Source organism: Enterobacter sp. C3_dUdeg (assembly GCF_057536195.1).
This window is the reverse complement of record NZ_BAAKFX010000001.1, coordinates 1-922,746: the sequence shown is the minus strand read 5'-3', so window position 1 is coordinate 922,746 and position 922,746 is coordinate 1. Positions and strand designations below refer to the sequence as shown.

The following is a 922,746-nucleotide window of genomic DNA, read 5'->3' as shown; positions in this document are numbered from 1 at the left end:
CTGAGCCAGAACCGCTCGCAGAAAGAGCTGGAAGATGTTCTGTACTCCAGCCTGGAAGAGTACAACCGGATGACCCGCATGGTCAGCGACATGCTTTTCCTGGCGCAGGCGGATAATAATCAGCTCATCCCTGACCGGGTGGTGTTTGATTTAAGTGCGGAGGTCATGAAAGTCTTCGATTTCTTCGAAGCCTGGGCGGAAGAACGCAACGTTACGCTGAAATTTAACGGGATGCCCTGCCTGATAGAAGGCGATCCGCAGATGTTCCGGAGAGCAATGAATAATCTGCTCTCCAATGCCCTGCGCTATACGCCAGCAGGAAAAGCGGTGACGGTTTCCATCAGAGAACAGGATAACGACGTTGAACTGATGATAGAAAATCCCGGTACGCCGATCCCGCAAGAGCATCTGCCAAAGCTGTTTGACCGTTTCTATCGCGTCGATCCGTCAAGGCAGCGCAAAGGCGAAGGCAGCGGGATCGGGCTTGCCATCGTGAAGTCCATCGTCTCCGCGCATCACGGAAAAGTCCGCGTGGAATCGGATGCGGCATCGACGCGCTTCATCCTCATCGTGCCGGGAAAAGTGGCCTGAGCGTCAGCGCACGGCCCGACACACTTCCAGTACTTTTTCCCTGAGCCATCGATGTCCCGGGTCCCTTTCCATGCGCGGATGCCACATCTGTGACACCGTAATGGTCCGGGTTTTAAACGGCAGTTCAAAGACGTGTACGCGCTCGTTCATCGGCTGATTGAGCAGGTACAGCGCCGGCACCATGGCAATCAGATCGGACGCCAGCGCCACGGATAGCGCCGTTGGAAATCCGGGCACCACGCTGGCGACCTTGCGTTTCATCCCCCGTTCCGCCAGCGCGTCATCGACAAACCCGTGTAGCGATCCGTCCGGCGAGGCCACCACGTGGCCCCACGCGACATAATCGTCAAGGCTGACGTCAGGCCGTAATGAGAGCGGATGTCCCTTACGCACCGCGCCAACAAACCGATCCTGAAAGAGCCGTTGCAGCCGTATTTCCGGCCCCATATTGCTCTGCACGCCGATCTCCAGGTCGACCAGCCCCTCACGCAAATAGCGCGACGTTTTTTCAGGTTTTGGCGAGAAGCGGATGCACACCCCGGGGGCAACGCTCGCCACCGCCGCAATCAGCAGTGGCCCAAACGCCACCACAAAACCGTCGTTGGCTCTGATGGTGAACAGCCGCTCGAGACTTTCCACCTTCAGCGCGTCGGTGGAGGGCTGCAGCACCGCCCTCGCCTCATGCACGGCAGTTCTGGCGCGGTCTCGCGCGGATTCGGCCCAGGGCGTCAGCACCATATGACGACCGGCCCGCACCAGAATAGGATCGCCGGTCACCTCCCGCAGCCTGCTCAGGGTGCGGCTCATGGCGGAAGTGCTGAGGTTCAAACGTCGCGCCGCGCCCGCCACGCTGGCTTCGGCCAGCAGAACGTCGAGCGCAACCAGAAGGTTAAAGTCAGGATCGGACACGGTGACTCCTAAGATAAGGCGTTATATGCAACGATTAAATGCAGCTGATGCGTCTTCCGCCCTGTATACCGCATGATTATAGTTTCGTCATCACTATTCTTATCTGGAGTAACGACGATGACGCTATTTTCAAACCTGCCCGGCGATGAAGGCTTACCCGGTCATGAACGCGCCCGGGTCATGGCCGCCGTCATGACCACCACGCTGATGGGCGTCTTTGACGGCACCATGATCAACATCGCGCTGCCCTCCATGGCAAGGGCGATACAGGTACCCGCAAACGTTGCGGTCTGGTTCTCCAACGGTTACCTGCTTTCAGCGGCAATGACGTTAGCCATCTTCGCGGCGCTGGCGGCGCGCGTGGGCTATCGCCCGGTGTTTCTTGTTGGGCTTGCCACCTTTACGCTCACCTCGCTCGGCTGCGCGCTGGCAGCGACGCCGGAAATGTTAACCGGCATGCGTATTCTGCAGGGCATCGGCGGTGCGGCCACCCTGAGTATCGCCCCGGCGATCCTGCGATCCGTTTTTCCGGGTCGACTGCTTGGCCGTATTCTGGGGCTGCACGCCCTGCTTATCGCCTCCAGCACGGCGATTGCCCCCGTGCTGGGCGGAACCATACTGGACGCGCTGAGCTGGCAGTGGCTGTTCGCCATTAACATTGTTCCGGGCAGCGTCGCCCTGCTGCTGGCGTGGCGGGCCTTGCCGCGGGAAACGGCCGTTGACCGCTCGCCCTTTGACGCGCCGGGCGCCGTGCTCTCCGCCGCGCTGTTAGGTTCGGCGATTATGCTGGCCGACAGCCTTCAGCACGTGACGCAAAACATCAACCAGACGGCCACAGGCTGGGGGCTGCTCGCGCTGGTCAGCACCCTCGCCTTTATCTGGCGGATTCGGCGCGCGCGAAGTCCCATCCTGCCGCCCGTCATGTTTAAAAACGGACGCTTTACCCTCGCCGCCCTGACCTCGCTGGCCTCGTTTGTCAGTCAGGGCATCACCTTTGTCGCGCTGCCGTTTCTGTTTCAGAGCGTGTATGGCTACAGCCCGGTGGTCTCCGCGCTGCTGTTCACCCCGTGGCCGATTGGCATCGTGCTGATCGCGCCGCACGCGGGACGCTGGGCAGATACGATTTCCGCGCCGCTGATCTCGACAATCGGGCTGATGATTTTTGTCGGTGGGCTGCTCCTGCTGGCGACGTTGCCGGAGAGCCCTTCCGCATGGAATATCTGCCTGCGCAGCCTGGTTTGCGGGATTGGGTTTGGCTGCTTCCAGAGCCCCAATAACCGGGAGATGCTCTCTAACGTGGCGCGGGAATATGCCAGCTACGCCTCCGGCGTGTTGTCGATTGTGAGGACATTCGGCCAGTGTCTCGGTGCCGCCGCGGTGGGCGTGCTGCTGGCGACGACCGAATCAGACCATGACCGGGCCGTGCATCTGGCGCTATGGATAGCCGTGATAGCCTCGACGGGATCGGTGTTGTTTAGCGTGAGTCGGCTGCGCCCTGCGGTTCGGGCATCAGCGTAAACTGTTGCAGCGCCTTTCGGCGCTGCTCGTTTATAACGCCTACGCTGTAAGGCGTTCATTCCACGCATCAGTGTATTGAATATTTCCGTCCAGGATTTTCCATGTGATTTTTGCGTATCGCAAAGATACATTTTCCAGGTGACCAGTACCGGGACAATCTCTTGTATCATGCATAACTGGAGTTATTGAAATGACTTTCACACCTTCCATAAGAATATTGAAGTATTCCACTTCCTGGCCAGCATCATTGATGTGATAGAACTTTAATTCAGCACTTTGAAGCGTTTGACCTGTAGCCACTGCTTTGTATAGATAGGGTGAAGATGAATCAATTGCTTTTGTTAAACTGAAAGCTGAGTGTTGCCTTGTACCTGTAAGTTTACCTGTTGCCTCATCTGTTGGAATGCTCAGGTTATGGATCAGATCTCTAAGCTCTATGCTTCCTTCACGGTCTGCAACATCAGAACCGCCACGGATCATTGCTCCACCATCGTCTTTCAAAAAGAGGTGTACTGGTACAGCCATTTCTAAAACTCCTTATGCTAATTAATCTCTTATTCCATTTGCTATGAGGTTAATTACAGGCATGATCGCTACACCATCTGCATAGAACAGATCCGAATTAGTGAATGAATAAACCTTACCTGTGATTTTTATATTTACCGTGTTCCCATAAGCAGAAGCTGTAACATCGCTTGTATTGGCTTCAAGGAACGGCGATCGATCTTTAAGGGCCTTCATAATGTTCCCGCTTTTGTCTTTATCTAAATAGAAGCGGTAAATATCCGACACCGTAGCTCCTCCGTCATCATACTTTGTTATGTACAGTGTGACGGTATCAGATAGTTTCTGTTTGCTTACAAAGCTATCGCGAGGAGGTGCATTAAAATAGTATTGATATGTCAGAAACCCGCAAACAACGATCAATAAAATCGTTGTGAGTAAACAATGAAGCCGTTTAATAACCGTGTTTCTTTGCATATTCAATCCCTTGACTTATCCAAAACTGATCGTGAGGATCATCCCCATATGGCGGTTTTTGATACCAGTGCCCCCATTTCTTTTTGGAGGTTTTAGCTCTTTCCTGCGCCCATCCTGCCCCCATCAATAACGTTTCTGATGGTATCCCGGCAGCATAGCCAGCCGAACCATAATTGAAGTTACCAAAGTTCGCTAACTCAGGGTGTCCCTGCTTGTAATCCCAAGGCCCCTTATTTCTTACTTTTTGATAAAACCAAAGATAGGTTGTAGGAATAGCCATATTTCTACTCATACCATGCGCTCTTGCAATCCTCATGTTTGCTAATGCAAGCGCGATTCCTTCTTTTGGTAACAAAGGTATAACAGCCATATTAACCATTCTTTTCACATGGATATATGACCACGTATCGTACACTTTTGCGATAGTAAAAAAGATATCTGTTTCGAGACAAATGACGGAAAAATAACCGATTAAGATATTAATCGCATTAAAAATAAAGAAATTTAGGCTGCGCCTGCAGTTCGGGCATCAGCCTGATTCGCCCGGTGGCGCTACGCTTGCACGGGCCTACAAGGAAGCTTTGCACAATGTAGGCCGGGTAAGCGCAGCGCCACCCGGCAAGAAAGACGGCGCGTTCGTTTACTCCAGCGCCAGCAGCGCAAAGCTCGCCAGCCAGTGCCCGCCGCTGTAGTGACTGCCGACAACATGCTCAACGCTTGCCGACAGGTGTTTCGTCACCGCCTCGCGCAGCGCCTGCTGCGCCGGATGGTTTGCGGGAAGCGCTCTGGCAATGTGCTTCATGCACCAGGCGCGGCTGAGGTTTAACCCATCGAGATGGGCAATTTTCGGGTCGGTACGGTCGCTCACTTCCGCCGGGTTCATCAGCGCCGCAATGGTGCCCGCCTCCGGGAGAAACGCGTCAAACCAGGCCGGGAAGTCTTTCTGCACCTTGCTCATCAGCAGCGCTTCCGTCAGCGCGCCGGAAATATACTCATCACCGCCGGGCTCGTAGTGGGCCGGATAGCGCGTGTCGGCGAGATAAAACCGCTCCGCCGCCGTGACAATCGCCTGCTCAAGCGCGCTATCTTCTACTGCTCGGGCGTAGTCCAACCCAAGCGCGAGGGCAAACGCCGTGTTGTAGTGCGTCCCGACGCGGATCGGATAGGTGAGCTTGCTGAGATAATCTACCAGGCGGTTACGAATATCCTGGGTTAACGGCTCAAGCGTCCGATACCAGCCTGCGGCCTGCGGCAGCGACGACTGCTTTAGCTCCTGGGCCAGCGCCAGCAGCCAGCCGTAGCCATACGGGCGCTCAAACGAGGCGCGGAACGGCGCGGTGAAATAGGCCAGCTCCTTAGCCACGTTCTCTTCCGTCAGGTGCTCGTCGACAAGCGCGACGATCGCGTCACGGCTCGGCAGATCCGGGTAGAGACGCACGCAGCGCAGCAGCAGCCAGTAGCCGTGCACCGCCGAGTGCCAGTCAAAACAGCCGTAGAAAATGGGGTGCAGTTCGCGCGGCGGCAGAACGTCGCCATCATCATTAAGCAGGTGCATGATGTGGTTCGGGTATTCCTGGCGCAAATAGGTCAAAGGCATGCGGGCAAACGCGTCAGCCTGATGTTGCGTTAATTCCATAACAGCTCCTTAGCGAAACACGAGGAAATACATGAGGAACACGTTCACCACCAGCAGGGTTAACGCGGTCGGGATCTGGATCTTGATCACCTGATACTTATCTTTCAGCTCCAGCAGCGCGGCGGGAACAATGTTGAAGTTAGCGGCCATCGGCGTCATCAGCGTGCCGCAGTAGCCCGCGTACATGCCAATCGCCAGCAGCGGCGCCGGGTTGCCGTGATGCACATTAATCAGAAACGGCAAGGCGATCCCCGCGCTCAGCACCGGGAAGGCCGCAAACGCATTCCCCATGATCATGGTAAACAGCGCCATCCCCACGCAGTAAATCACCACCAGCATAAAGCGGTTATCCGGATTAACGAACAGGCTCACCACCTTCTGCACCGAGTCACCGGTATTGGCCGCCACGAACACGCCGCCGAGCATGGCCAGCATCTGCGGCAGGATCACCGCCCAGCCGATGGTGTCGACAAGACGGCGAGACTGGCGAATGGCGTGCAGCGGCGTGCCTTTGGTCAGCCACCATCCGGTGAGGATCGCCGCGACGCAGGCCACGCACAGCGCCGCCAGGGTAAGCTGTTTCTGATCGAGCAGGAATACGCCGCCAACCGACACGCCCTTCAGGAACAGCGTCCCGATAACCGTCACCACCGGGATCATCAGCGCGGGCAAAAATAGCCAGTTTTTAAGGCGGTTTGACGAGGCGAGACGTTCGTCTTCGGTGGACATTTTATAGTGCCCTTTTCCGACCAGACCAAAACCCGCCAGCAGCGCGATAGCGATGACGCCCCCGCCGATTATCCGGTACGCCAGCGATTTCCCCAGCTCCTGCACCATCAGATCGCCGAACAGGAAGATCCCGCCAAATAAAAACCAGAACAGCGCCGTGGTAAAACGCTTCGGATTGGCGCGATCGCGCAGGGTCATCACAACCAGCAGCATCACGACGAAGCCGATCAGGTAGTACACGCGGTTAATGGTGATAAGCGTCATCATTGCGCGGCCTCCCGCGTGCCCTGCTCCGCGCGCCAGGCCATGACGTCGCGACGGATGCTGGCATCCAGGCGCAGAAGGCGCGTCATATGAATAACTAATGCCGCAATGGCGGTTGGGATGGCCCACAGGCCGATATGCAGCGGTTCGATGCCCGCAATACCGTTCTCTTTCAGGAACGCGTCGATCAGCAGCACCGCGCCAAAGGCAATAAAGATATCTTCCCCAAAGAAGACCGCAATGTTGTCGCACGCGGCGGCATGGGCTTTGATTTTGTCGCGGATGTGCTGCGGCAGCTCGCCGTATTCGTTTAGCGCCGCCCCTTCGGCCATCGGCGCCAGCAGCGGACGCACCGTCTGGGCATGACCGCCCAGCGACATCAGCCCCAGCGCGGCGGTGCCTTCACGGGCGACAAAATAGAGCATCAGAATACGCGCCGAGGTCGCGCTGGCGATCTTCGCCACCCAGGCCTGGGCACGCTCCTTGAGCCCGTAATATTCCAGCAGACCAATCACGGGCAGGATCAGAATGAAGGTCGCCAGCGATCGGCTATTCACGAACTTTTCGCCAAAGGTCTCCAGCAGCATCCCGAAATCCATACCGACCAGCAGACCCGTTGCCAGCCCCGCCACCACGACCACCAGCAGCGGGTTGAAGCGCAGTGCAAAACCAATAACCACGATCGGTATCCCGATCAGCGGCAACAGCGTAGTACCGTCCATAACGTTTACCCTATCCAAAGTGAGCGTTGCGCGCCGACGGCTATTTTTTTATTTTGCGGCGAGCGATGTTGTGTTTTTCGACAGGTTTCGGAAAACCTGCGCTAAAAAGCTATATCTGAACCTCAAAAACATGTAAACAAATTATCAATAAAATGTTCTTATTTTATCGATGAGTTTACATTTCTGGCTAAGGAACGTTATGACCTCGGAAAAGAGTGCTACACCCCCTCACGACGATATCAACGACGGCCGGATCGTCTCGTCCCGCCACCTGGTGTCCGAGCGCTGCGCGGAACTGTCAGAGCTGGAGTACGCGCTGATCATGACCAGCAACGCGTTCAATAAATGGATGGTGCGCTGCATGGCCGCAGCCGGCGAGCCCGATATGGGCGCATTTGACGTCTCGCTGCTGCATCACGTGAACCACCGCGACCGCAAGAAAAAGCTGGCCGATATCTGTTTCGTTCTTAACGTGGAAGATACCCACGTGGTGACCTACGCCCTGAAAAAGCTGGTCAAAGCGGGCTACGTGACGAGCGAGAAAGCGGGCAAAGAGCTCTTTTTTTCGACTACCGAGGAAGGGAAAGCGTTGTGCATGAAGTACCGGGACGTGCGGGAGGCGTGTCTGATCGCAATCCACGCGGAGAGCGGCATTGCCGGGAAGTCGATTGGCGAGACCGCGCAGCTGTTACGCACGATCTCCTCCCTGTATGACACCGCCGCCCGCGCGGCGGCATCACTCTAGGGCTAAGGACGTCTGAAGAGAGTAATACTGCGTCCGGCCAGTTCGTACTCTACGGTTTCGGTGAATGCTGTCCCGGCGGCAGCGTCCTCTGCCGTAGACAGCTCCAGCACCCATCCCCCTTCGCCAAACTGCGGGATCTGGAACGGCACGGTCCCTTCAAACGGGTTGAACAGCATCAGCACGTCGTGCCAGATGCCGTCCTCCTGCCTGAGATCCGGCCTGCTGATGGAGACGCCGAGCGTCGAGCCTTCATCCCACTGCTCGGCCTGCTGCGGGCCGCCGCCGGCATTGAACCAGCGGATCTCCAGCCCGTCGCGCCAGCTTTCACGCCGCAATAACGGCTGCGATGCGCGAAGCGCAATGAGCCGTCGGGTAAACTCGCGCAGCGCAGCGTCGTTTTCGGTTATTCCGTTCCAGTCGATCCACGAAATTTCGCTGTCCTGGCAGTAACCGTTGTTGTTGCCCTTCTGCGTGCGGCCAAACTCGTCCCCCGCCAGCAGCATCGGCGTGCCGTGGGAAAACAGCAGCGTGGTCAGGAAATTACGCTTCTGCCGCTCGCGGGTAGCAATAATATCCGGGTTCTCCGTCGGCCCTTCTTCGCCATAGTTGTACGAGCGATTGTCATTATGCCCGTCGTTATTATCCTCGCCGTTGTCGGCGTTGTGCTTCTCGTTGTACGACACCAGGTCATTCAGCGTAAAGCCGTCGTGAGCGGTAATGAAGTTGACGCTGGCCCACGGACGACGCCCGCGCAGGTCGTACAGATCCCCGGATCCCAGCAGCCGTGCGGCAAAGTCGTTGGAGACGTTATCGCCCTTCCAGTACTCGCGTACGGTATCGCGGTATTTGTCGTTCCACTCACCCCAGCCCGGCGGGAAACCGCCAACCTGATACCCGCCGGGACCGATGTCCCAGGGTTCACCAATCAGCTTAAGTCTTGATAACACCGGATCCTGAGTCATGGCGTCGAAGAAACCGCCGCGCGGGTCAAATCCTTCCGGCTCGCGGCCCAGTATCGTCCCCAGGTCGAAACGAAAACCGTCAATATGCATCGATTCCGCCCAGTAGCGCAGCGAATCCATCACCATCTGCAGCACGCGTGGGTGCGAGGTGTTGACCGTGTTTCCCGTCCCGGTGTCGTTGATGTAGTACCGGTGCTGGTCCGGCAGGGTGCGGTAATAGCTGTAGTTATCAATCCCCTTAAACGAAAGCGTCGGGCCAAGCTCATTTCCTTCCGCCGTATGGTTGTACACCACGTCCAGAATCACCTCGATGCCCGCATCGTGATACGCGCGCACCATGTCGCGAAAGCCCTGGATCCCCGCCGGGCCGTAGTAGCGCGACGCCGGAGCAAAAAAGCCGAGGGTGTTATAGCCCCAGAAGTTCTTCAGGCCGCGATCGAGCAGATGCTGGTCGTCCGGGAACCAGTGAACCGGCAGAAGCTCCACCGAGGTGATGCCAAGACTCTTGATGTAGTCGACCGAGGCTTTGTGTCCCATCCCCTCAAACGTGCCGCGCAGCTCCTGCGGGATGGCCGGGTTCATCTGGGTAAAGCCCTTCACGTGGCTCTCATAGACGACGGTATGCGGCCAGGGCACGTTTGGCCGGCTGTTGTCCTGCCAGTCAAAGGCGTTCGGGTCGATGACCTTGCATTTCGGCGTGAACGGCGCGCTGTCGCGCGTGTCAAAGCTTAAATCTAACTCGTCATGCCCCAGCTCATAGCCGAAATGGGCATCGTTCCAGTCGATATCGCCCACCAGTTCTCGGGCGTAAGGGTCGATAAGCAGCTTGTGCGGGTTAAAGCGGTGGCCGTTTTCCGGATCGTAAGGGCCGTAGACGCGATAGCCGTACAGCGCGCCGGGCTTCAGGTCCGGCACATAGCCGTGCCAGACCTCATGGGTATATTCCGGCAGCTCCAGCCGGGCGATTTCGTTTTTCCCGGACGGATCAAACAGACAGAGCTCCACCCGCTCGGCGTGAGCGGAGAACAGCGCGAAGTTGACGCCCTTCCCGTCATAATTCGCCCCCAACTGCTGGCCATGACCGGCCCGAATTTCAAACGTAGTATCCTTTGCCATTTTCGTTCTCCACGATTATTCGCAGGTAAGCAGAACCAGTACACATCCCTTTTCTGACGTTAAATCCAGCGTCTCTTGCAGAATGCGGCTCTCACCGCTGAACAGATCCCGATAGCGTTTCCCGGCCAGTTCTTCCGGTATCGCGACCCTGGTATTGACCCACAGCTGATGATTATCGGTGACATCAAAAACCAGACGCGGTACGGCGACAATCAGCGCCTCCTCGTCCTTAACGCGGGCATAGACAATCAGGTTCTCCTCGCGCTCGCCGGTGACCTTAAGCGGCAGCCAGTCGCCGTAGCGGAAAAGCGCGTCGTAATGCGGACGCAGCCGCAGCAGCGTGGCGGTGACGAACTGCTTAACGCGCCCGTCTCGCCAGCAGGCCGGGTTATCAAATACCGTGGCATCCGCCGCGCTGAGGTTGTGCACCAGCGCGTTGAAGTCCGGCTCCCGTCGGTTATCCGGGTCGACGAGGCTAAAGTTGAGCGCCTCGCTGCCCTGATAGATATCCGGCACGCCGGGAGCCGTCAGCTTGATTACCGTCTGGCTGAGGCTGTTCATCAACCCGGCGCGGATAAAGGGCTGCATCGCCTCGCTAAAATCCTGCAGGAACAGCGCGTTGTCCGGCGAAAGCAGGTGCCGCGCGTAGCTCAGCACCACGCTCTCATAGCTCTCGTTGCTGTCGATCCAGTCGGTGCGCTGTTTTGCCTCGCGCAGCGCTTTCTCGAGGAAGCCGATAAAACGCGCTTCCAGTGATGCAAGCCCTTCAGCGTCGTCCGGAGACAGCGTGGCGGGCCAGACGCCCGCCAGCGCCTGATAGATCATCCAGGTATCGGCAGCGTTCGGCGCGGTACCGTCATTGAGAAAACGCACCTGAGTCTGGTTCATCTGTCGCCAGCGGGCCAGATTTTCCCCCCAGCGTTCCGGCGCTTCCGTCAGGGTGTAGAGACGCGCCCGAGCGTCTTCCCCGCGCTTGGTATCGTGCGTGGAGGTGCCCAGCAGCGCGTCGGGCTGTCGGGCGAGACGAATGCGCATCTCCTGGTGGAAGCGGGATAATGAAAACGCGCGCGGCGTCGGGTCGGCGCCCACTTCATTGAGCGCCAGCTCGAGGTTGTGGCGGAAGAACAGCGTGTCTTCAACGGACTTCGCCATCAGCGGCCCGGTAAGCTGCTGGAAGCGGGTTCTGAACAGCGCGGCGGACTCGCGGCAATCTTCCGGCAGGTCGCCGGTGAGAATGCGCACAATCAGGCTCAGCGCCGCTTCAGACGTCTCCACGCCGGCGACCACGCGGTTAAGCAGCGCCACGTCCGACGGGGTTAATCCCTCCCGGGTGCCGTAGGTGCGGTAGACCGGAAAGGCGATAAGCAGCTCGCGCAGCGCGTGGCGGATCTCCTCGCGCGGTAGCGCAACCTCATTGCGGCGGGCCAGATCGTCAGCAAGGTTAAGCAGCGTGGTGAATTCACCCTCAAAATTGCGATCGGTCATCAGGCCCTTGGCATCGCGCAGTTCCGCGTGGCGATCGACCGCTATTCCCAGCGTTTCGTCGTGGATGGTCTCCAGGCGCGACAGGTTATCGTCGTCGACCAGCACTTCCGCCAGCGAGGCGATAAACTCGTAGCCGGTGGTGCCGGATACCGGCCAGTCGGCGGGGAGCTGTTCTCCCTTCGCGAGGATTTTTTCAACCGTGATGTAGCAGTCGGGCCCGGTTTTCTCCCGCAGGTGCTGCAGATACCCCAGCGGATCGGCCAGGCCGTCGACGTGGTCAATGCGCAGGCCGTCCACCACGCCGGCGTGAACCAGCTCCAGGATCAGCCGGTGCGTATCGTCGAAAACCGCGTCGTCTTCAACCCGAACGCCGACCAGCCCGGTGATCTCGAAGAAGCGCCGCCACGAGAGCTGCTTCGGCGCTTCCCGCCAGGACATCAGCCGCCAGCTTTGCGCTTCATGCAGCTCAGCGATGCTCTTATCCTCGCTGTACGTACCGGGGTTGAGCGGATACTCGGCGTCGTAGTAAACCAGCGCGGCCTTGTACGTGACAGGGTCACGTTTTAGAGCGATCGCCCCCTTCTCCAGCTCCGCCTCAAAGGTGTCGCCGAGGAACGGCAGCGTTAGCGGGCGCGACCCGTCGATATCGAAATAGCGGAAATAGCGGCTCTGCTGGCCGTATTCAATCACGTCCCGCCACCAGGCATTTTCCAGCGAGGTGGACATATGGTTCGGGACAATATCCAGAATCAGCCCCATGCCGGCCTGCTTAAGCGCCGCCGCCATGCGGTCGAAACCGTCTCGTCCGCCGATCGCGGGGTCAATTTCATTCGGGTTGGTCACGTCATAGCCGTGGGTGGAACCCGCTGTGGCGGTAAATACGGGCGATGCGTAGAGATGGCTGATGCCGAGATCTTTCAGGTAAGGCACCAGCGCCGCAACGCGATCGAAGGTCATGCCATTACGGAACTGAATACGGTACGTGGCGGAAGGGATCATAACGATGCTTCTCCATCAGCAAAGCGAACGACAATACCGTTCGGCGGTAAAACGTCAGTGACTTCCGGCCAGGCAAAGCGCGTCTCACCCGCGAGATCGGGCAGCGCGACGGGCTTACTACCGATATTCAGCGCCAGAGAGAGCGTCCCCGACGGGAAATGCCAGCTCACCGCCACCATGCCGGGCGCGGTCTTGATTACTTTGCCCTCAACGGCGCCGCCATGACGCAGAAGCGGAACGATATGGCGATGACGCAGCGTCAGCAGGTGGCGCGTGAAGCGCAGCCACGTTTTGCCTTCGTCGGTGGCAATCTTATTCCAGTCGAGTTTTGAACGGATAAACGTGCTCAGGTCGTTCGGATCCGGGACGGTTTCATCGTGCCCGGCATGGCCGGTAAACTCTTTTGCGCGCCCTTCCCGCACCGCCTTTGCCAGATCGCCGTGAAAATCGGTGAAGAACAGGAACGGGTGCGTTTCACCAAACTCCTCGCCCATAAACAGCAGCGGGATATGGGGGGAAAGCAGCAGCGCGGCAAGCAGCACCCGCGTCTTGTCGACACCGGCCAGGGTGATAAGACGCTCGCCCTGGGCGCGATTCCCGGTCTGATCGTGGTTCTGAATAAAATCGACGAAGAACTGCGGCGGCTGCGTCTGGCACTCCACCCCGCGGGATTCGCCGGTTTGCAGCGAAATCTCGCCCTGGTAGACAAAGCCTTCCGCCAGCGCCCGGGCGAACTTTTTCTCCGGCTCAAAGGCAAAATCCTGGTAGTACGCGTGCGTCTCGCCGGTGGCAAACACGTGGGCGGCGTTGTGGAAGTCATCATTCCACTCGGCGGTGAACAGCGGCGTGTTGCCCTGTTCATCGCGCGGATGCAGGAAAATCACGTTGCGGCTGTCTTCCGTGGTCAGGTGAACGTGGCGGTGCGGGATCGCCTCGCGGATTTTTGCGGCAATCTCCTCCAGAATGTGCGTCTCCGAGGTGTCTTTAATCTGGTCGATGGCATCGAAGCGCAGGCCGTCCAGACGGTACTCCGTCAGCCAGTAGAGCGGCGCATCGGTAATGTACTGCCTTACCGGCTCGCGTTCGTAAGCGATGCCGTTGCCCCACGGCGTCATCCGCTGTGCATCAAAAAACGCGGGCGACAGCAGCGGCAGATAGTTCCCCTCCGGGCCGAAGTGGTTGAGCACGATATCCAGCACCACGGAGAGTCCCAGCCCGTGCGCGGCGTCGATAAACGCGTGGAAATCCTCCGGCGTACCGTAGGCAGAGTGCGGGGCGTACAGCAGCACGCCGTCATACCCCCAGCCGCGTGTTCCGCCACACTGAGAGACGGGCATCACTTCAAGCTGGGTAATACCGAGCTCTGCCAGATACGGCAGCTTGTCGATGGCGGCCCGGAAGGTACCCTCCGGGGTAAACGTGCCGATGTGCAGCTCGTAGATAACCGTGTCTTCCCACGGCCGCCCTGCCCAGTCCCGGTTGACCGGCTGATAGCGTTGGGGATCGATAACGATGGAGGGGCCGTTAACGTCGCCTTTTTGCGCGCGCGAGGCGGGATCGGGCACCGTCATGCCGTCCTGCAGAACAAATTGATATTCTCCACCGTGCGTGACGCCGGATACGTCTGCCTGAAACCAGCCGTCGCCAGCTGCCGTCATCGGCACGTCGGCGGCGGCCAGACGTAGCGTTAGTTCTTTCTGTCCTTCTGCCCAGACGCGAAAACGTACAACGTCATCGGAAATAAACTCAGCACCCCACTGCTTTTGAAATGTCCTGAATTCCATTCATTGTCCTCGAATGACCCACATTTTACGCGGAACGAAGTACAAGCTTAGTTCAGGATTAAAAGTGTGTTAGGCCAGCGAATTTAACCGCTTCGTCTATTCTTTATGAAATAACTCACTACCGGGAAGACTATGCAGATTCGAAAAGGACTCAATACCGACCTCGCTCGCCTTGAATGCTGTGACTTTTCTTTCACCATTAGCCACATTGCGCGAGAGCCCTTTATCCACTGCGATTTGCATATCGAAGCCGTCGCCGTGCCCTGGATTAAAACCTACGAGCTCGATATCCAAACCCTTGAAAACCACTGCGTTAATCCGGACGCCATATTTCTTATTGCCGAAACGGATGACGGGGAAATTGCGGGGTTTATTACCGCGTCAATCGGCTGGAATAAGTTTATCTCGGTGGATTACATTGCCGTGGAGCGCACGAAACGCAGAACCGGCGCCGCGCAAAAATTAATGGCCGCCGCGCACGTGTGGGCCCGCAGCGTAAACGCGCCGGGATTACGGCTTGAAACACAAAATGTGAACGTCTCTGCCTGTCTGTTTTACCGCAACTACGGGTTTACCCTGGGCGGATACGATCGTTATCTCTACAACGCCTTACCGGAAAAAGACGAAGTCGCCCTGTTCTGGTATTACATGCTGGTCTAGCGGTGTGGCCTTCATATTTCTGTCATTGAATTTCATTACGCTTTCGGGATTTTAACCAGGGTGTTGAGGAAAAAAGTGTGAATTCAATGGCTAAGGTATTACTGCTGGCATTACCTGTTTTGAGTGCAACGGCAGCGGCGACGGCCGCCGGGGGCGAGCTGTGTGAACCCAAAGCGTACGAAATGGCGCTGCGCTATCAGCAGAAATCGGCAGAGATCGTGGCTCTTCAGCTGCAGACGTATCGGTTTGCCACCGAGCGTTTCAACGAGAAGTTAAAAGAGCTGAAAACGCCTGAAAATTACGCCGTGGTAATGGACCTGGATGAAACGGTGCTGGATAACACCCCTCTGCTGGTGCGCGACACCGAGCAGTGTCACGACTATACAAAATGGGACACCTGGAGCGACTGGGAAAAACAGGGAAAACCCGGCTTAATTCCGGGCGCGAAGGCGTTTCTTGACCATGTGAATCAAAGCAAGGTCCGTATCTATTATGTTTCGGACCGTATGCAGGAAAATAAAGCCGATACGCTCAGGACGTTAAAAGCCCTGGGACTTCCGCAGGTGTCCGATGAAAGCGTGCTTCTGGACACGGTCAGCAAGGAAGAGCGTCGCCAGAGCATCCTCAAAAAGCAGCAGATCGTAATGCTGTTTGGCGACAGCCTGCCGGATTTCGCCGTGCAGTTTAAAAATAAAAAGCCGAGCGAGCAGCAGCGCGAGCTGGTTGAAGCCAGCGCGGAACACTTCGGAAACGACTGGATTGTGCTGCCAAATGCCGCTTATGGCTCCTGGTCCAAAGCCACGCCGGACAGCTGGAACGCGCCGCTGAAAAAATAAGGTTTTACGGGCCGGGAAAGGCAGCATCGCCACCCGGCTTCTGCGCTGTACTATCCACTGCGTTTATAGGTCCTATCATTTCTGGGCAGGTTCTTATAATTTTACGAAGAAGTAAGATGAGCGCTTTCAAAGGAGACTCGTATGCTTACCGTGAAAAAACTTGCTCTTTCTACGCTGATTTCCAGTTCATTGCTTTTCTACCCTGCGCTGCAGGCGGCGGCAGAGACGCCCCAGCACGTCGTTAAACAACCGGCGGGCGGATACAGCGTTCAGGTCGGCGACGTTCTGGTCACCTCGTTTACCGACGGGACCGTCGCGCAGGATCTGCACAAGCTGCTGCGCCGGACAACGCCGCAAAAAATTGATGCGCTGCTCGCGAAAAATTTCCAGACCAACCCGCCTGAAGTGTCCATCAACGCGTTCCTGATTGCGATGCCCGGACATAAAATTCTGGTGGATACGGGCTCAGGACAGCTCTTTGGCCCCGGCAACGGCGGACGTCTGATTGAGAGCCTCGCCACCCAGGGGATTAAACCCGAGGACATTACTGAAGTCCTGCTGACCCACGCCCACTCCGATCACGCGGGCGGCCTGGTGAAAGACGGCAAGGTGGTGTTCAGCAACGCGCGCGTTTTCGTTGGCAAACCGGACGTCGACTTTTTCTTTAACGACGAGAATCAGAAAAAAACCGGCTACGGCAAGAACTACTTTGACGTCGCGCAGAAGACCTTAAAACCCTATCTTGACGCCGGTAAAGTGGTGCCGTTTAGCGGCACATCTGAGATTCTCCCGGGGCTGACCGGCACGGTTCATCCCGGCCATACGCCGGGTTCAGCCTTCTACACGCTGACAAGCAAAGGCGAGAAGATCACCTTTGTCGGCGACATCATTCATGCCGCGGCGGTTCAGTTCCCGCAGCCTGACGTGACCATTACCTACGATGAAGATCAGAACAAAGCGGCAAGCGTGCGCGAACACGCGTTTGCGGACTTTGTGAAAAATAAAGACCTGGTCGTCGCGCCCCATCTGCCGTTCCCGGGTATCGGGTATGTCACCAAAGGCGAAAACGGCGGCTATGCCTGGGTCCCTGTGACCTATACCAACCGGGACGCCGGCAGCGCGAAATAAAATGACGTTCGTCTCTGACATGGACATCGACCTGATCCTGACCCTGGACGCCCTGCTTCAGGACAGGAATATCACCCATGCGGCCGCGCGGCTGGGCATCAGCCAGCCCGCGCTGTCCGCCCGTCTCGCGCGTCTGCGAACGCTGTTTGGCGAACCGCTGTTTATTCCCTCCCCACATGGACGTGGGGTGCTGCCCACGCCGCGAGCGGAAGCGCTTAAGCCGCAGGTAGAGAGCGTGCTGCGCGGCATCAGCGCGATGTTTTCTCCCACCACGTTTGATGCCCAGACCAGCACCCGAACCTTTGTTATCGCGCTGCACGAAAACCCGGCGCTGATGCTGGGCACCGGGCTGCTTAACCAGGTGGGTACCGAAGCTCCTGGTATTCGCCTGCGCTTCGCCCTGCCACAGATGTCCGAACTGCCGCAGCAGCTCGAAACCGGAGATGTGGATATCTACATCGGCGTAAGCGCGGGCGCCCATGACGGCTGGGTGAGGCGCAAACTGCTCGACGATGCGTTTGCCACCGCCCAACGCAAAGGCCATCCGCGCGGGACCGGAGCGTTAGACCTGGAAAGCTACTGCGCGCTTTCTCATCTGGTGGTGTCATCGGCGGGAGATCCGTTTACCGGCTTTGTCGATCAAACCCTGGCCGGGCTGGGCTACCAGCGGCACGTCGCGATGTCCACGCAGAGCTACGCCGTGGCGCCTGCGCTTGTTGCCGGTACCGACCTGGTGTGCACCCTGCCGGAACGGATGCTGAAACAGTTTGCCGGCACGCTGGATCTCTTTGCGCCGCCGCTGCCGCTCCAGCCGATTACCATCTACATGTACTGGCACCCGAAAAACAGCCAGGATCCGGCAAATGCCTGGCTGCGCGAGCAGCTGCTGCAGGCCGCCGGGCGTCAGGTATGATCGAGGGTAATCAGGAATTTTTTAAGCACTTCTGAGCGAATAATCCGGTGGCAAACCAGCGTCAGCTCGCTTTCCCGGAGCCGGTCGAGGATGTCCACGTACACCACGTTCTCAACGCTCACCGCCTTTGCCGAGGCGGGCAGCAGCGCCAGCCCAAACCCCGCCGAGACCAGGCTTATCACGGTGGGCACGTCGGTCGCGTTTTGCACCACGTCCGGCTGAAAGCCCGCCCCGCTGCAGGCGTCATAAAAGTACTGTTCCAGCCCCATTCCCTCCGGGTCGCGCAGGGAGATCCATTTTTCGTCCTTCACCGACGAAAGCGTCAGCGCGGAAGATCCCGCCAGCGGATGCTGACGATACAGCGCAAGTACCGTTTTCTCTGACGTGAACGGGCGGCTTTGCAGATCGTCAGGCAGCGACGGCAGCGGCGCCCGGATAATAGCCACATCGAGCTGGTTGCTCTGCACGGCCGCGTAGAGCGTCTGCACGTTTCCCGTCACCAGCGACATGGTAATGGCCGGCCAGCGCGTATGCATCTGGCGCAGCGCGGCGGGCAGCCTGCCGTCGAACATCGCGCTCGACACGCACCCCAGGTTTAATACCCCCTGCTCGCCCCTCGCCGTTTGCCTGGCGTCGAGAACCGCCTGCTCGGTCAGGGAGATGGCGAGCCTGGCTTTCACCAGAAACGCTTCACCCGCGGGCGTCAGGGTTAAGCGGCGGTTCGCCCGGCTAAAGAGCGTGACGCCTAAACGTTCTTCCAGCGCCTTTATCTGCTGGCTCAGGGCCGGTTGCGCCATGTTCAGACGCTCAGCGGCCCGGTGCATGTGGAGCTCTTCGGCCACGACGATGAAATGGCGCATCTGACGAAACTGCACGGAACGCTTCCTTTTTTGATATAAATTTACTTATCAATTTAGCAGAAATGATGCAATTGATGCTATTGGCCATTGCCATAAAAATGGAGGTATTCAAACGAGGGAGGAAAATATGGAAAACCCGATCAACGATCTCCGCAGCGCCATCGCCCTGCTTCAGCGCCACGAAAGGCAGTATCTTGAAACCGATTATCCGGTCGATCCCAACGCGGAGCTGGCGGGGGTCTACCGCCATATCGGCGCGGGAGGCACGGTAAAACGTCCAACGCGTACAGGCCCGGCCATGATGTTCAACAGCGTGAAGGGCTATCCGGGCTCCCGCATCCTGGTGGGCATGCACGCCAGCCGCGAGCGTGCGGCGCTCCTTCTGGGCTGCGAGCCCTCTGAACTCGCAAAACACGTCGGCCAGGCGGTGAAAAAGCCGGTTGCGCCGGTTGTCGTTCCCGCCTCGCAGGCGCCCTGCCAGGAACAGGTCTTCTACGCAGACGACCCAGACTTCGACCTGCGCAAGCTTCTTCCGGCCCCCACAAACACGCCGATTGATGCGGGCCCGTTCTTCTGTCTGGGGCTGGTGCTGGCGAGCGATCCGGAAGACAGCTCGCTAACGGATGTCACCATCCACCGCCTCTGCGTTCAGGAGCGCGACGAGCTTTCCATGTTCCTTGCCGCCGGTCGGCATATCGAAGTCTTCCGCAAAAAGGCGGAAGAGGCCGGAAAACCGCTGCCGGTGACGATCAATATGGGGCTCGATCCCGCCATCTATATCGGCGCGTGCTTTGAGGCGCCCACCACGCCGTTTGGCTACAACGAGCTGGGCGTCGCCGGGGCGCTGCGCCAGCAGCCGGTCGAACTGGTGCAGGGCGTGGCGGTAAAAGAGAAAGCAATCGCGCGGGCGGAAATCATCATCGAGGGCGAACTGCTGCCGGGCGTGCGCGTAAGAGAAGATCAGCATACCAACACCGGCCACGCGATGCCGGAGTTCCCGGGCTACTGCGGCGAGGCGAACCCGTCCCTGCCCGTGATCAAAGTGAAAGCCGTGACCATGCGAAACCACGCGATCCTGCAAACGCTGGTGGGACCGGGAGAAGAGCATACCACCCTGGCCGGTTTACCGACGGAAGCCAGCATCCGCAATGCCGTTGAAGAGGCGATTCCGGGCTTCCTGCAAAACGTCTATGCGCATACCGCGGGCGGCGGTAAATTCCTCGGGATCCTGCAGGTGAAAAAACGCCAGCCGTCAGACGAAGGACGTCAGGGACAGGCGGCGCTCATTGCCTTAGCCACCTATTCGGAGCTGAAGAACATCATTCTTGTCGACGAAGACGTGGATATTTTCGACAGCGACGACATCCTGTGGGCGATGACCACCCGCATGCAGGGCGATGTCAGCATCACCAATATTCCGGGGATCCGCGGCCACCAGCTGGATCCGTCCCAGTCGCCGGATTACAGCACCTCAATTCGCGCAAACGGCATCTCCTGCAAGACCATCTTCGACTGCACGGTGCCGTGGGCGCTGAAGGACCGCTTCGAGCGCGCGCCGTTTATGGAGGTGGATCCGCGTCCGTGGGCGCCGGAGCTGTTCGCTGATAAGAAATAAATAGCTGAAAATTTAATAAGGTCACTCTGGCTTAAGCCGGGTGACCTTTTATTATTAGAGCGCCATATTTAATTCATCTCTCACTAAACTGATTAATCAGCGCCGCCATAACCGCAGCACAAATAAAGTAATGAATGAAAAGCCAGATAAAGCTATACCAGGCGAAATTCATCACCTCAAGGATCCGCCATGGACTGGAAAAGAGCCTGCTCATGATAATTCCGGGCAAGCGGATCGCCGGTACTTTTCGATTCGGCCACACTGCCCATACGGCTATCGCCGACAGCAGCAAAAAGATCGCCGTCATCAGGAGTGGTGGCCCCAGACCGGGTGTAGTAATGGCCGAAAGAGCAGCAAAATAGAGTCCGCCAAAGAACCACTGAATAATAATGAGTGAAAGCAGGAACTCAATGCCTAAAAAAGCGCTGAGCAATCTGGGTCTGGAATGGGCGCTTATCAACACCATATCGCTGACGTAAAGGTAGAAAATAAGCGTTGCAATTGTAATGGTACTGACGAGGGTAATACCCCCAGTGGAGGGTAAAATAGCGCTGAAAAGAAAACCCCAGAATGCCAATAAGAAAAGACCCGCCGATGTGAGGCCTAATCGTGCTCTCTGCAGGAACTGCAGAATAAAAGGATTGAGCCGGGGGAGGATTTCCGGAAAAGATTGCAGTACGTATTGATATCGTGTTGCCATAGTTTCAATCAAACCCGGCAATAATCGTATCCAAAAAGGTACGTTCGGTCGTTCACTTCTGAGCAGCTTAATAGCCAGCCTCTCCCGCCATGATCCCTGCTTCCCTTCCGCCTCCATTTTCTGCCAGGCTCGGAGGATTTCAGTTTGGCGGATCTGATGATTAATGGCGTGTTGAAGGTAAAGCGGGATGATATGGCTAAAGTCGTAATCATGTATCCGCCAGTTCAGCATTTCCGCCACGATATCAAGTTGCGCTTCAGTTAATCCAGCCTGTTCAGCCAGTGCAGCGGCAAGACGTTGACTGAAAAGCCGTTGTTGTTCAAGACTTCCTCGCCCGTTAATGCGGGCGGAGAGATGCTTGAGAGAAGCAATGCCGGATATTTCTTCGTTGACGAGCTTATAAGCCAGAGCAGATATTTCCTGTTCCGTATATAACGCTTCGCGCTCTGGTAAGAAAACGGTCACGCGTTCATCAGTTTCTTCCTGACGATCAACCATTGCCGCTGGTTCATCAACTAAAACACGTTGTAGATCCTTCTCTTTGCCTTCCTTTGCTAAGCGTTTTGCATCGTCAAAGGCTTCCCGTAGGCGTTGGTAACCAGTGGGGTCGGTATCAGGACGATTCTTTTTTAACTGGCGTGCGTAGGCTCGCCGAATTTCCGATTCATCCTCTGTAGGAGCAATATCAAGAGTTTGCCAGATGCTCATCTACCTGACCCCTTCGTAGCTATTGAGAAAAAGTTCAACCTCTCGTGCAGAACGTTCAATCCGCTGCGGCTCCTGACTCTCAAGAGCCCACTCAAATTCTGTTGTAAGCCGGTCAATGCAGGCTCGCTCGTCCCCCAGCAGCCGTTCATAGAGTCGCGAACAGCGAGCCAACAGCGCGACGTTTTCCTTACGATCGCGAGGGTGGATTTTGAGTGCGGCGAGCTTTTGCAGACTCTCGGCAATTTGTTCATCGCTCATCTGCCCCGGCACTTTTTCAATAATCCGTCTTGAGATGGCGGGGTTTCCCTGACACTGACATTCGACTTCCAGCAAACCATCGAGGGTATAGGTAAAGCGGACATCCAGAGAGACCTCTCCCGCCGGTGCAGGTGGGACATCAATACTCATTTCACCCAGAAAAATATTATCGCGAACTTTGCGCGCCTCCCCCTGGTAGATCTTCAGCAATACAGTGCGTTGATTATCTTCAACGGTATTGACTGTCTCCATCTTACTCACGGGTAGAAAGGTATTTCGTTCGATGAGTGGCAGGAAAAATCCCGTCTCAAGACGCTCCGAACTCCGCCTGGCAACTTCAACACCCAGAGAAAAAGGCATCACGTCCGTGAGAATGATATCCTCCACGGCGACATCAGACATGACCATACCGGCCTGAACGCCAGCACCAAGGGCTACGGCTTCGTCGGGATGAAGATCGTGACGTGGGAAGCGACCAAAAAGTCGCGCGACAGTCTGGCGGACGAGTGGCATGCGCGTCGCCCCTCCCACCAGAAGGATATGGTCCAGATCGCGCACGGAGAAACGCGCATCATTGAGCGCCTGCTGAACAGGATGTTGAAGCCTATTTAAAAGCGGTTTGCAGCACTGGGCAAATTGCTCTTCATTCATTAACCATCGCCACTCCGTATCATTCCAGCATAGAGTGACCTCGGCCTGTGCATGCTGGCTAAGCGTCAGTTTCATGCTTTCGGCTTTCGCCAGCAGCTCGGCCCTCACCGTATCGGGGGCTGCTTTTAGAGCCGGGTGTTGTTGCAACATCCATTGCAGAATGGCATCCGAAAAATCATCTCCACCTAAGTGTACGTCTCCGCTGCTGGCACGGACTTCCACCACGCCCTCAAACATATCAATAATGGATACATCGAATGTCCCACCGCCAAGATCGAAAGTGAGATATTTTTGTTCTCTGTTTTCCAGTAACCCAAAAGCAAGAGAAGCTGCGGTAGGTTCGTTTAAAAGGCGGATGGCATTCAGGCCGGCCAGGCTGGCAGCATTTTTTACCGCCCGTCGTTGTACATCATTAAAATAAGCCGGAACGGTGATGATCGCATCGGATATAGCCTGGCCAAGCCAGGCTTCAGCATCCTCTTTCAACTGGCGAAGCAGCAGAGCAGATAACTCCTCCGCACGAAATTGCCTTAGCCCAAGCGGAAGCTGGATGTCTGTCCCCATGAAACGCTTAAAGCTCGCCTGCGTGAGATGCGGATGAGTTTGTAAACGATCCCGGGCAGGACGGCCTGTCAGGATATTGCCGTCATCATCAAGACCCACGACTGAAGGGGTCAGAACCTCACCAATTTTATTCGTAACCAGCACTGGCCGCCCCTCAAGCCAAACGCTGACCGCGCTGTTCGTTGTCCCGAGATCGATTCCCAGCACCTGATTATGCGTCATCGGTATACCTGTTTTTCATTGTTACTCTATTGATTATACAAATAGTTAGAAGAGAACTAATGCCCAAAAAAAGGGGGATCTTGATATTATTGCCGCTTCCCCTGCTTTCTTGTACCCTTTCACCGGAAACCCTGCCCCCACAAACATTGAGACATCCGGACACCTATGACTGCACATATTTCCAAAGATCCTTTGCATGGCGTAACGCTGGAGATGATGGTCAATGCCCTGGTGGCAAAATACGGCTGGAGCGAACTGGGCGACCGAATCAAAATTAACTGTTTCAGAAAAGATCCCAGCGTTAAATCGAGCCTGAAATTTCTGCGCCGCACCCCGTGGGCGCGCGCGGAAGTGGAAGCCCTGTATCTGGACTCCCTCAACGATGAGGTAAGCACAGAACAGGCGGCGCCCGCGTTTAATCCTTGGGCCAACAGTCGGATTATCAAGAGCTAATACGCAAATGACGCGACACGTAAAACGGATTGGTGCGCTGGCTGCCTGCGCGCTTTTACTTGTGAGCTGCTCCTCCAAACCGCCAAAATCACTGGTTACCCCTCTTCCCACCGCGAGCAAACCGACGCAGCAGGCAAACGAGCCGATGCGCGGGATCTGGCTGGCGACCGTCTCGCGTCTCGACTGGCCGCCGGTGGCCTCGGTGAACGGCCGCAGCGCGGACCAGCGCATCGCGATGCAAAAGCAGGCGCTGACAAGCAAGCTCGACAACCTTAAGCGCCTCGGCATTAACACGGTGTTTTTCCAGGTGAAGCCGGACAGCACGGCCCTCTGGTCATCAAAAATTTTGCCGTGGTCGGATATGCTGACGGGCAACATCGGCGAGTATCCGGGATACGATCCGCTGCAGTTTATGCTGGATGAAGCGCACAAGCGCGGCATGAAAGTGCATGCCTGGTTCAACCCGTACCGCGTGTCGACTAACACCAAACCGTCCACCATCGCCGCCCTGAACCGGACCGCCTATCAGACCCCGTCCAGCGTCTATGTCCAGCACCCTGAGTGGGTGCGCATCTCGGGCGACCGTTTTGTGCTCGACCCCGGCATTCCGGAAGTGCGCGACTGGATAACCAAAGTGGTGACCGAAGTGGTGGCGAACTACGCGGTAGACGGCGTGCAGTTCGATGATTATTTTTACGCCGAATCGCCGGGGTCCGCGCTCAATGATTCGCAGACCTGGCGGCAGTACGGTCAGGGATTTGCCTCAAAGGCCGACTGGCGTAGACACAACACGCAGCAGCTGATCGTCCAGGTTTCCCGCGCGATTAAACAGACCAGGCCCGACGTTGAGTTTGGCGTCAGCCCGGCGGGCGTGTGGCGTAACCGTTCGTTTGACCCGGCAGGCTCGGACACCCGCGGCGCCGCGGCCTACGATGAATCCTACGCCGATACGCGGCAGTGGGTTCAGCAGGGCCTGCTGGACTACATCGCTCCGCAGATTTACTGGCCCTTCTCCCGGGACGCCGCGCGCTACGACGTGCTGACCAAATGGTGGGCCGACGTCGTGAAGCCGACCCACACTCGCCTGTATATCGGCATTGCGTTCTACAAGGTGGGCGAGCCGTCGAGAAACGAGCCGGACTGGACGGTTCAGGGCGGCGTGCCGGAGCTGAAAAAGCAGCTCGATCTCAACGATTCGCTGCCCAACGTCAACGGCACCATCCTGTTCCGGGAAGATTACCTGAACCAGCCGCAGACCCAGCAGGCGGTGAACTACCTGAAAGGACGCTGGGGAAGCTAAATGCCATCAGGCAGAAACGCCCCGTTTCTGCCTGTTTTTTACGGCTTCGGCCCGAACATCGCCTCAAGCTGCTGCGCATCCGGCATACCGACCACCTGCTGCAGCTCATTTTCCGCATTCAGATAGTAAATGGCCGGCGTGGCGTTAGCGCCCAGGCTGTCCATCAGCGTCTGGTGCTTCTGCAGGATCGCTACCGTTTCACGGGATGCGTCCCCTTCTGGCTTGGGTAATTTTTTCCCACCTGAAAGCTCGTATTCGCGCCAGGCCGAAACCGGATCTTTCGCATTCAGAATCGCCGAGGCGTTACGTCCGCTGTTGGGGTTGAGAAACGCCACCAGCAGCGTGTTGAGCTGCACCTTGCCCGCCTTCACCCACGGCTGCGCTTCGGCCCAGAACTGCTTGCAGTACGGACAGAACGGATCGGCGAAAACAAAGACCTTACGCGGGGCGTTATCCGCCCCTTCCTTCAGGGGATGCGCCGCGTTGAGGTTCTTCCACATCTCGCGTCCCATCGGGGCGTAGATCTCTTTCTGGAAATAGCCCTCGCTGAGGTTTTTACCTTTGTCATCGTACAGATAGCCTGAGATGACGTGCTTGCCGTCCGGCGTTAAAAAGAGCGTCACGCCCATGTCCTGATACTGCCCCAGCCAGGCGGGCGCGCCGCCGGGCGCATCCAGCTTCTTGATGATTTTAATGTTCTGCTGCTCGCTGAAGTGCTTCACCACGTCCGGTATGGCTTCAGCCGCCTGCGCCAGCCCTGACGCCGTCAGCGCTGAAAGTAACAGTAATTTTTTCATTTCCCTCTCCGGTTTGTCGGGGGCATTCCGCCCCCTTCAGGTTAGCGGTTTTTCAGTGCGTCACTGACCATTTCGTCGAACTGTTCAAACGGCACCCAGCCGGGCAGCAATCCCTCGCCGATGAGCGTGGCGGGCGTGCCCTGGATCCCCATTTTTTCCGCGACGATCAGGCTGTGCTTGATCGTCATCAGGCTCTCCTCATCCGGCGTCGCGACGCTCACGCCCGCCCGCTTCTGCGCCTCCTGAATGCTGGCGTCATCGTGGTAGCCCTTCTTCGCCATCAGAGTGTGGTTAAGCTTCATAAACTGCCCGGGCTCCTGACGCCAGAGCGTTAACGCATCGCGCGCGGCGGTCAGCGAACTTTCCGAGCGGAAAGGTAAAAACTTAAAGACTACCGCCACGTCCGGGTGTTTTTCGACGATCTTCTCCAGATACGGATCGAATTTTTTACAGTACGGACAGTTGTAGTCGGTAAACACCACCAGGGTGAGCTTTGGGTTTTTCGCGCCGATGCGCGGGGAGTTTGGATCGTTAAACAGAAAATCATACACCATCTTCTGCGCACGCTGCTCCTGGTCCAGCGTTAGCGGCTGGGCAGCGAACACCTGAACCGGCGCCAGCAGGAGCAGAAGCGTAATAAGGAGTTTTTTCATAATACGTTTAGCCTTTTGCGTTATTCAGGGTGGCGATCAAAGTGCGCTTGTCCAGCAGCGGCGAGAGGATTTCCCCCTCAGGCAGACCGGGGCCATACGCTGCGTTAAACGGAATGGCGTAACGGTTTCGCTTCGCCAGAAAATCGGCGATAAACGCGGACGGCTGGCTCCAGTCTCCGCGCAGGGCCACCACGTCCGGCTGGCGCAGCGCGGCAATAACGTCCGGCTGATTCAGCACCCGATGCTCGTTAACTTTGCAGGTCACGCACCAGTCCGCCGAGATATCCACAAACACCCGTTTTCCCTGCGCCAGCGCCTGCTGGATGGCCTCCTCGCTGAGCGGCTGCCACGGGATGGTCTGCGCAGCATTTTGTGCCGGAGCGGCAGGCGGCGCGTTAAGCAGCCCGCGCGCCTGATACCCACCAAACGCCGACAGCGCGATCACCACGAGCCAGAACAGCGGTGAGGATTTTTGCCCCTTCAGCGCGAACAGCGCCAGCGCGACGGCGATGAGCACCAGCATCACAATCTGGCTGACCGCCTCGCCCAGATGCACGCTCAGTAATGTTGCCAGCCAGAGGCTGGAGGCGAGCATCATCAGGCCCAGAACGACTTTTAGCGTGTTCATCCAGCGGCCGGGTTTCGGCAGCAGCATGGCCGTTTTCGGCACCAGGGCAACAAACAGCCACGGCAGGCTCATGCCCACGCCGAGCATCAGGAAGATCAGCCACAGGGAGTGCAGCGGCGCGCCAAGGGCAAAGGCGACCGCCGTACCGAGGAACGGCGCGGAGCACGGCGTGGCCAGCAGCGTGGCGAACATCCCTTCGCAAAAGCTGCCGCCAATCCCGGATCCTCCTGCCGTCGCCAGCCGTCCCGTGGCGGCTGAAGGCAGCAGCATCTCAAACGCGCCAAACAGGTTTAGCGCAAACAGGAAGGTGACGGCGACCATCAGGCCGATAAACCACGGGTTCTGGAACTGAATGCCCCACCCCAGCGACGCCCCGGCCAGCTTCAGCGCGGTCACCATCCCCGCCAGCAGCATAAAGGAGGTGAGGATCCCGGTGCTGGTAGCGAGGAAGCGCAGCCTGATCGCGCGCCTGTCCGAACCCGCCTGCAGGATGCTGTTAAGCTTCATGCCCATGACCGGCAGCACGCAGGGCATCAGGTTGAGGATCAGCCCGCCCAGCAGCGCAAAGAGCACCATTTTGCCCGTCCCTTCAGGCGCAGAAGGTGCAGCAGGCGTCGCGCCAACGGTCATGGTGGTTTGCTGCGCGTGACCGCCATTGGTCAGCACAAACGACAGCCTCTTGCCTTCCAGCGAGGCGGGCTTGTCTCCCCATTCGTCGGTCACGGGTACCGTCACCCGAAGGGTATTGCCGTCGTGTTTGATGACCGGCTCGCCGGGAAGAATGTCACCTTCCAGCGGGTCAAAGTAGATCCCCGGCTTATCCCACTTCCCGTCCGATGTGCCGGTAATCACCAGCTTGTCGCCAGCGAGCCACGCGGAGAGATCCCTGGATACGCCTGACGTACCGGGCACGACGCGCATCGCCTGCTCGAACTCGCTGCTGAAGCCCTCATCTACCGGCTGGGTAAAATCGAGGTGCAAAGGGTAGTCCGTCAGCAGACAGACGTTACTGCACGTGGAAAGCGTGAGCGTCCCGTCGAGCGTGTCGCCCTTCACTCCGTCGAGCGTAATCGGGATCGTGACCTTATCGTGATAGCCCTGCGTCGTCATGCCGGAGATATCGAAGCGCGACGGGACCGGCCAGGACCAGCTATCCGTTACGCCCTCCGGCCAGCTGATTTTTGGCGCGACGCCGCCCTCGCCCGGCGATCGCCAGTAGGTTTTCCAGCCGGGCTTCAGCTCAACGGTGAGCAGGCCTTTAACGTGCGTTTGCTCCCTCTCCGCCTGAAAGCGGATGCGGGCGTGATCGTTTTGTGGGGAAACCAGCCAGCCTGTGTCCGCCGCATGGACAATGCCGATGCAGGACAGCCACAGGAAGACGAATCCCCTGAAGAGGTTAACCATGTTTTACTCCGTGAACAGTGAAAATTATCGTGAGAGGACGATGATTTTCATTCACGGAAAACGCAGTTTTTAAGGTGTATTCGGGGAGGCGGCGCCTGAACGGGCTGTTCCGCGGGAGCCAATACCCGCCCCTGCGTAAGCAGCTGCAGCAGCGCGAAGAAGATGATAATGGCCGGTAGCGCGCCGTCGAAGAACAGCGGCTGCGCACAAAGCAGCGAGTGTGCGCCCAGCTGACAGGGCGACGGGCCGGGCTGTTCAGTGTTGCTGCTTTGAGCCGGGGCATCTGCACTTAGAGAAATCTGCGGATCCAGTCCCTGTAAAAAATGGTTGAGCATCACCGCACGCTGCACGAGGCAAAGCGCCATCGCGAGACAGGTGACGATCAAAAGCCATTTTCCGAGGAGCTGACGGTTGCGCATAACGTTCCAGAGTAACAAGACGCCCCGATCATAAACGATAGTGATGAATCTACAAGTGCCGGAAGTGTAAGGTTTTGTCTGTCGCCGCTATTCGCCCGTCAGCGCGTCGTAGACGTCCCGCAGCCGCGTGCGCAGAAACAGCACCGCCTTGTGCTTGCGGGATAACAAAGCCTGTTCGCTGGCGCCGGTCTCCTCTGCCAGCATTTTAATGCTGTAGCCGTGGAGTTCGGTCTTTTCAAACACCTCCCTCTGCGGCGGTGGCAGTTCAGACAGCGCCTGCCCCAGCTCTTCCCACAGCAGCGTTTTGAGGTACTCCTCTTCCGGCGTGTGCGGCACGCCGAACAGGGTTTCGGCCAGCTCGTCGTCCGGGAACCCCTCCTCGTCTTCGCCCGTAAAATAGCCGGAGAGTGACACCTCGCGCTTTTTACGCGCCCGGTCGGTCATCTCGTTACGCGCCGCGCGGAACAGCCAGGCGGCGACGTTTTCGACCGGCTGCTCCACTTTCATCAGCTGATAGGTGACTTCCTGCAAAATGTCGTCGGCATCATCGCGGACGGACGTCCGTCCGCGAATGAAGGCTGTCAGCCGGGCGCGGCAGGCATTTAGCGCCGACATTAGCATGGATCCGCCCGCCTCCCCGGCTTTCATTTCGCTCACTCTGCTTCCGGCGCTTTTGGCGTGGCGTCGTCGCGCTTATCGTCACGATGACCGTGCCAGCCGCAGTGGCCGCGACCGTGGCGACCGAACCCTTCGCGACGCTGCTGAATAAACGCCTCGCGCTGTTCGGGCGTCATGTTCATCCAGCGCTCGTGCATCCGGCGGTGCGCACCAAACATCCCCGGGCGGAAACCCAGCCCGCCAAACAGAATGCGGCTCAGCACCAGAATGCCCAGCGCCTGCCAGAAGCCAATGGCCTTCACGCCGAGAATGGCCGGGAGCAAGGCGTTCCACAGGGTCATCACCACCAGGCCGAGCACGATGAAAATCACCGCGCCGATGACTAAGCCCTTACCCATACGGTGGCGACCGAATCCGCGCCCGTGACCTCTGTCGTGCATATCAAAATCTCTCATGGTGTTTACCTCGTTTACAGTAACTGATTATGGCTTGTGATGAGGTAGACGGATGAGGGAGGGAAATATTGCTGGGGGAATAAAAATTTTTGGGCTGACGATTTTGGACTCATAGCGATAACGGCTGGCGGGCGCTATGAGTCGCTTGCAGGCAAATCATCTCGTACGAAGAATTCGCTTAGCCAGTGCGATAGCAATAACGGCCAGTATGATTGACACCAGTGCCAGGAAGATGAGCAAGGATAATAGTGGATTTAACAAGCCACCTAAACTGGTGAAGTCGCTGATACGGCCAAGTTGCTCGGACGTGCATACACGCAAAATGATCTCAGGAATAATAAGCAAAAATATAATGATGGTCAGGACATAAACCAAAGCACTCTTGCGCTTTCCCATTTTCGATGTTGCCCCTTTCTCAAACATGATCAATGATAATAAGATAATGATACTGCAAGGTTATATAAAATGGCACAAAACTATTTGCAACTAAAAATGCAGTCGAATAAACGGTTAGCTATTGCACTAACAAACTCGCTTCGAGACATGCATGAAGACCATATGGCAACTCTGGAAAAGGTGAAATAGGGAACGCAGCGCCTGGTTAGCTACGGTGCATGCCTGATGCCAGACGAGTATTATCGTAACGCTTGCCGTGATACGTGGCGCGAAGATAAACGCTTAGTCCTTGCCTTAGGTGAAATTTACAACAGAAAAGATGTCACTTTGGACATGGTTGAAATTTATTTTAGGAAAACTCTTAATAGGCTGGGCGAACAAAAGAGTAAAGACCTGATTACTAATATCCATAACTTATTGGGTAAAGCTGCCGAGCATGCCTCTGCTAAAGCCAGCAAGTTAGCCCTCTCCTTTACCCTTGCGAATCTGATCATCAACAGCAGGGATTTTAAGCAAAATCATATCAGGCTTGTGAACTCATTCTCGACTTGGTTCGTTAATGGTGCAACACTTTACTCAAAGGCTCAGGTAGCGGCATCTGCGGCTAATCGACTCAAATTCCAGGATCCTCAGTACTACCAGGCACTTTATAAAGAAAATATTGAGATGTTATATTTCTTAATCGAGCCGCAAATGTCTGAAATTATCTACCAGGTAAACTCCGGAGATAATAACGAGCAAGTGATAGGTGACGCTTTGTACGAGATACTGCGAAAATGAAGCAAGCAATCTTATGGCTTTTGAAGTCGTTTTTTTACCTGGTGCCAGCGTTACTTATTGTACTTGGGATATATTTTTTTATCCGGTTTATACCGGACTATGCTGCTTTACTCAGCGTCGTTTGGGTGATTGCTATTTATTTTATTTATGTGAAATATAATAAATGGTATTAAAACAGTCCTATTAGGTCTACAGGCTGACCTCATGGGAAAGCAACTTGGAAAGTTTCGCACATTAAGTAGATAAAAGGCTCCCTGCGGAGCCCCCCTCATACAATCAAGCCTGCACCGGCAAACTAAAACTCGAAATACTCCGCGAAAGCTGCTGCGCCTGCTCTTCCAGCGAGGCCGCTGCCGCAGCGGACTGCTGCACCAGCGCGGCGTTCTGCTGGGTCACGCCATCCATCTCGGTCACCGCCTGGCCGACCTGGCTGATCCCGCGGCTCTGCTCTTCGGAGGCGACGGAGATCTGCTCCATCAGCGTATTCACTTTATTCACCGACGAAATAATCGAGTCAATCACCTCGCCCGAGCGGCTGACCAGCTCCGCGCCGTTTTTCACGCTCGAGACCGACTGCGCAATCAGGTTCTCGATGTCCTTAGCCGCCACCGCGCTTTTCTGCGCCAGGGTGCGCACTTCGCTGGCCACGACCGCAAAGCCGCGGCCCTGCGTTCCCGCGCGCGCCGCTTCTACCGCCGCGTTCAGCGCCAGGATGTTGGTCTGGAAGGCGATGCTGTTAATCACGCTGGTAATGTCCTCGATGCGCTTCGAGTTCGCCGCGATGGTGTTCATCGTGTCGATGACTTCACGGGTCACCGCTTCACCTGTGTGGGCATTTTTCACCGCGTCCTGCACCAGTTTCCCTGCCTGGTAAACGTTGTCGGTATTGTTCGCCACCGTCGCGCTCAGCTCTTCCATGCTCGCTGCCGTCTGGGTCAACGCGGAAGCCTGCTGCTCGGTACGTGACGCCAGGTCGATATTTCCGGAGGCAATCTCCTGCGCCGCATGCGTTACGGTATGGCTCGCATCGCGCACCTGGGCGATGGTCGCCAGCAGCGCCTGACGCATCTGCTCCATTGAGCTCATAAGATGATCGATTTCGTTATGTGCGCTCCCCTTGACCGGCACCGGAACGTCCAGCTTGCCCGCCGCAATCTGGCTGCAGTGCTCGCGCGCCAGGTTGACCGGCGCAAAAACAAAGCGCTTCATCAGCAGGCTGACGGCGACAATCACCACCACAAACAGGCTGGCAATAGCGGCAATGATCGCCAGGCCTGAGACGAAGTTACTGCTCGCATTCTCGTTCAGGCTTTTGGCGTATTTCTGGTGGACGGAAAGGACCTGGTCGAGAACGATCTCGTACTGGCGGTCGAGGCGGGAGACTTCCGGGATCAGGGCGTTAAATTTGGCGACATCGTGCGCCTCGGCGGCATCGATCAGCGGCGCCAGCCCCTGGTTGCGGTAGTTTTGCCAGGCATCCTGATAGGCAGTCACCAGCGGCGCTTCATCCGTCAGACGCGGCGAAGCCATAAAGGCCGCAAAGGCGTGGTCCGCTTTGGTCAGCGCCTCCTTCACGGCGGTTAGCTTTGCAGCTCCGTCTGCCGAGTTGCCCGCTTCCACCATCTTCACATACTCCATCACCCGCACGCGCAGCGTACGGCTATGGTTGATGGGGTCAATAATGGACAGCACAACCTGGATCTCTTTGTTGACGTTATCCAGGGAATTATTACTTTTAATGATGAGGCCAACGCTGGTGACAGTGCTGACAACAAAGAAGAAAAGCAGCGAGAACAGGACGATCAGGGACGACTTTTTCAACGACATAAACCAATACCTCAAGGAAAATTATTCCTTATGGTTATCGGCCATTCCAAAACTTAAATTAATTAAAGTTATTGAAGTATCGAACCGGGCTATTTCGCTGGCTTATAGCGTCGCTGCAGGGTGGCATTGAGCTTGCGCTGCAACGGCTGCGGCGTCTCCCCTTCGATCAATTTGCTAATCAAATCAAAGCAATGCCACGCCAGCTGGCGGTTATCCTGACGAATGGTATCCACCGGGATTGTCAGCGAATCGTAGAGATAATGATCGTCAAAACTGGCTAACCTGATATCACTTTGCAACAGGTTGTGCTGGCCCATATAGCGCAGCACCCCTTCCAGCAGCCCGCAGGCGGCGGCGAACAGCGCTTTCGGCGGACGCCCCAGACGGGCGCAGAGTTCAGCAAACATCTCGTAACCGGAGCTCGGGTGATAGTTGCCGTGAATGATCCACTCGGGGCGCAGCTCCACGCCCGCCTCTCGCAGACCTTGCTTAAACCCTTCCAGGCGGTCGCGCGTCGGAGAAAGGCGCGGCTGGCCGCCGAGGAAGTAGAATTCATCAGGGTGCTGGCGCGCAATGTCGGCCACCAGTTCCGCCGTTGGAGTAATGGAATCGGTGATCACCAGCGGCAGCGCGCTGTCGTTGATGTGGCGGTCAAACAGGACAACGGGCAGCTGCTCGCTCAGCTTGTGGTAGTCCGCATCGTTAAGCATGCTGGAGGCCACAATCAGCCCATCCACCTGACGTGCCACCATGTTGTTCACCACCACCGTCTCCTGGCCCGGGTTTTCATCGCTGCAGGAGATCAGCAGCTGAACGCCCGCCTCGCGGCACAGCGTTTCCAGCTCGTGAGAAAACACGGCAAAACCGTAGTTGGTGATCTCCGGAACTACCAGACCAACGGTGTGGCTGCGGTTATCGCGCAGCGACCGGGCGTGAATGCTGGGCTGATAGTGGTGCTCTTTTGCAATCGCCAGCACGCGCTCGCGCGTCTCTTCCGCCACGCGAAGCTCTTTGCTGCGCCCGTTCAGGACCAGGCTGGCGGTGGCTTTTGACACACCCGCCAGCTCCGCGATGTCTTTAATGGTGACGCGTTTTGTTTTTCTCACAACGACTTAGATCCGGCTGCCAAAACCCTCATTCTATCATGCAGGCGCGCATCGACCAGTAGCGTAATGTGATATCGGACGCACCTTCGAATCGCACCCGGGCCGGATGGTCAGGAAAATAGCGGCTGCTCATCACCCCTTCACCGTGATTGATGAAAATTTCAACGCTGGAGCGGTCGCAGAGAATACGCAAATGGCTGACGTCGCCCCGCCAGTAGCGGGTCAGCGTTTCACCGGTTTTCAGGCTCGCGCGTTCAAGACGTATGCCCCGCTCATCGACCGTAAGGCGCAGCGCGCCGCCAAAATCGACATTCACCTGCGATGTGCTCAGCTCAAACTCCAGGCACGTCGCGTCCAGGTCCGGCGCCTCGCTGGCGCGCCCCTGCCAGCGCTGCTCATCTTCACGCAGCGCCGCCAGCTCGCGCGCCGGGGTCTGCCAGAGCCTGCCGTCGCGATAGCGTAATTCGCGCGGGCAGGTCATCTGATGCATCCAGCCGTGCGCCCGGGTTGGCTGAAGCATCTCTTCCCCGTCCGGTACGCCCATCCAGCCGATCAGAATGCGTCGGCCGTCTTCCGCCAGCGTCGTTTGCGGAGCGTAAAACTCAAAGCCCGCGTCCAGCTCGTGCAGGTCGCCGTGATCGAACGCGGCGTTTGCATAGTCAAACGCCCCGCTCATCCAGGTCGCCGGATAGGTGTTGAGATAGCGATGCGGCTCGCGCGCCAGCCCCTGCGGACAGCTGATTAAGATGTGCGTTCCGTCGAGCGCGAACAGGTCCGGACACTCCCACATATAACCCGCGTCCGTCAGGCCGTTAACCCCGTGACCGGCGATCTCACCGCAGGACGCCCAGGCGTGCAAATCGGCTGACTTAAACAGCAGCACCTTGCCGCGCTTTTGCAGATCCTGCGCGCCGAGCACCATGTACCACATCCCGTCGTGCTGCCACACCTTCGGGTCGCGCACGTGGCCGGTATAGCCTTCCGGCAGCGCCAGCACCGGCCCCAGCTTCGTAAAGGTCCCGTCCGGCTGTTCCACTGCGAGGCACTGCCAGGCGGTGCGGCTGCCGTCATCGAACTTGACGTTGCCGGTATAGCACAGTGTTAAAACGCCATCGTTATCCACGGCGCTACCGGAGTAGCAGCCGTTGCGGTCATACTCTTCATCCGGCATCAGCGCCAGCGGCTCGTGCTGCCAGTGCACCAGGTCCGCAGAGCTCCAGTGCCCCCAGCATTTAAACCGATGCTCGCAGTCCAGCGGGTTCCACTGATAGAACAGGTGGTAGCGGCCGGCAAACCAGATAAACCCGTTGGGATCGTTCATCAGCCCCGTCACCGGCGCGGGGTGCCACTGCGGATAGTGGCTATCCGCAAGCGCCCGCGGCTGACCTTTCATAACGGCCTGCAGGATCGCAGGCCAGCGGGAAGGTAACGTCATTATTCAGAGTCCGTTTTATATTTCAGCAGCAGTGAGACGGTAAACGCCACGCCGAAGGCAATCACCATACCGATAATATAGTTGAGCAGCGAGCTGGCCTGCACGATGGCCATGCCCGGAATAGCGGTCAAACCAACGGCGGTCATGTACACATGGACTGAGACTACCCAGGCCCCGCCCACCGCGCCGCCAATCAGCGCGGCGATAAACGGCTTAACAAAGCGCAGGTTGATACCAAAAATGGCCGCTTCGGTGATGCCCAGCATCGCAGAGAACGCCGACGGTAAGGTAATGGCTTTGATTTTGGCATCTTTGGTTTTGAACCACACCGCCAGACAGGCGCCGCCCTGCGCCACGTTCGCCATGGCCCAGATCGGCAGCAGGAAGTTCACGCCAATCGACGGGTTGCCCAGCAGCCCGGCTTCAATCGCGTGGAAGCTGTGGTGAATACCGGTGATCACAATCACCGAGTAAAGCCCGCCGAACAGCAGCCCGGCCAGCCAGCCCGCGTGTTCAATTAACGTGCTCAGGATAAAGGAGATGCCGTCGCCCAGCGCGCGCCCCGCCGGGCCGATAATCAGCAAGGCGATAAAGCCGGAGATAACGACGGTGAGGAACGGCGTCAGGATCAGGTCTAACGCGTCCGGGATAGCGCGGCGCAGGTTTTTCTCCACGATGCTCATAAACCAGACGGCCAGCAGCACCGGGAACACCGTGCCCTGATAGCCAATCATCGCAATCTCAAGGCCGAAGAAGTTCATGGTGTGGAAGCCGGACGCCACGCCCCAGGCGTTGGTCAGCGCCGGGTGGGTCAGAATGCCGCCCAGCGTCGCGCCGAGATACGGGTTACCGCCAAATTCCCGCGCGGCGGTAAAGCCGATCAGAATAGGCAGAATGATAAACGCCGCGGAGCTGCACATGTCCAGCATGATGTAGATGGCGTTATCCGCATTGACCCAGCCGTAGGTTTTCACCATGCCGAGCAGGCCCATCAGCAGGCCGGATGCCACAATCGCGGGAATGATCGGCACAAAGATATTTGAGAGCAGACGGGCAATGCGCTGGAACGGGTTCAGCTTGCGCGCCGCCAGGTCCGCGGCCTCAGACTTGCTGGATTCGCTAATCCCCGCCGCCTGAATAAACGCGGCGTAGACCTTGTTGACCACGCCCGTGCCAAAAATCACCTGCATCTGTCCGGCGTTACGAAAACAGCCTTTTACGCCGTCGACCTTGCCGATCGCCTGCTGATCGGCAAGCGCGTCATCAACCAGCACCAGACGAAGACGCGTTGCGCAGTGCGCCGCGCTGGCGATATTTTCCTTGCCACCGAGCAGCGGAATAAGCTCGCGGGCGATTTGATTAAAATCCATAGATACCTCTGCCTGACTTCTTTTTATGATGTGCGAAACGCTCCCGCCGGGCGGGAGCGTGATGGGTTAAAACCAGGTTTCCATCTGGACCCCAAAGTTCCATTCCCCGCCGGCGTTGAAGCCGCTGCTGCCAAAGGCATCATCGCTGGCGTAATGATCCAGTTTGCTGCTCCAGTCCATCCAGGTGGCAAACAGGCGCAGCTCCGGACGGCTGAAGAAATCGCCGATTTTGCTCGCTTTTAACGTCGGCGCAAAGGTCAGCTTGTAGAAACTGCCGTTGACGGCGTTGCGGTCCTTATAGCCTTCCGGATTTAAATCCATGTACTGATAGCTTCCCTCAAACGCCAGGGCGAAGTTCTGCGTCACTTCTTTAATCAGGCGGGTGTTAAGCGTCACCCACTCATAGCTATCGCCCCTGACGTAGCGATCTTTACTGCTCTGCGCCAGTACGGCGGGCGCAACGCTCCAGCCGCCGCCGACTGGCGTGACACCGTAACTTGCGAAGCGCCAGGTATCCGCCTCAGACAGCAGCGCGCCGTCGGAACCGATGCTTTTCACTTCCGCACCCAGCCCGTGACCGTACAGCAGCGCCGTTTTGGCTGTCCCTTCCCGCAGGCCGTAGAAGCTCTCGTTGTGCAACCCGACCAGTGCATGAACGCCGGTATTGGCGGCGTCGGTTTTGATGAGATCGCCGTTGGTGTCTTTACGGTCGTCGTTATCCTTCGCCCGCAGGCCGCTCACCATCAGCTGGAACGGTCCGGCGAAGTGGTTCATGCTGAGGATATAGTTCTGAACGTTATTGTCGGTCTGCTCCACGCTGCCGAAGTTGCGGCCGTAGATGGAGAAGTTGCTGCGCAGCGACTCGTTCCATTTCACGTCGTAGACGCCGCCGCCGGTACCGGCCAGGAACACCACGTCGGAGTCCAGCCAGTGAATATCAAAGTTGTCGCGGTCGAAGCGTTTACCCGCCCAGAAGGTGCTGCCCTTCAGCGCGCCGGTAAAATCAGGCAGGTTGCCCAGCTCCGCGAAGGCCTGGCGAATATTAAGATCGCTGGTATCGGCTGACCAGTCGTTATAGGTCCGCTGACCGTCGGCCAGCATCGCTTTAAAGCGCGTGGTGGCGCCATTATCCAGAGTTTGCTTGTGCTCCAGGTTCAGCTCGACGTAGGTGTCGGCTTCGTTACCCAGACGCCCTACCGCGCCGCCGGTTTCTCCGGCCGGGGTCAGATAAGGACCGCTTTTGCTGCTGGAGGCCGCATCGTTCATCAGCAGACCCGAACGGGCGTAGCCGTGGAACTCAAATCCGCTGCTTTGATCCGCCTTCTTCTCCAGTGCGGTGGTGCGCTGCGCCACCGCCTGGGCTGTCGTTTGCGTCTGCTGCTGCGCGGCCACCAGCTGCTGCGTTTTTTGTTCCGCATCCGTGGCGCGTTTCTCAGCCACCTGCGCACGCGTTTCCGCAGCCTGGAGGCGCTGCTCCATCGCGGCAAGACGCGCTTCGATACTTGTCATATCCGACTGGGCAAAAACAGAGGTACTTCCGGCCAGCATGCCTATCATCACGGCAAGTCTGCGTTTTTTATACATTTTGTCGCATCCCTAAAAGAAGTCATTAAACGTGCTAAATTGCTAAACCGGTTTAGGTTGCTGATACTAAACCTCTGAATTTTGGATCGGCAATCTTTTTTGCTAAACCGTTTTAGTAAGTGTGATCGAGGCGACAATTCAGGCCGCCGGATGGCGGCCAGTGAAGGAAGGAATTACAAATCGTGCTGCCACGGCAATGCGGTCATTGCCCCTTTGGCCGTGGTGGCTAATGCGCCGCAGCGCTGGGCTAAGGCGATGACCGGCGTCAGGTCCTGCCCGGCGGCCAGTCCGAAGAGCAGTCCGGCGACGAAGGCATCGCCCGCGCCGGTGGTATCGACACACTCGACGGGCGTTGCCGGATAGTGCTTCACGGTGCCATCATGCCAGGCGATCACCCCCTCTTTTCCCTGGGTGACCAGCACCAGACGCGCCGGACAGCGCGCCATCAGCGCGTCCAGACCGACGTTTACCTCGACATTTCCGGTTAAAAACGCCAGCTCTTCGACGGAGAGTTTCACCACGTCGGCGCTCTGCAGGGCCTGTTCCAGGCAGCGACGCAGCGCGTTCTCATCCGGCCAGAGATCCGGGCGAATATTGGGGTCGAAGCTGACGTAACCGCCCGCATCGCGGATGGTGGCCATCGCCTCAAACGTCGCAGAACGGCTCGGCTCTGCGCTTAATGCGATGGAACAGACGTGCAGCCACTCCCCGGCGCTGAACGTCGGCAGATCGGCGGATTCGAGAAACAGATCGGCGCTCGGGCGCACCATAAAGGTAAACGAGCGTTCGCCCTGGTCATCCAGATCGACCACCACCGTTGAGGTGCGGTGCGCCGGATCAAGGCGCATAGACTTCACGTCAACCTTTTCGTCAGCGAGAGTTTTCGCCATAAAGCGCCCGAAGGGATCGTCGCCAACCCTGCCGATAAAGGCGCTCTGGCCGCCCAGCCGGGCAATACCGACCGCAACGTTTGCCGGTGCGCCGCCGGGACACTGCAGCAATCTGCCTTCTCCATCGGGCAGCAAATCCACCACCGCATCGCCAAGTACCCAGATTTTTTTCATGTGATCCTCGTAGCTAAACCATGTTAAACCGTTTTAGCTATTTAAGCACAGGCAGGGCGAAGGGGAAATAACGCGGGAGGAAAATTGGCTAACGCACCAGATGCGGCCAGTAAATATCACCGACGCCATTAAGCTGCGGGCGGGCAAACAGAAAGCCCTGGAAGCGGCGGATCCCGGCAGACTCGAGCCAGCACCACTCCTCTATCTTCTCGATTCCTTCGGCCACCAGGGTAATTTCGAGATCGGAGCAACAGCTGACGATGGAGCGCACAATCGCCTGCTTCGGGCCGCTGAGGTGGATATCGCTGACTATCTCCCGGTCAATCTTAATTTTATCCGGCTGGAAGCGGGTCAGCAGCGAAAGACCAGCATAGCCGGAACCGAAATCATCGATCGCCAGGCCAATCCCCTCACCGCGAAGCTGCTTGATGGCGCTATTAAACTGGTTGAAGCCGGAGATCATCTCGTTTTCCGTCACTTCAATGACTACCTGCTCCGGCTGAAGGCCATGTTTTTTTATCTCGCTGACCAGAAATTCCACGGCGTTGGGGACATTCACCAGCGACATCGGCAGCAGGTTTACCGCAATCTTATGGCTGCCAATGCCCAGCTTTTCCGCGAGAGCAAAGGCATACGCTTTCGTCTGGAGATCGACTTCGTAGATTTTGTCCGGGTCGAGGGCGCTGAAGAAATGCTCCGGGCTGCCGCCTTCGTTGCCGCGAATAAGGGCTTCAAGCGAACTGATCTTCCCTTCCGAGGGCTCAACAATGGGCTGGAGCGCAAACTGACAGGTTTGGTTGGCCATCAGCCCCAGGTGTTCGCCAAAGGGCAACACCTCGGGTGAAAGCGTCCATTTTTCAGGTACGTAGCGTGCACCCGACAGGGCCGGACGTTTACCCGTGATAAACGTCTGGATAAATTTGAACACCCGGTCATCGGATGTGAGATAGCTGTCCAGCTTGCTGTAATTCAGAACCGACTGCAGCACCTCTTTCGGTGACTGCGTCTGCAGATCGAACAGCAGCATACCGACGTTTTCAAAGCGCCTGCGCGGGCCATAGTCCCGCATCAGCTCTACCACTCCACTGTGCCGCTTGTCGTCACGGATTTTATGGAACAGCTTAAGCACGCTCTCTTCCGACCCTTCGAGTATTTGCAGCACGTCGCTGCCTTTTGCGAGCAGAACCCCGGTGATATTCAGACTGGCATTGCGGATCCGGGCGCGCTCCACCAGTTCCCGCAGCTCGGTGGAGGGGCGGGATAAATTCAACTGGCTTCGGTAAATCAGAGTCGTCAGCACAAAAATGGGTTCCGATGAGAAAGAGAGGTGCCTTGAAGCTACTATTTAACATACTTAATCAATGCGACCTAACATATTCACACCGCAGGGGAACGTTACTTTTCCCCGCTGCCAATTCGGCTGTCTATCCGCCCCTGCATGTAGTCGTAAAACGGATTCGAGGTGACCCGCATAAGCGCCTCTTTCCCGACGCTCAACACGGAGGTTTCGCCCCAGAGCGCAATCGTCCCCAGGCTGATACCGTAGCGGTTTTTCACCCGAGGCTCACGGCCATAGAGATCGTCATCCGGCGGGAACGGCACCGCAACGTGCGACAGGGAATAGACATCCTGCGGCCAGGACTGCGCAAGCGGCACGACCGTCTCCCGGGTGCTGCCTGCCGGAGTGATTTTCGCCACCGTCGAGAAGCTGTGTGCGTCCGCATTGGTAATAATGGTGACACCGTAACGCCTCTTCGCAACCTGCAGCAGCGCCGAGGTTGCCGTCCACGACGACGGTTTGAACAGCGGGCGGAAGCTCGCCGCCTGGTTGATGTCAAACACCACCAGCTCGCTGCCGTTTGCCGAAAGCTGGTCAAACAGGCCGGTCACCACCGCGCGGGTGCTGACCGTGGAATCCATGACCGACTGGAACGCCAGGATCGGCGGCAAATTTGCCAGCCTGTTCTCCCGCGCCTCGCGGCCGATTTGCTCCTGCAGGGCCTTCGTCAAAAGCCATGACTGGCGGGCGGCGTTCACCGGGAACGAGTTATATTTGTACGGGTTATATTCCGGAGAGATATTCAGCCACGCCGCTTTGGCAAACGCCGGCAGCAGCGCCGGTAACCCGGCGAAACCGGCAAAGCGCGCAAAGGCCGTCACGCCGATCATCGGTGAGAGCAGTATCACCTGCTGCGGTTTACGCAGCGCAGGCGCGTCCAGCGCATCGAGGGCATATTTCATCGCCAGCGCCCCGCCGTTGGAGTAACCCACCAGATGCAAAGGCGCAGCCTCGCCCGCCAGACGCGTGGCTTCCCGCACCGCAAGACGCGTCGCCGCGAGCCACATCTCCCAGTCAACGTCCGTCAGCGCGCCGGGCGCGGTGCCGTGCCCGGGCAGGCGCGGGACCACGGCCACAAAGCCGTGCTGTTGATAGTTCACCGCAAGCCGCCGGACGCTGTAGGGCGAGTCCGTCAGACCGTGCAGCAGCACTACCGCGCCGCGCGGCTTTCCGGCAGGCATCAGCACAAAGGAGCGGTTGGCATCGGGCGTAAACTGTCCCGGCCATACCAGGCTCTGGCGATAATAGCGGTTTAACGGCGTGCGTTCCTCGCCCTCTGTTTTCGCCGTCACCGCATTATCAAGATCGGCGAAAATGGCGTTTTCCCGGGCGATATACCCGGCAAAATCGGCGTTATCCATCTCGCGCACGGACATCTCATCGGCCCGCCAGGTATGCCACAGGTGCAGTTCCGGTCCCTGCTGCGAGAGATACGCCCGCACCGCCAGCAGGACGATCAGTACGATCCCGACGACCATCCCTATTTTCTTTGCAAGCGCCATCAGGCGCACGCTGACTCGCCAGGGCAGATTTACCATGCCGGGATCCCTTTTATATTCACAGTACATCTATCTTATCAAAAATGTGAACGGACTGACGTATTCACCAAATTCATACCTGCCGCGTCAGACAGTGCACCAAAAGTGAACTACGCTGCACAAATGTTGATCATTGGTTAAACAAATATTGCATGAAGTCTACTGCACAGCGGGTTTCACCCGCCCTGTGAACATGGCACGCGTCATGCATTGTTAACCAGGTAACAAAAATTCGGCCATTGACAGCCTGTTAACAGCGAGGCGGTATGACGACGAAACCTGAGATGTTGAGCCGTATCGAAGCGACGTTCAGCCAGCTCACGCCCAGCGAAAAGCGGGTCGGAAGCTGGCTGCTGGCGCACGCGGCGCAAATCCCGTTTGAAACGGCGGAGAGCATCGGTCAGGCGAGCGGGACCAGCGGAATTACCGTCGGACGCTTCCTGCGCAAGCTGGGGTATCGCAACCTGGAAGATGCCAAAAAGAGCCTGCGCGATCCGTATCAGCCCTGGGGCATGAACGAGCGGCTGGACTCCTGGCAGCAGCAGCGCCCCCTTTCCAGCCGCCTTCAGCATGCCCTGTCGCTGGAAGTGGATGCCATCACGCAGGTGTACCAGCTGGCGCAAACGGACGCCTTCCGTCAGGTGGTACACAACCTCGCCCACGCCGACGCGGTGTTTGTGCTGGGGATCCAGTCCACGCGCGGGATTGCCAACGCCTTCTTCAGCCACCTCGAGTACCTCCGCCCGCGCGTGAGCTATTCGGAAGGCGCTTCCGGCAGCTGGGTGGAATCTCTTAACTCGGGCTTTTCGCATCCGTACGTCGTGCTGACCGATACGCGCACCTACTCCGCGATGGCCCGCCAGTACTGCCGCGTCGCCAGCGAGAAAGGCATTCCGCTGGCCTTAATCACCGATATCTGGTGCCCGTGGGCGCGGGATTACCCGATGGATTTACTGCAGGTGAAAACCGATACCGGTCACTTCTGGGATTCACTTGCCCCCGTGAGCTGTCTGTTCAACCTGCTGCTGTCGGGCGTGGTGGAGGCGCTGGGTGAGACGCTCCCGGCGCGTCTGGCGGTAAACCGGCAATTACAACAAGAGTTTGGTCAATTCGAACGCTAAAGGAGCGGAGCTATGCCCGAAGAGAGTGAACTGATTGATGTGGCGAAGACGTTTCCCACGCTGCATATCGATCTGAAGTACGCCACCGCCGACAACATCACCGGCCGCCCGATCTATCAGGAGGCGCTGTGCCTGCTGCATACCGACGCGGCCACCGCGCTGGCAAAAGCCATCAGCATTGCCTCGCTGGCCGGGCTGAAGCTGGTGGTGTACGACGCCTATCGGCCGCAGCAGGCGCAGGCTCAGCTGTGGGATGCCTGCCCTAACCCGGAATACGTGGTCGACGTGGCGATTGGCTCCAATCACAGCCGCGGTACGGCCATCGACGTCACCCTGATGGATGAACATAACGCCGTGCTGGATATGGGGGCCGGTTTTGACGAAATGCACGACCGCTCGCATCCGTATCACCCCTCCGTGCCGCCGCACGCCCAGCGCAACCGTCTGCTGTTGAACGCCATCATGTTCGGCGGTGGTTTTGTGGGTATCAGCAGCGAATGGTGGCACTTCGAACTGCCGAACGCCGCCAGCTACCCGCTGCTTGACGACCGTTTTGCCTGTTTTCCCCTGACGCACACTTCTCTTTAAACCTGGAGCACTGCCATGAAAACATCGCTTGTCTCGACCTTGATCGCCGCCACGCTGGCCCTGAGCGCCCCGCTGGCGCTGGCTGCCGTTCCGAAAGACATGCTGGCGATCGGTAAAGCCGCCGACCCGCAAACGCTCGATCCTGCCATCACCATTGATAACAACGACTGGACCGTCACCTATCCGTCCTACCAGCGTCTGGTCAAGTACAAGCCGGGCTCTACCGAGGTGGAAGGCGATCTGTCGACGGGCTGGAAGGCGTCTGAAGACCAGAAAGAGTGGACCTTTACCCTGGCGGATAACGCGAAATTTTCCGACGGCACGCCGGTCACCGCCGAGGCGGTAAAACTCTCCTTTGAGCGCCTGCTGAAGCTCGGCCAGGGGCCGTCTGAAGCCTTCCCGAAAGACCTGAAAATTGATGCCGTCGATGACCATACGGTGAAGTTCACCCTCAGCCAGCCCTTCGCGCCTTTCCTCTACACGCTGGCAAACGACGGGGCGTCCATCATTAACCCGGCGGTGCTGAAGGCCAACGCGGCGGACGATGCGCGCGGTTTTCTGGCGCAAAACACCGCCGGTTCCGGGCCGTTTATGCTGAAAAGCTGGCAGAAAGGCCAGCAGCTGATTCTGGTCCCTAACCCCCACTGGCAGGGTGAAAAGCCGCACTTTAAGCGCGTTTCGGTGAAAATTATCGGTGAGAGCGCCTCGCGCCGACTGCAGCTTTCCCGCGGCGATCTGGATATTGCCGACTCCCTGCCGGTCGATCAGCTTGCGGCCCTGAAGCAGGAAGGTAAAGTCGCCGTCGCAGAATACCCGTCCCTGCGCGTGACTTACCTCTATCTCAACAACAGCAAAGCGCCGCTCAATCAGGTGGATTTACGCCGGGCCATCTCCTGGGCGACGGATTACCAGGGGATGGTGAAAGGCATTCTGAGCGGCAACGGCAAGCAGATGCGCGGCCCGATCCCGGAAGGCATGTGGGGCTTTGACGCCACGGCAATGCAGTACAGCTTTGACGAGGCCAAAGCTAAAGCCGCGCTGGAGAAGGTCAAAGACAAACCCGCCAGCCTGACCTTCCTCTACTCGGACAACGATCCGAACTGGGAGCCTATCGCCCTCTCCACTCAGGCCAGCCTCGGCAAGATCGGCATTAGCGTCAAGCTGGAAAAACTGGCCAACGCCACCATGCGCGACCGCGTCGGAAAAGGCGATTACGACATTGCCATCGGCAACTGGAGCCCGGATTTTGCCGACCCGTACATGTTCATGAACTACTGGTTCGAATCGGACAAAAAAGGGCTGCCGGGCAACCGCTCGTTCTATGAGAACAAAGAGGTTGATTCGCTGCTGCAGGCCGCGCTGAAAACCACCGACCAGGCGGAACGCACCAAAGATTACCAGCAGGCGCAAAAGGTGGTTATCGACGAGGCGGCCTACGTTTATCTGTTCCAGAAAAATTACCAGCTGGCGATGAACAAAGAGGTCAAAGGCTTCACCTTTAATCCGATGCTCGAGCAGGTGTTCAACATCGCCACCATGAGCAAATAACGGTTCTCGCCGGGAGAAAGCGTATGACGTTCTGGAGCATAGTGCGCCAGCGCTGCTGGGGGTTAATCCTGGTGGTGGCCGGTGTCTGTATTATCACCTTTATTATTTCACACCTGATCCCCGGCGATCCGGCCCGTCTGCTGGCCGGCGACCGCGCCAGCGACGAAATCGTGCAGAACATTCGCCAGCAGCTAGGGCTGGACCAGCCCCTGTATGTGCAGTTTGGCCGCTACGTGGACGCTCTGGCCCACGGTGATTTAGGCACGTCCATCCGCACCGGACGCCCGGTCGCGGAAGACCTGAAGGCCTTTTTCCCCGCCACGCTGGAGCTGGCCTTTTGTTCTCTGCTGCTGGCGCTGGTCATCGGCGTGCCGCTGGGGATTTTGTCGGCGGTGTACCGCAACCGCTGGCTGGATCACCTGGTGCGTTTAATGGCGATGACCGGGATCTCCACGCCGGCCTTCTGGCTCGGGCTGGGCGTCATCGTACTGTTCTACGGGCACCTGCAGATCCTGCCGGGCGGCGGCAGGCTGGACGACTGGCTCGATCCGCCGACGCACGTCACCGGCTTTTATCTGCTGGACGCGCTGCTGGAGGGCAACGGTGAGGTCTTTTTCAACGCGCTTCAGCACCTGATTTTACCCTCGCTGACGCTGGCGTTTGTTCACCTGGGGATCGTGGCGCGCCAGGTCCGTTCGGCGATGCTGGAACAGCTCAGCGAGGACTACATCCGCACCGCGCGCGCCAGCGGCCTGCCCGGCTGGTACATCGTCCTGCGCTACGCCCTGCCGAATGCGATGATCCCGTCCATTACCGTGCTCGGGCTGGCGCTGGGCGATCTGCTTTACGGCGCCGTGCTGACCGAAACCGTCTTTGCCTGGCCGGGCATGGGCGCCTGGGTGGTGACATCCATTCAGGCGCTCGATTTCCCTGCCGTAATGGGGTTTGCCGTCGTCGTTTCGCTGGCCTACGTGCTGGTTAATCTGGTGGTCGATCTGCTTTACCTGTGGATTGACCCGCGAATCGGGCGCGGAGGTGCCGAATGATGTTAACGCAGGAAACGCCCGTCCCGGCTAAAACCGCCGGACAACGCATCAACTGGGCAAAGCTGTTCTGGATGCTGCGTCAAAGCCCGCTCACGATCGTTGGCGGCGTCATTATGATTGCGATGCTCTTCCTGATGGTGGCTTCGCCGTGGATTGTGCCGCATGACCCGAACGCGCTGGATTTGACCGCCCGCCTGCAGGCGCCGTCTGCGCAACACTGGTTTGGTACCGATGAGGTGGGACGCGACCTGTTCAGCCGCGTGCTGACGGGCAGCCAGCAGTCGATTACCGCCGGGCTGGCGGTGGTGGCGATTGCGGGCGGCATTGGCTCACTGCTGGGCTGTTTTTCCGGCGTACTGGGCGGGCGCGGCGACGCCATCATCATGCGGGTGATGGACATTATGCTCTCCATTCCCTCCCTGGTGCTGACTATGGCGCTGGCCGCCGCGCTCGGTCCGAGCCTGTTTAACGCCATGCTGGCGATTGCGATTGTCCGCATCCCGTTTTACGTCCGCCTGGCGCGCGGGCAAACCCTGGTGGTGCGCCAGTTTACCTACGTCCAGGCCGCCCGCACCTTTGGCGCGTCCCGCTGGCATTTGATCCGCTGGCATATCCTGCGCAACGCCCTGCCGCCGCTGATTGTGCAGGCTTCGCTGGACATCGGCAGCGCCATTCTGATGGCCGCCACGCTGGGGTTTATCGGCCTGGGCGCGCAGCAGCCCACCGCCGAATGGGGGGCGATGGTGGCCGTTGGCCGTAACTACGTCCTGGACCAGTGGTGGTACTGCGCCTTTCCCGGTGCGGCGATTTTGATTACCGCCGTGGGCTTTAACCTGTTTGGCGACGGTATCCGCGATCTGCTGGATCCGAAATCGGGAGGAAAACAGTAATGACCGAACCGGTATTACGTATTGAGGACCTGCACCTGAGCTTCCCGATTTTTCGCGGTGAGGTCCACGCGCTGAACCACGTCTCGCTGGAGATCGGCAGGGGCGAAATTGTCGGCGTGGTGGGTGAGTCGGGGTCGGGTAAATCCGTGACCGCCATGCTCGCCATGCGGCTGCTGCCGGAAGGGAGCTACCGCATTCATCACGGTCAGGTGAAGTTACTCGGCGAAAACGTCCTGACGGCGTCCGAGAAGCAGCTTCGCCAGTGGCGCGGTGCACGAGTGGCGATGATTTTTCAGGAGCCCATGACCGCCCTCAACCCGACGCGGCGGATTGGCAAACAGATGGTGGAGGTGATCCGCCAGCATCAGCCGCTTTCGCGGCGCGAGGCGCAGCAGAAGGCGATTACCCTGCTGGAAGAGATGCAAATCCCGGACGCGAAGCAGGTCATGGAGCGTTATCCGTTTGAACTCTCCGGCGGCATGCGCCAGCGGGTGATGATCGCCCTTGCCTTCTCCTGCGAGCCGGAGCTGATCATTGCCGACGAACCGACCACCGCGCTGGACGTTACCGTCCAGCTCCAGGTGCTGCGCCTGCTGAAGCATAAGGCGCGGGCCAGCGGTACCTCGGTGTTGTTTATCAGCCATGATATGGCCGTGGTGTCGCAGCTTTGCGACAGAATGTACGTGATGTATGCGGGCAGCGTGATCGAGAGCGGTGCCACGCAAACGCTGATCCACCGCCCCGTGCATCCCTATTCCATCGGCCTGCTGCGGTGCGCCCCGGAAAACGGCCAGCCGCGCGACCTGCTTCCCGCCATTCCCGGCACGGTGCCCAACCTCAGCCAGCTTCCGCAGGGTTGCGCCTTCCGCGAGCGCTGCTTTGCCGCTGGGGCGAAATGCAGCGAAACGCCGCGCTTACAGCCCAATGGCGCAGAAGGCCAACAGGCTGCCTGCTGGTATCCACAACGGGAGAAACACCATGTCTGATGTACTGCTGGAACTGGATAGCGTGCACGTGAACTTTGCGGCGCGCAAAAACTGGCTGGGCCGCGTAACGGAACAGGTCCATGCCCTCAACGGGCTCGATCTCCAGATCCGTCGCGGGGAAACGCTGGGCATTGTCGGTGAGTCCGGCTGCGGGAAAAGCACGCTGGCCCAGCTGCTGATGGGCATGCTTAAGCCCAGCACCGGCGCGTGCCAGCGGGCGCACCACGCGGGCGGCATGCAGATGGTGTTTCAGGATCCGCTCTCCTCCCTCGACCCGCGATTGCCGGTCTGGCGCATCATCACCGAGCCGGTGTGGGTGCAAAAACGCAGCAGCGAACGCGAACGCCGCCAGCTGGCAGAAAACCTGGCGCTGCAGGTGGGCATTCGCCCGGAATATCTCGACAGGCTTCCGCACGCCTTCTCCGGCGGGCAGCGCCAGCGCATCGCCATCGCCCGGGCGCTGTCGTCCGACCCCGATATTATCGTGCTTGATGAACCCACCAGCGCGCTGGATATCTCCGTGCAGGCGCAAATCCTCAACCTGCTGGTGAACCTGCAGCAGCAGCGTAATCTGACCTACGTGTTAATTTCGCATAACGTCTCGGTGGTCAGACACATGAGCGACCGGGTGGCGGTGATGTACCTCGGGCAGATTGTGGAGCTGGGCAGCGCCGCGCAGGTGCTTGGCGAGCCGCGCCATCCCTATACCCGTCTGTTGCTCGACTCGGTTCCCCGCACCGGTGAACCGCTCGATGAAAATCTGGCGTTGCGCAAAACGGAGCTTCCCGGCAATCGTCATCTGCCCGAAGGCTGTTTTTTCCGCGACCGTTGTCCGATAGCAGCGCAGGGGTGTGAACAGCCGCAGCCGCTACAGCCCTCACGCGAGGGCCGTAACGTGCGCTGCTGGCGCAGTCTGGGTTAGATTTGCGCCATTCCGCCGTCCACAAACAGCTCGGTGGCGTTAATAAAGCTGGCCGCGTCGGAGGCCAGAAACGCCACCGCTTTCCCCACCTCACCCGGCGCGCCTAAACGCCCCAGCGGTACCTGCGCGGCCAGCGCGTCGTACAGCCCCTGACGGTGCTCTTCCGGCACCAGATCGCCGAGACCTGGCGTTTTGATCGGGCCCGGGCTCACCACGTTGATACGGATCCCGCGGCCCTGCAAATCCAGCGCCCAGGAGCGGGCAAAGTTGCGCACGGCGGCCTTGCTGGCGCTGTAGACGCTGAAGTTGGCCGTCCCTTTAATGGACACCGTCGATCCGGTCAGAATAATCGACGATCCGGCGGACAGCAGCGGCAGCGCCTTCTGCACCGTGAACAGCACTCCGCGCACGTTGGTGCCAAAAATCCGGTCAAACTGCTCTTCGGTGATCGCGCCCAGCGGCAGCATATCGCCGCCACCGGCATTGGCGAACAGGATATCAAGACGGCCTTCTTCTTTGGCTATCCGGGCATAAACCTCATCCAGATCGGCAAGCTTTGAGGCGTCCGCGCGAATGCCCACTGCGGTTGAAGCAATTTCCGCCACCGCCGCGTCCAGCTCGGCCTGACGACGACCGGTGATGTAGACCTTCGCGCCCTGCGCCGCCAGCTCCTGCGCTGTGGCAAGACCAATGCCGGTGCTGCCGCCGGTGACCAGTGCAATTTTTCCTGAAAGAGTCGTGTTCATGTCATTTACCTTTTGTTGGGTTTGCGTTGGACAAACTTTAGCCCTTGCGGCATTAGTGAAAAACGGGCAAAAATGAAAATGACTATTCACAAACAGAAATAATCCGAGGTCATCATGGACCAGCTCATGGCGATGCGCGCCTTTACGCGGGTCGTGGAGTCCGGCAGCTTTACCCGCGCGGCGGACTCGCTGAATATGCCGATCGCCACGCTGAGCAAGCTGGTCAAATCGCTTGAGTCGCACCTGGAGATACGCCTTCTGCACCGGACCACTCGCCGGGTGGTCGCGACGCCTGAAGGGATGGAATACTATGAAAAAGCGCTCAGGGTGCTGATTGATATCGAAGATATCGACACCTCGTTTCGCGTTTCCCGCGCGACGCCAAAAGGGCATTTGCGGGTTGACGTGGGCGGCTCCACCGCCCGGGACGTGCTCATCCCTCTGCTTCCGGAATTTATGCAGCGCTACCCTGAGATCCGCATCGACCTTGGCGTGGCCGACCGGCCGGTCGATCTCATCAGCGGTAACGTAGACTGCGTGATCCGCGGCGGGCCGCTGGACGACTCAACCCTCATCGCCCGTCATCTCGGTAACGCCGAAATGGTCACCTGCGCGACGCCGGGTTACCTGAAAAATCACGGCGTCCCGGCCTATCCGCAGGAGCTGCGCAACGGCCACAAGCTGATTAGCTATCTCTCGCCCGTCACCGGACGGCCCTTTCCGTTTCGCTTCCGGCAGAACGGCGAGGCGCTGGAAATCAACATTCCGCACTATCTCGGCGTCAATGAAAGTAATGCCCATCTGGCGGCTGCCGCGGCGGGGCTGGGGATCGTTCAGACCTTTGAGTATTCGGCAAAGGCGTATTTGCAGACGGGCACGCTGGCGGCGATCCTGGGCGACTGGCGCCCTGCCGCGTATCCGTTTCATGTGGTTTACCCGCAGAACCGGCATTTGACGCACAGACTGAAGGTGTTTATTGCCTGGCTGGCGGAGGTGTTCCCCGCCGCGCTGAAGGGATAGCCGGGCGCAAACCCGGCTGTGGCTTAATTGAGCTTATAGTCCAGCGTAATCTCAGCTTTCAGGAGCTGCGAGACCGGACATCCCGCTTTTGCTTTCTGAATAATGCCGTCGAACTGCTGTGGAGCGATGCCGGGAACGGTCACCTTGCTTTTCAGGGCAACTTTAGTGATGGCAAAGCCGCCGTCGGTTTTATCCAGAGAGACGTCCGCGGTGGTATCAATGGAATCGGCGGTATAGCCCGCTTCGCCGAGCATCAGCGACAGCGCCATTGAGAAGCAGGCCGCATGTGCCGCGCCAATCAGCTCTTCGGGGTTGGTCCCCTTTTCGCCCTCAAAGCGGGTATTGAAACCATAAGGCTGCTGATTGAGAACGCCGCTCTCGGTGGAAACCGTTCCTTTTCCGCGCTTAATGTCGCCAGACCAGTGTGCCGAACCGTGCTTATGAATAGTCATTCTTGCTCTCCTTTTGGCTTACAAAGGGTTAAGTATAGACTACGCATCTGACCCACCCTGGAACACAGACAATTCCAGGACTTTCACCTGCTGTACCGACAAAAAGGATAAAGATTATGGCCCTAAAAATCAGGATGGCCGTTGCCGTCACCACGCTGGCTCTGTCGCTCTCTTCACTGGCGAAAACGCCGGAGAACTTTATCTATACCAGCTCGGGCGATCTCGACGCGGCGTTTCCGCTTGTTGCGCGAAGCGATATCGGCGGCGTGCAGATCGTTTACAACTGGCGCCTGCTGGAACCCGAGAAGGACAGCTATGACTTCTCGCGGATTGAGCAGGATCTGGCGCGCGTTAAGGCCGCCGGAAAAAAACTCTTTATTCAAATCCAGGATCGTTTCTTTGAGCCGGACGCCCGCTACGTTCCGGACTATCTGATGCGCGACACGCAGTACGGTGGCGGGATTGCGCCGCAGTTCGATAACCCCGGCGAAGGCAAGCCGGTCGGTTCAGGATGGGTGGCGCGTCAGTGGGATCCCGCCGTGCGCCAGCGCTACCAGGCACTGCTGGCCGCCCTCGCGAAACGCTTTGATGGCGAGGTGTATGGGGTAAACCTGCCCGAAACCGCCATTGATCTCGACGAAAAAAATCCGCCCGTCGGGTTTACCTGCGACGGCTATTTCGCGGGTGAAATGGAAAACCTGGCCTTTGCGCGAAAGGCTTTTCAGAAATCTCACGTGGTGCAGTACGTGAACTTCTGGCCGTGCGAATGGGATAACGACCACAACTACATGGGGCGTCTGTTTGCGTATGCCAGCGCCAACAACATCGGCCTGGGTGGGCCGGACATTGTTCCCAACCGCAAGGCACACATGAAGAATGCCTATCCCTTCTTCCATAAAAATAAACAGACGCTGCCGCTCATCGCCATGGCGGTTCAGGAGCCGACCCTGACCTATAAGGATCCTCAGACCGGAAAACCGTTCACCAAAGCGGAATTTGTCCGCTTCGGCGAAAGTTATCTCGGTGCCGATATTATTTTCTGGAGCACGACGTCTCCCTGGCTAAAGGCGAAGTAATCCTTTCTTATGCCAGGTAGCGCGACAGTTCGTCAAGGAACACGCGCAGCGCGGCAGGCTGGTATTCCCGGGACTGATAAATGCCATGGATGGCAAGCGGTTTCGGCTCAAGCGCCTCCAGTACCGGCACCAGCAATCCCTGTTCCAGCGCGGCAGACGCTTCGCGCTCCGGCAGCATGGCGATACCGCAGTGCTTAATCGCCGCGTCCATCAACAGCGAAGAGATGCTGGCGCTCAGGTTGCCGCTGACGGCCACGCTCAGGCTTTCCCCTTCCGGCGTTAGAAAGTGCCAGGACTGCCCGGCAAAAAAGCTGTAGTGCAGACAGTTGTGCTGCGCTAATTCTTCAGGGCTGACGGGGATACCGTGCTGTGCCAGATACGCCGGCGAGGCGCAAAGCACCGAGCGACACTCCCCCAGCCGGCGGGCAATCATGCCGGGTTCGGGGTTGTCGGTAATGCGCACGGCGACATCAATGCGCTCTCCCACCAGGCTGACCGGGTGGTTATTCACGTCCAGCTCGATGCGCAGCTGCGGGTAGCTCAAGAGCAGCTCAGGCAGGACCGGCGCAATCAGGTGCATGGCGGTAAAATGGGCGCAGGCCACCCGCAGCGTGCCGGACGGCAGATCTTTCTCAGACTGGCCCTCGATTTCCTGCGAAATCTGCGAGAGCGTCCGCGTTTTTTGCAGCACCTTTTCCCCTGCCGCGGTCAGCGTCAGCTTGCGCGTGGAGCGGTTTACCAGCCGCGTTCCCGCCCACTTCTCCATTTGTTCAAGGTAGCGGCTCACCATCGGTCGGGAAATGCCCAACGCGCGGGCCGCCGCGCTCAAACTGCCCAGCTCGCATATCCGGTTGTAGACCTGAGCGGCGATAACGCGATCCATATAAGCTCCATTTGCTCGATTTATGAAACTAAGCATGTCTTGTTTCAGGAATTCTGGCAAATGCGAATATCCGTACAATAGAGACATTCCTGAACAACAGAGACAACAGCATGAAATTCACTCACCTTGCCCTGCTTTCCACCCTTTTCACTCCTGCGGTTTTTGCCGCGCCGTTGACCATTGATACCTATAACCCGCAGGAAAAAGGCATTTTCCCGGTCTCCTCCACGCTGGTTTCCGGCCCGAAAGAGGCGGTGCTGTTTGACGCGCAGTTCAGCGTGAAGGATGGCGAAGCGCTGGTAGAGAAAATTCGCCGCAGCGGTAAAACCCTGAATAAGATTGTGATCACCTCCGGCGATCCGGATTTCTATTTTGGCCTGCAGCCGCTGGTCAAAGCCTTCCCGAACGCTAAAGTAGTGGCCACGCAGCATGTGGTTGACCATATTAAAGCCACCAAAGACGCCAAGCTCGCTTTCTGGGGGCCGCAGATGAAGGACGGCGCGCCAACGGAGCTGGTCCTCCCGCAGGTGCTTGCCTCCACCACGTTCATGGTTGACGGGGAAAAGGTCGACATCGAACAGCCAGACAGCTATGCGGCCTATGTGTGGATCCCGTCGGCAAAAACGATCCTCGGCGGCACCGGGGTAGCCTGGGGTATTCACGTCTGGACGGCAGACACCCAGACGCCGGAAAGCCGCAAGCAGTGGCAGGAAACGCTGGAGAATATGGCCGCGCACAAACCTGAGCGCGTGATCCCGGGCCACTATCTGGGCACCCCACCAGCGGGCACTGGCGCGATTGAGTTTACCCGCGACTATCTGCAGCGCTTTGAAAAGGCTTTAGCCGCGCATAAAGATTCCGCAGGCGTTATCAATACCCTGAAAAAACAGTATCCGGGCCTGGCTGATGAAAGCTCGCTGGAATTAAGCGCCAAAGTGAATACTGGCGAAATGAAGTGGTAATTTAAAAACGGATCCTGCTATATTTCCGCGATAGCAGGAGCCCCGCCAAAATATCCCCGCCGTTACCCGTCGATATAGCCACACCTTTTAAAAGTGCATAAAAGCATGCACTTATGTCATTTTTATTTCTAAGATGAATCTGAACCACAACCGGGAAAATATTTGCCATTCTGTTTATGAATTAAATTTTTTGCGAGCCGTACCATTAAACAGACAACGACACGGAGGCAGCATGTTTACTTATTACCCGGCTAATACTGCAGCAGCACAACCTGAACTCGTTAACGCGATTGCGCAGGGTCTTCACGCCGAGCACGGTGCTGTGACTGAAGATGACATTTTGATGGAACTGACCAAGTGGGTGGAATCCACGGATAATGACATCCTCAGTGACATCTACCAGCAGACTATTAACTACGTCGTCAGCGGGCAAAACGCACCCTTGTAAAAACCTGCTAAGCTGGATCTGCAACCTAAGGGGTTACATTTCGTTTGCGTGAGCAAACTGGTCCTTAAAACTATCAACAGGATTGAGGAGTTAACATGAAATCGAACCGTCAGGCACGCCATATTCTGGGACTGAATTACAAGATTTCAAATCAGCGTAAAGTGGTGATTGAAGGCGACCACGAAACGCAGGTCACTCACGCCACCGGCAGAAAACGCCACGCCGGCAAGTAAGTTCCAGACTGAGATCCAGAACACCATCGGTAATCCCGATGGTGTTTTTGTTTATGTGTTGCGGTAATTAATATTTAGCTCCTTTATAATACCGCCTGACCGCACCCCATCGCACAGGCCAGAAAGATGACAAACAGCAGTGTCAGGGACGGATCTTCATAAAAAGAGTGAGTGACATGGACAACAAACTGAAAAAACATCGTTCCTTATACATCCCATACGCCGGACCGGTTTTACTCGAATTCCCCCTGCTCAACAAAGGCAGCGCCTTCAGCATGGAAGAGCGCAGCAGCTTTAATCTGCTGGGTTTACTGCCCGAAGTGGTTGAAACCATTGAAGAACAGGCGGAGCGCGCGTGGATCCAGTATCAGGGTTTCAAAACCGAAATCGACAAGCACATCTACCTGCGCAACATTCAGGACACCAATGAAACCCTCTTCTATCGCCTGGTGCAGAACCATCTCGAAGAGATGATGCCGGTGATCTACACCCCGACGGTGGGTGCGGCCTGCGAGCGTTTCTCAGAGATCTACCGTCGTTCACGCGGGGTTTTCATCTCCTATCAGAACCGCCACAACATGGACGATATTCTGCAGAACGTGCCGAACCACAATATCAAAGTGATTGTGGTGACCGACGGCGAACGTATTCTCGGCCTCGGCGACCAGGGCATTGGCGGGATGGGGATCCCTATCGGTAAACTCTCTCTCTACACCGCCTGCGGCGGCATCAGCCCGGCGTATACCCTGCCGGTGGTGCTGGACGTCGGGACCAACAACCAGCAGTTGCTCAACGATCCGCTCTATATGGGCTGGCGCCATCCGCGCATTACCGACGACGAGTACTATCAGTTTGTCGACGATTTCATTCAGGCCGTGAAGCACCGCTGGCCGGACGTTCTGCTGCAGTTTGAAGACTTCGCGCAGAAAAACGCGATGCCGCTGCTGAACCGCTATCGCGATGAGATCTGCTCCTTTAACGACGACATCCAGGGCACCGCGGCCGTGACCGTGGGTACGCTTATCGCTGCCAGCCGCGCAGCCGGCAGCCAGCTGAGCTACCAGAAAATCGTCTTCCTGGGCGCTGGCTCTGCGGGCTGTGGTATCGCCGAGCAGATCATCGCCCAGACGCAGCGCGAAGGCTTAAGCGAAGAGCTGGCCCGCTCCCGCGTCTTTATGGTTGACCGTTTCGGCCTGCTGACCGACGCTATGCCGAACCTGCTGCCGTTCCAGAACAAGCTGGTGCAGAAGCGCGAGAACCTGAAAAACTGGGATACCGACAACGAAGTCCTTTCCCTGCTGGACGTGGTGCGCAACGTGAAGCCGGATATTCTGATCGGCGTTTCCGGGCAAACCGGTCTCTTCACCGAAGAGATCATTCGCGAGATGCACAAGCACTGCGAACGCCCTATCGTGATGCCGCTTTCCAACCCGACCTCCCGCGTGGAGGCGACGCCGCAGGACATCATCGCCTGGACCGAAGGTAACGCGCTGGTCGCGACCGGCAGCCCGTTCGACCCGGTGGTGTGGAAGGATAAAACCTATCCGATCGCCCAGTGCAACAACTCTTACATCTTCCCGGGCATTGGGCTGGGCGTGATCGCCTCCGGCGCGTCCCGCATTACCGATGAGATGCTGATGTCGGCGAGCGAAACCCTCGCGGGCTACTCGCCGCTGGTCAACAACGGTGAAGGGCTGGTGCTGCCGGAGCTGAAAGACATTCACAAGGTGTCGCGCGCTATCGCGTTCGCGGTAGGTAAAATGGCGCAGCAGCAGGGCGTGGCGGTGAAAACCTCTGCCGACGCGCTGCAGCAGGCCATCGACGACAACTTCTGGAAACCTGAATACCGCAGCTATCGTCGTACCTCGATTTAATTCGCTTTGACCGTTCCCTTTTCCACAGGGAGACGCAGTGCGGTCCAATCGCCCGGTGGCGCTTCGCTTACCGGGCCTACGGGCGGGGTGTTTTCCCTCTCCCTGTGGGAGAGGGTTAGGGTGAGGGCATCAGACCGCACCATTGAATACCCACTAGCCAAACCCCTTTTCCCCCGCTACACTCCCTTCATCCATTAACCTACTGAATATATAAGGAGGCCAATTATGCTGTACTGTGAAATTTTCAATGTTTCACATACATTTGGTGATCGCACCAGCTCAAGCGTTATCGGTATCGTGCTGCGATAACTTCTGCTTGAGCGAAGACACCAACCCCTGAAATCCCTTCTCTCGGGCTTACTGAGTTATCGTCAGCGATGTTTGACGAGGCATAAACATGCCTGTAACTCTTGGGTAAGCAACAATGAGCACTTTACTCACTGCACAATCTTTACGCGTTGATACGGCGTTTGGCACGCTCTTCGACTCACTCTCCTTTACGCTGAAAAAAGGCGACCGCATTGGCCTGCTGGGCGACAACGGCTGCGGCAAAAGCACGCTGCTGAAGGTGCTGGACGGCACTGACTCCCCCGCCGCCGGAACGGTTTCGCTGGCCGGGCACTGCCTGATGGCGCGCGTGGAGCAACATCTCCCGGACGCCATTTTCCCGCTGACCATGCTGGATGCCGTACTCGCACAGCTGCCTTTAGCCGAGCGCGATAGCCTGCGCTGGAAAGCCGAAACGCTGCTAGCAGGCATGGGCTTCACGCCGCAGGATATGGCGCTGCAATCCGCCACGCTGAGCGGCGGGCAGCACACGCGCCTGCTGCTGGCGCGGGCCCTGATTCACGAGCCGGATCTGCTCCTGCTCGATGAACCCAGCAACCACCTTGATTTGCCGACCATGCTCTGGCTGGAACACTTTCTACAGAACTGGTCAGGCAGCTTCGTGCTGGTCTCGCACGACCGACAGCTGCTGGACGCCGTCACTAACGGCAGCTGGATCCTGCGCGATAAAACGCTGCACTACTTCGCCCTTCCCTGCACGGCCGCCCGCAAGGCGCTTGAAGCAAAGGATGAAAGCGACGCGCAGCGCCACAAGGCGGAGCAAAAGGAGATCGACCGCGTGACCGCCAGCGCGAAGCGGCTGGCGACCTGGGGCAAGGTTTACGACAACGAAGATCTTGCCCGCAAAGCCAAACAGATGGAAAAACAGGTCAAACGGCTGAAGGAGAGCCAGACGGCGCTCACGGCAGGCAGCCCGTGGACGTTAACCCTGCGCGGCGACGCGCTGCGGGCCGACCGTTTGCTGGAAATGGAGAATCTCGACGTTCCTCCTGCACCTGGCCTGCCGGCGTTATTCAGCATCGAAATGGCGCGGCTAAAAAGCGGCGATCGCGTGGCGATTGTCGGTCGTAACGGCTGCGGCAAATCGTCGCTGATGAGGCTTATCTGGCAACAGTTTGCCGATGAGTCCGCAAACAGCGGGTTGAAAATCCATCCGCGCGTGTCGCCAGGCTATTACGACCAGACGCTTCACCAGCTTGCGGACAACGCCACGCTGCTCGACGCGCTGGAGCCTTTCGCACCGGATCCGCAGAACCGCAAAATGGCGCTGATAAGCGCGGGTTTCCCGTGGTCGCGTCACGGGCAAACGGTCAGCACGCTCAGCGGCGGCGAGCGCTCGCGCCTGCTGTTCGTTGGCCTGACGCTTGCCCGCTACAGCCTGCTGATGCTGGATGAGCCGACCAACCACCTCGACATGGAAGGCAAAGAGGCGCTGGCGCAAACCCTTCAGCAGTTTGAAGGCGGCGTCCTGCTGGTCAGCCATGATCGTCAGCTAATTAGCCAAAGCTGCAACCGTTTCTGGCTGATTGAAGAGGGAAAGCTGAGCGAGTGGCACGATGCAGAAGCGGTGTTTGAGCGCCTGCGTGAAAGCGCGGGGCTGGCGACATCCACCGCGCCCGCCATCGACGCTGCGACGGTTCAACCCTCGCCGTATGACGATCTGCTCGAACGGCTGGTCGCGCTGGAAGCGCTGCTGGAAGACGACCTGGCGCGTAAGCCGAAGCATCAAAAGCCGCAGCTGCAGGCGCAATGGCGTAAAGAGATTGAGGAGATAGAGGCACAGCTGTAAGTCTGCGCCCGGCGAGTCTCTCGTCGGGCCAGTATTTTCCCCCTAAATTATTAGAGGAACGCCGTATTCTTATTCTGAAAATGGATTAAATAATGACATTATGTTGCCGTTGCCTTGCATTACAGCGCCAAACCACTAATCCTTGAGGAGTATTACACCTGCTATGCAGATACTCATCATGAACAAGGAGATACACATGAAGGCTGCTGTTGTCACTCAGGATCATCAGGTCAATATCACCGAAAAAACCTTACGCCCGCTAAAGCACGGGGAAGCCCTGCTGAAGATGGAATGCTGTGGCGTATGCCATACCGATCTCCACGTGAAGAACGGTGATTTCGGCGATAAAACCGGGGTTATCCTGGGCCACGAAGGGATTGGTATCGTAAAAGAAGTCGGCCCCGGCGTGAAGTCGCTGAAAGTCGGCGACCGCGCAAGCGTGGCCTGGTTTTTTGAAGGCTGTGGCCACTGCGAATACTGTAATACCGGCAACGAAACCCTGTGCCGCGACGTGAAAAATGCCGGTTACTCCGTTGACGGCGGCATGGCGGAAGAGTGCATCGTCACCGCGGATTACGCGGTAAAAGTGCCGGACGGTCTGGAATCCGCTGCGGCCAGCAGCATCACCTGCGCTGGCGTCACTACCTACAAAGCGGTGAAGGTCTCGGGTATCAAACCGGGCCAGTGGATTGCAATTTATGGTCTGGGCGGTCTGGGCAACCTTGCGCTGCAGTACGCCAAAAACGTCTTTAACGCCAAAGTCATCGCTCTCGACGTTAACGACGAACAGCTGAAGCTGGCGGCCAGCATGGGTGCGGATTTAACCATCAACTCCCGCAGCGAAGACGCCGCGAAAATTGTGCAGGAGAAAACCGGCGGCGCGCATGCCGCAGTCGTTACTGCCGTCGCAAAAGCCGCATTCAACTCAGCCGTTGACGCCGTGCGTGCCGGTGGCCGCGTGGTCGCGGTTGGCCTGCCGCCGGAAGCGATGAGCCTCGACATTCCGCGTCTGGTGCTGGACGGCATCCAGGTGGTGGGTTCGCTGGTCGGCACCCGTCAGGATCTGCAGGAAGCCTTCCAGTTCGCCGCTGAAGGTAAGGTGGTGCCGAAAGTCACGATGCGTCCAATCGAGGACATCAACGCCATCTTTAAAGAGATGGAACAGGGCCAGATCCGCGGCCGTATGGTGATCGACCTACGTTCATAATCGTTCATCTTTCATTACCGCTCCTCGCTGGGGCGGTTTTTTTATAGCCATTTTCCGGCAATCCTTATCTTAATTCCTTTGTTCCCTTGTTTTCCCCCGCGCCCGATGATGAATCCGACGCTAACAAGAAGATAACAAAGGAATTCACCATGCAAACCCCATTTCGTCTGCCGCTGCTGACGGCGCTGATTCTGGCGACAACCGCAGCCTGGGCCGCAGATGCGCCCGTCAAAGGCGGCACGCTGATTTATCTGGAGCAACAGGCGCACACCAACCTCTATCCGCCTGCCGGTGGCTTTTACCCGAACGGCGGCATTCTGAATCAAATCACCGACAAACTGACGTGGCAGAACCCAAAAACGCTGCAGGTGGAACCCTGGGTGGCCGAAAGCTGGACCACCAACGCCGATAAAACCGAATACACCTTTAAGCTTCGTCCCGGCATCACCTTCTCCGACGGCACGCCGCTGGACGCCAACGCCGTGGCGAAAAACTTTGATACCTACGGTTTAGGCAATAAGGCGCAGCGCCTGCCGGTGTCAGAAGTGATCAATAACTACGATCGCAGCGAAGTCATCGACCCGCTGACCGTGAAGTTCTACTTCAAAAAACCGTCGCCGGGGTTCCTGCAGGGCACCGCCACCATTGGCTCGGGTCTGGTCTCGCTCAGCACGCTGAAGCGCAACTTCGAAGAGCTGGGAGATGCCCGCCACATCATTGGTTCCGGCCCGTTTGTGGTGAAGGACGAGAAGCTGGGTCGTGAAGTGACGCTCGAAGCCCGCAAAGACTACCAGTGGGGACCGAAAAACCTGGCGCAACAGGGGCCAGCCAATCTCGATGGCATCAAGTTTATCGTGACCCAGGAAGACAGCGTGCGCGTGGGCGCCCTGCTGGCCGGTCAGGCCGACTTTATTCGCCAGGTGCAGGCGTATGACGAAAAGCAGGCGACCGATCAGGGCTATAAGATCTACGCCGCCCCGACGCGCGGGGTGAACGACAGCATCAGCTTCCGCCCGGATAACCCGCTGGTCTCCGATATTCGCGTTCGCCAGGCGCTGCTGCATGCCACCAATGCAAAACAGGTGGTCGAGACCCTCTTCTCGGCCAACTATCCGCAGGCGAAATCCGTGATTGCCGGTTCCGCCGCAGGCTTTGTCGATCTCAGCGACAAATTGACCTTTGACCCGGCAAAAGCCAACCAGCTGCTGGACGAGGCGGGCTGGAAAGCAGGCGGCGACGGGATCCGCGCCAAAGACGGCCAACGTCTGGCGCTGACGGTGTATGAATCCCTGCCGCAGCCGCAAAACAAAGAGGTGCTGCAGCTGGTTGCCCAGCAGTGGCGCCAGGTGGGCGTGGCGCTGAGCGTCAAAGCCGGAGACGCAGGCAGCCGCACGCTGGATAACCTTGACCCGCTGAAAACCCCGTTAACCGTCTCCGAAGTGGGCCGCGCCGATCCGGACGTGGTGAAAAGCATGTTCTACCCGGCTAACCGCGACGCCCTGCTGCAAAAAGGCGGATCCAGCGACAAGGTCAAAAACTTCCGTGACGACAGGCTGAATGCGCTGCTGGTGAACATTTCGGCTGAGGTCGACCCGCAAAAACGCCTGCAGCTGACGGGAGACGCCCAGCGCTACCTGCTGGATAACGCCTACGTCATTCCGATTTTCGAGGAGCCGCAGGTCTTCGCCGGTGCGCCGTGGCTGAAAGGCGTCAATTTTGAAGCGGTAGGCCGCCCGTCGTTCTACGGCGCGTGGATTGAGAAACACTGAGGAGCTGACGATGCGCCACGCACTTCTTCAACGCTTTGGGCACGGGTTGCTGGTACTGTGGGCCGCCTTTACCCTCTCGTTCGTGTTGCTCCAGGTGCTGCCGGGCGACGCGGTGCTGATTAAATTTCAGAACCCGGACCTGGGCTTAAGCCCGGCGCAAATCGAGGAGATGCGCGTGGCCTACGGCGCGGACAGCCCGCTGTGGCAACAATACGGCCACACGCTGCTGGCAATGCTGCGCGGGGATTTCGGCTATTCGCTACAGGCAGGCGTGCCGGTCAGCGAGCTGATTGCCAGCAATCTGCCGGATACCCTGAGCCTCGCCCTGCCCGCGTTTGTACTCGCGGTCCTGCTGGCCTTTGCGCTGGCCTTTGCATCGCGTCTGCCGGGTCTGCGCTGGCTGAGCAACACCCTTCAGTCTCTGCCGGTCCTGTTTATCTCCTTACCGACGTTCTGGCTGGGGATTGCCCTCATCCAGCTTTTTTCTTTTCAGCTGCGGCTGATCCCGGTGATTAACCCGACGCCGCTGCAGGGGCTGATCCTGCCGATCGTGACCGTCGCGATCCCGATTTCCGCCCCGCTGGCGCAAATTCTGATGCGCAGTCTGGACCAGGTGGCGACGCAGCCGTTTGTCGCCGTCGCCCGTGCCAAAGGGCTGAGTGAAACCGCCGTCCTGTGGCGTCACGTCACCGGCAACGCCCTGCTGCCGGTCCTGAACATTGCCGGGCTGCTGCTGGGCGAGCTGATTGCCGGGGCGCTGATCACGGAAACCGTTTTTGGCCGCAGCGGGCTCGGGCAGCTGACCCAGCAGGCGGTGAATAATCAGGACATTGCCGTGCTTCAGGCGGTGGTCATGATTTCCGCCCTCGGTTTTGTCCTGATCAATCTGCTGGTGGATCTGCTGATGCCGCTGCTGGATCCCCGTCTGCAAACCGTTACCGGAGGTGCATCATGAGTCTGGTCGATTACGCGGCCGCCGCGCGAAAACGCGTTCCTGCCTGGCAGGGAGTTGAATGGCAACCGGGACTGTGGCTGGCATGGGGGGTGATTATTCTCGCCGCTTTTGCCGCCGTAGCGCCCGGCCTGTTGACCCACTACAGCCCGATTGAGGGCATCGCCGGGGCACAGCGCCTGGCACCGCAGGCCGGTCACTGGCTCGGGACCGATCAGCTTGGCCGCGATGTTTACACGCGTATCGTTTATGGCGCGTCACACTCCCTGAGCGCGGCGCTGGCCGCCGTGACGATGGGTCTGGTGGTCGGTACCGGCTTAGGGGTGATTGCCGGAGCGTTCGCCGGACGCGTCGAGTCTCTGCTGATGCGCTTCGTCGACGTGTTGCTCTCCATCCCGTCTCTGCTGCTCTCGCTGACGGTGATTATTCTGCTCGGATTTGGCACCGTTAACGCCGCGATTGCCGTCGGCGTTGCCTCCATTGCCAGCTTCGCCCGCCTCGCGCGCGGTGAAGTCGTGCGTATCCGCCATACGGATTATGTCGAAGCGGCGTTTGGCAGCGGCGGGACGTTTTTCGCCGTGCTGTGGCGACACATCCTGCCCAACGCGTTAACCGCCGTCCTCGCCTTTGCCACGCTGCAGTTTGGTCAGGCCATCCTGGCGCTCTCCACGCTGAGCTTTCTCGGCTACGGCACCCCGCCGCCGGTGCCGGAATGGGGCTTACTGATTGCCGAAGGTCGTAACTATCTCTCTACCGCCTGGTGGCTCACCACCTTCCCCGGCGTGGTCGTCATCGCCGTGGTGCTGGCCACCAACCGTATCAGCCAACAGTTCAGCGGAGGTCGCTAATGACCGTTCTCTCAGTGGAAAATTTGACGATTAGCTACCGTTCCGCTCGCCAGTGGCGAGAGGTGGTGCATAACGTCAGCTTCACGCTCGGACGAGGGGAAATGCTGGCGTTCGTCGGCGAATCCGGATCCGGCAAGACGACCACGGCGCAGGCGATCATTGGCCTGCTGGCCGATAACGCCCGGCGCGATGCGGGAAAAATATCGCTCAACGGCGAGGAGATTAGCCGATGGTCCGCGAAGCGCCTCGATACCCTTCGCGGCGCGCGAATTAGCCTGGTACCGCAGGATCCGGGTAATTCGCTCAACCCGGTGAAGACCATCGGGGCGCAGGTCGGAGAGATCGTTCAGCTCCACCAGAAGGTGACCCGCGCCGAGCGCGACGAGCAGGTGCTCGCCCTGCTGACAAAGGTCGGCCTGAGCCACCCCGAACAGCGCATGACGCAGTATCCCCATCAGCTCTCCGGCGGGATGAAACAGCGCGTGCTGATTGCCATCGCCATTGCCCTGCGCCCGGACGTGATCGTTGCCGATGAGCCCACCAGCGCGCTGGATGTGACGGTGCAAAAACGTATTCTCGATCTGCTGGATATCCTGCGCCGGGAGTCGGGTACCGCCGTTCTGTTTGTCACCCACGATCTGGCGCTGGCCGCACAGCGCGCGGACAGGCTGCTGGTGTTTCGCGATGGCGAGGTTCAGGAACAGGGGAACACCGGCGATATCGTCCGCACGCCGCAGCACGCCTATACCCGCCAGCTGTTGAGCGATCTCCAGGGCCAGCGCCTGACCATCGCCCCGGTAGCCGGTCGCCCGCTCGCGTCCCCGGCCATTCGCGCCCGCGCCATCAGCAAGCAATTCTCCCTGGGCAAAGGTCATCAGCTTCAGGCGCTGGACCGGGTGACGTTTGACGTCAGGCGCGGCAGCACGCATGCGCTGGTCGGTGAATCCGGCTCCGGGAAAACCACCCTCGCCCGTATTTTGCTGGGTTTTGAACAGGCCGACAGCGGACAGGTCATCATTGATGATATTGATGCCACCGCGCTCAGCCGCGAGGCCCGCCGTCAGCTGCGCCAGAAGATCCAGTTCGTCTACCAGAATCCGTTTGCCTCTCTCGACCCGCGTCAGACGCTGTTTGACATCATCGAGGAGCCCCTGAAGAACTTTTCTCGCCTCGGCAAGGCGGAGCGAAAGCTCCGGGTGGAGACGGTGGCGCAGCGGGTTGCCCTGCCCGTCGAACTCCTGACCCGCACCGCCCGGGAGCTTTCGGGCGGACAGCGCCAGCGCGTTGCCATTGCCCGGGCGCTGATCCTGGAGCCGACCATTCTGGTGCTGGACGAAGCCACCTCCGCGCTGGACGTCACCGTGCAGGCGCAGATCCTGGCTCTGCTTCAGCAGCTGCAGCAGCAGCTGAGATTGACCTACCTCTTTATCACGCACGATCTGTCAACTGTCCGCCGGATCGCCCACAGCGTCACGGTGCTGCGCGGCGGTCAGGTGGTCGAACAGGGCGACGTCGGAACCTTATTCGCGTCGCCGCAGAACGACTATACCCGCGAGCTGATTGACGCCATTCCCCATTTTTCACCCGCTACGGAGGAGTTCGCATGACGCGAAAACGCCTGGGATTTTTCACCCGCCTGCTTGACGACGCTGCGCCGAAGGAGCGCTATCGTCTGGCAACTGAACAGATCCGCCACGCCGAACGCCACGGTTTTGACAGCGCCTGGATTGCCCAGCACCACTTCCACGAAAGTGAAGGCGGTCTGCCGTCGCCGCTGCTGTTTCTGGCGCACGTAGCCGCGCATACCGAAACCATCCGGCTGGGCACGGCCATCATCACCCTGCCGATGGAAAACCCGCTGCGCGTCGCGGAAGATGCCGCCGTGCTCGATTTACTCGCCGATGGCCGTCTTGAGGTCGGTTTTGGTTCGGGCGGCACACCGACCTCATTTCTGCCGTTCGGACTGACGTTCGAGGAGCGCGGCGCGGCGTTTGCTGACCATTTGCATGTGATCCAAAGCGCCTGGCGCGGGGATTCGCTTACCCATCCGGATAACCACCTTTACCCGCCGGCGCCACAGCTGGCCGACCGTATCTGGATTGCCACCTTCTCTGTTGACGGAGCCGTTCGCGCCGCCCGGGCCGGACACGGTTTAATGCTCTCCCGCACGCAGCCGCGCCCGGCAGATCGGCTGGATTTAACGCTCGACGAGATCCAGAACCCGATTGTGGATGCCTACCTTGAGGCGCTGCCTGCGGGCATCGCACCGCGCATTCTGGCCTCCCGTACGGCGTTCGTCGCCGACAGCGACGACTATGCGCTCAGGGTCGCAACGCCGGGCCTCACGAAACAGGCCCGGCAGCATCGCGCTGCCGGGCACGTGGTTAAAGGTGACAACGTCACCGATTATCACCGCCAGTTTGACGCCCATATTGGTTCGCCCGATACGGTGCTGCATTCGCTGAATGCCGACTCCATTCTCAGGCGCGCCACGGATATCTCATTCCAGGTCCATTCGGTCGAACCCTCGCATCGCGACACGCTGCGGTCCATCGAACTGATCGCCGAACGTATTGCCCCCCACATTCTTTGAGGAGACACCTATGTCGTTAAGTCAGGACATTCTCGCCGAGCTGGCGGAAATTAAACCCGGTTCCCCTCTGGCAGAGGCGCGCGCCACGCGTGATGCCGCCACGCGCCACGCGCAGGGCAGCTACGAAATTCTCTTTAGCCAGCAGAATGCTGATTTTGCACTCGACGAGCGCTTCGCCGTGGCGGCAAAAGTCGCCAGGTGGCACAGCGCGGAGGCGCTGGCCGCGCACTATGCGGGGTTTGGCCTGGCCGATCCCACCTCAGAACGCCTGACCCCGGCGCTGAACTTCGCGCGCCTGCTGACGTTCTCCCCCGTCGAAGCGACGCCCGCAGCGTTAAAGGCGCTGACCCAGGCGGGATGGAGCAAGGAAGGCATTGTTACCCTGGCGCAGCTTATTGCGTTTGTGAGCTTCCAGAGCCGACTCATCACCGGGCTGCGGCTGCTGAATGACAGGCCCGTCGCCAAAAGCGATGCGCCGGTGGCGGCAGGCATCTGGCACACGACCGCAACAACGGTCACCGGAAAGGCGGCCCCCGTCGCGTTCACCCAGCAGGAGCTGGGATGGGAACCGTGGATAGCGGCCAAACCGCTGGCGGATTTCAGTGACGATGAGGTTGCCATCCTGGCGAAATTTGGCCATACCGATTCCGAGTACTTCCGCCTGCTGGCGCGCAACCTGCCGGTGCTTGAACAGCGCACGTTAACGGATAAAGGCATTTTTTATACATCGGGGGGATTGCCGCGCGCCGAGCGCGAGCTGGCCGCAACGGTAGCCAGTAAAATCAACGGCTGCATTTACTGCGCATCTGTCCATGCGCGTAAAGCCAGCCAGCTGTCAAAGGATGACGCGGCGGTAGAAGCCCTGCTGGCCGTGAGGCCGGGGCAGCCCCTGAGCGAGGGGCAATCCGCACGCTGGCAGGCGGAAATCGATTTTGCGGCGGCGCTGTCGGTCACGCCGCCTGCCGCCACGCCGCTGCACCTTGCCGCGCTGGAAAAAGAGGGGCTGGATACCTTAGCGCAGCTCGATCTGGTGCAATCCGCCGCGTTCTTCGCCTGGGCCAACCGCCTGATGCTGACCCTGGGTGAGCCCTGGCTTGCCTGAAGCCTGTCAGGCTAGCGCGCGAGCGTTAGCCTGAGCCCGTCTGGCCCGCAGGTGACCGTAGATCAGCAGTGCACTCATGGCTGAGAAAGAGAGTATTGCCGCCGGCAGCGTGACGTAACGCCAGCTAAAGCCGAGGACAATCATCATTCCGCCAAAGTACGCGCCAATCGCACTGCCGAGATTAAACGCCATCTGTCCCCCTGCCGCCCCCAGCATCTCACCGCCCTTCGCATTTTGCAGAAGCAGAATTTGTAGCGGCGCAGAGAGCGCGAACAGCCCGGCACAGCAGATAAAGCCCATTATCAGCGAGGCCGTTTTCAGTTCACCAAAGGCGAAAAGCAGCAGCAGCGAGGCGACAATCACCATATCGGTGGTGGCCGCAATGCGCAGCGGGCTAAAACGCCCCGAGAGCTTACCGCTCAACAGATTGCCCAACACCATGCCAAGCCCCATCAGCATCATGATGGCCGTCATCATCCCTTCTGAATAACCGGAGACGTTGACCATAAACGGCTTAACGAAGCTGAACCACGCGAACACCCCGGCGTTGCCAAACATGGTGGCGGCAAAAATCAGCCAGGGTTCTGGTTTTTTCAGAAAGTGGAACTGCTCGGTTAATTTGATTTCTGATGTGTCGCGGATGTCCGGCACCCAGAGCAGAACCGAAAGGATCACCAGCGCATCGAACACGGCAATCAGAAAAAAGGTATAGCGCCAGCTAAACTGGTGCCCGAGCCAGGTCCCCAGCGGAACGCCCATCAGGTTGGCCACGGTCATGCCGGCGATCATCCCAGCCACCGCGACCGTCACCTTACCCGGAGGCGCAATTTTAGACAGGATAATCGCCCCGACGCCAAAAATAGCCCCGTGCGGAAAGCCGGAAATCAGCCGCCCCACCGCCAGCCAGAAATAGGACGTGGAAAACGTGAACAGGGCATTGCCGACAGCGGACATCGCCACCAGAAACAGCAGCGTGGTCTTTAACGAAAACTTGCCTGAGAACAGCGCCACAATCGGGGCGCCAATCACTACGCCGAACGCATAAAACGAGATCATATTCCCGGCGGAGGGAATCGAAATACCGGTGTCATGTGCCAGCTCGGTTAACACGCCCATAATGCCAAATTCGGCCATTCCCAGGCCAAATGTGCCAAGCGCCAACGAAAAAATTGTCTTTTTCATACTTCAACCACTGGTTAATCACACGCGACGGACATTATTGAATAATCTTGTATGGTGAGCCAGTTCAAATCCGTTGGCTGGCAGGTTAATCCATTAATTCAGGTGGATTACACTTCATAGTGCGGCCTCGCTTTTTTCCGCGCCGGACAATCTGAGGATGACCATCATGGGAAGCAAAAAGAAAACCAGTGTCGCTGTTGATGTCGTAAAGAATGCTCCGTTAAAGACCAAAGAGTACGAACAAGAGCTACGTCGCCTCCACGTTGAACTGGTTAAGCTCCAGCAGTGGGTTGTCGCCAAAGGGCTAAAGGTGTGTATTGTTTTTGAAGGACGCGACGGAGCGGGTAAAGGCGGCACCATTAAAGCGATCACCGAGCGCGTCAGCCCTCGCGTGTTTCGCGTTGTTGCCCTCCCTGCACCCACCGAGAAAGAGAAAACCCAGCTCTATTTTCAGCGTTATGTTCCCCATCTGCCTGCCGCCGGGGAGATCGTCATTTTCGACCGCAGCTGGTACAACCGCGCGGGTGTCGAGCGGGTAATGGGATTCTGCACCCCCGAGCAGGTTGAGAAGTTTCTTGATGGTGCGCCGGTGATGGAAAAAGCGATGGTGGATGCCGGGATTATCCTGCTGAAGTACTGGCTGGAGGTCACGCCTAAAGAGCAGGAGCGCCGCCTGCGCGACCGTATTAACGATGGTCGTAAAATCTGGAAGCTATCGCCGATGGATATTAAATCCTTTAACCTGTGGGACGAGTATACCCTCGCGCGCGACGCCATGTTTGAAGCGACAGATACCGCCTGGGCGCCGTGGTTTGTAGCGCGTTCAGAAGATAAAAAACGCGTGCGCCTGAATATTATTTCTCACCTGCTCACCCAAATTCCCTATAAAGAAATTCACGTCGAAAAAGTGGATTTACCGAAACGTAAAATTGGTAAAGTCAAACCCACAAAATATCCGTTCCGGTATGTGGAGGAGCGGTTCTGAAATTACTGGAATAGGCCTCGCAGAATGTAGATTACCAGGGGATACGGTATTGTTTTTTGTTGGCTGCGGTTGATAATGACCGCACCAACAAAGGAGATACTATGACATACCCAGCAGAGCACACCCCCACCCAACGCATAAAATCGGCAAAACCGTCGAGCAACACCGCACCAGACTCCGCTGACCCGCGTCAGCCATCAGAAGCGGATCGTTCATTTATCCGCTCAATGAATGAGTTTGTCGAAAAACATGGAACCATTACTGATGATGAGTTTTTCAGGGTGCTTTAATGCTGAGACAATTTAATGTTTTCCGAAATACATCTGCGGCCACCCGGGATAAGCTTCCCTATTATATGCTCATTCAGGATGATTGTTATGATGATCTTGCCACGCGCGTCATTGTGCCGCTCGCGAGAAATAATAAATTACCGTTATGGCAGAGCCATCTGGCTCCAGGCGTAAATATCGATTTTGAAACATTTCTGATTTATTCGCCAATGATAACCAACCTTAACAATAACAAAATAAATCCTAAAGACTTTGCTTGTAACTTACGCAACGCACGTCATGACGTTATAGCGGCAGTTGATCGTTTATTGACTAATACATGACGCCAGCCGGTCAGGCATTTGCCCTGTCTGCGCAAACTCAGCGCCGCCGGGCAAAGCCGACGGCGCAGGTCTTACTTCATTCCTTCCGTGCTTTCCTGTTTCGCTTCCAGTCGTTCCACTTCACGATACCAGCGCGGGTGGTGTTTCTGCGCCCAGCGGCGGCTCACCTTCCCTTCAATCATCCCTTTAATCGATCCCTTTACCCAGAACGCCATATACATATGGATCAGGATGGCGTGGATCAGAATGATGGCCGAGGTGGCGTGGATCAGCAGCGCGTAGCGAATCACCTGAATCGGGAAATAGTGCGCAAAATACGGACGCCAGATAATCACGCCGGTCACCAGCAGCACAAAAATCATGCTCATGATGGTCCAGAACATCATCTTCTGCCCGGCGTTGTATTTTCCCACCTTCGCGACCTTATGCTCGTTGCCCTTCAGGACTTCGACGATCCCTTTCACCCACGGGATATCCTGCCTGTCCGGGATGTTGTGGTGGACAAAGCGCACGAACATAAACATCAGCACCACGAAAATCAGCACGCCAAAGAACGGGTGCAGAATGCGCCCCATCTGCGGCGTGCCGAAGGTTTCGGTCAGCCACTGCAGCGTCGGGAAGAAGAACGAGATCCCCGACACCGCCACCAGGAAGAAGCAGATCACCACCGTCCAGTGACAGGCGCGGTCGATAAACTTTGTGCGCACAATCTTTTTCGACTTACTCATGGTGTTCCTCCTCGTCGTCATCCACCTCTTTGTTCGGCCCGATCCCGATGTAGTGATAAATCAGCCCCGCAAAGGTGGCGATAAAGCCCGCCGCCGAGAGCGGCTTAAGCGCACCTTTCCACAGGTTGATGGAGGTATCGATCGCCGGATCCTTCGGCAGGTTGTGGTACAGCTCCGGCTGGTCGTTATGGTGCAGCACATACATCACGTGCGTACCGCCCACGCCCTGTGGGTTATAAATGCCCGCATTCTCGTAGCCGCGCGCTTTCAGCTTGTCCACGCGCTGTTGCGCCACGTCCAGCATCTCTTTTTTGGTGCCGAAGTGGATCGCCCCTGTCGGACAGGTTTTCACACACGCAGGCTCCTGCCCGACGCTGACGCGGTCCACGCACAGGGTGCATTTGTATACCCGGTTATCCTCTTTATTGAGGCGCGGGATATTAAACGGACAGCCCGCGATGCAGTACCCGCAGCCGATGCAGTTGTCCTGCTGGAAGTCGACGATACCGTTGGCGTACTGAATAATCGCGCCGGCAGACGGGCACGCCTTCAGGCAGCCCGGATCTTCACAGTGCATACAGCCGTCTTTACGGATGAGCCATTCCAGCCTGCCGTTCTGCTCGGTTTCGCTAAAGCGCATCACCGTCCAGGATTTGGCGCTCAGATCCGCCGGATTGTCGTAGACCCCCACGCAGTGCCCCACCTCGTCGCGGATATCGTTCCACTCCGAGCAGGCCACCTGGCAGGCCTTACAGCCCACGCAGGAGGAGACGTCAATAAGCTTGGCGACCTCTGCCTTGTAGTCCCGCGCGCGGGGCGCGGGGGTAATCGGGTTGGTCGCGGAGCGTTTGATAACGTCTTGTGTTTCCATCGCCATTGAATCGCTCCTTACGCTTTCTCGATGTTGACCAGAAACGCCTTGTACTCCGGCGTTTGCGAGTTGGAATCGCCGACGTTTGGCGTCAGGGTATTGGCGATGTAGCCTTTCTGCGCCACGCCCTCAAAGCCCCAGTGCAGTGGGATCCCGACGGTTTCCACCTGCTGGCCGTGCACGTTCAGGCATTGAAGACGACGGGTCACCACCGCCACCGCGCGAATAAAGCCGCGCTTACTGCTTACCTTCACGCGGTCGCCGTTGGCGATGCCTTTCGCCTTCGCCAGCGTCTCGCTGATCTCCACAAACTGTTCCGGCTGCGCGATGGCGTTAAGCCGCGCGTGCTTGGTCCAGGTGTGGAAATGCTCGGTCAGGCGATAGGTCGTCCCTACGTACGGGAACTTGTCCTTTTTGCCTAAGCGCAGGACGTCGTCTTCGTAAATACGCACTACCGGGCTGGAGATCACGTTTGGATGCAGCGGGTTGGTGCCCAGCGGCGTTTCCATCGGCTCGTAGTGTTCCGGGAACGGCCCTTCCGCCAGCTTGTTGAGGGCAAACAGGCGTCCCAGCCCTTCCGGCTGCATGATGAATGGCCCGGTGTTGCTGCCCGGCGCGGCGGTGTTGTAGTCCGGGATATCGTTCCCCGCCCACTTCGCCCCGTTCCACTGGATCAGCATGCGTTTCGGATCCCACGGCCTGCCGTTTACGTCTGCAGACGCGCGGTTGTACAGCACGCGACGGTTCAGCGGCCACGCCCATGCCCAGCCCAGCGTATTGCCCAGCCCGGACGGGTCGGCGTTGTCGCGGTTGGCCATCTGGTTGCCCTGCTCCGTCCAGCTACCGGTGTAGATCCAGCATGACGACGCCGTCGTGCCGTCATCGCGCAGCAGCGCGAAGCTGTTCAGCAGCTGGCCTTTCTTCGCCACCAGGTTGCCGCTGGCGTCATAGAGATCCGCCAGCGCCACGCCGTTGTTCTCTTTGGCGACTTCCTCTGACTCAGGATGGTCAGGCTGCCTGTAGCTCCAGCCCATCTTCAGCAGCGGCTCAGCGCCCTTGCCGCCTTCGATGCGGTACATTTCGCGCAGGCGATGGTAAATCCCGGCCAGGATCTCGCCGTCGTTACGCGCTTCGCCCGGCGCATCCTGGCCTTTCCAGTGCCACTGCAGCCAGCGGCCGGAGTTGGCAATAGAACCGTCCTCTTCCGCAAAGCAGGTGGACGGCAGGCGGAACACTTCGGTCTGAATCGACGCCGGATCGACATCGTTCGATTCCCCATGGTTCTGCCAGAAGGTGGACGTTTCGGTCACCAGCGGATCGATAACCACCATGTACTTCAGCTTGCTCAGGCTGCGAACGACTTTATTTTTGTCCGGGAAGGAGGCCACCGGGTTAAAGCCCTGGCAGATATACCCCGTGACGTCGCCCTTATCCATCATGTTGAAATACTTGATGACGTCGTAAGCCTGGTCCCACTTCGGCAGCCACTCAAAGCCCCAGTCGTTCTCCTTCTGCGCCGCGTCGCCGTAGAAGGATTTCATCAGGCTGACGTAGAACTTCGGATAGTTGCTCCAGTAGTTCACCTGGTCCGGCAGCGTCGCTTTCGGCGTATTGGCCTCAAGATACGTTTGCAGGTCGGCCTGCTTTTCCGACGGCAGCGTCAGGTAGCCCGGCAGGCTGGTGGAGAGCAGACCGAGGTCGGTCAGCCCCTGAATGTTGGAGTGCCCGCGCAGCGCGTTTACGCCGCCCCCCGCCATGCCCATGTTGCCGAGCAGCAGCTGGATCATCGCCATGGTGCGGATGTTCTGCGCGCCGACGGTGTGCTGCGTCCAGCCCAGCGCGTACAGGAACGTCGTGGTTCTGTCGGCGGCGCTGGTGGAGGCCAGCACTTCACACACCTTCAGGAAGTCCGCTTTCGGCGTGCCGCAGATGTTTTCCACCACCTCCGGCGTATAGCGAGAAACGTGCTGTTTCAGCAGGTTCCACACGCAGCGCGGGTGCGTCAGGGTTTCATCACGCAGCGCATAGCCGTTTTCATCGAACTGATAGTTCCAGGACGTTTTATCGTACTGGCGTTTTTCGGCGTCATAGCCGCTAAACAGCCCGTCATCGAAGGCAAAATCATCCCGCACCAGCAGGTTCGCGTTGGTGTAGTGCTTAACGTATTCCGCGTTAATTTTGTTGTTTTCGATCAGGTACAGCAGCACGCCGGACAGGAACGTAATGTCCGTACCGGAGCGGATTGGCGCATAGATATCGGCCACCGATGCCGTACGCGTAAAGCGCGGATCGACGACGATAAGCGTCGCATCGTTGTTGTTTTTCGCTTCCATCGCCCAGCGGAACCCCACCGGATGGGCTTCCGCGGCGTTACCGCCCATCACCACCACGACGTTAGCGTTTTTGATATCAACCCAGTGGTTGGTCATCGCACCGCGACCAAATGTTGGAGCAAGACTTGCTACCGTTGGTCCGTGTCAGACGCGCGCCTGGTTGTCTACCGCCAGCATGCCGAGAGAGCGCACAAATTTTTGCGTCAGCATGCCGGTTTCATTACTCGCCGCAGACGCGCACAGCATCCCGGTGGAAAGCCAGCGGTTAACCGTTACGCCCTGGGCGTTCTTTTCAATAAAGTTGGCGTCGCGGTCGGCTTTCATTAATTTGGCAATACGGGAGAAGGCCTCATCCCAGGAAATACGCTGCCACTTGTCGGAACCCGGCGCGCGGTATTCCGGGTAGCGCAGGCGGTTTTCGCTGTGAACGTAGTCCAGCAGCCCCGCCCCTTTCGGGCAAAGCGCTCCGCGGCTCACCGGATGATCCGGATCCCCTTCAATATGGTAAATCGCTTCTCTGGCGTTCTTCGCGCCATCGCCCAGGCTATACATTAAAAGCCCACAACCTACGGAGCAGTATGTGCAGGTGTTACGGATCTCTTTTGCGCGCAGCAGCTTATAGTTGCGTGCCTGAGCCAGCGCCATTTTGGGAGCAAATCCCAGCATGGCTGCCGTTGTTCCGGCCATACCGCCCGCGCAGATTTTAAAAAATTGTCTGCGGCTGACGTCCATTGTTGTCCTCGTTTTCATATAAGACTTCGCGCCGCAAACTAACAGCAAAGCCCCTGTTTTTTTTGCGTCAAATCAAGGTCATCTGCCTTCACCCCCTTAATAGTCACCCCCGGAACCTTTAAATACTCCTTTTTGATTAACGGTTTAAGAGAATAATTGGCGACAGCGTCAGGATGAATGCGATACATTTTTCCTCTGATTTTTATTGCAATGGCGAAGTAATGGACAGAAAGAGAGCAACGCTTATTGGGCTGGCGGCAATACTGTTATGGAGCACCATGGTCGGCCTTATTCGCAGCGTGAGTGAGGGACTCGGCCCGGTAGGCGGTGCGGCAATGATCTACACGCTGAGCGGATTACTGTGTCTGGTGACGGTAGGATTTCCTGATATCAGGCGGTTTTCACCCCGCTATCTTATTGCCGGCAGCGTTTTATTTGTCAGCTACGAAATATGCCTGGCGCTGTCGCTGGGTTATGCCGCCACGCGATCGCAGGCTATTGAAGTGGGCATGGTCAATTACCTTTGGCCAAGCCTGACCATTGTGTTTGCCATCTTGTTCAACGGGCAGAAATCGACCCTGTGGGTGATCCCCGGCTTAGCCGTCTCATTGCTGGGCGTATGCTGGGTATTGGGCGGTGAACAGGGTTTACATCTCGATGAAATAACCCGCAATATCGTCTCCAGCCCGCTGAGCTACGCGCTGGCGTTTGCCGGGGCATTTATCTGGGCCGCCTACTGCACGGTCACCAGCAAATTTGCGAAAGGACAAAACGGCATTACCCTGTTTGTTTTACTGACCGCGCTGAGCCTGTGGGTGAAATATTTCCTGAGCGATCAGCCCGAGATGGTGTTCACGCTTCCGGTGGTCGTGAAACTGGTCATGTGCGGTATTGCGCTTGGATTTGGTTACGCCGCATGGAATATTGGCATCCTTCACGGTAACGTCACGGTACTCGCTGCCGTATCCTATTTTACCCCTGTCCTCTCCGCCGCGCTTGCCGCCGCAGTGCTGAGTTCGCCCCTCTCATTCTCGTTCTGGCAAGGCGCGCTGATGGTCTGCGCCGGGTCGTTGCTCTGCTGGTACGCAACAAGAAAATAATGCTTCTCTAACGGCCGGGCGAATTTCAGCCCGGCAAGATAATTAACATAAATTTAAAGTGTGATCGCTCCTCGCAATATTTATCATAATTATCGCATTTCCGTTTAAATTCGGTTTATATTTACCGTCTTCTGTAAACGGCCGAAAAGATAATTGACACAAACTGACAACACCATGAAATTAATTAACTGCGAATATTAACGTCATGGATAGCATTAAATGCAATAATTCATTTCTGACGTGTTCATGGCAATATTCGCAATATACGTCGTGATTTACCCCTAACCTACTGTTCTTAAGTCAAAACAATAATAATAACCCCCTCAAAGCATCGACAATACCGAAATCTAACGCAATAGACTAAAACACGCAGAAATTATAGCGATAGCAATAGTCCCGCAGAATACACAATTATCAATCGTATGAAATTCGGTCGCATTGTTTGAATAATCGCCTTTTTGCACGATCGAGATCACACTAATTGAAATTATCTCTAATATTTTGAAACTTATTATTGAAATAAGACTACGAGATTTTTAAAAATAGCATGCCATTGACGAACAGCCTCGTTTAGAAATCGTTTACAGTGGTTCAGGAAATACTCAAAAAAAATTATAAGGAACATTTAAGATGAAACTTAAATTAGTTGCAGTGGCAGTCACTTCCATGCTGGCAGCAGGCGTTGTTAACGCTGCCGAAATTTACAACAAAGACGGTAACAAGCTGGATCTGTACGGTAAAGTAACAGGTCTGCACTATTTCTCTGATGACGCTGGCGCAGATGGCGATAAAACCTACATGCGTATCGGCTTCAAGGGCGAAACCCAGGTTAACGACCAGCTGTCCGGCTACGGCCAGTGGGAATACCAGATTCAGGGTAACAAAGACGAAGGCGACAACCAGTCCTGGACCCGTGTGGCGTTTGCAGGTCTGAAGTTTGCTGAAGCAGGCTCCTTTGATTACGGTCGTAACTACGGCGTAATTTACGACGTGACCTCCTGGACCGACGTCCTGCCAGAATTCGGCGGCGACACCTACGGTGCCGACAACTTCCTGCAGTCTCGTGCAAACGGCGTTGCGACCTACCGTAACCAGGACTTCTTTGGTCTGGTTGACGGCCTGAACTTTGCTCTGCAGTATCAGGGCAAAAACGGCAGCGTAAGCGGTGAAAACACCAGCGGTCGCAGCCTGCTGAACCAGAACGGCGACGGCTACGGCGCGTCCCTGACTTACGATCTGGGTGAAGGCTTCAGCGTGGGTGGCGCAATGTCCTCTTCACGTCGTACCGCTGACCAGAATGCGGCTGGCGTATACGGTGAAGGCGACCGCGCTGAAGTGTACAGCGGTGGTGTGAAATACGACGCAAACAACATTTACCTTGCTGCACAGTACTCTCAGACCTATAACGCAACCCGCTTCGGTACCTCTAACGGTAATCGCAGCGACATCTACGGTTTTGCAAACAAGGCGCAAAACTTCGAAGTTGTGGCTCAGTATCAGTTCGACTTTGGCCTGCGCCCATCCATCGCTTACCTGCAGTCCAAAGGTAAAGACATCGAAAACTTCGGCGACCAGGATCTGGTTAAATACATCGATGTTGGCACGACCTACTATTTTAACAAAAACATGTCCACCTATGTGGATTACAAAATCAACCTGCTCGACGACAACCAGTTCACTCGCCAGGCAGGCATCGGTACCGACAACATCGTTGCGCTGGGTCTGACCTACCAGTTCTAAATCTTGTCTGTACAAAAGCCAGCTTAATAAGCTGGCTTTTTTTTTATCCGTCACTTTTACCCGGCTGACGGCTCCCCGCTCGCCGCCCGACGCAGCCAGTTTTGCAGCAACTTACCGTCCTCGGTCATCTCCGAATCCGAACGCACGCAGAGGTGATAGTCGCGCCCGTCATCAATGGGTAAGTCAAATATCTTCACCAGCTCGCCGCTCTCAAGATAAGGCGCGATCAGCGGCTCGCGCATCAGCGCGCAGCCCAGCCCGGCCTGCACGCCCGCCAGCGTTAACAGCCCGTCTTCAAACAGGGGGCCGCTGCGCCGCAGAGCTCGTTTTACCCCCTGCAGCAGAAACCACTGCGGCCACGTGGTGCGCTCTTCATCATGCAGCAGCGGCATTTGCAGCAGTTGCTCAGGCGTGTCGATATGGCCATGAATGCGCAAAAACGCGCGGCTGCACACCGGCACCATCTGTCCGGAAATCAGCTTTTCGCTCTGATAGCCCGCCCACTGGCCGTTACCAAAACGAATCGACATATCCGACGCATCGCTCAGATAGTTACGGTGGTTGGCATACACTACGTTGATCTCGGTCTGCGGATTGGCACGCATAAAATCAGGCAGACGCGGGATAAACCACCCCATGCCAAAAAGCGGGATCAGGCTGATGGTGACCTGACGCGTTTGCGCCTGCTCGGCCAGATGCTCCGTTGCCTGGCGCAGCACGTTAAACGCCGCACGGATCGAACGGTAATATTCCCGTCCGTGCTGGCTCAGCACCAGCCTGCGCCCCTGACGCGCCGTCAGCGGCATTTGCAGATACCCTTCGAGCACCTTGAGCTGATGGCTGACCGCCGACGGTGAGATATCCAGCTCCTGCGCGGCAAGCGTGACGCTGCCCAGCCGGGCGATGGCCTCAAAGGCACGGACGGCCCGAAGCGGCGGATCGTTTGCCAGACGGCTGTCTGCATACGCAGGCAAACCCGCCAATTGTTCTGTTTTATTCATATGTTGATTTCTTTAGGCTTTTCACCAGAGAACGCGATTACATTATCTTCATATAAATCATTAAGATAAAACAATAGCGGTTTATCATAAGAAATAATATATGTGTATTTTACAATTAAATTCATTTATCGGATGGTAGCCGCAGAAAGAAGACTTTGCGGGAACAGACGTTGGATACACTCATACAACAATTGATCAACGGTGTGATGCTGGGCAGCATTTACGCGCTGATCGCGCTGGGCTATACCATGGTGTATGGCATCTTGCGCATTATTAACTTTGCTCACGGCGATATTCTGATGGTCGGTGCGCTCACCACCCTTTCCGCCATTAACGCCCTGAACACTACCTTTCCTCACATGCCGCTGCTGTTGCAGCTTGGCGTTGCCCTGGCGATTGCCATGGCCGTTTGCGCCCTGCTGGCAATGGCCGTAGAGCGCTTTGCCTACCGTCGACTGCGCAACGCCCCGCGCCTGGCACCGCTTATTTCGGGTATCGGCGTCTCGGTCCTGCTGCAAACCGTGGCGATGATTATCTGGACGCGCAATCCGCTGATGTTCCCGCAGATCCTGCCCATGGAACCGATCGCCGTAACGTCGGGAAGCGAACTGCATCCCCCCGCCATTGTGACCGTCACCGGCATTGTTACCGTGGCGCTGGCGCTTGCGGTGATGACGGGGCTATGGCTGCTGGTGGAATACACCCGCCTGGGCCGCGGCATGCGCGCCGTGGCGGAAAACCCGCGCGTTGCCACGCTGATGGGGGTTAACCCCAATGCCATTATTACCCTGACGTTCGCCATTGGCGGCGTGTTCGCCGCGCTGGCAGGCGTCATGATGGCCAGCAACTACGGCAACGCCAGCTTCTCGATGGGCTTTTTGCCCGGAATAAAAGCCTTTACCGCCGCCGTGCTAGGGGGCATAGGGAACATTCGTGGCGCCATGATTGGCGGGATCCTGCTCGGCATTATCGAAGCGCTGGGCGCAGGTTACCTGGGTGAACTGACCCACGGCGTCTTCGGCAGCAACTATCAGGACGTCTTTGCCTTCATGGTCCTGATCCTGGTGCTGGTCTTCCGTCCGGCAGGCCTGCTGGGCGAGCGCGTAGCGCACAGGGCGTGAGGGAAACAATGACAACGCTTCAACTAGAAACCCCGGCGGCGACGCGCAAATTCTGGTCAGGCATGATTCTGTTCTGCCTCGCGCTGCTGGTTGCTCCCGTGGTGGCCACGCAGCTTGGCGGCAACTACTGGGTGCGAGTTATCGACTTCGCCCTGCTCTACATCATGCTGGCGCTGGGACTCAATATTGTGGTGGGCTATACCGGCCTGCTGGATATGGGGTTTATCGCCTTTTACGCGGTCGGCGCCTATCTCGCCGCGCTGATGGCCTCGCCACACCTGCTGGAGGTTTTCCCGATCCTCAACGTCTGGTTCCCGGACGGGCTGCACACCTCATATCTGCTGATTATTCCGCTGGCGGCGCTCGTCGCTGCGGTCTGCGGCATTTTACTGGGCGCTCCCACGCTGAAGCTGCGCGGGGACTACCTGGCGATAGTGACCCTCGGCTTTGGCGAAATCATCCGCATCCTGATGCGCAACCTCGACCGTCCGGTGAACATCACCAACGGTGCAAAGGGCATTACCGGGGTGGATACGCTGAATCTGTTCGGCCTGAAGTTTAGCGGCGTATACCACTGGTTTGGTTTCAAAGTGCCCGCCCTGTGGCTGTGGTACTACCTGCTGATGCTGGTGATTGTGGCGATTATTTTTGTCTGCCTGCGCCTGCAGCATTCCCGTATTGGCCGCGCCTGGCACGCCATCCGTGAAGATGAGGATGTGGCCCGCGCGATGGGCATCAACGTGCGTAACTATAAGCTGCTGGCCTTTGGGATGGGTGCCTCTTTTGGCGGCGTGGCGGGTGCCCTGTTCGGCGCGTTCCAGGGCTTTGTCTCCCCGGAATCCTTCACGTTACAGGAATCCATTGCCGTGCTGACGATGGTGGTGCTGGGCGGGATGGGACACATTCCGGGCGTGATCCTCGGCGCGATACTGCTCACCGCCCTGCCGGAACTGCTGCGCAGTCAGGCAGCTCCGGTTCAGCAGGCGCTGTTCGGTACGGTACTGATTGACCCGGAAGTGCTGCGTCAGCTGTTCTACGGCCTGGCGCTGGTGCTGGTCATGCTGGTGCGTCCTGCCGGGATCTGGCCGGTACGCCACAAGGAGGTGAATACATGAGTCTGTTAACCGTACGCAACATGTCCAAACGCTTCGGCGGGCTTACCGCCGTGGATGACGTTTCGATCGCCGTGAACAAGGGCGAGATCTACGGCCTGATTGGTCCTAACGGGGCGGGAAAAACCACCTGTTTTAACCTGATCACCGGGCTTTATCCGGCGGACAGCGGTGAATTTTCCATTGCAGATAAGCCCTATTTCCCAAAGCACATTGAGAAAGTCACCGCCGCCGGGATCGCGCGTACCTTCCAGAACGTGCGCCTCTTTAACGACATGTCGGTGCTGGAAAACGTGATGGTGGGCCGCCACGTGCGCACCCGCAACGGCCTGTGGGCCGCGCTGAGCCGCCACAAACGCGCTCGCGAAGAAGAGAAACAGACCCGGGAACTGGCCTGGCACTGGCTGGAGTACACCGGCATTGCGAAGTTCGCCCACTACCGCGCCTGCGATCTGGCGTATGGCCATCAGCGACGTCTGGAGATTGCCCGCGCGCTGGCAACGGATCCGCTGCTGCTGGCGCTGGATGAACCCGCCGCCGGGATGAACGCAGCGGAAAAAGTGGCGCTCGGCGAGCTGCTTATCCGCCTTCGCGATGACGGCAAAACCCTGCTGATGATCGAACATGACGTCAAGCTGGTGATGGGCATCTGCGATCGCCTGACGGTGCTTGATTACGGCAAAACGCTCGCCAGCGGCACGCCGGAGAGCGTGCGTCGCGACCCGGCGGTGATCGCCGCCTGGCTTGGAGGCAACGCCCATGTCTGAATTACTGAAGGTGGAACGTCTGGACGTGCATTACGGCGGCATTCAGGCCGTACGCGATGTCTCTTTTACCCTGCGCGAGGGCGAACAGGCTACGCTGATCGGCGCTAACGGCGCGGGGAAAAGCTCCACCGTGCGCGCCATTACCGGGCTGGAAAGCTTTAGCGGCCGTATTGAATTCAACGGTAAAGCGGTGCGTAAGCACAGGCCCGAAACCCTGCTCCGTGACGGTCTGGTGATGGTCCCGGAAGGCCGGGGGATCTTCTCCCGAATGACGGTGCTGGAAAACCTGCAGATGGGCGCCTGGCTCAGGCGTGACACTGTCACCGTTAAGCGCGAGATGAACGAGATCTTCGAGCGCTTCCCGCGCCTGGGCGAACGCCAGCATCAGCTCGCCGGCCTGCTGTCCGGCGGTGAGCAACAGCTGCTGGCCCTTAACCGCGCCCTGCTCAGCCGCCCGCGCCTGCTGATCCTCGACGAACCCTCGATGGGCCTCGCCCCGAAGATGGTAGAAAACATTTTTGCCGTCATTGCCGGCCTGCGCGAGCGCGGCGTTGCCCTGCTGCTCATCGAACAAAACGCCCGTCTCGCGCTGGAAGTCACCGACAGCGCGTGGGTGATGGACAGCGGCAGCATTGTTCATCATGGCGAATCGAAAGCGCTGCTCAATGACGACCAGATTGCACAGATTTATTTGGGCGAAATGCCCGTTTAACAACACCAGCCAACATCAGGGAAATACAATGAAAACAGTAAAAATCAGTGCGCTTAGCGCCGCTATCCTCCTCGGCAGCTTTGCCTCGACGGCCGCGTGGGCAGCCGACGGCGAAACCGTGGTTATCGGTCTGGCAGGCCCGCTCACCGGCCCGTCTGCACGTATCGGTAAGGACCTGGAGAACGGCGCGCAGCTGGCCATTGACGACATTAACAAGCAGCACCCGACCATCGGCGGCAAAGCGGTGACCTTCAAACTGCAGTCCGAAGACGATCAGTCCGACCCGCGCACCGCCGTGGCCGTGGCGCAGCGTCTGGTGGATAGCGGCGTGGCGGGCGTTGTCGGTCACTGGAACACCGGAACAAGCATTCCTGCCGCACGCGTCTATCACGATGCGGGCATCGCACAGGTGGCACCGGTCGCGACCGGCCACGCCTATACCAAACAGGGTTTTGATACCAGCTTCCGCGTGATGGGCCACGACGACGATGGCGGTCAGTTTGCCGGTCAGTACGCGGTCAATACCCTCAAAGCCAAACGTATTGCGGTGATCGACGACCGTACCGCCTTTGGTCAGGGACTGGCGGACCAGTTCATTAAATCCCTTGAAGCGCAGGGCGTGAAGGTTGTCGATCGTCAGTACGTTGATGACAAAACGGTGGACTTCAGCGCCGTGCTGACCGCCATCCGGAGTAAAAACGCCGATCTGATCTTCTTCGGCGGCGTCGACAGCCAGGCCGCACCGCTGGCGCGTCGTATCAAACAGCTGGGCATGAACGCCACCCTGATGGGCGCAGGCGGATTTGTCAGCCAGACGTTCCTGCAGCTGGCGCAGAAAGAAGGCGAAGGCGTTGTCGCCCTCGAACCAGGCCTGCCGGTTGAGCAGATGCCGGGCGGTAAAGCGTTCGAACAGGCGTACCAGTCACGCTACCACACCCATATCGAACTGCACGCCCCGTTCGCCTATGACGCCACCCGCGTGCTGGTTGCGGCGATGGAAAAAGCAGACTCCGTTGAGCCGTCCGACTATCTGCCCGCCCTGCGCGCCATCAGCTACTCCGGCGTCACCGGCCAGATCGCGTTTGATAAAGAAGGTAACCTGAAATCGCCGTCGTTCACCGTTTACAAAGTTGTCGACGGCAAATGGCAGCCGCAGACCGTGCTGGGTGGCGCAAAAGCGAAGTAACGTAGCGAGGGCAATGTGATGAGTGATAATAACGAGCTGGGCATTCTCGCCCGCCGCAAAATTGAAGCAGAAATTATTAAGCCAATTTATGAAATCCTGGTGCGCGAGATAGGGAAAACCCGCGCCCAGGCGGTCATTGGCGAGGCCATTGAGCAGGCCGCGATTGACGCTGGCAAAGCGTTTGCCAGCAAAGAACCCAACGGCGCGGACGTCAAGAGCTTCATCGCCCTGCAGTATCTGTGGGAGAAAGATAACGCCCTGGACGTGAAGGTGATCGACGCCGACGACCAGCAGTACAACTACAACGTGACCCGCTGTCGTTACGCGGAGATGTATCACGAAATGGGGCTGGGCGAGATTGGTCATCTGCTCTCCTGCGCGCGCGATGAAAAATTCATCGTTGGCTATGCGCCTGACGTGAAGCTGACCCGCACGACCACCATCATGCAGGGCGGTTCGTGCTGTGATTTCCGCTACCGCAGCAGTAAGGACAAAACATGATCCGCGTCAACGCCGAACGGCTGTGGTCAACGCTAGAGATGATGGCGCAGATCGGCGGCACGCCCGCCGGCGGCGTGACCCGCCTGGCGCTGAGCGAGGAAGACCGGATTGCCCGTAACCTGCTGCGCGACTGGGCGCTGGACGCGGGTTTCACCTGCGAGGTCGACAGCATGGGCAATATGTTTATCCGTCGCGCGGGGAAAAAACCGCAGCTTGCCCCGGTCATGACGGGTTCACATTTGGATACCCAGCCGCTGGGCGGTAACTACGACGGTGTTTACGGCGTGCTGGCCGGGCTGGAGCTACTGCGCACCCTTAACGATCATAACGTTGAGACCGAGCGTGACGTTGTGCTGGTGAACTGGACTAACGAAGAAGGCGCGCGCTTTGCGCCAGCTATGCTCTCTTCAGGGGTCTGGACGGGACAGTTTAGCGAAGCGTACGCCCATGCCCGCGCGGATAACGATGGCATCACCGTGGGCGAAGCGCTGGATAGCATTGGCTACCGGGGTGAAACCCCTGCCCGCGCGTTTCAGGTTCACGCCTGCTACGAACTGCACATCGAACAGGGCCCGATCCTGGAAGATGAAGCCATTGATATCGGGTTAGTCCGCGCGGCAATGGGCCAGCGCTGGTTTACCCTGACGCTGGACGGATTCGCCGCCCACGCGGGCACGACGCCGATGCACAGCCGCCGCGACGCACTGACCGCCTTCGCAGAGCTGGCGCTGAAGGTGGAAGAGATTGGCTACCGGCATGCGCCGGACGGACGCGCAACGATCGGTATGGCGAAGGTTACGCCAAACTCGCGCAACGTCGTGCCGTCTCGCGTGGAATGCAGCGTTGAGTTTCGCCATCCTATGCAGCAGGCGCTGGAAACCATGGAAGCGGCGCTGCATAAGGTGGCTGAAAGCCTCAGCCTGCGCGGCGTCGCGGCTGCCGTTGAGCGCATTTTCGACTACGCGCCCATCGCGTTTGACGCCGAATGTCTGGCGCGTTCAGAGAAGGCCGTGGCGGAACTGGGCTATTCGTCGAAACCGATGGTCTCCGGTGCGGGACATGACGCCTGCTATGTCAGCAAAATGGCGCCCGCCAGCATGATCTTTATCCCCTGCGTGAAAGGCATCAGCCATAACGAAGCGGAAAGGATCCTGCCAGATTGGGCGGAAAAAGGGGCGAACGTGTTATTGCATAGCGTCCTGTCCGCGGCCCTTGAGAGATAGAACGGTGCGAAAGCAGAGGACCTCTGCTTTCGCCAGAGTCTACACGGCAACGCGTCGGCTGATTTCGACAACCCGATCGCTGGGAAGGTGATAGTGGTTGATGACGTGCGTGCAGTTGCGCTTCATGAACGCAAAGATGTGCCGTTGCCAGGCCGCCATCCCTGCCTCACCCTCGCCTGCCACAATGGTTTCATGCCCGACATACCAGGTAACGTCATCCGTGGCGAAAAGCGCGTTAATCTCGCTGACACCCTGCAGCAAACGCGGGATGTCCGGATGTTCCATAAAGCCATACTGGGCCACGCCGTGCCAGTAGCCCGGCGCGCGCTGCTCTACCCTGATGCGTTGTTCTTCCCCCACGTAGGGCACATTCAGAATATCAATGGTAAGCGACAACACATCCTGCTGGAGCGCCCGGTTTCGCGCGACGTGCCAGCGCATGACCGGCGGGATATTGTTCTGTGTCCGGGTCAAAAAGACGGCGGAGCCCGCCACTCTGGGCACCGTTTTTTGCTGAAGCTGGGCAAAGAACGCATCCACGCTGACGCCCTTCTCGCCCACCGATGCGGATACCGCCTTAATGCCGCGGTGCCAGATCAGCATCACCGTACAAATAGCGGCGGCCATCAGCAGCGGAATATAGCCGCCCTCCAGGACCTTAATCAGATTGGCAAACAAGAAGGTGGCATCAATCACCAGAAAACAGAGGGCAATCACCGCGCTGCTGGCGAGGCTCCAGCGCCACACTTCGCGCATTGCCACAAACAGCAGCCCCGTGGTCATCAGCATGGTTAACGACACGGCAATGCCGTACGCGGCGGCGAGCTTATCGGAGGATTTAAAGAACACCACCAGCCCGATGGTCACCCCCATCAGCAGCCAGTTGATTATCCCGATATAAATCTGGCCGTAGCTTTCCGCCGCCGTCTGCTTGATGCGCAATCGGGGTAACCAGCCAAGCTGTATGGCCTGGCGCGTCATGGAAAAAGCGCCGGTAATAATCGCCTGACTGGCGATGACCGTCGCCAGCGCGGCAAGAATGATGAGCGGAACCTGCAGCACCGGCGGACAGAGCGTATAGAAAAGGTTTTGTTTGCTGTCGGCACCGGCCAGAATCAGCGCTGACTGGCCGGCATAGTTGAGCAGCAGCGAAGGAAAGACGATGCCGTACCAGGCAAGCCAGATGGGCTTTTTGCCAAAATGCCCCATGTCTGCATACAGGGCCTCGGCCCCCGTCACGCAGAGAAAAACGCCGCCCAGGACCAGGAAACTGGTGTACCCGTTCGAAAACAAAAACGCGATGCCGTACGCAGGGTTGAGGACCAGCAATACCGAGGGGTGTTGTACGATCCCCCGCACGCCCAGGGCAGCAATCGCCAAAAACCAAACCGCCATGACCGGGCCAAATATTTTCCCTATTCGCGCAGTGCCAAAAGGCTGAAGAAGAAACAGCCCCAGCAGAACCGCCACCGTCAGGGGTAATATGTACGGCTGAGATTCAGGAATGACCATCTCCAGCCCTTCAAGGGCAGAAAGCACGGAGATAGCCGGGGTTATCGCGCCGTCACCGTAAATTAAAGCGGCGCCGATAAGGGCGGAAAAAATAACCCAGCGCCCGCCTTTGCCTTTCTCCACCAGAAGCGACATTAAGGCCATGATGCCCCCCTCGCCATGATTATCAATTCGCATGGCAAAGGCGGCATATTTTATGGACGTTACCAGGATGAGTGTCCAGGTAATCAGGGAGAGCAGGCCCAGTATGACGCCGGGCGTAGGGTCATGCTCAGAGAGCGAAAGCACCGTGCGGAAGGTATAGAGCGGGCTGGTGCCGATATCACCAAAAACGACGCCCAGCGCGCCCCCTGCAAGCAGGGTTAACCGGGAGAGCGGTTGGGACGGTTCACTGCTGTGGCGAGGGCTCATATTTTCCAGCAAGAGTCAGATAATCCTTTAAAAAACATAGCCCATCTGCCCCACCCGCGCCAACCGCGCGCCCTGTATTACTGCGGCCTGGCCTTCGCCAGGCTGAACCAGATCCCCACTGCCAGCAACAGCAGCATTCCGCCCGCGCTGCCCAGCGCCACGCTGTGCGAGGTGATAAACGCGCTTTTCGCCGCCTCAATCACCGACTCCGCCAGCGTCGGGGTCAGATCCTGCGCCACCTTCATCGCCTCACCAATGGATGACGAGGCTTTATCTGCGAGCGAGGCGTTCAGCCCCTGCGGCAGGTCAATCGACGCCGAGAAGCTGCGGGTCAACAGCAGACCAAAGATGGCGATCCCCAGCCCGGCGCCCAGTTCATAGGACATGGTTTCAATGGCCCCCGCGGCGGCGGCTTTCTCTTTCGGCGCAGCGGCCATAATCGCCGAGGTCGAGGCCAGCAGCGCGCTGGCGGCGCTAAAGCCGAGCAGCACCATCAGGGCAGAAGCCAGCAGCTGCTGCGTGCTGAAATCAAGCATCGACAGGCCGATAAAGCTAACGGCGCTGAGCCCCATTCCGCCAGCCGCGACGATGCGTAGCCCTAATCGCCCCACCAGCACACCCGCGATCGGGCCGCTAAACCCGCTCGCCACCATCAGCGGCAGCATGAACATTCCCGCTTCAAACGGCGTAAAGCCATGAACAAACTGCAGCTCCTGGGCCATCAGCAGCTCAAACCCGACCAGGGCAATCATGGCGGTCATCGCCATCACCACGCCGCTCAAAATGATGCGATGGCAGAACAGACGCATGTCGATCATCGGCACGCGGGCGCGGAGCTGAATACGCACGAAGATAAACAGCAGCACCGAGCCGGTAACCAGCGCGGACGCGACCACCCACGGCGACAGTGCGCCTTTGAGGGCTGTTTTTGCGCTGTAGACCAGCAGCAAAATCGCCACTATCAGCATAATGGCATGGCTGATATTCAGCGGCTGCTCCGGGCGTCCCTGCTGAGGAGGCACAAAACGCGCCGCCAGCGAAACCACCACCAGCACGATCGGTACGTTGATTAAAAACACCGAGCCCCAGTAGAAATGCTCGAGCAGCATACCGCCAATCAGCGGGCCAAACGCCGCGCCACCGGACCCAACCGCGGCCCAGACGCCGAGCGCAATATTACGATCCCGCGCGTCGATAAACAGCGTACGGATCCCAGCCAGCGTGGCCGGAATAATCATCGCCGCGCCGATTGCCAGCGAGGCGCGCGCCGCAATCAGCCACCCTGCTGAAGGGGCAAACGCTGCCGCCAGCGACGACAGGCCAAACAGCGTGCTGCCAATCATGAGCAGTCGTTTAAAACCAATGCGGTCACCCAGGGCGCCCATCGGCAGCACCATTCCCGCCATGACCAGCGAGTAAATATCGATGATCCACAGCAATTCATTGCCGCTGGCGCCCAGCGTCATGCTCAATGTCGGCGCCGCCACGTGCAGCACCGTCGCGTCGATCGCCACCGGGATATACACCAGCACGATAATCACTAACGCTAACCACTGACGAAACATAAATTTCCTTTTGTTTTAAAACATGGACACATGTCCAGGATGCGATCCTACGTAAAGTTGAACGCATGTCCAGCTTTTTGTTACACTCGTTTCATTCCCATTGAGAGTGAGTAAACATGCGATATCTAAGCAAGGATGAACGGCGGGAAGCCATCTTACAGGCCGCCATGCGCGTGGCGCTGGCTGAAGGACTGGCTGCAATGACGGTACGCCGTATTGCCGCCGAGGCCGGAGTCGCCACCGGCCAGGTGCATCATCATTTTACGTCCGGCGGCGAGCTAAAATCGCTGGCCTTCGTACGGCTAATTCGCGAGCTGCTGGATGCGGATGTCGCGGGTAAACAGGCCGGCTGGCGGGAGCAGCTTCATGCCATGCTCGGCAGCGATGACGGCAGGTTTGAGCCCTATATTCGCCTGTGGCGTGAAGCGCAGATCCTGGCCAGCCGCGATGCCGACATCAAAGGTGCCTATGTGATGACCATGGAGATGTGGCACCAGGAAACGGTGGCGCTTATCAAAGCGGGAACGGAGGCCGGGGCATTAAAACCGGGCGATCGAGCGGAAAATATTGCCTGGCGCTTGATTGGTCTGGTGTGCGGTCTTGACGGAATGTATATCTTAAACATGCCCGAAATGGACGAAGCCGCCTTTAACAACCATCTTGATAAATTAATCACGCTCGAGTTGTTTTCTAGCCCGTCTCAGCAGTGATGTTGCCGGGTAGCGGCGACGTCTTACCCGGCCTGCGCATTATTTCCCGGCCTGAGGATGTGTATCAAAGCCCGCCATTACCGCCGTCAGCTCTGCCAGTGAAAATCCGTGTTTTGCTTCGTCAACGCCCAGCCCAAAGCGTTCCTGCATCAGCTGGTAAAGCGCCTCAGCATCCGGCAAATGGATCTGTTCTTCTACGTGACCGTTCTGCCAGTGGGTAAAGTTGAAGTTGGTTAGCGTCAGCTTGCCGCCGTCCGGCAGATGGCGACACATCAGCAGATGATGACGGAAATGCGACTGCGGCCAGTGCGCCGACCAGAAATTCCCCATCACGTAATCGCTGAAATACTGCGTCGTCAGGTCAAACTGGTACATCGACTGCCAGTGCTCGTGGTGACGGAACTGCAGCACCCAGTCGTTCCCCTCGCTCAGCAGACGATACAGCCCGTGCGGCGTCTCCTGTTCTTCATTAGCGAGCAGTCGAATCGGCGCCGTCAGCGTCTGGCCGCCAAACCCCACATCGGCAATCCAGCGCTCACCGTTAAGCTCAACCAGCAGCAGACGGTGCGTGCGCGGCGGCATTTGCGGCGGATTCGCTAATACCACGCGCCCCAGCACGCTACGCACCGTAAACCCGACTTCACGCAGGACGCGCTCGAACAGGCCGTTTTGCTCAAAGCAGTACCCTCCGCGACGTGCGGTGACCAGCTTGTCGACCAGACACCGATCGTCAAGCTGGATTTCGCGCGGCAGAACAACATCAATATTCTCAAAAGGGATCGCACAGTTGTGATGTAAATGCAGCGCGCGCAGGGTATCGATATCCACCCGCGTCGGTTGCGCCCAGCCGATGCGGGCAAAATAGGCGGTCAGAAATGGGGACATGCATCAGTTTCCTTTGATTGAGATGTTCTGTTTATAAACTAATTTTACGCATCCACTTTGATTTCCGTGCTTTTTCGTCATACTCATCGGTGTAGATGAGGAGATCCTATGAGCCACTTTCGCCCCGTTGAATTACGTCATGCCAGCCGTCTGCTGAACCACGGCCCAACTGTGCTTATCACCAGTCGGGATGAAAGCCTCGACAGACGCAACGTGATGGCCGCCGCATGGTCAATGCCCGTTGAGTTTGAACCGCCGCGCATCGCGATAGTCGTGGATAAAAGTACCTGGTCACGCGAGCTGATTGAGCGCAGCGGGAAGTTTGGCATCGTCATTCCCGGCGTGGCGGCGGCCAACTGGACATACGCGGTCGGTAGCGTCAGCGGGCGCGATGAAGACAAATTCAACTGCTACGGGATCCCGGTCGTGAATGGTCCTGAACTTGGCCTGCCGGTAATTGAAGAGAAATGTCTGGCGTGGATGGAGTGTCGGTTATTACCCGTGACCTCAGCGGCAGAAAAATACGATACCCTGTTTGGGGAAGTGGTTTCAGCGGCAGCCGATGAACGCGCGTTTATCGCCGGGCGCTGGCAGTTTGACGGGGATAAGCTGAATACGCTGCATCATCTTGGTGCCGGGACGTTTGTCGCGAGCGGGAAGATGGTGAAGGCGCTGGATTGAGAAAACCCTCCCCCTATTGGGAGAGGGTGACCTTACTACTTCGCACGTCGTGAAATAATCTCATCCGCAACATTCCGCGGGGCTTCCGCAAAATGATGGAACTCCATCGTATACGTCGCGCGTCCCTGGGACATCGAGCGCAATGTCGTGGCATAACCAAACATCTCTGCCAGCGGCACGTCAGCGCGAATAATCTGGCTTCCGTACTGCTCTGCCATCCCCTGCACCATGCCGCGGCGGGAGGAGAGATCGCCCATAATGTTACCGGCGTACTCTTCCGGCGTTTCCACCTCCACGTGCATGATCGGCTCGAGAATCACCGGATCCGCCCTGCGGGCGCCCTCTTTGAAGCCGAGGATCGCCGCCATGCGGAACGCCATCTCAGACGAGTCGACGTCGTGATACGAGCCAAACGTCAGCGTCGCTTTGACATCAACGACCGGATAGCCCGCCAGCACGCCGCTGTTCATCGCTTCCCGCAGCCCTTTCTCAACGGACGGGATATACTCGCGCGGCACCACGCCGCCCTTGGTGGCATCTTCAAATTTAAAGCCACTCCCGGGCTCCAGCGGCTCCAGGCTCAGCACCACATGGCCGTACTGCCCTTTACCGCCGGACTGACGAACAAATTTGCCTTCGATATCCTTCACCGTTTTACGCAGTGTTTCACGGTAGGTTACCTGTGGGCGGCCAATGTTCGCCTCAACGCCAAACTCGCGCTTCATGCGGTCGACGATGATCTCAAGGTGTAGCTCACCCATCCCGGAGATAATGGTCTGGCCGGACTCTTCGTCGGTATGCAAGCGGAAAGACGGATCTTCCGCCGCCAGACGCTGCAGCGCGATCCCCATTTTCTCCTGATCGCCTTTGGTTTTCGGCTCGATCGCCAGCGAGATAACCGGGTCCGGGAACTCCATGCGTTCAAGCGTGATCACGGCATTCGGATCGGTGAGCGTGTCGCCGGTAGTCACATCCTTCAGCCCAACGCAGGCCGCAATGTCTCCGGCGCGCAGTTCGTCCACCTCGTGGCGATCGTTGGCATGCATCAGCACGATACGCCCGATGCGCTCTTTCTTCCCTTTCACCGGGTTGTACACCGCGTCGCCTTTGCGCAGCACGCCAGAGTACACGCGGATAAAGGTCAGTTGACCGACGTACGGGTCGCTCATCAGCTTGAACGCCAGGGCCGAGAACGGCTCATCATCGCTTGGATGACGCTCCGCGTGCTGCCCTTTTTCATCCACGCCATCAATGGCAGGCACGTCCAGCGGCGATGGCATGAGCTCAATGACCGCATCGAGCATGCGCTGCACGCCTTTATTTTTGAACGCGCTGCCGCACAGCATCGGCTGAATTTCACCCGAGATGGTGCGAATACGCAGCCCTTTGATAATTTCCGCTTCCGTCAGGTCGCCGGTTTCCAGGTATTTGTCCATCAGCTCGTCGCTGGCTTCCGCCGCCGCAGAGACCATTTTTTCCCGCCATTCCTGGGCGGTACTGACCAAATCTTCCGGCACGGGCGCATAGGTGAACACCATGCCCTGCGACGCGTCGTCCCACAGAATGGTGCGCATCTTGATGAGATCCACCACGCCGGTGAAATGATCTTCTGCACCCACCGGGATGACAATCGGCACCGGATTGGCCTTCAGGCGCTCCTGCATCATCCGTACGACGCGGAAGAAATCGGCACCCGGACGGTCCATTTTGTTGACGAAGGCCAGACGCGGAACGTGATATTTATTGGCCTGACGCCAGACGGTTTCCGACTGCGGCTGCACGCCGCCCACGGAGTCATACACCATCACGGCGCCGTCGAGCACGCGCATGGAACGTTCCACCTCAATGGTGAAATCCACGTGCCCCGGGGTGTCAATGATGTTGATCCGGTGCGGCTCATAGCCTCTGTCCATACCCGGCCAGAAGCAGCTGACGGCCGCGGAGGTAATCGTGATCCCGCGCTCTTGCTCCTGCGCCATCCAGTCAGTGGTTGCCGCGCCATCGTGTACTTCACCCAGCTTGTGGCTCATCCCGGTGTAAAACAGGATGCGCTCAGTGGTGGTGGTTTTACCGGCATCGATATGCGCGGAGATACCGATGTTGCGATAACGTTCGAGAGGGATGGGTCGGGGCATGATATTTCCTTAGTCACTATGACTTGTCTGTGACGACCAGGATGGTCGTGCATTCGTTCGTTTGCTATAATAGTCCTATTGTACGAGTATTATCGAACTATTTTTTAACGGTTGACCTATTGTTGATATAGCTCAATCTGACGCCAAACGCAGGAAAACGATGATCCCAAACCACCCTGAAACTGAACAAATACTGCTGGAAAATGTGCTGTTTGCCCTCGGCAATCCGCTCCGGCTTGCGATCATTCGCCGTCTGGCCGATGGCAGCGAACTCAGCTGTAACGCGCTGCGCCCGGAGGATGTGGTGAAATCGACAATGACCCACCACTGGCGCGTACTGCGCGACAGCGGCGTTATCTGGCAGCGCCCGCAGGGGCGGGAGAACATGATTTCGTTGCGAAGAGAGGATCTGGATGCCCGTTTTCCAGGGCTGATGGAGATACTTTTACAAGCCAAATCATAAGGATATACCTATTACCTCCTGAAAAATGCCCCGTAAAGATGTAAGGGGCATAATGTCAGCAGAGGGGTTTATCTTACGTGCATACGATATTCAATCATTCCACTTTTCTTCGCAATCCAGTCGTACAATCGTTGCCCGCGATAGTTGGCTTCATGCGTATGCCAGTAAAGATGACTGGCATGATGTTTTCTGGCTTCTCTCTGAACATATTCTATTAACTGTTTGCCAATGTGTTTGCCCCTTACGGCTTCGCAGACGTATAAATCTTCGAGGTAGCAGTAATCGCTCTCAGCCCATGTCGAACGGTGAAAAAGATAATGCGCAAAACCTACTACGTCTCCATTACATCGTGCCACCACGCAGAATAGCGGCTCAACGGGGCTGAAAAATCGTTGCCAGGTTCGTTCAGTAATGGTCCCGGACAGATCGACGTTGTAAAACGCCTGATATTTTCCCCATAGCGGCATCCAGCTTTCAAAATCACGTTCTTTAACTGCCTCAATTATCACGCTTGTATTATTCATATTGCCTCTTTGCTCACCCGTTTATTCGTTTCAGGAAGAGTGTATTCGCTGAATGGCACGTTTTGCCCCGCCAATTCTCGGCATCAAGGCAGACCAATTTTTCATCCTGCTGCGTGCACTATTGCTTTAGAATCAAGAGATACAGAGGGAAAGTGGACAACGTAATGTTTAAGCACGCGCAGCTAGAAACGGTTAAGGCATGGATTAACGACCCCGCTAACGGATCGCTACCGCTTCATGAAAGGATCCAGAGAGCAATACGGACGCTGATACTGGAAGGGGTATTATCCCACGGAAAGACCCTTCCTGCTTCACGCGCGCTGGCGGCTTCTCTCTGCGTTTCACGGGACACAATTGAAGCGGCCTACTCCAGCCTGCATGCCGAAGGTTTTATTGAGAGACAAACAGGCAGAGGGAGCTTCGTCTCTTCCAGCGCGCGTTTTTTAAAACCCCGTCCTCGACAGCATCAGCCAACCGCTGAGATACGAAAAGCAAAACTCAGCGTCCGGGGAAAGACCGTTTATGAAAGCGGCGGGATCCGCGAGTTTTCTTCACCTCGCCCCCTTGCGCCCGGCATTCCTGAAACCCGCATGTTTCCCCTTCCGATCTGGGAGCGTCTTCAGCGACAGGTACTGAAGGAGTTTCAGCACCAGGCGTTAGAGCAAAGTCCACCCCAGGGTATAGAGCGCCTGCGACGGGCAATTGCGGAATATGTCAACCTTGAGCGCGGAACGCGTGCGAGGGCAGAACAGGTCATCGTTCTGACAAGTTCTCAACAGGCGCTTGCGCTCTGTTCCCACGTGCTGATGGACGCCGGGGATGGCATTGCCATTGAAGATCCCTCCTATCAAGGGGCACACAAAGCATTCAACGCTGCAGGGCTTCGCTGTATTCCGGTTCCTCTTGATGAAAAAGGCATCTCGGTTGACGGGCTTAATTCTCTGACCGAGCCTGCCAGGGCGATCTACCTTACGCCTTCTCATCAGTACCCCACCGGGGTGACGCTCTCTCTTGACCGACGACTGGCAATTGTTAAATGGGCAAACCGTTACGGAGCCTGGATTATTGAGGATGACTATGACAGCGAGTTTCACTACGAAGGTAAGCCTATGGCCAGTCTTCAGGGGCTTGATACGTATAACCGGACAATTTATATCGGCACGTTCACCAAGTCTCTGTTCCCTGGGCTACGTATTGCCTACATGATCGTTCCCTCAGAATTGACAGAGCCCTTTACCATGGCGAGGACGTTAATGGATGGTCACACCGCCTCAATAACCCAGCTGACGCTGGCTAAATTTCTGGAGGGAGGCCATTTTGGCGCCTATGTTCGTAAGATGCGGAGTATTTATGTTGCTCGTCGCGACACGCTGGCAAGCATGATGGACGAATATCTCTCCGAATATGTTACCTGTGAAACGCCTGCGGGGGGAATGCAAATGCCTTGTCACCTGAAGCACGGCATATCCGAGAAAGAAATAGCCACCGCCGCCCGACGCGCGGGTGTTGATATACTTGGTCTTACCAATTTATATGCAGGTCCCCACGCGTCCACCGGTTTTTTGATGGGATTTGCTGCTTACACGGAAAGGGAAATAGAAGACGCTGTAAAAAAACTGGCCGCAATTTTCCGTCATGTTTGATGCCGTCGACCGGTCAGCGGCGAATACTCATTCCGGGCGAGCAAGGCTATAAACAGGGATCCGCCGGGTTGTTTTGGTGAGCGTATCAAACACCTCGGCGTCGGACGTCACGATCCTCATCCCCGTTTTGCGTAATCTCTGCACATCGGCCGCGATGCGCTGAATGCCAAACCAGAAAAGCCCGTCGAGTGCCGTCACCGACAGCCCGTTTTCCAGCGCCAGCCTGAGGCGTTCCTTCGGGGCTTTAACCTGCTGGGCAATTTGCCGGTAAGGCAGTTCATTGCATCCTGTCGCGTCACTGCGCTGGATACGCGTTTTCAGCTGATAGGTAAATTCGTCAGGTATTCCGTCGAGATCTCTTTTCAGGCTATAGACGCAGCCAAAGCGCTTGCCGTTAAACAGAACATTTTTCTGACTGAGCTGAAGCTCTTTTCTGACAATGTCTATCAGCTGGGGCGCACGGGTAAGGAGCAGCCTGAAGGGCAGCTCGAAGCTGGTGACGTAATCCACATTGAGCAACGCGAGACGCAGCCGCTCCTCTGCACCGGACTGTTGCTCACGACACTCCTCCATCACCTCTGCCCACTGGCGCGTCAGGCGCTCCGGCTCGGCGGCTTCGGTAAGGAGATATTTTTCAATCTGATAATCAACTCTTCCGGTCATCGTGTGGTATCCCGTCGCTGTGGGTGCGGTAATTCTATACAGCGCGGTGAGTTTTATAAAGGACTGAACCGCAGCGGCACCCTGAAAATGTCGTTGCGATTCAGCATCCTGACGTTTCGGATCAGTGCGCCATAATCCAGCCCATCAGCAGCGTGGCGAAAATCACCGTCGACGCGCCGCCGATGCGGGTGGCGATCTGCGCGAACGGCATCAGCGACATCCGGTTAGACGCGGACAAAATGGCCACGTCCCCCGTTCCGCCCAGCCCGCTGTGGCAGCAGGTCACAATGGCCGCTTCCACAGGATACATATTCAGACGCGACGCGATAAAGTAGCCGCTCAGCGCCATCGCAATCACGACCGAACCGCATACCACCACGTATCCCACCGAGAAGACCGACACCACGCTCTCAAGCGGCACGTATAACATTCCGAGGCCGATCATCAGCGGCCAGACCAGCGCAGCCGAGACGAATTTATAGCAGCTGTGCGCGCCCTGCTCCATTGAGGCCGGGATCACCCTGAAGTATTTACACAGAACGGCAATCAGGATCATCAGCACCGGGCCGGGAATATGTACCAGTTTTTCAAACAATCCGCCGACGATGAAAAACGCGCACACCATCAGCAATCCGCCCCCCATCAGATGAAAATCCGTCTGCTGTGTGCTTTGCGCCCCGGCAAAAAGGCTGGCGTCGTCTTTACTCCGCGTAAGCATGCCATTTCCCGAAAGCGCAGGGCGTTTCGCGCCGAGACGCGCCAGCGAGCCCGCACAAATAATGGCAAAGATATTCCCGACGACCGCAGCGGGTGCCAGCTGCGCAACGTAGACGTCCGGCGTTTGCCCCAGTATTGCCGAATAGGCCAGGGACAGCGGCAAAATCCCCTCGCCAATCCCGCCGCCGATGATGGGCACAATGATGAAGAAGAAGGTGTGGTAAGGCGTATAACCAAACAGTGAGCCCACAATGAGGCCGCTCAGCACGGCCATGCATGTTCCGGCCACCAGCGGAACAAACATGCGCATCATCCCCTGGATCAGCAGCACCCGGTTCATCCCCAGAATGCTGCCGACCACCAGGCAGGCGATGACGAAATAGAGCAGATTCGCCTCTTTCATCAGCAGATGCACGGTATCAAGGGTATGTTTCCCGAATACGCCAAAATAGACCAGCACGGAGGGGACCATCAGGCACAGGATCGCCGGGCCGCCGATATCTTTCAGCACCGGGATTTGACGCCCTACTTTGGCAAACGCGAAGCCGAGGGTCATGATGACCGCGAGTCCACCAATCATATTTTTTGGCAGCAGCCCTGCCCAGGCGGACGTCGCCACAATCGCGGCAATCCCGACGAACAGCATCAACGGGACCGTGCCCACCTCGGTATTGTTGAGCCCAAAGGCAAAACGCGAGGTCGACAGTTCAGAAGTCGGTACAGGATTATCTTTCATATAATCACCTGAATTTGTGTTCGGATAAACAGAGAAAGGAATAACTGAAACTATTCCTGATACGAATAAATGTTCTTAAATATAAATAAAGACTTAGATGGCCTTTTCTAAAAACAGGCTCAACATGAAATTAGCACGGGCCTGCCGGGAGAAATGTGAACAATTCGGCTCTTTGCTTTTAAATAACTTAATTCAGCATTAAGTAACTAAAGTTATTTATGGCGACCGTTGTCGCTTTCTTGCGTCTTATCAATATTTGACGCAAGTATTAGTTATCCAACTAATGCAATCTTTTTGAAATTAATAAAACCAGAGAGAGTGTGACCCTTGTCACTCCTGCCCTGCTTTCTAAGCGCTAGATTAGCGCTGCAATAAAACACATAAAATACCCTACAGGAAATACTATGCCTTCATTACTATTACAGTCACTGTTTCCGCTCGTCTTTATAATGTTACTTGGATGGCTAAGTGGAAAGCTGGGATATTCCCGGCGAGAAGATGCAAACGTCATGGCAACCGTGGTGATTCGTTTCGCCCTTCCTTTCCATCTTTTTATCGGTGCACTGCATACCGACCCGAATAAAATTAAGAACCTGACCTTTATGGCCGTTTTAGTTGTCGGGTTAATGGGGTCGTATTTACTGACGCTATTTATTTCGCGCTACGTTTTCCGCCACGATATCAAAACCAGCGCCATTCAGTCTCTGGTTTGCGCCTTTCCGGATATGGCCTACTTTGGCGCACCGGTCCTGGCGGTATTGATTGGGCCGGAAGGATTTATCGGCGTGCTGATTGGCAATATTATTACCAGCGTTATCATGATCCCTCTGACTATCGTCCTGATTCGTATGGGTGATAAAAACGGTCAAGATGGCCTGGAGGCACTGCACCCGGGCGCGATGATCGTGCAAAACCTCATCAAGGCGGCACGCAATCCTATCGTCTGGATCCCGGTCTCCGGCGTCTTACTCAGCCTGGCCGGCGTGCAGATACCGTCCATTCTCAGCATGCCTATCGAAATGGTTGGCAAAGTTTCAGGCGGACTATCCCTGTTTGCCCTCGGCCTGCTGTTTTACGGTGAGCGTCCAAAACTGAACGTGCAGACGTTTACCAACATCAGTATTAAAAACCTTATTCAGCCGGCAATGATGGCCGCCGCAGGGATCGCCTTTGGCCTGAGCCACACCTTACTGCAGCAGGTCGTCATTATTGGCGCAACGCCTTCCGCGATTGCCGCAGGGATGTTTGCTTTACGCAGCGATACCTATATTGATACCGCATCCTCTTCCATATTAATTGGCACTGCCGTCGGGGTCGTGACCGAAGGCATTATGATCTATTTCATCTCTTAATCTGCTTTAAATAAAAAATTCAGGAGTTAACCATGTCCCGGAAAGAAGTTCTGTACACCCCCTATAACGGGGCCGTATTGCTGGAAAATCCGTTGCTAAATAAAGGACTCGCATTTATTAAAGAAGAGCGTGACAATTTTAATCTGCATGGGTTATTGCCGCACAACGTTGAAACCATTGAAGAACAAACCGAGCGCGCCTGGGTGCAGTTCTGCCATTTTAAAAACGATATTTCGCGTCATGTTTACCTGCGAAATATTCAGGACACCAATGAAACGCTCTTTTATAACCTCCTGCGTTCGCATCTCAAAGAGACGTTACCGATTATCTATACCCCGACGGTCGGTGAAGCCTGCGAGCATTTCTCCACGATTTATCGACGCGCGCGCGGCCTGTTTATTTCATGGCCGAATCGCCATCGTATTGATGAGATGCTGCAAAGCTTTTCGCGCAACGACGTTCGCGTGATTGTGGTGACGGACGGGGAACGTATTTTAGGGCTTGGCGATCAGGGTATCGGCGGAATGGGTATCCCAATTGGTAAGCTGTCGCTGTATACCGCCTGCGGAGGGATCCATCCGGCCTCTACCCTGCCGATAATGCTGGATGTCGGCACCAATAATCAGCAACACCTCGACGACCCGATGTACATGGGCTGGCGCCACCCGCGCATCAGCGACGACCAGTACGCTGAGTTTATGGATATGTTTGTCAGCACCGTTAAAGCGCGCTGGCCCAATGTGCTCCTGCAATTTGAAGACTTTGCGCAGAAAAACGCCACCAGGCTGCTTCAGCGCTACCGCGACCAGCTGTGCTGCTTCAATGATGATATCCAGGGCACGGCCGCCGTCACCGCCGGTACGCTGATGGCGGCGGCCCATACGGCGGGCACGCGCATTCGCGACCAGCGCGTGGTCTTCCTGGGCAGCGGCTCTGCCGGATGCGGGATAGCTGAAAAAATTGTGGCGCTGATGGTGGATGACGGCCTGACCGAGCCGGAAGCGCGCAGCCGGATCTTTATGGTCGATCGCTTCGGCCTGCTGACCGACGACATGACCAACCTGCTCGATTTCCAGAAAAACCTGCTTACCGCGCGCGACGCCGTATGCAGCTGGCAGGTTGACGCGAAGAACATTTCCCTGCTGGACGTGGTGAAGAACGCGCATCCCACGGTGATGATCGGCGTTTCGGGCCAGCCGGGGCTGTTCAGCGAAGAGATTGTCAAAGAGATGCATCGCCACTGTCCGCGCCCGATCATCATGCCGCTCTCGAACCCGACCTCGCGGGCGGAAGCCCAGCCGCAGGATCTTATCGCCTGGACCCAGGGTGCCGCGCTGGTGGCCACCGGCAGCCCATTCGCCCCGGTATTCTGGGAGAATAAACACTACGAGATCGCCCAGTGTAACAACGCCTATATTTTCCCGGGCCTGGGGCTGGGCGTGCTGGCCTGCAACGCGCGCCGGGTGACGGAAGAGATGCTGATGGCAGCAAGCCGCAGCCTGGCCGCGCAGTCTCCGCTGGTCACCACGGAAAAAGGCGGATTGCTGCCGCCGGTAGATCAGATTGAAACGGTTTCACGCCAGATTGCCGTCGCCGTCGCCCGGGCCGCGATTGAACAGGGCGTGGCTCCGGCGATAGATGATGAGACGCTGATGGCGCGTATTGAGAAGACCTGGTGGCAGGCGGACTATGCGCCGTACCGCAGGTCTGCGCTGTAAGCCTCGATCCAGCCCTCACTGCACGGTGAGGGCTGGATTGCTGCCTTAGTGCTGGACGCCCGACCGGTCGGAAAGATCGGCGGCGGACAGGATATCACCCCGTGGTGCCACGCTCTTGCGGCGGGCATACCGGTCAGGCTGACCTTCAGGACGCGTTTTGAAGCGCCGGTGCAGCCACATATACTGTTCTGGCGCCATCCGTACCGCCTGCTCAATCGCCCTGTTCATCTGCGTCGCAACAAATTCTTTATCGCCCCCCTGCAGCGCCTCGCTGATATCCTCCAGAATAATCAGTTCGTAGCCGGTACCGTCCGCCCTGCGGCGCGGCACAAAGGGAATGACGGCTGGCTTAGCGCTTTTGACCAGCATATAGCTTCCAGCGGTCGTGGCGGCATCCGCAACCGCAAAGAACGGCACAAAGACGCTATTGGTTTTGCCATAGTCATGGTCCGGGGCGTACCACAAAATTTCATTCTGCTTCAGCGAGCGGATCATGCCCTTTAAATCATGACGATCGAGCATGGTTTTATTGGAGCGCAGGCGCCCGCGCGTCTGAAGCCAGTCCAGCAGCGCGTTATTATTCGGACGATACACCCCAATGCCGGGGTTGAGCATGCCAAAGATCCGCGCGCCCAGCTCAAGGGTGAGAAAATGCATGCCAACGAGCACCACGCCATTTCCCTTTGCCCGCGCCTTTTCCATGTGCTCATAACCCGTCACGGTAAAGCATTTCTTCACCCGCCACGCAGGCCAGAACCATGCCATCCCGGTTTCGATTACCCCCATTCCTACCGATTCAAAATTACGCTGCAGCAGTGACTCTCGCTCCGCCTTTTTCATCTCCGGAAAACAGAGTTCCAGGTTGCGGCGGGCAATCTCAACCCGGCGCGGAAGCAGGCGCATCGCCAGCCGTCCAAGGCCGTGGCCGATTCGGAACAGCAGCGGATAAGGGAGCAGCATGATGAGCCACAGCGCGGCGATACCAGCCCAGCTTAGCCAGTAACGAGGGTGAAGAAAGGCGAGTGAAAAACGGGGTAATTTTGTCATGAGAAAATTATCCTTTAGCGTGTCTGTCCTTAACTGATTCGGTTTGAGATCTTTCCTAAGGATTGATGGGCTGTCAGCCAGAAACGTAAAGTGTAACGGATAAGATAAAACGCATTTTTATCGATTTTTGCGAAAAAGCGGGAAGACGAGACGGGAAAAACCGGGGAGGAGAATTCCCCCCGGCAATTGCGCTTACATTGAATAGCCTGGCTTTTTGATTAATTCGTCCAGCTTCGGTCCTATTTCGGTATCCCAGACCTGCTCTTTCCAGTCCTCCTGGTTCACCTGATTCAACGCAACGGACACCGAGCTGTCTTTGCTGTTGAAATGGCGAATAATGACCTCAGCAATATCCTCGGCCAGTGCGGTTTTTTGTTCGTCGTTCAAATCGCGGGGAAAACATTTGATATCTACGTGTGGCATATGCAGGCTTCCAGTTGTGAGTCAGGGCTCCACGTTATCAGATAATACCGTTGGCCTTTAACACCTTGTGCAGTTCCGGCAGCTGACATACGGTATCTGCGATGGCCGTCAGTTTCGGCGTATTGGTTGCAAACCAGTCATGGCGTGGCCCCCAGGTGCGCGCCACCGCGATATACACGTCCAGCAGCGTCAGCCGTTCCCCCAGCGCAAACGGGGTGGCCTTGAGCTGAGTTTCGAACCACAAATAGAGGGACTTCCGGTATTCGATGCAGTTTTTCTGCAGCTGTTCAGGCGCGTCCGGCGCCCAGCGTTCGGGATAGTCCGCATACGTAAACGTGGGATAGACGTTGGCCACAAACCAGATCAGCAGGCGCTGAAACTGCTGGCGTTCGGCCTGCCCCACGGGCGGCGCAAGATCGGGACATCTGTCGAGCACCATCAGGGCAATCGCCGCCGTTTCGGTCATGATGGCGCCATTTTCCAGCTCCAGCGTGGGTACCTGACACAGCGGGTTGAGCTTTTGCAGCAGCTCACGCTGCGGGCCGGGCTGGTCAAACCCGTCCACGTTGATAAATTGATAAGGGATATCAGCCAGGGTTAGCATCACTTCACCGATTGCCGAGCCCCAGCCGGGTACGCCATAGAGTTTAATCATGTTGCCTCCGCAGGGATGAAAACCCTAAGTGTATACCCGTCATACTTCAAGTTGCAGGTGCGTTGGCTGCACTCACTCACCCCAGTCACGTACTTGTGTACGCTCCCGGGGATTCGTTCCCTTGCCGCCTTCCTGCAACTCGAATTATTTTGGGTATAGAGCACCATTAGTAGGTTATCCCAGGCGGGTTGACCTCCGACTGCGCCACCGCTTCGCCCTGCTCGCCCCAGCGCGCCAGCACCTTCTGGTAATCTCCGCGCTTAATCGCGCCGTCCAGCGCGGCCTGCAGCGCGTACACCAGCTCATTGCCCTTTTTGGTGGTGGTGGCGACATAGGCTTTTTTCGGCCCTAAACCGACCACGCGGGTTTTACCCGTGAGCGCCGCTTTGTAGGCTGAAACCGACTGCGGGCCAAAGAACACATCCGCCCTGCCGGACTGAATATAGAGATTGCCCGAGGCATCGTCGTGGAGATAGACCGGCAGCGCAGGCGCCCGCCCTGCCTTTTTGTTCTCTTCGTTCCAGCCCAGCAGAATGCGCTCCTGATTCGTACCAGAGCCGACGATCACCTTTTTCCCGGCCAGATCTTCCGCGCTTTTGATTGACTGAATCTCGCTGGTGGATTTCACCGAAAACGCCAGCGAATCGACGCGGTAGGTCGCAAAATCAAATTTCTCTTTACGCTGTTCGGTCACCGCAATGTTCACCAGCGCCACGTCGTAGCGCCCGGAGGCGATCCCGAGCGGCCAGTCTTCCCACGCCGTCGGCACCAGCTTCAGCTTTAGCCCCAGGCTGCCCGCCAGCAGGCGGGCGATATCCGGGTCGCTGCCAATGCGCGTGCGGTTATCGCTGGCCAGCAGCGCCAGCGGCGGAGAATTCAGCGCCGAAACGGCGACCGTCAGCGTACCCGGCTCAACGAATTTGTAATTGGCGGGGATCTTCCCCACGGCCTGACGATCCACCGTCACCGGCAGCGGCTGCTCGTTGGCTTTCAAATCAATGCTGGCGTGGCTCGCCGTCGTGAAGACCAGCCCCGCCAGAAGTCCATATTTCATTGGCACTCCTTACAAGACTTTGGAGAGAAACTGGCACGTTCGCGCATGTGACGGACGGTTTAATACCTCGTCACTGCTTCCCTGCTCGACAATTTTCCCGTCGACCATAAACACCACCTGATCCGCCACCTCCCGGGCAAAGCCGATCTCGTGGGTAACCACCACCAGCGTGGTGCCGGACCGGGCCAGCTTTTTGATCACGTCCAGCACTTCCCCCACCAGCTCCGGATCCAGCGCCGAGGTGGGCTCATCAAACAGCATCACGCGGGGACGCAGCGCAAGCGCGCGGGCAATGGCAATACGCTGCTGCTGCCCGCCGGAGAGATGACGAGACCAGGCATCGGCTTTGTCCCGCAGCCCGACCACATCCAGCAGGCTGTACGCCCTTTCCACCGCCTCTTTTTTGCTGAGCTTTTTATGCGCGATGGGCGCCTCAATCAGGTTTTCCAGCACCGTGAGGTGCGGAAAGAGATTGAAGTTCTGAAACACGTAGCCCACGTTGACGCGCTGCTTGAGGATCTCCTTCTCCTTCAGCTCATACAGCCTGTCGCCCTGACGACGGTAGCCAATGTAGTCTCCGTCGATCTGAATAAAACCTTCATCGACGCGCTCCAGGTGATTAATGGTGCGCAGCAGCGTCGATTTACCGGAGCCGGACGGCCCGAGGATCACCGTCACGGACCCGGGCGGGATCTCCAGCGAAACGTTGTCGAGCGCCTTATGGCGACCGAAATACTTGCTGACGCCGGTAATCGAAATATGTCCTTCAGGAGAGGCTTGCATGGACGGGCTCCTGTGCTGGCGTGGTGGTGACAGAACGGGTGCGACGGACGGCACGGTTCTGGTTAACGGCAGAGCGGCGTTCGCTGCGGGCAAGCGCGCGCTCGACGCCATACTGGATAGCGGACAGGACGGTGGTGATCGCCAGATACCAGGCGGCACCGACCATCAGCAGCGGGATCACCTCCTGCGTGCGGTTGTAGATCATCTGGATGGTATAGAACAGCTCCGGCATCGCCAGGACGTACACCATCGCCGTGCCCTTGGCGAGGCTGATGATTTCATTGAACCCCGACGGCAGAATGGTGCGCAGCGCCTGAGGCAAAATGATGCGCACCGTGCGTCGCCAGGCCGGCAGACCGAGCGCGGCGGCGGCCTCATACTGGCCGTGATCGACCCCGAGGAATCCGCCGCGAACGATCTCGGCGGTATAGGCGCTCTGCACCAGGGTGAGCCCCACCACGGCGGTAGAAAACTGACCCAGCACGTTGATGGTTTCAAAGCTGCCCCAGGTGATGCCGGTGAACGGCACGCCGAGCGAAAGCGTGTCGTAGAGATAGGAGAAGTTGTAGAGAATGATCAGCACCACGATCAGCGGCAGCGACCGAAACAGCCAGATATAGGCCCACGCCAGGCTGCTCAGCAGCCAGGATGAAGAGAGTCTCGCCAGCGCCAGCATGCCGCCAAGCACCACGCTCAGCGCGGTGCCGATCAGCGTCAGCAGCAGGGTCTGCCCGACACCTTCGAGGATCACCGGGTCAAAGAACCAGCGGGCAAACACCGCCCACTCCCAGCGCGGGTTAAAGGCCACGGACTGAATCACGACCGCCAGGACAAACAGCGCCACCGCGGCGCCGACGGCCCGCAGCGGATAACGCGCCGGGACCACCTTAATGGTTTCAACGTTGCTCATCGTCGTTCCTCATGCGGTTTTACTGAACGCTTCGCGTACCAGCGTTTTGGTGAAGCGCAGCCGGCCGTCAAACGGCGGCTGGCTGTACTCTTCCGGATCGCGGTTCAGATCGAACTGCGCCTGATAGCCCTGGCTGAGATAGAGCCGTACCGCTTCCGGCTGGCGAAAACCGGTTGTCAGGTAAATTTGGCTGTATCCTGCCAGCACCGCCCTGCGCTCAAGCTCCTGCACCACGCGCCCGGCAAGCCCCTGCTGACGCAGGGTTTTGTCCGTCCAGATGCGTTTGATTTCCGCAGTGCGTTCGTCGAAAGGTTTGTACGCGCCGGTGGCGATAATCTTCCCGTCGCGCTCCAGTACGATAAACAGCCCCTGCGGTGCTAAATACCACTCTGTAAGCTCAACTTCCGCGTCTTTGGAGAAGTAGTCCCCGTAGCGGGCGGCATATTCACCGAACAGCCCCTCGATGATGGGCTGAAGCTCGGCGTCTTCCGGTGAAACATCACGAAATCGTTCGCTCATCACGCCTCCTTAATCGCCCAGGCCAGCCGGGTTCACTTCTGACTGAGGAATACGCTCAACGCCTTCCCCCCAGCGGTTCAGCACTTTGTCGTAGTCGCCGTTTTTGATCACGCCGTTCAGCGCGGTTTGCACCGGCTCAACCAGCCCGCTGCCTTTCTTCAGCGTGACCGCGATGTGCGCCGCCTTCGGCCAGCCGCCGTCGACGCTACCCACCAGTTTGGTTTTCCCGTTCAGCGCCGCTTTCCAGGCGCCAATCACGTTCGGGCCAAAGTAGGCATCCGCGCGCCCGGACTGCAGGGCCAGCGTTTGTGCCGCATCGTCTTTGGTGTAGATCGGGGTAAAGGGCTTCAGCCCCTTCTTCAGGTTTTCGGCATTCCAGGCCAGCAGAATGGCCTCCTGGTTGGTGCCGGAGCCGACGATAATCCGCAGCCCGGCGATGTCTTCTGCCTTCTGCAGCGACTTGATCGGGCTGGTTGATTTCACGTAGAACCCGAGGGAATCTTTGCGGTAGGTGGCAAAGTCAAACTTCTCTTTACGCTCTTTGGTGACGGTGATGTTGCTGATAGCCGCATCATATTTCCCGGAAGCCACGCCCAGCGGCCAGTCTTCCCAGGAGGTTGGCACCACGTTCAGCTCCAGCCCGAGGCTGTCAGCGACCAGACGGGCGACGTCAACCTCGCTTCCCAGCAGCGTTTTGTTGTCGTCGGAAAACACCGTCAGCGGCGGTTGATTGAGGCCCGCCACCGCCACGGTAAATTTCCCCGGCACGGCAAAGCGATAGTCTTTCGGCAGCTGTGCCACCGCCTCGCTGTTTTTGACGGTATTAACCGGCGTTTTATTGGCCTCGATGCTCACGCCGGTGCCGTTAATATTCACATTCTCTGCCCAGACGGCAGGGGTAAAGGCCAGCGCGAGCGCCAGAATAAGCGTTGTTTTCTGCATAGCGGGGTTCTCTTTTATTGTTGTGTGTATTGGTTTTTAGGTTCGTCTAAGCCGAGGCTTTCGCGCAGCGTGATGCCCGGGTAGTCGGTACGGAACAGGCCGCGCGCCTGTAAAACAGGCACCACCTGGTCAACAAAGCGCGGGAAGGTGTCCGGCGTGCCGCCCTGAATGATGAAGCCGTCTGCGGCATAGCCTTCAAACCAGGCCTGCAGGCCGTCGGCCACCTCTTCCGGCGTACCGGAAAAGCGCGGTCGCGGCGAGGCGGCTTCCAGCGCCACCTGACGCAGGGTTAAGCTGCGCTCGCGGGCGTTACGCTTAATTTCATCAGTGGTGCTGCGGAAGCTGTTTTTGCCTAAGTCGCCGATATCCGGGAACGGCTCGTCGAGCGGGTACTGGCTGAAATCGTGATGTTCGAAATAGCGTCCGAGGTAGTTGAGGGCATCGTTAATCGACACCAGCGCCGCCGTGGTTTGATACTGGTTTTCCACGTCATCGGCGTCTTTACCCACAATCACGCTGACGCCCTGGAAAATATGTAAATCTGACGCGCGGCGTCCGTTACTTTCCAGCTGCTGCTTCACGTCGCGATAAAAGGCTTTTGCCTCATCGAGGGTCTCGTGATGGGTAAAAATGGCGTCGGCATGTTTCGCCGCCAGCTTTTTCCCGTCGTCCGACGCGCCTGCCTGAAAAACGATCGGCCGCCCCTGCGGCGTTCGACCAATATTCAGCGGCCCGGCGACCTGGAAGAAATCACCGTGGTGGTCCAGGGTATGCAATTTGGCCGGGTCAAAAAACTGACCGCTCTTTTTGTTGCGCACAAAGGCATCGCCTTCCCAGGAATCCCATAGCCCTTTCACCACGTCGAGATATTCATCCGCAATGCGATAGCGCAGCGCGTGCTCGGGATGTTTTTCACGGGAAAAGTTCTTCGCTGACCCTTCCAGCGGCGAAGTCACCACGTTCCAGCCCGCGCGACCGTTGCTGAGGTGGTCGAGGCTGGCGAACTGGCGCGCCGTGGTGAAGGGCTCGCTGTAGGAGGTGGATAAGGTTCCCACCAGCCCCAGGCGCGAGGTGATGCTGGCGAGAGCGGATAACACCGTCAGCGGTTCAAAGCGGTTTAAAAAATGCGGGATCGATTTCTCGTTGATATAGAGACCGTCGGCAACGAATAAAAAATCGAGTTTGCCCTCCTCCGCCTTTAACGCCGTCGCTTTGACGAAATCAAAATTGATGCTTGCATCGGCGACGGCATCAGGGTGACGCCAGGCGGACATATTTCCCGATGCACCATGCAAAATGGTCCCGAGCCGCAGTTGACGATGTGCAGACATATTCACCTCTTCAGAATTAAACGTGTTGCAGGGCTTTTTCCGCAAGCTGTGCAAAATAGCGGGCAGCGGGCTCAATTAATGCCTCATCCGGATTGAATGCCGGATGGTGTAAACCGTACGGGCTGTTGCTGCCGATGCTGACAAACGCCCCCGGGATCTGCTGCAGATAGACCGCGAAATCTTCCCCGCCCATATGCAGCTCGGCGTGCCGGGTTTCGTAGCCTGCTTCTCTGGCGACCGAGGTGGCGAAATCGGCCCAGCGCTCGTCGTTCACCAGCGCGGTGGGCCCGGCATACCAGGTGATATCAATCTGCGCGCTAAAGGCGCTGGCAAACCCGGCGGCGATTTCGCCCACGCGGGCTTTCACGTTCTGCTGCACTTCCGTGCGATGGGTGCGCAGCGTGCCTTCCAGCTCGACGCTTTCCGGCAGCACGTTCCAGGTGTTACCGCCTGCAATGCGAGTCACGCTCAGCACCACCGAATCCAGCGTATTGACGTTGCGGCTGGCGACGCTTTGCAGCGCCGTCACCAGCTGGCTCGCCAGCACGATGGCGTCATTACCTTCGTGCGGACGTGCGGCGTGCGCGCCCTTACCGGTAATGCGGATCACGAAGCGATCGACGTTGGCATAAAACGGCCCGCCGCGGGTAGCGAACTCACCGACCGGCAGACCGGGCTCGTTATGCATGCCGAAGATGGCGCTGACGTCGCGCAGGGCACCGGCCCGCACCATGCTTCTCGCACCGCCAAAGTTCTCTTCGGCAGGCTGAAACAGGATCCGCACCCGGCCGTTAAGCGACGCTTCCCGCTCTTTCAGCTTTAACGCGGCGCCGAGGATCACGCTGGTGTGGATATCGTGTCCGCAGGCATGCATTACGCCTGCACGCTGGGAGCTAAACGGCACGCCGCTGCGCTCTTCAATCGGCAGGGCATCAATATCTGCGCGCAGCGCAATCAGTTTGTTGCCCGAGCCGATTTCCGCCACCAGCCCGGTCGACAGGTCGTAAGGCTGCGGGGTGATCCCGGCATTCGTCAGCCACTGGCGCAGACGCGTTGTGGTTTCCACTTCCTGGCCGGAGAGTTCCGGGTTCTGGTGCAGCTCGCGACGCCAGGCAATCAGCTGTTCGCCAAAGCTCATACGGTGACCTCCTTGTTAAGACGCGCCTCGGCAAGCAGGCGCAGCGACGCGACGCGCGTTGCCCCCTCCGCGACCGGCGTGTCGATGATAAATTCGTCAATGCCCCACTTTTCATGCAGGGTGTTAAGCTGTTCGAGCACCGATTCAGCCGTACCCGCCAGCAGCGACTGCGCCCGACGTGCAATGCGCACCGGCTCGCTGCCCGCCTGACGCGCAAAGGCGTAGGCCTGCTCTTCGCTTGCCACGGTGACACGCTGGCCGTTTGCCAGCTCAACGCCCCACACTTCGACCTTCTGCGCCAGGGCTTCCGCCTCGGCCTGCGTCGGCGCGACAATCGCCTGTACCGCCACAATCACGTCCCGCGCGCTGTTCTTACGCCAGGTCGAAACCACCTCGCGCAGCAGGTCCGGGTCACCGTTCAGATGCGCGGCAAAGACAAAGTGCCAGCCGAGCCCGGCGGCCAGCAGCGCGCTATCGGTACTCGCGCCCAGCAGGAAACCCTCGGCAGGCAGCGGCGGCAGCGGCGTGGCGCGAACGGCCTCTTCATGAGACTGATGCTCAGGACGGATCCAGCGATCGAGCTGGGCCAGCTGTTCGGCGAAGCTGCCCTTTTCCTGTTGATTCAGACCCTGCTGCAGCGCGCGGGTTGAGAGCGGCAGCCCGCCGGGGGCTTTTCCGACGCCGAGATCCACGCGGCCGGGCGCCAGCGCGGCCAGCACGTTGAAATTCTCGGCGACTTTATAAGGGCTGTAGTGCTGAAGCATCACGCCGCCGGATCCGACGCGGATGCGCGTGGTTTGCCCGAGGATCCAGGCAATCAGCAGCTCCGGCGAAGGGCTGGCAAGGTGGGGAGTATTGTGGTGTTCGGCAATCCAGAAGCGGTGATAGCCCAGATTTTCTGCCTGCTGCGCCAGCGCCAGGGTCCGCGCCAGCGCATCGGCAGCCGTTTCGTTTTCAGCGATGGGGCTTTTATCCAGAATGCTGATTCGCCATGACATGTTGCGTTCTCGTTTGACTTAACATGTCGACATTATTAAAGGCGCATTTCACCACTGAGAAACAATTAATTTACATTTAGTTTGCCGGAAATCAGATATATAAAACCATGCTAAGAATAAGACTTTAAGTCGGCAATCAGCATTTCCACCTGCCCGCGCCGGGTAATGCGGACGAAGCGAATATGCCCATACTGCGGGTTTTGCAGATCGGCTTCATAACGCGTGCGGTTGTTACGCCAGGTTTTCATCGTCCAGATGAGAATGGACTCTCTGCTGAAGAACGCGCGCCGGAAACTCTCTTTGTTCCCGGTGCCGGGCCATAGCTCGCGCTTATGCCAGGCGCGTTTGACTGCCCTGGTGACCGCCTGCCAGAGGGTGCGGGCAAAGCCATAATCCACCCACACCACAACGTCGACATTACGCCATTTCACCGGCCGCGTGCGGTTATAGTTGCCGTCAAGCACCCAGTCTGGCGAAGCCTGTAGCGCCTGCTCCAGCTTTTCCTGAAACACATCGTCCGGCGTTCCCTGCCAGTCAGGTCGCCAGTAGAGTCTGTCCATCTCGATATAGGGAATAGCCAGTTCGGTCGCAATCTGCTTCGCCAGCGTGCTTTTTCCGCTCCCGCTGGTCCCGATGACGTTAATTTTCACCTCAGCCTCACTGTGTTATCAAAAACTGACCAAATGATAGCGTTTTCATCCTGTTAACGAAACGCTATTTCAACATGACAATTTTTCCTGAGAGACGATCTCCCTCTTTCAGTTTGGGTTATGTCGTTTATTTGCAGCGACGCCAGAACACGCCACTAGAAATATTTTCATTTTTATTACATTCGAGAACATTAGCAAATTAAAAATAATGAACAACGGGTATTTCAGGCAGTCAGAATTTCAGAGAGAATATGCAGCAGGCCGTTATATAAAAATAATCACATTACTCTTGCCGGAGCATTTTCCGGGCATTTTTTATTCTTGCACATCATCATGGAGTTACTCATGAGGCGTAACAGTCCCGTTACACAAAACGAGTATTTACTTAACGATGGTTCGACGTTAATGTCGACCACCGATACCAAAAGCCATATTACCTATGCTAATTCCGCTTTTATTGAAGCCAGCGGATATAAAGAAGAACATCTTCTGGGTGAGCCGCATAACCTCATCCGCCATCCCGACATGCCTGCCGAAGCGTTTGGCGACATGTGGTATACCCTGCAGCAGGGTGAGACCTGGACGGGGCTGGTGAAGAACCGTCGTCATAATGGCGACCACTACTGGGTGCGGGCTAACGTGACGCCGGTCTGGCAGGGTGGATCCCTGACGGGGTATATTTCCGTGCGAAATATACCCGCACGGGAAGAGATTGCGGCCAGTGAAAAACTGTATGCAAAAGTGCGTAATAACGAATTAAAACATTACCGCTTTTATAAAGGGTTACTGGTTCGGCGCGGTTTATTTTCGTTTATGTCGCTCTTTAAATGTCTCAGCACCAGTAAACGTATCCATCTGGGTATTGCGACGACGGCGTTACTCTCCTGCCTGGCGGTGTATTTATTCCCTGATAAACTTGTGCAGTCGGGAAGTCTGGCGCTGCTGTTTATTGCCCTGACCTATTATCTTCATGCGCAGATCGCCCGCCCGGTAAAATCTATTGTGCAACAGATGCAGCGCGTGGTTTCAGGACGTAAAACAGACTATTACCATTTTGACAGGATCGACGACATCGGGCTAATGATGCGTCTGGTAAATCAATCAGGCTTGAACCTCAATTCGCTGGTTGACGACGTCGGGGCGCAAATCAGCGGGATTGGCACCATCAGCCAGCAGGTCGCGAAAGAAGGTGCGGCGCTGCAGACGCGTTCAGAAGAGACCGCAGACTTTCTGCAGCAAACCGCGTCGGCGGTAGAAGAGATCGCCAGCGCGGTGGAGCAGACGGCAGAAACAGCGAAAGAAGCCACTGAGATGGCGGATCGCACCCGCGACAGCGCCCACCGCGGTGAAGCGATGATGAAAGAGACCATCGGTATGATGCAATCCGTGTCGCAGGATAACAGCCAGATCGTCGATATTATCAGCGTTATCGATCGTATCGCCTTCCAGACCAATATTCTTGCGCTGAATGCTGCCGTGGAAGCGGCGCGCGCAGGTGAAGCCGGGCGCGGTTTTGCCGTGGTGGCGGCCGAGGTGCGCAACCTTGCGCAGCACTCCGCGACGGCGGCGAAAGAGATCAAAGCGCTGATTGAGAAAAACGTCGCCAGCGTCAACGCTGGCGTGGAGAAGGTAGAACAAACCGAAACGCAGCTGACGGTTATGATCGACAACGTGCTGCGGGTCTCCTCCCTGATTAAGGAGATCGGCCACGCCACGCAGGAGCAAACCCAGGCGCTGACGCTCATCAACGCCTCCATCTCCCGTATCGGCGCAATGACCCACAACAATACGGGGATGGTGGATAACGTCACTCACGCGGCGAATCACCTGACGCAGCGCACCACGCGCCTGCAGCAGGCGATTGCCGTTTTTGGCGGTTAGCCGCTGGGGTTTTGAAGTCTGAGGCCATTTTTGTGCGTTATCGCAGAGCCGTCGTCAGCCTGTTACCGCTTTCAGGTTACAGGCGGATGCTCTGCAACAGTTAAAATCTTTACCACTTGGTAATAATTAAGAGATTCTGATGATTAAATAATCAACCCGCCAACTGTTTTGTCTAAAAACTCATCACGATTCAGCGTGTTGTGATCGCCGTCTGCTCTGACCACACGATTTCCTTCGACGTGCATCACTTTCGGCACGGTTATATTTTGCGTCGCTTATGAATTGCAGGTAGGATGCCTCGCCATGTTTCGCCTTATCCATACGCAGAATGACTGGGAAGGCGACATGTGTTTGCGCAGAAGCAATCGTTTGTATTGCGCTCTGCCAGGCAGGACTATCACGATAATGGTTCAGACAGGCAAACAGGTAACTCAATGAAAACAAGCAATAAAAGCGCAGCCGATCATCATGCTGCTAAACGTCGCTGGTTGAACTCCCACGAAGAGGGCTACCACAAAGCGATGGGCAACCGTCAGGTTCAAATGATCGCCATCGGCGGCGCTATCGGAACGGGTCTGTTTTTAGGTGCGGGTGCGCGTCTGCAAATGGCTGGCCCGGCTCTCGCCCTGGTCTATCTGGTGTGCGGGATCTTCTCTTTCTTCATTCTTCGTGCGCTGGGCGAACTGGTACTGCATCGCCCTTCCAGCGGAAGCTTCGTCTCTTACGCCCGTGAATTCCTCGGTGAAAAAGCGGCCTACGTTGCAGGCTGGATGTACTTCGTCAACTGGGCGATGACCGGTATTGTCGATATCACCGCCGTTGCGCTGTATATGCACTACTGGGGCGCGTTTGGCGATGTGCCGCAGTGGGTCTTTGCGCTTGGCGCGCTGGCGATTGTCGGCACCATGAACATGATCGGCGTGAAGTGGTTCGCGGAGATGGAGTTCTGGTTTGCGCTGGTAAAAGTGCTGGCCATCGTGGTGTTCCTGGTCGTGGGTACCGTCTTCCTCGGCAGCGGCAAGCCGCTGGACGGCAATGCCACCGGCTTCCATCTGATAACCGATAACGGCGGATTCTTCCCGCACGGTCTGCTGCCTGCGCTGGTCCTGGTTCAGGGCGTGGTGTTCGCCTTCGCCTCCATCGAACTGGTGGGTACCGCAGCAGGTGAATGTAAAGATCCGCAGACCATGGTGCCAAAAGCCATTAACAGCGTGATCTGGCGTATCGGTCTGTTCTACGTCGGTTCCGTGGTGCTGCTGGTTCTGCTGCTCCCGTGGACTGCCTATCAGGCAGGTCAGAGTCCGTTTGTGACCTTCTTCTCTAAGCTCGGCGTGCCTTACGTTGGCAGCATCATGAACATCGTGGTCCTGACCGCGGCGCTCTCCAGCCTGAACTCCGGTCTTTACTCTACCGGTCGTATCCTGCGCTCCATGTCGATGGGCGGTTCTGCGCCGAAGTTCATGTCAAAGATGAGCAAGCAGCAGGTTCCCTATGCGGGGATTCTGGCAACGCTGGTGGTTTACGTTTTTGGCGTGTTCCTGAACTATCTTGTGCCGTCCCGCGTATTTGAGATCGTTCTGAACGTGGCTGCACTGGGGATTATCGCCTCCTGGGCCTTTATTGTGGTCTGCCAGATGCGTCTGCGCAAAGCGATCAAAGAAGGCAAAGCGGCTGATGTGAGCTTCAAGATGCCGGGCGCACCGGTGACCTCCTGGCTCACCCTGCTGTTCCTGTTCAGCGTGCTGGTGCTGATGGCGTTTGACTACCCGAACGGTACTTACACCATTGCGACCATTCCGCTGCTGGCGGTACTGCTGATTGCCGGCTGGTTTGGCGTGCGTAAGCGCGTTCACGAAATTCACAGCACCGCGCCGGTTCATCACGACGATGAAAAACACGACGCACCGCTGGTGGAAGAAACCTCGCGTTAAGCGTCCGTAAGCATCAAAAAGGGAAGGCAAATGCCTTCCCTTTTTTTATTTACAGCGCGATACGAATGACGTCGTCAGGCTGGGTGGCTTCCTGCTGGCGAGTCGATTTTTGTTTCACCGTCACGTACAGGGTTTTGCCATCGGCAGAGAGCGCCAGGCTGTTCGGGTAGACCGGCGTGTCGAAGGTTTTTGTGACCTTATACGTTTTCGCGTCAATCACGCTCACCTTACCGGCTTCACGGTGCGTCACATAGGCTTCATTGCTGGCCGGGTTAAACAGGACGGCCAGTGATTCAGGTGCGGCGATTTTCTCGATCACGCTGCCGTCTTTCAGGTTCACCACCAGCACTTCCGGCTGTTTTGAATCGGTCAGGAACGCGCGCTGGCCGGCGGTATCGAGGCTGAGGTTCAGGTAGAAGTGCTCTTTACCGTCATCCTGCACCTTTTTGCGGCTCAGGATTGTATTGGTGGCCGTATCAATGGTTACCAGCTCGCCGTCCGCATTCGTGGTGTACAGACGTTTTGCCTGCGCATCCAGCGCCAGACCGGTGCTGTACGTACCGGTATTGGCAATGGTCTCTTTCAGCTTCAGCGTGGCGCCATCCACCACCCAAATCACGCTCTCTTTGCCGACACCGGTGATGTAAATCGTGTTGCTCGCATCATCCGCCACCAGCTGGCGCGGCTGCAACGGTTTCACGGTTTCACTGCGCTGGCGATTATCAAGCACCAGACGCCCTTTCACGTCGCCCGTTTTCGCATCGATGGCCGTCACAGCGCCGTTGATGGTGTTGCCAAACCACAGGGTTTGCGTCGCGCCGTCGAGCGTGGCGCCAAAGGGTTTGAGATCGCTGTGAATCGCCTGCGTCACGTCCAGCGTGACCGGATCAAGGCGATAGATAACTCCGCCCTTATCGGTTTTGCGGCTTTGCGAGGTCGCCACCCACAGCGCATTCTCCTGCTGGCTAACCGCCATTTCATACGCCCCTTTGCCCACCGCTTTACGCAGCACCTCTTCGGCGGCATGCACCTGGAACGTCCCGGCAAGCAGTAAAGTGGCAGACAGCAGTGACAGGCTCAGACGCGGCGAGCACAGATGACGTAAAGACATAACAATTCCTTTTCTGAAAAGAGGGGTTGGGCTGACATCACTTCCGGCAGGCAACGTCATGGCATTGCCTTTTGATAATGAGAATAGTAATCATTAATGAACTGAATGTGGAGTTTTTCTTTCGCGTCTCGCCTTTCATTAACGCAATGTGCGGTTATAGTTTTCAAAACATTTACAAAACCTTTAACATGTATGGACATGTTCCATTTGGTTCGTTTATACACCACAACCGGTTTTATTCATGAAAATCATTTCTGCCCGTAAGGCTTCTCTCCCGCTGCTGCTGGTTCCCGTTATTTTCGCGCCGCTAACCGCAATGAGCGCGGAGGAACAGACCATGATCGTCAGCGCCACGCCGCAAACCGTATCGGAACTGGATACCCCGGCCGCGGTCAGCGTCGTCAATGGCGATGACATGCGCCACGCCGCGCCGCGCATCAACCTGTCTGAATCTCTTGGCAGCGTCCCGGGACTGCAAATTCAGAACCGCCAGAACTATGCCCAGGATCTCCAGCTTTCAATGCGTGGGTTTGGTGCCCGCTCAACGTTTGGCGTGCGCGGTATCCGTATGTATGTCGACGGTATCCCTGCCACCATGCCGGACGGACAGGGCCAGACCTCTAACATCGATCTCTCCAGCGTGGAGAGCGTTGAAGTGCTGCGCGGCCCCTTCTCTGCCCTTTACGGCAACGCCTCCGGCGGCGTGATTAACATCAACACCCAGACCGGGCAGCAGCCGCCGACCATTGAAGCCAGCAGCTATTACGGCAGCTACGGTACCTGGCGCTACGGCATGAAAGCCACCGGCGCGATGGGTGACGGCACCCACGCGGGCGATGTGGATTACACCGTTTCCACCACCCGCTTCACCACCAAAGGCTACCGCGACCACAGCGGCGCGCGCAAAAACCTCGCTAACGCCAAACTGGGCGTGCGCATTGATGACGTCAGTAAGCTGACGCTGATTTTTAACAGCGTGGACATGAAGGCCAACGATCCGGGCGGGCTGAGCTATCAGGAATGGCAGAACAATCCGCGTCAGTCTCCGCGCGGCGATCAGTACAACACCCGCAAGACCATCAAGCAGACCCAGGCCGGTCTGCGCTACGATCGTCAGCTTAGCACCCAGGACGATCTCAGCGTGATGATGTACGCCGGCGAGCGTGAAATGACGCAGTACCAGTCGATTCCGTATCAGCCGCAGCTGAAAGCCTCCCACTCCGGCGGCGTGATCGATATGCAGCGACACTATCAGGGCGTGGATACCCGCTGGACGCACCGCGGCGAGCTGCTGGTGCCGGTAACATTTACCACCGGCCTGAACTACGAAAACCTGAGCGAAGATCGTCGCGGATACGAGAACTTCGTGATGAACAACGGCGTGCCGGATTACGGCGTGAAGGGTGATAAGCGTCGAAACGAACGTAACCTGATGTGGAACGTTGACCCTTACCTGCAAACCAGCTGGCAGCTGACGAAGAAACTCTCGGTGGATGCGGGAGTGCGCTACAGCTCGGTCTGGTTTGATTCCAACGACCATTACGTTACGCCGGGCAACGGCGATGACAGCGGTGACGCGAGCTATCACAAGTGGCTTCCGGCCGGTTCCGTGAAGTATGCGGTGACGGACGCATGGAACCTCTACGCTGCCGCAGGGCGTGGATTCGAAACGCCAACCATCAACGAGCTTTCCTATCGTGCCGATAACCAGGGCGGCCTGAACATCGACCTGCAGCCGTCCACCAACAACACGTATGAAGTGGGCAGCAAAACCCGCATCGGCAATGGCCTGCTGACCGCGGCGCTGTTCCGCACCGATACGGATGATGAGATCGTGGTGGATGCCAGCTCTGGCGGGCGTACCAGCTATAAAAATGCCGGTAAAACCCGTCGTCAGGGGGTGGAAGTCTCCCTCGACCAGCAGTTTGCCGAGAACTGGAAGCTGAAGATGGCATGGACTTACCTGGATGCCACCTACCGGACTAACGTCTGCAGCGATGCAGACTGTAACGGTAACCGTATGCCGGGCATTGCCCGCAACATGGGTTACGCCTCGTTTGGCTGGCAGCCGGAGGAAGGCTGGTACGCGGGTTCAGACGTGCGCTACATGAGCGATATCATGGCCGACGACGAGAATACGGCGAAAGCGCCGTCGTATACGGTGGTCGGGCTGAACACCGGGTATAAATTCAACTACGGCAGCTGGGGCATGGACGTCTTTGGCCGCGTCGATAACCTGTTCGATAAAGAGTACGTGGGCTCGGTTATTGTCAACGAGTCTAACGGTCGTTATTACGAGCCTGCACCAGGCCGTAACTACGGGGTCGGGCTGTCGGTCTCTTATCGCTTCGAGTAAGCGATAAGAAAAGTTTATTTAATTAATGAAATAACGCTCCTGATGGCAATAAACCATCAGGAGTTATTCACCAGATAAATAATTAGGGGCGAAATATAGTCGCTCTGCTAAATAATCTCTTAGTTAAAATATTGTCGCTGTAAAAGCAAATTCGCTTCATCAATCACCTTATCAATCGCCTTCTGGCAGGCAACAACATCTCTTCGCTCCAGGGCGGAAAGCAGTTCGTCATAGTGATACGTCGAGGCTTTGATGTCGTTAAGCTCCTGATGCAGATAGTTCATACAGGGCCCGATGCGCACCCACAGCTGCTCAATTAATGCATTAAGCGTAGGCATTTCCGCATACTGATAAAGCGTAAACCGGAAGACGCGATTCGCATGCAATGCCTGCTGGACGTTCCCGTTGCGCATGGCCTCATGAAAGGCATCCGACAATTTGCGCAACGCCTCCAGTTTGCTATCAGACATATTCTGACAGGCCGCGGCGACCGCCATCGGCTCAAGCTGCTTGCGGATAGCGTTAATCTCGTTATAGCGCTCCAGCGTGACCTCCGGAACCAGAAATGCCTGCGCCGGCGTGGCGTGTAACGCCCCTGATGACACCAGGCGCAAAAGCGCCTCGCGAACAGGGGTAATACTGGTTCCTAATTTATCGGCAATCTCTTTCGTAATCAGTCGTGCCCCAGGTTTGAGTGAGCCTGTAATTAACGCTCCTTTCAAACTGTGTTCAACTTGCATGGTAAGACTGACCCTTTGGGCTTTTTCTAAGTGGTCCAAATCAAGCATGTTCAATTCCTGTAGCTAAAACTTAATGCTATTTTTAAACGCCAGTTTTAATAAAACGACGCTGGTCCGATATATCCTGTATCGTCATGCCTGGTGGTGGGAAGTACGTAAAAACATCAAAAAAGCAAAGTTTGTTTTTTTTATTGGTTTCGGGCCCGTCCGGGATGCGGGCGCGAAATGCCATGTCCATTAATTAAAGACAATATATCGTATCTTCACAAATAAATATGGCGGGAAACCCCGCCATAGTGCTGTTTATTTATTGTCACTCGCGACGCGAATCACGACTTTGCCGAAGTTACGCCCTTCGAGCAGGCCAATCAGCGCCTCGGGCGCGTTCTCCAGCCCGTCCGTTATCTGTTCACGATAGTGAATTTTGCCCTCCTGCACCCAGCGTCCCATTGCTTCCTGGAACTCCTTAATGCGGTGACCGTAATCCTGGCCGATGATAAAGCCCTGCATACGAATGCGTTTCTTCAGGATGGTCGCCATCAGGAGCGGCAGGCGATCCGGCCCCTCGGGCAGGCCCGTCGCATTGTAGCCGCTCACCAGGCCGCACACCGGCACGCGCGCGGAGGTATTCAGTAACGGCAGCACGGCGTCAAATACTTTCCCGCCGACGTTTTCATAATAGACGTCAATCCCGTTCGGGCAGGCGCGTTTCAGCTGTTCGGCAAAGTCGGCCGCGTGATGATCCAGACACAGGTCAAACCCGAGGACCTCAACGGCATGGCGGCATTTTTCAGCCCCGCCGGCGACGCCGACCACCCGGCAACCTTTGATTTTACCGATCTGCCCGACGGTCGCGCCAACCGGGCCTGTCGCCGCGGCGACCACCAGCGTTTCGCCCGCTTTTGGCTGCCCGATATCCAGCAATCCCATATAGGCGGTAAAGCCCGGCATACCCAGAATACCCAGCGCCCAGGAAGGATGTGACGGATTTTCGCCCAGCTTCACCAGGCCGCTGCCGTCCGAGAGTTCATATTCCTGCCAGCCGCTGTAGCCCAGCACCCACTCCCCGGCTTTGAAGTCGGGATGATTCGACTGCTCAACGCGGCTGACCGTTCCCCCCACCATCACCGCGCCCAGCTCAACCGGTGGTGAATAGGATGGTGCATCGCTCATGCGCCCCCGCATGTACGGGTCCAGCGACAGCCAGACGGTGCGCAGCAAAAGCTGTCCCTCAGCCGGGGCGGGAACAGGCTGCGCTTCGAGACGAAAATTTTCCGCCACCGGCGCACCCTGAGGACGGGAGGCCAGTACCCAGCGGCGATTTTGCGAAACAGGTTGATTCATCGGGATCTCCTTCTGGTACAAATGTCATTACAGCCTGGCTCACGATCGGCGTTATCGCATTAGCATTACGAGGCAGACTGGTTAAGCCGTACGACCAGATAGATGCAGGTTTCATTCGTTTCGTTGATGAACCGGCAGTCATTTGGCGGCCCCAGCTCGAGACAGTCTCCGGCGTGCATTTCGTGGCGCGTATCGCCCTCCTGAAACACCAGCTCGCCGGACTGAAGCCAGATAAGCTGACGTGCCAGCGCGTAAGAAGAGGCAGGCATCGGAACATCGCTGCCCGCGGGCAATTCAACCTGAACAAGGTCGATGGGCAGATCGGTGCGGGGAGAAACATGGCGGCGGAGGTAGTGCGTCTGTGGGTCGCGCCAGACGGGCTGGTTGGCAAGGCGCAGCAGCTTGCCCTCCTGCATTTCGGCCCGGGCAATGAGCGTGGACATGCTGATACCAAACGCGCCGGACAGACGGGCCAGCAAGGTGGCTGTCGGGCTGCTGTCTCCGCGTTCTATCTTGTGGATCATCGCGCGCGAGACCCCGGCCCGGTCAGCAAGCTCGCTCAGGGACCATCCGCGAGACTCGCGTTCAAGGCGAATTCTTGCGCTAATCCGTTGATTCATTGTGTCTGTTATGGTGTTCATGACGTCATACTATAGTGTATGAACGGCATTTCAATGGGCTTTTGATAACAAAAAAATATGGCTTATGCCGTAGCGATCGGGAGATACGATTGTGTAATATCGTAGGAATAACGTAATACTATAGTAAACAACACACAGAGGGTTAATCATGATCGTTCGTCATGCCTGCAAGGAAGACTGCGTCGCGATAGGAAAAATCTACAACCACGCGGTGCTGCATACTGCCGCGATCTGGAACGATAAAACCGTCGATACCGATAACCGAATCGCCTGGTTTGAGGCGCGCACGCTCGCGGGTTACCCGGTTCTGGTGAGTGAGGAAGACGGCGTTATCACCGGTTACGCCTCTTTCGGTGACTGGCGCGCCTTCGACGGTTTCCGTCATACGGTTGAGCATTCGGTCTACGTCCACCCGGACCATCAGGGAAAAGGCATTGGCCGCACGCTGATGATCGCGCTGATTAACGAGGCCCGCGCCATCGGCAAACACGTGATGGTGGCCGGTATTGAAGCGCAAAACCATGCCTCGATTCATCTCCACGAAACGCTTGGTTTTGTCACCACGGGGCAGATGCCGCAGGTGGGAACCAAGTTTGGCCGCTGGCTGGACTTAACCTTTATGCAGCTGCAGCTGGACGAGCGCAGCGATCCGGACGCCATCCCATGAATCAATCACTGACGCTGGCGTTTCTGGTGGCGGCGGGAATTGGTCTGGTGGTGCAAAATACCTTAATGGTGCGTATCACCCAGTCCTCCTCCACGATCCTTATCGCGATGCTGCTGAACTCCCTGGTCGGCATTGTGCTGTTTGTCAGCATTCTGCTGCTGAAACAGGGCGTCGCCGGATTCAGCGAGCTGGCCGCAACGGTACGCTGGTGGACGCTTATCCCGGGACTGCTGGGGTCGTTTTTCGTGTTTGCCAGCATCAGCGGGTATCAGAACGTTGGCGCGGCGACGACTATCGCCGTGCTGGTAGCAAGCCAGCTGATTGGCGGACTGGTGATGGACGTGCTGAGGAGCAACGGCATTCCGCTGCGCGCCCTGATTGGCCCGGTGTGCGGCGCGGTGATGCTGGTCGTCGGGGCCTGGCTGGTGGCGCGACGCCAGTTTTGAACGTTACAGTATGGTGCCGCCTTTGGTCAGCTGTTCCTCACGCGCGTCCAACTCCTCTTTATGCTGCTTACCGTGGTGCGAAATCGCGGTACGCAGACGCTGCTGCTGGGTGTAACGTTCTTCACGGCTGAGCTCTGCATCATCGCTTAATTCGATCAGCAGTTCATTCATATGGGTGATGACGCCCTCTTCAATGGCGGCATCCACTCGGGCGGTAACTTCGCTTAAATGTGACATTGTCACTCCTTGTTATGTGCCCGGTGGCGGCTACGCCTTACCGGGCAATAAAACGCTTAGTTCAGCTTCGCCTTAGAGAAATCGCTGCCCATCAGGCTCACGCTGTATCCGGTCACGTTGCTGCGGGTCGCATAGAACGTTTTCCCGTTTGCCAGTGCGATCCACGGCGCCTGCTGGTAGAAGATCTCCTGCGCCTGGCCGTAGAGTTTCGCGCGCTCCGCCGGGCTGCTGGTCAGCTTCGCTTTTTGCACCAGATCATCATAACTCTTATCACACCAGCGCGCGGCGTTTGATCCGGTTTTAATGCTGTTGCAGCCCAGCAGCACGTCGGCAAAGTTGTCCGGGTCGCCGTTATCGGACATCCAGCCAAACAGCGCGGAGTCATGTTCGCCTTTACGCATTCCGGAGAGATATTCGCCCCACTCGTAAGAGACAATTTTGGCCTTCACGCCGACTTTCGCCCAGTCGCTCTGGATCATCTCCGCGATACGGCGCGAGTTCGGGTTATACGGACGCTGAACCGGCATTGACCACAGCGTGACTTCCGCCCCCTTCTCCAGCCCCGCCTGCTTCAGCAGCGCTTTCGCTTTTTCAGGATCGTAGCTGTAGTCCTTCAGGTCTTTATTAAAGCCCAGCATATTTGGCGGGATCGGCGATTTTGCCACCGTACCGGAACCCATAAAGACCGCATTGACGATAGCCTTCTTGTCGGTCGCGTAGTTAAGCGCCTGGCGCACCAGCACGTTATCAAACGGTTTTTTCTCGGTGTTAAACGCCAGATAGCCGACGTTTAGCGCATCGACCGAGTGCAGCGTCAGTTCTTTGTTGTTCTTGATGGCGTCAAACTGAACCGGGGACGGTGCAGGAATGATCTGGCACTCGTTGGTCTGCAGCTTCGCCAGGCGGGTTTCCACGTTTGGCGTGATGGAGAAGATGAGATGTTTCGTCGGTACGTTGCCTTCCCAGTAGTTCGGGTTAGCAACATAGCGGATCAGCGAATCCACCTTGTACTGCTGCAGGACATAAGGCCCGGTACCAATCGGCCAGGTGTCTACGTTTTCAGGCGTGCCTTTTTTCAGCATCGCGTCGGCGTATTCGGCGGAGAGAATCGAGGCGAAATCCATCCCCCAGTCGGCCAGAAACGCGGCGTTAGGCTCGCTGAGGGTGAACTGAACGTGATAGTCGTCGACCTTTTTCACGTCCTGAATCAGCTTATCGAGCCCGACGTCGTTAAAATATTCGTAGTTGCCCTGCGACACGTTGTGATACGGGTGTTTAGGGTCTTTCTGACGCAGAACCGAGAAAATAACGTCATCGGCGTTAAAGTCGCGCGTCGGTTTGAAGTATTTATTGCTGTTGAACTTCACCCCTTTGCGCAGGGCAAAGGTATAGGTCTTGCCGTCCGGCGAAATCGTCCAGGACTCCGCCAGCGACGGGACCGGGGTGTTTTTCACCGGGTCAAAATTGATCAGGCGATTGTACAGTACCTGAGAGCTGGCCACAAAAGACGGGCCAGAGCTGGCGATTTGCGGGTTGAAGGACTCGGGGGACGCTTCAGAGCAGTAAATAAGGGTGTCGTTGTTCGCCGCCCATGCGGCACCGGCTGGTAACAGCGCGCTCAGCGCAAGAGCGAGCAGTGTTTTCCCTGTAGACATGGTTATAACCCTGACAGTTTTATTATATAAGACAGTAATAACAGCACAGGCGATATGACCTGGCAAATAACGAAACACTATCAGGTTATTCTAAAGCCGCGTTTTTTGCTGTTTTAACAGCCAGCGCCCGAAAAGGTGATTTGCCTTAAGGGCCATTATTCGTCAAGCACAACCGTCACTTTCTATGCCGCAAGAAATCGGTCCTTTTAGCGTCTCTTCCCCCGTTTGGTTGCTTCCTCGTTTCGTTAAAGTAACGGTGTGAAGAAGTATATGGGATCAAATCGTGGCAAAAACTCTTTTACGCAGCGGTAACCTGGATGACTTTCAGGCCGTTGGCGGCGGCGGACAAGCCGTTTTTGAATCAGCGTTACAAATCCGGGAAGCGCTCCGGTTGCGCAAACAACAGGCCATCGTCGACTGTCTGGCTATTCCGCAGGTCAACGACAGCGGTGACCGCGTGGACTGGTATTCCCCCGTTGAAGGGAGCGTAACCAGCTGGAAAGCGGCCGATGAAGATGACCGTTATCGCGCCCTGCGCTATCTGGAAAACACGCTAGCCAGCGTTGAGTCGTTAAGCAAGAAATGCCTCCAGTCGCCCAAAACCGCGCAGCAGCTTTTTGGGTCTCTGCTGTCAAAGGCGTTTCAGTTCCCGGGTGAAAACTTCCTCTTCCTGGTGGACGAAAAGCCGGTCATCAGCTTCTGGGGGTTCGTCAACCTGAACGAAAATGCGCGCGACGATGTTCTCGACTGCCTGCGTGAATCGCTGGTCCCTGAGCCCGCCCCCGTTGTGATTGAAGATCCTGAACCCGAGCCTGAGCCAGAACCGGTGGTGGCCTTTGAACACGCCGACGAGCCGCTGATCGCCCCTTCCACGGTGGTGCGCATCACGCCGGAAGATCTGTATGAGCCTGAGCCGGCCCCGGCCGCTGCGCAACCCGTTCAGGAACCGGCTGTGCCGATCGTCGCGAAAAAGCGCCGCGTTCCCCTGTGGACGCTGCCGGTTGCCGTCGCGATCGTTGCCGCCATTGCCGCACCGCTGCTGTGGCCAAAACAGTCGCCTTCCGCTGAACCCGCCCCGGTGCCCGCACCCCAGCCCGTAGAGATTGCGCCAAAGCCGATCAAAGCGGTTGAGCCGCTGGCCATGAAATTACCGCTGCATCAGGCAGAGGTCCTGGCAAGCAAAGAAAAAGAGCCTGCTCTGGCGCCTGCGCCACAGCCTGCCCCGGTGGTGATTGTCGCCATCCCGAAAGATGCCATGGTGATGGAAGCGAATCAGGTGAAAGCGGGATCGACGCGTTTCCTGAACGGCACCTGGCGTGCGGTTCTGGACGTGAAAGATCCAGTCACCGGCAAGCCGCCGTCAATGCGCTATCAGATCCAGAACAATAAGGGCTTCGCCCGGGTTGTCCATGGCAACAACGTTGTCTGCCGCGCGGAAGTGTTCTCCGGCCTGCACAGCAACGGCGAGCTGATGATTAAAAGTCGCGGTACTGCCCGCTGCACCGACGGCTCCCGCTACCCGATGCCGGAGGTTGCCTGTAAAGCAGGCGCCAGCGATATCGCAGAATGTCGCGCCCGTTATGATGCCAATACCGTCGTTCCCCTGACGTTCAAGAAAGCAGGTGCCTGATCCTATGCTGGTTAATCTTTGCGACTATAAACAAAGCGTCACGCTTATTGCCAACAGCGGCGTGCAGTTCCTTGATTTCGGTCTGACGCCGCAGGACACCGCCAGCAACGGGCGCTTCGTACGTAAAACCGCGAACGGCCCGCTTCTGCGGCTCGATTTCGACCTGGTTAACGGGCGCTATACCGTGCCGGGAACGAACGGCGGGCAGCCTGAAGTGGTTAAGCCGGAAACCACCATCCCGCTGCATCAGTCCCTGGCGGTGCTGGACGGCGTCTGGCTTCCGGTTCCGTTCCTGCGCTTCAACCCGCCGCGAACCTTTGTTGAGGGGCCGGATAACTGGGCCCGCGTTCAGGTGCGCAGGCTGGATACACCCGATACGGCAGGCAATACGCACCGCGTCACGCTCGCCCTTGACAGCCAGATTGCAGAACACGCCACGTCCGCCCTGTCCCCGGTTGAAAACGATATTCTGAACGGGACCCGATTCGCGCTGGCCTGGCGAGACAATGAGGTAGAAAGTTTCCTCGACCAGACCTGGATTGACGGCTGGCTGCGCGAGGCCTTTACCCAGTATGCCGACGGCGTTGAAAACCGCTCAGAACGCGATCTCCAGCAGGCGATGCGCGGGTTTGAATATCAGGCCCACTGGCTTAACCTGCTGACCATGCTCGGTGAACAGCTTACCGTGCCGGAAGTGAAATTTGTTACCCATACGCTCAGCACGCCTGCCATTCCGGTCGACCTGATCCTCGACGTGGGCAATACCCACACCTGCGGCGTCATTATCGAAGACCACGGCGATGCGAACGATGGCCTGCGCCAGACCGCCGAGCTGCAGGTACGCTCATTAAGCGAGCCGCAATTCCTGAATGCGCCGCTGTTCACCAGCCGTCTCGAGTTTTCGGAAGCGCGCTTTGGCAAACAGCACTTCTCGGTAGAGAGCGGTCGCGAAGATGCCTTTGTCTGGCCGTCGATTGTTCGCGTGGGCGATGAAGCCCGCAAGCTGGCGATGCAGCGTCTGGGGACCGAAGGCAACAGCGGCATCTCCAGCCCGCGTCGCTACCTGTGGGATGAAACGCCGGTCGTGCAGGACTGGCGCTTTAGCCAGATGAACAGCAAAACCCAGCGTGAGCCGCTTGCCACCGCGTTTCCGCTGATGAACCTGATGAACGATGACGGCGAACCGCTCTTCACGCTGCCGCAGGACGAGCGGCTGCCGGTCTTCTCGCCGCAGTACAGCCGCAGCACGCTGATGACGCACATGCTGTGCGAGCTGCTGGCGCAGGCGCTGGGGCAGATCAACAGCGTCGCCACGCGCCTGCGTCTGGGCTTCCCGGCATCGCCGCGCCAGCTGCGCACCCTGATCCTGACCCTGCCCTCGGCCATGCCAAAGCAGGAGCGCGAGATTTTCCGTCGCCGCATGTTTGAAGCCATCGCCATCGTCTGGAAAGCGATGGGCTGGCACCCGCAGGATGAGGATTTTGTCACCCGCAAACAGCAGGATAAAAGCGTGGTGCCGGTTCCTGAAATCCAGATGGAGTGGGATGAAGCCAGCTGCGGTCAGCTGGTCTGGCTGTATAACGAAGCGATCTCCCGCTTTGGCGGTCAGACCGAAGCCTTCTTCGCCTCCCTGGCCCGCCCGGACCGTGAGCCTGAGCCGGGTAGCCAGCCGGGCCGCGCGCTGCGCGTCGCGTCAATCGACATCGGCGGCGGCACAACGGATATGGCGATCACCCATTATCAGCTGGATGACGGTTCCGGCAATAACGTCAAAATCACCCCGCAGCTGCTGTTCCGTGAAGGCTTTAAGGTCGCGGGCGACGATACGCTTCTGGACGTGATTCAGCGCTACGTGTTGCCCGCGCTGCAAACGCAGCTGCAGAAATCCGGTATCGCGGACGCCTCGCTGCTGATGGCGTCGCTGTTCGGCGACTCCGGGCGCATCGATACCCAGGCGGTACTCCGTCAGCAAACGGCACTTCAGCTCTTTATGCCGATTGGCCACGCCATTCTTGCCGCGTGGGAATCGAGCGACGTTGACGATCCGCTGGCCGGTCTGCATGCCACCTTTGGCGATCTCCTGCCGCAGAAACCGACCCGCAACGTCATGAATTATCTGCAGCAGGCGATCGACCATGCCCTGCCTGCGGGTTCAGACGCTTTTGACCTGTTCGCGGTGCCGCTGCACGTGAATTTCCGCGAAATGCAGGATGCGATGCTGGCCGGGCAGTTTACGCTGGCCTCGCCGCTTCACGCGGTGTGCGAGGCGATATCCCATTACAGCTGCGATATTCTGCTGATCACCGGACGCCCCGGCTGCCTGCCTGGCGTTCAGGCGCTGATTCGTCATCTGCAGCCGGTGCCGGTCAACCGCATCGTCTGGCTGGATAAATACCAGGTGCACGAGTGGTATCCGTTCAGCCAGCAGGGGCGCATTGGCAACCCTAAATCGACAGCCGCGGTGGGAGCCATGCTCTGCAGCCTGGCGCTCGACCTGCGTCTGCCGCGCTTCAACTTTAAAGCCGCGGACATTGGCGCGTATTCAACCGTGCGGTATCTCGGCGTGCTGGATAACACCGTCAATACCCTGCGCGAGGAGAACGTCTGGTATCAGGATATCGATCTTGATAAACCCGGCGCGAAGCTCGACGCGCGTCTGCACTTCCCGCTGCGCGGTAACGTTACCCTCGGCTTCCGCCAGCTGGCGAACGCGCGCTGGCCCGCCACGCCGCTCTACACGCTCAGCATCAACTCGGCTGAACTGGCGAAAGCAATCGCCGGTGACGGCGTGCTGAACGTGCGGCTGAAGCTCTGCGGCGGCAGCAAGCAGGAAGGCCCTGAGGCCTTCGAGCTGAGCGATGCCTGGCTGCAGGACGGCACGCCGGTTGCCCCTGACGCATTAACCTTCAAACTGAATACCTTGGCCGATCGCCGACACAGCGGTAGCCACTACTGGATCGACAGCGGGAGCGTATACCTGAAATGACAGCGACGACGACCACCACTCAGGCCTTAATCGGGTGGATTAATGAGACGCGCCTGAACGCCCCTGTGCTGGATAACGATGCTGACGCCCTGCTTGCTTGCATCAACGCGGCGCAGGCGCGGGAGCAGGCCATTGAACGCGCCATGACCCGCCAGAGCAGCATTGGGCTTTACGGTCATTCGCAGAGCGCGAAAGCCCATCTGCTGTTATCCCTGTGCGGCAGCGGTAATGGACGCCTGAACGTGACGCCGGGCCAGCGCACCTTTGACTATTTTTCGCATATCAATCCGGGACATGCCCTCACCAACATGGCCGTCCGCTTCACGCCGGAAAGCCCGGAGGTGGCGGATGAGGCGTTCCCGCTGCGTCTGAGCCTGGTCACCGAGGCCGAGCTGGTACAGCTGTTTATTGCCCGCACGACGCTGCATCCGCAGATGCGCGCGGTGGATAAGGCGGTCATTGAGAAACGTCTGGAGAAATGGCGCGGGCTGCGCCAGCCGCAGGGCGTGCCCGGCATAACGGCTCAGGAAGTGGGTGCGATTGCCCGCTTCTGGCAAAGCACCGTACCCGCCGCTAAGCAGCAAATTGATGATGCCCTGTGGCATGAGTTCGCCCGGCTGGTGCCTTCTCTCGATCTCAGCACGCGGGCCAGCGTCTGGTCGCTGCTGTGGGGCGAGCAGCAGGAGTTGACCCAGCAGTGGTTAAAACTGGCCCATGTGCTGCACCAGACCAGCCATGCCGGCGAGCTTGCTGCCCCGCTTAGCCTGCTGGTGGACAGCTTTGGCCTGCCGGGTGAAGGGTTCCTGACGCACGACGGCACGTTAGATCTTCAGGACGCGCAGGAGACGCTGCTTCATCCGCTAAATAGCGGTGAAATGCTTAACGCCATCAGCATCCCCGTCGACGTGCTGGCCTTCCTGACCCGCGAGCTGGTGCTGCCGGTTGAGAACGGCGCGCTGGATAACGTCGATATTATTGATATTCCTGTTTTTGAAGATAACCGTGCCGACCCGCTACGCCAGGCGAAGTCCCAGTGGCTGCTCGAGCATTACCGTCAACAGCTTCAGCCGGATGTGCTGGTGATTTGCAATGCGACGGCGCAGCACGAACAGACGGCCAAAAAAGCAAAAGTGCTGATGAACTGGGTCAAGGAGACGCAGCCTGCTGAAGAATCTGCCCTGCCGGGGCTGGTATGGGCGATTACGCCACACGACGCCCGCTTTACCACCCGACAGAATCTCGATGAAGCCGTACAGCATCTGCTCGGAAAGCCGGGTTTACGCTGGGGCACGCTGCAGGCGCTGGACAGCCACAGCATGCAGCGCGTCATCGAATGGCTGTCTCAGGCCACGCTGCCCGCCCAGCGACAGAAGCGTCTCGGCACGCTGAAAGGCTTGCTGCGACAGGAGCTCTCATCGCTGATGCAGAGCTATCTGGCACCGCTGGTTGAAGAGCCGGGGACAAGACGCGCTCAGGCCGAAAGCATGGTGCGCACGCTGCAAAGCAGCGCTGCCCGCCACGGCGAACTGCTTGAAGGCCTCCTGCCGCCGCTGAAAGCCTATGAAACGCTGCTCGCCGTTCAGCAGCCGCGCGAGGAGCAGGTGAACGGGCTGTTTACGGACACTATTGACCTGTTTGCCGAGAACGCGCAGGAAAGCACCGGTCTGTTCCAGACAAAAGACAAAGCGCGTCTGGCGCACAGAGTCTGGATAAATCATCTGCGTCAGTGGAGCCGCAATGAGGCCACGGCCGCGCGCCTCGGGCTGGAGCCTGCGGTATTACAGCAAATCGCGGATGTGCTGGTGGTCACCAGCTACCGGCTTAATCTGCCTCAACAGCTTCAGCGTATCGTCGAAGCGGATAAAAGCAGCGCGGCACAGCTGCATGCCGTGATGGGCAATTTCATTGGCTGGCTGGGTTATGACCAGACGCCCGTGGCTACACGTCCGGCAAGCCGCATCCGCAAGGGGCAGGCAATCTTCGTTACGCCGGTGGTCAGCAGCGCGGAGCCTCGATTGACGCGCCTGGGGGAACAGCCTGTGCATGCGGCCACCGCATACGTTTACGACTGGCTGGTCGCCCTCTATAGCCGCGCGATAGAGAACATTGATTACCAGCATCCGCATGATGTTCAGCCTGACGCACGTCAGGCACTACGGGCTTTGATAAAGTAGCCGCCTTTGTTGCCGGGTGGCGCTGCGCTTACCCGGCCTACATTTCGCAACGATGATAAATTGCACAATAATCACATCGTCATACACCCGGCTAACGTCTGTGCCAGCGCAGACGGATTCTCCCACGACATCGAATGCCCCGCCGCAGGGATAATTTTTACCTCAACGCCCTTTTGCTTCAGATTGTCCACATCGTCATCCGGCAGAGACAGCTCGCCGAAAATCAACGTTACCGGGCAAGGAAGTGACAGGAACTGCGCTTCCCATTCGGGCTCAACGCCCGCCACCAGGCTCGATGCGCCCCGCCAGACGGCATACGGCGCATTACTCTGCAGACACCCTGCCCACGCCGTTTTTTCCGCACTGAGCATGGCGTCATAGCCCTGCGTCAGAAACTGCTGCTCGGTTTGCGCTGCAATAGACCGGCTGAACATCCCCCCACCCGAATGAAAATTGGGCTCTGACACCATCAGCCCCTTCACGCGCGTTGCAAGCAGCCCCGCCGTTTCGATAGCAATGCTGCCGCCCATACTGTGGCCGTATAACCAGAAGGCATCCAGCTTAAGGTGGTCAATCAGCTCCGCCACAACGTGGGCCTGGTCGGTGGTTTTATAGCTGTAGCGTTCAGGCTTGTCGCTGTAGCCGCTGCCGGGCAAATCGATGAGGATCGCTCTGCGCGCGCCAAACAGCGGGTCATGAACGACACGGGGATATTCATAGGAAGAGGCGCAGCCCAGCCCGTGAATGAACACCACGGGATCGCCGGTGCCGGACAGGTCATGCCAGCGCACCGTACAGCCGGCCTGCTGCGAGTAAAAACTGTTCATAAGCACTCCTTTTACGATGAACTGTGTATTTATACAGTTACCGTATCGAGAATGCCATATTCATCTTTTAAAAATGGAAGCGTGCTTCAGAAAAGCGAGACCAGCAGCGCAACGGGAAAGCTCATTGGCCAGGTTGACCCCACCAGAAAAGCGCTGAGCAGGCGGATACGTTTGCGGTCTTTAGAGAGGAACCAGGTAATTAATGCGCAGATGGAAGCCATGATTGCGTAAAAAACCAACATCTTTTGATACAACGTCATTCTGTATACCAGAGCCGAAAAAATAACCGCACGCAATATGCGTCATATGTTGATACAGATCAAGTTTTTTCGTTACAGAATAACCACTTAAAGATTACGGATAATAACAACTGAGTATCTTGCGTAACACTCATGGCGGGCGCGGGAAACGCCTGGCCGCGCATGCGGCCAGGCAGGGCGGACTTAGTGTTTGATCATGACATGCCGCACAACCGTATAATCCTCAAGCCCGTAGACCGACATATCTTTGCCGTAGCCGGATAATTTCATGCCCCCGTGCGGCATTTCGCTCACCAGCATAAAATGGGTATTCACCCAGGTGCAGCCGTACTGCAGGCGCGCGCTCAGGCGATGGGCGCGGCCCACGTCTTTGGTCCAGACCGATGACGCCAGGCCATACTGCGAATCGTTCGCCCAGGCCAGCACCTGCGCCTCGTCATCAAACTCGGTGACGCTCACCACCGGGCCAAACACCTCGCGCTGAACGATGGCGTCGTCCTGCTTTGCCCCCGCCAGCAGGGTTGGCTGGAAGTAGTAGCCCGCCCCCTCTTTTTTGCTCCCGCCGGTGACAACGCGGATATGACCGAGCGCTTTCGCCTCATCGACGGCCTGACAGACGCGTGAAAGATGGGCCGCCGAGCTGAGCGGGCCCAGTTCGGTCGAGGCATCCTCCGGCGCACCCATATTAAGGCTGGCGACCGCTGCGCCCAGCTTTTCCACCAGCGCGGCATAAATGCCCTTCTGGGCATAAATCCGGCAGGCCGCCGTACAGTCCTGTCCGGCATTGTAGAAACCAAACGTCCGCACCCCTTCGACAACCGCATCCAGGTCGGCATCATCAAAGACGATAACCGGCGCTTTACCGCCCAGCTCCATGTGGGTGCGTTTAATGGATGACGCGGTATGGCCGATGATATGTTCCCCGGTAGCAATCGAACCGGTCAGCGAGACCATACGGACCTTTTCATGCCCGGTAAGCGGGTCACCGACCGTTTTACCCCGGCCAAACAGGACGTTCAGAACGCCTGCCGGGAAGATATCTTTTGCCAGCTCCCCCAGCTTCAGCGCGGTCAGGGGCGTGATCTCTGAGGGCTTAATCACCACGCAGTTCCCAGCCGCCAGCGCGGGTGCCAGCTTCCAGGCCGCCATCATCAGCGGATAGTTCCAGGGGGCAATAGAGGCAACCACGCCCACCGGATCGCGGCGGATCATCGACGTGTGACCGTCAAGGTACTCCCCGGCGGCCAGCCCGTTCAGACAGCGGGCGGCCCCGGCAAAGAAACGGAAAACGTCGACCACCGCCGGAATTTCATCGCCCAGAGCACAGTGCAGCGGCTTGCCGCAGTTGAGGGATTCGAGCCGGGCAAAGTCCTCCCCATGCGCTTCAATCGCATCCGCCAGCTTCAGCAGGCACTCGGCGCGCGTCTTCGGCGTGGTTTGCCCCCACTCCGCAAAAGCACGGTCGGCTGCCTGAACCGCCGCGTCGACCTGAGCCGCTGACGCCTCGGCAATCTCCAGCAGGAGTTCTCCAGTGGCCGGGTTATAGACCGGCTGTTTTTCTCCCTCTCCGGTTACCAGTTTTCCCTCTATCAGCAGTTGTGTTTGCATAGCATTTTCCTGTTGAATTCACTGTTATTTCCCGCTGCCGGCGATGTTCTCGCCGTCGCGGGTTAGCCACCAGGCTCCCAGAATGGGGATAGTTGTCACCAGCATCACCAGCAGTGCAACGACGTTGGTGACCGGCACGTCGCGCGGACGGCCGAGCTGATTGAGCAACCACAGCGGTAACGTGCGCTCGTGTCCCGCCGTAAACGTTGTGACGATTATCTCGTCAAACGACAGGGCAAACGCCAGCATTCCCCCGGCCAGCAGCGCGGAACCCAGATTGGGCAGCACCACATAGCGGAAGGTTTGCCATCCGTCGGCCCCGAGATCCATCGACGCTTCCACCAGGCTCCAGGAGGTGCGTCTGAACCGGGCAATCACGTTGTTAAACACCACCACCACGCAAAAGGTGGCGTGTCCCACCACGATGGTGAAAAAACCCGGCTCAAGGTCAATCGTTTTGAATGCCGTCAGCAGCGCCAGACCGGTGATGATCCCCGGTAACGCAATCGGCAACAGCAGCAACAGCGAGATCGCATTCTTGCCAAAAAACTCGCTTCGCCACAGCGCCGCTGCAGCAAGCGTGCCAAGCACAAGGGCAATCGCGGTGGAGAGCGCGGCAATCTGAAGTGACAACGTCACGGATTCAATAATATCGCCGCGCCCCGCCGCCACGCTGAACCACTTCAGCGTCAGCCCCTGCGGCGGAAAGCTGAAGGCCGCGTCTTCGGTATTAAAGGCATAGGTCGCGATAATCAGCAGCGGGAAGTGCAGGAAGATGACGCCTCCCCAGGCTGCCACTTTCAGGAACAGCGGTGCGCGTTCAGAGTGCATCGAATGCTCCCAGACGTTTCACGAACGCCAGATAGAGTGAAATCAGCACGATGGGCACCAGCGTGAACGCGGCGGCCATAGGCATATTGCCAATGGCACCCTGCTGCGAGTAGACCATGTTACCGATGAAGTAACCCGGCGGCCCCACCAGCTGTGGAACGATGAAATCCCCCAGCGTCAGGGAAAAGGTGAATATTGAGCCCGCGGCAATACCCGGGATCGCCAGCGGCAGAACGACGTAGCGAAAGGTCTGACGAGGGCGCGCGCCGAGGTCGGCTGAGGCCTGCAGTAGCGAGGCAGGCAGGCGTTCCAGCGCCGCCTGGACGGGCAGGATCATAAACGGCAGCCAGATGTAGACGAAGACCAGAAACCGTCCCAGCCCGGAGGTGGACAAGGTGTTGCCGCCAATCGCCGGGAGCGTAAGGAGTGAGGTCAGGATCGGCTCCAGCCCCATGTGGTTGAGAAACCACTGCGCCACCCCGTCCTTCGCCAGCAGCAGCGTCCAGGCGTAGGCTTTGACGATGTAGCTCGCCCACATTGGCAGCATCACAGCAATATAGAAAAATGCTTTCCACTTGCCTCGGGTGTATCGCGCCATGTACCAGGCCATCGGGAATGCCAGGATGGCGCTGGCTATCGTCACCGCAATCGCCATGGTTAACGTGCGCAGGATGATGTCGTAGTTTGCCGGGTTGAAAAGCGCCCGAATGTTCGCCAGGGTCAGATCCGGCGTGACGGCCATAGTGAAATCGTCAAAGGTGTAAAAACCTTGCCACAGCAGGGTCAGAAGCGATCCTAAATAGACGATGCCAAACCACATGAGCGGCGCGAGCAGAAGCAGGAACAGGCCGAGCGACGGTTTACGCCAGAACAGCGCCGTCATGCGGCTTAAGCGCCCATGCGAGGCGGGAGGATGCGCGACACTCATAGACATTTCACCTCTCCTCGTGCAGGCGAATCATCGCCTCGCGTGACCACGACGCCATCACCGCCTGCCCCGGCGCAATGCCGCTCAGCGACGAGGTTTCACTGAGATTGGCCTGGCTCACCAGCAGTTTGGCGCCATCGGCGAGCTTCAGCTCCAGCCGCGTGGCCGCTCCCTGATACTGAACGGCCTGCACGATGCCCTGAACCTGAACGTCTCCGCCCTCATTAAGGCGAATATGTTCCGGGCGCAGGGAATAGCTGCCTTCCATACCGCAAATTTTCTGCGCAAGGCCCGCATCAAAGACGTTGGACGTGCCGACAAAACCGGCGACAAACGGCGTGCGCGGACGCATGTAGAGATCGCGCGGGGTATCCACCTGCTCGATGCGCCCGTTATTGAACACCGCCACCCGGTCTGACATGGAAAGGGCCTCGCCCTGATCGTGGGTGACAAAAATAAAGGTGATGCCGAGTTCCTGCTGAAGCTTCTTCAGCTCGAACTGCATCTGTTCACGCAGTTTGAGATCGAGCGCACCTAAGGGCTCATCCAGCAGCAGGACGCGCGGCTCATTGACCAGCGCCCGGGCGATGGCGACACGCTGTCGCTGGCCGCCGGAAAGTTGCGAGGGTTTGCGGGCAACGGCAAAGCTCAGGCCCACTTTTTCCAGGGCATCACGGGCCTGCGCATGGCGTTTTTTCTTGTCGATGCCTTTGACCATCAGCCCGTAGGCAACATTGTCGAGAATCGACATATGCGGGAACAGCGCGTAGTCCTGAAAGACGGTGTTCACATCCCGCTCCCAGGGAGGCAGTTCGCTCGCCTCTTTGCCGAAGATAGAAATCGTGCCGCCTGACAGCTGCTCAAAACCCGCTATCAGACGCAGGCAGGTGGTTTTGCCGGAGCCCGAAGGCCCCAGCATGGAGAAAAATTCTCCGTCACGAATAGCAATGGTGACACCATCCACCGCCCGTACGTCGCCGTACAGACGGGAAACGTTGTTAAACTCTACCGCGTACGTCATGTTCTGCTCCCGGGCAATTAACGACCGCCCATGATGGCGATGTAATCCTGCGTCCAGCGGCTGTAAGGGACAAATTTGCCGCCTTCTGCGATGGGGGTTTTCCAGAACATGATTTTGTCGAACTCGTTATAACCGTTTGTTTCGCAGCCTTTATCACCCAGCAGCGTGCTGGCCTTACACCCTTCTGCAACCACGGGCAGGGAGCCAAACCAGGCCGCCAGATCGCCCTGAACTTTCGGCGTCAGCGACCAGTTCATCCACTTATAGGCGCACATAGGGTGTTTTGCCTGCGCATGCAGCATGGTGGTATCCGCCCAGCCGGTCACCCCCTCTTTCGGGAAGACGGTAGCAACGGGCTGGTTCTCAGCCTTCAGGGCATTCGCCTGATACGGCCAGGCGCTGGAGGCCACGACGCCTTCATTTTTAAAGTCGCTCATCTGAACGGTGGTGTCATGCCAGTAGCGGTGGATCAGCGCGTGCTGGTCGCGAAGCACCTTGAGCACGGCGGCATACTGTTTTTCGGTGAGCTGGTACGGGTCTTTGATACCCAGCTGCGGCTGAGTGGCTTTGACGAACAGCGCGGCATCGGCGATATAAATCGGGCCGTCATACGCCTGCACGCGTCCCTGATTGGTTTTACCGTCAGGAAGATCCTGTTTGGTAAAGACCACGCTCCAGCTGTCCGGCGGAGTCGGGAAGGTTTTGGTGTTGTACATCAGCAGGTTTGGCCCCCACTGGTAGGGCGTGCCGTAGACTTTACCGCCAACGTTAAACCATTCCCCTTTCACAATCCGCGCGTCGAGCGTTTTCCAGTTGGGGATGAGGTCGGGGTTAATGGGCTGAACGCGTTTCCCCATGATCAGGCGCAGGGAGGCGTCACCCGAGGCGGTGACCAGGTCATATCCCCCTTTCGCCATCAGGCTGACCATTTCATCCGACGTGGCCGCCGTCTTGACGTTGACCGCACAGCCGGTCTCTTTTTCAAACTGGGTGACCCAGTCATAATTTTTATCCGTCTGTCCGCGTTCGATGTATCCCGGCCAGGCGATAATATCCAGCCGACCTTCCCCGTCGCCGATGGCCTTTGGCGGTTCTGCGGCTTGCGCTGTCATGATAGTCATGCCGAGCGCGCACAGGCTGCTGCGGGCAAAATGTTTGCTCATAAGAGTTACTCCTGTCGCAATGAAATTTAGCGGCAGCCGTGCCGTAAAAATATCTCCCTTATTAAACGTAGACCGCGCAAATGCGCCGCACCGTACGGCTTCAGGAAATTTCATCAAGGTGTGACCGAGGGCGCATTCCCCGTTAACTGGATTATAGACAAGGAGTTAGCCGCGAGAGACGGTATGCAGATTTCCTATGGCAGGGCACCGCGAAATATTCGCAGCGCCGTCATCAGGATAAGAATTGATTATTTAAATAACGGAGAAAAGTTTATTCCAGCATCGTGCTAATTAATTTTCCTAACTGAATGACCGCCTGCTCTTCTCGCTCTCCCCAGGCCCAGGAGGTATTAAACCGGAAGAACGGTGTCCATGCGTCGGAGGTGGAAAACATCTTTCCGGGCGCAATGCTGATGTGGTGCGTTAAGGCTTTTTCGCTGAGCAGACCCGCATCCAGCTGCGCCGGAAGCTCCAGCCATAAAAAGTAGCCGCTGTCGTTATGGTGGATTTTGACGCCTGCAGGCATATGGCGCAAAAGGGACTGCCAGGCCTGCTGTTTTCGCTCGGCGAGGGTACGCCGCAGGCGGCGCAGATGGGCGTCGTAGCGTTTCGTCGCCAGGTAATCCACCAGCGCCAGCTGCACGGGTGAGCTGGTGGAGAGCGTGCTCATCAGCTGCAGCTGCTGAATGCGTCTCGCGTGTTTTCCTGCCGCAACCCAGCCGATGCGAAAACCGGCCACCAGGCATTTTGAAAAGGACGAGCAGTGAAGCGTCATGTCCTGGCGATCCCATGCTTTCGCCGGGAGCGGCTTTTCGCGGCCAAAATAGAGCTCGCTGTAGACATCGTCTTCAATCAGGGGGACGTTGTGCTGCGTTAACAGCGCGACAAGCTGCGCTTTTTTCTCCGCGCTCAGCGTGAAGCCAAGCGGGTTCTGACTGTTGGTCATGATCCAGCAGGCTTTAACCGGGTACTCCTTCAGCGCCTGTTCAAGGGCATTCAGATCAATCCCCTCGCGGACATCCGTCGCAATCGACAACGCTTTGAGCTTCAGGCGTTCCAGCGCCTGCAGCGCGCCGTAGAAACACGGGTTTTCGACTATCACCCAGTCGCCCGGCTCGGTTACCGCCTGCAGGCTGAGATTGAGCGCTTCAAGCGCGCCTGCGGTGATCACAATCTCTTCCGGGGAGATGTTCATCCCCTGCTGCGCGTAGCGACGGGCAATGGCGTGGCGGAGATCGACGTTACCCGGCGGCAGGTTCTCAATCACGCTCATCGCCGTCGCGGTTTTGCTGACGTTCGCCAGCGAGCGGTTGAGCTGCTGCAGCGGGAAAAGTCGGGGATCGGGAAACGCGGAGGCAAAAGGAACAACGGACGGGTCGCGGCTGGCCTGTAAGACGTCGAAGATGTAGGTGTTGATATCCACTACTTCATCACGTATCACCTGGGCAGGTGGAGCAGGCTGATGTGCGGTCGGGCGCGAGGCAACGTAATAGCCCGACTGCGGTCTGGCGACAATGCGCCCCTGACTTTCCAGCATCTGATACGCGTGGCCAACGGTCATAAAACTCATGCCGCTGCTCGCCACCTGCTCTCGCAGCGAAGGCAGCTTATCGCCCGGCAGCCATACGCCAAGCTCAATCTGCGAGATAATTTGTTGCGCCAGACGCTGGTATTTTTTCATCAAATTCTCCTTGTGACCGACAGTGTATATCAGCAGGAGAAAAAGAGAAGATTTAGCTAACTGTTATGGTTCGGGAAACGAATTACTTACGGTACTCGGTAACGTGGCTTTGCGCCTGACGCGCGGCGGCCAGGTGATCGAGCGTAATCATCGACGATTTGCAAAAGATGCATTTCGCGCCGAGTGGGTTTTTCTCAGACATATCAAAGACTGAGGTACGGTACTGCGAGCCATGACAGCATGGGCAGCGGAAATGAATATAAGAAGTCATAGGATTCTCCTGTGAACGTAAAAACGTAAATTACTAATGGGCCGATTGGGCAATAATGGTTTTAAACAAAACGAATCGGAAAGTAGATAAAGACCCAAGAGAGGCTGCGGAGAGGCACAACGTGATGAGAACTGCTTTATAAAACTACGTCAGATATTTATTTGGACTCAAAACCAGAGGGTCATTAACGCACGGCGCAGACGACAAGGCAAGCAGTTTTATGCGTAAAATTCATAAAAAGACGGTTTTTATTCCTCATGCGAGGTATATCAGATGACTAAAGCATGAGTTTTAAGTCAACTGTTATGGTTAAAAATCACTTTTCTGCGTCTGATAGTCCGAACGTTGCCCCTATACCATAACAGCACACCGTTTGACATTGAGGCTGTGCATGTTTGGTTTAGATGCTTTTCACCTTGCACGGATACAGTTTGCCTTTACCGTATCCTTTCACATTATTTTCCCGGCGATCACCATCGGCCTGGCAAGCTATCTTGCCGTACTCGAAGGGCTGTGGCTGAAAACCAAAAATCCGGTCTGGCGCTCGCTGTACCATTTCTGGTCGAAGATTTTTGCCGTCAACTTTGGCATGGGCGTGGTCTCCGGGCTGGTGATGGCCTACCAGTTCGGCACCAACTGGAGCGGATTTTCACAGTTTGCGGGCAGCATTACCGGCCCGCTGCTGACCTATGAAGTGCTGACCGCCTTCTTCCTCGAAGCCGGGTTCCTCGGCGTGATGCTGTTCGGCTGGAACAAAGTCGGGCCGGGTCTGCACTTCTTCTCCACCTGCATGGTGGCGTTGGGCACTATTATTTCTACCTTCTGGATCCTCTCGTCGAACAGTTGGATGCAGACCCCGCAGGGCTATGAGATCGTCAACGGTCAGGTCGTGCCGGTGGACTGGTTCGCCGTGGTGTTTAACCCCTCCTTCCCTTACCGCCTGCTGCATATGTCGATAGCCGCATTCCTGAGCAGCGCCCTGTTTGTGGCCGCATCCGCGGCATGGCATCTGCTGCGCGGCAATAATACCCCTGCCATACGGGCAATGTTTTCGATGGCGCTGTGGATGACGCTGATTGTCGCCCCCATCCAGGCCATGGTTGGCGATATGCACGGTCTGAACACCTTAAAGCACCAGCCCGCCAAGATTGCCGCCATTGAAGGCCACTGGGAAAATCCGCCGGGTGAGCCTACCCCGCTGCTGCTGTTTGGCTGGCCGGATATGGAGCAGGAGCGCACCCGCTTTGGGCTGGAGATCCCGGCGCTGGGGAGTCTTATCCTGACGCACAGTCTGGATAAACAGGTTCCGGCTCTCAAAGAGTTCCCGAAGGAAGACCGTCCGAATTCCACCATCGTGTTCTGGTCATTCCGCATTATGGCGGGCCTGGGCATGCTGATGCTGCTGCTCGGGGTGATGGCTCTCTGGCTGCGCTACAAAAAACGCGTGTATTCGTCTCGCCCTTTCCTGTGGTTTGCGCTGCTGATGGGGCCAACCGGGCTGATTGCCATCCTGGCCGGGTGGATCACCACCGAAGTGGGCCGCCAGCCGTGGGTGGTCTACGGACTCCAGCGAACGAAGGATGCGGTTTCTGCCCACGGTGACCTGCATATGAGCGTAAGCCTGCTGGCCTTCTTCGTCGTCTATACCTCGGTATTCGGCGTGGGTTACAGCTATATGGTGCGCCTCATCCGAAAAGGCCCGCAGCCGCATGAAACTTTCGCCACCGAGTCCGACGGACGTCCGGCGCGCCCGCTTTCTGCCGTCACAACTGAACATAAGGAGCAGCCATAATGGGTATCGACCTTTCCATTATCTGGTTTGTGATCATCGTCTTCGCCACGCTGATGTATATCGTGATGGACGGTTTTGATCTGGGGATTGGCATTCTGTTCCCGGCCACGCAGAACGCCGACGATCGCGACGTGATGGTCAACAGCGTCGCGCCGGTGTGGGACGGAAATGAAACCTGGCTGGTGCTTGGCGGTGCCGCCCTGTTCGGCGCATTCCCGCTGGCCTATGCGGTGATCGTTGATGCCCTCACCATTCCGCTGACGTTAATGCTGATCGGGCTTATTTTCCGCGGGGTGGCATTTGAGTTTCGCTTTAAAGCCACGCCTGCCCACCGCCCCTTCTGGGATAAGGCGTTTATTGGCGGTTCAATTCTGGCAACGTTCACCCAGGGCGTGACGGTAGGCGCCGTCATTAACGGCTTTACCGTCACCGGCCGGGCCTATACCGGCGGCCCCTTTGACTGGTTTACCGCGTTTAACCTGTTTTGCGGCGCGGGGCTGGTGGTGGCTTATGCGCTGTTAGGCTCTACCTGGCTGGTGATGAAAAGCGAAAACGCGCTGCAGGAGCGGATGCGTGAGGTGTCGAAAACGCTGTTAATCGTGCTGCTGGCGTTTATTGCGGCGATCAGCCTCTGGACGCCGCTGGCGCAACCGGCCATCGCTGCGCGCTGGTTTACGCTGCCGAATCTGTTTTATCTGCTGCCTGTCCCTGCTCTGGTGGTGATTTTTAGCCTGTACCAGTGGCGCTGCCTGAATAATCCCGCCAGCCATAGCCGTCCGTTTATTCTGACGCTGGGGCTGATATTCCTCGGCTTTAGCGGGCTTGGGATCAGCATCTGGCCGCATATTATTCCACCGTCGATCACCCTGTGGCAGGCCGCCGCCCCGACGCAAAGCCAGGGCTTTATGCTGGTGGGCGCGCTGTTGATCATTCCCGTTATTCTGGTCTACACCTTTTGGAGCTACTACGTGTTTCGCGGCAAAGTTCAGCATGGGGAGGGTTATCACTGATGCAACAACCGGTATGGAAAAGATTGCTGTGGCTGGCCATTATCTGGGGCGGCAGCGTACTGGCGCTGGCTGCTGTCAGTATGCTCTTCCGCATGCTGATGACGGCGGCAGGATTTAAATCTCATTAACGTTATTCCGGGCAACCGCTGCGTTGCCCGCTCCTCCCAGCACTTTCAGATAAACCCCATTAACGCACGGCAGAGTATCGTTACACTGGAAAAAGATTCACAGTATTTATAGTTTGAGAAGAAAAATGAAAAAGCTCATTGCGTTAAGCGTTATTAGTCTTGTCCTTTCCGGCTGCGTTAATCCGGGCAAAGCCTCCGTACAGCCGGAGCAACTTAAAAACCATCGCTTTGTGCTGGAAAACGTCAACGGTAAGGCCGTGAAGACCGCGACAACGCAACCTGAGATCGGTTTTAGCGCGCTGCCAGATATCAGCCTGGTGAATAACATCAGCGTTTCTGGCCAGATGTGTAACCGCTTCAACGGACAGGGGAAATTGTCCGAAGGCGAGCTGAAGGTTAAAACGCTGGCCATGACGCGCAAGCTCTGTACTGAGTCGCAGCTGAATGAGCTGGATCAGACCATCGGCGACATGCTGCGCAAAGGGGCGCAGGTCGACCTGACTGAGGACCAGTTAACGCTGGCGACAGCCGATAAAACGCTGATGTTTAAGCGTGTAGAATAATCAGTAGTTACCGCAGCTTCCAACGGCAAGCGACTGTTCACTACAGCGTTTGCCGTTTGGCAAGGCGCACATCCCAATAGCAGAACCATCAAGCTGGCGGGCGACAGACAGCGAACCGCCAATCATCGCGCAGTTGGCCTGACCTGAACTTGACATTGCCGCTTTCATTCCCGGCGCCACGTGGGCTGCCGTTGCCTGCTGGACTGGCTCACTGCTACATGCCGACAACAATAACGCGGCACACCCTACCCAAAATGCTGAGCGCATGCTCTCTCCCCCATGAATAATGCGAAACCTATGCATAATAGGCATCACATCCCTTGTCGTCGAGAGCGGAAGTGCGTATTTATGCGCTCCGGAAACAATTTCTCGCAATTTTTTCGCCAAAAGTTTGATCTACTCATTGATGGCAGGAATACCAAGGACACAAAAGCGAAAATCGTAAAATCCCCCGTTTGCTAGAATACACAGATAATATTCAGGGTTTGTTGCCGTAATACAGACCCCTATTTTTTGCGCAATGTAAGGGTGTTGTCCTATGCAAACTATTGACGGTAATGGTGCAGTTGCCTCAGTCGCGTTTCGCACCAGTGAAGTTATCGCCATCTACCCGATTACGCCAAGTTCTACCATGGCCGAGCAGGCGGACGCATGGGCGGGTAACGGGTTAAAAAACGTCTGGGGCGATGTCCCGAGAGTGGTTGAGATGCAGTCTGAAGCCGGTGCGATTGCCACGGTACACGGTGCGCTTCAGACCGGCGCGCTTTCCACGTCGTTTACCTCCTCACAGGGATTGCTGTTAATGATCCCTACGCTTTACAAACTCGCCGGTCAGCTGACGCCCTTCGTTCTGCACGTTGCCGCGCGCACCGTTGCTACCCACGCGCTCTCTATCTTTGGTGACCACTCCGACGTGATGGCCGTGCGCCAGACCGGCTGTGCGATGCTATGTGCCAGCAGCGTTCAGGAAGCGCAGGACTTTGCCTTAATTTCGCATATCGCCACGCTTAAAAGCCGCGTGCCGTTTATTCACTTCTTTGATGGTTTCCGCACCTCTCACGAAATCAACAAAATCGTCCCGCTGGCCGACGATACTATCCTGAATCTGCTGCCGCAGGCGGAAATCGACGCGCATCGCGCCCGGGCACTTAATCCTGAACACCCGGTTATTCGCGGGACATCGGCGAACCCGGATACCTATTTCCAGTCCCGCGAGGCCACGAACCCCTGGTACAACGCGGTTTACGACCATGTTGAACAGGCAATGGATGACTTTGCCGCCGCAACCGGCCGGCAGTACAAACCGTTTGAGTACTACGGCCATCCGCAGGCGGAACGGGTAATTGTGCTGATGGGGTCAGCCATTGGGACCTGTGAAGAGGTAGTAGACGAGCTGCTGACGCGCGGTGAAAAGGTCGGCGTGCTTAAGGTGCGTCTCTACCGTCCGTTCTCGGCTAAACATCTGCTTTCGGCTCTGCCTGAAAGCGCCCGCGCTGTGGCGGTGCTCGACCGTACCAAAGAGCCGGGCGCGCAGGCGGAACCCCTCTATCTGGATGTGATGACCGCCCTGGCTGAAGCCTTTAATCAGGGCGAACGTGAAACGCTGCCGCGCGTGATTGGCGGTCGCTATGGCTTGTCCTCCAAGGAGTTTGGGCCGGACTGCGTGCTGGCGGTATTCAACGAGTTAAGCGAAGCGAAACCCAGGCCGCGCTTTACCGTCGGCATTTATGATGATGTGACGAATCTTTCCCTGTCGTTGCCGGAAAACACCCTGCCCTCGACCGCCAAACTTGAGGCGCTGTTCTATGGTCTGGGCAGCGACGGCAGCGTCTCCGCGACCAAAAACAACATCAAAATCATCGGCAACTCAACGCCGTGGTACGCCCAGGGGTACTTCGTCTACGACTCCAAAAAAGCAGGCGGCTTGACCGTTTCCCACCTGCGCGTGAGCGAACAGCCCATCCGCTCCGCGTATCTTATTTCTCAGGCTGATTTTGTTGGCTGCCACCAGCTGCAGTTTATTGATAAATACCAGATGGCCGAGCGCCTGAAGCCCGGCGGCATTTTCCTCCTCAATACGCCGTACAGCGCGGACGAAGTCTGGGCGCGGCTGCCGCAGGAAGTTCAGGCGGTGCTGAACCAGAAAAAAGCCCGTTTCTACGTGGTCAACGCCGCGAAAATTGCCCGCGAATGTGGCCTGGCTGCGCGTATTAATACCGTTATGCAGATGGCCTTCTTCCATCTGACCAATATTCTCCCGGGCGACAGCGCGCTGGTGGAACTGCAGGGTGCGATTGCCAAAAGCTACAGCAGCAAGGGTCAGGAACTGGTCGAACGAAACTGGCAGGCGCTGGCGCTGGCACGCGAATCGCTGTTTGAGGTACCGCTGCAGCCGGTGAATGCCGCAAGCCCGAACCGCCCTCCGGTGGTGTCCGATGCGGCGCCCGATTTCGTTAAGACCGTGACGGCGGCGATGCTGGCCGGCCTGGGCGATGCCCTGCCCGTCTCCGCGCTACCGCCGGATGGCACCTGGCCGATGGGCACCACGCGCTGGGAAAAACGTAACATTGCCGAAGCGATCCCCATCTGGAAAGAAGAGCTGTGTACCCAGTGCAACCACTGCGTTGCGGCCTGCCCGCACTCTGCTATTCGTGCCAAAGTGGTTTCACCGGAAGAGATGGAAGCCGCGCCGGCAAGCCTGCATTCGCTGGATGTGAAATCTCGCGAGATGCGCGGACAGAAATACGTTCTGCAGGTCGCGCCGGAAGATTGCACCGGCTGTAACCTGTGCGTCGAGGTCTGTCCGGCGAAAGACAGGCAGGATCCGGAGATCAAAGCCATCAATATGATGTCGCGTCTGGAGCACGTCGAAGAGGAGAAGGTCAACTATGACTTCTTCCTGAATCTGCCGGAAATCGATCGCAGCAAACTGGAACGTATTGATATTCGTACGTCACAGCTGATTACGCCGCTGTTTGAGTACTCCGGGGCCTGCTCCGGCTGCGGTGAAACGCCGTATATCAAGCTGCTTACCCAGCTGTACGGTGACCGGATGCTGATTGCCAACGCAACCGGCTGTTCATCCATCTACGGGGGCAATTTGCCTTCTACGCCGTACACCACCGACGCGAATGGGCGAGGTCCGGCGTGGGCAAACTCGTTATTTGAGGATAACGCCGAATTCGGCCTGGGCTTTCGCCTGACCGTCGACCAACACCGCGCGCGCGTGATGCGCCTGCTGGAGCAGTTTGCCGGGCAGATCCCCGCTGAGCTCAATGACGCGCTTCATGCGGACGCGACGCCAGAAGAACGTCGTGAGCAGGTTGCTGAGCTGCGCCGCGCGCTGCAGGGCGTTGCGGGGGCTGAACAGCTGCTGACCGACGCTGACGCCCTGGTCGAAAAATCAATCTGGCTGATTGGCGGTGACGGCTGGGCTTACGATATCGGCTTTGGCGGGCTGGATCACGTGTTGAGCCTGACCGAAAACGTCAACATCCTGGTTCTGGATACGCAGTGTTATTCCAATACCGGCGGCCAGGCGTCGAAAGCGACGCCGTTAGGCGCGGTAACGAAATTCGGCGAACACGGTAAACGCAAGGCGCGCAAAGATCTCGGCGTGAGCATGATGATGTACGGTCACGTTTACGTCGCGCAAATCTCGCTGGGTGCCCAGCTTAACCAGACGGTGAAAGCGATTCAGGAAGCGGAAGCGTATCCTGGCCCGTCGCTGATCATTGCCTACAGCCCTTGCGAAGAGCATGGCTACGATCTGGCCCTCAGCCACGACCAGATGCGCCAGCTGACCGCGACCGGCTTCTGGCCGCTGTACCGGTTCGACCCGCGTCGTGCAGACGAGGGTAAATTACCGCTGGCGCTGGATTCGCGTCCGCCGTCGGATGCCCTGGCCGAGACGTTAATGCAGGAACAGCGATTCCGTCGCCTTAACGCCCAGCAGCCGGAAGTGGCCGAACAGCTCTGGAAAGATGCCGCTGCTGACCTGCAAAAACGCTATGACTTCCTGGCGCAGATGGCGGGTAAAGCCGAAAAACCAACCAGCGACTAGTTCCCCTGCCCGGCTTATCCGGGCATTTTTTTGCCATAAAAAAAGCCCGGCGTATTCACACCGGGCGAATCCAGATAATCATTGAATATCTATTTAGTTTCCTTAATAGCATTCACGTTAATTATGGATGAATCATCTTACAGGCATATAACGCCGGGCAGATTACCTTAATTAACGCCTGATTAATAATTTCAATTTAATATAGTTACTTTTAAATCATTCATCAAACCAATGATCATTTCCGCTGATTTATTCGGTTTAGATTTTACTTAGTTCGTAACAATTATATTTTATTACTCTTACACAGGAGTGATTTAGCATGAGACAACTTTCTCATTCTGAAAGTTCAACAGGTAATTAAATAAAAACAACTGCAAAGGAATATCACAATGCAAAGAAAAGTACTGGCTCTGATGATTCCGGCTCTGTTAATAGCTGGTTCTGCTCAAGCAGCAGAAATTTATAATAAAGACGGTAACAAATTAGATCTGTACGGAAAAGTAGATGGTCTGCACTACTTTTCAGATAACAAAGGTGCTGACGGCGATCAAACCTATATGCGTCTGGGTTTCAAGGGTGAAACGCAGATCAACAACACGATGACCGGCTATGCGCAGTGGGAATACAACATTCAGGCCAATAACACGGAAGGGTCTGATAATCAGTCCTGGACGCGTCTGGCCTTCGCCGGTGTAAAAGTGGGTGACTACGGCTCCTTCGATTACGGTCGTAACTACGGTGTCCTGTACGACGTGGAAGGCTGGACCGATATGCTGCCTGAGTTCGGTGGCGACTCCTACACCAAAGCCGACAACTTCATGACCGGCCGCGCAAACGGCGTGGCAACCTACCGGAACACCGACTTCTACGGTCTGGTGCAGGGCCTGAACTTTGCGCTGCAGTATCAGGGCAAAAATGAAGACGCCAGCAACAACCAGGAAGGTACCAACAACGGTCGCGACACGCGTCACGAGAACGGTGACGGCTTCGGTATCTCTACCACCTATGACTTCGGCATGGGGATTACTGCGGGTGCCGCGTATACCTCTTCTGACCGAACCAACGAGCAGGTCATGAACACCACTGCGGGTGGAGACAAAGCGGATGCCTGGACGGCGGGCCTGAAGTATGACGCCAATAACATCTATCTGGCGGCGATGTATTCTGAAACCCGCAATATGACACCGTATGGTGATAACACCGACGCCGTGGCGAACAAAACCCAGAACTTCGAAGTGACCGCGCAGTACCAGTTCGACTTCGGCCTGCGTCCGTCCGTTTCCTACCTGCAGTCGAAAGGTAAGGATCTGGGCAACGGCCAGGGCGACCAAGATCTGGTTAAATACGCTGACGTAGGGGTCACCTATTACTTCAACAAAAACATGTCCACCTACGTTGATTACAAAATCAACCTGCTGGATGAAGACGACAACTTCTACAAAGACAACGGCATCAGCACCGATGATGTTGTAGCGTTAGGTCTGGTTTACCAGTTCTGATTGTCAGAGCCCGCATAATCATGCGGGCTCGCTTGTTTTTTGAAGTTCGTCACATAAGACAGTTTAAGAAAGGGGTTGGTTGAGGGAAAGTTGAAAGTAAGCTGGTTAAACTGCGGTGATAGCCCTTTCTTCACTAAGGATAACAGCGTTGTTTGGTCGTGTATCCCTTGCCTTACTTACCCTTTTAGCATTGCTGTGGATGGCGTTAATTTTTGATTTTGGTGATATCGTCGGGCATCTCGGGGCGCTATTAAACCATCTGGATGGCAGTTAACTATTGTCCCTGGAAATAAAAAGCCACCAGCGGTGCCGGTGGCGGGTAAACGCGTATGTCGCGTTATTTTTTCACAGGTTGAGGCTTTTTATCACCTGATTCAGGGGCCTCACGCGGATCGTCTTTTTCAACACAGAGCATAGTTTCTCCTGTTTCAGTTACCCACTGCCTACTATAGCCGGAGGAGTAAAAGAGTGGCCAGGCGGCAATCATGCCTGATCTTCCCCTTTCTCGCGAAAAGAGAGATAACCTAATACCCCACTATCCCCATCCATGGGATGGTTAACGCCGTCCATCACCTTCACCTCTGGAAAATCAAAAGGTGAAACGTTTTCAAAACAGGCGACATTAACGCCATATTCGTTTGGGTTAGAACGCCGCTGATGGAACGTGTAGATCCCGCATACCGAGCAGAAGAAATGCCGTGCCGTTCCCGTGTTAAAGCGGTACTCGGTGAGCTTATCTTCACCTTTGGTCACCTTAATGCCTGACAGCGGCGCAGAGACGACGACCGCGCCCCGCATGCGACAAAAGGAACAGCTGCAGCGCCGCGCGGTATTCAGACCATCAGTGAGCTCAACGGTGAACGCCACCGCGCCGCAATGGCACTTCGCGTTTCGTCTTTCAGCCATGGGCTATACCCCTTTTCTCACCAGCTCGGCAGCCTTAACGAAAACCTCATCTTCTACGCCATCGCCTTTTTGCCTGCCGAGCCTGACCAGTTCATCGACAATGCTGTTGCGATGGATCGGTTTCTGCGCTGAAACCAGCCCAATAACGGCGGCCCCAATCGCCAGCCCCACTAATCCGGTTTGTTCATCTTTGTTCATCATGCTTACGCTCCTGGTCCAACCAACAAGCTTAGCAGGAATACGGTAAAACGGAATGACGGACAAGTTCAGACAGGTATGACTTCTAAAATCGACAGATAGGAACCGGTATCTATTATTTTGTTCAGCTTCAAATTGGTCTGTTCAAACAAGACCTGATACTCAGGCTCTGTTCTTGCCCGCCCGCCATCAAAGCTTGTTAACAGAAGAAGGTCAATTTCAAATCGTCCCTGCTGATTATTTTCTTTTTTAATAAGCGGTTCAAAAATTAATAATCGGGAGTTATCTTTCATTGCATTTCTGCAGCACTGAAGTATCTGAATCGCCTTCTCATCAGGCCAGTCCATCAAAATATATTTAAGTAAAAAAATGTCCGCTGCAGGACAGGCTTCAAAAAAGCTGCCCTCTACGGTCTTCCATCGGCGATTATCATTCAATAGTGAAAGTCTGTTCCGCTCAAGCACGTCTTTTTGATCAAACAAGATCCCTGTCAAGGTCGGATTTCGACGTAAAATTGCCAGCAATAAATTACCCAGCCCACCGGCGATATCGGCAACGACAGCGTTTTCAGGGAATGAATAGCTACCAGTAATAGTTTCATTTTCTACGGATGACATAGAGGCCATACCAGCATGAAAAATGTTGCTTCCCGTCACCGTGTCATCATGCTGCCAGTAATCGTAAAAAGGCTTTCCAAACAATGAATTAAAAACAGGTTTGCCTTGCAATATTTCATCCATTCTAGCCGCTGGCTGCCAGAATGTTTGGTCTGTCAACATAAGAACTGCCGCCCGTAAGGAAAATTCATGATCGGAACGCAGGAATTGAGCTGAATGGCTAAGACCGTATTCCGTTTCGGATAATTCGTTGAACACCCCACGCGAAGACAATAAGCGCATGATTCGATGAAGATAGTCGCCATCGACATTAAGCTCCTTCGCCAGCTGCTTAACGGATTTCTTTCCTTCAACCAGAAGATCTGCAACGCCTAATACCGCGACAGCCCGAAGTGCTGCCTGCCAGACAAAACCCATGCTTTGCTCTAACAAACACATTCCTTCTTTACGGCTTAGCAAATCCAGACTATTACGTTGTGACATTTTCTGCTCCTTACCAGTAAAGATGCGCTGAACAACTTAAATTCGCTAGCAAGCGTAAGTCTGGTAGTGAGCTTTATCCATAATTTCAGAAAGGATTATTTATGCGGTTTCGTACCGTTTAGCATACAATCTCTTTAAATATGTAAAAAAACAGGGCCACTTACTCTTTATTTTGATTAGTAACATAGTGACACTATTATTGTGTAAATAATTGCTTTGATGAGAAAAATGCCTGCCATGAGAAATGACATTTCATATTTAAAATCTCGGCGTCAGTCCAAACTTTGGCGTTTTGATGTTTGCAGCCCAAATCTTGATATCGTTTTGCAGGAGGATCGTGAAATCGGATTTTAAATGCGTCACCATGCTATTGACGCTGTCCGCATCAACCACTGAAAAATGTTCAATTCTGTTTTGTCCTACCTGAACACAATAATATTTGGCGGGCAGTACTTTACCATTCACATTTAGCGGCAGGTTTTTCTCACCGCAACGGCCTTCAGTAATATAGGACACCAGTAAATTAGCGGATTTTCTTCCTGGCTGGGAGACACTCACCATGACCGGGAAACCTTCCGAGGTCTGTGTCATATCATAAAGAACCGCATTTTTTATATACCAAGTATTATATTCCCGCTCCTGAAAAGCAGACCAGGAAGGCGCAGAAAAGAGCACCAGCACTGCCAGAATAAGAGATTCTATTTTCATGGGATGTTGTCGTCCGTGTTGTTGCACGTATTATTCAGATTGTGCAAAAAACAGCAACCACTTAAGAATAGTCCTACTACTATTGGCAGTGACGGAGGAGTAAATTAAAGATATGCCTTACCGTCAGCAGTCCCTGCCAACGCTCATAAAAGAGAATAAGAAGAAAAATGATAAACGGCCGCCATCATGGCGATGCTGACGACGACGCTGATGAAAAAGTAGCTTTTGAAGGGCTGCTTTTGGGTTTTATGGCGAAAGAGTTGTTGGCCGACAATGGCGCCAGGCCAGCCACCTGTCACGCCAAATACCAGCAATGTCGCTTCCGGAACCCTGCGCATCCCCTTCCGCGCCGCCATTTTATCGGCGCCATACATGAACAACGTCATCACGTTGATCGCCAGAAACCACATGACCAGAGAATGGGTAGCAAGAAGGCTGCCGATCGCAGCGATAATCAGGAGTAAATAACAAAAGCGATTAAGGGTCATAGCACGAGCCACGGGGTGTTTAGCAGTTTTGGATGACGCATTATACGTTAACTGACGAAAATCTCAGAGTGAGACGGCTATTCTAAAATGCAAACTGCGCCCCGGGCCTTTACTGGTTAACATTTAAACTGCGGTAATAAGTAAGCATTATTTCATTATGCGTTGACCGCTAGCATTTTTTTCTTAAAAAATTAACCTGAAACATCTTACGTCGAAAACACAGCGTAAGCGCATTGTTTTAACAAAACAATAATCATTACATCCATCAATCTAAAGAGGGTGCGACAATGTTGATTAAAGTCAAATTAACCGTTAGGCAGCTAATATTCCAAATCACCCATTTGCTTAAGAATCCCAAAGAGAATGTTGAAAACAATTAATTTGACCATCCGGTCAATACATAACAAAATATTCCCGTGGTTAAAGCAATAATGGTCTGCATTTTTGGGGGATGATGTCCCCCCTTTTTATTTTCTCAGAAACAACCGAATAAACATTATTCCACCCTGACCTTAACTTTTGGCTTCGACAAGAGAACTTTGACCAGTTCCTTGAAAGGAAGAGGTTTGTAAAAGAAAAAACCCTGTAAAAACCGGATATGATTGCGAGTGAGGTAATCGAGCTGCTCTTCTGTTTCAACGCCTTCCGCCACGATGCTAATTGAGAGTTTTTTGGCCAACTCCAGTACCGAATCAAGGATTAGCGTTGAGTCCTCATTCGCGTTAACCCTGGCAACAAAGCTCTGGTCGATTTTAATGTAGTCAATATGCAGATCCTGCAGATAGGACAGACCGGAATAACCCGTACCAAAGTCATCCAGCGCAATGGCAAATCCGTTGTTATGTAGCTCATTCAATGTATTAACAAGATGTTCATCAATGTCGAGCGGTTCACGCTCCGTCACTTCAACGACGAGGTTAAGATCCTGTTGAGTAAAGCTGCGCTTATAGTGGAGACACTCTTCAACAAAGGTGGACACAACGATATGAGAAGCGCTGAAGTTAATCCCTACGTGAAACCCTTCCGGCAGCAATGTCGCAATAGCATTCATGTGTATTGCAACCTGCCTCATTAAGCTCTGAGTCAAAGGAATAATTAAACCGGATTTCTCCGCAAGAGGAATGAAGGACGCGGGGGAAATAAATCCTGATTGAGGATGCTTCCATCTGGCCAGCACCTCCACACCCCGTAAGGTTCCCTCTTTGCCGCTCACAACGGGTTGGTAATACGGAATAATTTCATTTTTGTAAATGGCGATGCGCAGCGACTCTTCGGGTGAAACATCCTTAGAAATATAGCGTTGAAGAATATAAGCAGAGAGAGACGATATTATCAGCAGGAATAACACCACGCCTCCGGCTCGATTGAATAATCTCTTAAGGCTAAAAAGAGGTGGAGAGGTGAATTGTACCGAGAAAGGATAAGTAGAGGCTTTTACCGTTAATACCTCTTTATTCGTAGGGTCTGCCGTCGTCACATCGCCTGTCAGACCTAAAAGCGTATTGCCTACTCTCAGGGAATATTCAACGCCATTTAATGGCATATCCAGTGCATCACGGATATGGCTATCGCTGATGCTAACGATGATTCGGCTTCCGGCATGAATTGTCTGATATAAGAGAACCGGAAGACCGTTGACGGTACTGGCCGAAGGGACGAGGAGCAATGATGACTCAGGCAGCACTGAGCTGTTGACCAACAATACGCGGTTTCCCGGTAACGAGGAGCACCAGACCGCATCATTTTTCAGAATAACGATCGTTCTCAGGTGAGGCTGTAATGCCGCCTCGGTGCCCAGCCGATATTGCCCTTCAGCATCACACTCATTCTCGGCAAGTTGCATTGCCATCTCAGTCGCATGACGAGCTTCTTTAAGAATAACATTCATGTTCCGCACGACGTAATGCGCCTCTGCCAGGCTATCGGCCCGTGCAGAATACCAAACCTGTAAATTAATGATAAAAACGCCTAGCAAAAACATTGTCGTGGCTGCAGCTACGGGGATAGATGCATGGCGCATTTAGGGTTCTCGATTTAAGTGAAGTAGCCGCTTCAACGACGGTGAAGTGATTGAATTGTCATTGCCTTAAGCATGGTTGATAACGTCATAATTACCATGCCAGGCGTCAGAAAAGTTCTCGTAAACCAGATTGAGGGGAAACAAAAGGCCGCCGAACGGCAGCCCTGGTGGATAAGTATCTATTAATATCGCTTTATTGTATTGATCGGGGTTCTTTCTGACCAGTCTGGCCGCTCGCCGGCCATGATGGCACGCTGTTGCGTTGGCGTCACAGACTGGGTTATTTCAGGCATTGACTTGTATTCGGGTTGCTTAGGTGGACTGAGAACCAGATCGGAGCTACAGCCTGACAGCTGGAAAATTGCCAGTAGAGATGAAATAAGCTTGAACACGTTAAACCCTTCCAATGGGATAAAATTTTAAGAAAAAGCGTGGTGCTGGTTGCATCCAGGTGACTCGTTACTGATATTCAAAGCCACGCGCCTGGCTGCAGACAGCAGATTCACCACACAGATAACCTCGTAAGGATATATTTACCAGGGCAATACGCGCAACGCTTTGTTTTCCTTCCCACCTGAACTAAAAATGCAAGGAAAGGCGACTATGCTTCTACAGTCGAGGGGGTTTATGCTAAAACCGCTATTCCGATTCTTTTGGTTAAGAGTTAAGAAGGGATTTGAATGGTTCAGGTTGAAGAATTAAAAATGAAGTACCCAGGCGCAGTGGCCTGGCAAATGGGTGACGGCCCGGAAATGGCGAGCGTGCTTGCGGACCTTATTAAAAAAGGAATCAAAACGGCCACCTGCGGCTCTTTTGCCTCGTACGCGCAGGATGTGTCTGCTCCGCGGATGGGGAGCTACAACATAATTCTTGATGGCCAGAATGTCCCGGTCTGTGTGATCCGGCTGGTTTCAATGCGGCTGGTGCGTTTTTGCGATGTAAATGAAGAATTCGCTCGCAAAGAGGGTGAAGGCGATTTAAGCCTTGAATACTGGCAGAAAGAGCATCAGCGATTTTTCTTCCGCGAAGGCCATTTTTCTGAAGATATGGAACTGATCGCGGAAGAATTTGAATTGGTTGAGGTGCTGTAAGCTGAGATAAAAGTGATACTTATCCCAGCGAGCCTGCACCCTTCTGATGCCCTCCCAGGTTTGTCAGGCTTTTTAAAGCTACCCTTGTCGATATAACGCATCACCCCGGCATCACTAGCCATTACCCTTAAGCCTGCATGATGTGAATCATTATAGGGCTCCAGATTTAACGCAGCTGTAAAACGTGCTGGTATTCGCCGCCGGAATCCGTACCATACGCGGCATACAATATTTGCCCCTGCTGGCTCCGAAGGTAGTACTAAATGCAACAGAATCAAGAGATTAACAAAAAAGAGCAATACAACCTGAATAAACTGCAAAAGCGACTGCGCCGTAACGTGGGCGAAGCCATTGCAGACTTCAACATGATTGAAGAAGGTGACCGCATCATGGTCTGCCTGTCAGGGGGTAAAGACAGCTATACCATGCTGGAGATCCTGCGTAATCTTCAGCAAAGCGCACCGGTGAAATTTTCCCTGGTGGCGGTCAACCTTGACCAGAAACAGCCGGGCTTCCCGGAGCACATTCTTCCGGAATACCTCGAGAAGCTGGGCGTTGAGTATAAAATCGTCGAAGAAAATACCTACGGCATTGTGAAAGAGAAAATCCCGGAAGGGAAAACCACCTGCTCACTCTGCTCTCGTCTGCGCCGCGGCATTCTGTATCGTACCGCGACGGAGCTGGGCGCGACCAAAATTGCGCTGGGCCATCACCGCGACGATATCCTGCAAACGCTGTTCCTCAATATGTTCTACGGCGGCAAGATGAAAGGCATGCCGCCTAAGCTGATGAGCGATGACGGCAAGCACATTGTGATCCGCCCTCTCGCCTACTGCCGCGAAAAAGACATTGAGCGTTTTTCTCAGGCTAAAGGTTTCCCGATCATTCCATGTAACCTGTGCGGCTCTCAGCCGAACCTGCAGCGTCAGGTGATTGGCGACATGCTGCGCGACTGGGATAAGCGTTATCCGGGTCGTATCGAAACCATGTTCAGCGCGATGCAAAACGTTGTCCCTTCCCATCTCGCGGATGTGGAGCTGTTCGACTTTAAAGGCATCAACCACGAGTCAGAAGTTGTGAACGGCGGGGACCTGGCGTTTGATCGGGAAGATATTCCCATGCAGCCAGCGGGCTGGCAGCCGGAAGAAGATGACAATCAGTTTGAAGAGCTGCGTCTCAACGTGCTTGAAGTGAAGTAAGCGATTAGCGTCTCAGAAACACCTTCTGAGACGCTTCATTCTTTATTTCAGCAGACGTACGCGACAGGTTTTACCCTTAATTTTCCCGTTTTGCAGCTGCTTCCATGCCTTATTGGCTACCGCCTGGCGAACCGCTACGTAGACATGCGCCGGATGGACCGCAATCTTGCCGATATCCGCCCCGTCCAGACCCACATCCCCGGTCAGCGCCCCTAATACGTCACCTGGACGCATCTTGGCTTTTTTACCGCCATCAATGCACAGCGTCGCCATTTCAGCCTCCAGCGGCACCAGGCTGACGCCAGCAGGGGCATTCATCCAGTTCAGCTTAATCTGCAGCATCTCAGAGAGAATGTTGGCGCGCTGCGCCTCTTCCGGCGCGCAGAAGCTGATCGCCAGACCGCTGTTTCCCGCGCGCGCGGTACGGCCAATACGGTGCACGTGCACTTCAGGATCCCACGCCAGCTCAAAGTTCACCACCAGCTCCAGGGATTTAATATCCAGACCGCGCGCAGCGACGTCGGTTGCGACAAGAACGCGGGCGCTGCCGTTAGCGAAGCGGACCAGCGTCTGATCGCGATCGCGCTGTTCCAGATCGCCATGCAGCGACAATGCGCTCTGGCCGGCGGCATTCAGGGCATCACAGACCGACTGACAGTCTTTTTTGGTATTACAGAACACCACGCAGGACGCAGGCTGATGCTGGCTCAGCAATTTCTGCAGGAGCGAAATTTTCCCCTGCTGCGAGGTTTCAAAGAACTGCTGCTCGATAGCGGGCAGCGCATCTACGCTGTCGATTTCAATGGTAAGCGGATTTTTCTGCACGCGCCCGCTGATGGCGGCGATGGCCTCCGGCCAGGTCGCGGAGAACAGCAGCGTCTGACGATCGGCCGGGGCGAAACGGATCACCTCGTCAATTGCATCGCTGAAGCCCATATCCAGCATCCTGTCTGCCTCATCCATCACCAGCGTTTGTAACGCATCCAGCGAGACGGTGCCTTTTTGCAGGTGATCCAGCAGGCGGCCGGGCGTTGCGACAATAATGTGCGGCGCATGCTGGAGTGAATCACGCTGCGCGCCGAACGGCTGTCCGCCGCAGAGGGTTAAAATCTTGGTGTTTGGCAGGAAACGCGCCAGGCGACGCAGTTCACCCGCGACCTGGTCTGCCAGTTCGCGGGTTGGGCACAGCACCAGAGACTGGGTCTGAAAAAGCGCCGCATCGATGTGCTGCAACAGGCCAAGGCCAAATGCCGCCGTTTTCCCGCTGCCCGTTTTCGCCTGCACGCGCACGTCACGGCCCTCGAGGATGGCGGGCAACGCGGCCGCCTGAACAGGCGTCATCGTGAGGTAACCCAACTCGTTGAGGTTATCGAGTTGGGCGGCGGGCAGAACATTCAGGGTAGAAAAAGCGGTCACAGTAGTCTCTCGTGGTCATCTTTGCGGTCAGATGGCGCGTATCCTCGCAGATCTCGCGATTCGATGCGACAATTTAATCGGTTCTTGATCTGGCGGCGGGTCGGGCATCGGCTGCGGACGCGGGATGGGATCGGGCATTGGCACCGGATCGGTGGGGACGGGATCGGATTGACGCGATTGTTGCAGTAGCAGAGCGTTCAGGATGCTCATCATTCCCTCCAGAATTTGCTGTCGTCCCTTTTAGGGTAGACGCTGAGAATCAGGAGGCAAAAAAAAGCCGACTATGAAGTCGGCGTCGTACGAATCAATTGTGCTATGCAGTAATTCAAAAAAGGAAGTAAGACAATATGGAGCGCAACGCCCATCGCTTGACGTTGCATTCACCTGCGGGAGTAATATTGCACCTTACGGGGTAGATGTTTATTGACTTCGCTCAATTAAAAGAGCGTTTTGATCCCGTTGAAAGCTGAAAAAAGCGTAAATTTACAGCCATTTACTACGATGCAACCACCATGCAACACCACCAATCAAAACAACTAACATCACGCAAAAGGCGGTAAAGCCGTAGCGATAAGCGCCACCCGGAATTCCACCCAGATTCACGCCAAACAGCCCGGTAAGAAACGTGCTGGGTAAAAACACCATCGCCATCAGGGACATCGTATAGGTTCTTCTCGACAGCGACTCCTGCATCACCTGCGCGATTTCGTCCGCCATCACCGCCGTTCTGGCAATACAGGAATCAATCTCGTCCAGCCCGCGCCCCAGCCTGTCGGCAATATCCTGCATTCTGCGTCGCTGATCGTCATTCATCCAGGCGAGCCTTTCGCTGGCAAGACGCGCATACACGTCGCGCTGCGGCGTCATGTAGCGGCGCATCACAATCAACTGCTTACGCAATAAGGCCAGAAAACCCCGCGGCGGGATTTGCTGATCGAGCAGGTTATCTTCCAGGTCGATGATTTTGTCGTGCAGCTCTTCAATAAATTCACTCGCATGATCGGTAAGGGCGTCGCAGACGTCCACCAGCCAGCTGCCGCAGTCGACCGGCCCGGTGCCCTCTTTCAGATCGTTGACGATGTCATCCAGCGCCAGAACTTTTCGCTGGCGGGTCGACACAATGAGCCCATCGTCCATGTAGACACGCATCGCAACCAGCTGATCCGGGCGTTCATCCGTGCTGCCGTTAATGCAGCGCAGGGTGATCAGCGTCCCGTCACCCATTCGACTTACGCGGGGCCGCAGGCTTTCACCCGCCAGCGCATCGCGCACGTTATTGGGCAAGAGCGGCGTCGAGGCCAGCCAGTCAGCGCTGTCCGGGTGGGTGTAGTTCAGATGTAGCCAGCAGGGATGCGCACTATCGATCACATCATTATCTTCCAGCGGTCGCGCACCGCCGCGACCATCCAGCACCCACGCAAAAACTGCGTCTGGAACGTTTAGTTCAGATCCTTTAATGCTTTCCACAGCGCCTCCACCTTTTTAGCTCTTCGGTGTCAGTCTAGCTTTCATCAGGGGTTAAGCAACAACTATGTATTCCATCGCGCTGAAATCGCTCAGGAATTGTACATACCAGGCGGAGGCTTGAAAAAAGCCTGGCATGCCAGGCTTTGAGGTGCTGTCAGAGAGAGTGCTCTGGCTGCTGCAGGAAGGATGGCGAGCCGCCAGATGATGAGGACAAGGATGACTGATCGAGCCTGAAATTACGCGTTCGGGTCTGCAGCTCAATCACCTGATTACGCAGTACATCAGACGAACCGTTGAGTTCCTCTGCCATTGCCACGTTACTTTGTGTGACCCGCTCCAGCTCCGATAGCGCCAGGGTAATCTGAGAAATGCCTTTCTCCTGCTCTGAGGTTGACGCGGAAATGTCGTCCATTAAGCGGCTTACATTTCCCGAGCCGGTCACGATTTCATGCATGTTTTTCTCTGCCTGTGACACAACGCTGGCTCCCTGCGTGACGTTACTGCTGGTGACTTCAATCAGCGTTTTGATATTCTTCGCGGCCTCCGCGCTGCGGTGTGCCAGGTTTCTTACCTCTTCCGCGACGACAGAAAAACCCTTGCCATGATCGCCCGCCCTTGCCGCCTCCACGGCCGCGTTGAGCGCCAGGATATTCGTCTGGAACGCAATGCCGTCAATGAGCGAAATAATCTCCGTCATCTGCTGCGCGCATTCGGTAATGGACTGCATATTGCTGGCGACCTGTCCCATCAGCTCGCCACCCTTGCGCGCCTGTAACGTCGCCACATTTGCCTGCTCGCTCGCCAGGCGGGTGTTATCGGCATTGTTTTTGGTGCTCGCGGCCATTTGCTCCATGCTGGCTGCGGTTTGCACCAAAGACGCAGACTGCTGTTCGGTTTTCACCGAAAGCTGAGCGCTACGTGCCGAGAGTTGATCCGATAAGGTCATGGCGGTTTGCGATGACGCTCTGATCTCACGCACCAGCGTCGCAATATTGCCGGAAAGACTATTGATCCCGGGGATGAGCCGGCCCGCACAGTTATTGCCAAATTCAGGGATAGATACGCCAAGGTTACCTGCGGTCACCTCCTCAATACTTCTCTTCACCGTATTGATCGGCGTCACAAGATACTTCGTCATATAGACCCAGAGCAAAAATAGCGCAACGAAATTGATGACATTAAGCGAAATAAAGAGAGACGTATTGCTGGAAAATAGAACAACGACACCTGCACTTACCAAAAAAAGAGAGAAAAGGAACCCGATAATAAAGGTCCTGACACTAATATTTTTTAGCATGATAATACCCACGTTTTATATTTTGGTCGGCACTTAGACTTATAGCATTGGCCCGGAAGTTTTTCATCGCAAACAACGCTTGTTTTTTGTTTCGCCGTTAGCATCCTGAGATTTGTCTTAAGTCAGATAAAAAAAGCGTATTAGTGAAAATGTTCTGCTCAGCATGCTGTGATACTGGTCTCCAGCCATGTTAAGCGATAGTATCGCCCGCGGTGAGACGATACGATCGCCTTCATATTTAAGGAGCTTTGCTACTGTTATTCGTTCTTGTTTAGCAATGCTTAATATATTAACGAGAGAATATATTTTATATTCTTAATAAGTTTTAGAGTATTAATATGACTGGTCATTTTTCACGATAAATAACTAATATGGTTTGAATGCGCATGTTCGTTGCCCGATAAAGATGTATCCGGCAGGCGAAATCGGTAACCCTCTCAGGCGTGGGATTGCATAATGCTCAATATATCGTGGGACCCTGTGTTAATCGCTATATCTTATCTGGTGGCGTTTATCGCCTCCTTTGTGGCGCTGGACAGCGCCGGAAAGATCCCCCTCTCCAGCCGAAAGGCTGCCCTGTTCTGGCGCATTGCCGGTGGGGTCACGCTGGGCATTGGCATTTGGTCGATGCACTTTATCGGCATGCTGTCGATGCAAATGCCCATGATGATGAGCTACGACCTCTGGTTAACCCTTGCGTCACTGGGCGTCGCGGTGGTTGCATCAGCCACGGCACTTAATATTGCCGTCGCGGGCAAAAAACTTTCTCCCTTTCGACTGATCTTTGCCACGGCAATCCTGAGCGCTGGCGTGGTGTCGATGCACTACATCGGTATGGCGGCCCTGATGCTGGATGGCAGCATCATCTGGGATCGCCGCCTCGTGGGGTTGTCCGTGGTTATTGCGGTTGTTGCCTCCGGCACGGCGCTGTGGCTGGCTTTCCGCCTGCGGGATAAACACAAAGGCGTCTTTATCAATCGCATTCTCGCGGCCTTCGTCATGGGTGCCGCCATTTGTGCGATGCACTATACCGGCATGAGTGCCGCGCAGTTTCAGGAAATGGCGCATACCCTCCCGGGCGGGATCGGCGAGCTGGGGTTATCCATCTGGGTTTCGGTCACCACGCTCTGCCTGCTCGGCGTGATGTTAATCATTTCACTGATCGATTCCCACCGGCGCACCAGCCGGCTGACGGATAATCTGCATCAGCTCAACCGCCAGCTTGAGCTACAGGCGCGCTTTGACGCGCTCACCGGGCTCGCAAACCGCCACCAGATGGATCTCCGCATGCAGGATTGTTTGCGCAGCGCGCTGCTGAGCAAAAAGCCATTTGCGGTTATTTTCCTGAACGTCGATCACTTCAAACGCGTTAACGATACGTGGGGTCACAGCGTCGGTGATGAGGTATTGATCGCGGTCGCGCAGCGCATCACGGCCCGGCTCACGCGCGAGATGACCCTGGCAAGGCTGGGAGGCGACGCCTTTATCCTGCTGGTGCCGGAATGTGACGACGACAGACTCAACGCCCTGGTCACCGCGCTGCTTGAAGACGTGCGACGCCCTCTGTCCGTCTGCGGACATACGTTAAGCACGACGATCAGCGCGGGCGTCAGCCTCTATCCTCAGGACGGCGAAACGCTGCACGAGCTGAAGCTCAAGGCGGATGCAGCATTACATCGCATCAAGGAAGATGGCCGCAACGGCTGGGCGATTTACCGGGCCGAGATGTCAACGGCGATCCCGGCAAAACCCGGTTTCCTGCAGGAGCTTTCTCAGGCGCTTGAGCGCGATCAGTTTGAACTGTGGTACCAGCCAACCTGGCATGCCGGAGAGAAAACCATTCACGGTTTTGAAGCCCTTCTGCGCTGGCGGCATCCTGAGCAAGGGGTTGTGCTGCCTAATCTGTTTATCCCTTCCCTGGAACAAACGGGCTTAATTATTCCGGTAGGTAACTGGGCCATTGAAGCGGCATGCCGACAGCTTCATTTCTGGACAGAGCAAGGTTTCAGCCAGTGGACGCTGTCGCTCAACCTATCCCCCATCCAGTTTGAACAGCCTGATATTTTCCAGATCGTCTCGTCGATGCTGGAAAAATATAGCTTGTCTCCGTCCCGGCTGATCCTTGAGGTAACGGAAAGCACCGCGCTTAAAAATCTCGACCGCAGCATTGAGTTGCTCAATGCGTTTAATCACGCGGGGATCGTTGTCTCGATTGATGATTTTGGGACGGGCTATTCCAACCTTCTGATGCTGAGCGTGCTTCCGGCCAAAGAACTCAAGATCGACAGAAGCTTTGTCACGTCGATGCTGGAAAATGAAAAAAGCTACAAGCTGGTTGAAACCATTATCAGTATCGCCCGGACCATGGAGATGAATGTGGTGGCAGAAGGGATCGAGACGGAAGAACAGCAGGCGGTTCTCACCCGACTCGGCTGCGATTACCTGCAGGGATATCTGTTCTCTCGCCCCTTACCTGCCGAACAGGTACCGTGGCTACTGCTGCAGATAAACTCAGACAAACAGATTATACCCATTAATAAAATTCAAACGGACTCCGCATTTATTTCTCAAAAAAATCATGCCTGACGGGGTTAAGTGGAGTATGTTTCAAGGGAGTACACGCGAGTCAATTCTGTCATGATTGTCAGGCACATGTTGTCGATGAACAGGAAACGCCTATGTCGCAACCTTGTTTTGATGCGTTGAATGTAATTAAAACACCCGTGTGGCTCGTTTCACCCGTGTTGGAAAAGATCATTTTTGCGAATGTGGCCGCAACGCAGATCATGGGAGATAAAACGCTCGATGACCTGCGCAAAGGGATCTATTCAGCCAGTGCGCAAACCGTCCTGTCGATGTATGTATCTGAACTGAAAACAGAGCAGGAGATCGTCGAAATCTGGACAACGAACCGGGATGGACAGGATACGCCGTTAAGCTGTCGTCTCTCGCTTGCCCACTACGCGCCCTGGGGCGATGTGATTGTTTTCGAGGGCATCTCCCAACAAATACTCTCAGGATTGAAGGCCAGCCGTTCCGCTACCTACCGGCGGAAAAAACAGGGTTTTTATGCGCGCTTTTTTCTGACCAACAGCGCCCCGATGCTGTTAATCGATCCGGCCCGCGACGGTCAAATCGTCGATGCGAATCTGGCCGCGCTCAATTTTTATGGTTATTCCCATGATGACATGTGCAGTAAGCATACCTGGGAAATCAATACGCTGGGGCGAGATGTGATGCCCATTATGACTGCGATTGCCGCGCTGCCCGGTGGTCATAAGCCGCTCAATTTTGTTCACCGCCTTGCCGATGGATCCACCCGCCACGTTCAGACGTATGCCGGGCCCATTGAGATCTACGGTGACAAGCTGATGCTGTGCATCATCCACGATATCACCGAGCAAAAAAGGCTGGAGCAGGAGCTGGAACATGCGGCGTTACGTGACTCCATGACGGGGTTACTCAACCGGCGCCAGTTCTACGCGATTACCGATCAAAGCAATCTGAATAAACTTCCCTCGCAGCAGCAATTTAGCCTGCTGCTGGTGGATACCGACCATTTCAAAAACATTAATGACCTGTTCGGCCATCTGAAAGGCGATGAGGTGCTTATCGCCCTTTCCCGGACGCTGGAAGCCTGTAGTCGGGAGGGCGATATGGTGTTCCGCTGGGGTGGCGAAGAGTTCGTTATCCTGCTGCCGCGCACCTCTCTCGACACTGCGATGCAGATTGCCGAATCAGTCCGTGCAGCCGTTGCCCGCATTACGATTCCAGGCCTGCCGCGGTTTACCGTCAGCATCGGCGTGGCGCGGCACAATCAGGGTGAGAGTATTGACGAGCTGTTTAAGCGTGTGGACGATGCGCTGTATCGCGCTAAAAATGACGGACGCAATAAAGTCCTTGCGGCATGAAACTGGAGTATCCGGAAAAGCCCCGCTACAATGCCCACCTCGAATCAATTAGCGTCAGGTGGGTAAAAGCCGCAATGGGAAAAACAGAAATAATACTCACCTTAATTATTTTACTCCTTATTATATTTGGCTTCTGGTTTATTTTTAGCGGTGAGATCTGGTATCTCGTCGAGTTTCTGGAAAATAGCCTTTACCCGACCTTCGACGCACCGTAACGCACGTTTAATCGCTTGTTTCACCTACCGAATATGTCAGGTATTAGCTTCCCTTACAGCCGCGTAAAATACGCGGCGTTATCCTCCAACAACGTTGATAACGAATCACTTATTCATTTGCTTATGTTGCCCGTGCTCTGACGGGCTTTTTTATTTCCGGCAATTCAGCCACGCCAGGCTATATCTTAATCATCTTTATTGATAGAGGTGAGGAAAGATGAGCAAGAAGATCCTGATGCTGGTTGGCGATTACGCCGAAGATTACGAAACCATGGTGCCTTTTCAGGCGTTGCAGATGATTGGTCATCAGGTGGATGCGGTCTGCCCCGACAAACCGAAGGGCGATTACATCATGACGGCAATCCATGACTTTGACGGCGCCCAGACCTACAGCGAAAAGCCCGGTCACCGCTTTACCCTCAACGCCGATTTTTCAGCCGTAAAGGAGCAGGACTACGACGCGCTGCTCATCCCCGGCGGGAGAGCGCCCGAGTATCTGCGATTAAATGAGGACGTCTTAAAGCTGGTACAGGCATTTGACGCCGCGCGTAAGCCGATTGCTGCGGTGTGCCATGGACCACAGCTGCTTGCTGCCGCGGGCATCCTGAAAGGACGAACCTGCAGCGCCTACCCGGCCTGTGCGCCTGAGGTCCGTCTCAGCGGCGGACACTACGCCGCTATCGGCATCGACCAGGCCCATGTAGACGGTAACCTGGTGACGGCTCCCGCCTGGCCCGCGCATCCGCAGTGGCTGGCGAAGTTTAATGCGCTGTTAGAATAACAGAGACCAGGTATCGGGCCACGCATAGCGAATGAAGCGGTACCGCGTTTTGCAGACCTGGCGCGAGAATGCGCCAGGCCTCATAAAACATCAGTGCTTCTCGATAAACATCGTCCGGCTATACGCCACGTCTTCCGGGTTATTGATGGGGTAGCCTTTCACCCAGGGCTTAATCAGGCGACCATTGGTGTACTGGTAAATGGGCGCGATGGGCGCTTTCTCCAGGAGGATTTTCTCCGCCATGTTGTAGTCCGTATTACGCGCTTTCGCCGTAGTTTCCAGCGTCGCCTGGTGGATAATTTTATCGTAGGCCGGCTCATTGAAACGCGAGATATTGCCGCTGTGGGTGGAGGTCAGCAGGGACAGGAAGGTCGACGGCTCATTGTAATCGCCTACCCATGACGCGCGGATCACGTCAAAATTGCCGGTATTACGGCTGTCGATATAGGTTTTCCACTCCTGGTTTTGCAGTTTGACGTCCACACCGAGATTTTTCTTCCACATGGACGCCACCGCAATGGCGATTTTCTGATGGTTTTCCGAGGTGTTGTACAGAAGGGTCAACTTCAGCGGACGCTGCGGGCCGTAACCTGCGGCCTGGAGCAACGTTTTCGCCTGAGCGTTCAGCTCCTGCTGGGACATCTGCTCGAACGGTGAAGGCTCAGGGGTGAAGCCCGCCGTCACGTCAGGGGTGAAATGCCAGGCCGGCTTCTCGCCTGTACCTAATACCTTTTCCGCCATAATGCGGCGATCGATAGTCATGCTCAGCGCAAGACGCACCCGGGCATCGGCCGTCGGGCCCTTTTGCGTGTTAAATGCGTAGTAATAGGTCCCAAGCTGAGGCGGCGTATACACCTGTCCCGGAATGTCCTTCAGGAGCTTCTGATACATGTTTTTCGGGAACGATTCGGTGATATCAATATCCCCCGCCAGATAGCGCTTAGTGGCGGACGATTCCTGATTAATCGGAATGAAGGTCACTTTTTGCAGGACAGTTTTCGCGTTGTCCCAGTAGTGCGTATTCGGCACGACAACCAGTTTTTCATTCACCACGCGGTCGTTCAGGACGTACGCGCCGTTACCCACCAGAGCGCCCGGACGCGTCCACTCTTTCCCGCTTTCAACGTTCGCTTTTTGCACCGGATAGAAGGCGAAGTTTGCCGTCAGGTTGCTAAACCACGGGAGCGGTTTGTCCAGCTGGACGCGTAAGGTTCTGGCATCCACCGCCGTCACGCCCAGGGTATCTGGCGCCGCTTTGCCATCGATAATGGCCTGCGCGTTATTGATGCCCGCCAGCGCCGCAAACCAGGCAAACGGAGACGTGGTTTTCGGGTCAACCAGACGCTGCCAGCTGTAGACAAAATCCTGCGCGGTGACGGGCGTACCGTCAGACCATTTGGCGTTATCGCGCAGGGTGAACGTCCAGATACGGTTATCGTTGCTCTGCCAGCGCGTCGCCACGCCGGGGGTCAGCTCCCCTTTCTCGTTCTGATTCACCAGCCCTTCGAAAAGATCGCGAATCACCTGAATCTCGGGTAATCCTACCGCTTTTGCCGGATCGAGCGAAGCCGGCTCGTCTTTAATATGCCTGACCAGCTCCTGTTTTTGCGCCAGTACCATGCCCTGAGGCACATCAGCAGCGTACGAGAGTGTAGAGAGTCCGCACAGGTACAGTGCAGCGCAAAGACGCGAAACAGGATGCTTCATAAGATCCCCTTTGATGAATTCAGGTAACAAGCAGATGCGTAATTATTTGTTTCGAAACAGAGAAATGCAAATACCTTACGCCTGAATAGTGATTTAAGGCAATTCTCAAGCGTTACGGAAACTATTTGATTAACAGCGGGTTTTGCACAACACTGCCAGTAGAGACTTCTTTATCAGGATTTCGTATGGCAATCACCCGACCACGAGCGGAACGCGGGGCCTTTCCGCCGGGCGCTGAGCAATATGGCCGCTCATTTTTAGGCGCATCGCTGATCTGGTTCCCGGCGCCCGATGCCGATCGCAGCAGCGGTTTGATCATTGCCGGCACGCACGGAGATGAGAACTCGTCCATCGTCACGCTTTCCTGCGCGCTGCGGACGCTGACGCCTTCATTGAGACGTCACCACGTAATTCTTGCCGTCAATCCGGACGGCTGTCAGCTTGGATTACGGGCGAATGCGAGGGGCGTTGACCTGAACCGTAATTTCCCGGCGGCAAACTGGCGCGCCGGAGAAACGGTTTATCGCTGGAACAGCTCCGCCGAGGAGCGGGACGTGGTGCTGCTGACGGGAGACAAGCCTGGCTCGGAGCCGGAAACGCAGGCGCTGTGCCAGCTTATCCATAAGATCCACCCCGCCTGGGTTGTCTCCTTCCACGATCCGCTGGCCTGCATTGAAGATCCGCGTCACTCCGAACTGGGCGCGTGGCTGGCGCAGGCTTTCGCCCTGCCGCTCGTCACCAGCGTCGGCTATGAAACACCCGGATCGTTCGGTAGCTGGTGCGCCGATTTGAGCCTGCCCTGCATCACCGCTGAATTTCCGCCAATTTCCTCCGACGAAGCCAGCGAAAAATACTTAAACGCGATGATGGAGCTACTGCGCTGGCAGCCTCAAAGATGAAGCACGCCGCTGGTAAAATTAAGCGCCGGCGAAACGTCAACCGCCAGCCACGTCGGGCCGTCCAGATCGGCGAAACGGACCTGATTGACCAGCGGCAGCGCCGCGCCGATCGCCCGGGATGTGCAGAGCATGCATCCCAGCATCAGGGAAAAGCCCTGCGCCTGCGCTTCCGCCGCCAGGGCCAGCGCTTCTGTCAGCCCGCCGGTCTTGTCGAGCTTGATATTGACCATCTCATAGCTGCCCTTAAGCGCGCTCAAATTCTCGCGGGTATGACAGCTTTCATCCGCACAGACGGGCAGCGGATGGATAAAATTCTTCAGCGCCGCATCATCCTTCGCTGGCAGAGGCTGTTCCAGCATCGCCACGCCCAGGTCAGCCAGCAGCTGGCATCGCGCGGCAAGCCCCTCGGGATGCCACGACTCGTTGGCGTCAACAATCAGCGTGGCCGAGGGAACCGCCGAGCGAATGGCGACCATCCGCTCGCTGATCAGGCGATCGTCGAGCTTCACTTTTAACAGCGTGGCCCCTGCGTCATAGAGCGCTTTTGCGCTGGCAGCCATCTGCTCCGGCTCACCAATCACGACCGTTTGCGCCGTCACGACGGACTCCGGCAGCGCCACCCCCAGCAAGGACGTCAGCGATTGTTGCTGCCTGGCGGCCTCAAGGCTCCAGAGCGCACAGTCGATGGCGTTGCGCGCAGCCCCGGCGGGTAAACGCTGCTGTAACGCCTCGCGCGTGAGCCCTTTTTGCAGGTCAGGCACCAGGGTCATGATATGCGCCATCACCGACGCAGGACTTTCTCCATAGCGCGGGTAAGGCGTACATTCCCCAACGCCTTTAACCCCCTCTTCTTCAATTTCAACCACGACCACGCTGGCTTCACTTCGACTGCCGCGGGAGATCACAAACGGGGTATGCAATGGCCAGGCTTCTTCATAGACCTTAACGCTTCTCATCACTGACTCCTTGCGGCCCGGAAAGGCGAAAAATTTGGTTTGCCGTGTTATCCGCTGATGGCATACACTAGCCCCGACGTTAACTATATGTAAACAGGAAGATATCTATGTCACAACTCGTTCATTTCCAGGGCAACCCGGTTGCTGTTGCAGGTTCCATTCCGCAGGCTGGCAGCAAAGCGCAGGCTTTTACTCTGGTGGCTAAAGATCTGTCTGACGTCACACTGGCTCAGTTTGCGGGTAAACGCAAAGTACTGAACATTTTCCCAAGCATTGATACCGGCGTTTGTGCCGCGTCCGTGCGTAAATTCAACCAGCTGGCGACTGAAATGGACAACACCGTTGTGCTGTGCATTTCTGCTGACCTGCCGTTTGCCCAGTCCCGTTTCTGCGGTGCCGAAGGCCTGAGCAACGTTATTACCCTCTCCACCCTGCGCAGCGCAGATTTCCTCGAGAAATACGGCGTCAGCATCGCGGAAGGCCCACTGAAAGGTCTGGCGGCTCGTGCCGTACTGGTTCTGGATGAAAACGACACCGTTGTCTTCAGCGAACTGGTTAACGAAATCACCACCGAGCCGGACTACACTGCCGCGCTGGACGTGCTGAAAGCATAATAAGTACTTAGCATTCTATACAACTTATTCTCAACCTCGCCGCGGCGGGGTTTTTTATTATAATAAAGCTGAATCGTTAAAGCATAAATGCGCACAAATCACATTAGTCATGCAATAAAAACGTCGACAAGTAACATTAACGTGATCGATAACGCATAATAATCGTTAAAATTCTCTATTTTCGACCGCAGTGAAGCACATCACATTTCCCTTTTTGCCTAAACATTAGATTTGCTTACGAAAGAAAATAATCGTTTCAGCAAAAAGGATAAAATATGAAGATTAAATTCGCTTTTACGCTCCTTGCGGTACTGATTTCTGGCCATGCAGCGGCCAAAACCTGGGTGCTGACAAGCGCTGAAAGCAGCGTAGAGAAAGGAAACTGGAAGATTTCCAGTGATGAGCTGAAAGTTAAAGACCAAACGTTCAGCATTGAGCAAAAAGTCTTACACGGTGGTAAACAGGAAGGCAGCAAAGTCATCATTATTAGCAGCAAAGATGGCCTCACCATCACCCTGAGCCCGACCCGCGGGATGAACCTTCTGCATGTAGAAGGCTTTGGCACCCGACTGGGGTGGAATTCGCCCGTTAAAGAGGTCGTTAATCCGGCATATATCAATCTTGAGAGCCGCAACGGTCTCGGCTGGCTGGATGGTTTCAACGAGATGATGGTGCGCTGTGGCTATGAGTGGACAGGACACCCGGTTACCGCTGACGGGCAAATTTACACCCTGCACGGCAGGGCCGGTAATACCCCCGTTTCGCAGGTCGAGGTTGAAATCGCCGATGCCGCCCCGCATGAAATCCGCGTTCGGGGTTTGATCAAAGAGAGCACGTTTAAAAAATCGGATCTGCAAACCTTGACCGAACTGCGCTACGTTCCCGGAACTAACCAGTTCAGCCTGCACGATGTTCTGACCAACCATGCGGATTACCCTCACGATTACCAAATCATCTATCACAGCAACTTCGGCACGCCGATCCTCGAAGAAGGCGCCCGTTTCCTTGCGCCGGCGGCAAGCGTGAGCCCATTCAATGACTACGCCAAAGCGGGGGTTAACGACTGGCAAACCTATGCCGGGCCGACAAAAGGCTTTGATGAGATGGTCTTTAACATTAAACCGCTCTCGGACAATAACCACGAAACGCTTGCGGCGGTGGTCAATAAAGCCGGAGATAAAGGCGCGTCAATCCAGTTTGATACCCGCCAGCTGCCCGTGCTGACCTTATGGAAGAACACCGATACGCTGAAGCAGGGCTACGTCACGGGCATTGAGCCAGGCACCAGCTACGCCTACCCCGTTACGATTGAACGCGAGCAGAAGCGGGTTAAGCAGCTGCAGCCCGGTGCCAGCGCGCAGTTTGACCTGACCTATACCCTGCTGCACAGCCCGCAGCAGGTGAAAGAGGTCGAAAACAGGATTGCATCGATTCAGGGAGAGACAAAAACAGAAATCGTTAACACGCCGATGGCGAAGGAATAAATGCAAAGTAAAAAGCCTCTTTACAGAGGCTTTTTGTTATTCGTCGCCTTTCTTATGATTCAACCCATACTCACGCAGCTTGTTGGCGATCGCGGTATGCGAGACGCCAAGGCGTTTTGCCAGCTTGCGGGTGCTGGGATAGCTGCGGTACAGCTGCGTCAGCACTGAACGCTCAAAACGGCTGGTGATATCGTCCAGCGAACCTTCCATCGCCTCTTCGCCAACCGATACCGTCCCCGCGTCGTAATCAGGCAACAGAATATCCTGCGGACGCAGTTCATAGCCTTCCAGCTGGGTCAGCGCACGATAAACGGCGTTTTTGAGCTGGCGAATGTTGCCCGGCCAGCCGTAGCGCATCAGCACCGTGCCGAGATCGGCAGACAGCTTCGGACGCGGCACCCCCTGCTCGTCGGCAAAGCGGGCGACGAACAGCTCCGTGAGCGGCATGATGTCCTGCGGACAATCGCGCAGCGGGGGAATATTCAGCGTCAGGACGTTGAGGCGGTAATAGAGATCCTCGCGGAAGATCCCCTTTTGCACCAGTTCCACCAGGTTTTTCTGGGTGGCGCAAATGACGCGCACGTCCACATGCACTTCGTGATCCTCACCGACGCGGCGGAAGGTTCCGTCGTTCAGGAAACGCAGCAGCTTAGCCTGCATGCGCGGCGACATTTCGCCGATTTCGTCCAGCAGCACGGAGCCACCGTTAGCCTGCTCGAAGAACCCCTTCTTGCCTTCCGGCGCGTGGCCAAACAGCTCGCTTTCAACGGCATCTTCCGGAATAGAGGCGCAGTTAAGTGCCAGATAAGGCTTAGCCGCACGCGGGCTCGCCAGATGCACCGCATGAGCCAGCAGGTCTTTCCCGGTGCCGGTATCCCCGGTAATCAGCAGCGGCGCGGTCAGGCTTGCAAGCTTGCGCGCCTGGTCAACCACATGGCGCATTTTCGGGCTGACGGCAATAATCTGGCTGAACGCGCCGACATCCTGACTGGAGAGGTTTTGCAGCTGGCGACCCATGCGTAACGTCGAGCGCAGCATGATCACCGCCCCGGTCAACACGCGGGTATTCCCTTCCGCTTTCAGATAGACCGGCGTGATCTCCATCAGGAAATTCTGCCCGTTAATCACCACATGCTCGCTAAGCGTGTTCTGCGGATTGCTGTCCAGCCAGCGCTGGAAGTTAAAGCCGGGGATCAGCAGCGCGGCGTTATGATTGCTGAGCTTCTCCTGACTCTGCGCGAAAAGCTGGCAGCTCGCGTGGTTAACGCGCTCAACTTTGCTTTTCAAATCCAGGGAGAGGAACGGCTCAGGCATCGCTTCCAGCAGCGCGCTCAGCGCCAGGTGCTCACGTTCAGAGGGCATCCAGGGAATGGTGCGTACATCCGTAACGCCAGCGATACGGCGGATTTCCGCCATCAGGCTGCTGAAGGTATTAAATTCAATTTCGGCAAAATTGAGGTAAATTCGCCCGACAGGATCGATCTCAATGCCACGTAAATCAATGCTACGTAAAACAAGAAGATCGAGTAACTCGCGGGTCAGACCGAGACGGTCTTCACAGAAGACTTCAAGACGCATGGGAAATTCACCGTTTTAAGCCAATAACAGTAAAATGATATGCCAGAACACGGTGATCGGGAAGATGGCTGTCAACAAATATTGACAGCCAGCACGATAAGTGAACAAAACCTCACGGAGCCGGTTTTTTATTGAGCGTCTCTTTGAGCTGGCCGATCAGCTCGCGCCTGAAATCCCCCAGCCGGGGCTTATCGCCATCAATCCACGGCAGCGGACGGCAGACTTCCATCGCTTTAATCCCCAAACGCGCGGTCAATAATCCCGCGCCGATACCCTGCGCGGCACGAGCGGAAAGACGCGCCGCCAGATCCTGCGACATCCAGTCCATTCCGACTTCGCGCACCAGTTCACTCGCCCCGGCAAACGCGATATTGAGCAGGACCAGCTTGAACAGCCGGAGTCGACTGTAGTAACCCAGCTCTATGCCGTAAAGGTTCGCGATACGGTTGATCAGGCGCAGGTTACGCCAGGCGATAAAGGCCATATCGACCAGCGCCAGCGGGCTGACGGCAATCATCAGGGTGGATTCCGCCGCAGAACGGCTGATCTCGCGTCGCGCCTGGGCATCCAGCACCGGCTGAACCATATGGGAGTAGAGCGTCACCACTTCCCGGTCATTCTGGGTTTCATGGATGGCGGCATACCAGCGCTGAAGCGCCGGATGCGACTGATCGATTCCGGCCTGGCTGGCCAGCTTTTCACAGAACGCGCGGCCTTTACCGGTGCCGTGACTGTGGAGCAGATCCCGCGCCTCATCACGCTCGTGGGCGCGCTGGCGCAAACGCCAGAGCCGCCGCCACTCGGTGGCAACCGACCCGATGCCCGCCCCCACAATCAGCGCGCCCGCGGCACATCCGCCCAGCGCGACCCAGTCCTGAGTTTGCCAGGCATTCATCGTCCACTGCACGCCCTGCCCAACCACGCTTACGCCAAACAGCGCCAGACCGGCGGTGACCATCCTGCGCCACAGGCTGCGTTTTGGACGCAGAGCGGCTTCCACAACCGCCTCTGCAGGACCTTCCTCAACGCCGGGCTCCTCTGTCAGGGCCGGAGCAAAGTTATCAGCCTGCGTGCCGCTGAACGTCTGCGCGGTTTTAAACGCCTCCTGAGGATCCTGCTCAAGCGTTCCGGTAAAGTCTATGCGCGGTTTTAACGGTTCCGTCATCGCAATTTATCTCCAATCAAAAACTCCAGCGCCGCATCCAGACGGATGTGTGGTAATGGCCGATCGACGCTCATTGCCTGCGGGCGGAAGGCTTCAAACTGGAAGCCCTGGTTCTGCCAGAAGGCCTGGCCCGGCAGCCGCGCAGGCACTTCGCCCGGATAGACGGTAAGCGGTTCACCGTCGCTGAGCCGGTTCCCGCGTAATGCCGGTATTTTCTCGCCGTTAAGATCAATCAGCCCGCTTTGCGTTGCCTGCACGGACGCAAGCCCAAGGCAATCCATGCCGATCCCTTCGAAGGCGGCGTTTTGCCAGGCGTCCTGCACCAGCTGCTGCAGCAGCGATACCATATTGGCATGCTGGTCGACCGTGACGTGATCGGACTTGGTGGCCGCAAAGAGCAGTTTATCGATCACCGGTGAGAACAGACGGCGAAACAGCGTCCGCTGCCCGTAGTGAAAACTTTGCATCAGCTGCGTCAGCGCCAGGCGCATATCGTGGAAGGCCTGCGGCCCGCTGTTGAGCGGCTGCAGACAATCCACCAGCACAATCTGACGGTCAAATCGCAAGAAATGGTTTTTATAGAATCCCTTGACCACTTTTTCACAGTAGTAATTGTAACGCTCGCGCAGCATCCCGGCGTTAGTGTGCCTGTCGGCCTGCGCCAGCTTCGACTCGCCCACCCCGTCCACGTCCGGCCAGGGGAAGAACTGAAGCGCAGGCGCGCCCGCTAAATCACCCGGCAGGACAAAGCGACCCGGCTGAATGAAGTGCAACCCTTCCTGTTTGCACTGGTGCAGATACGCCGTCCAGGATTCGGCAATGGCCGCCAGACGGTTTTCATCGGCCGGCGCAAGCGGGTCCAGGCCTTCGCACAGCTGTCGCCATTTGGCCGACCACCCGGCGCGCTGCCCCTGTAACAAGCCCGTCATCTGGCGGGACCAGCTGAGGTAATCCTGCGCCAGCATCGGCAGGTCGAGCAACCATTCACCGGGGTAATCGACGATTTCAAGGTACAGCGTAGAAGTATCCTTGAAGTGGCGCATCAGGGATTCATTCGAGCGAAAGCGCAGCGCGAGGCGAATTTCACTCACCCCTCGCGTCGGCGTCGGCCACATGGGCGGATCGCCATAGAGCTGCGCCAGCCCTTCGTCATAGGTAAAACGTGGAATCCCAAAATCACGCTGAGGAACGCGCTTCACGCCCAGCAGGCGTTCTTCCCGCACCGCGCTGAGCAGCGGCAGACGCGCCCCGGCGTGCAGGTTCAGGAGCTGGTTCACCATCGCGGTGATAAACGCCGTCTTACCGCTGCGGCTCAGCCCCGTCACGGCCAGACGCAGATGACGGTCAACGCCACGGTTCACCAGTGAATTGATTTCGTTTTTAAGTCGCTTCATCGCCGTCCTTCGTTGCCTGGAAGCCTTGAATGCATGGCTTCAGAATACAATAAATGGGGGCAGATCGTTGATTATCAATTCTTATTTATTGCTATTCCCGTTTTCTCTCCAGTAAGATGAACGGCATTGCTGTCAGTCCGGAGTGAGTAAGGTGTATGTCACCCACCATCTATGATATCGCACGGGTTGCGGGCGTATCGAAATCAACCGTTTCCCGCGTTCTGAATAAACAAACGAATATTTCTCCCGAAGCGCGTGAAAAAGTGCTGAAGGCGATTGACGAATTAAATTATCAGCCCAACAAACTGGCCCGCGCCCTGACCTCTTCAGGCTTCGATGCCATTATGGTTATTTCGACCCGTTCAACCAAAACCACTGCCGGTAATCCTTTTTTCTCCGATGTCCTGCATGCCATTACGGCAAAAGCGGAAGAAGAAGGATTTGACGTTATTTTACAAACGTCAAAAAGCAGCGAAGATGATTTGCTGAAATGCGTGAGTAAAATAAAACAGAAGATGATCAAAGGGATCATTATGCTGAGCTCACCGGCAAATGAATCCTTTTTCACCACGCTGGATGCGTATGGCGTACCGGTAGTGGTTATCGGTAAAGTGGAAGGTGAGTATCAAAATATCTATTCCGTCGACACGGATAATTTCCATGACAGCGCCACGCTGACCGAAACCTTTATTAAAAACGGACGCCGTAAAATTGCCTGTCTGCATGCCCCGCTTGATTATCATGTTTCGATCGATCGCCTTGCGGGCTATAAAGCCAGTCTGGAAAAGCACCATATTGCCCTTAACCCGGACTGGATCAGGGATGGCGGTTATACCCATGAGAGTGCGCTTACGGCAGCGCTGGAATTGTTGTCTTCACCCACGCCGCCTGATGCGGTATTCGCTACCGACAGCATGAAGTTACTTAGCCTCTATCGCGCGGCGGATGAGTTGAACCTGATGATCCCGGAGCAGGTGGTGATAGCCGGATACAGTGACCCGATGCTGTCTCTCATTTTAACGCCCTCGCCTGGCGGCTTTGATATCCCCACCCGAAAGCTGGGGGAAGAGAGCTGCGATCTTCTTTTCAGGCGTATTGCGGGTCAGCCCGCCCCGCAAAAAGTGCTGGTTGATACCCACTTTTTGTTGGCTGCTTCCCTTCGCTAAAACCAGGGGCGTATTGCCCCTGGCGTGCAGTCGGTCAGAACGCGTAGTTTACGCCAACCCCCGCATAGTGGAAGCGGTCGCTCTCGCCTTCATCGTGGTTTTCCCACTCATAGGCGTATTCCAGCGTCATGGATAAACCATTGTTGAAATCGTAAGCGTAGAGGAGACCGAGTCGGTTGAAATCGTGTCCTTCACGCTCAGGATCGTCCTGCCAGTCCCAGTTCGACCAGCGATCGAGCCCCAGGCGGGTATAAGGCGTTAAGGTGGTCTGGCCTAACAAAATGGGCAGATAGGCACGAATTTCCTGAGTAGAAAACTCGCCGTTATTACGGGAACTGTCCATATTGAAGCCGCGCTCTAAATAATAATTCACTTTAGCCGCAAAGGTTTCGTTAATGGTCCAGGTAAAGCCCGTTTCGGTTTCAACGCGGCTGTCGGCATAGCCGGTTTTTTGCAGATCGTTAGCAAACTGATACATGGCAAACCAGCCGCCAAAACGCCAGTCATCGGTTAATTTAATATCCCAGTCAGGCTGAACTTTGTAGCGCTGCATATTAGCGCTGCCGTCTTTGGCACCGTGCTCATCTTTAAAGTGATAACCATAATTACGGAAGCCGCCGGTCAGACCGAAGGTGAAATTATCGGTTCCGATAAAGCGATAGCGTAATTGAAATTCAGGACGATCGAAATAGGTTCCACGGGTCATACTGCTGTAATCAACCGGCCCCTCCTGATACATCGCCAGCGAAATAGTCCACGCATCCCAGGTTGCATTAAACCACACGGAAGGTTCATATAATCCATCTTTATCGTCGCCCTGCCCCTCAACGTTTTCGATTTCATACATTGCGCCAATATTAAATTCCCACTGTTTAGCTGCTTCTGATGCTTGTGCACAGCTAACTCCTGCGCACAGAACGAGCGCAGCACTTCTTAGTAGAGTACTCATTTAATTTTCCCTTTATAAGTAACAAACAAAAAAACCGGAAATTTTCATTTCCGGCGAACACCTTTCTTATCTAATAGCCGCTTCGGTTTCAGCGTCGAAGAAATGGCACTTATTCATATCGAACTGGATGTTGATATTATCCCCTGCGGCATAATCATTCGCCGCGCCAGCGCGAACCACCAGCTCATGACCGCCAACGGTGGCGTAAAGCATGAATTCCGCGCCGGTCAGTTCGGCTACGCTGACTTTCGCCGCGATATTATTACCACTGCTCTGCAAAGTGAGAATATCTTCCGGGCGGATCCCAAATACCACCGCTTTGCGCTGATACCCTGCGGCATTCAGTGAAGCGAGCTTGTCTTCCGGGATCGCCAGACGCAGCGTTTCCGTGACGAAATAGCGATCGTCGATAGCACCGCGAATAAAGTTCATGGCTGGCGATCCAATAAACCCAGCAACAAACATATTTGCCGGTTCGTTGTATACCTGCTTCGGAGCGCCGACCTGCTGAATAATGCCGTCTTTTAAGATCACGATGCGGGTCGCCATCGTCATGGCTTCCGTCTGGTCGTGGGTCACGTAAATCATCGTGGTGTTGAGCTTCTGGTGCAGCTTGCTGATTTCAGCCCGCATCTGCACGCGAAGCTTGGCATCAAGGTTGGAAAGCGGTTCATCCATCAGGAACACACCCGCTTCGCGCACGATCGCCCTGCCCAACGCCACGCGCTGTCGCTGACCGCCGGACAGCGCGCCCGGTTTACGCTTGAGGTACTCGCGTAATCCGAGGATCTGTGCCGCCCAGTTAACGCGCTCGTCGATAACCACAGGCGCAATTTTTTGCATCTTGAGGCCGAACGCCATGTTGTCGTAGACCGTCATATGCGGATAAAGCGCATAGTTCTGGAACACCATCGCGATATCGCGAGACTTGGCGGGCACGTCATTCATGCACACCCCGTCAATAATCAGTTCACCCGCGCTGATCTCCTCCAGACCGGCAATCATGCGCAGCGTCGTGGATTTCCCGCAGCCCGAAGGCCCGACGAAGACGATGAACTCCTTGTCTTCGATTTCGAGACTGAAATCCTTAACCACGTGGACCTGGTTATCATAGATTTTCTGAATGTGTTTCAGGGACAGTTGAGCCATTGTTAATTCCTTATCAATACGTCCGGGATGCCCAAAACTCGGTCAGGCATTTCCAGGTCAGTTCCCGCGTTGAATGAAGTTGTAAACCCGCATGGTTCAGGCCAGATCCAATCCCAACCGATAGCATTCCCGCCGCGTTGATCGCCTCAACGCCTGCAGGTGCATCTTCGATACCTATAGCCGCGTCAGGACGCACATTCAGGCCTGCACAGGCAGCAAGGAAGATCTCCGGGTCTGGCTTTGAACGGCGAATACGGGAAGCATCGGCACAAAAATCGAAGGCCTGATGAATGCCCAGCGCGTGCAGGATCCCCGGGGCATTCAGGGAAACGGAGGCGAGCCCAATTTTGACCTTCGCCGCACGGATATCCGCCAGCACGTCGCGAATACCGGGAAGCAGTGAATCCTCCGTCAGCGACGCCAGAGACTGGACATAGAGCGCGTTCTTTTTCGTCGCCAGCGCGAGGCACTGCTCATGGCTGAACATCTCCTCTTTCCCGCCATGCTTCAGGATGCGCTGCAGGGAATCCATGCGGCTAATGCCCTTCAGCTGTTCGTTAAATACTTCGTCGAAGGTGATGCCGATTTCATCCGCCACTGCACGCCAGGCCAGAAAATGGAGGTGTGCGGTATCGGTGATCACACCGTCCAGATCGAATACAACCGCCTTAAGCGTCATGGCGCCTCTCCTTGGTAGCGGTCCCATTAACAGGTGCAAGAAAATCCTTATAAGCGCAAACTGTCCGCCCCGATACGTGTAGCGTCTTGTCCCACAGCGTCAGCATGGAAGGTGCCGAAGCTTCAATGGTTAACACCTCGTTTTCACAGGTGAAGTGCAGCGTTGCATTTCGCCAGCGCAGCGGGAATGCCAGTCTTCGCCAGTGGGCCGGCAACCTGGGGGAAAGATGCAGCTCCCCATCCACTATCTGCATACCGGCAAAGCCCTGAATGACGCCGGACCAGATAGCGCCGGTCGCAGCGGCGTGAATTCCGTCATCGCAGCTGTGCGGGTCGTCCCCAAGATCGATGGCGACGCCATCGCGCCAGAAGGCGTAGGCACCTTCGACGTCACCACAGCGGGCAGTCACAATGCCGTGAATGGCCTTGCTCAGCGAAGAGTCATGGATCGTGCGGGGCTCATAGAACGCCAGATTGGCGGCACACTGCTGCGGGGTAAACCGCTCCGGCAACAGGTAGGTAAGCATCACCACATCAGCCTGCTTAAGGATCTGCATGTCGTTGACTTCCGCGCGGGAATAATCGAGCAGAATGGTCTGCTTACCCGCTTTGGCTTTGTAGCAGCTGAGATCGATGGCCGGTTTGGCCATGAAGGTATCATCCTGCGGGATCACACCGTCTGAATTGGCCTCCGGCAGCCATAAGCACGTCAGGAACCGTGTCGCTTTCTGCGTAAAACCTTCATCCTCGCGCCCAAACATCGCCATAAACTGGCGAGCGCAGGCGACGTTGTGCCAGGCCAGATAGTTGGTATACGCGTTGTTGTTCACATGCTCGGTGTATTCGTCCGGTCCGATAACGTCATGGATTTCGAGACGACCATTAATTTCCGTCGCGCGGCCCATCCAGAACGCGGCGGTTTCCATCAGCAGCGTCAGACCTTCGTTTCGCATAAAGGCATCATCGTGCGTCGCCTGCCAGTAAGCGACGACGGCCCAGGCAATGTCCGCCACGATGTGGTGTTCCGCCAGCGCGGAGGCCACCTTCTGGCGCGTACCGGTTCGGATGTTGATAGCCGCGAACTCCGGCGTCTCTTCCAGCCCGCTGGCGGCGCTTTCCCATGGGAACAACGCGCCGGGCCAGCCGTTGCGACGGGCTTTTTCCCGCGCCCCGGCCAGGTTGAGCCAACGATAGCGCAGCAGGCTACGGGCGATTTGGGGCCGGGTGAAGAGATGGAAAGGCAGCAGGAAAATTTCGGTATCCCAGAAGACGTGGCCTTTATACCCCTCACCCGTCAGCCCTTTGGCGGCGATACTGCTTCGCTCATCATGGGCTGGCGTCATGGTCGTCAAATGCCAGACGGCGTAATCCAGCGCCATCTGATCCTGATGTTCCGTAGAGTCCACCTCCACCCGAGCGTTACGCCAGACCTCTTGCCAGGCACACGCCGAACTCTCAAGCAACGCGTCGTAGCCTCTTGCCGCACAGACCTTAAGATCGGCCAGCGCGTTGCGGGCAAAAGACGCCTGCGACAGTGCTTTATCGCTGCGATGTGCCACCCAGACGATTTTTTCAAGCGTGACAGTGTCACCCTTAGCAATCGTCAGCGAATGATGAACGCTGAGACGACGATTTTTGGCGGTGAAACAGCTGTCGCTCTTCGCTGAGAGCTGACAATACGCTGAAACAACAATCTCAGACGCGCGGTCCTGCGTTTCATATACGCCCTGCATATATTGCTGGTCGAACACTCTGACCGACACTTCATCCAGATGCTGTCTGCCGCTGTTCGTTTGCGTTGCGTCAATGCCGGTTTGCACCACGGCCTGCGTGGCGGCATCGAGCGGTGTAATCGAAAGCTGCATGGCCACTAAGGGCAACTGGTCTAGCGACACAAAGCGACGGCTCTCCAGACGATAGCGTTTCCCGTCAGGCGAGCGCCAGACGACGCTGCGACGAAGCTCGCCATTAGCAAACGCCAGCTCGCGCCGCCACTCGAGGATTTCGCCTGACAGGAGCGTGAAATTGACGCTATCCAGCTCAACATCAATACCGATGATATCCGGCAGATTGATTAGCTCAGTGGTCTCGTTGCGACCAGCACGATGATAGAGGCCCGCAAGATACATGCCTCTGGTTTGCTGGGTGTAATCTTCTTCGTGCGCAGCCCGGATCCCCATGTAGCCATTACCGCAGGCCATGATGGAGGCGTATTTATTCAGGCTGTGTGGACAAAAGTCCGGGTCGGTTAATACAGACACGTTTAGCATAACGTCACGCTTTCCCCTGTTTCTGCTGATTCATACAGCGCGGCGACGAGCTGCTGGATAACCAGCCCCTGCTCCGCATCAGCGATCATGACGGGTTCTCCCTGCACATGCCGTACGAAGGCATCCATACTGCGCATATGACGCCGATCGTCAGCCTCTTCACGCTGCGTGAGGGTGACTAAAGTACCGGCTTCGTCGTTGTAGATGTGCGCCGGGAACAGCATGGCGCCCGCCTTTTCACCACAGAATGCGACGTTCATGATGGATTGTTCACGGATATTGAGCGCAAACGACGTGTCCAGACGCAGAATGCCGCCGTTGCAAAATTCAATGGTGCCAAACAGGGCATCTTCAACGGTAAACTGCGTGGGATCCCACTCGCCAAACTGGCCGCTGCTTTTACGATTTCCCAGCCTCTGGAAGCTGTGTGCCGTCACCTTTTTTACCGCCGGGAACCCCAGCACGTACATCGCGGCATCGAGCATATGGATGCCGATATCAATCAGCGGCCCACCGCCCTGAAGCGTTTTGTTGGTAAAGACGCCCCAGCCGGGAACCCCGCAGCGGCGTAGCGCCTGCGCCGTGGTGTAATAAATTTCGCCCAGTTCCCCCTTTATCACAGCTTCACGCAGCAGTTGCGTATCAAGAGCAAAACGATGGTGAAAATCATACGCCAGCACTTTTCCTGCCTTGCGCGCGGCCATGCGCATCCGATCTGCCTCCTGCGGCGTCATAGCTGGCGGTTTTTCACACATCACGTGGCAGCCTGCTTCCAGCGCGACCATGACGTGCCCGAAATGGAACCGGTTAGGCGAACAGACGCTTACCACATCCGGCTTAACCGCCTCGAGCATCTCTCGCGCATCCTGCCATACCGAGGGAATACCATGACGTTCCGCAAACGCCCGAGCCTGTTCAGGATGGCTGTCCATGACAGCCACCATCTGAACATCACTGCGCGTGGCGTAATACGAGGCATGCACTTTATCCGCGACCTGCCCGGCGCCAATGATGGCGACGCGCAGAGGCGAAGGTGTAGAAGCACTCATCACGCTCGTCATCCTTAGCATTTACGCAAGTAAGTGAGCGAGTCCCGGTATGCCTGAGCCGGATCCTCGGCGCGAACACGGCACTCATACACCACGTAACCCCGGTAGTTATCAGCACGCAGCCGATCGAAAAGGCTGGCAAAATCGAGGCTGCCGCTGCCCGGCTGGTAGCGGTGGTTATCTGCGATGTGCACATGGCCCAGCAGATCGCGGTGCTGATGCAGCGCATCCGTCAGAGAGTCTTCTTCGATGTTCATATGATAGAAATCGCCGATGATCTGCACGTGCTTCAGGCCGTTCTCTTCGATATAGCGACGCGCGTCAGCCAGGGTGTTGATCATGTGATCCTGATAGCGGTTCAGCGGCTCCAGATAGACGGTCGTTCCGGTGCGCGCCGCTACCTCATCCAGCCAGCGCAGGGAGGCGCTTACGGCTTTGCGGTCACCGTCCAGGCTGCGTGGAGAGGTCATTGGCGGCAGACGGAAGGTAAACATTCCCCAGGCAGCAGGCACGATAATGCCCTTGCCGCCCACTTCAGCCAGCGCTTCCAGGATACGTTCAATCTGCTTCAACCCGTTCAGACGACGTTCTTCGATGAAGTCGCCGATCCAGCCATCGTATCCGCCGCAGGCCGTCGTCACCGGCAGACCGGTGGCTTTAATCGCCGCTTTTACCTCGGCGAGGTTTTCCACCAGCAGCTTGCCGTCAATTTCGTAGCCATCAAAACCCATCGCTTTGATGTACTCGAATTTCTCCTTGATATTGACCGGGAAAAAGGCCTGATTTTGTGTTGCGATTTTCATGTTTTGCTTTCCTTAGCTTAAAAAGTGACGCCCATTTTGATGCTCAGTTCCGGGTGCTGATCGACATACTTCATGTAGCTTTCCGGGCTGGTGGTGAAGGTGACTACCGGGTCGATGAGATCTTCACAATTTAGATAGCCGTTCATCAGCAGTTCCCAGCAGGTCTCTTCAATACGTTTACGGTTCCAGCGCGGGTAATCCGGGTTGGGTTCGCTGCAGGCGCGGGAGAAGACAATCTTCGCGTTATTGAAATGCGCTTCGCGGCCGAGGTTAAAGCCTTCCGCGAACGGTTTCGCGAAGGCTACGTAGGAGATAGTGCCGCCATAGGCGAGCCCGCGCAGCGCGGACTGCAGCGCATCTGCAAAGCCGCTGGTTTCGATGATCACGTCCGCGCCCTGCTTCCCGGTCAGCTTTTTGATTTCCAGACCGACATCGGTGCCGATTGGGTTCAGACAGTGGTCTGCCCCATGACGGCGGGCAATCTCACAGCGGTGTTCGATAGGGTCGACGCCGATGACGATTGACGCACCGGCTTTTTTCGCCAGCTGGATCGCAATTTGCCCAATGGCTCCCAGACCGACCACGACCACAAAGTCGCCCACGCGGACGTTAGCATCACGCACGCCGCTCATGGCGAACTGCGCCGGATCGTAGCAAACGGCGTTTTTCCAGGAGGCGCCCTGCGGCATTTTACGCAGCTTATAGTTGTTCACCGCGTTAACGATCACCGTTTCCTGCAGCGGTGCGTAGCAGCAGACGCTGTCGTCGATCTGGTATTCCGTGACGTCAGCACCGCATTCGATAATCTCGCCAACAATCATATTGCCCAGCTGGAACTTACCGAATTCGATCCCGCGGGCCGCCCCCTCTTCGCGCGGGGTAAACATCTGCCACTCCGCGTTGAACTCTTCGTCAATAAACGGGCTTGCCGCGCGGAAATCCACCACTTCGGTACCGTGTTTCGGCGCGCCAAAGCGGGCGCGAATTTTCACTTCATGGACGGCAACCGGACGATCTTCATATTCCACCAGCGCCGCTACACGAGGCGCTGTCGCAACTAATTTTTTCATGACTGACTCCTTGTTAAAATTGGCCGCCTCAGCCCTTCACGCCACCGGCGGTCAAACCACTTTTAATAAAACGTTCAGACAGGGCGTACATGATGACCACCGGAAGCGCCGTCACCAGCGATGCCGCCATCATGCGACCCCAGATATAATCTGGCGTGCTAAAGAGCGTGTTCAGCCCGACCGGCAAGGTGAAATGGCTGGCGCTGGACAGGAAAATGGACGCAAACAGATAGTCGTTCCACGCCACCATGAAGCAGTAGACAAACACCGACACGAGCCCGGAAATCGCCAGCGGCACGGTGATGCGAAAGATGATTTGCAGGCGGTTCAGGCCGTCCATCATCGCGGCTTCTTCGATTTCGTCCGGGATGGTGTCGAAATAGCTGCGCAGCATGAACACCGCTGTCGGTAACGTTTGGGTCACCATGGTGATAATCAGCGCCAGCTCGGTATCGTAGATCCCAAGAGCAGTGATGATTTTGAACAGCGGCACCACCAGCAATATCCCGGAGAACATGTAGACGGTGTAGAAACTCGCATTGATCGTCGTGCGGCCCTTAAAACGCAGTTTGGACAAGGCGTAAGCCCCCAGCGTGCCGAGAAATACGGCAATCACCGAGGAGGTCAGCGACACCACCATGCTGTTTTTGAAATAGTCCACGAACGGGAAAATCAGAGGGTTAAAGATGTCGACGTAATGCTGCAGCGTCCACGCCTGCGGCAAAATGGTCGGGTTAAGCGATATCGCCTCTTTCGCACTCTTAAACGACGTCATCAGCATCACGAAGAACGGGAACAGCGTGATGACCAGAAACACCGCCAGCCCGAGATAAAAACCAATACGGCTCAGTACGCGTTTATTTGTTGCCATTGAGGTTTACCCTTTTTCTGGTCAGCAGAATCACCGCGAAGATGATCACGAACAGCACGACGGAGATCGCCGCAGCCTTACCCAAATCATTGAAAGCGAATGCGGTTTTGTAGAGGTAGACGCCCAAAATATCGACCTTGGTCGTCAACAGGTAGACATCCGCAAACATGTAGAACATCCAGATAGTGCGGAGCGTCACCACCGTTGCCAGCACCGGCATAATCGCGGGCAGCGTAACGATTCGGAAACGCTGCCAGGCATTCGCGCCGTCCATTTCCGCCGCTTCATACAGCGACTTATCAATGGTCTGCAAAATCGCGAGGAACGAAATGAACGCGTACGGGAAGTAGCGCCAGATGGCGAACAGCACCACCAGTACAAAGCTGCTGCCAGGATTGTCGAACCACAGCGGCGCCTGGTCATACAGATGCAGCAGGTCAACGCCCAGATAGTTCACAATGCCGTAGCCGTTGTTGAACATGTATTTCCATGCAAACACCAGCGAAATGGACGGGGTGACGTAGGACAAAATCACCAGTGAACGTGCCGTTTTCCGCAGACGGAATTCACGGTTAAAGAAGATCGCCACCGCCAGCCCCAACCCCGTGCTGCCGATCACCACCAGTGCGGTGTACCAGAACGTCATCCACAGCGAGTGCCAGAATGCTGCATCACTGAGAATGCGAATGTAATTATCCAGCCCGACAAACACAGCGCTAATGCGCGGGTTAAGCGGCAGACGTAAGAAACTGATTTCAATATTGGAAATCATTGGCCAGGCCACCAGGCCCCCCAGCAAAATCAGGCTGGGGGCCAACAGCAGCATGGCGAAAGGCATATCTGAACGACCAGAAAACAACGTCTTCATAATTTCCTTCCGCAGAGCGCTCCTATCGTTGTGAAATCAGATCGGTCAAACGCTTCTGGCTGTCACTAAGCGTGTTGCTGAGATCTTTTTTCCCCACCGTGACGTTATGCACCATGGAACTGATGATGCCGGACCCGGTAACGTCGCCCATGCGAGTGAAGTTTTTGTCGCCCACGGCGCCAAACACCTGCACATTAGGGAACTGCGCAATCAGTTCGTAAGGCAATTGCCCAAACGCTTTAATCACATCGTTGTTTTTCCAGGTATCGGTGCCCACCACCAGCTTGTTCACCGGCAGTGCCGCGCCGGGCGACATCATGACCCAGTCGGTTGCGTTTTGAGCCTGCTCCATCCAGGTCACAAACTTTTCAGCCGCCTGGGTCTCATCTTCGGTTTGACCGGTGGTAATCGTCAGCGACGTGACCATGCCGTAAACGGCAGAAGAGGTTTCTGTTGGGACGACGAAGCCCAGGTTGGCAGGGTTTCCGTCCTGGAATACCGCCGGAAGGATGTAGGTGGAGTAAACCGCCATCGGCGCAGAACCGTTCATGAAGGCATCTTTGATCTCCATGACGTCGTTTGAACCCGGCATGGTGGTCGCGGCCAGATCTTTATAAAACGCCAGGGCTTTTGCCATTTCAGGGGTATCGATGTCGACATTCCCTTTGGCATCAAAAACGTTCGCGCCGCCGGAAAGCGCAAACTGGGAGAATGCCTGCTCCGTCATCACGCTTTCGGCGGTGGGCAGCGCAATGCCGTAATGTTTTTTGGCCGGGTCGTTAAGGCTCTGGCTGGCTTTCAGCAGCTGCGCCCAGTTGTGCGGCTCCTGGATATCCGCCGCAGCCAGCGCATCTTTGTGATACCAGACGCCGGATAGCCAGGCGCTGACTGGCACACCCGTCCAGGCAGAACCGTCTTCCGTACGAACAACACGCAAGATGCCGTCATAGAAGGTGTCCTCGCCTACCGCTTTAATGGCTTCGCCGATAGCTTTGCGATCCAGCAGCTGTTCCTTGTCCATGACTTTCGCGTAGTCATGGCTAACTTCAATCACCTCTGGCAGCGCGCCCGTTCTGGCGAGCGTAATAATCTTGGTGTTGTAAGCATCCTCTTCTACCGGCACCTGTTTCACCGTGATGCCGGGGTTCTCTTTCTCGAACTTTTCGATAAGCTTCGTGATAACAGCCTGGCGCTCCTGCTCGACTGACGAGTGCATAAACTCAATGGTGACAGCAGACTTTTTGTCGTCCTTGCACCCTGATAACAAGGCGCACGAAACCAGTGCTGAAATCAGCACAATTCTGGGCATTTTCATTTTTAAGGTCCTTTTTAGTTTTCTTTAATCCACAACACCTGCCATGGATATAGGGTCAGCGTTTTATCTGTAATATCTTTCCCGGAAATCAACTCCGTTCCGGAATGAATATCGGATTCCACCGTTTGAATGCCATCACTGAAATTAAACAGCGCCGTTACTTTCTCACCACAATCCGCCACGCGAACGATTTTTAAAACATGTCTACCTAACGTACTGAAATAAGCTTCACTGTAAGGATGGAATGCTTTCTCCGCCCGACGCAGCGTGATTAACTGGCTTAACGAGCAATAGACCTGAGAACGCAGGCTATTTTTATCTTCAAGCAGGCCATCAATTTTTCCTGCTGTGTATTTCTCACGATTAATCGCACGGTTATATCCCAGTCGTTCAACACCTGCATAATCATTACGCGAGCCGAGAATGCTCTGGATATAAACCGCAGGCACGCCGGGGAAGCTTAAAAGGACGGCATGCGCCAGAATAAACCGGGCAATCCGATCGCTATCAAGACCGTCACGCGTACTTAAAGCATCCAGATAGGTCACATTAATTTCATAAGGACTGCGTGTACCATCCGGGTTATTTTTCCAGTTAACCAACGCCCCTTCAGCCTGAAGTTTTTCCACAAGCGTGAGGATTTCCGACTCGGGTAAAATTCCGCGTAACGGATTCAGACCAATCCCGTCATGCGAGGCCAGGAAGTTAAACCAGGTGGTTTTCGTGGAAGGCAACGTCAGCGACGCTGCCCACTGGCTCAGCGTCCCGACGTCCTGAGAATGCACCGCATGCAGCACCAGCGGGGGCAAAGAGAACTGATAAACCATCTGCGCTTCATTTTCGCCGTCACCGAAGTAAGCAACGTTATCTTTATGCGGAACGTTCGTCTCGGTAATAATCACCGTTCCAGGGGCGACAGCCTCGGTAATCGCGCGGAAAAGCTGGATGAGCTGGTGAGTTTGCTCAAGGTGGATGCAGTTTGTTCCGGGTATTTTCCACATGAATCCCACCGCATCCAGACGAATGTATCGCGCCCCTTCAATCAGGTAATGCAGCAGCACGTCAACCATCGCGATCAGCACCTGCGGAGAGGCGAAATTGAGATCGACCTGGTCCTCGCTGAAGGTGGTCCACAGGTGTCGCACGCTGCCGTCATGCAGCGTGAAAGGCGTAAGAAGCGGTAAGGCACGCGGACGCGTCACCGCGGATAAGTCTGTTTCAGGATCGACAGAAATAAAGAAATCTTCATATCCTGGCATTTGCTTCAGGTAATTAGCGAACCATTTGCTTTTGGCTGACATATGGTTGCATACGAAATCGAACATTAAACTGGCTGACTGTTTTAATTCGGCAACGTCTCGCCACGTTCCGGTTTCCGGTGCAACTTCGTGATAATCGATAACCGAAAACCCGTCGTCCGAAGACCATGGATAAAAAGGCAAGAGATGAACATGAGAAAAAGAACGAGAAAGCCACCTGTTATAAAAACGTGTAAACACCGGTAGCGCCTTCTCCCCTTTCGCTGAAAACTGATCGGCATAGGTAATCAGGACAACGCCTTTTTCATCCCAACCCGTTTTACGTTTTTCCGTAATAACAGAAGCGGCATTTCCAATATTTTCCAGCAGCACATTAAGATGGGCATCAGAAAACGTTTCCCCGTAAACAAGATTAATGAGTTCTTTAATTTTTGTATTCATTTCATTTTCCATGGTAGCGGTCCCACGGAGTGGCAATCTACTCCCATGAAAAATATCTGTCAACGGACCAGAAAGGAGAAAAAGGTGATTGCAAAGCAGCTCAGCGCAATATTGTGAGCTGCCGCAAAGAAAGAACCGGGAAAAGAGGAAATGCGGTTAACCGTCGCCAGTCCCTCCCCCGTCAGGGAAAGGGCTAACGCCAGCAGGAATTATTGGGATAAGTAACGGCGAGAAAGCCTTTTTGCCACCTTTTGCAGCAGCGGTTCGAGCGCCACGGCCAGCACCATTCTGACCGGTTTGCGGGCAACGGATTTGATCGCCCAACCCGCCACACCTGCCGGGCCGAACCGTAACGCGGTCAGCAGGACCAGTTTACCTGCGATTTTCAGGCCGGGTTTTACCTTCTGACCGGCCTGTTGCCAGTGTTGTTTCATCTCATCTCTCTCTTAAAGCTGACGAAAGCGACTTCTCAGCGTAAAGGTATCCGACGTGACATAGCGTTCCATTTCCCGTAGCCGCTTCTCACCGGCGGCGAGTTGCTCATCAACGGCATTGAGAAGATCGCTGCTGGTCGGGGCTCCCTCCGCAGCCAGTTCTCCTTCGGGCATCGGGTCAAGAACAAACGACAGGACGATATATGCCACCAGGGTAATAAACGCCAGGCCAAAGAAGATCGATAGCACCGCGACCACGCGGACCAGTTTTACCGGGACATCAAGATAGTGAGCCAGCCCGGCACAAACGCCGCGCACCATGCCCTGCTGTGGAATTCGCCACAGCTTTTTGTTCAGATTCAGTCCAGACATTAACGGTCCCTCCAGTTTGGATGCTCAGCATCCAGGATGGCTTCCAGCGCCTGAATGCGTTCGCGCATTTTGTTCGCCTCGTCGGAGAGCTGTACCAGACGCTGTTGTTCACTCTGGGAGAGTTCGCCCCGAGAAGAACGGTTGCTGTAGTGCAGCCATAGCCAAATCGGCAAAACGAACAGCACGAAAATTGTCAGGGGAATGGCCAGAAAAAGCGCGCTCATGTGTACTCCTTGTCTTATGAGGCGGCACGCTCAGGTGCCGCAGGAATTATTATTGGTTGTCTTGCTTCATTTTGGCTTTCAGTGCCGCCAGCTGCTCGCTGATTTCATCATCAGCCTTCAGATCGGCGAACTGTTGATCCAGCGACTTCTGCTTGCCGATGCCGTGGCTTTCGGCTTCCGCTTCCATGTGGTCGATACGACGTTCAAACGATTCAAAACGCGCCATCGCTTCATCAAGCTTACCGCTGTCCAGCTGACGACGCACGTCGCGGGAAGAGCTTGCCGCCTGGTGACGCAGGGTAAGCGCCTGCTGACGCGCGCGGGTTTCGTTAAGTTTATTTTCAAGCTCACCAATCTCTTTCTTCATACGGGTGAGCGTGTCATCCACCAGCGTGACTTCATGCTCGAGCGTCGCGACCATATCAGCCAGCTTCTGTTTTTCGATCAGCGCCGCACGGGCCAGATCCTCTTTGTCTTTACGCAGCGCCAGCTCCGCTTTTTCCTGCCATTCGTTCAGCTGAGCGGTTGCCTGTTCAATACGACGCGTAAGCTGTTTTTTCTCCGCCAGCGCGCGGGCAGAGGTTGAACGCACTTCAACCAGCGTGTCTTCCATCTCCTGAATCATCAGACGTACCAGCTTCTGCGGATCTTCCGCTTTCTCAAGCAGTGAGTTGATGTTGGCGTTCACGATGTCGGCAAAACGAGAAAAAATACCCATAATCAAATCCTCATAGTTCTGTTATCGGGCTATGCCCTGCTGTACGGATAATACAAACATCATGCCAGGTTTTTATCTTATTGATTTTACAGAGCCTGATTGATTTTTGCGCAGCAACGGACTATTCTTCCCTGGTGAATATCGCTAAGGAGTGGTTAATTTCATCATGCCCGGTTACAAAGACAATTTACTCGGCGAAGCAAACAGCTTTCTCGAAGTGCTGGAACAGGTCTCTCGCCTGGCGCCGCTCAATAAACCGGTGCTGATCGTCGGTGAGCGCGGAACGGGGAAAGAGCTGATAGCCAACCGTCTGCATTACCTCTCCGGGCGCTGGGATGGCCCCTTCATTTCCCTTAACTGCGCGGCGCTGAATGAAAACCTGCTCGACACCGAGCTCTTCGGCCATGAAGCGGGGGCGTTTACCGGTGCCCAGAAACGCCATCCCGGACGCTTTGAGCGCGCCGACGGCGGTACGCTGTTTCTGGATGAGCTGGCCACCGCGCCCATGCTGGTGCAGGAAAAACTGCTGCGCGTGATTGAGTACGGCGAGCTGGAGCGAGTCGGCGGCAGCCAGCCGCTGCAGGTTAACGTACGCCTGGTGTGCGCCACTAACGCCAACCTGCCGGAGATGGTGGCGGAGGAGAAATTCCGTGCCGACCTGCTTGACCGCCTGGCCTTTGACGTCGTTCAACTTCCTCCCCTGCGCGAGCGCAGAAGCGACATCATGCTGCTGGCTGACCAGTTTGCGATTCAGATGTGCCGCGAGCTCGGACTGCCGCTGTTCCCCGGCTTCAGCGATTATGCGCAGGAGACGCTGCTGGCTTACCACTGGCCGGGAAATATCCGTGAACTGAAAAACGTCGTGGAGCGCTCCGTCTATCGCCACGGCAGCAGCGAGACGGAGCTGGACAATATCATTATCGATCCTTTTCAGCGCAGCGCAGCGCCGCTACCCACACCAGCGTCTTCAGGCGATCGCCCTACTCTCCCCCTTGATTTACGCCAGTTCCAGAACGATCAGGAGAAACAGCTGCTGGAGCAAAGCCTGAAGACGGCAAAATATAACCAGAAAGGGGCGGCTGAACTGCTGGGTCTGACCTACCATCAGTTAAGGGCATTGCTCAAAAAGCATCAAATGCGCTGACAATATCAGCACTTACCTGCAGACATTTTTACGAAGCAGGCGTAAGTGCGATACACTTTGCAGATCGAACCTAAAAACCTTAAAAATTATGCGTCTGGTTTTATCGTCCTTTTTAGCACTCGGTCTGTTTAGCAGCCTGGCCTTTGCCGCGCCCGGGCAAACTCCCCAGCCTGACATTCGTGACAGCGGCTTTGTCTATTGCGTAAGCGGCCAGGTGGATACCTTCAACCCGCAAAAGGCGGGCAGCGGCCTGATCGTGGATACCCTGGCCGCGCAGCTTTACGACCGTCTGCTTGATGTTGACCCATACACCTACCGTCTGGTGCCTGAGCTGGCGGAAAGCTGGGAAGTGCTGGATAACGGCGCAACCTACCGTTTTCACCTGCGCGATGACGTCGCGTTTCAGCGCACGCCGTGGTTTACCCCCACGCGCAGGCTGAACGCAGATGACGTGGTCTTTACCTTCCAGCGCATCTTTAACCGCAACCACCCGTGGCATAACGTTAACGGGGATAATTTCCCCTATTTCGACAGCCTGCAGTTTGCTGACACCGTCAAGAGCGTGCGCAAGCTGGACAACCGGACGGTTGAATTTACGCTGACGCGCCCGGATGCCTCCTTCCTCTGGCACCTGGCGACCCACTATGCGTCAGTCATGTCCGCTGAATACGCGGCGAACCTGACGAAAAAAGATCGTCAGGAGTTGCTCGATCGTCAGCCGGTCGGCACCGGTCCGTTCCAGCTCGCTGAATACCGCGCCGGACAATATATTCGTCTGCAGCGTCATGAGCATTTCTGGCGCGGCACCCCGCTGATGCCGCAGGTGGTGGTCGATCTCGGTTCAGGTGGAACGGGACGTCTGTCAAAACTGCTCACTGGGGAGTGCGACGTGCTCGCCTGGCCCGCGGCCAGCCAGCTCACCATTTTGCGTGACGATCCGCGCCTGCGCCTGACGTTACGCCCCGGCATGAATATCGCTTATCTGGCCTTTAACACGGATAAGCCGCCGTTGAATAACCCTGCCGTACGTCACGCTCTGGCGCTGGCGATTAACAACCAGCGTTTGATGCAGTCGATCTACTACGGCACGGCGGAAACCGCCGCCTCAATTTTACCGCGCGCCTCGTGGGCCTATGACGGTGAAGCTAAAATTACGGAATACAATCCGGCAAAAGCGCGTGAACAGCTGAAGGCGCTGGGGGCGGAAAACCTCACGCTGCAGCTTTGGGTGCCAACCAGCTCCCAGGCGTGGAACCCGAGCCCGCTTAAGACCGCCGAACTGCTGCAGGCAGATATGGCGCAGGTGGGCGTCAAAGTGATCATCGTACCGGTTGAGGGCCGTTTCCAGGAGGCGCGCCTGATGGACATGAATCATGATTTAACCCTGACCGGCTGGGCGACCGACAGTAACGATCCGGACAGTTTCTTCCGGCCGCTCCTGAGCTGTGCGGCGATAAATTCGCAGACCAACTACGCCCACTGGTGTAACCGGGAGTTTGACGCCGTGCTGCAAAAAGCGCTGGCTTCCCAGCAGCTGGCCTCACGCATCGACGCCTATGATGAAGCGCAGAAGATCCTTGCCCAGGAACTGCCGGTGCTGCCGCTGGCCTCTTCCCTGCGTCTTCAGGCCTATCGTTACGATATTAAAGGCCTGGTGCTGAGTCCGTTCGGCAACGCCTCGTTCGCCGGCGTGTCGCGTGAAAAAGAACAAGAGGTGAAAAAACCATGATTATTTTTACCTTACGTCGGCTCCTTTTGCTGCTGGTGACGCTCTTTTTCCTGAACTTTGTCGGCTTCAGCCTGAGCTATTTCACGCCCCACGCCCCGCTCCAGGGGTCGTCGCTGTGGGATGCCTGGCTGTTCTGGTTTAACGGGCTGCTGCACTGGGATTTCGGCGTGTCCAGCATTAACGGGCAGCTGATTTCCCAGCAGCTGAAAGAGGTTTTCCCGGCCACGATGGAGCTGTGCATTCTGGCCTTCGGCTTTGCCCTGATGGTCGGGATCCCCGTGGGTATGCTGGCCGGGATCTATCGCAACAAATGGCAGGATAAGTTTATCAGCGCCCTCGCCCTGTTCGGCTTTTCCATCCCGGTATTCTGGCTGGCGCTGCTGCTGACGCTGTTCTTCTCGCTGACGATGGGCTGGCTGCCGGTTTCGGGTCGTTTTGACCTGCTCTATACGGTTAAAACGGTGACGGGTTTTGCCATCATTGACGCATGGCTGTCCGATTCGGTGTGGCGCCATGAGATGATCGTCAGCGCCGTGCGCCATATGGTATTGCCGGTGCTGACGCTGGCGGTTGCGCCAACAACCGAAGTGATCCGCCTGATGCGCCTGAGCACTATCGAGGTGTTTGACCAGAACTACGTCAAAGCCGCGGCCACGCGCGGGTTGTCACGCCTGACCATACTGCGCCGCAACGTCCTGCACAACGCGCTGCCGCCGGTAATTCCGCGTCTGGGATTACAGTTTTCCACCATGCTAACGCTGGCGATGATTACCGAGATGGTCTTTAGCTGGCCAGGCCTGGGGCGATGGCTGATTAACGCCATCCGCCAGCAGGACTATGCCGCTATTTCTGCGGGCGTGATGGTGATTGGTTCGCTGGTGATTATTGTTAACGTGTTGTCCGATATTCTGGGTGCCATGGCTAACCCATTGAAGCATAAGGAATGGTATGCCTTACGATAGCGTATACAGTGAAAAGCGCACGCCCGGCGTGCTGCGTACCGTGTGGCGTAAATTCTATGGTGACACCACGGCGATGATCGGCCTTTACGGCTGCGCCGGCCTGGTGTTGCTTTGCGTCTTTGGCTCGTGGTTTGCGCCGTACGGCATCGACCAGCAGTTCCTTGGCTATCAGCTGCTGCCACCGTCCTGGTCGCGCTACGGTGAAGTCTCTTTCTTCCTGGGAACGGACGACCTCGGACGTGACGTGTTGAGCCGCCTGTTGAGCGGTGCAGCCCCGACGGTCGGCGGCGCATTTGTGGTGACGCTCGCGGCTACGATCTGCGGGCTGGCGCTCGGTATTTTTGCGGGATCCACCCATGGCCTGCGTTCGGCGGTCCTTAACCACATTCTGGATACGCTGCTGTCGATTCCATCCCTGCTGCTGGCAATCATTGTTGTTGCCTTTGCCGGTCCGCATCTGTCGCATGCCATGTTCGCCGTCTGGCTGGCTATCCTGCCCCGCATCGTGCGCTCGGTTTACAGCATGGTGCATGATGAGCTGGAAAAAGAGTACGTCGTCGCCGCGCGTCTGGACGGCGCGACGACCTTCAACATTCTGTGGTTTGCCGTGCTGCCCAACATCGCCGCCGGGCTGGTCACTGAGATCACCCGCGCCCTGTCGATGGCGATCCTGGACATCGCGGCGCTCGGCTTTCTCGACCTCGGTGCACAGCTGCCGTCGCCCGAATGGGGTGCGATGCTCGGCGACGCGCTGGAGTTGATCTACGTGGCACCGTGGACGGTCATGCTGCCGGGTGCGGCCATTATGGTGAGCGTGCTGCTTATCAACCTGCTGGGCGACGGTATTCGCCGTGCAATTAACGCGGGGGTGCAATAATGCCGCTTCTTGATATTCGCAACCTCACCATCGAATTCAAAACCGGTGAAGGCTGGGTTAAAGCCGTCGATCGCATCAGTATCACCCTTGCAGAGGGTGAAATTCGCGGGCTGGTTGGGGAATCCGGCTCGGGAAAAAGCCTGATTGCCAAGGCTATCTGCGGCGTGGCGAAAGACAACTGGCGCGTGACGGCAGACCGTATGCGTTTTGACGATATCGATCTGCTGCGCCTCTCCCCCCGCGAGCGGAGAAAGCTTGTCGGGCATAACGTCTCGATGATTTTCCAGGAGCCGCAGTCCTGTCTCGACCCGTCCGAACGCGTGGGTAAACAGCTCATGCAGAACATTCCCGGCTGGACCTATAAAGGCCGCTGGTGGCAACGCGTTGGCTGGCGCAAGCGCCGCGCCATCGAGCTTTTACACCGCGTTGGGATTAAAGATCACAAAGATGCGATGCGCAGCTTCCCCTATGAGCTGACCGACGGCGAATGTCAGAAAGTGATGATTGCCATCGCGCTGGCAAATCAGCCGCGTTTGCTGATTGCGGATGAGCCCACCAACGCGATGGAACCCACCACGCAGGCGCAAATTTTCCGCCTGCTGTCGCGTCTCAACCAGAATAACAACACCACCATTTTGCTGATCAGCCATGACCTGCAAATGCTCAGCAAATGGGCGGATAAAATTGACGTCATGTACTGCGGGCAAACGGTCGAAACCGCGCCGAGTGAAGATCTGATCGGCGCGCCGCATCATCCGTATACGCAGGCGCTTATCCGCGCCATTCCGGATTTTGGCAGCGCGATGCCGCATAAGAGCCGCCTGAATACCCTGCCGGGGGCGATTCCGCTGCTGGAATCCCTGCCGATAGGCTGTCGTCTGGGGCCAAGGTGCCCCTATGCTCAGCGTAAATGTATCGAAACACCACGCCTGACCGGGGCCAAGAATCATCTGTACGCCTGTCATTTCCCGCTGAACATGGAGAGAGAGTGAAATGGTCGAAACCTTACTGGAAGTTCGCAACCTGAGTAAGACCTTTCGCTACCGCACGGGGCTGTTTCATCGTCAAACTGTCGACGCGGTGAAGCCGCTGAGCTTTACGCTGCGTGAAAAACAGACCCTGGCGATCATCGGCGAGAACGGTTCCGGGAAATCCACCTTGGCGAAAATGCTCGCCGGCATGGTTGAACCCACTGCAGGCGAAGTGTTGATTGACGATCATCCTCTGACGTTCGGCGATTACTCTTTTCGCAGCCAGCGCATCCGCATGATTTTCCAGGATCCCTCAACCTCGCTTAACCCGCGCCAGCGCATCTCTCAGATCCTCGATTTTCCGCTGCGTCTGAACACCGACCTGGAGCCAGAGGCGCGCCGTAAGCGCGTATTTGAAACCCTGCGTATGGTTGGGCTGTTGCCGGATCACGAAAGCTACTACCCGCATATGCTGGCCCCCGGCCAGAAACAGCGCCTGGGCCTGGCGCGTGCGTTGATTTTGCGGCCAAAAGTGATCATTGCGGATGAAGCGCTTGCCTCGCTGGATATGTCGATGCGCTCGCAGCTGATTAACCTGATGCTGGAATTACAGGAAAAACAGGGGATCTCGTATATCTACGTCACCCAACATCTGGGAATGATGAAGCACATCAGCGATCAGGTGATGGTCATGCACCAGGGCGAAGTGGTCGAGCGCGGCAGCACGGCGGATGTGATGGCCTCTCCGCTTCATGAGCTGACAAAACGACTGATTGCCGGGCATTTTGGTGAAGCATTGACCGCCGATGCGTGGAGAAAAGACCGCTAAGCGCGACGCTCAACACAAATTGCCCCACTAAATTAAGGATTAAATAGCCTGCGTGCGCTATTTAATCCTCTAATTTTTCGTCTCCATCCCTGCTCCATATTTTAAGCAATATCAATCAACAGTTCTTCTCCAGAATATCCGGACATTACGGAGGAGAAGAAATGAACACCGCCACTTACGTTTTAAAATACACAGAGTATCTCATCAGAAAATGCCGCTCATTTTTAATGACGGACCTGCATTTTCATACCGTGAGGCTTAAGAAAACAACCGGGGAAACCCCTGACATTAACTCGCCCACGACGTTGAGTGAAAAAATATGTCATCGTCTGGTCTATGACCATAATAACTTCTACACGATGCTTGCCGATAAACTCGCCGTTCGGGCATACGTTTCCTCCAGAACAACGCGCGTGAAAACGGTGCCATTAATCGGCGTTTATACCAGGCCGTCGCAGATTGATTTTTCAGTTCTTCCTGACAAATTCGTCCTTAAGTGCAACCATGACAGCGGCAGCACAATAATATGTACAAACAAAGCGCAATTTAATGAAAAAGAAGCGTGTAAAAAGCTGAGCCTCGCGTTAAAGAAAAATCTTTACTACACCACGCGCGAATGGCAGTACAAAAACATTACGCCGAGTATACTTTGCGAGCCGTTTGTCGATCTCTTCGACGACGCTGACAGGAATACAACGCCCGAAATGCTGAGGATCCATTGTTTTCACGGCGTTGCCCGCTATGTAGAAGCGGATTTTACGGATGATAACGGCAAAGGGTTTATCAACGTTTATGACAGGTACTGGAACTTACAACCCTTCCGGATGGAATATCCAAATACTTCAGCAGAACCAGGCGAACCGCTCTTGTTCCGCCAGGCTTTGTTGGCCTCCCAGGAGCTGGCGCATGGAATTGACTACTGCCGCGTTGACCTTATGCTAAAAAAAGATGAAATCTATTTCAGCGAAATAACCTTAAGCCCGAGACGCGGTAAGCTGACGATTACCCCGCAGGAATGGGATGCTAAGTTAGGAAAAATATGGCATTTATCGCCGGCAGGCACATTTGACCTGCCGCTGAAGCTCACGAGTCGGGCCAGGTGAGTTTAAATATCGAGTGGTTTTGCGTCGATAAGGTATAGGTAACATCGCCACCATGAGCCAGCATGATGGCTTTTACCACCGACAAGCCCAAACCACAGCCTTCCGGGTTCACATGTCTGGCGCCATTATCGCGCTGAAAGGGCTGAAACAGGAAATCATGAAACTCTCTGGGGATGCCCGGTCCCCCGTCCTGAATAAGGATAAAATTGCCTTTATCAGAAACGCCATTTTTCACGATGAGCGTGCGCGAGGTTGAATAGTGTAAGGCATTATCAAATAAAACGGTCAGACACTGATTGATGCGTAATGGATCGAATACGCACTGCTGCTCCCTCAGGTCTGTATTGACGGTAAACGCCTTACGGCTGAACTCGGGCATGAACGTATCGAGTGCGTTCTGTATTGTCCCTTTTAGATCGGTTCTGGACTGGCATAACGTGTATCCCGCCCCGCCATCCGAACTGATAACCCGGAGATCTTCAATCAGACGGGTTAACCCTTCCGTCTGTTTGAGAAGATTATTAAACAGCACCGGATCCGGGGTAAAAACACCGTCAACCAACCCCTGAAGCCGTCCGCGTAAGATCGTGACCGGGGTTCTCAGCTCATGCGCGATAGCGGCATTCCAGGATTTCCTCTGAATATCCAGCGTCTGTAATTTTTCCGCCATTTCATTGAAATCCGTCACCAGGTGATTGATCTCACCCAGCCGGGAACTGGCGCAGAATGCCCGGGCGTCCAGATCGCCCTGAGAAATCTTTTTCAGGCTGGACGCTACCGCGTTTAGCGGGGTGAGGATCCGCGATGACAGTTTGACCGTGAAAAAGAGGGCAATAATCATACTGATCGTAGTCGCGGTCCCAATCCATACCCAGTCCCACATCGTCATCTGCTCGTCATCGCCCGCAGCAGGGCCGCCCGGGAGGTGATCCAGAATAAAGGAGTAAAAAAACCAGGAGCCGAGTATGGCGATGGCAATGATCGTAAACGTCAGCAACAGCATATACGTTAAGATCTGACGGCTCAGGACAGACTCTTTGTTCATTTCTTTTCCCCAAGCCGGTAGCCCATGCCTCTGATGCTCTCGGGAACACCAAAGAGGCCGGCAAGCTCCAGTTTTTTACGCAACTTGCTCATGTGGCTGTCGACCGTTCTGTCGAGCGTATCCCCTTCCGGCAGACACGCGTTGAGCAGCTCTTCGCGGGAGCAGACCTTTCGCGGATATCTCACCAGGTATGTGAGCAATTTAAATTCGGTCGTCGTTAATACCGGGGAGACAACCTCTGCGCCCACGGTGACTTCCACGTAGAAGTCATCCGGATAGACCGTAATAAATGGCGTTCTGAGCGGCTGGGAACCCGCCTGCTGAAGCGCGGGTTTTGTCCTGCGCAGCACCGCCTCAACCCGGGCGACAACTTCAGAAGGGTTGAAGGGTTTGATCACGTAATCATCCGCGCCCAGCCTCAGCCCCATGAGCTTATCGACATCCTGATCGAGAGCGGAAACCATGATGACGGGGACAGCGCTTTCCTGACGAAGCGTGGTAAGTACGCTCCAGCCGTCACATACGGGCAGGTGAATGTCCAACAATATGAGATCCGGTTTATGGAGGCGGTTGAGCGCTATGGCCTGTTCGCCCTGCCTGGCTCGGAGCGTTTTCATTCCCGAACGCTCCAGGTAGCTCATCAGTATATCGGCGATTTCGTCTTCATCTTCAACAACAAGGATCAGCGTATTTTTGTGCATTTTATCTCCGCGGGTGAAATCCCTTTGAGCTCGCTATCAGATATCTTTAGCACAATAAGACACAGCCTACGGGAAAAAGTGCCGTAGCTAAGTAAATTTCCCGGCTGATTTACCTGCCCGGTTATTTCTCCATACAGCCTACACATTCCGTCAATAATGACTCGACAATGCCCGTTCAAAATCGCTATTGAGACAAAACTCTTTTTACATTTAACGTTGCACATTATCCCTGTTACTTAAAGACTTTATGAAGTTGGCTGAAATAATGAACATGGAACTTTCTAAATATTTCTCCCCTAAAAAGCTGGGCATATATTCCCTGTTCCTGCTGCTGTCCTGGGGATTACTTTATACCTGGCTGATGCTGGTACACAAAATGGATGAAAAAGTCGCCTCTACGCTGCTCTCTTCACCCATTATCTATGGCTGCATCGCATTGTCGGTTGTCTCTCTGATAATCCAGAATAAAGCCGGCGCGTTGACTGAGCTACTCGTCGTCGCCTTCTGGCTGTTGGTGATTTTTGTTTATCTCATTATTACGTTCACCGTGCTGTTAAACGCGATGCCCGATATCGAGGATCTGGTCTTTTACTACGAGTGTTATTTGATCATTTTTTTTGGTGGAGCCCCGCTGTACCTTATTATGAGAATGATTTGAGCCGTTGCTCCACATAGCCTCCACAAACCGCCCATTTCCGCTAAACAGGCGCGCGGTAGACTCTCCCTCACGCTATTTTGCACAAAAATAACTCACCTAAGAATCTGATAAAACTTATCCATAATGATGAACCGTAATAATCTTCGTTCTTCTGAACCTGCCGGAGTGATGCACTCGCTAAAAAAACTCGCGATACGGCACCGGAAAAAACTGGTTGTCACTTTTTTCCTGGTGGTGGCCGAAAACGTGACGTTTTTACTTTATCCCGTTCTGGCTGGCATCGCGATAAATGCCATCCTCGCCGGTGAAACGCTTAACGCCGCGCTGTATGGCCTGATGGTACTTTGCATGTGGTTCATCGGTGCGGCCAGACGAAGCGTAGACACGCGCACGTTTGCACGCATTTATGCCGGACTCGCGGTTTCCGTCGTCCTGGCACAGCGCAAATATCAGCTTAACCATTCGGCGATCGCCGCCAGGGTAACGCTCTCGCGCGAATATGTGGATTTCTTTGAAATGCACCTTCCCCTGCTTATTACCTCGCTGAGCTCACTTTTTGGTGCCGCAATCATGTTGCTGTTTATTGAATTTTGGGCCGGCGTCATGTGCTTTGCGATTGTATTTATCCTGCTCGGATTTGTCTCAGGATATGCCCGTAAAAATGAATGGCTGTTCATGCGCCTGAATAATCGGCTGGAAAAAGAAGTGGATTATGTTCATAAGGCGGGCACGGCTACCCTTCACCGCCATTACTCCACGCTGGCGCGTTTGCGTATCACATTATCTGACCGCGAGGCGTGGGGTTATTTGTGGGTCGGCGTGCTTGTTGCCGCGCTTTTTACGCTGACCATCGTCTGGATGACGCGCTCAACCGGCATCACCGCCGGACATATTTACTCGGTGATGACCTACATGTGGATGTTCGCGACGAGCCTCGATGACGCGCCGCAGCTTCTTGAGAAATTTTCGCAGCTCAGGGATATCGGCAAGCGCGTATCCACTGATGATGAAATTCACGTAACCGGACGTTAATTTAATGCCGCATTTTTTTATTGAACGCCCCGTTTTCGCCTGGGTTGTAGCGCTTTTTATCGTCCTGGCAGGGCTCCTGTCTATTCCCCGTTTGCCGGTTGCGCAGTATCCGGCGGTGGCGCCGCCTGGAATCATTATTTCCGTCAGTTACCCGGGGGCCAGCCCCGATATCATGAACACGTCGGTGGTATCGTTAATCGAGCGCGAAATCTCCGGCGTAGATAATTTGCTCTACTTTGAATCATCCAGTGACACAACCGGTTCGGCATCGATTACCGTCACCTTTAAACCGGGCACGGACATCAAGCTGGCGCAGATGGATCTGCAGAATCAGATTAAGATCGTCGAGCCTCGTCTGCCTCAGGCGGTAAGGCAAAACGGCATCAACGTCGAGGCCGCTAACTCTGGCTTTTTAATGATGGTGGGGCTGAAGTCGGCGACGGGTCAATTTGAGGAAGCCGATTTAAGCGACTATTTTGCCAGAAACGTCAGTGACGAGCTTCGTCGCGTGCCCGGCGTAGGGAAAGTTCAACTGTTTGGCGGCGAAAAAGCGCTGCGCATCTGGTTGGATCCCATGAAGCTCCACGGCTACGGGCTTTCGGTAAGCGATGTTCTTACCGCCGTTGGCCAGCAAAATGCCCTGGTTTCGCCCGGCAAAACAGGAGATGAGCCAGCCTCTGCAGGACAAGGGGTGACGTATCCCATCACCGTGAAGGGACAGCTCTCCTCGGTTGAGGCGTTCAGGAATATCACCCTGAAATCTGACGCATCCGGTGCCCGCCTGAAACTGTCCGACATTGCGCGGATTGAATCTGGCCTGCAAAGCTACGCCTTTGGTATCCGTGAAAATGGCGTGCCCGCAACGGCGGCAGCAATCCAGCTCTCGCCTGGCGCGAATGCGATGAGCACGGCTTCCGGCGTACGGGCGCGCATCGACGAACTTTCCCGGGTGTTACCCGACGGAATGGCGTTTACGATCCCCTTCGACACCGCGCCGTTCGTGAAACTTTCTATCATGAAGGTTGTTCAGACATTTGTGGAAGCGATGGTCCTCGTCTTCCTGGTTATGCTGCTGTTTCTGCACAAGATACGCTGTACGCTTATCCCGGCGATTGTTGCTCCCGTCGCGCTTCTTGGCACCTTCACGGTGATGCTGTTGAGCGGCTACTCCATCAATATTCTGACGATGTTCGGCATGGTGCTGGCGATAGGGATTATCGTTGATGATGCCATCGTGGTCGTGGAGAACGTTGAACGACTGATGGAGGAAAAAAGCCTGTCCCCGCGTGACGCCACGCGGCAAGCCATGCAGGAAATCACTCCGGCGATTATTGGCATCACGCTGGTGCTGACCGCCGTCTTTATCCCCATGGGGTTTGCGGAAGGATCCGTCGGGATTATCTACCGACAATTTTGTATTTCCATGGCGGTCTCCATACTGCTGTCCGCGTTTCTTGCCCTGACGCTGACGCCTGCCCTGTGCGCAACGTTACTCAAGCCGCACAAGGCAGGAAAGAGCGGAGGCGGAAGGTTCGCGGTCGGGTTTAACGCGCGCTTTCGTTCGCTCACCGCCAGTTACGAAGCCGGGCTGGGTGCCGTTCTGAAGCGAACCGGGCGTATGCTGCTCCTGTACGCTGCGCTTTGTGCTGCGCTGTTTCTGGGATTGTCTTCGTTACCGTCGTCCTTTCTGCCGGACGAAGATCAGGGCTACTTTATGTCCTCAATCCAGCTGCCTTCTGATGCCACGATGCAGCGTACCCTCAACGTGGTTAAAAAATTTGAAGAGGAAATTGCGGCCCGGCCGGATATTGAAAGCAACATTATGATCCTGGGGTTTGGATTTTCAGGTTCAGGACCTAACTCGGCTATGGCCTTCACCACGCTGAAGGACTGGAAAAATCGGCAGGGTTCGACGGCTCAGGGTGAAGCCGACCATATACAGGCCAGCATGGCGAACGTCTCTGATGCCGTCACGATGAGCCTGCTCCCGCCGGCCATTTCGGATATGGGCACCTCGTCGGGCTTCACCTGGTACGTGCAGGACAGAGCGGGACTGGGCTACGAGGCGTTAAAGCGCGCTGCCGACGCTCTGGTCCTGCAGGCCAACCAGCGTCCTGAACTGAGTGACGTGTATATAGACGGTCTGCCGGAAGGAACAAGCCTTGCGCTCCAGGTGGACAGAGAAAAGGCGGAAGCGATGGGCGTCTCGTTTGATGAAATCAACCAGACGCTCTCCGTCACCCTGGGCTCAAATTATGTCAACGACTATACGAACAACGGCCGCGTTCAGCAGGTGATCATTCAGGCCGATGCGCCCTACCGAATGCAGCCTGAGCAGATACTGACATTATCAGTGAAAAACCGGATGGGACAGATGGTGCCGGTATCGACGTTTGCCACGCTTTCCTGGCACGTTGCGCCCCAGCAGTTGACGCGTTATCAGGGATATTCGGCTATTCGCATTACCGGAAATGCGGCGCCGGGAGAGTCCAGCGGCACCGCAATGAAGGTTATGGAGGACGTGTCCAGGAGTCTGCCTCAGGGCATGGCTGGCGAGTGGGCCGGGAGTTCATTGCAGGAGAGAAAATCGGAATCTCAGCTTCCGGGCCTTATCGTCCTGTCGATACTGGTCGTGTTTATGGTGCTCGCCGCCCTGTATGAGAGCTGGTCTATTCCTTTTGCGGTCATGCTGGTCGTTCCGCTGGGTCTTATCGGCGCGGTGATCGCGGTGTCCGTTGCCGGCATGACGAATGACGTTTTCTTCAAGGTCGGCCTGATTACGCTTATCGGCCTGTCGGCCAAGAACGCCATTCTGATTGTTGAATTTGCCAGGCAACTCCATCGCCAGGGGCAGCCCCTGCTGGCGGCAACCATTCATGCCGCCGGCCAGCGCCTGCGCCCTATTCTGATGACGTCGTTAGCCTTCACCTTAGGGGTTGTTCCGTTGATGCTGGCCCGTGGTGCGAGCGACAGTACGCAGCATGCCATCGGTACCGGCGTATTTGGCGGCATGATTAGCGGTACGCTTCTCGCCATTTTCTTCGTACCGGTTTTCTTTATCGTCATCGCGCGCTTCATCGACAACCTCAGGAAAGCGTGAATACCCTCGCGGGATCGCGCTTCCTCGCTGGTTGGATGAGGTGAACCTGTTGCCGGGTGATATACTGGACGAATGCTGAAATTTTGAGCCCCCGCGAGTCCGCGGCGCATTCTTCGGGACAGGCGTCTTCGGAGAACAGCGAGAAATATCGTGACACAAGGGGCTGTGAGTGGGCTATAATTTCGAGCTAATTTCGAATGATTTTGAAATACTGCCTGTAACGCTATGAATTACAAGGCAAAATTAGCAATGAATATAAGGATTAAAGCTATGGGTTTTCTTTCCGGTAAGCGCATTCTGGTGACTGGCGTTGCCAGCAAACTGTCCATCGCATACGGCATCGCACAGGCAATGCATCGCGAAGGCGCTGAGCTGGCGTTCACCTACCAGAACGACAAGCTGAAAGGCCGTGTTGAAGAGTTTGCCGCGCAGCTGGGTTCCAGCATTGTTCTGGAATGTGACGTGGCACAAGACGAAAGCATCGACGGCATGTTTGCTGAACTGGCAAAAGCATGGCCGAAATTCGACGGTTTCGTTCACTCCATTGGCTTCGCTCCTGGCGACCAGCTGGACGGCGACTACGTGAACGCGGTTACCCGTGATGGCTTCAAAATCGCTCACGACATCAGCTCCTACAGCTTCGTTGCGATGGCGAAATCCTGCCGCGCGATGCTGAACCCGGGCGCAGCCCTGCTGACCCTGTCCTATCTGGGCGCTGAGCGTGCTATCCCTAACTACAACGTTATGGGCCTGGCGAAAGCCTCTCTGGAAGCCAACGTACGCTACATGGCGAACGCAATGGGTCCTGAAGGCGTGCGCGTTAACGCCATCTCTGCAGGTCCTATCCGCACCCTGGCAGCTTCCGGTATTAAAGATTTTCGTAAAATGCTGGCACACTGCGAAGCGGTTACCCCGATTCGTCGTACCGTTACCATTGAAGATGTGGGTAACTCTGCAGCATTCCTGTGCTCTGACCTTTCCGCTGGTATCTCCGGTGAAGTGGTTCACGTTGACGGCGGCTTCAACATCGCTGCTATGAACGAGCTGGAAATTAAATAAGCTGTGACTCTCTTCCCGCACGGGAAGAGAGTTTTCCCCCCGCACCACCCCTTCGTTATTCCGTTCTGCTATTTGTTATCACCTAACAATATTTTTCCCTTTATCTGCCTTACGCCAGGATATTGATCGCCATTTTGAGATCAAGGAACGCACATGGAACAACGCCGTTTTTCCGGCAAAGGCCACTGGTATCACGAGACCCAGTCGAACCACGCGCAGACAGATGTTCTGCCTCTGGTGCCCGAAGCCGCTAACGTCGACGATCGGTTTTTGCTCGATTTAGCCCTGCCTGATGAGATTGTCGCCGCCTGTTCTGGCTGGCTTACCCCTGCCAGAGCCTTGTGCCACCAGCTGTTTCCGCTCTCGATTCCCGTGAACCGCCTGCATACGCTCAGCGCCTACGATCGGCTCAGCACCGCGCTAACGGTCGCCCAGGCCTGTGGCGTTCAGCGGCTTTGTAACCATTACGCCGCCCTCCTCGCCCCGCTTCCCGGCCCGGACTCCTCGCGCGAAAGCAACCGACGTCTGGCGCAAATTACGCAGTATGCCCGCCAGCTCGCCAGCTCTCCTGATGTGATTGATGATAAAGCGCAAAACCAGCTTGATGAGGTTGGCCTGTCAATCTATGACATTGTGGTGATTAACCAGATTATCGGGTTTATCGGTTTTCAGGCGCGCGTGGTCGCGGTTTTTCAGGCGCTGTTAGGACACCCCGTTCGCTGGTTGCCAGGCCATCATATTCAGCCGCACACGCTGTCCGCGAGCCACGCCTCCTGGGTGCCGCTGTTGCCCGTCGTCGAGCTGCGCTATGCGAGTGCGCATCAGCTTGAGTCGCTGTCCCGCTGGCAGGCAGAACCCGCGCTGGAGGCGCTGACGCCGGTCCTTTGCCATGAGCCTTCGCTGCTCGACCTGACCGGAGAAATCCTGTTAAACACCCGCGAAGCGATCCCGCTGACGTCCCCCGCACTTTCGGCGGCGGTCGAACTGCTGACGCGCTCTCCGGACCGCTTCAGCGCCGCGCAGTTTACCCCGCTCACGGATCAGGGACTCCCCGCCGAACATGCCATCACGCTGCTTACCCGCAGCGCGTTTGATGGCTGGCTCAATCGTCTGAAAGTCGCGTTTGGTAAAGAGGAATAACCATACTAATTACCCAAAGAGCGCTTGCTGAGACAGTGAGAATCGCGTAAAACTGTCAGCCGCTCAATGGCTACGAAAATAGAACATTATGTTTCAGGACAACCCGCTGCTAGCGCAGCTTAAACAGCAACTGCATTCCCAGACGCCGCGTGCAGAAGGGGTCGTAAAAGCCACGGAAAAGGGCTTTGGCTTCCTTGAGGTTGACGCGCAGAAAAGCTACTTCATTCCGCCTCCGCAGATGAAGAAAGTGATGCATGGCGATCGCGTCATGGCCGTCATTCATACCGAGAAGGACCGCGAGTCTGCCGAGCCGGAAGAACTGATCGAACCGTTCCTGACCCGTTTTGTGGGCAAGGTGCAGAGAAAAGACGAGCGTCTTGCTATCGTTCCGGATCATCCCCTGCTGAAAGATGCTATTCCCTGCCGCGCCGCCCGTGGCGTTGAGCATGATTTTAAAGAAGGTGACTGGGCCGTAGCAGAAATGCGCCGTCATCCTCTGAAAGGCGATCGCGGTTTTTATGCTGAGCTGACCCAGTTCATCACCTTTGGCGCCGACCATTTCGTGCCATGGTGGGTCACGCTGGCACGCCACAATCTTGAAAAAGAAGCGCCGAACGGCGTAGCGACCGAGATGCAGGACGAAGGTCTGACGCGCCGCGATCTCACCGCGCTGGAGTTTGTCACCATCGACAGCGCCAGCACGGAAGATATGGATGACGCGCTGTACGCTGAAGAGAGCGCCGATGGCAAACTGCATCTGACCGTCGCCATTGCCGATCCAACCGCCTGGATTGCCGAAGGCAGCAAGCTTGATGACGCGGCGAAAATCCGTGCGTTCACCAACTACCTGCCGGGCTTCAATATTCCGATGCTGCCGCGCGAATTGTCAGACGATCTCTGCTCGCTGCGTCCAAATGAAGTGCGCCCGGTCCTTGCCTGCCGCATGACTATCGCCGCAGATGGCGCGATTGAAGACGATATCGAGTTCTTTGCCGCTACCATCGAATCGAAAGCCAAGCTGGCCTACGATAACGTCTCCGACTGGCTTGAAAATACCGGTAGCTGGAAACCTGAATCAGACGCCATTGCCGCGCAAATCCGTCTGCTGCATCGCATCTGCCTGAACCGCGGCGAGTGGCGTAAAACCCACGCGCTGGTGTTCAAAGACCGCCCGGATTATCGCTTTGTTCTGGGCGAGAAAGGCGAAGTGCTGGACATCGTGGCCGAACCGCGACGCATTGCGAACCGCATCGTTGAAGAGGCGATGATTTCCGCCAACATCTGCGCCGCACGCGTGCTGCGCGACAGGCTGGGCTTTGGCATTTACAACGTCCACACCGGGTTTGATCCGGCGAATACCGAAGCGCTGGCGGCCCTGCTGAAGACTCACGATGTGCACGTTGATCCGGAAGAAGTGCTGACGCTGCCGGGCTTCTGCAAGCTTCGCCGCGAACTGGACGCGCAGCCGTCGGGCTTCCTGGACAGCCGCATTCGTCGCTTCCAGTCCTTCGCTGAAATCAGCACCGAGCCTGGCCCGCACTTTGGCCTTGGCCTCGAAGCTTACGCCACCTGGACATCGCCGATCCGTAAGTATGGCGATATGGTTAACCACCGTCTGCTGAAAGCGATTATCAAAGGTGAAACCATTGCCTGTCCTCAGGAGGACACCACGCTGCAGATGGCCGATCGTCGCCGTCTGAACCGCATGGCCGAGCGTGACGTTGGTGACTGGCTGTACGCACGCTTCCTGCAGGATAAAGCCGGTACGGATACCCGTTTCGCCGCAGAAATCATCGATATCAGCCGCGGGGGCATGCGCGTCCGTCTGGTCGATAACGGTGCTGTCGCGTTTATTCCTGCGCCGTTCCTGCACGCGGTTCGTGACGAAATGGTCTGTAGCCAGGAAAACGGTACCGTGCAAATTAAAGGTGAAACAGTTTACAAAGTCACCGACGTGATTGACGTTACTATCGCCGAAGTTCGCATGGAAACCCGCAGTATTATCGCGCGCCCTGTCGCCTGATAACCGGTTCAATTGTCGGCCATTTCCTTTCCGGAAGGGCCGACTTTTTTTCTTTTTATCCCCGCCACAAAATCATTATTTTTCCTTACTATTTTCAGCATCCCTTCGCCCAAAACCGCCATAATTATCTACAGTAAAAGAGTGTTGTTATATTCGGTTATGTGAATTTCTATACGCTCAGTATCCTTTTTAACCTGACTCGTTTTATTATAAGAAAGCAGGGAAAAACAACAGGTTCACTTCGGTTTTGCCGCTGTTTCTCAACGGAAAAGTCGACAGCAAATGAATAATTTGTGCGCTAATGAACAGCTGCGGGAGAAAACATGATGGACGATCTGGAGCAGAATTTGCTGTTTCGCTACATGGGAACTCACAGCCCGTGGTGGCGCCTGTCAGCTGACAGCAACGCTCTGCACTTTTCCACCAGCGAAAATGCCGATGTCACTCAGGTCGTGGCGCTGGACGATGAACAGGCCGATCTCATCCGTCATTTAACCGTTATTACCTCCAGCATTTCCATGTCGCTCTCCCTGTACGGGGAGGATGTCCCGGTTCATCTTGTGGGCCGTAAAATTACCCGCAACGAGTGGGCAGGCACCGCTTCCGCCTGGAACGATACGCCCTCCGTAGCGCGCGATCTGGCTCAGGGGCTCTCTTTCGCGGAGCAGGTTGTCTCTGAGGCCAACTCCGTCATTGTTATTCTCGATCAGCACGGCAATATTCAGCGTTTTAACCGGCTTAGCGAAGAGTACACCGGCCTGAAAGAGCAAGAAGTCATTGGTCAGAACGTATTTAAGCTGTTTATGAGCCGCAGCGAAGCGGCAGCCTCAAAGCGCAATATTACCGGTTTTTTTCGCAACGGCAGCTCCTACGAAGTCGAACGCTGGATCAAAACGCGTAAAGGGCAGCGCCTGTTTCTGTTCAGAAACAAATTCGTGCACAGCGGCAGCGGTAAAAATGAAATTTTCCTTATCTGTTCCGGGACCGATATTACCGAGGAGCGCCGCGCTCAGGAGCGGCTGCGCGTGCTGGCCAATACCGATACCATCACCGGCCTGCCAAACCGCAATGCGATCCACGATCTGATTTCTGACGCCATCGATAACCGCGGCGACACGCAGGTGGGCGTGGTGTATCTCGATCTGGATAACTTTAAAAAGGTCAACGACGCTTACGGGCATATGTTTGGCGATCAGCTGTTGCAGGCTGTCGCCCTCGCCATTTTGAGCTGTCTGGATGAAGAACAGGTGCTGGCGCGTCTTGGCGGCGATGAGTTTATCGTCATGGCCACCAATACCTCTCAGGGCTCTCTGGAGGCGATGGCGTCGCGCATTTTAACCCGTCTGCGCCAGCCGTTCCGAATCGGTCTGATTGAGATTTATACCGGCTGCTCTCTGGGTATCGCCCTCGCCCCGCAGCACGGGAACGACCGGGAAAGCGTTATTCGCAACGCCGATACCGCCATGTACACCGCCAAAGAGAACGGCCGGGGCAAGTTCTGCGTCTTCTCACCCGAGATGAACCAGCGCGTGTTTGAGTATCTCTGGCTGGATACCAACCTGCGCAAGGCACTGGATAACGATCAGCTTCTGATCCACTATCAGCCGAAAATAACCTGGCGTGGAGAAGTCAGAAGCCTTGAAGCGCTGGTCCGCTGGCAATCGCCAGAACGCGGCCTGATCCCGCCGCTGGAGTTTATCTCTTATGCCGAGGAGTCGGGGTTGATTGTGCCGCTGGGCCGTTGGGTGATGCTCGATGTGGTTCGCCAGGTGGCAAAATGGCGCGATAAGGGAATAAACCTGCGCGTGGCGGTGAACGTCTCTGCACGCCAGCTGGCCGACCAGACCATCTTCAGCGACTTAAAGCAGGCGCTGAAGGATCTGAATTTTGAATACTGCCCGGTCGACGTTGAGTTGACCGAAAGCTGTCTTATCGAAAATGAAGAGCTGGCGCTGTCCGTGATCCAGCAGTTCAGCAGACTCGGGGCGCAAATTCATCTGGATGATTTTGGCACCGGCTATTCTTCCCTTTCTCAGCTGGCCCGCTTCCCTATCGACGCCATTAAGCTCGATCAATCTTTCGTCAGGGATATTCATAAGCAGTCTATTTCCCAGTCACTGGTGCGCGCTATCGTCGCGGTGGCGCAGGCGTTAAATCTGCAGGTGATTGCCGAGGGTGTGGAGAATGCAAAAGAAGACGCCTTTCTGACCAAGAACGGCGTCAACGAACGGCAGGGTTTTCTGTTTGCTAAGCCGATGCCCGCTGCCGCATTCGAGCGATGGCTAAAACGATATCAAGCGCGAAATCAACGTTAACTGGCTTTACGCAGGCCCGCCGCGTGATGGCGGTTTTGCAGCGTGACCAGACGCTCCATGTAGGCGATATCTTTCGGCTCCAGGCAGAAAGCGGCATCAACCCAGTCTTCCGTGATGTCCATCAGTTCACTGCGAGGCAATTGCAGAACGCGCGTACGGGCGCGCAGCATCGCCCTTACGCCATTCAGTTTTGGCCGCAGCGTATCGATGAAGGTTCGGGTGGAGACATAGCTTTGTCCCGGTTCAAACAGGACATCCAGCAGCCCGTGCTGCTCGTACCATTCAGCCGTATGGGATTCCCCTTTGTAGATGAGTTCCTCCGCCAGCTTCATGCCTGAACGGCGTGCAACCAGGGAATATCCTCCCATACCCGGAAACAGGTTGAAGGCTATCTCCGGGAAACCTAAACGGGCATCGCGCTGAGCCAGGACGAAATGGTGCGCCAGAGCGGCCTCAAACCCGCCCCCTAACGCACTGCCTTCTACCATTGCCAGAGTGATGGCTCCCGTATCAAACCCCCGTGAGGCCGCATGGACGCAATCAACGCAGGCGCGAGCGTACGCCCGTAACGCTTCCCGACTTCCGTTCTGAATGCACTCGACGAAGAACTGTAAATCACCGCCCGTATTGTACATCTCGGGAACCAGCGATCCGGTTACCCAAAAATCAACCGCAAACCCAGACTGGCGAACCAGCCATGAAAAGTTCAAGATCTCCTCTATTAACGCATGGTTAAAGCAAGGACGTGGCTGAGCCCGCAGCATCATCCAGACCGTGTGACGCTCCGCCTCGTAATACCCTGACAGCTGCGTGAACCGTTCAGTATCGGTAAACAGTGTGCAGGTAGGCTGATTGATAACTGTCATAGTCTAATTCCTCTTATAAAAAAGCGCCTTGCGCGCAGTTTTAGACTAATCCAGTCATTAAGCCTGCTGCATGAGGGGGAATAAATTTATCACTTACGTTTATGTAATTTAGTTATTGCATTTTTTCCCTTCTCTTTTGAACCTATTTTCTGCATCATTGAAAATATTAACTTTTCGCGCCTGGGGTGAGATTATGTCGACTATTGACGCACAAGCTGTAGCACAACGAATTGATACCGTGCTGGATATCCTGGTGGCGGGCGATTATCACTCTGCTATCCGTAATCTCGAGATCCTGAAGTCTGAACTTCTTGCTCAGAATGGTGCTGACAACGCGCCTGAAAACAGACAGCCAAAAGCGCCGTGGGAAGTTTAATCCCACCGTCTCCGACCTCGTTTCGCTTTATTAAATGGATGCTATGAATTCCCGACAACAACTCATTTTGCAGATGGTCATCGATCAGGGACGCGTAAGCGTAGTCGATCTCGCTAAAACCACCGGCGTTTCTGAAGTCACCATCCGTCAGGATCTTAATCTGCTGGAAAAACAGAGCTACCTGCGTCGCGCTCACGGATATGCTGTCCCGCTGGACAGTGATGACGTCGAGACGCGCATGATGAATAACTACGCGCTCAAACGTGAACTGGCGGAATTTGCCGCGTCCCTGGTGAACAACGGCGAGACCGTCTTTATTGAAAACGGCAGCAGCAATGCCCTTCTGGCGCGCACGCTTGCCGATCAAAAAGACGTTACCATCATCACCGTCAGCAGCTATATCGCGCATTTGCTCAAAGAGACGCGCTGCGAGGTGATTCTGCTGGGCGGTATTTACCAGAAAAAAAGTGAAAGCATGGTAGGCCCGCTGACCCGTCAGTATGTCCAGCAGGTTCATTTCAGCAAGGCCTTTATCGGGATTGACGGCTGGCAGCCGGAGACAGGTTTTACCGGCCGGGATATGATGCGCTCTGACGTCGTGAATGCCGTGCTGGAAAAAGAGTGTGAAGCCATTGTGCTCACCGACAGTTCTAAATTTGGCGCCGTTCACCCTTATACGATGGGCCCGGTTTCACGCTTTAGCCGCGTGATTACCGATGAACGGTTGAGCGATGCGCACCGTAATAAACTGGAAGATGACGGGCTGATCGTCAATATTATTAAAACGACCGCCTGAGTTCCCTCCGCGCCCGAATTTCGGGCGCATACGCCCTTCTTTCTCTGAGATGATTCCTGGTACTTCTTTAAGAGTTTTTACCTGTTTAACCTGCATTAAAGTCGTAAAATTAATGTTAGCGATATAACAGGAAGTGACTATCACCTGCGTGATTAGGTAACGCCTGCGCGACCAGCTTTCACGGAGAACAGAATTAAGTATTCGATTCGTCTATACTTAACGTGTACATCTTTCCGTGAATCGATAATTCAGGAGAAAGTATTATGACCTTAACCAGCAAAAAATTAGCCGCCGCTGTTCTGGCAATCACTGTAGCAATGTCCCTGAGCGCGTGCTCTAACTGGTCTAAACGTGACCGTAACACCGCTATTGGTGCCGGTGCCGGTGCTCTCGGTGGTGCAGTATTAACGGATGGTAGTACGCTGGGTACATTAGGTGGCGCTGCTGTCGGTGGTATTATCGGTCACCAGGTTGGCAAATAATTATTCTCTAAGCCTTCCCCGGTATTGCGATATTTGAACGCATTTCAGGTCTGACATACGCACGTATATAACACGAGCCACGGCATTTGCCGTGGCTCATTTATTTTAACCGCCTGCCAGTTTGACTTTCATACCTTTGGCTTCCAGCAGAGATTTTATTAAATCACGCTTATCTCCCTGGATTTCAATAATGCCGTCTTTCACGGCGCCGCCGCAGCCACATTTCTTTTTTAACTCGGCCGCCAGCTTTGCCAGTTCAGCATCATCCAGGTCAATGCCGGAGATAAGGCAAACCCCTTTCCCTTTTCGTCCACTGGTCTGGCGCTGGATCCGAACGATGCCGTCTCCCTTTGGACGTTCCACTTTCGCTTTCGGCTCGTCTATACGCCCGCTATCGGTTGAATAGACCAGACGGCTGTTGGAATCGGTCATTAGGCCCCCTTTTTCAGCGATGCGTTGATAGCCTTAAGCGTCTCAGCCGGGTTGGCAGACTGCGTTACCGGACGCCCGATGACCATGTAGTCAACGCCAGCAGCCAGCGCCTGCTCAGGCGTCATAATACGGCGCTGATCGCCCACTTCGCTGCCTGCAGGACGAATACCTGGCGTAACCAGTTTAAAATCCTGGCCCAGCGCTGATTTGAAACGTACCGCTTCCTGCGCGGAACAAACAACGCCATCCAGGCCGCAATGCTGCGTCAGACGCGCGAGACGTTCGGCATGCTCGGCGGGTGACAACGTCACGCCCAGGTCGCGAAGATCGTTTTCGTCCATACTGGTCAGCACCGTGACCGCAATCAGCAACGGTGCATCTTTACCGAACGGCAGGAGCGCCTCACGGGCGGCCGTCATCATTCTTGCCCCACCCGATGCGTGGACGTTGACCATCCATACGCCCAGCTCTGCGGCTGCGGCAACGGCATGCGCCGTGGTATTCGGGATATCGTGGAATTTCAAGTCGAGGAAAACGTCAAAGCCGCGCTGCTGCAGATCGCGAACGATTTGCGGTCCAAACAGCGTGAACATCTCTTTGCCAACTTTCAGACGGCAGTCGCGAGGGTCGATGCCGTCGACAAACGCCAGTGCAGCGTCACGCTTATTGTAATCAAGCGCAACAACAACAGGAGAATCCGTAATTACGCGGGAAGTGGAGGATGTAACAGACGTCATGACCAGCCCTTTTCGTCTATGGGCGCGCAGCGGCGCGGAACAGATAAACGGCCAGCATTCTACCTGCCGACGCCGCAAATTGACAGGATCCATTTACGCGCCTGCCAGGCGGACAAACCGCACGGAGTTCAGGATACGGGAAAAACGATCAGTATGTTGTAACTAAAATGGAGTGTTTTAAAAAAATTACTGCCCGTCAAGACCACGGATTGGCTTGATGGTGGACCAGGCGCGGCAGGAAGGACAGTGCCAGTAGAGCGTATACGCGGTAAAACCGCACTTCTGGCAACGATAGCGCGGCTTGCTGCGCACCTGTTCGCCAACCATGTCGCGCAGCACCATCAGGCTCTCTTTGGCGCGCCCTTCTTCAGCGTCGTTCAGATGGTAATCCATCAGCTTGTGGAACACCCGCATGGTCGGATGACGCTGCAGCTGACGCGTAATATAAACCTGCGCGGTGTCGCTTCCCTCATACTGCTCAACAACGTCAGAGAGCATCAGTTCAGCGGTGGCGCCGGTATTTTCTTCCACGCAGCGACGCAGGAAAGCTACCCACTCTTCCTGCTTGTCGAGCTGTTGATAGCAGGTTTGCAACATTTCCAGCGTTTCACTGACCAGTTCTTTGTCCTGGTCGATAACCCGCAGCAGGCTTTCAACGGCTTTGGCGTAGTCGCCATTCGCCATAAAGACGCGCCCCATCATGATGGAGATGCGCGCGCTGTTGCGGTCCGCGGCGGCGCCTTTCTTCAGCAGCGCCATGGCTTTATCCATGTCGTCGTTGCCCATCTGCTGAAGAGCAAGCTCACAGTAGAAATGGGCGATCTCAACGCGCTGCTTATCTTTACCCAGCTTCACCAGACGTTCAGCGGTATCAATGGCTTTCTGCCAGTCGCTGGTGGCCTGATAAATCTGCAGGAGTTGCTGCAACGCGCCGATGCGGAAATCTGTTTCATCCACCAGCTGCGCGAACATATCTTCAGCGCGATCGTACAACCCCGCGGCCATGTAATCCCGCCCCAGCTGTTGCACCGCAAGGAGACGTTGATCGTAGGTCAGCGAGGCGCTTTCCATCAGGGTCTGGTGAATACGAATGGCGCGATCGACCTCGCCGCGCGAGCGGAACAGGTTGCCCAGGGTGAGATGCGCTTCAACCGTCCCCGTATCCTCTTTCAGCATATCGAGGAACAGATCTACCGCTTTGTCCTGCTGATTGCTCAGGAGGAAGTTCACCCCCGCAACGTAGTCGCGGGAGAGCCGGTTGGCCTCATCCTGTTTTGTTTGTTGCGCACTTCTGCGGCCCATATACCAGCCATAGGCTGCGGCTACAGGCAAAAGCAGAAACAACAACTCCAGCATAGTCGATTATTCCTTCACGACCGGCACACCAGAGCTTTCCGGGATGTCAGACGCAGGGGCAATGTTATTTTCGAGTCGCTTAATTTTACGTTCAGCGCGCGCAAGAGAAACACGGACTTTCAGCCAGAACAGACCGCAAACCAGCCAGCCAATGGCAAAGCCGGCAGCAAATAAGACCGCCAGCAGGCTCGAGACGCGATACTCACCCTGAGCCAGCAGATAGTTAAACGTCACCTGCTGATCGTTTTGTGCACCCAACGTGACTGAAATGACAAAAATCGCCAATACCAGTAAGAAAATGAGTAAATATTTCACATTACTTCCCGTTATGTGGTTCAAGCGAATAAAGTGTGTTCAATTCACCGCAATCAGCCTTATAAACTACCATTTTAGCGACGAGCGCGAAACGGAAAAAGTGACGCGCAGGTCATGGATCTATGGGCAAAATGCGGAATATCAACCGTCAGGCGTCTGTCTGGTCCCTTTCGGCTATTTCTTCTTTCTCTTCTGGCGGTGGCGTCAGCGGGCCGCAGAATCGTTCAGTGAGCCAGGTCGCCAGCACGATCAGCATCCATGAGATGAGCGTGGCGACGACCAGGTCGCGCGGCCAGTGCATCCCCAGCAGCAGGCGGCTTCCCATAACCCCCGTCGCCCAGACCAGTAAAATCACGATAGTAATCGTTCGACGCCTTGGCCAAAGCAGCCCAACCCCCAGCAACGCCCAGCTGGCCGCAAACATGGTGTGACCGGAAGGAAACGCGAACCCGGTCTCTTTCTGCCAGTGTTTACGCAAGAATTTAGGGATATCCTGCTGTTCCGCAAGCTGTTCTTTCACCAGCGCGCCGCGATCTTTACGCTTTAAATTGTAGAACTCATCTACCGGAACATGATGCGTTTTTTCCAGCCAGACGACAAAAGGACGCGGCTCCTGAACGCGATCTTTAACCCAGGACTTCACGCCCTGACCGACAAGGATAGCGCCCCCGAGGATCGCAAAGAGCACCAGCGCCGCGCGCAAACGAAAGCGCAGGCACCACAGAAACCAGACGCAGAGGAGTACGTGGGTAATAATCCCCCACGGCTGGGTGACCGTTTCCGTTATCCAGTATAACGTTTTCAGCCACGTGGCGTTCTGCCCGGGCTGCCACATCCAGCCTGAAAGCCATACGGCCAGAGGCATAATCAGTAAAATGGCCGCACCTGCTGCCGTACGTCTGGCGATTGAAAGCATGTCTTCTCCTTTTTCGCTAAGCGTCACAATCATAACTGAAATTAATCATCCTGGTGGATATGTCGGATCGTGCGTTTAACGTTCATATAGCATGGTGCCCATTAGGCGAACCTGCTGAGCTTGTGGCAAAATGAACTGATACAGAAAGCAAAACAGGGCAAAGGCACGAAACGTGTCAGCCTACTCTGGAGAATCACATGCAGCTTAAACGTGTGGCAGAAGCCAAACTGCCAACCCCATGGGGCGATTTCCTGATGGTGGGTTTTGAAGAACTGGCAACCGGACAGGATCATGTCGCGCTGGTGTATGGCGACATTTCAGGGCAGACGCCGGTTCTGTCCCGCGTCCATTCAGAGTGTCTTACCGGCGACGCGCTGTTCAGCCTGCGCTGTGATTGTGGTTTCCAGCTGGAAGCCGCCCTGTCTCATATTGCAGAAGAAGGTCGCGGTGTGTTGCTTTATCACCGTCAGGAAGGTCGTAATATTGGTCTGCTGAATAAAATCCGCGCTTACGCACTTCAGGACCAGGGCTACGATACGGTTGAAGCAAACCATCAGCTCGGCTTTGCCGCTGACGAACGCGACTTCACCTTGTGCGCCGATATGTTCAAGCTGCTGGGTGTGGACGAAGTTCGCCTGCTGACCAATAATCCGAAAAAAGTGGAGATCCTGACCGAAGCGGGGATCAACATCGTCGAGCGCGTACCGCTGATTGTCGGCCGAAACCCGAAAAACGCCCACTACCTGGATACCAAAGCCGCCAAAATGGGCCATCTGCTGAAAGAGTGATGCTAAAAAGCCCGGCACGGGTGCCGGGCTCGTTTCATCAGTCCAGCATCTTACGAATCACATAATGTAAAATGCCGTCGTTCTGGTAATAGGTCAGCTCGGTTGCCGTATCAATACGGCACCGGCAATCCAGCACCTCGGTTTTCCCGTCTGCCCGCGTTAACTTCACCGGCACCGTTTTCCCCGGCTGCAGGTTTTGCAGACCGCTAATCTCAATCTGCTCTTCCCCGGTCAGCCCCAGCGTTTTACGCGTCACGCCCTGCGGGAACTCAAGCGGCAGGATCCCCATACCGATCAGATTCGAACGGTGAATACGTTCGAACGATTCAGCGATGACCACTCGAACGCCAAGCAGACGCGGACCTTTCGCCGCCCAGTCGCGGCTGGAGCCGGAACCGTACTCTTTCCCGGCGATCACCGCCAGCGGCGTACCTTCCTGTTGATATTTGACCGCTGCATCATAGATCGAAACGACTTCCGTCCCCGGCAGATGGCGCGTCATGCCCCCTTCCACGCCCGGGACCATTTCGTTACGAATGCGGATGTTGGCAAACGTTCCGCGCATCATGACTTCATGGTTGCCGCGACGCGATCCGTAGGAGTTAAAATCGCGGCGCTCGACGCCCCGGCTTTGCAAATAACGGCCTGCCGGGCTATCGGCTTTAATACTCCCCGCCGGAGAGATATGGTCGGTCGTGACGGAATCTCCCAGCATCGCCAGTATGCGCGCGCCGTAGATATCCTTAAGCGGTGCCGGCTCGGCCAGCATCTCATCAAAGAACGGCGACAGACGAATATAGGTCGAGTCATCCTGCCAGTCGTAGGTATCTGAGCCCACGACGTTGATGGTTTTCCACTCCGGCGTGCCTTCAAAGACCTCCGCATACTCTTTGCGGAACATCTCGGTTGAGACCTTTTCAACGGCCAGCGCGATTTCACGCGAAGATGGCCAGATATCTTTCAGGTAGACAGGATCGTTCTTGCGATCGTGACCAATCGGATCGGTCGCCAGGTTGATATTCATGTTCCCTGCAAGGGCATACGCCACAACCAGCGGCGGTGAGGCGAGCCAGTTGGTTTTCACCAGCGGGTGAATACGCCCTTCAAAGTTTCGGTTACCGGACAAGACCGCGCCTACCGTCAGGTCACCCTGCTTGATCGCCGTTTCAATAGGTTCAGGCAGCGGGCCGGAGTTACCAATACAGGTCGTACAGCCGTAGCCCACGAGGTTAAAGCCCAGTTCGTCAAGGTACGGCGTCAGTTTGGCCTGCGCCAGGTAATCCGATACCACTTTGGAACCCGGTGCCAGCGAGGCCTTGACCCATGGCTGAGGTTTTAGCCCAAGCTCTACCGCCTTTTTCGCCAGCAGACCGGCCGCCATTAACACGCTGGGGTTCGAGGTGTTGGTGCAGGAGGTAATGGCCGCAATCACAACCGCGCCATCCGGGAGCTGATACTGATGTCCGTTCAGAACATAATCGACCGGACGGTGCTCTTTCTGCGCCACGTTCACTTCCAGGGCATTGCTGGCGGCAAAGGCTTTTGGCACGTCACTCAGCGCAACCCGATCCTGCGGACGTTTCGGTCCGGCGAGGCTCGCCTCAACGCTTCCCATATCGAGTTCAAGCGTGCTGGTGAAGACCGGTTCATCGCCCGGGTTTCGCCACATGCCCTGCGCTTTGGTATAGGCCTCCACCAGCGCGACCTGCTCTTCGCTGCGCCCGCTAAGGCGCATGTATTCCAGCGTGACGTCATCGATGGGGAAAAAGCCGCAGGTTGCACCGTATTCCGGCGCCATATTGGCAATGGTGGCGCGGTCGGCCAGCGGCAGCGAATCCAGACCATCCCCGTAGAATTCTACAAACTTGCCCACCACACCATGCTTACGCAGCATCTGGGTGACGGTGAGCACCAGATCGGTGGCGGTAATGCCTTCAGACAGCTTGCCGGTGAGCTTGAAGCCCACCACGTCAGGGATAAGCATGGACACCGGCTGGCCGAGCATGGCCGCTTCCGCTTCGATACCCCCGACGCCCCAGCCCAGCACGCCCAGACCGTTGATCATGGTGGTATGGGAGTCCGTGCCCACCAGCGTGTCCGGATAGGCGACCCACTCTTTATCCTGCAATTCACTCCAGACGGCTTTACCCAGATATTCAAGGTTAACCTGGTGACAAATACCGGTACCCGGCGGGACCACGCTAAACCGGCTGAACGCCTGCTGCCCCCACTTCAGGAATACGTAGCGCTCGTGGTTGCGCTCCATCTCCAGACGCACGTTCTCGCCAAAGGCGTCGTCATCACCAAAGCGGTCAACGGTTACGGAGTGGTCAATGACGAGGTCAACGGGGGAAAGCGGATTCACTTTTGCCGTATCTCCGCCGAGACGCTTAACGGCCTCGCGCATCGCGGCTAAATCAACGACGGCAGGAACACCGGTAAAGTCCTGCATCAGCACCCTGGCGGGGCGGTAGGCGATTTCTCTGTCGGCATGGGCATTTTCCAGCCACCCTGCCAGCGCCTGGATATCATCGAGGGTGACAGAGTCACCGTCCTGCCAGCGCAATAGATTTTCCAGTAAAACTTTCAATGACTTGGGTAAACGCGAAATGTCCCCAAGCGTTCTGGCAGCCAGCGGCAGGCTGTAGTAATGCCAGGTTTTATTTTCTGCCTGTAACGTATCCTTACTGGCTTCGCGTAGGGTTAACGACATAAGCTCCTCCTTAATCACAGAGATGCCCCGACAATCATCAGGGCCGTAATTAAAGATAACACAAAGATGTCGTAACGTTTTGATAACAACCCAAATTGATAAATTTAGGATTGGTCCAGAAAGGGAAAACAAAAAACCCCGCCGTAGCGAGGTTTTACAATTTAGTGGAGGGCCAACCAGATGAGCTGACTCCAGAACAGAATCGACACGGTAAAAACGCCGATCCATGACCAGTATTTGTGAGACGTCATGTTATTCATCATAGGGACACCAGGCATTATTTATTAAAAGTTCCGAGGTAAGTCCTCAGTGCTATATTGCTGATGTGTATTTATTAAAGAGTACGAAAGTGCAGAGTCAATATTCAGACTATTTGCATCATTACGCAATTAACTAAATTATTGTTTTTTGGGTTCGTCTTCTGCGAACACATCAATAAACGCTTGCTGCTGCGGCGTCAGTTTCCAGGACGCGGGTACAACAGTCGCAGGTGCTTTACGCCCTCTGTGGCCGTTGTCACGATGCTGACACATCTGTTTTACCGTTTCTGTACGTACCGTCACTGCCATATTTAACCCCAATATTTCCAGGCCAGGAGAGCAACCACCACCCAAAACAGGGTAGAGACGAGAAAGACCGCCAGCCAGGCTTTACGCTTGAGCGCAGGATCCCTTTGCGGTTCTTCACTTCCTGAAGGCATTGCTAACCTCATACAATCGACATCGCTTATCATTTAGGACCAAACAATTGGTACAATTAATCATCTGTTGAGATAAATCCTAAAGAAACTTTAGCCGAAAAGCCAGTGAATTTACGCACCGGAAGGTATGAAATATTCAATCTTTTGACCAGAAATAAATAATTGAAAAGAAAAATTTGCGAAGGCGTAAATTAGTTTCTACTTTTGTCGCCAATTCACGACATTATAACCATACGGATTAAATGGATAATGACATTATATGACAGGGGATACGCAGATGATGATAATTCTAATTTAGCTTTGAGGCGTTATTTCGGTATCTTTCCCTAAGGGAAAGATACCGGGTGTGATTATTTTTCGGGGAGTTTGATGTCTTTAAACATCTCTTCAATATCTTCATTTGAGCGTAATGCAACGGCGGTATCAACCACGTCACGCGTTAAATGAGGGGCAAAGCGCTGAATAAAATCATACATATAGCTGCGCAGGAAGGTGCTGCGACGGAAGCCAATCTTTGTGGTGCTATGACTGAAAACATCATGCGCATCAAGACGCACCAGGTCAGGGTCTGACACCGGATCCACCGCCATGCTGGCAATAACGCCCACCCCCAGACCAAGCCGCACATAGGTTTTAATCACGTCGGCGTCCGTCGCGGTAAAGACAATGCGCGGCGTTAACCCTGCCCGGTTAAAGGCCGTATCAAGCTCGGACCGTCCGGTAAAGCCAAACGTATACGTTACCAGCGGATATTGCGCCAGCTCTTCGATAGAGACCGACCCTTTGCCCGCCAGGGGGTGATCGGGGGTCACCACGATAGAACGGTTCCAGTGATAGCATGGAAGCATCACCAGATCGTCATACAGGTGAAGCGCTTCGGTGGCGATGGCAAAATCTGCATTCCCCTTGGAAACGGCTTCAGCAATTTGCGTTGGCGAGCCCTGATGCATATGCAAAGAGACGCGAGGATAACGCTCGATAAAGCCTTTGATAACGCCGGGTAGCGCATAGCGCGCCTGGGTATGCGTCGTGGCAATATACAGCGAACCTTTATCCGGCCAGGTGTGTTCTCCCGCCACAGACTTAATCGCATCGACTTTGGAGAGGACTTCACGCGCTATGCGGATGATTTCCTGCCCCGCAGGCGTCACCTGGGTGAGATGCTTACCGCTGCGGGCAAATATCTGGATACCTAACTCGTCCTCCAGCATACGAACTTGTTTGCTGATGCCCGGTTGCGAGGTATACAACCCCTCGGCGGTAGAAGAGACGTTAAGGTTATGATTCACCACCTCAACGATATAACGAAGCTGCTGTAATTTCATGCCAGACCATCCGATTTAGCGCATGCGGTCAATCGCTTAAGACGATTTAATAATAAGAAACAGGTTAACTATAACCACTATATCATTTATAGCCTGACTGTATAGTACGGAACAAAAAATAATAACAAGGCAATAAAAAAGGGCCGGAAATCCGGCCCTTTTACAGGTAAGTTACGGTAAGGGAAGATTATTTCTTGCCTTCAACCCATTTGCCATCGACAAAGAAGGCAGACCATCCGGTCGCTTTACCCTCTTTCTCGGCCGCAACATACTGCTGCTTAGTTTTACGGCTAAACCGTACCACGGTTTTGTTGCCTTCCGGATCCTGCTGTGGCGCATCGGCCAGATAACGCAGTTTCTCAGGCAGACGATCGCGGAAGCGATGCAACTCTTCCACCAGCGGCGCGCGCGTTTCACGCGATTTCGGGAAGGTGTTGGCGGCCAGGAAGACACCTGCGGCACCATCACGCAGCACGAAGTACGCGTCGGATTTCTCGCACGGCAGTTCTGGCAGCGGAACCGGATCTTCCTTCGGAGGAGCCACTTCGCCGTTACGCAGAATTTTGCGCGTGTTTTTACACTCGTCGTTGGTACAGGCCATGTACTTACCGAAACGCCCCATTTTCAGGTGCATTTCAGAGCCGCACTTCTCGCATTCCACAATCGGGCCGTCATAGCCTTTAATGCGGAACTCGCCCTCTTCGATCTCATACCCGTCACACGTTGGGTTATTACCGCAGACGTGCAGCTTACGTTTTGGATCGATCAGGTAGCTGTCCATTGCCGTGCCGCATTTCTTGCAGCGGCGTTTGGCACGCAGAGCGTTAGTTTCCGCATCGTCACCTTCCAGCACGTTGAGAACTTCGTTCTCGGGCACCAGGTTGATGGTGGTTTTGCAGCGCTCCTTTGGTGACAGCGCATAGCCGGAGCAGCCAAGAAACACGCCCGTGGTTGCGGTGCGGATCCCCATCTTGCGGCCGCAGGTTGGACAGTCGATGCTGGTCAGAACCATCTGGTTAGGCAGCATGCCGCCCTCTTCAGGGTCTTTCTCCGCTTTTTCAAGCTGGTCGGTAAAGTCGCTGAAGAAGCTGTCGAGTACCTTTTTCCATTCCGCCTGATGGCTGGCAACCTGGTCGAGGCTGTCTTCCATTTGCGCGGTGAAATCGTAGTTCATCAACTCACGGAAGTTTGCTTCCAGACGGTCAGTGACGATCTCACCCATTTTTTCCGCATAGAAACGGCGGTTTTCAACGCGTACGTAGCCACGGTCCTGGATCGTCGAGATGATGGACGCGTAGGTCGACGGACGACCAATACCGCGTTTTTCCAGCTCTTTCACCAGGGACGCTTCACTGAAGCGCGCAGGCGGCTTGGTGAAGTGCTGGGCTGGCACGAGGTCAACCAGCGAGAGCTCGTCCCCTTTATTTACCGCCGGCAGCGTTCGGTCTTCATCACCTTTACGCAGCGCTGGCATCACCTTCGTCCAGCCGTCGAAACGCAGGATACGACCGCGCGCTTTGAGACGGAACTCACCCGCGCCAACGGTTAGCGTGGTGGAGTCGTACTGCGCTGGCGTCATCTGGCACGCCACGAACTGGCGCCAGATCAGCTGATACAGCTTCTGCGCGTCGGCTTCCATGTCTTTCAGCGATTCCGCTAACACCGAGACGTCAGAAGGACGAATCGCTTCGTGTGCTTCCTGAGAGTTCTCTTTGCTGGCGAACTGGTTAGCGCTTTCAGGCAGGTATTTCTTACCGAAATTGTCACTGATGTAGCCGCGCACCATGCTGACCGCGTCCTGGCTCAGGTTGGTTGAGTCGGTACGCATGTAGGTGATGTAGCCCGCTTCATACAGGCGCTGCGCCATCATCATGGTCTTCTTCACGCCATAACCCAGACGCGTGCTTGCAGCCTGTTGCAGCGTGGAGGTAATAAACGGTGCCCCTGGCTTGCTGCTGGTCGGTTTGTCTTCACGTTCCAGCACCTGATAGCGTGCTTTTTCCAGCAGCGCTACGGCGGCCATAGTCTGGTCGCGGTTTTCTGGACGGAAAGGCTTGTCGTTGTGATGGCTCACCTGCAGCGGCAGAGCGTCACCGCCCGGCGTGGTCACATTGGCATCGACTTCCCAGAACTCTTCCGGCACGAAGGCTTTAATTTCGCGCTCACGCTCAACGACCAGACGCACGGCGACGGATTGCACACGCCCTGCGGACAGGCCACGGGCAATCTTCTTCCACAGCAGTGGAGAGACCATGTAGCCCACAACGCGGTCCATAAAGCGACGAGCCTGCTGTGCGTTTACGCGGTCAATATTCAGTTCGCCCGGCTTCTCAAACGCCTGACGAATCGCATTCTTCGTAATTTCGTTAAACACTACACGGCTGTAGCGTTTGTCATCACCACCGATCACTTCCCGCAGGTGCCACGCAATGGCTTCCCCTTCGCGGTCAAGGTCGGTTGCGAGATAGATGTGGTCTGCTTTTTCAGCAAGCTGCTTCAGCTCGTTAACGACTTTTTCTTTCCCGGGCAGCACTTCATATTGTGCATCCCAGTTATGCCATGGGTTAACACCCATGCGGTTGACAAGCGCGCTACGTTCATCCTTTTTAGGCTTTTTAGCCCCTTTGGTGGAGGTAGAGTCTGCGCTCTTTTTGCTGGCTGAGCCACTGGTCGGCAAATCGCGGATATGACCGACGCTGGACTTAACCACGTAGTCATTACCCAGATACTTATTGATCGTTTTGGCTTTTGCCGGGGACTCAACGATGACGAGAGCTTTACCCATATTCACCTTTACCTAATTTAATTCTTCCAGGAATACGCCGCACGTTGATTTCCCTTCCGCTGACGACGAGCCAATGATATTGCGACTGCGTCAGGAGATATCAACCCCTTTGACTTACCGGACGTTAATGAGAAGACGCCCAGGTGATTGAGTTTTCGGGTATTTTTCTCACATCTCGTGTAATTCGTGACGAATTCCCGGTTGAATGTCAAGCAATTCTGTTGCCAGAATGACGAAAGCGCACACTCTACCTGATAAAATTCGTTACGCAACTTTATTAGCATGCAAAAGCAGATCCCGCCAGCCAGGACCCTGCACCTTATCCCCTCACATTACAGGGAAAATTTGCCCCCAAAGCGCCCTCGGCGTAGACTATTGTCACTGTTTAAGGAGTGGATTATGCAGAATACGACCCAACCTATTGACCGAGCCTCTCTGCTTATCGAAGCAAACAAGCTTATCCGTGACCATGAAGATACGCTGGCGGGCATTGAAGCCACCGGCGTAGAGCAGCGTAATGGCGTGCTGATTTTCAGCGGCGAATACTTCCTTGACGAACAGGGTTTACCGACCCCGAAAAGCACCGCCGTTTTTAACATGTTCAAATACCTGGCGCATACGCTTTCAGAGAAATATCACCTGGTCGATTAATGCAAAACGCGAGGCATATGCCTCGCGTTTTTGTTTACAGCAGCGGTTTTTGTCCGCGCTGTAGCCAGCGCAGCAGCAGACGGTCCGCGCTTTCTGCCGCACTGTTGGTAAAGCGGTCAAGGAGTCGCTTACGCTGGGTAAAGCGCACGCCCACCAGTTCCCGGCCTTCCATCAGATTGAGCAGCAGATCGTCGCTGGTTCCGACTTCATCCACCAGCCCTTTCTCCTGCGCCTGGACGCCGTACCAGTGCTCGCCCGTCGCGACCTGTTCAATATCGAGCGTTGGGCGCATACGGTGTACAAAATCTTTAAAGAGATGATGCGTTTCGTTGAGATCTTCGCGGAATTTTTGACGCCCTTCTTCCGTGTTTTCCCCCAGTAGCGTCAGGGTACGTTTGTACTGACCCGCCGTGTGAAGTTCGATATCAATCTCTTTATTTTTCAGGAAGCGGTTAAAGTTCGGAATTTGTGCGACCACGCCGATCGAGCCAATAATGGAGAACGGCGCGGCAACAATTTTGTCCGCCACGCAGGCCATCATGTAGCCACCGCTCGCGGCCACTTTATCCACGGCAACGGTCAGCGGGATCTGTTTTTCACGCAGGCGCTGCAGCTGTGAGGCGGCCAGTCCGTAACCGTGAACCACCCCGCCCGGGCTTTCAAGACGCACGACAACCTGATCCTGCGGTGTCGCCACGGCCAGAACGGCAGTCACTTCTTCCCTCAGAGATGACACTTCATGCGCATCCATACTGCCTTTAAAATCGAGCACATAGACGCGTGGCGTGGCCTTATCCTGCGGCGCATTGAGCTTTGCTTTTGCCTTTGCCGCTTTGGCATCCTGTTTATGCTTTTTCTTCTGTGCTTTCAGCCAGAGTTTCTGTTGATGACTATCAAGCAGCGCCAGAGACATCTCTTCCTGCATCTCTTTATACTGCTCGCTCAGGCGGGTGATGCGTAACTCCCCACGCTGACGCTTGCGCTGCGTCAGGTTGGCAATCAGAACGGCTACCACCGCAATGGCAACCACCACCGTCGCGATTTTGGCCAAAAACAACCCATATTGAGAAAGTAATTCCACGCGTTCCACCTTGATTTAACCACGAATCTTTCACGGCAGTGTACAACAGCCCTGCCCATGCGTCTCGCTCGTGACATTACCTCTGCGAGCAGCCTTCAGGAATCCCCGGACTGGAGTTTAAATATTTGCAAATTGTTAATTTTACAGTAATGCGTCCTGTAGACTGATTGAATTCTCATGCTAATTCGGGCATAAAGCCGAAAAGTCATAATGAAGGTGCCACTGAATCACCGGGCACCTGAGGAGCCACCGTGCATTATCAACCGCAAAAAAATCTGCTGCAGAACCGGATCATTCTTGTCACCGGTGCCAGCGATGGGATTGGCCGCGAGGCAGCCCTGACCTACGCCGAGTACGGCGCGAACGTTATTCTGGTAGGGCGCAACGAAGAAAAACTGAAAAGCGTCGCTCAGGAGATTGAGGCCGCATACGGCACTCCGGTTCCGTGGTATACGCTCGATTTACTGACCTGCACGCCCGCGGTGTGCCAGGAATTAGCCCGACGCATCAGCACCCACTATCCACGGCTCGACGGCGTGCTGCATAACGCCGGTCTGCTTGGAGAGGTGCGGCCTATGGATGAACAGGATCCGGATATCTGGCAGCAGGTGATGCAGGTTAACGTCAACGGCACGTTTTTCCTCACCCAGGCATTGCTTCCTTTATTACTCAAATCCGAGTCAGGCTCCCTGGTCTTTACCTCCTCCAGCGTAGGCCGTGAAGGGCGCGCAAATTGGGGAGCCTATGCCGTTTCAAAATTCGCGACCGAAGGCATGATGCAGGTGCTGGCGGAGGAGTACCAGAGCCGCCATCTGCGCGTAAACTGCATTAACCCGGGCGGTACGCGCACCAAAATGCGCGCCAGCGCGTTCCCGAGCGAAGATCCGCAGAAGCTGAAAACCCCGGCAGACATTATGCCGCTCTATCTCTGGCTGATGGGCGACGACAGCCGCCGCAAAACCGGGATGACCTTTGACGCCCAGCCGGGACGTAAACCAGGAATTTCGCAATGAGTGAAGAACGTCATCAGCAGCGCCAGCAGCGTCTGAAAGAACAGGTCGATGCGCGCGTCGCGGCAGCCCAGGACGAACGTGGGATCGTCATCGTTTTTACCGGCAACGGAAAAGGGAAAACCACCGCCGCATTCGGCACGGCGACACGCGCCGTTGGACACGGGCAAAAAGTGGGCGTGATCCAGTTTATCAAAGGCGAATGGCCCAACGGTGAGCGGAATTTACTTGAGCCTCACGGCGTTGAGTTTCAGGTGATGGCGACCGGGTTTACGTGGGATACTCAGAACCGGGAAACCGACACCGCCGCCTGTCTCGCCGTCTGGGAGCATGCAAAGAGAATGCTGGCCGATCCCTCTCTGAATATGGTTCTGCTGGATGAGATCACCTACATGGTCGCCTACGACTACCTGCCGCTGGAAGCCGTGCTGGATGCTCTGATGAATCGTCCTGTACACCAGACGGTTATCGTTACGGGGCGCGGATGTCATCGGGATATTCTGGAGATGGCCGATACCGTCAGCGAGCTGCGTCCGGTCAAACATGCGTTTGATGCAGGCATCAAAGCGCAAATTGGAATTGATTACTAAAGAAAAAAGCCCGGTTCGTTGACCGGGCTTTTATATTAACCGTTGTTGTTACGGCTGCCGGAGCGGCGGCTGCTGCTCACCTGGCTGTGTCGCTTCACTGCGCGACGGATCTGATTCGCCTTCATGCGTCGACGATCTTTTTCCACCGCCACTTTTGAGGTGGTTTCCGGCGTCAGGCCGACCAGCTCGCGCAGGTAGTTGGTTTGGGTCAGATCCAGTTCGGTATACCCACCGCGCGGCAGACCTTTCGGCAGCAGAATGTCGCCGTAACGGACGCGGATCAGGCGGCTAACCTGCACGCCTACCGCTTCCCAGAGACGACGCACCTCGCGGTTACGGCCTTCGGTCAGGGTCACGTTGTACCACTGGTTAATGCCTTCCCCACCGGTAAATTTGATGGTTTTGAATGCCGCAGGACCGTCTTCCAGCTGAACGCCACGCGACAGATCGCGCAGTTTATTTTCATCAACCTGGCCAAATACGCGCACCGCGTATTCACGTTCCACTTCACGGCTTGGGTGCATCAGACGGTTTGCCAGTTCACCATCAGTGGTAAACAGCAGCAGACCGCAGGTGTTCACGTCCAGACGGCCGACGGCAATCCAGCGAGCGCCACGCAGTTTAGGCAGACGGTCAAACACCGTCGGACGACCTTCCGGGTCGTTGCGGGTGCACAGCTCGCCTTCCGGCTTGTAGTAAGCCAGCACGCGGCAGATCTGTTCCGCGGACTCTTTAACGGAGATAAGATGACCGTCGATGCGGATCTTCAGCCCCGGTACGATTTCTACGCGGTCACCCAGCGTGGCGATTTTACCGTCCACACTCACGCGGCCCGCTTCAATAATGGCTTCGATTTCACGGCGTGAACCGTGGCCGGCACGCGCCAGCACTTTCTGTAACTTCTCGCTCATTGAGCTTCCTCAGGTGTCGCCTTCACAGGCGTCGAATCAGGTCAAAAGAGGGCTGAGCCCTGCTTTGATGGCCGCGTAGTATATCTGCTTATACCTTTACAAGAAAGGCTTTACGTCACCCACGCCTTCACGAATCACTTCCGGTGCATCTTCGGTTAAGTCGACCACGGTGGTCGGCTGCTGGCCGAGATAGCCGCCGTGAATAATCAGCTCGACCACCTTCTCCAGACGATCTTTGATCTCTTCCGGGTCGGACTCGGTAAACTCGCTTCCGGGCAGCATCAGCGAGGTAGAAAGCATCGGTTCGCCGAGGGTTTCCAGCAGCGCCTGCGCAATCGGGTTCGACGGCACGCGCATGCCGATGGTTTTGCGTTTCTCCTGCAGCAGACGACGCGGTACTTCCTTCGTGCCCTTCAGGATGAAGGTGTAGTTGCCCGGCGTGTTGTTCTTAATCAGGCGAAACGCCACGTTATCAACATACGCATAGGTCGACAGCTCAGAGAGATCGCGGCACATCAGGGTAAAGTTATGGCCGTCCGGCAGCTGGCGAATACGGCAAATGCGTTCCATTGCCCCTTTATCTTCAATTTTACAGCCCAGCGCGTAGCCTGAATCGGTCGGGTAGACAATCACGCCGCCTTTGCGGACGATCTCCACGGCCTGGTTGATCAGACGTGGCTGCGGGTTATCCGGATGGATATAGAAAAACTGACTCATACTTCCCTCTCTTCAATTTGCTGCGGCTGTTCCCAGAGCTGCCAGACCGGCTCAACGCCAGCGGGCAGCCAGAGCTTGCGCCCCAGTTCGATCCACGCGCAGGGCTGATGGAAATCAGAACCCTGTGACCCAAGCAGGCCGAACTGGCGGGCATAGGTCGCGAGCTGCGCGCGCTCGTTGGGCGCCTGCTGACACTGGGCGACTTCCATCGCCTCGCCACCGCATTCGGCAAAGTGTGCCAGCAGCCTTTTCAGCCATTTAGCAGAAAGATTATACCGCCCAGGATGGGCCAGCACGGCCTTACCGCCAGAATGATGAATCACATCAATAGCTTGTTTTATTGTACACCACTGTGGCGGAACGTATCCGGTTTTACCGCGCGCCAGATACTTTTTAAAGACGTCCGCCATGGTCGTCGCTTTGCCCGCGTCGACCAGAAAACGGGCGAAATGACCGCGGGTGACCGCCCCGCCGTTCGCCATCTTTTGCGCGCCTTCCAGCGCGCCCGGAATATGCGCCTTTTCCAGACGCTCGCCGATCATCTCTGCGCGCTGATTGCGGCGCGTTTTTTGTTCTTGCAAAAATGCCGTAAGCGCCGGATGGTCTATATCGATATTCAGGCCAACAATATGAATCTCATGGTTTTCCCAGACGGTCGAGATCTCGACGCCGGACACCAGATTCAGCGCCAGCCCGCTGCGGGCGATCTCGGCGCGCGCCGCCGGAATGGCATCTGTCGTATCGTGATCGGTTATCGCCAGCGTGCCGACACGCATTTCAACGGCGCGATGAACCAGGGCTTCGGGTGTCAGCAGGCCGTCAGAGGCCTGAGTATGGCTGTGTAAATCATAAATAATGGCGTAGGTGGTATCGCTCAAAGCACTTCCCATAACAGGTTGGAGACATCCGAAAACACCATGATACCGACTTAACGCGAAATTCTGAAATCAAGGGTTGACAACTTGCCATCGAACTAGTTAACTAGTACGCAAGTTCACACGAGAAAGGTATCTGAAAATGACAGCACATTTCACTCTGCACGGCTGGTGGCGCACTTCCTGATCTTCGGGCAGTGTCACGCGTCTGCGAAATGCAAACAGATACCCGCCCGCTACCCAGCGGGCTTTTTTTTGAACAAAATATGAGAACAACAACATGCAAACAGCCAAACCTCATCTCGAACTGCTGACCTGCGAGGCGGCCTATCGCCACAACCCGACCGCGCTGTTTCATCAGGTGTGCGGGGCACGTCCGGCAACGCTGCTGCTGGAATCGGCGGATATCGACAGCAAGGACGATCTCAAAAGCCTGCTGCTGGTCGATAGCGCGCTGCGCATTACCGCTTTAGGTGACACTGTCACCATCAAGGCATTATCAGACAATGGCGCATCGCTGCTGCCGCTGCTGGATGCCGCCCTGCCGTCAGGCATTGAAAATGAACGCCATCCAGAAATGCGCATTCTGCATTTCCCGCCGGTGAGCCAGCTGCTGGACGAAGACGCGCGCCTCTGCTCCCTGTCCGTTTTCGATGCCTTCCGCCTGCTGCAGAATCTGGTCACCGTGCCGGAAGACGAGCGTGAAGCGATGTTCTTCGGCGGGCTGTTTGCTTACGACCTGGTTGCCGGTTTTGAAGATTTGCCGGAAACCGAGCAGGGTAATCGCTGCCCGGATTATTGCTTCTATCTGGCTGAAACTCTGCTGGTGATCGATCACCAGAAGCAATACACCCGCATCCAGGCAAGCCTGTTCACGCCGTCTGCCGCTGAGAAAAAACGTCTCGAATACCGCATCGCTCAGCTGCAGCAGCAGATGACGGAAGCACCGCCCGCGCTGCCGGTGCAGCGCGTGGAAAAAATGACCTGCGACGTTAACCAGACTGACGATCAGTACGGCGCCGTGGTTCGCCAGATGCAAAAGGCGATTCGCGCCGGGGAAATTTTCCAGGTCGTGCCGTCCCGTCGCTTCTCGCTGCCCTGCCCGTCGCCGCTCGCAGCCTACGACGTGCTGAAAAAGAGTAACCCAAGCCCGTACATGTTCTTCATGCAGGACAACGAATTCACGCTGTTCGGCGCCTCGCCGGAAAGCTCGCTGAAATACGACGCCACCAGCCGTCAGATTGAGATCTACCCGATTGCCGGTACCCGTCCACGCGGGCGTCGCGCCGATGGCTCGCTGGACCGCGATCTGGACAGCCGCATCGAACTCGAAATGCGTACCGACCACAAAGAACTCTCCGAGCACCTGATGCTGGTTGACCTAGCGCGTAACGATCTGGCTCGCATTTGCACCCCAGGCAGCCGCTACGTGGCGGACCTGACTAAAGTTGACCGCTATTCGTTCGTGATGCACCTGGTCTCCCGCGTGGTCGGTGAGCTGCGCCACGATCTCGACGTGCTGCACGCCTACCGCGCCTGCATGAACATGGGCACCCTGAGCGGCGCGCCGAAAGTGCGCGCCATGCAGCTGATTGCCGCCGCCGAAGGACGCCGTCGCGGCAGCTACGGCGGCGCGGTAGGTTACTTCACCGCCCACGGCGATCTCGATACCTGCATCGTAATCCGCTCCGCCTATGTCGAAGACGGTATCGCCACCGTCCAGGCGGGTGCCGGGATTGTTCTTGATTCTGTTCCGCAGTCTGAAGCTGACGAAACGCGCAGTAAAGCCCGTGCGGTCCTTCGCGCCATTGCTACCGCACACCATGCACAGGAGATTTTCTGATGGCTGACATTCTGCTGCTCGATAATATCGACTCCTTTACCTATAACCTGGCAGATCAGCTGCGTGCGAATGGCCACAACGTCGTTATCTACCGCAACCACGTTCCTGCGCAGACCCTGATTGACCGTCTGGCAACCATGCAAAACCCGGTGCTGATGCTCTCCCCGGGGCCAGGCGCACCGAGCGAAGCCGGCTGTATGCCGGAGCTGCTGACCCGTATGCGCAGCAAACTGCCGATCGTCGGCATCTGCCTCGGCCATCAGGCGATTGTTGAAGCCTATGGCGGCTACGTTGGCCAGGCGGGTGAGATCCTGCACGGTAAAGCGTCCAGCATTGAACATGACGGCCAGGCGATGTTTGCCGGGCTGCCGAACCCGCTCCCGGTCGCGCGCTATCACTCGCTGGTTGGCAGCAATATTCCCGCCGGGCTGACGATCAACGCCTCGTTTGAAGGCATGGTGATGGCGGTGCGCCACGATGCGGACCGCGTCTGCGGCCTGCAGTTCCACCCGGAATCAATCCTGACCTCCCACGGCGCCCGCCTGCTGGAGCAGACGCTGGACTGGGCGTTACAGAAGCTGGAGCAGACCAATACCCTGCAGCCGATTCTGGAAAAACTGTATCAGGCGCAGACCCTGAGCCAGCAGGAGAGCCATCAGCTCTTCTCCGCCGTGGTTCGCGGTGAGCTGAAGCCTGAACAGCTGGCAGCCGCGCTGGTTAGCATGAAGGTGCGCGGCGAAAGCCCGCAGGAGATCGCCGGTGCCGCTACGGCCCTGCTGGAAAATGCCGCCCCGTTCCCGCGCCCGGACTATCAGTTTGCCGATATTGTCGGTACCGGCGGTGACGGCAGTAACAGCATCAATATCTCCACCGCCAGCGCCTTCGTGGCGGCGGCGTGTGGTTTGAAGGTCGCTAAGCACGGTAACCGCAGCGTTTCCAGCCGGTCAGGTTCTTCCGATCTGCTCGCCGCATTCGGTATTAACCTCGATATGAACGCCGAGCGTTCCCGTGAAGCGCTGGATGACCTGGGCGTCTGCTTCCTGTTTGCGCCGAAGTACCACACCGGTTTCCGCCACGCGATGCCGGTTCGGCAGCAGCTAAAAACCCGCACGCTGTTTAACGTGCTCGGCCCGCTGATCAACCCGGCCCACCCGCCGCTGGCGCTGATTGGCGTTTACAGCCCTGAGCTGGTTCTGCCGATTGCCGAGACGCTGCGCGTGCTGGGTTATCAGCGTGCCGCCGTGGTGCACAGCGGCGGTATGGATGAGGTTTCTCTTCATGCACCAACGCTGGTGGCCGAACTGCGCGACGGCGAAATTCTGAGCTATCAGCTGGAGGCTGCCGACTTCGGCCTTGCGCCATACCATCAGGAAGCGCTGGCAGGCGGTACGCCGGAAGAAAACCGTGACATTCTGACTCGCTTATTACAAGGTAAAGGAGAGGTTGCCCATGAGGCCGCCGTTGCTGCCAACGTCGCCATGCTGATGCGTTTGCACGGTGAGGAAGACCTGAAGGCCAACGTTCAAAAAGTTCTGGATGTACTGCGCTCCGGTGCAGCTTACGATCGCGTTACCGCACTTGCGGCAAGAGGGTAAAGAATGCAGACCGTTTTAGCGAAAATCGTTGCCGATAAGGCCATCTGGGTGGAAGCCCGCAAGCAACAGCAGCCGCTTGCGAGTTTCCAGAATGACGTCGTCCCGAGCAGCCGTCGTTTCTATGACGCCCTGCGGGGTACGCGCACCGCGTTTATTCTTGAGTGCAAAAAAGCGTCCCCGTCCAAAGGCGTTATTCGTGACGATTTCGACCCGGCGCGTATTGCCGGCATTTATAAGCATCATGCTTCAGCCATCTCCGTGCTGACGGATGAGAAATATTTTCAGGGCAGCTTCGACTTTCTGCCGATCGTCAGCGGCATCGCGCCGCAGCCGATCCTGTGCAAAGACTTTATTATCGACCCGTATCAGATCTGGCTGGCGCGTTTTTTCCAGGCCGACGCCTGCCTGCTGATGCTCTCAGTGCTCGACGACGAGCAGTATCGCCAGCTTTCCGCCGTGGCGCACAGCCTGAACATGGGCGTACTGACCGAAGTGAGCAACGAAGAGGAGCTGGAGCGCGCGATTGCGCTGGAAGCCAAAGTGGTCGGCATTAACAACCGCGATCTGCGCGACCTGTCCATTGACCTTAACCGTACCCGCCAGCTGGCGCCGCGTCTGGGGTCTGGCGTTACGGTGATCAGCGAATCCGGCATTAACAGCTACGCCCAGGTGCGCGAGCTGAGCCACTTCGCCAACGGATTCCTGATTGGCTCCGCCATGATGGAACATGACGATCTCAATGCGGCGGTACGTCGCGTGCTGCTGGGTGAAAACAAAGTCTGCGGCTTAACCCGCGAACAGGATGCCCAGGCCGCGTATGAAGCCGGGGCGATTTATGGCGGGCTGATCTTTGTGGATTCATCTCCTCGCGCGGTCAGTGAAGAGCAGGCGCGTAAGGTCATCGCAGCGGCTCCGCTCAGCTACGTGGGCGTTTTCCGCAATGCAGATATTGCAGACGTTGCGGCAAAAGCCGACGCGTTATCCCTGAGCGCGGTGCAGCTCCACGGCGATGAAGACCAGAGCTACATCGATGCCCTGCGCGCCGCGCTGGCACCACAGGTGCAAATCTGGAAAGCGCAAAGCGTAGGCGATACTTTGCCCTCGCGTAACCTGAACCATGTGGATAAATACGTCCTCGATAACGGCCAGGGCGGTACCGGCCAGCGTTTTGACTGGTCGCTGCTGAACGGCGAGAAACTGGACAACGTCCTGCTGGCGGGCGGATTAAGCCCGGATAACTGCGTAGAAGCCGCTAAAACCGGCTGCGCAGGCCTCGATTTCAATTCAGGCGTAGAGTCCCAACCGGGTATCAAAGATGCCAGCAAGCTGGCCTCGGTTTTTAAAACTCTGCGTGCATATTAAGGAAGAGAAGATGACGACATTACTTAACCCGTATTTTGGTGAGTTCGGCGGGATGTACGTCCCGCAAATCCTGATGCCCGCGCTGCGCCAGCTGGAAGAAGCGTTTGTCAGCGCGCAGAAAGATCCGGCGTTTCAGGCTGAATTTACCGACCTGCTGAAAAATTACGCCGGTCGTCCGACCGCGCTGACCAAATGCCGCAACCTGACGGAAGGCACCAAAACCACGCTGTATCTGAAGCGTGAAGACCTGCTGCACGGCGGCGCGCATAAAACTAACCAGGTGCTGGGCCAGGCGCTGCTCGCGAAGCGTATGGGCAAAACCGAAATCATCGCCGAAACCGGTGCAGGTCAGCACGGCGTGGCCTCTGCGCTTGCCAGCGCCCTGCTCGGCCTGAAATGCCGCATCTATATGGGAGCGAAAGACGTTGAGCGTCAGTCTCCGAACGTCTTCCGTATGCGTCTGATGGGAGCGGAAGTGATCCCGGTGCACAGCGGCTCCGCGACGCTGAAGGATGCCTGTAACGAAGCGCTTCGCGACTGGTCTGGCAGCTATGAAACCGCGCACTATATGCTCGGTACCGCGGCGGGCCCGCACCCGTTCCCGACTATCGTGCGCGAATTCCAGCGCATGATCGGTGAAGAGACCAAAGCGCAGATCCTCGAAAAAGAGGGGCGTCTGCCGGATGCGGTGATCGCCTGCGTTGGCGGCGGATCTAACGCCATCGGCATGTTCGCAGACTTTATCGACGACACCAGCGTGGGTCTGATTGGCGTAGAGCCTGCCGGGCACGGCATTGAATCGGGTGAACACGGCGCGCCGCTGAAGCATGGCCGTGTGGGGATCTACTTCGGGATGAAATCCCCGATGATGCAAACCGATGAGGGCCAGATTGAAGAGTCTTACTCTATTTCTGCCGGCCTCGACTTCCCGTCCGTCGGGCCGCAGCATGCGTTCCTGAACAGTACCGGCCGCGCGGACTATGTCTCCATTACCGATGACGAAGCGCTGGAAGCCTTTAAAACGCTGTGCCGCAGCGAAGGGATCATCCCGGCGCTGGAGTCTTCACACGCCCTGGCGCACGCGCTGAAAATGATGAAAGAAAACCCGGAAAAAGAACAGCTGCTGGTGGTAAACCTTTCCGGCCGCGGTGACAAAGATATCTTCACCGTTCACGATATTCTGAAAGCACGAGGGGAAATCTGATGGAACGCTACGATAACGTATTTGCAGAGCTGAAATCCCGCCAGGAAGGCGCTTTCGTTCCCTTCGTCACCCTGGGCGATCCGGGCCCGGAACAGTCGCTGAAGATCATCGACACCCTGATTGAGGCCGGTGCCGACGCGCTGGAGCTGGGTATTCCGTTCTCCGATCCGCTGGCGGATGGCCCGACCATCCAGAATGCGACGCTGCGCGCATTCGCCTCCGGGGTGACGCCGACCCAGTGCTTCGAGATGCTGGCGGCGATTCGCCAGAAGCACCCGACCATTCCGATCGGCCTGCTGATGTACGCCAACCTGGTGTTCAACCGCGGTATCGATGAGTTTTACGCCGAGTGCGCACGCGTGGGCGTCGACTCCGTTCTGGTGGCAGACGTGCCGGTCGAGGAATCTGCGCCATTCCGTCAGGCGGCCATGCGCCATAACGTCGCCCCGATTTTCATCTGCCCGCCGAACGCCGATGACGCCCTGCTGCGCCAGATTGCCTCTTACGGACGCGGCTATACCTACCTGCTCTCCCGCGCGGGCGTGACCGGTGCCGAGAATAAAGCCGCACTGCCGCTGCATCATCTGGTGGAGAAGCTGGCCGAGTACCATGCCGCGCCTCCGCTGCAGGGGTTCGGGATTTCCTCCCCGGATCAGGTCAGCGCAGCGATTGACGCGAAGGCGGCAGGTGCCATCTCCGGCTCCGCAATTGTGAAGATCATCGAGAAGAACGTGGACAAGCCAGAGCAGATGCTGGCCGAGCTGAAAGCGTTTGTGACCGCAATGAAAGCGGCGACGCGTAAAGCATAACCCTTCCACCGTCTGGCTTCCTGCCAGACGGTTACCCTTCCTTCCCCACCTTCTACAACGGATTACCTCAAAATTGATCCCGTCGATATTTTCGGCGTGAATGGCTTTCCATTCTGGCGTGCAAGCGTATGATCTGGACTCTTTTTTTATCTTTAATCCTTCTGAGTTCAGAGGCTTATTCATGTCATGGCAATCCTTTAAACAGGCTTACCTGGTTAAGTTCTGGTCACCTGTTCCGGCCGTTATCGCGGCAGGCATTCTCTCTACCTACTATTTCGGTATTACCGGCACCTTCTGGGCCGTGACCGGCGAGTTCACCCGCTGGGGTGGTCAATTGCTACAGCTCGCTGGCGTGCATACCGAAGAGTGGGGTTACTTTAAACTCATCCATCTGGACGGCACGCCACTTACCCGCATCGACGGGATGATGATCGTCGGCATGTTCGGTGGCTGTTTCGCGGCGGCGCTGTGGGCAAACAACGTTAAGTTGCGGATGCCCAAAAGCCGTATTCGCATAATGCAGGCGGTAGTCGGCGGTATCATTGCCGGGTTTGGCGCCCGTCTGGCGATGGGCTGTAACCTGGCCGCTTTCTTTACGGGTATTCCTCAGTTTTCGCTTCACGCCTGGTTCTTTGCAGTCGCCACGGCCATCGGCTCTTACTTCGGTGCCAAATTTACCCTGCTGCCGCTGTTCCGCATTCCGGTGAAAATGACAAAAGTCAGCGCAGCGTCTCCGTTAACCCAGAAGCCGGACCAGGCGCGTCGCCGTTTCCGCCTCGGTATGCTGGTCTTTTTGGCTATGGTCGCCTGGGCGCTTTGCACTGCGATGAATCAGCCCAAACTCGGCCTGGCGATGCTGTTCGGCGTGGGTTTTGGTCTGCTCATTGAACGCGCGCAGATCTGCTTTACCTCCGCGTTTCGCGATATGTGGATCACCGGCCGCACGATGATGGCAAAGGCGATTATCGCCGGGATGGCGGTCAGCGCCATCGGTATCTTCAGCTATGTTCAGCTGGGCGTTGAACCGAAAATCATGTGGGCTGGCCCTAACGCGGTGATTGGCGGCCTGCTGTTTGGCTTCGGGATTGTGCTGGCTGGCGGGTGTGAAACCGGCTGGATGTACCGCGCCGTTGAAGGTCAGGTGCATTACTGGTGGGTGGGCCTGGGAAATGTTATCGGCTCGACGATCCTGGCGTACTTCTGGGACGATCTGTCCCCGGCGCTTGCCACGAACTGGGACAAGGTCAACCTGCTGAGCACCTTCGGCCCTCTCGGCGGCCTGCTGGTCACCTATGCCCTGCTGCTGGTCGCTTTTTTACTGGTTGTCGCGCAGGAGAAACGCTTCTTCCGTCGCGCGAGTGTTAAAACAGAAACCCAGGAGAATGCTGCATGAAAGAGATCGTGCCCGATTACCGTCTGGATATGGTTGGTGAACCCTGCCCTTATCCGGCTGTTGCCACGCTTGAAGCCCTACCGCAGCTCAAAAAAGGGGAAATTCTGGAAGTGGTCAGCGACTGTCCGCAGTCCATCAACAACATTCCGCTGGATGCGAAAAACCACGGCTACACGGTGCTGGATATCCAGCAGGATGGCCCGACCATTCGGTATTTGATTCAGAAGTGATCGCTAAGGGCCTCGTAAGGGGCCTTTATCCTATTGAATTATAGGACATCTTGATCCACGGCAAAAACGCGATCTTTGACTTAAGTAAAATCTCACTTCCCTTTTGAAGGAGGTTTTCGCGGTTTGATGTATTTACGAGCTTTACTGGTTTTCGCCTTATTGATTCCCTTCCATGCGCTGTCCCTGAATTTCTCTTCTACCTTCCTGCGCCTTAATTGTCCGCAAAGAGGACTTGTCGAGGTCATTCTGCACGTTTATGACCATACCCAGGAGCGATGGCACGGTCATTTTGAAACCGGTGCGGGACATAAACGTGCGGGAGATACCGAAATCATCCCGTTTGCCAACGGCGATATTCTTTTTCATTCCCTGTCCAGCGACGCTTTCAGCTATTTATATGATGGGGAAAATATCCTGAGGCACTGCGTAAAGCTTGATGAGCGGCCGGTTTATCCGTCGTTTTGAAGTGAGCAAAGCAAACTGGCCACCCTGTGGCCAGTTTGACGGGGGATTAGAAACGATAACCCGCAGAGAACATAAACACCCACGGATCCAGGCGAGTATTGATACTTTGCTGCTGACCGCCCGCCTTGAAGCGTACGTCCGTATCAATATCCATGTACCAGACCGAGGCGTTAATCAGCCAGTCGCGGTTAATCAGATAGTCCAGACCGACCTGCCCCGCCATACCCCATGAGTCTTTCAGGCTGAGGTCCGTCAGACCGGCCTCTTTACCGGTATCGTTAAACTTCTCGTCGAAGAAGGTAGTGTAGTTCACACCGGCGCCAATATAAGGACGCACCTTGCTGCTGGCATCGCCAAAGTACCATTGCGCCATCAGCGTTGGCGGTAAATGGTGAACCGTAGCGATATCACCGGTTGCGCCCAGACCAACGCGATGGCGGAACGGCGTTGCAGCCAGAAGCTCAATACCAACGTTTTCCGTCGCCATATAGGTGAACGTTAACCCTAACTGGGTGTTATTACTGACGTTAAAACCGCCCATACCCAGCACGTTATCCGATCCTTCAGTCGGGCGAACCGTAGCCGAACCGGCACGAATAAAGAATTCGCCTGCTTCATGCGCATACGCGCCGCCAGAGAGACTGCTTAATACAAGGGCTGCCACCGCTAATTTTTTCATATCCGCTCCATCGTTGTGGTTTTAATCGCGGATGAGAATATACTCACAAATGAGTAATAAGTGATCTGCTACAGATCACATTAAAACCAGTAACTTAACATTCATTGATCTGGATTAATTTTTTGTTGCGCATCCAAAAGCGATAAGTTGTTTCCATGTCAATTTTTGGCATTTCACGGTTACAAAATTTTCCCTTTTCCCCCTCTTGCTCTTCCTCTGACGGCTGGATAATTTATCGCTCTCACAAGTTGATTTGATGCGTTCTTCTTTTGCAGGTGTGCCATGAGTGATATCAACCCGTGCATGACGTGCGGAGCCTGTTGTGCGTATTTTCGAGTCTCTTTCTACTGGGCCGAAGCCAGCGATGGCGGCGGTACCGTTCCGGTTCATCTCACAGAGCCGCTAACGCCTTTTCTGCGCTGCATGAGCGGCACCAACCAAAAGCAGGTCCGCTGCGTTGCGCTACAGGGTGAGCCAGGGGTCTCTACCCGATGTTCTATCTATGAGGATCGGCCCAGCCCGTGTCGGGAATTTGCCATGTCGGGGGAAGATGGGCAGGTCAACGTAGCCTGCAATCGCGCCCGGGCACGCGTTGGATTACCGCCGCTTTACAAAGATATGCTTTTCCATACAAGCCTTGATGCTGCCACAGCAGGCGCATCCGGTGTACAATTGCCGGCTAATTAACACCTGCAATACTCAAGGAGAGTGCATGTCTATCACGGCGAAGTCTGTCTACCGTGACACGGGAAACTTTTTCCGCAATCAGTTCATAACCTTTTTACTGATCGCGTTGCTATGTGCCTTTATCACGGTGGTGCTGGGCCATGCCTTCTCACCGAGTGATGAACAGATTGCCAGCCTGAGCCAGGGCGACCATCTTGCCGGAAGCGTGGGGCTATTTGAACTGGTGCAAAACATGACGCCGGAACAGCAGCAAATTCTGCTGCGGGCGTCTGCCGCATCCACGTTCTCAGGCCTGATTGGTAATGCGGTTCTGGCGGGCGGCGTTTTGCTGATGATTCAGCTGGTATCGGCGGGTCACCGGGTCAGCGCCTTACGGGCGATTGGTGCCAGTGCGCCAGTCTTACCTAAGCTGTTTATCCTGATCTTTTTAACCACCCTGCTGGTGCAAATGGGGATTATGCTGGTCGTGGTGCCGGGCGTATTACTGGCTATCGTGCTCTCATTTGCGCCTGTGATGGTCGTGCAAGATAAGATGGGGATTTTTACCGCGATGCGCAGCAGCATCAGACTGGCATGGGCGAATATGCGTCTGGTGGCTCCCGCCGTGATCGGCTGGCTGCTCGCCAAAACGCTCCTGCTGTTGTTTGCACCGAATTTTGCGGTATTAACGCCAAATGTTGGTGCGGTAGTGGCGAATACGCTGAGCAACCTGATTTCAGCGGTACTGCTGGTCTATCTGTTCCGCCTGTATATGTTAATTCGTCAGTAATCCTGAGGCGGGCGGCATCGCTGCCTCCCGCCCCGCTCAGAAGATGGAATCACAGAATGAAGCAGTTTCTTGATTTTTTACCGCTCGTGGTCTTTTTTGCTTTTTATAAGCTGTACGATATTTATGCCGCGACCACTGCGCTGATCGTTGCGACCGCTGTTGTACTCATCTACAGCTGGGTTCGCTATCGTAAAGTCGAAAAAATGGCGCTGGTTACCTTCGTCCTGGTCGCCGTATTCGGCGGGCTGACTCTGTTCTTCCACAATGATGAATTTATTAAGTGGAAAGTGACCGTTATTTACGCGCTGTTTGCGGGCGCATTGTTAATTAGCCAGTGGGTCATGAAAAAGCCGCTGATCCAGCGCATGCTGGGCAAAGAGCTGACGCTGCCTCAGGAAGTCTGGTCCCGTCTAAATATCGCCTGGGCGGTCTTCTTTATTCTCTGTGGTCTTGCCAATATCTATATTGCCTTCTGGCTGCCGCAGAATATCTGGGTCAACTTTAAGGTCTTCGGCCTGACCGCGCTGACGCTTATCTTCACGCTGTTAAGCGGCGTATACATCTATCGCCACATGCCGCAGGACGACAAGCACTGATTAATGACTGACCAGAACGTCTACGACAGGCGTTCTGGTCTATTCTCTCCGCTGTGAAATCATAGTAGCATCCCGCCTGAAGTCTTCCGTTACGAGTTAAAACAATGACAACAACTAACGCCCCGCAGGGCGAACTGGTTTTACGCACACTGGCAATGCCCGCTGACACCAATGCCAATGGCGATATTTTTGGCGGCTGGCTGATGTCGCAGATGGATATGGGCGGCGCAATTCTGGCTAAAGAGATTGCCCACGGGCGCGTGGTGACTGTGCGAGTGGACGGCATGACCTTCCTGCGCCCGGTTGCGGTGGGAGATGTGGTTTGCTGCTACGCGCGCTGCGTCAAACGCGGCAACACCTCTATTTCAATCAACATCGAAGTGTGGGTTAAGAAAGTCTCTTCTGAACCCATTGGACAGCGTTATAAGGCCACTGAAGCGCTGTTTATTTATGTTGCAGTCGATAGCGAGGGAAAACCTCGTCAACTTCCGCAGGCCTGATCGACAGGCAAAAAAAAGCCTCCATCAGGAGGCTTTTTTTATTCCATCTGCGCCCCGCCGTTCAGGCGGAAAACAATATTCACAATCAGTCCGCTGCCCGGTTTTCCGGCTTCATAGCGCCATCTGCGCATCGCCGATTTCACTTCGCGCTCAAACATATTGGAAGGCTGAGCGGACAATATTTCCACGTTATCCACGCGGCCATCGGCAGTGACGTCAAATTTCACCCGTACGCGGCCTTCAATACGTAAGGCCTGCGCTCGCGCCGGATACTGAGGCTGGTTGCGACTCAGCGCGCGCGGGCCCGCGGGGGCACTGACTGTCGGCTTAGGCGCGGTTGCGGTGTTATTCATCACCGGACGCGAAGGCGCCGCATTCTCGACCGTCTGGGTCGCACGTGGTTCAACCGGACGTTCCTCGCGTTTCGGACGCTCCTCGACCTTCTTCACCGGTTTTGGCTTCGGCTTAGGTTTTGGCTTCGGTTCAGGCTTGTGGATCACCACCGGCGCTTCCTTCGGTGGCGGCGGAACAGGCTCGGGCTCTGGCTCAGGTTCAGCCACCGGCTGCGGTGGCGGAGGTGCAGCCTGCGGCGGTTCGAGATCCGCTGGCGATACCATCGTCACCGAAATCGGCTGCGCGGGCGCGGGCATTTCAATAACCTGATGAACCGAGGTATACAGCAAACCCGCCACAACAGCACCGTGAATCACGACAGAAAGCAGCGTCGGCCAGGGGAAGCGGCGAGGTAAATCAAGGGTCATCGAAGTCATAATCATCAACGTTAAAAAACCGAACACTGATTTTAAATGCAAATAGCAATCATATTCAATAAGACACTTTGTTCTGGCGCAACTTTAGCGCATAAGAGGCCAAAAAAGGCGCATTCAGATCAGGGTATTAACATTGTTTTTATTTTACATTGCAGTCGTTTGCCCTTTCACATAACGTAACTGACACTTTTACCGGTTAAGGAGCTTCGCCGTGTTTTACGTGATTTACTCTGAAGATGTTGCTGATTCGCTCGAAAAACGCCAGGCTGTGCGCCCTGCGCATCTGGCACGTTTGCAGCTGCTCCAGGATGAAGGCCGTTTACTGACCGCCGGCCCAATGCCCGCAGTAGACAGCAACGATCCGGGCGCCGCCGGTTTTGCCGGTTCCACCGTGATTGCTGAGTTTGAATCTCAGGAAAGCGCTCAGGCATGGGCTGACGCAGATCCGTATGTTGCCGCAGGTGTGTATGCGAAAGTGACGGTTCGACCGTATAAGAAAGTGTTCTGATACCAAAGCGGCTCCGAAAGGAGCCTTTTTTATGGTGGAAGTTACGCGTCTCTGCGCCGGGTAAACTGCTGCTCCGTTATAAGGGTTCCCCACTGATCGCCCTCCCACTCTTTAACGAGCGTAAATCCAAACGATTCGTATAAACGTCGTGCGGCGGTCAGCTTATTGAATGTCCAGAGATGCACAGCAGAGAAACCAGCGCTGTCGCAAAAGCGCATCGCATCGGTCAGCAGTTTTTTCCCCACCCCGTGTCCCCGGCAGCCATCGTCGAGAATAAACCAGCGAAGATGCGCTTCACCCGGGGCTAAATCCTCACCATCTATCGCCACTGACCCCACTATCCTGCCGTTCATCACCGCCAGCCAGATCTGGTTGCATGGCTTATCCAGGCGGTCACTAAATTCTGCAACCCCTGCGGCCACTTTAGCCTCAAAAAAACGGCCAAAATGATGCTCGCGCGCGTAATAGACCCCGTGCATCTCCGCGACACGGCCAATCATGCCGGGAATATATCCCTGCACTATCGTGAGCTCGTCGGGGCGCGTGTCGCTGCCTGTCTCACGGCACGTCAGCAGCGCGTTGGCATAAAGGGAAAGTCCCTGAGAAATGGTCTGCTGCTGCGCAGGAGCCAGACTCTTTATTGCTGAGACCACGCGCTCATTGCTAAAGGTATTAATTTTACTGACCGTCTCATGACCTTTCGCGGTCAGCCTGAGACTCTTCGCTCTCGCATCTTCAGGTGAAGTAACTTCCTCGAGTTCGCCTGCGGCAATCAGACGAGCCAGCATACGGCTGACGCTGGACTTATCCAGCCCCAGCAGCTGCACCAGCTGACTCGCCGTCAACTCTTTGCGTAGGGCTATTTCGACCAGGGTATGGACGGCCGACGGTGAGTAATTCGTTGAGGCCAGGGTCGAGGCCATAAAACCTAACTCTCGCACCATAAGCCGCGAGGAACGTCGAATAACACTGACTACCGGGGTTTCGCTGTGCATGTTGTGCCCTCATCATTTAGTTGCACTATACAACTAACCGATGAGGGGTTGTCAAACATAATAAAAAAGCTCCCTCAGGAGCCTTTCAAACCATCAATGCAGCGACGCTAGCCTCGCCGCAAACCCGACAAACAGCAGCCCTATCAGCCCGTTCCCCAGCTTTGCCAGTTTCTTTTTCGTTTTCAGATAACGCGTGACAAACGCGCCTGAGAAGATCAGGAAGCTCATGTACATAAAGCTTATCAACTCCAGCGTCGTCGCGAGGATCAGGAAAGAAGTTCCAGTGCTCTGTGCATTCACGTCAATGAACTGAACGAAGAACGATACGTAGAACAGAATCGCTTTGGGATTGGTCAGGCTTAATACCAGCGAACGTTTCATGATCATACTGGCTGGTTCGGGGCCGCTCTCATTCGCGTTTTTCTGGCGGTTCACCACCGACCAGAGCATTTTGCCGCCCAGCCAGAGCAGATAGAAGGCCCCGAGATAGCGCACGATATTAAACAATACCGGCGTGGTCTGGATTAATGCCGCGACGCCCGCCCAGGCCAGAAACATCAGCACCGCATCGCCGATAAATACGCCCGTGGCGGCAAGATACCCTTTTTTAACGCCGTGACCGATCCCGGTTTTGAGCACAAACAGGGTATTCGGCCCTGGCACCAGCACGATAAAAAACGCGCCGACAACATACGTCCAGAAATTCAGTACGCCAAACTCCGCAAACACTTCTCCCTCCTTTTGCTAAACACAACAGGAATATCGCTGCAAATACGCTATTCCTAAAAAATCAGACGCTATAAAATCAGCGGGCACCCGTTACGGTGCCCTCATGGTTTCAGATATCCTGGACTGCGAACAGCAACGCATTGCGGTGTCTGGTCAATCCACATTTTCTGATGGCGTGAATACGCATATTGCGGCGGGATTGTGCTTCCAGCCAACGAGCCTTGCGACGACTCACCTGTCGCAACATGCGCCAGCGCCCTACTTCTGTTCTACTGCGCTTCATGTCTACAACTCTTTAACTTACAGAGTCGCCATTATAAACCCAACCCGGCAGCAAACCAGCGCTTTTACCTGGCGTTTTTATTTGCCAGATGAATCCTGATGCGTACACTCATAACAATACGCTTTCAAAAGGATTTTTTTACCTATGACAACCTTCTACACCGTGGTGAGTTGGCTGGTCATTTTGGGATACTGGCTGTTAATCGCGGGTGTGACATTACGCATCCTGATGAAGCGCAGAGCCGTACCCTCTGCCATGGCCTGGCTTCTGATCATTTATATCCTCCCGCTGGTGGGAATTATTGCCTATCTCTCTTTCGGCGAGCTTCATCTGGGTAAACGCCGCGCCGAGCGCGCCCGTGCCATGTGGCCCTCCACCGCGAAGTGGCTGAACGATCTTAAGGCCTGCAAACATATTTTTGCCGAGGAGAACAGCAGCGTCGCCTCCTCACTGTTTAAGCTGTGTGAGCGCCGTCAGGGGATTGGCGGCGTTAAAGGCAATCAACTGCAGCTGCTGACCTCGTCCGACGACGTCATGCAGGCGTTAATCCGCGATATTCAGCTGGCTCGTCATAATATCGAGATGGTTTTTTATATCTGGCAGCCCGGCGGGATGGCTGACCAGGTCGCTGAGTCGCTGATGGCCGCCGCGCGGCGCGGCATTCATTGCCGCCTGATGCTTGACTCCGCGGGTAGCGTGGCATTTTTCCGTAGCCCGTGGGCGGGCATGATGCGTAATGCCGGGATCGAAGTGGTTGAAGCGCTGAAGGTAAATCTCCTGCGCGTGTTTCTGCGCCGAATGGATCTCCGTCAGCATCGCAAAATGATCATGATCGATAACTATATTGCCTACACCGGCAGCATGAATATGGTTGACCCGCGCTTCTTCAAACAGGACTCGGGCGTAGGTCAATGGGTTGATTTGATGGCGCGAATGGAGGGGCCGATTGCCACCTCGATGGGCATCGTTTATTCCTGCGACTGGGAAATAGAAACCGGCAAGCGTATCCTGCCGCCACCGCCGGACGGCAATATTATGCCGTTTGAAGAGGCCAGCGGTCACACCATTCATACCATTGCTTCCGGGCCGGGCTTCCCGGAGGATTTAATCCATCAGGCGCTGCTGACAGCAACCTACTCGGCGCGTGAATATCTGATCATGACGACGCCCTACTTTGTCCCCAGCGACGACCTCCTGCACGCGATCTGTACCGCCGCGCAGCGCGGTGTCGATGTGAGCATCATTTTGCCACGCAAAAATGACTCCCTACTGGTGGGCTGGGCCAGCCGGGCATTCTTTAGCGAACTGCTGGCCGCAGGGGTAAAAATTTATCAGTTTGAAGGCGGATTGCTCCACACCAAGAGCGTTCTCGTCGACGGTGAGCTGAGCCTGGTGGGCACGGTCAACCTGGATATGCGCAGCCTGTGGCTTAACTTTGAAATCACGCTGGTCATTGATGATGCTGGCTTTGGCGGCGACCTTGCGGCGGTGCAGGATGATTATATCTCCCGCTCGCGGCTGCTGGATGCCAGACTGTGGGTGAAACGTCCGATGTGGCAGAGAATTGCCGAACGACTGTTTTACTTCTTTAGTCCGTTGCTGTAAAACGTGCCCAACGATGTTAAACAGGTAGTCATCATGGAAATGGATCTGAACAATCGCCTGACCGAAGACGAAACGCTCGAGCAGGCCTATGACATTTTTCTCGAACTGGCGGTTGATAACCTCGATCCCGCAGACGTGATCCTCTTTAATCTGCAGTTCGAAGAGCGCGGCGGCGCCGAATTGTTCGACCCTTCAGAAGACTGGGCTGAGCATGTTGATTTCGACCTGAATCCTGACTTCTTTGCCGAAGTGGTGATTGGGCTGGCCGATGAAGACGGCGGCGAAATTAATGATATTTTCGCGCGCGTTCTGCTCTGTCGCGAGAAGGACCACAAGCTGTGCCATATCCTCTGGCGCGAATAATAAAAAAGGCTGCGATTGCAGCCTTTTTTATTTACTCCGGCAATTCACTGCCGCAGCGGTAACAAAACCGCGCGCTGTGTTCATGTTCGCCCTGCTGGCAATGAGGACACTTGCGCTGCTGCTTGCGGTTCTGGAAGGCGCTGCTCATATGTGTGGTAATAAGTCCCGTCGGGATCGCAATCACCGAATAGCCAATCAAAATCAGCACGGACGCCACGATGCGACCCAGTGGCGTATGGGGCGTAATATCTCCGTAGCCCACGGTGGTGACGGTCACAATGGCCCAGTAGACGGACGCATTGAGCGTCGTAAAGCCATATTTAGGCCCTTCTATTAAATACATCAGCGCGCCAAAAACAATCATGACGATGGCAATAAACGAGTAGAACAAAATAAGCTGATGCCGGGCGCTGACGATCGCACTCCAGAACACGCGTAATGACGGCATAAAACGCAGCAATTTCAGAATACGTAATACCCGAATCACGCGCATCGCTCGCCAGGCAAAGACATAACTCAGGCTAATCTCCGGCCACAGCCACATGACATAGAGCGGCAGGATGGTGGCTAAATCGATAAATCCCCAGAAGCTGAAAACATATCTGGCCGGATTGGGCCAGGCTATTACCCGGAGGAGATATTCAGCGGTAAAAACCAGGGTAATCGCCAGCTCAAGCCAGACAAAAATATGCCATTCGTCAAACGTCAGGTGGTATTGCGTCCCGGCACCCGATTCAATAAAGATGACTACCACGCTGAGGAGCGCAAATAAACCGCACAGACCTTCGAAGCGTCGCCCGGAAACCGTTTCAGGATCGAATAAAAAATGATATAGCCGCCGACGGGCTGACGTGAATAAACGCGACACAGTTACCTCGCAAAAAATAAGGGCTGACATCATGTCAGCCCTTGCGATTATAACGGGTCTACTTTCAGGCAGGAAACCGCATGTCGGAAACTGCCTTCCAGAACCGGTCGCGTTTTAGCACATTCCGGCCCGGCCATCGGGCAGCGCGTGCGGAAGACGCAGCCTGACGGTGGGTTAATCGGCGAGGGTAATTCCCCTTCCAGAAGCTGGATGGTTTTATTCTTTTCCAGATCCGGATCGGGGATCGGCACCGCGGACATTAGCGCTCTGGTGTAAGGATGCAATGGATTGTGGTACACCTCGTCATAGGTGCCCAGCTCCACGGCATGCCCCAGATACATCACCAGCACGCGGTCAGAGATGTGTTTCACCACGGCCAGGTCATGCGCGATGAAGATCAGCGACAGCCCCATTTCGCGCTGCAGCTTCTGCAGCAGGTTAACCACCTGCGCCTGAATGGACACGTCCAGCGCGGAAACCGGCTCATCGCAGATAATCAGCTTCGGTTCGAGGATCAGCGCACGGGCAATACCAATACGCTGGCACTGACCGCCGGAGAACTCATGCGGATAGCGGTTGATGAGGTTTGGCAACAGGCCGACTTTCATCATCATCGCCTTCACGCGGTCGCGCACTTCCTGACGAGACATCTTCGGATGATAGGTGCGCAGCGGCTCGGCAATAATCTCACCGATGGTCATGCGCGGGTTTAATGATGCCAGCGGATCCTGGAAAATCATCTGGATATCGCTGCGCACCTCGCGCCACTCGTCGGGCTTCATGCCCAGCAGATCTTTACCCAGCCAGGCCACTTTACCGTCGGTGGCTTTGACCAGACCGATAATGGCTCGCGCAAAGGTCGATTTACCGCAGCCGGACTCTCCCACCACGCCCAGGGTTTCCCCTTCGTACAGGCGCAGCGTGACGCCGTCCACCGCTTTCAGGGTCTTCGGCGGCTGCCAGAACCACTGTTTGCCGTCTTTGATGTCGAAATGCACTTTAAGATCGGCAATTTCGAGCAGCACGTTGCGTTTTTCATCTAATGCATTCATACCAGCTCCTCCTGCGGCTTAAAGCAGGCGCGCAGACGGCCTGGTGCAAACTCTTCCAGCGGCGGAGCGCTGTTGCAGATTTCCATCGCGTGCGGGCAGCGCGGCTGGAACGGACAGCCTTTCGGCAGACGCAGCAGGTTTGGCGGGTTGCCCGGAATGGTGAGCAGGGATTCCCCTTCCGCATCAAGACGCGGCACCGCGTTCAGCAGACCAATCGAGTACGGATGGGCTGGCTGATAGAAGACATCGCGCGCTTTGCCGTATTCCATGGTACGACCGGCGTACATCACCAGCACTTTGTCACAGATGCCCGCCACTACGCCCAGGTCGTGGGTGATCATGATAATCGCCGTGTTGAACTCGCGCTTCAGCTCGTTTAACAGGGTCATGATCTGCGCCTGTACGGTAACGTCCAGCGCGGTGGTAGGTTCATCGGCAATCAGCAGCTTTGGCCGGCACAGCAGCGCCATCGCGATCATCACGCGCTGACGCATACCGCCAGAAAACTCGTGCGGGAACATGCGCATACGCTTGCGCGCTTCCGGCATTTTCACCGCATCCAGCATTTTGACCGACTCTTCAAAGGCCTCCGCTTTGCCCAGGCCTTTGTGCAGCATCAGGACTTCCATCAGCTGCTCGCCTACGCGCATATACGGATTCAGCGAGGTCATGGGATCCTGGAAAATCATCGAGATCTGCTCAGCGCGCAGCTTGTTCAGCTCGTGTTCCGGCAGGTTGAGGATTTCACGACCGTTGAATTTAGCGGAGCCGCCAATCACGCCGTTAGCAGCCAGCAGGCCCATCAGCGCAAAGGCAGTCTGGGATTTTCCGGAACCGGATTCCCCCACGATCCCCAGCGTTTCACCCGCGCGCAGGTTGAAGTTGAGATCGTTGACGGCGGTAACATCCCCGTCCGGCGTTTTAAAGGTCACGCGGAGATCTTTCACATCCAGCAGAAGGTTATTCTGCTGTTGCGCCTGTGGCGCAGTGGCCGTTTCAATAATTGTCATGACGGCGCTCCTTAACGGTCTTTCGGGTCGAGGGCATCACGCAGGCCATCGCCGATAAAGTTAAAACAAAACAGGGTAACGACCAGGAAACCCGCCGGATAAAGCAGCAGCCACGGTGAAACTTCCATCGAGTTTGCGCCATCGCTCAGCAGCGCGCCCCAGCTGCTCAGTGGCTCTTGTGTACCCAGACCCAGGAAGCTCAGGAAAGATTCGAACAGAATCATGCTCGGTACCAGCAGCGACGCGTAGACCACGACCACGCCCAACACGTTAGGAACGATATGGCGAACCACGATATTCCCGGTGGACACACCGCCTACCTGCGCCGCTTCAATAAACTCTTTGCGTTTGAGGCTCAGCGTCTGGCCGCGAACAATACGCGCCATATCCAGCCAGGACACCATCCCGATGGCCACGAAGATCAGCAGGATATTCTGGCCGAAGAAGGTCACCAGCAGGATGACGAAGAACATAAACGGGAAGGAGTTCAGGATTTCCAGCAGACGCATCATTACCGAGTCTATTTTGCCGCCGAGGTAGCCGGAAAGTGAACCGTAGAGCGTACCCACGATCACCGCCACCAGCGCGGCAGCAATACCGACCATCAGCGAGATACGGCCACCGATAGCGACACGCACCAGCAGATCGCGTCCCGAGGAGTCCGTGCCAAAATAGTGGCCTGATTCCATATCCGGCGCGCTGGACATCATGCCCCAGTCGGTGTCGAAATAGGTAAATTGCGACAACATCGGCGCCAGGGTCACAAACAGCGCGATGATCACCAGAACAACCAGACTGGCAACCGCTGCACGGTTGTGCATAAAGCGACGGCGCGCGTCCTGCCAGAGGCTACGACCTTCTACTTCCAGTTTTTCACTGAAGTTTTCCAGCGCCTCGCTGTTTTTCTTACTCAACATCATGGCGTGCTCCAGCGTTAGTAACGAATTTTCGGATCGATGACGGCATACAGCACATCGACAATAGCATTAAAGAGAATGGTCAGCGCACCGACGAGAATGGTCAGGCTCAGCACCAGCGAATAGTCGCGGTTGAGCGCGCCGTTAACGAACAGCTGACCAATGCCGGGCAGGCCGTAGATTGTTTCGATAACCATAGAGCCAGTGATGATCCCGACGAATGCCGGTCCCATGTAGGAAAGCACGGGCAACAGCGCCGGTTTGAGCGCGTGGCGGAAGATAATCCGACGCATCGGCAGCCCTTTAGCGCGCGCGGTACGAATGAAGTTCGAGTGCAGCACTTCGATCATTGAACCACGGGTGATACGCGCGATACTGGCGATGTACGCCAGAGATAATGCCACCATCGGCAAAATCATGAACTTCAGTGCCCCGCCGTTCCAGCCGCCTCCAGGCAGCCACTTCAGCGTGATGGCAAATATCATCACCAGTAATGGCGCGACAACGAAGCTGGGTATCACTACCCCGGTCATTGCCACCCCCATTACGGCATAATCCCATTTGGTATTTTGTCTGAGCGCGGCGATGACGCCCGCGGTGACCCCGAAAACGATGGCCAGAATGAATGCCGCAGCACCCAACTTAGCCGAAACCGGGAAGCTGGACGCGACCAGGTCGTTAACGGAATAGTCTTTATATTTAAATGACGGTCCAAAATCGCCGTGGGCCAGCTGCTTCAGGTAATTGAAGTACTGGGTGGAGATAGGATCGTTCAAGTGGTATTTCGCTTCGATATTCGCCATGACTTCAGGCGGCAGCGTACGCTCACCGGTAAATGGACTGCCCGGCGCAAGACGCATCATGAAGAAGGAAATCGTGATGAGAATAAATAGCGTTGGAATCGCTTCAAGACAGCGACGTAGGATAAATTTCAACATTGCCCGTACCTTCTGGCGTGTGCCTATATTATGTGACGTTGGTTAGACACCGTGGGGCGAGCATGCCCGCCCCACTCATTGCCATTAATGCTTGATAATATACAAGTTTTTAACGTAGATATTATCCATCGGGTCTTTACCGGTATATCCACCTACCCACGGTTTCACCAGACGGGCGTTAACGTAGTAGTAAACCGGAACGATCGCGGAATCTTTATCCAGCTGCTGCTCGGCTTTAGAGTACAGTTCTGTACGCTGTGCTTCGTCAGTAGTTTTCAGCGTGTCGCCAATCAGCTTGTCGAATGCCGGACTCTTATAGTGCGCGGTGTTGTTCGAGCTGTCGCTCAGCATGGTGTTCAGGAAGGAGGTCGGTTCGTTATAGTCCGCACACCAGCCAGCACGTGCCACATCAAAGGTGCCCTGATGACGGCTGTCGAGGAAGGTTTTCCACTCCTGGTTTTCCAGCTTCACGTTCGCGCCCAGGTTCTTTTTCCAGATCGAGGCGACGGCGATAGCCAGTTTTTTGTGCAGATCGGAAGTGTTGTACAACAGGCTGAAGGTCAGCGGCTTATCTGCGGTGTAGCCCGCTTCGGCCAGCAGTTTCTTCGCTTCTGCGTTACGCTGTTCCTGAGTCTGTTTAAACCACTCTGGCTCGGTCAGTTTTGCGCCATCGGTGTATGGAGGGGTATAGCTGTACGCCGGCAGATCGCCCTGGTTTTTCACTTTGTTCACGATGATATCGCGATCCAGTGCCAGCTTCAGCGCGGTACGTACACGTACGTCGGTAAACGGTGCTTTCTGGTTGTTGATTTCATAGTAATAGGTGCACAGGTACGGATCGACGTGAACTTCTTTAGGGATCTCTTTTTTCAGTTTCTGGAACAGTTCAATCGGCATGTTGTTATAGGTCATGTCGATTTCACCGCTGCGATAGCGGTTAACGTCAGTCACTTCGGACGAAATTGGCAGGTAGGTCACCTGGTCAATAACGGTTTTCGCGTTATCCCAATACTGCGGGTTACGGTCAAGCACCATACGTTCGTTGACCACCCAGTCTTTCAGCTTATAGGCACCGTTGGTCACGATATTGGCAGGCTGCGTCCATTTCTCACCAAATTTTTCCACGGCGGATTTTGGTACCGGGGAGACGGACGGGTGAACCAGCAGCTTATAGAAGTACGGAACAGGTTCGCTCAACGTCACTTCAAAGGTATTGGCATCGATCGCTTTTACGCCCAGGTCGGTAACAGGTTTTTTGCCCGCGATGATGTCATCAATATTGGCGATGTGGCCATATTGCAGGTAGCTCGCATACGGAGAGGCGGTGGTTGGATTCGCCAGACGCTGCCAGCTATAAACGAAATCTTCGGCCGTGACCGGTGTACCGTCGGACCATTTCGCATCTTTACGCAGATGGAAGGTCCAGACTTTGAAATCTTTGTTTTCCCATTTTTCTGCAACACCCGGCGCCGGGTGGCCGTCTACGTCTGTCACCAGCAGGCCTTCGAACAGGTCGCGGTTAACGTTAGACTCAGGAACACCTTCAATTTTGTGCGGGTCAAGAGACTGAACTTCCGCACCGTTGTTACGCACCAGCGTCTGTTTCTCCGCCAGTTGAACACCTGCAGGAACGTCCGCAGCCATTGCAGCGTTGCCCGCGATTAGCGCAGTTAAAATCCCCGCCGCTACCAGATTTTTTTTTGTGATGATGGACATTGTGTTGGTACTCCACTCATTATAATGACTGGCCTTCGCCAGCTGTGTAATCCCCTTTTGGGGCCTGTACAGCGCAGGAGTTTTTTTTGCTGCTGTCAGGTTCTTCTTTTACTGCTTGCTATCACCGACTTTTTTATTACTGACCGCTCGTATGGCCGTCTTGCGTCGATTCTTTACAGGCCTCCCCTGTTTGAGACCTGCGCTGGATATCTGAGAAGAGAACTATATGAAAATAATTCTCATCTGCTTGTTTTATGCTGCAAAATATTAGGCCGGAAAGTATCAAATGGCGTAAACGCGCGCCAATACATTTTGCAAATTTGTTAAGCAATTCTCTTTTACGGTGAGTACCGCATCGTTGAGGGCAGCCCTGCCGGACATCGAACACCACTTAAAAATCATGATATTCAATAAGATAGAGAAAACCTTCTCTACACGCGCGTCTCTGCGCTATCATCGAGTGATTTTGTACAAAAATTTAACAACTGGTTATTATTTAGCACATTCATCTAGGGGAATGTTGAATTTACTAATATCATTTCGGTTATCTCTCAGCAAGCCCCAGAGTATCATGTGAGTAAAATAACAGATCGATCGAAGGTTTTCTGCGCAGGCGAGTTTGGCGGGAATTAATAACTCATTGAAATACAAGCAATGAACATTATTAGTAGAATTTATTATGATATGTGAGCATTTCAACTTTAGTTATAGGATTTACTGATAATGACGTAAAAAAACGGAGCCGTGGCTCCGTTCTTTCATACGAAATATCAGTGCAGCAAACCGGGGAAAATGCTTTTAATTCCTGTAACGATGAATTCTATCCCTAACGCCATCAACAGCAGCCCCATAATACGCGTTATGACGTTAATGCCCGTCTGCCCCAGCAGGCGCACCAGCCAGGGCGCCATGCGGAATACTCCCCAACAGCAGAGTGCGAAAAGCGCAATGGCAACGGAAAAGCCAATCAGGTGCATCAGGCTATGGTAACGCGTGCCCCAGACAATGGTTGAACTGATGGCGCCAGGGCCAGCCATGAGCGGTAAGGCCAGCGGCACCACGCCAATACTCTCGCGGATAGCTGTTTCTGACTTCTCCTGCTTGTTCTGTTTATCCTCGCCCAGCTTACCGCTGATCATGGACATGGCGATGGTCACGACCAGAATCCCACCCGCTATGCGGAAAGAGTCAATCGAAATGCCGAAGAGCTGGAGAATGGCGTCCCCAAGAAAAAGGGAGGTGAGCAATATGATAGCCACTGACAGGTTAGCGGTGAGGTTGGTCTTATTCCTCGCCGCCGCCGTCTGGTAACTCGTCATACTAATAAAGACAGGAATGATCCCCACCGGGTTGACCAGGGCAAACAAACCAATAAAAAATTTAAAATACGTTGGAAAATCAAAGAGCGTTTGGATCACGTTTTGCTCCGCTTATACACATGCCCGGGACTGACACTTTGTCATGAGAAATCGCGCTGAAGATACCCTTTTTATTAGCATACTTCACTCGAAATCTGTGGCAAAACGTTATCATTTCAGGATGTTAAACATATGTATAATCAGTGATAGCGCCGCTTCCATTACTTACGTAATTATTTAACACTTGAAAAATCTCAACGAAATAACCCTGCTGAAAGGTATCAGCTTGGGGGAAAATTGACGCAGATCATGATTTCCGTACTCAGAAGTGAGTAATCTTGGTTACGCCCCCAGGGAGATCACCTGACAAAAAGGGATGATGCTAAGGTAAGGCTCTTTTAGTAAATTAGTGTGCTGACGCAGAAAGTAACTCTTTGTTTTACTTTGTGTTACGCAAGTCGTATCGGCTCTGTCTATACTGTGTGACGTATCGAGCGCTGGTTTACTAAAAGAGTTTAAACATTATCAGGAGAGCATTATGGCTGTTACTAATATCGCTGAACTGAACGCCCTCGTCGAGCGCGTTAAAAAAGCCCAGCGTGAATATGCCAATTTCACCCAAGAACAGGTTGATAAAATCTTCCGCGCGGCCGCACTGGCTGCTGCAGATGCTCGAATCCCTCTCGCTAAAATGGCCGTTGCCGAATCCGGCATGGGTATCGTGGAAGATAAAGTGATCAAAAACCACTTTGCTTCCGAGTATATCTACAACGCCTATAAAGATGAGAAAACCTGTGGCGTGCTGTCCGAAGACGACACCTTCGGTACCATCACCATCGCTGAACCTATCGGCATCATCTGCGGTATTGTTCCGACAACTAACCCAACGTCTACAGCTATCTTCAAATCACTGATTAGCCTGAAGACCCGTAACGCAATCATCTTCTCTCCACACCCACGTGCGAAAGACGCGACCAACAAAGCTGCGGATATCGTCCTGCAGGCGGCGATCGCTGCTGGCGCACCAAAAGATCTGATCGGCTGGATCGACCAACCTTCTGTTGAGCTCTCCAATGCGCTGATGCATCACCCGGACATTAACCTGATCCTGGCGACCGGTGGTCCTGGCATGGTTAAAGCCGCATACAGCTCCGGTAAACCAGCGATCGGTGTGGGCGCCGGTAACACTCCTGTTGTTATCGACGAAACTGCTGACATCAAACGTGCCGTTGCGTCTGTACTGATGTCTAAAACCTTCGATAACGGCGTGATCTGTGCATCTGAACAGTCTGTTGTTGTTGTTGATTCCGTGTACGACGCAGTTCGTGAACGTTTCGCCAGCCACGGCGGCTACCTGCTGCAGGGCAAAGAGCTGAAAGCCGTTCAGGACATCATCCTGAAAAATGGCGCACTGAACGCTGCTATCGTGGGTCAGCCGGCTTACAAAATTGCTGAACTCGCAGGCTTTACCGTTCCGGCAACAACCAAAATCCTGATCGGTGAAGTGAAAGTTGTTGACGAAAGCGAGCCGTTTGCACATGAAAAACTGTCTCCAACGCTTGCCATGTACCGTGCGAAAGATTTCGAAGACGCGGTAGAGAAAGCCGAGAAACTGGTTGCCATGGGCGGTATCGGTCACACGTCTTGTCTGTACACCGACCAGGACAACCAGCCAGAACGCGTTGCCCACTTCGGTCAGATGATGAAAACTGCACGTATCCTGATTAACACCCCTGCTTCTCAGGGTGGTATCGGTGACCTGTACAACTTTAAACTCGCACCTTCCCTGACTCTGGGTTGTGGTTCCTGGGGTGGTAACTCCATCTCTGAAAACGTTGGTCCAAAACACCTGATCAACAAGAAAACCGTTGCTAAGCGAGCTGAAAACATGTTGTGGCACAAACTTCCGAAATCTATCTACTTCCGCCGTGGCTCACTGCCAATCGCGCTGGATGAAGTGATTACTGATGGCCACAAACGTGCGCTCATCGTGACTGACCGTTTCCTGTTCAACAACGGCTACGCTGACCAGATCACCTCTGTACTGAAAGCGGCTGGCGTAGAAACTGAAGTGTTCTTTGAAGTTGAAGCTGACCCTACTCTGAGCGTTGTGCGTAAAGGTGCTGAGCTGGCTAACTCCTTCAAACCAGATGTGATTATCGCTCTGGGTGGCGGTTCCCCAATGGACGCCGCGAAAATCATGTGGGTCATGTACGAGCATCCTGAAACCCACTTCGAAGAACTGGCGCTGCGCTTTATGGACATCCGTAAACGTATCTACAAGTTCCCGAAAATGGGCGTAAAAGCGAAAATGATCGCGGTAACAACCACTTCCGGTACCGGTTCAGAAGTTACGCCATTCGCAGTAGTAACGGACGATGCAACAGGTCAGAAATACCCACTGGCTGACTATGCACTGACCCCAGACATGGCTATCGTTGATGCGAACCTGGTCATGGAGATGCCGAAATCACTGTGTGCGTTCGGTGGTCTGGATGCGGTAACTCACGCCCTGGAAGCTTACGTTTCTGTGCTGGCATCTGAGTTCTCTGACGGTCAGGCTCTGCAGGCGCTGAAACTGCTGAAGGAAAACCTGCCAGCGTCCTACAACGAAGGGTCTAAAAACCCAGTAGCACGTGAACGCGTTCACAGTGCAGCTACCATCGCCGGTATCGCGTTTGCGAACGCCTTCCTGGGTGTTTGCCACTCTATGGCGCACAAGCTGGGTTCTCAGTTCCACATTCCTCACGGTCTGGCGAACGCCCTGTTGATCAGCAACGTTATCCGTTATAACGCAAACGACAACCCAACCAAGCAGACTGCTTTCAGCCAGTACGACCGTCCGCAAGCGCGCCGTCGTTACGCTGAAATCGCAGACCACCTTGGTCTGAGCGCACCGGGTGACCGCACTGCTGCGAAGATTGAGAAACTGCTGGCATGGCTGGAAAGCCTGAAAGCTGAGCTGGGTATTCCAAAATCTATCCGTGAAGCAGGCGTTCAGGAAGCTGACTTCCTCGCTCACGTAGATAAGCTGTCTGAAGATGCATTCGATGACCAGTGTACTGGTGCTAACCCGCGCTACCCACTGATCTCCGAGCTGAAACAGATTCTGCTGGATACCTTCTACGGTCGTGAGTTCAAAGAAGGTGACGTTGCCGCTGTGAAAACAGAAGTTCCTGTCATCAAAGCTGACAAGAAAGCGAAGAAAAGCGCTTAATTGAAAGCAGAAGAAAAAACCCGCCTTTATGGCGGGTTTTTTTATGTCTGTATAACAAGGCTGGCGTTATTTCCTGTTGTCGTGTTGAATCGCCGTCAGCGAGCCTACAGACAACGCTTCTTTATAATGCTTACGACAGACTGAAACATAGCGTTCATTACCGCCTATAACCACCTGCTCGCCATCTGCATAAGGTTTCCCGGCCTGGTCAAGACGAAGCACCATGCTGGCTTTTCGACCGCAGAAGCAGATTGTTTTCAATTCGACAAGCTTATCCGACCAGGCAAGCAAATACTGGCTACCGGCAAAGAGCTCACCGCGGAAATCCGTACGCAGGCCGTAACACAGCACGGGAATATCGAGCTCATCGACCACCTCTGAAAGGGCATGAACCTGTTCACGCGTCAGAAACTGGCTCTCATCTACCAGAACACAGTGAATGGGCTGCAAAGCATGTTCTGTACGAATGCCCTCAAACAGATCGGTTTTCGGGTTAAACAGTCTGGCAGGCGACGAGAGCCCTATTCTGGAACTCACCTTCCCTGCGCCAAAGCGATCGTCAATTTCAGCCGTATAAACAACGGTACGCATCCCGCGCTCCTGGTAATTGTACGAGGATTGCAGCAACGCGGTGGATTTCCCGGCATTCATTGCCGAATAGTAGAAATAAAGTTGTGCCATTGGCCGTAAAACCCTAATCAATGTGTAATATTCCCGATGATTCATTGTACCATAATTTGTCTGGTCATCAGCGATGTAGCACACAGAGGAAGCGTTTCAGCACGGAGTTCACAACCTTCTTTTCATGAAAATAACCCGCTAAAACATGAAGTAAACTCCTTCAGCCTGGCCAATATGTTATATGTTTAGCCAAACATAACACTGCTTTTTATAGTGGAATCGCTGTTCATTAAAATTCACTATTTATTAACTATTTCAGTCTTAACATCACGGTGGGGAACTAATACAAAAGGCTGATATTTCTCCGCCGCAACTATAATTCCTGCGGTAAATGTCACAAAAAAAAGAGGCAATCGACCGGGTCCAGCCGGGTTAGCTGATAACAAACGAGACTGTTGGGTGATGAAATTTAAGTTAGCGTAATTAATAATAGCGGCATTATTTAGTATTTTTTGAATTCCTTACATTCCTGGCTATTGCACAACTGAATTTATGGCTCTATTATTAGGTCAACAAACCACCCCCCATTATAAGTTTGAGATTACTACAATGAGCGAAGCACTTAAAATTCTGAACAACATCCGTACTCTTCGTGCGCAGGCAAGAGAATGCACCCTCGAAACGCTTGAAGAAATGCTGGAAAAATTAGAAGTTGTAGTTAATGAACGTCGTGAAGAAGAAAGCGCAGCTGCCGCTGAAATCGAAGAACGTACTCGTAAACTGCAGCAATATCGTGAAATGCTGATTGCTGATGGTATCGATCCAAATGAATTGCTGAACAGCATGGCTGCAGCTAAAACCGGTACTAAAGCCAAGCGTGCTGCTCGTCCTGCTAAATATAGCTACGTTGATGAGAACGGCGAAACTAAAACCTGGACTGGCCAGGGCCGCACTCCTGCTGTTATCAAGAAAGCCATGGACGAACAAGGTAAACAGCTGGACGACTTCCTGATCAAGGATTAATCCAGCCGTATTCAGAAAAATCCCGCGTAATGCGGGATTTTTTTTAACCTAAATTTGTCGCAAACATCCCCTTACACTCTGTCATAAAGCATTATTTGGCAATTTTAATAACTGTACTTAGAGACAGGTTTCAGAAGTGTTTAGGGCATAAAAAAACCGGTGGGCAGCGCCTCACCGGTTTCGGACATATGTACCCGTGGCTTATTTCTTAATACCTACGCTCTCTTTGAGCCAGGTTTTAAATTCTTCACCAAGAGTATTGTGGCGAATACCATATTCTACGAACGCCTGCATATAACCAAGCTTATTACCGCAGTCATGGCTCTTACCTTTCATATGGTAAGCCTCAACGGTCTCTTTCTCGATCAGCATATCAATGGCATCCGTCAGCTGAATCTCATCACCCGCTCCTGGAGGCGTTTTCGCCAGCAGAGGCCAGATTTCAGCGCTCAGAACATAGCGACCTACAACGGCCAGGTTTGAAGGCGCTACGTCGGCTTTAGGCTTCTCTACCACGCCAACCATTGGCACGCTTTCGCCCGGCTCAAGGTTAACGCCTTTGCAGTCAACCACACCGTATGCCGTCACGTCTTCAACAGGCTCAACCATAATCTGGCTGCTACCGGTTTCGTCGAAACGTTTGATCATCTCTGCAAGGTTATCCTGAGAAAGATCGGATTCGTATTCGTCCAGAATTACGTCAGGCAGAATTACCGCTACAGGCTCATCACCTACAACAGGATGTGCACACATCACAGCGTGGCCCAGACCTTTAGCCAGGCCCTGACGAACCTGCATAATGGTAACGTGAGGCGGGCAAATAGACTGAACTTCTTCTAACAGCTGACGCTTAACACGTTTTTCCAGCATGGCTTCAAGTTCAAAGCTTGTATCGAAATGGTTTTCGATAGAGTTTTTTGATGAATGCGTAACCAGCACAATTTCAGTGATGCCGGCTGCGATACATTCATTAACGACATACTGGATTAATGGCTTATCAACCAGAGGCAGCATCTCTTTAGGAATTGCCTTAGTTGCTGGTAACATCCTGGTCCCCAATCCCGCTACCGGGATGACGGCCTTTCTGACTTTCGAATTTAGGGCAGCCATTCAAATTCTCCTGAGCTGTTCAAGTTTTGAACTTTTATGCAATAAATAACGCGTTGAGTATATCAGCCTCGCCCCGCAGTCCGGGTCTGAAAAGAACGCGTTGCCGATCAATTAGGACAAATACGCATGAATCTGGGCAGCGATAGTAGCACTCCCCGTAAAACACAGGTAAAGCAATCTTAAAATTAAGATCCAATTGCTTATTCCGTGGACAACATTAAGCGTAGCCGTCCCCCGGCGCCCCAAATTTGGCACTGCCAGGAGGAACAGCGGTGGCTAATTTGATTAAGATACGCCGTACCCAATGTCCCAAGCGGAACACCGTTACTCACCTGAATATGATGTTCACCGGTATTTAGTGAAGCGTTGAGACCTGCTGAAACGAGGATCAGATTCTTTAAACCGCTGTGGTAATAGCCGACCAGCAGCGGGAACTGTCCGGGCAAATTAGCCTGGCGAAAAAGCTGGTTTACCTGTTTGAGCAAACTGCCTAACTCCGGCAGCCGTTGTCCCTGATGCGATAACTGTTCCTGCAGCAAACCATTAAAAAGCGCACGAAGAAGTAACGCGGCTAATACGCCATTATCCCCTGCCCGGGTGACATCCAGAGAATAAAACGCAAGGTCGGAATCAGATAAAGGTGCGATATCCAGTACCAGTCCCGGCTGGTCAGCCGCTACCAACTGACGATAATTTACGCGGCAGTGTGAAATAGTTTGCTGTACGGGTGGCTGAAGTTCTTGCAACAGTTTCGCCGCAGCAGGAGGGTCACTCACCAGGGCATCCCAGTCCTGGAAAAGACGCTCCTCTTCCTCTACCCGGGAATTAAACATATTCGGATACAGGCACGCTAAGACCGTTTCTCGCAGCCGGTTCAGATCCTTGACCGGTTTAAGCAGAATATCCTGGACACCGAGCCGCAATGCTTTGGCGATATCCGCCATATTCTCTGTGGCAGAGATCACCAGAATCGGCGTCTGGTTGCCTTCGTTACGCAGATGTTCAACCAGCTTCAGCCCATTCATGCGCGGCATCTCAATGTCGCAAATCATTAAATCGGGCGTAATGCTGATCATTTTTTCCAGGGCGTCGATACCATCTTCAGCCAGTGAAGTGATTGCTCCCAGCGAGGATAACCACGAATCCAGTAGCGATCGGAAAACGGGCTCGTCTTCAACAATCAAAATGTGTTTTCCGGCCAATGGCTGCGTCATGGTTCCTCCCCTGGCTGACAGTAACTAAATAGTGGCATGCGATCGGCACTATCGCCTGTCAGATTTTGCTGAAGTAGTCAAAAAAAGGTGCTTAACGTGCTGTTTGCACAAAAGGCAACAATTCGTCCATTTTCTTTTCGACGGCTAACGAGCCCGCTGCGATGGCGGCCTCAGCCCGATGGAAATCAAGAGTAGAGATTTGCGGACAGTAAGGCTGAATAAGAATATCTGGCGGGTCGCCTGCCATACGATTGCGCTTAAGGCGATTCTCCAGTACCTGGATTGACGTGGTCATGATTTCTATCGCCGTCGGCGCGGCAACCGAGCGTCGCGCGGCCATACGCCCGATTCTACCGCGCAGGCGCTCATGCCAGGCCAGCTTCTCGCCCTCGGCATCTTCGCTCTGGAGATTGACCGGCATGAGGTCCTGTTGCATCAGGTGGGCGTCGTGCTGCAGGTCGACGGCAATTACGATATCCGCCCCCATTGCACGGGTCAGAGAGATGGGAACCGGGTTTACAACGCCACCGTCGACAAGCCAGTAACCGTTGTGTGGGACAGGCGCCATAAGCCCCGGCATGCTGCAGGAGGCGCGCACGGCAAGATGGATATCCCCTTCGGTTAGCCAGAGTTCGCGTCCCGTGCTGAGGTTCGTCGCGACGGCGCCAAAGGGCATCTGACAATCAGTGAAGTCTTCGAGAGGCATAACCTGGCGGAACTGGTTAAAGACGCGTTCGCCGCGCAACAGCCCACCACGCTGCCACGAGAGGTCCATCAGACGCAGGACGTCCCAGTAACTGAAGGAACGCACCCAGGTCTCGAGTTCCGGAAGCTTCCCGCACGCGTAGGCGGAGCCGACAAGCGATCCTATTGAACAACCTGCGACAATATCTACGTTAATGCCCATCTTGTTTAAGGCATTAATCACGCCGATGTGTGACCATCCCCGGGCTGCACCTGAGCCCAGCGCCAGTCCAATTTTAACCTTTCTCATTAGCCCTGTTTTACTTCCCCTGGATTCCTGACATAGCGTCAACGCAACAGCTCAGTTAACATAGTGCTACCCGAAGCGTTTTACGCCTTTATTATTTGTTCCAGGAAGAGAATCGTGTCTCAACTCTGCCCTTGTGGTAGCGCTCTGGAGTATAGCCTATGTTGCCAGCGATATCTGTCTGGCGATCAGGTTGCACCAGACCCGTCACACCTCATGCGTTCACGTTACACCGCTTTTGTGATCAAAGACGCAGACTACCTGATTAAAACCTGGCATCCCTCCTGCCATGCTGCCGAATTCAGACAGGACATCGAAGCCGGCTTCGCGAACACGCAGTGGCTCGGCCTCACCGTCTATGAATCCTCAACGGGCAGTCATGTGGATGAAGGTTACGTCAGCTTTGTTGCTCGTTTTACCGAGAATAATAAACCAGGTGCCATTATCGAGCGTTCCCGGTTCTTAAAGGAAAGCGGGCAGTGGTATTATATTGACGGAACGCGCCCACAGTTTGGTCGTAACGATCCCTGCCCGTGTGGTTCAGGTAAAAAATTTAAAAAGTGTTGCGGGCAGTAATGCCTGACAACCCAGACTTCGCAAATACAAACAGGATTTCCCGGCGATGCAATCATTACAACGTAAAGTTCTGCGCACCATCTGTCCCGATCAAAAAGGACTGATCGCACGAATTACCAACATTTGCTACAAACATGAACTGAATATCGTGCAGAACAACGAGTTCGTTGACCACCGTACCGGCCGCTTCTTTATGCGTACCGAACTCGAAGGTATTTTCAACGACACCACCCTGCTTGCCGATCTCGACAGCGCGCTTCCGGAAGGTTCCGTGCGCGAGCTGACCCCAGCCGGTCGACGCCGCATCGTGATCCTGGTGACCAAAGAAGCACACTGTCTGGGCGACCTGCTGATGAAAGCAAACTACGGCGGTCTGGACGTGGAAATAGCTGCCGTTATTGGCAACCATGAGACGCTGCGCACGCTGGTCGAGCGTTTTGATATTCCGTTCGAGCTGGTGAGCCACGAAGGCCATACCCGTGAAGAACACGACGATCTGATGGCGCAGGCCATTGAAGCGCATAACCCGGACTACGTGGTGCTGGCGAAATACATGCGCGTGTTAACGCCATCCTTCGTGGCGCGTTTCCCGAACAAGATCATCAACATTCACCACTCGTTCCTGCCGGCCTTTATTGGTGCACGTCCCTACCACCAGGCCTACGAGCGCGGCGTGAAGATCATCGGTGCAACCGCGCACTACGTGAATGACAATCTGGACGAAGGTCCAATCATCATGCAGGACGTGATTCACGTGGATCACACCTACACGGCAGAGGACATGATGCGTGCAGGGCGTGACGTTGAGAAGAACGTGCTCAGTCGTGCGCTGTATCAGGTGCTGGCGCAGCGTGTCTTTGTCTACGGCAACAGAACCATCATTCTTTAATCTTTCAGAAAATGAATTGATTAGCTTTGCGCCTTTACGGATAAAAAGCAGGCAAACAGCTTCATTTACCTAAAGGAATGCTTTACAGGGGCGCCTCATTTGATATGATGCGCCCCGCTTCCAGCAGGAAGCAGGCCAGTAAAAAGCATTACCCCGTGGTGGGGTTCCCGAGCGGCCAAAGGGAGCAGACTGTAAATCTGCCGTCATCGACTTCGAAGGTTCGAATCCTTCCCCCACCACCATCACTTTCAAATAACTCCAAACCTCCTTTTTGCACCAGGCATCATGTATTTCCGTAACGGGGAAGGATGAGAAGCTTCGACTAAGGTTCGATTCGAGCGTAGCGAGAAAGCGTTGCCGCAGGCAACGACCCGAAGGGCGAGGCGCAACGCGCCGAGTAATCCTTCCCCCACCACCATCACTTTCAAATAATCCAAAAAATCATTATAAAACTGAACCGTATCCGCCTTTGTAGGCCGGGTAAGGCGCAGCCGCCACCCGGCGACAGAAGACAGAAGCCAGAAGCCAGAAGCCTACATCGGCGGTAAACGACGCTTCACCGGCGAACTCTTCACAATCGACGTATTGCACTGGGCATGCTCCGCCAGGCCGTCCAGCAGCACATCCAGCTGCTCTATCGATCGCACCACCAGCCTAATCACAAAGCAATCTTCCCCGGTGACTTTGTCGCTCTCGATACACTCCGGCATCGCCTGAATGTATTTATCAACCTTATGCAACAGCCCCGGCAAAGGCCGCACGCGCACCAGCGCCTGCAGCGTATACCCCAGCGCCGCCAGATTCACCCGTGCGCCATACCCCTGAATCACACCGCGCTCTTCCAGCCTCTTCAGGCGTTCTGCCGTGCTGGGGGAAGTCAGACCGATGCGTCCGCTGAGCACCTTCAAAGACATGCGCGCATCCTCGACCAGACAGGCTAAAATTTGACGGTCGATATCATCGAGAAGGTATTCCATCGTTTTCACCTAATTTTAAAAAGCCATCATTGCATTTCACCTTATCTCATCCCTGTAAAACCCGACAGCGATTTTCGACAATAGCGTCATACAATCAGGAGGTGGATGATGCGTGATTTCCATAAAGGCGTCTGGCAAATGAGCCTGGCGATGTTAATTTCCGGCTCTATCGGTGCGTTTGTTTTACTCAGCGGTCTGCCGGTGACGGAAGTGGTGTTCTGGCGCTGTCTTATCGGGGCAATAGCGCTTTTTATTTTTATCCGGGCAAGTCAAAAGCCCTTCAGTCCCCTCACCCGCACCACGCTGCTGCTGGCCATTCTCGGCGGCGTAGCGCTCGTGGTGAACTGGCTGCTGCTCTTCGCGGCCTATGAGCGGATCTGGATTGGTCTTTCTACCGTGGTCTATAACACCCAGCCGTTTATGCTGGTCTTAATGGGGATGTTTTTAGGTGAACGCGTTAGCCTGGTGAAATGGGGCTGGCTGTTCCTCGCCTTCGGCGGCGTGGTGATCTTGCTCTCCAGCGAGCTGACCGGCGCGCACGGCGGTGAATGGCTCGCCGGAATCGGCCTGGCGATGGCCGCGGCTTTCTTCTATGCGGTCACGGCCATTATTGCCCGCAAGCTCAGATCCGTTGCGCCGCAGCATATTGCCTTTATCCAGGTGCTGACGGGCGTCGTGATGCTTTTACCGTTTGCCAACATGCCGTCATTTTCCGGTGATTTTCCCTGGCCGATCCTGCTGACGCTGGGCATCGTCCATACAGGCATTATGTACCAGCTGCTCTACAGCGCGATCCAGAAGCTGCCTACGCCCATTACCGGCTCCCTGTCGTTTATCTATCCGGTGGTGGCGATCGTTGTCGATAATCTGGTGTTCGGACACTCGCTGAACCTGACGCAGCTGGCGGGCGGCGCGCTGATCCTGTTTGCTGCCGCGGGCAATAATCTGGGCTGGGGCGAAAAAAAACCCCGCGAGTGCGGGGTTGGTATCAAAACGGCGAATTAGCGACGGGCGCGCACAATCTGGTATTTGCGCGTCAGGTACTCCACCGGCGCGCTCCAGATATGCACCAGACGTGAGAACGGGAACAGCACAAACAGCGTCATCCCCAGCACCAGGTGAACGCGGAAGATAAACGCTACGCCGTCCAGGTGCGCGGAGGCTCCGCCGTGGAAGGTCACCACGGACTGCGCCCAGCCGACGAGCTTCATCATTTCGCTCCCGTCCATATGCTGCGCCGAGAACGGAATGGTCAGCAAGCCCAGCGCGCACTGCACCATCAGCAGGGAGAGGATCAGAATATCCGCTGCGGTCGTGGTCGCACGCACGCGCGGGCTGAACAGACGACGTTTCAGCAGCAGCAGGCCCCCCACCAGAGTCATCACGCCGCAGGCACCGCCGGCGATCATCGCCATCTTCTGCTTCACCTCGATCGGTAGCCACGCTTCATACATCCAGTGCGGCGTCAGCATCCCCAGGAAGTGACCGGCAAAAATCCCCAGAATACCGATGTGGAACAGGTTAGAGCCCACATGCATCCCTTTACGATCCAGCATCTGGCTGGAGGCCGCACGCCAGGTGTACTGGCCGTAGTCGTAACGCAGCCAGCTTCCCACCAGGAACACGGTACCCGCGATATACGGGTAAATGTCAAAGAAGAACATATTCAGGAAGTGCATTAGTGCCGTCCTCCGTTAGAGATATTCAAATATTGTGGGGCAACCGCGCCGGCAAAGCGACGCTGGTGAGCGGAGATTTCAGACTCGCCGCAGTTCTGGTCAGCAAAGAATTTCACCTGCTCTTCTTCCCAGACCGCATCCAGCGCCTGTGGGGTATCGTCGCGGGCTTCATCCGCAATTTTCTCCGCCACTTTTTCACTGTCGACCGCGGCGTTGGCCAGCTTCACCAGCAGATCGAACAGAACAGCATAGCGGCTCTCGCGCTGCTGAAGACGCGCGCCGAGCAGCGCCAGGATCGGCGCGATGTCCTGCAGACCGCCCAGCGCCTCTTCTTTCGGCAGCTGCGCCAGGTACTCCAGATACAGCGGCAGATGATCCGGCAGCTCGCGGCTGTCGAGCTGCAGGCCGTGCTGTTCATACTGGGCCATCAGGTCCACCATCGCCTGACCGCGGTCACGGGACTCACCGTGCACGTGTTCAAACAGCAGCAGCGACGTAGCGCGCCCGCGGTCAAACAGCTGGCTGTAGTCCGCCTGCGCGTCCAGGAGATCGCGCGCTAACAGATCGCGGAGGAAAACGCCAAGCCGCTGGGCATCGTCTTTATCCAGGTTTTCAGATGACGCGAGTGCATCAAAGAGTTCCTGCTGATGCTGCGCAAGCGCAGCATCCGGGTACTCGAGCAGACGCGAAACAATGACGAGTTCAATCATTGGTGCGGCTCCGTTTTGCTGGTCACATCCATGGCATCGATGCGGCGGCTGTTGAACAGGTTGAATTTGCTGTCTGACCCGTGGCAACCGTCGCCAAAGGTAAAGCCACAGCCATTTTTTTCCGGGAAGGCTTCACGCGCCAGCTCGCGGTGGCTGCTCGGCACCACGAAACGGTCTTCGTAGTTGGCAATCGCCAGATAGCGGTACATCTCCTGCGCCTGCGCTTCGGTCAGACCAACCTCTTCCAGCGCGCGGGTATCGATCACGCCGTCTACGGTTTCCGCGCGTTTGAAGTGACGCATCGCCAGCATACGTTTCAGCGCGAGCAGTACCGGCTGGGTATCCCCTGCGGTCAACAGGTTCGCCAGGTACTGAACCGGAATACGCAGGCTTTCCACGTCCGGCAGGATGCCGTTGCTGCCCAGTTCGCCCGCGTCAGCCGCGGACTGAATCGGCGACAGCGGCGGCACGTACCAGACCATCGGCAGGGTGCGGTATTCCGGGTGCAGCGGCAGCGCGAGCTTCCAGTCCATTGCCATTTTGTACACCGGTGACTGCTGCGCCGCGTCAATCACGCTCTGCGGCACGCCGTCCTTCAGCGCCTGCTCAATCACCTTCGGATCGTTCGGATCGAGGAACACGTCCAGCTGACGCTGATACAGATCTTTCTCGTGCTCGGTGCTCGCGGCATTTTCAATCGCGTCCGCGTCATACAGCAGCACGCCGAGGTAGCGAATACGGCCTACGCAGCTTTCTGAGCAGACGGTCGGCATTCCGGCTTCGATACGCGGATAGCAGAAGATGCACTTCTCAGATTTACCGCTCTTCCAGTTGAAGTAGATTTTTTTGTACGGGCAGCCGGTGATGCACATACGCCAGCCGCGGCACTTGTCCTGGTCGATCAGCACGATGCCATCTTCTTCACGCTTGTAGATGGCGCCGCTTGGGCAGGTCGCCACGCACGCCGGGTTGAGGCAGTGCTCGCACAGGCGCGGCAGATACATCATGAAGGTATTTTCGAACTGGCCGTACATCGCCTTCTGCATGTTCTCGAAGTTCTGGTCTTTGGCGCGTTTCTCGAACTCGCCGCCCAGAATCTCCTCCCAGTTTGGACCGCTGGTGATCTTGTCCATGCGCTGACCGGTGATCAGCGAGCGCGGACGGGCGATCGGCTGGTGCTTGCTTTCCGGCGCGTTGTGCAGGTTCTGGTAGTCGTAGTCAAACGGCTCGTAGTAATCGTCGATGCCCGGCAGGTGCGGGTTAGCGAAGATTTTACCCAGCAGCATCGCGCGGTTACCCATGCGCGGCTGCAGCTTGCCGTTGATTTTACGGATCCAGCCGCCCTTCCACTTCTCCTGGTTTTCCCAGTCGGTCGGGAAGCCGGTGCCCGGCTTGCTTTCCACGTTGTTGAACCAGGCGTACTCCATACCTTCACGGCTGGTCCAGACGTTTTTACAGGTGACCGAGCAGGTATGACAGCCGATGCATTTATCCAGATTCAGCACCATGCCGACTTGTGAACGAATTTTCATTTTACGCTCTCCTGTACCTGGTCATTACCTTCGCCGTCTAACCAGTTAATATTCTTCATCTTACGTACCACCACGAACTCATCGCGGTTCGATCCTACGGTGCCGTAGTAGTTAAAGCCGTAGGCCAGCTGCGCATAGCCACCGATCATGTGGGTCGGCTTCGGCGTAATACGGGTCACGGAGTTGTGGATCCCGCCGCGCTGCTCGGTAATTTCTGACCCCGGCAGGTTAACGATACGTTCCTGCGCGTGGTACATCATGGTCATCCCGGCCGGTACGCGCTGGCTCACCACCGCACGCGCCGTCAGGGCACCGTTGCTGTTGAACACTTCGATCCAGTCGTTATCTTCGATACCCAGATCTTTGGCGTCCGTTTCGCTCATCCAGACAATCGGACCGCCGCGAGACAGGGTCAGCATCAGGAGGTTGTCGCTGTAGGTGGAGTGAATGCCCCACTTCTGGTGTGGCGTCAGGAAGTTCAGCGCCTTCTCAGGGTTACCGTTCGATTTCGCGCCCATCACCGCTTTCACGGAGCGGGTGTCGATTGGCGGACGGTAGACCAGCAGGCTTTCACCGAAGTCGCGCATCCACTGGTGATCCTGATACAGCGACTGACGGCCTGACAGGGTGCGCCATGGGATCAGCTCGTGAACGTTGGTGTAGCCCGCGTTATAGGACACGTGCTCATCCTCCAGGCCAGACCAGGTCGGGCTGGAGATAATCTTGCGCGGCTGCGCCTGAATATCGCGGAAGCGGATTTTCTCTTCCTCTTTATTCGTCGCCAGATGCGTGTGGTCACGGCCGGTAAACTCGCTCAGCGCCGCCCAGGCTTTCACGGCAACGTGGCCGTTGGTTTCCGGGGCCAGGGTCAGGATCATCTCTGCCGCATCAATCGCCGTGTTCAGCATTGGCTGGCCTTTCGCCGGACCGTCCGCTTTGGTGTAGTTGAGCTTGCGCAGCAGATCCATTTCGCTCTGGGTATTCCAGGCGATCCCCTTCCCGCCGTTACCGATTTTCTCCATCAGCGGGCCGATAGAGGTAAAGCGCTCGTAGGTTGCCGGATAGTCGCGCTCAACCGGAATAATGTGCGGCGCGGTTACGCCCGGGATCAGGTCGCATTCGCCTTTTTTCCAGTCCTTCACGCCCAGCGGCTGCGCCAGTTCGGCGGCGGAGTCGTGCTGGATTGGCAGCGTCACCACGTCGGTCTCTTTGCCGAGGTGCCCAACGCAGACTTCGGAGAATTTCTTCGCGATGTCCTTGTAGATATCCCAGTCGCTTTTCGATTCCCACGCCGGGTCAACGGCAGCAGACAGCGGATGAATAAACGGATGCATATCCGAGGTATTCATGTCGTCTTTTTCGTACCAGGTCGCGGTTGGCAGCACGATATCGGAGTACAGGCAGGTGCTGGACAGACGGAAGTCGAGCGTCACCACCAGATCCAGCTTGCCGTCGAGGCCGTTATCTTTCCACTCCACCTCTTCCGGCTTCACGCCGCCCTGCTTGCCGAGATCTTTCCCCTGGATACCGTTTTCGGTACCGAGCAGGTATTTCAGCATGTACTCGTGGCCTTTACCGGACGAGCCCAGCAGGTTGGAGCGCCAGATGAACAGGTTACGCGGATGGTTTTTACCGTTCTCCGGCTGTTCTGCCGCGAAGCGGATTGAGCCATCCTTCAGGGATTTCACGGTGTAATCCACTGGTGACATGCCCGCCTGCTTCGCCGCTTCCGCAATGCGCAGCGGGTTAGTGCCCAGCTGCGGCGCCGACGGCAGCCAGCCCATGCGCTCTGCGCGCACGTTGAAGTCAATCAGGTGGCCGCTGTAGCGGGATTTATCCGCCATCGGCGACAGCAGCTCCTGCGCGGTGACCGTTTCGTAGCGCCACTGGCTGGAGTGGTTATAGAAGTAGGAGGTGCTATTCATATGGCGTGCCGGACGCTGCCAGTCGAGGGCAAACGCCAGCGGCTGCCAGCCGGTCTGCGGACGCAGTTTTTCCTGGCCCACGTAGTGCGCCCAGCCGCCGCCGCTCTGACCGACGCAGCCGCAGAAGATCAGCATGTTGATCAGACCGCGATAGTTCATATCGAGGTGATACCAGTGGTTCAGACCCGCGCCGACGATGATCATCGAACGGCCGTGCGTTTTGTCCGCGTTTTCTGCAAACTCACGTGCGATACGGGTAATGTGCGCGCGAGGCACGCCGGTAATCTGTTCCGCCCAGGCCGGGGTGTAGGCCTTCACGTCGTCATAGCCGGTTGCGCAGTTTTCATCGCCCAGACCGCGCTCCAGACCGTAGTTCGCCATGGTCAGGTCATAAACGGTGGTGACCAGCGCGGTAGAGCCGTCGGCCAGCTGCAGGCGCTTAACCGGCAGTTTGTGCATCAGAACGTTTTTCAGTTCAACCTTGTTGAAGTGCTCTGAACCTTCACCGCCGAAGTACGGGAACCCGACTTCAGCGATCTCGTCCTGGCTGCCCAGCATGCTCAGGCGCAGCTCCGTCTCTTCACCGGTCGTACCGTTGCGTTGCTCAAGGTTCCACTTGCCCTTCTCGCCCCAGCGGAAGCCGATAGAGCCGTTTGGCGCCACCAGCTCGCCGTTGCTGTTATACGCAACGGTTTTCCACTCAGGGTTGTTTTCCTGGCCCAGCGAATCCACCAGATCGGCTGCGCGCAGCGTGCGGCCCGCGGCATAGTAGCCCTCACGCTCTTCCAGCATGACCAGCATCGGCATGTCGGTGTAGCGGCGAACGTAGTCGGTGAAGTACTGGCTTGGCTTATCAAGATGGAATTCACGCAGCATGACGTGGCCCATCGCCATCGCCATCGCGGCGTCGGTACCCTGTTTCGGCGCCAGCCACAGATCGCAAAGCTTGGCGATTTCCGCGTAGTCAGGGGTGACCGCCACGGTTTTGGTGCCTTTGTAACGGACTTCGGTAAAGAAGTGCGCGTCAGGCGTACGGGTCTGAGGAACGTTAGAGCCCCAGGCGATGATATAGCTGGAGTTGTACCAGTCCGCGGACTCCGGCACGTCGGTCTGCTCGCCCCAGGTCTGCGGAGACGCAGGCGGCAGGTCGCAGTACCAGTCGTAGAAGCTCAGGCAGGTACCGCCGATCAGCGACAGATAGCGCGCCCCGGAGGCGTAAGAGACCATCGACATCGCCGGGATAGGCGAGAAGCCCGCCACGCGGTCAGGACCGTAGGTTTTAACGGTGTAGACGTTGGAGGCGGCAATCAGCTCGTTTACCTCTTTCCATGAGGAGCGAACGAAACCGCCGCGACCGCGAGCCTGCTTGAAGCTTTTTGCTTTGTCCGCGTCTTCGATGATGGATGCCCAGGCATCCACCGGATCGCTGTGCTGTACTTTCGCCTCACGCCACATTTTCATCAGGCGCTTGCGCATCAGCGGGTATTTCAGACGGTTGGCGCTGTAGAGATACCAGGAGTAGCTGGCACCGCGCGGGCAGCCGCGCGGTTCGTGGTTTGGCATATCCGGGCGGGTGCGCGGATAGTCGGTCTGCTGCATTTCCCAGGTCACCAGACCGTTTTTAACGAAAATCTTCCAGCTGCATGAGCCGGTACAGTTCACGCCGTGGGTCGAACGGACCACTTTGTCATGCTGCCAGCGCTGGCGGTAACCGTCTTCCCAGTCCCGGTTGGTATCCAGAACCTGGCCGTGCCCATCGGCAAAAGTTTCACCCTTCTGTTTGAAGTAGCGAAACCGGTCCAAAAATTTGCTCATCGGGTATCTCCTGTGTGGAGCCTGTGGCTCTCTAAATCGACATTGCTGATTTGCAGCGAAGGTAACGCCCTGAAAGAGGGGGAGAATTGATAACGATCAAGACGAGGAGGGACTTTCAGGCGAGGGGTTACACCAAATACCACCAAAGCGGTATCTTCAAAAATTTCATATCATCATGAAATATAGAGTTATTTTTATTTTATCGTACAAAAAGCCAGTCAAAATTTAACATCTCAGGTATTAAGGGGTAGAGCCACCTGCAAAGCGATGGCGATCGCAGTGTCACCGCAGGCGTCTGCCGTAAAAGCCGTAAGTATGTTGTAACTATTATTCAGGCTAAAAAAAACGCGGCCCGAAGGCCGCGTAAACGGATAATCACACTTACTTATTTTTCTTGGTATTTCGGCCATATACCAGCCACGTAATCACAACGCAGGCGATATAGAAGACGAGGAAGACTTTCATGGCGCCAGCCGGAGAGCCGGTCAGGTCCAGAGAGATACCGAACGCTTTCGGGATAAAGAAGCCGCCAATCGCGCCGATGGCAGAGATAAAGCCCAGCGCCGCAGCCGTATCCGTCGCCGCTTCGCGCATGGCCTGCTCTTCGCTCCCCCCCTGCGCCTTCACGCGATCCATCGTCAGCTTACGGAAGATCACGGAGATCATCTGGAAGGTAGACGCGCTCCCCAGCCCGGCCGTCAGGAACAGCACCATAAACACGCCGAAGAAGGCGATGAAGTTACCGCCCTGCCCGTCGACGGGCAGCGTCAGGAACAGCAGCGCGCAGAAGACCGCCATCACGACGAAGTTCACCAGCGTCACGCGGGTACCGCCGAGACGGTCAGAGACCATGCCGCCCAGCGAACGCGCCAGGGCACCGATAAACGGCCCGAAGAAGGCAAAGTGCAGGATCTGAATCTCCGGGAACTGCGTTTTCGACAGCATCGCGAAGCCCGCAGAGAAGCCGATAAACGAACCGAAGGTGGCCAGATACAGCAGCGCCATCACCCAGAGGTGTCCACGCTTCAGCACCGGCAGCTGTTCGCTCAGCGACGCCTTCGACGCGGACAGGTCATTCATAAAGAACCAGGCTGCGAGGGTGAAGGCCACCAGGAAAGGTACCCAGATCCAGGCGGCGTTCTGCAGATAGAGGGAAGAACCATCCGCCTGCTCAACGCCACCGCCGCCAAAGGCCGCGAAAATAGAAACAGAGATCGCCAGCGGGGCAATCAGCTGCATCACGCTGACGCCCATATTCCCCAGGCCGCCGTTAATGCCCAGCGCACCGCCCTGCTTCGCTTTCGGGAAGAAGAAGCTGATGTTCGCCATGCTGGAGGCGAAGTTCGCCCCCGCAAAACCGCACAGCAGGGAAATAATCACGAACACGCTGAACGGCGTAGAGGTATCCTGCACCGCGAAGCCGAGCCAGACGCAGGGGACGATCATGATGCCCGTACTGAACGCCGTCCAGCGACGACCGCCAAACACCGGCACCATAAACGCGTAAGGCACACGCAGCAGCGCGCCTGACAGCGACGGCAGCGCGGTCAGCATGAACAGCTGATCGGTCGTAAACGTAAACCCAACTTTCGGCAGATTGACCGCCACCGCGCTAAACAACATCCATACGCAAAACGCTAATAACAAACACGGCACGGAAATCCACAGATTCCGGCTGGCTACACGATGGCCGCGCTGTTGCCAGAACGCCGGATCCTCTGGACGCCAGTCTGTAATAACGGCACCATTTTCCCTTTCGGGAGCGGATGAGTGACTCATAGACACCTCTGATTCTCGAATGATGCTGCAAACATTAGGGTTTTAGGGCGGCGGTAAGTTGATATAAATCAAAGGAAAAGTGGGAGGTTTTGCGGCGCAAAATAAGGCCTCACCCTTAGTGAGTAGGCTAATTCGGTAAAAAAGACGTGGTTTTTCACGGCACTGAGGGTTCCTGGCTACCCCCACCTCCTTCCCTCTACTCCGTTGGCAATTTAGGGGTAATCCTTTATTGGTATGGGTATACTCCAGGGTATGCACCAGAATAGCGCCATTCCTGCAAGCAGGCCACGTCAGGAGCACGCCACCTCTATGTTAAAAAGATGTTTATCTCCGCTGACGCTCGTGAATCAGCTAGCCCTTATCGTTTTGCTGTCCACCGCCATCGGCGTGACCGGCATGGCGATCTCCGGCTGGCTGGTACAGGGCGTACAGGGTAATGCGCATGCCATCAACGAGGCAGGCTCGCTACGCATGCAGAGTTATCGCCTGCTGGCGTCGGTTCCCCTGACGCAGGACGATCGGCCCCTGATTGATGAAATGGAGCGCACGGTCTTCAGCCCCGAACTGGAAAACGCCGCCATCCGCGCCGGTCAGCAATATCAGCTTAAAGCCCTTCAGGGCTACTGGCACACCCAGCTGGAGCCCGGGCTGAAACAGGCGCGCAGCACGGAAACCGTTGCGCAGGACGTGGCGGGGTTCGTCTCACGCATTGATGCGCTGGTCTCCTCTTTCGACCAAACCACCGAATTACGCATCGACCGGGTGGTGATGGTGCACCGCGCCATGGCGCTGTTTATGGGGCTGCTGCTGATCTTCACTATCGTCTGGCTCCGCGCGCGACTGCTAAACCCGTGGAAACAGCTGCTGGCAATGGCCCGCGCGGTCACCGCACGCGATTTTACCCAGCGCACGCACATCAGCGGGCGCAACGAGATGGCGATGCTCGGCCAGGCGCTCAACACCATGTCTGCAGAGCTCTCCGAGAGCTACGCGGTGCTTGAACAGCGCGTTCAGGAAAAAACGGCCGGACTGGAGCAGAAAAACGAGATCCTCTCCTTCCTGTGGCAGGCCAACCGGCGTCTGCACATGCAGGTGCCGCTATGCGAACGCCTCTCTCCGGTGCTGAACGGCCTGCAAAATCTGACCCTCCTTCACGACCTTGAGCTGCGCGTCTACGATGTGGAAGACGAAGATAACCATCAGGAATTTACCTGTCAGTCGGATATGTCCTGCGATGACAAAGGCTGCCATCTTTGCCCTCGCGGCCTGCCGCCGCTGACGTCCGGCGGCACCACCCTGAAGTGGCGCCTGACCGACAGCCACACCCAGTACGGTATTCTGCTGGCAACGCTGCCAGCCGGGCGTCACCTGAGCCACGACCAGCAGCAGCTGGTCGATACGCTGGTCGAACAGCTAACGGCCACGCTGGCGCTCGACAGGCATCAGGAAAAACAGCAGCAGCTGATCGTCATGGAAGAGCGCGCGACCATCGCCCGCGAGCTTCACGACTCTATCGCCCAGTCGCTCTCCTGTATGAAAATGCAGGTGAGCTGCCTGCAGATGCAGGATGCGGAGATGCCCGAAAGCAACAAGCAGCTGCTCAGCCAGATCCGCAACGAGCTGAACACCTCCTGGATACAGCTTCGCGAGCTGCTGACCACCTTCCGTCTGCAGCTGACCGAGCCGGGCCTGCGTCCGGCGCTGGAGGCCAGCTGTCACGAATTTAGCGCCCGGCTGGGGTTCCCGGTGAAGCTGGACTACCAGCTGCCGCCGCGGTTTGTCCCCTCCCACCAGGCCATACATGTACTGCAGATCGCCCGTGAAGCGCTGAGCAACGTGCTCAAGCATTCCGGCGCGACGGCGGTAACGGTCACCGTCAGCCAGCACAGCAATCAGGTGAAGCTCACGGTTCACGACAACGGCCGCGGCGTGCCGGAAAATGCCGAACGCACTAACCACTATGGTTTAATTATTATGCGAGACCGCGCCCAAAGCCTGCGCGGTGATTGCCAGGTTCGCCGGAGAGAGACGGGTGGCACGGAAGTTGTCGTCACCTTTATTCCCGAGAAACCGCTTACAACTGCTCAAGGAGAAACCCATGACTAATCAGGAACCGGCATCCATCCTGTTGATCGACGACCATCCGATGCTGCGTACTGGCGTGAAACAGCTGGTCAGCATGGCGCCCGATATCACCGTGGTTGGCGAAGCCAGCAACGGTGAACAGGGCATTGAGCTTGCCGAATCCCTCGATCCCGATCTGATCCTGCTCGATCTGAATATGCCCGGCATGAACGGTCTGGAAACCCTCGACAAGCTGCGGGAAAAATCGCTTTCCGGGCGCATCGTCGTCTTTAGCGTGTCGAACCATGAAGAGGATGTGGTCACGGCGCTGAAGCGCGGGGCGGATGGTTATCTGCTCAAGGATATGGAGCCGGAAGACTTGCTTAAGGCGCTGCAGCAGGCCGCGGCGGGCGAGATGGTTCTCAGCGAAGCCTTAACGCCGGTGCTGGCCGCCAGCCTGCGCGCCAATCGCGCCACCTCTGACCGCGACGTCAGCCAGTTAACCCCGCGCGAGCGCGATATTCTCAAACTCATTGCCCAGGGGCTGCCGAACAAAATGATCGCCCGCCGCCTGGACATCACCGAAAGCACGGTCAAAGTGCACGTGAAGCATATGCTGAAGAAAATGAAGCTAAAATCCCGCGTTGAAGCCGCGGTGTGGGTGCATCAGGAACGCATTTTTTAAGGATTACTCCTCCGGCAGAAGCTTCCAGCGCGGGTCGTTGTCCGGCAATGCGACCAGCGGCTGCACGACGGTCAGCACGATCTCATTGGACGAGACGCGCTGGCCTTTCTCATCTTCCACCACCGCCGACAGGTGCCAGCGGTTTGTCGCCCCTTCACTGTCATCCCAGGCAGGCATAATTACACTCCAGCCGTCGCTGCTGTTGCTTTTGGACGGCGACGTCAGGCTCAGCGCCTGCGTATCCCCCTGCCAGTGGATCTCACGAATGCCGTGCGCGCTGCGAACCTGAAGCTTCAGCATAACGGTCTCGCCCCCTTTCAGATCCCACGGCGGCGTCGCCAGCCAGACGGACAGCGTTTTACGCTGGCGGAACTCCATCACCGGCAGGCTATTGCGCTCCGGCGAGTCGTAGCGGCTTCCGCGCAGGGAACGCGTGGCGGCGACTTCACCGGCGGAAAGCTGCTTCACCAGCGGCACGCCAAAGCGATAGTTGAGCTTCAGCCCGAGGTTATTCTGGCTCGCGCCGCTTTCGCCCTGCTTATGCGCCGCGGTTAAGGTGACCAGCGGCACGGGGGTATAGTTAAGCCCCAAATTCACCGCCACCGGATTGTGATAGCCGGTTCCACTGTTGAAGAGGTCGACGTTATCGCCGAAGTATTGCTCGAAGCTCACGCTGGTATTGAGATGATGGAACCACGGCAGCCAGGCTTTAGCGGTGACGTCATAGCCGCGCGCCATGCGCTGCTCCTGGACGTCAGAGCGATCGCGCCAGCCAGCAAAGGGCTGATAATAGTTGGCTGACAGGCGCAGATTTTCCCCCCACGCTTCCGCGCCCAGCCCGGCACGCTGCAGGTTTTCATCCAGCAGGTTATCGTAAAACGTGTTGTAACCCAGCAGCCATTTCCCGGCGACCCAGCGCTGGCCTATTCCGGCGTTACTGACCAGGCCATCCGCCTGCTGGGTCAGGCCAAGCTGGCTCCAGCTCAGGTAACGGTTGTTATCGTTCCAGGGGATAAACCAGCTCCCGCTGCTGCCGTTAAATTTGCCGTCGTTATCCACCAGCAAGTTTACGCTGGCGTTCCCCCAGGGCGAAAGCCAGGATTCAATCTGCTGGTTCACTTCGCCGCTCACCGCGTCGCGCACCTGGCCAAACGCAAACTGACGCGCCTGCTCGCCCGTTGTCAGGCCGTTGTCGGTCATGCTGGCTTCACCGAAGGCTTTCGCCATTTCGGCCAGGTGTTTTTCCCCCTCGCCCGTTGGCGCCGCCATGCCGAGGTCGGGCAAACTATCCCCGTTATTATCGAAGGGATTTTGCGCCTGCTGGATAAAGGAATTCGGCGCACCGTGAACGGCTCCGGCCGTAACAAGGGAGAGTAAAAACAGCAAACGAATGCGGGACGATACAGCCATCAACGTCGTAAATAAGAACCTGTGTTTATGAATAAACTCCTATTATGTTAACGCGATAAGCCTTGAAATGCAGTTCTGGCGGACATTTCAGGATTATCCTGAAACAGCCCTTTCAGCTCCGGCACGCAGGAGCCACAGTTCGTACCGCAGCGCAGCGTCGCCCCCAGCGCGGTGACGGAATCACACCCGCCGACGATCGCCTCCCGTATCGCATTCTCCCCGACGCTGAAACAGCTGCAGATGATGCGTCCCGGATCCGCCGCCTCCCCGACGCTCTGCCCGTTCAACAAGGCGTGGCGTTCTGCGAGAAGCACGGGTGGGGATTGAAAAGCGGCTTCAATCACCGCATGCGCCAGCGCCGGTAACGCGGTGCCCTCCCAGAAGCCCAGCATCAGCTGGCCTTCATGCCAGGCCAGCACGCTGCTGCGTTCGCCGGTTTGCGCAACCTGCAGCTGCCAGCCACGAGCGCTGGCGTATTCCATTACCCACGGCAGCAGCGGTTGATCGCCCGCCACCGTCAGGCGTGAGGCTTTACGCCACCAGTAAGCCGAAGAGGGCATTTCCGGCCATTCCCGGGCATAGAGTTCCCCCTGCCAGGCGGGCTGCCAGGGCAGGATCCTGACGGCGGTTTGTTTACTCTCTGGCTGGCCCGAAACCGGATCGCAGCGCCCTTCCACCAGCGCATTCACCTTTCCCTGGCGGGCAAACCCGGCGTTCCAGTGCATCGGGGCAAACGCCTCGCCTTCCCGTATCCCGTCGCTGATTCGCACTCTTGCCACCATCACGCCGCGCGGCGAGCTGATGCGCGCCAGTTGGCCGTCGCACAGGGAAAACCGAACGGCGTCTGCCGGGCCAACCTCAACAAACGGTTCGGCGATATGCTGCATCAGCCTCGCCACGTATCCCGTTCGGGTCATGGTATGCCACTGATCGCGGATGCGCCCCGAGTTGAGAATCAGCGGGTATAACGCGCTGACCGTCGCGCCGTGCGACAGAGGGTTAACGGGAACGATGTTTCGGCGCGGAAAACTCCCCGTCGGCCACTGATAAGGCTCAAGCTGATCCCACTCCTCGCGGGTTAGCGCAGCCAGTTCATGAAGACTCAATGCCCGCGCGCCGTCATTTTCAAAGGCCGTCAGCGCCGCATGTTCGCAAAAAATCTCGTGCGGATGTTGCCAGGCAAAGGCCTCGCCGTAGCCCAGCCGTTTCGCCATCTGCGCGACGATCCACCAGTCCGGCTTCGCCTCGCCCGGCGCGGGCAGAAACGCGCGCTGGCGCGAAATGCGGCGTTCCGAGTTTGTCACCGTCCCGTCCTTCTCCCCCCAGCCCAGCGCCGGAAAACGGATATGGGCGAACCGGCTGGTATCGGTATCCTTCATCACCTCAGAAACCATCACCAGCGGGCAGTTCGCCAGCGCCTGACACACCGCGTGGCTGTCGGGCAGCGACACGGCAGGGTTGGTGCCCATGATCCACACCGCCTTCACCTCGCCGCGGGCAATGGCGTCAAACAGCTCCACCGCCATCAGGCCCGGCGTCTGCGCCAGCCGTTCCGTTCCCCAGAAACGCGCCACCCGCGAGAGATCGTCCGGCTCAAAGTTCATGTGCGCCGCCAGCTGGTTCGCCAGCCCGCCCACTTCCCTTCCCCCCATCGCGTTTGGCTGTCCGGTCAGCGAAAACGGGCCGCAGCCCGGACGGTTGAACTTCCCGCTGGCAAGATGAACGTTAATGATGGCGTTACACTTGTCGCTGCCGCTGGCGGACTGGTTGATCCCCATGGTGTAGAGCGTGATGGCCCGGGGCGCCGTCATAAACCAGTCATAAAAGGTGCCTATATCCTGCGGCGAGAGGCCGCAAAACGCCGCCACGCGCTCAACGGGCCACTCATCCGTTCCCTGAATCACATTAAGCAGACCGACAAACAGCCCGGCGTCGCTGCCGGGGGCGAGCGCCAGATGCAGATCGGCAATATCACAGGTGGCGGTTCTGCGGGGATCGATAACCACCACCTTCATCTGCGGGTTGTCGTGCTTCGCCTGCACCAGCCGCTGGTAGAGCACCGGATGCGTCCAGGCCGCGTTCGAGCCAGCCAGCACCACCAGATCGCTGTTTTCCATATCCTCGTAGCCGCACGGCACCACGTCTTCGCCAAAGGCGCGCTTGTAGCCCACCACCGCCGAGGACATACAGAGCCGGGAGTTGGTATCGATGTTTGCCGCGCCGATAAACCCTTTCATCAGCTTGTTGGCGGCATAGTAATCCTCGGTCAACAGCTGGCCGGAGGCGTAAAACGCCACCGCCTGCGGCCCCCATTTATCGATAATCTCCCGCAGGCGCTCTCCTGCCGCGCTCAGCGCCTGCGCCCAGTCCACCTCAAGGCCGTCAACGACCGGGCGCAAAAGCCGCCCCTGTAAGCCCGTCGTTTCCCCCAGGGCCGATCCTTTCACGCACAGGCGCCCCAGGTTCGCAGGATGGGTTTTATCCCCATGAACGCTGACCGCTTCACCTTCCACGCGGGCGACCACGCCGCAGCCCACCCCGCAGTAGGGGCACGTTGTCCGGGTTTCCGTCATGAGGCCTCCGCACGCATTACCAGGGCGTCGCTGCCAACCCACACCTTGCCGTTTTCAATCTTCACTGGCCACGCACGCACCGCGGGTTCGCCGTTCTCTACCTGACAGCCGTCGCGCAGGCGAATGCGCTGCTTGTAGAGCGGTGAAATCACCACCGGCTCGCCCGCCGCATCGCCAAGAATGCCGCGTGAAAGCACGTTCGCATCGCCGCCCGGCTCCCGATCGTCGAGGGCGTAAACGGTTTTACCAAAGCGGAAGAGCGCAATCGGCTTACGTCCAAGCCGCGCGCCGATGCCCGCCTGCTCGGGGATATCGTCGATGCCGCAAATTTCCTGCCAGCGCTTGCTTTCATCCGGCGCGGTCTGGTTCACCGTCGTGCGGAACAGCGCCAGGCGGCTGGGATCGCTGAGCGTGGTTTGCCATTCGCACTGGTAGGCTTCCACCACCCGGGCCATCTCCTGCTCCAGCTCGTGGGCGATGCCGAGGCTGTCGGTGAGGATCACCTCCCGCAGATAGTCGAGGCCGCCCTCAAGGTTGTCCATCCAGGTGCTGGTGCGCTGCAGGCGATCCGCCGTGCGGATGTAAAACATCAGGAAACGGTCGACGGTGCGAATTAACGTTTCGTCGTCCAGATCGCTGGCGAAGAGATCCGCGTGGCGCGGCTTCATCCCGCCGTTGCCGCACAGATAGAGGTTCCAGCCCTTATCGGTGGCAATCACCCCCACGTCTTTGCTCTGCGCCTCCGCGCATTCGCGGGTGCAGCCTGAGACCGCCATTTTGATTTTGTGCGGCGCGCGCAGGCCCTTGTAGCGGTGCTCCAGCCGGACCGCGAGGCCGGTGGAGTCCTGCACGCCGTAGCGGCACCAGGTCGAGCCGACGCAGGATTTCACCGTGCGCAGGGATTTACCGTAGGCGTGTCCGGTTTCAAACCCGGCCTCCACCAGCGCCTGCCAGATCGCCGGCAGCTGTTCCAGAGTGGCGCCGAAAAGATCGATACGCTGTCCGCCGGTAATTTTGCTGTACAGGCTGTAGCGTTTCGCAATCTGCCCGATGGCAATCAGCCCGTCGGCAGTCACTTCCCCTGCGGGCATGCGCGGCACGATGGAGTATGTGCCGTCCTTCTGGATGTTGGCGAAGTAGCGGTCGTTGGTATCCTGCAGCGGCAGGTGCGCCGGTTTCAGCAGATACTCGTTCCAGCAGGAGGCGAGCACCGATCCCACCAGCGGCTTGCAGATCTCGCATCCGTGCCCCTGTCCGTAGCGGCTGATAAGCTGGTCAAAGGTGCGGATATGGTTGACGCGCACGAGGTGGTAAATCTCCTGGCGCGAGTACGGGAAGTGCTCGCAGATGTCCTTTTTCACCTCCACGCCCTGCTCCGCAAGCTGGAACTCCATCACCTGCTTCACCAGTGCGCTACATCCGCCGCAGCCGGTCGCCGCTTTGGTGTACTGCTTAACGGCGCCGATATCCGCCGCGCCCGCGCTCACCGCCCGGCAAATATCGCCTTTACTGACGTTATGACACGAACAGATCTGCGCGCTTTCCGGCAGCGCCGCCACGCCGAGCGCTTTTGGCGCGCTGCCTGACGACGCGGGTAAAATGAGCGTTTCCGGCTCTTTCGGCAGGCTGATGCCGTTAAGCATCATCTGCACCAGCGTGGCGTATTCGCTGGCATCGCCCACCAGCACGCCGCCGAGCAGCGTTTTGCCGTCGTGGCTGACCACGATTTTCTTGTAGATTTGCTGCGGGCCGTGCGTCCACTGGTAGCTCAGCGCTCCCGGGGTGCGCCCGTGGGCGTCGCCGAACGAGGCCACGTCCACGCCGAGCAGCTTGAGCTTAGTGCTCATATCCGCGCCGGTGAAGGTTTTATCCTCCCCCGCCAGCGCGGCGGCGGCCACGCGCGCCATCTGATAGCCGGGCGCGACCAGACCGAAGATTTTCCCCTCCCACAGGGCGCATTCGCCGATGGCCAGCACGTCCGGATCGGAGGTCTGGCAGCCGTCGTCAATGCAGATCCCGCCGCGTTCGCCGATAGCCAGCCCGCTGCTGCGCGCCAGCGCGTCTTGCGGACGGATGCCCGCCGAAAAGACCACCATGTCCGTTTCCAGCTGTTCGCCATCGGCAAAGCGCAGCACCAGCCCGCCGTCCGCGGTGGCGATCTCCGTCGTGGCTTTACTGGTGTGAACGCCGACGCCCAGCGCCTCGATTTTCTTGCGCAGCATCGCCGCGCCGTCGTTGTCGAGCTGGACCGCCATCAGGTTGGGCGCAAACTCCACCACGTGGGTTTCCAGCCCGAGCTGCTTCAGGGCATTCGCCGCCTCCAGTCCGAGCAGGCCGCCGCCAATCACCACGCCGCGGCGCGAGCCCGCCGCATGTGCAGCAATGTTGTCCAGGTCGTCAAGGGTGCGGTAGACAAAACAGCCCGGCAAATCGTTGCCCGGCACGGGCGGAACGAACGGGTATGAGCCGGTCGCCAGCACCAGCTTGTCCCAGTGGGTCTCATGCCCGCTGGCGGTACGCACCACGCGCGCATCGCGGTCGATGCCGACGATCTGCTGCGACAGGCGCAGCTCAATGCCGCTGTCGGCAAAGAAATCCCCCTCCACCAGCGAGAGCGACGCCGCGCTGCGGCCGCCAAAATATTCCGACAAATGCACGCGGTCGTAGGCGGCATAGCGCTCCTCGCCAAAAACGACGATCTGATACTGCTGATGCAGATTGCGCTTAACGCAGTCTTCGAGGAAATGATGGCCGACCATACCGTGCCCAACCACCACCAGAGTAGGTTTTGTCATAGCATTCTGTCCTGCAACCTGCGGTTGCGTAGTGAAACGATCGAACAGCCAGTCCGCGTGTGCGGGCGTGGCCGTTGCCAGTAAATCGGTAAACGTTGCCGCGCTGCGGCAGTCGCCCATCAGCAGCGCGCCAGCCAGCGCCCCCTGATGGATCAATAAACGACGATAGTGACGGGTCATCGGATCCCATGCGCTCCAGACCACGTCGCCCTCCTGCTCCGCCGCACGGCCGAGGCTGAACAGCTCCACGCCCGTCACCTTGAGGCGCATCCCGCTGTCGGTCAGGGTAAACGGCGCGGTAGCGTCCCCGGCCAGCCGCGCGGCCAGGATTTCCGCCTGCGCCAGGCAGGGGGCGACCAGGCCAAACGTCTGCCCGTCAATTTCGCAGCACTCGCCGATGGCGTAGACATTCGGTTCGGAGGTTTGCATCTGGTGATCCACCACGATGCCGCGCGCGCAGCGAATGCCGCTGGCCTGCGCCAGCGCGACGCTGGGCTGCACGCCGGTCGCCAGCACCACGCGAGCGGCGACGACGCGGCGCCCGTTGAGCAGCGTCACGCTATTCCCGCTCACCGCTGCGATGCCCGAGGCGAGCTCACAGCGCACGCCCCGCGCCGCCAGCGTCTCTTCCAGCAGCATTCCCGCCTGCCGATCCAGCTGCTGCTCCATCAGCCACGGACCGCGATGAACCAACGTGACGTTGTCACCTGAGCGCGCCAGCGCTGCCGCCGTCTCAACCCCGAGCACGCCGCCGCCCAGCACCACCGCCGGACCGGCGATCGTCCGAATGGCACGGGTATCCTCCAGGGTGCGGAACGTGAACACATGCGGCGCATCGCAGCCGGGGATTGGCGGAATAAAGGGCGTTGATCCGGTGGCAAACACCAGCGCGTCCCAGCCCAGCGTGCGGGCGGTGGTTTGCACTTCCCGCGCGTCCACGTTCACGGCGATCGCCTTTTCGCCCCGCAGCACCGTCACGCCGCGCGACTGGTACCAGTCGTCATCCTGCAAACAGATGTCTGCAGCCTGCTTTTCACCGCCCAGGACCGGCGAAAGCTGGATGCGGTTATAGGCATGCTCCGGCTCGTCACCGATGACGGTGATAGCGAAACGACCGGCAGCACGCCCGGTGAGCGCGGCAATCAGCCGCGTGGCCGCCATGCCATTTCCGATAATGACCAGTCGCATCAAAGCCCCCTCGTTACGCCGCTTTCGGCTGCTTTTCATAGAGGAAATGGAGGATCTGCTGGCGCATGTGGTGATAGCGGCTGTCGTCGGCCAGCTGTACCCGGTTGCGCGGGCGCGGCAGGTCAACACGCAGGATCTCCCCGACGGTGGCCGCCGGGCCGTTGGTCATCATCAGCACGCGATCGGAGAGCAGCACCGCCTCGTCCACGTCGTGGGTAATGAGCACGATGGTGGTGTTCAGCGCCTGCTGGATCTGCATCACCGAGTCCTGCAGATGCGCGCGCGTCAGCGCATCGAGGGCGCCGAAGGGTTCATCCATCAGCAGGACTTTCGGCTTCATCGCCAGCGCGCGGGCAATACCGACGCGCTGCTTCATGCCGCCGGAGATCTCCCCCGGTCGCTTGTGCAGGGCGTGCCCCATCTGCACGCGGTCGAGGTTATGCTCGATCCACTCCCTGCGCTCCGCCTTGCTCATGCAGTGGCGAAACACGTGATCGACCGCCAGGGCCACGTTGTCGAAGCAGGTGAGCCACGGCAGCAGCGAATGGTTCTGGAAGACCACCGCACGTTCCGGACCCGGCCCGGCGATTTCACGGTTGTCGCAGATCAGCCCGCCTTCCGTCGGCAGGGTAATACCGGCGATGAGGTTCAGCAGCGTCGATTTGCCGCAGCCGGAGTGCCCGATCAGGCTGACGGTTTCGCCCTCGTGGATATCAAAAGAGACGTTTTGCAGCGCCAGAAACTCGCCGCTGGCGGTGGAAAAACGCTGGCTCACGGCCTGGACCTGAATTAATGGTTTCATGTTCGCTCCTTATTTTTCCTGCCAGCTAAAGCGACGGGCGATCAGCATCAGCCCCTGCTCCAGCAGCAGCCCGACCACGCCAATGATGACGATGGCGATGAGAATGTTTTCAACGTTGAGGTTGTTCCACTCGTTCCAGATCCAGAAGCCGATCCCTAAACCTCCGGTGAGCATCTCAGCGGCGACGATCACCAGCCAGGCGATGCCGATGGAGAGACGCACCCCGGTCAGCACCGCGGGCAGCACCGCCGGGAAGAGAATGCGGCGCATGATGGTCCACTCGGAAAGCTGCAGCACTCGGGCCACATTGAGGTAGTCCTGCGGAATGCGGCGTACGCCTTCGGCGGTGTTGATCACCATCGGCCAGATGGAGCAGATGAAAATGGTCCAGCTCGACGCGGGCTCCGCTTTCTGGAACAGCAGCAGGCCGATGGGCAGCCAGGCCAGCGGGCTAACCGGGCGTAACAGCGCGATCAGCGGGCCGAACATGCGAGAGAAAAAGGTGAAGCGACCAATCAGGAAGCCGAGCGGGATCCCGGCGAGCGCGGCCAGGCCAAAGCCCACCGCCACGCGCTGTAATGAGGCGAGCACGTTCCAGCCGATGCCCATATCGTTAGGCCCGTCGCGATAAAACGGATCGGCAAACAGGGTGATGGCGGAATCGAGCGTGCTGAGCGGCGTCGGGAAACCTTTGCTGTTAATCGCCGCCAGCTGCCAGAGCACCACCAGCAGTCCCAGACCGAGAAACGCCGGGATGATGCGCTGGAGGATCGCGTTAATCCGACGCGCAAACGTCGGCGTACGGCGGCGAACCTGCACCGGAGGCAGGACAATCACCTCCCCACTCTCCGGCGTCTCGTGTGAATTCGTCTTTTGCAGATGCTGCATAATCAGGCCCCTTTACGGTGAATGGCGAAACGGCTGGCGTATCCTTCCGGGTCGGTACCGTTCCAGACGGTGCCGTCCATCAATGTGCTGCTGCGTAATGGTGAAGTCGGTGTGCTGATGCCCCCCACCGCCGTGGCGGCATCCTGCCAGACCGCGGTCTGGTTAATGCGCTGCGCGATGCCCGCGTAGTCCGGCGCGGATTTGAGCAAGCCCCAGCGGCGGAACTGGGTTAAGAACCACATGCCGTCGGAGAGATACGGGTAGCTGACGGCCCCCTCGTTGAAGAAGCGGATCGGGTGCGCGTCCTGCCAGCGCTGGCCCAGGCCGTTGTCGTACTCGCCGAGCATGCGTCCGGTGAGATACTGTTCTTTGCAGTTGAGCCACGCCCGGCGGGAGAGGATCTGCGCGGTCTCGCGTTTGTTTTCCGGGGAGGCTTCGATCCAGCGCGCCGCCTCCAGTACCGCGCTCACCAGCGCCCGCGCGGTGTGCGGGTTTTTCTCCACCCAGTCGCGGCGCGTACCGAGGATTTTTTCCGGATGATCGGCCCAGATAGACTGCGACGTGGCGGCGGTAAAACCGATGCGGTCGTTGATTGCCCGGGCGTTCCACGGCTCGCCGACGCAAAAGCCAACCATGTTGCCAATGCGCATGTTCATCACCATCTGCGGCGGCGGCACCACCACCGTGCGCACGTCGTCAAAGGGGTTAATGCTCGCGCTGGCCAGCCAGTAGTAGAGCCACATGGCGTGCGTCCCGGTCGGGAAGGTGTGCGCGAAGGTGTAGGTGCCGGGCGCCTGCTGCCCAATGAGCTTTTTCAGCCCGTCAAGGTCTCGTACGCCCTTCTCCGCCAGATCGCTGGAAAGCGTAATCGCCTGGCCGTTCTGATTGAGCGTCATCAGGTTCGCCATCTGCTGCGGCTTGCCGGCGATGCCCAGCTCCAGGCCGTACAGCAGGCCGTAGAGAATGTGCGCGGCATCGAGTTCGCCCGCCACCAGCTTGTCGCGCACAGCCGCCCAGCTCGCCTCTTTGGTGGGCACGATGGTAATACCGTATTTTTTATCAAAGCCTTTCAGCGCCGCGATAACCACCGGGGCGCAGTCGGTCAGCGGGATAAACCCGATGCGCACCGTTTCCTGCTCCGGTTTATCCGAGCCTGCCGCCCATGCGGCCTGCATGATACCCGGTAACAGCATTGCGCCACTCGCCAGCACGCTGGCCTGCAAAAAACGCCGTCTCGACAAATCCGCCATGACCAACCACTCCTGAAAAAAAACCAAAAAAAAGCGCCCACGATGCCGAAGCACCAGTGGACGCCTTTATCCCGAAGACGCATGCGCCGCCGTTGGCGCATCGTCAAAAATGGTTAATCCGATAATGCAAAGTGAATGCCAGGTTTTAACCCGCAGTTTCCAGGGCGCTAACCGAACTCCCCTCGCCTGCACGCACCTTAATCAGGCAAAAAATGCCCGCTGACCGTGCAGCTACTCCTTTGGTGTTACCTGCCATAAATTCTTCACCATCAGCAGCGCGCGGGCGATATCCACCATCCTTTGGTTCTTGTCCATCGCCATTTTGCGCAGCGCCGTCCAGGCCTGTTCCTCACTCATATTCTGGTGGGTCATCAGCACGCTTTTCGCTTTATCAATGACTTTGCGCTCTTCAAGCGTATCGCGCAGCGATGCTAGCTGGCGCGAGAGCTGTTCTATCTCGCGTGCCTGCTGGCGCACCAGGGTGAGCAACGGTTTTTCCGGATACTGTATCAGCGGGTCGTCCTGCTCATCGGCGGGAGGCACGTACTCATCGTTACGGTAAATACGCTCGTCCACCGCCGTCATCAGATCGGCGATGAGCGTCTCCTCCAGCGTGCGCAAATGCTCAAGGCGCGCGGTTTGCAGAGCAAACCAGGCCAGAGCGGTAAGGCCATCATCTGCGGCAGGCTGGCGGGTACAGGCCACGCGCCGGAGTTGCTCCGTTTCACGATCGGGCTGGCAGTGCAGGGAAAAGGTGGTCTGGACGTCAGCGGAGCTGTGCGAGAGAAAGATCTCAAAGCAGGCCTGCTGACCGTCGATGCGGTCAACCAGCCTCTGGCGAGTCACATCATCGAAAAAACCCTGCGTGAAGCCAATCGCCCCCAGGGCCCGTTCCTGTCCCGCCAGCTCTTTCCCCTGCATCAGGCTATAAAGGGCAACAAAACGCCCGGCGATTTGCGGATCGTCAATGCTGTCATTGAGCTGCGGCACGATACTGAGCAGATGGCGAAGCATGCGGGAGTAGTGTTCCATCGCCTGCGGCGCCGTTACCGTTTGCTGAATAACACCGTCGCGCAGCGCGGGAAGCATATCAAGGCTCTGAAGCGCGCCGCCGATGCGTTCACAGACCGTACTTCCCGGGATCGGCGACTGTTTTTCAAGAATGTCATAAAGTGCAGCGAGGTTTTCATCCACCATCGCCCGGCTGGCTTTGCATTCGAGGGCGTAAAGTTTGCCCTGTGAACAGAGCCAGACGTTGGACGCCCCACGCTCGCACTGTAACATGTGCACCAGTTGGCTAATGCCGTGCACAAGCACGCCAAGCTGTGCCAGCTTGCTGAACTGTTCCCGACGCATCATCCTTGCGCGCTCGAGCCATTCGGCAGCGCCTGGCGAAATGCCAGCCATTAATGTCATGCTTACTCTCCAGAACAGCGAAACTCGGGAAAGCTAAGCAATATTCGTGCCTTTATAAGAACAGGAGTCAACATGCAAAAGATTGTGATCGTCGCCAACGGTGCGGCTTACGGCAGCGAATCCCTTTTCAACAGCCTGCGCCTGGCGATTGCGCTGCGTGAAAAAGAGAGTGACCTGGCGTTACGACTCTTTTTAATGTCGGACGCGGTCACCGCGGGGCTGAAGGGTCAAAAACCGGCAGAGGGCTATAACATTCAGCAGATGCTGGAGATCCTCACCGCGCAAAACGTGCCGGTGAAGCTGTGCAAGACCTGCACCGACGGCCGCGGCATTACCGGTCTGCCGCTGATTGATGGCGTAGAGATTGGTACGCTGGTTGAGCTGGCCGAGTGGACGCTGTCCGCCGATAAAGTATTAACTTTTTAATAATAAACCCGTAAAAATATTATTTTCTTATGGACGCGGTTTCAGCATCAAGTTTACCTGCGGGGTTGCCGATAGGCATGGAAACAACACAGCAGGTATTTCACTTATGTTCAGATCGATTCGTGCACGCATCATCGCGGCGACGGCAGGCTGTCTGGTCGTCGCCCTTCTCCTTAATACCGTTATCAACTTCCAGGTCACGCGCCAGGATAACCAGCAGTCCCAGCGCGATATCCTGACCAGCACCAGCGCCAGCCATAACATGGCGATTGCCGACTGGGTAAAAAGCAAGATGACGGTGATCGCCTCCGCGCAGACCGTTGCGCTGAATGACGACCCGGTTCCGGTGTTTAAACAGCTTGCACAGGCGGGTGGATTCACCAACGTCTATGTTGGCTACGCCAGCAAAACGGCGAAATTCTCTGAACCGGCGGGCGTTCCGGCGGACTATGACCCGACTATTCGCCCGTGGTATCAGCAGGTGGTCAGCACGGACGGTCCGGTTGTCACCGCGCCCTACGTTGACGCGGGGACCGGTAAACTGGTGGTAACCTTTGCGGTGCCGGTGAAAGAAAATGGCACGCTCAAAGCGGTCGTGGCGGGCGATGTGGCGATGGACAGCGTGGTGGCTAACGTGCGCGGGATCCATCCAACTCCGGCCAGCAGCGGGCTGCTTCTGAACAGCGACGGCAGCGTGATTGCCGCTAACGATCCGGCTCTGACGCTGAAACCGTTTGGTGAGACGATCAAGGGCATTGATTTTGCTGCGCTGAAAAGCGGTAATCTCGTCGACGGAACGCTGAACGACGCGGAAAAAACCTTCGTGGCGACAGCCGTGCCGGGCACAAACTGGCTATTAGTCGTCGCGCTCGACAGCGGTGACGCCACCTCCGGCATGCGTTCCCTGCTTAAAGCCTCGGGGATTTCGCTGGTGATCCTCGCACTCCTTAGCGCGGCGATTGTGCATTTCCTGATTGCCCGCCTGCTCAAGCGTTTGTCCGACATTCGCGATGCGATGCACAACATTGCTAACGGCACTAACGATCTGTCCCAGCGTCTGCCGGATAACGGCGAGGACGAGGTCGCGCAGATTGCGCAGGCCTTTAACGCCTTCAGCGATAAGCTGTCGGTGGTGATGGTGCAGCTCCGTGACGCCAGCGAATCGGTGAAAAACGCCGCGCAGGAGATTGCCGCAGGTAACCAGGATCTTTCCGGACGTACCGAGCAGGCGGCATCCAGCCTGCGCGAGACGGCCAGCGCCGTGGAGCAGATCACCGCCTCCGTGACGCAGTCGAATGAATCGGCGGCAGAAGCGAACGACCAGGCGAGCAAGGCCTCAGCGGCCGCGGCGCGCGGCGGCGAGGTGGTATCGCAGGCGATCAGCACCATGCAGTCCATTGAAGTCGCGTCGGCAAAAATTGGCGATATCACCAGCGTGATTGACGGCATTGCTTTCCAGACCAACATTCTGGCGCTGAACGCCTCCGTCGAGGCGGCGCGTGCGGGTGAGCAGGGGCGCGGGTTTGCCGTCGTAGCAGGTGAAGTGCGTAACCTGGCGAGCCGTAGCGCTCAGGCGGCGAAAGAGATCAAATCGTTGATTGATTCCACCACCGACAGCGTGGCAACCGGCTCCCGCTACGTGCATCTGGCGGGGGAAAGCATGGATGAGATCCGCTCCAGCATCGGCAGCGTCTCTGGCATCATGCGCGAAATCTCCATCGCCACCAGCGAGCAGATGAAAGGGATTCATGAGATCAACCACGCGGTGACCCATCTCGACAGAATGGTTCAGCAGAACGCCGAGCTGGTGGTGGAATCCGCCGCTGCCGCGGGTGCCCTGCAGAGCCAGGCGGGCGACCTTGCTGAAACAGCCGGGCATTTCCGCATTTAATCTTCTTCCGGCGCGCGTTTAGCGGGTAAAACGCGCGCCAGTGTAAATTTTGAGGAATTTTGTCATTTTTGTTTAATCGTTATGCCATTTTTTGATCAAAATCAGCATCCCACCCCCTCCCCTTTGGTGTTATGCCATGAGTGAATTGTGAACAACATCACGCTCGGATATGGCAGCAGGGAGAGCGTTGTTTAAGACTACGGGGTAAAAAATGGCACTGGTAAAAACAAGTTTGAAACTGTTTGGCGGGGATACGGTAGTGGTGCGTTGCTCAGAACGCTGTCGTATTCATCTGATGAGTTCGAAAGCACAAAAACAGTCCCAGGCGGATATTCTCACCGTACAGGACGATAAGGCCTGGCTTACCGTGCCGTATACCGGCACGTGGGATGTGCTGATCGATAGCCACAGCCAGTCGCTGGAGCATTCCGTCAGCTACGTGGCAGCATAAGTTTAAACGCCCGGCAAGCCGGGCGTATTGTCAGGCAAAACCCGGTCGCAGCGCGCTGTTGAGCGGGTTCCCTTCCAGCAGCGCCTTCACCTTCACCACCAGTTCATTCAGACAATCGTCCTTCATGCCGAGGCGCGTCAGCTCCTGATCGAGGGAGAAGAGATACTGCGCGTTGGTGCCCAGAGGCCCGCTGGCAGCGGCAATCAACGGGGCAATCACCTGCGTGCGGGTATCCGCTTCATACAGCGGATGGCGCGGATCCATAATAAACACCAGCGCATTGACGGTGCGTCCGTCGTCCAGTTCCAGCTTGCACCAGCTCGGCATATAGCAGCCGGTGATCATCTCGCGCTTCCAGAGCAGCGTGAGCTCCTCTTCCAGCGTGGCATCCGGCAGGCGATACGCCACGCCCGTGGTGCGCCCGCCCTCTTTCAGTGCAAGCATGCGCCCGGGCTGGCACGCGCTGCCGCGTCCGGCCGTCAGGCGCAGGCAAAATGCGCGATGCCAGCCAGGCAGCGTTCCCGTTGCCGATTCGACAAACTCCAGAGCCGGGTTCCACATCAGGGAGCCGTAGCCAAAAATCCATACCGGGCCATCATCCGGGCGGCAGGCAAGCGTGGCAGCGAGTGACGCCGCACGTTGTTCAGCTGACCAGAGAAGCGATTCCTCAATAGCACCAAATGCCGTCTTACAATCTGCCTTCATTAAGAAATCACGCGTTAACACTTTCCACCTCCGCCACTGCATGCTTCCTTGCGACATCTGTAATTCGCCTTCCCGGCATTTTATGCTGGTCATTTTGCCAGCAGTCGAATAACGATAAGCAATTAGCGGACCAGTTGCAATACAACGGAAGTTCAACCGCCTGAAAAGTCAAAATGAAGGCAGCGAATCATTTCATGGCTATTTCTTTTTATGCCATTTATCGTCGTCTCCTTTCTCATATTCATGTTTTACTGCGGCCCAGGCGACTTTGTGGGCCGTCTCTTCACGACTGGCATCATCCCGGCGATCGTCCTTGTCTTTGTACTGATCCCAGGCGCTGTTAAACGCCTCTTTGTAGATATCCTGCGCGTGAGCGGGCAGCACGTTTTGTACGTTATCCGGTAATTCGCGTTTCGCTTTATAGGGCATCACTAACCTCTCTTTTGGTTAAAGAGATAAGTGTGGACGACGATACGCCATGGTGCCACTCGGCAATAATTTATGAATAAATTACATTTTTAATTAATTGTTATTTAATGAGTAATCAACAAAGAATCTGCATTATACCCATCATCAATGAAAATAATAACAAAGGGTAAAATTAAGTAAAAAATAAAGGGTATTTAACAGAGATCTGTTAATTTAATGACCTCAAAAATCTATCTATAATTACAAGCACCTGCATTGATGGAGAAGCACATGACAGCAACACACGAGGCGGTAAAGACCCGCCACAAGGAGACGTCACTCATTTTCCCGGTTCTGGCACTGGCTGTGCTGCTCTTCTGGGGAAGCAGTCAGTCACTGCCAGTGGTGGTTGGTATCAATATTCTTGCCCTGGTCGGCATCTTAACCAGCGCATTTAGCGTTGTTCGCCATGCGGACGTCCTGGCCCACCGTCTGGGCGAGCCGTACGGATCGTTAATTCTCAGCCTTTCCGTTGTTATTCTCGAAGTCAGCCTGATTTCCGCGCTTATGGCGACCGGCGATGCCGCGCCGACGCTGATGCGCGACACGCTCTATTCGATCATTATGATTGTGACGGGCGGCCTGGTAGGCTTCTCTCTGCTGCTGGGCGGGCGCAAATTTGCGACCCAGTATATGAACCTGTTCGGCATTAAACAGTATCTTATCGCCCTCTTCCCGCTGGCGATTATCGTGCTGGTCTTCCCGATGGCGCTGCCGGGTGCAAACTTTTCCACCGGGCAGGCGCTGCTGGTCGCACTGATTTCCGCCGCCATGTACGGCGTGTTTCTGTTGATTCAGACCAAAACGCACCAGAGTCTTTTTGTGTACGAGCATGAAGACGACGGCGACGATGATGACCCGCACCACGGCAAGCCGTCGGCCCACAGCAGCGCGTGGCATACGGTTTGGCTGATCGTGCATCTGATTGCGGTGATTGCCGTCACCAAGATGAACGCTAACCCGCTGGAGACGCTGTTAACCGAGCTGAACGCGCCGGTGGCGTTTACCGGCTTCCTGGTGGCGCTGCTGATCCTGTCCCCTGAAGGGCTAGGCGCGCTGAAAGCGGTGTTGAATAATCAGGTACAGCGCGCAATGAACCTGTTCTTCGGTTCCGTACTGGCGACGATTTCACTTACCGTACCGGTGGTGACGCTGATTGCCTTTATGACGGGCAACGAGCTGCAGTTTGCGCTGGGCGCGCCGGAGATGATTGTGATGGTCGCCTCGTTGCTGCTGTGCCAGATTTCGTTCTCAACCGGGCGCACCAACGTGCTGAACGGCGCGGCGCATATGGCCTTGTTTATTGCGTATCTGATGACGATATTTGCGTAATTTTATGCGGCGCGGGCTGATGCCCTCATCCCAACCCTCTCCCACAGGGAGAGGGAGAACAAAAAACCCGCCGAAGCGGGTTTTTTTATTAGTTGCTGGTGTCCAGCTCGTCGAAGCTCTTCACCAGATCGTCAATCGCTTTGATCTGCTTCAGGAACGGCTCCAGCTTGTCCAGCGGCAGCGCGGATGGGCCGTCGCATTTCGCGTTAGCCGGATCCGGGTGCGCTTCAATGAACAGGCCGGCCAGACCGGTCGCCATGCCGGCGCGCGCCAGCTCGGTCACCTGAGCGCGACGGCCGCCGGACGCGGCGCCAAACGGGTCGCGGCACTGCAGGGCGTGGGTCACGTCGAAAATCACCGGAGACTGACCGGAGACATTTTTCATTACGCTGAAGCCCAGCATGTCGACAACCAGGTTGTCGTAGCCGAAGTTTGCGCCACGGTCGCACAGGATGACCTGATCGTTGCCGCCTTCGATAAATTTATCGACGATGTTGCCCATCTGACCAGGGCTGACGAACTGTGGTTTCTTCACGTTGATAACGGCACCGGTTTTCGCCATCGCCGCAACCAGGTCAGTCTGACGCGCCAGGAACGCCGGAAGCTGAATCACGTCCACCACGTCTGCCACCGGCTGCGCCTGTGAGGCTTCATGCACGTCGGTGATCACTTTCACGCCAAAGGTCTGCTTCAGCTCCTGGAAAATTTTCATTCCCTCTTCCAGGCCCGGGCCACGGTAAGAGTTGATAGAGGAGCGGTTGGCTTTGTCAAAAGAGGCCTTAAACACGTACGGGATGCCCAGCTTCTGGGTCACGGTCACGTAGTGTTCGCAGATACGCATGGCGAGATCGCGGGATTCCAGCACGTTCATGCCGCCAAACAGTACGAACGGCAGGTCGTTTGCTACCTTGATATCACCAATGCTAACCACTTTTTGTTTCATAGGATCGCCTTATTCAGGTGTGAATCGGAATTAAGATTAATGCAGTGTAATTTGTTTGTGCGAGATCGCGTTGATCTGCGCACGAATCATTTCGCTAATGGGGTCTTCCGGACACTGCTCGACGAAATAATTCAAATCATTCAGCGCCACGTGCTCACAGTCGAGCTGCGCGTAGATCAGCCCACGATCGCGAATTTCGTACGGGTCTTCCGGGTTGAACTGCAGCAGCACTTCGCTGGCGCGCAACGCCAGCTCCATCTGACGCTCTTCCATTAACGCAGACTTCAGCGTATCCAGCAGCTTGCGAATGACCTCGGCGTTATCTGCCTCGTCGAGATCTTCGTTGAAGAGCTCAGCCACCGGGCTGATATTGCCTTTCAGCCACACGTCCAGCGTATGTTCATCCAGCGTGTCGCCGTTGAAAGGATTAATGAGCCACATTTCGCCGTCCAGCCACTCAGCACGCAGGATCATCTGCGTCGGGAAAATGACCGGGACCAGCGGAATATCCAGACGGTGCGCGACCCACAGCAAAATAGAGCCCAGCGCCACGGCGCTGCCCTGACGATTTTTTAAGACCTGGTCCAGCCATAACGCGTCAGACAGGCGATACACGCCCCGCGTGTCGCAGAAACCCCATTCGCCGTAGAAAAGCTCCAGCAGCTTCTCTAATTGCCAGTCTTGCGGGCGAGCCTGATTAATCTCTTCACGCGCCAGGCTGACCAGATTCTCCAGCTCATCGTAGACAAACTGCGACGTAAAATCGTCGCGAATCATCTCGGAAATCAGGATCATGCCATCGCAAAGCGGCACTTTATTAAATTCGAAATCGGCTAAGGACCTCATGACTTACCCCAGTAACGGTATTCTTGTGGTGGCGAGTTTAATGATGATGTACAGCACCACCAGACCCAGCAGAAAGGCGATAAACCCGACCTGCTGGCTGCGCGGACGACGACGCCCAAGCGCGATAAAACCCAAAACGATGTAGATGATAACGCCAAACAGCTTTTCAGTCAGCCATGCACCTTTATCAGTAAATGGCAGATAGCCGGTCTTCCACATGAGCCCGGCACCGGAAAGGAGCAATAGCGTGTCGATGCAGTGCGGTGCGATACGCACCCAGCGGGCATCCATCAGCGGATTGTTGCTGTAGCGCCACCAGTAACGGACGATGAAAAAGCTGATGGTCAGCGCAACGGAAATGAGGTGGACAGTAATGAGCACGGTAAACAGGCTCATAGCCACTGCCCCAGCGTCAGGCGTTCGTTGCCGCCGTAGTCGCGGCAGGTTTCGACAGCGGCGTAGCCAGCTTGCGTAAACAGTGCCCGAACGGCTTCTCCCTGCGTCCAGCCATGCTCCACCAGCAGCCAGCCGCCGGGAAGCAAATGTTCCCGTGACGTTGTCACAATGTGTGCGAGATCGGCTAATCCCGCGTTGGCGGCCACGAGCGCCGTCAGCGGTTCGAAGCGCACGTCTCCCTGCGAAAGGTGCGGGTCATGTTCGTCGATGTAGGGAGGATTGCTGACAATCATCGCAAATGAGCGATTCTCCAGCGCGGCAAACCAGCTGCTTTGCAGCACCGTCACGTTGCGAAGCCCGAGACGTTCCACGTTACGCTGCGCCAGCGCCACCGCGTCGGGCATCACATCCACCGCCGTCACCGCGCAGTCGGGCCGCTCGGTAGCGAGCGCCAGCGCGATAGCCCCGGTGCCGGTACCGAGATCGAGAATGCTGCAGGCCGCCGCAGGTAAACGCGCCAGCGCCTGCTCCACCAGACACTCGGTGTCCGGACGCGGGATCAGCGTCGCCGCCGAGACGTACAGCGGTAACGACCAGAACTCACGCTCACCGACAAGGTGCGCCACCGGCTCGCCGGTTTTACGGCGGGCAAGCAGCGCGCCGAGCTGCGCTTCCTGTTCCGCGGTCAGTTCGGTTTCGCCAAAAGCCAGCAGATACGTGCGGGCTTTACCCGTCACATGCTCAAGCAAAATTTCGGCGTCGCGTTTCGGGCTTTCGCTTTCTGAAAGCTCACCGGCCGCCTCACGTAACCAGCGCTGAAAATCCATTATTCCTGCTCGGACAGCGCCGCCAGCTGGTCGGCCTGGTATTCCTGCACGATAGGCTCGATCAGCATATCCAGCTTCCCTTCCATCACCTCGTCCAGACGGTACAGCGTCAGGTTGATGCGGTGATCGGTTACGCGCCCCTGCGGGAAGTTGTAGGTGCGGTTACGGTCGCTGCGATCGCCGCTGCCCAGCAGGTTACGGCGCGTAGACGCTTCCGCCTGCTGGCGTTTCGCCATTTCAGCTGCGTGGATACGCGCGCCCAGCACGGACAACGCTTTGGCTTTGTTTTTGTGCTGCGAACGCTCGTCCTGACATTCAACGACGATGCCGGTCGGCAGGTGGGTAATACGGATAGCGGAATCGGTGGTGTTAACGTGCTGACCGCCCGCGCCAGAGGAGCGGAACGTATCAATACGCAGGTCTGCAGGATTGATGTCCGGCAGTTCAGCTTCCGGCAGCTCCGGCATCACCGCAACCGTACAGGCGGAGGTGTGAATGCGGCCCTGAGATTCGGTGGCCGGCACGCGCTGCACGCGGTGACCGCCGGATTCAAACTTGAGACGACCGTACACGCCGTCGCCGCTGATCTTGGCGATAACCTCTTTGTAGCCACCATGTTCGCCTTCGTTGGCGCTCATGATCTCCACGCGCCAGCGACGCGATTCGGCATAGCGGCTGTACATGCGGAACAGATCCCCGGCAAACAGCGCCGCTTCGTCACCGCCGGTACCGGCACGCACTTCCACAAACGCGTTACGCTCGTCGTCCGGATCTTTCGGCAGCAGAAGCACCTGAAGCTGCTGCTCCATCTCTTCAGAACGCGCTTTCGCATCCTGCAACTCTTCCTGCGCCATCTCGCGCATTTCAGGATCGTCGAGCATCATCTGCGCGGTTTCGATATCTTCCTGAACCTGTCGCCAGTCGGTAAAGCATTTAGAAACATCACTTAACTGCGCGTATTCACGCGAGAGCGCGCGAAAACGTTCCTGGTCCGCAATGGTCCCGGCATCCCCGAGCAGCGCCTGTACTTCTTCATGGCGCTCGTGCAGAGCTTCCAGTTTAGCGACGATAGAAGGCTTCATAGGCGTAAGTGCACCTTGTCTTAGAAAATGGGTATAGGGCGCTATTCCAGCCCGAGGCTGTTGCGCAGAATAGTCAGGCGTTCATCATCCCCGTCACGGGCAGCCTGCTGAAGAGATTTGGTTGGTGCATGGATCAGGCGGTTGGTCAGTTTCCACGCCAGATCCTGCATAATCGCATTTGCGTCGCCGCCCTGTTCAAGGGCTGCTAACGCTTTGGCAGTCAGGTCATCACGCACCTGCTCCGCCTGCCCGCGGTACTCGCGGATGGTCTCGCTGACGCTTTGCGCGCGCAGCCAGGCCATAAACTCACTGGTTTCCTGCTCAACGATGGTTTCCGCCTGAACCGCCGCCGCTTTACGCTGGGCAAGGTTGTGCGAAATGATGCTTTGCAGGTCATCCACGCTGTAGAGATAGGCGTTAGGCAGCTTGCCCACTTCCGGCTCAACATCGCGCGGGACGGCGATATCCACCAGCAGCATCGGCTGATTACGGCGGGACTTCAGCGCACGCTCCACCATCCCTTTTCCGATAATCGGCAGCGGGCTGGCGGTTGAGCTGATAATAATGTCAGCCTCTTTCAGGCGTTCATCGATGTCGCTCAGGGCAACCACCTCTGCACCCACTTCATCCGCCAGCACCTGCGCGCGTTCGCGGGTGCGGTTAGCGATAATCATCTTTTTCACTTTATGCTCGCGCAGATGGCGCGCCACAAGTTCGATGGTTTCGCCCGCCCCCACCAGCATCACGGTGACGGTAGAAAGGGATTCAAAGATTTGGCGTGCAAGGGTGCAGGCCGCGAAAGCAACAGAAACCGCACTGGCACCAATGTCGGTTTCTGTTCGCACACGCTTCGCCACGGAGAACGACTTCTGGAACATGCGCTCCAGCTCGCTGGCCTTCAGATGCCCTTTTTGCGAATCCGCAAAGGCTTTTTTCACCTGACCCAGAATTTGCGGCTCGCCCAGCACCAGCGAATCCAGCCCGCTGGCGACGCGCATCAGATGGCTGACGGCATCGTTGTCCTGATGCCAGTACAGGCTGTTGCGCAGCTCGTCTTCATTGAGGTTGTGGTAGTCGCATAGCCAGCGGATCAGCGCTTCGTGCAGGTTGTCCTGCTCTTCCACGCTTAAATACAGCTCGGTACGGTTGCACGTCGAGAGCACCACGCCACCCTGCACCATAGGCTGTGCAAGCAGGCTGTCAAGCGCCAGGTCAAGCGTATCCGGCGAAAACGTCACGCGTTCTCGCAGCGAAACCGGAGCCGTTTTGTGGTTGATGCCGAGTGCTAATAGGGTCATGTTGAGCGGGAGTAGTACCAGCGTTAATAAGGTTAGCAGAACGCATCATACAGGATGCGCGAGATCAATAAAAGGGACTGCCCCCTTTCGGAGTAATAGGTTACACAACCCTTTGAGATAATTTGAACGTAGACGGTAGCCCCCTTCGACGCTAGCATTAACAGTTATAACTGCAACGTATCTCAAGGATTTGTCCTCATTATGACCCGACTGATTCGCCTGCTGCCGCTGGCAGCACTGGTTCTGACCGCGTGTACCGTCACCCAACCAAAAGGCCCGGGCAAAAGCCCTGATTCACCGCAGTGGCGTCAGCACCAGCAGGACGTCCGTAATTTGAACCAGTACCAGACCCGCGGCGCTTTCGCTTATCTCTCTGACGAGCAAAAGGTTTATGCCCGCTTCTTCTGGCAGCAGACGGGGCAGGACAACTACCGCCTGCTGCTGCTGAACCCGCTGGGCAGCACCGAGCTGGAGCTTATCGCCAAACCGGGCGAAGCGCAGATCACCGATAACAAAGGCCAGCACTATACCGCGACCGATGCCGAAGAGATGATTGGCAAGCTGACCGGGATGCCTATCCCGCTCAACAGCCTGCGCCAGTGGATCCTTGGCCTGCCGGGTGAGGCAACGGACTACACCCTTGACGACCAGTACCGTCTGAGCCAGGTGAACTACACCCAGAACGGCAAAACCTGGAAAGTGGTGTACAGCGCCTATGACAGCAAGAGTAAACCGTCGCTGCCATCAAACATGGAGCTGACCCAGGGCAGCCAGCGTATCAAGCTGAAAATGGACAACTGGATCGTTAAATGATGACCCACTGGCCCTCTCCGGCAAAGCTGAACCTATTTTTATACATTACCGGCCAGCGTGCTGACGGTTATCACACCCTCCAGACGCTGTTTCAGTTTATTGACTATGGCGACACGATCTCTATTGAACTGCGCCAGGACGGGCAGATTTGCCTGCTAACGCCGGTCGAAGGCGTGGCGCATGAGGACAACCTGATCGTGCGCGCCGCGCGTCTGCTGATGAAAGCCGCGGCGGAATCGGGCCGTCTGACCGCGGGAAGCGGTGCGGATATCCGTATCGAGAAACGCCTGCCGATGGGCGGCGGTCTGGGCGGTGGATCATCCAACGCCGCCACCGTGCTGGTTGCGCTGAACCACCTCTGGGGCTGCGGGCTGTCGAAGGACGAACTGGCAGCCCTGGGCCTGACGCTGGGGGCGGATGTCCCGGTGTTTGTGCGCGGTCATGCGGCCTTTGCTGAAGGCGTGGGTGAGATCCTCTCCCCGGCTGAACCGCTGGAGAAGTGGTATCTGGTTGCCCATCCTGGCGTGAGCATTCCGACCCCGGTCATCTTTAAAGATCCTGACCTGAAAAGGAATACCCCGGTTCGGTCAATAGAAACGTTATTAAATTGTGAATTCAGCAACGATTGCGAGGATATCGCAAGAAAACGTTTTCGCGAGGTTGATGCGGTGCTTTCCTGGCTGTTAGAATACGCGCCGTCGCGCCTGACTGGTACAGGAGCCTGTGTCTTTGCTGAATTTGACACCGAATCCGCCGCTCGTCAGGTGCTTGAGCAAGCGCCGGTTTGGCTGCATGGTTTTGTAGCTCGCGGGATGAACACCTCCCCCCTACAGCAGACCATTCTGGCGCAGACTGAGTTTCGGTGACAACGTCACCCTGTTCCAGACGTTGCATCGCGCTCTTTAATACACCGCCTGGATAGCCTTCGCCTGGCCCGCACAGTTTGCGGCGAACGCTATCCACCACTGGACGCATGCCTGAGGTTCTTCTCGTGCCTGATATGAAGCTTTTTGCTGGTAACGCCACCCCGGAACTAGCACAACGTATTGCCAACCGCCTGTACACTTCCCTCGGCGACGCCGCCGTAGGTCGCTTTAGCGACGGCGAAGTCAGCGTACAAATTAACGAAAATGTACGCGGTGGTGATATTTTCATCATCCAGTCCACCTGTGCTCCAACAAACGACAACCTGATGGAATTGGTTGTTATGGTCGACGCCCTGCGTCGCGCTTCCGCAGGCCGTATCACTGCTGTAATCCCTTACTTCGGCTATGCCCGTCAGGACCGTCGCGTCCGTTCCGCACGTGTGCCAATCACCGCTAAAGTTGTCGCTGACTTCCTGTCCAGCGTCGGCGTTGACCGCGTACTGACCGTTGACCTGCACGCAGAGCAGATCCAGGGCTTCTTCGACGTCCCGGTTGATAACGTATTCGGCAGCCCAATCCTGCTGGAAGACATGCTGCAGCTGAACCTGGATAACCCAATCGTGGTTTCTCCGGACATCGGCGGCGTGGTACGTGCCCGTGCTATCGCTAAGCTGCTGAACGATACCGACATGGCGATCATCGACAAACGCCGTCCGCGCGCTAACGTTTCTCAGGTGATGCACATCATCGGTGATGTTGCTGGCCGTGACTGCGTGCTGGTTGACGACATGATCGATACCGGCGGCACGCTGTGTAAAGCAGCTGAAGCGCTGAAAGAGCGTGGTGCCAAGCGCGTATTCGCTTACGCGACTCACCCGATCTTCTCCGGTAACGCAGTAAACAACCTGCGCAACTCCGTCATTGACGAAGTTGTGGTATGCGATACCATCCCACTGAGCGACGAGATCAAAGCACTGCCAAACGTGCGTACGTTGACCCTGTCCGGGATGCTGGCCGAAGCGATTCGTCGTATCAGCAACGAAGAATCCATCTCAGCAATGTTCGAACACTAATCGAACACGGCCGAAAAACCCGCTGCGGCGGGTTTTTTTGTCTCCGGGTTTTATTTGTATGATTAATGCCTCCTTCACCTGCCATTCATATGACAGATGATGCGCATACGGATGATAGATAATTGTGAAAAACGTAGCCTCCTCACATGTTCTGCCCTTTCGCGCCCTCATCGACGCCTGCTGGAAAGAGAAGTACACCTTGTCACGCTTTGTCCGTGACCTGATTGCCGGGATCACCGTCGGCATTATCGCCATCCCGCTGGCGATGGCGCTGGCGATTGGCAGCGGCGTTGCGCCGCAGTACGGTCTGTACACCTCGGCCGTTGCCGGGATCGTCATTGCCCTGACGGGCGGCTCGCGCTTTAGCGTTTCCGGCCCGACCGCCGCCTTCGTGGTGATCCTCTACCCGGTTTCACAGCAGTTTGGTCTGGCAGGCCTGCTGGTCGCCACCCTGATGTCCGGCGTCTTTTTGATTCTGTTTGGTCTGGCCCGCTTTGGTCGCCTGATTGAATATATTCCCCTTTCCGTAACGCTGGGATTCACATCGGGGATTGGTATCACCATCGGAACCATGCAGATCAAGGATTTCCTCGGCCTGCAGATGCCCCACGTACCGGAGCACTACCTGCAAAAAGTGGGGGCGCTGTTTATGGCGCTGCCGACGGCCAACCTGGGCGACGCCGCCATCGGGATTGTGACGCTGGGCACGCTGATCGTCTGGCCTCGCCTCGGTATTCGTCTGCCGGGCCATCTGCCCGCGCTGCTGCTGGGCTGCGCGGTGATGGCGATCGTCAATATGTTCGGTGGTCACGTCGCGACTATCGGCTCGCAGTTCCACTATGTTCTGGCGGACGGTTCACAGGGTAGCGGCATTCCGCAACTGCTACCGCAGCTGGTGCTGCCGTGGGACATGCCCGGCTCCAGCTTCACCCTAAGCTGGGATTCCCTGCGAGCCCTGCTTCCCGCCGCGTTCTCTATGGCAATGCTGGGGGCGATTGAATCCCTGCTCTGTGCCGTCGTTCTGGACGGGATGACCGGCACCAAGCACAAAGCCAACAGCGAACTGGTCGGTCAGGGATTAGGCAACCTCGTCGCGCCGTTCTTCGGCGGTATTACCGCAACGGCAGCCATCGCCCGTTCTGCGGCCAACGTGCGCGCGGGTGCAACCTCACCGGTTTCGGCGGTTATCCACTCCGTGCTGGTGATCCTCGCCCTGCTGATCCTCGCCCCGCTGCTCTCCTGGCTACCGCTTTCCGCCATGGCCGCCCTGCTGCTGATGGTGGCCTGGAACATGAGCGAGGCGCACAAGGTGGTGAACCTGCTTCGTCGCGCGCCGAAAGACGACATCATCGTGATGCTGATCTGCATGTCGCTGACCGTGCTGTTCGATATGGTTATCGCCATCAGCGTCGGGATCGTGCTGGCTTCCCTGCTGTTTATGCGCCGTATCGCGCAGATGACGCGCCTTTCCCCGGTTAACGTCGAGGTGCCTGACGATGTGCTGGTGCTGCGCGTGATTGGTCCGCTGTTCTTCGCCGCGGCGGAAGGTCTGTTCAGCGATCTGGAGTCCCGCATCGCGGGCAAACGAGTTGTGGTGCTGAAATGGGATGCCGTACCGGTGCTCGATGCAGGCGGCCTGGATGCCTTCCAGCGCTTTGTGAAACGTCTGCCGGAAGGCTGCGAGCTGCGGGTGAGTAACCTGGAGTTTCAGCCGCTGCGCACCATGGCGCGCGCGGGTGTACAGCCGATCCCTGGCCGACTCTCCTTCTACCCTAACCGTGAAACCGCGTTAGCGGATCTGTGAGTTACCTGATGCAGAGAAACGTCTCTGCATCATCACCCCGATCGCCTGCTGGAGCCATGCAAGCACGGCAGGCGTCATCCAGGTTCCTTTCATCAGGTGCGGCTCCTGCTGCATGGCAGTACGAAACTTTTGCTGAGTTTCCGGGTTCTTGCCCGCGTAAGACTGGAACAATGCCAGCCAGTTTTCAGCCAGCTTTTGCGCCTCCTCACAGGCAGGATCGATATTTTCCCGCTGCGCCTGATGCAGTTTCGCCACCAGCGGCGGCCACTCCATCATGCGGTCAAAGTAGTGTGCCCGGGTAAAGGCCATCTCTTCGGCAGTGAGATACTTCTCCCATATGAAGAGCTTAGACTCAGCAAACGCGCGCGTGATGTAATCCGTCATCTCCGGCGTGATGCCGGTCTGCGCCTGCATCTGCGGTTCAACGCTGTGCATCTCGTTCAGCCGGGTGAGAAACTCCGGCTTGCCCGCCGTGTCCTGCTCAAGGCGCTCCATCCAGCGCGTCGCCAGATCCATCGCCCGGGCGTCAGTAGCGGGTATATGGTGCTCCAGCAGCGTGTTGGCCTCTGCAACCAGCCCTGACCAGATAGCCGCCAGCGCATCCTTCTGCACCGCAAACGGCAGCTGCTGTAACTCTTCTTTGCTAAACCAGCGATCGTACATATTCATTAACTCCAGAGTCTGTAGCCAGGATTCCAGATCCGGCGTCGCATCGTCGAGAAGCCCGGTTCGCAGCTCCACCAGCCGGTCGCGCAGCGTATGTATGCTGCGCAGCTGTTTATCCAGCAGCGTGATTTGCGCATCGAGTAACTCGGTTAACGACAGCGACTCCTGTTCCAGGAAATCCCTGATTTCAGCAAGTTCCAGCCCCGCTTTTGCCAGCGCCTGGATCATATGCAGACGCTGGACATCCGCCAGGTTGTAAAGCCGGTAACCTGCCGCGCTTCTGGCAGAAGGCAGCAACAACCCTGTTTGCTCATAGTGGTGCAATGTCCGCACGGTGATACCGGCGCGTTTCGCCAGTTCACCCACCTGAATCAACATAACTGCTCCTTTTTCTTTGCCAGTGGCGCCACTCTGGAGCCTTACGTTACGTGAGGGTCAACCCTTGATGCAAAAAAAAACGACTCCCGCGGGAGCCGTTTCGGCGTTCTTTATCGTAGCACTAGCTGTGCTTATGCTGATCGCGACGACAGCGTTTGTCGTAGTGGCGCACCCACCAGTATTTATCGCAGACTTCCTCATGGCCGCTCACGCGCGCCCCTGCAAGCCACAATACCGCACCAACGAAGATGCTCAATATCGCGCCGTGCGCGAAGTATTGCGGGAGGTCAATCTGAGGTAACTGGTTTAAAATGGAATAACCCACGCCGGCTACCATCACGAACAGCCCCAATCCCATCAGTACGTTACCGAGTAACGAAGCGTTTTTGCGTTTCATGTGTCACCTCCGGAACTTTGGGTTGTCAGGGGAAAAGCCCCTAATCCTTGTGTGTAAAGTATAGACAACGCCCCTTTTATGAGTTGCGTGAATGATCACAATTACAGATAAGTCCCAAACAAAAGTTTACAAATAAGGCTTTGAACAGCTTGAAATTCTAATGGTTCAAATCAGAAATTATTCGTATTTCGCTGGGAAGATCGCAGAATTTTGTCAAGCGGCGCGCCAGACAGTAAACTACGCGCCAGATCTGGAACCCATTAGGAATTGAATCGTGACGATTAAACTGATTGTCGGCCTCGCCAACCCCGGCGCAGAGTATGCGGCCACCCGCCACAACGCCGGGGCATGGTACGTCGATCTGCTGGCCGAGCGGTTACGTGCTCCCCTGCGTGAAGAACCTAAATTCTTCGGGTATACCTCACGTATCATCCTTGCTGGCGCGGATGTTCGTTTACTGGTGCCCACCACCTTTATGAACCTGAGTGGTAAAGCGGTGGCGGCAATGGCAACGTTTTATCGCATCAATCCGGATGAAATCCTGGTCGCACACGATGAGCTGGATCTCCCGCCCGGCGTGGCAAAATTCAAGCTGGGCGGCGGGCACGGCGGCCACAACGGCCTCAAAGACATCATCAGCAAGCTGGGCAATAACCCGAATTTCCACCGTTTGCGCGTTGGAATCGGCCATCCGGGCGATAAAAACAAAGTTGTCGGTTTCGTACTCGGTAAGCCCCCGGTTTCTGAGCAGAAACTGATTGACGAGGCGGTAGACGAAGCGGCGCGCTGCACTGAAATCTGGCTGAAAGATGGGTTAACCAAAGCGACAAACCGCTTACACGCTTTCAAAGCGCAATAATCCGCCCGATTCGGCTTTTTTACCGCGCGTCATGCGGGTTACGTGTATAATAGGCGTAGTTATTTACTTTTCATCAATCGGTTATCGTTAACGGATTGATTATCAAGATATTAAGGTGATTTAGAAATGGGATTCAAATGCGGTATCGTCGGTCTGCCAAACGTGGGCAAATCCACCCTGTTTAACGCGCTTACCAAAGCGGGTATCGAAGCGGCGAACTTCCCGTTCTGTACCATCGAACCTAACACCGGCGTTGTGCCAATGCCGGACCCGCGTCTGGACCAGCTCGCGGAAATCGTTAAGCCGCAGCGCATTCTGCCAACCACCATGGAATTCGTGGACATCGCGGGCCTGGTAAAAGGCGCGTCCAAAGGTGAAGGCCTGGGTAACCAGTTCCTGACCAACATTCGTGAAACCGAAGCGATCGGCCACGTTGTGCGCTGCTTCGAGAACGACAACATCATCCACGTTAACAACAAAGTGGATCCGGCTGACGACATCGACGTCATCAACACCGAGCTGGCGCTCTCTGACCTCGACACCTGCGAACGCGCTATTCACCGCGTGCAGAAGAAAGCCAAAGGCGGCGACAAGGACGCGAAAGCGGAACTGGCTGCGCTGGAAAAATGTCTGCCACAGCTTGAAAACGCGGGCATGCTGCGCGCGCTGAAAAACCTGACTGAAGAAGACAAGGCGGCGATCAAATACCTGAGCTTCCTGACCCTGAAGCCAACCATGTACATCGCCAACGTTAACGAAGACGGTTTTGAGAACAACCCGTACCTCGACAAAGTGCGTGAAATCGCGGCGGCTGAAGGTTCTGTGGTTGTGGCGGTTTGCGCTGCAGTTGAATCCGACATCGCTGAGCTGGACGACGCCGACCGTGAAGAGTTCATGGCCGAGCTGGGTCTGGAAGAGCCGGGCCTGAACCGCGTGATCCGCGCGGGCTATGAGCTGCTGAACCTTCAGACCTACTTCACCGCTGGCGTGAAAGAAGTGCGTGCGTGGACGATCCCTGTGGGTGCGACAGCTCCTCAGGCGGCCGGTAAGATCCACACCGACTTCGAGAAAGGCTTTATTCGTGCGCAGACTATCGCGTTTGAAGACTTCATCACCTACAAGGGTGAGCAAGGCGCGAAAGAAGCAGGCAAGATGCGTGCGGAAGGGAAAGACTACATCGTTAAAGATGGCGATGTGATGAACTTCTTGTTTAACGTTTGAGTTGTTTTGAATGAAAAAAATCCACGCTTTGGCGTGGATTTTTATTCCGAGATAAATTCCCCGGTTAATACTAAATTTAAAAAATCCCTTCTTTGAGAGGATAATCTTTTATTCCTCCCCAAGGGTCATCTAGCAAAAACTTAGCAGCAATAGCTTCTTTTGCCGGCACAAGAGTGAAATTATAATAAATTTCATCTCCTTCACAAATCTCATAAAAGAGTGAATAAACTTCATCGTTCACATCTATATTTAAATCGAATTTCTCAGTTGCAGAAGCGATTTGCAGCTTATCTTTATCCGTAATGAAAAATGGCACAACAATACAGCGCTGAGCATTTTCATCCGATTTGAAAGCATTCTCTATTTTGATATTGACGTTTGCTCCAAACGCGTCCTCTGGTAATGGATCGAATATAACATAATCCTTGTGTAGAACAGCCCCTTGAGAAACATTGCCTTTTCCCCACTGACTCAGCTTTTCGTCATAGTCTCGGGATCGTAACAATATTTGATTATGCGAAATTAGTAGATCTACTTTTTGCATGCTCTTATCACTCATAATATTACATCGTATTTTATTTTTGTTGTATCTGGCAGTTCTGAAAAAATAATCTATATTTGAACTATTTTTTTAAAAAAATGCACGATTTGGCGTGGGTTTTCCAAAATACTGAACTAAGCGTTTAATAAAAGCAAAACTATAACATAAATATACTATTACTTTCTTTATCAATTTCCAGGCTTCCTAATGCTCCAAGATCTAAAGAATAAATATCATCAGTACCCTTGCACAGATTCAAAAAATACCCAAGATCACCATCTTGACCAATCAATAAAAGGTCAGGCTCAACCTCTTGGATTGCATATGCATTATTTCTTTCAAGCAAATCAAAACAATTGAAAACATAAAGCTGGTCACCATTTGCTCGTTGAATTTCATAAAAGTCAGCGTACTTGACATTCTCAATTATAAAGCATTTATATTCAGATGGTAAAGAAATGTGCATAAGCTTTTCAATTTCATTTAGCTGATCAATTAAATTTTGTTTTTCCATACCAACTTGCCTTTAAGCTAATAAGTCATATATAAAATAAACATTATTACTATTAAACTATTTCTATTGGTCAAAATATTTATACGAATCCCTAAGCGATTTTCTTCCCTGCTGTTTTAGAACACATGCATCAATCATTTCTTTGTAACTGATATGAAACTATTGTTTCAACGTTGCATACTAATCTCCAGGCTAAGCTCTACGGGTTCGTTGAGTAGAACCTATATTAGCATATAGACTGCCTGATGCGGATTTAAGTAACTTGATTGTTGCGAACCCGCGGCTGTCTGATGACTTCCGTCAGGCGGTTGTACGTGACCTTCTCTGCAGATCCTTCGAGCAGGCAACCGTCCCGCTCTTCCCTTACCAGGTTGCGGTAGTCGTAATCCCAGCGGCGCGGCGACGATGGGCATTGCCGGTAAAGAAGACCCGACGATGCAGTCGACCAAGGTGGTAGTACTCGCGGCGGGTGGTAAGCAGCTACGGGGGACTATTCTCAGGGTGGAGTTGTTCGTTGCGAGTATAACGACCGCTTATTAAGGGTAACGGTAAGCAAGGCGCGAAAAAAAAATAAGCAAGACACCTGCAAAAGGAAAAAAGACTATTGTTATAAATGGCTACATAATGAACTAATTGTTTAACATTTTTTGGGATGAAAAAATCCACGCCAGGGCGTGGATTTGCATTCAGAGATAAACTCCCTCTTCTAATGAGTTTCCAGTAATCGTTGCTTTTGTAAAGGAAACTAGAACATCTGAACCTTGCTTTTTATATTTAACTTCGTAACTACCAGGGTCTAAAGAAATGAACTCACCTGAAATAGCATCTGAGTCATCAGGCTCAAGATCTCCGCCTGTGACATCTTCTCCCGCCCCAATGAAAACCTTTCCAGAAGGTACGCTTAAAAATAGTGACCCGGTATATTCATCAACATCATTTTTAATATGAACTTTATAGGCACCATCATCTCCAAGATTGAGAAATAATAGATTCCCTTTATTTATTTCTTCAACTTCATCTTCTGGAAGACTCCACCAATCTGCATCATCATTAATTCTATGCTTTAATGACATCAAATCATAAATAACTAATGTGGCAGTATCTGTTTGTATGCTTATGATTTTTCTCATGCCGTAAGTAAAAGGCCGGAAATATCTCCCCGGCCTAGTCTATTAGTTAACAAAGCTTTCTATAGATTTTATAACGCTTTTATAGAATTGAATCGACTCTTCACCGATTGGTATATTCTCAGTTGGTGAGTCAATTGTTACGCCATGCTCATCATATATTTTATTTCTGACAGGGTTTTTAAAATAATGTTGTGGTAAGATATCCACTTCGCTCGTTTCGATAGTTTTAAATGTTACGAAGTAACCGTTTTTCCAGCATGAATTATCAGTAATGATTGGCGGCAATAGCAAATTATCTTTTGCCAATACAGCATCTTCTTGAAGCGAAGATGTAAAATAGTCATATATATATATAACTATAGCATTTTTGAATGGACCGACATCTATTTTACCCAAGGAGACCATACCATAGCCTAATCGACCATCATTTAACTGAAAGTAAAAAAAATCACCTTGTTTAGGCCATTTTTTTTGCCTTTCATTTCCTGACACTACTGTTAATCTGTCGGCCATTTTACATTAATCCCATTATTTTTAAGCCAATTTTCGCCCCACGAAACAGCATCTGAGTATAACTTCCTTGTCGGACTTATGCTATTTATAGAGTTCTCAAAATGAGGGTTGTTGTGAATAACTGCTTGTTCTATGCTCCGCGCATGACCACGATTTAACGGTTCTTCAGTAATTCTAACTAATTTGTCGAACCTTTCACCATGCTGCACAGCACGGATATCAACATCCTTACTGATACCTACATAGACAGGTTTACCGTCTCTATATCCTAAATAAACATGGGTGTTATTCCCACCTTTTGCCTTTCTTTTAATCCAGTCAGCAAAAGACATGTTTCTCACTGACCGTTTAGGACTCCCATTTTTGCAAGCGGTTAAACCTATAGGATCCACCCACCCCAGCGCATTCGGCGCATACTGGTAAAGGTTTATCCCCCCCGCCAGCCCTATCGGGTCCTGCTGCGTAAACCGCCCGCAGTCCGGGTCGTAATACCGGAACAGATTGTAGTGCAGCCCTGTCTCACGGTCCAGGTATTGCCCCTGCATGCGCAGGTTCTGAGAATATCCTGATACCTGCGTCTCGCTTTCCCGCAGCAGCTTGCCCCAGGCGCTGTTCACCCCTTCCCAGCGCACCTGCCCTTCGATATCCGTCATCCGCTCCGGCGTGCCGTTGGTCTGGCAGTGGAACCAGAAGATCTCCGGCGCTTCCACGCCGTCAATACGCGCCAGCGGATCGTAGCTGTCCTGATCGCTGTAGACGTAGGTGAGCGGCACATCCCCGTGCACCTCCTGCAGCAGACGGAACCCTTCCCAGACAAACCGGGTTGTGACCGGCTTGCCGGTTGGCTGTCCGCCCAGCATCTGGCGTCGCGTTTTGCTGATGCGTCGCCCGAGCGGATCGTAGCGGAAGCTGACCTGCGTCTGCGGCTTGTTGCGGTCCCGCGGCTGGCTGATGACTTCCGTCAGACGATGCTCACCGTCGTAGCGGTAGTGCCAGCGGGTCTGGCCGTTATCTTTTTCCACGGTGCGGCCGTGGATGTCATAGCGCCAGCGAATGCCGTTCAGCTGCGTCAGGCGGTTGTGCGTGACCTTCTCAGCAGCCCCTTCCAGCGGGTTACCGGCAGCATCCCAGCGCCACTGCTCCTGTCCGGGCAGCGTGCCGTCCTGAACCAGCAGACGCCCGGCGCTGTCGTACTGCCAGCGGTACCAGCTGAACGGGTTATCGTCCCGCTCTTCACGCACCAGGTTGTTGCGGTAGTCGTAATCCCAGCGTCGGGACCAGCGGCGCGGCGACGGGCGCTGCGCATTGCCGGTAAAGACGTCCCGGCGATGCAGTCGGCCAAGACGATCGTATTCGCTGCGGGTGGTCAGCAGCCCCTGAGTGCGGCTGGTCTCCCGGTGGAGTTCGTCGCGGGTAAAGTCGGAGACCGACAGCTTATCGAGAGCAATGCTGAGCAGATGCCCGCTGCCGTAGTAAAACTGCTTGAGCTCGCGGCCATCGGGAAGCGTGATAGAGGTCCGGTTGCCCAGCGCGTCATACTCCCACGCCAGCTCGCCGTGCTCGCCCGCCTCGCGCGTCACGCGACCGAGCGCGTCATACTCAAAGGCCAGCTCCTGCTCTGCCGCGGTGGTCCACGCGTCGGCTGCAAGCGCAGGATGCAGCCCAATCCGGCTTAACAGCCCGGACGGCGTGTAGTGATAGCGTGTCTGCCCCTCCGGCGTGGTGCGGGCGACCAGCTGGCCGCTCGCGCTCCAGGCGAAGGCATGGGTGATGGCCTCAGGATGACCGGTGGCAAACGTGCGTGCTATCGTGCGTCCGCAGGCGTCATAGCGATACTGCGAGGCTACGCCATCGAGCCCCACCTCTTCCAGCAGCAGCGAGTCCGCGCCCCAGCGGAACTGATACGCTTCGCCGTTTTCGTTTTCCAGGGCAATCAGACGCCCGCGGCTGTCCCAGCGGCGACGGACCTCTTCACCCTGGGTATTACGCGTCGCGGTTAATCGCCCTGCCTCATCGTATCTGAACTCACTCTCTTTACCGTCGGCGCCCGCATGCTTCACCGGCAGGCCGCGTTCGTTCCATTTGAGCGATTCCGTCCAGCCTTCCGGGCGATCGAGCTGCACCGGACGCCCTGCGGCGTCGTAGCGATATCGCGTCTCTTCCCCGTCGGCGCCAGTCTCGGCCACCAGCCAGCCCAGCGGGTGATAGCGGTAGCGGGTAATACGCCCGGAACAGTCCGTCGAACGAACGATCTGCCCGGCCTCGTTGTACTCCTGGTAGCGGCTGTTTCCGGCGGCATCGACCTCTTCAACGACCTGGCCGAACTCGTCCCGGCGCAGCTGCGTGGTCTGCCCCATCGGGTCCACCACGCGCTTAAGCCCGTGATGTTCGTCGTACCAGAATCGGGTGGCGCTGCCGTCGGCTTCGATAATGGCCGCAGGAAGCGCGCGGTGCTCCAGCCAGGCGGTGGTGCGGGTATTGCCGTCGGCGTCGATCTCCTGAACCCGGTTGCCCATTTCGTCGTAGACGAAGGTAACGGCATTGCCGAGCGGATCGATGCGGCGCGTCAGAAGCTCGTTCTCGTCCCACTCGTAGCGCCAGTTTTCACCGCGCTCGTCAACGTAGCGGACAATCAGATTCTGCGCGTTCCAGTAGTGGCGGCGCGTCTGGCCGTCGTAGTGCTCAACGGTCGTCAGCCCGGCGGCTAAATCGTAGCTAAAGCGGCACCCGTCGCCGGTGCTGGTGCGGTTTTCCACCACGCGCCAGTGGTCGAATTTTTTCCAGCGGTATTCGCTCTCCAGACCGCCCGGCATCCGGTGCCAGACCATCAGCCCGTGCTCGTTATAGCGGTATTCACGCGTCACCACGCCGGAGGCATCCGTAGCGCTCGCCAGCTGGCCGCGCGCGTCGTAGCCCCACTGCATCAGCGGCCATGTCTGGCTGCCGTCAAAATGGCTGGCAGCGGTAACGCGCTGCGGGAAACGTTCATCGTCATAGCGCAGGGTGACGTCTATCGCCCGCGGCTCGTCGTGAAGGCCGACCAGCCTGCCGTGCTCGTCCCACTCCGTCAGCAGCGCGTTGCCGTATTCGTCGCTGAGGGAGGCCAGACGCAGGATAGATGGATTCGCCCGGGTCGGTTTATACAGACGCCACACCGCGCCGTCATCGTCGGCAATCGCCACGTCGCCGTTCTCATTGCGGCGGATGATAATGCCTTCGCTGATGCTGTAAAACGCGCGGTCGACCGGCGGCAGCTCGAAGCTCAGCTCGCGCCCAGTTTCGTCGAACCAGGTGGCGTTGTTGTCTTCCAGCGTGAGATAGCTGTCAAAGGTCGTTGCCCAGCCCAGACCGAACAGCCCTTCCCGGGTGGTCAGGCTGTTGTAGCTGCGCTGCCAGCGAAGCGGAAAGCGCCCCGGCAGCGAGAAGTCGAGCTCGTCGTCGTCATTCAGCACCTTCACGCCGGTGGCGGCGTGAACCGGGTGCGAGGAGCCAAACACCGCATTCACTGCCATATCGGCCAGCATCCCGCCGCCGGCCGCCGCCAGCGCGCAGGGCATGTTTTTCAGGATCTTACCCGGACGCCCGCGCAGCAGCGAGAGCGCAATCATCCCCAGCGCCAGACCCGGCGTTTTACCGCTTTTGATATCGCGGACCGTGAGCGTGTCCCCGCCGATGATCACGTTCGGGGAGACGTCGTCGGAAACGGTGCCTTCGCAGGTGGTGCGATCTTTGGCACGCACCGCGGGCTGCCCGTTGATAAAGACGCTTTTAGAGCCTTCCGCCAGATACTGCGGCCCGGAGTGCTTTTCGCACGCCACCTTGTCCTCTTCCAGCGGCGAGGTTCCCGCGGCGGCAGAGGCCACGCTCGGCTGCCACATTTCGCTGCCAAACTGTCCGGCGGCGGAAAGCAGCATACCCGCGTAATCGGCAAAGCTGCCCGGCGACTGCGGCTCAGGGGACGGTGTATCGGCGGGCGTAAGCGTGCCTGCCGCGCGCGCGGCGGGGATTGCGTTGGTGAGAACGTTACTGGAACCAGTAGTGATTTTACCCGCAGGCGACGGCGGGAAAAGCGCATTACCTAACCCCTCAGCGGCGTTGCTGATATCGTCGGTGATCCCCGCGACGTTCGCCAGCACGCCACCGATAATTCCGCTTAACAGACAGCTGGATCCAATTGCCGCCACGCCCGCTGCGGCCGCCCCTGCGCCCAGCAATGGCGCCGCGACGGTTGCAGCTGCGCCTACCGCCGCGCCGATCACCGCATAGGCGGCACCTTCCGCCACAATGCTGGTGATGTCAGCAAAAATGCTGGAGTGAATAATCTCGTCGCCCTTACGGGCCGCGTTGTTATCGCTCATGCCTTACACATTCCGGTTGTCGTTTAGCGTCAGACTCTGCTTAAGCGCGCTCCAGCGCACCTCGTCCTCTTCGGTGAATGCCCTGAGTGCCGAGAGGGTAAAAATCATCAATATCGGTTTACCCGGCGTCTGCACGGCCAGCTGTTTTTGCCACAGGCGCTGCCCGTTACGGTCAAAGGTGGTCTCAACTTCCAGCCCGTTAATTTTTCCGTCAGGCCCGGCTTTTACGTTCCGGAATTCGCTCTGGGCAATTTCGCCCATCTGCGGACGCAGCACATCCCACTGGCGATGGAACTCTTGTTCATAGTCGCTGCCATCGGGGATAACGCCGCGGCTGACCACCACGGACAGCCCGCTTTCGTCATCGCGAATAATGTTCATGCTGTTATCCTGCCAGGCAGCAGGAAAAAGGGAAAACGAACCTTCCTGGAGGGTGTATTTCATAAGTGAACTCGGGATGATTAATATTGTGAGAAACAAAAAGGGCAATCCATGCTGGCCCTCTGGCTGGCTGTTTTATTATTTACGCCATTGACCTGACTGTTCGACTAAAACATGGCCGCCTTTGCTGACAACCAATTTCGCGGGTGCATACGTCACGGTATAAACGATCTCGCCATTCTTGTACATTGAGCCGATTATTTTACCTGCGGAGTCGTGCAACGTTTTCCCTTTAAGGAGATCGTACTGTTATCACTTTTGCGCACGCCGAGATAAACCATCTGGTCACATTCGCTATCGAAATGGCCGCACCTGTTTATCAGAGAAATAGCGAACTTTTCGGTGTCCAGCTTTCTGGTTTCAGCGTTATGAACCGAAGCGGCTTTACGTAACGTATAACGCAGCGGAGCATAATAATTTCCATTTTGAGGAGGAGTAGCTAAACGCCATTCCATTTCACTCCCCTTTATTTCCAGAACAGCACGTCCGCCTGGGCCGCCAAACGATGAGTTGAATTTAATATTGGCACGATTGCCAGCGATCGTACCGGTAAGATTACGCTCATCATCTTCCGGGCAATCTATGCGGTTTCCTCTCTGGGAGATATAGCAATAAGACCCGGTGATACGGTTGCCTGATTCAGCTAACCGCAGGGTTAACGTCGAGTCGTCCCCGAATTCGCCAGCCCACTCCCCGTCAAACGCAAGTTCTGACTGGCTGTTCGTTGCAAAATGCATCGCATTGAATCTGGCGGCCCACTGCTGAATATCGGCATTTATAACCGGGCTATTATCAGATGACCGATATTGTATAACGTCCGATTCCGGAACCACCCAGGCCGCAAAGATTTTGCCGTCAGGATTGATGACCAGTGCTGACGCATTCTCCAGATAGAGATCTTTTAGCCAGCCTTCAACAAACAATCCGCCACCTGCGGTGGTATGCGGTTCACCGAAGACATCAAAGTTATCAATAAAGATCTGGTAATGATTTCCCAGCAACGTCCTGAGATTGTCTGTCACTTCGCTGTCGTTAACGATGCGGCTAACCGTTTCGAGCTTATTGTATTGCGATAATTCAAGCGCCGATGACGTTTCAACAACGCCAGCCAATAAAGCCGTGAACAATACGGCTGCCAGATATTTTTTGGTCATAAATCACTCTGAAGAACCATTTTCGTAATTCATGGTTATTTTCACAACCTTACTGTCTTTAACCTCAAAAGAGAGCAATTTCTTACCCAATTCATAGGAAATCCACTGTTCCCCGGAATCATTTTCAACCTGGCCATCGCCGTATGCATTGTTCAGTGCTCTGATTGTTGAACCCACATGAACTCCACGCGGCGTTAAAATATCTGAGGCAGTCAGCGTAATCTGGGAGACGATATAATCATCAACGCTTCGTTCAGCTTTATCCCAACAGAGATTGGAAGTGAATATTGCTAAACCAGCCTTTTGATGCTGGAAGAACTTATATTGGGTTCCGTCAAAAGGAACCTCACCGACAAAATGGCCTTCAAGCGGCACGTCAATTTTACGGGCAATATCAGGAGTCCATCTGTCGCCTAATGCGACAGGCTGGCCTTTGACCTTGACGGAAAGATCCTGTTTTGTCAGAACGGGCGGCATAGCTTCTGCCAAAACCGCATTGCTGCTCAGACAGGTAAACATCAGGGCAGAACAAAGAAATGTCGGAGTGTGTTTTTTCACATTAGTTGTCATTCAATGAATATTTATTGCGCTTCTCACCACTGGAAACATCGCCAGGACATGGAAGCAGCGTTTCTTATTCGGCGCTTATGACGACTGAACCCAGACAGTCAGGATTTTTCACGGTGAAACTGAAGCTCACCTTTTGTCCATTCATATCTTTTGGCGCTGTATAACTGGTCACTTCGTTCTCAGAGCGGCCTCGTGGATAATCAGTTAGCGTCAGCTGCGGATAATGCTTTTTAACGGTATCGAGAGTGATGCACTGGCCGGACGGTGAAAAATTCAGTAACGGTGCCATACCGTCACTTTCTTTACTTAAACGTAAATCAATTGCAGTAATGTTCGTTCCATCCGCCAGTTTGATATCGTCGGCATTGTAGAAATTGATATATTCATTTTGTTTCGTCAGCTTGAACGACAACGGAGCGTTGCTCAGACTGGTAACGGACAACGTTTTAAGTGATGCGCTCATTTGTGCAATGAACTGCCAAAGATCCTGTTTCTGCATGTTACCTCCTGCCATTCCCGTCGTTAATAAAGCCACAAGCACCGCACCCGTTTTTAGACTATGGATAATTTTTATCATACCAACCGCCATAATAATCTTCGTAATATTGCCCTGTGGTGGACGTTTGCTCGCCTTTGCCAAAGATACGGCCTATCTGCGTTCGCGCTTCACTTTCCTTTATAGTTCCACGTTCGAGGGAATCATAAATACGATTATATTGTGTCTGATTTGCCGGATTGCCCGCAATACCGATATCCCCACCCTTGTTGGCTATGATTTCGCGTTGGACCCGGATATTGTTCAACGTTGCAGCGCCTTCATCACTGAGTGTGCTGTTGAGATAGGCGTCGCGCGAAGAAAAATCAATGTTGGGTTCATATAAAGCGTGACCACTTTCATGTGACAGAGACTGAACAACCGCATTCGGATTACCGAGCTCGTTTTTATCAACGGTAATAACTCGCTTTTGACGATTGGCAAACGTCCCCTTACCTGCCTCACCTTCTTCAAATGTCCAGCCTCGTTTCTTTAACGTAGCTATGTCATTTTTCATGGTCGGTGATTTATCGACAAGACTATCTACATCCTTGCCATATCCGCTTGAAGGAGCATTGGAGGCTGGAGGCGTAGCGTTTTTAGAGGCTTCGGCAGGTGCGCTGGCAGCCACACCAGCCTTACTCTCCTTTCCCGGCGCAAATTTCTCCTGCACCGCCGCATCAATATCCCCTTTATGCCCCGATCCTGGTGCCGTTGTGCCCGGCTTGGTGCCAGAGGTATTCAGATGCAGCTTACCGCCCGTGGTGATATACCCATCCCCTTCCACGAAGAAGTTAAACTCTTTGCCGATCAGGTTAATCTTGCCGTTGGCATTCAGCTCAATGGCGCTTTCACCTGAGACCAGCCGCAGCTTCGTCCCGGAAGCAATCACATACTGCTCCACCGCCGCATCCAGCTTGCCTTTCCCCGTCAGGATCTCGGTTCCGCCTTTCACGGCCTGGGTTTGGTTCGCTTCCACGCGGTGCAGCTCGTTTTTCTTCACGTAATGGCTGCGCGCCCCGCCGACGCTGTGCGTTTCATCGTTCTTAACGCTAGTGTCCATGTTGCGCTCGGCCTGGATCCACACCTGCTCTGCGCCCGCTTTATCCTCAAACCGCAGGGCGTTGGCATTGTCGACGGAACCGTCTTTCGTGCGGCTCATAAAGCCCATCTGCGTCGCCGCGGCAGGCAGCGCCCACGGCGGCATGCTCGCGTCGTTGTACACGCGTCCGGTAATAATCGGACGATCCGGATCGCCGTTGATAAAGTCCACCACCACCTCGTCGCCGACGCGCGGGATCTGCACCCCGCCGTAGCCCTGGCCCGCCCACGCGCTCGACACGCGCACCCAGCAGGAGCTGGTGTCATCGCCCTTCGCCAGGCGGTCCCAGTGGAACTTCACCTTCACGCGGCCGTATTTGTCCGTCCAGATACTCTCGCCCTTCGGCCCCACGACTTTCGCGGTCTGCGGGCCGTAGGTGCGCGGCCACGCCGTGTTCTGCGCCGGACGGTAGACCACCGCCGACGGGATGACCGTAAAATCGGTGCGGTGAATGGTTTCACCCTCGCCGCTCGCGTAGCGGTTCTCTTCGAAGTGGTAACCCGCCGCCGTCACCAGATACTCGCCGTTGTCGCTGAAGAACGGCGCGTTGGTTAAGGTGAAGGTGTGCCCGGGCGCAATCCCCGCCGCCGTGGCGGTGGCCTGAATCTGCTGATGCTCCACCTGCCAGCGTTCCTGACGAATACGGGCATAAAACTCCCCGTGGCCTTTGTCCACAAAGCGACCCGGCCAGTCGTACACGTCGATGCTGCCCGGCTTCGGCGACGCCGGGTTCTGCTGGGCCTGGAACAGCCACGCGTTCGGCTTGCGGAAGTCATAGTCGTCGAGGCTGTAAATCCCCGGCGTCACGCTATCCTCCAGCGCCCACTGGCTGATGCCCTCTTCGTCCGTACTGCCGCCGGACGGCGTCTGGTGGTAAGGAATGACCTCATAGCCGCTGAACGGCTGATGCTGCGTGGCGGCGTCGGTGAGCACCAGGGTGTGTTTGTCCGCCTCGTGGCTGAAGTGATAGGCAATCCCCTCCAGCTCCATCAGGCGGCTGATGAAGTCCAGGCTCGACTCCTGATACTGCACGCAGTAGTCCCACACCCGGTAGCTGCCGGTGAGCTTATCCTCAACGTTGACCTGATGCTCGCCAAGCAGGGTTTTGACAATCTGCGGCACCGTCTGCCCCTGGAAGATACGCAGGTTACGGTCGCGCTTCATCGGCCACAGGTCCGGCTCAACCGTCAGCTGGTACACCGCATAGCGGGTGCCCGTCAGTTCGACGGCGCTGACCGCCACGCGGGTAATCTTGCCGTTAACATAGCGGGACGTCAGCAGGTTCTGCGTCGGGATGGTCACCGTGACCGCCTGGCCCAGCAGCTTGCTGCGATCGATGCGCGCGTCCGTGCCGAGCACGGTCAGCGTCAGCGCGAACGACTCGGACATCGCCTCGCGGCCCGTCAGTTTCCAGAACAGAAGCCCCTCCACCGGGAGCTGAACGGTAATTCGGTTGAGCATAATCTTTATTCCATCTAGCTTATGCGATTCAGAAAAGAGGTTCGCATCTGTGACTGAGCGTAATTCTAAGGGTTCACCAGCCAGGTGCCCGGCTTGGTGATATCCAGCGTCTGGCCACGCGTTCTTCCGTTGCCCTGGAGTTCAATCTTCACCTCACCGGCCGGCAGCTTGAGCGATGCATAGCCGTTGGTCGCCGGACGCAGCGCTTTTGGCTCGCCGTTCACTTTCAGCATTTCGCCGTCGAGGATGCGGATATAGACCAGCGCAACCGGGCTCTCCACAGGCGGCGGAGTCTGCTGGGCCGTCGCCTGCTCGTTAACCTTCGCCGTTTCCGGCTTCACGTCCGGCGCGTTTGCGGCGGTCTCAGTCGGACGCGTCTCTGCCGGTGCCTGTGCAGCCTGCTCGGGAGCATCGTTACCGCCGCTGAACAGCATCGCCCCGGCGACAATACCCACCAGCACGCCTGCGGCAACCATGCCAGGGATCTTGTAGCGGCGCCAGTCGAGCAGCGAAGCCGGTTTTTCGTCTTCGACCGGAACCAGCATCGTGCCGGGCTTTTTCGCCGTCAGCACGTCGTTGATCCCGGCGACCGGCATCTCTATCAGCGCGGCGAACTCGTCGATGGACTGCGGACGGTCCTCCATGTGCAGCGCCAGCGCGCGGTCGATGGCCTGCAGCAGCGGAATGGAATAGCCCTGCGGCATGATCTCCACCAGCGGTTTGCAGGTATCCTGAATCGAGCGCACCACGCTGACCGGCGGCGGAGAACCCACAATCAGGGTACGCAGCACCGCGCCGAGGGCGTAAATATCCGTCCACGGGCCCTGCTCGCTTTCGTTGTCGTCGGTGTACTGCTCGATCGGCGCAAAGCCCGGGCGCAGCATGGTTTCCGTTTCGTCGGAGAGGTTACCGATGGTGCGGCGCGCGGAGCCGAAATCAAGCAGCACCGGCAGGCCGTTATCCTGGATCTGAATGTTATCCAGCGAGATGTCGCGGTGCAGATAGCCTTCGTTGTGGATGGTCTTGATCGCACCGAACAGCATCGGCAGCGTGCGGCGGATCCAGGCCTCGTTGATCAGCTCCGGCTTTTCCTCGCGCAGGCGCGAAAGCGTGGTCCCGCTGTAAAACAGCGTCCCCATGTAGGCCGTATCGTTTTGCACCCAGAAACGCAGGACGTGCAGCAGGTTCGGGTGGTTAAAGCGCGCCAGCAGACGCGCCTCCTGAATAAAGCTGTTCAGGCCTGCGGAAAACGCTTTGCCAAAACGCTCGCTGCGCAGCACAAGGGTCATGTCGTCGCCGCGCACGGCGAGCGAGGAAGGCATAAATTCTTTGATAGCGATAGTGCGTTCGAGCTGGTGATCCCACGCGCGATAGACGATGCCAAAACCGCCGCCGCCGATCACCTCTTTAATTTCAAACTCGTTGAAGCGGTACCCGACCGGGAGCGCGTTTGGGACAGTCCGATTGTTATCATTATCCGTCATCTTTTACAGTTCTCTTGATGATTATTACGCGGCAAACTGACAGTGAAACTCGCCCTGCTCGCAGGTGACGTGCAGACGTCGGTACTGCTCGTCGCTGCGGCTGGCGGTAAGTAAGATCTGGCTCATCTGAGGCAGCAAGGTGTTGGTCAGAATAGCATCCACCATGCGGCCACCGGACTCCACCTCGGTACAGCGCTGAACAATCTGTTCCACTACGCTGTCGTCAAACTCAGAAATAATGCTGTGATTCTCTTCCAGACGACGCTGAATGCGCTTGAGCTGCAGGCGAACAATCTGCCCCAGCATCTCGTCGCTGAGCGGGTAGTACGGCACCACCAGCAGGCGGCCCAGCAGCGCCGGTGGGAAGACCTCCAGCAGCGGCTGGCGCAGGGCGCCGCTTAACGCATCAGGCTCCGGCATCAGCTCCGGATCGGCGCACATGGCGCTAATCAGGTCGGTGCCGACGTTGGAGGTCAGAATAATGATGGTGTTACGGAAATCGATGTGGCGCCCCTCGCCGTCTTCCATCCAGCCTTTATCAAAGACCTGGAAGAAGATCTCGTGGACGTCCGGGTGCGCTTTTTCAATTTCGTCCAGCAGCACCACGCTGTACGGACGGCGGCGCACGGCCTCGGTTAACACGCCGCCTTCACCATACCCTACGTACCCCGGAGGCGCACCTTTTAAGGTGGAAACGGTGTGCGCTTCCTGGAACTCACTCATGTTGATGGTGATAACGTTCTGCTCGCCGCCGTAGAGGGATTCCGCGAGCGCCAGCGCGGTTTCGGTTTTACCGACCCCGGACGGGCCGCACAGCATAAAGACGCCCACCGGTTTGTTGGGATCGTCCAGTTTCGCCCGCGAGGTTTTCACGCGGCGGGCAATGAGATCCAGACCGTGACGCTGGCCGATAACGCGCTGGTTAAGCGTGTCGGCGAGGTTGAGCACCGCGTCGATCTCGTTTTTCACCATCCGGCCCAGCGGGATCCCGGTCCAGTCAGAGACCACCGCGGCAACCACGTTTTCATCCACCGCCGCAAACAGCAGCGGCTCATCGCCCTGCAGGGCGTTCAGCGCCTGCTGCTGTTCCGCCAGCTGGCCGCGCAGCTCGGCGCTATCGTCATCGCCCGCCGCGAACAGCGCTGCGCGCAGGCGGATAATCTCCTGCACCAGGCTGCGCTCTTCTTCCCAGCGCTGGGCCAGGGCTTCGCGTTTTGTCTCATACGCGTCGCGTTCGGCGAGTAAAGCGGTTACGCGATCGGCGTCACCGGCTCCCACGCGCGCTTCGCGTTCAGCAATCTCAATTTCCACGTCCAGCGCGGCAAGGTGGCGCAGGCAGTCTTCCAGCTGCGCAGGCGGCGCGCTCTGGCTGACCGCAACGCGGGCGCAGGCGGTGTCGAGCAGCGCAACGGCTTTATCCGGCAGCTGACGCGCCGGGATGTAACGATGCGACAGCTTCACCGCCGCGCTGACCGCTTCGTCGAGCAGCAGCACCTGGTGGTGCGTCTCCAGCGGCGACACGGTGCTGCGCAGCATCAGAATGGCTTTCGCTTCGTCCGGCTCGTGGACCTGCACCGTCTGGAAACGACGGGTCAGCGCCGGGTCTTTCTCGATGTATTTTTTGTATTCCGCCCAGGTGGTGGCGCCGATGGTGCGCAGCTGACCTCGCGCCAGCGCGGGTTTCAGCAGGTTCGCCGCATCGCCGGTCCCCTGCTGGCCGCCAGCGCCAATCAGGGTGTGGATCTCATCGATAAACAGAATGATTGGCGTGGCGCTGGACTGGACTTCGTTAATGAGCGCCTGCAGACGAGCTTCAAACTCGCCTTTCATGCCTGCGCCTGCCTGCAGCATGCCGATATCCAGCAGCCACAGCTGAATATTTTGCAGCGGCTCCGGGACGTCGCCGTCGGCGATACGCAGCGCCAGCCCTTCCACCACCGCCGTTTTCCCGACCCCGGCTTCCCCGGTCAGCAGCGGGTTGTTCTGGCGGCGACGCATCAGGATATCCACCATCTGGCGGATCTCCTCGTCGCGCCCGACAACCGGGTCAATCTTCCCTTCGCGGGCGCGGGCAGTCAGGTCCTGGCCGTACTGGGCCAGCGTCCCCTGCGCCGCCGGTACCGTACCCGCCGGTGCGTCTGCGGCGGCAGCGGCCTGCTGCGTCTCCTTGCTGTTGGCGCAAATCGCGTCGAACTGCTCAATCAGCACCTCGACGTTAAGGCGGGTGAACTGCGACGAGATGCTTTTCAGCACGTTGGCCAGGTTCCAGGTTTTCAGCATGCCGATCAGCAAATGGCCGCCGCGAATACGGCTGACGCCAAACTTCAGCGATCCAAACACCCAGGCGCGCTCCACGGCGCTGTCGATATGCTCGGAGAGATCGGAAACGGAACTGGCCCCGCGCGGAAGGACATCCAGCGCGGCCACGATATCGCGGGTCAGCTGCTGTTCATCGAGGGCAAAGTGGCGGATGACCTGCTGCAGATCGCCATCCTGCTGCTGCATCAGCTGATGCAGCCAGTGCACCAGCTCAACGTACGGGTTGCCGCGCAGCTTGCAGAACGCAGTGGCGCTTTCCAGAGAGGTAAATAACAGCGTATCCAGTTTGCCGAAAAGCACGGCACGGCTAATTTCTGACATGTTAGTTTCCATTAACAATGATTCGGTATACGGAAGGATTACCGCTCTGCGCGATACACCAGATCGCCACGCGGGACAGGCTGCGGCTGAAGGCCCAGCCAGGTGTTATAGCCTAATCGCCCATTGCTGCCGAGCGTGGTGCCCTGCACCGCGTCTTCACGCAGGATCACCCGCGTTTCCCATTCTAACTCCACCCCGGCGTACTGACGCACCCAGTCGCGCAGCTCGGTGACCCACGCTTCACCCGGCAGAAAACGGTTGTACTCCTCCGCGCTCAGCGGGCCAATTTCGATGCGAAACTTGTGCTGCACGTCGCGGACGGCAACGCCGAGAAAGGCGGATTCACCCATCCGCGGCATGCGGCGTCCTGCTCCCAGCTGCGCCTGCTCGCGCGTGGAAAGCGGCATCCACTGCGGCACGTTGCTGATCAGTTTGACCGGGGCTTTAAAATAGCTGCGCAGGATCTTCTCCAGCCCCTCCGGATCCCGCCCGTGACGGGTCAGGTGCCCGGCGTGGGTAAAGCGGGCATGCGAGCTCAGGCTGCCTTTGTTCATCTGTCCCGGCTGGCCCATGCCAATCAGCGACGCCAGGTAGCCCTCAAAGCGCCTGTTATCAGCGCGATCGAGGGAGACGGTGGGTTGCGCATCCGCCCAGGCGCGGTAAAACAGCAGCGCCAGGCGATGATGGAACAGGTCGGCAAACGCGCTGAGGCTGGTGTCCTGATGATGATAAATTCGCTCGCGGGCGTATTCGGTCATATGGACCGGCAGCGGGCCGTTCGGGCCAAACAGGCCGAAGCTGAGGATAGACACCTCGTGCAGCCCGCTCTCCTCCCGCTGGCGGACCTGAGCCAGGGTCGACGGTGCAAAACTCATCGACGGCTGCTGGCCGATGCGCAGCGGCTCAAATTTCGGCAGCGGCGCGCGTCCCAGCGGGTAGCGCTCGCCGCCCTGGGCATCAATGCGCCTTAGCAGCTGAAACAGATCGTAGCGCCAGGGCGTCTCGCGAACCCCTTGCCAGAACGCGTCCGGCAGACGGGTCAGGCGATGCACGCGCAGCGGTGCAGTGGCAGCGTCACTCATATCAGCGCCCTTTTACCCATGCGCGGCGCCCAGTAGCCAATCTCGCCGCGCTGCTGGCTTTTCAGGGCGAACTCCGTAAAGCTGTTGATGGACACCAGGCGGGCAAAGAGGCGTTCCATCACGCTGCCAAAAAGCCACGGACTGGCGCCGGAAAAGGCACGCTCATCGACCGTCAGGGTGATGCCGATCCCGCGGGCGAAAACGACCGGGCCGGGTTCAGGCACGCGGCGATGAACCGGCTCCAGCACGCAGTGGCGTACCCCCTCCACCTGGCGCGCAACGGGCGTTTCTGCCAGGTTGGCGTACAGCCCTAACAGCTGGCGCAGCGCGGCCGCGCCGTCTTCGTTTTCGCTGTCCATCAGGCTGAGGTAGTTCATCTGCAGCTGGCTGATGAGCCGCCAGGTGCTGAACCCTTCCGCCAGCGCCGGACGCGGCGGCGTCGGGCCTTTACGCAGGGTGAGGGATTTCACCGGCATGGAGTCGGCCATAATGAACTGCCCGAGCTCCTGCTGCAGCATCAGCGGCAGGTCGCGGCTGGTGCAGAGCACCTCGGCAGAGATATAGCGCAGGTTTTCCTGCCACGGGGCGTGCTGTTCATCCACCAGCGAAACAAACACCTCTGAACCGATGTAACCGGTGCGGGTACCGTAGCGCAGGGCGTGCTCGGACAGCACGCGCTGTTCGCGGCGCAGGGAAAAATAGGCCCCGTAGTTGCCCGCATCGCCGCTCCAGGTGCTCCAGAATGGACGAAACGTCTGGTCATCGCGCTGGCCGTCCGCGCTGCCATAGATTTTTTTGACCGCGTAAATTTCATAATCCAGCGGACGGATATTATCGACCACCAGATGGTATTCATGCTGGCCTTCATTCAGCTTCTGACGCGCCGCGACCTTGGGAAACAGGTTGATGACCGGGGTACAGTGCAGCGCCAGATGGCTGGCATCAACCACGCGCTCCAGCTGTTCATCCGACTTATCCAGCAGAATGAAGATGTCGAAGGCTTTTTCGCCTTCACAGCGCTCGATAAGCGTGCCCAGACCGCTCAGGCTAATGAAGCGGAAGCGGGCCGGAAACGCGAAATACTCCTGCAGCAGGCGGTAGCCGTCAAAGTTGCGCAGATCGTCCGGAAGCAGGGCCTGGTCAGGCTCAAAGCCTTCCTGGCGCAGCGCGTCCGACGCCAGCAGCTGTCGCTGCGGCTGCGGGCTGACCGTCTGGCAGACGATCCCGGCGTGATGCTCCATCACCAGCTCCAGCAGCTTCAGCGCTTCAATATCCGGACCGCCGAGGAAAAATTCCAGACGGTCGAAATCCAGGTGCCCGAGGTTTTGCGGGCCGTCGCAGGCGATGCGGATCCGTAAGGCGCTGCCGATCCCCCGCTGGCTCAGCCCCAGCTGCGCGAGCGGCAGATCGGCGGGCACGCCGCCCAGCTCGACCTTGTCGATTTTCAGCGGCAGCAGGTTGACCTCGTGCGCCGTGGTATAGCTGCAGGTCACGCCGGTTTTTTTTAGCGCCAGGCTGTCCATCATGGTACCGCGCGGCACAATGAAGCCCTTGCTCAGGTCGCCCCGGCTGCTGTCGGGCTCAATCTCCGCAATCGCCATCGACGGCGTGGGCGCGAGATAGTTAGGCGCAATCATCTCCAGCAGACGCTGGGAGAAGCGCGGAAACTCAGCGTCCATTTTCATCTGCACGCGGGAGGTCAGGAAGGCGAAGCCCTCCATCAGACGTTCGGTATACGGGTCCGCCACTTCGATGCCGCGCATGCCCAGCCGTCCGGCGACTTTTGGGTAGCGTTCGGCAAACTCGGCCCCCATTTCGCGCAGGTAGGCCAGCTCGCGGTTGTAATATTCGAGCAGTTTACTTTCCATGATTACCCCGCATCTTTCAGTTCAAAATGGCCGTTTTCCAGATCGACATCGGTACGAAACAGAAACTCCAGCGGGTACGGCACACACCACAAACGCCCTTTGATCTCGATGGAGAGCACGTTGTGCAGATCCAGCGAGGAGGTATCCGACACGCAGCGGACCTGCAGCCCCTGCGGCAAGATGCGCGGTTCAAAATTGATGATGGCCTCGGTGAGCTTGCGCTGAATGTCGTGCCATTCGATATCCGACATTCTTTTCCCGGCCAGCGGCGCGACGCCGAAGTTGACCACCGATCGCTTCACGTGCGGCAAGGCGCTCAAATCGCCGGAGGCATCGTGGTTGATGGTGTTAAACAGCCACTGCAGATCGCGCAGGACGTTGCGGCGCAGGGCGGCGTGGGTGATCAGATTGCTGTTGGCCGACTCGCGCTTTTTTTCCGGCTCATTATCGGTGAGACGATCCAGCAGCGAGGGCTGCATTTTGTCGCGCGCCCCCACCTTCTCCTGCTTGCTGCGGGCTTGCCAGCCGCTGCGCAGCAGATCGCCTTCGCCAGCGGGATTACTCATCGGCTCCATCCGTCGCAAACGTCACGAGGCTTAATGACAGCAGCGGGTATTCGCTTTGCTCGCTCAGCCAGGCCTTCTGGCCCCTGCCTTCGTAAAGAGTGCCGTCTTCGTCGAGCGGCTGCCATTCGGTGGTGCGGCCCAGCCTGACCGCATCGGTGGCATCGGCAGCAAACGGGTAACGCGCCGGGATCTGACACACCTGCTCCGTACCGTCGGTCAGGCGCACCAGCGCGTGACGCCAGACCAGATCGGTTACGCTGGCGGGCGCCTGGAAACGGATCTCCGCGATGGCGCTGAACGGCAGCCAGAAATAACGGCCGTTCACGATGGTTTCGCAGACCGGGCCGAGACGGGCATCACCGTCCATCAGCCAGTCAAACGCCTGCGTCTCCTCGTTTTCGAGGATAATCTGGCCGGCGGTGGCCTCAGCCCGATCGAGGGCGTCCAGACGCAGCGCCCGGGCGCGCTCGCCCTCCTCGCTCAGCGCCGCGGCCAGGGTCGTCAGCCACGGCCACTGGGTTTCAGGCATAGCCGGACGCGCCTGTCCCGCCATCACCTGCGCGCGCTGCAGCTCGCCCTGAATGGATTGCTCCAGCAGCGTGACGGTGGGCTTCGCCTGAGGCTTCAGCGCCAGCCAGCTTTTCAGCTGGGTCAGCGCGCGCGTCCAGTTGCCGCTGAGGGTTAAAAACTGCACGAACGCGGCGCGGAGGTCGGCATCCGCCGGACGGGCTTTGATTTCAGCTTCAAGGCGCGCCAGCGCGTCGCTGAGCGACTCGCCCGCCAGGTGTTGATAGAGCGTATTCATAGCCACTCCTTAATTCGCCGCGCGCCATGCGCCGACGGCCGGATCGCGCAGCTGAGGACGCAGGGTGTCAATCAGGACGATATTCAGCGGCGTGCCGGGTGCGACCCAGGCGCTCCAGGTTTTTTTCACCGCCGCAATACGCGCCTGCAGTTTTGCATCGTCGCTGGCGATTTCACGGGAAATCTCCACCGCTACGGTGCCGTTGCTTTTCCAGCTGTTCAGGGCGCTATCGTAAGGCAGGATCATCCAGCTCTGGTCGCTGTTTGAGGTGCTGAATACCATGCGCTCTTTGTTGACGGAGGTGATCAGCGCGTTTTCAGGATCGGCGCTTTGATTCAGACCCGTCACCGGGAAGCCGTGGATGTAGGTCACCGCCATCTCTTTCTGTCCGCCGTTGCGGGACTGTGAAACCACGGTGTGTCCACTCAGCCAGCTGCCGTTACCGCAGCGGGTGGTGTCAGAATCCGGAATAAAGAGCGCCGGAGCGGAAGCGCCCCCTTCCCAGAAGGTGCGCAGGTGGCAGCCGTCCTGCAGGGTGAATTCCTGCCACGGCGTACGGTCAGCCGCGACGGTGCGGGAAGCCACGTTCTGGTCCGGCGGCAGCAGCGCGCCGCTGGTTGGGGTTGCGGTGACGGTCGCAGCAGGCGCGGCCTGGTCCTGTTTCACCACCAGCGCCCAGTCCTGCGCTTTGCCTGCCGTACCCTGCGCCAGCGTGGTACCCGCCGGATCGTTGAGCGTCCAGCTAAGCTTATTCACTTTGCTGCACTGGTGTTCCAGCAGGGAGCCAAGGCGCGGCACAAAGTTCTCCAGCACGGAGACGTCTTTCTTGCCGTTCGCCACAATGCGCAGCGCCACCTCAGGCTTACACCAGCTCTGCGGCGTGTTGTCTTTAATGTTGTCGATCCAGATATCCAGCTTCTGCGCAGGCGACTGCACGATGCGGAAATTCTCAGCCTGCGCGGTGGAGGTGACCGCCAGAAGTGCCAAACCCGATAGCCAAAGTTTCATATCGTTCCTTGTGTGTCTAATCAGTTCCGCAGGGAAGAAATTGTGCTGCGTCAGAGAGGGTGTGCAGCAAAGTGGTGTCCTGAGGGTTGCCCATCCATACCGCCAGGGCAGTATAGTTATCCTGAGCATTCCCCTCCTGTTCGCCATTCTTTTGAATGATTTGGTTCATTAAGGTCAGCCACTCCTGCGGCGTATTGACCATATGCAGCGACTGCTTCATTTGCTCTTCGCTAACGCCGTGCCAGAACCCGTCGGTGCAGAGTAAGAATGCATCGCCGTCTTCAACCTGCACCACGTCGCTGTAGCTCGCTTCCGGCCCGCCGTTTTCAATTCCCAGCGCCAGATAGAGCAGGTTGCTGTTCAGGTTGTCGGTCTGGTGCCCGGCGTCTTTCATCTGCTGCACCAGGCTGTGGTCGGTGGTCACATGCCACAGCCATCCCCGGCGAAACAGGTACAGGCGGCTGTCTCCGGCGTGCGCCCAGTAGGCCAGGCCGTAATCACGGTCAATGAACAGGCTGACCAGCGTCGTGCCCATCCGGCGATAGTCCTGAACGGCCTGCTGTTCGCTGAGGATGGTGCGGTTAGCCGTCTGCACGTAGTCGCGGATATGCTGCGCATTAAGATGTTTGTCGCCATCGAAGCGGGAGATAATGCTGTTGCGGGCCAGCTCTGCAGCCACCTCACCGCCCGGCAGGCCCGCGATGCCGTCGCAGACGACAAAGCAGGCTGAACGTTCCCCTATGGTTTCTCCCGTCTGATCCTGGTTGCTGGCGCGCGTCCCCTGGCGGGAGAGAGAAGCCGTTGCGATATTCATTTGTCTTCCGATCCGCTCTGTGAGTCTTTGTACTGATTCACCTCCATGTCGTACGCATGAAGGAAAGCCTCGCCGAACAGGGTGTGGAAGTCATCCTCAATCTCGCCAGCCGTCTCGCCATAGCTGCGAACAAAATAGTCCCACAGGGCGGCTTTGCGGCTGCCCGGCAGCGCCAGACGCGAGGTCATCCCGTTCTGCTTCGCCTGCTCTTCCAGCTGTTCCGGGTTAAAGGACTGCAGCATCGCGGCAATGATGGCGCGGATACCGGAGATCATGCCCAGCTGGTGCGCCTGCAGGTCGATCAGCGCGTCGCGCACGGATTTGGTCGGCGGCATAAAGCCCGGCATCGGGGTGCCGAACATCTGGATCAGCACGGTTTTGCCGGTCGGCAACAGCTTGAACGGGTTGTTGGCATCGTCCAGCACCATGGTCATATCGGCCTTCACGCCACGCTTGAGGATGGAGCGCGAGGAGAGCAGCGCCACGGTTCCCTGAGAGAACATGCCGAGGATCTGCCCGAGCTGACGCATATTTTCACGATCAAACTGCGGGACGGGCTGCATTTCGCTCAGGCCCATGCCTTCCAGCAGCGCCTCCAGCAGCTCGCCCTGCAGCACTTCGCCCTTCTCACCGCTGTTTGCCGTGGCGGTTGGGGCGGCAGCGTTATTGACCGGGTCAATGCGCAGACGGCCCTTCGGTGCCTGAGCGCTGCTGCGCGCCACGGCCTGCGGCGTTGGCATGGTGAAGCCCGCGTAATCCGGCCGCGCGGGCTCTTCTTCAGCACGCGGTTCTTCCTGCGGCTCAGGGGCGAATAGCGGAGAATCGGCCAGCACGTCCTCTTCCTGCTCGGGTTCCGGCACTGGCGCAGGCTTTTCGGCAATAATGTCATCCGGATGGGTCAATGGCGCGCCGCCCATCAGTCCGAGCGGGTCGTCATTACGCGCGGCTGGCGCGCTGGCCTTACCGCCAAACAGGGCCAGCGGATCGAGCTCATCCGTCGCCTCGTCTTCTGGCTTCACGGGGCTATTCTCGCCCGGCGGCACCAGCGTTGACGGGGTGACGTCGTCAAAAATACTCTCTTTTTTGAACAACGCTTCGTCGCTGAACAGCGTGTCCGGGTCGACATTCTTACGCTCGAGCTTTGGATCGCTGTCGTTAAACATCGCCAGCGGATCTTCCGCGTTACGCTCCGGGGCCGCAGGCTGGGAGAACGGATCGTGCGATGCAGCAGGCTGCGGTTTTGTACGGTTGCTGGAGATGCTGTCGGAGATGGAGAACTCCTGCATCAGGCTATCCCAGATCTCCGTTGGCACGGCGGTTGGCTCGGCCTTCCCACGCGGTGCGGCGCTCGCCGGCTTCGGTTGCGCAGCGGGCGCGGACGCGGCTGCCGGACGCGCCTGCTGATGCATACTGGCCGCCATACGGCTCACGGGCTGCGTATCGTGGATCAGTTCGGTCACTTCGATACGGTAGTCATCAATACCGAGAATGTCGCCATCCTGGAGCTCAACCTGACGCCCTCGCTCCAGCGGAATGTCATTTAATACCACGCGGGTGACGCTGCCACGGTTGGTCACGCGGCATTCGCCCTGGGCGTCAACGTGAACAATGGCCTGCAGACGAGAGATGGTGCGGTCATTATCCGGCAACACCAGATTGTTATCCGTACCGCGCCCAATGGTGCCGCCCGGGGCGTAAAAATCACAGCTGCTTTGCGGCGGCTGATGACCGGGTTTCGTAGAAATAATCGTGAATCGCATGGCGTATTCCTGCTGGTATGATTAGCGCTCAAACGCTGCCGCTCTCGGGGCGAGAACGGCGGCGTTTGAGAAATTGAATATCAAAAACTATTTAATGAAGGTGATAAAATATAATCCAACAATGAGCCATAGAGTGAATATTAACGCCTGTAACTTATAACGGCGATGTAATTTTAGCATCCAACCAATTCTTTCTTCAGGTAACGACTGTACATATTTATAAGCATCTTCCTGAACAAGCCTTTCACGCGTGAATTTCATTTCAACGCCTTTATAAAGGCGAACAAACCAGATTATTTTTTGATAATTGGCCAGCGAACCAAAAAAAGAAGCATAGTTGGTTACAAGATCCAGATCATATCCCTTGCGCCGATAGTCTGAAAGTAACCGATTATAATCAGCCTCGTGTTTTTTGAAATAACGAGAACTGAACAAATCCATCATTACAACAACCATTAACAAAACCACAACAAAAAACAAAAACAAGTCATCCATATTTACCTTAACTAGCACCAGGCAGATAACATTACATATATCCGGAGCGTCAGCGCGAGCACTAGCCCAAAAAAATATTTAAATCTTCAATGTATAATTAAATTTCATTAACGCCCGCAAGTATTAAAAGCAGTACAAACAAAGCCGTGGCAACTTTAACTTTTCTGTTATATGAATTAATCCAGGATAATTCGAAGCCAGATAAAACATTGTTGCAAGATTGAGGCTCAAGCCAACGTGATTCCGTCAACTTTATACGCTTGCCCTTCACAAGCCTTGATAAAATTGTAGTGCGAAAACCAAACCCCCAAAAACCAAGATTTTTCCAAGTTTGATAATCCTCTTCCTTGAGAAAATTCTTTTGAATTAGCAACTCATAGATTTTATCAACCTGACCGGAATGTTTCCGGTAATCAACATAGAACGTTAGCATAAGGATTATAAAAATGGCAAAAACACAGATAATAAAAGCAGAGTACATGTTATCAATAATCACGCTATTCTCCGCTAAATATTAAATTATCATTTGTTCTCCTACAAATCCTCACGTGAATTACCAAACAGTTGTCTTGCCTTGAAATCCAGCGTACCCGGTTGCTGTACCACACAGTAACCCGGAGCAACGTTTGACTGATTTGCCATGGAAAACTCCTTATGTCTAACGCATAAATAAAGGGTGAAATGCTATTTTAGGGCATTCAGCGGACGAATCGCATCGCTATTGGCGATTAAGCTGCACTTCAAAACCTGATAATGCCCCGGCTGAGTGCCACCCACTTTCTCTTTCAGTAGAGAAGCAATCACCTTGTCTGCTTTTTCAAAATTTTCAGCAGGCAAATTGCTAGCTTCGAGCCATGCGGCGGCACTAGCCTCGGCATCAGCTTTCAGGGCTTTGCTGTCCGCAATCTTACCGATACACCGGTTTTGCACCCAGTTTTCAAAGATTTGTTGCTGAGAAAAAGCGCTGATATCAGGCAGCGTTTGGGCATAAACAGCAGAGGCATTTAAAGCCAACGCGAGCAGCAGTAAACGTTTCATTTCATGCTCCAGAACGTTGCGTTGGTAGGTGCCCGGTAAACAGTAGTCATCAATGCCGATAATATCGGCATCCGCCCGGGCGTGAGCCGCGGCGTTTGGGGTTAACTCATTCTATTCGGTCTGCGTAAGCTTAAACTGGCCTGAAGGACCTTCTTGTAAGGTGAAACGGGCAGCATAGCGAATAGAATCGTTTTTCCCTGACACTTTCAGAGCAACATCATATTCTCCGGCTTGCCACGCAATCCCCTTCCACTGGTGACACTGTTGGGTCGTTAACGTCACCTCAGGGCTAAACGTTGACGGCGGCGATACCGCTTTCCATTCATTTCCCGCGCGTTTCATTATGGTGGGCGAATGGCTGGTGACAGGCGCGTCTAACCCGGAGTTAGCGGGAATAGCAAAGCAGGGTTCGTTGTCCTTTAGCGTAACCGAAAGCGACTTATATTGTGCAGGATGAGATACACAGGCACTCACCGTTAATGCGATTGCTACAACACTGAGTAACTGTTTCATAACCATACCCGCCGGTCTTTAGGATTTTGAATAAACAACGATAATACCTGCAGATATTTATCCTTCAGGTCGGGTCCGATAATTCCCTCAAAACCTGCAATGTTTCGGAAATCACCCAGACCGTAATTTATCAAATAATAAAAATCTGAAATGATAGAAGCCTGCTGCTCCATACCAAAGTCCGATAATTTTTTATCGGGGGGCAGAGAATAATTATAACTTGCTGCCCAACTGAATGCGCCTCGGGTTCGAACATTCATTCCAATCTGATGCTGCAATACATGCACCATTTCGTGAATAAACCAGTGTTTATATCGCGGAACCTCTATCGAGAAGTCATCCCGATAATGCGGCTCGCGAAAATAGAGCTCACCATTGGGAGTCATTGCGACATCTGTCGACTGCATATTAAACGGCAAATAGCTTTTATTATGGACTTTAACTTCTGAGTACTTTATTGCGTCACCAAAAACCGAGCGAGCCAGTGCTATTTCGCCAATGGTGAGAGGACGGGCGCCTCCTTCCTGCAAACTTGCCATGCTATCTTCCTTCCCGGTTGATAATGACCGGGGAAAACTCCCCGGCCAAATACGCAATTACGCTTCTTTGTTTTCTTTGATGTTCCAGCCAGCGCTGCTTTCAGCACCTTTACCACCAGACGTGGTCTGCTCCCAGTACTGCTGTTTCACTTTCGCAGCCTGGAATGCATAGGTCACACCAACGGTATCGCCGTTGTCAGCACCGGTGTACTGAACAGAGGTGACCAGCACATCTTCCAGCGTGATGCGGGAGTATTCCACCTGCTGGCCGCCGGCTTTACAGACGGACAGCTCAACTTTGGTCAGGTGTTTGCCGCTGGCGCAGTGTTTCAGGATAGCGGTGGTGGATTTGTCGATCAGCGCGTTAACGTGCAGGTCGTTGAAGTTAACTTTACCGGCACCGCCGCCACCGCCAACGCTCATATTACCTGGCTGGGAAGCGCCCCAGGAGAAGGAGGTAATATCAGTCCAGCCGGTGTGGTTAGAATCTTTAGATTCGCCCGTAACACCCTCGACCTTCAGAAACATATCAATAGCCATAATATCTACTCTTCGTGGATGAACAATATTGCTTTCGAAAAAGCACTTATATGGCAAACAGGAAAGCATGGGGCTGAATAAAACCGTCCATATTTTACCTCTGCCTCATATCAAATGACCCGTGTCATTTGACAGTCTTACATTCCCCCTGAATGAACGGAAAGAATGTGAAGTCTTTACTACTGCGGGTTATCCTGAATCCAGGTGCGATCAGGATTTCCGATAATTAATTGAGGTACCAGCTTGTTAAGTTCGTCACTATGATAAAGACGCAGGCAATTTAACGTAACGCCTTTTACATCGGGCTTTCGTTCGGCATGAAAGCCGTTAATGTGATCTTTGTATTTTCCAATGAGCGCATCCATTTTCTCAGTGCCATTTTCAGCATCAAAAGGAATCCACTCAATGAATGCACTCGCACTGCGGGCAGCATCAGCAGAAAACTGGCTGCCTTTATCTGCTACCTGCTCCAGGCAGCGCGCCAGAACAAAATCTTTTAAAACCTGCCGGTATGTTTGCTGCTGATAAAAATCAGGATAGTTATTTCCGGAATACACATAAAAAGTCATAAATACGAGGAAAAAACATAAACGTTTCACCTTATATCCTTTGCCATAAGACCCACAGCGCATCAGTCCGCGTAAAATACTAACTTTTCTCTTTCCATTTTTCTGCGACAACGTATATCCCTATCGCTAATGCATTAAGTCCAGTGCATAAGAATCCATGCATTGCGATTCGCGGGACTTCTGCCGGCCAGTCAAAGATAAACAGATAGTAGCCGGATACCGTCACAAACAGCATGAATGAAATTATTAGCAACGTAAAAATGGCTAAATAGCTGATGAATTTTCGTATCAACGCTTTCATTGTCAAATTCATTAGCTATCTCGTATTGACCGAAAAGTAGCCGGCCCAATGGGCCGGCTACACTCATCACGCGTCTTTCGTCTTCAGCGACGGCAGTTTAGATACCAGACGCAGGGAAACGGTCAGACCTTCCAGCTGGTAGTGTGGACGCAGGAAGAACTTCGCGGCGTAGTAGCCCGGATTATCTTCAATCTCCTGCACCTGCACTTCCGCTGCGGCCAGCGGTTTACGGGACTTGGTCTCCTGAGAGGAGTTCGCCGGGTCACCGTCGACGTAGTTCATGACCCAGTCGTTCAGCCAGCGCTCCATCTCTTCGCGCTCGCGGAAGGAGCCGATTTTGTCGCGCACGATGCACTTCAGGTAGTGCGCAAAGCGGCAGCAGGCGAACAGGTAAGGCAGACGAGAGGCCAGACGCGCGTTGGCGGTGGCATCCGGGTCATGGTACTCCGCCGGTTTCTGCAGCGACTGCGCGCCGATGAAGGCGGCAAAGTCGGAGTTTTTGCGGTGAACCAGCGGCATAAAGCCGTTTTTCGCAAGCTCAGCTTCACGACGATCGCTGATGGCGATCTCGGTCGGGCACTTCATGTCCACGCCGCCGTCATCGCTCGGGAAGGTGTGGCACGGCAGGTTTTCCACCGCCCCGCCGGACTCCACGCCGCGAATCGAGGTGCACCAGCCGTACTCTTTGAAGGAGCGGTTGATGTTGGCGGCCATCGCATAGGCGGCGTTCGCCCAGGAGTAGCTGTTGTGGTTCGCACCGTCGGTCTGCTCTTCAAAGTCAAAGCTGTCGACCGGGTTGGTGCGAATACCGTACGGCAGGCGCGACAGGAAGCGCGGCATCACCAGGCCCAGATAGCGGGCATCTTCGGATTCACGCAGCGAACGCCAGGCCGCGTATTCGGTGTTCTGGAAGATCTTGGTCAGGTCGCGCGGGTTAGCCAGCTCCTGCCAGGACTCCATCTGCATCACGCCCGGCGCGGTACCGGTAATAAACGGACAGTGCGCCGCAGAGCCGATGCGCGCCATTTCGCCCAGCAGCTCAACGTCCTGCGGGCTGTGGTCGAAGTAGTAGTCGCCCACGATGCAGCCAAACGGCTCGCCGCCGAACTGACCGTACTCCTGCTCGTAGATTTTCTTGAAGATCGGGCTCTGGTCCCAGCCCACGCCCTTGAAGCGCTTCAGGGTGCGGCCCAGCTCCTGCTTGGAGATGCTCATAAAGCGGATCTTCAGCATCTCGTCAGTTTCAGTGTTGTTCACCAGGTAGCTCAGACCGCGCCAGGCGCTCTCCAGCTTCTGAAACTCTTCGTGGTGAATGATCTGGTTTACCTGCTGCGATAGCTGCTCGTCGATACCGGCGATCAGGTTCTGAATGGTGCGGTAGGTGTCGTTGGAGAAAGTGACGGTATTTTCCAGCGCCTGCTGCGCCAGCGTTTTGACCGCGCTTTCGACGGCTGAACGGGCCTGATCGGTTTTCGGGCGGAACTCTTTGTTCAGCAGCGCGCTGAATTCATCCTGGCTGAACGCCTGACCCGCCTGCTGCTCGTGTTGTTGAGTCTGGTTGCTCATCGATTATTCCTCGCTACCTTTCGCGCTTTCATCATTTTTCGGCAACTGGCTCAGGGATTTGAGCAGCGTCGGATCCTGCAGAATTTTAGCGATCAGTTCTTCCGCACCGTTTTTGCCGTCCATATAGGTCAGCAGGTTGGAGAGCTGGGTACGCGCTTCCAGCAGCTTGTTCAGCGGCTCGACCTTGCGGGCCACCGCATCCGGCAGGAAGTCGTCCATGCTGTCGAAGGTCAGATCCACGTTGAGCTTGCCTTCGCCGGTCAGGGTGTTATCCACCTGGAACGCCACGCGCGGCTTCAGCGCCTTCATGCGTTCGTCAAAGTTGTCGATGTCGATTTCGAGGAATTTACGCTCGTCGACGGCCGGCAGATTTTCAACCGGTTTGCCGACCAGATCGGCCATGACGCCCATCACAAACGGCAGCTGAATCTTACGTTCTGCACCGTAGATCTCTACGTCGTACTCGATCTGCACGCGGGGGGCACGGTTACGTGCGATGAATTTCTGCCCACTGTTACTCATTGCCATGATGTTCTCCATCAAAGATGCGCGGTGAAGGTGAAACGGCAGGCTCCATGCCTGTCGTCATAATGCCTGGACGCGTTATTCGCGGCGCCCAAAGATGTTTTCAAGTTGGTTAACGCCGTCTGGCGCAAGGTCGCGAATAATGTCCATAAAGTTAAGTTCTGACAGCCGCTGCACCCGTTCAATCATCAGCGGTGCGGGGTGGCTCGGTTCGTACTGCGCAAAATACTGCTTCGCTTTTTCCAGCATCAGCTGCGCGTCGGCGCGGCTGGTGATCTGCACGCTGCGCCAGTCGGCGACCGGCTGAACGGGCTGCGCTGCCGTCGACTGCTGCTCGGCCTGGGGTTCTGCCTGCGCCTCACGGTTCGGCAGCAGCTTGCTGATGTCGGTTACCTGACACGCGCTGGCGACCAGCCCGACGGTTTTCAGCAGCTGTTCCATCTCGGGCACGCCGCTTTCACCGAGATGCCCGAAGAGCAGCTCGCGAATCGCCAGCAGACGTTCGTTAATGACGATAACCGCTGCGGTTCCCGGCTGGTCGCCGCGGGCCAGCTCGTCAATCAGCCGTGGACGCCCGCCGGGATAGTCCGGGCATTCCGTTTTGCTGCCGTCCAGCAGGGCCTGAGCATCCCGGAGCGAAATTTCATCGCCGTTTGAACGCAGAAGCGAGGCGTTTCGCACGGCGACGGTGAGGTCGGATTTATCGCTCAGCCCTGCCAGGGCGTTAATGCGGTAGAACGGATCGGTTTCGCCATACTCTTCCAGCAGCGGATAGAGCGTCTCCCAGTAACGGGCGATCGCCTCCTGCACCAGCAATAATCCGTCCGCGTAGCCCGCCAGCCCGCGGCGGCGCGTCCAGGCATGGGTTAACGCCAGCAGTACGCGAAGATCTTTGGTGCGGGTCAGCAGGCTGGTGGCGTATTTTTCCACCGTGTTCCAGTCAGCGGGCTCTGCCGGGATAATGGTGTCGCCAAACTGCTGTTCCGCTTTGCCAAGACTTGCCTGATTCATGATCTGGAAGTCGGCGTCGTACTCCAGGTTTTCGCCGCAGGGTTTTTCGGGACTGATTGGCGCGAGAAATTCTTCGATATTCATGAGATCCCTGCTTATTCAAACATGGGCGGATAGAGACCGTGACGCCCCGGACGGGCGCCCCCTGCCGGGTCGAACAGCAGGGTGAAAAGCTGCCCGGTAAAGTTACCGCTGTGCACGTGGGTGTACAGCGGGTAGCCGTCGCAGCGGTTGGTCCACCAGTAGCTGGTCTGACGCAGCGGATCAAAACACTCGGCCGCCTGAGGCCAGCCCAGCGTGCTCTGGCCGTCCTCGTCATAGCCAATCACATCAAGGATGTCGGAACGCTTTTGCGGCTCGACGGGCTGCGGCGCCGGAATGGTCATCAGCATCTCATCCAGCTGTGAGGCGGAAAAACTGTTGCGCACCGCGTGCAGCCCCAGGCGCCCAATCTGCTGGTACCAGCTTTCGGCCTGGCTGAGCAGGCTGGTCGACCACTCTGACGGGGCGAAGCTCAGCTGCAGGCAAACCGGGTATTGTCGGCCAACGCTGTCGCGGCCGGGCAGCAGACAGCCCATCTGGATCATCTGGCTGCCCAGCATGGGCGGTACCACAAAATTCCAGACTGGCGCTTTGTTAAACTGGCGCTCGCCGCTGCGCTGCTCTTCCTGCTGCCAGGCCAGCAGGCCGACCTGGAACCAGTGTGACCACTGGCGCTGTAAAGTGTCAGGAAAGCGACGCTGCAAAAAATCTCCGGCGCTGGGTAACTTGCCATACCAGCTGTAGCGGTTCATCGCAGGGGTATTCGTCATACGGCTGTCCTTGCGGTTATGGGCATGAGAAACGGGGAAGCTGGAACGGGTTACGAATGCTGTTTGGCGCAAACTCCAGCGTGACCTGATGTCCGTCGACGTTGAAGGTGGCCTGACGGCTCAGGCTACCCGCGCCCGGGCTGGTGCTCGCTTTATCGAAGAAGCGGTTGAGCGCCCAGGCGCCGTTGGTGACCAGCGTCGCCGTGCTGCCGTTCGCCAGCCCCAGCTGCATGCGTACCTGGTTGGTGCCGCCCGGCCCCGGCCAGTTCATGATCTGCACGGCCTGCGGGCCGTGGCTGTAGCGCAGCAGCTGGCCGTCGACGTCCAGCGTCAGGTTCAGAATGGAGTTATCCATTCGCACGGTGCGAACCGTCACCTTGAAGGACGGCGTCGTGGCGCCATTAGCAAAGAAGGCGTCGCGAATCGACTGGGCCTGCTGGAACGGTCTCAGCAACCCTTCGCTTCCCGGCAGCGTTTTACCGTCGATGCCCGGCATAAAGCGCCAGTTTGCCTGCGTGGTATCCACTTTATTGGTCAGATTGTCGCGGAAGAAAGCGTCCATCAACCCGGTTCCCGGCGCAAACATGCGCGCGAGATCGTCAGGGGTGACCTCGGTGCTGGCGCTGCGCACCAGCGGGTAACGGCCGGCGATTGCCTGACGGCAGAATCCGCCCACCTCAACGTTAATCCGCTTCCGCACGTTTTCGAGGTCGCGGCGCTGGGTATCGCTGCTGGCGCCCACCGCCATATTGCTGAACATGGTTTGCAGCCCGCCCGGCAGGCGACCGGCGCTGGCCTGCAGGCGGCTGATCGCCTCGCCGCCCGGTGCCGGCATACCGCTGTTGGCCGCGTCCTGGACGGCGGTCAGGTAGCGATAGAGCTCATCCACCTGCTTGAGAAAATCATCAAACACGATGGTCCTCCCGCCCTTTTCCAGCGGCTGCGCCAGCTCAATCATCGGCGCGTAGTGGTCGGTGACCAGCTGTTCCGGCGCCTGGGTGACCACGGCGGCCTGGGTCGGCGCAGCGTCATTGTTGCTGAACAGCGCTTCGAGCGTGCGGGTGGCACGGTTGCTCTGCGCCTGCGCTTTATCCGCATCTTCCGGCGCTGGCGCATTGCGTGACAGCGTCAGGACCTGGCTCAGGTTCTGCACCAGACGGCGCAGAGGCGAGTTTGCGCCGGAGAGCAGGCGCGCGGTGTTGATGCGCTGGGAGAGATCGGCGCTGTTATTGAGCTGAATGTCGGCGAGGAAGCGATCCCAGTTCGCGATAAAGTCGCGCATGTAGAGCTGGCGCACGGCGTTATCGATCTGCTGTTTATCCTCCTGCGCCGTCGCTGCCCCCAGCACCCAGGCGTCGTCCTCGTGCAGGGCGGTGGTTACGCTGTTAATCTGGCCGTTAAAGCTTTTCCAGTAGCCGTCCGGCGTATAAAGACCCGGCACGCCTTCGCTCACCGGCTTGCCGCTTTTGCGTGAAAACACCAGCTCGCTCTGCGGTCCGCCCAGATCGGAAAGGGAGACCGGCTTGAGGTTGTCATCATGTTCAAGCAGGCGTTTGAGACGACCGTAAACGCGCGTGGAGAGCGGCTGCTGGCCGATCATCGCTCTTTCGCGGGCCACCGGAGATTCATCCTGCGCGTACGGCGAGGCCTGGATTTTCGGTTCCAGCAGCTGCGTCAGGTGCCATTCAAGCTGCTGCAGCTGCGCCTTCGTGACGTTCTGCGGCAGATTTCGCTGCAGGTTGAGCATCACCCACGAATGCAGGAATTTACCGTCGTAGTGCTTCGGCTGATACAGCATTTGATAGGCTTTCAGCGCTTCATAGCTATATTCCACATCGCTACCGTTGTCGTTGCGCAGCCAGGTGGTGATGTGCATAGCGACGGCAGGCAACAGCATCTGATCCAGCGCTTTCTGGTACAGAGACTGCGAGGCATCGCTGACGTCATCTCCGCGGTAGAGCCCCATACGGCGGGAGACGGGCGGATCGTTTACATCAAACGCGTCGCTTTTCGGCAGGTCCACCAGACCGTTCAGCAGCGGCAGCAGATCGAACAGGTCACGCTGGGTCTGGTTCTGCAGCGCTTTGCTCTGCTGGTCCAGCAGCGGCACCTTCGCATCCACCTCTTCCAGATAGGCCTTGTTTTTGGCATAGCTGGTCAGCCACAGACCGCCGAGGACGACCAGCAGGGCCAGCAGCGCCGCGTAGCCGGACCAGATCACCGCCCGGTTGCGCAGCTCCCACCAGCGGTTTTCGCCCGCGATCCCGGCTTCCTGGAAGATGACGTTTTGCAGCAGGTTCTTAATGAAGAAACTCTGGCCTTTTGCCCCCGGGATAGGCGCTTCTTTGCTGACCGAATCCCAGTTATCCGCCTCTCCCCCTTCCGGCAGCGACAGCGCGCGGTTCAGTTCGCCCATCACGCGGTCGAACGGCATGCCTTCCTGCGTCCCGCTGGCGAAGTAGATCCCGCGCGGAGAGAACTCGGTTTCGAAGTTGGAGCGGGCGAAGACCGTGCTCAGGTAATCCGCCAGCAGCGGACGCAGCGCGGCGAACTCCTGCGGGAAGAGATACGCTTCAGCGCGGGTTTTCGCGTCATGCTCTTTCAGCATGGTTTCCGGCAGCCCGGCATCAAGGCGCTGCTGGAGCAGAGAAAACTCCTGCTGGAAGTTGCCCATCAGGTCGTAATCGGCGTGTTTGGTTTGCTCCCACGGCAGCGTAAAGCCCCAGATCTGGTCGCGCTGCGCTTTGTCGTAGTCGGCAAACCAGGCGCGGAAGCCTTTAAGCAGGTCGGCCTTGGTCACCATCACGTAGACGGGGAAGCGAATACCCAGCTGTTCATGCAGCTCGGACAGACGCTGGCGCAGGTTCACCGCCTGCTGGCGGGACGCCTCGGCGGACTGGGTGAGCAGGTCAGAAATGCTGATGGTGATGATAACGCCGTTGATCGGCTGGCGGCGGCGATACTTGCGAAGTAACCCCATGAACTCCAGCCATTCGCCGGCGTCCTGCACCTGCTCGCTCTCCTGGGTGGTGTAGCGGCCCGCCGTGTCCAGCAGCACCGCTTCATTGGTAAACCACCAGTCGCAGTTACGCGTGCCGCCAATGCCCCGCAGCGCGGTTTTACCGAAGCGATCGGCCAGCGGGAACTGCAGCCCGGAGTTAACCAGCGCCGTGGTTTTACCGGATCCCGGCGCGCCAATAATGACGTACCACGGCAGCTGATAGAGATATTGCGTGCTGAAGCGCTGCGTCCACTGGGCGCCCTGGCCCGCTTTGCTGAAGTGCGCTTTTTTCAGCATCTGCGCGGCTTCATCAAAGCGGCTGGCGAGGATCTGCTCCTCGCTGTTCAGCCGCTTCTGCGGATCCGCCGCTTCCGGGCTGGCGGTGTTCTCCTTGAGCTTGTCCATCAGCTTGCGGTTCAGCCAGGCGTTGTACAGGCGCGGCAGAATGTGGCCCTGCGCCCAGAGCAGATAGACCACGGCAATGCTGATAATGCGGTTCTGCTCAGACTCGAGCGGTCGGGTGTCCACGATGGACAACAGGGGACCAATCATCCAGATCACCGCCGCAAGCGCCGTTACGCCGAGGAAGCTCCACAGAATGCGGTTGGTCAAAATGGAAAGAAGTGTAGTCAGCATCCTTAGTTTCCTTGCGGCAATCCGTTCAGCTCAGCCTGAGTGTTTTCAGGCGACACCAGCAGAGTAATTTCCACACGGCGGTTACGGGCGCGGTTTTCAGGCGTCGTGTTCGGCGCCACCGGGTTAATCTCGCCCCGCCCTTCCGCTTTCACGCGGCCAGGCTGAGAGAGGCTTCCCTGCAGCATTTTCTGTACCGAGCGGGCGCGTTCCAGAGAGAGTTCATAGTTCGAGGCAAAGCGCGCGCTGCGGATCGGCACGTTGTCGCTGTAGCCCACCACCAGAATTTTGCCGCTGACGTTATTCATCGCCTGCGCAATGCGGTTGATGACCGGTTCATAGCGGTCACGCACGACGGTAGAGGCAGAGGCAAACAGCCCGTCGCCCTTCAGGATCACGACGCTGCGATCCGCTTCGTCTTTCACCGCGACCAGGCCCGCCTCGATTTCAGGCTTCAGGAAGCCGCGCAGGTTCAGCACCGCCGGAAGCTGACGGGCCGGCTGCTGAATAGTGGTTTCCGGCAGCTGGGACTGGTAAATCTTCGCCAGCACCGGGTTGGTGTTATCGCCAAGGCGCCAGTTAAGCACGATATAAAACAGGCAGGCGATAAACCCGGCCAGCGCCACGCAGGCCCACAGGGGAACCATCGGCCGCCAGAGCTTGCGCAGTACCGGACGATCTTCCGGATGGGGAGAAAGCGGCGGCGGATAGCTGCCGCGCACGCCGCGGATCATCTGCCACAGCCGCTGCTTGATGGTTTCAAGCTGCGTGCGGCCATTATCCAGCACCCGATAGCGTCCTTCGAAGCCCAGCAGCAGGCAGTAGTTGATCATCTCCAGCAGCAGGATATGCTCGCGCGGGTTCTGCGACAGGCGCGCCAGCAGCTGGAAGAACTTCTCGCCGCCCCAGGTTTCGTTGTGGAAGGTCACCAGCAGACCGTTGCTTGACCAGACGCCGCTGCTGCCCCAGGGGGTGAGCGCGGCGGCCTCATCGAGCGCCGTACACAGGCAGTAACGCGCCCCGACGATCACTTCGTAGGGCAGCCCCGCCTGCTGACAGCGGACTTCGAAACGGCGAATCTCATCGATCAGACGCTGGCGTAACGCCACCTGATCGTCATGGGAGACCGAATGACGGATCTGCGGAATCGCGTTGAGCAGCGGATTGGCGGCCGCCACCAGCTGGTTGTTGCTACTGGCTCCGGTAAACGCGGCATCACTGCCGGTGTCCTGTCGTTCCTGCATATTAAGCGCTCGCTTTATTATTCTGTCGGGCTACGGATGGCCCAAAACTCCATATCCAGCCCCGGGAACTCCCCTGCAAGATGCAGGGCGAATGCGCCGGACTTATCCATCTCGTGCCACAGCTCGCTGCCCTTCTCCAGTTCAAAGTAGCTGTAGCCGGCATGCCACGGGATCTGCGGCGGCGCGACCGGCATGGCGCGCAGCATAATGCCCGGCAGCTGAAGCTGAACCAGATCGCGGATTTTCGAGACCGGCGCGACCTTCATCTGCGCCGGGAAATGGGTTTGCAGGTGTTCGCCCGGCACGTTGGCTTTAACCGCCAGCACGAAGCCGAACTCGCGCACCATGCTGGTTTCAGGCACCGTGGCGATGTTCAGGCCGTGAGAGCGTTCGTTCAGCGGCAGCTGAATTGCGTGGTCTTCCATCACCAGCGACAGTCCCTGACGCAGCATCAGCATCAGTTTGCTGAAGCAGTTAGCCAGATCGTCATGATCGTAAATCGGCAGCACGCTTTCGGCGGTACGCTGCGACGTCCAGGTGGCGAGCTCGGTCGCAAACGGCAGCCAGCTGCGCCAGAGCGTTTCCGGATGCAGCAGCGGGAGGGTTTTTAAATGAGAAACCTCGCCCAGATGACGGTTAACCAGCGACAGCAGCGTGAACTCAATCAGTTCGGAGGTGTTAAAGCGGCCAGGCTGGCGCAGACGACCGCCAATTTGCTGGCTGCGCTGCACCAGCAGACCGTGCAGATCGTTGATCATGCTGTAGATCTGCGGGCTGTTGTTGGCGTTGAGCATCGGCGGGATGTAGCTGTTATCGAGCCGCACGTGGTTGTCGTTACGTTTCTCCGTCACAAACGCCACGCCGATGGCGGTCCATTCCGCCGTGAGGTCTTTTTCCAGCATCAGGGTCAGACGCAGACGGCCAAACTGGACGGTGGCATCCCCCACCGACATGGCGTTGTCGTCTTCCACCTCTTGCTCGAAAGCGATGAAGCGCGCCAGCGAGGCCGGCTCTTCGCTAAAAATCACCTCTTCTCTCTCGCCACGACGAACCGGCAGCGCGAGCACCACCTTTTCGTTGGTGAGATTGTCAGGAATTTTCAGCGGCGCAGGGCCGTTGCGCCCGTTTCGCACCTGGAAAAAGGTGCCGTCCGGCAGCAAGCCGCTGCAGTAGCTCAGGGCAATGCATCCCTGACGAAGCATCGCTTCATCCAGTTCCACGTCAAGAAAGCCCCAGAGATACGATCGCTGTAGCGCGCCCCATTCACGAACATGGTTGAGCAGATAGCTTTCAGTCCGCTGAAAATGGTGTGGACGCAGGAACATGCCTTCGGTCCAGACGACCTTTTCTGCTTTCGTCATGATGATGTGTTTCCTGTGTTGAAGCGCGTTACTGGCTGATGACCCGAATGCCGTTCACGTCGAGAAAAACGTTGGCCTGAAGTTCATCCGCGGACCATTTCCAGAACTGGTAGATATGATTTTCGCCAGGCACAGGCAGAGGGAGTGAAACGCGCCATTTTTTGCCATCCAGCATCTGATACTCCGCCATCACGCCGATGTAGCGGGCCTCCGGAGAGCTTTGCCCGCTGAGGGTTTTGGACAGCTGTCCCGGCATCAGGAAGAACACGTCGCTGTTCAGCTGATTCGCGCCAAGCGTGGCTGACGCGTTGTTCTGCAGGGAGTAGAAGTCGCTGGACATGAAATCCGCATCGGATTTCAGCAACAACACCCGGACCTTAAGCGGCGCAGATTCGTTGATTTGTGGATGAGCCTGAAACTGCAGATTGTAGCGGGAGGGGTCGCTGTGTGAAGACGACGTACAACCACTGACCAGGGCGAAAATCACCGCGTAAAAGAATAACCACAGCTTATGAAAATTTTTATTATTCATAAAAATGCGCTCATGCAAGCCGTTTAGTTCAGGATCCAGGTACCGTTAGCGCTGTCTTTGCAGGCTTTGCTGTTGCCATCGACGTCGACACAGGTCGCTTTTTTACGCGCCTTCGGACGAATGGCCTGTTTACGCACGGCGGCGTCGTACAGGTCGGCCTTGATCACGGCGCGCATCGGGACGTAACCAATCAGCTGATCGTTGCCTTCATCGGCAAGCGCCATCCAGTAATGTTCAACCTGACCCAGCACCACGTAGGTTTTTCCGGTGTCGAGAGTGCGGATAACTTTGCCGCCGAAGTCAGGACGGCTCATCAGGGAGGCTGGATACATGGCGCGATACGGTTCGTTGACCGGGTTGAACTCCGCCGGCGGCGTCACAGCGTGACGGTGGGTTAAGGTCACGCCGTTGACCTGGCTGGTCTCGATCGTATCGTCGTTGATCACAGGTTTCTGCGGCGCTTTACAGCCCGCCACCGCCATTACAAACAGAAGTGAAAACAGTACGCGCATTTTCATATGCTTTTCCGTAGCGATATTTCGATGATGAAGATAAGGGAGTGAAGTTTGACTTAGGTGCTATTGTTAAAATAGCCAGGATATTTTCGGGGCGTTACTATTTTAAGGGCATAGCTACCGCACGAGCCCTTCAGAATAAGGCCCAGTGTCTTCCTGACATATTTTGACAAACGGTAAACAAGTTTACATGAGCTTCGTCTCAATTCAATATTTACCGGTACGTAACTGTTGGTAAATGAAGCAGTCGGAAAATTATAGGATTAATCCTATGAAAAAAACCGATATGACCTACGCCCTTTTATTTCTTAGCCACACAACATTGCAATCATTTGTTTTATATACAAAAAATACAAAAGATAACCACTTTCATTAACGCAATATGGCTATTATCACCACTACCATAATTAGTAGAATTCGCGTATTGGTGAGGTCAGCAGAATATATGAAAGATGAATTATTTGTTGCACTAACAGGGTAACTTTAATATTGAATGCACGCGTTAACGTGAATGTGACTATTTCACTTATGTTGCACGACGTTAATTTTACGCCTCAAAATAACTTTATATTTCGCGTTGCGACAATTATCCGGCCAGGCCTGAATTTTATCCTTTAATCATTAAGCCTGAGTTAACCATCCTGACATTATCGCCGCCAAAAAATGCTCGCAATGGCCCGCCAGCTGCGACCCGTGTTTATTGCTGCCGCCCGCAGCCTTCATTCGAAATTTTATTGTTGCTACATCCTCTCCTGCTCGCCCCATCTATCTTGCCTACCGTGTGATAGATAAGATTTATTATTAAAATGATAAAATTTCGTTATAATTTCTTTAAATATTTAAACATCAGATCTGATAAATCGCTGTAATAAAACGAATTTAAGATAAAGCATTTTTCTACACCGCATGCGCATAGCCATCCGGTCGTCATTGCTTTCACTTATTGTCCTTTGCAGCGTTTTTATGGGTTCAGACGTTGTGTGACCGAAGAAATCAGGAGTGGGTATGAATAAGAAAAGACGCTCGGTGCCGGGTATCAGACACTATGACGGTCCTGCCGGAGGATGGGGCGCGTTAAAAGCGACGGCCATCGCGGTACGTACCCAAATGGATACCCTGGATGCTCCCGCCACGCTGCTGCGCACCAACCAGCCTGACGGTTTCGACTGCCCGGGCTGCGCGTGGCCGGATAAAGAACACAAGTCGACGTTCCAGTTCTGCGAGAACGGCGCCAAAGCCGTGACCTGGGAAGCGACCAGCAAACGCGTTACCCCCGCGTTTCTGGCCGAAAACAGCGTCTCCTCGCTGCTGGCAAAATCGGACTTTGAACTGGAAGGCTACGGTCGACTGACGCATCCCCTGCGCTATGACCGGGCAAGCGATACCTTCCGGCCCGTCGACTGGGACGAGGCGTTTCAACGCATCGGCGAAGTATTGCGCGGGCTCGAACCGGACCAGGTCGAGTTCTATACCTCCGGACGCGCCTCTAACGAAGCGGCGTATCTGTTCCAGCTGTTCGCTCGCGAATACGGCACCAATAACTTCCCCGACTGCTCGAATATGTGCCACGAGGCCACCAGCGTCGGTTTGCCGCGTTCGATTGGCATCGGGAAAGGCACCGTCTCGCTGGACGACTTCGATAAGACCGAGCTGGTGATCTCCATCGGCCACAACCCCGGCACCAACCATCCGCGAATGATGGGGACTCTCCACGAGCTGGCACGGCGCAACGTGCCGATTATCGTCTTTAACCCGCTGCGCGAGCGCGCCCTCGAACGCTTCGCCGACCCGCAAAGCGTGATTGAAATGGCGACCTACGGCTCAACGGATATCGCCTCGACCTATTTCCAGGTGAAGGCCGGGGGCGATGCCGCCGCGCTGAAAGGCATTGCCAAACATCTACTGGAAATGGAGGCCGAACGCGGTGACGTGCTGGATCATGCGTTTATTGCCGAACACACCCAGGGCATTGAGGACTTCGCCGCCGATATCGCGCAAACCCGCTGGGACGAGATCGAGCGCGAGTCTGGGCTGAGCCAGGCGGCGCTCAAAAAGGTGGCCGACGCCTATGCGAAATCAAATGCCACCATCATTACCTACGGAATGGGCATTACCCAGCACAATAAAGGTACGGCGAACGTCCGCCTGATCGCCGACCTGCTGCTGCTGCGCGGGAATATCGGCAAGCCCGGCGCGGGTATCTGCCCCCTGCGCGGCCACTCTAACGTTCAGGGGAACCGCACCGTCGGGATCAGCGAGAAGCCTACCCCGGCCTTCCTGAACCGTCTGAAGGACGTTTTCGGCTTTGAGCCGCCGTCTCACCACGGACACGATGCGGTGCAGGCCACGCAGGCGATGATCGACGGCCGCGCGAAGGCGCTCATCTGCCTCGGGGGTAATTTTGCCGTCGCGATGCCCGATCACGAGCGGGGTTTTCCGGCGATGGGTAACCTGGATTTGAGCGTGCACGTCGGGACCAAGCTCAACCGTACCCATCTGCTGGTGGGCAAAGAGACCTTTATCTTTCCGTGCCTCGGCCGCACCGAGCTGGATCTCCAGGCCACCGGCCGTCAGTCCATTACCGTCGAAGACTCCATGTCGATGGTGCATGCCTCATCCGGCAAGCTGAAGCCCGCCTCGCCGTTGCTCCGTTCGGAACCCGCTATCGTCGCCGGCATGGCGAAAGCCACGCTGCCGGAAACCCGCGTTGACTGGCTGACGCTGGTAGAAGATTACGACCGGATCCGCGATCTGATCGAGCAGACCATTCCGGGCTTTGAGAATTACAACGCGCGGATCCGCGTTCCCGGCGGCTTCCGCATGCCGCTGCCGCCGACGCAACGCATCTGGCCAACGGCGACGGGGAAAGCGATGTTCTCGGTGTTCGACGGCGTTCACGAGAACGCCAGCGGCGAAGGTGAGCACGTTCTGCGCCTGATCACGCTGCGCAGCCACGACCAGTACAACACCACCATTTACGCGCTGGACGACCGCTACCGCGGCGTGTTTGGCCGCCGCGACGTGCTGTTTATGAACGAAGACGATATGGCGCAGTCAGGCCTGGAACACGGCGACCGCGTGGATATCGAAACCGCCCTCCCCGGCAGCGTTCAGCGTCTGAAAGACATTACCGTGGTGGCGTACAACATCGCGCCGGGCACCGTCGGCGCCTATTACCCGGAGGCCAACGTGCTGGTGCCGCTTGATTATCTGGATAAGGACAGCGGTACGCCGTCGTATAAATCCGTTCCGGTTCGCATCACCCTGCGCTCGAAAGAGATCCGCATGCTGTAAGGCTGCCCGCGCAGAGAGAATGATGGATATTAAACAGTTAAAATATTTAATCGCGCTCGACGAAACCCGCCACTTTGGTAAAGCGGCCTCGCAGTGCAACGTCACCCAGCCGACCCTTTCCATGCGCATCCGCAGCCTGGAAGAGGAGCTGGGGCTGGTGCTGATCGTGCGCGGGCAGCGCTTTGAAGGGTTTACGCCTGAGGGGGAACGCATCCTCGCCTGGGCCCGCGCCCTGCTTGCCGCGCACGACGGGCTACAGGCGGAAGCCGCGCTGTGTAAAGGCCAGGTGGTGGGCGAATTACGTCTGGGGATGGTGCCGCTGGCGAGCGTGGATCCGATGATCTTTATTCGCCAGCTAACGCAAAAATACCCGGAGCTGACCTACAGCCTCTATTCCATGTCCTCAGCGCAGATCGCCGACGGCGTCAGCCGCAATCAGCTTGAGCTGGGAATTTGCTACCTCAACAGCATCGACACCAGCCTGTTTGACGTTATCCAGCTGCCAAAAACGAAGATGGGCCTGCTGCACGACACTCGCCATTTCCAGCTCGGCCAGGCAGCGCTGACGTGGCACGACCTGACGGATTTTCCGCTGGGGTTCCTGACTAAAGGGATGCACTACCGGGCGCATATGGAGGCCAGCTTTAAATCTGCAGGCATCGAACCGACGTCCGTTTTCGAAAGCGACTCGACGTTCCAGATCATTCAGGCGGTTCAGAGCGGCGTGTGCTGCGCCGTCATGCCGCTGAACAACGGGCTGGAGGCACTGAACAGCAACTTCAGGATTGTCCCCATCGCCGACGCGAACATTGAGGCTCCCGTCGGCCTGATTATGCGCAGGCAGAAGCCGGTCTCCTCGCTGGCGCTGCGCTGCTTTACCGACGCGCAGGAGATTTATCACGCGGACAATGAGGCGTAGGCCTCGCGCGTCACCACGCTAAAACCGCCGATCAGCACCGCGTCGCGCACCTCCCGGTATTCCGGCGCATCCACCAGCTCGTGAAGTGCATCACGAATGGCGTTAAGCGTTTCAGGCGAGGTGTCATGCGAGGTGATCAGCGGCAGGCCCGGCGTCAGCGGGGTGCGGCCAATGACCGCCAGCCCCGCAAGGCGTTCCGGCTCATGGCGCTGCAGCAGTGCCCAGGTCACGCAGTCGATGGCTGCAATATCCCCCGCCCCGCGTTTCACATCAATCAGCGACTGGCGATGGCTGCCGCTGAAGGACGTTTGCGCGAAAAAGGGACCGCCGCTCGCCAGGGGAGCCACTATTTTTCGCAGCGCATTGTAGCCGGACTGGGAATCCGGGGCATTACAGACCGCCCGACGTCCGCGAAAACCCGCCAGCGTCAGGTGCCGATCCTCTTCGCGCACCGCCAGAAAGCTGCGGTACTGGATCCCTTCGCAGCCCGGTGCCGTGTAGTGAAAACAGCCGACCACCTGCACGTCCGGGAGCTGCGTGACCAGCGGATAACCGCAGGTCTGGCTGAGGATAAGCGCTGGCTGTTGCCAGTGGGTCAGAAGGTCAGACTCCGGCCAGCCGGGGTCACGATCGACGGACACACCGCGCGCGGCCAGCAGCCTCTTTACCGCCAGCCAGAGCGCGCGGGTGTCGGCGCGATCCACGGCATACATGGGAAACGCCAGCAGGTTACTCATACCCTTCCCCCTGTTGTTTTGCGGGATGAACGGTGACGTCGACGGGCCTGGCCCAGAACTGACGCAACCATTCACCATAGCCCCTGACGAGAAAACCGTGGTTTCGCTGCTGGTACGCCTCCCGGTTTTGCTGGTAGATCGCCTTCAGCCCGTACCAGGGAACGCCCGGCAGATCGTGATGCACTGAATGGTAGTTGAGATTCAAAAACAGTACCCGCCAGAATAACCCGGCCTCGTTAATGACGGAGCGCGCCAGCGGGTCGTCCGCCGCGCGATGTTCGAAAAACGATCTGACCTTGGTCAGCGCCAGCGCCGGATAGCTGACGGCCAGCACGAACCAGACGGGTGAAAAACCGGTATGCGTCATCCAGGCGAAGAGCGCCACCAGCAGCAAAACGTGAACCAGCCACATCGCCATAGCCCGCAGCTGAAGGTGACGAAACGCCGCCGCGGCGCTGCCCAGCGTCTGCAGGATATCCAGCAGCGGCGCCAGCATCAGCCGCCCGGCGAAGGTATTCCGGGCGCGGATCGCGCGTTTCTGCCACGGAGAAAAGCGCGCCCAGCTCTCGTCGGTAAAATAGTACGACTCCGGATCATCCACCGGATGGGTCAGGCTATGGTGCCGATGATGGGCAAGATGGGAGTCCCGGTACAGGCCATACGGATACCAGACCGCCAGCGGGAGCGTGCCAAACAGCTGGTTGAGCCAGGCAAAACGCGTGGGGTGTCCGTGGATCAGCTCATGCTGAAGGGACATGTACCAGGCGGTAAACCCGATGAGCAGCAGCGTGGCGGGCAGCAGGCCGAGCGTTTGCCAGAACGCCAGCGTGGCAAACCAGCCTGCATAAATCGTGATAATCAACAGCCACGTGGGCAGTTCGCTGCGCCATAAAAAACCCGATGCAAGGTGGCTGATTTGTTCGCGTTGTTGCGGATGTAAATAGAGGGAGCTTCGTTGACTCATTCCTTCAGACGCCGTTTCGCCAGAGATAATTCTCTGACGATCGGGGATAACGCCTGAAATAACAAAGAACTTAAATCGCATTGCTTTGCCAGAAACGTGGGGCGCACGCGCTGCTTGACTTATTCTGTGATAAAGGTACTTTTCAGGACATGAAGAAGATCCTGATCATTGTTCCCGACGGCGGCATGCTGTTTGAAGCCGCCGGTATCGCCGACATTCTGATGCAGGCCAACCGGCTGCATCCGGAAGGTCTTGCGCAGCCCCGCTACCGGATTATCATCGCCACCACTCAGCCTCACCAGGTGATCCACGGCCAGTCCGGCCTGAATCTGCTGGCGGACTATCGCCTGCCGGAGCTGGACCCGCGTGAACCGCTGGACACGATTATCATCACCGGACGCGGCATGAACGAGCAGGAGAGCACGGCGGTGGTGGACTGGCTGCACCTCGCTGCGCCGCACGCCCGGCGGGTGGCCTCTATCTGCGGCGGCGCGATGCTGCTGGCCCAGACCGGCCTGCTGGACGGTCGCCGCGCGACCACCCACTGGCGGCTGCTGGAGACGATGCAAGCCCAGTATCCGGCTATCCACGTCGAAGGCGGTCCGCTGTATATTCAGGATGGCCCCATCTGGACCTCCGGCGGCGTGAGTTCCGGGTTCGATCTGACCCTGGCGCTGGTGGAAGACGACTACGGATTTACCCTCGCCCGCGACGTGGCGCAGGACATGGTGATGTACCTGCGCCGTCCCGGCGGCCAGCTGCAGTTCAGCCGTTACAGCCTGCAGCAGCCCGGCACATCGGGCCCGATAAGCGAACTGCAAGCCTGGATCCTGCAGAACCTCACCGCCGACCTGTGCGTGGAAAATCTGGCCGAGAAAGCGGCGATGAGCCCGCGTAATTTCACCCGCGTGTTTACCCGCGACGCGGGAGTTTCTCCGGCCCGCTACGTAACCGAAGCGCGTCTGGCCGCGGCCCGCCAGCTGCTTGAGCAGACCCATGACTCCCTTGAGCGCGTTGCCGAGCAAAGCGGGTTTGGCACCAGCATTAACCTGCGCCGCATCTTTGAGAAACAGCTCCACCTCACGCCCGGCGAGTACCGCCAGCGCTTCCACTGCCGCAAAATGGCGTAATCTGATCCTTTTTTGTCATTTACGCCAACCGGCCCGACGCCTACAGTGACTCCAGACAACAGAGATAAGGAGTGCACCATGGTTAAGGTCGGTATTAACGGTTTCGGCCGTATCGGACGTAATTTCCTGCGCGCGGCGCTGGGTAACCCGGATCTGCAGATTGTGGCCATTAACGATCTGACGGACAGTAAAACCCTCGCCCACCTGCTGAAACATGATTCCCTTCTGGGCACGCTTCCCGCCCCGGTTGAAGCGGCAGACGGCGCGCTGCAGGTAGACGGGCAGCGGATCGCCGTATTTAGCGAACGCGATCCGGCGAATATCCCGTGGCGTGACGTCAGCGTTGACGTGGTGATTGAGGCCACCGGCTTCTTTACCGAGCGGGAAAAAGCGGCGGTGCATATCACTCACGGCGGCGCTAAGCGCGTCATCATTTCCGCCCCCGGGAAGAACGACGACCTGACGATTGTGATGGGGGTTAATCACGAGCAGTACGATCCCGCCCGTCACGCGGTGGTGAGTAACGGGAGCTGCACCACGAACGGCCTGGCGCCGGCCGCTCAGGTTCTGCATCAGCAGTTCGGGATTGAGCATGGCCTGATGAATACCACGCATGCCTACACCAACAGCCAGGCGCTGCACGATCAGCCGGAGAAAGATCTGCGCGGCGCGCGCGCGGCGGCGCTGTCGATTGTGCCTTACTCCAGCGGCGCGGCAAAAGCGCTGGGGAAAGTGATCCCCTCCCTGGACGGCAAACTGACCGGGTACTCCCTGCGCGTGCCGGTGCCGGTGGTGTCGATTGTAGATTTAACGGTAACGCTGAGCCGAAACGTGACCGCCGAAGAGGTGAATGACGCGTTCCGCAACGCGGCCGCCAGCGGGCCTCTGAAAGGCATTCTGGGCTATAGCGATGAACCGCTGGTCTCCAGCGATTACCAGGGCGACCCACGCTCCTCGATTATCGACGGGCTTTCCACGCTGGTGATTGGCGGGAACATGGTGAAGATCCTGGCGTGGTACGACAACGAGTGGGGCTTCTCAAACCGTCTGGTGGATCTGGCGGTGTGGATGGATAAGAAAGGGCTGTAAGTCTTACCGTAATGCCGGGTGGCGCATGCGCTTACCCGGCAAATAATTCACTCCGCCTTCACCTTTACTCCCATAAACACAATCACCATCGCCGTTACCAGCAAAAGACCGCTGCCCGCGAATACACCGCTGGCGCCGTTGAGGTCAAATACCGCACCGCCCCCGGCCGCACCGGCACTTATCGCCAGTTGAATTGAGGCCACCAGCAGCCCGCCTGCACTTTCGGCTTCATCCGGAACGGTAGTGGCAAGCCAGGTTGACCAGCCCACCGGAACCAGACCAAATGCAAAGCCCCACAGCGCGACCAGGAACCCGTCCAGCATCGCCAGATGACCAAACGCCACCATCGTGAGCGCAAGAACGCCCATTGCGAACGGCACCAGCGCCAGCGTCAGGCGCAGATTACGCGCCAGCAGATGCCCGGCAACCGAGGTGCCGACAAAGTTGGCCAGCCCAAAGCCCAGCAGGATCAGCGAAATGGTCTCCACGCTCGCCTGCCCCACCGTTTCCAGGAACGGGCGCAGGTAGGTAAAGAAGGCGAAATGACCGCTGAAAATCAGGATGGTCGCCAGCATGCCGCCGATCATCCCCGGACGACGCAGCACGCGGAACAGCGTACTCAGGCTGCCGCTGCTCTCCGGCTTCATGGACGGCAGGACCCAGAGCTGCCACAGCAGCGCCAGCATGCTCGGTAGAATGCAGAGCACAAAGACGTTGCGCCAGCCGATCAGGCTGCCCAGATAGCTGCCGAGCGGCGCCGCGACCACCGTGGCTATCGATACACTGGAGAAGATCACCGCCAGCGCCTTCGGCACTTTATCTGCCGGAACCAGACGCATCGTGGTCGCCGTCGACATCGCCCAGAATCCCCCGATGGCGATCCCCAGCAGCAGGCGCCCCATCAGCAGGACGTGCAGGTTGGGCGCAAAGGCCACCAGCAGGCTGGAGATAATTTGCAGCACCGAGAAAAACATCAGCACCCAGCGGCGGTCAATGCTTTTGGTCGCCGGCGTAATCAGCAGTCCGGTTACCAGCGCCACCAGCGCGGTGGCGGTGACGGCCTGTCCGGCCATTCCTTCACTCACGCCCAGGCTCGCGGCCATCGGCGTTAACAGACTGGCGGGCAGAAATTCTGCCGTAATCAAACCAAACACCCCCAGCCCCAGTGAATAGACGGCCCGCCAGGCGGGTTTTGCAGGCGCTACCGCCTCGCTCGCCGCGACACATGAATTCATCTGTTTTTCTCCCGTTATAAAAATGTGACAACTGTCGCAAAAGCATAGAAGGTTCACCCTGGACGATCTATGACATATAATCTCCACTTATTGATTATTCGTCCGGAGTTGCGCCATGACCGTACAGTCACCCGATCTGATCAGCGAACTTTTACGCGGCATGCGTCTGTCAGGTGTGAAATACCGGCGGATCCAGGCCAGCGCGCCGTTTGGCGTCGCCTTCCATCAGGCGCCCGGTAGGGCGCAGTTTCATTTTGTGAGCCACGGTAGCGCCCTGCTGCGAATGGAAAGCGGTGCGACGTTCGAACTGAGCAGCGGCGATGCCCTCTTTATTCCTTGCGGTAATTCTCATGCCCTGCTCTCTGACGAGCGGGCAACCATTACGCCCGTCAATGCCTTTCCCAGCGAGCCCATCTGCAGCTCGGTGTGTGCCATCACCTGCGAACCCTGCCCGGAAAGCGAGAACACCATCATCTTTAGCGGGTGCATGGATTTTGAGCTGGGCGGGATGCAGCCGCTGATCAAGGCGATGCCGGAAGTGATGATGGTCAGCCGGCTGATGTCCACCTGGCCGGAGATCCACCCGCTGCTGGCGGCGATGGAGCGGGAATCCGTTTCGCGTCAGGCCGGGTACGCCGGGATCCTTGCGCGTCTGGCCGACGTGGTGGCCGCGTTAATCGTGCGTGGCTGGGTTGAAGGCGGATGTGGTAAAGCCACCGGCTGGGTGCAGGTTCTGCGCGACCCGCGCCTGAGCCGGGCCATTTACGCCATGCACCAGCAGCCCGGCCTGAACTGGAGCGTGGCGGATCTGGCAAAAGAAGCGGGCACGTCCCGTTCCGTGTTCGCCGAACGATTCCTGGCCGCGACGGGAACCACCCCGGCAAAATATCTCAGCGAGCTGAGGATGCGGCTGGCCATCCAGTACATTCGCCACGAAAATCAGCCGATTGAAACCGTCGCGCTGCGGCTGGGATACGGCTCTCTGGCGGCATTTAGCCGGGCATTTAAGCGCATCATTGGACATGCGCCGGGCACGCTGCGGGAAGCCAGCCAGACGCCGGAAGAGGTCTGACGGGCAGGCAATTATTAACGCGAAGCGGGCAATATTCGTCTAAGGTTTTCAGGTGATTGACAACAGCGGTCACGCTGTTTAGTGAAGACAGGAGACGAACTGATGATAAGACCTCGTACACTACGCCCCGCGTTCTTGCCCCTTGCGTTAGGAGGCGCGCTGCTCGGCGTCACGACTTGCGGTTATGCCGATGATAGCCCCGCAGCCCAGACAACCTCACCCGATATTTTGCTGGGCCCTCTGTTTAACGATGTGCAAAGCGCCAAACTGTTTCCCGATCAGAAAACCTTCGCGGATGCCGTCCCCAAAAGCGACCCGCTGATGATTCTGGCGGATTACCGGATGCAGCACGCGCAGTCCAGCTTTGACTTACGCCACTTTGTCGAGATGAACTTTACGCTCCCTGCGGAAGGGGAAAAATATGTTCCGCCTGCTGGACAAAGTTTACGTGAGCACATCGACGATCTCTGGCCCGTGCTGACGCGCACCACGGATAAAGCCAGCAACAAATGGGATTCCCTGCTGCCGTTACCCAAACCTTACGTTGTGCCCGGCGGACGTTTCCGCGAGGTCTACTACTGGGACAGCTATTTCACCATGCTGGGCCTGGCAGAGAGCGATCACTGGGACAAAATCAGAGACATGGTGGATAACTTTGCGTATGAGATTGATACCTTCGGCCACATTCCCAACGGCAACCGCAGCTATTACCTGAGCCGCTCCCAGCCGCCGTTTTTCTCAATGATGGTTGAACTGCTGGCGACCCACGACAGCGATGCGCTGAAGAAGTACCGTCCGCAGATGGAGAAAGAGTATGCCTACTGGATGGACGGCGTCGACGCCCTTCAGCCGGGGCAGGCTAACAAACGCGTGGTGAAGCTGGACGACGGCGTTATCCTCAACCGCTACTGGGACGACCGCGATACCCCGCGCCCGGAGTCCTGGCTTGACGACGTGAATACCGCCAAAAGTAACCCTAACCGGCCTGCGACCGAGATCTACCGTGATTTGCGTTCCGCTGCGGCCTCGGGCTGGGACTTTAGCTCCCGCTGGATGGACGATCCGCAAAAGCTCGGCACCATCCGGACCACCAGCATTGTCCCCGTGGACCTGAACGCCCTGATGTTCAAGATGGAAAAACTGCTGGCGCGGGCAAGCCAGGAGAGTGGCGACGCCGCCAGCGCAAGTAAATACGAGGCGCTGGCAACGGCGCGTCAGAAAGCCATCGAGAGCCACCTGTGGAATGATAAAGAGGGCTGGTACGCGGATTACGATCTCAAGAGCAAGAAGGTACGCAATCAGCTCACGGCGGCAGCCCTGTTCCCGCTTTACGTGAAGGCGGCGGCGCAGGACCGGGCCGATAAAGTCGCCGCGGCAACCTCGGCGCGCCTGTTGAAACCGGGCGGTATTGCGACCACCACCGTCAATAGCGGCCAGCAGTGGGATGCGCCAAACGGCTGGGCCCCGCTGCAGTGGGTGGCCGCGGAAGGGCTGCAGAATTACGGACAGGAGAAGGTCTCTATGGACGTGACCTGGCGCTTCCTGAAGAACGTTCAGCATACTTACGACCGCGAAAAGAAACTGGTCGAGAAGTATGACGTGTCGACAACCGGTACGGGTGGCGGCGGCGGCGAGTATCCGCTGCAGGACGGCTTCGGCTGGAGTAACGGCGTAACGCTGAAAATGCTGGATCGGGTCTGCCCGAAAGCAAAACCGTGCGACAGCGTGCCGGAGAATCAGCCTGCGGCAAATGAGGAGGCTGAGCCGGTGAAAGCTGCGGCGCAGTAAGGGTATTGCCGGGTGGCGGCTACGCCTTACCCGGCCTGCGCGTGCTGGCTCTAATCCTCACAAATTAATGCGAGTAGCGAACAATCCCCTCGCCCCTTTGGGGAGAGGGTTAGGGTGAGGGGAACATACGGCTGCGGTGGTCATTCCGTTCACTTTATGTTCCTTGCTATTCTGTAACGACATGGCCTGTGAACGTGCCAGGGTGGCTCAATCGCCACCACCCTGGCGACCCGGGCTCCCGGCGGTAAATCGCCGCTTCGCGGTGCCCTCGTCTTATTCCTTCCGGCTTATCGGGGACGGGCGGAGGTAACGTCCCTGTAAAGCCCGCCCTCTCGGCGCATCCATGCGCCTCGCCCCGGCCTTCAGGAAACGCCTCAGCGATTTACAGCCGGACCATGGCATCGCTGCGAATAAATCGTTTCACTTTAAAAACCAGAATCGCTACTGGTTAAAAATTTACTGGAGATCCCTCAGCACCGGGAATGGGAAACGATCGTCAGAAACTATAACTCGCCCCTAGCTGATACGTCCTGTCACGCCCAATCCAGCAGTTGGTCGCGTCGTAGCAGGTCAGCGTCTCTTTATTAGTGATATTCTGCGCGCTGGCTTTAAGCGTTAGCCCTGCCAGCGAGGGCAGGATTTCACCCATCCGGTAGGAAGCCGCCAGATCGTACTGCGTGGTGCCGCCCAGCTTACCCGCATCGTTTGCCGGAGAGATTTCCATCGGCCCGGTGTAGCGTGCGCCAGCCCCCAGCATCAGTCCTTTCAGCGGCGTGTTGTCAAAGGTGTAATCCCCCCAGAGGTTGAAGGCATTCTCCGGTACCTGCGTTGGACGTTTGCCTTTGTACTTGTCATCTTCCCGGTTGATCGCGTGGGTGTACGCATAGTTGGCAATCAGCGTCAGGTTGTCCGTCGGACGGCTGATGGCGGAGAGCTCTGCCCCTTTGGATTCCACTTCCCCGGTCTGACGATAGTTCAGGAAGCCCGGATCGGAGGTGACGACATTTTTCTGCCGGATGTTAAACACCGAGGCGGTAAAGGTGGTGGCGTAGTCGGCCAGCAGATATTTCACCCCGCCTTCCACCTGCTTGCTGGTAGTCGGTTTGACGTCTTTCGCCACGAGCGTACCCTGCGGTGACACCGGCGCGAAACCTTCTGAATAGCTGATAAACGGCGAAATCCCGTTATCGAAGGCGTAAAGCGCGCCCAGGCGTTTGGTGACGCGATCCTGCGATACCCAGGCTTTATCACCGTTTTGCAGGTAGTTGGTGGTAACGGAGCGGTAATCGTCGTAGCGCAGGCTGCCCAGCAGGTTGAGGCCGCCAAACTCTACCTGATCCTGTAAGTAATAGCCGTTCTGCTGATAGCTGAGACGGTTTTTCTGGGCGGTATAGAGCCCCAGCGCGCTTTCCTGGATCTGCGAATAGTCAGGATGCCGCATATCGATGCCCGGCGTGGCCGACGCGTAGCGATAATGGAAATGGGAATTCAGCTTCTGATAGTCAAACCCGGCCAGCAGGTGGTGTTTCCAGTCGCCAAGGGCAACGGTTTTGGTCACCTGGTTGTCGATGTTGAAGCTCTTAAGGTCTTCATCGGTGGTGTAGGCAAAGCGGTTGAGCTGATACGCCTCGCTTCCCGTCCCTGTCGCGTAGACGCTGCGCTGGTGGGTATCGACGTCGAAATAGCGCGCTTTCTGATTAAAGCCCCAGCCGCTGTCAAACTCATGTTCAAAGCTGTAGCCCAGCATCCACTGACGCTGCTTAAACCCGCTCCACTCATCTCCGGCGTAATCGCGCTTGCCCGCATATTTCGAGCGCAGGTAGGCGAGCGGCAGCGGATTAGACGGCGTCAGGCTCGGGGTGTTTTGCGCCAGCGCGTCCAGGGTGAGGCGGGTTTTGCTGTCGGGCTGCCAGGTGACGGACGGCGCAACCAGGTAGTTTTCATACCGGGTAGTGTGCGGCTGATCGTCGTTTTCCGTGGCTTTGCCCAGCAGACGGTAGTTCCAGTCGCTGTCGGCAATCTGCCCGGTTGAATCGAGGTATCCCTCTTTCAGATTACGGTTTCCGGTGTTAACGCCGATTTCGGTTCGGGCTTCCCGCTGCGGTTTTTTACTTTGAATATTCACCAGCCCGCCCGGCGAACCGCCGCCGTAAAGGACCGATGAGGGGCCTTTCAGGATATCAACGCTGTCGATCAGCAGCGGATCGATGCGCGCTTTGGTATTGCCGGTGACGTTATAGGGCAGCTGCAGCCCGTTGTAGAACTCCTGGTCGACGGTAAAGCCACGAATTTTATATTCGCTCATGTAGGAGGTATTCCCCCGCACCTCGGTTGAGACGCCCGGGGCATAGCGCAGGATTTCATTCACCGAATTCGCATGACGCTTTTCAATTTCCGGCGCAGAGAGGGTCGTGATGACCTGCGGCGTTTTACTTTCGGCAACGGCCGATTTCGTGGCGCTGTTCGTCCAGGCCGGCAGCGCGCTGCCCTGCTCTGAGCCCGTGACGACGATGGTGGATTCTTCGGCAAACGCCGGGACCTGCAATGCCAGCGTGACGGCCCCTGCCAGAGCGCAAAGCGTAAAACGTGAGGTATTCATAATGTCGTCTTGTTGTTAGATGCAATACGGAACGACAATTATTATCATTTAGATTAACAAATCAATACTCAGGCAAAAAAAACGGCCCTCCGCAGAGAGCCGTTTACGTCAATTTATGCTCGTCGCAGTAACCTGAATATGCCCAGCACCACAATGGCACCCACGACAGCGACCAGAAAACTGTGCAGGTCGAAACCACTTATGTTGCCTCCAAAGCCAAACATCGTCGCCAGCCAGCCGCCCACAACCGCACCAACGACCCCGAGTACACAGGTCAAAATAAAGCCGCCGCCATCGTTTCCCGGCATGATCAGTTTAGCGATAGCGCCAGCAATAAGACCAAAGATAATCCAGGCGATGATACCCATAGCGATGCCCTCTTGCAGGTTTAACGCGTGCGCAGAAAACCTTCTGCACAGCTAACTTAAGTATAGGTCATCGCCGGAAAACCATTTTCATCTCACCGACTTATCTTTGGTTAAACAGGCAAAAAAAACTCACCGGTTTGTATTAAGTTTCATTGCAGATTGCCGATAACGCTAAGACAGTCTGTCATCTATCAAGGAGCCATCCGGCGTGAGTCATTACAGTGAGCAGTTCCTCAAGCAAAATCCGCTGGCTGTATTAGGGGTATTACGCGACCTGCAAAAAGGTGAAGTGCCGCTGCGCATCAGCTGGTCGAATAATCAGTTCATCAGCAAGATCCTTGACGCCTCGCAGGATCGGCTGGTGATTGATTTAGGCAGTCAGGAGTATGAAAACCGCGCGGCGCTGAAAGCGGAGAATATCGCGGTGATGGCCGAAACGCAGGGCGCCAAAGTGGAGTTTGTCCTGTCGCGGCTGGAACTGAGCGAATACCAGGGACTGCCGGCTTTTGTTACCCCGCTTCCGACCAATCTCTGGTTTGTTCAGCGTCGTGAATATTTCCGCATCAGCGCCCCGCTTCACCCCGCCTATTTTTGTAAGGCCAAAATGCCGGACAAAAAAGAGATCCGCTTCCGCCTCTTCGATCTGTCGCTGGGCGGCATGGGCGCGCTGATGGACACGCCGAAACCGGACGGGCTGGTAGAGGGCATGCGGTTTACGCAAATCGAACTGGATATGGGGGGCTGGGGTCGCTTTTATTTCGATGCACAGCTGATTGCCATCAGCGACCGCACCGTCGTGGACAGCAAAAATGAAACCATTACCACGCCGCGTCTGAGCTTTCGTTTCCTCAACGTCGGGCCTGGAGCAGAGCGTGAGCTTCAGCGTATTATCTATTCCCTGGAGCGAGAGGCGCGGGAACGCGCAAATAAGGTTCTGTGAATAAATCGGGCAGCGTGACCGCCGCCCGTCTGCGGCATTACATGGCATCCATCGCTTTCTGTACTTTCCAGATATAACGAGGCGCCTGTGGTGCCGGGTGATTTTTCGCCACATGTTCAAAGAACTCGTCTTTGTCCATGTCGTTAATCTCTTCTATCGCCTCTTTGCGGTCAGAGGAGAAGGTTCTGAGCAACGCGCCGGCACCGTTAACGTAAGACACCACCAGCGCGTACTGCATCACCTCTGGATCCTTAATCCCCTTCAGCACGCCATGCTCCATAATGCTCAGATAGGCCGTGCCCATTGAAATGTTACGTTCCGGGTTCTTCAGCTCGCTGGTCGACGGCTGGCCGTTCCAGCCCATGTAGCGGTAAACCTCTCTCCCGGCCGTTGACGCTTTAAGCTGCATCAGCCCCACCGCGTTGGATTTGCTGACAAGCGTGGGATTACCGCCGGACTCCACCGCAATGATCGCCGTGATGAGACGCGGGCTGACGCCCCAGGCCTTCCCGGCTTGCTCACTGATCGGCATCCACTGCATGGCCCGTTTCACCGGCACTTCCGGGTTCCAGGGCGGGTTTTGATAATCATGTTTTGAACTACAGCCAGCGAGCAACACAATCAAAAAAGCAAACCATCTCAATTTCACGTCATCTATCCTTATAGCCGGTCATCGCGGTGCGCCGCCTCTTGAAGCAGGCAGCGTATAAGCGGCATGATATAGACAATTAGTTTCTCATTCAGCAAGGAATTGCCATGTCTCAGTTTCATCTCATCGCACCGTCGGGCTACTGCATTAACCAGGACGCGGCGCAGCGGGGCGTTCAGCGTTTGCTGGAATCTGGCCATCAGGTAGAAAATCAGACGATTATCCCCCGCCGCCAGCAGCGTTTTGCCGGTACCGAAGCGCAGAGGCTGAATGATATCAATAGTCTGGTGAACCTGACGGGCGAAAACCGTATTGTGCTTGCGGTGCGCGGCGGATATGGCGCGAGCCGGCTGCTGGAGAGCATTGACTGGCAGGGGCTGGCGCTGCGCCAGCAGCAGGATCCGCTGCTGATCTGCGGCCATAGCGATTTCACCGTCATCCAGCTTGGGCTGCTGGCCCTGCATAACGTCATCACCTTCAGCGGTCCGATGCTGGCCGGTAACTTCGGCGCACCGGAGCTGGATGCGTTTACCGTGGAACATTTCTGGCGCGCGCTGCGCAATTCCACCTACAGCGTGGAGTGGCAAGGCAATGGACCGCACTGGGAATGTGAAGGCCAGCTCTGGGGCGGCAATCTGGCGATGCTGGTCTCGCTCATCGGCACGCCGTGGATGCCGAAAATCGAGGACGGCATTCTGGTGCTGGAAGATATCAACGAACATCCGTTCCGCGTCGAGCGCATGCTATTGCAGCTTTATCATGCCGGTATTCTTGAACGCCAGTCCGCGGTTGTGCTGGGCAGCTTCAGCGGCTCTGCTCCGAATGACTATGACGAGGGTTACTCCCTGGAGACCATGGTCGACTTCGTTCGCTCGCGGCTGGATATTCCGGTTATCACCGGTCTGGATTTCGGCCACGAGCAGCAAACCGTGACCCTGGCGCTGGGGGCGCATGCCTCCCTGATCCACAATGGTTCCGGCACTCGGCTGACCATCAGCGGCCATCCTGTCATAAAGGCATAAAAAAGCCGTTATACCCCCTTAATAAAACGCTGTTGCCGTTGTTAATATGTTAGGGTTTTAGTAACAGCGTTAACATTGAGGTGGGAGTAAGAGAACATTGGATGCCGCAGCGATAATCAGCCTTTTCATTTTGGGTTCCGTCCTTGTAACCAGCAGTATTTTATTAAGTTCATTTTCATCGCGTCTCGGCATACCTATTCTTGTCATTTTCCTCGCCATCGGCATGCTGGCCGGCATTGATGGCATTGGCGGTATCCCATTCGATAACTACCCCTTCGCCTATATGGTGAGTAACCTCGCGCTGGCGGTGATCCTGCTGGACGGCGGGATGCGTACCCAGGCGAGCTCCTTCCGCGTGGCCTTAGGGCCTGCGCTGTCGCTCGCCACGGTCGGCGTGTTGATTACCTCTGGCCTCACCGGGATGATGGCCGCGTGGCTTTTCCATCTCAATATCATGGAAGGTTTGCTGATTGGCGCCATCGTGGGCTCAACCGATGCGGCAGCGGTGTTTTCCCTGCTCGGCGGAAAAGGGCTTAACGAACGCGTTGGCTCCACGCTTGAGATTGAATCCGGCAGTAACGATCCGATGGCGGTATTTCTCACCATTACGCTTATCGAGATGATTCAGCAGCATGAAAGCGGGCTGAGCTGGATGTTTGCGTTACATATCCTGCAGCAGTTCGGCCTGGGGATTGTTATCGGACTGGCGGGGGGCTATCTGCTACAGCAGACGATCAACCGTATATCGCTTCCCGCGGGGCTTTACCCCCTGCTGGCGCTGAGCGGCGGCATTCTCATTTTTGCCGTCACCACGGCGCTGGACGGCAGCGGCATTCTCGCCGTCTATCTCTGCGGGTTCCTGATGGGCAACCGCCCTATTCGCAACCGCCATGCCATTTTGCAGAACTTTGACGGCCTGGCGTGGCTGGCGCAAATCGGCATGTTCCTGGTGCTGGGCCTGCTGGTTACGCCATCGGACCTGCTGCCGATCGCCGTTCCGGCGCTGCTGCTTTCCGCGTGGATGATCTTCTTCGCCCGTCCGCTGTCGGTATTTGCAGGCCTGCTGCCGTTTCGCGGCTTCAACCTGCGCGAGCGGGTCTTTATCAGCTGGGTTGGCCTGCGCGGCGCGGTGCCGATTATCCTTGCGGTGTTCCCGATGATGGCCGGTCTGGATAACGCGCGGCTGTTCTTTAACGTGGCGTTCTTCGTGGTGCTGATTTCCCTGCTGTTCCAGGGAACCTCGCTCGGGTGGGCGGCGAAAAAAGCCAAAGTGGTGGTCCCGCCCGTGGGCTGGCCGGTCTCACGCGTGGGGCTCGATATTCATCCGGAGAACCCGTGGGAACAGTTTGTCTATCAGCTGAGCGCCGACAAATGGTGCGTGGGGGCCTCGCTGCGCGATTTGCACATGCCGACCGAAACGCGCATTGCCGCCCTGTTCCGCGATAATGTCCTGCTGCACCCTACCGGCAGCACCCGCCTGCGCGAGGGGGATATTCTCTGCGTGATTGGTCGCGAGCGCGACCTGCCCGCGCTAGGCAAGCTGTTCAGCCAGTCGCCTCCGGTGGCCCTGGACCAGCGCTTCTTCGGCGATTTTATTCTGGAAGCCAGCGCTAAATTTGCGGATGTGGCGCTGATTTACGGTCTGGATGAAGGTGCTGAAGACGGTGATAACCCGCAAACGCTGGGCGAAATCATCCAGCAGCGGCTTGGCGCTGCCCCGGTCGTGGGGGATCAGGTAGAGTTTGCCGGGATGATCTGGACCGTTGCCGAAAAAGAAGATAACGCGGTGCGGAAAGTCGGTTTAAGGCCGATGGAAGAGGAAGCGGAGTAGTTTTTTTGCCGGGTGGCGGTTTCGCCTTACCCGGCCTACAAAACCCTCTAACGTAGGCCGGGTAAGCGTTAGCGCCACCCGGCGAACATAAGTTACACCGTCACAACCGGCACTCGAGGGGCCAGCGCGCACATCAATTCATACCCCACCGTGCCCGCCGCGGCAGCAACGTCATCAATCTTAACTTCGTTACCCCACAGCTCGACGGGTGAGCCAATGCCCGCCTGCGGGCATGGCGTCAGATCAACGGCCAGCATATCCATAGATACGGTGCCCACCGTTCCCGTGCGAACCCCATCGACCCAGACCGGCGTGCCGGTCGGCGCGATGCGCGGGTAGCCGTCGGCATAACCGCCCGCCACGATGCCAATCCGCTGCTCGCCCTTTGCCCGGTAGCGGCTGCCGTAGCCCACCGTGTCCCCGGCCTTCAGCGTCTGCACGCCAATGATTTCACTGCGCAGGGTCATGACCGGCTTCAGGCCGCTGTTGGCGATATCCTGCCACTGACCGGAGGGAGACGCACCGTACAGAACGATCCCCGGGCGCACCCAGTTATAGTGCGCCTCGGGATGCCACAGCGTGGCCGCCGAGTTCGACAGCGAGCGCGGGCAATCCAGCCCTTCAGCCGCCTGCTCAATGCGGACCATGGCATCGGCAATACCGTCGGGTTTTTCCGCGTCGGCAAAATGCGCCATCAGCGTCATTTCGCCCACGTTTTTCATGGCGCGCAGCTGCTGCCAGACCGTATGCACCCGCTCAGGCTGGAAGCCCAGGCGGTTCATGCCGCTGTTTACCTTGAGATAGATATCCAGCGGAGCATGGAGCTTCGCATCCTGGATCGCCTTAATCTGCCAGTTGCTGTGAACGCTGGTGGTCAGCCGGTACTTATCCAGCAGCGGCAGATCCTCCGCATGGAAAAAGCCTTCCAGCAGTAGAATCGGCCCTTTCCAGCCGCGCTCGCGCAGCAGAATGGCCTCTTCCAGATTCAGGAGCGCAAAACCGTCGGTCGCGCTCAGCGCGCTCCAGATACGGTCGATACCGTGGCCGTAGGCATTCGCTTTCACCACCGACCAGACGCGCGAACCCGGTGCCGCCCGACGAACAATTTGCAGATTATCCTTCAGGGCCTGCAGGTTCAGCTGGGCCAGAACAGGACGGGACATGACAACTCCTTAGCTATGCGCGCCGTGCAGGTGCTGTGGACGCGAAGGCGTAAACCCCGATTGATAGCGCGCGGCGCTTAAATCGTCAAACGGAATTGCCGGCGTGCGCCCGGAAATCAGGTCGCTCAGCAGCTGGCCCGATCCGCAGGCCATTGTCCAGCCGAGCGTGCCGTGTCCGGTATTGGTCCACAGGTTTTTAAACGGCGTGCGCCCTACGATCGGCGTGCCGTCCGGGGTCATCGGACGCAGGCCGGTCCAGAACGTCGCCTGCTCAACAAAACCTCCGCGCGGGAAGAGATCGCCCACGACCATCTCCAGCGTTTCACGACGCGGCTGCAGCAGTTCGGTGTTGAAGCCGACAATCTCCGCCATGCCGCCTACGCGAATGCGGTTGTCGAAGCGGGTAATGGCGATTTTGTAGGTTTCGTCCAGAATGGTCGACACCGGGGCGCCGCTCTCTTCTTTCACCGGGATGGTCAGCGAGTAGCCCTTCAGCGGATAAACCGGAATGTCGAGAATGCCTTTCAGCATGGCGGTGGAGTACGAACCAAACGCCATCACGTAGGCATCGGCTTTGATCACCTCGTCGCCGCACTTCACGCCGTAAATTTTTTCCCCTTCCGACAGCAGCTTGTCGACGGAGGTGTTGAAGCGGAACTTCACCCCCGCCTGCTCGCACATTTGCGCCAGACGTTGCGTAAAGAGCTGGCAGTCGCCGGTTTCGTCATTCGGCAGGCGCAGGCCGCCGGTCAGCTTATGCGCCACTTCCGCCAGCGCCGGTTCAACCTGACCAAGCTGGCTGGCTTCCAGCAGCTGGTACGGTACGCCGGCATCTTCCAGCACGGCGATATCGCGGGTGGCATTCTCGTACTGTTGCTCGGTGCGGAACAGCTGCAGCGTCCCGCCCTGGCGGCCTTCGTACTCAATCCCCGTCGACGCGCGCAGCGCTTTCAGACAGTCGCGGCTGTATTCCGCCAGGCGCACCATGCGCCCTTTGTTCTCCATGTAGTGGCGGGTGTCGCAGTTGCGCAGCATCTGCCACATCCACTTCAGCTGGAACTGCGTGCCGTCAAGGCTGATGGCCAGCGGCGCATGGCGCTGGAACATCCATTTAATCGCTTTCAGCGGAACGCCCGGCGCAGCCCACGGCGCCGCATACCCCGGAGAGATTTGCCCGGCGTTCGCCGCGCTGGTTTCAAGCGCGGGACCGGATTCACGATCGATAACGGTTACGTCATGTCCCGCCTGACTTAAATACCAGGCGCTGGTTACCCCAACGACACCACTTCCCAGTATGACAACACGCATAGCCACTCCATTATGTGCAAAAGAACAATCTTCTAATTACAGATTGATAACCTAGTTGAAAATATTATTCAACATACGACTTTTTTATGGTGACTTACCTCACACATCCCCCAGCATCAGGGGATAGTGCTAATTTGGGATCTCCTGCTGCGCGTTATTTTTAACCAGCATAATATGCTGAGACATACCGTTTTTTTGCCGTATCAAAAACGCGAAATCGCAAAGAAAAAATTTCTACCCCAGCACGCTTTTTAACACGTTGATCTATGCTTGAAAGGAGGCTCTCCAGACAGAGAGAGCACCCACAACGAGGGCGCGCTAATGGCTACTATTGATTCCCTGAACAAGGACAACACACGTCTGAGCGATGGACCCGACTGGACCTTCGAGCTGCTGGATGTTTACCTCGCCGAAATCGACCGGGTCGCAAAGCTGTATCGCCTGGATACCTATCCCCATCAGATTGAAGTCATTACGTCCGAACAGATGATGGACGCCTACTCCAGCGTCGGGATGCCGATTAACTATCCGCACTGGTCGTTTGGTAAAAAATTTATTGAAACGGAACGGCTGTATAAGCACGGCCAGCAGGGGCTGGCGTATGAGATTGTGATTAACTCCAATCCGTGTATTGCCTATTTAATGGAAGAGAACACCATTACCATGCAGGCGCTGGTGATGGCGCACGCCTGCTACGGGCACAACTCCTTTTTCAAGAATAACTATCTGTTCCGCAGCTGGACGGACGCCAGTTCCATCGTCGATTACCTGATCTTCGCCCGTAAATACATTACCGACTGCGAAGAGCGCTACGGCGTGGACGAAGTGGAAAAACTGCTCGACTCCTGCCACGCGCTGATGAACTACGGCGTGGACCGCTACAAACGTCCGCAGAAAATCTCCCTGCAGGAGGAGAAAGCCCGGCAGAAGAGCCGCGAAGAGTACCTGCAAAGCCAGGTGAACATGCTGTGGCGTACCCTGCCGAAGCGTGAGGAGGAAAAAACGATCGCCGAAGCGCGTCGCTATCCGTCCGAGCCGCAGGAAAACCTGCTCTATTTTATGGAGAAGAACGCCCCGCTGCTGGAGCCGTGGCAGCGTGAGATCCTGCGCATCGTGCGCAAGGTGAGCCAGTATTTTTACCCGCAAAAGCAGACGCAGGTCATGAACGAAGGCTGGGCGACCTTCTGGCACTACACCATTCTTAACCATCTGTACGACGAGGGAAAAGTGACCGAGCGGTTCATGATGGAATTCCTCCATAGCCATACCAACGTGGTGTTCCAGCCGCCCTACAACAGCCCGTGGTACAGCGGAATAAACCCGTATGCGCTTGGCTTCGCCATGTTCCAGGACATTAAGCGTATCTGCCAGTCGCCGACGGAAGAAGACAAGTACTGGTTCCCGGATATCGCCGGTTCTGACTGGCTGGAAACGCTGCACTTTGCGATGCGCGACTTTAAGGACGAGAGCTTCATCAGCCAGTTTATGTCGCCGAAGATCATGCGTGATTTCCGCTTCTTCACCGTGCTGGACGATGACCGCAACAACTATCTGGAGATCTCCGCAATCCATAACGAAGAGGGATACCGTGAGATCCGCTCTCGCCTCTCTTCCCAGTACAACCTGAGCAACCTTGAGCCGAATATTCAGGTATGGAACGTCGATTTGCGCGGTGACCGCTCCCTGACGCTGCGCTATATCCCGCACAATCGCGCGCCGCTGGATAAAGGGCGTAAAGAAGTGCTGAAGCACGTTCATCGCCTGTGGGGCTTTGACGTGCAGCTGGAGCAGCAGAATGAAGACGGGAGCGTCGAGCTGCTGGAACGTTGCCCGGCGCGGTTGAATACGCTGTAGTGACGCTTTTGCCCGGTGGCGCTACGCTTACCGGGCCTATAAACCCCGTAGGTCGGGTAAGGCGTAGCCGCCACCCGACGAAAAAAAACCTCTCATACGAGAGGTTTTTTCTTTTAGCGGGTCTGAATCGCTAAATCACCCGGCAGCGTTTTCTGCATACGGTGCCAGATTTCACCGGAATCGTGACCGTAGCGGCGCACCGTCTCATAAACCTGATCGTGCAGACCTTCGGTACAGAGCTTGCTCAGCTTGTGGTAGAAGCCCAGCGCCAGGCTACGCGCTTCCGGATTGGCAAAGTAGTGGCGGCCAATGCGGGTGTAAAGCCCTTTCATACCGTTGAGGATCAGGCCATACACCGGGTTGCCGGAGGCAAACGCCAGGCCGCGGAACACGTTGTAATCGAGGGTGGCAAAAGCATCGGCGTGATCTTCCACCTCGTTCGCGCTGGCCAGCACCGCAAGGGCGTCTTCCGGATGCTGACGGAAAGCGGTACGAATAAAGATCGTCGCGATGTTGGTGCGAACGGAGAGCAGATTATCAATAAGCTGCGGCACGCTTTCATGGTCAAGACGCGCCAGCGTTTCAAGAATGTTCAGCCCGGACGTTTCCCAGAAATTGTTCACTTTCGTAGGCTTACCGTGCTGGATCGTCAACCAGCCATCGCGCGCCAGCCGCTGAAGCACTTCACGCAGCGTGGTGCGAGTGACGCCAATCAGTTCAGAGAGTTCGCGTTCAGCCGGAAGAATGGACCCCGCAGGGAAACGATTATTCCAGATGCTTTCAATGATGTACTCTTCCGCGAAACCCGCCGGGCTCTGCGCCTTAATGACCATAGTGAGATTTCCATTACACAGCTTTAGCAAATTGGACTCATCATACCAGAGGCACGCAGTGGCAGGTAGCGCGGCAAAGAGAGAAAAGAGGGATCGCCGTTTCATTTTTGTGAAATTTACAATGCAGCCTTATCCGCCTCCAGGCCGCGATTTTTGCGTATACTGATGTTTTGTCTTACTTGACGGGAAGGACGTCTGTTGTGGAAATTTCTTTTGGGCGCGCGCTATGGCGCAATTTTTTAGGCCAGTCTCCTGACTGGTATAAACTGATACTGCTGGTTTTCCTGGTCGTTAATCCCATCATTTTTAGCGTGAATCCCTTTATCGCCGGCTGGCTGCTGGTGGCGGAGTTTATCTTCACCCTGGCCATGGCGCTGAAATGTTATCCCCTTCTGCCGGGCGGATTGCTGGCGTTTGAAGCCGTCGTCGTCGGTATGACCAGCGCCGGGCATGTCAAAGCAGAGCTGGCGTCTAATCTCGAAGTGCTTCTGCTGCTGATCTTTATGGTGGCCGGCATCTACTTTATGAAACAGCTGCTGCTGTTCATCTTCACGCGCCTGCTGCTCAGCATTCCGTCGAAAATGTTCCTCTCGCTGGCGTTTTGCCTTGCCGCCGCCTTCCTGTCGGCGTTCCTGGATGCGCTGACGGTCGTTGCGGTAGTGATCAGCGTCGCGGTTGGGTTTTACGGAATTTATCACCGCGTGGCCTCCTCTCGCCCAAATGAGGACCTGCAGGATGACAGCCACGTTGAGGCGCATAACCGTGACGTGCTGGAACAATTCCGCGCGTTTCTGCGCAGCCTGATGATGCATGCCGGCGTGGGTACCGCGCTGGGCGGCGTGATGACCATGGTCGGCGAGCCGCAAAACCTGATCATTGCCAAAGCGGCGGGCTGGCACTTCGGTGATTTCTTCCTGAGAATGGCCCCGGTGAGCGTACCGGTGCTGATCTGCGGGCTGGCGACCTGTCTGCTGGTGGAGAAGTTTCGCCTCTTTGGGTACGGGGCGCAGCTCCCGGAGCCGGTTCGTCAGGAGCTGCATAAATTCGATGTGCAGAGCCGAAGCCAGCGGACGCGCCAGGAGACGCTACGACTGATTGCTCAGGGGATCATCGGCGTCTGGCTTATCGCGGCGCTGGCGTTCCATCTTGCCGAAGTGGGGCTGATTGGCCTGTCAGTCATTATTCTCGCCACCACCTTTACCGGCGTGACGGACGAACATGCCATCGGCAAGGCGTTTACCGAAGCCCTGCCGTTTACCGCCCTGCTGGCGGTGTTCTTTGCCGTCGTGGCGGTGATTATCGACCAGCACCTGTTCGCGCCGATTATTGCCTTTGTATTACAGGCGTCACCGGATGCTCAGCTCTCGCTGTTTTACCTGTTTAACGGCCTGCTCTCGTCGATCTCAGATAACGTCTTCGTCGGGACGGTCTACATCAACGAGGCTAAAGCGGCCATGGAGCAAGGCGTTATCAGCGCCGGACAGTTTGAGCTGCTGGCCGTGGCGATCAATACCGGAACCAACCTGCCGTCGGTGGCGACGCCAAATGGCCAGGCCGCCTTCCTGTTCCTGCTGACCTCCGCCCTCGCGCCGCTCATACGTCTTTCTTATGGCAGGATGGTATGGATGGCGCTGCCCTATACGCTGGTGCTCACGATCGTCGGATTGCTTTGCGTCAAAATTACCCTCATTCCCTGTACGCAATGGCTGGTACAAGCGGGTATACTTGCGGCGCAGTAAACTATGCATCTCGGGCAGTTCGCTGCCCGTTTGCCTTTTCGCACGATAAACATCCAATTACGTTTTATTTCGCCAGGTACAGGTGGCGCGAAAAACGAATTCGTTTACACTGCGCTTTCTAAGCATGTTCCAGGGAAATGATTATGTTGAGATTTTTAAACCAGTGCTCCCGCGGTCGCGGAGCGTGGTTGTTAATGGCCCTGACCGCCTTTGCGCTGGAAATGGTCGCGCTGTGGTTCCAGCATGTAATGGGACTGAAACCTTGCGTACTGTGTATTTACGAACGCAGCGCGCTGTTCGGCATTATGGGTGCGGGCCTGGTGGGTGCGATTGCCCCAAAATCGCCGCTTCGCTATGCCGGTATTGCCATCTGGATCTACAGCGCCTGGAAAGGAATTGAACTCTCCTGGCAGCACACCATGATGCAATTGCATCCGTCACCGTTTATGACCTGTGATTTTGCCGCCCGCTTCCCGAGCTGGCTGCCGCTGGACAAATGGCTGCCGCAGGTGTTTGTCGCATCCGGTGACTGCTCCGTTCGCCAATGGGAATTCCTGACGCTGGAGATGCCGCAGTGGCTGGTGGGCATTTTTGCCGCCTACTTCGTCGTGGCGCTGCTGGTGCTGATTGCCCAGCCGTTCAAACCGAAGAAACGCGATTTGTTCGGAAGGTAAACGCAAAACGGCAACCAAGGTTGCCGTTTTTAGCGTTTGCGCCCTCTCCCACGGGAGAGGGTTGGGGTGAGGGCATCAGGCCGCACAAGCACAAAAAAACCCGCCTCGGCGGTTTTTTTAATCTCAACGGGTCGGGTGGTTCATGATGTGATCTTCCCAGTCCTGCACCTCGGACTCTTTCACCGCAATGTGGCGCACAGAAATACGTTCACCGTGCATCGCCGCTTTTGAACCGGTTAACAGCGGATGCCAGTCAGGCAGACCTTTCCCTTCCGCCAGCAGGCGATACGCGCAGGTATGCGGCAGCCATTCAAACGTCGGCAGATTATCCCGGGTTAACTTGATGCAGTCAGGCTCAAATTCAAACCGGCGCTCATAGTTGCGGCACTGGCAGGTTTTAATGTTTAACTGCTTGCAGGCAACGTTGGTGAAGTAGATTTCATCCGTATCTTCATCCATCAGCTTGTGCAGGCAGCACTGCCCGCAGCCGTCGCACAATGATTCCCATTCCGCGTCAGTCATGTCGTCGAGAGTTTTGCTTTGCCAGAAAGGGATGTCGTTCATCAGGATGTCCACACGTCAAAAGAAAGCGCACCTTATAACGAGTCTGGCACGTTGTTGCAAGTTTTGCCGCCCTCTTCAGGCGGCAAGATGGGGTTACAGCACGCGGGTTTTCAGCGACAGGCCGTTGAAACCGACCTCAAGCTCGTCACCGCTGAGTAGCGGGCCAACGCCTTCTGGGGTTCCGGTCAGGATCACATCGCCCGGCTTCAGGGTAAAGAAGCGACTCATGTAGGCGATCAGCGGCACAATCTTATGGATCATGTCTGCCGTGGTGCCCTGCTGGCGGATCTCACCGTTAACCTTGAGGCTGAGCGGCGTGTCCTGCGGATCGCCGGTAAATTCGCTCACCGGCACAAACGCCGAAATTGGGCAGGAATTATCAAACCCTTTGGCTTTTTCCCACGGCTGCCCTGCTTTCTTCATTTTGCCTTGAACGTCACGCAGGGTCAGATCCAGCGCCACGCCGTATCCGGCAATCGCTTTTTTAACATGTTCTTCTGAGGCCTGGCGCAGCGTCGCGCCGATCAGCACGGCAAGTTCAACTTCGTGATGCACCGAGCCCAGCCCCTGCGGCAGCGCCAGCGGCTGGCGGATATCGCACAGCGCCGTTTCAGGCTTAATAAACAGGACCGGTTCTTCTGGCGTCGCGCTGCCCATCTCCTGAATATGTTTTGCGTAGTTGCTGCCCACGCAAACCACTTTGCTGACGGGATAATCCAGTAATGCACCTTGCCAGTTATGATGTTGATACATGGTCGACCCCTAAACGGTTGATGTGTTGTACCCAAAAACAGTTGAGACTATTTTTTACCGTTCGCCTCAAGATGCTGTTTTAATAAATTCTCGGGTGGCGGTGGAAGCTGTAAATAATAGCCTTGCTCGGCTAAGGCCGTTTTCACTTTATCCAGATCGGCGTTAATCAGTTTCTTACGACCATCGAGCGGCAGCAGCATCGCCAGCTGTGGTCGGCCAAAGTTCTTCATTAATTCTTCAGGCACGCGTGAAAAATCGTCTTTCTTTTCGACATAAAGATAGGTCTGGTCACGGCTTGTACTTCTGTAGATCACACAAAACATGTTTTTACTCTGAATTAATGGGTGGTTGCTTGCCTCAATATACTCCTGACTATAACATGCCTGATACTCTTCGGAATATCGCAGCGAGTGGTTGCGGTTAATAGCAAATTGAGTAAGGCCAGGATGTCAAACACGCCCATCGAGCTTAAAGGCAGTAGCTTCACCTTATCAGTGGTACATTTGCATGATGCAAAACCCGAGGTTATTCGTCAGGCGTTAGAAGACAAAATCGCCCAGGCTCCCGCCTTTCTGAAGCACGCCCCTGTTGTTATCAACGTCAGCGGTCTTGAGGCTCCGGTTAACTGGAAACTTCTCCAGCAGGCCGTCTCCTCGACCGGACTACGTATCGTGGGCATCAGCGGCTGCAAAGATACTGAGCTGAAAGCGGAAATTGAGCGTGCGGGGCTGCCCCTTCTGAATGAGGGCAAAGAAAAAGCCTCGCGAGCGGCACCCGTTGCCGTGCAAACGCCCCCTCCTGCGGTGCAAAACGTTACTACCGTCACAAAAACGCGAATGATTGATGTGCCGGTTCGTTCCGGTCAGCGCATTTATGCACCAAACTGTGATCTGATTGTTACAAGCCACGTCAGTGCTGGCGCTGAGCTGATTGCAGATGGCAATATTCACGTATACGGTATGATGCGTGGACGTGCGCTCGCAGGTGCAAGTGGCGATCGAGATGCGCAAATATTTTGTACTCACCTGACGGCGGAACTTGTGTCCATCGCAGGTGAATATTGGCTGAGCGACAAGATCCCAGCCGAATTTTATGGCAAAGCGGCTCGCCTGCTTCTGGCAGACGACGCGTTGACCGTTCAACCGTTGAATTGATCCCTTTTTAACAAGGAATTTCTATGGCACGCATTATTGTTGTTACTTCGGGTAAAGGAGGCGTTGGCAAGACCACCTCCAGCGCGGCCATCGCTACTGGTTTGGCCCAGAAGGGAAAGAAAACCATCGTTATCGACTTCGATATCGGTCTGCGTAACCTCGACCTCATCATGGGATGTGAGCGTCGCGTCGTGTATGACTTCGTAAACGTCATTCAGGGCGATGCCACGCTTAACCAGGCGATGATCAAAGACAAGCGCACCGAGAACCTCTACATTCTCCCGGCTTCTCAGACGCGTGACAAAGACGCCCTGACCCGTGAAGGCGTGGAAAAGGTGCTCGACGATCTGAAAAAAATGGATTTCGACTTCATTGTCTGCGACTCCCCTGCCGGCATCGAAACCGGTGCCCTGATGGCGCTCTACTTCGCTGATGAAGCGATCATCACCACTAACCCTGAAGTTTCATCCGTGCGTGACTCAGACCGCATTCTGGGCATCCTCGCCTCTAAATCCCGTCGTGCGGAAAATGGCGAAGACCCGATTAAAGAACACCTGCTGCTCACTCGCTACAATCCGGGCCGCGTGAACAAAGGTGACATGCTGAGCATGGAAGACGTGCTGGAGATCCTGCGCATTAAGCTGGTGGGCGTTATCCCGGAAGATCAGTCCGTGTTACGCGCCTCTAACCAGGGCGAGCCAGTGATCCTTGATACATTGGCAGATGCAGGTAAAGCTTACGCCGATACCGTTGACCGTCTGCTGGGAGAAGAACGTCCTTTCCGCTTCATTGAAGAAGAGAAGAAAGGTTTCCTCAAACGCCTGTTCGGAGGATAAGTTATGGCATTACTGGACTTTTTTCTCTCGCGGAAAAAGAACACCGCCAACATCGCAAAAGAACGTCTGCAAATTATCGTTGCGGAGCGTCGTCGTAGCGACGCCGAGCCTCACTACCTGCCGCAGCTGCGCAAGGACATCCTGGAAGTGATCTGTAAGTATGTGCAGATTGACCCGGAGATGGTCACGGTGCAGCTGGAACAAAAAGACGGGGATATTTCGATTCTGGAGCTGAACGTTACGCTCCCGGAAGCGGAAGAGTCGCGTCCGTAGGTTTGTGTTTTCGCCGCCCCGGTAAGCGCAGCGCCACCGGGGAAATATGCCGGGTATATCGCCCGGCATATTTTTTTATCGCGGGTAACCGTCCAGCAGCGTATTCAGGCGATCGGCCATCAATTCCCCGCGCCATCCCGCCATCATCTCCGGCACGCCATTCTGCGGCTTCAGCTTCCAGTGCCAGTTCAGCAGCTGGTTAATCTGACGACGTGAGGCGAGCAGTTCCGCGCTCAGCTTGCTTTCCGTTGCAACCGCCTGCACCAGCGCTTTGATATCCTTAAACGCTTTGCGATAGCCCGGCATGTCCATCAGGTTCAGCAGCGGTTCCGGCAGCGCATCTTCCGGCAGCTCCTGCGCTTTGGCGACCAGCGCCAGCAGGGTTTTACCATGGAAGCGGATCTCGCTGCCCGAAAGCCCAATGCTGTCCAGCTCGCCCAGGCTGCCAGGCATATAGCGCGCGACTGCCCAGAGATGCTCTTCGCGAACAACAAAGTTAACGGCCAGATCGCGCTCCCGCGCTTTACGCAAGCGCCAGTCTGCCAGCAGCTGCAGGCATGCCAGCTGACGCGTGCGCAGCTGCCAGGCGTTACTGATATCGCGCCAGGCCTCTTTCGGGTCAACCACTTCCTGACGACGCTGCTGGGTCATACGGCACTCGTCCAGCGCAGCAGCGAGCCAACCGGAGGCTTCCGCCTCTTTCATCAGCTGTCCCGCAATCGGCAGCAGGTAAAACACGTCTGCCGCCGCATACTCCAGCTGACGCTCTGTAAGCGGGCGCGCCAGCCAGTCGGTACGGGATTCGCTTTTATCCAGCGTCAGGCCCGTATACTCCTCCACCATGGCAGCAAAGCCCCAGGAGAGCGGACGATTGCTGAATGCCGCGAGGATCTGCGTGTCAATCAGCGGCTGGGGCATGATGCCAAAGGTGTTCAGAAAGACTTCCAGATCCTCACTGCCTGCGTGCAGGTATTTCGTCACGGCGGTATCGAGCAGCAAGTTACGCATCGGCGTCCAGTCGGTAATGCCGAGAGGGTCAATCAGCGACACGTGCTTACCGTCGTACATCTGAATCAAACCCAGCTGCGGATAATAGGTCCGGGTACGGACAAACTCGGTATCCAGGGCAATGGCAGGAAAGTCGCGCGTCACTTCGCACAGCGAAGCCAGCTCGTCGTTGGTCGTGATCATCTGGTAATTCAAAACGGGTTCTCTTTTGTTTGCGCCCATAAAAAACGCCGGCTTAACCGGCGTCTGGGCGATTAGCGTGAAGCTCAGGCCTTATTGTCTACTTTGCCACGGGCTTCGTCACGTAATTCTCGTCGTAATATCTTACCGACGTTGGATTTCGGCAGCTCATCGCGGAATTCAACCAGCTTCGGCACCTTATAGCCCGTCAGCTGACGACGGCAAAACGTTACCAGCGCCTCCTCCGTCAGGGAAGGATCTTTTTTGACCACAAATATCTTCACCGCTTCACCGCTGCTGCCGGAAGGGACGCCGACCGCCGCCACCTCGAGTACGCCGCTGTGCTGCATAACCACGTCTTCGATCTCATTCGGATAGACGTTGAAGCCGGAGACCAGGATCATGTCTTTCTTGCGATCGACGATGCGCAGGAAGCCCTCGTCATCCATTACCGCAATATCACCGGTGTGCAGCCAGCCGTCTTTGATGATTTCGTCGGTCGCATCGGGACGCTGCCAGTAACCCAGCATCACCTGCGGACCTCTGACGCAAAGCTCACCCGGCTCGCCCGGCGCGACTTCGTTATCGTTATCATCGACCAGTTTGGCCTCGGTGGAAGGAACCGGCAGACCAATGCTTCCACTGTGATAGTCGATATCGTGTGGGTTCACGCTGACCAGCGGAGCACATTCCGTCAGCCCATAGCCTTCCAGCAAATACTGACCGGTGAGCTTCACCCAGCGCTCGGCGACCGCCTGTTGAACCGGCATGCCGCCGCCCGCAGAGAGATGCAGCGTGGAGAAATCCAGCTGCTGGAACTCTTTGTTATTAAGCAGCGCGTTAAACAGGGTGTTCACCCCCGTCATGGCGGTGAACGGGTATTTCGCCAGCTCTTTCACCAGGCCCGGGATATCGCGCGGGTTGGTGATGAGGATGTTCTGACCACCCAGTTCAATAAACAGCAGGCAGTTCATGGTCAGCGCAAAGATGTGATACAGCGGAAGCGCGGTGATCACCACCTCTTTGCCCGGATGCAGAAGCGGCCCGTAGGTGGCGTTCACCTGTTCAAGGTTTGCCAGCATATTACGGTGGGTAAGCATGGCGCCTTTGGCGACGCCGGTAGTCCCGCCCGTGTATTGCAGAAACGCAAGATCTTCCGCGACCACTTCGGGTTTCACATACTGCATACGGTAGCCCGCATGCAGCGCGCGGCGGAAGGAGATGGCGTCCGGCAGGTGGTATTTTGGCACCAGGCGCTTGACGTATTTAACGACAAAGTTAACCAGCGTGCCTTTGGCGGTCGAGAGTTGATCCCCCATGCGCGTCAGGATGACGTGTTTAACCTGGGTTTTGTCGACCACTTTTTCCAGCGTATGGGCGAAGTTGGACACAATGACAATCGCGGCCGCGCCGCTGTCGTTCAGCTGATGCTCCAGCTCGCGCGGGGTATACAAGGGGTTAACGTTGACGACAATCATCCCGGCTCGCAGGATACCGAACAACGCCACCGGGTATTGCAGCAGGTTCGGCATCATCAGCGCGACGCGGTCCCCTTTTTGCAGCCCCAGCCCTTCCTGCAGATACGCCGCAAACGCGCGGCTACGCTCCTCAAGCTTACGGAACGTCATGACCTCGCCCATATTCACGAATGCGGGCTGGTCCGCGTAGCGCCTTACCGAGTGTTCAAATAATTCCACCAGGGATTGATAACGGTCAGGATTGATCTCAGCAGGAACATCTGCGGGATAACGGTTAAGCCAAACCTTCTTCAATGCATCACCTCTGAAATGAGTGTTCGTCGTCATCACAACCCCGATAATAAACAGTTTGTTAACATTATATTAACTCAGCGTACCAGTTTATTAATTGTTCAGATTTAAGGTTGCGAAGCGCGTCACTCTTTTTTTTCGTTTTATCCGTAAAAAAACAGAGACAGCGGCTGAGCCGCTGTCTCTTTTCTAACAATAACAGTAAGTTACTCAGTAACGATCGTCTGAACCTGTGCAGGACCCGGGTTATACCAGCCCCAGCCCGGGTAGCCGTAACGATAAGGATGTGGACCCCACATCCACGGATCCATCGGCTGAGGCGGCATGATCACCTGCTGTGCCAGCCGCCAGCGTTTATACCCGTTGACCTGCATGGTCATAAATTTATACGGCGTGCTGCCGATTTTGCCCTGCACGGCGCCGGTAATCGGCCCGACGACGGTCACCAGCTGCCCGCGAAAATCGACCGGATCGAGGAAACCGCTGACGTCCGCATAGATACGTCCGCGAGAGGCCTCACCCAGTACCGGCCGCGCGCCGCTGTCCAGCGGAACGGTCGCGATCTCGAGGCGGGTTTTCCCCTGCTGGTTTTGTACGTCTATGACCTTACCGCCAAAGCGCGCTTCCTGGCCGACGTAAAGCTCAGGCGCATTCATCACCCGAACCAGATCCTGCTGTGGCGTCGGGCTGCTGCCCTTAATCGCATCAGGAACGGAAACGCATCCGCTCAGTGCTATGGCAACTGCGCCTGCCATAATAAGGCGTACTACTTTAGTTCGAACCGCCATGATGCGACTCCTTTTTCTCAGTTCCTGTTACTGAGATTCACTCGCGGCCCGGAAGTTTCTTCCACGCAACGGTGTTTCGCAAATAAACCGGCTCCGCGTGTTCAACGGCAACGGTTTTTCCTGCCGCGAGCAGCTGGCAGGCAATCGGAAGCATATCTTCCGCAGCCGGCAGCAGCATGTTGCCGTCCACCAGCGTCACCCCGGTGTCGTTTGCCATGTCAGGCCACGCCGGCCAGCCGGTGCCGACGGTTGCCCACTCGCCGGAGAGCTGCTGCAGCCGCTCAGTGACCGCTTCCGGCTTGAGCACGGCTTCCGTCTCTTCGCCGTGCCACACGCCCTGCTCGTCGCGGGTGTATTCGGCCCAGTAAACCTCGCCCATGCGGGCATCAATCGCGGCCAGCACGCGCGTTGCCCCGGTCATGCGCCATGCGCCCTGGGCCATAGTGGCGAGGGTAGAGACGCCGATCATCGGCAGTTCGGCGCCCAGCGCCAGCCCCTGCGCAATACCAATCCCGATACGTACGCCCGTAAAGCTGCCGGGGCCACGGCCAAAGGCCAGCGCGTCGAGGTCGGTTAAGGAGGTGTTGCCCTGGGTTAAAATGGCTTTTACCAGGGGCAGAATGCGTTGGGTGTGTTCCCGTGGGCACTCTTCGAAATGAGCAGAAACAGCACCGTCGTTCAACAGAGCGACAGAGCAAGCCTCTGTCGCGGTATCAATAGCCAGAATTCGCATCAGTCGTCGCGCTCTCGCAAGGGTCAGTCACAAAATGGCGCGCATCTTAGCACACTCCGGGGTAAATTACTCCGCCGTTGGGTTTGCCAGGAAACGCACCGCGCGTTTTATGTCCCGCGTCCGCGGCGCGGGCGGCAGGCTTGCAAGGAAGGTCGCTCCGTAAGGGCGCATCACCAGCCGGTTATCGCAAATGACCAGCACTCCGCGATCGGTGACGTCGCGGATTAATCGCCCTACCCCCTGCTTGAGGGTAATCACCGCATCCGGCAGCTGTACCTCATCGAAAGGATCGCCCCCGCGCAGACGGCAGTCTTCCATCCGCGCCTTCAGCAGCGGGTCGTCCGGAGAGGTAAACGGCAGCTTATCAATAATTACCAGCGAGAGCGTATCGCCGCGCACGTCCACCCCTTCCCAGAAGCTGCTGGTTGCTACCAGCAGGGCATTTCCGGCGCTGACAAACTGCTGTAACAGCTGGCCTTTACTGGTTTCACCCTGCAGCAGCACCGGCAGCGTCATGGTGGCGCGGAACTGCTCGGCGAGGTCACGCATCATGGCGTGAGAGGTACAGAGCATAAAGCAGCGGCCGTTGTTGGCCTCGATCATCGGTTTTAACATCGCGGCCAGATGGCGCGCCGCACCCGGCTGGTTCGGCAGCGGCAGATTACGAGGCACGCAGAGCAGCGCCTGTTTTTCGTAATCGAACGGGCTCGGCAGGAGCAGCGATTCCGCATCCTCAATGCCAAGACGTTCCGTGAAGTGATGCAGATCGTCATTCACCGACAGGGTTGCCGAGGTGAAGATCCAGCTTCCCGGTTTTTGCGCCATCACCTCTTTAAATTTATCCGCTACCGTCAGCGGCGTGAGCGCCAGGGTGAAATGCCGCGAGGTGCACTCATACCAGTAGCTGAACCCCGGCTGGTTAATCTCTTTCAGCCGTTTGAGCCGCCCGCGATAGAGCGTGGCGCGTTCGAAGGCCGCGTCCAGCAGCGCGGAACGGCCAAGCGACAGTTTTGCCACGTCGTAGCAGAGTTCGAGGGCATCATCGAGCAGCAACAGCGCGCGCTGGATGTTTTTGTCCGCCAGCAGCTCGCGCAGGTTACCGCGATAGCCCGGCTCGCCAAGCTGTAAGCGGAAATCCTGCGCGCTTTGGGCCAGACGGTCGGCGCACTTCTGCAGCTGCTGGGTATCTTTGAGTTCGGTCCGGTAAGCAATGGTGAAATCTTTCGCCAGATCCTGAAGCTGGCGGCTGGAAAGCGACTGGCCGAAATACTGGCTGGCGATGTCCGGAAGCTGGTGGGCTTCGTCGAAGATCATCACGTCCGCCTCCGGGATCAGCTCGCCGAAACCGCTGTCCTTGACGACCATATCCGCGAGGAACAGATGGTGGTTCACCACCACCACATCCGCGTCCATCGCCGTTTTGCGCGCTTTCACCACAAAGCAGTCTTTATACAGCGGGCAGTCGCTGCCGAGGCAGTTGTCGTTGGTGCTGGTCACCAGCGGCCAGGCAGGCGAGTCTTCCGGCACGCTCGCGCAGGTGCTGATATCGCCCTCTTCGGTCTGGTTCGCCCAGGCGCGAAGGATAATGACGTCGCTGAGGGTTTGTACCGGCAGGTCGCCGCCCGCCAGCGCCTGCTGCTCAAGACGTTCCAGGCAGAGATAGTTGGAGCGTCCCTTCAGCAAGGCCAGACGACCTTTGTATTTCAGCGCTTTCGCCACCGTGGGCAAATCGCGACTGTAGAGCTGATCCTGCAGCGCCTTCGATCCGGTGGAAATAATCACCTTCTTCTTCGCGCGCAGCGCCGGAGCAAGGTAAGCATACGTTTTACCCGTACCGGTTCCGGCCTCGACCACCAGCGGCTGAGCCTTATCGATGGCGCGTGCAACGGCGTGCGCCATCTGGCGCTGAGGCTCACGGGGCTTGAAGCCGGGAATAGCCTGCGCTAATTGACCTTCAGGGGAAAAATCGTCTGCCACGGTGCTCTCTCACTGTATTTTTGCACAGGGATTATGTCAGCCCAACCTCTCCTGTGCCACCCCAAATAGTGACGACACGAGAACAATATGGCAGTCTTGCCGCCTGACGACGAAAAATAACGAGGAAACGTTTATGACAATTGTGCGCATTGATGCCGAAGCCCGCTGGTCTGATGTGGTGATCCATAACCAGACGCTTTACTACACCGGCGTACCGGCTAACCTGGACGCGGATGCGTTCGAGCAGACGGCTAACACTCTGGCGCAGATTGATGCGGTGCTGGAAAAACAGGGCAGCGACAAATCCCGCATTCTGGATGCGACGATTTTCCTGGCAAACAAAGATGATTTCGCGGCGATGAACAAAGCCTGGGATGCATGGGTGGTGGCGGGTCACGCGCCTGTACGCTGTACCGTACAGGCCACGCTGATGAAGCCGGAATATAAGGTAGAGATTAAGATTATCGCGGCGGTGTAAGCCCGATTACTCTTCTGGATCTTCATCTTCATCTTCGAATCGCGCCACGATCCGCTCGCCGGAATGACTGGCGCGAATCTCCTCGGCGACAACCGTAATCGCCTGTCCGCTGCTCATCCCCTGGGACATCAGTTCCTGAATTCGCTCAACCGCTTTCTGCTGCTGTTCATGGCTCAGAGAAGGTAAACCTGCAAACATCGTCAACTCCTGCTAAATTATTCGCGCTAATTATTTCACGCTGCCCGGTAGTATGCCACACATGAACATGCGCTTCCCCACTGTTATTACCTTGCCCTGGCGTGCAGACGCCGCTGAATTCTGGTTTGCCCGCCTGAGCCATCTGCCGTTTGCGATGCTGCTGCATTCTGGCCATGCGGACCATCCCTATAGCCGCTTCGACATTCTGGTGGCCGATCCGCTAAAGACGCTAACAACCGATGACCTGTCGTTAACGGACGATCCCCTGAAGCAGCTGCAGCAGGCCATTAACGCGCTGGGCTTATCTGCTGCGCCGAACCCGGACCTCCCTTTCCAGGGCGGCGCGCTGGGCCTGTTTGGGTACGATCTGGGTCGCCTTTTCGAAACGCTGCCGGAGCATGCGCAGGCTGATATTTCCCTGCCAGACATGGCCGTGGGGCTGTATGACTGGGCGTTAATTGTCGATCATCAGAAAAAAACGGTTTCACTGCTGAGCCATCATGACGTGCAGGCGCGTCTGGCGTGGCTGGAGGCGCAACGGCCTGCCCCGGCAGAGACGTTTACCCTTACCTCTGGCTGGCGCTCGAACATGACCGCAGCGGAGTATGCCGAAAAATTCGCGCGCGTTCAGGCGTATCTGCAAAGCGGTGACTGCTACCAGGTTAACCTCGCCCAGCGCTTCCAGTCGACATACCGGGGAGATGAGTGGCAGGCGTTTACCCGTCTTAACGCCAGCAATAAGGCGCCGTTCAGCGCGTTTGTCCGTCTGGAACAGGGTGTAATTCTTAGCCTGTCACCCGAGCGCTTTATCCATCTGGCCGAGGGTACGATTCAAACCCGTCCGATTAAAGGCACGTTACCGCGTCTTGCGGACCCCGATGCCGATCGCCAGCAGGCGGAAAAGCTCGCCGCCTCGCCGAAAGACCGCGCCGAGAACCTGATGATTGTCGATCTGATGCGTAACGACATTGGCCGCGTCGCCGAACCGGGTAGCGTGCGCGTGCCGGAACTGTTTGTCGTCGAGCCTTTCCCGGCGGTGCATCATCTGGTCAGTACCATTACCGCGCGTCTACCCACCTCTCGCACCGCCTGCGATCTGCTCCGCGCCGCGTTCCCGGGCGGCTCCATCACCGGCGCGCCAAAGGTACGGGCGATGGAGATCATTGATGAGCTGGAGCCGCACCGCCGCAACGCCTGGTGCGGCAGCATCGGCTATATCAGCCTGTGCGGCACCATGGATACCAGCATTACCATTCGCACGCTGACGGCCTGCGACGGAAACCTTTACTGCTCGGCCGGGGGCGGCATTGTTGCCGATAGCCAGGTCGATGCGGAATATCAGGAAACCTTTGATAAAGTTAACCGTATCCTGAAACAACTGGAGTAATCACGGGTGGAAAAAGAGAACCTGACGCTGGACGATTTTTTATCTCGTTTTCAGCTTTTACGACCGCAGGTCAACCGCGAAGCGCTCAATCAGCGTCAGGCGGCCGTGCTGATCCCGGTCGTGCGTCGCGCGCAGCCGGGCCTGCTGCTCACCCAGCGTTCTCCCCATTTACGCAAGCACGCGGGTCAGGTCGCCTTTCCGGGTGGCGCGGTTGACAGCTCCGACGCCTCGCTGATTGCCGCCGCGCTGAGGGAAGCGCAGGAAGAGGTGGCCATTCCGCCGGAGGCGGTGGAGGTTATCGGCGTGCTGCCGCCCGTCGACAGCGTCACCGGTTTTCAGGTCACGCCGGTGGTGGGCATTATCCCGCCCGGCCTGCAGTATCACGCCAGCGTCGATGAAGTTTCAGCGGTGTTTGAAATGCCGCTCGAAGAGGCGCTCCGGCTCAGCCGCTATCATCCGCTCGATATCCATCGACGGGGGCATGACCATCGGGTCTGGTTGTCCTGGTATCAGCATTATTTTGTCTGGGGCATGACGGCGGGCATCATTCGTGAACTGGCGCTGCAAATCGGCCTGAAACCTTGACTATACTTTACATTCCACCCTTTTTCGCAGGTTTGCGATCCGCGTCGCGCTATTAGCAAAACCCATCGTTAACCATTAGTTTAATTCATGTGAATAGTTAAGCCGAGGTCGGTGTTCCCTCTTACACTATGCGCAGTTATAACATCGTTACTGGAACCCCGGTAACCCTGTCAGGAGTGTGAAAGTGATTAGTATATTCGACATGTTCAAAGTGGGAATTGGCCCTTCGTCTTCCCATACTGTTGGCCCGATGAAGGCCGGTAAACAGTTCGTCGATGATCTGGTCGAAAAAGGATTACTGGAAAGCGTTACCCGTGTCGCCGTGGATGTTTACGGCTCGCTGTCATTAACGGGTAAAGGCCACCACACCGATATCGCCATTATTATGGGTCTGGCAGGCAATATGCCGGATACCGTAGATATTGATGCCATCCCGGCATTCATCCGCGACGTGGAAACACGCGGCCGCCTGCTGCTGGCAAACGGCCAGCAGGAAGTCGATTTCCCGCAGGATGACGGCATGCGTTTCCGTAGCGACAACCTGCCGCTGCACGAAAACGGCATGACCATTCACGCTTACAGCGGTGAAAAAGAGATTTACAGCAAAACGTACTACTCCATCGGCGGTGGCTTCATCGTGGATGAAGAGCATTTTGGCAAAGACAGCGTCGGCGACGTCAGCGTACCGTACCCGTTCAAATCGGCTACAGAAATGCTGGGATACTGCAAAGAGACCGGTCTTTCACTGTCCGGCATGGTGATGCAGAACGAACTGGCCCTGCACAGCAAAAAAGAGATTGAAGACTATTTTGCGAACGTCTGGCAAACCATGCGCGCCTGTATCGACCGCGGGATGAACACCGAAGGCGTTCTGCCGGGTCCACTGCGCGTACCGCGTCGTGCCTCTGCCCTGCGCCGTATGCTGGTGACCACGGACAAGTTCTCCAACGACCCGATGAACGTGGTCGACTGGGTAAACATGTTTGCCCTGGCGGTTAACGAAGAGAACGCCGCCGGTGGTCGCGTCGTGACGGCGCCAACCAACGGCGCCTGCGGTATCGTTCCGGCAGTGCTGGCGTATTACGATCACTTTATTGAGCCCGTGACGCCGGACATCTACATCCGCTATTTCCTGGCGGCAGGGGCCATCGGTGCGCTGTACAAAATGAACGCCTCCATCTCCGGTGCGGAAGTGGGCTGTCAGGGTGAAGTGGGCGTTGCCTGCTCCATGGCGGCGGCAGGTCTGGCAGAGCTGCTGGGCGCAAGCCCTGAGCAGGTCTGCGTGGCGGCGGAAATCGGTATGGAACATAACCTCGGTCTGACCTGTGACCCGGTCGCGGGCCAGGTGCAGGTGCCGTGCATCGAGCGTAACGCGATTGCCTCGGTGAAAGCCATCAACGCCTCACGTATGGCGATGCGCCGTACCAGCGAACCTCGCGTATCGCTGGATAAGGTGATTGAAACCATGTACGAAACCGGCAAGGACATGAACGCGAAATACCGCGAGACGTCCCGCGGTGGCCTGGCCATTAAGGTGCAGTGCGACTAATACTGCCTTTCGCCCATCTGCAACGGATGGGCGAATTTCCCTCTTCTTTCTCGTCTCCTTCATCTTTCCCCACTACACTTTTACTGTTGCGTCCGGCTTTTGTGGCTGGTGGCTTATCAGGCGACCGTTCATGCAAACTGCACAAACGATCATTAAAAACTATCGCCGAAAACGCGTTATCGTCTGTGTCACGGTTGCGCTCCTCACGCTCATCCTGACGTTAGGCATTCGCTTTATTTCACAGCGCAATGTTAACCAACAGCGGATCCTCGATTTTACCAGCCACACCGTTCGCGCCCTTGATAACGTCCTGCTTTCTTTAGAGAACCGCCGCAGCGTGCTGCAGCCCCTGGTAGGGCAGCCCTGCCCGCAGGCGCACCTGGCGCTGCGAAAGCAGGCCGCCATTTTGCAGACGGTACGCTCCATCGCCCTGATTAACGAGGGTATCCTGTATTGCTCAAGTATTTTCGGGAGCCGCAATGTGCCCGTTCGCGACTTCCTGAAAGAATTACCCGCCAGCACGGCGAAGCTGATTTTATCGAGCGATCAGTGGCTGCTTAAGGGTAGCCCGATATTGATCCAGTGGTATCCCGTCTCACAGGACGGTGAAGCTGGTGTAATCGAAATCATCAATATCGATCTGATCGCCAAAATGATCCTCGAGCCCCAGCGCCCGCTCATCAATGACGTGGCGCTGACCGTAGGCGATCGCTTTCTGCGCTATGGACAACGCGTCAGCGACAGCCTGACGTTTGATGAGGGGGGCTCTCTTTTCCGGCAATCATCAACCCGAAACCCTTTTACCATTACGGTCAGCGGGCCAGGCCCTGGAGAATTAGCTTTAAAAAGCCTGCCAGCCCAGCTGCCGCTGGGGCTGATGCTCAGCCTGCTGCTGGGCTATCTCGCCTGGCTGGCAACGGCAAACCGGATGAGCTTTACGTGGGAGATCGATATGGGCATTGCGGCGCGGGAATTTGAGCTTTTCTGCCAGCCGCTGGTGAATGCCCGTACCCAGGCGTGCACCGGCGTGGAGATCCTGCTGCGCTGGAATAACCCCCGTCAGGGTTGGATCACCCCGGAGGTATTTATCCCGCTGGCAGAAGAACATAACCAGATTGTCCCCCTGACCCGCTATGTCATCGCCGAAACGGTGCGCCAGATAGGCTACTTCCCTTCCAGCGCCGGTTTTCACATTGGTATTAACGTCGCCGCCAGCCATTTTCGTCACGCGGCATTGATACAGGACCTGAACCGCCTCTGGTTCAGCGCCGGTCCGCGCCAGCAGCTGGTGATTGAACTCACGGAACGGGATGCGCTGCTGGATGCGGATTATCGCATCGTGCGCGAACTGCATCGCAAAGGGGTGAAGCTCGCCATCGACGATTTTGGTACCGGGAACAGCTCCCTCTCCTGGCTTGAAAAGCTGCACCCGGACGTGCTGAAAATCGACCAGTCGTTTACCACCGCCATCGGTACCGACGCCGTGAACTCGACGGTGACGGATATGATTATTGCGCTGGGTCAGCGGCTGAATATCGAACTGGTTGCTGAAGGGGTCGAGACGGAGGAGCAGGCGCGCTACTTGCGCCGCCATGGCGTGCCTGTCCTGCAGGGGTTTTTCTATGCGCGGCCCATGCCGCTACGGGATTTTCCTAAGTGGCTGGCGGGAAGTTCATCCCCGCCAGCGCATCATAACGGGCACATCGTGCCGTTAATGCCGCTGCGCTAAGCCGGCTTACTCATCTTCGTCGTGGGCAGATTGTTCTTTAACAATGCGAACCATATCAACGCGATAGTCGTTGGCTTCAACGATCGTAATGTGCAGCGGCGCCAGCTCGATCACATCGCCGACGCGCGGGATCTGTCCATTAACGGCGATAACCAGACCGGCAACGGTCGCGATGTCTTCTTCATCGTTGATCACGTTTTCCAGCCCCAGCGTGTGCGAGAGCGCGTGCAGGTCGGTGGTACCTTTAACCAGCCAGCCTTCACCGTCGGCAACGATCTCTGGCGTTTCGTCGGCATCCGGGAATTCACCGGCAATCGCTTCAAGCACGTCCAGCGGCGTAACCAGCCCCTGCACCACGCCAAACTCGTTGGTGACGATAACAAAGCTACCGCGAGCGCGGCGCAGCACTCCGAGCAGGTTGATAGGATCCAGCGTTTCCGGCACGACAATCGCAGGCGACGCAGCAGCAACGGCTTCCACGTTGACGCCCTCTTCCAGGGCCACCAGCATCTCTTTTGCCCGCACGACGCCGATGATCTCATCCAGCTCTCCGCGACACACCGGGAACAGGCTGTGCGGAGAAGAGAGCAGCTGCTGGCGAATTTCATCGACGCTTAGATTTGCATCAACCCAGCTGATCTCCCCGCGCGGCGTCATGATGCCGCGCAGCGAACGGGAGGCCAGGGAGAGCACGCCGTTAATCATGTAGCGCTCTTGTTCCACAAACGCCCCTTCCGGGACCGGAACCGGGTTATGGTTTTCGGAATCAGACTGGACGTTCACCTGACGACGACCGCCCATCAGGCGCAGAATCGCGTCTGCGGTACGGGCGCGCAGCGGCTGATTCGACTGCTGCTTAATAAAGTTACGGCGTGCAATCTGGTTGAACAGCTCGATCAGAATCGAGAAGCCAATCGCGGCGTACAGGTAGCCTTTCGGAATATGGAAGCCAAAACCTTCCGCCACCAGGCTCAGACCAATCATCAGCAGGAAGCTCAGACACAGCACGACCACAGTCGGATGCTGGTTGACGAAGCGCGTCAGCGGCTTCGAGGCCAGCAGCATGACCGCCATCGCAATGACAACAGCCGCCATCATTACCGGCAGATGATTCACCATGCCGACCGCCGTGATCACCGCATCCAGCGAGAAGACTGCATCAAGCACCACAATCTGCAGCACCACCACCCAGAAGCTGGCATAGCCTTTACCGTGCCCATCATCGTGCTGACGGTTTTCCAGCCGCTCGTGTAGCTCCGTCGTCGCTTTGAAAAGCAGGAATATCCCCCCGATCAGCATGATTAAATCACGCCCGGAGAAGGTGTAATCCATGACGGAGAACAGCGGTTTGGTCAGCGTGACCATCCAGGAGATGACGGAGAGCAGCCCCAGTCGCATAACCAGCGCCAGCGAGAGACCAATCAGACGCGCTTTATCACGCTGTTTTGGCGGCAGTTTGTCCGCAAGGATGGCGATAAACACCAGGTTATCAATGCCGAGAACAATCTCCAGCACCACCAGCGTGAGCAATCCTACCCAGATTGACGGGTCCATTAAGAATTCCATGACAAGCTCCTGCTAAAGGAATGACGAAACGGTGCCCCACTCAACGTGGGCAAAACAGAGGTAAACAGAGTTGATACGTGGCGAGGATCGCCGGTGAATAAGGCGCGAAATGGCCTGGTTGATGACTGACGTCGGTGACGGTCCATATAGTGGGCTGTAACCCTATACTCCTGAACGATTAAACGGAGGCTAAACATATCAGAGACACTGTGTTTTTAGCAAAGATTTACGTTCCTTTGCAAAGTTCTGTAACACAGCGGCTTTACGCTACAGATAAATCTGTAACGCGTGGCTAAATTACGGATCTTCATCACATAAATTATTTTTTCACTATCTAAAATAATTCGCGGAAGTCTTAGTTTTTTTGAACTCTAACCCTTATCTGAATCGATTCGGTTCGCCAATACGATTCTCAGTACGGCTGCCTGGCAGGCGTATTAATGATAATAAAAGGAGGTAGCAAGTGACCATTGCTATTGTCATAGGCACACATGGTTGGGCTGCTGAGCAGCTACTCAAAACGGCAGAGATGCTGTTGGGCGAGCAGGAAAACGTCGGCTGGATCGATTTCGTTCCCGGTGAAAACGCCGAGACGCTGATAGAGAAGTACAACGCTCAACTCGCGAAGCTGGATACCAGCAAAGGCGTGCTGTTTCTCGTCGATACATGGGGCGGCAGCCCGTTCAATGCCGCCAGCCGCATTGTCGTCGATAAAGAGCACTATGAAGTTGTCGCCGGGGTTAATATTCCCATGCTGGTGGAAACCTTCATGGCGCGCGACGACAATCCGGCGTTCGATGAGCTGGTGGCGCTGGCCGTTGAAACCGGTCGCGAAGGGGTAAAAGCCCTGAAAGCGCAGCCGGTTGAAAAACCTGCCCCTGCACCTGCAGCGGCACCAAAAGCGGCAGCACCTGCAAAACCGATGGGTCCGAACGATTACATGGTCATCGGCCTTGCGCGTATTGATGACCGCTTAATCCACGGCCAGGTCGCCACGCGCTGGACCAAAGAGACCAACGTTCGACGCATTATCGTGGTCAGCGACGAAGTGGCCGCCGATACCGTACGTAAAACCCTTCTGACTCAGGTTGCTCCTCCTGGCGTTACCGCGCACGTCGTGGATGTCGCCAAGATGATCCGCGTTTACAACAACCCGAAATACGCGGGTGAACGCGTAATGCTCCTGTTCACTAACCCGACAGACGTTGAGCGCATTGTTGAAGGCGGCGTGAAAATCACCTCCGTGAACATCGGTGGTATGGCATTCCGTCAGGGCAAAACGCAGGTCAACAACGCCATTTCAGTCGATGCGAAAGATATCGAGGCATTCAACAAGCTGAATGCGCGCGGTATTGAACTGGAAGCCCGTAAGGTTTCTACGGATCAAAAACTGAAAATGATGGATTTGATCGGCAAAGTTGGGAAATAAGCCCGCGCCGGTTCTCATATAAAGTTTATGTAATAGGAGAAGTGCAATGGAGATTACCACTCTTCAGATTGTGCTGGTGTTCGTCGTCGCATGTATTGCGGGTATGGAATCCGTACTTGATGAATTTCAGTTCCACCGCCCTCTGGTGGCCTGTACGCTGATTGGGGCCGTTCTGGGTGACATGAAAACCGGTATCATCATCGGTGGTACCCTGGAAATGATCGCCCTGGGCTGGATGAACATCGGCGCAGCGGTTGCGCCCGATGCGGCGCTGGCCTCTATCATTTCGACCGTTCTGGTTATTGCTGGTCACCAGAGTATTGGTGCCGGTATCGCCCTGGCGATCCCGCTGGCTGCAGCAGGCCAGGTTCTGACCATCATCGTTCGTACTATCACCGTTGCCTTCCAGCACGCGGCGGATAAGGCGGCCGAAAACGGCAACCTCACGGCACTGTCGTGGATCCACGTTTCATCCCTGTTCCTGCAGGCGATGCGTATCGCGATCCCGGCGGTTATCGTGGCGATCTCTGTTGGTACCAGTGAAGTGCAGAGCATGCTGAACGCCATTCCAGAAGTGGTCACCGGCGGTCTGAACATCGCGGGCGGCATGATCGTGGTCGTCGGTTATGCGATGGTCATCAACATGATGCGCGCAGGCTATCTGATGCCGTTCTTCTACCTCGGCTTCGTGACCGCTGCCTTCACCAACTTCAACCTGGTTGCACTGGGTGTGATTGGTGCGGTAATGGCGATTCTCTACATCCAGCTCAGCCCGAAATATAACCGCGTCGCGGGTGCCCCAGCGCAGGCTGCTGGTAACAACGATCTCGATAACGAACTGGACTAGCAGGTGAGCGAAATGGTTGATATGACAAAAACTACCACCGAGAAAAAACTCACTCCGGGTGATATTCGTGGCGTGTTCATCCGTTCTAACCTGTTTCAGGGTTCATGGAACTTCGAACGTATGCAGGCGCTGGGCTTCTGCTTCTCCATGGTGCCGGCGATCAAGCGCCTGTACCCGGAAAACAACGAAGCACGCCGTCAGGCGATCAAGCGTCACCTGGAATTCTTTAACACCCATCCTTACGTAGCGGCTCCGGTTCTGGGCGTAACGCTGGCGATGGAAGAACAGCGTGCGAACGGCGCAGAGATTGACGACGGTGCTATCAACGGTATCAAAGTCGGCCTGATGGGTCCGCTGGCCGGTGTCGGTGACCCAATCTTCTGGGGTACCGTGCGTCCGGTCTTCGCGGCGCTGGGTGCCGGTATCGCGATGAGCGGCAGCCTGCTTGGCCCGCTGCTGTTCTTCATCCTGTTCAACGCCGTGCGCCTGCTGACCCGTTACTACGGTGTGGCCTACGGCTACCGTAAAGGGGTGGACATCGTTAAGGACATGGGCGGCGGCTTCCTGCAGAAACTGACTGAGGGGGCGTCAATCCTCGGCCTGTTTGTCATGGGGGCGCTGGTTAACAAGTGGACGCACGTGAACATCCCGCTGGTGGTATCGACCATCACCGGGCAGGATGGTCAGACGCGCGTCACCACTGTACAAACGATTCTGGACCAGCTGATGCCGGGCCTGGTACCGCTGCTGTTGACCTTCGCCTGCATGTGGCTGCTGCGTAAGAAAGTAAACCCGCTGTGGATTATCGTTGGCTTCTTCGTCATCGGTATCGCGGGCTACGCAGTCGGCCTGCTGGGTCTGTAAGTTTCAATGCTATAGGCCGGGGGCTTGCCCCCGGTTTTTTTATCTGGAGGATGAATGGCTGTCACGGACATCGTACTGGTTTTATTTATTGCTGCCCTTCTGGCTTACGCGATCTATGACGAGTTCATCATGCCCCGCCGTCACGGCGAGACGCTGCTCTCCCTTCCCCTTCTGCGACGCGGGCGCGTAGATGCGTTTATCTTCGCGGGTCTCATCGTTATTCTTATTTACAATAACGTCACCAGTCATGGTGCAATATTAACCACATGGTTATTATGTGCGCTGGCATTAATGGCGGTTTATCTGTTCTGGATCCGCACGCCGAAAATCATTTTTAAATCCCGCGGATTTTTCTTCGCCAATGTGTGGATAGAATATAACCGTATTAAAGAGATGAATTTATCCGAAGACGGTGTGCTGGTGATGCAATTAGAACAACGCCGCCTGCTTATTCGGGTGAAGAATATTGACGACCTGGAAAAAATATACAACTTACTTCTTAAAACTCAATGATTTGCATATATAGCAATGGCTATATTCTGTGTTTATCTTGCGCAAGAAATATAGCCTAAGCTATATCCTTTTCGTTAATTTTCTCTCTATTTTTTAACGATAACTTCACGCTTAAAGACAAATGAAAATCGTTATCAACAAGCATTTTAAATAATGCTTCTCCATTGTTGTTTTATATTCTCAAAATATGTTAAGGTTGCGCCCGTCGTTGGGGAGTAGCCGATTTCCTGCTCGCAGGAAATGTACGTGTCAACATACTCGTTGAAAAACGTGGCGCGTACGGATCGCTGACAGCACATCTTATGTGCGGTGCGATCAGGCGAGACCATAGATACATCAACTGCTGTTCACTGGGGGCAGTGATGTGTCATATGGATATCCCCGGTCTGGACGCTGTTATGAATATCTCCGCTACGATCCTCCTCGCTTTTGGCATGTCCATGGACGCTTTTGCGGCTTCCATCGGAAAAGGCGCCACGCTCCACAAACCTAAGTTCTCAGAAGCCCTGCGTACCGGCCTCATTTTTGGCGCTATCGAAACGCTGACGCCGCTTATCGGTTGGGGACTTGGCATGCTCGCCAGCCAGTTCGTGCTGGAGTGGAACCACTGGATTGCCTTCGTACTGCTGGCGTTTCTCGGCGGCCGAATGGTGATTGAAGGTTTTCGCGGCGGTGATGATGAAGACGAAGAGCCGCAGCACCGCCACGGGTTCTGGCTGCTGGTCACCACGGCGATTGCCACCAGCCTTGATGCAATGGCCGTCGGCGTCGGTCTGGCATTCCTGCAGGTCAATATTATCGCCACCGCGTTGGCCATCGGCTGCGCAACGCTGATCATGTCCACGCTGGGCATGATGGTCGGGCGGTTTATCGGCCCGCTGCTGGGTAAACGCGCCGAGATCCTGGGGGGAATTGTGCTGATTGGCATTGGAGCCCAGATCCTCTGGGCACACTTCGCCGGTTAATCTTCGCGCTGCCAGACGTGGATACTGAAATCCGTCTGGCAGTTAAATATTGATTGTACAGCTAACGCTTCCCACACTTCCGGTTTTGCCCGCCACGCGAACGGCGTCATCTGCAGCAGCGCGGTGGCCTCTTCGCCTTTCAGCGTCATTTCATACGCCACGGTTTGCTCCTGCTTCAGGGTAAAACCGGCCAGCTGTTCAGAATGAAGGGCATGCAGTCGCACTTCGTCGTAGATCAGCCCTTTCAGCTCCATCAGATGACGCGGGCCCGGTGTTACGGTGACTACCCATCCGCCCGGTTTCACCACGCGAGCCAGCTCTTCCGCCTTGCAGGGCGCGTAAATACGGATAACCGCATCCATGCTGGCATCGTCAAACGGCAGCCGGTGGCTGGATGCCACGCAGAACGTCACGTCAGCGTAACGCTTTGCCGCCGCGCGAATGGCCACTTTCGACACGTCCAGACCGAATGTCAACGCGCCCTTCTCACGGGCGATCTGGGCAAAGCGTGCGGTGTAGTACCCTTCCCCGCAGCCGATATCGAGCATGGCGGTGGCTGAACCCGGCAGGATGTCATTCAGCATCTGCGCGACGGTCTCCCGCAGCGGCAGATAGTGCCCGGCATCCAGAAACGCACGACGCGCCTGCATCATCTCTGCACTGTCGCCTGGATCGCGGGAGCGCTTATGCTGCACCGGCAGAAGATTCACGTAGCCTTCTTTTGCCATATCAAACTGATGCCCCTGCGGACAGGTATAGCTTTTATCTGAGTGCGTCAGGGGGGCGTGGCAAAGGGGACAGCTGAAGGACATGGTGACTCCGGAGCATAATCAAAGGGCGAAGTGTACCGCTATTCGCCCTGGTTATAAACGCCCGGTTAACGCATAACGATAAGGTGATCGGAACCCGCCGGTAACCCGTCAGGTTTCACATTCTCCAGACGCAGCACGTTGCCCATAATCTCGCTGAAGACAGGTGCGGAAACGGCACCGCCGTAATAGGCGCCATTTTGCGGATCGTTAATCACCACCACCAAGGCAAAGCGCGGATCGCTGGCGGGCGCAACGCCGGCCGTATACGCAACGTATTTATCGACGTACTTCCCGCTGTCGTCAATTTTCTTCGCCGTACCGGTTTTCACCGCCACCCGGTAATCGCGAACGGCGGCCTTAACGCCCCCGCCGCCGGGCAGCGCAACGCTCTCCATCATGTGTTCCACCTCGTGTGCGATCTCTTCCGGCATGACGCGGTGCCCGATAACGGGTGGATCGATACGCGTAATCGAGAGAGGTCGCTCGAGCCCGAAGCCGCCGATCGTGGCGTAGACGTGCGCCAGCTGGAGCGGCGTCACCATCAGCCCGTAGCCGAAGGCAAAGGTCGCACGATCGAGCTGGCTCCAGTATTTACGATTTGGCAACAGCCCCGCGCTCTCGCCCGTTAAGCCAAGCCCCGTATTCGTGCCAAACCCAAAGTTTCGATAGGTATCAATAAGATGCTGGACAGGCATTGCCAGGGACAGTCGTGACACGCCGGTGTCGCTCGATTTTTGCAGGATCCCGGTCATCGTCAGTTCAGGATAATAGCCCACGTCGCGGATACGATGCCCGTCAAGGGTATACGGGTGAGTGTCAATCACGCTGTCCGGCTGGACCAGGCCCTGCTGCAGGGCCGTCATCAGCACCAGCGGCTTGACCGTCGAACCGGGCTCGAACGTATCGCTGATGGCGCGATTGCGGAAATCGTTTATCGTCGCGCCTTCCCGATTATTGGGATTGAAATCCGGATAGCTCGCCATGGCGAGTATTTCCCCGGTTGGGATATTAATTAGCACCGATGCACCAGACTCGGCCTTGTTCCAGGCCACGGCATTATCGAGCGCATCTTCGGTGATGGTTTGCAGCCTCTCGTCGATACTTAACTGGATGTTATGCGCCGGTGCAGGCGCCACTTCCGTCAGGTTTTCAACCACGCGACCGTATCGGTCTTCCCTTACCTGCCGCACACCCGGCTTACCGGTCAGCTGAGCGTTAAAGCTTTTTTCCACGCCTTCAATGCCCTGCCCGTCAATATTGGTGAAGCCAATCAGGTTCGCTGCCACATGGCCGGCAGGATAAAAACGGCGTGACTCGTCGCGTAAATTGATGCCGGGCAGATTCAGCCTATCGATCCACTTCGCCTGTGCGGGATCGACCTGACGGGCAAGATAAATAAAACGCCCCTGCGGGTTGGCGTTGATTCGCGCCGAAAGTGTGCCCAGGGAGAGATGCAGCGCATTTGCCAACGCCTGCCAGCGTTCATCAACGCCAACGCCCCCTTTTGCCAGCACCGTTTTAGGGTCGGCCCAGACGGCCCGGACGGGCACGCTCACCGCCAGGGGGCGACCTTCGCGATCCATTATCATGCCCCGTGGCGCATCAATCGCCAGCTGGCGGAGGGAACGCATATCTTCCTGCTTCACCAGGTTGTCAGGCTTGATGATTTGCAGCCAGGCAACGCGGCCCAGCAAAAAAGCCAGACTACAAAAAATAGCTAAACAGAGCAGCACAAAACGCGCCGGCGTGAAATTGCCAGCGGTCGTTATCAATTTCTTCTTCACCTGAACCCCAGGACTGTTAAACAACGCCCTGATTTAACGGGAAAAGATGGGGTTAAGGTGGCAAAACAGTGCTACTAACCTCGCAGCTTTGCAACAAGTTACTAACAAGACCGCAAATGGTAATATTTTGAAAGATAAAGGACATAAAAAAGCCCCGCGTTATGCGAGGCTTTATGTCTGAGATTGAAGTGCTAAGCGCTTCAGTCAGCAGCGGTTCGATCAGATAGCAGTTACGTTAACTGCAGCTGGGCCTTTCTGGCCGTCCTGAATTTCGAACTCAACGTTCTGGCCTTCAGCCAGAGTTTTGAAGCCGTTACCCTGGATTGCAGAGAAGTGTACGAACACGTCTTTGCTGCCGTCAGCAGGAGTAATGAAACCAAAACCTTTAGACTCGTTGAACCACTTAACTTGACCTTTAATCTTTGCCATTTTGCAAAATTCCTTAGAGTGTTTTCTTAGCCCGCAGGCATTAACTGAGATAAAACTGAGACATTACTGCATGAGGCACTAATATAAGGTTCGGCAGAGAAGCGGTATTCAACGACAACGTGTTTACTCAGGACTTCTTTACTGAAAATGCCACACATAAACAGAACTGTACCTCGTTTGACCCAAAACGTGTTATCACACACTATGTTTAATATGGCAAGCCATTTTTAAACATGTCTCGATCCGCCGCACAAATTCGAACAGTGCCTGTCAGGTTTTGCACAATTATGCGCATCACTTACAGACAGCTCGGCTGCGTAACAAAGACCCAGCGTTGCTTTCACAAGCGCTGTAATCTAAGACTTTTTTAACATAGCTCAATCATTACGAAGCGTCCAGCAACCGGGAAAAGAAATCTTACGTCCTGATTGAGTTAGAACAATTTGTGAAAACTTATGCTTAAATCATTGTAACGCGACCAAATTGTTTCAGAGAAAAAACACTGTTAATAACCCGCGCCGACCTGTATTAAAATGCACCAACTAATAAACAGTGTTATGCACCAAAATAATGAAATTTTTATGACTCTGCATCAAAAGAAGGCAAGCAAAACGTTTCGATAAAAATAAAACATTCCTGAACGCGTTTACAGACAGAATATATGCACTACGTTATCGCTTCGTTTATAAGGATAAATATTCACCAACTTTCAGTATCCTGAAAGAATGATTAACTGGTGCTAAATTATCTAGCGCGTCAGTTAACTCCCGCACAGGTTCATCCAGGGATTCATCTGCCAGTTCAAACACGCCCCAGTGAATGGGAAACGCCAGAGGGCAGCCCAGCTGCTGCCACAATGCCACCGCAGATTGCGGATCCATATGATGGACAGCCATGAACCAGCGTGGGGCATAGGCTCCAATCGGTAACGCGGCAGCATCTATATGGCCCAGACGTTCAGGTATCAACAGCAGCTCGGGCGAATACCCCGTATCTCCGCTGAACCAGAAACGATGATGTCGACCTTCCATAACCCAGCCGCACCATAATGAGCGATTGCGGTTCCATGGCGTGCGCATACTCCAGTGCTGTGCCGGTACGGCGGTTAGCGTCATCCCCTGCCAGGTGAAGCTCTGCCACCAGTCGAGCTCAACCACGCGTTTTCCCCCCCGGCGGCGAAACCAGCCGGCCAGGCCCAGCGGAACAAAAAAACTGACCTCGGGGAAGCGTTTGAGAATACGGCGAATGGTCGCGTCATCAAGATGATCGTAATGATTATGGGAGATGACGACCGCATCAAGCTGATGGAGTTGATCGACTGACAGAGCGGGAGGCGTTTTGCGCTGTGGTCCCAGGAAAGGGAGTGGAGAAGCGCGCCGTGAAAAAACCGGATCGGTAAGGATGATATTGCCGTCCAGCTGCAGCATCACGCTGGCGTGTCCCAGCCACCATACCCCATCTTCATGAGGTTGCGTAAGCTCAACCGGTTGCCACCACTGTTGGATAAAGTCTTCATAACCCAGCGCGGGTGGCTTCGGTAAACCGGCCTCTTTACGCGCTTTGCGCCAACGGTCAAGGTCGCCGGGTTGATGTCCGACAGGATCGGTATTACGAAAACCGTTCGGAGTGTGATGTTTCAGGGAGGGGTCATACCAGGGATTTTTCCAGACCACAGCCACCTCCCGGACAAAAGATTAACGCTCAGCCACCAGGCGGATAAAGTCGTCTTCGTCTTTGTTATCTTCAGCGACCGCGTCTTTCGGCGCGTCTTTCTCTTCCGGTTCGTTAGCCTCACACAGACGGCGCAGCAGCGCATTCTGACGTTTTTGCTGATCGAGCAGCGCTTCCAGCAGTTCAATCTGCTCGTTAGTACGGGAACTGGCGCGGTTCACGAAAAACCAGATGACCAGGCCCACAAGCAGAACAACCAAAGAAATCATCAGGGATGCCATATTCAGCAGCCCTGAATTCAGTAACTCACCCATTTCACCACCTCAATAAAAACGTCTATTTTACCACTGGCGCGAAGGAAGGAAATCACCTTGAGAAAAAATGCGTATTACCACGGAATAAACTTATTGATTGCGCAAACGCCGCTAAAAAACTGTACATCCTGATCGCACATCACATTGATCGTCTGCGTCCATAACACCACGCACGCTATCAGCACGATAATCAGAATTACCCAGCGTATTTTTTTCACTCCACACTCCGTCTAAAAACCTGATGTAACGAGGTTATCACGCTTATCTTAAACAAGGACTAACTGTACCGCCATCGCGCTTTTTTTCAGAATCCTGCACTTGTTTCATCGTGTAAACCGTTTACGCTAGCTTTATGATAACAACGACAAAAGAGGTTAATGATGCGCTTCATCATTCGAACAATTATTGCGCTGGCCATCGTCTGGATTGGCCTTCTGCTCACGGGTTACGGTGTGCTCGTGGGAAGCACCGAGAACGCAGCCGGGTTAGGGATTCAATGTAAATATTTAACAGCACAGGGCGTGAGCACTGCGCAGTATCTTCATACGGACAGCGGGATCGTTGGCTTGACCCACTGTCCGGTCCTGCGTAAGACATCCGTCGTGATTGATAATGGCTAATCGGCCGGTGAAATGACTGGCAAAAAAAACGCCGCAACAGAGCGGCGTTTTTTTTATACGAGCAGAGGTTAAAACGGGTAGTCGTGGTAACCCATCTGTTCAGAAATCTTACGTGCGGCAGTGTGCAGAATAGCCACATATTCATGCAGGCGCTCTTCGGAGAAGCGTAAGGTCGGGAAGGAGATACTCAAGCCCGCGATTACTACGCCAAAGCGGTCAAACACCGGAACGCCGATGCAGCGCAGCCCTTCCTCCTGCTCTTCGTTATCTTCGCCATACCCCTGCTCGCGTACGCGATCGAGCACCGTTAACAGCGCGTCCGTGCTGGTAATGGTTCGGGAAGTACTTTGCTTGTATTCCACGCCTTCGAGGATCTGCTTCACTTCCTCACGATCGCGCCACGCCAGCAGAACCTTACCAATCGCGGTACTGTAGAGCGGGTTGCGACGACCAATGCGCGAATACATGCGCAGATTGTACATGGAGTCGATTTTATGGATGTAAACAATGCTGTCTTCATCCAGCGCGCCGAGATGGATGGTCTCTTTGGTCAGGCGAGAGATTTCACGCATCTGGATATCAGCGCTGCGGATCAGGTCAACATTTTGTAGCGCACGGGCGCCCAGCTCAAACAGCTTCAGCGTCAGAGAGTATTTTTCAGATTCACCTTCCTGGGCTACGTAGCCCAGCGACTTCATGGTTTGCAAAAAGCGATATACGGTGCTTTTAGACATCATCACGCGCTGCGACAACTCTGTAATACCTATTTCACGCTCTTCCCCCAGCGCCTGTAAGATGCCAAAAACCTTCAGCACGGAAGAAACAGAATCTGGCTGTTTATCCAAATCCGCAATAGCCATTTACCACCTCATAGAGAGTGTTTTATAAAAATCAGAACCGGTTTTTATTATAAGTTCCCGTCATGTCACCTGCAATCAATCCGCGTTTACTTCGTTACAAATCTGCGACATATCGCGGCTGTAACAATGCTAAAATAGTTACCCTGAGAATAATTTCACGCTGAGCTTTTTTAATCCTAATGGAAAAGACCCTTTCCGATGGCCTGCCTTTACCCCAGCGGTATGGCGCTATAGCGACCATCATTATTGGTATCTCAATGGCCGTCCTTGACGGCGCAATCGCGAACGTTGCCCTGCCAACCATCGCCAGCGACCTGCACGCCTCTCCCGCCAGTTCGATATGGATTGTTAACGCCTATCAGATTGCGATTGTGGTTTCCCTGCTCTCGTTCTCTTTCCTGGGCGATATGTTCGGTTATCGTCGGGTGTATCAGTGCGGTCTGGTGGTCTTCACCTTCACGTCGTTGTTATGCGCCCTTTCAGATTCACTGCATACCCTGACGCTTGCCCGCATTGCGCAGGGTTTTGGCGGCGCGGCGCTCATGAGCGTAAACACGGCGTTAATCCGCTTAATTTATCCGCAGCGTCATCTGGGGCGCGGCATGGGGATAAACTCGTTTATTGTCGCCGTCTCTTCCGCCGCCGGGCCAACCATAGCGGCGGCGATCCTTTCCGTTGCGTCATGGCAATGGCTGTTTGCTATTAACGTGCCGCTGGGCATTGTCGCTATATTCTTTGCCCTGCGCTTTCTTCCCGCTAACGGTCCCAAAAGCACCATGCCGCGCTTCGATGTGGCGAGTGCGGTGATGAATGCCCTGACCTTTGGCCTGCTGATTACGGCGCTGAGCGGCTTTGCGCAGGGACAGTCCCTGATGCTTACCGGCGCGGAGCTCATCGCCCTACTGGCGATCGGCTTCTTCTTTGTTCGCCGCCAGCTCACTCTCCCCGTGCCTTTGCTGCCGGTCGATCTGCTGCGTATTCCCCTCTTTTCCCTCTCCATTTGCACGTCCGTCTGCTCGTTCTGCGCCCAGATGCTGGCCCTGGTTTCTCTGCCCTTCTTTCTGCAGAGCGTGGTCGGCCGTTCAGAAGTGGAGACCGGCCTGCTGTTAACCCCCTGGCCGCTGGCGACCATGGTGATGGCGCCGCTGGCAGGTTACTTAATTGAACGCGTCCATGCCGGTTTATTGGGAGCGTTGGGGCTGGCGGTGATGGCGACAGGCCTATTCGCGCTGGCTCTGCTACCGTCATCGCCAACCGATCTGGACATCATCTGGCGCATGATTCTGTGCGGCGCAGGGTTTGGCCTGTTCCAGTCCCCTAACAATCACACCATTATCACCTCCGCGCCGCGCCATCGCAGCGGTGGTGCCAGCGGCATGCTGGGGACCGCGCGCCTTCTGGGGCAAAGCACAGGTGCGGCACTGGTTGCCCTGATGTTTAACCTCGCCGGGCAAAACGGCAACCACGTTGCGCTTCTCACCGCGGGAGCCCTTGCTTCCCTCGCGGCGGTCGTCAGCGGTCTGCGGGTGACACAGCCCAAAGTTCAGGCATAAAAAAAGCCGGGCGGAGTGTTCTCCTGCCCGGCTTATTAGGGTTCTTAGCGTTACTTCAGGTATTCCCCACTGCGCAGCGCTTCGATACGTTTATCCAGCGGCGGGTGAGACATAAACAGCTCGCTCAGCGATTTGGATTTACCGTTAATGCAGAAGGCCATCATGCTGTTCGCTTCCTGCGGCTCGTAGCTGGTTTTCAGGCGCTGCAGCGCGGCAATCATCTTCTCACGACCAACAAGCTTCGCCGAGCCGGCATCCGCGTGGAATTCACGGTGGCGGGAGAACCACATGGTGATGATGCTGGCCAGAATACCGAATACCAGTTCCAGAACCATCGAAACGGCGAAGTAGATCAGCGGGTTGCCGTTGCTCTCTTCACCTTCGTCACGGTTTCCGCCCATAAAGCCAGCCGCGATCTGCGCCAGAATACGGGAGATGAAGATCACGAAGGTGTTCACCACGCCCTGAATCAGGGTCATGGTCACCATGTCACCGTTGGCGATATGGCTGATTTCGTGGGCAATAACCGCTTCGGCTTCGTCACGGCTCATGTTCTGCAGCAATCCGGTGCTGACGGCAACCAGTGACGCATCGCGACGGGCGCCCGTCGCGAAAGCGTTGATGTCCGGGGCATGGTAAATCGCCACCTGCGGCATGGCGATCCCGGCCTGACGGGATTGCTGAGCCACCGTATTCATCAGCCACTGTTCCATATCGTTACGCGGCTGTTCAATAACCTCACCACCCACCGATTTCAGTGCCATCCACTTCGACATCAGCAGGGAGATGAACGAGCCACCAAATCCAAACAGCAGCGCCATAATCAACAGACCCTGAACGCTGCTCGACTGAATTCCTGTCAGGCTTAGCACGAGCCCGAAAACCACCATGACCGCCAGGTTGGTGAGCAGGAAGAGCGCGATTCGCATCATAATTTTCTTTTTACCTCAGTTTAACAAAACGCACTATGCGATTACCCACATCGTATGGGTATTGCGGCTATTTTCAAGCATCCGGCGGGCGTAAGTCACCAGAAAGACACAACTTTACACAATTGGAAATCTGGCTGACGGAAGGATGAAGAACAAAAAGAAACAGGCACAATTCCTTGTGCCTGTTGGGTGATTATTTTGCCGGAGCGGGCTGTACGGCAGGTTTCTCTTTTTCCTGATTCGCCAGGTCGAGAGCGATATGCACCGTCTCGTCCAGATACGGATCCGGCTCCTGGTAATCTTTTGGCAGATCGTCCAGTTTTTTGAGCAGAGGCTTACCTTCGCGCTTGAAGCGATCGTTGATACGCGCCAGGCGGGTTGCATCGTCTTCGTTATTCTCTTTCTCACGCTGTGCGTAGTTCAGAGAAACGATATTCCGCTTATCTTTCAGGGCATTGAATCGTGCAATGTCCTTCATGATGTACTGGAACTCCGGATCTTTCGCGATGCGGTCGTTATGCGCTTTCAGCAGTTCAGGGCCAAATTGCGTCATATCACCCGCTTTCACGTAGGTCGCGGCATTGATGCTGTCCCACGGCAAGGCGTTATCTTCAAACTTCTCGCCGGTTTCGGTCTCTTCCGTGCCTGTCGGCATCATGATGTCCGGCGTTACGCCCTTACGCTGCGTACTGCCGCCGTTCACGCGGTAGAATTTCTGAATGGTGTACTGAACCGAGCCCAGCGCAGGCCATTCCGGACGCAGCATCTGATCGTAAATACGATTCAGAGAGCGATACTGCTGAACGGTGCCTTTCCCGAAGGTTGGCTCACCGACGATCAGCGCGCGGCCATAGTCCTGCATTGCAGCGGCAAAGATTTCAGACGCGGAAGCACTGAAGCGGTCAACCAGGACCACCAGCGGGCCTTTGTAGTAGACCACACCGTCGTTGTCGGCATCTTCACGCACTTTACCGTTGTTATCGCGCACCTGAACCACAGGACCAGATGGAATGAACAGACCGGAGAGTGAAACCGCTTCCGTCAGCGCCCCACCGCCGTTACTGCGCAGGTCGATGATAATGCTGCTGACGTTCTGCTTTTCAAGCTTCTGCAGCTGAACCTTCACATCGTCAGTCAGCCCCACGTAGAAGCCCGGAATATCCAGAACACCCACCTTCTCTTTACCCACGGTTTTCACCGACATTTTCACCGCGCGGTCTTCCAGACGGATACGCTCGCGGGTCAGGGTAACGATACGGGTTTTGGTGCCTTTACCGGCAGGCAGAATTTCCAGACGAACCTTGCTGCCTTTCGGACCTTTGATCAGCGCAACCACGTCATCGAGACGCCAGCCGATCACGTCGACCATGTTCTGGCCTGTTTGTCCTACACCCACAATGCGATCGCCTACGCTAATCGCTTTGCTTTTGGATGCCGGGCCACCCGCGACCATGGAATTGATCACCGTGTAATCATCGTCCATCTGCAGCACCGCGCCGATACCTTCCAGAGACAGGCTCATCTCGGTATTGAACTGTTCGGTGTTGCGTGGAGAGAGATAGTTGGTGTGCGGATCGATTTCGTGCGCAAAGGCGGTCATCGCGAGTGAGAAAACATCCTCACTGTTGGTCTGCGCCAGACGACGAATGGCGAATTTGTAACGACGCGTCAGCGTGTCACGGATCTCTTTTTCGTCTTTGCCGGTCAGCTTAAGACTCAGTTCGTCGTATTTAACTTTACCGTCCCACAGCGCATTCAACTCGGCTTCGTCTTTCGGCCAGGGTGCTTTACTGCGATCCAGATTAAAGGTGTCAGTACCGGTGAAGTCCATCGGACGTTCCAGCACTTTCAGCGCGTACTGATAGCGTTCAAAGCGGCGCTTTTGCGACAGGTTGTAGAGATCGTAGAACAGATCCAGCTTGCCAGAACGCAACTCGTCACCCACCTCGGATTTGCGCTTAGCGAACTGCTCGACATCGCTGGCGAGCAAAACGTTATGGCTGTAATCCAGCAAGTTCAGATAGCGGTCAAAGATTTTGGCCGAAAAGGCCTGATCGAGATCGAACTGACGATAGTGCGAGCGGGTAAAACGTGAGGTCACGCGCTCGCTCACCGTCGCGTGCTGCGTCTCTTCCTTGAGAACCGGAATTTGATCAACACGCGTAATATCGTCCACTGCAAAAGCGTGACCTGTTATGGCAAACAGGCCCGCCAGCGCGGTGAGCTTAAAAAAAGTGTTCATGCCAGGCTTGGCCTCCGTTTCAGAACAACAAGTGTTCTGCGCGTACAATCATTGACATACCAGAAGTCAGCTGTACACGAACGCCATCTTTGGTGATTTCCAGTACGGTGGCGTCCATAGCATTGTTACCCGCTTTTACCTTCAGCGCCTGACCTACGCTCAGGGCGTTAATGTCAGAAACCGGCGTATGGCGCGGCTCTTCACGAGGGGCACGCGGGGCTTTTGCTGCTGGTTTGTCTGCACGCGGTTTGCGATCGTTATTATCGTGACGGCGCGGCGCAGGGCGTGGTTTACGCTCACGACGAGGCGCTTCTTCCTGGCCGTTTGCCGCTGCGGCTTCACGTTTTTTCGCCTGCTGTTCTGCACGTTGTGCCTGAACGCGTGCTTTGGCTTCTTCAAGCTGCTTACGCGCGTGCTCAACGTGCTGCTCGTCCAGTTCACCACACGGGTTGCCGTCGAGATCCACGCGGGTCGCGCCAGGTTTGATACCGTACAGGTAGCGCCAGCTCGAAGTATAAAGACGTAAGGCGGAACGCAGCTGAGTTTTGCTGAGGTTCATTTCCCCTTCAACACGCGCCACCAGATCCTGAAAAATACCGACTTTCAGGGGACGAGCTTCACCTTCCGCGCTGAAGCACTGCGGGAAACGCTCGGCCAGAAATGCGATAACTTCTTTACTGCTATTCAACTTAGGTTGATTTTCCATGAAATTTCCTGATTACAACGGACGTTGCCAACAAGCGCAGGCATGAACAGGCGTCATTATAATGACGCTATCAGTAAATGCTACGTTATCCGTTGATTATCCTGCGACGCTCGCAAAGAATTTTTGATAATCGGTTGCGGCGAGTACGTTTTCCAGATTCGCCACCAGCTCGCGCAGCCCCTGTTCGTCCTCGGTTGTAAAGCGACTGAAGACCGTACTGTCGATATCCAGAACGCCAATAATCTGATTTTTGACCACCAGCGGCAGAACGATTTCAGAATTACTGGCGGCGTCACAGGCAATGTGCCCGTCAAACGCATGAACGTCTTCCACACGCTGGACCTGATTTTCGGCCACCGCCGTGCCGCATACGCCACGCCCTACCGGAATACGCACGCAGGCCAGTTTGCCCTGGAACGGACCGAGCACCAGCGTTTCACCTTCCAGGAGGTAAAAGCCGGCCCAGTTCACGTCAGAGAGACGTTCAAACAGCAATGCGCTAGTATTTGCCAGAGTGGCTAAGAAGCTGGTCTCACCCGCCATCAATGCCTTAAAATCGCGGTTCAGATCCGCGTAGAATTCTGTTTTGTTCATTATTCAATCACTTAGTTGTCTTACAAATTTACCGCATAGCCTATTAAAATAAGCATTAAATGCGCTCATGCTCAAGATGAATCCGTTCATGAGTTATTATAACTTTCAACAATACTTATTTGTGCGCAGCTGATGGCCTTAAAAACAACCAAAATTACGCCGACAAGAAAGATAACTGTCCATACGGTGAGCGAAGCTTTGCCACGTGCACATTATCAGCGTTGCCCCCAGTGCGATACGCTTTTTATGTTGCCGAAGATGAAATCGCACCAAAGTGCCTTTTGTCCCCGCTGCGACGCCAAAATTCGCGACGGCCGCGACTGGTCGCTCACCCGCCTCGCCGCCATGGCCGTCACCATGCTGCTGCTAATGCCCTTCGCCTGGAGCGAACCGCTGCTGAAACTCTACCTGCTTGGCGTGCGCATTGACGCCAACGTGCTGCAGGGTATCTGGCAGATGACCCGTCAGGGGGATCCCATCACCGCTGCCATGGTGCTGTTCTGCACCGTTGGTGCGCCGCTGGTGCTGGTCGCCGCCATTGCCTATCTGTGGTTTGGCAATATTCTCGGCATGAACCTTCGCCCGGTGCTGCTGATGCTGGATAAGCTCAAAGAGTGGGTGATGCTGGATATTTATCTGGTGGGCGTGGGCGTTGCGTCAATAAAGGTACAGGACTACGCCTTTTTGCAGCCCGGCATCGGACTCTTTGCTTTCATCAGCCTGGTATTGCTGAGCATCCTGACGCTGATCCACCTGAACGTTGAACAGCTCTGGGAGCGATTTTATCCTCAGCGCCCCGCCACGCGTCCTGATGAAAATCTGCGCGTCTGTCTGGGATGCCACTATACCGGCTTGCCCGACGCGCGTGGGCGCTGCCCGCGGTGTCACATTCCGTTGAGACTGCGGCGCAACAACAGCCTGCAAAAATGCTGGGCCGCGCTGATCGCCTCCCTGGTGTTTCTGATCCCAGCCAATATGCTGCCGATTTCCATCATTTACGTGAATGGCGGGCGTCAGGAGGATACTATCCTCTCCGGGATTATCTCCCTTGCGCACAGCAACGTCGGGGTGGCGGCGATCGTTTTTATTGCCAGTATCCTGGTTCCCTTTACCAAAGTGGTGGTGATGTTTACCCTGCTCATCAGCATTCACTTTAAATGTGAACAAGGCTTACGGCCCCGCATTCTGCTGCTGCGGTTCGTCACCTGGATTGGCCGCTGGTCAATGTTAGATCTGTTCGTGATTTCGCTGATGATGTCGCTCATCAATCGCGACCAGCTACTTGCTTTTACAATGGGACCCGCGGCTTTTTATTTCGGCTCTGCGGTGATATTGACTATTCTTGCTGTGGAATGGCTGGATAGCCGCTTACTTTGGGATGCACATGAGTCAGGAAACCCCCGCTTCGCCGACTGAAGCGAGAATTAAAACAAAACGCCGCATTTCGCCATTCTGGTTGCTGCCCGTCATCGCCCTGATGATTGCAGGCTGGCTGATCTGGACGAGCTATGAAGATCGCGGGAGTACCGTCACCATTGATTTCCAGACCGCCGACGGCATCGTCGCCGGGCGAACGCCCGTTCGCTTCCAGGGGGTTGAAGTGGGTACGGTTCAGGACATCTCCCTTGGAAAAGGGCTGAACAAGATTCAGGTGCGGGTCAGTATTAAATCTGACATGCAGGATGCCCTGCGCAGCGAAACGCAGTTCTGGCTGGTCACGCCAAAAGCGTCTCTGGCGGGCGTGTCAGGGCTGGATGCGCTCGTGGGCGGTAACTATATCGGCATGATGCCGGGTAAAGGAGAGCCGCAGGATCACTTTGTTGCCCTGGATACACAGCCCAAGTACCGCCTTAACAACGGCGATTTAATGATTCATCTGCAGGCGCCGGATCTCGGTTCTCTGAACAGCGGTTCGCTGGTCTATTTCCGCAAAATCCCGGTTGGCCGCGTGTACGATTACGCGATCAACCCGAATAAACAGGGCGTCACCATCGACGTGCTGATCGAGCGTCGCTTCACCAATCTGGTGAAAAAAGGCAGCCGCTTCTGGAACGTCTCCGGCGTGGATGCGGACCTCAGCCTGAGCGGTGCGAAAGTGAAGCTGGAGAGTCTGGCCGCGCTGGTGAATGGTGCCATTGCCTTTGACTCCCCGGAAAACTCAAGCCCTGCCACCGCGGATGACTCGTTTGGATTGTACGCTGACCTGGCGCACAGCCAGCGCGGCGTGATCGTCAAACTCGCCCTGCCCGATGCTAAGGGGCTAAAAGCGGGTTCAACGCCGCTGATGTATCAGGGGTTGCAGGTTGGTCAGCTCACCAAAATGACGCTCAACCCGGGCGGCTCGGTCACAGGAGAAATGACTGTCGATCCGAGCGTGGTCGACCTCCTGCGCGAGAAAACGCGTATCGAAATGCGCAGTCCAAAGCTCTCCCTGAACGATGCCAGCCTCAGCACGCTGTTGACCGGCAATACGTTTGAGCTCATCCCCGGTGAAGGTGAGCCCAGCAATAGCTTCGTGATTGCCCCGGCGGATAAATCCCTGCTGCAAAAGCCGGGCGTAGTGACCGTCACGCTGAATGCGCCAGAAAGTTACGGAATCGAAGCCGGCCAGCCGTTAATTTTACACGGCGTGCAGGTCGGCCAGGTGCTGGAGCGTAAGCTCTCCGCGAATGGCGTGACCTTCTCGGTCGCCATCGATCCGCAGTACAGCGACCTGGTGCACGGTGACAGCAAATTCGTGGTGAACAGTCGCGTCGATGTGAAGGTGGGACTGGACGGCGTGGAATTCCTCGGCGCCAGCGCCAGCGAATGGGTTAACGGCGGCATCCGCATTCTGCCCGGTGATAAAGGCCCCGTTCGCGACAGCTATCCGCTGTATGCCAACCTGGAGAAAGCGGTTGAAAACAGCCTGAGCGATCTCCCTACCACCACGCTGACATTAAGCGCCGAGACGCTGCCGGACGTACAGGCAGGATCCGTGGTGCTGTATCGCAAGTTTGAAGTTGGGGAAGTGATCGCCGTTCGCCCGCGTGCGGACGCGTTTGATATCGAACTGCATATCAAGCCGGAGTACCGCAAGCTGCTGACGCCAAACAGCGTCTTCTGGGCCGAAGGCGGCGCGAAAGTTCAGCTTAACGGTAACGGGCTGACCGTGCAGGCCTCCCCGCTCTCACGCGCGCTGCGCGGCGCGATAAGCTTCGATAATCTCAGCGGCGCGGGGGCGAATCTGCGTAAAGGCGATAAGCGTATTCTCTTCCCGTCCGAAACCGCCGCGCGCGCCGTGGGTGGACAGATTACCCTGCACGCGTTTGATGCCGGTAAGCTGGCGGAAGGCATGCCAATCCGCTATCTGGGCATTGATATTGGACAAATCCAGAAGCTGACGCTGATTACCTCGCGCAACGAGGTGCAGGCCACCGCCGTGCTGTACCCGGAATATGTGCAGACCTTCGCCCGCACGGGTTCGCGCTTCTCGGTGGTGACGCCGCAGATCTCGGCCGCGGGCGTTGAGCATCTCGACACCATTTTGCAGCCGTACATCAACGTTGAGCCGGGCCAGGGCAATGCCCGTCGTGATTTCGAGCTTCAGGAAGCCACAATCACCGACTCGCGCTACCTTGGCGGCCTGAGCATCGTGGTGGAAGTGCCGGAAGCGGGCTCGCTGAGCATCGGCACCCCGGTTCTGTTCCGCGGCATTGAAGTGGGTACGGTCACGGGCCTGACGCTCGGTACGCTCTCCGACCGCGTAATGGTGGCGTTACGCATCAGCGAACGCTACCAGCACCTGGTCCGTAATAACTCGGTATTCTGGCTGGCATCAGGCTATTCGCTGGACTTTGGCCTGACGGGAGGCGTGGTGAAAACCGGCACCTTCAACCAGTTCATTCGCGGCGGTATCGCGTTTGCCACGCCGCCGGGCACGCCGCTGGCGCCGAAAGCGCAGCCGGGTAAACACTTCCTGCTGCTCGAAAGCGAACCGAAAGAGTGGCGCGAATGGGGAACCGCCCTGCCGCGTTAATCTGAAAGGCTCCGGTGTCAACGCACCGGAGCCTTTATGTTACACTGCGCACCTGAACTTTTCCCTGTGGTGTGCCCGTGGCTCAAAACTCCGTATTTCTTCCTGAACAATTCCTGGCGCAGATGCGCGAGGCGCTTCCTTCTCACCTGTCGTTAGATGATTTTATCGCCGCCTGCCAGCGTCCGTTACGCCGAAGTATTCGCGTCAACACGCTGAAAATCAGCGTCGAGGATTTTCTGGCGCTGGTCTCGCCGTACGGCTGGCAGCTTACGCCGGTCCCGTGGTGCGCCGAGGGGTTCTGGATCGAACGCGATGACGAAGCCTCGCTGCCGCTGGGCAGTACCGCTGAACATCTGAGCGGTCTGTTCTATATTCAGGAAGCCAGCTCGATGCTGCCGGTGGCCGCCCTGTTTGCCGATGGCAATGCGCCTGAACGCGTGATGGATGTTGCCGCCGCTCCTGGCTCAAAAACCACGCAAATTGCCGCCCGAATGGGTAACCACGGGGCGATCCTCGCCAACGAGTTTTCCGCCAGCCGCGTGAAGGTGCTGCATGCCAACATCAGCCGCTGCGGTATTCATAATGTTGCCCTGACGCACTTCGACGGACGCGTGTTTGGCGCCGCCTTACCGGAAGCCTTCGATGCCATTCTGCTGGACGCGCCCTGCTCCGGCGAAGGGGTGGTGCGTAAAGATCCCGACGCGTTAAAAAACTGGTCAGTTGAGAGCAACCTTGAGATCGCCGCCACGCAGCGCGAGCTGATCGACAGCGCATTTCACGCGTTGCGCCCTGGCGGCACGCTGGTCTATTCAACGTGCACCTTAAACCGCGATGAAAACGAAGACGTCTGCCTGTGGCTGAAAGCGAACTACCCGGAGGCAGTTGAGTTCCTGCCGCTTAACGGCCTGTTCGCCTCGGCACAGGAGGCGGTCACTCCGGAGGGTTTCCTTCACGTGTTCCCGCAGATTTACGACTGCGAAGGTTTTTTTGTGGCGCGTTTGCGTAAAACGCAGGCGGTTGAGCCCCTGCCCGCACCTAAATTCAAGGTCGGCAACTTCCCGTTTTCCCCTCTTAAAGGCCGCGATGCAGCACAGCTTGAAGCCGCCGCCAAAAAGGTCGGACTGGTCTGGGATGAGAGCCTGCACCCCTGGATGCGTGATAAAGAGATATGGCTGTTCCCGGCACAGATCGAGCCGCTCATCGGAAAGGTCCGTTTTTCGCGAATCGGGATCCGCCTGGCGGAAGTGCATAATAAAGGGTATCGCTGGCAGCATGAGGCCGTTATCGCCCTTGCCGGACGCGAGAATACCTTTGCCCTGACGCATCAGGAAGCCGAAGAGTGGTACCGTGGCCGCGATGTCTATCCGGACAGCACGCCATCAGGCGATGAAGTGATAGTGACGTATCAGGGATATCCGCTGGGGGTGGCAAAAAAGGTCGGCTCAAGGCTGAAAAACAGCTATCCGCGCGAGCTGGTTCGGGACGGCCGTCTGTTTACCGGTAACGATCGCACAGCCTGAAAAAAAGCGCATTTTTTTACTGGCGATTTTGCTCTCCTTGTCTACGATCAAAAATGGGTGACCACACTGGTCATACCAGATTTTGACAACCGACCCGGAGAGCACTATGACGAAAACCAGCGTGCGTATTGGCGCTTTTGAGATCGACGACGCAGAGCTGCGCGGCGAAGCACAAGGCGATCGAACGTTAAGTATTCCCTGCAAATCCGACCCGGATTTGTGCATGCAGCTTGATGCATGGGATGCAGACACCAGCGTCCCGGCAATACTTGATGGCGAACATTCTGTCCTTTACCGCGAGCATTACGATAGTAAAACCGATGCCTGGGTCATGCGTCTTGCCTGACCTAAAGAGAACCCGCCCGAAGGCGGGTTATTTATTACTGCAGCTGCGCCAGCGTGAAGTAACCGTCGAAAACAGCACCCGTATCGATGTAGTGGAGATTATTAAAATCATACCTTCTGTCGAGAGGCGTATGTCCAAACCAGAAATGATCCGCTCCGCTGATGCCCTCTCCTTTGCCCACCATAAATCCCATCAGCCTGTCGCGGTTCCATAAGACGCGCTGGGCACTGACCGGTTTTTGCCATCGGTATTCCGCGGCCGGATAATCCGCATGGGCAATCACATTCAGACCGTTCGCACAGGTTATCTCGATGATATGCGGTAAATCGCGACAGGCGTCGAGCAACGACAGGGCCAGCTGTTGCTGGTCGCGTTCAAGATGCGAAAACCATATTCCGCCATTCATCGTCCAGAGTGAAAAATCGTTATTATCCAGACTGTCGAGAGCCATTTGCTCATGGTTTCCCCGCACGGCACGAAACCATTTTTCATGAATTAACTGCAGGCATTTAACACTATCAGGGCCACGATCGATCACATCCCCGACCGAAATAAGTAAATCCTCATACGGGTTAAAGTGACGGCGTTTAAGCTCATCCATAAGCCACTGGTAACAACCGTGTATATCGCTGACAACCCAGACGTGACGCCACATCCCACCTTCAATTCGCTGATACATAGAACCTCCTTTAAACAGTATAGCCGCCGCAGAAAAGGCGACAGACCGGCGCGGTCGTCACGAAGTGAAACAAACGGTAAACCAAACAGAAATAAAGATCCTCGCGCTATTAATCCCTTTTTATTGGCTCTTTAGAATAAGGGTATAAAAAAAGAGGGGTCTTCACGTGTCTAATACGCACCTGCATAACGATGTTTTCTATCCGCATCGCACAAACATTATTTCCGAGCTGGTGAACGGCAAACGCGTGCCGGGCCCAATCTGGCGTAAACGCGAATATCGCCTGAAGTTCCTTTTACGCTCGCTTCTGTTCTGGTCTTCTACCCATCGCATGCTGGAAGCCCTTTCGGGTCGCGACGATTTCGACAGGCTGCTGGCCTCTCAAATTACGTTGCCCAGCAAGACCCACCGACAGTATCTGATGCGCGGCCTGACGGCTAACGATCGCGCCGACGCTATCGTCAACCATTACTACTGGATTGATAGCCTGAAAGAGAGCGGTCTCGCTCAGGCCCTGAGCAGCCCGCAGGAGCAAACCGTTGTGCAGTTCCACGCCAAAGACGGCGTAACCTATACGGTCAATGCCTCCTCTGCGGGGAAAGCCGAGCGCGAAGGCGAAAGCACGCTGTGGCTACGCGACAACGAGGATACGCTGCTGGCCAGCCTGACCTTTAGCGTCGCGCGCAGTAACGGCCAGCAAGTCATGGTCATCGGCGGGCTTCAGGGGCCCCGCCGCAGCGTATCGCGAGATGTCATTAAGCAGGCCACCCGCGCCTGTCACGGCCTGTTCCCTAAGCGCGTGTTAATGGAAGTTCTTTTTCAGCTGGCTGCACAGTCATCTGTCCGGGCGATTTTTGCCGTCAGCGATGAAGGGCACGTTTTCCGCGCGTTGCGATATCGCCTGAGCAAAGGCCGCCATTTCCACGCCAGCTACGATGAATTTTGGGCGTCTCTGGACGGTAAAAAACTTTCAAGCTTCTGCTGGCAACTGCCGCTGCAGATGGAGCGTAAATCCCTTGAAGAAATTGCCAGTAAAAAACGCGCCGAATACCGCCGTCGCTTTGAGCTGCTCGATGAAATAGAGGCATCCGTTAAGTCCCACTTTTAAGCCTGGCTGGCGTCTTCGCTCACTGCATAGCGGATGCATTCCGTTTAAAAAAGAATGATAAAGCAGCGCACTATTGCACAGGGCGAGGGCGCTCAGTTAGCATTGCGCGAAATGAAACCGGCGAATGCGTTGGGAAGAGCGCAATGTGGGCGCAAAAATGAGGGACTTCGGTAATGATCTATGACTGCTTCTTATATTACGATGAAGATATGCTTCTCGAAATCAGGCTAAACACGCTCGCGGGCGTTGTCGATCGCTTCGTTATCGTTGAGTCAACGTATACCTTTACCGGTAAAAAGAGGCCGCTGCATTTTGACATTAATAAATACAGCCAGTTTAAAGATAAAATTATCTACGTTGTTCATGATAAAGAACCGATTACGAAAGCCGCTGAAGAATCACACCCTGCTCCGGAGGTGATTCCGGGTCTGCCAGAGGGAATGGTGGTGGATGCGTGGGCAAATGAAGCCGCGCAGAGGAATGCCATCATGCAGGGTTTGACGCATGCCAACGATGATGATTTGATTTTAGTTTCCGATGTCGATGAGATATTTTCACCACAGGTGGTAGCATCGATAAATCCCAAAAAGCTCTGCACCACTATTTATCAGAATTTCTATAATTATCAGTTCAACCTGCAGGTTTTTAATACTGACAACACGCCAAGAAAATGTAAATTACCGAGAGCCACACAATATAAAAATCTCGTTAGTTTCTTTGGCGGCGAACCTGAATCATTCAGGAATCTTAAACGCACCCGAAGCGTTAAAAACTGGTCCTGGCTAAAGTGGAACTGGTTCAAGATTAACAACAGCATTATTGACAATGGTGGCTGGCACTTCTCGTGGGTAATGACCCCCGAGCGCATCTCAGAAAAAATGTCGACCATATCCCATACTGAATACGATCTTCCTGAGTTTAACAACCCGGAACACATCATGAAGGTCATTAAAAATGCGGAAGATATCTGGGGGCGGGACAGGACGTTAATCAAGCAAGAGCTAACGGTTGAAAACTTCCCGGAGTACATTGTCCGCCACAAAGACAAATTCAGCGCGTTCATTATTTAGCTTAGGAATGCCCTTTTGCTCGCCAGAGGGCGTTTGCTCAGCGGTCGCTCGGCCACAAAATTTTAACATAGATCCCAAAAAACCCTGGACGCACGCGGTCCTGAGTATGTTATGGTTTAGACAGGATATGGAATGTTCGAGAAAGTTTCGGGTGATTTAGAGTCAACACCGAACAACACTTTGAAAAACATACAGATAAAAAGAGACCGAATACGATTCCTGTATTCGGTCCAGGGAAATGGCTCTTGGGAGAGAGCCGTGCGCTAAAAGTTGGCATTAATGCAGGCTAAGTCGCCTTGCCTTTTAAGAATAGATGACGACGCCAGGTTTTCCAGTCCACAGCAAAAGCGGTCGGAAAAAAAGCGCCAGAGCATCATTAAAAGTGAAAAACCGCAGTGCTTTCGCAAGCATCTGCGGTTTTTTATTGGAAACCCGAACGTTAGCAGAGCTTGTCGGCGCGCTCGATAAACGGCGCCAGACTCATTTTTTGTCCCGGATGCGCCGGGTCATCGATCTGAATAATGCTAATCGGCTGGCCGCTGCTCTTGCCGCTGGCTACCTGCTGCTCTGCGGTATCATTCAGCGGGTATTGCACCAGCGTACTCGGGTTGATCGCATACAGCGCATGGCCTGGACGGCAGGTAAGCATCACCTCTTCGCGATTGAACGCCCATTTGTCCTTACCCACTTCAAAACGACTCACGGTGATAACCTGCGGTGCGGCAAGGGCGCTCCCCGTACAGGCCAGCAATAAGAGAGAAAGTACAGTCTTTTTCATATGATATTTAACCTTGTCAGAAGGGTTCCCAGGTGGCGAACAGACTGACCGTTGCCAGCACCAGCGCTCCCAGCACCACTTCTGCCTGTGTCATCCTGATAAAAATCTGTTGTGCTCGCCCGCTCTCCGGACGAAACCGTGGCACCAGAAAATACCGATTTGCCAGCGCAATTACCACCATCAACGCCACCAGCGCACATTTGAACAACAAAAACCGCACGTAGCCAGCCTGCCAGGGAATATCGAGGCCCAGTATCATGAGCGCATTTATCACCCCGGAGAGCAGGACGCCCGCAACGGCGTAATGCCCCACGCGCGAGAAGCGCATCATGGTAAAGATGGCGGCATTCTGCCAGCGCCCTTTCGCCAGACGCATGCAGAACAGCAGGGGCAGTAATCCGCCAAGCCAGGTGGCGGCACATATCAGGTGAAAAGCATAATTAAGACGCTGCAGCGCCCCCGTCGGACCGTCGTTCATCGCCGCATGCCCTACCCCAGCCAGCAGGATAAGCTGGCCCATTGCGAGCAGCAGCAGCCGCGAACCTTTCAGCGGCGCAAGCCATGCCGCACCGACCGTCAGCGCAGCGAGGATTATTTGCCACAGCCAGACACCGCCAAACCGGGTTCCCATCACGCTGAACCAGATCTGTGGCGCAAACACATCTCCCCAGCCGTTGCCCATCAATCCGCCCTGCAGCATAAACATCAGGACCGCTGCCGCAAGGCTCACTAAGGCCGCCACTTTCTGCTGCGACTGGAATCGCCGGGACAGCAGACGGTGGAGAGAGGAAGGCGTAAACCAGACGCTGTAAAGCGCATTGCCAAACACCAGCATCAGCGCCCCAAAATGGATAAAGCGTAGCCCGATATAACACAGCGCCAGCATGCTATTTCACGCTAAAGTGATAGCTGCCTTTGGTTTTATGGCCATCCACGGAGACCACATGCCAGTCCACCTGGTAAGTCCCTGACGCCAGCGTTTGTTCCAGCGGCACGGTAAGCTGAGCTTTGTTCTTTTCGTCGCGCGTAGCGGTTCCCGTTTTGATGACCTGCTTTTGCGCATCCGTTACCACCACACCGCTAAATCCAGGTTCGATACCTTCTGAAAAATTCAGCTTAAGTGCCTGCGGTGCGGTCACGACGCTGTCTGCTGCCGGGATCTGCTGTTTAAGATGTGCATGTGCCAGCACGGAAGGCGTCATCATTGTCGAGGCCACAAAAACCAGTGCGCAGAACGCGCGGGAAGCGGAGAAACCCATCCTATCATTCCTTTTTGTTATGTCTGTATGCTAAAGAATAACGCTGTATAATAAACGAGTCGAGGATCATCCTGCCTCCGCTTGTCATCGTCGTGCAATCGCGGTAACGTTGCCGCCGCATAAAAAGGAGAAGGTAATGAAGATCAATCTGGCCGCCCTTCCGCAGGACGAGATGGATAAAGTGAATGTCGATCTCGCTGCCGCTGGCGTCGCGTTCAAAGAGCGTTACAACATGCCCATCGTGGCTGAAGTCGTGGAACGGGAACAGCCCGCCCATCTGCGCGACTGGTTTCGCGAAAGACTCATCGCCCACCGCCTCGCCTCGGTCAACCTCTCCCGTTTACCGTACGAGCCTAAAGTTAAATAAGCTTAACGAGTCGTTACATTTCCTTACGCGGAATCTGGCAGGATAAGAAAACCCTGATTATTTTAGGTGTATTCTTAAATCTCTGCGACTCAGTGTATAAGGAAGTCACGATGTCACATTGGAATATAGCGGCAGCCCAGTATGGCGGGCTGCATCAGACTGTAGATGACCATGTTACGCACCACCTGCGCTTCATCGCCGAAGCAGCACGGCAGCGGTGCGATCTGCTGGTTTTCCCTGAACTCTCATTAACGGGCTCTGGCTCGCCGACGTTACCTCCCCCGCCCGATGACGCGCAGCTGGAGCCGCTGCTCAACGCGGCACATCAACACCAGATCACCGTTATTGCCGGGCTCCCCCTGGAACAGAATGGCCAGCGCCAGAAAGGCCTTGTGCTGTTTTCGCCCGCTCGCCATCGCATTTTGCGCTATCCGCAAGGGGGCGGTGCCAGCCTCGTGCCGGGGGATAAACACCTTACCATCCTTGATGCACATCCCGATTCGCCCAATCTCGATCCCCGGGCAACGCTTGTTACCAGCTGCCAGTCGGTGGGGGATAATCGCTGGCGGCAGTCCATCAGTAACCTGCAGCGCTTCGCGCATAAATATGCCATTGCGGTGCTGATGGCGAACGCCTGCGGCGGCAGCGCGCTGTGGGATGAAAAAGGCCAGCTGATCGTGCGCGCGGATAAGGGCGAGCTTCTGGTGACCGGCACGCTCGGCGGAGAGGGTTGGCAAGGCGATATCATTCCTTTAGGCTAGGCGTTTTAAGCTCAGGAGTTTTCAATGCTGCGCGTCATCGATACCGAAACTTGCGATCTTCAGGGCGGAATAGTGGAAGTGGCCTCTGTCGACGTGGTTGATGGTAAAATCGTCAACCCAATGAGCCATCTGGTGCGTCCCGATCGCCCCATCAGCCCTCAGGCGATGGCTATCCATCGCATTACCGAATCGATGGTGGCGGATAAGCCGTGGATCGAAGAGATTATTCCGCACTACTACGGTAGCCCGTGGTACGTCGCGCATAACGCCAGCTTTGACCGCCGGGTGTTGCCTGAAATGCCGGGGGAATGGATTTGCACCATGAAGCTGGCGCGTCGCCTCTGGCCGGGGATTAAATACAGCAACATGGCGCTGTACAAGTCCCGCAAGCTGAGCGTCCGTACCCCTGAGGGGCTTCACCATCACCGCGCCCTGTATGACTGCTATATCACCGCCGCGTTGCTGATTGATATTATGAATATCTCTGGCTGGACGCCGGATGACATGGCGACGATCACAGGACGTCCCGCGCTGCTGACCACGTTTACCTTTGGTAAATATCGCGGGAAGCCGGTGTCCGAGGTGGCGGATAAAGACCCGGGCTATTTGCGCTGGCTGTATAACAACCTCGACAGAATGAGCCCGGAGCTGCGCTTAACGCTGAAACATTATCTGGGCGACGCTTAACGCTCCGCACGGCCTAGCAGCGTGTCCTGCGCCAGGCCTATTAAAAAGGCATATTCCAGCGCAACCCCTTCGTACGATTTAAATCGCCCCGATTTCCCCCCGTGTCCGGAATCCATATCGGTACACAGCAGCAGCAGATTGTCATCGGTTTTCAGCTCACGCAGTTTTGCCACCCATTTTGCCGGCTCCCAGTATTGCACCTGAGAATCATGCAAACCGGTGGTGACCAGCATATGCGGGTAGGCTTTCGCCTCCACGTTATCGTACGGGCTGTACTCTTTCATATAGCGGTAGTACATCTCATCCTGCGGATTCCCCCACTCCTCAAATTCCCCGGTAGTAAGGGGAATGGATTCATCGAGCATGGTCGTGACCACATCGACAAACGGAACCTGCGCGACAATCCCCTTAAAGCGGTCGGGACGCTGGTTGATCGCTGCCCCCATCAGCATACCGCCCGCGCTGCCCCCCATCCCAAAGCAGAGCTGCGGATCGCCGTAGCCCTGCTCAATCAGCGCATCGCAGACGTCGAGATAGTCATTGAAGGTGTTTTTCTTCTTCAGGAATTTCCCGTCTTCATACCAGTGCTGGCCCAGCTCACCGCCGCCGCGAATATGGGCGATGGCGAAAACAAAACCGCGATCGAGCAGGCTTAACCGGCTGCTGCTGAAATCGGCGTCCATGCTTGAGCCATACGAGCCGTAGCCGTACACCAGGATAGGGTTTTTGCCTTTCTGGAAATGCGCCCGATGGTAAACAAGAGAGACCGGCACCTCCACGCCATCACGGGCGATGACCCACAGGTGCTCGCTGCGGTAGTTTTCGGACTCAAACCCTTTTACCTCGGTCTGTTTAATCACCTGGCGCTGCCCGGTATCCATATCCAGCTCAAACAGGGTGTCCGGCGTGGTCATGGAGGAGTAGCCGTAGCGCAACCGCGACGATTCGGGTTCAGGGTTGAACCCAATCCACGTCACGTAGGCCGGGTCATCGAACGCAATCCCCACCACTTCCCGGGTTTTTCGGTTGATTTGTCGGATACTGGTCAGCCCGCGCTGACGCTCTTCCACCACCAGCCAGTCGGTAAAGAGGGTGAACCCTTCCAGCATCACCTGATCCCGCGCGGGGATAAGCACCTCCCACTTGCGCTCATCGCGCACTTTGGTTTTATAGAGACCAAAGTTTTTGCCCTCGCGATTGGAGCGCAAATAAAAGCTGTGCTGGAAGTGGTCCAGGCTGTACTCGTGATCCTTGCGGCGCGGCAGGAAACAGAGCGGCTGGGCGTCCGGCAGTTCGGCATCCAGCAGCAGGACTTCCGACGTCGTCGCGCTGGCAAGGAAGATAATCACATAGTGGCGTGAGGAGGTTTTATGCAGGCTGACATAGAAGGTTTCGTCTTTCTCTTCATAAACCAGCTCGTCGTCAGCGGAGTCCGTTCCCACGGTATGTCGCCACACCTGGTAAGGCAGCAGCGTCGACGCGTGCTTTTTGACGTAGTAAACCGTCTCGGAATCATTCGCCCAGACAAAATCCGGGGAGACGTTTTCCAGCATTTCCGGATACCAGTTGCCGGTGTCCAGATTGCGAAACCGCAGGCCGTACTGGCGGCGGGAGAGATAATCCTCCGCCAGCGCCATCACCGCGTTGTCAGGGGAAATGGACATGCCGCCCAGGGTATAAAACTCGCTGTGGGCGGCGCGCTGGTTGGCATCCAGCAGAATATCCCACTCATCCCATTCGGCGCTTAACACCGACTGACGCTGGTAGATGGGATACTCATTGCCGGGCTCGTAAATATGGCGATAGCGATAGCCATTTTTGGTCCAGGGCGCGGAGATATCGCGCTGGGGAATACGCTGCACCATTTCATTCAGCAACTGGTCCTGAAGCGTCTGCTGGCTGGACATGACCTTGCGGCCATAGTCGTTTTCCTCGTGCAGGTAGTCGAGTACCTCTGGCCGGGAGCGAGAATCGTCCCGCAGCCAGTAATAGTTGTCTATACGCGTATCGCCATGCGTGGTGATCGCATAAGGAGTACGTCGGGCTTTCGGTGGCATGTCATCATTCTTTTAAGTTTTACACCCTATAAGGTTGGCAAAACCCACGCATGATGCAAGCGAAACAGCGTCGCGACGGCGACGACTATCCCTGTAACGCCTGTTTTTGCTCCCGGATATCCCGCTCAATGCCCTCGCGCACGTCCTGAGGGATCTTTAACGCATCGCCCAGGGCGTTAAGGTAGCTCCGCTCCATAAAATGATCGATATCGATGGCTGCGCAGCTGAGGAAATAGAGCTCCAGCGCCTCTTCCTCATTTTTCACACTTTGCGCAAGACGCTGCGGCTCGAGCGGCTGTTCTATCGCCTGCGCCACCAGCACTCTTCCCTTCTCTTCAACACCGGCCTCGCGCAGCTGCTGCTCGATCGCCGCTCGTTCCTTATCGTCAATATGCCCGTCGCTTTTCGCGGCAAAAACCAGCGCAAGAATGAGCCGTTCAGTACGCAGATCCAGCGGCGAGGTGTGCTCGCCGTAATGCGGTTCATCGCTGTGCGCGGTCCGTATTCTGTCCTTGTATTTATTCCACAGCACGGTGCCCGCGATGGCGCCGCCGCCGGCCAGCAGCGCGCCTGTACCATACTTTGCCAGCAGCTTGCGTGAGGATTTATTCGCGACCAGCAGGCCTGCCAGCCCGCCGAGCGCGCCGGGTACCAGCAGTTTGCTGAGGTCCCGCTCGCCAGACGATGTTTTCTGCCCTAACAGGGATTGCAATTGATTTAACCAGCCAGACATGGTTTCCCTCACTTAACGGTGAACATGTTTCACAGCGTAAGCGAGCAGGCGTCAGGAAATGTCTGGTCGGGCTAAAGAAGCGCAAATTTCTGTCCCCTCGCTTAGCCGTGCACGAGACAGACGCAAACGTTTTCGTTTATACTGCGCGCAACTTTTTCAGGGGGATTGTTATGATTCGTTTAGGAACTGCGCTGCGGCCTGCGGCGACGCGAGTGATGCTGTTGGGATCGGGCGAGCTGGGAAAAGAGGTCGCCATTGAGTGCCAGCGTTTAGGTGTGGAAGTCATTGCCGTAGACCGTTACGCCGACGCACCCGCCATGCACGTCGCCCATCGTTCTTATGTGATTAACATGCTGGATGGCGATGCCCTTCGCGAACTGATTACGCGCGAAAAACCCGATTTTGTCGTGCCGGAAATTGAGGCCATCGCCACCGATACGCTGATCGCCCTGGAGCAGGAAGGCCAGCGCGTGGTGCCCTGTGCGAAAGCCGCAAAGCTGACCATGAACCGCGAAGGCATTCGTCGCCTGGCGGCGGAAGAGCTGGGATTGCCCACCTCGAGCTACCGTTTTGCTGGCGATAAGGCCGCGTTCCTGCAGGCCGTCGAGGAAATTGGCTACCCGTGCATCGTTAAGCCGGTGATGAGCTCCTCCGGAAAAGGACAGAGCTTTATTCGCGACAGCGGTACCCTGGATAACGCGTGGGATTATGCCCAGCAGGGCGGCCGTGCCGGAGCCGGTCGCGTAATCGTCGAAGGCGTCGTGAAGTTTGATTTCGAAATCACCCTGCTGACCGTCAGCGCCGTTGACGGCGTCCATTTCTGCGACCCGATTGGTCACCGTCAGGAAGATGGCGATTACCGCGAATCCTGGCAGCCGCAGCAGATGAGCGCCCTGGCGCTGGAGCGTGCTCAGGAGATCGCCCGTAAAACCGTCCTGGCGCTGGGCGGGTATGGCCTGTTCGGCGTGGAGCTGTTTGTATGCGGTGATGAGGTGATTTTCAGCGAAGTCTCCCCTCGCCCGCATGACACCGGCATGGTCACGCTGATTTCGCAGGATCTCTCCGAGTTCGCCCTGCACGTGCGCGCCTTCCTCGGCCTGCCCGTCGGCGGTGTTCGTCAGTATGGCCCTGCCGCCTCGGCGGTGATCCTGCCGCAGTTAACCAGCCAGAACGTCACGTTTGATAACGTCGACGGGGCGGTGGGCGCAGGATTGCAGGTACGCCTGTTCGGCAAGCCGGAGATCGACGGAACTCGCCGTCTTGGCGTGGCATTAGCCACCGGGGATAACGTTGACGACGCCGTGGCGAGAGCGAAAGCGGCCGCTGCGAGCGTCAAGGTTGCAGGATAAAAAAACGGGCCAGAAGGCCCGTTTTTCATATGGCGAATGGCTTACTGCTTCGCGCCTTCAACCGCTTCACGAGCCAGTTTGGTGATGCGATCCCAGTCGCCCGCTTCCAGCGCATCCGCCGGAACCAGCCATGAACCGCCGATGCACAGCACGCTTTTCAGCGCCAGGTAGTCACGGTAGTTGGCAGGAGAGATACCGCCCGTCGGGCAGAAGCGTACCTGAGAGAAGGGACCCGCAATCGCCTGCAGCGCTTTGGTGCCGCCGTTCGCTTCGGCCGGGAAGAATTTAAACTCTTTCAGACCGTAGTCCATGCCCAGCATCAGTTCAGAGACGGTGCTGATGCCCGGGATCAGAGGAATGGTACCTTCGGTGGCGGCTTTCAGCAGCGGCTCGGTCAGGCCAGGGCTGATGGCGAACTGCGCGCCTGCTTCGGTCACTTCCGCCAGCTGCTGCGCGTTGAGAACGGTACCCGCACCGATGATGGCGTCAGGCACTTCTTTCGCGATAGCGCGGATAGCATCCATCGCGCAGGCGGTGCGCAGGGTCACTTCCAGAACGCGAACGCCACCCGCAACCAGCGCTTTCGCCATCGGTACAGCGTGCTCCAGCTTGTTTACCACGATAACCGGCACGACAGGGCCAGTGGTCAGGATTGCTTCTGCACTTGTTTTCCAGTTTTTCATCAGAGTTTTCTCTCGCCAGATCGTTAAAATCAAGTCGTCTTAAAACGTAATACAGGTTGCGCCCTGCTCCGCACCGGAGAGTTTCTCACGCAGCGCGCTGAACATTTCGCGTCCGGTCCCCACGCGCGATGCGCTCAGGTCAGGAATATGGGGCTGACGTGCCGCCAGCTCGGCTTCATCCACCAGCAGGGTTAACTCGCCCGTCTGGCCGTTCACGCGGATCATGTCACCGTCGCGCACTTTCGCCAGCAGACCGCCGTCGTAGGCTTCCGGCGTCACGTGGATGGCTGAAGGCACTTTACCGGATGCCCCGGAGAGGCGTCCATCGGTGACTAGCGCAATTTTGAAACGGCGGTCCAATAATACACCAAGTGGTGGCATAAGTTTATGTAATTCTGGCATCCCGTTGGCTTTAGGCCCCTGGTGACGCACCACCACCACGCAGTCTTTATCGAGCAGACCGGCGTCAAAGGCGGGTAACACGTCATGCTGGCTTTCAAATACCACCGCCGGCGCTTCGATAACCTGGTTCTCTTCCGGTACGGCAGAGGTCTTCATTACCGCACGACCAAGGTTGCCGCTCAGCACTTTGGTGCCGCCGTGAGGAGAGAACGGTTTGTCGATAGTGGCAATCACCTGCGCATCAAGAGACGCGCTCGCCCCTTCACGCCAGTCCAGCTCGCCGTTGTTCAGCCACGGCTCCTGGGTGTAGCGCTGAAGGCCAAAGCCCGCCACGGTATTCACGTCTTCATGCAGCAGTCCGCCTTTCAGCAGCTCGCGCATCAGCAGCGGTACGCCGCCTGCGGCCTGGAAGTGGTTGATATCCGCCGGACCGTTCGGGTACAGACGCGCCATCAGCGGCACCACGGAAGAGATCTCGGAGAAGTCATCCCAGTTAATCAGAACGCCCGCCGCACGCGCCATGGCCACCAGGTGCATGGTGTGGTTGGTTGACCCCCCGGTTGCCAGCAGCGCGACAATCCCGTTGACGATGACTTTTTCGTCGACCATTTTGCCCATCGGCATCCATTCGTTGCCGTTGCCGGTCAGACGCGTGACCTGACGGGCCGCGGCCTCGGTCAGCGCCTTGCGCAGCGGGGCATCTGGCTGGATAAAGGACGAGCCCGGAAGCTGCATTCCCATAAATTCCACGACCATCTGGTTAGTGTTAGCCGTACCGTAGAACGTACAGGTCCCCGGCGCATGATAGGACGCGGCTTCCGCCTCCAGCAGCGCCTGACGGTCTGCTTTCCCTTCCGCGTACAGCTGGCGGATACGCACTTTTTCTTTGTTCGGCAGACCGCTCGCCATTGGGCCGGACGGGACGAAGATCGCAGGCAGATGCCCAAACGACAGCGCCGCCATCACCAGGCCTGGGACAATCTTGTCGCACACGCCGAGGTACAGCGCGCCATCAAACATGTTGTGTGACAGGCCCACCGCGGCAGACATCGCAATCACTTCGCGGCTCAGCAGGGACAGCTCCATACCGTCCTGCCCCTGCGTCACGCCGTCGCACATGGCAGGTACGCCGCCCGCCACCTGGCCCACCGCATTTACGCTGTGCAGCGCGTTGCGGATGATAGTGGGATAGACCTCATACGGCTGGTGGGCGGAAAGCATATCGTTATAGGAGGTAATGATAGCGATATTGTTACGCAACATGCTTTTCAGCGACGCTTTATCATCAGGCTGGCAGGCGGCGAAGCCGTGCGCCAGGTTCCCGCAGGCCAGCTGAGATCGGTGGACGGTGCTGCTCTTTGCCTGTTCAATCCGGGCGAGGTAGGCCGAACGGGTCTCTTTCGAGCGCTCGATAATGCGTTGTGTTACGCGTAACAATGTCGGATTCATAAAAGCTCCTCTAAATTATCTGTCCGGCTCGGGAGTTTACAAAGTCGCTGGCAGTTGTTAACAACGCTGAAACGCTTGCTGTCCGGAGCTCAGGGGCAAAATCACTTCCGGCAGTGTAATAAAAAAAGCTCCGCGGGTGAATCCACGCGGAGCTTAAAAGTTGAAAATTGTGCCACTAGCTGTGTTAGATCATGTTACCGGTAAAATAACACTTTCGAGCTAGAGGATTATCTTACTCAAACTCGTTCCAGGAGCGGCCATCGCGGGTGATCATCGCCACCGACGCGACAGGTCCCCATGTACCCGCCTGATACGGTTTTGGCGCATCCTGATCGGCCGCCCAGGCTTCGGTGATGGAGTCGACCCATTTCCACGCCTCTTCCACTTCATCGCGGCGCACGAACAGCGCCTGGATACCGCGCATGGTTTCCAGCAGCAGACGCTCGTAAGCATCGGCCAGGTGCGTCTGGTTGAAGGTTTCGGAGTAGCTCAGATCCAGCTTGGTGGTCTGCAGGTTGTGTTTATGATCCAGCCCCGGCACTTTGTTCAGGATCTGGATATCCACGCCCTCGTCCGGCTGCAGACGAATAGTCAGCTTGTTCTGCGGCAGTTCCTGCCAGGACTCTTTGAACAGGTTCAGTTCCGGGTTTTTGAAGTAAACCACCACTTCGGAACATTTGGCTGGCAGACGTTTACCGGTGCGCAGGTAGAACGGAACGCCCGCCCAACGCCAGTCGTCGATATCCACGCGGATCGCCACGAACGTCTCGGTGTTGCTGGACTTGTTCGCGCCCTCTTCTTCCAGGTAGCCCGGCACTTTTTTGCCTTGCGCAAACCCGGCGGTGTACTGGCCGCGGACGGTCTTCTCACGCACGTTGGAGCGATCGATGCGGCGCAGTGACTTCAGCACTTTCACTTTTGCATCACGGATGCTGTCAGCCGTCAGGTCAGACGGTGGAGACATGGCAATCATGCACAGAATTTGCAGCAGGTGGTTCTGGATCATGTCGCGCATCTGACCGGCCTGGTCAAAGTAGCCCCAGCGACCTTCAATCCCCACCTCTTCCGCCACGGTGATTTCAACGTGGTCGATAGTGCGGTTGTCCCAGTTATTCACAAACAGGGAGTTAGCGAAACGCAGCGCCAGCAGGTTCAGTACCGTCTCTTTACCGAGATAGTGGTCGATACGGTAGACCTGGCACTCTTCAAAGAACTCGCCCACCTGGTCGTTGATTTCACGCGAGGTTGCCAGCGACGTCCCCAGCGGCTTTTCCATCACGACGCGAGCCGGTTTGGCGTTCAGTTTGGCTTCGCCCAGACCTTTGCAGATGGCGCCGAAGGTGCTTGGCGGCATGGCGAAATAGTTAATGGTGACACGGTTTTTCTGATCCAGCATCGCGCCTAAGCGGGTAAACGCGCTGACGTCGTTGACGTCCAGGTTGCAGAAATCGAGGCGTCCACTCAGGGTATCCCACAAACTTTCATCAATTTTTTCCTTCATGAAAGTTTCGAGCGCCTCGCGGACGACTTTGGTATAAGCGTCCTTATCCCAGTCGGCGCGCCCGACACCCAGGATACGGGTATCCGGATGAATTTGGCCCGCTTTCTCCAGTTGATACAGGGAAGGCAGCAATTTTCGGCGTGCAAGATCGCCTTTCGCGCCGAAAATGACCAGGTCACATGCCTGGGCTGTTTGCGTTACCGCCATGTCATTCTCCTCAGTTGGATCACCTGGTACTTCTGCCAGGTATCGTTGTAATTTTATTACAATGCACTGTACTGCTTTTACGTCATTCCCGAAACCATTAGCGCTTATCGTCGCGTGCGATAACGCGATTTTTCCCCCTTTGGAGGATTACGACGGCGCAATGACGCAACAACCGTCGTTTCTTTGCGCAACGGGGTCACAGCAAAACCCGACACCGATCAAGTAATGAAAAAAAACAACAACATTATCTTGTCGATTGTTACCCTTAATGGAAGCCACAAGGGTAATATCGGTTAAATCGAATCACGATTTCATCAATTTATGAAATCGTTTACACCCATGAGCGTCCTGTTAACATGAACATGCTGGAAAAAATCCAGTTTCAACTGGAACACCTTAGCAAATCCGAGCGAAAAGTGGCCGAGGTCATTCTCGCCTCCCCCGCTCAGGCGATTCATTCAAGCATCGCCGCTCTGGCACAGGAAGCGGGTGTTAGCGAACCGACGGTCAATCGCTTTTGCCGCAGCCTCGAAACGCGCGGCTTCCCTGATTTTAAACTGCATCTGGCACAAAGTCTGGCTAACGGCACCCCATATGTTAATCGTAATGTGGATGAAGACGACAGCGTTGATGCCTATACCGCGAAAATTTTTGAATCGGCTATGGCTTCGCTTGACCACGTCCGCCAGTCTCTGGACATGAGTTCCGTGAATCGCGCGGTGGATTTGCTCACCCAGGCCAAGCGGATTGCGTTCTTTGGTCTCGGGTCGTCTGCCGCAGTGGCGCATGACGCCATGAACAAATTTTTCCGCTTTAACGTCCCGGTTATTTATTCCGATGACATTGTGCTGCAACGCATGAGCTGTATGAATTGCAGTGAAGATGACGTCGTGGTACTGATTTCGCACACCGGGCGCACCAAGAGTCAGGTAGAGCTGGCGCAGCTGGCCCGTGAAAACGATGCCATGGTGATTGCCCTCACCACGGCAGGCACGCCGCTGGCGCGTGAAGCGACGCTGGCGATCACCCTCGACGTGCCGGAAGACACCGACATTTATATGCCGATGGTTTCCCGACTGGCGCAGCTCACCGTGATTGACGTGCTGGCAACCGGTTTTACCTTACGTCGGGGCGCAAAATTCCGGGATAACTTGAAGCGGGTCAAGGAAGCGCTGAAGGAATCGCGTTTTGATAAAGAATTGCTTATAAAGAGCGATGTTCCCTGATAGTTGATAACGAAGACGTAACCAATAATTACGATGTAACGATTTACGGCATTCGGTCCACTCTCCGCTGCCTTGCAGCAGATGAAGGCCGATTCAATGTTCACGCAACACCAAAGTTGTTTCAGTCAACGGAGTATTACATGTCCAGAAGGCTTCGCAGAACCAAGATCGTAACCACCTTAGGCCCGGCCACCGATCGCGATAATAATCTTGAGAAAATTATCGCCGCCGGCGCCAACGTGGTGCGTATGAACTTCTCTCACGGTACGCCAGAAGACCATAAATTACGTGCCGATAAAGTGCGTGAAATCGCAGCCAAACTGGGCCGCCACGTTGCTATCCTCGGCGATTTGCAGGGTCCAAAAATTCGTGTATCGACCTTTAAAGAGGGTAAGGTTTTCCTCAATATCGGCGACAAATTCCTGCTTGATGCCAACCTGGGCAAAGGCGAAGGCGATAAAGAGAAAGTCGGTATCGACTATAAAGGCCTGCCGGCTGACGTGGTGCCAGGCGATATCCTGCTGCTCGACGACGGTCGCGTACAGCTGAAGGTGCTGGAAGTTCAGGGCATGAAAGTGTTCACCGAAGTCACCGTCGGCGGCCCGCTCTCCAACAATAAAGGCATCAACAAACTGGGCGGCGGCCTCTCTGCAGAAGCGCTTACCGATAAAGACAAAGCGGACATCGTGACGGCTGCGCTGATCGGCGTTGACTACCTGGCGGTCTCCTTCCCGCGCTGCGGTGAAGATCTGAACTATGCGCGTCGTCTGGCGCGTGATGCAGGCTGCGATGCTAAAATCGTCGCGAAAGTTGAACGCGCGGAAGCCGTTTGCGATCAGGATGCCATGGACGATGTGATCCTCGCGTCTGACGTGGTGATGGTTGCGCGTGGTGACCTGGGCGTGGAGATTGGCGACCCTGAGCTGGTAGGGATCCAGAAAGCGCTGATTCGTCGCGCACGTCAGCTGAACCGCGCGGTGATCACCGCCACTCAGATGATGGAATCGATGATCACCAACCCAATGCCAACCCGTGCAGAAGTCATGGACGTGGCGAACGCCGTGCTGGATGGTACCGATGCGGTGATGCTCTCTGCGGAAACCGCTGCGGGCCAGTATCCGGCAGAAACCGTGGCCGCTATGGCGCGCGTCTGCCTGGGCGCTGAAAAGATCCCAAGCATCAACGTTTCTAAACACCGTCTGGACGTGCAGTTTGACAACGTGGAAGAAGCGATTGCGATGTCTGCGATGTATGCGGCAAACCATCTGAAGGGCGTTACCGCGATCATCACCATGACCGAATCTGGCCGCACCGCGCTGATGACCTCTCGTATCAGCTCTGGTCTGCCGATCTTCGCCATGTCCCGTCACGAACGTACCCTGAACCTGACGGCGCTGTACCGCGGCGTGACGCCAGTTCACTTCGACAGCACCAATGACGGCGTAGCTGCGGCGCACGATGCCGTAAACCTGCTGCGCGACAAAGGCTATCTGGTGTCCGGTGATATCGTCATTGTGACCCAGGGCGACGTGATGAGCACCATCGGCTCAACCAACACCACGCGCGTTATGACCGTCGAGTAATAATGTCTGTGTTAAAAAGCCCTCTCCAGATGGAGAGGGCTTTTATTATTTCCGCGGATAAAGCTCTTTGCGTTTATAGGGCTCAGTTTCACCCGGCTTACGCGTTTTAAGCAGCTTCAGGATCCACGTGTACTGTTCGGCATGCGGCCCCACCAGGATTTCCACCTCTTCGTTCATTCGACGCGCAATGGTGTGGTCGTCCGCGGTCAGCAGATCATCCATCGGCGGACGGACCTCAATACTCAGGCGATGCGTTTTGCCGTCATAGACCGGGAACAGCGGGATCACGCGGGCACGACAGACTTTCATCAGGCGACCAATCGCGGGGAGCGTCGCTTTATAGGTCGCAAAGAAATCGACAAACTCGCTGTGCTCTGGGCCGTGGTCCTGATCCGGCAGATAGTAGCCCCAGTACCCCTGACGCACCGACTGAATGAAGGGCTTAATGCCATCGTTACGCGCATGCAAACGTCCGCCAAAACGACGACGCACCGTATTCCAGACAAAATCGTAGATTTTATTTCCCTGGTTATGGAACATCGCCGCCATTTTCTGGCCCTGAGACGCCATCAGCATCGCCGGAATATCAACGCCCCAGCCGTGGGGGACGAGGAAAATGACTTTCTCGTCATTGCGGCGCATCTCCTCGATGATGTCCAGCCCTTTCCAGTCAACGCGATCGACGATTTTATCGGGCCCTTTCAGCGCCAGTTCAGCCATCATCGCCATTGCCTGCGGGGCGGTGGTGTACATTTCATCAATGATTGCCTCGCGCTCGGCGTCGCTTTTCTCAGGAAAACAGTAATAAAGGTTGATCTGCGCGCGACGGCGGGCGCTCTTGCCTAAACGCCCGGCCAGACGGCCAATTTTCCCCAGAACGGGATCGCGTATAGAGGCAGGCAGCATCGCCATCCCCGCAAAGGCGTAAACACCAAGCCAGGCGCCCCAGTTGCGCGGATGGCGGAAGGATTTTTCAAACTCAGGAATGTATTCAATATTGTTTTTTTTGGTTTCCATGCTGGATCCAGGGTCTGATGACGCAAAATTTTATTCAGATAGTGTAGCGAGGCAGTCGTCCACGCACAAAAGAAAAAGCCGGCGTCAGTGTGCGCCGGCTTTTTTAACAAAAACAGAGGGCTTAGTTTAAGCTCAGCTGCGGCATCACCTCTTTCACCTGCGCCAGATAATCAGTACGATCTTTACCTGTCAGGCCTTCGGTGCGCGGCAGTTTCGCCGTCAGCGGGTTCACGGCCTGCTGGTTGATCCACACTTCATAGTGCAGGTGCGGGCCGGTAGAGCGTCCGGTATTGCCGGAGATCGCGATACGGTCACCACGCTTCACCTTCTGGCCCGGCTTCACCAGCAGCTTACGCAGGTGCATATAGCGGGTCGTATAAGTGCGGCCATGACGTACCGCGACATAATATCCGGCGGCACCGCTACGCTTGGCCACCACCACTTCGCCATCTCCCACCGCCAGTACCGGCGTGCCCTGCGGCATGGCAAAGTCAACGCCACGGTGCGGCGCGACGCGCCCGGTTACCGGGTTCAGACGACGCGGGTTAAAGTTAGAGGAGACGCGGAACTGTTTTGCCGTCGGGAAGCGCAGGAAGCCTTTCGCAAGGCCCGTACCGCTGCGGTCATAGAACTTACCGTCTTCGGCACGAATCGCGTAGTAATCTTTGCCTTCCGAGCGCAGACGTACGCCCAGCAGCTGGCTTTGCTCGCGCTTGCCGTCCAGCATTTCGCGGGACATCAGGACGGAGAACTCATCGCCCTTCTTCAGCTTGCGGAAATCCATCTGCCACTGCATGGCTTTGATCACCGAGCTGATTTCAGCGCTGGTCAAGCCTGCATCGCGCGCGCTGGAGACAAAGCTCGCGCCCACGGTGCCTTTCAGAACGCTGTTAACCCAGTCGCCCTTCTGCATTTCGCTGGTCATTTTGAAACCGTTTGCAGTGCGATCGTAGGTGCGGGTTTCGCGGCGGGACATTTCCCAGGTCAGACGCTGGAGATCGCCATCCGCCGTTAATGTCCAGGAGAGCTGCTGTCCGATTTTCAGGTTACGAAGATCTTTATCCGCAGCCGCCAGCTGGCTGATATTGCCCATGTCGATGCCGTACTGGTTCAGCACGCTGCTCAGCGTATCCCCGGTAGAGACAACATATTCGTGGATACCCGCCTCGTTCTCGGTTTTATCGTCCAGCTCATCCTGCGGGATGGCTTCATCTTCCTGAGCCGCCTGGTCGATAGGCTCACTGGCTTCAGGCAGCAAAGAACGGATTTCGCTCTTTTCAAGCTCAATGGTTTTGATGATAGGGGCAGAACTCGGGTGGTAAACATAGGGCCGCCAGACGGCGACCGCTAAGGTGAGAACTGTAAGCGACCCCAGCATAACGCGGTGGGGTCGTGGCAGATTGTTAAATGCCAGGGCGACAGAGCGGGCTATCTGTTGCACGTATTCACTTCCTCGTTAATCTCCTTTCAGGCAGCTCGCATACTGGTTCGCCAGTTGGCTGAGGAACTGCGAATAGCTCGCTTTGCTCAACTGGATATTCGTACCTAGCGGGTCAAGGGTTCCCATGCGCACGGATGTTCCCCTGGCCACGGCTTCTACGACCGCTGGCCTGAACTGTGGCTCAGCAAAAACGCATGTCGCTTTTTGCTCAACCAACTGTGTTCTGATTTCATGTAAACGCTGCGCACCAGGCTGAATTTCAGGGTTGACGGTGAAGTGGCCCAGTGGGGTCAAACCGTAGTGTTTTTCGTAATAGCCGTAGGCGTCATGAAAAACGAAATACCCTTTACCTTTCAACGGTGCGAGCTCATTACCAACCTGCTTATCGGTTGCGGCTAATTGTGCCTCAAAATCCTTCAGGTTGGCGTCTAGTTTGGCTCGACTTTGCGGCATAAGTTCCACTAATTTGTCGTGGATTGCAACCGCTGAAAGCCGCGCTATCTCTGGGGATAACCAAAGATGCATGTTGTACTCGCCGTGATGGTGATCTCCATCACCTTTTTCGCCGTCTGCGGCATGATGGTCAGGTTCGTCGCCGTCGTCATCCGCCCCTTTCATGAGCAACGGTTTCACGCCGGAGAGTTCGGCAATCGCGACCTGTTTTTCGCCAGCAACCTGTTTTGCTGACTTTTGCATAAATGCTTCCATTTCAGGACCAATCCAGACGACTAAGTCCGCGTTTTGTAAGCGTTTTACATCTGACGGGCGCAGGGAATAGTCATGCTCAGATGCACCATCAGGGAGCAGAACCTGGGTTTCCGTTACCCCGTCTGCAATGGCAGACGCGATGAATCCGAGTGGTTTAAGCGAAGCGACAACCGCAGCGTTAACATCTTGTGCGGTTGTACCCCAAAGGGCAGCGGATAATGCTGCGAAAAGAAGCGTATTTTTATGTAACATAATGCGACTAATCATCGTAGTGAATGCGTGGAATGTGATATTATAACATTCGTTGACTTCTTCAAGCTTAAAATGACATGACGACATTGGTTTCTCTTGAAAATATTTCGGTCTCATTCGGGCAGCGCCGCGTCCTCTCTGACGTGTCGCTCGATCTGAAGCCCGGCAAAATTCTGACGCTGCTCGGCCCCAATGGCGCAGGCAAATCCACCCTGGTGCGCGTGGTGCTGGGTCTGGTCGCACCCGATGAAGGCGTGATTAAGCGCGAGGAAAAATTGCGTATTGGCTATGTGCCGCAAAAACTTCATCTCGACGCCACGCTGCCGCTGACGGTCAGCCGTTTCCTGCGCCTGCGCCCCGGCACCCGTAAAGCCGATATTCTCCCGGCGCTGAAACGCGTGCAGGCGGGCCATCTTGTCGATGCGCCGCTGCAAAAACTGTCCGGCGGTGAAACTCAGCGTGTTTTACTTGCCCGCGCGCTGCTGAGCAGCCCACAGCTGCTGGTACTGGATGAACCAACTCAGGGTGTGGATGTGAATGGTCAGGTTGCGCTTTATGATTTGATCGACCAGCTCCGTCGGGAACTTGATTGCGCCGTGCTGATGGTGTCTCACGACCTGCATCTGGTAATGGCAAAAACCGACGAAGTGCTGTGCCTCAACCACCACATCTGCTGCTCCGGTACGCCTGAAGTGGTGTCAATGCACCCGGAATTTATCTCCATGTTCGGCCCTCGCGGCGCTGAACAGCTGGGCATTTACCGCCATCATCATAATCATCGCCATGATTTACAGGGACGAATCGTACTGCGTCGGGGAAATGGACACTCATGATTGAACTGTTACTGCCCGGCTGGCTGGCCGGGATTATGCTTGCCTGCGCCGCGGGCCCGCTCGGCTCGTTTGTTGTCTGGCGCAGAATGTCCTATTTTGGCGATACCCTGGCGCATGCGTCCCTGCTGGGCGTAGCCTTTGGTCTGCTGCTGGATGTGAACCCCTTCTACGCGGTGATTGTGGTCACGCTGCTGCTGGCCGCCGGTCTGGTCTGGCTGGAAAAACGCCCTCACCTCGCCATTGATACGCTGCTTGGCATTATGGCGCACAGTGCCCTGTCTCTGGGCCTGGTGGTTGTCAGCCTGATGTCGAACATCCGCGTGGATCTGATGGCCTACCTCTTCGGCGACCTGCTGGCCGTGACGCCGGAAGATCTCATCGCTATCGCCCTTGGCGTGGTGGTGGTGCTCGCTATTCTGCTCTGGCAGTGGCGGAATTTACTGGCCATGACCGTCAGTCCGGATCTGGCATTTGTCGACGGCGTGAAGCTGCAGCGCGTAAAACTGCTGCTGATGCTGGTGACGGCGTTAACGATTGGTGTCGCAATGAAGTTTGTCGGCGCGCTGATTATTACGTCGCTGCTGATCATCCCAGCCGCCACGGCGCGTCGTTTTGCCCGTACGCCGGAGCAGATGGCTGGCGTAGCCGTGATTATCGGGATGATTGCGGTAACGGGTGGGTTAACGTTCTCGGCGTTCTATGACACGCCTGCGGGGCCGTCAGTGGTGCTGAGTGCGGCGGTGCTGTTTATCTTCAGTATGATGAAAAAGACCGCGAATTAACATGGAGGGCGCTGAAGCCCTCACCTGGCCCTCTCCCTCGGGAGAGGGAACAAAACATTACGGCATTGCCGGTGGCGTAATGCCGAAATGATTCCACGCCCGCACTGTTGCCATACGTCCACGGGGGGTGCGTTGCAGGAAGCCCTGCTGGATCAGATACGGCTCCAGCACATCTTCAATCGTCTCACGCTCTTCCCCAATAGCCGCAGCCAGGTTATCCAGCCCGACAGGGCCGCCAAAGAACTTGTCCAGCACCGCCAGCAGCAGTTTACGGTCCATATAGTCAAAGCCTTCGGCATCGACGTTAAGCATATCCAGCGCCTGAGCGGCGATCTCCGCGGAAATCGAGCCATCGTGCTTCACCTCGGCAAAGTCACGCACCCGGCGCAGCAGGCGGTTGGCGATACGCGGCGTACCGCGGGAACGCTTCGCCACTTCAAACGCGCCCTCTTCGCTCATTTCGAGCCCCATATAGCGGGCGCTACGGCCAACGATGTGCTGGAGATCCGCCACCTGGTAAAACTCGAGACGCTGCACTATGCCGAAACGGTCGCGCAGCGGAGAGGTCAACGACCCGGCGCGGGTGGTGGCGCCAATCAGGGTAAAGGGCGGCAGATCGATTTTGATGGAGCGCGCGGCCGGGCCTTCACCGATCATGATATCCAGCTGGTAATCTTCCATCGCCGGATAGAGCACTTCCTCCACCACCGGCGACAGGCGGTGGATCTCATCGATAAACAGCACGTCATGCGGTTCGAGGTTGGTCAACATCGCCGCGAGATCGCCCGCCTTCTCCAACACGGGGCCGGAGGTGGTGCGCAGGTTGACGCCCATTTCATTGGCAACGATATTCGCCAGCGTAGTTTTGCCTAAACCGGGAGGGCCAAAAATAAGCAGGTGATCGAGCGCATCGCCGCGCAGCTTTGCCGCCTGGATGAAAATCTCCATCTGGGAACGAACCTGCGGCTGGCCGATATACTCATCAAGCAGTTTTGGGCGAATCGCGCGATCCACCACGTCATCTGCCTGAATAGTGCCTGCCGACACCAGGCGGTCTGCTTCAATCATCCTTTACCTCACAATGCAGCGCGCAGCGCTTCACGAATCAGGGTTTCACTGCTGGCGTCCGGTTTGGCAATTTTGCTCACCATACGGCTGGCCTCCTGAGGTTTATAGCCCAGCGCCACCAGCGCGGCAACAGCTTCCTGCTCGGCGTCATCATCCGTCGCAGGGCCGCCAGGAGAGGTCAGTACCAAATCGGCAGCCGGAGTGAACAGATCGCCATGCAGACCTTTAAAGCGGTCTTTCATCTCGACAATCAGGCGCTCGGCGGTTTTCTTACCAATGCCCGGAAGCTTAATCAGCGCCGCAGGATCTTCGCGCTCGACGGCATTCACAAACTGTGGTGCCGACATGCCGGACAAAATCGCCAGCGCCAGCTTCGGACCGACGCCGTTGGTTTTAATCAGCTCGCGGAACAGGGTGCGTTCCTGCTTGTTATTGAATCCGTACAGCAGCTGGGCATCTTCACGCACCACAAACTGGGTAAAGACAATCGCCTCTTTGCCCGCGTCCGGCAGCTCGTAGAAGCAGGTCATCGGCATATGGACTTCATAGCCCACGCCACCCACTTCCAGCAGCACTAACGGGGGTTGTTTTTCAATGATGATGCCTCTGAGTCTGCCTATCACGTGACGCTCCTGCGTTCTGGGAGAAATTAACTGCCGACATAATAAAAAAAGCTGGATGTTTATCCAGCCTGATTTCTGATTATCGTAACCTGCCTCGCGCCAGATTGAGTCGCGACTCGCTCATTTGCATCGCGTTCTGGCTGACGTGACAGTGGGTAATCGCAATCGCCAGCGCATCCGCGGCGTCGGCCTGCGGGTTCGCGGGAAGCTTCAGCAGGGTACGCACCATATGCTGCACCTGGCTTTTCTCCGCGCTCCCAATGCCCACCACCGTCTGCTTGACCTGACGCGCCGCATATTCGAATACCGGCAAATCCTGGTTCACGGCAGCGACGATGGCAACACCGCGTGCCTGACCGAGCTTTAGCGCTGAATCGGCGTTTTTCGCCATAAAGACCTGCTCAATGGCGAAATAGTCCGGCTGAAACTGGGTGATGATCTCCGACACGCCCGCATAAATGAGCTTCAGGCGCGAAGGAAGATCGTCCACTTTGGTGCGAATACAGCCGCTGCCCAGGTAGGTTAACTGGCGTCCCACCTGACGGATAACGCCATAACCGGTGACGCGTGAGCCTGGGTCAATCCCGAGAATAATCGACATCACGCGTCTCCCGTAAACGGTTTACAGGCTCTCATCAGAGAGTCGCTGCAACCTCATCAGAGATTTCACCGTTGTGGTACACTTCCTGCACGTCGTCGCAGTCTTCGAGCATGTCGATCAGACGCAGCAGTTTCGGTGCCGTTTCCGCATCCATGTCCGCTTTGGTGGACGGGATCATGGACACTTCAGCGTTGTCCGCTTTCAGGCCAGCCGCTTCCAGCGCGTCGCGCACGGCACCCATCTCTTCCCACGCGGTATAAACGTCGATAGCACCGTCATCGAAGGTCACCACGTCTTCCGCACCGGCTTCCAGCGCCGCTTCCATGATCGCATCTTCGTCGCCTTTCTCGAAGGAGATGACGCCTTTTTTGCTGAACAGGTAAGCAACGGAACCGTCAGTGCCCAGGTTGCCACCGGTTTTGGTGAACGCGTGGCGCACTTCCGCAACGGTACGGTTACGGTTGTCGGACAGACACTCAACCATCACCGCAGTACCGCCAGGGCCGTAACCTTCATAAATGATGGTTTCCATGTTCGCGTCTTCGTCACCGCCCACGCCACGTGCGATTGCACGGTTCAGGGTGTCACGCGTCATGTTGTTTGACAGCGCTTTATCTACCGCCGCGCGCAGACGCGGGTTAGAAGCCGGATCGCCGCCGCCCAGACGCGCTGCTGTCACCAGCTCGCGAATGATTTTGGTAAAGATCTTACCGCGCTTGGCATCCTGTGCCGCTTTGCGGTGTTTGGTGTTGGCCCACTTACTATGACCTGCCATAAAAAGTTCTCCAAAAATCGCGCCTTCTCAGGCTGCGTTAATTACAAATTCTTCAATCGCCTGCCGGTTGCTCCACGACTTGGTCAGTGCGGCGGCATCCGCCGCATTCACCCAGCGGTAGGTCAGGTGTTCGGTAAACACGATCTCCCGTTCATGGGGGAGCGCGAGACAGAACCACGACTCCGTATTGCGCTCGGTACCCGGCGCGTAGCGATGACGTAAATGGCTAAAAATTTCAAACTCCACCGTGCGCTGGCAGTCCTTCAGGGTCAGTTGCTCGCGGGCAACGTCAATGGTGACCTCTTCCTTTACTTCGCGCGCGGCGGCCTGCGACGCGGTTTCCCCCTCTTCCAGACTGCCGGTAACCGACTGCCAGAAATCAGGGTCATCGCGCCGCTGCAACATCAGCACCCGCTTCGTGTCTTCTGCATAAATGACCACCAGGACCGAAACGGGAAGCTTATATGCCATATCAGTTTTTCTCTTCCTTCTTCACCACTTCAATGCCCAGTTCGGCCAGAGAGGCCGGGTTGGCAAAGCTTGGCGCTTCGGTCATCAGACACGCTGCGGCAGTGGTTTTCGGGAAGGCAATAACATCACGAATGTTATCGGTGCCGGTCAGCAGCATGGTCAGTCGGTCAAGACCGAAGGCCAGGCCCGCGTGCGGCGGCGTACCGTATTTCAGGGCGTCCAGCAGGAAGCCGAACTTCTCGCGCTGCTCCTGCTCGTTGATGCCCAGAATGCCGAACACGGTCTGCTGCATTTCACCGCTGTGAATACGCACGGAACCGCCGCCCACTTCGTAGCCGTTGATGACCATGTCATAAGCGTTGGCGACCGCATCTTCCGGTGCCGCTTTCAGCTCTGCCGCCGTCATGTCTTTTGGCGAGGTGAACGGGTGGTGCATTGCGGTCAGGCCGCCTTCACCGTCGTCTTCAAACATTGGGAAGTCGATAACCCACAGCGGCGCCCATTTGTTTTCGTCGGTCAGGCTCAGGTCTTTGCCAAGCTTCAGACGCAGCGCGCCCATCGCATCCGCCACGACTTTCTTGTTGTCTGCGCCGAAGAAGATCATGTCGCCGTCCTGCGCGCCGGTGCGCTCAAGGATCGCTTCCACGATGTCCGCGTTCAGGAATTTCGCTACCGGGCTGGTGATGCCTTCCAGACCTTTCGCACGCTCGGTCACTTTAATATAGGCCAGACCTTTCGCGCCGTAGATCTTGATGAAGTTGCCGTAGTCGTCGATCTGCTTGCGGCTCAGTGCCGCACCGCCCGGTACACGCAGCGCTGCTACGCGGCCTTTAGGATCGTTAGCCGGGCCAGCGAAGACGGCAAACTCAACGCCTTTCACCAGGTCTGCTACGTCCACCAGCTCCATCGGGTTACGCAGGTCTGGTTTGTCAGAGCCGTAACGACGCTCGGCTTCAGCGAAGGTCATGATAGGGAAATCGCCCAGCTCAACGCCTTTCACGTCGTTCCACAGGCTACGCACCAGAGCTTCCATCACTTCACGCACCTGCTCGGCGGTCATGAAGGAGGTTTCCACATCGATCTGGGTAAATTCTGGCTGGCGGTCAGCGCGCAGATCTTCGTCGCGGAAGCATTTCACGATCTGATAGTAGCGATCGAAGCCGGACATCATCAGCAGCTGTTTGAACAGCTGTGGCGACTGCGGCAGCGCGTAGAATTTGCCTTTATGAACGCGGGATGGGACCAGGTAATCGCGCGCGCCTTCCGGCGTGGCTTTGGTCAGCATTGGGGTTTCGATGTCGAGGAAACCGTGGTCATCCATAAAGCGACGCACCAGGCTGGTGATTTTCGCACGGGTTTTCAGGCGCTGAGCCATTTCCGGACGACGCAGATCCAGGTAGCGGTATTTCAGACGCGCTTCTTCAGTGTTGACGTGGTTGGAATCCAGCGGCAGCGCTTCTGCACGGTTGATTATCACCAGATCGGACGCCAGCACTTCGATGGCACCCGTCGCCATGTCGGCGTTGACGTTTTTCTCGTCACGCGCGCGCACGGTGCCGGTAACCTGAATGCAGAACTCATTACGCAGCTCAGAGGCCAGCTTCAACGCATCTGCGCGATCCGGATCGAAGAACACCTGAACGATACCTTCGCGGTCGCGCATATCGATGAAGATAAGGCTACCAAGATCACGACGACGATTGACCCAACCACACAGGGTTACCTGCTGTCCGACGTGGGACTGACGCAGCTGCCCGCAATATTCTGTACGCATGAGATATCCCTTAATTAGCCGCAGGCTAAATGTCGCCTGGTATGCAGGCTACTATGTCGCAGCTTTCTGTATGTCACAACTGGATGAAAAAAGGCGGCTATTATACTGGAAATTCCGCCGGACGATAAGAGCGAACCACGGCCAGGCGGTCGTTTGCTGCACTCTTATTGCGCATTCTCACAAAAATTAACAAAATTATCCGCCCAGGAACAGGCCATCACGTCGTATGGTGTCTGGAAGTGATTCATTTAACGGGAGTAACGATGTTAACACTTGATGCCAGTAAAACCGCACTTGTTGTGATTGATTTACAGGAAGGCATTCTGCCCTTCGCCGGTGGCCCGCATACTGCGGATGATGTGGTCAGCCGCGCTGCTCGCCTGGCGGAAACATGTCGTGCCAGCGGTGTGCCTGTTGTCATGGTGCGCGTCGGCTGGTCCGCTGATTACGCCGAAGCGTTAAAACAGCCCGTTGATGCCCAGGTCCCTGCACGCGCCCTGCCGGAAAACTGGTGGACGTACCCGGCCGCACTCGGCAAACGCGACAGCGATATTGAAGTGACCAAACGCCAGTGGGGCGCATTTTACGGTACCGATCTCGAGCTACAGCTCCGCCGTCGCGGCATCGACACCATTGTCCTGTGCGGCATTTCCACCAACATCGGCGTGGAGTCTACCGCCCGCAACGCGTGGGAGCTGGGCTTTAACCTGGTGATTGCCGAAGATGCCTGCAGCGCGGCCTCCGCGGAACAGCATCAGGGCAGCATGACCCATATCTTCCCGCGCATCGGCCGCGTGCGCAGCACGGATGAGATTGTCAGCGCGCTATGATGTACGTGGGCCTGCCCCAGTGGTCGCACCCGAAATGGGTGCGCCTTGGCATCACCAGCCTTGAGGAGTATGCCCGGCACTTCAACTGTGTCGAGGGTAACACCACCCTGTATGCGCTCCCCAAAGCCGAGATTGTTGCGCGCTGGCGGGAACAAACGACCGACGACTTCCGCTTCTGCTTTAAGTTTCCGGCCACCATTTCCCACCAGGCCGCGCTGCGCAACTGCGGTGATTTGACCGAAGAGTTTTTTACGCGCATGTCGCCGCTGGCGAACCGCATCGGTCAGTACTGGATCCAGCTGCCCGCCACGTTTGGCCCGCGCGATTTACCTGCGCTCTGGCAGTTCCTGGATGCCCTGCCCCGTGAATTCACCTACGGCGTTGAAGTCAGGCATCCTGAATTTTTTGCGAAGGGCGAAGCAGAAAAAGCGCTCAATCGCGGCCTGCTTGAGCGTTCCGTTAACCGGGTGATCCTCGATAGCCGACCGGTGCACAGCGCTGTTCCCCATAGCGAAGCCATCGTTGAAGCTCAGCGTAAAAAACCGAAAGTGCCGGTTCACGCCATCGTGACCGCGCATAATCCAATGGTCAGGTTTATCGGCAGCGATAACATGCAGCAAAATCAGGCGATGTTCGCCGTCTGGCTGCAAACGTTAGCGAAGTGGGAACACACCACCACGCCGTATCTCTTTTTGCATACGCCGGATATCGCCCAGGCGCCCGAACTGGTCGATGCTCTGTGGCAGGCCTTGCAGGCTGCGGTGCCGTCCGTGGGCAGCGCCCCTTCCATCCCACAACAATCTTCTCTTTTCTGATATCACCCCCTATCATAGTGAAGTGCCATCTGCCAAAAACAGGGAGTTTGTATGGTCAGCGCGCTGTATGCGGTGTTAGGTGCATTACTGCTGATTAAGTTTTCATTTGATGTTGTGCGCCTCAGAACGCTGTACCGCGTCTCTTACGGTGACGGCGGGTTTTCCGAGCTACAAAGCGCTATCCGCATTCACGGCAACGCGGTCGAATACATCCCCGCAGCCTTAATCCTGCTGCTTTTTATGGAGATGAATGGCGCAGAAACCTGGATGGTGCACATCTGTGGCCTGCTTCTTATTGCTGGCCGCCTGATGCACTATTACGGTTTTCACCACCGCTTGATCCGCTGGCGTCGTTCCGGCATGAGTGCGACCTGGTGTTCGCTTTTGCTGATGGTGCTGGCTAACCTGTGGTATATGCCGTGGGAGTTGGTTTTCTCCCTCCATTAGCGCACAATACGCCACTTTATTTTTACCGGATTTTTACGTTATGTCAGATCGCGACACGCTTTTTTCCGCGCCTATCGCCAGCCTGGGCGACTGGACCTTCGATGAACGGGTAGCCGAAGTCTTCCCGGATATGATCCAGCGCTCTGTTCCCGGTTATTCCAATATTATCTCTATGATCGGCATGCTGGCTGAGCGCTTCGTTCAACCCGGCACGCAGGTCTATGACCTGGGCTGCTCGCTCGGCGCGGCAACGCTGTCGGTTCGTCGTAACGTTCACCACGAAGGCTGCCGAATCATTGCCGTCGATAACTCCCCGGCCATGGTTGAGCGCTGCCGTCGCCACATTGACGCGTATAAAGCCCCTGTTCCGGTCGACGTGGTGGAAGGCGATATCCGCGAGATTGAGATCAATAACGCGTCGATGGTGGTGCTGAATTTCACCCTGCAGTTCCTGGTGCCTGAAGACCGTCAGCTGCTGCTGGACAAAATTTACCAGGGGCTGAATCCCGGCGGCGCGCTGGTGCTCTCGGAGAAATTCAGCTTCGAAGATGCCGAGGTTGGCGAACTGCTGTTCAATATGCACCACGATTTCAAACGGGCGAACGGCTACAGCGAGCTGGAGATCAGCCAGAAGCGCAGCATGCTCGAAAACGTGATGCTGACGGATTCCGTAGAAACCCACAAAGCGCGTCTGAGCAAAGCCGGGTTTGAGCACAGCGAACTGTGGTTCCAGTGCTTTAACTTTGGCTCTCTGGTGGCGATGAAAGCGGGAGAATCCGCATGATCGAATTCAGCAACTTCTATCAGCTGATTGCCAAAAACCAGCTTTCCCACTGGCTGGAAACCTTGCCCGCGCAGATTGCCGCCTGGCAGCGCGATCAGCAGCACGGCCTGTTAAAGCAGTGGTCAAACGCGGTGGAGTATCTGCCCGAACTGACCCCGCATCGTCTGGACCTTCTGCACAGCGTAACCGCCGAGAGCGAAGAGCCGCTCCCGGCCGGGCAGATCAACCGCATCGAAACGCTGATGCGTAACCTGATGCCGTGGCGCAAAGGGCCGTTTTCACTTTACGGCGTGAACATCAATACCGAATGGCGCTCGGACTGGAAATGGGATCGCGTGCTGCCCCACCTTTCCGACCTGACCGGACGTACCATTCTGGACGTGGGCTGCGGCAGCGGTTACCACATGTGGCGCATGATTGGTGCGGGGGCGCATCTGGCGGTAGGTATTGACCCGATGCAGCTGTTCCTGTGCCAGTTTGAAGCGGTGCGTAAGCTGCTGGGTAACGACCAGCGCGCGCACCTGCTGCCGCTGGGCATTGAACAACTCCCTACCCTGAAAGCCTTTGATACCGTCTTCTCCATGGGCGTGCTGTACCACCGTCGTTCCCCGCTTGAACACCTGTGGCAACTGAAGGATCAGCTGGTCAGCGGCGGCGAGCTGGTGCTGGAAACGCTGGTGATTGAAGGCGATGAACATGCCGTTCTGGTGCCGGGCGATCGCTACGCGCAGATGCGCAACGTTTACTTCATCCCTTCCGCGCTGGCGCTGAAGAACTGGCTGGAGAAGTGCGGGTTTGTGGATGTGCGAATTGCCGACGTCAGCTTGACCTCAATTGAGGAACAGCGCCGCACCGACTGGATGATCACCGAATCGCTGGAGCAGTTCCTCGACCCGGCCGACCACAGCAAAACCATCGAAGGCTATCCAGCCCCGATGCGTGCGGTGTTGATTGCGACCAAGCCGTAGTTTTCCCCTCACCCCGGCCCTCTCCCCATAGGGGCGAGGGAGAAAAACCGCACCGAGCCGTCCCCTCTCCCCTATGGGGAGAGGGTTAGGGTGAGGGGATAAAAAAAGGCCCCTGTTGAAATTGCAGGGGCCTGGTACAAGCAAGCATCATATTGGGCGACATGATGCGCGGTAAAAATCGGTACGTTGCTACACGTGATGGCGCTCAATCAGCGACTTCATTTCCGCAACCGACTCTCCCTCTACGCCATAGCGTGAATACTCATCCGCTTCAGCATCCGTCGACATTGACAATCCTGTATTGCGATAACGCATGGGCGAAGGTATCCATTTACCCGCGGAGCTGTGCAGCTCTTCTACCCCTGCGTTTAAAAACCGTTCCAGATTGCTGGCGCGGACTCCCGCACCCGCCATTATTATTGGAACACCGGAATGTGCTTTTAGTTCCGTAATTAATTGCAGTCCTTTTTCAGCTGACGCCTGCTGACCCGATGTCAGGATGCGCGCCACGCCAAGTTCTCCAAGCGTTTCAAAGGCCTGAAGCGGATCTTTACACATATCAAATGCGCGATGAAAAGTGACGGCCAGCCCCTGCGCGGCGCTCATAATCTGACGCATGCGCGGTATATCGATGTTGCCGTCTTCATTCAGCAGGCCGGTCACCAGCCCCGGAAACCCCAGGTCCCGAACGAGTGCGATATCATCAAGCATGGCACTGAACTCGCCCGCCGTGTAACAAAAATCACCGCCGCGCGGACGAATAATCGGGTGAACGGGAATGGTGACGGCCTGACGGGCAGACCTCAACACGCCATAAGACGGCGTCAGCCCGCCCTCTTTGGGTGCCGCACACAGTTCAATGCGGTCAGCCCCGTGCTTTTGCGCGGTCACGGCACACTCCACGCTGTAACAACAAATCTCCAGCAGCGCCATTTAATCCTCCTGAAATTCCACTAAACGAAACATCATGACACACCGTCCATTTTCAGTCCCGGCGTGAATTCACATCTCTTACGCTTCGCTGGCAACGATCTGCTCAATGGTCCACGGATGAAACTTCACCGTGACCTGTCCGTCAGTGACGGCCAGCGTCGGGTTAGGTAACCGCTCGCGCTCGCCTTTGGGTGAACTCGTCTTCACAAAAATCCCCGGCTTGCTTAAGCCTTCGTCGGAAAGGAGGGCCAGCGCGCGCGCGTTCAACGTTTCCGGCTCACCCGGCAGGACTATTTCGATATGCTCCCAGCCTTCGTGCGGATAGCGTTTCTCGCCCGGCCACGGCAGCTCAACCACGCTGAATTGCCAGTGCGCCACGTTCACCGGTTCATGCAGTTTGAACAGGCAAATGGGGCGACCATTGATGATGTTCTCGGAGAGTAACTCGCCGCACCGTTCGAACCCGCGACGCCAGCGCTCGGCCGTGGCATTCTGATGACAGCGCAAAGAGATGTGATCGGCCTCAAGCGGCGCGATATCCAGACCAAGACGGGTGGCAAGTTCTGTGAACGCCTGGGTGAAGCGCGGTAAATCTGCGGAAATATCATGCAGTTCGTCAATGGATTGCCAGTTCGCCATAAGTCACTCTCTTTTCATGTCGCAAAGCCGCTAATTTACTCTGTTGCCCTGTTTTGACCAACCGCAGAATCCGGCTTTTTGCGACTGCATGATTATGCACACCTTCACCGCCTGGATTCTGAGCAATCTTCAGGCCCCGCAATGCTGACGCCAGAGGGCATTTGCAGTATACTCCCGCCCTAAATTCTTTAACTGGCGCGGGCGGTTGTAAGCCCGCATCAAAAACGTAAGGTATCCAGGTGAATATTCAGGCTCTTCTCTCCGAAAAAGTCAGTCAGGCACTGATTGCCGCAGGCGCACCTGCGGATTGCGAACCGCAGGTTCGTCAGTCAGCAAAAGTACAGTTTGGCGACTATCAGGCTAATGGCGTGATGGCAGTGGCTAAAAAACTGGGCATGCCGCCGCGACAGCTCGCTGAGCAGGTACTGACGCATCTGGATCTTTCCGGCATTGCCAGCAAAACCGAAATCGCCGGTCCGGGCTTTATCAACATCTTCCTTGAGCCTGCATTCCTGGCAAGCCACGTTGACGCGGCGCTGAAATCTGACCGTCTGGGCGTTTCCCAGCCGGAGGCGCAGACCGTCGTGATCGACTACTCTGCGCCGAACGTGGCGAAAGAGATGCACGTTGGCCACCTGCGCTCCACTATCATCGGTGATGCCGCGGTGCGCACGCTCGAGTTCCTCGGTCACAAGGTGATCCGCGCGAACCACGTGGGCGACTGGGGTACCCAGTTCGGCATGCTGATTGCTTACCTGGAAAAACAGCAGCAGGAAAATGCGGGTGAAATGGCGCTGGCGGACCTGGAAGGGTTCTACCGCGAAGCCAAAAAACACTACGACGAAGACGAAGCCTTTGCCGAGCGCGCGCGCAGCTATGTGGTAAAACTGCAGGGCGGCGACCAATACTTCCTCGAGATGTGGCGCAAGCTGGTCGACATCACCATGTCTCAGAACCAGCTGACCTATAACCGTCTGAACGTCACCCTGACCCGTGACGACGTGATGGGTGAAAGCCTCTATAACCCAATGCTGCCCGGCATTGTGGCTGACCTGAAAGCCAAAAACCTGGCGGTAGAGAGCGAAGGCGCAACGGTGGTGTTCCTTGATGAGTATAAAAACAAGGAAGGCGAACCGATGGGCGTGATCATCCAGAAAAAGGATGGCGGCTACCTCTACACCACCACTGACATCGCCTGTGCGAAATACCGTTACGAGACGCTGCATGCTGACCGCGTGCTGTACTACATCGACTCCCGTCAGCACCAGCACCTGATGCAGGCGTGGACCATCGTGCGTAAAGCCGGTTACGTGCCGGATTGCGTGCCGCTGGAACACCACATGTTCGGCATGATGCTGGGTAAAGACGGCAAGCCGTTCAAAACCCGTGCGGGCGGTACCGTGAAGCTGTCCGACCTGCTGGACGAAGCGCTGGAACGCGCCCGCCGTCTGGTGGCCGAAAAGAACCCGGACATGTCTGCCGATGAGCTGGAAAAACTGGCCAACGCCGTGGGTATCGGTGCGGTGAAATACGCGGATCTCTCCAAGAACCGTACCACCGACTATATCTTCGACTGGGATAACATGCTGGCGTTTGAAGGCAACACGGCGCCTTACATGCAGTATGCCTACACCCGCGTGCTCTCGGTGTTCCGTAAGGCGAACATTGATGAAAACGTACTGGCGAATGCGACAGTGACCATCACGGAAGATCGTGAAGCACAGCTGGCGGCGCGCCTGCTGCAGTTTGAAGAGACGCTGACGGTTGTCGCGCGTGACGGCACGCCTCACGTGATGTGTGCTTACCTGTACGATCTGGCGGGTCTGTTCTCCGGCTTCTACGAACACTGCCCTATTCTGTCTGCGGAAAACGAATCGGTCCGCAACAGCCGCCTGAAGCTGGCGCAGCTCACGGCGAAGACCCTGAAGCTGGGTCTGGATACCCTGGGTATCGAAACCGTAGAACGCATGTAATACAAAAAACCCGGCAAGCGCCGGGTTTTTTCTTATCAGAAATACTTCCGCAAATATTCCGTTAAACAGAGAATCGCCATCGCCTGTCCGTACGGCATTGACGTCAGCGGGATCTGGCGATAAAACTCAAGATCGCTGCCCATGCCCGTGCCGAACGACGTTTGCAACAGCTCGCCTTCCGGCGAAATATTTTTGACGATACCGCGAATCGCTTTTTCTGCCACTCCGGCATACTCCGCGCCAACGTAGCGCTTGCGCACGGCTTTCAGAATGCCGTAGGCAAACCCTGCCGTCGCGGACGCCTCAAGATAAGAATGTGGATCGTCGAGCAGCGTATGCCATAGCCCGCTGTCGTCCTGATATTTCGCCAGCGCGGCAATCTGCGCATTCAATACCTGCACCAGGTAGCGGCGCACGGCGCTGTTTTCCGGCAGATCCACAAGCTCAAGGAAGTCCGGGATCGCGATGGTGAGCCAGCTGTTGCCGCGCGCCCAGCGGGCACGGGCGAAGTTATGGTTGCCGTCGTAGCTCCAGCCGTGGAACCACAGCCCGGTCTCCCGGTCCATCAGGTTCTGCACGTGCAGCAGGAACTGATACACCGTCTCTTCAACGTATTCCGGTTTGTTGAGCAGCTTGCCGATTTTCGCCAGCGGCAGCACCGTCATCATCAGCGTGTCATCCCACATCTGTTGATGGTTTTCTTCCGCCAGAGTGATGTGCTGCATCCCGCCGTGTTCCGTACGCGGCATCTCGGCCATCGCCCATTCCGCCCAGCTTTCCAGCCACGGCCGCCAGGCCTGATTTTTGGTCTCTTCGTAGCGATAAGCCAGCGTCAGGAACGGCGACATGGTATTCACGTTTTTGGTGGTCGCGCCTTCCGCAAAGCGGTCGGCAAACCAGCTGTCGATGATGTCTCGCATACCTTCATCGCCGGTCTGGCAGTAATATTGCCAGATACCGTACAGGCCAACGCCGTGCGTCCACTCCCATCCGGCCCAGCCTTTAGTGTCGATCACGCGCCCGTCGTCCAGCCGCAGCAAAAATTCACCCGTTTTGTCGTGGATATTGACCAGGCTATGCGTCACCTTTTGAATCAGCGATTTCAGTTCGTCCCGGGCGATAAAGCGCTCGGGCTGACGTAATAACGGGCTATGTTTGACAGGCCAAACTTTCATCATCTTAACCTCTGTTGTATGTCGAATTCAGTACCGCGCGATCCTTCAGCGAGGGTGCCGCTGGCTTATTGCGATTCAGATAACCGATGTTGTTATTGCCCCACAGTGACTCATAAGGCATACCGGCCAGCATCTCGACGGTGGCGCGGGCGTGTGGCGTCGCTGACTCAGGCATCGCATGACCACACTCACGCATTTTCGCGGTCTCCTCGCGCAGCGTGCTGTGGGTCTGCAAATTGAGTCTGAAGCGCAGGGAAACGAGGAAGCCGCAGAACAGCACCAGGATCGTGCCCACGCTCAGGATCGTCAAAATGGTGTGGCTCACTTCCGCAGGCTGTACTTTCTGACCGCTGACAAAGCCGGACATCTGCATCACGATACCCACCAGCATCACCGCACCGGCCTGTGACGCCTTACGGGTCAGGGTCATGATGCCCGCGAAGATCCCTTCGCGGCGCTGGCCGGTGATCGCTTCATCCACGTCAGCAATGTAGGTATAGGTGTTCCACGGCACGTAGTTGATACCGCCGCGACCGAGACCGGCAACCGCTGAGATCAGCAACAGCAGAGCGTAGACGTCACTCAGGCCCGCGTAATAGAGCATGGCGTAAGAGAGAGACGCCAGACCAAACAGCACCACGACCATGCGGTAGGACGGTGCAGGCCCGAAACGGATGCACAGCGGGATCATGGCGATAACCGCAAAGAACTGGAAAATAGCCATCGTGCCCAGCAGATTGGACGCCATTGACGCTTCCTGCATCAGCACAAACACCACGTAGTAGGTGAATACCGCATTAAACACGTCCTGCGCGATATAGCCGCCAAGGTACATGCCCAGATGCTGACGGAAAATCTTGATGCGCAGCGTGGAGCTTAACTCAACGATCAGGCGGTTGAGGCTCTGCCCCAGCGTCAGCTTCTTCTTCTCTTCTTCAGCACGCAGCGCCGCTTCTGACCACTCTTCGCGCGGGCGTTCCCAGGTAAAGAACCAGACGAAGGTTAGCATCAGGGCGCAGAGCAAGGAGAAGACCAGGCTTGCGTAGAAGAAGGAGATCGCGTTTTCTTTCCCGAAGTGGGTTAACAGGATCCCCGGCAGGAAGGAGGCCAGAATGGCGGACATCTGCGCCATTGAGATACGCGCCCCGGAGAACTTGGTTTTCTGTTTAAAGTCATCGGTCATTTCCGGTACCAGCGTTTCGTACGGCACCAGAATCATGGTGTAGACAATATCAAACACCAGATAGGTCAGCAGGTAGTACCAGAAGCTCATGTCCCCAACCCACATCAGCGAGTAGCTGAACACGCACGGAATCCCCAGCAGGATAAAAAACTTACGACGGCCGAAGCGCTTACCGAGCCAGGTTGTCCCAAAGTTATCGGTTAAAAAGCCCATTAACGGGCTAACGACGGCATCCAGCACCCTTGCAGCGGCAAAGATAAACGTTGCTTCGATCGGTGAGAGCCCGCAGAAGGTGGTATAAAAATATAAAAGCCAGGCCGCCGTCAGGGCGGTGGTACCCGCCCCGAGGAAATCGCCTGACCCGTAAGCGAGATAATTTGCGAGCCCAATTTTACGTGTTCTCATTGCCGTCACCCCTAATCAGTTTTGGGAGACTCCCTGCAAGCAAGCATCTTCCGGGAGCTTTTAGACGGCTACAGTAAATGCATCGACCGGTTGATACCTTTCTGTTTCTGCCATCCCTAAGAGGGTCAATGGCAATAATGCAAAGAGTACCGTCACGCGCGTCACTGATTTATAAAACAGCGTTTCTATTTGATCAAAAGGTGAGGTCAGTTTTGAGAGCCAGCCATCAAAATTGCTGATGGCTGGTGAAAGGCAGGGTGTTAGCGGTAGTTCACGATGACAGAATTACTCTGTACTTTCAGCGCCGGGATTAAACGTCCCCCGCCCGGCACTTCCCAGATGAAACGCAAAGGTTCAATGGCCGGTACGCCGTTGAACGCCTGTGTCGTGCCATTTTCGCCATCGATTTCCGTGCAGCGCGTCTGAGAACAGAGGCGCACCCGCAGCCCTGCGGGCGTTGGGCCAATCAGCCGGTAATTCCAGACCACAAGGCCCATCTGACCGGAAACGCCTTCAGAAGGCGACAGCGGGTTAGATGACATAGCAACGCCCCGGTTGCTGAGGGTCACTCCCATGCTGCTTGCCTGCCAGGTGCCTTCCCCGGCAGCGTGCGCCGCCAGCGGGAAGAACAAAATCCAGAGCCATTTACGCATTATTTTCCTCCGATCGTCGCGGTCATGCGGATGTGACGGTTATCCGACAGCTCCATATTCGACAGCACGACCAGCTGGTTCAGGCTACGACGCAGGAAGCGCGACAGCAGCGGACGCAGCGCATGGTTCACCAGCAGCACCGGCGGCGCGCCCAGCATCTCCTGGCGCGCCAGCGCCTCCTGCGTTTGCGCCAGCAGACGGTCCGCCAGGCCCGGCTCCAGGCCGCCCCCGCCCTGCAGGGCCTGCAGCAGCAGGCGTTCAAGCGGCGTATCGAGGCCAATGACCTGCACCTCTCCGGTTCCCGGGAACCACTGCTGGGTGATCGCACGACCCAGCGCCACGCGTACCACCGCCGTCAGCTCGTGCGGATCGCTTTGTATCGGCGCATGCTCGGCAAGGGTTTCGAGAATGGTGCGCATATCGCGGATCGGCACTTTCTCTTCGAGCAGGTTTTGCAGCACCTTGTGCAGCGTGGTTAAAGTCACCACGCCCGGGACCAGATCTTCCGTCAGCTTCGGCATCTCCTGCGTGACGCGGTCAAGCAGCTGCTGCGCTTCCTGACGGCCAAACAGCTCTGCCGAAAATTGCCCGATCAGATGATTAAGATGGGTCGCCACCACGGTACTGGCTTCAACAACCGTATAGCCCTGGATTTGCGCCTGCTCTTTCAGGGCACTTTCAATCCAGATAGCGGCCAGGCCAAAGGCCGGATCGATGGTTTGCTCGCCCGGCAGCGTGCCTGCGGCGGTGCCCGGGTTAATCGCCAGCCAGCGGCCCGGATAGGCATCACCGCTGCCAATTTCGACCCCTTTCATGAGAATGCGGTAGCGCGCGGGCGGCAGGTCCATATTGTCGCGGATGTGTACAACCGGCGGCAGGAAGCCCATATCCTGGGCGAATTTTTTACGGATACTGCGGATACGGCCAAGCAGCTCGCCATCCTGCTGGAAATCGACCATCGGAATCAGGCGATAGCCCACTTCCATTCCCAGGGAATCTTCCAGCTGAACGTCGTTCCAGGTCGCTTCGACGGCCTGGGTATTCTCCGGCATTTTTACCTGAACAGGTTCCGCTGCCGGTTTGATTTCACGGCCACGCATCCACCAGGCAAGCCCCAGCAGACCCGCCGTAAACAACAGGAAGACGAGGTTTGGCATCCCCGGCACCAGGCCGAGCAAACCCAGAACGGCAGCGGCCAGCAGCATAACGCGCGGGTTGCTGAAGAGCTGGCCCACCATCTGCTCGCCAACGTCCTGATCGGTACTCACGCGGGTTACAATCACACCCGCCGCCGTGGAGATAACCAGCGCCGGGATCTGCGCAACCAGACCGTCACCAATGGTCAGCAGCGTATAGCTTTCCGCCGCGTGCCCCATGTCCATCCCGTGCTGCAATACCCCCACCAGCAGGCCGCCGACCACGTTAATCACCATGATCAGAATGCCCGCGATGGCGTCACCGCGCACAAACTTGCTCGCACCGTCCATGGAGCCGTAGAAGTCCGCCTCCTGCGTCACTTCCGAACGGCGTTTTTTGGCTTCATCTTCGGCGATAAGACCGGCGTTCAGGTCGGCGTCGATCGCCATCTGCTTGCCCGGCATCCCATCCAGCACAAAACGCGCGCCCACTTCCGCGATACGCCCTGCACCTTTGGTGATAACCATAAAGTTGATGATAACGAGGATAACGAACACCACGATACCGATAGCGAAATTGCCGCCCACCAGGAAGTGGCCGAACGCTTCCACCACTTTACCTGCCGCTGCCGCACCGGTGTGACCTTCCATCAGAATGATACGCGTGGACGCCACGTTCAACGCCAGTCGGAGCAAGGTGGTAAACAGCAGAATGGTCGGGAACGCGGCAAACTCCAGGGTACGCTGGGTGAACATCGCCACCAGCAGCACCATAATGGACAGCGCAATATTGAAAGTGAAAAGCAGATCGAGGATGAATGCCGGGAGCGGCAGTACCATCATCGACAGAATTAGCAGGATCAGAATCGGCCCGGCAAGGATTTGCCATTGGGTCGATTTCAGGTTGCCGGGCAGGCGCAACATTGCCACCAGATTAGCCATCAGTGTCCTTCTCGTTCATAAAATCCAGCGCGGCAGGCACCGGAAGGTTTTCAGGTTTCACAGGCCGCTGACCGCCAGCCAGACGCCAGCGCTTCAACTGCCACACCCAGGCCAGCACTTCCGCCACGGCGGCGTAAAGTTGTCCCGGGATCTGTTGTCCGATATCCGCATGGCGGTACAGCGCACGCGCCAGCGGAGGGGCTTCCAGGATCGGCACGCGGTTTTCAGTACCAATTTCCCGGATACGCAGTGCGATCAGCCCCGCCCCTTTCGCAACGACTTTCGGCGCGCTCATTTTGTTTTCGTCATAGCGCAGCGCAACGGAATAGTGTGTCGGGTTGGTGACGATGACGTCGGCCTTCGGCACATCGTCCATCATCCGGCGACGGGCGGCGGCACGCTGCATCTGGCGGATGCGCCCTTTCACGTGCGGGTCACCTTCCATCTGCTTATATTCGTCACGGATATCCTGACGCGACATGCGCAGCTTTTTGAAGTGGGTATAAAGCTGGAAGATCACGTCAAAACCCACCATCGGGATAATGCTGAGCACCACCAGCAGCGCGCAGAGCCCGACCAGATTCAGCGCGTTGCTCATCGCGGTGAGCGGCGACTCGCTGATAAGACGCATCATTTCCGGCCAGTGGTACCAGAGGTAAAACCCCGCGGAACTGCCCATCAGCACCGATTTGAGAACGGCTTTGAGCAGCTCAGCCCCGGTCTGCGCAGAGAACATTTTCGCGATACCCGGCAGCGGGTTCAGTTTGGAAAATTTCGGTTGCAGCGATTTGGCACTAAAAACCAGGCCGCCGAGCATCACCGGAGAGACCAGCGCGACCAGCACGACCCCGGTTATCAGGGGCAGCAGCGCGACCATGGCCCCTTTAATAAGCTGAATAATCTGGCTGAGGATCAGATTCGGATCGTTGACCATGCTGTGGTCAAAACGTAACCCGGTGGACAACATTCCCGCCAGCTTGCGGGCGAGCGACTCCCCGCCCCACCAGATAATGCACACCCCTACGATAAGGATCAGCAGGGAGGTCAATTCTCGGGATCGGGGGATCTGCCCTTCCTCACGCGCTTTTTCTAGTCGGTGGGGTGTGGGGGCTTCCGTTTTGTCGTCGTTCTCTTCTGCCACAGTGCATGCTCAGCCCATTACGTCACGGGTATCATGCCAGCACCGCCTTTCATCAATGGGTTGATAAACCCCTATAACCGGGTCTTTTTATCCAGTTTAAGCCCCCCTCTGCAATTCGGGTGAGTGAAAAGAGGGCAAGGAATGTTCGAACGAACATTCTCCAGCTTTTGTGATGTGTTTCATATTACAAAATGAATTAAGCGCAGTTTTAAAGAACATTTGCTCTAAAATATCCCGAAAAAAAATTAACATAACCGTCGATTTTAACTACCTGGTATTGCAGGAATGATATAACTATGTAAATTCAATAATTCAGAGCCATTAAAATTATATAAATCATTACCCCACAAAATCCAAAAATGGATAAATCTGTATAACATTAATCCTGATACTCCCTTACCCGCAGAAAATTAAATGTTATAATTTCACGCGACATAATTTACTTTCCACCAGAAAGCAAAATGCATGCCAGATAATTATTTTTACTTAAAGGAACATTTAAGATGGATTTAAAAAAGAATATTATTGCGGGCTTAGCCCTTGCAACACTGTCGATGAATGGTTTCGCCGCAGAAATGAATGCTGGCACTATTCACTTCACGGGTGAAATTATCGAATCAAGCTGCACCATTCAGGGTGACGACGGCACGGACAGTACTATACCACTGGGTACCTATCCTACATCATTGTTTAATACCGTTGGGAAGGAGACCGCACTTACGGAGTTCTCCATTACGCTGGCGAACTGCCCGTTAACAAGCGCTGGGCTTCCGGCTGTTCAGCTGACCTTTAACGGCCCAACGACCCTGACCAAGACCAAGACGCTGCTGGACGTCAGTAAAATTACCACCACGGGCGAAACCGCGGCCACCGGTATCGGCATTGCCGTCAGCCCGGCGGGTAAAGATGATAAGCTCATCACGATGGATGGCGCTGAAGGGCAGATCTATATCGAACTGGCGACAAAATCCGAAGATACGATTAAAGCTGATTTTAATGCCCGCTATAAATCATTTGCAGATGCGGTTACCGCCGGTCCGGCAGATGCTGATATGACGGTAAATATTCTTTACCGTTAATAATCGTATTACTGATATTCATAACATATATATTTAGGCGTCATGACATTTAAGGAGTCATGATCTGATAATAGTCCGGACTCGGACTATTATCATTTCCCTTCAACCTCCTTTATTAAAGGTTTCACTATGCGCATTTTACTCCAGGTCTTATTATGCATCCCTGTTATTGCAAGCACCTTTTGTCACGCAGCAGGTATTCAGATCGGTCGCACACGCATAATCTACGATGCCGCGAAAAAGGAAGTTGCCCTGCCCTTACAAAATAATGATAAAGAGCTTCCATGGTTAATACAGTCATGGACGGATACAGGTGATGGCAAAACGCACGGACCGTTTATCGTGACACCGCCTCTCTTTCGGCTCGATCCGCAAAAAGAGCAAAGCCTGCGTATTACCTGGAACGGGACAACCTTAGCAGGCGATAAAGAATCTCTGTTCTATATGAACGTACGAACCGTTCCTGCCACGGCTACGGATGAGGGAGACAAAAACGTCCTGCGGTTAATCTATAAAACGCGTCTGAAACTGTTCTGGCGCCCAGTCGGACTGAGCGGTACGCCCTATGAATCCTGCAAAAACCTGCGCTTCGCGCGTCATGGTCAGCAGCTCACTGTCATCAACGAGGGGGCATTCTACAGCGTCTTTGATTCACTTGCGCTGGGAGCGCGCAAAGTGGAGAAAGCCGACATGGTTGCCCCTAAATCCCGCGCTGACATTCCTCTTCCTGACAATGCTCAGGGAACGAGCGTCACCTGGCGCTGCATAACCGATTACGGCAATGCTTCCGAAAAATACACCGCCACCCTGGCGCAGGATTAAAAAACCGCGATGATGACAGGACGTAATGATATGTCATACGAGCGGCTCTTTAGACCGAATCCGCTACTTCGCTGCCTTGGCGGTGTCTTGCTCATCGCGAGCTTCTCGACGCTGGCCCGTGAGTATCGTTTCTCACCCTCATCGCTTGAAGGAGACATGCTGGCCCAGCAGGATATCGACCTTTCACTCTTTTCAAAGTCGAATGCTCAGCTACCCGGCACCTATTCTTCACGAGTGCAGGTGAACGAACACCGCCTGAGCACCACCAGTATCGCTTACGTCAGCTCCCCGGAAAGGTCACTGATACCGCAGCTCACACCGGATATGCTGCGGGCAGGAGGGGTTGCTATCGACCAGTATCCCGACTTGCTTGCATTACCCGCCAATAAGGCTTTGCCTAAAGATATCAGCAACTATATCCCCCAGGCCTCCGCGCGGCTTGATTTTTCAACCATGACATTAGCGTTGAGTATTCCTCAGGCCGCGTTAAGGGGTACCGGTCGCGATTACATCGATCCTTCGCGCTGGGACGACGGTATTCCCGTGTTGTTCAGTGACTACACTTTCTCAGGATCAAAAAATAAGGAGAGCGGCGACAACAGCGCCACCAGTCAGTATCTGAATTTGCGCACCGGCGCCAACCTGGGTGGCTGGCGAGTGCGCAACTATTCAACGTGGAGCAATTCAGAGAATGAAAACCTGTGGGAAAACATCAATACCTTCCTCCAGCATGACGTTGACGCCCTCAAGGCACAGTTCACGGCCGGAGAAAGCAACACGCGGGGCGAGGTATTTGATAGCTTACAGTACCGGGGCGTTAACCTTGCGTCGGATGAAGAGATGCTTCCCTACAGCCAACGCGGCTATGCCCCTGTCATACGCGGCATCGCCAGTTCAAATGCGGAAGTCTCGGTGCGCCAGAATGGCTACCTCATCTATCAGCAAAATGTCGCGCCGGGCGCGTTCGAAATCGACGATCTCTACTCCACGACCAACAGCGGCGATCTGGACGTTACGGTGAAAGAGGCTGACGGCACCGAGCATCGCTTTACGCAGCCCTACTCCAGTATCGCGGTTATGCTGCGGCCTGGGCGTATAAAGTACGAAATGACAGCAGGCCGTTATCGTGCTGAAAGCGGGAGCGACCAAAAGGAACCCGATTTTTTCCAGGGCAGCATGATTTACGGTTTAAATAACCTTCTCACCTGGTTTGGAGGGTTGACGCTCTCGAAAGACTATAACGCAGCCAATACCGGTGCCGGTCTGGCGCTCGGGCCGCTGGGCTCGCTGTCCGCTGACGTTACCATGGCCGACACCCGGCTAGACGATAACAGCCAGCATACCGGCCAGTCATGGCGTTTGCTTTATACCGGTAAGCTGGATTCGACCGATACCAACTTCAGCCTCGGCAGCTACCGATACTCCAGCCGCGGGTATTACAGCTTTGCCGACGCCAACCAAAAGCATGACGGCCACGAAGACGATCTGCAGTTTCGTTACAATAAACGCAACCGCATTCAGGCCAGCGTTAGCCAAACCGTTGCTGGGGTGAGTCTGTATCTTAACGGTTATCAGCAGGATTACTGGGGCACCTCTAAAAAAGAGCGCAACCTGTCTCTGGGATTCAATACCGTTGTTTCCGGCACGAGCTATCACATTGCCTATACGTACAGCAAAACCAACGGCGACGAGTCTGACAGGATGGTTTCTTTGGGATTTAGCATTCCTCTCGCCAGATGGCTGCCACGCGCCTGGAGTAGCTATAACATCAGCAACACTAAAAATGGCTATACGCGGCAAAACGTGGGCCTCAGCGGCACGCTTCTGGAGGATGAGGGTCTGAGCTACTCGTTGCAGCAGAGCCACTCCAACCACGACGGGGAAGATATCAGCAGCGTCTATGGCAGCTACCGCTCGCAATACGCCAATCTGACCGCCGGATATTACGCTTCCACCGATCACTCTCAGCAGCTTAACTACGGCATTAGCGGCGGTATTGTTGCCCATCCTCAGGGCATCACGCTGGCTCAACCTTTAGGAAGCCAGTTTGCTATCGTCAACGCCAACGATGCTTCCGGCGTCCGTTTCCTGAACCAGCGGGGTATTCAGACCGACTGGCAGGGTAACGCAGTCATTCCATCGCTCACGCCGTACCAGGAGAATAATATTCGTATTGATACCTCGAGCCTGCCGGAAAATGTGGACAGCAGCGATACCGCCATCACCGTCATTCCCTCGCGCAACGCGGCGGTGCTGGCCAGATTTGACGCCCACACAGGCTACCGGATGCTGATCACCCTGAAGCGTCCAAACGGTCTCCCCGTTCCGTTCGGCGCCATCGCGACCAGTAGCGACCCGGTGATGAGCGGCATTGTCGATGAAACCGGCACCGTCTATCTGGCAGGCATTGGAGAGACCGCGCAGCTCACCGTGAAATGGGGCAACGGCATGGGCCAACAGTGCCGCGCCAGCATTACGCAACAGTCAGCTAACCAAACCGAAAGCCCTAACGGTATTCGCTCGGTTAGCGAGCTTTGTCAGCAGGAATAAGCACATGACAACTATATTCAAGAAACGGGCCGTCTGGGCTTCATTGGGCACAGCATTGAGCCTGGCCGCAACCAGCCCGTGCAGGGCCGCGACTTTACTTCATAACTGCTTCAGTGCGCCGCAAGCCTACACCACGTCGTTCGATCATGAGTTTTCGTCCAGCGAAAATATTGCCAATCATGACTATGATGTGCCAAATCATCTGGTCGGCAATGGCCCGGTGATAGTGGCCAACTGCAGCTGTCCCGGAAATATGTTTTCTTCGAGCATGGTCTATGAAAAAACGTTTGCCGGAAGCCCGCTGAATCCTGGAACAAACGGATACGGCTTTTTGACAGAAAAGATCGATGCCGATATCACCGCCTATGCGGATGCAATCAACTCTCCGGACGGCACTTCTTTGACCCCGTTACCTGTCAATGAATACCCGACGTCCAGAGGTAATATGCGTAGCACTACCGAGAATGCACTCGCCAAAACGGAGGGAAATGCCAACGTTTGCAATAGCAGCACCCAGCCGAGCAACGCCGCTGTCATAAAGCGTAATTTCCGCTGGAACGTCGTTGCGATCCTGCTTCACGTTAAAAAACCCATCCTGGGTCAAGAGGTGATCCCTTCGACGATCGTCGCGCAAAACTATGCCTGCCTCTATTTCGGCACGGGGACAAGCTGCGATCCCGGGCAGGCAGAACAGGTCTCTGATATCTGGTTTAGCGGCACGTTATCTGCGCCGCTAAGCTGCACCATCAACGCAGGCAGCACCATTGAGGTTGAGTTCGGCAGCATCGTCAGCAAGCAATTCGTCATTAAGGGGCAACCGCCGAAACGCTATGCTATCAAAAACGTTGATATTGCCTACCACTGTGATGATAACGCAGTGGGAAACACGGACCGGATAAAGCTCACGCTGACCGCAGATCAGGGGGTCGCGGACAGCAGTACGCCGTACATTGCAAAACTTCTGGACAGAGACGACCTCGGGGTGCGTGTATATGATGAACACAGTCAGAACGTCGCGCTGGACGGGACCTATGAGTTTCCGGTGACGATGGACGCGCAGGGAAACGGTGTGGTCAAAATTCAGGCTGTACCGGTCAGCACGACCAATGCCTCTCCGGCCCCGGGCCGCTTTGAAGGTAACGTGACGGTGAAGATGGATCTTCGCTAACCGAACTACCCTCAGGTTGACGCCGCAGCCTGAGGGTAATCAGAACTATCAGAAGCCGAGGCTGTCCAGCAGATCGTCTACCTGATCCTGGCTTGCCACAACGCCCGCCTTGCTGGCGTCGAGCTGTGGACCATTGAGCAGGCTTTCGTTCTCGCGTTTTGGACGGGCTGCCGGTTCAGGGATGTTCTCCAGCAGAACCATCAGCAGCTGACGCTCAATCTCCTGGATAACATCCATCATGCGCTTGATCACCTGACCGGTCAGGTCCTGGAAATCCTGCGCCATCATGATGTCCAGCAGCTGGGCGTTGGTGAAGCTGGTGTGCCCCGGCACATCCCCCAGGTACTGACGGGTATCCGTCACCAGCTCGCGGGCATCCGCCAGCTCGATAGGGTTCTCAAACCACTCGTCCCAGCGTTTGCTCAGCGCTTTCGCCCCCTTTTCCATCGCATCCTGGTGCGGCTGTGACGCTTCAACGCTGTTCAGCGCACGTTCCGCGGCCTGAGCGGTCATCTGCACAACATAGTCCAGACGATCGCGGGCATCAGGAATGGCTTCCGCCGCTTCGGCAATCGCCTGATCCAGACCCAGCTCACGCAGGCTGTCACGCAGCATGCGCGTCAGGCTGCCGATGCGGACGATAATATCGCTCGGCGAGTGTTCTTCAACGGGTTTCATAGCAGGTTGCAACATTTCCATCACCTCACATGCCGAGTTTCTCGAAGATCTTACCGAGCTTCTCTTCCAGGGTTGCCGCGGTGAATGGCTTCACCACATAGCCGCTTGCGCCCGCCTGTGCAGCGGCAATGATGTTCTCTTTTTTCGCTTCTGCAGTAACCATCAGAACCGGCATAGACGCCATTCCGGCATCGGCACGAATGGTTTTCAGCAGTTCCAGACCGTCCATGTTTGGCATGTTCCAGTCGGAGATAACAAAACCAAACCCGCCAGCCTGCAGTTTGTTCAGCGCATCAACGCCGTCTTCTGCTTCTTCAACGTTGTTGAAGCCCAGCTCTTTCAGCAGGTTGCGCACGATGCGACGCATGGTGGAAAAGTCATCCACAACCAAAAACTTAAGCTCTTTATCCGCCATAAAATAATACTCCTGAGTCAAATACGTATTGCCTGTCCGGCACTGATTTTCGCCAGCATCTGCTGGCTTACCTGGCTAAGATCGACCACTTCGCTCACGCCACCCATATTGATGGCCTCGCGCGGCATGCCGAACACCACACAACTTGCTTCATTCTGCGCAATCGTCCAGGCGCCAGCCTGGTGCATTGCAAGCATTCCGGCGGCACCATCGTTGCCCATCCCCGTCAGGATCACCCCAACGGCGTTGCGCCCCGCATGTTTCGCCACCGAATGAAACAGCACATCCACCGACGGACGGTGCCGGTTGACCGGCGGTCCGTCATGAATTTTGATTTGATAGTTAGCGCCGCTGCGCGACAGCTCCATATGCTTGTCGCCCGGGGCGATATAGGCATGTCCCGGGAGCACGCGCTCGCCGTCTTCCGCCTCCTTCACGCTGATCTGGCACAGCTTGTTCAGGCGTTCGGCAAACGAACGGGTAAAGCCTGGCGGCATATGCTGAGTGATCAGAATACCCGGACTTGAAAGCGGCAATGGCTGGAGTACATGACGAATTGCCTCTGTTCCTCCGGTTGACGCTCCAATAACCAGCAGTTTTTCCGAGCTGAGTAAGGGACCGGCCTTCAGGGTCGCAGGCGCGGCCAATGGCGTATGGGCAGCAAGCTTCGCCCGCGACGCGGTGCGGATCTTCTCCGCAATCATTTCGCTGTAGGCCAGCATCCCTTCGCGAATGCCAAGCTGCGGTTTGGTGACAAAATCCACCGCCCCCAGCTCCAGCGCGCGCAGGGTGATTTCCGATCCTTTTCCGGTCAGGGAGGAGACCATCACCACCGGCATGGGCCGAAGCCGCATTAATTTTTCGAGGAAATCTATGCCATCCATGCGCGGCATCTCGACATCCAGCGTTAGCACGTCGGGGTTATATTTTTTAATTAAATCCCGCGCTACCAGAGGATCGGGCGCAGTCGCCACCATCTCCATGTCGCTGTGGCTATTGATAATTTCAGTCATGATCTGACGCATCAGCGCTGAATCATCGACAGACAACACCCTGATTTTACTCATGCTTTTTCCTTACTCAGCGCATATACCGTTTGCCCACGCAGGCTAAACTCACGCGCGAGGTTGCTGAAGTTTTCCGAGTGCCCGGCAAACAGTAAACCGTCAGGCTTGAGCAACGGAACAAACCGACGCAAAATGTCCTGTTGCGTCGTTTTATCAAAATAGATCATGACGTTACGGCAAAAAATGGCATCGAACGGCCCCGGCACGTTGTACTGCTTATCCAGCAGGTTAACGGGCGCGAATTCGACGCAGTTCGCCAGCTCCTGGCGTACGCGCACCAGGCCTTCATGCGGGCCCGTGCCGCGCATGAAATAACGCTGCAGCTGCTGCGGCGACAGCGTTTTCAGTTCATCCTGGCGATACACGCCGTTACGCGCCTTCTCCAGCACCTCGGTATCGATATCGCTGGCGTAGACTTTCCAGCGTCCGGGCGTCATGCCCAGGGTGTCAGCAAGGGTGATCGCCAGCGAGTACGGCTCTTCACCCGTCGAGGCGGCCGCGCTCCATACGCGATACTCCCCGGTGCGACGGCGGGCGTGCTCGGCCAGGACCGGGAAGTGGTGAGCTTCACGGAAAAACGCCGTCAGGTTGGTGGTTAACGAGTTAATAAAAGCCTGCCATTCTGCGCTGTTCTGGTTCGCCTCGAGCATGCTCAGATAGCGGCCAAAATCATCCAGCCCCAGCGTACGCAAGCGCCGCACCAGACGGTTGTAGACCATGTCCCGCTTATGATCCGCAAGCACGATCCCCGCACGCTGGTAGATTAACTGACATATCCGACGAAAATGCGCGTCGGACAGCGCGAGGCGCTGTGTCATCTGCAACAATAATGACGTTTGCCCAGGGGGCATTGGTGATGTCATAGCGCCTTCTTAATTACATTCAGGATACAACTGGCACGGCCTGCGACCGCCCGACTTCTGTTACTGTTTCAACGTGCTCTTTCACATTAAATACCGCGACCAGTCCGGTCAGACGATCCGCCTGGCTGGCCAGCTGATCGGTTGCCGCTGCCGCTTCCTCGACTAACGAGGCGTTCTGTTGCGTCACCTGATCCATCTGGCTGACGGCCTGGGCAACCTGCTCAATCCCGCGACGCTGTTCATCCGACGCAGAGGCAATCTCGCCCATGATGTCGTTCACCCGCGTCACGGAGGTGACGATCTCGTGCATGGTTTTCGCCGCCGTATCCACCAGCGTTGAGCCCTGCTGAACGCGCGAAACCGACTCTTCGATCAGGACCTTAATTTCTTTCGCCGCGTTGGCGCTGCGGCTCGCCAGGTTACGTACTTCCCCCGCCACCACCGCAAACCCGCGCCCTTGCTCACCGGCGCGCGCCGCTTCCACGGCGGCATTCAGCGCCAGAATGTTGGTCTGGAACGCGATACCGTCAATCACGCTGATGATGTCACCAATTTTCTGCGAGCTGGTGGCAATCTCCTGCATGGTGCTGGCGACATGGGACGCCTGGTCGCCGCCTTTCTTCGCCGTCATCGCCGCCTGTTTTGACAGATCAGACGCCTGACGCGCGTTATCGGCGTTCTGGCCTACCGTCGCGGTTAACTGCTCCATGCTGGCCGCCGTCTGCGCCAGCGAGGCCGCCTGCTGCTCGGTGCGGGACGAGAGATCGTTGTTCCCCGCAGCAATCTCAGAGATCCCGGTGTGCATGGCATAGCTGCCCTGCCGCACGTCGCTCACCGTTTCCCGCAGCGATCCCTGCATCGCCTTCAGGCTGGCAAAGATCGCCGAAATTTCGTTTTTGCCGAACACCGCGACCGGACGCGCCAGGTCCCCTTTCGCAATGCTGTCGAAGTGGCTGCTGATAATCGCCAGCGGCTGCACAATCATTCTGCGCGACCAGAGCAGCGCCCCGCCGGTTAGCAGCCCTGCCAGGATCACCACCACGGCAAAGATGACGCCCGACATGTGATAGCTTTGACGGCTCTGGTCACCGGCACGCTGAACAGACTGGTTAATATCCTGCTGCCACGCGTTAAAGCTGCCGTCAAACGCCGCCTGAGACGCCTGAACCGGTGCAGTCATAAAGTCCGAAAGCTGGTTGTTCTCAAGCCACGTCGCCTGGTGGTCCAGATCGCTGTACCACTGCTCAAAGTTCGTCTTCATGGCGGCCTTCAGCGCTTTCTCTTTCTCTCTGTCGGCGGCCTGCGCCGTAAAGGCTTTAAACTGTGCGTCAGCCTGCTTCAGACTGTCGCGCGCGGTCGCCATCAGCGCTTTAATGTCATCCGGCGGATAACTCAGCGCGGTTAAGGTTCCCGCCTTGTTCAGCGCAGTGCTTGCCTGCAACAGCACGGCACGCGTTTGTGCCAGTGCGGAGCGCTGCTGATTACTCGCCTCAACTTCCTGCAAATTCTGATAGCCATCGCGAAACGCCCAAAAAGACAACCCGTTACTGCCAACCTGCAACACACCGCAAAGGATCAGAATCAAAAACAGTGTGGTCGAGATACGAATACGATTTAACATCCACGCTCCCATCAAGCGGCAAGCAGCCGCGGTTTAATTGTCAGTCAAAATGTTTCCCAGTTTTCATCTTGTCCGGTCGTCGCGGTGCGCGTACGGTGTGCAGCCGATTCAGCGGCTGGCGCGCGATACGTCGCCTGCGGGGTGACCGTGTTTCCAGCGAGTGAAGCGAGACGAAACGCCGAGACGGCCATCTTCAGACGGCTCGCCTGGTCTTCCAGAGCAGCGGCCGCCGCAGCGGACTCCTGCACCAGCGCGGCGTTTTGCTGTGTCACGCGATCCATTTCCGATACCGCCAGGGCAACCTGGTCGATACCACGACTCTGCTCATCGGACGCAGAGGCGATTTCACCCATGATGTCCGTCACGCGGGTGACGGCATTCACGATGTCATTCATGGTCTCCCCGGCGCTTTCCACCAGCACGGAGCCGGTATCCACGCGGGAGACGGAATCTTCAATCAGCGACTTGATCTCTTTTGCCGCGTTGGCGCTGCGGCTGGCCAGGTTGCGCACTTCCCCGGCCACCACGGCAAACCCGCGCCCCTGTTCACCCGCGCGCGCCGCTTCCACGGCGGCGTTCAGCGCCAGAATGTTGGTCTGGAAGGCAATGCCGTCGATGACGCTGATGATGTCGGCGATTTTCTTCGAGCTGTCGGCGATTTCGTGCATGGTTTTCACCACGCCATCCACCACGCGGCCGCCGCGCTGCGCCGTCTCGGAGGCGCTTTCTGCCAGCTGAGACGCCTGGCGGGCGTTATCGGCGTTCTGCTTCACGGTCGCGGTGAGCTGCTCCATGCTGGCGGCCGTCTCTTCCAGGGCGGACGCCTGCTGCTCGGTACGGGATGAGAGGTCGTTATTCCCCATCGCAATTTCGCTGGTGCCGGTGTAGATAGCCTCCGACCCGTTACGTACGTTGGCAACGGTTTCGATTAACGAACGCTGCATATGGTCAACGCTGTTTGCCAGCTCGGTGATCTCATTGCGCCCGGAAACGGTCAGCGTTTTGGTCAGGTCACCGCCGGCAATTTCACGAATGTGGGCAATGACGCGGCCGAGAGGGTTCAGCAGGATATGGCGAATGCCGTACCAGACCGCGACCAGCACAATGACCAGCGCCAGCGCCATCACGGCCATCTGCCATTTTGCAAAGCGGTAGTCATTCTGGCTTGCCGTAAAGGCCGAGTGATAGAGATCGCCACTGACCTTCGCGTATTCCCCCAGCGCCGCGCCGAGTGCGTTTTGCATCCCCTGCGTTGGCTGCGCGAAATAGGCGTCCATATTGCCGCTCTCCAGGAACTGAATCAGCTCTGTCAGGCCGGTATGGTAGGCATTGTATTTTTCATCGATATTCTGGCTCACCTGCTCCATAGCAGGCTGCGGGGCGATCTTTTTGAAGGCGTCGTAGTGTTTCGCGGCGTCAGCGAGGGTGGCACGGGCATTTTTCAACAGATCGGTTTTCGCGCTGCTCTGCTGATTGTTGGGGTCCATCATCATGCGCGCGGACGAGCGGCTCAGGTTGATACGCGTTTGCAGCATCAGATCCCACGTTGAGGTGAGTTCACTCTGCTGCAGGCGGAGATCGTTCGAGGCCGCGAAGCTGTCCTGGTTCTGTTTTAATGACGAGAAAAAAAGCCCGCCGGAGATGAGCTGAAGAAGTGCGAAAATGACCAGCACCATCATGAGCATTGTGACAACGCGGATACGGTTCAACATACAACACCTTCTCATAGATTTATTAACGGTGTTATCGGCACAGCCCACAGGAACTTTACATTTGCGAAAGGGAAAAGCGCGGGGTTAAAACGCCACGTCGACAATCAGCGTGTCGGTGTAGGTTCCGGCGGGCGGCGTGGCCTGATTGGTCAGGACTTTAGCGGTGTAGTTGTAGGTGCGCAGTAAACCGTCGGTACTGACCTGGGACGATACCGCGCTGGACCAGCGCTCGCTGCCGCTGCCGCCCCAGCGGTTACCGGTGGCTTCCTTATAGATGTCGTAGCTCATGGCGTTGCTGCCGCTCACCATCCGCCGCACGTTGTTCAGCGCGTTGGCACCGTTATTAATGCCGATGGTATACGAACTTCCTTTGGTACAGGTGACGGCAATCGCCTGCGAGACGGTGGGGAAACTTTGCACCAGCGGCGCGCTGTTGAAGTTCACATCTGGCGTGGTCATGGCGCTGCAGTCGTTGGTGACGGTCATATCCAGCAGGATGGTGGTTGTCGCGGTTCCCGTCTGATTGATTGTGCAAATGCCGAGCGCGCCGACGGAGCACACGCTGTAGTTAATGCTGAAGGTTAACTGCACCTGATATGGCCCGGCAGTGACGTTTTGCCCGGCGACGGTGCGGAAATAGAGCGGAATGTTGTACTGCTTTGACCCCAGCAACCCCAGCAGGGTACTCCCGCTCCAGGTATACGATTTACTTATCTGTACCTCGCTGCTGCTCGCGCATCCCGATAACCCGCACAGCCGGGTGGGGATCACGTCGGTGATGGCCGCATTATCCGTGCGTTTCATCGTGGCCCGGCTGCTGCCCGAAACCGATGCCGCGGTGTAGGTCAGCGTTACCGAGTCGCTGGTCAGCAGATTCAGTACGGCATCGCAGGCCACCACCAGCGTGCCGGTGGTTTGAACTTCTCCGGTTCCGCTAAGCGCGAACGAGGTGACGCTGCCAAACGACGCATTAACCGTACTGACGGTACACGCCGCCCAGCCGCCGCCGGAGAACAGCAGCAGGATGAATAGCAGCAGGCGCGTCATGGCTCCTCCCGGCAAACCAGCGGCCCGTAGGTTTTCAGCTTGTGCTCCGGATTGGCCCCCACGGTCAGGGTAGTCTTACAGCGCCTCCCGTCAGGTGCGATCACCTCCAGCGGGTTCACATCGCTGAGATTTTCCAGCCAGGCGATGCCGTCATACCCCACCACCGCATTGCTGCGCGAGGTGCGTCGAACCTGGCTTCCCACCGGCAACGCCTTCCCGCGCACGTCATGCAGAATAACGCTGGCCACCCGTTCCTGCTCCATCGGGAAATCGACCAGATAGCCGCTGTGGCGCCGAATCGCGATCCGCCGCTCGGTCTCTTTCAGACGGGTATCCGCCGGCAGATTCAAAGTATCAATCCGGTAGCTTGCCGGGTAATACGCCGACACCCCGCTGACCAGCAGGTAGCCGTTGTTATTGGTTTTACCGACGGGCTGGTTCTCATAGCTGACGGGCACGTCCGGGTGCCCATCGGTACTGATGACCACAAACGCATCGTTGATCTTATTCGCCGCGAACAGCTCGCCGTCCATCAGCACAACGGCGCCCATCGCCTCGCCCCACCAGGTCATGGTATCCCTTTCGCCATAGCCGCCGCCCTGCAGCTCGATGTTGTTATTGCGCCAGCCCAGCGTACCCTGTTGATAATCACTGGATCTTGACTGGTTGGCCCAGGCCATGTTCCAGCTGAACCCACCGTCAGAAGGCATGGAGTGGTTGTAGTTAATGCGCTGGGTACTGCCTGCATCCGGGGTGTTTTCAACGGTGACGGCAGCGCTGTCGCGCGCCCCCAGCGGCACCTGCAGCGACAGCGCGACCGTCCAGTCTCCCCGCTGCCGATCCCGGCTGCCGGCCAGGTAAATGCTGCTCGCTCCCCACAGGTTTCGGCTCCAGGAGAGATTGAGCAGCTCGGTTTTTTGGCTGTCAAAACTCTCCACGCCGATCCAGGCCGCACCGATGTTGCCGTACCGTCCCAGATTGAAGGTCAGCGAATACTGGTCCGTATTACGGCTAAAGCTGGCGATGGGCTTATCGTTTTCGTCATATACCGTCGGCTGATCGTAAAGGGCCAGATTGCCAAAGCCGCGGTCGCGACGCGTGTGCTGGGTGGCGACGCTAAACTCGCTGGTACTGTACTGGTAACCCCAGTTGATTTGCCCGCCCGCATCACCGCGCATGCGGCTTTGCGAGTAAGAGGTATTCACCACGCCAAACTGGCCGAGTTTTATCACCGTCCCCGCACCGCCCAGCGCCAGCTCCTGCGCCCCTTCCGCGTGGCCCTCGAGGGTTAGCCAGTCCGTCATTCCGTAGCGATACGAGCCGCTGCCGGCTGCCGGACCGTAGTCAAAATTCTTGATACCGTAATTACGCCGCAGGCTGCCGAGCGTCACGGCGCCGTCGCTCAGCCCTTGTTTGAGCAGGTCGCTGGTGACGTAAAACGGTAGCGTGGTGCTTACCTGGCGCCCCAGCGCATCCGTTGTGACCAGCACCGCATCCCCGGCGCCGTTGATATAGGGCAGATTAGTCAGGGTGAAGGGGCCCGGCTGAAGCTGGGTTGAGCCGGAGCGATAGCCGTTGATAAAAAGATCGACCGAAGTGGGTACCGCGGCTTCCCCCGCGAACTCGGGCAGCGGCCATGTCACCAGGTCAGGACGCAGGGAGAAATCCCGCCCGACGCTTATCCCCCCCATCCGCACGCTGGAGCTCCAGCTCAGGGCATCGCTGATCACGTCCCCGGCGCTCCAGCTCATCGCGTCATCTTCGTTAGTGAACAGCAGGGTCGTGTCATAGCGGACATACCCTTCCTGCTGGCCGTCGTTACCGGTGAAATTTTCCCGCGCGTAACCGGTCGAGGAAAACGAGCCGTTCTCGTTGAAGTAGCGGAACTCATGCCAGATCGACGCCTGACCGCCGATATGTTCCGTGTGGTTGGTGTAGAGATCGTAATTCAGCAGCGCCCCGCGCCCGTAGTGCGGTTTGGCCTGCGCCGCTTGCGCGCTGAAAGGCGTCACGCGGGCCGTCACCCAGTCGCGGGGAACGTTAAGCAGCAGGCGCTGCGCGGCGCTGTCGTACTCCACCCGAACCTGAGCAAGCGAGGAGAGATTTACCTCGCCGGTGGGAACATGCGCCGGGGGCAGCCCCGCGCGCAGCAAATCGGCGCTGGAGATAAAGAAAGCGCCTTTACGCTGCGTCACGGGCACGACCAGGCCGGTATCGTAGTGATTGACCACGATGGCCAGCTGGAAAACCGCTTCATCATTTATCGCCTGTGCCTGGGGAGGCGGCGGTAAACTGTCGTCGCCGGGCCCGGCCAGGGTCGCTGAACTGACGCATAGCAGTATCATCATCGCCGGCTTCAGTTGACGGGCGTCGACTGCCATTGTTCGTCCCTGGCATTAATCTGCGCGCTCATCCGCTCTGGCTGACGAATGCCAGCGGGTATAGGCCAGCTGCGGGTGCTGCCCGGCAGGACGTAACCCAGCAATCCCTCCGCCACCGTGCGTTTCTGACCGCCCTGCTCCAGCGCCACCTGGCTCAGCCTGACGTGAACATCACCCCGATTTTTGACCTCCAGCGCAGGCTTTCCCTCCGCCTGCGTCACCCGCCAGCTCAGGTTTTGGGTCTCCGCCAGCGCGTGATGCGCGCCCTCTTTGATGGTCGGGATCCCCTGTCCATATACGAACAGAGGGATGGAGTAACGCATCTGCAATTTCAGGCCGATGGCGGGTTCGGCTTTGGCATCTGGCTGGGGAATTTCATCGACGATAATGCGATAGGCCTGTTCGACCCCAGCGGGAACCGAAGCCTGTTTGATAAGGCGAATAAGCTGCTTGCTGCCTGTGCCAATCGTGACGATGGGCGGGCTGGCGACCACGTCCTGCTGCGCGGTATAGCGCTCGTGTCCGTCCTCCTGCTTCCAGCGCACGATGCGGACCTGCATCGTCGTGGCGCTATTTCCCTGGTTCTGGATCCACAGTTCCGTGGCGTTGGCGTCTGCAGCAAGCCAGGGATCGATGGGCCAGAGCAGGATGGTGGCCGCCGCCTGCGCCTGGCCAGCAACCGCCATTCCCAACGCGCCCGCCAGACAAACCGGTCTAAAAAATGGCTTCATCAACACTCTCCCTTTATTACCATGACAAGGTCACGGTGAGCTGATCGGAATAGGTTCCCGCCGGGCTAAACCCGGTCAGTAGCGCCACGCCAAAAAGCGGCAGCGCGATGTTATTGCTGTTGGTATAGGTCACCGCTATCGCCTGGTTGACCCCAATTTCGCTGTTCGCGGCCAGCGAGCTGCTGCTGTAGAGCCGGTATGGCACCATATCGACGCCGTTCGCGCGCTTCATGCGGCGAACGGATGAATAATTTTGACCGCCATTAATGCTCATGCTCAGCGCCACGCCTGGCGTACAGGCAATAGACAACGCCCCGTTTGGCACAAAGCTGGTGCTCACCGGCGCGCTCTCGACGCCGTTATGGCTGCCAAAATCCAGCGTACCGAGAAGCCCTCCGCTACCGGTGGCCACCGCGCATCCCGGGACAATCGTCGCGCTGACCTTAAACGACTGGGATGTCACCGCATCCGCCGTGGGCATCGTGAGCAATCCGACGATCAGCGCGAAAAAAGGCTGCACGCGTCCCTCTGCGCGTTTGCGCAGACCTGTGAGAGATGCCTTCATGGCGGTTCGGGACTAGTAGGTGACGCTGACGTTAATCGTGTCGGTGTAGGTTCCCGGAACGACCGTCACGCTGTTACCGCCGCCGGTAATCCGTCCGTAGAGGGTGTAACTGTCCACCCCTCCGGCCGTAGACGCGATCGGCAGCGCGGCGTTATTGGCAATCACGGTGTTAAACCCGCTGTCGCTGTACAGGCTGTAAGCCACGCCCTGTGCCGCGTTGGCCGTATTCACCAGATAGCGTTCAGGCGTGCCCGGCGAACCGACAACCGAGCCGGGCGCGGTGGAGTGGGTATTACCGGTGATCGCGACCGTATAGCTGGCGGTCGTACATTGAATGGTGAAGGTGTTTCCGCCGCTGGCGCCGCTCAGCTGCGTCGTAAGCGTGGAAAAGGTTGCCGGATGGGTACCGAAATCGAGCGTGCCGAAGTTAATACCACTCTGCGCGGGCGAGCCGTTTATCAGACACCCGTTTGTCAGCGTCAGCGTTGCACCGATGGTGCCGCTGCTGGTGACGGCCAGCGCCTGATGGGCCGTTGTCGCAGCCAGTAAGGTGCCTGCGCAGATCAAAAGAAGTTTTCTTTTCATTTACCACCCTCCAGAAGACGTCTCCGTTCCCTTGCCACATTTTATTTTTGTCGTTCAAGATGTTAGCCCCGCTTAACGTTCCTCTGAGGGGGTTATTGAGAATTTAGTTTATGGATATCGCTTCGACCACCAGCCCGTTAACGCATAAGGCATATGTCTTATTGACTCAATTTTCTTATAAATAACAGAAAGTTAAATTAATTCAGGCAGCGATTTTATTCTATTCGGGGAGAATATATCCATTAAAGTGTGACGACGATCACAATATATCGTCAGCGCATTAGAAACAAAATTAATAAAAATTAAAAAGGAGTTGTATCCCCCTACACTTTGCGTCAATTTATGTGCCGAATAATTTCCCGCATCGTAATAAAAAATTTATATGTATCGACGCGGGCTACATCTGAAGCGCATAGAGGGTCTTTTTTCGTGGCAAGTGCAAACAAACTCACACTCTTCATCGTGATATTCATGCTGGCGGGTATTCTTTCAGGGGCAGCAATTCATGAGTACGCATCTGCGGATGCCATCAAAGCCTGGTCGGATAATATTACCCTTCTGACCGATATTTTCCTCCGTCTGATCAAAATGGTCATTGCACCCTTGGTCTTCAGCACGCTCACCGTCGGCATTATGAAGCTGGGCGAAACCTCCACTATTGGCCGCGTTGGCGGCAAAGCGATGGTGTGGTTTATCAGCTCATCCGTGCTCTCTATTCTGGTTGGCCTGTTCATCGTCACGCTGGAGCATCCGGGAAGCGGTCTGAACCTGACGGTTCCGACAGAAGCGGTGGATACCGGCCTGGCCGTTGGCGGCATGACGCTGAAAGCGTTCCTGTCACACACCATTCCGACCAGTATCGCGGGGGCGATGTCGAACAATGAGATCCTGCAGATTGTGGTGTTCTCAATGTTCTTCGGCATCGGCGGCGCGTCGCTGGGGCAGAAATTCAACGCGCCGCTGGTGGCCGCGCTGGATGTGGTTTCCCATATCATGCTGAAGGTAACGGGTTACGTGATGTACGTTGCTCCGCTGGCCATTTTCGCGGCGATTTCATCCGTCATTGCCACGCAGGGTCTGGGCATTCTGCTGAACTACGCCTCCTTTATTGGCGGCTACTATGTTGCCATTCTTCTTACCTGCATGGTGCTGCTGGCCGTGGGTTACATGGTGCTGAAAAAAGAGGTGTTTCGCCTGGTCAGCATGCTGAAAGATCCGGTCCTGGTGGCCTTTACCACCAGCAGCTCTGAAGCCGCCTACCCGAAAACGCTGGAACAGCTGGAGCGCTTCGGCTGCTCGCGCAACATCGCCTCTTTCGTTCTGCCGATTGGCTACTCGTTCAACCTGGTGGGTTCGATGGTGTACTGCTCTTTCGCCTCGATGTTTATCGCTCAGGCGTACAACATTCACCTGAGCTTCTCTGAAGTGACGGTGCTGATGCTGACCCTGATGCTGGCGTCGAAAGGGATTGCCGGCGTACCGCGTTCTTCACTGGTGGTGCTGGCAGCAACCATTCCGAGCTTTAATATTCCGGTGGCGGGTATTCTGCTGCTGATGGGGATCGACCACTTCCTGGACATGGGCCGTTCCGCAATTAACGTGCTGGGGAATGGTATTGCGACCGCGATGCTGTCGCAGAATGAAGGCGCACGGGAAGCGGAAGCTGAAGCTGAGCTGGTAAAGCAGGAAGCGTAAGGTGAAAAAAAGGGTGAGGCCTGATGCCCTCACCCCTGCCCTCTCCCACAGGGTGAGGAAGCAAACACAAAAAACGGCAACCTGGGTTGCCGTTTTGCATTTACCTACGCTACGTGACTCGCGGCGATATCCAGCAGCGCCATCTCATCGCTGTTCAGCAGCTTCTCAATGTTCACCAGAATCAGCATACGCTCGCCGAGCGCGCCCAGGCCGGTCAGGTATTCGGTCGACAGCGTGACCGCAAACTCCGGCGCAGGACGAATTTGGTCAGAGGTCAGGGAAAGCACATCAGATACGCCGTCCACCACGATACCTACCACGCGCTGCCCCAGATTCAGAACGATCACCACGGTGTTGTCGTCGTAGTCAACGTCGCCCTGGCTGAACTTCACGCGCAGGTCCACGATTGGCACAATGACGCCACGCAGGTTGGTGACACCTTTAATAAAAGCAGGCGTGTTAGCGATGCGGGTAACCTGGTCGTAACCACGGATTTCCTGCACTTTCAGGATATCGATGCCGTACTCCTCATCGCCTAAAGTGAATACCAGGAATTCCTGCCCTGATGGCTCGCCCGCCAGTTTCGTTACATTACTCATACCGGTCATGTTATTACCTTCTACTTAATCAGGCGGCTGTGTACGCCACACGTTGTTCACGATTTAATCCCTGAAGCGCCGACACATCGACGATCAGCGCCACGCTACCATCACCCAGAATGGTGGCGGCAGAAATACCCGGCACTTTGCGGTAGTTACTTTCGAGGTTCTTCACTACCACCTGGTGCTGACCAATCAGCTGATCGACCAGCAGCGCGTAGCGGCGGCCCGCGCTTTGCAGGATCACAACGATGCCCTGCGTGGCCTCTGTCTTCGCCCCGTCCACTTCGAACACTTTCCACAGCTCCACCAGCGGCAGGTACTCACCGCGCACTTCGAGCACGCGCTCGCCGCCCGCCAGCGGATGCAGATCTTCTTCACGCGGCTGCAGGGATTCCATCACGGCGTTCAGCGGCAGGATAAAGACTTCGTCCGCCACTTTGACAGACATGCCGTCGAGGATCGCCAGCGTCAGCGGCAGCAGGATGCGAATGGTGGTGCCAGAACCCTGTTTAGACTGGATCTCAACGTGGCCGCCCATCTCCTGGATGTTACGTTTCACCACGTCCATGCCTACGCCGCGTCCGGACACGTCGGTCACCTGCTCTGCGGTAGAGAAGCCCGGCGCGAAGATGAGCATGCCCACTTCTTCGTCGGTCATGTTTTCATTGACCGCCATCCCCTGCGAAATCGCTTTTGCAAGGATGCGCTCGCGGTTAAGACCCGCGCCGTCGTCGGTCACTTCGATGCAGATGTTCCCGCCCTGGTGTTCAGCAGAGAGGATCAGGTTACCGACCGGGGATTTTCCGGCGGCAATGCGGTTTTCCGGCAGTTCGATACCGTGGTCGAGGCTGTTACGCACCAGGTGCGTTAACGGGTCGATAATGCGCTCGATCAGGCTCTTATCCAGTTCGGTTGAGCTGCCCATCAGGGTTAGTTCAATCTGTTTATTCAGCTTGCTGGCAAGGTCGCGAACCAGACGCGGGAAGCGGCTGAAGACATATTCCATCGGCATCATACGGATGGACATGACCGATTCCTGCAGGTCGCGGGCGTTACGCTGCAGCTGGCCCATGCTGGTGATCAGATCGCCGTGCGTGACCGGGTCCAGTTCGTTAGAACGCTGGGCCAGCATCGACTGGGTGATCACCAGTTCGCCAACCAGGTTAATCAGCTGGTCGACCTTCTCAACGGCAACGCGAATACTGGTTGACTCGCTGGAGCGCGCGGCAGGCTTTTCACCACGGCCAGGTGCCGCGGCCTCTTTTGGCACGGCCTTCAGCGCCGGAGCCGCAGGAGCCACAGCCGGTGCGGCGGCCTGAGCGACAGCGGCCACCTCTTCCGCAGCGGCAGGGACGTCAACCGCGGCCGTTTCGGTTTCGAAGGCGATCTGGTCAGCTTCAATCACAAAGCACAGTACCGCCACGATATCGTCCTGGCCAATACCGTCATCAAGCGTCGCGGCAAGGCTGTCTTTGCCTTTTACCACGTTGCTTAACTTCGCCAGGTTACCCAGCTCTTCTTCCAGCAGGTTAACTTCACTCTCTTTAAGGCGTGACAGCACAACGCGCAGTTTGCCCGCTTGTGCAGCGGCTGGCGCGGCCTCGTCGGCAGCAACCGCATCGACAACGCTCAGTTTCGCCGCAGGGACAACGGCTGCAGCGACTTCACCTTTTGCTTCCAGGGCGAGCTGGCGCAGCGCATTGCAGATGTATTCAAAGCTGGCGGCATCAGGCTCTGCCGAACTTTTATAGGCGTCGAGCTGTTCCTGCATAATATCTTTGGTTTCCAAAAACAGGTTGATAATGTCGGTATTGAGCTGCATCTCACCGCGTCGTGCTTCATCAAGCAGGTTTTCCATTAAATGGGTCGTTTCCTGCAGGATGGTAAATCCAAACGTTCCGGCTCCGCCTTTAATAGAGTGCGCCGCACGGAAGATGGCATTGAGCTGCTCGGAGTCCGGTGCTTCGGGCACCAAATCGAGCAAGTGTTGCTCCATATCGGCCAACAATTCGTCGGCTTCATCAAAGAATGTCTGGTAAAAATCGCTAATATCCATGCTCACGCTATCACCTCGGATTGGCTGGTGGCGATGTTGGAACGGCAGCCGAAGGAACGGCCCCAGGCTGTTTTAAATCGTCCAGTGACTCATTCTGACTTTCGGCGTTTTCATGCAGGATGGCCTGCTCCGCCTGCTGGTTCAGCACTAAAAGACTGATACGACGGTTGATGGCATCATCCGGCCCGCGGTCGAAAACGCGCATGGTTGCGGCCATGCCGACTACGCGCAGTACCTTGCCATCATCAAGCCCACCTACCACCAGCTCGCGACGCGAGGCGTTGGCACGATCGGCAGAAAGCTCCCAGTTGCTGTATCCCTTCTCCCCACTGGCGTACGGGAAATCATCCGTGTGTCCTGACAGGCTGATTCGGTTAGGAATGCCGTTCAGCACCGGTGCAATGGCACGCAGAATATCGCGCATGTACGGTTCGACTTCCGCACTCCCGGTTTTAAACATTGGGCGGTTCTGGCTGTCGATAATCTGAATACGCAGCCCTTCCTGCACCAGGTCGATCTTCAGATGCGGGCGCAGCGCGCGCAGCTTCGGATCCGCTTCAATCAGCTGATCGAGATCGCCCCGCAGTTTCTTCAGACGCGCCTGCTCCATCTTTCTTTTCAGCTCGTCGATGTTCGGCTCTTTTTTCACCTCACCCTTCTGCTGGGTGTAATCATCGCCGCCGCCCGGGATCGGGCTTTCGCTGTTAGAGATACGCGGCCCACCGGCCACCGCCGTTGCCAGCGGCGTACGGAAATATTCGGCAATCTGGATCAGTTCTTTTGGGCTGGAGATGGAGATCAGCCACATCACCAGAAAGAACGCCATCATTGCGGTCATAAAGTCGGCGTACGCAATTTTCCACGAGCCGTGTGCGCCATGCCCGCCGCCCTTGTGCTTGCGTTTTTTTACGATGACGATCGGATGGGACTGGTTTTTCATGCGTCCTCAGTTGTCGTCTGTTGGTTTGGGTTTTTCACCGCACGCACGTGTTCTTCAAGCTCGATAAACGACGGACGCTCGCTGGAGTAAAGCGTTTTACGGCCAAACTCAACCGCGATCGGTGGCGCGTAACCGTTGAGGTTAGAGAGCAGCGTGATCTTCACGCACTGCATCATTTTGGTGGTTTCCGCGCTCTTCTGGCGCAGAACGCTCGCCAGCGGAGAGATGAAGCCGTACGCCAGCAAAATACCGAGGAAAGTCCCCACCATCGCATGGGCAATCAGCGCGCCCAGCTCGGCTGCCGGACGGTCTGCCGAGGCCAGGGCGTGAACCACGCCCATTACCGCGGCAACGATACCGAATGCCGGAAGCGAGTCGCCGACCAGCGCCAGGCTGTTGGCCGGCACTTCAGATTCGCTTTCGTGGGTTTCGATCTCTTCGTCCATCAGCGCTTCGATTTCGAAGGTGTTCATGTTGCCGCTGATGATGAGTCGCAGATAGTCGACGATGAAATCCAGCATCATGGCATCAGCAAGAATTCGCGGATAGCTGGCAAAAATTTCGCTCTCTTTCGGGTTTTCAATATCCCGTTCAAGCGAGAACATGCCCTGCTGACGCGACTTCGCCATCAGGCGATAGAGCAGTGCCAGCAGATCCATATACATGCTTTTGGTGTATTTCGAGCGACGGAACAGCAACGGAATCGCTTTCAGCGTGCCCTTGATCGATTTACCGTTGTTACCAACGATAAAAGCCCCTACCCCTGCACCGCCGATGATAATAAGTTCAGCCGGTTGATAGAGTGCTCCAAGGTGCCCGCCGGTCATCATGTAACCGCCGAAAACTGTACCGAGAACTACCAGGTAACCTAATAAGATAAGCACGACATCATCCTTCCGCTAGTGACTATGGCAAGGACGTCCAGCTCGCAGCGTTTACCGTTTGCGGGGTAAAAAAAAGCAGCGGTAATTGCTTACCGCTGCTGGAATCTTTCCCACACGTTCGGGTTAAACAGCTTGTTCGATCTGTTCATCCAGCAGTTGTGGAATAATATCGGCAGCATCCCGGGAAAGTTTACGTCTTTTTACTGCGCGGGATGGAGGCTGACATAAACTACAGGCGAAGCTGCCTGCAGGTTGATGAGCATGGGTAATAAAATTGCCGTCGCAGCAGTTGCAGCGCGACAGTTCAAGCATTCCGCTCTCAACAAAACGCACCAGCGTCCATGCGCGGGTCAGCGCCAGCAGAGGGCCTTCTTCCTGCTGTGGGCATTGTTCAAGGTAAAGTTTGTACGCTTTGATCACGGCGTCAACGCCGCTACACAAACCGGTTTTGAGAAGATACTGCCAGGCATTACAGAACATGGAAGCATGAATATTCTGCTCCCACGTCATAAACCAGTCGGTAGAAAACGGCAGCATGCCTTTCGGCGGGGGACTACCACGTAACTCTTTGTACAGTTTGATGAGACGACCACGGCTCAGCTGAGTCTCGCTTTCCAGCATTTGTAAACGAGCACCCAGTGTAATCAGCTCCATGGCCAACTGTATGTCACGCGCTTCCTGAACAATGCTTTTCTCGCTCATTGCTAGGCCCTTTTCTTACGGGCTACGTCATCAGGCTGGCTGATTTCGTTAAGCAAGCGAGTGGAAAGAAGAATACCGGTATGGATCTGTTGAAGATCGTCCACACGGGATTCCTGCGTCAGACGCGTTATTGTCTGTGAATCATCGAAACGGAACTGGCAAACCAGTTGATTCGTTTCAGCCAGTTTAACCATCTGCGGGAGGGTTAAGCCGCCCAGCATGGTTGCCATTTCTTCGTTAATACCCAGACGAAACATCGCGGACGCCTTGTCCTGACTAATCAAACGCTGCGCGAGCAGTAAATACGACAAATTGATGTCATAGATATGTTTTAGCAACTCGGATGTATGCATTGTTCCCATCCCGAATAACCAACTATTATTTTTATGCGGAAAGACCGCACCCCGTGATGTCGCCGGGAAATCACCCGGTATAAAAAAGAAAAGGCTAAATGCATAGTTGAATTTAGGTTTGTATTCACTGAAACCGTAAGAGAGAAACCGCGAATGCGTCTCTTACATGATTTATCATTTCTTACAAATAACTAAGATTTTTCCTAATTCGACGCAAACTCTACTCGTCAGTTTTGACACATACAATCCAGCCACCCTCAAATTTAAAAAAAATGTGATCCACGTCACACAATTTAAGTGAATATGACCCATAAATCCATCAGTATGACTTGTAATTTGTTCAAAATTTAGCCAATCAGTACTGTTTTGTATTCTTAATTGACGAATACTCATGCAGAAGGGTGATCCAAACTGGCATGCAACGTGCTTTTCATGCCGTAAGCGCCGCGCGGAAACATTTACATCAGGCCCCTCTCCTGGAAACATTTTTCTTACCGTGAAAAAACATATAGTTATGCAGGTAGCACAAAAAAGATGTTTCAGGACGTGATCATTCGAAATGAGTTTGTAACGGGTCAAAACGATTTAACAGTCAAGGCGTGAATTTGTGTGATTTACGTTAAGTTGTTAATTTTTTTCATTTAGGCGCGTTTTTCAGTTATTCTTCTTATAAGAATAATTAATGAATAATTATGATAAGCTTCACACTAATGTCGTAATCTACTCTTGCAGAACCGGAGATTTCGCGGTAAAGGTGGTTAAACGCTGTCTTTCAGACATCAAAGGAGTGCGCCATGAGTTACTCCCATCTTCTTGTTTCCGTAGCAGTTTCCCCCGAAAGCCATCAGCTCGTCGCCCGGGCAGTTTCCATTGCCAGACCCCACAATGCCCGCATCAGCCTCATCACGCTCGCCGCTGAGCCGGAAATGTATAATCAGCTGGCCGCACCCATGCTGGAGGATATTCGCGAGGTTCTGCAGGAAGAAACGCAGCAATTTCTGCGCGAATTAGTGGAAAAGGCACAATATCCTGTTTATGAAACTGTTATTGCGACCGGGGAACTTAACGCCCATATTCTCGATATGTGTCGCAGACAAAATATAGATTTAGTGATTTGCGGGAACCATAACCACAGCTTTTTATCGCGGGCAGCCTGCGCGGCGAAATCTATTGTCGCGTCGAGCCAGGTCGATGTGCTGTTAGTGCCGCTTGGGGGGCATTAGCCCCCCAGCAGTAAATCAGGCGAGTTTAGGGAAGGTCGCGATCTTTTTTTGCAGATCGCCTTCATGGCTTTGCGGAGCGATATCCCGGAGATCCTGAATAAAACGCGCCTGCCAGTGGTTAATATCGTTCTTTCGGATTGTCTCCATCATGTCAGCATGGCGGGAAATACGTTCCGTGAGCGGCATTGTCAGGGCGCGATTCAGCGCGTTCGCCACGTCATCCCTGTCATAAGGGTTAACGATGAGCGCCGACGTGAGCTCATTTGCGGCTCCGGCAAACTGGGAAAGCACCAGAACACCCGGGTCGGCAGGTTCCTGGGCCGCCACATACTCTTTCGCCACCAGGTTCATCCCGTCGCGCAGCGGCGTGACCAGCCCAACGTCCGCATAGCGGAAGACCTTCATCAGGATCTTACGGTCAAAATGCTGATTCAGGTAAAACAGCGGCGTCCAGCCCAGCTGGCCGTAGCGGCCATTAATGCGGCCTGCTTCTGTCTCCAGCTGATGACGAATATCCTGATAGGCCTGAACCTCACCGCGCGACGTCGGCGCAATCTGGGTATAGCGAATTTTCCCGTGATGCTGCGGGTATTTATCCAGCAGCGTTTCATATGCCAGGAAGCGTTCCGGCAGCCCTTTGGAATAATCAAGACGCTCAACCGAGAAGATATTTTTCACGTGCTTGAGTTCATTCTTAAGCTGCGCCAGCTTCGGCGGCAGCGGCCCGGAAGCCTGCTCCGCGATTTCGTCAGGTTCAATCCCTATTGGATAGACCTCAGTGTGGAAGGTTTTCCCCCACGCCGTATGGGTTTTCCCGCCTTTGGTTACCAGACGCGCTTTGCCAGACACGGAGTCAAGGAACGCGAGGCGGTCATTTTCGGTCTGGAAGCCCAGCAAATCGTAATCACACAGCGCCTCCAGCAGCTCTTCATGCGGCGGCAGCGCGGTAAAAATTTCCGGCGTCGGGAAAGGAATGTGCAGGAAGAAGCCAATCCGATTATTCACCCCCCTCTTTCGCAGCTCTCTCGCGAAGGGCAACAGGTGATAATCGTGGATCCATAAAATATCGTCTTCCTCTATTAATGGCAGCAGTTTATCCGCCAGCAGCGCATTTACGCGCGAGTAGCCTTCGAAGGATTCACGCTGGAATTTGACCAGGTCAAGACGATAGTGGAACGCAGGCCACAGGACGGCATTTGAGAACTGCGAGTAATACTCGTCATAGTCTTTCTCTTTCAATGCAAATGAAGCCCACGTAATGTTTCCGCGCGTCACCTTGTTGAGCGGTTTCTCCTCTTCACTAATTTCTCCACTCCAGCCAAACCACAGCCCGCCAGCGGCTTTTAAGGCACCTAACACCCCTACCGCCAGGCCACCCGCGCTGGCTTTTTTATCATCCGGCGGTGCGATTCGGTTAGAGACGACGACTAAGCGACCCATAATGGTTTCCCCCTTTGCTTTGCGCTATTTGTTGTTGTTGCTGGTTAGCGATGTCAGATATCCACTGCCAGACGCTGGCGACATCCGCCAGTCGCCATTCGGCAACCGTGTCACCAGGCCCCACCTTGACGGCGATCCCTCCGGCCTGATTCACCACGCGAAACCCGGCCTCGTCGGTCAGGTCATCCCCAATGAAAACGGGCGTTCGCCCTTTGAAAGGCGGCGACGCCATAAACGCGGCGATGGCCGCGCCTTTATTAATCCCTTTCGGTTTTAACTCCACGACGCATTTGCCGGGCTGCAACGCCAGCTGTGGATGGGCATCCGCAACCGTTTGAGCCAGCGCAAGCACGGCCTCCTCATGCTGCGGCGCCTGACGATAATGCAGGGCAAAGGCCATGCCTTTGGCTTCCAGCTCGGTGCCAGGCAGCGCTTCCAGCGCAGCAGAAAGCTGCTTCTGGAGCGTTTGCGTGAGTGCGTCAGGGAGTGAAACGATATGCGTGTGATCATGGATGTCGCGGCGCTCCGCTCCGTGTACACCAGCCAGCGGAAAGTGGTAAGGACTGGCGAGCGTATCCAGCTCGGCCATTGAGCGCCCTGATATCAATGCCAGTGCTCCCTCGTTCATGAGCGAGAGCTGATGCAAATCCTGTAACACCGCATCCGGAATAGACACCTGGTCAGGGTGCGGTTTTATCCCGGCGAGCGTGCCGTCGAGATCGAAAAAGAAAGCATAGTGTCCGGGCAGTACAGGCGGTGCGGTTAACATGTCAGCCACCCTTTTCCTCCTTACGGTTTACGAGAGGTAAACGCCTTTACCTCTTTCATAGCCATGTAAGTATAGACAGTGTGACGTCGCTCGCCATTTGACAACCGCCCCGCCAGTAAAACTGGCGGGGCGGTTAAGGGGTCAACTATGGTTATAAGTTGAGCAATAAAAGACGGAAAAAAGGGTTACAGGGTACGCTTCGCTTTTTGCTTGTAACGGTCGAAAATCACCGCTGCCAGCAGGATCAGACCACGAACCACGTACTGCGAGAACGGCGAAATGTTCAGCAGGTTCATGGCGTTCTCCACCGTGCCTAAAATCAGGATACCGGCCACCACATATGAGATTTTTCCGATGCCGCCCTTGAGGGAAACGCCCCCTAAAACGCAGGCCGAAATGACGATCAGCTCGTAGCCAATAGAGGTCATCGGCTGGCCGCTGGTCATACGCGAAGCCAGGATAATCCCCGCGGCGGCAGAAACCAGCCCTGAGAGCACGAAGATAATAATCTTGGTTCGCACCACCGGTACCCCGGCCAGACGGGCGGCCTCTTCGTTACCGCCAATCGCCAGGGTATTGCGGCCAAAGGTGGTCCGGTTGAGCAGGAAGCCGAACAGGATCAGGCAGGCCACGGTCAGCCAGATTGGCGCAGGCAGCCCCAGCCAGTTGGCGTAACCCAGGGTAAAGAAGCGCTCGTCTTCAATCCCCACCGCTTTACCGTCGGAGATGATATAGGCCAGCCCGCGGACAATTTGCATCGTCGCAAGCGTGGTGATCAGGGCGTTAATCTTCAGGCGTGCAATAACAAAACCGTTCACCAGACCGCTGATGACGCCGAGTAGCAGACCGGCGAGAACGCCAATCCACAGGCTCTCCGTCATGTTGATCACCACTGCCGTCGTGACGCCCGCACAGGCAATCACCGACGCCACCGACAGGTCAAAATCGCCGGAGGCCAGGCAGAACAGCATCCCGCAGGCCACCATCCCGGACATGGAAATGGCCAGCCCCAGCCCCTTCATATTAATGAAGGTGGCAAAGTTAGGAACAAAGATCGCGCAGGCGAGGAACAGTGCGGCAAAGACCACCAGCATGCCGTACTGATCCCAGATACGTCCAAAACTCAGCGCCGACTTCGACTTCGGCGCTCCGGATGTAGTAACAGAGGACATCATTAACTCCTTACTCAGGCGACAGCCTGGCTGACTTTAGGCATGGCGAGGTTCAACGCCTGTTGTTCATTCGCCTGTTCATGAAGCAATTCACCGGCAATTTCGCCTTCACGCATCACCACAATGCGGTCGGCCACGCCAAGCACCTCCGGCAGATCGCTAGAGGCGAAGAGCACCGCCACGCCGCGTTTTGCCAGCTCATAGATCACGTTATAAATCTCGTGTTTTGCCCCCACATCGATACCGCGCGTCGGCTCATCCAGCAAAATGACCTTCATATCTTCCGACAGCCAGCGGCCTAAAATCGCCTTCTGCTGGTTTCCGCCTGACAGATTCATGATCAGCTGTTCCGGACCCGGCGTTTTAATATTCAGCGAGCGAATATGGTGGTCGGCGTTGCTCGACTCCCAGCCATCGTTTATCAGGCAGCCTGCGCGAATAAACTTGCGGCGAGCGGAAATATTGATGTTGTCGCGTACCGAATGCACCGGAATAATCCCCTCAGCTTTACGGTCTTCCGGGCAGAGCATCATGCCCGCCCTGATCGCGTGGGCCGGTTTCTGGATATCGACCCGTTCACCATCAATAGAAACTTGCCCATCGGTAATACGGGTACCGCCGAACAGGCCTTTCATTAATTCACTGCGCCCCGCCCCCACCAGACCAAACAGGCCGACAATTTCGCCGCTGCGAACGGATAACGAAATCGGCGTGCGCACGCCCGGCGCTTTGACGCTGTCCAGACGCAGACGTTCAGGGCCGTACTGACGCGGCTGCCAGTGATAAATATCACCCAGCTCGCGTCCAACCATCGCCTGAACAAGCTGGTCATGGTTAACCTGCTGCATGTCGGTAAAGGTGCGCACATAGCGCCCGTCTTTAAAGACGGTGATGGCGTCGCTCAGGGCAAATATCTCTTCCATGCGGTGCGAGACATACAAAATCGTACGGCCTTCCTGACGCAATTCGCGGATCACGCGGAACAGATTTTCAATTTCACGCGCAGAGAGCGAACTGGTGGGCTCATCGAAGGCGATAATTCTGGCGTTACGCGCCAGCGCCTTGGCAATTTCAACCATCTGCCACTGGCCGATGGAGAGATATTTCAGCGGCGTCTGGGGATCGACATCCAGACCCAGGTGTTTAAGCTGCAGCCCCGCTTCATAATTAAGTAGCGAACGATTTACCACGCCGCCTTTGTGCGGGAGCTGTCCTAAATAGATGTTTTCCGCCACGGTCATCTCAGGAATGAGGTGCAGCTCCTGATAGATGATCGCCACCCCGGCATTGAGCGCCGCCGTGGTATCGGCAAACGCCACCTCTTCGCCGCGAATGGCCAGCGTGCCGGTCGTAGGCGCGTAGTTGCCGCTGAGGATCTTCAACAGCGTGGATTTCCCCGCGCCGTTTTCCCCCATCAGGGCGTGAACCTGGCCGGCATAGCAGTCGAAGCTGATATCGGTCAGCGCGTTAACACCGGGGAAAGTTTTCCCGATGCCGCGAAAAGAGAGATACGGATCAGACTGTCGCATAACGTCTCCGTGATTCCTGTAGTGTGTACGTCTGGCCCCTCACGATGCATGAGGGGCACAATCACAGCGTATTACTTACCGCCCAGCCCTTTTTTCGCCAGCTCCTCTTTGAAGTTGTCGCGGGTAATCAGCACCACGTCGGTCACTTCGGTAAATTTCGGCGGTTCGGCCCCTTTGGTTACCCAGTTGTAGAGCATCTCACTGGATTTGTAGCCGTGAACGTCCGGGCTCGGCAGAAGAGAACCGTAGAAGCCGGTAGCCTGCGCTTTGGACAGCTCGCTGACGGCGTCAACGCCGTTGATGCCAATCCCGATAACGTCAGGCGCTTTGAAGCCCTGGCCTTCCGTCGCGCGCACCCCGCCCAGCACGGTGTTGTCGTTCATGCCGACCACCAGCCAGTGTTTGACCTCCGGATGCTGGACCAGCATAGAGTTCGCGGCGTCGAAAGCGCCCGGGATATCGTTGGATTTGGTTGGGACTTTATAGATCTGTTTTTCCGGGAAGCCAGCCGCTTTCAGCGCATCCATTGAGCCGGTAGTACGACGACGGGCGGTGTCCAGCTCGTCAGCGGTGATAGCCATTACCGCGGTCTCTTTGACATCCCAGCCGCGCTTTTGCATCTCTTTATAGAGTTCCTGGCCCTGGCGTTCGCCGATTTTGGTCGCCGCCATCATGACCAGCGGGACGGTGTCCATCGGCTTGCCTTTGGCGTTAACGAACTGATCGTCAACCGCGATGACCTTCATATCGTAACCGCGCGCTTTCGCCGCGATTGCCGACCCCAGCTTTGGATCCGGAGTACAGATAACGAAACCTTTTGCACCGCTGGCCGCCAGGCTATCGATGGCGTTCAGGGTTTTTTCGCCGTCAGGCACGGCGATTTTAATGACTTCAAAACCTAAATCTTTCCCGGCTTTATCTGCGAATTTCCACTCAGTCTGGAACCAGGGCTCTTCGGGCTGTTTTACCAAAAAACCGAGTTTTAAATTCTCAGCGATAGCGGATTGTGACATAACGGCAGCCAGACCGATGGCCGCCAGCGCTTTAGTAAATTTGTGCATGGTAAACTCCAGCTTTAGCAATCTTTTCTGTAGGGAATAAGTGCGTGCTTCTTATTTAATCGGACTTAAAACAAGGCATTAGCGCTTACCTCGTCATAAGCGTTATTGCTGGTGATAGTTTTAGCGGGAAATTAATCATCCATAAGAGAGCCCCATCACACCGCAGAATTACAGTAATTGCGTACATAAATTCAGCGAAAAATGACATAAAAAAGGCAGGATTTGTCAGACAAATAGAAGAGGGTTAAGCAGAATTATCCATAAGATTAGCCAAGATATCCCTGATGCCTCTCAGCGGACAAAACGGCACCTGGCGTTAAGGGGTTCAACATGTTTTTCATCACGAATGTACAACGCACCTGAAAAAACGTTATTCCGCAGAATTTGATTTAGCGCAATTTTATTGACACATCATATATTCGAAATGATTAATCCGTATTTTTCCTTTTCCCGGAGTAATATTCCAACTTAATATTTTCGAAAGAGTAACAGTGTGCCCTCAAGATAAAAACCGTTAATTATTAGGCCATTAAGTCACATTCAATTCATGGCGAGCTAATTGTATTTCTGTACTATATTAAACTTTGTAATGTATGGTAAATATAGTCTGATTAAGAGTTTTCTTAGACCCAATACAAGGGTATGCTTATTTATATCGAACACAGGAAGTGAATTTCGGTCGACTTCGGTCACGGCAGAATGTCTATTTCTGCTCTTCTCTTCGTATTTGCCTGGCGCTCAGGTTACGCAACGGACATCACGTCCCACAGTCAATAAGGATATGAGTATGGCTACCCAAACGATGATGCAAAAACTTAACGCGCAGATGAACCTTGAGTTCTACGCCTCGAATCTGCACCTTCACTTAAGCGCGTGGTGTGCCGAGAATAGTCTTACGGGGTCTGCCACATTCTTTCGCTCTCAGGCGCAAAGTAACGTCACTCACATGATGCGTGTCTTTAACTTTCTGAAAGCCGCAGGGGCAAATCCTGTCGTTAAAGCCCTTGATGGGATCAACGAAAACTACTCCTGCCTGGAAGAACTGTTTCAGAAAACGCTTGAAGAGTACGAGCAACGCTGCAGCACGCTCAGCAAACTTGCCGATGAAGCCAAAGCGCAGCAGGATATTACGACGCTCAAATTCTTACGCGATATGGACAAAGAGCAGCAGCAGGATGGAATGCTGCTGAAGACGCTGGCGGATGAGATCCATAATGCGCAGCAGGCGGGTTTATGTCCTGAGCAAACCGACCGTCATCTGCTCGACATTGTGGCGGTGCAGCACCACTGAATTTTTGGCCTGCTTCCGTCCCAGGGAGCAGGCCCCCCTCCCATCTCCAACCTTCTGCTTTTGCTGAAATTTAACAAATCAGATCTGGCTCCCAATGATTAACCACACAACGTGTGATGATTTATTTAGTTACATAATCATTGACGAGGGAGCATCATGATCACCATTGAGTTTGTTGTCATTCTCCTCTGCCTGCTGACGGGTACGCGTTTCGGCGGTATGGGGCTTGGGTTAATCAGCGGTATTGGTCTTTTTATTTTATGTTTTGTCTTTGGTCTGCAACCGGGTAAACCGCCGGTTGACGTTATGCTGACCATCCTTGCGGTGATTGGCTGTGCGGCTACGCTGCAGACTGCGGGCGGCCTCAACGTCATGATGCAGTTTGCCGAACGTCTGCTGCGCAAACACCCGCAGCACATCACCCTGCTCGCCCCTTTCACCACCTGGATGCTGACCTTTCTGTGCGGCACCGGCCATGTGGTCTACACCATGTTCCCCATCATTGCGGATATCGCCCTGAAAAAAGGGATCCGCCCCGAGCGCCCCATGGCCGTGGCATCGGTCGCGTCACAGATGGCGATCACGGCTTCCCCCGTTTCCGTTGCCGTTGTGTCGCTGGTGTCTATCCTGGCGGCCCAGCATGGGATCGGCCACGCGTGGGGGATCCTGGAAATTCTCGCCGTGTCGGTTCCCGCTTCGCTCTTCGGCGTAGCCATTGCTGCCCTGTGGAGTTTACGCCGTGGGAAAGATTTGGCTGACGACATAGAGTTTCAGGAAAAGCTGAAAGATCCTAAGCAGCGCGAGTTTATCTACGGCGGGACCGAGACGTTAATGAATCAGCGTTTCCCTAAACAGGCCTACTGGTCCACGTGGATTTTCTTTGCCGGTATTGCCGTGGTCGTTTTGCTGGGGGCATTCCCGGAACTGCGCCCCGCTTTTGAAGTGAAAGGCAAAATGACGGCGCTGTCGATGAACCTTGTCATTCAGATGATGATGTTAATTGCGGGCGCCGTGATGCTGATGGCCTGTAAGGTCAATGCGTCGGCCATTTCCAACGGCGCGGTGTTTAAGGCCGGTATGGTCGCGATCTTCTCGGTGTTCGGCGTGGCGTGGATGAGCGATACCTTTTTCCAGGCGCATCTCGACGAGTTAAAGCTGGCGCTGGAAGGCGTGGTGAAGAGCCACCCGTGGACGTATGCCATTGTGCTGTTTCTGGTATCAAAACTGGTGAACAGCCAGGCGGCTGCGCTGACGGCCGTTGCGCCTATGGGCCTCATGCTCGGCATCGACCCGAAAATGCTGATCGGCTTTTTCCCGGCGTCCTACGGCTATTTTGTCCTGCCGACCTATCCCAGTGATTTGGCCTGCATCGGCTTTGACCGTTCAGGCACCACCCGCATCGGCAAATTTATCATCAACCACAGCTTTATTCTGCCAGGGCTGATTGGGGTAAGCTGCGCGTGCGCGGCGAGCTACCTGCTGGTCCAGACGTTCTTTTAACCGCTTCAAAGGGCGACACGTGCCGTCGCCCCTACCCCTGCTTTAGTGGGACTCACCCTGCGGCGTGAATCGCAGCTCAATCAGCGCGATGGCTTTCTGGATCGCACGAAGCGTAACCGGGTCAGCGGCAGCAGGATGGCTGGCGAAATCGATGTTTTTCAGCTGCGTAGACATCTTCTCGCGCACTTCAACCGGCGCAATCACGTCCAGAACATCAAGGATTTGTTTGATAACCAGCTGACAGGCGACAACGTCAGAGACCAGTTCCTGATCGGCGCTCAGGTTTTGTGACATGGGTTTTCTCCTTATTTAAAGGCCGCCATAGTAGCAAAACACACCCCCTGACATCTTCCCTTCGTCGCCTGCAGGTACAAAAAAACCCGCCGAAGCAGGTTTTTTTAATCAGAACATGGCGCCTGGCGGCACGTCTTTGAACGTGCGGCAGTAATTGGCCCACATGCTTTTCAGGATTTTGCGCAGTTTCACGATGATGCTCCATTAACTTGTTATACAACTTTATTGTCAACGTGCTTATAATATGACCATTATCACAAAAATCAATCATTTTGTGATACTCATCACATTTTTATGAGGAATTAGCCTGATAGCACTCCCCTCTGACCCGTTGCGAAGAGTGAGGGCAGATTGTCCGGCTATTCCAGGCATTGCAGCGGGCATCTGCGGGTACGATAAGATATTTCCATCCACTCAGAGCGAACCATGAAAAGAGTCATTGTAGCCGGCACAATCCTGCTGCTCGCGGGGTGTAGTATCAACCGCCAGGCTGAAGTCAGCAGCCTCGACGCGCCGAACGGCATCGTCCGCCTCGATTACGGCCAGGCAGCGCTGCAAAATGCGTATTCCGATGAGTATGTGAATAACGGCACGGCGGCAAAAGCGTGTCAGAGCATGGGGTATGCCACCGCCTCAGCCTATGGTCAGCCCATCAAAACCTGCACCCTGACGAGCGGCTCTTTGTGCCTGAACGAGAGCGTGACTATCCAGTATAAATGTATGGGTTACGCCGTTAACCCTAAGTCAAATAACCCCTGGTATTAATCAACCCTGCCAGCGTTTGCTGGCAGTATATTTCATTACGAACAAAAACAATTCTCATTAATAAATTATAAAAATCGCCAATGCGTTTTATTCCCATTCGTATTTTAAATAAATAAAATAAAAATTTTACGTTTTGCAAATAATTAAATAACAAATTATAGTGTCGCTCATTGTGAACCAGAAATAATAATCCGGAGCGTCACCATGCTGAAAACTGAAATGATCGACAAGCTCAACGCACAAATGAACCTTGAGCTTTTTTCATCCCTGCTCTACCAGCAGATGAGCGCCTGGTGCAGCTACCACAGCTTCGAAGGTGCGGCCGCGTTTCTGCGTCGTCACGCTCAGGAAGAGATGACCCACATGCAGCGTCTGTTTGATTATCTTACGGATACGGGCAGCCTGCCGCGCATTGAAACCGTGACATCACCTTTCGCTGAGTATAATTCTCTCGATGAACTGTTCCGCGCCACCTACGAGCACGAGCAGCTGATCACGCAGAAAATTAACGAACTGGTTCATGCGGCGATGACCAGCCAGGATTACCCAACCTTTAATTTCCTGCAGTGGTACGTCGCTGAGCAACACGAAGAAGAGAAGCTGTTTAAATCCGTTCTGGACAAATTATCTCTGGTGGGGAAATCCGGCGAAGGTCTTTACTTTATTGATAAAGAACTTTCCACTCTTGATACGCAGAATTAATTTCAGCGCGGTGCCGGTTTCCGGCACCGCGTTAATTTACATACAGCCCGCACAGCTGGTGCAGCGCCAGTCATGGGGATTCACGGCCTGGTAAAAATAGCGGTAGCTGGAGGTCTCCAGCGGAATCCCCACCTCGAAGAACATATCCGTTAACCAGTCGACATTCTCAACAATCCACTCATCTTCCTGTAAGCCTTGCGCAAAGGTTTCATCTTCAGGATCGATAATCGAATAGATTGCCCAGGTGCCCATATCCTTTTCGCGGCGGGACTCGGGAAGTATCAGGGGCTGGTTCTGCCAGCTAATTATCCAGTGGCCATGGCACAACAGGTTGCCTCCCCGGCTCCATGCCGCGGTAAAGGGATTCTCCCCTGCCATAAAACCCTCACTTAATTTGATAATTTATATTTATTGTTTACGTTACGCCGGAATGTCGCCTGGCAACATTGCCCTTATGAAGTAGGCCTGCGCCTAAAAAGGGTCAGAGCGCCAGCAGTTCGTAAATAATTCATTACACTACTTGTAACGGTGATTTGACGAGTTACGGCTTTTCCCTTACTCTGCGCCGCAGATTTTGTCGCGGTTAAGCATCGTTGTAGAGGAAAGCGTGAAAAACAGAACCCTGGGAAGTATTTTTATCGTCGCCGGAACGACGATTGGCGCAGGAATGCTGGCAATGCCCCTGGCAGCCGCGGGCGTGGGATTTGGCATGACCCTGCTGCTGCTGGGTACGCTCTGGGCGCTGATGTGCTACACCGCCCTGCTTCTGCTTGAAGTTTACCAGCACGTGCCCGCCGACACCGGTCTGGGTTCGCTTGCGGCGCGCTATCTGGGACGCTACGGCCAGTGGATAACCGGCTTTAGCATGATGTTCCTGATGTACGCTCTGACCGCCGCCTATATCAGCGGCGCCGGGGAACTCATCGCCTCAAGCGTCAACGACTGGTTTGGCTCTGACATCACCCCGGCGACGGGGGCTATCTTCTTTGCGCTCATCGGCGGCGGCGTGGTCTGCGTGGGGACATCGCTGGTCGATCTTTTTAACCGCTTTCTGTTCAGCGCCAAAATTCTCTTCCTGATCGTCATGCTGGTGCTGCTGGTGCCGCACGTGCACAAGGTCAACCTGCTGACGCTGCCGCTGGAAAAAGGGCTGGCGCTCTCCGCGATCCCGGTCATTTTCACCTCGTTTGGCTTCCACGGCAGCGTGCCGAGCATCGTCAGCTATATGAACGGCGATATCCGCAAGCTGCGTCGCGTCTTTGTAATCGGCAGCGCGATCCCGCTGATCGCCTATATTTTCTGGCAGCTGGTGACGCTGGGCAGCATTGACTCTTCGACCTTTATTGGGCTGATGGCGCAACACGCTGGCCTGAACGGTTTTCTGCTGGCACTGCGCGAGGTTGTTACCTCCCCGCACGTGGAGCTGGCGGTACACCTGTTTGCCGACCTGGCGCTGGCAACCTCGTTCCTGGGCGTGGCGCTCGGCCTGTTTGATTATCTGGCCGACCTGTTCCAGCGTCGCAATACCGCGGCTGGACGGTTGCAGACGGGGGCCATCACCTTCCTGCCGCCGCTCGCTTTTGCGCTGTTTTACCCACGCGGGTTTGTGATGGCGCTGGGCTACGCAGGGGTGGCGCTCTCTATCCTGGCCCTGCTGCTCCCTTCCCTGCTGGCGTGGAAGAGCCGCCAGCAGCATCCTCAGCAGGGATATCGCGTGGCGGGAGGAAAACCGCTGCTGTGCGTTGTGTTTGGCTGTGGGGTGGTGATTATTCTGGTGCAGGTATTGATTGCAGCCGGGATGCTGCCGGAAGTGGGTTAAATAAAAAAGGGGCAATCATCAGCCCCTTTTTTATTAGTGCAAACAGCAGCTCTTAAACTTCTTCCCGCTGCCGCAAGGACACGGATCGTTACGCCCGACCTTCGTGCCGTTCACCGTCGGCTTCTTCACTTCCGGCTGCTGCGGGTTGTTTACCCAGTATTGATATAGACGCAGTGCCGCAGGCTGGATGCTTTCGATGCTGGCGATATACTCCTCTTCGGACAGTTCATCCAGCTTTTCGCTGTTCTCTTCCGTCCCGTGCAGGGCAATCACGTCAAGATCGGCCTTCAGGGCTTCCGGCAGGGCTGACCAGTCCGTCAGCGCCACGCCGCGCATATAGCCATAGCACCACTCTTCCACCACGGTATAGCTCTCACCATCCACGTCGTTATAACCAAACATCGGTTCAAACTGATCCGGGTACTCGCTCAGGCGCTCGGCAATATCGTTCATATGCTTAAAGCAGAGATCGATAAAACGATTCATCTCACGATCGTTTTTCCAGCGCGGAATGTACTTCTCGCCACCCCACACCGCCACCAGCCAGGCATCTGGCTCAACGACAACAGGACCGGAAAGCACTGCGGTAAGCATGCCGTCCAGTTCGGACACGTCAATCACGGACGCGTCATCATGACCGTAAGACATTAACGTCTCTTCAAGCCACGCCATTTCGCTTTCATTCAATGGGCCTTCAGTCATCGCTGATACTCCTGCAAAAGGAAACGATCCTAACACATATCTCACGCCTCTCCGGGCTGAAGTTTAGGTCTTTATTGCTGCAAAAACGTGCAAATCGTGACCTTTGCACAACTTATGGGCTTTATTGTTAACGATATGTGATCTCCGCTGTAATTTCTTCTCCTCCCGCAAGGCGGCATAACGCGGCGCTCTATACTCAAACATGTCGCATGCCCGTCAATGGGTTAACCATTCTGGCAACGTTTTTGCTTAACGTTCTTCGCGCGCCTCTGCGCAGGGAAATCTCGCCGTAATATGCAGGATGCCGTCTGTATCTTGTTCGTTTAGTGCATTTTGTTCTTGCTCGTGTTTCGGATTGGCTGCGCCGTCGGGCGTTCGGGTTTACGCCGTGGTGCAAAAACCTCTTTGCTAAGGAACATAATAATGTCGCTGAAATTAATCAGAACTCCTCTTTCTCTTGTGTTGGCCGGTTGCCTGGTGACGGCGTTTTCCGCCCGGGCAGATATTGTGATTGGCGTGGCCGGGCCGTTCACGGGTCCGAATGCCACCTATGGCGATCAGTACTGGCACGGCGCAACGCAGGCCGCTGAAGACATTAATGCCGCAGGCGGCATTAACGGCGAGAAGATCAAACTGGTTCAGGGGGATGATGCCTGCGAGCCTAAGCAGGCCGTGGCCGTCGCCAACCGTTTAGTTGACCAGGATAAAGTCAACGCCGTGGTCGGCCATTTCTGCTCCTCTTCCACAATGCCCGCCTCCGAGGTGTATAGCGACGCGGGCATTATTGCGATTACCCCCGGCTCAACTAACCCGCTGATCACCGAACGCGGCATGAGCGATATGTTCCGCATGTGCGGACGCGATGACCAGCAGGGTCAGGTTGCCAGCGACTTCATCATCGACAAGCTGAAAGCCAAACGCGTGGTGATTATTCACGATAAAGACACCTATGGTCAGGGTCTGGCTGACGCCACCAAAGCGGCGCTGGCGAAACGCGGGGTTCAGGATGTGATGTATGAGGGGTTATCTCGCGGTGAGAAAGACTTTAACGCGCTGGTGACCAAGATCGGCGCGCAAAAACCGGACGTCGTGTTCTTCGGTGGCTGTCACCCGGAAGCCGGTCCGCTGGTTCGCCAGATGCGTGAACAGGGCGTGCAGGCGAAATTCTTCTCCGGCGACTGCATTGTCAACGAAGAGATGGTGACCGCCGCGGGTGGCCCGCAATACACCAACGGCATTTACATGACCTTCGGTAAAGATCCGCGCCTTATCCCGGACGGTAAAGCGGTTATCGAGAAATTCCGCGCCGGTAAATTCGAGCCGGAAGGTTACACCCTTTACTCCTATGCCTCCGTACAGGCCATTGCCGCAGCCTTCAAGGCCACCGGCGGCAAGGACTCCGCCAAAGCCAGCGAGTGGCTTAAAGCCAATTCCGTCGACACGGTGATGGGCAAAAAAGCCTGGGACAGCAAGGGCGATCTGAAAGTGTCTGACTACGTGGTTTATCAGTGGGACGACAAAGGCAAATATAAGGAAGTGCAGTAACGGGACGGAGTCACGCTCAACGTCGGCGGGCCTGCCCGTCGGCGCGTAATAAACATCAGGCTGCGCGCATCGCGCAGCCTATAAAACGAGCGCGCTAAGATGAGTACATTCTTCCTGCAACAGTTAATCAATGGCTTAACGCTGGGCTCCGTCTACGGTTTAATCGCCATCGGCTACACCATGGTGTACGGCATTATCGGGATGATCAATTTCGCCCACGGCGAAGTGTATATGATTTCCGCCTATCTCTGCGCCATCGGCCTGGCGCTGCTCTCGTTCTTCGGTCTGCAGTCGTTCCCGCTGCTGATCCTCGGGACGCTGGTGTTCACCATCGTGGTAACCGGGGTGTACGGCTGGACCATCGAGCGTATCGCCTACAAGCCGCTGCGCAACTCGACGCGCCTGGCGCCGCTGATCTCCGCCATTGGGATGTCTCTTATTCTGCAAAACTACGCGCAGCTGAGCCAGGGTCCGCGCCAGCAAGGGGTGCCGACCATGCTGGACGGCGTGATTCGCCTGCATCTGGGCGACGGGTTCGTACAGATAACCTACACCAAAGTGTTTATTCTGGTTGCCTCGTTTGCCGGCATGCTGGTGCTCACCTGGATTATCAACCATACCCGGCTGGGCCGGATGTGCCGCGCGGTACAACAGGATCGTAAGATGGCCTCCATTCTGGGCATTAACACCGACCGGATTATTTCACTGGTCTTCGTCATCGGCGCGGCGATGGCCGGTCTGGCGGGCGTGCTGATCACCATGAATTACGGCACCTTTGATTTCTACGTCGGGTTCGTGATCGGCATTAAAGCCTTTACTGCGGCGGTACTCGGCGGCATCGGCTCCCTCCCCGGCGCCATGCTCGGTGGCCTTATCCTGGGCGTGGCGGAAGCCCAGTTCTCGGGCATGGTGAACTCAGACTATAAAGATGTCTTTTCGTTCGGCCTGCTGGTCATGATCCTTATTTTCCGTCCCCAGGGGCTGCTTGGGCGCCCGATTGTGGCCAAAGTGTGAGGGAGAGAATGATGACGTCACACGGTTTTTCACTTAAACGCTGCATGCTGGACGCGATTTTTTCCGGGCTGATTGCGCTGATTATTTTCGGCCCCATTGCGGGCGTGGTGCTGGACGGTTACAGCTTTAACTTCGCCGGGCAGCGGCTGGCCTGGATGGTCGGCATCGTCATGCTCGGGCGTTTTCTGTTGAGCGCCTTTTTAGGTACCGCCGCGGGCGCCCGTTTCCAGTCACGCTTCGAAGCCGATAGCGCGGGCGTATATGTCCGGCCACCGGAATACAAAAGCCGCATGCGCTGGATTATTCCTCTGGTGATTACCCTTGCGATTTGCTTTCCGTTTGTCGCCACGAAATATGTGCTGACCGTCGCCATTCTCGGGCTGATCTACGTGCTTCTCGGTCTGGGGCTGAATATCGTCGTGGGTCTGGCCGGTCTGCTGGATCTGGGATATGTCGCGTTCTACGCAATTGGTGCGTACGGTCTGGCGCTGGGATACCAGTATCTCGGCTTAGGCTTCTGGAGCATGCTGCCGCTGGCGGCAATTATGGCCGCCGCCGCAGGCGCCCTGCTCGGTTTCCCGGTACTGCGCATGCACGGTGACTATCTGGCCATCGTCACACTCGGGTTCGGGGAGATCATTCGCCTGATACTGAACAACTGGCTGACCTTCACCGGCGGACCAAACGGCGTCTCGGCCCCTCCCCCCACCTTTTTCGGTCTGGAATTTGGACGACGCGCGAAAGAAGGCGGCGTGCCCTTCCACGAGTTTTTCCACCTGACCTACAACCCGAACATGAAGTTTATTTTTATCTACGCGGTGCTGTTCCTGGTGGTGATGCTGGTGCTCTATATCAAGCACCGCCTGACGCGGATGCCGATTGGTCGGGCGTGGGAAGCCCTGCGTGAAGACGAAATAGCGTGCCGCTCAATGGGGTTAAATCATGTTCTGGTTAAGCTGTCGGCCTTTACGCTGGGCGCATCGACCGCGGGCATTGCCGGGGTGTTCTTCGCCACCTATCAGGGGTTCGTGAACCCGACCTCCTTTACCTTCTTTGAATCGGCGCTGATCCTCGCCATCGTGGTGCTGGGCGGGATGGGCTCGACGCTTGGCGTAGTGCTGGCCGCTTTTGTGCTCACCGTAACGCCGGAACTGCTGCGCAGTTTTGCCGAGTACCGCGTCCTGCTGTTTGGCATGCTCATGGTGGTGATGATGATCTGGCGTCCGCGCGGTTTGATCCGCATTAACCGCAGCGGGTTCGCCGTGCGTAAGGGTGTCGCACCATGAACGGAACGATATTACGCGTTGAACATCTTATGATGCACTTCGGCGGGATTAAGGCGCTAAACGACGTCAACCTGGACGTACAGCGTGGCTCAATTACCGCCCTGATTGGGCCAAACGGGGCGGGAAAAACAACCGTGTTTAACTGCCTGACGGGCTTCTACAGGGCCTCCGGAGGCAACATTTTATTTAATACCCGCCATAAAACGACCAACGTTATTCAGGTGCTCGGACAAAAATTCCAGCCGGGAGACTGGATTAACCCCGCGCAGTTCGGGCAGCGTCTTTTCTACAAAATGTTCGGCGGAACGCATCTGGTCAACCGCGCAGGGCTGGCGCGCACGTTTCAAAATATCCGTCTTTTTCGCGAGATGTCGGTCGTGGAAAACCTGCTGGTTGCGCAGCATATGCGCGTTAACCGCAATCTGCTCGCCGGGATCTTAAATACGCCGGCATACCGGCGCGCGGAAAGCGACGCCCTGGACAGGGCCTTCTACTGGCTGGAAGTGGTGGATCTGGTGGAGTGCGCCAATCGTCTGGCGGGAGAGATGTCGTACGGCCAGCAGCGGCGTCTGGAAATTGCGCGAGCAATGTGCACCGGCCCGGAAATGATCTGTCTGGATGAACCCGCCGCCGGGCTTAACCCGGTTGAAACGCATAAGCTCAGCAGCATTATTCGTTTTCTGCGGGATCATCATGACATCACGGTATTACTGATTGAGCATGATATGGGGATGGTGATGGAGATTTCGGACGACATCATCGTGCTCGACCACGGGGATGTTATTGCCAGGGGAAAACCCGAGCAGATCCAGCATGATGAAAAGGTCATTGCCGCCTACCTGGGTACGGATGAAAGCGAGGTCAACCTATGAGCGAACCGCTGCTGGCATTTCGCGAGGTGGATGTGTTTTATGGCGCCATTCAGGCGCTTAAACAGGTTTCCCTCGAAGTCAATAAAGGTGAAACCGTGGCGCTGATTGGCGCAAACGGCGCGGGTAAATCGACATTGCTGATGTCCATCTTTGGCCAGCCCCGCATTCGCAGCGGACAGATCCTTTTCGGCGGTGAAGATATCAGCCATAAATCCACCCACTACGTCGCGTCCGGCGGCATTGCGCAGGCGCCGGAAGGCAGACGAATTTTCCCGGATATGACCGTTGAAGAGAACCTGCTGATGGGGACCATCCCCATCGGCAGCCAGTTTGCCGCTGAGGATATGCAAACCATGTTCGACCTCTTCCCTCGCCTCAAGGAGCGACGCAAGCAGCGCGCGATGACCATGTCCGGCGGAGAGCAGCAGATGCTGGCGATCGCCCGGGCGCTGATGAGCCGTCCGAAGCTGCTGCTGCTGGATGAACCGAGCCTCGGTCTGGCGCCGATTGTGGTGAAACAGATCTTCCAGACGCTGCGCGAGCTGGCCCGCAACGGCATGACCATCTTTCTGGTGGAGCAGAATGCGCATCACGCGCTGAAGCTTTCCGACCGCGGGTATGTGATGGTTAACGGGCAGATCCGGCTGAGCGGCAGCGGCGAGGAGCTGCTGGGAAATCAGGAGGTGAGGAAGGCGTATTTGGGTGGGGTGTGACTGGCGGATTTCAGGCACAAAAAAACCACCTTTCGGTGGTTTCACGACACTGCTTATTGTTTTGATTATTCTTTGTTTATCATGGAACCCGGATGGGACTTGCACCCATATAGCGCGAACGATGAGGATTGTGAATAACGCGTTTTATCACAAAGTTAAGCTATAAGGACTCATTATTGCTGCGTACAGGTAAAACCGCCGTTTATAGTCGGATTACAATTAGTTTCCAGGGTAGGTTTAGGTTGAATACTTTGATTATATGCAGCGCTAGCTGCATTCAGGTTAGCCGCCTTTTGTTGCCATCCTGCTGCCGTACTTTGTGCAATAGCCGCACAATCTGCCGCACTGACCGTAGAAGTGCCCGCCTGTATTCTGGCTTGCATCATTTGAGCCGCTTCCGACCCGCTGGTGAACGTGTCACCGCTCATAGCCTGACATAATTCATAGTCAGAGGCGTTAGGATTATTAGCACATCCCGTCATCACTACTGATAAAAAAGCAGCTATCATTATTTTTTTCATTTTTAATTATCCAATTCTTTTAAAATCTAGAGTCTTTCCCGATAGGGATACGGCTTCTTGTTATTGTAAAATATACATTTTGTTAACTGAGATAGGTGTGTTTCTGGTAAAGACATTCCTTGCCAGGACTTAACCCCGTGAACATAAGACTGACGGTTTGATCCGACAATATAGCGAATCGCCACCAGCAATTATCAAATTAAACGTCTTCTCGCTACGGCTAAGATACATCACTATTATTTTTTTGCGCGAATTAATTAATATTAGAAATGCATTAACTTAAATCAGTTTGATTTGCATCAATTTATGCGAACCGTGTTTCATTCGAAACTTGAAGATACTCGACTAAAACACAACCGTCTTTAAACATGACTATCTATTTAATAAAAAAGGAAAAATGGTTGATGTAGAGTGTACGGGACAGGATTGTCCTTTTCCTGTGGCGAGTCAAGCTGACGAAAAAAGTGAACAGAAATTACAGGCACAAAAAAACCACCTTTCGGTGGTTTCACGACACTGCTTATTGCTTTGATTATTCTTTGTTTCCCATGGTACCCGGAGTGGGACTTGAACCCACACAGCGCGAACGCCGAGGGATTTTAAATCCCTTGTGTCTACCGATTCCACCATCCGGGCTCGGGAAGAAAGTGGAGGCGCGTTCCGGAGTCGAACCGGACTAGACGGATTTGCAATCCGCTACATAACCGCTTTGCTAACGCGCCGTAAAACTTTTCAAACTGACACCCGCTACTGCGCATGTCTTTAATCTGGAGCGGGAAACGAGACTCGAACTCGCGACCCCGACCTTGGCAAGGTCGTGCTCTACCAACTGAGCTATTCCCGCATGTCATCAAGTAAACATCTAACCACTTGATTTCATTATCGTCCGGCTTACTGTGCCGCCGTTCGATGCGTTGCATTCTACTGATATGACGTTATGAGTCAACGTTATTTTTTGCATCCCTGGATCGTTTGCTGAAAATTACGGCGAAACGATCACTGATCAAGCAAATCCCCGCGCGCAGCGTTCAAATATTGCAGCATGGACCACAGCGTCAGCACTGCCGCTACCCACAGCAGACCAATTCCCGCCCACTCAACCCAGGCGTTCGGACGCCAGAGCATCCAGACCAGCGCCGCCATCTGCGCCGTCGTTTTGACTTTACCAATCCACGAGACCGCCACGCTGCTGCGTTTCCCCAGTTCCGCCATCCATTCGCGCAGTGCAGAGATAATGATCTCGCGGCCGATCATGGTTGCCGCGGGCAGGGTTACCCACCAGGTATGATAGTGCTCGGCTACCAGCACCATGGCGATAGCGACCATCACTTTGTCTGCCACCGGATCGAGGAAGGCACCGAAACGGGTGCTTTGATTCCAGCGACGGGCCAGATAGCCATCAAACCAGTCGGTGACCGCTGCGATCAGGAAGATCAATGCGCAGGCGAAAGGTGCCCAGACGACCGGCAGGTAAAACGCCAGTACAAAGAACGGGATGAGTACGACACGGAAGAGAGTGAGCAACGTAGGGATATTAAATTGCATAATGACGGTAACTGTTTGTTGTCAGTAAAATTTAGCTCTATGTTGCTACAGAGCCCTCAATGTTTCAACGAGTAGTAGATCTTTTCTGCCAGCCCTTGCGAAATACCCGGCACTTTTGCAATTTCCTCCATGCTGGCGTTGAGTAATCCTTGCAATCCGCCCATATATTTCAGCAGCATCTGGCGACGTTTTGGCCCCACGCCTTCGATCGTTTCCAGGCTACTGGTATTTTTCACCTTCGCCCGTTTTTTGCGGTGACCGCTGATGGCATGATCGTGTGATTCATCGCGAATATGCTGGATGACGTGCAGCGCCGGGGAGTCCGGCGGCAGGCTGAAGCCCTCGCCTTCCGGCTCGAAGAACAATGTCTCCAGACCGGCCTTACGATCGGCCCCTTTTGCAACACCCAGCAGCAGCGGATGGTTTTTATCCCAGCTGACATCAAGCGATTCAAATACCGCTTTCGCCTGGCCGAGCTGCCCTTTCCCGCCGTCAATCAGGATCACATCCGGAATTTTGCTCTCTTCTATGGCTTTACCATAGCGACGACGCAGCACCTGATTCATGGCCGCATAGTCATCGCCCGGCGTGATCCCGGTGATGTTGTAGCGGCGATACTCGGCGCGCAGTGGGCCATTCGCATCAAACACCACGCACGACGCCACCGTCTGTTCCCCCATCGTGTGACTGATGTCGAAACACTCCATCCGTTTCACTTCCGGAAGCTTCAGCAGCGTCGCCAGGGCCGTTAAGCGCTGGTTCACCGTCGACTGCTGCGAAAGCTTCGTGGTGAGTGCCGTCGCCGCGTTGGTTCGCGCCAGCTTCAGATAACGCGCACGATCGCCGCGCGGTTTGGTTTGTACATTGACCCGGCGACCCGCCAGTTCAGAGAGCGAATCGGCCAGCAGGGTTTTATCGTCAAGATTAAAATCGAGCAGGATCTCAGAAGGCAGCGTGCGCATCTGGCTTCCCTGCAGATAGAACTGGCCGACAAAGGTTTCTACCACTTCACCCAGTTCGGTACCGCCGGGCACTTTCGGGAAATAGCTGCGGCTGCCGAGCACTTTGCCCTGGCGAATAAACAGCACGTGCACGCAGGCCATCCCGGCGTCAAAGGCTACGCCGATGACGTCGAGATCGTCACCGGTATTCGAGACAAACTGTTTCTCAGTGACTCTGCGCACCGCCTGGATTTGGTCGCGGATACGCGCGGCCTCTTCGAACTCGAGTGCGGCGCTGGCTTTTTCCATCCGCGCGATCAGCTGCGTTAAGACCTGATCGTCTTTTCCGGCTAAGAACAGGCGCACATAATCCACCTGCTGGGCATACTCTTCTTCACTTACCAGCCCTTCCACGCAAGGCCCCAGGCAGCGTCCAATCTGGTACTGCAGGCACGGGCGCGAGCGGTTACGGTAAACGCTGTTTTCACACTGGCGGATAGGGAAGATTTTTTGCAGCAGCGCCAGCGTTTCACGCACGGCATAGCCGTTAGGGAACGGCCCGAAGTATTCGCCCTTGGCGTGTTTTGCACCGCGGTGCATCGCGAGGCGCGGATGGGTATCGCCGCTCAGAAAAATAAACGGGTAGGACTTATCATCACGCAACAGAACGTTATAGCGCGGCTGGTAGAGCTTTATATAGTTGTGCTCAAGCAGCAGCGCTTCTGTCTCGGTGTGCGTGACGGTGACATCAATATTCTGAATGAGTGAGACCAGCGCTTCGGTCTTACGGGAGGCCAGGTTGCTGCGAAAATAGCTGGAGAGGCGTTTTTTAAGATCTTTTGCCTTCCCCACGTAGATAACCGTACCGCCAGCGTCATACATGCGATAGACGCCAGGCTGGCTGGTTACGGTTTTCAGAAATGCTTTTGAATCGAACACATCACTCACTGACTTAACAACGTCTCCGCATTACACAAACCGTGCCGGATGGCCAGGTGCGTCAGTTCGACGTCGCCATGAATGTTCAGTTTACTGAACATCCGGTAACGATAGCTGTTCACCGTTTTCGGGCTGAGATTCAGCTGTTCCGAGATCTCATTCACCTTCTGACCTTTGGTGATCATCAGCATAATCTGCAATTCACGCTCGGACAAACTGGCAAACGGTGATTCGGTTTTCTCGGGCTCGATCTGACTCAGCGCCATCTGCTGAGCAATGTCGGAAGCAATGTAGCGCTGTCCGGCAAACACGGAACGGATTGCATTGACGACTTCCTGCGGCGCAGCACCTTTACTCAGGTAGCCCGCTGCGCCCGCCTGCATCACTTTCGCGGGCAGTGGGTTTTCGGTATGCACGGTCAGCATGATGACTTTGGTATCAACAAAGGTACGCGCGATTTTGCGTGTTGCTTCAAGGCCACCGATACCGGGCATGTTCATATCCATCAGTACCACATCGGCCGAGTTTGTGCGGCACCATTTTACCGCATCTTCGCCGCAGCACGCCTCACCGGCAACTTTAATACCTTTAATATCTTCAAGAATGCGTCGTATCCCTGCGCGCACCAGTTCGTGGTCATCAACAAGAAGGACGTTGATCAAAGGAAATGTCTCCAGAATAGGGATAACGCTACTGAGTGATAATTTGGTTTATATTAACGGTTTTCCTCGCAAGATTAAAACGTTAAAAAACCGGCTATTCGATTTTGCTCTCGTTTTTGGAAATTAGGCTGTACAGTCCGTGGAATGAGAGACCATGCATTCAGGGCTTTTGCAGCTTTTTTTAAGCATCTGTATTCAAAAAGTTACAAAAAACTTGCAGGCTTTTCCTGCAAAAAAACAGATCTCAAATTTTTGTAACAATAATTAACGGCAAGCGAACCGGGCATAAACAATTAATAGACTTTCACGGCGGTTTAGTTTACCGGTACGTTCTGTTTACGCAATTAAACATCAACGTAAAAGTACGAAAAACAACCGCTGCATTTTTTGCTGCAGCTTGTGGTATACTCCGCCGCCTTGACTTTCGTCGTCGCGCTTTAGCGCCGTTAAATAATGAGGAAAATAAATGAGCACACCTGAATTTGCCACTGCGGAGAATAACCAGGAACTGGCACAGGAAGTAAACTGCCTGAAAGCACTGCTGACGCTGATGCTGCAGGCGATGGGCCAGGCGGATGCCGGTCGTGTGATCATTAAAATGGAAAAACAAATCGCGGAGATGGAAGACCAGGCTGAATCTGCGGTATTTGCTAACACCGTTAAGCAAATCAAACAAGCCTACCGCCAGTAACAAAAAACGGCTGGATGCAGTGCATTCAGCCGTTTGCTCGTCTGTCACGCAGAACGTATTATCCCTTCAGATCAGTCCCGTTGCCGCCGCGTAGCACGCAATCTGGGTTTTGTTAGGCGCGTTGAATTTCTTCTGCATATTTTTCTGATGGAAGTTAACGGTATTCTCTGAGATAGAGAGAATGATCGCTATTTCCGCTGACGTCTTCCCTTCCGCAGTCCATTTCAGAATTTCGCGCTCGCGTTTGCTGAATTTCATTTCGGGTGGCATGACCATCTCATCTTCAAAACGCACCAGAGAAGTTAAGGCCATTTGCACCAGCATTTGCAGCCGCAGTTCTATTTCCTCACGGGCAAACGGCCCTTCCAGTACACTAGTACGGGAAACAGACAGGAAGCCGAGCGCATGATTAGGCAACATCAGACACTGCGTTATTCCCTCGCGTAAACCGTGGTCCTGCGCGCTGTGCCATAATTCCTGCGCGTCAGCGAATAATGCGTCTGTCCAGGGTAAATGACCCTGAATGAAATTCTCCGGTTTTAAGACGGGATCAATAGCGAAATAGTTCGCGGATTGATATTGCGCCATCCACTGCTTTGGGTAAGTGGTATGCACAGAGATCTTAGGCCGGGTAAACGGTACGGGATGACGCACGCAGAGCGAGTAACAATCGAATTCAAGCGTCTGAGTTTGTCGCTGTAATTCCTGATATACCTCGTCGACACAGGTCAATTCCTGAAACCGGAGGGAGCAATCCCGTCGCCAGGTGAAAAAGTCTGAATCCTTCATACTTACTAAATGAAGCCTCTGAAAAGATAATCATTATTATGGTGAATATAACCTAACACATAAAACTTTTTTCTAACTACAAAATATCGGCATTAGCACAATTAACTTTACTATTGATAAGGTTTATCCGGGCCGGATGGAATAAAAAAACAAACGACTGCCCCCGAAGGGAGAATAATTTGCTCCAGCCTAAATTTCTGGAGCAAATTAGTGCAAAAATGCTACTGCATCAGGAATTTTTCAAGGAACTGACGGGTTCGCGGCTGCTGAGGATTAGCGAACAGGCTTTTCGCCGGCCCCTGCTCCACAATCCGCCCCTGATCCATGAAGATGGCTCTGTCAGCCACATCGCGTGCAAAGCTCATTTCATGCGTCACGATCACCATCGTCCGTTTTTCCTGCGCCAGCTGGCGAATGGTGTTCAGCACCTCACCCACCAGTTCCGGATCGAGCGCAGAGGTCGGTTCATCAAAAAGGATCACGTCAGGGCGCATAGCCAGCGCGCGCGCTATCGCCACGCGCTGCTGTTGCCCGCCCGACAGACGGCGCGGATAGCTGGTCTCTTTCCCCGCCAGCCCGACTTTAGCGAGCAGTTCGCGCGCGCGCGCCGTCGCGTCCTCTTTCGATTCACCTTTTACAATGACCGGTCCTTCAATAATGTTCTCCAGCACCGTACGGTGCGGGAAGAGATTAAAGCTCTGGAAAACGAAGCCGACATGCTGGCGCAGGCGGCGAATTAACCCTTTCTGTTGGCTAATGGATTTCCCGGTATCAATCGTTATCTCCCCTACCCGAATAGTGCCGCCTTCCGGCTGTTCAAGCAGGTTAATACTGCGCAGCAGCGTCGTTTTTCCCGAACCGCTTGGTCCGATAATCGCCACCACTTCACCCTGCTCGACTTCAAGATCGATCCCGTGGAGCACCGTTTGACCGTGGAATTTTTTCACCAGGTTTTTGACGTCGATAGCACTCATTTTGGATCACGCTCCTGGCGGTTAAGCTGGTTTTCGAAGTAGTTTTGCAGAGCAGACAGCACCGTCGCCATCACCCAGTAAATCAGCGAGGCGGCCAGATACATGGTAAAGACTTCAAGCGTGCGCGAAGTAATGAGCTGCGCCTGACGGAACAGCTCCGGTACCTGAATCGTTGCCGCCAGGGACGTATCTTTCACCAGGCTAATGAAGCTGTTGCTGAGCGGTGGAAGCGCCACGCGCGCAGCCTGCGGCAGAATGGCCCGACGCAGCGTCTGCCATGGCGTCATCCCGATACTGGCCGCCGCCTCCCACTGCCCTTTGTCAATGGAGGAGATCGCCGCTCGCAGGGTTTCTGACGTATACGCCGCGGTATTGAGCGACAGACCAATCATCGCTGCGGGGATCGGATCCAGCTCGATACCAAACTGCGGCAAGCCGTAGTAGATCATAAAGAGCTGGGCGATAAGCGGCGTGCCGCGAAATACGGAAATATAAAAGCGCGCCAGCCAGCGTACCGGCAGGATGGGTGACATGCGCATTAATGCCAGCACAAATCCCAGCACCAGCCCGAAGAACATCCCGCCGATACTGAGCTGTAACGTAAATACCGCACCTTTCAGCAGATACGGCAGAGAATCAATAACCAGCTGAATACTTTCTTGCATTATTATTTTTCGACCTGATTTTTAGACATGAGGATGGTAGGCAAACAGCGCAGGCGCCCCGCCGGTATGGACAAATAAAATCGGCCCTTCATCCTTAAAGCGTTTCTGCGCAATGCCGTCAATCAGTCCGGCCATCGCTTTGCCGGTATAGACCGGATCGAGCAGTATCCCCTCGAGGCGCGCCAGCAGCTTCACCGCCTCCATGCCCTCTTCGTTAGGCGTGCCGTAACCCGGCGCAAAATAGTCGTCCCAGAGCAGAATATCGGCCTTTGCCTTCAGCTCCAGCTGCGCGGCTACCGCCTGTTGTAAAGTAACCACTTTCGGCTTCTGATCCGCGACGCTGCGGGACACCGTCACACCAATCAGCTCGACGTCCGGCAGCAATTGTTCCAGCCCCACCGCCAGCCCGGCATGCGTGCCCGCACTGCCGGACGCAACAACCACGGAGGAGAGGCTTACCGCGCCTTCGCACTGCTGCGCGATTTCCAGCGCACTCTCCACATACCCCAGCGCGCCCAGCGCGTTCGAACCGCCGACGGGGACAACGTAGGGGCGGAACCCCTGCGCTTCCAGACGCGTCGCCAGCTCGTCGAGCTGGGCGGTCGGGTCGGTCAACGCCTCCACCATTTCGACCTGCACGTTAAACAGATCCAGCAGCAGGCGGTTACCGTTGGTAAGATAGTTTTCTGCCCGCGTGCCAATCGGGTTTTCCAGCAATGCCACGCAGTGGAGCCCGAGCTTTGCCGCCACTGCCGCCGTCTGACGAACGTGGTTGGACTGGATAGCTCCGGCGGTAATGAGCGTATCCGCGCCTTCGCGCAGTGCATCAGCCGCCAGAAACTCCAGCTTGCGCAGCTTATTGCCCCCCATCGCCATCGGCGTCACGTCGTCACGCTTGATAAAAATATCGCGCCCTAAATAATCAGAAAATCGCGGCAGGTACTCCAGCGGCGTCGGCGCGCCGATGAACCCCAGGCGGGGAAAGCGCGTTAAATTCTGTAGTGACATGGGTTCTCCGGTAACTCTGACAAAATGTGATATTTTTCATTATGCACGCAGACGCGAAAGAAATAAAAAAGGCGCTTTTAAAAGCGCCTTTTTTTACGGCAGAAGCTTATTTCGTGACGTCTGCACCGAACCACTTCTCGGAGAGCGCCTTCAGGCTTCCGTCTTTTTGCATGTCAGCAATCGCGGAATCAATCGCTTTGACCAGGTCTTCGTTACCTTTACGAACGGCAACGCCTGATTCCTGACGAGAGAACGCATCACCCGCTACCGCCAGGGTATTGTTGGTTTTCTTCACCAGATCCAGCGCTGCCAGGCGGTCAACCAGAATGGCGTCGATACGGCCCACGCGCAAATCCTGGTATTTCGTCGGGTCATCATCATAGGTGCGGATATCCACGCCCTGCACGTTCTGGCGCAGCCACTCTTCGTAGTTGGTACCCAGACCGACACCGACTTTCTTCCCTTTCAGGTCCGCGGCAGTTTTAATTCCGCCTTCGTTGCCTTTCTTCACCAGCGCCTGAATACCGGACACGGTGTACGGCGTAGAGAAGTCATATTTCTTCTTACGCTCGTCAGAAATGGTCACCTGATTAATCACCACATCAATACGTTTGGAATCCAGCGACGCCAGCATACCGTCCCATTTGGTCGGTTTCAGTGACGCTTTAACGCCGAGGTGCTTCGCCAGCTCTTCAGCAAACTCCACTTCAAAACCGGTCAGCTTACCGTCTTCGCCCTGGAAGCTGAACGGAGGATAGGTTCCTTCCAGCCCGACCAGCAGCGTACCGCGCTCTTTTACTTTATTCAGCAGGTTTTCTGCGGCGAACGTTTTCACGCTCATGCCCGCAACCAGCGCAACGGCCATAACACCCATCAGCGCCTGACGACCCAGAAGTGCAAATTTCATAAATACCCCGATATAGTGGAATTTTTACGTAGTGTAGAGAAATCGCCTGCAACGTCAAAGGCGACTGCGCTACATCTTATTCTTTTTTAATATATATCAGAAGTTGTTCCGGCGTGGGCTTTCTGCTTTATGGCACCCGGCATTTGTACCTTGTATTGAGCATACTTGCGCAGCGCAATTCGGTAGTTGTTGGTGCTGGTCGCAGGCAGCCACGGCTCCAGATTCTCATCCAGATAACCGGTTTTCAGCAGATCGCGAGAAATGTTGTTTACGGTCAGATGTTGCCCAAGGCGGCGCAGGCGAACGACATATTCGCGAACGGTGCCGTGGCTCATCTCCGTTTGTTCAAACAGGAACTGCTTGAAGCCGATAATATCGAAGAAGTCGCTTTGCTCTTTGCAGTGGAGATCCCCACAGAAACGGCAAAGCGCCACCCACTCTTTTTGCTCTTCGAGCCATGCTGCTTCGTCCATCAACGTGTCGAGACGCGAAATCGCAATCTTATTGACGATTTCGCCCCGGCGAACCAGCGTGATACGATCGAGTAACTTGTTACAGTGGGCGCAATGCGTCTGGCTGTGTTTAAAGTCTTTCAGGTAGCGGCTTAAAGGCCGTCTTTTAGATTGCTGCACCGTCATGATAACTCCTGGTTGTCAATACGTTGTGCGGCATTTTTAAGGTGAATCAATCACCTATAACTTACCCAGCTTGGTTCGTAAGCGTTTAATGGCCTGGCTGTGCAGCTGGCTCACCCGCGACTCTCCCACCTCCAGAACAGCGCCAATCTCTTTGAGGTTAAGCTCTTCCTGGTAATAAAGGGTCAATACCAGCTGTTCGCGTTCAGGCAGAGCTTCAATAGCCTCCATGACGCGCTGGCGTAAATTCCCTTCCATTAAATGGTGTAACGGGTTTTCATGCTGGTGCTCGTCCGTCACCAGCTCGATGCTATCGCCATGCTCTTCGCGCCACTCGTCATAAGAGAAGAGTTGGCTATTATTGGTATCGAGCAACATCTGACGATACTCTTCAACAGCAATGCCAAGACGCTCCGCCACTTCGGTTTCCGTTGCGTTACGTCCCAGTTCCTGTTCCAGCTGCCCCATCGCATGCGCCACTTCGCGCGCGTTGCGGCGAACACTGCGCGGCACCCAGTCGCGGCTGCGCAGCTCGTCCAGCATCGCACCACGAATACGCTGAACTGCGTAAGTCGTAAATGCCGTTCCTTGCAGAGCGTCGTATCGGTCAACTGCATTCAATAACCCGATACCGCCCGCCTGTAGCAGATCGTCGAGTTCCACGCTCGCCGGCAAGCGCACCTGGAGGCGCAATGCTTCGTGACGCACCAGCGGGACATAACGCTGCCACAGCGAGTGTTTATCCATTACACCTTCAGCGGTATAGAGTGAATTCACGATAAACAGCCCTGCGTTAGTTGAGTTATCGGCATGATTATCCGATTCTGCAGGGCGTTCAATTGGATGAAAAAGGGGGATAAAGTGAGGTTATTCTGAGGTTGCCCACAACAGGGGCAACTTTTCTGCCTAAATTAACAGTTGTAACAATGAAAGATCGTCGCCCAGTTTGACGCTATCTATATGTTGATGAAAGAGCTTTCCCGCTTCCTGATTATGCTGGCTAAGGGAGTGGAAGCTGTAAATAACATCAATAATATTATCTTGTTCAATTTTCCCCGCCACGATCGCCTGACCGGCAAGTAACGTTTTAAGGAAATAGAACTCCGCAACGATTAAATAAAGGTTATTCAACATGCTGCGGCCATTGTTCTGCGGGAAGCCCTGCTCCCAGAGTTTGTATTTAAAAAAGTTCTTGAATAAATGGTCATGTGTCGCCAGGTAACTGCCCGCCACATCGCGCCAGACGGACTCGATATTCTCCATGACCTTGTCTGCCGGCACGGTGTCACCCGCAGTCTCAAATTGTTGATAAAGCTGAGTAAAATAACGGTTTAATACCGCACCACCGCGGGCTGTCACTTTCTTCGTGAAGTAGCTCTGGATGAGCGAAATTAACGCGAATTTCAGGCTGTAGTTCTGATTAAATCCGCCTAATTCCGTTTTGATTTTACCGCTCACCAGTTCGTTAACCAGCGAGAAATAGACCGTTTCGAGCGTGCTAATATTCTCTTCGAGATTATCGAGCTTTTCCGCCACCATGAGGAATTTCACCACGGCGTAAACCTGTTCTTCAACGCTGACGCCCTCAACGCTGAAAATATTCTGGCAGAAGAGATTGATGACCTTTGCCTTCAAATCAATCATCGGCGCATTATTGACGTCCTGCTGAACAATGACAGATTCCATCAACGACATAGACTCCCGATCGTTCAACAGAAGTCGGGTCACTTCCGGACACGAGAGGTTCAGCGATTTTTCGATTTCATTTTTATAGACCCGGTTTGTCCGCGGAAACGACGTACAGGTTGGGCTTAAGGCCTGGATGCCCATGGCGCTATGAACAGAACAGAGTTTTTCCGTATCCATAAACGGGCAGTTTTTACTTTCCGTATGGAAAATCACTTCACCCCAGTGGTCATAGTTTTTTTTGGTGACTTTTATCGCCGTTTTCGCCGTCTGACGAATAGCGGCATTTTTACTGTTCAGATAGCGATTAACGGAGGATTTATCAAACGCGATGGTCCAGCCCTGACAACAATGTTCACGGCATTCCCCACCGACACATGAAAAATCTGCGACCAGCTTTGGTTGAGTGACACTGATTTGTTTCACAGGCGGATTCTCAAATAGCAGAGATAAAAAAACCCCGCCGAAGCGGGGTTTCACGCGTAAAATTAACGCAGCAGAGACAGAACGGTCTGTGGAACCTGGTTTGCCTGAGACAGAACAGAAGTACCAGCCTGCTGCAGGATCTGCGCGCGGGACATGTTGGAAACTTCAGTTGCGTAGTCAGCGTCCTGGATACGGGACTGAGCAGCAGACAGGTTAGTTGAGGTGTTGTTCAGGTTGTTGATTGCAGAAGTGAAACGGTTCTGCACAGCACCCAGACCAGAACGTGCTTTATCAACTTTAGCGATAGCTGCGTCGATGGTGCCCAGGTCGGTAGCGGTCATAGTTTTCAGGTCGATAGCAGCAACACCCAGAGTCGTGGTGTCAGCTTTTGCACCGCTCAGGTCCAGATCGATGGTGTCGCCGTCGTTCACGCCAACCTGAATTTTAACCACACCAGCAGTACCTGCAGTGCCGTCCAGCAGTTTGATGCCGTTGAAGTCAGTTTTGCCTGCAACACGGTTGATTTCATTCAGACGAGCGGTAACTTCATCCTGCAGAGAGGCCAGGTCAGAGGTGCTGTTGGTGCCGTTGCTTGCCTGAACAGCCAGTTCACGAACGCGCTGCAAGTTGTTGTTGATTTCGTTCAGAGAACCTTCAGCAGTCTGCGCCATGGAGATACCGTCGTTGGCGTTACGCGCAGCCTGGTTCATGCCTTTAATCTGAGCGGTCATGCGGTTTGCAATCGCCTGGCCAGCAGCATCGTCTTTCGCGCTGTTAATACGCAGACCGGAGGACAGACGCTCGATAGCAGTGCCCAGAGAAGACTGAGATTTGTTCAGGTTGTTCTGAGTGGTCAGGGACAACAGGTTAGTATTGATAACTGCCATAATTTTGTTTCCTTCAAAAATTGGGTTTTAGGTCCGGTGCCTAACACTCACAGCGTCTCTCACCGTCAACAAGGTTATCGACGGGTCCCCAAAAGACTTTAGAATCAATTTCGAAAAAATTGCAAAACATTGATTTTTAATCATTTTATTTTTAAAAAATCAATTAAGGTCCATCAGAGCGTTATTATTTATGCTTTTTTAACGCGCAAAGAGATGACAAAAAAGGCACACACTTATTCGTGTTTTCAATGCACGGATTATGACCCTAAAGTGCAATCCTTTCATTTACCCCGCCAGGACGTGCCTATTCTTTGGATTATTTTTTTCTCACCATCGTAAACTTTTACGTTGAGAGGCCGATAAGAGTCCTGAACTACTTTCGTATTTTAAGGAAAATATGCATGGCTACTATCAGTAACCTCGGGATAGGTTCTGCAGGACTCGGGGATTTATATAATCAGTTGGATGCAGCAGAAAGAACCAAGCTGACGACGATTACTTCCCAGCAATCAACGTATAACGCACAGTTAAGCGCTTACGGCAAACTGCAGAGCGCCATGACATCGCTGCAGACTGCGACCGCTGCGCTGGGTAAAGCAACCACCTGGAACTCAACGTCCGTTAGCAGCACCAACACGGCCTTTACCGCCACGACAACGGCTGACGCGTCCGTGGGTTCCTTTGTTGTCAACGTCAACCAGGTTGCAAAGGCGCAGGCACTGACTACCGGCTCCTATGCAAACAACACGGATCTGCTGGGCGATACGACAGGTACGACGCGTAAAATCACCATCACCCAGCCGGGCACGAAAACGCCTTTAGAGGTCACCCTGGCGGATGGCGATACGTCTCTGGCCGGGATCGCGAGCGCCATTAATAAAGCGAACGGCAACGTCACCGCCAGCGTCATTAAAGCGAAAGACGGTGATTACCGCCTGATGCTGTCATCTAAAACCACCGGTACGGATGGTGAAATGACGATCAGCGTCACTGGCGACGATAAGCTGCAAAACGCAATTGGTTACAACTCCACCACAAAAACGGGCGCACTGACGGTTAACACCGGAGCTCAAAACGCAATTGTGGTAGTGAACAGCATTTCGATTGAGCGCCAGACGAATACCATTACCGATGCCCTGCCTGGCGTGACTTTCTCGCTGAAAGCAGAAAGCAAGGCAGATGAAACATTAGAGGTGACTCGCGCAACGGATGCTAACCAGAAGGCGATCACCGACTGGGTCACGGCGTATAACTCGCTGCAGTCCACCATTAACAGCCTGACGAAGTATGTTCCGGTTGATGCAGGCGCCGGCAGCCAGTCAGCCAGCAACGGGGCACTTGTTGGTGATGCAAACGTGCGCGGGATCCAGTCTCAGCTGCGCGGCCTGCTGACCGAAGTGCAGAGCGGCTCGGTACAGATCATGGCCCAGCTTGGAATTACCCAGGACCCGGTAAAAGGTTCTGACGGTACCGTCGGTAACCTGAAAGTCGATACCGATAAGCTGAAAAAAGCGCTGACCGAGAACCCGAACGCCGTACAGCAGTATTTTGTCGGTGACGGCAAGAAAACCGGTATGGCCACTCAGATGAACAACACGCTGACCACCATGCTCAGCACCAGTACCGGCAGCGCCGGGGTGATCCAGAACGCGAAAGACGGGATCAACAAAACGCTAAAAACTCTGGGTGAGCGTTACGATGCTATGGAAGCCACTATTGATGCCACCATGGCGCGTTACAAAACCCAGTTCACCAGTCTGGACGTATTAGTCACCAAAATGACCAATACAGCCAACTACCTGACCCAACAGTTCTCACAAAAATAGTCGTAGCCTTCAGGAGTGGATATGTATAAGACCTCTGGTGTTCAATCCTATCAGCAGATAGGAGTCGAAAGCGCAGTCATGAATGCCAGTCCACACCAGCTGATTGTCATGTTGTTCGACGGGGCGCATAGCGCCCTTGTTCGCGCGCGTTTGTTCATGGAAGCCGGACAAATTCGTGAGAAAGGCGAAGCGTTAACGAAAGCCATCAATATCATCGACAACGGTTTAAAAGCAGGACTGAACATGGAGGTTGAGAGCGAGTTGTCCGGTAATCTTGCCTCCTTGTACGAATATATGGTTCGACGTTTGTTGCTGGCGAATGTCAGTAACGACGTAGACGCAATTGTTGAAGTCGAGGGTTTATTAAACAACATTGCGGATGCGTGGAAGCAAATCGGCCCCAATGCGTCCTCTATTTCAGGATAATTTTGATGAATAATCCCAGCGCAGCGCTTAGCCATTGGCAGGCGTTACATGCTCAGAGCATTGCTATGCTAAATCTCGCACATTCTGGTCAATGGGATGCGCTTATCGAGCAGGAAATGCATTATGTTCAACTGGTGGAAAAGATATCTCAAACGCCCATCATGTCATGCCCTCCGGCTCAGGTTGAGCAAGCGCGTGCGCTGCTGGAAATGATCCTTGAAAACGAGAATGCGCTAAAGGCACTGCTGAAGGTCCGCATGGACGAACTGCGTAATCTGATTGATCAAACCGGCAAACAGCAATCCATCACGTCTACCTATGGAAAGCTGTCAGGGAATATTCTTTATCCAGAAAGTTTGACCCGCGACACACAACTATGATTTCTTCATCCATACTCCAGAAGTCTGCCAATGGCTTCTGGAGCAAGGATGATGAAAAACCCCACCCTGTTACAATGTTTTCACTGGTACTACCCTGCTGGCGGTGAATTGTGGCGAGAGGTCACGGCGTTAGCTCCCAATCTTAACGAAATCGGCATCAACATGATCTGGCTGCCGCCCGCCTGTAAAGGGGCATCCGGCGGGTATTCTGTCGGCTATGACACCTATGACCTGTTCGATCTTGGCGAGTTTGACCAGAAAGGCAGTATCGCCACGAAATACGGCGACAAGGCGCAGCTGCTGGAGGCTATTGATGCCCTTAAAAGCAACGACATTGCCGTGCTGCTGGACGTGGTGGTCAACCACAAAATGGGCGCCGATGAAAAAGAGCCCGTGCGCGTTCAGCGCGTGAACGAACAGGACCGCACGCAAATCGATGACGAGGTAATTGAATGCGAAGCCTGGACTCGCTACACCTTCCCAGCCCGGGCCGGGCAGTACTCACAGTTTATCTGGGACTACAAATGCTTCAGCGGCGTCGACCATATTGAAAACCCCGATGAAGATGGCATCTTTAAAATCGTCAACGACTACACCGGCGAAGGCTGGAACGATCAGGTTGATGATGAGATGGGCAACTTCGATTACCTGATGGGCGAAAATATCGACTTTCGCAATCACGCCGTGACCGAGGAGATCAAATACTGGGCCCGCTGGGTCATGGAACAGACGCGCTGCGACGGTTTTCGTCTGGACGCCGTCAAGCATATTCCCGCCTGGTTTTACAAAGAGTGGATTGAGCACGTCCAGGAAGTCGCCGACCAGCCGCTGTTTATCGTGGCGGAATACTGGTCCCATGAGGTGGATAAACTTCAGGCCTATATCGACCAGGTCGAAGGCAAAACCATGCTGTTTGATGCCCCTCTGCAGATGAAATTCCACGAGGCGTCACGTCAGGGCCGGGATTACGACATGAGCCAAATCTTCACCGGTACCCTGGTGGAAGCCGATCCGTTTCATGCGGTCACCCTCGTCGCGAACCACGACACCCAGCCTTTGCAGGCGCTGGAAGCACCGGTCGAAGCCTGGTTTAAACCGCTGGCGTACGCGCTGATCCTGCTGCGGGAAAATGGCGTGCCGAGCGTCTTTTATCCGGATCTCTTCGGCGCCAGCTATGACGACGCGGGAGGCGACGGTGAAACGTACCATATTGATATGCCGGTCATTGAGCAGCTTCACGAGCTGATCCTCGCGCGCCAGCGTTTTGCCCACGGCGTGCAAACGCTGTTTTTCGACCATCCTAACTGCATCGCTTTCAGCCGCAGCGGCACCGATGACGATCCCGGCTGCGTGGTGGTGATGTCGAACGGGGACGACGGCGATAAGGTGATTTGTCTTGGGGAAAACTACGGCAACAAAACGTGGAGGGATTTTCTCGGCAATCGCGAAGAAACCATCACCACGGCGGCGGATGGCGAAGGGACGTTTACCTGTAATGGGGGAAGCGTCAGCGTTTGGGTGATAGAGGATGCGCTGTAGAACGGGAAACGTGCGGCCTGATGCCCTCACCCCGTCCCTCTCCCACAGGGAGAGGGCGCTAACACCAAAAACGGCAACGAGGTTGCCGTTTTGCGTTTACCCTTAGGGTAGTTTACTCTCTAGCGGATTTTTACTCAGGTAATCGGCACACTCAACCGTTGGACGGTCGACCTTCTGCAGCTCCAGCCCGTCATACTCCAGCGTCGAGCCATCGCGCTCCAGCGGATAGATATCCAGCTTACGCGTCACGTTGTAATAACTGTCTGAACGCAGCATGATTTTACCCGGCACGGCAATCACGCGCTGCCACTGACGGCAGTCCAGCGTATCGCCCTCTTCCGTCACCACCAGCGTGGCAATCGCCTTCGGGCTGACCATGTTGCTCTGCGGCCCTTTCGACTGCCAGTATCCCGCCAGATGCGCCGGGACAGGATGCTTGATCACGTCGTTATAGTTATCGACCTGAACGCACCCGGTCAGTGCCAGCAGCGCGCCAGCAATTGCTATTTTTTTCATCATCTTTCCTGCATTCGAAGAAAAAAATATTGTGGCATTAAAGCGCTGCGGCTGCCAGCGAAGATCGACAGGTCTGAAACCTACTATCCAATATGAGCATATAATTTTTCTAATCGACGAAGATCGTCAAAGAGCGCACTAAATAATAGATGGTTAGAGTCGTCGAAAACATCAGTCGTCTATGTTCACCTTAGAGCTTGTGCTGTTTTGTGCCCCATCCCTGCCCCATCACATCACCGGGCAGTCGTCGAATTCGCCACAGCGCGCATCGTTGATGCTGTAGGTGAGCACACCAAATATCGCATCCGGGCTCGTTCCATCATCGTGAACCGGTATCACTTCCCACCTGCGGTCTGCAAATTCTCAAGGTGTGGCTTTGGAGACTTGCGATACCGCTTTATCCTCACCTCTCCATCCCCTTCTGCAAACCAGCAAAGAACCGTCACACGGGCTGAGTGATTCATCGACGACGAGTAGCGCACCGTTGATGATGCCTTAGTGATAGTGTGTTGAACCGGCTCACATGAAATACGTAGCCGCTGGTCTTGTGATGATACGCTTGTCTAGTGATATACGTTGCTCAACTTAATCGCTGCTGCCGATGGAAATCCCATGATGCAACTATGACAGTAACTGTATATGAATACAGTGTTGTTGTTCGATGACGTCGATCAAGGCACTTACAGCAAAAAAGCCCACCGAGGTGGGCTATATCCTTAATTTCTTTAAATTTTATTTAATATGGAAACTTTCTCTGAGCTCGTTTCCTTTTCAGATGCGTATCTGACCAGTATTCTTTTGCCATAGTTTATGCATGGTAATTCTATATATATATGCATTAAGAACGCAGTTACCAATGAAACACTACACAGCATGACCACAAGAGAAAATCCATTTATATATTGTAAAAAACCCATGCGAGTATATAGATACAGATATGCTGCCAGTATAATCGCATGGCACATGTACAATGAATATGAAATATCTCCCAAAAATGATAGCACTTTGTTTCTAGATATATCATTTGTTCTTTCATAAAAAAGAAATGACGTTATTATGACAAAAGAGAAGACGCCAAAACCAAACAACCCATGTCCATATGGAACCTTAGAGAAAAACATAATGAAGCACATAGACAAAGCAAGCAAAAGGCATATGGTTGAGATATTCTTAATATGTTGTGATATTGCTTCAATCCGTATTGCTTTAATATATAATTCACCAATCATCATACCAACGACGAATTCAAACATCATTGGAGAGGTGAAGACATTAATATATCCCAAAAGCGTATTATGCTCGAGCAAACCAGCAGAAACAGAACCACTCATGCTTAATTCACCGCGCGAATAATACTGTGACAAACATACAAGAGCGATTAAGAATGTCGAAGAGACAATCGTCCTATATCTATGACTAATACTTATCGACAGTCCAAATACAATATAGAACGCTATTTCATAAGTAATCGTCCAAGCAGGGTATAATAAGTTATATCCAAAATAAGGAGCCTCTCCAGACCAATTTAAATTGAAGGGAATCATTGAAACAAACAATTTAGCCAACCCTTCACCCGTTGAATATTTCATCATTTCCGTGATCACCAGATAATAAAACACGCATGAAACAATGAGCAATGGATATATCCTAAAGACTCTTCTTACAAAAAAGAACAAAACATTATTAATCTCTTTCTTTTTTGTTGAATATACTATTATGAAGCCGCTTATAAGAAAAAACAAATCCACGCCAGCAAGTCCACCACCAAATAATAAATCACCCAAATCTTTTTGGGCGTATACATTATTTAATCTATCCCTATAATGAAAGAGAACAACCAGTAACGCGGCTATCCCTCTCAAATAATGAATTGATAATATCATATTTACTATACCATGATTAATATTGACGTTCATGATACAGGAAAGTAGATGTAACGCAATATTCTATGACCTCAGGTTGTTTTCACAGTGCAAGAATTATGAATGCGATCAATTCATCGTATCTGATCCCATATCGATTGCCTGTTTTCCAGGTAGGGTTAAGGACAACCTCAAGTTCATCAACCACTTCCACTTCTTCATCCCATTTGTCATAGCAAACCGTACCGTAGTCGAACGCATCAAAACCATTAACTGTAAACGCTTCAATAACTTATTGTGCAATAACGCCAAAATGAATCCTTGCACCATCGCTTTTAGTATCAACCGAATCAGTAAATCTAAAGGCCTTGATCATGTTTGTTAACGACCTTGCAGTGGAAAGTTCCGCATCACTAATGCTTCTCTCATCACTCTTAAGCCTACCGTCTGAATTGTTCCATTAGCGGCATACACTGCAGTTCATCTGTTTGAGGGTAGTCCTATGCCTATTGAATTGTCAGTTGTTGGGTAGAGCCCTGAGGTATTTCCCGACTCCATCTTCACATTGCGTTCGGTGGCGAAAAGCATTTTTTGAAACGAAATCATAGTGCACACTGCTGACCGGTCCCCACTATTAGATACAACCTTCGGTTAGTAATATCGTAAGAAAGCGAGTAACAATCAGGTTTGGTATTTGAGCGGTTAAATATCGTGGCCGCAGACGTCTTTTTGCCGTCCAAGGTGAAAGACAGCACGCCGTTATTGTCATAAACCGAGACGCTGTCGGCGTCACAGATGGTCTCCATACGCGATCCTAGCGGCACATCCTCATCGTCAAAGGTATAATCAAAATACCCGAGGCGCGGATCGATAGCGTCAATTTCAGCCTGGATCTGGCACAGGCCGTAAATATCAATGCTCGACTCCGACTGCTGCCTGACGACCAACCAGTTAAATAACACGATATCAGCGAATTTACGCGATGGCCTCAGCGTGTAGTCGACCTGTTACATCGTCATGTTGTAGCTGATGACGTGGCGGGTGATCAGAGCGTTGCACTTCCTGTCACGCCAGCTTGTGGCCTTCTCGGTTGCCCGGACCTTCACCATCACCAGCAAATATTCAGCGTGAACAATGTTCGTCCTGACGTTTATCGTATGAGTCTCCTCAACCTGCAGCTTGCTCGCGTCGCTGCTATTATCTGTTCTCTGGAAGGTAATCGAGTATCGCCCAAACCCGCCCACCGCGGTGAGTTTGTCAGTCCGGTTAAACGTCTCCGACATTCGGATAAGTCACGTTGATAGTGAACGTGACCGGGTGCGGGAAAGTCAGCTCAGTGAAGAAGTCGGAACCAGCCTGTTTGAAGATTTTTATCCCAATCTGCCCGCCAGTATAAGCGCCACTGATGACAGTGGATGCCGTCGCCATTTCAATCGGGAAATCGCTGCTCTCGTTCAGCCCAGGTACTTCCTGTCCGTCGACATCGTCGAACTGATAGCCATCTTTCACTACCGGGATTACTTCTCCGGGCTGGAAATGGTGTCGCTGGCACCGGCCATAGAACCAAGATTAGACTCAGAGAAGCGCAATGACGTTACGTCGTATTTACCAATACCGAATACCATCAGCTCAATGATGTATTTCAGATTGTTGATATATTCGAATAGCGATTTCTGAGCCAGATCCAGGAAGAAACGGACCTGGCCGAAGTTGTCCGATTTCGCCTCGCCATTGCGCGCGATGTTAGTCTGTCCCTTCAGATTGTTATTCGGTGATGTCTTGCTGTTCCCGCCGCCTGCGATCGTGTTTGGCTTCGGCATCAGCGAAGACAACACTTTTTGGGTAAACTTGATCGGGTTAAGGTGCTCGAGCGGTTTAGCAGCGTTCCGACAAGACCGTCACCTTTTGGCTGGTCGAAAATAATTACCGGTCGTTTTCCAGAAGTGCAAATTGCAGCTCATCATCAGACAGCAGCTCTTTGCCGTTAACGTTGATGCGGATATCGCGGTGAAAACTTTCATGCTCAAGCCACTCCGAAAATACCGTGCCGGCTTTAACTACCGCCAGGTCCTTTGGTATCCCCGGAACGCGCTAAATTTCGATTACCAGCATACTGGTAAAACTCCACTCTGGTGAATAGCTTCTGAATTGTCCGGATTGCGTCGAACCGTATGTGTCCATTTTCCCTTCGGCTGTTCAGCGCGCGACCGTCGGCAATCAGGCAGACATGCACAGGCTGGCTGCCAACCCAGGCGACGAAGCCCCGTCTTTGGTGAACGTGGCGCCGGGCTGCCAGAAAAAGACATCAGCGTCATAGCACGTATGAAGTCGCGCCCGCATTCGTAATCTGCTGACTGATAAATCTCAGTACCCATAACATGGCGGTAATTCAGCCCCTGCGGCTCGTATACAAGAATCAGCGCGAGCTCAAGGAAGTTCTCGTTAGCCAGCTGCTGAATAGGGTCAATTCCGCCGACTGTTTCCTACTGTGGAGTCACTACCTGTTGAGACTGATTTTTGCGAGGTTAGCATGATGCGTTGTCGCCAGCCTTTCTGAGGTCTGGTTGTACTGCTCTTGGCTGATTTCCTTCGCAGTCAGGGTAGTATTCAGATCCTCAATATCCTGTTTGTAATTGGCGTTCTCTGCAGCTTCCGATAGAAGATTTTGGGCTGCAGCTTCATCGACCTGAAAGCCGGTACGATAATGATCCGTCGAAACCACAAGTTAACGAAGCAGTTCACCCTTCCGAAAACTGAGGCCGGAACGGACCGCATCATTAACCTTATTCAGCCGGCGAACGATGTGCTTAAGAGCCAGGATTAACACGTCTGGGCAAGCAGTATCAGGTTGAGGCGAAACTGCGTGAGTATGGTCGTACCGATGTGCATCCGTGCACGTTCGTGTTCAACCCGCAAATCGGATTGCGTAAAGGCCGTGCAGGGCATCATTACGCTGTGGGGTCGATCAACCAGTCCAGGGAGACAGCAATGCGGCGCGCCGGGATTCGCTATCGCAGAGCATACCAGTCCCGACACACGTATGCATGCTGGTCGTTAGCTGCCGGTGCTAACCCTAACTTCATCGCGAAGCAAATGGGCCACACCGACGCGCAAATGGTTTACCGGGTGTACGGATCCTGGATGGCTGAAAATAACCAGGACCAGGTACTCATCCTCAACCAGAAATTGAGTGAGTTTGCCCCATCCATGCCCCAGACTGTGGGATCGGATGGTTATTAATTATAAATAGCATCAGGTTATAAAACCTAAACTTGCATCCCCATCACTTCCTGATACGCAGACACCAGCTTGTTACGCACCTGGATCCCCATCTGCAGGGAAACCGAGGCTTTTTGCAAATCGGTCATCACATCATTCAGTGCCACGCCCGGCTCACCGAGGGTGAACTTTTCTGCCTGAGTGCGTGCTGCGGTCTGGGTATCACTGATACGGTCAAGAGCGGCATGCAGTTGCCCCGCGAAGCTGATGCTCGGCTGCTGATCTGCCACATTCTGATTACGGGCCGTCATCGCCGTTGCCTGCAACTGACTGATTACCCCTTCAATGCCCTGTATAGCCATGACTCTCCCCTGGATGGTTTTTTACGCGGTCAAGACTAACAGCTTGTCAATAAGATAATGGCGGTAAATAGCATGAAAAAACCAGGTTATTTGACGCATAGAAAATCACGAATCATCAAATAATGGCAGGGCCATCAATATGGAACTTTTGTCGTGTTTGCCGACCCGGGAGTCAGTTTTGTTTCTCTACACGAATAACGTAAACCACCAGGATTTAAGAGGTGCGCAATGAGTGCAACAGCATCGACAGCGCCGCAGAATAAATCACTCGAGTGGATGAACCGCCTTCGCGCGAATCCTAAAATCCCGTTGATCGTGGCAGGCGCTGCCGCAATTGCGATCCTTGTAGCGATGGTCCTGTGGGCGAAAAGCCCTGATTACCGGACGCTCTACAGCAACCTTTCCGATCAGGATGGCGGTGCCATCGTCACCCAGCTTACCCAGATGAACATCCCTTATCGCTTTGCCGATAATGGCGGTGCGCTGGAGGTCCCGGCTGATAAGGTGCACGAGCTGCGTCTGCGTCTGGCTCAGCAGGGGCTGCCGAAGGGCGGTGCGGTTGGCTTTGAGCTGCTGGATCAGGAAAAATTCGGTATCAGCCAGTTCAGCGAGCAGGTGAACTACCAGCGTGCGCTGGAAGGTGAACTGGCCCGCACCATTGAAACATTAGGCCCGGTGAAGAGTGCCCGCGTGCACCTGGCGATGCCTAAACCTTCTTTATTTGTCCGCGAACAGAAATCACCTTCAGCTTCCGTTACCGTGAACCTTGAACCCGGCCGCGCGCTGGACGAAGGGCAAATCAGCGCGGTGACGCACCTCGTTTCCAGCGCCGTTGCCGGTCTGCCGCCGGGTAACGTGACGCTGGTTGACCAAAGCGGTCACCTGCTGACGCAGTCCAATACCGCCGGTCGCGATCTGAATGATGCGCAGCTGAAGTATGCCGCCGATGTCGAAAGCCGACTCCAGCGCCGTATTGAAGCCATCCTCGGCCCGGTGGTGGGTAACAGCAACGTGCACGCGCAGGTAACTGCACAGATCGACTTCGCGAACAAAGAACAAACTGAAGAGCAGTACAGCCCGAACGGCGATGCGGCTCAGGCGGTGATGCGTTCACGCCAGATCAATTCGAACGAGCAGGTCGGCGGTGCCTACCCGGGCGGCGTGCCGGGCGCGCTGTCTAACCAGCCTGCCCCGGCTAACGCGGCACCGATTTCTACGCCGCCGGCCAATCAGCAGAACGGTCAGCAAAATAATCAGCAGACCACCTCAACGACCAATAACGCCGGTCCGCGCACCAGCAGCCGTAACGAAACCACGAACTACGAAGTGGATCGGACGATTCGCCACACTAAACTGAACGTGGGCGATATTCAGCGTCTTTCCGTTGCGGTAGTGGTGAACTACAAAACGCTGGCGGACGGCAAACCGCTGCCGTTGACTGCCGAGCAGATGAAGCAGATTGAAAACCTGACCCGTGAAGCGATGGGTTACTCCGAGAAGCGCGGCGATACCCTCAACGTGGTGAACTCACCGTTCAACTCGGTTGATGAGACCGGCGGTGAACTGCCGTTCTGGCAACAGCAGGCGTTTATCGACCAGCTGATGTCCGCAGGACGCTGGCTGCTGGTGCTGATTGTTGCGTGGCTGCTGTGGCGTAAGGGCGTTCGTCCGCAGCTCCAGCGCCGTGCTGAAGCCGAGAAAGCGGCTCGCGAACAGATGAACACGCGTCAGGAAACGGAAGAAGCGGTTGAAGTGCGCCTCAGCAAAGATGAACAGATACAGCAGCGTCGTGCTAACCAGCGCATGGGCGCTGAGGTCATGAGCCAGCGCATTCGCGAAATGTCAGATAACGATCCGCGCGTCGTGGCGCTGGTCATCCGCCAGTGGATGGGTAACGAACATGAGTAATACGCTTACGGGCACCGATAAAAGCGTCATCCTGCTGATGACCATTGGCGAAGATCGTGCGGCAGAGGTGTTTAAACACCTCTCCCAGCGAGAAGTGCAAATTCTCAGTGCGGCCATGGCCAACGTGCGTCAGATCTCCAACAAGCAGCTGACCGAAGTGCTGGCAGAGTTTGAACAGGAAGCGGAACAGTTTGCCGCGCTCAACATCAACGCCAACGACTACCTCCGCTCCGTGCTGGTCAAGGCGCTGGGCGAAGAGCGTGCCTCCAGCCTGCTGGAAGACATTCTGGAAACGCGCGATACCGCCAGCGGTATCGAAACGCTCAACTTTATGGAGCCGCAGAGCGCCGCCGACCTTATCCGCGACGAGCACCCGCAGATTATCGCCACCATCCTTGTCCACCTCAAACGTGGTCAGGCGGCCGATATTCTGGCGCTGTTCGAAGAGCGCCTGCGTCACGATGTGATGCTGCGTATCGCGACCTTCGGCGGCGTCCAGCCGGCCGCGCTGGCGGAGCTGACCGAAGTGCTGAACAATCTGCTCGACGGTCAGAACCTCAAGCGCAGCAAAATGGGCGGCGTGAGAACGGCGGCGGAAATCATCAACCTGATGAAAACGCAGCAGGAAGAGGCCGTCATTACGGCGGTTCGCGAATTCGACGGCGAGCTGGCACAGAAAATCATCGACGAGATGTTCCTGTTCGAAAACCTCGTGGAAGTGGACGACCGCAGCATCCAGCGCCTGCTCCAGGAAGTGGATTCCGAGTCGCTGCTTATCGCCCTCAAAGGCGCCGAGCAGCCGCTGCGCGAGAAGTTCCTGCGCAACATGTCTCAGCGTGCGGCCGATATCCTGCGCGACGACCTTGCCAACCGCGGCCCGGTTCGTCTGTCTCAGGTGGAAAACGAACAGAAAGCCATTCTGCTTATTGTTCGTCGTCTGGCGGAAACCGGCGAGATGGTGATTGGCAGCGGAGACGACACCTATGTCTAATGAGCTGCCCTGGAAGCGCTGGACGCCGGACGATCTGGCGCCTCCCCTCTCCGAGTTCACGCCGGCCGTCATCGCAACCGAAGAGCTTGACCCTGACGTCGAGCAGCCCGAGCTGACCGAAGAGGAGCAGCAGGCCCAGATGCTGGCGCAGCTGCAAATGCAGGCGCACGAGCAGGGCTATAACGCCGGTCTGAACGAAGGCCGACAGAAAGGCCACGAGCAGGGGTATCAGGAAGGCCTGGCGAAAGGGTTAGAGCACGGTATCGATCAGGCGCGCCAGCAGCAGGCGCCGATCCATGCCCGCATGCAGCAGCTGGTCAGCGAGTTCCAGCACACCCTGGACGCGCTGGACAGCGTGATTGCCTCGCGACTGATGCAGATGGCGCTGGAAGCCGCGCGTCAGGTCATCGGCCAGACGCCCGTGGTGGATAACACCGCGCTGATCAAACAAATTCAGGGTCTGCTTCAGCAGGAGCCGCTGTTCAGCGGGAAACCTCAGCTGCGCGTCCATCCGGACGACCTGCAGCGCGTTGAAGAGAGCCTGGGCGCGACGCTTAACCTGCACGGCTGGCGTCTGCGCGGCGACCCGTCGCTACATCACGGCGGCTGCAAAGTCTCTGCCGATGAAGGTGACCTGGATGCCAGCGTCGCCACCCGCTGGCAGGAACTGTGCCGCCTGGCGGCACCGGGAGTCGTCTGATGACCGCGCGCCTCACCCGCTGGCTCACCACGCTCGACAACTTTGAGACGAAGATGGCGCAACTGCCATCTGTTCGTCGTTATGGGCGACTGACGCGCGCCACCGGCCTGGTTCTCGAAGCCACCGGCCTGCAGCTTCCGCTGGGCGCGACCTGCGTCATTGAGCGTCAGGATGGTCTGGAAACGCGTGAAGTTGAAAGCGAAGTGGTCGGATTTAACGGCCAGCGCCTGTTCCTGATGCCGCTTGAAGAGGTGGAAGGCATTCTGCCCGGCGCGCGCGTGTATGCCAAAAACATTTCTGGCGATGGGCTGCAAAGCGGGAAACAGCTGCCGCTCGGTCCTGCCCTGCTGGGCCGCGTGCTGGACGGCAGCGGGAAACCGCTCGACGGACTGCCCTCCCCGGACACCACCGAAACCGGCGCGCTGATCACCCAACCGTTCAACCCCCTGCAGCGTACCCCTATCGAGCATGTGCTGGATACCGGCGTGCGCCCGATTAACGCCCTGCTGACCGTGGGACGTGGACAACGTATGGGCCTGTTCGCCGGCTCAGGCGTAGGTAAATCCGTCCTGCTCGGCATGATGGCGCGCTATACCCAGGCCGACGTGATCGTCGTGGGGCTGATCGGCGAACGTGGTCGTGAAGTAAAAGACTTTATTGAAAACATTCTGGGTGCGGAAGGCCGCGCCCGCTCGGTGGTGATCGCCGCACCGGCAGACGTGTCGCCGCTGCTGCGCATGCAGGGTGCCGCATATGCCACCCGTATCGCCGAAGATTTTCGTGACCGCGGCAAGCATGTGCTGCTGATCATGGATTCCCTGACCCGTTACGCGATGGCGCAGCGTGAAATCGCCTTGGCCATCGGTGAGCCACCGGCGACCAAAGGCTACCCGCCTTCGGTATTCGCCAAACTCCCTGCGCTGGTGGAACGCGCGGGGAACGGCATCAGCGGCGGCGGCTCCATCACCGCGTTCTATACGGTACTGACGGAAGGCGATGACCAGCAGGACCCGATTGCCGACTCCGCGCGCGCGATCCTTGACGGTCATATTGTGCTGTCGCGCCGTCTGGCCGAAGCCGGGCACTACCCGGCCATCGATATTGAAGCCTCTATCAGCCGCGCAATGACGGCGCTGATAACCGAGAAGCACTACGCCCGCGTGCGTAACTTCAAACAACTGCTTTCCAGCTTCCAGCGCAACCGCGATCTGGTCAGCGTGGGGGCGTATGCCAAAGGCAGCGACCCGATGCTCGACAAGGCGATTAGCCTGTGGCCGCAGCTGGAGGCATTTTTGCAACAAGGCATTTTTGAACGCGCCGACTGGGAAGATTCAATTCAGGCATTGGAGCTGATTTTCCCGCAGGTGTAACACAGGTGGAGGGCGAAGGTCATGGCGCAAAACAGCGCGTTATCAACGCTGAAAGATCTGGCTGAAAAAGAAGTTGATGATGCCGCATTGCAGCTAGGCGCAATGCGACGCGGGTGCCAGCAGGCTGAAGAACAGTTGAAGATGTTGATCGACTATCAGCATGAATATCGCACCAACCTCAATACCGATATGACACAGGGCATTGGCAGCCAGCGCTGGATTAACTATCAGCAGTTTATCCAGACGCTGGAGAAGGCGATAGATCAGCATCGCCAGCAGCTTAACCAGTGGACCCAGAAAGTCGATACCGCGCTGAATTTCTGGCGCGAGAAGAAGCAGCGACTGCAGGCCTGGCAGACTTTACAGGACAGACAGATCGCGGCAACGACCCTGGCGGAAAACCGTCTGGATCAGAAGAAAATGGATGAGTTTGCCCAGCGCGCATCAATGAGGAAACCGGAATGATCACACTGCAACAACTGCTGATGAGCGACAGCGACCTGTCAGGCGGCACGCAAACGGGGAAAGGCACCGACGGTGCACAGGACTTTCTCTCTCTGCTGGCGGGCGCCCTCTCGGACGCAACGGGCAAGGGCAAAGATGCGCCGCTGACCCTGGCTGACCTGAAAGCCGCCGGCAGTAAGCTGTCAAAAGTGGCTCAGGACGCCAAAGGGGATACCACCCTGCAGGCCAAAATTGCCGACCTGCTTTCGCGCCAGACCGCGCTGAACGGCGATGAAACGTCGCCCGTCACGTCGCTTGATACGCTGGTTTCCGGGCTGGTGCCGCTGTCTAAGGGCGACGCGCTGAAGACGCTCAATGCGGCGAACAGCAAAGATGACGGTAAAAGCGAGCTGAGCGAAGAAGAGCTGGCCGGATTAAGCGCCCTGATGGCGATGCTGCCGCACCAGCAGCAAACTACCGCCTCTCGCGCGGCAGGCAGCGAGGGCGTTTCCGCCACCTCAACGCTGAATTCCGCGACGCTTTCAAACGGCGCGGGCCAACCGTCCCTGAACGCGTCTGCGGGAAGCCACGATAAAGCGCAGAGTGCTACGCCTTATCAGAACCAGGTGAAAAATCACGAGCCGGCCCTGCAGGGCAACGCGCCTGCTACACCGGCCGTGGCCGCAGCGGCAGAGAAGCAGGAGCTCGCCAGTTCGTCCTCATCATCATCACCAACAGCTACTCTGGCACCGATTATGTCCAGCCATGCAACCAGTCAGACGGCAGCCACCGTCGCCAGCGCGCCGGTATTAAGCCAGCCTCTGGGGACCCACGAATGGCAGCAGTCCCTGAGCCAGCACATCACCCTGTTCACTAAGCAGGGCCAGCAGACGGCAGAGCTGCGCCTGCACCCGGAAGATCTGGGTCAGGTGCAAATTTCGCTTAAGCTGGATGATAACCAGGCCCAGCTGCAGATGGTCTCTGCGCACAGCCATGTTCGTGCGGCACTGGAAGCCGCGCTGCCGGTACTGCGGACCTCACTGGCGGAAAACGGCATTCAGCTTGCGCAGAGCAGCGTCAGCAGCGAGAGCTTCGCCGGGCAGCAGCAGTCTTCATCTCAGCAGCAGCACCAGGCTTCGCGTTCCGGCAACACCGGCGGTTTTAATGAAGAGAGCGATGAGTTACTCCCTGTTCCTGCCGCCCTGCAGTCCGCAGCGCGCGGTAACAGTGCCGTAGACATCTTCGCCTAAACGCCAGAGGTAGCGTGATTATCCCCGTCTTTTCCACGCTTTGACGACAGCAGGACACGGGATAATCACCTTATTAAGCTGTACCGAAACAGGAAGCTCGTATCAGATGACTGACTCCGCTATCACCAAAAAAAGTAAGCGTTCCATCTGGATCCCGCTGCTGGTGTTGATCACGCTCGCCGCCTGCGCTACCGCGGGCTATAGTTACTGGCGTATGCAGCAGGAACCGACCACCGCTGCAGCCAAAGCTGAAGCACCGCCTCCGCCGGCTCCAGTGTTCTTCCCGCTGGATACCTTCACCGTCAACCTGGGTGATGCGGATCGCGTGCTTTATGTTGGCATTACGCTGCGCCTGAAAGATGAAGCCACCCGTTCACGTCTGAACGATTACCTTCCTGAAGTGCGTAGCCGCCTTCTGCTGCTGTTCTCTCGTCAGGACGCTTCGGCGCTGGCTACCGATGTGGGTAAGCAAAAGCTGGTCGACGCCATTAAACAAACGCTGGCGACCCCGCTGGTAAACGGCCAACCTAAGCAGGAAGTCACTGACGTTCTGTATACAGCATTCATTCTGCGGTAACGACATGGGCGACAGTATTCTTTCTCAGGCAGAAATCGATGCGCTGCTCAACGGCGACAGCGATAACAATGATGATCCTAAACCGGGTATTGGCGGCGATAGCGATATTCGTCCCTATGACCCGAATACCCAGCGTCGCGTGGTACGTGAACGTCTGCAGGCGCTGGAGATCATTAACGAACGTTTTGCACGTCAGTTCCGTATGGGGCTGTTTAACCTGCTGCGTCGTAGCCCGGATATTACGGTCGGTGCGATCCGCATTCAGCCGTATCACGAGTTTGCCCGCAACCTGCCGGTGCCAACCAACCTTAACCTGATTCATCTGAAGCCGCTGCGCGGCACCGGTCTGGTGGTGTTTTCGCCAAGCCTGGTGTTCATCGCGGTGGATAACCTGTTCGGCGGCGACGGGCGTTTCCCGACCAAAGTAGAAGGTCGTGAATTCACCCATACCGAACAGCGCGTCATTAACCGCATGCTGAAGCTGGCGCTGGAATCTTACAGCGACGCGTGGAAAGCGATTAACCCGCTGGAAGTGGAGTACGTCCGTTCTGAGATGCAGGTGAAATTTACCAATATCACCACCTCCCCGAACGATATCGTCGTTAACACCCCGTTCCACGTGGAGATCGGTAACCTGACCGGCGAGTTCAACATCTGCCTGCCGTTCAGCATGATCGAACCGCTGCGCGAGCTGCTGGTGAACCCGCCGCTGGAGAACTCCCGCAACGAAGACCAGAACTGGCGTGAAAACCTGGTCCGCCAGGTCCAGCATTCGCAGCTTGAGCTGGTGGCGAGCTTCGCCGATATCCCGCTGCGGTTATCTCAGATCCTGAAATTACAACCCGGTGATGTTTTGCCGATAGAAAAACCCGACCGCATTATTGCCCATGTGGATGGTGTCCCCGTGCTGACAAGCCAGTACGGCACGATTAACGGTCAGTATGCGTTACGCGTTGAGCACTTGATCAACCCGATTTTGAATTCGCTGAATGAGGAACAGCCCAAATGAGTGACATGAACAATCCGTCCGATGAGAACAGCGGAGCACTGGACGATCTGTGGGCTGACGCGTTAAACGAGCAAAAAGCACCCCCGGCCAAAAGTGCAGCGGATGCCGTATTCCAGCAGCTCGGCGGCGGTGACGTCAGCGGCACGCTGCAGGACATAGACCTGATTATGGATATTCCGGTTAAGCTGACCGTTGAGCTGGGACGCACCCGCATGACCATTAAAGAGCTGCTGCGCCTGACGCAGGGTTCCGTGGTGGCCCTTGACGGTCTGGCCGGCGAGCCGCTGGATATTCTGATCAACGGTTATCTGATTGCCCAGGGTGAAGTGGTGGTGGTTGCCGATAAATACGGCGTACGCATCACCGACATCATTACCCCGTCTGAACGTATGCGTCGTCTGAGCCGTTAAGCATGAAAACCCAGGCAACAATATCACAGCCTTCTGCCGTTCCCGGCTCGCCTCTGCTCCAGGTGAGCGGGGCATTGTTCGGTATTATTGCCTTTATTCTTATCGCCGCCTGGCTGGCGAAGCGCTTTGGCCTGGCGGGTAAAACCGCCGGTGCCCGCGGCCTGAAGGTCAGCGCCAGCACCACGCTGGGTCCACGCGAGCGCGTGGTCATCGTCGAGGTAGACGATGCGCGCCTGGTCCTGGGCGTCACGGCCTCAAACATCAGCGTATTACATAAGCTGCCGCCCGCCCCTGTTGTGGTGGACGAGCGCGCAGACGCCCCTGCGGATTTTCAGTCCGTCATGAAGAGTTTGCTTAAGCGTTCCGGGAGATCCTGATGCGCCGTTTGTTATCCCTGACGCTTGCGGGCGTTGGCCTGTTTGCTCCCGCGGTCTATGCACAGCTGCCCGGTCTGGTCTCCACCCCTCTCGCGGGCGGCGGACAAAGCTGGTCGCTTCCGGTGCAGACGCTGGTGTTCATCACCTCGCTGACGTTTATTCCGGCCATCCTGCTGATGATGACCAGCTTCACCCGCATCATCATCGTCTTTGGTCTGCTGCGAAACGCGCTGGGAACCCCTTCCGCGCCGCCAAACCAGGTTCTGCTGGGGCTGGCGCTGTTTTTGACCTTTTTCATTATGTCGCCGGTTATCGACAAGATTTATACCGACGCTTACCAGCCGTTCAGCGAAGACAAAATCTCCATGCAGGAGGCGCTGGATAAAGGCGCGCAGCCGCTGCGGGAATTTATGCTGCGCCAGACGCGCGAAGCCGACCTTGCCCTCTTTGCCCGCCTGTCCAACACCGGCGAGATGCAGGGACCGGAAGCGGTGCCAATGCGTATTCTTCTGCCTGCCTATGTCACCAGCGAGCTGAAAACCGCGTTCCAGATTGGCTTTACCATCTTTATTCCGTTCCTGATTATCGACCTGGTGATCGCCAGCGTCCTGATGGCGCTCGGGATGATGATGGTGCCGCCCGCGACCATTGCCCTGCCCTTTAAGATCATGCTCTTTGTACTGGTCGACGGCTGGCAGCTGCTGGTCAGTTCGCTGGCGCAGAGTTTCTACAGTTAAGGAACGGCAATGACACCCGAATCGGTCATGATGATGGGCACGGAAGCGATGAAAATCGCGATTGCCGTTGCCGCGCCGCTGCTGCTTGTCGCGCTGGTTACCGGTCTGATTATCAGTATCCTGCAGGCCGCCACGCAGATTAACGAAATGACGCTGTCGTTCATCCCGAAAATCATTGCCGTGTTCGTGGCGATTATCGTGGCCGGGCCGTGGATGCTGAACCTGTTGCTGGACTATATGCGCAACCTGTTTACCAATCTGCCGTACATCATCGGCTGAACTGACGATGCTGCACTTCACCAGCGACCAGTGGGTTCAGTGGCTCGGCGTCTATTTCTGGCCGATGCTGCGCATCATGGCGCTGATATCCACCGCCCCGATTCTCAGTGAGAAATCGATACCCAAGCGCGTCAAGGTGGGGCTGGGCATCATCATCTCCATTATCGTCGCGCCCTCTCTTCCCCCCGTGGATATTCCGATCTTCTCGGCGAACGCGGTGTGGGTGGCCCTGCAGCAGGTGATGATTGGCGTCGCCGTCGGCTTTACCATGCAGCTCGCCTTTGCCGCGGTGCGTACCGCAGGGGAACTGATCGGCCTGCAGATGGGGCTATCGTTCGCCACGTTTGTTGACCCTGGCAGTCATCTCAACATGCCCGTGCTGGCGCGTATTATCGATCTGCTCGCCATGCTGCTGTTCCTGTCGTTCAACGGCCATCTCTGGCTTATCTCCATGCTGGTGGATACGTTCCATACGCTGCCGATTGGCGAAAATCCGGTGAACAGCAACGCTTTCCTCGCGCTTACCCGCGCTGCGGGGCTGATTTTCCTCAACGGGCTGATGCTGGCGCTGCCGATCATCACCCTGCTGCTGACCGTCAACCTGGCGTTAGGTTTACTCAACCGAATGGCGCCGCAGCTTTCGGTGTTTGTCATTGGTTTTCCGCTGACGCTGACGGTTGGGATTTTATTAATGTCATTACTGATGCCACTTATCGCTCCCTTCTGTGAACATTTATTCGGCGAGATATTCAACCTGTTAGCGGATATTGTCAGCGAGCTGCCACGTAAATAATAGCCCTCACTGTTGCTATTGTCTTTCTGAGGATATTCCTAAAATAAAACGCGTAAAACATCTTCCAGGATATATCTGACGCGGTTTAATTGTTTCTAACCATCTCACAATACTTAATATTTACTTTACTTTAAGAAGATTCCTGGCAAATTATACGTAACTTTACGGGATAGTGAGTCCGCCTGAAAGTCTTTGTCATGCTCACAGGTTTATTATTTTTTTCCATCCCGTATGGCTGTTTTGAGCTCTCAGGCAGATGGTGAATTATCGTTACGCATTGAGTGAGGGTATGCCATGTCAACGATCATTATGGATTTATGCAGCTACACCCGGCTAGGGTTAACCGGGTACCTGGCAAGCAGAGGGGTAAGAAAGAGAGACATCAACGATGCACACACCGTTGACGAACTCGCAGCCGCTTGTGACGAACTAAAACCAGGCGTGGTGTTTATTAATGAGGACTGTTTCATTCACGATCCAGCCAACAGTCAGCACATTAAGCAAATCATTAATCAGCATCCAAAAACCCTGTTTATTGTTTTTATGGCGATCGCGAATATCCATTTCGATGAGTATTTGTTGGTCCGTAAAAATTTATTGATCAGTTCTAAATCGATTAAACCCGAGTCGCTGGATGACATTCTGGGTGATTATTTGAATAAAGAAGTTAAAAATGTAGGAGCGGTTAACTTACCCACCCTATCATTAAGCAGGACTGAATCAAGTATGCTGCGAATGTGGATGGCGGGACAAGGAACTATTCAGATCTCTGACCAGATGAATATTAAAGCGAAAACCGTTTCGTCACACAAAGGAAATATTAAAAGGAAAATTAAAACGCATAATAAGCAAGTGATCTACCACGTGGTACGCCTGACCGATAATGTGACGAACGGGATTTTCGTCAACATGCGTTAGTCGCTTAAGACCTGTGCACCCTACCTTTGATCTCTGGCCTGGCCAGAGATTTTTGCTTCTGGAAAGGTTGTCGGGCACGCGATGTGCTACCCGACGCCGTGCTACTCCGCCTTCTCGACAAAAATGCCGTCCGGATGCCCCAGTTCGTTAAAAAACCAGATGCCGAGCGGGTAGTCTTCAAGCGATACCAGGTACATTGTGCCTTCGCTAAACTCTTCAATTGCCAGCACCACACCCGGGCGGCGCGGCCCACCGTCCGTTTTAACGGTTACCCGATCGTTGACCTTCATACATTCCTCCTCTGATTTTGAGCCAGTGTAGAACAAAACGCAAAAACGCACATCGCCGCCCGGCGTGATTGGCGTTTTTATACACAGTCTATACTTACCGTTGGACACGGCTGAAAGAGGAACCCCGTAATGAAGACCGATAAAGAGTACAGCGACACCATCAAGCGCGAAGTCGAGGTGGATGTCGATGCCCTGCTGGCCGCCATCAATGAGATCAGTGAGTCAGAAGTCCGCCGGTCGGACGACAATTCGGACCGCGTCATTGTCAACGGAAGGGATTATCACACCTATCGCGAGCTGGCGGAGGCCTTCGAGCTTGATATTCACGACTTTAGCGTGTCTGAAGCCAATCGGTAGGGCGAAAAAAATCCCGGCCATGGGGATGACCGGGATCAAAACTTGCTTATGCAAGAAGCACTTGAAAATTCGTTACACCAGGAAATCTGATGTACATGCCACACTATCCCCAACGAATTTGGCTGACAAGCATATATTCTTACGATGAATATAATATTTTTAACATAATGCTTTTTGTTATGAGCAATAACACACGCCGAATGCGGGTTTGCCAGGAGCATTCCTCTTTTCTCCGGTTTTCGCCTTCATAATTTTTTAGGAATTTTCTTAGAGCGAGACGCATCTGTTACCAGGAGTCGCTATGCCTTCACTGCGGGATACATTGCTGATTTTCTCTGACCTGGATGGTTCACTGCTGGATATTCACACCTATGAGTGGCAACCCGCCATGCCCTGGCTGGACAGGCTGCTGGATAATCAGGTTCCGGTCATTCTTTGCAGCAGCAAGACCGCGGCAGAGATGCTGGATCTCCAGCTGGATCTGGGGCTGGAAGGCTTGCCTTTTATTGCCGAGAACGGCGCGGTGATTCAGCCTGACGTACGCTGGGATAAAATTCAGCGCCAGATAAGGGGGATGACGCACCGGGATATTCGCCCGCGAATCGAACAAATTCGCCTGCAGACGGGCTATAAATTCACTACCTTTGACGACGTGGATGAGCACGTTATCAGCGAGTGGACCGGCCTGACGCGCTACCGTTCGGCGCTTGCCCGCAAGCATGAAGCGTCCGTCACGCTCATCTGGCGCGATACCGACGAGAAACTGGTCCAGTTTGAAGAGGAGCTGGCGAATGTCGGCCTGAAATGCCTGCAGGGCGCGCGCTTCTGGCATGTTCTGGACGCTCGCTGCGGCAAAGACGTTGCGGTGAACTGGCTGATTGAGCAATACCGCGAGCTGGAAGAGATTGAACCCACCACGCTGGGGCTCGGCGACGGTCCCAATGATGCGCCCCTGCTCGACAGCGTTGACTTCGCGGTGGTGATTAAGGGCATTAACCGCCAGGGCATCACGCTACGGGACGATAACCCCGCCCGGGTTTATCACACCCGGCAGCCCGGCCCGGCGGGCTGGCAGGAGGGGCTGGATCACTTCCTCTCTTAATCCCGCCAGACGACCCGGTTACGCCCGCTCTGTTTGGCCTGATACAGCCGGACGTCCGCCACGGACTGCAGCTGTTCAAACTCGTAGTTACCCGCTTCATCCGCGCTGCTGACCCCAAGCGACGCGCTGACGCGCAGGGTCGTGCTCTTCTTCACAAGGATCTCCTTACTGTTGATCCGGCAACGTATACGGTCCGCGACGCTTCTCGCCTCCTCCAGACCGATCCCCGGCAGGACGACGCAAAACTCTTCCCCGCCTACGCGCCCTGCCACATCATTCTTGCGTAACGCGCTGGCAATCAGCCCTGCCGTGTGGGAGAGCACTTTATCTCCGGCCTGATGGCCGAAGCGGTCGTTGATATTTTTAAAATGGTCGAGATCGATCTGAATCACCGAGAACGGCAGCGACTGCTGGCGACAGGTTTCCGCCAGCAATTTTGCGCGGTCGAACAGCGCGCCGCGATTATTCAGCCGGGTAAGCGGATCATGCCAGGCCTGCCACTGGAGCGAGTGCTGAAGCGTGTACATGTTACTCACCATGCGGCGGATCACCAGCCACGAGATCAACAGCATGGCGGTAAAGAGCGCCCACATCAGCGCCAGCACGATACTGATGCTGCCGAAGTCGTCCTGTACCCCTTCGTGCAGGGTGTGGATCCGCAGGACAACGCCGTCGAAGTGATCGAGCCGCTCCCAGCTCACAAAACGGCTTCCGAGGCGGATCCCGCCGCCGGTGGCGTGCTCAATCGCCTGCGCAATCTGCGCCGTTTCGCGTTCGTCAAAATGGTTAACCGCGTTTTCCGTATGGGCAGAGGTGGCAATCATATTGAGCCGGGTATCGTACAGCTGATACTCCCCTTCCGTTCGGTCTTCGGTCGCATCGGCCAGCAGACGCTGCATGGTGCCCAACGTAAAATCCATCGCCACGACGCCATACCAGTAATGGTCGAAATAGATGGGGACGCTGGCGGTGATCATTCGTTCATCATTGGTCCAGGATGAGGGGGTGGAGATGAACCAGCGCACCGCGCGAGCGCGATTGTTCCGCTCTGACTGCTGGGTAAACCAGGACTGCGTGACAAGATGGTAATAGCGGGAGGTAATGTCGCCCGCCTGGTCCGGCGTATCGGTGGAAATGAAAAACCCGGCGCGGGAGACGTAGATCACGCGCGCTTCCGTTTGTGCTCTCGACGACGCCAGCCTGAGCAGATACCCCACTTCGAGCGTGGCAGAAATCTCGTGGCTGAGGCGTTCGGCGTCACGATTCAGAAACGTGGTTTTCTCGACGAAGGCATCCGAGACACCGTTAATGGGAAGGGTGCGTTTTTTATCAACGGCAAGCTGCCAGGTGGGGAGCATGCGGACTGAGCTAAAGCGTGACACCGCATTCTGAAGTACATCAAATGCCAGCGGCGTCTGGATCGCATCATGCATGCCCTGACGGAACAACAGCATCCTGTCGACGCTGTTCTGCAGCTGCCTGTCCAGCGAACTGGCGACCGTATCCAGATGATTACGCTGGCTGGAGATGTACGCTTCTTCCAGTACCACCACTTCACGCCAGGTCAGTAGAGTCGAAAATACCAGAACAACCAGAAAACAGAGATTAACAATCAACCCCGGATTGCTACGCTTATGCAGCCATTGCAAAAAAGATTGTCTTACAACAAAGGTATCGCGCTGCACACACACTCCCTGATCGCTGCCTTACACCCGGTACTAGAGATAAAAACGCCCGGCAAAGCCGGGCGTTATGTGATTAAGCCTTATCCCGCTGGTGCTGCCCGTCTCCCGGCTGAAGCTCATCTTCACGAAATGCTTCCCGCTTGATGCCATAGCCATCGTGCCACCGACATTCCACCATTCCGCTGGAATACCCGGTGACAATCATACGTGGGCCGCCCTTCTTAGGCTTAACTTCATCACTGACCAAAAAGACCATACCTGCCTCCTGTATCAGGGTGAAACTGTTTCAATTTAGACGAGGAATGGTCTTTTTGCATCCCATAACGGGTAACAATTAGTGCGACGTGCCGCGAATTTTTTCAACCAGCTTCACCGCCGCGACCACGATAGCGCCAATGATGAAGCCCAGCACCAGATTCAGCAGCGTGGGCAGAATCGCCGCGACAACGGCCCCCTGCGCCGAGGAAAAATGTTCGATCGCATGGTGCAGCGGCGCGATACCGTGCACCACGATCCCGCCGCCCACGAGGAACATCGCCAGCGTGCCCACCACCGACAAACTCTTCATCAGCCACGGGGCCAGCACCAGCAGGCTTTTGCCGATGCCTCTTGCCACCGCGCTCGATTTCTCCTCCAGCCAGTAGCCGATATCATCCAGCTTGACGATCAGACCCACCAGGCCGTAGACGCCGACCGTGACCAGAATGGCGATGCCGGAGAGGATCAGAACCTGATTCAGGAGCGGCGCGTCAGACACGATACCCAGCGTAATGGCGACAATCTCTGCGGACAGGATAAAGTCGGTCCGAATGGCGCCTTTGACCTTATCGCGCTCGAAGGTTTTCGGATCCTGAGCGGCCAGCGCTTCAAGACGCTGCTGGCGCATCTCCGGCGTATCGCTCTGCTTGCGCGCGATAAAGGAGTGCAGAACCTTCTCTACGCCCTCGAAGCAGAGAAACGCCCCGCCAATCATCAGCAGCGGCGTGATGGCCCAGGGAATAAACGCGCTGATCAGCAGCGCCAGCGGGACCAGAATCACCTTATTCAGGAAGGAGCCTTTTGCCACGCCCCACACCACCGGCAGTTCACGGTTAGCCCTTACCCCACTCACCTGCTGGGCGTTAAGCGATAAATCATCTCCCAGCACGCCTGCGGTTTTTTTCGCCGCCAGTTTCCCCATCACTGAAATGTCATCCAGTAAGGTCGCAATATCATCCAGCAATGTTAATAAGCTACTTCCTGCCAAAATCTTAATCCTTCATTTTTTGGTAATTAAGTGAATAGTATGGAGCAAAAGCGCAAACCCGGAAACACCCACCTCACGTCAACAAAAAATTCACATCTGCTACACAATTAAAGGGCTCGCCAGCGAGATAGTTTTCGCGTTTACTATCAGCGACCTTTTTATTTCGTCGTGAGGGATTATGCGTTTCCGGCAATTGCTACCGCTCATTGGGGCACTCTTTTCGCTGTACATCATCTGGGGCTCAACCTACTTTGTCATTCGCATCGGCGTGGAAAGCTGGCCGCCACTGATGATGGCGGGCATCCGCTTTCTCTCGGCTGGCGTGCTGCTGCTGGCCTTCCTGCTGCTGCGCGGGCATAAGCTTCCCCCGCTGCGCCCGATGCTGAATGCCGCCCTGATCGGCCTGCTGCTGCTGGCGGTGGGAAATGGGTTTGTAACGATTGCCGAGCACCAGAACGTACCGTCCGGGATCGCCGCCGTGGTCGTTGCCACCGTACCGCTGTTTACCCTCTGCTTTAGCCGCCTTTTCGGTATCCGCACCCGCAAGCTGGAATGGCTGGGGATTGGTATTGGCCTTGCCGGCATCATTCTGCTGAACAGCGGCGGTAACCTGAGCGGGAATCCGTGGGGCGCAATCATCATCCTGATTGGCTCGATGAGCTGGGCGTTTGGTTCCGTCTACGGTTCGCGTATCGAACTGCCGACCGGCATGATGGCGGGCGCGATTGAGATGCTCGCCGCCGGGATTGTACTGCTGCTCGCCTCCACGCTGACGGGAGAAAAGCTGACGACCCTGCCGCCGCTGTCGGGCTTTCTGGCGGTAGGCTACCTGGCGCTGTTTGGTTCCATCATCGCCATTAACGCCTATATGTTCCTGATCCGCAATGTCTCGCCGGCAGTCGCCACCAGCTATGCCTACGTCAACCCGGTCGTGGCCGTGCTGCTCGGGACGGGATTGGGGGGAGAAACGCTCTCTTCCGTTGAATGGCTGGCATTAGGGGTGATTGTTTTTGCCGTCGTGCTGGTCACTCTGGGCAAATATTTACTGCCCGCAAAACCGGTGGTCACGCCTTGCGAGGTGGAGAAACCGTAAGCAGGTGAATACCCTGCATGTCGATCTGCGCGGTCTGGCCGCCGCAGCAGATCCACTCCTCAAGCCGTTCGGTCAGATCGGTATCGTTCAGTTTTAATCTGCCTCTCAGCGCACACTCCCAGACGATCAGCACCCGCCAGCCCTGCGCAATCAGCGCGGTGAGATCCCGTCTGTCGCGCTCGACGTTCTTGCCAATTTTATCCAGCCAGAAATCGGTTCGCGTCGCGGGGACCTTAAACAGGTAGCAGTCGTGGTGATGCCAGAAACAGCCGTGGGTAAAGATGATGCACTGCCAGGCGTCGATGACGAAATCCGGGCGACCCGCAAGCGCGGGATCCTGCACGCGGAAATCAAACCCCGCCTGCGTCAGCAGCCCGGCCAGGCGCTTTTCGATGGCGGTGTTACGCGTGCCGATGGCACGCATATTTTTGCTGCGCGTGGCCTTATCGTGAACATCCGTCATTGACGGCCTCACCCTGACGGAGTGCCACCGCCTGTCTGATGCGCGAGGCCAGCAGTTTTGCCACGGCCGCGAACGCGGGAACCACCACCGAATTACCAAACTGGCGGTACGCCTGGGTATCCGAAACCGGAATGCGGAAGCGGTAACCCTGCGGGGTCTCAAATCCCATCAACCGGGCGCATTCCCGCGGCGTTAAGCGTCGCGGACGGTGGCGCTGGTTGTGCGGATCGTCGAAATCTTTTTCACCCAGCGCCTTGTCCCAGCCTCTGTCGATCAGGATCTCTGCCCCATCCTTATAGTAGCGAGCGGACAACGTACGGGTCACGCTGTGCGGATCGTTGGGGTTTACCATCCCAAAACCGAAGCCGTTGCCCTTCGCCTGATGCTTCTTGGCATAGCGGTAGAGGTATTTCCACAGCACCGGGGTAAGGATAAATTTCGCGTCAACGACAGGTTCCAGCAGGTCGGCAACGGTAGGACGACGCTCGGGATACAAAGACGGGATATCACGAAGGGTGAAATCCCCCTTGAGATTGAGATCGCGGCGGAAACCCACCAGCACGATACGTTCGCGATGCTGGGGCAGGAAATGTTTCCCATCAATGATTTTGGGATCGTCCACGCCCATGTCCTGCGAGTCGGCCACGTCATACCCCAGCTCATCCAGGGTCTGCATAATAATGCGGAAGGTTTTTCCGCCGTCGTGGCTCTTTAAATTTTTAACGTTTTCCAGCACAAAGATGGCCGGGCGACGGGCATCGATGATGCGCGCCACATCAAAAAACAGCGTTCCCTGGGTATCGCAGGCAAAGCCGTGGGCGCGTCCAAGGGCATTCTTTTTGGAGACACCGGCCAGCGAGAAGGGCTGACACGGGAAGCCGGCCAGCAGCACGTCATGCGCCGGGATCGTCTGGCGAATGTGCTCGGCGGCGTGTTCATCGCTCACGCCGCTTTTATGGCTCAGGGTGACATCGCGGATATCCGCGTTGAACTGGTGCTCGTGCGGATCGCAGTACCAGTTGGCCTTGTAGGTCCGGACGGCATGTTTGTTCCACTCGCTGGTAAACACGCACTGTCCGCCGATAGCTTCAAAACCGTGTCGGATACCGCCGATACCGGCGAACAGATCGATAAAGCGGAAGGCATAGTTCGGGTGCGCGGCAGGAGGACGCGGAAGCAGGTTTTGCAGATAACGAAACTCGCCTTCGCTCAGGCGACGCCCTGCGCGTTCGCTGGTCAGCAGACGCTTAAGGATCGCCGGGCTCCAGTGGCTCTCGCCGTGCGCCACCAGCAGATTGGCCAGCGTTTTAGCATCATAGATATCCAACAGCTGGCGCAGCAACGCCTGCACCGTTGCCGTTGATTTCTCAGCCTGCTCGGGCGCGGGCTCTGTCACTGATCGATTTTCCTGCATTCTTTTAACCGGAGAGTAAAGACTGGAAACAGATTACCACAGTTCAGTTGCGCAAACTGCGACGGAAGCGGCTCAACACCTGGCTATCCAGCCCGATGCAGTCGCCGTGTAATTCGGCACTGAGTTTCGCCATAAACTGGATCAGGAAATCGGCATTGTGACGTGCCAGCTCGCGGCCCATTTCCGTTTGCATTGTATCAGGCAATCGCAGCAGCTTGGTCTGAAAATGGTCGAGGGCAAACGCACGGTCATCAAGGATACGCGCATCGGCAAAGGGATCGTCTGCATCAAAAAGCGGCACGCCCAGCGCGCCCGAGACGGCAAAGACGCGCGCCAGGCCGATCGCGCCTAACGCTTCCAGCCGGTCTGCGTCCTGCACAATTTTGGCTTCCATGCTCTGTGGCGCAATCCCGGCGCTGAAGCTGTGCGCCTCAATCGCGTGCGCAACGGCGGCTGCGTGCTCTGGCGGAAACTCAGGGAAGTCGCGGCGCAGAATGTCACACGTCCTGCGCGCTGCCATCTGGGATGACCGGCCGCGTTCGGGATGGTTTTTCGGCAGGCTGACAATATCGTGGAAATAGCATGCGGTCAGGATCACCAGCGGCTCCACCGCCTGATCAGCCATGATTTTTTGCGCCGTCATCCAGACCCGACGAAAATGCGAAATATCATGTGCGGTATCGTCGGTGCTGTGGTTTTCCTCAAGCCAGCGCTCAAATCGCTGCTGCCACCGGGCAAGTTCCATCGTCATATCCTGTTGTTTAAAAGTGCATGAATTATAACATAGACGAATTAAATCAATTTAAAAATAGAGCCACGAAATACTTAATAATAATTACACCGTATAAATTCAATGAATTAATTCAGCAGAAAAATAAAGAGATTAATAGAAATGTTTGGCAATATTTCATAGGATTTAATTACATTTATTTTTGAAACTAAATAACACTTCCTGGAATAGTATCAAGCCTGTAATTGCGGAGGGTGATTACATATATTCATATAAATTATGCTTGAAGGGAATATATAATGAAAAGAAAAGTTCTGGCAATTGTGGTACCCGCGTTATTAATGGCAGGCGCAGCCAATGCGGCTGAAATGTACAACAAAAACGGCAACAAAGTTGACCTGTACGGCAAAGTCGACGCGCGTCATACCTTCTCTGACAACCCTGGCGACGACGGCGACGAAACCTATGTGCAGATTGGTTTCAAAGGCGAAACCCAGATCGCTAACGATCTGATCGGTTACGGCCAGTGGGAATATAAAACCTTCGCTAATAATACCGAGGGCGCGGGTGACAAATCGTTTAACCGCCTGGCGTATGCTGGCCTGAAATATGGTGAATACGGTTCATTTGATTATGGCCGTAATTACGGCGTCGTGTACGACGTTGAAGCCTGGACCGATATGCTGCCTGTATTTGGCGGTGACTCTTACACCTGGACCGATAACTTTATGAACGGTCGTGCTAACGGTCTGGTAACCTATCGTAACCAGGATTTCTTCGGTCTGGCTGAGGGTCTGAATTTCGCGCTGCAGTATCAGGGTGCGAATGAAGGTCAGGATGCAACAGAAGGTCAGGAAGGCACGAAAAATGGCCATGACAATGTTCGTTTCCAGAACGGCGACGGCTTTGGTATGTCTACCACCTATGATTTTGACTTCGGACTGAGCCTGGGTGCGGCATATTCATCTTCCGACCGCACGAACAAACAGGTTGCATACGGTGCAGGTAACTACAACCGCTACAGCCCATATGCAGGTGGCGAACGCGCTGAAGCCTGGACCATTGGGGCAAAATATGATGCGCAGGGTGTTTACCTGGCCATGATGTATGCGGAAACCCGCAACATGACGCCATATGGTAATGTTGGTATCGCCAACCAGACCCAGAACTTTGAAGCCGTAGCGCAGTACCTGTTCGACTTCGGCCTGCGTCCGTCTCTGGCATGGGTTTATTCCAAAGGTAAAGGCATTGGCGGCAATGATTACAACCCAGGTAATAATTACGACTATGTTGATCAGGATCTGGTGAACTATATCGATCTCGGTATGACCTACAGCTTCAACAAAAACTTCTCGACTTACGTTGATTATAAAATCAACCTGCTGGACAACGATGAAAGCTTCTACGAAGCCAATGGCATCTCAACTGATGACATCGTTGGCGTAGGCATGACCTACCAGTTCTAATTCCCCAAAATACCAAAGGCCGCAATTGCGGCCTTTTTACTATCTGAAGATCTTACGGCGCTTCCTGCAGCGCCACGCGAATAAACCCGTTATTTTGCGCCAGCAGTTCATGGGCTTTCCACGCATCCAGCCCTGTCAGCACCATCAATACCGCCGTTTTACAGTTATGGTTACAGCTCTCCAGCGCGGCTTTTGCCTCCGCCCGTGTGCATCCCCCCGCTTCCATCACAATGGCGATTTGCCGTTCAGCCCATTTGGTCGTTCTTGCCTCAAGATCCACGCGCAGGTTGCTGTAAACCCGTCCGGTTCGGACGGCCAGCCCGGTGGCAATCATCGAGAGGATCATTTTTTGCGCGATCCCCGCTTTAGTGTTGATATAGCCTGCGACGACGTCGGCCCCCAGCTCCGGAGCGATAACCATGCTCGCCAGCTGCGCGGCTTCGCTTTGCGCATCACCGGTAACGATAGCGACCGGTGAACCCAGCGACCACGCATGGCGCATTGCCCCCCAGACCCACGGCGTTTTTCCGCTGACGGTCACGGCCAGCATCATATCGTGTTCACCAAACTTGATGGCCTGCAGATCGGCAACGCCGCGCTCGTAGCTCCCTTCCCCTTCTTGTGCCGTAACGGCCATCACAGGGGTTTTGCCCGGCGCATATTCATCGGCAATCTGTTGCGCTACGCGCCCTGACGGCCCCGCACCAACGACGATCAGGCGACCGCCGTGGCTGAGCGTCGCGGCGGCGTTGTCCACCACGCGGGCAATAGTATCTAAACAGGGGGTAATCGCAGCAGAAATGAGTGCATCATCCTGGTGAATGACTTTCAGCATGTCCAGCGTGGACAATCTATCAATATTCATCGTGCTGGCGTGCCGTCTTTCCTTGACCGAACCGGTAAGCATAACGCTCATAAACAGCCTCCTTATTATGAGTACCCACACACTATAAAGTGTTTTATATAGATGACCTGCGAGGAGGGTCACGAAAAGAGGACCAAATCCACGCCTTTACATGGCTTTAAGAAAAGCGCGTCATCGGCGATAATTACCCCTTTCTTAATCATCGCGGAGTGTTGATGAGCGATTTGCAGCCTTTCCTTCCGACGCGCAAGCGCCCCATGAAGCTGAACACCCTGGTCACGCTGATGGTGTGCGCGATTATTGCCTCTGTGCTGCTGGTGGTCTTTGCGCTCTACTCCGTGCAAATCACCCGGGCGACCCGCGATGATGTAAAAGATACGGCTCTGGGTATTGCCAGAACGCTGGCCAACAGCCCGGAGATCCAGCGCGGCCTGATGCAGGCACCGCAGGAGAATATTATTCAGCCCATCGCCCAGGCGGTGACGAAACGAAACGATCTGCTGTTCACCGTGGTCACCGATATGCGCGGGATCCGCTACTCTCACCCGAACGAGGCGCTGCTGGGGCTGCATTTTATCGGTGACGATTTAGCTCCCGCGCTTGAAGGCAAAGAGAACGTATCGGTAAACCGGGGTGCGCTCGCCGAAGCGCTTCGCGTCTTCACCCCAGTCTACGACGGCCAGCACGAGCAGATCGGCGTGGTGGCGGTAGGTATCTCCCTGAAAAAGGTTGAAGAGCAGATCGCTCGCGGGCGGCTAAACGCCGTCTGGACAATTTTATTCAGTATTTTTATGAGCTCCATGGCGATTTGGGGTCTGGTGCGGGTCCTGAAACGCATCCTGTTCGGGCTCGAACCTTACGAAATTTCCGCCTTGTTCGAACAGCGTCAGGCGATGCTGCAGTCGCTTCGCGAGGGGGTGCTGGCTGTCGATATTCACGGGCGCGTGACGATGATCAACCAAACCGCCAGAGAAATATTGCTTCTCCACTCCGGCAAGCAGACCGAAAACGCCAGCGCCCCCCTGCTGGCCAGCCTGCGCGAAGTCTCAAAGACGGGCGTCGCGCGCCAGGATCAGGAGATCAGCTGTAACGGGCGTCTATTGCTGTGCAACATGGTGCCCGTTAAAAGTCAGGATCGGGTAATCGGCGCCATCACCACCTTCCGTGATAAAACGGAAATCAGCCAGCTGATGCAGCGTATTGATGGCATGGTCAACTACGTCGACGCCCTGCGCAGCCACACGCACGAGTTTATGAATAAACTGCATGTGATCCTGGGCCTGCTGCACATGAAGCGCTACGACAAGCTGGAAGAGTACATCATCCAGACGGCACATAATTACCAGACGGATATCGGTACGATACAGAGCAAGGTAAAATCCCCGGTTATTGCCGGGTTCCTGCTGGGTAAAATCAATCGGGCGAAAGAAGCGGGCGTCACCCTGACGCTGGCGGATGAATGCCAGATACCGGATACCGCGAGCGAAGAGCAGGTCGCGGTGCTGATCACCGTGCTGGGTAACCTCATTGAAAACGCGCTCGACGCGATGGAAGGACAGCAGGAAGGTGAGATCGGCCTGCTGCTGCATTATCAGAATGGCTGGCTCAGCTGCGAAGTCAGCGACGATGGCCCCGGCATTGAACCCGCTCAGCTGGAGGCTATTTTTACAAAGGGCTTCTCAACAAAAGGTGAAAACCGCGGCGTTGGGCTGTTCCTTGCTCGCCAGCAAATCCAGAACCTCGGCGGCGATATCACCGTCGAGTCTGAGCCAGGCGTATTTACCCAATTTTTTGTTCACATCCCCTGGGATAGCGAGAGGAATATCGCGTGATAAATGTATTAATTGTCGATGATGACGCCATGGTAGCCGACCTCAACCGTCTGTATGTCAACCGTGTTGAAGGTTTTAGCTGCTGCGGCGTCGCCTCCACGCTAAACCAGGCCGAGGCCATCATTAATAACCCCGGGCAGCCTGTCGATCTGGTGCTGCTGGATGTCTATATGCAGCAGGATAACGGGCTGGATCTGCTGCCCGTTATTCGCGCATCCGGTCGCCCAATCGATGTGATTATGATCTCGTCGGCTGCCGACGCCGCCACGATCCAGACCTCCATCCACTACGGCGTGGTGGATTATCTGATCAAGCCGTTCCAGTTCCCACGCTTTGAAGAGGCGCTGAACGGCTGGAAGGCAAAGCATAGCCTGATGGGTTCGCACCAGTATTATGAGCAGGCCGACGTCGACCGGCTGATCCACGGCGGGGCGCCGGAACTGGCGGACAGTAAAAAGCTGCCGAAGGGGTTAACGCCGCAAACGCTGCGCACGATTTGCCAGTGGATTGACGCTCACCCGGAGACGGAATTTTCTACCGATGACCTGGCAAGCGCGGTCAATATCTCCCGCGTGTCCTGCCGCAAGTACCTGATTTGGCTCGCACAAATCAACATTCTGTTCACCAGCATTCACTACGGTGCCACCGGACGTCCGGTGTATCGCTACCGTCTCCAGCCGGAGCAGACCGGCCTGCTCAAGCAATACTGTCAGTAACGCGGTAGTCGTTATCCAGCAGGGTAAAGCGGAAGTGGTGTGCTGAAGAGAACACCACTTCTTTTGTTTTGGTCACAAAGATAGCTTCAATATCGGCGCGCGCGCGCAGGGCGGCGCAGCCTTTTTCGACGCCCATGCCGTACATCAGCGTGGTCCAGATATCGCCGTCGATGGAGTCCTTCGAAACAATCGTTACGCTGTCCAGCTCGTTGTCCAGCGGATACCCGGTGCGCGGATCGAGAATATGGTGATAGCGCCTGCCGTTTTGCTCAAAGTAGCGCTCGTACGTTCCCGACGTCACGACGGAGAGGTTCTCTACGGTCATCGTGCCGATCAGCGCATCACCGGCGAACGGTTTTTTCAGGCCCACGCTCCAGCCCCCTTCCGGCGAGCCTAACGTCTGAATGTTTCCGCCGAGGTTGATCAGCCCCAGCTCAGCGCCCTCTTTATGCAGGTAATCACGCACCCTGTCGGCGATATAGCCTTTGGCAATGGCCCCCAGATCGATCTCCATCCCCGCTCTGGTCAGAAACACGCTGCTGCTGGCCTCATCAAGAATGACATCTTCAGGACGGGTAATCGCCAGCAGCGACGCGATTTCATCGGCAGGCGGAACGCTGTCCCCCTGAAAGCCAATTTTCCAGCGCTTCACCAGCGGACCTATCGCCAGGTTAAAGGCGCTGTCCCTGAACAGGCTTGCCGCTTTGGCACAGCGGATCAGCTCAAACACCGGCCGGCTGACGGTAACCGGATGCTGCCCAGCCGCATGGTTGATGTCCATCACCTGCGAGTGCGCGCGGTTAACGGTGAGCAGATCTTCGTACTGTTTGATCAGGCGAAACACGCGGGACGCGAGGGCTTCGTCGTGGGAGAAGAGTTTCAGGAGAATGGGTGAGCCCATCAGGACGGCGGAATAGCTGTAAACGCGATGGCTATCAGGCATGGCTGGAGTCCTCAGATGTAGCCCCGGCAGGCACCGCGCCGCCGGGGAAAATGCCGGATAGCGCTGGGCGTATCCGGCCTACAACACAGGGGGCTTACTGCTTTTTCGAACGCATAGCCGCCTGATGTCCTGCAAGCGTACCAAAAATAATGATATCTGCCACTGCGTTACCGCCGATACGGTTACCGCCGTGGATCCCGCCGACCACTTCACCGGCCGCAAACGCCCCTGGCAGCACGTTGTGGTTGCTGTCCAGCACGCAGGTTTCGGTGTTGATGGTCACGCCGCCCATGGTGTGGTGCACGCCCGGTGCAATCTGAATGGCGTAGAACGGCCCTTCGTTGATAGGCGCGCGCAGCGCGGTGGTACGGCCAAAATCATCATCGTGCTGTTTTTCAACGAAGCCGTTGTAACGTTCCAGCGTCGCGAGGAAAGCGTGGTGATCCATACCCAGCGCCTCAGCCAGGGCTTTTGGCGAGCTGGCGCTGGTCACGAAACCTTTCGCGATGTACTCATCCGCGGCTTTGTTTTTGGCACGTACGTGCTCGTCAAATACGATGTATGCGTATTTCTCCGGCAGCGCGATGATTGACGCCGAGACTTTATCGCGGGTCGACATTTCGTTGTAGAAGCGTTCCCCTTTCTGATTGACCAGAATCGCCCCGCCGCCGCGAATGGATTCGGAAATCAGGTACGAGGTTTTCTGCTCTACGGTTGGGTGAATCTGAATTTCGCCCATATCCACGGTACCCGCCCCGATGCGCTCCAGCAGCGCGATGCCGCCGCCGGTTGCCCCTTTGTGGTTGGTGGTAACGAACCCTTTCAGATCCGGACGGTATTTCACCACCATCTGGCTGTTGGCGCTGAAGCCGCCGGTGGCGACAATCACGCTTTTGGTTGCCACGGTGACGGTTTCGTTCTCTTCGGTAGTCAGGCGTACGCCGGTCACTTCACCGTTCTCAAAGATGATGTCGCTGACGGAGGTATCCAGCATCACCTCGATGTTGCGTTTGTTGACGTTACGCACCAGGCCGCTGATGAGATAGCCGCCCACCGCTGAACCGTCTTTTGGACGGTGAGTACGGTCGATGCTCATCCCGCCGGTGGTGGTGATGTCGTTCAGCATGATGCCGCGCGTGGCCAGCCACTCAATTGCCTGCGGCGCGTTCTCGACGAAGCGACGCAGCAGTTCCGGGTTGTTCTTGTTGCCGCCGCCTTTCAGGCTTTCCTGATAGAACAGCTCTTTGCTGTCCTGAATGCCCTTCACGCGCTGGAAGCGGGTTTCGGCGGCGTTCATACCGGCAGAGGCTTTAATGGTGTTCCCGCCGATGGTCGGCATTTTCTCGACAATCAGCACGCTCGCGCCTTCGTCGTGAGCCTGAATCGCCGCCGCCAGACCGGCGCCGCCGCTGCCGACAACGACCACGTCCACGCTGCGGGTTTCGTTCGGGTCAACGCCCTCTTCCGCGGCCAGCGCTTTGCTGGATTTCAGCATCGCTTTAGAGACCGCTTTCTTCACCGCCTCGCTCTGGCTGGTTGCGCCGGTGATGGCATCCACGTGCGGGGTATTGGCGTCCAGAATGCGGGTACGGATCTCTTCAAAGCTGGTTACAAACTCAACGTCTTCGCTCGGGCCGGAGGCCAGCTCGATGTCCGCAATGCGGTCAGTTTCCAGACTGACGTTAATCACCAGCTCGTTAGCGTCATCCTGCACTTTCTCAGCAAAGGTACCCGGTTTGAATTTGGATTCACCCAAGCTCATGTCGCGGATCATCGCTTCTACCAGCGAGAAGCGCCACAGCGGTTCAGGAATGCTCAGCGCCTCGCGCTGGGTGCTGTCCATAAACAGCTCCAGGCTTTCCCCGGCCGCAATGCGGTCTGTCCAGTCCGGATAAGCGATGGTGGCGCGGCCAACGGCAATCAGGTCGTAACCGTGGTCCAGCGCTTCATTCACATCAGAAGCATTCACCACGCCGCCCACGCCCATGACCGGAACCTGCGCCAGCGTTTCAGAACGCATCGCGCAGTATTTTTCGATAAGCGGGGTGGGATCCTGGGTGTCGACGATGGAAGGACGCAGGGTAGCGCCGACGGAGAAGTGCAGATAGTCCACGCCGCGCGCCGCCAGTTTTTCCAGCAGATACATGGTGTCGTCAAAGCGGATGCCCGGGACTTCCATCTCTTCAGGGGAGAAGCGGTAGCCAATAATAAACGCGTCATCCGCGTACTGGCGCACCATTTTGTGGGTAATGTCCAGCACCGCCAGCGGGAACTTCGCGCGGTTATCGCGGCTGCCGCCCCACTCGTCGTCGCGCTGGTTTGAATTCGGGGAGTAGAACTGCTGAATCAGATAGGTGTTCGCCCCGTGGATTTCCACGCCGTCGAAACCGGCCTGGATGGCGCGGCGCACCGCCTCACCAAACTTGCCGATCATGCCTTCCACTTCTTCAGCGGTCAGAGCAACCGGCGTTGCGGCACCTTCACGCGGCGCGGCTACGGCGCTCGGGCCAACCGGGGTACGGCCACCAATCAGTTTTGGGTCGACCATGCGGCCGCCGTGGTAGATTTGCAGCAGCGCCTTAGATCCTTTGAATTTGATGGCCTCCGCGATTTTCGCCAGCCCGGCAATTTTCTCGTCATTATCAATACCGATGGCACCCGGGAAGGCGAGACCGAGATCGTCGACGAAGCAACACTCCACAATGATGGTGCCAATGCTGCCTGAACGGGCCCGATAGTACTCCACCAGCTCGCTGGTGACGGTGCCGTCAAAATAGCCGGTACAGGTTGTCATAGGGGCCATTAACAAACGGTTTTTCAGTTCAGTACCATTCGGTAATGTGAAGGGGCTAAGAATGCGTTCGTTAGTGCTCATAATAGAAACTCCAAACTTTTAAAAATTAAGAATTCGTTATCGGATTGATTTTTTATTTCGTCGTTATTTGCCGATGTCATGATATTAATATAATGATTTTTTTAGTTTCTAAAGTTATTACGTTAGTTAAAAAACTATTTAATCCCTGCGATAACACAAATAACACATTGGTGTTAGCGATTGTAATTCAGTCATTCACAATAATTTAAAAACCGTTAAAATATGAATGGTAAAACCAATTCACCTTAACACATACAAAATCAATAAAAACAATATATTACAATCGCACCAAAATCTATCCTGTTAAAGAAATGATAAAAAACACGCAAAAAACAGGCAATAACCACATACGCCAGAGTGGTTATTAATAAAAGCATAAAAATAACGCTGTAATTCTATTTTTTTGATCGCGATCAATAGTTATGGCATTCAAAAGCGCAATATAAAAACATCATCTTTTTTTAATTTAGCGCACACAAAAACGCGTTAAATCGCTATTACTGAAAATACAAGAAAGCACCTTTAATAACTAAAAAAAGCAAAAAAACTAAATAAAGTGCTTTTTCAGTGCGACCGAATTTTTGACAACTTAAGACGTGAAACTATGAATACAAAAACTGCTGTAACGCCCCCTGTGGCGAACCAGGCATCAAATGGAAACGCAAAACGATTGCTGATGATGGCGTTACCCGTCATCGTCGCGGTACTGCTGCTGTTTGTTCCCGTTCCTGAAGGCTTGCCGCCTTACGCATGGCACTACTTCGCCATCTTTGTCGGCGTGATCGTCGGTCTGATCTTCGAACCGCTGCCGGGTGCGGTGATCGGCCTGACCGGCGTGGTCGCCATTGCCCTGTGCAGCCAGTGGGTGCTGTTCAGCCCCGATCAGCTGGCTGACCCGAAATTCAAGCTGGCGGGCGCCTCCTTTAAGTGGGCGGTGAGCGGGTTTGGTAACTCTACCGTCTGGCTGATTTTCGGTGCCTTTATGTTCGCCGCTGGCTATGACAAAACCCGCTTCGGTCGCCGTCTGGCGCTGATTCTGGTGAAGTACCTCGGCCGTCGCAGCCTGACCCTCGGTTACGCCATCACGTTTGCGGACCTGCTGCTGGCACCGTTCACCCCGTCCAACACCGCGCGCAGCGGCGGGACCATCTACCCGATTATCGCTAACCTGCCGCCGCTGTACGGTTCAAAACCTAATGACCCAAGCGCGCGTAAGATTGGTTCATACCTGATGTGGGTGGCGATCACCGCGGCCTGTATCACCAGCTCAATGTTCCTCTCCGCCCTCGCGCCAAACCTGCTGGCCCTGGCGCTGGTGAAAAGTACGGTTGGGATTGATATCTCCTGGGGCACCTGGTTCCTCGCCTTCCTGCCGCTGGGTATCCTGCTGATTCTGGCCATGCCGCTGCTGGCCTACTGGTTCTACCCACCTGAAGTCAAAGTGAATAACGAAGTGCCGCTGTGGGCAACCCGCGAGCTGGAAAAACTCGGCAAACTGTCCCGCAATGAAATTCTGCTGCTGGTGTTCGTGTGCTGTGCGCTGCTGATGTGGATCTTCGCTGCCGCGTGGATTGAGCCTGCCATGGCGGCCCTGCTCATCGTCGGTCTGATGCTGTGGACCGGCGTGCTGGAGTGGAACGATATCACCGGTAACAAGGCCGCATGGAACACCTTCGTCTGGTTCGCCACCCTGGTGGCACTGGCGGATGGCCTCTCCTCGACCGGCTTTATCAGCTGGTTAGGTAAAGAAGGCGGTCTGTTGATGAGCGGTATCTCTCCGGGCGTGGCGACCGTCGTCCTGCTGCTGGCGTTCTACCTGCTGCACTACCTGTTTGCCAGCACCACCGCGCACACCACGGCGCTGCTGCCTGCGATGCTGACCATCGCCTCCACCATCCCGGGCATGAATATGGAAGTGTTCGTTCTGCTGATGGTGACCTCGCTGGGCGTCATGGGGATCATCACCCCGTACGGTACTGGCCCAAGCCCGATTTACTACGGTAGCGGCTACCTGCCAACCAAAGACTACTGGCGCCTCGGCACCATCTTCGGTGCCATCTTCCTGGCGGCCCTGCTGCTGATTGGTTATCCGTGGATGTCCATGATGTTCTGATTCCTGACCGCCGGACTTCTCCTCCGGCGGTTTTATTTTTGTGGAGCAATACGCTATGTCAAATAAACCGTTTTTCTACCAGAACCCCTTCCCTCTTTCCCATGACGACACCGAATACTACCTGCTGACCAAAGAGCACGTCTCCGTTGCCGAATTCGACGGTCAGGAAGTACTGAAAGTGGAGCCGGAAGCCCTGACCCTGCTGGCGCACCAGGCCTTCCACGATGCCGCGTTTATGCTGCGTCCTTCCCACCAGAAGCAGGTTGCCGCCATTCTCAACGACCCGGAAGCCAGCCAGAACGACAAATACGTTGCCCTGCAGTTCCTGCGTAACTCTGAAATTGCCGCAAAAGGCGTGCTGCCAACCTGTCAGGATACCGGCACCGCGATCATCATGGGTAAAAAAGGCCAGCGCGTCTGGACCGGCGGCGGTGACGAAGCGGCGCTGAGCCAGGGCGTGTATAACACCTACATTGAAGATAACCTGCGCTACTCGCAGAATGCGGCGCTGGACATGTATAAAGAGGTAAATACCGGCACCAACCTGCCCGCGCAGATCGATCTCTACAGCGTGGACGGGGACGAATACAAATTCCTGTGCATGGCAAAAGGCGGCGGTTCTGCCAACAAAACCTACCTCTATCAGGAAACCAAAGCGCTGATCACCCCGGCGAAGCTGAAAAACTACCTGGTTGAGAAGATGCGCACCCTGGGCACTGCGGCCTGCCCGCCTTACCATATCGCGTTTGTGATTGGCGGAACGTCAGCGGAAGCCACGCTGAAAACCGTGAAGCTCGCTTCCACGCGCTACTACGACGCGCTGCCGACGGAAGGTAACGAACACGGCCAGGCGTTCCGCGACGTTCAGCTCGAACAGGAACTGCTCCAGGAAGCGCAGAACCTCGGCCTCGGCGCGCAGTTCGGCGGTAAATACTTCGCCCACGATATCCGCGTGATCCGCCTGCCGCGCCACGGCGCCTCCTGCCCAATTGGCATGGGCGTCTCCTGCTCCGCAGACCGCAACATTAAAGCGAAGATCAACCGCGACGGGATCTGGATTGAGAAGCTGGAACACAACCCGGGCCAGTATATTCCTGAATCACTGCGCCAGCAGGGCGAAGGCGACGTGGTGAGCATCAATCTGGACAAGCCGATGAAGGAGATCCTGGCACAGCTTTCCGCGCACCCGGTCTCTACCCGCCTGTCGCTGAACGGGACCATCATCGTGGCGCGCGATATTGCCCACGCGAAGCTGAAAGAGCTGCTCGACAATGGTGAAGAACTGCCGCAGTACGTTAAAGACCATCCGATCTACTACGCAGGCCCAGCCAAAACGCCGGAAGGCTACGCCTCTGGCTCACTCGGCCCGACCACGGCTGGCCGTATGGACTCGTATGTGGACTTACTGCAATCCCACGGCGCGAGCATGATCATGCTGGCGAAAGGCAACCGCAGCCAGCAGGTGACCGACGCCTGCCATAAGCACGGCGGCTTCTACCTGGGGAGCATTGGCGGCCCGGCGGCGGTGCTGGCGCAAAACAGTATTAAGAGCCTGGAATGCGTCGCGTATCCGGAGCTGGGAATGGAAGCCATCTGGAAAATTGAAGTCGAGAACTTCCCGGCGTTTATCCTGGTGGATGACAAAGGCAACGATTTCTTCCAGCAGATCCAGAACAAACAGTGCGCGGGTTGTTCACAGCGCTAGGTTGAGACAGGCCGGGTGGCGCAACGCTGCCCGGCAGTCGCAGACAGACATGCGCCTGCGTCATGTCACAAAACCGTGATATCAGCCACTTAGCAAAAAGTGGTGAATAAAAAATCAATTAATTGTTAAGTTATTGTTGTCATTAATTGTATTGATCCCGCGAAGGCTATTCATGCAAAACGTGCATCAGCCGATGCGGCATTTGCGCTTATCTATTTCCTCATCCTGATCCAGTTTTCAAAAACAGACGCGTAAAACGTCAACAATAAACTGGAGATAACCATGTTTTCCTCAACCTCACCTGCAACCGTACGCTCGAAAGCGGGCGCCATACTCCGCGTGACGTCCGGCAATTTTCTTGAGCAGTTCGATTTCTTTCTGTTCGGCTTCTATGCCACCTACATCGCCCACACGTTCTTCCCGGCAAGCAGTGAATTTGCGTCGCTGATGATGACCTTCGCCGTCTTCGGCGCGGGCTTTTTGATGCGCCCCATCGGTGCCATTGTGCTAGGCGCGTATATCGACAAGGTAGGTCGCAGAAAGGGGCTGATCGTCACGCTTTCCATCATGGCGGCGGGGACGTTCCTGATCGTGCTTATCCCCTCTTATCAAAGCATCGGTCTGTGGGCGCCGATGCTGGTGCTGATGGGCCGTCTGCTGCAGGGCTTCTCCGCCGGTGCGGAGCTTGGAGGCGTCTCGGTTTATCTGGCTGAAATCGCCACGCCGGGCCGCAAAGGGTTTTACACCAGCTGGCAGTCCGGCAGCCAGCAGGTCGCCATTATGGTCGCCGCGGCGATGGGCTTTGCCCTGAATGCCCTGATGGAGGAGAGCGCCATTCGCGAATGGGGCTGGCGCATCCCCTTCCTGTTCGGCTGCTTAATCGTGCCGTTTATCTTTTTCCTGCGCCGCAAGCTGGAGGAGACGGAAGAGTTCAGCGCGCGCCGCCAGCATCTGGAGATGCGTCAGGTCTTTAAAACGCTCCTTGGCAACTGGCAGGTTGTGGTCGCAGGCATGCTGATGGTGGCGATGACCACCACCGCGTTCTACCTGATCACCGTCTACGCCCCCACCTTTGGCAAAAAGGTGCTGATGCTCAGCGCCTCGGACAGCCTGCTGGTCACGCTGCTGGTGGCGATTTCTAACTTCATCTGGCTGCCGGTGGGCGGCGCGCTGTCGGATCGCTTCGGGCGCAAGCCGGTGCTGATTGCCATGGCCCTGCTTGCGCTGGCGACCAGCTACCCTGCCCTGACGCTGCTGGCGAGCGCACCCAGCTTCTCCATGATGCTGATCGTGCTGCTGTGGCTCTCCTTCCTCTACGGCCTGTACAACGGCGCGATGATCCCGGCCCTGACGGAGATTATGCCTGCTGAAGTGCGCGTGGCGGGGTTCTCTCTGGCTTACAGCCTGGCAACGGCGGTCTTTGGCGGCTTTACCCCGGTCATGTCCACCGCGCTGATTGAATACACCGGTGACAAAGCCTCGCCTGGCTACTGGATGAGTTTCGCCGCCGTGTGCGCCCTGCTGGCCACGCTCTACCTCTACCGCCGCCGCGCGGTATCGCTGCAAAACACCGTCAAGTCACAGGGGGCAGTATGAAACGCACCTATCGCTTTACCGCCAGCGCGCTGGTGCTGACGCTCCTGAGCGTTAATGCCTGTGCCCAGGACGTGAAGGTCATGATTTCAGGCGGCTTCAAGGCCGCCCTGGAAAAGCTGGCCCCGGACTATGAACGCCGGACCGGGGATAAAATCGTGATTATCCCCGGCCCCTCAATGGGCGCTACGCCGCAGGCGATCCCAAACCGACTGGCGCGCGGCGAGAAAGCCGACGTGGTGATTATGGTGGGCGATGCGCTGGAGAAGCTCGAAAAAGCCGGCCAGACCCAGCCGGGTTCGCGAACCGAACTCGCGGACTCCCCCGTTGGCATGGTGGTGAAAAAAGGTGCGGATGTCCCTGATATCAGCAGCGAGGCGGCTTTGCGTAAAACGCTGCTGCAGGCCAGCTCCATCGCCTACTCTGACAGCGCCAGCGGCAGGTACGTCAGCCAGACGTTGTTCAAAAAAATGGGGATTGAAAAAGAAGTGGCGGGTAAAGCGACAATGGTCGAGCGTATCCCTGTCGCCTCAGAAGTGGCGAAAGGAAAATACGCCGTCGGTTTCCAGCAGGTCAGCGAGCTGCTGCCGGTTCAGGGCGTCACCTTTATCGGGAAAATCCCGGATAACCTGCAGTACATCACGCGCTTCGCGGGTGCGGTCACCCGCCATGCAGAACATCCCGCAGAGGGGAAAGCGCTGCTGACCTATCTCGCCTCACCGCCCTCCAGGGACGTCATCCAGAAGACGGGAATGATCCCCGTTACGTCCGGCGATACTGCTCGGTGATCTGTTTTTCCAGTTCAGCCGCAATGTAGGACTGGATGCGCCCCCGGCGCCGGATAAGCCCCACGGTGCGTTTCACTTCCGGCGCCACCAGCGGCAGATGCGTCAGCAGCGTGTGCTCTGACGTCGGCATCGACATGGCGGGAACGGCAGCAATGCCGATCCCCGCCTCTACCATACCGAGCATCGTGGTAACGTGGCGCGTTTCGCAGACGCTGGGGCGTTCGGGAACGATATCCCCCAGCATCCGATCGAGCAGGTTACGGTTACCTGACGTTTTATCGAGGGAGATATAATCCTGCTGGTAAAAGGCCTGCCACGTCAGGTGACTCTTCTGCGCCAGGGGGTGATCCTTCCGGCACGCCGCAACATAGACATCCTCCACAAGCGGGAAAAATTCGATGTCAGACGGCAGGTTTCCTGCGAAGCAGATACCAAAATCAGCCTGGCTTCGGGCCACGGCGTCAATCACATTCCCCGCGCTGCTGTCGATGAGCTTAATGCGAACCCGCGGATAGCGAGACTGAAAACGACGGATCACATCGGGCATAAAGTAACAGGCCGCGGACGGCACCGTGGCAACCGTGATCAGCCCCGTCCGCTCTTCACTGACCTTATCGACATCCGCCAGCATTGACTCAACGTTGTCGAGCAGCTGCGCGGAGCGTTCAGCAAAGTTTTGCCCGTATAACGTTAAGGACACGCGGCGGGTGGTACGGTCAAACAGCCGGTTTCCCAGCGCGGCTTCCAGCTTTTCAATCCTGCGGCTTAGCGCCGACTGGGATAAGCAGATAGATTCAGCAGCGACACGGAAGTTACCGTATTCCACTAACGCTCTGAAAGCATAAAGATCGTTAAGGTCAAAATTCACGGGCATGGCGTCTGGATGTCCTGTCAGGGAATACGCAACAAAGTCAAAAATAATAGCGTCTTATTAACCCGCCGCAACCGGCGCGGTGGTGAAATACGTCAGAGCTCGTTGAGATGCAGGCGAATATACCCGGCGCGATCGGCAATGGCCTGCCGCTCCTCTTCCTTCATGTCCGCAAGCTGTTTAAAGACGATGCCCAGGCGGGGATTGTTACCCAGACGCGCCTGGTTGCGCGCAAAGAAATCCCAGTAAAGGGCATTGAAGGGGCACGCCAGCTCTCCGGTACGCTGGCTGTGTTGATACCGGCACCCCTGACAGTAGTTACTCATCTTATGAATATACGACGCGCTTGAGACGTAGGGTTTACTGGCCAGCAACCCGCCATCGCCAAACTGGCTCATTCCGAGGGTATTGGGCAGCTCCACCCATTCAAAGGCATCAATATAGACCCCCAGATACCATTCATGAACCGCCTGCGGCGACAGGCCGCTGAGCAGGCTAAAGTTCCCGATGACCATCAGGCGCTGGATATGGTGGGCGTAAGCCTCGGTGAGGGACTGCCCAATCGCATGCGCCAGGCAGCGCATCTGCGTCCTGCCGGTCCAGAACCAGTCCGGCAGCGGGGCGTGCTGGTCTAAGGCATTCAGCTCCCGATAGCCCGGCATCTGCGACCAGTAGATCCCACGCACGTACTCCCGCCAGCCGAGAATTTGTCGGATAAACCCTTCGACGGCTGGCAGCGGCGCATGGCCCAAACGCCATGCCTGCTGGGCGGCAGCCACCACTTCCCGCGGATTAAGCATTTTGGTGTTCAGCGCGAACGAAATTAACGAGTGGAACAGAAAAGGCTCCTCAGCGTGCATCGCGTCCTGCCAGGCGCCGAACTGCGGGAGCACGCGAGCGATAAATTCATCCAGCCTGGCTTTGGCTTCCGAACGGCTGAGCGGCCAGCGAAAATTCCCGGCCTGCGGTTCGCCGAAGGTGTTTACGCCGCAGCGCTGGATCTCCGCCCATAAGGCTGAATAATCGTGGCTGGGACGCGAGTCGTCCGGCGCGGGCGGCTCGCCGGACCAGCGTTTGCGATTTTCAGCATCAAAATTCCATTTCCCCCCTTCCGGCTCGCCTTCTGAGGTTAACAGTATGCCGTTCTGACGACGCATTTCCCGGTAAAAGTACTCCATTCGCCAGCTTTTGCGCGTCGCAAAGAACGCGCTCACCTGTTCACGGGTGGTGAAGAAATGCTCGCTGCTGACGCAGGCCGTTTCGACGGACGCCGCTTTCGCCCACGCCTGCAGCTGCGTGTCCAGGCGCCATTCGTCGGGCTCCTGCCATATCACCCTGTCGGCGCCGTAATGCGCGACAAGCGCGTTGAGATTGTCTTCCAGCGCGCCGCGGTTTGAGTCGTCAGAGAGCCGGACATACCTCACCCGATGCCCCTTCTCCTTTAACGCAGAGGCAAACGCGCGCATGGCCGCAAAAATGGCGATCACTTTCTGAGCGTGGTGAAACACGTACGCGGTTTCGGCCCGCAGCTCAAGCATCACGTAAATGACATTTGGATTGCAGGCATCGAACCAGCTGTGGTGCGGATTAAGCTGATCGCCGAGGATCAGGCGCAGTTCGGTCAACGGTGGCTCCTTCGACAGCGCTCGGAACAGTATTTGACCTCATCCCAGCATTTTGCCCATTTTTTGCGCCACGTCATGGGCCGCTGGCAGTGCGCGCACGCCCGGCTGGGCAGGTTCTGCTTGTTACCTTTGAAATCGCTCATCTTTTCAATACCGTACTGATTTCTTCACTAGACCTGTGGATGCAGGCTACGACAGACTTCACAAAATGAAGGTGATGCCCGTAAACCGCTACCCACCGCTACGTACGAATGATAGTTTATTCAGGCTGGAATTGTCGCAGTGAGCGATTTTCTGGCATCTTAACCAACCTGACTTTCCCATTTTTGTTCAAGTGACGAGTTTGCGAGCAAAGCGATGATAAAGTGGCCCTGGAAAACGAATGAAGCTGGCCGGGATATGGCGCTGCCATGGGATGACGCGCTGACGATCCCTGTTCTGGCTAATCTTAAGCCGGATGAACAAGCGAAACTGGTTCAGCTGGCGGATCGTTTTTTACAGCAAAAACGCCTGGTTCCACTGCAGGGTTTCGAACTCGATCCCCTTAAAAACGCGCGCATCGCCCTGCTTTTCTGTCTGCCAGTGCTTGAATTGGGTATCGAGTGGCTGGATGGCTTCCACGAAGTGCTGATCTATCCAGCTCCCTTTATCGTCGATGACGAGTGGGAAGATGACATCGGGCTGGTGCACAACCAGCGCGTGGTGCAATCCGGACAAAGCTGGCAGCAGGGGCCGATTATCCTCAACTGGCTCGACATTCAGGACTCGTTCGATGCGTCCGGTTTTAATCTGGTTATCCATGAAGTGGCGCATAAGCTCGATACCCGCAACGGCGATCGCGCCAGCGGAGTACCGCTGATCCCGCTTCGCGAGGTGGCGGGCTGGGAGCACGATCTGCACGCGGCGATGGATAACATCCAGGATGAAATAGACCTGGTGGGCGAAAGCGCAGCCAGCATTGACGCCTATGCGGCAACCGACCCGGCCGAGTGCTTTGCGGTGCTCTCGGAGTATTTCTTCAGCGCGCCAGAGCTTTTCGCGCCCCGCTTCCCGGCGCTGTGGCAGCGTTTCTGTCAGTTTTATCAGCAGGATCCGCTCCAGCGTCTGCGGCAAAATGAGGAGTCTGGCGGCCATTCCTCCCGCCAGATCCATTAAGGCTTTTCGGAAGGGGTCCGCTCGGTTGACCGTACCCCTATGCTCAACGCTAAAAACAGCACTGCCATTCCCCATGCGGCCACCGTCAAAGACTGCTCGCCGTAAAAGCGCGTCACCACAGGCACCAGCAGCGCGCTGACGCCGTAGCCTAACGTGTGGCTGGTGGCGATGACGCCCGCGCCTTTCCCGGTGGTCAGCCTGTCGTTCAGCAGCAGCTGGTAGCCCGGCGTGGCCATCGCCGCCCCGAGTGACGTGATAACAATCCCCACGTAGAACAGCGTTAAACCCGCGACGATCATCAGCCCAAGCCCGGCCACCATCAGCACCGCCGCGATGCAGAGTAACGTCACCGGGGTGAAATGCTGCGGGCGGACCACCAGAAACTGCGCCGCGAGGGTGGCCAGCGCGGCCAGGCTCAGCAGAAGCGCAACGTGATGGCTGATGTCCCGGGCATTACCCTCCAGCAGGGGGCTAAGATGCGGTGACAGGCCAAGCTGCATCAGGCTGACCAGCGCCGCCAGCAGCAGCGCCAGCAGCAGGAACGGCAGCATCGAGGCCTGCAGGCGGGTCGCCTGGTGCGCCACCGGCGGCAGCGGCGGGTCTGCGGCTTCGCGAAGCACCAGCAGCAGCGCGATTAACGGCGCGATCGCCATCAGCCAGAGCGGCGCCACCGGGCTGACGCTGAGCATCAGCGCCGCCAGCGGCGGGCCGAGCAAACGTCCGCAGCTGAGGCCGGAGCTTATCGTCGCCAGCGCCGCCATTCTTTTCTCGAGCCCCGCACGCTGAATAGCCCACGTCTGGGCCGCAGGTACCAGCCCCGAGACCGTCAGTCCGTAAAGCAGACGTGAAAGAATCAGTCCCGCCAGTCCCCAGAAGGTATCCAGCCTTCCGGACGCCATCGTCCAGACCACCAGCGCCATGACGGCGAAACTGGCCAGATAGCCGCTCAGCGAGGCCACCATCACGGCCTTACATCCCCGCCGCTCGCTCTGGCGTCCCCACCAGGGCGAGGCCGGTAAAAAGAGCATGGATCCGAACATCAGCAGACCGGCCCAGACCGAGAGCGACAGCCCGGTCAGGGTCACCAGCTGCGGGAGCATCACCAGCAGGCCGTTTTGTCCGATACCTAATAAACCCGCACATAGCGCCAGGGGCCAGTTGGCTTTTGAGGTGACCTTTTCGGTCAATACTTCAGAGTCAGTGCGCATGAGAATGTGAACATAGTGTCAATAAATGTGTGGAAATCATGAAGTTTATGAAAACAAATATTGCAAAAATGGTTGCGACTGTAAACAGAATGAATATCATAACGAGAATTATTATCAATCATGGAATGAGGTACATCTATGCGTGCTCTGCCCCGCTCTGCCGGTACAGACGTTGCAGCCCAGTGTTTTTTGAACGCCCTGTTGCGCGAAACGAAGGACTGGCGCTATCTCCCCGCTACCGCTGCGGATGCGTTACCGAACATTCATATCCCGCTGTCCCAAACCCAAGCGCTTCGGGTTCCGGTACGCTATTTCTCTCCCACCCAGCATCATCAGTACCGTTTCCCGGCCACGCTTCTTCAGAGCAACAGTGATGACGGTGACGCCGTCACATTTGATCAACTGGTTGATTTAATTCTTGAAAAACCGTCAGTAAAAGGCTCGCTGGATGCCGATACGCTGGCGCGTTTTAAGCAGCGCGTTCTTGAAAGCCATGCCCACACCTGGCAGGCGATCGATCTGCGCCACGGCTGGGTAAACCTGCGCGATATGCCGCTGACGTTTGCTGAAGCGGAACAGGCGCTGCTGGTCGGCCACGCGTTTCACCCGGCGCCGAAGTCGCACGAGCCGTTCAACGAAACAGAGGCGCGTCGCTATCTTCCTGATTTTGCCTCCCGCTTCCCGCTTCGCTGGTTTGCCGTTGAGAGCGCGCTCGTTGCCGGCGACAGCCTGAACGTCTCCCTGCGTGAGCGTCTGCTGCGCTTCGCGGCCCAGAGCGCGCCTGAGCTGCTCGGCCACTTCACCGACACCCGCTGGCTGCTGCCGATGCATCCGTGGCAGGCCGACTTTCTGCTGGAGCAGGACTGGTGCCAGCGTCTGGCGGAAAACGGTGCATTGCAGGACCTGGGTGAAGCGGGCGCGCAGTGGCTGCCCACCAGCTCCTCCCGCTCGCTGTACAGCGAAACCAACAGCGACATGATTAAGTTCTCCCTCAGCGTGCGCCTGACCAACTCCGTGCGCACGCTGTCGGTCAAAGAAGTTAAGCGCGGAATGCGCCTGGCGCGCCTGGCGAAAACGGAACGCTGGCAAGAATTACAGGCCCGCTACCCGACCATGCGCGTGATGCAGGAAGACGGCTGGGCGGGGCTGCGTGACGAAAGCGGCGTTATTCAGGAAGAGAGCCTGATGGCCCTGCGCGTCAATCTGCTGTTCGATACGCCAGACACCCAGACCAACGTGCTGGTGAGCCTTACCCAGGCCGCGCCGGACGGCGGCGACAGCCTGCTGGCCTCCGCGGTGCGCCGTCTGAGCCAGCGTCTGGATTTACCCCTCGCCAAGGCCGCCCGCTGCTGGCTGGACGCCTATTGCGACCGCGTGTTGCTCCCGCTGTTCAGCGCCGAGGCGGACTACGGCCTGGTCCTGCTGGCGCACCAGCAAAATATCCTCGTTGAGATGCAGCAGGATTTCCCCGTCGGACTGATCTACCGTGACTGCCAGGGCAGCGCGTGGACCGAAGGGGCCGACGCGTGGCTGAATTCAGCGGGCGAAACGGAGGTGGAAAACCGCTTCGGTGAGAGCCAGCTGCTGCGCTACTTCCCTTATTACCTGCTGCTGAACTCTACCCTTGCCGTCACCGCCGCCCTCGCCGCCGCCGGTTTCGACAGTGAGGAGAGCCTGATGTCCCGCGTGCGCGACGCGCTGGCCGAACTGCGCCGCACGGCGAAGCAGACCCGCTGCCTCGACTACGTCCTCGACAGCCCGACCTGGAACTGCAAAGGCAACTTCTTCTGCTACCTGCACGATCGCAATGAAAACACCATCGTCGATCCGGCGGTGATCTATTTCGACTTTAGCAACCCGTTTTACAAGGAGAAGGCGTAATGTCCATCGCGAATATCGTCCATTCCGGCTACGGCTTTCGCTGCACCGCAACGGATCGCGAGCTGCCGCTGACGTTGGGTCTCGACGGCAGCGCGGTGCTGGAGCGTCTGAATGGGATCCCGGACGGCTGGCTGGTCGAAGCACTCGATCAGCTGTTTGTTGCCGCGCCCGCGCTGACCGGCGTTACCCTGACCTGGGCAACCTGGCAGGATGAACCCCAGGCGCAGGCGCTGTTTAGCCTGGCCCACGGGGACTATCTGGCACGCGAAACCTTCTGGCAGCTGCCGCTGTGGCTGAAAGGCGAACGGCCGCAGGCCAGCGGCGGGATGCAGTTTGATGAGAGCCGTCAGCTGTACTTCCCGCTGCGTCCTCACCGCCCGCAGGGCGAAGTATACCGTCGCTACGATCCGCAAATTAAGCGCACCCTCAGCTTCCGCGTGGTCGACGTGGCGCTGGACGGCGAGCGCTTTACACGCTGGATGAACAACCCGCGCGTGAACGCCTTCTGGGAGATGGCTGGCCCGCAGGCCGAGCAGGAAAACTACCTGCGCCGTCAGCTTGACTCGACCTACTGCTACCCGGTTATCGGCTGCTTCGACGACCAGCCGTTCGGCTATTTTGAGCTCTACTGGGCGCCAGAAGACCGCATTGGCCGCCACTACCGCTGGCAGCCGTTTGACCGCGGGCTGCACATGCTGGTGGGCGAAGAGAACTGGCGCGGCGCGCAGTACATCCGCAGCTGGCTGCGCGGCCTGAGCCACTATCTGTATCTCGATGAACCGCACACCGCGCGAATTGTCGCCGAGCCGCGCTTCGACAACCAGCGCCTGTTCCGCCATCTGGCCTCCGCCGGTTTCGAGACGGTGAAAGAGTTCGACTTCCCGCACAAGCGCTCGCGCCTCATCATGAGCCAGCGCCACCGCTTCTTCAGCGAGGTGGAACTGTGAACGCGCTCTGGCAGAAAGTGAACCGCGAGATGGTGGCGAAGATCCTCGCCGAGCTGGAGTACGAACGCACCCTGCGCGCTGAGCCGGTTTCGTCGAACGGCTGGCGCATCACCATGGGCAACGAGTCCTGGCAGTTTCGCGCCACGCGCGGGATCTGGGGCTGGCTGCATATCGACCCGGATACCCTGACTACAGCCAGCGGCGATGCAGTGGAAGCGGAACGCGCGCTGCTGCAGCTGGCGAAAGTGCTGGAGATGAGCGACGCGCAAACGGCAGAGCATATGGAAGATCTCTACGCCACGCTGCGCGGCGACATGCAGCTGCTGCAGGCGCGTGAAGCGCTGGACGCGGACGCGCTGATCCACCTCGACCCGGACGAATTACAGTGTCTGATGAGCGGTCACCCGAAGTTTATTTTCAACAAAGGTCGCCGCGGCTGGGGCCTGGACGCGCTGCGTCAGTACGCGCCTGAGTATCGCGGACGTTTTCGCCTGCACTGGGTCGCCGTTCAGCGGGAGCATCTGGTCTGGAGCAGCGACGCCGATTGCGATATCAACTCTCTGCTGGCCAGCGCCATGGACAACGCCGAGCTCGCCCGCTTCAACGACCGCTGGCAGGCGCTGGGTCTCAACGACGGCTGGCTGCCGGTGCCGCTGCACCCGTGGCAGTGGCAGCAGAAGATCGCCATTCATTTCCTGGCGCAGCTGGCGCGCGGTGAGATGGTTGAGCTGGGCGAATTTGGCGACGAGTATCTGGCACAGCAGTCCCTGCGCACGCTCACCAACGCCAGCCGTCGCGCGCCGTATGACATCAAGCTTCCGCTGACCATCTACAACACCTCCTGCTATCGCGGCATCCCGGGCAAATACATTGCCGCCGGGCCGCTGGCTTCGCGCTGGCTGCAGCAGCAGTTCGCTACCGACGCCACGCTGATCCGCTCCGGTGCTCAGGTGCTTGGCGAACCCGCCGCCGGATATCTGTCGCATCCGGGCTATGCCGCGTTGCCGAAAGCGCCCTACCGCTATCAGGAGATGCTGGGGGTGATCTGGCGCGAGAATCCGTCCTGTTATGTAGAAGACGGTGAACAGGCGGTGCTGATGGCAGCGCTGATGGAAACCGATAACGCCGGGCGCCCGCTGATCGACGCGTGGATTAAACGCTCGGGGCTAAGCGCCGACGCGTGGCTTGAAAAGCTGTTCGAGGCAACGGTGATCCCGTTCTATCACCTGCTCTGCCGCTACGGCGTGGCGCTGATCGCCCACGGCCAGAACGTGACGCTGGTGATGAAGGATTACGTCCCGCAGCGCATCCTGCTGAAGGATTTCCAAGGCGATATGCGCCTGGTGGATGAGGATTTCCCGCAGGCCCAGAGCCTGCCGGAGCAGGTGAAGGCCGTCACGGCGCGCCTCAGCGCGGATTACATTATTCACGACCTGCAAACCGGTAATTTTGTGACGGTGCTGCGCTTTATGTCGCGCCTCACGCTGCAATGCGGCGTGAGCGAAACGCGTTTCTACCAGCTTCTGGCCGGGGTTTTACGGGGTTATATGGCGGCGCACCCGGATCTGGCAGAACGCTTCGCCAAATTCGATCTCTTCAAGCCGCAGATTATTCGCGTGATCCTCAACCCGGTCAAACTGACCTTCTCCGAACACGACGGCGGCAGCCGCATGCTGCCGAACTACGTCACCGACCTTGATAACCCTCTTTTTCTCGCCTCCCGGGAGTCAGCGCAATGAAAACCTATGATTTCATCGGCATTGGTATTGGCCCGTTTAACCTCAGCATCGCCGCTCTGGCCGAAGGGCTGGACGGCTTTAGCTCGCTGTTCCTTGAGCGTAAACCGCACTTCTCCTGGCACCCGGGGATGATGGTGCCGGACTGCCACATGCAGACCAGCTTCCTGAAGGACCTGGTCAGTGCCGTGGAGCCGACCAACCGCCACAGCTTCCTGAACTACCTGGTGCAGCGCAAAAAGTTCTACCGCTTCCTGACCACCGAGCAGCGCACCGTCTCCCGCGAAGAGTTTGCGGACTACCTGTGCTGGGCGGCGGAAAACCTCACCAATCTCGCCTTCAGCCAGCAGGTACAGCAGGTGAGCTTTGATGAGAAAAGCGGCCTGTTTGAGGTGATGACCCAGCGCGACCGTTTCCTGGCGCGCCACGTCTGCGTGGGGATTGGCAAACAGATCAACCTGCCTGACTGCGTCACCGCGCAGGACGATACCTGCTTCCACGCCAGCGAGATGATGCTGCGCACGCCGGATCTCGCGGGCAAGCGCGTCACCGTCGTCGGCGGCGGCCAGAGCGGGGCCGACCTGTTTTTGAATATCTTCCGCGGCGAATGGGGCCAGCCGCTGAGCCTGAACTGGGTATCGCGCCGCAATAACTATAATGCGCTGGATGAAGCCGCCTTTGCCAACGAGTATTTCACGCCGGAGTACGTGGACAGCTTCTCCACGCTGGGTGAAGAGGCCCGTCGGCAGATGCTGCACGAGCAGAAGATGACGTCCGACGGGATCACCACCGAGTCCCTGCTGGCGATTTACCGCGCCATGTACCACCGCTTCGAAGTGCTGCGTGAAAAACCCTGGGCGCATCTCCTGCCGTCCCGCTCGGTGACGTCCCTGACGCGCCAGGAAAACGGCCATCGCCTGAGCATTCAGCATCACCTCGACGGCGGCCGCGAGCAGCTGGAGAGTGACGTGGTGATTTTCGCCACCGGCTACCGCGCCGTGCAGCCCGCGTTCCTCGCGCCGCTGTCTCACCGCCTGCATCTGGATACGGACGAAGCCTTCTGCATTAACAACGATTTCACCCTCGAATGGGACGGCCCGCAGAGCAACCGCCTGTTCGCCGTGAATGCCGGGATACACCGTCTCGGCATTGCCGAACCCCAGCTCAGCCTGATGGCCTGGCGCGCAGCGCGAATTCTTAATCGCGCGCACGCCGACGAGCCGTTTGAGCTGGCCACCACACCCGGCGTTATCCACTGGCGCACCACCACCAGCCCGGACAGCAGCCCGGTTTTTAAATCATTAGCAAAAACCACCGAGTACTGACACACACAATCAGGATCAACATAACAATGAAACGTTCTCATCTTTGGGTTTTAAATCCTTGCTTGCTTGCAATGCTTTCTACCTCTGCGTGGGCGGAAGAACAAAAGGAAGAAAATATCGTGGTCTCCGCCAGCCGCGCGCACCGCAGCGTGGCGGAGATGGCGCAGACCACCTGGGTCATTGAACGGGCTGAAATTGAGCAGCAGGTTCAGGGCGGGAAAGAGATTAAAGAAGTGCTGGCGCAGCTGATCCCAGGTATGGACGTCAGCAGCCAGGGCCGTACCAACTACGGCATGAACCTGCGCGGCCGCTCCATGATGGTGATGGTGGACGGCGTTCGCCTGAACTCGTCCCGCAGCGACAGCCGCCAGCTGGACTCTATCGATCCGTTCAACATTGACCGTATCGAAGTGATCTCCGGCGCCACCTCGCTCTACGGCGGCGGCAGCACCGGCGGCCTGGTGAACATCGTCACCAAAAAGGGCCAGCCGGATACCGAAGTGGAGTTCCAGACCGGGGCAAAGAGCGGGTTTAACAGCCACAACGATCGCGATGAGAACGTGTCGGCAGCCGTAAGCGGCGGTAACGACAACGCCTCCGGTCGTCTGTCGGTGTCGTATCAGCGCTACGGCGGCTGGTATGACGGCAAAGGCAACGAGGTGATTATCGATAACACCCAGACCGGCCTCCAGTATTCCGACCGTATAGATGTGATGGGCACAGGCACCATCAACATTGACGATCGTCAGCAGCTGCAGCTGACGACCCAGTACTACAAGAGCGAGTCCGACGGCAAGCATGGGCTGTATCTCGGGAAAAACTTCTCGGCGGTAACAGGCGATGCGACCGCGTACAACAAAGATAATCTTGATTCTGACCGCGTACCGGGCACCGAGCGCCATCTGATTAACCTGCAGTACTCCAATACCGATTTCTGGGGCCAGGATCTGGTCGCGCAGATTTACTATCGCGACGAGAGCCTGACCTATTATCCATTCCCGACACTGACCAAAGGCGTGGTGAGCAGCATCGGCGCGTCCCAGCAGAAAACAGATTTCTACGGCGGCAAGCTGACGCTGAACAGCAAGCCGGTGGACGATTTAACGCTGACCTGGGGTGTGGATGCCGACCACGAAACCTTCGATGCCAACCAGCAGTTCTTCAACCTGAGCAAGGCTGCGGCGAGCGGCGGCATGGAGCTGGATAACGCCTACAACGTGGGCCGTTACCCGGGCTACAGCATCACCAACCTCGCCCCGTTCCTGCAGGCCAGCTACGACATTGACGCCATCACCCTGAGCGGCGGCGTGCGCTATCAGTACACCGAAAACAAGGTGGACGACTTTGTCGGTTATACCCAGCAGCAGGCCATCGCCACCGGGAAAGCCACCTCCGCCGACGCGGTGCCGGGCGGAAAAACCGATTACAACAACTTCCTGTTTAACGCCGGGATCCTCGGTCGCCTGACCGAACAGCAGCAGCTGTGGTTTAACTTCTCCCAGGGCTTCGAAATTCCGGACCTGGCGAAGTACTACGGCTCCGGCACCTATCAGCTCAGCAACGGTCACTATCGCCTGCTGAACAGCGTCAACGTGAACGACTCGACGCTGGACGGTATCAAGGTCAACGCTTATGAGCTGGGCTGGCGCTACACCGGCGATAACCTGCGCACGCAGGTCGCGGCGTATTACTCGCTCTCTGATAAAACCATCACCATCAACAAGACGGATATGACCATCAACCTGGAAGACGACAAGCGTCGTATCTACGGGGTTGAAGGTCAGGTGGACTATTTCTTCACCGACAGCGACTGGAGCACCGGTGCGAACTTTAACGCCATCAAGTCTGAAACGCGCGAAAACGGCAAATGGGAGAAGCTGACGGTTGACAGCGCCAGCCCGTCGAAAGCCAGCGCTTGGGTCAACTGGGCGCCGGGCGACTGGACCCTGCGCGTGCAGAGCACGCAGACCTTTGACGTGTCAGACTCCGACGGCAAGAAGATCGATGGCTATAACACGGTCGACTTCCTGGGCAGCTACGCCCTGCCGGTGGGTAAGGTCAGCTTCAGCGTGGAAAACCTGCTGGACAAAGACTACACCACCGCCTGGGGCCAGCGCGCGCCGGGGCTGTATAGCCCAACCTACGGCGCACCGGGGCTGTATACCTATAAAGGCCGCGGACGTACGTTTGGTCTGAACTACTCCGTACTGTTCTGATCCTGCGCGCCGCCTGCGGGCGGCGCATTTTGCTGTGTAATTTCAACGCGAATTTGCTATAAAATCAGCGATTTGCTGAAATTGTCGGCAAACAAACGAAAAGTGCGTTTTCACCCTTTGACAAGGCGTACCGAGGCCGCTACTATGCGCCTCGTTCACACGATTCCTCTGTAGTTCAGTCGGTAGAACGGCGGACTGTTAATCCGTATGTCACTGGTTCGAGTCCAGTCAGAGGAGCCAAATTTGAAAAGCCTGCTTTTGAAGCAGGCTTTTTGCTTTTCTGCGTCACTGATGTTAATTCAGAATCGCATCCAGCCTGGCAAGCACTTCATTTACAACGGCGTCAGGTATGCGTTCCAGCCGCATGCCGTTCCGGGCAGCCATATCAATGGTTCTGGGCTGGTCGCAGCGAATAACGCCCGTTGTTGTTGTTCCCGCCCCTTCCAGTGAAACGGTGAAACCTGCCGTACGTGCAAAGTTTCCGCCGCTGGTGACGGGAACCACTACCGGTAGCCGGGTCAGCTTGTTAAACGATGCCTTCGATACGATAAGAACCGGACGTTTTCCACTTTGCTCGTGGCCAGCAATCGGATCCAGCGAAACAAGCCAGATTTCCCCTCTGTCCATTTACAGGATCTCCCTGCCCACCGCAGGCGCATCGATCCATTCCCGCTCCTCTTCGCTCATTTCAGCGTGCGGATCGCACTGCGCCAGCAGCTCCTCAAGCGAATAGTGAGGCCGCTTCTGGGGTTCAATAATCAGGCAGCCATTATTAATGGTCATGCCGACTTCGCTGTCCGTCGACAGCTCCAGCGTTTTCAGCACGGCGGGAGGAACCGCCAGCATGATGGATCCGCCGACCTTTTTCAGACGAGTTGTATACATAGCGCACCTCCGAATATTATATTTTAATATAACATTCATGGCGGGAAGTGCACAATTAGTCATCAGATTCATGGTGATTTCCTTTTCGTATTTAGGTGTCCATAAAGCCGTTATCCATCGAAGGACAGTGCAGACGGGAACGAAGCGCGGAACTAAGAAGGCTGATAATAGAAAACTGTTTTTGCGGTTCAAAGGATTATGGCGAATCGGATAAACGAAATGCGAGGCGGCTTCCGGATCGGAGCTGCGCCCGCTGTATTGTCTTTTGACCGTCGGAAAGACCCGTAACGCTCAGGGCAGCCTGGCAATCACCTTAATCTCAAACTGGAATCCGTACAGCCACGTCACGCCGATCCCGGTCAACGTCGGGTAAGGCGCTTCCCCCCAATATTCTGGCAGGATACTCCAGATTGCGTCGAGGTTTGACTCGGGATCGACGACAAAGAGGGTAACGTCAACCACGTCACCGAACGTGCAGCCCGCAGCAGCGAGAACAGCATTAAGATTATCGAATGCCAGCCGGATCTGCGCGTTGAGATCCTCTTCAGGCGAACCATCCTCCCGGCTACCAACCTGTCCCGAAACAAACAGGAAGCCGTTAGATTTGATGGCGGGTGAATACCGGTTGCGCTCGTAGAGCGCCTGCCGACCGAAGGGAAAAACGGCTTCGCGTGTTGTCATGTTTGTGCCTCTGTAATGGGGCGAAATCGGCCCGGTGAACATAAACACACTTTACAGTTGCTGTAGCGGGCGGATAAACAAGCGACTTTGTCCATCATTGTTTGTAATATCCAAACAATCGGTGAAAAGAGAGAACAACGGATGGATCGTTTCGATGCGATGCGCGCCTTTGCTCGCGTGGTTGAGGCAGGCAGTTTCACCAAGGCTGCCCAAACGCTTCATATGAGCAAAACCACGGTGACGCAGCTTATTCAACAGCTGGAAGCGCGCCTGCGCGTCAAGCTGCTCCACCGCACCACCCGCAGGCTCGGTGTAACTCCTGATGGCGCGGTCTACTACGAGCGCGTCATCCGCCTGCTGGCGGACATGGAAGATGCTGAAAACAGCCTGTCCAGTGCGACGATGACGCCCCGGGGGCGACTACGGGTGGACGTGCCCACTCCTCTCGCTCGCCTGGTGCTGGTGCCCGCGCTACCGGCTTTTCACGCGCGCTACCCGGATATCCAGTTCGACATGGGCGTGAGTGACCGGGTGGTGGATCTGATCGGCGACAACGTGGATTGCGTCGTGCGCGGCGGGGAAATCAATGACCAGTCCCTGATCGCACGCCATGTCGGCGATCTGCAAATCGGTGTTTACGTCGCACCGAGCTATGTGGAACGCCTCGGCGCACCTGCGCATCCGCGAGAGCTGGAAAACACGGACCATCGCATAGTGGGATTCTTGTCCTCACGCACCGGTAAGGTTGATCCTCTGGTACTGCACGGTGAGAGCGAACATATTGAAATCACGGGCAGCTACGTGCTTGCAGTGGATGATGGCAATGCCTACCTCGAAGCCGGGCTCGCGGGATTAGGCGTGATTGCGCTACCCGTTTATATGGCGGCAGCACATCAGGCTTGTGGCTCCTTGATTCCGCTATTTGAAGACTGGCGTATTAACCCAATGCCCCTGTACCTGGCCTTTCCGCCGAACCGCCACGTTAACGCCAAACTGCGCGTTTTTATTGATTGGATCGTTGAATTGATGCAGCAGCATGTCCCCACTTCTACCCATAAATAACTGCATCTATTCGTTCATCACCGCGAGTGACGGTCATGCTGGCGGTTTTGAAGCAGGTTTTTTGCTTTTCTGCCCTACAGCACTAACTCATAGTGCGAGCCGTCCGGCAGCTCCACATCAAGCCGCAGCTTTCCGCCCGCCGCCTCAACGTAGCGCTTGAGAGAAGAGAGTTTCAAATCGCGCCCGGGCTTTTCCATTACCGCAACGGTAGGTTGCCTGATACCCAACGCCTGCGCCATTTCTACCTGCGTTTTTTGTACTTTCTCGCGTAACTCAGCAAGATGAATGTTGAGCAAAATATCCGTTGCTATCGCCTGAGCGCTGGCGACAACCTCCGGCTTTTCATCCGCTATAAGCTGCTCAAGGGTTCTTCCCATCGCGCTATTCCCTCTCTTTTAATGTATCCAGCCAGTGAGTGAATTCCTGGTCAGCAACGAGAAGCATCTCATCGTAGAATCGCCTTTCATTGCCGATCTTATTGCCCGCACAAAGCACGATACCCGTGCGGTTTGGATCAAAGGCGAAAAACGCCCGCAAGGGATCGCCCTTACTCTGAATACGTAGCTCTTTCATGTTGCTGTGACGAGAGCCTTTAAGCGTATCAGCGTAGGGTCTCGATAAACCCGGCCCCTTCTCTCGCAAAACAAGCAGTGCTGCAAGTACGCTGGCGCGTTCGGTATCGTCAAGCGAAGTGAACCAGCGATCAAACCTGTCCGTCGTGTTAATTGCCCACACAAGACCTCCCATCCAATATAGATCAAAAGCTATATACGTGCAAAGCTATAGCGATGATTATGCTGAGATGGAAAAGCAGAATCTTGTGGGGTTACGGAAATACTGAATGCGTGCCGGAGTAATTCTATGTCTCCCTTGTTGGATATTCATTTTGTTACGAGCAGCATCGGAAAAAGTTCAGCAGCCCAGCAACTGCCGCCAGGCCGCCACTTCCTCATCCAGCCACGCGACAAAAAGAGCCACCTCCGGCTTCGTCTCCGTTGACCGCGCTTTCACCAGCCAGTAAGGCCAGGGATACGGCGCGGTAATGGAGGTTAACTGGACCAGCTCGCCCCGGGTGATGGCATCCTGAACCAGAGAGCGGCGCTCCAGCGCGATGCCTTTCCCGAGCCGAACGGCTTCGATAATTAAATTCGAGTCGTTAATGCATAAACCGCCAGGCACGATCTCTTTCTCCAGCCCCGCATTTACGCACCACGTTTTCCACGACTCCATGGAAAAAATAATATGACTTTTTGCAATCTCAGCCGGCGTAGCGGGCAGCACACCGTCGTTATAGCCGGGTGCGGCCACCACAATAAGCTCATCGGAAAAAAGGTACTGGCTTTCGCTCCCTTCCCAGTTTCCCTTCCCCATTCGTATCGCGATGTCTGTTCCTTCCTGCTGCAGGCTGGTGACCGTCAGGCAGGCCTGGATCCGAAGGGTGATAAGCGGATATTTCGCCCGAAAGCGTTCCAGGCGCGGCAACAGCCAGTGGCATCCAAAAGACGGCACCATCGCCAGCGTCAGCTCCTGCTTTCTCGGCTTCACCTGTACAAGCCGGGTGGCATCCGCAATATGGTTCAACGCCTCGCGTACCTGTAAGGCATAGAGCCGCCCTTCTTCGTTGATCTGCACCCCGCGTCCCTGACGGATAAAGAGCTTTACGCCCACCATCTCCTCCAGCAGTTTGATCTGCTGGCTGATTGCGGAATGGGTAACGTGGAGTTCTTTCGCCGCCAGCGTCACGCTGCCAAGACGGGCGACGGCTTCAAAGCTTCGCAAACTGGCAATGGGTGGAAAATCCGACATGAAAGCACTCCCTTATCCGCGCTGGATGTATAACGGCAACTTGCCCACATGTCAGTAATACTAACCTTTACGGTAAGATACTGAAGATATTCGCCAGGAAGTTTGTATTGTACTGTCTGTTCATCCTCTTCAATGACGCGTTATTTCACAGAGACAGGAAAACGGCAACGATGATTAAGCTTGTTGGCATGATGGATTCACCTTATGTACGGCGCGTGGCGATCTCCCTTGAGCTTTATGGCGTTGAGTTTGAAAGCCAGCCGCTGTCGGTCTTTAGCACTTTCGAAGCGTTCTCCCGAATCAACCCCGCGGTAAAAGCGCCCACGCTGATTCTGGATAACGGAATACGTTTGATGGATTCGTCGCTGATACTGAATTATTTCGAGGCTCAGGCCACACCCGAGCGGAGACTTCTGCCCGTCGCGCCGGATGCGCTGGCAAACGATATTCAGACGCTGGGTTTTATCCTCGCCGCCGCAGAGAAAGCCGTGCAAAATGTGTATGAGCACAACCAGCGCCCGGTGGAAAAGCAGCACGCTTTATGGGTCGAACGCATTACAACCCAGCTGCTGGCGGCCTGCAGGGAATGGAATGCCTTGCTGGAGACGCGTCCGGCCTCCGCCGTTCCCGATCAGGTTGCCGTCACGAGCACGGTTGTCTGGACGTTTATTCAGTCGATGATCCCGCACATCGTTAACGCAGCGGATTTTAGAGGGATTCAGGCGGTTGCCGAATCATTTGAATCACAGGCGGTCTTTAAAAAATATCCGTTCAGCTAAGCGATGAGCCCGGTCAGCGCAGCGCTACCGGGCAAATCAGCACCTAAATCTGATAATCAATCGCCACTTCTTCCGGCTCCATCACCTGGCGTTTAATCTCATCTACCGACAGCCCGGCGTTGCAGAGTTCGATAAAGCGCCACACGTAGTTGCGCTGCAGCTGCCCGCGCTTCAGGCCAAGCCATACGGTGTTGGCGTCGAACAGATGACGCGTATCAAGACGCACCAGGTTCCCGTCCTCGCGTTCTCCGCTGGACTGTTCCGCCACCAGACCAATGCCCAGACCCAGCTCGACGTAGGTTTTGATCACGTCAGAATCCTGCGCGCTCAGCACCACGTCCGGCGTTAGCCCTTTGCGGTTGAAGGCCTCGTCTATGCGCGAGCGTCCGGTGATCCCCTGGCGGTAGGTGATCAGCGGCCATTTCGCAACGTCTTCCAGCGTCAGAGGGGAAACCTGATTCAGCGGATGATCGACCGGGAGTAACAGGCTGTGGTACCAGCGGAACCAGGGAAAGGCCACCAGCAGCGGGTCGTTGCTCAGGCGTTCGCTGGCAATGCCGATATCCGCCCCACCGTTTTGCAGCAGCACTTCAATTTCCTGCGGCGTGCCCTGGATGAGCTCCAGACGGACGTCGGGGAAAAGTTCGCGGAACGCTTTAATCACCGGCGGCAGGCTGTAGCGCGCCTGGGTGTGGGTGGTGGCGATGGTGAGTACGCCCGAGGCGTCATTGGTAAAGAGATCCGCCAGACGACGCACGTTGCTTGCCTCGTTGAGGATCCGCTCAGCGATGGTGAGCAAAGCCTTACCCGGCTCCGTCATGCCGAGCAGCCGCTTGCCGCGACGGATAAAGATCTCTATGCCCAGCTCCTCTTCCAGCTCGCGGATGTGGCGGCTGACGCCGGACTGAGAGGTATAAAGCATATTGGCGACCTCGGTCAGGTTGTAGTCCCGCCTGGCCGCCTCACGGATAATTTTAAGTTGCTGGAAATTCACGGTTCACTCCGGCGCATCTGACATAGCTCTATTGTTAGAGTCAGCCGCGCTGCAGAACAAATAATAAAAACCAGCATCTTATGCTTTTATGGAATATCAGCTCACGAGCTGGAGTTCACGGTTCTCAAGAGACGGCTTGCTGACCAGCGACATCAAAATCTCTTTTACCGCCTGTGCCTGCGGCGTCAGCGAACCGCGTGCAGACATGTTCAGCGACAGCGGCAGGCTCATCGAAGGCGTGGTGATCCGCGCCATCCAGCCGTTCGCCGCGCTGCACAGCGAGCGGGCTGCGGATTCCGGCAGAACCGTCACACCCATTCCGCTGGCAATGGCCGCGGTGAGCGTGGAGATTGAGTCAATTTCACCGATGATTTTGGCCGTCAGGCGGCGCAGGGAGAACGCTTCGTCCACGCGCACGCGCACGGCGCTGTAGTCGCGCGGCAGATAAAGGTTCATTTCTGCCACGGCGGTAAGGTCTACGCTCTGGCCCGGACAGTCGCGGGTGCCCACGAGGTAGAGATCTTCTTTCAGCAGCGGCTGGCTGGTGATGCCGGCGACCGGGGAGCGATCGTAAAGGACCGCCATATCCAGCTGGCCGTTGAGCAGTTTGTCATTCAGCACGGAGCCGCTGTTTTCGTGCAGGTACACCAGCACTTCTGGCAGCTCGGCGCGGACGGCCTGCAGCAGCGGCATAGTAATAGAGGACGCGGCCGTTCCCGGCGCCAGGCCGATAGACACGTGCCCGCTCAGGGTCTGTCCCACGTTATTCACCGCCAGCTGCGCCTGTTCACACTGGCGGAGGATGGTGCGCGCATGGGTATACAGGATTTTGCCTGCTTCCGTTGGCGTGACGCCGCGTTTGGTGCGGATCAACAGCTGCTGATCCATCTCGCCTTCCAGAGTAGCCACCTGCTGGCTCAGCGCAGGCTGCGCGATATGCAGCACTTCTGCCGCTTGAGTCAGGCTGCCGATATCGACGATTTTTACGAAGTATTTCAGTCGTCTTAAGTTCATTTTGCCCCCTGTTCGAAATGCTGTGCCGGAACCGGCTGTCGTTGTTGAACAGGTTTTGCAATATGAATGCCACTTTTACCAGGCGGTCTAAATTGTTCGCTAAGCGCCTGAAAATAAGGAAACCTAATCATGGAGGGGGGTTTTATTACCGAAACAGCAGTTTATGATCTGCCCCATTAGGGGTATGCCCGCACCATGACGGTGCATTCCGCTGCCAAAAACATCACTTTGCCGATTTTGTCAGCAAACGATCAAAAGGCGTTGATCCACCCTTTGACAAGGCGAACGCAGGTCGATAATATGCGCCCCGTTCACACGATTCCTCTGTAGTTCAGTCGGTAGAACGGCGGACTGTTAATCCGTATGTCACTGGTTCGAGTCCAGTCAGAGGAGCCAAATTTGAAAAGCCTGCTTTTAAAGCAGGCTTTTTGCTTTTCTGCGCAAGGTAAATGCAAAACGGCAACCGGGTTGCCGTTTTTAGTGTGTGCACCCTCTCCCGTGGGAGAGGGCTGGGGTGAGGGCACCAGCCCGCACTATCCCTTCACATGCCAATCTTAACCGGCATCCCCGACCGCCGTTCCAGCTCAGCGCCCGCGCCCTCGTTTATCAGCTGCGTTCGCTGCGCGGCTGAAATAGGCAGCGGCACTTTCCGGGTTGATTCAAACTCCGCATGGTTACGTGATAATGGCTCGTGAACCTCCACCCAACGGCTGCCGTCCGGCTCCGTGGTCATTTTTACGGGCCGATCGATAAGCTGCACGCGGGTTCCCACGGGAACGTTATCGAAAAGATACTTGATGTCGTTATTACGCAGACGAATACAGCCCTGACTTACCCGCAGCCCGATGCCGAAATTCGAGTTTGTGCCGTGAATGGCATACAGCCTGCCGATATAAATCGCATACAGCCCCATCGGGTTATCCGGCCCGGCGGGCACGAATGCCGGCAGCGTTTTCCCTTCTGCCGCATAGGCACGGCGCGTATTCGGCGTTGGAGACCAGGTTGGCCCCTCCTGCTTACGCTCAACGGCCGTCACCCAGTTACGCGGGGTTTCACGCCCGGCCTGACCGATACCGATGGGCAGCACTTCAACGGTGTTACCGCCTGGCGGGTAGTAGTAGAGACGCATCTCCGCCGCATTCACGATAATGCCCTCGCGGACGGTGTCAGGCAAAATCAGCTGCTGGGGTATCACCAGCCGGGTGCCAGGTTTGGGCAAAAAAGGATCCACGCCCGGGTTTGCTTCCAGCAGGTTGCTCAGCCCCTGCCCGTGCTGCGCGGCAAAGGCTTCCAGAGGCAGCGTATTGCCTTCGGGAACGGTGATGATAATCGGGGTGCCCACCAGACGACTGCCTTCCGGCGGGAGCGTATAGGTTACGGCAAACGCACCGGGTACAGCGGCACACAGCGTAAGGACGAACCAGGTAAGTCGAATCATAGTTTTCTGCGCTCAAAAAAGAGAAAGCCCGGACTCAGGCAGGCTTTCTCAGTTTACGCTATCACGCCTCGGTTTTGCGCCACCTGCGCGTCAGCACTTTCTCCGCCTCGACAATAAGGAACATCACAAAACCAATCAGGAAGGTGATGACCCAGTAGCGGAACGGCAGCGCTTCGGTGCCAAACAGCATCTGCATGAACGGTGCGTAAATGATAAGAAGCTGCAACGCCAGCAGTACGCCGCTCACGATCCAAATTCCTTTGTTCGCCAGCAGGCCTTTGCTCAGCGAGAAGCCGTCATTCACGCGACAGTTGAGCATGTAGAACCACTGCGCAGTGACCAGGGTTTGCAGCAGCACGGTGCGGATAAATTCTGCCGAGTAGCCGCGCGGCTGTAGCCAGGCTTCCAGCACGAAGGCGCTGATGGCAATCATCAGACCGACAAACACCACGCGCCAGATGGCATAGCCGTCCATCACATGGAGATTCGCCTTGCGCGGTGGCCGGTTCATGATGTCCTTCTCACCCGCTTCAAACGCCAGGCCAAACGACAGCGTTGCCGACGTCGCCATGTTCATCCACAGGATCAGGACCGGCGTCAGCGGAATCAGGTTCCCCGCCAGCAGCGCGATGATGATCAGCAGAGCCTGCGCGATGTTGCTGGGGATAACGAACAGAATGGTCTTTTTCAGGTTGTCGTAAACCCGGCGTCCCTCGTGCACCGCGCTGGCAATGGTGGCAAAGTTGTCATCCGTTAACACCATGTCGGCGGCTTCCTTGGTCACTTCCGTCCCCTTAATCCCCATGGCGATACCCACATCCGCCCGCTTGAGCGCGGGGGCATCATTTACGCCATCCCCGGTCATGCCCACGACTTCCTGTTTACTTTGCAGAGCCTGCACAAGGCGGAATTTATCCTCCGGGCTGGTTCGGGCGAAAATATCGTACTGCTGTGCGGCGTCGCTCAGCTGACGATCGTCCATCGCCTCCAGCTCACGTCCGGTGATAGCGCTTGCGGCGTTACCAATCCCCAACATTTGCCCAATGCTCATGGCCGTTTGCGGGTGGTCACCGGTGATCATTTTCACGCGGATCCCGGCCTGCAGACAGTCGGCAATGGCGGTAATGGCCTCCGGACGCGGCGGATCCATCATTCCTGCGATACCCAGCAGGATCACGCCGTCATGCAGGTCCGGGTGATCCAGCTCGCGTTGTCCCTCGTGGGCAGGTTTCCAGGCCGCAGCCACCATGCGCAGCCCCTCACGGGCATACTCTTCAATCTTCCCTTCCCAGTAAGGCTGATCGAACGGCTGCAGCCCGTCATTCGTCTGCTGGTACTGGCAGAGGCGGAACAGGACGTCCGGCGCGCCGGTGATTAAAATCACCTCTTCATCGCCCAGCCGGTACAGCGTGGACATGTATTTATACTGCGAATCAAACGGGATTTTACTGCGCATTTCGGTATCGAGCGGTGGGAGCGGGATTTTCGCCGCCAGCACCTTCAGCGCGCCCTCGGTTGGGCCCCCGGTGATTTTCCACAGCCCCTGCTCGTCTTTGATCAGCTGGCTGTCATTACAGAGATCAATGGTGCGCAGATAGCGTTCCAGCAGGGAACCCTGCGTCACGCTGACGGGCGTCGGGTCATCTACGGGGTGAATATTCCCCACCGGTTCGTAGCTGTCGCCCTCTACGCGATAGGTCGTGTCAGCGGTAATCACCGCTTTGACCGTCATTTCATTCATCGTCAGGGTGCCGGTTTTATCCGAGCAGATGACCGTCATCGCCCCCAGCGTTTCCACCGTAGGCAGCTTGCGAATGATAGCCTTGCGACGCGCCATGGCCTGTACGCCAAGCGAAAGGATGATGGAAATGATGGCCGGCAGGCCTTCCGGCACGGCGGCAACGGCGAGGCTAATAAGCGACAGCACCAGTTCAGAAACCGGCATATCCCGGAACAGGAGGCTAAAGACAAACAGCGCCACCATCATCACCAGGATAGTGATGAAGATGGTCTTACCGAGCTTATCCATCTGCACCATCAGCGGCGTGCGGTGTTTTTCAATGTCGGACATCATCTGATTGATGTGGCCCAGTTCGGTCTCGCCCCCGGTTGCCACCACCACGCCTTTACCGCCGCCGGAGCTAACGGTAGTGCCTGAGTAGAGCAGATTATACCGGTCACCTAAGGGCAGTTCCCCGCTTAACGCATCGCTGTTTTTCTCAACAACGGTGGATTCGCCCGTCAGGATGGCCTCCTCCACGCGAAGGTTATGCGCTTCAATCACGCGCAGGTCCGCAGGGATACGATCCCCGGCGCGGATCACCACGATATCTCCCGGAACCAGCGCCGTGGTGGGGATCGTTTCGTGATTCCCCTGTCGTACCACCACGGCTTCGCTGGAGAGCATATTGCGAATACTCTGCAGCGATTTTTCAGCATTGCTCTCCTGGATATGGCCAATCAGCGCGTTAATGATGGCAACCCCAAGGATCACAAACATGTCTACCCAGTGGCCCATGAAGAGCTTAAGCAACGCGGCCACCAGCAGAACGTAAATCAATACGTCGTTAAAATGCGCCAGGAAGCGCAGCCAGGCGGGTTTACCCTTTTTTTGCGGTAACGCATTCTCACCATGCTGCTGAAGTCGGGCTGATGCCTCTGTGCCGCTAAGGCCTTCCAGGGTGGAGTGAATATTCGACAGGGTTTCATCAACGGTTTGTTGATAATACGGACGTTCAGGTTTTCCTGTTTTCATCGTTCCTTCCTCAGGTTCTATTCAGAAATCACCTTGCTTCTCTGTAATTAACGAATAACGAAAACAGGAACATGTGCGTAACGAACAATACTTGCCGCCTCCGATCCTAACAAATGGGTTTGAATATTTGGATTTCGCGAGCCGACAATAATCGCGCCGACGGTAAGTTCATCCGCCAGCTTAATAACCTCATCACGAACATTCCCGCTACGGACATGGAGATGAACACGCTCTTCTGGCAGATTTACTTTTTTGACCAGGTCAGACAGCTTTTCTTTCGAATTATTAATCATATATTCATCCATTTTGCGCGCATCTGAAATAAAACCACGCGTCAGTTCGGCTGAAAATTTGGGCATGACGTGCAGCAAATGAATGTCACCCGATGCGCTTTGCGCCAGAAACTGTGCATGCTGCAACGCTTTATCCGCAAGGCTTGTCTCGTAGACATCCACCGGAACGAGAATGTTTTTATACATATCGAGCATCCTTTTTATAACCAACACGAGAGTGAATGAAGCAAAAAAACGCATTAAATGCAGGGGGTTGCCCTTAATGCCAGTTACGGTAAAAAAAGATGATTAACATTAAACGTAGCACAGGAATATCAGGTTTAGCGCTTCCCCACTGATAATGGTTATTTAACATTTATCTTTTCGCCGACTATGCTCATAGTCAGCTACCGCTTCCGGCTCATGGAGGAATGTATGTATGGTTTAAGCCTGATCCGTCTGGGTATGTTTATTGCGCTTGCCATTATCGCCAGCACGGCGATTGGTTTATTTACCTATATGGTCGTCACTGTTCTGGCAGAATAGTGTCACCCCTGTCCAGGTTATGGAATAAATAAAACAGTTATTTATTAGGGGAATACAGTGAACCGCTACCTCTCTCTTTTACCGTTCGTTTTGTTAACGCTCACGGCGTGCGACCCGAAACCGAAGCAAGACTCCCCCCTTCCCAGGATGGTAAAAGTGGCGGAGGTGACGGTTCCCGGTCACGCCCAGCAGCGCGTTTTCCCCGCCCGCATTGAATCGGGCGATGCCACAGACCTTTCCTTCAAGCGCGCAGGTCAAATTGAAGCGCTGGATGTGCGTCAGGGCGCAGCCATCAAGCAGGGGCAACAGCTTGCCAGACTGAACGCCCGTGAAGCCCAGCAGCGGGTTAACGACAGACAAACGGCGGCGACGCTGGCCCAGAGGCAGTTCGATCGCTTCCAGACGCTGGCGGGCCGGCAGGCGATTTCGAAAGCGGAAATGGACGTGCAGCGTGCGAACCGCGATTCGGCGAATGCGGCGCTGCAGATTGCCCGGGAAGAGCTGAATCAGATGACGCTCGTCGCCCCCTTCAGCGGGACGGCGGCCAGCGTACATGTCCGAAATCATCAGGTGGTGTCCCCCGGTCAGCCCATTGCCACGTTAACCCGCACCGACCTGCTTGACGTGGTGTTCAGCATCCCTGAAAACCTGTTTAAGACCTTTGATATCCGCAACGCGCAGTATCGGCCCGTGGTGAGAATTAACGCCATTCCGGATCGGGAATTTACCGCCGTCTACAAAGAGCACTCGGGCAGCAGCGACAGCAATACCCTGACCTGGCAGGTCATACTGACCATGCCGCGGCCAGATGATTTTCCCGCCGTCGGTGGCGTAAGCGGTACGGTGACCATCAATTTAACCAACCTCCCGGCGGGCGCGGGCGCTCAGGCGCTGGTCGTACCGGTTGAGGCAGTCTTTAACCCGGACAACAGCCCGCGCAATGAGCCGCACGTCTGGGTCGTAACGGGCGAAGGCGACGCGCTCCATCTTGAAGACCGCAAGGTCAGCGTGGGACAAGTGAGTACTGAAGGCGTGGTGATCACCAGCGGGCTTAAGGCGGGCGAACGCGTGGTGGCCGCGGGCGTTGGGGAGCTCCATGCTAACCAGCCGGTGCGTATCTGGACGCGTGAACGGGGACTGTAATGGATATCTCTCGTCAATTTATCAATAACCCTGTTCGCGTCTGGCTAACGATCCTGCTGCTGGGCATCGGGGGGATTTTTGCCCTGTTGAATATCGGCAGGCTGGAAGATCCCGCCTTTACCATCAAAACCGCAGTGGTGGTCACCCACTACCCCGGCGCATCCGCTCAGCAGGTGGAAGAAGAGGTGACGCTTCCGCTGGAGAATGCCCTTCAGCAGCTGCCTTATCTGGATAACGTCAGCTCTATCTCGTCAAACGGTCTGTCGCAAATCACCGTTAACATCGCGTCACGCTATCACTCGAACGAGCTGCCGCAGATTTGGGATGAACTGCGCCGCCGCGTGGGCGATGCCTCGCGTCAGTTCCCGCCCGGCGTCGTCACGCCCTTTGTAAATGACGATTTCGGCGACGTGTTCGGCTTCTTCTTCGCCATTTCCGGGAATGAATTCAGTAACCCTGAACTGGTGAGATACGCGGAGCAGCTTCGCCGCGAGTTAATTCTGGTCCCCGGGGTTGCGAAGGTCGCCATCGGTGGGGCGATTAGCCAGCAGGTCAACATTGATATCTCCCTGAGCAAAATGGCCGCGCGCGGCATTACGCTGAACCAGCTTTCCGCCCTGCTCAGCAGACTTAACGTTGTTTCCAGCGCAGGAGAAATCACCTCCGGCACCGAATCCATTCGCCTGCACCCGACCGGCGAGTTCGGGAATCTTGATGAACTGGCGGATCTCATCATCACGCCTTCCGGCACCGGGGCGGCGACGCGTCTGCGGGATATCGCCACGCTGTCGCGCGGGCTGAACGAATCGCCAGCGAGTATCTACCATGCCAACGGCAAAAAAGCCGTCACCATGGGCGTCTCGTTTATTCCCGGGGTGAACGTGATCGACGTGGGCCACGCGCTGGAGGCGAAGCTAAACCAGATGTCGGCGGAAAAACCGGCCGGCATACGGATAGACCTGTTTTACGATCAGGCAGCCGAAGTGGGCCACTCTGTTAACGGTTTTATTATTAACTTCCTGATGGCGCTGGCGATTGTCATCGGCGTGCTGCTGATCTTTATGGGCGTACGCAGCGGGATCATCATTGCGGTTTCTCTCGCCCTTAACGTGCTGGGCACGCTGCTGATTATGTATCTGTGTGGCATTGAGCTACAGCGCATCTCGCTTGGGGCGCTGATTATCGCCCTCAGCATGCTGGTGGATAACGCCATCGTGATTGTCGAAGGGGTATTGATTGCCCGACAGCAGGGCTCCCCGCTGCTAACCGCCATAAACTACATCATCCGCCGCTCCGCCCTGCCGCTGCTGGGGGCGACGGTGATTGCCATCCTGGCGTTTGCCCCTATCGGGCTGTCGCAGGATTCCACCGGGGAATACTGTAAATCCCTGTTCCAGGTGCTGCTGATTTCCCTGATGCTGAGCTGGTTTTCGGCGTTCACCCTCACCCCGGTGCTGATTAAGTGGTGGTTGTTTAAAAACGACAGCGCGCCGGACAACGCTGACGAGTCAGATCCTTATGACAAACATCTCTACCGCCTCTACCAGCGCCTGCTTAACACGCTGCTGAGCCATAAGGCACCGACGCTCATTGTGATGGCTGCGCTGCTGGCAGCGTCTGTCTGGGGCTTCGGCGCCGTACGGCAAAACTTTTTCCCGTCGTCTAATACGCCCATTTTCTTTGTCGACCTGTGGTTACCCTACGGTACCGATATCAAGTGGACTGAGAAAATGACCAGCGATATCGAAAAAACCATTAACGGCCAGCCTGGCGTGGAGACCACCGTCTCAACCATTGGTCAGGGAAGTATGCGCTTTATTCTGACCTACAGCGGACAGCGCCAGTACAGCAACTATGCGCAGATCATGGTGCGCATGGACGACCAGCGCAACATCTCCGCCCTGACGCGCCACGTGGACGAGTACATCGCGCGAAACTATCCGCAGGTCAACGCCAGCACCAAACGCGTGATGTTTGGCCCCTCCGGCGACAGCGCCATTGAGGTGCGCATTAAAGGCCCCGACCCTGACCGGCTGCGCCTGATTGCCAGCCAGGTGGACGATATCCTCACGCGCGACCCGGCCACGGGCAGCGTCAGGAACGACTGGCAAAACCGCAGCAAGGTGATCCGCCCACAGTACGTTGCCGCCCTGGGCCGCGAGCTTGGCGTAGATAAGCAGGACGTCGACAACGCGCTGGAGATGAACTTCTCCGGCAGCCGGGCGGGGCTGTACCGGGAAGGCAGCGACCTGCTCCCGGTCGTGGTGCGCCCGCCTGAGAGCGAACGGCTGGACGCCAGTCACCTGAACAACGTGCTGGTCTGGAGCCAGACGCGGCAGCAGTATATCCCGCTGAGTAACGTCGTCAGCCGCTTCTCGCTGGAGTGGGAAGATCCGCTCATCCTTCGACGCGACCGCTCGCGGGTGCTGACGGTGCAGACGGACCCGGACCCGCTGAGCCAGCAAACCTCCGGGGATATTCTCGCCCGGGTGAAGCCGCAAGTAGATGCCCTTCCCCTGCCACACGGCTACAGCATCGAGTGGGGGGGCGACGCGGAAAACTCCAGCGAAGCGCAGCAGGGGCTATTCACTACGCTACCTCTCGGGTATCTGGTGATGTTTGTCATTACGGTGCTGATGTTCAGCTCGGTAAAAAATGCGGTCGCTATCTGGCTGACCGTACCGCTGGCGCTGATTGGCGTGACGCCGGGATTTTTACTTACCGGCATTCCCTTTGGCTTTATGGCGCTGATTGGTCTGCTGAGCCTGAGCGGAATGCTCATCCGCAACGGCATCGTGCTGGTGGAAGAGATCGAACAGCAGAAAACGCAACAGGATCAGCACAGCGCGATCGTGTACGCCGCGACCTCACGTCTGCGCCCCATCCTGCTCACCGCGTTCACGACCGTACTTGGCCTGGCTCCGCTGCTGCTGGACGTTTTCTTCCAGAGCATGGCCGTTGTGATTATGTTTGGACTGGGGTTTGCTACAATCCTGACGCTGCTGGTACTCCCCGTGATCTATGCGTGTTTCCATCGTAAGGACGAAGCCAAACAACAATGAATGCGACAGGGCTGAACATTATCAAGACGCTGGGCTGTATGACGGCGGTGACCTTCTTTACCATCTACAACACCTGGGATCATTATGATTATGACTATCACTGGATCCTGGGGTTTTTAACCTTTATTTCGACGATCGCCACGCCGCTGTTTTTTGTCGTTGCGGGCTATCTCGACGGACAATCACGGCACGGCACCCGCTGGCAGCTGGGTAAAATTAAAAGTCTGGTGATTGTTTTTCTGTTCTGGATAACGATCTACTACCTGTGGGAGCCCTATCAGCGCGGGTATTTAATCCAGCCCTGGTTCGTGTTTGCGTTTGTGGTGATTTACACCTTCCACCCGGCGGTGGAGTGGCTCAGCCAGCGGCGAAGGCTGTTCTGCGGCGCGATTGCCGCCCTGCTGCTCTTTTCCTACGGATACGATCTGCTATCGGCGCTCTATCCTGGAACGCACGCCCTTTCTCTTTCACCGCAGTATCGGCTGTGGACATGGCTGCTGTTTTATCTGACGGGGCAACTCTTTTGCGACCCGAAAATTGCCGAGTGGATTAGCCGCAAAAATGTCGTCAGGGCGGCGGTTGTCGCCATCCCGTTTATCTACCTCTTCACCTGGTTTTACGAGCGCCACTTCTTCTTCGCGCTGTTCAAGGCGGACAGAAACGCCTTTATTCTCACCGGCTCGCAGATTTACATTTTGATCATCGCGCTGGTGATTGCGGCGAACGGCGTGCGCTTTCGCCGCAATGCTGAATTTAAGGAGTCCATTCTGGCCGCCATCAGCAAAACGATGACCGGCGTGTATATTGTGCACTACTCGGTGTTTCATCTGCTGACGGCGCTGATACCGGTGACCTCTCTCGGTATGAAGCTGGCGTTGATTGTGCTCACCTTCGTCACCTCAGTTCTGTTCTCCATGCTGGTATTGTCTAACGCCGTGGCAAAAAAGGTGATCACCCTTTAGAAGCCTAAGCGCAGCCAGGCAAAGAGCACGTTGCCGTTGTTATAGGTTCCTGGAATATAGGTGAACTGGACGGTAACGCGCTTATACCCGGCCGAAAACAGCGGGAAGATGAACGGTAGCGGGACATAGTTTGCAAAATCATCTCGCGCCGTGATGCCCGCCGCGGCACCGAGCCCAAGACGGAAATCTTTGGCATCATCGAGATACCAGCCCTTCTCCCAGCCATAGCCCATCGCGGGCTGCCATTCGTTGTGCGAGTCCTTGAACATCATTGCGAACAGCGCGCTCCAGTTGCCCTCTTCGTTATAGCGGGAAACGCCCAGCCCGCCGCCCCACGGCATTTCATTGTAATTGTCGGTTTTTTCTTTGTCGTACATAAAGCGAGCGTGCCAGCTCAGAAACGGCAGGTACAGGTCGTAACGTTGGGGCTCTTTCCAGGTTTGCGAAATATCATCCGTCAGCGCATTCCACCAGCCGCTGATACGCTGTTCACCATAGACGTTGGGCTCCGCATGAAGCGGTGCGACGAATAAAAACAGGACCATCCAGAATGCCGAAAAGGTGCGTTGCATCGTTATTCCCTCAGCTTAACTTACGCAGCGGTCACTATTACTGTAAACCATTCAGCCTTTAACGGAGCCAGAAGACACAATTATCTCGCTGCAGGTGGGGATGAAATTTATTTATTCAGCACCATCCGGAAAGATAAAAACGTTTTCTCAGGCGTTCTGTCGCGGTAGTCTCATAGGTTCCGTTTATATGACGGCCGCTATGTGAGTGACCTTTTCTTATACCAATAATTAAAAAATCAGTACGGACAGGACAACTATGGACTCCACCCTCATCTCCGATCGTCCCAACGAGGAGACACCTTCGCTCAATCGTGCCCGCCGCGCAGCCTTAGGCAGCTTCGCGGGTGCCGTCGTCGACTGGTATGATTTTCTGCTTTACGGCATCACTGCCGCCCTGGTGTTTAACCGCGAGTTTTTCCCCCAGGTCAGCCCTGCGATGGGCACGCTTGCCGCGTTTGCCACCTTCGGCGTCGGCTTTCTGTTTCGCCCGCTGGGCGGAGTGATCTTCGGCCACTTCGGCGACCGCCTGGGCCGCAAGCGCATGCTGATGCTCACCGTCTGGATGATGGGGATCGCCACCGCGCTGATTGGCGTTCTCCCTTCGTTTTCCGCCATTGGCTGGTGGGCGCCGGTACTGCTGGTCACCCTGCGCGCCATCCAGGGATTCGCCGTCGGCGGCGAATGGGGCGGTGCGGCGCTTCTGTCCGTAGAGAGCGCGCCGAAAAATAAGAAAGCGTTTTACAGCAGCGGCGTACAGGTCGGGTACGGCGTGGGCCTTCTGCTTTCCACCGGGCTGGTATCGCTAATCAGCCAGCTCACCACCGACGAGCAGTTCCTGAGCTGGGGCTGGCGCATTCCGTTCATCTTCAGCATCGTGCTGGTCATCGCCGCGCTGTGGATCCGTAACGGGATGGAGGAGTCGGCTGAGTTTGAAAAGCAGCAGGAAAAACCGGCCACGAACAGACGTCTTCCGGTCATGGAAGCCCTCGTCCGGCACCCTGGCGCTTTTCTGAAAATTATCGCCCTGCGCCTGTGCGAGCTGCTGACGATGTATATCGTCACCGCGTTTGCCCTGAACTACTCGACGCAGAACCTTGGTCTGCCGCGCGAGCTGTTCCTCAATATTGGCCTGCTGGTCGGCGGGATCAGCTGTCTGACTATCCCCTGCTTCGCCTGGCTGGCGGACCGGTTTGGCCGCCGTCGCGTCTACATCACCGGGGCGCTGATTGGCACCCTCAGCGCCTGGCCGTTCTTTATGGCGCTCGAGGCGCAGTCGATCTTCTGGATTGTCTTCTTCGCCATCATGCTCGCCAATATCGCTCACGACATGGTGGTGTGCGTGCAGCAGCCGATGTTCACCGAACTGTTTGGCGCAAGCTACCGCTACAGCGGCGCGGGCGTGGGCTACCAGGTGGCAAGCGTGGTCGGTGGCGGATTTACGCCGTTTATTGCCGCCGCGCTGGTGACCTTCTCCGGCGGCAACTGGCACAGCGTGGCGATTTATCTGCTGGCCGGCTGCCTGCTGTCGGCGGCGACGGCGCTGCTGATGAAAGAGACGAGCCACGGCTGATCTCCCTTTTGTTTCACAGGCGTGTGACATACTATCGGGTAGAGTCGCACACCTGTGGAACAAGGAGACAGAGATGAATAATAAGGGCTCCAGCCTGACCCCGGCTCAGGCGCTGGAAAAACTCGACGCGCTGTATGAACAGTCCGTCAACGCGCTGCGCGGCGCCATCAGCGAATATATCGAAACAGGGAAACTTCCCGACCAAAAGGCCAGAACCGAGGGCCTTTTTGTTTATCCATCGCTCTCTGTGACCTGGGACGGCAGCGCCAGCAGTAATCCCAAAACCCGCGCCTACGCGCGCTTTACCCACTCCGGCTGCTACAGCACCACCGTCACCCGCCCTGCGCTGTTCCGCCCGTATCTTGAAGAACAACTCACGCTGCTGTACCAGGATTACGGCGCGCACATTGCCGTTGAGCCCTCGCAGCATGAGATCCCGTATCCGTACGTGATTGACGGTTCGGCGTTAACCCTCGACCGCTCCATGAGCGCGGGGCTGACCCGCCACTTCCCGACGACGGAACTTTCACAGATTGGCGATGAGACGGCCGACGGGATTTATCACCCGGCAGAATTTTCTCCCCTGTCGCATTTTGATGCCCGCCGGGTCGATTTCTCCCTGGCGCGTCTGCGTCACTACACCGGTACGCCAGTCGAACATTTCCAGCCGTTCGTGCTCTTTACCAACTACACCCGCTACGTCGACGAGTTTGTCCGCTGGGGCTGCAGCCAGATCCTCGACCCGGAGAGCCCGTATATCGCGCTGTCCTGCGCGGGCGGGATCTGGATCACCGCTGAAACCGAAGCGCCCGAGCAGGCCATTTCCGACCTGGCGTGGAAAAAGCACCAGATGCCCGCCTGGCACCTGATCACCGCCGACGGCCAGGGCATCACGCTGATTAACATCGGCGTTGGCCCGTCAAATGCCAAGACCATCTGCGACCATCTGGCGGTACTGCGCCCGGACGTGTGGCTGATGATTGGCCACTGCGGCGGCCTGCGCGAAAGCCAGCTGATTGGCGACTACGTGCTGGCCCACGCCTATCTGCGCGATGATCACGTGCTTGATGCGGTGCTGCCGCCGGATATCCCAATCCCGAGCATCGCCGAAGTACAGCGCGCGCTGTATGACGCCACCAAAGAGGTCAGCGGCATGCCGGGCGAAGAGGTTAAACAGCGCCTGCGCACCGGTACGGTCGTCACAACGGATGACCGCAACTGGGAGCTGCGCTACTCCGCCTCCGCGCTGCGGTTCAACCTGAGCCGCGCGGTAGCGATCGATATGGAGAGCGCCACCATTGCCGCGCAGGGATATCGCTTCCGCGTTCCTTACGGCACGCTGCTGTGCGTCTCCGATAAGCCGCTGCACGGTGAAATTAAGCTGCCGGGCCAGGCCAACCGTTTCTACGAAGGGGCTATCTCTGAGCATCTGCAGATTGGTATTCGTGCGATTGATTTACTTCGCGCGGAGGGCGACAAGCTGCATTCGCGCAAGCTGCGCACCTTCAACGAGCCGCCGTTCCGCTAATCACGATAAGGAAAAACAATGTCCAGCACATCACCGCTCTCTGCCCTGCGCCACTGGCTTGAGGCCAGCCATCTCGACGGGATGATCGTCCCGCGCGCGGATGCCTGGCAGAGCGAATACTGCGCGCCTTACGACGAAAAGCTGGCCTGGCTGACGGGCTTTGACGGTTCGGCCGGCGTGGCGCTGGTGCTGAAAAACAAAGCGCTGCTGTTCGTCGACGGGCGCTATCAGGTTCAGGCGCGCGTTCAGGTCAATACGGATGAGGTTGAGATCCACCACCTGCACAACGAGCCGCTGGCGGAATGGCTGGCAGAAAACGTTGAGTCAGGAACGCGCATCGGTTTTGACGCGCTGCTGATGACCAACGCGGAATTTGAGCAACTGTCTGCCACGCCGTGCGAGCTGGTGCCGCTGAAGGCCTCGCCGTTTGACACGCTATGGACCGATCGCCCTGCCGCACCGGCGGGGCTTATCCGTGAGATGCCGGTTGAACACAGCGGCGAACGCAGCGCGGACAAACGTCAGCGCGTCGCCGCCGTGCTGGCCGCAAACAATGTGGATTATCTCGCCGTCACCCTGCCGGATAACATCGCCTGGCTGTTAAACGTCCGCGGTGCGGATATCCCTTACAGCCCGGTACCGCTCTCCTTTGCCCTTCTCGGTCGTGACGGTCACGTTGAGTGGTTTGTTAACGACAATAAGCTCAGCGCCCTGCCTGACGGTGTGCGCAATGCGTTCACCATTGCGCCGCAGGATACCTTTATTGAACGCTGCCAGCAGATTGCCGTAGGCAAACGGGTGATGATTGATGCCGATTCCGCGCCGGTTGCCCTGCGCTTCGCCGTTGAACCACGGGGAGAAATTGTCTGGCGGACCGATCCCATCACCCTGATGAAAGCGACTAAAAACCCGGTCGAGCTGGCAGGTTATCGCGAGTGCCATCACCGGGACGGGGCCGCGTGGGTCAACTTCCTCGCCTGGCTGAGCCGCGAAGTGCCGCGGCGCGAGGCGGCAGGACAACCGCTCACCGAGCTGGACGCGCAGGCGCAGCAGCTTGCGTTCCGTCAACAGCAGCCCGGGTTCATCGAGCAGAGTTTTGCGACCATCTCCGCCTCTTCGAGCAATGCGGCGATGTGCCACTACCATTCGAGCGAGGCCAGCAATAAGCCCATCGGCCATGACCATTTTTACCTGAACGATTCCGGCGGCCAGTATGCTAACGGCACCACCGATGCCACGCGCACGCTGGCGTGGGGTAACGTCGATCCGCAGCAGCGCCTGCACTACACTGCCGTGCTGAGAGGTTTCCTGTCGCTCATTACCCTGCAGTTCCCTTCCGGGACTCAGGGGCATCAGCTGGATGCGTTTGCGCGTCGCCCGCTGTGGGAGATGGGGCTGGATTACGATCACGGCACGGGACACGGCGTGGGGCACCAGCTGCTGATCCACGAGAACCCGCATCGCATCGCCAAAAAGGTTAACCCGTGGCCGCTGGTGGCGGGCAATATCATGACTATCGAGCCAGGCTACTATCTGGGCGATAGCCACGGTATTCGTATTGAAAACCAGGTGGAGATTGTGGAGAGCCGTCCGGGTTTCTGCAAATTTGCCTCGCTGACGCTGATCCCGATCGACTTAAGTCAGGTTGAGCTGCATCTGCTGAGCGAGCAGGAAAAGCAGTGGCTGGATGCGTATCACCGGCAGGTACGCGAGGCGCTCTCACCTCTGGTGAATAGCGAAGCGCGTGAGTGGCTGGTTGAGGCGACGGCGCCGATTGGTTTGGATCGATAGTGCATTGTGCGGGCTGGTGCCCTCACCCCAGCCCTCTCCCGCGGGAGAGGGTGCACACACTAAAAACGGCAACCCGGTTGCCGTTTTGCGTTTACCTTGCGCAGAAAAGCAAAAAGCCTGCTTTAAAAGCAGGCTTTTCAAATTTGGCTCCTCTGACTGGACTCGAACCAGTGACATACGGATTAACAGTCCGCCGTTCTACCGACTGAACTACAGAGGAATCGTGTGAACGGGGCGCATATTATCGATGCTCCCCCGGGATGTCAAAGGCAGAATGCACATTTCCGATCGTTTGCCGAATTATTCTCCACTTCGCGCAATTGTCAGGCATTTTTCCGCGGATATTTCCACAGCCAGCGTCCGCTGACCATCCGCCAGTAGAACAGCGCACCCCGCACGGCCCAGTCGAGGAACATCCCCAGCCAGACGCCGACCACACCCCATCCAAGCATCACCCCGAGCGTATACCCCGCGACAACGCGACATCCCCACATGCCGAGCATCGATACCCACATCGCAAAGCGGGCATCGCGCGCCCCTTTCAGCCCGGCGGGTAATACCCATGAGGCCGCCCAGATGGGCATAAAGGCCGCGTTGAGCCAGATGAGGATCTTAACGACCTCTTTAACGTCATCTTCGTGGGTATAGAACGAGGCCATCAGCCCGGCAAACGGCGCGGTTCCCCAGGCGATCAGCGTCAGCCCAATGGTTGACAGCCAGAACACGTGCCGCAGCTGCCGCTCCGCCTGGCCTATCTGCCCTTTCCCGAGCCGCTTACCCGTAATAATGGTGGATGCTGAACCCAGCGCGTTACCCGGCAGGTTAATCAGCGAGGCAATAGAGAAGGCGATAAAGTTACCGGCGATAACGTCGGTGCCCATCCCGGCGACAAACATCTGCGTGAGCAGCTTCCCACCGTTGAATAACACCGATTCAATGCTGGCGGGAATGCCGATCCCCATCACTTCCCAGATAATGGCGAAATTAAAGGGGCGGAAATAGCTTTTTAGCGTCAGACGCAGCGAGGGGGTGATCCCCGCCATCAGCACCCCGATGATGGCTGCCGCACCGATATAGCGTGAAATGGTTAACCCCAGTCCGGCACCGACGAACCCCAGCCCCTCCCACGAGAACACGCCGTAGATCAGCACGCTGCTGATAATGATATTCAGGATATTCATCCCGCCGTTGATCAGCAGCGGAATTTTGGTGTTGCCCGCCCCGCGCAGCGCACCGCTGCCAATCAGCGCAATGGCCGCCGCCGGATAGCTTAAGACGGTCATTTCCAGGTAGGTCAGCGCCAGGTCTTTAACCTCGTTAGTGGCCTCCCCGGCGACAAAATCGATAATCTCTTTACCGAAATAGTGGATCACCGCCGCCAGAACGATCGAAAAAATGGTCATGATCATCAGCGACTGGCGGGCCGCCTCGCGTGCACGTTTGGGATCAAGCTTGCCGAGGCTAAAGGCCACCACCACCGTCGTCCCGAGGTCTATGGCGGCAAAGAACGAGATCACCACCATGTTAAAGCTGTCCGCCAGCCCAACCCCTGCCATCGCCTCTTTCCCCAGCCAGCTCACCAGGAAGGTGCTCAGGACCCCCATCAACAGAACGCAGGTATTTTCCAGGAAGATAGGCACGGCAAGAGGGGTGATTTCACGCCAGAACAGGACACGATAGCTTTTACGTTTTGCATACCATGGCGTGCGCGTTATCGCCTGGCGTAAGGAGGCAGTGACGTTCAAAATGGACCTTAGCGAGAAAAGTTGAAACTCCATTTCAAATGATGGGGGACAAATGCTAATCCTGCAAAGTATTTTCCAGAAAAAGATGTGTGGATTTACAACAAACTGACGACAGAATCAGCAATCAGTCGATTTTCCCTAAGATCAGGTTTGACAAAAGTTTTTTCGCCGCTAAGATAAGCCTCCACAACGATTCCTCTGTAGTTCAGTCGGTAGAACGGCGGACTGTTAATCCGTATGTCACTGGTTCGAGTCCAGTCAGAGGAGCCAAATTTAAAAAGCCTGCTTTTAAAGCAGGCTTTTTGCTTTGCGGATGAGGGAAAATGAACGCTCTGTTTGTCTACGGCACGCTGCGCCCGGGCCACGCTAATGCGCATATTCTTGAAGACATCGGCGGCGAATGGCTGGCCGGTTCCGTATCCGGCACGTTTTACGAACGCGGTTGGGGCGCCGCGGCGGACTTCCCGGGAATTGTGCTCCACCCTGACGGCCCCCGCGTCGAAGGCTATCTGTTTATCTCGGATAACCTTGCCGCACACTGGCAAATGCTGGACGAATTTGAAGACGGCTACGATCGCGTTGAGGTCACGGTGACCACCCTTGAAGGCAAGCAGGTTCAGGCCTGGATTTATCAGCTACAGCCGCGTTCTGAGTCATAAAAAAAAGCTCTCTGTCACCAGAGAGCCTTTTTCACTATTCGCTGCGATTACTCGCTTTTTGCTTCGCCGTTTTTGATTTCGCCCATCACTTTCAGCTTTTTAGAGATGTCGCGACGCTCTTTGGACAGCTCAGCGTTTTTGATGATGTAGTCATCAACGCGGTCTTCATAGTCGCTCTTCATGCTGGCGATGATGCCCTGAATAGCTTCAACGCTCATACCTGGCTTGATGTAGTCGCTCAGGTTGTCGAGCAGCAGAACACGTTTCTGGTTGTCACGGATCTTCTTCTCAACGTCCTGGATTTCACGCTGCAGCTTGTTTTTGCGGCGGAACAGGCGGACGAATTCCAGAACATCCTGGAACGAAGGCTTGGTAGTTTCCATTTTTACACCCCTGATAATGTGAGATTCGGATTCGTTAAGGCAACCGTTGTAACAATAACCTTACTGACAGCGGCTGCGAATGACAATGAGTATATCGTTTAAAGCTATCATAACCCCAATTGCTGCTGAATCGAAGCAGCAGCCGTCACATACGCCTTTTATTTGCGCAGCGCCCGGCAAATAAGGTGCGATAACAGCTCAAGCTGACGCGCCAGTTCCATGCTCAGCCAGACGTAGCCATGAATAGGCGTTTCCGCAACGTTATCGCTCTGGCGTTCATTGATTAACTGCTTCAGCTCCGCGACGATCTCATTCAGCCGCTCGCTGTTGGCCAGTATCGGCTGCGGGTTCCCTTCATAGAGCGCATGGGCGATGGTCAACAGCGTTTGCTGCGTCATCTGCTGGGTCTCTTTGAGAGTCTGCGCGTTAAGCATCAACAGATGGCTGGGACGCGAGGCCCAGTGGGCGTTGATTTGCAGTTCAAGCATGCAGACCAGATTGCGGCTTACCGTCTGGATGGCTTCGAAAATCGATTTCTGAATACGGGTTTCTTTGCTGGCGGGCGTAATCAGGCCGCGCATTTTGACCACGTCGTTGAGGATCGTTTGCAGATGCTTTTCCAGCCGGGGACGCTCGACCAGATTCGGGGAAAATCCGGCCTGATAGACGCGGTTAAAGGCGGTGACGTAGTTCGCCATCTGAATACGCCAGTGCAGAAAAGCGCGCTGCGGCCAGATACCGGTGAAGAGCATGGCCAGCAGTGACCCCAGGATGACATCCCCGCTTCGCCACAGCGCGGTGGTCATATCCCCGGCGGGCGCACCGACAACCACCGCGAGAGTAATCCCAATCAGCAAGGCCTGATACGGTCTTTTGCCCAACGCCAGCCAGCCGCACAGGAACATGGCGGCCCCGCACCATGCCAGCATCACGGGAAATGAGATGAGTTCCAGCTTCAGGGCAATAAGCCCAAGGGCCGAGCCTAAAACCGTCCCGCCAATTCGCTCAAAGGCGCGCGGAACAACGTTCCCCCAAAACGAGATGGGCCCCATCACCACCACCAGGGTGATCAGCGGCCACGTTCCTTCCGGAACATCAAGCAAACGGACCAGTACAAACGTCAATACGAACGCCAGCGCGATGCGGCACCCGTGCACCACGCGGTAATGTTTGTACAAGCGAATTTCAAAAGGGGTTAATGATTTGTCGGGACGCACACCCGCTCTCCAGCTACACGGCAAATCACAATTGTACTGTGTTTTCAGCCGGGCGGCTCGCTCCCGACTGAAAAACCCTTCATTTAGCAGGCTTAAGCCGTTTTATGCTCTACCGCGATATACATTTCGATATCCCAGTAGCCGTCTGCATTGCCGTCATTGAGATAGCGTTCGAAGCAGGGTTTAAGCGCCATCTGGTACTTATTGTCCTGCAGCAGAGAGTTGAAGAACTGATACCACGGCGTGGCGAAGTCGTAGTTTTCCACGCGCGCCGTCGCCACGGCATAATCCCCGGCCGCGATTTCCGTCATCATGACGCCTTCGCTGTTTTCCGGAATAACGAAATCGTCCGGCACCGTAACGGCCGTATCGCAGCGCAGTTTTTCTGCCGGGACCTCATCGGGGTTATCGTAGTAGACCGCAACCCACTCCAGCGGCTCAATGTGGCGCCCGTCCACCCACATCACCAGCTGTTCAAAGCCCTGTTTAACCGTTTGTTCCCACGGTCCGACCAAATGAAAACCGGCAATCTTACGTTTCTGTTGCTGCTTGATGCTGTAGTCCATGCTGCCTCCATTTATTACTGTATATTTATACACTATAAAGCTGGATTACTATTATCGGCAAACGAGGAGTGTTTATTATGTGAGCAGACTCGCAACCCTGCCAGTCTGCCCATCAGCGGTTAAAGCGTGTGGTGGAGATAATCGCTCATGCGAGAGAACAGTCCGCCCTTATCAACGGCTTCCAGCGTCACCAGCGGCCAGTGCGCCACCACCTTGTCACGGTCATAGAGCTGGATCTCCCCGACCCGCTGATGCGCAGCAATCGGCGCTTCCAGCTCTTTTTTATCCAGCACGTATTTGGCTTTGATGTTCGGCACTTCCGCTTTCGGCAAGGCCAGCCAGAAGTCCTGGTCGGTGCCCAGTTTCACCTGCTCCTTATCGCCGTACCAGATACGCTCTGTCCCCACTTTTTTACCGCTATGCAGGATTTGCACCGTATCGAAGTTCTGCTGCCCCCAGTGCAGCAGTTTCCGGGCCTGGTCCTCACGCCCCTTCGGGCTGTCCGCCCCCATCACCACCGCGATTAAACGGCGCTGACCGTCAACGGCGGACGCAATCAGGTTAAAGCCCGCCCCCGAGGTGTGCCCCGTTTTAAGCCCGTCCACGTTCATGGTTTTATCCCACAGCAGGCCGTTACGGTTTTGCTGGGTGATCCCGTTCCAGGTCAGGCTCTTTTCGCTGTACATATGGTAAAACTCAGGCTCGCCGTGAATGATGGCCCGGGAGAGTACGGCCAGGTCATAGGCCGAGCTGTGCTGGCCCGGCGCGTCCAGCCCGTGGACGGTTTCAAAGTGCGTATCGCGCAGGTTCAGCTTCTGCACGTAGTCGTTCATCATCTTCACAAACTGCGGCTGACCGCCCGCCACGTGATCGGCCAGCGCCACGCAGGCGTCGTTGCCGGAATCGACAATCAGACCGCGGCTTAAATCACGCACGGAGACGCGATCGCCCTCTTTCAGGAACATCAGCGATGAGCCGTCAAAAACCGGGTTGCCTTTTGCCCACGCGTCACGCCCGACGGTGACAATGTCGTCCGGCGTAATGCGATGGCTATCAATGGCCCGATCAACCACATACCCCGTCATCAGCTTGGTCAGGCTCGCCGGATTACGTTGTTGATGTTCGTTGCCCGCCGTTAAGATCTGACCAGTCGTGTAGTCCATCAGCACCCAGGAGCCAGCCTGAATGGCCGGAGGCTGCGGCGAAAAATCCAGTGGTTCGGCCGCAAAAGCAGATGAGACACTCGAAGCGAGTAAAGAAACAGCAATAAACAGACGGCGTTTCAACGGTATATCCTCAGGTCATTAAAAATCGATGACCTTTTTACGGGAGTTCTGATGTCGTTACCTGGCTTAATTGCAAAAAAATGTGACAGAGCACAGATTTTTCTCTGAAGCTGGCGCGCAAATTTGCTCGACGGCGGTGCTTTTTATTCGGTCTGAACCGCACGATCGTTTACCATAGTGACGTCATTTTTTAACAGGATGGTATTACTGGTGTCTGACTCTGCCGCTCGCCCGACTTTTTTATTCCATGACTACGAAACCTTTGGCACGCACCCGGCGCTGGACCGACCGGCGCAGTTTGCCGCCATCCGTACCGACGACGAATTCAACATTATTGGCGAGCCTGAGGTCTTTTACTGCAAACCGGCTGATGACTACCTGCCGCAGCCCGGGGCGGTCATGGTCACCGGGATCACGCCTCAGGAAGCGCGCGAGAAAGGCGTTAACGAGGCAGAATTCGCCCGACGCATCCACGATCTGTTTACCGTCCCCAATACCTGCGTGGTCGGTTACAACAACATCCGCTTCGATGACGAAGTGACGCGCAACATCTTCTATCGCAACTTCTACGATCCCTATGCCTGGAGCTGGCAGAACCGCAACTCACGCTGGGATTTGCTCGACATCATGCGCGCCTGTTATGCCCTGCGTCCTGAGGGCATTAACTGGCCGGAAAACGAGGAAGGGCTGATCAGCTTCCGGCTGGAACACCTGACGCGCGCCAACGGCATCGAGCACAGCAATGCCCACGACGCGATGGCGGACGTCTATGCCACCATTGCCATGGCGAAGCTGGTGAAAAACGCGCAGCCCCGGCTGTTTGAGTATCTGCTGAGCCACCGCAGCAAGCAGAAGCTCATGACCCTTATCGACGTACCGCAGATGAAACCCCTGGTGCATATCTCCGGCATGTTTGGAGCCTGGCGCGGTAATACCAGCTGGGTCGCCCCGCTGGCCTGGCATCCGGACAACCGTAATGCGGTCATCATGGTGGATTTAGCCGGCGATATTTCGCCGCTGCTGGAGCTCGACAGCGATACCCTGCGCGAACGGCTCTATACCCCGAAAAATGAACTCGGCGATCTGCCTGCGGTGCCGGTCAAACTGGTGCATATCAATAAATGTCCGGTACTCGCGCAGGCGAATACGCTGCGCCCGGAAGATGCGGACAGACTGGGCATTAACCGTCAGCGCTGCCTCGATAACCTGAAAGTGCTGCGCGATAACCCGCAGGTGCGCGAGAAAGTGGTCGCCATCTTTGCCGAGGCGGAGCCGTTCGTGCCGTCTGAAAACGTGGATGCCCAGCTCTACAACGGCTTCTTCAGCGATGCCGACCGCGCGGCGATGAATATCGTTCTGCAAACCGAGCCGCGTAACTTACCGGCGCTGGATATTACTTTCGCCGATAAACGCATCGAAAAGCTGATGTTTAACTACCGCGCGCGTAACTTCCCCGGCACGCTGGACGAGGCAGAGCAGGATCGCTGGCTGCAGCATCGTCGCAATGTCTTTACCCCTGAGTTCCTTAATAGCTATGCCCAGGAGCTGGAAATGCTTTATGGCCAGTATGAGGGGAATGCTGAGAAACAGGCGCTGTTGAAATCCCTGTTCCAGTACGCTCAAGAGATTGTCTGAGCGAGCGGTATAAAAAAAGCCGGAGGCGATGTCTCCGGCTTTTTTTTGCCCGCTGGCACAGGCCAACGGGTGTGTCGTTTTGTAGGCCGGGCAAGCGCCACCCGGCGAGTCATTACGCGACGTCTTCGTACTGAGGAACCGGGTTACGGAAGCTCTTCGTGACGCAGGCCAGGTAAATCAGGCCGATACCCGCCCAAATCAGGCCAAGCACCATAGAGCTCTCTTCCAGGTTAACCCACAGCGCGCCCACGGTCAGGGCACCGCACATCGGCAGGAACAGATACTGGAAGTGGTCTTTCAGCGTCTTGTTACGCTTTTCACGGATCCAGAACTGAGAGATAACCGACAGGTTAACAAAGGTGAACGCCACCAGCGCACCGAAGTTAATCAGCGCCGTTGCCATCACCAGGTCAAAGTTAATCGCCAGAAGCGCAATGGCACCGACCAGGATGATGTTCATCGCCGGAGTACGCCAGGTTGGATGAACGTAGCCGAAGAAGCTTTTCGGGAATACGCCATCGCGGCCCATCACGTACATCAGACGCGCAACGCCTGCATGCGCGGCCATACCGGACGCCAGTACGGTAATGGTGGAGAAGATCAGCGCGCCAACCTGGAACGCTTTACCCGCCACATAGAGCATGATTTCCGGCTGAGACGCATCCGGATCCTTGAAGCGGGAGATATCCGGGAAGTACAGCTGCAGGAAATAGGTCGAGAAAATAAAGATCAGACCGCCAATCAGCGCCGTCAGGAAGATGGCGCGAGGGATCACGCGCTCTGCGTCTTTCGTTTCTTCAGACAGGTTGCTGATGCCGTCAAAACCGGTAAAGGAGAAGCACAGAATGGTTGCCCCGGTAATCATCGGGATCACATGGGCATCACCAGACCAGAACGGCTTGCTGCTCGCCAGAGTGCCGGCGCCTTCGCCGTGGAACACACCGTAAATCACCATGCCAAGAATAACGGCAATCAGGACAACCTGAAGGACGACGATCACGGAGTTAAAGTTGGCAACGGACTTAATGCTGCGCAGGTTAAAGGCGGTCATAAAGGCTACCAGCGCCACGACGAACATCCAGGATGGAATCGACGGCACCAGCGCTTCAAAATAAATTTTTGCCAGCAGAATGTTGATCATCGGCGCGAACAGATAGTCGAGCAGCGAAGACCAGCCCACCATAAAGCCAACTGTCGGGCTGATGGATTTCTGGGCATAGGTGTAGGCGGAACCAGCAGACGGATAGCGACGCACCAGTTTACCGTAGCTCAGCGCGGTAAAGAGGATTGCAATCAGCGCGAAGCCATAAGCCGTCGGCACATGACCGTCTGTGAGGCCTGATACGATACCGAATGTATCGAACAGCGTCATCGGTTGCATATAGGCAAGGCCCATCATAACAACCGGAATCAACGTAAGCGTTTTACGTAATTCCACGCGAGAGGTGTTTGGAGTTGCGTTATGCGACATAGTTATTCTCCTTTACGGTGATAACCGCCACGTAAGCGAAAAATTGCCCCATTTCTTTCTTCCTCAGCGACAACAACTGTCGGATTTTAGTAAATATCTATCCGGTACGAAGCCCGGCCTCTTGGTTTTTAGTTTCGTTTCGTACATGCAAAAAAAAATAACCGACGCCTTTTATATCGTCGATTATTCATTTGGTTGCAGCGGCCGCATTTTGCCCCACATCGGATACAAAAGGCAATACTTTGCAAAGCATGGGACAATTTTCTTTTTACTAACTGGCTGATTTCTGGACGTCGGGCTGAGAGTAAACGGCGGCGATAGCACTATTTGCTAAAATCTCGTCTCGCCACCAGGCGCTTGCAAGCCCGGCAGTTTGTTCATTCCAGCCTACCCACACCGATTCATTACTGCTTTGAGCAAGTACCTGTTTTTCAACAAGCGCGCCGCTGTCAATAAACCGCTGCGCCAGATAGCGCGGTAAATAGCCGCAGCCCAGGCCGCTTATTTGCAGTTCCAGCTTGGTTTTAAAGTCGAAAACGGTAATGGCCTCCTGCTCATCAAGTAGCTGCGAGGAGACCGAGCATTCCGGACGAGAGCTGTCCCCGACCACGATGGCGCGGTAGCCTTTAATCACGCGACGGTTAAGCGGCTCGGGTTCCTGAGCCAGCGGGTGATGGGGCGCCACGGCAAATACCTGCTCCAGCACGCCCAGCCGGGCAAAACCAAAATCACTCAGCTGGGGAGGCTCATGGAGTGCACCGACGAAAATGTCCGCCCTGCCCTGCGTTAAGGCATCCCAGGAGCCACCCAGCACGCCGTTGATAAAGATAAGCCGGGTCACGCTGTGGTGTTGATAGAAGGCTTCAATCAGCGGCGTCAGGAGAGAAAACGGAAAAGTATCATCCACGCCAATAACCAGCTCGTTTTCCCAACCCTGATGAAGTTTTACGGCCTGTTTTTCGAGTTCACGAACGGTATGGAGGACTTCACGGCCTTTTTCCAGCAGCATCTGTCCGGTACGGGTGAAACGTGCGCGGTGCCCGGTGCGATCGAGGATCTGGATATTGAGATCGCTTTCCAGTTTTTGAACGGTATAGCTCAACGCAGATGGGGTTTTGTAGAGCTTTGCTGACGCAGCGGCAAAGCTCCCCTCTTTTTCCAGAGCATCCAGAATAATAAGAACATCCAGCAGCGGTTTCATGCTCGCCCCCTTCTGGTGCGCGATCGTCTCCGCTGCGGGTCTTATTCCATGGGCATCACCAGCGGATCGGGATACTGATACTCAAACCCCAGCTCATGACAAATGCGATTGCCATCAACAATTTTGCCTTTACTGTCATCCTTTGCCTCACCAAAAACCGGCGGAGCCAGACCCAGCTGACGTGCCATCAGCGGGTAAAACGTGCTGCGTGCCGGATGAGAAGGTGCACATATATTATAGATGTGTCCACCTTTCGGAGCCTGTAAGAGTAGCTCAATCGCAGCAACAACATCGTCAAGATGCACAAGATTGACGACATGCTGGCCGTCTGGCGCAGACTTACCGGCAAAAAAGCGTCCCGGATGGCGGCCGGGGCCCACCAGCCCCGCCAGACGGACGATATCGACCTGCGTGCCGGGAAGATTATGCAGCCAGTCTTCCAGCTCTTTCAGAACCTGACCGCTCGCCGTCACGGGACGGCGCTCGGAACTCTCTTTCACCACGCCCGCAACTTCGCCATACACCGACGTCGAGCTGGTAAAAATGATGCGCGGAACATGGTGCGCCAGCGCGCTGTCGACGATCTCCTGCATCGCCTGCAGATAAAACGACTCGCCCGGGCCACTGCGCCGCGCGGGGAGCGTGATCACCAGCGCATCGACGTTCATCAGCGTGTCCAGATCGTCAGCATCACACACCAGCTCCGGTTCAAGGCGCAGCTCAACGCCATCAATACCGCACATGCGCGCTGCCTCTACCCCATCCGCCGTGGTTTTGCTCCCGGTCACCTGCCAGCCTTTTGCGGCTAATGACATCGCCAGCGGCATTCCCAGCCATCCTAAACCGACAATCGCGACCTTTTTCATGCGAATTCTCCTGACTCTCACTCGTCTTTTATAAGGCTACGCCAGCCCGGCAGAACACACAATTCATAGCATCAATATGAAATGAATTAATGATCAAAAAAAGCCCTTGCAATATGTCGTACAACTGGTTTAGGTTAAAAGACATCAAATGAATAAGCATTCATCGAGAATTTATATGACACGCGTTCAATTTAAACACCACCATCATCACCATCATCCTGACTAGTCTTTCAGGCGATGTGTGCTGGAAGACGTTTGGATCTTCCAGTGGTGCATGAACGCATGATAAAGCCCCCGGAAGATCTTCTTCCGGGGGCTTTTTTTTGGACCAAATTCAGACAGGTTAAAACAGGTTAACGAGGAATAAAGAATGTTAGATAACTCACGCTTACGCATAGCTATTCAAAAATCAGGCCGTTTGAGCGATGACTCACGCGAACTGCTGGCCCGCTGCGGGATTAAAATTAACCTGCACACCCAGCGCCTGATTGCTCTGGCTGAAAACATGCCCATCGACATTCTGCGCGTGCGTGATGACGATATTCCCGGCCTGGTCATGGATGGCGTCGTTGACCTCGGCATTATCGGGGAAAACGTGCTGGAAGAAGAGCTGCTGACCCGCCGCGCGCAGGGCGAAGATCCGCGTTACTTCACCCTGCGTCGTCTGGACTTCGGCGGCTGCCGCCTGTCCCTGGCTACGCCGGTTGACGAAGCGTGGGACGGCCCGGCCGCGCTGAACGGCAAACGTATCGCCACCTCTTACCCTCACCTGTTAAAGCGTTATCTCGACCAGAAAGGCGTGCAGTTTAAATCCTGCCTGCTGAACGGCTCCGTTGAAGTGGCGCCGCGTGCGGGTCTGGCGGACGCCATCTGTGACCTCGTCTCTACCGGCGCGACGCTGGAAGCCAACGGTCTGCGCGAAGTGGAAGTGATCTACCGCTCTAAAGCGTGCCTGATTCAGCGCGACGGCGACATGGCCGACGCCAAGCAGCAGCTGATCGACAAGCTGCTGACCCGCATTCAGGGCGTGATTCAGGCGCGTGAGTCCAAATACATCATGATGCACGCCCCAACCGAGCGTCTGGATGAAGTGATTGCCCTGCTGCCGGGCGCTGAGCGTCCAACCATCCTGCCGCTGGCGGGCGATCAGCAGCGCGTGGCGATGCACATGGTGAGCAGCGAAACCCTGTTCTGGGAAACCATGGAAAAACTGAAGGCGCTGGGCGCAAGCTCCATCCTGGTGCTGCCTATTGAGAAGATGATGGAGTAATGGCCATGAGCTTTAACACAATCATCGACTGGAACACCTGTAGCGACGCACAGCAGCGCGAGCTGCTGATGCGCCCGGCGATTTCCGCCTCTGAGAGCATCTCACGTACCGTGACGGAGATCCTGGATAACGTCAAAGCCCGTGGCGATGACGCGCTGCGTGAATACAGCGCGAAGTTTGACAAGACGAAAGTCGGTGCATTACAGGTTACCGAGCAGGAAATCATTGATGCCAGCAATCGTCTGGGTGACGATATCAAGCAGGCGATGGCCGTCGCGGTGAAAAACATTAATACCTTCCACACCGCGCAAAAGCTGCAGACCGTGGATGTCGAAACCCTGCCCGGCGTGCGTTGCCAGCAGGTCACGCGCCCGGTTGCGTCCGTTGGCCTCTATATCCCTGGCGGTTCTGCCCCGCTTTTCTCCACCGTACTGATGCTGGCGACACCCGCGCGAATTGCCGGGTGTCAGAAAGTGGTGCTGTGCTCACCGCCACCGATTGCCGACGAGATCCTCTATGCGGCGAAGCTCTGCGGCGTGCAGGCGGTCTATAAAGTGGGCGGCGCGCAGGCGATTTCGGCCCTGGCGTTCGGCACGGAATCCATTCCTAAGGTCGACAAAATTTTTGGCCCGGGCAATGCGTACGTGACCGAAGCCAAGCGCCAAGTCAGCCAGCGTCTGGACGGCGCGGCCATCGATATGCCTGCCGGCCCGTCTGAAGTGCTGGTGATTGCCGACAGCGGCGCAACGCCGGACTTCGTGGCCTCCGACCTGCTTTCTCAGGCGGAACACGGCCCGGACTCGCAGGTCATCCTGCTGACGCCGGACGCCGATATGGCGAAATGCGTGGGCGAAGCCGTTGAGCGCCAGCTTGCCGACCTGCCCCGCGCCGACACGGCACGTCAGGCGCTAGCGGCCAGCCGCCTGATTGTGGCGCGCGACCTGGACCAGTGTATTACCATCTCCAACCAGTACGGCCCGGAGCACCTGATCATTCAGACCCGCAACGCGCGCGATCTGGTTGACAGCATTACCAGCGCGGGCTCGGTGTTCCTCGGCGACTGGTCACCGGAGTCCGCGGGCGATTACGCCTCCGGCACCAACCACGTGCTGCCCACGTATGGCTACACCTCTACCTGTTCGAGCCTGGGCCTGGCGGATTTCCAGAAACGCATGACCGTGCAGGAGCTCTCCCGCGAAGGGTTTGCGTCACTGGCGTCTACTATTGAAACCCTGGCCGCCGCCGAGCGGCTGACCGCCCACAAAAATGCCGTTACGCTGCGCGTTGCAGCCCTGAAGGAGCAAGCATGAACATTGAAGAGTTAGCCCGCGAAAATGTCCGTCGCCTGACGCCTTACCAGTCGGCGCGTCGTCTGGGCGGTAAAGGGGATGTCTGGCTGAACGCCAACGAATTCCCGACGGCGGTGCAGTTTGAACTGTCGCAGCAAACGCTGAACCGCTATCCGGAGTGTCAGCCAAAGGCCGTTATTGAAAACTACGCGCAGTACGCGGGCGTGAAGCCAGAGCAGGTGCTGGTCAGCCGCGGCGCGGATGAGGGCATTGAACTGCTGATCCGCGCCTTCTGCGAGCCGGGCAAAGATGCGGTGATGTACTGCCAGCCTACCTACGGCATGTACAGCGTCAGCGCGGAAACCTTCGGCGTAGCGTGTCGCAACGTGCAGGCGCTGGAGAACTGGCAGCTGGATCTTCAGGGGATCGCCGACAATCTCGATGGTGTAAAAGTGGTATTTGTCTGTAGCCCGAACAACCCGACCGGACAGATTATCAACCCGCAGGATATCCGCACTTTGCTGGAAATGACGCGCGGTAAAGCGCTGGTGGTTGCCGACGAAGCCTACATCGAGTTCTGCCCACAGGCGACGCTGGCAGGCTGGCTGGAAGAGTATCCGCACCTGGTGGTGCTGCGTACGCTGTCGAAAGCCTATGCCCTTGCGGGTCTGCGCTGCGGATTCACCCTGGCAAATAAAGAGGTCATCGACCTGCTGCTGAAAGTGATCGCCCCGTACCCGCTCTCAACGCCGGTTGCCGATATTGCGGCACAGGCGCTGACGCCACAGGGGATCAACGCGATGCGCGAGCGCGTGGCGCAAATCCTGGAGGAACGTCAATATCTGGTGACGGCCCTGAAGGATATCCCTTGCGTCGAGCAGGTATTCGACTCGGAAACTAACTACATCCTGGTGCGCTTCACCGCATCGAGTGCCGTATTTAAATCTTTATGGGATCAGGGCATTATCTTACGAGACCAGAATAAACAACCTTCTCTGAGCGGCTGCCTGCGCATTACCGTAGGCACCCATGCAGAGAGCCAGCGCGTGATTGACGCCCTGAAAGCGGAGAAAGTATGACCCAGAAGATCCTTTTCATCGATCGTGACGGCACCCTTATTTCGGAGCCACCAGCCGATTTTCAGGTCGACCGATTCGACAAGCTGGCTTTTGAACCGGACGTGATCCCGGTGCTGCTTAAGCTGCAAAAAGCAGGCTTTAAGCTGGTGATGATCACCAACCAGGATGGTCTGGGTACCGACAGCTTCCCGCAGGCGGACTTTGACGGCCCGCATAATCTGATGATGCAGGTGCTAACCTCTCAGGGCGTGGTATTTGATGAAGTGCTGATTTGCCCGCACATGCCGGCCGACGAGTGTGACTGCCGTAAGCCAAAGGTGAAGCTGGTAGAGCGCTACCTGGCTGAAGATGCGCTGGATAAAACCAACAGCTATGTCATCGGCGATCGCATCACCGATATCACGCTGGCGGAAAACATGGGCATCGCGGGGCTGCGCTACGATCGCAACAACCTTAACTGGGCGAAGATTGGCGAGCAGCTGACAAAGCGCGACCGCTATTCCCACGTAGAGCGCAACACCAAAGAGACGCAGATTGATGTGAAGGTCTGGCTGGACCGTGAAGGCGGCAGCAAGATCCACACCGGCGTCGGTTTCTTCGATCACATGCTGGACCAGATTGCCACCCACGGCGGTTTCCGCATGGAAATTACGGTAAAAGGCGATCTCTACATTGACGATCACCACACCGTGGAAGATACCGGCCTGGCGCTGGGTGAAGCCCTGAAGCTGGCGCTCGGCGACAAGCGCGGCATTAACCGTTTCGGCTTTGTCCTGCCGATGGACGAGTGTCTGGCGCGCTGCGCGATGGACATCTCCGGCCGTCCGCACCTGGAATACAAAGCTGATTTCACCTACCAGCGCGTGGGCGATCTGAGCACCGAAATGGTGGAGCACTTCTTCCGCTCCTTGTCCTACACCATGGGCCTGACGCTGCACCTGAAGACCAAGGGCAAGAACGACCACCACCGCGTGGAGAGTCTCTTTAAAGCCTTTGGCCGTACCCTGCGCCAGGCAATTCGCGTGGAAGGTGACGCCCTGCCTTCATCGAAAGGAGTGCTGTAATGAACGTGGTCATTCTGGATACCGGATGCGCCAACCTGAACTCCGTCAAATCGGCGATTGCGCGCCACGGCTATGAGCCGGTGGTAAGCCGTGACCCGGACGTGGTGCTGCGCGCCGACAAACTCTTTTTACCGGGCGTGGGCACCGCGCAGGCGGCGATGGATCAGATTCGCGAACGCGAGCTGGTCGACCTGATCAAAGCCTGTACCCAGCCGGTGCTGGGCATTTGTCTGGGCATGCAGATCCTGGGCCGCCGCAGCGAAGAGAGCAACGGCGTTGACCTGCTGGGCATTATTGATGAAGACGTGCCGAAAATGACCGATCGCGGCCTGCCTCTGCCGCATATGGGCTGGAACCGCGTCTACGCCAAAGCGGGCGACCGGCTGTTTCGCGGCATCGAAGACGGCGCGTATTTTTACTTCGTGCACAGCTACGCCATGCCGGTGAACGTGAATACGATCGCCCAGTGCACCTACGGCGAGGCGTTTACGGCGGCCGTACAGAAAGACAACTTTTTCGGCGTACAGTTTCACCCGGAGCGCTCTGGCGCCGCGGGCGCGCAGCTGCTGAAAAACTTCCTGGAGATGTGATGATTATTCCCGCGTTAGATTTAATTGACGGTACGGTTGTCCGTCTGCATCAGGGCGATTACGGCCAGCAGCGCGACTACGGAAACGACCCGCTGCCGCGTCTGCAGGATTATGCCGCCCAGGGTGCGCAGGTACTGCACCTGGTGGATTTGACGGGCGCGAAAGACCCGGCGAAACGCCAGATCCCGCTGCTTAAACAACTTGTTGCGGGCGTTGATGTGCCCGTCCAGGTCGGCGGCGGCGTGCGTACGGAAGATGACGTCGCGGCGCTGCTGGACGCTGGCGTGGCCCGCGTGGTGGTGGGTTCAACCGCCGTGAAAGATCCTGAGACAGTGAAAGGCTGGTTCCGCCGCTTTGGCGCCGATGCTCTGGTGCTGGCGCTGGACGTGCGTATTGACGAACAGGGTAATAAGCAGGTTGCCGTGAGCGGCTGGCAGGAAAACTCCGGCGTGACGCTGGAAGAATTGGTCGATATCTACCTGCCCGTTGGCCTGAAGCACGTGTTGTGTACGGACATCTCCCGGGACGGAACGCTGGCGGGCTCTAACGTCTCGCTGTATGAAGAGGTCTGCGCACGCTATCCGCATGTGGCGTTCCAGTCTTCGGGCGGTATCGGTGATATCAGCGACGTGGCCGCGCTGCGCGGTACCGGTGTGAAGGGCGTGATTGTGGGCCGGGCCCTGCTGGAAGGTAAATTTACTGTGACGGAGGCGATTCAATGCTGGCAAAACGGATAATCCCCTGCCTGGACGTACGCGATGGTCAGGTCGTGAAAGGCGTGCAGTTCCGCAACCACGAGATCATTGGCGACATCGTCCCGCTGGCAAAACGCTATGCCGATGAAGGCGCCGACGAGCTGGTCTTTTACGACATCACCGCCTCCAGCGATGGCCGCGTGGTCGATAAAAGCTGGGTGGCACGCGTGGCGGAAGTGATCGACATTCCGTTCTGCGTGGCGGGCGGTATTAAATCCGCTGACGACGCCGCCAAAATTCTCTCGTTTGGCGCCGACAAGATTTCGATTAACTCCCCTGCCCTGGCCGACCCGGAGCTGATCACCCGCCTCGCCGATCGTTTTGGGGTGCAGTGTATTGTGGTTGGGATCGACACCTGGTATGACGCCGCAACGGGCAAGTACCACGTGAACCAGTACACCGGAGATGAAAGCCGCACGCGCGTGACGCAGTGGGAAACGCTCGACTGGGTGCAGGAAGTGCAGAAGCGTGGCGCGGGCGAAATTGTCCTCAACATGATGAACCAGGACGGCGTGCGTAACGGGTATGACCTCGAGCAGCTGAAAAAAGTCCGTGCGGTCTGCCACGTTCCGCTGATCGCCTCCGGCGGCGCGGGCACCATGGAACACTTTCTTGAAGCCTTCCGCGATGCGAACGTGGACGGCGCGCTGGCCGCTTCCGTGTTCCACAAGCAGATTATTAATATTGGTGAGTTAAAAACGTACCTGGCCGACCAGGGCGTGGAGATCAGGGTATGTTAACAGAGCAACAACAGGCGCAGCTGGACTGGGAAAAAACTGACGGGTTACTGCCGGTGGTTGTCCAGCATGCCGTCTCAGGCGAAGTGCTGATGCTGGGGTATATGAGCCAGGACGCGCTGGCGAAAACGATCGACAGCGGCAAAGTGACCTTCTACTCGCGCACGAAACAGCGCCTGTGGACCAAAGGCGAGACCTCGGGTCATTTCCTGAATGCAGTGAGCATAACGCCTGACTGCGATAACGACACCCTGCTGGTGCTGGCAAACCCAGTCGGCCCAACCTGCCATAAGGGCACCAGCAGCTGCTTCGGCGAGGCGAGCCACCAGTGGTTGTTCCTGTATCAACTGGAACAGCTGCTGGCAGAGCGTAAAACAGCGGATCCCGGGAGTTCCTATACCGCGAAACTGTACGCCAGCGGAACCAAGCGTATTGCACAGAAGGTGGGTGAAGAAGGCGTTGAAACCGCACTGGCCGCGACCGTGCATGACCGCGAGGAGCTGACGAATGAAGCGTCTGATTTGATGTACCACCTGCTGGTGCTGCTGCAGGATCAGGAGCTGGATTTGACGGCGGTGATTGAGAATCTTCGCAAACGTCACAAATAAAAAAACCGGGGAATATCCCCGGTTTTTTTAATCTGCAAATCAGACTTTTGGTTTGTAGTTGCGCAATGCGTTGCGGCCAAGCACAAAACCGGAACCAAGCAACCCGCCCAGCAGTACAGCAAGAATCAGAACAATCACTTTTTTCGGGCTGTCACGACGCACAGGGAGTTCCGGCTTCATGACATAACGGTAAACGTGGATCGTTTCCGGGTTTACATTCAGATTCTGGATGTCCAGCAGATTTCGCCTGGTCTGATAATAGGCTCTTGGGAAGACCAACGGGAGAGAAGCTTCGTTGTCAATCATTGATTTCAGCCCCTCACTTCCCAGCAGGAACATGGTTTCCTGAGTCACTTCCTGGGTTTGCTGAAGCTGAGGCGAGGTAATTTTCGCCGCTTCAGCGTTCTTTAACGCCTCAGCAATCTGTTTGATACGCAGATCTTTTTGCTCCTGAGCTACCCTCTCCTGGTTTTTCAGAGAATCGTTCAGGGTCTTTATCTGCTCCTTAATATTGTCATTAAGGTCAGCGGCGAGTTCTTTAGCCGTTTGCTCATCAACCTGCTGAATGTACTGCGCTAGCTGCTTTTGCGCGGCTTCTGCCGATGTACTGGTATACGATACAATTAACGGGAGCGGCTGATCTTTAACCTTGGGCTCAATCGTCAGTTTTTCAGGCTCAGCCTGATTTTCAAGCGCCTGTGACAATGCCGAGAATGAGGCGCTAAAACGGCCGATAGCGCGCGTTTGGTTGTCAGTCATTGTAGGTGCGGCGGTACCGTACAGAATATTCAACGCATTAGAATAGGTGGCAATCTGAGCTGCGTCAGGTTGTGCAATGATTGCACTAGAGGTCCACTTTTCTTTAGCAACGGATAAATATCCAATTGCCAGGGCGATACAAACAACAACAAAGGTTGCTACCACCCACTTCCCACGCCACAGCTGCAGCACTAAATCAAGTAAATCAATTTGCTCCAGGTCATTGCTTCGGCTGACCTGGCTATTGTTATTTTGCGTCATACAATCCCTAACTGATAAAAAAAGGGCAAACATAATTTTGTTTGTATAGTTTATCCATTACTGGCGATTTTTCTATAAGAATCCGATGAGTAATATCGGAAAGATGGGTTATGTAACTTACACCCTTCGCGCTATCATAGACGCCATGTGATGCGTTACGGCATCTATAGAATAGGGTTTATGAGGGAAGCTATGAAATTTTTAGTCACGGGCGCTGCAGGTTTTATCGGTGCGAATGTCAGTAAACGCCTCCTTGAGGCCGGTCATCAGGTTGTTGGTATCGATAACCTCAATGAATACTACGATGTCAACCTGAAGCTGGCGCGCCTGGAACTGTTAAAATCTGAGAGTTTCACCTTCCACAAGCTGGAATTAGCTGATCGGGTAGGTATGGCCACGCTTTTCGCAAGTGAAAAGTTTGATCGTGTGATTCATCTGGCCGCTCAGGCGGGCGTACGTTACTCCCTGGAAAACCCTCACGCGTACGCGGACGCCAACCTTATTGGCCATCTCAATGTGCTGGAAGGCTGCCGCCATAATAACGTGCAGCATCTGCTTTATGCCTCATCCAGCTCCGTATATGGCCTCAACCGCAAGATGCCCTTCTCGACTGACGATTCCGTGGATCACCCGGTCTCACTCTATGCCGCGACCAAAAAAGCCAATGAGCTGATGTCGCACACCTATTCGCATCTATACAACTTGCCGACCACCGGCCTGCGCTTCTTCACCGTATATGGTCCGTGGGGACGTCCGGACATGGCGCTATTTAAGTTTACTAAGGCGATCATTGAGGGCAAAAGCATCGATGTCTATAACTACGGTAAAATGAAGCGCGACTTCACGTACATTGATGACATCGCTGAAGCAATTATTCGTCTGCAGGATGTTATTCCTCAGTCAGACACAAACTGGACCGTTGAGACCGGCTCCCCGGCAACCAGTTCAGCGCCTTACCGGGTCTACAACATCGGTAACAGCTCGCCAGTAGAACTGATGGATTACATTACCGCGCTGGAAGACGCGCTGGGTAAAAAAGCCGAGAAAAACATGCTGCCTCTCCAGCCAGGCGATGTTCTGGAAACCAGTGCCGATACCCAGGCACTTTATGAAGTGATCGGATTTAAACCGCAAACCTCGGTTAAAGATGGGGTGAAGAACTTCGTCGGCTGGTACCGCGATTTCTACAAGGTTTGAAAATAAAAAACCCGGCAATTCAGCCGGGTTTTTTACAAAATAACGCAGAGAATCAGTCGCTACCAAACAGATCGCGGGTATAAACCTTATCCGCCACGTCAGCCAGCTCTTCCGCCATGCGGTTTGAAATGATGACATCGGCTTCTTTCTTAAAGGCATCCAGATCGCGGATCACCCGGGAATTGAAGAACTGATCGTCCGGCATGGCAGGCTCATAGATAACAACCTCAACCCCTTTCGCCTTAATGCGCTTCATGATCCCCTGAATGGAAGAGGCGCGGAAGTTATCGGAGCCACTCTTCATGATCAGACGGTATACGCCGACCACTTTCGGTTGACGCGCAAGGATGGAATCGGAGATGAAATCTTTACGTGTACGGTTAGCGTCAACAATCGCCGAAATGAGGTTGTTCGGCACAGCCTGATAGTTTGCCAGCAATTGTTTAGTATCTTTTGGCAGGCAATAGCCGCCGTAGCCAAATGACGGGTTGTTGTAGTGGTTGCCAATACGCGGGTCGAGACACACACCTTCAATAATCTGGCGGGTATTCAGGCCAAGACTCTCTGCATAGCTGTCTAGCTCATTGAAATAAGCTACCCGCATTGCCAGGTAGGTATTCGCGAAGAGCTTAATCGCCTCAGCTTCGGTGGAGTCGGTGAACAGCACCTGAATATCTTTCTTCACTGCGCCTTCCTGAAGCAGCGCAGCAAAGCGTTCAGCGCGCTCTGAACGTTCGCCAATGACGATACGCGAAGGATGCAGGTTATCGTAAAGCGCTCTCCCCTCACGCAGGAATTCAGGCGAGAAGAAGATATTATCAATACCGAACTTTTCTTTAATAGATTTGGTAAACCCAACAGGAATGGTCGATTTAATAACCATCACCGTGTCAGGGTTAATCGCGATAACGTCTTTGATAACCGCTTCTACAGTTGAGGTGTTGAAGTAATTGGTTTTAGGATCGTAGTCAGTAGGCGTCGCAATGATGACGTAATCCGCATCGCGGTATGCATCTTCTTTATCTGTCGTGGCGCGGAAATTCAGCGATTTATTGCTGAGATAGTCCTGGATTTCTTTATCCACAATCGGCGATTTTTTCTGATTGAGCATATCCACTTTGGCCTGCACGATATCCAGCGCAACCACTTCATGATTCTGGGCAATCAGAATGCCGTTAGAAAGACCGACATACCCTGTTCCGGAGATTGTTATTTTCATTCGCTAATGACTTCTGTGAGTTAACTGTACTGATGGCCGCCAGACCATCGCGATAAACATAACTGTTGGGCTTTGTACCTCCTGGCAAACTGAACTGTCAAGGCAAACCAGGAGTAATCACTACGAGCGGGGCGAGATTCAGACTACTTCGAATAACAGGCGACACTTTTTGCATAAAAAAACCCGGAGACATGCTCCGGGTTTTGATTACAGCGAATAAGTTAACTTATTCCATCCATTCGGTATGGAACACGCCTTCTTTATCGGTACGTTTGTAAGTATGCGCACCGAAGTAGTCACGCTGTGCCTGAATCAGGTTAGCTGGCAGCACAGCAGCACGGTAGCTGTCGTAGTAGGCTACTGCAGCAGAGAAGGTCGGAACCGGGATCCCGTTCTGGACAGCGTAGGCAACCACGTCACGCAGCGCCTGCTGATATTCATCCGCAATCTTCTTGAAGTACGGTGCCAGCAGCAGGTTGGCGATACCGGCGTTTTCAGCATAGGCATCGGTGATTTTCTGCAGGAACTGCGCACGAATGATGCAACCCGCGCGGAAGATCTTCGCGATTTCACCGTAGTTCAGATCCCAGTTGTTCTCGTCTGACGCCGCACGCAGCTGAGAGAAGCCCTGCGCGTAAGAAACGATTTTACCCAGGTACAGTGCACGGCGCACTTTCTCAACGAATTCGGCTTTATCACCCGCTGGTTTAGCCTGCGGGCCAGATAGTACTTTAGATGCCGCGACGCGCTGCTCTTTCAGAGAAGAAATGTAACGCGCGAAGACGGATTCGGTGATCAGAGACAGCGGTTCGCCCAAATCCAGAGAGCTCTGGCTGGTCCATTTACCGGTACCTTTGTTCGCAGCTTCATCCAGAATCACATCAACCAGGTATTTACCCTCTTCATCTTTCTTCGTGAAGATATCTTTGGTGATGTCGATCAGGTAGCTGTTCAGCTCGCCTTTGTTCCACTCGGTAAAGGTTTCAGCCAGCTCTTCGTTAGAAAGGTTCAGACCGCCTTTCAGCAGGGAATAAGCTTCAGCAATCAGCTGCATGTCGCCGTATTCGATGCCGTTGTGCACCATTTTCACATAGTGACCTGCACCGTCTGCACCGATATAGGTTACGCAAGGCTCACCATCTTCAGCCACGGCTGCGATTTTTGTCAGGATAGGCGCAACCAGTTCGTACGCATCTTTCTGGCCGCCAGGCATGATAGATGGGCCTTTTAGGGCGCCCTCTTCACCACCGGAAACCCCGGTACCGATGAAGTTGAAGCCTTCAGCAGACAGCTCACGGTTACGACGAATGGTGTCCTGGAAGAAGGTGTTACCGCCATCAATGATGATGTCACCTTTTTCAAGGTAAGGCTTCAGGGAATCGATAGCTGCATCGGTACCTGCGCCCGCTTTCACCATTAACAGGATACGACGAGGCGTTTCCAGAGACTCAACGAACTCTTTCACCGTATAGAAAGGAACCAGTTTCTTGCCTGGGTTCTCGGCAATCACTTCTTCGGTCTTATCACGGGAGCGGTTGAAAACGGAGACGGTATAACCACGGCTTTCGATGTTGAGCGCCAGGTTGCGCCCCATCACTGCCATACCGACAACGCCGATCTGTTGCTTGGACATTACATACTCCTGTCAGGTGTGGTCACCACGGCTTATGCGCGGCTTGAAATGTGGTTGAGATGTTAACTCAGTATTAGGTGACATGAATAGCTTTTGCTGATCTATGTCACACTGATTGCACAATCCAGGTACAGTCAAGCCGCCAGAAATACGCTGGCGGCAGACCCTCACTTCCTGAGCAAAGCCAGAATTTCTTGCGTTTTCTCTTCCATCAGCGCCGTGTCAGCACGGGACTCCACGTTCAGGCGCACCACCGGCTCGGTGTTGGACGAGCGCAGGTTAAAGCGCCACTGCGGGAACGCCATGCTGATCCCGTCCGTACGGTCAATTTCCAGCGCGTGGATCGCAAAGTGCTGCTCCACGCGGGCAATGGCCTCGGCCGGCTGCGCCAGCTTGCTGTTGATCTCCCCGCTCGCCGGGAACGCCGCCATGCGGTCGCGCACCAGTTCGCCCAGCGTCTGCCCCTTCAGGCACAGCAGCTCGGTCACCAGCAGCCACGGGATCATCCCGCTGTCGCAGTAGGCAAAATCACGGAAGTAGTGGTGGGCACTCATCTCGCCGCCGTAGATGGCGTCTTCTTCGCGCATACGCTCTTTGATGAAGGCGTGGCCGGTTTTGGACATCACCGGCGTGCCGCCTGCGGCAGACACCACGTCGACGGTGTTCCAGGAAAGGCGCGGGTCATGAATGATTTTCGCGCCCGGGTTTTTCTCGAGGAACGCTTCCGCCAGCAGGCCGACAATGTAGTAGCCCTCGATGAACTGCCCTTTCTCGTCGAACAGGAAGCAGCGGTCGAAGTCACCGTCAAAGGCGATGCCCATGTCCGCACCGTGCTCAATCACCGCGTTGCGGGTGTCGTCGCGGCACTCCGGCAGCAGCGGGTTAGGAATACCGTTCGGGAAGTTGCCGTCCGGGGTGTTGTGCACCTTGACGAAGGTCACCGGCACGTTCAGCGCCTTAAAGCGGGCTTCCAGCGCGTCCACCACCGGGCCGGCCGCGCCGTTACCGGAGTTGATGACCAGCTTCAGCGGCTTGAGGTTCGCCACGTTGATGTAGCCCAGCAGGTGGTCGATGTACTCTTTCTGCAGGTTGATTTTTTTGTAGCTGCCGCGCTTCGCGTCGTTCACCGGCGGAAAGTCGTTGGCTTCCGCCAGGCGCTGCACGTCGCGCAGGCCGGTGTCGCCGCTGATAGGACGGGCGCCCTTGCGCACCAGCTTCATCCCGTTGTAGTCCATCGGGTTGTGGCTGGCCGTCACTTCAATACCGCCGTCCACGCCCAGGTGGAAGGTGGCAAAGTAAATCTCCTCGGTCCCGGAAAGGCCAATATCCAGCACGTCCACGCCCGCGTCCTGCAGCCCTTTCGCCAGAGCCAGCTTAAGGGACTCGCTGGTCAGACGCACGTCGCCGCCCAGCACGATGGTCTGCGGTTTTAAATATTCGCCATACGCGCGGCCAATGCGCCACGCGATGTCTTCATTCAGCTCTTCGCCCAGCTTGCCGCGAATATCGTAGGCTTTAAAGCTTGTTAACTCTTTAATATTTTTCATATATTATGAATGCCCATATCTATCTGTAAGGCGGATAATGTCATCTTCATCAAGATAAGTCCCTGATCTTACCTCTATAATTTCCAAGGAAATTTTACCAGGATTATGAATAGAATGTTTCGTACCTATTGGTATGTAAACCGACTCATTTTCAGTAAGGAGCTTCGTCAATTCATTAATTGTAACTTGTGCTGTTCCAGACACAATAATCCAATGTTCAGCTCGATGATGATGAAGCTGCAAAGACATTCCCTCACCAGGTTTAATAGTAATTCGCTTAACCTGATACCTTTGACCAGAATCTATAGAGTTGTATTTACCCCAAGGACGGAATACTTCAAGATGAGTGTGATGCTCGTTTCTTCCTTCAGATTTAATGCGATCGACTACTTTTTTTACATCCTGTACGGAAGAAAGAGCAGAAATTAGAAGTGCATCTTTAGTTTGAACAATGGCTAAATTATTTATGCCGATTGTGGTGACTAAAGATGATTCGGCATAAATATAATTATTCTCTGATGAGAGACAAATCACATCACCATTTATCGCGTTATTGTTATCATCTTTAGTGCTTAATTCCCAAAGAGCAGCCCAAGACCCAACATCGCTCCACTCTGCCGACATTGGGATTACAACAGCATCCTCGGTATTTTCCATTACAGCATAATCGATGGATTCTGATGCACAAGCAGTGAAAAACTCCTCATTGACTCTTATAAAATCAAAATCCAAACTATTATCACCCATACATCTATGGCAAGATTCATAAATATCAGGACGATATTTTTTTAATTCTTCAAGATATTTTCCTGCATTAAATAAAAACATCCCACTATTCCAGTAATACTCTCCGGAATCTAGATACGACTGAGCGGTAAGAAGATCAGGCTTTTCTACAAAAGAATCTACCTTAAAACATAACCCACTGGAACAACTTGAAAGAGAAGTCCCTCTCTTAATGTATCCATAGCCTGTTTCTGGTTTATCGGGAGCGATCCCAAATGTCACTAACTTCCCACTCATAGCGTAAGGAATGGCTTTAGTTAACGTTTTCTGAAACTCTTCAATATCGTTTATCGAATGATCCGCAGGCAATACTAGCAGTAACGAGTTTTTTTTATGATACATAGCAGCTAAAGCTATTGCAGGGGCTGTGTTTCTACCAACCGGTTCAAGCAAAATATTCTTGGAAAGCTTATTTTTTGCTCTTAATTGCTCAGCCACAATGAATCTATGTTCTTCATTACAAATAACAAAAGGATGGCTACATTCAAGCCCATTTAGTCTTTCAAGCGTTTTTTCCAACATAGTGGATTTGCCATCGAAACTTAGAAATTGTTTTGGATATAATTCACGAGAAAGCGGCCAAAGGCGAGAACCATTGCCACCACATAATATTACAGGAACCAAATCGTGTTTTGTCATAGTAATTACCGCCCGAAAAGTTTCCACTTATATGTTTTTATCAAGTAAATACAAATGCTTTTTAAATGCCAATAGAAATGTTTGGAAAACAGTCGCCTATTATTAAATCTAGCGTAGTGAATTGCTTTTATATCAGCGAAGCAATATAACTTGCTTTTGAGAATGAATTTAATTCTCCAACACAGATCAATATCCTCACAATACATGAAGAATTTTTCATCAAAACCATTAAGTAAATCGAAAGTTTTGATGTTAAGGATAATGAACGAACCAGCACACCATTCAATTTCCTGGACAGGAGAAAATTTAGTTTTATCTTCAATGCTGTTATTTCGCCCTAAAAGATAGGAGCCTAAAAATGTTAATGGCGTGGGAAATTTTCTTACTGAATTATCAAAAGTAGTAAATCCTTCGTCATTATATAGATTTATAGTTGCGCAAGAAATACCTCTCTCTCTCATATTATAGATGAGAGATAATAAAGCATCAGTTTCGACATAAACATCAGGGTTTAAAATTAAAAAGAAATCATCCTCCTGCGCCCGCCCCCTAATTTTCTTAAAAATAAAGTTGTTGTTTGCACCAAAACCTAAACCTCTATTTTCATCGTAATACTGGATGCCATTCTCTTCGCAATATATTTTTAATCTAGCTTCACCATAATTGTCTTTAACGATGACTTTAACATCAGGCAGTGTGGAAACTTTTGCAAGACAATTTAGCTCATTAATAATGTTATAATGTTTATGTGAAACAACTGCAATGTATAACATATTTGTTATCTTCCGGCCTTAATAAATTCAACTGCTGATTCATACGCATTCAAAACACGAACGGGGGGGGAATAGCTTTTCAACGGACTATTTACTGTGGATTTTTGAACTCCGAAAAGCAAATCATCAATGTTTTGATAAAAATATGCACCTCCCTCAAAAAATTCTTCAAATACATCGCATCTTATGAGATGCGTGGGGAGGTTATTAACAAGTGCTGTTGCGATTGGTCTGCCAAAACCTTCCATACTGCAAACAGAAATGAGAGCATTAACTTTGGCGAAGAAAAATTCTAATTGACAATTATCGCTTCTGATCAGAGAGATGTCCAAATCCTGAAAGCTACTACGCAATTTTTTATAGTATTCGGTATCATGACCATAAATTAAGAATTTAAATTTTTTCTCTAAGTTAAGACGGCGCACTTGTGTAAATAGTTCATGATAATTTTTTTTGTCGGAATCAGTGCCAACCAATCCTATTTTCATTACGGTATCATTTGCAGGCATTAATGTAATAGATGGTTCACTTTTAATTGGAAACTTATTCGGACAGAACAAAAGTTTATCTTCAGGAATAGATATCTCAATAAGATCCTTTTTGACTGAGGAAGAGTTAATATATCCAACTTTACATTTTGCTGATTTTATAGACATTTTGAACAAAATAGTTTTCAACCATCCTTTATTACCTGTAAAAGGATACATATCATGGACAATTATAAGTTGTTTTTTTAAGAATGGGAGAGGATGGGAACTTGGTGTGAAAATAAAGACATCAGAAAAAAAACTGTGGAAAAAAAACATAACATACTGAAGTAAACTAAGATTAATTATGTTGTGTTTTTCTTTTAGCCTATCAATAGCCTTATTTTCAGGAAAACCTTTACGTAAGATAATCATATGTGTTTCTTCTAAACTATTAATATAGTCAAGAGAATAATAGAATAACCCATTTGTGTTCTTAATATGCCACATATTGATAATAACATTATTCACAGACGTGTTCACTCCTTCCACTTAATTTAAAAAGCGTAATAATATAGAATAAGAACAAGGTATTTAGCAAAAGAATGAACGAGGCGAACCATCCCGGTAGAATTAAAATTAGCCACATATACCAAATCATGTCATTCGCTAATTCTTCAGAAGTTATTTTTTTTATTAAGATAACAGTGAGAAAACAAAGCATTATAACAAAAATCAAATACACGCCGATTTCAAAAGGATAGATGAAAATCCAAGACAAGAACGTAGGGTTTGAGTTCCAACTACCTAAAATGCTTTGTGGATCTATAAAATATGCAAAAACCTCACCTAAGTTATTCGCACTTGGATTACCTATTATACGATCCCAGATTAAACCATATATTCCTTCATTCCAAAAGCTATTGACTGCATGCGCATCAATGTACGTTGAAATTTGATCCTTGAGTGAAAATAATACAGTTGCATTAGAGAATATTTGGATGCGAGAAAAAAACTGATCTAAACCAAAGATTAATCCGTTTAAGTAACCAAGTAATCCTTCATTATTAAAAACATAACTCCATGTAATAGAAAGAACAGAAGTAAAATTTTGTCCCAAAGCTAAAGAGTCACGAATTGAATATTTAATAACTAATATGAAAGGATAAAGCAGAAATAATATCAACGCAAATTTTGCTAATACACCGATTCTCAATCTTCCTTCTCTGTACCTATGGCAAAGCTCAACAAATAAAATAAAAATAAAAATAGAACTCCATCCCCTTAAAATATTTGAGAGGACAGCAAGGGCGCAATTATATTTAGCGAGTTTACTTTTTCTGAAAACACAATAATATATAAAAAAGAGATTGTCTGGTGAAATCAAAACCCAGAAAGCAGAAATTATGCTACCTTCTCGATTTGTAGAATTTGCGCCAAAACTCCCAGTAAATGTGAAATAAATGATAAACAGTGTTTGTATAAAAATTACGAACCAACCCCAAAAGCCTTCACTTCTATTCCAGTTAACCTTATTTAAATTTGAAATCAGGGGGTTAATCCTAATATGAATGAGGCTGCGGTATAAAAAAACCATAAAGAAACAATAGAAGAATAAAATAAGGATAAGAATATACATCGCAGCTTCTTTATTATTATATTCGAACTGCGACACTTCTCCTAAGAAACTCCCATTTATATAATAATGAATAAATGAATAAATATTCGCTATTAGAAATAACAATAAAAATAAGAACTTGGGGTTTTTAATCAATTTCACTACTTTGCCCCTTAATTATAAAAGCAATAACTCTCTCTCGCCTGCTCGCAATTAAAGATTCTTTAAGTGAGGGCTTATATTTAAAACTATAAAAATTATCATTCAAAATTTTTATTAAATCAGCCTGGGATTGATATCTATATTTTTTGAACGTAACGCCTCTAAAACCAGGTATATCTCGTGCTATTACAGGAAGTCCGCATGATGAAAACTCCCTTACAACCAACGGTTCACCTTCCCAGCGAGAATTCATTATGAGTACGTCATTACAACCTAAATGCGAGTGAAGTGTTTTTGTATCTAGCCATCCTAACATTTTTATATTAATATATTTTGCTTCGCTGCACATACTTCTAATTAATTGTTCTTCAGGCCCCCCCCCGATGATAATAAAATCCTTAAATGGATTATCATGTCTATCTAATAAATTAATTAAATTAATTATATTTTTTTGAATATTGTCAAGCCTACCACAATATACTAATCTTTTGCCTCGGTCTTCATTAACTAATGGCAATTTATCAACTACGTTTGGAAGGATTAAAGATTTTTTATTATAAAATTCTTTAATCAAGTATGCTTGAATTCTGTTAATAGTAATAACTGTATCAACATTTGCACATGCTAGTCTTAGAATTATATTTTGCAAAACCCCGATCAATGGCCGCAATATTTTTTTATCAACTACCATTGGTACATAACCAATAGTTTTAATATTTTTGTTTATAGATTTTATTAAGTATGAATAGAAAATAATACTTTCAATTGTACCTCCACAGATCATTACTTTATGTATCTTTTTATTGCGAACAATACCCTCTAGATGTTTTTTTAAAAATCTACTTTGTGATAATAGCGAAAATAAAGACCCTTGAGGGAATTCAAAATAATCTTTATTCACATCGCTAAATTCTATTTCATTAAGAACTTTTTTATTTCCGCATTCAATGAAAGTATTACTTATTTCACTTTTCTCATGTTTATATATTTGATTAATGAACTCAACACTTTGAAACTCATGCCCACCGATAATCGAGCTTGGGACTAAAATTAGCAATGCCATGATGTTCTCATTTATAAAATTGTTTTAACTGTAAGAGATGTTGATAAACGCCAAGATATCTCGCTATCTGTGTGATTTTTTTTCCGTTATAAAATTTTGAAACTTTTTTTGTGCTCGACATTGAATTAATTTTATTACATTCAAAAGAGAATTCTAATTTATCACCATCATCAAGCTCTACATTATATTTATCAGTATTTACGCCTCTACTTGTTCCAGAGCCATCGTTCCCAATATTTAATACTTTTGATTTCATCGGTAATACAGACACCATATCAAGTCTGGTCATATTGCTACAAAGTACAGCGTCAGGGAAATGAGCCTGTTTTTTATAATCTCTTTTTAGGGAGTCAGTAATATATAAGCCCCCCATTCTATTTATTTTTTTCAAGATCCCATTTTCTTTTAATTGTTCATAGTTATTAATTAATGGGTTCAACAAATCGTATTTATGTTTCCATGTAGCATAACCCCAAGAAATATTCCATGGATAAAACCATATATCGCCATTTAAATTTGGTGTTAAATCGACAGGAGGGCAATATCCACAAATTGAATATACAGAAGACTCATCTTTGAAATACTCCAGACCAGAGTTCATGAAACTTAAAAAATTAGAAGATGTTAAGTTATCATCTTCCATTGAGATAATTTTACCGTGAAGATCAATTATCTCACGCTCAGCTCCAAATATGCTTTTCGCTGGACCCAGGTTACTCTGTCTAAAAACCAATTCAACTGACAAAAAACCCTTTATTTTCCTTGAGAAATCCCTAATTTTCTTTACGTTCTCCTCATCTTTTTCAGAAGCAGCGGCATCTGAAACTATATAAATAGTAGATTCTTTTGCGAGAATATTTTTTTCCAGTGCAGTAATAGTCTGACGAAAATGTTCAAATCTATTATAAGTATAGACCGCAATTGGTGCATATTTGTTCATCAGGAGAACCTACTCTGAATTAATCGAATATATACAAAATTTAATATAAAGAACAATGAACTCAAGAAAAATAACTCTGCAACGAGTTTAATACGCGAATCAAAAACTGACAATGGGAAAGAGGATTGCACAATATACGCAATTGTTATGTTAAAAAGAAGAGGTAATAAACAATCCCGGAAAATCCATTTTGGATATAGGGTTAACGTTATTTTATTTAGTAAATGAAGGTTCCAAAATATAAAATAAGATATATTAATCATAGCCCAAAGCATTGAAACCCCTAGAGCTCCATACTTTGTGACAACTATTGGCAACAATGGAAGATAGATCGCGCAAAGTAATATATTCCCTTGCAAGTGTTTTCTTACAACTCCAACAGAAACCTGAAATGCATATAGTAATGAACCTAAAGCTATGAAAATATTTCCAAAGGTGTAACCAGGAAGAAGATTACCAGCTTGGGATGATGCATCAAGATTCCCTGTCCATATATATATAACTTGCAATGGATAAAAACATAATATCATAGCAACAGGAAAAATAAGACAAACAACCCACCGAGTTGCGTTCTCTAATATTTTCTCTGCTTTAGTTATTCCATCGACTGAGAATGAACTGGTCATCCTGGGCTGAAAAGCTTGAGCAATAGGCTGAGCCAGAATTATAATGCCGCTTGATAGTAGTGTACTTATACTATAAAAACCATAGTTCTCAAGGGTTAGATAAGTTGATAATATTAACTTATCCATGTTTGTTATAAGAACCCAAATCAAACTGGTTGACGCCAGAGCTGCTATTATCCTCCACTGTTCTTTGAGCAAGTTAGAGTTGAATGTAAATAATGTTAATTTAACTGGGACTAGACCCCACACTTTTTGCTGAGTAATTACATATTCAACAATTGAAATAATTAACCACCAAGCAAAAAGGAAATTTACACTTGGATAAAAATGTAATAAAGGTATGCTTGCAGCAAATCTAAGCATACTGAATATAATCAAATTATTATTTAGCCATACCTGCATATCAACATTAATTAATATCCCTCTCGTTACACTGGTTAATAATCTGAATAATGTCATTATTACCAATAAACATAGCGCTAACGCAATTGTTGAAGTATCAAGTGTGTTACTTTTTATCCACATTAAGGATAATGGTTTACTTATTATAACAAAAATGATAGCAACGATGCATGAAAGCGAAATGAGAAATATATCGACGGTGCGGAAAAAAGATGCTGCGATTTTCCAGTCTCCACCTCCGGAATAGGCTTTTGCTGCTTCTCTACCAGTTACTGGAGCTAGACCAGAATTTAACAGCATAACCCATCCCTGGATTAATGAAGCAATACCGACTAATCCAAAAGCATCTTGACCGAGCAATTTAAGATAAAATGGAACAACAAGAAACGATAAAGCTGTTGTTACTATTACACCGAAGTAATTCGCAAAAATATTTTTTTTTATTTTAGACATGTGTTTTAAATTCTTTCAACATTTTTTGCTCAAATTCTTTTACTCCCATTTTCCTTGCCATTATTCTTTTAGCGGGATTCCCATGATAAATACTAAATGGTTCACAGGTTTTCTTTACTAATGATTGTGCAGCTATCGCTGTTCCTTCATTTATTACCACACCTGGAAGTACCACACTGCCACAACCAATAATTACGTGTTTACAGATCACTACGGGTTTGGTTATGACATTTGTGAATTCATTAGGCACCATTGGATTTGTCATCCAATTTCCAGAATAATCGTCACTACTTGAGTAGATTGACACTCTAGAGGATAATCCACTGAAATCTTCAAGCTTAATGTGTTCAGCACCTATCAAAGATGAATATGCAGCTATATGAACATAGTTCCCGACAGAGATGCCATTTTCACCTGCAGATAGAATGCAAAAGTCATCAACTCTGACATTATTACCAAAAGATATTTTTGACGCATTATAAAACGATGCTTTCGTTGATAATAAAACATTACTTCCAAGAGAATTAAAACCCATTTCTTTTAATTGCTCTTCAGTCATGTATGCCATAGAAATACCCTCTTATAGTATCGATTATATAGGAATACTGTTCTTCTGTCATTGCAGCAAAAATTGGAAGGCATAATACTTTTTCTGCAGTAAGATTTGCATTAGGTAATCTTTCGATCGAGGATGACTCATAACCTCGATACATTGGCATATTACTTATCAAAGGGTAGAAATATTTCCTTGATAGAATGCTATGATTTTTTAGATAATCATAAAGCCCATCACGGCTAAATTTATTTGATTCTTCAACTAACAGAGGAAAATATGAGTAATTGCTATTACTTACGCTACTTTTTTCTGGCAACGATAAATGCGGGAATTCTTTCAAATCTTGTCTGTAAGCAGTATCTATAACTTCTCTGGATTTGATTGCACTGTCCACATGTTTCAGTTGTAAAAGGCCAAACGCAGCATTCACCTCACTCATTTTACCGTTTATGCCCGGAGCTGTAACTGTTAACTCATCGACAAATCCAAAATTTTTAAGACGATCTATCCTTTCCTTTGTTTTAGCGTCCGGTGAAACAATTGCCCCACCTTCAAAAGTATTAAACACTTTTGTGGCATGGAAGCTAAGTATTGAAAGATCCCCGCACTGAAGAATACTTTCACCTTTATAGTTTACCCCAAATGCATGTGCTGCATCGTAAATAACTTTTAATCCGTAATTATCAGCAATCTTTTGAATCTCTTCAATTTTTGAAGGGTATCCGTAGCAATGGACTGGCATGATAGCTGTTGTCTGAGGTGTTATTGCCTCCTCAATTTTTTTCGGATCTATATTAAACCCATCCATTTCAATATCAACAAAAACAGGTTTTAAGTTATTCCATAAAATGGAATGAGATGTTGCAACAAATGAATAAGGTGTAGTAATTACTTCACCTTTAATTCGCAATGCTTGTAGTGCTGTAACAAGTGCAATTGTCGCATTTGTAAATAATGAAATATATTTCACACCTAAATAATTACACAATTCTTGTTCAAGTTGTTGGTGGAATGGTCCATTATTAGTTAGCCATTTGTTATCCCAAATCTTTTCAAGATATGGATAGAATTCTTTCAATTCTGGCAAATGTGGTTGCGTGACTGGGATTTTATTTTTCATTTTTACACTCGCTTAAGTATTTTTCTAATGAGATACCATTTTGGTCTTTTAATGACAATGATGATGGTTGCTCCGGCCAGTTAATATTCAAGTCCTCATCGTTCCATTTAATTGTTTCTTCTGCATTAGGATTATAAAAAGATGAAGCTTTATAAACTATTTCTGACTCATCATTCATGACTAAGAAACCATGTGCAAAACCTTCTGGTATCCAAATTTGTTTTTTATTCTCAGCAGAAATGTATTCCCCGACCCATTTTCCAAATGTTCCTGAGTTAATACGAAGATCTACTGCAACATCGAAAATTGCACCTCTTATACAGCGAATTAGCTTACCTTGTGAATCATCACCTTTCTGAAAGTGAAGCCCCCTTAATACTCCTTTTGCTGATTTTGAGTGGTTATCTTGAACAAATTCTATCTCACGTCCAATAATCTTATTAAATTTGTCCTGATGGTAACTCTCCATAAAAAACCCACGCTCATCACTAAATATCTTGGGTTCTAAAATAAGTACATCTGGAATGCTTGTTCTAATAATATTCATTTTAGAGTCCTTTCGCAATTTTTAAAAGATATTGACCGTAAGCATTTTTAGATAATGGCTGCGCTAAGCGATTAACTTGTTCCGCGTCAATAAATCCTTTACGAAATGCAATTTCTTCAGGACAGGAAACCTTCAATCCCTGGCGCTCTTCAATTGTCGCAATAAAATTACTTGCTTCTATCAGACTCTGATGTGTACCCGTATCCAGCCACGCGTATCCGCGCCCCATCATTGCCACAGATAAGCGCCCCTGCTCAAGATAAATACGGTTAATATCTGTAATTTCTAACTCACCACGAGCAGACGGCTTCAGATTTTTTGCCATTTCTACTACGTCATTATCATAGAAATACAGCCCTGTGACAGCGTAATTACTCTTCGGTTCTAACGGTTTTTCTTCCAGACTGATTGCGGTGCCGTTCTTATCAAATTCCACTACACCGTAGCGTTCAGGATCATTAACATGATAGGCGAATACCGTAGCGCCATTATCTTTACTCACTGCGGCTTCAAGTTGCTTCGGTAGATCATGTCCGTAGAAAATATTATCACCCAGCACCAAAGCGCAGCTGTCATTGCCGATAAACTCTTCACCGATGATAAACGCCTGTGCAAGACCATCTGGACTTGGCTGTACTTTATATTGCAGATTCAGTCCCCACTGGCTGCCATCACCCAGCAATTGTTCAAAACGTGGTGTGTCTTGTGGAGTGCTTATAATAAGAATATCTTTTATCCCTGCCAACATGAGTGTTGACAGCGGGTAGTAAATCATTGGTTTGTCATAAATTGGCAGTAGTTGTTTACTCACCGCCATGGTCACCGGGTACAGACGAGTGCCAGAACCACCGGCAAGAATAATACCTTTACGCGTAGCCATCATTTTTTCTCTATAAATGCCAAATGCCCATGTAAGGGCATTTATCTTCTTAAATTGATTGAGTCGTAAAAAGCTCAGCGAGCATTCGTTTTACGCCAATATCCCAGGAGGGCAGTACAAGATCAAAATTCGCCTGAAACTTCTCTGTGTTCAAGCGTGAATTTTTCGGTCGACGCGCAGGAGTTGGGTAAGCCGATGTTGGAACAGCATTAAGCTTTTCAATAGCCAACTCAACACCTGCTTTTTTGGCCTCATCAAACACCAATGCCGCATAGTCGTACCAGGTTGTCGTATTCGACGCGACCAGATGGTAGAGGCCAGCAACTTCTGGTTTCATCATTGCGACACGAATAGCATGCGCTGTGCAGTCTGCTAACAACTCAGCGCCCGTTGGAGCACCAACTTGATCGTTGATAACGGAGAGTTCCTGACGCTCTTTTGCGAGCCGCAACATCGTTTTAGCGAAATTGTTGCCCTTCCCCGCATATACCCAACTGGTCCGGAAAATAAGATGCTTAGGGCAATGCGCCTGCAATGCCTTTTCACCTTCAAGCTTTGTCTCACCGTATACATTCAGCGGAGCAGTCGAATCCGTTTCACGCCATGCCGTTTCACCGTCACCAGGGAATACATAGTCGGTAGAGTAGTGAACAACCCATGCGTCTATTTTAGCGGCTTCTTTGGCTATAGCTTCAACGCTCGTTGCGTTGAGGAGTCTGGCAAAATCCGGCTCAGATTCAGCCTTGTCTACTGCTGTATGCGCCGCCGCATTAACAATGATGTCTGGTTTAATTGCACTAACGGTTTCAGCGATCCCTTCAGGATTGCTAAAATCCCCGCAATATTCTTCTGAATGTACATCAACCGCGATCAAATTACCTAATGGAGCTAGTGCTCGTTGGAGTTCCCACCCCACCTGCCCTGTTTTACCGAACAGAAGAATATTCATTATTAACGTTCCCCGTAGTTCTGCTCGATCCAACTCTTATAAGCACCGCTTTTCACGTTAGTAACCCAATTCTGATTGCTCAGATACCATTCCACCGTCTTACGAATCCCGCTTTCGAACGTCTCCTCAGGCTTCCAGCCTAGTTCAACACCAATTTTATGCGCATCGATTGCATAGCGGCGGTCATGACCGGGACGGTCAGCAACATACGTAATCTGATCGCGATAAGAGCCCTCTTTCGGCACAATCTCATCAAGCAGATCGCAAATCGCATGGACTACGTCCAGGTTCTGCTTCTCGTTATGCCCACCGATATTGTATGTCTCCCCCGGTTTCCCCTGAGTGACAACGGTATAGAGTGCACGCGCGTGATCTTCGACATACAACCAGTCACGGATTTGATCGCCCTTGCCGTAAATAGGCAGAGCTTTACCGTCCAGCGCATTCAAAATAACCAGCGGGATCAACTTTTCCGGGAAATGGTACGGGCCGTAGTTATTCGAACAGTTGGTGACGATAGTCGGGAAACCGTAGGTACGCAGCCAGGCACGAACCAAGTGATCGCTGGAGGCTTTCGACGCCGAATACGGGCTGCTAGGCGCATAAGCTGTGGTTTCAGTGAAGAGCGGCAGCTCAGCTGATGCCGGGTGCTCATCAGGATGCGGCAAATCACCATACACTTCGTCGGTTGATATGTGGTGGAAACGAAACGCTTTCTTCGCCTGTTCATCCAACGTTGACCAGTACGCACGAGCGGCTTCCAGCAGTACATAAGTGCCGACGATATTGGTTTCGATAAACGCAGCCGGGCCGGTAATAGAACGATCGACGTGACTTTCGGCGGCCAGGTGCATCACCGCATCAGGCTTATGTTTTGCGAAAATGCGATCCATGGCGTCTTTATCGCAAATATCCGCATGCTCAAAAGCATATCGATCGCTGTCGCTGACTTCACTAAGCGACTCAAGGTTGCCGGCATAGGTCAGCTTATCCACATTGACGACGTCGTCCTGGGTATTTTTAATAATATGTCGTACAACCGCTGAGCCGATAAAGCCGGCCCCGCCCGTCACAAGAATTTTCACGTTATCTGTTCCGTCTAGTATATGTCTGGATACTGGCGTTCTGAAACCTGAGCATTTATTGACGGTTTCAGAAATTGAGCACGCTACCGCCCCTGGCTTAACAGCTACCAGTGCACTGAGCGATGTCTGATTAAATGATTTTTTTGTCTGGATCCAGACAAAAACTGGCGTTAATTGTCGTCCTAAACGACCTCAGAAACAAGCACAAATCGCTACAAAGCGATCCAGATTAAGACCCTATAACTCTCTGTAATCATGGGATTAATAACAAAAAGCGGCAGTCATCATTTTGGCTATATTTCAATACACCAAAATAATGACTGCCGCTTGTTCAAGACGTTGCAGCAATATCAGTCGCTTGCGAGCAACTTCTCAATACGGGTTCTGAACTTCGCCCCTTCCTTCAGGTTACGCAGTCCATAGTTCACGAACGCCTGCATATACCCCATTTTCTTACCGCAGTCATAGCTGTCGCCGGTCATCAGCATAGCGTCAACGGACTGTTTTTTCGCCAGTTCGGCAATCGCGTCGGTCAGCTGAATACGGTCCCAGGCGCCTGGCTCGGTTTTTTCCAGCTCTGCCCAGATATCGGCATTCAGAACGTAACGGCCAACCGCCATCAGGTCCGAATCCAGCGTCTGTGGCTGATCCGGTTTTTCGATGAACTCAACGATGCGGCTCACCTGCCCTTCCGTTTCCAGCGGTTCTTTAGTCTGGATAACGGAGTACTCAGAGAGATCGCCCTTCATGCGTTTCGCCAGCACCTGGCTGCGGCCGGTTTCATTGAAACGCGCCACCATTGCCGCCAGGTTGTAACGCAGCGGATCGGCAGAAGCGGTATCGATGATGATGTCCGGAAGAACAACAATGAATGGGTTATCACCCACAACCGGACGAGCACACAGGATAGAGTGGCCCAGGCCCAGCGGCTGCGCCTGACGCACGTTCATGATGGTCACGCCCGGCGGGCAAATAGACTGCACTTCCGCCAGCAGCTGGCGTTTGACGCGCTGCTCAAGCAGCGCTTCGAGTTCGTAAGAGGTGTCGAAGTGGTTTTCTACCGCATTCTTGGAGGAGTGCGTAACCAGGACGATTTCTTTGATCCCTGCAGCAACAATCTCATCGACAATGTACTGAATCATTGGCTTATCGACGATCGGCAGCATCTCTTTAGGAATGGCTTTTGTGGCTGGCAGCATATGCATGCCCAGGCCTGCTACCGGAATGACTGCTTTCAAATTAATCATTATTTCTTCCACCTTAAAATGGTTGACGAATTATAGCTCTTAAACCTGTTTTCGCCAGCATGATTTGCCGTAATCCTTGGGCAATGTTACGCCTTAGCATCACAAATTTCTGTAGTTGTAATCTGATTAGATCGCGCTTTTATGCCAGGAATAGTCTCAAAACTGCTGATTGTCGATTATCTGTGCGGAAGCGCAAAGTTAAGCCTTTCCACATTCACTACCTGCTGGTCGACCCGGTCAATATCGACCGAGCTTTGCCCCTTCTCATTCACTGCTTTTATGTTCGCCAGCGACAGCAACGTCTCGTCTTTCGCCATGAATTTACCCCGCACATCCTTGCGCAGGTCGAAGTTGATCTTCAGGGCGGGCCCCACAGCGGCTTCCTGCATCACATTGATGTTGCGTAAAAAAAGATGCTGCGGCTTGTTGTGCAGTTCAAGCGTCGCCCGCTGCATCTCCACGTTGGTTATCGCCACAAACGAGGTGGCGTTACCGGATGAAATCTGTATTCCGCGCAATTTATACGCAAGCTGACGATTATCGAGATGAATATTGTTGAGCTTGAAGTTCTGCGGGATGGACAAATAATCGCCTTTTATCACCCCATAGCCGATTAACATTCCGGCACTGTTCACCATGTCGACATTATCAATAATGAAATTATCACAGCCATAAATGGCCACCGTGGCGTTGTCTATTCCCGCCTTTTTACTGAAGTCGGGAGTTATATTTTTGGCCTTAATATTGCGGATAACAAAATGTTTACCGTTTTCAACGTGCACCAGCTGGCGACAGTTGCTGCCGGTGATGTTTGCCACCACGAAGTTCTTGACGGTTTGCTTCTCCGGATAGTCGTTATCGTAGGTGCTGCCGGCGAGGCCAATGCCGATGCCCCAGTTGATCTTGCCGTTGGTGCAGTTGATGTTGTCGATGACATGGTCAGAGATCAGGATATTGCGATCGTTGATGGCAACGTTCCACTCGATCGCATCCCCCTGGAGATGGCTAAATTTGCTGTTGGTGATGCGGGCTCCGTCCACCTGGTTGTGGAAACCCTGGCGCAGGATGGCGTAGTTGGCCTGGCTTACGCTGATGTTATCAATCAGCAAATTGCGCATTACGCTCGGTTTCTTGCCGCCGATGTAGATCTGCGTCACCGGGCCAAAACCGCTCATGGCCAGCCCTTTGATAACGCAGTCAGAGCCGCGAACGTCGAGCGTGATGTTCTCCGTGCGGCCAGCACCTTCGCCTATCACTTTGCTGCCTTCCTGCAGAACAAAGCGGCCGCGCCCGTTGCCGGTTAACGCCCCGCGGATCAGCAGCGTTTTACCGTCGGGAATGAAAATGCCGGTATTGATGTTTTCGCAGGTAAGCCCGGCAGGGACCACGACGGTGTCGCCGTCATTAAACGCCTGCTTAAAAGCGGCGATCCAGTCGTTGTTATTGTACTGATTAACAGAGACCGTTCTGCCGCTTGCCGCCCGCGCGATGCGTGACGACAGCAGCGGCGTGACCGCCAGAACGGAGAGAGAAGAGACAAAGTTGCGTCGGGTAATCTTTTTCAGCATACATCCTCGGCGTTACAACGTTTGCAGCAGGCTCGCTAACTGGCGGTTAATCACCTGCTGGTTAAAATCGGTTTCCACTTTTTGTCGGGCGTTCTGGAGCACGGGCTCCAGCGCCTGCTGGTCAATATCGCTGAAGGCTGCTAATCGGTCCGCAAGGGCCATCGCGTTATTCTCCGGCACCAGCCAGCCGGAGTGGTCAGACTTAATCAGCTCCGGGATCCCGCTGTGCAGGGTTGATACCACCGGAATACCTACGGCCATCGCCTCCATCAGCGCCACCGGAATGCCTTCCATATCGCCATCGGCGCCCGTTACGGAAGGCAGCAGAAAGACATCAGCCTCGTCGAGCATGGCCTTGACCTCGTGGCTCGGCTTGAACCCCGGCATCTCTACGACATCTTCCAGCTGATACTGTTCGATAAGCGTGCGCAGACGACGCTCCCACGGCCCAATGCCGAGAATGCGATAGTGGAAATCCACCCCGCGCGCTTTCAGCTGGCGACAGGCTTCAATGGCCACATGCAGGCCTTTCTTCTCGGTCAGGCGAGCAACGGAGATGATCTGCAGCGGTTTTCCCGGCACCTTGACAGGACGGCGAGTGAAGCGCGTTAAGTCCACGCCCATACGCGAAACGGCAATTTTCTCTCCCGGGCAGCCCATGTTTTTCAGGCGTCCGGCCCACAGGTCGCTGATAGGCAGCATCATGTCGCCGCGCCTGAACAGCTGCTGATACTCCGGCGTGTAGTGGTTCAGCACTTCGCGGCTGGAGATATCGATACCGTGGAAGATGGTCGCAATTTTGCCGTCAATCACGCCCAGTTCGCGCAGCTTCGCGGCGGTGACGCCCGCGGGGCCAAAGTGGGCGATAAAGACGTCGGCACGATACGGCTGCGCGGTTTGCCCGCAGATGGCCGACAGGATCAGATTGCGGGATTCGGAACCATAGCGGGAAACATTCAGCGCCCGCCACGTCGACGCGCGGTGGATCCCGCGCAAGGTCTGGCTGGCCCGGTGGCGCAGCTTGCTCAGCCTCCCGGACGGCTCATCCTGCAGCCAGCGGGTTTTCGCCTCCAGCCCATACTGGGTATACGCCGCATGGGTATTTTTGGTATCGCCCTTTTGCAGGGCGATAATCTCCACGTCATATCCCATATCGATAAACGCGGTGATTTGGTTCAGGACAAACGTTTCAGACGACAGCGGAAATTTCAGTAAGAAGAAACCAACCTTCATTTCCCCTCCCGTACGCGGTCAAGTACCGATTTCACCATCCCAATGCCCTTCTCGCGCTCGGCTTTCACCGCCACCGCCAGGCGTTCATTGATCGCAGGCAGCTGGCCGAGCGTGTCGCCCACCATCGCACCGAGCGAACCATCGAGCAGATGACGGATATCCACGGCCATTTCCGGCATACCGAGCTGCTGCATGATGCCTGCTGATTTGTGTTCGTAGTTGATGGCAATGGCCGGCGTGCCAAAGTTCATGGAGATAATGGCGGAGTGCAGGCGCGTGCCGACGGTCAGGTCGCAGGCGGAGAGCAGCTTGCCCATCTCCAGATCGTTCAGTTCGTCCATCACCACGTGATAGCGGGACGGATCGTTCACCAGATTGCGCAGGTTCAGCGCCACCATACGGTCGTCTTTGTTGTAGCTGTCGATGCCGGTGCAGGTGGAGAGCGCCAGCACCTGGTACCCGCTGTCCAGCACGCGGTTCACCACGTCGGCGAAGGCTTTCTCATACGCCGCCTGGGTCGTACCTAAACGCTTATCGAAGGGCGCCAGCTCGCGCAGGGTAATCGCGACGGTTTTCTGTTTCGCCGCCACGTCGAGCCAGTGCTGCACCGCGTAGCTCGGCTGGAAGCTGTCGTCCTGGTGATCCACCAGCCACGCGGTGTCCACGCCGTGCTCAACTTTTGAGGTGTCAATTTCGCTGCGCTTCATCATGTCGAGGCTGACCGACTCGCGCAGGATCAGCGCGTCGCAGTGGCCGAACACGTAGTTTGCGAGCTGGTTAAACTGCGGATCCTGGAATGGCCCGACGCTGTGGCCAATCATAAACAGCGGCTTTTTCGCCATAAAGGTGCAGAGCGCATGCTCAAACTGCGGCACGCCGTAGAGATCGACGAAGAACGATCCGCCGACCTGGATAATGGCGTCGTAGCCGGACAGCAGACGGACAAAATCGGTAAAGCCCTGTGCGATAGCAATATTGCGCAGCTTGCCGGTATCGGTCACGCGGGAAAGCAGCACCTGGTGCTGGTAGCGACGGCGCAGCACTTTCTTCACCCGACCCATCACGCCCGCGGCGTTGTTATGCTGTTTCATCTGGCTGTAGAGCGGGTCGCCCATCACCGGGCGGTTCAGTAACCAGGATGAGCTGACCGGATAACGGCTCATCACGTCCACTTCAGTCTCAGGCTTAAGGGTGTTAATTGCATCCAGTAAACCGCGCAGGATGGCGCTGTCGCCACGGTTGCCGCAGGTATGGTTGCCAAGAATTAATAATTTCATAATGGCCTCTTAAATAACTAGCCTGCGCGAAGCAGCGTTTTCATTTTTTCGTTACGGCAAAACTGGCGCTTCATCTCCACCACCAGCGCATTGCGTGACAGCACAATCATCACGCCAAATGCCAGCGCCCCCGCGGCAACCTGCACCGCCAGCAGCGCGGCCAGCGGCAGGTGACCACTGAGGATGATGCCCAGGCCGTAGCTCACCGCCAGGGTCGGCAATGAGAGATAGAACGGCAGCCACAGGCTCAGGATGTACTGACGGTAGCTGGAGCCCAGCACCGGCTTGATCATGATGAAGTAGCTCAGAACGGTATTGACTACCTGCACCAGCAGGAAGCCCAGCGTGACGCCGATGGCGCCCGCCATATGCCCGCCGACGATAATCGCCGGAATAAACAGGAAGGTTTTAAACACGTTGAACTTAAAGCTGATATCCACGCGCGCTTTTGCCATCAGCAGGGAACCAATCGGATTCCCCACGGAGCGCAGCAGCCCCACCACGCACAGCAGCTGCAGGATCGGGATGATGCCGTTCCACTTCTCGCCAAACACCAGCGGCACGAAGTTGCTGGAAACCACCATCAGCCCCAGCAGCACCGGGAAGTTGATGATCCCCACCACGGAAAGCAGCTTGTAGAAGTTAACGCGCAGCTTCTCGGTGTCGTCCTGAATCTTGGCGAACGCCGGGAACAGGACGCGGGTGATGATCGGGTTCAGCTTCATCGGCGGCACCACCGCGACGTTGTAGGCCAGGTTGTAGCCCCCCGCCACGCTCGCGCCAAGAATACGCGCCAGCACCAGCGTCGACAGGTTGGTATTCACATAGTTGATGATGCTGTCCGCCGTCAGCCACGCGCCAAAGCGCAGGTTGGACGAAACGGACGCGAGAGAGAAATGCAGTCCGGGACGGTAAATCTTGCGGCCAAAGTAGCCGAACAGCAGCGTACGCACGGCAGAGTTAACCAGGTATCCGAGGATGGCGGTCATCGCCAGCGGCCAGAAATGGGCGCTCACCACGGTGAAGGTAAAGCCCGCCAGCACCGCGCTGGTCTCAATCATGCCGATCTTGTTGAACTCCAGCTCTTTCTGCATCAGCGCGCGGAACTGCTGCCCGTGCGGGATCACCACGAAAGCAAACGACAGCGTGCGCATCAGCGGAGCCAGATCCGGGTTGTGCAGCACGCTGGCGATGGTGTCGCTCAGCAGGAACACCAGCACGAACACGAAAATTCCCAGCCCCACGTTCAGCCAGTAGAGCGTAGTCAGCTCAAGATGGCTGATCTCTTTGCGCTGGATAATCGAGTTGGCGATACCAAAATCAGACAGCGTATCGGCCAGCGCGATAATCACCAGCGAGACGGTCAGCAGGCCGAACTGGTGATTATCAATAATGCGCGCCAGCACGGTCATCTGCACCAGACCGAGGCCAATGATGACGATGGTCGCCATCGCTGACCACTTCGCCCCGCTGATGGTTTTTTCACGTAAGCTCATCTTAGTACGCCGCTTTGTTCACGAAACCTTTGAAGATGGTCAGAAAAACAATCTTGATATCGAACCAGATACTCCATTCACGGATGTACTCCAGATCGAATTCGATACGTTTTTCCATTTTTTCCAGCGTGTCGGTTTCGCCGCGCCAGCCGTTGATCTGCGCCCAGCCGGTAATGCCCGGCTTCACCTTATGGCGCAGCATGTAGCCTTCAATCAGCGAGCGGTACTGCTCGTTGTGCGCCACCGCGTGGGGACGCGGGCCAACAATCGACATGCCGCCGGTGAAGACGTTGATAAACTGCGGCAGCTCGTCCAGCGAGGTGCGGCGCAGGAAGTTCCCCACGCGGGTGACGCGCGGATCGTTCTGCGTTGCCTGGGTCACCACCTTGTCGTTTTCCATCACCTTCATGGAGCGGAATTTCCACACCATAATCGGCTTACCGTCCATACCGTAGCGGGTCTGGCGGAAGATAACCGGGCCGGGAGAGCTCAGCTTCACCGCGAGGGCAATGCAGCACAGCACCGGGGAGATGAGCAGTAAAATCAGCGAAGAGAGCACGATATCTTCCGCACGCTTGAGCACGCGGTTAATGCCCGACAGCGGGGTGTCGTACAGCGGTACCACCGGCACGCCGTTCACTTCTTCAATGCGTGAATGAAGGATGTTGAAGGTAAAGACGTCCGGGATCAGGATCACCGAACAGGTGGTGTCCGCCAGCTCGCGCATCAGTTGCTTAATGCGGGATTCGTCTCTCATCTGCATAGCGATGTAGACGTTGTGAATTTTACCGGCTTTCGCATCTTCAATAAGCTGTTCGTAATTGCCCGCCCAGTCCGACGGCACGCCGCCCGGCTTCGCGTCGTGATAAATTCCGACCACTTCAAACCCTAACCACGGCTCTTTGCGGAAGCTGTCGAGCAGAACCTTACCAACCGGCAGATCGCCCGCTACCGCAACGAAGCGACGGTTATAACCGCGGTTACGCAGCCAGCCCGCGCCGAAACGGATCAGGGAACGGCACACCACCATGCCGACGCTGGTGATCAAATACCAGCAGAGATAGGTGACGAGGCGATTATCAAAATCATGGCTGAAGGCTACCAGGCCTGCGCTGAAGATCAGACTCAGGGTCCAGTTCTGCAGCAACAGCATCAGTTCGGTGGTCATTTTCACGCCGCGCCACGAGCGGTAGAAATCGGTCATCCCGCCGATCATCTGAAACACGACCAGCGCAATGAGTGCCATCAGCAGATGCATATATAAGAACGGCAGCCCGCCGATCCGACACACCGCCCACAATCCACCGACCATGATGGTGATATCAGAAAAACGCTGCACCATAGAGATTAACGATGCATTCGTTCTCGCTCGTTCGCGTTTTTTTAGATTCGTCATCGTTGTTCCTGTATTCGGTTCCCCCTCCCGCCGGGAGGGGCAATTGTTACTGATTCAACAGCGCCAGAATGTCCTTCGTTCGGGCTTCCATCAGCGCCGTGTCAGCACGGGACTCCACGTTCAGGCGCACCACCGGCTCGGTGTTGGACGAGCGCAGGTTGAAGCGCCACTGCGGGAACGCCATGCTGATGCCGTCCGTACGGTCAATTTCCAGCGCGTGGATCGCAAAGTGCTGCTCCACGCGGGCAATGGCCTCGGCCGGCTGCGCCAGCTTGCTGTTGATCTCACCGCTCGCCGGGAACGCCGCCATGCGGTCGCGCACCAGCTCGCCCAGCGTCTGCCCCTTCAGGCACAGCAGCTCGGTGACCAGCAGCCACGGGATCATCCCGCTGTCGCAGTAGGCAAAATCACGGAAGTAGTGGTGGGCGCTCATCTCGCCGCCGTAGATGGCGTCTTCTTCGCGCATACGCTCTTTGATGAAGGCGTGGCCGGTTTTGGACATCACCGGCGTGCCGCCTGCGGCAGACACCACGTCGACGGTGTTCCAGGAAAGGCGCGGGTCATGAATGATTTTCGCGCCCGGGTTTTTCTCAAGAAACGCTTCCGCCAGCAGGCCGACAATGTAGTAGCCCTCGATGAACTGCCCTTTCTCGTCGAACAGGAAGCAGCGGTCGAAGTCGCCGTCAAAGGCGATGCCCATGTCCGCGCCGTGCTCAATCACCGCGTTGCGGGTGTCGTCGCGGCACTCCGGCAGCAGCGGGTTAGGAATACCGTTCGGGAAGTTGCCGTCCGGGGTGTTGTGTACCTTGACGAAGGTCACCGGCACGTTCAGCGCCTTAAAGCGGGCTTCCAGCGCATCCACGACCGGGCCGGCCGCGCCGTTACCGGAGTTGATGACCAGCTTCAGCGGCTTGAGGTTCGCCACGTTGATGTAGCCCAGCAGGTGGTCGATGTACTCTTTCTGCAGGTTGATTTTTTTGTAGCTGCCGCGCTTCGCGTCGTTCACCGGCGGGAAGTCGTTGGCTTCCGCCAGGCGCTGCACGTCGCGCAGGCCGGTGTCGCCGCTGATAGGGCGCGCGCCCTTGCGCACCAGCTTCATCCCGTTGTAGTCCATCGGGTTGTGGCTGGCCGTCACTTCGATACCGCCGTCCACGCCCAGGTGGAAGGTGGCAAAGTAAATTTCCTCGGTCCCGGAAAGGCCGATATCCAGCACGTCCACGCCCGCGTCCTGCAGCCCTTTCGCCAGGGCCAGCTTGAGGGATTCACTGGTCAGACGCACGTCGCCGCCCAGCACGATGGTCTGCGGTTTTAAATATTCGCCGTACGCGCGGCCAATGCGCCACGCGATGTCTTCATTCAGCTCTTCGCCCAGCTTGCCGCGAATATCGTAGGCTTTAAAACAGGTTAATTTTTCCATGATGACCCCTTTTTCAGGCAACAGTCGGCCCTGACCACGTAATGGCCAAATTGATTTTTTGTCATTCGCAGGCCCGGTAAGCGCAGCGTCACCGGGCATAATGCAGAGTGCTACACCCGCCCGTAGCGGTCCTGGAAGCGCACGATATCGTCCTCTTCCAGATACGAGCCGGAGCGCACCTCAATTAAGTCGAGAGGAATTTTCCCCGGGTTCTCCAGACAGTGCGTCGCCCCCAGCGGAATATAAATGGACTCGTTTTCACCCAGCAGTTTGACTTCACCGTCGATGGTGACTTTAGCGGTACCCGCGACCACCACCCAGTGCTCGGCGCGGTGATGGTGCATCTGCACCGACAGCCCCTCGCCCGGCTTCACGGTGATGCGTTTCACCTGGTAGCGGTCACCGGAGTCAATGGAGTCATATTTCCCCCACGGACGGTAGACTTCGCGGTGAATATGGTGCTCGTGACGGCCATCGGCCTTGATCTGCTCCACCACTTTTTTAACGTCCTGCACGGCGTTACGGTCGGCAATCAGCACGGCGTCCTTGGTCTGGACAACCACCAGATCCTTCACCCCGACCGTGGTCACCAGGCCGGATTCGGCGTAGACGTAGCTGTTTTCCGTTTTGTGGCTAATAACATCGCCGTGGTGGACGTTACCCTCCGGGGTATGGGCGCTGATCTCCCACAGGGAGGACCAGGAGCCGACATCGCTCCAGCCCGCATCCATCGGTACCACGACGGCGTCCGCCGTACGTTCCATCACCGCATAGTCAATGGACTCTTCCGGGCAGGCGAGGAACGCCTCTTCATCCACGCGGATGAAGTCGAGATCCGGGTCCACCACCGCCATGGCTTTCTCGCAGGCGTCCAGAATATCCGGGCGGTATTTGCGCAGCTCTTCCAGATAGCGTCCGGCGCGGAACAGGAACATCCCGCTGTTCCAGTAATACTCCCCGCTGGCGACATACGCCTGCGCGGTTTCCAGATTCGGTTTTTCAACAAACTGCGCCACGTCAAACGCCACGCTGTCGCCTTCACCCGGCGTCACGCTGCCGCGACGAATATAGCCATAGCCGGTTTCCGGCAGATCCGGCACGATGCCGAAGGTCACCAGCTTGCCGCTCTCGGCGTAAGGGATCGCCGCACGCACCGCGTCGCGGAACGCGTCTTCCTGCTGGATAACGTGGTCTGCCGCCAGGACCAGCATCAGCGGGTCACAGTCCGGGCTGCTGCGTTTTGCCGCTAGCGCCGCCAGGGCGATCGCGGGCGCGGTATTGCGTCCGGCAGGCTCCAGGATGATGTTTTCGGTGAGCTTATTCAGCTGGCGCAGCTGCTCGGCAACAATAAAGCGGTGCTGTTCGTTACAAATCACCACCGGGCTTTCACACTCCACGCCGTGCAGACGGTTTACCGTCGTCTGCAGCATGGTGAGATCCCCTTTCAGGCAGAGGAACTGTTTTGGATAGAGCACGCGGGACAGCGGCCACAACCGGCTACCAGAGCCACCAGCCATCACAACCGGATACAAAGTGGTTTGACTCATGATTTATCCCCGTATATCTGCAATAAATTGGCTCAGCACGTTCTCTTTCTCGAGCGTGCGTTCGGCATATTCACGTGCCACCGTGTTCACTTTTGGCATGGCAAGTGCCTTCTCAATTCCGGTTACCAGCGCCGGGACCGATTCCGGCTCCACGCACACGGCAATACCCGGATAGCTGTCGCACAGCTGGCCTAATTCTGTTTCGGCTTCTGCCGTGATCACCGCGTTACCGCCCACTGCCAGAATGTTGGTCAGCTTGGACGGCAGCACCGCGTCCGCGGCGCCGCGTTTTTGGACCACCAGATGGCAGTCGCCCATCTTCAGCAGCGCAGGCAATGCCTCGTAAGACTGAAGCGGGAAAAATTTCACGTTGGTCAGGCCGCGTTCCCCGGCCATTTTTTCCAGCCGCGCCTTTCCACCGCCCTGCCCGACAATCACAAACGTCCACGGATGTTCACTCAGCAGCTGGGCCGCTTCAATCACGCTTTCCAGCCCCTGCTTTTCGCCGATGTTGCCTGAGTAAAGAATGATTTTTTGATCTTCAGGCAAACCGAGCTGCGCGCGCAGGGCCTGAGCGTCTTGCTCAGTTACATCGCGAAAACGCGCCACTTCGGACCAGTTCGGGAAGAAGATCACCTTCTCTGCCGGAACGCCCTTTTCCTGCGCCTTGTTCATCATCGAGCGCGAGATAGTCGAGACGTAATCCACGTTGTGCAGGCCGCTGCGCTCAAACGCGCTGGCGAGCTTCGCCACCTTGCCGCCCTTGCTTTTGCCTGCCATCCCCAGGCCCAGCATGGCGTCAACTTCGTAATCCTGAATGTGCAGCAGGGTGCGCGCGCCGGAGAGTTTGCCCAGCAGGCGCATGCCCGGCGTGCAGAACAGCGTCGGCACCACGCCGATGATGCGATCCGGCTTCCAGCGACGCTGCGCCATCAGCGGGAAGAAACTGCTCAGGGCAAAGCTGCCCAGATGAATTAACCGCTTCAGCGTCGAGGGCTGCTTAGGCACATACAGCGGGCAGCGCCAGACGGTCGCTGCACCCTCTTCGCGACGGTAGCGCCAGCTTGAGTAGCGCTCCCCGACTTTCCACTCCGGGTAGTACGGCGGCGCGGTGATGACCCGCACGTCATGTCCCTGGCTCGCCATCCACTCGACCATCTCGCCGGTGTATTTCCCGATGCCGGTTAATTCCGGCGAGTAGTTGATTCCGTATACGAGGATCTTCATATGCCCGGCACCTCGGCCTGACGTTCAGCCAGGAAATAGGCACGACTGTTGTCATGCACATTGTCGCTGGCAAGCAGCGCCTCTGGCGTCTGCCAGCGGTAGTCGTCATGCTGAGAATCAGGCAGACGCAGGTCTGCCTCACTCACCTTCAGGCGGAACCCCAGCACGATGTAGTGCGTGGTGAACCCGGTGCCTGAAAAGTTATCGTCATAGAAGTGCTGCCAGACCCCGTAAAACTGGCCCGCTGCCATCGGCAGCTGCAGGCCCAGTTCCGCCAGAGTGAGACGCTCAAACGCATCGCTGAGCCGCTCATCCTTCTGCACGCGCCCGCCGGGCACGAACCAGAAGCCCTGTGCAGGACGGTTGGTTCGTTTCCCCAGCAAGAACTCGCCGCGTTCGTTCTCCACGATCAAATCAATTGAGATGAGCGGAGTCGAACGCACTACCGTGGCAAAATCTTCCTGACTTAAAAACATCGTTACCCCCGGAAGCGGTGCTGGTTTTCCAGGAACCACTGGTAGGTACTGGCCAGCCCCTGCTCCAGTGACACCTCGTGATACCAGCCCAGCTGATGCAGACGGGTCACGTCCAGCAGCTTGCGCGGCGTGCCGTCCGGTTTCGTCGCGTCAAACACCACGCGGCCTTTGTAGCCCACTACCTGCGCGATGGTTTGCGCCAGCTCGCGAATGGTGCAGTCCACGCCGGTACCGACGTTGATGTGCGACAGCATCGGCTCGGTGTTCTCCTGCCACACCTCGCGATCCAGCTCCATCACGTGAATGCTGGCGGCAGCCATGTCGTCCACGTGCAGGAATTCACGCATCGGCGTACCGCTGCCCCACACCACCACGTCCGGCGCGTTCTCGGCGGTCGCCTCGTGGAAGCGGCGCAGCAGCGCCGGGATCACGTGCGAGTTGCTCGGGTGGAAGTTGTCGTGCGGTCCGTACAGGTTGGTCGGCATCACCGAACGATAGTCGCGGTTGTACTGACGGTTGTAGGACTCGCACAGCTTGATCCCGGCAATCTTGGCAATCGCGTACGGCTCGTTGGTTGCTTCAAGCGTGCCCTGCAGCAGTTCGCTTTCGGCGATCGGCTGTTTCGCCATTTTCGGGTAAATACAGGACGATCCGAGGAACAGCAGCTTATTCACGTTGTGCAGATGCGCCGCGTGAATGATGTTGCTTTCGATCATCATGTTTTCGTAGATGAAATCCGCCGGGTAGGTGTTGTTAGCGACAATGCCGCCCACCTTCGCCGCTGCCAGATACACCTGGTCAATGCGTTCGTTAGCAAAGAAGTCCTGTACCGCGCGGCTGTCGAGCAGGTTCAGCTCGTCACGCGTGCGGACAACCACTTCCACGTCACCGCGCTGTTCGAGCTGGCGAACAATCGCGGAACCCACCATTCCGCGATGACCGGCGACAAAAATACGTTGTTTTGTCATTCTCAGGACTCCAGCGCGATGGCAACCTCGTAGCCATGAGACTTGAGCAGGGAGTGTTTTTTCGCTGCTTCAAGATCTTTGGCTACCATCTCGGAAACCATTTCCTGCAGAGTGATTTCTGGTTTCCAGCCCAGCTTCTCGTGCGCTTTGGTTGGGTCGCCCAGCAGGGTTTCCACTTCAGCAGGACGGAAGTAGCGCGGGTCAACCTGGACAATCACGTCGCCTGGCTTCACGCCCGGAGCGTCGTGGCCGGTCACGGAAACCACGGTACCTTTCTCTTCCACGCCGGTACCTTCGAAGCGCAGCTTGATGCCCAGCTGTGCCGCGGCCATTTCAACGAACTGACGTACGGAGTACTGCACGCCGGTCGCAATCACGAAGTCTTCTGGCTGTTCCTGCTGCAGCATCATCCACTGCATTTTCACGTAGTCTTTGGCATGGCCCCAGTCACGCAGGGAATCCATGTTGCCGAGGTGCAGGCAAGACTCCAGACCCTGCGCGATGTTGGCGATAGCGCGGGTGATTTTGCGGGTCACGAAGGTTTCGCCGCGACGCGGAGATTCGTGGTTGAACAGGATGCCGTTACAGGCGTACATGCCGTAGGATTCACGGTAGTTCACGGTGATCCAGTAGGCGTACAGTTTTGCTACCGCATACGGAGAGCGCGGGTAGAACGGCGTGGTCTCTTTCTGTGGGATTTCCTGTACCAGACCGTACAGCTCAGAGGTGGATGCCTGATAGAAGCGAGTTTTCTTCTCGAGGCCGAGGAAGCGGATTGCTTCCAGCAGACGCAGCGTACCCATGGCATCAACGTCGGCGGTGTATTCCGGGGATTCGAAGGAGACCGCTACGTGGCTCATCGCGCCCAGGTTGTAGACTTCATCCGGCTGTACTTCCTGCAGGATACGGGTCAGGTTGGAGGTATCGGTCAGGTCGCCGTAGTGCAGATGGAATTTCGGGTTCGCCGCGTGAGGATCCTGATAAATATGATCCACACGTTCGGTGTTGAAAGAAGACGCACGACGTTTAATACCGTGTACTTCATACCCTTTTTCCAGCAGGAACTCTGCCAGGTAAGAACCATCCTGCCCGGTAACGCCGGTGATGAGAGCGACTTTAGACATGTTTTATTCCTCTACTTATGAATTTAATCAGAGCCGTTAAGTAGGCTATCTTTTTTGTCATTTTGAACGTGGGCTGTGCTCGAAATCCTCACGTACCTAAGTACGTTCCGGTTTCTCCGCGCAGTCCGCGTTCAAACTGCCTGCAACGATTACGCCTACTTAACAAGGCTCTTCGTTTCAACGCGTTCGCGTATCACCACTGCGGGGTTGCCACGGCAAATTTTATTTGCCGGTAGCGATTTAAAAACGCTGCTGCGGGCACCGACTACCGTGCCATCGCCAACAGAAACACCCGGTGCAACAAAAACATCCGTTGCCAGCCAGCATTTTTCGCCAATCACAACAGGCGAAGCGGTAATATCAAAATGCTGACTCATAAAGTCGTGGCTGCCGGTGCACAAATAACATTTCTGTGAAACCACCGAATTTGCGCCAATCGTAATTTCGCCCAGGGTATATAACACCGCGTCATCCCCAACCCATGCGTAATCCCCCAGCGTTAATTTCCACGGATAGGTAATTTTCACAGAAGGTCGGATGACTACGTTTTTTCCGATTTTTGCGCCAAACAGGCGCAATAAAAAGGCTCGCCAGCGGTACATTATTTGCGGCGACCAGGCAAATAACGTTGCCTGAACGGCCCACCACAGCTGTACCTTAATACCGTTCCCGCCCCGAAAACCTTTCGGCACGGAGAAACCTTTTAAATCCTGCATTGCGTTTCCTTATATTCAGGCTTTGTTATATAAGGTTTTCGTTTTGCCTGTGGTACGCAGGCGTAATAAATAAGACAATTCCGCCCAGAACCCCGGCACGCGTAATATTTTACGCTGCACGTTTTTGGCATCCTGGCACAATTCCAGATTATTAGACGTTGACACGCCGCCCATGGAGAATTCAGACACCAGCCCTTTAATTCGACGGAACGGGTAACCTGATTTATACAGGCTGGCTGCCAGCGCATAATCGGAAGACACTTTATACTGCAAATCGTAAGGCTGTTTTTTCAGACCTTTTACCGGGAAGAAAATGGCCTGATGGCTGGCCGGCAGGCTGTGATAGATATACCAGACTGGCTTCGCGCTGCGGCACACTTTATGTCCGTCGCCAAAATCGAGCAGCGCATCGCCAATATACATGGCGTCCTCTTTCTGGCGAGCCAGCTGACGGGCAAACAGCGCCACGTCTTCATGGAAAATATCGCCCGAATTCAGGAAGATGGCATAACGGCCTTGCGCCATGCTGATGCCTTTATTCATCGCATCGTAGATGCCTTTATCTTTCTCGCTGATGTAGCGTAAGTTGAACTCACCGTTGAGTTTTTCCAGAAACTCCGCCGTGCCATCGTTCGAGCCGCCGTCGACCACAATCCACTCAAAGGTGAGGCTTGGATCGCGCGCCAGGTTGCGCAGCGAGCGCCAGGTTTTTACCACCCCTTCGTAATTACGAAAAGCGACAGTAATGACGCTAAGAAACATAAATCACCTCATTTCGTCATACGTTCGTAATATTAAGCGCCTTGCGCAGAATAAACGGACAGACAATCAAGAAAGCATATTCCGGGCTAAATATTGACCCGGTAAAAAACAGCGACACCGGAGTAAACAGATAAAGCTGAACGCGAAAGTTCTGGTTATCACCAAACGCGTTAATCATCATTTTGAAAACTTTAAACAGATACCACAGGGTCAACAGTACGGCGAACCACGAAAAATAAATAATTAACAGATACAGACCATTGTCTATGGTTTTACCGACATCCGCACCGTTAAAGATTCCGAATGATGCAACATATTCGTAAAGTGAGCCGAATCTTACTACCCCATCAATATGGGTTAAGGAATAACCCACCATCACCAGTGGCCCAATGATGCGATAATAGGACGAAGACCCTTCCGTTCCCAAATCACCCAGACGTTCTGAGATGTACGGGAAGGCAAATATCACGCCTACCATAAATACCGTCAGGGAGATAATCGCCAGCGGCAGTTTTTTCTTAATCGCATCTTTGTTCAGGTACTGGAACGCCCACTCCAGCAGGTAAAACAAGATAAATGTCATTACCCCTGAGAACGATCCAGACAGAACAATTCCTGCAAGAATCATAGCATCGGTCTTAGGCGTTTTGATACCAAACTGTTTGATGCTGAGCCAAATTGAGATTAACGCCAGAGCGAAAAACGCCGGTTCAAAATAGAGGGCTGTAGTACGCTTCCCGCCAAACTTGATGAAGTTCAATACATAGCTGTTACTGTAAATGAGATATTTCGAAATTATCTCCATCAGGCTGCTGCCGCCGGTGAGAATAATTTGCGCCATCTCCAGTGCGGCAAGCATAACAATTAACGCAACGGCAATATAAAAGAACCTAAGGATTTTCCGATAATTGTGCGGAGAAATAGTTTTAAACCGAATACTCCAGACCATACCGATAATAATGACAATATAAACAAACAGCATGGTCGAGGTGACGTATTTACTTGCATCCAGCGACTGGCCAAAGATGTAGTTAAACAGCGTCAGGCCCGTGCCCAGCCCTAAGGCAATCATCAGCTTCTTGAGGTTGATTTTATCGACATACAGCAGAAGCAGAACGGGCAGGAAGGTTACGATGGTTATCGGGAAGCTTTCGCCGAGCTGGGCAATTTTGACGTTGACCAGCAGGTAGATCAGCGGCAGCAGCAGATAACTACAGATTCTGATAGAACGAGACATATTCCTCCAGCATCTGTTGTCCACTGTAGGCCTTGCGGCTGCGGTTGCGGAACGATTCCAGGTCAGTGCCAAAAACGATCTCAGCGATCTGCGCCTTCGGCAGCTGTACCAGCGGCAGAACCTCCTGCTCCGTGAAGGTTTTCCCGCCGGACTTTTCCAGCACTTCGCGCGCCGCATCGCTGTGGGTGGCAATCACCGGCACGCCGATAGAGAGCGCTTCGCAGAGGATCAGCGGGTAGTTATCCACGCGGGAGCTGAACACCAGCGCGTCCATTTCATTCAGCGCGCTCATCAGCTTGCGCTTGTCGGTTTCAAACCCGTGGTTCACCACGTTGGCCCCTTCGAACGGCGAAAACTTGCCGAAGGTGTGAAGCTCTATCTTGTCACCCAGCGCCATCATGTCGCGCACCAGCTGCTGGTTGGTTTTACCGTCGTAACGCAGGTCATGCGCAACGATGGCGATTTTCGGTTTGCCCGCGGTTTCCGCCACCGGGGTCAGCTCGGCAAGAATGGCTTCCGTCGCCACGTCGATGCCGTTGTTGATAATCTGACAGCGCCCTGCCCCGTACAGGCTGTTGAAGGCATCCGCCACGTGCTGGCTCGGGGAGATAAACGTACAGCCGAGCGAGAGCATGTCGCGGAACAGCTGACGCTTTCCGGCCACCAGCTGATGCGCGCGATCCACCTTCACCGGCGGGTAGTTGCTTAACGTCGGGCACTTCTGGCAGTTATCTTTCCAGCCTTCGCAGCCGTCGGTAAACGCGCAGCGTCCGGTCACGCTCCAGTGATCGTGCAGCGTCCACACAAAGCGGGTGTCCGGCTTGTGGGCCTGCACCTTCTGGCAAAACGCCACCACCTCTTCCAGATTCAGCCAGTAGCTGTGCAGCACGTGAAAATGCAGCACAACCGGGCCCGCGGTGCGGGTAACCGTGCGGTAAAGATTGTTCAGGTTGCCAAACAGATCGCGGTTAAACAGACGGAACAGCGCAATGTTGGCAACCGAGGTCAGACGCGGCGTGTGCTTGTGCACCTGCGGGAAGTTATCGTGGCTGACGCTTTTCTTGCCGCCTTTGCCGTAGCCGTAAATAAAGCGAGACTGAAGTCCTTTTTGCAGCGCGCGCTGGTGTAAATCCAGGGCCACGCCTGCCGCTCCGCCTTCTGCGAGGCGTACGTTAAATTGCAAAATGTTCATTTAATCACCTTCACGCGGGCTTTTTCTCCCACCACCAGCGCGTTATCCGGAATGCTGTCCAGCACTACGCTGCCAGCACCTATCGTGACGTTATTACCAATCGTAATGTCACCGACGATCACCACGTTCGCGCCCAGCTCGACGTTATTGCCGATGACCGGGCAGGCCAGGCTGTCAGGCCCGCGGTTGCCAATGGTGACCGCATGACGAATGGTGAAATCATCGCCGGCGACCACAAACTTATTGATCACCACCGCATAGCCGTGATGGATGGTAAAGCGGCGGCCAATGGTGGCAGCGGCCTGAATTTCATAGCCAAAAAAGCATTCGGTGATGATGCGGTACAGCACCAGCACGGGCGCCGCCCAGATATTGTTCAGCACGTTTTTCTTACGCCACACCGAGCAAAAGTGCGCGATGCGGTACGCCAGAACCATGCAGCACGGACGCAGGCTCCAGCTGTTAGCGCGGCAATCTTCCAGAAACATTATTTCCCCCGAAGCCCGTCAGCCAGGCGCTTACCGTTACGCAAGGACAGCAGCGTCAGCAGCGTGCGCCAGTTCATGCGCTTATTGCGGATCTGATAGAGGGTAAAGAGCTGATATTTACGGCTGGCACGGTCAAACTTGTCCTTGTGCTTGCGGTAAAAATGGAAGTAGCCGGAGAACTTCTTCGGCGAGGAGGTGATTTGCATCTCCCCGTGGTTGATATGCAGGATCTGCGTGGCCTCTTCCACTTTCCACGGCTCGCCATACTCCACCACCATGCGCAGGAAGATATCGTAATCCTGCGCGGCCTTAAGTTCGGTATCGAACAGGCACTCTTTGAAGCGCCACGCCCAGGTGAAGACCTGGTTACCAATAATGTTGCGCTTGTAGAACAGGCGGCGAGAATACGGCGATTTCGGGTACAGCGGCAGACTCGCGGGCTGCGAATAAACCTCGCCCTGGCAAACATAGTCGTTGGCATACAGGAAAGCGTGCGTGACCAACTGTTCTTTATGCGACAGGAAGATAGACAGGCGGTTCGGCGTCCATTCGTCATCGTCGTCGATCCCGGTCAGAAACTGCCCTTTGGCCTGCATAATCGCCTGATTACGCACCGCGCACGCGCCGGAGTTAATGGCGTTATGCGTATAGACCACCCGCGGGTCGTTGAGGTCAGTCACAAACTTTTGCAGCTGTTCATACGAGGAAGAGCAGTCATCAACGATGATCAGCTCCCAGTTATCGTAATCCTGTCGCAGGACGGATTTGATTGCGCGGATCGCCAGCTGCTGACGATTCCATGTCGGCATATAGATTGAAACTAAAGGGCGTTGTGTGGTCATCTTTTCCCCTCACCCCGGCCCTCTCCCCAAAGGGGAGAGGGTGAAAGGCAGCCAGTGGTTATCATTACGTTCGTCCCCCACATCCAGCACCGAACAGTCCCCTCTCCCCTTTGGGGAGAGGGTTAGGGTGAGGGGTGTGGGGTGTGTTTTGTTATTTACTGTCAGACTTATATTCGTACTCGTAATAGCCGTAATCCTGGTACCCGGTCGCGCGGCGGAAGATGGAGTTCAGGATCACCCCTTTCACCTCGATCCCGTTCTGCTCGAAGCGGCTCAGGCTGGTTTCCACCTCTTTCAGGGTGTTGACCGCGTACCGCGCCACCATCAGCGTGGTGCCAGCGTGGCGGCCAACAACCGCTGCGTCGGTCACGGCCAGAATTGGCGGCGTATCGATCAGCACCAGGTCGTAATTTTTGCTCGCCCACTCCACCAGCTCGGTGAAGCGTTCGCTCATCAGCAGCTCGGACGGGTTCGGCGGCACCTGACCGCGTGGGATCAGGTCAAATTTCGGCACCGTTGTGGGTTTCGCGCTCTGGCTGATTTCACCTTTGCCGAGCAGGATTTCCGACAGACCGTGCACGTTGTTGGTGCCCAGCAGCTCGTGGGTGTAGCCCTTACGCATATCGCAGTCGATCAGCAGAACGCGCTTGTTGGTCTGGCTGACCACCGCCGCCAGGTTGGCGCAGACGAAGGTTTTACCGATTGACGGGCTAACGCCGGTTAACATCAGGACGTTGTTTTTGGCCTGCATCATGGCGAAGTGCAGACTGGTACGCAGGCTACGGATCGCTTCGATGGCGAGGTCGGTCGGGTTACCCACCGCCAGAAGCTGGCTCTGTTTGTAACGCTTGACGCCCTTGATGGTTTTGACGCTGTCGCGGGATTTTTGCCACTCGGACAGCGGAATGCTGGCATAGACGTTGATACCGCTCTCTTCCAGCACCTGCGGGCTTTCGATACCGCGGTTGAACAGGGAACGCAGCAGCACGCCCACGATGGAGAGCATCAGGCCGAGAATAATGCTGCCGAGAATAATCAGCGCTTTCTTCGGCTTCAGCACGCCAGGCTGGGTAATGGCCGGGTCGACGATGCGCACGTCACCGACGGTACTGGCTTCGGTGATTTTCAGCTCCTGCTGCTTGTTCAGCAGCTGCATGTAAACCTGCTGTCCTGACTCCACGTCGCGGGTCAGACGCACGATCTCCTGCTGCGTTTTCGGCATCGCGGTCACGCGGTCATTGAGCTTCGCCTTCTCCTCTTCCAGGGTACGGCGTTTCTCCAGCAGCGTGCGGTAGGCCGGGTGACGTTTGGTATAAAGCTTGGAAATCTCCGCCTCTTTGAAGGTCAGCTCGTTGAGCTGCGCATCAATGTTGACCATCGAATCGAGGACCGATTTCGCCTCCAGCGGCAGGTCAACGGAGTCTTTATCCTGACGATAGGCGTTCAGCTTGTTCTCGGCATCATCCAGATGAGCGCGCACTTCCGGGAGCTGTTTCGCGAGGAAGGCCAGGCTTTTCGCCGCTTCCGCCGACTTACGCTCAACGTTCTGCTCAAGATAGTTGCGGGTAATGCTGTTCAGGATGTCGCGGATTTGATCCTTATCTTCACCGGTAAAGGTCATGCTCAGCACGCCGGTGTCCTTACCGTTTTCGGTGACGGTCAGGTTGTTTTGCAGATTGTTGATCATCCCCAGGGTGGAGAATTTGGTGACGGTGAATTCGCCGCCCTCCTGAGCGTTGATGGCGCTGACCATCATGCTGACGCCGTCTTTGGTCAGCATCTGCCCCACTTCGCCGCGGGCGCTAAAACCTGCGTCGCTGGTTAGCTGGTACTGTTTCGGGCCTAGCACCGTCAGGGTAAACGTCTGATCGCCTGCCCCTTTTGGCAGCACGAAGTCAGTGACTTTCACCGTGTCGTTGTTGCGCCCCATCAGCCGATCCCAGCCGGCACCAAAGACTGGGAAGGTATTTTTGGTGACGGAGATATCGAGCCCGAGGTCGTGAACCGTTTTACCCAGCACCAGGCGTGACTGGATGAGCTGAATTTCGGCGTCGGATGCCGGCGGCTTGTTCGCCAGCGCGGAACCAATGTCCTGCACCAGCGAGTTGCCGGTATTCTGCTCGATCTGCACCAGCGCATCGGCGCTGTAGATAGGGGTGGCGAACAGCGTATAGACGACGGCCGCCGCAGCGAACACGGCGGTAATGCCAAGCACCCACCACTTTGCCTCTACAACAGTGCCGACCAGGCGCCCAATATCAATTTCATCACTGCCCGAAGTCGGGGCGGCAGAAGGTCTTGTTTTTTCTGTCATTGTTATCCCTGCTGAACTTTCAGTGCCTGCGCCCACTGTTGGGCAGACTGGTCAAGTAAGGTGTAAACCGCCTCAAAGGCCTCATGGCTTTTGCGATACGGATCGGGGATTTCACGTTCATTGTCCCAGTGACCAAACAGCATCACCTTGCCGCGCATCTCCGGAGCGATATCGCACAGCGCATGAATATGGCGTTTTTCCATCGTCAGGATCAGGTCATACTCCCGGCACATGCGGCCAGTGACCTGGCGGGCCACGTGGCCGTCGAGAGAGAGGTGATGATCCCGCGCCACGCTCGTTGCGCGCTCATCGGCACCTTTACCGACCAGTGCACCCAGCCCTGCCGAATCAACGGTCAGTTCGGGCTGGTAGTGTTTCAACAACCGTTCAGCCGTAGGGGAACGGCAAATGTTCCCCACGCATACCACCAGAATTTTGTTAAACATCGCGGATTACCAGGTATGAATGTCGCGCGCCGTATCCGTCATGTAGCGAACGCCACTGATGGTTGGCAGCAACTGGTTGATCAGACGGTTCCAGCGGGCAACCGGCGCGGTGGTGACATACACCACATCGTATGGCTGGAGACGGAACTCCGTTGCCATCACCAGAGAGGTCGCATCGGACATATCCAGCTGGTAGATGTTGGCAATCTTGCCTTTCGCACTGCCCTCACCTTTCAGCGGACGGATAACGAAGATACCGGTCGCGTTAGAGGTCGTCAGATCGATACCTTCAGCATTGCCCAGCGCTTCGGTCAGCGTCATACCGCTGAAGTCCATTTTGAGGGTGCTCTGTTTCTTCACTTCACCCATCACGAAGACTTTCAGATCGTCATTGCGCGGCACGTAGAGAATGTCGCCCGGATAGAGCAGGCGGTTCTGGGTCAGATCGCCGTTTTGCATCAGCGCCTGCAGCGAAATGCGCTGCTCCTTCCCGTTGTGGGTGAGCACCACGTTGCGCCAGTCGGCGCCGTCGGTTAACCCGCCTGCGGCGTTGATGGCATCCAGGACGGTCAGAGGAACGTTGGTGATGGCCTGCTGGCCGGATTTGTTCACCTGGCCGGAGATATAGGCTTTTTGCGAGCGGAATGCGGCGATATTAACGTCCACCTGCGGATCGGCGATGTACTGCGCTAAGCGGCCGGTAATATCACTACGGATCTCGGCAAGCGTTTTCCCTGCAACATGGACTTTACCAATGTAGGGATAGAACATGGTGCCATCTGACTGCACCCAGTTACCGGTGTCGCTTGAGCTACGGTACTGGCCCGCTGGCGTGGTCAGTTCAGGGTGGTCCCAGACGGTCACGTTGATCACGTCACCCGGCCCCACGCGGTACTGGTAGGACGCAATTTCCTGGTCCAGCGACATATTCGGCTGGGCAACATTCGGACGTGGACGTAATTGTTCGACCAGACGAGGCGTAAGCGGATAAACATTCACCATTTTGTCGAGATCAAAATCGGCATCCTGTTGCTTGATCACATCCTTACCCATTGTTGACATATTGCTGCCGGGAAAGACCGTGCAACCACTCATCAAGGTCACAGACACCAATAATGGCATCAATTTCATTTTGGATTTCATCATTGATTATTTATCACTTTGGCAGAGTAATTATCCTGTGCAATTTAAATAAGCTCGAGTCGTATTGGGTTTCAGCATGCAGTTAATCAAATAGAAATATAACTGGCATCAGTCCTAAAAAAAGCTTATTCATCCATTGGCTATTGACAGAATAATCGAGGCTGATTCACACGCTTTCAGGCACGCTACCGCCCTTGGCTTTCAGTTACCAATCCACTGACTAAACAATGTGTTATGGATAGACACCCTCTTGAGCAAGGTCTTCTGGAAATATATCAGTCGCTTGAGAAACCCGACGGATAATGAATAACCATCCCTGAAGACCGAACATTAATAGCAACACCGAGATTTAACATTTGATGCTGGGAGAATTGTTGCAGCTAACCTAATAGCAGGCAAGGAGACAACCGTCCTAATATCGGTTTTTAAGATTAATATTAAGAGCAAATTTTTGACCTTTTAGGAATTTCTTTATATTGACAAAATGAGAGTAAAAATCATCACCTGCGATATATCCTAAAATGCATTCCTTGTAATGAAATATACGTATTTCGCTTATTTACACCCTATTGAGAATGCTCTCTTTTTTACCCGTCGTATTAAGAGAAATCTCAGACCGGCATTGCAATTTCCCCCAGCTTTATCCATGATCGAAGTGTGACATTTGTCATATAACAGAAGGTATTGCTATTACTATGGAATGGATTGCCGATCCCTCAATCTGGGCCGGGCTGGTTACGCTGGTCGTCATCGAGCTGGTGCTCGGGATTGATAATCTGGTCTTTATCGCCATCCTCGCTGAAAAACTGCCCCCTTCCCAGCGCGACCGCGCGCGCGTGACGGGTCTGATGCTGGCGATGGTGATGCGTTTACTGCTGCTGGCCTCTATCTCCTGGCTGGTGACGCTCACTCAGCCTCTGTTCTCCATTCACGGCCTGAGTTTCAGCGCCCGCGATCTGATCATGCTCTTCGGCGGGTTGTTCCTGCTGTTCAAAGCCACGGTGGAGCTCAACGAGCGGCTGGAGGGCAAAGACAGCGAGAATCCAACCCAGCGCCGCGGAGCGAAATTCTGGCCGGTAGTGGCGCAAATCGTGGTACTGGATGCGGTCTTCTCCCTCGACTCGGTGATCACCGCCGTCGGGATGGTCGACCACCTTGCGGTGATGATGGCCGCGGTGATCATTGCCATCACGCTGATGGTCATGGCCAGCAAGGCGCTGACCCGCTTTGTGAACAGTCACCCGACTATCGTGATCCTCTGCCTGAGCTTCCTGCTGATGATTGGCTTTAGCCTGGTGGCCGATGGTTTTGGCTTCCATATTCCGAAAGGTTACCTGTACGCCGCCATCGGCTTCTCCGTCATGATTGAAGCGCTTAATCAGCTGGCGATATTTAACCGCCGCCGCTTCCTGTCCGCGAATCAGACCCTGCGTCAGCGCACGGCCGACACGGTTATGCGCCTGCTAAGCGGTAAGAAAGAGGATGCGGAGCTGGATGCAGAATCCTCTGCCATGCTGGCCGATCACAGCGACGGGCTGATCTTCGACCCGCAGGAACGACGTATGATCGAGCGGGTGCTTAATCTGAATCAGCGGACGGTCAGCAGCATCATGACCTCGCGGCACGACATTGAGCATATCGACCTGACGGCACCAGAAGAGCACATTCGCGCCCTGCTGGATAAAAACCAGCACACCCGCGTGGTGGTGACCGGCGGTGAAGAGGAAGAGGAGCTGCTGGGCGTGGTGCACGTTATTGACCTGCTCCAGCAGCAGCTTCACGGCGAGGCGCTCAACCTGCGCGTTCTGGTGCGCCAGCCGCTGGTCTTCCCTGAGGGACTACCGCTGCTTTCCGCCCTTGAGCAATTCCGTAACGCGCGCACGCACTTTGCCTTTGTGGTGGATGAGTTTGGTTCGGTGGAAGGGCTGGTCACGCTCAGCGACGTCATGGAAACCATTGCCGGTAATCTGCCTAACGAGGTGGATGAGATTGACGCCCGCCATGACATTCAGAAAAACGCAGACGGGTCGTGGACGGCTAACGGCCACATGCCGCTGGAAGACCTGGTGCAATACGTGCCGCTGCCGCTGGATGAAAAACGGGAATATCACACCATTGCCGGCCTGCTGATGGAGTATTTGCAGCGTATCCCGCAGCCGGGAGAAGAGGTTCAGGTGGGCGACTATCGGCTCAAAACGCTGCAGATTGAAAACCATCGCGTGCAGAAGGTTCAGCTCATTCCGCTGCGGGATGAGGAAGAGCTGGATTTTGAGGTTTAGGTAAAACAAAACGGCAACCCGGTTGCCGTTTTTAGTGTTTGCTCCCTCTCCCGTGGGAGAGGGCCGGGGTGAGGGCATCAGGCCGCAACGCCACCCGGCGCAACGGACATCAAAGCTTATCCAGCAGCTTCTTCACATCCTTACCGTCCTGTGAATCTTTATTACGATCCGCCCAGCCGCTAAGCCGACGTTTCGCTTCATCCTGCAGATGCTTGCGCAGGATCTGATCCACCTGCAGGCTGTAATTCAGGGCCTGCCATTTGCCGTATACGGTCAGCGGGACCGGCGTCTCTTTCAGGAAGTCGATGAGCTTGCTTTCACCCTGCCAGCCGGAAAGTACCCGCACGTTAAAGCGCGTATCCGCCGTCTCTTTCACCAGATCCAGCTTACCTTCACCGGTCATTGATAAAAGTGAAGAGGCGCCCTGCATTCCGTTGAGAGTAAGTTGTCCGTTGTCCAGCGTCAGGTCCGCGGTGAAGCTGTCGAGGCGCGTGGCGCTGTCGTAGTTATCCTGGGCTTTTACATCGCTGCTGCGCTCAACCGCCTGTTGCACCAGCTGCTGGAAGTTAAGCCCTTCCATACGGGAATTCTTCAGATCAAGATGCGCCTGCCCCTGCCACTCGCGGCGGAAAGCATCGGCATCAATTTTCGTGCCTGAGAAGTCACCCGCGAGCGTCAACTGCCCCGTCAGGGATATCGGATAGTTAAACGCGTTCAGGATGGTGCCTATCTCAACGTTATCGAGACGCGGCTGGAATTCGGCGCTGGCAACGTCTTTACGGACGTCCAGCGTGCCGGGCAGCGAGAGGTTTCCTGCGCCCATCTTCCCGCTCAGTTCGGAGATCACCAGCAAACCGTTATGGTTAAACATCTGGCTGCTCACGTCGGTAAAATCAATGCCGCGCCAGCGCAGGCTATTGGCTTTCAGCAGAATATCCGCCGTGAATCCGCGCAGCGCGTTATAGTCAGGCTGATCGAGATTAGACGAGATAACCGGACGTGATGCCGGTGCCTGGCTTTGCCCCGTCTGGGTGGCATCGTTGTTCGTGGCGCTGGCCGGCAGAGGCGGCAGCAGGTTTTCCAGATTGAGCTTGTCAAACTGCAGATTCAGCACCCACTTCGGCTTCTCTTCGAGCGTGACGCTCGCCTGCCCCTTCAGGCTACTGTCATTTGCCTGCAGGTTGAGATTATCCAGCTCGAGCTGCTTTTGCTCTTCGCGCCACACGGCCTGCAGCGTTCCCTGCCCGGTTATTCCCTGGGTGGGGAGATCGGCACCCGTCAGCTGCCAGTTCAGCTGCTGGATGTCGGCCGTGAGCTGATGCGGGTAGTCCGAGGCGTTCACATTAGCATTCAGCGACAGGGTCAAATCGCGCTGATCGCGGTTCACGCGCCCGCTAAATTCCAGCGACGCAAGATGGTGAGCATCCTGTTCCATCTGCAGGTTAATGTTGCGAATGGTCACCTGCTCCTGGTGCTCATGCTGGAAAACCAACACGCTGTCGGCAACTTTCAGCTTGCCGATATCAAAGGACCAGCCGGTATCGGACGGTTCATCGGGCAGAGTATTTTCGCGCGGCGCAACCGGCGCACTGGCATCACGCACGGCTTCGGTTTGCGGGGTGAGCTGAATCACCGCGCCTTTCAGCATCACCTGCTTAACCTGCAGCTGATGGGAAATGAGCGGGATCAGCGCCACATCGAGACGCATGTTGTCTGCGGACACCAGCGGCTGGGACGCCCCCGGTGCCGTGAGCGACATGCGGCCAGAGAGAATGCTGAGCTGCGGCCAGACGTGCCAGCGCAGCGGCCCGTCAAGCTTCAGTTGATAACCACTGCGCGCCTCGACCTGCCGCACCATGTAAGCGCGGAAATCGTTGGGGTTAACCAGCAGAACCAACGCCGAAAGACCAGCCACCAGCACCACCAGCAAAATCATCAGCGTCGTCAGAACTCTTCTCATGGCATCCTCAATGGACTAACGATCAGTCTTTATCAATACGGCTGGCAACCGCGCCCTGCTGGTCGCGATATTTTGCGTCCTGCCGACGGTTATAAGGACGATCTGCCGGGCCTGACAGCGGTTCAAAGCTCAACGCGCCGATCATCATGCCCGGACGCAGCGCCAGCGGCAATTTACCGGCATTGAAGAATTCCAGCACGATACGCCCCGACCAGCCTGGATCGATACGGTGCGCGGTCACGTGAACCATCAGCCCCAGTCGCGCCAGCGAAGAACGGCCATCAAGCCAGCCGACCAGGTCCGGAGGCAGGGTGACGGATTCAAACGTCACCGCCAGGGCCAGTTCACCCGGATGCAGATAAAAAGCTTCGCCTTCATCAATTACGATTTCGTCACTCATCACGCGATCGAGCGCGGCGCTGACTTCGTCCTTCGGCCCGCTGAGGTCAATGAACGGCGCAGTGTGGCCACTAAAGGTGCGGAATTTATTCCCCAAGCGGACATCAACGGTCACGCCATTGATACGCTCAACGGGTGGGCGCGGGGTAATAGACAAACGGCCTTCATCCAGCCAGGCTTCAATATCGCGATCGCAAAGACGCATGCCACTTTCTCCTTTCATGCATCGTACCCTGAGGCGGTAAGCGCTCAGGGTAAAACCAGGTTATCTCTGAACGGTACACAATTCACGCGGGTTATTCAAAAAACTGGCTGATTTTCGCTTTTAAGATATCAATAGCAATGCGGTTTTTACCCCCGCGCGGCACGATGATATCGGCGTATTGTTTGGATGGCTCAATAAACTGCAGGAACATCGGGCGGACCGTTTTCTGATATTGCGCCATGACGGAGTCCATCGAACGGCCGCGTTCATTCACGTCACGCTTGATGCGGCGCATCAGGCAGATATCCAGCGGGGTATCGACGAAAATCGAGAAGTTCATGGATTCACGCAGGCGGGCGTCGGTCAGCAGCAGGATCCCTTCAAGGATAATGACCTTTTTCGGCTCGATGCGGATGGTTTCCCGGGTGCGGGTGTGTTCTACGTAACTGTAAACGGGCAGTTCAATGGCCTGGCCGCTCTTAAGCGCTTCTAAATGCTGGAACAGCAAGCTGTGATCCATTGCATTTGGGTGGTCATAGTTGGTTTTGACGCGTTCTTCCATCGACAGATGGGATTGATCTTTGTAATAGCTGTCTTCGGGAATGACGCCGATATGCTCATCACCTACTTGTTCACGCAGTTCGCGATAAAGCGTACTGGCAATTAGACTTTTACCTGAAGCCGATGCGCCGGCGATGCCTATAATGACGCATTGATGAGACTTATCAGTCATAAATTTAGCGACCTGATTAACCTGGATGTTAAGGAAGGACGACGCCGGAGCGTCAAACGCGGCAATTATAGGGATTTCGCGGGCGTGATACCAGTCGAAAGCACAGGTTCTGCGAGACTGGCCGAAAAGTGACGTCTTATTCCCTGAGTGAAATTTAAATGAACGTTTTTTCAGCGTTTAACCGTTTTTTTTTTCACGGAGCCTCTATTTAATAAGTCTGTGGTGTCAAATTCTGAGCGGTCACCATATGAATTGTAAATTGTTTGTACTAGCATAAACCAAATTATCAAATTCACGCGTTCGGACATCTTCCCTGACGGCATGGCGTCTCTGGATAAAGCGGTAATGAATAAACAATACCAGCGGGTTTTGGTTACCACCCCACATCCTTTAATACGACTTGTCTGTCTGGGCCTGGTCACCTTTATCTTTACCTTATTTTCCCTGGAGCTTACCCGGTTCGGCACCCTGCTGGCCCCGCTCTGGTTCCCCACCGCCATTATGATGGTGGCGTTTTATCGCCATGCAGGAAAAATGTGGCCGGGAATTGCCCTGGCCTGTTCGTTCGGCAATATTCTGGCCACCTGGATGCTGTTTTCGTGGGGATCGATAAGCCTCACCTACACCTCGATTAACGTGGTTGAAGCCTTTACCGGTGCGCTATTGCTGCGCAAATTGCTCCCGTGGTACAACCCGCTGCAGAATCTGAATGACTGGATCCGCGTGGCCATCGGCAGCGCGGTGATCCCGCCGCTGGTGGGCGGCTTGCTGGTATCCCTGCTGGCTCCCGGCCCTGAACCCCTGCGTAATTTCTTCGTCTGGGTGCTGTCCGAAGCCATCGGCGCGCTGGCGGTGGTACCGTTGGGGCTGTTGTTTAAACCGCATTATCTGCTGCGCCACCGTGACCCGAGACTGCTGCTGGAAACCCTGACCACGCTGGCCGTAACGCTGGCCCTCAGCTGGGCAGCCATCACCTGGCTGCCGTGGCCTTTCACCTGCGTTATCGTTTTGCTTATGTGGAGCGCCGTGCGCTTGCCGCGAATGGAAGCGTTCCTGGTGTTTCTGGTTACCGTGATGGTTGTGTCGCTGATGATTGCCCGAAATCCTGTGGCGCTGACAACCCAGCACGTCGGGGCGATGCTGAACGCCCCCTGGCTGCCGTTCCTGATGCTGCTCCTGCCTGCCAACGTGATGACCATGGTGATGTACGCCTTCCGCGCTGAGCGCAAACACATCACCGAAAGCGAGGAGCGTTTCCGCAATGCGATGGAGTATTCCGCCATCGGTATGGCGCTGGTCAGCATTGAGGGCAAATGGCTGCAGGCTAACAAGGCGCTGTGCAATTTCCTCGGTTACAGCCAGACGGAGCTCCAGTCGCTGACCTTCCAGCAGCTCACCTGGCCGGAAGATCTGCACACCGACCTGGAACAGCTCGAACAGCTGGTCAACGGCGACATCAATACCTATACCCTTGAGAAGCGCTATTACACTCGCGACGGGGAAGTGGTCTGGGCACTCCTTGCCGTCTCCGTCGTGCGCCATGCCGACGGCTCGCCGCTCTATTTTATCGCCCAGATTGAAGATATTAACGACCTGAAGCAGACCGAGTGGGTCAACAAACGCCTGATGGAGCGCATTACGCTGGCTAACGAAGCGGGCGGCATCGGCATCTGGGAGTGGGATCTGGAGCCAGATATTATCAGCTGGGACAAGCGGATGTTTGAGCTGTATGAAATTCCGCCGCACATCAAGCCTACCTGGCAGCTCTGGCATGACACGATGCTGCCGGAAGATCGTGCCCACGCTGAGCAGGTGCTGCGGGACTCGCTGATTTCCCGTCTGCCGTTTAAGCTGGAATTCCGCATTCGCGTGAAGGAAGGCGTGCGCCACATTCGCTCCCTGGCGAACCGGGTGCTCAATAAGCAGGGTGAAGTCGAACGGCTGCTCGGGATCAACATGGACATGACCGAGGTGAAGCAGCTCAACGAGGCCCTCTTCCAGGAAAAAGAGCGTCTGCACATCACCCTCGACTCCATCGGTGAAGCGGTGCTGTGCACCGATATCAACATGAATGTCACCTTCATGAACCCGGTGGCCGAGAAAATGAGCGGCTGGCTGCAGACCGAGGCTATCGGCCAGCCGATCCTCAAGGTGTTGCACATCACCTTTGGTGAAAAAGGGCCGCTGATGGAGAATATTCACAGCGGCGATATGTCCCGTTCCGATATCGATCAGGACGTGGTGCTGAACTGCCGGACCGGCGGGAATTTTGATATTCACTACAGCATTACGCCGCTCAGCACGCTGGACGGGCAGAATATTGGCTCGGTTATCGTGATTCAGGACGTGACCGAGTCGCGCAAAATGCTGCGTCAGCTGAGCTACAGCGCCTCCCACGATGCCCTGACCCATCTGGCAAACCGGGTCAGCTTCGAAAATCATCTTAAACGCCTCCTGCAGACCGTTCGCGAAACGCGCCAGCGTCATGCTCTGGTCTTTATCGATCTCGATCGCTTCAAAGCCGTCAACGATACGGCAGGCCATGCGGCGGGCGATGCCCTGCTGCGGGAACTCTCTTCCCTAATGTTGACCATGCTCCGCTCCAGCGACGTGCTGGCGCGTCTGGGCGGAGATGAGTTCGGGTTACTGCTGCCGGACTGCAATATTGAAAGCGCGCGCTATATCGCCGGGCGCCTGATCCACACGATCAATGACTATCACTTTATGTGGGAAGGCCGCCTGCACCGGATCGGCGCCAGCGCAGGCATCACGCTGATTGATGAAAATAACCATCAGGCGTCGGAGGTGATGTCGCAGGCGGATATAGCCTGTTATGCCTCGAAAAACAGCGGGCGCGGCATGGTGACGGTTTACGAACCCCAGCAGGAGCGGGATCACAACACGCGCAGCATGATGTCGCTTGATGAACAGTGGCACATGATTAAAGACAATCACCTGATGATGATCGCCCGCAGCGTCGCTTCCCCGCGTATCCCGGAAAGCAGTAATTTCTGGCTGCTGTCGTTACGCCTGTGGACCAGCCAGGGCGAAGTCCAGGAAGAGCATGCCTTCCGCTCGGGTCTGGCCGAGCCTGAGCTTTTGCACGCCCTCGACAGACGTATTTTTAATGAGTTTTTCCGCGCCTCTGCCGCACAGGTCGCCAGTAAAGGCATGGGGGTGGCGCTGCCGCTTTCTGAGGCCGGTTTAGCCAGCGTAACGCTGGTCGATGAGCTTCTCGACCTGCTGGATAAAAGCCCGATGCCGGGTCGTCTCCTGCATCTGGTTATCTCTGCCGACGTGGTGTGTAGCCCGGATAAAAACCTGCAGCGGAGTCTGCAAAAGCTTCGCCAGGCGGGCTGCCGCGTGATCTTCAGCCAGGTAGGCCGCGACATGAACGTCTTCACCCACCTGACCGCCAATATGGCCGACTATCTGATGCTGGACGCAGAGGTGGTAAGCAACGTGTATGGCAACCTGATGGATGAGATGATGGTGACCATTGTGCAGGGCCACGCCCAGCGTCTGGGGATGAAAACCATCGCGGGCCCGTGCAATCAGCCCATCATGATGGATACGCTCTCCGGCATCGGCATTGATTTCATCTATGGCGACACCATCGCCGAGCCGCAGCCGCTGGATCTACTGCTCAACACCAGCTATTTCGCCATCAACTGACGGCGTCCAGCCGTCGGTATACCAGATATGCAGCAGCGCGTAAGAGCGCCACGGCTGCCAGCGTTCGGCATAACGCCGAATCTGCGCGGGCGTCATCCCGGCAAAGCGTTGCTTAATCAGATAATCATCAGGCAGAAAGACATCTTTCGCCTGCCAGCCGCGCAGGGCCAGGTAGTTTGCCGTCCAGCGCCCTATCCCCGGCCGCTGCTGTAGCGCCTTCATCCCGGCCTCAATATTCTCGGGTGGGAAAAGCGGAAACGTCCCGTCGATGACCGACTGCGCCAGGTGAATTAACGACTCCGCGCGTTTTACCGGCATGCCCAACGCTTTCATCGCCAGCGGGTCCGCTGCCGCCAGCGCGTCCGGCGTGGGGAAACAGAGATACCCCGGACAATCCGCGATCGGCTCACCGCACAGCGCCACCACGCGCGACGTCAGTTTCGCCGCCATCGCCACGCTCACCAGCTGCCCGAGGATCGCCCGGACGCCCTGCTCGTACGCATCCATCGCCCCCGGCAAACGCAAGCCTGGCCGGGCAGCGCCGAGATCGCCCAGCGTATCCGCAATGTGCTGCGGGTTACAGGTGAGATCGAACAGGCGTTCGATGCGTTCAAGGCACGTCTGCGCAACCGGGATTAACCCCGGACTGAGCGTCACGTTCAGCGTATGGGTAGCGATATCCGGCGTCACGCGAAATATCCCCTGATACCCTTCGCAGGCAAAACTGCGCTCGTAGTAGTCGTGCGTGACGGTTTCAATGCCCGTCACCGCACGCGCGCCGAGAAAGCCAAACATCCACTGCCAGTCGTAAGGGGGTTGCCAGTTCAGGGTGTACATCGTCTCTCCTTTTGGGTTCTCCACAGCATAAACGGAAAGGTCCTGTTTCGCCTTGCTTTCATATTCCTGTTGTCGCCATGCGGACATTTCGTTAAAGTCTCGCCCCTTCTCACTGGCATGGGGATTAATCGTGTTTATTGGATTCGACTACGGTACGGCAAATTGCTCGGTTGCGATTATGCAAAACGGGCAGCCACAGCTCCTGAAAATGGAAAAAGAGAGCACGCTGCTGCCCTCAATGCTCTGCGCGCCGACGCGTGAAGCGGTAAGCGAATGGCTGTTCCGCCACCATCAGGTTCCGGCCACGGCGGCGGAGACCCAGGCGCTGCTGCGCCGGGCGGTCAGCTTTAACCGCGAGGAAGACATCGACGTTTCGCCGTCCAGCGTGCAGTTCGGCCTCTCTTCGCTCGGGCACTACATTGAAGACCCGGAAGAGGTCTACTTCGTTAAGTCGCCAAAATCCTTCCTCGGCGCCAGCGGGCTGAAGCCGCAGCAGGTGGCGATGTTCGAAGACCTGGTGTGCGCGATGATGCTGCATATTCGCAATCAGGCACAGACGCAGGTCTCCGATGCGATTACCCAGGCGGTTATTGGTCGACCAATCAACTTCCAGGGGCTGGGCGGCGACGAGGCCAACCAGCAGGCGCAGGGGATCCTTGAACGCGCGGCGCACCGGGCAGGCTTCCGCGACGTGGTGTTCCAGTACGAGCCGGTTGCCGCGGGGCTGGATTTTGAAGCCACGCTGACGGAAGAGAAGCGCGTATTAGTCGTGGATATCGGCGGGGGCACCACGGACTGCTCGCTGCTGCTGATGGGGCCGCAGTGGCATAACCGACGCGATCGTGAAAATAGCCTGCTCGGGCACAGCGGCTGCCGCGTAGGCGGTAACGATCTCGATATCGCGCTGGCATTCAAGAGTCTGATGCCGCTGCTCGGCATGGGCGGTCAGACGGAAAAAGGCATCGCCCTGCCGATCCTGCCGTGGTGGAACGCGATTGCCATCAACGACGTGCCTGCGCAAAGTGATTTTTACAGCACCGCAAACGGCCGCTTCCTTAACGATCTGGTGCGCGACGCGCAGGACGCCGAAAAAGTCGCCCTGCTGTATAAAGTGTGGCGTCAGCGCCTGAGCTATCGCGTGGTGCGCACTGCCGAAGAGAGCAAAATTGCCCTTTCCGACCGCGCTGAGCATGCGGTTTCCTTGCCGTTTATCAGCGACGAACTGGCCACCGCGATTTCGCAGGACGGGCTGGAGGCGGCGCTCGCGCAGCCGCTGCAGCGTATTCTGGAGCAGGTGCAGCTGGCGCTGGAGAACGGTAAAGAGAAGCCGGACGTTATCTACCTGACCGGGGGTAGCGCCCGTTCGCCGCTGATCAAGAAAGCACTGGCGGAACAGCTGCCGGGCATTCCGATTGCCGGTGGCGATGACTTTGGCTCCGTTACCGCTGGTCTGGCGCGCTGGGCGCAGGTGATGTTTAGCTAGCGTTGTTGCGGTGCGGTCTGGTGCCCTCTCCCACAGGGAGAGGGAGAAAACACCAAAAACGGCAACGGATGTTGCCGTTTTGCGTTTACCTCCATTCAGACCATTCCTGACAGTCTTCCATATTTCCTCCATTTTTCCGCTGTGTTAGCTGACTAAACTAGTATCATTCCCCGAAGTCTTCAGGATGAGAACGTACAACGATGAAAGGCAGTAACAAATCCCGCTGGGCAATCGCCGCTGGCATCATTGTGGTGGTCCTTGCCGCCGCCTGGTACTGGCACAGTCAATCCGCGAACACCGCAGCCCCCGCCGGTGCCAATAGTCAGGCACAGCGCCCGGCAGGCGGAGGGCGTCACGGCATGCGCGGCGGCGCGCTGGCGCCGGTACAGGCGGCGACGGCAGTGAATAAAGCCGTTCCTCGCTATCTAACGGGCCTTGGGACCATTACCGCCGCCAACACCGTGACGGTGCGCAGCCGCGTCGACGGTCAGCTTCAGGCCATTCACTTCCAGGAAGGTCAGCAGGTCATAGCGGGCGATCTGCTGGCGGAAATCGACCCGAGCCAGTTTAAGGTCGCCCTCGCCCAGGCGCAGGGGCAGCTCGCGAAAGACAAAGCCACCCTCGCTAACGCCCGTCGCGATTTGGCCCGCTACCAGCAGCTGGTGAAAACCAACCTCGTATCTCGTCAGGAGCTGGACACCCAGCAGTCGCTGGTCAGCGAAACGCAGGGCACCATCAAAGCCGACGAGGCCGCCGTCGCCAGCGCACAGCTGCAGCTGGACTGGAGCCGCATCACCGCGCCGATTGACGGGCGCGTGGGCCTGAAGCAGGTCGATATCGGCAACCAGATCTCCAGCGGCGACACCACGGGCATCGTGGTGATCACCCAGACTCACCCGATTGATTTAGTCTTTACCCTACCGGAAAGCGACATTGCGACGGTGGTGCAGGCGCAAAAAGCCGGTAAAGGTTTGGTGGTGGAAGCCTGGGACCGCAGCAACAGGCAGAAACTGAGCGAAGGCTCCCTGCTCAGCCTGGATAATCAGATCGACACCACCACCGGCACCATCAAGCTGAAGGCGCGCTTTAACAACCAGGACGATGCCCTCTTCCCGAACCAGTTCGTCAACGCGCGCATGCTGGTCGCCACCGAAGAGAACGCGGTGGTGATCCCAACGGCTGCCCTGCAGATGGGTAACGAAGGTAACTTCGTCTGGGTACTTAACAGCGACAATAAGGTCAGCAAGCACCTGGTGAAAACCGGTATCCAGGACAGCCAGACGGTGGTCATCGCCGCAGGCCTTTCCGCAGGCGACCGCGTGGTCACCGACGGCATTGACCGTCTGACCGAAGGGGCTAAAGTGGAAGTGGTTGAACCTGCGAAACAGGGAGAGAAATCCTGATGCAGGTTATGCCCCCAGGCTCTACAGGCGGGCCGTCACGCCTGTTTATCCTCCGTCCTGTCGCCACCACGCTGCTGATGGTGGCGATCCTGCTCGCCGGGATTATCGGCTATCGCTTCCTGCCCGTGTCGGCGCTACCGGAGGTGGATTACCCAACGATTCAGGTTGTCACTCTCTATCCCGGAGCCAGCCCGGACGTGGTGACGTCCGCCATTACCGCTCCGCTGGAGCGCCAGTTTGGGCAGATGTCTGGGCTAAAACAGATGTCCTCCCAGAGTTCCGGCGGGGCATCCGTCGTGACGCTGCAGTTCCAGCTGACGCTGTCGCTGGACGTCGCCGAGCAGGAGGTACAGGCCGCCATCAACGCCGCCACCAACCTGCTGCCTTCGGACCTGCCTAACCCGCCGGTCTACAGCAAGGTGAACCCGGCCGATCCGCCGATCATGACGCTTGCCGTCACCTCCTCCGCCATGCCGATGACCCAGGTAGAGGATATGGTCGAAACGCGCGTGGCGCAGAAAATTTCACAGGTCTCCGGCGTCGGCCTCGTCACCCTCGCGGGCGGCCAGCGTCCCGCCGTGCGCGTTAAGCTGAACGCGCAGGCGATTGCCGCGCTGGGGCTGACCAGCGAAACCATCCGCACCGCCATCAGCAGTGCCAACGTTAACTCGGCAAAAGGCTCGCTGGACGGTCCCACCCGCGCCGTGACGCTCTCTGCCAACGATCAGATGCAGTCCGCCGATGAATACCGTCAGCTGATTATTGCTTACCAGAACGGCGCCCCGGTGCGTCTGGGCGACGTGGCGACCGTGGAACAAGGTGCTGAAAACAGCTGGCTCGGCGCCTGGGCCAACAGGCAGCAGGCAATCGTGATGAACGTGCAGCGCCAGCCGGGCGCTAACATCATCGAAACCGCCGACAGCATCCGCACCATGCTGCCGCAGCTGATCGAAAGCCTGCCGAAATCGGTCAGCGTGAAGGTGCTTTCCGACCGCACCACGAACATTCGCGCGTCGGTCACCGACACCCAGTTTGAGCTGATGCTGGCGATTGCGCTGGTCGTCATGATCATCTATCTGTTCCTGCGCAACGTTCCGGCCACCATTATTCCCGCCGTCGCCGTGCCGCTCTCGCTGGTCGGGACCTTTGCGGTGATGGTGTTCCTCGATTTTTCGATTAACAACCTGACGCTGATGGCGCTCACCATCGCCACCGGGTTCGTGGTGGACGACGCCATCGTCGTTATCGAGAACATTTCGCGCTATATCGAGAAAGGCGAAAAGCCGCTGGCGGCCGCGCTGAAGGGCGCAGGCGAAATCGGCTTTACCATTATCTCGCTGACCTTCTCGCTGATTGCGGTGCTGATCCCGCTGCTGTTTATGGGCGATATCGTCGGGCGTCTGTTCCGCGAGTTTGCCGTGACGCTGGCGGTCGCCATTTTGATCTCCGCCGTGGTGTCGCTGACCCTGACGCCGATGATGTGCGCCCGCATGCTGAGCCACGAGTCCCTGCGCAAGCAAAACCGCTTCTCGCGCGCCTCCGAGCGGATGTTCGATCAGATTATTGCCGCCTACGGCCGCGTGCTGGCGAAAGTTCTGAACCATCCGTGGGCCACGCTCGGCGTGGCGCTGGGAACCCTGGCGCTCAGCGTGATGCTGTGGATTTTCATTCCGAAAGGCTTCTTCCCGATCCAGGACAACGGCATTATTCAGGGCACGCTGCAGGCTCCGCAGTCGGTCTCCTTCGCCAGTATGGCCCAGCGCCAGCAGCAGGTGTCTGAAATCATCATGAAGGATCCGGCGGTCGAGAGCCTGACCTCCTACGTGGGCGTCGACGGCACCAACCCGTCGCTCAACAGCGCGCGTCTGCAGATCAACCTCAAGCCGCTGGATGAACGCGACGATCGCGTCAACGCCGTCATTGAGCGTCTGCAAAACGCCGTCGCGCGGGTGCCGGGCGTTGAGCTTTACCTGCAGCCGATTCAGGATTTGACCATTGATACCCAGGTCAGCCGCACGCAGTACCAGTTCACGCTGCAGGCCACCTCGCTGGACGCGCTCAGCACCTGGGTACCGCAGCTGGTAAATAAGCTTAACACCCTGCCGCAGCTCGCCGACGTCAGCAGCGACTGGCAGGACAAAGGGCTGGCGGCATACGTGAACGTCAACCGCGATACCGCCAGCCGTCTGGGCATTACCATGTCGGATGTGGACAACGCCCTATACAACGCCTTCGGTCAGCGCCTGATCTCCACCATCTACACCCAGGCCAACCAGTATCGCGTGGTGCTGGAGCACAACACAGAGAACACGCCAGGACTGGCGGGGCTGGACTCGGTGCGCCTGACCAGCAAAGACGGCGGCATTGTGCCGCTGAGCGCTATCGCCACGGTGGAAGAACGCTATACCCCGCTGTCGATTAATCATCTGGATCAGTTCCCGTCCACCACCATTTCCTTCAACGTGCCGGACAATTATTCTCTCGGCGAAGCGGTGGAGGCCATTCAGGCTGCTGAAAAAGAGCTCAGCTTCCCGTCCGATATTCAGACCCAGTTCCAGGGCAGCACGCTGGCGTTTCAGGCCGCGCTGGGTAACACCATCTGGCTTATCGTCGCGGCGGTCGTGGCGATGTACATCGTGCTCGGCGTGCTGTACGAAAGCTTTATCCACCCGATCACCATCCTCTCTACCCTGCCGACGGCGGGCGTGGGGGCGCTGCTGGCACTGATGCTGGCGGGCAGCGAGCTGGACGTCATTGCCATCATCGGCATTATCTTGCTTATCGGGATCGTGAAGAAAAACGCCATCATGATGATCGACTTCGCCCTGGCCGCCGAGCGCGAGCAGGGCATGTCGCCGCGCGACGCCATCTTCCAGGCCTGTCTGCTGCGTTTTCGTCCAATCCTGATGACGACGCTGGCCGCCCTGCTGGGCGCGCTGCCGCTGATGCTCAGCACCGGCGTTGGCGCGGAGCTGCGCCGTCCGCTGGGTATCGGCATGGTCGGCGGTCTGCTGGTGAGCCAGGTATTAACGCTCTTCACTACGCCGGTGATCTACCTGCTGTTTGACCGCCTGGCGCTGTGGACCAAAAGCCGCTTCCCGAAACGTGAAGAGGAGGCATAAGTGAAGTTTTTCGCCCTCTTCATTTATCGCCCGGTGGCGACGATTTTAATCTCGCTCGCCATTACCCTCTGCGGCGTGCTGGGCTTCCGGCTGCTGCCGGTAGCGCCGCTGCCGCAGGTGGATTTCCCGGTGATCATGGTCAGCGCCTCGCTGCCGGGCGCGTCACCGGAGACCATGGCCTCGTCGGTTGCCACGCCGCTGGAGCGCTCGCTCGGGCGGATTGCGGGGGTCAACGAGATGACCTCCAGCAGCTCGCTGGGCAGCACGCGCATCATTCTGGAGTTCAGCTTCGACCGGGATATTAACGGTGCGGCGCGCGACGTGCAGGCGGCCATCAACGCCGCGCAAAGCCTGCTGCCGAGCGGGATGCCGAGCCGCCCAACCTACCGCAAGGCCAACCCGTCCGATGCGCCGATCATGATCCTGACGCTGACCTCGGACACGTATTCTCAGGGGCAGCTTTACGACTTTGCGTCTACCCAGCTGGCGCAGACAATCTCACAAATTAACGGCGTCGGTGACGTGAGCGTCGGCGGGAGCTCTCTGCCCGCCGTGCGCGTGGGCCTAAACCCGCAGGCGCTGTTCAACCAGGGCGTGTCGCTGGATGACGTGCGCTCCGCCATCAGCACGGCTAACGTCCGCAAACCGCAGGGGGCGATTGAGGACGGTAGCCACCGCTGGCAGATCCACACTAACGACGAGCTGAAAACCGCCGCGGAATATCAGCCGCTCATTATTCACTACAACAACGGCGCGGCGGTGCGCTTAAGCGACGTTGCCAGCGTCACCGACTCGGTGCAGGACGTGCGCAACGCCGGGATGACCAACGCTAAGCCGGCCATTCTGCTGATGATCCGCAAGCTGCCGGAAGCGAACATTATTGAGACGGTGAACAGCATTCGCGCCCGTCTTCCGGACCTGCAGGAGACCATCCCGGCAGCGATCGATCTGCAAATTGCCCAGGATCGCTCCCCGACCATTCGCGCCTCGCTTGAAGAGGTGGAGCAAACGCTGATTATCTCCGTCGCCCTGGTGATCCTGGTGGTCTTCCTGTTCCTGCGATCCGGCCGCGCGACGCTTATTCCGGCGGTGGCCGTGCCGGTCTCGCTGATCGGTACCTTTGCCGCCATGTACCTGTGCGGGTTTAGCCTCAACAACCTGTCGCTGATGGCCCTGACGATAGCGACGGGATTCGTGGTGGATGACGCCATCGTGGTGCTGGAAAACATTTCCCGCCACCTGGAAGCGGGCGTGAAGCCGCTCCAGGCCGCGCTGCAGGGCACGCGCGAGGTGGGCTTTACGGTGCTCTCCATGAGCCTGTCGCTGGTGGCGGTATTCCTGCCGCTGCTGCTGATGGGCGGGCTGCCGGGCCGGCTGCTGCGCGAGTTCGCCGTCACCCTCTCCGTCGCCATCGGCATTTCGCTGGCGATCTCCTTAACGCTGACGCCGATGATGTGCGGCTGGATGCTCAAGCGCAGCAAACCGCATTCGCAGCCGCGCCGTAAAGGCTTTGGCCGTTTCCTGATGGCCATGCAGGAAGGCTACGGCAAATCGCTGAAGTGGGTGCTGAACCATACCCGGCTGGTCGGCCTGGTGCTTATCGCCACCATTGGGCTGAACGTCTGGATGTACATCACCATCCCGAAAACCTTCTTCCCCGAACAGGACACCGGCGTGCTGATGGGGGGGATTCAGGCGGACCAGAGCATTTCGTTCCAGGCGATGCGCGGCAAGCTGCAGGACTTCATGAAGATCATTCGTGAAGACAAAGCCGTGGATAACGTCACCGGCTTTACCGGCGGGTCACGCGTTAACAGCGGGATGATGTTTATTACCCTGAAACCGCGCGGCGAGCGCAACGAAACCGCCCAGCAGGTGATTGACCGCCTGCGGGTGAAGCTCGCCAAAGAGCCGGGGGCAAACCTGTTTTTGATGGCCGTTCAGGATATCCGCGTCGGCGGCCGTCAGGCGAACGCCAGCTATCAGTACACGTTGCTCTCGGACGATTTAGCCGCCCTGCGCGAGTGGGAGCCGAAGATCCGCAAGGCGCTGGCCGCCCTGCCGGAGCTGGCGGACGTCAACTCCGATCAGCAGGACAACGGCGCCGAGATGGCCCTGACCTACGACCGCGAAACCATGTCGCGTCTGGGCATTAACGTTGAAGCCGCCAACAGCCTGCTGAACAACGCCTTCGGCCAGCGCGAGATCTCCACCATCTACCAGCCGATGAACCAGTATAAGGTGGTGATGGAGGTTGACCCGCGCTACACCCAGGACATCAGCGCCCTGGACAAAATGTTTGTGATTAACAACGACGGCAAGGCGATTCCGCTCTCCTACTTTGCCAGCTGGCAGCCTGCCAACGCGCCGCTGTCGGTGAACCATCAGGGGCTGTCGGCGGCGTCGACCATCTCCTTTAACCTGCCCGCCGGTTCGTCGCTTTCAGAAGCCAGCGACGCAATCAACCGCGCGATGACGCAGCTTGGCGTGCCGTCCACCGTGCGCGGCAGCTTTGCCGGCACCGCGCAGGTGTTCCAGGAGACGATGAACTCGCAGGTGATTTTGATTCTGGCCGCCATCGCCACGGTCTATATTGTGCTGGGCGTGCTGTACGAGAGCTACGTTCACCCGCTGACCATTCTCTCGACGCTGCCGTCGGCGGGCGTGGGGGCGCTGCTGGCGCTGGAGCTGTTCGGCGCGCCGTTCAGCCTGATCGCGCTCATTGGGATCATGCTGTTGATCGGCATCGTGAAGAAAAACGCGATCATGATGGTGGATTTCGCCCTGGACGCCCAGCGCAACGGCAATCTGTCGCCGGAAGAGGCCATCTTCCAGGCCTGCCTGCTGCGTTTTCGTCCGATCATGATGACCACCCTGGCGGCGCTGTTTGGCGCACTGCCGCTGGTTATCTCGGGCGGAGACGGCTCAGAGCTGCGCCAGCCGCTGGGGATCACCATTGTCGGCGGCCTGGTCATGAGCCAGCTGCTGACGCTGTACACCACGCCGGTGGTCTATCTGTTCTTCGACCGCCTGCGGCTGCGCTTTTCGCGTAAAAACAGAACCACGGTGACCGAGTAAATGACCGATCTCCCCGCTAACGTTCGCTGGCAGCTATGGATAGTCGCTTTCGGCTTCTTTATGCAGTCGCTGGATACGACCATCGTCAACACCGCCCTCCCCTCAATGGCGAAAAGCCTGGGGGAGAGCCCGCTGCATATGCATATGGTGATTGTCTCCTACGTGCTGACGGTGGCCGTCATGCTGCCAGCCAGCGGCTGGCTGGCGGACAAAGTGGGCGTGCGGAATATCTTCTTTACCGCCATCGTGCTGTTTACCACCGGCTCGCTGTTTTGCGCCCAGGCCAACACCCTCGACCAGCTGGTGATGGCACGCGTGCTGCAGGGCGTCGGCGGGGCGATGATGGTGCCCGTCGGGCGGCTAACGGTGATGAAGATCGTGCCGCGCGAGCAGTACATGGCGGCGATGACCTTTGTGACGTTACCCGGTCAGGTGGGGCCGCTGCTGGGCCCGGCGCTCGGCGGCATTCTGGTGGAGTACGCCTCCTGGCACTGGATCTTCTTAATCAATCTTCCTGTTGGCATCATCGGCGCCATCGCCACCCTGACGCTGATGCCGAACTACAAAATGCAGACGCGGCGCTTTGATTTCTTCGGCTTTATCATGCTGGCGGCCGGCATGGCCACGCTGACCCTGGCGCTCGACGGGCAAAAGAGGCTCGGCATTTCGCCCCTGACGCTGGGGATGCTGGTCGTTATCGGCATCACCGCCATTCTGTGGTATCTGCGGCATGCCAGAGGTAACGATAAGGCGCTGTTCAGCCTGAGCTTGTTTAAAAACCCCACCTATCGCCTTGGCCTGTTTGGCAGCTTCGCCGGGCGCGTCGGCAGCGGCATGCTGCCGTTTATGACGCCCGTTTTCCTGCAAATCGGAATGGGATTTTCGCCGTTCCACGCGGGCCTGATGATGATCCCGATGGTGCTCGGTAGCATGGGAATGAAGCGCATCGTGGTGCAGGTGGTGAACCGCTTTGGCTATCGTCACGTGCTGGTGACCGCCACGCTGGGGCTTGCGCTGGTGAGCCTGCTGTTTATGGCCGTGGCGCTGATGGGCTGGTACTACGTTCTGCCGCTGGTGCTGTTCTGCCAGGGGATCGTCAACTCCATGCGCTTCTCGTCGATGAATACCCTGACGCTGAAGGATCTGCCGGACGATCTGGCGAGCAGCGGCAATAGCCTGCTGTCGATGATCATGCAGCTCTCGATGAGCGTCGGGGTGACCATCGCGGGTTTACTGCTCGGCATGTACGGCCAGCACCATCTCAGCGTCGACACGCCGGTGGCGCATCAGGTCTTTTTGTATACCTATCTCAGCATGGCGGTCATCATCGCCCTGCCCGCTTTCATCTTCGCCAGAGTGCCGGATGATACCAGCAAGAACGTCGTGATTAGGCGCGGCAAAAGGAGTGGCTCATGAAATTCTGGCGTCCGGGCATTACCGGCAAGCTCTTCGTGGCGATATTTGCCACCTGTATCGTCCTGCTGATCACCATGCACTGGGCGGTGCGGATCAGCTTTGAGCGCGGTTTTATTGATTACATCAAGCATGGCAATGAACAGCGTTTACAGGGCTTAAGCGATGCGCTGAGTGAACAGTACGCCCAGCACGGCAACTGGCGTTTTCTGCGCAATAATGACCGCTTTATTTTCCAGATCCTGCGCTCGCTGGAGCACGATACCGGTGACGATCGCCCGGGGCCGGGCATGCCGCCGCACGGCTGGCGCACCCAGTTCTGGGTGATTGACCAGGACATGCGCACGCTGGTGGGTCCGCGTGCGCCGATACCGCCGGACGGCACCCGTCGTGCGATCAAAGTCAACAACGCGACGGTCGGCTGGGTTATCGCCTCGCCGGTGGAGCGCCTGACGCGCAACACCGACATCAACTTTGACCGCCAGCAGCGCCGGACAAGCTGGCTGATTGTCGCCCTCTCCACCCTGCTCGCCGCGCTCGCCACCTTCCCGCTGGCGCGCGGTCTGCTCGCCCCGGTGAAACGGCTGGTGGAAGGCACGCACAAGCTGGCCGCCGGGGATTTCACCACCCGCGTCGATACCCGCAGCCAGGACGAACTGGGCAAGCTGGCGCAGGATTTTAACCAGCTCGCCAGCACGCTGGAGAAGAACCAGCAGATGCGCCGCGACTTTATGGCCGATATCTCCCACGAGCTGCGCACGCCGCTGGCGGTGCTGCGCGGCGAGCTGGAGGCCATCCAGGACGGCGTGCGCCAGTTTACGCCTGAATCGGTGGCCTCTCTGCAGGCGGAGGTGGGCACGCTCACCAAGCTGGTGGACGATCTCCACCAGCTCTCCATGTCCGACGAAGGCGCGCTGGCCTACCAGAAGGCGCCGGTGGACGTGATTAACATTCTGGAAGTGATCAGCGGCGCGTTCCGCGAGCGCTTTGCCAGCCGCAACCTGAAAATCGACCTCTCCCTGCCGGACAGCGCTGTGGTGTTTGGCGACAAGGACCGGCTGATGCAGCTGTTCAATAACCTGCTGGAAAACAGCCTGCGCTACACCGACAGCGGCGGCGGGCTGCACATCTCCGGCAGGCAGGAAAACGGACGCTTTGCCCTTACCTTCGCGGATTCCGCCCCCGGCGTGCAGGACGCGCAGCTGGAAAAACTGTTTGAACGTTTCTACCGTACCGAAGGCTCCCGTAACCGCGCCAGCGGCGGTTCCGGACTGGGGCTGGCGATTTGCGTTAACATCGTCGAGGCGCATAATGGCACGATCCGCGCCGCCCATTCGCCTTTTGGCGGGGTTAGCATTACAGTAGAGTTACCTCTGGAACGGGATTTATCGAGAGAAGTATGACCGAGTTACCGATTGACGAAAACACGCCGCGCATTTTGATTGTGGAAGACGAGCCCAAGCTTGGGCAGCTGCTGATCGACTATTTACGCGCGGCCAGCTACGCCCCGTCGCTGATCAGCCACGGCGACCAGGTGCTGCCATACGTGCGTCAGACCCCGCCGGATCTGATCCTGCTGGATTTAATGCTGCCGGGCGTTGACGGACTGACCCTGTGCCGGGAAATTCGTCGCTTCTCCGACGTGCCGATCGTCATGGTCACCGCCAAAATTGAAGAGATTGACCGCCTGCTGGGGCTCGAAATTGGCGCGGACGATTACATCTGCAAGCCCTACAGCCCGCGTGAAGTGGTCGCCCGCGTGAAAACCATTCTGCGCCGCTGCAGGCCGCAGCGCGAGCTTCAGGTGCTCGATGCCGAAAGCCCGCTGATTGTCGACGAAAGCCGCTTCCAGGCGAGCTGGCGCAGCAAGCTGCTGGACCTGACGCCTGCGGAGTTCCGCCTGCTGAAAACCCTCTCCCACGAGCCGGGAAAAGTGTTCTCCCGCGAGCAGCTGCTGAACCACCTGTATGACGATTACCGCGTCGTGACCGACCGCACCATCGACAGCCACATCAAAAACCTGCGCCGCAAGCTGGAGGCGCTGGACGCCGAGCAGTCGTTTATCCGCGCGGTGTACGGCGTGGGGTATCGCTGGGAAGCGGATGCGTGCAGGATAATGTGATTAACGATGATTTACAGCTATGTATAGTACAGTCACGTATTTTTAAACAATACAGAAAAGAAGTCTGGTTCTATTTTTTTCTTTAAGGAAATATCATGGCAGATAATCTTTTGGAAATGATCGTCTTTGGCCGACCAGCCACGGTTAACAGGAAAGGCCCTAAATCTTTGAAGGCAATCTGGCAATCGAAAGTTTTTAATTCTGCAAGCGCAGAATATACTGGCATGCAGGTTAAGTATAAGACAACTTTTAAAATATTTTATTTCCCACATAACAACTCTTATTCAGACGTAGACAATGGACTTAAATTTACCATTGATGCCCTGGCTCCGGTAGTCATGGAGAATGACAGGCAAATAACGCGCATTATTGCTGAGCGATTCGTGAAGGAGCCTGGGAAATCCCTTGTCGTTCCATTATCCCTAGCTCCCTCAATTGCTAAAATATTAGAAATAAGAGAAAACAACTCACCTGCAGAATATATAACCTTAATTAAACTTGAAAAATATAAATGCAATGGAGGCAAGCTATGGTAAACTACTATGATTATTACCATTACCAGGTTGAATTAATTAAAACAGAATATACTTTAAAAGAGTATATTGTTTATGAAGACATACCAAGAACACCTTCATATAAAAATTTTCTATTTGATTTAGTTGCAATTAGCAAAGACAAAAAAGAAATTATAATCATAGAAATAGTAAATAAGCGTCACGGTGACCATTACCATAAGCGTATAAGAATGATGGAAGAATTAACCACCCATCCTTTTTTACATCACTATTTTAATGTTGATAAAGATGCTCAAATATTGGTTGACTTTAGATATATTGATAATCGAGAGAGTGAGCAATCGGAAATAAATGCTAAGATCCAAGAGAAATTTTCTGAGGATAATATAGCTATTATTCTTTCCGAAAGAATACCACCACTTTATCTTAATAATGAAAGCACTGCAACCAATTCATTTATTAGAGACTGGATTTATATAGCAAGAATGATTCGTTCCATGATCTCTTTTCACAGAACACAAAACAATCATCATCGAAACAAGAATTCAACCCTTGATTATCTTAACCTGATACTTTACGAATTTGAAATACATCCTCTGGAACAAATTAATGCAGAAGTGAGAGACCTTTACACACTATATTCAATTGTGCTAAGTGTTATCGAAGGAAATAAAGTATCAGAACTTGAAGCCAGAGAAATGAGATGGCATCTAAAATACCTACAGCAGCAACTCAAAATAAAAATTACATCAGAAAAAAATAAATAACAATGCAAATTTAGCCGTAATTAACTTTACGGCTAAAATAAATAATAATTCAATCTTTACCTCCCTGCCCCGCAGCGCTACAATGCCCGCCCTTAAAGTGGGGGATCTCCCCTTACCGCTGCACCTGGTGCACGCGGATCTGACCTGTCATCAGAACGAGAACAAACATGTTTAAACCGGAACTCCTTTCCCCGGCGGGAACGCTGCAAAATATGCGTTACGCTTTCGCCTATGGTGCCGACGCCGTTTATGCGGGCCAGCCGCGCTACTCGCTGCGCGTGCGCAACAACGAATTCAACCACGAGAACCTGCAGCTCGGCATCAACGAAGCGCATGCCCTGGGCAAAAAATTCTACGTGGTCGTGAACATCGCGCCGCACAACGCCAAGCTGAAAACGTTCATCCGTGACCTGAAGCCGGTGGTGGATATGGGGCCGGACGCGCTGATCATGTCGGACCCGGGTTTAATCATGCTGGTTCGGGAGAACTTCCCGGAGATGGATATTCACCTCTCCGTCCAGGCTAACGCCGTCAACTGGGCGACGGTGAAGTTCTGGAAGCAGATGGGGCTGACCCGCGTCATCCTGTCCCGCGAACTGTCTCTGGAAGAGATCGAAGAGATCCGCACCCAGGTGCCGGATATGGAAATCGAAATCTTCGTTCACGGCGCGCTGTGCATGGCCTACTCCGGCCGCTGCCTGCTCTCCGGCTATATCAACAAGCGCGACCCGAACCAGGGCACCTGCACCAACGCCTGCCGCTGGGAATATAACGTCCAGGAAGGCAAAGAGGATGACGTCGGTAATATCGTGCACAAGCACGAGCCTATTCCGGTAACCAACGTTGAGCCGACGCTGGGCATCGGCGCGCCAACCGACAGCGTGTTTATGATTGAAGAAGCCAAACGTCCGGGCGAGTACATGACCGCCTTTGAAGACGAGCACGGCACCTACATCATGAACTCGAAAGATCTGCGCGCCATCGCCCATGTTGAGCGTCTGACCCAGATGGGCGTGCACTCCCTGAAGATCGAAGGCCGCACCAAATCCTATTACTACTGCGCGCGCACCGCACAGGTGTACCGCAAAGCCATCGACGATGCGGCGGCCGGTAAACCATTCGATACCAGCCTGCTGGAAACTCTGGAAGGCCTGGCGCACCGCGGCTATACCGAGGGCTTCCTGCGTCGTCATACTCACGATGACTACCAGAACTACGAGCACGGCTACTCCGTTTCCGAGCGCCAGCAGTTTGTCGGTGACTTTACCGGCGAGCGCAAAGGCGCGCTGGCGGCCGTCGCGGTGAAAAACAAATTCACCAAAGGCGACAGCCTGGAGCTGATGACCCCGCAGGGCAACATGAACTTTACGCTGGAGCATCTGGAAAACGGCAAAGGCGAGGCGATTGACGTGGCGCCGGGCGACGGGCATACCGTCTGGCTGCCGGTTCCGGAAGAGGTGGAGCTGAAGTTTGCGCTGCTGATGCGTAACTTCAACGGTGAAAGCACCCGAAACCCACACGGCAAATAGTTAATCAGGGAAATTTTTTCGCGCTGGGATAATTCTTAGAATCGGATCACATACCGCTTCGTTCAATACGGGTATTATCCCCCCGCTGAAAAACATAACCCATAAATGCTAGCTGTACCAGGAACCACCTCCTTAGCCTGCGTAATCTCCCTTACGCGGGCTTATTTTTTGCCTTCTCTCTCCTCAACCCAGGCAATAAGCTCGTCGATTTGCCCCTCAGAGAATACGGCTATCCCATGCTCTGCGAGCAACGATGCAGCCACCCCCCTCCCCGCTTTATGGATCCCGCGAAAAGATCCGTCATAAATAAACTGACTGCCGCACGTGGGGCTGCCATCGGTTAATAGCGCTGCGCTACACCCCGACTCCTGAGCAGCGCGTAGCGCGAGCCAGGCTGCAAGCTGATACTGCTCAGTCACATCCTGCCCTGTATTTTCAGTAATTCTGGCTTGCCCGTGCATTACGTCTTTGCCATCAGCGGACATAATCTCTGCCGGAGGACGAGGGACAGGCATCCCGGCCGCAAGTTCAGGGCAGTGGATAACCAGACGTTGTTCCTGCTGCCAGCGAGCGAGCAGCTCGTTCATTCGCGCTTTTTCACTTCCGTTATAACGAACCTTAAAGCCCATAAGGCACGCGCTTACCAAAATTTTATTCATCATCACTTTCCTGTGATTACGTTACTACCATCGCTGGAGTGTAACGCGCTTTCGGGCATATTTTGTTCCTTTCATCCTGTTCTTACCCGCTTTTTACCTCTCTGCTATACACTCTTACTAACGCTAAAAAAGGGAGCAGCGCGGATGGCAACCTATCCAGACAGTTTATTGATTCTCAATGGCAAAAGCGCGGGCAACGATCTGTTGCGTCAGGCAATTCAGGGTTTGCGCGATGACGGCGCGCGCATTCACGTCAGGGTGACGTGGGAAAAAGGCGACGCGGCACGCTATATCAATGAAGCCCTCGGGCTTGGCGTCAGCACCATCATTTCCGGCGGCGGCGATGGCACCATCAATGAGATTGCGTCAGCGCTTATCGACCTGTCCCCGGCAAACCGGCCGGTGATGGGTATTTTACCGCTCGGCACCGCCAATGATTTTGCCACCAGCGCAGGGATCCCGGAGGAGCTGGAGAAAGCGCTCCAGCTGGCGATCCTCGGCAAGGCCACCGCTGTGGATATTGCGCAGGTGAATGATAAAACCTGCTTTATCAATATGGCGACGGGCGGGTTTGGCACGCGCATCACCAGCGAAACGCCGGAAAAGCTGAAGGCGGCGCTGGGCGGCGTGTCGTACCTGATCCACGGCCTGATGCGCATGGACACCCTCAAGCCTGACCGCTGCGAAATTCGCGGCGAGGATTTTCAGTGGCAGGGTGATGCGCTGGTAATTGGGATTGGCAACGGGCGTCAGGCGGGCGGCGGACAGCAGCTCTGCCCGGAGGCGCTGATTAATGACGGTCAGCTCCAGCTGCGTATTTTCACGGGCGACGGCCTGCTGCCCGCGCTGTTTACCACGCTGACGCAGCCGGAAGAGAGTCCGAATATCATCGCCGGGAAATCGGCGTGGTTTGAAGTGAATGCGCCGCACGGGATGACCTTTAACCTCGACGGAGAGCCGCTGAGCGGAACGCAGTTTCGCATTGAGGTGTTGCCCGGCGCGCTGCAGTGCCGGCTACCGCCGGACTGCGTGCTTTTGCGCTGATGTATCACACGGTGAGCAATGATGCCCTCACCCAACCCTCTCCCACCGGGGAGAGGGAGAGGGAGCCGTCAGGCAATCGTGACTTTGCTGTCCAGATAGACGTCCTGAACCGCATTGATCAGCTTCACGCCGTCGGCCATCGATTTCTTAAACGCCTTGCGGCCAAGGATCAGCCCCATGCCGCCCGCGCGTTTGTTGATCACCGCCGTACGCACCGCATCTGACAGATCGGTATCACCGCCCGCCGCGCCGCCGGAGTTGATCAGCCCCGCGCGGCCCATGTAGCAGTTCGCCAGCTGGTAACGCACCAGGTCGATCGGGTTATCGCTGGTCAGCTTGCTGTAAACGCGATCGTCGGTGTAGCCAAAGTTCACCGCTTTGTAGCCGCCGTTATTCTCGGCCATTTTCTGCTTCACGATATCCGCGCCGATGGTCGCCGCCAGGTGGTTCGCCTGCCCGGTCAGGTCGGCCGACACGTGGTAATCCACGCCGTCTTTCTTGAACGCGTTGTTGCGCAGATATGCCCACAGTACGGTGACCATGCCCAGCTCGTGCGCGCGCTCAAACGCCGCGGAGATCTCTTCAATCTGACGGCGGGACTGTTCGGAGCCGAAGTAAATCGTCGCCCCTACCGCCACCGCGCCCATGTTGAACGCCTGCTCGACGCTGGCGTAGAGGGTCTGGTCATATTCGGTTGGATAGCTAAGGGTTTCGTTGTGGTTCAGCTTCACAAGGAACGGAATGCGGTGGGCATAGCGACGCGAAACCGAGGCCAGCACGCCGTAGGTAGAGGCCACGCAGTTACAGCCCGCTTCAATCGCCAGCTCAACAATGTTCTTCGGATCGAAGTAGAGCGGGTTCGCCGCAAAAGAGGCGCCCGCAGAGTGCTCTACGCCCTGGTCCACCGGCAGAATAGAGAGATACCCGGTGCCGCCGAGCCGCCCGGTGTTGTAAAGCGTCTGCATATTTCGCAGGACCGCAGGCGGACGGTTGTTATCGATCATCACGCGGTCAACGTAGTCATGACCAGGCAGATACAGCTGGTCGGCTGGAATGGTCATACAACGATGCTGTAAAAGGCTGTCGGCGTCTTTGCCAAGCAACTGCGCAATATCAGTCATGTGATACTCCCGTAAGTCCGACGTCGTGTCGGTGTGTGTTTATCCAGTCCCATCTTTTATGGGCAGACTAAGCCTGGTACCGACTTAACAGATTTTCCACTCTTTGCTTTTTTTTTCAGCACAATCTGCTGGCTCGATTCGTGTACAACAAAACTGTTACATTGATCAAACAATCGCCACAAAGGTATTTAAAAGGTATTATTGAGTGGTATGTTAAAGGCGTACCCTCTCTGACATGCAGGATTAAAAAATGAAAACGAAAGTCCAACTGTCATTCATGATGTTTGTTGAATGGTTTATCTGGGGCGCGTGGTTTGTGCCGCTGTGGCTGTGGCTGAGCAAAAGCGGTTTTACCGCCGGGGAAATCGGCTGGTCTTACGCCTGTACCGCTATTGCCGCGATCCTCTCCCCGATTCTGGTCGGCTCGCTGACGGACCGCTTCTTCGCCGCGCAGAAAGTGCTGTCAGTGCTGATGTTCGCCGGAGCCATTCTGATGTACTTAGCCGCGCAGCAAACCCAGTTCAGCACCTTCTTCCCGCTGCTGCTGGTTTACTCCCTGACCTATATGCCGACCATCGCGCTGACCAACAGTATCGCCTTTGCCAACGTGGACGACGTTGAGGCCGATTTCCCGCGCATCCGCGTGATGGGTACCATCGGCTGGATCGCCTCCGGGCTGGCGTGCGGTTTCCTGCCGCAGATGCTGGGCTACAGCGATATTTCCGACACCAACATCCCGCTGCTGATGACGGCAGCCAGCTCCGCCCTGCTCGGCGTGTTTGCCCTGTTCCTGCCGAATACGCCGCCGAAAAGTACCGGCAAGCTGGATTTCAAAGTGATGCTCGGGCTGGACGCGCTGATCCTGCTGCGCGACAGAAACTTCCTGGTGTTCTTCTTCTGCTCGTTCCTGTTCGCCATGCCGCTGGCCTTCTATTACATCTTCGCCAACGGCTATCTCACCGAAGTGGGGATGAAAAACGCCACCGGCTGGATGACGCTCGGCCAGTTCTCCGAAATCTTCTTTATGCTCGCCCTGCCGTTCTTTACCAAACGCTTTGGTATTAAGAAGGTCTTACTGCTGGGCCTGATTACCGCCGCCATCCGCTACGGGTTCTTTGTTTACGGCGGAGCGGAACAGTACTTCACCTACGCCCTGCTGTTCCTCGGCATTCTGCTGCACGGCGTGAGCTACGACTTCTATTACGTCACCGCGTACATCTACGTGGACAAAAAAGCGCCGGTGCACATGCGCACCGCCGCGCAGGGCCTGATTACGCTGTGCTGTCAGGGCTTTGGGAGCCTGCTGGGTTACCGCCTGGGCGGCGTGATGATGGAAAAAATGTTCGCATACAAAGAGCCTGTGAATGGGCTGACCTTCAACTGGGCCGGAATGTGGACGTTTGGTGCAATCATGATTGCCGTGATTGCCGTGCTGTTTATGCTGTTTTTCCGCGAATCGGATAAAGAGATCGCCGCCATTGCGGTGGTTGATGGCGATGCCGCGCTGACACAAGGGGAAGTTAAATGAAACAAGAACGTGTTCTCGGTGCCCTTTACGGGCAGGCGTTAGGGGATGCGATGGGCATGCCGTCGGAGCTGTGGCCGAGAAAGCGCGTCAAGGCGCACTTCGGCTGGATCGACCGCTTTTTACCCGGCCCGGCAGAGAATAATGCGGCCTGCTATTTCAAACAGGCAGAGTTCACCGACGATACCTCAATGGCGCTGTGCCTGGCGGACGCGCTCATCGAGTGCGACGGGGAGATTAACGCGGACGTTATCGGCAAGCATATTCTGCGCTGGGCGCTCGATTTCGACGCGTTTAATAAGAACGTGCTCGGCCCGACCTCAAAAATCGCGCTTAACGCGATTCGCGACGGCAAGCCGGTTAGCGAACTGGACAACAACGGCGTGACTAACGGGGCAGCGATGCGCGCCTCCCCGCTGGGCTGCCTGCTCCCGGCCACGCGTCTGGAACACTTTGTTGAGCAGGTGGCGCTGGCCTCCAGCCCGACCCATAAATCCGACCTCGCCATTGCCGGCGCGGTGGTGATTGCCTGGGCGGTTTCCCGCGCTATCGACGGCGAAAGCTGGCAGAACATCGTCGATGCGCTACCAGGGATCGCCCGCTATGCCCAGGAGGCGAAAACCACCACTTTCAGCGCGTCGCTCGCGGCACGTATTGAGCTCGCGCTGAAAACCGTGCGGGAATCCAACGGGATTGAGTCCGCCAGCGAGCAGGTGTACCAGCTCGTGGGGGCCGGAACCAGCACCATTGAGTCCGTTCCGGCGGCCATTGCGATGGTCGAACTGGCGGGAACCGACCCAAACCGCTGCGCCATTTTATGCGCCAACCTAGGCGGTGATACAGACACCATTGGCGCGATGGCGACGGCCATCTGCGGCGCGCTCCACGGCGTCCAGGCCATTGACCCGGCGCTGAAGGCCGAGCTCGACGCCGTTAACCGGCTCGATTTCGGCCACTATTGCGCGAAACTGCTGCACTACCGGGAGCAAAGGGAGGGCGTATGAATTCGTTTGCCCAACGTCTCGACACCCTGCACGCCGCGCGGCCGGTAACGGTGCTGGGCGCGGCGGTGATTGACGTCATCGCCGACGCCTACGCCCTGCCCTGGCGCGGGTGCGATATCGAGCTCAAACAACAGGGCGTGAATATCGGCGGCTGTGCGCTGAACATTGCGATTGCCCTGAAGCGGCTCGGCATTGCGTCGCAAAACGCCCTGCCCGTCGGCCACGGCGTCTGGGCGGATATTATCCGCAACGCGATGGCGAAGCAGGATCTGCACAGCGCCATTGAGGCCGAAACCGGCGACAACGGCTGGTGCCTGGCGCTGGTGGAGCCAGACGGCGAGCGCACCTTTATGTCCTTTAGCGGCGTGGAGAACCAGTGGCAGCAGCGCTGGCTTGAAGTGCTTAACATCCCGTCGAACAGCCTGGTCTATTTATCCGGCTATCAGCTGGCCTCGCCGTGCGGCGAGCTGCTGACTCGCTGGCTGGAGGGATTACAGGACGTGACGGCCTTTATCGATTTCGGCCCCCGCATCGCGGATATTCCCGACGCTCTGATGGCGCGGATTATGGCCTGCAGGCCGATCGTGTCGCTTAATCGTCAGGAAGCAGAGATCGCAGCCGAACGACTGGGCGTAGCGGCTGACAACCTGGGTGCGGAGTGGCAGCAGCGCTTCGGCGCCGCGCTGATTGTGCGTCATGATAAAGACGGTGCCGCGTGGTATGACGGCGACGATGCGGGCGTTGTTCCGGCGTTCCCGGCGACGGTTGTGGACACCATTGGCGCTGGCGACAGCCACGCGGGCGGCACGCTTGCCGGGCTGGCGGCGGGATGGTCACTGGCAGACGCCGTTCTGCTGGGAAATGCCGTGGCGTCCTGGGTGGTCAGCCACCGCGGCGGGGACTGCGCCCCGACTCGCGACGAATTATTCCTCGCACACAAAGACGTATAGATCGCTGCGGCAGTAGCTGATGCTGTACTCAATCGGCCGGTGCTGTTGGTCAAGCGCAACCTGCTTGATCACCAGCACCGGTATTTTTTCGTCCATCTTAATGTGCGCCTGAAACTCGCTGTCCGGCATGCGGGCGCTAACCCGTGAACGGGTGCGCTGCGGGAAAATATTCTGACTGCGGAAGTAGTCATACAGCGAAATGCCAATCGCATCCGGATCGGGAATGAGCCCGACCGGCACCCAGGACTCTTCAATCGACACAGCATCGTCATCCACATAGCGAATGCGCTTGAGCAAAAAGACCTCGCTGTCCGGAGGGACCGACAGATGGTTTGCGACCTCTTCCGGGCATTTCACCACCCGCTTGTTGACCCATAGCGTATTAGGCTTTTGGCCGCGCAGCACTACCTGCTGGGAAAAACCGCGCGCCTCTTTCAGCGAATATTCAAAGATATTGTTGATTTGCGTGCCGTAGCCACGAGAGCGCGTAACTACGCCCTCTTCCTCCAGCGCCTGCATCGCCTTTCGTACGGTGATGCGCGACACCCCGGTTAACTGGCTCAGATCGCGCTCGCCGGGCAAAATATTCCCGTGCTCCAGCACCCCGCTGCGCACCGCGTTTTTTACCGTTTCGGCAAATTTCAGGTACAGCGGCGTGTTGTCAGGCGCGGCGATCCGTTCATTCAGTTGAGCGATTAACCGGGTATGCGCTTGTTCCATCTCTGTTTTCTCAGGCGTGGTGTTTCTTGCCAGTATACTGGGTTACCACCATGCATGAAAATGATGAACCGGCCCAATACCGTGACCCACTTCCAGAGTATCGGCTTTTGCCAGCGCCGCCGAGAGCCAGGTTTTCGCTTCGCACACCGTATCGGCCCAGCCTTCATGGCGCGGGCGCAGCGCCGCCAGCGCGGCGGAGAGCGTGCAGCCCGTGCCGTGGGTGTTTTTGGTCTGCACGCGCGGCGCGGTAAAGCGTACTTCGCCGTCGCGGGTAAAGAGCCAGTCCGGGCTTTCAGCGTCATCCAGATGACCGCCCTTCATCAGCACCGCCCCGCAGCCCATCGCCAGCAGCGCGTTTCCCTGCGCTTTCATCTCGCGTTCAGTTTGCGCATGCGATGTGCCTAACAGCGCGGCGGCTTCCGGCAGATTGGGCGTAATGAGCGCCACCTGCGGTAACAGCTTATTGCGCAGCGTCTCCACGGCGGAGGCGGAGAGCAGCGGATCGCCGCTTTTTGCCAGCATGACGGTATCCAGCACCACGTTTTGCACCTGATAGCGCTTAAGCCGCTCGGCCACCGCTTCCACAATGTCCGTCTCGGCCAGCATGCCGATCTTGGTGGTATCGATGCGGACGTCGCTGAACACCGAATCCAGCTGTGCGGCAACAAAATCCGGCTCAATACGGTAGACCGACTGCACGCCGCGCGTGTTTTGCGCCACCAGCGCGGTAATGACCGAGCAGCCGTACGCGCCAAGGGCCGAGAAGGTTTTGAGATCGGCCTGGATACCCGCGCCGCCGCTGGGATCGGTGCCGGCAATGGTCAGGGCGTTAATCCGCTTCATGCCTGCTCCTCCAGCGTATAGAGCGCATCCAGAAACGCGCTGGCAAAACTGCCAGGCCCACGTGACTGCGCAACGGCCACCGTTCCGGCCCGCTTCATCCATCCGCAGGCGGCAGCGACGTTATCCATCCGGTCGCCCGGCAGCGAGCAGCTCGCCGCCACAACGGCAGAAAGCGCGCATCCCGTTCCCACTACGCGCGTCATCAACGGATCGCCGCCCGTTACCGTGCGGGTGCGTTGCCCGTCAGTGATGTAATCCACCTCACCGGTGACGACCACAACGGCATTGGTCTGGCGCGCCAGCGCCTGCGCAGCAGGCACCGCGCTGGCTGCGGTATCGGTTGTATCGACGCCGCGCCCGCCCGCGCTCATTCCGGCAAGGGCCAGAATCTCGGAGGCATTGCCGCGAATGGCGGCCGGTTTCAGGGCAAGGATTTGATGGCAAAAACGGGTGCGGAACGTCAGGGCGCCCGCAGCAACCGGGTCCAGCGTCCAGGGCTTGCCTGCCGCCACCGCACTTTCTATTGCCCGACGCATCGACTGGGCGCGCGGCGAGGTCAGCGTGCCAACGTTAATCAGCAGCGCATCGGCGATGCCGGCAAACTGTTCAGCCTCTTCGGCCTCAATCACCATCGCGGGTGATGCGCCAAGCGCCAGCAAAACGTTGGCCGTGAAGGTCTGTACGACATCGTTGGTCATACAGTGGGTCAGTGGAGAACGGGTTCGGAAGTGGTGTAAAACGTGTAAATCGAGCAGGTCAGGCTGCATGGGTTCGCTCCTGCCTTGCGTGAAGAAGCGATGACCGGGAAGGCATCTGACTTCCCTACGCTGGCATTATCCAGATCAGGTAATACGGGTATTTCTCAGCCTTCACAAGGAAGGGCACCCCGAGTCAAAATACTTTTAAAACAGCGAGTTATGAAACTCATTAACGTTATGTAGTGTAACCGCGGCCCCAGGCCAGGCGCAAGAAGTTTCGATTTATCACGCCGTTGTCACCGCGGAAATCTCCAGGCGCTCTTTCCCGTCATTTGCCTATATTTATTACGCTTTAGTTAATTCTGGTTCAGTAATTGTTAATACGTTATTGAAAAACTTTATTACGTACTTTTGCTGAGACTATTATTTTTATTTTTTATTACACGCTCATTCCGCTTTTATAAGATAGATAAACTTCTTTCGCATGAAAGAATAAGAAAGTATTAATTTATTTAACTCTATTAAACATTTGTACTTTGATCAATAGCTTAACGCTTCCCTTGATTTATCGCATAATCCATAAGTTAATGTATACATTAAATAAACCTCCTCGATACCGCACCCTGCCCTTTCATTTATTCATATCATTTATGATTTAGATCAAAATCATCGATTTGGGTTTAATCGATAGTTTATTCACGCCACTAAAAAAGGTCCGAGCATTGAATATCCTGTATTGAGATATGGAAATACAGATATCCACATACCACTAAAGCCAAAACTGTTCTGCTTAATTTTGTTTTTTAATACGTTAATGATGTGAGTCCTTCGAATGAAACTTTTCAATAAATCTGTTATTTCTGTTTTTATATTTGGGGTGGTCGCCGGTAGCGCCATGAATATTACCAACGCTGCTGCTGCCGTTTGGGATGACGCATCAATCACAGATATTGTGAATGACCATCAAGACCAAATTACGCAAAACAGGGCCGATAGTATTGCTCGCGATCTCTCAACTGAAAATCGCTTAACGCAGGTGGATAGCGACCTTCAATCCACTAAATTAGGTGTTTTGGTTATTGAGCAAGCCACAAATGACGCTTACCAAAAAGCCTTGCTTGCTGGCGCGCTTGCAGATACCGCCAATCAAAAAAGCGATGCGGCTTTACAGGGCGTTATGACGAACGGCACAGAAATTATCAATATGGGAAACGTTAACAAAGTGCAAGATAACCGTCTTGATAGCCTGGAAAATGCCCCTAAACCCACTAACGGCGTAGATGGCAAAGATGGCGTGACGACCACCGTGACGCACATGCAGGTAGACGCAGCAACACAAACTAAAGTGGCTAATAATACCCAGGCAGTTACCGCCACCGCACAGGATCTGCTGGCAACGAAACAGACGTTACAGGCAATGAATAACAATACCAACCAGCAATTTAAATCACTGCACGATGAAGTAGATAATAATAAGAAGCAAGCTAATGCCGGTATTTCAGGTGCCATGGCGATGGCTGGATTACCGCAGGTACAAACGAATCAGCATGTTATGTTCTCTGCTGGCGGAGCCACATTCAATAGTGAAAGCGCCCTAGCCGTTGGGGCATCCGTTAACTTTAGTTCACATGTGATCGCGAAAGTGAGCTTCTCTGATGATACCGCCAATAATATGGGAGCGTCAGTTGGCGTCGGAATGGGCTTTTAACGAAATAGAACTTAAGCATTATTAACCGGCGCCATTACGTTAATAACCTGCTTGCCTCCGGCAAGAATAGCGATGACAGAAAAAACATGCTCAGACATATCATTATTTCAGCGACCCTGTATCTGATGCTCATTGGCGTCGGTATTTGGATCGGCATGATGTACGTCTCCTATTATCTGTGCGTTTTATAAGGTGAACAAAAGTTTAGCCATGAAAACTCAATTAATATGGATTGCACTGATGTTGACGGTAGCGACAACACCGGCTCATGCAATTAACGCGCACTATCGCGCTCAATTAGAGAGTTCAGGATGTACTGAGATGAACGCGAATGACGGCTCTTGTGATATCCACAAAACAAAAGCCCAAAATGCGGCGCAGCACGCAACAGCTGCGGGCCACGACCCTTTGCGTGAAACCACTTTTACATCGGATGCGGTTAACGCCACGATTTCAAATGGCTTTTTTAACGCCACCATTAACGGCAAAAAGGCCACCGTTCAGCGTCTGAATGCTCATTTCTATGAGATTCACGGTAATGGTTTTGTTATATCGCTAAGCCTTAATGAGAACGGCATTACGGCGGCGTCCTGGAATAAGACGACGGGGCGTAACCACGGCATTTTGCAGGTGTCGCAGAAATAAAGCGAACAAGGAGGCAGTCTGCCTCCTTTTCGGTCAGCGAATGGCACGATTTGTCACACTCTTTTTTATGAATTTACAGTCAGGGCAGAACACACGTAACAGTCTGTTTTTCTTTACCATAAAGTGCAATTTTCTTTCTTAAAAACGGGATATCCTCTCCCCTGAGCGCCATGTCACAAAACAGTAAACAAATTAACCATTGAGCCCCGTGGCAAAAGGCTCTATATTGGCGGCGTTTTTTTCAGGCCCCCATCTGTTTTTTAACTTTTTATTCAATCGTGGCTCATAACGAAGCGGCGGTTGTAGGAGTGATATGATGACGGATAAAGTCCGTATTGACACCGTAGATGCCCACAAAAGCAACGAAACCTATCTGGCCCGTCAGGCCGAGTTTGAATCTAACGTCAGGAGTTATCCGCGCAAACTGCCTTTAGCCATCACTAAAGCAGAAGGCGTGTGGATCACCGATGCAGATAATAAAGAATACCTTGACTGTTTAGCAGGCGCAGGGACCCTTGCGCTTGGCCATAACCATCCTGATGTGCTGAAAAGCATCCAAAATGTCATTACCAGCGGCTTGCCGTTACATACCCTGGATCTGACTACGCCTCTGAAAGACGCGTTTTCTGAATACCTGCTCTCTCTGCTGCCTGGCCAGGGCAAAGAGTACTGCCTGCAGTTCACCGGCCCATCCGGTGCTGACGCCGTTGAAGCGGCGCTGAAGCTGGCGAAAAAAGTGACCGGTCGTAGCGGTATCATCAGCTTCTCTGGTGGTTACCACGGTATGACCCACGGCGCGCTGTCCGTGACCGGCAACCTGTCTCCGAAAGAAGCGGTTGACGGTATGATGCCAGAAGTGCAGTTCATGCCTTACCCGCACGAGTACCGTTGCCCGCTGGGTATCGGTGGTGAAGCGGGCGTGAAAGCGCTGACGTACTACTTCGATAACCTGATCAACGACGTTGAAAGCGGCGTGCGTAAACCTGCTGCGGTGATTCTGGAAGCCGTTCAGGGCGAAGGCGGCGTGAACCCGGCTCCGGCTGAGTGGCTGCAGCGCATCCGTAAAGTGACTCAGGAACACGGCATTCTGCTGATCCTCGACGAAGTTCAGGCTGGCTTTGCCCGTACCGGTAAATTCTTCGCCTTCGAACACGCAGGCATTGAGCCAGACATTATCGTGATGTCTAAAGCCGTAGGTGGCGGTCTGCCGCTGGCCGTGCTCGGTATCAAAAAGCAGTTCGACGCATGGGCGCCAGGCCACCACACCGGTACCTTCCGCGGCAATCAGCTGGCGATGGCAACCGGTCTGACGACGCTGAAAATCCTGAAAGATCAGAACATCGCGGGCAAAGTTGCCGCTCAGGGCGAATGGCTGAAAGGCCAGCTGAAAGAGATGGCGAAACGCTATCCTGTTATCGGCCACGTGCGCGGTCTGGGCATGATGATCGGTATTGAGATCGTTAAGCCACACGAAGCCGCTGACCACATGGGCTGCTTCCCGGGCGACGGCGAGCTGTCTGCACTGATTCAGAAGAAGTGCTTCGAAGCCGGTCTGATTCTGGAGCGCGGCGGCCGTAACGGTATCGTTCTGCGTCTGCTGCCGTCACTGCTGATCAGCGACGAAGAGCTGAAAATCTTCCTGGATAAATTTGAGCAGGCACTGCTTGCTGCGGGCGTTCGCCCGGCGTAACCGGAGTTATTGATTACGATGTCTGATTCAAACCCAATTTTGTTCTCCTCTGCGCAGAGCATTGAAGCTTACCAGCAGGCGATCGAACAAAGCACTCAGGCTGTGATGCAGTGGCTGAAACAGCCTGAGATGTACCAGGGCAAAACGGTCGCAGAGCTGCGCGACCGCATTAAGCTGGATTTCAACCCGAAAGGGCTGGGCAACGAAGCGGCGATTGAACGCGCCGTGGAGTTCTTCCTGAAAGACAGCTTGTCCGTTCATCACCCGCAGTGTGTGGCGCACCTGCACTGCCCAAGCCTGGTCGTAAGCCAGGCGGCGGAAGTGCTGATCAACGCCACTAACCAGAGTATGGACTCCTGGGATCAAAGCCCGTCCGCAACCATTATCGAGATCAAGCTGATCGAGTGGCTGCGTACCCGCGTGGGTTATCAGGCCGGCGACGCCGGTGTCTTCACCAGCGGCGGCACCCAGAGCAACCTGATGGGCCTGATGCTGGCTCGCGATGCGTTCTTCGCGCGTCAGGGTCACTCCGTTCAGCAGGACGGCCTGGTCGGCGATTTGCGCAAAATTCGCGTACTGTGCTCTGAAAACGCACACTTCTCCGTGCAGAAAAACATGGCGCTGATGGGTCTCGGCTACCAGTCCGTCGTGCAGGTGAAAACGGACGAATTCTCCCGCATGGATCTGACCGATCTGGCGGTGAAAATCGAACAGTGCAACGCGAACGGCGAGCAGATTCTGGCGATCGTCGCAACGGCAGGCACCACCGATGCCGGTGCTATCGACCCGCTGCGTGCGATTGCAGAGCTGGCCGCGAAGCAGAACATCTGGGTACACGTTGATGCGGCCTGGGGCGGCGCGCTGCTGATGTCTGAGCAGTATCGTCACTACCTGGACGGCATCGAGCTGGTGGATTCCGTCACCCTGGACTTCCACAAGCAGTTCTTCCAGACCATCAGCTGCGGCGCGTTCCTGCTGAAAGAAGCGCGTCACTATGAGCTGATGCGCTATCAGGCGGCCTACCTGAACTCCGAGTTCGACGAAGAAGCCGGCGTGCCTAACCTGGTGTCAAAATCTCTGCAGACCACCCGTCGTTTTGACGCGCTGAAGCTGTGGATGAGCCTGGAAGCGCTGGGGCAGGAGCAATACGCGGCGATCATCGATCACGGCGTGACCCTGGCTCAGCAGGTTGCGGCCTACGTGAAAGAGCAGCCTGCTCTGGAACTGGTTATGCAGCCACAGCTGGCAAGCGTTCTGTTCCGCTTCCGCGGACAGGTTCAGATGGATGACGCGGGCATCGCCCTGCTGAACCAGAAAATTGGTGATGCGCTGCTGGAATCCGGCCGTGCGAACGTTGGTGTGACCGAGCACAACGGCGTCACCTGCCTGAAGCTGACGCTGCTGAACCCAACCGTGACGCTGGAAGATATTAAAATCCTGCTGTCTCTGGTTGAGCGCACCGCGCAGGAAGTTCTGGCTAAGTAATACAACACCCCTCTTCCGCCGGGAGAGGGGTTATTTTTATACGCCTGCCCACCACATCCTTAATTTTAAACCCCAGTAGCTCGTCCAGCCCGTCGTGGTGCTGACCACATTACCCTTCGCCACAATGACCAGCGTCGGCGTGACGCTCACCTGCCACTGCTGCGACAACGCACCGTTTTCATCGTTAATCACCGGCATTTTCAGCTGTTTCTTTTCAACCCAGCGCGCAAGCTTTGCGTTATCGCCGGAACGCATGGCAATGCTTACGACGTTGCCCCCCTCTTTCGCCAGTTTATTGACCGAAGGCGTCGTGTAACGGCATATACTGCACCAGGTGGCCCAGACGTAAATCAGCAGCGGGCGTTCCTGGCCCAGCGCCGCGATATCGTGAATATTGCCGTCGATGCTCTGCATCGGTGTTGCACTAAAACTGGCGGGGAGTGTCGGTTTTCGGTACCGATCAACACCCCACACTACGGCCAGCGTCAGCAGAACGAATATGATCCCTTCCCGCACCCAGCGGCGCAGTCGACTGTTTTTGCGGTTATCCATTGTGACCTCATGTTTTAACGAAGGTCATCTTAACGGGCAATACGCCATCACGCTGTAAAGAAATGTCGCGTCAGGTTTATTCCTGGGTATAACCGTAGTCGTAATGGCTATATCCCGAGTTGTAATAGAGCGCAGCCGATTTCACGATATCATTGAGGATCGCGCCATTCACCTGCACACCCATCTGCTGCAGACGTTTCAGGCAGTTCTCGATCTCCTTGACGCTGGTTTTACCAAAGCGGGCGACCAGAAGCGTGGTAGCCGCTGCTCTGGCTATCAGCAAGGCATCCGTTACGGCAAGCACGGGTGGAGTGTCGACAATCACGATGTCATACAGTTTGTCTATCTGCGACATTACGGCCTGGAAGCGTTCACTCATGAGCAGCTCAACGGGATGTGAAGGTTGGGGTCCGCAGGTCAATACATCAAAACCGCCTTTCTCAACGCGTTGAATTGCTTCCTGCCACTCAACGGTTCCTCCGAGCACGCAGGATAATCCCCGATGATTGCGCAGTTTGAAAACATTGTGGACATATCCCTTGCGCATATCCGCATCAATAAACAGCACTCGCTGTCCGGCCTGAGCGGCAATCGACGCCAGTGAAGTACTGACCAGGGTCTTTCCGCAGTCCTGCGTGGGGCCAGACACCACGACGATCCGGTTTTTGGCATCCATCATGGTAAAATGCAGACTGGTGCGCAGGCCGCGCACCGCCTCGACAAACATATCTGCCGGGCGGTCAACGGGCAAAAAAGGAACATTCGACGTCCTGTGCTTCCATCGGGAAGCAAACAGGGTTTTCCTGCGCAGGTGCGTTTTTTTCCAGAGCCATACCGAGCGCGGAAGCGTCGCCAGAAGCGGTATCCCCTGCACTTCCAGTTGTTCAGACGAGGTAATGCCCCGATTAAAGGCTGAGCGCATTAAAACCATGCCGGCAGAGAGCATCAACCCCATCAGCATACCCAGTACGATAATTAGCGCTTTGTGCGGTTTGATCGGATCTGGCTTCGTAACGGCCGGGTCAATAATCCGCACGTTCCCGATAGCGCTGGAGCGCGAGATACTCAGCTCTTGCTGACGCGTCAGCAGCTGCAGATATATGGTACGCCCGGATTCAACGTCACGACTCAGGCGTAAGATTTCCTGCTGCGTGGAAGGCATGGATGAAACGCGATTGTTCAGGCGCGCGCGCTCCCGCTCAAGCGTTTGTTTCTTCTCCCGCAAGGCACGGTAGGTGGGATGGTCTTTTTTGAAAAGCTGGGAAACTTCTGCTTCGCGAAACGTCAGCTCGTTAAGCTGGTTTTCCACGTTAACCACCTGATCAAGCACTGACTTAGCCTCCAGAGATAAGTCGACAGAATCGCGTTGCTCTCTGTAGGCATTCAGTCTCGCTTCGGCTTCATCCAGCTCCCGGCTGATCTTAGGTAATTGATCCTGTAAGAACGTGAGGCTGCGGGAATCTTTCGCTTCCTGGCGCGCAATATTCTGGCTAAGATAATTTTCAGCAATGGCATTAAGTATCGTGGCGATCCTGGCGGGGTCTTCACCCGATAACATTAAGGAGATCATACCGCTCTGTTTCGCCGACTCCACAACCGTAAGCCTGTTCTGAATGGCGTTGATCGCGTCAAGCCTTGTGACGGTTTCGAGGGTAAACTGGGTGCCAGGTTCCGCGCTGAGGGATGTCACCAGAAGCGACATTCCGTCTTTAACCAGCGTTTCCCCCACGATGCCGTCTGCTTCAAGCGTTTTTCCCTCAAGACGATATCGACCTTTCTCCCGTACGGTGAGTAAAAGCGTTTGTGGCTGCCCTTTCAGAAGGGGAATAGTCAGCGCGCCAATCGTTATTTCAGCGGATTTACGTCCCCGCACATGTTCCCACAAAGGCCCGACGACAGGAAACACGCGTCGCCTGGCGTTGTACGTCAACCCTAATTGATCAACGGTTTCTCCCAGGATCATCCGTGATTTAAGGAGTAAAAGTTCCGGCGCGACATCGGGTGAGAGATCGGACCCGAACGGGTTCAGGTTCTTGATTAGCGAGTTATTCTGCTTCTCTTCAACCTGTAACAGGGCATCAGCCTGATAAACTGGCGTGGCGCTGAACGCATATATCCCCGCACATACCGTGAGCAAGAGCGTGACACACGCGATCGTCACCCGGTGATCAAACATCTCAGCAAACAACTGAAGAAGATCGATTTCATTATTCTGCGGTGTCGCAGCACTATATTTGTCTGATTTAGAAGACGACATTACGGCTTCATTCCTTGTTGACTCAAACGACGAGCCCATTCCTGACTGGCTTTTCCCAATTGCTCGAAAACATATTCATAGACTTCGCGACTTTTGTGATACGGGTCGGGAATGTGCCTTGTTTCAAGCCATTGTCCAAAGAGCAGCGATTTTCCCCGGTTCTCCGGGGCCATTGCGGCAATGAAACGGAGGTGTTCCGGCTCCATTACCAGAATCAAATCGGATTTTTGCAACAGGCTGCGCGTCACCTTGCGGGCAACATGCCCTTCCAGCGAAACGCCATGACGCCAGGCGACAGACTGCGCAGCCGCATCCGCCGGGCACCCTTCAAGCCCAAAAATACCTGCCGAGGACACCTGCTTGCCGGGCAATTGCTGACGCAACAGCCGCTCACCAATCGGTGAACGGCAAATATTGCCGGTGCAGACCACTAAGATTGACTGAAACATTACTGCGGCCACGATCTGATGTAACGAACGGTTTCGGTCAGGTCATGGACGCCGCTGATGGTAGGTACCAGCTGGGTGATCACGCGATTCCAGCGTGATAACGGTGCCGTAGTGACGTAGACAATGTCATACGGTTCCAACTGGAATTCCGTACCCAGCACCATGGCTGACGTATCTTCCGCATTGAGTTGATAGATGTTGGCAATTTTGCCCGTGTCGCCTTTTTCCGTTACCTGCCTGATAACAAAAATGCCGGTTGCATCAGCCATATTTTGGTTAAGTCCCCCTGCATTGCCCAGGGCTTCGGCCAGCGTCATGCCGCTACGATCCATCTTAAGCGTGCTCTGTTTAACCACCTCGCCCATCACGAACACTTTCAGCGCGTCGTTTCGGGGAATAAACAGGATATCGCCCGGATAAAGCAGCTTATTTTGTGTCAAATCGCCATGCTGCATCAGTGCATAAAGAGAAAGGCGAGAGTCCTGGCCATCATGCGTCAGCACGACGTTACGCCAGTCGGCATCCGCAGAAAGACCGCCAGCGGCGTTAACTGCATCCATCACCGTCAGCGGAATATTGGTTATGGGTTGCTGGCCTGATTTTTCGACCTCTCCGGTGACATACGCTTTTTGGGAACGGAAGGCGGCAATGCTGACGTCCACCTGCGGGCTCTCAATGACTTTATCCAGTCGAGATGTAATCTCTTCACGTACCTGTGAAACCGTTTTTCCCGCCACCCGCAGCTTACCGACGTAGGGATAAAAGAGCGTACCATCGGCGTTGACCCAGTTGCCGGCATCGCTCGCACTACGATATTGTCCCGCGGGCGTTGTTAATTCAGGGTGATCCCAGACGGTGACCGTCAGGATGTCGCCTGTACCAATACGGTATTCCCAGTTTTTGATCTGCTCATCCAGATTAGGATTTGCCTGAGATTTCGATACGGTTGGACGCAGCTTTTCAATCAACCCCGGCGTTAGTGGAAAAATTTCCACGTGCTTATCAAGCTGATAATTAACATCTTCCGCCGTATTGACTTTTTTCCCGTACACGCTCAAGTTCTGTCCGGGGGAAAATACACATCCCGTTAACTGACTAATGGTGAGAAATAACAGCGAAAATGCAGTTGTACTTTTCATTTATATAACTATTTCTTTTTAACGTTGCGCTTATCGTAAAGCTTGCAAATGAACTCAACATAAGCTCATGAAATTTAATTATTTATTCAACTTCGGCATGTAATTTCGGCATGATAAAGCGCAAGCCAACTGGCCTCTAAAAAAAACGATTGATCTTGTAAAAAAGGTAGTAAGTGCGCTTCGCCCGAAGGCAATATTAAATGTCCTTCAGTGGGAAAGCATTCGTATTACAGTCCAATTTTGACGTAAAAAGTTATTTTCAGGTTCGAGTATCGAAATAATAAATATTAAAAATATAAAGCACAGGCAATATTCACCACAATGATAAACATCATCCAGTTTGACTACACAAAACCGTCCACTTTTGTTACATTTTTTTTCAAACATACCCTGCGTTGATACTTAAAATGGACTGTCTGCTCCGCTTTGCACGACCTGCAGACGAAAAGTATCTGTAACGATATCACTGGAGAAAAAATGGCTAAGCGTAAATTGCTGCTTCTGGGTGTATTACTGTCTCTGGCGGGATCCGCATTCGCTGCCCCGCAAACGGCCGCTGCGCCATCGGGCATCAAGGCCTATGAAGAACAAGAGTTCATCGCTGACTTTACGAAATTCAAGATTGGCGACACGGCGCCGGCGCAGTATCAAACGCCGGAGTACACTATCAAACAGTACCAGCTGCGTAACCTGCCGGCTCCGGATGCCGGAACCCACTGGACCTACATGGGTGAGAACTACGTACTGATCGGCGATGCTGATGGCAAGATCTACAAAGCCTACAATGGAGATATTTTCTATCACCGCTAACGCAATTCTGATTCGCCCCTGGCAGGAAAGCGACCGCCCTTTCCTGCGCACGCTCTACCTCCACGCCCGGCGTGAAGCCTGGCCATGGCTGGACAACGCGGACTGGCAGCTTGAAGACTTTGACGCGGCAACCCGCGACGAAGTGATTTGGGTTGCTGTTCAGAACGGTCATCGCCTGGGTTTTGCCTCCGTCTGGACGAACGATAATTTCCTGCACAACCTGTTTGTCGATCCGCAGTATCAGAGCATGGGCGTCGGGCATGAGTTGCTTGAGCACGTACAGAAAACGTTTACCAGTACGGGTTCACTTAAGTGTCTGGTGAAGAATGCGCGGGCTATTGCGTTTTACCAGCGACACGGCTGGCACATCGAGGCGACGGGTAATTCTCCGGACGGAGAGTATTATTTGATGCACTATCGGTTGGGTTAAAGTCGGGTGGCGGCTTCGCCTTACCCGACCTACGTGATGGTGCCATTTGTAGGCCGGGTAAGCGAAGCGCCACCCGGCAATTAGGAGCTGAGGAATTACACCGCGCGGAACGCGATTTCCCCCGGGATGATTTCGCCCTGCCAGTAGAGCTGCGCCGCAACGCGTCCCGCCAGCTGGCGATACATTTCCGCAAATTCGCTGTCCGGACGGCTGACCACCGTTGGCTTTCCGCTGTCCAGATCTTCACGCAGGGTAATGTGCAGCGGCATCTGTCCCAGCAGCTGGGTGTGATACTTCGCGGCCAGTTTTTCTGCACCACCCGTACCGAAGATAGGTTCGTGGTGACCGCAGTTGCTGCAGATGTGCATACTCATGTTCTCGACGATACCGAGCACCGGCACTTCCACCTTCTCGAACATCACGATGCCTTTTTTGGCGTCAATCAGCGCGATATCCTGCGGCGTAGTCACGACGACCGCCCCCGTGACCGGAATGTTCTGCGCCAGCGTCAGCTGAATGTCACCGGTGCCCGGCGGCATGTCCAGCACCAGATAATCCAGATCAGGCCACATCGTCTCCTGCAGCATCTGCAGCAGCGCTTTGCTGGCCATAGGGCCGCGCCAGACCATGGCGTTATCGTCAGTCACCAGGTAACCGATGGAGTTGGTCGCCAGACCGTGCGCCATAATTGGCGCCATGTGGGTCCCGTCCGGCGAGGTGGGGCGCTGGTTTTCCGCGCCCAGCATGTTAGGAATAGACGGACCGTAGATATCCGCATCCAGAATGCCGACCTTTGCCCCTTCCGCTGCCAGCGCGAGCGCCAGGTTAACGGCGGTAGAAGATTTCCCTACCCCGCCCTTGCCCGAGCTGACGGCAATGATATTTTTCACGCCGTTCACGCCAGGCTGGTTTTTCACGCGCTTCAGCGTGGCGATGCTGTGGCTCAGCTTCCAGTCGATCGCCTTCGCACCGGTAATACGCAGCAGCTCAGAGCTGGTCTGCTCTTTCAGCGCGTCAAAGGCGCTGGTCCAGACGAACGGCATCTGCAGCTCAATGTGCAGGGTATCGTCCAGCCAGGCAACGTGGTGTAACGCTTTCAGCGTAGTGAGATTGTGCTTCAGGGTTGGATGCTGAAAGTTAGCCAGCGTCCCGGCGACCATTGCTCGTAAGGCTTCCGGTGATTTGGCCTGGGATTGAGAACTCATCCCGACTCCTTTGTAGTTGTTCTGAAAAAAGACGTGTAATTACCAAGTTTACCCCAGAGGTAACAATTATTCATTTATGGATTAATGCCCTTATCACTTGGCGTAGTTATTACCTTTCGGGTAACATCAAAAACCCTTTTCACAGTTAAAAGAAGTAATGCCTACTATGACTCAAGTCGCGAAGAAAATTCTGGTAACGTGCGCACTGCCGTACGCCAACGGCTCAATCCACCTCGGCCACATGCTGGAGCATATCCAGGCTGATGTCTGGGTCCGTTACCAGCGAATGCGCGGCCACGAGGTTAACTTCATCTGTGCGGACGATGCTCACGGCACGCCGATCATGCTGAAAGCGCAGCAGCTGGGGATCTCCCCGGAGCAGATGATTGCCGAAATGAGTCAGGAGCATCAGACCGATTTTGCTGGCTTTGACATCAGCTATGACAACTATCACTCCACGCACAGCGACGAAAACCGCGAGCTGTCGGAGCTGATCTACACCCGCCTGAAAGAGAACGGTTTTATCAAAAACCGCACTATCTCTCAGCTGTACGATCCGGAAAAAGGCATGTTCCTGCCGGACCGTTTCGTCAAAGGCACCTGTCCGAAATGTAAATCCCCGGACCAGTACGGCGATAACTGCGAAGTGTGCGGCGCGACCTACAGCCCGACCGAGCTTATCGAGCCGAAATCCGTGGTATCCGGTGCCACGCCTGTGATGCGTGACTCCGAGCACTTCTTCTTCGACCTGCCGTCCTTCAGCGAAATGCTGCAGGCGTGGACCCGCAGCGGCGCGCTGCAGGAGCAGGTGGCGAACAAAATGCAGGAGTGGTTCGAATCCGGCCTGCAGCAGTGGGATATCTCCCGCGATGCGCCGTACTTCGGCTTTGAAATCCCGAACGCGCCGGGCAAATACTTCTACGTCTGGCTGGACGCGCCAATCGGCTACATGGGCTCCTTCAAGAACCTGTGCGACAAGCGTGGCGACACCGTCAGCTTCGACGAATACTGGAAGAAAGATTCCACGGCAGAGCTGTATCACTTTATCGGTAAAGACATCGTTTATTTCCACAGCCTGTTCTGGCCGGCGATGCTGGAAGGCAGCAACTTCCGCAAGCCAACCAACCTTTTCGTACACGGCTACGTGACGGTGAACGGCGCGAAGATGTCCAAGTCTCGCGGGACGTTCATTAAGGCCAGCACCTGGCTGAACCACTTCGACGCGGACAGCCTGCGCTACTACTACACCGCGAAGCTCTCTTCCCGCATCGACGATATCGACCTGAACCTGGAAGATTTCGTGCAGCGCGTGAACGCGGACATCGTCAACAAGGTGGTGAACCTGGCCTCCCGTAACGCGGGCTTTATCGCCAAGCGTTTTGACGGCGTGATGGCGGCTGAACTGGCTGACCCTGCCCTGTACAAAACCTTTACCGACGCGGCAGCCGCCATTGGCGACGCGTGGGAAACCCGTGAGTTCGGTAAAGCCGTGCGCGAAATCATGGCCCTGGCCGACCTGGCAAACCGCTATGTGGACGAACAGGCACCGTGGGTTGTCGCGAAACAGGAAGGTCGCGATGCCGATCTGCAGGCCATCTGCTCCATGGGCATCAACCTGTTCCGCGTGCTGATGACGTACCTGAAGCCGGTTCTGCCGCAGCTGGCAGCCCGCGCTGAAGCGTTCCTGAACACCGAACTGACCTGGGATGCCATGGCGCAGCCGCTGCTCGGCCACAAGGTGAACACCTTCAAGGCGCTGTACAACCGCATCGAGATGAAGCAGGTTGAAGCCCTGGTGGAAGCGTCTAAAGAAGAGGTTAAAGCGGCTGCGGCACCGGTGACCGGCCCGCTGGCAGACGATCCGATCCAGGAAACCATTACCTTTGACGATTTCGCCAAAGTCGACCTGCGCGTGGCGCTGATCGAAAACGCGGAATTCGTGGAAGGTTCTGACAAGCTGCTGCGCCTGACGCTGGATCTGGGCGGCGAGAAGCGTAACGTCTTCTCCGGCATCCGTTCAGCCTACCCGGACCCGCAGGTGCTGATCGGTCGTCAGACCGTGATGGTGGCGAACCTGGCGCCGCGCAAAATGCGCTTCGGCATCTCTGAAGGGATGGTGATGGCCGCAGGCCCTGGCGGGAAAGATATCTTCCTGTTAAGCCCTGATGAAGGCGCGAAGCCTGGCCAGCAGGTGAAATAACAAAAAAGCCGGAGATAATCTCCGGCTTTTTTTTGCCCGGCGGCGCTACGCTTGCACGGGCTTACGGGTTTTGTAGGCCGGGTAAGGCGAAGCTGCCACCCGGCTAAATCACGCTTTCGGGTGATGCACCCGGTGGGTCAGCCCGCGCAGGAAATTACGTAGGAACTGATCGCCGCACTCGCGGTAGTTTTTATGATCCGGCGCGCGCATCATGGCGGTCACTTCCGGCACGGATACGCGGTATTTTTGCTCCGTCATGATCGCCACGATATCGTCCGTTTTCAGCGAGAACGCGATGCGCAGCTTTTTCAGTACCGTGTTGTTGTTCACGCGACGCTCCAGCGCCAGCTCCGGCGCGGCCGGATCTTTGCCACGCTTATCGTAAATCAGACCGTTCAGGAAACCCGACAGAATAATGTCCGGGCAGCGAACGAAGCCCTCTTCGTCTTCTTTGGTCATCCAGGTATCGAAACCGGCAGACGTGGATTCCATGTCCGACAGCGCAAGAATGCGCACCATGTCGTTGTTGTTTGCTTTCAGGGTGTAGCGCAGGCTACGAAGAATGTCGTTACTTAGCATAGAGCCTTCGAATGTCGATGATGCAATGGCGCGCAGTGTACCAGTTTTACAGGCCAATCGCCTCTTTCAAACTCTTGAGATAGCGACGGCTGACGGGTACCGTTTGCCCGGCACGCAGCACCAGCTCGGCCTGGCCGTTATCTTCCAGGCGGATCTCCTTCAGGTGCGCCATGTTCACCAGATACTGGCGGTGGCAGCGGATCAGCGGCGTGCGGCTCTCCAGCGTGCGCAGGGTCAGCTCGGTAAACCCTTCGTTCCCTTCCGCGCTGGTGACAAACACCCCGCTCAGGCGGCTGCTGACAAACGCCACATCATCCATCTGCAGAAGATAAATTCGGCTGTGCCCGGTGCAGGGGATAAACTTCAGCGGCTGCTGGTTTTCCGGCAGCAGCGTGACGTCCTGTACGGTTCGCTCCTGGCGTAAACGGGTGAGCGTTTTTTCCAGACGCTTCTCTTCAATTGGCTTGAGTAAATAGTCAAACGCGTGCTCCTCAAAGGCCTTAACGGCATATTCGTCGAACGCCGTCAGAAACACGATATAGGGGCGATGCGCCGGGTCGAGCATGCCGACCATCTCCAGCCCGCTGATGCGGGGCATCTGAATATCGAGGAACAGCACGTCCGGGCGCAGCTTGTGTACCGCGCCGATGGCCTCAATGGCGTTCGCGCACTCCCCCACAATCTCAATATCGGGCTGCTCCTGCAGCAGAACGCGCAGATTTTCTCGTGCCAGCGGCTCGTCATCCACAATCAGCACTCTTAACATGCGTTTTCCTCCAGCGGCAGTCGTACGGTAATACGGGTAAATCGGTCTGGCTCACAGGCGACGGTAATGCCGCAGTCGTCGCCAAAATGGGCGCGCAGGCGTTTATCCACCAGGCTCATCCCTAAACCGCCCGAGGCGGAAGGCTGGTAAAGCCCGGCATTATCTTCAATATCCAGCACCAGATGGTGGTTGAAACGGCTGGCGGCAATGGTTATCTCCCCCGTTCCCAGAAGCTGTGACGTGCCGTGTTTAATGGCGTTTTCGACAATAGGCTGCAGGGTAAAGGCCGGGAGATGCTGATACGCCAGCTCGTCCGGAACGGAGAGCGACACCTGCAGGCGCGACTGGAAACGCGCCTGCTCGATCTGCAGATAGGCATTCACGTGCTCAATCTCATCGGCGAGGGTCACGATCTCAGACGGCCGTTTCAGGTTCTTACGGAAAAAGGTCGACAGAAACTGCACCAGCTGCGCGGCCTGATCGCTGTCGCGGCGGATCACCGCTTTGAGCGTGTTGAGGGCATTAAACAGGAAATGCGGGTTGACCTGAGCATGCAGCAGCTTAATTTCGGACTGCGTCAGCAGGGCTTTCTGCCGCTCATACTGCCCGGCGAGGATTTGCGCGGACAGCAGCTGGGCTATCCCCTCCCCCAGCGTGCGGTTGATGGAGCTGAACAGACGGTTTTTGGCCTCATACAGCTTGATAGTCCCCATCACCCGCTGATTTTCCCCGCGCAGCGGAATCACCAGCGTGGAGCCCAGCTTGCACTGCGGATGCAGCGAACAGCGGTAAGGCACTTCGTTACCGTCGGCATACACCACCTCACCGGTTTCAATGGCGCGCAGCGTATAGGCTGAGGAGATCGGTTTACCCGGCAGATGGTGATCGTCCCCGGTGCCGGTAAAGGCCAGCAGCCGCTCGCGATCGGTTATGGCCACCGCGCCGATATCCAGCTCCTTGTAGAGCACCTGCGCGACCTTCATGCTGTTCTCTTCGTTAAACCCCTGGCGCAGGATCCCTTCGGTCGAGGCGGCGACCTTCAGCGCCGTGGCGGAAAACGCCGAGGTGTACTTCTCAAACATGGCGCGCTTGTCGAGCAGAATGCGCATAAACAGCGCCGCACCCACGGTGTTGGTGACCATCATCGGAGCGGCAATACTGCTGACCAGGTGCAGCGCATCTTCAAACGGACGGGCAATGAGCAGAATGATCGCCATCTGCGCCACTTCGGCCACAAAGGTAATGGCACCGGCGGTAAGCGGGCTAAAGACTTTATCCGGGCGGCCGCGTTTGATCATGTAGCTGTGCACCAGGCCGCCGAGCAGCCCTTCCACGATCGTTGAGATCATACAGCTGAGCGCCGTCATTCCGCCCATGGAATAGCGATGCAGCCCCCCGGTTAAGCCAACAAGGCCACCGACGACGGGACCGCCCAGCAGCCCGCCCATCACCGCGCCGATAGCGCGCGTGTTGGCAATAGAGTCTTCGATATGGAGGCCAAAATAGGTCCCCATAATGCAGAAAATAGAGAAGGTAACGTAGCAGAGCAGCTTGTGCGGCAGACGTACGGTAACCTGCATCAGCGGGATAAACAGGCGCGTTTTGCTCATCAGCCAGGCAATGACAAGAAACACGCACATCTGCTGAAGCAACAGCAGCACCAGATTAAACTCGTACATACTCAAAACCGCACACGCTAAAAACGCGTAACATACACTGATGCGGGTTTACTTTCTTTGAAGCATCCCAAAAAAGCGCAAAATCGTGTCCGTTATCACACCTTTTTCTGAATATCGCGCATGCTTCGCATTGTTTGTTCAAAAATCAATCAATCCTTCCTGGTTCGCCAAAGTGGGTCTACAGTTAAGCTGGGAACGCGTAAGCCAGGGGGCGAATATGGCGCTTTACACGATAGGTGAAGTGGCACTCCTTTGTGATATCAATCCCGTTACCCTACGGGCGTGGCAGCGACGGTATGGATTGCTTAAACCGCAGAGGACCGACGGTGGGCATCGCCTTTTCAATGAGGCCGATATCGACCGCATCCGCGAAATTAAAAGCTGGATCGACAACGGAGTGCAGGTCGGCAAAGTGAAGTCCCTGCTGAGCCATGATGACCCGGACACGCAACACCTCTGGCGCGAACAACAGGAAACCCTGCTGCGGCTTCTGCAGGCGGGGAATCTTCAGCGCCTGCGCGCATGGATAAAAGAGCAGGGCCGCGACTATCCGGCACAGACGCTGATCTCCCATCTTTTCATTCCGCTCCGTCGACGTCTGCAATGCCAGCAGTCCACCCTGCAGGCGCTGCTCAGCATGCTCGACGGGGTGCTGATCAACTATATTGCCGTCTGCCTTGCCTCAGCGAAGAACAAAGCCGGAAAAGATGCGCTGGTGGTCGGCTGGAACGTGCACGATACCACCCGCCTGTGGCTGGAAGCGTGGATTGCGACCCAGAAGGGCTGGCGCGTGGATGTCCTGGCGCACTCGCTGGCGCAGCTTAAGCCCGAGTTTTTCGACGGTCAGACCCTGCTGGTCTGGTGTGGAGAAGTGCCGTCCGCCACGCAGCAACAGCTGCTGACGGAATGGCGAGAGAATGGTTACCCGGTTTATTCCCTTGGCCCGGATGAGCCATAACGGCATTTAATGGTTCATTAACAGCTGCGCTTCACCGTATAATTGTTCCGTTAACAACAGGAGCACATGATGAAGGCAACCAAACTGGCCATTATTACCCTTTTTGTCCTGATGGCCGTGAGCGGTATCGGCGGCGTGATGCTGGCAGGATACTCGTTTATTGTTCGCGGCGGTGTCGGCTGAGGTACAGCGCCAGCCGCTCAAAAAGGCGATCGACGACGATTGCCGCCAGCGCGACCAGCACCGCCCCCTGCACGATATAAGCCGTATTAAACCCGCTCAGGCCGATAATAATCGGCGTTCCCAGCGTATTGGCACCGACCGTTGACGCAATGGTCGCCGTCCCGATGTTAATAATCACCGACGTGCGGATCCCGGCAATGATAACCGGCGCCGCAAGCGGCAGTTCAACCTTGCGCAGCCGCTGGCCGCGACTCATCCCCATCCCTTCTGCCACGCTCAGCACCGACGCCGGTACCGCCGCGAGGCCCGCCAGCGTGCCCTGCAGCACCGGCAATACGCCGTATAAAATCAGCGCAATAATGGCGGGTTGCTGACCAAAACCCATCACCGGCACCGCTATCGCCAGCACCGCCACCGGGGGAAACGTCTGGCCAATCGCCGCTATCGTCTCCACCAGCGGACGAAACTCTTTGCCCGCAGGCCGCGTGACCGCGATGCCTGCCCCAACCCCCAACACAACCGCGATGGCGCTTGAGAGCGCCACCAGCCAGAGATGCGCCAGAGCGAGATTAATAAAGCTCTCCTGCTGATAAACCGGCCGCGGCAGCCCAGGGAAAAGAGCGTTAAACAGCGCCGCGCTGTGGGGCATCAGAAACAGTAAGGCGACAAAGAGCGCTACCAGCCAGAGGAGCGGATCACGCAGTGCCTTCACGCGTCACCTCCCCGGCCAGCAGATCGCGAAAATGTAAGGTTCCGCACGGCGTACCGCGGGAGTCCGAGACGGGCAATACCTCGCACTGGCGCGCGACAAACGCCGAGAGAGCATCCCGCAGGCTCATCTGCGCCTGCAGCGGTTCGCCGCTCACCGGTACCTCCTCCCGACGCATATAGTCGCTGACCGTCCGCAGGGAGAGCAGCCTCACGCCCAGCTCGCTGCGGCCAAAAAACTCGCGCACAAAGTCGTTCTTCGGCCATGTTAATAGCTCAAGCGGCGAGCCCTGCTGCACCACTTCGCCATGATCCATCAGCACCAGATGGTCGGCCAGGCGCAGAGCTTCATCAATATCGTGCGTCACGAGAACGATCGTCCGTCCGAGAATGCGGTGAATGCGGGTCATCTCCGCCTGCAGCGCCCCGCGCGTAACCGGATCCAGCGCGCCGAAGGGTTCATCCATCAGCAGTACCTGCGGGTTAGCCGCCAGCGCGCGCGCCACGCCCACGCGCTGTTGCTGGCCTCCGGAAAGCTGGTGCGGATAGCGATCGCGCAGCGCGGGCTCCAGCCCCAGGAGCGACATGAGTTCATCCACCCGGTCGGCGATTTTCACCCGCGACCATTTCTCCAGCTGCAGCACGGTGGCGATGTTCTGCGCCACCGTCCAGTGCGGAAACAGGCCGATAGACTGAATGGCATAGCCCATCCGGCGGCGCAGCTCCAGCACCGGCAGGCTGCGGATCTCTTCCCCGGCAAAGCGGATCAGCCCGCTGTCGTGCTCAACCAGGCGGTTGATCATCTTCAGGGTGGTGGATTTTCCCGAGCCGGAGGTGCCAATCAGCACGGAAAACGCGCCCTCGGCAAAGTTCAGGTTCAGGTGGCTCGCCGCCGGGCGACCGGCAAAGGTTTTACTGACATCATGAAATTCAATCATTGGCTCTTCTCCTGAGCAGCGCGAGCCATAAGGCAAACAGCGCGTCGACGACAACCGCCAGCGCAATCGTGGGCACCACGCCCAGTAACACCAAATCGAGGGCACTGCTGAGCAGCCCCTGGAACACCAGCGCGCCAAAGCCGCCCGCACCAATCAGCGCCGCTATCACCGCCATGCCGACGGTTTGTACAGCCACCACCCGCAGGCTGCGCAGCAGCAGGGGCAGCGCCAGCGGGAGCTGAATTTTCCAGAAACACTGCCGCGCGCTCATCCCCATCGCATGGGCGCTTTCAAGCACATCCGGCGCGACCTGACCCAGCCCCGCGACAACGCCGCGCACCAGCGGCAGCAGCGCATACAGCACCAGCGCAATAAGCGCGGGCGTTAACCCCGTTCCGGCTATGCCGAGCGTACCCAGTACGGGAAATGATTTCACCAGCCCCGCCAGCGGGGCAATCAGCAGGCCAAACAGCGCGACGGAAGGTATGGTCTGGATCACGTTGAGCACGGCAAACACCCCACCCTGGCGTGAAGGATGACGATAGCACCACATGCCGAGCGGTATCCCGATCAGCAGAGCCGGGATCAGCGTGCCAAAAAGGATCGTCAGGTGTTGCGCCAGGGCATCATCAAACACCTCCTGACGGTTGGCGTACTCTTTCAGCAGCGAGAGATTGTTCAGCTCACCGCTGAACAGCAGGAACAAGGGAATGCACCATATCTGCGCGTTGAGCACCCAGCGCCAGACGCCGCTGGTGATGAGTCGACGAATGGCGTCGCTGCTGGCCAGCAGACACAGCGCCAGCCACAGCCAGAGGCCGCTGCCCACCGTGGTTCTCGCCAGCGGGCTTTCCGCCGACGCCATATGCGTCGCCGCCTGCCCGGCCCCCCAGAACAGGATGATAAACAGCCCTTCAGCGAGGAGCAGCGTCAGCCACTGCGCCGTGCGGCCTTGCCAGAGCGATAGCGTAACCCACGCGCCCAGCGCCGCCGCCAGCCACCACGGCGTGAACGCCCACACTTCCCAGAGATAGCGCCCCTCCCCTGACATCAGGCGGTTAGGGGCGACATTCACAAACGGCAGCGCGACCGCCGCGATGGCCACGCAGGCCAACAGCAGCAGTACGCGGTTATGACATTTTATTGGCACAGCCCTTTCCCGTTACTTCACAAGCCCTTGTTGTTTCAGGAAGTCGGCGGCCACTTTTTTGGCATCCAGCCCCTCGACGGCAATGCTGGCATTCAGCTGTTGCAGCGTTTTTTCATCCAGTTTTTCGAAGACCGGCTTGAGCCATTCTGCAATATCCGGATAGGCTTTCAGCACCGCCTCGCGCACGACCGGGGTCGGGGCGTAAATCGGCTGTACGCCTTTTGGATCGGTCAGGGTTTGCAGGCCGAGCGCCGCCACCGGGCCGTCGGTGCCGTAGGCCATTGCCGCGTTAACGCCGGAAGTTTGCTGCGCCGCCGCCTTAATGGTTACCGCCGTATCCCCGCCCGCCAGCGAGAGCAGCTGCGCCTGGTCAAGCTTGAAGTCGTAGGCTTTTTCGAACGCCGGGAGCGCGTCAGGACGCTCGATAAACTCCGCGGACGCTGCCAGCTTAAAGTCGCCCTTCTCTTTCAGATAGCGGCTGAGATCCGCAAGCGTAGTCAGCTTACCTTTCTCCGCCACGTCCTTGCGCACGGCGATAGTCCAGGTGTTGTTGGCCGGGGCCGGCGTCAGCCAGACCAGCTTGTTCTGTTCTGCGTCGAGTTTTTTGACTTTCTCATACCCGGCTTTGGCGTTTTTCCATGCCGGATCGTTTTCATCTTTGAAGAAGAATGCCCCGTTGCCGGTGTATTCCGGATAGATATCCAGCTCGCCGGAGGTGATCGCCCCGCGCACGACGGGCGTGGTGCCCAGCTGAACTTTATTGACGGTTTTCACGCCGTGGCTTTCCAGCACCTGCAAAATAATATTGCCGAGCAGCGCGCCTTCGGTATCGATCTTTGAGCCCACTTTTACCGGCTCCGCCGCCTGTAACGGCAGGCTTAGCGCCGCCAGCAGCACCGCAGATCCCAACATCCCCTTTGCAATCGTCATTCCGCTATCCTCATTTTTTTATCGCCTTTTTCAGAGGCTTGAGAGAAAAGCGTAGCTTAAAACAGCGGATTTACCCGGCAAAATGCCTTTTTAGCATAACGTAAGACGCATCCCCCGGAAGCCGGGGGATGCAAAGAAGGGAAGGTTACAGCAGCTCGAACTCGCCTTTATTCACGCGGGCAGAATCCACCCCGATAAAGACGTTAAACTTGCCCGGTTCCGCATCGTATTTCATCTGCTGGTTCCAGAACTTCAGCGCCTCCACGTCAATCGGGAAGCTGATGGTTTGGGTTTCGCCAGGCTTCAGATTGACCTTCTCGAAGCCGCGCAGCTGCTTAACAGGACGGCTCATCGAGGCGGTGACATCCTGCACGTACATCTGGATCACCGTTGCCCCTTCGCGCTTGCCGGTGTTGGTCACTTCGACGCTGGCGGTAACTTTGCCGTCACGCTTCAGGGTCGGCGCCGACATTTTCACGTCAGAAACCTTGAAGCTGGTGTAGCTCAGACCGTAACCAAACGGATACAGCGGGCCGTTAGCTTCGTCGAAGTAACGGGACGTGTACTTGTTCGGCTTGTCGGCGTTATACGGGCGACCGGTGTTGAGGTGACTGTAGTAGACCGGGATCTGCCCAACGGAGCGCGGGAAGGACATCGGCAGCTTGCCCGACGGGTTGTAATCACCAAACAGCACGTCGGCGATGGCGTTACCGCCTTCGGTACCAGCGAACCAGGTTTCCAGAATGGCGTCAGCCTGCTGGTCCTCTTTCACCAGCGCCAGCGGACGACCGTTCATCAGCACCAGCACCAGCGGCTTGCCGGTGGCTTTCAGGGCGGCGATCAGATCGCGCTGGCTCTGCGGAATGGTGATGTCGGTACGGCTGGAGGCCTCGTGCGCCATACCCTGCGCTTCGCCCACGACCGCGACAACCACGTCAGACTGTTTCGCGGTATTCACCGCCTCGTCGATCATCTCCTTCGGCGTGCGCGGATCGACCTTCACCGCTTCCTCGTACTGGTTGAGGAAGGTGACGATGTCTTTATCGTTGGTGACGTTCGCCCCTTTGGCGTACACCACTTTCGCGTTATCACCCACGGCACTCTTAATCCCGGTCAGCACGGTCACGGACTGATCGGCTACGCCTGCCGCAGACCAGCTGCCCATCACGTCGCGCTTGCTGTCGGCCAGCGGGCCCACTACGGCAATGGTGCCGGATTTTTTCAGCGGCAGCGTGTCGAGGCGGTTTTTCAGCAGCACCAGGCTTTCGCGCGCCACGTCACGCGCTTCTTTGCGGTGCAGACGGCTTTCAGCGTTGGTATCTGCCGGGTCAGAATCCTTCGGCCCCAGATGGCTGTACGGATCGTTAAACAGCCCCATGTCGTATTTCACGTTCAGCACGTGGCGCGCGGCATCGTCCAGCTCCGCCATCGTGACCTTGCCGCTCTTCACCAGCCCCGGCAGGTATTTGCTGTAGTACTCGTCGCTCATGCTCATGTTGATGCCCGACTTGAGCGCCACGCGCACCGCGTCTTCCGGATCGGAGGCGGTACCGTGCTTAATCAGCTCTTTAATCGCGCCGTGGTCGGAAACGGTGATGCCCTTAAAGCCCCACTGGTCGCGCAGGACGTCTTTCAGCAGCCATGAATCGGACGTCGCAGGCGTGCCGTTCAGCGAGTTCAGCGCCACCATTACCGCGCCGCTGCCCGCATCCAGCCCTGCCTTGTACGGCGGCATGTAGTCGTTGAACAGGCGCTGCGGGCTCATGTCGACGGTGTTGTACTCTTTCCCGCCTTCAACCGCGCCATAGGCCGCGAAGTGTTTGACGCTGGTCATCACCGAGTAGCGATCCGCCGGGCTTTTGCCCTGCATCGCTTCCACCATGGTTTTCCCCATCGTGGAGGTTAAATAGGTGTCTTCACCAAAGCCTTCCGAACCGCGGCCCCAGCGCGGATCGCGCGAGACGTCCACCATTGGCGCCCAGGTCATGTTCAGGCCGTCGTCCGCCGCTTCATAAGCCGACACGCGCCCGACGGTTTTCACCGCGTCAAGGTTAAAGGAGGAGGCTAAACCGAGGCTAATCGGGAAAACGGTACGCTGGCCGTGCACCACGTCATAGGCAAAGAACAGCGGAATTTTCAGGCGGCTGAGATCCATCACCTGATCCTGCATCTTACGGATATCCTGGCGGGTGACGGTATTAAAGATGGCCCCTACCTGCCCGTCTTTGATCATCTCGCGAATGGCCTCTTTCGGATTATCCGGACCGACGCTGATAAGACGCAGCTGGCCGATTTTCTCATCAACCGTCATTTTCTTGAGCAATTCCGTGACAAACGCGTCCCGTGCTTCAGGCGTGAGCGGGTGATTACCAAACAAATCCTCTGCCAGCGCAGGTTGCAGCGCCAGGCTGACGGCGACACCTACAGAACATAGCCATTTCATGTCGTTTTACTCTCTCATCAATAACCGCCGGACGATCTCGGCCATACCGTGCGAAAAGCGCAGTGTGCCACAAACCCTCGAAACGTTGCAGGGTTATTCTCTGATTTTTCTCGTGAATACTCGACCGCTTAACAGTTAATCGCGCTATGCTTTACAGCGAGAAATTTGCCCCACCACAAGGAGTGGAAGATGACTTCTGTTCGAACAAACGATAACACGACTTTTATTAACGAACTGTCGCGCCTGGTTGGCTCCTCTCACCTGCTTACCGACCCGGCCAAAACCGCCCGCTACCGCAAAGGTTTCCGCTCCGGTCAGGGCGAGGCGCTGGCGGTGGTCTTCCCCGGCACGCTGCTGGAGCTGTGGCGCGTGCTGAGCGCATGCGTCGCCGCCGACAAGATTATTTTAATGCAGGCCGCCAATACCGGCCTGACCGAAGGCTCCACGCCGAACGGCAACGATTACGATCGCGACATCGTGATTATCAGCACCCTGCGCCTCGACAAACTGCACCTGCTGGATAAAGGCGAGCAGGTGCTCGCGTTCCCCGGCACGACGCTCTACTCCCTGGAAAAAGCGCTTAAGCCGCTGGGCCGTGAGCCGCACTCGGTGATTGGCTCCTCCTGCATTGGCGCCTCGGTGGTCGGTGGGATCTGCAACAACTCCGGCGGTTCGCTGGTGCAGCGCGGCCCGGCCTACACCGAGATGTCGCTGTTTGCCCGTATTGACGAAAACGGCAAGCTGACGCTGGTGAACCATCTGGGTATCGATCTCGGCGTAACGCCGGAACAGATCCTCAGCAAGCTCGACGACGATCGCGTGAAGGACGAAGACGTTCAGCACGACGGTCGTCATGCGCACGATCACGACTACGTCACCCGCGTGCGGGATATCGACGCCGATACGCCGGCGCGCTACAACGCCGACCCGGACCGCCTGTTTGAATCCTCCGGCTGCGCCGGGAAGCTGGCCGTGTTTGCCGTACGTCTGGATACCTTCCCGGCGGAGAAAAAGCAGCAGGTGTTTTACATTGGTACCAATCAGCCTGAGGTTCTGACCGAAATTCGTCGTCATATTCTGGGCGAATTCACCCATCTGCCGGTGGCGGGCGAGTACATGCACCGGGACATTTACGACATCGCCGAGCGTTACGGCAAAGATACGTTCCTGATGATCGACAAGCTCGGCACCGACAAAATGCCGTTCTTCTTCACCATGAAGGGCCGCACCGACGCGATGCTGGAGAAGGTGTCGCTGTTCAAACCCCACTTCACCGACCGCTTTATGCAGAAGCTGGGCAACGTTTTCCCGGCGCATCTGCCGGAGCGAATGAAAACCTGGCGCGATAAGTACGAGCACCACCTGCTGCTGAAAATGGCCGGGGACGGAATTGCCGAAGCGCAGTCCTGGCTGACCGAATTCTTCAAAACCGCCGAAGGGGATTTCTTTGCCTGTACGCCTGAAGAGGGCAGCAAAGCGTTCCTGCACCGTTTTGCCGCCGCGGGCGCCGCCATCCGTTATCAGGCGGTGCATTCGGAAGAGGTGGAAGACATTCTGGCGCTGGATATCGCCCTGCGACGTAACGACACCGAGTGGTTTGAGCACCTCCCGCCGGAAATCGACAGCAAGCTGGTGCATAAGCTCTATTACGGCCACTTTATGTGTTATGTCTTCCATCAGGATTACATCGTCAAAAAAGGGGTCGATGCGCACGAACTGAAGGAGCAGATGCTCGCCCTGCTGCGTGAACGCGGCGCACAATATCCTGCGGAACATAACGTCGGGCATCTTTATAAAGCCCCTGACGCACTTAAGCAGTTTTATCGCGAGAATGACCCTACAAACAGCATGAATCCCGGCATTGGTAAAACAACGCGGAAGAAATACTGGAAAGAGAGCGCGGACGCGGAGCAGCGCGTAACGCAAGCGTCTGATTAATTCCTATAGCCAAATTTGAGAGATTGTTTAGCGCGCCTTAATCGTAATAGAGTAACCGTCTGACGCCGGAGGAACGTTTCTCCGGCTTTCTATAACGAGGAGCAGGCACATCATGTCGGCTGTTGATGTTTTATCCGAGACCGAACTGGAAGTGCGCGATGCCCTTCCCGATGATGTGCATGCCATCGCCGCCATCTATGCATGGCATGTGCTGCACGGGCGCGCGTCATTTGAAGAAGTCCCCCCTACCATCGACGAAATGCGTCAGCGTATGAAAAGCGTGGCTGAGAGCGGTTTGCCGTGGCTTATCGCGCTGTATCGCGGCATCGTGGTGGGCTACTGCTACGCCACGCCTTACCGCCCGCGACACGCCTACCGCTATACCCTGGAAGAGTCGATTTACGTGGATGCCAGCATTACCGGGCGCGGTTTTGGTTCGGCATTAATGGATGCGCTGATCGCCCGCTGCGAGCAAGGCCCGTGGCGGCAGATGATTGCCGTTGTGGGCGATGGCAACAATAATGCCGGCTCGCTGCGGCTGCATAAAAAGCACGGCTTCGAGATTGTCGGTCAGCTGCGCAGCGTGGGGTATAAGAAAGGCGACTGGCGGGATACGGTGATTATGCAGCGCTCGCTCAACGATGGGGACTGGACGCTGCCGGAATAAACGCAAAACGGTAACCTGGGTTACCGTTTTTAGTGTTTTCTCCCTCTCCCTGTGGGAGAGGGTCGGGGTGAGGGCATCAGCGCGCACAAACGACTCAGTCGTTCTGCGCCGTCGCCATCTGTTCCGCTTTCTGCTTTTTATACGTCAATGCTGCGGCCGGAACGGGCTGCACTTTCCCGGTTTCAATCCAGGTACGCAGGCGGCTCGCGTCCGCGAAGTGGGTATATTTGCCGAAGGCATCCATCACCACCAGCGCCACCGGCTTACCGTTAAACACGGTGCGCATCACCAGACAGTGTCCTGCCGCGTTGGTAAAGCCGGTTTTGGTTAACTGAATATTCCAGTTATCGCGGTATACCAGATGGTTAGTGTTGCGGAACGGCAGCGTATAGGCCGGGTTCGCAAAGGTCGCCATCTCTTCACGGGTAGTGCTGAGCTGACCAATCAGCGGATATTGTTTGCTGGCAATCAGCAGTTTCGTCAGATCGCGGGCCGTGGAGACGTTGTTGATCGACAGACCCGTCGGTTCAACATAATGCGTATTGGTCATCCCCAGCGCTTTGGCTTTCGCGTTCATCGCGCGGATAAAGGCGTCATAGCCGCCCGGATAGTGGTGCGCCAGGCTCGCCGCCGCACGGTTTTCAGACGACATCAGCGCCAGCAGCAGCATATTTTTACGGCTGATTTCACTGTTCAGACGCACGCGGGAGTAGATCCCCTTCATCTCCGGCGTGTGGCTGATATCCACTTTCAATTTTTCGTCCAGCGGCAGATGTGCATCAAGCACCACCATCGCGGTCATTAATTTGGTAATCGAGGCGATCGGGCGCACCAGGTCCGGATGGCTGGCGTAGATCACCTTATTGGTGTTGAGATCGACAATCATCGCGCTGCCGGACGCAATTTGCGGCTGAGCAGCAGCGGCGGTCACCGCGGGCGTTTTAGCGACGGCCGGCACGGCAGCGGACGCGCCCAGCAGCAGCGCCAGGCTAAGTAAAGAGACTCGGAATTTCAGCATGGTGAGACTTCTGATAATTATTCACGCACGTCATGACGTACACCGCCTGTATCAACGGATAAACACAGGCTGGCTTCGGCATCATAGCGGTCACCGGGCGTTGTCGCCAGCGGATAATCGTGAACAGATGCTGCATTGCTGGCATTTACGCCAGCAATGCAGTGAACTCAGAAGAGACGGTATCCGTAACCCCAAAGAATAACCGTCAGCGCCAGTAGCGCCTCCAGCACCAGCACCCCAATAGCGAGTGTTGAACTGGAAAAACTCAGGCCTTCTTCTTTATTGATATTCAGGAAGGTTGGAACCCCCAGATACAGCAGATATCCGGTGTAAAAGAGGGCAATAGTACCGATCAGCGCGCACAGCCAGACCAGTGGATAGAGCGCAACAATACCGCTTAAGAACAGCGGGGTCGCGACGTATCCGGCAAAGACCATACAGTGCGCCAGCGATGGACGTTGCGGGTAGTTACGCGCCATCCAGTGAATGACGCGCCCCATTACCGCCACACCCGCCAGCATCAGGCCATAAAAAACGATGGCCAGATAGAGTCCGGTAAACCAGGAAAGCTGAACCACGGTGCCGTCACCGAAGTTCCAGCCGATTTGTGTTGTTCCGATAAAAGCGCATATTACCGGCACCGCAGCCATCAGCAGCACGTGGTGCGTGTAATGATGCGAGACCGTTTCGTTCTCACTTTTAATGACATGCATCTCACGATCGGGATGGGAGAAAAGTCCCCAGACATGGTTCATAGCGCCCCCTTGTTGTCGGCCCGTCAGCGATACCTTAAGTATAATGCAGGCTTTAGATTATTTTATGTACAGTGGGAAATTTCCGTTGATTTCCCCGCTGTTGATTCATGGGGTATATGATTAAACGAGGTAAGCAGAGGGAGATAACATTTACGTAATGGATATTAACGCACTCATTGAACAATATGGATATGCCGCGCTGGTGGTCGGTAGCGTGGCAGAAGGTGAAACCATCACGCTGTTAGGCGGCGTCGCCGCGCATCAGGGCTTACTGAAATTCCCGCTGGTCGTCGCTGCGGTCGCGCTCGGCGGAATGATTGGCGATCAGCTGCTCTACTTTCTCGGGCTGCGCTTCGGGCCAACGCTGCTTAAGCGTTTCGCAAAGCATCAGAAGAAAATCCGCCGCGCTCAACGGCTCATTCAACGTCATCCCTATCTGTTCGTCATCGGCACGCGCTTTATGTATGGTTTTCGCATTATCGGGCCGATACTGATTGGCGCCAGCCATCTGCCGCCAAAAATTTTCCTGCCGCTCAATGTTCTTGGTGCGATTGCCTGGGCGCTGATCTTTACGACGCTCGGCTACGTCGGGGGCGAAGTGATTGGCCCGTGGCTGCATAATCTCGACCAGCACCTGAAGCACTGGGCGTGGTTGATTCTGGTGGTTGCGGCGGTGATCGGGGTCAGGCTGTGGCTGAAGCACCGGGATAAGACGCGGGATGAGGAGTGAGTGCGGTCTCCTCCCCTCACCCCGGCCCTCTCCCAAAGGAAGAGGGTGTTTTTAGTTCCCTCTCCCTTTGGGAGAGGGTTAGGGTGAGGGAAAACTACCCCTCCGGCTTAAACTGCGGGTTCGCCAGCATAAAGCCCCCGTCGACAATAAACGATTGTCCCGTCGTGTAGCTGGCGTCGCTGTCGCACAGCCATGCCACCAAGCTGGCAATCTCTCTGGTGTGGCCCGGTCTTGCCAGCGGGATTTCCGGCATTGAGCCTTCCTTCACTTCGCTGTCGTCCATGTCGTTCATCGGTGTGGCAATGGCGCCCGGCGCGACGGCGTTCACCAGAATGTTGTGCTTAACCAGTTCCATCGCCATGGATTTGGTTAACCCGCCGAGCGCGTGTTTTGCCGCCGTGTAGGCGCTGGCCTCCGGCAGCGGCGTGTGCTCGTGCACCGAGGTGATATTCACAATCCGCCCCCCTTCCCCCTGCTTCACCATCTGCCGGGCGGCAATCTGCGAACAGAGAAACGCGCCGTCCACGTCGACGGTGAAAATGTTCCGCCAGTCGTCAAACGGCATCTCAAGGAACGGCGCTTTGGTCATCGCTCCGGCATTGTTAACCAGCACGTCCAGCCGACCAAAACGCGCAATCAGCGTTTCAATAGCCTTTGCGCCTTCCGGCAGCGCGCTTAAATCAAGATGGATAGCCTCTGCGCGCTGCCCCTGCGCTTCGACTTCGCGGCAGGTTTCCAGCGCCCCTTTTTCATCCGAGTGCCAGGTGACGCCAATATCAAACCCGCGCTCTGCGAGCATCAGCGCCGTGGTTTTACCAATCCCGGAATCCGATGCGGTCACTATCGCTACTCTGGTCATACTCACCTCCTGAAAAACTGCAAAGAGGTAAGTATAGATAATGACCATTTTTAGCCATGATGATAGCCGCCGCCCAGCGCCGACGTCAGCTGCAGCGTGGCGTCGACATACTGGCCTTTCAGCAACAATCCGGCGAGGTCTTCCCTGAGGGCCGGGATCCTGGCTTCACTGACCCGCGAGCCCGCAACGATCCCCGCGCTGAAGCGCGCCTGCGCCAGCGCCACAACCCGCGCCGCATCTTTTTCAACCTGCTGCTGATGGTGGTTCTTCGCCGTCAGCGTTTCGACTTCACTGGCCGTGCGCGCCACCTGATTGACCGCTTCGACCACCGCTTTGTTGTAGTTCGCGACCGAGAGATTGTTCTGCGCCTGGGCGATATCCAGGCTGGCGTTCAGCCTGCCGCTGTCGAAGATCGGCAGCGTAAGCCCGGCGGTCACGCCCATCTGCTGCGCTGAAGCGCGAAACAGATCGCTCAGATGGAGGGCATCCTGCTGTAAGAACGCCATCAGGTTCACGTCAGGATAGAAAGCCGCTCTGGCGGCCTCCACCTCGCTCATGGAGGCTTCGATATACCAGTGCGCCTCCTGAAGATCGGGACGGCGTGCCAGCAGTTCATAACCGAGCGTCGGCGGTAGCGCGGCGTCAACCGTCGGCAGCGCATGCCGCGTAAGCGTTACGGAGGAAGAATTCGTCAGCGCGACCAGACGCGCCTCAACGGCTTTCATCTTCCCGTTGACTTCTGCCAGCTGTTCTTCGGTTTTGCTGGCGTCGATATCGGTTTCCACCCCTTCAACGGAGGAGGTGATCCCGTGCTGATACAGTTCGCGGTCGGCGCCGATTATGTTGTCCTGCTCATGTTTGATCTGCGCGAGAACCTCCCCTGCGGCGGCCTGAGTTTGCCACTCCCAGTAGAGCCGCGCCACGCTGCTGGCCAGCAGCTGGCGGGTCTGCTCCAGCTCCGCTTTTTGCGCATTCACTTTGCCAATCCGGGCCTCGACCCGGGCGCGATTTTTTCCCCACAGATCGAGATCCCAGCCTGCGGTCAGCCCAAAGGTGCCGTTGGTGTACCACGGCCCGGTGGTGCCTGCAGCCGGGTCGGTAAGGGCGAAAGGCCCCATCAGCCCTTCGGCGGACATTTTCTGGCGTTCCGCATCGGCGGAAAAATCAATCTGCGGACCGTCAGCGGCCATTGCGGCTTTGGCCTGGGCTTCGGCAAGCGTAATGCGCTGACGGGCAATCTGCATATCCGGCGCATCGCTCAACGCTTTCGCAATCAGCCCGTTAAGCTGGGGATCGTTATACGCTTTCCACCACTCATTCTTCGGCCAGTCCTGATGATTAAGAATTGTATTCACCGACGCCGCAGCGGTTTGCGTTTTAATGGGAGACACCGTGGCATGTTCAGGCGCACAGGCTGCCAGAATAAAAGCGAAGGGTGCACTCAGAGATAAAATAAGAGAACGTTTCATGACGCCATACACTCAAAAAATAAAGGCGCACGTTACGCTCGCTATCGCTCATTTTTTTAGTAACGCGTGGCAATCCGCAAATTGTCATACATTTTAATACCCGGAAATTTATTCCCAAAGAGAATGATTAAATCCAATGCATTCACGCCAAATATAAATACGCTGCTACACTTATTCAGGACATACATGAGCGGGAGAAAGGGATGAAAATATTACTGTGGGTTATTTTAATTATATTTCTGATAGGGCTCTTAGTGGTCACCGGCGTATTCAAGATGATTTTCTGATCTATTTGCCCGGCTCAGAGCCGGGCAACGTCATTAATATCAGGCTTTCAGCGAAGCCCCTTTCGTGGCAATCACCTCTTTATACCAGTAGAAACTCTTCTTACGGCTGCGCGCCAGCGTGCCGTTACCGCCGTCATCGCGATCGACGTAAATAAAGCCGTAGCGCTTGGAGAGTTCAGCTTTAGACGCGCTCACCAGGTCGATTGGCCCCCAGCTGGTATACCCCATCACCTCAACGCCATCGTCAATGGCTTCACGCACCTGCACCAGGTGGTCGTTAAGGTAGCTGATGCGATAGTCATCCTGCACCACGCCGTCCGCATCCGGTTTATCCTTCGCCCCCAGGCCATTTTCCACGATAAACAACGGCTTCTGATAGCGATCCCAGAGCACGTTTAGCAGGGTACGCAGGCCGATGGGGTCAATCTGCCAGCCCCATTCGGAACTTGCCAGATGCGGGTTTGGCACCATGCTCAGGATATTGCCGCGCGCCTGCTGGTTGAGGGCCTCATCCGCGGTGACGCAGCCCGTCATGTAGTAGCTGAACGAGATAAAATCGACGGTCGATTTCAGCGCCTCGCGGTCGGCATCCGTTACCTCAAGCTGAATCCCGCTGTCGCGGAAGAAGCGCTGCATATAGCCCGGATAGGCGCCACGGCACTGCACGTCGCCAAAGAATTGCCACGCGCGGTTTTCCTGCAGCGTCTCCAGAACATCTTCCGGCTTGCAGGTCAGCGGATACATCAGGCCGCCCAGCAGCATGTTGCCGATTCTGGCATCCGGGATAATCTCGTGGCAGGCCTTCACAGCCAGCGCGCTGGCCACCAGCTGGTGGTGGATCGCCTGGTACACCTCACCTTTGCTGCTGGTTTCCGGCAGGCCCACGCCGGTCATCGGCGCGTGCAGAGACATATTGATCTCGTTGAAGGTCAGCCAGAGCTTCACCTTCTCCTTGTAGCGCGCAAACACGGTACGGGCGTAGCGCTCGAAGAACCCAATGGTCTGGCGGCTGCCCCACCCGCCGTACTGCTTCACCAGCCCCCACGGCATTTCGTAATGCGAGAGCGTCACCAGCGGGGTAATGCTGTGCGCGGCCAGCTCGTCAAACAGCCGGTCGTAAAACGCCAGCCCCGCCTCGTTAGGCTGCTGCTCGTCGCCGTTCGGAAAAATGCGGGTCCAGGCAATGGAGACGCGCAGGCAGCTAAAGCCCATCTCAGCGAACAGTTTGATGTCTTCCGGGTAGCGGTGATAGAAGTCGATGGCGACGTCCTTGATGCCGCTGTCGCCCGCCACGCGCTCAACCACCGGGCCGAAGACACCCTGCGGCTGAACGTCTGAGGTGGACAGCCCTTTTCCCTCCTCCAGATACGCGCCTTCTACCTGATTCGCGGCAACCGCGCCGCCCCATAAAAAATCGTCCGGGAAAGTTTTCATCACGTTCTCCTGTTATTGATGGCTTACGCTGAGTAACGGCGCACCGGCGCTGACGGACGTTGCCGCCACGGTCACCACATCTCGATACTCATCGCTGTTACTGATAATGATCGGGGTCGCCAGGTCGTATCCGGCATCGATAATCGCCTGTCGGTCAAACTCCAGCAGCAGATCGCCGGGCTGTACCCTGTCGCCCACCTTCACGTGGGCGGTAAACGGCCTGCCGTCGAGCTTCACGGTATCGATCCCCACGTGAATCAACACTTCAATTCCGCTGTTGCTGAGCAGGCCGATGGCGTGTTTGGTCTGAAACAGCGAGGCCACCACGCCGGCAAACGGGGCCACCACTTTGTTATCCGAGGGAATAATCGCGGCACCGCTGCCCAGCAGGCCGCTGGCAAACGTGGTATCCGGCACCTGGTCGAGCGCCAGAACGGTCCCGGTCATCGGGGATAAAACATCGTTTTCCCTTGCCATAACCGCAGCTTCCGCCTCTGCGCGTCCCGGCATACCTGCCACCAGCGTCAGGCCACAGCTCAGCACCAGCGCTACCGCGGTGCCGATCACGCCGCCCCACAGCGTGGCGTTTACTCCACCCGGCGGAATCATCTGGGCGATGGTAAAGATATTGGCGAAGCCGAAGGAGTAAACGTGGGTATCGCTGAAGCCGACAATCGCGCCGCCGATAGCTCCCGCCACGCAGCCAAAGATAAACGGGCGGCGCAGCGGCAGGTTTACGCCATACACAGCGGGTTCGGTGATACCAAATATCCCGGCCGTTACCGATGAACCCGCCAGCATCTTCTGACGGGCATCGCGGGTACGCAGGAAGATCCCCAGCGCCGCCCCCACCTGGCCAAACACCGCGGGCAATAGCATTGGCAGCATGGAGTCATGCCCCAGCACCGCCAGGTTGTTGATCATCAGCGGCACTAGCCCCCAGTGCAGGCCAAAAATAACGCAGACCTGCCACAGCGCGCCCATCGCCGCGCCCGCCAGCCACGGTGCCAGAACGTAAATGCTCTGATAGCCGTTCGCCAGCATCTGGCTCAGCCAGGTCGCCAGCGGCCCGATAACGAGGAAAGTCAGCGGCACGGTCACGCCCAGACAGATCAGCGGCGCGAAGAAGTTTTTCATCGAGGATGGCAGCAGCCTGGTGCTCTGCTTTTCCAGCCAGCAGCTGACCCACGCGGCGAGAATAATCGGGATCACCGACGAGCTGTAGTTAAACCAGGTGACAGGAATGCCCAAAAAAGCGTCCGATACCGCGCCCGGCTGCTGGCTGGCGTTAAACGCCGCAATCATCATCGGATGGGTGAGCGCCCCGCCGATGACCATGGTAATAAACGGGTTGCCGCCAAATTTTTTCCCGGCGGTATAGCCCAGCACCAGCGGGAAGAAGAAGAACAGCGCGTCGCTGGCGGCGAACCAGATTTTATAGGTGCCGCTCTCAGTGCTGAGCCAGCCGCACACAACGGCCAGCGCCAGCAGCCCTTTCAGAATACCGGACGCGGCCAGAATGCCGATAAACGGGGTGAAAATCCCGGAGACAATGTCAATCAGGCGGCCCAGCAGATTCCCTTTTTCGCCCCTCTCTTCCACGACGGGCGCGTCATCGGTAAGGCCTGCCTCATGGCGCACCGCCTGCCAGACGTCGTGGACGTGGTTGCCAATCACTACCTGAAACTGGCCGCCGCTTTCGACCACCATGATGACGCCCGGGTTTTTCTTGAGCCCTTCCGCATCCGCCCGTTGATTCTCTTTCAGTTTGAAGCGAAGCCGGGTCGCGCAGTGTACAAGACTGACGATGTTCTCTTTTCCGCCAACGTGGCCGAGAATATCCTTCGCTAAAGCCTGGTATTCCATCTCGATTTCCTTACATCCGATGCCCGCAGGCACCTGTTGACTGAGTACAAAAAATAAAAAAACCCGAGAACGACCTTCTGACGAAGGCCGCGCTCAGGTTTTGCCTGCGTGATGCAGTAACAATCCTGTTTTGAGGCTTAACGCCCCTCTTTTCTCACCCGCTCGATATGAATGGCGAGGAACATAATTTCTTCGGTCGTCAGCTCACGCTGATAGCTTTTGTTCAGGTGCTGAGCGATTTTCTCGGCGCATTTCCACGCCTTCGCGTAGTTGTCTTTTACCGCCGTATGCAGCGAGACGTCGTCATCTTCCACCACGGTGCGGGTGAGCATCCGCTGGGCAAAAAACTTCAGATGCGTGACAAAACGCTGATAGCTGAGCGAGTCTTCATCGTACTCAAGCTGCAGCTGATACTTCACCAGCTGCAGGATCTCCTGCATCACCCGCGTCACGTGCATCACTTCCGGCATTTCGCTGTTCAGCTGCGCGGTGACCAGATGCAGCGCGATAAACCCGGCCTCATCCTCCTCCAGCTCGACGTTCAGGCGTCTGGCGATAATGGCCCGCGCCTCCTGCCCTAATTCGAACTCCTTTGGATACAGCCGTTTAATATCCCACAGCAGCACGTTTTTGATCGCCAGCCCGTTCTTCTGCCGCTCAATCGCAAAGTAGCAGTGGTCGGTGAGGGTGATATACAAACTCTCCTGCAGCTTGCCCAGCCGCTGCGCCGCCAGCCCGATGATGCGGTCGCAGGTGGTCATCACTTCCAGCGGAATTTGACTCAGCAGCTCGCCAAGTCGACGCACCAGTTCATCGCTTTGTAACGCAAACACCTTTTCAACCAACGCGGTATCCAGCGCTTCGCCGACGCGCTTCTGAAAGGCCAGCCCACGGCCCATCACCACCTGTTCGCGCCCGCGCTCATCCTGAACAACCACCACGTTATTATTGAGTATCTTGGCGATTTTCATCTGAACCCCAGAAACAAAAAAACCTGACCTCCGGCAGATGCCAGAAAATCAGGTTTTGCCTGCCTAAGCAGTAACAATCCAGTTCTGGCACTCTATCAGTTTCATTCATAGCCTCAATGCATCACGCATCAGAAACGTGACGCGGATCGAACTTGCTAGAACGTCACGACAGTTTTCAGCTCCGTCACCCAGGCATCCTGCGTCCGGGATACGCCGCCGGGATGGTGCCAGTACTGAATGCCCGGCTGCAGCTCCAGCCACGACACCGGACGGAAGCGATAATAAAACTCACCGTTCAGGGAGTGGCCTGGCTCCGGGTGATACGCCGGATCGTTATAGTCCGACACGCCGCTCAGGCTGTTCATATAGCGCTGGTTGCGGGCGTACTGGCTGCTCATATCAATCCAGGTTAGCCCGAAGCCAATCCAGTCTTCCGGCCGCGCGTCAAACAGCCCGCGGTAGCGCAGCGAGGCGGCGTAAACCTGGTGCATGTAGTTGGTACTCTGATCCGCAAGGCTCATGCTGAAAGAGGTGCTCAACCCGCGATTCGGGTCATCCTGATGCTGGGTAAGCTGCTGGTTCAGCCCGGCGTACATGAACCAGGTCCGGCTGTGGGTATCAAAGCCGTTCGGGTCCGTCGCGCCCGCCCCGTCGGATTTGCCGCGATAGAGATCGGTTTGCGGCGCGTTGGTAAACACCACGCCCAGGTTATACGCGCCCGGCAGGCCGTTAATCAGCGGACGCGCTTCGATTTCAACCGGCAGTAAGACCCCTTTGCTGCCCTTCGTCGACCAGCTCCACGCGTGGCTGCGGCTGGAGGCCTCGGGATTTTGCTCCATCACGCCGCCCTTCAGGGTCAGCGTCGGCGTTAATTTATACGCAAGCGTGGTGCCCCAGGTGTGAACGTTCCAGTTGTTCCACGTCAGCGAGTTGGCTGACTTCCCGCCGCACTGCGAGAGGAGCTGGAAATCACAGGGGATGATTTGATCGAAGGTCTGCACCTTGTTCATCATCCCGATGCGCCAGGTCAGACGCCGGTCGTCAAAGCTGCGGGCAAAGGTCAGCCAGCCCAGACGGGTAATCGACTGCCCGCCCCAGCTCTCCTGGGTCAGATCGTTAAAGTTAACGCGCGGGTCCTGCACGCGTTTGGTGGTAAGGTCGTCATTGTGGTTACGGTTGACGATATTCCCCTCGATACGCGCGTCCAGGATACCGGTCCAGCGCTCCAGGTCCTGGTTGAAGGTCAGCGCAAACTGGTCAATATAGGCCACGTGGGAGTCGTGGTTATATCCGCCACCGCCGTTCCAGCCAATTTCATTCAGGTATCCGAGATTCCAGGTAAAACCGTTATCGTTGAGGATTTTACGTATGCCGAGCATTTCGCCCAGAACAGGCTCCGGTGGATCTTCAAAACCTAATACCGTTCCGTTCCAGTCTTGCGCCACCGACAGCGGGGATATCGCTAATAAGGCGAGCGCAAAGAATTTATTTTTATATGCCATAATAACAACCTGTGATTGAGTATTTTGTGCGTAACCGGCCGCAGGAAATTTTTCTATTTCCTGTCGATATTTCATTTTTTTAAAATCAGTAAAAAGCGCTAAGCCAAATTTCTCTCCTGCGTAAACGAGAGGCAAAAAAAAACCTAAGCGCTCCACAGCGAAAATGCTGTGAAACGCTTAGGTTTTGCCTGTTAACCAGTAACAATCCTGCGTTGAAAACAGTGGCACCTTAACACCGTCGCGCCACGTTGAAAACCTGAACTGTTTTCTGATTTAAAAAAGTGTGAGCAATTTAACGCTTATTATTTTGACTGAATCACCCGGGCAATATCAGACGAAGTCTGCAATGTCCGAATTTCCTGAAATAATCCCAGCGCTTCATCGTACTCTTTGCGTAAATAGCTCAGCCACTGTTTAATTCGCGCGACGTGATACAAACCGGTATCGCCCTGCTTTTCCAGTCGGCTGTATTTTTGCAGCAGCGTGACGACGTCTTCCCACGGCATTCGCGGCTCGTTATATTTCACCACCCGGCTGAGGTTCGGCACATTCAGGGCGCCGCGACCGATCATCACCGCATCGCAGCCGGTGGCCTTCAGACAGGCCTGCGCGCTCTCATAATCCCAGATTTCACCGTTGGCGATCACCGGAATGGTGAGGCGCTTGCGGATCTCACCGATCGCCTGCCAGTTAATGCGCTCGGCCTTGTAGCCATCTTCTTTGGTGCGGCCATGCACCACCAGCTCGGTGGCCCCGGCCTGCTGCACCGCATCGGCGATTTCAAACTGCCGCGCGTCGCTGTCCCATCCCAGGCGCACCTTCACCGTCACCGGCAAATGCGAAGGCACGGCCTCACGCATGGCCTTCGCGCCGCGGTAAATCAGCTCAGGATCTTTCAGCAACGTCGCCCCGCCGCCGCTGCCGTTCACCAGCTTCGACGGGCAGCCGCAGTTGAGATCCACCCCGTAAGAGCCCAGCTCAACCGCGCGGGCGGCGTTTTCCGCCAGCCATTCGGGATACTGGCCGAGCAGCTGAATACGCACCAGCGTGCCGGAAGAGGTCCGGCTCTGGTTGTGCAGCTCGGGGCACAGGCGGAAGAAGGATTTTACCGGCAACAGCATATCGACCACGCGCAGAAATTCCGTCACGCAGAGATCGTAATCGTTCACCTCGGTCAGAAGCTCGCGCACGAGGGAGTCGAGCACGCCTTCCATTGGGGCCAGTAAAACACGCATAGCAGTACCTGTGAAAAAAGACGCGCTATAGTAGCCGCTCTCTATATCGCTGGGAAGCGCTTCTGTTCAGGGAGAAAGTCAGCCGGCGTTGCCCCCACAATGGCGCGAAACGCCGCCGCAAATGCCGCCTGCCCGGAAAACCCCAGCATCCAGGCCACCTGCTTAACCGGGTATCCGTTGGCGAGCAGATCCAGCGAGGCACAAATCCTTGCGCGCTGTCGCCAGGCCCGGAAGCTAAAGCCGGTATCTTTGATAAAGGCGCGTGAGAATGTGCGTTCAGACATCGCGGCCTGTTCCGCCAGCCTGTCCATCGAAACGTCCCAGAAATTGCTGGCAATGATGTCACAGGCAACGCGATGTAACCGCTCATCCACGGGCATCGGTAATTCGGCCGAAATCTGCTGCGCCTCGCTGAGGATTTCGAGCAGCAAAACGGCCATGCTGCGCTGGCTGGCTGGCCGGTATTGCGCACTGAACAGCCCGGCAATCAGCTCTTTGAACAACGCCGTCGCCATAATCACGTGAACCTCTTCTTTCCGTTTAAAAGATCGGCATTGCGATATCAGCGCGGGGCTAAACCAGACCGCGCGGAGCTCCGTTGCGGATAACACGCTGTAGGTATGCTCCTGAAAGGGAGGGATCCAGAGCGCGCGCTGTGGCGGTATGACCCAACGCTTATTGCCGGTTTCGACCAGCATCACCCCTTTGATGGCAAACAAAAGTTGCCCCTGTGGATGCTGGTGAGGGGGATCCACTTCGCCGCGCGTATAGCTAATAGCCCCTCTGGACCATCCGATGGCATCGTCGTGAATTGGCGTTTTATCGATAACGGTTGGCATTTCACATTCCTCCCTTCCTCTTATGATGCTGCTTGTACACGTAACCGGAGAGAGACGCAATGCACATTCATTTTATCATTCATGAATATTTCGAAGCGCCAGGCGCATATGAAGTCTGGGGGGAAAATCGCGGCTGTAGTATGAGCTACTCCAGAGTTTATCAGGGCGATCCGTTACCCGAGGATCTGCAGAGCACAGACTTGCTTATCATCATGGGAGGCCCGCAGTCACCTGCCACCACGCTTCAGGAGTGCCCCTGGTTTGACGCGCAGGCGGAAATGCGGCTCATCGGCCGCGCAATAGAGGCAGGTAAAACGGTGATTGGCGTTTGTCTGGGCTCGCAGCTTATCGGTGAAGCGCTGGGCGCAGCGTTTTGCCATAGCCCGGAAAAAGAGATCGGCAAATTTCCCGTCAGGCTCACAGATGCTGGCAAGGCGAACCCGCTGTTTGAGGATTTTGGCCACGAGCTGAACGTCGGACACTGGCATAACGACATGCCAGGGTTGACGCCGCAGGCTAAAGTGCTGGCTTACAGCGAGGGCTGCCCCCGTCAGATCGTGCAATATGGCGAACGGGTTTACGGTTTTCAGTGTCATATGGAACTGACGCCGGAGGTGGTTGAGCTGCTGATTGAACATTCGCAGAACGATCTCAGCCGCGCGGCTGAATTTCGTTTTGTCGAAACGGCGGAAAAACTACGCTCGCATGATTATCGCGAAATGAACCAGGTGCTGTTTTCTTTTCTGGATAAACTCGCCGCCCAACGCGAGGCCTGACTCAGTGGCATTTCTCTGGCTCGTCACTTCGCCACCGCACGCCCTTTCCTCTAAACTGTAGCCTGCCCCTGTGCGGTGATACCAGACGTTCCATTCTGGAATGTCTGGTATGCTCAAATTTCATGATGTGATCCGTGGCACATTTTTAGGTTTAATTGTATGATGAATGCGTTTCAGCAAGGACTATCACCATGAGCAAATCATTGAATATTATCTGGCAATATCTGCGCGCATTCGTCCTAATTTACGCCTGCCTGTACGCCGGGATTTTCATCGCGTCGCTGCTGCCGATCGTCATTCCCGGCAGCATTATCGGTATGCTGATCCTCTTCGTTTTGCTGGCGCTGCAAATCCTGCCCGCAAAATGGGTCAACCCCGGCTGCTTCGTCCTCATTCGCTACATGGCGCTGCTTTTCGTGCCCATCGGCGTCGGGGTCATGCAGTATTTTGATTTGCTCAAGGCCCAGTTCGGCCCGATTGTGGTCTCCTGCGCGGTCAGTACGCTGGTGGTTTTCCTTGTGGTGAGCTGGAGTTCGCATCTGGTGCATGGCGAACGTAACGTGGTCGGGGAGAAAACAAAAAAATGATGGCCAATATCTGGTGGTCGCTGCCGTTAACCCTGGCGGTGTTCTTCGCCGCGCGCAAGCTTGCCGCACGTTTTAAAATGCCGTTGCTGAACCCGCTGCTGGTGGCGATGGTGGTAATTATTCCGTTCCTGCTGCTCACCGGCATTCCCTACGAACGCTACTTTGCCGGCAGCAAAATTTTAAACGACCTGCTGCAGCCTGCCGTTGTGGCGCTCGCCTTTCCTTTATACGAGCAGCTCCATCAGATCCGCGCCCGCTGGAAATCCATCATTACCATCTGTTTTGTGGGCAGCCTGGTGGCGATGATCACCGGCACGTCGGTGGCGCTGTTGATGGGGGCCTCCCCGCAAATTGCCGCCTCTATCCTGCCTAAATCGGTGACCACGCCTATCGCGATGGCGGTCGGCGGCAGCCTCGGCGGGATCCCGGCCATCAGCGCGATGTGCGTCATTTTCGTCGGTATTCTGGGTGCGGTGTTTGGTCACACCCTGCTGAACGGGATGCGTATTCACACTAAAGCGGCACGGGGGCTGTCGATGGGAACAGCTTCCCACGCCCTGGGCACCGCCCGCTGCGCGGAGCTGGATTATCAGGAAGGGGCGTTTAGCTCCCTGGCGCTGGTGATCTGCGGGATTATCACCTCCCTGCTGGCCCCGTTCATTTTCCCGCTGATTCTGGCGGTGATGGGCTAAAATTTGCGATGCGTCGCGCAAATTTCATTTTGATTTCATAAGTTGCATACATAATGAGAAGTGGATCACATATAAAGCCCTGACGGCTCCGTAAACTACCGATCCATTAACCTTTATGAGGCAAACGCCATGCACCCACGTTTTCAAGCTGCTTTCGCCCAGCTTGCAGAGAATTTGCAGTCAGCCCTGGCTCCCGTTCTGGCAGATGCACACTTCCCCGCCCTGCTGACCGCGGAGCAGGTCACGATGCTGAAACAGGCAACGGGACTGGAAGAAGACGCGCTGGCTTTCGCACTGCTTCCTCTGGCTGCCGCCTGCGCGCGGGCCGATCTCTCCCACTTTAACGTCGGGGCCATTGCGCGCGGCGTCAGCGGAACCTGGTACTTCGGTGGCAATATGGAGTTCCTGGGCGCGACCATGCAGCAAACGGTTCACGCCGAGCAGAGCGCCATCAGCCACGCCTGGCTGCGCGGTGAAAAAGCCCTGAGCGCCATTACCGTTAACTACACCCCCTGCGGCCACTGCCGTCAGTTTATGAACGAGCTGAACAGCGGGCTGCAGCTGCGCATCAACCTGCCGGGCCGCGCGCCGCACACGCTGGGGGATTATCTGCCTGACGCGTTTGGCCCGAAAGATCTGGAGATCAAAACGCTGCTGATGGACGAGCAGGACCACGGTTACGCCCTGTCCGGCGATGACCTGAGCCAGGCGGCCATTCGCGCGGCCAACAAAAGCCACACGCCGTACAGCAAGTCCCCGAGCGGCGTGGCGCTGCAGTGCCGCGATGGCCGGATCTTTAGCGGCAGCTACGCGGAAAACGCCGCGTTTAACCCAACCCTGCCACCGCTGCAGGGCGCGCTTAACCTGCTGAGCCTGAACGGCTATGACTATCCGGACATTCAGCGCGCTATTCTGGCAGAAATTGCCGATGCGCCGTTGATTCAGTGGGATGCGACCGCCGCGACGCTTAAAGCGCTGGGCTGCACGACGATTGACCGCGTACTGCTTGCGTAATCCTTCCGGCGGGCAGAAATGCCCGCCAGTTTGCTGAAAAACCCCTCAGTTAAGTCGCTGTTTCTTGCGCTAACCAGGCGGGTAAAGTAGCCTGAGTTAAATTTCATCCACGAACGAGCCATCTCCATGTTAAAGCGCGTTTTTTACAGCCTGTCTGTCCTGGTCGGCATACTGCTGTTGATCGTGCTGGGTCTCGATCGCTGGATGAGCTGGAAAACCGCCCCCTACATCTTTGACGACCTGCAGGACCTGCCCTATCGTCAGGTTGGCGTGGTGCTCGGCACCGCCAAGTATTACCGCACCGGCGTGATCAACCAGTATTACCGTTACCGCATTCAGGGCGCGCTGAACGCCTACAACAGCGGCAAGGTGAACTACCTGCTGCTGAGCGGCGATAACGCGCTGCAAAGCTACAATGAACCGGTGACGATGCGTAAGGACCTGATTGCCGCGGGCGTGGACCCTGCCGATATCGTGCTCGACTACGCCGGATTCCGCACCCTGGACTCCATCGTGCGCACGCGTAAAGTCTTCGATACCAACGACTTCATCATCATTACCCAGCGCTTCCACTGCGAGCGCGCGCTGTTTATCGCGCTGCATATGGGCATTCAGGCGCAGTGTTACGCGGTGCCGTCGCCAAAAGATATGCTGAGCGTGCGCGTGCGCGAGTTCGGCGCGCGGTTTGGCGCCCTGGCCGATCTGTATATCTTCAAACGCGAACCGCGCTTTTTAGGCCCGCTGGTGCCGATTCCGGCGATGCACGAAGTGCCGGAAGACGCGCAGGGTTACCCGGCCGTCACGCCCGAGCAGCTGCTTGATATGCAGAAAAAGGAGAAATAACAGGACCGCCTTTATACTTTCTTTACGCCGGGCCTGACGCTTTTTATCCCCCCTTTACGTCGGCTCTTTTAAGCTGAGTTCACTGCCGCTACGGCTTCATTGAAGAATGACTATGAACTCGATAATGAATGCGTTTTTCCTCAAAAGTCTCCGTCCGTATTTTAACTTTCCCGGTTTATCACTTCCTGGCGCACTCAATTCCGGTCTCTGGCTTGATGAAAAAATTGATGCCCTGCAGCACAACATTTCAGTGGAAGTAGCGGATTATCTGGAACGTTACCCGCAGACGAAACATGTAGACGTTTACCTGAACGATATCAACGGCACGATGCGCGGCAAGCGTCTGTCGGTGGAGAGCATGCTGAGCCTGGAAAAAGGCTGTTATTTTCCCCTTTCGGTCTACTCGATGGATCAGAAAGGAAAAATCGCCGCCCCACTTCATGATGAACCGGACCGACTCTGCGTGCCGGTCGCCGGCTCCCTGCGCCCCTGCCCGCAGGATCCGCAGCACAATGCGCAGATCCTGCTGACGATGAAAGACAGTGACGATACCCCCTGCCCGCTTGAGCCGCGCGTGATACTGCAGAACGTGCTGGCCCGCTTCCACCAGCACGGTCTCTTCCCGGTGATTGCCCCGGAAATCGAGTTCTATCTGACGGGACATGACAATCGGGATCCGCAAAATCAGGGCTGTTTTCATATGGATACTACGACGGCCCATGCGGCACTGTTTGACGAGCTGGAACAGCTGGCGCACCTTCAGCGCATCCCGCTGTCCGGGATCGTGGCGGAAGCCGAGTCCGGTCAGTACGAATTAAACCTGAAGCACAGCCATCGCGTCGTTGAGGTCTGCGATAACGTGCTGGCGCTTCGTCGCCTGACCCGTTACGTTGCCGAAAAGCACGGCCTGCAGGCCAACTTTATGGCGAAGCCTTTCAGCCAGCTGTCCGGCAGCGGTTTGCACTTCCATTTCAGCCTGAACAATCGTCACGGCGAAAACGTTTTTGCTTCCCCGGTGAACGCGCTTAACAGCATGATGCGTTTGTGCATCGCGGGGCAGCTGGCGCTGATGCCCGCCTCCGTCGCCATTCTTGCGCCGGGCGTTAACGCGTTTCGTCGCCTGCGTAAAAACCTGACGGAGCCCGTATTTAACTCCTGGGGCTATAACACCCGCTCCGCCGCCCTGCGTATTCCCTGCTCGGATGACCACAACCGTCGTATCGAGTACCGGCTGGCCGGGGCCGATGCCAATCCCTATCTGGTGGCAGCCACTATCCTGACCGGCATGCTGTACGGGCTGGAAAACATCGACGACGAGGATTTGCCCGAACCGCAGCATGATGAACCCGCGCTGCCGCTGTTTCAGCAGGAGGCGATTGAGACCTTTGCCCGCTGTCAGTACCTCACCGACAGCCTGGGCGACGCCTTTTCCGAACAGTGGGTCGCCTGCAAGCTCTCTGAACTCGACTGGTTTGAGCGCATCGTGACCCGAGAGGAGTCACTGCTGGCATAAGTCATAAAAAAGCCCGCTCGATGAGCGGGCCGGATATCGCGAGGAGCAATTACTTCTTACGCGCGTACTTCAGTGAATCCAGCGCGACCGCGAAGATAATGATGGCGCCTTTGATGATGTACTGCCAGTACGGGTTCACGCCGATATAGGTCAAGCCGTAGTTGATGACGGTGAAGATGATCACACCGGTCACCACGCCCAGTACCGTACCCACGCCGCCGCTGAAGGAGACGCCGCCCACCACGCAGGCTGCGATTGCATCCAGCTCGTACATGAAGCCAAGGTTGTTGGTTGCAGAGCCGATACGGCCCGCTTCCAGCATCCCGCCGAAGGCGTAGAACACGCCGGACAGGGCATAAATGATGAGCAGGTTCAGGGCAACGTTCACGCCGGAGACTTTCGCCGCTTCCGGGTTACCGCCGATAGCGAAGATGTTTTTACCAAAGCGCGTTTTGTTCCACAGGATCCAGACGAAGGCCACCGCAATCAGCGCATAGAAGGTGATATACGACAGGCGGAAGCTGCCCAGCGCGATGAACCCTTGCGTAAAGGTCGAGAAGCCGCTGTCAAAACCCGAGATGGGGGAAGCACCGACAAAGTCGTAGTACAGGGAGTTGATACCGTAAACGATGATCATCGTACCCAGCGTGGTGATAAACGGCGTCACGTTCAGGTAGGCGATAATGATACCGTTGATCAGACCAATCACCGCACCGATGGCGCAGACAATCAGGATCACCACGAAAATCGGCATGGTGGCCATTTCCGGGAAGACCTTGTTGGCGTTTTCCATCGACTGCAGCAGGGTTGCCGCGATAACCGCCGCCAGCCCCACCTGGCGACCGGCAGAAAGGTCCGTCCCCTGGGTTACGATCAGGCCCGCCACGCCCAGCGCAATAATAATACGCACGGAGGACTGGGTCAGAATGTTACTCAGGTTCAGCAGGCTTAAGAACGTAGGGTCCTGGAAAATGATGATAGCCAGCAGTACTAAAAGAACAACGTAAATACCGCCTTCTTTCAGGTAAGTGAGAAAACTTTTTTTATTTAACGCACTCATGAGGAGCCCCTGATCTTAAAGGTGCAAAGACGCAAGACGCAAAATTTCGTTTTGCGTTGTCGTTTTGGTGTCAACAATACCGGCAACGAGACCATTGCTCATAACCAGAATACGATCCGTGATCCCTAACAATTCCGGCATTTCGGAAGAAATAATAATGATCCCTTTATTCTTTTTCGCCAGCTCGGCAATCAGCTGATAAATTTCAAACTTCGCGCCGACGTCAATACCGCGGGTCGGTTCATCCAGCATCAGAATTTCTGGCTGGGTTAATAACCAACGTCCGATAATGACTTTTTGCTGGTTACCGCCTGACAGCGAACCAATTTGGGTGCGGTGTCCTGGCGTTTTCACGCGCATGGAGTCAATAACCCATTGGGTATCGCTCTTCATGCGGGAGTTATCCAGCAGTCCGACTTTGTTTTTGTAATTGCGAATGTTAGAAATTAACGAGTTAAAGTTAATATCCAGATAGGCATAAATACCGGTCGAACGACGCTCTTCCGTCACCAGCGCAAAACCATTATTAATGGCTTCGTTGGCGTTGTGGTTGTTAATTTTCTTACCGTGCAGCGTAATAGTGCCTTCGGCTTTCTCACGGATACCGAACAGAGTTTCCACGATATCGGTACGTTTTGCCCCGACCAGACCGGCAATCCCCAGGATTTCGCCCTTGTGCAGGTCGAAGGAGACATCGCGAATAGACGGCTGGCGTAACGAGGTCAGATTACGTACTTCCAGGATCACTTCGCCCGGCTTGTTTTCTTTATCCGGGAAGCGCTGGTTAAGGGAACGGCCGACCATCATGGCGATGATCTTGTCCATGTCCAGCCCTTCCAGCGGCTGCGTGGCAATCCACTGACCGTCGCGCAGAATGGTAATCTCATCGCACAGCTGGAAGATCTCTTCCATTTTGTGGGAGATATACACAATGCCGCAGCCGCGATCTTTTAGCTTACGAATAATGGTAAAAAGGTGATTAACCTCTTTTTCCGTTAATGACGATGTCGGTTCGTCCATGATGACGATTTTCGCATCATAGGAGAACGCTTTGGCGATTTCGATCATCTGCATCTGGGAGACGGATAATGTTCCCACGCGGGCGCGCGGGTCGATATCAATATCCAGCTCATCAAAAATCGCTTTGGTGTCGCGATACATTTTGTCCTGATCGACAAAGACACCCTTGGTTGGATAACGCCCCAACCACATGTTATCCATGACTGAACGCTGCAGCACCAGGTTTAATTCCTGGTGAACCATCGAGATACCGTTTTCCAGTGCTTCTTTCGCTGAATGGAAATCGATCTCTTTCCCCTGAAAAAGAATGCTGCCAGAATCTTTTTGATAGATCCCAAAAAGACATTTTAATAATGTTGATTTACCCGCACCGTTCTCCCCCATCAGGGCATGAATAGAGTGAGGACGAACTTTTAAATTAACATTATCGAGTGCCTTAACGCCGGGAAATGACTTGTTGATACCGCTCATTTCCAACAGGTATTCACCGGATGACTGAGTATTTGTGCTGACCATAATTATACCTTGTTGGCCTCGCATATCGCGTTATAAAAGGGCGCAACGAATTGCGCCCAGTGGAGACAGTACCGCTAACTTATTTACCGATAAACTCAGCCAGGTTGGACTGGTCTACGCCCACGTAAGGTACGCGAACGATTTTGTTTTCAATTTTCCAGCTGGTGCCATCTGCCGCGCCTTTGCCATCGGCCAGGTTTTTCGCCAGATCGAAGGTCGCTTTCGCCTGGTTGTTGGCATCGTTCAGAACGGTACCGGCCATCGCACCGGATTTAACCAGCGCCAGCGCTTCTGGCAGTGCATCTACGCCGAACACAGGAATGGAGGATTTGTTGTGCGCTTTCAGCGCTTCTACCGCACCCATTGCCATCGCATCGTTGTTGGCGATAACCACTTCGATTTTGTTCGCGTTAGGGCCGGACAGCCACGCGTCCATTTTATCTTTCGCCTGAGCGGTATCCCACATCGCGGTATCTAACGCCAGCTGCTGGGTTTTCAGACCCTTGTCGTTCAGCTCTTTGATAACGTAGGTGGTACGGGCTTCAGCATCCGGGTGGCCGGGTTCGCCTTTCAGCAGCACGAACTGAATCTGACCGTCTTTGTTCAGGTCCCAGTTCGGGTTCGCCGCCCAGTGTTTCGCGATCAGATCGCCCTGAATAATACCGGACTCTTTGGAGTCGGTACCGACGTAATACGCTTTGTCGTAGCTATCCAGCGCTTTACGGGAAGGTTCTTTGTTGAAGAAGACGATTGGCACGTTCTGGCCGCGCGCTTTTTCAATAACCGTGCCTGCTGCAGCCGGGTCAACCAGGTTGATGGCCAGGGCTTTCACGCCTTTCGCCAGCAGAACGTCGATCTGGTCGTTCTGTTTGGACTGGTCGTTCTGGGAGTCGTTCATCAGCAGCTGAACGTCTGGCGCTGCTTTCGCATCTTTCTCAATCGCTTTACGTACAACAGACATGAAGTTGTCGTCGTATTTATAGATGGTCACACCAATACGGGTATCCGCAGCGTGCGCTGCTGCACCAAAAAGCATGCTTGCCATTACGGCAGACAGGGTCAACACCTTCTTATTCATGGTATCTCCGGTTTTTTTATGCAGGGTAGTTCTTGTGAATAACGATCGGCGGGCAGGTGTTAATAAAACGTTACTGACAGCCGAAGTTCACTTATAAAATTTCTATCTTCCGTGTTCGGTAACGCTCCAGAAATGCGTTTTATTCGTTGTTTGCGGCACATTGGCTATAGTGAAAGTGAATAATCACCGTTACATAGCGTTTCAGCCCCTAAAACGCTGACATCATAGTCAGCGCCTTGTTAAGATACTGTGAATTTACTCACAGATTGAAAACGGTTACATCACCTCACGTTATCAGTTAGTGATCGGAACCACAATTTGCCGGGCCGCGACGGAGTGCCGACGCACTAAAGTCGGCATGAAACAGTGCGTTGCGCCCGGATCCAGCAGCCCTGCAGCCCCCTGTAACGCCAGCTCAGTCGCCAGTTTCGCCATAGAGGCAATGGGGTAACGCACCGTTGTCAGCTGCGGGTCGGTGTAACGGGCAATCGGAATATCATCAAAACCAATGAGTGATAAATGCTGTGGCACCGCAATGCCGTTATCTTTCAGCGCCGTCAGGGCGCCTGCCGCCATGCTGTCGTTATAGGCAAACACCGCAGTAAGCTGCAGGTTGCGGCCCAGCAGCTCCACCATCGCCGCCTCACCGCCCTGCATGTCAGGCGTACCGGTGCCTGTCCAGCTTTCTGACGGCGTAATGCCGTGCTCTTTCAGGGCGTTTTGCCACCCCTCGCGCCGCAGGTCGTCATCTTCAATATGATGGCTGGAGGCCAGATAGCCGATCCGCTGATGCCCGTTGTTGATGAGCATTTTCGTCGCCATCATGGCGCCGCTGACGTTATCCAGCCCGACGCAGCGATGGGCATAGCCGGGGACGATGCGGTTGATCAACACCATGCCCGGGATCTGATCCATAAAGCCGGTTAGCTCTTCATCGCTCAAGGCTTTTGAATGGACAATCAAGGCGTTACAGCGCTGGCGGATCAGCACTTCGATGGCATGGCGCTCCTTTTCCGCCTCATGATAGCTATTGCCGATCAGGACATATTTCTGATGCTGCTGGGCGACCACGTCGACCGCTTTGACCAGCGCGCCGAAAAAGGCATCCGATACATCCATCACCACCACGCCGATGGTGTCGCTGACCTGCGTCGCAAGCGCCTGGGCATTGGCATTTGGCCGGTACCCGAGCTGGGTCACGGCTTTCATTACGGTTTCACGGGTTTCAGGGCTGACCAGCGCGCTATTGTTCAGCACGCGTGAGACGGTAGCCACAGAAACGCCCGCCTGACGGGCGACGTCACGAATGGTGATCATATTCACCATCCTTCAAAGGATTGCAGCAACTCACAGACACCCCCTGTGTTTAGCAAGGTGGCTATTTTGGCAGCGAGAGAAAGGGGACTACGTGAAGAAGCTCACACTCATGAAAACGCTTACATCCGTTTTGTTAATGATTGTGATCCAGATCGTTATCTGGATGTGTTCCTCAATGATACCCCTGAAGCATGTGAGGTTAACTGACGCCACACCCACTCCAGCGGTCCCTGGCGGAAATAGCGTAGCCAGAGAACAGAAAACGCCAGGTTAATCACCCAGACCGGAATAACAAACGCCAGCAGCGTGAGGCGGTCGAATTTCATAAACAGGCCAAAGCGATAGAAAAGCGTGGTGCATATCAGCGTTTGCAGGAGGTAATTGCTCAACGCCATGCGGCCCACGCAGGCGATAGCGCTGACGATCCACAGGCGGGAAAGCGTTGGCCAGTTGCCATAGATCAGCGCCGCGTAGCCGATGGTCTGGAACGGCGCGCTCAGTTCGCGCGGCACCTGGAGCAGGAACGCGCACCAGCGGTAATCCCAGTGGATATGCCACTGCGTGATTACCGCCGGGAGGTTAATCAGCACGCCGATCAGCACCAGCCCGACACCCGTTCGCCGATAGTGACGCAGGCTGAACTCCCCTTTCAGCCAGCCGGTGCGCATCAGTGACGCGCCCATCAGCATCATGCCCGCCAGCTGCCAGCCGTATTGCGCGCCCAGCGCAAGGAGGTTATCCCCCAGCATATCCGCGCGGTTGCTTATCGCTTCCGTACCGCCCTTCAGCTTCCAGTACTGTTCGTACTGCAGGTTAGCGGCATCCGGTATCCAGGAACGGTTCGTCGCCTCGCCGGAGATCATCCCCAGCAGCAGCAGGACCCCAAGCCCCATGACATAGAGCATCACGCCGGTGTTAAACAGGCTTTTTACACTGTGCGCATCGCGAATCAGACGCCAGCAGATGAGCCCGACTAGTCCATACGCGAGAAGAATATCGCCGTCCCAAAAGAACAGCCCGTGGATAAAGCCGAGGAGAACCAGCAGCGTCAGGCGCGACTGGATCCAGCGCGTACCGCGTTTGAGGAGGAGTTGCAGACCTGCACCAAACAGCAGGGCAAACAGCGTGAGGAATTTAACCTGCGTGAAGAGATCGAGGACAGCCCAGGTCCAGGCATCACTGCGCGTGATGTCGCCATACCAGGCAGGATTGAGATAAGCCGCCTTCGGCAGGCCGAAGGCGCTGATATTAAGCAGCAGGATACCGAGAATGGCGACGCCGCGAACAAAATCGAGCGTGACGTTTCGCTCCATGGTTCCTGCCCTGTAAGACTTAGTTGTGGTGACGTACGGCGCGCAGGAACTCCTGGCGGGTATTCTGGCTCGATTTAAACAGGCCGCCCAGCGACGTGGTGGTCGTTGCACTGGTCGCATCACGCACGCCGCGCGCCTTCACGCAGTAGTGAACCGCGTCGATAGAGACGGCCACGTTATTGGTGCCCAGCAGCGTTTGCAGCGCGGTCAGGATCTGCTGAGTCAGACGCTCCTGCACCTGCGGACGCTGAGCAAAGAACTGCACGATGCGGTTGATTTTCGACAGGCCAATCACCGTATCTTTTGGGATATACGCCACGGTCGCTTTACCGTCGATGGTCACGAAGTGGTGTTCGCAGGTGCTGGTCAGCGTGATATCGCGTACCGTCACCATCTCGTCCACTTTCATCTTGTTTTCAATGACGGTGATTTTCGGGAAGTTGGCGTAATCCAGCCCGGAGAAAATTTCGTCGACGTACATTTTCGCGATGCGGTGCGGCGTCTCCATCAGACTGTCGTCACTCAGATCGAGATTCAGCAGCTCCATGATCTCGGTCATATGACCGGCAATCAGACGCTTGCGGGTTTCATTGTCCAAATCCTGTACGGGCGGACGCAGTGGCGTTTCAAGACCGCGCGCAACCAGGGCTTCGTGGACCAGGGCAGCTTCTTTACTGAGTGATGACATTTTGTTCTCCTGCAGGTGTGGCGTCTTTTGCCCTCGTTGTGGCAAAAGTATGCGCTCATTGTGCGTGAGGCGGCGCACATAATCCAGTATTCACGACGATAATTATTGCAATTGCTGTTGCCTTTCAGCGTGACGATTCCAGACCAGCGCTCCGCCGACGAACAGCGCAACGCCCGCCAGACCCAGCGCGGGCTCCAGCCGGTGGGTAAGCCAGGTTGATAACGCCGAGGTCATCGGGCCAATCAATTGACCAATCGCATACCCGGTGGTGAGCAGGCCTGCCATATAGCGCGTATGGTTTGGCGCCAGCTCGCGGCCGTATAAAAGAGAGAGCTGCACGGCACACAAAAAACCGCCGCCCACCAGCAGCCCGCCCGTCAGCAAACCGCCAATCCCCGGCAGCAGCCAGGCCGCCAGCACGCCAGCCCCCTGTAACCACAGCACGATAGCCAGCCTGCGGTTCGCCGTTGAGGTGTGGCGTAAAAGAATACTGAGCGCAATGCCCACCACGGCGGCGATACCAAAAATCGGCCAGACAAACTGGGCGAACAGGCTGCCGGGAAAACGCACCGCAGCCATTTGCGACAGAAATGTCGCCGGGAGGATATAGCCAAACCCGGCCAGGCTGTAGCTCCAGACCAGGCGCTTTAAATCCGCCGTCAGCACCAGCGGCTCCGGCGCGGTGCCGGGGCGATGGAGCTGCCCGGATCGCGGCAGGTAGCGCGCCACCAGCGCAATCAGCACCAGCGCCAGCACGCCGTAGATTTGCCATGCCGCCCCGGCCGAAAGGGATTTCGCCTGGATATAGACGGCGAGCAGCCCGCTCAGGGCAATGCCCGCCCCTGGCCCGGCAAACACGGCGGCGCTCAGGCCCGGTTTACCCAGCTGCCCCAGCCGTTCGTTGGTCCAGGCGGCAATGAGTACCATCGACCAGCCGCTCATGCAGCCAATCACGAAGCGCAGCAGGCCGTGCACGACGGCGTTATCCGCCGCCGCGGAGAGCAGCGTCAGCGCAACCGCGCCGGTGATGCCAAGCCAGAGGCGCGTTTCCACAAAGCGGTGCGCGCGCATGGCATCCCATGCGCCCACCAGATAGCCCAGATAATTCATCGCCGCCACCAGACCCGCGCTGGTCAGCGTAAGCTGCCCGGCAGCAATCATGAGCGGCACCTGAGGCGTAAAGGCAAAGCGCCCTATTCCCATCGCCACCACCAGAACGACAAATCCACTGAGCGCAATACGCAGCGCCATGACCGCTCCAATTGTTAAAGAAAAGTAAATTTATGATGCAGCATCTCGCCGTCTGGCGAAAGTGAAAGTTACTCACAGGTCAATGAAAAGGCTGTATTATGATTTTTATGAATACGCATTCTCATTAAGGAGCCCTGCATGGAACTGCTCGAAGAGCACCGTTGTTTTGAAGGTCGACAGCAGCGCTGGCGGCATGACTCCACCGTCCTGAACTGTGCGATGACGTTCAGCATTTTCCTGCCGCCGACGGAAAACCCGCCGGTTCTGTTCTGGCTTTCAGGCCTGACCTGCAACGACGAAAACTTCACCACCAAAGCGGGCGCGCAGCGACTTGCCGCCGAGCTGGGTATTGCGCTGGTGATGCCTGATACCAGCCCGCGTGGCGATGATGTGGCCGACGATGCAGGATACGACCTGGGTAAAGGCGCCGGGTTTTATCTCAATGCGACCGAGCAGCCGTGGGCAGGCCACTACCGCATGTATGACTACATTCGCGACGAGCTGCCCGCGCTGATTCAGTCCGGGTTTGCGGTAAGCGACCGCTGCGCCATCAGCGGACATTCTATGGGCGGTCACGGGGCGCTGATCATGGCGTTAAAAAATCCGGGAAAATACGTCAGCGTGTCGGCATTTGCGCCAATTGTGAACCCAACGCAGGTGCCGTGGGGGCAAAAAGCCTTCACGAACTATCTGGGTGAAGATGAAGCAAAATGGCAGGAATGGGACAGCTGTGCGCTGATGCTGGCCAGCAGCTCGGCAAATGCGATCCCGATGCTTGTCGATCAGGGCGATGCGGATCAGTTCCTCGCCGGACAGCTACAGCCTGCGGTGCTCGCAGAAGCGGCACGCCAGAAGGACTGGCCGCTGACGCTGCGCATCCAGCCGGGGTATGACCACAGCTATTACTTCATCGCATCCTTTATTGAGGATCATCTCCGCTTCCATGCGGAGCATTTGTTTGGGTAAGTGCGGCTACGTGCGCTCTGATGCCCTCACCCTGGCCCTCTCCCACAGGGAGAGGGAACAAATACTAAAAACGGCAACTTACGTTGCCGTTTTGCTTTTACCCTGGCCGCATCAGAACTTGTAATCCACACCGACAAAGTAGCGACGGCCATCTTCCGTATAGCTGTAATCGTCGCGGCTCAGATCTTTATCCAGCAGGTTCTGCACGCCCGCGCGCAGCTTCACGCTTTTCGTCGCCTGCCACGCGGCGCCGGTATTCCAGATGACATAGCCACCCGGCGTTGCTGCACTGCTGGTCAGCGCGCGTTTCTCACCGGTGTAGTTGCCCTGAACGTAGAACGACCAGTCCTGCGTCGCCTTCCAGTCAACGGTACCGTTGGCGGTGTGGAACGGCAGATCGGACAGCGGCTTGTTGCCGCCGTTGCTGATATCGCGACCATCGTTGTAGGTGTAGTTCAGGGTCAGTTTCCAGTCGTCCGCCAGCGGGAGTTTCAGCTCGGTCTCCACCCCGCGGATACGCGCCTTGTTAACGTTGTAGTAGCGGAAAATTGGTTCACCGTCCGCATTCAGGCCAACGTAGTTAGGGTAGCCCTGCGCCTGTTTCGCATTGGCCGTACGGCTGATGCTGATGCGATCATCCACGTTATTCTGGAAGGTGGTAACGCTGGCCTGCACGCCCTCTAACCAGCCCTCTTCCCCGCTGTAGTACAGACCGAATTCGAAGCTCTCGCTGGTTTCCGGTTTCAGATCCGGGTTACCGACAATCTCACAGGCACCGCGGCACGAGCCGGTGACCCAGTCCGGGCTCAGCTGGAGCAGTGACGGCGCTTTAAACGCGGTAGCCCAGCCCCCTTTCACCGTTACGGTATCGGTCGCGTTGTAAACCAGATAGGCTCGCGGGCTCCAGTGGTCACCGTAGGTATCATGGTCATCCATACGGATGCCGGTGGTCAGCGCCAGAGGTTCAAAGATACGCCACTCATCTTCAAGGAACAGGGCATACTGGCTTGTCGAGGTACTGCTGCTGGAACCGCCCGTCAGGTTGACCGGATCCTTCAGCTTATCGTGACGCCATTCCCCGCCGAAGGTCAGCAGCTGGTTGATTTCGCCCAGAGGCAGCACGTATTTCCCGTCCACCGCGTTGCTCTCGGAGGTGATCGGATTGCTGTTGCCCGGGTTTTTGTTATCCACCTTTTCGCCGTAAACCTTCAGCTCGCTGTTGCCGACGCCCCAACGGCCGTTGTGGCTGAGAGAATAGTTCTGACGCTCAAGGCGGTTTTTGTCGAGGGAATCCGAGTCGCGATCCTGACGGTCGAAACCGTAGCCCGCCGTAAAGTCGTGGTTTTCAGACGGTGTCCAGGCGAACTCCACATTCGCATCGCGGCTGGTGAAGCCCTCAATGCGCGGCGTTTCACCACTCGCCGTGGTAGAGGACTTCTGCTGACCGTCTTTCTCACGCTTCGCGAGGCTACCGTAGGCTTTCAGCCCCAGCAGGCCGTCCACCAGCGGACCGCTGGTATAGAACTGACCGTTGTAGGTGTCTCCACGGTCGCGGTGCTCCTGAATCGTGGAATCGGCGCTCAGGGTGCCCGTCCATTTCTGGCCGATTTTTTTGGTGATAATGTTCACCACGCCGCCCAGCGCATCGGAACCGTAAAGAGAAGACATCGGTCCGCGCACCACTTCGATTCGTTCGATGGCGTCAACCGGCACCCAGTTGAGGTCGAAATCATTATGGCGGAATACCGCGTTACGCGAGTTGACGCGCTTGCCGTCGATCAGGATCAGCGTATAGCTGCTGTCCAGTCCACGAATACTTACCCCTTTACGGTTGTCCCCTTCGCTCGTGAGCTGAACGCCCGGCACCTCCCGTAACACATCTTTCAGATTCTGAACGGGTTTGCGCTGCAAATCTTCCTGGGTAATCACGCTGATGCTTGCCGGGGCGTCTTTCAGGTTTTGCTCGGTCGCGGAGGCCGTTACAACCATTGTGTCGCCGGATTCCGCTGCGATAACAGGCAGGGCCAGGGACATTGCGGACGCACAAAGTCCTCCCCTGACGAAGGGATTCAACCTAAACATTCCATATCTCCATGAGGTAAATACAACTAAATCAAATCATCATTGCTCACAGCGTCTTCCTTGCCGCCCACATCTGCGGTGGGTCGGTGACACGCTTGTTTTTGATAACGATAAAGCAAACGATAATTATTATCAATTAAATTTTTAAGAAATATATCTTTGTATCAGAATGCGGGAATAAAAAAACCCGCTCGATTGAGCGGGTTAAAAGAGAGGAAGTGCGGTTATTGTTTAAATCGTTCCGGGAATTCCATTTCACTGTAGCGAACGAATTTTGTTCCTTTCGTCAGCTTGTAGCCAAACCAGATGACGAGGAACAGCGGAATACCAATGTAGGTCGCCGTCACGGCGCCCCAGTCAATGGTGTCCGCCAGGAACGCTTCATAGTTCTGTCCCAGCGTAATGATCAGGCACAGAATGAAGGCGAAAATAGGACCCAGCGGGAAGAAACCGGAGCGATACGGCAGCGAGTTAATATCGTGGCCCTGCTTGACGAAACCACGGCGGAAACGGTAGTGGCTAATAGCAATCCCCAGCCAGGCAATAAAGCCCGTCATCCCGGACGTGTTAAGCAGCCACAGGTACACCGTCTGGTTGCCAAACATGGAGGTCAGGAAGCACAGACCGGCAATCACCGTTGTGGCGTACAGCGCGTTACGCGGCACACCGCCACGGGACAGTTTCGCAAAGATACGCGGCGCCTTACCGTCGCATGCCAGCGTGTAGAGCATACGGGTGGACGCGTACATCCCGGAGTTACCGGCTGAAAGCACTGCGGTCAGGATAACGGCGTTCATCACCGCCGCGGCCGAAAGCAGACCGGCGTGCTGGAAGACCAGCGTGAACGGGCTGACGCTAATGTCTTTTACGTCATTACGCAGCAGGCTTGGATCGGTGTACGGGATGATCAGGCTGATAATCAGGATCGCGAACACATAGAACAGCAGGATACGCCAGAATACCTGACGGACCGCACGCGGAATATTTTTCTCCGGATTCTCTGACTCACCGGCGGCGATACCAATCAGCTCGGTCCCCTGGAAGGAGAAGCCGACAATCATCGCCACGCCAATCATCGCCGAAAGGCCACCGGCAAACGGCGCATCGCCTATCGCCCAGTTACTCCAGCCCGCAGGTTCTGCGCCTTTGAAAATACCAACGATCATCGCCACACCGACGACGATAAAGATGATGACGGTTGCCACTTTGATCAAAGAGAACCAGTATTCCGCTTCGCCGAAACCGCGCACGGAGATGTAGTTCAGCAGGAAGATGACGGCCAGGAACAGGGCGCTCCAGATCCAGCCCGGCGTATCCGGGAACCACCAGTTCATCACCAGCTGTGCGGCGACAAGGTCAACGGCGATAGTGACCGCCCAGTTGTACCAGTAGTTCCAGCCCAGCGCGAAGCCGAAGCCTTCTTCAACGTATTTTTGACCGTAGGTCGAGAACGAACCGGATACCGGCATGTACGCGGCCAGTTCGCCGAGACTGGTCATCAGGAAGTACACCATCAGGCCAATCAGGATATAAGAGAAGAGCGCCCCACCCGGGCCTGCTGCCGAAATCGTTGCGCCAGAGGCAACGAAAAGACCTGTACCGATTGAGCCGCCAATGGCGATCATCGTCAGGTGACGCGCCTTGAGTTCACGACGTAGCGTGGGCGCTTCTGTGGTTTTAATTTCTGAAACCATATGAAAATGCTGTCCATTTAATAAATGAGGCGCGATTGTAGCAGACGATCCGCGTTCCTTCCGGCAGAAATACTCAGTTATAAGAGAGCTTCATGACTCGGCCAGGATTATAAGTAAAGCATAAAAACGTGGGGTGACAGGCGCGCGTAGCCCCGGTAAGCGAAGCGCCACCGGGAAACGTTAAATGGCGCAGTAGCGCAGAAAACGCTGCAGAGAGCTGGAAAGGTGTTTCTGACGATGATGGATGCACCATAGCGTGCGCACCAGTTTCGGCAACGGAACCGGGATTTCAACCAGCGACCCCGTCTCAAGCTGTTCGGCAATGACGCGCCGGGAAAGACAGCTGATCCCCAGGCCATGACGCACCGCGTGCTTGATAGCCTCAGAGTTCCCAAGCTCCATCCCTAACTGGAAATGCGGCAGATGGGAAAGCAGCAGATAATCGACAATTTCACGCGTGCCGGAGCCCTGCTCGCGCAGGATCCACTGCGCCTGCGCCAGGCGCTCCAGCGTCACCTCGCCCTGCAATAACGACGAAGCCGGGGACGCAAACACCACCAGTTCATCTTCCAGCCAGGGCTCGGCAATGATATCGACGTTATGGCAGGGCCCTTCGATGAGGCCGATATCCACGCGGAAATCGATCACCGCGTTGATAACGTCCTGGCTATTGCCCACGCTCATCTCCAGCGGCAGGGTCGGGAAATCCCGGCGGTAGCGGGCAATCACTTCCGGCAGGATGTAGTTCCCAATGGTGCTGCTGGCGTAGACGCGGATCGCACCGTTGTCTTCGCGGAACAGCTGTTCGATTTCGATAGCCTGCTCCAGCAGCGCCAGCGCGCGTGGATAAAGAAGACGACCGTGCTCGTTGACCACTAGTCTCTTCCCTACCCGGTCGAAAAGCTGAACGCCCAGCTGCCCTTCAAGATCGGTCAACGCCGCGCTGACCGCAGACTGCGAGAGCGCCAGCATTTGTGACGCCTGGGTCGTCGAGCCGCTTTTCAGCACCTCGGCAAACACTTCCAGCTGACGCAATGTAATGTGCATTGTTGCTTACCACTTATATAGATTGATTATAAGTATATAATCAATTTTATTTTTAAGCCAGAGCGCCGTAACCTTTAGCCAGACAAAGGAGAAGGTTATGTCAGAAATCACCTTACAACATCATCGTACAGTTTGGCACTTCGTGCCGGGCCTCGCGCTTAGCGCAGCAGTGACCGCCGTAGCATTATGGGGCGGCAGCATCCCGGCTATCGCAGGCGCAGGTTTCAGCGCGTTGACGCTGGCCATTTTGCTGGGCATGGTCGTGGGAAACACCGTTTACCCGCATATCTGGAAATCCTGCGACGGCGGCGTGATCTTTGCCAAACAGCACCTGCTGCGTCTCGGGATCATCCTTTACGGCTTCCGTCTCACCTTTTCGCAGATTGCGGACGTGGGCGTGAGCGGAATTGCCATCGACGTCCTTACCCTGACCAGCACCTTTTTACTGGCCTGCTTTATCGGCCAGAAAATCTTTGGCCTGGATAAGCAAACCAGCTGGCTGATCGGTGCCGGGAGCAGTATCTGCGGGGCCGCGGCGGTGCTGGCAACAGAGCCCGTCGTTAAAGCCGAAGCCAGCAAGGTGACCGTGGCGGTGGCGACGGTGGTGATCTTCGGTACGCTGGCGATCTTCCTCTACCCGGCGATGTATCCGCTGGTTGCCCACTGGTTTAGCCCGGAAACCTACGGCATCTATATCGGTTCGACCATGCACGAAGTGGCCCAGGTGGTGGCGGCAGGACATGCCATTAACCCGGAAGCCGAAAACGCGGCGGTGATTGCCAAAATGCTGCGCGTGATGATGCTGGCACCGTTCCTGATTTTCCTCGCGGCGCGGGTTAAGCAGCTGGCACCGGCAGGCGGCAGCGAGAAAAGCAAAATCACCATTCCGTGGTTTGCGATCCTGTTTATCGTGGTAGCGATTTTCAACTCCTTCCACCTGCTGCCGAAAGCGGTGGTGGATATGCTGGTGACGCTGGATACCGTGCTGCTGGCGATGGCCATGGCGGCACTGGGGGTCACCACACACGTCAGCGCGCTGAAAAAAGCCGGTGCGAAACCGCTGCTGATGGCTCTGGTGCTCTTCATCTGGCTGATTGTCGGGGGCGGGGCGATTAACCTCGCGGTCCATAGCCTGATAGCATAAACCATCTCGTCCTTCTCCTGCTAACCCGCTATCATAAGCGTTTCGGGTTAGCAGGAGTTTTTTTATGAAATATGTTGGAGCGCACGTCAGCGCTGCAGGTGGCCTTGCGAATGCCGCCATTCGCGCCGCCGAAATCGAGGCGACCGCTTTCGCCCTGTTCACCAAAAACCAGCGCCAGTGGCGCGCCGCGCCGCTCACCGCTGACGTGATTGATGATTTCAAAGCCGCCTGTGAGAAGTACCACTACGGGCCAGGCCAGATCCTTCCCCACGACAGCTACCTGATCAACCTCGGTCACCCGGTTGAAGAAGCGCTGGAAAAATCCCGCGAGGCGTTTCTTGATGAAGTACAGCGCTGCGAACAGCTGGGGCTGACGCTGCTGAACTTCCATCCGGGCAGCCATCTGATGCAAATCGATGAAGATGCCTGCCTGGCGCGCATTGCCGAATCCATTAACATCACGCTGGACAAGACCAAAGGCGTCACCGCGGTAATAGAGAATACCGCCGGTCAGGGCAGCAATCTCGGCTTTAGGTTTGAACATCTGGCGGCGATCATCGACGGCGTGGAGGATAAATCCCGCGTTGGCGTGTGCATTGATACCTGCCACGCGTTTGCCGCCGGCTATGACCTGCGCACCACCGAGGCAACGAAAAACACGTTCGATGAGTTCGAGCGCATTGTTGGCTTTAAGTACCTGCGCGGAATGCACTTAAACGATGCGAAAAGCGCCTTTGGCAGCCGCGTTGACCGCCACGACAGCCTGGGCGAAGGCAACATTGGCCACGATGCGTTCCGCTTCATTATGCAGGACGCCCGCTTCGACGGTATTCCGATGGTGCTGGAAACCATTAATCCGGACATCTGGGCAGAAGAGATTGCCTGGCTGAAGGCACAGCAAACCGCTGAACAGGCGGCATAAAAAAAGCCGGGTGCATTATGCAACCCGGCTTTTTTGTGGTTTATCGCTTACGCTGCTTTCGCCACGACTTCCGCTTCAGGACGTTTCAACACCGCGTATGACAGACCCGCCACCAGCGTACCGGCAACGATGGCCAGCAGGTAGCCCAGCACCGGCGTAATGGCGCCAGGGATCAGCAGTACAAACAGACCGCCGTGTGGTGCCATCAGTTTTGCGCCAATCGCCATGGAGATCGCCCCGGTCACTGCACCACCCGCGATACAGCACGGCAGTACACGCATTGGGTCACGGGCCGCGAACGGAATGGCACCTTCGGTAATGAAGCACAGACCCAGCACCAGCGCGGCTTTACCGCCTTCCTGCTGCGCTTTATCGAACTTACGACGGGCAATAATCGTCGCCAGGCCGAGCGCCAGAGGAGGCACCATACCTGCCGCCATGATCGCTGCCATCGGTGCGTAGGTCTGAGTACTCAGCAGGCCAACACCAAAGGCGTACGCCGCTTTGTTCACCGGACCACCCATGTCGGTACACATCATGCCGCCGAGAATTGCGCCCAGCAGAACCGCGTTCGCGGTGCCCATGGTTTGCAGCCAGTGGGTCAGACCCGCCAGGATGCCCGCAACCGGCTTACCAATCAGGTAAATCATCGCCAGACCGACCACCAGGCTAGAAATCAGCGGGATGATCAGAATCGGTTTCAGCGCTTCCATACTCTGCGGCAGCTTGAGCTTCGAGCTGATGAGCTTCGCGACGTAACCGGCCAGGAAGCCCGCGATGATACCGCCGATAAAGCCAGAACCGGTGCTCACGGCCAGCATACCGCCGATAAGGCCCGGCGTCAGGCCAGGACGGTCAGCGATGGAGAAGGCAATAAAGCCTGCCAGAACGGGAACCATCAGTGCGAACGCGGAACCGCCGCCAATCTGCATTAACGCAGCGGCCAGCGTGCCCTGCTCTTTAAACGCGGTAATACCAAATGCGAACGAGAGGGCGATACACAGACCACCCGCAACCACCATCGGCAGCATGTAAGACACACCGGTCAACAGATGGCGATAGGCGCCTGCAGACTCTTTCTTACCTTCCGTCGCGGTTTGACGCGCGCCGGTTGCCTGATACGGCTTCGCTTCCACCAGCGCTTTATCAAACTCCTGCGCGGTCTTTTTCAGCGCCAGGCCGGTAGACGTGCGGTACATTGGCTTACCGGCAAATTTCGCCAGGTCCACTTCGATATCCGCCGCCACAATCACCAGATCGGCCTCAGCCACTTCTTCAGGGGTGATAGCGTTGCCGGCACCGACGGAGCCGCGCGTTTCAACTTTAACCCACCAGCCGCGTTTTTTCGCTTCGGTTTCAATGGCCTCAGCTGCCATAAAGGTGTGAGCCACGCCCGTCGGGCAGGCCGTCACCGCAACAACGCGTTTCGGACCCGCAGCCGGTGCCGTCGCGACAGGCGCGCTGTAGACAGACGCGTGCCCTTTCGCTTCGCTCAGGAACAGTTCCGGATGTGCCACCGCGCGATTAATATCGCCCAGCCACACTTTTTTGCCGTTCAGCGCACTGTCAGCCGGGATGTTGTCGCCCAGGACAATGGCCAGTTCGGCATCGCCCGGGTTATCAATGATCTCGAGATGTGCTTTGTTCGCCGCCGCTCCCAGCAAGGTCTTCGCCATATAGGCGCGAGCCTGTCCGAGACCGGAGTCAATGATCAGCAGCGTTTTCATTATTCCTCTCCTGCTGTTAGTTAAAAGGTTTTAAGTCAACGCGCGCCATCATCGCGGCTAACTGGGTACGATCGGTAATACCGACATTGCTCTGGCTTACGGCCAGGGCAGCAACGGCAGTGGCAAGACGTAAAGTATGTTCACTGGATTCACGCATCAGCAGACCATAAATCAGGCCGCCAACCATCGAATCCCCTGCGCCAACGGTGCTGACAACGTCAACCGACGGCGGTTTGGCGATCCATTCGCCAGAAGCGTTAACCCACAACGCTCCTTCTGCACCAAGCGAGATAACCACGTGAGCGATACCCTGCTCGCGCAGCGCATGGGCAGCGTCAATCACATCTTTTAATTCCGGCAGCTTACGACCCGCCCAGATCTCCAGCTCGCGGCGATTCGGCTTCACCAGCCACGGCGAAGCTTTCAGACCGGCAACCAGCGCGTCGCGGCTGCTGTCAAAAATAATGCACGGGCACTGGCTGCGCAGACGCGTCATCCAGTCGGTAAACGCTTCCGGGCTCACGCCGGACGGCAGGCTGCCGCTGACGCAGACCATGTCAAACTGACCAAGCCAGGTCAGAGAGTCGTTAACAAAACGCTCCCAGTCAGACGGCGTCACTTCGAAGCCAGAAAAATTCAGATCGGTCACTTCACCGTCTTTCTCCGTCAGCTTGACGTTGATGCGGGTACGGCCCTGAACAACCTGAAAACGGTTGGCAATGCCCAGCTCGCTGAACAGCTGCTGGAAACCATCCTGGTTATCTTTACCGAGGAATCCCCCCACGGTGACGTCGATACCGAGATCCTTGAGCACTTTCGCGACGTTAATCCCTTTACCCGCAGCATGCAGGCCAGTGGTACGCACGAGGTTGACTTCGCCGCGCTCAATTTCCGGGCAAAATCCTACCAGGTCATAAGCCGGGTTCAGCGTAATAGTCGCAACACGTCTGCTCATTATGCGCCCTCCCCCAGACCCGCCGCGATGGCGTCGCCAATCGCTTTCAGCGCCTGTTCAGCATCGGCACCCTGTGCGGTGAAACGCAGACGATGTCCTTTCTTCACGCCCAGCGCGACAACTTTCATCAGACTACGGCCGTTGGCCGGTTTGCCCGTGCCATCAAGATTCGCCACGGTGATCTCACTCTCGAATTGTTTAATGGTATTCACCAGCATGGTGCCCGGACGGGCATGCAGGCCGTGCTCGTTGCGTACCACGAACTCCGCGGTCTGCACGTCTTCGATCGGCGCATCATCACTGGTCAGCAGTGCCAGCACGGTGGAGGCATCAGCGTTCAGCAGTTTTTCAGCTTTGTTGTTCAGCAGCAGATCGCCAAGACGCTTCAGCACGGAAACCGGCTGCTCATCGTTCATTGCCACGGTCACCAGCATGGCCGCGCGCTCGCCTTCTACGTCAAACGCATTGGCCGCGCGGCTCACGGCGATAGCGCTGCGCAGGTTGCCTTCAGCACTGTCGTTCAGCCAGATACCCTGACCCAGGTTCAACGGCTTATCGTTAATCACGCGCGTCACAAACGTGGCATCCGCCGCGCCGGCTTCTTTCAGACGACCCGCGTTCAGCGCCTGCAGCGTTACCAGATCGGAGGCAACCACGTCCAGCGTCAGCGTTTCGTTATCCAGCTTCAGCGCTTCGCTCTGTTTTTCGCCCATCAGCAGGGCGCGCAGCTCTTCAGCTGTGGTCGCGGACTTCAGCTGTTCAGCCACATCGTCATCGCTCAGGACATGCGTCAGCTGACGCAGCAGGCCTAAGTGTTCGTCGCTGCTGGCCGCGATACCGATAGCCACATACGCCACCTGACCGTCGCCCCAGAGCACGCCCTGCGGGAACTGATAAACCTGAACGCCGGTTTTCAGCACCTGATCGCGGGTGTCGGTTGTGCCGTGCGGAATGGCAATGCCATTGCCGAGGAAGGTTGAGGTCTGCTGCTCGCGGGCCAGCATGCCGTTTACATAGCCGTCCGCGACGTTACCCGCCTGCACAAGCGCAGCGGCAACCTGGCGAATAGCCTCTTCTTTATCCCCGGCCTGAGCGCCCGGGTGGATATCCTGAACAGATAACTGGAACATGGTTCTCCACTCCTGCTGAACTTGAATCGTTTCAGCTTTAATGAGAAAAAATGCGCTAGCCTGCTCCGTTTGTTAAAACAAGATAGCGCTGAAACGTTTCAAAAAGTCTTGCGCTTTCTGCAATGTCTTGCAAGTAAACTCGTATTTGCGATATCAGAATTTAGAGATACAGCACATTTCTTCTTCGTTCAGCTGAATTTTGCTGAAGTTCAGCAAGACAGTTTCAGCTAAGGTCAGCCGGGTGGGACGGAAGTTGAAATGCCATTTTGATTTTTCGTGGCATCATTGACCGCACCCACTGTTTATTTTTTAGCTGACGGCGTAAACTCCGCCCCTCTCTGCTACTCGCTAATTATAAAACATGCATAACACCCCTGCGGCCGTCTCGCCGAAGCCCTTTGATTTGACCTCAGCGGCATTCCTGGTTGTTGCCTTCTTCACGGGCATTGCCGGTGCGTTACAGACGCCAACATTGAGCCTATTTCTGACAAATGAGGTTCACGTCCGTCCGGCAATGGTCGGCTTCTTTTTTACCGGAAGCGCCATCATCGGCATCCTGGTCAGCCAGTTTCTGGCGGGACGATCCGACAGAAAAGGCGATCGTAAAAGCCTGATCGTTTTCTGCTGTCTGCTCGGGGTCATGGCCTGCGTTCTGTTTGCATGGAACCGCAACTATTTCATTCTGCTCTTCGTCGGGGTATTCCTGAGCAGCTTTGGCTCAACGGCGAACCCTCAGCTGTTCGCCCTTGCCCGCGAACACGCGGACCATACCGGACGTGAAGCGGTGATGTTCAGCTCTGTCCTGCGTGCTCAGGTGTCGCTGGCATGGGTGATTGGCCCGCCGCTAGCCTACGCGCTGGCGATGGGTTTTGGCTTTACGGTGATGTACCTGAGCGCGGCCGTCGCGTTTGTGGTGTGCGGCGCGCTGGTGTGGTTCTTCCTGCCGTCCATGCGCAAAGAGCCAAAAGTAGCAACGGGCGTGCTGGAAGCGCCGCGACGCAACCGCCGCGATGCCCTGCTCCTGTTTGTTATCTGCACGCTGATGTGGGGCACCAACAGCCTGTATATCGTCAATATGCCGCTGTTTATTATTGATGAACTGCACCTGTCGGAGAAGCTGGCGGGCATCATGATGGGCACCGCGGCCGGGCTTGAGATCCCGACGATGCTCATTGCGGGCTATTACGCAAAGCGCTTCGGAAAGCGTTTTTTAATGCGCATCGCCGCCATCGCCGGTCTGCTGTTTTATATCGGTATGCTGACGGTACATACGCCGGGGCTGTTGCTGGCTTTACAGCTGCTGAACGCCATTTATATAGGCATTCTCGCCGGGATAGGGATGCTCTATTTCCAGGATCTGATGCCGGGCCAGGCAGGCTCTGCCACCACCCTTTATACTAATACCACCCGCGTGGGCTGGATTATCGCGGGCTCAATGGCCGGTGTCGTTGCCGAAATCTGGAACTATCACACGGTGTTCTGGATTGCGCTGGTGATGTGCACGCTGACGATCGGCTGTCTGGCGAGGATTAAAGACGTTTAGGGCGCGGTGAGCGCTTCCAGCTCAAGAAGGTACGTCATCGCCTGCCCTCGCGTGCTGCCACACATTTCGGCCGTGGGCTGAAGCCCGGAGCAGACTTTCGGGCGCAGCGGTGAGCCAAAGATCATGCACAGGTTCGTTTCCGAGAGCTGAACGCAGCGGGTATTGGCAGGCTTGCCCTCCGGCATTCCTGGAATGGGGCTTGAAATGGACGGTGCAGTACAGCACGCGCCACAATCGGGACGACAATCCATAAATGCTCTCTTTCGCTGACGATCGCCCGCGCAGTCGGGCATCGCGCGCACAGTAACACCTTTTGCGTATTGATAGCAAAAGCCACGAATTCCTCTTGCCTGAAAGGCCGCGCGCGAGTAATTTGGCGCGATATTTTTTACCTCCCGTAAACAGGATTACTGCAATGCCAAGAGCGAACGAAATTAAGAAAGGTATGGTGCTGAATTACAACGGCAAACTGCTGATTGTGAAAGATATCGACATTCAGGCACCCAGCGCCCGTGGTGCAGCAACGCTGTACAAAATGCGTTTCGCCGATGTGCGTACCGGCCTGAAGGTGGAAGAGCGCTTTAAAGGTGACGATATCGTCGATACCGTGACCCTGACCCGTCGCTACGTTGATTTCTCCTACATCGACGGCAACGAATACGTGTTCATGGACAAAGAAGATTACACCCCGTACATCTTCACCAAAGATCAGATTGAAGAAGAGCTGCTGTTCATTCCTGAAGGCGGCATGCCTGATATGCAGGTCCTGACCTGGGACGGCGTGCTGCTGGCGCTGGAGCTGCCTCAGACCGTCGATCTGGAAATCGTGGAAACCGCACCCGGCATCAAAGGCGCATCCGCAAGTGCGCGCAACAAACCGGCTACCCTGACCACCGGCCTGGTTGTGCAGGTGCCGGAATACCTCTCCGCTGGCGAGAAGATCCGCATCCATATCGAAGAAAAACGCTATATGGGTCGCGCCGACTGATTGCGGTGTTTGTCGGGTGGCGGCTTAGCCTTGCCCGACCGACAAAAACACAAAAACCGGCTCTCAGGCCGGTTTTTGTGTAGGCCCGGTAAGCGTAGCGCCACCGGGCAACAGCGCTTACAGAAGCTCCGGATACTTCGTTATCTTCAGCGCCAGCTCAACGCCGCGCACTTCCGCCATCCCTTTAAGCCGGCCAATCGCCGAATAGCCCGGGTTGGTTTTCTTACGCAGATCGTCCAGCATCTGGTGGCCGTGATCCGGACGGAACGGGATAGGACGCACATCGCCCGCCTGCTTGCGACGCGCCTCTTCCGCCAGAATGGCGTCTACCACCGCTACCATATTCACATCGCCGCCCAGGTGCGCCGCCTCGTGGAAGGTTTTTGGGTTCTCTTCGCGGCAGGTCGCACGCAAGTGCGTAAAGTGAATGCGATCGCCAAAGGTTTCAATCATCCGCACCAGGTCGTTATCCGCACGCACGCCGTAGGAGCCGGTACACATGGTGAAGCCGTTATAGATGCTGTTTACCGTATCCTTCAGCCACTGCATATCTTCAATAGTGGAAACAATGCGCGGCAGGCCGAGGATAGGACGCGGTGGATCGTCCGGGTGCACCGCCAGACGCACACCAGCTTCTTCAGCAACCGGCACGATAGCGCGCAGGAAATACGCCATGTTTTCACGCAGCTGCTGCTTATCAATATTGCCATATTCCGCCAGGCGCGCGCGGAACTGATCCAGGGTATACCCCTCTTCCGCGCCCGGCAGGCCCGCAATGATATTACGGGTCAGCTTTTCGATGTCTGCATCACTGGCGGCGTTAAACCACGCAAGCGCCTGCTGCTGCTCTTCCGCGGTGTAATCCGCTTCGGCGCCAGGGCGTTTCAGAATGTGCAGCTCAAACGCCGCGAAGGCGATCTGGTCGAAACGCAGGGCTTTCGAGCCGTCCGGCATCTGATATTCAAGGTCGGTACGCGTCCAGTCGAGGATAGGCATGAAGTTATAGCAAACCGTATCAATGCCGCAGGCCGCCAGGTTGCGAATGCTCTGCTGATAGTTAGCAATCCAGGTCTGGTAGTCCCCGGAATGGGTTTTGATGTCTTCGTGAACCGGGATGCTCTCTACTACAGACCAGGTTAACCCCTTCTCCGCCAGCAGCGCCTGACGCTGTTGAATTTCTTCAGCCGGCCATACCTGACCGTTAGGAATATGATGCAGCGCCGTGACGACACCCGTTGCGCCTGCCTGGCGCACATCATCAAGAGAAACCGGATCGTTCGGCCCGTACCAACGCCAGGTTTGTTCCATTGCCTCACCCTCTTAAGTTGTTATACCAATATGCGTTACTGCAATGACGACTACCATACATGTTTACCGCTAAGGGTCAACATACCGCCACACATTGATTGATCAAACTCACAGAACGGGGATATTTACGGCTCACCAATTTTATTTGCTGTCATATAACTTTACACTGGCATTGTTAATTAATGGTTAATCAGGTGTGTATCTCATGAAGACAATTGCCTCCACCGCCCTTCCTGCCCAGGTTCAGCAGCCTCGCTACGATCGTCAGCAACTGCGCTCCCGCATCGTCCATTTTGGCTTTGGCGCGTTTCACCGTGCGCACCAGGCATTATTAACAAACCGGGTGCTTAATGAAAAAGGCGGCGACTGGGGTATTTGTGAGATTAGCCTTTTCAGCGGCGACGTGCTGATGAGCCAGCTGCGCGCGCAGGATCACCTGTTCACCGTGCTGGAGAAAGGGGCGGAAGGCAATGAGGCGATTATCGTCGGTGCCGTCCATGAATGCCTTAACGCAAAGCTGGACTCTCTGCCCGCCATTATTGAGAAATTTTGCGAGCCTCAGGTCGCGATTGTGTCGCTCACCATCACGGAGAAAGGCTATTGCATCGATCCCGCGACCGGGAAACTCGATCTGCACAACGCCCGGATAATCCATGACCTTGAAAACCCCTCAGAGCCGCATTCCGCACCCGGGATCCTGGTCGAAGCGCTCCACCGCCGCCGCGAGCGTGGGTTGCCTGCGTTTACCGTGCTCTCCTGCGACAATATCCCTGATAACGGGCACGTGGTGAAAAACGCGGTGCTGGGCATGGCGCAAAAGCGTTCCGCAGCGCTGTCTGAATGGATTGACAGCCACGTGAGCTTCCCTGGGACGATGGTCGACAGAATTGTTCCCGCCGCGACGGACGCCTCGCTGGCGGAAATCACCGACGCGCTCGGCGTTGAAGATCCGTGCGCCATCAGCTGCGAGCCGTTTATTCAGTGGGTGGTGGAAGATAATTTTGTTGCCGGCCGTCCGGAGTGGGAAGTCGCGGGCGTTCAGATGGTGCAGGATGTTCTGCCGTGGGAGCAGATGAAATTGCGCATGCTCAACGGCAGCCACTCTTTCCTGGCGTATCTGGGGTACCTCGCGGGCTACGCCCATATTAATGAATGCATGGAGGACGCTGCGTTCCGTGAAGCCGCTCGTCGGCTGATGCTGGACGAGCAGGTGCCCACATTACGCATTAAGGATGTCGACCTCACCGCCTACGCCGATAGCCTGCTCGAGCGCTTTGCCAACCCGGCACTTCAGCATCGGACCTGGCAAATCGCGATGGACGGCAGCCAGAAGCTTCCGCAAAGAATGCTGGACGGGATCCGCGTTCATCTCGAGCGAAAAGCACCGTGGTCGCTGCTGGCTCTGGGCGTGGCCGGCTGGATACGCTACGTCAGCGGTACCGACGACCGTGGCAATGCGATTGACGTTCGCGATCCCCTCAGCGATAAAATTAGCACGATGGTCAATGCCAGCAGCGACGCCGACCGCGTTAACGCCCTGCTGGGGCTGAGCGAGGTCTTTGGTCACGATCTCGCGCAAAACAGCGCGTTTGTGGAGGCTGTCAGCCAGGTATACCAGCGCATCACCCGCCACGGCGCGCGTCAGGCTGTTATCGAAACGTTAAATATTTAACGATTATTGCGCTTAACGCGAACGGATGAAGCCTCCGTTCGCCCTCCCCCTTCTCACCGGTCACGTTTTTCGCCAGGATAGAGAGATTAGTGTTATAGCATCACAATCCTCATCTGGAGCGCACGTGACCAAAACCAACCTCATCACCGGTTTTCTCGGCAGCGGTAAAACCACCTCAATTCTCCACCTGCTGGCGAATAAAGATCCTGCCGAGAAATGGGCCGTGCTGGTCAATGAATTTGGCGAGGTAGGCATTGACGGCGCGTTACTGTCATCCAGCGGCGCGATGATTAAAGAGATCCCTGGCGGGTGCATGTGCTGCGTCAATGGCCTGCCGATGCAGGTCGGGCTCAATACGCTGCTGTGTCAGGGCAAACCCGACCGCCTGCTGATTGAGCCCACCGGGCTGGGTCATCCGAAGCAGATCCTCGATTTACTGACCGCCCCGGTTTACGAGCCGTGGATCGACCTGCGCGCCACCCTGTGCCTGCTCGATCCGCGTCAGCTTCTGGATGACAAGGCGGTGGCCAATGAGAATTTCCGCGATCAACTCGCCTCGGCTGACGTTATTGTCGCGAATAAAGCAGATCGCGCCACGGCTGAAAGCCAGGCCGCGCTGGACGCGTGGTGGCAACATTTCGGCGGCAACCGCACGCGGGTGCAGACCACCCAGGGGAATATTGATAGCGCCCTGCTTGACCTTCCTCGTCTGAACCTCACCGAGTTGCCTGCCAGCGCGGATCATTCGCACAGTCATCCGGTTAAGCAAGGTTTAGCCGCACTCAGCCTGCCGGAACATCAGCGCTGGCGTCGTAACCTGAACAGCGGCCAGGGATATCAGGCCTGCGGATGGATTTTTGATGCTGAAACCGTTTTTGACACCATCGGGATCCTCGAGTGGGCTCGCCTTGCGCCCGTCGATCGCGTGAAAGGGATCATGCGCACCCCAGACGGGCTGGTGAGGATCAACCGTCAGGGTGACGATTTCTTTATTGAAACGCAGAATGTGGCGCCGCCTGACAGCCGAATAGAGTTAATTAGTGCGGTTAACGCCGACTGGAATGCCCTCCAGTCCAGCCTGTTGAGGATTCGTTTAAGTTCGGGCGGCTAACGTTGCCCCAGTTTTCACTCTATGCAGAACGTTATGACAACTCGATTTCCCCTGATATTACTGCTTAATGTCGCCGGTCTGGCGCTTTTCTTCTCCTGGTATATCCCGGCGGATCATGGTTTCTGGTTCCCGCTGGATTCTGCCATTTTTCACTTCTTCAACCAGGAGCTGGTGAAGAGCAACGCGTTCCTGTGGCTGGTGGCAATTACCAACAACCGCGCCTTCGACGGCTTCTCGCTGCTGGCCATGGGCTGCCTGATGCTCTCTTTCTGGCTGAAAGAGGATAAAGCCGGGCGTCGGCGTATTCTCATTATCGGTCTGGTGATGCTGCTGTTTGCCGTTGTCATTAACCAGCTGGCAACTGCGATTATTCCGGTTAAGCGTTCAAGCCCAACGCTATTCTTCACCGATATTTATCGCGTCAGCGAACTGCTGCATATTCCAACAAAAGATGCGTCGAAGGACAGTTTCCCCGGCGATCACGGCATGATGCTGCTTATTTTTTCCGCAATTATGCTTCGCTATTTCGGCAGAAAAGCTTTTGCCATAGCCCTGATTATTTTTGTGGTTTTTGCCTTCCCGCGCGTAATGATTGGCGCTCACTGGTTTACCGATATTGCCGTCGGTTCGCTCTCCGTGGCGCTGATTGCGCTGCCGTGGTGTTTGATGACCCCACTGAGCGACAGGATAATAGCGCTGTTCGATCGCTATCTTCCCGGAAGAGCGCAACAACAATTAAACAAATAACTAACCTAAATTAACGTGAGCTATCAGGGATCATGTCGATCCCTGATAGCGTTCTCGCCGCGATCTTTCCCCACTGTCATATTCTCGTCATCATATTCATGATAAAAATGAAGCAATTGCATACTGGCGCAGCGGATCCGTCGCTATTTTGAGCAATTCTATGTTTTTACTTTCTGTATCACATTTTCTTATAAAAAAAAGGCTTTTTTTTCTCGCAATACCCCAGGCAATCGGTTAATCTCGAACTCGTTTTGCCCCATAGAGATAATTATTTCACTGGCGAATAATTTTGTGCGCTGTGCCACAAATGTGACCAGAAAGAATTGTCTCAATGTGAACAGATAATTAGTCTCGTCACGTTTGGCATTTTTATAACGATATTTGTCGTTAAGGACTTCAAGGGATAATAAACAAAATGGTCAAATCTCAACCGTTTCTGAGATATATCTTACGGGGGATCCCGGCGATAGCAGTCGCGGTACTGCTGTCTGCATGTAGTACATCGAACACCGCAAAGAATATGCATCCTGAGACGCGTGTTGTGGGAATGGAAGATTCCTCGTCACTGCAAGCCTCTCAGGATGAATTTGAAAATATGGTACGTAATCTGGACGTGAAGTCCCGCATTATGGACCAGTATGCTGACTGGAAAGGCGTGCGCTATCGCCTTGGTGGCAGCACAAAAACAGGTATTGATTGTTCCGGTTTTGTACAGCGTACGTTCCGTGAGCAATTTGGGTTAGATCTTCCGCGTTCAACCTATGAACAGCAGGAGATGGGCAAGTCGATTTCACGTACCAAACTGCGCACCGGTGATTTAGTCCTGTTCCGTGCCGGTTCTACAGGTCGACATGTTGGCATCTACATTGGTAATGACCAGTTTGTACATGCCTCCACCAGCAGCGGTGTGACCATTTCCAGCATGAATGAACCGTACTGGAAGAAGCGCTACAACGAAGCACGCCGCGTACTGACCCGCAGTTAATATGACTATTGTATCGTTGGTTATCCCTTGGCTGACGATATGATGAAAAAAAGCACTGCTTCGGCAGTGTTTTTTTTTGCCCGTTACACTGAATACATCCAGCGGCATTTCAGGAATCACGACGTCTATGTTCACCCGCTATTTCTCCAGCAATCGCAAAATACTGATCCTCAGCATCATCACAGGCCTGATCGCCGCCCTGCTCCTGGGTTCGTTGCAATTTTTCTGGAGCTACCACAAGCGGGAAGTCAAATTCGACACCCTGATCCACGATGTGAGCATCTATATGGAGAGCTACTTCGATGAGTTAAAAAATTCTATCGATGTGCTCCAGCCGCTCACGTTAAACAACTGCCACGACGTCAATCAGGAACTTACCTCGCGCGCTGCCTTTAGCGTTAACGTTCGCGCATTCCTGCTGGTCAGAGACAAAATGGCGTTCTGCTCTTCTGCCACGGGGCCGATGAATGTTCCCATGGAGGAGCTAATCCCCGAGCTGCACATCGACAAACAGATTGATATGGCGTTACTTCCCGGCACCCCCATGTTACCCAACAAGCCCGCGATTGCCATCTGGTACCGTAACCCGCTAGTGAAGGACGGCGGCGTGTTTACCTCGGTGAATCTCAATCTGACGCCTTACCTGCTCTACACCGCGCGCCAGGACGAATTTGCCGGTATTGCCATCATTATTGGCGACCATGCGCTGTCAACGCGCTCCAGCACGCTGGTCCTTGCGCATGATCTGCATGAAACGCCGGCCCGTACCGCGACGCTGAAAGACGTGCCCCTGACCATCAACCTGTATGCTGACGCATGGACCAGCGATGAAATTCTCTACGCCCTGTTCTTCGGGCTGGTATGCGGCATTTGTGCCGGATCGCTCAACTACTATATCCTCAGCATTCGGCTCAATCCGGGTAAAGAGATTTTAAGCGCCATTAAGCGCGGCCAGTTTTACGTGGTCTATCAGCCCGTCGTCGATGCTAAATCGCTCCAGATGACCGGGCTTGAAGTGCTGATGCGCTGGAAACACCCGACGATGGGGGAAATTCCTCCGGACGCGTTTATCAACTTTGCCGAAGCGCAGAAGCTGATTGTCCCGCTGACGCTGCATCTCTTTGACCTTATCATTCACGATGCCCCCGTGTTACAAACCCTGTTACCTCCGGGAGCAAAGGTGGGCATCAACATTGCGCCGGGGCATCTGCATGCGGAAAGCTTCAAAGACGATATGCGCACTTTCAAAGCGCTACTGCCGCAGGATTACTTCCAGATCGTGCTGGAAATTACCGAGCGCGACATGCTCAATCATCGGGAAGCCAACAGCCTTTTCGAATGGCTGCACAACGAAGGGTTTGAGATAGCCATTGATGATTTTGGCACCGGCCACAGCGCGCTGATTTATCTTGAGCATTTCACCATGGACTACCTCAAGATTGACCGCGGTTTTGTTAATGCGATTGGCACCGAGACCGTGACGTCGCCGGTGCTGGACGCCGTCCTGACGCTGGCAAGACGACTGAATATGTCGACCGTCGCCGAAGGGGTGGAAACGCCGGAACAGGCCGCCTGGCTGCGCGAACACGGCGTTAATTTCCTGCAGGGATACTGGATTAGCCGCCCGATGCCGCTGGCGCAGTTCCGCGAATGGCGGCCTGATATTTCGCCCGAGGGTGATTAATTTCACATTGCCCGTGACGTCACTTATTATTCAGCTTAACCGAGCCGGTCTGTAAAAGAGGGAGCCGCCGCAAGATGCTTATGCGCTTCATGTTGCTGATGTTGGCACTAACGAGCCTGTCCAGCCAGGCGCAGGCCATCAAAGAAAATATCGCCTTCGCGGTGATTGGCGAGCCGAAATATGCGGTCAATTTTACGCACTTCGATTACGTTAACCCTGCCGCGCCGAAGGGCGGAAAGGTCACGCTTTCCGCCACGGGAACATTCGACAACTTCAACCGCTTCGCCCTGCGCGGCGTGGCGGCCGCTCGGACGGAATCGCTTTACGATACGCTCTTCGTCACGTCGGATGATGAGCCCGGCAGCTATTATCCGCTGATTGCCGAGAACGTGCGTTACGCCGATAACTTCGCCTGGGCGGAAATCTCGCTGAATCCGCGAGCACGTTTTCACGACGGTACGCCGGTGAAGGCCAGCGACGTGGCGTTCACCTTCCATAAATTCATGACCGAAGGCGTCCCCCAGTTCCGCATCGTGTATAAAGGCGCATCCGTCAGAGCCATTGCGCCGCTCACCGTGCGCATTGAGCTGAGCGAACCGAACAAAGAGAACATGCTCAGCCTGTTCTCGCTGCCGGTGATGCCGGAATCGTTCTGGAAAAATCATAAGCTAAGCGACCCGCTTTCCACGCCGCCGCTGGCAGGCGGCCCATACCGCATCACCGACTGGCGCATGGGGCAATATGTCGTTTACTCTCGCGTGAAAGACTACTGGGCAGCAGACCTGCCGGTAAACCGCGGGCGCTGGAATTTCGACACCCTTCGCTATGATTACTACCTCGACGATAACGTGGCGTTTGAAGCGTTCAAAGCCGGCGCCTTCGATCTACGCGTAGAAAGCAGCGCCAAAAACTGGGCGACCCGCTATATCGGCAAAAATTTCGCCAAAGGCTATATCGTCAAAGACGAGCACAAAAATGAGTCTGCCCAGGACACCCGCTGGCTGGCGTTTAATATTCAGCGTCCGGTATTTAATGACCGCCGGGTGCGCGAAGCCATTTCCCTGGCCTTTGATTTTGAGTGGATGAACAAGGCGCTGTTTTACGGGGCTTACAGCCGTGCCAACAGCTATTTTCAGAACACCGAATACGCCGCGCGCGATTACCCGAAAGCCGACGAGCTGACACTGCTGGCGCCGCTGAAAGCGGAGGTTCCGCCGCAGGTGTTCACCACCGTGTTTCAGCCACCCGCGTCGGACGGTGACGGTTACGACCGCGACAACCTGCTGAAAGCCAGCAAGCTGCTGGATGACGCGGGCTGGCACCTGAAAAATCAAAAGCGTGTGGATGCCAAAACGGGTAAACCTCTCAGCTTTGAGCTGCTGCTCTCGTCCGGGGGCAACGATCAGTGGGTACTGCCGTTTAAGCACAACCTTGAGCGGCTGGGCGTGACCATGAACATTCGCCAGGTCGATAACGCGCAGATCACCAGCCGCATGCGCAGCCGTGATTACGACATGATGCAGCGTCTGTGGCCCGCGCAGCCGTGGCCCAGCTCCGACCTGCAAATCTCCTGGGCCTCCAGCTACATTGACTCCTCATACAATGCGCCAGGTGTAAAAAGCCCGGCGATTGACGCGCTGATTGCGAAAATAGTGGCGGCGCAGGGGGATAAAGAAAAGCTCCTGCCGCTCGGGCGCGCCCTCGACAGGGTCCTGACCTGGAACTACTACATGCTGCCGATGTGGTATATGGGCGAAGATCGCCTGGCGCGCTGGGACAAATTCTCCGTGCCTGCCGTGCGCCCTGTCTACTCCCTGGGCTTTGATACCTGGTGGTATGACGTTAACAAAGCCGCCAGACTTCCCGCTGAGCGGCGATAAGGAATCATCATGGGTGCCTATCTTCTCCGTCGTCTCCTGCTGGTCATCCCCACCCTGTGGGCCATCATCACGATTAACTTTTTTATCGTGCAAATCGCCCCCGGCGGCCCGGTCGATCAGGCGATTGCCGCCATTGAATTTGGCAACAGCGGCGGCATGCCCGGCGGCGGCGGTGAAGGGATGGGCGCGAGCCATGCGCGAACCGGCGTAGGGAATATCAGCGAAAGCCATTATCGCGGCGGACGCGGGCTGGATCCGGAAGTGATCGCCGAGATCACCCACCGCTACGGCTTTGACAAACCGATTCACGAGCGCTATTTCAAGATGCTCTGGGATTACATCCGCTTTGATTTTGGCGACAGCCTGTTTCGCAGTGCGTCAGTGTTAACGTTGATCAAGCAAAGCCTGCCGGTTTCGATAACGCTCGGGCTGTGGGGAACGCTGATTATCTATCTGGTCTCTATACCGCTTGGGATCCGCAAAGCGGTGTATAACGGCAGCCGGTTTGATATCTGGAGCAGCACGTTCATCATCATCGGCTACGCCATCCCGGCGTTTCTGTTTGCCGTCCTGCTGATTGTCTTTTTTGCCGGGGGAAGCTATTTCGACCTCTTCCCGCTGCGGGGGCTGGTCTCCGCCGATTTTAGCTCCCTGCCGTGGTATCAGAAAATCACCGACTATCTCTGGCATATCACGCTGCCGGTGCTGGCCACGGTCATCGGCGGGTTTGCGGCCCTGACCATGTTGACCAAAAACGCCTTTCTCGATGAAATTCGTAAGCAGTACGTTGTCACGGCCCGCGCCAAGGGCGTGAGCGAGAAGCAGATCATGTGGAAACACGTGTTCCGCAACGCCATGCTGCTGGTGATCGCCGGATTTCCGGCCACGTTCATCGGCATGTTTTTTACCGGCTCGCTGCTGATAGAGGTGATGTTCTCGCTCAACGGCCTGGGGCTGCTGGGCTATGAGGCTACCGTATCGCGCGATTATCCGGTGATGTTTGGCACACTCTATATTTTCACCCTGATTGGCCTGCTGCTGAATATCATCAGTGATATCAGCTATACGCTGGTCGATCCCCGAATTGATTTTGAGGGCCGCTGATGCCGCGTTTAAGCCCCGTCAACCAGGCCCGCTGGGCCCGCTTTCGCCACAACCGCCGCGGCTACTGGTCGCTGTGGATTTTTGCCGTGCTGTTTGCCTTAAGCATGTGTTCGGAGCTGATCGCCAACGACAAACCGCTGCTGGTGCATTTTAACGACCGCTGGTACGTGCCGGTTATCGCCAACTACAGCGAAAGCGACTTTGGCGGCCCGTTTGCAACACCGGCGGAGTATCAGGATCCGTGGCTTCGCGATCAAATCGACAGGCGCGGCTGGGCGCTCTGGGCACCGGTGCGCTTTGGCGCAAACAGCATTAACTTCGCCACCACGACGCCCTTCCCTTCCCCGCCCTCCGCGCAAAACTGGCTGGGAACGGATGCTAACGGCGGGGACGTGCTGGCGCGCATCCTGTATGGCACGCGAATTTCTCTTCTCTTTGGGCTGATGCTGACAATATTCTCCAGCGTAATGGGCGTCGTGGCGGGTGCCGTTCAGGGCTACTACGGCGGGAAAATCGACCTGTGGGGCCAGCGGGTTATTGAAGTGTGGTCAGGCATGCCAACGCTGTTTCTGATCATCCTGCTTTCCAGCGTGGTGCAGCCTGGCTTCTGGTGGCTGTTAGGCATCACCGTCCTGTTCGGCTGGATGGCGCTGGTGGGCGTGGTGCGCGCGGAGTTCCTGCGCACCCGCAATTTCGACTACATTCGCGCCGCGCAGGCGCTTGGCGTGAGCGACCGGGGGATCATCTTCCGCCACATGCTGCCCAACGCGGTCGTGGCAACGCTCACTTTCCTGCCGTTTATTCTGTGCAGCTCCATCACCACCCTCACCTCGCTGGATTTTCTTGGTTTCGGGCTACCGCTGGGTTCCCCGTCGCTCGGCGAACTGCTGCTGCAGGGTAAGAACAACCTGCAGGCGCCGTGGTTAGGCATCGCCGCCTTTCTTTCCGTGGCCGTGCTGCTGTCGCTGCTGATTTTTATTGGTGAAGCCGTGCGCGATGCCTTCGATCCGAACAAGGCGGTATAAAATGACCCAGCCTCTTCTCAGTATTGATAACCTGTCGATTGCTTTTTCAAAGCAGGACGAGACGCGCACCGTGGTCACCGACCTGTCGCTGCAGATCCAGCCCGGGGAAACGCTGGCCCTGGTGGGCGAGTCGGGTTCAGGCAAGAGCGTTTCGGCACTCTCCATCCTGCGGCTGTTGCCGTCTCCACCGGTGAGCTACCCGCAAGGGGATATTCTGTTTCACGGCAGCTCGCTGCTGCATGCCGACGAACATACCCTGCGCGGTATTCGCGGCAACAAAATCGCGATGATCTTCCAGGAGCCGATGGTTTCCCTCAACCCGCTGCACAGCCTGGAAAAACAGCTCTATGAAGTGCTCTCCCTGCACCGGGGGATGCGCAAAGAGGCCGCGCGGGGAGAAATTCTGGACTGTCTGGAACGAACGGGCATACGCAATGCGGCCAAACGGCTGAATGATTTTCCGCACCAGCTCTCCGGCGGCGAACGCCAGCGCGTGATGATCGCTATGGCCCTACTCACGCGCCCCGAGCTGTTGATTGCCGACGAGCCCACAACGGCGCTGGACGTGACGGTACAGGCGCAAATATTGACGCTGCTGCGGGAGCTGCGTGACGAGCTGAACATGAGCCTGCTGTTTATCACGCACAACCTGAGCATTGTGAGAAAGCTGGCCGACAGCGTCGCGGTGATGCAAAACGGACGATGCGTTGAACAGAATAGCGCGTCCACGCTGCTGAGCGCGCCGCAGCACCCCTATACGCTGCGCCTGCTCGACAGCGAACCCTCCGGCGACCCGGTTCCCGTCAAGGCGGACAGCACACCGCTGCTGCGCGTTGAGGATTTGTCCGTCTCGTTCCCGATCCGCAAAGGTATTCTGCGGCGCATCGTCGACCAGAATCCGGTGCTGAAAAACATCCGCTTCTCGCTGCGCCCGGGAGAATCCCTGGGGCTGGTGGGCGAATCCGGTTCCGGCAAAAGCACCACCGGTCTGGCGCTGCTGCGCTTAATTGCCTCGCAGGGCGAGATCTTCTTTGACGATATGCCGCTGCACCGCTGGAACCGCCGCCAGATGCTGCCCGTGCGGCCCCGCATGCAGGTGGTGTTTCAGGATCCCAACTCTTCGCTTAACCCCCGGCTCAGCGTGTTACAGATTATCGAGGAGGGTCTGCGCGTGCATCAGCCCGGCCTGAGCGCTCAGCAGCGAGAGCAGGAAGTTATGCGGGTGATGGCCGAAGTGGGCTTAGATGCCGGGACCCGCCACCGCTATCCGGCTGAATTCTCCGGCGGGCAGCGCCAGCGTATCGCCATTGCCCGCGCGCTGATCCTGAAGCCGGAGCTGATTATTCTGGATGAACCGACGTCGTCGCTGGACAGAACCGTTCAGGCGCAGATCCTGGCGCTGCTGAAAGGGCTTCAGGAAAAGCACCGGCTGGCCTATATCTTTATCAGCCACGATCTACAGGTGGTGCGGGCGCTATGCCATCAGGTGATTGTGTTGCGACAGGGAGAAGTGGTCGAGCAGGGAGAGTGCCAGCGCGTATTTAGCGCGCCAACGCAGCGCTACACGCGCCAGCTGTTGTCGGCAGACTAGCGGTCAGAACGGGTACTGGCCGGAGAAAGGCTCCGCGATGGCAACGCCAAAATTCTTCAGACGGCAGGTGGCGGCAAACTCGTCCTGGCTCTTCACGAACAGGCACGGCTCACCTTCACACTCCAGCACGGAGCTGTCCACTTCGATATCCGTCAGGGCCTGACTGAGACGCTCCATCACCCGCCATGCATTTTCGTCGCTCGGGCTCAGCAGCTTGAGTGCCACCAGGCAGTTTTCACAGCCCGCGACGCTTTGCGGAATCGGTTCAACTTTCGAACCTGCAAAACCCGCCGACCAGCGATAGCTCTGGGGCAAGCGATGGACAATGGAGAGTTGTAATGTATTCACGTTCGTTCCCCGGAAGCAAAATTTACTTCACAATTTATTTACATTTATAGTAACACATCATCGCCAGCCTGCACTATTCAGCGCTTTTTTATCGATATCCAGGCTCGCGTCGGCGCTATATGTACCCGTTTCTGCGATCTAACTCAACCTTTTTGAATACAATGATGTGACTTTTTACACAAATAGATTTTACATAAAATAAACAAACACGGAATAAACGAACGGGGGTTTGGTTGATATGCATCAACAAAAAAGGCCCTGTCGGGCCTTCTCTGTATTTTAGTGGGCCGCTTTTCGCGGTCGACTGGCGTAAAGATAGAAGAGTATCGAGCTGGTTGCGCAAAAAGACATCGCCCACAGCATGGGCCATGCCGTCGTAAAGGTAGCCATTGAAAGCAACGCCCCAACGATAGCGCCGATGCCGAAGCGGAACGTCCCCGCCAGGGAAGAGGCGGTGCCCGCCATATGCGGAAACTCATCCAGGATCACCGCCATCGCATTAGATGACACCATCGACACGCAGCCGACAAAGGCCGCTACGCCGACCACTAGCGCCCAGAAGCCCACGCCTATAAACGCGCTCACCACCAGCCAGATAGCCATCACAAACTGGATCCACAGCCCGGCGCGGAACATGTTCAGCGCCCCCACCCGCCGGACAAAACGGCTGTTGATGATGGTCATGATGAACAGGAAGACGATGTTAAGCGCGAAATAGTAGCCGAAGTGCTGCGGCGAAACGTGATTCAGTTCAATGTAGACAAACGGCCCGGCGCTCAGGAAGGAGAACATCCCGGCAAAGCTGAACCCGCTTGCCAGCATGTAGCTGAGCACGCGCTTGTGGCGAAACAGCGAGGCAAAGTTGCCGATTGTGGTTCGGATGTGGAATTTCTGACGGCGCTCGACGGGAAGCGTTTCATCAATAAAGAAGAAGATCATCGCCGAGGCCAGCAGCGCGGCCAGGGCCAGGATCCAGAAAATCACATGCCAGCTAAACCACACCAGCACCGCGCCACCGGCCATCGGGGCCACCAGCGGCGCAATCGTCGTCACCAGCATCACGAACGACATCATGCGGGAGAACTCTTCCTTCGGGTAGATATCGCGCATCAGGGCGTTAATCACCACGCTTGCCGCAGCCGCCGCCAGACCGTGGAAGAAGCGCATGATAATCAGATGATCGATGGTCTGCGCCAGCGCACAGGCCACCGCTGCGGCTGCAAAGACCAGCGTCCCGCCCAGAATAACGGGCTTGCGTCCAAGACTGTCCGCCATCGGGCCATAAAACAGCTGGCCGAGGGCAAAGCCGAGAATATAGGTGCTGAGCGTCATCTGCGCGCTGCCCGCCGGAACGCCAAACTGCGCGGAAATGACCGGCAGCGCGGGCAGGTACATATCAATAGACAGCGGCATCAGCATGGCCAGCAGGCCAAGAATGAAGACGATTTTGAACGACGAGTGTGGCCTGGTGGTCACAGAGCTCTCCTGAAATTAGTGCGAAGGCAGACCGACGCTGGCGATCTCTTCTTCCGTTAACGGGCGATATTCGCCTGGCGCCAGGTCGGGATCGAGTTCGATCGCACCAATCCGCTCACGATGCAGGCCAACAACGTGGTTCCCCACCGCGGCAAACATACGTTTCACCTGATGGTAGCGCCCTTCGCTGATGGTCAGACGGACCTCCGTCGGCGTGATCACCTCAAGCACGGCGGGTTTGGTCAGATCTTTTTCATTATGCAGCTGAACGCCTTTCGTGAATTGCTCTGCCGTGTCATCCGACACCGGCGACTCCAGCGTGACCAGATAGGTTTTCTCGCAGTGGTGACGCGGGGAAGTAATGCGATGCGACCACTGCCCGTCGTCGGTCATCAGCACCAGACCCGTGGTGTCGATGTCGAGGCGGCCTGCGGCGTGCAGCTTGTGCGCCACCGGTTCGTCGAGGAAATAGAGCACCGTCGGGTGATCGGGATCTTCCGTTGAGCAGACGTAGCCTTCCGGCTTATTGAGCATGAAGTAGCGCGGACCGTGCTGCTGGGTCAGCGGATTGCCGTCATACTCCACCTGATGGTCAGGTTGCAGTTTGAACGCGCTGTCTCTCACAATGTCGCCATCCACGGTAACGCGGCTGGCGCGAATTTCGCGCCCGGCAATAGCGCGGCTTACGCCGAGTTGCTGAGCGATAAACTTATCAAGTCGCATGAAATCTTTTTAGCCTTAATGGTGCTGGAAGTCGGACAACAGGTCCGAAAAAAGAAGCAGTCTGGAACGGTTCAGTATAATGGTCTGGTTGCGCCACTCAAGGGAAAAAGTTTCGTGGCATACTATCTATACCCTAAATAATTCGGGTTGCATGAAGGCGGCAAAGGAGTGAATCCCCGGGAGCTTACATAAGTAAGTGACCGGGGTGAACGAGTGCAGCCAACGCACAGGCAACTTGAAGTATGACGGGTATATGTGCGGAATAACGAAACCGAGACCCTATGACTTTTACACTTCGTCCCTATCAGCAGGAAGCCGTTGACGCCACCCTCGCCTGGTTCCGTAAACATCGCGAGCCGGCGGCGATTGTGCTCCCGACCGGCGCAGGCAAAAGCCTGGTCATCGCCGAACTGGCGCGTCTGGCCCGTGGTCGCGTGCTGGTGCTGGCGCACGTCAAAGAGCTCGTCGCGCAAAACCATGCCAAGTATTGTGCGCTTGGGCTGGAAGCCGATATTTTCGCCGCCGGGCTAAAGCGCAAAGAGAGCCACGGCAAAGTGGTCTTCGGCAGCGTGCAGTCGGTGGCGCGCAATCTGGAGCTATTTCGCAGCGAATTTTCGCTGCTGATTGTTGACGAGTGTCACCGCATCAGCGATGACGACGACAGCCAGTATCAGCAAATCCTGGCTCACCTGAAAGCGGTGAACCCTCACCTGCGCCTGCTGGGCCTGACGGCGACCCCGTTTCGCCTGGGGAAAGGCTGGATCTATCGCTACCATTATCACGGCATGGTGCGCGGCGATGACAAGGCCCTGTTTAGCGACTGCATTTACGAACTTCCGCTGCGCTACATGATTAAACATGGCTACCTGACGCCGCCTGAACGGCTGGATATGCCGGTGGTGCAGTACGATTTCAGCCGTCTGCAGGCGCAGAGCAACGGCTTATTCAGCGAAGCGGATCTCAACCAGGAGCTGAAAAAGCAAAAGCGTATTACGCCGCATATCATCAGCCAGATTGAGGAGTTCGCCGCGACGCGCAAGGGGGTGATGATCTTTGCCGCCACCGTTGAGCACGCGCGCGAAATTACCGGGTTACTGCCCGCCGGCGACGCGGCGTTAATCACCGGCGAAACGCCCGGTTCGGAGCGCGACGGCCTGATTGACGACTTTAAAGCCCAGCGGTTCCGCTATCTGGTAAACGTGTCGGTATTGACCACCGGCTTTGACGCCCCGCACGTCGACCTGATCGCCATTTTGCGCCCGACCGAATCGGTCAGTCTGTATCAGCAAATTGTTGGCCGCGGCCTGCGCCTGGCCCCGGGGAAAACCGACTGCCTGATTCTGGATTATGCCGGTAACCCGCACGATCTCTATACGCCTGAGGTCGGCGCGCCAAAAGGGAAAAGCGACAACGTGCCCGTACAGGTCTTTTGCCCTGCCTGCGGGTTTGCCAACACCTTCTGGGGAAAAACCACCGCCGACGGTACGCTGCTCGAACACTTTGGCCGCCGCTGTCAGGGCTGGTTTGAAGATGATGACGGGCATCGCGAGCAGTGCGATTTCCGCTTCCGGTTCAAAAACTGCCCGCAGTGCAACGCCGAAAACGATATTGCCGCCCGCCGCTGCCGGGAATGCGACACGGTGCTGGTTGACCCGGACGACATGCTGAAAGCGGCGCTAAAGCTGAAAGATGCCCTGGTGCTGCGCTGTTCCGGCATGGCACTGCAGCCCGGCGCCGATGAAAAAGGCGAGTGGCTGAAAATCACCTATTACGACGAAGACGGGGCGGACGTCAGCGAGCGCTTCCGCGTCCAGACGCCTGCCCAGCGAATGGCCTTCGAACAGCTGTTTATCCGCCCGCATACCCGCACGCCGGGCGTGCCCCTGCGCTGGATAACCGTAGCAGATATCGTGCGTCAGCAGGTGTTATTGCGCCATCCGGATTTTGTCGTCGCCCGTAAGAAAGGCCAGTTCTGGCAGGTGCGCGAGAAGCTCTTTGACTACGAAGGTCGCTTCCGTCGCGCCAACGAATTGCGCGGTTAGCGGGACTTTTCATTGATGTGAGGGGCATTTGAGTATAAAATGCCGCCCGCTTCACATCCGTGAGGCAGAACACTCACCTGCTGCTGGGTCGCCTGTAGTAGGGTTTTAAATACAGAGAGAAATCAATGTTCACTATCGAAGCAGAAGTACGTAACGTGCAGGGTAAGGGTGCGAGCCGCCGCCTGCGTAACGCTAACAAGTTCCCGGCTATCGTTTACGGTGGCGAAGCTGCTCCAGTTGCAATCGAACTGGATCACGACAAACTGTGGAACCTGCAGACCAAAGCTGAATTCTACAGCGAAGTTCTGACCATCGTTGTTGGCGGTAAAGAAGAAAAAGTGAAAGTTCAGGCTGTTCAGCGTCACGCGTTCAAGCCAAAACTGACTCACATCGACTTCGTTCGCGCGTAATCGCAAACTCGTCGAAAAAAACCCCGCTTCTGCGGGGTTTTTTTATGGCTGTTATTTCCCACCCGAGGTGCGGCGCTGAAGCTGATCGCGCAGGTTCGGCGGCGTACCTTTAATGGTCAGCGTATCGGTGGCCGGATCCCAGAAGATGCGTTCACCCAGCAACATCGCGTCAAAGTTGATGGTTAACCCACCGCCGCTGCCGGCAAACTTGGTTAACTGACGCAGCGTACTGCGATCTGCCGGGAAGCTCTCTTCAAGCTCATAGCCTTTCTCCGCGGTGAATTCCTGGAAGCTGACTTCGCTGACGCCCGCCAGCTCTTTTGACAGGGACTCCAGCTCGATCTCCTCCCCTGCCTGCAGCTGTTCGTTGCAGTAGCTGTAAACCTGCTGGCGCACGGTCTGGCGCTCAGATTTATCGAGCTGCGCTTCAGCCGTGAAGTCGTCAACCGCCTGGAGCAGCCCTTTGTTCTGCGCTTTGGCGTTAAGACCTTCGCTGGCACCGAGGAAATCCATAAAGAAATCCGCCACTTTGCGGCCCACGCGCCCCTTCAGGAAAGTCAGGTAGCGGGTCGACTCCGGGTTGGTTTCCCACTCGGTCAAATCAATACGCGCCACGATATCCGCATGGTTGATATCCAGATAATGCGTTGAGCTGATATCCAGCTGCTCGTTGACGCGCATGCTGCTTAAGTTATTCAGCACGGTAACCAGCAGATACTCGACCGCCAGGTAGCGATAGTGGCAGAACAGCACGATCCCGCCGTCGGCGAACGGATATTTCGCCAGCTCGTCGCGCAGACGCCCGGTGGCGGCGCGGCTAAACGCCAGGAAATCCTCTTCGCCCTGACGCTGCAGGCGCAGGCTATCGGCCAGTTCACTCTCTTCGCTGAACAGGCCATAGGCTTTATTTTTGGCACTGTAGACGCGATGCAGCTCTGCCATCATCTCCACCACGGTCGCCGTGGGTTCCAGTAACGAATCGCGCAGCACCACTTCAAGGGTTTGCTCATCACGCTTGATAAGCTGGTGCAAGGCAATCTGGTTGATTTCCAGACTCATGATAAACTCTCCTTTTAGACCGGGCGGTATTCAACCACCACCAGGACATGTGTGCAACAACAGATAAAAAAGGGGAAAAAAAGCTGTTGCTACGGTAATATGTTGCCCTTTCATCAACAAACTGATTTTGATTTATGCCACAACATTCCCGCTACAGTGATGAACACGTTGAACAACTGCTCAGTGAGCTGGTCAACGTACTGGAAAAACATAAAACGCCGACCGATCTCTCCCTGATGGTTTTGGGAAATATGGTCACCAACCTGATTAACACCAGCGTTGCTCCGGCTCAGCGTCAGGCGATCGCAAAATCTTTCGCCCAGGCTTTACAGTCGTCCGTCAGCAACGACCCGGCCCATTAAGGGATACGAACAACAGTTTATGGTGACGAATCGTCAGCGCTACCGTGAAAAAGTCTCCCAGATGGTCAGCTGGGGGCACTGGTTTGCCCTGTTCAACATTCTGCTGGCGACGGTCATTGGCTGCCGTTATCTGTTTGTCGCAGACTGGCCAACAACGCTAACCGGGCGTATCTACTCCTGGATAAGCGTTGTCGGTCACTTTAGCTTTTTGGTTTTCGCCACCTATCTGCTGATCCTGTTCCCCTTGACGTTTATCGTCATGTCGCAGCGTCTGATGCGGTTCTTGTCCGCCATCCTTGCGACTGTGGGGATGACGCTGCTGCTTATCGACAGTGAAGTGTTCACCCGCTTCCACCTGCACCTCAACCCCATCGTCTGGGAACTCGTGATTAACCCCGACCAGAACGAAACGGCCCGTGACTGGCAGCTGATGTTTATCAGCGTCCCTGTGATCCTGCTGATTGAGATGCTGTTCGCCACCTGGAGCTGGCAAAAGCTCCGCAGTCTGACCCGGCGACGCCATTATGCGAAGCCCGTCGCCGCGCTCTTTTTCGTCTCCTTTATCAGTTCGCACATCATGTATATCTGGGCGGATGCGAACTTCTATCGCCCTATTACCATGCAGCGCGCGAACCTGCCGCTCTCGTACCCGATGACGGCCCGTCGCTTCCTCGAGAAACACGGTCTGCTTGATGCGCAAGAGTACCAGCGCCGTCTTATCGAGCAGGGCAACCCGGAAGCCGTCAGCGTTCAGTATCCTCTGAGCGACCTGAACTACCGCGATATGGGGCGCGGGCAAAACGTCCTGCTGATCACCGTCGATGGCCTGAACTATTCCCGTTTCGAGAAGCAGATGCCTGCGCTGGCCGCTTTCGCGAGTCAGAACGTCTCGTTTACTCAGCATATGAGCTCCGGTAACACAACCGATGCGGGCATCTTTGGCCTCTTCTATGGCATTTCAGCCGGCTATATGGACGGCGTACTGTCTACCCGCACGCCTGCGGCGCTGATCACCGGGCTGAATCAGCAAGGCTATCAGCTAGGGTTGTTCTCCTCCGATGGCTTTAACAGCCCGCTTTACCGTCAGGCGCTGCTGTCCGATTTCTCACTGCCGACGGCGCAAAATCAGTCCGACGCGCAGACCGCCGGCCAATGGATAAACTGGCTGCAGCGCTACGCCCAGGAAGATAACCGCTGGTTCTCATGGGTTGCCTTTAACGGCACAACGCTTGCCAACAGCAATAAGAGTGACTTTGCGCGCCGCTACGGTCGCGCGGCTGGCGATGTTGATGCGCAGATAGGCCGCGTACTTGACGCGCTTCGCGAGTCGGGCAAGCTGGACAATACCGTGGTGATCGTGACCGCGGGCCATGGCATCCCGCTAGGTGACGAGACGAAGAGTATGAGCTGGTCTCGCCCGAATCTGCAGGTTCCGCTGGTGATCCACTGGCCTGGCACCCCGGCGCAGCGCATCAATATGCTCACCGAGCATAAAGATGTGATGACCACCCTGATGCAACGCCTGCTGCACGTCAGCACGCCAGCAAACGAGTATTCGCAGGGGCAGGATCTCTTCAGCGCCGCGCGCCGCCACAGCTGGGTGACGGCTGCGGGGAATAATACGCTGGTGGTGACCACGCCGAAGCTGACGCTGGTGCTGAACAGCAACGGGAATTATCAGACGTATAATCTGCAGGGCGAACGGTTGAAAGACCAGAAACCGCAGCTGAGCCTGCTGCTGCAGGTCCTGACGGATGAGAAGCGCTTCATCGCTAACTGATTAATAATAAACCAGTTAGCGACAGATTCCCTTGCATTCAAAACGGAATCGAGTAGTATTCTTTTTATGCGTCGGCACGTAGCGCAGCCTGGTAGCGCACCGTCATGGGGTGTCGGGGGTCGGAGGTTCAAATCCTCTCGTGCCGACCAAAAACATATTGAAAACCAGCCTGATGGCTGGTTTTTTTATTTCGCCTCGTCCGGCGTTTTGCGCAGATACACAAGCGTAGTCAGACAAATCACCGCTCCGGCATAAAACGTATATTCCGCGCCAAACGTTTCCCATATCGCGCCGGCTCCCACGCTGGCGATTAACAATCCTACGCCGCTGACCAGACTAAAAATACCGAAAGCCGTACCGCGCAGATCGGGCGGTGCGGTTTTAGCGATCATTGCCGCCAGTAGTCCCTGGGTCATACCCATATGTATTCCCCAAAGCGCGACGCCTAAAATGACCCCCATCCAGTGGCTGCTCAGCGCCAGAACAACATCTGCACCAATCAGCACCATTAGCCCCCACTGCAGAAGCCGGGTGTGGCTCATGCCATCAGAAAGTTTGCCAAAAGGGTATGCGGAAAGGGAATAGAGTACGTTCATGACCACCATCACCAGCGGAATAAGGGCCAGAGGAACGCCCGACTGCTGCGCACGAAGGACGAGAAAAGCCTCGCTAAACCGGGCAAGCGTGAACACTGCACCAAGGCCAATCACCCACCAGCACGCTTTACCCAGCCGCCTTAAATTCTCTCGTTTAATGGGATTAGTACGTTTATGTTCGAGGGGAGTTTTCGGCTCCTGAAGGCCAAAATAGAGCAAAGCAACTGAAAGCAGACCGGGGATAAGGGCTATCCAGAAAACAGTGCGAAAGTCGTTGTCCAGCAATAGCATTAAGCTTACGGCCAGTAATGGGCCAAGAAATGCGCCTGTGGTATCCATTGACTGACGCAGACCATATGCCGCACCACGCATTTCCGGCGGCGTGACGTCTGCAACCAGTGCATCCCGCGGTGCGCCCCGTATCCCCTTCCCCGTACGATCTATCAGACGTGCGCCTAAAACCATCCCGGAAGAGGAGGCTAATGCGAAAAGAGGTTTGCTTAGCGCCCCCAGGCCATACCCTAGCAGGGCCAGCCCCTTACGTTGACCCAGGTAGTCGCTTATCGCCCCCGAAAAGACCTTAATAAAAAGCGCAGTGGCCTCCGCCAGCCCTTCAATCAGGCCGATAAACAGCACGCTCGTACCGAGGGTGGTCATCATAAAAAGTGGCAGCAGGCTGTGAATACTCTCTGACGAGATATCCATCAACATACTGACGCCTCCCACAACCCAGACGCCTTTGGGGATCTGGCTGAGCACTGGAAATCTGGAACGCATCTACTGCTCCTGCTTTAAAAACAGTTGCCTGAATGCTTACAGGATAGGATATCGCGGATTAAAAAAACCTGAGGAGAGTGGGATGAGACCATAAAAAAAGCCATCCGGCAGGATGGCTTAGCTATTGCGAGTCCGCGCTTAATGCTTCTCACGTCCGCCCAGGAAGAAAATGCCCAGCGGGATGGCCAGCAGAACGGTGAACACCAGGCTGTAGACGAAGATCATCGCCGACTGCAGGACATACATGCTGGTTGTCCAGGCTGAGAGGGGAATATTGTACTGTTCGATAACGCCAACAATGGTTGCCCGCCCCACGCACGCGGCGGCAATCATAAATACGACCAGCAGCGCCAGGAGGAACTTGCGGCCTTCAGGCGTTTTCAGTTTTGCACGAACCATCTCTCTTCCCTTTTACAGATGAATAACAATATATAGGGTCTAAAATAACACGAACTGGCACCCGACTCCACACCAGCACAAACAACCACTAAACAGGTAAATTAAAAGCGCATAACGCTACCTATAGTGAAAATGTAAGTAAATAACACCAATCATTCATCGTTGTTATGTTAACCTGCGCAGGATCGTTTTGACATAAAGGAATGACAATGAAAAACGCACCTAAATTTGCCATCGCCCTCATCGCCGCCGCGTGCGTCAGCAGCAGCGCTTTCGCCAGCGAAACCCCAAAACAGCAGCAGCTGGAAAAAGTGGCTCCGTACCCGCAGGCGGACAAAGGGATGAAGCGTCAGGTGATTCAGCTGCCGGTTCAGCAGGATGAAGCGAACTTCAAAGTGGAACTGTTAATTGGCAAGACGCTGGAAGTGGACTGCAACCAGCACCGTCTGGGCGGTCAGCTGGAAAGCAAAACCCTGGAAGGCTGGGGTTACGACTATTACGTCTTTGACAAAGTGACCTCTCCGGTCTCCACCATGATGGCCTGCCCGGACGGCAAGAAAGAGAAGAAATTTGTAACGGCGTATCTGGGCGACAACAGTCTGTTGCGCTACAACAGCAAGCTGCCGATCGTGGTCTATACGCCTGAAAACGTGGAAGTGAAGTATCGCATCTGGAAGGCTGATGAGAACATCGGACAAGCCGTAGTACGTTGAAATTAAGTCGGGTGGCGGCTTCGCCTTACCCGACCCGGAAAGGGTGCGCTCTGGTGCCCTCACCCCACCCCTCTCCCACCGGGAGAGGGAGAAAACACTAAAAACGGTAACGGATGTTACCGTTTTGCTTTTATCTTACAGCGCGATATCCGCAACCGGTTTGTTTTCCGGCTGAGGCTTCAGCTCCGCTTTTGGCGCCGCATCCGCAGCCTGTGGCTTGATGTACTGCAGCTGCAGTACGCGGCTGGTGTATTCCAGCTCCTGCTCCGTCGCGCTCACGTTACCGTTCAGCTTCGTGCCGTAGGATGGAATAATGGTTTTCAGCTTCGCCTGCCATTCCGGGCTGGCGACTTTATCTTTAAACACTTTTTCCATCAGGTGCAGCATGATTGGCGCAGCGGTAGACGCGCCCGGCGACGCACCCAGCAGCGCGGCGATGGTGCCATCCTTATCGCTTACCACTTCGGTACCCAGACGCAGCACGCCACCCTCTTTCGGATCGCGCTTGATGATCTGTACGCGCTGACCCGCCTGCCACAGACGCCAGTCTTCTTTTTTCGCCTGCGGATAGTACTCTTTCAGCGCCTCGAAACGGTCGTCGTCAGAGAGCATCACCTGGCTAATCAGGTATTTCACCAGGTCGAAGTTATCCAGACCCACGTCCATCATCGGCTTGACGTTAGAGGTGGTCGTGGCGCTGAGCAGATCCCACAGGGAGCCATTTTTCAGGAATTTGGTGGAGAAGGTCGCGAACGGCCCAAACAGCACCACGCGTTTGCCGTCAAGCATACGGGTGTCGATGTGCGGAACAGACATCGGCGGTGCGCCAACGGAAGCCTGGCCGTACACTTTTGCCAGATGACGATTCACCACTTCCGGGTTATCGGACACCAGGAACTGGCCGCCCACCGGGAAGCCCGCGTAGTCGTCCGCTTCCGGAATACCGGACTCCTGCAGCAGCTTCAGCGCCGCGCCGCCCGCACCGATAAAGACAAATTTCGCCTTGATGACGTGCTCGGCTTCGTTGTTTTTCAGATCGGCGACGGTCACGCTCCAGCTGTTATCCGCGTTGCGCTTGAAGCCGCGCACTTCGGTGCTGAGCTGCAGGTTGAAGTTCTCTTTTTTCTTCAGAGACGTCACCAGCTGACGGGTAATTTCGCCGTAGTTAACGTCGGTACCAATTTCGGTACGGGTTGCCGCCACTTTCTGGTTCGGGTCACGACCTTCCATGACCAGCGGAGCCCACTCTTTAATCTGCGCGTGGTCTTCAGAGTATTTCATCCCGCGGAACAGCGTGCTCTGCTGCAGAGCGGCGTAGCGCGCGCGCAGGAAGTTAACGTTCTGCTCACCCCACACAAAGCTCATGTGCGGCACGGTGTTGATGAAGGAGTGCGGGTCGTGCATCACGCCGCTGTTGACCTGATGAGACCAGAACTGGCGAGAAACCTGGAATGCTTCATTGATCTCTACCGCCTTCTCGATACTAATGGAACCGTCCTTTTTCTGCGGCGTATAGTTCAGTTCCATGAGTGCCGAATGTCCGGTACCGGCGTTATTCCATCCGTTCGAACTCTCCTGCGCCACGCCATCAAGGCGCTCGACCATGGTCATAGACCAGTCCGGCTGCAGTTCTTGCAGATAGGTTCCCAGCGTGGCGCTCATGATACCGCCACCAATTAAAAGGACGTCCGTTTCCTGCTCTTTTGGTGCGTCAGCTTTCGCCGCCATGGAGACGGTGTTAAGCCCCACGGCCAGAGAAAAGAGCATGGCAGTCATTTTTTTCATAATTTATGCCTTAGTGTAAAAGTGCTTGATGCGTGGAAATTGCAGGTGAAAAAAGCTGCGGGGGCACGGTAACAACTTTTAAATATTGTTTAAAGGTTACGAAATTATTGTAATTGTGAAATTTAATGATGGATTGTTTGTGAGGAATTATCGATGCGTCTGGTAAAGCGCGGTTTTACTGGATAGTATGTTGCGTTTTGCGATCGCGCGCACGGAAGCCTGCCCTAACCAGCGAACTGTTATGTCCCTACCCAATTCTGCTGTATCCCCCGAAGACCGCGTAGCCAACGTGCTGCGTTCCCCAAAGCGGCTGACGCGTGAAACGCTGGCAGGCGTGATTACCGCCCTGGCGCTGATCCCCGAGGTTATCTCATTTTCGGTGGTGGCGGGTGTTGACCCGAAGGTCAGCCTGATCGCCTCCGTGGTGCTGTGTCTTGCCCTGTCTGTACTCGGGGGCCGTCCGGCGATGGTCACGGCAGCGGCCGGGTCCGTGGCGCTGGTCATTGGCCCGATGGTGCATCAGCACGGCGTACAGTACATTCTTCCCGCCGTGCTGATGGCGGGCGTGATTCAGATTCTGTTTGGCGTGCTGGGCATGGCAAGGCTGATGCGCTTTATACCCCAGTCGGTCATGACCGGATTTGTTAACGCCCTGGGCATTTTGATCTTCTTCGCTCAGGTGCCGCATTTCTGGAGCCGAAGCCCGCTGATTGTGGGCCTGTTCGTCCTGACGCTACTGATTGTGCTGTGGGTGCCGCGCTATATCAAAAGCATCCCTTCCCCGCTGATTGCGATTGTTGTGCTTACCTTGTTCACCGTTTCAACCGGTCAAACCCTGCCGACCGTGGGCGATGAAGGCTCCATGAGCGGCGGTTTGCCGGGTCTTACCGAGCTGCTGGTCCCGCTCAATGTGCAGACGCTGAGCATTATCTGGCCGTGCGCGCTGAGCATCGCGTTTGTCGGCCTGCTGGAATCCCTGCTGACGGCAAAGCTGGTGGATGAGCTGACCTCGACACCGTCAGGTAAACGCCGCGAAAGCATTGGACTAGGCGTCGGCAATATTCTGGCCGGATTTTATGGCGGGATTGCAGGCTGCGCGATGATCGGTCAAACCATCGTCAACGTGGAGATGGGGAAAGGTCGAAGCCGCATTTCAACCTTTGCGGCGGGCATCGTGCTGCTGATCCTGGTGACGGCGCTCAGCGACATGATGGCCAACATCCCGATGGCGGTGCTGGCGGGTATTATGGCGATTGTCGCCGTCAAAACCTTCAGCTGGCACAGCCTTCAGCCAGCCACGGTGAAAACGGCCCCGATAGCAGAAACGGTCGTCATGCTGGTCACCGTTGCCGCCACGGTATCAACCGGCAATCTGGCGATTGGCGTGCTGGGCGGGATTATCGTCATGGCACTCCTCCCCGCCCCCATTAAGCGTCGGCTTAAAGCAGAAAAATCGTCGCCAGCCCAAGAAAAATAAAGAAACCGCCGGTATCAGTGATGGCGGTGATCATCACGCTCGACCCCACCGCGGGGTCGCGCCCCAGTTTGGTCATCGTCAGCGGGATAATGACCCCCATCATTGATGCCACCAGCAGGTTCAGCACCATCGCCAGCATCATCACGCCGCCCAGGGCCATATCGTCGTACAGCCACCAGGTGATGCCGCCCATAATCCCGCCCCACACCAGGCCGTTGATCAGCGCCACGCCCATCTCCCTGAAGATCAGAAAGGCGAAGTTACCGGGCTGAATATTTTCCAGCGCCAGGGCGCGGACGATCATGGTGATGGTCTGGTTTCCGGTGTTGCCGCCGATTCCGGCCACAATCGGCATCAGCGAGGCCAGCGCCACCAGCTGAGAAATGGTGTGTTCAAATCCGTCAATCACCCGGGAGGCGATAAACGCGGTACACAGGTTAATGGCCAGCCACGCCCAGCGCGTTTTCACCGCCTTGCCGACGGAGGCATGGACGTCATCTTCGGCGCTGATCCCCCCGAGCGCGCGCAGGTCGTTGTCGGTTTCTTCATAGACCACATCAACGATCTCATCGATGGTCAGACGCCCCATCAGTTTGCCGACTGAATCCACGACGGCGGCACTCACCAGGTCGTCACGCTCGAAGGTACGCGCCGCTTTCTCCGCGTCGTCCTCCGGAGAGAAGACCATCGGCTCGTTTTCCATCACCTCGCTCACCTTCCGCTGGGTGCTGTTGAGCAGGATGGTTTTCAGCTCAAGTTCGCCAAGCAGGGTTTTATCCCGGGAGGTAACAAACAGTTTATCGGTGTTGTCCGGCATTTTGCCCAGGCGACGCAGATAGCGCTGCACGGTACCGAGCGTCACGTCCGGGCGCACCGTGATAACGCCGAACTCCATGATCGCGCCGACGCTGTTTTTCTCGTAGTGCATCACCTGACGCACGCGCGCGCGTTCATCGGCAGGCAGCGACGCCAGCAGGCGACCGGTCAGGTTTCGCGGCAGGTGCTGAACGAGGTAAATCTGCTCGTCGATATCCAGGGTTTGCAGAGCGTCGAGAATATCCCGGTCGCTCATCTCGTCGATCAGGTCGTCCCAGACGTTTTCGGAGGCCTCAAGCAGCACCTGCCCGCGCTCGTGATCCTGCACCAGACGCCACAGGGCGTGGCGTTCTTCCGAGGGCAGCGCTTCAAGGGTATCCGCCAGATCCGGCGGGGGTAAATGAGCAACCAGCGCACCTACCTCAGCAATATCGTCGGCCAGGGTGCCGACATCATATTGCTCAGCCAGGGTGAGTTTGCCTAAAAGCGTAGAAGTGACCGCTTTATCGGTCGTGAGAAGCCAGATGAGTCGCGCGCGCTCCTGGTCACGCTGTCTGGCGCTGTTTTTCTTTAATACCGACATCAATCATAAATCCATTAAATGAGTTGGGGTTAAGCATAGCGCGGGGATATGTAAATAAGAATAAACAACGCGGCGGGATGGAGAAAAAAGCGGCATCGCGGCCACGATTTATCCCCTCTCCCAGTGGGAGAGGGCCAGGGTAAGGGCATCAGGCCGTGCGCGCTACCGCGTCACGCGAGGCCGCAACGCGCTCTTCACCGGTCAGCTCGCTCAGCTTGCCGTCACGCATCTCCAGCAGGCGGTCAGCATGAATGAAGTAGTGATCGTCGTGGCTGATGGCGAAAATGGTTTTGCCCATCTCCTGCATCAGCGGCAACAGCACCTGATAAAACTCGCGGCGGAAATGCGGGTCCTGATCCGCAGCCCACTCGTCCAGCAGGATGATGTCACGCTCTTCCGCCAGCGCCAGCAGCAGCGCCACGCGCTTTTTCTGCCCTTTGGAAAGCTTCAGGTTGAGGATCTTCCCGTCCTGTAACTCCAGCTTGTGCGACATCTGCAGCTGCGCCAGCCATTTTTCCACCAGCGCAGGATTGGCCGGTTGCCCTTCCGGCCCCAGCAGCCGATCGAACAGCCAGACGTCGGTGAACACCGCCGAGAAAAGCTTGCGGTAATCCTCGGGCTTCTCCGCGCTCAGCGCCCTGCCATCCAGCAAAATCTCGCCCGACTGCGGCTGATAGAGTCCGGTCAGCAGCATCGCCAGCGTAGATTTACCGCTGCCGTTGCCGCCGATGAGGAACAGCAGTTCACCGCGGCGTAGCGTCAGGTTGACCGGCCCCACGGAGAAGGCGCTGTCCTGATAGCGAAACGTGACGTTACGCAGCTCCAGCGTCTGCCAGTTCGGGAAGGCCTGCGGGCGCGGGAATTCGGCTTTAAACGGCGCGAGATCGAATTTTTTGAGCTTATTAAAGGCCACCTGCGCACTCAGCAGGGTGGGCAACGCACCGACCGCCGAGAGCAGCGGCGTGCGTAAAAACAGCAGCGTCAGCGAGTAGGTTGCCGCGACGTTGGTGTCCGCCCAGCCCAGGCCGTTCGCCATCCAGAATACCAGGCCAATGGCACCCAGCATCATGATGTTTGACCAGTTCACCGCGCTCAGGTGGAAGGTGTCGGCGCGAATAATATGATGACGGTATTCGCGCGCGTCCGGGATATAGAGATGATTAAAGATATGCTCGGCGCGTTCGCGGTTCAGGGTGAGCTCTTTGCGCCCTTCCAGCACCGTCTGGTAATCGTTATAAAGCTTATCTTCGGTTTCGCGCAGCACCGCCATGTGTTTATAGACGCGCGACACCAGCATAAAGCCGCCCCAGATGGTAATGGCAATCCATAGGGCGGTCACCGCCAGCATTTTGCTGGAGAGCCAGGCGAGATAGGCAGCCGATCCAAAGGTCAGAACGATCCCCTGCACCAGCTCCGGCAGCCGAACGAACGCGATGGTGATGGCGCGCACGTCGCTGGTCAGCCCCGCCAGCAGGGATGCGCTGCCGAGCTGCTCAACGCGCTCAACCTGAGTATCGAGGATCCGCTTGATAAACTCACTGCGCAAACGGAAAACGAAATGGTGCCCGAGCGTGGTCAGCGCCAGCTGGGAACCGAGCGTAACCGCCATCAACAGGAGCAGCAGGCCGAGAAACTCCGGCAGAACGGAGAGCGAGGTATCGACCATTTCAATCAACCGCACGTTGATAAACGCGATCAGGCCAATACCCAGCGCGGCGCTGGCGAGGCTTAACGCCATTACTGCGATGAAAGGCCAGCGATACTGGCGCCAGACGAGGAGAAGTAGTTGCATGCAGGCAATCCGGACAATAAAAATCAGCCAGCAGTGTAAACTGCCCTGCGTGTACATCAAGAATAATTCTTATTTTAGTTTACTGTGCCCCGCCTGACGAAAGGTCAGGTTATAACGGTACTCGCCCGTGAGCGGGTGAACCCCGGGCTTCAGCGGCTGAATGCCGTGATAATACAGCCGCGACTCCCTGCCCCACACCACCACATCGCCATGTTCCAGCATGATGCGCTTGAGCGGGTCGTTGCGGCGTAATCCCCCAAACTGGAAGACGGCAGGCAAACCTAACGATACCGAGACGATAGGCGCGCGCAGATCGGGTTCATCCTTGTCCTGATGCAGCGAGAGCTTCGCGCCAACGGCGTAGCGGTTGATCAGGCAGGCATCCGGCCGGAAGTCAGGATACTGCGCTGCTACGGCGGCCTCGTGGCAGAGAGCCTGAAAAACCGCAGGCATCGGGGGCCACGGCTGGCCGGTAGCGGGATCGTTCGGGGCATACAGATAGCCCCGCTCGTTCGTCGCCCAGCCCAGTTCCCCGCAGTTGGCCATGGCTACTGACATGGTGTAGCCGCCCGGCGTCACCATATGGCGAAACGGCGAAACCGCCGTCACCTCGTCGATACCGGCCAGCAGCGCCGCCGCACGGGAGAGCGCAAAGCGACGCAGGATCACAGCTCCCGGCGCAAGCGGCTCCTGCCAGGGTTCAGCATCCGCAAAAAGATCGAGCATTATCCCTCCTGGCGTTTCGCCTCGCGTTTCAGTAATAGCGCTTTTCGCGCCGTCCCCCAACGGTAACCCGACAGCGCGCCGTCGTTACGAACCACGCGATGACAGGGGATCACAATCGCCAGCGTGTTTGCCGCACAGGCTCCGGCAACGGCGCGTACCGCACTGGGCTGGCCAATCGCCTGCGCCACCTGCCGGTAACTTGCCGTTTCGCCGCAGGGAATGTTGCGAAGGGCCTGCCAGACGCGCTGCTGGAACGCGGTTCCGCGAATATCCAGCGGCAGCGCAAGCGGTACGTCGCGATTATCGATACTGACAATCACCTGCTGGACCCGCTGCGCGAAATCCTCTTCCAGCGGCGCATGTGCTGCTTTTGGAAATTGCGCGGCAAGCTCTTCGGTTAATTCCGCATCGCTGTCACCCAGCAGGATCGCGCAGATCCCCCGCTCGCTTTCTGCCACCAGACAGCGTCCTAACGAACAGTCGCTGATGGCATAACGCACTGCCGCATCCCCTTTGCGGTACTGCTTCGCCGTCATACCCAGCGCATCGTTGGCTTTACGATAATAGCTGCTGCTGTCGGGAAAACCCGCCGCCAGCACGGCGTCGGTAATTTTGTCTCCCTGTGCAAGCGCGGTGCGCAGGCGCTGGCCTCGCGCCGCCTGCTGCCAGGCCTTTGGCGTCATGCCGGTCACGGACTTAAACAGACGGTGGAAATGGAAAGGGCTCATGGCCACCTGCTGCGCCAGCCCCTCCAGGGTTAGCGTGGGATCCTGCTCCAGAAGACGGCAGGCGTGTTCCACTTTTGCCAGCTTCTGCTCCTGCGGATCGCGTTTGTCCGGCATGCAGCGCTTGCACGGGCGAAACCCTGCCTGTACGGCATGGTGGGCATCGGGATAAAAGCGGACGTTTTTACGCAGCGCGTGGCGGGCACGGCATGACGGGCGGCAGAAAATTCCCGTAGTCTGTACGGCGAAGACAAACCGCTCGTCAGCGCGCGGATCGCGGGCCAGCACGGCCTGCCAGCGATCCTCATCGGTAATAAAGGTCGGGTTTCTCATTATCGGCTCCTCATGTAAGCATACATAGAGCGTGCCTGAGCGCCAGTGATAAAAAACCCGCAACCTTGCTTTTTAATTTTTGTCGTGCACCAGGAAACTCTTGAACTGCGGCGAGCTCCAGGTTTTGAACCCGTCGCCCTCTTTGGTGATCATATAAACCGCCAGTCCTTCCTGGCGAACCACCTCTTTGGCTTTTTCCGGGCCGAGAACCATTAATCCGGTATCCCAGGCATCCGCTTCCAGCGCGGTGGGGGCAATGACCGTCACCGAGACCAGATTATGCGTGATGGGACGGCCGGTCTGCGGATCGATAACATGCGAAATACGCTTCCCGTCAAGCTCGTAATAGTTACGGTAGCTTCCGGAAGTACTGATGCCGTGACCGTTGATATCCACTATCGCCTGCACGGCATTTTGCCGATCGGTCGGTTTTTGAATCGCTACGCGCCACGGCTTATCGCTGGCGTTCATCCCCCGGCTGACTAACGCGCCGCCCACGGAGACCAGATAACGGGAAATGCCTTCCTGGGCCATCAGTGCAGCAAGATGATCCGCCGCATAGCCTTCCCCAACCGTCGACAGATCGACAAACAGATCGGGGATATCTTTTTGCAGGTACTGTTGCCCGTACTGATTGATCACCGTCAGATGCTGCAGCCCTGTCCGGGCGCGGGCGTCATCAATGGCCGCCTGTTCAGGCGTGGTCATCGGCTGTTTGTTAGGGCCAAATCCCCAGAGGTTCACCAGAGGTCCGACGGTCACATCCATCGCCCCGTTGGTTTTGTAACCCACGCGTATGGATTCGGTCACGATATCGGCCATCGCTTCGCTCACCGGCCACAGGGAGGTACTGGTGGAGAGATTAAAGCGCATCAGCGCCGAATCATTTTTATAGGTTGAGAGCAGCTGATCGTCGGCATCCAGCTGAGACTGGATTTTGCCGCGAAGTTCATCTGTGCGTGTTTTATCGAGGTTCATCACGCTGACGCGCCAGAAGGTGCCCATCGTTTTGCCTTCGAGCACCGTCGCGGCGGGTGCGTCGGTTTTCGCCACGGGAGTGGGATCGTTACACGCGGTCAGGAAAAAAAGCATAGCCAGAAAGCTGGCGCGTAAAAAAGTCATGTCCATTCATTATTATCCTCATGCCAGGGCGGCAAGAGTACACCAAAACGGGTGAGTTGTGAGAATCCGGGAAGCACAAAAAAGGGGCCATCAGGCCCCTTACGTCACACGGTGAAGCGATTAGAACTGGTAAACCAGGCCCAGCGCGACGATATCGTCAGTACCGATACCCGCCTGACGGGTGAATTCATTTTCATCAACCAGGTTGATTTTGTAATCCACGTAGGTAGACATGTTTTTGTTGAAGTAGTAAGTCGCACCAACATCAACATATTTCAGCAGATCCTGATCGCCGTAACCTTCGATGTCTTTCCCTTTAGACTGCAGGTAAGCCACGGATGGACGCAGGCCGAAGTCGAACTGGTACTGAGCAACCACTTCGAAGTTCTGCGCTTTGTTAGCGAAGCCGTAAGCGGTAGTCGGGCTGTCGCCGTTAGAGGTACCGAAACGGGTTGCGTTGTAGGTCTGGGAGTACTGCGCTGCCAGATAGATGTTGTTGGCATCGTATTTCAGGCCGCCAGAATAGACTTCTGCGTTATCGCCATGACCGTAAACGCTTGCGCCGTTCTGATCGGCGGTACGTTTGGAGGAGGACATTGCGCCACCCACGCTGAAACCTTCACCCAGGTTATAGGTCACGGATGCACCGTAGCCGTCGCCGTTCTGTTTCAACAGGCTACGGCCACCTACGTTTTCACCGCTTACGCTGCCGTTTTTACCCTGATACTGCAGGGCAAAGTTCAGACCATCCACCAGACCGAAGAAGTCCTGGTTACGGTAGGTCGCTACGCCGTTAGCACGGGACTGCAGGAAGTTGTCTGCGCCGTAGGTATCGCCGCCAAATTCTGGCAGAACGTCAGTCCAGGAGGTTACGTCGTAGATTACGCCGTAGTTACGACCGTAATCGAAAGAACCCGCGTCACCGAATTTCAGACCCGCGAACGCCACACGCGTCCAGGCATCGTTTTCGCTTTCGGAGGTGTTGCCCTGGATCTGGTATTCCCACTGGCCGTAACCGGTCAGCTGATCGTTAACCTGAGTTTCGCCTTTGAAGCCAAGACGCATGTAGGTCTGGTCGCCGTCGGCACCCTTGTCGTCAGAGAAATAGTGCAGACCATCGACTTTGCCGTACAGATCTAATTTGTTGCCATCTTTGTTATAAATTTCGGCCGCATTTGCTGCGCCTGCCACCAGGAGTGCTGGTACCAGGAGGGACAGTACTTTAACTTTCATTTTATTAACCCTCTGTTATATGCCTTATAATTGCCACTGCTTACTGGTTAACCCTCATTAACCAGTCGGCAATTTCATTCTCCTCAAAATTACAGAATAATCCAATGCGAATATGATACGAAAACTTTGAAGATGTTTCATTTATCTATCAACATGTTTCAAAATGTAAATATCAAGGAACTTTTACAAAGCACAAATAGCTTAGAAAATTAGCACTTATAATCAAACGAAAAAATCACCCCATAAACATCAGTAAGTTACAATAAAATCCGTTACAGCACTGAATGACAAAACAAGATCGCAGCTAATCTCTAAAATAACTCTCGCTATCATCATTAACTTTATTTATTACCGTCATTCAGTTTTGAATGTCTGTTTATCCCTAATTGAACCGGATGCTTCGCATTCGGTTTTTTTTTACCTTTCTTTACGTAACTTCTCTTTTTTTGTGCTACCGCACCGTAATTGTAACGACTATTAACTAAATTCTCGTCGGGTATTCTCCGAAGCCCATAAATTGGTGCAAAACTTAATTTCTTGTTAATTCGTGCTATTTATTGACGGCGTGGGTCGATTATTTGTACGCGCATGGCGAGTTTGTACATGTTTTCTGCACTCCCCGCCGCCGATATTGCCCGGAGAAAAAGTCGCCTCTTCCCGGACAGTCGCGCTGGAAATTCAGTTATTACCCTTTATACTGCCCTATCGCCACAGAGCACGACCATAACGGGTTAAAGATATCAATGAGTCAGACTGAAACTACCGCCCCGAGCAAATTCTCCCTCCTCCCCGGGAGCATCACCCGTTTCTTTCTTCTTTTGATCGTTGTGCTGTTAGTCACCATGGGGGTGATGGTACAAAGCGCGGTTAACGCCTGGCTGAAGGATAAGAGCTATCAGGTCGTTGATATCACTCATGCCGTGCACAAGCGCATAGACACCTGGCGCTACGCCACCTGGCAGATTTACGACAATATCGCGGCTGCCCCGACCTCCTCATCCGGGGATGGACTTCAGGAGACGCGGCTTAAGCAGGATGTCTATTATCTCGAAAAACCGCAGCGTAAGACCGAGGCTCTTATTTTCGGTTCTCACGACAGCGCGACGCTTGAGATGACGCAGCGTATTTCGACCTATCTGGATACCCTCTGGGGTGCCGAAACGGTACCGTGGTCGATGTATTATCTGAACGGTCAGGATAACAGCATGATCCTGATCTCAACGCTGCCGTTAAAAGATCTCTCGTCCGGCTTTAAAGAGACAACCGTGGGCAGCATCGTCGATTCCCGCCGGGCAGAGATGCTGCAGCAGGCGAACGCCCTTGATGAACGTGAGAGTTTCTCTTCCCTGCGTCGTCTGGCCTGGCAAAACGGCCATTATTTTACCCTGCGTACCACGTTCAACCAGCCCGGACATCTGGCGACGGTAGTGGCCTTCGATTTACCGATTAATGACTTAATTCCGCCGGACATGCCGCTCGACAGCTTCCGCCTGGAGCCAGACAGCAGCACCCAGAACATGCGTGTGGCGTCCGACAAAGAGGCCGCAGAGAGCGTATCGATCTCCTTTAACGGCTCGAAAATCGAAATTGCCTCATCGCTGAACTCGACCGGTATGCGCCTGGTGTGGCAGGTGCCGTTTGGCACGCTGTTGCTCGACACCCTGCAAAATATCCTGCTGCCCCTGCTGCTGAATATCGGTCTGCTGGCTCTGGCCCTGTTTGGCTACAGCACCTTCCGTTTCCAGACGGGTCGTCAGAGCGACGCCTCTGCGGTTCCGGCCGGCACCAGCAATGAGCTGCGCGTATTACGTGCACTGAATGAAGAGATTGTTTCCGTGCTGCCGCTTGGGGTCCTGGTTCATGACCAGGAGGCGAATCGTACGGTGATGAGCAATAAAATTGCCGACCATCTGCTGCCGCACCTTAACCTGCAGAACATCACCACCATGGCGGATCAACACCAGGGGGTGATTCAGGCCACCATCAACAATGAACTGTACGAGATCCGTCAGTTCCGCAGCCAGGTGGCTCCCCGCACGCAAATCTTCATTATTCGCGACCAGGATCGCGAAGTGCTGGTCAATAAAAAGCTCAAGCAGGCGCAAAGGCTGTATGAGAAAAACCAGCAGGGGCGCGCCGCATTTATGCAGAACATTGGCGATGCCTTCAAGCAGCCGTTAAAAACGCTGGCGACCCAGGCGGCGGCGTTAAACATCTCTGAAAGCCACCAGCTTGCCTGCCAGGCCGATTCGCTGGTCAGAATGGTTGATGAGATCCAGCTGGCGAACATGCTGGAGAATGATTTCTGGAAGGGAACGCCAGCCCTCTTCTCCATTCAGGATCTGATCGATGAAGTGGTGCCTGAAGTACTGCCCGTCATCAAGCGCAAAGGGCTGCAGCTGCTGATCAATAACAATCTCCCTGCGAATGACGAACGCCACGGCGATCGCGAAGCGCTGCGCCGCATTCTGCTGATGATTATTCAGTACGCCGTGACCACCACGCAGATCGGCAAAATCACCCTTGAAGTCAGCACCGAGGAGTCGGCAGAAGACCGTCTGACGTTCCGCATCCTGGACACCGGGGAAGGCGTCACAACGAGTGAAATTGATAATCTGCACTTCCCGTTCCTGAATGACACGCAGAGCGATCGCTACGGCAAGGCCAATGCCCTGACCTTCTGGCTGTGCGATCAGCTGGCGCGTAAGCTCGGCGGCCACCTGAATATCAAAGCTCGTGAATCCCTCGGCACCCGCTATTCTCTGCACGTGAAAATGGCGGCCAATCCGCAGGAAGAAGATGAGGAACGTCTGCTGGATGATGTCGTGGTGATGGTCGACGTGACCTCGAACGAGATCCGCAATATTGTCGTTCGTCAGTTAGAAAACTGGGGAGCGGCCTGCATCACGCCGGATGAAAGACTTGCAAGTCAAGAATTTGATCTGTTTTTAACTGATAATCCGTCTAATCTTACTGCCTCCGGCTTGCTTTTAAGCGATGATGAGTCAGGCGTGCGGAAAATCGGCCCTGGCCAGCTGCGCGTCAACTTTAATATAAGCAATGCGATGCAGGAAGCTGTACTACAACTAATAGAAGAGCAGCTGGCGCAGGAAGAGATAACGGAGTCACCGTTAGGCGGCAATGAAAATGCCGAGCTTCACGCCAGCGGATACTATTCACTCTTTGTTGATACAGTACCAGATGATGTTAAGCGGTTGTATACTGAGTCCGCTGCGAATGATTTTGCAGCGCTGGCACAGACAGCACACCGGCTTAAAGGGGTGTTTGCCATGCTTAATCTGGTTCCCGGCAAGCAGTTATGTGAAACGCTGGAACATCTAATTCGTGAGAAAGATGCCTCTGGCATTGAAAAATATATCAGCGACATTGACGCCTACGTCAAAAGCTTGCTGTAGCAAGGTAGCCTTATACATGAACAATATGAACGTAATTATTGCCGATGACCATCCGATTGTACTGTTCGGTATTCGCAAATCACTTGAACAGATCGAGTGGGTGAATGTAGTCGGTGAATTTGAAGACTCTACAGCACTGATCAATAACCTCCCAAAGCTTGATGCGCACGTGCTCATTACCGATCTCTCCATGCCTGGAGACAAATACGGTGATGGGATCACGCTCATCAAATACATTAAGCGTCACTTCCCGGATATCTCGATCATTGTTCTGACCATGAACAACAACCCGGCGATCCTGAGCGCGGTGTTGGATCTGGACATCGAAGGGATTGTGCTGAAACAGGGCGCCCCGACCGATCTGCCAAAAGCGCTCGCTGCGCTGCAGAAAGGTAAGAAGTTCACGCCTGAGAGCGTCTCTCGTCTGCTGGAAAAAATCAGCGCGGGTGGCTACGGTGACAAACGCCTGTCCCCGAAAGAGAGTGAAGTTCTGCGCCTGTTCGCAGAAGGTTTCCTTGTAACCGAGATTGCCAAGAAGCTGAACCGCAGCATTAAAACCATCAGCAGCCAGAAGAAATCAGCGATGATGAAGCTGGGCGTGGACAACGATATTGCTCTGCTGAACTATCTCTCCTCCGTTACGCTGAGCGCAACGGACAAGGATTGATCCCGGACGGGTGTGCGGCCTGAGGCCTTCACCCCGTCCCTCTCCCGCGGGGAGAGGGTGAAAAAACGAAAAGGCCCTTACGGGCCTTTTTTATATTCTGGTTTTTCTCACGCGATCCGCGTAAATCGACAATGTCTGCTTCAGCACGTCCAGCGTCACCGGTTTCGACAGACAGCTGTCCATGCCTGACTCCAGACAACGCTGTTTCTCTTCCGCCAGCGCGTTCGCCGTTACGCCCACTACCGGCAGCGTCAGGCCAAGCTGTCGGATGCGCTGCGTCAGACGGTAGCCGTCCATGTTTGGCATGTTGACGTCGCTAAGCACGATATCAATATGATTTTTACTCAGCACATTCAGCGCATCCACGCCGTCATTGGCGGTTTTGCACTGGTAGCCCAGCGATCCAAGCTGGTCAGCCAGCAGGCGACGGTTAATCGGATGGTCATCCACCACCAGAATCATCATATCGTCATTCACCGACGCCAGAGACTCCGGTGACGGCAATCCGCCCGCGCCGTCGCGCTCTTCCAGCTCCACTTTGTAGATGCGCGCCAGCAGGCTCAACAGCTCGTGCGGCGTTGCAACACTGTGTACCCATTCCCCGGGCACACGCTCGACAGGAATGCCTATGTGGCGACGGCAGAAGAGCACTGCCCCTCTCCCCTGCCACGGCTGCTCCGGCATCTCGTCGGCAATCAGCACATCGTCCACATCCGGTGTTTGACCTTCATAGAGACACACCCTCACGCCGCTGTGGGCAAGCAGCGCCGTCAGGTAGTCATTCAGCGAGGCGTTATGCACCGCCAGCCAGCAGCGCTTGTCGCTCAGCCCGTCCACCGTCGCTTTTGCCGGATACTGCGCCGAATAGAGCGGAATACGGATGGTGAACTGGCTGCCCATGCCGGGCTCGGTATCCACAGAGATATCGCCGTCCATCATGCTGACGAGCTTCTCACAAATCGCCAGCCCCAGTCCGGTGCCCTGGAAGTTACGCTGCACGCCGGTCCCGACCTGGAAGAACGGGTCGAACAGGCGGACCACTTCCTTCGCCGGGATGCCGACGCCCGTGTCGCGCACGCGAATGCTCAGGTAATCCCCCGCCCGGCAGACGTGCAACACGATACAGCCAACGTCGGTGAATTTGATGGCGTTGCTGAGCAGGTTAGAAATGACCTGCTGCAGGCGCATCGGATCGCCGTGCAGCGTCAGCGGCACGTCAGGTTCAATAAAGCAGTAGAGCCCCAGCTGTTTACGCACCACCAGCGGCAGATAGTTGGCGCTGATGTGGTTCATCACCTCGCGCGGCGAGAACTCCCGCGGTTCGATTTTCAGCTGCTCAGACTCAATTTTAGAGAAGTCGAGAATATCGCTGATGATTTTCAGCAGCAGGCTGGAGGAGTTGTTCATTGCCGTCACCAGCCTGTCGACCCCTTTCGGCAACTCTTTGGTCTGCAGCAGGTCGAGGTTACCGATGATCCCGTACAGCGGCGTTCGCAGCTCGTGGCTGACGGTGGCAAGGAACATGGATTTCGACTGGCTGGCCTGCTCCGCGGCCTGCGCCATCTCCTGCAACGACTCTTCCATCTTCACGCGCGCGGAGACATCCACCAGCACGCAAATCGCCACGTTTTCATTGCGATAGCGGGAATGCACAAAGCTGATCTGCAGGTTGGTGTGCGTGCTGGTGAGCACGTCGACAAAGTTAACCTGCTGACCGCAGATAATTTGCGTCAGCCTCTGGCGGTCCTCGTGCGTCAGCATGTTCAGGTAGTTATGCGCCAGCTCGTTACTCAGGATGTTGGTTCCGTCCTGGGTACGCAGAATGCAGATCCCCACCGGCGCCGACGCGACAATCTTCCGGTTAAACTGTTCGTGTTCCTCCAGCCGCTGGGCGTCGCTTTCGGCCGGAATAAAGATTTTCCGCTCATACATGCGCGCCAGGGTAAACAGCGCCCCGCCCGCGATCAGGTTCAGCAGAATCGCATTCATGATGAGAATACGTATCCGCTCAAGCACCATATCCACCGGCAGCGAATAGACAATACTCAGCGACGAAGGCGGCAGGCTCTTCTTCAGCACCAGCTCGCGGAAGCCAGAGGTATAGCCAAACCACGACCGCTCCTGCATCCAGTGAGGTTCAACGTTTAACCGGTTATCCGGCCCGGCGAGTGAGATCAGCTGATGACCGTTTTCATCCAGAATGGTCACCCCCATAGGCAGGCTGCCCGGAGTGAAAAAGTTTTCCATACGAATGGTCTGCTCAATCCCCAACAGCGCCTGCAGGCGATTGCCCAGATACACCGGCGTCAGGGCATAGAAATAGCCCACGCCCGGTCGCGGGCCCTGGCTAACCCAGAAGATGTTATTCCCGCGCTCGTCCTGCGGCGCATTGCGGTATTTCACAATACGTTCATGCAGGCTTTTCAGCGCATCGTCACGCTCAACGGGCACGTCGCGCAGGCCAAAGTCAGCCATGCAGAGATTTTCACTGCCAATCAGGAATACGCGGTTCAGGTCATAGGCGGCGGAGAAATTGTCGCGCCAGTAGCGCATAAACCAGGCAAGGGATTCCAGCGACCCGCGCCAGGTATTGCTCATGGTGGAGCAATCGGAATCCGGGAACAGCGGCTGGAAGTCCGGGACTTCGGTTTTGTCGTTACGCCCGCGAAGCGCAAGAATGCCGTTTTCCGCCGTCAGACGATTTTCGGCAATATACTTCAGCTCCTTCATCACGTCAGACGTTCGCTGAATGTAGCGCTGGGCCTGGTCGGAGCTTAAGTTAAACTCCTGGCGGATCTCCGCTTCTTTCTGGTGTAGCGCGTTAACGATGTAAAACACCGAGAACAAGGCCACCAGCAGCCAAAGCAAGAGCGCCAGCGCCCGAAACAGATAGCGAGAAACTTTCAGCGTAGTACGAAAGGAGACGAGGTATTTCAAGGGGGCGAGGCTCCGCCGTCGGGGTCAAAAGAATGTGGTTAAGGTAGCGGTAAACGCGCCAGGTCGCAACGTTGACTTATCTGCTTGTGCAAAAGAAAAGGGCCGGAATCCGGCCCTTTTTTGCATCAGGAGACATTACTCGTCAGCGTCATCCGCTACGTCATCGTCGGTGTCGGCTTCCGGCGCGATATCATCATCGCCTTCCGCAACGCTACCGTCGATGGAATCGAGCTCTTCGTCATCCACCGGCTCAGCAACGCGCTGCAGACCCACCACGTTTTCATCTTCCGCTGTACGGATGAGGATCACGCCCTGGGTGTTACGCCCCACCACGCTGATCTCAGACACGCGGGTACGCACCAGCGTACCGGCATCGGTGATCATCATGATCTGATCGGCATCGTCTACCTGCACCGCGCCCACAACGGAACCGTTGCGCTCGGTCACTTTGATAGAGATAACGCCCTGCGTGCCGCGAGACTTGGTTGGGTATTCCCCTTCCGCCGTACGTTTACCGTAACCATTCTGCGTCACGGTCAGGATAGCCCCTTCACCGCGCGGAATAATCAGAGAAACAACGCTGTCTTCGCCAGCCAGTTTGATACCACGAACGCCCGTAGCGGTACGACCCATTGCACGAACGGCGTTCTCTTTAAAGCGCACCACTTTACCGGCCGCAGAGAACAGCATCACTTCATCAGAACCGGAGGTCAGATCCACACCGATCAGCTCGTCGCCTTCGTTCAGGTTCACCGCGATGATCCCGGCGGAACGTGGGCGGCTGAACTCGGTCAGCGCGGTTTTCTTCACGGTACCGCTGGCGGTCGCCATAAAGACGTTCACGCCCTCTTCGTACTCGCGTACCGGCAGGATGGCGGTGATACGTTCATTCGCTTCCAGCGGCAGCAGGTTAACGATTGGACGGCCACGCGCGCCACGGCTCGCTTCCGGCAGCTGATAGACTTTCATCCAGTACAGACGACCGCGGCTGGAGAAGCAGAGGATCGTGTCATGGGTGTTCGCCACCAGCAGGCGGTCAATAAAGTCTTCTTCTTTAATGCGTGCCGCAGATTTACCTTTACCGCCACGACGCTGTGCTTCGTAGTCGGTCAGCGGCTGATACTTCACATAGCCCTGGTGAGACAGGGTGACCACCACGTCTTCGCGGTTGATCAGATCTTCAATGTTGATATCAGAGCTGTTCGCGGTGATTTCGGTGCGGCGCGCATCGCCGAACTGATCGCGGACCAGCTCCAGCTCTTCACGGATCACTTCCATCAGACGCTCTGCGCTGCCCAGGATATGCAGCAGTTCAGCAATCTGTTCCAGCAGCTCTTTGTATTCGTCGAGCAGTTTCTCGTGCTCAAGGCCGGTCAGTTTCTGCAGACGCAGATCCAGAATCGCCTGAGCCTGCTGTTCAGTCAGGTAATACTGACCGTCACGCACGCCGAACTCAGGTTCCAGCCACTCAGGACGGGCTGCGTCATCGCCCGCACGTTCCAGCATCGCGGCGACGTTACCCAAATCCCACGGACGGGAAATCAGGGCGGCTTTCGCCTCCGCCGGGGTTGGCGCACGACGGATCAGTTCGATGATCGGGTCGATGTTGGCCAGCGCAACCGCCAGCGCTTCAAGGATGTGCGCACGGTCACGCGCTTTGCGCAGTTCGAAGATGGTACGACGGGTCACCACCTCACGGCGGTGACGCACGAACGCGCTCAGGATCTCTTTCAGGTTCATGATCTTCGGCTGACCATGGTGCAGCGCAACCATGTTGATACCGAAGGAAACCTGAAGCTGAGTCTGGGAGTACAGGTTGTTCAGCACAACCTCACCCACCGCGTCGCGTTTGATTTCAATCACGATGCGCATACCGTCTTTGTCAGACTCGTCACGCAGCGCGCTGATGCCTTCAACGCGTTTTTCTTTTACCAGCTCGGCGATTTTTTCAATCAGACGCGCTTTGTTCACCTGATACGGGATCTCGTGAACAATGATGGTTTCACGGCCGGTTTTAGCGTCCGCTTCCACTTCGGCGCGGGCACGGATGTAAATCTTGCCGCGGCCGGTGCGGTACGCTTCTTCAATACCGCGACGACCGTTGATAATCGCCGCCGTTGGGAAGTCCGGACCCGGGATGTGTTCCATCAGCCCTTCAATGCTGATGTCTTCATCGTCGATATAGGCCAGGCAGCCATTGATCACTTCGGTGATATTGTGCGGCGGAATGTTGGTTGCCATACCGACCGCGATACCGGACGAACCGTTAACCAGCAGGTTCGGGATCTTGGTTGGCATCACATCTGGGATGCGCTCGGTGCCGTCGTAGTTATCGACGAAATCAACGGTCTCTTTTTCCAGGTCGGCCATCAGCTCATGAGCGATTTTCGACATACGGATTTCCGTATAACGCATCGCCGCAGCGGAGTCGCCGTCGACTGAACCAAAGTTACCCTGACCATCTACCAGCATGTAACGCAAGGAGAATGGCTGCGCCATACGAACGATGGTGTCATAAACGGCGGTATCACCATGCGGGTGATATTTACCGATGACGTCACCGACGACGCGGGCAGATTTTTTATAGGCTTTATTCCAGTCATTGCCCAATACGTTCATGGCGTATAGTACGCGACGGTGTACCGGCTTAAGGCCATCGCGGACGTCCGGCAGCGCACGGCCAACAATGACCGACATCGCATAGTCCAGATAGGAGCTCTTCAGCTCTTCCTCGATGTTAACCGGTGTAATTTCTCTCGCAAGGTCGCTCATCTAACCGCTATCCCTCTACTGTATCCCGGATTCAAAGGTCGCAAATTATAACACAGCCGAGGTGATTGAGGTAAACCTATACGCTTTATTCACGGGGATTGCCTGATATACTCCTTTGTCTTGCTAAATAAGGAGTAAAAGCGCCCATGAATGCCGAAAAATCCCCGGTGGCTCACAACGTTGACCACGAAGAGATTGCCAAATTTGAAGCGGTGGCGTCCCGCTGGTGGGATCTCGAAGGTGAGTTCAAACCGCTGCATCGCATTAACCCGCTGCGTCTGGGCTATATCGCGGAGCGTTCCGGCGGTCTGTTCGGTAAGAAAGTGCTCGACGTCGGCTGCGGCGGCGGCATCCTGGCTGAGAGCATGGCGCGCGAAGGGGCGAATGTTACGGGCCTGGATATGGGCTTTGAACCGCTCCAGGTGGCCCGCCTTCACGCGCTGGAGTCCGGCATACAAGTGGAATATGTGCAGGAAACCGTGGAAGAGCACGCGGCAAAACACGCCCATCAGTACGATGTGGTGACCTGCATGGAGATGCTGGAGCACGTTCCCGATCCGCAGTCGGTGGTGCACGCCTGTGCAAAACTGGTGAAACCGGGCGGCCAGGTCTTCTTCTCAACCATCAACCGTAACGGTAAAGCCTGGCTGATGGCCGTTGTCGGCGCGGAGTATGTGCTGCGCATGGTGCCGAAAGGGACGCACGACGTGAAGAAATTCATCAAGCCTGCGGAACTGTTAGGCTGGGTTGACCAGACGTGGCTCAAAGAGCAGCACATCACCGGCCTGCACTACAATCCGCTGACCGATAAATTCAAGCTCGCACCGGGCGTAGATGTTAACTATATGTTGCATACCACCGCCAAAAACGACTAACGTCATTCGTTATTCTTATAAAGATTGCGCGACATCATGTTGCGCAATTCTGACCTCCCGTTGAAGAAATCAGCACTCGATCAAATTTTGAATTTTTTTTCTTAATTATTGACATGTCTTCCAGGCCTTACGGTACGAGGACTTAGCCTTTTTTACCCTTTCACAACCTCAATTTAACGCCAAAATCAACCCTTGTGCTGAAAAGATTCGATACTAGAATACTCACCATATAGCGTTTTTCTTATCGCAAACCCCCTACATGTAGTATTTATCCACAGAGTTAGTCACAAGACGGATCTGTGGATAAACGGGGGATATTTTTTATTTCACGGACAGGTAAAACCCACATGAATCAGAGTCTGCTGGTGACAAAGCGCGACGGTACTACCGAGCGTATCAATCTGGACAAAATCCATCGAGTTCTCGACTGGGCAGCAGAAGGACTGAACAACGTATCTATCTCCCAGGTTGAACTGCGTTCCCACATTCAGTTCTACGACGGCATCAAAACGTCTGATATCCACGAAACAATCATTAAAGCAGCGGCAGACCTCATCTCCCGCGAAGCACCGGATTATCAGTACCTCGCTGCACGTCTGGCGATTTTCCACCTGCGTAAAAAAGCCTACGGCCAGTTTGAGCCGCCGAAGCTTTACGATCACGTAGTGAAAATGGTTGAGCTGGGCAAATACGACACGCATCTGCTGGAAGACTATACGGAAGAAGAGTTCGAGCAGATGAACGGGTTTATCGATCACTGGCGCGACATGAACTTCTCCTACGCGGCGGTGAAGCAGCTCGAAGGCAAATACCTGGTTCAGAACCGCGTAACCGGTGAGATCTACGAAAGCGCCCAGTTCCTCTATATTCTGGTGGCCGCCTGCCTGTTCTCTAACTACCCGCGTGACACCCGTCTGGAATACGTGAAGCGTTTCTACGATGCGGTATCCACGTTCAAGATTTCTCTGCCGACGCCAATCATGTCTGGCGTGCGTACCCCAACCCGTCAGTTCAGCTCCTGCGTACTGATCGAGTGTGGTGACAGCCTGGATTCCATCAACGCCACCTCCAGCGCGATCGTGAAATACGTCTCCCAGCGTGCCGGTATCGGCATCAACGCCGGTCGCATCCGTGCGCTGGGCAGCCCGATTCGCGGCGGTGAAGCGTTCCACACCGGCTGTATCCCGTTCTATAAACACTTCCAGACGGCAGTAAAATCCTGCTCTCAGGGCGGCGTGCGCGGCGGTGCTGCGACCCTGTTCTACCCGATGTGGCACCTGGAAGTGGAAAGCCTGCTGGTTCTGAAAAACAACCGCGGCGTGGAAGGCAACCGCGTGCGCCATATGGACTACGGCGTGCAGATCAACAAGCTGATGTACACCCGTCTGCTGAAAGGCGAAGACATCACCCTGTTCAGCCCGTCCGACGTTCCGGGCCTGTATGACGCGTTCTTTGCCGATCAGGACGAGTTCGAGCGTCTGTACACCAAATACGAAAAAGACGACAGCATCCGCAAGCAGCGCGTGAAGGCGGTAGACCTGTTCTCCCTGATGATGCAGGAACGTGCCTCTACCGGCCGTATCTACATCCAGAACGTGGACCACTGCAACACCCACAGCCCGTTTGATCCAGTAGTTGCGCCAGTGCGCCAGTCTAACCTGTGCCTGGAGATCGCCCTGCCGACCAAACCGCTGGAAGACGTGAACGACGAAAACGGTGAAATCGCGCTGTGTACGCTTTCCGCGTTCAACCTGGGCGCAATTAAGAGCCTGGACGAGCTGGAAGAGCTGGCGGTGCTGGCGGTTCGCGCGCTCGACGCCCTGCTGGACTACCAGGATTACCCAATCCCGGCCGCTAAACGCGGTGCAATGGGCCGCCGTACCCTGGGTATCGGCGTGATCAACTTCGCCTACTGGCTGGCGAAAAACGGCAAGCGTTACTCCGACGGCAGCGCTAACAACCTGACGCACCAGACGTTCGAAGCGATTCAGTACTACCTGATGAAAGCCTCTAACGAGCTGGCGAAAGAGCAAGGCGCGTGCCCGTGGTTCAACGAAACCACCTACGCGAAAGGCATTCTGCCAATCGACACCTACAAGAAAGACCTGGATGCGATCGTCAGCGAGCCGCTGCACCTCGACTGGGAAGGCCTGCGCGAGTCCATCAAGACCCACGGCCTGCGTAACTCCACGCTCTCTGCCCTGATGCCGTCCGAGACCTCTTCGCAGATCTCTAACGCCACCAACGGTATTGAACCGCCGCGCGGCCACGTCAGCATCAAAGCGTCGAAAGACGGCGTGCTGCGTCAGGTGGTGCCGGATTACGAAACGCTGGGCAATAACTACGAGCTGTTGTGGGAAATGCCAAACAACGACGGCTACCTGCAGCTGGTGGGTATCATGCAGAAGTTTATCGACCAGTCGATCTCTGCCAATACCAACTATGACCCGACGCGCTTCCCGTCCGGCAAGGTACCGATGCAGCAGCTGCTGAAAGACCTGCTCACAGCCTACAAATTTGGCGTGAAAACGCTGTACTATCACAACACCCGTGACGGTGCGGAAGACGCGCAGGACGACATGGTACCGTCAATTCAGGACGATGGCTGCGAAAGCGGCGCATGTAAGATCTAATGAAGGGCGGGGATATCCCCGCCTTTATTTCGTAAGACAGGACACACTCATGGCATATACCACCTTTTCACAGACGAAAAACGACCAGCTCAAAGAGCCGATGTTCTTCGGCCAGCCGGTCAACGTGGCACGCTACGATCAGCAAAAATATGACATCTTCGAAAAGCTGATTGAAAAGCAACTCTCCTTCTTCTGGCGCCCGGAAGAAGTGGACGTCTCCCGCGACCGTATTGACTACCAGTCGCTGCCGGATCACGAAAAACATATCTTCATCAGCAACCTGAAGTACCAGACGCTGCTGGACTCCATTCAGGGTCGAAGCCCGAACGTGGCGCTGCTGCCGCTGATCTCCATTCCTGAGCTGGAAACCTGGGTGGAAACCTGGGCGTTCTCCGAGACGATCCACTCCCGCTCTTACACCCACATCATCCGCAACATCGTGAACGATCCGGCGGTGGTGTTTGACGATATCGTCACCAACGAGCAGATCCAGAAGCGCGCGGAAGGCATTGCCCATTACTACGACGAGCTGATCGAGATGACCAGCTACTGGCATTTGCTGGGCGAAGGTACGCACAACGTGAACGGTAAAACCATCACCGTTAACCTGCGCGCGCTGAAAAAACAGCTGTACCTGTGCCTGATGAGCGTCAACGCGCTGGAAGCGATCCGCTTCTACGTGAGCTTCGCCTGCTCCTTCGCCTTTGCAGAGCGCAAGCTGATGGAAGGCAACGCCAAAATCATTCGTCTGATCGCCCGCGATGAAGCCCTGCACCTGACCGGTACCCAGCACATGCTGAACCTGCTGCGCAGCGGGACGGACGATCCGGAGATGGCGGAAATTGCCGAAGAGTGCAAGCAGGAGTGCTACGACCTGTTCGTGCTGGCGGCTCAGCAAGAGAAAGAGTGGGCAGACTACCTGTTCCGCGACGGCTCCATGATTGGCCTGAACAAAGACATCCTGTGCCAGTACGTTGAGTACATCACCAATATCCGCATGCAGGCTGTCGGTCTTGACCTGCCGTTCCAGACGCGCTCTAACCCGATTCCGTGGATCAACACCTGGCTGGTGTCCGATAACGTGCAGGTTGCGCCGCAGGAAGTGGAAGTCAGCTCTTATCTGGTCGGTCAGATTGATTCTGAAGTCAACACCGACGACCTGAGCAACTTCCAGCTCTGATGTCACGCGTCACGCTACGTCTTTCCGGCACTGAGGTACTGTGTCGGGAGGAGCACCCTTCTCTGCTGGTGGCGCTTGAGGCGCATCAGGTAGAAGTAGAGTACCAGTGTCGTTCCGGCTACTGCGGCTCCTGCCGCTGCCGCCTGGTCGCCGGCCAGGTGGACTGGCTGACCGAGCCGCTGGCCTTTATCAACGAAGGGGAAATTTTGCCCTGCTGCTGCCGGGCAAAAGGCGATATAGAGATCGAGATGTGATGTTGTCCGTATCCCCTCTCCCGGTGGGAGAGGGTTAGGGTTAGGGTATCAGGCCGCAGAGCCTGATTGTCGGGTGGCGGCTTCGCCTTACCCGACCTGCCAAACCTACTTCCGGTGAATGAATTCGACCGCTTTATCCGGGAAATCCGTAAACAGTCCGTCCACGCCCGCCTGGTTATACAACACCTCATAAAGCTGATTCACGTCCGTGGCATACGGCGGCAGCTGGTCTGCACGCACGGTATACGGATGCACCTGCATCTTGCTGGCGTGCGCCTCTTTCACCATCGCCGTCAGCTTCACGTGGCCCGGCGCTGAGCCTTCCGCCACCAGCATGTGGTAATCCGGCCCGATGCCGTCGGCGTACTGCGCAATCTGCTTCATCGCGCCCGGCTTAAACATCCAGTCGTAGCTGTAGTTCACCCACTTGCCGTCCGGCTGCTTCTCCTGGGTTTCATTCCAGTCGGTATAGGCAATCAACTGAACCAGATTGAGGTTCATCCCCATCTTCGGCTCCAGCTCGGTTTTGATGCGCTTCAGCTCGGCGGCGTCAAAACACTGCAGGTAAACTTTGTCCTTCTTGCTGGTGTAGCCGTACTGTTTCAGCACCTCCAGCGTCTTCGCGGCAATGTCTTTGCCTTCCTGATGGTGGAACCACGGCGCTTTGATCTCCGGGTAGATGCCGATATTTTTACCGGTTGAGTGGTTCAGCCCCTGAACAAACTCAATCTCTTCCTGGAAGGTATGGATCCGGAAGTCAGACTTGCCCATCGGGAAACGTCCCGGATAGACCTGCACCTTCTTGCCGTTTTCAATCTCAAAGCCTTCGGTAAACTTCAGGGAACGGATCTCCGCCAGCGTGAAATCAATGGCGTAGTAGCGACCATCTTTGCGCGCGCGGTCCGGGAAACGCTCCGCCACGTCCGTCACGCGGTCCAGATAGTGGTCATGCAGGACGACCAGCTGGTCGTCCTTGGTCATTACCAGATCCTGCTCCAGATAATCCGCGCCCTGGGCATAGGCCATCGCTTTCGCCGGGAGCGTATGCTCCGGCAGATAGCCGCTGGCGCCGCGGTGGGCGATAACGATTTTATCCGCCGCCAGCGCGGAGCCTGTCATCAGGCCCGCCAGCAGCAGGCCGGTTGTTACGTAAGATAATTTCATCGCAATGCTCCTTATTGACGACGCGCCAGCACTTCCGCGTGGTGACGTTTCTCACCGATCATGACCACAATGAGCAGCAGTACCGCCAGCACGCTGCCGCCGATCATCACCATAAACCCGCCGTCCCAGCCGAAGAAGTCTACGGTGTAGCCCACGATGGCGCTCGCCGCGACCGAACCGCCCAGGTAGCCGAACAGACCGGTAAAGCCTGCCGCCGTGCCTGCCGCTTTTTTCGGCGCCAGTTCCAGCGCGTGCAGGCCGATCAGCATTACCGGACCATAAATCAGGAAGCCGATAACGATCATGCAGGCCATGTCTACTGATGGGTTGCCCGGCGGGTTGAGCCAGTAAACGACGGTCGCGATGGTGACCAGGGTCATAAAGAACACGCCCGTCGCGCCGCGGTTGCCTTTAAACACCTTGTCCGACATCCAGCCGCAAAGCAGCGTGCCCGGGATCCCGGCATATTCATACAGGAAATAGGCCCACGAGGATTTATCCAGCGCGAAGTGCTTCACCTCTTTCAGGTAGGTCGGGGACCAGTCCAGAATGCCGTAGCGAAGCAGGTAAACGAACACGTTAGCCACCGCGATGTACCACAGCAGCTTGTTCGGCAGAACGTACTTCATGAAGATCTGTTTTGCGGTCAGCTCTTCTTCGTGCTCCTTGCTGTAATCATCCGGATAGTCGTTTTTGTACTCTTCAATCGGCGGTAGGCCGCAGGACTGCGGCGTATCGCGCATCAGCGCGAAGGCGAAAATCGCCACGACGATAGCGCCAAAGGCAGGCATATAGAGCGCAGCGTGCCAGTCGTTGAACCAGGCCATCCCCAGCAGGAACAGCAGCGGCGGAATACCGCCACCGACGTTATGCGCGCAGTTCCAAACCGACACGATCCCGCCGCGTTCCTTCTGCGACCACCAGTGCACCATGGTACGTCCGCACGGCGGCCACCCCATCCCCTGGAACCAGCCGCAGAGGAACAGCAGCACGAACATAATCGCAATACTGGACGTCGCCCACGGCACAAAGCCCATGAACAGCATGACCGCGGCCGCCAGGATCAGGCCGGCGGGGAGGAACACGCGCGGATTCGAGCGATCCGATACGGAGCCCATGATGAATTTGGAAAAACCGTAGGCAATTGAGATCCCCGACAGCGCGAACCCCAGATCGCCGCGGGAGAAGCCCTGCTCCACCAGATACGGCATCGCGAGCGCGAAGTTTTTACGTACAAGGTAGTACGCCGCGTACCCGAAGAAGATCCCCAGGAAAATTTGCCAGCGCAGACGGCGGTATAGCGGATCAATTTCTGCCTCTGGCAGACGCGCCCTGTGCGGCGCAGGTTTGAAGATACTGAGCATAACAGCCTCCGTGGCCTTGAATTGAATGGGCAGGTGGCTCGCACCTGAATTCCAGAGGCGGGGATGTTAAGAAATCACGGTGATTGTTACTGTGAATCAACGCACAGATTGTTACAGAAATATGACAGAATGCGCAAAAAAGCGCATGAAATCACGTTCCACTTTCGAATTTCGCGCGTTTATGTTCGAAATCAAACAAACCACACTATTGGTATGGCTAAATGATAAAAAAACGAACATAGAGGGTAAACAATGACCATTCACGATCCTCGCTACAGCGATGTGATAATCATTGGCGGTGGCGCAACCGGCGCCGGGATCGCACGCGACTGCGCCCTTCGCGGCTTAAGCGTCACGCTGCTGGAGCGCCACGATATCGCCACGGGCGCAACCGGGCGTAACCATGGTTTGCTGCACAGCGGCGCGCGGTATGCGGTGACCGACGGTGAATCCGCACGCGAATGTATTGCTGAAAACCAGATCCTCAAGCGTATCGCCCGCCACTGCATTGAGCCGACCGACGGCCTCTTTATTACTCTTCCCGAAGATGACCTCGCCTTTCAGGACACCTTTATTACCGCCTGCACTGCGGCGGGCATTCAGGCTGAGGCCATGGACCCGGCGCTGGCGCGGCGGCTGGAACCGTCGGTTAACCCGGCGCTTATCGGCGCGGTAAAAGTGCCTGACGGCACCGTTGACCCCTTCCGCCTGACCGCCGCCAATATGCTGGACGCCCGCGAGCATGGCGCGCAAATCCTGACCGGGCACGAAGTGACCGGGCTTATCCGTGAAGGTCATCGTATCTGCGGCGTGCGGATCCTTGATACGCAATATAACGAACACAGCGAGCTGTATGCCGCCGTGGTGGTTAACGCGGCGGGGATCTGGGGGCAGCGCATCGCGGAATACGCGGACCTGTCGGTACGCATGTTCCCGGCAAAAGGCTCGCTGCTGATCCTCGACCACCGTATCAATAACCACGTGATCAACCGCTGCCGCAAACCGTCTGATGCCGATATCCTCGTCCCGGGCGACACCATTTCGTTAATCGGTACCACCTCAACCCACGTCGACTACAGCGAGATTGACTACAACCGCGTGATCGCCGAAGAGGTCGACATCCTGCTGCGCGAAGGGGAAAAACTGGCCCCGGTGATGGCGCAGACGCGTATTCTGCGCGCCTACGCGGGCGTGCGTCCGCTGGTTGCCAGCGACAACGACCCGAGCGGACGTAACGTCAGCCGGGGCATCGTGCTGCTCGATCACGCCGAACGCGACGGCATGGACGGGTTTATCACCATCACCGGCGGCAAGCTGATGACCTACCGCCTGATGGCCGAGTGGGCGACCGATGCCGTCTGCCGCAAGCTGGGCAATACCGAACGGTGCGTGACGGCAGAGCAGCCACTGCCCGGCTCGCGTCAGTCCACCGAAAAAACGCTGCAAAAAATTATCTCCCTGCCCGCGCCGCTGCGCGGATCCGCTATCTACCGCCACGGCGACAGAACGCCGCAGTGGCTCGGTGAAGGACGCCTGAGCCGCAGCCTGGTATGCGAGTGCGAAGCCGTCACCGCCGGTGAGGTGCAGTATGCGGTGGAGAGCCTGACGGTCACAAGCCTGCTCGATCTTCGTCGCCGCACCCGCGTGGGAATGGGTACCTGTCAGGGCGAGCTGTGCGCCTGTCGTGCCGCCGGGCTGCTGCAGCGTTTTCACACCACTACCGCCACCCAGTCGCTCGATCAGCTCAGCGCGTTTTTAAACGAGCGCTGGAAAGGCATTCAGCCTGTCGCCTGGGGCGATGCCCTGCGCGAAAGCGAATTTACCCGCTGGGTCTACCAGGGGCTTTGCGGTCTTGAGAAGGAGCAACGCGATGAAATTTGATACCGTAATCGTCGGCGGCGGGCTGGCAGGCCTGCTCTGCGGCATCAAGCTCACGAAGCAGGGGCTGCGCTGCGCCATTATCACCCGGGGCCAGAGCGCCCTGCACTTCTCGTCGGGCTCGCTGGATCTGGTGGACGACGCGTACCGCGATAAGCTCCCGCCGGAGCATCCGTATCACCTGATTGGCGCCCAGCATATTGACCGCTTTGCGCTGGAAACCGAAGCGCTGCTGGCAGACTGCGGCGCGCGTCTGAAGGGAAGCGCCCGGCTCAATCACCAGCGCGTCACGCCGCTCGGCACCCTGCGCTCTGCCTGGCTCAGCCCGGAAGAAGTGCCCGTTGCTCCCTTCAACGCCGCGCGCGTGCGGGTCGTGGGCATTAGCGGCTTTCTGGATTTTCAGCCCCATCTCGCGGCGGCGTCGCTCTGTCGCCAGGGCGTCAATGCCGAAACGGCAGAGATAGAGCTGCCTGAGCTTGATGTCCTGCGCGACAACCCGAGCGAATTTCGCGCGGTGAATATCGCCCGTTTTCTGGATAACGAGGACAAATGGCCGCTGCTGTATGACGCGCTCAGACCGCTCAGCGACAGCTGTGACGCCCTGCTGATGCCCGCCTGCTTTGGTTTACGCGACAACCGGCTCTGGCGCTGGCTCTCGGATCGTCTGCCCTGCTCGCTTGGCCTGCTGCCAACCCTGCCCCCTTCCGTCCCCGGCATTCGCCTGCATACCCAGCTCCAGCGCCAGTTTGTCGCGCAGGGCGGCGTGTGGATGGCGGGTGATGAGGTGAAAAAAATCACCCTGACCGACGGCGCGGTCAGCGAAATCTGGACGCGCAACCACGACGATATTCCGCTTCGCGCGCGCTTTACGGTTCTGGCAAGCGGCAGCTTCTTCAGCAACGGGCTACTGAGCAGCCGGGAGGGCATCCGGGAAGCCATTATGGGGCTGGATGTTCGCCAGCGTGCCTCCCGCGCGGACTGGTATCAAAGTGATTTCTTCTCGCCGCAGCCCTGGCAGCAGTTCGGCGTGATTGTCGATAACCAGCTGCATCCGCAACTTTCCGGTAAGCCCGTCAGTAATCTTTTTGCCATCGGCTCGCTGCTGGGCGGGTACGATCCCATTGCCCAGGGATGCGGTGGCGGGGTCTGCGCCGTCACGGCGCTGTATGTGGCAGAGCAGATTAGCCAGAGCACGGAGGCTGAACAATGAACGACACCCGTTTTGAAAGCTGCATTAAATGCACGGTGTGTACCACCGTCTGCCCGGTGAGCGGCGTGAACCCACGCTATCCCGGACCAAAGCAGGCCGGGCCGGACGGCGAGCGTCTGCGCCTGAAGGACGGCAAGCTGTACGACGAGGCGCTGAAATACTGCATCAACTGCAAACGCTGCGAAGTCGCCTGCCCGTCGGACGTTAAAATCGGCGATATTATCCAGCGCGCCCGGGCGCGCTACAGCACGCAAAAGCCGACGCTGCGGGACGCTATTCTGAGCCATACCGATCTGATGGGCAGCGTCTCGACGCCGTTTGCCCCGCTGGTGAATGCCGCGACCTCCCTCAAACCGGTGCGTCAGCTGCTGGATGCCACGCTGAAGATAGACCATCACCGCAGCCTGCCGAAATATTCTCACGGCACCTTCCGCCGCTGGTACAAATCCGTCGCGGCGGAGCAGGCGCAGTACGCCGACCAGGTGGCCTTTTTCCACGGCTGCTATGTGAACTACAACCACCCGCAGCTGGGCAAAGATCTGCTGAAGGTGATGAACGCCATGGGAACGGGCGTTCAGCTGCTGAACAAAGAGAAGTGCTGCGGCGTACCGCTGATCGCCAACGGGTTTACCGATAAAGCGCGCAGGCAGGCTCAGAGCAATGTCACGTCACTGCGCGAAGCGATTGTCGATAAAGGTATTCCGGTGCTGGCGACCTCGTCCACCTGTACCTTCACCCTGCGCGATGAGTACCCGCATCTGCTGGACGTGGATAATACCGGCCTGCGCGAGCACATCGAGCTGGCGACACGCTTCCTGTGGCGCAAGCTCGATAGCGGGCAGACGTTGCCGCTGGGAAAATTGCCCCTGAAAGTGGTGTATCACACGCCGTGTCATATGGAGAAAATGGGCTGGTCGCTCTATACGCTTGAGCTGCTGCGGTTAATTCCGGGCCTGGAGCTGACGGTGCTGGATTCGCGCTGCTGCGGGATTGCGGGAACCTACGGCTTTAAGCGTGAAAACTACGAAACGTCGCAGGCGATTGGCGCCCCGCTGTTCCGTCAGATTGAAGAGAGCGGCGCGGATATCGTGGTAACGGACTGCGAAACCTGCAAGTGGCAGATTGAGATGTCCACCAGCAAGCGCTGCGAACATCCAGTCACCCTGCTGGCGAAGGCGCTGGGCTGAACACGGCCGGGGCGAAACGCCCCGGCCAAGGTTTTACTCCACGAACAGCGACTCGACAACGTTAATCCAGCCGTGCTCGCTGGCAACCTCTTTGCCATTCAGCCAGCGGCGCAGCATGTTCAACGCCATCATGGCGCAAACCTCCTGACGCACCGCCAGGCTGTGGCGGGTAATGCTCATTTTTACCCGCAGGGCCCAGGTGCCTTCCGGCGTCGCCAGCGCGAAGTTAAGGTGTTCCTCATCCAGCCCCCCGACAAACAGCGCCAGACCGGCAAAATGCTTCACCCTTCTCTCGGAAGCCCAGCGGGCGGTCTGCGCCAGGGTCTCCTGCTGGAACGGCACCACTTCGCTGGCCAGCAGCGGCGCGTTGACGCGCGACAGCTGCAGCGCTAGCAGGCCACCGGTGAACTGCTCGCTTAAGGTCACGCTCAGCTGACGCGACTGCAGATGCGTCGCAATCTGCGCGGGTAGCCCTTTCGTCCCTTCAAAGATCAGGCTTTCGCCCGCCACGCGCTGCACCTCGGGCCACAGGGCCAGCATCGCCTCTTTCTGCTCGGCCGGACCTGTCAGCTTGAGCTCAATGATCGGCATGGAGGAGCGGTAGCCCATGGAGACGCCCGGCGGCAGCGGGAGAGGGTCAAGGCTCTGGGCCAGATCGCTTTCCGAGCGGCCAAAGGTGGTCAGACGCAGGCACAGCGGCGGTTCAGGCAGGGTAAAACGATCGCGAAGGCGCGGCAGGATCTGCTGCTCGACCATCACTTTAAATTCTGAGGGCACGCCCGGCGTGAAGAACATCAGGCAGCGGTTCAGCTGCATGGCAAACCCGCACGCGGTACCCACCGGGTTATCGACCAGCTCGGCGCTGGCGGGAATTTCAGCCTGTTTGCGGTTGCTGGGGGCCATGACGCGGCCGCGTTCGGAGAAAAAGCGCTCCATCTGCGAAAGCCACGCCTCGTGCAGCACCAGCCCTTCGCCTTTTGCGGTCGCGGCGGCCAGCGCGCTGAGATCGTCACCGGTGGGGCCGAGTCCGCCATTCACAATCAGCACGTCACAGTGTTCGCTGCGCTCGCGCAGAATAGCGACCAGCGACTCAAGATTGTCGCCCACCGTATTGCGGCGCGTTAACGGCAATCCTTGCTCAAAGAAAAGATCGGCAAGCCAGGCAGCATTGGTATCAATAATTTGTCCATGCAGCACTTCGTCGCCGGTGGATAACATCTCCACGTTAATCATTATGTTCTCCCGCTTATTTAGTCAAAACACTATAGCGCAAACGCGGGGTGGAGAAGAGAGAAACTGGCGCGACAGAACGCCGCGCCGGAGTGATTAGAAGCCTGCGCTGACGCCCACGTACGGGCCGTCGGCCAGCGCGTTGTCGCGGTTGCCGTCTTTGCCGGCCAGGTTCAGATAGCGATAGCCCGCTTCGATGGTAATCGGACGCATGATGGTCCAGCGCGCGCCGGCGTTGGCCTCTTCATAGCTTTCGATACCGCTTGAGAGGGAGTCCGGCGAATAGTAGTACTCACCAAACAGGCCGAAGCTGTCGCCAATTTTCCACTGCAGGCCGCCGCCCACTGCCGCCGCGTACCCTTCGTCACCGTCATTTGGGTTGGTGTAGATACCTTTACCGCCGACGGTGGCCAGAAACGGGCCAAGAGGAACGTTCAGACCCAGGCCGAGGCTCGCCGCGTCGCCGTCGTCATCGTTATGCGTCCAGCCGCCGGTCATCGCCAGACCGGAAGTCTCGGTACCCATGCCAAAGCCCAGGTGGGTATAATCCTGACCCGCCGATCCGTTAATGCTGATGGCGTTAGCCGCCGCAGATACAACCATCAGGCCGAAGCCCACGAATGCCACTTTTTTCATTGTCGTGATCCCGCACAATTATTATAAAGAAGTCCCAAAACCGCGAGATTTTAACCGGAGTCTCCCGGGGATCAAGCACTCTGCGTGCGGCAGGTCAGTAGATTGTAATTATTTGAAACGGCTATTATCCCTTCAGCGAGGCGTTCACCCACTGCTGCAACGCGCGGCGCGAGACTTTAATGCCGCCATTTTTGAGTTCGGTCGGCAACAGCAGCCAGCGGACGGGTTGTTCAAAACGCGCCACCTTATCCCTGACCCAGTCAGGTAAACAGGTGATATCCGTTCCCGGCTCGCACTCCACCACCGCCACCGGACGCTGTCCAAACTCGGCGTCGTCCAGCGGGACGATAAACACCTGGTTAATCTGCGGATGGCGGGCGATAACGCGCTCAAGGCTTTCCGGCTGGATCCCTTCTCCGCCGCTAAAAAAGAGGTTGTCCATGCGGCCCAGGATCGTCAGGCGGCCGTCATGCCATTCCCCGCGATCGCGGGTAGCGAACCATCCCTGCGCGTTGGTCAGCGGAACCAATTCGCCGTCCCGCCAGTAGCCTGAGGCCATACTCTCTGCCCGGATCCAGACTTCACCGTCAACCACCTGCACCTCTCTGCCCGGCAGCGCATAGCCTACGTCCGGCTCGCCGTCCGCCGCTTTCGCGCAGACGGTAGAGGCAAACTCGGTCAGGCCGTAGCCGCAGAAGGTGTGAATACCCTGCTCGCGCGCCTGCTGCGTCAAGTCAACAGGGATGGCGGCCCCGCCCAGCAGCACCGCTTTCAGTGCAACAGGCTGGTGGATATTAAGCAGACGCCAGAGCTGGGTCGGCACCAGCGAAGCGTGCGTACAGCCGCGCAAAGCCTGCGCCAGCGGCTGTTTCTCGCGCACGGTTAACCGCGCGCCGGCCTGCAGCCAGCGCCATAAAATTCCCTGGCCGGAAACGTGAAACAGCGGCAGCGAAAGCAGCCAGTCGTCGTCTTCGCCGTAGGGCATCAGCGCCAGCACGCCGCGCGCGCTGGCGAGATGGGCGTCGCAGGTATGCACCGCTGCTTTCGGCAGCCCGGTAGAGCCGGAGGTCAGCGTCATCGACGCCAGCCGCGCCGGCTGCCACGCAACGCGATATTCCCCCGCGCGCTCGCGCATGCTCAGGGCAGGAAGACCGTCGCAGGTACCGTCCAGCACCAGCGCAAAGCGCAGCGTCATCTGCGGGAGCAACACGTCCAGCAGCGGGCGAGGCAGCTGCGGATTAACGGGAAGAATACGCGCCCCGCACTGGAGCAACGCCAGCCACGCCAGCAGGGTTCGCGGATGATTATGGGCCAGCAGCAGCACGCCGTTGCCCTCCTCCACGCCCTGCAGGTGAAACTCTGCCGCAAGGCGGTCGACGCGGGCGCACAGCTGTTGCCAGCTGAGCACCTCGTCGTTCAGCCTGAGGGCCGGTTTATCAGCAAACTGCGCGCGCCAGTGCCGCCACGGCCAATCGGTAAAACTCATAACAACGGCTCCAGCGCCGCGACGTTGAGGCACGGCAGCGCGCTGTCCGGCCACCTGCGGATAAGCTGAGCCTGCATCAGGTTCAGCGTGTCGAGGCCAGGGATCGTATCCGGCGTTAGCCAGGCGGCAATGCGCGCCAGCTGGGTCAGCCCAAGGCTGGACTCAATCGACGAGCTGATGACCGCCGTCAGCCCTGAGGCATGCGCTGCCGCGACCTGCTCGCGCACCTTCGCCAGGCTGCCGGTCAGCGTTGGTTTAATCACTACCGCGCTGACGCCGGGCTCGGCGACAAATTCAAAATCGTCCTCGCGCAGGCTTTCATCCCAGGCGATGGCAATCCCCGTTTCGCGGGCGAACGCGCGCGAATCGTCGCGGGTTTTGCACGGTTCTTCGAGGAAGGCAATGCGGCTGCGGTACGCCGGGTTGACGTACTTTGCAAACTGCTGCGCCTTGAGCGGCGTCCAGGCGCGGTTAGCGTCAAGACGCAGATGAAGGTCGGGGATCGCCTCCAGCAGCAGGTTGGCGACCATGCCGTCGCGCACCGCTTCGTAAAGACCGACTTTAATTTTCGCTACTTTCTCGCCCGGCATGGCGGTGAGCAGCGCGAACAGCTCGTCAGGGTCGCCCGTACAGAGCGGTGCCGCACGGTAGTTAGCCTCTTCAGGCAGGCTGCCGTCAAGCTCCGCCAGCGCGCAGCTGATGCCAAAAGCCGCGGAAGGCACGTCCGGCAGCGCCGGATCCGCGCCCTCACGCCACGCGTCCGACCACGCCAGCAATACAGACTGCGCGTCATCCAGCGACTCCAGGCTAAAGCCCGGCAGCGGCGAAATCTCGCCCCAGCCTTCCCGCTCGTCCTGCTGCAGATGCACGAAGAAGCCGTCACGGGTTTTTAACCGCCGTTCACGCAGCACCACGCCCGCGTCCATCGGTATCTGCCAGCGGTAAACCTGCGCGCGACGCATTATGGGTTCCGTTTGTATTTGCTGAAGTCCGGCTGGCGTTTTTCGTTAAACGCGTTGCGCCCTTCCTGACCCTCTTCGGTCATGTAGAACAGCATGGTGGCGTTGCCAGCCAGCTCCTGCAGACCCGCCTGACCGTCACAGTCGGCGTTGAGAGCGGCTTTGAGGCAGCGCAGCGCCATCGGGCTGTTTTGCAGCATTTCGCGGCACCAGCGAACGGTCTCTTTTTCGAGATCGGCAATCGGAACCACGGTATTCACCAGGCCCATATCCAGCGCTTCCTGAGCGTTGTACTGACGGCACAGGAACCAGATTTCACGGGCTTTTTTCTGCCCGACGATGCGCGCCATGTACGAGGCGCCCCAGCCGCCGTCGAAGGATCCCACTTTCGGACCGGTCTGGCCGAAGATGGCATTTTCTGCGGCGATGGTCAGATCGCACATCATGTGCAGCACGTGACCGCCGCCGATGGAGTAGCCCGCCACCATCGCCACCACAGGTTTTGGACAGGTGCGGATCTGGCGCTGGAAATCGAGGACGTTCAGGTGGTGCGTACCCGCATCGTCCTGGTATCCGCCGTAGTCGCCGCGCACTTTCTGATCGCCGCCGGAGCAGAACGCTTTATCGCCTTCGCCGGTCAGGACAATCACGCCGATGTTATCGTCGTAGCGCGCATCCGCCAGAGCCTGAATCATCTCTTTCACGGTCAGCGGACGGAAGGCGTTACGCACCTGCGGGCGGTTGATGGTGATTTTGGCAATGCCGTCGGTGGATTTGTGGTAACGAATGTCGGTGTAGCCTTCGGAGCAGTCCTGCCATTCAACCGGGGCGTAAAGCATGTTTTCATCAGGGTAGATCATAGAGTGTCCTTTATTCGATAACGCAGTATCTGAGCCAGACTCGCGATAACCGCATCGGGGTTTTCCCGGTGGGCGTTGTGTCCGGCGTCTGGAATGGCATGGCGAACGGCGTTCACTTCCGCGGCAAGGGCCGCGAACTTCTCATCCCGTTCGCCATAGAGATAGTCAAAAGAGAAATCGCGTGCGCTAAGCGCGGCACGCAGGTCAGGCTGCACGGCCAGCGAGGTCGTCTCAAGCATCATCGCCAGCGTCGCGCCGTTGTTCTGGCTGCGCAGGGTAATAAGCGCATCGCGCTGGGCGTCCGTGAGGGAGGCGAACACGGGCTGTTGGTACCAGTCAGCGAACACCTTCTCCAGCGGTTCGGTGCGAAAACGCGTTGCCCAGCGGCGGTCGGACGCCAGCCGCGCACTTCGCGCATCGGCATCCTGCAGGCCCGGGTGTCCACCTTCAACAATCACCCCGAGCAGCCCCTTCGGCTGCTGGCAGGCATGAAACATCGCAATGCGGCCGCCGAGGGAGTACCCGATGAGCCACAATTTAAGTATGTTGTAACTAAGAAGGGTTCGGGTGAGCAACGTGCTCATCTCGTCAAACCCCGTCACGCCCAGATTCCGGGATCCACCGTGCCCCGGCAGATCCAGATACAGCCGGGGATAATCGCTGAGCCCTTCACCGACCCTCTGCCACTCGCGGCGGTCGCCGGAAAAACCGTGCAAAAAGACCAGCCAGGGATAGCCCGGTTTGCCAGCCTGCTGCACGCCAGAGAGGATCACAGCTGGCTCACCTGCGCCAGCAGGCTTTGCAGGGCCTGCGCACCGTCAGCCTCGTTCACCACCAGCTCAATCAGCGTCGCGCCCGGCTGTTTCCAGGCGCTGCTTAACGCCGCGTCCAGCTGTTCCCAGCTTTCCGGGCGATGGTATTTCAGGCTAAACATCGCCGCGGCGTGTTCGAACTGCACGTTCTGCGGCATCAGATAGAAGCGCTCGCGCTCGCTCTGCGGCGTTGGCAACAGGGAGAAAATCTGTCCGCCGTTGTTGTTGACCACAATCAGCACAAACGGGGCAGACGCCTGACGCAGCAGCGCCAGCGCGTTAAGATCGTAGAGCGCGGAGAGATCGCCCACGATCGCCAGCGTCGATTTCGCGCTGGCGCGCTGCACGCCCGCCGCCGTGGAGATCAGCCCGTCGATGCCGCTGGCACCGCGGTTGCTGTACACCGGGTAGCCCGCGGGCAGCTTCGAGAAAGCGTCAATCAGCCGCACGACGAGGCTGTTGCCGACAAACAGCTGCCCCTGTTCAGGCAGGTACTGGCGAATGCGGTGCGCCAGCCCGGCTTCGCTAAACGCTTCGCAGTGCGCTTTGGTCAGTTCCCACGCCTGGCGCGAAAGGTCCGGTATAGCCACCGCCCAGGGCTTGCGTTTCTCAGCCGGATGAAGCGTCAGCCAGGCGTCGATACTGCTGACCAGACGACGGCCGCGGTGGTGCGCCGGGTCAAGCCGCCCTTCCAGCGAATCCACCAGCCAGTACTCTTCCGGCGTGCAGGTGGCCTGCCACTGCAGTAACCGTTTGCCGGTCAAACTCGATCCAAGCTGGACCACAATCTGCGCCTGCGCCAGTTCGGTGACAGCTTTCGCGTTACCCAGCCAGAGATCGGCGCACGGCAGCGGCTGACCGGTCTGGGAAAGCACATCGCCAATCAGCGGCCAGCCAAGGGTTTGCGCCCATTCAGCGACCAGCTTGCCTTCGGCGGCGCTCATGCGCCCGGCAATCACCACGCCGCGCTTCTGCCGCCAGAAGAACCAGTCGCGCTGCTTCGCGCTCTCAAGATGCGTCTGCTCGCGCAGCCACGGTTTTTCACTCTGCCACCAGTCGCCGAGGCACTGCTGCCAGTCAAGACCGGTGTCGTCCAGCTCGCCGTAGAGCGGCTCGGCAAACGGGCAGTTGATATGCAGCGCCCCGCTGCGCAACGTCTCCATGGCGTGATCGACAGTGGAGACCAGCCAGCTTGCCGGAATATCCTGGGTGGGACGCGGTAACGAAATCGTCTGCGAAGGATGCGAAGAAAAGAGCCCCGGCTGGCGAATGGCCTGATTGGCGCCGCAGTCGATAAGCTCAGGGGGACGATCGGCCGTCAGTAAGATCAGTCTTTCACCCGTTAACCCGGCTTCTATCAGGGCCGGATAGAGGTTCGCCACGGCGGTACCGGAGGTGACGATCACCGCCACAGGTTCTTTGCTGACTTTCGCCAGACCCAGCGCCAGATGGCCGAGGCCGCGTTCATCAAAGTGGGTGTGGTGAATCAACGCCCGGTTTTCTGCGGCCGCTAGCGTCAGCGGCGTTGAGCGAGAACCCGGTGCAATACACACGTGCCTGACGCCATGGCGCGTCAGGGCTTCAAGGATCACCGCCGCCCAGCGTCGGTTAAAAGAACTTACTGACATGAGATTGTCCGGTATCAAGAATGCGACACAGTATAAATAATAGAAAAAATTGGAATTTTGATATGAATCGGGATTGCGCGAATCTGTATTAATCCCTTAGGAGCAGAGAGCGCAATCCGGCGGCTTTGTTTTCAATCTCCTGCCACTCCTGCTCCGGGTCAGACCCGCTGACAATACCGGCACCGGCGTAGAGCCGCAGGGAGTCCTCCTGAACGCGCGCGGAGCGCAGCGCCACGCAGAACTCACTCTGTTCGGGGGATAAGTACCCGGCCGAACCGGCATACCACTCGCGGTTAAAGGGTTCAACCTTCTGGATGAACTCGCGCGCGGGCTGTCGGGGTAATCCGGCAACGGCCGCGGTCGGCTGTAACATGAGCAGACACTGCTCGTCGTCGGCCTGTTTCAGCTCGGTCCAGATACAGCGGCGCAAATGCTGCACCTTACGCAGGCGTACCACCTGGGGGGGCAGTACCTCAAGCGTCTGCGTAGAGTGCTGAAGACGCTGGCAGATATCTTCCACCACCAGCATATTTTCGCGCTGGTTTTTATCATCGTTCAGCAGCCACTCGCCGAGACGCTGCGCCTGGCTATCATCGGTATGGCTGGCGACGGTGCCAGCGAGCGCTTCCGTGCGCAGCAGCTTGCCGCGCCGCCGCCAGAGACGCTCGGGCGTAGAGCCGAGAAACGCGTTGCTGGCGTCGAATACCATGCAGAAATGATAGCAATGTAAATTCAGGGCGCGGCTGGCGGCCATCAGCGCGACGGGGTTAACGCGCTGCGTGAACTGAAGATCGGTTGCCCTGGCGAGCACCACTTTTTCAAACTCACCGCGCGCGATGGTCTCCGTCGCCCTGCGGATAAGTTTCAGCCATTCGGCCTGCTGCGGCTGATGGGTTTCGTGCTCAACCTGCACGGAGAGCGGACGGATAGATTTGGCAGGACGAAGCCGCTGTAAAAAATCCTGCGCGACGCGGGCATCCTCCACAAGCGAGCGGTCGCTCCAGAGCTGCAGGCGCAGCGTGGCGTTGCCGGCGGTACGTCGCCAGAGCAGTCGCGGTAAAAAGAGGCTCCCCTGTTCGGGATTAAAGGCGTTCAGGCCGCAGATGCGAGTATCTTGCGCCGCATTTTGCTCGCGCAAAAACTGCGAGGCTAATGCCAGAGAGGAAAATTGGTTGACCGCCCCCAGCGCGGCCAGCTCTTCATCGCCGTTACGCTGCTGCCAGTAAAACTGCGGATAACACTGCTGCTCGCCCAGCCAGGCGAGGGGATCGAAGGCGTCGTTTAACGGGAAAGAGACGTCGAAATGACGTATACCGGGTGCTGCGGGTAACGCTTGCGATAGCTGGGTACGCAATTGCTCCAGCGCGAGGAAAATCGAATTCACGCGAACCTCTCCCTGTTAAAACCTCATATTATACGGGGTACTGGCCATAAATAGCAGTACCCACGTATAGGGAGTGGTTAAGCGGCTTAACGACGGGCTAACAGCAGCCCCAGCACCAGGCCCACGGCAGCACCCACCCCAATACCCTGCCACGGTTTTTCATGCACGTAGTCATCGGCACGATACACCGCTTTTTTGGCACGGTAGTAGTAAGTATCTGACGCATGGCTGACACGGTTTTTCACTTCATGCAGCGCCTGCTCGGCACGGGCTTTTAGCTCAATATATTTCTGATCGGCAGGGTCGCCCGAGGAACGTAGCACCTCTTCCAGCGTTTCGCTCAGCAAGGCCAGGTCGTCGTCGATACGGGTATCCCAGGATTGAAATGACATATTTTTCTCCATGTTAGTACACCAGTCCGCTAACTATAGCCAACGAGATGCTATTACGCCTGTTTCACTTCTCGCGCCATGCCGACGTGCGGAATGCCATCTTCATCGTATACCTCCGTCACTGGCGCAAAGCCAAAGTGCCCGTAAAAGGATTGAAGATGCGCCTGCGCGCCGAGGTATAACGCCTTGTCCGGCCACTGTTTCCGGCACGCCTCCAGCGTTTTTTCCATCAGCTGATAGCCCAGTTTTTCCCCTCGCGCTTTGCCGCTAATGATGACGCGGCCAATGACGACGGGCTCAAAATCGTCTTCGCTTTTCAGAATCCTCGCATACGCCACCAGCTCGTTATCCCGCCAGCCGAGGATATGGCGGTTCTCACCGACAAGGTCATCACCATCGATGTCCTGATACGGGCAGGTCTGTTCCACAACAAACACTTCACAGCGCAGCTTCAGCAGGGCGTAAAGTGAATGAACGGTGAGGTCGCTATGATGTAAATCTTGCCACTGGATCATGTCAGTCTCCTTCCTGGGGTTCATCACGTTATACTAAACCCCTCCCCGTTCGGCAAAGGGCTGATTGCGTTATGGAACTGATTTTTCTGGGTACGTCCGCTGGCGTGCCAACCCGCTCACGAAACGTGACGGCGATCCTGCTGGATCTTAAGCATCCCACCCGCGGCGGGCTGTGGCTGTTTGACTGCGGTGAAGGGACGCAGCATCAGCTGTTACACACCGCTTACCACCCCGGCAAGCTGGATAAAATTTTTATCACCCATCTGCATGGCGACCACCTGTTTGGCCTTCCCGGCCTGCTGTGCAGCCGCTCGATGGCCGGTAACGCCAACCCGCTGACGATTTACGGGCCAGCGGGTATTCGTGAATTTGTCGAAACTACGCTGCGCCTGAGCGGGTCATGGACAGATTATCCGCTGGAGGTCATTGAGATTGCCGAAGGGCTGGTATTCGACGACGGGGATTATCGGGTTACCGCTCAACCGCTCAATCATCCTGTGAAGTGCTATGGCTACCGTATTGATGCGCATGATAAACCCGGCGCGCTGGATGCCGCCGCGCTGATGGCCGACGGCGTAAAACCCGGGCCGCTGTTCCAGCGTCTGAAGCACGGAGAGACCGTCACGCTGGAGGACGGACGCGTCATAAACGGCCAGGATTATCTCGCCGCACCGCAGCCCGGCAAAAAACTGGCGATTTTTGGCGATACGGCCCCGTGCCCGGCGGCGCTCACTCTGGCCCAGGGCGTGGACATCATGGTGCATGAAGCGACCCTTGAAACGGCGATGGAAGAGAAAGCCAACAGCCGGGGCCATAGCTCCACGCGTCAGGCGGCACAGCTTGCCCGCGACGCGGGCGTCGGGCGGCTCATCGTCACTCATGTCAGCTCGCGCTACGACGCGCGGGGATGCGCAAACCTGCTGGCAGAGTGCCGCACGCTGTTTCCGGAATGTGAGCTGGCCGAAGATTTCGCTCAGGTTAGCGTTTAGTCCTTCATTTTTCCCTCAGGATGCCGATAACGATTAAAAGGTCAGCATTTCTCTCGAGGGTAGAATGGATAATTTCCAGAAAGATATTGATGACAGGGCGAATCTGACCCTGTCGAACCGTTTTGAACTGTTGCTGTTCCGTCTTGGCACCTCTCTGAACGAAAATAAATCCGAGCTGTTTGGCATTAACGTCTTTAAGCTGCGTGAAATTGTGCCGATGCCGGAGTTCACGAAACCCGCCGGGATGAAGTCACCGCTGATGGGAATGGTGAATATTCGCGATCAGGTGATCCCGGTGATTGACCTGGCCGCCGTGGCGGGCTGTAAGCCTACCACCGGATTGAACATCCTGCTGATCACCGAATATGCGCGCAGCGTGCAGGCGTTTGCCGTGGAATCGGTTGAGAACATCATGCGTCTGGACTGGAAGCAGGTGCATGCGGCGGAAACCGCCGTCAGCGGTCGCTACATCACCAGCATCGCGTGTCTTGACGAGAAGACCGATACCAACGATCTGGCGATGGTGCTGGACGTTGAGCAGATCCTGTATGACATCACCCCGGCCAATCACGATCTGCACGCCACGAACCTGAAGACCACCAAATTCCATATCAAGCCGGGCGCTGTCGCCATCGTTGCGGAAGATTCCAAGGTGGCGCGATCGATGCTGGAGAAAGGTCTGCAGGCCATGGAGATCCCCGCGCAGCTGCATATCACCGGCAAAGACGCGTGGGAGAAAATTGGCGTGCTGGCCGCACAGGCGCAGGCTGAAGGAGTTCCCATCACCGATAAGATCGCTCTGGTGCTGACCGACCTCGAAATGCCGGAGATGGACGGTTTTACGCTGACGCGCAAAATCAAAACCGACCCGATATTGAAGGACATTCCGGTGGTGATCCACTCTTCCCTTTCCGGCAACGCCAACGAAGACCATATTCGCAAGGTGAAGGCGGACGGGTATGTGGCGAAGTTTGAGCTGAACGAGCTGTCGTCGGTGATTGAGGAAGTGCTGGACCGCTCGATGAAGAAGATTGACGGGCCGTTGATTAGCCGGAAGCAGCTGGCTTAGTCGGGTGGCGCTACGCTTACCCGACCTACAAAACCCGTAGGCCCTGCAAGCGTAGCGCCGCTGGGCAAACCATAAAAAAACCCGCCGAGGCGGGTTTTTTCGTTACGTGCGGGCTGGTGCCCTCACCCCGTCCCTCTCCCACCGGGAGAGGGCGCAAACATTAAAAAAGGCAACTTTCGTTGCCTTTTTGCTTTCACCTTACATCAGCGGCATCGCGCGCTGCACGATATCAATCAGCGGCTGCGGATAGATACCGAAGATCAGCACCAGCAGTGCGGAGATAAGCACGACGATACCACCGGCGCTGTACTGCCAGTTGGTTGGGGCATCACGATTGAGCTGCTGAGGCGCGCTCAGGTACAGACTCACGGCCACGCGCAGGTAGTAGTAGAGGCCAATCGCGGAGCCGATAACCACGCCCGCGGTCAGCCACCACAGGTGCGCCTGCACACCGACGGCCAGCACGTAGAACTTACCGATAAAGCCGAGCGTCATCGGGATACCTGCCAGAGAGAGCATCATCACGGTCATTACCGCGGACAGGATCGGACGGTGCCAGAACAGACCACGGTAGGAGAACAGTGAATCGGCATCCGGGCCACGGTACGGGCTGGACATCAGGCTCACCACGCCGAAGGCGCCGAGGCTGCTGAACAGATAACCGGCCAGATACACGCCCACGGTTTCCATCGACATCTCGCCGCTCTGCAGCGCAATCAGCGCCACCATCAGGTAGCCCAGGTGAGAGATAGACGAGTAGCCCAGCAGACGCTTGATGTTGGTCTGGCTCAGCGCCATCAGGTTACCGAAGATGATGGAGACGAACGCGATAATGCCCAGCACTACGCGAACCGCTTCGCTGTCACCTACCGGCGCGTACAGGAACAGACGCATTACCACACCGAAGATAGCGATTTTGCTCGCCGTCGCCAGGAAGGTCGACACCGGAGCCGGAGCGCCCTGGTATACGTCAGGCGTCCACAGGTGGAACGGCACCAGAGAGAGTTTGAAGCCGAGGCCAACAATCATCATGCCCAGACCCGCCAGCAGCAGCGGCTCATGCAGCATGCCGTCGCCTAGGCTCTTGCCGAGCGCCATGAAGGAGAGATTACCGGACTGTGCGTACAGCAGCGCAATACCAAACAGCAGGAACGAGGATGCAGCAGCAGACAGAATAGTGTACTTGATGCTTGCTTCCAGGGAGCGCTTCTGACGGAAGGCGTAACCAATCAGGCCGAACAGCGGCAGAGATATCAGCTCAATGCCGAGGAACAGCGCGGCCAGGTGGTTCGCATTCGCCAGCAGAATGCCGCCCAGCGCGGCAATCAGAACCAGCAGGTAAAACTCTTCTTTGTTGTCGTTGTAGCCTTCGAGCCACGGGTACGCAAAGGTACAGGTTGCCAGGCTTGCCAGCAGCACCAGTCCGGTATACAGCATGGCGTAACCGTCAACGCGCATCAGCGGGGTGACGTCCATCGCCCCACCCTGACCAACAAACCAGAGAGAGACTAACGCGGCGTTCAGGCCGATGACTGACAGCGTGGCATTCAGGAAGTGATTGCGTCGCCACGCAATGGAGAGCATCACAACCACCACCGTCAATCCGACGATCAGCAGCGGTAGCAGCGCGATCAGTTGTTGTGGAGTTATTGTCATGGCGAATTACGGCCTTGTAGTAGAAGCAGAATTAACAAACCACTGCTGGATGTTACCCATCGCGCTATGCGAGGTATCCAGAATCGGCTGCGGGAAGAAGCCCAGCAGCACCAGCAGTACGACCAGCAGCAGGATGATGAACAGCTCACGCAGCGACATCCCCGGCAGTTCTTGTGCAGCAATTTCGCTCTTCGCTTTACCGAAGTAAGCGCGGTGCAGCATCGCCAGCGAGTATACGGAAGCGAACACCAGACCAAACGTGGAGATCACGGTAATCACCGGTACCACTTTGAAGCTGCCGAACAGAATCATAAATTCGCCGACGAAGTTACCGGTACCCGGCATCCCCAGGGTAGCCACCGCGAAGAACATGGACAGCGCTGGCAGCCACTTAATTTTGCTCCACAGACCGCCCATCATACGCATATCGCGGGTATGCAGACGTTCGTACAGCTGACCGCACAGGATGAAGAGGCCGGCTGCAGACAGACCGTGCGCAATCATCTGGATCACCGCGCCCTGGTACGCCAGCTGGCTGCCGGTGTAGATAGCAATCAGCACGAAGCCCATGTGGGAAACGGAGGTGTAGGCAATCAGACGCTTGATGTCGTACTGCGTGAAGGCCATCCAGGCACCGTAGAAGATACCGATCACACCCAGCCACATGGCAATCGGTGCGAACTCTGCGGAGGCGTTCGGGAACAGTGGCAGAGCGAAACGCAGCAGACCGTAGGCCGCCGTTTTCAGCAAGATGCCCGCCAGGTCGACGGAACCCGCCGTTGGTGCCTGAGAGTGCGCGTCTGGCAGCCAGCCGTGCAGCGGAACGACCGGCATTTTCACTGCGAACGCGATGAAGAAGCCCAGCATCAGCAGATATTCCACGCCGTGCGACATTGGGGTCTTCAGCAGGTCTTCGTAGTTGAAGGTCCAGGTGCCGGTCGCGTTGTGGTGAACAAACACCAGCGCCAGAATGGCAATCAACATCACCAGACCACTCGCCTGGGTATAGATGAAGAACTTGGTTGCCGCCGTGATACGCGTTTTACCGTCGGACGCCTTGTGGCCCCATAGTGCGATCAGGAAGTACATCGGCACCAGCATCATCTCCCAGAAGAAGAAGAACAGGAACATGTCGATGGCAAGGAACACGCCGATTACGCCGCCCAGGATCCACATCAGGTTCAGGTGGAAGAAGCCCTGGTATTTTTCGATTTCTCGCCAGGAGCAAAGTACCGCCAGAACGCCGAGCAGACCGGTCAGCACCACCATCAGGAGAGACAGACCGTCAATCGCCAGGTGGATCGTAATGCCGAAACGTGGGATCCACGGCAGGATGAACTCAGACTGCCACTGCGGAATGCCCGCAGACTGGGTCAGTGAGTAACCGCCCTGCAACCACAGTTGCAGGCCAAGCGCGAGCGTCAATCCCATGGTGATCAGCGCGATCCAGCGCGGCATCTTCACGCCAAAGCGTTCAGTCTGCCAGCACAGGAAGCCGCCGATGAAGGGAATTAATATTAGCCAGGGTAGTAACATGGCGATTTACATTCCTTTTTAAGGCCCCCAGCAGGGGCCTGATTTTCAACGAATTCGAATAAAATTCACTTAACGATCAACGCAACACCATCAGCAGCGCCAGCACGACAACCGCACCGATGCTCATGGACGCCACATACCAGCGCAGGTAACCGTTCTCGCTGTACAGCAGGCCTTTACCTGCAAAGCGGGAAAGGATCGCCGGGATATTCATCAGGCTGTTCAGTGGGTCGCGCTTCAGCAGCCACGCAATGCCCAGGAACGGCTTAACGAAGATCATGTCGTACAGCCAGTCGAAGCCCCACGCGTTGTACCACCAGGTGCCCAGCAGACGGCCCGGCGCACTGTTGGCAACGGCAGTCACCAGCGTACGTTTGCCCAGCCACAGCCATGCAGCGATCAGGATGCCCGCGATAGCGACCACACCGGAGGTGATTTCAAGCGTCAGAACGCGACCGTGCTCAAGCTCGGTGGTGTCTGGCAGTACGCCCTGCAGCGGTGGCACAATCATCGCGCCAACGAAGGTGGACAGTACCAGCAGCACAATCAGCGGCAGGTGGTGGGTGATCCCCTTCCCTGCGTGAGCGTGAATTTGTTCTTTACCGTGGAATACGATGAAAATCATACGGAAGGTATACAGGGAGGTCATGAACGCACCGACCAGACCCGCAACCATCAGATTGATATGACCATTCGCCATGGCACCCGCAAGGATTTCGTCCTTACTGAAGAAGCCCGCGGTGATCAGCGGCAGTGCCGCCAGCGCCGCGCCGCCCACCAGGAAGCAGACATACACCAGCGGAATGGACTTACGCAGTCCGCCCATCTTGAAGATGTTCTGCTCGTGATGGCAGGCCAGGATCACGGAACCGGATGAGAGGAACAGCAGCGCTTTAAAGAACGCGTGCGTCATCAGGTGGAAAATGGCTGCGTCCCACGCCTGAACGCCCAGCGCCAGGAACATGTAACCAATCTGGCTCATGGTGGAATACGCGAGAACACGCTTGATGTCGGTCTGCACCAGCGCGGCAAAGCCTGCCAGCACCAGCGTGACCGCACCGACGATACCCACCAGATGCAGAATTTCCGGGGTCATCAGGAACAGGCCATGGGTACGCGCAATCAGGTAGACACCGGCGGTTACCATGGTCGCGGCGTGGATCAGCGCGGAGACAGGGGTTGGACCCGCCATCGCGTCGGCCAGCCAGGTCTGCAACGGCAGCTGCGCGGATTTACCCACGGCACCACCCAGCAGCATCAGCGTAGCCCACCACAGCATGTTGTTGCCTGCAGCGAAGTGCGCCGGCGCCAGTTCCACCATTTCGCGGAAGTTCAGCGTGCCCAGTTCGTTGTAAAGAATGAACAGCGCGAAAGCGAGGAAGACGTCACCCACGCGGGTCACGACGAACGCTTTCATGGCCGCTGCGCCATTCTTCGGATCGGTGTAGTAGAAACCGATCAGCAGGTAAGAACACAGACCTACGCCTTCCCAGCCCAGATACATCAGCAGCAGGTTATCGGCCAGCACCAGAACAACCATGCTGGCGATAAACAGGTTGGTGTAGGCGAAGAAGCGGGAGTAACCCTCTTCACCGCGCATATACCAGGAGGCGAACATGTGGATCAGGAAGCCCACGCCGGTGACCACGGAGAGCATGGTCAGCGAGAGGCCGTCCAGCACCAGGTTGAAGCCGATATTGAAATCACCGACCGACATCCAGGTCCACAGCGGCACGCTGAAAGGCTGACGCCCGTTGTTAAAGAAGTCGATACCCGCATACGCCGTCACCAGCGCAGCCAGACCGATGGAGCCAATGCCCACGGTCGCAGACAGATTCTCAGACCAGCGGCCGCGAGAAAACGCCAGCAGCACGAAGCCAATCAGCGGAAAAATAATGGTTAAGGCAAGCATGTTCATCCACGCAACTCACTTACTGAATCGATGTTCAGGTTCTGGCGGCGACGATGGAGCTGCAGCAACAGCGCCAGGCCAATACTCGCTTCGGCAGCCGCGAGGCTGATGGCGAGAATGTACATCACCTGACCATCGGTCTGGCCCCAGTAGCTTCCGGCGACCACGAAGGCCAGCGCGGAGGCGTTAATCATGATTTCCAGACCGATCAGCATAAACAGCAGATTGCGGCGGATAACCAGACCGGTCAGACCCAGAACGAATAAAATCGCAGCGAGGATCAGTCCATGTGTTAAGGGGATCATGCGCGCTCCTCCGTTTTTCTTTTCGCGCGGTCGTCAGTGCGGTTGCTCAGCACCTCGCCAGCACGCTCTTCGCGGCCAACGTGGAAAGCAACAACCAGACCTGCCAGCAGCAGCATTGAGGCCAGTTCAACCGCCAGAACGTATGGGCCAAAGAGGGTAATACCGACCTCTTTAGCGCCAATCGGCGTGCCGTCGATGCCCTGATCGTTGACGCCCAGAATGGCGTAAACAATCACCGCCAGCATGATGGCCGACAAAATTGCCGGGCCAATCCACACCTGCGGTTTTAACCACTGACGTTCCTGCTCAATTTCAGAGCCGCCCAGGTTCAGCATCATCACCACGAACACGAACAGCACCATGATGGCCCCGGCGTAGACAATGATTTCCAGCGCACCGGCGAAATGCGCGCCCAGTGCGAAGAAGACCCCGGAAATGGCCAGCAGCGAGATGATTAAGTACAGCAGCGCATGCACCGGATTGGTGTGCGTAATCACTCGCAGCGTAGCCAGGATGGCGATAAGGCCACAGATATAAAAAGCGAATTCCATTGCCCTCTCCTTACGGTAACAGGCTCTTGACGTCGATAGGCTTAGCTTCGTTCTCTGCTTCGCCCTTATCTTTGCCGTCGATTGCCATACCCGCCATCCGGTAGAAGTTATATTCCGGGTATTTGCCCGGACCGGAAATCAGCAGATCCTCTTTCTCGTACACCAGGTCCTGACGCTTGTACTCACCCAGCTCGAAGTCTGGAGTCAGCTGAATCGCCGTGGTTGGGCACGCTTCTTCACACAGACCGCAGAAGATGCAGCGTGAGAAGTTAATGCGGAAGAACTCAGGGTACCAGCGGCCGTCTACCGTCTCTGCTTTCTGCAGAGAGATACAGCCTACCGGACACGCTACCGCACACAGGTTACAGGCAACGCAGCGCTCGGAACCGTCCGGGTCGCGCGTCAGCACGATACGGCCACGGTAGCGCGGCGGCAGATATACCGGCTCTTCCGGGTACATCCGGGTTTCGCGTTTGGCAAACGCGTGCAGGCCGATCATCCAGATACTGCGTACCTGGGTACCAAAGCCTACCAGTAATTCTTTTAAGGTCATGGTCTATAGCCCCTTATGGCTGCTGCCAGAGAATGACAGCCGCCGTTACCAACAAGTTGACGAGCGTCAGCGGCAGGCACACTTTCCAGCCGAAGGACATTACCTGGTCATAACGCGGACGCGGTAACGCTGCGCGAATCAAAATGAACATCATCATGAAGAACGCGGTTTTCAGCGCGAACCAGATGAACGGCGGTAAGAACGGGCCATGCCAGCCACCGAAGAACAGCGTTACCATCAACGCGGAAATGGTGACGATACCGATGTACTCGCCCACGAAGAACAGACCGAATTTCATACCGGAATATTCGATGTGGTAACCGTCGGCCAGTTCCTGTTCGGCTTCTGGCTGGTCAAACGGGTGACGGTGACACACCGCCACGCCCGCGATAGCAAAGGTAATAAACCCAAAGAACTGCGGGATAACGTTCCAGATGTCGGCCTGGTTATTGACGATGTCGGTCATGTTGAATGAACCGGCCTGCGCCACCACGCCCATCAGGGAGAGCCCCAGGAACACTTCGTAGCTCAGCGTCTGCGCGGAAGCACGCATCGCACCCAGCAGCGAGTATTTGTTGTTACTGGACCAGCCTGCGAACAGCACCGCGTACACCGCGAGGCCTGCCATCATCAGGAAGAACAGAATGCCGATGTTCAGGTCAGCGACCACCCAGGTCGGGCTGACCGGAACGATAGCAAACGCCAGCAGCAGCGAGGTGAAGGCGATCATCGGTGCCAGAGTAAAGATCACGCGGTCAGAGAAGCGTGGGATCCAGTCCTCTTTAAAGAACATCTTGATCATGTCCGCGACCAGCTGGAGTGAACCACCCCAGCCCACGCGGTTCGGTCCGTAACGGTTCTGGAACAGACCGAGCAGACGACGTTCACCAAAGCTCATGAACGCGCCGCAGGTGACCACCACCAGCAGGATAACGATCGCTTTCAGAATGCTCAGCAGGATGTCGATAAGATCCGGCGTTAACCAACTCATGCTTTTGCCTCCTGCAGATTATCAAGACGCGCACCCGCCAGAACCGGCGCGATGCCAGGCATACCCATCGGCAGACCCACCTGCCCTGCTGTCAGACCTTCGGAGATAATCAGCGGCAGGCTGATTGTCTGGCCGTCATAGCTAAAGGCGATGTTCGCGCCCGCGTTTACGCCAAGCTTCGCGGCATCCGCCGGGTTGAGCTTGATGTAAGGCTGCGGCATACGGGTCTGGAAGACAGGCGAACGCTGAGACAGCTCGTCGCTACCGAACAGATGGTAGTACGGCGCGATACGCCAGCTGCCATCCTGCGCCTGGAAGCTCGCCGGTACGGCGGTGAAGAAGTCCAGACCGGTTTCGGAGGCTTCAATCAGACGCACGCCCGGATCGCCGTGACGCAGGGAGCCACCCACTTCAGCCTGGAACTTGTTCCATGCCTGCGGGGAGTTCCAGCCCGGCGCCCATGCGAATGGGATTTGCGAACGCGGCGCAGACGGCTGGTTGTTCCCTTCCATAGAGAAGGCGAACATGGTGTCTTTATCCTGCGGCTGGCGCGGTTCGTGCACGCTGATATTGGCGCGCATCGCGGTACGGCCGCTGTAACGGTGCGGTTCACGCGCCAGTTTCTGGCCGCGAATGCGGAAGCTTGCTTCAGGTGCGGCATCTTTAATGCCTGCCAGCTGAGGCAGTTTTTCCACTACCGCGTCGATAACGTGGTCGAGCTGCGTCCAGTCCACTTCACGGCTCTGCACGGTGCTGTGCAGGGAGTGCAGCCAGCGCCAGCTTTCCAGCATCACGGTGTTGCTGTCGTAGTACGCCGGATCGTAAACCTGGAAGAAACGCTGGGCGCGACCTTCGTTGTTGATAACGGTACCGTCGCTTTCTGCGAAGCTTGCCGCAGAGAGCACCAGGTGCGCTTTGTCCATGATCGCGGTGCGCTGATGGTCAATGACCATTACCAGCGGCGCTTTGGAGAGCGCGGCGTCAACGCGAGCGGCAGAGGCGTGGCGATGCAGATCGTTTTCCAGCACTACAACGGCGTCAGCGGCACCGGACTCCAGTTCGCTTAACGCTGCTTCCAGCGAGCCGCCGCCGATCATGCCCAGACCAATGCTGTTCACCGCACGGGCAATCATGGTCACACCGACATCAGCACCGCGGCCTTTCAGGGCTTTGGCAACGTTGGCTGCCGCCTGAATGATCTCCGCGCTGCCGGCGTTGGTACCGGAAATAATCAGCGGTTTTTTCGCACCCGCCAGGGCCTGAACAATCACGTCGACCTTGTTCTGCAGGTCGCGATCCAGTTCAACGGCCGGCGAGCTGCTGTCCAGCGCGTGGGCAATGGCAAAGCCGAGGCGCGCCTGATCTTCAACCGGCGCGCAGTAGGTCCACGCGGCGATATCGTCCAGACGGGTGTTGTCGACGTTGGTCACAAACAGAGGATGCTTCGCGCGCTGGCCGATGTTCAGGATCGCCGCAATCTGCCAGTCAGCCACTTTCTGCGCCGCTGCCATTTCACGTGCTTTCCCCTTCACCGCCTGACGAACCGCCAGAGCCGCGCGTGCGCCCGTCTGCGTCAGGTCTTCACCCAGCACCAGGACCGCATCATAAGATTCGATTTCGCGCAGCGCAGGGGTATGAATACCGCCTTCACGCAGCACTTTCAGTACCAGCTGCAGACGTTCCTGCTCGCCCTGAGCGATACCGGTATAGAAGTTTTCCGCTCCAACCAGCTCGCGCAGCGCAAAGTTGCTTTCGATGCTGGCACGCGGGGAGCCGATACCGATCACTTTCTTCGACTGGCGCAGAATATCTGCCGCGCCCTGCATCGCCTGCTCAGCGTTCAGGGTAATGAAGTCGTCGCCACGGCGCTGAACCGGCTGACGCGGACGGTCCTTCAGGTTCACATAGCCATAGCCGAAACGACCGCGGTCGCAGAGGAAGTAGTGGTTAACGGTACCGTTGTAACGGTTTTCGATACGACGCAGCTCGCCGTAACGCTCACCCGGGCTGGTGTTACAGCCGAGGGAACACTGCTGGCAGATGCTTGGCGCAAACTGCATGTCCCATTTACGGTTGTAACGCTCGGAGTGGGTTTTATCGGTGAATACGCCTGTCGGGCAGATTTCTACCAGGTTACCGGAGAATTCGCTTTCCAGCACGCCGTCTTCCGGACGACCGAAGTAGACGTTATCGTGCGCGCCATACACGCCCAGATCCTGACCGTCTGCGTAATCTTTGTAGTAACGCACGCAGCGGTAGCAGGCGATGCAGCGGTTCATTTCGTGAGAGATGAACGGCCCCAGGTCCTGATTACGGTGGGTACGCTTGGTAAAGCGATAGCGACGGAAGCTGTGGCCGGTCATCACGGTCATATCCTGAAGGTGGCAGTTACCGCCCTCTTCACAGACCGGACAGTCGTGCGGGTGGTTGGTCATCAACCATTCCACAACGCTTTCGCGGAACTGTTTAGCTTCTTCGTCATCAATCGAAATAAAAGTGCCTTCGGTGGCTGGCGTCATACAGGACATCACCAGGCGACCACGCGTGTCTTCCGCGTTTTGATATTGCTTCACCGCACACTGGCGGCAAGCACCGACGCTGCCCAGCGCCGGATGCCAGCAAAAGTACGGAATATCGAGGCCAAGAGACAGACAAGCTTCCAGCAGGTTGTCCGCCCCGTTGACTTCGTATTCTTTGCCGTCTACATGAATCGTAGCCATTAGCATGCTTCCAGTTGGCTCGGTCGAAACCGAGCGTTAATCAAAATTCTTGTCGTTACCAGCGCGCTTTAAGCAGGTTCGGCTGAATCCCATTGATGGCATGGGTATTGCTGAACGGCTGCTTGATGCCTGCTTCGAACTCGTCGCGGAAATATTTGATCGCGCTCTGCAGAGGTTCGACGGCACCCGGTGCGTGGGCACAGAAGGTTTTACCCGGGCCTAAGAATCGACACAGTTGCTCAAGCGTCTCAATATCCCCAGGCTGGCCTTCGCCACGTTCGATTGCACGCAGGATCTTCACGCTCCACGGCAGACCATCACGGCACGGTGTACACCAGCCGCAGGACTCGCGGGCGAAGAACTCTTCCAGGTTACGCACCAGCGAGACCATGCCGATCTCGTGGTCGACGGCCATCGCCAGAGCCGTACCCAGACGGCTGCCTGCTTTACCAATGCTTTCGAATTCCATTGGCAGGTCAAGATGGGCTTCGGTCAGGAAGTCTGTCCCTGCCCCACCCGGCTGCCAGGCTTTGAATTTCAGGCCATCGCGCATGCCGCCAGCGTAGTCTTCAAGAATTTCACGTGCGGTGGTACCGAACGGCAGTTCCCAGACGCCAGGATTTTTAACGCGACCAGAGAAGCCCATCAGCTTGGTACCGGCATCTTTGCTTGAGGAGATGCCCTGATACCACTCCACGCCGTTGGCGAGGATAGCCGGAACGTTACACAGGGTTTCAACGTTGTTTACGCAGGTCGGTTTACCCCATACGCCGGAACTTGCCGGGAACGGTGGCTTGGAACGCGGGTTCGCGCGGCGGCCCTCCAGGGAGTTAATCAGCGCGGTTTCTTCACCGCAGATATAACGCCCTGCACCGGTGTGCACGAACAGCTCAAAGTCAAACCCGGTACCCAGGATGTTTTTACCCAGCAGGCCGGCTTCGGTGGCTTCGGCAATCGCGCGACGCAGGTTTTCCGCTGCTTCGATGTACTCACCGCGCAGGAAGATGTAGCCACGGTACGCTTTCAGCGCGAACGCGGAGATCAGCATGCCTTCCACCAGCAGGTGCGGCAGCTGTTCCATCAGCAGGCGGTCTTTATAGGTGCCCGGCTCCATTTCATCGGCGTTACACAGCAGGTAACGGATGTTCATGGATTCGTCTTTCGGCATCAGGCTCCACTTCAGACCGGTGGAGAAGCCCGCACCGCCGCGCCCTTTCAGGCCGGAGTCTTTCACCGCATTAACGATGTCGTCCGGTGCCATGCCGCCAAGGGCTTTACGCGCGCCGGCATAGCCGTTTTTGCTCTGGTATTCGTCGAGCCATACCGGCTGTTTGTCATCGCGCAGACGCCAGGTCAGCGGATGCGTCTCAGCAGTACGAATTACAGTTTTCATTTGTACTGCTCCAGCAGGTCAGGAATCGCTTCCGGCGTCAGATGGCTGTGAGTGTCCTCATCAATCATCATGGTCGGCCCCTTGTCGCAGTTACCCAGGCAGCAGGTTGGCAGCAGGGTAAAGCGTCCATCGAACGTGGTCTGGCCCGGCTTGATATTGAGCTTCTTCTCAATCGCAGCCTGAATGCCCTGATAACCGGTGATGTGGCAGACAACGCTGTCACAGTAGCGGATCACATGGCGGCCAACCGGCTGACGGAAGATCTGGCTGTAGAACGTGGCTACGCCTTCTACGTCACTTGCCGGAATACCCAGCACTTTCGCGATCTCATAGATCGCCCCATCCGGCACCCAACCACGCTGTTTCTGTACGATTTTCAGCGCTTCAATGGACGCCGCACGCGGGTCTTCGTAGTGGTGCATCTCGTGCTCAATCGCGGCACGTTCTGCTTCACTCAGCTCAAAAGCCTCGGTTTGTGGTTGTTGATTCTCGTGCATAATTAGCGGTCCACATCTGACATAACAAAATCGATACTACCCAGATACACAATCAGGTCGGAGACCAGACTGCCGCGGATGGCGGACGGGATCTGCTGCAGGTGCGCAAAGCTCGGCGTACGCACGCGGGTACGGTAGCTCATGGTGCTGCCGTCACTGGTCAGGTAGTAACTGTTAATACCCTTGGTCGCTTCAATCATCTGGAAGGATTCTTGCGCCGGCATGACCGGACCCCAGGAAACCTGCAGGAAGTGGGTGATCAGGGTTTCGATATGCTGCAGCGTGCGCTCTTTCGGTGGCGGCGTCGTCAGCGGGTGATCCGCCTTGAACGGGCCTTCCGGCATGTTGTTGAGGCACTGCTCAAGGATGCGCAGACTCTGGCGCAGCTCTTCCACTTTCAGCATCACGCGGGTGTAGCAGTCGGAAACACCGCCGCCCACCGGGACTTCAAAGTCGAAGTTCTCGTAGCCAGAGTAAGGACGGGCTTTACGCACGTCGAAATCAATACCGGTCGCACGCAGACCTGCACCTGTCGTACCCCACTCCAGCGCTTCTTTCGCGCCGTAGGCAGCAACGCCCTGGGAACGGCCTTTCAGGATGGTGTTACGCAGCGCGGCTTTCTCATAAGACGCCAGACGTTTTGGCATCCAGTCGAGGAATTCACGCAGCAGACGGTCCCAGCCGCGCGGCAGATCGTGTGCCACGCCGCCGATACGGAACCAGGCCGGGTGCATACGGAAACCGGTAATCGCTTCCACCAGATCGTAGATTTTCTGACGGTCGGTAAAGGCGAAGAAGACCGGAGTCATCGCGCCGACGTCCTGAATGAACGTGGAGATGTACAGCAGGTGGCTGTTGATACGGAACAGTTCTGACAGCATAACGCGAATCACGTTAACGCGATCCGGCGTAACGATACCCGCTAGTTTCTCAACGGCCAGCACGTATGGCATTTCGTTGACGCAGCCGCCGAGGTACTCGATACGGTCGGTATAAGGAATGTAGCTGTGCCAGGACTGACGCTCGCCCATCTTCTCAGCACCACGGTGGTGGTAGCCGATGTCCGGAACGCAGTCGACAATCTCTTCGCCATCAAGCTGAAGGATAATACGGAATGCACCGTGCGCAGACGGGTGGTTTGGACCGAGGTTGAGGAACATGAAGTCCTCGTTGTCGGTACCGCGCTTCATGCCCCAGTCTTCCGGTTTGAAGGTCAGCGCTTCCATCTCCAGATCCTGTTTGGCTTTGGTCAGCTCAAACGGGTCGAATTCGGTTGCACGCGCAGGGTAGTCTTTACGCAGCGGGTGGCCGGTCCAGGTCTGCGGCATCATGATGCGCGTCAGATGCGGGTGGCCGTCGAAGGTCATGCCGAACATTTCCCAGGTTTCACGCTCATACCAGTTCGCGTTCGGGAAAAGTTTGGTGATCGTCGGCAGATGCATGTCGTTTTCAGACAATGCCACCTTGAGCATGATATCCGTATTACGGTCTATTGAGATCAGGTGGTAGAAAACGGAAAAATCCGCAGCAGGGAGACCCTGGCGGTGGGTACGCAGACGTTCATCCATGCCGTGTAAGTCAAACAGCATGACGTACGGTTTTGGCAATTTCTTGAGGAAATCGACAACTTCCAGCAATTGCTCACGCTTCACCCAAACAACGGGTACCCCGGTGCGGGTAGCCTGAACAGTAAAGGCATCCGGCCCAAAACGGTTGCGCAGTTCGCCAATGACTGGGTCATCCAGATGATCCCGGGTCTGCCAGGCGGCTTCTTGCGCGGTTAAGTCGGTCATATTGTTCACCATTGCAAATGGTCCGTGGTGACTGTTGAGCCTGGCTTCGCGCTATTTGAGTAGTGATATGCGAAGGTGTTCTCCAGGCCTACAGGCGCAAATTAAATTTCGTCAGGCGTACGCAGATTGGTGACGGCAATACGTTCACCACGTTTACGCTCGCGCTCAGACTGCATGTTCGCGCGATACACACCCTGATCGCCAACAACCCACGACAGTGGGCGACGTTCTTTACCAATAGATTCCTGCAGCAGCATCAGCGCCTGCATGTAGGCTTCCGGACGTGGCGGACAACCCGGGATGTACACATCCACTGGGATAAATTTATCTACGCCCTGCACGACGGAATAAATGTCGTACATACCGCCAGAGTTTGCACATGCGCCCATGGAGATAACCCATTTTGGCTCCAGCATCTGGTCATACAGACGCTGAATAACAGGTGCCATCTTGGTAAAGCACGTACCGGCAACCACCATCAGGTCAGCCTGACGCGGGGAAGCACGGAGTACCTCGGCCCCAAAACGCGCAACGTCATGCACCGCAGTGAATGACGTCACCATTTCAACGTAGCAGCAAGAAAGACCAAAGTTGTAAGGCCAGATGGAGTTCTTACGACCCCAGTTGACCATATCGTGCATGGCATGTTCGAGCTTGCCCATGTACACGCTTTTATTGACTTCTTGCTCCAGGGGGTCGGTTACGATCTCCTGTTTTTGCAGGGGGTAACGGTCATTCTCACCGTTAGGATCTATGCGGGTGAGCGTATAATCCATCTTATTGCCTCGCTGTTACTGCTGACGATTAGAGATACTGTTTTCCGGGTTGATGTGTTCACGACGTGAACGCGCAGGCGTCCAGTCAAGCGCGCCAATACGCACCAGATAAACCAGACCGGCCAGTAGCACTAAAATGAAAATTGCGGCCTCGACAAAGCCCACCCAACCACTTTCGCGGATGGACGTTGACCATGCGAAAAGGTAAAGCGCTTCCACGTCGAAGATGACGAAGAACATGGCTACCAGATAGAACTTGGCAGACAGGCGTAAGCGAGCGGAACCTACTGAATCAATACCTGATTCGAAAGGTGTGTTTTTGTGCCTTGCACGGGCGCGACCGCCCAGGAACCAGCCGCCGACTAACATCAGGCAGCACAGGCCAATGGCTACAATAAGAAAGATTGCGAATGCCCAGTGATGAGCGATGACTTCTGTGGATGTTGACATACTCATTGCTTACTCATCAAAAGTGATACCAACGACACTGCTCTTGCTGGCAGATGGGCATCACATCGATTCATGGGGAGGAACAAATAACCTTACACTAACTGTCAGAAATGAGACGTAGACAGCAAAATGATGGGGTTTTTTACTCCTTTCTATAACCTATTGTCAACTTTAACAAAGGTTTCTTCACATTAAATTACATCGAGCGATTCTCATTAACATTTGGTGCCCTTTAACCCTGGTGGGTGCATGACTTTCCGTCAAATGTATGTTGTTGAATCGTGTCCGTTTCGGAAGTAAAAAAAATAACCCTCCTATTTTGACAGGATTTGCCAACGATTCCTCCCCCCAAATAGGAGTATTTTCTTGATCTGCGACACGCTTTTGTTAATTCAACATGGAAAACGGCAACATATTTCCTGTTTTTTTAACATGAGAGGGATATGGGCGAAGTTAGAACGGAAAACGGACAAGTTTTAAGCAAAAGTATTCAGCTTATTGATAAATAAGAGAGTATCCTAAAAACCCTTGCGCCATAAGCGGGTATTATTGCGTAAAAAAAGCCACTGCATGTGAAAATCACACGAGTGGCTGTTTTTTACACTTACATTTTGTTACCAGAATATTGAGCTATCGATCACTCAAAATCCCCTTCGACGATCAGGGAGTCATCCCCCCCTTCGGAGGTAACGCGCTCGAATTGCCACGGGTTATGGTAGTTTTCCATCGCCTCGAACACCACTTTGGCCAACTCGTTATGGCTGGACGAATTGTGGCAGAGCAGATACTCCGTATCCGGCAGCGCAGGAAGACCGTCGGATTTCCCCAGAACGCGCAGATCGGGGCTCATCATCTCTACCGGACGGGCCGTTACGCCCAGACCGGCCTTCACGGCGGCACGAACCGCTGGCAGCGTGGAAGCCACATACGCCAGACGCCACGGAATGTTGGCCTCATTCAGCGCCGTGAGCACCATATCGCGGAACGGGCTCGGGTCATCCAGCAAGACCAGCGGAACCGGCTCCCCTTTTTGCAGCACGTACTCGGCTGCGCAATACCAGTGTGTAGGTGATGTGCGCAGCGTCAGGCAATCAAACTGCCCGGGACGATGCGTCGTCACCACAAGGTCGACTTTGTGCTCATTTAACATCTCAACCATAAAGGCATTACGTTTTACGCTAACGTCCAGCGCAAGCTTCGGATAAACCGAACTAATACGGTTGAGAAGAAACGGCAATATAGTATCCGCTGACTCATCAGATGCACCTAACGTTAGCACCCCTTGAAGGTTGCTAAACATTAATGACATACATGCTTCATCATTAAAGCGAAGAATTTTCCTGGCATAACCCAGTAGCTGAATACCGTGTTCCGTTAAGAGCTTATTACGCCCGTGACGTGCAAAAAGCTCTTTACCAACCAGTTGCTCCAGCCGCTGCATTTGCTGGCTAACGGCGGACTGAGTTCGGCAAACGGCGGCAGCAGCTGCTGCAAAAGTGTTGAGATCGGCGACCGCAACAAACGTTCTCAGCAGATCGAGGTCGAGATTCATTATCGGACGATTTGCATTTATCATATCTATTCACTTTCAGGTTGCTCGTGCGGAGCTGCCCGGGTTGAAGCTGTGTGTAACAGTTAAGCAATTCCCTCTGAAGGTTTTCCCTCGCATCCCGGCCCGGCAGACTGCCTGACAGATAGTTATTGTGCTGCTTTATATCAACAGTCAGAAAGCACGTTTCATGACGTTATTTTTATTCTCTTAAACGTTCAGGATATTTAGATGTTCGCAGGTTTATGTAAATTACATTAAAGGTATAACACCTTTTCTGCCATCTTTATCGCAGCGCTGTCAACGTAGCAGGAGATGTGCGACACATTCCAGCCAGAGATAACTCCAACAATAACAATCAATTAATTCGAAAAGTCAGTGCCAGATATACAAAATTTTTGCATCTGTCCTCTGCTTTCCTGAAAGACATCTTAACCCAAATCCACTTTATTTATAAGTCTTATTGCAATATTGAGGATTAAAGAAGAATGTTAAGCTTCTAAACTAATTTTATTAAAATTAACTAAAGTTGCATTTTATAGGTTAATAATAAATAAATTTTAATTTAGATTAAGACCATTCATTAATGGCACTTAACATTAATTTCACATGAGTAACTTTTAGCCACATTATGCTTTTACAGGAACATTTATCAAGCATTCAGGTTTTACGAAAAGTCACGCAGGGTGATTGCTACCGTTGTCAGGTTCAACACTTATTTTTACCAGCACAATATACAGAATTCTGACAAATGAATAGCACATTTAACCTATCATCGTGCCATGCGCACAACTTTAAGACAGTAAAAAAGCTAACGCACAGCGAAAAAGATTTATCAAAATTTTGCTCCAGGCACAAAATCTTCTACTGCACACCCTTCAAAACGAAGCGAGGGGGGAGTACATTATTCCGTGCTGACTTCCACGGCAGGGAGCGGCAATAATAGCGAAAAGGTTAAAGGTTCATGTCCCCTATCGAAAAATCCAGCAAGCTAGATAACGTCTGTTATGACATCCGCGGCCCGGTTCTGAAAGAGGCAAAACGCCTTGAAGAGGAAGGCAATAAGGTTCTGAAACTCAACATTGGTAACCCTGCGCCATTTGGTTTTGAAGCGCCGGATGAAATTCTGGTTGATGTGATCCGCAACCTTCCAACTGCACAAGGCTATTGCGATTCAAAAGGACTTTACTCCGCACGTAAAGCCATCATGCAGCACTACCAGGCACGCGGTATGCGCGATGTTACCGTTGAAGATATCTATATCGGCAACGGCGTTTCCGAACTGATCGTGCAGGCGATGCAGGCGCTGCTGAACAGCGGGGACGAAATGCTGGTGCCCGCGCCGGACTATCCGCTGTGGACGGCTGCCGTATCACTGTCGAGCGGGAAAGCCGTGCACTATCTGTGCGACGAGTCCTCCGACTGGTTCCCGGACCTCGATGATATTCGCGCAAAAATCACGCCCCGCACGCGCGGCATCGTGATCATTAACCCGAACAACCCGACGGGTGCAGTGTACTCAAAAGAGCTGCTGATGGAGATCGTCGAGCTCGCCCGCCAGCACAACCTGATCATCTTTGCCGACGAAATTTACGACAAGATCCTGTACGACGCGGCACAGCACCACTCAATCGCTGCGCTGGCACCGGATCTGCTGACCGTCACCTTTAACGGCCTGTCTAAAACCTACCGCGTGGCCGGTTTCCGTCAGGGCTGGATGGTACTGAACGGCCCGAAAAAGCACGCCAAAGGCTATATCGAAGGGCTGGAGATGCTGGCCTCGATGCGTTTATGCGCCAACGTGCCGGCGCAGCACGCAATCCAGACGGCGCTGGGTGGTTATCAGAGCATTAGCGAGTTCATCGTTCCCGGTGGTCGCCTGTACGAACAGCGCAACCGCGCGTGGGAGCTGATCAACGATATCCCAGGCGTCTCCTGCGTGAAGCCGAATGGCGCGCTCTATATGTTCCCGAAAATTGACGCGAAGCGCTTTAATATTCACGACGACCAGAAAATGGTGCTCGATTTCCTGCTTCAGGAAAAAGTGCTGCTGGTTCAGGGGACGGCGTTTAACTGGCCGTGGCCGGATCACGTGCGCATCGTGACGCTGCCGCGCGAAGATGACCTCGAAATGGCCATCAGCCGCTTCGGGCGCTTCCTCTCCGGATACCATCAGTAATCTTAAAATCAGGCTACTTCGGTAGCCTGATTTGCATCTTTCCTCCCCTCCCCGCACAATGAACGCCTGTCGCAGTGAAGACAAAAGGTAACCTATGAGTCAGAGTCATTTCTTCGCCCACCTCTCCCGCCTGAAACTCATCAACCGCTGGCCGCTGATGCGCAACGTGCGCACTGAGAACGTGTCAGAGCACAGTCTGCAGGTTGCCATGGTTGCTCATGCGCTCGCCGCCATTAAAAACCGCAAATTCAACGGCCAGGTTAATCCAGAGCGCATCGCCCTGCTGGCGATGTACCACGATGCGTCAGAAGTGCTGACCGGCGACCTGCCCACGCCGGTGAAATATTTCAACTCGCAAATTGCGCAGGAATATAAGGCCATCGAGAAAATTGCCCAGCAGAAGCTGATTGACATGGTGCCGGATGAGTTGCGCGACATTTTTGAGCCGCTCATCGATGAGCATCAGTACACGGAAGATGAAAAGTCGCTGGTCAAGCAGGCCGACGCGCTCTGCGCCTATCTGAAGTGTCTGGAAGAGCTGTCTGCGGGGAATAACGAATTTTTACTGGCAAAAACGCGTCTGGAAAAAACGCTGGAATCCCGCCGCAGCGAAGAGATGGACTATTTTATGCAGGTGTTTGTGCCGAGCTTCCATCTGTCGCTGGATGAGATTAGCCAGGATTCACCGTTGTAATCTGTTTGCCCAGCGGCGCTGCGCTTGCAGGGCCTTCGGGTAGTAGGCCGGGTAAGGCGCAGCCGCCGCCCGGCAAAATTATCAGAACGGGAACAGGACCGGTATCAATACCACGCACACCACCATCACCAGCACGGTGAACGGCACGCCCAGCTTCACGAAATCACTGAACTTATAATTCCCGGGCCCCAGCACCAGCGTATTCACCGGTGAAGAGACCGGCGTCATAAATGCCGCGGAGGCCGCCATTGCGACCATCATCGCAAAGGGATACGGCGACACGCCCATGGATTTGGCCATCGCCAGCGCAATCGGCGCCATCAGTACCGCCGTCGCGGTATTGGAGATAAACAGACCGATGGTGGCGCACATAATGAACAGACAGACCAGCATCATGTACGGCCCATACCCGCCGCCAACGTCCATTAAGCCTTTAACAATCAGATCCACCCCGCCGGTTTTTTGCAGCGCCAGGGCGAAGGGCATCATCCCGACGATCAGGATAATGCTCGGCCAGTGAATGGCTTTATAGGCGCTTTCGGCGTCAATGCAGCGGAATTTGCCCATCAACAGGCAGGCGATGATTGCCGCGACCGGATTGGGAATTTCATCGGTCAGCATCAGCGCCACCATCAGCACCAGACAAAAAATCGCGTGGGGCGCCTGGCTGTGCGCAGGCGACGCGTCGCTCTCCTCGACAGGCATGTTGAGCACCACAAAATCGCGCCCTTTTTGCCCAAGCTGGCTAATCAGCTTCCAGTTACCGACAACGAGGAAGATATCGCCCAGCAGGATCGGCTCATCCACCACCGCCCCTTCCATCGCTACGCCATCGCGCTTCAGCCCCACGACATTCAGGCCATAGCGGGTTCGGAACCCCATTTCCCGCACGGTTTTGCCCAGCAGTTCCGATTCCGGGATCAGCGATACTTCGGCCATGCCGACATCCAGCGCCTGATCCGAAAAATACTCCCCGCGCAGCACCATCGGTTCCAGCAGCTGTTCGCTGCAAAACTCGCGCAGATCCACGTCCGCGGTGGACATATCAATCAGCAGGACATCCCGCGCGCGGAATTCCGACACCCCGTTGACGTTGACAATCACCCGGCGAAAACGACGCCAGCGCTCAACGCCGATCACGTTCGCGCCATAGCGCTCACGCAGCTTCAGGTCGTCAAGACGCTGTCCCACCATCGGCGAGCCGGGGCGAATAGCCAGACGGCGCGCGCGCCCGGTAAGGCGGTACTCCTTAATCAGATCGCGGAAGGTGCGTCGCTTCCACCCTTCTTTATTTTTGTCCTGTTTTTCACCTTTCAGGGCAAACCGGGTCAGCAGCATGTAGACCACGCCCATCACCAGAATGACCAGCCCAAGCGGGGTGACGCTGAAAAAACTGAAGCCCTGGAATCCTTCCCGGATAAGCTCGCTGTTGACGACCAGGTTCGGCGGCGTTGCCACCAGCGTCATCATGCCGCTGATCAAACCGGCAAAACTCAGGGGCATCATCAGGCGCGACGGCGAGATCTGCATCCGCATGGAGACGCTCAGCACCACCGGGATAAAGATGGCGACCACGCCCGTTGAGCTCATAAACGCCCCCAGCCCGGCGACGGTCACCATCAGGTAGATCAGCATTTTGGTTTCGCTGCTGCCCGCCACCTTCACCAGCCACGACCCCATGATGGTCGCCACGCCGGTACGCACCAGCCCATCACCAATAATAAACAGGGCGGCAATCAGGATAACGTTGGGATCGCTAAACCCGGAAAACGCTTCCGGTAGCGTGAGCGTTCCACTCAGCACAAACGCGACGATGACAAACAAGGCGACGGCGTCCATGCGTACCTTGCCCGTTGCAAAAAGAAGGATGGCGATTAAAAGCAGGCTCAGGACCCAAATCAGTTCACCGTTCACAACATGTCCTTGTCAGTGGGAGATGAGAAATTGTGCCATAAAAAAGCCCCAGCAATGTGGGGCTATATCATGTGATTACATTTTTAGCGAGACGGTTACAACCCCGTCAGAGGCTTTCGAAACAGCCAGCGCCGTCAGGGAATCCAGCACAAAGTCTGCCTCCTCCAGCCGGGAGGATCCCGCCGGAACGTTAACGGCGATAACGTGGCTTCCGGCGTTCAGCCCGGCCAGTACGCCAGCGGCCGCGTCTTCCACCACCACGCACTCTTCAGGGGCGAGGCCCAGCAGTTCAGCGCCCAGTAAAAACGCGTCGGGCTCCGGTTTACCGCGCTTTACGCGCTCCGCCGTGATAAACACTTCTGGCGTCGGCAGACCTGCCGCCTTGTGACGGGCGTGGGCGACGGGAATGGAGCCTGAGGTAACGATAGCCCATGGGATCTGCGCCTCGTTCAGATGCTCAAGCAGCTCGCGCGCGCCCGGTAAGGCTGTGATGCCGTCCGTATCCGTGGCTTCAATATGTTCCAGGTATTTGAACTCCGCCTGAATTTCGTCCTCAGAGCGTCCGGCCAGGAAGTGCCGTAGCGAGGTGATGGCCTGTTTGCCATGGATAAAATTCAGCACGTCCTGATGGTCGATGCCATGTCTGTCAGCCCAATGGCACCAGGAACGCTCCACAACCGGCAGCGAATCCACCAGCGTACCGTCCAGATCAAACAGAAAACCTCTACACTGCACACGCACCTCCGTCAGGCATTAATGATTTGTTGAATTTCGTTGCTGCTTAAATGGTACTGACGCGGGCAGGCGTGCCACGCGCTCAGCATACGCTGATATTTTTCCCACATTGGGGTCTGCGCGTTGAAGCCGTGGGTGCCCGCGTCAAAGTGGGTATAGCGCCCTTCTGTATTCACCATAAAGCGAACATAGCTCAGATAACGCGCTTCCGTTGCGGCATCAAAGCCTAAGAAGGTCACGCGGCGCTCGTCGATGGACTGCTGATCTTTGAGATTCGTCCAGGACACGTGCAGGGCGTGATACATCTCCATAATGTCGATCACGATGCGACAGGTTTCTTCTTTCAGCTCGCCAAACTCGCGGTCCAGTTCACGCATTTGCAAACCAAAACCGCGTTCGACGATGGTTTGCAGGCGGCTGTAGCGCGCAGCGTTATCGGGATCAAGCATAGTCATCATCTTGTACTGGTTGGACAAAATCAGACGTTGAGCATGGGTCATTTCCATCTTTCGACTCCTGTAGCGCATTGCACTTTAAAAAAAAGACACGGTAACTGATTGTTACTGTGCCTTCTTTTCGTCGTCGTTTCGATGATCAATCACAAATCATCGAGGAATGTTTTATCCAGTTGCTTAAAAGCGCGCTTTAACGTGTCCGCCAGCGCCTGGTAGTCCGGCTTGCCTTCGACCGGGGCGAGCGCCTGTCCGGCCTCCTCCAGTTTTCCGCGCACTTCATAAAACCAGTGTAAAATAGAAGGGGGAAGCGGAGTGATGGACCGTTTACCTAACCACCACAGGCCCTGCATCGGCAGGCTTAAGGCGAAGAGCGCCGTCGCGACTGCAGGACCAAGCTGCCCGCCCAACGCAATCTGCCAGCACAGCGTAAAGACAGCGACAGGCGGCATAAAGCGAATCGCATAGCGCGTAGCGCGGATGGTGCGATTCTCAATGAACATTGGCGCAAGGCGCTTTTCCATCGGCCACGTCTTCGCGTAATGCTGTCCCCGACGAAACAGACTAAAGAAATTTACGGACGGGTTCTCTGGTGTCGACATGGCTGTACCTCAATTTCACATATAAAAATTAAAATTTTCGTGCAAAACCACAACAAGCTATGACAACGTTCAAAATATTTTGTCATCTCTACCCCGTATCGGGTATCCTGTGCCAGCCTGATAGGGCCCTAGACGAGAATCATTAACTCGTCAAATTATTGCATATTATGCCATTGGCTGAAAATTGTGCAAAATGGCATAAAATCATAGTTATTTCTTCCATCATGCCACAATGTTCGTTTGGCATGATGTTAATCATAAATGTCTGAGTCCTCATGCGTTACGCTGTTAGACTCACTGACGTTTTTTTAGCCACGTATCAATAATAGGTACTTCCATGTCGAGTAAGTTAGTACTGGTTCTGAACTGCGGTAGCTCCTCACTGAAATTCGCCATCATCGATGCGCTCAACGGTGACGAATACCTCTCTGGTTTGGCCGAATGTTTCCATCTGCCTGAAGCACGTATCAAGTGGAAGATGGACGGCAGCAAACAAGAAGCGGCTTTAGGTGCAGGCGCCGCTCACAGTGAAGCGCTGAACTTTATCGTTAACACTATTCTGGCACAAAAACCAGAACTGTCTGCTCAGCTGACTGCGATTGGTCACCGTATCGTCCACGGCGGCGAAAAATACACCAGCTCCGTCGTGATCGACGAATCTGTGATCCAGGGCATCAAGGACTCTGCGTCCTTCGCACCGCTGCACAACCCGGCTCACCTGATCGGTATCGCTGAAGCGCTGAAATCCTTCCCGAATCTGAAAGACAAAAACGTGGCCGTATTCGACACCGCGTTCCATCAGACCATGCCGGAAGAGTCTTACCTCTATGCCCTGCCATACAGCCTGTACAAAGAACACGGCGTACGTCGCTACGGCGCGCACGGCACCAGCCACTTCTATGTAACTCAGGAAGCCGCAAAAGTTCTGAACAAGCCGGTTGAAGAACTGAACATCATCACCTGCCACCTGGGCAACGGTGGTTCTGTTTCTGCTATCCGCAACGGTAAATGTGTTGATACTTCCATGGGTCTGACCCCGCTGGAAGGTCTGGTGATGGGTACCCGTTCCGGTGACATCGACCCGGCGATCATCTTCCACCTGCACGACACCCTGGGCATGAGCGTTGACCAGATCAACAAAATGCTGACCAAAGAGTCTGGCCTGCTGGGTCTGACCGAAGTCACCAGCGACTGCCGTTACGTTGAAGACAACTACGCAGAGAAAGAAGACGCTAAACGTGCAATGGACGTTTACTGCCACCGTCTGGCGAAGTACATCGGCTCTTACACTGCGCTGATGGACGGTCGTCTGGACGCGGTTATCTTCACCGGTGGTATCGGTGAGAACGCGGCAATGGTTCGTGAACTGTCCCTGGGCAAACTGGGCGTTCTGGGCTTCGACGTTGATCACGAGCGTAACCTGGCTGCCCGCTTCGGCAAGTCTGGCTTCATCAACAAAGAAGGCACCCGCCCTGCTCTCGTTATCCCAACTAACGAAGAACTGGTCATTGCGCAAGACGCGCACCGCCTGACTGCCTGATTCCACACCGCCAGCAATGCTGGCGGTGCTGTTTTGTAACCCGCCCAATTGCGGCGGTAACGAAAGAGGATAAACCGTGTCCCGTACTATTATGCTGATCCCTACCGGAACCAGCGTCGGCCTGACCAGCGTCAGCCTTGGCGTTATCCGTGCTATGGAACGCAAAGGCGTTCGTCTGAGCGTCTTTAAGCCAATCGCCCAGCCACGTGCTGGTGGCGATGCGCCAGACCAGACCACCACTATCGTTCGCAAGAACTCCAATCTGCCAGCGGCTGAACCGCTGAAGATGAGCCACGTTGAGTCTCTGCTGTCCAGCAACCAGAAAGACGTGCTGATGGAAGAGATCATCGCTAACTACCATGCTAACGCGCAAGACGCGGAAGTGGTGCTGGTTGAAGGCCTGGTCCCGACGCGCAAACACCAGTTTGCCCAGTCTCTTAACTTTGAAATCGCGAAAACCCTGAACGCAGAGATCGTTTTCGTGATGTCTCAGGGCACCGACACCCCAGAGCAGCTGAACGAGCGTATCGAACTGACGCGCAGCAGCTTCGGCGGCGCGAAAAATACCAACATCACCGGCGTGATCGTGAACAAGCTGAACGCACCGGTGGATGAGCAGGGACGTACTCGCCCTGACCTGTCCGAGATTTTCGACGACTCTTCCAAAGCGAAAGTCATCAAAGTTGACCCGGCTAAGCTGCAGGAATCCAGCCCTCTGCCAGTACTGGGCGCGGTGCCATGGAGCTTCGATCTGATTGCAACCCGTGCAATCGATATGGCGCGTCACCTGAACGCTACCATCGTTAACGAAGGCGACATCAACACCCGCCGCGTGAAGTCCGTGACCTTCTGTGCGCGCAGCATTCCGCACATGCTGGAACACTTCCGCGCAGGTTCCCTGCTGGTAACCTCCGCAGACCGTCCTGACGTGCTGGTTGCCGCCTGCCTGGCCGCGATGAACGGCGTGGAAATCGGTGCGATCCTGCTGACCGGTGCCTACGAGATGGACCCACGCGTCAGCAAGCTGTGCGAACGCGCGTTTGCGACCGGCCTGCCGGTCTTCATGGTGAATACCAACACCTGGCAGACCTCCCTGAGCCTGCAGAGCTTCAACCTGGAAGTGCCGGTTGATGACCACGAGCGTATCGAGAAAGTTCAGGAATACGTTGCGGGCTACATCAACGCAGACTGGATCGAATCCCTGACTGCGACCTCCGAGCGCAGCCGCCGCCTGTCTCCTCCTGCATTCCGTTATCAGCTGACCGAGCTGGCGCGTAAAGCGGGCAAACGCGTTGTTCTGCCAGAAGGCGACGAACCACGTACCGTTAAAGCGGCTGCTATCTGTGCAGAGCGCGGCATCGCGACCTGCGTGCTGCTGGGTAACCCGGATGAGATCACCCGCGTTGCGGCCTCTCAGGGCGTTGAGCTGGGCGCTGGCATCGAAATCGTTGACCCTGAAGTGGTTCGCGAGAGCTACGTTGCCCGTCTGGTTGAGCTGCGTAAGAGCAAGGGTATGACCGAAGCCGTTGCGCGCGAACAGCTGGAAGACAACGTGGTGCTGGGCACGCTGATGCTTGAGCAGGACGAAGTTGACGGTCTGGTTTCCGGTGCGGTTCATACCACGGCGAACACCATCCGTCCACCGCTGCAGCTGATCAAAACCGCGCCAGGCAGCTCTCTGGTTTCTTCCGTGTTCTTCATGCTGCTGCCTGAACAGGTTTACGTTTACGGCGACTGCGCGATCAACCCGGATCCAACCGCAGAGCAGCTGGCAGAAATCGCTATCCAGTCCGCGGACTCCGCGATTGCCTTCGGTATCGAACCGCGCGTTGCGATGCTCTCCTACTCTACCGGTACCTCTGGTGCTGGTAGCGACGTAGAGAAAGTGCGTGAAGCGACCCGTCTGGCGCAGGAAAAACGTCCTGACCTGATGATCGACGGTCCGCTGCAGTACGACGCCGCCGTAATGGCCGACGTTGCGAAATCCAAAGCGCCAAACTCGCCGGTTGCAGGTCGCGCTACCGTGTTCATCTTCCCGGATCTGAACACCGGTAACACCACCTATAAAGCGGTGCAGCGTTCAGCAGACCTGATCTCCATCGGGCCAATGCTGCAGGGCATGCGCAAACCTGTGAACGACCTGTCTCGTGGCGCGCTGGTTGACGATATCGTCTACACCATCGCTCTGACCGCGATCCAGTCTTCGCAGCAGCAGTAATGTTAAAAAGCCCGGTGGCGCTAGCGCTTACCGGGCAACAAAAAGGCGACCACTTAACGGGTCGCCTTTTTTATTTACAGCAGCTCTCGCGCCGCCGATACAATGTCATGTGCCGTCAGGCCATACTCCTTCTGCAGGAAATCCTGTGTCCCCACCTGGCCGTAACGCTCCTTGACGCCCACCCGCCGCATCGGTACCGGGCAGGTTTCCACCAGGACTTCCGCCACCGCCGATCCCAGCCCGTTGTGAATGCTGTGGTTTTCACAGGTGACGATGCGACCGGTTTTCTCGGCGTAGTTTTTCACCAGCATCCGGTCGATGGGCTTCAGGGTAAACATGTCGATGACCGCCGCGCTGACCCCCTCCTGCTCAAGCTGGCGCGCCGCTTCCAGCGCTTCCGCCACCATGATGCCGTTGGCAATCAGAGTTATATCGGTTCCTTCGCGCAGCACGTTGCCTTTGCCAATAGTGAAGGTTGAGCCCGGGGCATATACGCTCGGCGCCTGCTTACGGATGGTGCGTACCCAGTAGAAGCCTTCGAGGTCGATAAGCTGGCGCAGCACGTCCTCAAACATCACCGCGTCGGTCACCTCCAGCACCACCGAATGCGCCAGACCGCGTACGATGCCCATATCCTCAAACGACATATGCGTCCCGCCGTTATGGCAGGCCGTCACGCCCGCATCCGAGGCAATTACCTTCACGTTGTTGCGCTGATAGTCCAGGGACATAAACAGCTGGTCGAAGCAGCGACGGCTGGCAAACGCGGTGAAGGTATGAACGAACGGTATACGCCCGGTAAGCGACAGCCCCGCCGCAGTGCCAATGACGTTGGCCTCCATAATGCCGCAGTTAATCACGTGCTGCGGATAATCGCGCGCCACGCCGTCCATCGCCATCGAGCTCATCAGATCCGCTTCCAGGGCGATAATCTCGCTTCCTGCCTCAATCTGCTTTGCCACGAAGCCCGCGTAGACCTTACGCATCTCAACGGCGTCTTTCTCTCCTGCCGGTGCAACCTTAATCATGTGAAGCCTCCAGTTGGCGAATCGTCTCGTTGAGGGCCGCTTTGCTCTCCGCGGTCAACCGCAGGTGGTGCGAGTTGCTGAGCTGTTCCAGGTACGGCACCCCCTGCCCTTTGATGCTGTCGAGGATGACGACTATCGGACGCGCGTCGGCAGCCGGGACCCGCGACGTCACCGCCAGCAGTCCCGGGATGTCGTCGCCCTTCACCGTCGCCACGTCAAAGCCAAAGGCGCGGAATTTCCCCTCCAGGTCGAACGCGCTGATAATTTCGTCCAGCTCGCCGTCGAGCTGCTGTTTGTTCCAGTCCACGAACACCGTCAGGTTGTTAAGGCGATGATGAGCGATAAACTGGAAGGCTTCCCAGCACTGCCCCTCGTTCAGCTCGCCGTCACCGACGATGCAGAAGACGCGGTTCGGTCGCCCCGCCAGCCTGTGCGAGAGCGCCATACCGCCGGCAATTGAGATCCCCTGCCCCAGCGAACCGGTGGTAGCGTCCACGCCGCGCGTTTTCAGACGGTCCGGGTGGCTTGGCAGGCGCGTGCCGTTCTGGTTCAGGGTGATCAGCTCTTCCACCGGGAAGTAGCCCTTGATCGCCAGCGTGCTGTAGAGCGCCGGGCCCGCATGGCCTTTCGACAGGACAAAATAGTCTCGCTCCGGCCAGTCCGGATCCGCCGGGTCGATTTTCATCACCGCGCCGTACAGCACGGCCAGGGTTTCAACCACCGACATACTGCCGCCATAGTGTCCAAAGCCCAGCTGCGTCAGGGATTTCAGCGTCTCAAGACGGATCTGACGCGCGAGTTCGGTTATCTCTTTCTCATTCATGATTTGGCTCCGGTGTTTTCCTGCGCGTTACCGCCCGCAGGTTTGTTTTTCGCGAAGACGTTGTACGCCACCAGCAGCGCGAACAACGCCACAACCAGTCCGGTGATGGCAAGCGGCGACAGGAAGCGCGCCAGGTTGCCGAGCACAATCCCGACCGCGCCAAAGTCGGCGTCCGAGAAGGTGGTGTTGGCAAAGCCAATGGCGCCCAGCACCGGCAGCAGCAGGACCGGCAGGAAGGTGATCAGCAGGCCGTTAGCAAAGGCGCCAATCATTGCCCCGCGGCGTCCGCCGGTGGCGTTACCAAACACGCCCGCCGTTGCGCCGGTGAAGAAGTGCGGCACCACGCCCGGGAGGATCAGCACCCAGCTAAACTGACCGCAGATCAACAACCCCACAATCCCGCCGAGGAAGCTGAACAGGAAGCCAATCAGCACCGCGTTTGGCGCATAGGGATACACCACCGGGCAGTCCAGCGCAGGACGCGCGTTCGGCACCAGTTTTTCCGAGAAGCCGGTAAAGGCCGGAACGATTTCCGCCAGAATCAGGCGCACGCCCTGCAGGATGATGAACACGCCCGCCGCAAAGGTGATCGCCATGATGATGGCGTAGACCAGGTAGTTCTGACCGCCGCTGAAGGTGGCCTCCACATACTCACGCCCGGCGCTCACCGCCAGGATGAGGTAGATAATCATCATGGTCAGGGAGATCGAGATCGAGCTGTCGCGCAGGAAGCTCAGGTTCTTCGGCAGGTTCATCTCTTCGGTTGAGCGGGAGCCTTTGCCAACCTTGCTGCCAATCCAGCCGGACAGCACGTAGCCCAGCGTGCCGAAGTGCCCGAAGGCAATCTCATCGTTGCCGGTAATGCGCTTCATGTAGCGCTGGGCAATCGCCGGGAAGAAGGCCATGATCAGGCCGAGGATCAGCGAGCCGGTAAACACCAGCCCCACGCCCTCAAAGCCCGCTACCGTCAGGATCACGCCAATCATGCACGCCATATAAAACGTGTGGTGCCCGGTCAGGAAGATGTACTTCAGGCGGGTAAAGCGCGCGACGATAATATTCGCCACCATGCCGAAGGCCATAATAAGCGCGGTCGCTGCACCGTATTTTTCCAGCGCAATTGACACAATCGCTTCATTGTTTGGAATAATGCCCTGAATCGTAAAGGCGTGCTCAAACATACCGCCCAAAGGATTTAATGACCCCACCAGCACCGTGGCACCGCCGCCCAGCACAATAAAGCCGAGAATGGTTTTAATCGTCCCTTTCACCACGTCCGAAAACGCTTTTTTCTGCGCAACCAGACCAATAAGCGCAATTAAGCCGACCAGCACCGAAGGGACTTTTAAAATATCAACAACGAAATTCAGCGTTTCAAGGATAAACATATCCACCTCGCCTTATCAGGGTTATTGTCTTTCGAACCAGGCGCGCAGCTGCGCTTCAAGTTCGTTGATGTCGATGATGTTGTTAATCACCACCAGCTGGCTTTCCGGCACGCTGGCGCTGGCCGCAATGTCTTTTGCCATCACGAACAGATCGGCTGCGCCCGGCGTGGCCGAGGAGAGATCGGAATGTTCAACCTCAGCCTCAATCTCCAGTTTTTTAAGCACCTTTTTAATATTCATTTCGACCATAAAACTGCTGCCCAGGCCGGAGCCGCAAATAGCCATGATTTTCATTGTTGTCCCCTTATTTTGAGTAGAGCACGCCCCATCACGCTGTCGCGTAATGTTGTGAATAATCGGATTAAAGAATTAAATCAGAAGCGGTCAATAACCGTTTTAATTTCCTCCAGGGTATTCGCCTGATGCAGTTTCTCCATATCCTCGTCGCTGGAAAATAATTCTGCGAGTGCGGATATCATTTCGATATGGCTATGTTTATCCGGTGCCGCGAGCATAATAATGACATCGACAGGGTCAAACTCACCGGCACCAAACGAGACGCCCTGTTTTAGTTTTAATAAAGACAACCCCAGTCCTTTGGCGCCTTCCTCCGGCCGCGCGTGCGGCATCGCCAGCCCTGGTGCCAGCACATAATAGGGTCCTAACGTGTGGTGCTGCTGGATGATGGCCGTGACGTATTCAGGCTCAATCACCTGCAAATCCAGAAGCGGCTTCGCGCACAGCTCCAGCGCCTGCGGCCAGTTTTCCACGCTGTCCTGCAGCGTGATGGTTGTATCATATATCCATTTTTTGAGCACTTTTCACTCCCGCTACACGCTAAAGATGAGCAAACTTTATTCAACACATCGCTGGATGACTGCGATCGGGATCACAAAGATAGCGCTACCAATGCTTAACATGCAGAAATGTGATAGCGCTATCAAATTGCGATCACGGTGCTAAATCACAGCAAAAAAAGGGATTTAAGGCGTATACTGCCTGTCACGTGAAGCGAAGGAAATGAAGAACGCGTCTGGTCAGCAGGAAGGTGTATGTCTCTAACCCGAAAACGGCGCAGTACCGGTAAAGTGACACTCGCCGATGTCGCACAGCTTGCCGGTGTGGGCACGATGACCGTGTCCCGTGCACTCCGCACGCCCGAACAGGTTTCCGATAAACTACGTGAAAAAATTGAAGCTGCCGTGCAGGAGCTGGGTTATATGCCTAATCTTGCCGCCAGCGCGCTGGCCTCGGCGTCGTCATGGACGATAGCCATGGTGGTGCCTAACCTCTCCGAAGCCGGATGCTCGGAGATGTTCGCCGGACTACAGCAGGTGCTACAGCCTGCCGGGTATCAGATCATGCTGGCTGAATCCCAGCATCGTCTTGAGCAGGAGGAGAAATTGCTGGAGACGCTGCTGGCATCGAATATTGCCGCCGCTATCCTGCTCAGCGTTGAACATACCGATACCGTTCGCCACTGGCTGAAAAACGCCTCTATTCCGGTGATGGAAATGGGTGCCATGCGCGCCGACCCGATTGATATGAATATCGGGATTGATAACGTAGCGGCCATGTATGAACTTACGGAAATGGTGATTAAGCGCGGCTACCAAAATATTGGCCTGCTTTGCGCCAACCAGGAGCAGTGGATTTTCCAGCAGCATTTGCAGGGCTGGTACAAAGCCATGCTTCGCCACCATATGTCGCCGAACCGGGTGATTAACGCGGCGATGCCGCCGAGCTTCTCGACCGGCGCGGCACAGCTGCCAGAATTCCTGCTGGCGTGGCCGGAGCTGGATGCGCTGGTATGCGTCTCAGACGAGCTGGCCTGCGGGGCGCTGTACGAGTGCCAGCGCAGGCGAATCAAGGTGCCGGACGATCTGGCGGTGGTAGGCTTTGGCGATAGCGATGTGAGCCGCGTCTGTCAGCCGCCGCTGACGACGATGGCGGTGCCGCATCGTAAGATTGGAATTGAAGCCGGGAAAGCGCTACTGGAGCGTCTGAATGACGGGGACTGGCGCGATCAAAAGCCCATCGCGTCCAGTCTTTGTCTGAGAGAGAGTTGCTGACGCTTACTCAGCTTCTTCCTCTTTCTCTGATTTGGTCGATTCGTTTTTGGCGTTGCGGGTCATCCACAGCGCCAGCGCTTTTAACGAATCCGGCGTGAACTCGTCGCAGCGCGCGGTGATCTCTTCCGGCGTCATCCAGCTGACTTCACTCACCTCTTCTTCCTGCAGAGCGAACGGGCCGTGGGAGACGCAGCTAAACAGCCCGCCCCAGACGCGGCAGTTTTCGTCTTCGAAATAGAACTGACCGTGCTCGGCAAACGGCACACCGGCGATGCCTAACTCTTCTTCTGCTTCGCGACGTGCGGAATCCAGCAGCACTTCATCTGCCTGAACAACACCGCCAGCGGTGGCATCCAGCATACCCGGGAGAAAATCTTTGGTGTCCGTGCGGCGCTGGACCAGAATTTTGCCCATCCCGTCGTGCACAACGATGTACGTTGCGCGGTGGCGCAGACGCTCCGCACGCATTTGTTCGCGGCTGGCCTGCGCGATCACTTCATTCTCTTCGCTGACAATGTCAACCCACTCTGTACTTGCCAAATGACTCTGCTCCACCATCGGGAAACCTTCTCTTCTAAGCGCTCTTTCGGCGCGTTTGCAGTTGAGGTGTAACTTACGGATTAATCGCTACCTGCGCAATAACTTGCTGATCATTAAGTGCGATAACGCTCAGGGTATTTCCATCCAGCATGCCATAGCTCGCAGGATAACCGCCTTTCGGTATGCTGACCGAACCCGGATTGAAGTGATAAATCTCACCGCGTTTTTCAGCAACCGGAATATGAGTATGACCGTAAACCAGGACATCGCCAGCCGCGAGCGCCGGGAGATTATCCGGGCTAAAAAGATGCCCGTGCGTCAGGAACAGGCGGCTTTGTTCCAGCAGCACCTGTTGCCATGGCGCGGTAAGGGGAAAATGCAGCAGCTTCTGGTCCACCTCGCTGTCGCAGTTGCCGCGAACGGCAATGATGCGCGAGGCGTACGGGTTGAGCTTTTCCGCGACCTGCGCCGGGGCGTAGCCCTCCGGCAGCGCGTTGCGCGGGCCGTGGTTGAGGACATCCCCCAGAATAATCAGCCACTGCGCGCCGCTTTGTGCAAACAGGGAAAGAACACGCTCGGTAGCGGGCAGCGATCCATGGATATCCGACGCAAACATCAGTTTCATCAGTCACTCCTCGGGAAAACAGACTGCCCCCATCATACCTGAAGCGTCAGGGCTTATCAGCCCGCGCGCCTGGCAGATAGTGCCACATAGCGCTGCACGGAGGCGCGCTGCCACTGAAACGCGGCATAATCCACCAGCAGCTGCGGCACCTCATCGCCGTTGAGGATCAGGCGGTTTAGCATCAACGCCAGATCGGCGTCGGCGATGCACCACTCGCCGAACAGGTTCGGGTTGCCGTGTGCGAGGAGCGAGGTGGCGGTTTCAATCAATTTTTGCGCGCTTTCACGGCCTTCTGCGCTGAGCGCTGGCTTTTTGACCCCGGCAAACACGACATCAGTTGAGCGTTCCACGCGAATCGGCACCAGATCGCTCCGCAGCCACGCCTGGATCTGCCGCGCCCGCGCGCGTTTTTGCAGATCGTGAGGATAAATGCGCTCCCACTCAGGCGGCGCGAACCGATCTTCCAGATATTCATCGATCGCCGACGATTCGCTCAGGGCAAAACCGTCGATCTCCAGCACCGGCACGCGTCGGGTCAGGTCGTAGCCCTGCCACTGCGGTTTGAGATGTTCACCGCCGTCAAGATCAACGGTCTTCAGCGTAAAAGTGAGCCCTTTTTCGGCCAGCGCAACGTATACGCTCATGACATAGGGAGAAAAGAAATTCGCATCGGACCACAACGTGATTACGGGCTGGTTCATAACATCCTCATCGGCTGATCGGTTTTTTACTCAACATATAATCTCTTTGCCCCGCTGTCACTTGATGAAAACTCACGATTTACAACAACCACCTATACTCATTTGTCATGGCACCACTATTCGCATGGACAGGAGTTGAGAATGATCGACCTTTATTACGCCCCTACCCCAAACGGCCATAAGATCACCCTTTTTCTTGAAGAAGCCGAGCTGGATTACAGGATCATTCGCGTGGATATCAGCAAAGGCGATCAGTTCAGCCCTCTCTTTCTGGCTATCTCGCCGAATAATAAAATCCCGGCCATTATTGATAACCACCCGGCAGACGGGGGCAGGCCGCTGAGCCTGTTTGAGTCCGGTGAGATTTTGCTCTATCTGGCGGAGAAAACCGGCAAACTGCTGAGCGGCGAACTGCGCGAGCGTCACCATACCCTGCAATGGCTCTTCTGGCAGGCGAGCGGACTGGGGCCCATGCTGGGGCAAAATCATCATTTTACCGCTTACGCCCCGCAGCCCATTCCTTATGCAATAGAACGCTATCAGGTTGAGACTCAACGGCTCTATGACGTTCTGAACCGTCGGCTGGAGAAAACGCCGTGGCTCGGGGGCGATCATTACAGTATTGCCGACATCGCCTGCTGGCCGTGGGTGAATACGCATGAAAAACACCGAATTGACCTGGCCGCTTACCCGGCGGTGAACAACTGGTTTGAGCGCATACGAACCCGCCCGGCCACCGAGCGAGCGATGCAAAAAATCCAGCAGATTTAACCCTCTATGAGGCTGGGTGCCCGCGAGCCTCTCATGTATGATGAGCAGGAAATACTGACACGGAGAAGACCTGCAATGTCACAGCCAGACGCTATTATTCGCATAAAAAATTTACGCTTGCGCACCTTCATCGGCATCAAAGAGGAAGAGATCGCCAACCGTCAGGATATTGTCATTAACGTGGTAATTCACTATCCCGCAGACAAAGCGCGGGCCAGCGAAGACATCAACGACGCGCTGAACTACCGCACAATTACCAAAAACATCATTCAGTACGTGGAGAATAACCGCTTCTCTCTGCTGGAAAAATTAACTCAGGATGTGCTCGATATCGCACGCGAACATCACTGGGTCACTTATGCTGAAGTTGAGATCGATAAACTTCACGCCCTGCGCTACGCCGATTCCGTCTCCATGACGCTAAGCTGGCGACGCCAGGCGTAACCCTGGAGGTTGTATGAAGATTTTGCTGACCGGCGGCACGGGCCTTATTGGTCGTCACCTCATTGCGCGTCTGCAGGCCTTGCATCACGACATTACCGTGGTCACGCGCAGCCCGGAGAAAGCGCGCCAGGTGCTCGGGGCGGGTATCGATATCTGGAAAAATCTGGCCGAGCAGCAAAATCTGGACGGCTTCGACGCCGTCATTAACCTCGCGGGGGAACCCATCGCCGATAAGCGCTGGACGGAAGAGCAAAAACAGCTGTTATGCAGCAGCCGGTGGAACATCACCGAAAAGCTGGTCGAGCTGATCCGCAATAGCCACACGCCGCCTTCGGTGCTGATTTCGGGTTCAGCCGTGGGCTATTACGGCGATCTCGGCGAGGTGGTGGTGACCGAGGAAGAGCCGCCGCATAACGAGTTTACCCATAAGCTCTGCGCCCAGTGGGAGCGTATCGCCTGCGCGGCGCAGAGCGATCGCACCCGCGTCTGCCTGTTGCGGACCGGCGTCGTGCTTGCGCCGAAGGGCGGCATTCTGGCGAAGATGCTTCCCCCTTTCCGGCTTGGACTCGGTGGGCCGATCGGTAATGGCCGTCAGTATCTGGCCTGGATCCATATCGACGATATGGTCAACGGTATTCTCTGGCTGCTGGATAACGATCTGCGCGGGCCGTTTAACATGGTTGCGCCGTATCCGGTGCGTAACGAACAGTTTGCCCACGCGCTGGGGCATGCCCTGCACCGCCCGGCGATATTGCGCGTGCCTGCCACGGTCATTCGCCTGATGATGGGTGAAGCGTCTGTGCTGGTATTAGGCGGACAGCGGGCGCAGCCAAAACGGCTGGAAGCGGCCGGCTTTGCGTTCCGCTGGTATGAATTAGAAGAGGCGCTGGGGGATGTGGTGCGGTGAATATGTTACAGTGACAGGCCATGTTCCGAAGATATGGCGTAACAATGGCAACGATCACCACTCCCCGGCTTCACCTCACCCCTTTCGAACCCACTGACTGGGCCTTCTTCCGCTCGCTGCGTGAAGATCGCCGCATCATGCGCTACATGGCCGCCATCGCGCCGGAAAAAGAGACCCGCCGCGTGTTTGCCGCTCGGCTCACTGCTGCCCATGTGTTTGTTATTCGCTTGCGGGATGATGATACGCCGCTTGGCGATATCGGCCTGCAAATCAGCCCTGAGAATCGTGAAGAGGCCGATATCGGCTACACGGTTGTGCCTGCCGCGCAGGGAAAAGGGATTGCCAGCGAGGCGCTGCGCGCGGTGTGCGATTACGCGTTTAACAAGACCAGCGTAAAAGCGATTAACGCATATGTGCTGGCGGATAATGGCGGTTCGGTGCGGGTGCTGGAGAAAGCCGGGTTTGTGCGCACGCAGGTGCTGGAAAAGGCGTATGAAATTGACGGCGTGCGCTATGACGACTGGGTGTATCGGTTGGAGTGCGGTGCGGCCTGATGCCCTCACCCCAACCCTCTCCCACAGGGAGAGGGAGAACACCCAGCCAGTAGGCCCGGTAAGCGAAGCGCCACCGGGCGATTGGGCTGCACTGCGGTCTGATGCCCTCACCCCGCCCCTCTCCCACAGGGAGAGGGGGAAAGGTAAAACCTACTTCAACGACCCTTTCAGGAACTGCTGCAGGCGCGGGCTTTGCGGGTTCGCCAGCACCTCGTCCGGGTGGCCCTGCTCTTCAATTTTCCCCTGATGCAGGAAGATAACGTGGTTCGAGACGTTACGGGCGAAGCCCATCTCGTGCGTCACCACCACCATCGTTTTGCCCTCTTCGGCCAGCTTCTGCATGATGCGCAGCACTTCGCCAACGAGTTCAGGGTCCAGCGCGGAAGTCGGTTCGTCAAACAGCAGCACTTCGGGCTCCATCGCCAGCGCGCGCGCGATGGAGACGCGCTGCTGCTGACCGCCGGAGAGATGTACCGGGTATTTCATCTGCTGGCGCTCGTCGATACCCACTTTCGCCAGGTATTTCACCGCGCGCTCGCGGGCTTCCTGCTTGCTCAGGCCCAGCACCTGAATCGGTGCTTCCATCACGTTCTCCAGCACCGTCATGTGGCTCCAGAGGTTGAAGTGCTGGAACACCATCGTCAGGCGCGTACGCAGCAGGCGCAGCTGGTGCTTATCCGCGACCTTCAGCTGGCCGTCTTTGTCACGGACCAGGTTAATATTCTGCCCGCTCACCACAATCGAGCCTTCGCTCGGTTTTTCGAGGAAGTTAATGCAGCGCAGGAAGGTACTTTTACCCGAGCCGGATGAGCCGATAATACTGATCACGTCGCCCGCATTCGCCTGCAGCGACACCCCTTTCAGCACTTCATGTTCGCCGTAGCGTTTGTGCAAATCAATAACGTTTAATTTGTTCTCAGCCATCATCTTTCTCAGTGCGTCGAAGAAGGTTTTATATGCTGCAACCAGCGTTTTTCAGCCTTACGGAACAGGCTAATCAGAACATAAGAGATAATTAAATAGAGCACCGCCGCAATGCCAAACGCGGTAAACGGCTGATAGGTCGCGGAGTTAATATCGCGCGCGATTTTGAGCAGATCCGGCACCGTCGCGGTAAAGGCGAGCGCGGTGGAGTGCAGCATCAAAATCACTTCGTTACTGTACGCCGGTAACGCGATACGCAGTGCCGACGGCAGAATAATGCAGCGATAAAGTTTCACCGAGGAAAAGCCGTACGCGCGCGCCGCTTCAATCTCACCGTAAGGGACAGAGCGAATTGCCCCGGCGAAAATCTCGGTGGTGTAGGCGCAGGTGTTGAGCGTCAACGCCAGCACCGTACAGTTCAGGCCGCTGCGGAAGAACGCATTCAGCATCTCAGTGCCTTTTACGATCTCAAGCGTATACATTCCCGAATAGAACACCAGCAGCTGCACGTACAGCGGCGTACCGCGAAACACGTAGGTAAACAACCAGATCGGGAACTGGATAAATTTATTGTTCGACACGCGGCCAATAGCAAGAAACACCGCCAGAATGCCGCCCATCACCACGGAGGAGATCAGCAGCCAGAGCGTAATCGCCACGCCGGTAAAGCGGTAGCCATCCGTCCACAGCAGCGATTTCCAGTATTCCTGAATAATCTCAATCACAGGTCAGCCCTCTTCACACCCACGGAGTAGCGACGCTCGAGCAGAAGCAGCACACCATTGGAGACGGTCGTAAAGACCAGATAAATCACGCCACAGACCACCGCAAAGTAGAACGGCTCCCAGGTGCTCTTACCCGCCAGCTGAGTCGCTTTCACGACGTCTTCCAGACCGAGCAGCGAGACCAGCGCGGTGGCTTTGAGGATAACCTGCCAGTTGTTGCCGATGCCCGGCAGCGCATAGCGCATCATGGCCGGGAACATAATCCGACGAAACGTTTGTGAAGAGGTAAAACCAAATGCGGTTGCCGCCTCAATGTGGCCTTTCGGCACGGCCATGTAAGCGCCGCGGAAGGTTTCAGTGAAGTAGGCACCGTAGATAAAACCGAGGGTAATAATACCGGCCACCATCGGGTCGATATCAATTTGTCCCATGCCCATCGCGTCCGTTACGCTGTTAAGCGCAATCTGCAGACCGTAAAAGATAAGCAGCATCAGCACCAGATCGGGAACGCCGCGAATAAGCGTGGTGTAGCCTTCAAATATGAGCGCCAGCGGTTTGTTAGCTGAAAGCTTCGCCCCTGCGCCCGCCAGACCTATCAGCACCGCCAGCACCACGGAGCTGATAGCCAGCTCAAGGGTGACAAGCGCGCCCTGTAAAATAACGCCAGAAAATCCGTACAGCATACCGCGAGCCCTGTCGTATCGTGAGTGGTGGAACCGTGTCTTTTCCCCTCCCGCATCGGGAGGGGCCGCACGTTATTTGACGGGGCGATTAGCCGCCGTAAACATTAAAATCAAAGTACTTTTTCGCCAGCTTGTCGTAGGTGCCGTCAGCGCGCATTTCAGCAAACGCTTTGTTCAGCGCCTCACGCAGCTCGTTGTCTTCTTTGCGAAGGCCCATGCCGGTGCCCACACCAAACAACTTCACGTCCTTAATGGACGGGCCGCCAAACTTGTAATCTTTACCCACCGGCGTTTTCAGGAAGCCTTCGCTTGCCGCGACTTCATCCTGGAATGCCGCATCAATTCGGCCTGCCGTCAGGTCAGCGTAGATATTTTCCTGGCCCTGATAGGAGACGATTTCAATCCCCTTCGGCGCCCAATGTTCGTTGCCGTAGGTTTCCTGCGTGGTGCCCTGCAGCACGCCGACGCGTTTGCCTTTCAGGGACTCCAGCGTTGGCTGAATGTCAGAAGCTTTAGCCACCACCAGACGAGAATCGGCCGCGTAGAGTTTGTCGGTGAAGGCAATCTCCTGCTGGCGTTTTTCGGTGATGGAGAGCGAGGACATAATCACGTCGATTTTTTTCGCTTTCAGGGACGGGATCAGCGCATCCAGCGGGTTCTCAACGTAGGTACACTGTGCTTTGATGCGTTTGCATAGCTCATTGGCCAGATCGATGTCAAAACCGACCAGTTCACCCTTTGAATTCTTCGATTCGAACGGCGCATAGGTTGGATCGGTACCAATCCGAATTTTCTGCGGAATGGCTGCGAATGCCGCGGTGGCGCTGGAAAAGGCCAGTACCAGAGATAGTGACAACACGAGTTTTTTCATATTTGTCCTCAACAAACTGTCTTCATACGGGATTTTTACGACGACGGGGTGGTGCTAATGTGCCATTAATCCCCTCTTTCAGGCAAAGACTAATGCCCTTCAGTCGGGAATTTTTGCATTATAAATGCGTAAGTATGCACAAAGTGATCCAATACGGTGCAACAAATGCACCGCATTGGGTCAACCGCTCCCGCAACGCACCTTTGCAGTGCGTTAGCGTCAGGCATTATTCACCGTATACGTTGAAGTCGAAGTATTTCTTCGCCAGTTTGTCGTAAGTACCGTCTTTACGCAGCTCTGCAAAGGCTTTGTCAAAGGCGGCTTTCAGCTCGGTATCATCCTTACGCAGGCCAACACCGGTGCCGTCACCAAAGTATTTTTTGTCTTTTACCGACGGGCCCGCAAACGCATAGTCTTTACCCGCAGGCTGTTTCAGGAAGCCTTCGCTCGCGGCGACTTCATCCTGGAATGCCGCATCCAGACGGCCTGCGGCCAGGTCAGAGTAAATAAGATCCTGGTTCTGGTAAGCCACCACGTCTACGCCCTTCTCACGCCAGGTCGCATTGGCATAACCTTCCTGCGTCGACCCCTGAAGCACGCCAACATGCTTGCCTTTCAGCGAGTCGATGGTGGGCTTAATCGGGGAGCCTTTCGGCGCAATCAGGCGAGAATCCGCGGCGTAGAGCTTGTCAGAGAAGGCAATCTCCTGCTGGCGTTTTTCGGTGATGGAAAGAGAAGAGATAATGGCGTCGATTTTCTTGGCTTTCAGCGACGGGATTAACGCGTCAAAGTCGCTGCCCACCCATGTGCATTTCACCGCAATGCGTTTGCACATTTCATTTCCCAGATCGATATCAAACCCCACGAAATCGCCTTTCGCATCCTTGGAAGAGAATGGCGCGTAGGTTGCGTCTGTACCGATACGAACCGTCTGTGGAAGCGCTGCGTAGCTACCTGCTGCCGCACTTAACCCCACGAGCAAAGACAGAGCCAGAACCGTCTTCTTCATACATTTACCCTCAAGTACCGTGATTTTATTATGTATTGTGTTGTGTGTTGTGTTGCAGGCTTCATCTTGCAGGTCTTATGCCACATTGCCGTCTGGTCAAAACTTCGACGTTAAATATGTTAATAAAACGTTGCGATATTGCCTTAATGGTGAAAGATAGCAGGTCTGCCGAACGAACCGGAAAGAGAAAAAGGGAAAAAACGAATTAAATGTCGAGGATATGATCGCCGTTGCATAATTGCCCTGAAACAGGGCAACGTCTCTTTTCATGCACTCTGTTTGTGCACAGAATCAGGCCCCTTGCCAGCGGGTGAAGAGATCTTCGGGCAGGTCGATGTCAAACTGATCCAGCACGCGGTTAACGGTCTGATTAATCACGTCATCCAGCGAGGTCGGGCGATGATAAAACGCCGGAACCGGCGGCATGATGATGGCCCCAAGCTCGGCGGCCTGGGTCATTAAACGCAGATGACCGAGATGCAGCGGCGTTTCCCGCACGCAGAGCACAAGAGGACGACGCTCCTTCAGCACCACATCCGCCGCGCGCGTCACCAGGGTGTCGGTATAGCTGTTCACAATGCCGGAGAGCGTTTTAATTGAACAGGGCAGGATAACCATGCCGGCCGTTTTAAACGAGCCTGAGGAGATGCTGGCGGCGATATCACGGGCATCGTGAACCACGTCCGCCAGTGCCTGAACATCGCGCAGGGAGAGATCGGTTTCCAGAGAGAGGGTCTGCCGCGCCGCCTGGCTCATCACCAAATGGGTCTCGACTTCCGCCACGTTACGCAGAACCTGTAACAGACGTACGCCGTAGATCGCGCCGCTGGCGCCGCTGAGCCCAACAATGAGTCGTTTCATGATTTTCGCCCTTACTGATTTCAGGGCAGACTGTGCAGGATTTTGCGGGGAGTTGCAAGTGAGGGCATTCGCCCTCACCTGCCGGAGCATCAACCTTCGTTGTGCATCTCTAAGCTTTCAAGATCGTTCTGCATCTGAACGGCTTTCGCATCGTCGTTGCGCAGAGAATCAAGATAGTCGAGGTACTGCTGGTCAACGTCTTTGGTCACGTAAATACCGTTGAACACGGAGCATTCAAACTGCTGAATTTCCGGGTTCTCGGCACGCACCGCGTCGATGAGATCGTTCAGATCCTGGAAAATCAGGCCGTCGGCACCGATGATCTGGCGAATTTCATCCACTTCACGGCCGTGAGCGATCAGCTCGTTGGCGGTTGGCATATCGATGCCGTACACGTTCGGGAAGCGAATCTCTGGCGCAGCAGAGGCCAGGTAGACTTTCTTCGCACCCGCTTCGCGCGCCATCTCGATAATCTGCTCAGAGGTGGTGCCGCGAACGATGGAGTCATCCACCAGCAGAACGTTCTTGTCGCGGAATTCCGCGCGGTTGGCGTTCAGCTTGCGGCGCACGGACTTACGGCGCAGGTGCTGGCCCGGCATGATAAAGGTGCGGCCAACGTAGCGGTTCTTCACGAAGCCCTGACGGTATGGCTTGTCCAGAATGCGGGCGATCTCCAGCGCGATATCGCAGGAGGTTTCCGGGATAGGAATAACCACGTCGATGTCGAGATCGTCCCACTCGCGGGCAATCTTCTCGCCCAGCTTGGTGCCCATGTTGACGCGCGCGCTGTAGACGGAAATCTTGTCGATGAAGGAATCCGGGCGGGCAAAGTAAACGTATTCAAACAGGCACGGGTTGCTGACCGGGTTATCGGCACACTGGCGGGTAAACAGCTGGCCCTTCTCGGTGATATAGACCGCTTCGCCCGGCGCAACGTCACGCAGGAACTCAAAGCCCAGGGTATCCAGCGCCACGCTCTCAGAGGCAACCATATATTCGGTACGGCCATCGCCAAGGTCGCGCTTGCCGAGCACCAGGGGACGAATGCCGTTTGGATCGCGGAAGGCGACCATGCCGTGACCGATGATCATCGCTACGCAGGCGTACGCGCCGCGGATCTGGCGGTTGGTCGCGGCAATCGCAGCAAAGATGTTGTCTGCTTCCAGCGGGTAGTGACGGAAGTTATCCAGCTCGCTGGCGAACACATTGAGCAGAATTTCAGAATCAGAGGTGGTGTTAATGTGGCGACGTTTCTCTTCGAACAGCTTTTTACGCAGCTCATGCGCGTTGGTCAGGTTGCCGTTATGAGCAAGGGTGATGCCATACGGTGAGTTGACGTAGAAAGGCTGTGCCTCAGAGGCGCTGGAACTGCCAGCAGTAGGATAACGAACGTGACCGATCCCCATATTACCTTGCAGACGCTGCATATGGCGGGCTTCAAACACATCGTTTACCAGGCCATTCGCCTTGCGTAAACGGAAGCAGTTGTTTGCATCAATGGTGATGATACCCGCAGCATCCTGCCCACGGTGCTGAAGCACCGTTAACGCGTCATAAATCGACTGGTTTACCGGCATGAAACCGGCGATACCGACAATACCGCACATTCGTCTTTTCCTCGTTAAGCCACATCTCAGGGTTTATGCCCTGGGCAAAAAACTCGACGAGCTTTGCAGATAGTCAAAGAACCATCTGATGATGAAGCTGAACTCTGGAATGAGCTGCGATTTCTGCCAGTCTTCGCTTTTGGAGAACCCGGTGAAGGTATCCAGGAAGAACAGGATCGCGGCCACAATCAGCACGCCTCGTAACGCCCCGAAACAGATCCCGAGCACCCTGTCCGTTCCTGACAGACCGGTTTTCTCGACCAGCTGACCTATCACGTAATTCACGATAGCGCCGACAATCAGCGTTGCGATAAACAGCACCGCGATGGCAATTCCGTTTCGGACCAGTTCATCTTCAAAGCCCGTGAACCAGACAGACAGGTAAGTGTAGTAATGACTGGCAACAAAGAAAGCACAACCCCAGGTTACCAGCGATAACGCTTCACGAACAAAGCCACGGATCAGGCTAACCAGACAGGAAAAACCAATCACCGCAATGATGGCGTAATCAATCCAGACCATATGTGTCCCACGATTTAACGCCCTGTCATCCAGTTCGGGGCGAATTCTAACAGAAAAAGAAAACGTTTGCGTAGGGATTTCCTTCCCGCGCGTAAATAAAAAAGGCGCTGAAAAAATGTTCAACGCCGTTGGCTCATTACGTCTCTTTGGACGTCTGCCATTCCCCCTCACCCCAGCCCTCTCCCTCAAGGGAGAGGGAGCAAACCATCCCCTCGCCCCTCTGGGGAGAGGGTTAGGGTGAGGGGTAGATCTTATCAGTTCGCGCTGTAGCCCATCACCACACCGCTCAGGCCGGAGATCTGCTTCAGCTCGCCGAGCGAACCTTTAAGCTTATCTTTGGACGCTTCTGGCCCCACGAGGATACGGGTAATTTTACCCTGCACCGGCGTGGAAGGTGAAGTGTAAACACGATATCCCGCACTGCGCAGTTTGCTCACGACCTCGTTAACTTTGTCGGCGTTTTTCAGCGCGCCGAGCTGCACAACGTACGCTTTTCCGGTCGGTGCCGCGTCTTGTTTTGCCGGCGGTGGGGTTTCTGATGCGGCAGCCAGCTGCTCTGCGGCTTTATCCCGCTGCGGTTTCGGCTGCGGCTTCTCAACCGGCTTCGGTTTTTCAACGGGTTTAGGCTGCTCTACCGGCACTGGATCGATATCGCTGCTGCTCGCTGCCGCCAGACGAGACGGATCGAGCGACGGTGCGGCGGCATCGCCTGCACGCACCTCTTCCGCCGCGCCTTCCGGCGGCTGAGCAGGCAGCGCCTGCGTCGCCGCTGGCAGCATATCCGGCTCATCGCGGTCACCCGGTTTCGGCACCAGCGGAATAGCGGCAAACTCGTCCTGATAATGCTTTTTCTGCCCGTCGAGCAGACCCGGGAGAATAATCACCCCGAGCGCGACCAGCACAATGGTTCCTGTTAAACGGTTCTGAAACTTACTCGCCACCGGTTCTCCCCGCGTCCATCACTTCCATGACATGTGCCACCGTGTGGAATGAACCACACACCAGCACGGTATCTTCTGGTTTAGCATCCGCCATCGCGGCATGCCAGGCCTGAGCCACGCTACTATAGATTGCGCCTTTGCCGAGATGTTCCATCAGCTGCTCAGCCGTCGCGCCGCGCGGCCCCTCCAGTGGAGCACAATACCAGCTATCGACCACAGTCTCCATGCAGGCCAGCGTCCCGCCGATATCTTTATCATGAAGCATACCGATAACCGCCAGCACGCGCCCGGTTTTTGGTAACGATTTGAGACGTCCCGCGAGATACGCCGCCGCATGCGGGTTATGCGCCACGTCCAGAATCAGGCGCGGTGACTCGCTGACAATCTGGAAACGCCCGGGCAGAATTGCGCTCTGAATACCGTCGCGGATCGCCTGCTCGCTGACCACAAGGCCGCTGGCGCGCAGTGCCGCCAGCGCGGTTGCCGCGTTCGGCTGCGGCACCTGCGGCAGCGGCAGGTTGTCCAGCGCGCCCTGGGCATCGCTGAAGCGCCAGCCGTTATCCTGAACCTCATACTGCCAGTCAACGCCGCGGCGCAGCAGACGCGCGCCCTTCTCGTTTGCCACGTCAGCAATGGTGTGCGGCATATCTGGCTCGCCGACCACGGCGGGCTTATTTGCGCGGAAAATACCGGCCTTCTCGCGGCCAATGCTTTCACGATCCGGTCCAAGCCAGTCGATATGGTCCAGCGCGATGCTGGTGACCACCGCCACGTCCGCATCCACGATATTGGTCGCATCAAGACGTCCGCCGAGGCCGACCTCAAGGATCACGACATCCAGCTGCGCCTGTTTGAACAGCCACAGCGCCGACAGGGTGCCGTATTCAAAATAGGTTAATGAGATCTCACCGCGTGCGGCTTCAATTTCCGCGAACGACGCCGTATGCGCCGATTCCGGCAGCTCGCTGTTCTGCACGCGAACGCGCTCGGTGTAGCGGACCAGGTGTGGAGAGCTGTACACGCCAACTTTGTAACCCGCGGCCATCAGGACAGATTCCAGCGTGCGGCAGGTCGTGCCTTTACCGTTGGTACCCGCGACGGTGAACACGAAAGGTGCCGGTTTGAGCACATCAAGACGCGCGGCGACCTGGCTTACGCGCTCAAGCCCCATATCGATGGTTTTACTGTGCAGGTTTTCCAGATAAGAAAGCCACGCGGCCAGGGGCGACGTGGCTTGGGGAATGCTTTTATTTTCCATAATGCCCGGTTGTCATTAACAGATTAGAAAGCAAAAGGGCAGCGCCAACCGGCCCTGCCCTTTTCAGTTATCAGGCCTCGGGTTCCTGATCCGGTACCACCACGCCTTCGCGCGGCTCATCCGGGTTCGGCGCTGGCAGATTCATCAGCTTCGCCAGAATGCTCGCCAGCTTCAGGCGCATTTCCGGACGGCGGACGATCATATCGATAGCGCCTTTCTCAATGAGGAACTCACTGCGCTGGAAACCCGGCGGCAGTTTTTCACGAACGGTTTGCTCGATAACGCGAGGACCCGCAAAGCCGATCAGCGCTTTTGGCTCAGCGATGTTCAGGTCGCCCAGCATCGCGAAGCTCGCGGAGACGCCGCCCATGGTTGGGTCGGTCAGCACGGAGATGTAGGGAAGACCGCGCTCCTGCATTTTCGCCAGCGCAGCAGAGGTTTTCGCCATCTGCATCAGCGACATCAGCGCTTCCTGCATACGCGCGCCGCCGGAGGCAGAGAAGCAGATCAGCGGACAGTTGTCTTCCAGCGCCTGCTCAACGGCACGCACGAAGCGCGCACCGACCACGGAGCCCATTGAGCCGCCCATAAAGGAGAACTCAAAAGCAGCGGCGACAACCGGCATCTCATGCAGGGTGCCTTTCATGACGATCAGCGCGTCTTTCTCGCCGGTCTCTTTCTGTGCAGAGGCCAGACGATCTTTGTATTTTTTAGAATCGCGGAACTTCAGCACGTCTTTTGGCTCAAGTTCGCTACCCAGCTCTACCAGAGAGCCTTCGTCCAGCAGGCTATGCAGGCGGTTGCGCGCCGACATACGCATATGGTGGTCACACTTCGGACACACCTCAAGGTTGCGCTCCAGCTCTGCGCGATACAGAACCTGACCGCAGCTATCACACTTCGTCCATACCCCTTCAGGAATGCTCGCTTTGCGCGTTGGGGTAATGTTGCTTTTAATTCGTTCAATCCAGCTCATTGATAACCTTTCTGCCTGAACCTGGTCGTATGCCAGTTTTGCTATAAGAGGCGAATAATGCCATTTTTGCCTCCAACAGACCATGAATGTTGCACATTAAAACATAACAGCCCGAAACTTTGGATAAAAAAGTGGTCGAACCGCCAGTGTGCATTTACTTCGCTTGTTTTGCCGCCGCACGTTTGTGACGAATGATTTCGATAACGCCAGGCAGTACGGAAAGCACAATAATCGCTACAATCAGTAACTTAAGGTTTTCCTGAACCACCGGGAGATCGCCAAACAGATAGCCTGCGTAGGTAAACAGCAGTACCCACAGCAGCGCGCCAACCACGTTGTATGCCGCAAAATGACGATAGGACATATGCCCCATTCCCGCCACAAACGGTGCAAATGTGCGCACAATAGGCACAAAACGCGCAAGGATAATGGTTTTCCCGCCATGGCGTTCATAAAACGCATGGGTTTTGTCTAAATAGCTGCGACGGAAAATTTTCGAATCAGGATTGCTGAAAAGCCGCTCACCGAAAACCCGTCCAATCGTATAGTTGACCGCATCACCGACAATGGCGGCAATCACCATCAACACAACCATAAGATGCACGTTCAGATCGTTAGTGGGTAACGCCGATAGCGCCCCGGCAACGAACAGCAGTGAATCCCCTGGCAGGAATGGGGTAACGACCAGACCGGTTTCACAAAACAGAATGAGGAACAGAATGGCGTAAACCCAGACGCCATACTGCGCGACCAGCTCTGCCAGGTGAACATCAATATGCAGAATGAAATCAATCAGAAAACGTATTACGTCCATATTGTCTAAGCCCTAATTGCACCTTTGTTTAGTCCGCTAAAAACAGCGGGCCCATTGGCGGTTTCGGCAGGTCAAATCGATCCGGATAGTCTACTGAGACCAGATACAATCCTTCCGCTTTCGCCGTGGCTGCCGCAAGCGTTCTGTCCTTCGCTGCCAGCAGGTCTGCAATCCAGCTCTCCGGCTGGTGTCCGGCACCCACTTCCATCAGGCTGCCCACAATATTCCGAACCATATGATGTACAAAGGCATTGGCTTTGATATCCACCACCACATACGCGCCAAAACGGCTGACGTTTATGTGCATGACGTTGCGCCACGGCGTGCGGGACTGACACTGCACCGCACGAAACGACGTAAAGTCATTTTCACCAATCAGACACTGCGCCGCGCGATGCATACGTTCTGCATCAAGCGGTTCATAAAAATGCGTGACGCCCTGGCTTAACACCGCCGGACGCAGGCGCTGGTTGTAGATGACATAACGGTAGCGACGCGCCGTGGCGCTGAAGCGCGCGTGAAAATCATCCGGCACAGCTTTTACCCAACGCACCGCAATGTCACCAGGCAAATTCGCATTTACACCCAGCGTCCAGGCGGCATCCTTACGCACGGCGGTGGTTTCAAAGTGCACCACCTGCCCCGTGCCGTGAACTCCCGCGTCCGTACGTCCCGCGCACAGGACGTTAATCGGCTCGTTTGCCACCTGAGAGAGCGCTTTCTCCAGCTTCTCCTGGACGCTGCGCACCTCGTTCTGACGCTGCCAGCCATAATATTTACTGCCGTCGTACTCAATTCCGAGGGCAATTCTATGGACCGGCTTTTGTTCCACGTCTGACATCAGTACAGGTACTCCTGCACCAGTTTTTCAGCGATTTTGACCGCCATCAGCGCGCCGCCGAAGCGAACGTTATCGGCAACGGACCAGAACTGAACCTGCTCCGGCATGCCGTAATCGTTACGCACGCAGCCAACGGAAAGATGCGCGCTACCGGTGGCATCACCTACCTGCGTCGGGAACTCGCTCTCTTCAGAGAGCACGATGTCTTCACCGCGGCCAAACGCGTCGCGCGCCTCTTCAGCCGCCAGCGGACGGAGGGCTTCAAAGCCGACCATCTGCGCGTGGCCGTAGAAGACCGGAGACTGCACGACGTTCGCGGAAACCATCAGGCCATCGTCCTGCAGAATTTTACGCACTTCATCGACGATACGACGCTCTTCGCGTACAGACCCTTCGCGATCCGGCAGCAGCGGCAGCATGTTGAACGCCAGCTGACGGCCAAAGAAATCGTCTTCGTCAATCGGGATACCGTTCAGCAGCTTCGCGCTCTGCCCGGCCAGCGCGTCAACGGCCTTTTTGCCGTTCGCGGACGCGGACAGCAGGCTGGTGACGGTAATGCGCGACAGGCCGCCATCGTCGATCAGCGGTTTCAGGGCGGTCAGCAGCTGGCTGGTGAGGCTGTTCGGCACCGCAATAACGTTACGATTGCGGTAGTCAGCCAGCACAAACGGGTTCACGTCCGGCACCACCAGCGGCACATCCGGCTCCATTGAGAACAGGCCGCTCAGGTCGATCACCAGGCAGCCTGCGTTAGTCGCCTCTTCAACGTACGCAGCCGTCGCTTCAGCGCCCGCGGCGAAAAACGCCAGCTGCGCCTGCGTCCAGTCGAACGCGGCCGCGTCCTGGACCATGACGGATTTACCGTTAAAACGCAGATGCTCACCTGCGCTGTCGGTACGGGCCAGCGCATAGATGTCGCCCACCGGGAACTGACGCTCAGCAAGGGTTTCGAGCAGGGCTTCGCCCACGGCACCCGTGGCACCTAAAATGGCAATGTTCCAGCCTTCAGACATGGTGGTTTACTCCAGAAATAAAAAAGCGTCCCTGTCGGAGTATCCGACAGGGAGCATTAAGAAGACATTAATGCGCCGGGTGATGAACGGCGTTAAATCCCAGCTTATGCAGCAGCGTCGCCGCCGGGGCGTCGTCGCATATTACATACAGGGAAGACCACTCGCGGCGCTCAACGTAGTTCTTGCGCAGCTTATCAAACTCACCCGGGATCCCCGCCACTTTACGCAGCAGCGCATCATCGCGGCGCACATCATACACCAAATGCACCAGCCTTTTCAGCGTTGCCTGATCGAGCGGGCCGTGCAGGGTAATGCGGCCAAATTCAGGCGCGGGGAGTAAGGTATCCAGCGCCACCTGCTGCGGATGGCCAATAAAGGCGCTGTAGGCTTCAAAGACCTGCGTGGTACCGCGCGCTTTGCCTTCCAGGGTATAACCAGCGATATGCGCCGTGCCCACGTCCACCTTGTTAAGCAGCTCAACGTTGAGATCCGGCTCCGGCTCCCAGACGTCCAGCACCACGCTGAGGTCTTGTCCTTCGTTCAGGCATGTCAGCAGCGCGGCGTTATCTACCACCGGACCACGGCAGGCATTTATCAGAATAGTGCCAGCCTTCAGACGACGGATCAGCGCCTCGTCAGCAAGATGCAGCGACTTATACGGCCCCTCTTTAAACAGCGGCGTGTGGAACGTCAGCACGTCACACTGTTCAACCAGCTCATCCAGCGAGCGGAAATCCTCGTCATCGCCGTTATCTTTACGCGGCGGATCGCACAGCAGCGTGCGGATCCCTAACGCTTCAAGGCGCTTTTGCAGGCGCCCGCCGACGTTACCCACGCCGACAATCCCCACGGTGCGGTCCTTCAGCGCAAACCCGTCGCGCTCGGCCAGCATCAGCAGGGAGGAGAAAACGTATTCCACAACGGCAATGGCGTTACAGCCCGGCGCGGCGGAAAAACCGATTCCGGCCTGCTTCAGCCATTTATCATCCACATGATCGGTCCCTGCCGTTGCGGTTCCGACAAACTTAATCGCTTTACCGGCGAGCAACGCCTCATTTACTTTAGTCACCGAGCGCACCATCAGCGCGTCTGCGTCATCCAGTTCGTTGACCGGGATCGGGCGACCAGGGACAGCCTTAACGTTACCCAGGCGGCTAAACAGCTCACGGGCGTAAGGCATATTTTCATCAACGAGGATTTTCACGTCTGAGTACCTGTTTGAGAGGAAGAAAACCTGCCAAGTGTGCCATAATCTCGCCGCCAGGCATATATGTATGCCTGGTTTACGCTGAGTTTTGACTTTAAGGATTTTTGACGATGCAGCCCATTTCAGGTACGCCGCCACGCCCTCCGGGTGAAGGCCCCGTCACGCCAAACGTTGCCGGTGAACAACCGCTATCCACGCAACAGCGCACCGTGCTGGAGCGACTGATCACGCGCCTGATTGCGCTGACTTCACAGCAAAATGCGGAAGTCTGGGCCGGGGTAAAGCATGATTTAGGCGTGAGGAACGACGCACCGCTGCAGTCGCGCCATTTCCCTGCGGCCGAGCAAAACCTGAACCAGCGTATCAATACCGCGCAGCAGAACCACACCACGCGCCAGATTGTTGCTCAGCTGACGGAGCTGCTGGGTCAGGGCAATAACCGGCAGGCGGTGAGCGATTTTATTCGCCAGCAGTATGGTCAGACCGCGCTGGGCCAGCTGACGCCCGACCAGCTCAAAACCGTGCTGACCCTGCTGCAGAACAACGAGCTGTCTATTCCGCAGCCTCAGGTGCGCCCGGCGACCGAGCGTCCGCTGCTGCCAGCCGAGCACAACACGCTCAAGCAGATGGTGACGAAGCTGGCTGCGGCCACCGGCGAACCGACGAAGCTTATCTGGCAATCCATGCTGGAGCTGTCCGGCGTGAAGGCGGGTGAGTTAATACCGGCCAAACAGTTTACGCATCTGGTGACCTGGCTCCAGGCGCGCCAGACGCTCAGCACCCAGAATGCCCCTACCCTGCATACCGTCCAGGCGGCACTGAAGCAGCCGCTTGAGCCGCACGAGTTTGAAGTCATCCGGGATTACGCCCAGCAAAACTGGCAGGCCACGCCGCAAACGGTTCTGACCACCGCGCAGGTGCTGGATCTGCTCAATCAAATCTTCGTTCGCCGCGCCGAGCGCGAAGGCGGCGTGCCGGAGGTGAGAAACATTCAGCCGATCTACAGCCCGCTGTTTGCGCCGGTCGTCGAGACGTTCAGAACGCTCTCTGCGCGTCCGGGGTTGATGTTTATTGCGCTACTGATTGCGCTGGCGATTTTCTGGCTGGTTGCTTAACACTGCCGGGTGGCGGCTTCGCCTTACCCGGCCTACGGCTAGTGCGGTTGTAGGCCCGGTAAGCGAAGCGCCACCGGGCAAAAACTACGATCTGCGAAACGCCACCAGCGTCACCACGATCCCAACCACCGCAGAAACCGCACCGGCCAAAAAGACGGACGGATAACCAAACGAGGTGGCTAACACCCCGGCCAGCGGCCCGGTTATCCCGTATGAGATATCCTGAAAGGCCGCATAGCCGCCCAGCGCCGTACCGCGCACCTGTGGGGCCACGCGCTTCACCACTTCAACGCCCAGCGCCGGGAAGATCAGTGAACAGCCGCAGCCGGTCAGCGCCGCGCCAAGCAGCGCAACGGAGGCCACGGGTGCATTCCACAGCAGCAGCAGACCGATGGTTTCAATCACCAGCGACGCCACCGCCACCTTCACGCCGCCAAAGCGATCCGGCATCCAGCCGAAAAGCACGCGCATCAGCACAAACGCGCCGCCAAACGCGGTGAGCGTAAAACCGGCCATCGCCCAGCCGCGGCTCATAAAATAGAGCGAGACGAAGGTACCGATCACCGCAAAACCCACTCCCTGCAGCGCCAGGCCAAGACCCGGCTGCCAGATTTGGCCGACCACGCTCCACAGGGAAGGACGCTCGCCTTTGTGCGCGGGCACCTTACGCACCGAGCCGTTAAACGCCCACGCCAGCAGGGGTAAAGCCATGGTGGTGGCAGCCAGCGCCGCAAACCCAAACTGGCTATTGATCAGCAGCCCAAGCGGTGCGCCTGCGGCCAGCGCGCCATAGATGGCCATGCCGTTCCAGGACATCACCTTGCCGGAGCGTGCCGGCCCCACCAGACCCATTCCCCAGGTCAGGGTGCCGGTGAGCAGCTGGCTTTCACCAAAGCCAAGGATTAAACGGCCCAGCACCAGCAGCGCAAATTTATACGCCGCTTCTACGGGCAGGAGAGCAGCCAGCAGCCATGCGCCGCCCGCCAGCCCACAGGCAAACATCCCCTGTAACGCCGAACGTTTTGCACCGTGCTGATCCGCCAGCCGTCCGGCGTAACCGCGGGTCAATACCGTGGCTAAAAACTGAATGCCCACGGCAATGCCGACCATGGTGTTGCCATAGCCCAGCTCCTGATGAACGAACAGCGGGATCACCGGCAGCGGCAGGCCGACGGTCATATAGGTCAGAAATACCGCAAAAGCGATACGGAACAGCGAGACGTTCGCTGAAGGGGTTGTTTCTGTTTGAGTTACTGCAGTCATGCTTTACTCCGAAATGAAGAGTAAGGCGGGGAAATGCCACGCCCCCTCTACCTGATGATCAGGATTAAGGTGCGTTGGTTGACGTTAAACGCTTACGCATTATCGTGAGGATAATGTTGAGGGGTGAAGTTTGCCTGTGAGATCAGCCGCTTGTCAATGCATAAAAAAAGGGAGCCTTATGGCTCCCTTCCGGAATCAAACGTAAAACTTATGCTTTCAGCTTACGCATAACCAGCGTGGCGTTGGTGCCACCGAAGCCGAAGCTGTTTGACATGACGGTGGTCAGCGTCGCGTCCATTGGTTTGGTCACGATGTTCAGGCCAGCAGCCTGCTCGTCCATCTCATCGATGTTGATGCTTGGCGCGATAAAGCCGTTTTCCAGCATCAGCAGAGAGTAGATCGCTTCCTGCACGCCAGCCGCCCCCAGAGAGTGACCGGTCATGGCTTTGGTCGCGGAGATTGCCGGGCTGTTGTCGCCGAAGACTTCACGGATCGCACCCAGCTCTTTCACGTCGCCTACCGGAGTAGAGGTACCGTGGGAGTTCAGGTAGTCGATTGGGGTGTCAACGCCGTGCATCGCCATCTTCATGCAGCGCACCGCGCCTTCGCCGGATGGCGCAACCATGTCGGCGCCGTCAGACGTTGCACCGTAGCCCACGATTTCAGCGTAGATGCGCGCGCCACGTGCCAGGGCATGCTCCAGCTCTTCAACCACAACCATACCGCCGCCGCCCGCGATAACGAAACCGTCACGGTGCGCATCATAGGTACGGGAGGCTTTATCCGGAGTTTCATTGTACTTGGTGGACAGTGCGCCCATCGCGTCGAATTCACAGGCCATTTCCCAGCCCAGCTCTTCGCCGCCGCCAGCAAATACGATGTCCTGTTTACCCAGCTGGATCTGCTCAACAGCATTACCGATGCAGTGCGCGGAAGTCGCACACGCGGAGCTGATGGAGTAGTTCACACCGTGGATTTTGAATGGGGTCGCCAGGCAAGCGGAAACCGCAGAGCCCATGGCTTTTGTTACCACGTACGGACCTACTGCTTTCAGACCACGCGGGCTACGCATTGCGTCAGCGCCGAATACCTGCGCTTTTGATGAGCCGCCGGAACCGGCGATCAGACCCACGCGCGGGTTGTTCTGATAAACCTCTTCGCTCAGGCCGGAATCTTTGATCGCTTCCTGCATGGAGAGATAAGCATAAATAGAGGCATCGTTCATGAAACGAACCACTTTGCGGTCAATCAAACCGGTGGTGTCCAGTTTGACGTTACCCCATACGTGGCTACGCATACCTGAATCTTTAAACTCTTCAGAGAAAGTGATCCCGGAGCGTCCTTCACGCAGAGATGCCAGGACTTCCTGCTGGTTATTACCGATGCTGGAAACAATGCCCAGGCCAGTAATCACTGCACGTTTCATTCAATACCTCTGTAAGTCGCACTATAGTAAGTTTCGAGTCGCACAATAGCGTACACTTGTACGCCGAACAAGTCCGATCAGACATTTTCTGCGGAAATTTGCACCGATGGACTCACATCGTTAAGATCGTGCCACTGCCTGTCAGACGAGTAACTTACGTGAAACAAAACGCTATACAACCCGCCAACCTCGAATTCAACGCTGAGGGTACACCTGTTTCCCGAGATTTTGATGACGTCTATTTTTCTAATGATAACGGACTCGAAGAAACTCGCTATGTTTTCCTCGACGGAAACCAGCTCAGCACCCGCTTCCCGGAGCATCCGCGGAGCCTGTTTGTGGTCGCGGAAAGCGGATTCGGTACCGGGCTCAATTTTCTGACCCTTTGGCAGGCGTTTGACCAGTTTCACGCTGCCCACCCTGAGGCTACGCTACAAAGATTACATTTCATCAGTTTTGAAAAATTCCCGCTCACCGCGCACGATCTGCGGCTCGCTCATCAGCGCTGGCCAGAGCTTGCTGCCTGGACGGAGCAGCTTCAGGCGCAGTGGCCACCCCACATCGGCGGCTGCCACCGTCTGATTCTGGACGGCGGACGCGTGACGCTGGATTTATGGCTTGGCGACATCAATGACCTGACCGATACGCTCGATGATTCGATGAATCAGACGGTGGACGCGTGGTTCCTTGACGGCTTTGCCCCCGCCAAAAACCCGGACATGTGGAGCCAGCATCTGTTTAGCGCGATGGCGCGGCTGGCGCGCCCGGGCGCAACGCTTGCCACCTTCACCTCGGCAGGCTTTGTCCGCCGCGGGCTGCAGGAGGCGGGCTTTACCATGCAGAAAACCAAAGGTTTTGGCCGCAAACGCGACATGCTGGTCGGCAGAATGGAGCAGACGCTGGATATCCCCGCAAGTGCCCCCTGGTTTGCACGCGGCGCCAGCGCATCCCGTGAGGTGGCGATAGTCGGCGGGGGGATCGCCAGCGCTCTGCTGTCTCTCGCGCTTCTCCACCGTGGCTGGCAGGTCACGCTCTACTGTGCTGACGACGCGCCAGCAAGCGGCGCATCCGGCAACCGCCAGGGTGCGCTCTATCCGCTTTTAAGCGCGCACGACCCGGCCCTGTTCCGGTTTTTCCCGGCGGCGTTTACCTTCGCTCGTCGCCTGTATGACGCCCTGCCGGTGGCGTTCGATCATGACTGGTGCGGCGTGACGCAGCTCGGCTGGGATGAAAAGAGCCAGCAAAAAATCACGCAGATGCTGTCACTGGGCCTGCCTGACGAGATTGCACGCGCGGTAAGTGCGCAAGAGGTGGCAGACACCGCTGGCGTGGAAACCGGGTGTGGGGGCATTCAGTATCCGCTCGGCGGCTGGCTGTGCCCGGCTGAACTGACCGCGGCGGTCATTGCGCTGGCGCAGTCGCGCGGGCTGACGGCGCATTATGCCCACAAGGTTGAATCGTTGAGCCGGACAGAACGCTGGAATCTGCGTTTTGCTGATGGCAAAGAGGCAAGCCATGCCAGCGTTGTGCTGGCAAACGGACATAACATCAGCCAGTTTATCCAGACAGAGTCATTGCCGGTTTATCCGGTCGGCGGCCAGGTAAGCCATATTCCTTCCGCGCCCGAACTGAACAAACTGCGTCAGGTGCTGTGCTATGACGGCTATCTGACGCCGCAAAATCCGTCTAACGGCCACCACTGCATCGGGGCCAGCTATCATCGTGGCGAAACGGATATGCGCTACAGCGACGCGGATCAGGCCCAGAACCGCCAGCGCCTGATTGACTGTTTCCCGGATGCGGCGTGGGCGAGAGAGGTTGACGTCAGCGAGGGTGACGCGCGCTGCGGCGTGCGCTGCGCCACCCGCGATCATCTGCCGATGGCGGGAAATGTGCCGGACTACGATGCGACGCTTGAGGCCTATCAGGATCTTGCTGATAACCGGGATAACGCGGTAAGCGCGCCGGTTTATCCGGAGCTGTTTATGCTGGGTGGATTAGGATCTCGCGGGCTCTGTTCCGCACCGCTACTGGCAGAAGTGTTAGCCGCACAAATGAGCGGCGAGCCGATGCCGCTGGACAGGGTTACGCTTGCAGGGCTGAATCCGAATCGCTTGTGGGTACGGAAACTGCTGAAGGGGAAGAAGGTTAAGTAAGGTGCGGTCTGGTGCCCTCACCCTAACCCTCTCCCACAGGGAGAGGGTGGTGAAACACTTACTTGGCTTTCGCCTGCTGGAACAAAGTGTCCCACATGCCTAACACCAGAGACTGGTCGCGCGGCGAGAGCTCCCCGGCCAGAATGGCTTTTTCCAGGCTGCGAGTGACTTCAGCGTGAACAGCGTCGGCAGAGTGATCGTCCCCCGCTTCCAGCTCGGCTACCGCGAGCGTCAGGTGACCACGCAGATAACCGCTGGCGAACAGCTCATCATCACTGGCGTGTTCCACCATGTCATCAATTAACGCCAGAATGCGTGATTCAAATTCTGCGATCATCTTCTTTCCTCTGTTAAAGATCTTCCGGCCAAGGGAAGCATTCCGCCGTGATAACCGGCGTGTGGTAATAATTCTGTAAGGCCTCGATCAGGCGTGCCGGACGTTCCGGGATGCCTTTCTCAAGATATTCCATCACCTGCGCGTGAACGCGGCGCTGGAAGACGATACGGTCTGGCTCGAAGTCGCCTTCGAGGTTGTCACAGCTGACGTTGAACGGGAAACCCGCCGCGACGCAGAATAGCCATTCCAGCGCCTGCGGCTTCACTTCCACATCTTCAAACTGGCCCTGAGTGGCGGCATCACGTCCGTCCGGGCAGTACCAGTAACCGAAGTCCACCAGCTCGCGCCGTGCTTTACCCGCAATGCACCAGTGCGAAATCTCGTGCAAGCCGCTGGCATAAAAGCCGTGGGCAAAGACGATGCGGTTATACGGAACCTCCGCATCAGCAGGAAGATAGATCGGTTCGTCGTCGCCTTTAATCAGACGGGTATTAAAATCGTCAGCAAAACAGCCGTCGAAAATCTCAATCAGCTGTTCGTATTTATGCGTACTGTTCATTAGTGCATCCCCAACCAGGTGAGGATCTCCTGTCCATGGCTGTCATAAAGAAGTTTGGCGCTCATTACGGCCGAGACGATGACGATCATCGGGCGAATAAGTTTTTGTCCTTTGCTTAATACCAGACGCGAGCCCGCGCGCGCGCCCAGGAACTGCCCTGCCATCATCACAAATCCGGTTGCCCAGATAACCTTGCCGCCGATGATAAACAGCAGCAGGCCGCCGACGTTTGAGGTCGCGTTGAGCACTTTGGCATGGGCGGTGGATTTGGCGAGGTTAAACCCGGCCAGCGTCACGAACGCCAGCGCATAAAATGAACCCGCCCCCGGCCCGAAGAAACCGTCGTAAAAACCCACGCTGCCCCCGGCAATCAGGGCAAACGGCAGGCCGTACAGGCGACGCTGGCGATCTTCTTCACCGAGCTTTGGCATCAGCAGGAAGTAAAGCCCGATGCAGATGACCAGAATCGGCAGGATCTGGCGCAAAATATCGGACTGCACGTGCTGAACCAGCAGCGCGCCCGACGTGGAGCCGATAAAGGTCATCAGGATATTGAGCTTCTGATCGGCAAGGCTCACCACCTTGCGGCGGATAAAATAGAGCGACGCCGAGAGCGAACCGCCGCAGGCCTGAAGCTTATTGGTGGCAAGCGCCTGCGCCGGGCTCATGCCCGCCGCCAGCAGCGCGGGCACGGTTAACAACCCGCCGCCGCCCGCGAGCGCGTCGATAAAACCGGCCAGCATGGCCACAAAGAACAACACCACCAGCAGCAGCGGCGACACCATAAACAGATCGACGAAATTATCCATTAAAGTACATGCTCATCCAGTAGCGCCTGGCAGGAAGGCGGCAACGGAGGCGGTGTCTTCTTCTCAGGCTTAGAGGTTCCAGGTTTTGCCGGCTCAAACCAGCTTTGCAGTTCCGCACCGCAGCCATCGCCTGGCGGAGGTAGCGGCTGATCTTCACATTCCAGGCTATTCGCCGGGCAGCGCAGACGAACGTGCATGTGCGCACGATGCTGGAACCACGGGCGCACTTTGCGCAGCCAGTCGCGATCGGTTCCGGCGTCCAGGCAGAGCTGCTGCTTGATTGCCGGGTTGACGAAAATACGCGTGACGTCGTTATCTTCCGCGGCCAGCTTGATCATGCTGGATACGTCCCGCGTCCACAGGGACGGCACCACGCGCTTACCGTCGCTCGCCACCAGATCCAGCGCCTGCGGTTTCAGCAGCTGGGCGGAGGTCCAGCGCGTTTTCGGCAGCTGCAGGAAGATATCAACATCCAGTCCGGTCTGGTGGCTGGCGTGTCCGCCGTTAAAACGCCCGCCGGCAGGCATCCCCATATCGCCAATCAGCATCGTGCCCAGCCCCAGATTATGTACCTGATTGCCCAGACGCTGGATGAACAGCACCAGGTCCGGGTGGCCGAAATAACGCCGCTGATCGGTGCGCATCACCTGATAGGTATCAGACTGGAGAGGAAGCTCCTGGGCACCGACGATACAGCCGTTGGAAAAGGCGCCAATGGACTGCGCGCTCCCCGCCACCGGGTGGGTGATTTTTTGCCATGGCGTCGCGGCCAGACTGGCTCCACTGGCAAGCAGCGCCAGCAGAGCAATTGCGGTTTTTTTCATGTTTACCAGCGTGGAATGGTGGTCGTCACATCCGCATTCTGCGCGCGCTGGCGCAGGAAGTGATCCATCAGCACGATCGCCAGCATCGCTTCTGCGATCGGCACCGCGCGGATCCCCACGCACGGATCGTGACGTCCTTTGGTGATCATCTCAACTTCTTCGCCATCGCGGTTAATCGTGTGGCCCGGCACGGTGATGCTGGAAGTTGGCTTCAGCGCGATGTTGGCAACAATCTGTTGCCCGCTGCTGATACCGCCCAGGATGCCGCCCGCATGGTTGCTCTGGAAGCCCGCTTTCGTAATCTCATCGCGGTTTTGGCTGCCGCGAAGCTGAACAACGTCAAAGCCGTCGCCAATCTCAACGCCCTTCACCGCGTTGATGCTCATCAGCGCATGGGCAATGTCGGCGTCGAGACGGTCAAATACCGGCTCGCCCCAGCCAGCCGGGACGCCGTCGGCCACCACGGTCACTTTCGCGCCAATGGAGTCGCCCTCTTTTTTCAGGCCACGCATCAGTTCGTCCAGCGCCTCAAGCTTGTCGGCATCGGCGCAGAAGAACGGGTTTTGTTCAACCTGATCCCAGTCTTTGATCGCCAGCGGAATGTCGCCCATCTGGGTCAGACAGCCGCGGATAACGATGCCAAATTTCTGCTGCAGGTATTTCTTAGCAATCGCCCCTGCCGCCACGCGCATCGCGGTTTCACGCGCGGAAGAACGTCCGCCGCCGCGATAGTCGCGGAAGCCGTACTTTTGTTCGTAGGTGTAGTCGGCGTGGCCCGGACGGAAGACGTCTTTGATGGCGCCGTAGTCCTGGGAGCGCTGATCGGTGTTTTCGATCAGCAGGCCAATGCTGGTCCCGGTAGTGCGCCCTTCAAAGACGCCGGAGAGAATTTTGACCTGGTCCGGCTCGCGACGCTGCGTGGTGTAGCGAGAGGTGCCCGGGCGACGACGGTCGAGGTCGTGCTGTAAATCGGCTTCGGTCAGTTCGATGCCTGGCGGTACGCCATCAACGATACAGCCCAGCGCCAGCCCGTGCGACTCGCCAAAGGTGGTCACGCGGAATAACTGTCCAATACTGTTTCCTGCCATCACGGCTCCGATGTTGTAGTTTGTGTTTGAGCGTTGTGAAACGGGCCGAAGCCCGCTGGATTAATCTTTATAAATGCTGAAGTGTTCGCGCGCGTCGAGCAGCTGCGCTTTAGTCAGCATAAAGACGCCGTCACCGCCGTTGTCGAACTCAAGCCAGGTGAACGGCACATCCGGGTACTGCTCTATCAGATGTACCATGCTGTTGCCCACTTCACAAATCAGAACGCCGTCGTCGGTCAGGTAATCCGGCGCGCAGGCCAGAATGCGGCGGGTCAGCTTCAGGCCATCAGAGCCTGACGCCAGACCCAGCTCCGGCTCGTGACGGTATTCGTTCGGCAGATCGGACATGTCTTCAGCATCGACGTACGGCGGGTTGGTGACGATCAGATCGTACTGCAGCGTCGGCAGATCGCGGAACAGGTCAGAGCGAATTGGCGTAACGTGATGGATGAGCCCATGCTCTTCGATGTTGTGCTCGGTCACGGCCAGCGCGTCGGTGGAGATATCGACGGCGTCCACTTCCGCTTCCGGGAAGGAGTACGCGCAGGCAATCGCGATGCAGCCGCTGCCGGTACACATATCGAGAATGTGCTGCGGCTGATGGCCAATCAGACCGTCAAAGTGGTTGTTGATCAGCTCGCCAATCGGCGAGCGCGGCACCAGCACGCGTTCATCGACATAGAACTCGTGGCCGCAGAACCAGGCTTTGTTGGTCAGATAGGCGACCGGAATGCGCTCGTTCACGCGGCGGATCACGCGCTCAACGATGCGGTGTTTTTCGCTGGAAGTCAGGCGCGCGGTGCGCATGTCTTCCGGAATATCCAGCGGCAGGTAGAGAGACGGCAGCACCAGCTGCACGGCTTCATCCCACGGGTTATCGGTACCGTGACCGTACCAGATATTAGCGGCGCTGAAGCGGCTAACCGACCAGCGCAACATGTCCTGTATGGTATGCAGCTCGTTTACTGCTTCATCGACAAATATTTTATCCACTCTTTCCTCCAGGGCATGCTCGCATAATTTTCGGCGGCTAGTTTGCCATGAAGACGGCGATAAATCAGCAATGACGCGTCTCGCTTGAGGTTAAAAAATGCATTTAGTCGGGTACACTGTCGGAAATACGAGATGAGAATGACGAATGAAAAAGAAAACATCGCTCAGCGAGGAGGATCAGGCGCTCTTCCGTCAGCTGATGACCGGGACGCGTAAAATCACGCAGGACACCATCGTCCATCGCCCGCTGCGTAAAAAAATCAGCGAAGTACCGGTCAAGCGTCTTCTGCAGGAGCAGGCCGATAACAGCCACTATTTTTCAGATGAATTTCAGCCGCTGCTCAACACGCAAGGGGCTGTGAAGTACGTACGCGAAGACGTCAGCCATTTTGAGCTGAAAAAATTACGCCGCGGGGATTATTCGCCGGAGCTGTTTCTCGATCTGCACGGTTTAACGCAGATGCAGGCGAAACAAGAGCTGGGGGCGTTGATCGCCGCCTGTCGCCGTGAACATGTTTTTTGCGCCTGCGTGATGCACGGCCACGGTAAACATATCCTCAAGCAACAGACGCCGCTGTGGCTGGCTCAGCACCCACACGTCATGGCTTTTCATCAGGCACCGAAAGAGTACGGCGGAGATGCCGCGTTGCTGGTGTTGATTGAAGTGGAAGAGTGGCAGCCGCCAGAGTTGCCCTGACAGAATGGCGGGAAGCACATTGCACCCCGCCATATCGCACGTCACGTCAGATAGCTTTTGCCATCTTCAGGTTGCACGGACTCATTTGCCAGTTGAAGACACCTTTGCCCGTTTCGTCGAGAGAAACATTGGCAATGGCGGATGTCGTGAACATCGGCGGGGTTTCGCCCGGGCACAGCTCAGATACCAGATAGCCAACCAGTGGCAGGTGGGAAATGACCAGCGCGGAAGCGACACCTTCATTGCACAGCGCCTGAAGATAAGCGCTGACAAGGCCTACATCGCCACACGGGGTGAGTTCAGGGAGAACATCTACACTGGTCGGCAGGTTCATACACTCCCCTACCACATCCAGCGTCTGTTCTGCACGCAGGAACGGACTCACCAGAACGCGTTCGATGTCCACTTTTTGACCGTTAAGCCAGGTCGCCATCAGACGAGATTCGTCGCAGCCACAGACGGTCAAAGGACGTACTGAGTCACTGGCGGCATCGAGTGCCGCGTCGCCGTGACGCATGATAAAAACTTGCATATTGCACCGCTTTTGTTAACCAGAATCACCGGCGTTAACTACCCGCGATAAATGCTAAGAGGTAGAAAACCCGATGGCCGGGCATTGTGCCTGATCCATTCGGTGAATGAAACGCTGTTTTTTACCTCAATGGCGTAAGTATAGTCAATCTCTGTTTACAAAATCGCCAGAACAGGTCCATTCACTTCAGGATTTACCCTTCTTTGACCTCAGCTTACGAGGACAGTTTCCCTTGCAGGCCAAAATGTCTGGCCGCGTTCCGCCATCTGCAATAATTCGTCACACGGCGTAAACCGTGGACCATATTGCGAAGCCAGACGTTGCAGGATAGCAACCACTTCACCCGCGCCGAGCGTATCCATGTAACGGAACGGGCCGCCAAGGAACGGCGGGAAACCAATGCCAAATACCGCGCCGATGTCACCATCGCGTGCACTCTTAATCACCTGCTCATCAAAGCAGCGCGCCGCTTCATTGAGCATCATCATCACGCAGCGCTCAGCGCACTGAACGGCGGACAGTTTTCCCTGACCTGTGGTCGAAATGAGTCCATATACCGAAGGGTCGACCTGTTTCCTGCTTTTACGCCCTTTCGCGCCGTAAAGATAGAAACCGCGTTCATTTTTTCTGCCTTTGCGATCGTCCTTCAAAATCGCAGAAACAATGTTTGCAGGTGGGCTAAAACGATCGCCATATGCAGCTTCCAGCACTGGTATAATTTTAGTGCCGGTGTCTATTCCCACCTCATCCAAAAGTTGGATTGGGCCAACGGGGAAACCAAACTTTACCAGCGCCTCGTCGACGTGCTCAATCTTCTCCCCTTCCGTCAGCAACCGCATTGCTTCATTAATGTAGGGAGCCAGAATGCGGTTGACGTAGAAGCCAGCTTTGTCCGCTACCACAATCGGGGTTTTGCCCTGTTTTTTCGCCAGCTTCACCACGGTGGCAACAGTTTGCGGACTGGTAGTCGCGTGCGGAATAACTTCCACCAGCGGCATTTTTTCAACCGGGCTAAAGAAGTGCAGCCCAATCACCTGCTCAGGACGCGCGGCTTTCGCCGCGATATCGCCAATCGGCAATGACGACGTATTGGAGGCAAAAATGGTATGCGGGGCGCAATGTTGCTCAACGTCTGCCACCATCTGCTGCTTAAGCGCCAGATCTTCAAACACGGCTTCAATCACCAGATCGCGGTGAGCAAAACCGCTGTAATCCGTCGTACCGGAGATCATCGCCAGGGTTTTGTCGCGCTCGCTTGCCTTGATATGGCGGCGCTTGACCTTTTGATCAAGGTTCTGCCAGCTGTACTGTAGCGCGTGATTGATCCCCTTAGGATTAATGTCTTTGATTCGTACAGGCAATTTGCCTTTGCTGGCGGTAACAAAAGAAATTCCGCCACCCATGAGCCCCCCACCCAGTACGCCAATCGCACGCAGCGGAGCGGGCTGCGCCTCGCTGCCCGGATCTTTTTTCACTTCCGTGCTGGCGAAGAAGATGCTGCGCAGCGCCTGCGACTGCGGCGTCATCGCCAGTTCGCCAAAGGCTTTGGCCTCCGCGGCATAGCCGCTGCTGCTTCCCTGCGACAGCCCGGTCTCGATCACTTCGAGGATCCGCTTTGCCGCCGGGTAATTGCCTTTGGTTTTTTGTTCGGTCTTTTTGCCCACCATGTTGAACAGGAGCGTTCTTCCCAGCGGGCCGGCCAGCACGCGCTCACGTACCGGCAGAGGACGTTTTGCCTGACGCCCTTTCAGCGCAAGCTCAACGGCGGCCTCCAGCAAAATGGACTGCGGCACGACGTCATCGACCAGACCGGCTTTCAGCGCCTGGCGGGCACGCAGCTGTTTACCGGTTAAGATCATCTCCAGCGCCGTGCTTACGCCCACCAGGCGCGGCAGCCGTTGCGTTCCGCCGGAGCCAGGCAGCAGGCCCAGCTGCACTTCCGGCAGACCCAGAATCGTTTTCGCATCGTCGGTGCAAATCCGGCTGTGACAGGCCAGCGCCAGCTCAAGCCCGCCGCCCAGACAGGCACCGTGGATCGCGGCAATGACCGGGATCGGCAGACCGTTGATCTCCGCCATGACCTGCTGGCCCTGACGCGCAAGCTCTTCGGCTTCCAGAGCGCTTTGCGCCCGGGCGATCATGTTGATATCCGCGCCGGCGATAAAGTTATCCGGCTTGGCAGAGATAAAGACCAGACCACGAATCGCTTTGTTGTCGCGGATCTGCTTTAGCATCGCGCGCACCTGAACACCAAATTCGGCCTTCAGGGTATTCATCTTTTCATCAGGCACATCGATCGTGATAACGGCCACGTTATCGAGGCGAACCGTCAGATTAAATGCAGATGGCATATCCATTATTCAGCCTCCAGAACCATTGCTGCGCCAAGGCCACCCGCCGCACAGGCGGTAACGAGGCCAAACCCGCCGCCACGGCGACGGAGTTCATGTAAAGTTTGCGTGATCATCCTCGCCCCTGTGGCGGCAAATGGATGACCGTAGGCGATAGAGCCGCCCAGCACGTTGAATTTACTTTGATCCACTTCGCCTGTGGCATGGGCGCGGCCCAGCACATCGCGCGCGAAACGCTCGCTTGCCAGCAGCTGTACGTTTGCCAGGGTTTGCGCGGCAAACGCTTCGTGCATATCGATCAGGGTTAAATCAGCCAGCGTCAGCCCCGCACGCTCCAGCGCCAGCGGCGTGGACCACGCCGGACCTAACAGCATGTCCTGCCAGACATCAATTGCGGTGAAGGCATAGCTGCGTAGATAGCCCAGGGGAGTGATGCCCAGCTCCTTCGCGCGGGATTCGGTCATCAGGATCACGGCGGCGGCACCATCCGTCAGCGGCGTACTGTTCGCCGCCGTCACCGTGCCGTGTTTGCGGTCAAACGCCGGGCGCAGTTTGGCGTAATCCGCCAGCGTTGAGGTGCCGCGAATATTGTTATCTTCCGCAAGCGGTTCACGGTAGGGGGGAATATAGGCGGTCATGACCTCGTCGGCCAGCTTGCCTTCCGACCAGGCTTTTGCCGCAAGCTGATGTGAACGATGCGCCAGGGCATCCTGCTGTTCACGCGTAATGCCGTACGTTTTTGCCATCTGCTCGGCGGTATCGCCCATGCGCAGGCCGGTGGAGTATTCCGCGACGGCAGGTGGTACAGGCATGAGATCGCGCAGGCGTAAACGCGAGAAGAGTTTGAGTTTCTGACCCGTCGTGCGGGCTTTATTGGCATCCACCAGGATGCGCGCCAGCTTTTTACTGACCCCAATTGGCAGCACCGAAGAGGAGTCCGCTCCACCCGCAATCCCGGCGCGAATAGTGCCCGCCATCAGGCTTTCAGCGACGTTAGCCACAGCCTGAAAGCTGGTTGCGCAGGCGCGGCTGACGCTGTAGGCATCGGTATGCACGTTCATCCCGGTACCGAGGACGATTTCACGCGCAATATTGGGGGCTTCAGGCATCTGCACGACCTGACCGAATACCAGCTGTTCGATGACCTCAGGCGGAATTTCGCTGCGAGCCAGCATCTCCCCCACTACCATTTTCCCCAGGTCGACGGCCGGTATGCCATGAAACGCCGTTGCCTGACGCGCAAATGGCGTGCGCAATCCACTGACTATGGCAATGCGATCGCCCTGACGGGTAATAAGCGGTAATGCCTGACTCATAACACTCCCCTGTAAAAAATTTTCGCAAACATAAAGTGGTCTGACCTGATAATAGTCTTAACCATTTTTTTACATTCAGCCAATCGGGGAAACGAAAAAGTGCGAGCTAAAACACAGAGAAGAAAAAGAAAATGCCCCTGCATGGCAGAGGCATTTGTGCGGTTTGTTGCCGGGTGCGCAAGGAAAAAGCAAAACGGTAACCCACAGGTTACCGTTTTTAGTGTTTGCACCCTCTCCCGTGGGAGAGGGCTGGGGGTGAGGGCATCAGGCCGCAGAGATTAACGCAGGCCCAGCTGGAAAATCAGCGTTTCTGCTTCGCAGGCGAAGATAAAGTCGATGTCCAGCTTCACGCCGCCTTCCACTTCGGTAAAGGTAGACTTGATTTCACACGGATCGGATTCAACGTCACGCGCACGCTTGCTCAGCGCAGTCAGGGTCTCTTCCGCTTCGGCACGGTTGGTGAATACACGGCTGTAAGAGGCGGTGCAATCGGTGTTGTCCATGATGGTCCCAACATCCATACAGCAGCAAACCGGGGTTTCATCAGCACTGCATTTACTCATAGCTCAATTTCCTCTGTATTCGCGCAGCGCGCGAGATAGACACGATGCTGATATTTTACGCCCCGGCGCGGGCGCTCTCCAGCCGTTAATGGCGCAAAATCGGAGAAGTGACCAATATCACACTAAAAAATGATCTAAAACAAAAACCACCCTTTTGGGTGAGTCGTGATGGTCACAATTTTGCCAACCAGATCTCGTTTCACGAAACATGTTTGAAAATATTAATAAACAAACTTGCAACATTCCGGCTGGTCAGACCTATACTCTGGCCACTGGTCTGATTTGTCTGTCATACCTCAGACCCTACACTTCGCGCTCCTGTTACGGTATGTAACAATTATTGAATAAAAATAACTCAATGAGGTTATGGTCATGAGCCAGAAAACCCTGTTCAACAAGACTGCGCTGGCAGTCGCAGTGGCACTCGTCTCCACTTCCGCCTGGTCAGCGGGCTTTCAGTTAAACGAATTTTCTTCCTCTGGCCTTGGCCGTGCGTATTCCGGGGAAGGCGCTATCGCTGATGATGCGGGTAACGCGAGTCGTAACCCCGCGTTGATCATGATGTTCGATCGTCCGACTTTTTCTGCCGGTGCGGTTTATATCGATCCTGATGTCAACGTTTCTGGTAAGTCGCCTTACACGGGTGCGAGCCTTAAAGCAGACAATATTGCCCCAACAGCATGGATCCCAAACCTGCACTTCGTTGCACCTATCAACGAACAGTTTGGCTGGGGTGCATCGGTAACGTCTAACTACGGCCTGGCTACCGAGTTCAATAACAACTACCCGGCTGGTGAATACGGCGGTAAAACAGACCTTACTACGCTGAACCTCAACCTGAGCGGTGCGTATCGCCTGAACGATAACTGGAGTTTTGGCCTGGGCTTTGATGCCGTCTACGCCGATGCGAAGATCGAACGTTATTCCGGGGAACAGACCGCTCGCCTGCCTAAAAACAGCAATAAAATTGCCAGTCTTGAAGGTGATGAGTGGGGCTATGGCTGGAACGCCGGTATCCTGTACGAGCTGGATAAAAACAACCGTTGGGGCCTGACCTATCGTTCCGAAGTGAAAATTGACTTCGACGGCGATTACAAGAGCGGTATCCTGACGCCTGTGAACAATCTGGTTCCAGGTGCGGGCACCACCATTCCTTGGGGAACGTCCAACCAGACCGTTCCAGGTTCACTGTCACTGCATTTGCCAGAAATGTGGGAAGTCTCCGGTTACAACCGCGTTGCGCCACAGTGGGCTATTCACTATAGCCTGGCCTATACCAGCTGGAGTCAGTTCCAGGAGCTGAAAGCGACCGGTACCAATGGTCAAACGCTGTTCTATAAGGACGAAAGCTTCCACGACGCCTATCGTATAGCGTTGGGTACCACCTACTACTACGATAAGAACTGGACTTTCCGCTCCGGTATCGCATTTGACGACAGCCCGGTTCCGGCAGATAAACGTTCCATTTCCATTCCGGATCAGGACCGCTTCTGGTTAAGTGCTGGCGCGACCTATGCGTTGAACGAGAATGCATCCATCGATGCGGGCGTATCTTATATGCACGGTCAGAAAGTGACGTTCAAGGAAGGTCCGTACGAGTTTACCTCTGAAGGTAAAGCCTGGCTGTTCGGTACGAACTTCAACTACGCGTTCTAATCGCGCTGGAATCAAAAAAGGTGAGCATTGCTCACCTTTTTTATTTACTCCGAATCGATATCTTTTAGTTCGTTTTCGATCGCCTTCGCGTTTGGATTCTCTTCCGGCTTCAGCTTGCCGCCGTTGGCAATAAAGTCATGATTCTGGAAGTACGCTTCACGCACCATAATGTACGGGTCAGAAGACTGGCGCAGCAGACCATCGGAGTCGAGCAGTTGCGCGCGGGTTTCAATCCCTTCCACCGTCCATTTACCCACCGACAGCGGCCAGGTCAGCCACGACAGAACCGGATACAGCGTATCCACCATATCGCCGCCATCATCACGGAGGGTGAAACTACCGTAGAACGGTAAATGCACGTACGGACCATACCCGACGCCATAGTGTCCCATCGTGCTGCCGAAACGGTGCGGTTGTTCACGCTGCAGTTTCTGGTTAGCCATACCTGCAACATCAATAAAGCCACCCATCCCCAGAATGGAGTTCAGGAAGAAGCGGGTAAAGTGGACCATCCCCTGATACGGGTCGCCCTGCAGGAAGTAGTTCACCATTACCGCAGGCTCTTCGAGGTTGCTGGTAAAGTTACTTAACCCGTTACGCGCAGGTTGTGGAACATAATCGCGCCATGCTACTGCCACCGGACGAACCACATACGGGTCCAGTACGTTGTAGTTGAAGCTATACATTGAGCGGTTAAATCCTTCGAGAGGATCGGAGCGTCCCGTTTGCTCACCGGAGCTGGCGCAGCCCACAAGCATCGTCGCGCCAAGCGCAAGCGCCGACAGCCGAAGTTTCATAAATATCTCCCTGTTCAGTATGGCTATCGTTGATTGCCATCCGTAACGGAGCCGTTGACGCTCCGTCTGTAAACGTGCAAGCGATTGTAACAGCACGTTTACCGATGTCTATGAGCACAATTACGGGCAGTAACCACCGTGACTCTGATCTCAGCATAGCCTGGCTTTTGGAATTCGTTTCGCTGGCAATTTTATAATGACTTTGAAAGAGATGTATCACCTTTGTTGTCATTGCCGCCAATTTAAGAGCATCCCCACAGGCATCCCGATAAAAGCCGCTACGCTTAACAGAAAGATCAACCTCCGGGAGCAGATATGAAAGATGTAGGCGAAGAAAAAATTGGCGAGAGCACTGAGGAGCTTGAAATTGAAAGCGAGGAGAAAGCGCGCGGCGAGAAGATAGAAATTGATGAAGATCGCCTCCCCTCCCGCGCAATGGCCATCCACGAGCATATACGCCAGGATGGTGAAAAAGAGATGGAGCGCGACGCGATGGCCCTCTTCTGGTCAGCCATTGCTGCCGGACTCTCAATGGGCGCATCTCTGCTTGCGAAAGGGATATTTCATGTGCAGCTGGAAGGCGTACCCGGTGGATTTTTACTGGAAAACCTCGGCTATACCTTCGGCTTTATTATTGTCATCATGGCCCGCCAGCAGCTGTTTACCGAGAACACGGTGACCGCCGTTCTGCCGGTGATGCAAAACCCCACACTCGGTAATTTCGGTTTATTGATGCGGCTCTGGAGCGTGGTTCTGCTGGGTAATATCATCGGCACGGGCATCGCGGCATGGGCGTTTGAATATATGCCGATCTTTGATGAACCCACCCGGGATGCGTTTGTGAAAATCGGCATGGACGTAATGAAAAACACGCCGGTCGAGATGTTCTCAAACGCCATCATCTCAGGCTGGATTATCGCCACAATGGTCTGGATGTTTCCTTCAGCGGGAAGCGCCAAAATTGTGGTGATCATATTGATGACCTGGCTGATTGCGCTGGCGGACACCACGCATATTGTGGTCGGTACCGTTGAAATCCTCTATCTGGTCTTTAACGGTACGCTTCACTGGAGCGATTTCTTCTGGCCGTTTGCCCTTCCGACGCTGGCAGGAAACATTTGCGGCGGAACGTTTATCTTCGCGCTTTTAAGCCATGCCCAAATTCGTAACGACATGTCGAACAAACGCAAAGCTGAGCTTAAGGCACGGGAAAATGATGATAAATCGACAAAAAAATCGACCTGAATGGTGACTCTTTGAGCAGTCAGGCGGCGATGCGCTTAACGCAAAGTGTAAATAAGGCTATACTCGTGCCGCCTCGTCCCCTTAGTTAAATGGATATAACGAGCCCCTCCTAAGGGCTAGTTGCAGGTTCGATTCCTGCAGGGGACACTTTACCCTCCCGCTTTTTCCAGCACATTCGTCTGTCTACCGCCAGAATTCACTGAGCAGAAGAATCCTGTTTTATTTGAGCGTAACGCGTTGCCAGCTGTTTAAGACGCAACTCCAGTTGAGTCTTTTCTGCTTCAGGAAGCGCATCTCCTGCTGGATGCTGTGACAGGCGCCTGAGTTGTTCTTCAGCCGGTATCGTCTGGTTAAATGACTGTATAGTCGAAAAAACTACCGATTTAAGCTCGCTTACCGTGATGTATTTTCCTTTTTGCTCGTCCAGACTACTCAGCCGATGACTCAGTTGCTGAAGCGTCATCATTCCCTGATACCAGCTGTTCATTGCGTCGACAGGTAACGCTGCCGCGTTAAATTTTTGCTGCCACTGCATTGTGAGCGGTTTCGCCTCCTCCGGCCATAATGTCTGGAGCTGCTTTAACAGCTGAAGGCTGTAGGAAAGATTCCAGTCAGGAGGCAGTTTATCCAGGCGGGCAAGCTGCTGCTGCGTGTCTGTGATAAACGTGGACGGTAAAGTACCTCGCAGTGTTAACGCGTCTTGCTGCACAGGCGTGAGCACTTCAGGTAACGGAGCCAGAGAGGCAAAAGCCTGAGTCGCCAGGGGGTCGGGTCTGGACAAAGAAGCCCATCCCCACGCCACAGCGAAGCACACCACCAGTGTGGAACACATCCCGGTAATAAAGGGCTTCCACTGTCTGACAGGCACGGGGGCTGTCGTACGATCCTCCCCATTCGGCTGATTTTCCTGATGCACAACATATACCCATTTCACTTCTTCGATCGGTTCGGCTTTCTCCAGAGTCGATTCGCTATCGGGCTTCATGTTCACATTCAAATCGGACGTGTCATTACTGCTTTCCAGCCGTTCAGCACTTGAACGTATCAACGTTCGTAACGTATCGAACTGGCTAAGGTGTTTAAGCTCAAGGCGCTGGAGCACCGCGCTCAGGCTGGTAAGTAACGCTTCAGCACGATAAAGCTCACTAAGATGGCTGCTGTTGAATGGCAGCATACGCATGCGCTGCTGCAGGCGCTGGCTAAGGCCGCTAAGGATTTCCATACGAGCGTGTTGCGTCTTCGGCCATAAGATGTCCCACTGGTGGCTAATCAGGGCCTCCAGAATCGCCAGCCCTTCATTCAGGCCAGCTGCCCGCTCATAGCGGCCAAGATTGATGGTTATGGTTTTTGAGTGCGTGACGGTGTTCGCTGCATTCAGCGGCCGCATCACGGCGGTGCGGCCCAGCTGCCCGGCTCCGGCATCGGGCTTAATGTTCATCGTCACGTCCGGCAGCAGGCTACGGTCGACGGATAGCTGCAGACGGACATCCAGGCGAGTCCCAAGATACACATACAGCAGCGTCATCAGGTCCGAGTGAAGCTCCCCGCCCGGTATCTGAGCAGCCACCTGCTCTGGCGTGAAATCTTTCATGCTCTGGAAAGTCAGCTGAACATTTTCCTCACCACCATCATCAGAGAGCGTATTTTTAACGGTTAGATTAAGTTTTGGGGAGTATTCAGAAAGAACACTGTCGAAATTATTTTTCGTGATGTTAACTTTCTCACGCTCAGATATTTGATCAGACTCTTGCCCATTACTGAAATCACCCGCAACCAGTAATTTCAGCGGTAATTCCATTTTCTTGCTTGCCCCGCCTGTATGCAGGTCAAGCTTCAGGTTAATACGTGCCTTAGGCACCTCATTCTGAAAACTGTCAGCCATCTCATCATCCCTCTTTGTTTTTGCTACGCCAACTTCACGGTATCGTTCTTGATGCGCAATATTAGAATAATAATCGATGCAAAATCAAATACACAGATCATTTATCCGCAATGAGAAATTTATTAAGAATTTTCCACTAAGATATTATTACGGATTATCCATTCAGCTCAGGGAAAGACACTGCTTTTTTCACGCAAAGCGAATATTTGCACCTTAAAAAGGATCGCAGCCAGAGAGATGCTAATAAAACCATCTTGTTTTGATTTGCATCACAACATGATATTAAAAAAAGATGAAGGAACGGCAACAGGTTATTGGAAGCAGATAAATGACAGAGGTTAATGAATGAAGAAGAGTGAAGAATTGATTGATGACATGAATAATAAATAAGAATTTTCACAAAGAAAATTCTTATTTATTATTCGAAGGAAAATAAAATGTAGATGCGGGTCCGAAAATAAACACTGCTGCTCTTTTGTCGGCCCACTCCTCCTTGCGCAAAGACTTCAGTTCTCCTCTCAGGCATGAGAACTGCTCTCCCTTCTGGAGTTTATACAGTGTAAAATCAAACACCTCCCGGATCGCCGCTTTTTTAATCAAAAACGAGTAATAGCACATATCGTATAACGGTGCTACATTACGCCGCCCGCCCAAATCAGCAGTGGCCAGGCAACGCCGCCGTAAAGTTCGGTAAAGCCTGCAACCATCACCTTGAAGAACGGTCTTATCGGCACGTCGTATCGCAAACTCTGCGCTACCTTTACAGGCTTCACATAGGTTCTACTATTTTGTCTCAATCCAAATTTCAACGTGCGTTTTTACACCCGCGTTACTGGTTTACATGGTTTGGCCTTGGCGTACTCTGGTTGCTGGTTCAACTTCCGTACCCTGTCCTGCGCTTGCTGGGGTCAAAACTGGGCAGCGCTTCCCGCGTTTTCCTGAAACGTCGCGAATCCATCGCGCGTAAAAATATTGAGCTTTGTTTTCCGCAGTACAATGCAGAGGAGCGTGAGAAACTCATCGCTGAAAACTTCAAGTCTATCGGCATGGCGCTGCTTGAAACCGGCATGGCATGGTTCTGGCCAGATGAACGTGTCCGCAAATGGTTTGACGTGGAAGGCCTGGATAACCTTAAACGCGCGCAGATGCAAAAACGCGGCGTGATGGTCGTCGGCGTTCACTTTATGTCGCTGGAGCTGGGCGGCCGCGTGATGGGGCTTTGCCAGCCAATGATGGCAACCTACAGACCGCACAACAGTGCGCTTATGGAATGGGTGCAGACGCGAGGCCGTATGCGTTCCAATAAGGCGATGATCAGCCGTAATAACCTGCGCGGTATGGTCGGTGCTCTCAAGAAAGGAGAAGCCGTCTGGTTTGCACCCGATCAGGATTATGGACGTAAAGGCAGCAGCTTTGCGCCTTTCTTTGCGGTGAAAGACGTTGCGACGACTAACGGCACCTTTGTCATTTCGCGTCTGTCTGGTGCCTCCATGCTGACCGTGACGATGGTGAGAAAAGCAGATAAGTCAGGCTACCGCCTGCACATCTCCCCTGAAATGGCTAACTATCCGGAAAACGAGTGCGAAGCGGCAGCGTTTATCAATAAAGTCATCGAAACTGAAATCATGCGCGCGCCAGAGCAGTATCTGTGGATGCATCGTCGTTTCAAAACCCGCCCTCTTGGCGAAGCCTCGCTCTATATTTAGCCCTTCATGAAGGTTAGTTTCGCTAAGAAACTAACCTTTTCAATCACCTGTCTTCCCGCTGAGTAACTGTCTTTTAATGCGTCGCCCAAAGTGAATTTATTGCGAAGTGAAATCAAACTGTCGCCGTTCCACGACACTCGTAAGTGACGGAAATTATTTAAAAAAATCCCTCTTGTCACCCCTCATTTTTAAGCGTACATTAGCGCCGTCTGGCAACAGGAAAGCACAGAATTCTGAGCTGGAGTTAACGGCATAACGGGAAAATTCTCATTTCCGTTTTGACCGGATTTCAGTTCTCTATAATCAGGTGGACTCTGTTTTTAAATGCGTACCACAAGATACGCGGAGCGATGAAACGTGAAATATTTCTTTATGGGCATTTCGGTGATTGTTTTAGTCTGGGCCGGAACCTTTGCCCTGATGATCTAGTGAAGAACATGCAGTCAAAAAAACAGGAGCCAACGGCTCCTGTTTTTTTATGTCATGACGACGCGGGATGTTCAGCGACGCTCTTTGAGGTCAGAAGACCGTCGGCCCGGAACATACTCTTGATGCCCCTCACCGCCTGACGAATACGGTCGCTGTTTTCAATCAGGGCAAATCGCACATGGGTGTCGCCATAATCACCGAATCCAATGCCAGGCGAGACACACACCTTTGCATCCTGAAGCAGCTTTTTAGCAAACTCCAGCGATCCCATCGCCGCATAGGGCTCCGGAATTTTCGCCCAGACGTACATAGACGCCTTCGGCATTTCCACCATCCAGCCCGCTTCATGCAACCCCTTTACCAGCACGTCGCGGCGGCGCTTATACTGGGCGGCAATCTCGTGGACGCACTGCTGGTCGCCTTCCAGGGCAGCGATAGCGGCGACCTGCAGCGGCGTGAAGGTACCGTAGTCGTGGTAACTCTTAATGCGCGCCAGGGCACTCACCAGCGTTTTGTTACCCACCATAAAGCCAATGCGCCAGCCCGCCATGTTGTAGCTTTTCGACAGGGTGAAGAACTCTACCGCCACATCACGCGCGCCCGGGACCTGCATAATCGACGGGGCTTTCCAGCCGTCATAGACGATATCTGCATAGGCTAAATCGTGAACCACCAGCACGTCATAACGCTTGGCCAGGGCAACCACTTTCTCGAAGAAATCAAGCTCCACGCACTGCGCCGTTGGGTTCGACGGGAAACCGAGGATCATCATCTTAGGTTTCGGATAGCTTTCGCGAATCGCACGTTCCAGTTCGTTAAAGAAATCGACACCTTCCACCAGCGGCACAGAACGGACCTGCGCACCGGCAATCACCGCGCCGTAGATATGAATCGGGTAGCTTGGATTAGGGACCAGCACCGTGTCGCCATGATCCAGCGTGGCCAGCATCAGGTGTGCCAGCCCCTCTTTCGAGCCGATGGTGACAATCGCTTCACTTTCCGGATCGATATCAACCTGATAGCGATCCTGATACCAGCGCGAGATCGCGCGACGTAACCTGGGAATACCGCGAGAGGTCGAGTAGCCGTGCGTATCCGGGCGCTGGGCAACCGTGCAGAGCTTTTCAACGATATGCGGTGGCGTTGGGCCGTCAGGGTTACCCATGCTGAAATCGATAATATCTTCGCCGCGCCGACGCGCAGCCATTTTCAGTTCAGCAGTGATATTGAAAACATAAGGGGGGAGACGATCGATACGCGTAAAACGGCGTTCAGGACTGAATTCAGCCATAGATTCCTCAGATTAACGTTAGCGCCCGGACCGTCCGAGCGACGCTGCCACCGATGTGGCATGACTAGAAAATAACCTGAAAAAAATCATGCTGTCGAGAGGGAAATAAAAAAAAAGCGATCGACTAAAAACCGGAACCCGGCTGCGCCTAAAAGCGGAAGCCCCTGTTTCGGGATCGGTTGTCTGATAGCTGTTATTTAACAGGATGATATCAAACCAGTAACCTGACGATGCGCCGTTCAGAAAAAAACAGGACGCATCGGTCATCGCCAGACAATCCCCTTTGTAAATTATGGTTTTTCCTCATTTGATAAACCTGACGGATAGCTGGTCAATACGCGCCAGGTTTTTTATCATGGTTCTTTCCCGTTTTCCCAGGTCTACTCGTGCACGAAATATTCACTATGCTGCTGGCGGTTTTTGACCGTGCGGCATTAATGCTGATTTGCCTGTTCTTCCTCATTCGCATGCGCCTGTTTCGCGAGCTGCTGCACAAATCAGCCCACTCGCCAAAAGAGCTGCTGGCCGTTACCGCCATCTTTTCGCTGTTCGCCCTGTTCAGCACCTGGTCCGGCGTGCCGGTAGAGGGTTCGCTGGTTAACGTGCGCATTATCGCCGTCATGTCCGGCGGGATTTTGTTTGGTCCGTGGGTGGGCGTTATCACCGGCCTGATTGCCGGGACGCACCGCTATCTGATTGATATCGGTGGCGTAACGGCGGTGCCGTGCTTTATCACCAGCATTATCGCCGGGGTGCTTTCCGGCTGGATCAGCCGCAAAATCCCGAAAAAACAGCGCTGGCGCGCCGGGATCGTCGCAGGCATGGTGTGCGAAACGCTGACCATGATCCTGGTCGTCGTCTGGGCTCCCACCACCGCGCTGGGGCTGGATATCGTCTCGAAAATCGGTATTCCGATGATCCTGGGCAGCGTGTGCATCGGTTTTATCGTGCTGCTGGTGCAAAGCGTTGAAGGGGAAAAAGAGGCCAGCGCCGCCCGTCAGGCCAAGCTGGCGCTGGATATCGCCAACAAAACGCTGCCTCTCTTCCGCCACGTTAACGCGGAATCGTTGCGTCAGGTCTGCGAGATCATTCGCCATGACATCCACGCTGACGCCGTCGCCATCACCAATATTGACCACGTGCTGGCCTACGTTGGCGTCGGGGAGCACAACTATCGCGACAACGATGACACCATAAGCCCGACCACCAGACAGGCGATTAACTACGGTAAAATCATTATTAAAAACAATGATGAAGCCCACCGAACGCCGGAAATTCACTCGATGCTGGTCATCCCGCTGTGGGAGAAAGGCGTCGTGACGGGCACGCTGAAAATTTATTACTGCCACGCGCATCAGATCACCTCGACGCTGCAGGAGATGGCCATCGGCCTGTCGCAGATAATCTCCACCCAGCTTGAGGTTTCGCGGGCGGAACAGCTGCGCGAGATGGCAAATAAGGCAGAACTGCGCGCGCTGCAGAGTAAAATCAATCCCCATTTCCTGTTTAACGCGCTGAACGCTATCTCCTCGTCCATTCGCCTTAATCCGGACACCGCGCGCCAGCTGATTTTTAACCTGTCGCGCTATCTGCGCTACAACATCGAGCTGAAAGATGACGAGCATATCGACATCAAAAAAGAGCTGTATCAGATCAAGGACTACATCGCTATTGAGCAGGCCCGCTTTGGCGACAAGCTCACGGTCATTTACGATATTGATGAAGAGGTCAACTGCGTGATCCCGAGCCTGCTTATTCAGCCGCTGGTCGAAAACGCGATTGTTCACGGTATTCAGCCCTGTAAAGGCAAAGGCGTCGTCACCATTAGCGTCACCGAAAGCGGCAACCGGGTGCGGATTGCCGTGCGCGATACCGGCCACGGGATTGATCCAAAAGTCATTGAGCGCGTGGAGTCTAACGAGATGCCGGGGAATAAAATCGGTCTGCTGAACGTGCACCACCGGGTCAAGCTGCTTTACGGCGACGGTCTGCATATTCAACGTCTTGAGCCGGGCACCGAAATTGCTTTTTACGTCCCGAATGAGCGCTCGCGCGCGCATACGACGACATCACTGTTGCCCCAGGTGGAGTAACCCATGAAAGTTATCATCGTAGAAGATGAATTCCTGGCTCAGCAGGAGCTCACCTGGCTTATCAAAACCCACAGCCAGATGGAGATTGTGGGCACGTTTGATGATGGTCTGGACGTGCTGAAATTTTTGCAGCATAACCGGGTCGATGCGATTTTCCTGGATATCAATATCCCGTCGCTGGATGGCGTATTGCTGGCGCAAAACATCAATCAGTTTGCCCATAAGCCGTTTATTGTGTTCGTTACCGCCTGGAAAGAGCACGCCGTAGAGGCCTTCGAGCTGGAGGCGTTTGACTATATTCTTAAGCCTTATCAGGAGTCGCGGATTGTCAGCATGCTGCAAAAGCTGGAGGCCGCATGGCAGCAGCAGACCGCTCCCGCTAGCGCCACCCCGACTGTACGGGAAAACGACACCATTAATCTGGTCAAAGACGAGCGCATCATCGTGACGCCGGTCAACGATATCTATTACGCCGAAGCGCACGAAAAGATGACGTTTGTCTATACGCGGCGGGAATCGTACGTGATGGCGATGAACATTACCGAATTCTGCAGCAAGCTGCCGACAGCACACTTTTTCCGCTGCCACCGGTCGTTTTGCGTGAATTTAAATAAGATCCGCGAGATCGAACCGTGGTTTAACAACACCTACATTTTGCGTCTGAAGGATCTGGATTTTCAGGTGCCGGTAAGCCGCAGCAAGGTGAAAGAGTTTCGTCAGCTGATGCACCTGTAAAGAAAAGGCCCTCTCCTGCGGGAGAGGGCTCTGCATCAGAGGATTTGACCGAGAACCTGACGCAGATGGGCCCCGGAACCCAGCAGTCCTGGATTGTCATGCACGATCAGATAAACCGGAATGTCCTGCACGTAGCTTCTGAAACGCCCTTTATCTTCAAACCCGCCGCGGAAGCCCGAGGCTTTAAAGAAGTCGAGGAAGCGCGGTACGATCCCGCCCGCGATATAGACCCCACCGAAGGTGCCCAGCGTCAGCGCCAGGTTGCCGCCGAAACGTCCCATGATCACGCAGAACAGCGACAGGGCACGACGACAGTCAATGCAGCTGTCCGCCAGCGCGCGTTCGGTGACGTCTTTCGGCTGCAGGTTTTCCGGCAGACGGCCGTCTGATTTCACAATCGCCCGATACAGGTTCACCAGCCCCGGACCTGAAAGGACGCGCTCGGCGGAGACATGGCCGATCTCAGCGCGTAACTCTTCGAGGATAATCCCCTCTTCTTCGCTGTTTGGCGCAAAGTCTACGTGGCCGCCTTCACCCGGCAGGCTCACCCAGCGCTGAGCAACATGCACCAGATGCGACACGCCGAGGCCGGTACCGGCCCCGTAAACCGCAATCGGCTTGCCTTCGACCGGTTCAGCGCCGCCAAACTGGATCAGATGCTCTGGCTTCAGCATTGGGATCGCCATGGACACCGCGGTAAAGTCATTGATGATTTCAAGATGCGAAAAACCGAGGTTTTTTTTCATCTCGGCGATGGAGAATGCCCAGGTATGGTTGGTCATTGCGACCCAGTCGCCGGTTATCGGGCAGGCTATCGCGATGCAGCCGTCTTCAACGCTCACCTGATGCTCTTCCAGATAGACGCGGACAACGGCCTCAAGGCTTGGATAATCCAGCCCGGAATAGGTTTTCGCCCGGGAAATCTCACCGCTACTAACATCGCACAATGCGAGGCGCGCGTTCGTGCCGCCCACATCACCTACCAAAGCATACTTTGTCATTCTTCTACTGCTCCGCTAAAGTCAGAATAAATCTTTGGGACACTGTAAATTCAAGGCGTGATAACAACAACGGCCATAAGGTGAATGCCCATGGATTATCGATCTTCGTCACAGAATAACTTTACCGTTTCAGCACCTTTTGCACTATTGCCATAAAGCTTAATGTGCAAAGTAACGTAATACCGTTTTGTACAAGGAAATCATCATGCTCCACCCGCGAGCCAGAACCATGCTGTTGCTGGCAATTCCGGCGCTAATTATTGGCGTGGCCTCAAGTCTGGTGCTCATTGTCGTGATGAAAGTCGCCTCGGTGCTGCAAGCCATGTTGTGGACAGCGCTTCCGACAAAACTGGGCGTCAATGCTGATTCTCCTGCCTGGATCGTTGTGATGCTGACGTTGACCGGTATTGCGGTAGGCCTGGTGATCCGTTTCAGTCCCGGCCATGCCGGCCCCGATCCGGCGCAGGAACCGCTGATTGGCGCCCCGGTTCCCCCTTCGGCGCTGCCCGGGCTGCTCATTGCGTTGATTATCGGTCTGGCCGGCGGCGTCAGCCTGGGGCCGGAGCATCCGATTATGGCGGTGAATATTGGCCTGGCGGTTTTCCTCGGTTCACGCATTTTGCCCCGCGTCGGCGCGCTGGACTGGACCATCCTCGCCTCCGCAGGCACCATCGGGGCACTTTTCGGCACGCCCGTCGCTGCCGCATTGATCTTTTCTCAGACGCTCAGCAGCAATAACGACGTCCCGCTGTGGGATAAACTCTTTGCGCCGCTGATGGCAGCAGCCGCTGGCGCGCTGACGACCAGCCTGTTTTTCCATCCCCACTTCTCACTCTCTCTCCCCCACTACGGCCAAATGCAGATAGCCGATATTTTCAGCGGCGCCATCGTCGTCGCGATCGCCATCGCGCTGGGAATGGTGGCGGTATGGTGCCTTCCTCGCCTGCACCGGCTGATGCATAAACTCAAACACCCGGTGTTAGTTCTGGGGGCTGGTGGTTTGATCCTCGGTATTTTAGGGGCAATCGGCGGGACGGTGACGTTGTTCAAAGGTCTGGACGAGATGCAGCAGCTGGCCTTCAGCCAGGTATTTAGCGTCTCCGACTATCTGCTGTTTGCCGTGATTAAGCTGGCCGCGCTGGTGGTGGCTGCAGCCTGCGGTTTTCGCGGTGGACGCATCTTCCCGGTGGTCTTTGTCGGTGTAGCGCTGGGGCTGATGTTGCACGAACACGTCGATGCGGTGCCTGCGGCCATTACCGTCTCCTGCTCTATTTTGGGGCTGGTTCTGGTGGTCACGCGCGACGCCTGGCTCAGCCTGTTTATGGCGGCGGTAGTGGTACCCGATTCGACGCTTTTCCCCTTGCTCTGTATCGTGATGTTGCCCGCCTGGCTCCTGCTGGCGGGCAAACCGATGATGATGGCCTGGCGAAATGACAAGTAATCAGGCGCTATTGCGCGCTTCCAGCGCTTTAGTAATCGCCCCCAGCAGCGGCGGGATATCGGCTTTCGGCAGCATCACCTCAATTAGCGAGAGCCGCTCGTGGTGCGCCACTTTCTCAAGGACATCCGCCAGCTGCTCCGCTTCACTGACCCGCCAGCACTGGGCCTGAGGATCAAGGCTCAGGGCCTGCGGGATTTGCGTCCAGTTCCATAGCGCAATGTCGTTATATCGCTGTTCCGGCCCGTGGATCGCTCTTTCCACCGTGTACCCTTCGTTGTTAAGGACCAGAATGATCGGGTGTTGTTTATCCCGCAGCATCGAGCCAAGCTCCTGGATGGTGAGCTGCGCTGCGCCATCCCCCGTCAGCACAATCACGCGCCGGTTCGGGCAGGCGGTTTGCGCGCCAAACGCTGCGGCCAGGGTATAGCCGATCGATCCCCACAGCGGCTGGACGATAAAATTCACATCAGCCGGCAGACGAAGGTCGATCGCGCCGAAGGCCGAGGTGCCTTGATCCGCAAGGATGATGTCTCCAGGGCGGATAAACGTCTGCAACGTTTTCCAGAAATTCTCCTGCGTCAGCGAGCCATCCGGCTGCGGATATTCAATCGTGCTTTGAGACGACGGTACCGGCGCATCGTGCACGTGCTGTTTACACAGCTCTACCAGCGTTTCGATTGCCTGAAGCATGGGGATGCCGGTAAACCAGACGTCACCGACGCGTGAGGCATGAGGCTGAACTTCAATTGTTTGTGACGGGGTTAGCTGATGCGTGAAGCCGGCGGTCAGGGTATCGGTAAATCGCGTCCCGATGCACAGCACCGTGTCTGCCCCTTCAATCGCCTCTTTTACCGCACCGGCGCTCGCCGAACCGCTGTAGGTGCCGTAAAAACCGGCGTGACGCTCGTCAAATATGCCTTTACCCATCAGCATGGTGGCGTGTGCCATCGGCACGTCCTTGACCCATTTCTGTAGGGCATGCTTCAGGCCATGGCGCAGGACAAGGAAATCGGCCAGCAGCGCAGTACGCTTGCTCATGGCCAGCCTGTTCTCAGCGGCATCCCGGAACGCTTTCAGGCAGGCGCTATCGGCATGCGCGTGTTTGAGAGTGAGAGCGTTTACAGGAGGCGTGGCGGCTTTTTTTGCCACATCCGCAGGCAGCATCAGATAGCCGGGGCGACGCTCCCGGAGCATGGTAGTTAATACCCGGTCAATCTCATAACAGGCGTTTTGTTCGGTCAGGATCGCCTGAGCAACGGTGATCGGTTCGCTCATATGGTAAAAATGACGAAACTCACCGTCGCCCAGCGTATGGTGCAGCAGCTCCCCTCTTTGCTGTGACGCCGTACCCGGCGCGCCCACAATATGCAGTACCGGAACGTGCTCAGCGTAGCTGCCCGCAATGCCGTTCATCGCACTTAACTCTCCTACGCCAAATGTCGTCAGCAGCGCGGCAAAGCCCTTACATCGGGCATATCCGTCCGCGGCATAGGAGGCGTTTAACTCGTTGGCACAGCCCACCCAACAGATATCCGGGCTGTCTATCACATGGTCGAGAAACTGCAGGTTATAGTCGCCCGGCACGCCAAACAGATGATCGGCTCCACAATCCGTAAGACGGTCCAGCAGGTAATCGGCGACGCAGTATGGGGTACGCATGAACAGGTATCCTTCTAATGTTGACCTCACCTTGAGTATTAAATAAGCGTGATGACTGTCCAGAATTGGCGATAAGAAGAGCATGGAAAGAATGCTTTACAAAAAAGGCTGCGCTATGCTGCTTTTTTTCACGTTAATGTAAACGCATACACTGATTTTTTCTTCAGCGCCAGAGGTCATGAGAATGGGTTATCAGCCGGACAAAAATCGTTATCGGACAATGGAGTATCGTCCCTGCGGGCAAAGCGGACTCAGGTTGCCCGCCATCTCGCTTGGGCTGTGGCATAACTTTGGCGACACCACGCTTATCGAAAACAGCCGTCAACTTTTACAGCGCGCGTTCGATCTGGGCATTACGCATTTCGACCTTGCCAACAACTATGGCCCGCCACCGGGATCGGCCGAACGTAATTTCGGCCGTATTTTGCAGGAGGATTTCCTGCCCTGGCGCGACGAGCTGATCGTCTCTACCAAAGCAGGTTATACCATGTGGGATGGCCCTTACGGCGACTGGGGGTCACGCAAATATCTGCTGGCAAGCCTCGATCAGAGCCTGAAGCGCATGGGGCTGGAGTATGTGGATATCTTCTATCATCACCGTCCTGACCCACAAACGCCGCTGCTGGAAACCATGAAAGCGCTTGACCATGCGGTGCGCCAGGGAAAAGCCCTGTATGTCGGGTTATCCAACTACCCTGCAGAACTGGCCCGCAAGGCGATTGATATCCTTGACGATCTCGGTACGCCCTGCCTGATCCACCAGCCGAAATACTCCCTTTTTGAGCGTGCGCCGGAAGAGGGACTGCTAAACGTGCTGCAGGAAAAAGGGGTCGGCTGCATTCCCTTCTCACCGCTGGCCGGTGGACAACTGACTAACCGCTATCTCAACGGCATTCCGGCAGACTCACGCGCGGCAAGCGGCAGTCAGTTCCTGAACCCTGACCAGATCACCGAAGAGAAGCTGGAGAAGGTAAGAAAGCTGAACGCCATGGCGGAAGAGCGCGGTCAGAAGCTGTCCCAGATGGCGCTGGCCTGGGTATTACGCCATGAGAACGTGACGTCAGTGCTGATTGGGGCAAGTAAAACGGCCCAGATTGATGATGCCGTGGGGATGCTGGAAAACCGCCATTTCTCTGCGGAAGAACTTGTCCGTATTGACACGATCCTGAACAGCTCAAAATAGAATCACCTTTAGCAAAAAGTGCTCTCATTCAGGAATTCGGAGTTGAGGCGATGAAACGAGGCTTTACCAACTCGTAATATTGCGTTAACAGGCCCCACAAGGGCCCCGATCGTGAAGGAGAAAGAGTATGTTCAGGTCACTGATTCTTGCAGCGGTATTACTGGCTTCAGCCCCGCTGATCGCCAATGCGGGCGAAATCACCCTGTTGCCATCAGTAAAATTACAAATTGGCGATCGTGACGACTACGGCAGATACTGGGACGGTGGCTACTGGCGCGACCGTGACTACTGGAACCGTCACTATGAGTGGCGCGGAGACCGCTGGTGGAAACATGATAACGGCAGACACCGCGGCTGGTATAAAGACAACGCGTATGAGCGCGGCTACCGTGAAGGCTGGAACGATCGTGACGACCGTCGCGGCGGCTGGGATCGCGGCGGGAAAGGACGTGGCCACGGTCATGGCCACGGTCACCATTAATGCAAAAAGGAGCCTCCCGGCTCCTTTTTCTTTTAGAGCCCCAATGCGGTGCCAATAAGCAGCCACAGGTTCAGTGCCACTACCACCACCACGATTGCCCACCCGGTCCGTTTCACCAGCGTTGAGTTAACCAGTTCGCCCATCAGGGTTTTGTTGCTGGTAAAGATCAGCAGCGGCACCAGCGCCAGCGCGATACCAAAGCTCAGCAGCACCTGGCTCATGACCAGAATTCTCGTAGGATCAAGCCCCATCAGGATCACGATAAATGACGGTAGCATGGTGACGGAGCGGCGAACCCACAGCGGAATATGGAAGCGGACAAATCCCTGCATCACCACCTGACCTGCCAGCGTGCCCACCACCGTAGAAGAGAGACCGGCAGCCACCAGGCTGAGACCAAATATCGTGGCGGCAGCATGGCTCAGTAAGGGCTCCAGCGTGAGATAGGCCTGGTCGAGATCGGCAATACCGGTGTGGCCGTTAAAGTGGAAAGCGGCGGCTGCGGTAGCCATCATCGCCAGATTGACAAACCCCGCGATGGTCATGGCAATCGCCACGTCCCATTTGGTGGCGGAGTAACGCTCTTTGCGCGTTCCACCATGGAGATGCTGGGTCAGCGAGGAGTGCAGGTAAATCACATGCGGCATGATGGTCGCCCCCAACACTCCGGCGGCCAGGAACACCGCTTCCGAGGTTGGCAGGCTTGGGATTGCCATACCTTTACCGAGCTGCACCAGATTCGGCTGTGAGAAAATCAGCTCGACGATATAAGACGCCGCGACAAACAGCAGCAGACCGCCGATAACCTTCTCCAGCGGCTTTTGACCCCGACGCTGTAGCATCAGGATCAGGAAAGTGGCAATCCCGGTCAGTACCGCCCCCTGCAACAGCGACACGCCCAGAATCAGCTTAAAGCCGATCGCTGCACCGATAAATTCAGCGAGGTCAGTGGCCATGGCGATAATTTCCGCCTGGACCCAATAGAGCCAGACGGCCGGACGTGGATAATGGTCGCGAATTTGCTCCGCCAGGTTTTTACCCGTGGCAATCCCCAGCTTTGCGGAGAGCATCTGAATCAGCATCGCCATCAGGTTAGCCCAGACGACCACCCACAGCAGCTTATAGCCGAAGCTGGCCCCGGCCTGAATATTGGTCGCAAAGTTACCTGGATCGATATAGCCAATGGCAGCGATGAACGCAGGTCCCATTAATGCGAACCGCAACTTGCGCGCGGCTCTGCCACTGCTACCCTCTACGCGACTGTTTGTCATTTCTGCCTCTGAAATATAGCCTTTGCTATGTTTAATGCTATCAAAATGAGAATGATTATCAAGATCATTTATGCTGTTTACAGTGATTTCTCTGATAGCTTTGAACGATAGACGGGCGGGTAAGTGGGGCGATCTAACAGAAACTAAAATCGCGCGCGCTTTTGTGAAGACTAGCACACAAACTTAACTTTTCACTCATTTACCTAACATAACAAAAATGTATTGTGGATCACTATTTTTGAGACTCGTCACAGGATGTAACTATAGTGTGTCCTCGATCTCGTTTTCTTTTCGCTTGTTACATAGAATGTGCACGAAAATTAAACCTGCCTCATATTTGGAGCAAATATGGACCGCGTCCTTCATTTTGTCCTGGCACTTGTTGTCGTTACTGCACTTGCATTGCTGGTCAGCACAGACCGCAAAAAAATTCGTATCCGTTATGTTGTCCAGCTGCTGGTCATTGAAGTTTTACTTGCGTGGTTCTTCCTGAACTCCAACGTAGGCCTCGGCTTCGTGAAAGGCTTCTCCGAAATGTTCGAAAAACTGCTCGGATTCGCCAATGAAGGGACCAACTTTGTCTTCGGTAAAATGAACGACGAAGGTCTGGCGTTCTTCTTCCTGAAGGTTCTCTGCCCTATCGTCTTCATCTCCGCGCTGATCGGTATCCTGCAGCACATCCGCGTTCTGCCGTTCGTTATTCGTGGAATTGGTTTCCTGTTATCCAAAGTGAACGGCATGGGCAAGCTGGAATCCTTCAACGCCGTCAGTTCCCTGATCCTCGGTCAGTCTGAGAACTTCATCGCGTATAAAGATATTCTCGGCAAAATGTCCCGCAACCGCATGTACACCATGGCGGCAACCGCAATGTCTACCGTGTCCATGTCTATCGTGGGCGCGTATATGACCATGCTGGAGCCAAAGTATGTTGTTGCGGCGCTGGTTCTGAACATGTTCAGCACCTTTATCGTTCTGTCGCTGATCAACCCGTACCGCGTTGACGCAAGCGAAGAGAACATTCAGATGTCAAACCTGCACGAAGGCCAGAGCTTCTTCGAAATGCTGGGTGAGTACATTCTGGCGGGCTTCAAAGTGGCGATTATCGTTGCCGCCATGCTGATCGGCTTCATTGCGCTGATTTCTGCGCTGAACGCCCTGTTCGCCGCGGTGCTGGGTATCTCCTTCCAGGGTATTCTGGGCTACATCTTCTACCCGGTTGCCTGGGTGATGGGTGTTCCGGCTCACGAAGCGCTGCAGGTGGGCAGTATCATGGCAACCAAACTGGTTTCTAACGAATTCGTTGCGATGATGGATCTGCAGAAAATTGCGAGCACGCTTTCTCCGCGCGCGGAAGGCATTCTGTCCGTGTTCCTGGTCTCCTTCGCGAACTTCTCGTCCATCGGGATTATCGCGGGCGCGATTAAAGGTCTGAACGAAGAACAGGGCAACGTGGTTTCTCGCTTTGGCCTGAAGCTGGTTTACGGCTCTACGCTGGTGAGCGTCCTGTCTGCTTCTATCGCGGCACTGGTACTCTAACGTTTAGCGTTAAACAAAAACCGGGAGCCTGGCTCCCGGTTTTTTTATGCCCGCAATTCTTCCAGCGGTTTGGGTTTGCCTATCAGGTAGCCCTGCAGGTAATCCACGCCGAAGCGAAGCAGCATCTCGCGCTGCGCCGGTGTTTCGACGTATTCCGCTACGACGCACAGCGATTTCGTCTTCGCCAGATTACACATCGACTGCACGATCATCGCATCCATATCATCGGTACAAATGTCTTTAATAAAGCAGCCGTCAATTTTAATGATGTCTGCCTGCAGGCGTCTGAGGCGCTCGTAGTTGGCGTAGCCGGTACCAAAATCATCTATAGCAATCCGGAAACCGTAATCCCGCAGTTGCTGAATATTGTGGATGCTGCTGCCTGAATTTGAGAAGGCCTGCTCTTCGGTAATCTCAATCACGACGGACTGAGGCGCAACGCCGTAGCGTTCAAAGAGCGCACAAATCTCGGACGCCACCTCTTTTTGCATCAGCGTAAGCGGCATCAGATTAACGGAGAAACGAGCGCCAGCCTGCGTTGAAGGGTGATCGCGCAGCCACAGCAGTAATTTCTCCATGACGCACATATCAAACCGGTGGCTAAGGTTGAACTGGGCAATCAACGGAATAAAGCGGTCAGGAGTGAAGATCTCGCCCTCGCTCTCCATACGCGCCAGAATTTCGTAGTAGCCGCTCCCGTCCGCCTTCTGGATCGGTTGCGCGTACAAATGGAACTGTCCCGCCTCCAGGGCATGCTTAATTCGCGCCAGCATCAGGACTCGCTCTGTCGTTTGCCCTGATGCCGCCTCGAGGCTATTCGTGAGCGCAAGCACGTTGTTTGCTGCTCCGCAGGATTGCTCGGCCAGCCAGCTCAGCTGCCCCAGCGTGTGGTGCAGTTTTTCGCCGTTTTCGACCATTCCCCAGGACGCACCGAATTCAATATCCAGCCCGGTGTTGTTCCAAAAAATCTTACGGCTGTTCAGTCGATCAACCATATGCTGGAGGCGCTCAGCGGTTCCCGGGCCCAGTAATACCAGCACAAGCTCGCTTCCGGGAAGCTGGAAGAGCGTCTCATCTTTTTGCAGGAGAGGCTGCAGCGACGTTGCGATCGTACGTTTGCAATGGACCCGCATGAGGATCCCATAGTGGCGGCTCAAAAATTCCAGGTTATCCATACGCAGAATGCTCACTTTTGCATCCGGGTGAATCTCAAGATAATCCTCCAGCGCACGAATATTGGGCAATCCGGTCAGCGGATCGGTGAGCGCCCTCCCCTGCCAGCCCCGCTTAAGCCACTCGCTGCGCTGATAAATGCGCGACATGTAAAGCAGACAGATCGCGAATGAGATAAGCACGGACAGAATAAAAGAGAGCGAATGGCCCGATTCCACCCCGTTAAGGAAGTTGTAGTTGTAGGTCAACAGCAGGAGCGCAGATACAGCCCACAGCAGAGAAATCAACGCATAGGTCAGTCGGCTTATCGCTAAGGTAAAAAGAATAAAAATCAGCGGCATCAAATAGCCCGCAATGACGGGAGATTCAAAAGGACCACATAAAATGACGAGAATGAAACTTAAAAGCACCAGCCAGGCAAAAATATATAATGAATTCTTGTGAAAAAACACGGGCTTCACGCTTCGTCGCCAGAAACTTATTGCATAACGAGGATTAATTATCATTCTTAACGGGTAATAGAACATCATGGTAAAAATCAATGCCGCACATATCAGGCTTTGTATATCCACAACGTTATAAATTACCGTCCCTTCGCCGAAAAAGGTCGAAATTGTCACAGGAAAATCAAACAAATAGCCCGCCAAATACATCGACAGCTTAATCCCTATTGGCACCATAAAACCGAGCCAGAATATCCGCAATCCGATGTGCTTGTTAGGGATGGAGTAGCGCCAACGCTTACCCAGCATGATGCGAAGAAGACCGCACGCCGCGAACAACGCAAAGGTCTGACAGAACAGTAATACTGAATATTGTAGCGGTGCTAAATTTACATAGAATAAATTAGTGACAGTAAAACCTAACAAAATGGGAAGAATAGCCCTGCGCCCAAATAGCAGAATTACCGCCAGCATTACGCTTAAAGGTAACCATGCTAAATAAACGTCGTGACCATTAACAATTGCGCGGGGAGAGAGATAACGGGAGACAGGTACCGCAATCAGGCATAAAGCCAGAGCAATCATAAATATCTTTACATTATTGTAAGCTTTTCTATTCATTAACCTGGGCGTTATTTTCCGAGAGAATTATTGACCGGATGGATAATAGGTTTATTAATTGCGCGAATCAAGTTCAAGTCTATTTTTAGACTGGTTTATTGATGTCGATTGAGGTGAGGTACGGGAATACCTTCTTTTTGATAACAAAATACGGTGGCGGGTGTTACAAACACATAAAAAAAACCCTCGTCTTTTAACGAGGGTTTACAATTTTGGTGGAGCTAAGCGGGATCGAACCGCTGACCTCTTGCATGCCATGCAAGCGCTCTCCCAGCTGAGCTATAGCCC

836 protein-coding genes, 10 tRNA genes, 1 other RNA gene, 10 pseudogenes, 1 riboswitch and 2 other annotated features (1 of these 860 only partly in view) are annotated in these 922,746 nt (G+C 55.8%); of the genes and pseudogenes, 344 read left to right on the top strand and 513 right to left on the bottom strand.

All coding sequences use genetic code 11. The features are described 5' to 3' along the window. Positions 1 to 591 carry the 3' portion of a Cu(+)/Ag(+) sensor histidine kinase gene (locus tag AC27FC_RS04285; protein WP_094935868.1) on the top strand. It extends 864 nt beyond the left edge of the window, so 591 of the gene's 1,455 nt are visible here — the last part of the coding sequence; its start codon lies off the left edge, out of view; it ends in the stop codon at positions 589 to 591. Between the two features lie 3 nt (positions 592 to 594). Here the strand turns inward: AC27FC_RS04285 and AC27FC_RS04280 are convergent, their stop codons facing one another. Beyond that, the gene (locus AC27FC_RS04280; RefSeq protein WP_196354367.1) at positions 595 to 1,500 is read right to left on the bottom strand and encodes a LysR family transcriptional regulator; all 906 of its coding nucleotides are present in this window, start codon (positions 1,498 to 1,500) and stop codon (positions 595 to 597) included. Positions 1,501 to 1,617: 117 nt separating this feature from the next. On the opposite strand from AC27FC_RS04280, the gene AC27FC_RS04275 reads away from it, so the two are divergent. After that, the gene (locus AC27FC_RS04275; RefSeq protein WP_196354366.1) at positions 1,618 to 3,018 is read left to right on the top strand and encodes an MFS transporter; all 1,401 of its coding nucleotides are present in this window, start codon (positions 1,618 to 1,620) and stop codon (positions 3,016 to 3,018) included. Positions 3,019 to 3,057: 39 nt separating this feature from the next. On the opposite strand, the gene AC27FC_RS04270 is transcribed toward AC27FC_RS04275, so the two are convergent. From AC27FC_RS04270 to AC27FC_RS04245, 6 genes are all read right to left on the bottom strand, one after another. Continuing rightward, positions 3,058 to 3,543, bottom strand: coding sequence for an Hcp family type VI secretion system effector (locus tag AC27FC_RS04270; RefSeq protein ID WP_023311839.1), 486 nt, complete (start codon positions 3,541 to 3,543; stop codon positions 3,058 to 3,060). Between the two features lie 21 nt (positions 3,544 to 3,564). Next, the gene (locus tag AC27FC_RS04265) at positions 3,565 to 3,999 is read right to left on the bottom strand and encodes a hypothetical protein (protein WP_196354365.1); all 435 of its coding nucleotides are present in this window, start codon (positions 3,997 to 3,999) and stop codon (positions 3,565 to 3,567) included. Further along, a complete protein-coding gene (locus AC27FC_RS04260; protein ID WP_032668456.1) occupies positions 3,977 to 4,369 on the bottom strand; it encodes a polymorphic toxin type 44 domain-containing protein in 393 nt (130 codons plus the stop codon). Before AC27FC_RS04260 ends, AC27FC_RS04265 begins: the two co-directional genes overlap by 23 nt. A 270-nt stretch (positions 4,370 to 4,639) precedes the next feature. Further along, the gene (locus AC27FC_RS04255; RefSeq protein WP_196354363.1) at positions 4,640 to 5,635 is read right to left on the bottom strand and encodes a DUF2891 domain-containing protein; all 996 of its coding nucleotides are present in this window, start codon (positions 5,633 to 5,635) and stop codon (positions 4,640 to 4,642) included. A 9-nt stretch (positions 5,636 to 5,644) separates the two neighbouring features. Beyond that, positions 5,645 to 6,631 carry a DUF979 domain-containing protein gene (locus tag AC27FC_RS04250; RefSeq protein WP_033145579.1) on the bottom strand — a complete coding sequence of 329 codons (987 nt, stop codon included), beginning with the start codon at positions 6,629 to 6,631 and terminating at the stop codon, positions 5,645 to 5,647. Beyond that, positions 6,628 to 7,350: a DUF969 domain-containing protein gene (locus tag AC27FC_RS04245; protein WP_069302844.1), complete on the bottom strand. Its 723-nt coding sequence runs from the start codon at positions 7,348 to 7,350 to the stop codon at positions 6,628 to 6,630. The genes AC27FC_RS04250 and AC27FC_RS04245 overlap by 4 nt, the downstream gene beginning before the upstream one ends. Before the next feature lie 199 nt (positions 7,351 to 7,549). Between AC27FC_RS04245 and AC27FC_RS04240 the strand changes: the two genes are divergently transcribed. Further along, positions 7,550 to 8,095: a winged helix DNA-binding protein gene (locus tag AC27FC_RS04240; protein ID WP_033145581.1), complete on the top strand. Its 546-nt coding sequence runs from the start codon at positions 7,550 to 7,552 to the stop codon at positions 8,093 to 8,095. Positions 8,096 to 8,097: 2 nt separating this feature from the next. Here AC27FC_RS04240 and glgX read toward each other — a convergent pair whose 3' ends face one another. From glgX to treZ, 3 genes are read right to left on the bottom strand one after another with little or no spacing between them, the layout of a single operon-like run. Continuing rightward, positions 8,098 to 10,173, bottom strand: coding sequence for a glycogen debranching protein GlgX (gene glgX / locus AC27FC_RS04235; protein WP_196354362.1), 2,076 nt, complete (start codon positions 10,171 to 10,173; stop codon positions 8,098 to 8,100). A gap of 15 nt (positions 10,174 to 10,188) precedes the next feature. After that, positions 10,189 to 12,657, bottom strand: coding sequence for a malto-oligosyltrehalose synthase (treY, locus tag AC27FC_RS04230; protein ID WP_196354360.1), 2,469 nt, complete (start codon positions 12,655 to 12,657; stop codon positions 10,189 to 10,191). Further along, the gene (gene treZ / locus AC27FC_RS04225; protein ID WP_196354359.1) at positions 12,654 to 14,441 is read right to left on the bottom strand and encodes a malto-oligosyltrehalose trehalohydrolase; all 1,788 of its coding nucleotides are present in this window, start codon (positions 14,439 to 14,441) and stop codon (positions 12,654 to 12,656) included. The genes treY and treZ overlap by 4 nt, the downstream gene beginning before the upstream one ends. Before the next feature lie 132 nt (positions 14,442 to 14,573). On the opposite strand from treZ, the gene AC27FC_RS04220 reads away from it, so the two are divergent. The 4 genes from AC27FC_RS04220 (at position 14,574) to AC27FC_RS04205 (ending at position 17,978) form a co-directional block, all read left to right on the top strand. Then, positions 14,574 to 15,101 (top strand): GNAT family N-acetyltransferase, encoded by a 528-nt coding sequence (locus tag AC27FC_RS04220; RefSeq protein WP_033145585.1) that lies wholly within the window; start codon positions 14,574 to 14,576, stop codon positions 15,099 to 15,101. 86 nt (positions 15,102 to 15,187) lie between these two features. Beyond that, a complete protein-coding gene (locus tag AC27FC_RS04215) occupies positions 15,188 to 15,937 on the top strand; it encodes a 5'-nucleotidase, lipoprotein e(P4) family (RefSeq protein ID WP_198922072.1) in 750 nt (249 codons plus the stop codon). 141 nt (positions 15,938 to 16,078) lie between these two features. Beyond that, positions 16,079 to 17,065: an MBL fold metallo-hydrolase gene (locus AC27FC_RS04210; protein ID WP_196354357.1), complete on the top strand. Its 987-nt coding sequence runs from the start codon at positions 16,079 to 16,081 to the stop codon at positions 17,063 to 17,065. Position 17,066: 1 nt separating this feature from the next. Next, positions 17,067 to 17,978, top strand: a complete 912-nt coding sequence (locus AC27FC_RS04205; RefSeq protein WP_143346984.1) for a LysR family transcriptional regulator — start codon at positions 17,067 to 17,069, stop codon at positions 17,976 to 17,978. Here the strand turns inward: AC27FC_RS04205 and AC27FC_RS04200 are convergent. Then, the gene (locus AC27FC_RS04200; RefSeq protein ID WP_033145589.1) at positions 17,969 to 18,853 is read right to left on the bottom strand and encodes a LysR substrate-binding domain-containing protein; all 885 of its coding nucleotides are present in this window, start codon (positions 18,851 to 18,853) and stop codon (positions 17,969 to 17,971) included. The genes AC27FC_RS04205 and AC27FC_RS04200 overlap by 10 nt on opposite strands. 112 nt (positions 18,854 to 18,965) lie before the next feature. Here AC27FC_RS04200 and AC27FC_RS04195 point away from each other — a divergent pair, with 112 nt between their 5' ends. Further along, the gene (locus tag AC27FC_RS04195) at positions 18,966 to 20,453 is read left to right on the top strand and encodes a UbiD family decarboxylase (protein ID WP_196354356.1); all 1,488 of its coding nucleotides are present in this window, start codon (positions 18,966 to 18,968) and stop codon (positions 20,451 to 20,453) included. Positions 20,454 to 20,526: 73 nt separating this feature from the next. Here AC27FC_RS04195 and AC27FC_RS04190 read toward each other — a convergent pair whose 3' ends face one another. Together AC27FC_RS04190 and AC27FC_RS04185 are read right to left on the bottom strand one after the other, a co-directional pair. Continuing rightward, positions 20,527 to 21,861, bottom strand: a complete 1,335-nt coding sequence (locus tag AC27FC_RS04190) for a J domain-containing protein (protein WP_487159841.1) — start codon at positions 21,859 to 21,861, stop codon at positions 20,527 to 20,529. Next, positions 21,862 to 23,556: an Hsp70 family protein gene (locus AC27FC_RS04185; RefSeq protein ID WP_094935030.1), complete on the bottom strand. Its 1,695-nt coding sequence runs from the start codon at positions 23,554 to 23,556 to the stop codon at positions 21,862 to 21,864. Between the two features lie 165 nt (positions 23,557 to 23,721). On the opposite strand from AC27FC_RS04185, the gene AC27FC_RS04180 reads away from it, so the two are divergent. Both AC27FC_RS04180 and AC27FC_RS04175 read left to right on the top strand, forming a co-directional pair. After that, complete coding sequence (locus tag AC27FC_RS04180) at positions 23,722 to 24,009, top strand: VF530 family protein (protein WP_033145603.1); 288 nt, start codon at positions 23,722 to 23,724, stop codon at positions 24,007 to 24,009. 7 nt (positions 24,010 to 24,016) lie between these two features. Continuing rightward, a complete protein-coding gene (locus tag AC27FC_RS04175) occupies positions 24,017 to 25,309 on the top strand; it encodes a glycoside hydrolase family 10-like protein (protein ID WP_033145604.1) in 1,293 nt (430 codons plus the stop codon). A gap of 38 nt (positions 25,310 to 25,347) precedes the next feature. Here AC27FC_RS04175 and dsbG read toward each other — a convergent pair whose 3' ends face one another. From dsbG to AC27FC_RS04140, 7 genes are all read right to left on the bottom strand, one after another. Beyond that, a complete protein-coding gene (gene dsbG / locus AC27FC_RS04170; protein WP_196354353.1) occupies positions 25,348 to 26,106 on the bottom strand; it encodes a thiol:disulfide interchange protein DsbG in 759 nt (252 codons plus the stop codon). Between the two features lie 41 nt (positions 26,107 to 26,147). Continuing rightward, positions 26,148 to 26,759, bottom strand: a complete 612-nt coding sequence (locus tag AC27FC_RS04165) for a DsbA family protein (protein ID WP_196354352.1) — start codon at positions 26,757 to 26,759, stop codon at positions 26,148 to 26,150. 7 nt (positions 26,760 to 26,766) lie between these two features. Then, a complete protein-coding gene (locus AC27FC_RS04160) occupies positions 26,767 to 28,791 on the bottom strand; it encodes a protein-disulfide reductase DsbD family protein (protein ID WP_196354350.1) in 2,025 nt (674 codons plus the stop codon). A 47-nt stretch (positions 28,792 to 28,838) separates the two neighbouring features. Next, positions 28,839 to 29,210, bottom strand: coding sequence for a hypothetical protein (locus AC27FC_RS04155; RefSeq protein ID WP_087822620.1), 372 nt, complete (start codon positions 29,208 to 29,210; stop codon positions 28,839 to 28,841). A gap of 87 nt (positions 29,211 to 29,297) precedes the next feature. Next, positions 29,298 to 29,858, bottom strand: a complete 561-nt coding sequence (locus AC27FC_RS04150; protein ID WP_196354797.1) for an RNA polymerase sigma factor — start codon at positions 29,856 to 29,858, stop codon at positions 29,298 to 29,300. A gap of 5 nt (positions 29,859 to 29,863) precedes the next feature. Continuing rightward, entirely contained in the window at positions 29,864 to 30,283 is a 420-nt protein-coding gene (locus tag AC27FC_RS04145) for a hypothetical protein (protein WP_029741320.1), read from the bottom strand. A 156-nt stretch (positions 30,284 to 30,439) separates the two neighbouring features. Next, complete coding sequence (locus tag AC27FC_RS04140) at positions 30,440 to 30,679, bottom strand: hypothetical protein (RefSeq protein WP_094935024.1); 240 nt, start codon at positions 30,677 to 30,679, stop codon at positions 30,440 to 30,442. Between the two features lie 225 nt (positions 30,680 to 30,904). On the opposite strand from AC27FC_RS04140, the gene AC27FC_RS04135 reads away from it, so the two are divergent. Continuing rightward, entirely contained in the window at positions 30,905 to 31,459 is a 555-nt protein-coding gene (locus AC27FC_RS04135) for a hypothetical protein (protein WP_232959966.1), read from the top strand. A 276-nt stretch (positions 31,460 to 31,735) separates the two neighbouring features. On the opposite strand, the gene AC27FC_RS04130 is transcribed toward AC27FC_RS04135, so the two are convergent. From AC27FC_RS04130 to AC27FC_RS04095, 8 genes are all read right to left on the bottom strand, one after another. Continuing rightward, positions 31,736 to 33,286, bottom strand: coding sequence for a methyl-accepting chemotaxis protein (locus AC27FC_RS04130; RefSeq protein WP_143346977.1), 1,551 nt, complete (start codon positions 33,284 to 33,286; stop codon positions 31,736 to 31,738). 89 nt (positions 33,287 to 33,375) lie between these two features. After that, entirely contained in the window at positions 33,376 to 34,392 is a 1,017-nt protein-coding gene (locus AC27FC_RS04125) for a LacI family DNA-binding transcriptional regulator (RefSeq protein ID WP_029741322.1), read from the bottom strand. Between the two features lie 28 nt (positions 34,393 to 34,420). Further along, positions 34,421 to 35,827: a sucrose-6-phosphate hydrolase gene (locus tag AC27FC_RS04120; RefSeq protein ID WP_487159840.1), complete on the bottom strand. Its 1,407-nt coding sequence runs from the start codon at positions 35,825 to 35,827 to the stop codon at positions 34,421 to 34,423. Then, on the bottom strand, positions 35,827 to 37,197 hold the full coding sequence (locus AC27FC_RS04115; protein ID WP_048974816.1) for a sucrose-specific PTS transporter subunit IIBC: 1,371 nt from the start codon (positions 37,195 to 37,197) through the stop codon (positions 35,827 to 35,829). The genes AC27FC_RS04120 and AC27FC_RS04115 overlap by 1 nt, the downstream gene beginning before the upstream one ends. 66 nt (positions 37,198 to 37,263) lie before the next feature. After that, complete coding sequence (locus tag AC27FC_RS04110) at positions 37,264 to 38,781, bottom strand: carbohydrate porin (RefSeq protein WP_094935020.1); 1,518 nt, start codon at positions 38,779 to 38,781, stop codon at positions 37,264 to 37,266. 173 nt (positions 38,782 to 38,954) lie between these two features. Further along, positions 38,955 to 39,845 carry an aminoimidazole riboside kinase gene (locus AC27FC_RS04105; protein WP_196354347.1) on the bottom strand — a complete coding sequence of 297 codons (891 nt, stop codon included), beginning with the start codon at positions 39,843 to 39,845 and terminating at the stop codon, positions 38,955 to 38,957. Positions 39,846 to 39,933: 88 nt separating this feature from the next. Further along, a complete protein-coding gene (locus AC27FC_RS04100) occupies positions 39,934 to 41,145 on the bottom strand; it encodes a diguanylate phosphodiesterase (RefSeq protein ID WP_112778276.1) in 1,212 nt (403 codons plus the stop codon). A gap of 95 nt (positions 41,146 to 41,240) precedes the next feature. Beyond that, positions 41,241 to 42,722: an alpha/beta hydrolase gene (locus AC27FC_RS04095; RefSeq protein WP_196354345.1), complete on the bottom strand. Its 1,482-nt coding sequence runs from the start codon at positions 42,720 to 42,722 to the stop codon at positions 41,241 to 41,243. Positions 42,723 to 42,988: 266 nt separating this feature from the next. Here AC27FC_RS04095 and AC27FC_RS04090 point away from each other — a divergent pair, with 266 nt between their 5' ends. From AC27FC_RS04090 to AC27FC_RS04060, 7 genes are read left to right on the top strand one after another with little or no spacing between them, the layout of a single operon-like run. Further along, the gene (locus tag AC27FC_RS04090) at positions 42,989 to 43,843 is read left to right on the top strand and encodes a MurR/RpiR family transcriptional regulator (protein WP_196354343.1); all 855 of its coding nucleotides are present in this window, start codon (positions 42,989 to 42,991) and stop codon (positions 43,841 to 43,843) included. A gap of 12 nt (positions 43,844 to 43,855) precedes the next feature. Next, complete coding sequence (gene ddpX / locus AC27FC_RS04085) at positions 43,856 to 44,431, top strand: D-alanyl-D-alanine dipeptidase (protein WP_023311885.1); 576 nt, start codon at positions 43,856 to 43,858, stop codon at positions 44,429 to 44,431. A 15-nt stretch (positions 44,432 to 44,446) separates the two neighbouring features. After that, positions 44,447 to 45,979 carry an ABC transporter substrate-binding protein gene (locus AC27FC_RS04080; RefSeq protein WP_143346969.1) on the top strand — a complete coding sequence of 511 codons (1,533 nt, stop codon included), beginning with the start codon at positions 44,447 to 44,449 and terminating at the stop codon, positions 45,977 to 45,979. A gap of 23 nt (positions 45,980 to 46,002) precedes the next feature. After that, on the top strand, positions 46,003 to 47,025 hold the full coding sequence (locus AC27FC_RS04075; RefSeq protein WP_033145620.1) for an ABC transporter permease: 1,023 nt from the start codon (positions 46,003 to 46,005) through the stop codon (positions 47,023 to 47,025). Next, the gene (gene ddpC, locus AC27FC_RS04070) at positions 47,022 to 47,915 is read left to right on the top strand and encodes a D,D-dipeptide ABC transporter permease (RefSeq protein ID WP_029740902.1); all 894 of its coding nucleotides are present in this window, start codon (positions 47,022 to 47,024) and stop codon (positions 47,913 to 47,915) included. Before AC27FC_RS04075 ends, ddpC begins: the two co-directional genes overlap by 4 nt. After that, on the top strand, positions 47,915 to 48,901 hold the full coding sequence (locus tag AC27FC_RS04065) for an ABC transporter ATP-binding protein (protein WP_033145622.1): 987 nt from the start codon (positions 47,915 to 47,917) through the stop codon (positions 48,899 to 48,901). Before ddpC ends, AC27FC_RS04065 begins: the two co-directional genes overlap by 1 nt. After that, positions 48,894 to 49,823 carry an ABC transporter ATP-binding protein gene (locus tag AC27FC_RS04060; RefSeq protein WP_196354341.1) on the top strand — a complete coding sequence of 310 codons (930 nt, stop codon included), beginning with the start codon at positions 48,894 to 48,896 and terminating at the stop codon, positions 49,821 to 49,823. The genes AC27FC_RS04065 and AC27FC_RS04060 overlap by 8 nt, the downstream gene beginning before the upstream one ends. On the opposite strand, the gene AC27FC_RS04055 is transcribed toward AC27FC_RS04060, so the two are convergent. Continuing rightward, a complete protein-coding gene (locus AC27FC_RS04055; RefSeq protein ID WP_196354340.1) occupies positions 49,820 to 50,569 on the bottom strand; it encodes an SDR family oxidoreductase in 750 nt (249 codons plus the stop codon). The two genes, AC27FC_RS04060 and AC27FC_RS04055, sit on opposite strands and share 4 nt — an antisense overlap. Positions 50,570 to 50,683: 114 nt before the next feature. Between AC27FC_RS04055 and AC27FC_RS04050 the strand changes: the two genes are divergently transcribed. After that, on the top strand, positions 50,684 to 51,589 hold the full coding sequence (locus AC27FC_RS04050; RefSeq protein WP_094935012.1) for a LysR family transcriptional regulator: 906 nt from the start codon (positions 50,684 to 50,686) through the stop codon (positions 51,587 to 51,589). A 23-nt stretch (positions 51,590 to 51,612) separates the two neighbouring features. Here AC27FC_RS04050 and AC27FC_RS04045 read toward each other — a convergent pair whose 3' ends face one another. After that, positions 51,613 to 52,041 carry an OsmC family protein gene (locus tag AC27FC_RS04045; protein ID WP_023311893.1) on the bottom strand — a complete coding sequence of 143 codons (429 nt, stop codon included), beginning with the start codon at positions 52,039 to 52,041 and terminating at the stop codon, positions 51,613 to 51,615. 116 nt (positions 52,042 to 52,157) lie between these two features. Here AC27FC_RS04045 and AC27FC_RS04040 point away from each other — a divergent pair, with 116 nt between their 5' ends. Beyond that, on the top strand, positions 52,158 to 53,117 hold the full coding sequence (locus AC27FC_RS04040) for a hypothetical protein (protein WP_064672585.1): 960 nt from the start codon (positions 52,158 to 52,160) through the stop codon (positions 53,115 to 53,117). Between the two features lie 7 nt (positions 53,118 to 53,124). Here AC27FC_RS04040 and AC27FC_RS04035 read toward each other — a convergent pair whose 3' ends face one another. Further along, positions 53,125 to 54,000 carry a LysR family transcriptional regulator gene (locus tag AC27FC_RS04035; RefSeq protein ID WP_094935010.1) on the bottom strand — a complete coding sequence of 292 codons (876 nt, stop codon included), beginning with the start codon at positions 53,998 to 54,000 and terminating at the stop codon, positions 53,125 to 53,127. A gap of 110 nt (positions 54,001 to 54,110) precedes the next feature. On the opposite strand from AC27FC_RS04035, the gene AC27FC_RS04030 reads away from it, so the two are divergent. From AC27FC_RS04030 to AC27FC_RS03975, 12 genes are all read left to right on the top strand, one after another. Beyond that, the gene (locus AC27FC_RS04030; RefSeq protein WP_094935009.1) at positions 54,111 to 54,962 is read left to right on the top strand and encodes a Vmh family MBL fold metallo-hydrolase; all 852 of its coding nucleotides are present in this window, start codon (positions 54,111 to 54,113) and stop codon (positions 54,960 to 54,962) included. A 232-nt stretch (positions 54,963 to 55,194) separates the two neighbouring features. Next, positions 55,195 to 55,410, top strand: coding sequence for a biofilm-dependent modulation protein (gene bdm, locus AC27FC_RS04025; RefSeq protein ID WP_013096534.1), 216 nt, complete (start codon positions 55,195 to 55,197; stop codon positions 55,408 to 55,410). Between the two features lie 95 nt (positions 55,411 to 55,505). Then, complete coding sequence (gene sra / locus AC27FC_RS04020; RefSeq protein ID WP_196354338.1) at positions 55,506 to 55,643, top strand: stationary-phase-induced ribosome-associated protein; 138 nt, start codon at positions 55,506 to 55,508, stop codon at positions 55,641 to 55,643. A 176-nt stretch (positions 55,644 to 55,819) separates the two neighbouring features. Further along, positions 55,820 to 57,517, top strand: a complete 1,698-nt coding sequence (locus AC27FC_RS04015; RefSeq protein WP_023311897.1) for an NAD-dependent malic enzyme — start codon at positions 55,820 to 55,822, stop codon at positions 57,515 to 57,517. A gap of 424 nt (positions 57,518 to 57,941) precedes the next feature. Further along, the gene (locus tag AC27FC_RS04010) at positions 57,942 to 59,654 is read left to right on the top strand and encodes an ABC-F family ATP-binding cassette domain-containing protein (RefSeq protein WP_487159839.1); all 1,713 of its coding nucleotides are present in this window, start codon (positions 57,942 to 57,944) and stop codon (positions 59,652 to 59,654) included. Positions 59,655 to 59,850: 196 nt separating this feature from the next. Next, positions 59,851 to 60,861, top strand: coding sequence for an alcohol dehydrogenase AdhP (adhP, locus tag AC27FC_RS04005; protein ID WP_033145630.1), 1,011 nt, complete (start codon positions 59,851 to 59,853; stop codon positions 60,859 to 60,861). Positions 60,862 to 61,010: 149 nt separating this feature from the next. Continuing rightward, a complete protein-coding gene (locus AC27FC_RS04000) occupies positions 61,011 to 62,630 on the top strand; it encodes a TIGR04028 family ABC transporter substrate-binding protein (RefSeq protein WP_196354335.1) in 1,620 nt (539 codons plus the stop codon). Positions 62,631 to 62,640: 10 nt separating this feature from the next. Further along, positions 62,641 to 63,585 (top strand): ABC transporter permease, encoded by a 945-nt coding sequence (locus AC27FC_RS03995; RefSeq protein WP_024909556.1) that lies wholly within the window; start codon positions 62,641 to 62,643, stop codon positions 63,583 to 63,585. Then, complete coding sequence (locus tag AC27FC_RS03990) at positions 63,582 to 64,430, top strand: ABC transporter permease (RefSeq protein WP_047060936.1); 849 nt, start codon at positions 63,582 to 63,584, stop codon at positions 64,428 to 64,430. Before AC27FC_RS03995 ends, AC27FC_RS03990 begins: the two co-directional genes overlap by 4 nt. Next, entirely contained in the window at positions 64,430 to 66,037 is a 1,608-nt protein-coding gene (locus AC27FC_RS03985; protein WP_232959968.1) for a dipeptide ABC transporter ATP-binding protein, read from the top strand. Before AC27FC_RS03990 ends, AC27FC_RS03985 begins: the two co-directional genes overlap by 1 nt. After that, a complete protein-coding gene (locus AC27FC_RS03980) occupies positions 66,034 to 67,023 on the top strand; it encodes a putative FMN-dependent luciferase-like monooxygenase (RefSeq protein WP_196354333.1) in 990 nt (329 codons plus the stop codon). Before AC27FC_RS03985 ends, AC27FC_RS03980 begins: the two co-directional genes overlap by 4 nt. 10 nt (positions 67,024 to 67,033) lie before the next feature. After that, positions 67,034 to 68,125, top strand: coding sequence for an alkylhydroperoxidase domain protein (locus AC27FC_RS03975; protein WP_196354332.1), 1,092 nt, complete (start codon positions 67,034 to 67,036; stop codon positions 68,123 to 68,125). 6 nt (positions 68,126 to 68,131) lie between these two features. Here AC27FC_RS03975 and araJ read toward each other — a convergent pair whose 3' ends face one another. Continuing rightward, complete coding sequence (araJ, locus tag AC27FC_RS03970) at positions 68,132 to 69,307, bottom strand: MFS transporter AraJ (protein WP_033145636.1); 1,176 nt, start codon at positions 69,305 to 69,307, stop codon at positions 68,132 to 68,134. A 166-nt stretch (positions 69,308 to 69,473) separates the two neighbouring features. Here araJ and ppk2 point away from each other — a divergent pair, with 166 nt between their 5' ends. The 3 genes from ppk2 (at position 69,474) to AC27FC_RS03955 (ending at position 70,905) form a co-directional block, all read left to right on the top strand. After that, the gene (ppk2, locus tag AC27FC_RS03965) at positions 69,474 to 70,292 is read left to right on the top strand and encodes a polyphosphate kinase 2 (protein WP_033145639.1); all 819 of its coding nucleotides are present in this window, start codon (positions 69,474 to 69,476) and stop codon (positions 70,290 to 70,292) included. A gap of 101 nt (positions 70,293 to 70,393) precedes the next feature. After that, positions 70,394 to 70,582, top strand: a complete 189-nt coding sequence (locus AC27FC_RS03960; protein WP_073000601.1) for a hypothetical protein — start codon at positions 70,394 to 70,396, stop codon at positions 70,580 to 70,582. Next, positions 70,582 to 70,905 (top strand): CcdB family protein, encoded by a 324-nt coding sequence (locus AC27FC_RS03955; RefSeq protein ID WP_196354331.1) that lies wholly within the window; start codon positions 70,582 to 70,584, stop codon positions 70,903 to 70,905. The genes AC27FC_RS03960 and AC27FC_RS03955 overlap by 1 nt, the downstream gene beginning before the upstream one ends. 71 nt (positions 70,906 to 70,976) lie before the next feature. Here AC27FC_RS03955 and fdnI read toward each other — a convergent pair whose 3' ends face one another. Genes fdnI through fdnG form a run of 3 tightly spaced genes read right to left on the bottom strand, consistent with a single transcriptional unit; the run spans position 70,977 to position 75,569 of the window. Continuing rightward, positions 70,977 to 71,633 (bottom strand): formate dehydrogenase-N subunit gamma, encoded by a 657-nt coding sequence (fdnI, locus tag AC27FC_RS03950; protein WP_196354330.1) that lies wholly within the window; start codon positions 71,631 to 71,633, stop codon positions 70,977 to 70,979. After that, positions 71,626 to 72,510, bottom strand: a complete 885-nt coding sequence (gene fdxH, locus AC27FC_RS03945; RefSeq protein WP_196354329.1) for a formate dehydrogenase subunit beta — start codon at positions 72,508 to 72,510, stop codon at positions 71,626 to 71,628. Before fdxH ends, fdnI begins: the two co-directional genes overlap by 8 nt. Before the next feature lie 11 nt (positions 72,511 to 72,521). Continuing rightward, the gene (fdnG, locus tag AC27FC_RS03940; protein ID WP_126327662.1) at positions 72,522 to 75,569 is read right to left on the bottom strand and encodes a formate dehydrogenase-N subunit alpha; all 3,048 of its coding nucleotides are present in this window, start codon (positions 75,567 to 75,569) and stop codon (positions 72,522 to 72,524) included. Positions 75,570 to 75,790: 221 nt separating this feature from the next. Here fdnG and yddG point away from each other — a divergent pair, with 221 nt between their 5' ends. Next, positions 75,791 to 76,669, top strand: a complete 879-nt coding sequence (yddG, locus tag AC27FC_RS03935; RefSeq protein ID WP_033145645.1) for an aromatic amino acid DMT transporter YddG — start codon at positions 75,791 to 75,793, stop codon at positions 76,667 to 76,669. A gap of 630 nt (positions 76,670 to 77,299) precedes the next feature. Further along, positions 77,300 to 78,409, top strand: a complete 1,110-nt coding sequence (locus AC27FC_RS03930) for a porin OmpC (protein ID WP_033145646.1) — start codon at positions 77,300 to 77,302, stop codon at positions 78,407 to 78,409. A 56-nt stretch (positions 78,410 to 78,465) separates the two neighbouring features. Here the strand turns inward: AC27FC_RS03930 and AC27FC_RS03925 are convergent, their stop codons facing one another. Next, on the bottom strand, positions 78,466 to 79,410 hold the full coding sequence (locus AC27FC_RS03925) for a LysR substrate-binding domain-containing protein (protein WP_196354328.1): 945 nt from the start codon (positions 79,408 to 79,410) through the stop codon (positions 78,466 to 78,468). A gap of 170 nt (positions 79,411 to 79,580) precedes the next feature. Here AC27FC_RS03925 and AC27FC_RS03920 point away from each other — a divergent pair, with 170 nt between their 5' ends. The 7 genes from AC27FC_RS03920 to AC27FC_RS03890 are packed head-to-tail and all read left to right on the top strand — an operon-like array spanning position 79,581 to position 86,032. Further along, positions 79,581 to 80,531: a branched-chain amino acid ABC transporter permease gene (locus AC27FC_RS03920; RefSeq protein ID WP_196354327.1), complete on the top strand. Its 951-nt coding sequence runs from the start codon at positions 79,581 to 79,583 to the stop codon at positions 80,529 to 80,531. A gap of 8 nt (positions 80,532 to 80,539) precedes the next feature. After that, positions 80,540 to 81,646, top strand: a complete 1,107-nt coding sequence (locus AC27FC_RS03915; protein WP_196354326.1) for a branched-chain amino acid ABC transporter permease — start codon at positions 80,540 to 80,542, stop codon at positions 81,644 to 81,646. Next, on the top strand, positions 81,643 to 82,410 hold the full coding sequence (locus AC27FC_RS03910) for an ABC transporter ATP-binding protein (protein WP_039262838.1): 768 nt from the start codon (positions 81,643 to 81,645) through the stop codon (positions 82,408 to 82,410). Before AC27FC_RS03915 ends, AC27FC_RS03910 begins: the two co-directional genes overlap by 4 nt. Then, positions 82,403 to 83,122 (top strand): ABC transporter ATP-binding protein, encoded by a 720-nt coding sequence (locus AC27FC_RS03905; RefSeq protein ID WP_143346953.1) that lies wholly within the window; start codon positions 82,403 to 82,405, stop codon positions 83,120 to 83,122. The genes AC27FC_RS03910 and AC27FC_RS03905 overlap by 8 nt, the downstream gene beginning before the upstream one ends. Positions 83,123 to 83,150: 28 nt before the next feature. After that, positions 83,151 to 84,308: a branched-chain amino acid ABC transporter substrate-binding protein gene (locus AC27FC_RS03900; protein ID WP_196354325.1), complete on the top strand. Its 1,158-nt coding sequence runs from the start codon at positions 83,151 to 83,153 to the stop codon at positions 84,306 to 84,308. Positions 84,309 to 84,326: 18 nt separating this feature from the next. Beyond that, positions 84,327 to 84,809, top strand: coding sequence for an L-2-amino-thiazoline-4-carboxylic acid hydrolase (locus AC27FC_RS03895; RefSeq protein ID WP_032656897.1), 483 nt, complete (start codon positions 84,327 to 84,329; stop codon positions 84,807 to 84,809). After that, on the top strand, positions 84,806 to 86,032 hold the full coding sequence (locus AC27FC_RS03890; protein WP_196354324.1) for a Zn-dependent hydrolase: 1,227 nt from the start codon (positions 84,806 to 84,808) through the stop codon (positions 86,030 to 86,032). Before AC27FC_RS03895 ends, AC27FC_RS03890 begins: the two co-directional genes overlap by 4 nt. 39 nt (positions 86,033 to 86,071) lie before the next feature. On the opposite strand, the gene AC27FC_RS03885 is transcribed toward AC27FC_RS03890, so the two are convergent. Continuing rightward, entirely contained in the window at positions 86,072 to 87,955 is a 1,884-nt protein-coding gene (locus AC27FC_RS03885; protein ID WP_196354323.1) for a potassium transporter Kup, read from the bottom strand. 77 nt (positions 87,956 to 88,032) lie between these two features. Continuing rightward, positions 88,033 to 89,520, bottom strand: a complete 1,488-nt coding sequence (locus AC27FC_RS03880; protein WP_087822647.1) for an MFS transporter — start codon at positions 89,518 to 89,520, stop codon at positions 88,033 to 88,035. Between the two features lie 116 nt (positions 89,521 to 89,636). On the opposite strand from AC27FC_RS03880, the gene AC27FC_RS03875 reads away from it, so the two are divergent. Then, positions 89,637 to 90,230 carry a TetR family transcriptional regulator gene (locus AC27FC_RS03875; protein WP_196354322.1) on the top strand — a complete coding sequence of 198 codons (594 nt, stop codon included), beginning with the start codon at positions 89,637 to 89,639 and terminating at the stop codon, positions 90,228 to 90,230. Positions 90,231 to 90,269: 39 nt separating this feature from the next. Here the strand turns inward: AC27FC_RS03875 and nhoA are convergent, their stop codons facing one another. After that, the gene (nhoA, locus tag AC27FC_RS03870) at positions 90,270 to 91,115 is read right to left on the bottom strand and encodes an N-hydroxyarylamine O-acetyltransferase (protein WP_196354321.1); all 846 of its coding nucleotides are present in this window, start codon (positions 91,113 to 91,115) and stop codon (positions 90,270 to 90,272) included. Positions 91,116 to 91,223: 108 nt separating this feature from the next. Between nhoA and AC27FC_RS03865 the strand changes: the two genes are divergently transcribed. Beyond that, positions 91,224 to 91,796: a flavin reductase family protein gene (locus AC27FC_RS03865; RefSeq protein WP_033145657.1), complete on the top strand. Its 573-nt coding sequence runs from the start codon at positions 91,224 to 91,226 to the stop codon at positions 91,794 to 91,796. 35 nt (positions 91,797 to 91,831) lie between these two features. Here AC27FC_RS03865 and fusA read toward each other — a convergent pair whose 3' ends face one another. After that, entirely contained in the window at positions 91,832 to 93,931 is a 2,100-nt protein-coding gene (gene fusA / locus AC27FC_RS03860) for an elongation factor G (protein ID WP_196354320.1), read from the bottom strand. Between the two features lie 160 nt (positions 93,932 to 94,091). Here fusA and AC27FC_RS03855 point away from each other — a divergent pair, with 160 nt between their 5' ends. Continuing rightward, positions 94,092 to 94,394, top strand: a complete 303-nt coding sequence (locus tag AC27FC_RS03855) for an ArsR/SmtB family transcription factor (protein WP_033145659.1) — start codon at positions 94,092 to 94,094, stop codon at positions 94,392 to 94,394. A gap of 68 nt (positions 94,395 to 94,462) precedes the next feature. Here AC27FC_RS03855 and AC27FC_RS03850 read toward each other — a convergent pair whose 3' ends face one another. Then, a complete protein-coding gene (locus tag AC27FC_RS03850) occupies positions 94,463 to 94,918 on the bottom strand; it encodes a GNAT family N-acetyltransferase (protein WP_033145660.1) in 456 nt (151 codons plus the stop codon). Between the two features lie 164 nt (positions 94,919 to 95,082). On the opposite strand from AC27FC_RS03850, the gene pdxR reads away from it, so the two are divergent. Next, complete coding sequence (pdxR, locus tag AC27FC_RS03845; protein ID WP_196354319.1) at positions 95,083 to 96,561, top strand: MocR-like pyridoxine biosynthesis transcription factor PdxR; 1,479 nt, start codon at positions 95,083 to 95,085, stop codon at positions 96,559 to 96,561. A gap of 27 nt (positions 96,562 to 96,588) precedes the next feature. Here pdxR and AC27FC_RS03840 read toward each other — a convergent pair whose 3' ends face one another. Then, positions 96,589 to 97,224, bottom strand: a complete 636-nt coding sequence (locus tag AC27FC_RS03840) for an ECs1377 family protein (RefSeq protein ID WP_048977587.1) — start codon at positions 97,222 to 97,224, stop codon at positions 96,589 to 96,591. A 121-nt stretch (positions 97,225 to 97,345) separates the two neighbouring features. Beyond that, on the bottom strand, positions 97,346 to 98,677 hold the full coding sequence (locus AC27FC_RS03835) for a 2-hydroxycarboxylate transporter family protein (protein WP_033145663.1): 1,332 nt from the start codon (positions 98,675 to 98,677) through the stop codon (positions 97,346 to 97,348). Positions 98,678 to 99,081: 404 nt separating this feature from the next. Here AC27FC_RS03835 and AC27FC_RS03830 point away from each other — a divergent pair, with 404 nt between their 5' ends. Further along, complete coding sequence (locus AC27FC_RS03830; RefSeq protein ID WP_023311961.1) at positions 99,082 to 100,029, top strand: AEC family transporter; 948 nt, start codon at positions 99,082 to 99,084, stop codon at positions 100,027 to 100,029. A gap of 32 nt (positions 100,030 to 100,061) precedes the next feature. Then, complete coding sequence (locus AC27FC_RS03825) at positions 100,062 to 101,747, top strand: NAD-dependent malic enzyme (RefSeq protein ID WP_196354318.1); 1,686 nt, start codon at positions 100,062 to 100,064, stop codon at positions 101,745 to 101,747. A 45-nt stretch (positions 101,748 to 101,792) separates the two neighbouring features. Here the strand turns inward: AC27FC_RS03825 and AC27FC_RS03820 are convergent, their stop codons facing one another. The 11 genes and pseudogenes from AC27FC_RS03820 to AC27FC_RS03770 form a co-directional block, all read right to left on the bottom strand. Continuing rightward, on the bottom strand, positions 101,793 to 102,794 hold the full coding sequence (locus AC27FC_RS03820) for a Kdo(2)-lipid IV(A) acyltransferase (protein ID WP_196354317.1): 1,002 nt from the start codon (positions 102,792 to 102,794) through the stop codon (positions 101,793 to 101,795). Between the two features lie 192 nt (positions 102,795 to 102,986). Continuing rightward, positions 102,987 to 103,217: a tautomerase PptA gene (gene pptA, locus AC27FC_RS03815; protein WP_143346942.1), complete on the bottom strand. Its 231-nt coding sequence runs from the start codon at positions 103,215 to 103,217 to the stop codon at positions 102,987 to 102,989. A 37-nt stretch (positions 103,218 to 103,254) separates the two neighbouring features. Next, the gene (locus AC27FC_RS03810) at positions 103,255 to 103,872 is read right to left on the bottom strand and encodes a glutathione S-transferase family protein (RefSeq protein ID WP_196354316.1); all 618 of its coding nucleotides are present in this window, start codon (positions 103,870 to 103,872) and stop codon (positions 103,255 to 103,257) included. A 166-nt stretch (positions 103,873 to 104,038) separates the two neighbouring features. Further along, complete coding sequence (locus tag AC27FC_RS03805) at positions 104,039 to 104,926, bottom strand: ABC transporter substrate-binding protein (RefSeq protein WP_126795545.1); 888 nt, start codon at positions 104,924 to 104,926, stop codon at positions 104,039 to 104,041. A gap of 9 nt (positions 104,927 to 104,935) precedes the next feature. Continuing rightward, positions 104,936 to 105,709 carry an amino acid ABC transporter ATP-binding protein gene (locus tag AC27FC_RS03800; RefSeq protein ID WP_487159838.1) on the bottom strand — a complete coding sequence of 258 codons (774 nt, stop codon included), beginning with the start codon at positions 105,707 to 105,709 and terminating at the stop codon, positions 104,936 to 104,938. After that, entirely contained in the window at positions 105,693 to 106,619 is a 927-nt protein-coding gene (locus AC27FC_RS03795) for an amino acid ABC transporter permease (RefSeq protein WP_039262857.1), read from the bottom strand. Before AC27FC_RS03795 ends, AC27FC_RS03800 begins: the two co-directional genes overlap by 17 nt. A 9-nt stretch (positions 106,620 to 106,628) precedes the next feature. Then, complete coding sequence (locus AC27FC_RS03790; RefSeq protein WP_032656866.1) at positions 106,629 to 107,138, bottom strand: GNAT family N-acetyltransferase; 510 nt, start codon at positions 107,136 to 107,138, stop codon at positions 106,629 to 106,631. 9 nt (positions 107,139 to 107,147) lie between these two features. Next, a pseudogene (locus AC27FC_RS03785) lies at positions 107,148 to 109,411 on the bottom strand (NtaA/DmoA family FMN-dependent monooxygenase). A gap of 16 nt (positions 109,412 to 109,427) precedes the next feature. Continuing rightward, entirely contained in the window at positions 109,428 to 110,549 is a 1,122-nt protein-coding gene (locus AC27FC_RS03780) for an amidohydrolase (RefSeq protein ID WP_196354314.1), read from the bottom strand. Further along, the gene (locus AC27FC_RS03775; protein ID WP_196354313.1) at positions 110,546 to 111,547 is read right to left on the bottom strand and encodes an LLM class flavin-dependent oxidoreductase; all 1,002 of its coding nucleotides are present in this window, start codon (positions 111,545 to 111,547) and stop codon (positions 110,546 to 110,548) included. The genes AC27FC_RS03780 and AC27FC_RS03775 overlap by 4 nt, the downstream gene beginning before the upstream one ends. A gap of 110 nt (positions 111,548 to 111,657) precedes the next feature. Beyond that, complete coding sequence (locus AC27FC_RS03770; protein ID WP_196354312.1) at positions 111,658 to 112,197, bottom strand: AAA family ATPase; 540 nt, start codon at positions 112,195 to 112,197, stop codon at positions 111,658 to 111,660. A gap of 345 nt (positions 112,198 to 112,542) precedes the next feature. Here AC27FC_RS03770 and AC27FC_RS03765 point away from each other — a divergent pair, with 345 nt between their 5' ends. Together AC27FC_RS03765 and ansP are read left to right on the top strand one after the other, a co-directional pair. Then, positions 112,543 to 114,078, top strand: a complete 1,536-nt coding sequence (locus AC27FC_RS03765) for a methyl-accepting chemotaxis protein (RefSeq protein ID WP_039262861.1) — start codon at positions 112,543 to 112,545, stop codon at positions 114,076 to 114,078. Between the two features lie 434 nt (positions 114,079 to 114,512). Then, the gene (gene ansP, locus AC27FC_RS03760; RefSeq protein ID WP_023311978.1) at positions 114,513 to 116,009 is read left to right on the top strand and encodes an L-asparagine permease; all 1,497 of its coding nucleotides are present in this window, start codon (positions 114,513 to 114,515) and stop codon (positions 116,007 to 116,009) included. Between the two features lie 49 nt (positions 116,010 to 116,058). Here ansP and yncE read toward each other — a convergent pair whose 3' ends face one another. Next, complete coding sequence (yncE, locus tag AC27FC_RS03755) at positions 116,059 to 117,120, bottom strand: 7-bladed beta-propeller protein YncE (RefSeq protein WP_094934984.1); 1,062 nt, start codon at positions 117,118 to 117,120, stop codon at positions 116,059 to 116,061. A 241-nt stretch (positions 117,121 to 117,361) separates the two neighbouring features. Here yncE and pqqU point away from each other — a divergent pair, with 241 nt between their 5' ends. Beyond that, positions 117,362 to 119,476 carry a TonB-dependent receptor PqqU gene (pqqU, locus tag AC27FC_RS03750; protein WP_196354311.1) on the top strand — a complete coding sequence of 705 codons (2,115 nt, stop codon included), beginning with the start codon at positions 117,362 to 117,364 and terminating at the stop codon, positions 119,474 to 119,476. A gap of 119 nt (positions 119,477 to 119,595) precedes the next feature. Here the strand turns inward: pqqU and AC27FC_RS03745 are convergent, their stop codons facing one another. The 3 genes from AC27FC_RS03745 to AC27FC_RS03735 form a co-directional block, all read right to left on the bottom strand. Next, positions 119,596 to 120,264 carry a GntR family transcriptional regulator gene (locus AC27FC_RS03745; RefSeq protein ID WP_023311981.1) on the bottom strand — a complete coding sequence of 223 codons (669 nt, stop codon included), beginning with the start codon at positions 120,262 to 120,264 and terminating at the stop codon, positions 119,596 to 119,598. 255 nt (positions 120,265 to 120,519) lie between these two features. Further along, the gene (locus tag AC27FC_RS03740; RefSeq protein ID WP_094934982.1) at positions 120,520 to 121,560 is read right to left on the bottom strand and encodes an NADP-dependent oxidoreductase; all 1,041 of its coding nucleotides are present in this window, start codon (positions 121,558 to 121,560) and stop codon (positions 120,520 to 120,522) included. Positions 121,561 to 121,625: 65 nt separating this feature from the next. Continuing rightward, positions 121,626 to 122,201 carry a helix-turn-helix domain-containing protein gene (locus tag AC27FC_RS03735; protein ID WP_023311983.1) on the bottom strand — a complete coding sequence of 192 codons (576 nt, stop codon included), beginning with the start codon at positions 122,199 to 122,201 and terminating at the stop codon, positions 121,626 to 121,628. 148 nt (positions 122,202 to 122,349) lie between these two features. On the opposite strand from AC27FC_RS03735, the gene AC27FC_RS03730 reads away from it, so the two are divergent. Together AC27FC_RS03730 and AC27FC_RS03725 are read left to right on the top strand one after the other, a co-directional pair. After that, positions 122,350 to 122,868 (top strand): GNAT family N-acetyltransferase, encoded by a 519-nt coding sequence (locus tag AC27FC_RS03730; protein ID WP_094934981.1) that lies wholly within the window; start codon positions 122,350 to 122,352, stop codon positions 122,866 to 122,868. After that, a complete protein-coding gene (locus tag AC27FC_RS03725; RefSeq protein WP_032656841.1) occupies positions 122,865 to 123,314 on the top strand; it encodes a DMT family transporter in 450 nt (149 codons plus the stop codon). Before AC27FC_RS03730 ends, AC27FC_RS03725 begins: the two co-directional genes overlap by 4 nt. Positions 123,315 to 123,317: 3 nt before the next feature. On the opposite strand, the gene AC27FC_RS03720 is transcribed toward AC27FC_RS03725, so the two are convergent. Both AC27FC_RS03720 and AC27FC_RS03715 read right to left on the bottom strand, forming a co-directional pair. Continuing rightward, complete coding sequence (locus tag AC27FC_RS03720) at positions 123,318 to 123,551, bottom strand: YdcY family protein (protein WP_048977274.1); 234 nt, start codon at positions 123,549 to 123,551, stop codon at positions 123,318 to 123,320. 56 nt (positions 123,552 to 123,607) lie between these two features. Continuing rightward, on the bottom strand, positions 123,608 to 125,206 hold the full coding sequence (locus tag AC27FC_RS03715; RefSeq protein WP_196354310.1) for an ABC transporter substrate-binding protein: 1,599 nt from the start codon (positions 125,204 to 125,206) through the stop codon (positions 123,608 to 123,610). 283 nt (positions 125,207 to 125,489) lie between these two features. On the opposite strand from AC27FC_RS03715, the gene AC27FC_RS03710 reads away from it, so the two are divergent. Genes AC27FC_RS03710 through AC27FC_RS03700 form a run of 3 tightly spaced genes read left to right on the top strand, consistent with a single transcriptional unit; the run spans position 125,490 to position 131,996 of the window. Further along, the gene (locus AC27FC_RS03710; protein WP_196354309.1) at positions 125,490 to 126,836 is read left to right on the top strand and encodes an SrfA family protein; all 1,347 of its coding nucleotides are present in this window, start codon (positions 125,490 to 125,492) and stop codon (positions 126,834 to 126,836) included. A gap of 4 nt (positions 126,837 to 126,840) precedes the next feature. After that, complete coding sequence (locus AC27FC_RS03705) at positions 126,841 to 129,822, top strand: virulence factor SrfB (RefSeq protein WP_048977278.1); 2,982 nt, start codon at positions 126,841 to 126,843, stop codon at positions 129,820 to 129,822. After that, complete coding sequence (locus AC27FC_RS03700) at positions 129,819 to 131,996, top strand: virulence factor SrfC family protein (RefSeq protein ID WP_196354308.1); 2,178 nt, start codon at positions 129,819 to 129,821, stop codon at positions 131,994 to 131,996. The genes AC27FC_RS03705 and AC27FC_RS03700 overlap by 4 nt, the downstream gene beginning before the upstream one ends. Positions 131,997 to 132,067: 71 nt before the next feature. On the opposite strand, the gene AC27FC_RS03695 is transcribed toward AC27FC_RS03700, so the two are convergent. The 9 genes from AC27FC_RS03695 to ymcF form a co-directional block, all read right to left on the bottom strand. Then, positions 132,068 to 132,823: an alpha/beta fold hydrolase gene (locus tag AC27FC_RS03695; protein WP_094934977.1), complete on the bottom strand. Its 756-nt coding sequence runs from the start codon at positions 132,821 to 132,823 to the stop codon at positions 132,068 to 132,070. A gap of 86 nt (positions 132,824 to 132,909) precedes the next feature. Then, positions 132,910 to 133,083: a GhoT/OrtT family toxin gene (locus AC27FC_RS03690; RefSeq protein WP_013096478.1), complete on the bottom strand. Its 174-nt coding sequence runs from the start codon at positions 133,081 to 133,083 to the stop codon at positions 132,910 to 132,912. Between the two features lie 183 nt (positions 133,084 to 133,266). After that, positions 133,267 to 134,691 carry an aminobutyraldehyde dehydrogenase gene (gene patD, locus AC27FC_RS03685; protein WP_094934976.1) on the bottom strand — a complete coding sequence of 475 codons (1,425 nt, stop codon included), beginning with the start codon at positions 134,689 to 134,691 and terminating at the stop codon, positions 133,267 to 133,269. Positions 134,692 to 134,715: 24 nt separating this feature from the next. After that, on the bottom strand, positions 134,716 to 135,522 hold the full coding sequence (locus tag AC27FC_RS03680) for an ABC transporter permease (protein ID WP_029741505.1): 807 nt from the start codon (positions 135,520 to 135,522) through the stop codon (positions 134,716 to 134,718). Continuing rightward, entirely contained in the window at positions 135,512 to 136,456 is a 945-nt protein-coding gene (locus AC27FC_RS03675) for an ABC transporter permease (RefSeq protein WP_058841008.1), read from the bottom strand. Before AC27FC_RS03675 ends, AC27FC_RS03680 begins: the two co-directional genes overlap by 11 nt. Before the next feature lies 1 nt (position 136,457). Then, the gene (locus AC27FC_RS03670) at positions 136,458 to 137,471 is read right to left on the bottom strand and encodes an ABC transporter ATP-binding protein (RefSeq protein WP_064672621.1); all 1,014 of its coding nucleotides are present in this window, start codon (positions 137,469 to 137,471) and stop codon (positions 136,458 to 136,460) included. A 17-nt stretch (positions 137,472 to 137,488) separates the two neighbouring features. Next, positions 137,489 to 138,634: a putative ABC transporter substrate-binding protein YdcS gene (gene ydcS, locus AC27FC_RS03665; RefSeq protein WP_029741508.1), complete on the bottom strand. Its 1,146-nt coding sequence runs from the start codon at positions 138,632 to 138,634 to the stop codon at positions 137,489 to 137,491. Between the two features lie 271 nt (positions 138,635 to 138,905). Then, a complete protein-coding gene (locus AC27FC_RS03660; RefSeq protein ID WP_196354307.1) occupies positions 138,906 to 140,315 on the bottom strand; it encodes an aminotransferase-like domain-containing protein in 1,410 nt (469 codons plus the stop codon). Between the two features lie 82 nt (positions 140,316 to 140,397). Continuing rightward, a complete protein-coding gene (gene ymcF, locus AC27FC_RS03655) occupies positions 140,398 to 140,586 on the bottom strand; it encodes a cold shock small protein YmcF (protein WP_023335881.1) in 189 nt (62 codons plus the stop codon). A gap of 391 nt (positions 140,587 to 140,977) precedes the next feature. On the opposite strand from ymcF, the gene AC27FC_RS03650 reads away from it, so the two are divergent. The 4 genes from AC27FC_RS03650 to hslJ all read left to right on the top strand — a co-directional run bounded on the left by AC27FC_RS03650 (position 140,978) and on the right by hslJ (position 144,079). Further along, entirely contained in the window at positions 140,978 to 142,378 is a 1,401-nt protein-coding gene (locus tag AC27FC_RS03650; protein WP_087822669.1) for a cytochrome ubiquinol oxidase subunit I, read from the top strand. Further along, complete coding sequence (cydB, locus tag AC27FC_RS03645; protein ID WP_033145694.1) at positions 142,378 to 143,388, top strand: cytochrome d ubiquinol oxidase subunit II; 1,011 nt, start codon at positions 142,378 to 142,380, stop codon at positions 143,386 to 143,388. The genes AC27FC_RS03650 and cydB overlap by 1 nt, the downstream gene beginning before the upstream one ends. After that, on the top strand, positions 143,388 to 143,516 hold the full coding sequence (locus AC27FC_RS03640) for a DUF2474 domain-containing protein (RefSeq protein WP_008501283.1): 129 nt from the start codon (positions 143,388 to 143,390) through the stop codon (positions 143,514 to 143,516). Before cydB ends, AC27FC_RS03640 begins: the two co-directional genes overlap by 1 nt. 125 nt (positions 143,517 to 143,641) lie before the next feature. After that, on the top strand, positions 143,642 to 144,079 hold the full coding sequence (hslJ, locus tag AC27FC_RS03635) for a heat shock protein HslJ (protein WP_143346919.1): 438 nt from the start codon (positions 143,642 to 143,644) through the stop codon (positions 144,077 to 144,079). Here hslJ and AC27FC_RS03630 read toward each other — a convergent pair whose 3' ends face one another. After that, the gene (locus tag AC27FC_RS03630; protein ID WP_023312003.1) at positions 144,080 to 144,346 is read right to left on the bottom strand and encodes a putative hemolysin; all 267 of its coding nucleotides are present in this window, start codon (positions 144,344 to 144,346) and stop codon (positions 144,080 to 144,082) included. Between the two features lie 271 nt (positions 144,347 to 144,617). On the opposite strand from AC27FC_RS03630, the gene nifJ reads away from it, so the two are divergent. After that, positions 144,618 to 148,142 (top strand): pyruvate:ferredoxin (flavodoxin) oxidoreductase, encoded by a 3,525-nt coding sequence (gene nifJ, locus AC27FC_RS03625; protein WP_196354306.1) that lies wholly within the window; start codon positions 144,618 to 144,620, stop codon positions 148,140 to 148,142. 389 nt (positions 148,143 to 148,531) lie between these two features. Further along, positions 148,532 to 149,641: a porin OmpC gene (ompC, locus tag AC27FC_RS03620; protein ID WP_196354305.1), complete on the top strand. Its 1,110-nt coding sequence runs from the start codon at positions 148,532 to 148,534 to the stop codon at positions 149,639 to 149,641. Between the two features lie 337 nt (positions 149,642 to 149,978). On the opposite strand, the gene AC27FC_RS03615 is transcribed toward ompC (AC27FC_RS03620), so the two are convergent. The 7 genes from AC27FC_RS03615 to AC27FC_RS03585 form a co-directional block, all read right to left on the bottom strand. After that, positions 149,979 to 150,056: a hypothetical protein gene (locus tag AC27FC_RS03615; protein ID WP_223239581.1), complete on the bottom strand. Its 78-nt coding sequence runs from the start codon at positions 150,054 to 150,056 to the stop codon at positions 149,979 to 149,981. Positions 150,057 to 150,124: 68 nt separating this feature from the next. Then, on the bottom strand, positions 150,125 to 150,547 hold the full coding sequence (locus tag AC27FC_RS03610; RefSeq protein ID WP_045888983.1) for a GFA family protein: 423 nt from the start codon (positions 150,545 to 150,547) through the stop codon (positions 150,125 to 150,127). Positions 150,548 to 150,550: 3 nt separating this feature from the next. Then, complete coding sequence (locus AC27FC_RS03605) at positions 150,551 to 150,748, bottom strand: hypothetical protein (RefSeq protein ID WP_023616678.1); 198 nt, start codon at positions 150,746 to 150,748, stop codon at positions 150,551 to 150,553. Positions 150,749 to 150,813: 65 nt separating this feature from the next. Beyond that, positions 150,814 to 151,845: a methyltransferase gene (locus AC27FC_RS03600; protein WP_045143078.1), complete on the bottom strand. Its 1,032-nt coding sequence runs from the start codon at positions 151,843 to 151,845 to the stop codon at positions 150,814 to 150,816. A 258-nt stretch (positions 151,846 to 152,103) separates the two neighbouring features. Then, a complete protein-coding gene (locus tag AC27FC_RS03595) occupies positions 152,104 to 152,553 on the bottom strand; it encodes a hypothetical protein (protein ID WP_033145699.1) in 450 nt (149 codons plus the stop codon). Positions 152,554 to 152,696: 143 nt separating this feature from the next. Then, on the bottom strand, positions 152,697 to 153,041 hold the full coding sequence (locus tag AC27FC_RS03590; protein ID WP_064672627.1) for a DUF1294 domain-containing protein: 345 nt from the start codon (positions 153,039 to 153,041) through the stop codon (positions 152,697 to 152,699). Between the two features lie 496 nt (positions 153,042 to 153,537). Beyond that, complete coding sequence (locus AC27FC_RS03585; protein WP_196354304.1) at positions 153,538 to 155,061, bottom strand: EAL domain-containing protein; 1,524 nt, start codon at positions 155,059 to 155,061, stop codon at positions 153,538 to 153,540. Positions 155,062 to 155,741: 680 nt separating this feature from the next. Here AC27FC_RS03585 and AC27FC_RS03580 point away from each other — a divergent pair. From AC27FC_RS03580 to ttcA, 3 genes and pseudogenes are all read left to right on the top strand, one after another. Further along, on the top strand, positions 155,742 to 156,152 hold the full coding sequence (locus AC27FC_RS03580) for an ASCH domain-containing protein (RefSeq protein WP_063439764.1): 411 nt from the start codon (positions 155,742 to 155,744) through the stop codon (positions 156,150 to 156,152). A gap of 156 nt (positions 156,153 to 156,308) precedes the next feature. After that, positions 156,309 to 156,380 (top strand): annotated as a pseudogene (locus AC27FC_RS03575) (hypothetical protein); the annotation flags it as partial. 35 nt (positions 156,381 to 156,415) lie between these two features. Continuing rightward, on the top strand, positions 156,416 to 157,351 hold the full coding sequence (gene ttcA, locus AC27FC_RS03570; protein ID WP_033145703.1) for a tRNA 2-thiocytidine(32) synthetase TtcA: 936 nt from the start codon (positions 156,416 to 156,418) through the stop codon (positions 157,349 to 157,351). 42 nt (positions 157,352 to 157,393) lie between these two features. On the opposite strand, the gene dbpA is transcribed toward ttcA, so the two are convergent. The 4 genes from dbpA to AC27FC_RS03550 form a co-directional block, all read right to left on the bottom strand. After that, positions 157,394 to 158,767 carry an ATP-dependent RNA helicase DbpA gene (gene dbpA, locus AC27FC_RS03565; RefSeq protein WP_196354303.1) on the bottom strand — a complete coding sequence of 458 codons (1,374 nt, stop codon included), beginning with the start codon at positions 158,765 to 158,767 and terminating at the stop codon, positions 157,394 to 157,396. Positions 158,768 to 158,794: 27 nt separating this feature from the next. Then, positions 158,795 to 158,977 carry a proline-rich small protein YnaL gene (gene ynaL, locus AC27FC_RS03560; RefSeq protein WP_071884843.1) on the bottom strand — a complete coding sequence of 61 codons (183 nt, stop codon included), beginning with the start codon at positions 158,975 to 158,977 and terminating at the stop codon, positions 158,795 to 158,797. Positions 158,978 to 159,250: 273 nt separating this feature from the next. Next, positions 159,251 to 160,234: a zinc transporter ZntB gene (gene zntB, locus AC27FC_RS03555; protein ID WP_033145705.1), complete on the bottom strand. Its 984-nt coding sequence runs from the start codon at positions 160,232 to 160,234 to the stop codon at positions 159,251 to 159,253. Positions 160,235 to 160,388: 154 nt separating this feature from the next. Next, entirely contained in the window at positions 160,389 to 161,531 is a 1,143-nt protein-coding gene (locus tag AC27FC_RS03550) for a methyl-accepting chemotaxis protein (protein ID WP_196354302.1), read from the bottom strand. A 456-nt stretch (positions 161,532 to 161,987) separates the two neighbouring features. Here AC27FC_RS03550 and AC27FC_RS03545 point away from each other — a divergent pair, with 456 nt between their 5' ends. From AC27FC_RS03545 to AC27FC_RS03530, 4 genes are all read left to right on the top strand, one after another. Next, positions 161,988 to 164,117 (top strand): putative bifunctional diguanylate cyclase/phosphodiesterase, encoded by a 2,130-nt coding sequence (locus AC27FC_RS03545; RefSeq protein ID WP_196354301.1) that lies wholly within the window; start codon positions 161,988 to 161,990, stop codon positions 164,115 to 164,117. Positions 164,118 to 164,209: 92 nt separating this feature from the next. Then, positions 164,210 to 165,442, top strand: coding sequence for a sensor domain-containing diguanylate cyclase (locus AC27FC_RS03540; RefSeq protein ID WP_196354300.1), 1,233 nt, complete (start codon positions 164,210 to 164,212; stop codon positions 165,440 to 165,442). Positions 165,443 to 165,516: 74 nt separating this feature from the next. Then, complete coding sequence (locus AC27FC_RS03535; protein WP_021240268.1) at positions 165,517 to 165,657, top strand: Ecr family regulatory small membrane protein; 141 nt, start codon at positions 165,517 to 165,519, stop codon at positions 165,655 to 165,657. 217 nt (positions 165,658 to 165,874) lie between these two features. Next, entirely contained in the window at positions 165,875 to 166,438 is a 564-nt protein-coding gene (locus AC27FC_RS03530; protein WP_033145709.1) for a DJ-1/PfpI family protein, read from the top strand. Positions 166,439 to 166,528: 90 nt separating this feature from the next. On the opposite strand, the gene AC27FC_RS03525 is transcribed toward AC27FC_RS03530, so the two are convergent. Continuing rightward, positions 166,529 to 168,145, bottom strand: a complete 1,617-nt coding sequence (locus AC27FC_RS03525; protein ID WP_232959978.1) for a peptide ABC transporter substrate-binding protein — start codon at positions 168,143 to 168,145, stop codon at positions 166,529 to 166,531. Positions 168,146 to 168,330: 185 nt separating this feature from the next. On the opposite strand from AC27FC_RS03525, the gene mpaA reads away from it, so the two are divergent. Continuing rightward, positions 168,331 to 169,044 (top strand): murein tripeptide amidase MpaA, encoded by a 714-nt coding sequence (gene mpaA, locus AC27FC_RS03520; protein ID WP_045889286.1) that lies wholly within the window; start codon positions 168,331 to 168,333, stop codon positions 169,042 to 169,044. On the opposite strand, the gene ycjG is transcribed toward mpaA, so the two are convergent. Then, entirely contained in the window at positions 169,035 to 170,000 is a 966-nt protein-coding gene (ycjG, locus tag AC27FC_RS03515; protein ID WP_087822713.1) for an L-Ala-D/L-Glu epimerase, read from the bottom strand. The genes mpaA and ycjG overlap by 10 nt on opposite strands. Positions 170,001 to 170,107: 107 nt before the next feature. Here ycjG and tpx point away from each other — a divergent pair, with 107 nt between their 5' ends. Together tpx and AC27FC_RS03505 are read left to right on the top strand one after the other, a co-directional pair. Continuing rightward, positions 170,108 to 170,614, top strand: coding sequence for a thiol peroxidase (gene tpx, locus AC27FC_RS03510; protein WP_023335907.1), 507 nt, complete (start codon positions 170,108 to 170,110; stop codon positions 170,612 to 170,614). Between the two features lie 275 nt (positions 170,615 to 170,889). Further along, positions 170,890 to 172,098 carry an aldose 1-epimerase family protein gene (locus tag AC27FC_RS03505; RefSeq protein ID WP_196354298.1) on the top strand — a complete coding sequence of 403 codons (1,209 nt, stop codon included), beginning with the start codon at positions 170,890 to 170,892 and terminating at the stop codon, positions 172,096 to 172,098. Positions 172,099 to 172,134: 36 nt separating this feature from the next. On the opposite strand, the gene tyrR is transcribed toward AC27FC_RS03505, so the two are convergent. From tyrR to AC27FC_RS03490, 3 genes are all read right to left on the bottom strand, one after another. Beyond that, positions 172,135 to 173,676, bottom strand: a complete 1,542-nt coding sequence (gene tyrR, locus AC27FC_RS03500) for a transcriptional regulator TyrR (RefSeq protein WP_196354297.1) — start codon at positions 173,674 to 173,676, stop codon at positions 172,135 to 172,137. A gap of 112 nt (positions 173,677 to 173,788) precedes the next feature. After that, positions 173,789 to 174,841, bottom strand: a complete 1,053-nt coding sequence (locus AC27FC_RS03495; protein WP_045400123.1) for a YcjF family protein — start codon at positions 174,839 to 174,841, stop codon at positions 173,789 to 173,791. Next, on the bottom strand, positions 174,838 to 176,235 hold the full coding sequence (locus AC27FC_RS03490; RefSeq protein WP_196354296.1) for a YcjX family GTP-binding protein: 1,398 nt from the start codon (positions 176,233 to 176,235) through the stop codon (positions 174,838 to 174,840). The genes AC27FC_RS03495 and AC27FC_RS03490 overlap by 4 nt, the downstream gene beginning before the upstream one ends. A 155-nt stretch (positions 176,236 to 176,390) precedes the next feature. On the opposite strand from AC27FC_RS03490, the gene AC27FC_RS03485 reads away from it, so the two are divergent. Further along, on the top strand, positions 176,391 to 177,401 hold the full coding sequence (locus AC27FC_RS03485) for a LacI family DNA-binding transcriptional regulator (protein WP_096151379.1): 1,011 nt from the start codon (positions 176,391 to 176,393) through the stop codon (positions 177,399 to 177,401). Positions 177,402 to 177,435: 34 nt separating this feature from the next. Here the strand turns inward: AC27FC_RS03485 and AC27FC_RS03480 are convergent, their stop codons facing one another. The 15 genes from AC27FC_RS03480 to pspA form a co-directional block, all read right to left on the bottom strand. Then, positions 177,436 to 178,350: an OmpG family monomeric porin gene (locus AC27FC_RS03480; RefSeq protein WP_033145718.1), complete on the bottom strand. Its 915-nt coding sequence runs from the start codon at positions 178,348 to 178,350 to the stop codon at positions 177,436 to 177,438. Positions 178,351 to 178,416: 66 nt separating this feature from the next. Next, a complete protein-coding gene (locus tag AC27FC_RS03475; RefSeq protein ID WP_048979157.1) occupies positions 178,417 to 179,499 on the bottom strand; it encodes an ABC transporter ATP-binding protein in 1,083 nt (360 codons plus the stop codon). 13 nt (positions 179,500 to 179,512) lie between these two features. Further along, positions 179,513 to 180,178: a beta-phosphoglucomutase gene (gene pgmB / locus AC27FC_RS03470; protein WP_094935710.1), complete on the bottom strand. Its 666-nt coding sequence runs from the start codon at positions 180,176 to 180,178 to the stop codon at positions 179,513 to 179,515. Further along, complete coding sequence (locus tag AC27FC_RS03465; RefSeq protein WP_094935711.1) at positions 180,168 to 182,447, bottom strand: glycoside hydrolase family 65 protein; 2,280 nt, start codon at positions 182,445 to 182,447, stop codon at positions 180,168 to 180,170. Before AC27FC_RS03465 ends, pgmB begins: the two co-directional genes overlap by 11 nt. Beyond that, the gene (ycjS, locus tag AC27FC_RS03460) at positions 182,441 to 183,499 is read right to left on the bottom strand and encodes a D-glucoside 3-dehydrogenase (RefSeq protein ID WP_196354295.1); all 1,059 of its coding nucleotides are present in this window, start codon (positions 183,497 to 183,499) and stop codon (positions 182,441 to 182,443) included. Before ycjS ends, AC27FC_RS03465 begins: the two co-directional genes overlap by 7 nt. Before the next feature lie 11 nt (positions 183,500 to 183,510). Next, complete coding sequence (ycjR, locus tag AC27FC_RS03455; protein ID WP_048979155.1) at positions 183,511 to 184,299, bottom strand: 3-dehydro-D-guloside 4-epimerase; 789 nt, start codon at positions 184,297 to 184,299, stop codon at positions 183,511 to 183,513. Between the two features lie 17 nt (positions 184,300 to 184,316). Then, entirely contained in the window at positions 184,317 to 185,369 is a 1,053-nt protein-coding gene (gene ycjQ, locus AC27FC_RS03450; protein WP_167818640.1) for a D-guloside 3-dehydrogenase, read from the bottom strand. Positions 185,370 to 185,397: 28 nt separating this feature from the next. Next, the gene (locus tag AC27FC_RS03445; RefSeq protein WP_033145725.1) at positions 185,398 to 186,240 is read right to left on the bottom strand and encodes a carbohydrate ABC transporter permease; all 843 of its coding nucleotides are present in this window, start codon (positions 186,238 to 186,240) and stop codon (positions 185,398 to 185,400) included. Next, entirely contained in the window at positions 186,227 to 187,108 is an 882-nt protein-coding gene (locus AC27FC_RS03440) for a carbohydrate ABC transporter permease (protein WP_023312040.1), read from the bottom strand. The genes AC27FC_RS03445 and AC27FC_RS03440 overlap by 14 nt, the downstream gene beginning before the upstream one ends. Positions 187,109 to 187,130: 22 nt before the next feature. Continuing rightward, positions 187,131 to 188,423 carry an ABC transporter substrate-binding protein gene (locus AC27FC_RS03435; protein ID WP_196354293.1) on the bottom strand — a complete coding sequence of 431 codons (1,293 nt, stop codon included), beginning with the start codon at positions 188,421 to 188,423 and terminating at the stop codon, positions 187,131 to 187,133. Between the two features lie 14 nt (positions 188,424 to 188,437). Next, the gene (locus AC27FC_RS03430) at positions 188,438 to 190,135 is read right to left on the bottom strand and encodes a sugar phosphorylase (RefSeq protein WP_269819804.1); all 1,698 of its coding nucleotides are present in this window, start codon (positions 190,133 to 190,135) and stop codon (positions 188,438 to 188,440) included. A 197-nt stretch (positions 190,136 to 190,332) separates the two neighbouring features. Then, positions 190,333 to 190,557 (bottom strand): phage shock protein PspD, encoded by a 225-nt coding sequence (gene pspD, locus AC27FC_RS03425; protein WP_023312043.1) that lies wholly within the window; start codon positions 190,555 to 190,557, stop codon positions 190,333 to 190,335. A 12-nt stretch (positions 190,558 to 190,569) separates the two neighbouring features. After that, positions 190,570 to 190,929 (bottom strand): envelope stress response membrane protein PspC, encoded by a 360-nt coding sequence (pspC, locus tag AC27FC_RS03420; protein WP_023312044.1) that lies wholly within the window; start codon positions 190,927 to 190,929, stop codon positions 190,570 to 190,572. Next, positions 190,929 to 191,153, bottom strand: coding sequence for an envelope stress response membrane protein PspB (gene pspB / locus AC27FC_RS03415; protein ID WP_023312045.1), 225 nt, complete (start codon positions 191,151 to 191,153; stop codon positions 190,929 to 190,931). Before pspB ends, pspC begins: the two co-directional genes overlap by 1 nt. A 49-nt stretch (positions 191,154 to 191,202) precedes the next feature. Then, on the bottom strand, positions 191,203 to 191,871 hold the full coding sequence (gene pspA / locus AC27FC_RS03410; RefSeq protein WP_033145729.1) for a phage shock protein PspA: 669 nt from the start codon (positions 191,869 to 191,871) through the stop codon (positions 191,203 to 191,205). Positions 191,872 to 192,037: 166 nt separating this feature from the next. Between pspA and pspF the strand changes: the two genes are divergently transcribed. The 7 genes from pspF to AC27FC_RS03375 all read left to right on the top strand — a co-directional run bounded on the left by pspF (position 192,038) and on the right by AC27FC_RS03375 (position 199,486). After that, entirely contained in the window at positions 192,038 to 193,015 is a 978-nt protein-coding gene (gene pspF, locus AC27FC_RS03405; RefSeq protein WP_196354291.1) for a phage shock protein operon transcriptional activator, read from the top strand. Positions 193,016 to 193,103: 88 nt separating this feature from the next. Further along, a complete protein-coding gene (sapA, locus tag AC27FC_RS03400) occupies positions 193,104 to 194,744 on the top strand; it encodes an ABC transporter substrate-binding protein SapA (protein ID WP_033145731.1) in 1,641 nt (546 codons plus the stop codon). Next, on the top strand, positions 194,741 to 195,706 hold the full coding sequence (gene sapB / locus AC27FC_RS03395; protein WP_023312049.1) for a putrescine export ABC transporter permease SapB: 966 nt from the start codon (positions 194,741 to 194,743) through the stop codon (positions 195,704 to 195,706). Before sapA ends, sapB begins: the two co-directional genes overlap by 4 nt. Then, entirely contained in the window at positions 195,693 to 196,583 is an 891-nt protein-coding gene (gene sapC / locus AC27FC_RS03390; protein ID WP_032656751.1) for a putrescine export ABC transporter permease SapC, read from the top strand. The genes sapB and sapC overlap by 14 nt, the downstream gene beginning before the upstream one ends. Continuing rightward, entirely contained in the window at positions 196,583 to 197,575 is a 993-nt protein-coding gene (gene sapD, locus AC27FC_RS03385) for a putrescine export ABC transporter ATP-binding protein SapD (protein ID WP_033145732.1), read from the top strand. Before sapC ends, sapD begins: the two co-directional genes overlap by 1 nt. Position 197,576: 1 nt before the next feature. Then, positions 197,577 to 198,383 carry a putrescine export ABC transporter ATP-binding protein SapF gene (gene sapF, locus AC27FC_RS03380; protein ID WP_023312051.1) on the top strand — a complete coding sequence of 269 codons (807 nt, stop codon included), beginning with the start codon at positions 197,577 to 197,579 and terminating at the stop codon, positions 198,381 to 198,383. 161 nt (positions 198,384 to 198,544) lie between these two features. Continuing rightward, complete coding sequence (locus AC27FC_RS03375) at positions 198,545 to 199,486, top strand: ATP-grasp fold amidoligase family protein (protein WP_196354290.1); 942 nt, start codon at positions 198,545 to 198,547, stop codon at positions 199,484 to 199,486. Here AC27FC_RS03375 and AC27FC_RS03370 read toward each other — a convergent pair. Further along, positions 199,467 to 200,531 carry an ATP-binding protein gene (locus AC27FC_RS03370; RefSeq protein WP_033145734.1) on the bottom strand — a complete coding sequence of 355 codons (1,065 nt, stop codon included), beginning with the start codon at positions 200,529 to 200,531 and terminating at the stop codon, positions 199,467 to 199,469. The two genes, AC27FC_RS03375 and AC27FC_RS03370, sit on opposite strands and share 20 nt — an antisense overlap. Continuing rightward, positions 200,528 to 201,232, bottom strand: coding sequence for a response regulator (locus tag AC27FC_RS03365; protein WP_196354289.1), 705 nt, complete (start codon positions 201,230 to 201,232; stop codon positions 200,528 to 200,530). Before AC27FC_RS03365 ends, AC27FC_RS03370 begins: the two co-directional genes overlap by 4 nt. Positions 201,233 to 201,479: 247 nt before the next feature. Between AC27FC_RS03365 and crrC the strand changes: the two genes are divergently transcribed. The 7 genes from crrC (at position 201,480) to pdeR (ending at position 212,559) form a co-directional block, all read left to right on the top strand. Further along, complete coding sequence (crrC, locus tag AC27FC_RS03360; protein ID WP_126795657.1) at positions 201,480 to 201,890, top strand: colistin resistant protein CrrC; 411 nt, start codon at positions 201,480 to 201,482, stop codon at positions 201,888 to 201,890. Between the two features lie 123 nt (positions 201,891 to 202,013). Continuing rightward, entirely contained in the window at positions 202,014 to 202,922 is a 909-nt protein-coding gene (locus AC27FC_RS03355; RefSeq protein WP_196354288.1) for an ABC transporter six-transmembrane domain-containing protein, read from the top strand. Positions 202,923 to 202,926: 4 nt separating this feature from the next. After that, the gene (locus AC27FC_RS03350; RefSeq protein WP_196354287.1) at positions 202,927 to 206,022 is read left to right on the top strand and encodes a multidrug efflux RND transporter permease subunit; all 3,096 of its coding nucleotides are present in this window, start codon (positions 202,927 to 202,929) and stop codon (positions 206,020 to 206,022) included. Between the two features lie 270 nt (positions 206,023 to 206,292). Further along, positions 206,293 to 207,081, top strand: a complete 789-nt coding sequence (fabI, locus tag AC27FC_RS03345; RefSeq protein WP_003856831.1) for an enoyl-ACP reductase FabI — start codon at positions 206,293 to 206,295, stop codon at positions 207,079 to 207,081. A 153-nt stretch (positions 207,082 to 207,234) separates the two neighbouring features. Next, a complete protein-coding gene (locus AC27FC_RS03340; RefSeq protein WP_196354286.1) occupies positions 207,235 to 208,221 on the top strand; it encodes a CMD domain-containing protein in 987 nt (328 codons plus the stop codon). An 88-nt stretch (positions 208,222 to 208,309) separates the two neighbouring features. Next, entirely contained in the window at positions 208,310 to 210,244 is a 1,935-nt protein-coding gene (locus AC27FC_RS03335; RefSeq protein ID WP_487159837.1) for an exoribonuclease II, read from the top strand. A gap of 323 nt (positions 210,245 to 210,567) precedes the next feature. Continuing rightward, a complete protein-coding gene (gene pdeR / locus AC27FC_RS03330; protein ID WP_196354284.1) occupies positions 210,568 to 212,559 on the top strand; it encodes a cyclic di-GMP phosphodiesterase in 1,992 nt (663 codons plus the stop codon). Here the strand turns inward: pdeR and AC27FC_RS03325 are convergent. Then, positions 212,556 to 213,425, bottom strand: coding sequence for a crotonase/enoyl-CoA hydratase family protein (locus tag AC27FC_RS03325; protein WP_196354283.1), 870 nt, complete (start codon positions 213,423 to 213,425; stop codon positions 212,556 to 212,558). The two genes, pdeR and AC27FC_RS03325, sit on opposite strands and share 4 nt — an antisense overlap. 193 nt (positions 213,426 to 213,618) lie before the next feature. Between AC27FC_RS03325 and AC27FC_RS03320 the strand changes: the two genes are divergently transcribed. The 3 genes from AC27FC_RS03320 to osmB all read left to right on the top strand — a co-directional run bounded on the left by AC27FC_RS03320 (position 213,619) and on the right by osmB (position 215,079). Then, positions 213,619 to 213,801: a YciZ family protein gene (locus AC27FC_RS03320; RefSeq protein ID WP_024907126.1), complete on the top strand. Its 183-nt coding sequence runs from the start codon at positions 213,619 to 213,621 to the stop codon at positions 213,799 to 213,801. Positions 213,802 to 213,844: 43 nt separating this feature from the next. Beyond that, positions 213,845 to 214,597 carry a DNA-binding transcriptional regulator YciT gene (yciT, locus tag AC27FC_RS03315; protein ID WP_023312063.1) on the top strand — a complete coding sequence of 251 codons (753 nt, stop codon included), beginning with the start codon at positions 213,845 to 213,847 and terminating at the stop codon, positions 214,595 to 214,597. A 263-nt stretch (positions 214,598 to 214,860) separates the two neighbouring features. Beyond that, positions 214,861 to 215,079 carry an osmotically-inducible lipoprotein OsmB gene (gene osmB, locus AC27FC_RS03310; protein ID WP_008501216.1) on the top strand — a complete coding sequence of 73 codons (219 nt, stop codon included), beginning with the start codon at positions 214,861 to 214,863 and terminating at the stop codon, positions 215,077 to 215,079. A gap of 105 nt (positions 215,080 to 215,184) precedes the next feature. On the opposite strand, the gene yciH is transcribed toward osmB, so the two are convergent. The 5 genes from yciH to pgpB form a co-directional block, all read right to left on the bottom strand. Further along, entirely contained in the window at positions 215,185 to 215,511 is a 327-nt protein-coding gene (gene yciH / locus AC27FC_RS03305; RefSeq protein ID WP_023312064.1) for a stress response translation initiation inhibitor YciH, read from the bottom strand. Then, positions 215,511 to 216,248, bottom strand: a complete 738-nt coding sequence (gene pyrF, locus AC27FC_RS03300) for an orotidine-5'-phosphate decarboxylase (protein ID WP_045355906.1) — start codon at positions 216,246 to 216,248, stop codon at positions 215,511 to 215,513. The genes yciH and pyrF overlap by 1 nt, the downstream gene beginning before the upstream one ends. Before the next feature lie 186 nt (positions 216,249 to 216,434). Then, entirely contained in the window at positions 216,435 to 217,604 is a 1,170-nt protein-coding gene (gene lapB / locus AC27FC_RS03295) for a lipopolysaccharide assembly protein LapB (RefSeq protein ID WP_023335944.1), read from the bottom strand. Positions 217,605 to 217,610: 6 nt separating this feature from the next. Then, entirely contained in the window at positions 217,611 to 217,919 is a 309-nt protein-coding gene (locus tag AC27FC_RS03290; protein ID WP_023312067.1) for a LapA family protein, read from the bottom strand. Positions 217,920 to 218,067: 148 nt separating this feature from the next. Further along, positions 218,068 to 218,835, bottom strand: a complete 768-nt coding sequence (gene pgpB, locus AC27FC_RS03285; protein WP_112778291.1) for a phosphatidylglycerophosphatase B — start codon at positions 218,833 to 218,835, stop codon at positions 218,068 to 218,070. A 197-nt stretch (positions 218,836 to 219,032) separates the two neighbouring features. On the opposite strand from pgpB, the gene ribA reads away from it, so the two are divergent. Then, a complete protein-coding gene (ribA, locus tag AC27FC_RS03280; RefSeq protein ID WP_008501210.1) occupies positions 219,033 to 219,623 on the top strand; it encodes a GTP cyclohydrolase II in 591 nt (196 codons plus the stop codon). 37 nt (positions 219,624 to 219,660) lie between these two features. On the opposite strand, the gene acnA is transcribed toward ribA, so the two are convergent. From acnA to topA, 6 genes are all read right to left on the bottom strand, one after another. After that, the gene (acnA, locus tag AC27FC_RS03275) at positions 219,661 to 222,336 is read right to left on the bottom strand and encodes an aconitate hydratase AcnA (RefSeq protein WP_196354282.1); all 2,676 of its coding nucleotides are present in this window, start codon (positions 222,334 to 222,336) and stop codon (positions 219,661 to 219,663) included. Positions 222,337 to 222,497: 161 nt separating this feature from the next. Continuing rightward, complete coding sequence (gene ymiC, locus AC27FC_RS03270) at positions 222,498 to 222,596, bottom strand: small membrane protein YmiC (protein ID WP_032623144.1); 99 nt, start codon at positions 222,594 to 222,596, stop codon at positions 222,498 to 222,500. 138 nt (positions 222,597 to 222,734) lie between these two features. After that, complete coding sequence (locus AC27FC_RS03265; protein WP_032656727.1) at positions 222,735 to 222,905, bottom strand: hypothetical protein; 171 nt, start codon at positions 222,903 to 222,905, stop codon at positions 222,735 to 222,737. 2 nt (positions 222,906 to 222,907) lie between these two features. Beyond that, the gene (locus tag AC27FC_RS03260) at positions 222,908 to 223,048 is read right to left on the bottom strand and encodes a YmiA family putative membrane protein (protein WP_213327741.1); all 141 of its coding nucleotides are present in this window, start codon (positions 223,046 to 223,048) and stop codon (positions 222,908 to 222,910) included. Positions 223,049 to 223,386: 338 nt separating this feature from the next. Continuing rightward, positions 223,387 to 224,361 (bottom strand): HTH-type transcriptional regulator CysB, encoded by a 975-nt coding sequence (gene cysB, locus AC27FC_RS03255; protein ID WP_024907120.1) that lies wholly within the window; start codon positions 224,359 to 224,361, stop codon positions 223,387 to 223,389. A gap of 187 nt (positions 224,362 to 224,548) precedes the next feature. Beyond that, a complete protein-coding gene (gene topA, locus AC27FC_RS03250) occupies positions 224,549 to 227,146 on the bottom strand; it encodes a type I DNA topoisomerase (RefSeq protein WP_033145741.1) in 2,598 nt (865 codons plus the stop codon). Between the two features lie 399 nt (positions 227,147 to 227,545). On the opposite strand from topA, the gene AC27FC_RS03245 reads away from it, so the two are divergent. Next, positions 227,546 to 227,797, top strand: a complete 252-nt coding sequence (locus tag AC27FC_RS03245) for a YciN family protein (RefSeq protein WP_023312072.1) — start codon at positions 227,546 to 227,548, stop codon at positions 227,795 to 227,797. 34 nt (positions 227,798 to 227,831) lie between these two features. Here AC27FC_RS03245 and sohB read toward each other — a convergent pair whose 3' ends face one another. Continuing rightward, entirely contained in the window at positions 227,832 to 228,878 is a 1,047-nt protein-coding gene (gene sohB, locus AC27FC_RS03240) for a protease SohB (protein WP_196354280.1), read from the bottom strand. Positions 228,879 to 229,129: 251 nt separating this feature from the next. Between sohB and AC27FC_RS03235 the strand changes: the two genes are divergently transcribed. Together AC27FC_RS03235 and cobO are read left to right on the top strand one after the other, a co-directional pair. Beyond that, on the top strand, positions 229,130 to 229,891 hold the full coding sequence (locus tag AC27FC_RS03235; RefSeq protein WP_033145743.1) for a YciK family oxidoreductase: 762 nt from the start codon (positions 229,130 to 229,132) through the stop codon (positions 229,889 to 229,891). Continuing rightward, the gene (cobO, locus tag AC27FC_RS03230) at positions 229,888 to 230,478 is read left to right on the top strand and encodes a cob(I)yrinic acid a,c-diamide adenosyltransferase (RefSeq protein WP_033145744.1); all 591 of its coding nucleotides are present in this window, start codon (positions 229,888 to 229,890) and stop codon (positions 230,476 to 230,478) included. Before AC27FC_RS03235 ends, cobO begins: the two co-directional genes overlap by 4 nt. A 35-nt stretch (positions 230,479 to 230,513) precedes the next feature. On the opposite strand, the gene rluB is transcribed toward cobO, so the two are convergent. The 3 genes from rluB to rnm all read right to left on the bottom strand — a co-directional run bounded on the left by rluB (position 230,514) and on the right by rnm (position 232,984). Then, positions 230,514 to 231,389, bottom strand: coding sequence for a 23S rRNA pseudouridine(2605) synthase RluB (gene rluB / locus AC27FC_RS03225; RefSeq protein ID WP_023312076.1), 876 nt, complete (start codon positions 231,387 to 231,389; stop codon positions 230,514 to 230,516). Between the two features lie 96 nt (positions 231,390 to 231,485). Further along, positions 231,486 to 232,106, bottom strand: coding sequence for an L-threonylcarbamoyladenylate synthase (locus tag AC27FC_RS03220; protein WP_003856793.1), 621 nt, complete (start codon positions 232,104 to 232,106; stop codon positions 231,486 to 231,488). Further along, the gene (rnm, locus tag AC27FC_RS03215; RefSeq protein WP_032656720.1) at positions 232,103 to 232,984 is read right to left on the bottom strand and encodes an RNase RNM; all 882 of its coding nucleotides are present in this window, start codon (positions 232,982 to 232,984) and stop codon (positions 232,103 to 232,105) included. The genes AC27FC_RS03220 and rnm overlap by 4 nt, the downstream gene beginning before the upstream one ends. 139 nt (positions 232,985 to 233,123) lie before the next feature. On the opposite strand from rnm, the gene trpL reads away from it, so the two are divergent. The 9 genes from trpL to AC27FC_RS03170 all read left to right on the top strand — a co-directional run bounded on the left by trpL (position 233,124) and on the right by AC27FC_RS03170 (position 241,882). Then, positions 233,124 to 233,168: a trp operon leader peptide gene (gene trpL / locus AC27FC_RS03210; RefSeq protein ID WP_106993556.1), complete on the top strand. Its 45-nt coding sequence runs from the start codon at positions 233,124 to 233,126 to the stop codon at positions 233,166 to 233,168. Then, positions 233,145 to 233,238, top strand: a sequence feature (Trp leader region). Its footprint overlaps the gene before it by 24 nt. A 23-nt stretch (positions 233,239 to 233,261) precedes the next feature. Further along, positions 233,262 to 234,824 carry an anthranilate synthase component 1 gene (locus tag AC27FC_RS03205; RefSeq protein ID WP_033145745.1) on the top strand — a complete coding sequence of 521 codons (1,563 nt, stop codon included), beginning with the start codon at positions 233,262 to 233,264 and terminating at the stop codon, positions 234,822 to 234,824. Further along, on the top strand, positions 234,824 to 236,419 hold the full coding sequence (gene trpD / locus AC27FC_RS03200) for a bifunctional anthranilate synthase glutamate amidotransferase component TrpG/anthranilate phosphoribosyltransferase TrpD (protein ID WP_196354279.1): 1,596 nt from the start codon (positions 234,824 to 234,826) through the stop codon (positions 236,417 to 236,419). Before AC27FC_RS03205 ends, trpD begins: the two co-directional genes overlap by 1 nt. Before the next feature lie 3 nt (positions 236,420 to 236,422). Continuing rightward, complete coding sequence (gene trpCF / locus AC27FC_RS03195) at positions 236,423 to 237,781, top strand: bifunctional indole-3-glycerol-phosphate synthase TrpC/phosphoribosylanthranilate isomerase TrpF (RefSeq protein ID WP_196354278.1); 1,359 nt, start codon at positions 236,423 to 236,425, stop codon at positions 237,779 to 237,781. Between the two features lie 10 nt (positions 237,782 to 237,791). Next, positions 237,792 to 238,985: a tryptophan synthase subunit beta gene (trpB, locus tag AC27FC_RS03190; protein WP_094934668.1), complete on the top strand. Its 1,194-nt coding sequence runs from the start codon at positions 237,792 to 237,794 to the stop codon at positions 238,983 to 238,985. Then, positions 238,985 to 239,794: a tryptophan synthase subunit alpha gene (gene trpA / locus AC27FC_RS03185; RefSeq protein WP_033145748.1), complete on the top strand. Its 810-nt coding sequence runs from the start codon at positions 238,985 to 238,987 to the stop codon at positions 239,792 to 239,794. The genes trpB and trpA overlap by 1 nt, the downstream gene beginning before the upstream one ends. A gap of 181 nt (positions 239,795 to 239,975) precedes the next feature. Next, positions 239,976 to 241,187, top strand: a complete 1,212-nt coding sequence (yedE, locus tag AC27FC_RS03180) for a selenium metabolism membrane protein YedE/FdhT (RefSeq protein ID WP_196354277.1) — start codon at positions 239,976 to 239,978, stop codon at positions 241,185 to 241,187. Continuing rightward, positions 241,184 to 241,417 carry a sulfurtransferase-like selenium metabolism protein YedF gene (gene yedF / locus AC27FC_RS03175; RefSeq protein ID WP_003856774.1) on the top strand — a complete coding sequence of 78 codons (234 nt, stop codon included), beginning with the start codon at positions 241,184 to 241,186 and terminating at the stop codon, positions 241,415 to 241,417. Before yedE ends, yedF begins: the two co-directional genes overlap by 4 nt. A 126-nt stretch (positions 241,418 to 241,543) precedes the next feature. Further along, complete coding sequence (locus AC27FC_RS03170) at positions 241,544 to 241,882, top strand: hypothetical protein (RefSeq protein ID WP_047174179.1); 339 nt, start codon at positions 241,544 to 241,546, stop codon at positions 241,880 to 241,882. Between the two features lie 46 nt (positions 241,883 to 241,928). Here the strand turns inward: AC27FC_RS03170 and ompW are convergent, their stop codons facing one another. Beyond that, positions 241,929 to 242,561 carry an outer membrane protein OmpW gene (ompW, locus tag AC27FC_RS03165; protein ID WP_048975124.1) on the bottom strand — a complete coding sequence of 211 codons (633 nt, stop codon included), beginning with the start codon at positions 242,559 to 242,561 and terminating at the stop codon, positions 241,929 to 241,931. A gap of 282 nt (positions 242,562 to 242,843) precedes the next feature. Here ompW and AC27FC_RS03160 point away from each other — a divergent pair, with 282 nt between their 5' ends. The 4 genes from AC27FC_RS03160 to yciA all read left to right on the top strand — a co-directional run bounded on the left by AC27FC_RS03160 (position 242,844) and on the right by yciA (position 245,113). Beyond that, the gene (locus tag AC27FC_RS03160; protein ID WP_121424010.1) at positions 242,844 to 243,248 is read left to right on the top strand and encodes a YkgJ family cysteine cluster protein; all 405 of its coding nucleotides are present in this window, start codon (positions 242,844 to 242,846) and stop codon (positions 243,246 to 243,248) included. A gap of 25 nt (positions 243,249 to 243,273) precedes the next feature. Continuing rightward, on the top strand, positions 243,274 to 244,017 hold the full coding sequence (locus AC27FC_RS03155; protein WP_094934670.1) for a YciC family protein: 744 nt from the start codon (positions 243,274 to 243,276) through the stop codon (positions 244,015 to 244,017). A gap of 56 nt (positions 244,018 to 244,073) precedes the next feature. Continuing rightward, entirely contained in the window at positions 244,074 to 244,613 is a 540-nt protein-coding gene (locus tag AC27FC_RS03150; RefSeq protein WP_025756566.1) for a septation protein A, read from the top strand. A gap of 104 nt (positions 244,614 to 244,717) precedes the next feature. Then, positions 244,718 to 245,113 carry an acyl-CoA thioester hydrolase YciA gene (gene yciA / locus AC27FC_RS03145; protein ID WP_008502796.1) on the top strand — a complete coding sequence of 132 codons (396 nt, stop codon included), beginning with the start codon at positions 244,718 to 244,720 and terminating at the stop codon, positions 245,111 to 245,113. A gap of 38 nt (positions 245,114 to 245,151) precedes the next feature. Here the strand turns inward: yciA and tonB are convergent, their stop codons facing one another. Beyond that, positions 245,152 to 245,874, bottom strand: coding sequence for a TonB system transport protein TonB (gene tonB / locus AC27FC_RS03140; RefSeq protein WP_058841307.1), 723 nt, complete (start codon positions 245,872 to 245,874; stop codon positions 245,152 to 245,154). A gap of 220 nt (positions 245,875 to 246,094) precedes the next feature. Here tonB and AC27FC_RS03135 point away from each other — a divergent pair, with 220 nt between their 5' ends. Further along, a complete protein-coding gene (locus AC27FC_RS03135; RefSeq protein WP_029741731.1) occupies positions 246,095 to 246,391 on the top strand; it encodes a YciI family protein in 297 nt (98 codons plus the stop codon). A 41-nt stretch (positions 246,392 to 246,432) separates the two neighbouring features. Here the strand turns inward: AC27FC_RS03135 and AC27FC_RS03130 are convergent, their stop codons facing one another. The 3 genes from AC27FC_RS03130 to AC27FC_RS03120 form a co-directional block, all read right to left on the bottom strand. Continuing rightward, positions 246,433 to 247,386 carry a bifunctional helix-turn-helix transcriptional regulator/GNAT family N-acetyltransferase gene (locus tag AC27FC_RS03130; protein ID WP_196354276.1) on the bottom strand — a complete coding sequence of 318 codons (954 nt, stop codon included), beginning with the start codon at positions 247,384 to 247,386 and terminating at the stop codon, positions 246,433 to 246,435. A gap of 93 nt (positions 247,387 to 247,479) precedes the next feature. Next, complete coding sequence (leuE, locus tag AC27FC_RS03125) at positions 247,480 to 248,115, bottom strand: leucine efflux protein LeuE (protein WP_033145755.1); 636 nt, start codon at positions 248,113 to 248,115, stop codon at positions 247,480 to 247,482. Between the two features lie 109 nt (positions 248,116 to 248,224). Then, entirely contained in the window at positions 248,225 to 248,398 is a 174-nt protein-coding gene (locus AC27FC_RS03120) for a YciY family protein (protein WP_086379783.1), read from the bottom strand. A gap of 144 nt (positions 248,399 to 248,542) precedes the next feature. On the opposite strand from AC27FC_RS03120, the gene cls reads away from it, so the two are divergent. Beyond that, complete coding sequence (gene cls, locus AC27FC_RS03115) at positions 248,543 to 250,003, top strand: cardiolipin synthase (RefSeq protein WP_029741729.1); 1,461 nt, start codon at positions 248,543 to 248,545, stop codon at positions 250,001 to 250,003. A 33-nt stretch (positions 250,004 to 250,036) separates the two neighbouring features. After that, a complete protein-coding gene (locus AC27FC_RS03110; protein WP_006810881.1) occupies positions 250,037 to 250,366 on the top strand; it encodes an HI1450 family dsDNA-mimic protein in 330 nt (109 codons plus the stop codon). A 31-nt stretch (positions 250,367 to 250,397) separates the two neighbouring features. Here AC27FC_RS03110 and AC27FC_RS03105 read toward each other — a convergent pair whose 3' ends face one another. The 7 genes from AC27FC_RS03105 to AC27FC_RS03075 all read right to left on the bottom strand — a co-directional run bounded on the left by AC27FC_RS03105 (position 250,398) and on the right by AC27FC_RS03075 (position 258,285). Then, positions 250,398 to 251,267, bottom strand: a complete 870-nt coding sequence (locus AC27FC_RS03105) for an ion transporter (RefSeq protein ID WP_048975814.1) — start codon at positions 251,265 to 251,267, stop codon at positions 250,398 to 250,400. 14 nt (positions 251,268 to 251,281) lie between these two features. Next, positions 251,282 to 252,286, bottom strand: coding sequence for a murein tripeptide/oligopeptide ABC transporter ATP-binding protein OppF (gene oppF, locus AC27FC_RS03100; RefSeq protein ID WP_023312094.1), 1,005 nt, complete (start codon positions 252,284 to 252,286; stop codon positions 251,282 to 251,284). Then, positions 252,283 to 253,296, bottom strand: coding sequence for an ABC transporter ATP-binding protein (gene oppD, locus AC27FC_RS03095; protein WP_023312095.1), 1,014 nt, complete (start codon positions 253,294 to 253,296; stop codon positions 252,283 to 252,285). Before oppD ends, oppF begins: the two co-directional genes overlap by 4 nt. Before the next feature lie 11 nt (positions 253,297 to 253,307). Beyond that, the gene (gene oppC / locus AC27FC_RS03090) at positions 253,308 to 254,216 is read right to left on the bottom strand and encodes an oligopeptide ABC transporter permease OppC (protein WP_023312096.1); all 909 of its coding nucleotides are present in this window, start codon (positions 254,214 to 254,216) and stop codon (positions 253,308 to 253,310) included. Between the two features lie 14 nt (positions 254,217 to 254,230). Next, entirely contained in the window at positions 254,231 to 255,151 is a 921-nt protein-coding gene (gene oppB / locus AC27FC_RS03085) for an oligopeptide ABC transporter permease OppB (protein ID WP_008502786.1), read from the bottom strand. Between the two features lie 84 nt (positions 255,152 to 255,235). Continuing rightward, entirely contained in the window at positions 255,236 to 256,867 is a 1,632-nt protein-coding gene (gene oppA / locus AC27FC_RS03080) for an oligopeptide ABC transporter substrate-binding protein OppA (protein ID WP_033145757.1), read from the bottom strand. Between the two features lie 770 nt (positions 256,868 to 257,637). Next, a complete protein-coding gene (locus tag AC27FC_RS03075) occupies positions 257,638 to 258,285 on the bottom strand; it encodes a YchE family NAAT transporter (RefSeq protein ID WP_023312098.1) in 648 nt (215 codons plus the stop codon). Between the two features lie 478 nt (positions 258,286 to 258,763). Here AC27FC_RS03075 and adhE point away from each other — a divergent pair, with 478 nt between their 5' ends. Next, the gene (gene adhE, locus AC27FC_RS03070) at positions 258,764 to 261,442 is read left to right on the top strand and encodes a bifunctional acetaldehyde-CoA/alcohol dehydrogenase (RefSeq protein WP_023312099.1); all 2,679 of its coding nucleotides are present in this window, start codon (positions 258,764 to 258,766) and stop codon (positions 261,440 to 261,442) included. A gap of 66 nt (positions 261,443 to 261,508) precedes the next feature. Here adhE and tdk read toward each other — a convergent pair whose 3' ends face one another. After that, entirely contained in the window at positions 261,509 to 262,123 is a 615-nt protein-coding gene (gene tdk, locus AC27FC_RS03065; RefSeq protein WP_196354275.1) for a thymidine kinase, read from the bottom strand. A gap of 549 nt (positions 262,124 to 262,672) precedes the next feature. Here tdk and hns point away from each other — a divergent pair. Beyond that, positions 262,673 to 263,086 (top strand): histone-like nucleoid-structuring protein H-NS, encoded by a 414-nt coding sequence (gene hns / locus AC27FC_RS03060; protein WP_008502781.1) that lies wholly within the window; start codon positions 262,673 to 262,675, stop codon positions 263,084 to 263,086. Positions 263,087 to 263,287: 201 nt separating this feature from the next. Here hns and galU read toward each other — a convergent pair whose 3' ends face one another. From galU to rssA, 3 genes are all read right to left on the bottom strand, one after another. After that, positions 263,288 to 264,196 (bottom strand): UTP--glucose-1-phosphate uridylyltransferase GalU, encoded by a 909-nt coding sequence (galU, locus tag AC27FC_RS03055; RefSeq protein WP_008502780.1) that lies wholly within the window; start codon positions 264,194 to 264,196, stop codon positions 263,288 to 263,290. 200 nt (positions 264,197 to 264,396) lie between these two features. Further along, complete coding sequence (gene rssB / locus AC27FC_RS03050; protein ID WP_033145760.1) at positions 264,397 to 265,410, bottom strand: two-component system response regulator RssB; 1,014 nt, start codon at positions 265,408 to 265,410, stop codon at positions 264,397 to 264,399. A gap of 91 nt (positions 265,411 to 265,501) precedes the next feature. Continuing rightward, positions 265,502 to 266,404 (bottom strand): patatin-like phospholipase RssA, encoded by a 903-nt coding sequence (rssA, locus tag AC27FC_RS03045; RefSeq protein ID WP_023312102.1) that lies wholly within the window; start codon positions 266,402 to 266,404, stop codon positions 265,502 to 265,504. 114 nt (positions 266,405 to 266,518) lie between these two features. On the opposite strand from rssA, the gene AC27FC_RS03040 reads away from it, so the two are divergent. The 4 genes from AC27FC_RS03040 to AC27FC_RS03025 all read left to right on the top strand — a co-directional run bounded on the left by AC27FC_RS03040 (position 266,519) and on the right by AC27FC_RS03025 (position 268,284). Then, on the top strand, positions 266,519 to 266,977 hold the full coding sequence (locus AC27FC_RS03040) for a YchJ family protein (protein WP_045888025.1): 459 nt from the start codon (positions 266,519 to 266,521) through the stop codon (positions 266,975 to 266,977). Positions 266,978 to 267,023: 46 nt separating this feature from the next. After that, the gene (gene purU / locus AC27FC_RS03035; protein ID WP_023312104.1) at positions 267,024 to 267,866 is read left to right on the top strand and encodes a formyltetrahydrofolate deformylase; all 843 of its coding nucleotides are present in this window, start codon (positions 267,024 to 267,026) and stop codon (positions 267,864 to 267,866) included. A gap of 157 nt (positions 267,867 to 268,023) precedes the next feature. Further along, positions 268,024 to 268,108 (top strand) — tRNA-Tyr (locus AC27FC_RS03030). A gap of 45 nt (positions 268,109 to 268,153) precedes the next feature. Further along, positions 268,154 to 268,284, top strand: a non-coding RNA gene (locus tag AC27FC_RS03025) — RtT sRNA. Between the two features lie 115 nt (positions 268,285 to 268,399). Here AC27FC_RS03025 and AC27FC_RS03020 read toward each other — a convergent pair. Further along, positions 268,400 to 268,843, bottom strand: a complete 444-nt coding sequence (locus AC27FC_RS03020; protein ID WP_029740417.1) for an Lrp/AsnC family transcriptional regulator — start codon at positions 268,841 to 268,843, stop codon at positions 268,400 to 268,402. Positions 268,844 to 268,951: 108 nt separating this feature from the next. Between AC27FC_RS03020 and AC27FC_RS03015 the strand changes: the two genes are divergently transcribed. Beyond that, entirely contained in the window at positions 268,952 to 269,848 is an 897-nt protein-coding gene (locus tag AC27FC_RS03015) for a DMT family transporter (RefSeq protein WP_033145762.1), read from the top strand. Here the strand turns inward: AC27FC_RS03015 and narI are convergent. The 5 genes from narI to AC27FC_RS02990 all read right to left on the bottom strand — a co-directional run bounded on the left by narI (position 269,845) and on the right by AC27FC_RS02990 (position 278,283). Beyond that, entirely contained in the window at positions 269,845 to 270,522 is a 678-nt protein-coding gene (narI, locus tag AC27FC_RS03010) for a respiratory nitrate reductase subunit gamma (protein ID WP_023312107.1), read from the bottom strand. The genes AC27FC_RS03015 and narI overlap by 4 nt on opposite strands. Continuing rightward, positions 270,522 to 271,232 (bottom strand): nitrate reductase molybdenum cofactor assembly chaperone, encoded by a 711-nt coding sequence (narJ, locus tag AC27FC_RS03005; RefSeq protein ID WP_045888023.1) that lies wholly within the window; start codon positions 271,230 to 271,232, stop codon positions 270,522 to 270,524. Before narJ ends, narI begins: the two co-directional genes overlap by 1 nt. Next, complete coding sequence (narH, locus tag AC27FC_RS03000) at positions 271,229 to 272,764, bottom strand: nitrate reductase subunit beta (RefSeq protein ID WP_039263580.1); 1,536 nt, start codon at positions 272,762 to 272,764, stop codon at positions 271,229 to 271,231. The genes narJ and narH overlap by 4 nt, the downstream gene beginning before the upstream one ends. Beyond that, on the bottom strand, positions 272,761 to 276,504 hold the full coding sequence (locus AC27FC_RS02995) for a nitrate reductase subunit alpha (protein WP_033145764.1): 3,744 nt from the start codon (positions 276,502 to 276,504) through the stop codon (positions 272,761 to 272,763). The genes narH and AC27FC_RS02995 overlap by 4 nt, the downstream gene beginning before the upstream one ends. Before the next feature lie 381 nt (positions 276,505 to 276,885). Then, complete coding sequence (locus AC27FC_RS02990; protein WP_039263582.1) at positions 276,886 to 278,283, bottom strand: NarK family nitrate/nitrite MFS transporter; 1,398 nt, start codon at positions 278,281 to 278,283, stop codon at positions 276,886 to 276,888. Positions 278,284 to 278,592: 309 nt separating this feature from the next. Between AC27FC_RS02990 and narX the strand changes: the two genes are divergently transcribed. Both narX and narL read left to right on the top strand, forming a co-directional pair. Beyond that, positions 278,593 to 280,389, top strand: a complete 1,797-nt coding sequence (gene narX / locus AC27FC_RS02985; protein ID WP_033145766.1) for a nitrate/nitrite two-component system sensor histidine kinase NarX — start codon at positions 278,593 to 278,595, stop codon at positions 280,387 to 280,389. Then, positions 280,382 to 281,032: a two-component system response regulator NarL gene (narL, locus tag AC27FC_RS02980; protein WP_008499531.1), complete on the top strand. Its 651-nt coding sequence runs from the start codon at positions 280,382 to 280,384 to the stop codon at positions 281,030 to 281,032. The genes narX and narL overlap by 8 nt, the downstream gene beginning before the upstream one ends. 3 nt (positions 281,033 to 281,035) lie before the next feature. Here narL and AC27FC_RS02975 read toward each other — a convergent pair whose 3' ends face one another. The 7 genes from AC27FC_RS02975 to nasR form a co-directional block, all read right to left on the bottom strand. Further along, the gene (locus AC27FC_RS02975) at positions 281,036 to 282,442 is read right to left on the bottom strand and encodes a YchO/YchP family invasin (protein ID WP_196354273.1); all 1,407 of its coding nucleotides are present in this window, start codon (positions 282,440 to 282,442) and stop codon (positions 281,036 to 281,038) included. Between the two features lie 47 nt (positions 282,443 to 282,489). Beyond that, positions 282,490 to 285,015, bottom strand: a complete 2,526-nt coding sequence (locus AC27FC_RS02970; RefSeq protein ID WP_196354272.1) for a nitrate reductase — start codon at positions 285,013 to 285,015, stop codon at positions 282,490 to 282,492. Next, positions 285,012 to 288,998 (bottom strand): nitrite reductase large subunit NirB, encoded by a 3,987-nt coding sequence (gene nirB / locus AC27FC_RS02965; protein WP_196354271.1) that lies wholly within the window; start codon positions 288,996 to 288,998, stop codon positions 285,012 to 285,014. Before nirB ends, AC27FC_RS02970 begins: the two co-directional genes overlap by 4 nt. 13 nt (positions 288,999 to 289,011) lie before the next feature. Then, entirely contained in the window at positions 289,012 to 289,800 is a 789-nt protein-coding gene (locus AC27FC_RS02960; protein ID WP_196354270.1) for an ABC transporter ATP-binding protein, read from the bottom strand. A gap of 9 nt (positions 289,801 to 289,809) precedes the next feature. Next, entirely contained in the window at positions 289,810 to 290,688 is an 879-nt protein-coding gene (gene ntrB, locus AC27FC_RS02955) for a nitrate ABC transporter permease (RefSeq protein WP_033145770.1), read from the bottom strand. 2 nt (positions 290,689 to 290,690) lie between these two features. After that, a complete protein-coding gene (locus AC27FC_RS02950; protein WP_487159836.1) occupies positions 290,691 to 291,938 on the bottom strand; it encodes a CmpA/NrtA family ABC transporter substrate-binding protein in 1,248 nt (415 codons plus the stop codon). A gap of 231 nt (positions 291,939 to 292,169) precedes the next feature. Next, entirely contained in the window at positions 292,170 to 293,354 is a 1,185-nt protein-coding gene (nasR, locus tag AC27FC_RS02945) for a nitrate regulatory protein NasR (protein ID WP_094934678.1), read from the bottom strand. A gap of 72 nt (positions 293,355 to 293,426) precedes the next feature. On the opposite strand from nasR, the gene AC27FC_RS02940 reads away from it, so the two are divergent. From AC27FC_RS02940 to AC27FC_RS02930, 3 genes are all read left to right on the top strand, one after another. Beyond that, on the top strand, positions 293,427 to 293,780 hold the full coding sequence (locus AC27FC_RS02940) for a DsrE/DsrF/TusD sulfur relay family protein (RefSeq protein ID WP_008499522.1): 354 nt from the start codon (positions 293,427 to 293,429) through the stop codon (positions 293,778 to 293,780). A gap of 106 nt (positions 293,781 to 293,886) precedes the next feature. Then, positions 293,887 to 295,671: a methyl-accepting chemotaxis protein gene (locus AC27FC_RS02935; protein WP_196354268.1), complete on the top strand. Its 1,785-nt coding sequence runs from the start codon at positions 293,887 to 293,889 to the stop codon at positions 295,669 to 295,671. Between the two features lie 211 nt (positions 295,672 to 295,882). Continuing rightward, entirely contained in the window at positions 295,883 to 296,122 is a 240-nt protein-coding gene (locus tag AC27FC_RS02930) for a DUF1883 domain-containing protein (RefSeq protein WP_010432930.1), read from the top strand. 30 nt (positions 296,123 to 296,152) lie between these two features. Here the strand turns inward: AC27FC_RS02930 and AC27FC_RS02925 are convergent, their stop codons facing one another. Beyond that, the gene (locus tag AC27FC_RS02925) at positions 296,153 to 296,848 is read right to left on the bottom strand and encodes a gamma-glutamylcyclotransferase (RefSeq protein WP_047061041.1); all 696 of its coding nucleotides are present in this window, start codon (positions 296,846 to 296,848) and stop codon (positions 296,153 to 296,155) included. 177 nt (positions 296,849 to 297,025) lie between these two features. Further along, a complete protein-coding gene (chaB, locus tag AC27FC_RS02920) occupies positions 297,026 to 297,256 on the bottom strand; it encodes a putative cation transport regulator ChaB (RefSeq protein WP_023312121.1) in 231 nt (76 codons plus the stop codon). Positions 297,257 to 297,526: 270 nt separating this feature from the next. Between chaB and chaA the strand changes: the two genes are divergently transcribed. Beyond that, a complete protein-coding gene (chaA, locus tag AC27FC_RS02915; protein WP_023312122.1) occupies positions 297,527 to 298,627 on the top strand; it encodes a sodium-potassium/proton antiporter ChaA in 1,101 nt (366 codons plus the stop codon). 88 nt (positions 298,628 to 298,715) lie between these two features. Here the strand turns inward: chaA and kdsA are convergent, their stop codons facing one another. From kdsA to hemA, 6 genes are read right to left on the bottom strand one after another with little or no spacing between them, the layout of a single operon-like run. Next, a complete protein-coding gene (gene kdsA / locus AC27FC_RS02910; protein WP_023335996.1) occupies positions 298,716 to 299,570 on the bottom strand; it encodes a 3-deoxy-8-phosphooctulonate synthase in 855 nt (284 codons plus the stop codon). A gap of 36 nt (positions 299,571 to 299,606) precedes the next feature. Continuing rightward, complete coding sequence (gene sirB1, locus AC27FC_RS02905) at positions 299,607 to 300,416, bottom strand: invasion regulator SirB1 (protein WP_023312124.1); 810 nt, start codon at positions 300,414 to 300,416, stop codon at positions 299,607 to 299,609. 3 nt (positions 300,417 to 300,419) lie between these two features. Continuing rightward, complete coding sequence (sirB2, locus tag AC27FC_RS02900; RefSeq protein WP_032656670.1) at positions 300,420 to 300,812, bottom strand: invasion regulator SirB2; 393 nt, start codon at positions 300,810 to 300,812, stop codon at positions 300,420 to 300,422. Further along, a complete protein-coding gene (prmC, locus tag AC27FC_RS02895) occupies positions 300,809 to 301,639 on the bottom strand; it encodes a peptide chain release factor N(5)-glutamine methyltransferase (protein ID WP_487159835.1) in 831 nt (276 codons plus the stop codon). The genes sirB2 and prmC overlap by 4 nt, the downstream gene beginning before the upstream one ends. Continuing rightward, positions 301,639 to 302,721 (bottom strand): peptide chain release factor 1, encoded by a 1,083-nt coding sequence (prfA, locus tag AC27FC_RS02890; RefSeq protein ID WP_021240360.1) that lies wholly within the window; start codon positions 302,719 to 302,721, stop codon positions 301,639 to 301,641. The genes prmC and prfA overlap by 1 nt, the downstream gene beginning before the upstream one ends. A gap of 41 nt (positions 302,722 to 302,762) precedes the next feature. Continuing rightward, positions 302,763 to 304,019, bottom strand: a complete 1,257-nt coding sequence (gene hemA, locus AC27FC_RS02885; RefSeq protein WP_023335999.1) for a glutamyl-tRNA reductase — start codon at positions 304,017 to 304,019, stop codon at positions 302,763 to 302,765. Between the two features lie 201 nt (positions 304,020 to 304,220). Here hemA and lolB point away from each other — a divergent pair, with 201 nt between their 5' ends. The 4 genes from lolB (at position 304,221) to dauA (ending at position 308,575) form a co-directional block, all read left to right on the top strand. After that, positions 304,221 to 304,832, top strand: a complete 612-nt coding sequence (gene lolB, locus AC27FC_RS02880) for a lipoprotein insertase outer membrane protein LolB (RefSeq protein ID WP_023312128.1) — start codon at positions 304,221 to 304,223, stop codon at positions 304,830 to 304,832. After that, positions 304,829 to 305,698: a 4-(cytidine 5'-diphospho)-2-C-methyl-D-erythritol kinase gene (gene ispE / locus AC27FC_RS02875; RefSeq protein WP_087822747.1), complete on the top strand. Its 870-nt coding sequence runs from the start codon at positions 304,829 to 304,831 to the stop codon at positions 305,696 to 305,698. The genes lolB and ispE overlap by 4 nt, the downstream gene beginning before the upstream one ends. A gap of 125 nt (positions 305,699 to 305,823) precedes the next feature. Further along, positions 305,824 to 306,771 (top strand): ribose-phosphate diphosphokinase, encoded by a 948-nt coding sequence (gene prs / locus AC27FC_RS02870; protein ID WP_003856663.1) that lies wholly within the window; start codon positions 305,824 to 305,826, stop codon positions 306,769 to 306,771. Between the two features lie 124 nt (positions 306,772 to 306,895). Next, positions 306,896 to 308,575 (top strand): C4-dicarboxylic acid transporter DauA, encoded by a 1,680-nt coding sequence (gene dauA, locus AC27FC_RS02865; RefSeq protein WP_094934681.1) that lies wholly within the window; start codon positions 306,896 to 306,898, stop codon positions 308,573 to 308,575. On the opposite strand, the gene AC27FC_RS02860 is transcribed toward dauA, so the two are convergent. Next, positions 308,561 to 309,619: a MerR family transcriptional regulator gene (locus AC27FC_RS02860; RefSeq protein ID WP_094934682.1), complete on the bottom strand. Its 1,059-nt coding sequence runs from the start codon at positions 309,617 to 309,619 to the stop codon at positions 308,561 to 308,563. The genes dauA and AC27FC_RS02860 overlap by 15 nt on opposite strands. Before the next feature lie 121 nt (positions 309,620 to 309,740). Then, positions 309,741 to 310,016, bottom strand: coding sequence for a stress-induced protein YchH (gene ychH / locus AC27FC_RS02855; RefSeq protein WP_023312132.1), 276 nt, complete (start codon positions 310,014 to 310,016; stop codon positions 309,741 to 309,743). A gap of 274 nt (positions 310,017 to 310,290) precedes the next feature. Between ychH and pth the strand changes: the two genes are divergently transcribed. Then, positions 310,291 to 310,875: an aminoacyl-tRNA hydrolase gene (gene pth, locus AC27FC_RS02850; protein WP_094934683.1), complete on the top strand. Its 585-nt coding sequence runs from the start codon at positions 310,291 to 310,293 to the stop codon at positions 310,873 to 310,875. A gap of 126 nt (positions 310,876 to 311,001) precedes the next feature. After that, positions 311,002 to 312,096, top strand: coding sequence for a redox-regulated ATPase YchF (ychF, locus tag AC27FC_RS02845; RefSeq protein WP_010432886.1), 1,095 nt, complete (start codon positions 311,002 to 311,004; stop codon positions 312,094 to 312,096). A gap of 76 nt (positions 312,097 to 312,172) precedes the next feature. Here ychF and comJ read toward each other — a convergent pair whose 3' ends face one another. The 37 genes and pseudogenes from comJ to AC27FC_RS02660 form a co-directional block, all read right to left on the bottom strand. Beyond that, entirely contained in the window at positions 312,173 to 312,640 is a 468-nt protein-coding gene (comJ, locus tag AC27FC_RS02840; protein ID WP_224435100.1) for a competence protein ComJ, read from the bottom strand. A gap of 154 nt (positions 312,641 to 312,794) precedes the next feature. Then, the gene (locus tag AC27FC_RS02835) at positions 312,795 to 313,151 is read right to left on the bottom strand and encodes an SMI1/KNR4 family protein (RefSeq protein WP_094934685.1); all 357 of its coding nucleotides are present in this window, start codon (positions 313,149 to 313,151) and stop codon (positions 312,795 to 312,797) included. A 63-nt stretch (positions 313,152 to 313,214) separates the two neighbouring features. Beyond that, the gene (locus tag AC27FC_RS02830) at positions 313,215 to 313,304 is read right to left on the bottom strand and encodes a hypothetical protein (protein WP_350309143.1); all 90 of its coding nucleotides are present in this window, start codon (positions 313,302 to 313,304) and stop codon (positions 313,215 to 313,217) included. 139 nt (positions 313,305 to 313,443) lie between these two features. Then, positions 313,444 to 313,631: pseudogene (locus AC27FC_RS02825) on the bottom strand (RHS repeat domain-containing protein); the annotation flags it as partial. A gap of 206 nt (positions 313,632 to 313,837) precedes the next feature. Then, the gene (locus AC27FC_RS02820) at positions 313,838 to 314,281 is read right to left on the bottom strand and encodes a DUF6386 family protein (protein ID WP_094934686.1); all 444 of its coding nucleotides are present in this window, start codon (positions 314,279 to 314,281) and stop codon (positions 313,838 to 313,840) included. Positions 314,282 to 314,323: 42 nt separating this feature from the next. After that, positions 314,324 to 314,794 (bottom strand): Imm26 family immunity protein, encoded by a 471-nt coding sequence (locus AC27FC_RS02815; RefSeq protein WP_094934687.1) that lies wholly within the window; start codon positions 314,792 to 314,794, stop codon positions 314,324 to 314,326. Next, positions 314,779 to 319,152 (bottom strand): RHS repeat-associated core domain-containing protein, encoded by a 4,374-nt coding sequence (locus AC27FC_RS02810; RefSeq protein ID WP_232960000.1) that lies wholly within the window; start codon positions 319,150 to 319,152, stop codon positions 314,779 to 314,781. The genes AC27FC_RS02815 and AC27FC_RS02810 overlap by 16 nt, the downstream gene beginning before the upstream one ends. A gap of 3 nt (positions 319,153 to 319,155) precedes the next feature. Then, positions 319,156 to 319,596: a DcrB-related protein gene (locus AC27FC_RS02805; protein ID WP_096151611.1), complete on the bottom strand. Its 441-nt coding sequence runs from the start codon at positions 319,594 to 319,596 to the stop codon at positions 319,156 to 319,158. Between the two features lie 194 nt (positions 319,597 to 319,790). Then, positions 319,791 to 320,747, bottom strand: a complete 957-nt coding sequence (locus AC27FC_RS02800) for a hypothetical protein (protein ID WP_232960002.1) — start codon at positions 320,745 to 320,747, stop codon at positions 319,791 to 319,793. Between the two features lie 3 nt (positions 320,748 to 320,750). Further along, entirely contained in the window at positions 320,751 to 321,305 is a 555-nt protein-coding gene (locus tag AC27FC_RS02795; protein ID WP_232960004.1) for a hypothetical protein, read from the bottom strand. A gap of 76 nt (positions 321,306 to 321,381) precedes the next feature. Beyond that, complete coding sequence (locus tag AC27FC_RS02790; RefSeq protein ID WP_033146548.1) at positions 321,382 to 321,894, bottom strand: hypothetical protein; 513 nt, start codon at positions 321,892 to 321,894, stop codon at positions 321,382 to 321,384. After that, complete coding sequence (locus tag AC27FC_RS02785) at positions 321,875 to 324,415, bottom strand: type VI secretion system Vgr family protein (RefSeq protein ID WP_196354266.1); 2,541 nt, start codon at positions 324,413 to 324,415, stop codon at positions 321,875 to 321,877. The genes AC27FC_RS02790 and AC27FC_RS02785 overlap by 20 nt, the downstream gene beginning before the upstream one ends. Positions 324,416 to 324,480: 65 nt before the next feature. Continuing rightward, positions 324,481 to 325,899 (bottom strand): serine/threonine protein kinase, encoded by a 1,419-nt coding sequence (locus AC27FC_RS02780; protein ID WP_196354265.1) that lies wholly within the window; start codon positions 325,897 to 325,899, stop codon positions 324,481 to 324,483. Between the two features lie 24 nt (positions 325,900 to 325,923). Beyond that, complete coding sequence (tssH, locus tag AC27FC_RS02775; RefSeq protein ID WP_033145786.1) at positions 325,924 to 328,539, bottom strand: type VI secretion system ATPase TssH; 2,616 nt, start codon at positions 328,537 to 328,539, stop codon at positions 325,924 to 325,926. 38 nt (positions 328,540 to 328,577) lie between these two features. Beyond that, complete coding sequence (gene tssG / locus AC27FC_RS02770; protein ID WP_196354263.1) at positions 328,578 to 329,621, bottom strand: type VI secretion system baseplate subunit TssG; 1,044 nt, start codon at positions 329,619 to 329,621, stop codon at positions 328,578 to 328,580. Beyond that, a complete protein-coding gene (gene tssF, locus AC27FC_RS02765; RefSeq protein WP_196354262.1) occupies positions 329,618 to 331,489 on the bottom strand; it encodes a type VI secretion system baseplate subunit TssF in 1,872 nt (623 codons plus the stop codon). The genes tssG and tssF overlap by 4 nt, the downstream gene beginning before the upstream one ends. A gap of 2 nt (positions 331,490 to 331,491) precedes the next feature. Then, entirely contained in the window at positions 331,492 to 332,055 is a 564-nt protein-coding gene (tssE, locus tag AC27FC_RS02760) for a type VI secretion system baseplate subunit TssE (protein ID WP_033145789.1), read from the bottom strand. After that, the gene (locus AC27FC_RS02755) at positions 332,048 to 332,860 is read right to left on the bottom strand and encodes a type VI secretion system accessory protein TagJ (protein WP_196354261.1); all 813 of its coding nucleotides are present in this window, start codon (positions 332,858 to 332,860) and stop codon (positions 332,048 to 332,050) included. The genes tssE and AC27FC_RS02755 overlap by 8 nt, the downstream gene beginning before the upstream one ends. A gap of 9 nt (positions 332,861 to 332,869) precedes the next feature. Then, a complete protein-coding gene (locus AC27FC_RS02750) occupies positions 332,870 to 333,868 on the bottom strand; it encodes a hypothetical protein (RefSeq protein ID WP_196354260.1) in 999 nt (332 codons plus the stop codon). A gap of 16 nt (positions 333,869 to 333,884) precedes the next feature. Next, a complete protein-coding gene (locus AC27FC_RS02745) occupies positions 333,885 to 334,682 on the bottom strand; it encodes a PP2C family protein-serine/threonine phosphatase (protein ID WP_014884226.1) in 798 nt (265 codons plus the stop codon). Continuing rightward, positions 334,679 to 336,442: a type VI secretion system-associated FHA domain protein TagH gene (gene tagH, locus AC27FC_RS02740; RefSeq protein WP_196354259.1), complete on the bottom strand. Its 1,764-nt coding sequence runs from the start codon at positions 336,440 to 336,442 to the stop codon at positions 334,679 to 334,681. Before tagH ends, AC27FC_RS02745 begins: the two co-directional genes overlap by 4 nt. An 87-nt stretch (positions 336,443 to 336,529) precedes the next feature. After that, a complete protein-coding gene (locus tag AC27FC_RS02735; protein WP_194304653.1) occupies positions 336,530 to 336,937 on the bottom strand; it encodes a hypothetical protein in 408 nt (135 codons plus the stop codon). Between the two features lie 97 nt (positions 336,938 to 337,034). Further along, positions 337,035 to 337,433: a hypothetical protein gene (locus AC27FC_RS02730; RefSeq protein ID WP_094934696.1), complete on the bottom strand. Its 399-nt coding sequence runs from the start codon at positions 337,431 to 337,433 to the stop codon at positions 337,035 to 337,037. A 188-nt stretch (positions 337,434 to 337,621) separates the two neighbouring features. Further along, on the bottom strand, positions 337,622 to 337,975 hold the full coding sequence (locus AC27FC_RS02725) for a T6SS amidase immunity protein Tai4 family protein (protein ID WP_064672687.1): 354 nt from the start codon (positions 337,973 to 337,975) through the stop codon (positions 337,622 to 337,624). 111 nt (positions 337,976 to 338,086) lie between these two features. Next, on the bottom strand, positions 338,087 to 338,494 hold the full coding sequence (locus AC27FC_RS02720; protein ID WP_064672688.1) for a putative T6SS immunity periplasmic lipoprotein: 408 nt from the start codon (positions 338,492 to 338,494) through the stop codon (positions 338,087 to 338,089). Next, positions 338,485 to 339,027, bottom strand: coding sequence for a hypothetical protein (locus tag AC27FC_RS02715; RefSeq protein WP_021240381.1), 543 nt, complete (start codon positions 339,025 to 339,027; stop codon positions 338,485 to 338,487). The genes AC27FC_RS02720 and AC27FC_RS02715 overlap by 10 nt, the downstream gene beginning before the upstream one ends. Positions 339,028 to 339,084: 57 nt before the next feature. Continuing rightward, entirely contained in the window at positions 339,085 to 339,567 is a 483-nt protein-coding gene (locus tag AC27FC_RS02710; protein ID WP_008502640.1) for an Hcp family type VI secretion system effector, read from the bottom strand. A 179-nt stretch (positions 339,568 to 339,746) separates the two neighbouring features. Then, on the bottom strand, positions 339,747 to 340,136 hold the full coding sequence (locus AC27FC_RS02705) for a T6SS amidase immunity protein Tai4 family protein (RefSeq protein WP_400457219.1): 390 nt from the start codon (positions 340,134 to 340,136) through the stop codon (positions 339,747 to 339,749). A gap of 367 nt (positions 340,137 to 340,503) precedes the next feature. Then, complete coding sequence (gene tssC / locus AC27FC_RS02700; protein ID WP_014884232.1) at positions 340,504 to 342,003, bottom strand: type VI secretion system contractile sheath large subunit; 1,500 nt, start codon at positions 342,001 to 342,003, stop codon at positions 340,504 to 340,506. 3 nt (positions 342,004 to 342,006) lie between these two features. Then, the gene (tssB, locus tag AC27FC_RS02695) at positions 342,007 to 342,531 is read right to left on the bottom strand and encodes a type VI secretion system contractile sheath small subunit (protein WP_008502644.1); all 525 of its coding nucleotides are present in this window, start codon (positions 342,529 to 342,531) and stop codon (positions 342,007 to 342,009) included. A 75-nt stretch (positions 342,532 to 342,606) separates the two neighbouring features. Next, positions 342,607 to 343,623, bottom strand: a complete 1,017-nt coding sequence (gene tssA, locus AC27FC_RS02690) for a type VI secretion system protein TssA (protein ID WP_196354258.1) — start codon at positions 343,621 to 343,623, stop codon at positions 342,607 to 342,609. An 11-nt stretch (positions 343,624 to 343,634) separates the two neighbouring features. Then, entirely contained in the window at positions 343,635 to 344,351 is a 717-nt protein-coding gene (gene tagF / locus AC27FC_RS02685; protein WP_033145799.1) for a type VI secretion system-associated protein TagF, read from the bottom strand. A gap of 16 nt (positions 344,352 to 344,367) precedes the next feature. Continuing rightward, positions 344,368 to 347,988, bottom strand: coding sequence for a type VI secretion system membrane subunit TssM (gene tssM, locus AC27FC_RS02680; RefSeq protein ID WP_196354257.1), 3,621 nt, complete (start codon positions 347,986 to 347,988; stop codon positions 344,368 to 344,370). Positions 347,989 to 347,990: 2 nt separating this feature from the next. After that, entirely contained in the window at positions 347,991 to 349,229 is a 1,239-nt protein-coding gene (locus tag AC27FC_RS02675; protein WP_033145801.1) for a DotU family type VI secretion system protein, read from the bottom strand. A gap of 17 nt (positions 349,230 to 349,246) precedes the next feature. After that, positions 349,247 to 350,590 (bottom strand): type VI secretion system baseplate subunit TssK, encoded by a 1,344-nt coding sequence (gene tssK, locus AC27FC_RS02670; protein WP_024909829.1) that lies wholly within the window; start codon positions 350,588 to 350,590, stop codon positions 349,247 to 349,249. Positions 350,591 to 350,618: 28 nt separating this feature from the next. Next, complete coding sequence (gene tssJ / locus AC27FC_RS02665) at positions 350,619 to 351,122, bottom strand: type VI secretion system lipoprotein TssJ (protein ID WP_094934701.1); 504 nt, start codon at positions 351,120 to 351,122, stop codon at positions 350,619 to 350,621. Between the two features lie 23 nt (positions 351,123 to 351,145). Then, the gene (locus AC27FC_RS02660) at positions 351,146 to 351,640 is read right to left on the bottom strand and encodes a hypothetical protein (protein ID WP_033145802.1); all 495 of its coding nucleotides are present in this window, start codon (positions 351,638 to 351,640) and stop codon (positions 351,146 to 351,148) included. 1,002 nt (positions 351,641 to 352,642) lie between these two features. Here AC27FC_RS02660 and AC27FC_RS02655 point away from each other — a divergent pair. Together AC27FC_RS02655 and AC27FC_RS02650 are read left to right on the top strand one after the other, a co-directional pair. Continuing rightward, positions 352,643 to 354,931 carry an FdhF/YdeP family oxidoreductase gene (locus tag AC27FC_RS02655; RefSeq protein ID WP_126327598.1) on the top strand — a complete coding sequence of 763 codons (2,289 nt, stop codon included), beginning with the start codon at positions 352,643 to 352,645 and terminating at the stop codon, positions 354,929 to 354,931. A gap of 22 nt (positions 354,932 to 354,953) precedes the next feature. Next, positions 354,954 to 355,850, top strand: coding sequence for a LysR family transcriptional regulator (locus AC27FC_RS02650; RefSeq protein ID WP_094934703.1), 897 nt, complete (start codon positions 354,954 to 354,956; stop codon positions 355,848 to 355,850). Here AC27FC_RS02650 and AC27FC_RS02645 read toward each other — a convergent pair. Together AC27FC_RS02645 and AC27FC_RS02640 are read right to left on the bottom strand one after the other, a co-directional pair. Beyond that, on the bottom strand, positions 355,829 to 356,587 hold the full coding sequence (locus AC27FC_RS02645) for a phosphate/phosphite/phosphonate ABC transporter substrate-binding protein (RefSeq protein ID WP_196354256.1): 759 nt from the start codon (positions 356,585 to 356,587) through the stop codon (positions 355,829 to 355,831). The genes AC27FC_RS02650 and AC27FC_RS02645 overlap by 22 nt on opposite strands. Further along, positions 356,580 to 357,551: a fatty acid desaturase gene (locus tag AC27FC_RS02640; protein WP_112778128.1), complete on the bottom strand. Its 972-nt coding sequence runs from the start codon at positions 357,549 to 357,551 to the stop codon at positions 356,580 to 356,582. Before AC27FC_RS02640 ends, AC27FC_RS02645 begins: the two co-directional genes overlap by 8 nt. A gap of 149 nt (positions 357,552 to 357,700) precedes the next feature. On the opposite strand from AC27FC_RS02640, the gene AC27FC_RS02635 reads away from it, so the two are divergent. Beyond that, positions 357,701 to 358,681, top strand: coding sequence for a GlxA family transcriptional regulator (locus AC27FC_RS02635; RefSeq protein WP_094934705.1), 981 nt, complete (start codon positions 357,701 to 357,703; stop codon positions 358,679 to 358,681). A 78-nt stretch (positions 358,682 to 358,759) separates the two neighbouring features. Beyond that, complete coding sequence (gene gap / locus AC27FC_RS02630; RefSeq protein WP_094934706.1) at positions 358,760 to 359,770, top strand: type I glyceraldehyde-3-phosphate dehydrogenase; 1,011 nt, start codon at positions 358,760 to 358,762, stop codon at positions 359,768 to 359,770. A 47-nt stretch (positions 359,771 to 359,817) separates the two neighbouring features. Here the strand turns inward: gap and AC27FC_RS02625 are convergent, their stop codons facing one another. Further along, positions 359,818 to 361,005 (bottom strand): MFS transporter, encoded by a 1,188-nt coding sequence (locus AC27FC_RS02625; RefSeq protein WP_033145809.1) that lies wholly within the window; start codon positions 361,003 to 361,005, stop codon positions 359,818 to 359,820. Positions 361,006 to 361,120: 115 nt separating this feature from the next. Between AC27FC_RS02625 and AC27FC_RS02620 the strand changes: the two genes are divergently transcribed. After that, positions 361,121 to 362,077, top strand: a complete 957-nt coding sequence (locus AC27FC_RS02620; protein ID WP_087822764.1) for an AraC family transcriptional regulator — start codon at positions 361,121 to 361,123, stop codon at positions 362,075 to 362,077. A gap of 102 nt (positions 362,078 to 362,179) precedes the next feature. Beyond that, complete coding sequence (locus AC27FC_RS02615) at positions 362,180 to 363,865, top strand: alpha,alpha-trehalase (protein WP_094934707.1); 1,686 nt, start codon at positions 362,180 to 362,182, stop codon at positions 363,863 to 363,865. Between the two features lie 496 nt (positions 363,866 to 364,361). Here AC27FC_RS02615 and AC27FC_RS02610 read toward each other — a convergent pair whose 3' ends face one another. After that, positions 364,362 to 366,464, bottom strand: a complete 2,103-nt coding sequence (locus tag AC27FC_RS02610; RefSeq protein ID WP_094934708.1) for a TonB-dependent siderophore receptor — start codon at positions 366,462 to 366,464, stop codon at positions 364,362 to 364,364. Between the two features lie 113 nt (positions 366,465 to 366,577). After that, positions 366,578 to 366,832 carry a GlsB/YeaQ/YmgE family stress response membrane protein gene (locus tag AC27FC_RS02605; RefSeq protein ID WP_008502662.1) on the bottom strand — a complete coding sequence of 85 codons (255 nt, stop codon included), beginning with the start codon at positions 366,830 to 366,832 and terminating at the stop codon, positions 366,578 to 366,580. A 208-nt stretch (positions 366,833 to 367,040) separates the two neighbouring features. On the opposite strand from AC27FC_RS02605, the gene ycgR reads away from it, so the two are divergent. Next, positions 367,041 to 367,772 carry a flagellar brake protein YcgR gene (ycgR, locus tag AC27FC_RS02600; RefSeq protein ID WP_023312174.1) on the top strand — a complete coding sequence of 244 codons (732 nt, stop codon included), beginning with the start codon at positions 367,041 to 367,043 and terminating at the stop codon, positions 367,770 to 367,772. Between the two features lie 37 nt (positions 367,773 to 367,809). Here ycgR and emtA read toward each other — a convergent pair whose 3' ends face one another. Continuing rightward, entirely contained in the window at positions 367,810 to 368,421 is a 612-nt protein-coding gene (gene emtA, locus AC27FC_RS02595) for a membrane-bound lytic murein transglycosylase EmtA (protein ID WP_064672703.1), read from the bottom strand. A 107-nt stretch (positions 368,422 to 368,528) separates the two neighbouring features. Here emtA and ldcA point away from each other — a divergent pair, with 107 nt between their 5' ends. Continuing rightward, on the top strand, positions 368,529 to 369,443 hold the full coding sequence (gene ldcA / locus AC27FC_RS02590) for a muramoyltetrapeptide carboxypeptidase (RefSeq protein WP_196354255.1): 915 nt from the start codon (positions 368,529 to 368,531) through the stop codon (positions 369,441 to 369,443). A 97-nt stretch (positions 369,444 to 369,540) separates the two neighbouring features. Then, positions 369,541 to 371,274, top strand: coding sequence for a potassium/proton antiporter (locus tag AC27FC_RS02585; protein ID WP_048977594.1), 1,734 nt, complete (start codon positions 369,541 to 369,543; stop codon positions 371,272 to 371,274). Positions 371,275 to 371,366: 92 nt separating this feature from the next. On the opposite strand, the gene dadX is transcribed toward AC27FC_RS02585, so the two are convergent. After that, positions 371,367 to 372,437, bottom strand: coding sequence for a catabolic alanine racemase DadX (dadX, locus tag AC27FC_RS02580; RefSeq protein ID WP_143346845.1), 1,071 nt, complete (start codon positions 372,435 to 372,437; stop codon positions 371,367 to 371,369). Positions 372,438 to 372,446: 9 nt separating this feature from the next. Next, complete coding sequence (locus tag AC27FC_RS02575) at positions 372,447 to 373,745, bottom strand: D-amino acid dehydrogenase (RefSeq protein ID WP_032658462.1); 1,299 nt, start codon at positions 373,743 to 373,745, stop codon at positions 372,447 to 372,449. Between the two features lie 321 nt (positions 373,746 to 374,066). On the opposite strand from AC27FC_RS02575, the gene AC27FC_RS02570 reads away from it, so the two are divergent. Beyond that, positions 374,067 to 375,599 carry a SpoVR family protein gene (locus AC27FC_RS02570; protein WP_023293929.1) on the top strand — a complete coding sequence of 511 codons (1,533 nt, stop codon included), beginning with the start codon at positions 374,067 to 374,069 and terminating at the stop codon, positions 375,597 to 375,599. A gap of 113 nt (positions 375,600 to 375,712) precedes the next feature. Here the strand turns inward: AC27FC_RS02570 and fadR are convergent, their stop codons facing one another. Beyond that, positions 375,713 to 376,432 carry a fatty acid metabolism transcriptional regulator FadR gene (fadR, locus tag AC27FC_RS02565; RefSeq protein WP_023336056.1) on the bottom strand — a complete coding sequence of 240 codons (720 nt, stop codon included), beginning with the start codon at positions 376,430 to 376,432 and terminating at the stop codon, positions 375,713 to 375,715. Between the two features lie 200 nt (positions 376,433 to 376,632). Between fadR and nhaB the strand changes: the two genes are divergently transcribed. Together nhaB and dsbB are read left to right on the top strand one after the other, a co-directional pair. Then, positions 376,633 to 378,171, top strand: coding sequence for a Na(+)/H(+) antiporter NhaB (gene nhaB, locus AC27FC_RS02560; RefSeq protein WP_048977596.1), 1,539 nt, complete (start codon positions 376,633 to 376,635; stop codon positions 378,169 to 378,171). A gap of 143 nt (positions 378,172 to 378,314) precedes the next feature. Beyond that, entirely contained in the window at positions 378,315 to 378,845 is a 531-nt protein-coding gene (dsbB, locus tag AC27FC_RS02555) for a disulfide bond formation protein DsbB (protein WP_023312182.1), read from the top strand. Positions 378,846 to 378,968: 123 nt separating this feature from the next. Here dsbB and AC27FC_RS02550 read toward each other — a convergent pair whose 3' ends face one another. The 3 genes from AC27FC_RS02550 to AC27FC_RS02540 form a co-directional block, all read right to left on the bottom strand. Continuing rightward, positions 378,969 to 379,409: a YcgN family cysteine cluster protein gene (locus AC27FC_RS02550; protein WP_033145818.1), complete on the bottom strand. Its 441-nt coding sequence runs from the start codon at positions 379,407 to 379,409 to the stop codon at positions 378,969 to 378,971. Between the two features lie 93 nt (positions 379,410 to 379,502). Beyond that, positions 379,503 to 380,162, bottom strand: coding sequence for a fumarylacetoacetate hydrolase family protein (locus AC27FC_RS02545; RefSeq protein ID WP_029742142.1), 660 nt, complete (start codon positions 380,160 to 380,162; stop codon positions 379,503 to 379,505). A gap of 47 nt (positions 380,163 to 380,209) precedes the next feature. After that, positions 380,210 to 380,485: a YcgL domain-containing protein gene (locus tag AC27FC_RS02540; protein ID WP_029742143.1), complete on the bottom strand. Its 276-nt coding sequence runs from the start codon at positions 380,483 to 380,485 to the stop codon at positions 380,210 to 380,212. 123 nt (positions 380,486 to 380,608) lie between these two features. On the opposite strand from AC27FC_RS02540, the gene minC reads away from it, so the two are divergent. The 3 genes from minC to minE are packed head-to-tail and all read left to right on the top strand — an operon-like array spanning position 380,609 to position 382,425. Next, positions 380,609 to 381,316, top strand: a complete 708-nt coding sequence (gene minC, locus AC27FC_RS02535) for a septum site-determining protein MinC (protein WP_023312186.1) — start codon at positions 380,609 to 380,611, stop codon at positions 381,314 to 381,316. Between the two features lie 23 nt (positions 381,317 to 381,339). Further along, positions 381,340 to 382,152 carry a septum site-determining protein MinD gene (minD, locus tag AC27FC_RS02530; RefSeq protein WP_029742160.1) on the top strand — a complete coding sequence of 271 codons (813 nt, stop codon included), beginning with the start codon at positions 381,340 to 381,342 and terminating at the stop codon, positions 382,150 to 382,152. A gap of 3 nt (positions 382,153 to 382,155) precedes the next feature. Further along, complete coding sequence (minE, locus tag AC27FC_RS02525) at positions 382,156 to 382,425, top strand: cell division topological specificity factor MinE (RefSeq protein WP_008500504.1); 270 nt, start codon at positions 382,156 to 382,158, stop codon at positions 382,423 to 382,425. 75 nt (positions 382,426 to 382,500) lie between these two features. Here minE and rnd read toward each other — a convergent pair whose 3' ends face one another. The 5 genes from rnd to yoaA all read right to left on the bottom strand — a co-directional run bounded on the left by rnd (position 382,501) and on the right by yoaA (position 388,880). Then, a complete protein-coding gene (rnd, locus tag AC27FC_RS02520) occupies positions 382,501 to 383,628 on the bottom strand; it encodes a ribonuclease D (RefSeq protein WP_087822872.1) in 1,128 nt (375 codons plus the stop codon). Positions 383,629 to 383,699: 71 nt separating this feature from the next. Then, a complete protein-coding gene (fadD, locus tag AC27FC_RS02515) occupies positions 383,700 to 385,385 on the bottom strand; it encodes a long-chain-fatty-acid--CoA ligase FadD (protein WP_023312189.1) in 1,686 nt (561 codons plus the stop codon). A gap of 203 nt (positions 385,386 to 385,588) precedes the next feature. Next, positions 385,589 to 386,170 carry a Slp family lipoprotein gene (locus AC27FC_RS02510; protein WP_033145820.1) on the bottom strand — a complete coding sequence of 194 codons (582 nt, stop codon included), beginning with the start codon at positions 386,168 to 386,170 and terminating at the stop codon, positions 385,589 to 385,591. Positions 386,171 to 386,207: 37 nt separating this feature from the next. Further along, entirely contained in the window at positions 386,208 to 386,903 is a 696-nt protein-coding gene (gene tsaB, locus AC27FC_RS02505; protein ID WP_038417432.1) for a tRNA (adenosine(37)-N6)-threonylcarbamoyltransferase complex dimerization subunit type 1 TsaB, read from the bottom strand. 66 nt (positions 386,904 to 386,969) lie between these two features. Continuing rightward, positions 386,970 to 388,880 carry a DNA repair helicase YoaA gene (gene yoaA, locus AC27FC_RS02500; protein WP_039263631.1) on the bottom strand — a complete coding sequence of 637 codons (1,911 nt, stop codon included), beginning with the start codon at positions 388,878 to 388,880 and terminating at the stop codon, positions 386,970 to 386,972. A 133-nt stretch (positions 388,881 to 389,013) separates the two neighbouring features. Here yoaA and AC27FC_RS02495 point away from each other — a divergent pair, with 133 nt between their 5' ends. Next, positions 389,014 to 389,358 carry a RidA family protein gene (locus AC27FC_RS02495; RefSeq protein WP_008500498.1) on the top strand — a complete coding sequence of 115 codons (345 nt, stop codon included), beginning with the start codon at positions 389,014 to 389,016 and terminating at the stop codon, positions 389,356 to 389,358. Between the two features lie 6 nt (positions 389,359 to 389,364). Here AC27FC_RS02495 and AC27FC_RS02490 read toward each other — a convergent pair whose 3' ends face one another. Next, complete coding sequence (locus tag AC27FC_RS02490; protein WP_033145823.1) at positions 389,365 to 389,556, bottom strand: YoaH family protein; 192 nt, start codon at positions 389,554 to 389,556, stop codon at positions 389,365 to 389,367. A 61-nt stretch (positions 389,557 to 389,617) separates the two neighbouring features. On the opposite strand from AC27FC_RS02490, the gene pabB reads away from it, so the two are divergent. From pabB to AC27FC_RS02470, 4 genes are all read left to right on the top strand, one after another. Next, positions 389,618 to 390,943: an aminodeoxychorismate synthase component 1 gene (pabB, locus tag AC27FC_RS02485; RefSeq protein WP_033145824.1), complete on the top strand. Its 1,326-nt coding sequence runs from the start codon at positions 389,618 to 389,620 to the stop codon at positions 390,941 to 390,943. Positions 390,944 to 390,949: 6 nt separating this feature from the next. Continuing rightward, on the top strand, positions 390,950 to 391,528 hold the full coding sequence (locus AC27FC_RS02480) for a CoA pyrophosphatase (RefSeq protein ID WP_023312196.1): 579 nt from the start codon (positions 390,950 to 390,952) through the stop codon (positions 391,526 to 391,528). Positions 391,529 to 391,712: 184 nt separating this feature from the next. Beyond that, a complete protein-coding gene (gene sdaA / locus AC27FC_RS02475) occupies positions 391,713 to 393,077 on the top strand; it encodes an L-serine ammonia-lyase (protein ID WP_023312197.1) in 1,365 nt (454 codons plus the stop codon). 130 nt (positions 393,078 to 393,207) lie between these two features. Further along, positions 393,208 to 394,806 carry an EAL domain-containing protein gene (locus tag AC27FC_RS02470; RefSeq protein ID WP_196354254.1) on the top strand — a complete coding sequence of 533 codons (1,599 nt, stop codon included), beginning with the start codon at positions 393,208 to 393,210 and terminating at the stop codon, positions 394,804 to 394,806. Positions 394,807 to 394,812: 6 nt separating this feature from the next. On the opposite strand, the gene yoaE is transcribed toward AC27FC_RS02470, so the two are convergent. Together yoaE and AC27FC_RS02460 are read right to left on the bottom strand one after the other, a co-directional pair. Beyond that, the gene (gene yoaE / locus AC27FC_RS02465) at positions 394,813 to 396,372 is read right to left on the bottom strand and encodes a CNNM family cation transport protein YoaE (protein WP_033145827.1); all 1,560 of its coding nucleotides are present in this window, start codon (positions 396,370 to 396,372) and stop codon (positions 394,813 to 394,815) included. Continuing rightward, positions 396,360 to 396,518: a protein YoaL gene (locus tag AC27FC_RS02460; protein ID WP_370883520.1), complete on the bottom strand. Its 159-nt coding sequence runs from the start codon at positions 396,516 to 396,518 to the stop codon at positions 396,360 to 396,362. Before AC27FC_RS02460 ends, yoaE begins: the two co-directional genes overlap by 13 nt. A gap of 317 nt (positions 396,519 to 396,835) precedes the next feature. Between AC27FC_RS02460 and manX the strand changes: the two genes are divergently transcribed. From manX to mntP, 5 genes are all read left to right on the top strand, one after another. Next, on the top strand, positions 396,836 to 397,801 hold the full coding sequence (gene manX / locus AC27FC_RS02455; RefSeq protein WP_032658500.1) for a PTS mannose transporter subunit IIAB: 966 nt from the start codon (positions 396,836 to 396,838) through the stop codon (positions 397,799 to 397,801). Positions 397,802 to 397,847: 46 nt separating this feature from the next. Beyond that, complete coding sequence (gene manY / locus AC27FC_RS02450; RefSeq protein WP_008500490.1) at positions 397,848 to 398,648, top strand: PTS mannose transporter subunit IIC; 801 nt, start codon at positions 397,848 to 397,850, stop codon at positions 398,646 to 398,648. 12 nt (positions 398,649 to 398,660) lie between these two features. Next, positions 398,661 to 399,512 carry a PTS mannose transporter subunit IID gene (locus AC27FC_RS02445; RefSeq protein ID WP_006810994.1) on the top strand — a complete coding sequence of 284 codons (852 nt, stop codon included), beginning with the start codon at positions 398,661 to 398,663 and terminating at the stop codon, positions 399,510 to 399,512. 54 nt (positions 399,513 to 399,566) lie between these two features. After that, entirely contained in the window at positions 399,567 to 400,025 is a 459-nt protein-coding gene (locus AC27FC_RS02440) for a DUF986 family protein (RefSeq protein ID WP_094934715.1), read from the top strand. Positions 400,026 to 400,423: 398 nt separating this feature from the next. Then, positions 400,424 to 400,990: a manganese efflux pump MntP gene (gene mntP / locus AC27FC_RS02435; RefSeq protein WP_196354253.1), complete on the top strand. Its 567-nt coding sequence runs from the start codon at positions 400,424 to 400,426 to the stop codon at positions 400,988 to 400,990. Here the strand turns inward: mntP and rlmA are convergent. The 7 genes and pseudogenes from rlmA to mgrB all read right to left on the bottom strand — a co-directional run bounded on the left by rlmA (position 400,987) and on the right by mgrB (position 406,218). Continuing rightward, on the bottom strand, positions 400,987 to 401,802 hold the full coding sequence (gene rlmA / locus AC27FC_RS02430; RefSeq protein ID WP_033145829.1) for a 23S rRNA (guanine(745)-N(1))-methyltransferase: 816 nt from the start codon (positions 401,800 to 401,802) through the stop codon (positions 400,987 to 400,989). The two genes, mntP and rlmA, sit on opposite strands and share 4 nt — an antisense overlap. 65 nt (positions 401,803 to 401,867) lie before the next feature. Beyond that, positions 401,868 to 403,586 (bottom strand): peptidoglycan glycosyltransferase FtsI, encoded by a 1,719-nt coding sequence (gene ftsI / locus AC27FC_RS02425; RefSeq protein WP_196354252.1) that lies wholly within the window; start codon positions 403,584 to 403,586, stop codon positions 401,868 to 401,870. A gap of 219 nt (positions 403,587 to 403,805) precedes the next feature. Further along, positions 403,806 to 404,015: a transcription antiterminator/RNA stability regulator CspE gene (gene cspE / locus AC27FC_RS02420; RefSeq protein WP_001062678.1), complete on the bottom strand. Its 210-nt coding sequence runs from the start codon at positions 404,013 to 404,015 to the stop codon at positions 403,806 to 403,808. Positions 404,016 to 404,028: 13 nt separating this feature from the next. Next, positions 404,029 to 404,173 (bottom strand): annotated as a pseudogene (locus AC27FC_RS02415) (DUF2627 domain-containing protein). Positions 404,174 to 404,698: 525 nt separating this feature from the next. Beyond that, positions 404,699 to 405,688 (bottom strand): MBL fold metallo-hydrolase, encoded by a 990-nt coding sequence (locus AC27FC_RS02410; RefSeq protein ID WP_094934718.1) that lies wholly within the window; start codon positions 405,686 to 405,688, stop codon positions 404,699 to 404,701. 21 nt (positions 405,689 to 405,709) lie between these two features. Continuing rightward, positions 405,710 to 406,000 carry a YebO family protein gene (locus AC27FC_RS02405; RefSeq protein WP_008500484.1) on the bottom strand — a complete coding sequence of 97 codons (291 nt, stop codon included), beginning with the start codon at positions 405,998 to 406,000 and terminating at the stop codon, positions 405,710 to 405,712. Between the two features lie 74 nt (positions 406,001 to 406,074). Beyond that, positions 406,075 to 406,218, bottom strand: a complete 144-nt coding sequence (gene mgrB / locus AC27FC_RS02400; RefSeq protein WP_006175995.1) for a PhoP/PhoQ regulatory lipoprotein MgrB — start codon at positions 406,216 to 406,218, stop codon at positions 406,075 to 406,077. A gap of 162 nt (positions 406,219 to 406,380) precedes the next feature. On the opposite strand from mgrB, the gene AC27FC_RS02395 reads away from it, so the two are divergent. Next, positions 406,381 to 406,620 carry a YobH family protein gene (locus AC27FC_RS02395; protein ID WP_033145832.1) on the top strand — a complete coding sequence of 80 codons (240 nt, stop codon included), beginning with the start codon at positions 406,381 to 406,383 and terminating at the stop codon, positions 406,618 to 406,620. A gap of 68 nt (positions 406,621 to 406,688) precedes the next feature. On the opposite strand, the gene kdgR is transcribed toward AC27FC_RS02395, so the two are convergent. Further along, positions 406,689 to 407,480, bottom strand: a complete 792-nt coding sequence (gene kdgR / locus AC27FC_RS02390; protein ID WP_023312208.1) for a DNA-binding transcriptional regulator KdgR — start codon at positions 407,478 to 407,480, stop codon at positions 406,689 to 406,691. 179 nt (positions 407,481 to 407,659) lie between these two features. Between kdgR and AC27FC_RS02385 the strand changes: the two genes are divergently transcribed. Further along, positions 407,660 to 409,033, top strand: a complete 1,374-nt coding sequence (locus tag AC27FC_RS02385) for an MFS transporter (RefSeq protein ID WP_181593338.1) — start codon at positions 407,660 to 407,662, stop codon at positions 409,031 to 409,033. 50 nt (positions 409,034 to 409,083) lie between these two features. Here AC27FC_RS02385 and htpX read toward each other — a convergent pair whose 3' ends face one another. From htpX to AC27FC_RS02365, 4 genes are all read right to left on the bottom strand, one after another. Beyond that, on the bottom strand, positions 409,084 to 409,965 hold the full coding sequence (htpX, locus tag AC27FC_RS02380) for a protease HtpX (protein ID WP_014884290.1): 882 nt from the start codon (positions 409,963 to 409,965) through the stop codon (positions 409,084 to 409,086). 193 nt (positions 409,966 to 410,158) lie between these two features. After that, complete coding sequence (gene prc, locus AC27FC_RS02375; RefSeq protein ID WP_029741991.1) at positions 410,159 to 412,207, bottom strand: carboxy terminal-processing peptidase; 2,049 nt, start codon at positions 412,205 to 412,207, stop codon at positions 410,159 to 410,161. A 19-nt stretch (positions 412,208 to 412,226) separates the two neighbouring features. After that, a complete protein-coding gene (gene proQ, locus AC27FC_RS02370; RefSeq protein WP_014884292.1) occupies positions 412,227 to 412,913 on the bottom strand; it encodes an RNA chaperone ProQ in 687 nt (228 codons plus the stop codon). 96 nt (positions 412,914 to 413,009) lie between these two features. Further along, the gene (locus AC27FC_RS02365; RefSeq protein WP_008500476.1) at positions 413,010 to 413,507 is read right to left on the bottom strand and encodes a GAF domain-containing protein; all 498 of its coding nucleotides are present in this window, start codon (positions 413,505 to 413,507) and stop codon (positions 413,010 to 413,012) included. Positions 413,508 to 413,639: 132 nt separating this feature from the next. On the opposite strand from AC27FC_RS02365, the gene yebS reads away from it, so the two are divergent. The 4 genes from yebS to AC27FC_RS02345 all read left to right on the top strand — a co-directional run bounded on the left by yebS (position 413,640) and on the right by AC27FC_RS02345 (position 419,391). Further along, the gene (yebS, locus tag AC27FC_RS02360; RefSeq protein ID WP_094935587.1) at positions 413,640 to 414,923 is read left to right on the top strand and encodes a membrane integrity lipid transport subunit YebS; all 1,284 of its coding nucleotides are present in this window, start codon (positions 413,640 to 413,642) and stop codon (positions 414,921 to 414,923) included. Further along, the gene (locus AC27FC_RS02355) at positions 414,892 to 417,525 is read left to right on the top strand and encodes a PqiB family protein (protein ID WP_039263642.1); all 2,634 of its coding nucleotides are present in this window, start codon (positions 414,892 to 414,894) and stop codon (positions 417,523 to 417,525) included. The genes yebS and AC27FC_RS02355 overlap by 32 nt, the downstream gene beginning before the upstream one ends. Positions 417,526 to 417,602: 77 nt before the next feature. Further along, entirely contained in the window at positions 417,603 to 419,045 is a 1,443-nt protein-coding gene (gene rsmF / locus AC27FC_RS02350) for a 16S rRNA (cytosine(1407)-C(5))-methyltransferase RsmF (protein WP_400456858.1), read from the top strand. Between the two features lie 106 nt (positions 419,046 to 419,151). Beyond that, a complete protein-coding gene (locus AC27FC_RS02345; protein ID WP_008500472.1) occupies positions 419,152 to 419,391 on the top strand; it encodes a YebV family protein in 240 nt (79 codons plus the stop codon). 34 nt (positions 419,392 to 419,425) lie between these two features. Here the strand turns inward: AC27FC_RS02345 and pphA are convergent, their stop codons facing one another. After that, positions 419,426 to 420,070, bottom strand: a complete 645-nt coding sequence (gene pphA / locus AC27FC_RS02340) for a protein-serine/threonine phosphatase (RefSeq protein WP_033145837.1) — start codon at positions 420,068 to 420,070, stop codon at positions 419,426 to 419,428. 166 nt (positions 420,071 to 420,236) lie between these two features. Here pphA and AC27FC_RS02335 point away from each other — a divergent pair, with 166 nt between their 5' ends. Both AC27FC_RS02335 and AC27FC_RS02330 read left to right on the top strand, forming a co-directional pair. Then, positions 420,237 to 421,178 carry a VirK/YbjX family protein gene (locus tag AC27FC_RS02335; RefSeq protein ID WP_094935590.1) on the top strand — a complete coding sequence of 314 codons (942 nt, stop codon included), beginning with the start codon at positions 420,237 to 420,239 and terminating at the stop codon, positions 421,176 to 421,178. 173 nt (positions 421,179 to 421,351) lie between these two features. Continuing rightward, positions 421,352 to 422,248, top strand: a complete 897-nt coding sequence (locus AC27FC_RS02330; protein ID WP_196354250.1) for a glycosyltransferase family 17 protein — start codon at positions 421,352 to 421,354, stop codon at positions 422,246 to 422,248. 439 nt (positions 422,249 to 422,687) lie between these two features. Here AC27FC_RS02330 and AC27FC_RS02325 read toward each other — a convergent pair whose 3' ends face one another. The 3 genes from AC27FC_RS02325 to yobA are packed head-to-tail and all read right to left on the bottom strand — an operon-like array spanning position 422,688 to position 424,285. Further along, the gene (locus tag AC27FC_RS02325) at positions 422,688 to 423,026 is read right to left on the bottom strand and encodes a YebY family protein (protein ID WP_033145840.1); all 339 of its coding nucleotides are present in this window, start codon (positions 423,024 to 423,026) and stop codon (positions 422,688 to 422,690) included. Positions 423,027 to 423,042: 16 nt separating this feature from the next. Further along, positions 423,043 to 423,912, bottom strand: coding sequence for a copper homeostasis membrane protein CopD (copD, locus tag AC27FC_RS02320; protein WP_094935592.1), 870 nt, complete (start codon positions 423,910 to 423,912; stop codon positions 423,043 to 423,045). Position 423,913: 1 nt separating this feature from the next. Then, the gene (gene yobA / locus AC27FC_RS02315; protein WP_094935593.1) at positions 423,914 to 424,285 is read right to left on the bottom strand and encodes a CopC domain-containing protein YobA; all 372 of its coding nucleotides are present in this window, start codon (positions 424,283 to 424,285) and stop codon (positions 423,914 to 423,916) included. Between the two features lie 136 nt (positions 424,286 to 424,421). Between yobA and AC27FC_RS02310 the strand changes: the two genes are divergently transcribed. The 3 genes from AC27FC_RS02310 (at position 424,422) to exoX (ending at position 426,100) form a co-directional block, all read left to right on the top strand. Further along, on the top strand, positions 424,422 to 424,652 hold the full coding sequence (locus tag AC27FC_RS02310) for a DNA polymerase III subunit theta (protein WP_013096102.1): 231 nt from the start codon (positions 424,422 to 424,424) through the stop codon (positions 424,650 to 424,652). 110 nt (positions 424,653 to 424,762) lie between these two features. After that, complete coding sequence (locus tag AC27FC_RS02305) at positions 424,763 to 425,413, top strand: carbon-nitrogen hydrolase family protein (protein ID WP_033145843.1); 651 nt, start codon at positions 424,763 to 424,765, stop codon at positions 425,411 to 425,413. 24 nt (positions 425,414 to 425,437) lie between these two features. Continuing rightward, on the top strand, positions 425,438 to 426,100 hold the full coding sequence (gene exoX / locus AC27FC_RS02300) for an exodeoxyribonuclease X (RefSeq protein ID WP_010432611.1): 663 nt from the start codon (positions 425,438 to 425,440) through the stop codon (positions 426,098 to 426,100). Here exoX and ptrB read toward each other — a convergent pair. After that, positions 426,097 to 428,157 (bottom strand): oligopeptidase B, encoded by a 2,061-nt coding sequence (gene ptrB, locus AC27FC_RS02295; protein WP_196354249.1) that lies wholly within the window; start codon positions 428,155 to 428,157, stop codon positions 426,097 to 426,099. The genes exoX and ptrB overlap by 4 nt on opposite strands. Before the next feature lie 85 nt (positions 428,158 to 428,242). Next, the gene (locus AC27FC_RS02290; protein ID WP_039263650.1) at positions 428,243 to 428,890 is read right to left on the bottom strand and encodes a tellurite resistance TerB family protein; all 648 of its coding nucleotides are present in this window, start codon (positions 428,888 to 428,890) and stop codon (positions 428,243 to 428,245) included. A 170-nt stretch (positions 428,891 to 429,060) separates the two neighbouring features. Here AC27FC_RS02290 and purT point away from each other — a divergent pair, with 170 nt between their 5' ends. Beyond that, the gene (gene purT / locus AC27FC_RS02285; RefSeq protein ID WP_045888028.1) at positions 429,061 to 430,239 is read left to right on the top strand and encodes a formate-dependent phosphoribosylglycinamide formyltransferase; all 1,179 of its coding nucleotides are present in this window, start codon (positions 429,061 to 429,063) and stop codon (positions 430,237 to 430,239) included. 41 nt (positions 430,240 to 430,280) lie between these two features. Here purT and kdgA read toward each other — a convergent pair whose 3' ends face one another. The 3 genes from kdgA to zwf all read right to left on the bottom strand — a co-directional run bounded on the left by kdgA (position 430,281) and on the right by zwf (position 434,481). Beyond that, positions 430,281 to 430,922: a bifunctional 4-hydroxy-2-oxoglutarate aldolase/2-dehydro-3-deoxy-phosphogluconate aldolase gene (gene kdgA, locus AC27FC_RS02280; RefSeq protein WP_014884307.1), complete on the bottom strand. Its 642-nt coding sequence runs from the start codon at positions 430,920 to 430,922 to the stop codon at positions 430,281 to 430,283. Between the two features lie 39 nt (positions 430,923 to 430,961). Beyond that, a complete protein-coding gene (gene edd / locus AC27FC_RS02275) occupies positions 430,962 to 432,773 on the bottom strand; it encodes a phosphogluconate dehydratase (protein ID WP_094935595.1) in 1,812 nt (603 codons plus the stop codon). Positions 432,774 to 433,005: 232 nt separating this feature from the next. Continuing rightward, positions 433,006 to 434,481: a glucose-6-phosphate dehydrogenase gene (gene zwf, locus AC27FC_RS02270; protein ID WP_023312228.1), complete on the bottom strand. Its 1,476-nt coding sequence runs from the start codon at positions 434,479 to 434,481 to the stop codon at positions 433,006 to 433,008. 356 nt (positions 434,482 to 434,837) lie between these two features. On the opposite strand from zwf, the gene AC27FC_RS02265 reads away from it, so the two are divergent. Together AC27FC_RS02265 and pyk are read left to right on the top strand one after the other, a co-directional pair. Beyond that, positions 434,838 to 435,707, top strand: coding sequence for a MurR/RpiR family transcriptional regulator (locus AC27FC_RS02265; protein ID WP_023312229.1), 870 nt, complete (start codon positions 434,838 to 434,840; stop codon positions 435,705 to 435,707). A 140-nt stretch (positions 435,708 to 435,847) separates the two neighbouring features. Then, complete coding sequence (pyk, locus tag AC27FC_RS02260; protein ID WP_008500455.1) at positions 435,848 to 437,290, top strand: pyruvate kinase; 1,443 nt, start codon at positions 435,848 to 435,850, stop codon at positions 437,288 to 437,290. Between the two features lie 45 nt (positions 437,291 to 437,335). On the opposite strand, the gene lpxM is transcribed toward pyk, so the two are convergent. From lpxM to znuA, 3 genes are all read right to left on the bottom strand, one after another. Beyond that, entirely contained in the window at positions 437,336 to 438,307 is a 972-nt protein-coding gene (lpxM, locus tag AC27FC_RS02255) for a lauroyl-Kdo(2)-lipid IV(A) myristoyltransferase (protein ID WP_087822785.1), read from the bottom strand. 121 nt (positions 438,308 to 438,428) lie between these two features. Beyond that, on the bottom strand, positions 438,429 to 439,748 hold the full coding sequence (gene mepM / locus AC27FC_RS02250) for a murein DD-endopeptidase MepM (RefSeq protein WP_024909694.1): 1,320 nt from the start codon (positions 439,746 to 439,748) through the stop codon (positions 438,429 to 438,431). A 15-nt stretch (positions 439,749 to 439,763) separates the two neighbouring features. Continuing rightward, complete coding sequence (gene znuA / locus AC27FC_RS02245; protein ID WP_069303915.1) at positions 439,764 to 440,708, bottom strand: zinc ABC transporter substrate-binding protein ZnuA; 945 nt, start codon at positions 440,706 to 440,708, stop codon at positions 439,764 to 439,766. A 77-nt stretch (positions 440,709 to 440,785) separates the two neighbouring features. Between znuA and znuC the strand changes: the two genes are divergently transcribed. Further along, positions 440,786 to 441,541, top strand: coding sequence for a zinc ABC transporter ATP-binding protein ZnuC (znuC, locus tag AC27FC_RS02240; RefSeq protein WP_023312233.1), 756 nt, complete (start codon positions 440,786 to 440,788; stop codon positions 441,539 to 441,541). Then, the gene (znuB, locus tag AC27FC_RS02235; protein WP_196354248.1) at positions 441,538 to 442,323 is read left to right on the top strand and encodes a zinc ABC transporter permease subunit ZnuB; all 786 of its coding nucleotides are present in this window, start codon (positions 441,538 to 441,540) and stop codon (positions 442,321 to 442,323) included. The genes znuC and znuB overlap by 4 nt, the downstream gene beginning before the upstream one ends. 57 nt (positions 442,324 to 442,380) lie before the next feature. On the opposite strand, the gene ruvB is transcribed toward znuB, so the two are convergent. The 6 genes from ruvB to aspS all read right to left on the bottom strand — a co-directional run bounded on the left by ruvB (position 442,381) and on the right by aspS (position 447,635). Next, positions 442,381 to 443,391, bottom strand: a complete 1,011-nt coding sequence (gene ruvB, locus AC27FC_RS02230; protein WP_023312235.1) for a Holliday junction branch migration DNA helicase RuvB — start codon at positions 443,389 to 443,391, stop codon at positions 442,381 to 442,383. A gap of 8 nt (positions 443,392 to 443,399) precedes the next feature. Beyond that, the gene (gene ruvA, locus AC27FC_RS02225; RefSeq protein ID WP_023312236.1) at positions 443,400 to 444,014 is read right to left on the bottom strand and encodes a Holliday junction branch migration protein RuvA; all 615 of its coding nucleotides are present in this window, start codon (positions 444,012 to 444,014) and stop codon (positions 443,400 to 443,402) included. Positions 444,015 to 444,093: 79 nt separating this feature from the next. Further along, positions 444,094 to 444,615, bottom strand: coding sequence for a crossover junction endodeoxyribonuclease RuvC (gene ruvC, locus AC27FC_RS02220; protein WP_003859749.1), 522 nt, complete (start codon positions 444,613 to 444,615; stop codon positions 444,094 to 444,096). A 34-nt stretch (positions 444,616 to 444,649) separates the two neighbouring features. Continuing rightward, on the bottom strand, positions 444,650 to 445,390 hold the full coding sequence (locus AC27FC_RS02215; RefSeq protein WP_008500447.1) for a YebC/PmpR family DNA-binding transcriptional regulator: 741 nt from the start codon (positions 445,388 to 445,390) through the stop codon (positions 444,650 to 444,652). 27 nt (positions 445,391 to 445,417) lie between these two features. Further along, positions 445,418 to 445,861, bottom strand: coding sequence for a dihydroneopterin triphosphate diphosphatase (gene nudB, locus AC27FC_RS02210; RefSeq protein WP_033145850.1), 444 nt, complete (start codon positions 445,859 to 445,861; stop codon positions 445,418 to 445,420). 1 nt (position 445,862) lies between these two features. Then, positions 445,863 to 447,635, bottom strand: a complete 1,773-nt coding sequence (gene aspS, locus AC27FC_RS02205) for an aspartate--tRNA ligase (protein WP_023312238.1) — start codon at positions 447,633 to 447,635, stop codon at positions 445,863 to 445,865. 263 nt (positions 447,636 to 447,898) lie between these two features. Between aspS and AC27FC_RS02200 the strand changes: the two genes are divergently transcribed. From AC27FC_RS02200 to cmoB, 5 genes are read left to right on the top strand one after another with little or no spacing between them, the layout of a single operon-like run. Then, positions 447,899 to 448,465, top strand: a complete 567-nt coding sequence (locus tag AC27FC_RS02200; protein ID WP_196354247.1) for a hydrolase — start codon at positions 447,899 to 447,901, stop codon at positions 448,463 to 448,465. After that, a complete protein-coding gene (locus AC27FC_RS02195) occupies positions 448,462 to 449,280 on the top strand; it encodes a DUF72 domain-containing protein (protein WP_085841654.1) in 819 nt (272 codons plus the stop codon). The genes AC27FC_RS02200 and AC27FC_RS02195 overlap by 4 nt, the downstream gene beginning before the upstream one ends. A gap of 51 nt (positions 449,281 to 449,331) precedes the next feature. Continuing rightward, the gene (locus tag AC27FC_RS02190) at positions 449,332 to 449,727 is read left to right on the top strand and encodes an MAPEG family protein (protein WP_021240443.1); all 396 of its coding nucleotides are present in this window, start codon (positions 449,332 to 449,334) and stop codon (positions 449,725 to 449,727) included. Between the two features lie 40 nt (positions 449,728 to 449,767). Then, positions 449,768 to 450,511, top strand: a complete 744-nt coding sequence (gene cmoA, locus AC27FC_RS02185) for a carboxy-S-adenosyl-L-methionine synthase CmoA (RefSeq protein WP_487159834.1) — start codon at positions 449,768 to 449,770, stop codon at positions 450,509 to 450,511. Beyond that, positions 450,508 to 451,479, top strand: coding sequence for a tRNA 5-methoxyuridine(34)/uridine 5-oxyacetic acid(34) synthase CmoB (cmoB, locus tag AC27FC_RS02180; RefSeq protein WP_196354246.1), 972 nt, complete (start codon positions 450,508 to 450,510; stop codon positions 451,477 to 451,479). The genes cmoA and cmoB overlap by 4 nt, the downstream gene beginning before the upstream one ends. A gap of 189 nt (positions 451,480 to 451,668) precedes the next feature. Here cmoB and cutC read toward each other — a convergent pair whose 3' ends face one another. Continuing rightward, on the bottom strand, positions 451,669 to 452,412 hold the full coding sequence (gene cutC, locus AC27FC_RS02175) for a copper homeostasis protein CutC (RefSeq protein WP_094935600.1): 744 nt from the start codon (positions 452,410 to 452,412) through the stop codon (positions 451,669 to 451,671). A gap of 78 nt (positions 452,413 to 452,490) precedes the next feature. Continuing rightward, positions 452,491 to 453,051, bottom strand: a complete 561-nt coding sequence (locus AC27FC_RS02170; RefSeq protein WP_033145857.1) for a VOC family protein — start codon at positions 453,049 to 453,051, stop codon at positions 452,491 to 452,493. 239 nt (positions 453,052 to 453,290) lie between these two features. Here AC27FC_RS02170 and argS point away from each other — a divergent pair, with 239 nt between their 5' ends. Continuing rightward, positions 453,291 to 455,024, top strand: a complete 1,734-nt coding sequence (argS, locus tag AC27FC_RS02165; RefSeq protein WP_033145858.1) for an arginine--tRNA ligase — start codon at positions 453,291 to 453,293, stop codon at positions 455,022 to 455,024. Positions 455,025 to 455,059: 35 nt separating this feature from the next. On the opposite strand, the gene bglB is transcribed toward argS, so the two are convergent. From bglB to flhB, 5 genes are all read right to left on the bottom strand, one after another. Beyond that, a complete protein-coding gene (gene bglB, locus AC27FC_RS02160) occupies positions 455,060 to 456,199 on the bottom strand; it encodes a beta-galactosidase BglB (protein ID WP_094935605.1) in 1,140 nt (379 codons plus the stop codon). 4 nt (positions 456,200 to 456,203) lie between these two features. Next, positions 456,204 to 457,787 (bottom strand): MFS transporter, encoded by a 1,584-nt coding sequence (locus AC27FC_RS02155; RefSeq protein ID WP_039263661.1) that lies wholly within the window; start codon positions 457,785 to 457,787, stop codon positions 456,204 to 456,206. Positions 457,788 to 458,047: 260 nt separating this feature from the next. Beyond that, positions 458,048 to 458,440, bottom strand: coding sequence for a flagellar protein FlhE (gene flhE, locus AC27FC_RS02150; protein WP_033145861.1), 393 nt, complete (start codon positions 458,438 to 458,440; stop codon positions 458,048 to 458,050). Continuing rightward, positions 458,440 to 460,518 carry a flagellar biosynthesis protein FlhA gene (gene flhA / locus AC27FC_RS02145; protein WP_033145862.1) on the bottom strand — a complete coding sequence of 693 codons (2,079 nt, stop codon included), beginning with the start codon at positions 460,516 to 460,518 and terminating at the stop codon, positions 458,440 to 458,442. The genes flhE and flhA overlap by 1 nt, the downstream gene beginning before the upstream one ends. Then, a complete protein-coding gene (gene flhB, locus AC27FC_RS02140) occupies positions 460,511 to 461,659 on the bottom strand; it encodes a flagellar biosynthesis protein FlhB (RefSeq protein WP_033145863.1) in 1,149 nt (382 codons plus the stop codon). The genes flhA and flhB overlap by 8 nt, the downstream gene beginning before the upstream one ends. Before the next feature lie 503 nt (positions 461,660 to 462,162). Here flhB and AC27FC_RS02135 point away from each other — a divergent pair. The 4 genes from AC27FC_RS02135 to AC27FC_RS02120 all read left to right on the top strand — a co-directional run bounded on the left by AC27FC_RS02135 (position 462,163) and on the right by AC27FC_RS02120 (position 467,278). Then, complete coding sequence (locus tag AC27FC_RS02135; protein ID WP_094935603.1) at positions 462,163 to 462,738, top strand: fimbrial protein; 576 nt, start codon at positions 462,163 to 462,165, stop codon at positions 462,736 to 462,738. Between the two features lie 129 nt (positions 462,739 to 462,867). Then, positions 462,868 to 463,560, top strand: coding sequence for a fimbrial biogenesis chaperone (locus tag AC27FC_RS02130; protein ID WP_232960024.1), 693 nt, complete (start codon positions 462,868 to 462,870; stop codon positions 463,558 to 463,560). Positions 463,561 to 463,590: 30 nt separating this feature from the next. Continuing rightward, positions 463,591 to 466,110 carry a fimbria/pilus outer membrane usher protein gene (locus AC27FC_RS02125; protein WP_487159833.1) on the top strand — a complete coding sequence of 840 codons (2,520 nt, stop codon included), beginning with the start codon at positions 463,591 to 463,593 and terminating at the stop codon, positions 466,108 to 466,110. Between the two features lie 4 nt (positions 466,111 to 466,114). After that, positions 466,115 to 467,278, top strand: coding sequence for a fimbrial protein (locus tag AC27FC_RS02120; protein WP_196354244.1), 1,164 nt, complete (start codon positions 466,115 to 466,117; stop codon positions 467,276 to 467,278). Between the two features lie 48 nt (positions 467,279 to 467,326). On the opposite strand, the gene cheZ is transcribed toward AC27FC_RS02120, so the two are convergent. From cheZ to AC27FC_RS02065, 11 genes are all read right to left on the bottom strand, one after another. After that, positions 467,327 to 467,971, bottom strand: coding sequence for a protein phosphatase CheZ (cheZ, locus tag AC27FC_RS02115; protein ID WP_023312251.1), 645 nt, complete (start codon positions 467,969 to 467,971; stop codon positions 467,327 to 467,329). A gap of 10 nt (positions 467,972 to 467,981) precedes the next feature. Next, positions 467,982 to 468,371: a chemotaxis response regulator CheY gene (gene cheY, locus AC27FC_RS02110; protein WP_008500431.1), complete on the bottom strand. Its 390-nt coding sequence runs from the start codon at positions 468,369 to 468,371 to the stop codon at positions 467,982 to 467,984. Between the two features lie 17 nt (positions 468,372 to 468,388). Next, a complete protein-coding gene (locus AC27FC_RS02105) occupies positions 468,389 to 469,438 on the bottom strand; it encodes a protein-glutamate methylesterase/protein-glutamine glutaminase (RefSeq protein ID WP_029741783.1) in 1,050 nt (349 codons plus the stop codon). After that, complete coding sequence (gene cheR, locus AC27FC_RS02100) at positions 469,435 to 470,301, bottom strand: protein-glutamate O-methyltransferase CheR (RefSeq protein WP_023312253.1); 867 nt, start codon at positions 470,299 to 470,301, stop codon at positions 469,435 to 469,437. Before cheR ends, AC27FC_RS02105 begins: the two co-directional genes overlap by 4 nt. A gap of 19 nt (positions 470,302 to 470,320) precedes the next feature. Beyond that, complete coding sequence (gene tap / locus AC27FC_RS02095) at positions 470,321 to 471,922, bottom strand: methyl-accepting chemotaxis protein IV (RefSeq protein WP_196354243.1); 1,602 nt, start codon at positions 471,920 to 471,922, stop codon at positions 470,321 to 470,323. 44 nt (positions 471,923 to 471,966) lie between these two features. After that, positions 471,967 to 473,634, bottom strand: coding sequence for a methyl-accepting chemotaxis protein II (gene tar, locus AC27FC_RS02090; protein WP_045888837.1), 1,668 nt, complete (start codon positions 473,632 to 473,634; stop codon positions 471,967 to 471,969). Positions 473,635 to 473,718: 84 nt separating this feature from the next. Further along, on the bottom strand, positions 473,719 to 474,681 hold the full coding sequence (locus tag AC27FC_RS02085; RefSeq protein ID WP_033145871.1) for a Csu type fimbrial protein: 963 nt from the start codon (positions 474,679 to 474,681) through the stop codon (positions 473,719 to 473,721). Next, a complete protein-coding gene (locus tag AC27FC_RS02080) occupies positions 474,678 to 477,062 on the bottom strand; it encodes a fimbria/pilus outer membrane usher protein (protein ID WP_196354242.1) in 2,385 nt (794 codons plus the stop codon). Before AC27FC_RS02080 ends, AC27FC_RS02085 begins: the two co-directional genes overlap by 4 nt. Beyond that, entirely contained in the window at positions 477,038 to 477,793 is a 756-nt protein-coding gene (locus AC27FC_RS02075; RefSeq protein WP_196354241.1) for a fimbrial biogenesis chaperone, read from the bottom strand. The genes AC27FC_RS02080 and AC27FC_RS02075 overlap by 25 nt, the downstream gene beginning before the upstream one ends. Positions 477,794 to 477,809: 16 nt before the next feature. After that, positions 477,810 to 478,358 carry a Csu type fimbrial protein gene (locus AC27FC_RS02070; protein WP_039263671.1) on the bottom strand — a complete coding sequence of 183 codons (549 nt, stop codon included), beginning with the start codon at positions 478,356 to 478,358 and terminating at the stop codon, positions 477,810 to 477,812. 12 nt (positions 478,359 to 478,370) lie between these two features. Beyond that, entirely contained in the window at positions 478,371 to 478,943 is a 573-nt protein-coding gene (locus AC27FC_RS02065) for a Csu type fimbrial protein (protein ID WP_023312260.1), read from the bottom strand. Between the two features lie 429 nt (positions 478,944 to 479,372). Here AC27FC_RS02065 and AC27FC_RS02060 point away from each other — a divergent pair, with 429 nt between their 5' ends. Next, positions 479,373 to 480,638, top strand: coding sequence for a dicarboxylate/amino acid:cation symporter (locus AC27FC_RS02060; protein WP_033145875.1), 1,266 nt, complete (start codon positions 479,373 to 479,375; stop codon positions 480,636 to 480,638). Between the two features lie 104 nt (positions 480,639 to 480,742). Here the strand turns inward: AC27FC_RS02060 and cheW are convergent, their stop codons facing one another. From cheW to flhD, 6 genes are all read right to left on the bottom strand, one after another. Continuing rightward, positions 480,743 to 481,246 carry a chemotaxis protein CheW gene (gene cheW, locus AC27FC_RS02055; protein WP_023312262.1) on the bottom strand — a complete coding sequence of 168 codons (504 nt, stop codon included), beginning with the start codon at positions 481,244 to 481,246 and terminating at the stop codon, positions 480,743 to 480,745. Between the two features lie 19 nt (positions 481,247 to 481,265). Then, entirely contained in the window at positions 481,266 to 483,302 is a 2,037-nt protein-coding gene (gene cheA, locus AC27FC_RS02050) for a chemotaxis protein CheA (RefSeq protein ID WP_087822798.1), read from the bottom strand. Positions 483,303 to 483,306: 4 nt separating this feature from the next. Then, the gene (gene motB / locus AC27FC_RS02045; protein WP_487159832.1) at positions 483,307 to 484,236 is read right to left on the bottom strand and encodes a flagellar motor protein MotB; all 930 of its coding nucleotides are present in this window, start codon (positions 484,234 to 484,236) and stop codon (positions 483,307 to 483,309) included. After that, the gene (gene motA, locus AC27FC_RS02040) at positions 484,233 to 485,120 is read right to left on the bottom strand and encodes a flagellar motor stator protein MotA (RefSeq protein ID WP_008500417.1); all 888 of its coding nucleotides are present in this window, start codon (positions 485,118 to 485,120) and stop codon (positions 484,233 to 484,235) included. The genes motB and motA overlap by 4 nt, the downstream gene beginning before the upstream one ends. 123 nt (positions 485,121 to 485,243) lie before the next feature. Further along, complete coding sequence (gene flhC, locus AC27FC_RS02035) at positions 485,244 to 485,822, bottom strand: flagellar transcriptional regulator FlhC (protein WP_013096051.1); 579 nt, start codon at positions 485,820 to 485,822, stop codon at positions 485,244 to 485,246. A 2-nt stretch (positions 485,823 to 485,824) separates the two neighbouring features. Next, complete coding sequence (gene flhD, locus AC27FC_RS02030) at positions 485,825 to 486,175, bottom strand: flagellar transcriptional regulator FlhD (RefSeq protein ID WP_008500415.1); 351 nt, start codon at positions 486,173 to 486,175, stop codon at positions 485,825 to 485,827. A gap of 794 nt (positions 486,176 to 486,969) precedes the next feature. Between flhD and uspC the strand changes: the two genes are divergently transcribed. Then, complete coding sequence (uspC, locus tag AC27FC_RS02025; protein WP_033145878.1) at positions 486,970 to 487,398, top strand: universal stress protein UspC; 429 nt, start codon at positions 486,970 to 486,972, stop codon at positions 487,396 to 487,398. A gap of 15 nt (positions 487,399 to 487,413) precedes the next feature. Here uspC and otsA read toward each other — a convergent pair whose 3' ends face one another. The 5 genes from otsA to araF all read right to left on the bottom strand — a co-directional run bounded on the left by otsA (position 487,414) and on the right by araF (position 493,369). Continuing rightward, the gene (otsA, locus tag AC27FC_RS02020; RefSeq protein WP_196354240.1) at positions 487,414 to 488,838 is read right to left on the bottom strand and encodes an alpha,alpha-trehalose-phosphate synthase; all 1,425 of its coding nucleotides are present in this window, start codon (positions 488,836 to 488,838) and stop codon (positions 487,414 to 487,416) included. Then, positions 488,813 to 489,616 (bottom strand): trehalose-phosphatase, encoded by an 804-nt coding sequence (gene otsB / locus AC27FC_RS02015; RefSeq protein WP_033145880.1) that lies wholly within the window; start codon positions 489,614 to 489,616, stop codon positions 488,813 to 488,815. The genes otsA and otsB overlap by 26 nt, the downstream gene beginning before the upstream one ends. Positions 489,617 to 489,792: 176 nt before the next feature. After that, positions 489,793 to 490,779: an L-arabinose ABC transporter permease AraH gene (gene araH, locus AC27FC_RS02010; protein ID WP_029742191.1), complete on the bottom strand. Its 987-nt coding sequence runs from the start codon at positions 490,777 to 490,779 to the stop codon at positions 489,793 to 489,795. Between the two features lie 14 nt (positions 490,780 to 490,793). Then, complete coding sequence (araG, locus tag AC27FC_RS02005; RefSeq protein WP_029742192.1) at positions 490,794 to 492,308, bottom strand: L-arabinose ABC transporter ATP-binding protein AraG; 1,515 nt, start codon at positions 492,306 to 492,308, stop codon at positions 490,794 to 490,796. Positions 492,309 to 492,379: 71 nt separating this feature from the next. Then, a complete protein-coding gene (gene araF / locus AC27FC_RS02000) occupies positions 492,380 to 493,369 on the bottom strand; it encodes an arabinose ABC transporter substrate-binding protein AraF (RefSeq protein ID WP_003859687.1) in 990 nt (329 codons plus the stop codon). 787 nt (positions 493,370 to 494,156) lie between these two features. Here araF and AC27FC_RS01995 point away from each other — a divergent pair. Together AC27FC_RS01995 and AC27FC_RS01990 are read left to right on the top strand one after the other, a co-directional pair. Continuing rightward, on the top strand, positions 494,157 to 494,660 hold the full coding sequence (locus tag AC27FC_RS01995; protein ID WP_023312270.1) for a non-heme ferritin-like protein: 504 nt from the start codon (positions 494,157 to 494,159) through the stop codon (positions 494,658 to 494,660). Between the two features lie 156 nt (positions 494,661 to 494,816). After that, positions 494,817 to 496,160 carry an anaerobic C4-dicarboxylate transporter gene (locus tag AC27FC_RS01990; RefSeq protein ID WP_196354238.1) on the top strand — a complete coding sequence of 448 codons (1,344 nt, stop codon included), beginning with the start codon at positions 494,817 to 494,819 and terminating at the stop codon, positions 496,158 to 496,160. A gap of 42 nt (positions 496,161 to 496,202) precedes the next feature. On the opposite strand, the gene AC27FC_RS01985 is transcribed toward AC27FC_RS01990, so the two are convergent. Together AC27FC_RS01985 and azuC are read right to left on the bottom strand one after the other, a co-directional pair. Beyond that, complete coding sequence (locus AC27FC_RS01985) at positions 496,203 to 496,454, bottom strand: DUF2766 family protein (RefSeq protein WP_008500405.1); 252 nt, start codon at positions 496,452 to 496,454, stop codon at positions 496,203 to 496,205. A gap of 108 nt (positions 496,455 to 496,562) precedes the next feature. Beyond that, on the bottom strand, positions 496,563 to 496,646 hold the full coding sequence (gene azuC, locus AC27FC_RS01980; RefSeq protein WP_014884364.1) for a stress response protein AzuC: 84 nt from the start codon (positions 496,644 to 496,646) through the stop codon (positions 496,563 to 496,565). Positions 496,647 to 496,880: 234 nt separating this feature from the next. Between azuC and yecR the strand changes: the two genes are divergently transcribed. Next, positions 496,881 to 497,219 (top strand): YecR family lipoprotein, encoded by a 339-nt coding sequence (yecR, locus tag AC27FC_RS01975; protein WP_023336145.1) that lies wholly within the window; start codon positions 496,881 to 496,883, stop codon positions 497,217 to 497,219. A 204-nt stretch (positions 497,220 to 497,423) separates the two neighbouring features. After that, complete coding sequence (gene ftnA / locus AC27FC_RS01970; protein ID WP_023336146.1) at positions 497,424 to 497,921, top strand: non-heme ferritin; 498 nt, start codon at positions 497,424 to 497,426, stop codon at positions 497,919 to 497,921. Between the two features lie 36 nt (positions 497,922 to 497,957). Here the strand turns inward: ftnA and AC27FC_RS01965 are convergent, their stop codons facing one another. Next, the gene (locus AC27FC_RS01965; protein ID WP_039263769.1) at positions 497,958 to 498,299 is read right to left on the bottom strand and encodes a hypothetical protein; all 342 of its coding nucleotides are present in this window, start codon (positions 498,297 to 498,299) and stop codon (positions 497,958 to 497,960) included. 229 nt (positions 498,300 to 498,528) lie between these two features. Here AC27FC_RS01965 and tyrP point away from each other — a divergent pair, with 229 nt between their 5' ends. After that, positions 498,529 to 499,740: a tyrosine transporter TyrP gene (tyrP, locus tag AC27FC_RS01960; RefSeq protein ID WP_196354237.1), complete on the top strand. Its 1,212-nt coding sequence runs from the start codon at positions 498,529 to 498,531 to the stop codon at positions 499,738 to 499,740. A gap of 33 nt (positions 499,741 to 499,773) precedes the next feature. Here the strand turns inward: tyrP and AC27FC_RS01955 are convergent, their stop codons facing one another. Then, positions 499,774 to 500,442, bottom strand: a complete 669-nt coding sequence (locus AC27FC_RS01955) for a YecA/YgfB family protein (RefSeq protein ID WP_029741940.1) — start codon at positions 500,440 to 500,442, stop codon at positions 499,774 to 499,776. 423 nt (positions 500,443 to 500,865) lie between these two features. Here AC27FC_RS01955 and AC27FC_RS01950 point away from each other — a divergent pair, with 423 nt between their 5' ends. The 5 genes from AC27FC_RS01950 to AC27FC_RS01930 all read left to right on the top strand — a co-directional run bounded on the left by AC27FC_RS01950 (position 500,866) and on the right by AC27FC_RS01930 (position 505,872). Continuing rightward, on the top strand, positions 500,866 to 501,987 hold the full coding sequence (locus AC27FC_RS01950) for a branched-chain amino acid ABC transporter substrate-binding protein (RefSeq protein ID WP_033145885.1): 1,122 nt from the start codon (positions 500,866 to 500,868) through the stop codon (positions 501,985 to 501,987). Positions 501,988 to 502,086: 99 nt separating this feature from the next. Further along, the gene (locus AC27FC_RS01945; protein ID WP_023312278.1) at positions 502,087 to 503,001 is read left to right on the top strand and encodes an ABC transporter permease subunit; all 915 of its coding nucleotides are present in this window, start codon (positions 502,087 to 502,089) and stop codon (positions 502,999 to 503,001) included. Positions 503,002 to 503,012: 11 nt separating this feature from the next. Continuing rightward, on the top strand, positions 503,013 to 504,287 hold the full coding sequence (gene livM / locus AC27FC_RS01940) for a high-affinity branched-chain amino acid ABC transporter permease LivM (RefSeq protein ID WP_094935630.1): 1,275 nt from the start codon (positions 503,013 to 503,015) through the stop codon (positions 504,285 to 504,287). Further along, on the top strand, positions 504,284 to 505,159 hold the full coding sequence (locus AC27FC_RS01935; protein WP_039263773.1) for an ATP-binding cassette domain-containing protein: 876 nt from the start codon (positions 504,284 to 504,286) through the stop codon (positions 505,157 to 505,159). The genes livM and AC27FC_RS01935 overlap by 4 nt, the downstream gene beginning before the upstream one ends. Then, entirely contained in the window at positions 505,156 to 505,872 is a 717-nt protein-coding gene (locus tag AC27FC_RS01930) for an ABC transporter ATP-binding protein (RefSeq protein WP_094935629.1), read from the top strand. The genes AC27FC_RS01935 and AC27FC_RS01930 overlap by 4 nt, the downstream gene beginning before the upstream one ends. A 173-nt stretch (positions 505,873 to 506,045) precedes the next feature. Here the strand turns inward: AC27FC_RS01930 and AC27FC_RS01925 are convergent, their stop codons facing one another. From AC27FC_RS01925 to uvrY, 7 genes are all read right to left on the bottom strand, one after another. Beyond that, positions 506,046 to 506,393, bottom strand: coding sequence for a hypothetical protein (locus AC27FC_RS01925; protein WP_126327672.1), 348 nt, complete (start codon positions 506,391 to 506,393; stop codon positions 506,046 to 506,048). Between the two features lie 549 nt (positions 506,394 to 506,942). After that, a tRNA-Leu gene (locus AC27FC_RS01920) sits at positions 506,943 to 507,029 on the bottom strand. A 12-nt stretch (positions 507,030 to 507,041) separates the two neighbouring features. Beyond that, a tRNA-Cys gene (locus AC27FC_RS01915) sits at positions 507,042 to 507,115 on the bottom strand. Positions 507,116 to 507,161: 46 nt separating this feature from the next. After that, a tRNA-Gly gene (locus AC27FC_RS01910) sits at positions 507,162 to 507,237 on the bottom strand. A gap of 152 nt (positions 507,238 to 507,389) precedes the next feature. Then, complete coding sequence (pgsA, locus tag AC27FC_RS01905; protein WP_028019572.1) at positions 507,390 to 507,938, bottom strand: CDP-diacylglycerol--glycerol-3-phosphate 3-phosphatidyltransferase; 549 nt, start codon at positions 507,936 to 507,938, stop codon at positions 507,390 to 507,392. A 56-nt stretch (positions 507,939 to 507,994) separates the two neighbouring features. Beyond that, the gene (gene uvrC, locus AC27FC_RS01900) at positions 507,995 to 509,827 is read right to left on the bottom strand and encodes an excinuclease ABC subunit UvrC (RefSeq protein ID WP_032658637.1); all 1,833 of its coding nucleotides are present in this window, start codon (positions 509,825 to 509,827) and stop codon (positions 507,995 to 507,997) included. Beyond that, on the bottom strand, positions 509,824 to 510,480 hold the full coding sequence (gene uvrY, locus AC27FC_RS01895) for a UvrY/SirA/GacA family response regulator transcription factor (RefSeq protein WP_013096026.1): 657 nt from the start codon (positions 510,478 to 510,480) through the stop codon (positions 509,824 to 509,826). The genes uvrC and uvrY overlap by 4 nt, the downstream gene beginning before the upstream one ends. Positions 510,481 to 510,852: 372 nt before the next feature. On the opposite strand from uvrY, the pseudogene AC27FC_RS01890 reads away from it, so the two are divergent. Then, a pseudogene (locus tag AC27FC_RS01890) lies at positions 510,853 to 510,921 on the top strand (hypothetical protein); the annotation flags it as partial. 25 nt (positions 510,922 to 510,946) lie between these two features. Further along, entirely contained in the window at positions 510,947 to 511,171 is a 225-nt protein-coding gene (locus tag AC27FC_RS01885) for a DUF2594 family protein (protein ID WP_008500345.1), read from the top strand. A gap of 66 nt (positions 511,172 to 511,237) precedes the next feature. Here AC27FC_RS01885 and sdiA read toward each other — a convergent pair whose 3' ends face one another. The 9 genes from sdiA to AC27FC_RS01840 form a co-directional block, all read right to left on the bottom strand. Next, the gene (gene sdiA, locus AC27FC_RS01880) at positions 511,238 to 511,960 is read right to left on the bottom strand and encodes a quorum-sensing transcriptional regulator SdiA (RefSeq protein ID WP_033145891.1); all 723 of its coding nucleotides are present in this window, start codon (positions 511,958 to 511,960) and stop codon (positions 511,238 to 511,240) included. Between the two features lie 221 nt (positions 511,961 to 512,181). Beyond that, positions 512,182 to 512,934, bottom strand: a complete 753-nt coding sequence (tcyN, locus tag AC27FC_RS01875) for an L-cystine ABC transporter ATP-binding protein TcyN (protein ID WP_047061118.1) — start codon at positions 512,932 to 512,934, stop codon at positions 512,182 to 512,184. Then, positions 512,931 to 513,599 carry a cystine ABC transporter permease gene (gene tcyL / locus AC27FC_RS01870; protein WP_014884380.1) on the bottom strand — a complete coding sequence of 223 codons (669 nt, stop codon included), beginning with the start codon at positions 513,597 to 513,599 and terminating at the stop codon, positions 512,931 to 512,933. Before tcyL ends, tcyN begins: the two co-directional genes overlap by 4 nt. A 21-nt stretch (positions 513,600 to 513,620) precedes the next feature. Further along, a complete protein-coding gene (gene dcyD / locus AC27FC_RS01865) occupies positions 513,621 to 514,607 on the bottom strand; it encodes a D-cysteine desulfhydrase (protein WP_196354236.1) in 987 nt (328 codons plus the stop codon). Positions 514,608 to 514,713: 106 nt separating this feature from the next. Beyond that, positions 514,714 to 515,514: a cystine ABC transporter substrate-binding protein gene (gene tcyJ, locus AC27FC_RS01860; RefSeq protein ID WP_196354235.1), complete on the bottom strand. Its 801-nt coding sequence runs from the start codon at positions 515,512 to 515,514 to the stop codon at positions 514,714 to 514,716. Positions 515,515 to 515,600: 86 nt separating this feature from the next. Then, complete coding sequence (gene fliZ, locus AC27FC_RS01855; protein ID WP_008500339.1) at positions 515,601 to 516,152, bottom strand: flagella biosynthesis regulatory protein FliZ; 552 nt, start codon at positions 516,150 to 516,152, stop codon at positions 515,601 to 515,603. A gap of 54 nt (positions 516,153 to 516,206) precedes the next feature. Next, entirely contained in the window at positions 516,207 to 516,926 is a 720-nt protein-coding gene (locus AC27FC_RS01850) for an RNA polymerase sigma factor FliA (protein WP_039263779.1), read from the bottom strand. A 129-nt stretch (positions 516,927 to 517,055) separates the two neighbouring features. After that, positions 517,056 to 518,261 carry a flagellin lysine-N-methylase gene (gene fliB / locus AC27FC_RS01845; RefSeq protein ID WP_048980998.1) on the bottom strand — a complete coding sequence of 402 codons (1,206 nt, stop codon included), beginning with the start codon at positions 518,259 to 518,261 and terminating at the stop codon, positions 517,056 to 517,058. 62 nt (positions 518,262 to 518,323) lie between these two features. After that, positions 518,324 to 519,148: a flagellin N-terminal helical domain-containing protein gene (locus AC27FC_RS01840; protein WP_033145896.1), complete on the bottom strand. Its 825-nt coding sequence runs from the start codon at positions 519,146 to 519,148 to the stop codon at positions 518,324 to 518,326. 401 nt (positions 519,149 to 519,549) lie between these two features. Here AC27FC_RS01840 and fliD point away from each other — a divergent pair, with 401 nt between their 5' ends. The 4 genes from fliD to amyA are packed head-to-tail and all read left to right on the top strand — an operon-like array spanning position 519,550 to position 523,319. Beyond that, positions 519,550 to 520,974, top strand: coding sequence for a flagellar filament capping protein FliD (gene fliD / locus AC27FC_RS01835; RefSeq protein WP_033145897.1), 1,425 nt, complete (start codon positions 519,550 to 519,552; stop codon positions 520,972 to 520,974). A 21-nt stretch (positions 520,975 to 520,995) separates the two neighbouring features. Continuing rightward, positions 520,996 to 521,400 (top strand): flagellar export chaperone FliS, encoded by a 405-nt coding sequence (fliS, locus tag AC27FC_RS01830; RefSeq protein ID WP_033145898.1) that lies wholly within the window; start codon positions 520,996 to 520,998, stop codon positions 521,398 to 521,400. A 5-nt stretch (positions 521,401 to 521,405) separates the two neighbouring features. Continuing rightward, positions 521,406 to 521,780, top strand: a complete 375-nt coding sequence (gene fliT, locus AC27FC_RS01825) for a flagella biosynthesis regulatory protein FliT (protein WP_033145899.1) — start codon at positions 521,406 to 521,408, stop codon at positions 521,778 to 521,780. A gap of 51 nt (positions 521,781 to 521,831) precedes the next feature. Beyond that, positions 521,832 to 523,319, top strand: a complete 1,488-nt coding sequence (gene amyA / locus AC27FC_RS01820; protein WP_196354795.1) for an alpha-amylase — start codon at positions 521,832 to 521,834, stop codon at positions 523,317 to 523,319. Between the two features lie 102 nt (positions 523,320 to 523,421). Here the strand turns inward: amyA and yedD are convergent, their stop codons facing one another. The 8 genes and pseudogenes from yedD to AC27FC_RS01780 form a co-directional block, all read right to left on the bottom strand. Continuing rightward, the gene (gene yedD / locus AC27FC_RS01815; protein ID WP_023312299.1) at positions 523,422 to 523,835 is read right to left on the bottom strand and encodes a lipoprotein YedD; all 414 of its coding nucleotides are present in this window, start codon (positions 523,833 to 523,835) and stop codon (positions 523,422 to 523,424) included. Between the two features lie 228 nt (positions 523,836 to 524,063). Beyond that, positions 524,064 to 524,449, bottom strand: a pseudogene (locus tag AC27FC_RS01810) (HumD family translesion DNA polymerase). 111 nt (positions 524,450 to 524,560) lie between these two features. After that, positions 524,561 to 525,718 carry an acyltransferase family protein gene (locus AC27FC_RS01805; protein WP_049015911.1) on the bottom strand — a complete coding sequence of 386 codons (1,158 nt, stop codon included), beginning with the start codon at positions 525,716 to 525,718 and terminating at the stop codon, positions 524,561 to 524,563. 271 nt (positions 525,719 to 525,989) lie between these two features. Beyond that, a pseudogene (locus tag AC27FC_RS01800) lies at positions 525,990 to 526,136 on the bottom strand (tail fiber domain-containing protein); the annotation flags it as partial. A gap of 163 nt (positions 526,137 to 526,299) precedes the next feature. Then, the gene (locus AC27FC_RS01795) at positions 526,300 to 526,659 is read right to left on the bottom strand and encodes a hypothetical protein (protein ID WP_112778385.1); all 360 of its coding nucleotides are present in this window, start codon (positions 526,657 to 526,659) and stop codon (positions 526,300 to 526,302) included. Positions 526,660 to 526,704: 45 nt separating this feature from the next. Further along, the gene (locus AC27FC_RS01790) at positions 526,705 to 526,980 is read right to left on the bottom strand and encodes a hypothetical protein (RefSeq protein ID WP_196354234.1); all 276 of its coding nucleotides are present in this window, start codon (positions 526,978 to 526,980) and stop codon (positions 526,705 to 526,707) included. Further along, positions 526,964 to 527,206, bottom strand: coding sequence for a hypothetical protein (locus tag AC27FC_RS01785; protein ID WP_196354233.1), 243 nt, complete (start codon positions 527,204 to 527,206; stop codon positions 526,964 to 526,966). The genes AC27FC_RS01790 and AC27FC_RS01785 overlap by 17 nt, the downstream gene beginning before the upstream one ends. Positions 527,207 to 527,214: 8 nt before the next feature. Further along, positions 527,215 to 527,517 (bottom strand): hypothetical protein, encoded by a 303-nt coding sequence (locus AC27FC_RS01780; RefSeq protein ID WP_049015904.1) that lies wholly within the window; start codon positions 527,515 to 527,517, stop codon positions 527,215 to 527,217. 860 nt (positions 527,518 to 528,377) lie between these two features. Here AC27FC_RS01780 and AC27FC_RS01775 point away from each other — a divergent pair. Then, positions 528,378 to 528,937, top strand: a pseudogene (locus tag AC27FC_RS01775) (tyrosine-type recombinase/integrase); the annotation flags it as partial. Between the two features lie 26 nt (positions 528,938 to 528,963). Here AC27FC_RS01775 and fliE read toward each other — a convergent pair. Beyond that, positions 528,964 to 529,278, bottom strand: coding sequence for a flagellar hook-basal body complex protein FliE (gene fliE, locus AC27FC_RS01770; protein ID WP_008500329.1), 315 nt, complete (start codon positions 529,276 to 529,278; stop codon positions 528,964 to 528,966). A 228-nt stretch (positions 529,279 to 529,506) separates the two neighbouring features. Between fliE and fliF the strand changes: the two genes are divergently transcribed. From fliF to rcsA, 14 genes and pseudogenes are all read left to right on the top strand, one after another. Further along, entirely contained in the window at positions 529,507 to 531,186 is a 1,680-nt protein-coding gene (fliF, locus tag AC27FC_RS01765) for a flagellar basal-body MS-ring/collar protein FliF (protein WP_033145901.1), read from the top strand. Next, positions 531,179 to 532,177, top strand: a complete 999-nt coding sequence (fliG, locus tag AC27FC_RS01760) for a flagellar motor switch protein FliG (protein ID WP_023312301.1) — start codon at positions 531,179 to 531,181, stop codon at positions 532,175 to 532,177. The genes fliF and fliG overlap by 8 nt, the downstream gene beginning before the upstream one ends. After that, positions 532,170 to 532,877, top strand: coding sequence for a flagellar assembly protein FliH (gene fliH / locus AC27FC_RS01755; protein ID WP_023312302.1), 708 nt, complete (start codon positions 532,170 to 532,172; stop codon positions 532,875 to 532,877). The genes fliG and fliH overlap by 8 nt, the downstream gene beginning before the upstream one ends. Beyond that, positions 532,877 to 534,247: a flagellar protein export ATPase FliI gene (fliI, locus tag AC27FC_RS01750; RefSeq protein WP_023336182.1), complete on the top strand. Its 1,371-nt coding sequence runs from the start codon at positions 532,877 to 532,879 to the stop codon at positions 534,245 to 534,247. Before fliH ends, fliI begins: the two co-directional genes overlap by 1 nt. A gap of 21 nt (positions 534,248 to 534,268) precedes the next feature. After that, entirely contained in the window at positions 534,269 to 534,712 is a 444-nt protein-coding gene (gene fliJ / locus AC27FC_RS01745) for a flagellar export protein FliJ (protein WP_023312304.1), read from the top strand. Then, positions 534,709 to 535,941 (top strand): flagellar hook length control protein FliK, encoded by a 1,233-nt coding sequence (gene fliK / locus AC27FC_RS01740; protein ID WP_058841431.1) that lies wholly within the window; start codon positions 534,709 to 534,711, stop codon positions 535,939 to 535,941. The genes fliJ and fliK overlap by 4 nt, the downstream gene beginning before the upstream one ends. Positions 535,942 to 536,047: 106 nt before the next feature. Continuing rightward, on the top strand, positions 536,048 to 536,518 hold the full coding sequence (gene fliL, locus AC27FC_RS01735; RefSeq protein WP_023312306.1) for a flagellar basal body-associated protein FliL: 471 nt from the start codon (positions 536,048 to 536,050) through the stop codon (positions 536,516 to 536,518). 4 nt (positions 536,519 to 536,522) lie between these two features. Next, positions 536,523 to 537,527 carry a flagellar motor switch protein FliM gene (fliM, locus tag AC27FC_RS01730; protein WP_023336184.1) on the top strand — a complete coding sequence of 335 codons (1,005 nt, stop codon included), beginning with the start codon at positions 536,523 to 536,525 and terminating at the stop codon, positions 537,525 to 537,527. Further along, entirely contained in the window at positions 537,524 to 537,937 is a 414-nt protein-coding gene (gene fliN / locus AC27FC_RS01725; protein WP_023312308.1) for a flagellar motor switch protein FliN, read from the top strand. The genes fliM and fliN overlap by 4 nt, the downstream gene beginning before the upstream one ends. A gap of 2 nt (positions 537,938 to 537,939) precedes the next feature. Continuing rightward, positions 537,940 to 538,314 carry a flagellar biosynthetic protein FliO gene (fliO, locus tag AC27FC_RS01720; RefSeq protein ID WP_023312309.1) on the top strand — a complete coding sequence of 125 codons (375 nt, stop codon included), beginning with the start codon at positions 537,940 to 537,942 and terminating at the stop codon, positions 538,312 to 538,314. Continuing rightward, entirely contained in the window at positions 538,314 to 539,051 is a 738-nt protein-coding gene (gene fliP, locus AC27FC_RS01715; RefSeq protein ID WP_033145903.1) for a flagellar type III secretion system pore protein FliP, read from the top strand. The genes fliO and fliP overlap by 1 nt, the downstream gene beginning before the upstream one ends. A gap of 9 nt (positions 539,052 to 539,060) precedes the next feature. After that, complete coding sequence (fliQ, locus tag AC27FC_RS01710) at positions 539,061 to 539,330, top strand: flagellar biosynthesis protein FliQ (RefSeq protein WP_008500315.1); 270 nt, start codon at positions 539,061 to 539,063, stop codon at positions 539,328 to 539,330. A 7-nt stretch (positions 539,331 to 539,337) separates the two neighbouring features. Next, positions 539,338 to 540,130 (top strand): annotated as a pseudogene (fliR, locus tag AC27FC_RS01705) (flagellar biosynthetic protein FliR); the annotation flags it as partial. A 287-nt stretch (positions 540,131 to 540,417) separates the two neighbouring features. Beyond that, entirely contained in the window at positions 540,418 to 541,041 is a 624-nt protein-coding gene (rcsA, locus tag AC27FC_RS01700; RefSeq protein ID WP_008500313.1) for a transcriptional regulator RcsA, read from the top strand. 101 nt (positions 541,042 to 541,142) lie between these two features. On the opposite strand, the gene dsrB is transcribed toward rcsA, so the two are convergent. Continuing rightward, positions 541,143 to 541,331, bottom strand: coding sequence for a protein DsrB (gene dsrB, locus AC27FC_RS01695; protein WP_013097741.1), 189 nt, complete (start codon positions 541,329 to 541,331; stop codon positions 541,143 to 541,145). Positions 541,332 to 541,460: 129 nt separating this feature from the next. Here dsrB and yodD point away from each other — a divergent pair, with 129 nt between their 5' ends. Next, complete coding sequence (gene yodD, locus AC27FC_RS01690; RefSeq protein WP_008500310.1) at positions 541,461 to 541,688, top strand: YodD family peroxide/acid resistance protein; 228 nt, start codon at positions 541,461 to 541,463, stop codon at positions 541,686 to 541,688. A gap of 301 nt (positions 541,689 to 541,989) precedes the next feature. Then, positions 541,990 to 542,790, top strand: a complete 801-nt coding sequence (locus tag AC27FC_RS01685; protein ID WP_196354232.1) for a mannosyl-3-phosphoglycerate phosphatase-related protein — start codon at positions 541,990 to 541,992, stop codon at positions 542,788 to 542,790. On the opposite strand, the gene dgcQ is transcribed toward AC27FC_RS01685, so the two are convergent. From dgcQ to AC27FC_RS01670, 3 genes are all read right to left on the bottom strand, one after another. Next, entirely contained in the window at positions 542,787 to 544,475 is a 1,689-nt protein-coding gene (dgcQ, locus tag AC27FC_RS01680) for a cellulose biosynthesis regulator diguanylate cyclase DgcQ (protein WP_064672749.1), read from the bottom strand. The two genes, AC27FC_RS01685 and dgcQ, sit on opposite strands and share 4 nt — an antisense overlap. 73 nt (positions 544,476 to 544,548) lie before the next feature. Continuing rightward, positions 544,549 to 544,731 carry a YodC family protein gene (locus tag AC27FC_RS01675; protein WP_023312315.1) on the bottom strand — a complete coding sequence of 61 codons (183 nt, stop codon included), beginning with the start codon at positions 544,729 to 544,731 and terminating at the stop codon, positions 544,549 to 544,551. 78 nt (positions 544,732 to 544,809) lie between these two features. Continuing rightward, the gene (locus tag AC27FC_RS01670) at positions 544,810 to 545,721 is read right to left on the bottom strand and encodes a DUF808 domain-containing protein (protein ID WP_196354231.1); all 912 of its coding nucleotides are present in this window, start codon (positions 545,719 to 545,721) and stop codon (positions 544,810 to 544,812) included. 178 nt (positions 545,722 to 545,899) lie between these two features. On the opposite strand from AC27FC_RS01670, the gene yedA reads away from it, so the two are divergent. Then, positions 545,900 to 546,814, top strand: coding sequence for a drug/metabolite exporter YedA (gene yedA / locus AC27FC_RS01665; RefSeq protein ID WP_033145907.1), 915 nt, complete (start codon positions 545,900 to 545,902; stop codon positions 546,812 to 546,814). Here yedA and AC27FC_RS01660 read toward each other — a convergent pair. The 3 genes from AC27FC_RS01660 to AC27FC_RS01650 all read right to left on the bottom strand — a co-directional run bounded on the left by AC27FC_RS01660 (position 546,786) and on the right by AC27FC_RS01650 (position 549,436). Continuing rightward, positions 546,786 to 547,277: a very short patch repair endonuclease gene (locus AC27FC_RS01660; protein ID WP_196354230.1), complete on the bottom strand. Its 492-nt coding sequence runs from the start codon at positions 547,275 to 547,277 to the stop codon at positions 546,786 to 546,788. The genes yedA and AC27FC_RS01660 overlap by 29 nt on opposite strands. Next, positions 547,258 to 548,673 (bottom strand): DNA cytosine methyltransferase, encoded by a 1,416-nt coding sequence (locus AC27FC_RS01655; protein ID WP_487159831.1) that lies wholly within the window; start codon positions 548,671 to 548,673, stop codon positions 547,258 to 547,260. The genes AC27FC_RS01660 and AC27FC_RS01655 overlap by 20 nt, the downstream gene beginning before the upstream one ends. A gap of 61 nt (positions 548,674 to 548,734) precedes the next feature. After that, a complete protein-coding gene (locus tag AC27FC_RS01650; RefSeq protein ID WP_064672753.1) occupies positions 548,735 to 549,436 on the bottom strand; it encodes a phosphohydrolase in 702 nt (233 codons plus the stop codon). A 284-nt stretch (positions 549,437 to 549,720) separates the two neighbouring features. On the opposite strand from AC27FC_RS01650, the gene ompC (AC27FC_RS01645) reads away from it, so the two are divergent. Then, positions 549,721 to 550,887 carry a porin OmpC gene (ompC, locus tag AC27FC_RS01645; protein WP_196354229.1) on the top strand — a complete coding sequence of 389 codons (1,167 nt, stop codon included), beginning with the start codon at positions 549,721 to 549,723 and terminating at the stop codon, positions 550,885 to 550,887. A gap of 52 nt (positions 550,888 to 550,939) precedes the next feature. On the opposite strand, the gene AC27FC_RS01640 is transcribed toward ompC (AC27FC_RS01645), so the two are convergent. Beyond that, positions 550,940 to 551,803: an N-acetylmuramic acid 6-phosphate etherase gene (locus tag AC27FC_RS01640; protein WP_196354228.1), complete on the bottom strand. Its 864-nt coding sequence runs from the start codon at positions 551,801 to 551,803 to the stop codon at positions 550,940 to 550,942. A gap of 164 nt (positions 551,804 to 551,967) precedes the next feature. Here AC27FC_RS01640 and AC27FC_RS01635 point away from each other — a divergent pair, with 164 nt between their 5' ends. Together AC27FC_RS01635 and dcuR are read left to right on the top strand one after the other, a co-directional pair. Next, positions 551,968 to 553,584, top strand: coding sequence for a sensor histidine kinase (locus AC27FC_RS01635; protein WP_196354227.1), 1,617 nt, complete (start codon positions 551,968 to 551,970; stop codon positions 553,582 to 553,584). Beyond that, positions 553,581 to 554,300, top strand: coding sequence for a two-component system response regulator DcuR (gene dcuR, locus AC27FC_RS01630; RefSeq protein ID WP_045887823.1), 720 nt, complete (start codon positions 553,581 to 553,583; stop codon positions 554,298 to 554,300). Before AC27FC_RS01635 ends, dcuR begins: the two co-directional genes overlap by 4 nt. Here the strand turns inward: dcuR and AC27FC_RS01625 are convergent. Next, positions 554,281 to 555,243 carry an FAD:protein FMN transferase gene (locus tag AC27FC_RS01625; RefSeq protein WP_196354226.1) on the bottom strand — a complete coding sequence of 321 codons (963 nt, stop codon included), beginning with the start codon at positions 555,241 to 555,243 and terminating at the stop codon, positions 554,281 to 554,283. The genes dcuR and AC27FC_RS01625 overlap by 20 nt on opposite strands. A 94-nt stretch (positions 555,244 to 555,337) precedes the next feature. Continuing rightward, positions 555,338 to 558,118, bottom strand: a complete 2,781-nt coding sequence (locus tag AC27FC_RS01620) for a flavocytochrome c (protein WP_196354225.1) — start codon at positions 558,116 to 558,118, stop codon at positions 555,338 to 555,340. Positions 558,119 to 558,722: 604 nt separating this feature from the next. Between AC27FC_RS01620 and AC27FC_RS01615 the strand changes: the two genes are divergently transcribed. The 4 genes from AC27FC_RS01615 (at position 558,723) to AC27FC_RS01600 (ending at position 564,317) form a co-directional block, all read left to right on the top strand. Further along, positions 558,723 to 560,231: an anion permease gene (locus AC27FC_RS01615; RefSeq protein ID WP_072210827.1), complete on the top strand. Its 1,509-nt coding sequence runs from the start codon at positions 558,723 to 558,725 to the stop codon at positions 560,229 to 560,231. Between the two features lie 55 nt (positions 560,232 to 560,286). Next, positions 560,287 to 561,936 carry a class I fumarate hydratase FumA gene (fumA, locus tag AC27FC_RS01610; protein ID WP_196354224.1) on the top strand — a complete coding sequence of 550 codons (1,650 nt, stop codon included), beginning with the start codon at positions 560,287 to 560,289 and terminating at the stop codon, positions 561,934 to 561,936. A gap of 282 nt (positions 561,937 to 562,218) precedes the next feature. Beyond that, positions 562,219 to 563,532, top strand: coding sequence for a tricarballylate/proton symporter TcuC (tcuC, locus tag AC27FC_RS01605; protein ID WP_487159830.1), 1,314 nt, complete (start codon positions 562,219 to 562,221; stop codon positions 563,530 to 563,532). Continuing rightward, positions 563,529 to 564,317, top strand: coding sequence for a substrate-binding domain-containing protein (locus AC27FC_RS01600; protein ID WP_045887828.1), 789 nt, complete (start codon positions 563,529 to 563,531; stop codon positions 564,315 to 564,317). The genes tcuC and AC27FC_RS01600 overlap by 4 nt, the downstream gene beginning before the upstream one ends. On the opposite strand, the gene psrA is transcribed toward AC27FC_RS01600, so the two are convergent. The 3 genes from psrA to AC27FC_RS01585 all read right to left on the bottom strand — a co-directional run bounded on the left by psrA (position 564,292) and on the right by AC27FC_RS01585 (position 566,956). Next, the gene (psrA, locus tag AC27FC_RS01595; protein ID WP_045142985.1) at positions 564,292 to 565,191 is read right to left on the bottom strand and encodes an L-proline-binding transcription factor PsrA; all 900 of its coding nucleotides are present in this window, start codon (positions 565,189 to 565,191) and stop codon (positions 564,292 to 564,294) included. The genes AC27FC_RS01600 and psrA overlap by 26 nt on opposite strands. Positions 565,192 to 565,283: 92 nt before the next feature. Beyond that, the gene (locus tag AC27FC_RS01590; RefSeq protein ID WP_176690117.1) at positions 565,284 to 566,813 is read right to left on the bottom strand and encodes a cryptochrome/photolyase family protein; all 1,530 of its coding nucleotides are present in this window, start codon (positions 566,811 to 566,813) and stop codon (positions 565,284 to 565,286) included. Beyond that, on the bottom strand, positions 566,810 to 566,956 hold the full coding sequence (locus AC27FC_RS01585) for a DUF2256 domain-containing protein (RefSeq protein WP_071789391.1): 147 nt from the start codon (positions 566,954 to 566,956) through the stop codon (positions 566,810 to 566,812). Before AC27FC_RS01585 ends, AC27FC_RS01590 begins: the two co-directional genes overlap by 4 nt. A gap of 214 nt (positions 566,957 to 567,170) precedes the next feature. Between AC27FC_RS01585 and mtfA the strand changes: the two genes are divergently transcribed. Further along, the gene (mtfA, locus tag AC27FC_RS01580) at positions 567,171 to 567,968 is read left to right on the top strand and encodes a DgsA anti-repressor MtfA (RefSeq protein WP_033145920.1); all 798 of its coding nucleotides are present in this window, start codon (positions 567,171 to 567,173) and stop codon (positions 567,966 to 567,968) included. On the opposite strand, the gene AC27FC_RS01575 is transcribed toward mtfA, so the two are convergent. Continuing rightward, the gene (locus tag AC27FC_RS01575; RefSeq protein ID WP_196354223.1) at positions 567,965 to 569,176 is read right to left on the bottom strand and encodes an MFS transporter; all 1,212 of its coding nucleotides are present in this window, start codon (positions 569,174 to 569,176) and stop codon (positions 567,965 to 567,967) included. The genes mtfA and AC27FC_RS01575 overlap by 4 nt on opposite strands. Positions 569,177 to 569,314: 138 nt before the next feature. Between AC27FC_RS01575 and AC27FC_RS01570 the strand changes: the two genes are divergently transcribed. The 6 genes from AC27FC_RS01570 to AC27FC_RS01545 all read left to right on the top strand — a co-directional run bounded on the left by AC27FC_RS01570 (position 569,315) and on the right by AC27FC_RS01545 (position 577,521). Continuing rightward, complete coding sequence (locus AC27FC_RS01570) at positions 569,315 to 571,057, top strand: IucA/IucC family protein (RefSeq protein WP_232960339.1); 1,743 nt, start codon at positions 569,315 to 569,317, stop codon at positions 571,055 to 571,057. Next, on the top strand, positions 571,057 to 572,004 hold the full coding sequence (locus AC27FC_RS01565; protein WP_196354221.1) for a GNAT family N-acetyltransferase: 948 nt from the start codon (positions 571,057 to 571,059) through the stop codon (positions 572,002 to 572,004). The genes AC27FC_RS01570 and AC27FC_RS01565 overlap by 1 nt, the downstream gene beginning before the upstream one ends. Then, on the top strand, positions 572,001 to 573,743 hold the full coding sequence (gene iucC / locus AC27FC_RS01560; RefSeq protein WP_290098520.1) for an aerobactin synthase IucC: 1,743 nt from the start codon (positions 572,001 to 572,003) through the stop codon (positions 573,741 to 573,743). The genes AC27FC_RS01565 and iucC overlap by 4 nt, the downstream gene beginning before the upstream one ends. Next, a complete protein-coding gene (locus AC27FC_RS01555; protein ID WP_196354220.1) occupies positions 573,740 to 575,065 on the top strand; it encodes a lysine N(6)-hydroxylase/L-ornithine N(5)-oxygenase family protein in 1,326 nt (441 codons plus the stop codon). Before iucC ends, AC27FC_RS01555 begins: the two co-directional genes overlap by 4 nt. A 26-nt stretch (positions 575,066 to 575,091) precedes the next feature. Further along, positions 575,092 to 577,281, top strand: a complete 2,190-nt coding sequence (locus tag AC27FC_RS01550) for a TonB-dependent siderophore receptor (protein WP_045142987.1) — start codon at positions 575,092 to 575,094, stop codon at positions 577,279 to 577,281. A gap of 164 nt (positions 577,282 to 577,445) precedes the next feature. Continuing rightward, positions 577,446 to 577,521 (top strand) — tRNA-Asn (locus tag AC27FC_RS01545). A gap of 54 nt (positions 577,522 to 577,575) precedes the next feature. On the opposite strand, the gene AC27FC_RS01540 is transcribed toward AC27FC_RS01545, so the two are convergent. The 3 genes from AC27FC_RS01540 to AC27FC_RS01530 all read right to left on the bottom strand — a co-directional run bounded on the left by AC27FC_RS01540 (position 577,576) and on the right by AC27FC_RS01530 (position 578,847). Then, positions 577,576 to 577,908: a type II toxin-antitoxin system PemK/MazF family toxin gene (locus AC27FC_RS01540; RefSeq protein WP_064672767.1), complete on the bottom strand. Its 333-nt coding sequence runs from the start codon at positions 577,906 to 577,908 to the stop codon at positions 577,576 to 577,578. Further along, the gene (locus AC27FC_RS01535; protein WP_033145928.1) at positions 577,909 to 578,166 is read right to left on the bottom strand and encodes an AbrB/MazE/SpoVT family DNA-binding domain-containing protein; all 258 of its coding nucleotides are present in this window, start codon (positions 578,164 to 578,166) and stop codon (positions 577,909 to 577,911) included. 291 nt (positions 578,167 to 578,457) lie between these two features. Next, positions 578,458 to 578,847 (bottom strand): RidA family protein, encoded by a 390-nt coding sequence (locus AC27FC_RS01530; RefSeq protein ID WP_058841452.1) that lies wholly within the window; start codon positions 578,845 to 578,847, stop codon positions 578,458 to 578,460. A gap of 141 nt (positions 578,848 to 578,988) precedes the next feature. On the opposite strand from AC27FC_RS01530, the gene AC27FC_RS01525 reads away from it, so the two are divergent. Further along, the gene (locus tag AC27FC_RS01525; RefSeq protein WP_196354219.1) at positions 578,989 to 579,909 is read left to right on the top strand and encodes a LysR family transcriptional regulator; all 921 of its coding nucleotides are present in this window, start codon (positions 578,989 to 578,991) and stop codon (positions 579,907 to 579,909) included. A 74-nt stretch (positions 579,910 to 579,983) separates the two neighbouring features. On the opposite strand, the gene AC27FC_RS01520 is transcribed toward AC27FC_RS01525, so the two are convergent. The 3 genes from AC27FC_RS01520 to AC27FC_RS01510 all read right to left on the bottom strand — a co-directional run bounded on the left by AC27FC_RS01520 (position 579,984) and on the right by AC27FC_RS01510 (position 581,715). After that, positions 579,984 to 580,286 carry a helix-turn-helix domain-containing protein gene (locus AC27FC_RS01520; protein WP_058841454.1) on the bottom strand — a complete coding sequence of 101 codons (303 nt, stop codon included), beginning with the start codon at positions 580,284 to 580,286 and terminating at the stop codon, positions 579,984 to 579,986. 4 nt (positions 580,287 to 580,290) lie between these two features. After that, a complete protein-coding gene (locus tag AC27FC_RS01515) occupies positions 580,291 to 580,644 on the bottom strand; it encodes a type II toxin-antitoxin system RelE/ParE family toxin (protein ID WP_196354218.1) in 354 nt (117 codons plus the stop codon). Between the two features lie 177 nt (positions 580,645 to 580,821). Beyond that, positions 580,822 to 581,715 (bottom strand): LysR substrate-binding domain-containing protein, encoded by an 894-nt coding sequence (locus AC27FC_RS01510; RefSeq protein WP_196354217.1) that lies wholly within the window; start codon positions 581,713 to 581,715, stop codon positions 580,822 to 580,824. 170 nt (positions 581,716 to 581,885) lie between these two features. On the opposite strand from AC27FC_RS01510, the gene AC27FC_RS01505 reads away from it, so the two are divergent. Further along, entirely contained in the window at positions 581,886 to 582,494 is a 609-nt protein-coding gene (locus tag AC27FC_RS01505) for a glutathione S-transferase family protein (protein WP_196354216.1), read from the top strand. Between the two features lie 43 nt (positions 582,495 to 582,537). Here the strand turns inward: AC27FC_RS01505 and cbl are convergent, their stop codons facing one another. Together cbl and nac are read right to left on the bottom strand one after the other, a co-directional pair. Further along, positions 582,538 to 583,488, bottom strand: coding sequence for an HTH-type transcriptional regulator Cbl (gene cbl, locus AC27FC_RS01500; RefSeq protein ID WP_023336219.1), 951 nt, complete (start codon positions 583,486 to 583,488; stop codon positions 582,538 to 582,540). Positions 583,489 to 583,584: 96 nt separating this feature from the next. Beyond that, entirely contained in the window at positions 583,585 to 584,502 is a 918-nt protein-coding gene (gene nac / locus AC27FC_RS01495; RefSeq protein WP_033145933.1) for a nitrogen assimilation transcriptional regulator NAC, read from the bottom strand. A gap of 320 nt (positions 584,503 to 584,822) precedes the next feature. Here nac and AC27FC_RS01490 point away from each other — a divergent pair. Then, a tRNA-Asn gene (locus AC27FC_RS01490) sits at positions 584,823 to 584,898 on the top strand. A 145-nt stretch (positions 584,899 to 585,043) separates the two neighbouring features. Here the strand turns inward: AC27FC_RS01490 and ldtA are convergent. The 3 genes from ldtA to AC27FC_RS01475 all read right to left on the bottom strand — a co-directional run bounded on the left by ldtA (position 585,044) and on the right by AC27FC_RS01475 (position 589,174). Further along, the gene (gene ldtA, locus AC27FC_RS01485) at positions 585,044 to 585,940 is read right to left on the bottom strand and encodes a L,D-transpeptidase (protein WP_196354215.1); all 897 of its coding nucleotides are present in this window, start codon (positions 585,938 to 585,940) and stop codon (positions 585,044 to 585,046) included. A 61-nt stretch (positions 585,941 to 586,001) separates the two neighbouring features. Then, positions 586,002 to 588,695, bottom strand: a complete 2,694-nt coding sequence (locus AC27FC_RS01480; protein WP_196354214.1) for a cation-transporting P-type ATPase — start codon at positions 588,693 to 588,695, stop codon at positions 586,002 to 586,004. Positions 588,696 to 588,742: 47 nt separating this feature from the next. Further along, entirely contained in the window at positions 588,743 to 589,174 is a 432-nt protein-coding gene (locus AC27FC_RS01475; protein WP_023312348.1) for a universal stress protein, read from the bottom strand. Between the two features lie 396 nt (positions 589,175 to 589,570). On the opposite strand from AC27FC_RS01475, the gene AC27FC_RS01470 reads away from it, so the two are divergent. Genes AC27FC_RS01470 through AC27FC_RS01460 form a run of 3 tightly spaced genes read left to right on the top strand, consistent with a single transcriptional unit; the run spans position 589,571 to position 594,680 of the window. Continuing rightward, entirely contained in the window at positions 589,571 to 590,656 is a 1,086-nt protein-coding gene (locus AC27FC_RS01470) for an efflux RND transporter periplasmic adaptor subunit (RefSeq protein ID WP_064672772.1), read from the top strand. Further along, positions 590,656 to 593,718: an efflux RND transporter permease subunit gene (locus tag AC27FC_RS01465; protein ID WP_196354213.1), complete on the top strand. Its 3,063-nt coding sequence runs from the start codon at positions 590,656 to 590,658 to the stop codon at positions 593,716 to 593,718. The genes AC27FC_RS01470 and AC27FC_RS01465 overlap by 1 nt, the downstream gene beginning before the upstream one ends. After that, positions 593,715 to 594,680 (top strand): acyltransferase, encoded by a 966-nt coding sequence (locus AC27FC_RS01460; protein WP_069303050.1) that lies wholly within the window; start codon positions 593,715 to 593,717, stop codon positions 594,678 to 594,680. Before AC27FC_RS01465 ends, AC27FC_RS01460 begins: the two co-directional genes overlap by 4 nt. Here AC27FC_RS01460 and pagP read toward each other — a convergent pair. After that, on the bottom strand, positions 594,677 to 595,252 hold the full coding sequence (gene pagP / locus AC27FC_RS01455; protein WP_047061150.1) for a lipid IV(A) palmitoyltransferase PagP: 576 nt from the start codon (positions 595,250 to 595,252) through the stop codon (positions 594,677 to 594,679). The genes AC27FC_RS01460 and pagP overlap by 4 nt on opposite strands. Positions 595,253 to 595,508: 256 nt before the next feature. Here pagP and shiA point away from each other — a divergent pair, with 256 nt between their 5' ends. From shiA to AC27FC_RS01440, 3 genes are all read left to right on the top strand, one after another. Further along, positions 595,509 to 596,822, top strand: coding sequence for a shikimate transporter (gene shiA / locus AC27FC_RS01450; RefSeq protein WP_143346788.1), 1,314 nt, complete (start codon positions 595,509 to 595,511; stop codon positions 596,820 to 596,822). A gap of 73 nt (positions 596,823 to 596,895) precedes the next feature. Then, positions 596,896 to 598,350 (top strand): AMP nucleosidase, encoded by a 1,455-nt coding sequence (locus tag AC27FC_RS01445; protein WP_023312354.1) that lies wholly within the window; start codon positions 596,896 to 596,898, stop codon positions 598,348 to 598,350. Between the two features lie 18 nt (positions 598,351 to 598,368). Continuing rightward, entirely contained in the window at positions 598,369 to 600,141 is a 1,773-nt protein-coding gene (locus AC27FC_RS01440; RefSeq protein ID WP_196354212.1) for an aminopeptidase P family protein, read from the top strand. 144 nt (positions 600,142 to 600,285) lie between these two features. On the opposite strand, the gene AC27FC_RS01435 is transcribed toward AC27FC_RS01440, so the two are convergent. After that, a tRNA-Asn gene (locus AC27FC_RS01435) sits at positions 600,286 to 600,361 on the bottom strand. Positions 600,362 to 600,464: 103 nt separating this feature from the next. After that, a complete protein-coding gene (gene emmdR / locus AC27FC_RS01430) occupies positions 600,465 to 601,919 on the bottom strand; it encodes a multidrug efflux MATE transporter EmmdR (protein WP_123244567.1) in 1,455 nt (484 codons plus the stop codon). Between the two features lie 161 nt (positions 601,920 to 602,080). Here emmdR and AC27FC_RS01425 point away from each other — a divergent pair. Then, positions 602,081 to 602,156, top strand: a tRNA-Asn gene (locus AC27FC_RS01425). Between the two features lie 53 nt (positions 602,157 to 602,209). Continuing rightward, a complete protein-coding gene (locus AC27FC_RS01420) occupies positions 602,210 to 602,545 on the top strand; it encodes a gamma-glutamylcyclotransferase family protein (RefSeq protein ID WP_045142990.1) in 336 nt (111 codons plus the stop codon). Between the two features lie 47 nt (positions 602,546 to 602,592). On the opposite strand, the gene AC27FC_RS01415 is transcribed toward AC27FC_RS01420, so the two are convergent. From AC27FC_RS01415 to dacD, 4 genes are all read right to left on the bottom strand, one after another. Then, positions 602,593 to 602,928 carry a DUF496 family protein gene (locus AC27FC_RS01415; RefSeq protein WP_008499467.1) on the bottom strand — a complete coding sequence of 112 codons (336 nt, stop codon included), beginning with the start codon at positions 602,926 to 602,928 and terminating at the stop codon, positions 602,593 to 602,595. Positions 602,929 to 603,086: 158 nt separating this feature from the next. Beyond that, the gene (locus AC27FC_RS01410) at positions 603,087 to 604,145 is read right to left on the bottom strand and encodes an FUSC family protein (RefSeq protein WP_033145945.1); all 1,059 of its coding nucleotides are present in this window, start codon (positions 604,143 to 604,145) and stop codon (positions 603,087 to 603,089) included. Between the two features lie 92 nt (positions 604,146 to 604,237). Continuing rightward, complete coding sequence (gene sbmC / locus AC27FC_RS01405) at positions 604,238 to 604,711, bottom strand: DNA gyrase inhibitor SbmC (protein WP_033145946.1); 474 nt, start codon at positions 604,709 to 604,711, stop codon at positions 604,238 to 604,240. Between the two features lie 119 nt (positions 604,712 to 604,830). Continuing rightward, on the bottom strand, positions 604,831 to 605,997 hold the full coding sequence (dacD, locus tag AC27FC_RS01400; RefSeq protein WP_032658759.1) for a serine-type D-Ala-D-Ala carboxypeptidase DacD: 1,167 nt from the start codon (positions 605,995 to 605,997) through the stop codon (positions 604,831 to 604,833). Between the two features lie 198 nt (positions 605,998 to 606,195). Between dacD and sbcB the strand changes: the two genes are divergently transcribed. Then, positions 606,196 to 607,632 (top strand): exodeoxyribonuclease I, encoded by a 1,437-nt coding sequence (sbcB, locus tag AC27FC_RS01395; protein WP_400457227.1) that lies wholly within the window; start codon positions 606,196 to 606,198, stop codon positions 607,630 to 607,632. A 112-nt stretch (positions 607,633 to 607,744) separates the two neighbouring features. Here the strand turns inward: sbcB and plaP are convergent, their stop codons facing one another. The 4 genes from plaP to AC27FC_RS01375 all read right to left on the bottom strand — a co-directional run bounded on the left by plaP (position 607,745) and on the right by AC27FC_RS01375 (position 611,170). Beyond that, positions 607,745 to 609,103 carry a putrescine/proton symporter PlaP gene (plaP, locus tag AC27FC_RS01390; RefSeq protein ID WP_023312362.1) on the bottom strand — a complete coding sequence of 453 codons (1,359 nt, stop codon included), beginning with the start codon at positions 609,101 to 609,103 and terminating at the stop codon, positions 607,745 to 607,747. After that, the gene (gene yoeI / locus AC27FC_RS01385) at positions 609,093 to 609,155 is read right to left on the bottom strand and encodes a membrane protein YoeI (RefSeq protein ID WP_099458931.1); all 63 of its coding nucleotides are present in this window, start codon (positions 609,153 to 609,155) and stop codon (positions 609,093 to 609,095) included. The genes plaP and yoeI overlap by 11 nt, the downstream gene beginning before the upstream one ends. A 219-nt stretch (positions 609,156 to 609,374) precedes the next feature. Continuing rightward, the gene (locus AC27FC_RS01380; protein WP_096151385.1) at positions 609,375 to 610,304 is read right to left on the bottom strand and encodes a LysR substrate-binding domain-containing protein; all 930 of its coding nucleotides are present in this window, start codon (positions 610,302 to 610,304) and stop codon (positions 609,375 to 609,377) included. 41 nt (positions 610,305 to 610,345) lie between these two features. Continuing rightward, positions 610,346 to 611,170 (bottom strand): SDR family oxidoreductase, encoded by an 825-nt coding sequence (locus tag AC27FC_RS01375; protein ID WP_196354211.1) that lies wholly within the window; start codon positions 611,168 to 611,170, stop codon positions 610,346 to 610,348. 175 nt (positions 611,171 to 611,345) lie between these two features. On the opposite strand from AC27FC_RS01375, the gene hisL reads away from it, so the two are divergent. The 9 genes from hisL (at position 611,346) to hisIE (ending at position 618,562) form a co-directional block, all read left to right on the top strand. Beyond that, the gene (gene hisL / locus AC27FC_RS01370) at positions 611,346 to 611,396 is read left to right on the top strand and encodes a his operon leader peptide (RefSeq protein ID WP_001364200.1); all 51 of its coding nucleotides are present in this window, start codon (positions 611,346 to 611,348) and stop codon (positions 611,394 to 611,396) included. After that, positions 611,372 to 611,495: a sequence feature (His leader region), on the top strand. Its footprint overlaps the gene before it by 25 nt. A 45-nt stretch (positions 611,496 to 611,540) precedes the next feature. Then, positions 611,541 to 612,440 (top strand): ATP phosphoribosyltransferase, encoded by a 900-nt coding sequence (gene hisG, locus AC27FC_RS01365; RefSeq protein WP_028018500.1) that lies wholly within the window; start codon positions 611,541 to 611,543, stop codon positions 612,438 to 612,440. Positions 612,441 to 612,445: 5 nt separating this feature from the next. Continuing rightward, complete coding sequence (gene hisD / locus AC27FC_RS01360; RefSeq protein WP_196354210.1) at positions 612,446 to 613,750, top strand: histidinol dehydrogenase; 1,305 nt, start codon at positions 612,446 to 612,448, stop codon at positions 613,748 to 613,750. Next, positions 613,747 to 614,808, top strand: a complete 1,062-nt coding sequence (gene hisC, locus AC27FC_RS01355) for a histidinol-phosphate transaminase (RefSeq protein WP_196354209.1) — start codon at positions 613,747 to 613,749, stop codon at positions 614,806 to 614,808. Before hisD ends, hisC begins: the two co-directional genes overlap by 4 nt. After that, positions 614,805 to 615,872, top strand: coding sequence for a bifunctional histidinol-phosphatase/imidazoleglycerol-phosphate dehydratase HisB (gene hisB / locus AC27FC_RS01350; RefSeq protein ID WP_032636078.1), 1,068 nt, complete (start codon positions 614,805 to 614,807; stop codon positions 615,870 to 615,872). The genes hisC and hisB overlap by 4 nt, the downstream gene beginning before the upstream one ends. Next, entirely contained in the window at positions 615,872 to 616,462 is a 591-nt protein-coding gene (hisH, locus tag AC27FC_RS01345; protein WP_032636077.1) for an imidazole glycerol phosphate synthase subunit HisH, read from the top strand. Before hisB ends, hisH begins: the two co-directional genes overlap by 1 nt. Further along, positions 616,462 to 617,199: a 1-(5-phosphoribosyl)-5-[(5-phosphoribosylamino)methylideneamino]imidazole-4-carboxamide isomerase gene (gene hisA, locus AC27FC_RS01340; RefSeq protein WP_039263827.1), complete on the top strand. Its 738-nt coding sequence runs from the start codon at positions 616,462 to 616,464 to the stop codon at positions 617,197 to 617,199. Before hisH ends, hisA begins: the two co-directional genes overlap by 1 nt. Next, on the top strand, positions 617,181 to 617,957 hold the full coding sequence (hisF, locus tag AC27FC_RS01335; protein WP_023330862.1) for an imidazole glycerol phosphate synthase subunit HisF: 777 nt from the start codon (positions 617,181 to 617,183) through the stop codon (positions 617,955 to 617,957). Before hisA ends, hisF begins: the two co-directional genes overlap by 19 nt. Continuing rightward, positions 617,951 to 618,562: a bifunctional phosphoribosyl-AMP cyclohydrolase/phosphoribosyl-ATP diphosphatase HisIE gene (gene hisIE, locus AC27FC_RS01330; RefSeq protein WP_112778167.1), complete on the top strand. Its 612-nt coding sequence runs from the start codon at positions 617,951 to 617,953 to the stop codon at positions 618,560 to 618,562. Before hisF ends, hisIE begins: the two co-directional genes overlap by 7 nt. 39 nt (positions 618,563 to 618,601) lie before the next feature. On the opposite strand, the gene wzzB is transcribed toward hisIE, so the two are convergent. After that, positions 618,602 to 619,582 (bottom strand): LPS O-antigen chain length determinant protein WzzB, encoded by a 981-nt coding sequence (wzzB, locus tag AC27FC_RS01325; protein WP_112778166.1) that lies wholly within the window; start codon positions 619,580 to 619,582, stop codon positions 618,602 to 618,604. A 192-nt stretch (positions 619,583 to 619,774) separates the two neighbouring features. Between wzzB and AC27FC_RS01320 the strand changes: the two genes are divergently transcribed. Continuing rightward, positions 619,775 to 620,779, top strand: a complete 1,005-nt coding sequence (locus tag AC27FC_RS01320) for an NAD-dependent epimerase (protein WP_196354208.1) — start codon at positions 619,775 to 619,777, stop codon at positions 620,777 to 620,779. 52 nt (positions 620,780 to 620,831) lie between these two features. Here the strand turns inward: AC27FC_RS01320 and ugd are convergent, their stop codons facing one another. From ugd to AC27FC_RS01135, 37 genes are all read right to left on the bottom strand, one after another. Continuing rightward, complete coding sequence (gene ugd, locus AC27FC_RS01315) at positions 620,832 to 621,998, bottom strand: UDP-glucose 6-dehydrogenase (RefSeq protein WP_112778164.1); 1,167 nt, start codon at positions 621,996 to 621,998, stop codon at positions 620,832 to 620,834. A gap of 226 nt (positions 621,999 to 622,224) precedes the next feature. Continuing rightward, positions 622,225 to 623,631, bottom strand: coding sequence for an NADP-dependent phosphogluconate dehydrogenase (gene gndA, locus AC27FC_RS01310; protein WP_024908082.1), 1,407 nt, complete (start codon positions 623,629 to 623,631; stop codon positions 622,225 to 622,227). Between the two features lie 167 nt (positions 623,632 to 623,798). Further along, positions 623,799 to 625,169 carry a colanic acid biosynthesis phosphomannomutase CpsG gene (cpsG, locus tag AC27FC_RS01305; protein ID WP_232938330.1) on the bottom strand — a complete coding sequence of 457 codons (1,371 nt, stop codon included), beginning with the start codon at positions 625,167 to 625,169 and terminating at the stop codon, positions 623,799 to 623,801. A gap of 12 nt (positions 625,170 to 625,181) precedes the next feature. Further along, positions 625,182 to 626,603, bottom strand: a complete 1,422-nt coding sequence (locus AC27FC_RS01300; protein ID WP_112778439.1) for a mannose-1-phosphate guanylyltransferase/mannose-6-phosphate isomerase — start codon at positions 626,601 to 626,603, stop codon at positions 625,182 to 625,184. Between the two features lie 5 nt (positions 626,604 to 626,608). Continuing rightward, positions 626,609 to 627,376 (bottom strand): glycosyltransferase, encoded by a 768-nt coding sequence (locus AC27FC_RS01295; protein ID WP_126327791.1) that lies wholly within the window; start codon positions 627,374 to 627,376, stop codon positions 626,609 to 626,611. A 5-nt stretch (positions 627,377 to 627,381) separates the two neighbouring features. Further along, positions 627,382 to 628,374: a glycosyltransferase family protein gene (locus AC27FC_RS01290; RefSeq protein WP_126327790.1), complete on the bottom strand. Its 993-nt coding sequence runs from the start codon at positions 628,372 to 628,374 to the stop codon at positions 627,382 to 627,384. Then, positions 628,367 to 629,623 (bottom strand): oligosaccharide repeat unit polymerase, encoded by a 1,257-nt coding sequence (gene wzy / locus AC27FC_RS01285; protein ID WP_126327789.1) that lies wholly within the window; start codon positions 629,621 to 629,623, stop codon positions 628,367 to 628,369. The genes AC27FC_RS01290 and wzy overlap by 8 nt, the downstream gene beginning before the upstream one ends. Next, complete coding sequence (locus tag AC27FC_RS01280) at positions 629,610 to 630,686, bottom strand: glycosyltransferase (protein WP_126327788.1); 1,077 nt, start codon at positions 630,684 to 630,686, stop codon at positions 629,610 to 629,612. Before AC27FC_RS01280 ends, wzy begins: the two co-directional genes overlap by 14 nt. A 7-nt stretch (positions 630,687 to 630,693) precedes the next feature. After that, positions 630,694 to 631,626 carry a hypothetical protein gene (locus AC27FC_RS01275; RefSeq protein WP_126327787.1) on the bottom strand — a complete coding sequence of 311 codons (933 nt, stop codon included), beginning with the start codon at positions 631,624 to 631,626 and terminating at the stop codon, positions 630,694 to 630,696. Then, positions 631,626 to 633,107, bottom strand: coding sequence for a lipopolysaccharide biosynthesis protein (locus tag AC27FC_RS01270; RefSeq protein ID WP_487159829.1), 1,482 nt, complete (start codon positions 633,105 to 633,107; stop codon positions 631,626 to 631,628). The genes AC27FC_RS01275 and AC27FC_RS01270 overlap by 1 nt, the downstream gene beginning before the upstream one ends. Further along, the gene (locus AC27FC_RS01265; protein ID WP_112778445.1) at positions 633,100 to 633,675 is read right to left on the bottom strand and encodes an acyltransferase; all 576 of its coding nucleotides are present in this window, start codon (positions 633,673 to 633,675) and stop codon (positions 633,100 to 633,102) included. The genes AC27FC_RS01270 and AC27FC_RS01265 overlap by 8 nt, the downstream gene beginning before the upstream one ends. Beyond that, positions 633,659 to 634,783 (bottom strand): dTDP-4-amino-4,6-dideoxy-D-glucose aminotransferase VioA, encoded by a 1,125-nt coding sequence (gene vioA, locus AC27FC_RS01260; protein ID WP_196355236.1) that lies wholly within the window; start codon positions 634,781 to 634,783, stop codon positions 633,659 to 633,661. The genes AC27FC_RS01265 and vioA overlap by 17 nt, the downstream gene beginning before the upstream one ends. Continuing rightward, the gene (rfbC, locus tag AC27FC_RS01255; RefSeq protein WP_126327784.1) at positions 634,773 to 635,330 is read right to left on the bottom strand and encodes a dTDP-4-dehydrorhamnose 3,5-epimerase; all 558 of its coding nucleotides are present in this window, start codon (positions 635,328 to 635,330) and stop codon (positions 634,773 to 634,775) included. The genes vioA and rfbC overlap by 11 nt, the downstream gene beginning before the upstream one ends. A gap of 1 nt (position 635,331) precedes the next feature. After that, positions 635,332 to 636,210, bottom strand: a complete 879-nt coding sequence (gene rfbA, locus AC27FC_RS01250; protein ID WP_112778370.1) for a glucose-1-phosphate thymidylyltransferase RfbA — start codon at positions 636,208 to 636,210, stop codon at positions 635,332 to 635,334. A gap of 49 nt (positions 636,211 to 636,259) precedes the next feature. After that, complete coding sequence (gene rfbD / locus AC27FC_RS01245) at positions 636,260 to 637,159, bottom strand: dTDP-4-dehydrorhamnose reductase (RefSeq protein WP_112778369.1); 900 nt, start codon at positions 637,157 to 637,159, stop codon at positions 636,260 to 636,262. 2 nt (positions 637,160 to 637,161) lie between these two features. Next, positions 637,162 to 638,244, bottom strand: a complete 1,083-nt coding sequence (rfbB, locus tag AC27FC_RS01240; protein ID WP_112778368.1) for a dTDP-glucose 4,6-dehydratase — start codon at positions 638,242 to 638,244, stop codon at positions 637,162 to 637,164. A 350-nt stretch (positions 638,245 to 638,594) separates the two neighbouring features. Then, positions 638,595 to 639,491 (bottom strand): GalU regulator GalF, encoded by an 897-nt coding sequence (gene galF / locus AC27FC_RS01235; protein WP_112778367.1) that lies wholly within the window; start codon positions 639,489 to 639,491, stop codon positions 638,595 to 638,597. Positions 639,492 to 639,667: 176 nt separating this feature from the next. Continuing rightward, positions 639,668 to 641,059, bottom strand: a complete 1,392-nt coding sequence (gene wcaM / locus AC27FC_RS01230) for a colanic acid biosynthesis protein WcaM (protein ID WP_112778366.1) — start codon at positions 641,057 to 641,059, stop codon at positions 639,668 to 639,670. 12 nt (positions 641,060 to 641,071) lie between these two features. Beyond that, entirely contained in the window at positions 641,072 to 642,292 is a 1,221-nt protein-coding gene (gene wcaL / locus AC27FC_RS01225; RefSeq protein ID WP_033145971.1) for a colanic acid biosynthesis glycosyltransferase WcaL, read from the bottom strand. Further along, complete coding sequence (gene wcaK / locus AC27FC_RS01220) at positions 642,289 to 643,569, bottom strand: colanic acid biosynthesis pyruvyl transferase WcaK (protein WP_032658813.1); 1,281 nt, start codon at positions 643,567 to 643,569, stop codon at positions 642,289 to 642,291. Before wcaK ends, wcaL begins: the two co-directional genes overlap by 4 nt. Positions 643,570 to 643,586: 17 nt before the next feature. Continuing rightward, positions 643,587 to 645,065: a colanic acid undecaprenyl disphosphate flippase WzxC gene (gene wzxC, locus AC27FC_RS01215; RefSeq protein ID WP_023312393.1), complete on the bottom strand. Its 1,479-nt coding sequence runs from the start codon at positions 645,063 to 645,065 to the stop codon at positions 643,587 to 643,589. A 1-nt stretch (position 645,066) separates the two neighbouring features. Continuing rightward, positions 645,067 to 646,461: an undecaprenyl-phosphate glucose phosphotransferase gene (gene wcaJ / locus AC27FC_RS01210; RefSeq protein ID WP_033145973.1), complete on the bottom strand. Its 1,395-nt coding sequence runs from the start codon at positions 646,459 to 646,461 to the stop codon at positions 645,067 to 645,069. Between the two features lie 46 nt (positions 646,462 to 646,507). Next, on the bottom strand, positions 646,508 to 647,878 hold the full coding sequence (cpsG, locus tag AC27FC_RS01205) for a colanic acid biosynthesis phosphomannomutase CpsG (RefSeq protein WP_023312395.1): 1,371 nt from the start codon (positions 647,876 to 647,878) through the stop codon (positions 646,508 to 646,510). A gap of 110 nt (positions 647,879 to 647,988) precedes the next feature. Continuing rightward, positions 647,989 to 649,425, bottom strand: coding sequence for a mannose-1-phosphate guanyltransferase (gene cpsB, locus AC27FC_RS01200; RefSeq protein WP_033145975.1), 1,437 nt, complete (start codon positions 649,423 to 649,425; stop codon positions 647,989 to 647,991). A 3-nt stretch (positions 649,426 to 649,428) separates the two neighbouring features. Then, entirely contained in the window at positions 649,429 to 650,652 is a 1,224-nt protein-coding gene (gene wcaI / locus AC27FC_RS01195) for a colanic acid biosynthesis fucosyltransferase WcaI (RefSeq protein ID WP_143346764.1), read from the bottom strand. Further along, positions 650,649 to 651,128: a GDP-mannose mannosyl hydrolase gene (locus tag AC27FC_RS01190; RefSeq protein WP_039263102.1), complete on the bottom strand. Its 480-nt coding sequence runs from the start codon at positions 651,126 to 651,128 to the stop codon at positions 650,649 to 650,651. Before AC27FC_RS01190 ends, wcaI begins: the two co-directional genes overlap by 4 nt. A 2-nt stretch (positions 651,129 to 651,130) precedes the next feature. Next, a complete protein-coding gene (gene fcl, locus AC27FC_RS01185) occupies positions 651,131 to 652,096 on the bottom strand; it encodes a GDP-L-fucose synthase (RefSeq protein WP_013097874.1) in 966 nt (321 codons plus the stop codon). Between the two features lie 2 nt (positions 652,097 to 652,098). Then, on the bottom strand, positions 652,099 to 653,220 hold the full coding sequence (gmd, locus tag AC27FC_RS01180; protein ID WP_196354894.1) for a GDP-mannose 4,6-dehydratase: 1,122 nt from the start codon (positions 653,218 to 653,220) through the stop codon (positions 652,099 to 652,101). Positions 653,221 to 653,375: 155 nt separating this feature from the next. Continuing rightward, complete coding sequence (gene wcaF / locus AC27FC_RS01175; protein ID WP_033145979.1) at positions 653,376 to 653,936, bottom strand: colanic acid biosynthesis acetyltransferase WcaF; 561 nt, start codon at positions 653,934 to 653,936, stop codon at positions 653,376 to 653,378. Positions 653,937 to 653,951: 15 nt separating this feature from the next. Further along, complete coding sequence (gene wcaE / locus AC27FC_RS01170) at positions 653,952 to 654,698, bottom strand: colanic acid biosynthesis glycosyltransferase WcaE (protein ID WP_487159828.1); 747 nt, start codon at positions 654,696 to 654,698, stop codon at positions 653,952 to 653,954. Positions 654,699 to 654,714: 16 nt separating this feature from the next. After that, positions 654,715 to 655,935, bottom strand: coding sequence for a colanic acid polymerase WcaD (wcaD, locus tag AC27FC_RS01165; RefSeq protein ID WP_029742034.1), 1,221 nt, complete (start codon positions 655,933 to 655,935; stop codon positions 654,715 to 654,717). Continuing rightward, positions 655,910 to 657,127, bottom strand: a complete 1,218-nt coding sequence (gene wcaC, locus AC27FC_RS01160; protein ID WP_196354895.1) for a colanic acid biosynthesis glycosyltransferase WcaC — start codon at positions 657,125 to 657,127, stop codon at positions 655,910 to 655,912. The genes wcaD and wcaC overlap by 26 nt, the downstream gene beginning before the upstream one ends. Continuing rightward, complete coding sequence (gene wcaB / locus AC27FC_RS01155) at positions 657,124 to 657,615, bottom strand: colanic acid biosynthesis acetyltransferase WcaB (protein ID WP_032642828.1); 492 nt, start codon at positions 657,613 to 657,615, stop codon at positions 657,124 to 657,126. The genes wcaC and wcaB overlap by 4 nt, the downstream gene beginning before the upstream one ends. Beyond that, positions 657,615 to 658,457 carry a colanic acid biosynthesis glycosyltransferase WcaA gene (gene wcaA / locus AC27FC_RS01150; RefSeq protein WP_196354896.1) on the bottom strand — a complete coding sequence of 281 codons (843 nt, stop codon included), beginning with the start codon at positions 658,455 to 658,457 and terminating at the stop codon, positions 657,615 to 657,617. The genes wcaB and wcaA overlap by 1 nt, the downstream gene beginning before the upstream one ends. A 151-nt stretch (positions 658,458 to 658,608) precedes the next feature. After that, a complete protein-coding gene (gene wzc, locus AC27FC_RS01145; protein WP_033145982.1) occupies positions 658,609 to 660,771 on the bottom strand; it encodes a tyrosine-protein kinase Wzc in 2,163 nt (720 codons plus the stop codon). Between the two features lie 2 nt (positions 660,772 to 660,773). Beyond that, complete coding sequence (gene wzb, locus AC27FC_RS01140; RefSeq protein WP_023312405.1) at positions 660,774 to 661,217, bottom strand: low molecular weight protein-tyrosine-phosphatase Wzb; 444 nt, start codon at positions 661,215 to 661,217, stop codon at positions 660,774 to 660,776. 6 nt (positions 661,218 to 661,223) lie between these two features. Continuing rightward, positions 661,224 to 662,363 carry a polysaccharide export protein gene (locus AC27FC_RS01135; protein ID WP_014170829.1) on the bottom strand — a complete coding sequence of 380 codons (1,140 nt, stop codon included), beginning with the start codon at positions 662,361 to 662,363 and terminating at the stop codon, positions 661,224 to 661,226. 692 nt (positions 662,364 to 663,055) lie between these two features. Between AC27FC_RS01135 and AC27FC_RS01130 the strand changes: the two genes are divergently transcribed. Next, positions 663,056 to 664,639 (top strand): TerC family protein, encoded by a 1,584-nt coding sequence (locus AC27FC_RS01130; RefSeq protein ID WP_196354898.1) that lies wholly within the window; start codon positions 663,056 to 663,058, stop codon positions 664,637 to 664,639. 109 nt (positions 664,640 to 664,748) lie between these two features. Here AC27FC_RS01130 and asmA read toward each other — a convergent pair whose 3' ends face one another. The 3 genes from asmA to udk form a co-directional block, all read right to left on the bottom strand. Further along, positions 664,749 to 666,599 carry an outer membrane assembly protein AsmA gene (gene asmA / locus AC27FC_RS01125; protein ID WP_196354899.1) on the bottom strand — a complete coding sequence of 617 codons (1,851 nt, stop codon included), beginning with the start codon at positions 666,597 to 666,599 and terminating at the stop codon, positions 664,749 to 664,751. A gap of 22 nt (positions 666,600 to 666,621) precedes the next feature. Beyond that, on the bottom strand, positions 666,622 to 667,203 hold the full coding sequence (gene dcd, locus AC27FC_RS01120; RefSeq protein WP_023312408.1) for a dCTP deaminase: 582 nt from the start codon (positions 667,201 to 667,203) through the stop codon (positions 666,622 to 666,624). A gap of 91 nt (positions 667,204 to 667,294) precedes the next feature. Continuing rightward, positions 667,295 to 667,936: a uridine kinase gene (udk, locus tag AC27FC_RS01115; RefSeq protein WP_033145985.1), complete on the bottom strand. Its 642-nt coding sequence runs from the start codon at positions 667,934 to 667,936 to the stop codon at positions 667,295 to 667,297. 345 nt (positions 667,937 to 668,281) lie between these two features. Between udk and AC27FC_RS01110 the strand changes: the two genes are divergently transcribed. Then, positions 668,282 to 671,611: a diguanylate cyclase gene (locus AC27FC_RS01110; RefSeq protein WP_039263258.1), complete on the top strand. Its 3,330-nt coding sequence runs from the start codon at positions 668,282 to 668,284 to the stop codon at positions 671,609 to 671,611. Here the strand turns inward: AC27FC_RS01110 and alkA are convergent. Continuing rightward, positions 671,576 to 672,448 carry a DNA-3-methyladenine glycosylase 2 gene (gene alkA, locus AC27FC_RS01105; protein WP_087823003.1) on the bottom strand — a complete coding sequence of 291 codons (873 nt, stop codon included), beginning with the start codon at positions 672,446 to 672,448 and terminating at the stop codon, positions 671,576 to 671,578. The two genes, AC27FC_RS01110 and alkA, sit on opposite strands and share 36 nt — an antisense overlap. Positions 672,449 to 672,578: 130 nt before the next feature. Between alkA and yegD the strand changes: the two genes are divergently transcribed. The 10 genes from yegD (at position 672,579) to trhP (ending at position 687,880) form a co-directional block, all read left to right on the top strand. Continuing rightward, the gene (yegD, locus tag AC27FC_RS01100) at positions 672,579 to 673,931 is read left to right on the top strand and encodes a molecular chaperone (protein WP_196354900.1); all 1,353 of its coding nucleotides are present in this window, start codon (positions 672,579 to 672,581) and stop codon (positions 673,929 to 673,931) included. A gap of 200 nt (positions 673,932 to 674,131) precedes the next feature. After that, positions 674,132 to 675,334, top strand: a complete 1,203-nt coding sequence (locus tag AC27FC_RS01095; protein ID WP_487159827.1) for an MdtA/MuxA family multidrug efflux RND transporter periplasmic adaptor subunit — start codon at positions 674,132 to 674,134, stop codon at positions 675,332 to 675,334. Then, entirely contained in the window at positions 675,334 to 678,456 is a 3,123-nt protein-coding gene (locus tag AC27FC_RS01090) for an MdtB/MuxB family multidrug efflux RND transporter permease subunit (RefSeq protein WP_196354902.1), read from the top strand. The genes AC27FC_RS01095 and AC27FC_RS01090 overlap by 1 nt, the downstream gene beginning before the upstream one ends. Further along, on the top strand, positions 678,457 to 681,534 hold the full coding sequence (mdtC, locus tag AC27FC_RS01085; RefSeq protein WP_039263116.1) for a multidrug efflux RND transporter permease subunit MdtC: 3,078 nt from the start codon (positions 678,457 to 678,459) through the stop codon (positions 681,532 to 681,534). After that, positions 681,535 to 682,950 (top strand): MFS transporter, encoded by a 1,416-nt coding sequence (mdtD, locus tag AC27FC_RS01080; RefSeq protein ID WP_196354903.1) that lies wholly within the window; start codon positions 681,535 to 681,537, stop codon positions 682,948 to 682,950. It abuts the gene before it with no gap. Then, complete coding sequence (baeS, locus tag AC27FC_RS01075) at positions 682,947 to 684,350, top strand: envelope stress sensor histidine kinase BaeS (RefSeq protein ID WP_023312417.1); 1,404 nt, start codon at positions 682,947 to 682,949, stop codon at positions 684,348 to 684,350. Before mdtD ends, baeS begins: the two co-directional genes overlap by 4 nt. Further along, complete coding sequence (gene baeR, locus AC27FC_RS01070) at positions 684,347 to 685,069, top strand: envelope stress response regulator BaeR (protein ID WP_023312418.1); 723 nt, start codon at positions 684,347 to 684,349, stop codon at positions 685,067 to 685,069. The genes baeS and baeR overlap by 4 nt, the downstream gene beginning before the upstream one ends. A gap of 95 nt (positions 685,070 to 685,164) precedes the next feature. Next, a complete protein-coding gene (locus AC27FC_RS01065) occupies positions 685,165 to 685,605 on the top strand; it encodes a RusA family crossover junction endodeoxyribonuclease (RefSeq protein ID WP_196354904.1) in 441 nt (146 codons plus the stop codon). Beyond that, positions 685,599 to 686,351 carry a hypothetical protein gene (locus AC27FC_RS01060; RefSeq protein WP_196354905.1) on the top strand — a complete coding sequence of 251 codons (753 nt, stop codon included), beginning with the start codon at positions 685,599 to 685,601 and terminating at the stop codon, positions 686,349 to 686,351. The genes AC27FC_RS01065 and AC27FC_RS01060 overlap by 7 nt, the downstream gene beginning before the upstream one ends. A gap of 167 nt (positions 686,352 to 686,518) precedes the next feature. Further along, positions 686,519 to 687,880 carry a prephenate-dependent tRNA uridine(34) hydroxylase TrhP gene (trhP, locus tag AC27FC_RS01055; RefSeq protein WP_023312421.1) on the top strand — a complete coding sequence of 454 codons (1,362 nt, stop codon included), beginning with the start codon at positions 686,519 to 686,521 and terminating at the stop codon, positions 687,878 to 687,880. 161 nt (positions 687,881 to 688,041) lie between these two features. Here trhP and AC27FC_RS01050 read toward each other — a convergent pair whose 3' ends face one another. Beyond that, entirely contained in the window at positions 688,042 to 688,542 is a 501-nt protein-coding gene (locus AC27FC_RS01050) for a 2-thiouracil desulfurase family protein (protein ID WP_045887878.1), read from the bottom strand. 141 nt (positions 688,543 to 688,683) lie between these two features. On the opposite strand from AC27FC_RS01050, the gene yegS reads away from it, so the two are divergent. Beyond that, positions 688,684 to 689,583: a lipid kinase YegS gene (yegS, locus tag AC27FC_RS01045; RefSeq protein ID WP_039263120.1), complete on the top strand. Its 900-nt coding sequence runs from the start codon at positions 688,684 to 688,686 to the stop codon at positions 689,581 to 689,583. A gap of 68 nt (positions 689,584 to 689,651) precedes the next feature. Here yegS and fbaB read toward each other — a convergent pair whose 3' ends face one another. Next, positions 689,652 to 690,704, bottom strand: a complete 1,053-nt coding sequence (gene fbaB, locus AC27FC_RS01040) for a class I fructose-bisphosphate aldolase (protein ID WP_023312424.1) — start codon at positions 690,702 to 690,704, stop codon at positions 689,652 to 689,654. 250 nt (positions 690,705 to 690,954) lie between these two features. Here fbaB and AC27FC_RS01035 point away from each other — a divergent pair, with 250 nt between their 5' ends. From AC27FC_RS01035 to AC27FC_RS01025, 3 genes are read left to right on the top strand one after another with little or no spacing between them, the layout of a single operon-like run. Continuing rightward, on the top strand, positions 690,955 to 692,232 hold the full coding sequence (locus AC27FC_RS01035) for a nucleoside permease (protein WP_064672816.1): 1,278 nt from the start codon (positions 690,955 to 690,957) through the stop codon (positions 692,230 to 692,232). Further along, complete coding sequence (locus AC27FC_RS01030) at positions 692,229 to 693,233, top strand: ADP-ribosylglycohydrolase family protein (protein ID WP_196354906.1); 1,005 nt, start codon at positions 692,229 to 692,231, stop codon at positions 693,231 to 693,233. Before AC27FC_RS01035 ends, AC27FC_RS01030 begins: the two co-directional genes overlap by 4 nt. Beyond that, the gene (locus tag AC27FC_RS01025; RefSeq protein ID WP_039263123.1) at positions 693,230 to 694,183 is read left to right on the top strand and encodes a PfkB family carbohydrate kinase; all 954 of its coding nucleotides are present in this window, start codon (positions 693,230 to 693,232) and stop codon (positions 694,181 to 694,183) included. Before AC27FC_RS01030 ends, AC27FC_RS01025 begins: the two co-directional genes overlap by 4 nt. Here AC27FC_RS01025 and AC27FC_RS01020 read toward each other — a convergent pair. Genes AC27FC_RS01020 through thiM form a run of 3 tightly spaced genes read right to left on the bottom strand, consistent with a single transcriptional unit; the run spans position 694,157 to position 696,513 of the window. After that, entirely contained in the window at positions 694,157 to 694,903 is a 747-nt protein-coding gene (locus tag AC27FC_RS01020; protein WP_033146000.1) for a GntR family transcriptional regulator, read from the bottom strand. The genes AC27FC_RS01025 and AC27FC_RS01020 overlap by 27 nt on opposite strands. A gap of 42 nt (positions 694,904 to 694,945) precedes the next feature. Next, entirely contained in the window at positions 694,946 to 695,746 is an 801-nt protein-coding gene (gene thiD, locus AC27FC_RS01015; RefSeq protein WP_112778151.1) for a bifunctional hydroxymethylpyrimidine kinase/phosphomethylpyrimidine kinase, read from the bottom strand. Next, a complete protein-coding gene (gene thiM / locus AC27FC_RS01010) occupies positions 695,743 to 696,513 on the bottom strand; it encodes a hydroxyethylthiazole kinase (protein ID WP_112778150.1) in 771 nt (256 codons plus the stop codon). Before thiM ends, thiD begins: the two co-directional genes overlap by 4 nt. A gap of 35 nt (positions 696,514 to 696,548) precedes the next feature. Next, positions 696,549 to 696,645: riboswitch (TPP riboswitch) on the bottom strand. Positions 696,646 to 697,276: 631 nt separating this feature from the next. Here thiM and AC27FC_RS01005 point away from each other — a divergent pair. The 4 genes from AC27FC_RS01005 to AC27FC_RS00990 all read left to right on the top strand — a co-directional run bounded on the left by AC27FC_RS01005 (position 697,277) and on the right by AC27FC_RS00990 (position 701,972). Further along, on the top strand, positions 697,277 to 698,152 hold the full coding sequence (locus AC27FC_RS01005; RefSeq protein ID WP_227794213.1) for a YadA C-terminal domain-containing protein: 876 nt from the start codon (positions 697,277 to 697,279) through the stop codon (positions 698,150 to 698,152). Between the two features lie 210 nt (positions 698,153 to 698,362). Continuing rightward, positions 698,363 to 698,797, top strand: coding sequence for a hypothetical protein (locus AC27FC_RS01000; RefSeq protein WP_196354907.1), 435 nt, complete (start codon positions 698,363 to 698,365; stop codon positions 698,795 to 698,797). Positions 698,798 to 699,110: 313 nt separating this feature from the next. After that, the gene (locus AC27FC_RS00995) at positions 699,111 to 700,487 is read left to right on the top strand and encodes a diaminobutyrate--2-oxoglutarate transaminase (protein WP_014884533.1); all 1,377 of its coding nucleotides are present in this window, start codon (positions 699,111 to 699,113) and stop codon (positions 700,485 to 700,487) included. Between the two features lie 18 nt (positions 700,488 to 700,505). After that, complete coding sequence (locus tag AC27FC_RS00990) at positions 700,506 to 701,972, top strand: pyridoxal phosphate-dependent decarboxylase family protein (protein WP_196354908.1); 1,467 nt, start codon at positions 700,506 to 700,508, stop codon at positions 701,970 to 701,972. A 36-nt stretch (positions 701,973 to 702,008) separates the two neighbouring features. On the opposite strand, the gene AC27FC_RS00985 is transcribed toward AC27FC_RS00990, so the two are convergent. The 4 genes from AC27FC_RS00985 to AC27FC_RS00970 all read right to left on the bottom strand — a co-directional run bounded on the left by AC27FC_RS00985 (position 702,009) and on the right by AC27FC_RS00970 (position 706,369). Continuing rightward, positions 702,009 to 702,524 carry a protein disulfide oxidoreductase gene (locus AC27FC_RS00985; RefSeq protein ID WP_196354909.1) on the bottom strand — a complete coding sequence of 172 codons (516 nt, stop codon included), beginning with the start codon at positions 702,522 to 702,524 and terminating at the stop codon, positions 702,009 to 702,011. 76 nt (positions 702,525 to 702,600) lie between these two features. Beyond that, complete coding sequence (locus tag AC27FC_RS00980; protein WP_196354910.1) at positions 702,601 to 704,781, bottom strand: polysaccharide biosynthesis tyrosine autokinase; 2,181 nt, start codon at positions 704,779 to 704,781, stop codon at positions 702,601 to 702,603. Then, on the bottom strand, positions 704,781 to 705,230 hold the full coding sequence (locus AC27FC_RS00975; protein ID WP_112778306.1) for an arsenate reductase/protein-tyrosine-phosphatase family protein: 450 nt from the start codon (positions 705,228 to 705,230) through the stop codon (positions 704,781 to 704,783). The genes AC27FC_RS00980 and AC27FC_RS00975 overlap by 1 nt, the downstream gene beginning before the upstream one ends. After that, positions 705,230 to 706,369, bottom strand: a complete 1,140-nt coding sequence (locus AC27FC_RS00970; RefSeq protein WP_112778305.1) for a polysaccharide export protein — start codon at positions 706,367 to 706,369, stop codon at positions 705,230 to 705,232. Before AC27FC_RS00970 ends, AC27FC_RS00975 begins: the two co-directional genes overlap by 1 nt. 477 nt (positions 706,370 to 706,846) lie before the next feature. Here AC27FC_RS00970 and AC27FC_RS00965 point away from each other — a divergent pair, with 477 nt between their 5' ends. Continuing rightward, complete coding sequence (locus AC27FC_RS00965) at positions 706,847 to 707,179, top strand: RcnB family protein (RefSeq protein ID WP_023336316.1); 333 nt, start codon at positions 706,847 to 706,849, stop codon at positions 707,177 to 707,179. Beyond that, the gene (locus AC27FC_RS00960) at positions 707,154 to 707,609 is read left to right on the top strand and encodes a GNAT family N-acetyltransferase (protein ID WP_232960069.1); all 456 of its coding nucleotides are present in this window, start codon (positions 707,154 to 707,156) and stop codon (positions 707,607 to 707,609) included. Before AC27FC_RS00965 ends, AC27FC_RS00960 begins: the two co-directional genes overlap by 26 nt. A 95-nt stretch (positions 707,610 to 707,704) precedes the next feature. On the opposite strand, the gene apbC is transcribed toward AC27FC_RS00960, so the two are convergent. Further along, entirely contained in the window at positions 707,705 to 708,814 is a 1,110-nt protein-coding gene (gene apbC / locus AC27FC_RS00955; protein ID WP_029740176.1) for an iron-sulfur cluster carrier protein ApbC, read from the bottom strand. 166 nt (positions 708,815 to 708,980) lie between these two features. Here apbC and metG point away from each other — a divergent pair, with 166 nt between their 5' ends. After that, entirely contained in the window at positions 708,981 to 711,014 is a 2,034-nt protein-coding gene (gene metG, locus AC27FC_RS00950; protein ID WP_112778304.1) for a methionine--tRNA ligase, read from the top strand. A gap of 108 nt (positions 711,015 to 711,122) precedes the next feature. Here metG and AC27FC_RS00945 read toward each other — a convergent pair whose 3' ends face one another. The 3 genes from AC27FC_RS00945 to AC27FC_RS00935 are packed head-to-tail and all read right to left on the bottom strand — an operon-like array spanning position 711,123 to position 714,038. Continuing rightward, positions 711,123 to 711,593: a YehS family protein gene (locus AC27FC_RS00945; RefSeq protein WP_023312442.1), complete on the bottom strand. Its 471-nt coding sequence runs from the start codon at positions 711,591 to 711,593 to the stop codon at positions 711,123 to 711,125. Between the two features lie 46 nt (positions 711,594 to 711,639). Next, positions 711,640 to 712,359 (bottom strand): two-component system response regulator BtsR, encoded by a 720-nt coding sequence (btsR, locus tag AC27FC_RS00940; protein ID WP_023312443.1) that lies wholly within the window; start codon positions 712,357 to 712,359, stop codon positions 711,640 to 711,642. Further along, positions 712,353 to 714,038 (bottom strand): sensor histidine kinase, encoded by a 1,686-nt coding sequence (locus AC27FC_RS00935; protein ID WP_023312444.1) that lies wholly within the window; start codon positions 714,036 to 714,038, stop codon positions 712,353 to 712,355. The genes btsR and AC27FC_RS00935 overlap by 7 nt, the downstream gene beginning before the upstream one ends. Positions 714,039 to 714,255: 217 nt before the next feature. Between AC27FC_RS00935 and mlrA the strand changes: the two genes are divergently transcribed. Both mlrA and AC27FC_RS00925 read left to right on the top strand, forming a co-directional pair. Beyond that, on the top strand, positions 714,256 to 714,996 hold the full coding sequence (gene mlrA / locus AC27FC_RS00930; protein ID WP_033146010.1) for an HTH-type transcriptional regulator MlrA: 741 nt from the start codon (positions 714,256 to 714,258) through the stop codon (positions 714,994 to 714,996). Positions 714,997 to 715,065: 69 nt separating this feature from the next. Then, positions 715,066 to 715,179 carry a protein YohO gene (locus AC27FC_RS00925; RefSeq protein WP_008500895.1) on the top strand — a complete coding sequence of 38 codons (114 nt, stop codon included), beginning with the start codon at positions 715,066 to 715,068 and terminating at the stop codon, positions 715,177 to 715,179. Here AC27FC_RS00925 and AC27FC_RS00920 read toward each other — a convergent pair. From AC27FC_RS00920 to bglX, 5 genes are all read right to left on the bottom strand, one after another. Further along, complete coding sequence (locus AC27FC_RS00920; RefSeq protein WP_033146011.1) at positions 715,154 to 715,891, bottom strand: ABC transporter permease; 738 nt, start codon at positions 715,889 to 715,891, stop codon at positions 715,154 to 715,156. The genes AC27FC_RS00925 and AC27FC_RS00920 overlap by 26 nt on opposite strands. Next, positions 715,875 to 716,825 carry an ABC transporter ATP-binding protein gene (locus AC27FC_RS00915; RefSeq protein ID WP_033146012.1) on the bottom strand — a complete coding sequence of 317 codons (951 nt, stop codon included), beginning with the start codon at positions 716,823 to 716,825 and terminating at the stop codon, positions 715,875 to 715,877. Before AC27FC_RS00915 ends, AC27FC_RS00920 begins: the two co-directional genes overlap by 17 nt. Next, a complete protein-coding gene (locus AC27FC_RS00910) occupies positions 716,818 to 717,975 on the bottom strand; it encodes an ABC transporter permease (protein WP_112778302.1) in 1,158 nt (385 codons plus the stop codon). The genes AC27FC_RS00915 and AC27FC_RS00910 overlap by 8 nt, the downstream gene beginning before the upstream one ends. Positions 717,976 to 717,987: 12 nt before the next feature. Further along, positions 717,988 to 718,905, bottom strand: a complete 918-nt coding sequence (gene osmF, locus AC27FC_RS00905; protein WP_021241490.1) for a glycine betaine ABC transporter substrate-binding protein OsmF — start codon at positions 718,903 to 718,905, stop codon at positions 717,988 to 717,990. A gap of 145 nt (positions 718,906 to 719,050) precedes the next feature. Continuing rightward, positions 719,051 to 721,348 carry a beta-glucosidase BglX gene (gene bglX, locus AC27FC_RS00900; protein WP_033146014.1) on the bottom strand — a complete coding sequence of 766 codons (2,298 nt, stop codon included), beginning with the start codon at positions 721,346 to 721,348 and terminating at the stop codon, positions 719,051 to 719,053. 189 nt (positions 721,349 to 721,537) lie between these two features. Between bglX and dld the strand changes: the two genes are divergently transcribed. Both dld and AC27FC_RS00890 read left to right on the top strand, forming a co-directional pair. After that, positions 721,538 to 723,286 carry a D-lactate dehydrogenase gene (dld, locus tag AC27FC_RS00895; protein ID WP_033146015.1) on the top strand — a complete coding sequence of 583 codons (1,749 nt, stop codon included), beginning with the start codon at positions 721,538 to 721,540 and terminating at the stop codon, positions 723,284 to 723,286. A 112-nt stretch (positions 723,287 to 723,398) separates the two neighbouring features. Continuing rightward, the gene (locus tag AC27FC_RS00890; protein WP_033146016.1) at positions 723,399 to 723,953 is read left to right on the top strand and encodes a GNAT family N-acetyltransferase; all 555 of its coding nucleotides are present in this window, start codon (positions 723,399 to 723,401) and stop codon (positions 723,951 to 723,953) included. A 94-nt stretch (positions 723,954 to 724,047) separates the two neighbouring features. Here AC27FC_RS00890 and pbpG read toward each other — a convergent pair whose 3' ends face one another. Both pbpG and AC27FC_RS00880 read right to left on the bottom strand, forming a co-directional pair. Next, on the bottom strand, positions 724,048 to 724,971 hold the full coding sequence (gene pbpG, locus AC27FC_RS00885; RefSeq protein ID WP_023312453.1) for a D-alanyl-D-alanine endopeptidase: 924 nt from the start codon (positions 724,969 to 724,971) through the stop codon (positions 724,048 to 724,050). Between the two features lie 167 nt (positions 724,972 to 725,138). Beyond that, positions 725,139 to 725,726: a Yip1 family protein gene (locus AC27FC_RS00880; RefSeq protein WP_023312454.1), complete on the bottom strand. Its 588-nt coding sequence runs from the start codon at positions 725,724 to 725,726 to the stop codon at positions 725,139 to 725,141. A 157-nt stretch (positions 725,727 to 725,883) separates the two neighbouring features. On the opposite strand from AC27FC_RS00880, the gene AC27FC_RS00875 reads away from it, so the two are divergent. After that, positions 725,884 to 726,456 (top strand): DedA family protein, encoded by a 573-nt coding sequence (locus AC27FC_RS00875; RefSeq protein ID WP_039263154.1) that lies wholly within the window; start codon positions 725,884 to 725,886, stop codon positions 726,454 to 726,456. Between the two features lie 94 nt (positions 726,457 to 726,550). On the opposite strand, the gene AC27FC_RS00870 is transcribed toward AC27FC_RS00875, so the two are convergent. Both AC27FC_RS00870 and mdtQ read right to left on the bottom strand, forming a co-directional pair. Next, a complete protein-coding gene (locus AC27FC_RS00870) occupies positions 726,551 to 727,315 on the bottom strand; it encodes an SDR family oxidoreductase (protein ID WP_075203907.1) in 765 nt (254 codons plus the stop codon). A gap of 50 nt (positions 727,316 to 727,365) precedes the next feature. Further along, the gene (gene mdtQ, locus AC27FC_RS00865) at positions 727,366 to 728,784 is read right to left on the bottom strand and encodes a multidrug resistance outer membrane protein MdtQ (protein ID WP_196354912.1); all 1,419 of its coding nucleotides are present in this window, start codon (positions 728,782 to 728,784) and stop codon (positions 727,366 to 727,368) included. Between the two features lie 203 nt (positions 728,785 to 728,987). On the opposite strand from mdtQ, the gene yohP reads away from it, so the two are divergent. Next, positions 728,988 to 729,071, top strand: coding sequence for a small membrane protein YohP (yohP, locus tag AC27FC_RS00860; protein ID WP_015572324.1), 84 nt, complete (start codon positions 728,988 to 728,990; stop codon positions 729,069 to 729,071). A gap of 39 nt (positions 729,072 to 729,110) precedes the next feature. Here the strand turns inward: yohP and AC27FC_RS00855 are convergent, their stop codons facing one another. The 6 genes and pseudogenes from AC27FC_RS00855 to AC27FC_RS00830 form a co-directional block, all read right to left on the bottom strand. Further along, a complete protein-coding gene (locus AC27FC_RS00855; RefSeq protein ID WP_196354913.1) occupies positions 729,111 to 730,505 on the bottom strand; it encodes a glycoside hydrolase family 1 protein in 1,395 nt (464 codons plus the stop codon). A gap of 12 nt (positions 730,506 to 730,517) precedes the next feature. Then, positions 730,518 to 732,484, bottom strand: a pseudogene (bglF, locus tag AC27FC_RS00850) (PTS beta-glucoside transporter subunit IIABC). A 24-nt stretch (positions 732,485 to 732,508) separates the two neighbouring features. Continuing rightward, the gene (licT, locus tag AC27FC_RS00845) at positions 732,509 to 733,342 is read right to left on the bottom strand and encodes a BglG family transcription antiterminator LicT (protein WP_032658940.1); all 834 of its coding nucleotides are present in this window, start codon (positions 733,340 to 733,342) and stop codon (positions 732,509 to 732,511) included. Between the two features lie 155 nt (positions 733,343 to 733,497). Then, positions 733,498 to 734,844, bottom strand: coding sequence for a carbohydrate porin (locus AC27FC_RS00840; protein ID WP_487159826.1), 1,347 nt, complete (start codon positions 734,842 to 734,844; stop codon positions 733,498 to 733,500). A gap of 302 nt (positions 734,845 to 735,146) precedes the next feature. Next, positions 735,147 to 736,079, bottom strand: a complete 933-nt coding sequence (gene dusC, locus AC27FC_RS00835; protein WP_143346735.1) for a tRNA dihydrouridine(16) synthase DusC — start codon at positions 736,077 to 736,079, stop codon at positions 735,147 to 735,149. A gap of 41 nt (positions 736,080 to 736,120) precedes the next feature. Further along, a complete protein-coding gene (locus AC27FC_RS00830) occupies positions 736,121 to 736,918 on the bottom strand; it encodes an AraC family transcriptional regulator (RefSeq protein WP_196354915.1) in 798 nt (265 codons plus the stop codon). Between the two features lie 59 nt (positions 736,919 to 736,977). Here AC27FC_RS00830 and AC27FC_RS00825 point away from each other — a divergent pair, with 59 nt between their 5' ends. The 6 genes from AC27FC_RS00825 to AC27FC_RS00800 all read left to right on the top strand — a co-directional run bounded on the left by AC27FC_RS00825 (position 736,978) and on the right by AC27FC_RS00800 (position 742,343). Continuing rightward, positions 736,978 to 737,694, top strand: a complete 717-nt coding sequence (locus AC27FC_RS00825) for a type 1 glutamine amidotransferase (protein ID WP_196354916.1) — start codon at positions 736,978 to 736,980, stop codon at positions 737,692 to 737,694. A 191-nt stretch (positions 737,695 to 737,885) separates the two neighbouring features. After that, the gene (locus AC27FC_RS00820) at positions 737,886 to 738,281 is read left to right on the top strand and encodes a CidA/LrgA family protein (RefSeq protein WP_023312463.1); all 396 of its coding nucleotides are present in this window, start codon (positions 737,886 to 737,888) and stop codon (positions 738,279 to 738,281) included. Next, positions 738,278 to 738,973, top strand: a complete 696-nt coding sequence (locus AC27FC_RS00815; protein ID WP_029740398.1) for a CidB/LrgB family autolysis modulator — start codon at positions 738,278 to 738,280, stop codon at positions 738,971 to 738,973. Before AC27FC_RS00820 ends, AC27FC_RS00815 begins: the two co-directional genes overlap by 4 nt. A gap of 129 nt (positions 738,974 to 739,102) precedes the next feature. Then, the gene (gene cdd, locus AC27FC_RS00810) at positions 739,103 to 739,987 is read left to right on the top strand and encodes a cytidine deaminase (RefSeq protein ID WP_112778299.1); all 885 of its coding nucleotides are present in this window, start codon (positions 739,103 to 739,105) and stop codon (positions 739,985 to 739,987) included. Positions 739,988 to 740,113: 126 nt separating this feature from the next. Further along, the gene (gene sanA / locus AC27FC_RS00805) at positions 740,114 to 740,830 is read left to right on the top strand and encodes an outer membrane permeability protein SanA (RefSeq protein ID WP_008500918.1); all 717 of its coding nucleotides are present in this window, start codon (positions 740,114 to 740,116) and stop codon (positions 740,828 to 740,830) included. 124 nt (positions 740,831 to 740,954) lie between these two features. Next, positions 740,955 to 742,343: a glutamine synthetase family protein gene (locus AC27FC_RS00800; RefSeq protein ID WP_196354982.1), complete on the top strand. Its 1,389-nt coding sequence runs from the start codon at positions 740,955 to 740,957 to the stop codon at positions 742,341 to 742,343. Positions 742,344 to 742,392: 49 nt separating this feature from the next. Here the strand turns inward: AC27FC_RS00800 and mglC are convergent, their stop codons facing one another. The 7 genes from mglC to AC27FC_RS00765 form a co-directional block, all read right to left on the bottom strand. Beyond that, a complete protein-coding gene (gene mglC / locus AC27FC_RS00795) occupies positions 742,393 to 743,403 on the bottom strand; it encodes a galactose/methyl galactoside ABC transporter permease MglC (protein ID WP_008500921.1) in 1,011 nt (336 codons plus the stop codon). Positions 743,404 to 743,418: 15 nt separating this feature from the next. Next, positions 743,419 to 744,939: a galactose/methyl galactoside ABC transporter ATP-binding protein MglA gene (gene mglA, locus AC27FC_RS00790; protein ID WP_023312467.1), complete on the bottom strand. Its 1,521-nt coding sequence runs from the start codon at positions 744,937 to 744,939 to the stop codon at positions 743,419 to 743,421. A gap of 79 nt (positions 744,940 to 745,018) precedes the next feature. Further along, positions 745,019 to 746,017 (bottom strand): galactose/glucose ABC transporter substrate-binding protein MglB, encoded by a 999-nt coding sequence (gene mglB, locus AC27FC_RS00785; RefSeq protein WP_023312468.1) that lies wholly within the window; start codon positions 746,015 to 746,017, stop codon positions 745,019 to 745,021. A gap of 294 nt (positions 746,018 to 746,311) precedes the next feature. Next, the gene (galS, locus tag AC27FC_RS00780; RefSeq protein WP_029740403.1) at positions 746,312 to 747,334 is read right to left on the bottom strand and encodes an HTH-type transcriptional regulator GalS; all 1,023 of its coding nucleotides are present in this window, start codon (positions 747,332 to 747,334) and stop codon (positions 746,312 to 746,314) included. Positions 747,335 to 747,489: 155 nt separating this feature from the next. Beyond that, complete coding sequence (gene yeiB / locus AC27FC_RS00775; protein ID WP_196354917.1) at positions 747,490 to 748,647, bottom strand: DUF418 domain-containing protein YeiB; 1,158 nt, start codon at positions 748,645 to 748,647, stop codon at positions 747,490 to 747,492. 19 nt (positions 748,648 to 748,666) lie between these two features. Next, positions 748,667 to 749,335 carry a GTP cyclohydrolase I FolE gene (folE, locus tag AC27FC_RS00770; protein WP_023312471.1) on the bottom strand — a complete coding sequence of 223 codons (669 nt, stop codon included), beginning with the start codon at positions 749,333 to 749,335 and terminating at the stop codon, positions 748,667 to 748,669. A gap of 102 nt (positions 749,336 to 749,437) precedes the next feature. Next, entirely contained in the window at positions 749,438 to 750,586 is a 1,149-nt protein-coding gene (locus AC27FC_RS00765) for a YbfB/YjiJ family MFS transporter (protein ID WP_039263162.1), read from the bottom strand. Positions 750,587 to 750,724: 138 nt separating this feature from the next. On the opposite strand from AC27FC_RS00765, the gene fghA reads away from it, so the two are divergent. After that, entirely contained in the window at positions 750,725 to 751,552 is an 828-nt protein-coding gene (gene fghA / locus AC27FC_RS00760) for an S-formylglutathione hydrolase (RefSeq protein ID WP_033146032.1), read from the top strand. 111 nt (positions 751,553 to 751,663) lie between these two features. Here fghA and cirA read toward each other — a convergent pair whose 3' ends face one another. The 3 genes from cirA to yieE form a co-directional block, all read right to left on the bottom strand. Continuing rightward, positions 751,664 to 753,634 carry a catecholate siderophore receptor CirA gene (cirA, locus tag AC27FC_RS00755; RefSeq protein WP_039263164.1) on the bottom strand — a complete coding sequence of 657 codons (1,971 nt, stop codon included), beginning with the start codon at positions 753,632 to 753,634 and terminating at the stop codon, positions 751,664 to 751,666. Between the two features lie 224 nt (positions 753,635 to 753,858). Then, the gene (locus tag AC27FC_RS00750; protein WP_023336352.1) at positions 753,859 to 755,328 is read right to left on the bottom strand and encodes an amino acid permease; all 1,470 of its coding nucleotides are present in this window, start codon (positions 755,326 to 755,328) and stop codon (positions 753,859 to 753,861) included. 180 nt (positions 755,329 to 755,508) lie between these two features. After that, positions 755,509 to 756,375, bottom strand: a complete 867-nt coding sequence (yieE, locus tag AC27FC_RS00745) for a DNA-binding transcriptional regulator YeiE (protein WP_023312476.1) — start codon at positions 756,373 to 756,375, stop codon at positions 755,509 to 755,511. 97 nt (positions 756,376 to 756,472) lie between these two features. On the opposite strand from yieE, the gene AC27FC_RS00740 reads away from it, so the two are divergent. Then, complete coding sequence (locus tag AC27FC_RS00740) at positions 756,473 to 757,519, top strand: YeiH family protein (protein ID WP_196354918.1); 1,047 nt, start codon at positions 756,473 to 756,475, stop codon at positions 757,517 to 757,519. A gap of 64 nt (positions 757,520 to 757,583) precedes the next feature. Further along, a complete protein-coding gene (gene nfo, locus AC27FC_RS00735; RefSeq protein ID WP_196354919.1) occupies positions 757,584 to 758,441 on the top strand; it encodes a deoxyribonuclease IV in 858 nt (285 codons plus the stop codon). A gap of 47 nt (positions 758,442 to 758,488) precedes the next feature. Here the strand turns inward: nfo and fruA are convergent, their stop codons facing one another. Genes fruA through fruB form a run of 3 tightly spaced genes read right to left on the bottom strand, consistent with a single transcriptional unit; the run spans position 758,489 to position 762,253 of the window. After that, complete coding sequence (gene fruA / locus AC27FC_RS00730) at positions 758,489 to 760,168, bottom strand: PTS fructose transporter subunit IIBC (protein ID WP_196354920.1); 1,680 nt, start codon at positions 760,166 to 760,168, stop codon at positions 758,489 to 758,491. A 16-nt stretch (positions 760,169 to 760,184) separates the two neighbouring features. Then, positions 760,185 to 761,123 carry a 1-phosphofructokinase gene (gene fruK / locus AC27FC_RS00725; protein WP_014170919.1) on the bottom strand — a complete coding sequence of 313 codons (939 nt, stop codon included), beginning with the start codon at positions 761,121 to 761,123 and terminating at the stop codon, positions 760,185 to 760,187. Next, positions 761,123 to 762,253: a fused PTS fructose transporter subunit IIA/HPr protein gene (gene fruB / locus AC27FC_RS00720; RefSeq protein WP_182071298.1), complete on the bottom strand. Its 1,131-nt coding sequence runs from the start codon at positions 762,251 to 762,253 to the stop codon at positions 761,123 to 761,125. The genes fruK and fruB overlap by 1 nt, the downstream gene beginning before the upstream one ends. Positions 762,254 to 762,614: 361 nt before the next feature. Between fruB and setB the strand changes: the two genes are divergently transcribed. After that, positions 762,615 to 763,796, top strand: coding sequence for a sugar efflux transporter SetB (setB, locus tag AC27FC_RS00715; protein ID WP_196354921.1), 1,182 nt, complete (start codon positions 762,615 to 762,617; stop codon positions 763,794 to 763,796). Here the strand turns inward: setB and AC27FC_RS00710 are convergent. Then, positions 763,793 to 764,047 (bottom strand): YkgJ family cysteine cluster protein, encoded by a 255-nt coding sequence (locus AC27FC_RS00710; RefSeq protein WP_023312483.1) that lies wholly within the window; start codon positions 764,045 to 764,047, stop codon positions 763,793 to 763,795. The two genes, setB and AC27FC_RS00710, sit on opposite strands and share 4 nt — an antisense overlap. A gap of 164 nt (positions 764,048 to 764,211) precedes the next feature. On the opposite strand from AC27FC_RS00710, the gene yeiP reads away from it, so the two are divergent. Further along, positions 764,212 to 764,784: an elongation factor P-like protein YeiP gene (gene yeiP, locus AC27FC_RS00705; RefSeq protein WP_008500940.1), complete on the top strand. Its 573-nt coding sequence runs from the start codon at positions 764,212 to 764,214 to the stop codon at positions 764,782 to 764,784. Positions 764,785 to 764,901: 117 nt separating this feature from the next. Here yeiP and uxuA read toward each other — a convergent pair whose 3' ends face one another. Continuing rightward, positions 764,902 to 766,092, bottom strand: coding sequence for a mannonate dehydratase (gene uxuA / locus AC27FC_RS00700; protein WP_196354922.1), 1,191 nt, complete (start codon positions 766,090 to 766,092; stop codon positions 764,902 to 764,904). Between the two features lie 205 nt (positions 766,093 to 766,297). On the opposite strand from uxuA, the gene AC27FC_RS00695 reads away from it, so the two are divergent. From AC27FC_RS00695 to yejF, 9 genes are all read left to right on the top strand, one after another. After that, positions 766,298 to 767,764: a mannitol dehydrogenase family protein gene (locus AC27FC_RS00695; RefSeq protein WP_196354923.1), complete on the top strand. Its 1,467-nt coding sequence runs from the start codon at positions 766,298 to 766,300 to the stop codon at positions 767,762 to 767,764. 124 nt (positions 767,765 to 767,888) lie between these two features. After that, positions 767,889 to 768,875, top strand: coding sequence for a CobW family GTP-binding protein (locus AC27FC_RS00690; RefSeq protein ID WP_196354924.1), 987 nt, complete (start codon positions 767,889 to 767,891; stop codon positions 768,873 to 768,875). 33 nt (positions 768,876 to 768,908) lie between these two features. Beyond that, a complete protein-coding gene (locus tag AC27FC_RS00685) occupies positions 768,909 to 769,622 on the top strand; it encodes a phosphatase PAP2 family protein (RefSeq protein WP_029740964.1) in 714 nt (237 codons plus the stop codon). Between the two features lie 415 nt (positions 769,623 to 770,037). Then, positions 770,038 to 770,607 carry a bifunctional murein DD-endopeptidase/murein LD-carboxypeptidase gene (gene mepS, locus AC27FC_RS00680; protein ID WP_008500946.1) on the top strand — a complete coding sequence of 190 codons (570 nt, stop codon included), beginning with the start codon at positions 770,038 to 770,040 and terminating at the stop codon, positions 770,605 to 770,607. A 127-nt stretch (positions 770,608 to 770,734) separates the two neighbouring features. After that, positions 770,735 to 772,291 (top strand): cyclic di-GMP phosphodiesterase, encoded by a 1,557-nt coding sequence (locus AC27FC_RS00675; protein WP_039263175.1) that lies wholly within the window; start codon positions 770,735 to 770,737, stop codon positions 772,289 to 772,291. Between the two features lie 74 nt (positions 772,292 to 772,365). Further along, entirely contained in the window at positions 772,366 to 774,171 is a 1,806-nt protein-coding gene (locus AC27FC_RS00670) for an extracellular solute-binding protein (RefSeq protein WP_196354925.1), read from the top strand. 9 nt (positions 774,172 to 774,180) lie between these two features. After that, positions 774,181 to 775,275, top strand: a complete 1,095-nt coding sequence (locus AC27FC_RS00665) for a microcin C ABC transporter permease YejB (protein WP_024908182.1) — start codon at positions 774,181 to 774,183, stop codon at positions 775,273 to 775,275. Then, positions 775,275 to 776,300 (top strand): ABC transporter permease, encoded by a 1,026-nt coding sequence (locus AC27FC_RS00660; protein WP_087823040.1) that lies wholly within the window; start codon positions 775,275 to 775,277, stop codon positions 776,298 to 776,300. The genes AC27FC_RS00665 and AC27FC_RS00660 overlap by 1 nt, the downstream gene beginning before the upstream one ends. A gap of 1 nt (position 776,301) precedes the next feature. After that, complete coding sequence (yejF, locus tag AC27FC_RS00655; protein WP_094934167.1) at positions 776,302 to 777,891, top strand: microcin C ABC transporter ATP-binding protein YejF; 1,590 nt, start codon at positions 776,302 to 776,304, stop codon at positions 777,889 to 777,891. A gap of 3 nt (positions 777,892 to 777,894) precedes the next feature. Here yejF and AC27FC_RS00650 read toward each other — a convergent pair whose 3' ends face one another. From AC27FC_RS00650 to rsuA, 3 genes are all read right to left on the bottom strand, one after another. Continuing rightward, entirely contained in the window at positions 777,895 to 778,239 is a 345-nt protein-coding gene (locus AC27FC_RS00650) for a YejG family protein (protein ID WP_028013883.1), read from the bottom strand. 279 nt (positions 778,240 to 778,518) lie between these two features. Next, on the bottom strand, positions 778,519 to 779,715 hold the full coding sequence (locus AC27FC_RS00645; RefSeq protein WP_094934170.1) for a Bcr/CflA family multidrug efflux MFS transporter: 1,197 nt from the start codon (positions 779,713 to 779,715) through the stop codon (positions 778,519 to 778,521). A gap of 15 nt (positions 779,716 to 779,730) precedes the next feature. Beyond that, positions 779,731 to 780,438, bottom strand: coding sequence for a 16S rRNA pseudouridine(516) synthase RsuA (gene rsuA, locus AC27FC_RS00640; RefSeq protein ID WP_058841527.1), 708 nt, complete (start codon positions 780,436 to 780,438; stop codon positions 779,731 to 779,733). Positions 780,439 to 780,719: 281 nt separating this feature from the next. On the opposite strand from rsuA, the gene radD reads away from it, so the two are divergent. Further along, positions 780,720 to 782,480 (top strand): DNA repair helicase RadD, encoded by a 1,761-nt coding sequence (gene radD, locus AC27FC_RS00635; RefSeq protein WP_094934172.1) that lies wholly within the window; start codon positions 780,720 to 780,722, stop codon positions 782,478 to 782,480. A 125-nt stretch (positions 782,481 to 782,605) separates the two neighbouring features. Then, complete coding sequence (gene rplY, locus AC27FC_RS00630) at positions 782,606 to 782,890, top strand: 50S ribosomal protein L25 (protein ID WP_023312497.1); 285 nt, start codon at positions 782,606 to 782,608, stop codon at positions 782,888 to 782,890. Between the two features lie 51 nt (positions 782,891 to 782,941). On the opposite strand, the gene yejK is transcribed toward rplY, so the two are convergent. Further along, a complete protein-coding gene (gene yejK, locus AC27FC_RS00625; protein WP_008500957.1) occupies positions 782,942 to 783,949 on the bottom strand; it encodes a nucleoid-associated protein YejK in 1,008 nt (335 codons plus the stop codon). Between the two features lie 134 nt (positions 783,950 to 784,083). Between yejK and AC27FC_RS00620 the strand changes: the two genes are divergently transcribed. The 3 genes from AC27FC_RS00620 (at position 784,084) to AC27FC_RS00610 (ending at position 786,240) form a co-directional block, all read left to right on the top strand. Beyond that, a complete protein-coding gene (locus AC27FC_RS00620; RefSeq protein ID WP_008500958.1) occupies positions 784,084 to 784,311 on the top strand; it encodes a YejL family protein in 228 nt (75 codons plus the stop codon). A 19-nt stretch (positions 784,312 to 784,330) separates the two neighbouring features. Further along, positions 784,331 to 786,091 (top strand): LPS biosynthesis-modulating metalloenzyme YejM, encoded by a 1,761-nt coding sequence (gene yejM, locus AC27FC_RS00615; protein WP_033146050.1) that lies wholly within the window; start codon positions 784,331 to 784,333, stop codon positions 786,089 to 786,091. A 72-nt stretch (positions 786,092 to 786,163) separates the two neighbouring features. Continuing rightward, a tRNA-Pro gene (locus tag AC27FC_RS00610) sits at positions 786,164 to 786,240 on the top strand. Between the two features lie 36 nt (positions 786,241 to 786,276). Here the strand turns inward: AC27FC_RS00610 and AC27FC_RS00605 are convergent. Further along, positions 786,277 to 787,464: an MFS transporter gene (locus AC27FC_RS00605; protein ID WP_033146051.1), complete on the bottom strand. Its 1,188-nt coding sequence runs from the start codon at positions 787,462 to 787,464 to the stop codon at positions 786,277 to 786,279. A gap of 138 nt (positions 787,465 to 787,602) precedes the next feature. Further along, positions 787,603 to 787,863: a DUF2534 family protein gene (locus AC27FC_RS00600; RefSeq protein ID WP_008500962.1), complete on the bottom strand. Its 261-nt coding sequence runs from the start codon at positions 787,861 to 787,863 to the stop codon at positions 787,603 to 787,605. A 209-nt stretch (positions 787,864 to 788,072) separates the two neighbouring features. On the opposite strand from AC27FC_RS00600, the gene eco reads away from it, so the two are divergent. Further along, a complete protein-coding gene (gene eco / locus AC27FC_RS00595; RefSeq protein WP_196354926.1) occupies positions 788,073 to 788,576 on the top strand; it encodes a serine protease inhibitor ecotin in 504 nt (167 codons plus the stop codon). A gap of 135 nt (positions 788,577 to 788,711) precedes the next feature. On the opposite strand, the gene mqo is transcribed toward eco, so the two are convergent. Next, positions 788,712 to 790,361 (bottom strand): malate dehydrogenase (quinone), encoded by a 1,650-nt coding sequence (gene mqo, locus AC27FC_RS00590; RefSeq protein ID WP_032646585.1) that lies wholly within the window; start codon positions 790,359 to 790,361, stop codon positions 788,712 to 788,714. Positions 790,362 to 790,548: 187 nt separating this feature from the next. Here mqo and AC27FC_RS00585 point away from each other — a divergent pair, with 187 nt between their 5' ends. Continuing rightward, a complete protein-coding gene (locus tag AC27FC_RS00585; RefSeq protein ID WP_112778295.1) occupies positions 790,549 to 791,838 on the top strand; it encodes a SulP family inorganic anion transporter in 1,290 nt (429 codons plus the stop codon). Here the strand turns inward: AC27FC_RS00585 and mgtE are convergent. From mgtE to AC27FC_RS00555, 6 genes are all read right to left on the bottom strand, one after another. After that, positions 791,801 to 793,237, bottom strand: a complete 1,437-nt coding sequence (gene mgtE, locus AC27FC_RS00580) for a magnesium transporter (protein ID WP_021241530.1) — start codon at positions 793,235 to 793,237, stop codon at positions 791,801 to 791,803. The genes AC27FC_RS00585 and mgtE overlap by 38 nt on opposite strands. Positions 793,238 to 793,385: 148 nt before the next feature. Beyond that, a complete protein-coding gene (locus AC27FC_RS00575) occupies positions 793,386 to 795,029 on the bottom strand; it encodes a multidrug ABC transporter permease/ATP-binding protein (protein ID WP_196354927.1) in 1,644 nt (547 codons plus the stop codon). Between the two features lie 69 nt (positions 795,030 to 795,098). Next, the gene (alkB, locus tag AC27FC_RS00570; protein WP_094934220.1) at positions 795,099 to 795,755 is read right to left on the bottom strand and encodes a DNA oxidative demethylase AlkB; all 657 of its coding nucleotides are present in this window, start codon (positions 795,753 to 795,755) and stop codon (positions 795,099 to 795,101) included. Next, positions 795,755 to 796,813 carry a bifunctional DNA-binding transcriptional regulator/O6-methylguanine-DNA methyltransferase Ada gene (ada, locus tag AC27FC_RS00565; RefSeq protein WP_196354928.1) on the bottom strand — a complete coding sequence of 353 codons (1,059 nt, stop codon included), beginning with the start codon at positions 796,811 to 796,813 and terminating at the stop codon, positions 795,755 to 795,757. Before ada ends, alkB begins: the two co-directional genes overlap by 1 nt. Positions 796,814 to 796,885: 72 nt before the next feature. Then, positions 796,886 to 797,941: an FAD:protein FMN transferase ApbE gene (gene apbE / locus AC27FC_RS00560; RefSeq protein WP_033146056.1), complete on the bottom strand. Its 1,056-nt coding sequence runs from the start codon at positions 797,939 to 797,941 to the stop codon at positions 796,886 to 796,888. 114 nt (positions 797,942 to 798,055) lie between these two features. Then, the gene (locus tag AC27FC_RS00555; RefSeq protein ID WP_033146057.1) at positions 798,056 to 799,168 is read right to left on the bottom strand and encodes a porin OmpC; all 1,113 of its coding nucleotides are present in this window, start codon (positions 799,166 to 799,168) and stop codon (positions 798,056 to 798,058) included. 743 nt (positions 799,169 to 799,911) lie between these two features. Between AC27FC_RS00555 and rcsD the strand changes: the two genes are divergently transcribed. Together rcsD and rcsB are read left to right on the top strand one after the other, a co-directional pair. Continuing rightward, positions 799,912 to 802,584 carry a phosphotransferase RcsD gene (gene rcsD / locus AC27FC_RS00550; protein ID WP_196354929.1) on the top strand — a complete coding sequence of 891 codons (2,673 nt, stop codon included), beginning with the start codon at positions 799,912 to 799,914 and terminating at the stop codon, positions 802,582 to 802,584. A gap of 16 nt (positions 802,585 to 802,600) precedes the next feature. Beyond that, positions 802,601 to 803,251 (top strand): response regulator transcription factor RcsB, encoded by a 651-nt coding sequence (rcsB, locus tag AC27FC_RS00545; protein ID WP_003859405.1) that lies wholly within the window; start codon positions 802,601 to 802,603, stop codon positions 803,249 to 803,251. 90 nt (positions 803,252 to 803,341) lie between these two features. Here the strand turns inward: rcsB and rcsC are convergent, their stop codons facing one another. Together rcsC and gyrA are read right to left on the bottom strand one after the other, a co-directional pair. Beyond that, entirely contained in the window at positions 803,342 to 806,188 is a 2,847-nt protein-coding gene (gene rcsC / locus AC27FC_RS00540) for a two-component system sensor histidine kinase RcsC (protein ID WP_196354930.1), read from the bottom strand. Between the two features lie 135 nt (positions 806,189 to 806,323). Next, positions 806,324 to 808,960: a DNA topoisomerase (ATP-hydrolyzing) subunit A gene (gyrA, locus tag AC27FC_RS00535; protein WP_039263204.1), complete on the bottom strand. Its 2,637-nt coding sequence runs from the start codon at positions 808,958 to 808,960 to the stop codon at positions 806,324 to 806,326. A 146-nt stretch (positions 808,961 to 809,106) separates the two neighbouring features. On the opposite strand from gyrA, the gene ubiG reads away from it, so the two are divergent. The 4 genes from ubiG to yfaE all read left to right on the top strand — a co-directional run bounded on the left by ubiG (position 809,107) and on the right by yfaE (position 813,902). Then, complete coding sequence (ubiG, locus tag AC27FC_RS00530; protein WP_029740919.1) at positions 809,107 to 809,835, top strand: bifunctional 2-polyprenyl-6-hydroxyphenol methylase/3-demethylubiquinol 3-O-methyltransferase UbiG; 729 nt, start codon at positions 809,107 to 809,109, stop codon at positions 809,833 to 809,835. Between the two features lie 347 nt (positions 809,836 to 810,182). Continuing rightward, on the top strand, positions 810,183 to 812,468 hold the full coding sequence (gene nrdA / locus AC27FC_RS00525; RefSeq protein ID WP_023312513.1) for a class 1a ribonucleoside-diphosphate reductase subunit alpha: 2,286 nt from the start codon (positions 810,183 to 810,185) through the stop codon (positions 812,466 to 812,468). A 49-nt stretch (positions 812,469 to 812,517) separates the two neighbouring features. Then, positions 812,518 to 813,648 carry a class Ia ribonucleoside-diphosphate reductase subunit beta gene (nrdB, locus tag AC27FC_RS00520; protein ID WP_023312514.1) on the top strand — a complete coding sequence of 377 codons (1,131 nt, stop codon included), beginning with the start codon at positions 812,518 to 812,520 and terminating at the stop codon, positions 813,646 to 813,648. Then, entirely contained in the window at positions 813,648 to 813,902 is a 255-nt protein-coding gene (gene yfaE, locus AC27FC_RS00515) for a class I ribonucleotide reductase maintenance protein YfaE (protein WP_023294104.1), read from the top strand. Before nrdB ends, yfaE begins: the two co-directional genes overlap by 1 nt. A gap of 105 nt (positions 813,903 to 814,007) precedes the next feature. On the opposite strand, the gene glpQ is transcribed toward yfaE, so the two are convergent. Together glpQ and glpT are read right to left on the bottom strand one after the other, a co-directional pair. Further along, the gene (gene glpQ, locus AC27FC_RS00510) at positions 814,008 to 815,066 is read right to left on the bottom strand and encodes a glycerophosphodiester phosphodiesterase (RefSeq protein ID WP_193939392.1); all 1,059 of its coding nucleotides are present in this window, start codon (positions 815,064 to 815,066) and stop codon (positions 814,008 to 814,010) included. A gap of 11 nt (positions 815,067 to 815,077) precedes the next feature. Continuing rightward, a complete protein-coding gene (gene glpT / locus AC27FC_RS00505; RefSeq protein ID WP_024908206.1) occupies positions 815,078 to 816,430 on the bottom strand; it encodes a glycerol-3-phosphate transporter in 1,353 nt (450 codons plus the stop codon). 252 nt (positions 816,431 to 816,682) lie between these two features. Between glpT and glpA the strand changes: the two genes are divergently transcribed. The 3 genes from glpA to glpC are packed head-to-tail and all read left to right on the top strand — an operon-like array spanning position 816,683 to position 820,705. Beyond that, positions 816,683 to 818,311 carry an anaerobic glycerol-3-phosphate dehydrogenase subunit A gene (gene glpA, locus AC27FC_RS00500; protein ID WP_094934228.1) on the top strand — a complete coding sequence of 543 codons (1,629 nt, stop codon included), beginning with the start codon at positions 816,683 to 816,685 and terminating at the stop codon, positions 818,309 to 818,311. Next, complete coding sequence (gene glpB, locus AC27FC_RS00495) at positions 818,301 to 819,518, top strand: glycerol-3-phosphate dehydrogenase subunit GlpB (RefSeq protein WP_094934229.1); 1,218 nt, start codon at positions 818,301 to 818,303, stop codon at positions 819,516 to 819,518. The genes glpA and glpB overlap by 11 nt, the downstream gene beginning before the upstream one ends. Further along, positions 819,515 to 820,705 (top strand): anaerobic glycerol-3-phosphate dehydrogenase subunit GlpC, encoded by a 1,191-nt coding sequence (gene glpC / locus AC27FC_RS00490; RefSeq protein ID WP_039263209.1) that lies wholly within the window; start codon positions 819,515 to 819,517, stop codon positions 820,703 to 820,705. Before glpB ends, glpC begins: the two co-directional genes overlap by 4 nt. Before the next feature lie 33 nt (positions 820,706 to 820,738). Here the strand turns inward: glpC and AC27FC_RS00485 are convergent, their stop codons facing one another. The 10 genes from AC27FC_RS00485 to AC27FC_RS00440 form a co-directional block, all read right to left on the bottom strand. Continuing rightward, on the bottom strand, positions 820,739 to 821,938 hold the full coding sequence (locus AC27FC_RS00485; RefSeq protein WP_196354931.1) for a nicotinamide mononucleotide deamidase-related protein YfaY: 1,200 nt from the start codon (positions 821,936 to 821,938) through the stop codon (positions 820,739 to 820,741). Positions 821,939 to 822,031: 93 nt separating this feature from the next. Further along, positions 822,032 to 822,571, bottom strand: coding sequence for a YfaZ family outer membrane protein (locus tag AC27FC_RS00480; protein ID WP_045354282.1), 540 nt, complete (start codon positions 822,569 to 822,571; stop codon positions 822,032 to 822,034). A gap of 124 nt (positions 822,572 to 822,695) precedes the next feature. Next, complete coding sequence (gene menE, locus AC27FC_RS00475; protein WP_094934231.1) at positions 822,696 to 824,057, bottom strand: o-succinylbenzoate--CoA ligase; 1,362 nt, start codon at positions 824,055 to 824,057, stop codon at positions 822,696 to 822,698. Further along, the gene (gene menC / locus AC27FC_RS00470) at positions 824,054 to 825,019 is read right to left on the bottom strand and encodes an o-succinylbenzoate synthase (protein ID WP_094934232.1); all 966 of its coding nucleotides are present in this window, start codon (positions 825,017 to 825,019) and stop codon (positions 824,054 to 824,056) included. Before menC ends, menE begins: the two co-directional genes overlap by 4 nt. Continuing rightward, positions 825,019 to 825,876, bottom strand: a complete 858-nt coding sequence (gene menB / locus AC27FC_RS00465; RefSeq protein ID WP_023312524.1) for a 1,4-dihydroxy-2-naphthoyl-CoA synthase — start codon at positions 825,874 to 825,876, stop codon at positions 825,019 to 825,021. Before menB ends, menC begins: the two co-directional genes overlap by 1 nt. After that, positions 825,873 to 826,649, bottom strand: coding sequence for a 2-succinyl-6-hydroxy-2,4-cyclohexadiene-1-carboxylate synthase (gene menH / locus AC27FC_RS00460; RefSeq protein ID WP_094934233.1), 777 nt, complete (start codon positions 826,647 to 826,649; stop codon positions 825,873 to 825,875). The genes menB and menH overlap by 4 nt, the downstream gene beginning before the upstream one ends. Then, positions 826,646 to 828,316, bottom strand: a complete 1,671-nt coding sequence (menD, locus tag AC27FC_RS00455; protein ID WP_094934234.1) for a 2-succinyl-5-enolpyruvyl-6-hydroxy-3-cyclohexene-1-carboxylic-acid synthase — start codon at positions 828,314 to 828,316, stop codon at positions 826,646 to 826,648. Before menD ends, menH begins: the two co-directional genes overlap by 4 nt. An 88-nt stretch (positions 828,317 to 828,404) precedes the next feature. Then, entirely contained in the window at positions 828,405 to 829,700 is a 1,296-nt protein-coding gene (gene menF, locus AC27FC_RS00450) for an isochorismate synthase MenF (protein ID WP_167818402.1), read from the bottom strand. Between the two features lie 86 nt (positions 829,701 to 829,786). After that, positions 829,787 to 830,092: a stress response protein ElaB gene (gene elaB, locus AC27FC_RS00445; RefSeq protein WP_008500219.1), complete on the bottom strand. Its 306-nt coding sequence runs from the start codon at positions 830,090 to 830,092 to the stop codon at positions 829,787 to 829,789. Positions 830,093 to 830,145: 53 nt separating this feature from the next. Further along, positions 830,146 to 830,607: a GNAT family N-acetyltransferase gene (locus tag AC27FC_RS00440; protein WP_033146075.1), complete on the bottom strand. Its 462-nt coding sequence runs from the start codon at positions 830,605 to 830,607 to the stop codon at positions 830,146 to 830,148. Positions 830,608 to 830,678: 71 nt separating this feature from the next. Here AC27FC_RS00440 and rbn point away from each other — a divergent pair, with 71 nt between their 5' ends. Both rbn and AC27FC_RS00430 read left to right on the top strand, forming a co-directional pair. Continuing rightward, a complete protein-coding gene (gene rbn / locus AC27FC_RS00435) occupies positions 830,679 to 831,596 on the top strand; it encodes a ribonuclease BN (RefSeq protein ID WP_196354932.1) in 918 nt (305 codons plus the stop codon). A 64-nt stretch (positions 831,597 to 831,660) separates the two neighbouring features. Further along, entirely contained in the window at positions 831,661 to 832,665 is a 1,005-nt protein-coding gene (locus AC27FC_RS00430; protein WP_033146077.1) for a chemotaxis protein, read from the top strand. Between the two features lie 198 nt (positions 832,666 to 832,863). Here the strand turns inward: AC27FC_RS00430 and nuoN are convergent, their stop codons facing one another. The 14 genes from nuoN to lrhA all read right to left on the bottom strand — a co-directional run bounded on the left by nuoN (position 832,864) and on the right by lrhA (position 849,374). Beyond that, on the bottom strand, positions 832,864 to 834,321 hold the full coding sequence (gene nuoN, locus AC27FC_RS00425; RefSeq protein WP_023312531.1) for an NADH-quinone oxidoreductase subunit NuoN: 1,458 nt from the start codon (positions 834,319 to 834,321) through the stop codon (positions 832,864 to 832,866). A 6-nt stretch (positions 834,322 to 834,327) separates the two neighbouring features. Next, the gene (gene nuoM, locus AC27FC_RS00420) at positions 834,328 to 835,857 is read right to left on the bottom strand and encodes an NADH-quinone oxidoreductase subunit M (RefSeq protein WP_023312532.1); all 1,530 of its coding nucleotides are present in this window, start codon (positions 835,855 to 835,857) and stop codon (positions 834,328 to 834,330) included. 76 nt (positions 835,858 to 835,933) lie between these two features. Beyond that, complete coding sequence (nuoL, locus tag AC27FC_RS00415) at positions 835,934 to 837,775, bottom strand: NADH-quinone oxidoreductase subunit L (protein WP_014884634.1); 1,842 nt, start codon at positions 837,773 to 837,775, stop codon at positions 835,934 to 835,936. Next, on the bottom strand, positions 837,772 to 838,074 hold the full coding sequence (gene nuoK / locus AC27FC_RS00410) for an NADH-quinone oxidoreductase subunit NuoK (RefSeq protein ID WP_003861496.1): 303 nt from the start codon (positions 838,072 to 838,074) through the stop codon (positions 837,772 to 837,774). Before nuoK ends, nuoL begins: the two co-directional genes overlap by 4 nt. After that, entirely contained in the window at positions 838,071 to 838,625 is a 555-nt protein-coding gene (gene nuoJ / locus AC27FC_RS00405; RefSeq protein WP_023312534.1) for an NADH-quinone oxidoreductase subunit J, read from the bottom strand. The genes nuoK and nuoJ overlap by 4 nt, the downstream gene beginning before the upstream one ends. Positions 838,626 to 838,635: 10 nt before the next feature. Continuing rightward, entirely contained in the window at positions 838,636 to 839,178 is a 543-nt protein-coding gene (gene nuoI / locus AC27FC_RS00400; RefSeq protein ID WP_003861491.1) for an NADH-quinone oxidoreductase subunit NuoI, read from the bottom strand. Between the two features lie 13 nt (positions 839,179 to 839,191). Continuing rightward, positions 839,192 to 840,169, bottom strand: a complete 978-nt coding sequence (nuoH, locus tag AC27FC_RS00395) for an NADH-quinone oxidoreductase subunit NuoH (RefSeq protein ID WP_008500211.1) — start codon at positions 840,167 to 840,169, stop codon at positions 839,192 to 839,194. Then, complete coding sequence (gene nuoG, locus AC27FC_RS00390) at positions 840,166 to 842,889, bottom strand: NADH-quinone oxidoreductase subunit NuoG (protein WP_123282370.1); 2,724 nt, start codon at positions 842,887 to 842,889, stop codon at positions 840,166 to 840,168. The genes nuoH and nuoG overlap by 4 nt, the downstream gene beginning before the upstream one ends. 55 nt (positions 842,890 to 842,944) lie before the next feature. Then, positions 842,945 to 844,282, bottom strand: coding sequence for an NADH-quinone oxidoreductase subunit NuoF (nuoF, locus tag AC27FC_RS00385; protein WP_023312536.1), 1,338 nt, complete (start codon positions 844,280 to 844,282; stop codon positions 842,945 to 842,947). Then, positions 844,279 to 844,779 (bottom strand): NADH-quinone oxidoreductase subunit NuoE, encoded by a 501-nt coding sequence (nuoE, locus tag AC27FC_RS00380; RefSeq protein WP_006176513.1) that lies wholly within the window; start codon positions 844,777 to 844,779, stop codon positions 844,279 to 844,281. The genes nuoF and nuoE overlap by 4 nt, the downstream gene beginning before the upstream one ends. A gap of 2 nt (positions 844,780 to 844,781) precedes the next feature. Continuing rightward, complete coding sequence (nuoC, locus tag AC27FC_RS00375; protein WP_023312537.1) at positions 844,782 to 846,584, bottom strand: NADH-quinone oxidoreductase subunit C/D; 1,803 nt, start codon at positions 846,582 to 846,584, stop codon at positions 844,782 to 844,784. Positions 846,585 to 846,673: 89 nt separating this feature from the next. Then, complete coding sequence (nuoB, locus tag AC27FC_RS00370; protein ID WP_003861482.1) at positions 846,674 to 847,348, bottom strand: NADH-quinone oxidoreductase subunit NuoB; 675 nt, start codon at positions 847,346 to 847,348, stop codon at positions 846,674 to 846,676. A gap of 15 nt (positions 847,349 to 847,363) precedes the next feature. After that, entirely contained in the window at positions 847,364 to 847,804 is a 441-nt protein-coding gene (gene nuoA, locus AC27FC_RS00365; protein ID WP_014171000.1) for an NADH-quinone oxidoreductase subunit NuoA, read from the bottom strand. A 631-nt stretch (positions 847,805 to 848,435) separates the two neighbouring features. Beyond that, complete coding sequence (lrhA, locus tag AC27FC_RS00360; protein WP_029741933.1) at positions 848,436 to 849,374, bottom strand: transcriptional regulator LrhA; 939 nt, start codon at positions 849,372 to 849,374, stop codon at positions 848,436 to 848,438. Between the two features lie 937 nt (positions 849,375 to 850,311). On the opposite strand from lrhA, the gene alaA reads away from it, so the two are divergent. Both alaA and yfbR read left to right on the top strand, forming a co-directional pair. Next, the gene (gene alaA, locus AC27FC_RS00355) at positions 850,312 to 851,526 is read left to right on the top strand and encodes an alanine transaminase AlaA (protein WP_008500204.1); all 1,215 of its coding nucleotides are present in this window, start codon (positions 850,312 to 850,314) and stop codon (positions 851,524 to 851,526) included. A 94-nt stretch (positions 851,527 to 851,620) separates the two neighbouring features. Then, complete coding sequence (gene yfbR / locus AC27FC_RS00350; protein ID WP_023312539.1) at positions 851,621 to 852,220, top strand: 5'-deoxynucleotidase; 600 nt, start codon at positions 851,621 to 851,623, stop codon at positions 852,218 to 852,220. An 81-nt stretch (positions 852,221 to 852,301) separates the two neighbouring features. Here yfbR and AC27FC_RS00345 read toward each other — a convergent pair whose 3' ends face one another. The 4 genes from AC27FC_RS00345 to yfbV form a co-directional block, all read right to left on the bottom strand. Then, a complete protein-coding gene (locus tag AC27FC_RS00345) occupies positions 852,302 to 854,134 on the bottom strand; it encodes an SLC13 family permease (RefSeq protein ID WP_033146079.1) in 1,833 nt (610 codons plus the stop codon). Positions 854,135 to 854,209: 75 nt separating this feature from the next. Then, the gene (locus AC27FC_RS00340) at positions 854,210 to 854,869 is read right to left on the bottom strand and encodes a sugar phosphatase (protein ID WP_033146080.1); all 660 of its coding nucleotides are present in this window, start codon (positions 854,867 to 854,869) and stop codon (positions 854,210 to 854,212) included. A gap of 11 nt (positions 854,870 to 854,880) precedes the next feature. After that, positions 854,881 to 855,375: a YfbU family protein gene (locus AC27FC_RS00335; protein WP_023312542.1), complete on the bottom strand. Its 495-nt coding sequence runs from the start codon at positions 855,373 to 855,375 to the stop codon at positions 854,881 to 854,883. A gap of 92 nt (positions 855,376 to 855,467) precedes the next feature. Next, positions 855,468 to 855,923, bottom strand: coding sequence for a terminus macrodomain insulation protein YfbV (gene yfbV / locus AC27FC_RS00330; protein ID WP_023312543.1), 456 nt, complete (start codon positions 855,921 to 855,923; stop codon positions 855,468 to 855,470). Between the two features lie 337 nt (positions 855,924 to 856,260). Here yfbV and ackA point away from each other — a divergent pair, with 337 nt between their 5' ends. Both ackA and pta read left to right on the top strand, forming a co-directional pair. Then, positions 856,261 to 857,463, top strand: a complete 1,203-nt coding sequence (gene ackA / locus AC27FC_RS00325) for an acetate kinase (protein WP_033146081.1) — start codon at positions 856,261 to 856,263, stop codon at positions 857,461 to 857,463. Between the two features lie 76 nt (positions 857,464 to 857,539). Further along, complete coding sequence (pta, locus tag AC27FC_RS00320; RefSeq protein ID WP_023312545.1) at positions 857,540 to 859,681, top strand: phosphate acetyltransferase; 2,142 nt, start codon at positions 857,540 to 857,542, stop codon at positions 859,679 to 859,681. A 74-nt stretch (positions 859,682 to 859,755) separates the two neighbouring features. Here pta and AC27FC_RS00315 read toward each other — a convergent pair whose 3' ends face one another. From AC27FC_RS00315 to AC27FC_RS00295, 5 genes are all read right to left on the bottom strand, one after another. Then, positions 859,756 to 860,709, bottom strand: coding sequence for a transketolase family protein (locus AC27FC_RS00315; RefSeq protein WP_033146082.1), 954 nt, complete (start codon positions 860,707 to 860,709; stop codon positions 859,756 to 859,758). Next, positions 860,702 to 861,532, bottom strand: a complete 831-nt coding sequence (locus AC27FC_RS00310; protein ID WP_182383834.1) for a transketolase — start codon at positions 861,530 to 861,532, stop codon at positions 860,702 to 860,704. The genes AC27FC_RS00315 and AC27FC_RS00310 overlap by 8 nt, the downstream gene beginning before the upstream one ends. Beyond that, the gene (locus AC27FC_RS00305; RefSeq protein ID WP_032659183.1) at positions 861,529 to 862,920 is read right to left on the bottom strand and encodes a PTS ascorbate transporter subunit IIC; all 1,392 of its coding nucleotides are present in this window, start codon (positions 862,918 to 862,920) and stop codon (positions 861,529 to 861,531) included. The genes AC27FC_RS00310 and AC27FC_RS00305 overlap by 4 nt, the downstream gene beginning before the upstream one ends. A gap of 21 nt (positions 862,921 to 862,941) precedes the next feature. After that, a complete protein-coding gene (locus AC27FC_RS00300) occupies positions 862,942 to 863,214 on the bottom strand; it encodes a PTS sugar transporter subunit IIB (RefSeq protein ID WP_003861447.1) in 273 nt (90 codons plus the stop codon). A gap of 80 nt (positions 863,215 to 863,294) precedes the next feature. Next, entirely contained in the window at positions 863,295 to 863,738 is a 444-nt protein-coding gene (locus AC27FC_RS00295; protein WP_033146084.1) for a PTS sugar transporter subunit IIA, read from the bottom strand. 234 nt (positions 863,739 to 863,972) lie between these two features. Here AC27FC_RS00295 and AC27FC_RS00290 point away from each other — a divergent pair, with 234 nt between their 5' ends. Continuing rightward, positions 863,973 to 864,992 (top strand): LacI family DNA-binding transcriptional regulator, encoded by a 1,020-nt coding sequence (locus tag AC27FC_RS00290; RefSeq protein ID WP_029741925.1) that lies wholly within the window; start codon positions 863,973 to 863,975, stop codon positions 864,990 to 864,992. Between the two features lie 3 nt (positions 864,993 to 864,995). Here AC27FC_RS00290 and yfcD read toward each other — a convergent pair whose 3' ends face one another. From yfcD to yfcF, 3 genes are read right to left on the bottom strand one after another with little or no spacing between them, the layout of a single operon-like run. Continuing rightward, on the bottom strand, positions 864,996 to 865,550 hold the full coding sequence (gene yfcD, locus AC27FC_RS00285) for an NUDIX hydrolase YfcD (protein WP_023312551.1): 555 nt from the start codon (positions 865,548 to 865,550) through the stop codon (positions 864,996 to 864,998). Positions 865,551 to 865,605: 55 nt separating this feature from the next. Next, positions 865,606 to 866,157, bottom strand: a complete 552-nt coding sequence (yfcE, locus tag AC27FC_RS00280) for a phosphodiesterase (protein WP_196354933.1) — start codon at positions 866,155 to 866,157, stop codon at positions 865,606 to 865,608. 56 nt (positions 866,158 to 866,213) lie between these two features. Then, positions 866,214 to 866,858 (bottom strand): glutathione transferase, encoded by a 645-nt coding sequence (yfcF, locus tag AC27FC_RS00275; RefSeq protein ID WP_023312553.1) that lies wholly within the window; start codon positions 866,856 to 866,858, stop codon positions 866,214 to 866,216. 141 nt (positions 866,859 to 866,999) lie between these two features. On the opposite strand from yfcF, the gene yfcG reads away from it, so the two are divergent. The 4 genes from yfcG to AC27FC_RS00255 all read left to right on the top strand — a co-directional run bounded on the left by yfcG (position 867,000) and on the right by AC27FC_RS00255 (position 869,534). Then, positions 867,000 to 867,629, top strand: a complete 630-nt coding sequence (yfcG, locus tag AC27FC_RS00270) for a GSH-dependent disulfide bond oxidoreductase (RefSeq protein ID WP_033146088.1) — start codon at positions 867,000 to 867,002, stop codon at positions 867,627 to 867,629. 75 nt (positions 867,630 to 867,704) lie between these two features. Then, positions 867,705 to 868,073, top strand: coding sequence for a dihydroneopterin triphosphate 2'-epimerase (folX, locus tag AC27FC_RS00265; protein ID WP_023312555.1), 369 nt, complete (start codon positions 867,705 to 867,707; stop codon positions 868,071 to 868,073). 13 nt (positions 868,074 to 868,086) lie between these two features. Next, positions 868,087 to 868,980: a TIGR01777 family oxidoreductase gene (locus AC27FC_RS00260; protein WP_196354934.1), complete on the top strand. Its 894-nt coding sequence runs from the start codon at positions 868,087 to 868,089 to the stop codon at positions 868,978 to 868,980. A 44-nt stretch (positions 868,981 to 869,024) separates the two neighbouring features. Continuing rightward, on the top strand, positions 869,025 to 869,534 hold the full coding sequence (locus tag AC27FC_RS00255; RefSeq protein ID WP_094934245.1) for a GNAT family N-acetyltransferase: 510 nt from the start codon (positions 869,025 to 869,027) through the stop codon (positions 869,532 to 869,534). A 150-nt stretch (positions 869,535 to 869,684) separates the two neighbouring features. On the opposite strand, the gene hisP is transcribed toward AC27FC_RS00255, so the two are convergent. The 15 genes from hisP to pdxB form a co-directional block, all read right to left on the bottom strand. Continuing rightward, complete coding sequence (gene hisP / locus AC27FC_RS00250; protein WP_023312558.1) at positions 869,685 to 870,458, bottom strand: histidine ABC transporter ATP-binding protein HisP; 774 nt, start codon at positions 870,456 to 870,458, stop codon at positions 869,685 to 869,687. 8 nt (positions 870,459 to 870,466) lie between these two features. Beyond that, a complete protein-coding gene (locus AC27FC_RS00245) occupies positions 870,467 to 871,183 on the bottom strand; it encodes an ABC transporter permease (protein WP_008502590.1) in 717 nt (238 codons plus the stop codon). After that, complete coding sequence (locus AC27FC_RS00240; RefSeq protein ID WP_014832782.1) at positions 871,180 to 871,866, bottom strand: histidine ABC transporter permease HisQ; 687 nt, start codon at positions 871,864 to 871,866, stop codon at positions 871,180 to 871,182. The genes AC27FC_RS00245 and AC27FC_RS00240 overlap by 4 nt, the downstream gene beginning before the upstream one ends. 88 nt (positions 871,867 to 871,954) lie before the next feature. Continuing rightward, on the bottom strand, positions 871,955 to 872,737 hold the full coding sequence (hisJ, locus tag AC27FC_RS00235) for a histidine ABC transporter substrate-binding protein HisJ (RefSeq protein ID WP_023336423.1): 783 nt from the start codon (positions 872,735 to 872,737) through the stop codon (positions 871,955 to 871,957). 226 nt (positions 872,738 to 872,963) lie between these two features. Next, positions 872,964 to 873,746 carry a lysine/arginine/ornithine ABC transporter substrate-binding protein ArgT gene (gene argT, locus AC27FC_RS00230; protein WP_196354936.1) on the bottom strand — a complete coding sequence of 261 codons (783 nt, stop codon included), beginning with the start codon at positions 873,744 to 873,746 and terminating at the stop codon, positions 872,964 to 872,966. 291 nt (positions 873,747 to 874,037) lie between these two features. Further along, on the bottom strand, positions 874,038 to 874,607 hold the full coding sequence (locus tag AC27FC_RS00225) for a UbiX family flavin prenyltransferase (protein WP_029740194.1): 570 nt from the start codon (positions 874,605 to 874,607) through the stop codon (positions 874,038 to 874,040). 89 nt (positions 874,608 to 874,696) lie between these two features. Beyond that, a complete protein-coding gene (gene purF, locus AC27FC_RS00220; protein WP_024908947.1) occupies positions 874,697 to 876,214 on the bottom strand; it encodes an amidophosphoribosyltransferase in 1,518 nt (505 codons plus the stop codon). Between the two features lie 33 nt (positions 876,215 to 876,247). Continuing rightward, positions 876,248 to 876,736, bottom strand: coding sequence for a colicin V production protein (gene cvpA / locus AC27FC_RS00215; RefSeq protein ID WP_000262116.1), 489 nt, complete (start codon positions 876,734 to 876,736; stop codon positions 876,248 to 876,250). A gap of 254 nt (positions 876,737 to 876,990) precedes the next feature. Beyond that, entirely contained in the window at positions 876,991 to 877,677 is a 687-nt protein-coding gene (gene dedD / locus AC27FC_RS00210) for a cell division protein DedD (protein WP_039263233.1), read from the bottom strand. Beyond that, entirely contained in the window at positions 877,667 to 878,935 is a 1,269-nt protein-coding gene (gene folC, locus AC27FC_RS00205; RefSeq protein WP_094934246.1) for a bifunctional tetrahydrofolate synthase/dihydrofolate synthase, read from the bottom strand. The genes dedD and folC overlap by 11 nt, the downstream gene beginning before the upstream one ends. Before the next feature lie 70 nt (positions 878,936 to 879,005). Continuing rightward, positions 879,006 to 879,911 (bottom strand): acetyl-CoA carboxylase, carboxyltransferase subunit beta, encoded by a 906-nt coding sequence (gene accD, locus AC27FC_RS00200; protein WP_003861408.1) that lies wholly within the window; start codon positions 879,909 to 879,911, stop codon positions 879,006 to 879,008. Positions 879,912 to 880,065: 154 nt separating this feature from the next. Beyond that, on the bottom strand, positions 880,066 to 880,725 hold the full coding sequence (locus AC27FC_RS00195) for a DedA family protein (RefSeq protein WP_039263236.1): 660 nt from the start codon (positions 880,723 to 880,725) through the stop codon (positions 880,066 to 880,068). 28 nt (positions 880,726 to 880,753) lie between these two features. Next, on the bottom strand, positions 880,754 to 881,566 hold the full coding sequence (gene truA, locus AC27FC_RS00190) for a tRNA pseudouridine(38-40) synthase TruA (protein WP_023312566.1): 813 nt from the start codon (positions 881,564 to 881,566) through the stop codon (positions 880,754 to 880,756). Further along, complete coding sequence (locus AC27FC_RS00185; RefSeq protein ID WP_094934247.1) at positions 881,566 to 882,579, bottom strand: aspartate-semialdehyde dehydrogenase; 1,014 nt, start codon at positions 882,577 to 882,579, stop codon at positions 881,566 to 881,568. Before AC27FC_RS00185 ends, truA begins: the two co-directional genes overlap by 1 nt. A gap of 67 nt (positions 882,580 to 882,646) precedes the next feature. Next, positions 882,647 to 883,783 (bottom strand): 4-phosphoerythronate dehydrogenase PdxB, encoded by a 1,137-nt coding sequence (pdxB, locus tag AC27FC_RS00180; protein ID WP_048980060.1) that lies wholly within the window; start codon positions 883,781 to 883,783, stop codon positions 882,647 to 882,649. 113 nt (positions 883,784 to 883,896) lie between these two features. Between pdxB and flk the strand changes: the two genes are divergently transcribed. Beyond that, complete coding sequence (flk, locus tag AC27FC_RS00175; protein ID WP_094934248.1) at positions 883,897 to 884,901, top strand: flagella biosynthesis regulator Flk; 1,005 nt, start codon at positions 883,897 to 883,899, stop codon at positions 884,899 to 884,901. Between the two features lie 84 nt (positions 884,902 to 884,985). Here the strand turns inward: flk and AC27FC_RS00170 are convergent, their stop codons facing one another. Both AC27FC_RS00170 and fabB read right to left on the bottom strand, forming a co-directional pair. Next, a complete protein-coding gene (locus AC27FC_RS00170; RefSeq protein WP_094934249.1) occupies positions 884,986 to 886,164 on the bottom strand; it encodes an MFS transporter in 1,179 nt (392 codons plus the stop codon). Positions 886,165 to 886,372: 208 nt separating this feature from the next. Further along, entirely contained in the window at positions 886,373 to 887,590 is a 1,218-nt protein-coding gene (fabB, locus tag AC27FC_RS00165) for a beta-ketoacyl-ACP synthase I (protein WP_094934250.1), read from the bottom strand. A gap of 158 nt (positions 887,591 to 887,748) precedes the next feature. Between fabB and mnmC the strand changes: the two genes are divergently transcribed. After that, positions 887,749 to 889,746 carry a bifunctional tRNA (5-methylaminomethyl-2-thiouridine)(34)-methyltransferase MnmC2/FAD-dependent 5-carboxymethylaminomethyl-2-thiouridine(34) oxidoreductase MnmC1 gene (mnmC, locus tag AC27FC_RS00160; protein ID WP_196354937.1) on the top strand — a complete coding sequence of 666 codons (1,998 nt, stop codon included), beginning with the start codon at positions 887,749 to 887,751 and terminating at the stop codon, positions 889,744 to 889,746. 58 nt (positions 889,747 to 889,804) lie between these two features. Here mnmC and AC27FC_RS00155 read toward each other — a convergent pair whose 3' ends face one another. Genes AC27FC_RS00155 through prmB form a run of 6 tightly spaced genes read right to left on the bottom strand, consistent with a single transcriptional unit; the run spans position 889,805 to position 894,356 of the window. Next, entirely contained in the window at positions 889,805 to 890,083 is a 279-nt protein-coding gene (locus AC27FC_RS00155; protein WP_029740204.1) for a YfcL family protein, read from the bottom strand. A 13-nt stretch (positions 890,084 to 890,096) separates the two neighbouring features. Then, positions 890,097 to 890,642, bottom strand: a complete 546-nt coding sequence (locus tag AC27FC_RS00150) for an elongation factor P hydroxylase (RefSeq protein WP_033146101.1) — start codon at positions 890,640 to 890,642, stop codon at positions 890,097 to 890,099. Continuing rightward, complete coding sequence (locus AC27FC_RS00145) at positions 890,642 to 891,451, bottom strand: sulfite exporter TauE/SafE family protein (RefSeq protein ID WP_038417370.1); 810 nt, start codon at positions 891,449 to 891,451, stop codon at positions 890,642 to 890,644. The genes AC27FC_RS00150 and AC27FC_RS00145 overlap by 1 nt, the downstream gene beginning before the upstream one ends. Beyond that, entirely contained in the window at positions 891,451 to 892,275 is an 825-nt protein-coding gene (gene mepA / locus AC27FC_RS00140; RefSeq protein ID WP_024908935.1) for a penicillin-insensitive murein endopeptidase, read from the bottom strand. The genes AC27FC_RS00145 and mepA overlap by 1 nt, the downstream gene beginning before the upstream one ends. A 2-nt stretch (positions 892,276 to 892,277) precedes the next feature. Then, entirely contained in the window at positions 892,278 to 893,363 is a 1,086-nt protein-coding gene (gene aroC, locus AC27FC_RS00135) for a chorismate synthase (protein WP_029742149.1), read from the bottom strand. Positions 893,364 to 893,423: 60 nt separating this feature from the next. Beyond that, complete coding sequence (gene prmB, locus AC27FC_RS00130) at positions 893,424 to 894,356, bottom strand: 50S ribosomal protein L3 N(5)-glutamine methyltransferase (RefSeq protein WP_487159825.1); 933 nt, start codon at positions 894,354 to 894,356, stop codon at positions 893,424 to 893,426. A 145-nt stretch (positions 894,357 to 894,501) separates the two neighbouring features. Between prmB and smrB the strand changes: the two genes are divergently transcribed. Beyond that, positions 894,502 to 895,053: an endonuclease SmrB gene (smrB, locus tag AC27FC_RS00125; protein ID WP_033146105.1), complete on the top strand. Its 552-nt coding sequence runs from the start codon at positions 894,502 to 894,504 to the stop codon at positions 895,051 to 895,053. Positions 895,054 to 895,099: 46 nt separating this feature from the next. On the opposite strand, the gene sixA is transcribed toward smrB, so the two are convergent. The 4 genes from sixA to AC27FC_RS00105 all read right to left on the bottom strand — a co-directional run bounded on the left by sixA (position 895,100) and on the right by AC27FC_RS00105 (position 899,815). Next, entirely contained in the window at positions 895,100 to 895,585 is a 486-nt protein-coding gene (sixA, locus tag AC27FC_RS00120; RefSeq protein WP_032659231.1) for a phosphohistidine phosphatase SixA, read from the bottom strand. A 209-nt stretch (positions 895,586 to 895,794) separates the two neighbouring features. Continuing rightward, positions 895,795 to 897,942 (bottom strand): fatty acid oxidation complex subunit alpha FadJ, encoded by a 2,148-nt coding sequence (fadJ, locus tag AC27FC_RS00115; RefSeq protein ID WP_094934252.1) that lies wholly within the window; start codon positions 897,940 to 897,942, stop codon positions 895,795 to 895,797. Further along, entirely contained in the window at positions 897,942 to 899,252 is a 1,311-nt protein-coding gene (fadI, locus tag AC27FC_RS00110) for an acetyl-CoA C-acyltransferase FadI (RefSeq protein WP_087823068.1), read from the bottom strand. Before fadI ends, fadJ begins: the two co-directional genes overlap by 1 nt. 278 nt (positions 899,253 to 899,530) lie before the next feature. Next, the gene (locus AC27FC_RS00105) at positions 899,531 to 899,815 is read right to left on the bottom strand and encodes a YfcZ/YiiS family protein (protein ID WP_045888684.1); all 285 of its coding nucleotides are present in this window, start codon (positions 899,813 to 899,815) and stop codon (positions 899,531 to 899,533) included. A 372-nt stretch (positions 899,816 to 900,187) separates the two neighbouring features. Here AC27FC_RS00105 and fadL point away from each other — a divergent pair, with 372 nt between their 5' ends. Further along, positions 900,188 to 901,471 carry a long-chain fatty acid transporter FadL gene (gene fadL, locus AC27FC_RS00100; protein WP_064672903.1) on the top strand — a complete coding sequence of 428 codons (1,284 nt, stop codon included), beginning with the start codon at positions 900,188 to 900,190 and terminating at the stop codon, positions 901,469 to 901,471. A 44-nt stretch (positions 901,472 to 901,515) separates the two neighbouring features. On the opposite strand, the gene mlaA is transcribed toward fadL, so the two are convergent. Beyond that, a complete protein-coding gene (gene mlaA, locus AC27FC_RS00095; protein ID WP_023312585.1) occupies positions 901,516 to 902,268 on the bottom strand; it encodes a phospholipid-binding lipoprotein MlaA in 753 nt (250 codons plus the stop codon). A gap of 315 nt (positions 902,269 to 902,583) precedes the next feature. On the opposite strand from mlaA, the gene AC27FC_RS00090 reads away from it, so the two are divergent. Then, positions 902,584 to 903,513, top strand: a complete 930-nt coding sequence (locus tag AC27FC_RS00090) for a formate/nitrite transporter family protein (protein ID WP_029740160.1) — start codon at positions 902,584 to 902,586, stop codon at positions 903,511 to 903,513. 75 nt (positions 903,514 to 903,588) lie between these two features. Next, positions 903,589 to 903,660 (top strand) — tRNA-Arg (locus AC27FC_RS00085). 49 nt (positions 903,661 to 903,709) lie between these two features. Here AC27FC_RS00085 and tssB (AC27FC_RS00080) read toward each other — a convergent pair. Further along, positions 903,710 to 905,395: a type VI secretion system contractile sheath small subunit gene (tssB, locus tag AC27FC_RS00080; RefSeq protein ID WP_487159824.1), complete on the bottom strand. Its 1,686-nt coding sequence runs from the start codon at positions 905,393 to 905,395 to the stop codon at positions 903,710 to 903,712. A 632-nt stretch (positions 905,396 to 906,027) separates the two neighbouring features. Further along, entirely contained in the window at positions 906,028 to 906,168 is a 141-nt protein-coding gene (locus AC27FC_RS00075; protein ID WP_162531704.1) for a hypothetical protein, read from the bottom strand. A gap of 12 nt (positions 906,169 to 906,180) precedes the next feature. Here AC27FC_RS00075 and lpxP point away from each other — a divergent pair, with 12 nt between their 5' ends. Together lpxP and ypdK are read left to right on the top strand one after the other, a co-directional pair. Continuing rightward, positions 906,181 to 907,101 (top strand): kdo(2)-lipid IV(A) palmitoleoyltransferase, encoded by a 921-nt coding sequence (gene lpxP, locus AC27FC_RS00070; protein ID WP_024907634.1) that lies wholly within the window; start codon positions 906,181 to 906,183, stop codon positions 907,099 to 907,101. A gap of 357 nt (positions 907,102 to 907,458) precedes the next feature. Continuing rightward, positions 907,459 to 907,530 carry a membrane protein YpdK gene (gene ypdK / locus AC27FC_RS00065; RefSeq protein ID WP_099458937.1) on the top strand — a complete coding sequence of 24 codons (72 nt, stop codon included), beginning with the start codon at positions 907,459 to 907,461 and terminating at the stop codon, positions 907,528 to 907,530. Positions 907,531 to 907,582: 52 nt separating this feature from the next. Here the strand turns inward: ypdK and alaC are convergent, their stop codons facing one another. Then, positions 907,583 to 908,821 (bottom strand): alanine transaminase, encoded by a 1,239-nt coding sequence (alaC, locus tag AC27FC_RS00060; protein WP_023308710.1) that lies wholly within the window; start codon positions 908,819 to 908,821, stop codon positions 907,583 to 907,585. Between the two features lie 18 nt (positions 908,822 to 908,839). Then, entirely contained in the window at positions 908,840 to 909,088 is a 249-nt protein-coding gene (locus AC27FC_RS00055) for a hypothetical protein (RefSeq protein WP_123282371.1), read from the bottom strand. 119 nt (positions 909,089 to 909,207) lie between these two features. Between AC27FC_RS00055 and AC27FC_RS00050 the strand changes: the two genes are divergently transcribed. Both AC27FC_RS00050 and AC27FC_RS00045 read left to right on the top strand, forming a co-directional pair. Further along, entirely contained in the window at positions 909,208 to 910,914 is a 1,707-nt protein-coding gene (locus AC27FC_RS00050) for a sensor histidine kinase (protein WP_196354938.1), read from the top strand. 3 nt (positions 910,915 to 910,917) lie between these two features. Beyond that, positions 910,918 to 911,649, top strand: a complete 732-nt coding sequence (locus tag AC27FC_RS00045) for a LytR/AlgR family response regulator transcription factor (protein ID WP_048977832.1) — start codon at positions 910,918 to 910,920, stop codon at positions 911,647 to 911,649. A gap of 35 nt (positions 911,650 to 911,684) precedes the next feature. Here AC27FC_RS00045 and glk read toward each other — a convergent pair whose 3' ends face one another. Next, positions 911,685 to 912,650, bottom strand: a complete 966-nt coding sequence (gene glk, locus AC27FC_RS00040) for a glucokinase (RefSeq protein ID WP_023308713.1) — start codon at positions 912,648 to 912,650, stop codon at positions 911,685 to 911,687. Positions 912,651 to 912,855: 205 nt separating this feature from the next. Between glk and AC27FC_RS00035 the strand changes: the two genes are divergently transcribed. Continuing rightward, a complete protein-coding gene (locus tag AC27FC_RS00035) occupies positions 912,856 to 914,091 on the top strand; it encodes an ion channel protein (protein ID WP_047060687.1) in 1,236 nt (411 codons plus the stop codon). On the opposite strand, the gene ipdC is transcribed toward AC27FC_RS00035, so the two are convergent. Beyond that, a complete protein-coding gene (gene ipdC, locus AC27FC_RS00030) occupies positions 914,092 to 915,750 on the bottom strand; it encodes an indolepyruvate decarboxylase (RefSeq protein WP_196354939.1) in 1,659 nt (552 codons plus the stop codon). A gap of 184 nt (positions 915,751 to 915,934) precedes the next feature. Here ipdC and mgrA point away from each other — a divergent pair, with 184 nt between their 5' ends. Both mgrA and AC27FC_RS00020 read left to right on the top strand, forming a co-directional pair. Further along, positions 915,935 to 916,933 (top strand): L-glyceraldehyde 3-phosphate reductase, encoded by a 999-nt coding sequence (gene mgrA / locus AC27FC_RS00025; protein WP_196354940.1) that lies wholly within the window; start codon positions 915,935 to 915,937, stop codon positions 916,931 to 916,933. Between the two features lie 127 nt (positions 916,934 to 917,060). Next, the gene (locus AC27FC_RS00020) at positions 917,061 to 917,414 is read left to right on the top strand and encodes a DUF2502 domain-containing protein (RefSeq protein WP_023308717.1); all 354 of its coding nucleotides are present in this window, start codon (positions 917,061 to 917,063) and stop codon (positions 917,412 to 917,414) included. A gap of 32 nt (positions 917,415 to 917,446) precedes the next feature. Here AC27FC_RS00020 and AC27FC_RS00015 read toward each other — a convergent pair whose 3' ends face one another. Next, the gene (locus AC27FC_RS00015) at positions 917,447 to 918,685 is read right to left on the bottom strand and encodes an Nramp family divalent metal transporter (protein WP_196354941.1); all 1,239 of its coding nucleotides are present in this window, start codon (positions 918,683 to 918,685) and stop codon (positions 917,447 to 917,449) included. Positions 918,686 to 919,033: 348 nt separating this feature from the next. Here AC27FC_RS00015 and AC27FC_RS00010 point away from each other — a divergent pair, with 348 nt between their 5' ends. After that, complete coding sequence (locus tag AC27FC_RS00010; protein WP_008501591.1) at positions 919,034 to 920,221, top strand: NupC/NupG family nucleoside CNT transporter; 1,188 nt, start codon at positions 919,034 to 919,036, stop codon at positions 920,219 to 920,221. Positions 920,222 to 920,265: 44 nt separating this feature from the next. On the opposite strand, the gene AC27FC_RS00005 is transcribed toward AC27FC_RS00010, so the two are convergent. Continuing rightward, positions 920,266 to 922,458 (bottom strand): sensor domain-containing phosphodiesterase, encoded by a 2,193-nt coding sequence (locus AC27FC_RS00005; RefSeq protein ID WP_196354942.1) that lies wholly within the window; start codon positions 922,456 to 922,458, stop codon positions 920,266 to 920,268. Between the last annotated feature and the right edge of the window lie 288 nt (positions 922,459 to 922,746).

Coding starts and splice junctions, on each gene's coding strand:
- AC27FC_RS04275 (WP_196354366.1), top strand. CDS start 1,618: ATGACGCTATTTTCAAACCTGCCCGGCGATGAAGGCTTACCCGGTCAT.
- AC27FC_RS04270 (WP_023311839.1), bottom strand. CDS start 3,543: ATGGCTGTACCAGTACACCTCTTTTTGAAAGACGATGGTGGAGCAATG.
- AC27FC_RS04265 (WP_196354365.1), bottom strand. CDS start 3,999: ATGCAAAGAAACACGGTTATTAAACGGCTTCATTGTTTACTCACAACG.
- AC27FC_RS04260 (WP_032668456.1), bottom strand. CDS start 4,369: ATGGCTGTTATACCTTTGTTACCAAAAGAAGGAATCGCGCTTGCATTA.
- AC27FC_RS04255 (WP_196354363.1), bottom strand. CDS start 5,635: ATGGAATTAACGCAACATCAGGCTGACGCGTTTGCCCGCATGCCTTTG.
- AC27FC_RS04250 (WP_033145579.1), bottom strand. CDS start 6,631: ATGATGACGCTTATCACCATTAACCGCGTGTACTACCTGATCGGCTTC.
- AC27FC_RS04245 (WP_069302844.1), bottom strand. CDS start 7,350: ATGGACGGTACTACGCTGTTGCCGCTGATCGGGATACCGATCGTGGTT.
- AC27FC_RS04240 (WP_033145581.1), top strand. CDS start 7,550: ATGACCTCGGAAAAGAGTGCTACACCCCCTCACGACGATATCAACGAC.
- glgX (WP_196354362.1), bottom strand. CDS start 10,173: ATGGCAAAGGATACTACGTTTGAAATTCGGGCCGGTCATGGCCAGCAG.
- treY (WP_196354360.1), bottom strand. CDS start 12,657: ATGATCCCTTCCGCCACGTACCGTATTCAGTTCCGTAATGGCATGACC.
- treZ (WP_196354359.1), bottom strand. CDS start 14,441: ATGGAATTCAGGACATTTCAAAAGCAGTGGGGTGCTGAGTTTATTTCC.
- AC27FC_RS04220 (WP_033145585.1), top strand. CDS start 14,574: ATGCAGATTCGAAAAGGACTCAATACCGACCTCGCTCGCCTTGAATGC.
- AC27FC_RS04215 (WP_198922072.1), top strand. CDS start 15,188: ATGGCTAAGGTATTACTGCTGGCATTACCTGTTTTGAGTGCAACGGCA.
- AC27FC_RS04210 (WP_196354357.1), top strand. CDS start 16,079: ATGCTTACCGTGAAAAAACTTGCTCTTTCTACGCTGATTTCCAGTTCA.
- AC27FC_RS04205 (WP_143346984.1), top strand. CDS start 17,067: ATGACGTTCGTCTCTGACATGGACATCGACCTGATCCTGACCCTGGAC.
- AC27FC_RS04195 (WP_196354356.1), top strand. CDS start 18,966: ATGGAAAACCCGATCAACGATCTCCGCAGCGCCATCGCCCTGCTTCAG.
- AC27FC_RS04190 (WP_487159841.1), bottom strand. CDS start 21,861: ATGAGCATCTGGCAAACTCTTGATATTGCTCCTACAGAGGATGAATCG.
- AC27FC_RS04185 (WP_094935030.1), bottom strand. CDS start 23,556: ATGACGCATAATCAGGTGCTGGGAATCGATCTCGGGACAACGAACAGC.
- AC27FC_RS04180 (WP_033145603.1), top strand. CDS start 23,722: ATGACTGCACATATTTCCAAAGATCCTTTGCATGGCGTAACGCTGGAG.
- AC27FC_RS04175 (WP_033145604.1), top strand. CDS start 24,017: ATGACGCGACACGTAAAACGGATTGGTGCGCTGGCTGCCTGCGCGCTT.
- dsbG (WP_196354353.1), bottom strand. CDS start 26,106: ATGAAAAAATTACTGTTACTTTCAGCGCTGACGGCGTCAGGGCTGGCG.
- AC27FC_RS04165 (WP_196354352.1), bottom strand. CDS start 26,759: ATGAAAAAACTCCTTATTACGCTTCTGCTCCTGCTGGCGCCGGTTCAG.
- AC27FC_RS04160 (WP_196354350.1), bottom strand. CDS start 28,791: ATGGTTAACCTCTTCAGGGGATTCGTCTTCCTGTGGCTGTCCTGCATC.
- AC27FC_RS04155 (WP_087822620.1), bottom strand. CDS start 29,210: ATGCGCAACCGTCAGCTCCTCGGAAAATGGCTTTTGATCGTCACCTGT.
- AC27FC_RS04150 (WP_196354797.1), bottom strand. CDS start 29,858: ATGAAAGCCGGGGAGGCGGGCGGATCCATGCTAATGTCGGCGCTAAAT.
- AC27FC_RS04145 (WP_029741320.1), bottom strand. CDS start 30,283: ATGAGAGATTTTGATATGCACGACAGAGGTCACGGGCGCGGATTCGGT.
- AC27FC_RS04140 (WP_094935024.1), bottom strand. CDS start 30,679: ATGGGAAAGCGCAAGAGTGCTTTGGTTTATGTCCTGACCATCATTATA.
- AC27FC_RS04135 (WP_232959966.1), top strand. CDS start 30,905: ATGCCAGACGAGTATTATCGTAACGCTTGCCGTGATACGTGGCGCGAA.
- AC27FC_RS04130 (WP_143346977.1), bottom strand. CDS start 33,286: ATGTCGTTGAAAAAGTCGTCCCTGATCGTCCTGTTCTCGCTGCTTTTC.
- AC27FC_RS04120 (WP_487159840.1), bottom strand. CDS start 35,827: ATGACGTTACCTTCCCGCTGGCCTGCGATCCTGCAGGCCGTTATGAAA.
- AC27FC_RS04115 (WP_048974816.1), bottom strand. CDS start 37,197: ATGGATTTTAATCAAATCGCCCGCGAGCTTATTCCGCTGCTCGGTGGC.
- AC27FC_RS04110 (WP_094935020.1), bottom strand. CDS start 38,781: ATGTATAAAAAACGCAGACTTGCCGTGATGATAGGCATGCTGGCCGGA.
- AC27FC_RS04105 (WP_196354347.1), bottom strand. CDS start 39,845: ATGAAAAAAATCTGGGTACTTGGCGATGCGGTGGTGGATTTGCTGCCC.
- AC27FC_RS04095 (WP_196354345.1), bottom strand. CDS start 42,722: ATGGTAAATCTGCCCTGGCGAGTCAGCGTGCGCCTGATGGCGCTTGCA.
- AC27FC_RS04090 (WP_196354343.1), top strand. CDS start 42,989: ATGACGACGAAACCTGAGATGTTGAGCCGTATCGAAGCGACGTTCAGC.
- ddpX (WP_023311885.1), top strand. CDS start 43,856: ATGCCCGAAGAGAGTGAACTGATTGATGTGGCGAAGACGTTTCCCACG.
- AC27FC_RS04080 (WP_143346969.1), top strand. CDS start 44,447: ATGAAAACATCGCTTGTCTCGACCTTGATCGCCGCCACGCTGGCCCTG.
- AC27FC_RS04075 (WP_033145620.1), top strand. CDS start 46,003: ATGACGTTCTGGAGCATAGTGCGCCAGCGCTGCTGGGGGTTAATCCTG.
- ddpC (WP_029740902.1), top strand. CDS start 47,022: ATGATGTTAACGCAGGAAACGCCCGTCCCGGCTAAAACCGCCGGACAA.
- AC27FC_RS04065 (WP_033145622.1), top strand. CDS start 47,915: ATGACCGAACCGGTATTACGTATTGAGGACCTGCACCTGAGCTTCCCG.
- AC27FC_RS04060 (WP_196354341.1), top strand. CDS start 48,894: ATGTCTGATGTACTGCTGGAACTGGATAGCGTGCACGTGAACTTTGCG.
- AC27FC_RS04055 (WP_196354340.1), bottom strand. CDS start 50,569: ATGAACACGACTCTTTCAGGAAAAATTGCACTGGTCACCGGCGGCAGC.
- AC27FC_RS04050 (WP_094935012.1), top strand. CDS start 50,684: ATGGACCAGCTCATGGCGATGCGCGCCTTTACGCGGGTCGTGGAGTCC.
- AC27FC_RS04045 (WP_023311893.1), bottom strand. CDS start 52,041: ATGACTATTCATAAGCACGGTTCGGCACACTGGTCTGGCGACATTAAG.
- AC27FC_RS04040 (WP_064672585.1), top strand. CDS start 52,158: ATGGCCCTAAAAATCAGGATGGCCGTTGCCGTCACCACGCTGGCTCTG.
- AC27FC_RS04035 (WP_094935010.1), bottom strand. CDS start 54,000: ATGGATCGCGTTATCGCCGCTCAGGTCTACAACCGGATATGCGAGCTG.
- AC27FC_RS04030 (WP_094935009.1), top strand. CDS start 54,111: ATGAAATTCACTCACCTTGCCCTGCTTTCCACCCTTTTCACTCCTGCG.
- bdm (WP_013096534.1), top strand. CDS start 55,195: ATGTTTACTTATTACCCGGCTAATACTGCAGCAGCACAACCTGAACTC.
- sra (WP_196354338.1), top strand. CDS start 55,506: ATGAAATCGAACCGTCAGGCACGCCATATTCTGGGACTGAATTACAAG.
- AC27FC_RS04015 (WP_023311897.1), top strand. CDS start 55,820: ATGGACAACAAACTGAAAAAACATCGTTCCTTATACATCCCATACGCC.
- AC27FC_RS04010 (WP_487159839.1), top strand. CDS start 57,942: ATGAGCACTTTACTCACTGCACAATCTTTACGCGTTGATACGGCGTTT.
- adhP (WP_033145630.1), top strand. CDS start 59,851: ATGAAGGCTGCTGTTGTCACTCAGGATCATCAGGTCAATATCACCGAA.
- AC27FC_RS04000 (WP_196354335.1), top strand. CDS start 61,011: ATGCAAACCCCATTTCGTCTGCCGCTGCTGACGGCGCTGATTCTGGCG.
- AC27FC_RS03995 (WP_024909556.1), top strand. CDS start 62,641: ATGCGCCACGCACTTCTTCAACGCTTTGGGCACGGGTTGCTGGTACTG.
- AC27FC_RS03990 (WP_047060936.1), top strand. CDS start 63,582: ATGAGTCTGGTCGATTACGCGGCCGCCGCGCGAAAACGCGTTCCTGCC.
- AC27FC_RS03985 (WP_232959968.1), top strand. CDS start 64,430: ATGACCGTTCTCTCAGTGGAAAATTTGACGATTAGCTACCGTTCCGCT.
- AC27FC_RS03980 (WP_196354333.1), top strand. CDS start 66,034: ATGACGCGAAAACGCCTGGGATTTTTCACCCGCCTGCTTGACGACGCT.
- AC27FC_RS03975 (WP_196354332.1), top strand. CDS start 67,034: ATGTCGTTAAGTCAGGACATTCTCGCCGAGCTGGCGGAAATTAAACCC.
- araJ (WP_033145636.1), bottom strand. CDS start 69,307: ATGAAAAAGACAATTTTTTCGTTGGCGCTTGGCACATTTGGCCTGGGA.
- ppk2 (WP_033145639.1), top strand. CDS start 69,474: ATGGGAAGCAAAAAGAAAACCAGTGTCGCTGTTGATGTCGTAAAGAAT.
- AC27FC_RS03960 (WP_073000601.1), top strand. CDS start 70,394: ATGACATACCCAGCAGAGCACACCCCCACCCAACGCATAAAATCGGCA.
- AC27FC_RS03955 (WP_196354331.1), top strand. CDS start 70,582: ATGCTGAGACAATTTAATGTTTTCCGAAATACATCTGCGGCCACCCGG.
- fdnI (WP_196354330.1), bottom strand. CDS start 71,633: ATGAGTAAGTCGAAAAAGATTGTGCGCACAAAGTTTATCGACCGCGCC.
- fdxH (WP_196354329.1), bottom strand. CDS start 72,510: ATGGCGATGGAAACACAAGACGTTATCAAACGCTCCGCGACCAACCCG.
- yddG (WP_033145645.1), top strand. CDS start 75,791: ATGGACAGAAAGAGAGCAACGCTTATTGGGCTGGCGGCAATACTGTTA.
- AC27FC_RS03930 (WP_033145646.1), top strand. CDS start 77,300: ATGAAACTTAAATTAGTTGCAGTGGCAGTCACTTCCATGCTGGCAGCA.
- AC27FC_RS03925 (WP_196354328.1), bottom strand. CDS start 79,410: ATGAATAAAACAGAACAATTGGCGGGTTTGCCTGCGTATGCAGACAGC.
- AC27FC_RS03915 (WP_196354326.1), top strand. CDS start 80,540: ATGACAACGCTTCAACTAGAAACCCCGGCGGCGACGCGCAAATTCTGG.
- AC27FC_RS03910 (WP_039262838.1), top strand. CDS start 81,643: ATGAGTCTGTTAACCGTACGCAACATGTCCAAACGCTTCGGCGGGCTT.
- AC27FC_RS03905 (WP_143346953.1), top strand. CDS start 82,403: ATGTCTGAATTACTGAAGGTGGAACGTCTGGACGTGCATTACGGCGGC.
- AC27FC_RS03900 (WP_196354325.1), top strand. CDS start 83,151: ATGAAAACAGTAAAAATCAGTGCGCTTAGCGCCGCTATCCTCCTCGGC.
- AC27FC_RS03895 (WP_032656897.1), top strand. CDS start 84,327: ATGAGTGATAATAACGAGCTGGGCATTCTCGCCCGCCGCAAAATTGAA.
- AC27FC_RS03890 (WP_196354324.1), top strand. CDS start 84,806: ATGATCCGCGTCAACGCCGAACGGCTGTGGTCAACGCTAGAGATGATG.
- AC27FC_RS03885 (WP_196354323.1), bottom strand. CDS start 87,955: ATGAGCCCTCGCCACAGCAGTGAACCGTCCCAACCGCTCTCCCGGTTA.
- AC27FC_RS03880 (WP_087822647.1), bottom strand. CDS start 89,520: ATGTTTCGTCAGTGGTTAGCGTTAGTGATTATCGTGCTGGTGTATATC.
- AC27FC_RS03875 (WP_196354322.1), top strand. CDS start 89,637: ATGCGATATCTAAGCAAGGATGAACGGCGGGAAGCCATCTTACAGGCC.
- nhoA (WP_196354321.1), bottom strand. CDS start 91,115: ATGTCCCCATTTCTGACCGCCTATTTTGCCCGCATCGGCTGGGCGCAA.
- AC27FC_RS03865 (WP_033145657.1), top strand. CDS start 91,224: ATGAGCCACTTTCGCCCCGTTGAATTACGTCATGCCAGCCGTCTGCTG.
- fusA (WP_196354320.1), bottom strand. CDS start 93,931: ATGCCCCGACCCATCCCTCTCGAACGTTATCGCAACATCGGTATCTCC.
- AC27FC_RS03855 (WP_033145659.1), top strand. CDS start 94,092: ATGATCCCAAACCACCCTGAAACTGAACAAATACTGCTGGAAAATGTG.
- AC27FC_RS03850 (WP_033145660.1), bottom strand. CDS start 94,918: ATGAATAATACAAGCGTGATAATTGAGGCAGTTAAAGAACGTGATTTT.
- pdxR (WP_196354319.1), top strand. CDS start 95,083: ATGTTTAAGCACGCGCAGCTAGAAACGGTTAAGGCATGGATTAACGAC.
- AC27FC_RS03840 (WP_048977587.1), bottom strand. CDS start 97,224: ATGACCGGAAGAGTTGATTATCAGATTGAAAAATATCTCCTTACCGAA.
- AC27FC_RS03835 (WP_033145663.1), bottom strand. CDS start 98,677: ATGAAAGATAATCCTGTACCGACTTCTGAACTGTCGACCTCGCGTTTT.
- AC27FC_RS03830 (WP_023311961.1), top strand. CDS start 99,082: ATGCCTTCATTACTATTACAGTCACTGTTTCCGCTCGTCTTTATAATG.
- AC27FC_RS03825 (WP_196354318.1), top strand. CDS start 100,062: ATGTCCCGGAAAGAAGTTCTGTACACCCCCTATAACGGGGCCGTATTG.
- AC27FC_RS03820 (WP_196354317.1), bottom strand. CDS start 102,794: ATGACAAAATTACCCCGTTTTTCACTCGCCTTTCTTCACCCTCGTTAC.
- pptA (WP_143346942.1), bottom strand. CDS start 103,217: ATGCCACACGTAGATATCAAATGTTTTCCCCGCGATTTGAACGACGAA.
- AC27FC_RS03810 (WP_196354316.1), bottom strand. CDS start 103,872: ATGATTAAACTCTATGGCGTACCCGGCTGGGGCTCGGCAATCGGTGAA.
- AC27FC_RS03805 (WP_126795545.1), bottom strand. CDS start 104,926: ATGAAATATGGACTTCTGGCGGGGCTGGTCTTCACGACGGCGAGCCAC.
- AC27FC_RS03800 (WP_487159838.1), bottom strand. CDS start 105,709: ATGCAAGCCTCTCCTGAAGGACATATTTCGATTACCGGCGTCAGCAAG.
- AC27FC_RS03795 (WP_039262857.1), bottom strand. CDS start 106,619: ATGAGCAACGTTGAAACCATTAAGGTGGTCCCGGCGCGTTATCCGCTG.
- AC27FC_RS03790 (WP_032656866.1), bottom strand. CDS start 107,138: ATGAGCGAACGATTTCGTGATGTTTCACCGGAAGACGCCGAGCTTCAG.
- AC27FC_RS03780 (WP_196354314.1), bottom strand. CDS start 110,549: ATGAGCTTTGGCGAACAGCTGATTGCCTGGCGTCGCGAGCTGCACCAG.
- AC27FC_RS03775 (WP_196354313.1), bottom strand. CDS start 111,547: ATGTCATGGCGAATCAGCATTCTGGATAAAAGCCCCATCGCTGAAAAC.
- AC27FC_RS03765 (WP_039262861.1), top strand. CDS start 112,543: ATGAGGCGTAACAGTCCCGTTACACAAAACGAGTATTTACTTAACGAT.
- ansP (WP_023311978.1), top strand. CDS start 114,513: ATGAAAACAAGCAATAAAAGCGCAGCCGATCATCATGCTGCTAAACGT.
- yncE (WP_094934984.1), bottom strand. CDS start 117,120: ATGTCTTTACGTCATCTGTGCTCGCCGCGTCTGAGCCTGTCACTGCTG.
- pqqU (WP_196354311.1), top strand. CDS start 117,362: ATGAAAATCATTTCTGCCCGTAAGGCTTCTCTCCCGCTGCTGCTGGTT.
- AC27FC_RS03745 (WP_023311981.1), bottom strand. CDS start 120,264: ATGCTTGATTTGGACCACTTAGAAAAAGCCCAAAGGGTCAGTCTTACC.
- AC27FC_RS03740 (WP_094934982.1), bottom strand. CDS start 121,560: ATGAATCAACCTGTTTCGCAAAATCGCCGCTGGGTACTGGCCTCCCGT.
- AC27FC_RS03735 (WP_023311983.1), bottom strand. CDS start 122,201: ATGAACACCATAACAGACACAATGAATCAACGGATTAGCGCAAGAATT.
- AC27FC_RS03730 (WP_094934981.1), top strand. CDS start 122,350: ATGATCGTTCGTCATGCCTGCAAGGAAGACTGCGTCGCGATAGGAAAA.
- AC27FC_RS03725 (WP_032656841.1), top strand. CDS start 122,865: ATGAATCAATCACTGACGCTGGCGTTTCTGGTGGCGGCGGGAATTGGT.
- AC27FC_RS03720 (WP_048977274.1), bottom strand. CDS start 123,551: ATGTCACATTTAAGCGAAGTTACCGCCCGAGTGGATGCCGCCATTGAA.
- AC27FC_RS03715 (WP_196354310.1), bottom strand. CDS start 125,206: ATGTCTACAGGGAAAACACTGCTCGCTCTTGCGCTGAGCGCGCTGTTA.
- AC27FC_RS03705 (WP_048977278.1), top strand. CDS start 126,841: ATGCTGGTTAATCTTTGCGACTATAAACAAAGCGTCACGCTTATTGCC.
- AC27FC_RS03700 (WP_196354308.1), top strand. CDS start 129,819: ATGACAGCGACGACGACCACCACTCAGGCCTTAATCGGGTGGATTAAT.
- AC27FC_RS03695 (WP_094934977.1), bottom strand. CDS start 132,823: ATGAACAGTTTTTACTCGCAGCAGGCCGGCTGTACGGTGCGCTGGCAT.
- AC27FC_RS03690 (WP_013096478.1), bottom strand. CDS start 133,083: ATGACGTTGTATCAAAAGATGTTGGTTTTTTACGCAATCATGGCTTCC.
- patD (WP_094934976.1), bottom strand. CDS start 134,691: ATGCAAACACAACTGCTGATAGAGGGAAAACTGGTAACCGGAGAGGGA.
- AC27FC_RS03680 (WP_029741505.1), bottom strand. CDS start 135,522: ATGCACTCTGAACGCGCACCGCTGTTCCTGAAAGTGGCAGCCTGGGGA.
- AC27FC_RS03675 (WP_058841008.1), bottom strand. CDS start 136,456: ATGTCTATGAGTGTCGCGCATCCTCCCGCCTCGCATGGGCGCTTAAGC.
- AC27FC_RS03670 (WP_064672621.1), bottom strand. CDS start 137,471: ATGACGTACGCGGTAGAGTTTAACAACGTTTCCCGTCTGTACGGCGAC.
- ydcS (WP_029741508.1), bottom strand. CDS start 138,634: ATGAGCAAACATTTTGCCCGCAGCAGCCTGTGCGCGCTCGGCATGACT.
- AC27FC_RS03660 (WP_196354307.1), bottom strand. CDS start 140,315: ATGAAAAAATACCAGCGTCTGGCGCAACAAATTATCTCGCAGATTGAG.
- ymcF (WP_023335881.1), bottom strand. CDS start 140,586: ATGACTTCTTATATTCATTTCCGCTGCCCATGCTGTCATGGCTCGCAG.
- AC27FC_RS03650 (WP_087822669.1), top strand. CDS start 140,978: ATGTTTGGTTTAGATGCTTTTCACCTTGCACGGATACAGTTTGCCTTT.
- cydB (WP_033145694.1), top strand. CDS start 142,378: ATGGGTATCGACCTTTCCATTATCTGGTTTGTGATCATCGTCTTCGCC.
- AC27FC_RS03640 (WP_008501283.1), top strand. CDS start 143,388: ATGCAACAACCGGTATGGAAAAGATTGCTGTGGCTGGCCATTATCTGG.
- hslJ (WP_143346919.1), top strand. CDS start 143,642: ATGAAAAAGCTCATTGCGTTAAGCGTTATTAGTCTTGTCCTTTCCGGC.
- AC27FC_RS03630 (WP_023312003.1), bottom strand. CDS start 144,346: ATGCGCTCAGCATTTTGGGTAGGGTGTGCCGCGTTATTGTTGTCGGCA.
- nifJ (WP_196354306.1), top strand. CDS start 144,618: ATGCAAACTATTGACGGTAATGGTGCAGTTGCCTCAGTCGCGTTTCGC.
- ompC (WP_196354305.1), top strand. CDS start 148,532: ATGCAAAGAAAAGTACTGGCTCTGATGATTCCGGCTCTGTTAATAGCT.
- AC27FC_RS03615 (WP_223239581.1), bottom strand. CDS start 150,056: ATGCTCTGTGTTGAAAAAGACGATCCGCGTGAGGCCCCTGAATCAGGT.
- AC27FC_RS03610 (WP_045888983.1), bottom strand. CDS start 150,547: ATGGCTGAAAGACGAAACGCGAAGTGCCATTGCGGCGCGGTGGCGTTC.
- AC27FC_RS03605 (WP_023616678.1), bottom strand. CDS start 150,748: ATGATGAACAAAGATGAACAAACCGGATTAGTGGGGCTGGCGATTGGG.
- AC27FC_RS03600 (WP_045143078.1), bottom strand. CDS start 151,845: ATGTCACAACGTAATAGTCTGGATTTGCTAAGCCGTAAAGAAGGAATG.
- AC27FC_RS03595 (WP_033145699.1), bottom strand. CDS start 152,553: ATGAAAATAGAATCTCTTATTCTGGCAGTGCTGGTGCTCTTTTCTGCG.
- AC27FC_RS03590 (WP_064672627.1), bottom strand. CDS start 153,041: ATGACCCTTAATCGCTTTTGTTATTTACTCCTGATTATCGCTGCGATC.
- AC27FC_RS03585 (WP_196354304.1), bottom strand. CDS start 155,061: ATGCGCCATGCATCTATCCCCGTAGCTGCAGCCACGACAATGTTTTTG.
- AC27FC_RS03580 (WP_063439764.1), top strand. CDS start 155,742: ATGGTTCAGGTTGAAGAATTAAAAATGAAGTACCCAGGCGCAGTGGCC.
- ttcA (WP_033145703.1), top strand. CDS start 156,416: ATGCAACAGAATCAAGAGATTAACAAAAAAGAGCAATACAACCTGAAT.
- ynaL (WP_071884843.1), bottom strand. CDS start 158,977: ATGAGCATCCTGAACGCTCTGCTACTGCAACAATCGCGTCAATCCGAT.
- AC27FC_RS03550 (WP_196354302.1), bottom strand. CDS start 161,531: ATGCTAAAAAATATTAGTGTCAGGACCTTTATTATCGGGTTCCTTTTC.
- AC27FC_RS03545 (WP_196354301.1), top strand. CDS start 161,988: ATGCTCAATATATCGTGGGACCCTGTGTTAATCGCTATATCTTATCTG.
- AC27FC_RS03540 (WP_196354300.1), top strand. CDS start 164,210: ATGTCGCAACCTTGTTTTGATGCGTTGAATGTAATTAAAACACCCGTG.
- AC27FC_RS03535 (WP_021240268.1), top strand. CDS start 165,517: ATGGGAAAAACAGAAATAATACTCACCTTAATTATTTTACTCCTTATT.
- AC27FC_RS03530 (WP_033145709.1), top strand. CDS start 165,875: ATGAGCAAGAAGATCCTGATGCTGGTTGGCGATTACGCCGAAGATTAC.
- AC27FC_RS03525 (WP_232959978.1), bottom strand. CDS start 168,145: ATGAAGCATCCTGTTTCGCGTCTTTGCGCTGCACTGTACCTGTGCGGA.
- mpaA (WP_045889286.1), top strand. CDS start 168,331: ATGGCAATCACCCGACCACGAGCGGAACGCGGGGCCTTTCCGCCGGGC.
- ycjG (WP_087822713.1), bottom strand. CDS start 170,000: ATGAGAAGCGTTAAGGTCTATGAAGAAGCCTGGCCATTGCATACCCCG.
- tpx (WP_023335907.1), top strand. CDS start 170,108: ATGTCACAACTCGTTCATTTCCAGGGCAACCCGGTTGCTGTTGCAGGT.
- AC27FC_RS03505 (WP_196354298.1), top strand. CDS start 170,890: ATGAAGATTAAATTCGCTTTTACGCTCCTTGCGGTACTGATTTCTGGC.
- tyrR (WP_196354297.1), bottom strand. CDS start 173,676: ATGCGTCTTGAAGTCTTCTGTGAAGACCGTCTCGGTCTGACCCGCGAG.
- AC27FC_RS03495 (WP_045400123.1), bottom strand. CDS start 174,841: ATGACGGAACCGTTAAAACCGCGCATAGACTTTACCGGAACGCTTGAG.
- AC27FC_RS03490 (WP_196354296.1), bottom strand. CDS start 176,235: ATGAAGCGACTTAAAAACGAAATCAATTCACTGGTGAACCGTGGCGTT.
- AC27FC_RS03485 (WP_096151379.1), top strand. CDS start 176,391: ATGTCACCCACCATCTATGATATCGCACGGGTTGCGGGCGTATCGAAA.
- AC27FC_RS03480 (WP_033145718.1), bottom strand. CDS start 178,350: ATGAGTACTCTACTAAGAAGTGCTGCGCTCGTTCTGTGCGCAGGAGTT.
- AC27FC_RS03475 (WP_048979157.1), bottom strand. CDS start 179,499: ATGGCTCAACTGTCCCTGAAACACATTCAGAAAATCTATGATAACCAG.
- pgmB (WP_094935710.1), bottom strand. CDS start 180,178: ATGACGCTTAAGGCGGTTGTATTCGATCTGGACGGTGTGATCACCGAT.
- AC27FC_RS03465 (WP_094935711.1), bottom strand. CDS start 182,447: ATGCTAAACGTGTCTGTATTAACCGACCCGGACTTTTGTCCACACAGC.
- ycjR (WP_048979155.1), bottom strand. CDS start 184,299: ATGAAAATCGCAACACAAAATCAGGCCTTTTTCCCGGTCAATATCAAG.
- ycjQ (WP_167818640.1), bottom strand. CDS start 185,369: ATGAAAAAATTAGTTGCGACAGCGCCTCGTGTAGCGGCGCTGGTGGAA.
- AC27FC_RS03445 (WP_033145725.1), bottom strand. CDS start 186,240: ATGGCAACAAATAAACGCGTACTGAGCCGTATTGGTTTTTATCTCGGG.
- AC27FC_RS03440 (WP_023312040.1), bottom strand. CDS start 187,108: ATGAAGACGTTGTTTTCTGGTCGTTCAGATATGCCTTTCGCCATGCTG.
- AC27FC_RS03435 (WP_196354293.1), bottom strand. CDS start 188,423: ATGAAAATGCCCAGAATTGTGCTGATTTCAGCACTGGTTTCGTGCGCC.
- AC27FC_RS03430 (WP_269819804.1), bottom strand. CDS start 190,135: ATGGAAAATGAAATGAATACAAAAATTAAAGAACTCATTAATCTTGTT.
- pspD (WP_023312043.1), bottom strand. CDS start 190,557: ATGAAACAACACTGGCAACAGGCCGGTCAGAAGGTAAAACCCGGCCTG.
- pspC (WP_023312044.1), bottom strand. CDS start 190,929: ATGTCTGGACTGAATCTGAACAAAAAGCTGTGGCGAATTCCACAGCAG.
- pspB (WP_023312045.1), bottom strand. CDS start 191,153: ATGAGCGCGCTTTTTCTGGCCATTCCCCTGACAATTTTCGTGCTGTTC.
- pspA (WP_033145729.1), bottom strand. CDS start 191,871: ATGGGTATTTTTTCTCGTTTTGCCGACATCGTGAACGCCAACATCAAC.
- pspF (WP_196354291.1), top strand. CDS start 192,038: ATGCCCGGTTACAAAGACAATTTACTCGGCGAAGCAAACAGCTTTCTC.
- sapA (WP_033145731.1), top strand. CDS start 193,104: ATGCGTCTGGTTTTATCGTCCTTTTTAGCACTCGGTCTGTTTAGCAGC.
- sapB (WP_023312049.1), top strand. CDS start 194,741: ATGATTATTTTTACCTTACGTCGGCTCCTTTTGCTGCTGGTGACGCTC.
- sapC (WP_032656751.1), top strand. CDS start 195,693: ATGCCTTACGATAGCGTATACAGTGAAAAGCGCACGCCCGGCGTGCTG.
- sapD (WP_033145732.1), top strand. CDS start 196,583: ATGCCGCTTCTTGATATTCGCAACCTCACCATCGAATTCAAAACCGGT.
- sapF (WP_023312051.1), top strand. CDS start 197,577: ATGGTCGAAACCTTACTGGAAGTTCGCAACCTGAGTAAGACCTTTCGC.
- AC27FC_RS03375 (WP_196354290.1), top strand. CDS start 198,545: ATGAACACCGCCACTTACGTTTTAAAATACACAGAGTATCTCATCAGA.
- AC27FC_RS03370 (WP_033145734.1), bottom strand. CDS start 200,531: ATGAACAAAGAGTCTGTCCTGAGCCGTCAGATCTTAACGTATATGCTG.
- AC27FC_RS03365 (WP_196354289.1), bottom strand. CDS start 201,232: ATGCACAAAAATACGCTGATCCTTGTTGTTGAAGATGAAGACGAAATC.
- crrC (WP_126795657.1), top strand. CDS start 201,480: ATGAAGTTGGCTGAAATAATGAACATGGAACTTTCTAAATATTTCTCC.
- AC27FC_RS03355 (WP_196354288.1), top strand. CDS start 202,014: ATGATGAACCGTAATAATCTTCGTTCTTCTGAACCTGCCGGAGTGATG.
- AC27FC_RS03350 (WP_196354287.1), top strand. CDS start 202,927: ATGCCGCATTTTTTTATTGAACGCCCCGTTTTCGCCTGGGTTGTAGCG.
- fabI (WP_003856831.1), top strand. CDS start 206,293: ATGGGTTTTCTTTCCGGTAAGCGCATTCTGGTGACTGGCGTTGCCAGC.
- AC27FC_RS03340 (WP_196354286.1), top strand. CDS start 207,235: ATGGAACAACGCCGTTTTTCCGGCAAAGGCCACTGGTATCACGAGACC.
- AC27FC_RS03335 (WP_487159837.1), top strand. CDS start 208,310: ATGTTTCAGGACAACCCGCTGCTAGCGCAGCTTAAACAGCAACTGCAT.
- pdeR (WP_196354284.1), top strand. CDS start 210,568: ATGATGGACGATCTGGAGCAGAATTTGCTGTTTCGCTACATGGGAACT.
- AC27FC_RS03325 (WP_196354283.1), bottom strand. CDS start 213,425: ATGACAGTTATCAATCAGCCTACCTGCACACTGTTTACCGATACTGAA.
- AC27FC_RS03320 (WP_024907126.1), top strand. CDS start 213,619: ATGTCGACTATTGACGCACAAGCTGTAGCACAACGAATTGATACCGTG.
- yciT (WP_023312063.1), top strand. CDS start 213,845: ATGAATTCCCGACAACAACTCATTTTGCAGATGGTCATCGATCAGGGA.
- osmB (WP_008501216.1), top strand. CDS start 214,861: ATGACCTTAACCAGCAAAAAATTAGCCGCCGCTGTTCTGGCAATCACT.
- yciH (WP_023312064.1), bottom strand. CDS start 215,511: ATGACCGATTCCAACAGCCGTCTGGTCTATTCAACCGATAGCGGGCGT.
- pyrF (WP_045355906.1), bottom strand. CDS start 216,248: ATGACGTCTGTTACATCCTCCACTTCCCGCGTAATTACGGATTCTCCT.
- lapB (WP_023335944.1), bottom strand. CDS start 217,604: ATGCTGGAGTTGTTGTTTCTGCTTTTGCCTGTAGCCGCAGCCTATGGC.
- pgpB (WP_112778291.1), bottom strand. CDS start 218,835: ATGCTTTCAATCGCCAGACGTACGGCAGCAGGTGCGGCCATTTTACTG.
- ribA (WP_008501210.1), top strand. CDS start 219,033: ATGCAGCTTAAACGTGTGGCAGAAGCCAAACTGCCAACCCCATGGGGC.
- acnA (WP_196354282.1), bottom strand. CDS start 222,336: ATGTCGTTAACCCTACGCGAAGCCAGTAAGGATACGTTACAGGCAGAA.
- ymiC (WP_032623144.1), bottom strand. CDS start 222,596: ATGAATAACATGACGTCTCACAAATACTGGTCATGGATCGGCGTTTTT.
- AC27FC_RS03265 (WP_032656727.1), bottom strand. CDS start 222,905: ATGGCAGTGACGGTACGTACAGAAACGGTAAAACAGATGTGTCAGCAT.
- AC27FC_RS03260 (WP_213327741.1), bottom strand. CDS start 223,048: ATGAGGTTAGCAATGCCTTCAGGAAGTGAAGAACCGCAAAGGGATCCT.
- cysB (WP_024907120.1), bottom strand. CDS start 224,361: ATGAAATTACAGCAGCTTCGTTATATCGTTGAGGTGGTGAATCATAAC.
- topA (WP_033145741.1), bottom strand. CDS start 227,146: ATGGGTAAAGCTCTCGTCATCGTTGAGTCCCCGGCAAAAGCCAAAACG.
- AC27FC_RS03245 (WP_023312072.1), top strand. CDS start 227,546: ATGCAGAATACGACCCAACCTATTGACCGAGCCTCTCTGCTTATCGAA.
- cobO (WP_033145744.1), top strand. CDS start 229,888: ATGAGTGAAGAACGTCATCAGCAGCGCCAGCAGCGTCTGAAAGAACAG.
- rluB (WP_023312076.1), bottom strand. CDS start 231,389: ATGAGCGAGAAGTTACAGAAAGTGCTGGCGCGTGCCGGCCACGGTTCA.
- AC27FC_RS03220 (WP_003856793.1), bottom strand. CDS start 232,106: ATGAGTCAGTTTTTCTATATCCATCCGGATAACCCGCAGCCACGTCTG.
- AC27FC_RS03205 (WP_033145745.1), top strand. CDS start 233,262: ATGCAAACAGCCAAACCTCATCTCGAACTGCTGACCTGCGAGGCGGCC.
- trpD (WP_196354279.1), top strand. CDS start 234,824: ATGGCTGACATTCTGCTGCTCGATAATATCGACTCCTTTACCTATAAC.
- trpCF (WP_196354278.1), top strand. CDS start 236,423: ATGCAGACCGTTTTAGCGAAAATCGTTGCCGATAAGGCCATCTGGGTG.
- trpB (WP_094934668.1), top strand. CDS start 237,792: ATGACGACATTACTTAACCCGTATTTTGGTGAGTTCGGCGGGATGTAC.
- trpA (WP_033145748.1), top strand. CDS start 238,985: ATGGAACGCTACGATAACGTATTTGCAGAGCTGAAATCCCGCCAGGAA.
- yedE (WP_196354277.1), top strand. CDS start 239,976: ATGTCATGGCAATCCTTTAAACAGGCTTACCTGGTTAAGTTCTGGTCA.
- yedF (WP_003856774.1), top strand. CDS start 241,184: ATGAAAGAGATCGTGCCCGATTACCGTCTGGATATGGTTGGTGAACCC.
- AC27FC_RS03170 (WP_047174179.1), top strand. CDS start 241,544: ATGTATTTACGAGCTTTACTGGTTTTCGCCTTATTGATTCCCTTCCAT.
- ompW (WP_048975124.1), bottom strand. CDS start 242,561: ATGAAAAAATTAGCGGTGGCAGCCCTTGTATTAAGCAGTCTCTCTGGC.
- AC27FC_RS03160 (WP_121424010.1), top strand. CDS start 242,844: ATGAGTGATATCAACCCGTGCATGACGTGCGGAGCCTGTTGTGCGTAT.
- AC27FC_RS03155 (WP_094934670.1), top strand. CDS start 243,274: ATGTCTATCACGGCGAAGTCTGTCTACCGTGACACGGGAAACTTTTTC.
- AC27FC_RS03150 (WP_025756566.1), top strand. CDS start 244,074: ATGAAGCAGTTTCTTGATTTTTTACCGCTCGTGGTCTTTTTTGCTTTT.
- yciA (WP_008502796.1), top strand. CDS start 244,718: ATGACAACAACTAACGCCCCGCAGGGCGAACTGGTTTTACGCACACTG.
- tonB (WP_058841307.1), bottom strand. CDS start 245,874: ATGACCCTTGATTTACCTCGCCGCTTCCCCTGGCCGACGCTGCTTTCT.
- AC27FC_RS03130 (WP_196354276.1), bottom strand. CDS start 247,386: ATGCACAGCGAAACCCCGGTAGTCAGTGTTATTCGACGTTCCTCGCGG.
- AC27FC_RS03120 (WP_086379783.1), bottom strand. CDS start 248,398: ATGAAGCGCAGTAGAACAGAAGTAGGGCGCTGGCGCATGTTGCGACAG.
- cls (WP_029741729.1), top strand. CDS start 248,543: ATGACAACCTTCTACACCGTGGTGAGTTGGCTGGTCATTTTGGGATAC.
- AC27FC_RS03110 (WP_006810881.1), top strand. CDS start 250,037: ATGGAAATGGATCTGAACAATCGCCTGACCGAAGACGAAACGCTCGAG.
- AC27FC_RS03105 (WP_048975814.1), bottom strand. CDS start 251,267: ATGATGTCAGCCCTTATTTTTTGCGAGGTAACTGTGTCGCGTTTATTC.
- oppF (WP_023312094.1), bottom strand. CDS start 252,286: ATGAATGCATTAGATGAAAAACGCAACGTGCTGCTCGAAATTGCCGAT.
- oppD (WP_023312095.1), bottom strand. CDS start 253,296: ATGACAATTATTGAAACGGCCACTGCGCCACAGGCGCAACAGCAGAAT.
- oppC (WP_023312096.1), bottom strand. CDS start 254,216: ATGATGTTGAGTAAGAAAAACAGCGAGGCGCTGGAAAACTTCAGTGAA.
- oppB (WP_008502786.1), bottom strand. CDS start 255,151: ATGTTGAAATTTATCCTACGTCGCTGTCTTGAAGCGATTCCAACGCTA.
- oppA (WP_033145757.1), bottom strand. CDS start 256,867: ATGTCCATCATCACAAAAAAAAATCTGGTAGCGGCGGGGATTTTAACT.
- adhE (WP_023312099.1), top strand. CDS start 258,764: ATGGCTGTTACTAATATCGCTGAACTGAACGCCCTCGTCGAGCGCGTT.
- tdk (WP_196354275.1), bottom strand. CDS start 262,123: ATGGCACAACTTTATTTCTACTATTCGGCAATGAATGCCGGGAAATCC.
- hns (WP_008502781.1), top strand. CDS start 262,673: ATGAGCGAAGCACTTAAAATTCTGAACAACATCCGTACTCTTCGTGCG.
- galU (WP_008502780.1), bottom strand. CDS start 264,196: ATGGCTGCCCTAAATTCGAAAGTCAGAAAGGCCGTCATCCCGGTAGCG.
- rssB (WP_033145760.1), bottom strand. CDS start 265,410: ATGACGCAGCCATTGGCCGGAAAACACATTTTGATTGTTGAAGACGAG.
- rssA (WP_023312102.1), bottom strand. CDS start 266,404: ATGAGAAAGGTTAAAATTGGACTGGCGCTGGGCTCAGGTGCAGCCCGG.
- purU (WP_023312104.1), top strand. CDS start 267,024: ATGCAATCATTACAACGTAAAGTTCTGCGCACCATCTGTCCCGATCAA.
- AC27FC_RS03020 (WP_029740417.1), bottom strand. CDS start 268,843: ATGGAATACCTTCTCGATGATATCGACCGTCAAATTTTAGCCTGTCTG.
- AC27FC_RS03015 (WP_033145762.1), top strand. CDS start 268,952: ATGCGTGATTTCCATAAAGGCGTCTGGCAAATGAGCCTGGCGATGTTA.
- narI (WP_023312107.1), bottom strand. CDS start 270,522: ATGCACTTCCTGAATATGTTCTTCTTTGACATTTACCCGTATATCGCG.
- narJ (WP_045888023.1), bottom strand. CDS start 271,232: ATGATTGAACTCGTCATTGTTTCGCGTCTGCTCGAGTACCCGGATGCT.
- narH (WP_039263580.1), bottom strand. CDS start 272,764: ATGAAAATTCGTTCACAAGTCGGCATGGTGCTGAATCTGGATAAATGC.
- AC27FC_RS02995 (WP_033145764.1), bottom strand. CDS start 276,504: ATGAGCAAATTTTTGGACCGGTTTCGCTACTTCAAACAGAAGGGTGAA.
- AC27FC_RS02990 (WP_039263582.1), bottom strand. CDS start 278,283: ATGAGTCACTCATCCGCTCCCGAAAGGGAAAATGGTGCCGTTATTACA.
- narX (WP_033145766.1), top strand. CDS start 278,593: ATGTTAAAAAGATGTTTATCTCCGCTGACGCTCGTGAATCAGCTAGCC.
- narL (WP_008499531.1), top strand. CDS start 280,382: ATGACTAATCAGGAACCGGCATCCATCCTGTTGATCGACGACCATCCG.
- AC27FC_RS02975 (WP_196354273.1), bottom strand. CDS start 282,442: ATGGCTGTATCGTCCCGCATTCGTTTGCTGTTTTTACTCTCCCTTGTT.
- AC27FC_RS02970 (WP_196354272.1), bottom strand. CDS start 285,015: ATGACGGAAACCCGGACAACGTGCCCCTACTGCGGGGTGGGCTGCGGC.
- nirB (WP_196354271.1), bottom strand. CDS start 288,998: ATGCGACTGGTCATTATCGGAAATGGCATGGCGGCCACGCGGCTGATT.
- AC27FC_RS02960 (WP_196354270.1), bottom strand. CDS start 289,800: ATGAAACCATTAATTCAGGTCCAGGCCGTGAGCCAGCGTTTTTCCACC.
- ntrB (WP_033145770.1), bottom strand. CDS start 290,688: ATGCAGCATCTGCAAAAGACGAATTCACACGAGACGCCGGAGAGTGGG.
- AC27FC_RS02950 (WP_487159836.1), bottom strand. CDS start 291,938: ATGGCGGATTTGTCGAGACGGCGTTTTTTGCAGGCCAGCGTGCTGGCG.
- nasR (WP_094934678.1), bottom strand. CDS start 293,354: ATGACATTAATGGCTGGCATTTCGCCAGGCGCTGCCGAATGGCTCGAG.
- AC27FC_RS02940 (WP_008499522.1), top strand. CDS start 293,427: ATGCAAAAGATTGTGATCGTCGCCAACGGTGCGGCTTACGGCAGCGAA.
- AC27FC_RS02935 (WP_196354268.1), top strand. CDS start 293,887: ATGTTCAGATCGATTCGTGCACGCATCATCGCGGCGACGGCAGGCTGT.
- AC27FC_RS02930 (WP_010432930.1), top strand. CDS start 295,883: ATGGCACTGGTAAAAACAAGTTTGAAACTGTTTGGCGGGGATACGGTA.
- chaB (WP_023312121.1), bottom strand. CDS start 297,256: ATGCCCTATAAAGCGAAACGCGAATTACCGGATAACGTACAAAACGTG.
- chaA (WP_023312122.1), top strand. CDS start 297,527: ATGACAGCAACACACGAGGCGGTAAAGACCCGCCACAAGGAGACGTCA.
- kdsA (WP_023335996.1), bottom strand. CDS start 299,570: ATGAAACAAAAAGTGGTTAGCATTGGTGATATCAAGGTAGCAAACGAC.
- sirB1 (WP_023312124.1), bottom strand. CDS start 300,416: ATGAGGTCCTTAGCCGATTTCGAATTTAATAAAGTGCCGCTTTGCGAT.
- sirB2 (WP_032656670.1), bottom strand. CDS start 300,812: ATGAGCCTGTTTACCGTGCTCATTACTGTCCACCTCATTTCCGTTGCG.
- prmC (WP_487159835.1), bottom strand. CDS start 301,639: ATGGATTTTCAGCGCTGGTTACGTGAGGCGGCCGGTGAGCTTTCAGAA.
- prfA (WP_021240360.1), bottom strand. CDS start 302,721: ATGAAGCCTTCTATCGTCGCTAAACTGGAAGCTCTGCACGAGCGCCAT.
- hemA (WP_023335999.1), bottom strand. CDS start 304,019: ATGACCCTATTAGCACTCGGCATCAACCACAAAACGGCTCCGGTTTCG.
- lolB (WP_023312128.1), top strand. CDS start 304,221: ATGACCCGACTGATTCGCCTGCTGCCGCTGGCAGCACTGGTTCTGACC.
- ispE (WP_087822747.1), top strand. CDS start 304,829: ATGATGACCCACTGGCCCTCTCCGGCAAAGCTGAACCTATTTTTATAC.
- AC27FC_RS02860 (WP_094934682.1), bottom strand. CDS start 309,619: ATGTTGATTCAGGTGGGTGAACTGGCGAAACGCGCCGGTATCACCGTG.
- ychH (WP_023312132.1), bottom strand. CDS start 310,016: ATGAAACGCAAAAACGCTTCGTTACTCGGTAACGTACTGATGGGATTG.
- ychF (WP_010432886.1), top strand. CDS start 311,002: ATGGGATTCAAATGCGGTATCGTCGGTCTGCCAAACGTGGGCAAATCC.
- comJ (WP_224435100.1), bottom strand. CDS start 312,640: ATGCAAAAAGTAGATCTACTAATTTCGCATAATCAAATATTGTTACGA.
- AC27FC_RS02835 (WP_094934685.1), bottom strand. CDS start 313,151: ATGGAAAAACAAAATTTAATTGATCAGCTAAATGAAATTGAAAAGCTT.
- AC27FC_RS02820 (WP_094934686.1), bottom strand. CDS start 314,281: ATGAGAAAAATCATAAGCATACAAACAGATACTGCCACATTAGTTATT.
- AC27FC_RS02815 (WP_094934687.1), bottom strand. CDS start 314,794: ATGGCCGACAGATTAACAGTAGTGTCAGGAAATGAAAGGCAAAAAAAA.
- AC27FC_RS02810 (WP_232960000.1), bottom strand. CDS start 319,152: ATGAGCGATAACAACGCGGCCCGTAAGGGCGACGAGATTATTCACTCC.
- AC27FC_RS02805 (WP_096151611.1), bottom strand. CDS start 319,596: ATGAAATACACCCTCCAGGAAGGTTCGTTTTCCCTTTTTCCTGCTGCC.
- AC27FC_RS02800 (WP_232960002.1), bottom strand. CDS start 320,747: ATGACCAAAAAATATCTGGCAGCCGTATTGTTCACGGCTTTATTGGCT.
- AC27FC_RS02790 (WP_033146548.1), bottom strand. CDS start 321,894: ATGATAAAAATTATCCATAGTCTAAAAACGGGTGCGGTGCTTGTGGCT.
- AC27FC_RS02785 (WP_196354266.1), bottom strand. CDS start 324,415: ATGCTCAACCGAATTACCGTTCAGCTCCCGGTGGAGGGGCTTCTGTTC.
- AC27FC_RS02780 (WP_196354265.1), bottom strand. CDS start 325,899: ATGACGGATAATGATAACAATCGGACTGTCCCAAACGCGCTCCCGGTC.
- tssH (WP_033145786.1), bottom strand. CDS start 328,539: ATGTCAGAAATTAGCCGTGCCGTGCTTTTCGGCAAACTGGATACGCTG.
- tssG (WP_196354263.1), bottom strand. CDS start 329,621: ATGAGTGACGCTGCCACTGCACCGCTGCGCGTGCATCGCCTGACCCGT.
- tssF (WP_196354262.1), bottom strand. CDS start 331,489: ATGGAAAGTAAACTGCTCGAATATTACAACCGCGAGCTGGCCTACCTG.
- tssE (WP_033145789.1), bottom strand. CDS start 332,055: ATGAGTAATCCCGCTGGCGAAGGCGATCTGCTGCGCAGCGGCTGGCAA.
- AC27FC_RS02755 (WP_196354261.1), bottom strand. CDS start 332,860: ATGAATACGCTCTATCAACACCTGGCGGGCGAGTCGCTCAGCGACGCG.
- AC27FC_RS02750 (WP_196354260.1), bottom strand. CDS start 333,868: ATGAAACTTTGGCTATCGGGTTTGGCACTTCTGGCGGTCACCTCCACC.
- AC27FC_RS02745 (WP_014884226.1), bottom strand. CDS start 334,682: ATGAATATCGCAACGGCTTCTCTCTCCCGCCAGGGGACGCGCGCCAGC.
- tagH (WP_196354259.1), bottom strand. CDS start 336,442: ATGCGATTCACGATTATTTCTACGAAACCCGGTCATCAGCCGCCGCAA.
- AC27FC_RS02735 (WP_194304653.1), bottom strand. CDS start 336,937: ATGGATGACTTGTTTTTGTTTTTTGTTGTGGTTTTGTTAATGGTTGTT.
- AC27FC_RS02725 (WP_064672687.1), bottom strand. CDS start 337,975: ATGAAACGTTTACTGCTGCTCGCGTTGGCTTTAAATGCCTCTGCTGTT.
- AC27FC_RS02720 (WP_064672688.1), bottom strand. CDS start 338,494: ATGGTTATGAAACAGTTACTCAGTGTTGTAGCAATCGCATTAACGGTG.
- AC27FC_RS02715 (WP_021240381.1), bottom strand. CDS start 339,027: ATGGCAAGTTTGCAGGAAGGAGGCGCCCGTCCTCTCACCATTGGCGAA.
- AC27FC_RS02710 (WP_008502640.1), bottom strand. CDS start 339,567: ATGGCTATTGATATGTTTCTGAAGGTCGAGGGTGTTACGGGCGAATCT.
- AC27FC_RS02705 (WP_400457219.1), bottom strand. CDS start 340,136: ATGACTTTTTATGTGTATTCCGGAAATAACTATCCTGATTTTTATCAG.
- tssC (WP_014884232.1), bottom strand. CDS start 342,003: ATGAGCAACCAGACTCAACAACACGAGCAGCAGGCGGGTCAGGCGTTC.
- tssB (WP_008502644.1), bottom strand. CDS start 342,531: ATGGCAATGAGTAACAGTGGGCAGAAATTCATCGCACGTAACCGTGCC.
- tssA (WP_196354258.1), bottom strand. CDS start 343,623: ATGAATATCGAAGAATTTCTCGCGCCAATCAGTCCCGAAAAACCCTGC.
- tagF (WP_033145799.1), bottom strand. CDS start 344,351: ATGACGAATACCCCTGCGATGAACCGCTACAGCTGGTATGGCAAGTTA.
- tssM (WP_196354257.1), bottom strand. CDS start 347,988: ATGCTGACTACACTTCTTTCCATTTTGACCAACCGCATTCTGTGGAGC.
- AC27FC_RS02675 (WP_033145801.1), bottom strand. CDS start 349,229: ATGCAGGAACGACAGGACACCGGCAGTGATGCCGCGTTTACCGGAGCC.
- tssK (WP_024909829.1), bottom strand. CDS start 350,590: ATGACGAAAGCAGAAAAGGTCGTCTGGACCGAAGGCATGTTCCTGCGT.
- tssJ (WP_094934701.1), bottom strand. CDS start 351,122: ATGAATAATAAAAATTTTCATAAGCTGTGGTTATTCTTTTACGCGGTG.
- AC27FC_RS02660 (WP_033145802.1), bottom strand. CDS start 351,640: ATGAAAATGCGCGTACTGTTTTCACTTCTGTTTGTAATGGCGGTGGCG.
- AC27FC_RS02655 (WP_126327598.1), top strand. CDS start 352,643: ATGAATAAGAAAAGACGCTCGGTGCCGGGTATCAGACACTATGACGGT.
- AC27FC_RS02650 (WP_094934703.1), top strand. CDS start 354,954: ATGGATATTAAACAGTTAAAATATTTAATCGCGCTCGACGAAACCCGC.
- AC27FC_RS02645 (WP_196354256.1), bottom strand. CDS start 356,587: ATGAGTAACCTGCTGGCGTTTCCCATGTATGCCGTGGATCGCGCCGAC.
- AC27FC_RS02640 (WP_112778128.1), bottom strand. CDS start 357,551: ATGAGTCAACGAAGCTCCCTCTATTTACATCCGCAACAACGCGAACAA.
- AC27FC_RS02635 (WP_094934705.1), top strand. CDS start 357,701: ATGAAGAAGATCCTGATCATTGTTCCCGACGGCGGCATGCTGTTTGAA.
- gap (WP_094934706.1), top strand. CDS start 358,760: ATGGTTAAGGTCGGTATTAACGGTTTCGGCCGTATCGGACGTAATTTC.
- AC27FC_RS02625 (WP_033145809.1), bottom strand. CDS start 361,005: ATGAATTCATGTGTCGCGGCGAGCGAGGCGGTAGCGCCTGCAAAACCC.
- AC27FC_RS02620 (WP_087822764.1), top strand. CDS start 361,121: ATGACCGTACAGTCACCCGATCTGATCAGCGAACTTTTACGCGGCATG.
- AC27FC_RS02615 (WP_094934707.1), top strand. CDS start 362,180: ATGATAAGACCTCGTACACTACGCCCCGCGTTCTTGCCCCTTGCGTTA.
- AC27FC_RS02610 (WP_094934708.1), bottom strand. CDS start 366,464: ATGAATACCTCACGTTTTACGCTTTGCGCTCTGGCAGGGGCCGTCACG.
- AC27FC_RS02605 (WP_008502662.1), bottom strand. CDS start 366,832: ATGGGTATCATCGCCTGGATTATCTTTGGTCTTATTGCTGGCGCTATC.
- ldcA (WP_196354255.1), top strand. CDS start 368,529: ATGTCTCAGTTTCATCTCATCGCACCGTCGGGCTACTGCATTAACCAG.
- dadX (WP_143346845.1), bottom strand. CDS start 372,437: ATGTCCCGTCCTGTTCTGGCCCAGCTGAACCTGCAGGCCCTGAAGGAT.
- AC27FC_RS02575 (WP_032658462.1), bottom strand. CDS start 373,745: ATGCGTGTTGTCATACTGGGAAGTGGTGTCGTTGGGGTAACCAGCGCC.
- AC27FC_RS02570 (WP_023293929.1), top strand. CDS start 374,067: ATGGCTACTATTGATTCCCTGAACAAGGACAACACACGTCTGAGCGAT.
- fadR (WP_023336056.1), bottom strand. CDS start 376,432: ATGGTCATTAAGGCGCAGAGCCCGGCGGGTTTCGCGGAAGAGTACATC.
- dsbB (WP_023312182.1), top strand. CDS start 378,315: ATGTTGAGATTTTTAAACCAGTGCTCCCGCGGTCGCGGAGCGTGGTTG.
- AC27FC_RS02550 (WP_033145818.1), bottom strand. CDS start 379,409: ATGAACGACATCCCTTTCTGGCAAAGCAAAACTCTCGACGACATGACT.
- AC27FC_RS02545 (WP_029742142.1), bottom strand. CDS start 380,162: ATGTATCAACATCATAACTGGCAAGGTGCATTACTGGATTATCCCGTC.
- AC27FC_RS02540 (WP_029742143.1), bottom strand. CDS start 380,485: ATGTTTTGTGTGATCTACAGAAGTACAAGCCGTGACCAGACCTATCTT.
- minC (WP_023312186.1), top strand. CDS start 380,609: ATGTCAAACACGCCCATCGAGCTTAAAGGCAGTAGCTTCACCTTATCA.
- minD (WP_029742160.1), top strand. CDS start 381,340: ATGGCACGCATTATTGTTGTTACTTCGGGTAAAGGAGGCGTTGGCAAG.
- minE (WP_008500504.1), top strand. CDS start 382,156: ATGGCATTACTGGACTTTTTTCTCTCGCGGAAAAAGAACACCGCCAAC.
- AC27FC_RS02510 (WP_033145820.1), bottom strand. CDS start 386,170: ATGGCGGTTCGAACTAAAGTAGTACGCCTTATTATGGCAGGCGCAGTT.
- tsaB (WP_038417432.1), bottom strand. CDS start 386,903: ATGCGAATTCTGGCTATTGATACCGCGACAGAGGCTTGCTCTGTCGCT.
- AC27FC_RS02495 (WP_008500498.1), top strand. CDS start 389,014: ATGACAATTGTGCGCATTGATGCCGAAGCCCGCTGGTCTGATGTGGTG.
- AC27FC_RS02490 (WP_033145823.1), bottom strand. CDS start 389,556: ATGTTTGCAGGTTTACCTTCTCTGAGCCATGAACAGCAGCAGAAAGCG.
- pabB (WP_033145824.1), top strand. CDS start 389,618: ATGAACATGCGCTTCCCCACTGTTATTACCTTGCCCTGGCGTGCAGAC.
- AC27FC_RS02470 (WP_196354254.1), top strand. CDS start 393,208: ATGCAAACTGCACAAACGATCATTAAAAACTATCGCCGAAAACGCGTT.
- yoaE (WP_033145827.1), bottom strand. CDS start 396,372: ATGGAATTCTTAATGGACCCGTCAATCTGGGTAGGATTGCTCACGCTG.
- AC27FC_RS02460 (WP_370883520.1), bottom strand. CDS start 396,518: ATGGACCGTCACCGACGTCAGTCATCAACCAGGCCATTTCGCGCCTTA.
- manY (WP_008500490.1), top strand. CDS start 397,848: ATGGAGATTACCACTCTTCAGATTGTGCTGGTGTTCGTCGTCGCATGT.
- AC27FC_RS02445 (WP_006810994.1), top strand. CDS start 398,661: ATGGTTGATATGACAAAAACTACCACCGAGAAAAAACTCACTCCGGGT.
- AC27FC_RS02440 (WP_094934715.1), top strand. CDS start 399,567: ATGGCTGTCACGGACATCGTACTGGTTTTATTTATTGCTGCCCTTCTG.
- mntP (WP_196354253.1), top strand. CDS start 400,424: ATGAATATCTCCGCTACGATCCTCCTCGCTTTTGGCATGTCCATGGAC.
- rlmA (WP_033145829.1), bottom strand. CDS start 401,802: ATGTCCTTCAGCTGTCCCCTTTGCCACGCCCCCCTGACGCACTCAGAT.
- cspE (WP_001062678.1), bottom strand. CDS start 404,015: ATGGCAAAGATTAAAGGTCAAGTTAAGTGGTTCAACGAGTCTAAAGGT.
- AC27FC_RS02405 (WP_008500484.1), bottom strand. CDS start 406,000: ATGGGTGAGTTACTGAATTCAGGGCTGCTGAATATGGCATCCCTGATG.
- AC27FC_RS02395 (WP_033145832.1), top strand. CDS start 406,381: ATGCGCTTCATCATTCGAACAATTATTGCGCTGGCCATCGTCTGGATT.
- kdgR (WP_023312208.1), bottom strand. CDS start 407,480: ATGGCTATTGCGGATTTGGATAAACAGCCAGATTCTGTTTCTTCCGTG.
- AC27FC_RS02385 (WP_181593338.1), top strand. CDS start 407,660: ATGGAAAAGACCCTTTCCGATGGCCTGCCTTTACCCCAGCGGTATGGC.
- htpX (WP_014884290.1), bottom strand. CDS start 409,965: ATGATGCGAATCGCGCTCTTCCTGCTCACCAACCTGGCGGTCATGGTG.
- prc (WP_029741991.1), bottom strand. CDS start 412,207: ATGAACACTTTTTTTAAGCTCACCGCGCTGGCGGGCCTGTTTGCCATA.
- proQ (WP_014884292.1), bottom strand. CDS start 412,913: ATGGAAAATCAACCTAAGTTGAATAGCAGTAAAGAAGTTATCGCATTT.
- AC27FC_RS02365 (WP_008500476.1), bottom strand. CDS start 413,507: ATGAACAAAACAGAATTCTACGCGGATCTGAACCGCGATTTTAAGGCA.
- yebS (WP_094935587.1), top strand. CDS start 413,640: ATGGCCTTAAAAACAACCAAAATTACGCCGACAAGAAAGATAACTGTC.
- AC27FC_RS02355 (WP_039263642.1), top strand. CDS start 414,892: ATGAGTCAGGAAACCCCCGCTTCGCCGACTGAAGCGAGAATTAAAACA.
- AC27FC_RS02345 (WP_008500472.1), top strand. CDS start 419,152: ATGACGAAAACCAGCGTGCGTATTGGCGCTTTTGAGATCGACGACGCA.
- pphA (WP_033145837.1), bottom strand. CDS start 420,070: ATGTATCAGCGAATTGAAGGTGGGATGTGGCGTCACGTCTGGGTTGTC.
- AC27FC_RS02330 (WP_196354250.1), top strand. CDS start 421,352: ATGATCTATGACTGCTTCTTATATTACGATGAAGATATGCTTCTCGAA.
- AC27FC_RS02325 (WP_033145840.1), bottom strand. CDS start 423,026: ATGAAAAAGACTGTACTTTCTCTCTTATTGCTGGCCTGTACGGGGAGC.
- copD (WP_094935592.1), bottom strand. CDS start 423,912: ATGCTGGCGCTGTGTTATATCGGGCTACGCTTTATCCATTTTGGGGCG.
- yobA (WP_094935593.1), bottom strand. CDS start 424,285: ATGGGTTTCTCCGCTTCCCGCGCGTTCTGCGCACTGGTTTTTGTGGCC.
- AC27FC_RS02310 (WP_013096102.1), top strand. CDS start 424,422: ATGAAGATCAATCTGGCCGCCCTTCCGCAGGACGAGATGGATAAAGTG.
- AC27FC_RS02305 (WP_033145843.1), top strand. CDS start 424,763: ATGTCACATTGGAATATAGCGGCAGCCCAGTATGGCGGGCTGCATCAG.
- exoX (WP_010432611.1), top strand. CDS start 425,438: ATGCTGCGCGTCATCGATACCGAAACTTGCGATCTTCAGGGCGGAATA.
- ptrB (WP_196354249.1), bottom strand. CDS start 428,157: ATGCCACCGAAAGCCCGACGTACTCCTTATGCGATCACCACGCATGGC.
- AC27FC_RS02290 (WP_039263650.1), bottom strand. CDS start 428,890: ATGTCTGGCTGGTTAAATCAATTGCAATCCCTGTTAGGGCAGAAAACA.
- purT (WP_045888028.1), top strand. CDS start 429,061: ATGATTCGTTTAGGAACTGCGCTGCGGCCTGCGGCGACGCGAGTGATG.
- kdgA (WP_014884307.1), bottom strand. CDS start 430,922: ATGAAAAACTGGAAAACAAGTGCAGAAGCAATCCTGACCACTGGCCCT.
- edd (WP_094935595.1), bottom strand. CDS start 432,773: ATGAATCCGACATTGTTACGCGTAACACAACGCATTATCGAGCGCTCG.
- zwf (WP_023312228.1), bottom strand. CDS start 434,481: ATGGCGGTAACGCAAACAGCCCAGGCATGTGACCTGGTCATTTTCGGC.
- AC27FC_RS02265 (WP_023312229.1), top strand. CDS start 434,838: ATGAACATGCTGGAAAAAATCCAGTTTCAACTGGAACACCTTAGCAAA.
- pyk (WP_008500455.1), top strand. CDS start 435,848: ATGTCCAGAAGGCTTCGCAGAACCAAGATCGTAACCACCTTAGGCCCG.
- lpxM (WP_087822785.1), bottom strand. CDS start 438,307: ATGGAAACCAAAAAAAACAATATTGAATACATTCCTGAGTTTGAAAAA.
- znuA (WP_069303915.1), bottom strand. CDS start 440,708: ATGTTACATAAAAATACGCTTCTTTTCGCAGCATTATCCGCTGCCCTT.
- znuC (WP_023312233.1), top strand. CDS start 440,786: ATGACGACATTGGTTTCTCTTGAAAATATTTCGGTCTCATTCGGGCAG.
- znuB (WP_196354248.1), top strand. CDS start 441,538: ATGATTGAACTGTTACTGCCCGGCTGGCTGGCCGGGATTATGCTTGCC.
- ruvB (WP_023312235.1), bottom strand. CDS start 443,391: ATGATTGAAGCAGACCGCCTGGTGTCGGCAGGCACTATTCAGGCAGAT.
- ruvC (WP_003859749.1), bottom strand. CDS start 444,615: ATGTCGATTATTCTCGGGATTGACCCAGGCTCACGCGTCACCGGTTAT.
- AC27FC_RS02215 (WP_008500447.1), bottom strand. CDS start 445,390: ATGGCAGGTCATAGTAAGTGGGCCAACACCAAACACCGCAAAGCGGCA.
- nudB (WP_033145850.1), bottom strand. CDS start 445,861: ATGGCATATAAGCTTCCCGTTTCGGTCCTGGTGGTCATTTATGCAGAA.
- aspS (WP_023312238.1), bottom strand. CDS start 447,635: ATGCGTACAGAATATTGCGGGCAGCTGCGTCAGTCCCACGTCGGACAG.
- AC27FC_RS02200 (WP_196354247.1), top strand. CDS start 447,899: ATGTTAACACTTGATGCCAGTAAAACCGCACTTGTTGTGATTGATTTA.
- AC27FC_RS02195 (WP_085841654.1), top strand. CDS start 448,462: ATGATGTACGTGGGCCTGCCCCAGTGGTCGCACCCGAAATGGGTGCGC.
- AC27FC_RS02190 (WP_021240443.1), top strand. CDS start 449,332: ATGGTCAGCGCGCTGTATGCGGTGTTAGGTGCATTACTGCTGATTAAG.
- cmoA (WP_487159834.1), top strand. CDS start 449,768: ATGTCAGATCGCGACACGCTTTTTTCCGCGCCTATCGCCAGCCTGGGC.
- cmoB (WP_196354246.1), top strand. CDS start 450,508: ATGATCGAATTCAGCAACTTCTATCAGCTGATTGCCAAAAACCAGCTT.
- cutC (WP_094935600.1), bottom strand. CDS start 452,412: ATGGCGCTGCTGGAGATTTGTTGTTACAGCGTGGAGTGTGCCGTGACC.
- AC27FC_RS02170 (WP_033145857.1), bottom strand. CDS start 453,051: ATGGCGAACTGGCAATCCATTGACGAACTGCATGATATTTCCGCAGAT.
- bglB (WP_094935605.1), bottom strand. CDS start 456,199: ATGAAAGTTTGGCCTGTCAAACATAGCCCGTTATTACGTCAGCCCGAG.
- AC27FC_RS02155 (WP_039263661.1), bottom strand. CDS start 457,787: ATGAGAACACGTAAAATTGGGCTCGCAAATTATCTCGCTTACGGGTCA.
- flhE (WP_033145861.1), bottom strand. CDS start 458,440: ATGCGTAAATGGCTCTGGATTTTGTTCTTCCCGCTGGCGGCGCACGCT.
- flhA (WP_033145862.1), bottom strand. CDS start 460,518: ATGGCTAATCTGGTGGCAATGTTGCGCCTGCCCGGCAACCTGAAATCG.
- AC27FC_RS02135 (WP_094935603.1), top strand. CDS start 462,163: ATGGATTTAAAAAAGAATATTATTGCGGGCTTAGCCCTTGCAACACTG.
- AC27FC_RS02130 (WP_232960024.1), top strand. CDS start 462,868: ATGCGCATTTTACTCCAGGTCTTATTATGCATCCCTGTTATTGCAAGC.
- AC27FC_RS02125 (WP_487159833.1), top strand. CDS start 463,591: ATGTCATACGAGCGGCTCTTTAGACCGAATCCGCTACTTCGCTGCCTT.
- AC27FC_RS02120 (WP_196354244.1), top strand. CDS start 466,115: ATGACAACTATATTCAAGAAACGGGCCGTCTGGGCTTCATTGGGCACA.
- cheZ (WP_023312251.1), bottom strand. CDS start 467,971: ATGTTGCAACCTGCTATGAAACCCGTTGAAGAACACTCGCCGAGCGAT.
- cheY (WP_008500431.1), bottom strand. CDS start 468,371: ATGGCGGATAAAGAGCTTAAGTTTTTGGTTGTGGATGACTTTTCCACC.
- AC27FC_RS02105 (WP_029741783.1), bottom strand. CDS start 469,438: ATGAGTAAAATCAGGGTGTTGTCTGTCGATGATTCAGCGCTGATGCGT.
- cheR (WP_023312253.1), bottom strand. CDS start 470,301: ATGACATCACCAATGCCCCCTGGGCAAACGTCATTATTGTTGCAGATG.
- tap (WP_196354243.1), bottom strand. CDS start 471,922: ATGTTAAATCGTATTCGTATCTCGACCACACTGTTTTTGATTCTGATC.
- tar (WP_045888837.1), bottom strand. CDS start 473,634: ATGTTGAACCGTATCCGCGTTGTCACAATGCTCATGATGGTGCTGGTC.
- AC27FC_RS02085 (WP_033145871.1), bottom strand. CDS start 474,681: ATGACGCGCCTGCTGCTATTCATCCTGCTGCTGTTCTCCGGCGGCGGC.
- AC27FC_RS02080 (WP_196354242.1), bottom strand. CDS start 477,062: ATGGCAGTCGACGCCCGTCAACTGAAGCCGGCGATGATGATACTGCTA.
- AC27FC_RS02075 (WP_196354241.1), bottom strand. CDS start 477,793: ATGAAGCCATTTTTTAGACCGGTTTGTCTGGCGGGCGCGTTGGGAATG.
- AC27FC_RS02070 (WP_039263671.1), bottom strand. CDS start 478,358: ATGAAGGCATCTCTCACAGGTCTGCGCAAACGCGCAGAGGGACGCGTG.
- AC27FC_RS02065 (WP_023312260.1), bottom strand. CDS start 478,943: ATGAAAAGAAAACTTCTTTTGATCTGCGCAGGCACCTTACTGGCTGCG.
- cheW (WP_023312262.1), bottom strand. CDS start 481,246: ATGACCGGTATGAGTAATGTAACGAAACTGGCGGGCGAGCCATCAGGG.
- motB (WP_487159832.1), bottom strand. CDS start 484,236: ATGAAAAACCAGTCCCATCCGATCGTCATCGTAAAAAAACGCAAGCAC.
- flhC (WP_013096051.1), bottom strand. CDS start 485,822: ATGAGCGAGAAAAGCATTGTTCAGGAAGCGCGTGACATACAGTTGGCC.
- flhD (WP_008500415.1), bottom strand. CDS start 486,175: ATGCATACATCCGAGTTGCTAAAACATATCTATGACATCAATTTGTCG.
- uspC (WP_033145878.1), top strand. CDS start 486,970: ATGAGTTACTCCCATCTTCTTGTTTCCGTAGCAGTTTCCCCCGAAAGC.
- otsA (WP_196354240.1), bottom strand. CDS start 488,838: ATGGGTCGCTTAGTCGTCGTCTCTAACCGAATCGCACCGCCGGATGAT.
- araH (WP_029742191.1), bottom strand. CDS start 490,779: ATGTCCTCTGTTACTACATCCGGAGCGCCGAAGTCGAAGTCGGCGCTG.
- araG (WP_029742192.1), bottom strand. CDS start 492,308: ATGCGACAGTCTGATCCGTATCTCTCTTTTCGCGGCATCGGGAAAACT.
- araF (WP_003859687.1), bottom strand. CDS start 493,369: ATGCACAAATTTACTAAAGCGCTGGCGGCCATCGGTCTGGCTGCCGTT.
- AC27FC_RS01995 (WP_023312270.1), top strand. CDS start 494,157: ATGGCTACCCAAACGATGATGCAAAAACTTAACGCGCAGATGAACCTT.
- AC27FC_RS01990 (WP_196354238.1), top strand. CDS start 494,817: ATGATCACCATTGAGTTTGTTGTCATTCTCCTCTGCCTGCTGACGGGT.
- AC27FC_RS01985 (WP_008500405.1), bottom strand. CDS start 496,454: ATGTCACAAAACCTGAGCGCCGATCAGGAACTGGTCTCTGACGTTGTC.
- yecR (WP_023336145.1), top strand. CDS start 496,881: ATGAAAAGAGTCATTGTAGCCGGCACAATCCTGCTGCTCGCGGGGTGT.
- ftnA (WP_023336146.1), top strand. CDS start 497,424: ATGCTGAAAACTGAAATGATCGACAAGCTCAACGCACAAATGAACCTT.
- AC27FC_RS01965 (WP_039263769.1), bottom strand. CDS start 498,299: ATGGCAGGGGAGAATCCCTTTACCGCGGCATGGAGCCGGGGAGGCAAC.
- AC27FC_RS01955 (WP_029741940.1), bottom strand. CDS start 500,442: ATGACTGAAGGCCCATTGAATGAAAGCGAAATGGCGTGGCTTGAAGAG.
- AC27FC_RS01950 (WP_033145885.1), top strand. CDS start 500,866: ATGTCGCTGAAATTAATCAGAACTCCTCTTTCTCTTGTGTTGGCCGGT.
- AC27FC_RS01945 (WP_023312278.1), top strand. CDS start 502,087: ATGAGTACATTCTTCCTGCAACAGTTAATCAATGGCTTAACGCTGGGC.
- livM (WP_094935630.1), top strand. CDS start 503,013: ATGACGTCACACGGTTTTTCACTTAAACGCTGCATGCTGGACGCGATT.
- AC27FC_RS01935 (WP_039263773.1), top strand. CDS start 504,284: ATGAACGGAACGATATTACGCGTTGAACATCTTATGATGCACTTCGGC.
- AC27FC_RS01930 (WP_094935629.1), top strand. CDS start 505,156: ATGAGCGAACCGCTGCTGGCATTTCGCGAGGTGGATGTGTTTTATGGC.
- AC27FC_RS01925 (WP_126327672.1), bottom strand. CDS start 506,393: ATGAAAAAAATAATGATAGCTGCTTTTTTATCAGTAGTGATGACGGGA.
- pgsA (WP_028019572.1), bottom strand. CDS start 507,938: ATGCAATTTAATATCCCTACGTTGCTCACTCTCTTCCGTGTCGTACTC.
- AC27FC_RS01885 (WP_008500345.1), top strand. CDS start 510,947: ATGAGCACACCTGAATTTGCCACTGCGGAGAATAACCAGGAACTGGCA.
- sdiA (WP_033145891.1), bottom strand. CDS start 511,960: ATGAAGGATTCAGACTTTTTCACCTGGCGACGGGATTGCTCCCTCCGG.
- tcyN (WP_047061118.1), bottom strand. CDS start 512,934: ATGAGTGCTATCGACGTCAAAAACCTGGTGAAAAAATTCCACGGTCAA.
- tcyL (WP_014884380.1), bottom strand. CDS start 513,599: ATGCAAGAAAGTATTCAGCTGGTTATTGATTCTCTGCCGTATCTGCTG.
- dcyD (WP_196354236.1), bottom strand. CDS start 514,607: ATGTCACTACAGAATTTAACGCGCTTTCCCCGCCTGGGGTTCATCGGC.
- tcyJ (WP_196354235.1), bottom strand. CDS start 515,514: ATGAAATTTGCACTTCTGGGTCGTCAGGCGCTGATGGGTGTTATGGCC.
- fliZ (WP_008500339.1), bottom strand. CDS start 516,152: ATGACGGTGCAGCAATCTAAAAGACGGCCTTTAAGCCGCTACCTGAAA.
- AC27FC_RS01840 (WP_033145896.1), bottom strand. CDS start 519,148: ATGGCAGTTATCAATACTAACCTGTTGTCCCTGACCACTCAGAACAAC.
- fliD (WP_033145897.1), top strand. CDS start 519,550: ATGGCTACTATCAGTAACCTCGGGATAGGTTCTGCAGGACTCGGGGAT.
- fliS (WP_033145898.1), top strand. CDS start 520,996: ATGTATAAGACCTCTGGTGTTCAATCCTATCAGCAGATAGGAGTCGAA.
- fliT (WP_033145899.1), top strand. CDS start 521,406: ATGAATAATCCCAGCGCAGCGCTTAGCCATTGGCAGGCGTTACATGCT.
- amyA (WP_196354795.1), top strand. CDS start 521,832: ATGAAAAACCCCACCCTGTTACAATGTTTTCACTGGTACTACCCTGCT.
- yedD (WP_023312299.1), bottom strand. CDS start 523,835: ATGAAAAAAATAGCAATTGCTGGCGCGCTGCTGGCACTGACCGGGTGC.
- AC27FC_RS01805 (WP_049015911.1), bottom strand. CDS start 525,718: ATGATATTATCAATTCATTATTTGAGAGGGATAGCCGCGTTACTGGTT.
- AC27FC_RS01790 (WP_196354234.1), bottom strand. CDS start 526,980: ATGTCGGAGACGTTTAACCGGACTGACAAACTCACCGCGGTGGGCGGG.
- AC27FC_RS01780 (WP_049015904.1), bottom strand. CDS start 527,517: ATGCCGAAGCCAAACACGATCGCAGGCGGCGGGAACAGCAAGACATCA.
- fliE (WP_008500329.1), bottom strand. CDS start 529,278: ATGGCTATACAGGGCATTGAAGGGGTAATCAGTCAGTTGCAGGCAACG.
- fliF (WP_033145901.1), top strand. CDS start 529,507: ATGAGTGCAACAGCATCGACAGCGCCGCAGAATAAATCACTCGAGTGG.
- fliG (WP_023312301.1), top strand. CDS start 531,179: ATGAGTAATACGCTTACGGGCACCGATAAAAGCGTCATCCTGCTGATG.
- fliH (WP_023312302.1), top strand. CDS start 532,170: ATGTCTAATGAGCTGCCCTGGAAGCGCTGGACGCCGGACGATCTGGCG.
- fliI (WP_023336182.1), top strand. CDS start 532,877: ATGACCGCGCGCCTCACCCGCTGGCTCACCACGCTCGACAACTTTGAG.
- fliJ (WP_023312304.1), top strand. CDS start 534,269: ATGGCGCAAAACAGCGCGTTATCAACGCTGAAAGATCTGGCTGAAAAA.
- fliK (WP_058841431.1), top strand. CDS start 534,709: ATGATCACACTGCAACAACTGCTGATGAGCGACAGCGACCTGTCAGGC.
- fliL (WP_023312306.1), top strand. CDS start 536,048: ATGACTGACTCCGCTATCACCAAAAAAAGTAAGCGTTCCATCTGGATC.
- fliM (WP_023336184.1), top strand. CDS start 536,523: ATGGGCGACAGTATTCTTTCTCAGGCAGAAATCGATGCGCTGCTCAAC.
- fliN (WP_023312308.1), top strand. CDS start 537,524: ATGAGTGACATGAACAATCCGTCCGATGAGAACAGCGGAGCACTGGAC.
- fliO (WP_023312309.1), top strand. CDS start 537,940: ATGAAAACCCAGGCAACAATATCACAGCCTTCTGCCGTTCCCGGCTCG.
- fliP (WP_033145903.1), top strand. CDS start 538,314: ATGCGCCGTTTGTTATCCCTGACGCTTGCGGGCGTTGGCCTGTTTGCT.
- fliQ (WP_008500315.1), top strand. CDS start 539,061: ATGACACCCGAATCGGTCATGATGATGGGCACGGAAGCGATGAAAATC.
- rcsA (WP_008500313.1), top strand. CDS start 540,418: ATGTCAACGATCATTATGGATTTATGCAGCTACACCCGGCTAGGGTTA.
- dsrB (WP_013097741.1), bottom strand. CDS start 541,331: ATGAAGGTCAACGATCGGGTAACCGTTAAAACGGACGGTGGGCCGCGC.
- yodD (WP_008500310.1), top strand. CDS start 541,461: ATGAAGACCGATAAAGAGTACAGCGACACCATCAAGCGCGAAGTCGAG.
- AC27FC_RS01685 (WP_196354232.1), top strand. CDS start 541,990: ATGCCTTCACTGCGGGATACATTGCTGATTTTCTCTGACCTGGATGGT.
- AC27FC_RS01675 (WP_023312315.1), bottom strand. CDS start 544,731: ATGGTCTTTTTGGTCAGTGATGAAGTTAAGCCTAAGAAGGGCGGCCCA.
- yedA (WP_033145907.1), top strand. CDS start 545,900: ATGCGTTTCCGGCAATTGCTACCGCTCATTGGGGCACTCTTTTCGCTG.
- AC27FC_RS01660 (WP_196354230.1), bottom strand. CDS start 547,277: ATGACGGATGTTCACGATAAGGCCACGCGCAGCAAAAATATGCGTGCC.
- AC27FC_RS01650 (WP_064672753.1), bottom strand. CDS start 549,436: ATGGAACTTGCCCGGTGGCAGCAGCGATTTGAGCGCTGGCTTGAGGAA.
- ompC (WP_196354229.1), top strand. CDS start 549,721: ATGAAAAGAAAAGTTCTGGCAATTGTGGTACCCGCGTTATTAATGGCA.
- AC27FC_RS01640 (WP_196354228.1), bottom strand. CDS start 551,803: ATGAGCGTTATGCTTACCGGTTCGGTCAAGGAAAGACGGCACGCCAGC.
- AC27FC_RS01635 (WP_196354227.1), top strand. CDS start 551,968: ATGAGCGATTTGCAGCCTTTCCTTCCGACGCGCAAGCGCCCCATGAAG.
- AC27FC_RS01625 (WP_196354226.1), bottom strand. CDS start 555,243: ATGCCTGATAGCCATCGCGTTTACAGCTATTCCGCCGTCCTGATGGGC.
- AC27FC_RS01620 (WP_196354225.1), bottom strand. CDS start 558,118: ATGAGCACTAACGAACGCATTCTTAGCCCCTTCACATTACCGAATGGT.
- AC27FC_RS01615 (WP_072210827.1), top strand. CDS start 558,723: ATGAATACAAAAACTGCTGTAACGCCCCCTGTGGCGAACCAGGCATCA.
- fumA (WP_196354224.1), top strand. CDS start 560,287: ATGTCAAATAAACCGTTTTTCTACCAGAACCCCTTCCCTCTTTCCCAT.
- tcuC (WP_487159830.1), top strand. CDS start 562,219: ATGTTTTCCTCAACCTCACCTGCAACCGTACGCTCGAAAGCGGGCGCC.
- AC27FC_RS01600 (WP_045887828.1), top strand. CDS start 563,529: ATGAAACGCACCTATCGCTTTACCGCCAGCGCGCTGGTGCTGACGCTC.
- psrA (WP_045142985.1), bottom strand. CDS start 565,191: ATGCCCGTGAATTTTGACCTTAACGATCTTTATGCTTTCAGAGCGTTA.
- AC27FC_RS01585 (WP_071789391.1), bottom strand. CDS start 566,956: ATGAGCGATTTCAAAGGTAACAAGCAGAACCTGCCCAGCCGGGCGTGC.
- mtfA (WP_033145920.1), top strand. CDS start 567,171: ATGATAAAGTGGCCCTGGAAAACGAATGAAGCTGGCCGGGATATGGCG.
- AC27FC_RS01575 (WP_196354223.1), bottom strand. CDS start 569,176: ATGCGCACTGACTCTGAAGTATTGACCGAAAAGGTCACCTCAAAAGCC.
- AC27FC_RS01570 (WP_232960339.1), top strand. CDS start 569,315: ATGCGTGCTCTGCCCCGCTCTGCCGGTACAGACGTTGCAGCCCAGTGT.
- AC27FC_RS01565 (WP_196354221.1), top strand. CDS start 571,057: ATGTCCATCGCGAATATCGTCCATTCCGGCTACGGCTTTCGCTGCACC.
- AC27FC_RS01555 (WP_196354220.1), top strand. CDS start 573,740: ATGAAAACCTATGATTTCATCGGCATTGGTATTGGCCCGTTTAACCTC.
- AC27FC_RS01550 (WP_045142987.1), top strand. CDS start 575,092: ATGAAACGTTCTCATCTTTGGGTTTTAAATCCTTGCTTGCTTGCAATG.
- AC27FC_RS01540 (WP_064672767.1), bottom strand. CDS start 577,908: ATGGACAGAGGGGAAATCTGGCTTGTTTCGCTGGATCCGATTGCTGGC.
- AC27FC_RS01535 (WP_033145928.1), bottom strand. CDS start 578,166: ATGTATACAACTCGTCTGAAAAAGGTCGGCGGATCCATCATGCTGGCG.
- AC27FC_RS01530 (WP_058841452.1), bottom strand. CDS start 578,847: ATGACAACACGCGAAGCCGTTTTTCCCTTCGGTCGGCAGGCGCTCTAC.
- AC27FC_RS01525 (WP_196354219.1), top strand. CDS start 578,989: ATGGATCGTTTCGATGCGATGCGCGCCTTTGCTCGCGTGGTTGAGGCA.
- AC27FC_RS01520 (WP_058841454.1), bottom strand. CDS start 580,286: ATGGGAAGAACCCTTGAGCAGCTTATAGCGGATGAAAAGCCGGAGGTT.
- AC27FC_RS01510 (WP_196354217.1), bottom strand. CDS start 581,715: ATGTCGGATTTTCCACCCATTGCCAGTTTGCGAAGCTTTGAAGCCGTC.
- AC27FC_RS01505 (WP_196354216.1), top strand. CDS start 581,886: ATGATTAAGCTTGTTGGCATGATGGATTCACCTTATGTACGGCGCGTG.
- nac (WP_033145933.1), bottom strand. CDS start 584,502: ATGAACTTAAGACGACTGAAATACTTCGTAAAAATCGTCGATATCGGC.
- ldtA (WP_196354215.1), bottom strand. CDS start 585,940: ATGATTCGACTTACCTGGTTCGTCCTTACGCTGTGTGCCGCTGTACCC.
- AC27FC_RS01480 (WP_196354214.1), bottom strand. CDS start 588,695: ATGAAAACAGGAAAACCTGAACGTCCGTATTATCAACAAACCGTTGAT.
- AC27FC_RS01475 (WP_023312348.1), bottom strand. CDS start 589,174: ATGTATAAAAACATTCTCGTTCCGGTGGATGTCTACGAGACAAGCCTT.
- AC27FC_RS01465 (WP_196354213.1), top strand. CDS start 590,656: ATGGATATCTCTCGTCAATTTATCAATAACCCTGTTCGCGTCTGGCTA.
- AC27FC_RS01460 (WP_069303050.1), top strand. CDS start 593,715: ATGAATGCGACAGGGCTGAACATTATCAAGACGCTGGGCTGTATGACG.
- pagP (WP_047061150.1), bottom strand. CDS start 595,252: ATGCAACGCACCTTTTCGGCATTCTGGATGGTCCTGTTTTTATTCGTC.
- shiA (WP_143346788.1), top strand. CDS start 595,509: ATGGACTCCACCCTCATCTCCGATCGTCCCAACGAGGAGACACCTTCG.
- AC27FC_RS01445 (WP_023312354.1), top strand. CDS start 596,896: ATGAATAATAAGGGCTCCAGCCTGACCCCGGCTCAGGCGCTGGAAAAA.
- AC27FC_RS01440 (WP_196354212.1), top strand. CDS start 598,369: ATGTCCAGCACATCACCGCTCTCTGCCCTGCGCCACTGGCTTGAGGCC.
- emmdR (WP_123244567.1), bottom strand. CDS start 601,919: ATGGAGTTTCAACTTTTCTCGCTAAGGTCCATTTTGAACGTCACTGCC.
- AC27FC_RS01420 (WP_045142990.1), top strand. CDS start 602,210: ATGAACGCTCTGTTTGTCTACGGCACGCTGCGCCCGGGCCACGCTAAT.
- AC27FC_RS01415 (WP_008499467.1), bottom strand. CDS start 602,928: ATGGAAACTACCAAGCCTTCGTTCCAGGATGTTCTGGAATTCGTCCGC.
- sbmC (WP_033145946.1), bottom strand. CDS start 604,711: ATGGACTACAGCATCAAGCAGCAACAGAAACGTAAGATTGCCGGTTTT.
- sbcB (WP_400457227.1), top strand. CDS start 606,196: ATGGTATTACTGGTGTCTGACTCTGCCGCTCGCCCGACTTTTTTATTC.
- plaP (WP_023312362.1), bottom strand. CDS start 609,103: ATGTCGCATAACGCAACTCCAAACACCTCTCGCGTGGAATTACGTAAA.
- AC27FC_RS01380 (WP_096151385.1), bottom strand. CDS start 610,304: ATGAAACCGCTGCTGGATGTTCTTATTATTCTGGATGCTCTGGAAAAA.
- AC27FC_RS01375 (WP_196354211.1), bottom strand. CDS start 611,170: ATGAAAAAGGTCGCGATTGTCGGTTTAGGATGGCTGGGAATGCCGCTG.
- hisG (WP_028018500.1), top strand. CDS start 611,541: ATGTTAGATAACTCACGCTTACGCATAGCTATTCAAAAATCAGGCCGT.
- hisD (WP_196354210.1), top strand. CDS start 612,446: ATGAGCTTTAACACAATCATCGACTGGAACACCTGTAGCGACGCACAG.
- hisC (WP_196354209.1), top strand. CDS start 613,747: ATGAACATTGAAGAGTTAGCCCGCGAAAATGTCCGTCGCCTGACGCCT.
- hisB (WP_032636078.1), top strand. CDS start 614,805: ATGACCCAGAAGATCCTTTTCATCGATCGTGACGGCACCCTTATTTCG.
- hisH (WP_032636077.1), top strand. CDS start 615,872: ATGAACGTGGTCATTCTGGATACCGGATGCGCCAACCTGAACTCCGTC.
- hisA (WP_039263827.1), top strand. CDS start 616,462: ATGATTATTCCCGCGTTAGATTTAATTGACGGTACGGTTGTCCGTCTG.
- hisF (WP_023330862.1), top strand. CDS start 617,181: ATGCTGGCAAAACGGATAATCCCCTGCCTGGACGTACGCGATGGTCAG.
- hisIE (WP_112778167.1), top strand. CDS start 617,951: ATGTTAACAGAGCAACAACAGGCGCAGCTGGACTGGGAAAAAACTGAC.
- wzzB (WP_112778166.1), bottom strand. CDS start 619,582: ATGACGCAAAATAACAATAGCCAGGTCAGCCGAAGCAATGACCTGGAG.
- AC27FC_RS01320 (WP_196354208.1), top strand. CDS start 619,775: ATGAAATTTTTAGTCACGGGCGCTGCAGGTTTTATCGGTGCGAATGTC.
- ugd (WP_112778164.1), bottom strand. CDS start 621,998: ATGAAAATAACAATCTCCGGAACAGGGTATGTCGGTCTTTCTAACGGC.
- gndA (WP_024908082.1), bottom strand. CDS start 623,631: ATGTCCAAGCAACAGATCGGCGTTGTCGGTATGGCAGTGATGGGGCGC.
- AC27FC_RS01300 (WP_112778439.1), bottom strand. CDS start 626,603: ATGACAAAACACGATTTGGTTCCTGTAATATTATGTGGTGGCAATGGT.
- AC27FC_RS01295 (WP_126327791.1), bottom strand. CDS start 627,376: ATGTTATACATTGCAGTTGTTTCACATAAACATTATAACATTATTAAT.
- AC27FC_RS01280 (WP_126327788.1), bottom strand. CDS start 630,686: ATGGCATTGCTAATTTTAGTCCCAAGCTCGATTATCGGTGGGCATGAG.
- AC27FC_RS01275 (WP_126327787.1), bottom strand. CDS start 631,626: ATGAACAAATATGCACCAATTGCGGTCTATACTTATAATAGATTTGAA.
- AC27FC_RS01270 (WP_487159829.1), bottom strand. CDS start 633,107: ATGTCTAAAATAAAAAAAAATATTTTTGCGAATTACTTCGGTGTAATA.
- AC27FC_RS01265 (WP_112778445.1), bottom strand. CDS start 633,675: ATGGCATACATGACTGAAGAGCAATTAAAAGAAATGGGTTTTAATTCT.
- vioA (WP_196355236.1), bottom strand. CDS start 634,783: ATGAAAAATAAAATCCCAGTCACGCAACCACATTTGCCAGAATTGAAA.
- rfbC (WP_126327784.1), bottom strand. CDS start 635,330: ATGAATATTATTAGAACAAGCATTCCAGATGTACTTATTTTAGAACCC.
- rfbA (WP_112778370.1), bottom strand. CDS start 636,210: ATGGCTACGCGTAAAGGTATTATTCTTGCCGGTGGTTCTGGCACTCGT.
- rfbD (WP_112778369.1), bottom strand. CDS start 637,159: ATGAATATTCTTCTGTTCGGTAAAACAGGGCAGGTGGGGTGGGAACTC.
- galF (WP_112778367.1), bottom strand. CDS start 639,491: ATGATTAATTTGAAAGCAGTCATTCCGGTAGCAGGCCTGGGCATGCAT.
- wcaM (WP_112778366.1), bottom strand. CDS start 641,059: ATGCTGAAAAAGATTACCCGACGCAACTTTGTCTCTTCTCTCTCCGTT.
- wcaL (WP_033145971.1), bottom strand. CDS start 642,292: ATGAAGGTTGGTTTCTTCTTACTGAAATTTCCGCTGTCGTCTGAAACG.
- wcaK (WP_032658813.1), bottom strand. CDS start 643,569: ATGAAATTATTAATTCTTGGCAACCATACCTGCGGCAACCGTGGCGAC.
- wzxC (WP_023312393.1), bottom strand. CDS start 645,065: ATGAGCTTACGTGAAAAAACCATCAGCGGGGCGAAGTGGTCAGCGATG.
- wcaJ (WP_033145973.1), bottom strand. CDS start 646,461: ATGACGAATCTAAAAAAACGCGAACGAGCGAGAACGAATGCATCGTTA.
- cpsG (WP_023312395.1), bottom strand. CDS start 647,878: ATGGAAAAATTAACCTGTTTTAAAGCCTACGATATTCGCGGCAAGCTG.
- cpsB (WP_033145975.1), bottom strand. CDS start 649,425: ATGAGTCAAACCACTTTGTATCCGGTTGTGATGGCTGGTGGCTCTGGT.
- wcaI (WP_143346764.1), bottom strand. CDS start 650,652: ATGAAGATCCTCGTATACGGAATCAACTACTCGCCGGAATTAACCGGC.
- AC27FC_RS01190 (WP_039263102.1), bottom strand. CDS start 651,128: ATGTTTTTAAGTCAGGAAGATTTTGCCACGGTAGTGCGTTCGACTCCG.
- fcl (WP_013097874.1), bottom strand. CDS start 652,096: ATGACAAAACAACGTATTTTTGTCGCCGGTCATCGCGGAATGGTGGGT.
- gmd (WP_196354894.1), bottom strand. CDS start 653,220: ATGTCTAAAGTCGCTCTCATCACCGGCGTTACCGGGCAGGATGGTTCT.
- wcaF (WP_033145979.1), bottom strand. CDS start 653,936: ATGCAGGATTTAAAAGGTTTCTCCGTGCCGAAAGGTTTTCGGGGCGGG.
- wcaE (WP_487159828.1), bottom strand. CDS start 654,698: ATGTTTCTTAGCGTCATTACTGTCGCTTTTCGTAATTACGAAGGGGTG.
- wcaD (WP_029742034.1), bottom strand. CDS start 655,935: ATGTCTCGTTCTATCAGAATCTGTAGTTATCTGCTGCTGCCGCTGATC.
- wcaC (WP_196354895.1), bottom strand. CDS start 657,127: ATGAACATTTTGCAATTTAACGTACGCCTCGCAGAAGGCGGAGCGGCA.
- wcaB (WP_032642828.1), bottom strand. CDS start 657,615: ATGTTTCTGGAAGATTGCCGCGCTAACAGCTGGAGCCTGCGTCCGTGC.
- wcaA (WP_196354896.1), bottom strand. CDS start 658,457: ATGACCACACAACGCCCTTTAGTTTCAATCTATATGCCGACATGGAAT.
- wzc (WP_033145982.1), bottom strand. CDS start 660,771: ATGACAGAAAAAACAAGACCTTCTGCCGCCCCGACTTCGGGCAGTGAT.
- wzb (WP_023312405.1), bottom strand. CDS start 661,217: ATGTTTAACAAAATTCTGGTGGTATGCGTGGGGAACATTTGCCGTTCC.
- AC27FC_RS01135 (WP_014170829.1), bottom strand. CDS start 662,363: ATGATGAAATCCAAAATGAAATTGATGCCATTATTGGTGTCTGTGACC.
- AC27FC_RS01130 (WP_196354898.1), top strand. CDS start 663,056: ATGGAATGGATTGCCGATCCCTCAATCTGGGCCGGGCTGGTTACGCTG.
- asmA (WP_196354899.1), bottom strand. CDS start 666,599: ATGAGAAGAGTTCTGACGACGCTGATGATTTTGCTGGTGGTGCTGGTG.
- dcd (WP_023312408.1), bottom strand. CDS start 667,203: ATGCGTCTTTGCGATCGCGATATTGAAGCCTGGCTGGATGAAGGCCGT.
- udk (WP_033145985.1), bottom strand. CDS start 667,936: ATGACTGATAAGTCTCATCAATGCGTCATTATAGGCATCGCCGGCGCA.
- AC27FC_RS01110 (WP_039263258.1), top strand. CDS start 668,282: ATGAATAAACAATACCAGCGGGTTTTGGTTACCACCCCACATCCTTTA.
- alkA (WP_087823003.1), bottom strand. CDS start 672,448: ATGTACACCCTGAACTGGCAACCCCCTTACGACTGGCAGTGGATGTTT.
- AC27FC_RS01095 (WP_487159827.1), top strand. CDS start 674,132: ATGAAAGGCAGTAACAAATCCCGCTGGGCAATCGCCGCTGGCATCATT.
- AC27FC_RS01090 (WP_196354902.1), top strand. CDS start 675,334: ATGCAGGTTATGCCCCCAGGCTCTACAGGCGGGCCGTCACGCCTGTTT.
- mdtD (WP_196354903.1), top strand. CDS start 681,535: ATGACCGATCTCCCCGCTAACGTTCGCTGGCAGCTATGGATAGTCGCT.
- baeS (WP_023312417.1), top strand. CDS start 682,947: ATGAAATTCTGGCGTCCGGGCATTACCGGCAAGCTCTTCGTGGCGATA.
- baeR (WP_023312418.1), top strand. CDS start 684,347: ATGACCGAGTTACCGATTGACGAAAACACGCCGCGCATTTTGATTGTG.
- AC27FC_RS01065 (WP_196354904.1), top strand. CDS start 685,165: ATGGCAGATAATCTTTTGGAAATGATCGTCTTTGGCCGACCAGCCACG.
- AC27FC_RS01060 (WP_196354905.1), top strand. CDS start 685,599: ATGGTAAACTACTATGATTATTACCATTACCAGGTTGAATTAATTAAA.
- trhP (WP_023312421.1), top strand. CDS start 686,519: ATGTTTAAACCGGAACTCCTTTCCCCGGCGGGAACGCTGCAAAATATG.
- AC27FC_RS01050 (WP_045887878.1), bottom strand. CDS start 688,542: ATGATGAATAAAATTTTGGTAAGCGCGTGCCTTATGGGCTTTAAGGTT.
- yegS (WP_039263120.1), top strand. CDS start 688,684: ATGGCAACCTATCCAGACAGTTTATTGATTCTCAATGGCAAAAGCGCG.
- fbaB (WP_023312424.1), bottom strand. CDS start 690,704: ATGACTGATATTGCGCAGTTGCTTGGCAAAGACGCCGACAGCCTTTTA.
- AC27FC_RS01035 (WP_064672816.1), top strand. CDS start 690,955: ATGAAAACGAAAGTCCAACTGTCATTCATGATGTTTGTTGAATGGTTT.
- AC27FC_RS01030 (WP_196354906.1), top strand. CDS start 692,229: ATGAAACAAGAACGTGTTCTCGGTGCCCTTTACGGGCAGGCGTTAGGG.
- AC27FC_RS01025 (WP_039263123.1), top strand. CDS start 693,230: ATGAATTCGTTTGCCCAACGTCTCGACACCCTGCACGCCGCGCGGCCG.
- AC27FC_RS01020 (WP_033146000.1), bottom strand. CDS start 694,903: ATGGAACAAGCGCATACCCGGTTAATCGCTCAACTGAATGAACGGATC.
- thiD (WP_112778151.1), bottom strand. CDS start 695,746: ATGAAGCGGATTAACGCCCTGACCATTGCCGGCACCGATCCCAGCGGC.
- thiM (WP_112778150.1), bottom strand. CDS start 696,513: ATGCAGCCTGACCTGCTCGATTTACACGTTTTACACCACTTCCGAACC.
- AC27FC_RS01005 (WP_227794213.1), top strand. CDS start 697,277: ATGAAACTTTTCAATAAATCTGTTATTTCTGTTTTTATATTTGGGGTG.
- AC27FC_RS01000 (WP_196354907.1), top strand. CDS start 698,363: ATGAAAACTCAATTAATATGGATTGCACTGATGTTGACGGTAGCGACA.
- AC27FC_RS00995 (WP_014884533.1), top strand. CDS start 699,111: ATGATGACGGATAAAGTCCGTATTGACACCGTAGATGCCCACAAAAGC.
- AC27FC_RS00990 (WP_196354908.1), top strand. CDS start 700,506: ATGTCTGATTCAAACCCAATTTTGTTCTCCTCTGCGCAGAGCATTGAA.
- AC27FC_RS00985 (WP_196354909.1), bottom strand. CDS start 702,524: ATGGATAACCGCAAAAACAGTCGACTGCGCCGCTGGGTGCGGGAAGGG.
- AC27FC_RS00980 (WP_196354910.1), bottom strand. CDS start 704,781: ATGTCGTCTTCTAAATCAGACAAATATAGTGCTGCGACACCGCAGAAT.
- AC27FC_RS00975 (WP_112778306.1), bottom strand. CDS start 705,230: ATGTTTCAGTCAATCTTAGTGGTCTGCACCGGCAATATTTGCCGTTCA.
- AC27FC_RS00970 (WP_112778305.1), bottom strand. CDS start 706,369: ATGAAAAGTACAACTGCATTTTCGCTGTTATTTCTCACCATTAGTCAG.
- AC27FC_RS00965 (WP_023336316.1), top strand. CDS start 706,847: ATGGCTAAGCGTAAATTGCTGCTTCTGGGTGTATTACTGTCTCTGGCG.
- AC27FC_RS00960 (WP_232960069.1), top strand. CDS start 707,154: ATGGAGATATTTTCTATCACCGCTAACGCAATTCTGATTCGCCCCTGG.
- apbC (WP_029740176.1), bottom strand. CDS start 708,814: ATGAGTTCTCAATCCCAGGCCAAATCACCGGAAGCCTTACGAGCAATG.
- metG (WP_112778304.1), top strand. CDS start 708,981: ATGACTCAAGTCGCGAAGAAAATTCTGGTAACGTGCGCACTGCCGTAC.
- AC27FC_RS00945 (WP_023312442.1), bottom strand. CDS start 711,593: ATGCTAAGTAACGACATTCTTCGTAGCCTGCGCTACACCCTGAAAGCA.
- btsR (WP_023312443.1), bottom strand. CDS start 712,359: ATGTTAAGAGTGCTGATTGTGGATGACGAGCCGCTGGCACGAGAAAAT.
- AC27FC_RS00935 (WP_023312444.1), bottom strand. CDS start 714,038: ATGTACGAGTTTAATCTGGTGCTGCTGTTGCTTCAGCAGATGTGCGTG.
- mlrA (WP_033146010.1), top strand. CDS start 714,256: ATGGCGCTTTACACGATAGGTGAAGTGGCACTCCTTTGTGATATCAAT.
- AC27FC_RS00925 (WP_008500895.1), top strand. CDS start 715,066: ATGAAGGCAACCAAACTGGCCATTATTACCCTTTTTGTCCTGATGGCC.
- AC27FC_RS00915 (WP_033146012.1), bottom strand. CDS start 716,825: ATGATTGAATTTCATGATGTCAGTAAAACCTTTGCCGGTCGCCCGGCG.
- osmF (WP_021241490.1), bottom strand. CDS start 718,905: ATGACGATTGCAAAGGGGATGTTGGGATCTGCGGTGCTGCTGGCGGCG.
- bglX (WP_033146014.1), bottom strand. CDS start 721,348: ATGAAATGGCTATGTTCTGTAGGTGTCGCCGTCAGCCTGGCGCTGCAA.
- dld (WP_033146015.1), top strand. CDS start 721,538: ATGACTTCTGTTCGAACAAACGATAACACGACTTTTATTAACGAACTG.
- AC27FC_RS00890 (WP_033146016.1), top strand. CDS start 723,399: ATGTCGGCTGTTGATGTTTTATCCGAGACCGAACTGGAAGTGCGCGAT.
- pbpG (WP_023312453.1), bottom strand. CDS start 724,971: ATGCTGAAATTCCGAGTCTCTTTACTTAGCCTGGCGCTGCTGCTGGGC.
- AC27FC_RS00880 (WP_023312454.1), bottom strand. CDS start 725,726: ATGAACCATGTCTGGGGACTTTTCTCCCATCCCGATCGTGAGATGCAT.
- AC27FC_RS00875 (WP_039263154.1), top strand. CDS start 725,884: ATGGATATTAACGCACTCATTGAACAATATGGATATGCCGCGCTGGTG.
- AC27FC_RS00870 (WP_075203907.1), bottom strand. CDS start 727,315: ATGACCAGAGTAGCGATAGTGACCGCATCGGATTCCGGGATTGGTAAA.
- mdtQ (WP_196354912.1), bottom strand. CDS start 728,784: ATGAAACGTTCTCTTATTTTATCTCTGAGTGCACCCTTCGCTTTTATT.
- yohP (WP_015572324.1), top strand. CDS start 728,988: ATGAAAATATTACTGTGGGTTATTTTAATTATATTTCTGATAGGGCTC.
- AC27FC_RS00855 (WP_196354913.1), bottom strand. CDS start 730,505: ATGAAAACTTTCCCGGACGATTTTTTATGGGGCGGCGCGGTTGCCGCG.
- licT (WP_032658940.1), bottom strand. CDS start 733,342: ATGAAAATCGCCAAGATACTCAATAATAACGTGGTGGTTGTTCAGGAT.
- AC27FC_RS00840 (WP_487159826.1), bottom strand. CDS start 734,844: ATGGCATATAAAAATAAATTCTTTGCGCTCGCCTTATTAGCGATATCC.
- dusC (WP_143346735.1), bottom strand. CDS start 736,079: ATGCGTGTTTTACTGGCCCCAATGGAAGGCGTGCTCGACTCCCTCGTG.
- AC27FC_RS00830 (WP_196354915.1), bottom strand. CDS start 736,918: ATGCCAACCGTTATCGATAAAACGCCAATTCACGACGATGCCATCGGA.
- AC27FC_RS00825 (WP_196354916.1), top strand. CDS start 736,978: ATGCACATTCATTTTATCATTCATGAATATTTCGAAGCGCCAGGCGCA.
- AC27FC_RS00820 (WP_023312463.1), top strand. CDS start 737,886: ATGAGCAAATCATTGAATATTATCTGGCAATATCTGCGCGCATTCGTC.
- AC27FC_RS00815 (WP_029740398.1), top strand. CDS start 738,278: ATGATGGCCAATATCTGGTGGTCGCTGCCGTTAACCCTGGCGGTGTTC.
- cdd (WP_112778299.1), top strand. CDS start 739,103: ATGCACCCACGTTTTCAAGCTGCTTTCGCCCAGCTTGCAGAGAATTTG.
- sanA (WP_008500918.1), top strand. CDS start 740,114: ATGTTAAAGCGCGTTTTTTACAGCCTGTCTGTCCTGGTCGGCATACTG.
- AC27FC_RS00800 (WP_196354982.1), top strand. CDS start 740,955: ATGAATGCGTTTTTCCTCAAAAGTCTCCGTCCGTATTTTAACTTTCCC.
- mglC (WP_008500921.1), bottom strand. CDS start 743,403: ATGAGTGCGTTAAATAAAAAAAGTTTTCTCACTTACCTGAAAGAAGGC.
- mglA (WP_023312467.1), bottom strand. CDS start 744,939: ATGGTCAGCACAAATACTCAGTCATCCGGTGAATACCTGTTGGAAATG.
- mglB (WP_023312468.1), bottom strand. CDS start 746,017: ATGAATAAGAAGGTGTTGACCCTGTCTGCCGTAATGGCAAGCATGCTT.
- galS (WP_029740403.1), bottom strand. CDS start 747,334: ATGATCACCATTCGTGACGTCGCCCGTCAGGCGGGCGTTTCTGTGGCT.
- yeiB (WP_196354917.1), bottom strand. CDS start 748,647: ATGGAGCGAAACGTCACGCTCGATTTTGTTCGCGGCGTCGCCATTCTC.
- folE (WP_023312471.1), bottom strand. CDS start 749,335: ATGTCATCACTCAGTAAAGAAGCTGCCCTGGTCCACGAAGCCCTGGTT.
- AC27FC_RS00765 (WP_039263162.1), bottom strand. CDS start 750,586: ATGGCGCTGCGTATTGCGCTCAGTGGATTTGTCGTTCTGGTGGTGGCG.
- fghA (WP_033146032.1), top strand. CDS start 750,725: ATGGAACTGCTCGAAGAGCACCGTTGTTTTGAAGGTCGACAGCAGCGC.
- cirA (WP_039263164.1), bottom strand. CDS start 753,634: ATGTTTAGGTTGAATCCCTTCGTCAGGGGAGGACTTTGTGCGTCCGCA.
- AC27FC_RS00750 (WP_023336352.1), bottom strand. CDS start 755,328: ATGGTTTCAGAAATTAAAACCACAGAAGCGCCCACGCTACGTCGTGAA.
- yieE (WP_023312476.1), bottom strand. CDS start 756,375: ATGCACATTACATTGCGTCAGCTGGAAGTGTTTGCCGAGGTGCTGAAA.
- AC27FC_RS00740 (WP_196354918.1), top strand. CDS start 756,473: ATGTCAGAAATCACCTTACAACATCATCGTACAGTTTGGCACTTCGTG.
- nfo (WP_196354919.1), top strand. CDS start 757,584: ATGAAATATGTTGGAGCGCACGTCAGCGCTGCAGGTGGCCTTGCGAAT.
- fruA (WP_196354920.1), bottom strand. CDS start 760,168: ATGAAAACGCTGCTGATCATTGACTCCGGTCTCGGACAGGCTCGCGCC.
- fruK (WP_014170919.1), bottom strand. CDS start 761,123: ATGAGCAGACGTGTTGCGACTATTACGCTGAACCCGGCTTATGACCTG.
- fruB (WP_182071298.1), bottom strand. CDS start 762,253: ATGTTCCAGTTATCTGTTCAGGATATCCACCCGGGCGCTCAGGCCGGG.
- setB (WP_196354921.1), top strand. CDS start 762,615: ATGCATAACACCCCTGCGGCCGTCTCGCCGAAGCCCTTTGATTTGACC.
- AC27FC_RS00710 (WP_023312483.1), bottom strand. CDS start 764,047: ATGGATTGTCGTCCCGATTGTGGCGCGTGCTGTACTGCACCGTCCATT.
- yeiP (WP_008500940.1), top strand. CDS start 764,212: ATGCCAAGAGCGAACGAAATTAAGAAAGGTATGGTGCTGAATTACAAC.
- uxuA (WP_196354922.1), bottom strand. CDS start 766,092: ATGGAACAAACCTGGCGTTGGTACGGGCCGAACGATCCGGTTTCTCTT.
- AC27FC_RS00695 (WP_196354923.1), top strand. CDS start 766,298: ATGAAGACAATTGCCTCCACCGCCCTTCCTGCCCAGGTTCAGCAGCCT.
- AC27FC_RS00685 (WP_029740964.1), top strand. CDS start 768,909: ATGACAACTCGATTTCCCCTGATATTACTGCTTAATGTCGCCGGTCTG.
- mepS (WP_008500946.1), top strand. CDS start 770,038: ATGGTCAAATCTCAACCGTTTCTGAGATATATCTTACGGGGGATCCCG.
- AC27FC_RS00675 (WP_039263175.1), top strand. CDS start 770,735: ATGTTCACCCGCTATTTCTCCAGCAATCGCAAAATACTGATCCTCAGC.
- AC27FC_RS00670 (WP_196354925.1), top strand. CDS start 772,366: ATGCTTATGCGCTTCATGTTGCTGATGTTGGCACTAACGAGCCTGTCC.
- AC27FC_RS00665 (WP_024908182.1), top strand. CDS start 774,181: ATGGGTGCCTATCTTCTCCGTCGTCTCCTGCTGGTCATCCCCACCCTG.
- AC27FC_RS00660 (WP_087823040.1), top strand. CDS start 775,275: ATGCCGCGTTTAAGCCCCGTCAACCAGGCCCGCTGGGCCCGCTTTCGC.
- yejF (WP_094934167.1), top strand. CDS start 776,302: ATGACCCAGCCTCTTCTCAGTATTGATAACCTGTCGATTGCTTTTTCA.
- rsuA (WP_058841527.1), bottom strand. CDS start 780,438: ATGCGACTTGATAAGTTTATCGCTCAGCAACTCGGCGTAAGCCGCGCT.
- radD (WP_094934172.1), top strand. CDS start 780,720: ATGACTTTTACACTTCGTCCCTATCAGCAGGAAGCCGTTGACGCCACC.
- rplY (WP_023312497.1), top strand. CDS start 782,606: ATGTTCACTATCGAAGCAGAAGTACGTAACGTGCAGGGTAAGGGTGCG.
- yejK (WP_008500957.1), bottom strand. CDS start 783,949: ATGAGTCTGGAAATCAACCAGATTGCCTTGCACCAGCTTATCAAGCGT.
- AC27FC_RS00620 (WP_008500958.1), top strand. CDS start 784,084: ATGCCACAACATTCCCGCTACAGTGATGAACACGTTGAACAACTGCTC.
- yejM (WP_033146050.1), top strand. CDS start 784,331: ATGGTGACGAATCGTCAGCGCTACCGTGAAAAAGTCTCCCAGATGGTC.
- AC27FC_RS00605 (WP_033146051.1), bottom strand. CDS start 787,464: ATGCGTTCCAGATTTCCAGTGCTCAGCCAGATCCCCAAAGGCGTCTGG.
- AC27FC_RS00600 (WP_008500962.1), bottom strand. CDS start 787,863: ATGGTTCGTGCAAAACTGAAAACGCCTGAAGGCCGCAAGTTCCTCCTG.
- eco (WP_196354926.1), top strand. CDS start 788,073: ATGAAAAACGCACCTAAATTTGCCATCGCCCTCATCGCCGCCGCGTGC.
- mqo (WP_032646585.1), bottom strand. CDS start 790,361: ATGAAAAAAATGACTGCCATGCTCTTTTCTCTGGCCGTGGGGCTTAAC.
- AC27FC_RS00585 (WP_112778295.1), top strand. CDS start 790,549: ATGTTGCGTTTTGCGATCGCGCGCACGGAAGCCTGCCCTAACCAGCGA.
- mgtE (WP_021241530.1), bottom strand. CDS start 793,237: ATGTCGGTATTAAAGAAAAACAGCGCCAGACAGCGTGACCAGGAGCGC.
- AC27FC_RS00575 (WP_196354927.1), bottom strand. CDS start 795,029: ATGCAACTACTTCTCCTCGTCTGGCGCCAGTATCGCTGGCCTTTCATC.
- alkB (WP_094934220.1), bottom strand. CDS start 795,755: ATGCTCGATCTTTTTGCGGATGCTGAACCCTGGCAGGAGCCGCTTGCG.
- ada (WP_196354928.1), bottom strand. CDS start 796,813: ATGAGAAACCCGACCTTTATTACCGATGAGGATCGCTGGCAGGCCGTG.
- apbE (WP_033146056.1), bottom strand. CDS start 797,941: ATGGACATGACTTTTTTACGCGCCAGCTTTCTGGCTATGCTTTTTTTC.
- AC27FC_RS00555 (WP_033146057.1), bottom strand. CDS start 799,168: ATGAAAGTTAAAGTACTGTCCCTCCTGGTACCAGCACTCCTGGTGGCA.
- rcsD (WP_196354929.1), top strand. CDS start 799,912: ATGAGTCAGACTGAAACTACCGCCCCGAGCAAATTCTCCCTCCTCCCC.
- rcsB (WP_003859405.1), top strand. CDS start 802,601: ATGAACAATATGAACGTAATTATTGCCGATGACCATCCGATTGTACTG.
- gyrA (WP_039263204.1), bottom strand. CDS start 808,960: ATGAGCGACCTTGCGAGAGAAATTACACCGGTTAACATCGAGGAAGAG.
- ubiG (WP_029740919.1), top strand. CDS start 809,107: ATGAATGCCGAAAAATCCCCGGTGGCTCACAACGTTGACCACGAAGAG.
- nrdA (WP_023312513.1), top strand. CDS start 810,183: ATGAATCAGAGTCTGCTGGTGACAAAGCGCGACGGTACTACCGAGCGT.
- nrdB (WP_023312514.1), top strand. CDS start 812,518: ATGGCATATACCACCTTTTCACAGACGAAAAACGACCAGCTCAAAGAG.
- yfaE (WP_023294104.1), top strand. CDS start 813,648: ATGTCACGCGTCACGCTACGTCTTTCCGGCACTGAGGTACTGTGTCGG.
- glpQ (WP_193939392.1), bottom strand. CDS start 815,066: ATGAAATTATCTTACGTAACAACCGGCCTGCTGCTGGCGGGCCTGATG.
- glpT (WP_024908206.1), bottom strand. CDS start 816,430: ATGCTCAGTATCTTCAAACCTGCGCCGCACAGGGCGCGTCTGCCAGAG.
- glpA (WP_094934228.1), top strand. CDS start 816,683: ATGACCATTCACGATCCTCGCTACAGCGATGTGATAATCATTGGCGGT.
- glpB (WP_094934229.1), top strand. CDS start 818,301: ATGAAATTTGATACCGTAATCGTCGGCGGCGGGCTGGCAGGCCTGCTC.
- glpC (WP_039263209.1), top strand. CDS start 819,515: ATGAACGACACCCGTTTTGAAAGCTGCATTAAATGCACGGTGTGTACC.
- AC27FC_RS00485 (WP_196354931.1), bottom strand. CDS start 821,938: ATGATTAACGTGGAGATGTTATCCACCGGCGACGAAGTGCTGCATGGA.
- AC27FC_RS00480 (WP_045354282.1), bottom strand. CDS start 822,571: ATGAAAAAAGTGGCATTCGTGGGCTTCGGCCTGATGGTTGTATCTGCG.
- menE (WP_094934231.1), bottom strand. CDS start 824,057: ATGAGTTTTACCGATTGGCCGTGGCGGCACTGGCGCGCGCAGTTTGCT.
- menC (WP_094934232.1), bottom strand. CDS start 825,019: ATGCGTCGCGCGCAGGTTTACCGCTGGCAGATACCGATGGACGCGGGC.
- menB (WP_023312524.1), bottom strand. CDS start 825,876: ATGATCTACCCTGATGAAAACATGCTTTACGCCCCGGTTGAATGGCAG.
- menD (WP_094934234.1), bottom strand. CDS start 828,316: ATGTCAGTAAGTTCTTTTAACCGACGCTGGGCGGCGGTGATCCTTGAA.
- elaB (WP_008500219.1), bottom strand. CDS start 830,092: ATGTCATTTCAATCCTGGGATACCCGTATCGACGACGACCTGGCCTTG.
- AC27FC_RS00440 (WP_033146075.1), bottom strand. CDS start 830,607: ATGATCCAGTGGCAAGATTTACATCATAGCGACCTCACCGTTCATTCA.
- rbn (WP_196354932.1), top strand. CDS start 830,679: ATGGAACTGATTTTTCTGGGTACGTCCGCTGGCGTGCCAACCCGCTCA.
- AC27FC_RS00430 (WP_033146077.1), top strand. CDS start 831,661: ATGGATAATTTCCAGAAAGATATTGATGACAGGGCGAATCTGACCCTG.
- nuoN (WP_023312531.1), bottom strand. CDS start 834,321: ATGACAATAACTCCACAACAACTGATCGCGCTGCTACCGCTGCTGATC.
- nuoM (WP_023312532.1), bottom strand. CDS start 835,857: ATGTTACTACCCTGGCTAATATTAATTCCCTTCATCGGCGGCTTCCTG.
- nuoL (WP_014884634.1), bottom strand. CDS start 837,775: ATGAACATGCTTGCCTTAACCATTATTTTTCCGCTGATTGGCTTCGTG.
- nuoK (WP_003861496.1), bottom strand. CDS start 838,074: ATGATCCCCTTAACACATGGACTGATCCTCGCTGCGATTTTATTCGTT.
- nuoJ (WP_023312534.1), bottom strand. CDS start 838,625: ATGGAATTCGCTTTTTATATCTGTGGCCTTATCGCCATCCTGGCTACG.
- nuoI (WP_003861491.1), bottom strand. CDS start 839,178: ATGACCTTAAAAGAATTACTGGTAGGCTTTGGTACCCAGGTACGCAGT.
- nuoH (WP_008500211.1), bottom strand. CDS start 840,169: ATGAGTTGGTTAACGCCGGATCTTATCGACATCCTGCTGAGCATTCTG.
- nuoG (WP_123282370.1), bottom strand. CDS start 842,889: ATGGCTACGATTCATGTAGACGGCAAAGAATACGAAGTCAACGGGGCG.
- nuoF (WP_023312536.1), bottom strand. CDS start 844,282: ATGAAAACTGTAATTCGTACTGCTGAGACGCATCCGCTGACCTGGCGT.
- nuoE (WP_006176513.1), bottom strand. CDS start 844,779: ATGCACGAGAATCAACAACCACAAACCGAGGCTTTTGAGCTGAGTGAA.
- nuoC (WP_023312537.1), bottom strand. CDS start 846,584: ATGGTGAACAATATGACCGACTTAACCGCGCAAGAAGCCGCCTGGCAG.
- nuoB (WP_003861482.1), bottom strand. CDS start 847,348: ATGGATTATACGCTCACCCGCATAGATCCTAACGGTGAGAATGACCGT.
- nuoA (WP_014171000.1), bottom strand. CDS start 847,804: ATGAGTATGTCAACATCCACAGAAGTCATCGCTCATCACTGGGCATTC.
- lrhA (WP_029741933.1), bottom strand. CDS start 849,374: ATGATAAATGCAAATCGTCCGATAATGAATCTCGACCTCGATCTGCTG.
- alaA (WP_008500204.1), top strand. CDS start 850,312: ATGTCCCCTATCGAAAAATCCAGCAAGCTAGATAACGTCTGTTATGAC.
- yfbR (WP_023312539.1), top strand. CDS start 851,621: ATGAGTCAGAGTCATTTCTTCGCCCACCTCTCCCGCCTGAAACTCATC.
- AC27FC_RS00335 (WP_023312542.1), bottom strand. CDS start 855,375: ATGGAAATGACCCATGCTCAACGTCTGATTTTGTCCAACCAGTACAAG.
- yfbV (WP_023312543.1), bottom strand. CDS start 855,923: ATGTCGACACCAGAGAACCCGTCCGTAAATTTCTTTAGTCTGTTTCGT.
- ackA (WP_033146081.1), top strand. CDS start 856,261: ATGTCGAGTAAGTTAGTACTGGTTCTGAACTGCGGTAGCTCCTCACTG.
- AC27FC_RS00315 (WP_033146082.1), bottom strand. CDS start 860,709: ATGATTAAGGTTGCACCGGCAGGAGAGAAAGACGCCGTTGAGATGCGT.
- AC27FC_RS00310 (WP_182383834.1), bottom strand. CDS start 861,532: ATGAATGAGAAAGAGATAACCGAACTCGCGCGTCAGATCCGTCTTGAG.
- AC27FC_RS00305 (WP_032659183.1), bottom strand. CDS start 862,920: ATGTTTATCCTTGAAACGCTGAATTTCGTTGTTGATATTTTAAAAGTC.
- AC27FC_RS00300 (WP_003861447.1), bottom strand. CDS start 863,214: ATGAAAATCATGGCTATTTGCGGCTCCGGCCTGGGCAGCAGTTTTATG.
- AC27FC_RS00290 (WP_029741925.1), top strand. CDS start 863,973: ATGTCTCTAACCCGAAAACGGCGCAGTACCGGTAAAGTGACACTCGCC.
- yfcD (WP_023312551.1), bottom strand. CDS start 865,550: ATGGTGGAGCAGAGTCATTTGGCAAGTACAGAGTGGGTTGACATTGTC.
- yfcE (WP_196354933.1), bottom strand. CDS start 866,157: ATGAAACTGATGTTTGCGTCGGATATCCATGGATCGCTGCCCGCTACC.
- yfcF (WP_023312553.1), bottom strand. CDS start 866,858: ATGAACCAGCCCGTAATCACGTTGTGGTCCGATGCGAATTTCTTTTCT.
- yfcG (WP_033146088.1), top strand. CDS start 867,000: ATGATCGACCTTTATTACGCCCCTACCCCAAACGGCCATAAGATCACC.
- folX (WP_023312555.1), top strand. CDS start 867,705: ATGTCACAGCCAGACGCTATTATTCGCATAAAAAATTTACGCTTGCGC.
- AC27FC_RS00260 (WP_196354934.1), top strand. CDS start 868,087: ATGAAGATTTTGCTGACCGGCGGCACGGGCCTTATTGGTCGTCACCTC.
- AC27FC_RS00255 (WP_094934245.1), top strand. CDS start 869,025: ATGGCAACGATCACCACTCCCCGGCTTCACCTCACCCCTTTCGAACCC.
- hisP (WP_023312558.1), bottom strand. CDS start 870,458: ATGGCTGAGAACAAATTAAACGTTATTGATTTGCACAAACGCTACGGC.
- AC27FC_RS00240 (WP_014832782.1), bottom strand. CDS start 871,866: ATGCTGTACGGATTTTCTGGCGTTATTTTACAGGGCGCGCTTGTCACC.
- hisJ (WP_023336423.1), bottom strand. CDS start 872,737: ATGAAAAAACTCGTGTTGTCACTATCTCTGGTACTGGCCTTTTCCAGC.
- argT (WP_196354936.1), bottom strand. CDS start 873,746: ATGAAGAAGACGGTTCTGGCTCTGTCTTTGCTCGTGGGGTTAAGTGCG.
- AC27FC_RS00225 (WP_029740194.1), bottom strand. CDS start 874,607: ATGAAACGACTCATTGTTGGGCTCAGCGGCGCCAGCGGCGCGATCTAC.
- purF (WP_024908947.1), bottom strand. CDS start 876,214: ATGTGCGGTATTGTCGGTATCGCCGGTTTCATGCCGGTAAACCAGTCG.
- cvpA (WP_000262116.1), bottom strand. CDS start 876,736: ATGGTCTGGATTGATTACGCCATCATTGCGGTGATTGGTTTTTCCTGT.
- folC (WP_094934246.1), bottom strand. CDS start 878,935: ATGGAAAATAAAAGCATTCCCCAAGCCACGTCGCCCCTGGCCGCGTGG.
- accD (WP_003861408.1), bottom strand. CDS start 879,911: ATGAGCTGGATTGAACGAATTAAAAGCAACATTACCCCAACGCGCAAA.
- AC27FC_RS00195 (WP_039263236.1), bottom strand. CDS start 880,725: ATGGACGTAATACGTTTTCTGATTGATTTCATTCTGCATATTGATGTT.
- truA (WP_023312566.1), bottom strand. CDS start 881,566: ATGTCAGACGTGGAACAAAAGCCGGTCCATAGAATTGCCCTCGGAATT.
- AC27FC_RS00185 (WP_094934247.1), bottom strand. CDS start 882,579: ATGTCTGAAGGCTGGAACATTGCCATTTTAGGTGCCACGGGTGCCGTG.
- flk (WP_094934248.1), top strand. CDS start 883,897: ATGCAGCCCATTTCAGGTACGCCGCCACGCCCTCCGGGTGAAGGCCCC.
- AC27FC_RS00170 (WP_094934249.1), bottom strand. CDS start 886,164: ATGACTGCAGTAACTCAAACAGAAACAACCCCTTCAGCGAACGTCTCG.
- fabB (WP_094934250.1), bottom strand. CDS start 887,590: ATGAAACGTGCAGTGATTACTGGCCTGGGCATTGTTTCCAGCATCGGT.
- AC27FC_RS00155 (WP_029740204.1), bottom strand. CDS start 890,083: ATGATCGCAGAATTTGAATCACGCATTCTGGCGTTAATTGATGACATG.
- AC27FC_RS00150 (WP_033146101.1), bottom strand. CDS start 890,642: ATGAACAGTACGCATAAATACGAACAGCTGATTGAGATTTTCGACGGC.
- AC27FC_RS00145 (WP_038417370.1), bottom strand. CDS start 891,451: ATGGATAATTTCGTCGATCTGTTTATGGTGTCGCCGCTGCTGCTGGTG.
- mepA (WP_024908935.1), bottom strand. CDS start 892,275: ATGAAAAAAACCGCAATTGCTCTGCTGGCGCTGCTTGCCAGTGGAGCC.
- aroC (WP_029742149.1), bottom strand. CDS start 893,363: ATGGCAGGAAACAGTATTGGACAGTTATTCCGCGTGACCACCTTTGGC.
- smrB (WP_033146105.1), top strand. CDS start 894,502: ATGAAAAAGAAAACATCGCTCAGCGAGGAGGATCAGGCGCTCTTCCGT.
- sixA (WP_032659231.1), bottom strand. CDS start 895,585: ATGCAAGTTTTTATCATGCGTCACGGCGACGCGGCACTCGATGCCGCC.
- fadJ (WP_094934252.1), bottom strand. CDS start 897,942: ATGGATATGCCATCTGCATTTAATCTGACGGTTCGCCTCGATAACGTG.
- fadI (WP_087823068.1), bottom strand. CDS start 899,252: ATGAGTCAGGCATTACCGCTTATTACCCGTCAGGGCGATCGCATTGCC.
- AC27FC_RS00105 (WP_045888684.1), bottom strand. CDS start 899,815: ATGAGTAAATGCAGTGCTGATGAAACCCCGGTTTGCTGCTGTATGGAT.
- fadL (WP_064672903.1), top strand. CDS start 900,188: ATGAGCCAGAAAACCCTGTTCAACAAGACTGCGCTGGCAGTCGCAGTG.
- mlaA (WP_023312585.1), bottom strand. CDS start 902,268: ATGAAACTTCGGCTGTCGGCGCTTGCGCTTGGCGCGACGATGCTTGTG.
- AC27FC_RS00090 (WP_029740160.1), top strand. CDS start 902,584: ATGAAAGATGTAGGCGAAGAAAAAATTGGCGAGAGCACTGAGGAGCTT.
- tssB (WP_487159824.1), bottom strand. CDS start 905,395: ATGGCTGACAGTTTTCAGAATGAGGTGCCTAAGGCACGTATTAACCTG.
- alaC (WP_023308710.1), bottom strand. CDS start 908,821: ATGGCTGAATTCAGTCCTGAACGCCGTTTTACGCGTATCGATCGTCTC.
- AC27FC_RS00055 (WP_123282371.1), bottom strand. CDS start 909,088: ATGACCGATGCGTCCTGTTTTTTTCTGAACGGCGCATCGTCAGGTTAC.
- AC27FC_RS00045 (WP_048977832.1), top strand. CDS start 910,918: ATGAAAGTTATCATCGTAGAAGATGAATTCCTGGCTCAGCAGGAGCTC.
- glk (WP_023308713.1), bottom strand. CDS start 912,650: ATGACAAAGTATGCTTTGGTAGGTGATGTGGGCGGCACGAACGCGCGC.
- AC27FC_RS00035 (WP_047060687.1), top strand. CDS start 912,856: ATGCTCCACCCGCGAGCCAGAACCATGCTGTTGCTGGCAATTCCGGCG.
- ipdC (WP_196354939.1), bottom strand. CDS start 915,750: ATGCGTACCCCATACTGCGTCGCCGATTACCTGCTGGACCGTCTTACG.
- mgrA (WP_196354940.1), top strand. CDS start 915,935: ATGGGTTATCAGCCGGACAAAAATCGTTATCGGACAATGGAGTATCGT.
- AC27FC_RS00020 (WP_023308717.1), top strand. CDS start 917,061: ATGTTCAGGTCACTGATTCTTGCAGCGGTATTACTGGCTTCAGCCCCG.
- AC27FC_RS00015 (WP_196354941.1), bottom strand. CDS start 918,685: ATGACAAACAGTCGCGTAGAGGGTAGCAGTGGCAGAGCCGCGCGCAAG.
- AC27FC_RS00010 (WP_008501591.1), top strand. CDS start 919,034: ATGGACCGCGTCCTTCATTTTGTCCTGGCACTTGTTGTCGTTACTGCA.
- AC27FC_RS00005 (WP_196354942.1), bottom strand. CDS start 922,458: ATGAATAGAAAAGCTTACAATAATGTAAAGATATTTATGATTGCTCTG.